Raw genomic sequence first — 918,385 nt, 5'->3', positions numbered from 1 at the left:
TGCTGGGCGCTGGACAGCTCGATCTTGGCGCGCTCGGCAGCATCCTTCAGGCGCTGCAGGGCCAGCGGATCCTTGCGCAGGTCGATGCCCTGGTCCTTGTTGAATTCTTCAACCAGATATTCGATGACGCGGTTGTCGAAGTCTTCGCCACCCAGGAAGGTGTCGCCGTTGGTGGCCAGCACTTCGAACTGCTTCTCGCCGTCGACATTGGCGATCTCGATCACCGAGACGTCGAAGGTGCCGCCGCCCAGGTCGTACACCACGATCTTGCGATCCTTGTTGTCGCCCTTGTCCAGGCCGTAGGCCAGCGCAGCCGCGGTCGGCTCGTTGATGATGCGCTTGACGTCCAGGCCGGCGATGCGCCCGGCGTCCTTGGTCGCCTGGCGCTGGCTGTCGTTGAAGTAGGCCGGCACGGTAATGACCGCTTCGGTGACCTTCTCACCGAGGAAGTCCTCGGCGGTCTTCTTCATCTTCTCCAGCACCTTGGCCGAGATTTCCTGCGGGGCCATCTTCTTGCCGTCGCTGGTGGCGACCCAGGCATCGCCATTGTCATGGGCCAGGATGCTGTACGGGACGTGGGCGATGTCCTTCTGCACCTCGCCATCGGTGAACTTGCGGCCGATCAGGCGCTTCACCGCATAGAAGGTGTTCTTCGGGTTGGTCACGGCCTGGCGCTTGGCCGAGGCACCGACCAGGACTTCGCCGTCCTTGGTGTAGGCGACGATCGACGGGGTGGTGCGATCGCCTTCCGAATTCTCGATGACGCGGGCCTTGCCGCCGTCCATGATCGCCACGCACGAGTTGGTGGTGCCGAGGTCGATACCAATGATCTTGCCCATGGGGGAGACTCCTGAGGATGCTTGTTGGGGTCAGTCCGGCCGTTCGGCCGGTGGATGAATACGATGTGGGGGAGGCCCGTGGAACATTCAAGCCACCTCCCGAACGCTGTGTTTCCGACGATCCGGCGCATTCAGCGTCGGGTCGGGTGACGGGTCTGTCCGCCGCCCGGCCCTGCCGGATCAGTCGGCGGCCACCACCACCAGCGCCGGCCGCAGCAGGCGCTCGTTGAGCAGGTAGCCCTTCTGGAACACGGTCACCACGCTGCCCGGGGCAGCGCCCGGGGTCGGCACCTGGCTGATGGCCTGGTGGTGTTCCGGGTTGAACGGCTGGCCGATCGGATCCAGCAGCGCCAGGCCGTTGTCGGCGGCGACCTTCAGCAGCTGCTTGTAGGTCAGCTCCAAGCCTTCGCGCAGCGGGTGCGGGTCGTCGCCGGCGGCCTTCAGGCCGGCATCCAGGCTGTCGAACACCGGCAGCAGCTCGCCCAGCAGCTTCTCGTTGGCGAACTTGCGGGCCTGCTCGATGTCACGGGCAACACGCTTGCGCTGGTTTTCCAGGTCGGCGCGCTCACGCAGCGCATCGGCCTTGACCTGCTCGACTTCGGCGCGCAGGCGCTCGACTTCGTCGTTGACGCCGGCGGTGGCAGCCGCATCGGCGGCACTCTGCTGGGATTCGATATCTGGATGTTCGTGGTTCATGTCTGGGTCCCTGGCGGTCACTCTCCGCCTCCACCCACCCTAGTGTGGGCGGGATGCTGCGTTTCAAGCGTCGGATGTTCCCGGCGTGCGTCCGGCCGGTGAAAAGGCCGCGCCAAGCACATCGGCGGTGGCCTGGACCAGCGGGATCACCCGGTCGTAGGCCATCCGCTTGGGACCGATCACGCCCAGCACGCCCAGCACCTGGCCATTGGCGGTGTACGGGGCAGTGACCAGCGAGACGCCCTGCAGCGGCATCATTCCGGTCTCTTCGCCGATGAAGATGCGCACCCCCGGCGCCTGGATGGTCCGCTCCAGCAGCTGCAGGATCTCGCGCTTGCTGGAGAACAGCTCGAACAGTTCGCGCAGGCGCTCCAGGTCGGACAGGTCCTGCACGCCCATCAAGCGGGTCTGCCCGGCCACCAGCATGTCGTCGGCCGCCGGCTGCAGGGCCTGCTCGGCCAGTTCGATGCTGTGGGCCAGCAACTGCTCCAGTTCGGACCGGGCGTCGCGCAGCTCCAGCAGCAGTCGGGTACGGATCTCGGCCATCGGCAGGCCGGCGAAATGCGCATTGAGGTAGTTGGCGACCTGCTCCAGCTGGCCTGGCGCAAACTCCTGCCGGGTCTCGATCACCCGGTTCTGCACCTCGTTGTCGGCAAATACCAGGATCGCCAGCACCCGGCGCCCATCCAGCGCCACGAAATCGATCTGGCGGAAGGCGAACTGCTCGCGCCGCGGTGCGCTGACCACGCCGACGAAGTGGCTCATCGCCGACAGCAGCTCCGAGGCGCTGCCGAGCAGGGCCTGGGTGCTGCCGCCACCGGCCAGTTCCTGGCGCAACCGGGCCAGCTCGCCCTCGCCCGGCGGCTGCATCTGCAGCAGGCTGTCGACGAACACCCGGTAGCCATGCGCGGTCGGGACGCGGCCGGCCGAGGTATGTGGCGAGGCCAGCAGGCCCAGATCCTCCAGGTCGCCCAGGATGTTGCGGATGGTGGCCGGGCTGACCTCCAGGCCGGCCACGCGCGCCAGCGTCTGCGAGCCGACCGGCTCGCCGTCCTGGATATATCGCGCGATCAGCGTGCGCAGCAGGTGGCGCGCACGCGGGGCAAGCTGGTCGGGAGAACCGTGCATGGAATCAACCTGTGAGACACGGACACTAGATAATGGCGGCGCATCGCCTTGGCAAGTCATTGGACCTCCCGCGCCCGCGTGCTAGCGTTGCGCGGCTGCTGACACCCCTTACCCATGCTCAGACATCTTTCGATCAAGGATTTCGCCGTCGTCCGCGCCACCGAACTGGAGTTCGGGCCAGGCATGACCGTGGTTTCAGGCGAGACTGGCGCCGGCAAGTCGCTGATGGTCGACGCACTGGGCTTCCTGTCCGGCCTGCGCGCTGACAGCGGCGTGGTCCGCCATGGTGCCGCACGCGCCGAGCTTTCCGCCGAGTTCGCGCTGGAGCAGCTGCAGGCCGCCCGCCAGTGGCTGGCCGACAACGAGCTGGACGACGAGGACCAATGCCAGCTGCGCCGCGTGATCCGCGCCGACGGCGGCTCGCGGGCCTGGATCAATGGCCGCCCGGTGACGCTGGCACAGCTGGGCGACCTGGCCTCGCTGCTGGTGGAGATCCACGGCCAGCATGAACAGCAGGCGCTGCTGGCGCGCCCGTCGCAGCTGGCCCTGCTGGATGCCTATGCCGGCAACGAGAACGAGCGCCGCCAGGTGCGCCACGCCGCCGCGGCCTGGCAGGCACTGGTCGATGAATCGCTGGCGTTGTCGCAACAGGGCGACGTCAGTGACCGGATCGGCTTCCTGGAGCACCAGCTGCGCGAACTGGACCGCGAGGACCTGGAACCGGAATCGATTGCCGCGCTTGGCGCCAGCCACCGTCGCCAGGCCCACGCCAGCGCCCTGCTGAGCGCCTGCCAGGCGGCCAGCAACCAGCTCAACGGTGAAGACGGCAGCTCCGCGCTGGACCTGCTGCAGCAAGTGCGCCACGAGCTGTCGCGGCTGGTCGAGCACGACCCGCGCCTGGGCGAGGTGGACGGCCTGATCGAGAACGCCTCGATCCAGCTGCACGAAGCCCTGTCGCTGCTGGACCGGGTGCATGACGACCTCGACGCCGACCCGGAACAGTTCGAGGAGAACGAGCGCCGCCTCGGCCGCCTGCACGACCTAGCCCGCAAGCACCGCGTGCCGATGGACGAGCTGGGCGCGCAACGTGAGCGCATGCATGCCGAAGTGGAGCAACTGCGCGGTGCCGATGAGCGCCTGCAGCGCCTGGCCGGCGAGATCGACAAGGCCGCCGCCGCCTGGCGCGTACAGGCTGAAGTGCTGACCGCCAGCCGCCGCAGCGCCGCTGCCGAACTGTCGGCCACCACCACCGGCATCATCGCCGAGCTCGGCATGGGCGGCGGCCAGTTCCTGATCGAACTGGAGCCACAGGACAGCGGCAAGCCCGACCCGCAGGGTGCCGAGCGCGTCGAGTTCCTGGTGGCGGCCAACGCCGGCCAACCGCCGCGCGCCCTGCGCAAGGTGGCCTCGGGCGGTGAACTGTCACGTATTTCGCTGGCCATCGAAGTGGCCTCGCTGGACCTGGATGCGGTGCCGACCATGGTGTTTGACGAGGTCGACTCCGGCATCGGCGGCGCGGTGGCTGACATCGTCGGCCAGAAGCTGCGCGCGCTCGGCGAGAAGCGCCAGGTACTGTGCGTGACCCACCTACCGCAGGTCGCCTCCAAGGGCCACGCCCATTACCGGGTCAGCAAGGCCCCGGTGGAAGGCATGACCCAGAGCGCAGTGGAAAAGCTGGACAACAAGGCGCGCGAAGAAGAGCTGGCGCGCATGCTCGGCGGCGTGGAAGTGAGCAAGGAAGCGCGCGCCGCCGCCCGCAAGCTGCTGCAGGCCTGAGGCCTGTTCACGGTTATCCACGCATGGCGTGGATCTACAACCCACCCGCACGGTAGTGCCGGCCGCTGGCCGGCAACCCAACACCGGTGGACGATGATCGTGAGGTTGCCGGCCAGCGGCCGGCACTACCCGTATCACCCCAATGGCCGCGCCAGATCCACGTTCTCCACCAGGAAATCGAGGAACGCGCGCACCCGCAGCGGCAGGTAACCGCCCTGCCCGAGGAACACCGCGTGCACCTCTTCCAGGTCACCGGGATTGGCCTCTTCCAGCACCGGCAGCAAGCGCCCGGCAGCAATGTCCTCCTGCACCTGGAATGCCGCCAGCCGCGCCATGCCCAGCCCGCCCAGCACCAGCTGGCGCAGCGCATCGCCGTTGCTGGCGCGGGCATTGCCACTGGGCAGCAGCATCCGCTCGCGCCCCTCCTGCAGCAACGGCCACCCCTGCATCGCACGAGCATGGCCTATGTCCAGCCGGTTGTGCGACTGCAGCTCCTCGGCAGTGCGTGGCAGCCCGTGCCGCTGCGCGTAGGCCGGTGCAGCCACGATCAACATCCGCGTCGCGCCCAGCCGTCGCGCCACCAGACTGGAGCTCTTCAGCGGCCCGGCCCGCACTGCCACGTCGGTGCGCTGCTCCAGCAGGTCGATCACCTCGTCGTTGAGGGTCAGGTCCACGCCCACCTGCGGGTTACGCTCAAGAAACGCCGGCAGCAGCGGCAACAGGAAATGGCGGCCAAACGGCACGTTGGAGTTGACCCGTAGCCGCCCGCGCGGCTCGGCATGGGCGCTGGCACAACGCTCGGCCTCGTCCAGGTCGGCCAGCACGCGCAGGCCACGCTCGTAGAACGCGCAGCCTTCCGGGGTCAGCTGCAGCTGGCGGGTGGAGCGTTGCAGCAGGCGCGTGCCCAGCCGTTGCTCCAGCCGCGCCACCAGCTTGCTGACCGCCGACGGCGTCATGTCCAGCGTGCGGGCCGCAGCGGAAAAGCCACCGGTCTCGATCACCCGCACGAACACTTCCAGTTCGCCGGATCGGTTGATGTCGGGTCGCGCCATGGCGATGAATCCAGTTCACAGATGATTGTCCGTGCGCAGTCTAGTTCACAGATAAGCACGGAATCACCATGGCGGTCCCTCCACTCGGGACTGCCCGATGAACCGCTTGAGCCAGCTCACCACCACCGCCCTGCTCGCCGTGTCCGGCGCCGCCAGTGCCGCATCCGCCCCGCACTGGGTCGCCAGCTGGCAGGCCAGCCCGCAGCCGGTCTGGAACGCGGATTTCCTGTTCCCGACCCTGGTCCCGGCCACGCTGCAGGACCAGACCTTCCGCCAGACGGTGCGTGTCAGCCTGGGCGGCCCGCGGCTGCGGGTGCGGCTGAGCAATGCCTACGGCACCCGGCCGCTGCGGATCGGGGCGGCCAGCGTGGCCGCACGCGCGGGCGCCATCCCGCAACCGCTCAGCTTCGGCGGCCAGCCCGGGGTGTTGATCGGGCCCGGTCAGGAACAGCTGAGCGATCCGCTCCCGCTGGCCACGGATGACCGCCAGGCATTGCAGGTCAGCGTCTTTGTGCCGGGGCCGGCAACCGTTCAGACGTTCCATTGGGAAGGCCGCCAGACCAGCTGGATCGCCCCTGGCGACCAGAGCCGGGCCCAGGCCCTGAGCGCAGCCAGCAGCACCACCGCCCGCCTGCTGCTGACCGGAATTGACGTCGAGGCCGACACCGACGCGCGCAGCGTGGTGGTGATCGGGGATTCGATCACCGACGGTGCCACCGCCAGCCTCGACCAGGACCAGCGCTGGACCGATCATCTGGCCGCGCTCCTGGCAGCGCGGGGCATAGCCGTGGTGAACGCCGGCATTTCCGGGGGCGGCTGCTGCGCGACGGCATGGGTGAATCCGCCCTGGTCCGCTTCCGGCGCGACGCGCTGGACCAGCCTGCGGTATCCAGTGTGATCGTGCTGATCGGCATCAATGACATCAGCTGGCCAGGTACCGCATTCGCCCGCAACCAGGCCCGACCCACGCTGAGCGAGCTGCAGGCGGGTATCGCGCGCTGGCAGAACAGGCCCGCCGCCGAGGTGTGCGGATCGTGGGCGCTACCTTGCCACCGTTCGCTGGCGCCCTGCCCGGCACGCCGCTGGACGACTACTACCAACCGGACAAGGACACCCTGCGCCGCCAGCTCAATGCCTGGCTGCGCACGGACAGCCCGTTCGACGCGGTGATCGACCTGGACGCGGCGCTGCGCGACCCGGCCGATCCCTCACGGATGGCCGTGGCCTACGACTCCGGCGACCACCTCCACCCGGGTGATGCCGGCAACCGGGCCATGGCTGAGGCGGTGGACCTGGAGATCCTGCTGGGCCGCAAGGGGTCGGATCCCTTACCTGAACGGAAAGGGCTCTGACCCCATCAACGAAAAACCCCGGGCAGGCCCGGGGTTTCGTCGCATCCAGCTGGCCGGAACGGATTACTTGCGCTTCTTGCGCACGTACAGCACCAGCGAGTGCTCTTCCAGCTCGTAGCCATGGTCTGCGGCGATCTTGCGCTGCAGCTCCTCGATCTCGTGGCTTTCGAACTCGATGATCTTGCCACTGTCCACGTCGACCATGTGGTCGTGGTGGCCGCCACGGTCCAGTTCGTAGACCGCCTGGCCGCCCTCGAAATTGTGCTTGAGCACGAGGCCGGCGGCCTCGAACTGGGTCAGCACCCGGTACACCGTGGCCAGGCCGATCTCGTCGCCGTGCTCCAGCAGCTGGCGGTAGATGTCTTCGGCGGTCATGTGGTGCTGGGCATTGCGCTGCTCGAGCAGCGCCAGGATCCGCATCCGCGGATGGGTCACCTTCAGGCCGACTTTACGCAGGTCGTGGGTTTCCATAGGTCTCCGTTCATTGGCGATTTAGCGCCAGCTGCCTCGGATTGGGTCGCGGTGGCACGCCGGGAGTGTATCATCGGTTTGATTTCCCCAACCGCCAGTCCCGATGCGCAATCTCCTGTTGGTCGCCGCCGTCGCCCTGTCCACCACCGGGTGCGGCATCATCTACAAGCAACCCATCTATCAGGGCAACCTGATCCGGGAAGATGCCGTGGCCAAGCTGCAGGTCGGGCAGAGCAAGCAGCAGGTCACCGCGCTGCTGGGCACCCCGTCCATTCCCGACCCGTTCCACGCCCAGCGTTGGGACTACACCTCCAGCCAGCGCGTGAACCGCCTGGGTCGTACCGAAGTGAAGAACTTCGTGGTGTTCTTCGAGAATGACACCGTGACCCGCTGGGAAGGCGATTACTTCCCGGGCAACGACAAGGCCCTGGCCCAGCAGACCGTGCGCCAGTTCGGCCGCAACCTGCCGAAGGACAAGAAGAAGAAGGGCCGCTGAGCCCCCTGCCCGTCCGCAGGTACGGCTGCCGGAATCAACCGCCGAGTGCGCGACGCCGGCGGTTGTCCTTGGGGTCGGCCAGCAACGGGCGCAGCAACTCGATGCGATCACCTTCCAGCAGTGCCTGCTGCGGGCGAGCCAGCACACCATGAACGGCGACGGCGGGGCAATCGGCACTGCCTTCCAGCGCGGCGGCGGCAATGGCGTCGGCCACGGTCGCACCTTCTTCCAGCTGCAAGCGGCGCGACAGCACCCGCTGCGGCCAGGCCAGCACCACCTCGACCTCGATCATCGCTCAGCCCTCGTCGGCGACGCGGACGAAATCGTTGACCATGCGATCGGCCAGCCCTTGGAAGCCGATCGCCAGCGCCGGACCGAGCAGGCGCGAGCTGGGTTCGAACTCCAGGGTCAGGGTGACCTTGCAGGCATCCTCGGCCAGCGCATGGAATTCCCAGCGGCCGTGCAGCTGCTTGAACGGGCCATCGCGCAGCTGCATATCAATGCTGTGCGGGCGCTGCAGGGTGTTCTCGGTCTGGAACCATGTGCTGAACGAGCCCAGGCCCAGGTCCAGTCGCGCCACCAGGCGGTCCTCGCCCTCCTCAACGATCTGGGCAGCAGAGCACCAGCGGAAACGGCGCGGATAGGCCTGGACGTCGTTGACCAGGTCGAACATGCGCGCGGCCGAATGTTCGACCAGGGCGCTGCGGCGGATAGTAGGCATGAATACAGGACGTTTCGGCAATCGACCGGGCGGGCCCGAATCGGAGACAATACGGAAATGAGCAAGAACAGCGGCAAGGATAAAGCAAAGAGCGCGACGGCCAACAAAACCATCGCGTTGAACAAGCGTGCCCGCCACGAATACCACATCGAAGAGCGCTTCGAGGCCGGCCTCGCCCTGCAGGGCTGGGAGGTCAAGTCGATCCGCGCAGGCCGTGGCAACATCATCGATGCCTACGCCTATGTGAAGCGCGGCGAGATCTACCTGATCGGTGCACAGATCACCCCGTTGATCCAGGCCTCCACCCACGTGGTGGCCAATGACCGGCGCGAGCGCAAGCTGCTGCTGCACCGGAACGAGATCGACAAGCTGATCGGCAAGGTCGAGCGCGATGGCTACACGATCGTGCCCACTGCGATGTACTGGAGCAAGAACAAGATCAAGCTCGAAGTCGCGCTGGCCAAGGGCAAGCAGACCCACGACAAGCGCGATGCCGCCAAGGACCGCGACTGGGCGATCGAGAAGCAGCGCGTGATGCGTCGCGGCAACCGCGACGCATGATCACTCCCATGGGCGCCATGGCGACTGCCAGCGCCGATGAAACGCGCACGTTGTGCGCGCGCCTGCTGGCCTTCAACCAGGCCCACGGCGGCGATGCGTTCGATGAGACCCCAGTCCGCCTGGCCTGGCATGACGAGCACGGCACGCTGCGCGGCGGCGTGCTGGCCGACGTCTGTGCCGGCTGGCTGCAGGTGCATGTGCTGTGGGTGGACCCGGAACTGCGCGGGCGAGGCATCGGCCAGCGCCTGCTGGCGGAAGCAGAAGCCGTTGCGCACCGCCATGGCGCCCGCAGCGTGATGCTGGATACCTTCGACTGGCAGGCCGAAGCCTTCTACCTGCGGCAGGGCTACACCGTGTATGGGCGACTGCCCGACTGCCCACCCGGTCACGAGCGGATCTACCTGCGCAAGACGTTGTCGGGTCGTAGTCGTGTCGGCGCTGGAGTTGCCTGCCGGTCACCCCGCCAGCACGCCCTGCCCGCGCATGCGCGGTGCCAGCGCGGCGTGCATCACGGCCAGATGCATCACCACCGCCAGTTCGGGCGCATGCCGGTCATCGCCGGCGCGCCACCGCTGCGCCAGCTGGGCTGCGTCGGCCGGCAGCAGGGCCAGCAACTGGGCGTCATCCATCGAATCGGCCGCGCCCTGGAGCTGCTGCGCCATCTGCCGCGACTGCCACACATGCACGCCGATGCTGAGGCTGGCCAGCGACATCAGGACCACGGCCAGCCCGTGCTCGAACCACTGCGACAGCACTTCCGGCCCCCACAGCAGGGCCGCCAACACCGCCAGGCCCGGCAGGCGCCAGCCCAGCCAATGGATGCGACCGCGCTGCGACCAGTGCACCACCACCGCACTGGCGACCAGTGCTGCGGCCGCTGTGGCCGGCAGTTCGGTCAGGCAGGTGGCCGCCAGCAGCGCGCCCAGCACGGCCCAGACCCAGCCAGGGGGCAATGCCCGTCGCTGGTAGTCGGCCCCGACGGGTCCGACCAGCTGTCGCAGGCTGCGTTGTTGGCTTGCCTCGGTCACCCACAGTCTCCGTGTCTGTCCTGGCTCGGATGGTCGCCGCCAGTGTGTCGCAAATTCGTGCCCATGACGTTACCAATCCGCTATGCCGCTGGCTCTACAACATGTTGTGGATTGCCCCGGTGACTGTTCAGCTGTTTTGGCGTAGCATTGGCAGCGTTGGGCAGGCACTGACCGTGGCGACACGAAAGCAGGCCTTGTACCTTGCAGAACTTGAAGAAACCGGGGTGCATTGGTTTCGACGGGGGTTGTGAAGTCGCCTGGCGCATGCCGAGGGGGTAGCTTTCCTCGTAAATCCAGCTGCAAAACTCTAGTTGCCAACGACGACAACTACGCTCTGGCCGCTTAAGGCCTAAGCCTCGAAACCGCTTGTGTCCATGCTCGCGGTGTAGAGTCACTATCATGGAATCGCGCTGGACGGCTGCCTGTCAGTCCGGCACTAGAACACAACAGGCTGGTTCCCGGATGCGCTTTGCGCACCGTGCTGTTCGGGGACGAGATCCAACGGTGAGCTAAGCATGTAGTGCTGGGGATGGAGTGCCTTCGGACGGCGGTTCAATTCCGCCCACCTCCACCATTCTCGCCTTGAAATCTACGCTAAGTGCATTGATTTTTCAAGGCTTTTTGGTAGAAAACGCGCCTCAAACGATACCCCTTTCAGGTATCGTTTGAGGTATCGTTTTGCCCAAACCCTTCTTGTCGAAGCGCGCCAGCGGGCTCTATGCCCGCTTTCTTGTGCCCGTGGATTTGCGCCAGGCCTTGGGTTGCCGCTTCCTCGTTCGTGCCCTGCCCGGCCGAGGCGATGCCGCCCGACTGGTCGCTGCCCGCATGGCTGTGGCACTCTCGGAAGCATTCAAAGCGCTACGAACAGGGACGATGAACGACGACATCAAGGACATCTTGCGACGGGTGCGCGAGAACGGGCACAACGACCTGACCATCCAGCAGGTGCGGCTGCCCAACGGGCTGACTTTGGGCGGGGTGGAAATCAACACGACCGAGGACCGCCGGCTGTTCCGGCAGACCGTGCAGGACTTGAACGCTCTCGCAGCAAAGGACCCGCTCATGGCGGGCATGCATGGGTGGGAGCCCCCACGCCCGCCCGCACCGCCTGCGCCTCCCGCCGGCCCGCTCCTGTCCGAGCGCATCGACGTCTACCTCAACGATATGCGGCGGGCCCAGCGCGCCGTGCGCAACGTCATGGACACGGAATACACGCTGCGGCTGTTCTTGGCGTTGGGCGACGACAAGCCGATTGAGGAGGTCACCGCCACGGACGTGCGGGCGTTTCTTGATGCGCTGGCGGTCTACCCGGCCAACGCCAGCAAGAAAGCCGTGTTCCGTGGCCTGACGCCCAAGGAAGTGCTGGCGAAGGCCAAAAGAGGCGGACACCCGACCCTGCTGGAACGCACCCAGGAGAAGCGCCGCGACCATCTGGCCGCTTTCTTCAACGCCCAGGCCGACGAGGCCCTTATCCCCAAAGCCCCGCACAAGGCCATCATGAATCGCTCCAAGTCCCAAACCGACGCCCCGACCCGCGAACCGTTCACGCCGGAAGAGCTGGCCGCGCTCTTTGATACCGAAGCATTCCCGCTGTGGGCCAGCAAATACCCGCACCGCTGGTTCGGCTCCATCCTGGGCGTGGCGACGGGGGCGCGCGTCAACGAGCTGGCCCAACTCTACGTCGATGACGTGGCCGAGGTGGGCGGCCATTGGGGCATCCACATCCGCGCCCTGCGCCCGGACCAGCGATTGAAGAACGCGCATTCCTCGCGTTTCGTCCCCTTGTCCGACGCAGTGCTGCAGGCGGGGTTCCTGGCGTTCGTCGAGGACGTGAAGCGCGCCGGATTCGACCGCCTGTTCCCGCACCTCCAGCATTCGGAAGCCGGCGGCTACGGGGACACGATGGGCGACCAGTTCCGCGCCTACGCCATCAAGCGCGGCCTCACCGGCCGCTTGAAATCCTTCCATTGCTTCCGCCACAACGTGGCCAACACGCTGGTCAACGAACTTGGGACGGCCATCCAAGTGACTCAAGAAATCACGGGGCACGACCTGACCCTTCCCAGCGGCCTCAAGCATTACGTGAACCCCGGCACCATCCCCAAGCGCTTTGCAGCGCTGAACGAATACGGGCCGCCTGTTGCGCTGCCGGCTTATGTGCCGGGGCAGTTTGACCGTGCCTTCAAGCAAGTGGCCCACATCGAGCGACGCAGGGAGAAAGCCGCCAAGACGCGCCAAGCCAAGAAAAGCAAAGCCCCCGCATGAGCGAGGGCTTTGGTGTTGCTATCCCCAATGGGGGAACGTGACTGAATACTAGTAGCATCACCAGGATTCACTACCCCAATGGGGGAACCTACTATCCGCCCCAAAGGGCGGTGAACGTGTCGGCGGGTAAAGCTTTTTTCTAAGCCACCCATAGGGCGGTGAATCTCGGGTCATCCCCGCTGACGTGGGGAACAACAGCACCAAGCCCGAGGCTGGTTTGTAAAACCCCTGCTAACGCAGGGAAACCGCCGACATCGATGTTTTGTCATGTTTTTCTGACGGGTGCAAGTCTTTAACCTAACAACCGGTGAAATATTTTTCAGCGCGCCAGGCTGCCGCGCATTTTCCCGGTCTTTTTCCCTTGACGGGCAACATGGGCCGCTTTGCGCTTCTTCTTCATGGTCTTGCGCAGGTTCTTGCCCCGCGTGTCGTAACCGGCGGCTTTCAGAAGTTTGTCTGCCGCTTTGGCGGCGGCTCGGCGGGTGGCACTGTCCATCGGCAGTTTTTAGCGCATCTCACTGGATGCGCAAGGGGTCGGCGCGCGCCGATGTGCTTTTCTGAAACAGGAAAAGCCTGCACATGCCTGCCTTTCTTCCCCTTAAAGCTTCGCTAAGCTCCCCTGCTTTGCCCTTCATCTTGGGGGTCGCCTCCGGCTCCCCCGACGATGAAGGGCAAAGTCTCCCCTAGGACCTCCGCGCGAAGCGGCAGGGGTGACTTGGCCCCCGTTGGTTACCGCCCCGAAGGACGGCCCGACAGTCGGGCGCGGTGATAGAAGGACTACACCGCTACGACGGATTCACGCGGTCCAACCGCGCCGGCTCAGGGTTCCGTCACCACTATGTGGCGTCTCTCCTGTGGGCTTGCCCGCTCCCCAGCCGTCGCTGAGAAATATCATCCTAGCTGCCATCCTTGGGCCACAAACCGCTGATAGTCGGACCGCGACAGGGCACACGAGTGGGGCCAGATTGAGCACTCCCCACGCCTCTGCGACGCTTGAACTACCTGGTTGGCGCAGGTTGCAGGCCATACAGCGCCCGGTCCCCCTGCTTCAAAGCCTGCGCACCCTGGTGGGGTCAACCCAAGCCCTTGCGGGCTCCCAGTTCTCCTTGTGCGCAGCCGGTCTTTCCACCGGCAACGAGTTACGGCTACCAACGGCCTTCGGGCTGGGCAGACAGGGAGGAGAGAAAGGAGGAGGGGCTTGCGGGTCCGTCCAGGCTTGTTAGAGTGGCCTCAAGGGGCCTTGCCTGGGCATGTCGTAGCTGTCATCTACCTTGCTCGCCTCCGAGTCGGTCAAACTCGGGGGCCGTGAAATCAAAATAAAACGCCCTCGGCTTTTGTCAAGCCGGGGGCGTTTTATTCTTGGAAACCTGCGAGATGGCAAGCGCATCATCTAAAAGATGAGTTTCGTGCCGCGCCAGCCGCCCGTAGCTTAGCTTTCTTAAAGCTGGGCCGCTCGGTTATCGTCGTGGCCCGCTCAGCGCAGCCACGATGGCGTCTCGATAGACATTCTCGTCGGGCAGCGTCACGTTGTTGAACGCCTCCTGCACCTTGTAGACCGTCGTTGAGTGCGGCATTAACGCACGCAAAGGAACAAGTGCGCCGGCAGGCAGATTCAGCGCTGTGTCGTGTTCGTAGGCAAGGAAAGTAATCGAAGCCGGTTGTAGTGCATAGCGCACCAAGCCGGCAGCACCGCCTAGCCGGCCCATGATGCGCTGATACACGGGCCCGGGTGAGACGAAGAACAAGCCCTTGCGGCATAGTTCCTCTCGCTGCAAAACCTGTCCCTTGTAGATAAGCTGCGGCAAGATACGTTTGTTTACGTTTTCCCAGTTTAGACCTGCCGTCGTCGCCGGGTTCGTTCGTGTCGGCGTCAGCAGGCCCTGCCGTCCGTTGCGGTAGTTGCCAGTGGTGTCAATAGTCTGCACTTCGACGGCGATAAACTCCTGCAAAGCGCCTTTGGCATCTAGTAGCGCCAAAACCCAATCGACGAAGTAGCTTCCTATGCCGTCCTTCTGGGGGAGACGCAGTTCGCCACCCCAGCGTTTGCCGAATACTGCAACCACCGGTCGCTCTTCACGTCGTGCAATCTTGGCGGCTTCAGCACCAGCAAACAACAGCAGATCCCCGCCGAATGCGATGCGCGCCACGTCGGACAGCACCTTGTAGTTCTCGGCGTATAAGCGAATCGGGCAGCAGATCACTGGCTCAGACTTTACCGGTTTGATAGTGCAAACGCCCGCTATCTCGCCATCGCTCAGACGCTTTTCGCAAACCTCGCCTAGAAATGGGCATTGTCTAGAGTCTGCGGCCTGCACAGCGGCTGCTGAGCAGTCATCAGCGCGATACCCGAAGAACTCCCATATTTTTCCCGCCATTAGGCTGCGCCGACTTTGCGACGAGACTTGCGCCCACTTTGAAGCGCGTGGGCGATGGCTCGACCCACGGCCGCGCCCAACAACGGCGGAACAGCATTGCCGACCTGTTCGTATTGCTCTACCCGGGAGCCGCAGAACATATAGGTGTCGGGGAATGACTGAATGCGCGCTGCCTCGCGCACCGTGAAAGCACGCTCTTGATCGTAGTGGAAGTAAGCTCCCCAATGCGGATCACATTTCGTCAAGATGGTCGATGCCAAACCATCAGGGTCGACACGCCCATAACGCTTAGTGTGGTCACTGCGCCGCGCCATGCGCATCCCCGCGGCAGCAGCGCTTCGGGAATGTCCGTCCAGTTTCCGCCTGGCGGAATGAAAGCCAGGCGATCCATGTTTATTTTGCCCAATCGCGGGGCCTCGTGACAAGTTACCCCTGTCGATCCAATGCGCATCAGCTGCTGATATGGATTGCTGGCCACACTCCCATAAGGCTTCTCTGCCGCACCGAGTTCACCATTGGTCAGAATGGGCAAATCACCGATGGCATCACGCACTGTGACATGTGACGGCAGTTCCAGCGAACGTGGCAGGGCGACCAGACTCCGACCGGCAAACTGTGCAGTGAAGTTCACACGGACTGGCGCGCTGCGCAGCGGTTCAGGGAATAGTTCCGCAGGGTTCAGGCCATCTCGCCCGCCAAGAATGATCGTTCGCCACCGGGTTTGGGGGACGCCGTAATGGGGCGCATACAGGATGCGCACGTCGGCGTCGTAGCCAAGCTGTTTCAGTGATTCAAGGATCGCATCCAGTGTCGCTCCGCCCTCATACGACACCATGCCGGGCACGTTTTCAATCATGACCGTGCGCGGCTGAAATTCGGCGACGAAACGCAGGTATTCTCGGAATAGATGATTCCGCCTATCCTCGGTGGAACGCTTCGGCGCATTGATCGAAAACCCTTGGCACGGCGGACCGCCAGCCACCAAGTCAAGCTCGCCTCGCTTCAATCCGAGGCGATTGCGGATTTTACGTGCATCGACCTGCCGGATATCGCGGCTGTCCACCTGAGTCTTCGGATGGTTAATCGCATAGGTCTGAGCATAGCGAGGCGAAATCTCGTTGGCATAAAGCGGCGTAAACCCTGCTTCGCGCAGCCCCTCGGACAGGCCGCCCGCACCTGCAAACAAGTCCAATGATTTGAGGCTCATATCGTATTTCTCTTGGTTGATCGGCGCCTCTTTCTGGTAGCAGGTGCCGCGAACATGTCCGGTTGCCGTCCGTCTTGACGCCGGTCGGCGAATGCCTGCATGAACTCACGCAGAACTTCTGATGCTGGCCGATTTTCGGCCAAACACGCCGCTTGGAACGCCTCGCGGAGTTGCAGCGCCACGCGGATACGAAGTCCAGCATCTTTGCTCATCATGGCTTAAGTGTCGCATGGATACACGTTTGTGTATCCAAATATGTGCCCATCGGCAACTGGCGAGGCCCTACCCGGGGGCTCGAACCGGAGCCGGATCGGCGGCTGTCGGGAAGAACCTTACGTAGTCGGTCATAGTAGCGGCTTCCCGTCTCGTGAGATGAGACAGGAAGCCAACCAAACGGAGCCACATGTGCTCCTTTGTCATGCCGACGGTCGCCAGGGTCCTGAATGGGATCCCACGCTGCGCTCTGGATGGAACCTCTCTACGCGACGACGCTGAGCGCGAGGAAGAGCAACGTTGGAAGCAACATCAGGAGGCCGATGATGCCAAAAATGCCACAAAGAGTGATTGCCCAAAGTTGGCCTGCGTTGAAATGCCCCGCACTGCGCTGGGCTGCGGCATAGGCGGCTCCCGGATGAAGCCGTTCTGCCTTCCGCCGCAGCAGGCGCGACGAGACCGGCCCAAGGACCAGCCCAAACGGCCCCGTCAACAGGACGGCAAGGCAAAAGCACAGGGTGAAACGGGCTTGCGGGGTCATCACCGAGACGGTGGGCACAGGCTGGTAGCTCATCGGCATTCCATTGGCAGGCAGCGGGATGCTACCTTTCAGGTAGAAACTACCTCAAAGGGAGCCCCGCCGTCATGCTGTGGTCTGCTCGTCGTTTCGGTCCTGCCCGTGCCCAAGGCCCCACCCAACCCACGCCAACTCTTTGCGGCTCGGCTGAAGCAGGCCCGTGCGCTACGCGACGTGCCCAGCCAACGGGCCTTGGGGCTGCTCATGGGGCTTGAAAAGCACGTGGCCGCCAACCGGGTCAACCGCTACGAGAGCCAGGCCAGGGGCATCGACTTGGACGGCCTGGGGAAGTTGGCCGAGGTGTTGCAGGTGCCAATGGCCTACCTGGTCGCCGAGGACGAGGCGATGGCCGACGCCGTGCTGGCGCTGGCCCAGCTGTCGCCCGAGCAACGGGCCAGGGCCGTCGCGGCGATCCTCAAGGCCGCGGAGGCAACGGACGGCGGCCCGGACTGACCGGCTCCGGTGGTTGAACAGCCTGGTCTAGGGTCGGTCGCGTGGAGGCCATGTCGTGCGTCGGTGCAAGCTCGGCAGTGGGTTTGACGGGCGGGAACTGGTGCGGGAACTGCGTCAGAAAATCCACCGTTGCCAGCTCGAACGCCACCCCGGCCTTGTCTGTGGCTTCTTTGGTCTGTTCGCGCAACGCGCGGGCCTGCTGCTCTTGGAGCCTGGCCTGCTGCCTCTTTTCTTGCATCGCCTGCGCGGCCCGGTCCTTCGCGGTGGGCCGTCCCACCTTGCGCAGCAGTGTAGAACCGAAATCCGTGGGCACCGGGAACGTGTTGGCGTCCGCCACGGCCCTGCGGCGGGCCAGCCTGGCGTCCTGTCTGGCTTGTTTAGCGTCCACATGCGCCTGGCGCTTTTCAGCCAAGTCGTCACGGCGTTGGAGGAGCGTGCGAGAGACAGAACGCTGCTCAGGCGTGGCGTTGCTGGACTGAAGGGCCCGGCGCGCGACCTTAAACATCTGTTCAATGATCTCTTCTAGATTTTTTACCGCTTGGTCTCCGGCCATGATTTCCGCCTGCCTGTCTTGAGTGTTTTTACGTGAAGCGCGTTCAACCGCTGCCGCCCCCTTTCCCTGCTGACCGCCCCAACGGGGGCCGGCCGGGGCATGGATGCTCCGGCTTTGTGCGCAGCGGGACGCTGTGCACGCGCCTGGACGGCGGCCCCTGGCTTGGGCGTCAGGAGTTGGACTGGAATGCGGAGCACCGCCGGACGAGGGTCGTGATGTCGCGGTGCATCTGTCCGCAAAACACGACTAAATCCGGCCCCTTCGGCGGCTGGTCGTCCGCCACCGGCCAGCCCAGGGTTAAGGTTGTGGAGTGGGCGCAGCGCAGGCATGCGCTCGTTGCCAACTCCGGGTTTTCTGACTCGGATAGCATCAACGCTATCTCGCGTGAGAGCGGGGCGCGTCGGCGCTGGGGATTGGTGGTAGCTCGGTCATGGCGTGGGGCCTCGGTGGGGGATGGCTGGGCAGCAGCGCGCAAGCGCACCGCCGATTCTTTGCGGCGTTCCAGAAGCGCTTGTGCGTGCAGGGCTTGCTCGTCCACATGGGCCAAGCGCCCCTCGGCTGCGGCTTGGGCTCTCAATGCCTCGAAGCGCTCGGCGTGGGCGATGACGCGGCTGTCGGCCGCTCGGCGGACCCGGTCGTTTCGCTTGGCGCGCGGCAACCGTTCGCCACGGCGGCGGGCTTGGGTGACCGCTTTGCCTTCGTGCTTAGTGGCCGGGCGGTCCAACTGGGCCGCTTTGGCGAAGTCATCGTTTTGGACGGCCGCGGCCTGCTGGCTCAACAACGAACGATGGTCCACGCGTGCAGCCATGCCTTCGCTGGCCAGCATGCGGTTGACGGCCGTGGCCCAGAACTCGCGTTCCCTTTCGGCCAGTGTGGGTTGCTTGGCTCGCTTGCACGCAATCGGGTCCAGCGCCACAGCCTTCTTCCCCAAGCTTCCGTCTGGGTTGACGCTGCACGCGCTGAGCAAAATATGGGCGTGGTGGTTGCGCCCGTCCCCGCCCTTGCTCGGCTCGTGGATGGCCACGTCAGCGGCCACGCCGTAGCGCTCGGCCAAATGGCGGGCAAAGCCATGCGCCAGTTCTTGGCGCTTTTCGGCCGAAAGTTCGGCGGGAAGCGCCACCTCCACCTCGCGGCACGTGATGGCGTCTCCACGCTTGTGGTGGGCCTCGACCCGATTCCAAAACTCGGCCCGGTCGGCGGTCTGTTCGCCTGGAAGGCAGAGCGCCGAAAACGCGACGCCTTGGCGGCGCGTGTAGTCGTGGACCGTCCCGGTCAATGCATCTTCAATCCGCACCCCTGCACGATAGGCAGCGCCAGCGGTGGACGAGTGTCCTCCCGAGCGCGAGTAAGCCTTAGCAGTGAGGTGGTAGATCGCCAATCCAGTCTCCGAGCGCAGCCCCTTGGGGGCGAGCAATGGGGGGCTGGCGTGCGAAGCGCGCCGGGGTGTCGGGGGCGAAGCCCCTGACCGCACGTAATCCCGAAGGGATTACTCTAAGTGCGCTCTTGTTGTTTTCTTTGGGCGCTTCGCACCCGCATCAAACTCAAGAGAACCGGGGCTGCTCGCTGCGCTCGCTGGCCCCCTGAATCAGAGTTACATGCACAACGGAACTGTCAACTTTTTAGCCAAAGTCAAAAGCGGCGCTCGCTGCTCGCTCGCGCCAGAAAATGGGCGCTACCCCCTTGCGCTCCGCGCTGAATCTGCTTGCATGGTTTATCAGGGCTTAATGCAGGCGTGCCGTGGCAGATATTGAAAAGCAAAAACTAAAACTGGCGAAGATGTTGGAAGCCGCGGCGAAGGAACAAGCAAAACTCCTGGTCGCTGAGAAGCAAGAGAAAGAGAGGCAGGCCCGCCAAGCCGCGCGCGACAAGGCCAAGGAGCGCGCCAAACTGTTCCGCTCGGCCGACGCGCACCGCAAGATTGGGTTGGGCGGGCTGGTCATCGCCGCCGGTGCAGACGGCTGGGATGAGGCAGAGATTGTGGGTGCCCTTTTGATCATCGCCGGCCAACTCGAGCGCGAACCACAAAGGCGGGACGCACTGCGCGAGCGCGGCATCAAACACCTCGAAGCTCGTGCGGCCGCACGAGAGGCGGCCCGGTCATGAGCGACGATAAGAGACCCACGGACCCGCTGCTTGAACAGCAGAGGGAAGCCCTGCGCGTTCACTTCCTGGGCTCGCTGGGCGACTTGCTCGACGCGCGTCGCAAGCGCAAGGCGGAGTGCCCGACGCTTCCGCCAAGCGCTCCGCGTGGCCAGAAGCCGGGCGGCTATACGCTGGTGGAGGTGTTGTTGGTGCTGGCCGCAATGTCGGCCATGGCGGCCGCCGGCTGGCTGCTGTTCGGTCCCACATCGGTGGCCGCCGACGTGAAGCAAACACAAATGGACTTCAGCGAAACCGCAACGGCCATCGACCGCTCGCTAGGAATCGTAGGCGGCTTCTCTGGGCTGTCCACGTCCCTCGTGCGAACCGATGGGCTGGCCGCGCAGCGGCTGCGGCACAGCGATGGCTTACGCAACGCATGGGGCGGCTTGGTGTCGTTCTTGCCTAACACGGTGAAACGTGGAAACGACTCGTTTTTAGTCGAAACCCGCGACGTGCCCCAGGCGGCATGCGCCAAGCTGGTTGCCGCGATGGCCGGTGACCCGGCCGTGGCCGATGCGCAGGTCAATGGCGAGAGCGTCTATGTGAACAACAAATACGACCCGGCCAGCGCCGCCGTTGCGTGCGAGCAGCACGGCGGGGACCGCCTGGGCTTCGTGTATTTCTCCGGTCTGGCGTCCGGCTCGTCGGTTGCGGTGTCGTCCATCGCGCTGCCTACGGCTCCGCCATCGGTGAACCCGACCAACCCAGCCACGCCAGTCGCCCCGGTCAATGGAGCCCCCAGCGTGGGCGATGCTGTGCCTGGAACGCCTGGCGTGGTGACGCCTGGCACGCCCTCAGCACCACCCCCGGCCGTGCCTACGGCCCCGCCAGCACCAGCGACACCGACGACCCCGCCGCCAACGCCGGGAGTTTTACCTCCGAGCACGCCGACGGTTTTGCCGGTCTGCACGGTGCCGCCGACGCAATCTCAAAACGTGGGTTGCCCAGCTGGCCAAGTGGGCGAGCACTGGCAGCAACGAGAGGGCTATTGCGGCGAGGTGGGCGGGCCTTACGAGGCCTGGGCCACGGGGACCTATGGACCGTGGACGACTGTTTCCAGCACATGCGCGCCCGCGTGCGTGGCTCCGTCGCCTACCTCCGTGGCCATCTCCCGCGACGCGCCGGCCGAACGCCAAAACGTCGGTTGCCCGGCTGGCCAGGTGGGCGAGCACTGGCAGCAGCGCAGCCGCGTCGAGAACGGCACGCGCACCACGTCCTGGGTGTGCCCGGCCGCCACCGGCTCGCCGGTGTCGAGCACGTCGGATAGCTGGAGCGGCACCTACACGGCTACCAGCGGGTGGGGGACTACATCCAACACCTGCGCCACGCAGGGGCTGGTGGTTACCTCGGGATTCGTCAATCTGTCTGTGGCCAATGCCTACGGAACCGTGGGCAACCGCACGTTGACCGAAGCCACGAGCTGGACTTACCTGGCGGGCCAGAGTTCCGAGTGGTCCAGCAGTTGGGGACCAGTGCGGGGCAATGGACAGATAGAAATCACGTTCAATGGCATCACTGCAACCATCACTGGCGGTGGGAGCAGCAGCAACACCGCACGTCCGGGAAGCCCGACGTCATTCACGGCTAGCAACCAGGTTCTCAGCTTCAACGGTAAGCGCGTGGAGTTTGAGTTTCGTGGCAACGCCTCCACTGACAATGGCTCCGTCATACGCGGCAGCGTTGCGTTTTACTACCGCGTTCTGCCCTGACGTAGCATCAGAAAGCCCCGCATTGCGGGGCTTCCTCTTGGCTTCATTTCGGTTTATTTGGGTTCCGCCAACTCCCCCGGCGTAACAACGAAGTGGCCCAGGTTTCGTTCGGTCCCTTTGCCCTCCTGGTAGAGCAACTGACCTTCTGCCACCAGGTAGCCCGGGCCGGCGGCATAATCGCCGCTTGAGAAGTAGGCGCCGCCCACACGCTCAGAACGCCCACGCTTCACCATTCGGCCCGACGACAGCGGATTTTCCGCGTAGAAGGACACGTCTGCGGCGGTCGGCAGCACTGAACGGGTGTGGGGATGAGAGTGGATAGAGACGTTCAGGGCGTGCATGCCGTCGGGCACGTTGGACCGCGACATGGAACAGGTCATCGCCCCTTTCGTCGTGCCCAAGCGGATGCCAAACCGCTCTGCATCCGCAGACTGGGCGACCATGCCGCAAACCTCGTGGCCGCTTTCACGGGTGTGCTGGTCCAGGACCGGGGCAATGCGCAGCATGAAATCGCTCAGGCCCTCCCCGGGCTCGCTTACCAGTTCCGCCAGGTGCAGCCCCTTCCAACCCTGCTCCGTTCCGGTGGGCGGAATCGAACCGCCCTGCGCCCAGGCCGGAACGCCGGCCAACAAAGCCATCACCGCCAAAAGTTTCCACAGCATGCCGTCCTCTTTCGAGAACGGCCGCCCACGAGCCCCTTACCGTGCCTGCATGCTACGATTGGGTATCGTTTGAGGTATCGTTTTGAGGGAGCGGGCCCGGCAACTTTTCCTTGCAGTTCAACTGCTTAGAAAGAGGTGCTGGGACGATCCGCCCACCTCCACCATCTGTATGGCCTGTCGAGGCCGCAAGAAGCCGGATCTCCCGTCAACTGGGGTTCCGGCTTTTTTGTGCCTGCACGTCGCGCAGGACGTGTGGCGCATAATCGGGATGACACCGCCAACACAACAGTCCCTCCATTCGCGACCGCCAGAAGGATCTGCAATGAAAATCGCCACAACCACGCTCGTCCTGTTCCTCACCGCGCTCGCCGCAGCCCCAGCCACGCACGCCGCAGCCCGGCCATCGCGCCGCCCGGCACCGCCACGCTGGAAGCGCTGCTGGCCTGCAAGGCGGGCTCGGATTTCAGTGCGGCCGACGCCATCGATGCCCTGCAGGCGGCCGGCCTGGCCAAGAAGCCGGGCGGCACCTTCGAGCCTGAGGACAAGCCGGTCGCGCTGTTTGGCGGCACGGTCAACAGTGCCGATGTAAACGTGGCCGAGGGTGAGAAAGGCCTCTTCGTGTACCTGAACGGTGTCGACGCCAAGCGCCTGGCCAAGGCTTGGTCGGTGACCGAGGTCAACGAGCATGCCAATACCGAGGAACCTTCGTACGTGAAGCGCATCGACAAGCACCACACCCTGCACGTGATCGCAGGCGACGACTACGAGGGCTATTCGGCGGCGGTGAAGTGCCAGATCAGCCACTGATGGGCTAGGAACCTGCAGCCGGCGCACGGAACTGCCCGAATCTACCAACCGCACTCGCCGCCAAGCCCGACCCAGCCGGTAGATTCCGCTTTGACAGGCCCACCGCTAGAGTGGCGCCACCGCGCAGGAGCATCGCATGGCTACCACGGGCTTGGGCTTCATCGGCCGCACGACCCTCATCATCACCGTGCTGCTCACCCTGGGCGGCTGCGCGACGCTGCGCCAGTTCGGGCCGTCGGTGCAGGTTGCCTCGGTCACGCCCGGCCAGTACATCGCGCTCAAGCGCGGTGACATCCTGACCTCCGGCAAGCTCAGCGCGGCGACCATTGAGACCCTGCGCGTGGCCGGGCTCGATGAGGGCGTCAGTGCCAAGCCCGGCCTGCCCTGCATCGAGGCCATGGAAGGCAGCATCGTGGTGCGCGAGGAAGACAAGCGCTCCAGCCTGGCCGAGTTGTGGCTGCAGTATGCGATGACCCTGCCGGCGCCAAAGCGCGAGTACTCGGCATCCGGCCGCGCCAAGACCGCAGTCACCGAGCTGGATGCCGACTTCCAGCCACGCCTCGATGCGTGGATGCAGGTCGCGCGCCAGGCCTATGCCTATCTGTTCTTCACCGAGCGCACCGCCAACCAGCGTGGTTTCGAAGACCGCCAGACCCAGGTGCGCGACTACTACAACCTGGCGGTGCAGGAAGCCTCGGTGCAGCTGTACAACGCGTATGCCACCGGCCGCGTGCACGGCCAGGCCAGCCATTTCCAGCTGGGCCGCTGGACCTTCGTGCTGGCCCCTTCAGACCAAGCATCGGCGCTGGACCAGCGTACCCCCAGCGAGCTGGTACCCGCCGCCTCGCTGTCGTTCACCGGTACGCTGCGCAGCGTGCATCGCCGCGATGGCTTCGGTGCCGAGCTGGTGGCGGTGATGGATGACCCGGCCGGCAGCACGGCCACCACGCCTCGGGCAGCGGCGCAGGCAACGCAGGCCAGCACTTCGGCCACGCAGAGCTGGAGCGAGATGCCCTCGCCATCGATGACGGTGCTGCTGCGCTTCTCGGGGAACAACCTGTGGGAGGTGCTGCACGATGACGAGCCGGAGCTGGAGATCCACGATCCCTACCAGGTTTCGGAAGTGACCCTGCACGGCCAGCAGGTGCCACTGGCGGCCAACTTCACTGCCGGCTATGCGCTGTGGCTGGCCCGCTCCAACTTCAGCCGACAGTCGTTGCGCACGCTGTTCGGTGGCAAGGGCGGCATCGACACGCCGCATCTGTACATGATGCAGCCCTACGACCCGAACCGCCGCGTGCTGCTGATGATCCATGGCCTGGCCAGCAGTCCGGAAGCCTGGGTCAACGTGGCCAACGAACTGCTGCGCGACGACGAGATCCGCCGGGAGTTCCAGGTCTGGCAGTTCTATTACCCGACCAACATGCCCATCGCGATGAGCCACGATGCGATGCGCCACACGCTGGCTGAAGCGTTCAAGCACTTCGACCCCAGCGGCAAGGCGCAGGCCTCGCATGACATGGTGCTGGTGGGGCACAGCATGTGCGGGGTGATCGCACGGTTGATGATCTCCTCCTCCGGCGACCACCTGGTCGACACCCTGCTGGCCACCGCGCAGATGACGCCCGCCCAGCGCGAACTGCTGCGCACCAAAGGCGCACCGGTGCTGACCTTCCTGCCAGAACCGGAAGTGTCCCGCGTGGTGTTCATCGCCACGCCGCATCGCGGTACCGACGTGGCGGGCACCCGCCTCGGCCGGTGGATCGGCCGACTGGTGCGGTTGCCACTGACCGTGCTGGAAGACGTCGCCACCATCGCCAACGACGGCCAGATCGACCGCAATGACGGCAAGCACGGCTACCAGATGAACAGCATCCAGAACCTGGACAAGGGCGACCCGTTCGTCCGCGCCGTGGCTGACCTGCCGATGTCACCGAAGGTGCACTACCACTCGATCATCGCCCGCGCCAAGGCCGATGGCCCACTTGAGAAGACCGATGACGGGCTGGTGCCCTACTGGAGTTCGCACCTGCCGCACGCGGATTCGGAGAAGGTGATCGTGTCCGGACACAGCGTGCAGGAAGCTACGCCGGCCATCGTCGAGCTGCGGCGGATCCTGCATGAGGACATGCAGGCACACGGGCGAACGGGAAAGTAAGCCGCCGTCCCGACAGATCAGGCACCGGCCGTACGCCGCGAGAACGTGCCATGCAGCGCCGCCGGAATCGCAAAGCCCTCCATGCGCACCTCGGGCCGATAGTCGGCGCTGGGGGTGAAGCGGAACTCGCGTGCCAGCAGCGCGCACAGCAATACCAGCTGTGCATTGCCGACCGCCGATCCCACGCAGGAACGCGTGGGGAAGCCATAAGGCACATAGATGCCGGCGGTACGCTTGCGCCGTTCGGGCAACCAGCGATCGGGATCGAACTGCAGCGGGTCATCCCAGTACTTCGCCGAGCGGTGCTGGATGAACGAGCTCAGCTCGAAGACCGTACCTTCGGCGATGGCCTGCCCTTCCACCTGCAGATCGCAGGCAGCCACCCGGCGGTTGTTGAAGGGCGTGGAGTACAGCCGCATCACTTCCTTCAGGAAGCGCATCGTGCAGGGAATCCTGGCCATCGGCAGCGCGTGGATCTCCGCCTCCGAGAGCGGCGCGAATTCCTCCTCGATGCGCTGGCGCCAGTGTGGATGCATCTGCATCGCCAGCAGCAGGCAGGCGGCCATCATGCCGGGCACGCCGGAAATGGCGATCAGCTGCACGGTGACCAGGTAGGTGACCTTGTCCAGGCCGATGCGCTCTCGCAGGCTCAGCAATGACTGCGCGTAATCCAGCGCCGAACGTCCGCTGCGGACACGGTGCTTGAGTTCCGCGGCAATCGCCCGTGATTCGGCACGGCCGATGAGGAAGTTGCGCAGCAGGTGGCGCCGATGGATGACCTGCTCGACCTGGGTGGTGTAGCGCAGATGCAGGGCGCGTTCGATGGCTGCGGTGCCGCGGGCATCGAGCCCGTCGATCACCAGCGGGATCAAGGGATGGGCCATCACTTTCCACACCGCCGGCGTGGCATCCAGCGCATGGCCGCACACCCCATCCAGAGCTTGCCTCATGCGCGACTGCAGTGCCTCCAGGGTCTGTGCTCCGGTGAGCTCAGCACTACGGGTGGCGATCAGGCTGCGCACGTCGGTCCAGCGCACGCGCTCGTGACGGCGGAACAGGTCGGCCAGCGACTCGACGACGTACAGCTGCTCGGAATTTTCCTTGTCGACCTTGCCGGCAAGCTCCGGGCAGAACACCCCGATTCCACCGGTTTCCAGCTTCAGCACAGGCCCTTCGCGCTCCACGCGCGCAGCCAGGCGCTCGGCAGCAATGGCGCTGCCTTCATTCGACATCCCTTGCATGCAGTGCGTCTCCGGCAGGAAGGGACTCGAAAGACGAGTCCCTTCGTCTTGCTACCGCTCAATCGCGGGTTTGGCTGGCAGGATCAGAATTCGACCCACAGCGGCCAGGTATTCCACACGCTGCTCTTTTCGTTCGGATGAATATTCAGAGTGACGCGCAATGCTCGGGCGAATCTTTTCATTTTCATTCCTTTGCTTGCTGTGTGGTTATGCCGGGATTATCCCGGCACTGGCTAGATAACACGACATAATCCCACTGTCCAACCGGCCGGGTGGCGCGCTGCAGCATCCGGGTTGCGGCCGATTGAGGGGAATCCCTCATCGCGCCTGCGCACGCAGCCTCCTATGCTGGGCTCACTTTCCCCCAACGGAGGTCTGCATGAACACGCAAGAGCCCAGCCGCCAGCCCAGCCCCGATCCGGCCGAGCGCGATGCCTTCTTCCCGTCGCCGTATTCGCTGTCGCAGTTCACCTCGCCCAAGAGCGACCTGTCCGGCGCCGACTATCCGGATGCGCGCCGCGATGGCCGCTGGAAGGTGCTGATGATCGCCGCCGACGAGCGCTATCTGCCGACCGCCAATGGCCACCTGTTCTCCACCGGTAACCATCCGGTGGAAACCCTGCTGCCGATGTACCACCTGGACAAGGCCGGCTTCGACATCGACGTGGCGACGCTGTCCGGCAACGCCGTCAAGTTCGAATGGTGGGCCTTCCCACACGAGGACAGCGAGATCGGCGCCCTGTACGAACGCTACCAGGAACGCTTCCGCCAGCCGTTGCAGCTGGATCAGGTGGTGGCCGGCCTGGGCGCCGATTCGGACTACGCCGCCGTCTTCATTCCCGGTGGGCACGGCGCGTTGATCGGCCTGCCGGAGAGCGCGGCGGTGAAGGCCGCGCTGCAATGGGCCATGGCCGAGCAGCGCCACATCATCACCCTCTGCCATGGCCCGGCGGCGCTGCTGGCGGCGGGCGTCGACGACGCCGAGGGTGCCTCGCTGTTCCGTGGCTACCGCATCTGTGCCTTCCCCGACGCAATGGACCGGCAGACACCGGGGATCGGCTACATGCCCGGGCAGCTGCGTTGGTTCTTCGGTGAACGGCTGGCCCAGCAGGGGGTGCAGATCGTCAATGAGGGCATCGATGGCAGCGTGCTGCAGGATCGCCTGCTGCTGACCGGCGACAGTCCGCTGGCCGGCAACGCGTTGGGCAAGCTGGCCGCGCGTACGCTGCTCGATGCGCTGGCGGGGCGCTGAGCCAATGCCTGCGCTGGTGCCCGCGCTGCTGGAACTGGAACAGGCGCGGTCATTGCCGGCGGTGGGCGGCGTGCTGCGCGCCGCCGCCTCACCCTTGGGCTACGACCGCCTGTTGGTGTTTGCCACCGGAACCGGGCTGGAGCGCGACGCACAGCGTGTGTACTGGATTGAAGGTGACTGGTTCGGCGACGGCAGCGATAGCGGACTCGCCCGCTACCTGCACGCCTGTCCGGTCAACCGCCATGTGCTGGACAGCAATGCGCCGTTCTTCTGGAGCAAGCGCGACGGCGTGCGTGGCGAGCGCTACCAGGTGGTGAAGCAGCCTCGCGGCGATGGCCTGCATGGGTTGCAGGTGCCGGTGTTCGGCCCGACCGGTCTGGAGGGTGCGGTCAGTTTCGCCGGCACCTCGATTGATGCGTCCGCCAGCGCGCGCCTGCTGCTTGAAATGGTCGGCACGTCAGTCTTCCGCGCGGCGCGGCGGCTTGCCGAAGCACCGGTCGACACCCGCGCGGGCGCGCTGAGCGCACGCGAACGCGAGGTGCTGCGCTGGGTCGCCGCTGGACGGCGCCAGGCAGAGATAGCGGCCACGCTGGGGCTGTCTGCGCGCACGGTTGAGAACCACCTGCGGCGAGCGCGGCAACGACTGGGCGTGGCCACCACCGCGCAGGCAGTGCGCGCGGCAGGCCGCCGTGGCGAGATTGAAGATTGATCAGGATGGAGGCACTTCCTGCTGCCTGATCAGCGTGCGGCATACGCCCTGTGCATCTGCGCGATTGCAGAAGGCAGGCGACGGGATGAGCTACGACCCGTGATCGCCGGTGCGCGGTCCACCGGGCGGGGCGTTCATCGCCCGCCCGGCATCCGCGAGCCACCCATCCCTGCATAACGCTGCCCTCGCATTCGTGGCATGCTCTGTGAAACCGTTTTCATGGAATGGAGGGATTCCACGATGTTGTCGCGTTTCCGTCGCCCCGCGCTGTCTGCGCTGCTGGCGCTTGCCCTGCCTCTGACCAGCGCCTGGGCCGCAGCCCCTGCGCCGTTGAAGGTGATGTCGTTCAATGTGCGCACCCCGGCCGATACCGAACCCGGCAAGCGCTGGCCCGACCGTCGCGATGCGATGGTGAAGGTCATCCTCGACGCGCACCCAGCGGTGATCGGTACCCAGGAGCTGGTGCAGGAGCAGGCCGATTACCTTGCCCAGCACCTGCCCGGATACCGCTGGTTCGGCGAGGGCCGCCGCGGCGGCAGCGGCGACGAGCACATGGGCGTGTTCTACGACAGCAAGGTGCTGGCGATCGAGGAATCAGGCAACTTCTGGCTGTCTGATACGCCCGATGTGCCCGGCAGCATCACCTGGGGCAACCTGTATCCACGCATGGTCACCTGGGCGCTGTTCCGCCGCATCGATGACGGCCGCCGCTTCTATTTCATGGATACCCACCTGCCCTACCGCGACGAGGACGAACCACGCCGGGTGAAGGGTGCCGAGCTGATCGGCAGGCGCGTGGCCGGACTGGCGGCCGACCTGCCGGTGGTGCTGACCGGTGACTTCAACAGCGAACCCGGCGGCGACACCTACAAGGCATTCACCCGCGTACTGCACGACACCCGTGCCCAGGTGAAGACACCGCAGGGCCCGCGACTGACCTTCCACGATTTCACTGGCAAGGCCACCGCGCAGCTGGACTGGGTGCTGGTGCGCGGTTTCCGCGCGCGCAGCTTCCTGACCGATGACCGCCGCATCAATGGCGTGCTGCCATCGGATCATTTCCCGCTGGTGGTCGAACTGGACTGGCCGAAGCACTGACCCCGCACGGCAGCCGCAGCTACAGCGGCGGCTGCCGCGACAGCAGGCGATACAGGGCCTGATGCTGATCGCGCGCCTGGCAGATGCGGGCCCCTATCGCCAGGAACACGGCGACGCCGATCAGGCCCAGCCCCAGCATCGAATCCTGCAGGCGCAGGAAACCGACCGCTGCGGCCATCGTCGCCAGCACCAGCAGCACCACGACCGCCACTGACAGGCCCGCACCCGGTGGACCCGGATCGCCGAACAACATCCGTTGGGTATCCCGCCTTCCGTCCGCCATTGCCTGTCCTCCCGAGTGCCTGACCCACTAGTTACACGGCGAGCCCGCAATCCGGCAGAGTCAGAAACGTCACGAAGGTGAAGACGTACGCGGAATGCACCGCGCTACCCTGCCGCGTACCCCTCGAACTGCGGAGCAGCACATGGCACACCAGAGCCGGCTGGCAGGATTCATCATCGACTGCCAGGACCTTCCCGCCGACGAAGGCGCCCGTTTCTGGGCCGCCGCGCTCGGTCTGCAGGCACAGGCGGCGCGTGCCGAAGGGGGCGCCGAGTATGCCGACCTGCTGGGCGCACCGGCGGGCCTGGACGTTGAAGTCCAGCGGGTCGATCACCCGTCACGGGTGCATCTGGACATCGAGAGCGACGACATCGATGCCGAGGCCGACCGCCTGGAGAAGCTCGGCGCGCGACGGATAGGCTTCGTCAAGCGCTGGTGGGTGATGGAAGCACCGACCGGCCATCGCTTCTGCATCGTGCGCATGCGCGAGCGCGAGGTGCCGGCCAATCAGTGGCCCTGAAAGAGCAAAGGGACGGAAGCCACGGCCTCCGTCCCCCCGGCGTCAGGGCACCTGCGCCACGCTCGGTTGCTGCGGTGATTGCCCCCAGCCGCCCAGCGCCTTGTACACGCCCACCACGCTGACGTTGACCTCGGACTCGGCCGCCGCCAACGCATCATCGGCTGCCAGCTGCGTGCGCTGCGCATCCAGCAGGGTCAGGAAGTCCTCCGAGCCCTCGCGATAACGGATCTGCGCCAGCGATTCGGCACGCCGTGCCGCCTGCGCCTGCTCGACCACGATCGCCAACCGTGCCTGCTGCTTGGAATAGCGGGTCAGCGCGTTCTCGGTGTCTTCCAGGGCCAGCAGTACCGCCTGCTCATACTGCGCGGCCACGCCTTCGGCTTCAGCCTTGCTGGCGCGCAGGCGTGCACGCACGGTGCCGAAGTCGAATGCCGCCCAGGTCAGCGATGGGGTCAGCGACCAGGCCTTGTTGTTGCCATTGACCAGGCCGCTGGCATCGCCACCGAGGAACCCGACGAAGCCGGACAGCGACAACCGCGGGAACAGGTCCGCCGTGGCCACGCCCACGCGTGCGGTCGCAGCCGCCAGGCGACGCTCGGCCACGCGCACGTCGGCACGCTGGCGCAGCAGTTCGCGGGTATCGCCCAGCGGCAGTGCCTTGGCGAAGGCCGGTACGTCGTGCGGCGCGAGCATGTCAGTCAGCACTTCCGGGCGCTGGCCGAGCAGCACGGCCAGCCGGTTGCGCGACTGCGCCTCGGCCACTTCCAGCAACGGGATGTCAGCCTCGATCGCCTTCAGGCGGGCACGGCTGCTCTGCACATCCAGCTCGCTGCCTGCGCCCAGCTGCCAGCGCGCCTCGGTCAGCTTCTGCGTATCGCGCAGGTTTTCCAGCGTGTGCTGGGCCACCGCGATGCGCTTCTGCGTACCACGCAGCTCGAAGTAGTTGCGTGCCACTTCAGCGGCGATCAGGACCTGCGCATCGGCCAGGTTGGCCTGCTCGGCACCGAGGTCGGCGCGTGCGGCTTCAGCAGCACGGCGCTTGCGGCCGAACAGATCCAGCTCCCAGCCGGCGTCGAAGCCGAGCTGGTAGCTTTCACTGAACACCCGCTGCCCACCCAGCTGCGGATCGGGTTGCTTGCGGCGGTCGTAGCTGCCGCCAGCGGTGACGTGCGGAGCCTGGTCGAGGCGGCTTTCCACGAACACCGCGCGGGCCTGGCTGACGCGGGCCACGGCCACGCGAAGGTCCAGGTTGTCCGACAGTGCGCCGTGCACCAGCTGTTCCAGCACCGGATCATCGAACTGCGCCCACCAGCTGGCGACCGGCGAAGCGGTACTGAACACCGGCTGCTGTGCGCTCTGGAGGACCACCGGCTCCTGCATCGGCGCCTTGTAGTTGGGGCCGACGCTGACACAGCCTGCCAGCACCAGGCTGGAGACGGCCATCGCCAACGTGCGGATCACCATGGCAGCACCTCGCCCAGGTAGGTGAAGCTGCCGCTGGCGCCGGATTCACCGATCAACGCCATTTCCACGCTGGAACGTGCGCCTTCGCTGATTTCGATTTCGCCGTTGCCGCCGTTCATGTCGGTCTTCACGTAACCCGGATGCACGGTGTTGACCTTGATCGGGTATTGCGCAGTTCGTAGGCCAGACTCAAGGTCCAGCTGTTCACCGCCGCCTTGGAGGCATTGTAGGCCGGGATCTTGAAATCGTAGATGCCCGACGCCGGGTCGGCGTGCAGGGTCTGCGAGCCGAGCATGCTCGATACGTTGACGATGCGCCCGGACTTGGCCTGCTTGACCAGCGGCAGGAAGGCCTGGGTGACCGCCACCAGCGCATACACGTTGGTGTCGAAAGTGCGCTTCCAGGTATCGAGTGACTGTTCCGACGGTGCCTGCGCCGGGTTCTCGATCATGATGCCGGCGTTGTTGACCAGGATGTCGAGACGACCATGGCGCTGGCGCACCTGCTCGACCGCTTCGGCGATGCTGGCCGCGTCGGTCACGTCCAGTTGCAGGGCTTCGACCGGCAGGCCTTCAGCCTGCAGCTTCAGTGCCAGCTCCACGGCGGTCTCACGCTTGCGACCGGCCAGCAGCGTGTGCACGCCAGCCTGGGCCAGCTGGCGCACAGTTTCCAGGCCGATGCCACGGGTGGCGCCGGTGACCAGCGCGATCTTGTTCTGATGGGTGTTCATGGATGCATGCCTTGTGAGGGGAAAGCCGCCACCGGCCAATGACCGGCGGCGACGGGGTTCCATATCAGTGGTGGATGGTCGGCTCGCCGTGCTGCACCAGCTGTCCACCACCGTTGCGGGTGACGAACTTGCGCAGGGCCACGTAGAACACCGGGGTGAGGAACAGGCCGAACAGGGTCACGCCCAGCATGCCGGCGAACACGGTGATACCGGTCACCGAGCGCACTTCGGCGCCTGCACCGTGCGACAACACCAGCGGCACGGTGCCGGCGATGAACGCGATGGAGGTCATCACGATCGGGCGCAGACGCAGGCGGCAGGCTTCCAATGCCGCTTCAACGATGCCCTTGCCGCCCATCTCCAGCTCTCTGGCGAATTCGACGATCAGGATCGCGTTCTTGCATGCCAGGCCCATCAGCACCACCAGGCCGACCTGCACGAACACGTTGTTGTCACCACCGGTCAACCACACGCCGAACAGGGCGGACAGCAGGGTCATCGGCACGATCAGGATCACCGCCAGCGGCAGCGACCAGCTCTCGTACAGCGCGGCCAGCACCAGGAAGGCCAGCATGATCGCCACCGGGAACACGATGAAGGCCGCCTTGCCCTGGGTCGCCTGCTGGTAGCTCAGGTCGGTCCATTCGGTGGTCATGCCCACCGGCAGCACCTTGCCGGCGATCTCGGTCAGCTTGTTCATCGCCTCGGCCGAGGACAGCAGGCGCGGATCGGCTTCACCGGCCAGGTCCGCTGCCGGATAGCCATTGAAGCGCAGCACCGGGTCCGGGCCGAAGGTCTGCTTGATGGTGACCATCGAACCGATCGGCACCATTTCGCCGCGGTCGTTGCGGGTCCGCAGCTTGCCGATGTCTTCGACCGTCTCGCGGTACGGACCATCGGCCTGGGCGATCACCTGCCAGGTGCGGCCGAACTGGTTGAAGTCGTTGACGTAGGCCGAACCCAGGTAGGTCTGCAAGGTGTCGAACAGCTCGGTGAGCTGCACGCCCTGTGCCTTGGCCTTGACGCGGTCCACCTCGGCATCGAGCTGCGGCACGTTGGCCTGGTAGCTGGAAATCGGGAAGGCCATGCCCGGGGTCTGCGCGACGGTGCCCTGCATGGCCTGCACCGCATTCTGCAGCGCGCCGTAACCCAGGTTGCCGCGGTCCTCGATGAACATCTGGTAGCCGTTGCCGTTGCCCAGGCCGAGGATCGGCGGCGGCATCATCGCGAACGCGAAGCCTTCCTGCAGGCCCGCGATCTTCTGGTTGATCTCGGCATTGATCTGCGCAGCGGTACGGCCATGACGCTCGGCGAACGGCTTGAGCGGAATGAACGCCACGCCGGTGTTGGGCGTGTTGGTGAACTGCAGCGCGTTCAGGCCCGGGAACGAGATGGTGTGGGCCACGCCGTCGGTTTCCTGGGCGATCTTGGCCACCTTGCGCAGCATTTCATCGGTGCGCGCGATCGACGAGCCCTCCGGCAGCTTCACGCCGGCGATCAGGTACAGCTTGTCCTGGGTCGGGATGAAGCCCGCGGCACCAGCTTGAAGATCACGCCGGTACCGACCAGCAGGATCGCGTAGACCACGAACACCGCACCGCGGCGGCCGAGGATGCGGGCCACGCCACGCTCGTATTTCTCCGAGCTGGACTTGAAGAAGCGGTTGAACGGACGGAACACCCAGCCGAACAGGCGGTCGATCAGGCGGCTCGGGCCGTCCTTCGGCGCACCATGGGCCTTCAGCAGGCGCGCGGCCAGGGCCGGCGACAGGGTCAACGAGTTGATCGCCGAGATCACCGTGGAAATAGCGATGGTGACAGCGAACTGCTTGTAGAACTGGCCGGTGACACCGGACAGGAAGGCCATCGGCACGAACACGGCACACAGCACCAGCGCGATCGCCACGATCGGGCCGGACACTTCGCGCATGGCCTGGTGGGCTGCGGCGGTGGGTGACAGGCCTTCCTCGATGTTGCGCTCGACATTCTCCACCACCACGATCGCGTCGTCGACCACGATGCCGATCGCCAGCACCAGGCCGAACAGGCTCAGCGTATTGATCGAGAAGCCCAGCAGGTACAGGGCGGCGAACGTACCCACCACCGACACCGGCACCGCGATCAACGGAATGATCGACGCACGCCAGGTCTGCAGGAACAGGATCACGACCAGCACCACCAGGGCGATCGCTTCCAGCAGCGTGGAAACCACGGCCTTGATCGAGTCGCGCACGAAGATGGTGGTGTCATACACCGCTTCGTACTTCACATCGGCCGGCATGGTCTTCTGCATCTCGTCCATCGTCGAGATGACCTGATCGCGGATTTCCAGCGCGTTGGCACCCGGCGACTGGAAGATACCGATACCCACCGCGTTCTTGCCGTCCAGCTGCGAGCGCAGGGTGTAGTCGCCCGCACCCAGTTCCAGGCGGGCCACGTCGGACAGGCGCACGATCTCGCCATCGGTGCCGCTCTTGAGCACGATGTCGCCGAATTCCTTTTCGGTCTTCAGACGCCCCTGGGCATTGATCAGGGTCAGGAACTTGCTGTCCGGCAGCGGTTCGGCGCCGAGCTGGCCGGCCGAAACCTGCACGTTCTGCTCGCGCATGGCGCGCACCACGTCGCTGGCGGTCAGGCCGCGCGAAGCCACCTTGTCCGGGTCCAGCCAGGCACGCATGGCGTAGTCGCCGCCACCGAAGATCTGCGCGTCACCCACGCCCGGAATACGCGCCAGCGCATCCTTGACGTGCAGGCGCGCGTAGTTGCGCAGGTACAGGGTGTCGTACTTGCCTTGCGGCGAGGTCAGGTGCACCACCATCAGGAAGGTCGGCGACTGCTTCTGCGTGGTCACGCCCTGCCGGCGCACGTCCTCGGGCAGCCGCGCCTGCGCCTGCGCCACGCGGTTCTGCACCTTCACCGCCGCCGCGTCCGGGTCGGTGCCCGGGCGGAAGGTGACGGTCATCTGCAGCACGCCGTCCGAGCCGGCCACCGACTTCAGGTACATCATGCCTTCGACGCCGTTGATGGCCTCTTCGAGCGGTGTGGCGACGGTCTCGGCAATGACCTTGGGGTTGGCGCCCGGATAGACCGTGCGCACGACCACCGACGGCGGCACCACTTCGGGGTACTCGCTGATCGGCAGGATTGGAATCGTGATCAGGCCTGCGGCGAAGATCACGATCGACAGCACCGCCGCGAAGATCGGCCTGTCGATGAAGAAACGGGAAAAGTCCATGGAGGAATTCCTGGGAAAGGCATTCGGCGGGCAACAGCCACCCTGCCCCTCGCCGATACGACGAAGGCAGGGAAGGCTGCCGCTGGCGCCGGCAGCTAAGCGGGGACGCGGATCAGGAGACGGCGGATCAGTTGTTCAGTGCGGCGGTGGCATCGCGGCCCGGTGCCGGCACGGCCTGCGGCTGCATTGCCACGGCCTTGGCCTGCACCGGCATGCCCGGCATGAAGACCTTCTGCACGCCGTCGATGATCACCTTGTCTCCTGCCGCCAGGCCGTGCTCGACGATACGCAGGCCTTCAGCGGTGCGGCCAAGCTGGATGTCGCGGCGCTGGGCCTTGCCATCCTTGTCGACAACGTACACATACTTGCGGTCCTGGTCGGTCAGCACGGCCTTGTCATCGATCAGCAGCGCCTGGAACTGGCCGCTGCCAAGCAGCTGCACGCGGGCGAACAGGCCCGGCGTGAACTGGCGATCGGCGTTGTCCAGCAGCGCACGGACGCGGATGGTCCCGGTACTGCGGGCCACCTGGTTGTCGAGGAAGTCGACCTTGCCGGTGTGCGGGTAGCCTTCTTCACCGGACAGGCCGACCTTCACCGGCAGCGCGCTGTCACGCTCGCTCGGGCGCTCGCCCTTGCGTGCCATCTGGGCGTAGCGCAGGAAGGTGCTTTCGTCAGCATCGAAGTAGACGAACACCGTGTCCAGCGAGACCAGCGTGGTCAGCACGCTGGCGCTGTCGCCGGCGGTGACCAGGTTGCCGGCGGTGACCATCGCGCGGCCGGCACGGCCGTCGATCGGTGCCCGTACCTTGGTGAACTCAAGATTGAGGCGGGCTGCATCCAATGCTGCCTGCGCGGCCTGCACGGCGGCGCCGGACTGGTCGGCAGCCGCACGGCGCTGCTCGGCGGTCTCGGTGGAGATCGCCTGCTGCTCGGACAGCCGCTTGGCGCGCTCGGACTCGCTGCGGGCCAGCGTGGCCTGGGTACGGGCGCGGGCCAGTTCGGCGGCCGCCCGATCGTACTCGGCCTGGTAACTGCGCGCGTCGATGGTGAAGAGCACTTCGCCCTTCTTCACTTCCTGGCCTTCGACGTAGTTGACCTTGTCGATGTAACCGGACACGCGCGGACGCAGTTCAACGCTCTGCACCGCTTCGACGCGGCCACTGAACTCGTCCCACTGGCTGACCTGCTTGACCAGTACCGGCGCGGCGCTGACCTGCGGCGGCGGCGGTGCACCGGCTTCTTCGGCATGGCCGCCGCTGCAGGCTGCAAGCACGGCCGCGGCGAGGATCGACACGCCGGCCATCGCAATGCGATGTCCGAAACGATGTGGGGTGGTATTGGGGGAAGTCATGGCATGCATCCGTACGGAGGGGTGGTACAGCGATATGGGAACGTGTTGCAAAAATCGGCGGCGAATACTGCGACCTCAACCATGGTCGAGGTCAAGCGATGCCTGCGGTGTCGCGCCACAGCGGAGGAACTTCCAGGTGCAGCAGGCCACGCGGCAATTCGGCATCGCTGCTGTCGCAGCGGACGATGGCGCGGTTGTCGCGGCACCCATCAAGCAGGGAGACCACACGACGACCGACCAGCAGCGAGCTGGGCCACTCGATGCAGGCATTGGCCGCGTTGGCCGGGGTACACACCGGGCTGCAGACTTCCAGCATCTGCGCGCGCACGCCCAGCGCCTGCGCTTCCTGGTGCACCACCTGCGCGTACATGCGCAGTGCGGCGGTGGTGATCGAGGTCTCGCCGTAGCCCGCCCAGGGCTTGGCGTTGGCCGGGCTGCCGATCATCACGTAGCGGCGCGCATGCACGTTGTCCTGCAACAGCGGCAGCAGGTGGCGCACGGCGTGCACGTGCGGCATCAGGTCGGCCTGCATCGCGCCCAGCAGCTCATCGCCGTTGCGGTCGATCACCCGGCCGCGACGGTAGGGGCCACCCATTGCCGCGATCACCGCCGCCAGCGGACGCGGGCGCTGCGCGATGCGCTCGGCCAACGCGCGTGCCGAGCCGTCGTCGCTGAGCGAGCCCAGCAGCGTCTCCAGTCCGGGCTCATCCGCGAACTGCTCGTGCAGCGCGGCCAGCCGGCCCGGATCGCGGCCAACCACCAGCACCGGGCTGCCGGCTTCCAGCAACGCGCCGACCACGCCCTGGCCGACGGCACCGGTACCGCCAAGGACCAGGACTTCGGGCGTCAGTATCCCATTCACGGGACATTTCCTCCAAATCCGGGATAGTCCCAATTCGACGCAGGCGGTCGCCCTTGTGCGGGACCAGGCGGATGGCACCGCCACGCTGCTGACGCATGGGCGCGGTAAACTCACGAAAGTCCTTGTGTACCAAGGAACTCGGACGGGCTTCGACGGTCATCGCCAGGTCCAGGGTGTTCTGGCCGGCGTTCCGGAGTCGGGCAAGAATGTTGCGCAGGCTCATGGCGGACGGGCTCCAATTAACGAATGGCGCCACGATAGACCTCAAACCTTTACTTGATTAGTCCTGATTAAGGGGAATAATCATCCGCTCCCGGTCCAATCGTTCTGTCACGATTGTCCCATCCCCGACGTCCAGGATCCCCGACCATGTCCCACGATCTCAACGAGACGCTGATCTTCGTCAAAGTGGTCGAGCAAGGCAGCTTCATTGCCGCTGCCAAATCGCTCGGCCTGCCCAAGACCACGGTCAGCCGCAAAGTGCAGGAGCTGGAAACGCGCCTGGGCGCGCGCCTGCTGCACCGGACCACGCGCCGCCTCGGCCTGACCGAAGCCGGTTCGATCTACCACGAACATTGCCAGCGCATCGCACGCGAGCTTGAAGAGGCCGAAAGCGCGGTGAGCCAGCTGCAGTCCGGCCCGCGCGGCTGGCTGCGCTTCACTGTGCCCTACTCGATCGGCATCACCTGGATTGCGCCACTGCTGGGCCAGTTCCATGCGCAGTATCCAGAGATCCGCCTGGACATGCACATGGGCAACGAGAAGCTGGACCTGATCGCCGGTGAAGCGGACCTGGCGCTGCGCGTGGGTGCCCTGCCCGATTCCAATCTGGTCGCGCGCAAGCTGGGCAGCCTGCGCACGCAGGTGTTCGCCAGCCCGGCCTACATTGAGCGCTATGGCGAACCGCTGCATCCGGAAGAGCTGCAGTTCCATCGCATCCTGGCGATGCGCAAGCCGTACCACACCGGCAATTCGCCGCGCTTCACCTGGCAGCTGGGCGAGAACGGCGGCGAGCTGCGCGATTTCCCGGTCACCCCGCTGATGACCGCCAACGACATGTCTGCGTTGAATGGTGCATTGGTCTGTGGCGAAGGCCTGCTGCTGACCGGTGATGTGATGGCCAAGCCGTTCGTCGAATCGGGCATGGTGCGCCGCGTGCTGGCCGGCTGGACCGGCCCGGAAGTGGACTTCAATGCCGTGTTCGCCGGCGGCCGCCTGGTCTCGCCGAAGGTGCGTGCGTTTGTCGACTTCCTGGTCGAGAAGCTCAACTTCGATGCCAACTACATGCTGGCGCAGTGCCCCGGCGCGAAGCTGGCACAGCAGCAGAAGGCACAGGAAGATGCCGCGCTGGAAAGCAGTGGCAAGCGGATCCTGGAGAAGGTGGCCGCTTCGGCGGCGTAACCTGCAACAAGAGCGCCTACCCATCTCCTGGTAGATGCCGACCTTGGTCGGCATGGTTTACAGAGGGAGTCGAGCCCGGCTCGACTCTACATGCGCTGTCGGTGTGCCGAGCAACGCTCGGCACCCAAAAAATGCCGCCTGCAAGGGCGGCATTTTCGCTCCGGCCGATGGCCGGACCGGCTCAAGCAGTAACGCTACGCGTTATTGCTTGAGCGGAATCACGCGAATTTCGACGCGGCGGTTCTTGGCGCGGCCGGCATCGGTGCTGTTGTCGGCAATCGGGTACGCCTTGCCGGCGCCCAGCGTTTCGATACGCACGCTCTGCACGCCCTGGCCGATCAGGTACTGCGCGACCGAGTCGGCGCGTTCCTTCGACAGGCGATTGTTGACTGCGTCGCTGCCGATGCTGTCGGTGTGGCCAACCACCTCGATCATGGTCTGGTTGTACTCACGCAGCGTACCGGCCACGCCGTTGAGCGAGCCATAGAACTGCGGCTTCAGGGTCGCCTTGCCGAAGTCGAAGGTGATGCCGTCCGGCAGGTTCAGCATGATGTTGTCGCCCTGGCGCTGCACATCGATGCCGGTGTTGGCGGTGCGCTCGCGCAGTGCACGTTCCTGGCGATCCTGGTACTGGCCGACGGCGGCACCGCTGAGTGCGCCGATACCGGCACCGATCAGCGCGTGCTGGCGCCGCTCGGTAGCACTGTCGCCGGTCAGCAGGCCGGCCGCCACGCCGATGGCCGTACCGATCAGCGCGTTGCGGCCGGTCCGGTTCTGCTGTTCGGTCGGGTTGCCGTACTGGTCACTCTGCACATAGGAGCCGCCGGTGGCGCAGGCCGACAGGACGGCCGCACTCATCAGGGCCAGTGCGACGTTGCGGGTGGTGTTGCGGATCATGAGGTTCTCCTTGGTTTCCGGTCGGCCGGCGGCTTGCGGGCGCAGAGAGGATAAACAGCCGAATGCGATGTCGGGATGATGATCCGGTGCGCCGACAGGGCCGCGTTCAGCTAACTGACCGGATCGCTCGGGTCACCCTTTACCCCGCCCCCGACTGGCGGTATGCCGCCAGCGCAGCGTCGCGGCCCTCAGCCAGGTCCACCATCGGCGTGCGTGGATAGTCAGGCGCGTGTGCTGCCAGGAGCAGGGGATGCTGCCACGGCGCAAACCGCGCCTTCACCGGCAGTGCCGCCAGCTCGGGCACCCAGCGGCTGATGTAGCGGGCCTGCGGATCGAACTTCTCGGCCTGGGTGACCGGGTTGAACACCCGGAAGTACGGCGCGGCATCGGCGCCGGTCCCGGCCACCCATTGCCAGCCCATCGTGTTGTTGGCCAGGTCGGCATCGACGAGGGTGTCCCAGAACCAGCGCGCGCCATGCAGCCAGTGCGCGCGAAGGTGCTTGCACAGGTAGCTGGCCACGATCATCCGCACCCGGTTATGCATGTAGCCGGTGTGCCACAGCTCGCGCAGTCCGGCATCAACGATCGGCACGCCGGTGTTGCCGCGCTGCCAGTCGTGCAGTTGCGCTGCAGTCGGTGCCGCCCAGGCGAAGCGGTCGAAACGCGGATTGAGGTTGTCCGTGGGCGTCTTCGGAAAGTGATGCAACAGGTGGTAGGCGAAATCACGCCAGCCCAGTTGCCGCAGATAGCCGTCGATGTCGGCATCGGTGCCGGCACTGCGCAGTCTTTCCAGCGCATGCGCGATGCGCCACGGTGCGATCTCACCGAAATGCAGGTGCGGCGACATCCGCGAGGTGCCCACGCGGTCGGGCAGGTCTCGCTGCTCGCGGTAACCGCGCAAGGCGCCGTCCTCGAACACCGACAGCGCCTCCAGCGCACCGGCTTCACCCGGCTGCCAGTACTCCCAGAAGCCGGTATCCCAATCCAGCGTCGGTGCAAGCTGGAGATCATCAAGTGCGAGGCTGCCGACCGCGTGCGGCGTCAGTGCCTCCGGTGCGGCCTGCAGTGCCGGCAGGCGCCAATGACTGAGCACGTTGCGCCAGTACGGCGTGAACACCTTGTACGGCTGTCCCTGCTGGGTGGCGATGTCCCAGGGCTCGAACAACAGGCTGCCATTGCAGCTCTGCGCGTCGACGCCCTGCTCGCGCAGCGTGCGCTTGATGGTAGCGTCGCGAGGCTGGGTGGCCGGCTCGTACTTGCGGTTCCAGTACACCGCCTCGGCGCCGGTCTGCTCGATCAGCAACTGCAGGGCCGGCAGGCTGTCACCACTGCGCAGCACCAGCGACGAGCCGCGCGTGCGCAGGTCGGCATCCAGTGCGGCCAGTGAGCGATGACGCCAGGCATCGGACGCCGCGCCGGGCGCCCATTCGCCTTCCTCGTGCGGCGCGTGGATGTACACCGGCACCACATGGTGACAGGCGTCCAGCGCGGCCTGCAGGGCCGGATTGTCCTGCAGCCGCAGATCACGGCGGAACCATACCAACGCTACCGACACATGCACCGCCTTCGTTGTGGAAGGCGCACATGATAGCCAGCGGTGGTGAAGGCGATGCGCGCAGACGCCGTCTGCTAGGCTGCACGGCCGCTGCCCGATGGACTCTGACATGGATGATCTTCACGCCTCATTCGCCCGCTTCGGGCTGCTGCATGCCCAGCACGAGAGCGACTGGCAGGGCCCGTTCCCGCTGCCCCCGGTACTGGCACGCTTCTACGCGCAGGTCGGGCCGCTGGGCGAAGTGATCAATGCCCGGGTAGGCACCGCCGGCATCACCGTTCCCGGCCTTGATGTCTGGATACCGCCGCTGCAACGCCTGTGGAGCCATCAGGCCGGCTATCGATGGCATGGCATCAGCGGCGAACGGATCAACGACTGGCCCTCGAACTGGCTGGTGATTGCCGATCGCAGCGCTGATCCGCTCATCCTCGATCTGGACGACGGCCGTGTGCTGTTCAGCCATCACGGTGCCGGCCTGCTGGATGCCGTCGAAATGACTGCCGACGTGCCGACCCTGATGGCAGCTCTGGCTGCAGCAGGCACGGTGTACCTCGACGCCGGCGATGACCTCTACAACGACGATGACGATGGCGGCATCCGCCCTGAACACCAGGACGCAGCCGTACAGGTGGTGGCCCGGGTACTGGGCGACCGCCTGCAGGCCGAATCGTTCATCGAGACGTTGCTGGACTGAATCCACGCATGGCGCGGATCTACCTTTCGAAGCGCTTCATCGCTTCGCTGATCAGCGCCCGCGCCTCGGCGGCGTTGCCCCAACCGTTGAGCTGCACCGGGTTGCGCCCGGCCGGCAGGTCCTTGTAGACCCGGAAGAACGCTTCGATGCGCTCTCTTTCGATCTCCGGCAGATCGGCCAGGTCGCGGATGTTGGCGTAGGTCGGGTCAACCTTGTCGGTCGGCACGCCGATGATCTTCTCGTCGTGCTCGCCGCCGTCGATCATCTTCAGGTAGCCGATCGGCCGGAAGCGTACGATCACGCCCGGATGCAGGGGTTCACGGGTCAGCACCAGCGCGTCCAGCGGATCGTTGTCGCCAGCCAACGTGCGCGGCATCGAACCGTAGTTGGCCGGATAGGCGACCGGCATCGACTGGAAGCGGTCCACATGCACCAGGCCGTCTTCCTTGATCTCGTACTTGGTCACGCTGCCGGCGGGAATCTCCACCGCCAGATTCACCTCCCGCGGGGCTTCCCTTGGTTGGGCCACCAGGAACGGATGCAGCACGGTATCGGCAGCGGTCACCGCTGTCGCGAGCAGGAGCAGGGCCCCGCCGATGGCAGCCATGGGGACAAGACGGCGTACGGTTTTCATCTGGATCTCCTCATTCCCAGCAGCGATCGGCGCGACCCTTGGCGGTCTGCGCACGCGGGCAGTCGCGCGGTGCGATGCGGCCTTCGGTCAGCTCCATGCGCTGTTTCCCCCCTTGGCATCGCGGCGCAGTTCGAAGGCATCGTAGAGACGGCCGGTCACGGTGCGTGCTTCATAGCGCAGGCGCTGCGGGTCGATGTTCAACACCTGGAACAACTGGGTGTCTTCGGCCACCGGATCCATCGTCTTTCGTGCCTCGTCGGAGAGACGGTACTGCTTCGGCCCCGCCACGGTTACCACGTACTGCGGCGTTGCGGCCTGCCCCTCGCCACGGCGGCCATAGGTGTGGTCGTGGCCCTGCAGCACCAGATCGACGTTGTGGCGGCGTACCACCGGCAACAGCACCTCACGCAGCGCGGCGTTCTCGCGCCCTTCGCGCGGCGAGTAGAACGGCTGGTGCAGCAACACGATGGTCCACGGCTGCGGATTGCCGGTCAGCACCTTGTCCAGCCATTGCGCCTGTGCCTTGGCGGTGCCAAGGTCGAGTGCCGAAGTGCCATCGACCACCGCCACGCGCACGCCCTGCGCATCGAACCAGTAGCTGCTCTGCTGCGCAGCGCTGGCACCATTGCCCGGCAACGCGAACGTGACCGGCCAGTGGCGGCCCAGCACCCGGCGCTCCTGCGGGGTGTCCTCGAATTCCTCGAAGTACTCGTGATTGCCTATGGCCGGCGCCACCAGCATTTCCTGCGCCAGCCAGCCGACGGCGGCAAACCATTCGCCCCACTCGCTGTCATCCATGTTGTCGCCGCCGCTGACCAGGTCGCCGGCAAACAGGCTCATGCGTGCCTGCGGTGCGGCCTTCTGCGCGGCACGCACCACGCGGCTGACATGGCTGACGTTCTTGTTCTGGGTATCGCCGAAGTACAGCAGGGTCAGCGGCTGGTCGGCGGCAGCCAGCGTGCGCAGCTGGTTCCATGCACTCCAACTGCCGTTGCCCTGCACACGGTAGACGTACTGGGTATCCGGCTGCAGGCCATCGATATCTGCACGATGGTGGTGCGACAGGCCGTTCTCGGTCTGCAGCGCGCGGGTCGTCGCACGAACCTGGCGGATGCCTTCGATGGCCGGCGAATCTGCGGCCATTGCGATCTCCAGCAGCGGCGCCTGCACGCTGCCATCGGTGCGCCAGGCCACTGCGAACCCATGGCTGGAATCGGCCACCGGCGAGGCGACGATGCGGTCCGGCACCGTCGTCGCTGCGTAGTGGAGGCTACCTGCCGGCACCTGGGTATTCGGTTCGGCCGCCGCGAACGACAGCGACGGCAGCGCCAGCAGCAGACCCAGGGCCAACGTGCGCATCACGCGCTGCCGGCTCATGCGCCACACTCCAGCGGCAACGCCAGTTGCTTGGCGATGCTCTCCCAGTCGAACGCTACCACGCCCTGGTCGTCATGCACGGCATAAAGCGCACCGTGCGGGAAGCGCGTGCTGGCTTGCTGCATCATCCAGATGCCATCGGTGTTGGCCACGGTATTGCCCTGGAACGCGCCGACCGGCTTCAGCGTGTGCCGGTCGAACAGATGGAACACGCTGCGCTGCTTGCCCTGTTCGGTGGTGATCCACCAGCCATCCTTGCCGCAGGTGCGCAGGGCCACGCCTTCGGCCTGTGCCTTGAACACGTCGCGGCCGAAGGTGGTGCCGGTGAAGCGGCCCGCGAGGGTGTAGACCTTGAACTCGCTGGCGTAGCTCTCGTCCTCTTCGGCGATCAGCAGGCGGTCGTTCTCGGGATCGCCCCAGATCGACTCGACCACGCGCAGCGCACCAGTCTCGGTGGTATCGCCGATGCTGGCCACCAGCTTCGCGTCGACCTTCTCACCATTGCGGGTCACGTGATACTGGCGCACGCGCTTGTCCAGCTCGGCCAGCGGCGGCAGGATGTCGCGCCCCTGTGCATCCTCGCCGTTGTCCCAGGAGTCGGTGACGTAGACGCTGTAGCCATCGGCACGGCGGTCGACCCACAGCCCGTAAGGCTTGCGCAGGTCGTCCGCCGCGAACGTCGCCAGCGGCGCGAAGTCCGGCAGGCGCAGTACCTGCACGCGGTGATTGTCGCGCTCCACGATCCACAGCAGGTCGTCGGTCACCGCGATGCCGTTTGGGCGGTCGAACTGCCCCGGTGCGGTGCCGCTGCTGCCGACGTCACGCAGGTGCTGGCCGGTGCTGCCGTCGTAGACCACCAGCTTGTCGGTGGCCTTGGCAGTGGCGATCAGCCACAGTACGCCGTCCGGCGCGCGCCAGGCCGCCGGCGAGTCGATGTTGTCGGCCGGGGTCATCGGTGACAGGAACGCTTCGGCGATGGTGGCTACCTTGCGCTCGCCCCTGGCGGCCGGCGAGGCCGCTCCCGCAACCGGATCGTTGCCGGTGGCCGGCGTGCAGCCGGCGACCAGCGTAGCCGCCAGCGCGGCGGCCAGGACAGTGACGCCACGCCCCATCACAGCGCCACCTTCAGGCCCAGCGCATAGGTGCGGCCGTACTCTTCCAGCTGCAGGGTGCGCGAACGGGTGCCCTGGTACAGCTCCAACGGCTTGTCCAGCAGGTTCTGCGCCTCGAAGTACACGCTCACGCGCGGGGTGAACTTGTAGTCAAGCGAGAAATCGAGCTGGGTGTTGGGTGCCACGTAGATGTCGAATGCGCGCCCCTTGCCGATGCTGTCCAGGTACTCGCTGCGGTACACGGCCGCCAGGCGCGTGCTTACACCGTACTTTTCATAGCCGATGTGTGCGCTGTAGACATGCTTGGAAGCGCGCGGCAGCGTGAAGTCCTCGCCCGCACGGTCCTTGATGCCGGCATCGAACTTCGTATCCAGCCAGGTGCCACTGGCGCCGACCAGCAGGCCATCCAGGCCGTCCGGCAGGAAGGCCAGCTGCTGCTGCCAGTTGAACTCCGCACCACGCACGGTGGCCTTGCGACCATTGATCGGCTGCGTCACATCGAATCCACCGTAGGCCGGATCATTGGTGCGCACGGTTTCGACGATGTAGCCATCGATCGACTTGTGGAACAGGCCCAGCGAAACGATGCCGCTGCTGCCGATGTACTTCTCCACCGACAGGTCGATGTTCTTCGACTCGTACGGATCCAGTTCCGGGTTACCCAGGCGCACTTCCTCGTCACCACGGCTGTAACCCACGCGCGGCGAGACGTCGCCGAAGGACGGGCGCGATACGGTCTTGTTGGCCGAGGCGCGCAGCACCCAGTCATCAGCCGCGTCATAGCGCAGGTGCAGGCCCGGCAGCACGTTGGTGTAGCTGCTGTTGGCCACGCGCGGGGTGACGGTGAAGCTGCGGCCGTTGGCGGCCACGTCCACCTGGTTGCCAATCGCCTTGAAGCGGGTGTTCTCCACGCGCACGCCGCCGATGAGGCGCAGCGCGCCCACGTCCCAGGTACCCATGGCGTAGCTGGCGAAGATGTCTTCGCTGGCCACGTAATCCTCTTCCAGCGACGTCATCGCATTGCCGCCGACGTCCTGCGGGCGGGCGCTGTACTGGCTGCCATTGGCCGCCCAGAAGGCACGCATCGCCGCCGAATCCATGCCGTCGCCGAAGTTGCCGTGGCGATGTTCGGGCGAGGAGGTGGTCCAGCCCGCCAGCGCCACCTTCGGGCCGACGCGTAGTTCGCGCTCTTCCACATTCACGTCGCGGTCGCGCCAGCGGCCCAGCAGACCGAACTTGATGCTGCTGCTGTCGCCGTCGAAGCGCACGTTGACCTGCGCGCTGTGCTCCTTGTCGTTCACCTGCTTGGGCGATAGCACGAAGCGGTCGAACGCGTAATTGCTGTTGTCCAGCCACTGCGGGTTGTCGAAGCTGTAGCTGGGCAGCCGGCTGCTCTGGTCCAGGCTGCCGTTGAACGCCTTGCCGTTGAGCTTGAAACGCGCCTCCATCTCGTCGTTCACGCGCTCTTCGGTACGGGTGTAGCCGATCCGGTAATCAACCACGGCGTTGGTCAACTTGTGCTCGCCGCCCAGGCTGGCCGCGAAGGTGTTTTCCTTCTTGGTGCGGTAGCGCATGCGCTTGTCGATCGAGTCCTTCGGCATGCCATCCAGGCGGTACTGGTCGGTGCCGGTCTTGACCATCTTCGCGTCGTCGAAGTTGAAGATCACGCGCTGGCGGGTCTCCGCATCGTCGAACTGGCTGTACAGCGTGCGCAGGTAGTACCTGCTGTCTTCGTCCGGCCGCCAGTCGAGGTTGAGGTTGGCGCCGATGCGCTTGCGCTCGATCTCGTACTTGCGGTGTTGCAGGTTGATCGCGGTCACGTCACCGGGGCGGCATCGTCCTCGCCGTCGTACTCCACTTCGGTGTTGTCCGACTCGAACCGGCGCTTCTGGTAGTTCACGCCCAGCGCCACGCCGAAGGTGTCGTTGAACACTTCGCTGTAGTTGAAGGCCGCCTTCGGGCTGGTCTCGCCGGACAGCTGCTGGTGGCTGCCCTCGATCTTGCCACGCAGGCTGCGACCGTCGCGGTCGAAGGCCGAGGCCGATTCCACCAGCACGGCACCGCCGATGGCATCACCGGGCATGTCCGGGGTCGGCGACTTCACCACGCGCAGGCGTTCGGTGGAATCGGACGGGATCACGTCCAGCGGCGCGGCACGGCTGGAATCCTCCGGCGTGCCCACGGCGATGCCATCCACGCTGACGCTGTTGAGATTGGCGTCCAGGCCACGGATGACCACGAAACGGCCCTCGCCCTGGTCACGGGTCACGCTGATGCCCGGCAGGCGCTGCAGCGACTCGGCCACGTTCTTGTCCGGGTACTGGCCCAGGGCATCGGAGGACACCGCGTCTTCGATGGCGTCGCTGCCGCGCTTGAGGTCGACCGCGCGGATCTGCGATTCGAGCTGGGCGCGCACCTCGATACGGTCCAGGTCGACCGCGTCGGCCGCCACGGCGCCGGTGGCGGCTACCGCCTGCTGCCCGGCGGCCTGCAGCGGGGCGGCAGCCCCCATCGCCAGGGTCAGGGTGATGGCAACGGCCAACGGAGTCTTGATATGCACTGGGAATCCCCATTCCTGTTAAGAATGGGTCTGCACGGTATGTCCGCAAGGTTGCATGGCCGTGACATGCCTCTGCACATTTCATGTACAGCGGCCCCGGGCCCGGTTTGGGCTTCGCCCCGCCAATCCGGCAAAATGGCGGCCTCTCTCCCTATTCCCCTTCCCGACCATGAAGATCGTCGAAGTGCGCCACCCGCTGGTGCAGCACAAGATCGGCCTGATGCGCAACGCTGCGCTCAGCACCAAGGATTTCCGCGAACTGGCCAACGAGCTGGGTACGCTGCTGGCCTACGAGGCCACCGCCGACCTGGATACCGAGCCGCACACCCTGGCCGGCTGGGCCGGCCCGGTGACGGTGCAGCGCATTGCCGGCGCCAAGATCACCGTGGTGCCGATCCTGCGTGCCGGCCTGGGCATGCTCAGCGGCGTGCTGTCGCTGATTCCGGCCGCCCGTGTCAGCGTGGTCGGCCTGCAGCGCGATGAAGAAACCCTGCAGCCGGTACCCTACTTCGAGCGCCTGACCGGCCGCCTGGAAGAGCGCGACGCACTGATCCTCGACCCGATGCTGGCCACCGGCGGCACGCTGATCGCCACCATCGACATGCTCAAGCGCGCCGGCGCCCGTCGCATCAAGGGCATCTTCCTGGTGGCCGCGCCCGAAGGCATCGAAGCAGTGAAGGCCGTGCATCCGGACGTGGAAATCTACACTGCGGCCATCGATGCCCAGCTCAACGACAAGGGCTACATCCTGCCCGGACTGGGCGACGCGGGTGACCGCATCTTCGGCACCCGCGTCGGCTGATCCGGCGAACCGTGGTCGGATCCCTCTCCGCAGGAGAGGGCTCTGACCCGACAACCGTTCGCCGGCCCGCTTCGCCGCGTCACGTGAACGCCCGTGGACGCGGGTGTGGCCGACGCGTGATTCTTCACGTGGCCTTACCGGTCGGAAGCGAATGCTCCGCGCACCCGCCACCGCTTGGAGCTCCCGATGAAAGCCTCTTTCCTGCTGGCCGCTGTCCTGCTGGTCGGCCTGCCCTTGACTGCCAATGCCACCACCCCGCAGCAGCAGCGCATGGCCGAATGCTCGGCCAAGAACAAGGGCTTGAAGGGGGATGCCTACAAGACCGCGCAGAGCTCCTGCCTCAGCGGTCATGCCGTCGAAACCAAGCCGGTCAATACGCAGCAGGAACGCATGCGCAAATGCAACGCTGACGCAGGCGCGAAGAAGCTGGCCGGCGATGCGCGCAAGACCTTCATGAGCAGCTGCCTGAAGGCGTCGTAACGACGAGTGATGTGGAGCCGAGCCCACGCTCGGCTCTGCCATTAACCCAGGGCGCGCGCCTTCAGCTCGCCCTGTTCGTGCAGGGTCACGAAACGTCCCTTGTCATCACGGCCCAGCTGCGCCAGCGCCACCTGCGGGTCGTGGGTGAAGAACAGCCGCACGTTGCGCGCCAGCTTGTCTTCAAGGAACTGCCGTTTCTCGTCGATCAGCAATTCGGCATTGCGGTCATAGCCCATGGTGATCGGCACGTGCACCCATGAACGACCTGGGATGAGGTCGGCACAGAACACCACGCCACCATGCGCATCTTCACCGGCATGCGCGTGGCCAACGATCTCGGCCAGCATCAGCCCCGGCGTATGCCCATCGCTGTAGCTGAAGCGCACGCTGCGGCCGAGCGCCTTCGAGTACTCCCCTCCACTACTTCCAGGCGGCCACTGGCCTGCAGCAGGCCGGGCAGCTCAGGAATGAAACTGGCCCGATCGCGCGGGTGTGGCCGCACGGCGCGCTGCCAATGCTGCGCACCAACCACATAGGTTGCGTTGGGGAACAGCAGTTCGGGCTCACGCCCTTCGCTCCATGCGGCAAGCAGGCCACCGGCATGATCGAAGTGCAGGTGGCTGAGCACCACCGCGTCGATGTCCTCGTGCTCGAAACCCGCTTCGCGCAGTGAATCGATCAGCACGTGCTGGCTTTCCTGCACGCCATAACGCTCGCGCATGCGCGGGTCGAAGAACGCACCGATACCGGTTTCAAACAGTACTGTCTTGCCTTCCAGCGGACTGGCAAGCAGCGCACGGCAGGCCAGCTCGATGCGATTGAGCTCGTCCGGAGCCGCCCATTTTTCCCACAACGCACGCGGCGCGTTGCCGAACATCGCGCCGCCGTCCAGGCGCTGCGAGTTTCCACGAATAGACCAGAGTTTCATGCGTCGATTATCGGCGCCGGACTGTTAAATAATCGCTAGAAAGGAAACAGGAAACCCCGCCGGTTGGCGGGGTCCTGGTGATCTGCCAGATTGCCGGCCAGTGGCCGGCACCGCCACATCAGTGGGCCGGCACGACCTGGGCACTGCCCACCGGATTGCGCGGGTCGCTGCCGCCGAACAGCTTGTTCGCCTTGCGGTCCCATTCCACGGTCTGCAGGTTGCCCCACACGTGGCTGGAACCGCGACCGCCGGCGGCGACATTGCCCGGCAGGTCGATCCTGTGGCCCATCGCCTGCAGCTGCTTCACCGTCGCCGCGTCGAACGCATCGTCCTCGGCTTCGATCAGATCCGGCAGCCACTGGTGGTGGTAGCGCGGCAGCGCGGCAACCTGCTGCGCGTCCAGGCCGGCGTCGTAGCCGAGGATGCCCAGCAGCACCATGGTGATGATGCGGCTGCCACCCGGCGTGCCCAGCACGATCACCTTGTCGCTGTTTTCCATGAAGGTCGGCGTCATCGAGCTGAGCATGCGCTTGCCCGGCTTCGGCGCATTGGCCTCGTAGCCCATCACGCCGAAGGCATTGGGCGTACCCGGCTTCAGCGCGAAATCGTCCATCTCGTTGTTCAGCAGCACGCCGGTGCCCTTGGGAATGAGCCCCGAGCCGTACAGCAGGTTGACGGTCTGGGTGGCGCCGACGCGGTTGCCGTCGCGGTCGATGATCGAGAAGTGCGTGGTCTCGTCGTCTTCCAGCGGCGTCGGATTGCCCGACAGCAGGTCGCTGGGCGTGGCCTTCTCCGGATGGATGGTCGCGCGCAGGCCCTGTGCGTAGTCCTTGCTGGTCAGCACCTTCTGCGGGATCTGCACGAAGTCCGGATCGCCGAGGAAGAACGTACGGTCGCGGTAGGCACGGCGCATCGACTCCACCACCAGGTGGGTGCGGTGCGCCGGGTCCATCTTCCTGATGTCCCAGCCTTCCAGGATCTGCAGCATGCTGGCCAGCGCGATGCCACCCGACGACGGCGGCGGCGCGGTGGTGATCTTCCAGCCGTTGTAGTTGAACACGATCGGCTCGCGCTGCTTCACGCGGTAGCCGGCCAGCTCTTCAGCGGTCCACTTGCCGCCGGCCTGCTTGACGCCGGCCAGCAGCAGCTTTCCGGTCTGGCCCTTGTAGAAGCCATCGAAGCCACCTGCGGCCAGGCGCTCCAGCGTCTGCGCCAGCTCCGGCTGCCTGAACAGGTCACCGCTGGCGATCGGCTTGCCGTTGCGCAGATAGACTTCACGCGTGCCGGGATAGCGCTCCATCACTTCACGGCGCGACGCATAGCCCTTGGCCATGCGGTCGTACACCGGGAAGCCTTCGCGCGCGATGCGGATCGCCGGCTGCAGCGATGCAGACAGCGGCAGCTTGCCGTGCCGGGCCGACAGTTCGACCAGCGCTGCGGGCAGGCCGGGAATACCCGCCGACCACGCACCGTTGACCGAGCGGTCGCGGTCCAGGTTGCCCTGCTTGTCGAGGAAGGCCTGCGGCGTGGCCGCCGCCGGTGCGGTCTCGCGTGCATCCAGCATCACGTCCTTGCCGGTGGCCGCGTCGTGCAGAAGGAAGAAGCCGCCGCCGCCGAGTCCGGAACTGATCGGCTCGACCACCGCCAGCGTGGACGAGACCGCCACCGCAGCGTCGAAGGCGTTGCCGCCCTGCGCCAGGATATCGATACCGGCCTGGGTGGCCAGCGCGTGGCCGCTGGCAATGGCTGCGCCGTCGGGGCGCTCGGCACGGGCCGGGCTGTCGGCCCAGGCCATCGGGCTCAGCAGCAGGCCGAGCAGCAACAGGGGGCGGACGATCAGCGTCTTCATTCGGATGGGGGCTCCGCATAGAGTTCGGGGTGATCGTGCTGCAGCTGGCGCAGCTTGGCCAGCAGCTGGTCTTCCGTTTCCACGATCTCCGGATCCGGGTCGATGCACTCGACCGGGCAGACGACCACGCACTGTGGCTCGTCGAAATGACCCACGCATTCGGTGCAGCGCGCAGGGTCGATCACGTAGATGGTTTCACCCATCGCAATGGCCTGGTTCGGGCAGGCCGGCTCGCAGACGTCGCAGTTGACGCAGAGCTCGTTGATTTTCAGCGACATGGCGATACTCCTCGCCCGCGCCTTGGGACAAAGGACCGGCCAGCGCGGGCGCGCGGGCCGGTCAGGTCATCAGCGGCGCCCTGGCAGGACGCCGCCCGGGCCATGCCGGAGCATGGCCGCCATGGCTCGGTATTACTTGGCTTCGACGAAAATGTACTCGGCACCGGTCGGCTGGATCGCAGCCTGCACGCGGGCGTTGTCGGCCGACTGGCCGATGAAGACGACGCGCACGCCCTTCATCGAATCCGGCGACACGTCCTTGAACACGGCCTGGATCATGTCAGCCATCTTGCCCGAGGCCGACGAACCAAAGGCCAGCATGTTGCCCGGCTGCACGCCACGGGCCACGGCCTGGGTCGCGCTCTCGGTCTGGCGCTCGTACTTGGCCTGGAAGTCCGGGTCCGATTCCGGGGAGAGGTAATACAGGAACGGGCTGTTGGTGATGTTGCCCATGTTCTGGATCGCCACTTCCTGCAGGTACTTCTTCCAGCCGGCATCGTCGTCCTTGGACGGAGCGACCAGGGCCTGCTTGGCCTCGTCGACCGGAGCGGCCTCTTCCTTCTTGCAGGCGGTGAAGGCCAGGGCCAACGAAGCGATCAGCATCGCGCGCATGGTGGTGTTCATGGATTTCCTCCCGGAATGGTGCGTGGTGTTGTACGTAATGGGGTGCAGGTACGGCGGGCTTACGACTGTGACGCCTTCGCTTCGCGGACCTTGCGCAGGGCTTCGAGCACCGCGGCCGGCACGAAACCGGACACGTCGCCGCCCAGGCGCGCGATCTCGCGGACCAGCGAGGACGAAATGAAGCTGTGCTGCTCGGCCGGGGTCAGGAACAGGGTCTCGACCTCGGGGATCAGGTGGCGGTTCATGCTGGCCATCTGGAACTCGTACTCGAAGTCGGACACCGCGCGCAGGCCGCGCAGCAGCACCCCGCCCTGGACCGAACGTACGAAATGGGCCAGCAGGGTATCGAAGCCGATGACTTCGACATTGCCATGGTGGGCCAGGGCGCCACGCGCCAGCTGCACGCGCTGTTCCAGCGGCAGCGCCGGGCCCTTCGACGGGCTCTGCGCCACGCCGACCACGACCTTTTCGAACAGCGGCGCGGCCCGGCTCACAAGGTCGATGTGACCGTTGGTGATCGGGTCGAACGTGCCGGGATAGACGGCAATGCGGCGGTTGGCCACGGTCATGGGCGGTAGCAGATGTTCAGATGAGGTCAAAGTGTAGCAGTGGCACGGCGGTACAGGGCAAAGCGCACCTCACGGGTGCCGCCCTCGCGGTGCAGCAGCCAGCCCTGCGGCAGCACCGGCACGTGGCCGGCCGGCGATTCCAGGTACAGCCAGGCATCGGCTGCCAGGTGCCGCGGCAGCTGGGCCAGCACGTCCTGCCACAGGCCATCGGCGAATGGCGGGTCGATGAACACCAGATCGGCCTGCTGCGCCTGCGCACCCTGCAGCCAGCGCAGGGCATCTGCCTGCACGACGCTGATCTGGTCGCTGGCCTGCAGCTTGGCCACGGCGGCGGTCAGGTTGCGTCCCAGCTGCGCATCGCGCTCGACCAGGGTGGCGTGGGCGGCACCGCGCGAGACGGCTTCCAGCCCCAATGCGCCGCTGCCTGCGAACAGGTCCAGGACGCGGGCCCCGCCCAGCTTGGGCATCAGCCAGTTGAACAGGGTCTCGCGCACACGGTCGCTGCTGGGCCGAAGCCCCGGCAGGGTCGGCACCGGCAAGCGGGTATTGCGCCAGCGACCGCCGATGATGCGGACCTGGCCGTCGTTGCCCCCACGGCCGCTCATTGGCGCCCCCGGCGGGAGGTATTCAAGAATTTCAGCATGAGTGGGATTGTAGTTCGGCCGGCCCGCGGCCGGGGACGCGCCAACGCATGCGCACTGTCGCTCCCACGCTTCGCTGCGCGAAACGCGGGCCCCACTTACCAGCTTCCATACCCCCGCCGCTTCGCGGCCGCCCCCTGACTCAGGGGGCTCTACCCCAGACGCGATCCGATGCTCGACATGCAGGCGGGGTCAGATCCGTTTTCCTGCGGAAAACGGATCTGACCCTGGTTTGGATTTCGATATCTGAGAGATTCCATCCACGCATGGCGTGGATCTACTGGCCGCCGGCCAACTATCGAAGGCGGGGCGGTGTCGGATTGCGCGGTGTCCGCGGCATGGATGCCGCGGCCAAGCCCCCAAGGACGGGTTCACGGCGTCCCCGCAATCCGACACCGCCCCGCCATCCCACGGATAGCCCGCTGTTGCTTCGGCTGTTGCTCTGGCCTCTGCGGGTGCCGGGCGCAGCCCGGCCGAACAACCCCTTGATTTCAGGACAATCACCCCTACCCCTTGGCGAGGCCGCACGCGCTGGCGCGGCATTGCACATGGAGCCCTATCGATGACCGAGACCACCCAGACCGAAACCCTTGGCTTCCAGACCGAAGTCAAGCAACTGCTGCAGCTGATGATCCACTCGCTGTACTCCAACAAGGAAATCTTCCTGCGCGAGCTGGTCTCCAACGCTGCCGACGCCGCCGACAAGCTACGCTTCGAGGCCCTGACCCAGCCGGCGCTGCTGGAAGGCGACAGCGAGCTGCGCGTGCGCGTCAGCTTCGACGCCGCCGCCCACACCATCACCATCGAAGACAACGGCATTGGCATGAGCCGCGCCGAAGCCATCGCCCACCTCGGCACCATCGCCAAGTCCGGCACCGGCGACTTCCTGCGGCAACTGTCCGGCGACCAGAAGAAGGATTCGCAGCTGATCGGCCAGTTCGGCGTCGGCTTCTACAGCGCTTTCATCGTCGCCGACGAAGTGGAAGTGACCTCGCGCCGCGCTGGCCTGGCTGCGGCCGAAGGCGTGCGCTGGACCTCGCGTGGCGAAGGCGATTTCGAAGTGGCCACCGTCGACAAGGCAGAGCGCGGTACCCGCATCGTGCTGCACCTGAAGGACGGCGAGCACGACTTCGCCGATGGCTGGCGCCTGCGCAGCATCCTCAAGAAGTACTCGGACCACATCGGTCTGCCGATCCAGATGCCGAAGGAAGGTGGCGAAGAAGGCGCCACCGTCGAGTGGGAGACCGTCAACCGCGCCAGCGCGCTGTGGACCCGCCCGCGCACCGAGATCAGCGACGCCGAGTACACCGAGTTCTACAAGCACGTAGCGCACGACCATAGCGACCCGCTGGCGTGGAGCCACAACAAGGTCGAGGGCAAGCTGGAGTACACCTCGCTGCTGTACGTGCCCGGCCGCGCGCCGTTCGACCTGTACCACCGCGATGCGCCCAAGGGCCTGAAACTGTACGTGCAGCGCGTGTTCGTGATGGACCAGGCCGAGCAGTTCCTGCCGCTGTACCTGCGCTTCATCAAGGGCGTGGTCGATTCCAACGACCTGTCGCTGAACGTCTCGCGCGAGATCCTGCAGTCCGGCCCGGTCATCGATTCGATGAAATCGGCGCTGACCAAGCGTTCGCTGGACATGCTGGAGAAGCTGGCCACCGACAAGCCCGAGCAGTACGCCACGTTCTGGAAGGAGTTCGGCCAGGTGCTGAAGGAAGGCCCGGCCGAGGACTACAACAACCGCGAGAAGGTGGCCGGCCTGCTGCGCTTCGCCTCCACCCGTGGCGACGGCGATGCGCAGAGCGTGTCGCTGGCCGATTACATCGGCCGCATGACCGAAGGCCAGGACAAGATCTACTACCTCACCGGCGAGAGCTACAGCCAGGTGCGCAACAGTCCGCACCTGGAAGTGTTCCGCAAGAAGGGCGTGGAAGTGCTGCTGCTGACCGACCGCATCGACGAGTGGCTGATGGGCTACCTGACCGATTTCGACGGCAAGGGCTTCGTCGACATCGCCCGTGGCGATCTCGACCTGGGCGCACTGGAAACCGATGCGGACAAGCAGGCACAGGAAGCGGCAGCAAAGGACAAGCAGGGCCTGGTCGAGCGGCTCAAGACGGTCCTGGGTGACGAAGTGGCCGAGGTGCGCGTGTCGCACCGCCTGACCGATTCGCCGGCGGTGCTGGCCATCGGCGAGCAGGACCTGGGCCTGCAGATGCGCCAGATCCTGGAAGCCAGCGGGCAGAAGGTGCCGGACAGCAAGCCGGTGCTGGAGATCAACCCGGGCCATCCGCTGATCGCCAAGCTCGACGCCGAAGCCGATGGCGCGCGCTTCGACGACCTCGGCCGGGTGCTGTTCGACCAGGCCGCGCTGGCCGCCGGTGACAGCCTGAAGGATCCGGGTGCCTATGTGGCGCGCCTGAACAAGCTGCTGCTGGAGCTGTCGGCCTGATCGAGGCGGTGGTCGCCGGGCATGGCCCAGCGGTGCCTTGGTAGAGGCCAACCTTGGTTGGCGCCCCAAAAGCGTGCCAACCAAGGTTGGCACCTGCCAGGGGGGGTAAGCATGCCAACCAGGGTTGGCACCCACCAGGGGCGGCGGTTCGCGCCTGCCGAGGGGGCTCAGGCTTCCCGATCCAGCAGCGAACCCAGCAACGGGTCCTGGCGGCGGATCACCGAGGCATTGGCGGCGAAGGCCACCACCTCGGCTTTCGCCGCCAGCAGATCTCCCAGCGGTGCACCGACATCAGCGCCGGCGGCAGTCACCGAGGCCTGCACCCCACCCTGTCCAGTGGCACCGCGCTGCAACTGCAGGCGCTGCGCATCGGGGGTGGCCAGATTGGCCACGTTGTGCGCTGCCACCTGCACGCCCTGCTGGGCCGCACGCATCCCGCCGAGGGCGATTCCCATCACGTTGTTCATGGCGGTCTCCGGGCCGCTCCGCGCAACCCTCCGGACCGGTTAACGGCCGGCCGGCCGCGACCTTGAGTCCACATCGGCCCGACAGGCCCGAGTGGTAGCATATCCCTCTGATTTCAGCGCCTTTTGCCAATGCTCAGTTTTTTCCGCCGCAAGAAGCCCCAGGATGCCCCCACCACGGAGGCCTCCAAGACCCAGCACTACTCGGCTGAAGAGCTGGCGGCGGCGTTCCCGTCGGCCGCCCCGGCCGAAGACGCACCCACCGCCGCGGTGGTCGAAGCCAATGCACCCGCACCTGCACCGGAATCGGCCCCGGTCGCCGAAGTGCCTGCCGTGCCAGCTGCGCAGCCGGCCACCGCGCCCGAGGACGTCCAGGCTGAAGCGCTCGCTGCGGCCGGTGTGCTGGCTCCTCTGGCTCCGGTCATTCCGGCCGAGGAACCCACCGCCCCGGCCACCGACCTGCCTGCGCTGGTGGATGCCCCTCCGGCGCCCGCCGGCAAGCCCGGCTGGCGCGAGCGCCTGCGCAACAGCGTCATCGCGCGCAGCTTCGGCGGCCTGTTCTCGCGCAACCCCAAGCTCGACGACGATCTGCTGGACGAGCTGGAAACCGCCCTGATCACCGCCGACGTCGGCGTGGGCGCCACCACCGATCTGGTCGAGGGCCTGCGCAAGCGCATGAAGTCGCGCGAGTTCACCGACGCCAATGCGCTGCTGGCCGCGCTGCGCGCCGAGCTGATCGCGATCCTGCAGCCGGTGGCCAAGCCGCTGGTGATCGACCGCAATGCCAAGCCCTTCGTAGTGCTCACCGTCGGCGTCAACGGCGTCGGCAAGACCACCACCATCGGCAAGCTGGCCAAGCGCTTCAAGGATGACGGCCACAGCCTGATGCTGGCTGCCGGCGATACCTTCCGCGCCGCCGCCGTGGCCCAGCTGCAGGCCTGGGGCGAGCGCAACGGCGTGGCCGTGGTTGCGCAGGGGCAGAACGCCGATGCCGCTTCGGTGGCATTCGACGCGCTGCAGGCCGGCAAGGCCCGCGGCACCTCGGTGCTGATCGCCGATACCGCCGGCCGCCTGCACACCCAGTCCGGGCTGATGAACGAGCTGGGCAAGATCCGCCGCGTGCTCGGCAAGATCGACCCCACCGCCCCGCACGAAGTGCTGATGGTGATCGACGGCACCACCGGCCAGAACGCGCTGTCGCAGCTGCGCCAGTTCAATGCCGCAGTGAACGTGACCGGCCTGGTGGTGACCAAGCTGGACGGCACCGCCAAGGGCGGCGTGGTGTTCGCACTGGCCCGCGAGTTCGGCATTCCGATCCGCTTCGCCGGCATTGGCGAGCGCCCGGAAGACCTGCGTGTATTCGACCCGGAAGCCTTCGTCGACGCCCTGCTGCCCGAAGCATTGGGCGCCTGATACACCGTGCAGCCACGCATGGCGTGGCTCTACTGCGATCTGGTAGAGCCACCCCATGGGTGGCTGCCTCCTTCCGGAACACTCATGCCCCGCCAGCCGCACGCCAGCGCCGACACTGCCAAGGAAGACGACTTCGTCGCCCGCCTGCTGCACTGGTTCGACGACCACGGTCGCCATGACCTGCCCTGGCAGCACCCGCGCAGCCCCTATCGGGTCTGGTTGTCGGAGATCATGCTGCAGCAGACCCAGGTGGCCACGGTCATCCCGTACTTCCATCGGTTCCTGCAGCACTTCCCAACCCTGCCCGAGCTCGCCGCCGCCAGCAATGACGCGGTGATGGCGCAGTGGGCCGGGCTCGGCTACTACGCCCGCGCACGCAACCTGCATGCCGCCGCAAAGCGCTGCGTGGAACTGCACGACGGCGACCTGCCGCGCGATTTCGATGCATTGCATGCCCTGCCCGGCATCGGCCGCAGCACCGCCGGTGCGATCCTCAGCCAGACATGGAACGATCGGTTCGCGATTCTCGACGGCAACGTCAAGCGCGTGCTCAGCCGCTACCACGGCATCGACGGCTTTCCCGGCCTGCCGGCCATCGAGAAACAACTGTGGGCGATTGCCCAGGCGCACGTCGCGCAGGTGCCGGCCGGGCGCATGGCCGATTACACCCAGGCGCAGATGGATCTGGGCGCGACGGTATGCAGCCGGGCCAAGCCGGCCTGCGTGATCTGCCCGCTGCAGGACGCGTGCGTGGCGCGGCGCGAAGGCCGCACCGCTGAACTGCCCACGCCCAAGCCCAGCAAGACCCTGCCCGAACGCGAAGCGGTCGCCCTGCTGCTGCGCGACGCCCAGCAACGCGTGCTGCTGCAGAAGCGGCCGGACACCGGCATCTGGGCGCAGCTGTGGACGCTGCCGCAGGCCGAGGCCGGCAGCGACCTGCAGGACTGGTTCGACGCACATGTCGACGGCTCGCTGGAAGATGCAGAGGAACTGCCGGTGCTGCAGCACACCTTCAGCCACTACAGGCTGCACCTGCAGGTATTGTCACGGAAGGTGCGCGGCCTGCGTGTGGAAGAACCCACGCTGCGCTGGGTCGCCAACGACGAGCTACCCGCATTGGGCCTGCCGGCACCGATCCGCAAATTGCTCGACGGCGCCACGATCAAGACGCCGAAACGAAATTCCAGCAAACCCCGTAACCACGAGTGAATGCCATGCCCCGAACCGTCTTCTGCCAGTACGAACAACGCGATGCCGAGGGCCTGGACTTCGTGCCCTACCCCGGCGAGCTGGGCCAGCGCATCTTCAACAACATCGGCAAGCAGGCCTGGGCCGCATGGCTGGCCCACCAGACCATGCTGATCAACGAGAACCGGCTGTCGCCGCGCACGCCGGAACATCGTGCGTTCCTTGAAGGCGAACTGGTCAAGTTCCTGTTCGAGAAGGACGCGGAAAAGCCGGCCGGCTTCACCCCGGAAGCCTGACAGGCAGGTCGTGCAGGCCGATGGCCGGCAATCTGGCATCTGCGCGATGCCGGCCAGCGGCCGGCACTACCGCGCTATTTCGCGTTTTCCTCGCGCTCCTGCACCTGCGCCTGGCGCAGCTTCTGCTCGGACGCGCGCAGCGCCTTCACATCCAGCTTGCGGATGCTGTTGATGAAGCACGGCAGGCGCGGGCCGCCGGTGGGGTCGCGCACCAGCACTTTGTCAAAGCGCGACGACACACGGCCCATGCTGCTGGTCAGACCGATGGCGGTCGCATACGGCAGGTCCTGGCAGGGACCATTCAACTCCAGCAGATAGGCTTCGCTGGGACGGGTCCACACCGCCAGCGCACTGTCGCCCAGCTCGGTCCAGCCATTGAGGCTGCCAAAGAACTGCATGTCGTTCTGCGGCGCGCCGGCGTGGGCACGGTACAGATCCAGTTTTTCGGTACTGCTGAGCCGGTCGGTCGTCGCACAGGCGGCCAGTGCCAGGCAGAGTCCGGCCATCAGGATCGGGGTCTTCATGGCGATCTCCTCGGGGAACTGTCGCCATCATGCGCCTGGCCTGGCAACGCCGGCGCGACGGCTCGCGCCCCATTCAGCCGCCGGTCGGCGGCTACTGGCCGGACCACGGTAGACGCCAACCTTGGTTGGCGCTTGCCCTGCAGGAGCAGCCGACCAAGGCCGGCCTCTACCAAAGCAGTCCCAGCGCTCAGACGTCGGCGTGGGCCAGCGCGTGCAGGCGCCCTTCGCGCAGCTCCAGCACCCGGTCCAGGCGCCGCGCCAGGCTGCGGTCGTGGGTCACCAGCACCAGGCTGGTATGGCGCGCGCGGTTGAGTTCCAGCATCAGCTCGAACACGGTGCCGGCGGTGCGGTCATCCAGGTTGCCGGTCGGCTCGTCGCCGAGCACGCAGGCGGGATGGTTGACCAGCGCACGCGCCACTGCGGCACGTTGGCGTTCGCCGCCGGACAGCTCGCCCGGCTTGTGGTCCAGGCGATGGCCGAGGCCGACCGCTTCCAGCAGCGTGGTCGCCCGGCTGCTCGCCTCGGCCACGGCGGTGCCGGCCAGCAGCACCGGCATCATCACGTTTTCCAGCGCGGTGAATTCCGGCAGCAGGTGATGAAACTGGTAGACGAAGCCCAGCGCCTGGTTGCGCAGCAGACCGCGCGCGGTATCCGACAGCGCCGACATGCGCTGGCCGGTCACATACACTTCGCCGGCAGTCGGAATGTCCAGGCCGCCCAGCAGGTGCAGCAGCGTGCTCTTGCCGGCACCGGAGGCACCGATGATCGCCACCGTCTCGCCAGCAGTCACGGTCAGGTCCAGCCCATCGAACACCGGCGTCTGCATGCGCCCTTCGGCATAGGTCTTGCCCAGCGCTTCGGCGCGGATCACTTCATCGCCGCGGTTGACGACCTTATTCATAACGCAGGGCCTCCGCCGGCTGGGTGCGTGCTGCCCGCCAGGCGGGATACAGGGTGGCCAGGAAGCTCATCAGCAGCGCGACCACTGTGATCGCCACCACGTCGCCGGTCTGCATGTCGGTCGGCAGGCCGGTGATGTAGTACACATCCTCCGGCAGCAGCTTGACGTTGAACACGCTCTCGATGGCGCCGAGGATGCGTTCCAGGTTGAGGGTCAGGGTGATGCCACCGATCAGGCCGGCCAGCGTGCCGAAGATGCCGATCAACGAGCCCTGCACCATGAACACCTGCATCACCCCGCCCGGGGTCAGGCCCAGGGTGCGCAGGATGGCAATGTCGGCCTGCTTGTCGGTCACCAGCATCACCTGCGAGGACACCAGGTTGAAGGCCCCCATGGCGACGATCAGCGACAGCAGGATGCCCATCACCACCTTCTCCATGCGCAGCGAGTGGTAGAGATTGGCGTTCTGCTGCGTCCAGTCACTCACGCGATAGGCGCCACCGAGGCTCTGCGCCAGGTCCACGCCCACTTCCAGCGAACGGTCCATGTCGTGCAGCTTCAGCCGCACGCCGGTGGCGCCGTCGCTACGCAGAACACGCTCCAGGTCCTGCATGTTGGCGAAGCCGACGCCGCGATCGACCTCGTTGTACCCGGCCTCGAAGATGCCGCTGACGGTGAAGCGCTTCATCCGTGGCACTGCACCGGCAGGCGTACCCTGCACTTCGGCAAAAGTCACCAGCACCTGGTCGCCAACGTCCACGCCCAGCCAGATCGCCAGCTCCTTGCCCAGCAGCAGGTTGAAGCTGCCCGGCTTGAGGCTGTCATAGCTGCCCTTGGTGACCTTCCTGTCGATCACCGAGACGTTCGGCTCCAGGGCCGGATCGATGCCCTGGATGATCGCACCCTGCACGCGCGGGCCGCTGATCATCGACTGGATCTCGATGTACGGCGCGGCACCCGCCACGCGCGGATCCTTGCGGGCGACATCGACCACGCGCATCCAGTCCGGCATCGGTTCACCGTCGCGGCTGATGGTGGTGTGTGCGGTCATCTGCAGCAGGCGACTGCGGATTTCCTTCTGGAAACCGCTCATCACCGCCAGAGTGGTGATCAGCACCGTAACGCCGAGCGCGATGCCCAGGATCGATGCCATCGAGATGAAGGAGATGAAGCCGTTGCGGCGCTTGGCGCGCAGGTAGCGCAGGCCAATGGCCACGGGAATGGGTTTGAACATGCAGGCACGCCGGTCAATTCAGCTTATGGTGCCATCGACCGGGGCTGACGGGAAACGCTGCGTGCGGCCACGGCCAGTCGCAGTTCACGTCGCTGCCCGGAATCGAGCACATCCGGCCAGAACAGCAGGCGCCGGCGGCGCCGATCCTCACACCACAGCAACAACAGCCATGGGCCACGCACCACCAGCCTTGGCGTATCGACGTCCCGCCCGGCCACCTGCAGTGGCCCGGGAAGCGGAGGCAGAAGCACCTGCACGCGCGGCCGGCGCTGGCGCCAGGCCAGTTCGGCCAACCCAACGCCCCAGGCCAGCAGCAGCGCGGGCATCAGCAGCCGCGCAGGCAGATCGGAGGCACGCAGCAACCAGGGGGCGGCCAGCAGCACCACGACCTGGGCGGCGGCCTGCAGCCGCGAGGGGCGCCACTCAAGGCTTGAGGGCGAGGATCTTCTGCATGAGGGGGATCGCGTGCGCATGCGGGCAGGCCTCATAGCCCATGAACCAGCGCCACAACTTATCGTCCTCGCAGTCGAGCAGGAACAGGAAAACCTCGCGCTCTTCGGTCGGCGCAGTGCGCCATTCGTGGTCCAGGTAGCGGCCAAACAGCTGGTCCAGTTCTCGCATGCCGCGGCGGCAGCGCCAGCGCAGCTTCTTCAGCAGGACATCGTCTTCCATCGTGCTTCTCCAGATACAGCAAAGCCACGCATGGCGTGGCTCTACTGGGTGGTGCAGCCTCGCGTGGCGTGGCTCCACCGGGTACTGCCAGGCCTGTATCAGGCGCGGCGCTCCATCATCAGCTTCTTGATCTCGGCGATCGCCAGCGCCGGGTTCAGGCCCTTCGGGCAGGTCCGGGCACAGTTCATGATGGTGTGGCAGCGGTACAGCTTGAACGGATCTTCCAGATCGTCCAGGCGCGCGCCGGTGTCCTCATCGCGCGAGTCGATGATCCAGCGATAGGCCTGCAGCAGGATCGCCGGGCCCAGGTAACGCTCGCCGTTCCACCAGTAGCTCGGGCAGCTGGTCGAGCAGCAGGCGCACAGGATGCACTCATACAGGCCGTCGAGCTTCTTGCGGTCTTCCGGCGACTGCAGGCGCTCACGGTCCGGCGGTGCCGGGGTCTGGGTGCGGATCCACGGCTTGATCGAGGCGTACTGCGCGTAGAAGTGGGTCAGGTCCGGAACCAGATCCTTGACCACGTTCATGTGCGGCAGCGGGTAGATCGGCACTTCCTTCTTGCCGCAGTCCGAGATGGCTCGGGTGCAGGCCAGGGTGTTGGTGCCGTCGATGTTCATCGCGCACGAACCACAGATGCCTTCGCGGCAGGAGCGGCGGAAGGTCAGGGTCGGGTCGATCTCGTTCTTGATCTTGATCAGGGCGTCCAAGACCATCGGGCCACAGGCGTCCAGATCGACTTCATAGGTATCGGTGCGCGGGTTGCTGTCGTCGTCCGGACTCCAGCGGTAGATCTTGAAGGTGCGCACATTCTTGCCGCCGTTCTTGACGGGGAAGTGCTTGCCCTTCGTGATCTTGGAATTCTTGGGGAGTGAAAACTCGGCCATGGCTGCTCTCGTTGGCTCAGGCGGCCCGCGCCCGTGGGCGCGGATTGCATGGTAGGCGGGGTCGGATCAGTACACGCGCGGCTTCGGCGGCACCACGGACACGTCGTCGGTCAACGTGTACATGTGCACCGGACGGTAGTCGAAGCTGCACTTGCCCTTCTCGTCGACGCTGACCAGGGTGTGCTTCTGCCAGTTGACGTCGTCGCGGTCCGGATAGTCCTCGTGCGCATGCGCACCACGGCTTTCCTTGCGCTGTTCGGCCGAGTTGATCGTCGCCACCGCGTTGAGCAGCAGGTTGTTCAGCTCGTAGGTCTCGATCAGGTCCGAGTTCCAGACCAGCGAACGGTCGGAGACCTTCACGTCCTGGAACGAGTCGAAGATCTTGTCCATCTTCTCGCAGCCTTCCTTCAGCGTCTGGCTGGTGCGGAAGACGGCCGCGTCGGCCTGCATGGTGCGCTGCATGCGGTCGCGGATGACCGAGGTCGGGGTATCGCCGTTGGCGTGGCGCAGCTTGTCCAGCAGGCCCAGCGCCTTGTCGCAGGCATCGGCCGGCAGCGGCTTGTGCGCGGCGCCCGGCTTGATGGTCTCGGCGCAGCGGTTGGCCACCGCACGGCCGAACACCACCAGGTCGAGCAGCGAGTTCGAGCCCAGGCGGTTGGCGCCGTGCACGGACACGCAGGCCGCTTCGCCGATGGCGTACAGCCCCGGCACCACGGCGTTGTCGTTGTCGCCGACCTTCTGCACCACTTCACCGTGGTAGTTGGTCGGGATGCCGCCCATGTTGTAGTGCACGGTCGGAATGACCGGGATCGGCTGCTTGTGCACGTCGACGCCTGCGAAGATGCGGGCGCTCTCGGCGATGCCCGGCAGCTTCTCGTCGATCACGCCCGGGCCGAGGTGGGTCAGGTCGAGCAGGATGTGATCCTTGTGCTCGCCGACGCCGCGGCCTTCGCGGATCTCGATGGTCATCGAACGGCTGACCACGTCGCGCGAGGCCAGGTCCTTGTAGTGCGGTGCATAGCGCTCCATGAAGCGCTCGCCGCTGCTGTTGCGCAGGATGCCGCCTTCACCGCGGACACCCTCGGTGATCAGGCAGCCGGCGCCGTAGATGCCGGTCGGGTGGAACTGCACGAACTCCATGTCCTGCATGGCGATGCCGGCACGCATGGCCAGGCCGCCACCGTCGCCGGTGCAGGTGTGCGCCGAGGTAGCGCTGAAGTAGGCACGGCCGTAGCCGCCGGTGGCCAGCACCACGCCCTGGGCGCGGAACAGGTGCAGCGTGCCATCGGACATGTCCAGGGCCAGCACGCCGCGGCAGGCGCCTTCGTCGTCGAAGATCAGGTCGAGCGCGAAGTACTCGATCATGAAGCGCGCATCGTGCTTCAGCGACTGCTGGTACAGGGTGTGCAGCATCGCGTGGCCGGTACGGTCGGCCGCCGCGCAGGTACGCTGCGCCGCCGGGCCTTCGCCGTACTTGGTGGTCATGCCACCGAACGGACGCTGGTAGATCTTGCCTTCGGCGGTGCGCGAGAACGGCACACCGTAGTGTTCGAGTTCGATGATGGCCGGGATGGCCTCACGGCACATGTACTCGATGGCGTCCTGGTCACCCAGCCAGTCCGAACCCTTGATGGTGTCGAAGAAGTGGTAGCGCCAGTCGTCCTCGCCCATGTTGCCGAGTGCGGCCGAAATACCGCCCTGGGCGGCGACGGTGTGCGAACGGGTCGGGAAGACCTTGGTCAGGCACACGGTCTGCAGGCCCTTGGCGGCCAGGCCGAACGTGGCGCGCAGGCCGGCACCGCCGGCGCCGACCACGACCATGTCGTACTTGTGTTCGGTGATCTTGTAAGCGGACATCTAATCTGGATTCCTGTGTAGGTGCCTGGGCTCAGGCAACGCCGAGGGCGATGCGGCCCACCGCAAACACACTGACGATCATGCCGAGCACGGCGACGAACTTCACCGCGGTCTGCAGCACCAGGGCCAGCAGCGATTCGTGGATGTAGTCTTCCAGCACGACCTGCATGCCGAGCTGCGCGTGCCAGAACATGGCGATCAGCAGGCCGATCAGCGGCACTGCATTCCACGGCTTGGCCACGGCGGCGGCGGCGGTCGCGTAATCCGAGCCCAGCAGGCCCAGTACGAAGACCAGGAACCAGATGCCCAGCACCACCAGCGCGGCGGCGGTCAGGCGCTGGTGCACGAAATGCTCGGTGCCGGTCTTGGCCGAGCCCAGGCCGCGCACGTTCTTCAGCGGGGTACGGAACTTGCTCACGCGGCACCTCCGAACATCACATAGGCCCACACCAGCAGGGTGATCACCAGGCTGCCGATGACCGACAGCCAGCTGCTGCGGATGAAGGCAGGGATGCTGAAGCCGATGGCGAAGTCCTGCACTACATGACGGATGCCATTGCACAGGTGATAGGCGAACGACCATGTCCACGCGAACAGGAACACGCGGCCATACCAGGCCCCGGCATGGCCGGTGAAGCAGTTCCAGGACTCGGGCCCCATCATCAGGGCCAGCAGGCCGGCAGCGATGATGAGGGCACCAACAGACAGAAAGATGCCAGTGGCTCGATGCAGGATCGAGGTGGCCATCTGAATCTGCCAGCGATACACCTGAAGGTGCGGGGAAAGTGGGCGTTGTCTGGTCGCCATTCGCTGGGCTCGTTGTCTCGGCTGGGCGGCACGCGGCCGCGTTGGCTCAATGCTGATCAGAAATCGATGCAGCGTCCGTTTTTCTCCCAATCGCCATACCGCACCGGATCAAGTCCGCCGCGGCCGCCGAATTCCTCTGCTTTTTCCTGTTCCACGGGCACGGGTGCCGCAGGGACCAGCGGGGCTTCAGATTCGTCGTCGGGAGTGGGGGTTGTTTGGCCTATCATGTTCGGTCTCGCAACGCACAAATTTTAGACCTCGTTCACGTGCCTGACAACCTGCCCCCTGCTTTCGTCGGATATCCGCGCCTGCCCGGCCACCAGCTGCTGAGCCTGCAGGGCCCGGATGCGGCCGCCTTCGCCCACGCCCAATTCAGCAGCGATGTCACCGCCCTGCCCCTGCTGCACTGGCAGTGGAGCGCCTGGCTGACTGCCAAGGGCCGCACCCTGGCAGTGTTCCAGCTGCTCCGGCTGGCCGACGATCACGTGATGCTGGTGCTGGCCGACGGCGATGCCGATGCGATTGCGTCGCAACTGCAGCGCTTCGTGTTCCGTCGCAAGGTGAAGGTACAGGTGCGCAGCGATCTGGCCGTGGCCGGTGCGTTCACTGGACCCGAGGCTGCCAGCGGCGCCGCGATCGCGCACGCTGCAGGTGACGGCTGGGAGCTGGACCTGGGCAGCGACGCCCTGCCGCGCACCCTGCGCATCGGGGCGACGGATGCCGTTGCATCCGGCAGCGAAACCGATGAGGCCGCCTTCGCCCTCGCCTGGCGCCAGGCCGACTTGCGCTACGGATTGCCGCGCTTGGACGAAAGCCAGCGCGAAGTGTGGACCCCGCAGCAGCTGGGCCTGGACCGCCTGAATGGCTACAGCGTGAAGAAAGGCTGCTACCCGGGCCAGGAAATCGTCGCCCGCACCCACTTCCTCGGCAAGGCCAAGCGCGCGGTGCAGCTGCTGCATACCGCGGCACCGGCACAGGCCGGCGATGGCGTGCTGCAGGACGGCGCGACGCTGGGCACGGTCGCCAGCGTGGCCGGCAACCTGGCGCTGGCGGTGCTGCCGCTGGAGGCTGGCGACGCCGAGCTGCAGGTGGGTGATGCCATTGCGCAGCGCGTGCCGCTGCTGGATGGCCTGGCCCGCTGAAGCGGGCGGGGACCTGCACGGGTGGGTGCAGGAATGGTAGTGCCGGCCGTTGGCCGGCAACCATGCAGGGTCGAGGTTGCCGGCCAGCGGCCAGCACTACCGGCTACAGGCGCTCGCCGCTCTCTGCGTTGAAGAAGTGCAGGCCCTGCGGGTGAATCGCCACGCGGATCTGCTCGCCCACTGCTGGCAGCGACTGTGGTGCCACGCGCATGGTCAGCGCGTGCTGGCCACTGCTCATGTTGACGAAGATCTCGTTGCCGACCGGTTCGATGCCTTCGATGCGCGCGGTGAATGCATGCGCATCATCGGCAGCCGCCGGCTGCAGGTGCTCCGGGCGCACGCCCACCGCGATCGGCTTCTGCAGCCACGCCGGATCGATCGTCGCCTGGCCCAGCGGTGCACGCCATTCGCCGTCGACCACGCTCACGCCGCCGGCATCGCCCTGCAGCGTGCCACGCAGCACGTTCATCGCCGGGCTGCCGAGGAAACCGGCCACGAACAGGTTGGCCGGGCGGTCGTAGAGCGCCATCGGCGTATCGATCTGCTGGATGATGCCGTCCTTCAGCACCACGATGCGCTGGCCCAGGGTCATCGCTTCAACCTGGTCGTGCGTCACGTAGATCATGGTGGTGCCCAGCTTGCGGTGCAGCTGCGCGATCTCGGTGCGCACGCTGTGGCGCAGCTTGGCGTCGAGGTTGGACAGCGGCTCGTCGAGCAGGAACACCGCCGGCTCGCGCACCAGCGCCCGGCCCAGTGCCACGCGCTGACGCTGGCCACCGGACATCGCCTTGGGCAGCTTGTCCATCATCTCGGTCAGGCCCAGCGTCTGCGCGGCTTCGGCGATGCGCTTGTCGATGGTTGCCTTGTCATGCCCGCGCAGCTTCAGGCCGAAGGCCAGGTTCTCGGCCACGGTCATGTGCGGATACAACGCGTAGCTCTGGAACACCATGGCGATGTCGCGATCCTTCGGCGCCACGTCGTTGACCACGCGATCACCAATGGTCAGCGTGCCACCGCTGATCTCTTCCAGGCCCGCCACCATCCGCAACAGGGTCGACTTGCCACAGCCGGACGGACCGACCAGCACCATCAGCTCGCCATCGGCGACCTCGAAGGTGGCGTCCTTCACCGCGACCTGGCCGTTGTCATAGACCTTGCGCACACCCTGCAACTGCACTTTTGCCATATCACCTATCCGGTCCGCCCGAAGCCGGGCTGTCTTTTGGGACTGCCTCGGCCCTCCCGATGGCAGTGATGATTGCGCGCCTGCCGCATGACGGCGAGCACTGCAATCGAATACAGTTGCCCATTCTGCCATGTAAACGTTTTCACGTGGCACTATCCGATGATCGGTGCGCACCGATCTGCGTCGGCGGTTGAACGAAGGTTCCGCCGAGGTAGTGGTTTCGAATGGAACGGTCTTCCGCAACCCCGGAGATCGCCCCTGACGAACCTCGGACAGGCAGTTGCGCGGATGTCCCCCGAACCCAGCCATGAAGCGATTGACAACGATGTCACCCGGATCTGAAACTCGAGCGATGCACGACACCCTCTTCCTGTTCGGTGCCACAGGTGATCTGGCCCAGCGCTACCTGTTCCCTTCGCTGCTTCGCCTGCTTGGCGACGGCCTGCTGCCGGAGGACTTCCGCATCCGCGCACTGGCCCTGTCCGGGCATGACACCGAAGCCTTCCATGACATCCTGCGGCCGCGCCTGCAGCAGGCCATGCCGATGGCCACGCAGGACGACATCGCTGCCCTGCTGCGCCGCATCGACTACCGTTCGGTGGACCTGCGCGACGTCGACTCGGTTGCCGCTGCGGTCTCCGACCTGGTGCACCGCAAGTGCGTCAGCTACCTCGCCATTCCGCCGGGCCTGTACATTTCCACCTGCGAAGGCCTGGCCAAGGGCGGCGCCCTCGCCGCGCCGGCACGCCTGATGCTGGAGAAGCCGATCGGCAGCGACAGCGAGAGCGCCGAGGAAATCATCAGCACCATCGGCCAGTGGATCGACGAGGACCGCGTGTTCCGCCTCGACCACTACCTGGGCAAGGCGGCAGTGCAGAACCTGATCGCGCTGCGCTTCGGCAATACGCTGCTGGAAGCGGTGTGGAACCGCAACTACATCGAATCGGTGCACATCCTGGTGGCCGAGAGCGAAGGCGTGGACGGCCGTGACGCCTACTACGCCCGCTCCGGCGCGCTGCGCGACATGGTGCAGAGCCACATCCTGCAGCTGCTGTGCATGGTGGCGATGGAGCCGCCGGCGTCGCTAGAAGCCGACCGCATCCGTGACGAGAAGGTCAAGGTGCTGCGCGCCCTTCGCCCGCTCGACGCGAAGCACGCCGCGCGTGACAGCATCCGCGGCCGCTACACCGCTGGCACCATCAACGGCCAGCCGGCGCAGGCTTACCAGCCGCCGGAAGGCAGCGACGTGGAAACCTTCGCCGGTGTCACCGCGCATATCGACAACTGGCGCTGGAGCGGCGTGCCGTTCCATCTGGTCACCGGCAAGCGCCTGCCCGAGCGCACCACCCGCGTGGTGGTCACGCTGAAGCCGGTCACCCATTGGCTGTTCGAGCGCCCGCAGCGCGCGCAGGCCGCACCGAACCGCCTGGTGTTCCAGCTGCAGCCGCAGGAAAACATCGAACTGGGCCTGATGAGCAGCCTGGCCGGCCCGGAATGGGGCGCGCTGGAACTGCATCCGCTGGAACTGGAACTGTCAGTGCCAACCGGCCTGCATCGCCGCATCGCGTACGAGCGCCTGTTCCTGGATGCCTTCAATGGCAATCACACGCTGTTCGTGCGCGACGACGAAGTGCGTGCAGCGTGGGCCTGGATCGACAGCGTCGCCGACGCGTGGAAGGACGCCAAGCTGCCGCTGGAGCCCTACCCCGCCGGCCAATGGGGCCCGAGCAATGCCGGCGAGTTCCTGCCGCAGGGCGTGGACGCACCGGACAGCGGAGCGTCGGCATGAGCGCCAGCTCGCAGCCGGTGCTGGTGGCCGACATCGGCGGCACCAACGCCCGCTTCGCCCTGGCCGATACCTCGCAGGACGCGCCGCTGCGGAAGGACAGCATCCGCGAATACGCGGTGGCGGAGTTCCCTTCGCTGGGTGATGCGGCGCGCCACCACCTGGAACAGATCGGCGCCAGCGCAAGCCGCGGCGTGTTCGCAGTGGCCGGTCGCGTTGATGGCGATGAAGCGCGCATCACCAACCATCCGTGGGTGATCTCGCGCAACCGCACCGCAGCGATGCTCGGTTTCGACGAACTGCACCTGATCAACGACTTTGCCGCACAGGCGATGGCGATCTCATTGCTGCAGCCCGAGGACGTGGTCCAGGTCGGCGGTGCCGCCTGGGTTCCGGGCAAGCCGGGCCAGCCGCGCAACTACGCAGTGATCGGGCCGGGTACCGGCCTCGGCGTGGGCGGCCTGATCATGCGCCACGGCCGCTGCTATCCGCTGGAAACCGAAGGCGGCCATGTCAGTTTCCCGCCGGGAACTCCGGAAGAGATCCGCATCCTCGAGATCCTGTCCGAACAGTTCGGCCGCGTCTCCAACGAGCGCCTGATCTGTGGCCCCGGCCTGGTCAACATCCACCGCGCCGTGTGCGAGATGGCCGGTATCGACCCGGGCCAACTGCAGCCGGTGGACGTGACCGCCCGCGCCCTGCACGGTGATCCGCAGGCAATGCGCACCGTGGACGTGTTCTGCGCCGTGTTCGGCGCCATCGCCGGTGACCTGGTGCTCACCCAGGGCGCCTGGGATGGCGTGTTCCTGACCGGAGGCCTGACCCCGAAGATGCTCGATTCGCTGCAGCACTCCGGTTTCCGCCAGCGCTTCGAACACAAGGGCCGCTTCTCCTCGATCATGGCGCGCGTGCCCTCGTTGGCGGTGATGCATCCCCACGCCGGACTGCTTGGCGCCGCCGCCTATGCCACCGACGCCGAACGTGACGCACCAGGAGTTGCCGCATGAACCCCAGCTTCCACGACGACCGCATCGAGTTCATCCAGCACGGCGACGCCGACGGCTGGATCGAAGCGGTGGCCGCTGAGATGGCACGCACCCTCAACCACGACATCAATGACGTGGGCCGCGCCCGCATCCTGTTGTCCGGCGGCACCACGCCGGCCCCGGTCTACCAGGCACTGGCCGAGCTGGACGTGCACTGGGACCGGGTTGAAGTGAGCCTGGCCGACGAGCGCTGGCTGTCGCCGCAGGATCGCGACAGCAACGCCTGGCTGGTGCGCGAGCACCTGCTCAAGCGCACTGAGGGCGCCCACTTCGATCCGCTGGTACGGATCGGCAAGCCACTGCCCGAATGCGTGTACACCGCCAACCTGCAGGCGCAGCACAGCCAGCCGCCGAGCCTGGTAGCGCTGGGCATGGGCAACGACGGGCACACCGCCTCGCTGTTCCCGGGCTCGAAAGACCTCGCACGCGCACTGGAAAGCACCCTGCCCTATGCCGCGCTGGATGCCACCGGCTGCCCAGGCGCGAACCAGTGGCCGCTGCGCATCACGCTGACCCCGCACGGCCTGCGCCAGTGCCGCCAGCGCCTGCTGCTGCTGCGTGGCAAGCAGAAGCTGCAGGTACTGCGCCAGGCGCTGGACAGCAACGACGCCCAGCAGTACCCGATCCTCAATGCGATCAACCTGGAAGGCGCGCGCCTGCGCGTCCACTGGGCTGATTGATGTCGGCGGCGGCGCCGTGCCGCCGCTTGCCTCTCGCCACCATGAACGCCGGTAGCCAATGAGCCTCCATCCTCAACTGCAAGCCATCACTGAGCGCGTCATCCGCCGCAGCGCCGCCTCGCGCGCCGCCTATCTGGCCGCGATCGATGCCTCCCTGCGTGAGGGCCCGTTCCGCAGCCGCCTGAGTTGCGGCAACCTCGCCCACGGGTTCGCCGCCTGCGGCGGCACCGACAAGAGCCGCCTGCGCGGCGGCGTGACGCCGAACCTGGGCATCATCACCGCCTACAACGACATGCTGTCGGCCCACCAGCCGTTCGAGACCTATCCCGAACAGATCCGCGACATCGCCCGCGAGCTGGGCGCCACCGCGCAGGTCGCCGGCGGCGTCCCTGCGATGTGCGACGGTGTCACCCAGGGCGGTGGTGGCATGGAGCTGTCGCTGTTCTCGCGCGATGTCATTGCCCAGGCCACGGCCATCGGCCTCAGCCATGACATGTTCGATACCACCGTCTACCTCGGCGTGTGCGACAAGATCGTGCCGGGCCTGCTGATCGGTGCGCTGGCCTTCGGCCATCTGCCGGCGGTGTTCGTACCGGCCGGCCCGATGACCCCGGGCATCCCGAACAAGCAGAAGGCCGAAGTGCGCGAGCGCTACGCCGCCGGTGAGGCCACCCGCGAAGAGCTGCTGGAAGCCGAGTCCGCGTCGTACCACGGTGCGGGCACCTGCACCTTCTACGGCACGGCCAACTCCAACCAGGTGTTGCTGGAAGCCATGGGCGTGCAGTTGCCGGGCGCATCGTTCGTCAATCCGGGCACGCCGCTGCGCGACGCCCTGACCCGCGAGGCAACCGAACGCGCGCTGGACATCACCGCACTGGGCGACGATTTCCGCCCGCTGGGCCGGATCATCGACGAGCGCGCGATCATCAACGCGGTCATCGCGCTGATGGCCACTGGCGGTTCGACCAACCACACCATCCACTGGATCGCGGTGGCGCGTGCGGCCGGCATCGTGCTGACCTGGGACGACTTCGACGAACTGTCGCAGCTGATTCCGCTGCTGGCCCGTGTCTACCCGAACGGCGAGGCCGACGTGAACCGTTTCGCGGCCGCTGGCGGCCCGGCCTTCGTGTTCGGCGAGCTGATCAAGGCGGGCCTGATGCACGGCGATCTGGTCAGCGTCGCGCGTGGCGGCATGTCCGACTATGCGCGCGAGCCGCAACTGCGTGACGGCCGGCTGGTCTACCTGCCGGGCCTGGAACACAGCGCCGATGACGAAGTGGTTCGTGGCGTCGACAATCCGTTCGAGCACCAGGGTGGCCTGCGCCTGCTGCGTGGCAACCTCGGCAAGTCGCTGATCAAGCTGTCGGCGGTGAAACCGCAGTACCGGACGATCGAAGCACCTGCGGTGGTGGTCGATGCACCGCAGGTATTGAACAAGCTGCACGCCGGTGGCCTGCTGCCGCAGGACTTCGTGGCGGTGGTGCGCTACCAGGGCCCGCGTGCCAACGGCATGCCCGAACTGCATTCGCTGGCACCGCTGCTGGGCCTGCTGCAGAACCAGGGCCGGCGCGTGGCGCTGGTCACCGACGGCCGCCTGTCCGGTGCGTCGGGCAAGATCCCGGCGGCCATCCATGTGACGCCGGAAGCGGCGCGTGGTGGCCCGCTGGCCAAGGTCCGCGAGGGCGACATGATCCGCCTCGACGGCGAGGCCGGCACGCTGGAAGTGCTGGTGGACGCGGCGGAATGGGCAGCACGTCCGCTGGCGCCGAACACCGCGCCGGCCGCGCATGACCTGGGCCGCAACCTGTTCGCGATCAACCGTCGCGTGGTGGGCCCGGCCGACCAGGGCGCGATTTCGATTTCGTGCGGGCCGGCGGCGGCCGATGGCGGGCCGTGGGAGTACGACGCGGAGTATGAGCTGGGGCACGATGCCGCAGCGGCGGCGGCGCCGCATGAGGCGAAAGACGCCTGACGCGAAAAGCCGCGGCAGGCTTCCCGGCTTGGGCAGTAGAGCGCCCTGGCCGGGACACGCCGTAAACCCATTCATGGGGGCTCGATCGCGGCATTCATGCCGCTCACAGTCCCGGCCAGGGCGCTCTACTGCCCTTGGACAATTCCCGGCGCGTCATTTGCGCTGCGGCCACTGAATCAAGAAGAGCAAAGGCAAGGGCAAAAGCATGGGTATCGAACAACATCAGGTGAAGGCGGCGGAGCTGTTGCATGCGGCGGGCATCCTGCCGGTGGTGACGATTCATACGCTGGACCAGGCGCGAGCGGTCAGTGCGGCGCTGCTGGAAGGTGGTCTGCCGGCGATCGAGCTGACGCTGCGCACGCCGGTGGCGATGGAAGCGCTGGCAATGCTCAAGCGCGAGCTGCCGGACGTGGTGGTGGGCGCCGGTACGGTGCTGACCGTGGAGCAGATGCAGCAGTCGATCGATGCGGGTGCTGACTTCCTGGTGACCCCGGGGACGCCGCCGGCGCTGGCTGATGCACTTGCCGCTGCGCCGCTGCCGGTGGTGCCGGGTGCGGCGACGCCGACCGAGCTGCTGTCGCTCTACGCCCGCGGTTTCCGCGTGTGCAAGCTGTTCCCGGCCACAGCCGTGGGCGGGCTGGCGATGATCAAGGGACTGGCCGGCCCGGTTGCCGACCTCAAGCTGTGCCCGACCGGCGGCATCACCGAGAACACCGCCGCCGAGTACCTCGAGCAGAAGAACGTGGTCTGCATCGGTGGTTCGTGGATGGTGCCGGGCAACTGGATTGCCGACGGCGAATGGGACAAGGTGCGCGCCAGCGCCGCCGACGCCGCGAAGATCATCAAGCGCGTGCGCGGCCACTGACATGAAGATCGGGGTCAGAGCCCTTTCCCGCCGGGAAAGGGATCCGACCCCAGGTTGCGAGCGCGCACAGCGCGCGACCCGCTCCTGCTCTTCAATCTTCATTCCGCGGTGGCGGCGCACGGAAACTGTCGGTGGCCCTGCGGAGGGATTGCGCAGGGGCGTAAGCGCCATGGATGGCGCGCCCGAGCCTTCAGGGATGGATTCACGGCGTCCCCTGCGCGGTCCCTCCGCAGGGCCAACCCCAGAAATCCAACCGCACCACCGCGAGGGGCTCAGCCGTTGGCCGAAACCCTTACAACGGCCGCGCCGGATCCACCAGCCCGTACTGGCTGGCCATGCGCGCCAGCGCGATGTTGTCGTGGATCCCCATCTTCTCGAACAACCGCGCCTTGTGCGTGTTCACCGTCTTCGCACTCAGGCTCAGGCGCCGCGCGATGTCTTCCTGGCGCACGCCCTGGGTCAGCAGCAAGGCTACTTCCAGTTCGCGCGGCGACAGGCTGTCGAACGGCGATCCATTGCCCTCCACCGTCGACAGGGCCAGGTTCTGCGCGATGCTGGTGCCCAGGTAGCGACGGCCCATGGCCACATCGCGCACCGCGCGCAGCAGCTCCTGTGCATCGCAGCCCTTGCCGATGTAGCCCGCGGCCCCCGCCTCCAGCAAGCGCTTCGGCAGCGGCCCGTCTTCCAGCACCGATACGATCACCACGCGGGTGTTGCGGTGGCTGCGGACGATGCGCTCGGTCACTTCCATGCCACTCACACCGGGCAGGTGCAGGTCGCACAGCACCACGTCCGGCAACAGCTGGCGGACGTCGCGCAGTGCGTCTTCACCCGTCTCGGCTTCGCCCACCACCTCGATGTCGGTCTCCCCGACAGGATCATCTTCATCCCGGTGCGGACCAGCGCATGGTCATCCACCAGGTAGACTCGAATCGTCATTCACGTACCTCTTCGAATGCGGCCATTGCAGGTCAAGCTAGGCAGGGCGCCGATACCCCTGCAAGCGCGTCCGGGACGCGATCCAGGCGTTCTGCCTTGCGCATCACAGTAACGCGCGTTGTGCTTGCCCCCTGTCTTGCAGAACCTGCTGCAACGAAACAACTGATCTATTACGTAGACGCCCCGGAAGGGTCATCCACGTCACCCCCCTGTGATGATGCTTCGCTGGCCGTCGCTGGCGGCGAATCCCGACGTCGCCAAGGATGCCGGCGACTGAACATGACCAGATAGCACCCTACCACCCAAACCAGCGCGGCACACCATCCGGCCAGGATGTCCGAGGGATAATGCACGCCCAGATAGACCCGTGAGACGCTCACCAGCAGGCTGAACGGGGGCGCCAGCAGCAGTACCGGCCAGCGCCAGCGGGTATTCCAGGCCAGCAGCACCAGGGTCGCGGCGAGGGTCATCGAGCCCATGGCGTGCCCGCTGGGGAAGCTGAACGTCGATTCCGGCGCAATCGACTCCCACAGGCTGGGGCGCTGGCGCTGGAAGAAGTGCTTGCTGCCCATGTTCAGCAACGCCGATCCCACGAAACTGACCGCGACGAAGGTCGCCTCGCGCCAGCGCCGGTAGCCCAGCAGCGCACCGATGATCAGCACGTCAGCGGGGATCAGGAACCACTCGTAGCCCAGTTTCGAGATGAGCACGAAGAAGCGGTCCAGCCATGGCGAATGCAGGCCATGCATCTGCCACAGCAGCGGCGCATCGAAATGGAACGATTCAAATTCGTGCACTTCGTCAGCCAGGGCGACGAAGCCCGCCAACGGCAGCAGTACGCCACCGAACAGCAGGACCAGGCGCCAGGCGTTGCGCGCCATCCAGTGGCGGAAACCGGAGGCCGACTCCGGAGCGGCGAGGATCGCAGGCTTATCCGGCGCTTCGGACATATTTGTGTTCGACGTAATCGTCGATCAGGGCGACGAACTCCTGGGCGATGTTGTCGCCACGCAGGGTCACCTTCTTCTCGCCATCGACGAATACCGGTGCTGCCGGCGTCTCGCCCGTGCCCGGCAGGGAGATGCCGATGTTGGCATGGCGCGACTCACCCGGCCCATTGACGATGCAGCCCATCACCGCCAGGGTCATGTTCTCCGCACCCGGGTGGTGGATCTTCCACAGCGGCATCTTCTCGCGCACATGGTTCTGCACCACTTTGGCCAGTTCCTGGAAGAACTCGGAGGTGGTGCGGCCGCAGCCCGGGCAGGCCGTGACCAGCGGCGTGAAGGCGCGCTGGCCGGTGGTCTGCAGCAGTTCCTGGGCGACGATCACTTCCTGCGTGCGCGACTGGCCCGGTTCCGGGGTCAGCGAGATGCGGATGGTGTCACCGATGCCTTCCTGCAGCAGCACGCTCAGCGCTGCCGACGAGGCGACGATGCCCTTGCTGCCGATACCGGCTTCGGTCAGGCCCAGGTGCAGGGCGAAGTCCGAGCGCTGCGCCAGGTCGCGGTACACCGCGATCAGTTCCTGCACGCCACTGACCTTGGCCGACAGCACGATCCGATCGCGCGGCAGGCCCAGTTCCACGGCCTGCTCGGCCGAATCCAGCGCCGAACGGATCAGCGCCTCACGCAGCACGCGGCCGGCGTCCCAGGGCTGCTCGCGCAGGTTGTTCTCGTCCATCAGCCTGGCCGCCAGGGCCTGGTCCAGCGAGCCCCAGTTGGCACCGATGCGCACCGGCTTGTTGTAGCGGATCGCGAACTCGATCAACTGGGCGAACTGCAGGTCCTTCTTCTTGCCGAAGCCGACATTGCCCGGGTTGATGCGGTACTTGGCCAACGCTTCCGCACATGCCGGTTCGGCAGTGAGCAGCTGGTGGCCGTTGTAGTGGAAGTCACCGATCAGCGGTACATCGATACCCATCATCGCCAGCTTGTCGACGATGCGCGGAATGGCCGCAGCGGCTTCCACGGTGTTGACGGTCAACCGCACCATCTCCGAACCTGCACGCCACAACTCGGCCACCTGCTTCACGCTGGAGGCCACGTCGGAGGTATCGGTGTTGGTCATCGACTGCACCACCACCGGCTTGCCTCCGCCTACGGTGACCCCGCCGATCTGGACGGCATGGGTCTGGCGACGGGGCCAGGCGGTGGCATCGGAGGGGGGAGTCGGGCGGGTGACGGCGTCGTGCATGGGCGCATTCTACCGCCCACTCCCGCATTCGGGGTGACTCGCATTCAGCCTGCGGCACGGCTGCGGCCGATTGTCGCAGGCATGTACACGCATGAACGCATACGATGAGCGTGAATGACCGGTCCCGACGCCCCGTTTCTCCGTACCCTGTGCAGCCTGCGCTGGCTTGCCGTAGGCGGCCAGGCCGCCACCATCCTGGTCGCGACCTGGGTGCTGGGCCTGCCGTTGCCGCAGCTGCCGTTGTGGGCCGGCGTGGCGGTGCTGGCCCTGTTCAACGTCTATACCCAGCTGCGCCCGGAAGCGGCCGACACTGCGCCGCTGACCGCATTCGGCCATATCCTGGTGGACGTGATCATCCTGACCTGGATGGTGGGCTGGAGCGGCGGCATGGCCAACCCGTTCAGCTCACTGTTCCTGATCCTGATCGCGCTGGCCGCCTTCGCCCTGCCCCTGCGCTGGGCACTGGCGGTCGCGCTGGCCTGCCTGCTCGGCTACGCCGCCAGCGGCATTTTCGGGCAGGCGCTGCCGGACGGCTACTTCCGCTCTCAGGACCTCAATCGCTGGGGCGTGGTCGCCAACTTCCTGATTTCCGCCACAGTGGTGCTGGCCTTCTCCACCCGCCTGGCACTGGCCCTGCGGGAGCGCGAACTGGAACTGTCGGCGCTGCGTGAGCGCTTCGCCCGCAACGAGGGCATCGTCGCCCTGGCCACCCATGCCGCCTCGGTCGCGCATGAGCTGAACACACCGCTGGCGACCATGACCCTGCTCGCCGACGATGTCGCCGAGCGCAGCGAAGAGCCTGAAGTGCGCGAAGACATGGAAACCCTGCGCGAGCTGCTGGTGCAGTGCCGGGAACGTGTGCTGGCGCTGGCCGCACCAGCCTCGGCCGACGCGCCGGGCCGCAGCCATTCCAGCGCCCAGCAGGTACTTGAACAATGGCGCCTGGTGCGGCCGACCATCGACCTGCACCGCAATGACGATGCGCCGCTGCGGCTGCCGCTCGACCCGGGCGTAGGCCATCTGTTGATGGTCCTGCTCAACAATGCCGCCGATGCCGGCGAGAAGGCCGGCCGGCCGCGCGTGGACCTGGACCTGCGCATCGAGGGCGACGACCTGATCGGCGAAGTACGCGACTACGGCCATGGTTTCGACGCCCGTGCCGCCGTGCTGCCGGGCAAGCTGTTCGGCAGCAGCAAGAGCGAGGGCATGGGCGTCGGCCTGGCCCTGTCCCATGCCACCATCGAACGCCTCGACGGCGAGATGTGGATGCGCCCGGCCCAGGGGGCCGGCAGCCGCGTCGGCTTCCGCCTGCCGCTGGCCCCACGCGAGGAAACCCCATGAGCGCCTCAACCCTTGGTCTGCTGGTCGACGACGACGAGCTGTACCTGCGCACCCTGCAGCGCAGCCTGGCCCGCAAGGGCCTGGAAACACAGACCGCACAGGATGCCGCCAGTGCCCTGGCACTGGCCCGCCAGCATCCGCCGGCGTTCGCGCTGATCGACCTGAAGCTGGGCAGCGATTCCGGCCTGGCGCTGATCCAGCCGCTGCGCGCACTGCGCGCGGACATGCGCATCCTGCTGGTGACCGGCTATGCCAGCATCGCCACCGCAGTGGAGGCGATCAAGCTGGGCGCGGATGATTACCTGCCGAAGCCGGCCACGGTGCCGATGATCCTGCGCGCCCTCGGTGAAGAGGACGACGGCCCGGCCGACGATGGCGAAATGGAAGTGCCCGATGCGATGACGCCGATCAGCCGCCTGCAGTGGGAACACATCCAGCAGGCGATGCACGAGACCGGCGGCAACGTGTCCGCGGCGGCACGCCTGCTCGGCATGCACCGGCGCTCACTGCAGCGCAAGCTGGCCAAGCGGCCCAGTCCGGAACGCGATCCGAGCCGGTGACGCGGTAGTGCCGGCCGCTGGCCGGCAACCTCATGAACGCTGGGCACGTCACCGGAATGCCGGCCACCGGCCGGCACTACCCGGGCATCAGCCCTTCAGCTGCGCCAGGATCTCGCGGGTCATCGGGTCGGCAACCGCCACATCCTCGCCCTGCAGCGCCGGCAGCAGGCCACTGGCCAGCTGCTTGCCCAGTTCGACACCGAACTGGTCGAAGGCGTTGATGTTCCAGATCACCGACTGCACGTACACAGCGTGCTCGTACATGGCGATCAGTGCACCCAGCGCCTGCGGGGTCAGCGCGTCGAGCAGGATCAGCGTGCTCGGCCGGCCCCCCGGGTAGTCGCGGTGCGGATCTTCGCTGCCCTGGCCATTGGCCAGCGCTTCGGTCTGCGCCAGCAGGTTGGCCAGCAAGGCCTGGTGATTGATCGTATAGGGATCATCGTTGTGCACACAGCCGATGAAGTCGGCCGGAACGACGCTGGTGCCCTGGTGCAACGCCTGGAAGAAGCTGTGCTGCACATCGGTGCCCGCCCCACCCCACCACACCGGCACGGTGTCGACGGTGACCGGCTGGCCGTCGCGCTGCACGCGCTTGCCCAGGCTTTCCATCACCAGCTGCTGAAGGTAAGCCGGCAGCAGCGCCAGGCGCTGGTCGTAGGTCATCACCGCGTGTGTGGCATGGCCCAGCAGGTTGCGGTTCCAGATGTCGGTGAGGCCGTGCAGCACCGGCAGGTTGCGCTCCAGCGGTGCATCCAGCGCATGCGCATCCATCTGCGCCGCGCCTTCCAGCAACTGTTCAAAGCGCTCGAAGCCGATTGCCAGCGCAATCGGGAAACCGACCGCCGACCACAGCGAATAACGGCCACCGACCCAGTCCCACATCGGCAGCACGCGATCGGCGGCGATCGCGAAGGCCTTGGCGGCGCGCTCCGGATTGGCGCTGACCGCATACAGGCGCTCGCTGCCACCCAGCCAGTCGTGCAGGATCTGGCCGTTGAGCAGCGTTTCCTGCGTGCCGAAGGTCTTGGAGATCAGGATGCCGGCGGTCTTCGCCGGATCCAACGTGGCCAGCGTGCGCTGCATGGCGGCGCCGTCCACGTTCGACACGAAATGCACGCGCAGGCGCGCACCGGTGACCGGGCGCAGCGCATCGGCGACCAGGCGCGGGCCGAGGTCGGAACCCCCGATGCCGACACTGACCACATCGGTCACGCCGCTGTCTTCCAGCGCGCGCACCAGCACGCCCATGCGCTGGCGGATGCCACGCGCGGTGGCATAGGCCTCGGCCGCCACCGGCGCATCGACCACGTCGCCACGCAGCGCGGTATGCAGCGCGGCGCGGCCTTCGGTCAGATTGACCTGCTCGCCGCGGAACAGGCGGGTGATGGCGCCACCGACATCACGGTCGGCAGCCAGCGCCAGCAACGCCTGCAGCGCCGCGGCATCGTATTTCTGACGGGCGAAGTTGACGTACAACGGACCGACCCGCAGCGCCAGGTCCTGCACGCGGCCGGGTTCGGTGGCGAGCAGGCTGGGAATGCTTGCGCCCTTCAGGCGCTGGGCGTGGGAGTGCAGCGAGTCGAATCCGTTGTTCGTTGTCATGCGGCCTGGGTCGGGATCGTGTCGTTGGTGTGGGTGATCTGGTTGTTGCCATCAACGTACACCAGCTTCGGCTTGAAGCTGTCAGCTTCCTGCTCGGTCATGCTGGCGAACGCGGCGATGATGATGATGTCACCGACCTGCACGTGGCGCGCGGCGCCACCGTTGAGCGAGACAACGCCGCTGCCGGCTTCGGCGCGGATGGCATAGGTCGAGAAGCGCGCACCGTTGGTCACGTCCCAGATGTGCACCTGTTCGAACTCGCGGATGCCAGTGGCAGCCAGCAGGTTGTCATCAATGGCGATCGAGCCTTCGTAGTTCAGCTCGGAATGGGTGACGGTGGCGCGGTGGATCTTGGTCTTGAGCAGGGACAGGTGCATGGGGGCGCTGCAACGGCAAAGGAAAGAGCGGATTCTAGCACCCGCACAGCGCCGGGCATTACGGCCGGCAACCTGTTCAGGTAGGCGGTGAAACCGGAGGCGGATCCCTTTTCCCCTGGGAAAGGGATCTGACCCCATGCATCGCGCGGCGCCGCCGGAGTTCAGAACTCCAGGTTGTCGATCAGCCGGGTGGTACCCAGCCGTGCGGCGATCAGCGCCACCCGGCCGCCGCCGTCGAAGGTCGGCTCGGCCAGCTCCGGAGTGCGCAGCACCGCGTAGTCAACCTGGAAACCGGCCGCCTGCAATGCGGCAGTGGCCTCGGCCTCGATGCGATCACGTGCCTGCCCGGCCACGTAGCCTTCGCGCATGCCCAGCAGGGTCCGGTGGATGGTGGTCGCGACCGGACGCTGTTCGGCGCTCAGGTACTGGTTGCGCGAGCTCTTGGCCAGGCCATCCTCGTCGCGCACGATCTCCGCACCGACGATCTGGATCGGGAACGACAGCTCGGCCACCATCTGCTTGATCACGGCAAGCTGCTGGTAGTCCTTGCGGCCGAACACGGCCACGTCCGGCTGCACCTGCAGGAACAGGCGCGCCACCACCGTGCACACGCCATCGAAGTGGCCCGGGCGGCTGGCACCTTCCAGCACTTCACTGACACCCGGCGCGTGCATGCGCGTGGTCCTGTCCACGCCCAGCGGATACATCGCCTCCACGCTGGGCAGCCACACGGCATCGCAGCCGACCTGTTCCAGCCCGGCCACGTCGGCCTCGGGCGTGCGCGGGTAGCGGCTGAAATCCTCGTTGGGGCCGAACTGGGTCGGGTTGACGAAGATGCTCGCCACCACCTTGTCGGCGTACTGGCGGGCCAGGGTCACCAGCGAATGGTGGCCCCCATGCAGGTTGCCCATGGTCGGCACCAGCGCCACGCGCAGCCCCTCGCGCTTCCACTGGGCGATCTGCTCGCGCAGTGCGCCGAGCTCGTTGAAGGTCTGGATCATTGGGCGTACGCGTGCTGTTCGTCGGGGAAGCTGCCGTCGCGCACGGCGTCGGCAAATGCGCGGGTGGCACCGGCCACCGAGCCGCCTTCGGCAAGGAAATCCTTGACGAACTTGGGACGGCGATGACCACTGTCCAGGCCGAGGAAATCGTGCAGCACCAGCACCTGGCCATCGCACTGCGGGCCAGCACCGATACCGATGGTCGGCACATCCACCGCAGCGGTCACTTCGGCGGCGACGGGGGTCGGCACGCATTCAAGCACCATGATGCTGGCGCCTGCGGCGGCCACGGCCTTGGCATCCTCCACCAGCTGGCGCGCAGCATCGCCGCGGCCCTGGATCTTGAAGCCGCCCAGGCGCAGCACCGATTGCGGGGTCAGGCCCAGGTGCGCGCAGACCGGAATCTCGCGCTCGACCAGGTAGCGGATGATGTCGACCTTGAAGCCGGCACCTTCGATCTTGACCATCTCGGCACCGGCCTGCAGCAGCTGCAGCGAGGCATCCAGCGCGCGTTCCGGGGTGGCATCGGCACCGAACGGCAGGTCGGCCACCAGCAGCGCACGCTGCAGCACGCGGGCCACGGCGCGGGTGTGGTAGACCATGTCGGCCACGGTCACCGGCAGGGTCGAATCATGACCCTGCACGACCATGCCCAGCGAATCGCCGATCAGGATCAGATCGACGCCGTTGGCATCGAAGGTGCGGGCGAAGCCGGCGTCGTAGGCGGTCAACATGACCAGCTTCTGGCCATTGCGCTTGGCCTCGGCCAGGGCGGGAACGGTCCAGGGCTTGCTGTCTGCGTGGGTGCTCATGTGCTGATAACCGGGGAGATAACCCGGTCATTATCACCCTATCGGCGCAATCCCGCAGGCATCCACCCGCACCACTGCATCCCGCACGCTGCCATGACCGGGAATGGCCAGATCAGGCGCGATTTCGGCCAGTGGCACCAACACGAAGGCACGCTCGTGCAGGTAGGGATGAGGTACCTGCAGGCCGGGCAGGTCGATCACCTGCGTGCCATACAGCAGCAGGTCCAGGTCCAGCGCGCGCGGCCCCCAGTGCACCGCCGGATCGCGCACGCGGCCAAAGCCCCGCTCCAGCGCCAGCATGGCCTGCAGCAACTCATCGGCCGCCAAGGTGGTTTCGACCGCAGCCACGGCATTGACGAACGGCGGCTGATCTTCATTGCCCAGGCCGGGGTTGCATAGAGCCGCGAGGCCTGTCGCAGGCGCGTTCCCGGCAGGCCGTCCAGCGCGGCAATCGCCGCGCCCACGGTCGCGGCCGCGTCGCCAAGGTTGGCGCCGAGGCCGATCCAGGCGAGGGTCATCGCTTACTCGCCCGCCGCAGCAGCACCGGGACGTCGACGGCGACGGCGGCGCTTGCGCGGTGCCCCGCTCTCGTCATCGCCGTCTTCACTGTGCATCGCATCCAGCGACGACTCCAGCTCGCGACCGGACTGCGCCTGTACTTCGCGCCAGAACTCGACATCCACTGCATGCTCGGACGAAGCGACCTGGCGCAGGCTGAGGAAATCGAACGCGGCGCGGAAGCGCGGGTGGGTCAGGGTACGGAATACGCGCTTGCGCTGGCGCGAGCTGAAGCGCGACTGCAGCAGCCAGATCTCCTGCATCGGCAGCGAGAAGCGGCGCGGCAGCGCGATGGTGCTGAGCTGCTGCACGGTGACCCGGTCGGCGGCGCGGCGCTGCGCCTCTTCCGGTGCCACTCCCTGCTTGAGCAGGGTCGCCTGTGCGCGGCAGAACGCCGGCCACAGCAGCAATGCGAACAGGAACGCCGGCGAGACCGGCTCGTCGTTGGCCACGCGAGCATCGGTGTTGGCCAGGCCCTCGACCAGCATGCGGCGCAGCGCGCCGGTGCGGTTGGACTTCAGCGCCCTGGCGCTCTCCGGGAACAGCACGTCGAGCAGGCCGTAACGCTCAAGGCCTTCGAAGCTGGCCACGCCGTGCCCGGACAGGAACAGCTTGAGCACTTCCTCGAACAGGCGCGCCGGCGCGGCTTCGTTGAGCAGGCCGGCCAGGTGCGGGATGGGCGCGGCGGTACCCTCTTCGATCTGGAAGCCGAGCTTGGCCGCCAGGCGCACCGCACGCAGCATGCGCACCGGGTCTTCCCGATAACGCTGCTCGGGATCGCCGATCAGTTTCATCAGGCGCGCCTGGACGTCTTCGAAGCCGCCGGTGTAGTCGCGCACCGAGAAGTCCTCGATGGCGTAGTACAGGGCGTTGCAGGTGAAGTCTCGGCGGACCGCGTCGTCTTCGATGGTGCCGTACACGTTGTCGCGCACGAGCATGCCGTTTTCCATCTCGCGGTCGCCGCTGCCGTCATCGCTGTTGGCACGGAAGGTGGCGACTTCGATGATTTCGCGGCCGAACACAACGTGGGCGAGGCGGAACCGACGACCGATCAGGCGGCAGTTGCGGAACAGCTGCTTGACCTGTTCGGGCGTGGCATCGGTGGCCACGTCGAAATCCTTGGGTTGGCCATTGACCAGCAGGTCGCGCACCGCGCCGCCGACAAGGTAGGCGCCGAAGCCGGCATCGCGCAGGCGATAAAGCACGCGCAGGGCGTTCGGGCTGATGTCCTTGCGGGAGATCGTGTGCTGGTCGCGCGGGATGACGCGCAGGCTGAACGGTGATGTAGCAGGGGAAATGATGTTGGCGCTTCCGGTTGAAGTTTCGGGATTGCCCAATGGCATCGAGGTGCATATACTAGCGCTCCTGCCTCGGCAGCGACACAGTTACGCTCCCTTCGTCTAGTGGTTAGGACGTGGCCCTCTCAAGGCTAAAACAGGGGTTCGAGTCCCCTAGGGAGCGCCAGTCGCCGCAGCAGGAACCGAAAAAGCCCGCCTTGTGCGGGCTTTTCTGTTTTCCGGGATTTGCATTGGCATCGATCGGTTTGGTCGCAGTAGCGCCTCCCTTTTCCTGCGTTGAGGGGGCGGGCCAGCCGATCCAGGACCGTTGGCGCCATGGATGGCGCCATCGAGCCCCCCCCTGGATGGGTTCACGGCGTGTCCTGGATCGGCTGGCCTGCCGCCTCCCACGAAGAAAGGAGGCGCAGAAACACAGGCCGGCCGTCAGCCTTCCATCTGCTCCAGCTCCTTGCCCTTGGTCTCGCGCACGTGGCGGACCACGAAGACGATCGAGAGGATCGCCGCGACGGCGTAGATGCCATAGGCGCCGGCCAGGCCGATGCCGGCCAGCAGCATCGGGAACGTCACGGTGATCGCGAAGTTCGAGGTCCATTGCGCCGCACCCGCCAGCGCCAGCGCCGGGCCGCGGATCTGGTTGGGGAACATCTCGCCCAGCATCACCCACATCACCGGGCCCCAGGACATGTTGAAGAACACCACGTAGACGTTGGCTGCCACCAGCGCCAGCCGCCCCATGCCGTCGGACAACTGCAGGCGACCGTCGGCCAGGCTGCCACTGGCAAACGCCACCACCATCAGCACCAGCGCCACCGACATGCCGACCGAACCGATCCACAGCAGCGGCCTGCGCCCGATGCGGTCGATCAGCAGTACCGTCAGCAGGCAGGCACCGATGCTCAGCGCGCCGGACAACACGTTGATCAGCAGCGCGTCGCTTTCCGAGAAACCCACCGCCTGCCACAGCACCGCGCCGTAGTAGAACACCACGTTGATGCCGACCAGCTGCTGGAACATGGCCAGGCCGATACCCACCCAGAGGATCGGGCGCAGCTTGCCGGTGGCCTTGTTGCGCAGGTCGCCGAAGCGCGGCTTGTGCTGGTCCTGGGCCAGGCTCGCCTCGATCTCGGCCTGCTTGGCCGTGGCCGCGGCCTCGCCGTACAGCCGCGCCAGCACCGCCCTCGCCTGCCCCTGGCGCCCCTTCAACACCAGGAAACGGGGGCTTTCCGGGATCACCAGCAACAACAGGAGGAACAGCCCGAGGGCAGCACCTGCATCCAGAACATCCAGCGCCAGGCCTCATGGCCCAGCCACAGGGGCTCGGTCGAGGCGCCGGCGGCACGCGCCAGCAGGTAATTGCTGAGGAAGGCCGCAAACAAGCCGCAGATGATCGCCATCTGCTGCACCGTGGCCAGCCGGCCGCGGTAACGCGCCGAGGCGACTTCGGCGATGTAGGCCGGTGACATCACGCTGGCCGCGCCCACCGCGAAACCGCCCAGCACGCGGGCGGCGATGAACAGCCAGGACGCGTGGGCCGCGCCGGCACCGAGCGCCGAGACAAGGAACATCAGCGCTGACACGATCAGGACACCGCGGCGTCCCAGGCGATCACCCAGCCACCCGGCCAGGAAGGCGCCGATCGCGCAGCCCAGCAGCATCGAGGCGACTTCGAAACCGAGCGCGGCCTCACTGGAGTTGAAGGCCTGGCGGAGGCCATCGACCGTGCCATTGATGACACCACTGTCGAAACCGAACAGGAATCCACCAAGGGTGGCCACGCAGCTGATCAGGACGATGAATGCAGTGTTCTCACCGCCATGGGGCGCGGTGCTGGGCTGGGTTTGGGACATGGACGATCCTGCTGGGAAGGGAGTCCGGCCACGGTGGGCGACCGAGTGCCCCGCAGCGTCGCACAGCCCCCGCCGTGCCGCCAATGACTCCCACGGTCGCGCCTGCCAGACGCCCGTTCTCCGCCCCGCGCCGACACCGGGGGCCAACCTGTTCTAGAATTGGCAGGTTCAGGAATCGATCCACCCCCAAGCCCATGCCCTTTGTCGTCACCGAAAACTGCATCAAGTGCAAACACACCGATTGCGTGGAAGTGTGCCCCGTGGATTGCTTCCACGAAGGCCCGAACTTCCTGGTGATCGACCCGGATGAGTGCATCGACTGCACCCTTTGCGAGCCGGAGTGCCCGGTCAATGCGATCTTCCCGGAGGACGATGTTCCTGCCGGACAGGAAGGCTTCGTTGCCCTCAACGCCGAGCTGGCGAAGGAATGGCCGGTGCTGACCGTGCGCAAGGACCCGCCCGCCGACGCCGGCGAATGGGATGGCAAGCCGGACAAGCTGAAGCTGCTGGAGCGCTGAGAAGCGCCCACGGCGGTAACGAAAAGGGCGCCCATGGGCGCCCTTTTCTGTTCTTCGGCAGACCCCAACCGTGCGCTCCGGCAGGTGCCAACCGCGCAACCTGGTAGGTGCCAACCCTGGTTGGCACAAAAGCGCCGACCAAGGTCGGCCGCTACCAGAGCGGGGGCGGACCAAGGCCCGCAGCCATCCGACCAGCCCTTACTGGGCGAGCTTCGCCTTCAGCGCGGCGATCAGCTTCACCGGCGCTTCGGCGGTGGCCGGCAGGCCACGCGGGTCAACCGCGGAGATGTAGGCGCCGGCGTCGACGGCCACTACGCGGACCAGGAAGTTGCTGCCCTCGTAGGCCACGTCGTACGAACCCAGCAACTGCGCGCGGCTGGCGATGGTCACGCCCTCCACGCCTTCCAGTGCGGTACCGACCTTGGCGAAGGCTTCATCCTTGCCACCGGCAATGGTGAAACCGGTGCTGCCGGCTGCCGGAGCCGCAGCAACCGGCGCCGCCGGCTTGGTGGCCGAGGCCAACGTCGGCACCTTGTTGTCGGTGGTGGCATTGGGCAGGTTCAGGTCCGGCGGCACTTCCAGCGGACGCATTTCCGGGGCCAGGGCGTAGTCGCCCTTGGCGCCGCGCTTGAAGCAGCCGGTGGTGCCGGCAGCGACCGCCACGGCAAGCAGGGCATAGGACAGCACGCGGACGGTGGAAACGGATTGACGCATGTGAATCTCCTGGGTCAGACCAAGACGGAAGGTCAGTGGCTGGAAAGGGCTTCGAGGGCGGCGATGTCGCCGGCAAGATGGTCGGCAGCCGGATGATGCGCTGCCGACAACGGCAGCAGTGGCAGGCGCAGGTCGTGACCGATGCCGATGCGGCGCAGCAGCGCCTTGACCGGGATCGGGTTCGGTTCGACGCCGCAGAAATCATGGAAGGGATGCAGGCGCGCATCCCACGACGCGGTGGCTTCGTGGTCGTGTGCGGCGGCCAGCTCGCACATCCGGCGGTAGGCACCGGGAAGCACGTTGGAACCCACTGAGATCAGGCCGTCGATACCGGCCTGGATCGAACGCGCGGCCGTACCGTCGTCACCGCTGAGCACGGCGAACTGTGGGCTGCGCAGGGCGAGCAGCGCCTGCACCCGGCCGGTGTCACCCACCGCCTCCTTGATGCCGACGATGTTGGGGTGGCTGGCCAGCTCGGCCACGGTCTCAGGCTGCATGTCGCAACCGGTACGGCCGGGCACGTTGTACAGCACGACCGGCAGCCCGCCCTGGTCGGCCACCGCACGGTAGTGCGCGATCAGACCGGCCTGGGTGGGGCGCACGTACGGCGGCGTGACCACCAGCGCGTGGCTGGCGCCGAGGGCGGCGGCACGACGGGTCTGTTCGATGGTCTTGGCAGTGCCCGAAAGGCCGGTACCGGCCAGGACCGGAATGCGGCCGCCGATGCGCTCGACCGCGCTGGCCAGCAGCAGGTCGTACTCGGCGTCGGTGAGCGTTGCCGCTTCGCCGGTAGAGCCGGCTACGACAACGCCATGGACGCCACCTTCCAGTTGCAGGTGCAGCAGGCGCTGCCAACCGTCGGGATCGAGGGCGCCGTCGGCCCGGAACGGGGTCGCCAGCGCGGTGATGAGGCCGGAAAGGGACAAGGACGTGCTGCTCTTGGCTGGGAAGGGAAAACGCCCGCCACGAAAGGCCGGGGGCGACTTGAATGTTACTTGCGGCGCGAAAGCACGGGCAAGTATGCTGGACACCGGTGGATCCCCGCCTCTGGCGGGCATTCAGACTAACGCATGCATTACCCGGAATCGCCTTGACCGACACCACCCCGCGCCCCGCGCCGAGCGAAAACCACCTCCTGATCAACGCCTATACGACGCATCCGGAGTCCCCCTGCTGTCCGTCACCCGCCGCATCGCCGACAGCGGCTGCAATCTGGTGGATGCACGCCTGGCCACGGTCGGCCGCGATGTCTCGGTCACCGCCCTGGCCACCGGCTCCTGGGACTCGGTGGCCAAGCTTGAGGCGATGCTGACCCGGCTGGAGCGCGAGGAAGGCCTAAAGCTGGTCTGGTACCGCACCGCCGCCAAGCAGGCGCAGTCCAACCTGCTGCCGTACATCGTCGAAGTGATCGCCGCCGACAAGCCGGGCATCCTGTTCCAGCTGGCCGACTTCTTCGACCGCCAGGGCATCACCATCGAGAACCTGCAGAGCACGCGCTACCGCGCCATGCAGACCGGCGCGGAAATGTTCAGCGCACAGGTCACCATCGGCGTGCCGGCCAACATGCACATCGCCGCGCTGCGCGACGATTTCCTCGAGTTCTGCGACCACCTGAACCTGGACGCGATCATGGATCCGATGAAGTTCTGATTCTTCGCGCGTCTCTCACGGGCGCGTGGCGTTTCATGTAGCTGTAATGGCAAGAACCCAGGCTCGACAGAAGGACCTCATGAACAACGGCGACACCCTGGACAGCACCACCCTCTCCCTGCCGCTGGCCCTGTCCGGCGGCGACCAGGCCACCCTCGGCGACTATGCCGGCCAATGGCTGGTGCTGTACTTCTATCCCAAAGACAGCACCCCGGGCTGCACCACCGAAGGCATCGACTTCAATGCCCTGCTGCCGAAGTTCAGGAAAGCCGGCGCCGTCGTGCTGGGCGTCTCGCGCGACTCGGTGAAGTCGCACGACAACTTCTGTGCCAAGCAGGGCTTCAACTTCCCGCTGGTCAGCGATGGCGACGAAGCGCTGTGCACCGCCTTCGACGTGATCAGGATGAAGAACATGTACGGCAAGCAGGTACGTGGCATCGAACGCAGTACCTTCCTGATTTCCCCCGACAGCCGCATCGTGCAGTCCTGGCGCAAGGTCAAGGTTGCCGGCCATGCCGATGCCGTTCTCGCCGAACTGAAGGCCTCCCAGTCCAAGTGAGTCCCACTGCCTACTGTGTCTGCCATCACCCTGCCCCGCAGCAGGCCGTGGTGGTTTTTCCCTGTCCGTAACCAGGAATCGACGATGACCCGAGGCAAGCGCATCTACGTGCTGGATACCAACGTGCTGATGCACGATCCCACCGCGCTGTTCAAATTCGAGGAGCACGACGTCTACCTGCCCATGCAGGTGATCGAAGAGCTGGACAACGGCAAGAAGGGCACCTCCGAGGCGAGCCGCAACGCCCGCCAGGTGAGCCGCTTCCTCAACGAGCTGGTGCAGGCCTCCGGGCTGGACAACCTGGCCGACGGCATTCCGCTGCAGCGGCCCAATGGCCTGCAGCTGCGCGGCAAGCAGAGCGCCGGCAAGCTGCGCTTCCAGACCAGTCATTTCGATGCTGGCAAGAGCTTCGGCAAGGTGATCCCGGACAACGCCATCCTCGGCGCGATCCTGGCCCTGAAGGAAGAAACCCCCGACCTGCCGGTGGTGTTCGTCTCCAAGGACATCAACCTGCGGATCAAGGCCGCCATCGCCGGTATCGTGTCCGAGGACTACGAGAACGACCGCGCGCTGGACGATTTCAGCCTGCTCTACACCGGCGCCACCGAGCTGCCGGAAGACTTCTGGAAACGCCACGGCGACGACCTGCGCAGCTGGAGCGACAAGGGCCGCTCGCATTACGAAATCCAGGCGCAGGACGGCGAGGAGTGGTATCCGAACCAGTACGTCTACCTGCCAGGCGAGGATGAAGTCGAGCTGCGCGTCAGCCGCGTCGTCGGCAATGGCAAGGTGGTGCTGTCGCTGGTCGATGATTTCCGCCACGGCAGCCACGCCGTGTGGGGCATCAGCGCACGCAACCGCGAGCAGAACTTCGCCCTCAACGCACTGATGGACCCGGAGATCGACTTTGTCACGCTGCTGGGCACCGCCGGCACCGGCAAGACCCTGCTGGCACTGGCCGCCGGCCTGGCGCAGACGATGGACCAGCAGCGCTACCGCGAGATCATCATGACCCGCGCCACGGTCAGCGTGGGCGAGGACATCGGCTTCCTGCCCGGTACCGAGGAAGAGAAGATGACGCCGTGGATGGGCGCGTTGACCGACAACCTGGAAGTGCTCACGCACAACCAGGAAGGCGGCACCTGGGGCCGCCAGGCCACCAACGACCTGCTGGCCAGCCGCATCAAGATCCGCTCGATGAACTTCATGCGCGGCCGCACCTTCCTGTCACGCTACCTGATCCTGGACGAGGCGCAGAACCTCACCCCCAAGCAGATGAAGACGCTGATCACCCGCGCTGGCCCCGGCACCAAGATCGTCTGCCTGGGCAACGTCGAGCAGATCGACACCCCGTACCTGACCGAGACCACTTCGGGCCTGACCTACGCGGTGGACCGCTTCAAGAACTGGCCGCATAGTGCGCACATCACCCTGCGCCGTGGCGAGCGTTCGCGCCTGGCCGATTACGCTTCGGAGGTGTTGTGAACCGCTGCACGCGCCTGTTGCTGCCCAAGGCTGCGATCACCCTCGCCGCCGTGCTCGGTGCCTGTACGACCACGCGCGGCCCGGCCAGCGTGCCCACCGCCGAGCGCACCGGCCAGTCCTGGGTGGTCACCCGCCCGATCATCGCCGCGCAGGTGCTCGACACCTGCTCGCGCCCCAGCCCCGGCCGCGAGGCCGGGCGGGTGTCGGGTTACTGGGCGCCCAGCCGGCAGCAGGTCGACCAGCTGGAGGCGAAGCTGTCGTCGCTGGAAGCGCAGGTCCCGAAGGTGCTGGACTTCGACCGCCAGTACGTCGGCATCGAAAGCGCCGGCAAGCGGCTGATCTACATCAACGCCTTCCACCTGCCTGACGACAGCGGCGTCAATCCGGCCCGTGAAGCGATCCGCGTCTGCGATGGCGGCGCACAGTTCTGGGGCGCCGTGTTCGACCCGGCCAGCAACACCTTCAGCGAGCTGCAGTTCAACGGCGGCTTCGGCGGGCCCTGAGGGGCCTCGCCGATGGGAATACGCCTGCCCACCTGGGTCTGGATCGGCGCGGTCGCACTCTCGTGCGTGGCCGGCATGGTCAACGTGGTCGGCTTCCTCGGGTTCGAGCATCAGGCGGTCAGCCACATGACCGGCAGCACCAGCCAGTTGGGCATGGCGCTGGCGCAGGGGGATTGGCGCGCCGTCGGGCACCTGTGGGGGCTGCTGATCACGTTCTCGCTGGGCGCGATGCTCAGCGGCCTGCTGATCCAGGACAGCGCCCTGCAGCTGGGCCGGCGCTATGGCGTGGCACTGGCGCTGGAATCGGCGCTGCTGCTGGTGGCCATTCCGCTCTTTGAACAACACCAGATCTGGGGCGCGCTGGCCGCCGCCATGGCCTGCGGCCTGCAGAACGCAATGGCTACCACCTTCAGTGGCGCAGTGGTGCGCACCACCCACCTCAGCGGCATGTTCACCGACCTCGGCATCGGCCTCGGCCACCTGCTGCGTGGGCTGCCGCTGCAGGTACGGCGGCTGACCCTCAGCGGCCTGATCATCAGCGGCTTCCTCGCCGGCGGCGTCCTCGGCGCCTGGCTGTTCATGCGCTGGCAGTACGACGCCCTGCTCGCCCCCGCCCTGCTGACTGGCCTGACCGGGCTGGGTTATGTGCTGTACCAGCAATGGGCGCGTTGGCGGTATTGAATCAAGGACATCCACGCATGGCGTGGATCTACCTTCCCCTGCGGGACCACGGCACAATCAACCGATGAGCCCGACCACTCCCGTTTCCGCCCTCACCATCGCCGGCTCCGACTCCGGCGGTGGCGCCGGCATCCAGGCTGACCTCAAGGCCTTCGCCGCACACCGCGTGCATGGCCTTTCCGCGATTGCTTCACTGACCGCGCAGAACACCCGCGGCGTCATCGCCGTGCACGTGCCACCCATCGAGTTCCTGCGCGCGCAGCTGGATGCCTGCTTCGACGACTTCGACATCCACGCGGTGAAGCTGGGGATGCTGGCCAACGCCGAAGTGATCCATGCCGTCGCTGATGCACTCGAAAAGCACCGCCCGCCACACGTGGTACTGGACCCGGTGATGGTCGCCACCAGTGGGGCACGCCTGCTGGAAGACAGCGCATTGCAGGCCATGCGTGAGCGCCTGATCCCGCTGGCCACGCTGATCACCCCCAATACGCCGGAAGCAGAACTGCTGGTCGGCCGGAAGATCAGCAACGGCGAAGACGCAGAACAGGCCGCCTCGGCCCTGCTCGACCTCGGTGCCGGCGCAGTGCTGCTCAAGGGTGGCCACCTGCATGAGGGCAATCGCGTGATCGATCGCTACTTCGACGGCGTCAGCAGCGAAGAATTCATCCACGCCCGCCTGCCGCTGGATGCGCACGGCACTGGCTGCACGCTGGCCTCGGCCATCGCCGCGCAGCTGTGCAACGGCCTGAGCCTGGCCAACGCCTGCGAAGCCGGCATCGACTACGTTGCGCGCGGCCTGCAGCAGGGCTATGCCCCCGGCCGCAGCGAGGTGCTGGTGCTCGACCACTTCGGCGCTGCACCGCACGCATGAACCTGACGCCGGCCCTCCTTCCAGTGCAGTGCAACGACGGGCATCGCTACGAAGTGATGGCCTGCATGCCCGCACAGGCCATCGCCCGCTTGTTGTGGCTGCCAGCGCTGGGTGTGGCCGCGCGCCACTACCTGCCGCTGGCACAGGCGCTGGCAGCGAAGGGCGTGGCGGTCTACCTGCATGAGTGGCGCGGCAACGGCAGCAGCTCACTACGCCCGTCGCGCGCGCACGACTGGGGCTATCGCGAGGTACTCGAGCAGGATCTGCCGGCCAGCCAAGCGGTCATGGCGGCCGCCGACGAGGAAGCAGGCCCCCTGCCCTGGATCATCGGTGGCCACAGCCTGGGCGGGCAGCTGGCCTGCGTGCATGCCGGCCGCAACCCTCTGCATTTCCACCACTTGTGGTTGGCGGCCAGCGGCTCACCGTTCTGGCGTGGATTCCCGCCACCGCGCGGCTGGCTGCTGCCACTGGTTTACCGTTTCCTGCCGTGGATCGCGCAGCGCCAGGGCGTGCTGCATGGCCGTCGTCTCGGATTCGGTGGCACCGAAGCACGCGGACTGATCGCCGACTGGGCGCGCATCGGCCTGAACAACCACTACGCCGCCGCGGGCATGGGTGAAGACCTCGACGCACAGATGGCGCGCGTGCACGGCAGCGCCCAGGCCGTGCTGATGGAACACGACTGGTTGGCCCCGACCGGGTCGATGCAGGCGTTGCTGGCAAAGCTGCCGAATGTGGACGCGAAGCTGCGCGTGCTGTCCGCGCAGGAACTGGGCACGCGCGCCGATCACTTCGCCTGGCTCAAGGCACCGGATGCCGTGGCGGACAGCTTTTTCATTCAGTTGGATGAAAATTTTCACAAAACTGTTGACGGTGTGCGCCGACATCCGCATAATTCCGCTCCTGTCGCAGGGCGCCCGTAGCTCAGTTGGATAGAGTACCTGGCTACGAACCAGGCGGTCGGGAGTTCGAATCTCTCCGGGCGCACCACTCGACAGGTTTTCAGCATCCGCCGCTGAAAATGCAGTAAAATTAGGCAGTAAGTTGATTGTGTACCGCGCGCCCGTAGCTCAGTTGGATAGAGTACCTGGCTACGAACCAGGCGGTCGGGAGTTCGAATCTCTCCGGGCGCACCATACACAGTCGGCACAACAAGTTTATGTAATTGGCGCCCGTAGCTCAGTTGGATAGAGTACCTGGCTACGAACCAGGCGGTCGGGAGTTCGAATCTCTCCGGGCGCACCATTACACCGAAACAGCAGGCCTCGGCCTGCTGTTTTTTTATGCGTGTTTTTCGGCAGGGCTGCGCCCTGCACCTGCAGATGCTTCAAGCCAAGGCAACGGCAACGGCAACGGCAACGGCAACAGCAAAAGCTGGCATTCTGTGGGTTGGCGGGGCGGTGTCGGAGTGCGGGGACGCCGCAAGTACGTCCATGTAGGCTTGGCAGCCGCATCCATGCGGCTGACACCCCGCACTCCGACACTGCCCCACCTCTGACAGATTTCCGCGATCTGATGGATTCACGCCATGCGTGGATGAATCTTCATCGAGTTCGAGTATTTCGACAATTGATCGAAGAGCATCCACGCATGGCGTGGATCTGCCGTGTCGACCAAGGTCGACACCTACCAACAGCAGCGGAAACTGTCGAAGGCGGGGTGGGTCCGGTTGCGGGAGTGTCCGCGGCATGGGCCCGAGGCATGCCTCGGGCGGGTTGGGCAGGACGCCCAACCCTGGTCTTGCCGTGTGTGCAGGACTGCACACACGAGCAAGCCGCGGCCAAGCCCCCATGGACGGGTCTACGGCGTCTCCCGCAACCGGACCCACCCCGCCATCCCTCAGCAAACCAGCTTCTGCTGTTGCTGTTGCTGTTGCTGTTGCTGTTGCTGTTGCTCTGGATCGTAGCGGGTGCAGGGCGCAGCCCTGCCAAATCCCTACCCCTTGGCCATTGCCTGCCACCACTGCGACAGCAGCTCCGGCCTGCGCAGGCGCTCGCGCCACCAGCGCAATGCCGCGCCATCCTCACCGGTGCGCCAGGCCAGCCAGAAGGTCTCTTCCGGCTTGTGCTCCTCCACCTCACGGATCACCAGCTGGCCGCGCGCCACTGCAGCGCGCGCGCACGGCTCGGGCAGGAAGCCGAAGCCCACGCCTTCGCACTGCAGCTTCAATTTACTGGCCATGTCCGGCACCGTCAGCATCTCCTGCCCCATCAACAGGCCCACCGTGCGCGGCAGCAGCCTGCGCGCCGAATCGGAAACGGCGATCGCGCAATGCTCGACCAGCTGCTCGCGACCCAGGACGCCCGACATGTTGGCCAACGGATGTTCGGGTGCGACCGCGAACACGAACTCCACCGTGCCCAGCGGCTCGACCACATAGCCGCCACCACTGGGCCCTTCGCCCGGCGCGCCGACCAACAGGTCCGCACGGCGGTCGAGCAGGGCCTCCCAGGTGCCGGACAGGGCCTCGCCGATCAACCGCAACCGGGTCGGTGCCTCGGCCTCACGGAATGCGGCGATATCCGGCCCAAGCAGCCAGGTCGGGAACACCGAATCCACCGCCAGGGTCAGTTCGGTCTCCCAACCCGACGCCACCCGGCGCACCCGCAGCTCCAGCTCGCGGGCCGCGCGCAGCAGATGCCGGCCTTCGTCCAGCAGCGCGCGCCCGGCCTCGGTCAGCTCTGCACGTGGGCCGACCCGGTCGAACAACTGAACGCCCAGGTCCTCCTCCAGCTTGGCCACGGTATAGGAAATCGTCGAGGGCACCTTGTGCAGGGCCTTGCCGGCGCCGGCAAAGGAGCCACGGCGGTCGATGGCATCCAGGATCTGCAGGGCATCGAGGCTGAGCTTGAGCATTCGAATTTTTCGATGATGGCCGTCAAAACTATCCGTTTTTCAAACCCCGGGCGCAAGCGGATACTTCTCTCCAACGGGAAAACACAGCGGTCACCGACCACCCCGCCCCATCGAAACCATCGAACAAGGAGATTCCATCATGCTGCAGATCCGCAAGAGCGCTACCCGTGGCCTGGCCGAGCATGGCTGGCTGTCCTCGCGCCACACCTTCTCCTTCGCCAACTACTACGACCCCGTTACGTCAGCTTCGGCCCGTTGCGGGTGATCAACGAAGACAAGGTGATCGGCGGCCAGGGCTTCGGCACCCATGGCCACAGCAACATGGAGATCATCTCCTACGTGCTGGGCGGTGCACTGGAACACAAGGACTCGATGGGCACCGGTTCGGTACTGCGCTACGGCGACGTGCAGCGCATGAGCGCCGGCAGCGGCGTCACCCACAGCGAGTTCAACCACTCCGCCGACGAGACCGTGCATTTCCTGCAGATCTGGATCTTCCCGGACACCGAGAACATCGCGCCGTCCTACGAAGAGACCCACTTCGCGCCGGACAGCAAGCGCGGCCAGCTGCGCCTGATCGCTTCGCCGGACGGTGCCGAGGGTTCGCTGCGCATCCACCAGGATGCCCGCATCTTCGCCACCATTCTCGATGGCGGCCAGAAGCTGCATCACGCCCTCGGCAACGGTCGTGGCGCCTATGTGCAGGTGGCGCGTGGCCAGCTGCAGGTCAACGGCATCACCCTGGAAGCCGGTGATGCGCTGCAGGTCAGTGACGAAGCCCAGCTGACCCTGGAAAACGGCAACGACGCCGAAGTGCTGGTGTTCGACCTGCCGCTGTAAACACGCCCTGTCCTGAAGACGTGGCCCAGCGATGCGGAAAGGCATCGCCGGGCCCGCTGCGCCTGATGGACGGCCCGCAATCGTATTCGGCGTTCGGTGACCCGAATGCCCCTTGCCCGATGCGACTGGAAACGCTTTCATGGCAGTGTTTATCCGGACCCGCTCTCGCATGACGCCTTCATCTCCGCGTGCCCAGCAGCACGCCACCCGTGCCGCCTTCTTCATTCCTGGATTCGCCACCGCCGCGTGGGCGCCGATGGTGCCTTACGCCAAGGCCAAGGCCGGGCTGACCGACGCCAGCCTCGGCGCCGTGCTGCTGTGCCTCGGGCTCGGCTCGCTGCTGGCGATGCCGCTGGCAGGTGCACTGACGGGGCGGTTGGGTTGCCGCCGGGTGATGGTGATCACCTGCGCGATGATGCTGTGCGCCCTGCCCTTGCTGGTGCTGGCACCCTCGCCGGTGTCGCTGGGCGCGGCGCTGTTCGTGTTCGGTGCCGGCGTCGGTGCACTGGATTGTGCGATGAACATGCAGGCGGTGGCGGTCGAGCGCGATGCCGGGCGCGCGATGATGTCCGGCTTCCACGCCTTCTACAGCATCGGTGGATTCGTCGGCGCTGGCTGCATGACCGGGCTGCTGATCCTCGGCACGCCGCTGTGGCTGGCCGCACTGGTTTCGGTGGTGGCACTGCTGCTGGTTGCGATGCTGTCGGCGCCGCATTGGCGTCCGCAACGGATCTTGCACGAAGGCCCCTTGCTGGCACTGCCGCATGGCGTGGTGCTGTTCATCGGCGTACTGGCCTTCGTGGTGTTCCTCGCCGAGGGCTCGATGCTGGACTGGAGCGCCGTGTTCCTGGCCGAAGTGCGGCAGGTGCCGCGTGACCAGGCCGGGGCCGGCTTTGCGTTGTTCACCCTGGCGATGACGGCAATGCGCCTGTTCGGTGACGGCATCGTCGAGCACCTCGGCCGCACCCGCACCCTGGTCTTCGGCGGTATCACGGCCGCGGCAGGCTTCACCCTGGCCACGCTGGTGCCCTCGTTTCCGGTGGCGCTGGCCGGCTACGTACTGGTCGGGCTGGGCTGCGCCAACATCGTGCCGGCGCTGTTCTCGATGGCAGGCCAGCAGCGGGTGATGCCGGAGAGCATCGCCATCACTGCCGTGACCACATTGGGTTACGCCGGCATCCTCGCTGGTCCGGCGGCGATCGGCGCAGTGGCACATGCCACCAGCCTCGGCTTTGCCTTCCTGTGCGTCGCCCTACTGCTGCTGGGCGTAGCCGCCTCCGCCCGCTCACTGGCACGGCGCGTGGCCTGACAGAAAAAGGGGACGGAGGGGATTAAGTCGCATCTGCCCCGAGTGTGCTGCAAACGACTTAATCCCCTCCGTCCCCTTTTTTCAGCCGTGTGCCAGCCATTCGGCCTGGGCCGGCAGCTGTGGGGCTGGGCACGCGCTCTGCGGGTGGTGCTCGTCGCGCGCCATCCAGTCATCCACCACGCCGGCCAGCAGGTCCAGCCGCAGCGGCAGGGTGATGTGGTCCTCTCCACGCATTTCGATGTAGTGCGCGCGCGGGTTGGCCTGCGCAAGCTGCCGGCCCTGGCTAACCGGAATATGCTGGTCACCCTGCCCGTGCAGCAACAGCACGCAGGCGCGGGTATCGGCCAGCGCACGCGCGACGTCGACGCGGTCCAGATCGACATCGATACGGCGGCTGGCGGCGGCGATCACCTGGTTGATGTCCTGGCCCCATAGCGCCAGCGTGCGTACGACGCCACCGCCTGCGCCTTCAGGCCCTCCGGCTGCAGTCCCATCAGGTGCGGGATCATCGTGCGGATCGCCGCACCGGCATTGGCGAACGATTCCATCGCCACCACGCCGGCCACCTGGTCACCCAGCTTGTCGGCGGTGAACACCGCCGTGGCCGCACCATAGGACACACCGAACAGGTACAGCGGGCCGGTCACTTCGCCGCGCGCGCGCAGCTCGCCGATGACATCGACGACGTCATCCGATTCATAGGTGCCATAGCCGGACGGACCTGCACCGGACTGGCCATGGTTGCGCAGATCGAGCGTGACCACGCGGTAGCCGGACTCGGCCAGCTGCAGCGACCATGGCAGCATCGAATCACCATTCATCATCCACCCATGCAGCAGCACCACGGTGCCGCGTGGCGCCTGCGCGCGGAACGGCTGTGGCACGGCCAGACTCAGGCCGGTATCAAGAGGCAGGCCGTTCTCATGACGCTGCGGAAGGTAGTGGTACCGCGCGCCGTAGTCGCCGGGGTCGAACACGCGCCAGAAGATCGGCACGCCATCGCGACCCGCTGCGAAGCCATGGCGGTTGGGCAGCCCGGCAATGGCCGCAGCGATGCGCGGGCGATCGAGCAGGGTCGACACGCCGCCTGGCGCGATCAGCCGGTCGGCAAGCGAGGTGGACGAGGCGTTGATCGAGGATGAGCATGCAGCCAGCCACAGGCCGGCGCACGCCAGCAGCAACAGCAGCAGGCGCTTCATGGGCAATCGGGAAAGGATGCGACAGCGTGGCAGGTTAACGACGCGGGCGTGGGCCATCTATCGCGCGTGGATGACGGCTTGATGACAATGCGGGATCGATTCAGGTTGTCACAATGGCGCGATCGACCTCGGCATTGATCCGGATCAATGAATACGCCGGCATGCTTGCCCACAGTGCCCCCCATGCGCACCTCGTTCAAGCTCGCCATTGCCCTGGCCGCCACGCTGGCCGCCGCCTATGGCATCGCCCGCAGCACGCCCTACTGGTTCGCACCTCGGCAGGCCGCGCAGGTCGACATCCACGACCCGGCGCTGATCGCACAGGGGCAGTACCTGTCGCGCGCCGCCGACTGTGCGGCCTGCCACACCGCGCCGGGCGGCAAGCCGTTCGCCGGTGGCCTCGGCATGCAGACGCCGATGGGGACGATCTACTCGACCAACATCACCCCCGATCCGGAAACCGGCATCGGCGCCTACGACTACGCCGACTTTGAACGCGCGGTACGTCGCGGCATCCGTCACGATGGCCAGCCGTTGTATCCGGCAATGCCGTACGCCTCGTACGTGATTGCCCGCGACGCCGAGATCAAGGCGCTGTACGCCTATTTCATGGGCTCGGTGCAGCCGGTGAAGCAGGACAACGCCGACAGCACGATTCCATGGCCCGCCAACATGCGCTGGCCTCTGGCATGGTGGCAACTGCTGTTCGCACGCCCACGCAGCTTCAGCCCGGATCCGTCGCTGGACGCCGGCCAGCAGCGTGGTGCCGAACTGGTGGAAGGCCTGGCGCATTGCGGTGCCTGCCACACGCCACGCGGGCTGGCGTTCCAGGAAAAGGCGATGGCCGATGATGGCAGCCGCCAGTTCCTGTCCGGTTCGGTGCTGGAAGGCTGGTACGCGAAGAACCTGCGCAGCGAATCGACCGGTCTGGCCAGCTGGCGCGAGGGTGAGATCGTGGACTTCCTGCGCACCGGGCGCACCGATCGATCGGCGGCCTTCGGTGGCATGGCCGACGTGGTCGAGCACAGCACGCAGTACCTGTCCGACGCGGACCTGCTGGCGATGGCCCGCTACCTGAAGCAGCTGCCCGCCCGCGAAGGACGCAGCGCACAGTGGTCGCCCGGTACTGACACCACCACCGCCGCACTGCGCAGCGGCGACTATCGTGTGGCCGGTTCGCTGGCCTATGCCGAGCACTGCCAGGCCTGCCACCGCGCCGACGGCCGCGGCATGCCTCGCGTCTATCCGGCCCTGGCCGGCAACTCGATCGTGTTCGCCGACGATCCCAGCTCGCTGGTGCAGGTGACCCTGATCGGCGGCCGCACGCCACAGACCCCGCACGACCGCATGGCCTTCACCATGCCAGGCTTCGAGCAGCTGCCGAATGCGCAGCTGGCACAGATCCTGACCTTCATCCGCAGCAGCTGGGGCAATCAGGCCAGCGCAGTGAGCGAGGTCGACGTGGCGCGCATGCGCCGGGTGGTGCGCGACAAGCCGGTGCACTACGTTCCGCAGGAGGCCGCACAATGAAGCGTTCGCGCACGCGTTCCCGCCTGCTGATCGGCAGTGCGATCACCCTGGTGCTGCTGGCCGGCGCCGGTACCCTCGCTTACCGTCATCTGTACCCGGATCTGGATGCCGCCGTGACCGGCACGATCGATATCCTCGATGCACAGGGCAAGGTGGTCGGCGCCTACCATGCGCCGAGCGCCGAAGAAATCGCCGGGCTCGGCAATGCCGAATCGGTGATGCTCGGCCGCCGCATCCTCAACGAAACCGCACGACTGCTGCCGGACAACGTCGGCAACGATCTGAACTGCAATTCGTGCCACATGGCCGAGGGCAAGCGTCCCTTCGGCAACCACTACTTCAACACCGGCGGCGGCGCCTATCCGCGTTACATGCCGCGGCCTGGCAAGGTGATCGGCCTGACCGAGCGCATCAACGGATGCCTGCAGCGTTCGATGAACGGCAAGCCTCTGCCGAAGGACTCGCCGCAGATGCGCGCGATGCTCGATTACATGGCGTGGTTGAGCAGTCCTGTGCCAGAGGGTGCAAAGGTGTCCGCCCCAGTGAGGGGCCCATCGACAGCACGCTGGCCCCGGACCCGATCCGTGGCCAGGCACTGTACGCCGTGCAGTGCGCCGCGTGCCATGGCGACAACGGCGAAGGACGGCGCGACGCCAGCGGTGACATCGCCTTCCCGCCGCTGTGGGGCGACCACAGTTTCAACATCGGCGCCGGCATGGCGCGCCTGTACAAGGCCGCCGGCTTCGTCAAGCACAACATGCCGCCGGCGGTGACCCGCGAGCCGCCACTGGGTCAGCAGGTGATGCCCGACCAGGATGCGGTGGACATCGCCAGCTACTTCATCAACCAGCCGCGGCCGGACTTCGCCAACAAGAGCAAGGACTGGCCGCGCGACCCGAAACCCAAGGACGCGCGGTACTGATGCAGGCAGCAGCTGCGGGCCGTCACACAACACGGTTCCTGCATCTTCGCGTCATGCCGATGTCATTGGCGCTGCCGACACTCCGGGGCTTCCCTCTGCTGAAGGTCCGGTTTCGATGCGAACGATTGCGCGTTTTCCCCGTGTCTCGCTGCTGGCCCTGCTGATCGCCCCCGCACTGGACGCCCTGGCCGAAGCACCGCAGGGCGAGGCGGCCGAAGCGCGCAGCAGCGATGCCCGCACCCTCGATCAGGTGCAGGTGATCGGGCAGGCCACCAGCTACGCCAAGACATCGGTGCGCGCGGAAACGCTGAACCGGCAGACCGTGATGAGCAGCGTCAACGATGCACTCAACGAGGTGCCCGGCGTGGTGGTCAGCGAAGCCGATGCCACCGGCTCATCGGTGTGGGGCACGCAGATCAGCATGCGTGGCTTTGTCACCAACCGCGACACACAGCAGATCGGCACTACCATCGACGGCCTCCCCAACGGCGGTTCGGGTTACGGCGGCGGCTCGCTGGCCAACCGCTACATCGACGCCCTCGACCTGGAAACAGTGGAAGTCAGCCAGGGCACTGCCGATATCTCCTCGCGCTCGAACGAGGCCCTGGGCGGCACGCTCAACTTCCTTACCAGCGACCCGCTGCAGGACAGCCGCCTGCGCTTCGTGGTCGGCGCCGGTGACAACGATGCGCGCAAGTACTACGTGCGCTACGACACCGGCCTGCTCGGCGGCCACACCCGCGCCTGGGTCAGTGCCTCGTCGGCGCGCGTGCATGACTGGATCGATGGCAGCGGCAAGACCAGCAACGACCACATCGCCGGCAAGTTCATCACCGAACTGGATCGCTGGACCCTGACCGGCTACCTGTCCTACAACGATGCCGACGAGCCGGAATACACCAGCGTCTCACCGAAGGGCTTCGCGACCAATCCGGATCGCGACAACCTGGTCGGTACCCTCACCGGCATTCCCTACCTGGACCAGAACTACCGTTCCGGCTCGCGTGCGTTGCGCGAGAACACCTTCGGCTACCTGCGCGCGGCCTTCGACGGTGGCAACGGCTTCAAGGCCTCGGTGGCCGCCTACGGGCACCGCATGCAAGGTCGTGGCGACTGGCTGCCTCCCTATCTGGCGCAGGTCAGCGATGACGGTGCGGGCCGCCCCGAGTCGGAGTACATCGGTGGAAAAACCGTGTTCGGCGGCAGCAACCGTGGCCAGATCTTCTTCGTCAATCCCGACGGCAGCGCCGCGCAGCGCCTGGCCAACTGCACGCCGCGGCTGGGCTTCACCGCCGAATACGATCCGAACTGCTACGCCGGCAACGTGCTTGGCGCGCAGTCGTATCGCCACACGCACTACGACAACGACCGCATGGGCGTGACCGCCGACGTCGAGTGGCGGCAGACCTTCGGCACGGTCGACAACACGATCCGTGGCGGTCTGTGGGTGGAGAAGCTGGACCGTTCGGCGCGCCGCGACTGGCATCGCCTGCTCAACGTCGGCCAGGACATCGCCTTCGACCACCAGCCGTACTGGGTACAGTTCGAGGACAAGTACAAGGTTGACGAGCAGATGTACTACGTCGAGGACGTGGCGCGATTCGGGCCGTTCAGCGCACGCCTGGGCGTGAAGCAGTTCTTCGTCGACCAGTCGCGCCGCCGCGTGATCGGTGCCAGCGAACACGTCAAATCCGATTCCAGGTCCGACCCGCTGCTGTCCACCGGCTTGACCTGGGCACCGGGCGTGGAAGGCATGGAGCTGTTCGCCGGCTTCTCGCAGAACTTCGCCGCGATTCCTTCCGGCGTGCTCGGCGAGACCGACCCGCAGCGCTTCCGCAACGTCGAGCCGGAGACCGCCGACAACATTGAAGTGGGCATGCGCATCAGCCGCTGGCCGCTGACCGCCTCGGTGACCCTGTACAACATCAAGTTCGACAATCGCATCGTCTACCTGCCGGCAGGTTTCGTCAGCGGCATCGACTATCTCGGCGAGACCGACGGCGTCTACGAGAACTTCGGCGGCGTGGAGAGCAACGGGCTGGAAGCCGCGTTCGGCTACGGCTGGGACAACGGCTGGCGCCTCAACGCCGCCTATACCTACAACCGCTCCAGGTACCTCGGCAGCGGCGATGCCGCGCGCGATACCCAGCTGGGCATCGTCGATGGCGCCAAGGTGATCGGCCAGCCCGAACAGACCCTCGTCCTGTCGGCGGACTGGCAGGGTGAGAACTGGAACTTCGGCCTGTCCGGCCGTTACCTGGGCACGCGCTATCTCGACGCCGCCAACGTCAAGAAGCTGCCGTCGGCGACCGTGCTCAACGCCAACATCGGCTTCGACCTGCAGGGCCTGTCGCCGCGCCTGAAGGGCATGGGCGCCAACCTGGTGGTGAGCAACCTCACCAATAAACGGTATCTTGCAGGGGTGGACGGGCGCGACAACGCCTTCATCGGCGCTCCGCGCACCGTCGGCATCTCTTTCCGCGTGGACCTGTGAGTGAGCCTGTGACCGATATCGGCCGACGCCGGTTGTTGCAGGCCGGCGTTGCCGCCGGCCTCTCTCCACTGCTGCCCAGCATCGCCCGGGCCGCCGCGATCGCCCCCGCCGCGCAGACGCGCAGCCTGGAAGACCTGCAGCACATCGTGGTGTTCATGCAGGAGAACCGTTCGTTCGACCACTACTTCGGCACGCTGCCGGGCGTACGTGGCTTCGGTGATCGGTTCGTCGCCCCGGCCGCCGCGCTGCAAGCACGTGGCCGCGTCCGCAGCCTGTGGCTGCAGCCCGATGCCAGCGGCGAGCGCGCGATCGCGCCGTTCCCGCTGGATACCGCCGCGCACTTCGGCTACATGCGGGTGGAAGGCACGCCGCATACCTGGCCCGATGCCCATCGGGCGTGGGACCACGGGCGCATGGGGCAATGGCCGAAGGCCAAGCAGAACCACTCGATGGGCTACTTCCAGCGCAGCGACCTGCCGTTCCAGTTCGCCCTGGCCGATGCCTTCACGATCTGCGATGCCTACCACTGCGCAATGCAGGCCGGCACCAACCCGAACCGGGTGTTCCTGTGGACCGGCCACAACGATGGGCATGCGCGTGCCGGCGGCCCGGTGATCGCCAATTCGCACGACAACTTTCCCGAACAGGGCGGGTACCCGGCGTCGTACCGCTGGACCAGCTATGTCGAGCGCCTGCAGAGGGCCGGCGTGTCCTGGCAGATCTACCAGGACATGGCCGACAACTTCACCGACAACCCGCTGGCGGGCTTCGAGGCCTTCCGTCAGGCCCACCGCGCGGCGCCAGGGCATGACCCGCAGTTGCGCGCGCGCGGGGTCAGCACGCGGGGCCTGACGCAGCTGCGCCAGGACGTCATTAACGGGCGCCTGCCGCAGGTCAGCTTCATCATCGCCGACGCGGCCGGCAGCGAACATCCCGGCCCGTCCAGCCCGGCACAGGGCGCGGCCTATACCGCACGCGTGCTGGATGCGCTGACCGCCGATCCGGAAGTGTGGAGCCGTACCGCCCTGCTGCTGATGTTCGACGAGAACGATGGCTTCTTCGACCACATGCCGCCCCTGCCCCGCCTTCGCCGGTGGACGGTGGCTGGGCGGGTGTGTCCTCGGTCAGCACCGAAGGCGAGTACCACCGGCACCCGGCACCGGGTGACGAAAAGTACGATCTCGCCGAACTGCGCGGGCGCCCGTACGGTCTGGGACCGCGCGTGCCCCTGTACGTGATCTCGCCGTGGAGTCGCGGTGGCTGGGTCGATTCGCAGGTGTACGACCACACCTCGGTCATACGGCTGATCGAGCGCCGCTTTGGCGTGGCCGCACCGGACATCTCGCCGTGGCGCCGCGCGGTCTGCGGCGACCTCAGCACTGCGTTCGACTTTGCCCAGCGTGATACCCGCCCGTTCGTCCGCGGCCTGCCCGACGTAAGTGCGGTTGCCGCACGCGCCGCTGCCTTGCCGGGACGCACCGTGCCCACGCTGCCAGAGGGGCTGAAACCAGCGAAACAGGAAAGCGGTGTACGCCCGGCGCGCGCCCTGCCCTATCGTCCGCAGGCATCGATTGCCGCAGTCGATGCCTTGGGTGTGGATCTGACGCTGTCCTGCGAAGGCGCGGCGGCCGTGCTGCATGTCTACGATCGGCTGCGGCTGGATGCGGTACCACGCCGCTACACGCTGCTTCCGGGTACGCCGCTGCGCGAGCGCTGGCCGTTAGACGCCCAGGGCCGCTATGACCTTTGGCTGCTTGGTCCGAACGGCTTCCACCGCCACTTCCAGGGTGCGGCCAAGGCGCCTGCCGTGCAGGCTTCGATCGAGCGCGCGGACGGCCAGCTGCGGCTGCACCTGCGCAATCTGCACAACAGCGCGCAGACTGTGCGGGTGCAGGCCGGTGCCTATGCCGGGCACATGCCGGAGCAGGCGCTGGCGCTGCCGGCGCATGCTGAGGCCACGGTGGCGTGGGACGCGGCGCCCACCGCAGGGTGGTACGACCTGCGCATCGGTGCGGGCGACAGTGCACTGCGACTGGCCGGCCGCGCCGAGGATGGGCACCCCGGCACCAGTGACCCGGCAATGGGCAGCGAGCCCTTGCGGTTCGAGCACGATTGAGGAGCCCTCTGTAGAGCCGAGCCCACGCTCGGCTGCTTCTCGCCCTGGTCGCATTGCCCCGACAAAGCAGCCGAGCATGGGCTCGGCTCTACGCGGCAGATCGGCAGATTCAGGCCTCCTGCAGCCCCGGCCGGCCGTGCTCCACCGCATAGCGTTTCCAGCTCTGCAGCACGCCATTCGGCTGCATCACGGAGTCCAGCGTCTTCATGTCGCCGATCCACGCATCGCGGGTGACATCACACAGCACGTAGCCACGCTTGTCGGTGGTCGCCCTCAGATAGGGGCTGTGCGCTAATTGGTTCCTGGCATACGCATCCACACCCTGACCATCGGCGCCAGAGGTGATCGACGTGGCGAGGAACTCGCTGGAGATCACGCCCGAGTCACGGTGGTCCTGCACCAGATCGCTGGCATAGTGGCGATGCGCGTCGCCGCAGGCGGTCACCACGTTGCCGAAGCCCACCTTCTGGATGTGCTCAAGCAGGCGCCGGCGGCTGTCCAGGTAGCCCGACCACTGGTCATCGGACGACTGCACTACCCCGTCCTTCTCGCGCATGTAATTGCCCAGCGCCACCTGGTGGGCGATGGTATGCCAGCGCGGTGCAGCATCGGACAGGCCGTCGAACAGCCAGCGTTCCTGCTTCGCCCCCACAATGCTGCGCTCCGGCGATTCCACCTCCTCGCGCAGCGTCATGTTCACCTGCTTGCTGCGGTACTGGCGGGTGTCGAGCAGGTGCAGGTCCATCAGCGTGCCGTAGCGTGCGCGCCGGTACATCTGCATGTGGCCGTCGCGCGGGAACGCCGAACGGCGCAGCGGCATGTTCTCGTAGTAGGCCTGGAACGCCTGCGCGCGCCGCAGCAGGAACACTTCGCTGGGCGTATCGTCCTGGTCTTCGGCGCCGGCCCAGTTGTTGTCCACTTCATGGTCGTCAAAGGTGACAAACCAGGGAGCCGATGCATGAGCGGCCTGCAGGTCGGCATCGCTCTTGTACTGGGCGTAGCGGCGGCGGTAATCATCCAGCGTATAGATCTGCGGGCCGACGTGGTTGCGCAGGTTGGTGAACGGCTGGCCGTTCATCTTCCGCAGGCCCGGCTGGCTTTCGCCTTCGTAGATGTAATCGCCGTAGTGGAAGACGAAGTCGAGCGGTTCCTCGGCGATGCGCCGCCACGCGGTGTAGTGGCCTTCTTCGTAGTGCTGGCAACCTGCCACCGCAAAGCGCACGCGATCCACCGCTGCCGTGGCTGCCGGCAGCGTGCGGGTGCAACCGACCGCACTGGCATGGCCACCCACGGTGAAGCGGTACCAGTAGGGCCTTCCGGGCGCCAACCCGTCCAGCTCCACATGCACGGAGTGACCGAGTTCGGGATGCGCCATCGCCGAACCCTGGCGCACTACCTTGCGCATGCCTTCGTCCGCTGCCAGCTGCCAATCGACCAGCATCGGCCGGGCCGGCATGCCACTGCCGAACACCAGCGGCTCGGTCGCCAGGCGCGTCCACAGCACCATGCCATCGGCCGAGGGATCCCCGAGGCCACGCCCAGGGTGAAAGGTGTGCTGGCAAAGCGCGGCTTGGCCAGCAGGTTGCGCGGGTTCAGCGCGGTGGCATCGGCCCGCGCGGCCAGCGCATGTGCCGTGCCCATCCAGGCACCGGCAGCGGACAGGCCGGCCAGCGCCAGGAATCGCCTGCGATTGATCGTATCCACGGCTGTGCCCTCAGTTGTAGATGATGTGGAAGTAGAAGAAGCGGCCGTAGTCGTCGATCTCGGTTCGGAAACGCCCGTTCGGACCGGTGCTGTAGGTTGGCTGGGTGTTGAACAGGTTCTTGGCCTCGTACTTCAGCGTCACGTGCTTGCCGACCTTGTGGCTGAAAGCCATGTTGAACGTCAGGTATGGGTCGTAGTACGAATCCAGCCATTCGGTGTCACCGAAGTCGACCAGCATCCGGCTGCGGTAGGTTCCGGACAGGCGCAGCTGGGCGCTCCTCCATGGCATGCGCCAGATCACCGAACCATTGAGCGACCAGTCCGGCTGGTACAGCAGGCGATCCAGGCGACGCTCGGTGCCGTCGCTGATGCGGTAGTTGGTCTGGCCTTCCAGCCGGGTTGCATTGAAGTACATGTCGAAGCGCTGGCGGCCCCACTGCAGATTGCGATTGGCCACCGCGAACTCGACGCCACGCAGCTTCGACTCGTCGGTGTTCATCGGCTGGGTGACCCGGTAGCGGGTGTCCCCCACGTTCTCGAACGTGGTCAGGGTGTAGATATCGTCCTTGATCACCTTGTCGAACAGCGCCACCGAGACCAGGCCGTTGTTGCCGTTGAAATACAGGTCCCACGCCAGGTCGATGTTGGTGGAACGGCGCGGCTGCAGGTTGGCGTTGCCCTGCTTGATGCTGCAGAAGCCCCTGCCCTCCTCGTCATCGCCACAGCTGGTGCTGGTGGCCTGGGCGATGTTGCTCGGCGTCGGCCGGCCCAGCGTGCGACTGGCGGAAAAGCGCAGGCGCTGCTCCTCGCTCAGCTTGAACGTCGCATTCAAAGACGGCAGCAGGTTGTTGTAGCCACCGCTCGTGTTGCGGAAGGCGGAGGTGTAAGTGGTGCCACCATCATCGCTGAACGGGCTGTAGGCATCGAAGCGGGTGTGGTCGTAACGCAGGCCGCCGATCAGCAGCAGCCGGTCCCAGGCATAGTGAGCGGACACATAGGCATTGGTGATGTCCTCCACGTACTTGTAGTCGCTGGTGAAGTTGGCATTCGGATACGCCGCATTGTTGTTGCCCAGTTTCGGCAGCAGTTCCTCGTTCCACTCGCGGTTGTCGATCAGAGGGAAGCCCGGCACGCTGCCCAGCAGCGTCGACCCCGGATACAGGTAGTCGTTGAGCGTGGCGCTGCTCCTGAAGTAGTCGAAGTCGATGTCCTGCCAGATCTTCAGGTGGCGGTACTCGGCACCGGTGGCCAGGCCGAAGCCACGCGCATCGGCGTCGATGTTGTAGCTGAAGTCCGCGCGCAGGTTGTCGATGCTCTCCTTGGCATCGCGCGGAGAGACATAGGCCTGCGCCGGATTGAGCTTGAACGCGGAGCTGGTCAGCAGGCTGGAATCGGAAACCGCCACCGCATTGGGGAAACCGTGGCTGTCGTTTTCGTAGTCGACGAACAGATTGCTCGGGTAGGCGCGCACTCCCCAGTAGACCTGGCTGTTATGGAAGGTCTCTTCGGTGTGGCCACCGCGCAGGGTCAGGCGCGAACGGTCGCCGATGTCCCAGTTGAAGCTGGCGATGGCGCCACGGTTGCTGCGGTCCCAGCGGTCGTGGCGGTTCTTGATGTAGATGCTGTTGATCTGCGTGGTGCCGCTGTCCTCGGTCTGGTTGCGGATCGGAAACTTGGCGTTTCCATACAGATCCGTCTTGTTCATCGTCGAGTTCTCGTAGAACCGGTACGAGTACAGCAGCAGCGATGCGTAGAACGGATCATCCGAGGGCTTCCACTCAAGCTTGGCGGAGCCACCGAAGTTGGTGATGAAGTTGGTATAGGTGCCGGTGCTGAAGTTGCCAGGCGCACGCAGGCCGTTCCAGCCCTTGGCCTCGTCCGGACCCGTGGTGCCGTCGGTGAGGTATTTTCCAGCGTCGTTGTAGTAGTAGTTCGACTCCACCCAGCGCTTGACGCTGTTGCGTGAACGCTGCTCATAGCGTGCCACCGCAACGATGCCGAACTCCTGGTCGGCGCCGAACTGGTTGGAGAACACCATCTTGGCGCTCTTGCCGAAATGGCCCAGGGTCTCGTGGTTGCCGCCAGCGCTGCGCTCGACGTTGGTCTCGGCTGTGGAATAGATGCCTGCCACGTCGGCAAACACGTACCTGCCCGACCGGTCGAAGGCACTGCGGCTGATGATGTCGATCACACCGCCGATCGCATCCGGTGCCTGCTCCGCGCTGAAGCTCTTGTAGATGTCGGTACGGGTGCCGATGTCGCTGGGAATCAGCTGCAGGTTGTTCATGCGCTCGCCCGAGCCACTGCCCCCACGCTGGCAATCGCGATGCCATCGATGGTGGTGTAGTTGAGGTTGGCCTGCACGCCGCGCACGGTCACGTAACGTGGCTCGCCGGCATCCTCCACCGCACTCAGCCCTGGAGCGGCCATCAGGCTCTCGGCCAGGGTCTCGTCGCCGTAGCTGTCCATCTCGTCATACACCACCGAATCCTTGATCACCGGCGACGACTTCTTCTGGTCGATGACCTCATGTGCGGCAATCACCTTCACCGTGTCCAGGGTCGGCGCCACCATTGCCTCGGCCTCGCGCGGCTTCGGCGCGGCCGGCTTCGGTTGGTTGCGAGCTGGCGCCGGATCGATGGCGATGACATTGCCATCCACCACGGTGTACCCCAGGCCGGTACCGGCCAGCAGCGCGTCCAGCGCCTGCCTGACGGTGGCACCGCGCGGCACCGCACCGGCCATGCGGGCATCACCGCCGGCCGAGTACAGGAACTGCACCCGGAACCGCGCGACAGCTGCTCCAGCGCACGCGCCAACGGCTGCGCCGCGATCGGCGTGGATACACGCGCCTCCAGGCCATCGGCACCGGCGGCGAAGGCCAGCGGCACGCTGCAGGGAGACAGGGCGAGGATGATCGACAGGTAGAGCGTGTTGCGCATCACGGGTCCTTGGAAGAGAGAAGGCAGCAGGTGCCACTGCGCGGATCGGCAGCGGCTTCTCCCAAGTAAGAGCCGGCATCCACCGAAGTGGAGAACGCGGATTCGATGAATTTTTTCTGACAGTCCACGACCGCACGGGCCTCAGCGGCTGCCAACCCGCACGGTGTCCCCTTCGCGCCTCACCACGAAGCGCGGGTCGCGTTCGAGGAAGGCCTGCAGCGCACCGATGCGATGCGCATCGAGGCTGCCGGACAACCGTGCCGATGCCGCACCTTCGTCCAGCACGCGTACCTGCACCTGGTTGTGCCGGTTGAAGGAAGCGGCCACCTCGTCCAGCCGCTCGTCGAGGAAGGACACTTTGCGCTGCTGCCAGTCCAGCAGCATCGACAATGGCAGGTCCAATGACTCGACCGCATGGCTGCGCGCGTCGACCTGCACCACCCGGCCTTCGCGCAGTTGCGCAAGACGCCGGGGGTCCACACCCTGGCTCCATACCTCCACCTCGCCGGAGACCACGCCGACGCGCGTGCTCTGCAGCCGTCGCGATACATCGAACACCGTGCCGATGTCGCGGATCTCCAGGCCGTTCACCGCCACCTCGAACGGACGGCGGTCGCGGGCGATGTCGAACGTTGCCTCACCCTGCAGCAGCTCCACCTTGCGGCTGAACCAGCCCATGCGTACCCGCAGGCGGCTGTCCGCGTTGAGCCGCACCTGGGTCTGGTCGGGCAGCATCAGGTCGCGAAGTTCACCCTGTCCGGCACTGTAAAGCTGCTCGGTGGGCATCACCTGCGGAACCAGGCCCACGCCGAGCAGGGTGATACAGGCTGCGGCCGCCGCCACCCACCAGCGCGCACGACCGCGACGCGGCACAGCGCGCGGCGGCGCGTGCACGCTACCGAACAGCGGCACCACCTTGGCGGCGACCTGCCGCGGTGGAACCGCCGCGTCGTCAGGCAACGGCGATTGCAGCGCCTCGCCCACCTGCCGGTGCAACGCAAGGGCGTGCATGTAGGCGCGCACGTGCTCCGGCGAGCGCTTCATCCAGTCCAGGAACGCGAGGCGCCCGGCCTCATCCAGCGCCCCCTCGCGATTGCGCAGGAACCAGTCCATGGCCTCGCAGGCGATCGTGTCGTCGGCCACGGGCGATGAGGTCCGGTTCATGTGAGCTCCCTGGCGCCCAGCGCCTTCCTGCAGGCCTCCAGCCCCTTGCCGATGTGCTTGCGCACCATGTGCACCGACACCTGCAGCTGCTGGCTGATTCGCGGGCAGTCCAGCCCGTCGCGGTAGTGCAGTTCCATCACCCGCCGCGTGGTCGCCGGCAGTCGTGCGATGGTGCTGCGGATATCATTCCAGCGCTGCGCACGCTCGAATTCACCTTCGATGTCTTCTTCGCTTTTCAGCACTTCGGCCAGCAGGTCGACGTCTTCCAGCGGCGGCAGCGACGACCGCGCGCGCGCATGCTCGCGCGCCAGGTTGGCCGCCACGGTGAACAGGTAGGCTTCCGGGTTCTCGACCGCATCGGCATCCTCGCCGGTGCTGCGCAGCAGGCGCAGGTAGACCTCCTGCGCCAGGTCTTCGGCATCCTCGCTGGCCGAACCGCGACGCAGGAAGAAGCCACGCAGCAGCCGGCGCCGCAGCGCGTAGCTCTTCTCCCAGATCCTCACGCTGTTCACGGCCGGCCAACCACCCCGAGGCTGGAAAGCCCCGCAGGGTGACCGCCATCGATGACAGTGACGTTTCAACGACCGGCAGGCAGCCGCTAGAATGCCGCCCCTGCAATGTCCCGGCAGCCGGCACAAGGAGTGCCCAGCAATGAACGCACGCACCGCCATCCACACCTTCAGCAGCCTGCTGTTCCTGCTGCTGGTCGCCCACACCACCGCCTACCAGCAGCAGATGTGGCCGCCCAGCCGGGTCATCCATGTGCATCCGGTGATCGTCGCCCTCGCCTATGCACTGGGCGTGCTCACGCTGCTGCTGTGGATCGGCGGCGGTCGCGTACCAGAACCGGCCCAGCGTCTGGCGCGCTGGCTGCCCATCGTCGCCTGGTGCCTGCTGTGCGTCGGCGTGGCGGTCATCCCGATGTTCCTGCCTGGACTGTACCCGGCCTGATCAGCGGCGGTACGCAGTGCATCCGCGCATGATGCGGCGCCCGGCACCAACCCTTGCTTGCCTGAGACCCAAGCCGGGCCCGCCTATCGAAGCCGCGGGGCCAGGCCTACGCTTGTCTTCTCGGTGGCCGCCACGGTCGCCCTTCGCGTCACGGCATTGCCGTTGCGACCCCGCTCCAGTGCTGTGCGCCCTGATGGTGTTGTCGCTCAGGCAGACGTCCAAACGGCGCCCTCTGGAGACAGTCATGAACCAAGCCCTGATCCCCTTCGATACCGACCCGCTGGAAACGCGGGAGTGGTGTGAATCGCTGGAGGCGGTGATGCAGGCCGGTGGCCGGCCACGCGCGCACTACCTGATCGACCAGCTGAGCGATCTGGACGCGCAACAGCACGGCGACCTGCATACCCGCGCATGGACGGCCTACGTCAATACCATCCCGCCCGAACGCCAGCCGCCCTATCCCGGTGACCTGGCCATCGAGCGCCGCCTGAACGCGATGATCCGCTGGAACGCGATGGTGATGGTGCTGCGTGCAGGCAAGCACTCCAACGTAGGTGGCCACATCGCCACCTACCAGTCGGCAGCAGTGCTGTACGACGTGGGCTTCGATCATTTCTTCCGTGGCCGCACCGACACCTTCGACGGCGACATGATCTACATCCAGGGCCATTCCGCGCCCGGCATCTATGGTCGCGCCTACGTGGAAGGCCGCATCGATGCGGCGCAGATGGACAACTTCCGCCGCGAAGCCGGTCGCGAGGGCCTGTCCTCGTATCCACATCCACGCCTGATGCCGGAGTTCTGGTAGTTTCCCACTGTGTCGATGGGCCTGGGCCCGCTCACTGCCGCCTATCAGGCGCGCTACATGCGTTACCTCGAGTACCGCGGTCTGAAGCAGCACCAGGGACGGAAGGTCTGGGCCTTCCTCGGCGACGGCGAGATGGACCAGCCCGAATCGCTGGCGGCAATTTCCCTGGCCGGCCGCGAGCGGCTGGACAACATCGTGTTCGTGGTCAACTGCAACCTGCAGCGCCTGGACGGGCCGGTGCGCGGCAACGCCAAGGTTATCCAGGAACTGGAAGGCGCCTTCCGCGTGGCCGGCTGGAACGTGATCAAGCTGATCTGGGGCGGTGGCTGGGACGACCTGCTGGCCCGCGACCACAGCGGCCTGCTGCGCCAGCGCATGATGGAATGCGTGGACGGCGACTACCAGACCTTCAAGTCGCAGAGCGGCGCCTACGTGCGCGAGCATTTCTTCGGCCGCTACCCCGAGCTGCTGGAGCTGGTCGCGCACATGAGCGACGACGACATCTGGGCGCTGGCACGTGGTGGCCACGATCCGCAGAAGGTGTACGCCGCCTACCAGCAGGCCGTGAAAACCAGCGGCCGGCCGACGGTGATCCTGGCCAAGACGGTCAAGGGTTTCGGCATGGGCGAAGCCGGTGAAGGCCAGAACATCAACCATCAGCTGAAAAAGATGAGCGCCGACGCGGTGCGCGCCTTCCGCGACCGCTTCAACCTGCCGGTCAGCGACGCCCAGCTGGAGGACATGCCCTACCTGCGTCCGGAACCGGGCAGCGCCGAAGCCATCTACTTCGCCGAGCGCCGCCGCATCCAGGGCGGCCAACTGCCGGCGCGGCTGGCGAAGGTCGATCCGCGGCCGATACCGCCGCTGTCGATCTTCAACGCCCAGCTGCAGGGCAGCGGCGATCGCGGCCAGTCCACCACCATGGGTTTCGTGCGCATCCTCACCCGCTTGCTGAAGGACCCGGAGCTGGGCAAGCTGGTGATTCCGATCGTGCCCGATGAATCGCGCACCTTCGGCATGGAAGGCCTGTTCCGCCAGATCGGCATCCATTCGTACCTGGGTCAGTTGTACACGCCGCAGGATGCGGGCCAGCTGAGCTACTACAAGGAAGCCAAGGACGGCCAGATCCTCCAGGAAGGCATCAACGAATCCGGTGCGATCTGCTCGTGGATCGCCGCCGGCACCGCCTACAGCAACCACGGCCTGGCCACGATTCCGTTCTACATCTTCTACTCGATGTTCGGCCTGCAGCGCGTCGGCGACCTCGCCTGGGCTGCAGCCGATGCGCGTACCTGCGGCTTCCTGCTCGGTGCCACGTCGGGCCGTACCACGCTGATGGGCGAAGGCCTGCAACACGATGATGGCCACAGCCACGTGCTCTCGTCGGTGATCCCGAGCTGCGTGTCCTACGACCCGACCTACAACTACGAGCTGGCGGTGATCATCCACGACGGCCTGCGCCGCATGTATGTCGAGCAGGAAGACATCTACTACTACATCACCGTACTCAACGAGAACTACCCGCAGCCGGCACTGCCCGAGGGCGCCGAGGCCGGCATCCTGAAGGGCCTGTACCTGCTGCATCCAGCAGCCGCCGGCAACGCTCGGCAGCCACGCGTGCAGCTGATGGGCAGCGGCGCGATCCTGCGCGAAGTGGAAGCCGCGGCAGACCTGCTGCAGCAGGACTTCGGCATCGCCAGCGATGTGTGGAGCGCGACCAGCCTGACCGAACTGCGCCGCGACGGGCTGGCCGCCGAGCGCTGGAACCTGCTGCATCCGGCCGAGGCCCCGCGCGTGCCCTACGTGCAGCAATGCCTGCAGGGTCATGAAGGCCCGGTAGTGGTGGCCACCGACTACATGAAGATCGTCGGTGACCAGATCCGTCCCTTCATCAACGATCGCCGCTTCATCGCACTCGGCACCGATGGCTTCGGCCGCTCCGACACGCGTGAATCACTGCGCACGTTCTTTGAAGTGGATCGCCACTTCATCGTGCTGGCGGCCCTGAAGTCGCTGGCCGACGAAGGTCGCATCGAACGCTCGCGGATGCAGGAGGCGATCGACAAGTACGGCATCGACGCCGGCAAGCACGATCCGGCCCCGGTGTAAGGCGGCGGTGTTCACCACGCCCGTTGTGCGGGCGTGGTGAACGCAGGATCGCTACGGCATGCGTTTGAACAGGTTGGTCTGCAGGATCGGCGTCCCGTCGTGAGCGTAGAACGCCTTGGTCTCGGTCATCGTCGCCTGGTCATCGGCCACGGTGTAGATACGGGTGGAGGCCGGCGTACCGTGGTCCACAAGCTGCATCACCAGGGTGTTCGGCGCCGGCAGCTTCAGGTTGGCCTTGTCCGCGCCATAGGTGCCGGACAAAGGGCCCGGCGTACCGTCCAGCGCCAGCGTGCCGTCGGACTTCATGGTATTGCCATCATGCAGGACGATATCCACGTGCGAGCTCCAGCGGCCATCACCGGCATCCTTGAACTCCAGCACCACCCGCTTCGGACGCTGCGCCTCGGGTAGTGCCGAGGTCGCGGTGTCCAGCGACCAGCGCCCCAGCAGCGGCGACGGGGACGCTTCCACCGCCAGCGCCAACCCGGCCGGCAGCGAACACGCACACAACAACACAGCGGACAACAGCTTCATACGTTGCTCCGTTCCAGTGAAGAAGGTGCTGCGTGACGCGTTGTGGGGCGCAGCGCTTCGGATCGTGCACAGCATCGGGGCCCCGCACAAGGCAGGGCGCTGAACGCGCGGCAACCTCGTTCGCGCCTCCCGCGATTCAGGTCTGGCGGCAAGGCCTCATCACGTCCTTGTCGATACAGATCGGTACGTTATAACATTTCACGCCTATTTCACGAGTCCTGCTATGCGTCGCCACCTGCTTGCTGCCGCCATCCTGCTCGCTGTCCACACCGCCCACGCTGCGGACGCGCCTACCCTTCCCACCCTCCAGGTCCAGGCCTCCCCGCCCTCGCGCGTCGACAGCCGGGTCACCGTCGACAATCCACAGGCGCAGAACCGTACCCTCGGAAGCCTGCTCGAACATGTCTCCGGCGTGCAGAGCAGCGCCTTCGGGCCGAACGCGGGCGCCCCGGTCATCCGCAGCCTCAGCGGCAACCGCGTGCAGATCCTGCAGGATGGCCAGTCCATTCTCGGCATGAACGCGATCAGCGGCGACATCAACATTCCGTTCGATCCACTGTTCGTGCGCAGCGTCATCGTCAACAAGTCCTCCGATACCGTGCGCTATGGCGGCAATGCGATCGGCGGCAGCGTGGAGATCGATTCGGGCCTCATCCCGCGCAGCCTGGAAGACACGGAGCAGTCGATGGAGCTGGTCCTGCGCAAGGGCTTCAATGCCGCCGACGCGCAGGGCTTCCGCATGAACTTCAACAACCAGCGCAACCTCTCGACCAACCTGCAGGTCTCGCGCCAGCGCATCTCGCACTACGACATCCCGGGCAACAGCAAGGCCGACGTCTGCAACACCCGCCTGTTCCCGCCGACCGGCGGCGTCAACTCGGCGCTGGCCGACAGCTGCCAGAAAGAGGCGCGCGTCCAGCAGATCTACAACAACGCCTCGCAGCCCTACATCGACCAGTTCATGAGCGAGAATCCGGACTGGGCCGATGGTGACTTCTCGTTCTACACCAACCATCCGACCTCGGTCTGGCAGCACCGCACCTACATCAATCCGGCCAACCCGGCCTACGTGCCCGGCACGCCGTCGTACGTGCAGAAGCAGATCAACAACGATGTCACGCCCGACTACCATCACCGGCTGGGCAACAGCTACGCACGCAACTCGCAGGTGGCCTTCGGCTCGACGCTGTTCTTCGACCGTGGCTACGTGGGTGTCAGCATCGATGCCAAGGACAGCGAATACGGCGTGCCGGGATTCTCGATGCAGAACCTGTCGTTCGGTTCGAACTATGCTGATGGCCTGCCGGTGGGCGTGGTGATCAAGCAGGAACGCTACGCGCTGGACGCCCTGCTGCGCGATCCGCTGCCGTGGTTCGAGCGCGCGGAGCTGCGAGTTTCCAGGCTGGACAACACGTCGGGCGAGCGCCTCGGTGCATCCAAGGCCAATGACTACGACTTCGAAAGCTCCCAGGCCGAGCTGCTTCTGAGCCATCAGCGCGTCGGTCCGCTCAGCGGCCTGCTCGGCTTCAGCCACCAGTCGCGCCAGGTCACCGGCAGCGGTTCACTGCGCTACCTGCCCGACGTCGACACCCGCAGCAACGCGGTGTTCCTGAAAGAGGCACTGGACGTCGGCTGGGCCACCTTCGATGCAGGTGTGCGCCACGAGCGCGTCGACCACGAGCTGCAGCCCAGCCGCTTCAGGACCGCACGCAACGCCGCCAATACCAAGCTGCAGGACCGTTCCTACCGGCTCAACAGCTACAGCGTGGGCTCCCGTGTCGAGCTCGGTCCTCTGTTCGCCGCCAAGGTGCGCTACGCATCCTCGCAGCGCGCACCGGAGATCAACGAGCTGTATGCCAGCAACGCACACTATTCGGTGATGACCCAGGAAGAAGGCAACCAGAACCTCAAGCCGGAGCGCGCGAAGAACCTGGAGCTGACCGGCCTGTTCCACATCGGCGGCTTCGAACTGTCGGCCACTGCTTACCGGATGAAGTACGAGAACTATCTCTACCTCGGCCATTCCGGCCTGCAGACCGCCAACCGTCTGCCGCTCAAGTACTGGAAGCAGACCGACACCACGGTGAAGGGTTTCGAGATCGACGCATCGCAGGCAATTGACCTGGGCCGCTATGGCACGTTGAACATCTCTGCCTTCGCCGATCTGGTGAAGAACAAGGCCGACCACCCCGATCCGCTGCGCGCCCACAACGATGGCGAGTACCTGCCGAACATGCCGACCAACCGCTACGGCGCCAACCTGCAATGGCAGCGCGAAGGCTGGAAGGCGCAGCTGTCGAGCACCTACTACGACACGCAGGAGTACCTCGGCCGCAACGTCAGCGAGGAGATCCCGCTGGATGCGTTCAACCTGGTTGACCTGCAGGTCAGCCGCGAACTGCCGGTGCGCAGCAGCTACATCGCCGGCATGGAAGTGTTCGTCAACGGCAGCAACCTGCTCAATGAGGAAGCGCGTCCACACAACTCGCCACTGAAATACATCGCGCCACTGCCGGGGCGGGGCTTCCAGGTGGGTGTGACGCTAAAGCTCTGAGGAGAGCCTGATTCGGCCACCATCCAGCGCTCAATGATCACTGGATGGCACGCCGGGACCCTGCATCCGTGCAAAGAAAAACGCCTGCAGATCGATGATCTGCAGGCGCTTCTTTGTATCTGGCGGAGTGAGAGGGATTCGAACCCTCGATAGAGCTTTTGACCCTATACTCCCTTAGCAGGGGAGCCCCTTCGGCCACTCGGGCATCACTCCGGGGTTTTCTCCGCGTCTGGTGCGTTGCACCTCAGCGGGGCGTGAATCATAACGTTAATCGAGTGCGAAGGTAAAGCGTTATTCGGCAGAATTTTCGCTACCGGTGCCACCGGCTTCATCACCACGCTGGATGCGCTGATAGATCTCTTCGCGATGCACAGCGACGTCCTTCGGCGCGGTGATGCCGATACGCACCTGGTTACCCTTGACGCCAAGCACGGTGACGCTCACCGAGTCTCCGATCATCAGGGTTTCGCCGACGCGGCGAGTCAGGATCAACATTTTTGTAAGTCTCCATGGAACCGTGTGGAAGGGTATCCCCCACCGGCTTGACGCTCCGTCAAGAAGCGCTACCACGACAAAGGGAAAAGATTCGCAATGGTACCGTCAGCCGTCCCGCTCCTACAAGGAGGGGGACGGCCAGGTTCATCACAGGCGGGGGCTGACCCATTCGACGACTGCAGCCAGCGCAGTGGCAAGGGCGGGCCCGTCCTCGCCACCACCCTGGGCGAGGTCCGGGCGTCCGCCGCCCTTGCCCCCGATCTGACCGGCGATATGGGACAACAGTTCCCCGGCCTTGACCTTGCCCATTGCGCTGCCGTTCACGCCTGCGACCAGGGCGGCCTTGCCGTCCTGGGCGCCGGCCAGCACGATCACCGCGTCGCCCAGCTGCTGCTTGAGGCGGTCCATGGCGTCACGCAAGGCCTTGGCGTCGAAGCCCTCCAGGCGGGCGGCCAGCACCTTCACGCCAGCAACCTCGACGGCCTGGCCGGACAGGTCGGCCGTGGCACCCGCAGCAACCTTGGCCTTCACGCCTTCCAGTTCGCGCTCCAGCTGCTTCTGGCGCTGGCCGAGGGCACGGATCTTCTCGACCACGTCGGCAGCGCTGCCACCGAGCAGCTCAGCGGCCTCGGCCAGGCGGGCCTCTTCGGCGTCCACGTAGTCCAGCGCGCCCTGGCCGGTGACGGCCTCGATGCGGCGCACGCCCGCGGAGACGCCACCCTCGGAGGTGATCTTGAACAGGCCGATGTCGCCGGTACGGTTGACGTGGGTGCCACCGCACAGCTCGGTGGAGTAGTCACCCATCTTCAGCACGCGCACCTGCTCACCGTACTTCTCACCGAACAGGGCCATCGCGCCGAAGTCCAGCGCTTCCTGCATGGCCATGGTGTGCACTTCGGCGGCGTTGTTGGCACGCACCTGCTGGTTGACCTTGCGCTCGATCACCGCCAGCTCTTCCGCGCTGATCGGCTGGAAGTGCGAGAAGTCGAAACGCAGGCGGTCCGGCGCGACCAGCGAGCCCTTCTGCTGCACGTGGGTGCCCAGCACTTCGCGCAGCGCGGCGTGCAGCAGGTGGGTGGCCGAGTGGTTGAGGATGGTGGCACCACGGCGCTCGCCATCGACCTGGCCGGACAGCACATCGCCGACCTTCAGGCCGCCTTCGGACAGGGTGCCGACATGGCCATGGAACTGGCCGGCGAACTTCTGGGTGTCTTCCACCACCAGGCGCACGCCGTTGCCGGTCAGCACGCCGGTGTCGCCGACCTGGCCGCCGGACTCGGCGTAGAACGGGGTCTGGTTGGTGATGACGATGACTGCGTCACCCGCATCGGCCGACTGCACCGGACGACCGTCCTTGAGCAGGGCCAGCACGCTCAGGCCGTCAGCCTGCAGGCGGTCGTAGCCCAGGAATAGGGTCGGGCTCAGGGTCGCCACCAGCTCGGCCGGCAGGGTCACGCCCCCCCGAACTTGCCGGCGGCGCGCGCGGTCTCGCGCTGCTGCTCCATCGCGGCATCGAAGCCGGCAATGTCGACGGTCAGGTCGCGCTCGCGGGCGATGTCCTGGGTCAGGTCGAGCGGGAAGCCATAGGTGTCATACAGGCGGAAGGCGTCAACACCCGGGATCACGCCATTGCTGGCCTTGCCGGCCACGTCCTCGAAGATCTTCATGCCGGCATCGAGGGTTTCGGCGAAACGCTCTTCCTCGGCCTGCAGCGCACGGGTGACAGTGTCCACCGCAGCCGGCAGTTCCGGATAGGCCTCGCCCATCTGCTCGACCAGCGTCGGCACGAGCTTGCTGAAGAACGGCTGGCGCACGCCCAGCATCCAGCCGTGGCGCAGGGCGCGGCGGATGATACGGCGCAGCACGTAACCCCGGCCTTCGTTGGACGGCAGCACGCCGTCGACGATCAGGAACGAGCAGGCGCGGATGTGGTCGGCAATCACGCGCAGCGACTTGTTCTCCAGGTCGGCGGTGCCGGTCAGCTCGGAGGCCTTGCGGATCAGCGCCTGGAACAGGTCGATCTCATAGTTGGTGTGCACGTGCTGCAGGATCGCCGCCAGGCGCTCCAGGCCCATGCCGGTATCCACGCATGGCGCCGGCAGTGGCACCAGGGTGCCGTCGGGCTGGCGGTCGAACTGCATGAACACCAGGTTCCAGATTTCGATGAAGCGGTCGCCGTCTTCATCCGGGGAACCCGGGGGGCCACCGGCGATATGGTCACCGTGGTCGTAGAAGATCTCGGTGCACGGGCCGCACGGGCCGGTGTCGGCCATCTGCCAGAAGTTGTCCGAGGCAAACGGTGCGCCCTTGTTGTCGCCGATGCGCACGATGCGCTCTTCCGGTACGCCGACCATGTCGCGCCACAGCTCGTAGGCTTCGTCATCGGTCTGGTAGACGGTGACCAACAGGCGTTCAGCCGGCAGCTTCCAGACCTGGGTCAGCAGCTCCCAGGCCCAGGCGATCGCGTCCTTCTTGAAGTAGTCGCCGAACGACCAGTTGCCCAGCATTTCGAAGAAGGTGTGGTGGCGTGCGGTGTAGCCGACCTGGTCGAGATCGTTGTGCTTGCCGCCCGCGCGCAGGCAGCGCTGCACGTCGGCCGCGCGCACGTAGCTACGCTTCTCCGCGCCAAGGAACACGTCCTTGAACTGCACCATGCCGGAGTTGGTGAACAGCAGGGTCGGATCATTGCCCGGCACCAGCGGCGCCGAGGGCACGATGGTGTGGCCTTTGCCCTTGAAGAATTCAAGGAAGTCGCTGCGGATCTGGGATGTCGTGAATTTGGCGGATGCGTTCATTGGGGGCTGGCAGTCTGCGGGCCGGCGGACCCGGACCACCGGCCGTGTTGGCCAGGGTCGCGAGGGAGCGCCGAAAACCTAAAGGGTATCAGGCCCGGCGCCGCCAGTCTCAGTCATCCGGGTCGTAGCGGGTCGCACGGCGGATGCTGTCGCCGTCGAAGCCCCGTCGGGCCAGCAGATCGGCGGCCTTGCGCCGCTGCGTCAGGTCCTGCGGACCGGCCTCGCCAAAGCGCCGGCGGACCAGATCACGGGCATTTTCCTGCCAGTCGCCATCGTAACTGTCCATCGCCGCGGCAATCGCGGCCCTGTCCAGGCCATGGGTGCCCAGCTCGGCGCGGACATGGATCGGGCCATAACCCGTATTGGCGCGCATCCGCACCAGGTTCTCAGCAAAACGGGTGTCGTCCTGCCAGCCCGCTTCGGTCAGCTTGGCGACAGCGGCCTGCGCGGCTTCGTCTTCGATGCCACGGGCGGTCAGCTTGCGGGTGAGTTCCTTGCGCGAGTGCTCGCGGCGGACCAGCAGGCCCAGCGCCCGTTGTACGGGAGTCTGCTCACGCTGCCGGCGCTTGCGGCCGGTAGGAATGTCTTCGGCGTCGGACATCGATGCTCCAAGGGTGGCGCCGTCCTTGGCGCCCTGCCCATCCCTGGGCGATTCGAACCTGCGGGACAGGGCGACGTCACTGACGGCGCCGCCCTGCCCCACAGCAAGCCTTACTCGTCCTCGCCTTCGTCGTCGCCTTCCTCGCGGGCCGCTTCGGCCGGCTGGAATTTCTCACGCAGCTCGGCCTCGAGCTTGGCGGCGACGGTCGGGTTGTCGCGCAGGTAGCCGCGGGCATTGTCCTTGCCCTGGCCAATGCGCTCTTCACCGTAGCTGTACCAGGCGCCGGCCTTCTCGACCAGCTTGGCATCCACGCCCATGTCGATCAGTTCGCCCTCGCGGCTGATGCCTTCGCCGTACAGGATCTCGGTGATGACCTGCTTGAACGGAGGCGCCAGCTTGTTCTTGACGACCTTGATCTTGGTCTGGTTGCCGATGATCTCATCGCCCTTCTTGATCGCACCGATACGGCGGATGTCCAGGCGGACCGAGGCGTAGAACTTCAGCGCGTTGCCGCCGGTGGTGGTTTCCGGGCTCTGGCCCGGCATCATCACGCCGATCTTCATGCGCAGCTGGTTGATGAAGATCACCAGGGTGTTCGAACGCTTGATGTTGCCGGTCAGCTTGCGCAGCGCCTGGCTCATCAGGCGGGCCTGCAGACCCGGCAGCTGGTCACCCATTTCGCCTTCGATTTCGGCCTTCGGGGTCAGCGCGGCGACCGAGTCGACCACCAGGATGTCAACCGAGCCCGAACGGACCAGCATGTCGGCGATTTCCAGCGCCTGCTCACCGGTGTCCGGCTGCGACAACAGCAGGTCGTCCACGTTCACGCCCAGCTTCGCGGCGTAGATCGGGTCAAGCGCGTGCTCGGCATCGATGAAGGCCGCGGTACCGCCCATCTTCTGGCATTCGGCGATGGCCTGCAGAGTCAGGGTGGTCTTGCCCGAGGATTCCGGCCCGTAGATCTCAACGACACGGCCCTTCGGCAGACCGCCAATGCCCAGTGCGATGTCGAGCATCAGCGAACCGGTCGGGATGGCTTCGACGGGCTCGACCACGCGGTCGCCCATGCGCATCACCGAGCCCTTGCCGAACTGCTTCTCGATCTGGCCCAGAGCAGCAGCCAAGGCGCGCTTCTTGTTCTCGTCCATCGTATTGGTCCTTGCAGAGGTCATGTCGTTGGGGGTGCTGTCTTTGGGGGTCTTCTTTGCCATGGGTTCACTTTAAGTCGGACGTATCGCACAGGCTGAGATTCTGCCCGGCGCTCTGAGAAGAATTATCGGACATCCGTACCAACCTCAGTGGAACCAGAGAATCGCCACAAAAGACCGCGGGGTAATGCACCATGGAGCGGGTCAACGATTGGGCCGAAGCAGGCCGCAATAGAGGCCTTCGATCGCAAAATCCTGGTCCGGCAGCACCTCGATCGGCTTGTAATCGGGATTGCGCGGCAGCAGGCGGATGCGGTCCTTGGCGATCTTCAGCAGCTTGACGGTGATCTCGTCATCGATGCGGGCCACCACGATCTGCCCGGAACGGGCGTCGCGGGTGCGGTGCACGCCGATCAGGTCACCGTCGAAGATGCCCTCATCGATCATCGAGTCGCCCTGCACTTTCAGCAGGTAGTCCGGCGCCGGCGAGAAGAACACCCGGTCCAGCACCACGAAATCGTCGGAGCCGATGTCGGCACCGATCGGCAGGCCGGCAGCGACCCGGCCCAGCACCGGCAAGCGCAGCACGCTGTCCGGAAGGCCCGGCTCGGCCAGCTTTTCGACCGGCGGTGCCTGCACCAGGCGGATGCCGCGAGCCTGGCCCGGGATGCGACGGATCGCACCGGCCTGCTCCAGGGCTTCCAGGTGGTACTGGGCCGCACGCACGCCCTTGAAGCCGAACGCGCGTGCGATTTCAGTCTGCGACGGCGGTGCGCCTTCGCTCTCGATACGCTCGGCGATCAACTGCAGGATCGCCTGCTGGGTGTCGGTCAGGTCCATGGTTAGTAGTATTACTACTAACGCACACAACTGCAAGTGCCGGGTACGACAAACAGGTGATGGGGATCTGTAGTGCCGAGCCATGCTCGGCAGTTGGGCCAATGGCCGGGCGGCAAAGGCAAAAGCGAGAGCAGCCGACCAGCGGTCGGCCCTACAGGAATCGCGCAGCGATTCCACGGTTCCGATGGGGAACCGCTGCGGCAAGCACACTATGTGTGCTTGCCGCTCCTCCATATGGAGAACAGGATCCACACGCCGCAGAAGCCGGCGCCGATGAAACCGCACACGCCCAGTGCCAGCAGCCAGCGACTGGAGACCCCGCCAACGCTGTGCATCACGATCGAGGACCCGATGATCAGCGCGGCGGTGACGATACCCATCACCAGCCGGTTCGCTGCCCGATTCACCTGTTCGCCAAAGCCCTGCAGCGCAGTGGTTTCCACCTTCAGCTGGAGGCGGCCGCGGCGTGCCGCCTGGACCAGCTTGCGCAGGTCGCGGGGCAGTTCCCCGGCGAAGTCGACCAGGCCCAGCAGGCTGCGTCGGCCACGCTTGAGCAGCGCCTTGGGCGCATAGCGCTGCAGCACCACCCGTTCCAGGAACGGGCGCGCGGCACTGGCCATGTCGAAATCCGGGTCCAGCTGGCGACCCATGCCTTCCAGGGTCAGGAAGGCCTTGATCATCAGCGCCAGATCGGCCGGCAGGGTCAGGCTGTAGCTGCGCAGCAGCTGGGTGATATCGCCCAGCATCAGGCCGATGCGCAGGTCCTTCAGCGGCACGCCGCGATACTGGTCGACGAACTGGCTGATGTCGTGCTGCAGGCGGTTCTCGTCCACTTCCACGCCGCCGGCCCAGTCCAGCAGCACATCGGCCACGCTCTGCGGGTCCTGCTCGACCAGCCCGTGCAGCAGCTGCGCGACCTGGAAGCGGCGCACTTCGGACAACGCGCCGACCATGCCGAAGTCAATCACGCCGATGCGGCCGTCACGCAGGTAGAAGATGTTGCCGGGGTGCGGGTCGGCGTGGAAGCAGCCGTCCTCCAGCACCATCTTGAGCACGATGCCGGCACCGCGCCGAGCCAGTTCGCGCCGGTCCAGGCCCGCCGCATCGACGCCGGCCAGGTCACGCCCGGGAATGCCGTCGACGAAGTCCTGCACATTCAGGCTTTCACAGGTCCACTGCCAGTGCACGCTGGGGATCAGGATGTCGTCACGGCCGTTGAAGTTGCGTGCGATGCGTTCGGCGTTGCGGCATTCGGCGGCGAAATCCAGCTCGCGTCGCAGCGACACGGTGAACTGCTGCACGACCTCGGCCGGACGATAGCGGCGCAGGTCCGGCAGCCGCGCCTCGACGATTTCGGCCAGGCGCGCCAGCAACCGCAGGTCGGCCTCGACCACGTCGCGGATACCCGGGCGCCGTACCTTCAGCACCACCTCGCGGCCGTCATGCAGGCGCGCGCGATGGGCCTGCGCCAGCGAGGCGGCGGCCATCGGGATTTCATCGAGGAAGGCGAACACGTCTGCAGGCGAGGCGCCCAGGTCGGCCTCCAGCTGCTCGCGGATATCGGCGTACGGCAGCGCGGGTACCGCGTTCTGCAGCTCGGACAGTTCAGCGATCCATTCCGGCGGCAGCAGGTCGACGCGCGTCGCCAGCACCTGACCGAGCTTGACGAAGGTCGGGCCGAGATCCTGCATCGCGCTGCGTACGCGCACCGGCGCGGTCATCCGCAGCAGTTCCTGGCGATCCTCGTTCCAGTGCAGCAGGCGCCCAGCGCGCTCCAGCGTGGTGGCCAGGCCGATGCGCCGCACCACGTCACCGAAACCATAGCGGATCAGGACAACCGCAATTTCCTGCAGTCGGCCCAGGTCACGGACCGTGCCCAGCGTTTCCCACATCATGCGTGCTCCGGACGATTACCGGAGCAGCATGTCACAGCTGGGCGTCGATGCCGCGCAATGCCGCCGCCACGGTTTGCCGGCGGATGGCTTCGCGGTCGCCCTCGAACTGGAACAGCTCGGCGCGGGCGTAGCCGCCGCGCCGCTTCCAGCCGATCCAGACGCTGCCGACCGGCTTGCCAGGGCTGCCACCGCCGGGACCGGCGATGCCGGTCACTGCCACCGCGATGCCGGCCCCCGAGTTGACCAGCGCACCGGAAACCATTTCCAGCACGGTTTCGCGGCTGACTGCGCCAAACTGCTCCAGCGTCTGTGCGCGCACGCCGAGCAGGCGCTGCTTGGCTTCGTAGCTGTAGACCACCATGCCGCAGTCGAAGAATGCCGACGAACCTGCGATGTCGGTCATGCACTTTGCAATCCAGCCACCACTGCAGCTTTCAGCGGTCACCAGCTGCAGCGAGGCCTGCTCGAGGCGCTGCCCAAGCGCGGCGGACTGGATATTGAGTTCAGCGTCGGTGGGGATGGACATCGGCATGACGGTGGGGTGAAGAACCTGCACGTTGTACCGCAGATGACAGGCAGATGTCGCGCCCATCCGGGACGGTTGCGCTGCCGGCCGGCGGCCGGCACTCGCCGGCCCTGCCAGGTGCCACCTCACCACTCCGGCAGTTTCTCCGGCAGCAGCGCCCGGATCGGTGCGCCGTCGGCACTGGCGGCCAGCTTCTCGGCTTCGGCAATCGGCAAGTCGACATGCAGCAGCCAGCCTTCCTCATCAGCCTGCTCGCTGCGGATCACTTCCAGCTGGTGCAGGCGCGCGCGCAGGCGGCCGGCATCCGGCGGCAGGCGCAGTTCGCCGGTGACATGCTGCAGGCCCAGGCGCTTGCCCAGCACCGCCTGCAGCAGCTCCAGCCCCCGCCCGTCACGCGCGGAAATCCACACCCGCTCACGACGCGACTCATCCGGGATACCGTCCTGGCCATCGTGGCGCACGTCGGCACCGTCGATGCGGTCGATCTTGTTGAACACCAGCAATTGCGGCAGGTCGCCGGCACCGACTGCGGTCAGCACCTCGTCGACCTGGGCGATGCGCTCCTCGCGGTGCGGATCGGCAGCGTCGACCACATGCAGCAGGAAGTCGGCCTCGCGCGCCTCGGACAGGGTCGAGCGGAACGCCGCGACCAGATCATGCGGCAGATCGCGGACGAAACCGACGGTATCGGCCAGCACCACGTTGCCCCCCGGCACCGCGATGCGGCGCACGGTCGGATCCAGCGTTGCGAACAGTTGGTCGGCGGCATAGGCCTCAGCGCCGGTCATGGCGTTGAACAGGGTCGACTTGCCGGCGTTGGTGTAGCCCACCAGGGCCACGCGCGGCAGCTCGCTGCGCACACGCGCACGGCGCATCTGGGTGCGCTGCACTTCGACCTTTTCCAGGCGCTTCTGCAGCTGCTCCACCCGCTTCTGCAGCAGACGGCGGTCAGTTTCCAGCTGGGTTTCACCCGGTCCGCGCAGGCCGATCGAACCGCCGCGCTGGCGCTCCAGATGGGTCCAGCCGCGCACCAGCCGCGTAGCCAGGTGGCGCAGCTGTGCCAGTTCGACCTGCAGCTTGCCTTCGTGGCTGTGCGCACGCTGGGCGAAGATGTCCAGGATCAGGCCGGTGCGGTCGATCACCCGGCGCTCGAGGAAACGTTCCAGGTTGCGTTCCTGGCCCGGGCTCAATGCATGATTGACCAGGATCAGGTCGGCCCCGCTGGCGTCGGCCGCAGCCTTGATCTCGTCCAGCTTGCCGCTGCCGATCAGGGTCGACGGATTCGGACGGTCCAGGCGCGCAGTGATCGTCGCGGCGATGCTGGCCCCGGCCGAGCGGGCCAGATCACCGAATTCTTCGAGCACATCGTCTTCCAGCTTGCCGAAATGGGGCTGGATCAACAGGGCGTGTTCACCCTTTTTCGAGCGGTCAAACATTCACCGCTCCGGTGTTACTCGTCTGCTTCATCACCTGCCTGACCGCCTTCACCCGACTGCACGTAACCACCGCCCGGACCGACCTTCACGTTGCGTGCCGGAACGACGGTGGAAATGGCGTGCTTGTAGACCATCTGACTGACCGTGTTGCGCAGCAGGACCACGAACTGGTCGAACGACTCGATCGTGCCCTGCAGCTTGATGCCGTTCACCAGGTACACCGAAACCGGCACGCGTTCGCGCCGCAGTGCGTTCAAGAAAGGATCCTGCAGCGATTGCCCCTTGGACATTGCACACTCCTGATTATTGTTCTTATTGGGTTGCCGACGGTTGCCGCGGCCCCCCGAGCCGCCCGCCGACCGATGATGTTACACGGCTGGCGGGGATTCAGCGTGCGACGAAGGTCGACACCGCGCTGGCCAGGCGCTCCCCATCAACATGGGGGTCGAACCAGCGCGCATCAAGCTCGCCGCGCAGCCAGGTCAGCTGGCGCTTGGCCAGTTGCCGGGTGGCGAAGATCGCCTTGTCACGGAAACGGGCGGCATCACCCTCCCCGTCCAGGTACTCCCAGGCCTGCCGATAGCCGACCGCGCGCACTGCCGGCAGGTCCAACGGCGCCTCCACGGCTGCCATTTCCGGCATCGCGCGCAATGCCCGCACCTCGTCGAGGAACCCCTGCCCCAGCATGGCGTCGAAGCGCGCCTCGATGCGCTGGTGCAGAACCGCACGGTCGCGTGGAGCGAGGATCAGCTTGAGGGTGCGCACCGGCAATGGCGCTACGCCCGGCCGGCGCTGCCATTCAGTAATGGGGATACCGGTCAGGCGATAGACCTCCAGCGCCCGCTGGATGCGTTGCGGATCGGTCGCATGGATGCGTGCGGCGGCGGCCGGGTCGACCTTGGCCAGCTCGGCGTGCAGTGCCGCCCAGCCACGCTCGGCCGCCTCGGCGCTGAGCGCTTCGCGCATTGCCGGGTCGGCCTCCGGCATCGGCGACAGGCCCTGCAGCAGCGCCCGGAAGTACAGGCCAGTGCCACCGGCCAGGATCGGCGTCCTGCCACGCGCCACGATGTCGGCCACGACCCGTCCGGCATCGGCGGCGAACTCGGCCGCCGAGTAGGTCTGCCAGGGGTCACGCAGGTCCAGCAGATGGTGCGGCGCCTGCGCGCGCTCCGTCGCATCGGGCTTGGCCGAACCGATGTCCAGGTGGCGGTACACCAGTGCCGAGTCGACGCTGACGATTTCACCATCCAGCTGCCGTGCCAGGGCGATCGCAGTGGCGGTCTTGCCACTGGCGGTCGGCCCCATCACGGCGATCGCCAGTGGCCGCCGATCGATACCCATCAGTCTTCGTCCGGCCAGCGGATCGTCGGCGCAGCGTCGGCGCGCGGCGTCGGTACGGCTTGCACCGCCTGCCAGATCTTCAGCGCATCAACTGTGGCCGCCACGTCATGCACGCGTACGATGCGCGCGCCACGCTGGACCGCGATCAGGTGCGCGGCCACCGAGGCCGCTACCCGCTCGGACGGCGTATCGCGACCTGTCAGTTCACCGAGACTGCGCTTGCGCGACAGGCCGGCCAGCATCGGCACGCCCAGTTCCAGAAAGCGCTCCGAACGCGCCAGCAGGGTCATGTTGTGGCCGGTGGTCTTGCCGAAGCCGAAACCGAGGTCGATCAGCAGGTTCTTCCTCGCGATGCCTGCCATCTCGGCAGCGAACAGGCGCTGCACCAGGAAGCCGTGCACCTCGCCGACCACATCGTCGTAGTGCGGATCGGCCTGCATGTGGCCCGGTTCGCCCTGCATGTGCATCAGCACCACCGGCACGCCGGTTTCCGCAGCGGCCTCGAGCGCACCCTCCTGGCGCAGGCCGAAGATGTCGTTGATCATGCCGGCGCCAGCGGCCACGGCCGCGCGCATCACTTCCGGCTTGAAGGTGTCGATGCTGATCGGCACGTGGGTCCGGGCCGCCAGCTGCTCGATCACCGGAATCACCCGGCCCAGCTCCTCCTCGACCGATACCGGCGTAGCGCCCGGGCGGGTCGATTCGCCGCCGATATCGAGAAGGTCCGCGCCCTCCTCGACCAGCTTCAGGCCATGAGCGACTGCGGCCTCGGTGGTGTCGTGCGCGCCGCCATCGGAAAACGAGTCCGGGGTGACGTTGACGATGCCCATGACCTGGGCACGGTCGAGGCGCAGGATGCGGCCGGCGCAATCGAGCTGGGGCGAAGTATCGAACATCGGTAATCCTGCTGGAACAACGGCGGGTAGTTTAGTTCGGCAGGGCGGCGCCCTGCACCCGCAGAGGCAACGGCCAAAGCCAATGCGGCTCTGGATTGCTGATGGTCTGGCGGGACGGTGTGGGGCTGCAGGACCGTTGGCGCCATGGATGGCGCCATCGAGCCCCCATGGGTGAGGGCGCTTTGCCTGCGAAGCACTGCTTCGCAAGCGCCCGAACGCACAGCCGCCGGCGGCTGGGCCGGACCGCGGAGCGGGGTTTACGGCGTGTCCTGCCAACCCACACCGCCCCGCCACCCCAAGGAATGCCCGCTTCTGCTGTTGCTGTTGCTGTTGCTGCTGAGGTTGCCGGCCAGCGGCCGGCACTACCACGGGTGCAGGGCGCAGCCCTGCCGACACCCTCAACGGCGGCGACGCTTGCGGTCCACGTACAGGGTCCTGGCGATGCTCAGCACGATGCCGACCGCGATACCCACCACGCAGCCCAACAGCAGATTGTCGGCTCCGAGGCCCACACCCACGCCGACCACGGTGGCGATGACCATTTCGACGGTGTGGGAAATCGGTTCGGGCTTCGGGGCAGACATGCGGGCTCCAGCGTCAGTTCGGTTCTTCGGAATGGGCCGGTAGCCCGGAAACGACGAAGCCGGGTTGCCCCGGCCTCGTCTGGTGTCACGCGCAGCGGGCCGTCAGTGCGATTCGGCCGGGCCCGCGATCGGCGGCAGCGGGCGGGCGTCGCCGCCCTTGTCGTTGCCACCATCCTTGTTCGACTTGCTCCAGCCAGCCGGCGGCGGCGGATCGCGGCCTTCCATGATGGCGTCGATCTGCGGCGCGTCGATCGTCTCGTACTGCAGCAGCAGCTGGGACATCGCGTGCAACTTGTCCAGGTTGGCCGTCATCAGCTCGGTAGTGCGCGCGTAGGCTTCGTCGAGGATCTTGCGCACCTCCTCATCGATGCGACGCGCGGTGTCGTTGGACACGCTCTTGTGCTGGGTGACCGAACGGCCCAGGAACACCTCGTCATCCTCTTCGCCATAGGCGATCGGGCCGAGCTGGTCGGACAGGCCCCACTTGGTGACCATGTTGCGGGCCATCTTGGTGGCGCGTTCGATGTCGTTGGAAGCGCCCGTGGTGACCTTGTCGGCACCGAAGATCAGCTCCTCGGCCACACGACCACCGTACAGCGAGCACAGCTGCGACTTGATCGCCACGCGGTTCATCGAATACTTGTCGCCCTCCGGCAGGTACATGGTCACGCCCAGCGCACGGCCGCGCGGGATGATCGTGACCTTGTAGACCGGGTCGTGCTCGGGCACCAGGCGGCCGACAATGGCGTGGCCGGCTTCGTGGTAGGCGGTCAGGGTCTTCTCTTCTTCGCTCATGGCCATCGAGCGGCGCTCGGCACCCATCAGGATCTTGTCGCGGGCACGGTCGAAGTGGTCCATGCGGACTTCCTTCTCGTTGCCACGCGCGGCGAACAGGGCCGCCTCGTTGCACAGATTGGCCAGATCAGCACCGGAGAAGCCCGGGGTACCCCGCGCGATCACCATCGGCTCGACATCGTCGGCGAGCGGCAGCTTGCGCATGTGGACCTTCAGGATGTGCTCGCGACCCTTCACGTCCGGCAGGCCAACCACGACCTGGCGGTCGAAGCGACCCGGGCGCAGCAGCGCCGGGTCCAGCACGTCCGGACGGTTGGTGGCGGCGATCACGATCACGCCTTCACCGCCCTCGAAACCGTCCATTTCGACCAGCAGCTGGTTCAGGGTCTGCTCGCGCTCGTCATGGCCACCGCCCAGGCCGGCGCCACGGTGGCGACCGACGGCGTCGATTTCGTCGATGAAGATGATGCACGGGGCATGCTTCTTGGCCTGCTCGAACATGTCGCGCACGCGGCTGGCGCCGACGCCGACGAACATTTCCACGAAGTCCGAACCGGAGATCGAGAAGAACGGCACCTTGGCTTCGCCGGCGATGGCCTTGGCCAGCAGCGTCTTGCCGGTACCCGGCGGGCCCACCATCAGCACGCCGCGCGGAATCTTGCCACCCAGCTTGGTGAACTTGGACGGGTCGCGCAGGAAGTCGACCAGCTCGCCCACTTCTTCCTTGGCCTCGTCGCAGCCGGCGACGTCGGCGAAGGTGACCTTGATCTGGTCCTCGCCCTGCAGCTTGGCGCGCGACTTGCCGAAGGACATCGCGCCCTTGGCACCGCCGCCACCGCCCTGCATCTGGCGCATGATGAACAACCAGAAGCCGATGATCAGGATGACCGGCAGGAAATTCATCAGGATCGCGCCGAGGGAGATGCCGCTGGACGGCTCCTCCTGCACGATCTCCACGTTCTTGGTGCGCAGCACGTTGATCAGGTCGCGATCGAACGGTGCGGTGATGGTGGATGTCTGCCCGCCGCGGGTGGTGTAGGTCAGCTGGCTGGTGCCGCCGCGCATGTCGCCGCCAAAGGCGACCTTCTGCACGTTGCCGCTGTCCACCTGGTCCAGGAACTGCGAGTACGACGCACCCTGCGCGCCGGCTCCGGAGGACTTCGGCGAGAAGCTCTGGAAGACCACCATCAGCACGACGGCGACGACCACCCATAGCAGGAGGTTCTTGGTCAAGTCGTTCATCCTCATTGGCTCCGGTGTTCCTCTCAGTGCTGGCGTTGCGTGGGGGTCGAACTTGCGTACATTGCGAGCTTACTTCATGTGGGCGCGTTTTCCCTGACCCAAGGCGTACACCTCGGGAGAGCGCTTGCGCGAGGCTTCCGGCTTGCGGATGGAGACCTTGTCGTACCGGCGGCGCATGTCGCGCACGTAGTCGTCAAAGCCCTCGCCCTGGAACAGCTTGATCAGGAATGCCCCACCGGTCTTCAGGTGGTTGTCGGCAAAATCCAGGGCCAGCTCCGCCAGGTGCATCATCCGCGGCTGGTCGACCGCGCCCACACCACTCTTATTGGGGGCCATGTCCGACAGCACAAGGTCTACCGGCTGATCCCGAGCATGGCTTCAAACTGCGATAGGACGGCTTCTTCCCTGAAGTCACCATGAAGGAACTCCACGCCGGCCAGCGGCGGCATGTCCAGGATGTCCAGGGCCAGCACGCGGCCGGTGTCGCCGATCTGTCTCCTAACCTGCTGAGACCAGCCACCCGGCGCCGCGCCGAGGTCGACCACCACCATGTGCGGCTTCAGCAGTCGGTCACGTTCAAGCAGCTCTTCGAGCTTGTAGGCGGCGCGCGAGCGCATGCCTTCGGCCTGCGCCTTCTTCACGAAGGGGTCGGAGAAGTGTTCCTTGAGCCAGCGCTGGCTGCTTTTGCTGCGGGTAGCCATTGAAAATAGGGGCTGATGGGGTCCTCATGATACCCTGATCGCCCCATTCAACCGTGTTTTCCTGCATGTCCATCGCCCTGACCGCTTCCCAGACCCGTTTCCTGCGCGGCCAAGCCCACGACCTGAAGGCCCTGCTGCAGACCGGCGGCAAGGGTGTGACCCCGGCCTTCATCGCTGAGCTGAACGAAGTGCTGGAGCGCCACGAGCTGGTCAAGGTGAAGGTCGCTGCCGAGGATCGCGACGCCCGTGACGTGATGATCGGCGAGATCGTCGAAGCCACCGAGAGCGCTCTGGTGCAGCGCATCGGCCACGTCGCCGTGCTGTACCGCCCGAGCAGGGAACAGCGCCAGATCGTGCTGCCGCGCGGCTGATCGCCCTACCGTCATGCAGCTGAACCACGAACCGCCCGACTACGCCTACAGCCTGCGCGCCGCCGATGGCCGCTCGGCCAAGGTCAATGACCAGGTGCTGGACGGGAGCTTCTTCCTGACCCCGGACCAGCTGGTCGCGCATTGGCCGGTGGCGAGCGCCGCTGCGTTGCAGCTGGCGGACCTGGAGCCGATCCTGGCGCTGAACCCGGCGCTGATCGTGCTGGGTACCGGTGACCGCCAGGTGTTCCCATCGGCGGTGGTGATGGCCGCCTGCCTGTCACGCGGCATCGGCCTGGAAGTGATGAACAATCCAGCCGCCGCACGCACCTTCAACATCCTGGCAGGCGAAGGCCGCAAGGTCGCGGCTGCTTTCATTCTGGAAGGCTGAGTTCTCGAGTCACCGGTGCCTCCGGCCCCTAGCGGCCTGAAGGCGCGCAGCGGAATGCCGAGAACTCCTGGAGCCGGCCGATCAGGTGGCCGCCCTGCCCCCAGCGGATATCCATGACCTTCCAGTCCCGGTCCTGCCGCTGCAGCAGGACCCGGTCGGTCCATCGATAGTCGCCCACTGCCATGTCGACGCGGATCCAGGTCGCGTCACCCCTCGATTCGGGCATTCCCACCGCGACCGTGTCCGGTCGGTCCGGCGCCAGCAGATACAGGCTCTGGTCGAGCATGTGCGGCTTCTCGTCGTGCGCGGCCAGCGCGGTGCAGGCCCGCTCGTGAGCATGCTGCGCATCGACCGCCGAGCGCAGGGCATCGCCCAGCGACGGCGGGATGGCCGCTTCATCTGAAGCCGGCGCCTGGACTACGGCGTAAAGACGGGTGACCACGTCGCGCGGATCGCTGGCCGCGGTGACCAGCGGCGCGACGATCAGCAAGGCGAGAACGGAAGCAGGACGCAGCATGGGGTACCGGGTCGACTGGGACCGCTCAAGAATGCCGGGTATCCGGTCCGCCGTGAAGGTGAGCCTGCGGCACACAGGATCGCAAACGACCGCTCCGCAGTCGCTGAGTCGAGCACGGCTCTACAGGTCAGGAACGCCAGGCATGGCCCGGCACTCCCTGTTCCAACCGCGTCAACGTGCCGGCAGGTACTGCTGCGGATCGACCGGCTTGCCGTTGTAGCGAATCTCGAAGTGGACCATGTCGCGGTTCGCACCGGTGCGGCCCATTTCGGCGATCTGCTCGCCAGCCTTCACGCTCTGCCCTTCATTGACCAGGCGCTTGCGGTTGTGACCATAGGCGGACAGCCACTGGTCGCTGTGCTTGATGATGATCAGTTCGCCGTAGCCGACCAGGCCGGCACCGGAGTACACCACCACACCGTTGGCGGTTGCCTTGACCGGCTGGCCGCTGGTGCCGGCGATGTCGACGCCCTGCTTGGTCGCGTCACCGGCCACGTAGCGGCCGACGATCGCGCCATCGGCTGGCCAGCGCCAGGCGATGTTGCTCTTCACCGGCCCGACCGGCGCCGGGGCCGGCGCGGTGCTGCCGCCACTGCTGCCAGCCGAACGCGGCGGGGTGACCACCGTGGTCGGCGCACGGCCGCTGGTGGCCCCCTGCGGATACAGGCGGATCACCTGGCCGGGGTAGATGGTCGACGGGTTGTCCAGACGATTCCAGGCAATCAGGTCGGCCGGGGTGATGTCATGGATGCGGGCCAGCGCATAGATGGTGTCGCCCTTGCGCACCACCACGGTCTGCCCGGGCTTGGGTACCGAGGTCTTCGGCGTGGTCACGCCGCCAGCGTTGCCGCCGCCCGGGCGGACCACGGTGGCGGTACCGCAGGCGGCCAGTGTGGAAACCAGCAACGCCAGCGCGCCGATGCGCACTCCCTTGCTCAGACGATCAGGATTCATGCGAACTTCGACCTCCATACAAGCCAGGCGATCAGCACCACCACCAGCACGGTGGCGATCCAGCCCAGCGGTTCAATCCAGCGACGCAGCGCCGCTTCGGCACGCGCACCACCGATACGGATGACCGCGGCCAGCACGAACACGCGCTTGCCACGACCGATCAACATGCTCAACAGGTACTGCGGCATCGGTACGCCGACGATACCCGATGCCCACGTGAAGACCTTCATCGGGATCGGCATGAAGCCGCCCAGCACCAGGAAGGTGAACACCGCCCACGGCGATTCGGCCATCTTCGCCTGCACGGTGGTGATGCCCTGCTCGATCGCCGGAAGCATGCCCAGCGCCTCGAACACCGGCTTGATCGCCTCGAAAGCGTAATGACCCAGCGCGTAACCCACCAGCGCGCCGACCATCGAGCCCGCCAGGCTGAGGGTGGCGAACCACCAGCCACGCTTGGGCTGGGCCACGCACATCGGTGCCAGCATCACTTCCGGCATCACCGGGAAGATGATCGCTTCAAAGAAACTCAGTACCGTCAGGTAGGTCGGCGCGCGTTCGTGCGCCGCCCACTTCATCGCCCGCTCGTACAGCGGCCCGAAAATCTTCATGCAACCCTGCTCCGTGGATTAGTCGAGCATGCCAGACAGCAGCGGCACGAACGTAACCGGCGCCAGCACGCGTTGTTCGATGCTGCCATCGGGCTTGCGGTCCAGCTGCACCAGCGACTGTCCGCCCGGGCCACCCACCGGCGCCACCAGGCGCCCCCCTTCAGCCAGCTGCCCGACCAGTTCATCGACCAGTGCAGGCGCGGCGGCGGTGACCACGATGGCATCGAACGGACCGTGCTCGGCCCATCCGGCGCGACCGTCGTCATGCTTGGTGCGGATGTTCATGCCCAGTGCGCGGAAGCGCTTGCGTGCCTGCCGCAACAGGTCACCGATACGCTCCACGGTGTAGACCTCCAGGCCCAGCGCGCCCAGGATGGCGGCCTGGTAGCCCGAGCCGGTGCCGACTTCCAGTACGCGCTTCGGCGCGACCTGGAGCACCGCCTCGGTCATCCGGGCGACCACCCAGGGCTGCGAGATGGTCTGGCCATGGCCGATCGGCAGCGCGGTGTCCTCATAGGCACGCGAGGCCAGTGCTTCATCGATGAACAGATGGCGCGGCACAACCCGGATTGCGTTCAAGGTGGACTCGTCGACGATGCCAGCTTCGCGCAGGCGATCGACCAGACGGTCACGCACGCGCTGCGAGGTCATGCCGATGCCGACAGCTTCCGGCTGCAGTCGCAGGCGTGGACTCATGCCGGCCGGTCCAGCGCGGCGCTGAGGCCACCCACCCAGCTGGCCACTTTCTCCAGCGCCTGGTAGCGGGTCAGGTCCACCTGGATCGGGGTGATCGAGATGTGGCCGGTGCGCACCGCGTGGAAGTCGGTGCCCGGGCCGGAGTCCTGCTCGCGCCCGGCCGGGCCGATCCAGTACACCTCGTTGCCGCGCGGATCCTTCTGCGCGATGCAGCCTTCGGCACGATGGCGGTTGCCAAGGCGGGTGACCTCGAAGCCCTTGACCTCGCTCCAGGGCAGATCCGGCACGTTGACGTTGAGGATGGTGTCGGCCGGCAGCGGATCGGCCTTGAGCCGGGCCACGATCTCCACTGCGGCGCGCGCGGCGGTGTCGAAGTGCTTCGGATCGTGGTTGCGGGTAACCAGCGAGACCGCCACCGCCGGCAGGCCGAGGAAGCGGCCTTCCATCGCCGCCGAGACGGTGCCGGAATAGATCACGTCGTCGCCGAGGTTGGCGGCGTTGTTGATGCCTGACACGACGATGTCCGGCTCGAATTCAAGCAGACCGGTCAGCGCCAGGTGCACGCAGTCGGTCGGCGTGCCAGCCACCGAGACGGTGTAATGGTCGATGCGCTTGAGCCGGATCGGCAGGTCCAGGGTCAGCGAGTTGCTGGCACCGGAGCGATCGCGGTCGGGCGCGACCACCGTGACTTCGTGTCCGGCCTCGCGCAGGACCGAAGCAAGCATCCGGATGCCTGCGGCGTCGACACCATCGTCATTACTGACCAGGATTCGCATCTTCGATTTAACCGCTTGATTTTCCAAGAATTCGATTCCGTCACCGTGCAGTGTGGGCGGGACCGTCGTACTCCCCTGCGGAAGCCGTCGACCCTGCAAGGGCATCGTCTATTGTGCCGCATGCGAGCCGCCGGTCCTACCCTGCCGGCGGTCACGGCCGACATTGAACCGTCATAGGCAGACCCGCGCCGGCGGTTTACCCTGTGCGCATGTCGCACCCTGAAGACGAAGATCCGGCCGCGCTGTTCCGTGCGGCCATCGGTGAAGTGACGCCGCTGCGCAAGGATGCCGAACCGGCGCCTGCTGCGCCCCGGCCGAAGCCGCGCGCACGCATGGCCGAACGCGACGAGGCCGAAGCCGCGGGCGAGTTTGCGCGGCTGCTGCGCGACAGTACGCCGCTGGAAGCGGGCGACGTGGCCAGCTACCGCCGCGACAACCTGCCACCGCGCCTGTTCCAGCGTCTCAAGCGCGGCCAGTATTCGGTACAGGATGAGCTGGACCTGCACGGCGCCACCGCCGCGCAGGCGGAAACCCTGCTGCGCCAGTTCCTGCTGGAAGCGCATGCACACGAGTATGGCTGCGTGCGCATCATCCACGGCAAGGGCCTGCAGTCCGATGGCGGTGCACCGGTGCTGAAGAACCTGGTTGATCGCCTGCTGCGGCTTCGCAACGACGTGCTGGCGTTTCATTCGGCGCCGACCGGGCAAGGCGGCACCGGCGCGGTGCTGGTGTTGCTGGCGCGGCGTTGACAAAAAGGGGACGGAGGGAATTAAGTCGTTTGTGCCACAAACGACTTAATTCCCTCCGTCCCCTTTTTCTGTCAGGCCTGCGCGGCGTCTTCGACGGGGCCGAGTTCGTGCAGCACGGCGGTGGCGTAGCAGCCCGGCGGCAACGCGAACGAGAGTTCCAGTACATCACTGGCCAACCACTGATGCTGCAGCAACGCCGGGCGCAGGCGCAGCGCGCGGCGCTCCTGCTTCAGCCGTGCGTCTTCCAGGCCAGCGCGCAGCGCCTTCGATTCCTCGTCGTCCAGCGCGGCCAGCTCCAGCTCACGTGCAGCGTCGGCGCTGCGCAGCTCGCCTTCGCCCCACAGCGGCGCGCTGGGATGGATGTCGAAACGGGCCAGGCGCTCGGCCAGCACGTCGGTGTAGGGTTCGGGCCGAACACGCTGCGGCTGCCATCGAGCATCCACACTTCACCGTCCAGCGGTTGATCCCAGTTGCCCTGCTCCACGCGCGCGGCGAGCACACGATTGAACAGCGCCGAGCGCGCGGCTGACAGCAGCAGCGAACGCTGGTCCTTGCGCATGCGGCGGCCACCGAACATCGCCAATGCCGCAGGCACGTTGCCGCCGTCGCGGCCGAAGCGCTGCTCGCCAAACCAGTTCGGCAGGCCGCGCCCGGCGATCTGCTGCAGGCGCTCGCTGATCGCCGCAGCATCGCCCTGCACCTCGCGCAGCACCAGCCTGAAGCGGTTGCCGGCCAGTGCACCACGCTGCAGCTTGCGGTTGTGCCAAGTCGCTTCGAGCACTTCGATCTCATCACTGGCCAGCTCGGCCAGATCCGGCGCGACGCGCTTGGGCAGGTGCACGCTGAAACGCTGGGTGGTGACCGCATGCCGATCCTTCATGCCGGCGTAGCTCACCGCCATTTCCGGCAGGCCCGCCCACTTGGCCAGCAGCTTGGCCACATGCACAGTGTTGGCGCCGCGCTTGCGGATGTGCAGCAACAGGTGCTCACCTTCACCGGTGGCCTCGAAGGCCGGCAGTTCATCCACCTGGAAATCGTCCGGCGTGGTGCGGATGCGCGCCGTCAACAGCGGCGCACCAAACGCCAACGGCAGCGGGATCATGCCGCCACCAGCAACACGACCGCCTGCGCGGCGATGCCTTCGCCGCGGCCGGTGAAGCCCAGCTTCTCCGAGGTGGTCGCCTTGACGCTGACCGCGTCCAGCGGCAGCTGCAGCAACCCACCAATGCGCTCACGCATGGCCAGCGCATGCGGGCCAACCTTCGGCCGCTCGCAGATCACGGTGATGTCGGTGTTGCCAACGCGCCAGCCACGCTCGCGCAGCAGGCTGTCGCAATGGCGCACGAAATCGCTGCTGTCGGCGCCCTTCCAGCGATCATCGCTCGGCGGGAAATGCTGGCCGATATCGCCCAGCGCCAGCGCACCGAGCATGGCATCGCACAGGGCGTGCAGGATCACGTCGCCGTCGCTGTGCGCCAGCACGCCGCAGCTGTGCGGCACGTTCACTCCGCCGAGCATGATGTGATCGCCTTCACCGAAGGCATGGACGTCGTAGCCCTGGCCGATACGGACGGGCGGGAACGGTGCGGTGCTCATGGATGCAGCCCTTGCAGCAGGGCCGCGCGGGCAGTCAGCCGGCGCGGCGGGAAAGTACGAATTCGAACCGGTCCAGATCGGCCGGGGTGGTGACCTTGAAGTTGTCCTCGCTGCCTTCCACCAGCAGCGGGCGCTGGCCCTGGCGCTCCATGGCCATGGCCTCGTCGGTGACTTCAACACCGGCAGCGGCGGCGTCGGACAGCGCGCGGCTGAGCTGGTGGCGGCGGAACAGCTGTGGTGTCAGTGCACGCCACAGCCGCTCGCGCGGTTCGGTGCCATCGATGCCACCGTCGTCGCCCGCACGCTTGAGGGTGTCGCGCACCGGTGCAGCCAGGATCGCCCCGACCGGATCGGCACGACCGACTTCAAGCAGGCGGCCAAGATCGGCCAGCGACAGGTTGGGTCGCGCGGCATCGTGGACCAGCACGAATTCATCAGCGCGCACCGAGTCCGGCAACGCCTGCAGCCCAGCCAGCACCGAGGCGGCACGGGTCGCGCCGCCGATGCAGGTCAGCACCGGTTTGCCGGCCCATTCGCTCCAGCCCGGCCAGTCGCCGTCGTCCTGGCCGATCACCACCATTGCGCCGGCCACGGCCGGATGCGCCAGCAGCGCGTCCAGGGTATGAGCGAGCAGGATCTGCCCGCCCGCCTGCAGGTACTGCTTGGGCAGCGGCGCACCAAAGCGGGCGCCACGGCCGGCAGCCGGAACCACCACCCAGATCGCCGCGCTCATGGCACGTCCGCCGGGTGATCGCCGGCCTGGACAGTGACGCCTGCAGCGGGCTGCGCCGGACGGACCGGCGCATCCTCGACCACGCGGTAGAACTTCTCACCGGGCTTGATCATGCCCAGCTCGCTGCGCGCGCGTTCCTCGATGGCGGACTGGCCTTCCTTGAGGTCCTTCACTTCGGCGGCCAGCGCGTCGTTGCGCTGCTGCAGACCCTCATTGTCCCGTTCCTGGTTGGCGACCTGGGCTTCGAGCATCATCACTTCACCCGAATTGCCCGGACCGAACCAGAAGCGGTACTGCAGCCAGCCCAGCAACAGGGCCAGCACCAGCAGCATCCAGCGCCAGTCGCGCATCGGCTCAGCGCTTCAGCGAAACGAACGCGTCACGACCGGCGTAACGCGCGCCGGCGCCGAGGGCTTCCTCGATGCGCAGCAGCTGGTTGTACTTGGCCACGCGATCGCTGCGGCACAGCGAGCCGGTCTTGATCTGGGTGGCGGTGGTGGCCACGGCGATGTCGGCGATGGTGGTGTCTTCGGTTTCGCCCGACCGGTGCGAGACCACGGCCGCATAGCCGGCGCGGTCGGCCATGGCGATCGCTTCCAGGGTTTCGCTGAGCGTGCCGATCTGGTTGACCTTGATCAGGATCGCGTTGGCGGTGCCCGAGTCAATGCCTTCCTGGAAGATCTTCGGGTTGGTCACGAACAGGTCGTCACCGACCAGCTGCACCTTCTTGCCCATGCGGTCGGTCAGCAGCTTCCAACCCGCCCAGTCGTTCTCGGCCAGGCCATCTTCAATCGTGATGATCGGGTACTGCGCGGCCCAGTCGGCGAGGAAGTCGACGAACTGCTCGGAAGTCAGGCGCTTGTTCTCGCCGACCAGATTGTACTTGCCGTTCTCGAAGAACTCGCTGGAAGCCACGTCCAGGCCCAGCAGCACGTCTTCACCGGCGGTGTAGCCGGCCTTGCCGATTGCTTCGAGGATGGTGTCCAGCGCTTCGACGTTGCTGCGGAAGTCCGGCGCGAAGCCGCCTTCGTCGCCCACCGCCGTGCTCAGGCCGTGGCCCTTCAGCACCGACTTCAGCGAATGGAAGATTTCGGTACCGGCGCGCAATGCTTCGGAGAACGAGGTGAAGCCGACCGGCAGCACCATGAACTCCTGGAAGTCGACGTTGTTGTCGGCATGCGCGCCGCCGTTGATGATGTTCATCATCGGCACCGGCAGCGACGGGGTCACGCCGGTCCGGGCAGCCAGGTACTGCCACAGCGCCTGCTTGCTGGATGCGGCGGCGGCGTGCGCGGCGGCCATCGAAACACCCAGCAGTGCGTTGGCGCCCAGCCGACCCTTGTTCTCGGTGCCGTCCAGATCGATCAGGCGACGGTCGAGGCCGGCCTGGTCGGTGGCTTCAAACCCCTTCAGCGCGGCGGCAATCGTGGTGTTGACGTTGTCAACGGCCTTGCGCACGCCCTTGCCCAGGTAACGGGTCTTGTCGCCGTCACGCAGCTCGACCGCTTCCTTGGTGCCGGTCGAGGCGCCTGAGGGAACCGCGGCGCGACCGAACGAGCCGTCCTCCAGGATGACTTCGGCTTCCAGCGTGGGATTGCCACGACTGTCGAGGATTTCACGGGCGTGGATGCTGCGGATCGTACTCATGGTCGGGCCGGTTACCTGTCTGGAGAGGGGGCGACAAAACGAATGCCGCGTGATTATCCCCGGCTGCCCGCCACTTGCCAAATGGCGTGGCCTGCATCAGCCCCAGCTCGACCCGATCACGATAAGGACCAGCGAGACCAGCATCACCAGCAATGCACCGGCAATCGCCGCAAGGATGGGGCCACGCCGCCGTCGCCAGGCCAACACCATCGCGACCGGGCTGCCGAGAAAGCACAGCACCATCGTGACCAGCGCGCCCAGCATCCACCACTGCGTGGCCTGCACGCCATTGTTTCCGTCCCCGGGCGGCCGGAAGCCGGCGGTGAAGGCCAGCACGCCCACCACCAGGGCCATCCAGGTCAACACGGACAGCGCCAGCGCGATCAGGCCCCAGGGCCAGCCGCGCGCCGATGGGGTCGTATTCATCAACGCCATCCGTAGAACAGGGTGCCGATCCACAGAGAAAGCAGGATGATCGCCAGCCCTGCCGGTACCTTGCCACGGTTCAATCGCCAGGCCAGCACAGCCGAAGCGACGCACCCTGCGCTGGCCAGCAGCTCTCCGACCACAAGCGCAATGAAATACGCCCGAAGATCGAGCGCGCTGCCGCCATCACCCGGTGGGCGCACTGACGCGGCGCCGATCAGCACCAGGCAGAACAAGCCCACGGTGAACACCGCGGACAGCCCCAGCGCGATCAAGCCCCACGGCCACTGTCTCCAGTGCCGGCGGCGGCGCTGGGTTTCCAGCGCCACCCACGGGTCACGACTCACGCGAAGCGCGAAAAGCCGTGCTTCTTGGTCACCGCGTCGAGTTCCATCAGGGTCTCGAGCAGGGCCTCCATCTGGTCCAGCGGCCACGCGTTGGGACCATCGGACAGCGCCTTTGACGGATCCGGATGGGTTTCGGCGAACAGGCCGGAGATGCCCACCGCCACCGCGGCACGGGCCAGCACCGGCACGTGCTCGCGCTGGCCGCCTGAGCTGGTGCCCTGCCCGCCCGGCAACTGCACCGAGTGGGTGGCGTCGAACACCACCGGGCAACCGGTCTCGCGCATCACCGCCAGCGAACGCATGTCGCTGACCAGGTTGTTGTAGCCGAAGCTGGCACCGCGCTCGCAGACCATGATCTGCTCGTTGCCGGTGGCCTTGGCCTTCTCCACGACCGGCTTCATGTCCCACGGCGCCAGGAACTGGCCCTTCTTGATGTTGACCGGCTTGCCGGCCGAGCACACCTTGCGGATGAAGTCGGTCTGGCGGACCAGGAACGCCGGGGTCTGCAGCACGTCCACCACCGAGGCCACTTCGTCCATCGGGGTGTATTCGTGGACGTCGGTCAGCACCGGCACGCCGATCTGCTTCTTCACTTCGGCCAGGACCTTCAGGCCCTCTTCCATGCCCGGGCCGCGGAATGCGGTACCCGAAGTGCGGTTGGCCTTGTCGAAGCTGGACTTGAAGATGAAATTGACGCCGAGCTTGTCGGTGATCTCCTTCAGCTTGCCGGCGGTATCGAGCTGCAGCTGCATCGACTCGATCACGCAGGGGCCGGCGATCAGGAACAGGGGCTGGTCCAGCCCGACCTCGAATCCACACAGTTTCATGGCGTTTCCTTGTTGTCCGCAGCACCGGACGGGCCGGTGCGCTGGGGGTTGAAGCATGCAGGATGGGGGCCGAAGCCCCCATTCACAAGTCAGGCGCGCGCTTCGGAAAGCAGCTTGCCGCCGGCCTTGCGCTCGCGCGCGGCACGGATGAAACCGATGAACAGCGGGTGGCCGTCACGCGGCGTGGACAGGAATTCCGGGTGCGCCTGGCAGGCCAGGAACCACGGGTGGGCATCGCGCGGCAGCTCGACCACTTCCACCAGGGTGTCGTCCATCGACTTGCCGGCGATCACCAGGCCCGCATCTTCCAGCTGGGTGCGGTAACGGTTGTTGAACTCGTAGCGGTGGCGGTGGCGCTCGGCGACCACGTCCTTGCCGTACAGCTCGCGGGCCAGCGTGCCCGGCTTCAGGCGTTGTTCCTGCAGGCCCAGGCGCATGGTGCCGCCGAGGTCGCTCTTGTCGTCACGCTTCTCGACATCGCCGCTGGCGGTGCGCCATTCGGTGATCAGGCCGATCACCGGGTTCGGCGACTGGCGGTCGTTCTCGGTGCTGTTGGCACCTTCCAGGCCGACCACGTTGCGCGCGTAGTCGACCACGGCCGCCTGCATGCCATAGCAGATGCCGAAGTACGGCACCTGCTGCTCGCGGGCGAACTTCGAGGTCAGCACCTTGCCTTCGAAACCACGGTCACCGAAGCCACCCGGCACCAGGATGCCGTCGACATCGGCCAGCGCGGCCATGTCGGTGCCTTCCAGGTCCTGCGCTTCCAGCCACTTCAGGTTGACCTTGGTGCGCTGGCGCAGGCCACCGTGCTTCAGTGCTTCGCCGACCGACTTGTAGGCATCCTGGTGATCGACGTACTTGCCGACCACGGCGATGGTCACTTCGTCCAGCGGGTGCAGGGTCGCATCGACCGCGTCTTCCCACATCGACAGGTCGACCGGACCGGCCTTGTCGGCCAGCTTCAGCTGGTTCACCACGATTTCGTCCAGGCCCTGTGCATGCAGGCCAGACGGGATGCGGTACAGCACGTCCACGTCCGGCACGCTGATCACCGCACGCTCGGAAACGTTGGTGAACTGGGCGATCTTGCGGCGCTCCGAATCCGGCACCGCCTGCTCGGAGCGGCACAGCAGGACGTCCGGCTGGATGCCGATCGAGCGCAGTTCCTTCACCGAGTGCTGGGTCGGCTTGGTCTTCAGCTCGCCGGCGGCGCCGATGTACGGCACCAGGGTGAGGTGCATGAACAGCGCCTTCTCCGGGCCACGTTCGGTGCGCACCTGGCGGATCGCCTCCAGGAACGGCAGCGACTCGATGTCGCCAACGGTGCCGCCGATCTCGACCAGTGCCACGTCATAGCCTTCGGTGGCTTCGTCGATGCAGCGACGGATCTCGTCGGTGATGTGCGGAATGACCTGCACGGTCGCGCCCAGGTAGTCGCCGCGGCGCTCCTTGCGGATCACGTTCTCGTAGATGCGGCCGGTGGTGACCGAGTTCTTGCGGCTGAGGCGGGTGCGCACGAAGCGCTCGTAGTGGCCCAGGTCGAGGTCGGTCTCGGCGCCGTCGTCGGTGACATAGACCTCACCGTGCTGGAACGGACTCATGGTGCCCGGGTCGACGTTGATGTACGGGTCGAGCTTCATCATCGTGACCTTCAGGCCACGGGCTTCGAGAATGGCGGCCAGCGACGCGGCGGCAATGCCTTTGCCGAGCGAGGACACCACGCCGCCGGTTACGAAAATCAAGGGAGTCATGGCTGCAAGCATCCTGTCTGGAAATGGAAAACGGCAGCACCACGCGCACCCGGAGGGCGGGCATGGTGCTCAGAGGGGGTTTTCCGGTTCGCTGTGGCAGCGAGGGAGGTGCGGATCCGTGCGGCGGCAGGCGCCGGACGGGAACCATCGTGCGAGGTCGGGGCGACCGTGCCGGTCAAATCGACCGTCACCTGCGACCCGCCATGCTGGAAGCCACGCTTGGCCGCTCCAGCCCATTCGCAAAGGGTGGACACGCACTTACTCCCGGAAAGCCATAGTTTACAGATTGATGGCCGCCAACCCAAGGGGCTTGTGCGGCCGATCCAACAAAAAACGCCCCGCTCGGCGGGGCGTTTCGGTGCGCAACCCTTGTCGCAAGGGCGCCTGGCAGGTTGCGGGATCAGCGCTTCTTGCGCGCTTCCTCTTCCTCTTCCTGCTGCGGGGCCGGCTGGCCCTGCGCCTTCATTTCGGCATTGGCCTGGGCCCGACGCTTGGCCTTGGCATCGGCCTCGGCCTGCGCCTTGTCGGCCTGGTCACCCTGCTGCGGGGCCGGCTGGCCGGCGTTCTGCGCCACCACCAGCGGCACTGCAACGGCGGCAGCGGCCAGGATCGCAATGGTCAGCAACTTCTTCATGAGGTCCTCCTCGCGGTATGGCTTGGACGTTCAGACCCAACGGGCCGCCGGCGTTCAGATTCCAGCGAGGGCTATTTTACCTCCTCTGCGCCGCCGAGACTGAACCGCAGGCGTGCAAATTCCCGTGCCAGACCCCACACTTGCCCGTCGCTCCAAGCTTTCGAAGACAGATGAACGCCCGCTATAACGCCGCCGATATTGAAGTCCTGTCCGGCCTTGACCCGGTCAAGCGCCGTCCCGGCATGTATACCGACACCGCGCGCCCGAACCACCTGGCGCAGGAAGTGATCGACAACTCGGTGGACGAAGCCCTCGCCGGTCACGCCCGTTCGATCGAGATCACCCTGTACAAGGATGGCAGCGTGGAGGTCAGCGATGACGGCCGCGGCATGCCAGTGGACATTCATCCGGAGGAGAAGATCCCGGGTGTCGAGCTGATCCTCACGCGCCTGCACGCGGGCGGCAAGTTCAGCAACAACAACTACACCTTCTCCGGCGGCCTGCACGGCGTCGGCGTCAGCGTGGTCAATGCGCTGTCGACCCTGGTGGAAGTGCACATCAAGCGCGACGGCGCCGAACACCGCATCACCTTCCGCAACGGCGACCGTGCCACGCCGCTGGAAGTGGTCGGCAGCGTCGGCAAGAAGAACACCGGTACCCGCGTGCGCTTCTGGCCGGACCCGAAGTACTTCGATACGCCGAAGTTCGCGGTGCGCGCGCTCAAGCACCTGCTGCGCGCCAAGGCCGTGCTGTGCCCGGGCCTGACCGTGAAGCTGACCGATGAAGCCACCGGTGAAGTCGATACCTGGTACTACGAAGACGGCCTGCGCGATTACCTGAAGCTGGAGCTGGGCGAGCGCGAATCGCTGCCGGCCGACCTGTTCGTTGGCAACCTGAAGAAGGACACCGAGGTAGTTGACTGGGCCGTGGCCTGGCTGCCGGAAGGCGAGCTGGTGCAGGAAAGCTACGTCAACCTGATTCCCACCGCGCAGCACGGCACCCATGTCAACGGCCTGCGCACCGGCCTGACCGAAGCGCTGCGCGAGTTCTGCGACTTCCGCAACCTGCTGCCGCGTGGCGTCAAGCTGGCCCCGGAAGACGTGTGGGACCGCGTGTCGTTCGTGCTGTCGCTGAAGATGACCGACCCACAGTTCAGCGGCCAGACGAAGGAGCGCCTGTCCTCGCGCCAGGCCGCCGGTTTCGTCGAAGGTGCCGCCCATGATGCGTTCAGCCTGCTACTGAACCAGAACGTGGAACTGGGCGAGAAGATCGCGCAGATCGCCATCGAGCGTGCCAGCGCGCGCCTGAAGACCGAGAAGCTGGTCGTCCGCAAAAAGATCACCCAGGGCCCGGCCCTGCCCGGCAAGTTGGCAGACTGCATCAGCCAGGACCTGTCGCGCACCGAGCTGTTCCTGGTGGAAGGTGACTCGGCAGGCGGCAGCGCCAAGCAGGCTCGCGACAAGGATTTCCAGGCGATCATGCCGCTGCGTGGCAAGATCCTGAACACCTGGGAAGTCTCGTCCAACAGCGTGCTGGCCTCGGAGGAAGTACACAACCTGGCCATCGCCATCGGCTGCGACCCCGGCAAGGACGACATCAGCGGCCTGCGCTACGGCAAGGTGATCATCCTGGCCGACGCGGACTCCGACGGCCTGCACATCGCAACGCTGCTGACCGCGCTGTTCCTGAAGCACTTCCCGGCACTGGTCGATGCCGGCCATGTGTTCGTGGCGATGCCGCCGCTGTTCCGCATCGATGTGGGCAAGCAGGTGTTCTATGCCCTGGACGAGGAAGAAAAGCGCTCGATGCTGGACAAGATCGAGCGCGAGAAGATCAAGGGCGCCATCAACGTCACCCGCTTCAAGGGCCTGGGCGAGATGAACCCGCCACAGCTGCGCGAGTCGACCATCCACCCGGATACGCGCCGCCTGGTCCAGCTGACCGTGGACGATGGCGAGCAGACCCGCTCGCTGATGGACATGCTGCTGGCCAAGAAGCGCGCGTCCGACCGCAAGGGCTGGCTGGAGTCGAAGGGCGACCTGGCTTCGCTGGAAGTCTGATCCCTCGCGGGGTCGGATCCGTTTCCCGCCGGGAAAGGGATCCGACCCATCCGCCCCGGGCATGCCGCCCCCATCGGCAAACCCGGCGGCGCCATAATGCGCGTCCATCCGCGTGGACCACCGTATTGGCCAGCCACTCGCTGCTGTTCCCCGACCTGCCGCTGCACAGCGCACGGCTGGTCCTGAGCCCGATCCGCCGTGACGACGCCGCCGCGCTGTTCGCGCTGCAGTCCAATCCCGACGTGATGCGCTGGTGGAATCATCCGGCCTGGACGCGACAGGCCGAGGCGCGCGAACAGATCGACGATGATCTCGCCGCCCATGCCATCGGTACCCAGCTGAAGCTGGCCGTGCGCGAATCGCTGGAAGGTCCACTGCTGGGCATCTGCGTGGTGTTTGCAGTGGACCGCACTGCAGCCCGCGCCGAGATCGGCTACCTGCTGGCACCCGATCGCCAGGGCCAGGGCTACATGCACGAGGCCCTGCAGCAGGTACTGGCCTACCTGTTCGGCACCCTCCACCTGCATCGCGTGGAAGCCGAGATCGACCCGCGCAACGCACCCTCCGCGCACGTGCTCGAACGCCTGGGCTTCCGCCGCGAGGGAGTGCTGCGCCAGCGCTGGCGCATCCAGGGGGAACTGGCCGACTCGGCCGTCTATGGCCTGCTTGCCGATGACAAAGCGGCAACCGCCCTGTCCGCTTGACCCAAGCTGGCCAATAGCGGCCGCAACGCACGGCCATGCCTTTGGACACATACGACATGGGCCGCCACCGGCCTAGCATCGCAATCCCCTTCCGCTGCCCACCCGGTGCCATGAAGTCCCTGTTGCACACTGCCGCGCTCTGCGTCGGCCTGCTCATCGCCCCAGCCAGCGTGCTGGCCGCGCCTGATGCCGACGCCAAGCCCGATCCGAAGGACGACAAGACCGAGGCACCTGCGTTGCCCGCAGACGCCTCGGCCCGCCAGAGCATGCGCCTGGCCGGCCGCACCCTGGACTACACCGCCACCGTCGGCACCCTGCCGGTACGCGATGCCAAGGGCAAGGTGATCGCCGACGTGGTGTTTACCGCCTACACGATGCCGGGCAAGGACCGGCCGGTGACCTTCGCGCTCAATGGCGGCCCCGGGGCATCGTCGGTCTACCTCAACATGGGCGCGATCGGGCCCAAGGTGGTGACCTTCGGCTCCGAGGGTGACAGCGCGTCGGCGCCGGCGACGCTGCACGACAACCCCGGCACCTGGCTGGACTTCACCGATCTGGTGTTCATTGATCCGGTCGGGACCGGCTTCAGCCGCGCGCGCATCGGCGACGACGAAGCGAAGAAGGCGCTGTACAACCCCAGCGCCGACATCGAATACCTGTCACGCTCGATCTACGACTGGCTGCTGCGCAACCAGCGCATGGCGTCGCGCAAGTACCTGACCGGCGAGAGCTACGGCGGCTACCGCGGCCCACGCATCACCCACTATCTGCAGACCCGGCTGGGTGTTGCGATGAACGGCCTGGTATTGGTCTCGCCCTACCTGAGCCCGACCCTGGAAGACAACGCCGATGTCTCGCCGATGGCGTGGATGCAGACGCTGCCGTCGATCGCCGCCGCGCACCTGGAGCGCCAGGGCAAGCTGACCGATGCAGCGATGCGCGAAGTAGTGGAATACACCCGTGGCGACTACGCCACCGCGTTGATGAAGGGCCGCAGCGATCCGCAGGCGACCGAGGCAATGCTGCGCCGGGTGACCGAACTGACCGGGCTGGACCCGCAGTTCGTGCGCCGTGCCGGTGGTCGGCTGGAAACCCAGGCCTACCTGCGTGAAGTGTTCCGCGACAAGGGCACGCTGGGCAGCCGCTACGATTCCAACGTAACCGCGTTCGATCCATTCCCGAACGATCCGGAGCAGCGCGCCAACGATCCGCTGCTGGACAGCATCATCGCGCCGACCACCACGGCGATGGTCGACTTCGTGACGCGCGTGGTCGGCTGGAAGGTGGATGCGCGGTACCAGGCGCTGAACTACGACGTGAACCGGCTGTGGGACCGCAATGGCGAGCTGCGCGATGGCGCGGTGACCCAGCTGCGCCAGGCCGTGGCGATCGACCCGCACCTGCAGGTGCTGATCGTGCATGGCTGGAACGACCTGTCGTGCCCGTTCATGGGTTCGATCCTGACCGTGGACCAGATGCCGACGATGGGCAGCAATCCGGACCGGGTGCAGGTGCGCAGTTATCCGGGCGGGCACATGTTCTACAGCCGGGCCGACAGCCAGGCGGCGTTCCGCAGGGATGTGCAGGCGCTGTTCCAACGCAATTGAGGAGGGTCGGCCGGGACTGCGGCCCGGCACCCGCTGACTGCAACGGCAACTGCAACTGCAAAAGCGGGCATTCCGTGGGTTGGCGGAGCGGGTCCGGTTGCGGGGGACGCCGTAAACCCGTCCATGGGGGCTTGGTCGCGGCATCCATGCCGCTCACACCCCCGCAACCGGACCCACCCCGCCTTCGACAGTTTCCCGCTGCTGCTGGTGGGTGCCGACCGTTGGTCGGCACGGGATCGGATCCCTGTTTCTGCTCTGGTAGGTGTCGACCTTGGTCGACACGTTGTGTGCGGAAAAATTCTTTGCCCATGAAAAAGCCCGCCGGTGGTCGGCGGGCTTTTTCGTGTGCACCTTGGCGTGGCGATCAGGTCCAGCCGAACATCTCGAACAGCTTCAGGATCAGGTACGCACAGCCGCCGGCGGCCGGGATGGTCAGGATCCAGGCCCAGACAATGCGCTCGATCACGCCGAACTTCAGCGAACGCGGGTTCTTGGCGAAACCGACGCCCATGATCGCGGTGGAGATGCTGTGCGTGGTCGAGACCGGCATGCCGAAGTGGGCCGCCAGGGTCAGGATGGTGGCCGAGCTGGTCTCCGCGGCGAAGCCGTGGATCGGGTGCAGCTTGACCATCTTGTGGCCCAGGGTCTTGATGATCTTCCAGCCACCCGAGGCGGTACCGGCAGCCATCACCACTGCACAGGTCAGTACGATCCACATGGCGATGCCGTCACCGGCGTGCGCGTCCGGGTGCATGAACGCCAGCCAGGACGGCAGATCGTTCAGTGCGCCGGTGGCTTCGGCACCAATCAGGGTCATCGCGATGATGCCCATGGTCTTCTGCGCGTCGTTGTGGCCGTGGGCGAAGCCCATGTAGGCCGCCGAGGCGATCTGCGCCTTGCCGAAGAAGGCATTGACGATGCGCGGACGGGCCAGGCGGCCGATGGCGCCACCGACCTTGGCCAGGCCGGCGATCAGCGCCCACAGCAGCACCATCACCACGATGCCGAGCAGGAAGCCGGCGATCGGCGAGGTGATCATCGGCACGAACACCTTCCACAGCAGGCCCTTGTTCTGCGCCCAGCTGCCCAGGCGCTCCGACCAGATCAGCGCGTCCCAGTTGTTGTGGGCCGCGGCCAGACCGGCACCGCAGAGGCCACCGATCAGGGCGTGCGAGGACGAGGACGGCAGGCCCTTCCACCAGGTGATCAGGTTCCAGATGATGCCGCCCAGCAGGGCGCACAGGATCACCTGCGGAGTGACCTCGACCACGTTGGTGTTGAGCAGGCCCGAGGCGATGGTCAGCGCCACCGCCGTACCGGTCAGCGCACCGATGAGGTTCATGAAGGCGGCCAGCATCACCGCCCAGCCGGGCGAGAGCACCTTGGTCGCCACTACGGTGGCAATGGAGTTGGCAGTGTCGTGGAAGCCGTTGATGAACTCGAAGACGAGCGCGGCCAGGATCACCACCAGGACAAGGGTCAACATGCGGCGGCGTCCGTCAGCTGTTCTTCAACACGATCTGGTACGCCACCACGCCGGCCTCGCGGCAACGGTCGATGGCCTTTTCCAGGATCTCGAAGAATTCCTTCAGCAGGAACATCTGCAGGTTGTCCAGGCGACCGGAGTAGATGTCGCGGTACAGCTCGAGCATCAGGCGGTCGGCCTCGTTCTCCAGCGAGCGCAGCTTCTCGTTCAGCGCGGTCATCCGGTCCAGGTTCATGTGGCGCAGGTCAGCCACCATCTCCACCACCACGCCGGCGGCCTGTTCCAGCATCGCCGCGCGCGGCGCGAAGTCGATGTGCTCCAGGTGGGTCGTGGCCAGCGAATAGCGATCGGCGAACTTCTCGATCTGCTTCGGAATCTTGTACAGGGCCGAACCCAGCGCTTCGATGTCTTCGCGCTCGATCGGGGTCATGAAGCTGTCGACCAGCGCCTGGCTGATCTTGTCCGAGGCCGCGCGTTCGCGCAGGCGGGCCAGCTTGAAGGCGTCCAGCGCGGGCTGGCGATCGGCCTCGCGCAGCATCGAATGCAGCGCCTTGGCGGCATCGGAAGCCGCGACGGCAGCCTCATCAAGCAGGGTGTAGAACTGTTTGCCGGAACCGAAAATGGTCTGCAGAGAGAACATTGAGAAACCTGTCAGCCGTCGCGGGAAGGACGGCACCAGAGCGAATTATGACGGCTAGATGACCATCACGGGTATCCCCGCGCCCTTTCCGGGCTCTGGGACCCCCAACCTGAACAGGCGGTTGCCACCCTGCCACGCCCCTTTGCTAAGATGCCAGCGCGCCTCCGGGCGCACCTTATGGACGACGACCCTTATCCCCCTGCGCCGCGCCGGACCCTGTTCCTGAGCGCCAGCCGCCATCGCAAGCACCCGCCCTCCCTGCCACCAACCGGGGACGACGCCCGTGTTTGAAATGATCCTGATTGTCTTCGCGCTGGTTCTACTGAACGGCTTCTTCGCCATGTCCGAGATGTCGGTCATGACCTCGCGCAAGAGCCGCCTGAAGCAGATGGCCGCCACCTCCAAGCGCGCCGCCAAGGCGCTGGAGCTTTCGGAGAAGCCGGAGAGTTTCCTGTCCACGGTGCAGATCGGCATCACCGTGATCGGCGTACTGACCGGCTACCTCGGTGGTGATGCGATCGGCGACGCGATCGCCGGCTGGCTGCAGGGCCTGATGCCCGGCTTTGCGTACGCGCGCGAAGTAGGCACCGCCCTGGCGGTCTCGCTGATCACCTTCATCACGCTGATCTTCGGCGAACTGGTGCCCAAGCGTCTGGCCCTGACCCGCTCCGAGGCCATTGCCGGCCTGGTCGCGATGCCGATGAGCTGGCTGGCCAGGCTGGCCCTGCCCTTCGTTTGGCTCCTGTCCAAGACCACCCAGCTGGTACTGAAGGTGCTGGGCCTGGGCAAGGACGAGGCCGCGCAGGTGACTGAAGAAGAGATCCGGATGCTGGTGGCCGAGAGCCACGAAGCTGGCGTGATCGACGCCCACGAGCGCGACATGATGAACCGCGTCATGCGCCTGGGCGACCGCACCGCCGACAGCCTGATGACCCCGCGCAACCGCATTGCCTGGCTCGACACCCAGGCCGGGCTGGAGCGCAATCTGGACATCATGGCCGAGCACGAGTTCTCGCGGTACCCGGTATACCGCGACAACGACATGGACGTGGTCGGCGTGCTGGAGCTGAAATCGCTGGCCACGCGCATGGCGCGCGGCGACAACGCGCTGTTCCAGACCCTGCGCGAACCGCTGTACGTCTCCGAATCGACCCACGCGATGAAGCTGCTGGAGATCTTCCGCGAGGAGCAGCAGTCGATGGCGCTGGTGGTGGACGAGTACGGCGAGATCCAGGGCCTGGTGACCATCAGCGACCTGATGGGCGCCGTGGTTGGCCGCCTGCAGGCGGTGGAGAATGCCGATGAAGACGCACTGGTGGTGACCCGCGAGGACGGCTCGCTGCTGGTCGACGGCTCGCTGCCGATCGAGGACCTGCGCGAGCTGATCGGAAGCAACGACCTGCCCGATGCCGAGGATGGCGACTACTACACGCTGGCCGGCATGTGCATCCATTACTTCGGCCGCATCCCGCACGCAGGCGAGTACTTCGACTGGCCGGCTGGCGCTTCGAGGTGGTCGACCTGGACGGTGCGCGGGTGGACAAGCTGCTGCTGCGCACGTTATCCGACGAGCAGGCCGATGAGCTCACCGCCTGAGGCCGGCCAGGGCCAGGGCGCGCAGCGCCCGACCTACCGCAACGAGGGCATCCGCACCCTGCTGGAGATGTTCGCCTCCGGCGATCCCGCCGAGCACATGCCGCTCGGCCAGATCCTCAGCAACCTGCAGCAGAGCGCGTTTGGCGTGTTCCTGTTCGTGGCGATCCTGCCCTCGTTCATCCCGATCCCGGGCATGGGGGGTGCGGTCAGCGGCCCACTCGTGGTCCTGATCGGACTGCAGATGCTGTGTTGCCTGCGCCGGCCCTGGCTGCCCGGTTTCATTGCCCGACGCGGGCCGAAGCGCGGCACCATGCACCGCTTCCTGGACCGTATCGATCGCCCGTTGCGGCGACTGGACAGGATGCTGAAGCCTCGCCTGCCGCAGTTGCTGACACCGCTGCCCGCGCACGCCTTCAGCGGCCTGCTGCTGGTACTGCTGGGCATCCTGCTGTCATTGCCGATTCCGTTCACCAACTTCCTGTTCGGTTTCCAGCTGCTGCTGTTCTCGCTGGCGCTGCTGGAGCGCGATGGTGCATTGATGCTGTTCAACTGGATCGCAGCGCTGGTGGCGATCGCGTTCTTCGGCTTCAGTTCGGGGCAGCTGGTGGGCTATACAGTGGAACTTTTCCAGCGCTGATTCTGAAGCGGCATCCGGTAGAGCCGGCCGATGGCCGGCTGCCACGTTTCCAGGGTAGCCGGCCAACGGCCGGCACTACCGGCATCCGCTAGATCCACGCAACGCGCGGATGCGGCAATCACCGAAGGTCGACGAATCCGTTGTCCGCCAGCGGTGCCGGATCGTCCTGCACCGCCGACAGCACGAAGCTCAATGCCTTGCCCAGCAAGGTGCCCGGGCCATCCCAGTATTCGGCGCTATCGGCGCGCACGTGGATCAGGCGAAGGTTGGGGTCTTCCTTGCCGGCGGGGAAGAACAGCTTCATCGCCGGCGACCACAGCTCTTCGATCTTCGCGCGATCATCGACAACCCGCGCCCGCCCCGCCACAGACACATAGGTGTTCTTCGATGGCGAGGCATAGGCCACATTGACGCGCGGGTCGAGCGCGATCTCGGCCACCTTCGGGCTGTCGGCGGTGATCACGAACCACAGGTCACCGTCGAAGGCGACCTGCTGGGTGGCCAACGGCCGGCTGTAGAGTCGCCCGTCGACGCCGGTGGTGGTGAACATCGCCACCTCCACGTCCTTGATCAGTTCAGCCAGCTGGGCAATGTGTTCGGCGCGGGTCTCGGCCATGGTGGGGACTCCAGAAGTGGGGAGCCCCCATCAGACGCGGATCGGCCGCAACGGGCCGTGACGCGGTTGTTCAGCCCGCGTGGCGGCCATGCCAGGCGTTCATCGCCAGCTCGAAGGAACGCAGGCGCGCACGATGGTCATACAGGTTGGCAGTAAGCATCAGCTCGTCAGGCTTGTGCCGCTCAACGAAAGCGGCGATACCCTCGGCCACCTGCTGCGGATCGCCCAGCACGGTGCAGGCCAGGGCCCGTTCCACGCCGAACTTTTCGTGCGGCTCCCAGAAGGCTTCAATGTCGTCGATCGGCGGCGGGATCTTGCCCGGCCGGCCGCGGCGCAGGTTGACGAAACTCTGCTGCTGGCTGGTGAACAGGCGACGCGACTCGGCCTCGCTGTCGCTGGCAACAACGTTCAGGGCCAGCATCGCGTGCGGCTGCTTCAACGTGGCCGAGGGGCGGAATTCGCGGCGGTACACCGCCAGCGCTTCGTCCATCACGTCCGGCGCGAAATGCGAGGCGAATGCATACGGCAGGCCCATCGAGGCCGCCATGCGTGCGCCAAACAGGCTTGATCCGAGGATCCAGGTCGGCACCCGCAGGCCACCACCCGGAACGGCCTGCACCGCCTGTCCAGGCTGGACCGGCTCGAAGTAGTGCAGCAGCTCGCGCACGTCCTGCGGGAACTGGTCGGCGCTGTCGAAATAGCGGCGCAGTGCACGTGCGGTCGGCTGATCGGTGCCCGGCGCACGGCCCAGGCCAAGGTCGATGCGGTCCGGATACAGCGAGGCCAGCGTTCCGAACTGCTCGGCCACCTGCAGCGGGGCATGATTGGGCAGCATGATGCCGCCCGCGCCGACCCGGATGCGTTGGGTGCCACCGGCAACATGACCGATCAGCACGGCGGTGGCGGCACTGGCGATGCCGGGCATGTTGTGGTGTTCGGCCAACCAGTAGCGGCGGTAGCCCAGCGCATCGGCGTGCTGGGCCAGTTCCAGCATGTTAGCGAAGGCGGCGGTGGTGTCACTGCCCTCGCAGACCGGGGCCAAGTCAAGGATCGACAACGGGATCATCAGGCGCTTTTCCGTCACAGGATCACCTCTGCATGGGGGCGGCCGGGCGCAGCGGCCAGTGACGGTGGCGGGATGCTGATTCCCGTAGGGCGGGTTCAGCGCCCACCGCGCTTGGTCCGGTAGAGCCGGCCGCTGGCCGGCGGGCAACGTGCCCTGGCAGCCGGCCAGCGGCCGGCTCTACCGGGCAAGCGTCAGAACGCGCTGGGGCGCGGCTCGGGCAGTGGCTGGTCGACCATCGGCTTCAGCTCGGCATCCAGCGCCACGCGCTCATCGAACACGAAGCAGCGGCCTTCGTAGCCTTCGCCGCCCACCTCCTCGAAGTAGCCGAGGATGCCGCCATCGAGCTGCAGCACATTGTCCATGCCGTCATTGACCATCCACAGCGCGGCCTTCTCGCAGCGGATGCCGCCGGTGCAGAAACTGACCACGGTGCTGTCCCGCAGCGCATCGCGATGCGGCGCCAGCGCCTCGGGCAGGTCGGTGAACTTGCGGATGGGCAACACCAGCGCATCCTTGAAGGTGCCGTACTCCACTTCCTGCAGGTTGCGGGTATCGAGCATCACCACCGGCTTGCCGGCGTCATCATGCCCCTGCCGCAACCAACGCTGCACGGTGGCCGGATCAACCGCTGGTGCGCGCGGATAGTCCAGCGGCTGGCCGTCATCGCGGCGGAAGCTGATGATCTCGTCCTTCACCTTGGCCTTCAGCCGCGCGAACGGCTGATGCTTGCTCAGGCTGGTCTTGACCCGCATGTCGGCGAAACGCGCATCGGCATGCAGCGCTGCATAGAAGCCCTCAACCGCCTCCGGCGCCCCCGCCAGAAACAGGTTCAGTCCCTCGCCCGCCACCAGGATCGTGCCGCGCAGCTGCGCCGTCTCGGCAAGGGCCAGCAGCTGGTCGCACAGGGCCTGGGGGGCGTCGATGACGGCGAAATGATAGGCAGCGGTATTGGCGATCATCCCGCAATTTTAGCGCCTCCCGCCCGCACAGACAGATTCAGGGGTCAGAGCCCTCTGCGCGGCAGAGGGATCCGACCCCGGCAGGTACCCAGAACTTGTCAGAGGCGGGGCGGTGTGGGCAGGCGGGACCGTTGGCGCCATGGGCCCGAGGCATGCCTCGGGCGGGTTGGGCAGGACGCCCAACCCCGGTCTTGCCGTGTGCGCAGGACAGCGCACACGAGCAAGGCGCCATCGAGCCCCCAGGGGTGAGGCGCTTTGCTTGCGAAGCACTGCTTCGCAAGCGCCCGAACGCACAGCCGCCAGCGGCTGGGCCGGACCGCGAAGCGGGGTCTACGGCGTGTCCCGCCTGCCCACACCGCCGCGCCATCCCACGGAAACCAGCTTTTGACGTTGCCGTTGCCTCTGCGGGTGCCGGGTGCAACCCGGCCGCGCCCCTTACCCCCGCAACAGCACGAACGGCAGCAACACCAGTGCCGCCGCACCGGCCATCGCCAGCAGCACCAGCACCACATAGGCCGGCCGGCGCCGGAACAGGCTGCCGAATGTCTCCGCCGTCCCCTCGCGCAATGCCTGCTCGCGTTCAGCCCGCACGCGCACGCCGCGCGCCGCCTGGTACTCCGCCATCAGCGCCTTCGCACGCGGATGATCAGCGTCGTCGCGCAGCCACAGGCCACCATTGGAAATGCCCCACGGGCTGGGTTCGGTGCGATACCAGGCGATGCCGTGCTGATCGAGCAGCGTGCAGACATCGGCATATTCGTCGTCGCCGACATTGCGCAGATTGAGCAGGAGTTTTGCCATGGCCCCATGATACCCGGCGCCGATGCGCTACCCTTGCCGCCCTCGCCCCGCGCCCTTCTGGAGACGCCCGATGCGCCGCCTGCTGCTTCCCCTGCTGCTGTCCCTCGCCGCCGCTGGCTGCTCGACCGAACCATCCGGCCCGCCGCCCGGCGGCACGCTGACGACCTTCGAGCGGATCGATACCGTGCCCGGCACCGGCGCCGAAGCCATCGCCGGCAACAAGGTCACGGTGCACTACACCGGCTGGATCTACGACAACCGTACCGAGACCAAGCACGGCAAGACCTTTGACAGCTCCTTCAAGCACGGCGAGCCGTTCACCTTCGCGCTCGGCGCCGGCCAGGTCATCCGCGGCTGGGACGAGGGCGTGGCCGGCATGAAGGTCGGCGGCAAGCGCACGCTGATGATTCCGCCGGACTACGGTTACGGGGACCGCAAGGTCGGCCCGATTCCGGCGGGCTCGTCGCTGGTGTTCGACGTCGAGCTGCTCGATGTCAAACCGTAATGCCGCCATGCCCCACCGCGTCGCCGTCATCGGCGGTGGCCCGGCCGGCCTGTTCGCCGCCGAACGCCTGCGTGCCGCTGGGCTGGAGGTCGACCTGTACGAGGCCAAGGGGTCGCCTGGCCGCAAGTTCCTGATCGCCGGCAAGGGCGGCCTCAACCTCACCCATTCCGATCCGCGGCCGTTGTTCGACAGCCGCTACCGCGAGCAGGCCGCTGTGGTCGGCAGCTGGCTGGACGGCTTCGACGCACAGGCACTGCGTGACTGGGCCAACGGCCTGGGCGTGGAAACCTATGTGGGCAGCTCCGGCCGCGTGTTCCCGGTCGACCGCAAGGCGGCGCCGCTGCTGCGCGGCTGGGTGCGCCGGTTGAAGGAACAGGGCGTGCGCCTGCACGCCAACCACCGTTGGATCGGCTGGAGCGACGACGGCGCCCTGCGCTTTGCCACCGATGCGGGCGAAGTCGATGTCCGCGCCAATGCCACCGTGCTGGCGATGGGCGGGGGCAGCTGGCCGCAGCTGGGCAGTGATGGCGCCTGGGTCGTGCCACTGCAGGCGCGTGGCGTGGACATCGCGCCGCTGCAGTCAGCCAACTGTGGCTTCGACGTGGACTGGACGCCGTTCTTTGCCCAGCGCAATGCCGGCGCACCATTGAAGCCGGTGATCGCGCACTGGATCGACCTGGCTGGACAACCTCGGTCGCTGCAGGGCGAGTGCGTGGCCAGCGAATATGGCATTGAAGGCAGTCTGGTCTACGCGTTGGCCGCCGACCTGCGCGAGACCATCAACCGCGATGGCCACGCAATGCTGTGGCTGGACCTGGTGCCCGGTCGCGACGAGGCGCGCCTGCTGGCCGACCTGTCACGTCCCCGCAAGGGCCGAAGCTTCGGCGAGCACCTGCGCCGCCAGGCGGGTCTGGATGCGGTGAAGGCCGCACTCGTGTTCGAGATTCTTGGCAGGGAGGCCGGCAACGACCTGCCGGCTGTGGCTGCCACGCTCAAGCGCCTGCCGCTGCGCCTGCTGCGCCCAAGGCCGATGGCCGAGGTGATCAGCACCGCCGGTGGCGTGCGCCTGGATGCGCTGGATGACGGCCTGATGCTGCGGGCCGTTCCCGGCGTGTTCTGCGCCGGTGAAATGCTGGACTGGGAAGCCCCCACCGGCGGCTACCTGCTGACCGCGTGCTACGCCAGTGGCCGGCGTGCCGCCGAGGGCGTGATCGGTTGGTTGGCGGAGCGGTGACGCCTGCGGGGTAGCGTCGAGCCCATGCTCGACGCCACATCACCACGGCCTGCGCATGCTCACCGAGGCCAACGCCACACCGCTGGGATGCGCATAGGCTTCCTCACGCACGCTGACAAAGCCCTGCCGTTGATAGAACGGCACGGCATTGAGCGACGCCGACAGCACCACCTCGCGCTCACGATCGGCCATTGCCAACAGGCGCTGCATCAGCGCCTGGCCGATCCCCTCGCCGCCACGATCGGGATTGACAAACAACGCGTCGACTTCATTGGCATCGACATCAAAGACGCCGAAGCCGAGCAGGCCACCCTGCCCGTCCTCGGCCACCACGCATCCGCCCTGCGACAACAGCCGCGCGTACTGCGACGGTGGCGGCGAGGCCGACCACGGTGCAATGACCTCGGGAGGGTAATGGCTGCTGCAGGTTTCGCGCACACAGCGCGTGCGCAGCGCCCACAGCGTGGCGACATCGTCGATGCTACCGGTCCTGAACTGCATGGCGCCTCCTTGTAGCGCCGAGCCCATGCTCGGCTGCCTTTCTGTAGAGTCAAGCCATGCTTGACTGCTTTTCAATCAGTCATCGCGAGGTCGGAACGAAGAACAGCCGAGCATGGGCTTGGCTCTACAACATCACGCTACCGCGACTTGCTGGCGCGCAGAGCCTGGATCTTCGGCGGCGGCTGGAACGAGTCGCTGCGCGCATCGGCCCAGAATGCATGGAACACCGCATGGTCGGGCACCGTGTGCAGCAGCTCGCCCGGTTCCAGGTAACGGTAAAGCGACGCCAGCGAACGGATTTCCACCGGCGACACGCGACGCAGGATGTGCTCCGGCCCCAGCTCGGCCGGATCGTTCAGGCCCGCCGCGCACAACAGTTCCTTCAAGGCATGCAGCGTGTGCTCGTGATAGCTGTATACACGGGTGGCCTTGTCCGGTGCATCCAGATGCTTCCAGCGCGCGGGGTCCTGGGTCGCGATGCCGGTCGGGCACTTGTCGGTGTGGCAGCTCAACGACTGGATGCAGCCCAGCGCGAACATGAAGCCTCGGCCGGCATTGCACCAGTCGGCACCCAGCGCGATGGTGCGCGCGATGTCGAACGCACTGGTGATCTTGCCAGCGGCACCGATGCGGATGCGCTCGCGCAGGTCCAGGCCGACCAGGGTGTTGTGCACCAGCAGCAGTGCTTCATGCATCGGCACGCCGACATGGTCGACGAATTCAGCCGGTGCCGCGCCGGTGCCTCCCTCGGCGCCATCGACCACGATGAAGTCCGGCAGCAGCCCGGTTTCCTGCATCGCCTTGGCGATGCCGAACCATTCCCAGGGGTGGCCGATGGCCAGCTTGAAACCGACCGGCTTGCCACCGGACAACTCGCGCAGCCGGGCCACGAACTGCAACAGTTCGACCGGCGTCGAGAATGCCGAGTGACGCGACGGCGATACGCAGTCCACCCCATCGGAACACCACGGGTCACCGATATTTCGGCGGTCACCTTTGGTGCCGGCAGCACGCCGCCGTGGCCCGGCTTGGCACCCTGCGACAGCTTGATCTCGATCATCTTGACCTGGTCATCGGTAGCGTTGGCGACGAAGCGCTCTTCGCTGAAACCACCCTTCTCGTCACGGCAGCCGAAGTAGCCCGAGCCGATTTCCCAGACCAGATCGCCGCCCATCTCGCGGTGGTAGGGCGAAATCGAACCTTCGCCGGTGTCGTGGTAGAAGCCGCCGCGCCGCGCACCTTCGTTCAATGCGCGGATCGCGTTGGCCGAGAGCGAACCGAAGCTCATCGCCGAGATGTTGAACACGCTGGCCGAATAAGGCTTGGCGCAGTTCGGCCCAATCAGCACGCGGAAATCATGCTTGGCAATGGAGGTGGGAGCCAGCGAATGGTTGATCCACTCGTAATCCACCGCGTAGGTACTGCGCAGGGTACCGAAGGGCACCGTGTCCATTTCGTTCTTTGCGCGCTGGTAGATCAGCGCACGCTGCTGGCGCGAGAACGGCACGTCCTCCAGGTCGCTCTGCACGAAGTACTGGCGGATTTCCGGGCCGATTGATTCCAGGCCATAGCGGAAATGCGCCATCACCGGATAGTTGCGGCGCAGCGTGCTGCGCTTCTGCAGCAGATCCCAGGTCCCCAGCGCCACCATCGCGGCAGTCAGGCCGACGCCCCAGTACCAGGCCGGCCAGATCGTGGCCAACCACAGGCAGATGGGAAACATCAGGATGGCGAGCAGGTAGACGATATACCGGTGCATGGCGTTCCTTGGTTGCAACTGCCTGCGAGTCTACCGCGCCGGCCGTCACCGGCGTTTACAGGCGACCGTCAACCACATTGCGCGGCCAGGCCGATTTCACGTCGTAGACGATGCCGCCGGGTGCCAGCAGCGCCTGGATTGCGGCGTCATCCATGGCTTTGAATCGGGCATGGGCCACTGCCAGGACTACGGCGTCGTAACTCCCCGCCACCGGCTCGGCCAGCCAGTGCACGCCCGCGTCGGCCAATGCCGCCGGGCCGACCCACGGGTCGCTGACCTCCACCTGTGCGCCGGCATCACGCAGGCGCTGCGCCAGTTCCAGCGCGCGGCTGTTGCGCAGGTCCGGGCAATCCTCCTTGAAGGTCACGCCCAGCACCAGGATACGCGACTGCGCAGGTACGCGGCCACGTTCGGCCAGCATTGCCAGCACACGCGACGCCACATGCTCGCCGACGCGGTTGTTGACCTGCCGCGCGGTGTGGATCAGGTCCGGGTGGTAGCCCACGCTCTCGGACTTGTGCAGCAGGTAGTACGGGTCCACGCCGATGCAGTGGCCGCCGACCAGGCCCGGCCGGAATGGCAGGAAGTTCCACTTGCTGCCGGCGGCGTCGAGCACATCCTGGGTGTCGATGCCGAGCCGGTCGAAGATCAGCGCCAGCTCATTGACCAGCGCGATGTTGACGTCACGCTGGATGTTCTCCACCACCTTGGCCGCTTCGGCCACACGCATTGACGGCGCCGGGAAGGTGCCGGCGGCGATGATGCGCTGGTAGAGGCCATCAATCACCGCAGCCACTTCCGGTGTCGACCCCGAGGTGATCTTGCGGATATCGGCCAGGCGCCGCTGGCGGTCGCCGGGGCTGACCCGCTCCGGGCTGTAACCACAGTAGAAGTCTTCGTTGAAGCGCAGCCCGGAAAGCTGCTCCAGCAACGGCACGCAGACCTCTTCGGTGGTGCCGGGGTAGACCGTGGATTCGTAGATCACCAGGTCACCCGCACGCAGGTGGCTGGCGATCAGCCGCGTTGCCGAACGCAGCGGCTCCAGATCGGGCTGCTCATAGGCGTCGATCGGGGTCGGCACGGTAACGATGTAGACATTGCAGGCATCGAGCAATGCCGGATCGCTGCCGTACTGCAACTGCTGTGCACTGGCCAGCTCATCGGCCTCCATTTCCAGCGTATGGTCCTGGCCGTCGCGGAGCTCGGCGATGCGATCAGCATCGATGTCGAAGCCCAGCGTGGGCCAGTGCCGGCCGAAGGCCACCGCCAGCGGCAGGCCCACGTAGCCCAGCCCGATCACCGCGAAGCGCGGCGCCGCTGCTGCCGCAAGCGGCGCGCTCAACGCCGCATCCCATGCAACGGCTGAAATCGCATGCGTACTGCCATGGGCATGGCCGACCTACTCATTCGCTTTGCCACTCCGGGAAGATCCATGCCAGAAAGGCTACAGCCTAACGGCCCGGGTGCCCGGCCGCCAAGGTGGGGTCAGGAGCCCAGTGCGACCGCGGCCGGCTCCAGTTCACCATCGGCGCCGGTCCAGGCCTGCAGCAGGCGCTCGAAGCCACCGCAGCCAAGCACGAAGCCCGGCCATGAGGCGTCGACGATCTGTACCAGCAGTTCTGCCTCAATGCGCCGGGTCCCCATCGACCAGCGCGGGAATGCCCGCTGCGCCACCGGCGCGCGGCACAGCACCTTCAGTTGTCCATGGCTGCGCGCATTGGCGATGCGCTGGTACACCGAATCGATGCCATCCTCCGGGCCTTCCAGGTACTGCAGGAAACGGCTGCCATCGAACATCAGCACACCCGTGACACCGGCTACTCGGTTGAATGCGGTGGCATCGGCCAGCAGGCGGTCAAGATCGGTTGTCTGCAGGTCGGCGCGGGCCTCGCTGGCATAGGCAATCGCGTGCAGCGACATCGGGTGGCTCCCCCCTGGGAACGATGCTTTGGACTATGACATGAATGGGAGCGACAGTTAAGCACACCGCCGCTCCACTGCAATCCGGTCGGGATTCCGCAGCTGGGCTACAATCGGCGCCGCGCTGCAGGCCCGGATGGCGAAACTGGTAGACGCATCGGACTTAAAATCCGCCGGGGGCAACCCCATGCCGGTTCGATTCCGGCTCCGGGCACCATCGCACTTTTCACGACGAACGTCAGATCGCACGCGAGTAGCGCGGCTGCTCGCAGGCCGCACGCAGGTACGGGTCGAAGCACATCGCCAGCAGCCGCAGCAACGGCCGTCCAGGCTCGCTGGCGCGCACTACACCGTCACGGTACTCGGCCAGACCGTCCTCCTGCAGCCGCTGCACCGAACGCAGGTCTTCGGCGAAGTACTGCTCGAAATCCACGCCATGGCGCTGGCCCAGCACCGCACCGTCCACTTCGCCCTGGCACATCAGCTGCTGGATCAGTTCTGCGCGCAGCTGGTCGTCGGCGCTGAGCGCCACGCCGCGCCACACCGGCAACTGCCCCTGGTCCACGGCATCCTCCCATGACGGCAGGTCGCGCGGATTCTGGCTGTAGGTGGCACCGATGTGGCTGATCGCACTCACGCCCAGGCCGAGCAGATCGGTATCGGCGTGGGTGGTATAGCCCATGAAATTGCGATGCAGCTGCCCGGCGCGCTGCGCGCGTGACAGATCTTCTTCCGGCAGTGCGAAGTGATCCATGCCGATGTACTGGTAGCCCGCAGTGGAGAGCCTCTCCACCGCCAGGCCCAGCAGCGCCAGCTTGTCTTCCGGCGAAGGCAAGCGGCGTTCGTCGATCTGCTTCTGTGCGCGGAACAGATGCGGCAGGTGTGCGTAGCCGTACACCGCCAGGCGATCCGGGCGCAATGCCAGCACCCGTTCCAGGGTGCGGCCAAACCCTTCCAGGCTCTGTCCCGGCAGCCCATAGATCAGGTCGACGTTGACCGAACGCATGCCGCTGTCGCGGCAGGCCTGCAGGATGTCCAGCGTCTGCTGCACGCCCTGCACGCGGTTGATCGCTTCCTGTACCTGTGGGTCGAAATCCTGCACGCCCAGGCTGGCGCGGTTGAAGCCCAGCCGCGCCAGCATGGCGACATCGCGGGTATCGATGAAGCGCGGATCGAGTTCGATCGAGAAATCGCGCTGCGGTGAATCGCTGAAATCGAAGCGCCGGCGCAGCCCTTCCACCAGCGTGGTCATCGCCTCGGCCTCGAGGAAATTCGGCGTGCCACCGCCCAGGTGCAGCTGGATGACTTCACGGCCGTCCTCGAACTGCGGCGCCAGCAGGTCGGCCTCGGCCAGCACGCGCGCGACGTAGCTGTGGCCACGGCCGCGGTCGCGGGTGATCACCCGGTTGCAGCCGCAGTAGAAGCAGGGACTGGAGCAGAACGGTACATGCACGTACAGCGACAGCGCGCGGGCCAGCTGGTTGCTGTCGGCGATTGCCTGGCGCAGCGCCGGCGCATCGAAGCCATCGTGGAAGTGAGGCGCGGTCGGATACGAGGTGTAGCGCGGCCCCGGCCGGTCATGCCGGCGCAGCAGGTCGGGGTCGAAGGTCCAGGCAAGACCGCCGGCGGCGGGTGAGAACGTGTCCATGCCGCCAGCATCGCGCCGGGCGGACGCCACCGCCTTGACCCAGATCAATCGCGGGTGGGGATTTCCAGCACCGGCAGGCCGACCTGCGGCCAGCGCAGCATCTGGTAGCGCTTCCAGAAGGTGTCACCGATGCGCGCGGCCACGTCGTTGGCCAGCGCCTGCATGGGCGGGTTGCCGCACTCGGCGGTGGTGATCCGGAACAGCACCAGCCAGCGGTCGAACAGGTCCTTGTCCAGCTCGATGGCCATGTGCTTGGACATCGGCGAGCCCTTGAAGCGGCGCGTGCCGCGCAGCATTGCCGACCAGAAATCGACCAGCTGCGCCAGATGTTCCGGCCAGTCGTGGACGTGTGCCTCGAACACAGGCCCCAACCGCTCCTCCTCGCGCACGCGTGCATAGAAGTCGTGGACCAGGCGGGTCACTTCCTGCTCAGTGCACAGCCCGGGCGAGGCGACGGGCAGGACAGGCGGCGATATTGCGTTCATCGGGGTATCCAAAGCTTGCCGGCAGTGTGCCGTAGCCGGCCGGCACCGCCGTTGATCCAGATCAATGTCGGCGCAGTCCGCTGCACCTAGTCTGGCATTCCTGCAGGAAGCATGCCCTGCGGATGCTGCGCCAGCCTCGGCGGAGTATACGCGCCGCCCTCATTCCGACCCGGGACAGCATGAACAGACCCTCTCCCAGCCGCCGCCAGCAGCTGATCCAGCACTGGGGCGCCATCCTCTGGCCCAGCTTCATCGCTGCAGGCCTGGCCAGCGTGGTGTTCTTCGCCTTTGTCGACCCGCTGCGTCTGCAGGCGATCAGCTTTCCGGGTACGGCGATCAGCCGCGAACTGGGCTATACGGCAGGATTCTTCATGTTCTGGTCGGTGACCGCACTGTCCAGCGCGGTCACTTGGTACCTGCAGCGACCGATGCCAAGCGACGACGACGACGAGCTGCCGCTGGGATGAGTACGGCCTGCACCGGAATCCCACGCCGCTGGCATTGGCGCGCCGCACTCAGCATGCTCTTGCTGGCCTTGTTCTATGCCCTGCCATGGCTGCGCTGGAATGGGCGGCAGGCCCTGCTGCTGGACATCAACGCACGGCGCTTTGACCTGTTTGGCTGGACATTGTGGCCCGGCGATGTTGGCGTGCTGATAGGGTTGCTGGCGGTGCTGGCGGTGGGCCTCGCGCTGCTCACCCACCTCGTCGGCCGCATCTGGTGCGGCCACGCCTGCCCACAGACGCTATGGCGCCGCGCCTTCGACTGGATTGCGCGCGCCATGGCCCGGGCCTTGCCAGCGCCCGCCGTGCGCCCTGCCACCCAGGTGGCATGGGGGCTGCTGTCGCTGTGGACCGGCATCACGTTCGTCGGTCTGTTCAGCCCGATCGAAGAACTGGTGGCCGCCGCGCCGCATGCCGGCTGGAGCGGCTGGGAAACGTTCTGGGTGCTGTTCTATGCCGCCGCCACCTGGGGCAATGCCGGCTTCCTGCGCGAGCAGGTGTGCCGTTCGCTGTGCCCGTTCGCGCGCCTGCAGCCGCTGCTGACCGATCCGCATACACCCCGCATGTTGTACGACGCGCGCCGCGGCGAACCGCGCGGCATGCGTCCGTCGGGGCTGGGGGGCGTGCTCGGACGCGGCCGTGGCCTGCTCGACCCGACCACCGCACAGGACTACGTGTTCCGCGCTGCACATCCGCTGCTGGCCGGACCGATGCCCACCTTCAGCGCCGACCGCCTGGGCGACTGCACCGATTGCGCTGCCTGTGTCAGCGCCTGCCCGATGCAACTGGATATCCGCCAGGGACCTCAGGCCGATTGCCTGGCCTGCGGCGCCTGCCTGGAGGCCTGCTCGCGGCAGCAGCACCAGGCCGGTTTCGGCCCGGGGCTGGTGCGCTACTGCAGTCCGCAGGCCATGGCCGGGCAACCGCGGCAATGGTGGCGACCGCGGACCCTGGCACTGCTGTCGATACTGCTGGCGCTGTTGGCCTGCGGCGCCTGGCGCCTGCTTTGAATCAACGGATCAACGCGGCCCGTTGGCGTGCGGCGGCACCAGCTGCGCACGTCGGACGATGCCCAGCTGCTCGATGATCAGCGCCATTTCATTGGTGACTTCGGTACGCTCGGTCCCCTGCGGGACCAGGCGGTCCAGCACCTGCTGGTAGGTATCCCAGAACGCCGGACCGCATCCGTGTTTGTGATAACTGGCTTCCAGTTCGCGGCGTACCCGTTCAGCCAAGCCATGCATGCCGTATTCCATACGACCTCCGTTGGACTTGTTCTGCATCGTTGACGGTCTACCGACTCACTTGCGAGCTACTGAAAGACTCCCGGGCTTCACGTCCGGTTGATCCCAATTAGTCATAGATTTCACGACAGGTCAATTACATACCGCGACTTTCGTGATCGAAATTATTAATCGTTCACGAAACCACATACGGGGAGACGGGGTGCCCGGATGGGCCGGACCCGACACACTGCCCCGATTTCCCCGGCCCCGCCCTGGTAGGCGCCATTGATGGGCCAGCCCCGTTTCATCGAAGTTTCCAATATTGCTAAGCATACTTAGCAAATGCCGCTTAGGGTGCTATATGCGACAAAAGGCGGCGCAGTTTAGGCTTACTCGCCCTGCGTATCCTCAGTCGCGGGGAACAGGTTGGGATAGCGCTGATGCAGGATGTATTGGCGTAGCGCAGGAATCGGGAAGTTCTTGGGCCATTGCGACACGGCAGATCGGCTTATGCCAAAAAAGCGCGCCAGTTCGGCATCGGTCCGGAAACCCAGCCGGGCGCGTACCTGCCCCTTGCTCCAGAATTCGGTCACGGTCGGTCCTTCTGTTAACCAGACTTATTCTTGGAACAAGGGAACTTTGCGATCCACGCGTTAAGCTGGCTTGCATAGATGAATACTCTCGGCCAACGACTCGCCATTGCCATGAAGAAAGCCGGGCACCCTCGCCCGGCCGATCTGGCCCGCGCCGCCGATTCGACGACGGCAACCATCAGCAACTGGCTCAACGACCATGTCAGCCCCGCCCATGTGAAGGCCGAACAGCTGTTCCGCATCGCCGATGCGGCCAAACTGGACGCGCGTGAACTGCTGTACGGCGTGAGCGGGCTTGGCGTCGGTGAGCGGGGCAATACCTATATCCCCAGCCAGGCCCACCTGGATGTCTGGCAGGACGCCTACGAACTGGTCAGCCATCTGGTGGAGGAGAAGGGATTGCAGATCGACCATCGCCGCCACGCGGCCCTGGACCTGCTGGCCTTCGAACTGCTGATGGACGGCTTCAGCCGCGGCAAGGTCATCCGGGTGCTGACGACCTCGATGACGTGAATGCACTACCACTGGTAGCATGGTCGCGGATGGGGATGGGGCTCCCCGATAACCGCCCGAAAGGGCTGATGGCTCCTGCCAGGACGAACCGGTCTTCGTCGATGGCGGGCCGTGCCTGCCGTCGGCGTTCGCCATCAAATCAGCGAACCCGCAACCGAGGCATGTGATGCACGCACTGAACAATTATCTGCTGGTCTTCGTCGGCGGCGGGCTCGGCGCCTGCCTTCGCCATGCCTGCAACCTGATCGGTACGCGGGTAGCGGTCGGCAACCCGTGGCCGTGGTCGACCTTCCTGATCAACATCAGCGGTGCACTGCTGATGGGCGCGCTGGTCGAAGCCTTCGCCCTGCGCAATGGCGCGTCGCCGCAGCTGCGCCTTCTGCTGGCCACCGGCGTCCTCGGCGGCTACACCACGTTCTCCACCTACGCGCTGGAAATCGGTCTGCTGCTGCAGCGCGGCCAGCATGGCCTGGCAGCGTTGTACGCCGGCGGTTCGGTGGCACTGGGCCTGGTTGGCCTGTTCGGTGGCATGAAACTGGCCCGGCTGGTGCTGGGCTGAGGCTCAGCCCGCGCCGGCGCGGGCCTGTCCGCGCCACTCCCGCGGCGACTGCCCGGTATGTGCCTTGAATGCGCGCGACAGCGCGGCTTCGCTACCATAGCCAACGTCATCAGCGATCCGCTTCAACGGGCGCCCCTGACGCAGTGCCTGCTGCGCCAGGCCCACCCGCCAGCCCTGCAGGTACTGGCCCGGGGTGGTGCCCATCGCCTCACGGAAACTGGCAGCAAATACGCTGCGTGACATGCCGGCCACCTCGGCCAGGTCTTCCAGGGTCCAGGACTGTGCGGGCGCCTCATGCATCGCCACCAGCGCCAGCCGCAGCCGCGGATGCCCCAGCCCGGCAAACAGGCCACCACGCATCTCGCCCCCTTCCATCAGCTGCCGCAGCACCTGGATCATCACCACCTCGAACAGCCGGTTGACCATCGCCGCACGCCCGCAGCGCTGCTCAAAGGCTTCTTCGAACAGCAGCTCCAGCGCTGCGTTGCCGCCGTAGAGATCGGCCAGCGGCAGGCAGATGAAATCGGGCAACGCCGCGCTGATCGGGTTGAGCCGCCCGCCCTCGAAATGCAGATTAGCGCAGGCCATGTCGGCGCCGTGCTGCGGATCGGTGCTGAACCGATGCGGCATCGGCCGTGGGTACAGCAGCAGGCTCGGCACCTCGACCTGGACGGTCTGCTGGCCATGGCTGACCTGCAACGGGCCACGTCGCACCAGATGCAGCTGCCCAGCGTCATCCTCGCCCGCCAGCGAGTTGATGCCGCACAGCGCGCCGGCATGGAACACCGAGGCGGTAACCGCAAAGCGTTCAAGCAGAATGGCGAGACGGTCGACCATGACGGGACCCTGGGTAAAGTAGAAAGAGATCAAGGCGACACATCGTATCGGAATCACCCCCGTAGCGGACGTGATCAACTCGGGGAGCGGGTGCCCCCCCCCCCAGCCCGCCCTTCCTGCGGCAGTGCAGCGCGCGCAACATTTCGCTGGCATCTATGCTCGGGGTCATTCCCGCATGGAATGACCCCGATGCCCGCCCTGCTTCGATGCGCCCTCGCCCTCGGCCTGCTGCTGCCTTCGACGACCTTGCTGGCGTCAGCGCCAACGGCGGCACGCACGCTGAGCGGCGAGCTGCAGGGCGCGCCGTGGCGCCTGGACGTGCCGGCCGACTGGAACGGTGACCTGGTGATGCTGGCGCACGGCTACGAGCCGGTAGGCGTGCCACGTGCTACGCCGATGGCCGCCAATGACGGCACCGCGCCACTGCTGGCTGCAGGCTACGCCGTCGCGCAGAGCGCCTATGCCAGCCAGGGCTGGGCGGTGGCCGATGCGATCACCGACATGGAACGCCTGCGCCGGCATGTAGTGGCTGAACTCAAGCATGTGCGCCATGTCTGGATGCTGGGATTTTCGATGGGCGGCGCCGTGACCCTCGCCAGCCTCGAGCGGTTCCCGCAACACTACGCCGGTGGTGTGTCGCTATGCGGCGCCAATCTCAGTGGCGAACAGATCGCGAGTGATCTGCTGACCACGCTGGTCGCTTTCGATTACTTCTTTGCCAAGGCCGAAGGCCTGCCGGCTGCGGGACTGGTCTCACGCGAAGCGGCTGCGCTGTCACAGGGCGAACTGTACCAGGGCATCTCCAATGCGCTGCAACGCAGCCCGTCGCATGCCGCGTTGCTGGCACAGCGGCTGCAGGTGTCCGCTGATGCACTGGCCGGCACGATCAGCCTGCATGCACTGGTACTGCACGAACTGGCCACGCGCAGTGGCGGCATGCCGGTGGGCAACAGAGGTGTGGCTTACAGCGGCTTCGGTGACGACATGGCGTTCAATGCGGGCGTACAACGTATCGATGCCGTGCCTGCCGCGCAGGCCGCTGTCCGCAGGGAGCTGGCATTGAGCGGTGCGTTGAGGCGACCGCTGGTGATCCAGTTCAACAACAACGACCCGACGATCGTGCCGCGCATGCAGACAGTGTATCCGCAGACGGCCGCACGGGCCGGCGCCCGTCCGCTGCCACAGGTGCTGCCGCCCGTTGGCGAAGGCCATTGTGGCTTCTCCGGCGCGCAGATCATCGAGGCGTTGAAGGCCGCGCAGCGTTGAGCAATCGCGGCCCGCGCGCAGCTCAGCCGCCCAGCGTGCCCATCGTGAAGGTGTAGCCCGAGCTCATCAGGAATTCGCGCATGCGCATTTCCGCGCGCCGTGGTGAGGCCAGGTTGGCCGGCGCGTACAGGGCATACACCAGGCCCGACCCTTCGATATGCTCGCGGCGCACCCCGCAGCGGGCGGTTTCCGAGGCGATGACCCATCCGTCCTTCAGCCGATCAGGGCCAATGGATTGCCCGTTCTTCAAGCGGAAGGTCAACCAGCGCACATCTGCCGTGACTTTGCTCATTTCCGTTTCGCTCCGTGGCTGGAACGACGCGTGATGTCCTTGCTCGCCATTGCGGCTCCCTGAGACGTGGAACTCGACCATAGCGCCTTTCCATGTCGTGGCCCGCTGAGACTGGTGACCGGGGCGTGGCGGACTGCTGCAGGTGAAGCAGCGCGGCGTCGGAAATGGCGGCGGCAGGGAGCATCCTGCCGGCGCAGTTCACAGGCAGGGAACCCGACTCACGCAGCGCGGTCGCTGCCCTGGTTCAAGGCGTGCAGCGCATCGGCCAGCGCCTGGATTTCGGCACGCAGGGCCAGCCGCTGCAACCACCGCCCGGGGATTCCGCGCGCACCATGGAATGCGCCCGCCAGCTGCCCCGCAATGGCGGCCGTGGTGTCGGCGTCCTCGCCAAGATTGGCCGCCTCGAGTACGACGGCTTCAAAGGTGTCGTGGCGATCAAAGCACCAGAGTGCAGCTTCCAGACTGTCGACAACATAGCCATTGCCACGGATCTGCTCACGCGCGGCACCGCGGTAGCCGCCCGCCGCGATCTGCCGCAGCCGCGCGCTCTCGACAGGGACATTGCTGAGATCCAGCACCGCGTCACGGGTGCCACCTGCCAACGCCCGCTCCAGCGCGACCGCCAGCAAGCGGCACGCCTCCAGGCACTCCTGCGCAGCGTGCGTCGTTCGCGAACTCAGCTCGGCCATGGCCTGCAGGTCGGGAGTCCCGGCGTAGCGCAATGCCACCGGCGCCAAACGCATGATCGAGCCATTGCCAGCGCTGCGTGGGTCGTCACTACCCGCCAGCGGTTGGCCGTCCTGCAGGAACCGGTCGATGGCAGCCCGCGTTGCCATACCGATATCGAAGCACTCGCCGGTCGCACTCCAGTACCCATGCTGGTACCAGTTGGCGTAGCGGTTCATCTGATCGTGCACATCGAAGGTGTCACAACGCACCAGGCTCTCGGCCAGGCACATCGCCATGGAGGTATCGTCGGTCCATTGCCCCGGCTGCAGCTGGAACGGCCCACCACCCACCATGTCGGTGATCGGGGTGAAGCTGCCACGAGGCTTGAACTCCAGCGTGGTACCGACGGCATCGCCGCACGCGAGGCCGAGCAAGGCGCCGCGGAAGTGATCAATCTGGTTCATCACACGAGTGTAGCGCCACCGCATCTGCCATGACTGACTGCCGAGCGGTGATCGCGCGAGCGGGGAATCGATCGCAGCCAAACAAAAAAGCCCTGACCGGAGTCAGGGCTTTTCAATTGGAGGCCTCAAGCGGAATCGAACCGCTGTAAACGGATTTGCAATCCGGTGCATAGCCACTCTGCCATGAGGCCAACGTACTGCGCGCCAGGAACCTAGCCCTGACAAGACAAAACCCCAAGATGGGGCCTGTCGGAACATGGAGCGGGAAACGAGACTCGAACTCGCGACCTCAACCTTGGCAAGGTTGCGCTCTACCAACTGAGCTATTCCCGCGTAAGCCGACATGCTACCGGAAATCCGGAAAACACACCAGCGATTTCACTTTTCTGACTGCGCGTAAAGCCTTGTGGCCCAACGTGCCCCGCCTTGCCGTGGCGGGAGAAAAACAAGGCCCCTACCGGGGCCCTGTAGAATCTGGAGCGGGAAACGAGACTCGAACTCGCGACCTCAACCTTGGCAAGGTTGCGCTCTACCAACTGAGCTATTCCCGCAGATTCCATTCGACCTGCGTCGAAGGAGCGCTATTGTGTCCAAATTCCTTCACGCCGTCAACAGTCTTCACATCATGCGGTCACGGGCGTCCGCACTGGGTTACGCTGCCCCGCCCAAGCACGGACACCCCCGATGCCGAGACGCTACGTCCGCCTGTTCTGGTTGCTGGTCGCGCTGACCTGGTTGGCGCTGATCGCCGCACTTGTCAATGCTGGCTTCACTCCGGACTACTGGCTGCTGCATCGCCTGGAAGGCGCCCAGCTGCCCTATCCGACCAGCACCGTCATCGTGTTCGCGTTGCTGGGCACGGTTGAACTGGTGGTGGCGGCACTGATCGTGCGCCCGTGGAAACTCAAACGCCTGTGGCTGCGCCTGCTGATCGCCTTCGCCCTGCTGCTGGTGTGGTCGATACCGTGGATGCTGTCGGCGATGCACCAGCCGCCGGTACAAGGCATGCACCTGCTGTGGTTGCTGCTGCTGGACGTGGGATTGCTGCTGGCGCTGTGCGTGGTGTCGGCGGTGAGCGCGTGGCGGGCGCTCTGGCGGCGCGGGTCACCACAGACTCCCCCGCCGCAGCGCTAGAGGCTTACTTCCGGAACTCCACCCGCACGTGCTGGCCGAAGCGCGCCTTGGCTTGCCCGTCGAACTCCAACACGCACTCCACCACCTTGGCCATGCCACGTCCTGCATCTTCAGGCAGGCGTGCCTGCGCAAACACCGGACTGATGCGCACCACGCGTGCAGGCGGCAGCGTGCCCATGTTCTCCGCACCATCACTGTCCGGCACGACAGTAGCCCTCATGCCCACCTGCACGGCATCGGCGTAGGCGGCGCTGAGTTCGGCACGCACCTGCAGCGGGCGCGCCGGCAACAACGAGATCGCCGGCTTGCCGGCCTGCACGAAGGCGCCGACGCCCGGCACCTGGCCGACCACGGTGCCGGCTTCCGGCGCGCTCAACGACATCTGCTGCAGTCTCAGCTTCGCGTGCTCCAGCTTGTGCTGCGCCATGTCGACCTGCGCACCGGCCACGTCGACATCGGCACGCACAGCAGCCAACTGCTGTTTGGCCGCATCGGCCTGCTGGTTCGAGGACACGCCTTCGCTGGCGCCCGTGGACAGACGGATGGCGCTGCGCTCCAGTTCGCGCAGCTGCGCCTGGCTGCCCTTCAGGCGGTCATTGGCCAAGGCCAGATCGGCGGTGGCCATCGCCACCTCCTGCTGCAGCAGGGCACCATCCAGCGACAGCAGCAACTGCCCCTTCTTCACCGTGGCGCCTTCCTTCACCGGCGCTGCAGTGATCGAGCCATCCACCGGCGGCGCCAGTGCGATCAGGCCACCTTCGACGTCAATGATGCCACGCGCCACGGCGACCTTGCCGGCGGCGGCAGTACCCTCCTTGCCTGAGGGGGCCGATGCAGCGGTAGGCGCTTCCCTGGAACAGGCGCCGAGCAGCAGTGCCGCGGACAGGGCCAGGCTGAGGGGAAGCAGATGCGACGTCTTGGTCATGGGGCGGACTCTACGGTTTCGTTCTGGCGGCGGTCATCACGGACCATGCCGTCTTCCATGGCGATCACCCGATCGGCATGCCGGATCAGGCGCGGATCGTGGCTCACGCACAGCACGGTGGCGCCATGCGCACGCGCGTATCGATGCAGGATGTCGATCACGCGCTGGCCGTTCTCGGCATCCAGCGCGCTGGTGGGTTCGTCTGCGAAGATCAGGGTCGGCGACTTGGCAAACGCGCGGGCAACCGCCACGCGCTGTTTCTCGCCACCGGACAGCTGCGCCGGGCGCATGTGGCTTCGATGGCCGAGGCCGACTTCTTCCAGCGCCTTGCGGGCCAGCGGCTCGCTTTCGCGATTGCGCATGCCGCGGTAGCCCAGTGGCAGCTGCACCTGCTCCAGCGCGGTCAGTGCCGGGAACAGGTTGAAGCCCTGGAACACGAAGCCGACATGGTGCAGGCGGAAACGCTCCACTTCACTGCGGGTCATGTGGCCCACGTCCTGGCCCAGCGCGTGCACGCGACCGCCATCGGGTGCGGACAGGCCGGACAGCAGCGACAGCAGCGTGCTCTTGCCGCAGCCGGACGGGCCCGACACCAGGGTCAGCTCGCCGGGATAGATGTCCAGCGACAGGCCGCGCAGCACCGGCACCTGCACATCACCGGACATGAAGCCTTTTTCCAATGCGTCGGCCCGCAGGGTCGGAGCGACGGCGCGTGTAGAAGTCATCGGCCGGTCCTCAACGCAGCAGCAACGATGGATCGGAGCGGACGACACTGCGCACCGCCATGATGCTGGAGAGCATGGCCATCACCGCCACCAGCGCCACGCAGCCGAGGATCACCATCGGTGTCAGCTGCACCGGCACGCGCTGGGTCTGCGCGATCAACAGCACCACCGTGCTGAAGGCTGCCGCCAGCAACATGCCCACGCCGCCGATCAGCAAGGCCTGCTCGAACACCACCCGCGCCAGCGCGTAGCGACCGGCACCGAGCGCATTGAGCGTGGCGTACTCGCGCACTGAGCCAGCCACCACCGACGCGAACGACTGGTTGGTGATCACCGCGCCGACGAAGCAGACGATGACGGCCATGAACAACACCGCGATGCCCGCGCCGGTATCGAACAACCAGTACTGCTGAGAGCGGCTGGCGAATTCCGGCGCGGTCCAGAACTCGACCGGCGTGGCCCGGCCCATCGACGCGGACAAGCGGTCACGCACACGACCGGCCAGGTCCGGCGAGCGCAGGCCCGCCACGAAGTAGGTACTGCCCTCATGTGGGTCGGTACCGGCGATGGCACGCGCAGTATCCAGCGAGGCCAGCACGTTGACGCCGCCCAGGCCCCGCAGGCCCGGTTGTGCAGCGACCACGCGCACCGCCTTGCCATTGATCCAGGCACGGTTGTTCTGCAGGTCCACGCCCAGCGTATCCAGATCGGCGCTGTCGACGATCACCGCACCCGGCTCGCGCAGCTGCGCGCGCAGGTTGGCAGGGAGGATGCGCGCGAACATCATCGCATCGTCCCGGGTGGAGATACCGGACAGGTACACCGACACATTGCCGGTGCCCTGCGCGCCGGATCGCCATTCGCCATCGACCCACTCGTAGGGCTCGACGCGGGTGACATCCGGGTCCATGCGTAGATGGCTTTCCACATCCGCGCTGATTGCATGGCCGTAATTCACACTCTGGGTGCCGGGGAAACCAGCCCAGATATCAGCCGAGGACGCTTTCACATAGATCGCAGCGGTACCGAAGATGCCCAGCACCAGTGCGGCCTGCACGATCAACAGCACACCGGCAAAACACATCGCCAGCACCACCGGCAGGAACCGGCGCCACTCATAGGCCAGGGTCTTGCGGGCGAGTGCGATCATTGTGGCTCGCCCTCACCCTCGGCAGGCAGCGGGGCGCCGCCGAGGGCGCGGTACAGCGATGCAAAGGCCAGAACGCGCGCACCCTGCGCAGCGATCAGATCAGCCTGCGAGGCGAGTGCGGCGCGTTGCGTGTCGAGTCCATCGAACTCGCTGGACAGACCCAGCTGCACCTGCCGCGCCTGGCGCTTGACCTGCTGCCCGGCGGCGTCGTTGGCCGCGCGCAACGACTGGATGCTGCTGTCCTGCCGCGCCAGGCTGCCCAGCGCGCCTTCCACTTCGCTCACGCCTTCCAGCACCGCCTTGCGGTATCCCAGCAAGGCGGCATCCAGCTGCTTTTCATTGGCATGGAAGCGCGCGCGACGCTGGCCCCAGTCCCATAGCGGAATATCGATGTACGGGCCGATCGACGGGCTCGAATCGGAATTGGAGCGGGCGTTCTGGGTGAGGTTGTACGCGTACAGGATGGAGCCGCCAAGGCTGACCCGTGGATACATCGCTGCGCGCGCCGAACCCTTGCTGGCCGCTGCCTGCATCACCTCTGATTCGGCCAGCAGGATCTGCGGGCGGTAGCGCAGCAGATCCGCAGGGACCTGCTGCAGCGAGAATGCACCGAGCTTCGGCGGCGCGCGGTACGCGCGCCAGGCGGGATCCGGCCCGTCACGCCCCAGCAGCAGCGCCAGCGCGCGGGCCGCGTTGTCCGCATTTTCGCGGGCCTGCGCCGTCGCTGCCCGGGTCGCCGCCTGGCGCGCGCGCAGGCGTTCCAGCTCGCCCGGCTCATCCAGGCGCAGGCGCAGGCGAACCCGTGCCAGTTGTTCGCCGCGATCATCCACGGCCTGCTGTCTGACCAGCAGATCCTGCTGGGCCTGCGCTACGGTCAGGTCCAGATAGCTGCGCACCACGTCGGCAATCACCGCCACTTGTGCGGCATTGCGCAACGCCTCGGCATTACCGGCCGAGGCCTGCGCGCTGAGATGGGCACTCTCGGCGGCGCCGAACAGGCCCAGGTCCCAGATCGCTTCGATGCCCGCATGGAAATAGGTGTCGACCGCGGCGGCGTCCTGTACCTGCTTGGCGCTGGCCGAGATCTCCGGCAGGAAGCGCGAATCCGAGGTGCCGGCGACGATCCGCACTGCCTGCAGGCGCAACGTGGCCTGCTGCAGATCAAGGTTGCCGGCGATGGCTTGATCGACCAGGCCGTCCAGCGCCGGGTCGGCCAGCACCTTCCACCACTGCCTGGCCTCCACCGCCACGCCCTGGCCCTGCGGCACCTGGGTCCAGGTGCTGGGGGTGCGATCAGGCAGGTCCGGAGCCGGCACCGACATGCAACCTGCCAGCGCCAGGCTGGTCAGCAGTGCGCCCGGGCGCAGCAATGCTTGCAGGGAGAGTCCGCGCCCGGTCCTGGGCACTGCCACTGGAGTGATACGCCTGACCACCAGCCCGCCAACGTGTAGAAGGAGCATGAAGGCTACCGTGCGATTGTGGAGCGAACATGGAGAATTGGTCCGAAAACGGTCACAACACGCGTGCGGTTCAGGCAACGATGGTGTTGGCCTTTCGCCAGCCTTTCAGTGCATGCGACGCGCGGAACGCTGGTGCAACATCCAGGCCATTGCGTCTTGTTGACGCGCTCTCCGCTTCCCTCGCCTGCGGTCGTCCCCACGACCGATGCGTCCCGCCATTCCGATTGCGACACTGACCTCGGATTCGTCACGCCGGGCGAGTGATATCACGCCCGCTATGAAGATGCTGTGGCGCGACTGTAGCGGCCCCTGCCGCAAACATCATGACAAATGAAAAACGCCCCCTTTCGGGAGCGTTCTTCATGAATCTGGAGCGGGAAACGAGACTCGAACTCGCGACCTCAACCTTGGCAAGGTTGCGCTCTACCAACTGAGCTATTCCCGCAGATTTCGTTCGACCTGCGTCGAAGGAGCGCTATTGTGTCGATATTGCTGCACGGCGTCAACAGGAATTTTCACGGGAAGCGAGGGACGGCGCCCAGGCACGCCTGCCGGCACCCTTCACGCGCGTACGCCACGACGATGGAAATAGATCTGCTCGGCGATGCGCCTCGTGGCGGACGTATGCAGCAGCGCGTTGAACGGCCAGTCCACCTGCAGATGATCCATCGCCCAGCGCAGCAGGCGCTTTCCATGGAACGCCGGCGCCACCTGCTGCGCCACCCGTTCCGCTTCCGGCCCTTGCCCACGCAGATGGCGGGCAATCGCCTCGCCGACCGCCCAGCCATGCCGCCACGAGGAGTGGATACCTCCGGCGGAGAGCGGCGAGACGATGCCCGCCGCGTCGCCGGTCAGGATCAGCCGGTGGCCAGTGATCGGACCATCCGGTCGGCCGCAGGGCACCAGGCCGGCGCGGGTGGCCGAGGGGCGCGCCGAAGGCGGAATGTTGACCACACCGCGCACGTGGTCGAGGAAACCCTCAATGTCCGGCGGCCGCACCCGTTGCGGATCGTGACGCAGCGCCAACCCGACCTGCAGACCGCTCGGATTCTGGGCGACCCAGCCGATGTAGCCCGGGGCGTAGCGCTTGCTGACGAAGCAATGCAGCGCATCGCCCTGCGCCACCTGCTGACCGGCGAACTCACGTTCTACGCCGTAGAGGTTGTCACGTACCTGGCCGAGGCCGGTGCGCCAGGCCACGCGTGAGCGCGCGCCATCGGCGCCAACCAGATAGGCGCAGCTCCCTGCCCCTTCCACCTGCCAGCCGTCACCGCGGCGACGGGCGTCGGTGAAGGACTGCTGCAGGCGCAGGTCGACGCCGTTCGTGTGCAGTTCGCTGGCCAGCCAGCGCATCAGGTTCGGCGTATCGGTGGTGAGGAAGTAGTAACCCGGTGCGGCCAGCAACACGCTGCGCAGGTTCGGCGCATACAGGCGCACGTTTGCGACCCGCTGCACCAGATGTTCGGGCATGCGCCCCAGCCAGGTCTGCTCCATCGCTTCCTTCACCACGATGCCGGTGGTGTGCAGCCGCCCGCCGGGGTCGGCCTTGCGTTCCACCATGCAGACGCGCAGCCCGTACTGGGCAGCGGCCAATGCGCAGGCGGCACCGGCGAAACTGGCGCCGACGATGACCACATCATGGTCGTAGGCGGAAGGAGTTTGGGGCATGGCTGCATCGTTCTGGAGGAACACAGATGCAGCTTCGAACTGGCGCGTGGCGAGGCGAAGGAGTGGCGGTGAAGTGGGGATGAAGCAGGCGCCAGGCAAACGAAAAACGCCCCCTGTCGGGAGCGTTCTTCTTGAATCTGGAGCGGGAAACGAGACTCGAACTCGCGACCTCAACCTTGGCAAGGTTGCGCTCTACCAACTGAGCTATTCCCGCTTGGGAGGCGAAATTTTACCTATTCCAAGGATGGCGTCAAGCGCTTTTTCGGGTCTGCCAGGAGCCCTTTCCTGCGGAAAGGGATCCGACCCCGGGGCTCAGTTGCCCAGCTTCTTCTGCCGTGCACGCTCGCGCGCGGCGCGCTCGTCATCGCGCAGGCTCGGCCAAGCGGCGTGCAGGTACTGCAGGCCCGACCACAGGGTCAGCACCGCGGCAATCGCCAGGGTCCAGTCGCCGATGTGGAACACCGGCCAGCCCATCCAGATGTCTTCCACCGGCACGTTCGGCGCCACCGAATACAGCAGGCACAGCAGCGCGACCATCTGCGCGGTGGTCTTGATCTTGCCGATCATCGCCACGCGCACCTTGGCGCGCTGGCCCAGCTCGGCCATCCACTCTCGCAGCGCCGATACCGCGATCTCGCGGCCGACGATCACCGCCGCCCAGAATGCCATCCACGGCGTCGGATGGCCCTGCACGATCAGGAACAGCGCTACTGCCACCATCAGCTTGTCCGCGACCGGGTCGAGGAACGCGCCGAAGGCCGACTCCAGCTGGTAACGGCGTGCGATCCAGCCGTCGAGCCAGTCGGTGATCGCGGCCAGGCCGAAGATCGCCGCCGAAGCGAAGTTGGTCCAGGTGTAGGGCAGGTAGAACACCAGCACCAGCACCGGGATCATTACGATCCGCAACAACGTCAGCCAGGTGGGCAGGGTCAACTTCATGCTTGCGTGCTTCTCTCTCTACTCGGCCGCATCAGGCGTGGCCAACCCGTGCAGGTTAGCGTAGATACGTGCCGCGAGGGCGTCATTGATGCCTTCCACCTTGGCGATTTCCGCTTCGCCAGCGGCTTTCAGGCCCACAAGACCGCCGAAATGCTTGAGCAGGCTGGCGCGGCGGCGCGGCCCGATGCCGGGGATATCCTCCAGCTTGCTGGTCATCCGCGCCTTCTGGCGGCGCCCCCTGTGGCCGGTGATGGCAAAGCGGTGCGCCTCGTCGCGCACCTGCTGGATGAACTGCAGCGCCGGGTTGGCCGCGCCGGGGCGCAGCTCGCGACCGTCGGGCATCACCAGCGCTTCATGGCCGGCGCGGCGCTCCACGCCCTTGGCCACACCCACCAGCAGCACGCCTTCCACGCCCAGGTCGGCCAGCGCGGCCTGGGCCTGTGCCAGCTGGCCGGCGCCGCCGTCGATCAGCAGCACATCCGGCAGCACGCCCTGCTCTTCCACCGCGCGGCGGAAACGGCGGTCGATGGCCTGGCGCATGGCGGCATAGTCGTCGCCCGGCTCGATGCCGCTGATGTTGAAACGGCGGTACTGCGCGCGCACCGGACCGGCGGCGTCGAACACCACGCACGAGGCCACAGTGGCCTCGCCCAGCGTATGGCTGATATCGAAGCACTCGACCCGCTTGACCGGCTCGGCCAGGCCCAGCATCTCGCGCAGTGCATCGCTGCGCGCATGCTGCGCATTGCGGCTGTTGAGTTCAGTGGCCAGGGTCAGCTGCGCGTTGCGGCTGGCCAGCTCCACATAGCCGGCGCGCTCGCCGCGCACGTTCCACTTCAGCTGCACCTTGCGCTCGGCCGAGGCCGACAGCGCCGCAACCAGCAGGTCGGCATCGGGAATCTCGCGATCCAGCAGGATCTCGCGCGGCGGCTCGAATTCGATGTAGTACTGCGAGACGAACGCGGCCAGCACTTCCTCCGGACTCTCCTCGCCGTTGGTGCGCGGGAAGAACGGGCGGGTGCCGAGGTTACGGCCATCGCGGAAAGCCAGCAGCAGCACGCAGGCCTGCGAACCCTGCATGGCCACCGCCAGCACGTCCAGGTCGGCGGCGCGGCCGTCCACGTACTGGCGCGTCTGCATGCTGCGCAGCGAGGAAATCAGGTCGCGCAGGCGCGCGGCCTGCTCGAACTCCAGGGCCTCGCTGGCGGCCTGCATCTGCTCGCCCAGCTCGCGGGTCAGCTCGTCGCTCTTGCCTTCCAGGAACAGCGCAGCACGGCGCACCGATTCGGCGTAGTCCGCGGCCGGCACCAGCTCCACGCAGGGCGCGCTGCAGCGGCCGATCTGGTATTGCAGGCACGGCCGCGAGCGGTTGCGGAACACGCTGTCCTCGCAACTGCGCAGCTTGAACAGCTTGTGCATCAGGTTCAGCGTTTCGCGCACTGCGGTCACGCCCGGATACGGCCCGAAATAGCGGCCGGGAATGGCGCGCGGGCCCCGATGCAGGGCGATGCGCGGCCAGTCCTCGCGGGTCAGCAGCACATGCGGGTAGGTCTTGTCGTCGCGCAGCGAGACGTTGTAGCGCGGCGACAGCGACTTGATCAGCTGATTCTCCAGCAGCAACGCCTCGGCTTCCGAGCGCGTCACGGTCACGTCCATGCGCGTGATCTGCGAGATCATCGACATGATCCGCGCGTTCTTCGGGCTGCCGTTGAAATAGCTGCCGACGCGGTTGCGCAGCGCGCGCGCCTTGCCCACGTACAGCAGGGTGTCGTCGGCCGCGTACATGCGGTACACGCCGGGGGCGGTGCTGAGCTGGGCCGCGAAGGCCTTGCCGTTGAAGGCCGGGGCGGGAACGTCGGTCATTCGCTGATCGGGACTTCGCTGAGCACGCCGCTGTCGGGGTCGAATCGCAGCACGGCATGGGCGTCGGTCTCGGCGATCCACACCGCACCTGCGCCCACGGCCAGGCCAGCCGGGCCGTGCAGGCGGCGCGGCAGCGGCTGGGTGGTCAGTTCACCGCCGCCCAGGCGCAGCGTGCGCAGGCGACCGTTGCCGGTGTCGGCGATCCACAGCAGCGGGGCGTCCGCGCCCAGTGCGATCGCCTGCGGGAACTGCAGGCTGGCCTGCGCGCGCGGGCCGTCTTCACTGCCGAAGCGCCACGGCCCCTGCCCGACCAGTGTCTGCACCAGGTCACCACGCAGTTGCAGTGCACGGATCGAGGATCCCAACGCATCGGCGACGTACAGCACCTGCTGCACCACGGCCAGCGCGGTCGGTTGCGCGAAGGCAGCCAGATGGCCACTGCCATCACGCTCGTCGATGGAACCACTGCCGGCGCGCCATTGCAGGCTGCGCTGGCCCAGGTGGTAGCTCCAGATGCGGTTGTCGCCGGCCATTGCGATGTGCAGCTGGTTGTCGGCGATGGCCAGGCCAACCGGATGGTCCAGCGAGACCTGCCGCGCCTGCGCCACCGGGCCCTCCACCGGCGCGCCGGGTCGCCCGTTGCCGCACAGCGTGTCGACGATGCCGGTCAGCAGATTGATGCGGCGCACGGCATGGTTGCCGGTATCGGCGACGTACAGCGAATCGCGCTCCAGCACCAGCGCCTGCGGGCGGTGGAACGCCGCTTCGGCGAGATTGCCATCCATGAAATCGGCGGTGCCGAGGCCGAACTGACGCAGGATGCGGCCGCCATGGCTGCATTCGAGAATGCGGTGATGACCGCTGTCGGCGATGTACAGACGTTCGGTGCTGACCGCCAGCCCCTGCGGGAAGCGCAGGGCCTGGCGCGGTTCCGGATGCAGTTCGCTGCCGCCACGCGGCGGCGCCGAAGGTGCGCCCTGGCACAGCGCGTTCAAGGCGCGCTCCAGTTCACCGGGCGCGCCCTGCCCGACCAGCCGTTGCTGTTCACGGCCCTGCGCGTCCAGCAGCACCATGGTCGGCCAGGCGGTGACGCCGAAGCGGCGCCAGCCATCCCAGTCGGCATCGAGCAGCACGGGCATGGTCAGGCCCTGACGGCGCAGCAGCTTCAGTGCGGCCGTGGCATCGCGTTCGAAATCAAAACGCGGCACCTGCAGCACCAGCGGCTGCAGCTTGCCCGGGTGGCGCGACAGCCATTGGCCGAACTCGGCCAGGCGTTGCGCACTCCAGGCGGAGGCCGCATTGACGAACAGCAGCGCGACCGGCCGGCCGCGCAGTTCGGTCAGGGTGCAGGGGGTGGCATTGAGCCAGGTGGCGAATTCGGGCAGGTCCGGGACGGGCTGGACGTTCATGACCTGATTATGCCGGAGTCGGCGTCATGCAACAGTCGTGCCACCGCACGTTTTGCAGCATCGTCGACCAGCGACCAGACCTGTTCGAAATGATCGCTGCCGCCGGTGTAGGGATCAGGGATGGCTACCCGCCCCTGCCCGCCGGACCAGGGCAGATACAACGCCAGCCGTTCACGCTGGGCCGCCGTCGCCAGGCGCCCGGCATCACGCAGGTTGGCCTCGTCGGCACACAGGATCCAGTCGAAACGTTCGAAATCCACGGCCTGCAGCTGGCGTGCGCGCAGGCCGCCGATGTCCACGCCGTGCCCGGCCGCGCAGGCGATCGCGCGGCGGTCCGGCGGCTCGCCCACGTGCCAGTCGCCCGTGCCGGCCGAATCGACCTGCACCCGCCCGGCCAGCGGCGAGGCATCCAGGCGTGCGCGCAGCGCGCCTTCGGCCATCGGCGAACGGCAGATGTTGCCGAGGCAGACGACCAGCAGCCTCATCGCGCGGCCATCGCCTGCAGCAGCCCCTCGGCGCGCTCCAGGTCCTCGGGCGTATCGATGCCCGGTGGGAACGGCTCGGGCGAGATCGCCACGCTGATCGGGTAGCCCGCTTCCAGCACGCGCAGCTGCTCCAGCGATTCGACCTGCTCCAGCTGGCCCGGCGGCATCGCCGCGAACTGCTGCAGGAAGCCGGCGCGATAGCCATAGATGCCGATGTGGCGCAGCCAGTGATGGCCGTCCGGCAGCGTGTCGCGGCTGCGTGCGAAGCCGTCGCGGTGCCAGGCGATCGGCGCGCGGCTGAAGTACATCGCCTCGTTGCGCACGTTGCGCACCAGCTTCACGACGTTCGGGTCGAACAGGGTGTGCGCGTCCTCGACGGTCGTGGCGAGAGTCGACATCGGCGCAGTGCCAGCGACCAGCGCATCGGCCACCGCGCGGATGCCGGTCGCCGGCGCGAACGGTTCGTCGCCCTGCAGGTTGACCACCACCGTGTCATCGGCCCAGCCGGCAATGCGTGCGCACTCGGCCAGGCGATCGGTGCCCGAGGCATGCGTGGTCGCGGTCATCGCCACCTTCACCTCGGCCAACCCGGACAGCGCATCGGAAATGCGTTGGTCGTCGGTCGCCACCCAGACCTCGCGGGCACCGGCCTGCAGCGCGCGGCGCGCCACATGCAGCACCAGCGGCTCACCGCCCAGCGGGCGCAGCGGCTTGCCCGGCAGCCGCGAGGCGGCAAAGCGGGCCGGAATGGCGACGACGAATTCGGTCATGCGGGCGGTTCTCGGCAGGCTCGTTACAACGGGAATGCGGCCAGCGGCGCGTGAATGCAAGCGCCGCCGCGCCACTCAGTTCGGTCGCAGCTTGTCCAGGCGATCGGTCAACGCCACCCAGAACGCGGCGGGCAACTCGGCGCGCAGCGGAACCGCGTAGTGCCAGTCGTTGCCGAACGCCCGGCATTTCACCGCATCCTTTTCGGTCATCAGTACCGGCAACTGGCTGCCGAAGGACAGGTCCTGCGGCTGGTAGGCCTGGTGGTCGGCGAACGCATGCGGCACCACGCCGATCCCGCGCGCGCGCAGCATGTCGAAGAAGCGCTGTGGATGGGCGATGCCGGCCACCGCGTGCACCCGCTGGCCCTTGAAGTACGCCAGCGGGCGCGCGCGGCCACCGGCCAGCGGCTGCGCACTGTCGATGTGCAGGGACATTGGCCACTGGCCGAAGCCACAGGCCTGTGCCGCGGTCTCCTCATCGGCCTGGCCGAGGTTGACCACGCGGAAATCGCACTCGCTCGCGCGGCTGACCGGCTCGCGCAACGGCCCGGCCGGGATCATCCGGCCATTGCCATAGCGACGCTGGGCATCGACCAGTTCGATCTCGATGTCGCGCGCCAGCCGGTAGTGCTGCAAACCGTCGTCGCAGACGATTACATCGCAGCCGGCCTCGATCAGCGCCTTGCCGGCGGCGACACGGTCACGGTCCACGCGCACCGGCACGCCGGTCTTCCAGGCGATCAGCACCGGTTCGTCACCGCCCTTCGCGGTTGGCGTATCGGCCTGCACCCACAGCGGCTTGTCGGCGTCTTCGCGACCATAGCCGCGGCTGGCCACGCCCGGCTTCCAGCCGGCCGCGCGCAGGCGCTCGACCAGGGCAATCGTCAGCGGCGTCTTGCCGGTACCACCGGCGGTGATGTTGCCGACCACGATGACCGGCACCGGCAGCGAGTGGCGCTTGCGCCAGCCACGCCGATAGGCGCGCCGGCGCAGTGCGGTGACACCTGCGTACAGCGGCGCCAGCAGGCGCATCGCCCACGGAACCGGGGTGCCGTCATACCAGTACGGCGGGGTCTGGGTGCCCTTGCCGGCCATCAGTCCTGCCTTTCGCGGAACTGCATGCTGTGCAGATGCTGGTACAGGCCGCCCAGTTCGAGCAGCTCCTTGTGCGTGCCGCGTTCAACGATGCGGCCATGATCCATGACCAGTACCTGGTCGGCATGCTCGATGGTCGACAGCCGGTGCGCAATGACCAGCGTGGTGCGTTCGGGCATCAGGCGCTGCAGCGCGTCCTGCACCAGGCGCTCGGATTCGTTGTCCAGCGCCGCAGTGGCTTCGTCGAGGATCAGGATCGGGGCGTCGCGCAGGATCGCGCGGGCAATGGCCAGGCGCTGGCGCTGGCCACCGGACAGCAGCGCGCCGTTCTCGCCCACCGGGGTCTGCAGCTGCTGCGGCATGCGTGCGATGAACTCCCACGCGTTGGCGGCTTCGGCCGCCGCGCGGATCTGCTCGTCGGTCGCTTCCATGCCATAGGCGATGTTGGCAGCGATGGTGTCATCGAACAGCATGACCTTCTGCCCGACCATTGCCACCTGCCGGCGCAGGTCGGCCAGCGGGTAGTCGTCCAGTGCCACGCCGTCGAGGGTGATGACACCGCCGCTGGGCTCGTAGAAGCGTGGCACCAGCCGGATCAGGCTGGTCTTGCCACTGCCGGAACGGCCGACAATGGCCGTCACCGTGCCTGGCCTGGCAACGAAGCTGATGTCGTCCAGGGCGATGCCGCTGTCCTCGCGGTAACGCAGCATGACGTGGTCGAACGCCAGTTCGCCCCGCACGCGCTGCACGCGTCTCTGCCCCTGGTCGCGCTCCACTGGCATGTCGAGGATGCCGAACAGGCGCTCGGCAGCGGACACACCGCGCGAAATCGAGGTCTGTACGCTGGTCAGGCGGCGCAGCGATGGAATGATGGCCATCATCGATGTCATCAGGCCCATGAACTGGCCGGCATTGAGCCGGCCGGCCAGGGCTTCGCGGGTCGACACCCAGACGATCACCGCCAGCGCCAGTGCGGCCAGGAACTGCACCACGCTGGAGGCGGCGGCGCGGGTGACCTCGACCTTCATGTTCAGCGCCAGCATGCGGTTGGCCAGGCGCGAGTAGCGCGAGATCTCATGCTGCTGGGTGCCGTGCACCTTCACTTCCTGCTGCGCGGCCAGCGACTGCTCGGCAGTCTGCGCCATGGTGCCCATGCCGTCCTGGATGCCACGGCTGATGCGCCGGTAGCGCTTGCCCACGTAGGACACGATGCCACCGATCAGCGGCACCACCAGCAGCATCGCCAGCGTGACCTTGACACTCATCTGCAGCATCACCGCCAGCATCGCGACGATGGTGAGGGTATCGGCCACCACGGTCTTCAGCGCGTCGGCGCTGGCCTGGGTGACCTGCTCGGTATCGAAGTTCAGGCGGCTGACCATCACCGGCGTCGCTTCGGTATCGAAGTGCGACGACGGCAGGTGCAGGTACTTCTGCAGCACCTGCTCGCGCAGGTCGCGGACCACGCTGCGACCGGTCTTGGCCAGCGTGTAGTCACTGACCCAGGTGGCCACGCTGCGCATCAGGAACAGGCCGAGGATGGTGAGCGGCAGCACCACGGCCGCGCGCGGCTGCGGGTCGACGAAACCTTCGTTGACCAGCGGCTCCATCAGCTTGGTGAAGTGGTAGCCGGCCAGGGCCTCGACCACCATGGCGATGACCGCGCCCACCATGAACACCCAGTAGGTGCGGGTGTAGCCCAGCAGACGTTTGTAGATCGGCCACACCGGCGCGTGATGGGAACTCATGGACGCACCTCTGGCGCAGTTGCAATGGCGATACGACGGAAACCGAGTTGACCGAGCGCGTCCTGCGCAGTCACCACGGCCTGGTAGGGAGTGCGTGCGTCGGCGCGCAGCAGTACGGGCTGGCTGCGGTCACTGCCGGCCACGGACGCGATGGTCTGCTTGACCGACTCGACGTCGCTGCGCAGCACTTCCTGGTCATTGATGAAATAACGGCCTTCGGCGTTGATCAGCACGCTGAGCGAACGCGGCGGCTCGTTGTTGGGCTGCTGGCTGGCGGTAGGCAGCTGCACCTGCAGCGTCGAGCGCGCATCGAAAGTGGTGGTGACCACGAAGAAGATGATCAGCACCAGGATGACGTCGATCAGCGGGACCAGATCGATATGCGGTTCATCCTGGGAGCGGTCATTGCCGATACGCATCGATCAGGCCTTCGCCGCAGCGGCGTTGGCCGGTCGCGCCGGCGCGACCGGGTTCATCACCCCGGGGCGACCGTCGAGCGTGTCCAGCAGGGCACTGGCTTCCTGCTCCATTTCCACCACGTAGCCGTGGATGCGGCCCTTGAAGTAGCGATGGAACATCAGTGCCGGAATGGCCACGATCATGCCCGTGGCGGTGCACACCAGCGCCTTGCCGATACCGCCGGCCAGCTGGTTCACGTCGCCCACCCCATGGTCGAGGATGCCCAGGAACATCTGGATCATGCCGATCACGGTGCCCAGCAGGCCCAGCAGCGGGCCGGCCGAGGCAATGGTGCCCAGCGCGTTGAGGAAACGTTCCATGCGGTGCACCAGGTGGCGGCCGGTGTCCTCGATGCGCTCGCGGATCTGGTCGCGCGGACGATTGCGGGCTTCCAGCGCGGCCGCCAGCAATGCCCCAGCGGCGAGTTGGCACGCAGGGTCTGCAGGTGCGCCGGGTCAAGCTTGCCGCGTGCGGCCCAGTTGCGCACTTCCTGGCCGAGGCCGGGCGGCAGCACTTCAGTCCGCCGCAGGGACCAGAAACGCTCCAGGATGATCGCCAAAGCCAGTACGCCCAACAGCAGCAGCGGCACCATCGGCCAGCCACCGGCCTTGACCAGTTCCCACACGTTTCAACCCTCCGGCCCAACGGCCGCTTGTTTGATCGGCGATAGGATAACAGCCGACCGCGCCCGCCCAGCGGCATCCCACCACCGGGATGCATGGATACGCTGTTCACGCAGCTGCAGCCCTTGTGCGCCAAGCCATACGCGGATCGCCCCGGACTCCGCAGTGGACACCACCTCGGCTCCCTGCGCCTGCCAGCGCCGGACCACGTCCCGGCGCGGGTGGCCGAAGCGGTTCTGGTGCCCTGCCGAAACCAGCGCCAGCCGGGCTGACACCGCCGCCACCCAGGGCGCGCTGGAGCTGCCGCCGCTGCCATGGTGCGGCACCAGCACCACATCCGCCTTCAGCGCCGCCGGAGACGCCCGCAGCAGCGCCTGTTCGGCCGGGCGGCCGATGTCCCCGGGCAACAGGACCCCACCATGCGCGCTGGCCACGCGCAGCACGCAGCTGTCCTCGTTTCCAGCCCGCTGGCTGCCGGCATCGGGGTGCAGCACCTGGAAGTCGACGCCGTCCCAGCGCCAGCGCAGGCCGCGCTGGCAGCGCCCGGCCCCGGCGATCGCGCTGCCCGGCGGCGCCAACAGGGGCAGCTCCGGCAACTGAAGGCGCAGGCTCGGCAGGTTGCCGGCATGATCGAGATCGTCGTGACTGATCAGCACGCGGTCGGGCCGTGCCTGCCCCAGCGCGCGCAATGACGGAACCAGGACCCGCTCACTGCCCTCACCCCCGATCGGCGGTCCCACGTCGTACCAGAGCGCATGCCGCGCGGTGCGCAGCAACACCGCCGTGCCCTGCCCGACGTCGTGTACCAGCAGCTCCAGCTCCCCCTCGGCCGGCCGCTCGCGCAATGGCCACAGCAGCGGCAGGCACAGCAGGAGGCCAGCCAGCCCGCCCCCGGCACCACGTGGCAGCAGCCACCAGAACACGCCCAGCAGCGCCGCCGGCACTGCCCAGGCCGGTGCCTCGGCCAACCACCACATCGCCTGTGGATGCGCCGCCAGTGGCTGCAGGGCCTGCCAGCTGGTTTCGAACAACCACGCCGCTGCACGCCACGCCCAGCACCCGGCGCCGTCATGCAGCACCTGCAGGGCGGTGCCCAGCAGTGACAAGGGCACCACCAGCAATGTCCACCACGGGATGACCGGGAGGTTCACCAGCGGCCCCAGCCAGGCGGTGCCACCGAACAAGGCGATGCCCAGCGGCAACAGGCCGACGCTGGCCACCCCTTGTGCGGCCAGGAACCCGCGCAGGTTGGCGACCACCCCACGCGGACGTCCCTGCGGCAGGCACCAGACCAGCCACAGGACGCCGCCGAAGCTGAGCCAGAAGCCCGCGGACAGCACTGACAGGGGCGCCGGCAGCAGCAGCGCCAGCGCCGCCAGGGCAAGCCCCTGCACGAGACCCAGTGGGCGCCGCCCGCTACGCGCCAGCGCCACCAGCCCGATCATCAGTGCGGTGCGCACGGTCGGCAATTCACCGCCAGCCAGCACCGCATAGCCCGCTGCGGACAGGGCCGCAGCGCAGGCCGCCGCCTGGGGGCGTGGCCAATGCCGGGCCAGCAGCGGACACAGCCACCACAGCCCTCGGCACAGCAACGCCCCCAGTCCCGCCACCACCCCGACATGGAACCCGGAAATGGCCACCAGATGGGTCAGGCCCAGCGCCCGCAACTGATCCCAATCGGCGTCGGACAGGCCACGCGTATCGCCCAGGGCAAGCGCCTGCACGAAGCGCGCAGCTGGATGGGCCACCTGCACGGCGATGGCGGCGCTGGTGCGTTCACGCCATGCCGGCAGGCCATGCGCGGCCTGAAGCTCGCACGCGCTGGCCGGCGCCCGCACCGTGCCGTTGCCGGACACGCCGCGCAGCAGCGCATGGCGTTCACCGTCGAAACCACCGGGATTGATCCGCGAACGCGGCGCCCGCACGCGCAAGGCCAGATGCCACTGCGCGCCGGCCAGGACCTGATGGCGCCCACGCCCGGCGTCGGTGGCGTCAGCGGCACGCCAGGCATCGTTCCAGGTGACCTGCAGGCGCTTGCCGCGCAGCGATGGCAGTTCGCTGCTCTCGCTGACCTGCAGCAGGAAGCGGGTGTGCGCGGCTCCATGGTCCGGCAGATCGATGACCCGTCCACTGACCACCACATCCCGTGCTGGCTGGCCTGGCGGCAGCTGTTCCTGCATTGCCCAGTGCCCATGCATCGCCGTCCATCCGGCGCCCAGCAGCACGACCGCGGGCAGGCGCCCCCGCCAACGCAGGCCCCACCCCGCCATGCCAAGCACGATCATCACCGTGCTGACCCACAGCGGCGGCAGCCGCGGCAGCTGCACGCAGGCCAGCGCCCCCAGTGTCAGCGCCGCAGCGGCGCCACTGCCCAGCAAGGGAGACGGGGAAAGCTGGACGGCCATGGGTCCAGCCTGCCGCTACCGGCGGCAGCTTGCCTATCGGGACTTGCCCCGCAAACGCGTCAGCGCCGGACGCTACCGCGATGGAAATTGACCCGGAAGCTTGCGCCGCCTCCCGCAGCCTCACCGACACTGACCGAGCCACCGTGGTGCTGCACGATCTCCTTCACCAGGTGCAGGCCCAGGCCACTGCCGCTGCCCGCCGCGCGCAGGCGATGGAACGGCTCGAAGATCGCCTCGCGGTCGCTCACTGGAATGCCCGCACCCTGATCGCTGACCTCCAGCAAGCCGCGCGCATCCAACCGCACGCAGATGGTGCCACGGCCACCACCATGCACGATCGCGTTGTGCACCAGGTTGGCAATCACCCGCCCCAGCGCCAGACTGTCGCCGTGGATCCACACCGGCGCTTCCGGCGCGTCCACTTCGAATCCATAGCCGGCACCCACCACCAACGGCGCCAGGTCCGCGGCTGCCTCACGCACCAGCAGGGCCAGGTCCAGCCGCTGCAATGCGCCGACATTGCGGTCAAGGCGCTGCAGATCGAGCAGGTGCTCGGCAACATTGCCCAGCCGCGCCACGTCGGTCAGCAACTGCGACTTCAGCTCGCCCTGCGGCAGCTGAGACAGTCTCGCCTGCACCACGGCGATCGGCACGCGCAATTCGTGCGCCGCGTCGGCGAGGAACTTGTCGCGCGCTGCATAGCCCTGCTGCACCTTGTCGATGGCATCGTTGAAGGCTTCCACCAGCGGCGCCACTTCCGTGGAGACCAGCCGCGCATCCAGCCGCGCACCGGGCTGGCCGATATCCAGTTCCTTGGCCTGCTGCGCAGAACGGCGCACGCCGCGCATGGCACGGTGGATGACGGTCGGCATCACAAGCAGGGTGACCACGATCAGTGGCAGGAAGAACCACAGGCCGATCAGGCGCAGCACCATCAGGGCGCCATCCAGCAGCCCGCCCTTGGGCGCGCCACCGACCATCACGGTGATGCGGCGCCCGTCCTCGTTGCGGATCATCACCCGCGCCACGTCCAGATAGGGGGGCACCAGCGAGCCCAGTTCCGTGGCGCCCACGGTCGGCAGCCGCGCGAGCATCGGCGCGTGGATGGCTGGGATGGTGCCGCGCTCGAGCCACATGCCCTTGTCATCCACCGCGGCGAACCAGAGATTTCCCCCGGCGTTGGCATCGAGCTTGTCCCAGCGCGCCTGGTCCAGCACCAGGCGCCCGCCTTCGCTGTGCACCGCCTTGGCCACCGCCTCGGCAACGAACATGTCCATGCCCCAGGAGTCCTTGTCACCCCAGGTCAGGATCAATGCGACCACCGCGAACAGTACGGTGAAGGCCTGCGCCAGGAACAGGCGCCAAGCCAGGCCAAGGGTGATCGAACGGATCGGACGGGCCATCTCAGGCCTCCGCCAGCAGGTAGCCGACGCCGCGGATCACATGGATCTCCACCCCCGCCCCGGCCTGCTGCAGCGCTTTGCGCAGCTTGGAGATATGCGCATCGAGTGCATTGGATTGGATCTCATCATCGAACCCGTACACTGCAGCCTCCAGGGCACTGCGGGTAACCGTGCGGCCCTGCCGCATCGCCAACGCCTGCAGCACCAGCACCTGCCGACGTGGCAATGCCAGGGGCTGGCCCTCCACCTGTGCCTGCAGCGATTCGAAATCGAACTCGAGCCGCCCCAGCCGCAGGCTCGGCGTCACCATCGTCGAAGGCCTGCGCGATACCGCGCGGATGCGTGCCATCAGTTCCTCGATCGCCACCGGCTTGACCAGATAGTCATCGGCACCGACGTCCAGGCCTTCGACCTTGTCCGACAGCGTCCCCTTGGCGGTGAGCATGATCACCGCCAGGTTCGGCCGCAGCGCACGCGCCGAGGCGACGAATCCGGCGCCATCGCCATCGGGCAGCTGGCGATCGAGCAGCAGCAGCTGGTGCACCGGTTCGCGCAAGGCGAGCGCGGCCTCGGCCAGGCTGCCGACCACATCGGCGACCACGCCCTGCCGCTCCAGGCCCGATTGCAGGGCGCGGGACAGATCAGGATCGTCTTCGACCAGGAGGATGCGCATCAGGGACTCGTCAACCGGAAACGCTGCCGATCATAGTGCCTGGCGCCGTGATTTTGCGCCCATGCATGCCGAACGCGCGGGCGCAATGTTCTGACAATGTTGCCCCGTCACCATGCGCAGCCATCCCCTGCAACGTGGCTGATCGATGCCGTCGCTGTCCCCGCACCTGCTGCGCCCGCTACTGCTCACCACGGCCCTCGGCGTGCCGTTGCTCGCCCATGCTGCCGGGCAGAACCCCGGCGTGCAGGCCGGTATCAGCGCTGGCGCGACCTCCGGTGCGTACGCGCACTATGACGTCAAACCGCTGGTGGTACCGGCCATCGCCTGGCAGGGCGAGCGCTTCTTCGCCAGCCCCGGCTCACTTGGCATGTACCTCTACAAGGATCAGGGGTGGCGGCTGTCGGCGGCGGTCACGCCCTACACCCTGCGCTTCAAGACCGGCGACGTGAATGATGCTCAGCTGCGCCGCCTGCACAGCCGGCAGATGTCGGCCATGGCGGGCATCAACGGTGAGTACAGTGCCGACTGGGGCATGGTCGAGGCCAGCGTGATGCGGGACGTGACCGGCCATGGCGGTGGTATCGAGTCGCGCCTGCATTACAGCCATCCGATCCAGGCAGGCCGCTTCACCTGGGTGCCGCGGGTGGGTGTCGTGCATTCCAGTGCACGGCTGCTCGACTACTACTACGGCATCAGTGACGAAGAGGCACTGCGCTCAGGCCTTGCCAGCTACCGTCCGGGTAGTGCCACCTCACCGAGTCTGCAGATCGCGGTCAGCACGCCACTGGGCATGAAGTGGCGCGCGACCGGCGTGGTGGCCAACCAGTGGTTCGGCGACGCAGTGAAGGACAGCCCGATGGCACGACGCGGCACGCAGACCTCGGCCTTCATTTCCCTGATGCGCTCGTTCTGAACGAGCGCCCCGCTACGGACAAGGACCCCATGGCCTCCGTCTTCCCCACCGCAGACGCTCACGCGATCCTGCGTGCACCGGACCTGGACAGCGCAGAACGCGCCTATCTGGGACTGATGCCCGACCTTGAACATGTGAATGCACTGGCCCGCCGTGCAGTGGGCCTGTCACGCGTTGCCGACGCGGCACGCGGCTATGCGTTGTCGATGACTCTGGTCGGACTGCGCCTGCAGGAGCTGGAGATGGGCGAGCCAACGGCCAGGGAACATCGTCAGGCCACCCTGCGCAGCCTGCGCCAGGCCTTCAGCGCCTGACAGCACCCGCACAGGCACTGCCGCCGCACCGGTGGCAGCGGGAGTCATCGGGTCAGCAGGTCCCGCCACCCGGCAGGCCCGGCGCGGCAGCGTCGTTCAGCGCAGCGTGGTCCACGCCAGCAGCGCGCTCAGGATTGCGACCCAGATCACTGCCTTGAACGTGCCTTCCAGCATGTTGCCGCCGAACAGGCGTTCCATGAGCGGATTGGGCCTGGACACCGGGACGTGATCACTCATGCGGCAGTTCCTTGCAGTAATTGCGCAGTTGCGCAGTTGCGCCGAGTCTACGCCTGCGCGGCCCGGATTCATCGCCATCTGCCTGCCTTTGGCGGCCCAATCCCCGCCTTCGTCGCAGGCCGGCTGCGGTGCCCGGCCGACCATGCCAGCCTGCACGCACTTTCCCGCTGGAGCACCGTGCCATGCCGATGCTTGCCCTGATCCTGCTGTTCTCCAGCCTGTTCGGCGACGGCTGCGGGCCCACCGAGGATGCCCTGCGCAGCCAGATCCTGCGCACCGAGGATCGGCAGGCCATGCATGAAGCGCAGCCCCTTCAGCTCTATCACCTGCGCCAGGACCGCGTGCTGCGGCTGGGCAGCCAGCAATCGACAGACGACACTGGCGCCAGCCCTCATCCTGCGCTGGCCCGGGTAGGTGTGGCGCAGCTGTGGGAACGCGTCGACGGCCAGTGGCGCATCCAGCGTTCGATCAGCATTACCGACTGATTTCATGCCACTGAACCGGCACGGATGCAGCTTCGCGGGAACGCCAGGCTCCCCGGAACGAAAAAAGCCGGCCCCGGGGCCGGCTTTCATCGTTTCCACCACTTCACCGGCAACGCCGGGAGCAGGTGGTGGGCGGTACAGGGTTCGAACCTGTGACCCCTACCATGTCAAGGTAGTGCTCTACCGCTGAGCTAACCGCCCATCTTGTTCTTGCCGCCCGAAGGCTGGCCTTGTTACGTAAAAACCCGGCGCCAGGGCCGGGCTTTGCAGTTCACGACAGCCCTCTTCCGAGGACTTCGTGGTGGGCGGTACAGGGTTCGAACCTGTGACCCCTACCATGTCAAGGTAGTGCTCTACCGCTGAGCTAACCGCCCGTATTGCTTCTGCATTTCCGCGATTGCGTCGGTGCAGGCCGCGTATATTACGGATGCGGGCCGTGAAGCGCAACACTTTTGTGAAGATGATGCTGCACTGCCACGTTCAGCCCAGGCTGGCTTCCTTCAGCTGCCGGATCTGGTCACGCACCCGTGCGGCATCCTCGAATTCGAGGTCCTTGGCGTGCTGGTACATCTGTTGTTCCAGCGCCTTGAGACGGGTCGCCAGCTGCGCCGGAGACAGCGAACGATAGTCGGCCGCTTCTTCGGCCACACTCGCCCGGCCCTTGCCCTTACCCTTCTTGGCTTCCTTCTCGGCGGCATCCGAACGCGCGCCTTCGAGGACATCGACGATCGGGCGCGCCACCGAGCGCGGCACGATGCCATGTTCTTCGTTGTACTCGACCTGCTTGGCACGGCGCCGGTCGGTCTCATCGATCGCCGCCTGCATCGAGCGGGTGATCTTGTCGGCGTACAGGATCGCCTTGCCGCGCACGTTGCGTGCGGCGCGGCCGATGGTCTGGATCAGCGAGCCGGTGGAGCGCAGGAAGCCTTCCTTGTCGGCATCGAGGATCGCCACCAGCGATACCTCGGGCATGTCCAGGCCTTCACGCAGCAGGTTGATGCCGACCAGCACGTCGAACTTGCCCAGGCGCAGGTCGCGGATGATCTCCACGCGCTCGACCGTATCCACGTCCGAGTGCAGGTAGCGCACGCGGATACCGTGTTCGGTGAGGTACTCGGTGAGGTTTTCAGCCATGCGCTTGGTCAGCGTGGTGACCAGCACGCGGTCGCCCGCCTTGATGCGCGCGTTGGCCTCGCTCATCAGGTCGTCGACCTGGGTACCGACCGGCCTGATCTCCACCACCGGATCGATCAGGCCGGTTGGGCGCACCACCAGTTCGGTGATCTCGTCACCGGCTTCACGCAGTTCATAGGGCCCGGGCGTGGCCGACACGTAGATGCTGCGCGGGCAGCGCTCCTCCCATTCCTCGAAGCGCAGCGGGCGGTTGTCCAGCGCCGACGGCAGGCGGAAACCGAACTCAACCAGGGTTTCCTTGCGCGAGCGGTCACCCTTGAACATGGCGCCGATCTGCGGAATGGTCACATGCGATTCGTCGATCACCAGCAGCGCATCCGGCGGCAGGTAGTCGAACAGGGTCGGTGGCGGCTCGCCGGCATTCTTGCCGGTCAGGTGCCGCGAGTAGTTCTCGATGCCGTTGCAGTAACCGACCTCGGCCATCATTTCCAGGTCGAACTGCGTGCGCTGCGCCAGGCGCTGCGCCTCCACCAGCTTGTTCTGCGCGTAGAGCTGCTCCAGCCGCTCCTTCAGCTCTACCTTGATCGTCTCGATCGCCGCCAGCACGCGCTCGCGCGTGGTCGCATAGTGGGTCTTCGGGTAGACCGTGAAGCGCTGCATGTTGCGCAGCGTCTCGCCGGTGAGCGGATCGAACAGGGTGATCTTCTCGACCTCGCCATCGAACAGTTCGAGGCGCAGTGCTTCGCTGTCCGACTCGGCCGGGAACACGTCGATCACTTCGCCGCGCACGCGGAAGGTACCGCGCTGCAGCTCGTACTCATTGCGCGTGTACTGCAGCTGGGTCAGGTGGTTGATCAGGTCGCGCTGGTCGATGCGCTCGCCCTTTGACAGGATCAGGCGCAGTGAAAGGTAGTCTTCCGGCGCACCCAGGCCATAGATCGCGGACACCGTGGCCACCACGATCGCGTCCGGGCGCGACAGCAGGGTCTTGGTCGCGGCCAGCCGCATCTGCTCGATGTGTTCGTTGATCGAACTGTCCTTCTCGATGAAGGTGTCCGACGACGGCACGTAGGCTTCGGGCTGGTAGTAGTCGTAATAACTGACGAAGTACTCCACCGCATTGTGCGGGAAGAACGCCTTGAACTCGCCATACAGCTGCGCCGCCAGCGTCTTGTTCGGTGCCATGATCAGCGTCGGCTTCTGAACGTTCTGGATGACGTTGGCGATGGTGTAAGTCTTGCCCGAGCCGGTCACGCCCAGCAGGGTCTGCTTGGCGATGCCGGCCTCGAAGTTGCTGGTCAGCTTCGCGATGGCGTTGGGCTGGTCGCCCGCCGGCGAATACGGCGAGACAAGTTCAAAACTGTCGCTCATGGTGTTGCCAGTTCCCGGGAAGGGTCAGTATACGGGGCGAGGGTGACGGCCGGCTGAGGGGTCTCCGGGCAGACCGCTACGGGGATTCCCGATGGCGGCCGCACAGCCGGGCGCGGAGGCTGGATGCATGCGCACTGCCCAAGCCCCCTGCCCGCTCGGCCCCCGCTCTGCGCGGGGCGTGCACCTGACCGAACTGCTGGTGGTCATCACTGTGCTGGCGGTGCTGCTGGCCGCGTCCTGGCCGGCGCTGCAGCCCCTGCTGCTGCGGCAACGCGCCGATGCACTGCAACTGACCCTGCATGCCAGCCTGTCCGGCGCACGCAGCGAGGCCGTGCGCAGACGGGAGCTGATCGGCCTCTGCGCCAGTGTCGACGGCCGGCACTGCAGTGACGACTGGAGCGCCGGCTGGATCATCTACCGCAGCGGCGACCAGCGCGGGGAGCCTGCCTCGCCGGAGGCGATCCTGAGCCACCACACCGGGCGCTCGGACGTCTCGATCCTTGCCCAGGCCAGCAGCGGGCGTCCGCTGCTGTTCTTCCAGGCAGATGGACGCAGCCCGGGGGCCAACCTGACCCTGCGCATCTGCGCGGGCAACCAGCTGCATGGCGCATTGATCGTCAACAATGGCGGCCGCGCCCGGAGTGAGCGTGTGAACCGCGATACACCCTGCTGAATGCCTGCGCAGAAAAGCAGAAGCCGCGATTTCTCGCGGCTTCTGCAGTATCTGGCGCCCGAAGTTGGACTCGAACCAACGACCCCCTGATTAACAGTCAAGTGCTCTAACCGGCTGAGCTATTCGGGCGGGGAGGCGCATTGTACTGGTCGATTACAGGAAGATCAACACCTGTTTCACCAGCAGCTGGCAACGCCACCGTCGGCCGTCTTGCGGTTGGCCTGGTCCACGCTCAACTTGCCACAGCTGTCCTTGGCCTGCGTGCCCTGCGGGGTGGCGGTGATGGTGAAGCTGGTGCCGTCTCCCTTGTAATCCAGGTTGTAGCGCGCAGTCCCTCCATCACGCGGCGACACCTTGGTCGGCAGTGCGTAGCCGGTGTAGGAGTTGTTGCTGGTGTGGTAGCGCTCCGCACGCTGCGCATACTCGGCCAGGTCCGCCTTCACCACGGCGCGATGCGATCGGCGCACGTACTCCTGGTAAGACGGAATGGCGATCGCCGCCAGGATGCCGATGACGATCACCACGATCATCAATTCAATGAGCGTGAAGCCAGCCGCGCGGCGAGGCATGGGAGTGTGCAACATGGGCGTGGATCCTCGCACTTGGGTTACTGGAGCTGGCGCCAGGACTGGCGACCGCACGGGTAAGGCAGATACAGCGACTGGCTGCCCGCAGCACCCACCGCCATCCAGCAGGAGCTGCCACCGGGCGGTGCCTTGTTGTCCGTCGGACGTGGCAACACCGACAGCGAAACGTCACGCACCGGCGCGGTTCCTCCTGTCTTCAATGCAATGGCCGCGGTGCCGGAGGCGGGTCGGCTGCCGGTCGGCGAGCCATAACGGACGTTCTCCAGCATCGGCAGGCCGCTGATCGACGACAACCCGAACAGCCAGTTCGAACCACTGGTCGAACAACCAACCGTTTCCATGTTGGGTACATAGGTCGGCATGAAGACAATGCCACTGACCAGGATCGGGTTACCTACTGCGCGTTCACCGTTGCCGGCAGGCAGCTGGATCATCCAGCCGCGGGCGTTGGCCGGCGCCGCACCCGCGGTGATCTTGCGCTCATCAACGCCTGCAGCGGCGGCCGCGGCCGTGTACGGAACCAGGTTGGCAGCGGTCACCGTCGAGGTCACCGTCTTGCCCGACAGATCGTTCACGGCGTACAGCGCCTGCTGCGACTTGTCATCCTTGTCGCTGGTGAAGGAGAAGCTGCCGGTGCCGAAGTAAAGCATCACGCCGCCCGAAGGACCGGTCGCGGCGGTCATGCCTCCGGTGATCGGCTGACGGTAGGTCCTGTTGGAGGAGTCCCGGGCAACCTGGCTGGTGAACATCGGCACGGTCAACGTGGTATTCGCACTGCTGGTCAGGTCGAACTTCCACACGGCGCCACGCTGATCGGCGGCATAGACGGTGTCGGCCAGGCCATCACGGCCGCGCGCATCCTGGTTGGTACCGGTCCAACGATCGACAACGACCACATTGCCCAATCCGTTGTCACCGGAGATGCCAGCGCCCGAGGTACCCTCGACGGCTTCGATCATCCGGATGTCGCCACTGGCCATATCGACTACGAACAACACCGCCTTGCCATTGGCGCTGCCGTAGCCATTACCGAAGATCGCCTTCCAGGCCACGCCGGTGCCACTCTTCACCGGCACGATCACCGGCTTGCCCAGCACGAAACCGATGTTGTTGCGCACCTCATCCCGCAGCGACGAATTGATGTCACTGATTTCCCACAGCACGTTGCCGGTGCCGAAGCTGCCCGGCGTGGTGACGTCCAGTGCGAACACCGAACGGCCACCCGCACCCGTGGTGCCTACCAGGCTGGTCTGCCAGGCGGTGCCGTTGAACGTATCGGACACCGTCACCGGACCATCGACGTAGTAACGATGACGGAAGGTCTGGTCGGCCGTGTCGGACTTGTAGGGGAACAGCAGGTTGGCCATGTGACCCAGCGCGGTGGCCGGGATGTAGGCAAAGCTCTCCGTGCCACCGGTGCCGTCCTGCTTGGCATCGGCCTTCATGCCGCCGTCGAAGGCGTGCAGCATGCCGTCATTGGCGCCGACATAGACCATGTACCGTTGCAACTTGGCCTTGGTGGCCAGGTAGTCCGTATAGCTCTTTGCGTAGGTGCCACCCAACTGGCGGTAACCGTAGTCGTCCAGCGGCGAGCTCACCACCGGCGCCGAATTGACGATGTCACCCAGCGGCGTGGTGCGGTCACGATACTTGCCACCGTTGCGGACTTCGGTCGAGCTGTCGGCACTGAGATAGTTGATCGCGCTGGCCAGATCAGCCTTGATCGCCGTCAGCTTGTCGGTGGAGCACACCAGCATCGTCGCGTACTTGCCGTCAGGCTTGCTGCACAGGTCCTGCAGGCTGATGCGGGCGCTGTTGAAATCCACGGGCGAACCCAGCTTGTTGGCGACGATCCGGCGGCCGGACGATGTCAGGCGGCTGGAGGCTTCCCATACCTCGGTGAGCTCGGCCACCTGGTTGGCGTTGACCTTGACGCTGGACGCGGTCAGCTTGCTCGACCAATCAGTGCCGCTGTTGGTGATGTCATAACGCGGGGTGACCGCCAACGAGCCGGTACCGATGCGTGCACCACTGATACCGATCGTGCCTGAAGGCGACGCACCACCGGTGATCGAGGACAGTACCCGGCGCATGGCCTCGGTGACGTCGGCCGGCGTCTGCGCATTGATGAACTCGCCACGGCTGTTGACGGCCGCGTGCCACAGTTCATCGATGACCGTACCGTCGTCGACATTCAGCGGGTTGCCGTTGCCAGCCCAGTTCGGCGGGTTCTTGTAGGGATCGTCGGTCGCTGCCTGGTTGACGCCATAGATCTTGCCCTGCGCGCCCAGGGTCACGCCGTAGAAGTTCATGTGCAGGTCGGTCTGGCAGTCCAGGCGCTTCCAGTCCGGGCTGCTCTTGTCCAGCGAACTGCACTTGTCACTGACCGGCACCTGGCCGGCCGGGAAGCTGGTGCCGGTGCGTAGGGGTGTGCGGGCGCCGGCATAGGCCGCCGCCGCGATGTCGGCGATGGTATTGCTGTAGCCATCGGCGAACGGAATGGACGGCAGGTGCGTGGAATTCACCGAGTCCGCATCACCGAACGATCCGTTGGGTGCATTGCCGGAGTTGGTGTAGCCGTCGGTGAACAGCATGCCGCCATTGCGCTGGCAGGCCAGCTGCACGGGGGCGTCGGCATCGGTACGACGGAACTGGTCGACCAGATATTCAACCGCGCGGCGGTTGGGCGTGCCGCCATTGCCGGTGAGCGTGTAGATCTGCTTGTAGAGATCGGCACGATTGGTGACCATGTCATACATGGTCGCGTTGCTGAGCTTGTTGATGGTGAAGTAGCCCACGCGCATCGTATCGACGCTCACCAGCGCCGCAGTCGACGAACCGACGATCGCCAGCACGCGGTTGCGGTGGTACTGGAACCAGTTGGCAAAATTCTGGATCGCGGCGTTGTAGGCGGCCGGGCTCGAGTAGTTGCCCGGCTTGATCTGGTAGCGGCGCATGTCGCAGCCCGGACCACAGGCACCCTTGATCACCGGGCGACTGGCGTCGTCGGTCTTGTATCCGTCCGGTGCAGGCGCTGCGGCCGGCAGGTAGAAGGTGGCCGGGAAGTAGCTGATCGCGTATGTGGTATTGCCGGTGTTGCTGATCGCAGCGGTCTTCCACCCGCCATCCCACCAGTTGTCGACATAGTATTCATTGCCGGTGCCGGACAGGTCGGGAATCCGCATGCCGCTGACGAACTGGAACTTCTCCGACGTCTCGGCGCGATTGACGGTCATGTTGTACACGGCATTGTAGCCGCGCTGCCCGGACCGGGGATCGGCGCGGGTCTGGGTGATCGAGGCATTCGGCCACAGCGTGCCGTCGGCATTGGTCCACGGCCGGTAGGTCACTGCCGGATTGAAGTAACTGGCGTTGTAGACATGCGAACGCGCGAAACCGTAGATGTCCAACGGCGGAATGGCCCGGCCCGGTGAATATTCCTTGTTGAATTCCGCGTGCGGGTAAAGGTAGAGGTAACAGTCCACCGAGTTGTTGGCACACGCCGAGCCCACGCTGAAGAAGCTTCCGTCGTTGTTGAAGAAGCTGTTGGTGTTGCTGTTCCAGCGCATGCGGCCGTCACCGCCGGGGAACATGCGCTCGAAGTTCATCGAACCCGAATCGTCCACCGCCATGATGAACGCCGGTGTCGCGCGGGTCTGCACGTTCATCGGCTCCTGTGCCAGCACGCCCTGCGCCTGTGCGGCAAACAAGGTATGCGCCAGATAGCCGCCAGCGGCCAACACGGCAAGGCCAACGCCTGCCAGGATCCTGCGGTTGCGAGTGTTCATGGGTTCCCCACCCTCACAGCTTGAATACGGTATCGATCGCCGCACGCGACGTCGCATCACTGGTGGTATCACCGGCATAGGTCGTGATCTGGTAGACCGGCGTTGGCTTCTCCACCGACTTGCCCATGTCCAGCGCACCCTCCCCCTGGATGCAACCCTGGATCTCACGGACATAGATGGCCGGCTTGCTGCCCAGCTTGGTTTTCGCGACCCAGGCCGACGGATCGAAGCCGTCATCGCACTGCTGGCTGATGTCGGCGGACGCTACGGCCGGATTGGCACCGGCATCCTTGCGATTGGCGATGTTCTCCACCGCGTTCTCGGCGCTGCGTGCCGCGCCTTCGGCGTTCTGGAACGCCATGTTGGTCGCCCGGTAGCCGGCCGCCATGCGCTCCTGCATGCCGGCCACCTGCATGCCGATGACGCCCAGCAGGGCCAGCAGCACCAGCATGATCAGCGCGACGTAGAGAACGGCACCCTGCTGTCGTGCCTGGGCAACGAAGGGACGGCGTCGGGAGGAAGGATGAGTGCGCATGGTCGTCAGTTCCCGAACAAGCGGTTGCGCAGCGCAACGGACGCTTCATAGGCGCCCCGATGGCGCTGGTCGTAAGGATTGGCCGGGGCAAAGCCCACCCCGAGGATGGCCGGATAGGTGGCCGCGCTGCCCGGCGCCTCGGCCGACGCACGCTGCGGGCTGCGCGCCAGCAGGCCGACCTGCACCATGCCGACGCGGCGCCACTGCCCTGCGGCGGTGGCATCGGTACCGGTGCTGACCGCACTGGCCACGCGCTGGTCGACGATGCGACCGGTCGGCGGCGTGGGCAGGGCGATATCCGGGGTGGCATCCAGTCCGTACAGGAACTGCATGTTCTCGATGCCTTCCACCAGCTCCTCGCCATCGGCGTAGCCGCCGGCGCCATTCGCGCGTGCCCGGTAAAGCGCCGGCTCGCCATTGGGATTGGTCGCGATGTAGTACGCCATGCCATCGGCGCGATACAGCATGGTCATCGCGTTGTTGATCGAATAGTTGCTCAGGTCGACCTTGTCCACCTTCACCGTCGAACCGCTGATGGTGGCCGGGAACACGTCGGCACGGGTGCAGTCGGCTATGCCAAAGACCGTCGGCGCACCTGCGGCGTTGGCCTTCAGACGGGCCATGCCATCACTGGAGACGGTCAGCGTGGTCGCGCCCGCGGCCACGGAGATGCCGGTCACCACGGCCCCTTCCGGACTCATCAGGCGCAGCACCAGGATGTCGCTGCCCGGCAGTGGCGCCGGCTTGAGGTTGGCGATGCTCTTCGGCACCGACTGCGCCGCGCTCCACGCGCGGCCCAGGGTCAGGGTGGCGCCCGGCGCCGTACCTGCTGCCTCATACCCCTGCACCGGAACCGAGAAATCCTGCGGGTCGCCACTGCCCGAGCTGATGCCCAGGTGATAACCGACATCGCCGGTGTTCTTGACCACATGGGCCTGGTCGTTGACGCAGCCGAAGTGGCCGGCCATGCGCAGGTCGCGCTGCAGGAAGTCCAGCGCGAAGCGCGCGTTCTCCTGGGTACGGGCCGCACCTTCGGACAGGCGCGATGCCGCACGCGAGGCGATGAAGATCTGGGTGACGCCCAGCATCAGGACCAGGCCGATGACCATGGCGATCATCAGTTCGATCAGCGACAGGCCTCGGGTGCGCGAAATTGGACTCATGGGCATGTTCACAGGAAGGTCGTCAGGCCGAAGGTGGTAAGGCTGTCGGGGTCCTTCGGATCCCAGCGCTGGTCACCCCAGCTGATGGCCACGGTGACCTCGCCGGTGCTCTGCACGAAGGTCACCTGTGCGCTGGCCTTCTCGCCCAGCGTGCGTGCGACCTCGCACTGCCAGCGCGCGACGTTCGCCTGCGGCGTCACGGCGGCGCCGGTCGGCCAGGCGCAGGCGCCGCTGGGCTTCACCGAGCCGGCCGAGAACGAGGCCGAGGAATAGGCGCCACCGGCCAGGGTGTCGGTGCGCTGCGCGCGCATCAGTTCGATCAGGTCGTTGGCCAGGTTGGTCGCCTGGGTGCGGTAGTTCGCGCTCTGCACGAAGCGGACGTTGGTGGTCTGCAGCAGGGCGAAGCCCAGCAGCCCGAATGCCAGGATCAGCACCGCCACCATCACTTCGATCAGGCTGAAGCCCCCCTGCGACGAACGCGGGTGGGCCAGGTTGCGGCGGCTCATGAGCAGGTTCCCTTGGTCACCCGGACCTGGCCGGATTGGTTGATCGTCAACGTGCTTTTCGATTCGCCGGCCTTGCACGCATCCGGCGACAGCACCAGCGTCTGATCGGCGACCGCCCTGCGCCGGCCGCGCCCGTCGAAGGCGATGACCGCGCCCGGCGGGCCAACTACGCTCAGCTGCGGATTGCCCTGTGAAAAGCGCAGCGCGACGTCATTGCTGCCCATCTGGCCGTCGCCATCCAGGTCCGACCAGGCCAGTACCCCCTTGGACCAGTCGCCATCACAGGCTTTGCCATCGGCGCTGCCACAGACGCCGCCACCGTTGCTGTTGCGGATGCCTTCGCTGCGGGCCAGGTTGGCCAGCGCGATCAGCTCGTTGTTGGCGGTCGCCAGCCGGTTCGAGCGGATCATGCCGCGGAAGCTCGGATAGGCGATCGACGCCAGGACCACGAAGACGGCCAGCGTGACCATCAGTTCAACCAGCGTGAAGCCGTTTTGCCGGCGCAAAGACATTGAACGCTCCCCAGCGTGTTGGTGGCCACGATGGGCCATCGCCCCGCCACCGGCAAGCGGCGGCAGGATGAACGGTCAATCCGGGGCGACGGGCGTCAAAGGCTTGACGACCCGCCCTTCCCTGCCAGTGCCGGCGCGATCCCCATCGCGCCGGCCCGGGTTCAGGCCAGCACCTGGTAGCAGGGCTGGTACTCGCCGGAGATCTTCATCCGGCGCTGTTCGACGAAGGCGCGCAGCAGCGCATCCAGCGCCTGCATCATGTCCGGGTCGCCGTGGATCTGGAACGGCCCGAACTGCTCGATGCGGCGCATGCCGTCTTCCTTCACGTTGCCGGCGACGATGCCCGAGAACGCGCGGCGCAGGTCGGCCGCCAGCGCGTGCGGGGCACGCCCGTGGTGCAGGTCCAACGCCGCCATCGCTTCGTGGGTGGGTACGAACGGCTGCTGGTACTCCCACGGAATCTCGATCGACCAGTTGAAGAAGAACGAGTCCTTCTGCGCCAGGCGGCGCTCGCGCACGCGCTTGATGCCAGTGGCCATCTTCTTCGCAACCGCCACCGGGTCGCCGATGATGATCTCGTAGCGCTCGGCAGCCGCATCGCCCAGGGTCAGGCGGATGAAGCGATCAATCTGCTCGAAGTACGGCGCCGCTACCGTCGGGCCGGTCAGGATCAGCGGGAACGGCAGGTCCTTGTTCTCCTCGCGCAGCAGGATGCCGAGCAGGTACAGGATCTCTTCGGCGGTGCCGACGCCACCGGCGAACACGATGATGCCGTGCCCGATGCGGACGAAGGCCTCAAGGCGCTTCTCGATGTCCGGCATGATCACCAGGTGGTTGACGATCGGGTTCGGCGACTCGGCGGCGATGATGCCCGGCTCGGTCAGGCCGATGTAACGCGTCACGGTACGGCGCTGCTTGGCGTGGGCGATGGTGGCACCCTTCATCGGGCCCTTCATCGCGCCCGGGCCACAGCCGGTGCAGATGTCCAGGCCGCGCAGGCCCAGTTCATAGCCCACCTGCTTGGTGTACAGGTATTCGTCGCGCGAGATCGAGTGTCCGCCCCAGCACACCACCAGGTTCGGATCACCCGGATTGAGGATGCGCGCGTTGCGCAGCAGGCCGAACACCGCGTTGGTGATGCCCTCGGATGACTCCAGCTCGGCCGCGTAGGCCGGGCCCATTTCGATGGCCATGTAGGCCAGGTCGCGCACGACGGCGAACAGCAGTTCGGCGACGCCGCGGATGATCTCGCCGTCGACGAAGGCCATCGCCGGCGCGTTGACCAGATCGATGCGCACGCCACGATCCTGCTGCGCCACCTGGATGTCGAAATCAGGGTAGAGATCGCGCGCGGCGCGCGGATCGTCCGAGGCGCTGCCGCTGGTCAGCACGGCCAGCGCGCAGCGGCGCAGCAGCTCATGCATGCCGCCGGCGGAGGCATCGCGCAGGCGGGCCACCTCGGCCCGCGACAGCACATCCAGCCCACCGCGCGGGTAGATCCGGGCATCCTGCACCGGCAGTGCACGGGCCGATTTTTCGTTCGTGGTCATATCCAATTTTTCGCTTCCTTCAAGGTTTCCGACTGTACTGCCGCCCCCTTAAAAAGCAAAACGGCCGGGAAACCCGACCGTTGGATGTGTGCCACCCGCGTCCGCCATTCCGGGACCGCATCGGCGGCGTTGGCACCGCGCACATTTCTGGATGCTACGCCGTTGCCCCACGCCCTGCAAGGACTTTCGCCTGAACGGGAAACGGCCGGGTTTCCCCGGCCGTTTCCACTTACCGCTTCAAGCGCTGATGGATCAGAACTTGTACTTCAGGGTCAGCTGCATCGACCAACGCGACACGGCGGTGTTGCCCTTGTCGTTGTTGTTTTCCTGCACCGACGGGTTGTCGGTCGAACCAGTGAAGGAGTACACGTACTTGCCGGTGGCCGGATCGATACCTGCGTAGTTGGCAACGCGACGGGTCGAGTAGAAGCCGTAGTCGTCGATCAGGCCCCACTTCTTGTTCAGCAGGTTGCCGACATTCATGATGTCCAGGGCGACTTCACCCTTGTGCCCCTTCATGAAGCCCGGGAATTCCTGGCTGACGCGGACGTCGAAGCTGTTGACCCACGAGGCGCGGTGGCGGTTGGCCGGGACCACGCTGCCACGGTAGGCATCGAGTTCCGGGTTCTGCGCCAGCCAGTCGAAGAACTGCTTCTCCATCGCGGCACCGCCGGTGAACAGCACGTCGCCCGGACCCTTCGGCACGTAGAACAGGTCGTTGGTGGCAGCACCGTCGCCGTTGGCATCGTTGTAGAAGATGTAGCTGTACGGACGGCCCGAACGGCCTTCGTAGAACAGGCCGACGCGGGTGGCGTTGTCACCGAAGAAGTTGTGCTTCCACTCCAGGGTGCCGGTGACGCGGTCCTTCATCGCATAACGCGAGTTGTAGGCCACGTTCTCGTTGGCATTGAAGATCAGCGTGTTGTTCCAGTTCGAGGTGTTCTGCGAGCTGGACAGCGGGCTGACTTCGGTGGACTTGGTGTAGGTGTAACCCAGCGACCAGCCCCAGTTCTCGGTCAACGGCTTGGCCAGCGAGAAGGTGGCCTGGGTGCCGCGGCCCTTGTCGGTGTTGCGCAGGACCAGAACGTCGCCGATGTCGGACGGACGGTTGGCGCGGTCAACCGCACCCTTGGTACCGGTCGACATGCCGTAGTCGACACCCTTGTCGATACGGGTATTGGCCTGGTTGCGGCCAGCGGCGTTCCAGTAGATCGCGCGGCCATCCTGACCGAAGGCGGTCGGCGCCGACACGTCCAGACGGTCGAAGTAGATGCCGTCCTTGACCTTGGTGAACAGCACTTCGGCCGACGCGACGATGCCGTACCACGGCAGCTCATGGTCGAACGCCAGGTTGGCCTTCCACACCGACGGCAGGCGGGTACCCGGCGCGATGATGTCGACGTTCTGACGGGCCGAAGCCGGGCCACCGGCCGGGATGTACGGGTTGTTGCCGTCCGGAGTGAAGGCACCGGCCGGGATGCTGCGCTCGTCGTACTCGATGTAGTTCAGGCCGGTGTTCTGGTAGGCACCTGCCAGCCACACGTTCGGGGCGGCGCCGCCGAACAGGCCCACGCCACCGCGCAGCTGGGTCGGGCGATCGCTGTCGAAGGTGTAGTTGAAGCCGACGCGCGGCTGCACCAGGTTCTTGTCGACCAGCTTGGTGTTGTTGAAGCCGTACAGCTGCTCGATGCGCGGGTTGTACAGGCGCTGGGTGCTGAAGTCAGGCATGTCGATGCGCACGCCGAACATCAGGTTCAGGTTGTAGTTGATCGCCCAGGTGTCCTGCACGAACACGCCGGTGTTCTTCAGGGTGAAGTCGGCCGGGATGTCGCTGCGGCTGCCATCGGCGCGCGGAGCACGCAGCTGGTAGCGCGAAGCCTTGCCCGCCAGGAAATCGTTGACGCTGTTGAATTCGTACACGCCGTTGAGGTTGCGGCCGTAGAAGTTCATCAGGTCATTCTTCGAGTAATCGAAGCCGAACTTGACGGTGTGGTCACCGATGTACCAGGTACCGGCACCAAAGGCGCTCAGTTCCTTCGACTCGACGATGTTGACGTGGGTGTTCTGTTCGGTACCGACGTACAGCGAATCGTTGCCCGACTTGATGCGGATCTGCGGCATGTCCACCAGCGGGACGCGGTTGGCCGAGTAATCCTTGTGCGAGACCTTGAACTCGGTCGAGAAGTTCTCGGACCAGTCACTGAACAGTTCGCCCATCCAGGTTTCGTACTGGGTCGGCTGCTGGTACCAGAAGTTGCTCAGCGAGATGGCGCTGCTGCTGACCTGCGGGAAGCGAACGACGTTCTGCTCCATCTTGTTGTAGCGCAGGGCCGCACGGTGGTTCTCGTTGATGTTCCAGTCCAGCTTGACCGCATACTCTTCGATCTCGGTCTTGCTGTTCGGCGCCGCCAGGCTGCCCGGGTCGTAGCCCAGCTTGCCCAGGAAGTTCTGGACGTCGGTGATCTGCTGCTGGGTGATGGTGCCACGGCCGATCGGCGTGTCGCTCAGGGCGACGCCGGCAGCCGAGCGCTCGTACTTTTCATAGTTGGTGAAGAAGAACAGCTTGTCCTTGACGATCGGACCGCCGAAGGTCATGCCGTAGGTCTTCTCGTCCTCGAAGCCGTTGAAGTCCTGCTTGTCACCTTCCAGGCGCGAGCGGACCATGTCCTTGTCGCGGTACGAACCGTACACGGTGCCGTGGAATTCATTGGTACCCGACTTGGTCACGGCGTTGATCACCGCGCCGGTGCCACCGGCGATGGTGGTGTCGTAGTTGGCCAGGTCGATGTTGATTTCCTGGATGGCGTCCATCGACACCGGCTGACGCTCGGTCGGCAGGTTGTTGGAACCCAGGCCGAACGGATCGGAGGCGCTGATGCCGTCGATGCGGATGGCGTTGTAACGGGTATTCTGGCCGCCGGCCGAGATCGCGCCGTCCGCCTTGCTGACCTGCGAGATGCGCGGGTCGAGACGCACGTAGTCCTGGATGTTGCGGCTGGCCGACGGCAGCGCATCCATCGTTTCGCGGGTCACGTTGGTGCCGGTGCCCATCTTGTTGGCACTGAACAGGTCCAGGCCGCCGGCGGTGGCAACAACGTTCACCGCGTCCAGGTTGGTTGCAGCCAGGTCACCGCCCAGGTTGGCGTTGACGGTGTTGACCTGGTTCAGGTTCAGGTAGACACCTTCCTCGGTCTTGGTGCCTTCACCGGACTTGGTGATGGTGATGGTGTACGGACCACCCACGCGCAGGCCGCGCGCGTTGTATCGGCCCGACGCATCGGTGGTGGCACGCGAAACAGTGCCCGACTCGGTGTGCGTGATGGTGACTTCAGCGCCGGCGACAGGCTGGCCTGCAGCGGACATCACCTGGCCGCCGACACCGGCGGAGGTGCTGCTCTGGGCGAAGGCGGGAGCGGCAGCAAGTGCAGCCACGAGACCAAGGGTAAGCTTGGACATCCGGAGTGGGTGGGTCATTTTTCGGTAGCCTCGATGCGAGTTGGCGATGGCGGAAAAAAAGCGCATCCAAGCAGCCCTGCGGGTGGCTGATCGGAGAGTTATCTGGGGTTCCCTACCGCTCGGCTGAAGGCAGCCCTAACGGTTAACACTAGATTAACACGCTACGCCATCAATGTGACGGTTGTGCGACAAACGGCACCGGTTCGCAACGCAATCGTGACGGGCTCTTCACTCCGCCTTTCCACAGGGCTCACCTTTCCCGGGGCGTCTCACTGGCATCGAGAATCTGCCCGCGCCAGGTGCTCCCAGCGGCGGACAGCAGGGTCACCGCGGCGGCCGCCGCGGCTTCCGGGCCTTGCGCAGCCGGGTCCTGGTCCACGGAATAGGCGCGGGCCCGAAGCGCCGTGCGCAGGGGGCCTGGGTACAGGCCGCTGACCCGGACGGGACTGCGGCCCAGTTCATCGTGCAGGCTGGCGATCAGGCCACGCAGGCCGTGCTGGGCTACGCCATACCCCCCCAATAGGCCTGCCCCACCCGGTCGGGGGCATCGACCGCGAACACCATGGCGGCATCCTCGCGTTGCCGCAGCAGCGGCAGGCAGGCCTGGGCCAGCCAGGCCGGTGCGGTCAGGGTGACATGGACCGCACGGGCGAAACTGGCCGGGTCAGCCAGTTCAAACGGAGTCAGCCCGGGGAAATGCGCGGCGCATACCAGCAGTCCATCCAGCCGCCCCAGCTCGCGCTGCAGGGCCTGGGCCAGTTCGGCATAGTCATCGGGGCTGGCGCCTTCCAGGTCCAGCGGGTACAGAAGCGGTTCCGGACCGACCGCCTGGACCTGGGCATAGACCCGGTCCAGCCGGCGCGGCTTGCGTCCCAGCAGGACCACGGTGGCACCGGCTGCGGCTGCGGCGACCGCCGCGGCACTGCCCAGCCCTCCCCCGGCGCCGGCGACCAGTACGACGCGATCCTGCAACGGGCGGCCATCGATCGCCCCGTCAGTCGGTGACGTCGACGGCCAGGCACTCATCCCTGGGTCGCCTCTTCGACGATGCGCTTGAGCTCGCCGGATTCAAACAGTTCCATGACGATGTCGCAGCCGCCGATCAACTCACCGTTGATGAACAGCTGCGGGAAGGTCGGCAGATTGGAAAAGCGCGGCAGGTTGGCGCGGATCTCCGGCTCTTCGAGCACGTTGACAGTGCGCAGGGTGACGGCGCCGGCTGCCATCAACGCCTGCACGGCGCGACTGGAAAAGCCGCACATCGGGTATTGCGGGGTGCCCTTCATGAACAGCACGAGCGGGTAACGATCGACCTCGGCCTGGATTTGCTGCATTACCGCCACAACCACACTCCTTGCTTCGCCGGACAAACCGACCGTGATGGTCGGCTAGACTGCCCACGGTAGCCGCCATTGTAAGCGGATGGAACAGGCTACCGCCGTCCCCTGGCCACGAACCTGCCCATGCCCGTCGAATTGCCTGCCCTGCCCTATCTCCCCGGCTCCCTGCAGCCCCACCTGTCCGCGCAGACCGTTGAGTTGCATCACGGCCGCCACCACCGCGCCTACGTTGACGCGGTCAACGCCGGCACTCTCGGCACCGAGTGGGAGGAGGCGTCACTGGAAGAGATCGTGCGCCATGCCCAGGGCACGCTGTTCGATGTGGCCGCCCAGGCCTGGAACCACGGCTTCTATTGGCAGTGCCTGCGCCCGCGCGGCGGCGGCGAGCCGCAGGGCCGGCTGGGCGAGCTGGTCAAGCGCCAGTTCGGTGACGCGCAGCGCCTGCGCGAGGAATTCAACCGCACCGCGCTGGGCCTGTTCGGCTCGGGCTGGGTGTGGCTGGTGCAGCACCCCGGTGGCCAGCTCGGCATCCAGGCCACCCGCAACGCCGGCACGCCACTGACCGGCGAAAGCACCCCGCTGCTGTGCTGCGATGTCTGGGAGCACGCCTACTACACCGATTACCAGAATGATCGCGCGCGTTACCTGGATGCCTTCTGGCAGATGGTCAACTGGGAATTCGCCGAAAGCCAGCTGCGCTGACCGCCTGTAGGGCCGAGCCCATGCTCGGCTGGCCGGACAGCAGCCGAGCATGGGCTCGGCCCTACAGATGAAGCTTCACGCGTTCTCGTGCGCAGCCACCGCGTCCATCACCCGCGCCGAGTACACCAGCGCCGCGCCGGCGTTGAGCGACACCGCCACGCCCAGTGCTTCGGTGATTTCCTCGCGGCTGGCGCCATGCTTCAGCGCAGCGTCCACGTGCACGGTGATGCAGCCGTCGCAGCGGGTGGTCACCGCCACCGCCAATGCGATCAGCTCACGGGTCTTGGCATCCAGATGGTTGGTCTGGGCACCGGCATTGGCCAGGGTGGCGTAGCCCTTGACCGTGTCCGGCGAGAGCTTGCCGATCTCGCCGATGCGGCCCTTCAGTTCCTTGCGGTAGGCATTCCAGTCGAGCATGGTCGTGACTCCTGTGAAAGGAGCTCCACGCTACCACCGGCAATGGTGCGCCGATGCCTGCACCGGCGCGCCACACCGTTGCAGGCATACAAGGTTGTGCCGGCCATTGGCCGGCACGCCCGGGCTCAGCGGTTGCGCAGCGCGTGCACCGCCGGCGCCACCTGGGCCTGGCGGTCCAGCTCCAGGCCGACCTGGTCCAGCGCATCGGCCAATGCAGCGGCATCATCGTCGCGCAACGTGGCGTGGCCGACCTTGCGACCTTCGCGCGGCTCCTTGCCGTAGTCGTGCCAATGGCCACTGGCCTGACCCAGCACCGGCGCCGGATCGGGCATCACGCCCAGCCAGTTCAGCATGCAGGCATGGCCGAGCATGCGGGTGCTGCCCAGCGGCAGGCCCAGCACCGCACGCAGATGGTTCTCGAACTGCGAGGTCTCGCTGCCTTCGATGGTCCAGTGGCCGGAGTTGTGCACGCGCGGTGCCATCTCGTTGGCCAGCAGCTCACCATCACGGCAGAACAGCTCCAGCGCGAACACGCCCACATACTGCAGGTGCTCGGCGACGCGGCGGGCATAGCCGATCGCTGCCTGCTGCTCGGCGTCGGACAGCAGCGCCGGTGCCACGCTGGCCGACAGCACGCCGTCGACATGCCAGTTGCCGGTGACCGGCCAGGCTTCGAAGCTGCCATCGCGGCCACGCACGGCCACCACGCTGACCTCGCGCTGGAAGGCCACGAAGCCTTCCAGGATCAGTCCGGTGCGCTCCACCTGGGCACCGAGCGCATCCCATGCGGCGTCGATGTCAGCTTCGCTGCGCAGGCGGAACTGACCCTTGCCGTCGTAGCCGAGGCGGCGGGTCTTGAGGATGCACGGCAGGCCGAACTCAGCCACCTTCGCCGCCAGCTCGTCGCGGCTGCGGATGTCGGCGAAGGCCGGCAGCGGAATACCCAGCTGCTGGAACAGGGTCTTCTCGCTCAACCGGTCCTGGGCCACCGCCAGCGCGGCCGGCGGCGGATAGACCGGCACGCGGTCGGCCAGGAACTGTGCACTGTCGGCAGGCACGTTCTCAAAATCGAAGGTGACCACATCGACCTTGGCGGCGAAGTCCGCCAAGGCCTGGCGGTCGTCGAAGGCGCCCACGGTGAGCGGCGCCAGCGGGCCGCTGCAGGCGTCGGCGGCCGGGTCGTACAGTTCGAAGCGCAGCCCCAGCGGCGCACCGGCCAGGACCATCATGCGGGCGAGCTGGCCGCCGCCCAGGATGCCGACAGTCAGGCTCATTGGCGCGGATCGTCGTGGGCCATCACGTCTTCGGTCTGGCGTGCACGGAAGGCATCGAGCGCCTGGCCGATCGCCGGCTGGTCGCTGGCCAGCATCGCCGCCGCGAACAGCGCGGCGTTGGAGGCGCCGGCGTTGCCGATGGCGAAGGTGGCGACCGGGATGCCGGCCGGCATCTGCACGATCGACAGAAGGGAATCCATTCCGTTGAGGGCCTTGGACTGCACCGGCACGCCCAGCACCGGCACGGCGGTCTTGGCCGCGATCATGCCCGGCAGGTGCGCGGCCCCGCCGGCACCGGCGATGATCGCGCGCAGGCCACGCGGGCCCGCCTGCTCGGCGTAACTGAACAACACATCCGGCGTCCGATGCGCGGACACCACCTTCACTTCGAACGGAACACCCAGGGCTTCAAGCTTCTGGGCGGCGTGCTGCATGGTTTCCCAGTCGGAACGGGAACCCATGACGATGCCGACAAGCGGCGCGATCGGGTTGGGGGTCATTGGCCGTCACCTGCCTTAAAGACGTATTCTAGCCGTCTTCCACGCAAGACGAAGAACCATGGATCGCAAGCTGCTCGACCTGCTGGTGTCCCCGGACACCCGCCAGCCCCTGTCCCTGCTGGATGGCAAGGGCCTGGAAGCCCTCAACAAGGCCATTTCCGCCGGCACGGTGACCAAGGCCGATGGCAACCCGCTGGCGCAGCCGCTGCGCGAGGCGCTGGTCACCCGTGACCGCAAGCAGGTGTTCCGCGTCGACGACGGCATCCCGGTGCTGCTGGCCGAGGAAGCCATTCCGACCGCCCAGATCGCCGACTTCCCGGCTGCATGAGCACGCTGCCGACGCCGGATGCGGCCGTTGTCGCCGCCGATGTCGCGCGCGCGCTGGCCGAGGACCTGGGCAGCGGTGATGTCACCGCCGCCCTGCTCCCCGACCAGGCCGACAGCGCCTACCTGCTGTGCAAGCAGGATGCGGTGATCGCCGGGCGCCCCTGGTTCGACGCTACCCATCGCGCGCTCGACCCTGACGTGCGCATTGAATGGCACATCGCCGAAGGCGATGCCGTCACCGCCGGCACCGTGCTGGCCCTGCTGCACGGGCGCAGCCGCAGCCTGGTCAGTGCCGAGCGCACTTCGCTGAACTTCCTGCAGACGCTGTCCGGCACCGCGACCACCACTGCTCGCTACGTGGCTGCGGTGGCCGGTACCGGTACCCGCATCCTCGACACCCGCAAGACCCTGCCCGGCCTGCGCCTGGCGCAGAAGTACGCGGTGCGCTGCGGCGGCGGCGAGAACCACCGCTTCGGCCTGTACGACACGGTGATGCTGAAGGAGAACCACATCCGCGCCGCCGGTTCGCTGGCCGCGGCGGTGGCCGCCGCACGCCGGCAGTGGCCTGCGCTGCCACTGGTGGTCGAGGTCGAAGACCTGGCACAGCTGCGCCAGGCGCTCGAAGCCGGTTGCGAACGCATCCTGCTGGATGACTTCAGTCCCGACCTGCGCCGCGAGGCGGTGCGCATCACCGCCGGACGCATTCCGCTGGAAGTCTCCGGCAGCGTCGGCCTGGGCGGCCTGCGCTCGATCGCTGAGGATGGCGTCGATTGCATCTCCATCGGCGGACTGACCAAGCATGTGCAGGCCATCGATCTGTCGTTGAAGCTGGGCCCGCCGCCGGCTTGAGGCCTACGGGACCTTGTAGAGCCGAGCCCACGCTCGGCTGCTTCTCGATCTGCGGCGCGCCCGGCACCCGCTTTGCGCGATGAGCCGAGCGTAGGCTCGGCTCTACACGACCCGGGCGCCTTCACGGCTCGGCTACGCCAGCCTCTGCGACGCTGCGGGCATCCCCACAGGAGCCGCGCATGCGCCGGATGCTCTTGCCTGCCTGTCTGCTGCTCGCGGCAGCCCCCTTGTCCGCCGCAGCCGCTGAAGCCTGCGATGTCCCTCCCCGCTTCGGCCTGAGCCCATTGGCGGTGGCCATCCGCAATACCGCCTGCAACGAGCACCGGTTGTGGTTCCGGCCCTTCATCGATCGCGATGGCCGCGCCGCCAGCCTCAGCGTCACCGAAGCCGAAAGCGATCACCTGGCCGACAACGGCCTGATCGCCTGGCAGCGCGTGGCCGGCTACTGGCGCAACAGCGGCACGCTCAATGCGATGGGCAGCATCGCCGGCGCCAGCAGCTGTCTGGCACCACTGGGCACGCGCTACACCGACAGCGACTGCCGCGCGTTCCTGATCGACAACCCGTGGTCGGCCGCTTTCATTTCCTGGGTGATGGTGCAGGCCGGCGTTCCCGGCTTCAACACGTCGCCGCGCCACATCGACTACATCCGTGCCGCGTACCAGAGCGGCCCCTCGGGCGTGCCGTACCGGCTGGTCGACCCGGCCACGGCCAAGCCCGCGCCAGGTGATCTGCTGTGCTTCCTGCGCGACCGCAGCACGACGCTCAGCTACAGCGGGCTGGTGCAGGCGCTGGGCAACGGTTCGGTGGGCCACTGGAAATCGCATTGCGAAGTGGTGGTGGCTGCCAACCTGGGGGGCGACCAGACCCTGTACCTGGTCGGTGGCAACGTGATGAACACCGTGGCGATGCGCCTGCTGCCGCTGGACCGTACCGGATTGATCAAGCTGCCCCCGGCACGCGAACGCAACAGCACCGGCATCGAGCCCAGCTGCACGCCGGGCCGCGAGGACGAATGCAGCTTCAACCGCCAGGACTGGGCGGCCCTGCTGCAGTTGACCGCGACCGCGCCATTGGTGATGCCGTCACCCTCCGCAGCGCCGATGCAGGCCGTACCGGCCAACGCGCCCGCAGCGCCGACGACGGGCCAGCCACCGCCGAGGCGGTGATACCCGTGCTTGATCCAGCGCACGTTCGCCGCCATCTTTGCCGGATCGACCTCTGACGGCTGACGCCATGCCTACCCTGCTGCTGTTGTTGATTGCCGGCGGAATCATCTACTTCTTCTGGAACGCCGCACGCTCGGCCGCCGAGCGCGCGGTCGAGCTGGGACGCAATGCCTGCCGCGCCGCCGACGTGCAGTGGCTGGACCAGGCGGTGCACGCCACCGGCCTGCGACTGTCGCGTGGCGAAGATGGCCGGCTCGGTTTCGAGCGCACCTTCAAGTTCGAGTATTCCTACGATGGCATCGATCGCCACGTGGGCCGCATGGTGCTGCGTGGCGACCAGCTGATCTCGTTCACCGGCCCCGGTGCCGCGCGGATCAGCCAGATCCGGCCGGATGTGGAGGATGCCGAGGATGTGTAAGAACTGAAGGTGTGCCGACCAACGGTCGGCACCCACACAATTCCGGCACCCACCGCCAAACGGGCAAAGAAAAACGCCGCCCATCGGGGCGGCGTCGGAAGGGTTACTTGACCACGCGCAGGTTCGGGCGGCCCTTCGGCGGCGGACTGGCCGGCGGCGTGTCGTCCGGCGGCGTGCCTTCCTCGTGCAGCAGCTCATCGCGGGTCGGTGCGGTTTCGTTGCCCGGAATGTCATCCGGCAATGCCATGCCCTGCCCGGTCTCGCGGGCGTAGACCGCCAGCACGGCGCTGATCGGCACCTGCACCGGGTAGCTGGTTCCGGAGAAGCGGGCCGAGAAGCTCACCATTTCGTTGTCGATCATCAGCCGCACCACGGCACGTTCGGCGATGTTGAGCACGACCCGGCCATCCTTGACCGCCGAAGGCGGGACCTGCACGCCGGGGACGCCGGCGTCGACCAGGATGTGCGGGGTCAGCTGGTTGTCGTTGATCCATTCCACCAGCGCCCGCAGCAGGTACGGGCGGTGGCTGGTCATGTGGAAGAAGTCTTCGGTCATGCGTGAAGTGTACGCGCCCGGCGCCCCGCCGGGGCGGATCGTCTGCACGCCGGTCGGCGTGCAGACGGGTAACGCGGGGCCGGATCAGACCGGCAGGTCGCGCAGTTTCTTTTCCTGCTCGGTCAGGCTGCGGACAAATCCCGGATGGCGGAAGATGCGGTTGCCGTAGTCCTCGATCGCCTTGCCGTCCTTCGGCAGCGGCACATCCAGCGACTGCAGGCGCCAGATGATCGGCGCCATCGCGCAGTCGGCCAGGCTCATTTCCGGGTTGAGGAAGAACTTGCTGGCCTTGAACAGCGGCAGCGAGGCGGTCAGCAGTTCCTTCAGGCGCTTGCGCCCGGCCTCGACCTGGGTCTTGTTGCCCAGCTGGACGGCCTGCACCTGCGGCACCCAGTCGTGCTCGATGCGGAGCATGGCCAGGCGGATGCGTGCACGCGACAACGGGTCGACCGGCATCAGTGGCGGATGCGGGTAGCGCTCATCCAGGTACTCGCTGACCACCGATGCGGCGTACAGCACCAGCTCGCGTTCGACCAGGGTCGGCACCGAGTGGTACGGATTGAGGTCGATCAGGTCTTCAGGCGGGTTCTGCGGATCGACCGGAACGAAGTCGAAGGTGACGCCCTTGGCCGCCAGGACCAGGCGTACACGGTGGCACAGTACGTCGTCGTTCGAGGAAAACAGCGTCAGTGTATTGCGCATGCGTACGCTCGCCGCCATCAAAGGCTCTCCCACGACAGGAGACCGCCTGCCGCATCGGCGCCGCCGGCACCGTGCCAGCGGTCGACTCCTCCCCGAGTGTGCAACCGACCATCACAAAAGCCAATAGGCCCATGCGATGGCCGGTGGCAGAATCAGTGAACGTCCTTCCAGTATTCCTTCTTCAGCAGGTACAGCAGGAAGGTCAGCAGGGCCAGGAACAGGATCACCCACACGCCCAGCTGCTGGCGCTTGAGTGCGGCCGGTTCGCCGGCGTATTCGAGGAAGTTGGTGATGTCCCGCACGGCCTGGTCGTACTGCCCGGCGTCCACCGATCCCGGCGTTTCAATCTTCAGGCCGGTCACCGGCGGGTCCATACCGGGCGCTTCCGCCTTGCCGTGCACCGCATGCTGCAGCCCCTGCATCTCCCACAGCGGGTTGGGCATGGAGGCGTTGGCGAACAGCGCGTTGTTCCAGCCCAGCGGGCGGCTGCTGTCCAGATAGAACGACTTGAGATAGGTATAGACCCAGTCGCTGCCACGCACACGCGCGATCAGGCTGAGATCGGGCGGCATCTTGCCGAACCACTTCTCCGCGTTTTCCTTGGGCATCGCCACCGGGATCGGGTCGCCGATCGCCGAGCCGGTGAAGTTGAGGTTGTTCATCACCTCTTCTTCGGTCAGGCCCAGGTCCTGCGCCATCCGCGAGTAGCGCAGGTACTTCAGCGCGTGGCAGCCGGAGCAGTAGTTCATGTACAGCTGCGCACCCCGCTGCAGCGAGGCGCGGTCACCGAGGTCGTTGCCGGCCTGCAGCAGCTTGGTGCCGCCCTCGGCGGCGGAGGCCAGGAAACTGCCCAGCATCAGGGTGGCCGTCAGGGCCAGCCGGACCATCCAGCGCTCAGTCATGCGTGGTCACCCTCTCCGGTACCGGCTTGGTCTTGTCCAACCTTGTCCATAGCGGCATGGTGATGAAGAACGCGAAGTACAGGAAGGTCAGCACCCGCCCGATGTAGGTTTCATGCACGTCGGTGCCCGGGCCGGAGCCGATCACGCCCAGCCACACGAAGCACACCGCCAGCACGCCCAGCATCACCTTCGAGATCCAGCCGCGGTAGCGCACCGACTTCACCCTGGCCTTGTCCAGCCACGGCACCAGGAACAGGATCGCAATGGCCGAGAACATCACCAGCACGCCACCGAGCTTGTTCGGTACCACGCGCAACATCGCGTAGTAAGGCGTGTAGTACCAGACCGGCTTGATGTGTTCGGGGGTCACCAGGCGGTTGGCCTCGGTGAAGTTGTCGTGTTCCAGGAACAGGCCGCCGAAGCCCGGTGCGAAGAAGATGATGAAGGCGGCGATGATCAGAAGGAAGCCGGCGCCGACACCATCCTTGAGCGTGTAGTACGGATGGAACGGAATACCGTCGGCCGGAGCATTCGGCGACCAGCGGTTGCCCTTCGGCCCCTTCTTGATCTCCACGCCATCGGGGTTGTTCGACCCCACTTCGTGCAGCGCGCCCAGATGCAGCACCACCAGCAACAGCAGCACCAGCGGCAGTGCGATGACGTGCAGCGCGAAGAAGCGGTTGAGCGTGGCGTCACTGGGCAGGTAGTCGCCCATGATCCATTCGGTCAGGCCGTTGCCGATCACCGGTATCGCGCCGAACAGCGAGATGATCACTTTGGCGCCCCAGAACGACATCTGGCCCCACGGCAGCACATAGCCCATGAAGGCCTCGGCCATCAGCACCAGGTAGATCAGCATGCCCAGGATCCACACCAGCTCGCGCGGCTTCTGGTAGCTGCCGTACAGCAGGCCGCGGAACATGTGCAGGTAGACCACGATGAAGAAAAGCGAGGCGCCGGTGGAGTGCATGTAGCGGATCAGCCAGCCCCACTCCACATCACGCATGATGTATTCGATGGAGCCGAACGCCTCGGCGGCGCTGGTCTTGTAGTGCATCGTCAGGAAGATGCCGGTGACGATCTGGTTGACCAGCACCAGCAGTGCCAGCGAACCGAAGTAGTACCAGATGTTGAAGTTCTTCGGCGCGTAATACTCGGTAACGTGCTTGCGGTAGACCGGCATCAGGCCCGGCGCGCGGGCATTGACCCAGTCGGCGACGCCGCTGGCGGTACGGGCGAGGATATTGGCCATCAGGCTGCCCCCTGCGGATCGACACCGATGATGATGGTGTTGTCGTCCTGGTAATGGTGCGCGGGCACCTTCAGGTTGATCGGTGCCGGCACATCCTTGAAGACGCGGCCGGACATGTCGAAGCGCGACTTGTGGCAGGGGCAGAAGTAGCCCCCCTTCCACTGCGGGTCGTAGGGCTCAGGCCGGATCTCGGCGACCATTTCCGGCGAGCAGCCCAGGTGCGTGCACAGGCCGACCAGCACGGAGATGTCCGGCTTGATCGAGCGCAGCTCGGGGTTCTGCTTCAGCACGTAGTCCGGCTGCTGGTCCTTCTCGCCGGACTCGGGGTCCTTGAGGCGGCCATCCAGCCCGTGCAGTGCATCCAGGATCGCCTTGGACCGCTTGACGATCCAGATCGGCTGGCCACGCCACTCCACGATCAGGCGTTGGCCTTCCTGCAGGGCGCTGATGTCGGCCACCACCGGTGCACCGGCAAGCTTGGCACGGGCACTGGGGTTCCAGGATTTGATGAAAGGAACGGCGGTGAATCCGACGCCGACGGCGCCAACCACAGCAGTGGTGGCAGAAAGAAAACGCCGACGTCCGGTGTTGACTGGATCGTGTACCCCATCGTTGGCCATCCGGCACTCCGATATTGATTAGGTAGCTTTAAGGCTGCCAGCGGATCCGGTGGGGGCCAGAGCCGCATTGAATCATGGGCGAGTGTAGCGGAACCGTCGCGCGCCACACAACGCATTGCAACAACATTGATTACGGGGTTGCCGGCCAGCGGCCGGCACTACTGGTGTGTCAATGCGGTGCGGTAACGCTCGGCCAGCTGTCCGACCCGGCGCACGTAGTACTGGGTCTCGCTGTAGGGCGGCACGCCACCGTGGCGGTCGACCGCGCCTTCGCCGGCGTTGTAGCCGGCCGCAGCCAGGGTCAGGTCGCCATTGAAGCGCTTCAGCAACCACGCAAGATACTGCACGCCACCACGGATGTTCTGCGCGGCATCGTAGGAATCGCTGACCCCGAAGCGGGCTGCGGTCGGCGGCATCAGCTGCATCAGGCCCTGCGCGCCGGCGCGGCTGAGCGCGGTCGGGTTGTAGGCCGACTCGGCGTGGATGATGGCGCGCACCACGGCTTCTTCGACGCCGAACTCGCGTGCGGCCGAGGTGATCTCGGTCTGGAACGCGGTGGTGTTCAAGCGCACCGAACCGAAGTCCACGCGTGGGTTGACGCCACAGGCATAACAGCGCTCCATGAAACTGTAGCGGATGGTACGCACCGGGCCGAGGTTGGCGACCTGGGTCGGCCGCGCACTGGTGTAGTGGCGCACCCCATCCTTCATGAAGGAGTAGACCTGGCCGCTGACCATCCGCCCGGCCCGCGAGGCCGTCGGTACCGCGGCAGGCGCGGGTGCAGCAGGCGTCGGCGCGACTGCAGCGGGCGCAGCGGCGCTGGCCGCCACGGCGACCGGATTGCGTTCGATGCTGGCCACCGAGGTCGGCGCAGGCTTCGATGCGGCCACCACGGGGCGCGGTGCCGGGCGGGTATCGCGGCTGTAGCTGATGCTGCTGCAGCGCGCGCCGGCCACTCGCTTGCTCACGTAGCTGGTGACCCCGTCGGCGCCCTGGCACTTGTACAGGGTGCCAGCGCTGGCCGGCGCAGCGGTCAGCGCAGCGATGATGATCGCCGTTGTCCCCAGTATCCCCTTCATGCCGCGAGTGTCCCAGCTTCGCCGGGGCTTGCCAAGCGATGTGGCTCAGCCTGTGACCGGCGGCACAGCCAGCACCTGGCCCAATCCGGTCAAACGCTGTGCCAGCTCATCGCGCAGGCCCGGCGGTGTGGTCCACAACGCCACCGGCACCCGGTCCAGGCTGAGGATCTGCGCCAGCATCATGCCGCGGCTCTCGGCGCCCATGCGCAACAGGCAATGGTCGGCACCATCAGCCTCCAGCACACCACACCACGGCGGGATGCGCCCTTCCAGCTCGGTGCGGCTGCCGGCCAGGCGGACAATGGCCTGCAGCGCGAAGGGCGCCTGGCTGACCGCCTGCCGCACCATCACGTCCGGGGGCGCGGGCGGGCGCCGATGCATGCCCGGCCCGGCGCATTCGCGCACCGCGCCCATCCGGTCCACGCGCAGGGTGCGCCAGTCCTGGCGGCCCAGGTCCCAGGCCAGCAGGTACCAGCGCCGCCCATAGTTGACCAGGTGCTGCGCCTCGACCTCGCGCTGGGTCACCTCCTCCTGCGCACTGCGGTACTCGAAGGCCAGCCGTGACGCCTGCCGGCAGTGCTGGGCCAGCCGTCCCAGCAGGCGTGCGTCGGTGGAGGGAAGGTCGGACAGGGTGGCCGTCGCCGCATGCACCTCGCCGGCCTGCCGCCGGCGACGGGTGGGGACCAGCGGATCGAGCTTGGACAGCAGGCCCCGCGCGGTGTCGTCGATGCCAGCGACGGTCGCGGACGCGGCACGCAGGGCGATCGCCAGGGTCGTCGCCTCGTCCTCGTCCAGCAGCATCGGCAGCACCGGTGCCCCTGCCCCGAGCTGATAGCCGCCGCCGACCCCCGATGAGGCCCGCACCGGATAGCCCAGTTCGCGCAGGCGTTCGATATCACGGCGGATACTGCGCCGGTCCACGCCCATGCGCTCGGCCAGCTCAGCCCCGGACCACTGGCGGCGGGCCTGCAGCAGGGCGATCAGGCGCAGCAGTCGATGGGCGGTATGGCGCATGAAGAATCGAGGACAGAAGTCGTCCGCAATAGTGCCTCAGGATGGCTTCCAGTTCACCCACCCACCGCAAGGAGCAATGCCATGAACTCACGCCAGATCACCCTGTACCACGCCGCCAGATCCCGTTCGAGCGGCGCCGTGGCCCTGCTCGAAGCGCTGGGTGCCGACTACCGCATGCAGGTGCTGGACCTGAAGGCCGGTGCCAACCTGGCCCCGGCCTATCTGGCCATCAACCCGATGGGCAAGGTGCCGGCCATCGTCCACAACGGCGCACTGGTGACCGAGCAGGTCGCCATTTATCTGTACCTGGCCGACCTGTATCCGGAGGCCGGGCTGGCCCCGCCGATCGGCGACGCCCTGCGCGGCCCCTACCTGCGCTGGATGGCCTTCTACGGTGCCTGTTTCGAGCCGGCGATGATCGACAAGGCGATGCACCGCGAGCCGCCGCCGCGCCTGATGTCGCCGTACAACGACGCCGAGACCGTGCTGCAGGTGGTCGAGGCCCAGCTGGCGCAGGGCCCGTACCTGCTCGGCGAGACGATGAGTGCCGCCGACGTGCTGTGGGGCAATGCGCTGGCCTGGACCACGGCCTTCGGCCTGGTGCAGCCTGCGCCGGCCACGGCTGATTACATCGCACGGATGAGCGCGATGACCGCCTTCGACCGTTCGCGGCAGATCGATGCGGAGCTGGCGGCCGCGTAAGCAGCCCCCCCTTGTAGAGCCGAGCCCGCGCTCGGCTGCTCTTCCCGCTTCCCATGGGGCAGCAGCCTGGCATGGCCTGGCTCTACTGAAGCCAGCCGAGCGTGGGCTCGGCTCTACAAGGGCGCGGCGGCTGGCGCGGGATGCGGGTAGAATTGCCCGCTTTCCCGCCACCCGAATGGATTAAGCGCCATGACCGGGACGCCAGACGTCTTTCCGCCCGCCACGCCGGGCGGTACCCGCTCGTTGCCCTGCCCGCTGGTCCGCGCAAGCCTGACCAGGTCAAGGGCAAGCTGTACATCAAGACCCACGGTTGCCAGATGAACGAGTACGACTCGGCCAAGATGGCCGACGTGCTTGCCGCCAGCGATGGCCTGGAACTGACCGACAGCCCGGACGACGCCGACGTCATCCTGGTCAACACCTGCTCCATCCGCGAGAAGGCGCAGGAGAAGGTGTTCAGCCAACTCGGCGTGTGGAAGGGCCTGAAGAACAAGGGCCGCGAGGTCATCATCGGCGTGGGCGGCTGCGTTGCCTCGCAGGAAGGCGAAGCGATCATCAAGCGCGCCCCGTTCGTGGACCTTGTGTTCGGTCCGCAGACCCTGCATCGCCTGCCGGAACTGATCCGCGCACGCCGCGAGCAGAAGCGCCCGCAGGTGGACATCAGCTTCCCCGAGATCGAGAAGTTCGACCGCCTGCCCGAGCCACGCGCCGAAGGTGCCTCGGCGTTCGTGTCGATCATGGAAGGCTGTTCCAAGTACTGCTCGTTCTGCGTGGTGCCTTACACCCGCGGCACCGAAGTCAGCCGCCCGTTCGAGGACGTGGTGGTGGAAGTGGCGCAGCTCGCCGCGCAGGGCGTGCGCGAGATCAACCTGCTCGGCCAGAACGTCAACGCCTATCGCGGCCCGTATGGAGACGGTGAGTTTGCCGACCTCGGCCTGCTGATCCGCACCATCGCCGAGATCGATGGGGTCGGCCGCATCCGCTTCACCACCTCGCACCCGCTCGAGTTCAGCGATTCGCTGATCGATGCGTTCCGCGACGTTCCGCAGCTGGCCAACTTCCTGCACCTGCCGGTGCAGGCCGGCAGCGACCGCGTGCTGTCGGCGATGAAGCGCGGCTACACCGCGCTGGAATTCAAGTCGAAGATCCGCAAGCTGCGCGCGGTGCGCCCGGACATTTCAATCAGCTCGGACTTCATCGTCGGCTTCCCCGGCGAGACCGATGCCGACTTCGAGAAGACCATGAAGCTGATCGAGGACATCGGCTTCGACCACAGTTTCTCCTTCATCTATTCGCGTCGACCGGGTACGCCGGCGGCCGATCTGGAGGACACGATCAGCGATGCCGAGAAGCATGCGCGCCTGTCGCGCCTGCAGGAGCGCATCAATGCGCACGCCGCCAGCATCTCGGAGAAGATGGTCGGTACCGTGCAGACCGTGCTGGTGGAAGGGCCGTCGCGCAAGAACCCGAACGAGCTGACCGGCAAGACCGAGAACATGCGGTCGGTGAATTTCCCGGCGCCTGCGCGCCTGATCGGGCAGTTCGTGGATGTGGTGATCACCGAAGCGCTGACCAATTCGCTGCGCGCACGGGTGGTGGCGGAATAAGGTCCGGGTGTGCCGACAACGGTCGGCGCCCACCGGAAATGATGCCGGCCAGCGGCCGGCACTACCGAATGACAGGCCTCAATCCAGGCGCTTGCGGAAACGCAGGATCGCCAGGGTCATCATCACCACGATGAAGGCCAGCAGCGCCAGTGCGTCGTGCCACAGCTCCCACAGCGAGGCGCCGCGCAGCATGATGCCGCGCACCAGGCGCAGGAAGTGGGTCAGCGGCAGCACTTCGGCCAGCCACTGCACCGTCCGCGGCATGCCGGCGAACGGGAACATGAAGCCCGACAGCAGGATCGACGGCAGGAACAGGAACAGGGTCATCTGCATCGCCTGGAACTGCGAACGCGCGCGCGTGGAGATCAGCAGGCCCAGCGCCAGGTTGGCCAGCACCAGCAGCACCGCGGCCAGGTAGATGTCGAGCAGGCTGCCGCGAATCGGCACCTGGAACAGCCAGGTGCCCAGCACCAGCACCAGCGTGGTCTGCAGCAGACCGATCGCTGCATAGGGCAGCACCTTGCCGACCATCAGTTCGCTGCGCGATACCGGCGTGGCGATCAGCAGTTCCATGTTGCCGCGCTCGCGTTCGCGCACCACCGCCACCGCCGTGAACATCACCAGGGTCATGGTCAGGATCACCCCGATCAGGCCGGGCACGATGTTCACCGCCGAGCGCCGTTGCGGGTTGTAGAAACTGGTCACGCTGACCTGGCCACCGGCAATGCTGCCTTCGCGCAGCGGCCGCGTATTGCTGGTCGGGCGCGTATCCAGTGGCACCTGCGCCAGCTGGATCGCCGCACTCTGCACCACGGTGTCGCTGCCATCGACCAGCACCTGTACCGCTTCGCGTCCATCGAAGCGGCGACGCTCGAAGTCGGCCGGCACCACGATGCCGACGCTGATCTCGCCGCGGCGCAGCGCCTGCATCAGCTGGTCCGGCGTGTAGGCCTCGCTGCGTGGCGTGATCACGCCGGTGGCGACCATGACCTGCACCAGCGCGCGTGAGGCGGCGCTGTTGGCCTGGTCGGCGATACCCGCATCGAGGTGGCGCAGGTTGAGGTTGATCGCATACCCGAACAGCAGCAGTTGCATCACCGGAATGCCGACGATCATCGCCAGCGTGATGCGGTCGCGGCGCAGCTGCCGCAGCTCCTTGAGCATGATCGCCCACAGCCTGCGCAGGTTCATGCCGCTGGCTCCCTGCCACGGCCACGGGTGGCGGCCACGAACACGTCTTCCAGGTTCGGCGCCACCTTCTCGATGCTGGCCTGCGGGTCAGCACTGGCCAGCGCACGGCCCAGCACTGCGATGTCCGCCGCTCCCTCATTGCACAGCACACGCAGATGGGTGCCGATCTGCGCCACGCTCAGCACGCCGGGCAGCTCGGCCAGCACGCGGCTGGCCTGGCGTGGCTGCGATGACGTGACCTGCAGCGTGCGTCCTTGCAGCCGTGAACAGAGCTCGGCCGGCGTGCCGTCGGCCACCAGTGCGCCGCGATCAAGGATCGCCAGGCGATGGCAGCGCTCGGCTTCGTCCATGTAATGGGTCGACACCAGCACCGTGGTTCCCGCGTCGGCCAGTTCGAACAGGGCCTCCCAGAAGTCGCGGCGCGATTCCGGGTCGACCGCGCTGGTCGGCTCATCCAGGAACAGCAGTTCGGGCGAATGCACCACGGCGCCGGCCAGGGCCAGGCGCTGCTTCTGCCCGCCGCTGAGCGTACCGGCCAGCTGCGACTGCCGGTCCTGCAACCGGTACTGCTGCAGCAGCGCATCGACCCGTTGCCGGGCCTGGTTGCGCGGCAGGTCCTGGATGGCGGCGAGGAATTCCAGGTTCTCGCGTACCGACAGGTCTTCGTACAGCGAGAAGCGCTGGGTCATGTAGCCGATGCGCCGGCGCAGTGCTTCGGCCTGCTCGGGAACCGCCAGGCCCAGCACCTCGATCTGCCCCGCACTGGGTTCCAGCAGGCCGCACAGCATGCGGATGGTGGTCGACTTGCCTGACCCGTTCGGGCCCAGGAAGCCGTACACCTGCCCGCGCGGGACGGTCAGGTCGACCTTGTCCACGGCCAGCAGTTCACCGAAGCGGCGAGTCAGGCCCTGCGCATGCACCGCGATGTCCGCACCGGTGTTCAGAAGCGCACCTGCACCGGCAGTCCGGCCGGAAGCTTCTGCATGTCGCTGGCTGCATCCACGTCGATCTCGGCGAGGTAGCTCAGGCGCTCGACGTCATCGCCGGTCAGTGCGTAGTACGGGGTGAATGAAGGCTCGCTGCGGATCGCGCGCACATGGCCCTTCAGTACGGTGCCCCCTCCCTCCAGCTGTATCTGCGCTGGCTGACCGACCTTGACCTGCAGGCGCAGCGGCTGTGGCAGGTAGACGCGCGCATAGGGGCGCTCGCCGACCAGCATCACCGCCAGCGGCGCCCCGATCGGTGCCTGGTCACCCTGCCGGTAGGGCAAGGCATCGATCACGCCATCGCGCGGTGCGCGCAGCTGCAGCTTCTGCAGGTTGACGCCCTGCACCACCTGCTGCGCCTGTGCGGCGTCGGCGGCCGCCTGGCCCTGGGCGATGTCCTGCGCGCGACTGCCGTGCACCCGTTCCAGCCAGGCCTGCTCGGCGGCACGCGCGCTGGCCGCGGCATGGCCGGCGGCCGCCCGTGCACGGTCCAGCTCGGCGGCGGCGATCAGGCGCTGGCGTGCCAATGGCTGCACCCGACGATAGTAGGCAGTGGCTTCAGAAGACTGCGCGCGCAACGCGGCCAGTTGTGCCTGGGCCTGTGCGATCTGTTCCTGGCGAGGGCCGAGCTTCAGCTCTTCCAGCTGGGCCTGCGCGCGCGCCGTGTCGGCCTGCGCCGCCGCGAACTGCGCGTCGCCGCGGGCGGGATCGAGCTGCATCAGCACGGCCCCGGCCTTGACCCGCTGGCCCTCGCGCACCTCCACCGTGGCGATCACCTCGGCCGCCGGCGCCGGCACCGTGATCCGGTCCCACTCCAGCGTGCCCAGCGCCGTTGGCGTTGACTGCCCACAGCCCGCCAGCAGGCCGATGCCCGCCAGCCCGAGTCCACGCATCCCGTTACCGATGCCCATGCCATCCCCTCCTGCGACGGCGACACGGTGCCACCTGCCCCGTGCACCCTCAATGATTCCGATCAGCCCTGACGGTTTTTTCGCCACGTACGGGCGAGCCTTTTGCTGCAAGGTTCCTCGCCACCTATCCACAGCTTGATTCAGCATCATTCCACAGCCGGTGTGGAGAACCGGACGGGGGCGGCCGTACTGGCTGCCTGGCAGCGGAAGATGCGCTGCCGTCACAGGACCCGGCCGACCGTGACGGTTTTTTCACCACCGCCTCATACGCCTTGTGGCACAAGCACTGCGAAGGCCTATCCACAGCTTTTCGCGCCCTCCGTCCACACCGGGTGTGGAAAACCGCGTATCGGCCCGCCGCTGGCCGCATGCCCGGTACGCGCGTAACCTTGTCACCCCGAGTCCATCGTGGTGGACGGCGACCCCGCCCCACCCCAAGCAATGAAAAGCATCGATCATCGAGACTTCACCCTGTCGCCGGAAGACAACGAGCGACTGGCCAACCTGTGCGGCCCCTTCGACGGGCACCTGCGCCAGATCGAGCTGAAGCTCGGCGTGGAGATCGCCAATCGTGGCTTCGTGTTCCGCATCAGCGGGCCCAACGAAGCCATCGTCGAGGCGCAGAAGCTGGTTGAAGCGCTGTACGCCGAAGCCGGCGAAACCACCTTCGACAATCACGCCATCCACCTGCGCCTGGCGCAGGCCAACGTCGAGCAGATCGCCGAACGCTCCTACGAAGCGCAGGACGTGGCAATCAAGGTCAAGCGTGGCACGGTACGTGGCCGCGGCGCCAACCAGGGCCGCTACCTGCACCAGATCGCCACGCATGACATCAACTTCGGCATCGGCCCGGCCGGAACCGGCAAGACCTTCCTGGCCGTGGCCAGCGCGGTCGAAGCACTGAACGAGTCACGGGTGCAGCGCCTGATCCTGGTGCGCCCGGCGGTGGAAGCCGGCGAGAAGCTGGGCTTCCTGCCCGGCGACCTGAGCCAGAAGGTCGACCCGTACCTGCGACCGCTGTACGACGCCCTGTACGAGATGATGGGCGTGGAGAAGGTGGTCAAGCTGCTGGAGAAGAACGTCATCGAGATCGCGCCGCTGGCCTACATGCGCGGCCGCACGCTCAACGATGCGTTCGTGATCCTGGACGAGGCGCAGAACACCACCATCGAACAGATGAAGATGTTCCTGACCCGCCTGGGCTACGGCTCCACGGCGGTGGTCACCGGTGACCTGACCCAGACCGACCTGCCCAAGCACGTGAAGTCCGGCCTGCGCGACGCGATCGATGTGCTGCGCGAGGTCGAGGGCGTCAGCTTCACCTTCTTCGAATCCCGCGACGTGGTCCGGCATCCGCTGGTGGCGCGCATCGTCAGCGCCTACGACCGCCGCGACCTGCATCAGATCCAGCCTGGAGCAACGCCATGACCCGTGGTCCCGTGCGACTGGACGTCGCCGTCAGTTATGCCCTGCCGCGTACCGGGCTGCCGGCCGCAGTGAGCTTCCGCAAGTGGGTGGCCGCTGCGTTGAAGGGCCGCATCCGTGAGGCCGACCTGGCCATCCGCGTGGTCGATGCCAAGGAGGGGCAGTCGCTGAACCGCCATTACCGTGGCAAGGACTACGCCACCAACGTGCTCAGCTTCCCGGCCGACGTGCCCGAAGGCCTGCCCAAGGGCGTCAAGTTTCCATTGCTCGGCGACCTGGTGATCTGCGCACCGGTGGTGGCCCGCGAAGCCGACGAACAGGGCAAGGCGCTCAACGCACATTACGCGCACCTGACCGTGCACGGCGTGCTGCACCTGCTTGGCTGGGACCACGAGGACGACAAGGAAGCCGACGCAATGGAACAGCTGGAGCGCGAGATCCTGGCCGAGCTCGGCATCGCCGATCCCTACGCCGGCGAGCGCTGACGGCCACGCATACCGGGTTCATCACAGAGGACACCCCATCGCGCTGTTGCCCGCACTCATTGCCGCTCTTCTGCAGGTAACCACTGCCCCGGGCATCGACCCCGACCGGGAACGACCGTCGCCGTTCCCGGCCAGCGACAGCGCCGCCGACATTGCCGCCAAAGTCGCCGAGGTGCAGGCCTTCTTTGACGTCAGCCAGCAGACGGCCCGCCAGGCGGTCGCCGAGGCGCAGCAGCACGCGTTGATGGAACGCTTGAGGGCGCGCCACGCGGCACGCCTGGCCGGTATGTGGGTGGACAATGCGACGGGGTGGAACGTCGTCGTGCGACTGACTGGGCCGGCACCTGCGGCCGATGAGACCCATCCAGGGGCGGACGGCCCGCAACGCGTGCGCTACATCATCGGCGCTTCAATGACCGAAGCGGAGATGCAGCGCCGTCTTCAGGCGCAGCAGGGCTGGTTCATCCCGCAGCTGCCCGGCCTGACCGGCTATGGCCTGGACGTCATGACCGGTGAACTGGAGCTGGAACTCCGGGATACCGCTGGCGCGCGCGCAACGGCGGCGACCGTGCGCGACCACCTGCAGGCGCTGCTGGGCTACCCGGTCAGGCTGCGCTGGTACCCAGCGGCATCGCACCTGCAATCTCCCTGACTGCGTAGAGACGCTCGCGATAGCCGACCGGGACCGGTACGATCACCGGCCTGCCTTCCGTTGCGGATCCAGTGCCCGTGCTGCGTATTGTCCTGCCCCTGCTGCTCGTCGCGTCCGCCCCGGCCGCTGCCTTGGACCTGCCGGCGCTGATCGAATGCCGCCAGGGCGTAGCCGATCACGCTGCACTGGCACCGCTGCTGGCTGATCCGCTGAAGGCCGTCGCCCACGGCCTGCAGCCGCTGCCCCAGGGCAACCAGTTCATGAGCGAGTACCGACTGGCCCAGCCGATCAGCGTGTTCGGCGACCGCACCGAACGGGTCGCCGTGGCCGGCTCCAGCATCATGGCGATCCTCGACCAGGCTGACCCGCGGCCGTTGGCCAAACGCCTGGCGCTGGAGACCGGCTACGACCAGGACGGCAAGTTCATGGCCGGCCGCGAGCTGGTCAGCCGCGACGTGACCGACCCGAAGAGCGGCGAGGCCCAGATCGAGTCGATCATTCTCAGCGTCTCCACCGTGGCCTCCCATCCGGGCAAGACCCTGGCCGGCTGTACCTACAGCCTGGACCTGCCTGAAGAAGAAGCCCCTGCCCGGCCTGAACTGGCCCCGCCGCCGATCACCGGACCGGGCAGCGACGGTCACTGACAGGCCGCCACATCCTGCTAGACTTGGGCCAACGCCCGGCCTGCCGGGTGCCTTTTTTCCAGAGATGTCAGAAGACGACAGTAGTAGCTCCCCTGCGGAGCACAGTGAAAAGAAGCGCGGTTGGCTTGAACGCCTGACCTCGGCCTTCTCCGGCGAACCCCACACCCGCGACGAGCTGGTCGCTGTCCTGCACACCGCGCAGGAAGAGGGTCTGATCGCCGCCGATACCCTGAAGATGATGGAAGGCGCCATTTCGGTGGCCGAGCTGACCGTGGGCGACGTGATGATCTCGCGCTCGCAGATGGTCTCGCTGCCGGTCGAAGCGCCCTTCCTGGAACTGATGAAGCAGGTGGTCGAATCGGGCCATTCGCGCTTCCCGGTGCACGGCGAGAACAAGGACGACATCCTTGGCATCCTGCTGGCCAAGGACCTGCTGCGCGGCGTGGTCGCCGACAACGGCCCGGCCAACGTGCGCGAGCTGCTGCGCCCGGCGGTGCTGATCCCGGAGGCGAAGAAGCTGAACGTGCTTCTGAAGGAGTTCCGCCTGTCGCGCAACCACATGGCCATCGTGGTCGACGAGTACGGCGGCGTTGCCGGTCTGGTCACCATCGAGGACGTGCTGGAGCAGATCGTCGGCGAGATCGACGACGAGCACGACGAGGCCGAGGATCCGTCCGCGCAGATCGCCATCCAGTCCGACGGCCAGTACGTGGTCGACGCGCTGACCCCGATCGGCGACTTCAATGAGCGCTTCGGCGCGACGTTCTCCGACGAGGACTACGACACCATCGGTGGCCTGGTCACCGAGGCCGTGGGCCACCTTCCGGAAGTCGGCGATGAGCTGGCACTGGACCGCTTCATGTTCCGCGTGGCCCGCGCCGATGCGCGCCGGGTTCAGGCCTTCCACGTGACCGTGCTGCCGCCGGACGCGCAGGACGACGCTTGAAGCGCCGCGGCCTGATCCTCATGGTGTGGCTGGCACTGTGGGTGCTGGCCATGGCCCTGCCGCTGGCGGCCTTCGCGCAGCCGGCGGCAGCCGTGCCCGCACCGGCCACCGCCAACGCGGAGGCCCCGGCCCCGCATCGGCGTGGTGACCATGCAGCCGGGCACGGTTTTCTTCGAACGCTTCGGCCATGACGCCATCGTCGTGGTCGATCCGGCCAGTGGCGAAGCGACCTCATACAACTTCGGCTACTTCGATCCGTCCGAGGACGACTTCATCAGCCGCTTCGTGCGCGGCGACATGATGTATTACCTGGTGGCGCTGCCGCTGCAGCAGGACCTGTCGTACTACGACGAGACCGGCCGCGGTGCCAGCGTGCAGTGGCTGGACCTGCGCCCCGAACAGGCGCGTTCCCTGGCCGCTGACCTGGCCGAGCGGGCCAAGCCGGAGAACGCGCGCTACCACTACGATTACTACACCGCCAACTGCGCCACGATGGTACGCGACACGGTGGACAAGGCACTGGGCGGTGGCCTGCAGTCGCAGTTGTCGGGGCGTTCGCGCGGCAACACCTACCGCAGCGAGTCGGTGCGCCTGGCCTCGCCCGCCCCGTGGATGTGGCTGGGCTTCGATGTCGGCCTGGGGCCGTTCGCCGACCAGCCGCTGTCGCGCTGGCAGGAAGCATTCGTGCCGATGCGCTTGGCCGATGCGCTGCGCCAGGCACGCAACAGTGATGGCCGGCCGCTGGTGCAGTCCGAACAGGAACTGCTGCCGCACCGCATTGATCCGGAGCCGAAGGAGTTCGCGCGTCGTTGGTGGCCGTGGCTGCTGCTTGGTCTGGTCGTGGCCGGCGGCGTGCTGGCGCTGCGCGACCGGCCGCGCCTGCTGGCTGGGCTGGCCCTGCCGTTCTGGCTGTTGTGCGCCGTCGCCGGCAGCCTGCTGGTGTTCCTGTGGGGCTTCAGCACCCACTACGCCGCCTGGGCCAACCGCAACCTGCTGCTGCTTTCGCCGCTGGCCGTGCTGCTGCTGCCCGGAGCAATCAGCCTGCTGCGCCGGCGCGTGCCGGGGCGCATGTTCAGGATCGTGCTGTGGCTGCTGGCGGTACAGGCCGTGGCCGCGCTGGTGCTGCACTGGCTGAGCCTGCAGGCCCAGTACAACGTGCAGTGGATCGTACTGCTGCTGCCCGTGCACGCGGCACTGGCCTGGGTGTTGGGGCGCCGTCCTCACTTGTCCGAAACACGGCGCTGACGCACGATGGCGGGCATGTCATTGCCCGCCTCCGCTTCCGCCCCTGCTTCAGCCAACCCCGCCTGCGTCATCAACTGCGTCCACTATGATGACGAGGGCATACGCCACGATATCAGCCTGGACGCCATCAGCGATGTCATCGCCAGTGGCAATGGCTTCGTGTGGGTCGGCCTGTACGATCCCAACGACGATGTGCTGCTGAAACTGCAGGAAGAATTCTGCCTGCACGACCTGGCCATCGAGGATGCGCGCAACGCGCACCAGCGGCCCAAGGTCGAGACCTACGGCAATTCGATGTTCGTGGTGGTCACCACCGCGCAGATGGTCGACGAGCGCATCCAGTATGGCGAAACCCATGCCTTCCTCGGCCCGCGCTTCCTGGTGACGGTGCGCCACGGCGCCTCGCTGTCCTACGCGCCGGTACGTGCTCGGGTCGAGCGTGAGCCGCAGCTGCTGAAGATGGGCCCGTCGTACTGCCTGTACGCGGTGACCGACTTCGTGGTCGACAATTACCTGCCGATCGTGCACCGCTTCCGCGACACCCTGGACCTGCTGGAAAAGGACATCTTCGCCGAGAACTACAAGCGCAGCACCGTGGTGCGCCTGTACGAGCTCAAGCGCGAACTGAACAAGATGCGGATGGCGGTGGCGCCGCTGCAGGATGTGCTGGCCCAGCTGCGCCGTTACCAGGGCGAGCTGGTTCCGGACGAAGTGAAGCTGTACATCCGTGACGTGCACGACCACGCGGTACGCATCAGCGATGTGATCGACACCCTGCGCGAGATGCTGGGCACCGCGCTCAGCGTGAACCTGTCGCTGGTGACGCTGGCGCAGGGCGAGACGGTCAAGCGCCTCGGTGCGTGGGCCGCGCTGCTGGCGGCACCGACGCTGATCACCAGCTGGTACGGGATGAACTTCAGCCACATGCCGGAGCTGAGCCAACCGTGGGCCTACCCACTGATGATCGTTGGTGTGGGCGGCGTCTGCGTGGGCCTGTACCGGTTGTTCAAGCGTTCGGGCTGGCTGTAGAGCGTATCGACCCGCGGTCGATACCCACAAAACCGGGGACATATCGACCAACGGTCGATACCCACCAGACTGGTAGGCCACGACCGTTGGTCGTGGCGCATTGCATGATCCATCAAGCCACGTAAACGGTCTTGATGTTCATGAACTCATGGATGCCGTGGTCGGCCAGTTCCCGGCCAAAGCCAGACTGCTTGCTGCCGCCGAACGGCAGCCGCGCATCGCTTCTGACGATGGCATTGACGAAGGCCGCACCGCATTCCATGCGTTGCGCGAAGGCTTCGCCGCGCACCGGATCGCGCGTCCACACACTGCCGCCCAGGCCGAAGCGCGTGTCGTTGGCCACGCGCAGTGCCTCGCTCTCATCAGCGACCCGGATCACCGCAGCCACCGGACCGAACAGTTCCTCGTCGTAGGCCGGCATGCCCGGGCCGACCTGGTCGAGCACCGTGGCCGGATAGCCGGCATGGGTGCCGGCAATCGGCTCGCCGCCTATCAGCACCCGCGCACCCTTGGCCACGCTGGCCTGTACCTGCTTGTGCAGTTCATCGCGCAGATCGGCACGGGCCATCGGCGCCAGCGTGGTGCCCCGCTCATCGGGGTCGCCGTACTGGCGCTCGGCCGCAGCTTCAACGAAGCGACGGGTGAATTCATCGGCTACCGCCTCGACCACGATGAACCGCTTGGCCGCGATGCAGGTCTGCCCGCTGTTGTCGAAGCGCGACTTCACCGCTGCCGCAACCGTCTTGTCGAGGTCGGCATCGTCGAGCACCACGAAGGCATCGCTGCCACCCAGCTCCATCACCGACTTCTTCAATTGGCTGCCGGCGTTGGAGGCGATCGAGCGCCCTGCCCGCTCGCTGCCGGTCAGCGTCACCGCCTTCACCCGTGCGTCGCGCAGCACGTCGGCGGCCTGGTCGTTGTCGATGTGCAGCACGTCGAACACGCCGTCCGGCAGGCCGCCATCACGGCACACCGCCAGGATCAGGTCGGCACACTGCGGCACGTTGCTGGCGTGCTTGAGCAGGGCCACGTTGCCGGCCATGAACGCCGGTGCGAGGAAGCGGAACACCTGCCAGATCGGAAAATTCCACGGCATCACCGCGAACACGCAGCCGATCGGCTCGTAGCGCACGTAGCTGCGCTGGGCTTCGGTGTCGATCAGCTGCGGCTTCAGATAGTCGGCCGCATGGTCGGCGTAGTACTCGCAGGCCGCCGCGCACTTGTCGACCTCGGCCAGCGCTTCGGCCTTGAGCTTGCCCATCTCGTGGGTCATCGCCTGCTGCAGGTCGTCGCGGCGCGTGCGCAGCTGCGCCGCGATCTGGCGCAGGATCGCGCCGCGTTCCTGCAGCGAACGCTCGGCCCAGCCGGGGAACGCATCGGCGGCGGCCTGCAGGCGCTGCTCGATGTCGGCAGCGCCCATCAGTTCATGGCGGTAGGTCACCTGGCCGGTGGCCGGGTCGACGATCTCGACGGTCATGGGGGATCTCCATCTGGAAGACCCCCATTGTGCGCCGCCGGCCGTGAGCCGGGTGTTGCCGGCACAGTGGACGGATCGTGTACTCAGCCGTTGTCCTGCCGCGCCAGCTGCAGGTCGCGCTGGCGCCGCTTCTCGGCACGGGCATTGATGTACCAGCCGATCACCGCGGCGATCGATACCGCCGACACCAGCAGCGTGGCCAGCGCATTGATCTTCGGGCTGATGCCCATGCGCACCGACGCGAACACCTTCATCGGCAGCGTGGTCGAGCCCGGCGTGGCGACGAAGCTGGCCACCACCACGTCATCCAGCGACAGGGTGAACGCCAGCAGCCAGCCCGCCACCAGCGCCGGCGCGATGATCGGCAGGGTGATGCGGGTGAACACGGTCAGCCGGCTGGCCCCGAGGTCCATCGCGGCTTCTTCCAGCGACAGGTCCATTTCCTGCAGGCGCGAAGACACCACCACGGTGACGAAGCACAGGGTGAAGGTGACGTGCGCGATCCAGATGGTGGCCAGGCCGCGCGCCGGGAAGCCCGGAATCGCGCCCATCGAGGCCAGCAGCGCCATCAGCGAGAAGCCCAGGATCACATCCGGCATCACCAGCGGCGCGGTGACCAGCGCACCGAACAGCGGCTTGCCACGGAAGCGCTTGAAGCGGGTCATCACCATCGCCGCCAGCGTGCCCAGCACGGTGGCGGTACAGGCGGTCCAGAAAGCCACCACCAGGCTGGTCCACATCGCATCCATCAGCGCGCGGTCGGCGAACAGGTCACTGTAGGCGCGGGTGGAGAACCCGGCCCAGACCATCGCCAGCCGCGAGCTGTTGAACGAATAGAACATCAACAGCAGGATCGGCAGGTACAGGAAGGCGAAGCCGAGCAGCAGCACGCCCAGCCCCAGGCCCTTGGCGGTACGCGGGCTCATGCCTGCTTCCCTTCCAGCAGGCGCTGCTGGGATCGGTTGAACAGCAGGATCGGCACCAGCAGCAACAGGATCATCGCCACCGCCATCGCCGACGCGCCCGGCCAGTTGCGGTTGTTGAAGAACTCGTTCCACAGCTGGCGACCGACCATCAGCGTCTCCGAGCCCCCCAGCATTTCCGGAATCACGAATTCACCCACTGCCGGGATCATCACCAGCATGCAGCCGGCGATGATGCCGGCCTTCGACAGCGGCAGGGTGATGCGGAGGAAGGCCTGCCATGGCTTGGCACCCAGGTCGTAGGCCGCTTCCAGCAGGCGGTGGTCATGCTTGACCAGGTTGGCGTAAAGCGGCAGCACCATGAACGGCAGGTAGCAGTAGACGATGCCGATGTAGGCCGCGGTCGGCGTATCGATCAACTGCAGTTTCGGCAGGCCCATCGACGTCATCAGCGCCTGCAGGCCGGTGAACTGCAGGAACTGGTCAAGCAGGCCGTTGCGGTCCAGGATCGCCTTCCACGCATACACGCGGATCAGGAAGGAGGTCCACGACGGCAGCACCACCAGCATCATCGCCACGTTGCGTGCGGCCGGCGACAGGCGGGCGATGGCATAGGCCATCGGGTAGCCGATCAGCAGGGTAAGGAAGGTGGAGATGGCCGCGATCCTGATCGAGCTCAGGAAGGCCTGCGCATAGATCGAATCGCGGAACAGCGCCAGGTAATTCTCCAGGTTCAGCTTCAGCGAGAACCCGCCGTCCACGTACTGCAACAGCCAGGTATACGGCGGCGAGCCGACCCGGCTGAGCGAGAAACTGATCATCAGCACGATCAGGAACGGCACTGCGAAGAACAGCAGCAGCCACAGGTACGGAATGCCGATCACCGTGGCACGCAGCCCCGGCAGCCAGCGCTTCAGGCCGGCGACGCTCATGAGGTGAGCACCACGCCGTCGTTGTCGCGCCAGTGCACCCACACCTCGTCGCCCCAGGTGAAGCCATCACTGGCCCAGCGCTGCGAGTTGGCGAAGTTGGCCAGCACCTTGGCGCCGCTGGGCAGGCGCACGTGATAGACCGAGTGGCTGCCGAAGTAGGCGATGTCCTCGATCACGCCCTGCGCCTTGTTGGTGTGCCCTTCCGGCTCGTCCTTGCCGATCATCACCTTCTCCGGGCGCAGCGCGAACGCGACCGGCTGCCCTTCATAGCAGGTGATGCCATGGGCAATGTAGATCGGCGCCGGGAACAGCGGCGAGCGCACGGTCACGTACTCGGGCAGGTCCTCGTCGATCACCCCGTCAAACAGGTTGACCGAACCGATGAACTCGGCGACGAAGCGGTTGGCGGGCTGCTCATAGACCTCGTCCGGCTTGCCGACCTGCTGGATCCAGCCGGCATCCATCACCGCGATGCGGGTGGCCATGGTCATCGCTTCTTCCTGGTCGTGGGTGACCATCACGCAGGTCACGCCCGACGATTCGATGATGCTGACCAGTTCCAGCTGCATCTGCGAGCGCAGCTTCTTGTCCAGCGCGCCCATCGGTTCGTCCAGCAGCAGCAGCTTCGGCCCCTTGGCCAGCGACCGCGCCAGCGCCACGCGTTGCTGCTGGCCACCGGACAGCTGGTGCGGCTTGCGTTTGCCCAGGTGGCCCATCTGCACCAGGTCGAGCATCTCGCCGACGCGCTTGCTGATCGCGTCCTTGCCCAGGCCATCCTGCTTCAGGCCGAAGGCGATGTTCTGCTCGACCGTCATGTGCGGGAACAGGGCATAGGACTGGAACATCATGTTGACCGGCCGCTGGTACGGTGGCAGCGCGTCCAGGCGCTGGCCATCGACGGTGATGCTGCCCTTGGTGGGCGTCTCGAAGCCACCCAGGCAGCGCAGCAGGGTCGATTTACCACTGCCGGAGCCACCGAGCAGGGCAAAGATCTCGCCCTTGCGCACGTCCAGGTTGACGTCGTCGACGGCGACGAATCCGTCGAATTCCTTGCGCAGATCACGAATGGAGAGATAGCCGGGCGCACCGGTCGTGTCGACGACGGCGGCTACCGGCTGGGCTTCAACGGGCATGGGGGCTCCGGGAGCGGGCGGTGGACAGCGGCGGCCATTCTAACGGCCGGGGGCCGAAGGGGATATGACGGCAGTGGGTGGAAGCGGCCGCTGGCGCGCCCAGGCCTCCCGAGGTGTGTCGGTTTTCCCCCGCCATGGTGGCCTGTGCGCCGGGAGGCCCGGGGTCTCCTCGACGCCCGGACGGCCGTCCCGGCCAGACACCACGGGCGGCGGCCCGATCTGCAACATTTTTCAGAGCGGGATCCATTGAAAGCCCGGGACATTCCCCGCGCAATGCCCCGGATCTAGGCCTTGCATGGACCGACCCTGGTGATTTCCCCGGACAGCCCCTCCCCTTTCCCGCCCCGCCTGCCGGGCTGCCTGCCTGCACGGCTGCCGCTGGTCATCATCGGCGCCGGCCAGGCCGGGTTGTCGCTCAGCGCGCTCCTGCAGGAGGCCGGCGTCGAGCATCGCGTGCTGGAGGCCGAAACCGTGGGTGCCAGTTGGCGGCGACGCTGGGATTCGTTCCAGACCAACACCGCCAACGCGACCATGGCCCTGCATGGCCATGCCTATGCCGGGGATGACCCGGAAGGGTTCATGGGGGCCCCGGAAGTGATCCGACGGCTGCGCGACTATGCCGACGAGCGCTCGTTGCCGATCAGCGAAGGGTGCGTGGTCCATCGGGTCGGGCCCGAGTCCGGTGGCTATGCCATCGACAGCAGCCGGGGACTGATCCATGCCCAGGCGGTGGTGGTTGCCACCGGTGAATACCGCCGGGCGCGGTTGCCCCGGGCCCCGTTCGCGCCCGCAGCAGGCCTCACCATGCTGCACTCCAGCGACTACCGCGGTCCCGGCCAGCTACCCGAGGGCGCGGTGCTGGTCATCGGCGGCGGCCAGTCCGGCGCGCAGATCGCCCAGGACCTGCGCGACGGTGGTCGCAGCGTGTACTGGTCATTGGCCGAGCGTCATTCGCACACCCGTCGGCTGCGCGGCAAGGACTCGATGACCTGGTGGGACATGGCCGGGCGCATCCATCAACACGTAAGCCAATCGGCGGCCGTACTGGCAGGCGAGCCGGACGCGCTGCGCAAGGCCCGCACCGCGGAGTTCCCCCTGATTTCCGGCAAGGGAAGCGCCGGCCTGGGCAGTTCGATCAGCCTGCTGGCGATGCACCGTGCAGGCATCAGGTTGCTGGGCCGGTTGCAGGAATTCAATGGGAACACCGCCCGCTTCGCCGATGTCCGCCCGCAACTTCGCGCCGCGATCGAAGCGACGCGGGCCGAGTATGCCTATCTCGATTCGCTGGCCAGCGCGTACTACGCCACGCGGCCCGAACCGCGCACCGACGATGCCCGCTACATTCCCGAAGAGGTCTACTTGCACTGGGAGCCGAAACCGTCCCCGTGCGAGCTGGATCTGCCGTCCGCAGACATCCGCTCGGTGGTGCTGGCCACCGGTTTCGTCGCCGAGTGGCCCTGGCTCGATGTACAGGGCGCGCTGGATGCCCACGGCTATCCGCTGGGCGAGTTTGGCGTTTCCCCGCAACCGGGCTTGTTCTTCATCGGCATGCACAACCTGCAGCGGATGAGTTCGTCGTTCCTGTGCAACGGCGGCCGCGATGCACGCGACCTGCTGCCGGCCATCCTGAGGCACCTTGGCGAGGGCGGCGGTACCGATTCCGGCACGGTGAAGCAAGGCGGCCGCCGGGCAACGCCCGGCGGCGCCAGACCCGCTTAACGGCCGGTCTTCACCTCGGTCCACAGCCGGGTGTAGAGCTTGTCGGTCTCCGGCGTGTTGATCGAGTAGGTGAACATCTTCTCGGCCACGTCAGCCGGCGGATAGATCGTCGGGTCGGTGCGGATCGCCTCGTCCACCAGCGGTGTCGCGGCCGGGATCGGGTTGGCGTAGTGGATGAAGTTGGTGTTGGCCGCGGCGACCTTCGGTTCCAGCAGATAGTTGATGAACCTGTAAGCCGCTTCCGGGTGCTTGGCGTCCTTCGGGATCGCCAGCATGTCGAACCACTGCGGCGCACCTTCCTTCGGGATCGAATAAGCCACGTGCACGCCATTGCTGGCTTCCTCGGCGCGGTCGCGGGCCTGGATGATGTCACCCGACCAGCCGACCACCAGGCAGGTGCCGCCATTGGCCAGCGAACCGACGTACTGCGAGGAGTGGAAATTCTGCACATACGGGCGGATCGACTTCAGCAGGTCGGCCGCCTTCTGCAGTTCGGCCGGGTCGCCGCTGTGCGGATCCAGGCCCAGGTAATGCAGCGCGATCGGGATCATGTCGGCCGGCGTGTCCAGGATGGTCACGCCGCAGTCCTTCATCTTGCTGATGTTCTCCGGCTTGAACACCAGGTCCCAGCTGTTGGCGATATCGGTGCTGCCGCCGAAGCGCTGCTTCAGCATGTCCACGTTGTAGCCGATGCCGGTGGTGCCGATCATGTACGGCACGCCGTACTGGTTGCCCGGGTCCTGGGTGGCGATGCGCTTCATCACCGCCGGATCGAGGTTGGCCAGGTTCGGGATCTTGCTCTTGTCCAGCGGCAGGAACACGCCGGCCTGGATCTGGCGGCCGAAGAAGTTCAGGGTCGGCACCACCACGTCGTAGCCGCTGTTGCCGGCCAGCAGCTTGGTCTCGACCATCTCATCGCTGTCGAACACATCGTAGGTCACCTTGATGCCGCTCTCCTTCTCGAAGGTCGGAATGGTGTCCTCGGCGATGTAATCGCTGTAGTTGTAGACGTTCAGGACCTGGCTGTCCTGCGCGCCGCCGTTGCCACCGCCACAGGCGGCAAGCATGGCGGAGGCCAGGCCGAGCGTGAGGATACGCAGCTTCATCGGGTGCTCCAGAATGCGGGAAGGGGGGCCGGCGGGCCGGCGACGGGTGCCAGCCTACCCCCGGCGGCGGATTTTTCTATTCCAGATGCTCAGACGTTCAGCAGCAGGAACTCGCGCTCCCACGAGCTGATGACGCGGAAAAAGGTCTCGTATTCCTTGCGCTTGACCGAGATGTAGGCGCGGCAGAAACGCTCGCCCAGCAGGGCCTGGAGCTCGCTGCACTGCTCCAGCCCGTCCAGCGCCTCGCCCAGCGAGCGCGGCAGGTTGTAGCCCAGTTCCTTCGCGCTGCCGGTCACCGGCGCGTCCGGCGCCAGCCGCTCGCGGATGCCGAGCAGGCCGCAGGCCAGGGTGGCCGCCATTGCCAAGTACGGATTGGCGTCGGAACCAGCGAACCGGCTCTCCACGCGCATGTTTTCCGGTGTATCCAGCGGCACGCGCAGGCCGCAGGTACGGTTGTCGAAACCCCAGTGCACGTTGCTCGGCGAGACCTCGCCGAACACCAGGCGCCGGTAGGAATTCACGTTCGGCGCGAAGAACGCCATCGCCTGCGGCGCGTACTTCTGCAGACCGCCCAGGTAGTGGCCGAACACCGGGCTGAACTCACCCTCAGCATCGGTCTCGCCAGCGAACACATTGCTGCCATCGCTCACCCGCACCAGGCTCTGGTGGATGTGCATGGCACTACCGGGCTCGTTCTCCATGGGCTTGGCCAGGAACGTGGCGTACACCCCGTGGCGCATCGCCGCCTCGCGCATGGTGCGCTTGAACAGGAACACCTGGTCGGCCAGGTCCATCGCATCGGCATGGGTGAAGTTCACCTCCAGCTGTGCTGCGCCGGATTCGTGGATCAGCGTGTCCACGTCCAGCTTCATCGCATCGGCGTAGTCGTACATCAGGTCGAGGATCGGGTCGAACTCGTTGACCGCGTCGATCGAGTACGACTGCCGCGCGGTCTCCGGGCGCCCCGAGCGACCGGCCGGTGGCAGCAGCGGGAAGTCCGGGTCGGTGTTCTTCTGCACCAGGAAGAACTCCAGCTCCGGCGCCACCACCGGGCGCAGGCCCAGTTCCGCATAAGCCGCCAGTACGCGGCGCAGCACGTTGCGCGGCGCAAGCTCGTGCGGTTCGCCGCTCTTGGTGTAGCAATCGTGGATGACCTGCGCGGTGGCATCGGCTGCCCACGGCACCATGCGCACCGTATCCGGATCGGGCCGCAGCATCATGTCCGAGTCCGACGGCGAGGTCAGGTCGTAGTAATCGTCAGGGAACTCGCCGGTGACGGTGGTGGCGAAGATGCCTTCCGGCAGGCGCGTGCCGTAATCGTGCGAGAACTTGTCGGCAGGAATGATCTTGCCGCGGGCGTTGCCGGTGATGTCCGGCACCAGGCATTCCACCTCGGTGATGCGCCGCTCCTTCAGCCAGCGCAGCAGGCTGCTTTCCTGCGGTGCGGGGGGCGTGGCCGTCTTGCGCGGGCGCGTTCGGGAACTCATCGGGAATCCAGTCGGTTCTGTTGGTGCTGCCGGCAAGCTTGGCCGAACGCACGGAAAATAGCGTGATAGAACGGCGTCTGCGTGACACGCCACTCCGGATGCCACTGTACGCCGAGCACAAATCCATGGTGCAGGCTGCGCGCTGCCTCGACCAGTCCGTCATCGGCCATGGCCTCGACCTGCAGGCCCTGCGCGAGGCGGGCGATGCCCTGTCCGTGCACCGAATTGACCTGCGCGCGGCCACTGCCGTGCCACTGCGCCAGCCAGCCATCGGTGGCCAGGGTCACCGCATGGGCCGGCCCATACTGCACTTCCACCGGCGCCTGCGGGTCTTCGCGATGGTCGGCCAGGCCGGGCACCGCATGCACCTGCGGATGCAGGCTGCCACCCAGCGCGACGTTCAATTCCTGGAAACCGCGACAGATCGCCAGCACCGGCAGGTCCAGCGCCAGCGCTTCGTGCAGCAACGCAAAGGCATTGGCATCCCGGGCCGGATCATGCGGATTGCCTGGCCAACTGCGGCCACCCTCGTAGTGCTGAGGTTCGATATTGCTGACCGCGCCGGTCAACAGCAGGCCATCGAGCCCAAGCAGCCAGTCGCTGGTCGGCAACGGTGGCTGCAGGCTCGGCAACACCACCGGGGTCACCTCGGCCGCCTCGGCCAGCGCGCGCACGTACTTCTCGCCGGCCACCGCGAAACGGTGGTGGCCGAGCACGGTGCTGTCGGTGGGCAGGCCCACCCAGGGCAGGCGGCGCATGGGGACACTCCTTGGCGTGCCGACACGTTACCCGTCGCCTGGCAACGGCGGCAAGTCGCTGTCGTCACACCGCAGCTGCCGCGCATCGGCGAAACTACCGGGGTGAACGCTGATCGACCTGCCCTGCTCCGTCCTCCCGCACTGCACCCGCGAGGCCTGCAGTGAGCGCCGCGTTTCCGCCCAGCTGGTATGCCTCCAGCCTGCCCGAACCACCCGCACTGCCCTCGTTGCAGGGGCAGGTGCAGGCCGACGTTGCGGTGCTGGGCGCCGGCTATACCGGCCTGACCGCCGCACTGGAACTGGCCGCGCGTGGCCAGCGCGTGGTGGTGCTGGACGCACAGCGGGTCGGCTGGGGCGCGTCCGGCCGCAATGGTGGCCAGGCGCTGGCCGGCTATGGCTGCGAGGTGGATGAGCTGGAGCGTCAGCTCGGCCGTGACGATGCGCGCCACCTGTTCGACTGGTCGCGCGAAGCGGTACAGGCGATGCGCAGGCGCATCGATCGCCATGGTATCGACTGCCATTGGGTGGAGGGCCACGCCAGCGTCGCCATCCGCGAACGCCACGAGCGCGACCTGCACGCCAACTGCGAGCACCTTCAGCGCCACTACGACTACCCGATGCAGTGGTGGGACCGTGATGCCCTGCGCGCGCAGCTGGACAGCCCGCGCTACCGCGCCGCGATGTTCGATCCGCACAGCGCGCACTTGCACCCGCTGGCCTATGCGCGTGGCCTGGCCGATGCGGCGCGCGCGGCCGGCGTGGTGATCCACGAGAACTCCGCAGTGACCCGCGTGCAGCGCGGACCGCAGCCCACCCTGCATACCGCGCGGGGCAGCGTGCGCGCTGCGCACCTGGTGGTTGCCGGCAATGCCTGGCTGCAGGGCCTGCTGCCCGAGCTGGAACGCCGGATCATGCCGGTCGGCACCTATATCGGCGCCAGCGCGCCGCTCGGTGCCGAGCGCGCCCGCGCCCTGATCGGCAACAACATGGCCGTGGCCGACACCGCGTGGGCACTGGACTATTTCCGCCTCAGCCACGATCACCGGCTGCTGTTCGGCGGTCGCGCCAGTTACTCGGCGTTGCCCCCACCCGGCCTGCACGGGGTGATGCAGCGGCGCATGCACCAGGTGTTTCCACAACTGGCCGACGTGCCGCTGGAGCAGGTCTGGGGCGGTTACGTGGACATCACCCGCAACCGCGCCCCGCATTGGGGCCGGCTGGACGGCAACCTGTACTTCGCGCAGGGGTTCTCCGGCCATGGGGTGGCCGCCGCCGGGCTGGCCGGCGAAGTCATCGCCGCCGCGATTGCCGGCCAGAGCGAGCGCCTGGACGTGTTCCAGCGGCTGCGGCATGCGCCTTTCCCTGGCGGCCGGCTGCTGCGCACGCCGCTGCTGGTGGCGGCGATGTCGTGGTACAAGCTGCGGGATGCGTTGTGGTGAAGATTCTGCATCTCCACCTGTATTGAACGTTCTGACAAGCGCACCGCAGCGCTGATCGTGCTGCACACGTCACAGATTTTCACGCAACATGTGTGATGGATGGTTGGTCAATTACCTAAATGCGCAGCTGTGCAATTGCATAATCGTTCGCAGACCGATAACGTCCTGAGAAACCGGGCCCCGCGGCGAATGGAAGCTGACAGGGGACACGTAGGAGAGGGGGACGTGCGATTGGACTGGTGGAAAGAAGGATTGTTGCTGAAGGTGCGCATTCGTCCGGCTGGCCTGATGCTTGCCTTGCTTTATGCAGTTGCCTATTGGGCAACCCGACAGCTGTCGCTGGATCAGTTCTATTTGCCAGCCGGCATCCGGGTGGCGGCCGTACTGTTGTGCCCGCCGCGCCTGTGGCCTTATCTGCTGCTGGGCGAATATGCGTACTTTGCACAGTCCCGCGTGCCAATGATCGAGAAGTACGGCCTGACATGGGTCATTGTTGCCTCCGCGTTCCTCATGCCCGCAGTGATGTTGATTGTGAAGCTGCAACGGCGACTGATGGCGGAGTCGCAGACGATCGGCCTCTTGTTGATTGCCGCCGCTTCCAGCGTCGTTATTACTCTGCTGAACCTCAGCTTTTCCCATCTGCTCTGGCCAACACCCCCTTCCACGCCCTTCCTGACCAATGCGGCGCGTTACAGCGTGGGCGACTTCATCGGCATTCTGACGGTGGCCCCCATCGCCATGCTGTGGGCGCGACAGGACGTGGGGCAGGAGTGGAACGCTGGACGAAAGACCCCGATGCTGGCGGCACTTTCGTTGATGCTGCTGATCGGGATAGCAGCAACTCAACTGCCCGCAGACTGGGTTGCGCTGAAGGCAACGCTCCTGCTGCTGTTGGCACTCCCCGCGGCCGCACTTACCTGCCTGTATGGCTGGAAGGGTGCCGCCCTTGCAGTGCCGGTGCTCAACATGGTCATCGGCCTGACCACGCCCAACACACATCCAACCGCATTCGATCCAGCGGCCTTCATCACCCAGCAGATCATGGCGATCAGCGGCATCGTATTGCTGTTGCTCGGATCACGCATCACCCACTTCTACCATCGTTACAGGCTGCGCGAGATGGGGGAAAGGGACGCCATCCATCTTGCGAGGAGCTCGCAATTGGCCAGCGAGATGGAGCTGCGTGAGCGTGCCCTGCACCTTCGCAAGCTCGGCGACGGCATTGATACGTCGCTGGTTGAGCTGGCCGACTGGCTCAAGGCCCAGGGACATCACGCAGTGGCCAGCAGCCTTCTGCATACCTCAAATGTGCATTCGCGGCTCTTTCGCGAACAGACAAGCATGGTCTATCCCTCGGGCCTGGAGCATCTTGGGCTTTACGTGGCTTTGCAGGCTGGCGGCATCCGTGAGTCATGGAAGCTGACGGAGCGCGTTCTCCGCCCGGATCTGAAGGGCGACCCCTGCAACCTGAGCGTGGAACTGCAGTTGGCCGCTTACCGAACACTCATTGATGCGGTCTCCATTCTTCTCAAGCATGAAGGTGGCCAGATTCGCATTCGTGCAAGGTGCGGCGGAATGGGTTCCAGGCGCGGAATCCTCATGGTCGTGTCGCTGCTGGAGTCGCGTCGGCGCCTTTCCCAGCAGACAACCATGGCAGCGTTCGAGCGGCTGTCCGGGCGAACCCTGCCCTATGACGGGACCGTTGACTGCTATGGCAACCGGGTCAGGATTCTGTTCCTCGACCGTGAATCAAAACTTGAGGCAGTGCCCAGCGCTCCATCGCAGTACAACTGCCCCGCACCCTCTGCGCTGCAGTAGTGCATTTCACAGTCAAGCGGCCGGAGCGAACCAAAGCAGCGGAATCGCATAAGCGTCCCGCTCATCCCCTGGCCAAGGGCGTCATGGGCACCCGGCGAACATCCGGGTGCCCATGCAGCCCGACACTCAAGCTCGCCGATATCCCGGCAACAGGCAGTATCAGGGTGCCTCTACCGCCCACAACACATCAGCTCCGCCAGCATATCTGACCAGCGTGAATGCGGAAGACCGATAGACAACCGTTCTGGTGGCTTTTGCGGGAACAGGCAGGCGCTGCTCCGGCAACGACACCCTCGCAGATGGGTCACCTGCCGGCAGCACCCAGAACGTGCCCGCAGCATTGCCGATCACGATGTGCACGTGCCCTGCGAGATCGTTTACCTGGAAATAGTCCATGCCATCGCGCTCGAACCCATAGACCAACCAGCCGGGATCCACGCTCAGGTCTTGTGCCTGCGGAATCGACTGGCCGAGTCCTTGGCCGGCCATCTTGATTCCATGGTCGTCACCCGGGGCAAAAGCAAAAACGGATACCGGCACCAACATCAATGCACCAGCAAATGCATGAATTCGGAAACTTCTCACACTAACCTCCAGGTTGGATGCAATACGGATCAAGAAGGATGCTACCGCCAATCGCATCAGCATATACCGGGCGGACTCCGTAGTGCCCATGGGACATAATCCACTGGATCGATGCAAACCCATGCCACGCCGATGCTGCGTCCGAAATCGCCAATACCTGCATCGAAACCCGCCACGGTGCAGGTCAGTGGCATCTGAGACAAGGACCTGGACAAGCGCGTGTAACTGCAGGACATCGTCGATTGTGTGATGGGGAACACAGCGGACAGCATCAACTGCCCAATGTGCCTGGTGCAACGGCTAAAACGTGATCGAACCGTGGGCGCGCTGATTGTGGAAGATTAACCGTCCGTTGGTGGCTATGCCGCCGCACTGCCGGGCGTGTAGGGCCACGAAGCACAGGAAGCCGCCAATTGCAGCGCAAAGGGAGGCCACGCACCTCGATTGCGCCCTTCTCCAACTGTCGATAATGTCTTCGGAAGTGGCCAGTCATCATTGGCCGGGAGACGGGAGACGCGGGCTTGGAGCGATTCAAAGAATCGATTGAACTGAGCTTCCGGATCCGACCCGTCGGAATCGCACTCGCGGCCGTCTACGCCCTGAGCTGCCTTGCCTCCCGTCAGTTCTCGCTGGATCAGTTCTTCCTGCCTGCGGGCATCCGGGCAGCGGCACTACTGATCGTCCCGACCCGCCTGTGGCCCTACCTGCTGCTTGGGGAGTACGCGTACTTCGCAACCCTGCGCATCCCCATGATCGATAGCTACGGCCTGGTCTGGGTCATCCTGGCCTCGACTCTGCTGATGCCGCTGGCGATGCTGGTGGTCTACTTGCATCGCATGAGAATGCCATCAGAGTCCGCCACCGGCCTCTGGCTGCTGTCGCTGACCTTCTGCACGGCATTGTTCGTCCCGGCTCTCAATATGGGCATTTCATTTGCTCTGTGGTCGAACCCGCCGCCCAGCAACCTGCTTAGCGCAGTTGATCGCACGATCTTTGGCCACTTCGCCGCCATCATCACCCTCGTGCCGTTGGCATTCCTCTGGTCGCGACGACACGCGGATCCCAATTGGACGCGCCGCTTTGCTGCGCCTACGGTCACGGCCATCCTGGTGATGCTGGTCCTGGGCCTGTGCATGCAGCTGACGGCCATCAGCGCCCACACCACACGCACCCACCTGGTGCTGCTGTCCTCCCTCCCAGCGATCGCCCTGACCTTCATGCATGGGTGGCGTGGCGCTGCCATCGCGATTCCGCTGTTGAACCTTCCACTCCATTTCGCCACACCCAGCACCGGCCTACCGTCCTCGTTCGACCTGGGCACCTTCGCCACCCAGCAGAACATGGCCGTGATGAGTGTCGCACTGCTCGCACTGGGATCCAGCATCAGCTATCACCATGAGCGTGCACGGTCCCGTGGACTGGCTGAGGAAACCACATTGCGCTTGGCACGCAGTTCGCATCAGACCCGTGAGCGTGAGCTTCGCGAGCGCGCCTCCCATCTCAAGCAACTCGGCGAAGGCATGGACAGCTCGCTCGGCGAGATGGTCAGCTGGCTGAAGGCGCAGGGGCATCATGCCGTGGCCAACAGCCTGCAGCACGCCTCATCCGTGCACTCGCGGCTGTTCCGTGAACAGGCCAGTCTGGTCTACCCCACGGGGCTGGAGCAGGTTGGGCTGTATATCGCGCTTCGGGTTGGCGGCGCATGCGAGACCTGGAACAACTCCCATCGCGTGATTCCGCCCCGGCTGGAGGGCAACCCCTGCTTGCTGACGGTGGACCTGCAACTCGCCATCTATCGCTCGCTGATCGAGGCGGTGTCGCTGCTGCTGGAGCTGGAATCGGGACAGGTCAGCGTGCGCGCCCGGAGCGGCCAGGCTGGCGAACGCCGCGGCATCGTGGTGGTTGTGGGCCTGCTTGACCGTGGTTGCACGCTGTCGAACCGGACCGTTCAGCAAGCCACCGAGCGTCTGGCCGGCCGGATAATGGCCTACGGCGGCACGGTGCATTGCCGTAGCAACCGGCTCCGGCTCGTCCTGCACGAATCGATTGCGGGTACAGCGGCGGCATTCGCATCGCCTGCCTGACCGGGAACGACGCGCAGGGCACGCTGCTCCGCTAAAGTTGCGCCCGAAACCGCCGCTATCCGTGCCGAGCCCCTCCCTCGTGAGCCACCGCATCATGCCCGTGCTGCCGCAGGCCGCCGTCGATGGCGACCTGGCCGATCCGCTGCCGCAGCGGATCCTGCTGGTCGAAAACTCCCGTGCGTTCACCGGCATGCTGCGCGAAGCCATCGAGCAGCGCCTGGAACTGCCGGTGGTGATCGCCTCCACCCTGGCCGAGGCCGACCGGCTGCTCAGCGAAGGCGGGGGCTGGTTCCTGGTGCTGACCGGACTGGTGCTGGCCGACGGCGACCGCGATGCGGTGGTCGAGTTCTTCCTCAAGCGCGACCTGCCGACGGTGGTGGTCAGCGGCGTTTACGACGAGGACCTGCGCAAGCGCGTACTACAGCAGCAGATCATCGACTACGTGCTGAAGAACACCCCGGGCAGCATCGACTACCTGGTGTGGCTGGTGCAGCGGCTGGAACGCAACCGACGCATCGCCGCGCTGGTGGTGGACGATTCGCCGTCCGCGCGTGGCTATGCCGCCGCCCTGCTGCGGATGTATGGGCATGAGGTGCACGAAGCCGCCGACGGCAACGAGGGCCTGGCTGCTATCGAGGCGCATCCGGCGATCCGCCTGGCGGTGGTCGACCAGGAAATGCCCGGCATGCAAGGCGTGGAATTCACCCATCGCCTCCGCACCCTGCGCTCGCGCGACAAGGTGGCGGTGATCGGCATCTCCGGCAATACCGACGCCTCATTGATCCCGCGCTTCCTGAAGAACGGCGCCAACGATTTCCTGCGCAAGCCGTTCTCGCGCGAGGAGTTCTTCTGCCGCGTCTCGCAGAACGTGGACCAGCTGGAGCTGATCGGCACCCTGCAGGACCTGGCCACCCGCGATTTCCTCACCGGCCTGCCCAACCGACGCTTCTTCCTGGAGCAGAGCCAGCGTCAGCTGCCGCAGCTGCAGCTGCACGGCCAATGCGTGGCGGTGGCGATGATCGACATCGACCACTTCAAGCACATCAACGACACCCATGGCCACGAAGCGGGCGACGACGCGCTGCGCGCGGTGGCCGGCGCGGTGACCGCGCATGCACGCAGCCACGACCTGATCGCGCGCTTCGGCGGCGAGGAGTTCTGCCTGCTGGTGCCAGACATGGAACAGGACGAGGCGCTGCTGTACTTCGAGGAGCTGCGCCAGCGCATCGCCGCACTGGAGGTGGACATCGGCACCGCTACCCTGCGCATGACGGTCAGCATCGGCCTGTGCTGCCTGCGCCCGCAGCTCGATGCGCTGCACCGGCTGATCTCCGAGGCCGACCGCCAGCTGTACCTGGCCAAGGCCGGTGGCCGCAATCGGGTCAGCTGCACCACGGTGGCCAGCCCGCTGCGTCCACGCGAGCCTGCGCTGACCTGACCGGCTCGCTTTGATCCAGATCAACGCCGTTCCCGCACGGCAGCTCTACAGTCGGCCCCGACATACGCATGAAGGGGAGCCGGGGATGGCACTACTGGTCTGGCAGGACGATCTGAACATCGGCATCGATGTGATCGACCAACAACACCGCCGCATCATCGAGATGCTCAACCACCTGCACGTGGCCCAGTCCAGCCTGCAGCGCGCGGCAGTGGGTGAAGTGATCGACGAGGTGGTCGACTACACCATGTCGCACTTCGCGTTCGAGGAAGAGCTGATGGAGGAAGCGGGCTACCCGTTCTGTGCCGCGCACAAGCGCGTGCATGAGATCTTCATCAAGCGTGTGGCCGAGTACCGGCTGCGCTTCCAGGCCGGCGAGGACATCAGCGATGAACTGCGCACGATGCTCTCGCGCTGGTTGTTCAACCACATCCGCGGCGATGATCAGGCCTATGCCGAACAGGTCAAGGCACACCTGAACCAGTTCACCCGCGAGCACCAGGGCGGTGGCTGGCTGGGACGCACGCTCAAGCGCTTCTTTGGCTGAACCGCAGCGCGCGCCGGTGCAGTGCCACCAGCGCGCACAGCGTCGCTGCCGCAGTCAGGCACAGGTAGTAGCCGACCGCGACCAGACCGAAGCGTTCGGCCAGCCAGGTGGCCAGGTACGGCGCCGGTGCCGCACCCAGAATGCCGGCCAGGTTGAATGACAGCGATGCGCCGGTGTAGCGCACCTCCACCGGGTAGATCTCGGCCAGGAAGGTACCGCAGGGACCATAGGTCAGGCCCATCAGGAACAGGCCCAGGCACAGGAAGGCGGTGACCATCCACGGGCTGTGCGGCTGGAACAGCGGCGCGAACAGCACGCCGAAACCGATGATCAGCACGCTGGCCACGATCATCGTGCGGCGCGTCCCCCAGCGGTCGCCATAGCGCGCCGACAGCGGGATGCCCAGCGCGAAGAACAGCATGCCGGCCATCTGCATCAGCAGGAACTGCTCGCGGCTGTAACCCAGCACCGCCGTGCCATGGCCGAGGCTGAACACGGTCATCAGGTAGAACAGCACGAAGGTGGCGAACGCGCCCAGGGTACCCAGCAGCATCGGCACCGGGTGGTCACGCAGCACCGTCCACATCGGCAGCCGCACCGGCGCCTTGCGCTCCAGCGCCTGCTTGAAGTCGGGGGTCTCGTGGATGTTCAGCCGCACCCACAGGCCGAGGCCGACCAGCAGCGCGCTGGCCACGAACGGAATGCGCCAGCCCCACTGCAGGAAGTCGGCCTGGCTCAGGCAACGGCCGAGCACCAGGAAGATGCCGGCCGACAGCAGAAAGCCGAGCGGTGCACCCAGCTGCGGGAACATGCCGTACCAGGCACGCTTGCCCGGCGGTGCGTTCTCGGTGGCCAGCAGCACTGCCCCGCCCCACTCGCCGCCCAGACCCAGGCCCTGGCCGAAACGGCACAGCGCCAGAAGCGCCGGCGCCCACAGACCGATCTGTGCGTGCGTCGGCAGCAGGCCGATCAGCACCGTGGACAGCCCCATGGTCAGCAGCGCAGCCACCAGGGTGGCCTTGCGGCCGATGCGATCGCCGAAATGGCCGAACACTGCCGAGCCAACCGGGCGTGCGATGAAGGCCACCGCGAAGGTTGCCAGCGACTGCAGCAGGGCTGCCTGTTCGCTGCTGTCCGGGAAGAACAGGTGCGGGAACACCAGCACCGCGGCCGTGGCGTAGATGTAGAAGTCGAAGAACTCGATCGTGGTACCGATCAGGCTGGCCAGCAGAACACGACGGGGGGAATTCACGGGCGGCGCGGCAGCGGTGATCGAGGACATCGGCAACACGGGAAATGGCAGATCGACCGATTCTGCCACGGGCTGGCGGCGGTACGGCACGATGGTTTCAGCCGACACCGATGCCGACGAGGGGGCAGGCGCCTCCTGTAACGTCGAGCCATGCTCGACGGTTCTTCGCGAGATGCAGCCGAGCATGGCTCGGCTCTACAAGAACGAACGGCAGTCGAGCATCGCTCGACTCTACAGAGAGCGAACAGCCGTCCAGCAATCGCGTCGTTACAGCTGCATCCAGGTGGCCTTGATCTCGCTGTACTTGTCGAACGCATGCAGCGATTTGTCGCGCCCGTTGCCGGACTGCTTGTAGCCCCCGAACGGAGCGGTCATGTCGCCGCCATCCCAGCCGTTCACCCAGATGCTGCCGGCACGCAGCTGGCGCGCGACGCGGTGGGCTCGCCCCAGGTCCCGTGTCCACAGGCCGGCGGCCAGGCCGTAGCGGCTGTCATTGGCCACGCGCACCGCTTCGGCCTCGTCTTCGAAACCAAGCACAGCCAGCACCGGCCCGAACACTTCCTCGCGCGCCAGTGCCTGCTCCGGGCGCACCTGGTCGAACACGGTGGGCTGGACGTAGCTGCCGCCGGCTTCCACTTCGGCGCGCCGCCCACCCAGCAGCAACCGGGCACCCTCGCCTTCGGCGCGCGCGATATCGTCCATCACCTTGTCCAGGTGCGCGGCATCCACCAGCGCGCCCATCGGCGCATCGGGGTCCAATGGATGGCGGGGGTGCATGTGCTGGCCATAGGCAACCACCTGATGCACGAAATCCTCGCGGATCGAACGCTGTACCAGGAGCCGCGAACCTGCGGTACAGACCTCGCCCTGGTTGAAGAAGATACCCTGTGCCACCGCCTTCGCGGCGGCGTCCAGATCAGGGGCGTCGGCGAACACCACATGCGGGCTCTTGCCGCCACACTCCAGCCAGACCCGCTTGAGGTTGGATCGTCCTGAACACTGCAGCAGCTTCGCGCCCGTGGCCGTGGAGCCGGTGAAGGCGAGCACGTCCACATCCATGTGCAGGGCCAACGGCTCACCGACGCGCGCACCGTGCCCCGGCAGCACGTTCAGCACGCCCTCTGGCAGGCCCGCTTCGGCGGCCAGCGCCGCCAGCCGCAACGCACTCAAGGGCGAGCGCTCGGACGGCTTGAGCACCACCGAGTTGCCCATGGCCAATGCAGGCGCGATCTTCCAGCAGGCCATCAGCAGCGGAAAGTTCCACGGAACGATCGCGGCCACGACCCCGGCGGCCTCGCGCGTGACCAGTCCCAGTTCGTGCGGGCCGGTCGGCGCGATCTCGCCGTACAGCTTGTCCACGGCCTCGGCGGTCCAGCGCAGGCAGCGCACCGCGCCTGGCAGGTCGATGCGGCGCGCATCACGCACCGGCTTGCCCATGTCTAGGGTTTCCAGCAGGGCCAGCTCGTCGGCATGCGTTTCGACCAATGCCGCCAGCGCCAACAGTACGCGCTTTCGCTGGGCCGGGCTGGCCTGCGACCAGTGGCCGGCCTCGAAGCTGCGCCGCGCGGCCAGTACCGCGCGCTCCACGTCCTGTGCGTCGCAGTCGGCGACCGCCCCCAGTACGCGACCGTCGATCGGGCTGACGCAGTCGAAACGGGCGCCGCTGGCTGCATCGACATAGCGGCCATCGATGAAGGCCTGGCCTGGCATCGACAGCTGGAGGGCCAGTGCCTGCCAATGGCTGCGGTCGGGAAAATCGGCCATGGGAAGCTCCAGCATTCAACGAGCCTTGGTTATACCGGGGTCACCGCGACTCCGCCGTGACGTGGCTGCGCTACATTCGTCGCATCGGACCCGACGGAGCTGGCATGAAGCGTCCCGGAAGCGACCTGCACGACCTGACCACACAGCGCCCCGAGTCACTGGACGCTTACTGGATGCCATTCACCGCCAACCGCCAGTACAAGGCGGCACCACGCATGCTGGTCCGCGCCGAAGGCATGCACTACGAAGACATCGATGGCCGACAGATCCTCGACGGCACCGCCGGCCTGTGGTGCTGCAACGCCGGCCACGCGCGACCGCGCATCGTCGAGGCCATCGCCGGGCAGGCACGCACGCTCGACTACTCGCCCGCTTTCCAGGTGGGCTCGCCGCCGGCCTTCGCGCTGGCACAGCGGCTGGCCGCACTGGCTCCGGCCCCGCTCAACCATGTGTTCTTCACCAGCTCCGGCTCGGAGGCGGTGGATACCGCGATGAAGATCGTGCTGGCTTACCACCGCCAGCGTGGCGAGGGCCAGCGCACGCGCTTCATCAGCCGCGAGAAGGCCTATCACGGCGTCGGTTTCGGTGGCATGGCGCTGGGCGGTCTGCCCAACAACCGCAGGGCGTTCGGCCTGCAACTGGGGGGCGTGGACTATCTGCGCCACACCCTGGACCTGCAGCGCAACGCGTTCAGCAAGGGCCTGCCGCGCCAGGGCGCGGAGCTGGCCGACGACCTGGAACGGCTGATCGCGCTGCATGACGCCTCGACGATTGCCGCCGTCTTCGTCGAGCCCATCGCCGGCTCCGCCGGGGTGATCCTGCCCGCGCCCGGATACCTGCAGCGCCTGCGCGAATTGTGCGACCACCACGGCATCCTGCTGGTGCTCGATGAGGTCATCACCGGTTTCGGCCGGGTCGGCATGCCCTTCGCCGCGCAGCGCTTCGGGGTCACACCGGACCTGCTGACCTTCGCCAAGGCGGTCAGCAACGGCGCGGTGCCGCTGGGCGGCGTGCTGGCCAGCGACGCCGTGCATGCCACGCTGATGCAGGCCCCGCCGCAGGCCATCGAGCTGTTCCACGGCTATACCTACTCGGGTCACCCGCTGGCCTGCGCCGCAGCGCTGGCAACACTGGACGTCTACGCCGAGGAGCGCCTGTTCGAGCGCGCCATCGAACTGGGCGAGTACTGGCAGGAACGGCTGCACGCGCTGCAGGGCCTGCCCAACGTGATCGACATCCGCAACTTCGGGCTGGTCGGCGCGGTCGAGCTGGCACCGCGCCGCGATGCCCCTGGCAGCCGCGGCTACGAGGTGTTCCGGCGCTGCTTCCACGATGGCCGGCTGCTGGTGCGCTGCACCGGTGACATCATCGCGCTGTCGCCGCCGCTGATCGTGGACAAGGCGCAGATCGACCAGATCACCGGCACCCTGGGCGAGATGATCCGGGTCACCGCCTGAGCCCGGGCCGGCGGCGGCGAGCGGGTACAATGGGCGGTTCCGCTCCTGCTCGTTGCCGTGCCCATGGATATCGTCGTCAAAGAAGAACTCAAGGCCTACATCGACCCGCTGACCGCGGACGAACATGACGCGCTGGAGCGCAGCATCCTGGCCGAAGGCTGCCGCGATGCGCTGGTGCTGTGGGGTAATGTGCTGGTCGATGGTCACAACCGTTTCGGCATCTGCCAGAAGCATGGCCTGCCCTTCAACACCGTGCAGAACACGCGCTTCCAGAGCATGGAAGACGTTCACCTGTGGATGATCGAGCAGCATCTGGGCCGTCGCAGCGTGTCCGATTTCCAGCGCGGCGTGCTGGCGCTGCGCAAGCGCGACATCCTGGCCGCCCGCAAGCAGGTCGAGCAGGCGCAGCTGCAGCGCGAGAGCGACGGTACCGCCGAGATTGCCGATGAGGCGGGCGAGGACAGCCCGCCGTGGGAGCCGGCACCGAAGCTCAGCCGCGCCGAACTGGCCCGCGAAGCCAAGCTGAGTACCAGCCAGGTCGGCATGATCGAGCGCATCCATGCCCAGGCTGCACCCGAAGTGGTGGAGGCAGTGAAGGCCGGCGTGATCTCGATCAGCGCCGCCGCAGCCGTGGCCGATCTGCCCGAAGAGGAGCAACGCGCCGCCGCCGCCGGCGGCAAGGATGAGCTGAAGCAGGCGGCCAAGCGCGTGCGCGAATCCAAGCGCAAGCCGCGCGCGCCGAAGCCGGACGCGGCCGAGATGGACTTCGAGGAGCCCAGCGAGGACGAGATCGCCAGCCGCGACGCCGAGGTACTGTTGGCACTGGAACAGCTGGGCGAGGATGCCCCGGCCCTGCGCCGCCGCGTGGTCGCGTTGACCCGCGAGAACGACACCCTGCGCGCGCAGCTGGCCGCGCTGCGCAAGCAGGTAGTGCCGGCCGCTGGCCGGCAACCCCATGAAGGTATCGGGTGAACTGAAGATGCCGGCCAGCGGCCGGCACTACCAGATGCTCATGCCGTGCCGGTTAGACTTCCGGCATGACGCCTGCCCACGATCCGCGCCGCGCCCAGCTGCGGCGCCTGAAAGCCCTCGCACTGGGCCTGCTGCTGTTGATGCTGGCCGGATTCGCGGTCAGCCATTGGCACGGCGAACGCGGCATCTGGGCCTGGGTTTCGGCCTTCTGCGAGGCTGCTGCGGTCGGCGCGCTGGCCGACTGGTTCGCAGTCGTTGCGCTGTTCCGGCGGCCAATGGGCCTGCCGATTCCGCACACCGCGATCATCCCGCGCAGCAAGGAACGCATCGGCGACAGCCTGGCGCTGTTCGTGCGCGACCAGTTCCTGGAACCGGGTGTGCTGCTGGCCAAGCTGCAGGTGTTCGATCCGGCCAGTCGTCTCGGTAGCTGGCTGGCCGACCCGGCACGCTCGCGGATGCTGGCCGACATGGCCCGCGGCTGGGCGCTGCAGGCACTGGATTTCTTCGACGAAACCGCGGTGCGGCGGCAACTGCATGCCTTCGTGGTGCAGCAGCTGCGGCAGTGGAACGCTGCTGCCACCGCCGGTGAACTGCTGGCCCTGCTGACCGCCGATGGCCGCCACCAGCGCGTGCTGGACGAGGGCCTGCAGCGCCTGGGACGCTGGCTGGAGCAGCCGGAGGTGAAGGAGCGCGCCTCGCAGCTGATCGTGCGCTACATCCAGCGCGAATGGCCGACGCTGTCGAGCACGGTGAACTGGGTCAAGCCAATCGACGAGATCGGCGACAGCCTGGCCGAACGCCTGGCGCGGGCGGTACTGGAAGAACTGCAACAGGTGCTGGCCGAGCCGCAGCATCCGCTGCGCCAGGACTACGAGACCTGGCTGCAGAACTACGTGCAGCGCCTGCGCGAAGACCCGGCGCTGGCTGAGCGCATCGAACAGCTCAAGCAGGACATGATCGACCACCCCGCCCTGCAGGACTACGTGCAGGGGCTGTGGGCGCGTATCCATGCCAGCCTGCGCGCCGACCTGCAACGCGAAGACTCGGCGCTGGTCGGACACCTGCGGCGCAGCCTGGCGTCGCTGGGCAGCAGCCTGCAGGCCGACCCGGCCCTGCGCGAGGCCCTCAACCAGCACCTGCTGGAAGGTGCACAGCGCCTGACCGGCCGCCTGCGCGAGGGCGTGACCACGCATATCGCGCAGACCGTGAAGGGCTGGGACGAGCGGCACCTGGTCGAGCAACTGGAACTGAGTGTGGGTCGCGACCTGCAGTTCATCCGCTTCAACGGCACCCTGGTGGGCGGGTTGATCGGCCTGCTGCTGCATGCGGCAACCGTGGTGTTCAGGTTCTAGCCCCGGCCAACGCCCACGATCAGCACGCTTGATTCATGAAATGCGAATACATATCATTTGCTGATCGGTTGTACGCTTAGCCAAACGGGCACCAAAAACGTGCCCATCGCCCGTGTACTGCCCCGACTTCTGGGCTGCCCGTCTGCGCGGGCAGTGCTTCGTCGATGGGACACGCTGGGCGACATGCGCAGGGCGCAAGGGGGCCGCGGACGCGTTCCATCCCTTCTCCTACCTTCAGGAACGCCGTGGACCGCTCGCCCACACCCGCCAGCCCCCGCACCTTGTTCTCCAGCCCGCGCTGGGGCGTGCTGTCACGCGCTTTGGCCGCGATTTTCGGCGGCTATGCGCTGGCCTCGATGACCAGCGTGTTCTGCGCGGTGGCGTTGCCCGGCGCGCGCGGCCAGACCGTGCTGACCGGCATGCTGCTGGCCATTGTGGTGGCTGCCTGCGCGGCGCTGTGGGCCTTTGCCACCCGCAGTGCACTGCGGGCCTGGGTCGGCATCCTCGCCCCCGCCCTGCTGATGGCGGCGGTCGCACGCCTGTTGGGCGCCTGGGCATGAAGAACGGATTCCGCCAGTCGATGGCCTGGCTGCATACCTGGACGGGCCTGCTGGTCGGCTGGTTGCTGCTGCTGATCTTCATGGCCGGCACGGCCAGCTACTACCGCGAGGAAATCAGTCGCTGGATGCGCCCGGAGCTGCCGTCCAGCAACGTCAGCATCGACGTGGCCGCGCAGCGCGCGGTGGCCTACCTGCAGGCCAATGCGAGCCACGCCGAGAACTGGTTCGTCACCCTGCCGCAGCCGCGCAACCCGGCCATGCAGCTGTTCTGGCGGCTGCCACCGGAACTGGCTGACCCCAGTCGTGGCCGTCGCGGTGGCTTCGGCGACGCCACGCTCGACCCGAACACCGGCCAGGCATTGAAGGCGCGCGAGACCCGTGGCGGCGACTTCTTCTACCGCCTGCACTTCGACCTGCACTACATCCCGGTGTACTGGGCGCGCTACCTGGTCGGTTTCTGCGCGATGTTCATGCTGGTGGCGATCATCACCGGCGTCATCACCCACAAGAAAATCTTCAAGGACTTCTTCACCTTCCGCAAGGACAAGGGCCTGCGGTCCTGGCTGGATTTCCACAACGTCAGCGCGGTGATGGCCCTGCCGTACCACGCGATGATCACCTACACCGGCATCGTCACTCTGATGATCATGTACCTGCCGTGGGGGGTGAAAGTTGCCTACCCGCAGGACGAGGACAAGTTCTTCAGCGAAGCCTTCGGCGGCATGCCAGAGGTGACCGCGCCGGCACAGGGCCGCGCCACGCCGCTGCCGATCGCACAGCTGCTGGACAGCGCGCGTGCACACTGGCACGGCGTGGAAGTGGCCGGCTTCACCGTGTCCAACCCGGGCGCTGCCAATGCGGTGATCGACATCCGCCAACGCGACGGCAGGCGTTTGTCCACCGACACCCCGGCGCTGCGCTACAACATGGTCAACGGTGCGCTGCTGGAAGAGACGCCGCCGTCCGGCGGCGCCACCGCCACCCGTGGCGTGCTGTATGGCCTGCACCTGGCGCGCTTCGCCGACTGGGGCCTGCGCGCACTGTTCTTCCTGTCCGGCCTGGTCGGCTGCCTGATGGTCGCCAGCGGCGTGGTGCTGTGGGCGGTGAAGGAGCGTCCCAGGCATGCCAAGAACGGGCGTACCGGATTCGGCCTGCGCCTGGTCGATGCGCTGAACATCGGCACCGTGGCCGGCCTGCCGATCGCCTTCGCGGCGTACTTCTGGGGCAACCGCCTGCTGCCGCTGCAGATCGCCGAGCGCTCCAGTGCCGAGGCCAACGTGTTCTTCTACGCCTGGGGCGGCGCGCTGCTGGCCGCCTTCATCTGGCCGAAGCGGATGATGTGGGCGTGGCAGCTCTATCTGGGTGCGGCCGCGTTCGCACTGGTGCCGGTGGTCAATGCAGTGACCACCCATGCCCACCTCGGGGTCACACTGCGCAGCGGCGACTGGGTACTGGCCGGCGTCGATCTTTCGATGATCGCGTTCGGCGCGATGCTGGCGCTGTGCGGCTGGCGCATGCAGCGCTGGACGCCACCGCTGAGTGCGGCCGAGAAGAAGAAACGTGCGGCCGCTGCGGCTGCACCGAAGGCATCGGTGAACACTGCGGAAGCGGCCGAAGCGGAGGCCAGCGCATGATGCTGCTGGCACTGGCGCTGTCGTTCTCTGCGTTCACCGCGCTGTCGCTGTCGATGGAAAAGCACCAGCACGACCTGCATGGCAAGGCCGCGGCCGCACCCGCACGGCGGATGCAGTGGCGGGTGCTGGGCTGGGCGCTGCTGGCGGCGGCGTTCGCACTGTGCGTGGCCGACCACGGCTGGGCGATGGGCCCGGTGCTATGGCTGGGGGCAATGACCCTGGCCGGCGTGACGCTGTCGTTCGGGTTGTACCCGTATCGTCCAACATGGATTGCGCCGCTGGCGATCGCGCTGCCGGTGCTGGGGTTGGTGCTGGAATTGCTGTAGCCGCAGGACGGGGACAGCGGCATCCTCGCATGGCGTGGATCTACAATGCCCGTATGGATAGCATGCTGCAGCGGATGTCTGGAATCGGCTTTTTTTCCCGGTTGGGTGAAACACTGCCCATAGCGGCCGGCGTCGTCGCCGTTCGGTCGCTGGCCGAAGCACTGCGGACCATCGATACCGATGGTTTCGAATGGATGCCCACCACACTGGGCGATTCGGATCCGTTTCACGGCGCCCTGCCCCATCCAGCCGAACTCGCCGACGCCCGACGCGAACTCAACCGCACGTTGATGCGCGCGCTTTCGGCACTGGATCTGCCGGCACTGCGCTGTGGTGCACATGACCTGCAGCTGGTGGCGCGCGATGGGGCGATGTTCGCCTTCCGGCAACGCCTGCTGGAGATGCATCTCGGCCTGCCGGCACACTGGGAGCCTGTGCTTGCGCTGTACGAACAGGGCCATTGGCCCCTGGCCCATGCGCCGGGGCGATTGTTGGTGCTTTAGGCCGATCCACGCATGGCGTGGATCTACGGACCAGACGCGGTAATGCCTGCCGCTGGCCGGCATCCCGCGGACCTTCCACGGTTCTGACGCAGTTGCCGGCCAGCGGCCGGCACTACCGGGCTTACCCCAACCGCTTCAGTTCCCACGCGCGGTGGATGCGCGCGTTGCGCTCGAAATCCGGACCAATCGTGCGTGCGGTGATCTCGCGGCACTGGGCGAACTCGGCGATGGCGTTCTCTTCCAGCTTGAAGCGGCGGAAGTTGTTGGAGAAGTACAGCACGCCACCCGGTGCCAGCCGCGCCACCGCCGCACGCAGCAGCTTCAGTTGTTCGCGCTGCACGTCGAAGTCATCGGCGCGTGCGGAGTTGGAGAAAGTCGGCGGGTCACAGAAGATCACGTCGTACTGGCCACGGTCGCCTTCCAGCCACGCCATCGCGTCGGCCTGGACCAGCAGGTGCTGGTTGCCCCCTGTCCGTTCAACGCCAGGTTGTCGTAGCACCATTGCAGGTAGGTAGCCGACAGGTCGACACTGGTCGTGCTGGCGGCACCCGCCACGGCGGCCTGCACGCTGGCCACGCCGGTGTAGCAGAACAGGTTCAGGAAACGCTTGCCACGCACCTGCTCGGCCATCATCCGGCGCAGCGGGCGGTGGTCAAGGAACAGGCCGGTATCGAGGTAGTCGAACAGGTTCACCTGCAGCAGCGCGTTGTTCTCTCGCACCACGATGAACTCGTCGCGCTGCTCGAAGCGGCCGTACTTGCTGCCGCCCTTGCCGCGCTCGCGCGATTTCATCGACACCTGCTCCGGCGGCACGCCGAATACTTCGCGCGCGGCGGCCAGCAGCTCATTGCGGCGGCGGCGCACGTCGTTCTCAGGAATCGCCGCCGGTGCCGCATATTCCTGCACATGCAGGAAGGTACGCCGCCTGCCCCCCTCTTCCTCGTAGACGTCGATGGCCGCCGCGTACTCCGGCAGGTCGGCGTCGTAGGCGCGGAAACAGGTGATGTCCTCGCGGGCACGCCAGCTCTTGAACTTCTTCAGGTTCTTGCGCAGGCGGTTGGCCACCATCTGCGCGCCTTCGCTCAGCTCGCGGGGCTGTGCCGGATCACGGCCCGGAACAGCGATCGGATCGCAGACGATCAGCGCGCATTCCAGCGCACCGTTGAACATCTGGTACTTCTTGCTGGCGCGCAGGCCGGTGGCAAAGGCCAGTTCGTCATTGCCACACAGCAGGCTGGCGCGCCACTGCGGCACCGCCTTCTGCAAGGCATTGCCCAGTGCACGATACAACGCTGGATCGGCGGCCAGGCGCTCGTCGTACGGCGGGTTGCAGACCACCGCACCGATCTCCTGTTCCGGCGCGGCCAGGTCGGCGACATCGGCGCGGGTGAAACGGATCGCGTGGGCGACGCCGGCGACCTCGGCATTCTCGCGGGCCGCCTGGATCGCAGCCGGGTCGATGTCGCTGCCGTGGATGACCGGCTTCAGCGCGGCCAGGCCGGCCGCTTCGCGCTCACGTGCTTCGCTCTGGATGGACTTCCAGGCCACCTTGTCGAAGCCCAGCCAACGGCTCGGCGGCAGGCTGCCATGCCGCATCAGGCCTGGGGCAACGTCGGCGGCCATCAGCGCGCCTTCGATCAGCAGCGTGCCGCTGCCACACATCGGGTCCAGCAGCCCACCGCCGGCGGCATGCAGGCGCGGCCATTGCGCGCGCAGCAGCAGCGCGGCGGCCAGGTTTTCCTTCAGCGGCGCCTCGTGGGCGGCACCGCGCCAGCCGCGGCGATGCAGCGGGCCACCGCCGAGGTCGATCGACAGCGAGGCGCGGCCCTTGCGCAGCGAGAGGTTGACGCGCACGTCGGGCAGATCGGTATTGACCGAGGGCCGCTCCAGGCCTTCGTCGCGCATGCGGTCGACGATCGCATCCTTGATCCGCTGCGCGGCAAAGCGTGCATGGGTGATCTTGTCGCCGGACACGTGCGCATCCACCGCCAGGGTCATCTCCGGCGAGATGTGCTCGTGCCACGGCAGTGCACGCACGCCGTCATACAGGGCCTGCTCGTCCGGGCAGTCGAACTCGTCGATCGGCCACAGCACCCGGCTGGCCAGGCGCGACCACATCACGATCCGCAGCGCCTGCGCCAGTTCGCCGTCGGCGTTGACGCCGGCAATGGTGGCGGTGGCCTTGCCAAGGCCCAGGGCCGACAGTTCATCGGCAAGCAGGTATTCCAGGCCCTTGGCGCAGGAGACGAAGAATTTCACGGGATCGGTTCGCAGGTGGTCGGGCGCGGCACAGGGGCCGGGCCGGTCGGAAAGGAGGGCCGTAGGCACGGCCGGCAGGCCCGCGCAGGGGGCGGCGGGGCTGCCATTGTAGTCAATGCGGGCGGGCGCGCCGTGCGCCCTGGCTTCACAGATGCCGCAGCAGGCGCTCGAAGGCCTGCGCGGAGGCCTCCACGTGGCGCTCCAGGCGGTGGCCATCGTCAACCAGCAGCAACTGCGCCGAACGCGCCTGCGCCCAGGCAATCACGCCGGCAGCCGGTACCACATCGTCATGCCAGGCCTGCACCACCGTGGTCGGCACCGCAGCGGCGTCCAGCGCCGGCATCGGGCCCATGGTGGTCGGCGGCACCATCAGGAACAGGCCGGCTACCGGCACCTGCAGCGAGGCGATGGCGGAGATGTAGGCGCCCAGGCTGGAGCCGGCCAGCACCACCGGCCCCTGACGGGCGGCGATGGCGGCGCGTTCAACCAGACGGCGCAGGCGGGTCGGCACGTCGCCCACCCGGCTGACCTCGCTCATCGCGTCCAGGTCGGTGTAGTCGGGGCGCTCGTGGGTCCAGCCCAGGCGTTGCGCCACCTCGGCCAGCGCGGTGACCTTGGTCGCCTCCGGGCCGCTCTCGAAGCCATGGGAGAGGATGCAGTGGCCGCGGCTCATGCGCGTGCTCCGTGGGCGCGGGCCGACGAGGAAAGGGAAGGCAGGTTCATGCCGCAATGCTAGCATCGCCGGATGCCCAACCCGCTCCTGCCCGGCCTGCAGCTGCAGCCCCTGCCCTATCACGACCGACTGCCGCTGCGGGATCCCGCCTCGCTGGAAATGGTGGTGATCCACTGCACCGAGCTGCCCGATCTGGCGATGGCCCGCGAGTACGGCGAGCGCGTGCTGTACGACAGCGGCGCCGGCAACAGCGGGCACTTCTACATCGACCGCGATGGCAGCGTGGTGCAGTACGTGGCGCCGGAACGCGTGGCCCATCACGTGCGCGGCATGAACGCGCATACGCTGGGCATCGAGCTGGTCAACCGCGGGCGCTATCCGGACTGGTTCGACAGCCGCCACCAGGCGATGGACGAGCCCTACACCGAGGCACAGCTGCAGGCGCTGGAAGGCCTGCTGCAAGCGCTGGTGGCGCACTATCCGTCGCTGCGGCGGATTGCCGGGCATGACCAGCTGGACCTGGAGCAGGTGCCGGCCAGCGACGATGCGGCGCTGACGGTGGCGCGCAAGCGCGATCCGGGGCCGCTGTTCCCGTGGGCGCGGATCCTGGCCAAGGTGCCACTGCAGCCGGTTGGGTAAGCGGCAGGGCTGCGCCCTGCACCCGCAGAGGCAACGTCAACGTCAAGAGCTGGCATTCCGGGGGATGGCGGGGTGGATCCGATTGCGGGGGACGCCGTAAAGCCCCAGGCCGGCCCAGCCGCTGGCGGCTGTGCGTTCGGGCGCTTGCGAAGCAGTGCTTCGCAAGCAAAGCGCCCTCACCCATGGCGGCTTGGCCGCGGCATCCATGCCGCGGACACCCCCGCAACCGGACCCACCCCGCCTTCGACAGTTCTCCGCGATCCTTCGAATCGACACGGGGTCGGATCCCGTTGCTGCGCAACGGGCTCTGACCCCGATTTTCGGTTGATGGGGTCAGAGCCGCTTTCCGTTGGAAAACGGATCCGACCCCGCGCGGCTCAGGCGCCGGTCGCCACCGGGCGGCTGCTGTCGCTCACCCAGCCGCTCCAGGAATCGGCGTAGATGCGCGCGCCGCTCAGGCCCGCGCTTTCCATCGCCAGCAGCAGATGGCAGGCGGTCACGCCGGAACCGCACATCAGCACCACCTGCTGCGGATCGCGGTTGCCGATCACGCCCTGCAGTTCGGCGCGCAGCTCCTGTGCGTCGCGCAGGCGGCCGTCGAGTACGTTCAATGCGAACGGGCGGTTGACCGCGCCCGGCACATGCCCGGCCACCGGGTCCAGCGGCTCCACTTCACCACGGAAACGCTCACCCGCCCGCGCGTCGACCAGCCAGCCCGGCGCATGCTTCAGCCGCGCGGTGATTTCATCGGCGTTGGCGATCTGGATGGTGTCGAAGCGGCCCGGGTAGGCAGGCAGCGCTGTCACTTCAGCCTGGCCGCTTTCCAACGTGTGACCGGCGGCCTGCCAGGCGGCGATGCCGCCGTCGAGTACGGCCACCCTGCTGTGACCGATCAGGCGCAGCAGCCACCACAGGCGCGAGGCGGCCATGCTGCCGTCGCTGCCATCGTAGACCACCACCTGGGTGTCGGGGCCGATGCCCCACTGCCCCAGCTTCGCAGCAAAGGCATCGCTGTCCGGCAGTGGATGGCGACCATGGCCGACGCGCGACAGATCAGACAGGTCACGATTCAGATCGGCATACACCGCACCCGGGATATGACCTGCCAGATACTGGCTGCTTCCCGCCTGCGGGTCGGCCAGCGAGGAGCGCGCATCGACCACCCGCACCGCAGTGCTGGCAGTGGCGCGTGCGTCGACCACGCGGATGCCTTCGCCCAACGCGGCAGCCAGGGTGGCGACATCGACCAGGGTGGTCCACGGCGGATCGATCAGCTTCATTGCACTTGCTCCAGGCGGCGACGCAGGTTGTAGAGAATGGCGGCGGTCGCCCCCCAGATGCGCTGGCCCGGCCAGCCATACTCAAGCACGTGGCGTACCCGGCCGCGATGGTTGATTTCGACCTGGCGCAGGCTGTCAGGCGCCATCAGGTAATCCAGTGGCACCTCGAATACCTCGGCTACTTCACTGGGCTGCGGCACAGGCACGAACTCCGGATCGACCACCGCCACCACCGGCGTGACGCGGTAGCCGGTGATGGTGACGAAGGGATCGAGATACCCCAGCGCCTGCACCTGGCCGGGCGCCAATGCGATTTCTTCCTGGCTCTCGCGCAGCGCGGCCGCCAGCGCGTCGCGGTCATCGGGTTCGGTGCGGCCACCGGGGAATCCGACCTGGCCACCATGGGTGCGCAGTGTTTCGGTGCGACGGGTGAGGATCACCTGTGCGCCGTTGGCGCGCGGCACGATGCCGGCCAGCACCGCAGCCTCCACTGGAGGCCCGGGCGGCAGCAGGTCGACCAGCTCACTGCGGTTCCAGCCGTCGCCCGCAGGTGGTTGGGCCAAGGGGTGCAGCGCGCGCATCAGTCGTTCGTGGTCGGTCAGCGAACCGCGCAGGGACTGCTGCAGTTGTTGCCGCAGGGGCTGCACGCGATGCAGGATGCGGCTGCGTTCCTCGTTGCTCATCGACGACCACCGCGCGATCTCATCGATATGCCGCCCGCAGCCGGCGCATCGCCGGTGCGGATCCAGCGTGCACACTCCGATGCAGGGACTTGCGACAACACGCGCCGTTTCTTCCATTGTTTGCACCCGCCAACAGTAGCGCGATCGGGCTGAATTTGCGCGGGTGGCCCAGCCGGACGGTAGAGTCGACTGTCAGTCGACTCGCGCGCGCAGCGCGGGCGTTTCCCCGATGTGACCCAAAAACAGTCGACTGACAGTCGACTCTACCGTCAGGGACTGCGCAAACAAAAACGCGCCGGTGGAATCACCGGCGCGTTTCGTTTGCTGCTTCGATTTACTTGACGCTGACCAGCTTGATCTCGAACTGCACAGCCACGTTCGGCGGGAACGGGGTGCGCGGATCGGCACCGTAGGCCTGGTCCGGCGGCAGGGTGACTTCCCACTTCGAGCCTGCCGGCATCTGCAGCAGGGTCTCGCGCATGGCCTTCATTTCGACTTCGCTGACCTTGATCGACGGGATCTGCTGGGCCGGGCGGGCTTCGGTCGGGCGCTGGCCGTACGGGAACGGACCGGCCACTTCCAGCTGCACAGTGCTGGCCTGGGTCGGCTTGGCACCCTTGCCGGCCTCGATCACGCGGTACTGGACGCCGCTCGGCAGGGACTGCACACCGGCCTTGGCCTTGTTCGCCGCGATGAACTGGTCGCTCTTGGTCTTGTTTTCGGCAGCCGCCTTTTCGTACTCGGCCTTGGCGGCCTGGGCACGGCCCTGCTCGCGCTTCTGGAACGCTTCAACGGCCGGCTTCAGCTGCTCGGCGGTGATCGCCGGCTGCTTCTTGGCGTAGGCATCCTGCAGGCCCTTCACCACCGAGTTGATGTCCAGCTGCTCACCACGACCGGTCAGCTCCGCCAGGTTGTTGCCGTAGTCGTAACCGAAGTAGTAGCTCAGCTTGCCCTTTTCGGACGAGACGTCCTGGGCGAAGGCATTGCCCGTCAGGGCCAGGGCCGCGACGGCGACCGCGATAGAACGCAACTTCATCAAACAGTTCTCCAGGGGTGGTAACTCAGGGACGTTCTGCGCCGCCCTGAGGCGACGGGTTAGGATAACGGGCGCAACGTGTAACCGCTACTCACGATGCAGGCTATGACCCGTCTGCGTTTCCAGAGTTCAATATCACTTTTTTTTAACGTTCCAGGAGTTTCCCCGTGGCCGATGCCCTGATCGCTGTCGCTGACGACGGCGCCATCCGCACCGTGACCGTCCAGCGCCCGGACAAGCTCAATGCCCTCAACGCCGCGACCCTGCAGGCCCTGGCCGATGCCTTCAGCGACGCCGCCGCCGATCCGGAGGTGCGCGTCATGATATTGACCGGGGCGGGCCCCAAGGCGTTCGTGGCCGGTGCCGACATCGCGGAAATGAACACTCTCAGCGCCGTTCAGGGACGTGATTTCTCGCTGCTGGGCCAGGCCCTGATGCGCCAGATCGAACGCATGCCCAAACCGGTCATCGCACGCGTGAATGGTTTCGCACTGGGCGGTGGCCTGGAACTGGCGATGGCCTGCCACCTGCGCATCGCCGCAGATACCGCCAAGCTCGGCCAACCGGAAATCAACCTCGGCCTGATCCCCGGCTTCGGCGGCAGCCAGCGCCTGCTGCGCCTGTGCGGCCGCGCCGCCACCCTGGAGCTGTGCCTGCTGGGGGCGCCGATCAACGCCGCGCGTGCGCTGGAACTGGGCATCGTCAACGAAGTCGTGCCGGCCGACGCGCTGGACAACCGGGTGCAGGACGTCGCCCGCCAGCTGGCACGCTCGGCCCCGCTGGCCCTGCGTGGCCTGCTCGACGCGGTGCACGTGGGCGGCGAATGCAGCCTGGAGGCCGGGCTGGAATACGAAAGTGCGCAGTTCGGCCTGCTGTTCGCCACCGAGGACATGCGCGAAGGCACCAGCGCCTTCCTGCAACGCCGCGCGCCGGCCTTCCAGAACCGCTGACGCCATGGCATCCCGACCCAACCCCGCGCAGTTGTTCGCCCGGGTCCAGGCAGACGATCTCGATGGTGCCCTGCAGGCCGGGCTGATGGACTACATCGTCCGTGCCGGCGACGACCGGTTGCTGCCTGACCACCCCGACCTTCCGCAACGCCTGTGCCAGGCCCAGCAGCAACTGCGCGCGGCCTGGGCTGCACGCGAACGCTACCGTGCCCGTGCGGTGCGCCTGGCCCGCCGCGAGGCCGAGCGCGATGCACGTCGCACTCCGGCACCAGCCCCGGACGTGAAGCCCGCCCTGCCCGCTGCGGCAGCCGCGATTCTGGCCCGGGCCAAGGCCCGCGCCAGTGGCAAGGAACAGTAATGGCCACCACGAAAAAGACCGCACGCGCCCCGGCGCGGCGTGGCGGCACGATGCCACGCGCCGACGTGGTGGAGATGTTCACCCGCCTGCGCGAACTCAACCCGCACCCGAAGACCGAACTGGAGTACAGCTCGCCGTTCGAGCTGCTGGTGGCGGTGGCGTTGTCGGCGCAGGCCACCGACGTCGGCGTCAACAAGGCCACGCGCCGCCTGTTCCCGGTCGCCAACACGCCGGCGAAGATCCTTGCGCTCGGCGAGGATGGCTTGAAGCAGTACATCGCCACCATCGGGCTGTTCAACGCCAAGGCAAAGAACGTGATCGCCACCTGCTCGATCCTGCTGGAGAAGCATGGCGGTGAAGTGCCGCGCGATCGCGAAGCGCTGGAAGCGCTGCCGGGTGTCGGGCGCAAGACCGCCAACGTGGTGCTCAACACCGCGTTCGGCGAGCCGGTGATGGCGGTGGACACGCATATCTTCCGCGTCGCCAACCGCACAGGACTGGCGCCGGGCAGGAACGTGCGCGAAGTGGAAGACAAGCTGGTGAAGGTGATCCCGGCCGAGTTCCTGCTCGACGCGCATCACTGGCTGATCCTGCACGGACGTTATGTGTGCAAGGCGCGCAAGCCGGATTGCCCGGGCTGCGTGATCGCCGACCTGTGCCGGTTCAAGGAAAAGACCACGGCCGAGTGACGGCAGCATCCACGCAGGGCGTGGCTCTACTGCAACCGGGTCGCAATCCGGGCGTCATACGCAAGCGGTTTCAATGGCAGGCCCTGCCGTGACGGGGCCTGCGGCGGATGTCTGCCGCGCGTGAACTGTCACATTTACGCAATCTTTACCTTCTAGCCTGCGCGCATCTTCCCACCTGCCTGCAAGGCTCCTCTCCATGAAACTGCATCACCAACTCCTGACGGTGGCCGTGGCTGCTGCGCTGTATGTGCCGGCTGCACACGCCGAAGTCGCCATCGACGTGATCGGCGGTTCGGAAATCACCTTCGAAGGCCTGGTCCAGGCCGACGGCAACTGGTTCCACAACGATGTGGTCGACCTCAACGGTGGCGACGCCGGCAACGGCAAGAACAGCGAATTCGAACTGCGTCGCGCCGAGCTGGTGCTGAAGGGCAAGGGCCCGGGCAACGTGGAGTGGGTGGTCGGCTATGACGCCAAGGCCGACAAGTTCCTCGACACCAACGTGAAGTACAAGCTGCTGGGCAACGCCAACCACTTCCTGCAGCTGGGCCAGTTCAAGCAGCCCAACAGCCTGGAAGAACTGTCCAGCACCAAGAACAACGATTTCATTTCCAAGGCAGCGGTCACCAATACCTATGCCATCGCCCGCCGCCTGGGCGGCGCGTACAGCTACGGCCAGGACAACTGGTCGGTGACCGCCAGCGCCTTCGGCCGCGAGCTGACCCGCAACCTGGCCCACGGCAGCGGCTACGGCGCGCGTGGCACCTGGGCCCCGATCAATGAAAAGGGCCAGGTCCTGCACTTCGGTCTGAGCTACGTCAACTACGACGCCGACGCCGACACCCTGCGCGTGCGTGCGCGTCCGAATGCCGACCTCGCCACTGCCCGCCTGGTTGACAGCGGCAACCTGACCGACACCGACCGCGTCAGCACCATCGGTGCCGAAGCGATGTACTTCCAGGGTCCCTTCAAGGCCCAGGCCGAGTACTACACCAGCAAGGCCAAGCGCTACGACCACGACAACTACTCCAGCGACGGCTACTACATCAGCGGCGTGTGGAACGTCACCGGCGAGACCTGGAGCTACAAGGGCGGCACTCCGGGCACCGGCCTGCCGAACAACCCGGCCGGCGGCCAGTGGCAGCTGGGCGTGCGCTACGACCACATGGACCTCAATGACGGCAACCTCGCCGCCAATCCGGTCGCCGGTCGCCCGCCGATCGTCGATGGCGTGCTGGGCGGCAAGATGGACATCTGGACCGTGGGCGCCAACTGGTACCTGCGTTCCAACTTCAAGCTGATGCTCAACTACGTGATGGTCGACAGCAAGAAGTACAGCTCCACGGCGCGCGGTTTCGTCAACGACGATCCCAACATCCTGGAAGCCCGCGCGCAGTTCTTCTGGTAAGCCCAGCCACCTGCGTTGAACCGCGAAGGCACGGCCCCGGCCGTGCCTTCGTCGTTGCAGCGATACCCGTGCCGTCCTGCCGGCACAGCGGACGCGACATCCCTCATGACGCGTGTCACGCCCGCGTCATATGACAGACGCGGACGTGTCACGCAACCGTTATGGAATGTGCACCGAAACGTCGGGCAACCGCCCTTCGACCACCACCCCAGGAGTCTCCCCGTGATCCACGCCTTCAAATCGCGCGCCGCTGTCGCCATCCTGGCTGCATCGTCCGTGTTCGCCGCCAACGCCGCCGACATCACCGGCGCGGGCGCATCGTTCATCTACCCGGTCATGTCCAAGTGGTCGGCCGACTACAGCGCCGCAACCGGCAACAAGGTCAACTACCAGTCCATCGGTTCCGGCGGCGGCATTGCCCAGATCAAGGCCAAGACCGTTGATTTCGGCTCTTCCGATGCGCCGCTGAAGCCGGAAGACCTGGCTGCTGCAGGCCTGGCGCAGTTCCCGTCGGTGATCGGTGGCGTGGTGCCGGTGGTCAACGTGGCCGGCATCGCCCCGGGCGCCCTGAAGCTGGACGGCGCCGTGCTGGCCAACATCTTCCTGGGCAAGATCAAGACCTGGAACGACCCGGCCATCGCCGCATTGAACCCGGGCGTAGCCCTGCCGAACGCCAAGGTCACCGTCGTGCATCGTTCGGACGGCTCGGGTACCACCTTCAACTTCGTCAACTACCTGTCCAAGGTCAGCCCGGAGTGGAAGAGCTCGGTCGGTGAAGGCACCTCGGTGCAGTGGCCGGCCGGCATCGGCGGCAAGGGCAACGAAGGTGTTGCCGCCTACGTGAAGCAGATCAAGGGCGGCATCGGCTATGTCGAACTGTCCTACGCGCTGCAGAACAAGCTCTCCTACACCGCGATGAAGAATGCCGCCGGCAAGTTCGTGCAGCCGAGCGACACCTCGTTCGCTGCCGCCGCTGCCAGCGCCGACTGGGCCAACGCCCGCGACTTCTACCTGGTGATGACCAATGCGCCGGGCGCCGAGTCCTGGCCGATCACCGCCACCAACTTCATCCTGGTGCAGAAGACGCCGAAGAATGCTGCCAATGGCAAGGCGACCCAGGAGTTCTTCCGCTGGGTCTACAAGAACGGCGACGCCCAGGCCCGCCAGCTGGACTACGTGCCGCTGCCGGACAGCCTGGTGCGCCAGATCGAGACCTACTGGTCGCAGAACCTGAAGTAAGCGCGTTCCCCCGCAGGAACGGGGGCGGCGGGTCCTCTCTCCCCGCCGCTCCCACCCGGGCGCGAGATCCTCGAGATCTCGCGCTCTTCTTGTTTTCGGGGATGCACCTGCCTCTGTAGAGCCGAGCCGACGCTCGGCTGCGCTCTGGAGCATGCGGACCAACGGTCCGCACCTACCGTGGGCAGGGAGCTGTCGCGCATTGACGCTGCAAGGACCAACCCGCCGTCATATCAGTGCGCAGATCCGGGGTTTCCGGGCCCCGGCCGGATCGGCGCCAACCCTGTGAAACCCTTGTCAGAACGTGATCCAGGACACCTCTGTCATGGTCGTAATACGGCTGTAACAAAAACATCATTTCATAGCCGCATCCGCCGACCACGTCGGCTCTTCCCCGCTATGGAGTGACCATGAAACTGCACTCGGCCGGCCTTGCCGCCCTTTCCCTGGCCATCGCCCTGGGCCTGTCGGCCTGCGGTGGCGACAAGCAGGCCGCGCAGCAGCCGGCTGCCGGCGCTGCCGCTGCCCCCGCCGCTGCCGGTGCCAAGGTGACCGCCGAAGTGTCCGGCGCGGGCGCGTCCTTCATCTTCCCGCTGGTCTCCAAGTGGTCGGCTGACTACAACGCCAGCACCGGCGCCAAGATCAACTACCAGTCGATCGGCTCCGGCGGCGGCATCGCCCAGATCAAGGCCGGCACCGTCGATTTCGGTTCGTCCGACAAGCCGCTGAGCAGCGAGGAGCTGGCCCAGGCCGGCCTGGCGCAGTTCCCGTCGGCCATCGGCGGCGTGGTGCCGGTGGTCAACATCGAAGGCCTGGAAGCCGGCAAGCTGCGCCTGAGCGGCGCCCTGCTGGCCGACATCTTCCTGGGCAAGGTCAAGACCTGGAACGACCCGGCGATCGTCGCCGCCAACCCGGGCGTGAAGCTGCCGGACGGCAAGATCACCCTGGTCCACCGTTCGGATGGTTCGGGCACCACCTTCAACTTCTCCAACTACCTGTCCAAGGTCAGCCCGGAGTGGAAGAGCAAGGTCGGTGAAGGCACCTCGGTGCAGTGGCCGGACGGCGTCGGTGGCAAGGGCAATGAAGGCGTTGCGTCCTACGTGAAGCAGATCAAGGGCTCGATCGGCTACGTCGAACTGGCTTATGCCCTGCAGAACGGCATGCCGTATACCGCCATGCAGAACGCCGCCGGCAACTGGGTCGAGCCGAGCGCGGAAACCTTCGCCGCTGCGGCCGCCAGCGCCGACTGGGCCAGCGCCAAGGACTTCAACCTGGTCATCACCAACGCCCCGGGCGAGCAGGCGTGGCCGATCACCGCAACCAACTTCATGCTGATGCAGAAGCAGCCGAAGGACGCCAAGCGCAACCAGGACACCCTGGCCTTCTTCAAGTGGGCCTTCGAGAACGGCCAGGCCCAGGCCAACGAGCTGCACTACGTGCCGCTGCCGGCTGAACTGGTCAAGCAGATCGAGGCCTACTGGGCGACCGACCTGAAGTGATGGACCCGACGGTGCCCGCCCCGCGCGGGCACCGCTTGTTCCACGCCGTGCCGCCCCGCCCCTTCCTGGCCCAGCCGTCCCCATGAATGCCATCGCCCAGCCTGTAGCCGCCCCGTCCACGCGTGATGCGCGTGATGCCCGCAACGACAAACTGTTCCGATGGGTGCTGGTCGGCACCGTCATCTTCGTACTGATCGCCTTGGCCTGCGCCGCGCTGTCGATGCTGTGGGGCGGTCGCCATGCCCTGCAGATGCAGGGACTGAGCTTCTTCTTCTCCGCCGACTGGAATCCGGTCGAAAACAAGTTCGGCGCCCTGGCTCCGATCTACGGCACCCTGGTCACCGCTGTCATCGCGATGGTCATCGCCGTGCCGGTCAGCTTCGGCATCGCCTTCTTCCTCACCGAGGTCGCGCCGCGCTGGCTGCGTGGCCCGGTCGGTACCGCCATCGAACTGCTGGCCGGCATTCCCTCGATCATCTACGGCATGTGGGGCCTGTTCGTGCTGGTGCCGGTGATGACCGAGTACGTGACCCCGTTCCTCAACGAGACCCTGGGCGAATGGCCGGTCATCGGCCCGATGTTCCAGGGCCCGCCGCTGGGCATCGGCATGCTCACCGCCGGTTTCGTGCTGGCCATCATGGTCATTCCGTTCATTTCCTCGGTGATGCGCGAGGTGTTCCTGACCGTGCCCACCCGCCTGAAGGAATCGGCCTACGCGTTGGGCTCCACCAAGTGGGAAGTGAGCTGGGACATCGTCCTGCCCTACACCCGTTCGGCGGTCATCGGCGGCATCTTCCTCGGCCTGGGCCGCGCGCTGGGCGAAACGATGGCGGTGGCCTTCGTGATCGGCAACAGCGTGCGCCTGTCGCCGTCGCTGCTGGAACCGGGCAACACCATCGCCGCGCTGATCGCCAATGATTTCGGCGAAGCCACTGAAACCTACCGTTCGGCGCTGCTGCTGCTCGGCTTCGTCCTCTTCATCGTCACCTTCGTGGTGCTGGCCATCGCCCGCCTGATGCTGATGCGCCTGTCCCGCAAGGAGGGCAACTGATGTCCACCACCGCTGATTCGCTGTACCTGCGCCGCCGCATCGGCAACGTCGTTGCGATCACTGCGTCCTGCGCCACCGCCCTGTTCGGCCTGTTCTTCCTGGGCTGGATCCTGTTCACCCTGGCTGCCAAGGGCCTGGCCGGCATCAACTGGGATCTGTTCACCAAGATGACCCCGCCGCCGATGCAGGACGGCGGCCTCGCCAACGCCTTCTTCGGCAGTGCCGTGATGTGTGCACTGGCCATCGGCATCGGCACCCCGCTGGGCGTGCTGGCCGGTACCTGGCTGGCCGAGTATGGCAACGCCCGCAAGGCCGGCACCGTGGTCCGCTTCGTCAACGACATCCTGCTGTCGGCGCCGTCCATCGTGCTGGGCCTGTTCGTCTACACGCTGTACGTGATGCAGACCGGGGGCAACTTCTCGGCATTCGCCGGTGCGCTGTCGCTGGCCTTCATCGTGCTGCCGGTGGTGGTACGCACCACCGACGAAATGCTGCGCCTGGTGCCCTCGCAGATGCGCGAAGCGGCCCTGTCGCTGGGCATCCCGCAGTGGAAGGTGATCGTGCAGGTGCTGTACCGCAGTGCCTCGGCCGGCATCATCACCGGCATCCTGCTGGCGTTGGCCCGCATTTCCGGCGAGACCGCTCCGCTGCTGTTCACCGCCTTCGGCAACCAGTACTGGAACAACAACATCTTCCAGCCGATGGCTTCGGTGCCGGTGGTGATGAACCAGTTCGCCGGCAGCCCGTATGAATCCTGGCAGGTACTGGCCTGGGCCGGTGCCCTGGTGCTGACTGTCTTCGTGCTGCTGGTCAGCCTTGCCGCCCGCGGCATCCTGCTGCGCAACCGTATCTCCCATGACTGACCTTTCCGTGGATAACGCCATGAACGACCTTTCCAACGCCGTGCCGATGCAGCGCATCGCCGTGCCGTCCTCGCACGAGAGCCTGCACACCCCGGCTCCGGTCAAGCTTGCCGCGCGCGGACTGGACTTCTACTACGACAAGTTCCACGCCCTGAAGGGCATCAACCTGGAAATCCCGGAGAAGCGCGTGACCGCGCTGATCGGTCCTTCCGGTTGCGGCAAATCGACCCTGCTGCGCATCTTCAACCGCATCTATGCGCTGTACCCGAAGCTGGAAGCGCGCGGTGAAGTGCTGCTGGACGGCGAGAACATCCTGTCGCCGAAGTACCCGATGAACCGCCTGCGCAGCAAGGTCGGCATGGTGTTCCAGAAGCCGGTGCCGTTCCCGATGACCATTTTCGAGAACGTGGCCTACGGCATCCGCCACCACGAGAAGCTGAGCAAGGCCGATATGGCCGACCGCGTCGAGCAGGCGCTGCGCCAGGGCGCGCTGTGGGACGAAGTGAAGGACAAGCTGGGGCAGAGCGCACTGGGTCTGTCCGGTGGCCAGCAGCAGCGTCTGTGCATCGCCCGTGCCGTCGCCCTGCGCCCGTCGGTGCTGCTGCTGGACGAGCCGACCTCGGCGCTGGACCCGATCTCGACCAGCCGCATCGAGCAGCTGGTGGAAGAACTCAAGCACGAGTACACGATCGTGATCGTCACCCACAACATGCAGCAGGCTGCGCGCGTGTCCGACTACACCGCCTTCATGTACCTGGGCGACCTGATCGAGCACGACCGCACCGAAGTGATCTTCTCGCAGCCGTCGCAGCGGCAGACCGAGGACTACATCACCGGTCGCTTCGGCTGAAACCTCAGTCGAGCGTGGCTCGACTCTCCAGACAACGTCTGTCGAGCATGGCTCGACTCTACAGAGCGGAACAACCATGAACCTTCCCAACGACCACATCGTCAAGAGCTACGACGAGGAGCAGCAGCGCCTGGTGGCCGAAATCGTGCGCATGGGCGAGATGGCCGTCGCCCAGCTCGAAGCGGCGATGGACGTGATCGAGAAGCGCGACGAGAACGCCGCCCATCGCATCATCGCCAACGACGAAGCGATCGACGCGCTTGAGCAGCAGATCAGCCACGACGTGATGCGCCTGGCGCTGCGTGGGCCGATGGCGCGCGACCTGCGCGAGATCCTGGCTGGCCTGCGCATCCCGGCCGACATCGAGCGCATCGGCGACTATGCAGCGAACGTGGCCAAGCGCTCGATCGCGCTGGGCAAGGTGCCGCCGCTGCCGCAGATCCAGGGCCTGCGCGCGCTGGGCCGCCTGGCCGCGCAGCAGGTGCGCCGTGCCATCGCCGCCTACCGCGACAACGATGCCGAGGCCGCGCTGGCACTGCGCGAGGACGACGCCCGCCTGGACGCCCAGTACACCGCGCTGTTCCGCGAGCTGCTCACCTACATGATGGAAGACCCGCGCAACATCACCCCGTGCACCCACCTGCTGTTCATGGCCAAGAACCTGGAGCGCGTGGGCGATCACGCCACCAACATCGCCGAGAACGTGTGGTTCCTGGTGCACGGCGAGCAGCCGCTGCCACCGCGTGAAAAGCGCGACGAGACCTCCAGCACCGGCCAGCCCTGACGCTGCACTGCAACACCGGAGTCGACTCCAAGGTGGCCGCTGTCCTGTGACAGCGGCCTTTCTTTTTTTGCGGTGTTCCACCCGCGTTGTGGGCGCCGTGCTTGCCCGGCGCAGACCTTCCGGATGCTTCTGTAACAAATCTCACGAAAATTTGAGTTCTTGGCGAGGATTCGTTGAGTAGGATCGCTGCACCATCGATTCACCCCGGGCACCTGCCCACCACCCAGGAGTAAGACCGATGAGCAGTTCCAACAAGACCCTGTCCCTGCTGACCGCTACCGCCCTGGCCGCCGGCCTGGGCATGACCGCCAGTGCCTCGGCCCTGAGCATGAGCGACCTCGCCCAGGGCTACCTGGTGGCCGGCCAGGCGGCCAAGGCCAGCACCGATGCCAAAGCCGCCGATAACAAGATGGCCGCTGACGCGACCAAGCACGCCGAAGGCAAGTGCGGCGCCGACGGCAAGAGCGGCGAAGGCAAGTGCGGTGCCGACAAGGGCAAGGCTGCCGGCGCAGCGGGCGCCAAGGCCAAGGCCGGCGACACGAAGTCGGCTGAAGGCAAGTGCGGCGAAGGCAAGTGCGGTGGCAAGCACTGACGCCCGCGCCAGCCTCGTCCACCCGCGGTCGCCGCTTCGTGCGGCGGCCGCCGGGTTGGGCCTGCGCCGGGCGCTGCTGCAGGACCTGCGTGACGCCCCGGAAGGCGACTTCGACTTCCTCGAATGCGCACCGGAGAACTGGATCCATGTCGGCGGCCCGGCCGGTGATGCCCTGGCCGAACTGGCGCAGCGCCATCCGCTGAGCTGCCACGGCCTGTCGCTGTCGCTGGGCGGCAGTGCACCGCTGGATACCCAGCTGCTGGAACAGGTCGGCCGGTTCCTCGAAAAGCACCGCGTGCCGCTGTACAGCGAGCACCTCAGCTACTGCAGCGACGACGGCCACCTGTACGACCTGCTGCCGATTCCCTTTACCGACGAAGCCGTGCGCCATACCGCGCAGCGCATCAGCCGCGTGCAGGACCTGCTGGGCCGTCGCATCGCAGTGGAGAACGTGTCCTACTACCTGGCACCCGCGCCGGCGATGGACGAACTGGCCTTCACCAATGCCGTGCTTGCCGAAGCCGACTGCGACCTGCTGCTGGACGTCAACAATGTCTACGTCAACGCCTGCAACCACGGCTACGATGCCGATGCCTTCATCGCCGGCCTGCCTGCACGGCGCATCGTCTGCCTGCATGTGGCCGGGCACCTGGACGAGGCACCCGACCTGAAGATCGATACCCACGGCAGCGCGGTGATCGATCCGGTCTGGGCGCTGCTGGCGCGTACCTATGCACGCATCGGCCCGCGTCCCACCCTGCTCGAACGCGATTTCAATTTCCCGCCGTATGCAGAACTGCAGGGCGAACTGCAGACCATCCGCCGCCTGCAGGCCACACATGCCGGGGCGGCACATGGCTGATTCCGCCGACACCCTGCGCGCGCAGCAGCACGCCTTCACCGCGCACCTGCGCAACCCGCAGGCGGTACCCGCACCGGCCGGACTGGAGCCACGCCGGGTCGCGGTGTATCGGCACCTGCTGTTCAACAACCTGCTCGGCCTGTTGAGCAACGGTTTCCCGGTCTGCGTGCGCCTGCTTGGCGAACCGGCCTGGAGCGCCCTGGTGCGCCACTACTTCGCCACCCATCGCTGCCAGACACCGCTGTTCACCGAACTGGCCGCCGAGTTCGTGCAGTGGCTGCAGGCGCAGCCGCAGCTGCCGCACCCGGCGCTGGCCGAACTGGCCCACTACGAGTGGGTGGAAACCGCGCTGTACCAGCTGCAGGCCGAACCGCTTCCTGCGCCTGGCGATACTGATCCACTTCGGGTGCCGCTGCGGCGTTCGCCGCTGGCGTGGCCGCTGCTGTACCAATGGCCGGTGCACCGTCTCGGTGCAGAGGATGCGCCGACCCAGCCCCTTGCAGAACCCACCGGCCTGCTGGTCCGCCGCGAAGCCGACGGTGAAGTGCGATTCGCCGCGCTCAGCCCGCTGGCGGTACACCTGCTGGCGAGCATCGGCGAACGGCCCGGCCTGGAAGGACAGACGTACCTGCAGCAGCTGGCCACCTCGCACGGGCTGGCCGAGGACGTACTGGCCGAGCCCGGTGCCGCACTGCTGCTGCAGTTCCTGCAGGCCGGCGTGATCGGCCCGCTCGCCCCCCGCCCTGACGCCTCTTCCACTGGAGATCCAACGATGAACCTGCCGCTCCTGGCCGCCGCGCGCGGCCGGCTGGACCGTCTCGCCCCCTGGTTGGCGCCGCTGGGCCTGCGCGTGCTGCTGGCCTGGGAATACTTCGAATCCGGCCGTGAGAAGCTGCACGGCCAGAACTGGTTCGCCGACCTGCAGGGCGCCTTCCCGTTCCCGTTCAACCAACTGCCTGCTGCCCTGAACTGGCAGCTGGCCATCTGGTTCGAACTGGTCGGCGCGGCCTGCCTGCTGTTTGGTTTCGGTACCCGTTTCGCCGCCGCCAGCCTACTGGTGCTGACCGTGGTGGCGACCTATGCGGTGCATTGGCCGATGCAATGGAATTCGCTGGGTGACCTCGCGATGGGGTATGCCATCAGCGACCAGGGCTACGGCAACTTCAAGCTGCCGGTGTTGTTCATGGCCATGCTGCTGCCGCTGATCTTCACTGGCGCCGGCAAGCTGAGCGTGGACGCCTGGTTGGCCCGGTGGCAGCCATCGGTCACGACGGCACGGCCTGCGGTGCGCTAGATGACGACCGTGGTTGGCGCGCCGTGTGCCAACCAAGGTTGGCACCTACCGGAATCCAGAGCGTGCGGTGCCCGGTAGGTGTCGACCTTGGTCGACACACGCCCACGCAGGGAGCCCATGCACAGAAAGCTGGCCGGGCGCTCAGGGTCGCTCTGCTAGAATTCACGCATGACTGACTCCCCCTCCGCACCTGCCGCCGCTCCCGATTCCGCAGTACCCCAGGCGCAGCGCGCGATGTCACAACGCTTCCGCGGCTTCCTGCCGGTGGTGGTGGATGTGGAAACCGGCGGCTTCGACAGCCAGCGCAATGCGCTGCTGGAAATCGCTGCGGTGCCGATCGAGATGGACGAGAACGGCCTGCTCTACCCCGGCCAGACCGCCAGTGCCCACGTGGTCCCGGCCGAGGGCCTGGAGATCGACCCGAAGTCGCTGGAAGTGACCGGCATCATCCTCGACCACCCGTTCCGGCTGGCCAAGGAAGAAAAAGCGGCGTTGGACCACATCTTCACTCCGGTGCGTGCGGCGATGAAGAAGTACGGCTGCCAGCGCGCGATCCTGGTGGGCCACAACGCCCATTTCGACCTCGGCTTCGTCAACGCGGCCGTGGCCCGCACCGGCCACAAGCGCAACCCATTCCACCCGTTCAGCGTGTTCGACACGGTCACCCTGGCCGGTATCGCCTACGGCCAGACCGTGCTGGCGCGTGCGGCCACCGCCGCCGGGCTGGGTTGGGATGCCAACGAGGCACACAGCGCGGTGTATGACACCGAGCAGACCGCGCGGCTGTTCTGCACCATCGCCAACGCCTGGCCGCGGTGAAGCGGCCAACGGCGGAGCCCCTCGTGGCGGGCTGACAGCGATTCCTGGTAGGGCCGGGCGGGTGGACTGCGCAGGGGACGCTGCAAGTACGTCCCTGTAAGCTCGGTCGCCGCTTGCTCGTGTGCGCTGTCCTGCGCACACGGCAAGACCGGGGTTGGGCATCCGGCCCAACCCGCCCGAGGCATGCCTCAGGCCCATGCGGCTCACGCCCCTGCGCAGCCCATCCGCCCGGCCACGGACAGTTTCCAGCGAGCACCACGGAAAGATCAGAAAAAGCGGGAGCAACAGCGGGTCGCTGCGCTCGTTGGGGGCTGCCGCTCACTGGGTCACTTCTCTGGTGGGTGCCGACCGTTGGTCGGCACCCCCGGGTGGTACGACAACACCAGTAGATCCACGCCATGCGTGGATGCGATCAACCAATACTCGTGCGATCGCGGCCGTCGCTCTTGGCGCGGTACAGCGCGCGGTCGGCGCGCTGGTACAGCAGCGCCGGGGTGCGGTCGTCGGCATCCAGCTCTACCAGGCCCGCGCTGAAGGTGACACGCAGGCCCGCCACGCCGGCCCAATCGGGATGATCATGGAACAGGCCACGCAGGCGCGCGCACAGCTGTGCGGCTTCCTCCAGGCGGGTGTCGTTGAGCAGCAGCGCGAACTCTTCGCCGCCGGTGCGCGCCGGCAGGTCGGAGTCGCGGCAGGCCGCTGCGATCAATGACGCCACCTGCACCAGCACGGCATCGCCGATGCTGTGGCTGTGGCGGTCGTTGACCTCCTTGAAGTGATCGATGTCGAGCACCACCAGGCACAGCGGATGACCACTGCGCTGGGACCGGGCGAAGTCACGCGCCAACGTTTCGTCGAAGGCGCGGCGATTGGCCAGGCCGGTCAGCACATCCTCGCGGGCCTGGCGCTCGAAGGCTTCGGCCTGGCGCGCCAGGCGCTCGGCCAGTTCGGTCTTTTCCTGGTTCAGCGCCTGCAGGTGCACCGTCTTGGCCTGCAGGTCGAAGGTCGCTTCGTCCACCCGCCGTGCCAGGCGCAGGTTGCTGGCCTTCAGCTGCTGCAGCAGCAGCCGGTACAGCGCCACCAGTCCAGTCAGCAGCAGCATCCCCGCCAGCACCTGCACGCTGCGGCGCTGCCACCAGAACGGTTCCACGGTGAAGCTCCACACCGCCTCCTGTTGGCCCCAGCTGCCGCCGGGATGGGCGGCCGCCACATGCAGGGTGTAGTCGCCCGGCGGCAGGCCGACGAACTCAACGCTGCGCTGCGGGCCGCGCTCGACCCAGCCGGCATCCAGCCCGTCCAGCCGCGTGCGGTAGCGGATCCGGTCAGACATCAGGTAGCTCAGGCCGACATAACTCACCGCCAACCGGCGCCCCCCTGGAATATGGTTGCGATCCGGCCCTTCCCAATGCACCGGCGCGCCATCCACCTGCACGCTCTCGATCGCGGCCGGCGGCGATGGCCGCTCGCGGAAACGCTGCAGGCGCTGCGGGTCGACCGTGCTCAGGCCGCCTGCGGTGACCACCCAGAACGTGCCGTCCTGGCGCAGGATCGCCGATGGGCTGGAGCTGCCGTTGGCCTGTGCATTGGCCATACCGTCGATCTCGTTGTAGCGCTCCACCCCCACCCGCGGCGTGCGGCCATCGGCCACGGCGTTGAGGGTGGCCATATCGGTGCGCAACACACCGCGATTGCTGCTGATCCACACATTGCCAAGGCGATCCGGCACCAGCTGGAACACCGCATCCACCGGCATGCCCTGCTCAAGGCCGACCCGCGCCAGCGCACCGTTGCGCCAACGGTACAGGCCACGATCACTGCTGATCCACATCGCGTCGCCCAGCTGGTGGAAGCCGAACACGCTGCGGCCACCGCCCAGCGGCGCCAGGTCGATCGACTGCACGTGGTCCCCGCGCAGCACGCGGATGCCTTCGATGGTGCCGATCCACAGGTTGCCCTGATGGTCATGCTCAAGCGCGGTGATCAGGCCGCCGGGCATGCCCGGCGCGTTCGAGACCTGCACATGGTCGCCGTCGATGCGCACCACGCCCTTCTGCGTGCCGGCCCAGACCACGCCCTGGGAATCAACGCTGATCGCACGGATGTTGCCACCCGGCATGCCGTCGGCTGCCGCGTAGTTGTGGCGCAGGTGGCCGTCACGGCCGAGCCGGTAGACCCCATCGCCGAAGGTTCCGACCCACAGGTCACCGTCCGGCCCCTGTGCCAGGCTCAGCACCGAAGGTGCCTTGCCGCCGCGGTTGTGCAGCGGCATCGCCCGGAAACGGCCGTCCGCAGTCCGCATGTCAAGCCCGCTGGCGCTGCCGACCCACAGCTGGCGATCGCGATCCTCGAATACCGTGCGCACGTAATCGCCACTGAGCCCATCGCGCTCGGTGTAGCTGCTGAACAGTGTTTCGCGCAGGCGATAGAGCCCGCCGTTGGCGCCCACCCAGATGCTGCCTTCGGCATCCTCGCGCAGGCTGACCACGCGTCCGCCCGGCAGGTTCAGACCGGCCGGCAGTCGCTCCAGGCCATGTGCGGAGATGCGCAGCAGGCCCTGGTTCTCGGTGCCCAGCCACAGGTCACCGTGCCGGTCCTGCAGCATCGAGGTCATGTGCAGCTGGCCCGGCAGGCGGTGCACCAGCACCAGCTGGTCGTCCTCCACCCGGTACAGGCGCTCACCGGCGACGATCCACAACGCGCCATCCGGCGCACGGTAGGGCCACGACAGGCCACTGCCGGCACCCAGCCCCCATGCGGCGGGGGCGCGCTTGAGCACGCCATCGTTGTCGCGCAGCACCAGCCCGTCCAGCGTACCGACCCAGACCCGGTCCTGCGCATCGACCACCAGCCTGGTGAAGCTCATCGCCATCGGCAGGTCCGCCGCCGGCGCCTGGTAGACAATGCCGCTGTCCGGCGTCAGGTAGCCGATGCCCTTGCCTTCGTACAGCAGCCACAGCCGCCCCTGGCTGTCCATCTGCATGGACTGGATCAGCACCTGCGGCGTATCGGCCTGGTGCTCCCACACCCGCCATTGGCCATCACTGCCACGGTGGCTGACGTTGCCGCGCGAATCACTGATCCACAGTCCGCCCTGGCGGTCGACGAACAGGGCGCCGATGCCGTTGTCGCGCAGGCCCGGGCGTGTGCTGCGGTCGAACACGGTGAAATCCAGGCCGTTGTAGCGCACCAGCCCTTCCCAGGTGGCGAACCAGAGATGGCCTTCCGGCGTCTGCGCGATGTCGCGCAGCGAGTTGTGCGGCAGGCCGTTGCGCGAGGTCCATACATCGATGGCGTAGTCGCGCAGCGGGGGCGCGCCCTCCTGCGCAGCCAACGGCAGCGCAAGGGCCAGCAGCAGCCACAACAGGCCCTGCCGCAGTGCCCGCCTGAATCCTGATGCGCGGCGCTCCACCCAGCGCCTCTTGTCCCCCTGCCCGCCCATCACCGCAGCGGCGGCGGCCAGGTGCGGCTGCAGGACGCGGCAGCGTGCGGGAACAGCCGGGCAGCGTGCAATGGCATGCCGGCAGGAACGGGCTGGCTCATCGTGGGGAGACTGGGGAGATGCGCAGATGATAGGCCAAACCCCGGCCCCGGCGTCACCGTTCGCAGCGCGCCGACTCAGCCGGCGCGGCCGGGCGCCACCACCTGGGCACTGGCAGGCCACTGCACCACCGCCTCCAGGCCACCTTCGGCCCGGTTGCGCAGCCACAACCGGGCGCCGTCCTTCTCGGCCAGGGCGCGCGCGATGGTCAGGCCCAGGCCGGCCCCGCCGGTTTCGCGCGAACGCGAGGTCTCCACCCGCACGAACGGATCGAACACCGCCTCCAGCTGCTCTTCGGCCAGGCCCGGGCCGTCATCGGCCACCACCACGGTAATCGCACCGCCGCTGCGCTCAACCCGCACCCGTGCCCGCTGCGCGTACATCACCGCGTTGTCCACCAGGTTGGAGAACAGCCGGTGCATGGCCAACGGACGCAACATCAGCACCGAACCACTGCCCCCTTCGAAGACCACATCACCGCCGCCTTCGGCGGCGTCCTCGACAATGCTCTCCAGCAGCGAATCCAGGTCCAGTGCGGCGCGCTGCTCGGCACTCTCGGCGCTGCGCGCCAGTTCCAGGCCCTCGCGCACCAGCGCCTGCATCGCCGCCAGGTCGCCGATCAGGCGCTCACGCAGGGCCTCGTCGCTGACATTCTCCAGGCGCAGGCGCAGCCGTGTCAGCGGCGTCTGCAGGTCGTGGGTGATCGCCGCCAGCATCTGCGTGCGTTCGGCCAGGTGCCGCTGCAGGCGGTGCTGCATGGCGTTGAAGGCTTCGGCGGCACGCTGCACTTCGCGCGGCCCGCGCAGTGGCAACGGGTCGCGCTGCAGGTCATCGCCAAGGTCTTCTGCGGCTGCGGCCAGTTCCTGCAGCGGCGCGCTGGCCATGCGCGCGACGATATAGGCCAGCACGGCAATCGCCAGCACCAGCAGGGTCAGGAACCATGGGTCCACGGCGAGGATGCCGTTGTGCGCCACCGCCGGCGAGTCCAGCGCCAGCTTCAGCAGCGTGCCGTCGTTGAGGGTCACGTCCACTGCACGGCATTTCGGCGGGATGAACGCGGGGTCGCGCTCGCGCGGCGGCCGCCGGTGGCCCGGCGGCGGCGGCGGCAGCAGCTCCTGCAGTTTGGGAATGCAGGAGCGGAACGAAGCGAAGTGCACGTGCGCGCGCGACACCGGCCCGGGGCGGTCTTCCAGCACTTCCATCAGCGCCGTGTCGGCACGCCCCAGGCGTGCGCCCGGCTGCAACGCGCGCACGCTCGGCCCGCCGATCGCCAGCAGGCGCTCGCGCAGCTCCGGATTGCCGTCCAGCAGGTTGACGTAGCCCTGCAGGCGGTCGGCGATGCGGTTCAGGTTCTGCCGCTCGAACTCCTGCTGGCGCTTGGAGGTGGCCAGCATGGTCGCGCCGATCGCAGCCACCGCCATGCCCAGCAGCAGGATCACGAACAACCGCCCGACCATCGAGGACAGGAAATGGCGCAGGCGCGTCATCGCGGTTTATTCCAGGTTGACCGACGAGGCCAGCACGTAGCCTTCGTTGCGCACGGTCTTGATCAGTCCATCCGGGCCACCATCGTCGCCCAGCTTGTTGCGCAGGCGGCTGACCTGCAGGTCGATCGCGCGGTCCTGAGCCTCGTAGTTGCGGCCACTGCTGAGCGCGACCAGCTGCTCGCGCGACAGCACCTTGTTGGCGTGGGCGATGAACACCCGCAGCAGGCGGAACTCGGCGCCGGACAGCACCACCACGCGGCCATCCGGATCGACCAGATGGCGATGCTCCAGGTCGAATACCCAGCGCGAGAAACGCGCGCGGCGTACCGCCAGCGGTTCCAGGTTGGCCGGCAGCGCCTCGGTCCGGCGCAGCACGTTGCGGATGCGCGCCAGCAGCTCGCGCGGCTCGAACGGCTTGGCCAGGTAGTCGTCGGCGCCCATCTCCAGGCCCAGCACGCGGTCGATCGGCTCGGCCCGCGCGGTCAGCATGATCACCGGCGTGTTCGAACGTGCACGCAGGTCACGGCACAGGGTCAGACCATCCTCGCGCGGCAGGTTGAGGTCCAGCACGATCAGGTCCACGTGCTCGCGGTCCAGCAGTTGGCGCATGGCGGTGCCATCGGCCGCAGTGCTCACCTGGTAGCCGGCGCGGCCGAGCTGCTCGGCCAGCAGCGTGCGGATGTCGTTGTCGTCGTCGACGATCAGCAGTCGATGCATCGGGTTTTCAGTCTCCATGTCGCGATCATCCCGTGTCGGCAGCTGAACCGCATCCGGGGCAATGCGTACCAGTGTATCCACCCGCGGGCGGGATACCTGTGGTTACGCCTGTTCACCGACAGTGTTACATACAGACATACCCCGAGGATTGAGCCGCCTGTCGCCCGGTCTTCACAATGCCCACCAACGCCGCCCTCGCGGCCTCGAGAGTGAAGCCACGACGTGACGTTCCGCCTGCTGCCAGCGACCCGCCGGAGTCGCCTGATGCTGATCGCCCTGCTCGCCCTGATCGTCGCCGCGACCGCCTGGTGGCTGCTGCGCAAGCCCGCCGCCCCGGCGGTGGCAACCTCGCCGGTCAGCCGCGGTGACATCGAACAAACGGTGGATGCCACCGGCGTGATCGACGCCTACAAGCTGGTCAGCGTCGGCGCGCAGGCCTCGGGCCAGATCAAATCGCTGAAGGTACAGCTGGGCGACACCGTGAAGGAAGGCGACCTGATCGCCGAGGTCGATGCCACCACCCAGCAGAACCAGGTGCTCAACGCGCAGGCCTCGCTGGACCAGGTCACCGCCCAGCGCGCGGTGCAGCAAGCCACCCTGCGCCAGGCCGAACTGGAGTTCGCGCGCCAGCAGCAGATGCTGGCCGCCGAGGCCACCTCGCGCCAGGAATACGATGCCGCCGAAGCGCAGCTGAAGACCGCCCGTGCCCAGCTGCAGTCCTACGAGGCGCAGATCAAGGGCCGCGAAACCGAGCTGGGCACCGCCCGCGCCAACCTGGCCTACACCCGCATCACCGCGCCGATGGACGGCACCGTGGTCGCGGTGGTGGCCGAGGAAGGCCGTACCGTGAACGCCAACCAGACCGCACCGACCATCGTCATGCTGGCGCGGCTGGACGTGGTCACCGTCAATGCCGAGATCTCCGAGGCCGACGTGGTCAAGATCAAGCCCGGCATGCCGGTGTACTTCACCACCCTGGGCGACCCGGACCGCAAGTATCACGCCACGCTGCGCCAGATCAATCCGGCGCCAGCCTCGATCGCCAACGAGAATTCGTCCAGCTCCAGCAGCTCCTCCAGCTCCAGCTCCAGCAGCGCGGTCTACTACAACGCGCTGTTTGATGTGGAAAACCCGGACGGCACGCTGCGCATCGACATGACCGCGCAGGTCTCGGTACTGCTCAAGCAGGCCAAGGGCGTGCTGATGGTGCCGGCGGTGGCACTGGGACCGAAGCGCCGTGGCGATGAGCGGATGGTGCGGGTGCTGGACGAGAAGGGCCAGCCGCAGCCGCGCAAGGTCACCGTCGGCATCAACAACGGCGCCTCGGCCGAGATCCTGTCCGGCTTGAAGGAAGGCGAGCGCGTGGTGGTCGGCGAAGCCGGTGCGGCCGGTGCCAGCGCCGGCGGCGGCAACCGCGGCGGCATGCAGATGCGGGTCGGCGGCCCGGGCATGGGGCGCCGATGAGCACGACGGCGCCGCTGCTGCGGCTGCGCGACCTGCGACGTGAATTCCCGGCCGGCGACGATGTGATCGCCGTGCTGCGCGACGTCCATCTCGACATCCACGCCGGCGAGATGGTCGCCATCGTCGGCCAGTCCGGCTCGGGCAAGTCGACGCTGATGAACATCCTCGGCTGCCTCGACCGTCCCACCCGCGGCAGCTACCAGGTGGCCGGCCGCGAAACCGGAAAGATGGAGCCGGACGAACTGGCCGAACTGCGCCGCGAGCATTTTGGTTTCATCTTCCAGCGCTACCACCTGCTCGGCGACCTCGACGCGCGCGGCAACGTGGAAGTGCCGGCGGTGTATGCCGGCAGTCCCGGCCCGGTGCGCAACGCGCGTGCCGAGCAACTGCTGCAGCGGCTGGGCCTGGGCGACCGCATGCATCACAAGCCAGGCCAGCTTTCCGGTGGCCAGCAGCAGCGCGTGTCGATCGCACGCGCCCTGATGAACGGCGGCGAGGTGATCCTGGCCGACGAACCAACAGGCGCGCTCGATACGAAATCCGGTGAGGAAGTGATGGCGATCCTCGGCGAACTGCATGCCGAAGGCCACACCATCATCATCGTCACCCACGACATGAGCGTGGCCCAGCACGCACAGCGCATCATCGAGATCCGCGATGGCGAGATCATTGCCGACCGCGCCAATCCGGATGCGCCGAGTTACCGTGCCCAGCGCGAAGCCAGTACCGGCGTCGCCCACGGCAATAGCTGGCGGGCGGCCCGCGACCGCTTCACCGAAGCGTTCCGGATGGCGCTGCTGGCGATGAACGCCCATCGCCTGCGCACCTTCCTGACCATGCTCGGCATCATCATCGGCATCGCCTCGGTGGTCTCGGTGGTGGCGCTGGGCAATGGCTCGCAGCAGCAGATCCTGCAGAACATCAGCGCGCTCGGCACCAACACCATCGACGTTTATCCCGGCCGTGGTTTCGGCGACATGCGCTCGGCCCGGGTGCAGACGCTCAAGGCCAGCGATGCCGATGCACTGGCAAAGCAGAGCTATGTGGACAGCGCCACCCCCAGCGTATCGACCTCGGTCACCGCGCGTTATCGCAACCAGTCGTCGACCGCCCAGGTCAGCGGCGTCGGCGAGCAGTTCTTCCGGGTCAAGGGGGTAACCCTGCTCAGCGGCAGCTTCTTTGATGCCGATGCCGTGAGGGGCCTCGGCCAGGTAGCGGTGATCGACGAAAACACCCAGACCCAGTTCTTCCCCGATGTCGACCCGGTCGGCCAGGTGATCCTGCTCGGCAACGTGCCGGCACGCGTGGTCGGCGTAGCCAAGCGCCAGAGTTTCGGTTTCGGTGGCAGCACCAGCCTCAGCGTCTGGGTGCCCTACACCACGGTGATGTCGCGCATGCTCGGCCAGAGCCATGTCTCCAGCATCACCGTGCGCGTGGACGACAACACACCGATGGATGCCGCTCAGGAAGCGATCACCCGCCTGCTGACGATGCGCCACGGCACCGAGGATTTCTTCCTCAGCAACAGCGCGGAGATCCGCGACACCATCGAGCAGACCACGCGCACGATGACCCTGCTGATCGGTGCCATCGCCGCCATCGCGCTGCTGGTCGGCGGCATCGGCGTGATGAACATCATGCTGGTGTCGGTGACCGAGCGCACCCGAGAGATCGGGGTGCGCATGGCCGTCGGTGCACGACAAAGTGATATCCGCCAGCAGTTCCTGATCGAAGCGGTGCTGGTGTGCCTGCTCGGTGGCGTGCTCGGCATCGGCCTGGCCCTGCTGCTGGGCTCGATGATCGGCCGCTTCGCCAGCGACTTCCAGGTGCTGTTCTCCACCGCCTCGATCATTGCCGCCTTCGCCTGCTCGACCCTGATCGGCGTGGCGTTCGGCTTCCTGCCCGCGCGCAATGCCGCGCAGCTTGACCCGGTGGAGGCCCTGGCACGCGAATGAAGATGATGACCCGACTGCCCTTCCCTGCCCCTTCGCGCCGGCTGCTGGCGGGTGCCGTTCTGCTCGCCCTGTCTGGCTGCGCCTCTGTCGGCCGCTATCCGGTGGCCGATCCCGATGTGGCGGCCCAGTATGGGCGTGGCGATGCCACCCTCAACGCACCGGCCGACGACCCGCGCAGCAGCCTGGACACACCGGGCCACGACATCCGTCAGGACACCTGGTGGACCGGCTTCGGCGATGAACGCCTGGACCGCCTGGTGGCGCAGGCGCTGGCCGCCAACAGCGACCTGGCCGCCGCCGGCCTGGCCGTGCAGCGTTCGCGCCTGCAGGCCGGCCTGGCCAGCAACGCGCTGTGGCCGCAGCCTTCGTCATCGGGCGTCAGCGGCAATGCCAGCCGCGCCACCGACCAGGCCGACGACTGGCGCCGCAGCTACTCCACCGGCGTTTCGCTGGGCTGGGAGGTCGATCTGTGGGGACGCCTGCGGACCCAGCGCGACATCGCCCGCTGGGAAGCCGAAGCCAGCGAGGAAGACCGGCAGAATACCGCCCTGCTGGTGATCAGCGACACCATCACCCAGTACTGGAACCTGGCCTACCTGAACCAGTCGATCGCCACCGGCCAGGCCAACCTGGAGCGGCTGGAGCGCACCCGCGAACTGGTGCAGGCCCGCTTCGACGCCGGTGCGGTATCGCGTCTGGAAGTGCGCCAGGCGCTGCAGAACCTGCAATCGCAGCGCGCCTCGCAGAGCGCGCTGGAACAGCAGCGGGTGGAGGTGCGCAACGCACTGACCGTGCTGCTGGACGGCACGCCCTGGCCCCAGCAGGACGAACCTCAGGACCTGCTGGGCGCACGCAGCCCGCGCATTGTCGAGGGGCTGCCGGCCGACCTGCTCGGCCGCCGCCCCGACCTGCGTGCGGCAGAACTCCGCCTGCGCAACAGCCTGAAGACCATCAAGGTCACCGCCACCCAGTACTACCCGGCGCTGAGCCTGACCGGCAGCCTCGGTTCCAGTGCGACCTCGCTGGGCGATGTACTGCGCAATCCGGTGGCCACGCTGGGTGCCGGCCTTTCGCTGCCATTCCTCAACCTGCAGCGCGCGCAGCTGGATACCGATATCGCCGGCACCAGCTATCAGATCGCCGCGACCAATTTCCGCAAGACGCTGTACACCGCGCTCTCGGAAGTGGACAACGCACTGTCCGCGCGCGAGCAGCTGGCGCGCCAGGTCGCTGCCTCGCAGGCTTCGTACGAGGAAGCGGTGGAAGTGGAGCGCGCGCAGGAAGTGCGTTATCGCGTGGGTGCTACCGATCTGCGCACCTGGCTGGAAGCGCAGCAGACCCGGCGCGATGCAGAGTTGTCGCTGGCGCGCGTGCGCCAGGGCCAGCTGAACAACGACGTGACCCTGTTCAAGGCACTGGGTGGCAGCGCGGGCTGAGGCGGCAAGAGCGCCAACCAAGGTTGGCGACTACCGGTAGGTGCCGACCTTGGTCGACACGGCACATGGAAAAGGGGTCGGATCCCTCGCCTGCGGAGAGGGATCTGACCCCGATCACGTCGCGCCGGCGGATCAACCGCGCTGGCGCACGGCCTCGAACAGGCTGACGCCGGCGGCGACGGAGACATTCAGGCTCTCGATCTCGCCCGGCATCGGGATCTTGACCAGGCCATCGCAGTTCTCGCGGGTCAGGCGGCGCAGGCCGTCGGCTTCGCCGCCCAGCACCAGCGCGATGTTGCCCTTCAGGTCCAGCTGGTACAGCGACGCGGTGGCTTCGCCGGCCAAGCCATAAATCCACACGCCCTGCTTCTGCAGGTCCTTCAGGCAGCGCGACAGGTTGGTTACCGCCACCACCGGGATGAGGTCGGCGGCGCCGGCCGAGGTCTTGCGCACGGTCGCGTTGACCGTGGCCGACTTGTCCTTGGGGATGATCACTGCAGTCGCACCGGCCGCAGCGGCCGAGCGCAGGCAGGCGCCCAGGTTGTGCGGGTCCTGCACCTCGTCCAGCACCAGCAGCAGCGCCTTGCCCTCGGCCGCAGTGACCAGGCCTTCCAGCTCGTTCTCGCTGTAGGCGCGGGCGGCGGCATAGCGCGCGGCCACGCCCTGGTGGCGCACCGAGCCGCCCACACCGTCCAGCGCCTGGCTGTTCACCTTGCGCACGTCGATGCCCTTGCGGCGGGCGTTTTCCTCGATCTCGGTCAGGCGCGGGTTCTTCGCTCCGGCCTCGACCAGCACTTCGCGGACGTTCTCGGCGTCGTTCTCGATGGAGGAGGCGACGGCGTTGACGCCGACGATCCACTGGCTGTTCTTGCTCATGCGGGCGGGGACCGGAAAGGGGGGGCTATGGTAGAGCATCGGCGGTCCGGGCGCTGCGGCGGGCCCGCCTGTAGAGCCGAGCCTGCACCCGGCGGCCTTGGGTTCAGGCTGCGGCGACCCGCCAGCCGAGCGTGGGCTCGGCTCTACAGGTGCGTTACCGGCTGCGCGGTGGCCAGTGCGGCGTGTCGTGGTCGGGGTGCTGGTGGGACACGATCGTGGCCAGGAAGTCCAGGGCCGCGATGTCCTCCTCGGTACGCCGTACGGGCAGGCTGGCCAGGCTGTCGACGAAGGGCAGCTTGCGTTCGACCCCGTACTGGATCGTCGGTGGCAGGCGTTCGGGTTCGTCGAACGCGCCAGCAGCCACCGCCACGCCATCGGGCGCTTCGTAGGTCAATGGCGTGCCGCAGTCGGCGCAGAAGCCACGCCGCACCACGTTGGACGACTGGAAATAGCGCGGCTGGCCGCGGGTCCAGCTGAACTGCACACCGCGTACCGACACCAAGGGCGCGTAGAAGGCACCAAAGGCCTTCTGGCACATCCGGCAATGGCAGATCGAGCTGTCGGTCAGCGCACCACGCACGTGGAAGCGGATCGCGCCGCACTGGCAGCCGCCGCTGTATTCGGGTTGGCCTTGCATGCGATGTCTCCTGGTGGTGCCGGCCGCTGGCCGGCAACCCGTCGGTGCCGAGGGTGCCATGGATGCCGGCCAGCGGCCGGCACTACCACGGTCATCAATATTTCTCTTTCTTCCGCTTGGCCGGCTTGCCCCGCTCAGGCAGCGGCGGCAGCCCGTCACCCTCGTCCTCGCCCTTGTGTTCGACCAGCCGGAAGTCGATCTTGCGCTCTTCCATGCTGGCCTTCAGCACCAGGATGCGCACGCGGTCGCCCAGCCGGTAGCTGCCGCCGCGGCGCTCGCCGGTCAGCGTCTTGCGGGTCGCGTCGAACTTGTAATAGTCCTGCGGCAGCTGGGTCACGTGGACCAGACCCTGCACCTTCGACTCGTCCAGTTCCACGAACAGGCCGAAGCTGGTCACGCCGCTGATCACGCCGTCGAACTGGCCGCCCACGTGCTTTTCCATCCACGCCGCGCGGTAACGCTCGTCGACCTCGCGCTCGGCCTCGTCGGCACGGCGCTCACGCTCGGAACACTGCAGTGCCAGCGCGGCCATCTCGCGGGCGTTGTAGGTGAACTTGTCCAGCGGCTTGCCGGACAGCGCGTGCTTGATCGCGCGGTGTACCAGCAGGTCGGGATAGCGACGGATCGGCGAGGTGAAGTGCGCGTAGGCCTCCAGCGCCAGGCCGAAGTGGCCGTGGTTCTCCGGGCTGTAGATCGCCAGGCTCTGGCTGCGCAGCAACACCGACTCCAGCAGCGTCGCATCGGGGCGGTCGCGGATCTTCTTCAGCAGCTTGGTGTAGTCACCCGGGCGCACCTTCGACCACGGCGGCAGGCTCAGCTTGAACTCCTTGAGGAATTCCAGCAGGTCGGCGTACTTGGTTTCCGGCGGCTTCTCGTGGATGCGGTACGGCGCCGGCACGTGGCGCGACAGCAGGTATTTCGCCGCCTCCACGTTGGCCGCGATCATGCATTCCTCGATCAGCTTGTGCGCGTCGTTGCGCACCAGCATGCCGGCCTGGGTGACTTCACCGCGATTGTCCAGCACGAAGCGAACTTCGCTGCTTTCGAATTCGATGGCACCGCGCTTGGCGCGTGCCTTGGACAGCACCTTGTACAGCTGGTGCAGGCGCTGCACCTGCGGCAGCAGGTCGCCCATCCAGGCCTTGGTATCGGCATCGTCCTCGCCGACCGCCTTCCACACCTGGGTGTAGGTCAGGCGCGCGTGCGAATTCATCACCGCCTCGTAGAAGCGCGAATGCGTGACCAGGCCATCGCGGTCGATCTGCATGTCGCAGACGAAGCACATGCGGTCGACTTTCGGCATCAGCGAGCAGATACCGTTGGACAGCGTCTCCGGCAGCATCGGCACCACGAAGCCCGGGAAGTACACCGAGGTGGCGCGCTTCTGCGCTTCCTCATCCAGCGGCGTACCGGGGCGCACGTAGTTGGAGACATCGGCAATGGCCACCACCAGGCGGAAGCCATCGGCATTTGGCTCGCAGTACACCGCGTCGTCGAAGTCCTTGGCATCCTCACCGTCGATGGTGACCAGTGGCGTGCTGCGCAGGTCGACACGGTCGCCGATCATCGCCGGCTCAACCACCAGCGGCACCGATGCGGCTTCGTCCAGCACCTCCTGCGGGAACTCGAACGGCAGCTCGTGACCGTGGATGGCGGTCTCCACCACCAGCGACGCGGTCAGCTTGTCGCCCAGCACGGCGATGATGCGGCCGATCGGCGGGCGGCGGCTGTCCGGGGCCTGGGTCAGTTCGCAGACCACCAGCTGGCCGTCGCGCGCGCCACCGGTCTGGTCCGGCGGCACCTGCACGTTGCGCTGCACGCGCTTGTCATCGGGCACCACGTAGTTGATGCCCATCTCGATGCTGAAGCGGCCGATCAGGCGGGTCATGCCGCGTTCGAGCACGCGCGCAATGCTGCCCTCGCGACGGCCCCGGTGATCGATGCCGGTCACGCGGGCGAGCACCTTGTCGCCGTGCATCACCTTGCGCATTTCATACGGCGGCAGGAACAGGTCGTCGCCGCCCTCGACCGGACGCAGGAAACCGAACCCTTCCGGGTTGGCAATCACCACGCCGGTGACCAGGTTCAACGTCTGGATCGGGGCGAAACCGCCGCGGCGGTTCTGCACCAGCTGGCCATCACGGACCATGGCACCGAGCCGGCGAGACAGCGCCTCGGCCCGATCCGGTGCGGTCAGGCCCAGGCGTGCACCAAGTTCCTCGGCGGTCTGCGGCCCTTCGCAACGCTCCAGCAGGGCCAGGATGGCCTCGCGGCTGGCGATGGGCTGTTCGTATTTCTCGGCTTCGCGGGCGGCGTAGGGATCGTCGATCACCTTGCCGGTCGGCGGCAGCTTGCGGCCCGGGGCCGGGCCGGGCGCTGCCGCATCAGCGGTGCGGACCTTGCGGCCGCGCGGCGGCGTACCGCCTTCATTCAATTCGGGGAACCAGCCTGGCAGCGGCTTGCCCGGCTTGGGGTGCGGGCTGCGCCCGCCTTCGGGTCCTTCTTCGGGGCTTGGCTGCGGGACTTGCTCCCGCCCTTGCTTGGTTTTTTGGTAGTCATCGCCCTACATGGTAGCCGTTGATGGCGTGCAGAACGGGTCAGCGCCCGCCCTGGAGGCGTTGGATGAAATAATTTCAGGAAGTCGTTGACAGCTCCCGGATTCATCTTCACAATTGCGCCTCTGGAACGCCCAGGTGGCGGAATTGGTAGACGCACTAGTTTCAGGTACTAGCGGGTAAAACCGTGGAGGTTCGAGTCCTCTCCTGGGCACCAACGAAAAAACTCCTCGCTTCGGCGGGGATTTTTTTTGCCTGCGATCCGGCGCTCTGGCCCTGGGGTCAGAGCCCCTTTCGCAAGCGAAACGGGATCCGACCCCGGCGCTGCAAAAGGTGTTGACACCCCCATAACGACACCCCATAATCTCGCTCCTCGACGCCCAGGTGGCGGAATTGGTAGACGCACTAGTTTCAGGTACTAGCGGGTAAAACCGTGGAGGTTCGAGTCCTCTCCTGGGCACCACGTCGAGAATGAGAAAGACCCGCGAAAGCGGGTTTTTTCATGCCCGGAATTTGGCATCAGAACAATGGCCGCAGCACCAGCTCCAGGCCGAGCAGCAGCAGGAAGCCAAGGAAGCACGCCCGAAACACCCGTGCGCTGATGCGCTGCCGGATCACCTGCCCCAGCCACATGCCCAGCAGTGCCGGCACCACCGCCAGTGCACTCAAGCCCAGCTGCTGGATGCCGAACGCACCGTGCAGCACCAGGCCCGTGGTCAGTGCAATCGTCGATACGGTGAACGCCAGCCCGAGCGCCTGCACCAGTTCTTCGCGCTGCAACCCCAGTGATTGCAGGTACGGCACCGCCGGCATCACGAACACGCCGGTGGCGCCGGTCACTACGCCGGACAGCGCGCCCACCAGCGGCCCCAGCCAGCGCTCGCGCCGCTGCGGCACGCGGAACACCGGCGCAAGCAACGCATAGGCGGCATAGACCATCAGGGCCACGCCCAGCGCAACGCGCGACCCGCTGCGATCGACCCGTACCAGCAGCGCTGCCGAACCCAGCGTCACCACCACCACGGCCAGCATCATCGGCCACAGGCGCCGCACGATGGGGCCCAGCGCTGGCCCGGACAACAGCTGCCACACATTGGTGACGAAGGTCGGAATGAACAGCATCGACGCTGCCGCCACCGGCGACAGCGTACTGCCCAGCACCCCCATCGCCACCGTCGGCAACCCCATGCCGGTCACCCCCTTGACCACGCCGGCCAATACGAACACCAGCACCAGCAGCACGTAGAAGTACATCGATTCATCCATGCCTTCATTGGATCGGGCGGAGCAACGGCGCACAATGCGGTCTTTCCGGCCCTGCCTTCGGCTGATCCGAAGGCGGTGGCCCTGCGATGAGGGCACCCACATGCGGATGGACATCGCCGACCTGCGCCTGTTCCTGGCAATCGCCGAGGCCGGGAGCATCACTGCCGGCGCAACGCAGGCGAACCTGGCCCTGGGTTCGGCCAGCGAGCGCCTGCGCACGATCGAAGCCGATGCCGGCACCCTGCTGTTGAACCGGCATCCACGTGGCGTCAGCCTGACTGAAGCCGGCGCCGCCCTCGCCCACCATGCACGCCTGATCCTGCAACAGCAGGCGCAGCTGCGCGGCGAACTGCAGGCATTCGCGCAGGGGCGCGCGGCACCCTGCATCTGTATGCCAACACCGCAGCACTGACCAACTCCCTGCCCTCGCGGCTCGCACCGTGGTTGGCCGAACGACCCCGCCTGCACGTCGAACTGCTGGAACGCACCAGCCCCGAAGTCGTGCGTGCAATCAGCGCTGGCCAGGCCGAGGCCGGCATCATCAGTGATGCGGTCGACGCCACCGGCCTGCAGCAGCATGTGGTGGCCGAAGATCCGCTGGTGATGCTGCTGCCGGCCGACCACCGCTTCGCCACACGGCGCACGCTGGCCTTCGCCGATATTGCCGGCGAGACCTTCGTTGCCCTGGCCGATGGCAATGCACTGCAGACCTACATCGAAGACCAGGCGCGCGACATCGGTCGCCGACTGGACGTGCGCATCCGCATGAAGACCTTCGAGGGCGTCTGCATCATGGTCGGCCACGGCATCGGTGTCGGTATCGTGCCGAGTACCATTGCGCGCCAGCATCGGCGCAGCACGCATACCGTTGCGGTGCCGCTTGCAGATGCGTGGGCACAGCGCCGCCTGTGCGCCTGTTTCGCCGAGTGGGCGCAGCTGTCGCCGGCGATGCGCAGCCTGCTGCACCACCTGGGCGTGCAAGCGCAGAAAATAGTGTGAAATGTTGTTGACACACTCTCTGCCGTGCCGCACAATTCATCTCCTGAGTCGCCCAGGTGGCGGAATTGGTAGACGCACTAGTTTCAGGTACTAGCGGGTAAAACCGTGGAGGTTCGAGTCCTCTCCTGGGCACCACGACTCAAGATGATCAAACCCGCGAAAGCGGGTTTTTTCGTTTCCGGAGGCTGGGTGGCACGCGATGACGTGGATCCACCAGACAGAAACCCCGCCTTGCGGCGGGGTTTTGTGCGTTTCAACGCCAATGGTCGATCAATGCCCACCGCCCGCGGACGCCGCACCTGCGCCTGCGCCGAACGGCGGCTTGGCCAGCCAAAGGAAGGTGATGATCGCCAGGAAGATCCAGCCCAGCAGGAAGAAGATGTCGTTGAAACCCATCTGCGATGCCTGGTGGTTGATCATGTTGTTCAGTACCGCCGCGCCATGTTGCAGGTCGCCCTGCCCCATCGCAGTGACCTGCTCCTGCATGCCCGGCTGATAGGCCGAGATGTGCTCGGTCAGATCGGCATGGTGCACCTGGGTACGCCGCGCCCACAGCCACGTCGTCAGCGAGGCCGCGAAGCTGCCGCCCAGCGTGCGCAGGAACGTCGCCAGGCCGGAGCCCGCCGCGATCTCGCGCCCATCCAGGTCCGACAGCAGGATCTGCAGCACCGGCATGAAGAACAGCGCCACGCCAATGCCCATGATCAGCTGCACGCCGGCCACGTGCATATAGTCCACCTGCAGATTGAAGTTCGAGCGCAGGAAGCTGGTCATCGACAGCACGATGAACGCCACGGTGGCCAGCATGCGCATATCGAAGCGCGACGCATACTTGCCCACGAACGGCGTCATGATCACCGGCAGGATGCCGATCGGTGCGGTCGCCAGGCCTGCCCAGATCGCGGTATAGCCCATGTCACGCTGCAGCCACTGCGGAATCAGCAACGCCACGCTGAAGAACGCCGCATAGGCCACCACCATCGCCAGCGTGCCGGCACGGAAGTTGCGGTGCCGGAACAGCTTCAGGTCGACGATCGGATCCTTGTCGGTCAGTTCCCAGATCAGGAACACCGTCAGCGTCACCACCGCCACGCAGGCCAGCACCACGATCTTCATCGACGAGAACCAGTCCTCGTCGTTGCCCAGGTCGAGCACCAGCTGCAGCGCGCCGACACCGATCACCAGCGTGATCAGGCCGACGTAGTCCATCTTCGGCTTCTCGATCTGCTCCGGGCGTCCCTTCAACTGGTTGCCCACCACCAGCGCGGCGAAGATGCCCAGTGGCACGTTGATCAGGAAGATCCATTCCCAGCTGTAGTTGTCGGTGATCCAGCCACCGAGGATCGGGCCGCAGATCGGCGCCACCACCGTGATCATCGCCAGCAGCGCCAATGCCTGTCCGCGTTTCTCGCGCGGGTAGATCGAGACCAGCAGCGACTGTGTGATCGGGTACATCGGACCGGCCACGAAACCCTGCAGCGCACGCGACACCACCAGCATGCCCATGCTCTGCGCAAGGCCGCACAACAGCGAGGTGATGACGAAGGCCAGCGTGGCCCAGACGAACAGTTTGCGTTCGCCGAAACGGCGGCTGAGCCAGCCGGTCAGCGGCAGCGCGATGGCCGTGCTGACCGCGAACGAGGTGATGACCCAGGTCGCCTGCTGCGAACTGGCACCGAGGTTGCCGGCGATGGTCGGCAGCGAGACGTTGGCGATGGTGGTGTCGAGCACCTGCATGAACGACGCCATCGCCAGGCCGACGGTGCACAGGGCGACGCTGGGCGGCAGGAACCCGGAGGCTGCAGCCGGCGCCGCCGGTGCGCCCGGAGCGCCGGGCGCGGCTGGAGCTTGTGCGGACATGGCGACCTCAGCCCACCTTCGCCTGTTGCTGCGGCAGGTTGCCCTGGATGATCGTGTGGATCACCTCGTCGGCATCATGCAGCTGCTTGGCATACACGTCGGTGTCGAACACCGTGCCCTTGGCCGGGGTGCTCGGCAGCACTTCGCCCTTCTGGTCGCGCAGGCTCACTTCGGCCTTCATCGACAGGCCGATGCGCAGCGGGTGCTCGGCCAGCTGCTTGGCATCGATGGCGATGCGCACCGGTACGCGCTGCACGATCTTGATCCAGTTGCCGCTGGCGTTCTGCGCCGGCAGCAGCGAGAACGCCGAGCCGGTGCCCAGGCCCAGGCTCTGGATGCGCCCCTTGTACTTCACGTCGCCGGCGTACAGGTCCGACTTCAGCTCCACTTCCTGGCCCAGGCGCATGTGGCGCAGCTGGGTTTCCTTGAAGTTGGCCTCGACCCACATCTGCTCGGTCGGCACCACGGCCATCAGCGCATTGCCCGGCTGCACGCGCTGGCCGACCTGCACCGAACGACGGGCGACGTAGCCGGAGACCGGCGCAACGATGCCGGCGCGGGCATTGTTGAGGAAGGCCTGGCGCAGCTGCGCAGCGGCGGCCTGCACATCCGGCTGGGTGGCGATCACGGTGTCGTCGACCAGCGCGCGGTTGCGCTCGACGGTCTCGCGTGAACCGGCCACGGCGGCTTCGGCCGCGGCCAGCTCGTCGCGGGCGTGGGCCAGTTCTTCGTTGGAGATGGCGCCGGTGGCGGCCAGGTCCTTGCGGCGGGCGTAGTCTTCGCGCACGCGCTTCAGGGTCACCTGGCGGGCGTTCAGGTCCGCCTGCGCGCCTTCCACGCTGCGGTACAGGCCGCGGGTCTGGCGCACGGTCTTGGCCAGGTTGGCTTCGGCCTGCTGCAGCGCCACTGCGGTGTCGGACGGGTCCAGCTGCACCAGCAGCTGGCCGCGCTCCACGCGCATGCCGTCATCGGCATTGATGGCGACCACGGTGCCGGCCACCAGCGGGGTGATCTGCACCTGGTTGCCCTGCACGTAGGCATCGTCGGTCTCTTCGAACCAACGGCCGAACATGAAGTACCACAGCGCCAAAGCGGCAAGCAGCAGCACGACGATCACGAACAGGCCGCGCAGCAGGTTGCCGCGGCGGTTGGGGGCGGCCGGGGCCGCGGTGTCTTGGGTCTGGCTCATGTCGGAGATCTTCAGGAATGCGAGGAATCGGAATGGGAGGCGATCGGTGCGCGGTCGGCGTCAGTGGGCTGGAAACCACCGCCCAGCGCCTTGCTCAGGCGCACCGAGGACTGCACCTGCTGCGACTGCAGGCCGGCCAGCTGCTGCTGCGACTGCAGCAGGGTGGACTGCGCGGTCAGCACGTCCAGGTAGCTGCCGATGCCGGCACAGTAGCGCTGCTGGGCCAGGTCGAAGGCAGCGCGTGCGGTGTCCACCGCCTGCTGCTGCGACTGCGCCTGCTGTGCCAGCGAGCGCACCGCGTTGACCTGGTCGGCCACATCACGCAGCGCATCGAGCACGGTCTGGTTGTAGTTGGCCACCGCCAGGTCGTACTGCGCATCGGTATTGGCCAGGTTGGCGCGCAGCTTGCCGCCCTCGAAGATCGGCAGGCTCAGCGCAGGGCCGATATAGGCGAAGGTGGAACTGCTCTTCAGCAGGTCGCCCACATTCGGGGCGACCACGCCGGCCAGCGCGGTCAGGTTGAAGCTCGGGTAGAACTTGGTCTTGGCAACCTTGATCTGCTTGTCGGCCGCTTCAACGCGCCAGCGTGCGGCCACGATGTCGGGGCGGCGGCCAAGCAGTTCGCTGGGCAGCACGCCCGGCAGCTGCAATGCCACCGGATTCAGCGGCTGCGGGCGCTGGATCGACAGGCCACGGTCCGGGCCCTTGCCGACCAGCGCGGCCAGTGCGGTGCGGGCCGCGTCGATGCGCTGCTGGGCGGCCTGCACCTGCTGCTGCGCGGCCGGCACGCGGGCCTCGGCCTGGCGCACCTGCAGATCACTGTCGATGCCGGCGCGGCGGCGCTGGCGGGTCAGTTCAAGTGACTTCTGCGAACGGCTCAGCTCTTCCTCGGCTACGTCGTTGAGCTGCCACGCGTAGGCCAGGTCGGCATAGGCCTGGGTGATGCCAGTGGACAGGTTCAGGCGCGCGGCCTGCGCTTCAACGGTGGCGGCGTGGGCGCCGTCCACGGCGGCTTCCCAGGCGGCGCGCTTGCCGCCCCACAGGTCCACGCCATAACTGAAGTCGAAGGCGACCTGGCTGCTGCCGCCGTAACGGCCACCCATCTCGCTGCCGACCATCGATTCGGGCAGGCGCAGGCCGGTGTAGCCACCGGACACCGACAGGCTCGGCAGTTCGTCGGCACGTGCGGTGCCGACCTGGGCCTGGGCCTGGCGCAGGCGGGCATCGGCGGCGTCAAGGCTCGGGTGGCCGGCCAGGCCCTCGGCGACCAGCGCGTCCAGCTGCGCATCACCCAGTGCCTTCCACCAGTCCTGCGCCGGGAAGCCGGTGGCGCTCAGGTCGGTGTCGGCCAAGGTGCGTTCGCTGTGCAGGCTGTCCACGTCAAGCACGTGGCCCTGCGGGTTGAGGCCACGACTGCTGGCGCAGGCGGCCAAGGCCAGGGCCAGCGCTGACACCAGCAGCGCGCGCCCGGACCGGCGGAGAGTGGAATGCGGGATCGGGTTCATGGGGTCGTCAGTGAATCGCGGATTCGGGTAAGGAGGGACAGCAGCAGCGTGCGCTCGTCGGCGGAAAGATCACGCAGGGCGTAATCCATCACCGCGTCGCCACGCAGCTTCAAGCGCGCCCACAGCGCGCGGCCTTCGTCGGTCAGCACGATCTGCAATGCCCGCCGGTCCTGCGCATGCGGTTCGCGGCGGACGCAGCCCAGCGCTTCGAGCTTGTCCAGCAGCCGGGTCACCGCGCTGGGCACCTGATCGATGGCCTGGGCCAGTTCGTTGGCGGTGCACGGCGCCATGTTCGAAAGCACCTTCAACCCGATGTAGTGGGTGAAGCCGATGCCCAGATCTTCTTCAGCCATGGACGCGTCGAGTTGGCGGACCAGGCCGTCGCGCACCTGGCGCAGCAGCAGGCCGAAGCTGGGGGGAGTGGTTGCAGGACAGATCATGGGGGAGCATTCTCTTCCAAAAAAAATATTTCTCAATGGAAATATTTGATCTGGCATCGAATGCTGTGTTGCAGCAGTGGGCTGGATCAGTGAAGGCGCCTACCTTAATGACCTGGCCAGGTGGCCCGGTAGTACAATCTAGCCAATGGATGACACATTTCAGCCAGCAGACATGATGAACAAGGCAGAAATCCCCGCTCCCAGACGCCTGCTCAGGGACGAGGCACTGGACTGGTTCGAGCGCAACGACGGTCCCCCGGTGGTCGGTTTTCGTTTCGACAGCCCGCAAGGGCTGGTCCGTGAAGTGGATTGGCATCATCACCAGCGCGCGCAGCTGATCTGCGTCGAGCGCGGCCTGCTGACCACCCGTACCTCGCACGGCACCTGGTCGCTGGCGCCGGGCTCGGCCGGCTGGATGCCACCGCTGGAGCCGCACACGGTCACCCTCGACGGCCCCCTGCGTGGCTGGGGCATGGCGCTGGCGGCTCCGGTCTGCGCCACCCTGCCCTCCGATCCCTGCGTGCTGGGCCTGTCCAAGCTGGCGCAGGCGCTCGCCGACCGCATCTGTGACTGGCCACCGGGCTACGACACCACCTCCGAACGCCAGCACATCATCGAGGTGCTGGTGGACGAGATCCGCACAGCGCCACGCCAGCGCATGCACCTGCCGATGCCGCATGACCGGCGCCTGCTGAAGATCGCCTCGCAGCTGCTGGCCGACCCGTCCGACGAACGCAGCCTGGCCGAATGGGCGCACTGGGCCGGCCTGTCACCGCGCAGCCTGACCCGCCACTTCCGCGACGAGACCACGCTCAGCTTCGCCCAGTGGCGGCAGCAGGCCCGGCTCTCCGAAGCCCTGCGCCAGTTGACCGATGGCCGCAGCGTCGCCGACATCGCCCACGCACTGGGCTTCAGCAGCGCCAGCGCCTTCGTCACCGTGTTCCGCCGCCACTTCGGGCTGCCACCGGGGCGCTACCTGGCGCGGGCCGGCCACGGCCTGGAAACCGGGCTGGACCCTGCGCGCGGCTTGGCATCCCCCGCCGCATCCGGATAATCACAGGATTGCGAGCGGCGACCGCCGTCGCCGCCTCCCGACATAGGTAACAACGCCGCATGACCGAACTTGCCCGCCCCGTGTTCCACGGATTCGAACAACTGCCGCTGCGCGAGTACGCCGAACGCGCCTACCTCGACTACTCGATGTACGTGGTCCTGGACCGTGCCCTGCCGTTCATCGGCGACGGCCTGAAGCCGGTGCAGCGCCGCATCATCTATTCGATGAGCGAGCTGGGCCTGAATGCCGCGTCCAAGCCGAAGAAGTCCGCGCGCACCGTCGGCGACGTCATCGGTAAATACCACCCGCACGGCGACAGCGCGTGCTACGAGGCGCTGGTGCTGATGGCGCAGCCGTTCTCGTACCGCTACCCGCTGATCGAGGGCCAGGGCAACTTCGGCTCCAGCGACGACCCGAAGTCGTTCGCGGCGATGCGATACACCGAATCCAAGCTGACCCCGATCGCCGAAGTGCTGCTGGGCGAACTGGGCCAGGGCACCACCGACTGGGCACCGAACTTCGACGGCACCCTGCAGGAGCCGACCTGGATGCCGGCGCGGCTGCCGCACCTGCTGCTCAACGGCACCACCGGCATCGCCGTGGGCATGGCCACCGACGTGCCGCCGCACAATCTCAACGAGATCGTCAGCGCGCTGCTGCACCTGCTGGACAACCCCGACGCCACCGTGCGCGACCTGTGCGAACACGTGCAGGGCCCGGACTACCCGTCCAGCGCCGAGATCATCACTGCGGCCAATGACCTGCGCAACATCTACGAGACTGGCAACGGCAGCGTGCGTGCACGCGCGACCTTCACCAAGGAAGCCAGCAACATCGTGATCACGGCGCTGCCGTTCCAGGTGTCGCCGTCGAAGGTGATCGAGCAGATCGCCGCACAGATGCGCGCCAAGAAGCTGCCGTGGCTGGAAGACATCCGCGATGAATCCGACCACGCCAACCCGGTGCGCGTGGTGCTGGTGCCGCGTTCGAACAGGGTCGACGCCGACCAGCTGATGGGCCACCTGTTCGCCACTACGGACCTGGAGCGCAGCTACCGCGTCAACCTCAACGTGATCGGGCTGGACGGCCGTCCGCAGGTGAAGAACCTGAAGACGCTGCTCAGCGAATGGCTGACCTTCCGCAGCAACACCGTCACCCGCCGCCTGCAGCACCGCCTGCAGAAGGTCGAGCGCCGCCTGCACCTGCTGGAAGGCCTGCTGGTCGCCTTCCTCAACCTGGACGAGGTGATCCACATCATCCGTACCGAGGACGAACCGAAGGCGGCGCTGATCGCGCGCTTCGGACTGTCCGAGGAACAGGCCGAGTACATCCTGGAAACCAAGCTGAAGCAGCTGGCCCGCCTGGAAGAGATGAAGATCCGCGGCGAGCAGGAAGAGCTGGCCAAGGAGCGCGAGAAGATCCTCGGCATCCTCGACAGCAAAGCCAAGCTGAAGAAGCTGATCCGCGATGAACTGACCGCCGACGCCAGGAAGTTCGGCGACGCACGCCGTTCGCCGCTGGTGCAGCGCCAGGCGGCGCAGGCCATCGACGAGACCGAGCTGGTGCCGAGCGAACCGATGACCGTGGTGCTGTCGGAGAAGGGCTGGATCCGTGCCGCCAAGGGCCACGACGTCGATGCATCTGCCCTGTCCTACCGTGAAGGCGACGGACTGCAGGGCGCGGTGCGCGCACGCAGCACCCAGCAGGTCGCGTTCCTCGACAGCGAGGGCCGCGCCTACTCGACGCCGGTGCACACCCTGCCCTCCGCGCGTGGCAATGGTGAACCGCTGACCGGCCGCTTCTCGCCGGCACCGGGCACCAGCTTCGTGACCCTGGCCAGCGCCGAGCCGGACACCCGCTTCGTGCTGGCCTCCAGCCACGGTTATGGCTTCGTCACCCGCTTCGAGAACCTGATCGGCCGCAACAAGGCCGGCAAGGCGATGCTGAACCTGTCTGCAGGTTCGTCGGTGCTGACCCCGTCGGCAGTGGCCAACGTCGCCACCGACCGCATCGTTGCAGTGACCAGCTCCGGCAACCTGCTGGCGATCGCCGCCAACGACCTGCCGGAACTGGACAAGGGCAAGGGCAACAAGATCATCGAGATCCCGAAGGCCAAGCTCGCCACCGAACGCGTGGTCGCCATCGTGGCGATCAGCCCGGGGCAGACCCTGCAGGTCCGCGCCGGCCAGCGCACGATGGGGCTGAAGTTCAACGAGCTCGACGCCTACCTCGGCGCCCGCGCCACCCGCGGCCACCTGCTGCCGCGCGGCTGGCAGAAGGTGGAAGGGTTGTCGGTGGAGTGAGGAGCACCGGGGTCGGATCCCTTTCCACCGGAAAGGGCTCTGACCCCGGACACCGCCCCTGGCAGGTGTCAACATTGGTTGACACGCATTACCCCGGTCCACGCCAACCTCGGTTGGCGATTTCCATCCCAATGGGGTCAGAGCCGTTTTCGTCGAAAACGGATCTGACCCCAGACACGAAAAAGCCGGGGATTCCCCGGCTTTTTCGTTGTCGGCTGGCGGGCGGTGGAGCAGCTGGCGGGCGAAGGCTGGCTGGCGGTGCTCCGGTGCTGGCGGGCGACAGAACGCTGTGCTTCGTCTGGTAGAGCTGACTGTTAGTCGGCTGCCCTTTGGAGAGCGGCCGACTAACAGTCGGCCCTACCGGATCGGGGTGCCGGCTCAGTGCGCCGGGGCGCCGCTGCCGTCGATCTTGCTCAGCTGGTACAGCTCCAGGCCGATGCGCTTGATCAGGCCCAGCTGCTGTTCCAGCCACCAGGCGTGGTCTTCTTCGGTGTCCTTCAACTGCGCCAGCAGGATGTCGCGGCTCACGTAGTCGCCCTTCTCCTCGCACAGCTTCATGCCGGCGGCGAGATTGTTCCGAACGGCGTATTCAGTGTCGAGATCCTTCTGCAGCATCTCTTCGACGGTTTTGCCCGGCTCGGTGGCATGCGGGCGCATGTCCGGGTCGCCGCCCAGGAACAGGATCCGGCGCAGCAGCGCATCGGCGTGCTGGGTTTCCTCTTCCATCTCGTGGTTCAGGCGTTCGTAAAGTGCGAACAGGCCCTGATCCTCGTAGCGGCGGGAATGGATGAAGTACTGGTCGCGGGCAGCGAGCTCGCCACGCAGCAGTTCCTTCAGGCAGGCGATGACGTCCGGGTTGCCTTTCATGGGGGGGCTCCTGTGAATCGATGTGGCATAGGGTGCCGCATTTCAGAATACGGTGATCTAATCGGAATCAGTCGCAGTTGCGCCTGCGGCTACAATCGGCCCACGAGTTCGGAAAGGACGTGCGATGCGACGTACATGGCGTTGGGTGCTGGGCGTATTGATCGCCATCGTCCTGGTCACCTCCCTGGTGCTGTGGCTGCTGCTGCGCGGCAGCCTGGCCGATCTGGACGGCGAGCATGCGTTGCCGGGACTGGCGAAGCCGGTCACCCTCGAACGCGATGCGCTGGGCGTGGTCACCATCACGGCCGGCAGCCAGGCCGACGCGATGCGCGCACTCGGCCGCATACACGCGCAGGAACGCTACTTCGAGATGGACCTGATGCGCCGCAGCGCCGCCGGCGAACTGTCCGCACTGTTCGGACCGAAGGCCATCGACGCCGACAAGCGCATGCGCGTGCACCGTTTGCGCGCACGCACCGAGGCACACATGGACGCTGCATTGGGCGACAACGGCGACGCCGTGCGCGCCTACGTGGACGGCGTCAACGAAGGCCTTGCCGACCTCTCCGTGCGGCCGTGGGCGTACCTGCTGCTGCGGCAGTCACCGCAGCCTTGGCAGGCCAGCGACAGCGTGCTGACCGGGCTGGCCATGTACGCCGACCTGCAGGATCCCGGCAACCAGACCGAGCTTGCGCTCAGCCGCATCCGCGCGGTGGTGCCGTCGGCGCTGTACGCACTGATCGCCCACGACGGCACTGAATGGGATGCACCGCTGTTCGGCGAACCGACCGGCAACGCCACGCTGCCCGATGCCAGCCAGCTGGACCTGCGCACGCTGAAGGGAAAACCGGGCACCGGGCAGGAAGAAGCCGACGCCGTCGGCAGCAACAACTTCGCGGTGGCCGGTGCGCTCACCGCCGACGGCCGCGCCATTGTTGCCGACGACATGCACCTGGGCCTGCGCGCACCCAGCCTGTGGTTCCGCGTGCGCCTGCGCTACCCCGACCCGCAGGCCGCTGGCGGCCAGGTCGACGTCACCGGCTTCTCGCTGCCGGGCCTTCCGGCCGTGATCGTCGGCAGCAACGGGCACGTCGCCTGGGGTTTCACCAACAGCTACATTGACACGGCGGACTACCGCACCGAACCGGCCAATGCCGCAGTGACGGTGCATGAAGAACGGATTGCGGTGGCCGGCCAGGCCGATGTGCGGTTCCCGGTACGCGAAACCGCCTGGGGACCGATCCTGCACACGCATGCCGATGGCAGCGGCGACGCGCTGCGCTGGGTCGCCCAGCTGCCCGGTGCGGTGCGCCTGGACTTCGGTGACCTGGCCCGCGCCGGTGATCTGGACGCAGCCCTGCAGTTCGCCGACCACGCCGGCATTCCCGCACAGAACCTGGTGATCGGCGACCGCAGCGGACGCATCGCCTGGCGCCTGATCGGCGCCCGCCCGGATCGCGGTCCGGGCTGCGCGCCGGCCGGCTTCAACGCCGCCCACAACCAGGACTGCGCCCCCTGGCCGATCCGCAGCGATGCCTCGCCGGCATTGATCGATCCCCCCAACCATCGCCTGTGGACCGCCAACGGCCGCGTCCTCGACGGCGAGGCGCTGGCTACCGTCGGCAATGGCGGTTATGACCTGGGTGCCCGTGCGCGGCAGATCCGCGACCTGCTGGCGATCCAGGAGCGCTTCGATGAACACGACCTGCTGGCGATCCAGCTCGACGATCGCGCGGTGTTCCTGCAGCGCTGGTGGGCGCTGCTGCACGACGTCATCGAACGCAGTGACGACCCTGCACTGAAGCGCTTGAAGGAGGCCAGCCATCAATGGGGCGGCCGTGCCTCGGCCAGCTCGGTCAGCTACCGGGTGGTGCGTGAGTTCCGTACGCAGGTGATGAACACACTGTCCGATGCACTGCTGGCACCGGCCAATGCGCAGCTGGGCGATGACTATCTGGAGCCGCGCCTGGCGCAGCTGGAAGGCGTGGCCTGGCCGATGCTGCAGCAGCGGCCGGCCAATCTGCTGCCACCGGCCTTCGACAGCTGGGATGCACTACTGATCGACGCCGCACGCCGTACCGAAAGTGAGCTGACCAAGCAGGGACCGCTGGCCATACGCAGCTGGGGCGAACGCAACACCGCGGCGATCTGCCATCCCATCGCACGGGCGCTGCCGGACATCGCCAAACGCTGGCTGTGCATGCCGGCCGACCGCCTGCCCGGCGACCGCGACATGCCGCGCGTGCAGACGCCGAACTTCGGCGCTTCCGAGCGCATGGTGGTTTCACCGGGCCACGAGGCAGACGGCATCGTGCACATGCCCGGCGGCCAGAGTGGGCATCCACTGTCGCCCTACTGGGGTGCCGGCCACGAAGACTGGGTGCATGGCCGGCCGACGCCGTTCCTGCCCGGCAAGGCGCAGCACACCATGACGCTGGTGCCGGCGCGGTAGTGCCGGCCGCTGGCCGGCATCCATGCAGGTGCATCCAGCATCATGAGGTTGCCGGCCAGCGGCCGGCACTACCGTTCAACGCTCAGCCCCTACGCCGCTCGATCAGGTTCAACAGTGGCCCGGTCATCGCCGTTGTCACCAGCGCCATGATCACCAGCACCGCGAACAGCCGGTCACCGAGCAGGCCAAGTTCGTAACCCAGGTTGAGCACGATCAGCTCCATCAGGCCACGGGTGTTCATCAGTGCACCCAGCCGCCACGCCTCACGGGCGGGCATGCCGGCACTGCGTGCGGCACTGAAGGTGCCCAGCAGCTTGCCCGTCGTGGCTACCGCGATCACCACCACGCACAACAGGCCATCGCTGGCCTGCAGTGTATCGGCGCGCATGCGCAGGCCGGTCATGGCGAAGAACAGCGGCAGCAGCAGCGTCACCGCGAACGGTTCGACGCGCGCCATCAGCAGCTCGCGCAACTGCACATTGGACGACACCGCCACGCCCGCTGCGAACGCACCGAACAGCGCATGGATGCCGAGCATCTCGGTGACCAGGGCACTGGCCAGCGACAGCAGCAGGGTGCCCAACAGCCACCGCCCCTCACGGCCCGGCGCGATCTGCTGGCGGGCGAACCACGGCCTCACCAGCCCCAGCATCAGCGCCACGAACGCGACCACGCACAGCAGGTTGAGGCTGGCCGGCAGCCATCCGCTGGCCTGGGCGGCGGCCACGATCAGCGCCAGCAGGCACCACGCGGTGGCATCACCCAATGCAGCGCAGGCGATGGCGGTCTGACCCAGCGGGGTCTGCGTGATGCCGCGATCGGCAAGGATGCGCAGCAACACGGGGAAGGCGGTGATGCTCATCGAAATGCCGACGAACAGTGCGAATGCCGTGAAGCCCACCCCCTGTGGGCCGTGCTGCGGGTACAGCCAGATCGCCAGGGCGACGCCAAGCACGAACGGCACCGCGATGCCGGCATGGCTGACCGTAAAGGCGAAACGCCGGCGTCCACGCAGCGCCGCCAGGTCCAGCTCGGCACCGGCCACCAGCAGGAACATCAGCACACCCAACTGGCTGAGCATGCCCAGCGGGCCCAGCGAGCTGGGCGGGAACAAGGCTCCATGCAGCGGCGGCAACAGGCTGCCGAGCATCAATGGGCCCATCATCAGGCCGGCGGCCATCTCGCCGATCACCGCCGGTTGTCCAAAGTGCTTGAGCAGCGCGCCTGCGCCCTTGGCCACCAGCAGCAGCACCAGCAGCTGCAGCAGGAACAGGCCCAGCGGCGACGCCAGATGCTGCACCCAGGTGGCTTCAGCCGTGGCCGTGGCACGGGCAACAGCTTCGGGCGCCGCCGGCCCGGCATAACGGGCCAGCAGCACGCCGACCAGCAGCGGGACCCCGGCCCAGGCCAGGTAGCGCCATCCCCACTTCGTCGGTGGCACCTGGCCCCCGCTGTGTACGTCCATGAACATTCCCCAATGTGCAGGGGGGCGATCATACAAAAAGGGGACGGAGGGGATTAAGTCGTTGGTGGCACAAGCGCCCCGCCCCCCTCCGGCCCCTTTTCGGGGCTTACGCCAGTGCCTGCTCGTGCACGCCAGCGATCGCACGCCCCGACGGATCTGCAGCAGCGGCGAAGCTGGCATCCCACGCGATCGCCGCTGGCGACGAGCAGGCGATGGACTTGCCACCCGGCACGGTCTCGGCGGCCGCCCGGCTCGGGAAGAACTGCTCGAACAGATGGCGGTAGTAGTAGGCCTCCTTGGTCTGCGGCGGGTTGTGCGGGAAGCGCTTGTCGGCCGCTGCCAGCACACGGTCGCTCACCTGAGCTTCGGCATGCGCCTTCAGCCCATCGATCCAGCCATAGCCAACGCCATCGCTGAACTGCTCCTTCTGCCGCCACAGGATGCTGTCCGGCAGGTAGCCTTCGAACGCCTCGCGCAGCACCGCCTTCTCGATGCGGCGGCTACCAAAGCCTGCACCGACCATCTTGTGCGCGGCGTCGAAGCGCATCGCCACATCGAGGAATTCGCGATCCAGGAACGGCACCCGCGGCTCCACACCCCAGGCCATCATCGACTTGTTGGCGCGCAGGCAGTCGTAGTTGTGCAGCGCGTCGAGCTTGCGCACCAGCTCGTCGTGGAACTCACGCGCATCCGGCGCCTTGTGGAAGTACAGGTAACCACCGAAGATCTCGTCGCTGCCCTCGCCGGAAAGCACCATCTTCACCCCCATGGCCTTGATCCGCCGTGCCAGCAGGAACATCGGCGTCGATGCGCGGATGGTGGTGACGTCGTAGGTCTCGATATGGCGGATCACTTCCGGCAGTGCATCAAGGCCCTCCTCGAAGGTGTACTCGAAGCCGTGATGCACGGTGCCCAGCGCCTCGGCGGCGATGGCGGCAGCGGCCAGATCGGGAGAGCCCTTCAAGCCGATCGCGAATGAGTGCAGGCGCGGCCACCAGGCTTCGGTCTGCCCCCATCCTCGATGCGACGACGTGCATAGCGCGCGGCCACCGCCGCCACCAGCGACGAGTCCAGGCCACCAGACAGCAGCACGCCGTACGGCACATCGCTCATCAGCTGGCGTTCCACCGCATGCTCGAAGGCCTGGCGCAGCTCGGCCAGATCGGCCTGGCGACCCTGCACGTCAGCGTAGTCGCGCCACGGCTGCTGGTAGTAGCGCACCAGCTCACCACTGGCACTGTCGAAATAGTGGCCCGGCGGGAACTGGGCGACGTCGGCACAGGTATCGACCAGTGCCTTCATTTCCGAGGCGACGCGCAGGCGTCCCTGGGCATCGTGGCCCCAGTACAGCGGCACCACGCCGACCGGGTCGCGCGCCACCAGCACACGACCGGCACCACGGTCCCACAGCGCGAATGCGAAGATGCCATTGAGCTGCTCCAGCCACTGCGCCGGCGAAGCGCCCTGGCGGTACAGCGCATTGATCACTTCACAGTCCGAACCGGTCTGGAAGTCATAGGCGGTGGTCAGTGCGGCCTTCAGTTGCTGGTGGTTGTAGATCTCGCCGTTGACCGCCAGCGCCAGCTGGCCGTCGGCCGACAGCAGTGGTTGCGAGCCGCCGGCCGGGTCGACGATGGCCAACCGCTCGTGGACCAGCAGCGCGCCTTCGTCAAGATACACGCCGCTCCAGTCCGGGCCGCGGTGGCGCTGGCGCTGCGACAGTTCCAGCGCATGGCGGCGCAGGGCCGGAAGATCGTCACCGGCCTGCAGGCCGAAGATTCCGAAGATCGAACACATGGGGGAGCTCCTGTTGGGGGAATTTCACGGGTGGGAGGGTGTTCGACCGGCCATCCAGGCCCGGGTGGGGCTGCGCCCGGGCACAAAAAAACCCGCATCGACCGATGCGGGTTTTCTGGTGTCCGGGCGTGTGTTGCTGTCTATCTACCCAGGGCGCAGTCCCGCATCGGCCGCGCACGATTATTCGCGCGCAGATTATTGCGGTTGTTGTTATTGACGGCGGTGGCCAGGCGGATCGACATGGCATCGACCCTACTCCGGTTTCCGGCACGGCGCAACCGTTGCGTTGGCAACCACTCCCCGGCGCGCATAATGGCCCGCCGCGAAACGTGTAATGGAAATGCAACACCGCACTGGACGCAGAGCCGCGCTGGCCACCCTGCTCTGCCTGGGCCTGGCCGCCTGCCAGACCCCGCCCCGTCCGTCGCCCCTGCCGCCGGCTCAGCTGCAGGGTCTGGAACAACGCGGCGCCGATGGCAGCTTCGAGGGTGCCTTTGATACCGCGCAGACCTTCGAGCGCTTCAACGATCCGCGCGCCATCGCCTACTACGAGCGCGCCGCAGCGGTCACGCCGTGGACCTTCCACAACACCAGGGCGGAAGAAGCACTGGGCAGGATCTGGATCTCCGGCACGCTGCGCCATGCCGACAGCCCCCACATCAACCCGGCACCGGTGCTGCGCGCGTCCTGGCGACGCGGTGAACGTGCCTATCTGGCGGCCGCCTACCACGGCAATCCCTATGCGTTCCACGAACTCGCCAAGGCCTATCGCCAGCAAGGCGACGCGCAGCAGGCACTGCGCTGGGACCTGCGCGGAATGATCTACGAGCGCTATCCGAGTTCATCGTCACGACTGCCGGATGCGGTCGCCGCACAGGGTGACACCGTGCATCCGCGGGTTGCGCAGATCCAGCGTCGCGCCGAGCGTGGCGATGCCGACGCACAGGTCGATCTGGGCGCGCTGCTGGAAAAGGGCGTAGGCCTGCCACGCGATCCTGCGCGTGCGCTGCAGCTGTACCAGCGCGCTGGCGAGAAAGGCAGTGTGTTCGGCAAGTACTTCGCCGGACTGCTGCTGGGCCGCGGCGCGCCCGGCGTGGAGAAGGACACCGACGCAGCCGCGCGCTGGTTCGCCAGGGCCGAAGCACAGCACTTCTACATGGCCGCGCCGAGTTACTGGAAGAAGGCGGTCGAGCCGCCGTTCTTCCTTTTTTCAGAATAGTAGAGATGTAGCTCCGGCGGGGGCGTGCCGACCAACGATCGCCCCCCCCTCCTCACACCAGCAGCCGCTCCACCAGCCGCTGGTACAGCCCGGGCAGTGCTTCCAGTTCGTCCACGCGCACGTTCTCGTCAACCTGGTGGATGCTGGCGTTGACCGGCCCCACTTCGATGCACTGCGCGCCCAATGGCGCGATGAAGCGGGCATCGGAGGTGCCGCCGCCAGTGCTTTCCTCCGGTGCACGGCCGATGTGCTCGGCCAGCACCGCACGCGCAGTGGCGCGCAGCGTGCCTTCCGGGGTGTAGAACGGTTCGCCGCTGCGATGCCACTTCAGCGTGTACTGCAGGGCATGCCGATCCAGCAGCGCGGTGATCTCCGCTTCCAGTTTCGGCGCATCCCAGTGCGGGTTGTAGCGGATGTTGAAATCCACCTCGAGCTCGCCGGGAATCACATTGTTGGCGCCCGTACCGGCATGGATGTTGGAGACCTGCAGGCTGGTCGGCGGGAAACTCTCGTAGCCGTCATCCCAGCGCCGTGCGCTCAGCTCGGCCAGGGCGGGCGCCGCCTGGTGGATCGGGTTGCGTGCCTTCTCCGGGTACGCCACATGGCCCTGTACGCCCTGCACCCGCAGCCTGGCCGACAGGCTGCCACGACGGCCCACGCGCAGCAGATCACCGAGCGTCGCGGTCGACGACGGCTCGCCGGTGATGCACCAGTCGATGCGTTGGCCGCGCTCGGCGAACAGCCGTGCGACGTGGCGCACGCCATCGATGGCATCGCCCTCCTCGTCGCTGGTCAGCAGCACCGCCAGCGTGCCGGGATGATCGGGATGCGCGGCCACGAACTGCTCGGCCGCCACCACGAACGCCGCCACGCTGCCCTTCATGTCGGCGGTGCCACGGCCGTACAGCACGCCATCGCGGATCTGCGGCGTGAACGGGTCGCTGGCCCAGGCCTCGCGCGGGCCCGCCGGCACCACGTCGGTGTGGCCCAGCAGCACCAGCACCGGCGCGCCCTGGCCATGGGTCGCCCACAGGTTGTCGACCTCGCCCAGCCGCAGGTGATCGCACTGGAACCCGGCCTGCTTCAGGCGTGCCGCCAGCAGTGCCTGGCAGCCGGCATCGTCCGGCGTCACCGAGGGCCGTGCGATCAGTTCGCAGGTCAGGTCGAGGACCGCGCTCATGCGTCACCCACGCCGAAGCGGGCCTTGAAGCCATTGTCACTGAAACCCTGGCTGACCGTGCCGTCGGCGGTGACCACCAGCGGGCGCTTGATCAGCTGCGGGTACTCGCGCAGCAGCAGCTTCCATTCCGCCTCGGAATCTGCGGCCTTGCGGTTGTCCGGCAGCTGCCGCCAGGTGGTTGAGGACCTGTTGACCATCGCGGCCAGGCCACCCAGCTGCTCAGCCCACGCCAGCAGTGTTTCCGGGCTCGGCTTGTTGTCGCGGTAGTCGACGAAGGTGTACGGCACGCCGAAGCGGTCCAGCCACTTGCTCGCCTTCTTGCAGGTATCGCAGTTCTTCAAACCGTAGACAGTGGTACTCATGGCCATCTGTGATGCTGGAAAACAGAGGCCCAGAATCTCACAACAGGCGCTCGGACACGACCCGGAACGGTACCCTTGGCAGCCGGAAGGCCAGCCCCTCGTGCAGCGCCACGTCCATCGCCTGCAGGCGCGGGCACTGCATTTTGCCTTCCAGCTGCAGCGGCTGCAGGCTGTCGACATCCACCTGCAGTGCGATGCGGGTGCTGGCCCAGCGCCGGTCACAGGTGCGCGCAATGGCCTCATCCTGGCAGGTCAGGAAGCGCAGCAGGGCCTGATGGCCCCGAAGGCCCCCGCCACGCGCCGTCCTCCCAGCCCGCAGCGGCCCGCCACTGCAGGTGCAGCGCAGGCGCACTCCCCTGCCCGCCTTCGATCAGGGTGTGCCCATCGCCATCGACGCGCACCACATGCTCGAAGCGCGTGGACAGGTGGGGCTGCATGGCATCGCTGAAAGCGCGCGCGCCGGCGACGAAGGCCAGCTGGTCCATCACGTTGCGATCGAACAGCACGACCGGGGTCCCGCCCGGATCATCGTCACGGCGCAGGTACCAGCGCCAGTTGCTCTGCCCTGGCGACGGCATCAGGCAGCGCAGCGGTCCCGCCAGCGCCGGCCCGAAGTGGCCATGGCGATAGCTGAGAACGGTGTAAGGCGTGCGTCCTGCATGGACCACGTAGTGATGGCCAGGTGGCGCTGGCGGGGCATGGCGCACATCGACCCACCAGCTCGCGTAGACCACGTCGCGCACGTCGCTGACCAGCACCGGCATCGGCCAGCGCCTCGACAGTGCCCGGCGCAACCGGGTCCAGCGCGGAGCGTGCAGCAGGCGCGGCAGCATCCGTCCGAACGCGTTGTCGGACGGATGCCGGTAGATCGCGGACTGCGCCAGGTCCTCCGGCGCACTCACCTTCAGTCGGCCAGGCCGCGCAGCAGGTCGTTGACGCTGGTCTTGCTGCGGGTCTTGGCATCAACCTGCTTGACGATCACCGCGCAGTACAGCGAGTGGGTGCCGTCCTTGCTCGGCAGCGAGCCGGACACCACCACGCTGTACGGCGGGATGTAGCCGTAGCTGATCTCGCCGGTGGCGCGGTTGTAGATGCGGGTGCTCTGGCTGAGGAACACGCCCATGCCGATCACACTGTGGTGGCCCACCACCACGCCCTCCACCACTTCCGAACGCGCACCGATGAAGCAGTGGTCCTCGATGATGGTCGGGCTGGCCTGCAGCGGCTCCAGCACGCCGCCGATGCCGGCGCCGCCGGACAGGTGGCAGTGCTGGCCGATCTGCGCGCAGGAACCGACGGTGGCCCAGGTATCGACCATGGTGCCTTCGCCGACGTAGGCGCCGATGTTGGTGAAGCTCGGCATCAGCACTACGTCCTTGCCGAAGTACGTGCCGCGGCGGGCGATCGCACCGGGCACAACGCGCACGCCGCCACGGCGGAACTTCGCTTCGTCATAGCCGGCGAAGCGCGACTCGACCTTGTCCCAGAACGGTGCCGGTCGTGCATCGACCACCGCCATGTCGTTGACGCGGAAATACAGCAGCACGGCCTTCTTCAGCCACTCGTTGACCTTCCAGCCGCCCTGGCCGTCCGGCTCGGCGACGCGGAATTCACCGCTCTCGAGACCGTCGATCACGCGGTTGACCAGCGGCCTGGTCGAGCCTTCCAGCTCATGCAGGGTCAACGTGGCGCGGCGCTCGAAGGCGCTTTCGATGCCGAACTTGAGTTCTTCCACGCCGGGTGCCGACGGCTTGCGCAGCGACTTGCGGGCGATGGTTTCGGCGCGGACGGCTTCCGCGCTCTTGGCCGGGGCCGGCTTCTTCACAGCACGCTTGACCGCAGCCATTTTCTTCACCGGGGCCTTCACCGCAGCGGCCTTCTTCGGCGCAGTGGCCTTCTTTGCGGCCGGTGCGGCTGCAGCAGGTTTCCGGGCCGCTGCGCTCTTGGGGGTCGCGGCGGTCTTCTTGGCGGGCTTGGTGGCCATCAGGCGGGGTCTCCGGCGTTTCGATCAGGGTCCAGGCAGGCCAGCATTGCGTCATGCAGCTGCTGCCGGGCAGGTTCAGTCAGGGGGAGGTCGTGTTCGTCACTGATCACGAAGGTGTCTTCGGCGCGCTCGCCGAACGTGGCAATGCGCGCATCATGCACGCGCAGGCCCTGGTTGCGCAGCACGAACGCCACATCGGCCAGCAGGCCGGGACGGTCGGGAGCGACCAGGGCAAAACGGGTTGCGCCCGGTTCATCGCGGAACTCGATGCGCGGAGCGAAGCGGAAGTGCCGCAGTTGCCGCGGTACCACACGGCGCGACGGCCGCAGGCGCGCCAGGTCACCACTGAGTGCCTCGCGCAGCGCCGCCTCCAGGTTGGCACTGCTGCCATCGGCAAACGTGTCGGCCGGGTTCACTTCGAAGGTATCGAAGATGGTATCGGCCGGACCGTCCAGCACGCGTGCGCGGTGAATGCCATAGCCCTTACGGTCCAGGGTCATCACGATCGCGGCGAACAGGCCGTCGCGGTCGGGCGAGTGCACGAATACTTCCAGCGCCGGGTCATCCACACTGATCCGGCGCACCTTCACCAGCGCCTGGCCCTGCTTCACCGGTACCAGCGCAGCTGCTTGCCAGGCCAGCTGCTCGGGGCGCAGACGAATGAAGCCCTCATCCGGCATCACCGCGAACTGGCGATCGATGGTGGCATCGTCGTAACCCTGCTCGCGCACCAGTGCGCGCACGCTGTCACGTGCCTCGGCCACGCGTTCGGCGGCCGGTACCGGATGCTCCAGCCCCTCGCGCAGCGCGCGCCGGGTGGCGAAGTACAGGTCGGCCAGCAGGCGGTCCTTCCAGGCATTCCACAGCTTCGGGCTGGTGCCGGCGATGTCGGCACAGGTCAGCAGGTACAGGTAGTCCAGGCGGTCGCGGCTGCCGACCAGGGTGGCGAAGCGATGGATCACCACCGGATCGGCGATGTCCTGCTTCTGCGCGGTCACCGACATGCGCAGATGCTGTTCGACCAGCCATGCCACCAGCTCGGTATCGGTGCCACTGAGCGCGTGCGCCTGGCAGAACGCACGCGCGTCCACCGCACCCAGTTCCGAGTGGTCGCCGCCGCGGCCCTTGGCGATGTCATGGAACAGGCCAGCCAGCAGCAGCAGTTCCGGCTTGCGCAGGCGTGGCCACACTTCGTGCGCGATCGAGAAGCGCTCGTCGGCACGGCTGCTGGCGAACTGGCCGATGTTGCGCAGGACCATCAGCGTGTGCTGGTCGACCGTATAGACATGGAACAGGTCGAACTGCATGCGCCCGCTGACCTGGGCAAACGCGGGGATCCACTGGCCAAGCACGCCCAGCCGCGCCATGCGCGAAAGCGTGTCGACCGGGCGCTGGCCGCGCAGCAGGGACAGGAACTGCTCGCGTGCATCGGCATCGGCCTGGTCGTAGGCCGGCAACAACGGCAGCGCTTCGGCCAGCGCGCGCGCGGTCAGCGAATGCAGGCCTCGCACCTGTGGATTGTTGGCCCAGCTGGAAAACAGGGCGAACACCTGGCCGATGTCGCCGCGCGCCAGTCGGCCTCGTTGGCGGCCAGGTAGCCGCGGCGCAGGGAGAAGCCCACGGTCAGCGGTTCCGGCTGGGCCTCGCCATCGAACTGTTCCTCGAAGCGCTGCAGCAGGCGGTCGCTGATCCGGCGCACCACCAGCGCGGCGCGGTAGAAGCCCTGCATCATTTTCTCGACACCGAGATTCTCGGCATCGTCTTCGAAGCCCAGGCGCGCGGCCAGGGTCTTCTGGTAATCGAAACGCAGGCGCTCTTCCGGGCGGCGCGCGACCAGGTGCAGGCCGAAGCGCAGCCGCGCCAGCACCGCACGCTCGCGCTTCAGCGCAGCCGCTTCGTCGGCACCCAGGTGGCCCAGGCCGACCAGCGCTTCCAGGTCGCGTACACCGAAGGCGCGCAGCGCCATCCAGCCCAGCGTGTTGAGATCGCGCAGGCCGCCGGGACCATCCTTGAGATCCGGCTCCAGGTTGTCGGCAGTGTCGCCGAAGCGCTGGTGGCGGTTGCGCAGCTCTTCCAGCTTGGCCAGGAAGAAGGCACGCGCCGGCCACAGCTCGCGGTCGTCGATGGCCTCGCGCAGCGCACGGCGCGCTGCATCATCAGCCAGGATCGGACGCGCCTCGATCAGCGCGGTCAGCACGGTCTGGTCAGCCGCCGCCTCGCGGCACTGCAATGCAGAACGCACCGCATGGCTGACCGCCAATCCGCAGTCCCACAGCAGCGCGAACAGGCGTGCCAATGCCGCTTCATGCGCCAGTTGTGCGGGCGGGTCGCCGAACACCAGCAGGTCGATGTCCGAACGCGGAAACAGTTCCCCCCGGCCATAGCCACCGACCGCGAACAGCGACAGGCCGCTGTCGGCCGGCAGGCAACGCTGCCAGGCCAGGCGGATCAGATGGTCGGCCGCGCGCGCCCGCAGCGCCAGCAGGCGCTCGATGTTGTCGCCCTGGTCGAAGCGGCGATACAGGCGCGCGTCGGCCTGCTGCAGCGCCTGGCGCGCGGCAGCAGCCCAGTCCGGGTCGTTGAGCGACGCGGCCGGCGTGTCCAGCAGCGAACTCGCCGGCAGCATCGTCAGGAGACCTGCGACTCGCCCGGCGACAGCGTCAGCACGTCGACGCCGGTCTCAGTGACCGCGACCATGTGCTCCCACTGCGCCGACAGCTTGCGGTCCTTGGTCACCACGGTCCAGCCATCCGGCAGCACCTTGTTGTAGCGGGTGCCCTCGTTGATCATCGGTTCGATGGTGAAGGTCATGCCGGGCTGCAGCACCAGGCCCTGGCCCGGGCGGCCGTAATGCACCACCTGCGGCTCGTCGTGGTAGACCTTGCCGATGCCGTGGCCGCAGTACTCGCGCACCACGCTGAAACGCTCGCCTTCGGCATAGCTCTGGATGGCATGGCCGATGTCGCCCAGGGTGGCCCCCGGGCGCACCGCGCGGATGCCGCGCCACATGGCTTCGTACGTGGTTTCCACCAGGCGGCGGGCCATCACCGACGGGGTGCCGACGAAGTACATGCGGCTGGTGTCGCCGTGCCAGCCGTCCTTGATGACGGTGACGTCGATATTGATGATGTCGCCATCCTTGAGCACCTTCCCTTCGCTGGGGATGCCGTGGCAGATGACATTGTTGACCGAGGTGCACACGGTCTTCGGGAAGCCGCGGTAGCCGACGTTGGCCGGAATCGCGCCCTGCACGTTCACGATGTGGTCGTGGCAGATGCGGTCCAGTTCCTCGGTGGTGACACCGGGCTTGACGTGGGGGGTGACGATGTCGAGCACTTCGCTGGCCAGGCGGCCGGCGATGCGCATCATCTCGATTTCCTGCGGGGTTTTCAGATTCACGCTCATGGCACCCATTATCGCCGATCCGGCCGCAATCTGAACGAACGCCACCCAACTGCCGATCCGGGTCATGCACGGTTCCGGCAATGAAAGTGAAAGCGTGATGGCCTCCGCTCTTTCGTCTGCCTAATTATCACGGATTACAGACACTTACGCCTCCTAAGCTGGACCCACCGTCGTCCAAGCGGCACCGAACGTGCCGTCTTCGCCTTGTTCAACGGACCTTCGGGTCAGGGAGGTTGTTCATGCGATCCCCAGTTCGATCCCCGCTGGCATGGGCCGTGGCCGGGTTCCTGCTGTCCAGCCCGGCAATGGCCGCCGACACCACCACCTTCAATGTCACCCTGGTGGTCACCAAGGCCTGCACCATCACGGCGGCGGCCGCGACCAACGTGGACTTCGGCACCGCGGCATCAACCACCACCACGCCCACCCTGGGCCAGGGCACGGTAACCGCCCAGTGCTCGGCACTGACCCCGTACACGATCTCGCTGAATGCGGGCGCCAATGCCAGCACCGCCAATGACGTCACCACTCGGCGGATGAAGAACACCAATGCGGCGGTGACCGCCAACAACTACGTCGGCTACCAGCTCTACCAGGATGCCGCACATACCCTGGTCTGGGGCGCCACAACCGGCACCAACACCCAGGCCGGCATCGGCACCGGCCTGGCCGTGCCTTACATCGTCTACGGCCAGATCCTGAACCTGAGCACCAACAACCCGGCCGCCGGTAGCTACCTGGATACGGTTACCGCCACGATCACCTATTGATGGAGCACGCCCGCATGGCCGGATCCCGCCCGTGGCGCGCCACCGGCGTGGCGCTGCTCGCCCTGTACCTGCTCGCCATCGCGGCCGCCGGCGCTACCAGCCTGCAGGTGGCCCCGACCAGCCTGCAGCTGGAAGCCCGCCAGCGTGCCGGCGAATTGTGGCTGACCAACAGCGGCACCTCACCGGTGAAGCTGCAGGTACGCGTGTTCCGCTGGGTGCAGCAGGACGGCCAGGAACAGCTGCTGCCCACCGATGCGTTGATGGCCACTCCGCCGATGCAGGAACTGGCCGCCGGACAGCAGCAGCTGGTGCGGGTCATGCGTGCGGACAAGGAACCGCCAGCGGCACAGCAACATTACCGCCTGATCGTTGACGAGGTGCCCGACCTGGCCACCCGCGCGGGTGGCATGCAGTTCGTCCTGCGCTATTCGATCCCGGTGTTCGTGCAGCCCTCGGCCGGCACGCTGGCGCCGCAGCTGCAGGCCCGGCTGGTAAAGCTGGCGGACGGCCGCAACGGCGTCGAAGTAGCCAATTCGGGCAACAGTTACGCTCAGATCGCCGATCTCGCGCTGGGCAGCGCCACGCGCCCGCGCATCGTCCATCCCGGGCTGCTGGGCTACGTACTGCCCGGCCAGGTGATGCGCTGGCCGATCGAACGCACGGCGATCGACCGCGACAACGACCAGATCACGGCCAAGCTCAATGGCGAGTCGGAACAGACGCCACTGTCGCCCCCACCGGCTCGCTGAGGCGTTGATGGGCGCGCTGTTGGCTGCCCTGGCTCCCGCGGCGACCGAGGCCGCCGATGTGTCCGGCGTGGCCACGACTGCTGATGTTTCCGGCGTGTCGGCCGATGCGATCCTGCCCGCCCCCACCCCACTGACCGCCAGCCAGACGCTGTACCTGGATGTGTCGCTCAACAGCACGCCGCGCGGCCTGCTGCCGTTCACCGAGAACCGTGGCCGGCTGCAGGCCAGCCCCGAAGTGCTGCGCCAGCTCGGCTTCAACGCCAGCGGCGATGCACCGGTCTACCTGGACCAGATCAGCGGTGCGGTGGTGCGCTACGACGCCCACATGCAGACCTTGGCGCTGGACGTGCCGCTGGACCAGCTGACACTGCCCACCACCGTGCTCAGCCGCCCGCAGACGCGCGCCCCCACCGGCAGCGCCTCGCCCGGCGTGCTGCTCAACTACGACGTCTACGGCAGCCGGGTGGACACGCTCGGCACCCTCAGCCTGAGCTCGGAGCTGCGCGTGTTCGGTATCGGCAATGGCACTTTCGAGAACACCGCCATCAGCCGCCGCTACCAGCAACCCGGCGATCGCCATTGGCGCGGCTCCAGCGTGCGCCTGGACACACGCTGGAGCCTGGATTTCCCCGATAGCGCAACGACCCTGGAGGTCGGCGATTTCTACAGTGGGTTCGTCGACTGGACCCGCCCCGTGCGCCTGGGTGGCCTGCAGATCGGCCGCAACTATGGCCTGCAGCCCTACCGCGTGCTGACGCCCACGCCGAGCTTCCTCGGCCAGGCCGTGGTGCCCTCCACGGTCGAGCTGTATGTCGATGGCCTGCGCCAGTACAGCGGGCAGGTGCCGGTCGGTCCCTTCCAGCTCGCAGCACAGCCCGGCATCAGCGGCACCGGCAACGCGCAGGTGGTGGTGACCGACGCATTCGGACGCATGCAGACGCTGGACTTCAGCTTCTACGGCACCCAGCAGCTGCTGGCCAAGGGCCTGTCGGACTGGTCGGTCGGCGTCGGCCACTTGCGCCGGGATTTCGGCGAGCGCTCCTTCGCCTATGACGATCGCACGGTGGCCAGCGCCAGCTGGCGCGGCGGTGTCACCGACGCGTTCACCGGCGAGGCGCATGCCGAAGGCGGCGGCGGCCTGGCCCAGGGCGGCATTGGCGGCTGGTGGCTGCTCGGCGCCGCCGGCGTGTTCAATGCCGCCTATGCGCACAGTAACTACCACGGCCTGCAGGGTGGGCAATGGGCGCTGGGCTACAGCTGGAACAACCGTCGCTTCAACGTCAATCTGCGCAGCGTGCGCAGCCACGGCGACTACCGCGACCTGGGCGCGCTGCAGGGCAACCTGCCACCAAGCATCAGCGAGCAGGCCACGGTCGGCCTGGACCTGCTGCGGCTGGGCACGCTCAGCGCCAGCTATCTGCGCCTGCGCTACCCCGACGGCGACGACAACCGCTATGCCAGCCTGTTCTGGTCGCGCACCTGGAGCCAACGCTGGTCGGCCTACCTGTCGGTGAACCAGAACCTGGACCGCAGCGATGACCGCAGCATCTACCTGTCGATGACTGCCAGCCTGGGCAACAATCGCCAGGCCAGCCTCTCCAGCCAGCGCAACGGCGACCGCCAGAGCTGGGTGGCGGACGTGACCCAGCCGGTGCCCGGCGATGGCAGTGCCGGCGGCGTCGGCTGGCGCGCACAGCTGCGCCACGGCGAGGACGGCAACGGCGGCCTGGCCGAAGTTGGCATCCTCAACGATGTCGGCCGCTATTCATTCGGCGCCTCGCGCCAGGGCGGGCTCAACTATGCCTACGCCAGTGCCAGCGGCAGCCTGGTATGGATGGGCGGGCACGCCTTCGCCACGCGCGAGGTATCCGATGCGTTCGCGGTGATCAGCACCAATGGCGTCGGCGGCGTCCCGGTGCGGCTTGAGAACCGCCTGATCGGTGTCACCGATGATCGCGGCCTGCTGCTGGTCAGTCCGTTGCTGTCCTGGCAGCGCAACCGGGTCTCGATCGACACCCTGGACCTGCCCGAAGACATGCGTGCCGACCGCATCGAGGACTGGGTCACGCCGCGCCAGCGCGCCGGCACCCGCGTGACCTTCCAGCTGCGTTCGCGGTCGTCACTGAGCCTGACCCTGCTGGCGATGGACGGCCAGCCTCTGGAGGTGGGCAGCGAGGTGCAGCTGCCTGACGGTCGCCAGGCCACGGTCGGCTACGACGGCCTGCTCTACCTGGAAGATGTCGCCGCCGGAAGCGTGCTGTACGTCACCACCAGCCATGGCCCGTGCCGGGTGAAGGTACCGGACCTGCCCAAGGTGGTGGCGTCCGGTGCCCGCCCGGAGCCGGCACCGCAGCAGTGCATTCCGGAGGTGGCGCCATGAGGGTGCTGCTGCTCTTCCTGCTGCTGTGGGCCGGCCTGCTGGCAGCGGCGCCGGCCGGCGCCACCGCGGTCTGCACGGCGGTCGCCGATCCGACCCTGCCCTTCGGCAACATCAACAGCAATGCACCCGGCCCGAGCACGGCCAACCTCAACATCACGGTGACCTGCACCACTGCCGCGCTGAGCCTGCTGGCCACCACCGGCGTGCGCGTCTGCGTGGGCATCGGCGCAGGCAGTGGCGGCGGCAGCAGTTCCACGTTCCGCACGATGGCCACCTCTACCAGCGACACGATGAATTTCCAGCTGTACAACAACGCCAGCTTCGGCCAGGTCACTGGCCTGGTCCCGCGCGGCACGCCGCCAGCGCAGGAGCTGACCATGAGCTACAACGTACCGCTGCTGACCGGCGGTAGTGGTGCGCAGACTGTGCAGCTGTTCGGTCAGATTCCGGCCAACCAGGTCCTGGCCTCCGGCGCGTACAGCAGCACTTTCAGCGGTGCCAGCGTGGTGCTGACCTGGGCCTGGAACGAGGTGCTGGCCGGTAGCGCCACCGTCCCCGCCACATGCAACGGCGGCGCCACCGGTACCAACAGCGCGAGCGCGGCCTTCAGTTTCACCGCTACCGCCAACGTGCTGCCGCAATGCGGCAGCTACGTCACCACCAACATGAATTTCGGCAACGTCACCGGCGGCATCCCGGCCAACATCGACCAGACCGCCACCCTCACCCTGACCTGCCTGAAGAACACCGCCTTCCAGGTCGGCCTGAACAACGGCCGGAACAATCCCGCCGCCACCACCACCCGGCGCATGGCCACCACCATCGGCAACAGCACCTACTACCTGCCCTACGAGCTGTACCGGGATCCGGCACGAAGCCAGCGTTGGGGCAACACCCTGACGGTCGACACGGCCAGCAGCACCGGCACCGGAAGCGCACAGCAGCTGACCATCTACGGCCGGGTACCGCCGGTCACCGGCCAGCCCCCGGCCGGCACCTACAACGACCTGGTGACGGTGACGATCACCTACTGACCTGCGTGCCGACCAACGGTCGGCCCCCACCGGAGCGAAGCCCGTGCCAAGCGCGGGCTCGGCGCTACAGTTGCGGGGCGTCCGGCCGATACCGCGCAGCGAGTCTTTAAGCACGGTGGGTGGCAGGTGGTTCGCGCATTTCTGATCGGGGCGATGCTGGTCGCCAGCACGCCGGCCCGCGCCGAACCGCGCAGCAGCACGCTGCAGATCCGGCTGACCGTGGTCGAATCCTGCAGCGACGATGCCGGCGCTCCCCGTTGCGCGGCGCCACACCAGCGCAGTGACGCCCCCAAGGTGCCGCCCCAGGTCCGCGACCTCGCACCACCGGCGACAGACGACAGCGCAATGCCTTCCGTGACCCTCATCTACTGATGCGCGCGCTGCTGATCCTGCTTGGACTGCTGCTGGCGCAGCCCTCGGCGGCGCTGGAGCTGTTGCCGACCACCCTGCAGCTACCCGCCGAAGGCGGCCGCGCGGAACTGTGGCTGCGCAATCCGGGGCCCGGCCGCTGGCAGGGGCAGGTGCAGGTGCTGGCCTGGGAGCAGCAACTGGACGCCGAACGACTGCAGCCCAGCGACCGGATCCGGGTCAGCCCTGCGCGGCTGGACCTGGCCCCTGGCAGCACCCAGCGCGTCTGGCTGCTGCCAGGCGGTCCGCCAGCATCGGTGGGTGAACAGGCCTATCGGATCGTGCTGGCGCCGGCCTTGCCGGGATTGCCCCGCTACTCGCTGCCGTTGTTCCGCAGCCCAGCGGCGCCAGCGCTGCATGCCCGGCTGCAGGCCCGCGTCGAGGCACTTGGGCCTCAGCCCATGCTGCGACTCAGCAATTCCAGTACGCTGCATGGCCGCCTGCACGATCTGCGATTCATAGCGGCCGACGGCCAATCGTCGCTGCTGGTGGCCGGGCTGGCCGGCTATATCCTCGCAGGCCATGAACGCCGCTGGCCCCTGCCTGCCCGCCCGATGGCTATGTGGGCGGCCACTTCCGGGCCCGTCTGCAGGACGGCCGCGAGGTCGATCTGGCCGCATCTGACCCTGCAATTGCAGCGGACGCCCCAGCGGGCTATAATCGACCGGATTCCTGCCGCCTGCGTGCGCGGGAGCCCGTCCACACCGGACGTCACCGGTGAATCCACACCTGCTGCCCCCATCCGTGCCGGGGTGCTCCGCGAGGAGTTCGGCCACGGAGGCAACAGGGAAGCCCAACCCCGGAACCGATCGCGCTTCCACGCGTCCCGCATACCTATCCCGCGGGCGGAATCGCTGGTTCCATATCAGGAGTATTGCAATGCCCCAGGTCACCATGCGTCAGATGCTGGAAGCCGGCGTCCACTTCGGCCACCAGACCCGCTACTGGAACCCGAAGATGGCTCCGTACATCTTCGGCGCCCGCGGCAAGATCCACATCATCAACCTGGAAAAGACCGTCCCGCTGTTCAACGATGCGATGAACTTCATCTCGTCGGTTGCCCAGAAGCGCGGCACCGTCCTGTTCCTGGGCACCAAGCGCAGCGCCCGCGAAACCATCAAGGAAGAAGCCGAGCGTTGCGGCATGCCGTTCATGAACCAGCGTTGGCTGGGCGGCACCCTGACCAACTTCCGTACCGTCAAGCAGTCGGTTGCCCGCCTGAAGGAACTGGAAGCCGGTGAAACCGACGGCACCTTCGAGAAGCTGGTCAAGCACGAAGTGCTGGGCCTGCGTCGCGAGCGCGACAAGCTGGAAGCCTCGCTGGGCGGCATCAAGGACATGAACCGTCTGCCGGACGCCATCTTCGTGATCGACATCGGCCACGAAGACATCGCGATCAAGGAAGCCAAGAAGCTGGGCATTCCGGTCATCGCCGTGGTCGACACCAACTACAACCCGGAACTGGTGGACTACGCCATCCCGGGCAACGACGACGCCATCCGCGCTGTGCAGCTGTACGCCCGCGCCGCTGCCGACGCCGTGCTGGAAGGCAAGGCCGCTGCCCCGCACGCCGCTTCGGTGCGCGAGGAAGAGTTCGCTGAAGCCGCTGCTGAAGGCGAAGAGAAGCCGGCCCGCCGCGCTCCGGCCAAGAAGGCTGCCAAGAAGGGCGACGACGCCCAGGCCTGATCCAGGCCCCGGGTGGACGCCCGGCGTCCACCCTCCCTGCACGCAGCCCCTGGCGCGTGACAGGACCGTGTCACACGGGCCGGCCACCATGCCGGCCCAACCCCTTTCTTTCGTGAGGTAATCCCGTGGAAATCACTGCTTCCCTGGTCAAGGAACTGCGCGAGCGCACCGGCGCCGGCATGATGGAATGCAAGAAGGCGCTTACCGAAGCCAACGGCGACATCAACGCCGCTGCTGAAGCCATGCGCAAGTCCGGCGCTGCCAAGGCCGACAAGAAGGCTGACCGCGTGGCCGCCGAAGGCCGTCTGGGCCTGGCCCAGGACGGCGGCAAGGCCGTGCTGGTCGAAGTCAACTCGGAAACCGACTTCGTCGCCAACGATGACAACTTCAAGTCCTTCGTCAACGCCGTCGCTGCCGCTGCCCTGGCATCGGGCGCCACCGACGTCGAAGCCGTGAAGGCCGCCACGCTGGCCGACGGCCGCACCGTTGAAGAAGCCCGCGCCACCGCCGTGCAGACCCTGGGTGAGAACATCCAGATCCGCCGCATGGTCAAGGTCGACACCACCGGCAACATCGGTGCCTACGTCCACACCAACGGCAAGGTTGGCGTGCTGGTCGACCTGATCGGCGGCGACGTCGAGCTGGCCCGTGGCCTGGCGATGCACGTGGCCGCGCTGAAGCCGCCGCACAACAAGGCTGCGGACGTTCCGGCCGAGTTCGTCGAAAAGGAAAAGGAAATCGAGCTGGCCAAGATGACCGAGAAGGACAAGGCCAAGCCGGCCGACATCCTGGAAAAGATCATCAGCGGCAAGATCAACAAGATCGTCAGCGACGTGACCCTGTACGGCCAGACCTACGTGCTGGGCGACACCACCGTCGAGCAGGTGGTCAAGGCCGCTGGCGCGGACGTGGCAGGCTTCAAGCTGCTGATCGTCGGCGAAGGCATCGAAAAGGTGGTGGAAGACTACGCCGCCGAAGTTGCCAAGGCGATGCAGGTCTGATTCCAGCCCTTCGGCTGTGAAACGACCAGAAGGAGCCGCGGGAAACCGCGGCTCTTTTTTTATGCATGGGCCTAGGGATTAACCCATGGCCCATCGGTGGGTGCGCACCGTTGGTGCGCACAACCGGCACCTTTGCGTTGCGCTCGAATCAAGCCGATACTCAGTCGCAGGGAATCCTCAGTCACTTAGCAGGAACGAAAATCGCGGACTGTGATGCGTTCCTAGGTATTCTTGCCCCAATGGAATTGAACGACCCGACATGCCTCCCGAGCTGACAGCTGCCCTGGCGCTCTGCCGCAACCTGCCTTCGCCACCCGGTATTGCCCTGCGCATCATCGAACTGGCTCAGGACCCGGAAGCGGACATCGCCACCGCCGCCGACATCATCGCCATCGACATGGCGCTGAGCGCTCGCATGCTGCGCATCGCCAATTCGCCGCTGTATGCCAGCCGCCGCCGCATCGAGAACCTCGGCCAGGCGCTGACCATGCTGGGCCTGAACGCCACGATCAGCCTCGCCCTCGGCTTCACCGTCACCCAGGGCCTGACCGGCGGTGGCGCCGATCATGACCTGCGCCAGCGCGCGTGGAAGCGCAGCATCCTCAGTGCCCTGGCGGCCAGCCAGCTGGGCCAGGCGCGCGGCCTGCGCCGGCTGGAGGAGCTGATGCTGGCCGGACTGCTGCAGGACCTGGGCGTGCTGTGCCTGACCCAGGCCGAGTCGGAGCGCTACCTGCCGCTGCTGCGCGAAGCACGCGACAACATCGACCTGGTTTCCCTCGAGCGCGAGGCGCTGGGCTGCAGCCACGCCGACGTCGGCGCCTGGGTGGCCGAGCAATGGGGCCTGCCCCGCTACCTGGTGGAGAGCATCAGCCACAGCGAGGACGAGGACGCCGCCGAATCGCCATTCCAGGCCTGCGTGCAACTGTCCGGCGCAGTGGCCGACATCTGGCTGGATAGCGACGCCGATGCCGCGCGCGAGCGCGCCCTGCAGCAGGTGCACGACCGCCTGGAGCTGGACAGCGCGCGCTTCGACCAGGTGCTGGCCCGCATCAGCGAGGCCCTGCCCGACATCGCCAGCCTGTTCGATGCCGGCCTCAATTCTCCGGCGCGGGTGCGCGAGCTGATCGATCATGCGCAGGAACTGGCCACGCTGCGCAACCTGCGCGAACTGCAGGATGCCGACCAGGCACGCCGCCGTGCCGACGAATTCGAGGCGCGCGCCAAGCGCCTGGCCGACCAGGCCCATCGTGATGCATTGACAGGCGTGCTCAACCGCCGCCAGCTGGAAGCGGTGCTGGAGCAGGAATTCCTGCGTGCCGGCCGCCAGGGCTGGCCACTGTCGGTGGCCTTCATCGACCTGGACGACTTCAAGAAGATCAACGACGCCCACGGCCACCTGACCGGCGACGAGGTGCTGCGCGCCTTCGCCGGCAAGCTGCAGGGCCAGTTGCGCAACAGCGACACCGTGGCCCGCTTCGGCGGCGAGGAGTTCGTCGCGCTGCTGCCCAACACCAGCGAAAGCGTGGCCCTGGACGTGATCCGCCGGGTGCTGGCCAACATCGTCGCCACGCCGATGGCCGAGCTGGAGGGTGGTCCGCTGTTCGTCACCTTCTCCGCCGGCGTGGCCACCCAGGGCGGCTACGAGCGCTTCGCCGACGTCCAGGACCTGCTGCGCGCCGCCGACGATGTGCTGTACCGCTCCAAGAACCTGGGCCGCAACCGGGTGATCGCCCGCTCGCCGGGGGCGCTGGGCCATGACGAGCTGTCGGCCACGGCCAGCGCCGAACTGGGCTGAACGGGGCGCCCCGGCAGACCGGGCGAACCACCAGATTCTGCGCCGCAGTGCACAAAACACTTTGGCACAACGCCGCATGCGCGTAGAATCGCCCGCGATTTCCACGCACCCGAGGTCCCCATGTCCAAGCTCGCCTATCGCCGCATCCTTCTGAAACTCTCCGGGGAGGCGCTGATGGGAGACGAGGACTACGGCATCGACCCCAAGATCATCAATCGCCTCGCCCGTGAGGTCATCGAAGCCCAGCAGGCCGGTGCCGAAGTGGCGCTGGTGATCGGAGGTGGCAACATCTTCCGCGGCGCCGGCCTGGCCGCCGGCGGCATGGACCGCGTAACCGGCGACCAGATGGGCATGCTGGCCACCGTCATCAACGCCCTGGCCATGCAGGACGCCCTCGAGAAGCTGGGTGCCAAGGCCCGGGTGATGAGCGCGATCAAGATCAACGACGTGTGCGAGGACTACATCCGCCGCCGCGCCATCCGCCACCTGGAAAAGGGCCGCCTGGTGATCTTCGCTGCCGGCGTCGGCAGCCCGTTCTTCACCACCGACTCCGGCGCCGCACTGCGCGCGATCGAGATCGGCGCCGACCTGCTGCTGAAGGCCACCAAGGTCGATGGCGTGTACGACAAGGACCCGAACAAGCACAGCGATGCGGTCCGCTTCGACAGCCTGAGCTACGACGAAGTGATCCGCCGCGGCCTGGAAGTGATGGACACAGCGGCCTTCGCTCTGGCCCGCGACAGCGACCTGCCGATGCGCGTGTTCGACATGGGCCAGCCGGGCGAACTGCTGAAGATCCTCAACGGCGCGAACATCGGCACCCTGGTCCAGGGCCGCGACCCGGCCTGAGCCTGAGCGCAAAGCGACGACCGGGCCGATTCAGGCCCGGCAGCGTCCCGTATTCGCCTATAATCGCCCGATTCCAGATACATCCAGGACCGGGCGATGCTCAACGACATCAAGAACAACGCGCAGACGCGCATGGCCAAGAGCATTGACGCTCTGAAGCACACCCTCACCTCCATCCGGACCGGCCGTGCCACCCCGGCCCTGCTGGACCGCGTGACGGTCAGCGCCTATGGCAACGCCAGCACCCCGCTGAACCAGGTCGCGTCGATCTCCAACGCCGACGCCCACTCGCTGCTGGTCACCCCGTTCGACAAAGGCATGATCAAGGAGATCGAAAAGGGTCTCTACAACGCCGAGTTCACTCCGAACACGCTGGGCACCGCGATCCGCATCAACATGCCGCCGCCGACCGAAGAGCGCCGCAAGGAGCTGGTCAAGCAGGTGCAGAAGGAAGGGGAAGGCGCCAAGATCGCGATCCGCAACATCCGTCAGGACGCGAACAAGGAAATCGCCAAGCTGGTCAAGGACAAAGCGATCAGCGAAGACGAGAAGAAGCGCGGCGAAGACGACATCCAGAAGCTGACCGACGCCAACATCAAGGACGTCGACAAGGTCGTTGCCGACAAGGAAAAAGAACTGCTGTCGGTCTGAAGTCGATGCCTTCAGTCCCGCCTCCGTTGCCTGCCTCCCTGCCCCGCCACATTGCCATCATCATGGATGGCAATGGGCGTTGGGCACAGCAGCGCCGTCGCCCCCGGGTGATCGGCCACCGTGCCGGCGCGCGCGCGGTCAACCGCACCATCGAGCGCTGCCTTGAACTGGGCATTCCGGCGCTGACCCTGTTCGCCTTCTCCAGCGAGAACTGGGGCCGGCCGCAGGAGGAAGTGGACGCGCTGATGAAGCTGTTCCTCGGTGCACTCGACCGCGAAGTGGACGAGCTGCACCGGCGTGGCGTGCGCGTGCGCTTCATCGGCGAACGCGAGCGCTTCGGCGCCGGGCTGGTCAGCCGCATGCAGCTGGCCGAGCAGCGCACCGCCGACAACACCACCCTGACCCTGTCGATCGCTGCCAGCTACGGTGGCCGCCAGGACATCGCCCGCGCCGCGCGCGCCCTGGCCGTCGAAGTGGCGGCCGGTCGCCTGCTGCCCGAGCAGATCGACGAAGCGCTGCTGGGCAGCCAGGTGGCCCTGGCCGACCTGCCGCCGCCGGACCTGTTCATCCGCACCGGCGGCGACACCCGCATCAGCAACTTCCTGCTGTGGCAGCTCGCCTATACCGAACTGTGGTTCACCGAGGCCCTGTGGCCGGACTTCGACGCCGGGCAGCTGCAGCAGGCGCTCGACGCCTATGCCGGTCGCGAGCGTCGTTTCGGCCTGACCAGCGCCCAGATTGCCGCACTGGCCACCGAGACTTCCAGCCCATGACCAAGACCCGAGTCCTTGCCGCGCTGATCATGGCGCCGCTAGCCATTGCGGCGATCCTGCTGCTGCCCACGCAATGGCTGGCCGCCGCGGCCGCCGCCGTGCTGCTGATCGGCCTGTGGGAATGGCTGAAGCTGGCCGGTATCGAAGACACCCTGGCGCGCACCGTGCTGCTGGTGCTGAACCTGCTGCTGATGGTGCTGCTGGTCTGGGCCGATGGCAGCACCCTGGTCCTGTTCCAGATAACCACGCTGGCCGGCGTTGCCTGGTGGCTGGCCGCGCTGCTCTGGTTGCGCTTCTTCAACTTCGGTGCACAGCCGTCGGCACCCTCGCGGATCCTGAAGATGCTGGCCGGTACCCTGGCCATCGTCCCGGCCTGGGCCGCGCTGGTGCTGATCCATGCCGGCGGCGATCCGCCGGGCCAGCAGGGCCACCTGTGGCTGCTGGCTGCTCTGGCGCTGGTGTGGGCGGCCGACTCGGGCGCCTATTTCGCTGGCCGCCATTTCGGCAAGCACAAGCTGGCGCCGCGGATCAGCCCCAACAAGACCTGGGAAGGCCTGTTCGGCGGCCTGCTGGCCGGTGTCGCCGTGGCCCTCGGCCTGGGCTGGCTGACTGGCATCGATGCCGCACACCTGCCCGGCCTGTTGATCACCGCGGTGGTGGCGGTGTTCGCCTCGGTCCTGGGCGACCTGTTCGAGAGCCTGATCAAGCGCCATGCCGGCGCCAAGGACTCAGGCCACCTGATCCCGGGCCACGGTGGCGTGCTCGACCGGGTCGACGGCGTCCTCGCCGCCGTGCCGGTGTTCGCGCTGGGCAAGGAAATCTTCGGGTTCTGACCATGAATGCTGCTGCAGACCTGCGCCGGGTCGCCGTGTTCGGCGCTACCGGCTCGATCGGCGCCTCCACGCTGGACGTGATCGCCCGCCACCCGCACCGCTACCAGGCCACGGTGCTCGCTGCCGGCCGCCAGGTGCAGGCGCTGCTGGCGCTGTGCCGCCAGCACAGACCCGCGCACGCGGTGATCGCCGACGCATCGCTGTTCGCCGAACTGCGTGACGGCCTGCGCGAGGCCGGCCTTGCCACCGAGGCCCATGCCGGCCAGGCCGCGCTGGACCAGCTGGCCGCCAGCGATGCCTGCGATACCGTGGTCGCGGCCATCGTCGGCGCGGCCGGCCTGTCCTCGACCCTGGCTGCCGCGGCCGCCGGCAAGCGCATCCTGCTGGCCAACAAGGAATCGCTGGTGCTGGCCGGCGAACTGCTGACCCGGACGGCCGAACGTGCCGGTGCCGAAATCATCCCGATCGACAGCGAGCACAGCGCGATCTTCCAGTGCCTGCGCTCGCGCGATGCCAGTGTCGACGGCGCCGGCGTGCGCCGGATCCTGCTGACCGCCTCCGGCGGCCCGTTCCGTGGCCGCAGCCGCGCCGAACTGGCCCAGGTCACCCCGGCCCAGGCCGTTGCCCACCCCAAGTGGTCGATGGGGCCGAAGATCTCGGTCGATTCGGCGACATTGATGAACAAGGGCCTGGAAGTCATCGAGGCCCACCACCTGTTCGGCGTGCCCGGCGAGCGCATCGAGGTGCTGGTGCACCCGCAGAGCCTGGTCCATTCGCTGGTCGAGTTCGTCGATGGCTCGACCCTGGCCCAGATGGGCCTGCCGGACATGCGCACCACTCTCGCCGTCGGCCTGGGCTGGCCGCAGCGCATCGAATCGGGCGTGGCCGGGCTGGACCTGCTGGCCCAGGGCCGCCTGGATTTCGAGGCCCCGGATACTGACGCCTTCCCCTGCCTGGCGCTGGCCTGGCAGGCGATGCAGGCCGGCGGTACCGCACCGGCGGTGCTGAACGCCGCCAATGAAGAGGCGGTTTCAGCGTTTCTTCAGGGCCGGATCGGTTTCCTGACGATCCCGGCGCTGGTTGCTAACGCTCTTTCAACACTGCCGACCCAGCCAGCCGATACACTGGAGATCCTGTTGTCCGCCGACCAGCGGGCACGCCAGCTCACCCTGAACGCCATCGACGCCGCCTGAACGACCGCCTCGCCCAGCATGACGCCGCCGCCCCTGCCCACCACTGTGAGCCTGCATGACTGACTTCATCGGATCGGTCTGGTGGATGATCGTCAGCCTCGGGCTGCTGGTCACCTTTCACGAGTTCGGGCATTACTGGGTCGGGCGCCTGTGCGGGGTCAAGATCCTGCGTTTCTCGGTCGGCTTCGGCCGGCCGCTGTGGTCGCGCCGCGACAGGCACGGCACCGAGTTCGCCATCGCCGCCATCCCGCTGGGCGGTTACGTGAAGTTCCTCGACGAACGCGAGGTCGAAGTCCACCCGCACGAGCGCGGCCAGGCCTTCAACCACAAGACCGTCTGGCAGCGCATCGCGATCGTTGCCGCCGGCCCGATCGCCAATCTGCTGCTGTGCATCCTGCTGCTGTGGGCGATGTTCGTGATCGGCAAGCAGGATTACTCGCCCACCATCGGCCGTGTCAGCGGCATCGCCGCCAGTGCCGGCCTGGCCAGCGGCGACCGCGTGCTGCGCGTGGACGACCGCCAGGTGGTCACCCTCGGCGAGGCCAGCATGGCGCTGACCGCAGCCGCGATGGACCGCCGCGACGTGAAGCTGGAAGTGCTGGATACGGCTGACCAGGTACGCACGCGCACCCTGCCGCTGTCGCAGCTGCCGGCGGGTTTCGATGAGCGGCGGGTGCCGATCCTGGCAGGCCTGCACTGGCAGTCGTGGCTGCAGCCGGCGCAAGTGGAGTCGCTGACTGCGGACTCCGTGGTGACAGGGCAACTGCAGCCAGGCGACCTGATCGTGGCCATCGATGGCCAGCGCATCGACAGCGTCGACCAGGTGATCGGCGAGATCCAGGCCCTGGGCCGTGCCGGCGGGCCGGGAATGATCGAGGTCCTGCGTGGCGGCGAGCGCCTGGCGCTGGAAGTCACCCCGCGCCAGGGCAAGGACGGCAAGGGCAATCCGGTCTGGCAGATCGGCGTCGGCTTCCCCACCAGCTACAGCCCCGCCTACGACACCCTGCTGCGCTATGGCCCGCTGGATGCGGTGACCGTGGCGGTGCGCGAGACCGGCCGCCTGGCCGCCGACTCGCTGGGCATGATGGGTCGCATCGTGACCGGCAAGGCCTCGCTGCAGAACGTTTCCGGGCCGGTCACGATCGCCCGCGTGGCCAATGTCTCGGCCAAGCGCGGCCTCGACTGGTTCCTGCAGTTCCTTGCCCTGCTGTCGCTCAGCCTGTGCATCATCAACCTGCTGCCGATCCCGATCTTGGACGGCGGCCACCTGCTGTATTACCTTATCGAGTTGGTCAAGGGCAGCCCGCTGAGCGAGCGTGCCATCGCCGCCGGCCAATACATCGGCCTGGCGTTGCTGGCCGGGCTGATGGGGTTGGCGTTCTACAACGACATCCTCGGCCTGGTCCCGCGATGAACTTTTCCACGTTGTTGCCGTCTACAGCGTCGGCATCCCGCACCAATGAAATCGACCTTCCTACCGGACGTGACATGACGCGACTCCCCAATCGCCGCCTGCTGGCCCTCGCCCTCGCCGCCGTCACCGGCGCTCCCGCCCTGGCCCAGGCAGCCGAGCCCTTCACTGTCAGCGACATCCGCGTCGATGGCCTGCAGCGCATCAGCTCGGGCACGGTGTTCACCTACCTGCCGGTGGAACGCGGCGAGACGATCACCGACAACAAGGTCGGCGAGACGATCCGCGCCCTGTACAAGACCGGCTTCTTCGAAGACGTGCAGCTGGACCGCCAGGGCACGATCCTGGTGGTGACCGTCAAGGAACGCCCGGCGATCAACAAGCTGACCGTGACCGGCAACAAGGACATCAAGTCCGACCAGCTGCTCAAGGGCCTGTCCGACATCGGCCTGACCGAGGGCGGCACCTTCGATCGCCTGAGCCTGGACCGCGTGACCCAGGAACTGCGCCGCCAGTACAACGACCGTGGCAAGTACAACGTCGACATCACCCCGACGGTGAGCCCGCTGGACCGCAACCGCGTGGACATCGCCATCGCCATCAAGGAAGGCAAGGCCGCCAAGATCCGCCACGTCAACCTGGTGGGCACCGAGAAGTTCGAGAGCAAGGACATCCTGGAGACCTGGGAGTCCAAGGAGCACAACTGGGCGTCGTGGTACCGCCGTGACGACCAGTACTCCAAGGAAAAGCTGTCCGGCGACCTGGAAAAGCTCAACTCCTGGTACCTGGATCGCGGCTACGTCGATTTCAGCATCGATTCCACCCAGGTCTCGATCAGCCCCGACAAGCGCGACATGTTCCTGACCGCGGGCGTGACCGAGGGTGCGCAGTACAAGATCTCCGAGATCAAGGTCAGCGGCGACACCATCCTCCCGCAGGAGGACGTCGAGCGCATGGTGATCCAGAAGTCCGGCGACACGTTCTCGCGTGCCCTGCTGGAATTCAGCTCGGACACCATCACCAATTCGCTGTCCAACATCGGCTACGCGTTCGCCAAGGTGAACCCGATCCCGACCACCAACCGCGCCGAGCAGACCGTGGCCATCAACATGCAGGTCGTGCCCGGCCCGCGCGTGTCGGTGCGCCGCATCCTGTTCCGCGGCAACACCCGCACGTCCGATGAAGTGATGCGTCGCGAAATGCGCCAGTTCGAGAACAGCTGGTACTCGCAGGCCGCGATCGACCGCTCCAAGATCCGCCTGCAGCGCCTGGGCTACTTCGAATCGGTGGAAGTGGAGACCCCGGCCGTCAGCGGCAGCAACGACCAGGTCGACGTCGTCTACAACGTCAAGGAAACCACCTCGGGCAGCTTCGTGTTCGGCCTGGGTTACTCGCAGTCCTACGGCATGACCACCTCGGTGCAGCTGTCGCAGAACAACTTCCTCGGTGGCGGCAACCGCGTGTCGGTCGAAGCCTCGCGCAGCAGCTACCTGCAGCGCTACGGTTTCAGCTACACCAACCCGTACTTCACCGATGACGGCGTGTCGCTGGGCTACAACCTGTCCTGGCGCGAACTGGATTACTCCGACTTCAACACCGCGCAGTACAACAGCACCAACGGTGCCGCGCAGGTGGTGTTCGGCGTGCCGCTGACCGAGACCGACACCGTCTCGCTGATGTTCGGCATCGACAGCAACCAGATCACCACCTACGAAGGCTCGACCCCGCAGTCGATCATCGACTACATCAACGCCGTCGGTAAGCGCACCTTCCATGCCTGGCGCACCGAGCTGGGCTGGGCGCGCGACTCGCGCAACGACTACTTCATGCCGACCCGCGGTACCTACCAGCGCGTGGGCCTGGAAACCACGCTGCCGGGTTCGACCATCGAGTACTACAAGCTGAACTACCAGATCAGCAAGTACTGGCCGATCATGCCGTCGCTGGTGATCAACACCCGCGCCGAAATCGGCTACGGTGATGCCTACGGCAAGGACTACACCCGTACGCTGACCAATCCGGATGGCACCACCCGCACCGTCACCGCCAGCGGCCTGCCGTTCTTCGAGAACTTCTACGCCGGTGGTACCAACTCGGTACGCGGCTTCGAGGACAACACCCTCGGCCCGCGCGAAGTTACCCGCGGCTACCCAGAAGGCCAGCCGCTGGGTGGCTCGCTGAAGACCGTCGGTTCGGTGGAAGCCTACTTCCCGCGCCTGTTCGACAGCCCGTCGGCGCGCGTGTCGGCCTTCGTCGACTTCGGCAACGTGTATACCGGCGTGGACAACTTCAAGGCCAACGAGCTGCGCGTATCCACCGGTGTGGCCCTGCTGTGGCGCGCCCCGGTCGGCCCGATCTCGATCAGCTACGCCTTCCCGCTGAAGAAGGAAGACGATGACAAGATCGAACGCCTGCAATTCACGTTCGGTGGGCAGTTCTGACGAACCGCGAGGCGGTTCGCCAGAACTGCCCCCGCATTCCACCTATCCCCCGCGCCGCTACGCATGCCATCCATGGCATGCGCCCTTCGGGCCGTTGCATAGCAACGTTGGGAATCGCTCCTGCGATTCCCAGGGGCGCGCCCCCCTTAACAAAGGGGGCTCTCCACCAGACGGGGTGCGAAGCGCCGGGCTCTGCCCGGCGTTTTCGTTTGGCCTGGATGCCGGAAGCGCCCGCTCTGCTTTTGATCTTTTCTGTTTTTCCGTGGCTGGCACTCGCGCCAGGCCGTCGGAGGTCGGACGGGGTGGGGCTGCGGGGGTGTGAGCCGCATGGATGCGGCGACCAAGGCTACATGGACGTACTTGCGCCGCCCCCCGCAGTCCCGCCCCGTCCGACCCAGCCCATGACACTGGCTCTGCCGGCCGCGAGGGGCCCTGCCGTTGGCTGCATATGCCCCCGCATGACCGCAATGGCGTCACACGTTAAACTCCCGCCGTGAATACTCCCACCTACACCGCCCAGCAACTCGCCGAGCAGTTCGGCCTGCAGGTCCATGGCGATCCCGCTACCGCCATCCATGGCGTGGCTACCCTCGCCCATGCCGGTCCTGGCCAGCTGACCTTCCTTGCCAACCCCCGCTATCGCGTCCAGCTGGCCGACAGCCGGGCTTCGCTGGTGGTCCTGCGTGCCGATGACGTCGAGGCCGCCCCCGGCGCCGCGCTCGTCGCCAAGGACCCGTACACCGCATTCGCCAAGATCGCCGCGCTGTTCGACATCGCGCCGACCCGCCCGCCGGGCATCCATCCCAGCGCAGTGATCGATCCCAGCGCCCAGGTCGCCGCCAGCGCCCATATCGGCCCGTTCGTCACGGTCGGTGCGCGCAGCGTCGTCGGTGAGAACTGCGTCATCGGCACCGGCAGCGTGATCGGCGAGGACTGCAGCCTGGATACCGGCTGTGAGCTGATCGCCCGCGTGACCCTGGTCACCCGGGTCACGCTGGGCAAGCGCGTGCGCGTGCATCCCGGTGCCGTACTCGGCGCCGATGGCTTCGGCCTGGCGATGGACGCTGGCAAGTGGATCAAGGTGCCGCAGCTCGGCGGTGTCCGCATCGGCGATGATTGCGAGATCGGCGCCAATACCTGTGTTGATCGTGGCGCGCTGGAAGACACCGTCCTTGCCGAGGATGTTCGCCTGGACAACCTGGTGCAGATTGCCCACAACGTGCAGATCGGCGCCCACTCGGCCATTGCCGGCTGCACCGGCATCGCCGGCAGCGCCAAGATCGGCCGTTACTGCCTGCTCGGCGGCCACGTTGGCGTGGTCGGCCACCTCGAGATCTGCGACAAGGTCGTGATCACCGGCAAGTCGGTGGTCCGCAACTCCATCCATGAGCCGGGCGAGTATTCGTCCGGCACCCCATTGACCGACAACCGCACGTGGCGCAAGAACGCCGCGCGCTTCAAGCAGCTGGACGCATTGGCTCGCCGCGTTCTGGCTGCTGGCAAGGAGAAAGAATGAACGATTCGCTGCAGCTTCCGATCGACGTCTGCCAGATCCAGGAACTGCTTCCGCACCGCTACCCGTTCCTGCTGGTGGACCGGGTGCTTGAACTCGACGTCGAGACCAAGCGGATCCTGGCGCAGAAGAACGTCAGCATCAACGAGCCGTTCTTCCAGGGCCACTTCCCGGGCCGCCCGATCATGCCCGGGGTGCTGATCATCGAAGCGCTGGCGCAGGCTGGCGGCGTCATGACCCAGCTCACGCTCGGCCGCGATGCGCAGTCCAAGCTGTTCTACATGGTCAAGGTGGAAAACGCCCGCTTCAACAAGCAGGTCGTGCCCGGTGACGTGCTGATGCTGGACGTGCAGATGAAGCGCCTGATCCGCAACATGGGCTGGTACTACGGCGAAGCCAAGGTCAACGGCGAAGTCGTCGCGTCGGCCGAGGTCATGTGTGCCGGCGCCAAGGGCTGATCCACTGGAGGCAGCAATGACTGACAACGCACCGCGGATCCACCCCACCGCCGTCATCGACCCGGCCGCACGCCTGGCCGACGATGTCCAGGTGGGCGCCTTCACCCTGATCGGCCCCGATGTTGAAATCGGTGCCGGCACGGTGGTGGGCCCCCATTGCAGCATCCACGGCCCGACCCGGATCGGCCGCGACAACCGCTTCGTCGGCCATGCCGCGATCGGTGGCGAGCCGCAGGACAAGAAGTTCGGCGGCGAGCGTACCGAACTGGTGATCGGCGATCGCAACGTGTTCCGCGAGTTCGTCACGCTCAACCGTGGCACCGGCGGCGGCGGCGGCATCACCACCATCGGCAACGACAACTGGATGCTGGCCTACACGCACGTGGCACACGACTGCCATGTCGGCAACTTCTGCGTGTTCTCCAACAACACCACTCTGGCTGGCCACGTGACCGTGGGCGACTACGTGATCATCAGCGGCTTCGCCGGTGCCCACCAGTTCTGCCGCATCGGCGCGCATGCCTTCCTCGGCATGGGCGCGCTGACCAATGGTGATGTACCGCCGTTCACCATGGTCGGCACCGATTCGCTGGGACGCCCGCGTGGCATCAACAGCGAAGGCCTGAAGCGGCGCGGCTTCGACGCTGACCGCATTTCGGCCATCAAGCGTGCGTACCGCACGCTGTACGTCGCGGGCCTGCCGCTGGCAGAGGCCAAGGTGCAGCTGACCGAACAGGCGCGTGACAGCGACGACGTGAAGGCGATGCTGGACTTCATCGAGCACGCCGAGAGGCCCCTGCTGCGATGAGCAGCTCGACCGGCCAGGCGCCGGCCGGCGCCGCGGTGATCCCGCTGGCCTCGATGGCCGGCAGCGTTCCCGCGCAGCGGGTGCTCAGCGAGCGCCCGTTGCGGATCGCGCTGGTTGCCGGCGAAGCCTCCGGCGACCTGCTCGGTGCGGGCCTGGTGCGTGAACTGAAGGCACGCTTCCCGAATGCCGAGTTCGCCGGTATCGGCGGCGATGCCATGCGCAGCGCCGGCTGCCAGACCTGGCACGATGCCAGCGAGCTGGCGGTGATGGGCCTGACCGAAGTGCTGCGCCACCTGCCGCGCCTGCTCAAGCTGCGCTCGGCGTTCCGCCAGCGTGCGCTGGACTGGCAGCCGGACGTGTTCATCGGCATCGACGCCCCCGACTTCAACCTGGGCATCGAGCGCTGGCTGAAGCAGCGTGGCGTGCGCACCGTGCATTACGTCAGCCCGTCGGTCTGGGCCTGGCGCGAAAAGCGCGCCGAGAAAATCGGCAGCAGCGCCGACCTGGTGCTGTGCCTGTTCCCGATGGAGCCGCCGATCTATGCCCGGCACGGCATCGACGCGCGCTTCGTCGGCCACCCGATGGCCGATGACATTCCGCTGCAGGGCAACCGCGAGGAAGCACGCGCCGCGCTCGGCCTGCCGGCCTCGGCCAAGGTGCTGGCGGTGTTGCCGGGCAGCCGCCTCGGCGAGATCTCGCGCCTGGGCGAACCGTTCTTCGAAGCCGCCTGGCAGGTCTCCGAACGCATTCCGGGCCTGCATGTGGTGGTGCCTGCCGCCAACCCGGCCTGCAGGCAGCTGATCGAAGAACAGCTGTCGCGCTCGGCGCTGCCGGTGGCCTACTCGCACGTGCTTGACGGCCAGGCGCGCAACGCGATGATCGCCGCCGACGTGGTGGTGCTGGCCTCCGGCACCGCGACCCTGGAAGCCATGCTGGTGAAGCGGCCGATGGTGGTCGGTTACCGCGTCAACGAACTGACCTATCGACTGGTCAAGGCGCTTGGCCTGATCAAGGTCGACCGCTTCGCCCTGCCCAACATCCTGGCCGGCCAGGACCTAGCACCGGAGCTGATGCAGCACGACTGCACGCCGGACAGGCTGGCCGCGGCCATCCAGCAGTGGTTCGACCACCCGCAGCGGGTGATCGACCTGCAGGACACTTATGTGCGCCTGCACGAGCGACTGCGACGCAACGCCTCGGCGCGTGCCGCCGATGCCGTCGGCGAGCTGCTGATGCGCGACCAGGCGCAGGCATGAGCCGCCGCCACGCCGCAGCAGCAAGCCTGGCCCTGTTCGACGGTACGGCAGTGGTCGAGCCGGAGCGCCTGGTCGCCGGTGTCGACGAGGCCGGGCGTGGCCCGCTGGCCGGGCCGGTGGCGGTGGCGGCGGTGGTATTCGATCCGTCACGGCCACGGATCAACGGCCTGGATGATTCCAAGCAGTTGACCGCTGCCCGCCGCGAGCAGCTGCATGACCGCATCGTCGAGCGCGCCCTGGCCTGGCATGTGGTGCTGGTGGACGTGGACACCATCGACCGCCTGAACATCTACCAGGCCACCCTGCAGGGCATGCGTGACGTCGTTGCAGCGGTCGCCCACGTGGCCGGCTTCGCCCGCATCGACGGCAACGTGGTGCCCAAGGGCCTGGTACTGCCGGCGCAGGCGCTGGTCGGCGGCGATGGCATCGACCGCGCGATCATGGCCGCCTCGATCCTGGCCAAGGTCTCGCGCGATCGCTACATGCAGGACGTGCACGCCCGCCACCCCCAGTATGGGTTCGAGCAGCACAAGGGCTATGGCACTCCGGCCCACCTGGCCGCCCTGCGCGAGCACGGCCCCTGCGTGGAGCACCGGCGCAGCTTCGCCCCGGTGCGCGAGTGCCTGGAAGCGCCGGCTGTCGCGGCCATCGCCTGAGCCTGCTGGCGTTGTAGCGCCGAGCTCATGCTCGGCAGCTGTGGACAGCCGAGCATGGGCTCGGCGCTACAGAAGGCGGCCTCCCGCACGCCTGAATCCGGCGCCACGCCGTGCCCCTGTCAAGCCTTGTGGCAACCCCCTGCCCTCGCTACCCTGACCGGGCATTCCAGCGCTTCCCGACCCCGGCGACGAACCTCCGTCAGCACCCGGGCCCGCGCGCTCCAACCTGGTCCGGCATGTCCAACTCCCGCTTCGTACATCTCCACGTCCACACCGAGTTCTCGCTGGCGGACTCGACCATCCGCGTGCCGGCCAAGCCGGACCAGGCGGACCCGAAGAGGGCCAAGCAGGCCAACCTGCTGTCGCGCTCGGTGGAGCTCGGCCTGCCCGCGCTGGCGGTGACCGATCTCAACAACCTGTTCGCCCTGGTCAAGTTCTACAAGGCCGCCGAAGGCGTGGGCATCAAGCCGATCGCCGGTGCCGACGTGCTGATCGCCGAGGAAGGCCAGGACCCGTGGCGGATGACCCTGCTGTGCCGCGACCGCGAGGGCTACCTGAGCCTGTCGCGGTTGCTGACCCGCGCCTGGATGGAAGGCCATCGCCCGGAAGGCGGTGTGGCCATCCACCCGGACTGGCTGAAGGCCGGCAACGCCAACCTGTTCGCGCTGGCCGGACGGCAGAGCCTGGCCGGGCGCCTGGCACTGGACGGCAAGCATGAACTGGCCGAGCAGCAGCTGGCCGACTGGCAGCGCGTGTTCGGCGATGGCCTGCACCTGGAGCTGACCCGTACCGGCCGCGAGGGCGAGGAAACCTTCAACCAGTTCGCGCTGATGGCCGCCGGCCAGCGCGGCCTGCCGGTGGTCGCCAGCAATGACGTGCGCTTCCTGTCGCCGTCGGATTTCAGCGCGCACGAAGCGCGCGTGTGCATTTCCACCGGCCGCGTGCTGGACGATCCCAAGCGCCCGCGCGAGTACAGCGACCAGCAGTACCTGAAGTCGGCCGAGGAGATGTGCGCGCTGTTCGCCGACATCCCCGATGCGATCGACAACACGCTGGCGCTGGCCGAGCGCTGCAACATCGAGATGCGGCTGGGCACCTACTTCCTGCCCAACTACCCGGTGCCCGACGACGAGACCCTGGACACCTGGATCCAGAAGATGTCGCGCGATGGCCTGGAACAGCGCCTGGAGAAGAATCCGCTGGCGCCGGGCAAGACCCGTGAGGAGTACTTCGAGCGCCTGGAGTTCGAGCTCAACACCATCATCAAGATGGGCTTCCCCGGCTACTTCCTGATCGTGGCCGACTTCATCCAGTGGGGCAAGAACCAGGGCATCCCGATCGGTCCCGGCCGTGGTTCGGGTGCCGGCTCGCTGGTGGCGTGGGCGCTGAAGATCACCGACCTGGACCCGCTGCCGTACAACCTGCTGTTCGAGCGATTCCTGAACCCGGAACGCGTGTCGATGCCCGACTTCGACATCGACTTCTGCATGGACCGCCGCGACGAGGTGATCGACTACGTCGCGCGCAAGTACGGGCGCGAGCGCGTCAGCCAGATCATCACCTACGGCACCATGGCCGCAAAGGCGGTGGTGCGCGACTCCGGCCGCGTGCTCGGCTTCCCGTATGGCCTGGTCGACGGTGTTTCCAAGCTGATTCCCAACATCCTGGGCATCCACCTGAAGGATGCGCTGGGCAAGGGCAAGGAAGGCCCCAGTTCGGAAATGGCGTCGCCGGAACTGATCCAGCGCTATGAGACCGAGGACGATGTCCGCGACCTGATCGACCTGGCGCTGCAGCTGGAAGACCTGACCCGCAACGCCGGCAAGCATGCCGGCGGCGTGGTGATCGGGCCCGAGCCGCTGAGCGAGTTCTGCCCGCTGTACGCCGAACACGACGAGAACGGCCTGGGCAAGAACCCGGTCACCCAGTTCGACAAGAACGACGTGGAAGAAGTGGGCCTGGTGAAGTTCGACTTCCTCGGCCTGCGCACGCTGACCATCATCGACTGGGCGGTGAAGGCGATCAACAAGCGCCACGAACGCGCGGGCATTCCGCCGGTCGACATTGCCGCGATCCCGCTCGACGATGCGCCCACCTACAAGGACATCTTCGCCAATGGCAACACCGGCGCGGTGTTCCAGTTCGAATCCTCGGGCATGCGCCGCCTGCTGAAGGACGCGCGCCCCGACCGCTTCGAAGACCTGATCGCGCTGGTGTCGCTGTATCGCCCCGGCCCGATGGACCTGATTCCCTCCTTCAACGCGCGCAAGCACGGCCAGGAAGAGATCATCTATCCCGATCCGCGCACCGAAGCGATCCTGAAGGACACCTACGGCATCATGGTGTACCAGGAGCAGGTGATGCAGATGGCGCAGATCGTCGGCGGCTACTCGCTGGGCGGCGCTGACCTGCTGCGACGCGCGATGGGCAAGAAGGTGCCGGCGGAAATGGCCAAGCACCGCGAGATCTTCCGCGAAGGCGCAGCCAAGGGCGGCGTCGACGGCCCCAAGGCCGACGAAATCTTCGACCTGATGGAGAAGTTCGCCGGCTATGGCTTCAACAAGTCGCACGCCGCTGCATACGCACTGGTCAGCTACCAGACCGCCTGGCTGAAGCGCCATTACCCGGCCGAGTTCATGGCGGCCACGCTGTCTTCGGACCTGGACAACACCGACAAGGTGGTCGGCTTCCTCGACGAGGTGCGCAACCTCGGCCTGACCGTGCTGCCGCCGAAGGTGAACCAGTCGGCCTTCATGTTCGAAGCGGTCACACCGGACACGATCCAGTACGGCCTGGGCGCGATCAAGGGCGTCGGCCAGGGCGCCTGCGAAGCGGTGGTCGAGGAACGACTGAAGGGCGGACCGTTCAAGGATCTGCTGGACTTCTGCACCCGCGTCGGCTCGGCCAAGCTCAACCGGCGCACGCTGGAAGCGATGATCAACTGTGGCGCGCTCGATGAGCTCGGCCGCAACCGTGCCTCGCTGATGCTGCAGCTGCCGGAAGTGATCAAGGCCACCGACCAGATGGCACGCGAGCGTGCGTCCGGGCAGAATTCGCTGTTTGGCGGGCCCGATCCGAGCACCGTGTCGATCCAGCTGGACCTGCCCGAAGCCGAAGAATGGCCGCTGCTGCAGCGCCTCAACGGCGAGCGCGACACGCTGGGCTTCTACCTCAGCGGCCACCCGTTCGATCCCTGGCGCGACGATGTGCGCGACCTGGTCGGCAACGACCTGGGTTCGGTGGAGAAGATCTGGAGCGCCAACAGCGGCGGCGGCGGCGGTGGCGGCGAGAAGCGCTGGCGCCCGGAAGTGCAGACCGTGCTGGCCGGCCAGGTGGTCGGCGTGCGCCGCAAGGGTGAGAGCCAGATCTTCATCCAGCTGGAGGACGGTCGCGGCCGCGTGGAGTGCAGCGCGTTCTCCGATGCGATGGCCGAGTTCGGCCACCTGATGACCAAGGACCGCATCCTGGTGGTCAAGGGCGGCCTGCGCGAGGACGAATTCAACGGCGGCTACGCACTGCGCATCCGCCAGTGCTGGGACTTCGACGAAGTCTGCGCCAACTACGCCACGCGGCTGTCGTTGCGCCTGGACCTGCGCCAGCAGCGCCCGGTCTGGGAGCGCATCAATGCCCTGCTCGACCGCCATCGCCCGGGGCGGACGCCGCTGCGCCTGGACCTGCTGCTGAAGGGCCCGCACGGCGGTGTCGCCGGCATGCTGGATGTCTCCGGGCAGAGCGCAGTGCGCATCGATTCCAAGCTGATGGAGGCGCTGCGCGCCGACCCCGCCGTACGTACGCTGAAGGTGCGCTACAGCCCGCCGTGGGCCAGCTGAGGCTGGCTGCTTCGTGTTCCAGTTTTCCCGTTCCAGACATCAAGGACGATCGCCAATGAAGACCCTGCTGTTCCCGTTCGTTGCCGCACTGGCGCTGGCCGCCTGCTCGCCGTCGAAGATCGAGTTCCAGATCGACAACCCGACCGACACGCCGCTGGCGCTGAGCATCGACGGCCAGGACCTGCCGGTGGCCGCGCACGGCTCGCGCCCGGTCTCGCTGGGCGTTGGCGAGCATCGCCTGCATACCGACACGCTCGGCGACGTGCGCTTCATCGTCTACGTCGACGGTCGTGGCGGCCTGATCAACCCGACCCTGAGCGAATACGTGATCGCACGCGAGGTCTACGTCACCGACGAGAGCAAGCTGAAGAACTTCGGCACCGGCAAGGCCGGCATCGAGCTGGGCGGCGTCGACTTCGAGGGCCCCTTCGAGAAGCACCACGACCTGTTCATCGACAAGACCTGGACCTACGGCGTGCGCGAACCGTTCCCGAAGGAAAAGGTGGTCGCCCACGTCGATTCCAGTGGTGGCCAGATCGTCGCCAAGGTGTTCACGGCACCGGATTTCATCGCCTACGTCGAGGAAGGCATGGGCGAGCCGGGCGCGTTCAAGCGCGAACAGCCGGCCGGCTACGTGGCCCCGGCATACAGCCTTGAACCGGCACCGGCCAGCCTGCCGGCGCTGGCACCGGCCTTCGAGGCGCATGCCGCGCCGCTTCGCGAGGTCTACGCGCGATGGCTGAAGGCCACCACCGCCGATGAACAGAAGGCCCTGCGCAAGCAGGACTTCGCTGCGCAGATGGCCTTCACCTCGGCCACTGCCACCCTGGGCAGCGGCCTGGGCCGGGAGGCCAACGAGGCCTACAACGACTTCGTTTCCCAGCGCAGCCAGTTGATGGGCCGCAGCGCCCTGGTGGTGCCCTGAGCTGACTGGCGCCGCCTGCCCGGCTGCGCTACCGTCGCCTTCCAGACGAAGGCGTACGGGTGGTTTGCACGCATTCGGCTAGAATTGCCCCCTTCTTTACACGACGGCTTCCGATGAATCCGAACTACCTCGACTTCGAGCAACCCATCGCCGACCTGGAAGCCAAGATCCAGGAACTGCGCAACGCCAGTGCCGGGCCGGCGGTCAATGTCGAGGCGGAAGTGCACGCGCTGCAGGACAAGCTGCGCATGCGCACCGCGCAGATCTTCCGCAACCTGACCTCGTGGCAGGTGCTGCAGCTGGCCCGGCACCCGTCGCGTCCGTACACCGCCGACTACATCCGCGTCATGTTCGATGAGTTCCAGGAGCTGGCCGGTGACCGCGCCTTCGCCGACGACAAGGCGATCATGGGCGGCCTGGCCCGCATCAATGGCCGCGCGGTAATGGTGATCGGCCACCAGAAGGGTCGCGACACCAAGGAAAAGATCAAGCGCAACTTCGGCATGCCCAAGCCGGAGGGCTACCGCAAGGCGCTGCGCCTGATGAAGATGGCCGAGCGCTTCGGCCTGCCGGTGCTGACCCTGATCGACACCGCCGGTGCCTGGCCGGGTATCGACGCCGAATCGCGCGGCCAGTCCGAAGCGATCGCGCGCAACCTGATCGAGATGGCCGAGCTGAAGGTGCCGATCATCTGCACCGTGATCGGTGAAGGCGGCTCCGGCGGCGCGCTGGCGCTGGGCGTGGGCGACCGCACCGTGATGCTGGAATACGCGGTGTACTCGACCATCACCCCGGAAGGCTGCGCCTCGATCCTGTGGAAGGACGCCAGCAAGGCCAAGGAAGCCGCCGAGCAGCTGGGCCTGACCGCGCCGCGCCTGAAGAGCCTGGGCCTGGTCGACAAGGTCGTGCGCGAGCCCACCGGCGGCGCCCACCGCAACCCGACCCAGATGGCCAAGCGCCTGAAGGCCGTGCTGCTGAACGAACTGGACGCGCTGGACAAGCTGTCCACCGAACAGCTGCTGGAGCAGCGCTACACCCGCCTGCGCAGCTACGGCACGTACGAAGCGGCCTGATTCATCGGCTTGTTACTTTCTTGCTCGTGCAAGAAAGTAACCAAAGAACACGCCGCCGAACACGAACCGGTGCTATGTACCGGTTCCCTGCGCTTCTCGGTGAATCAGGGGACGGCGCCGAACTCGCTGCGCTCAGACATCGGCACCTCTTCGCCCCTGGTTCACCTGCGATGCTCGGCTCGCTCATGGCGGACCTGAACATCAAAAGCCACAGCTGCGCCCAGTAGATCCACGCCATGCGTGGATGCCTCTGCTTTGGCGAAGAATCACGCGAACCCGTAGAGCCAAGCATGGCTCTACGGATAACGGACGGTCAGAACGGCTTTGCCAGCACCAGCCACACGATCGGAATGAACGCCAGCAACGGAATCTCGTTGATCCAGCGCAGCGCGCGCGACGACGGCAGCGCCCTGCCCTTGGCCACGCCCTTCAACAGACGGCCGATCCAGCTGAAATACACCAGCAGCACCACCACCAGGCCCAGCTTGGCGTGCAGCCAGCCAGCGCCGCCCGGCGCGACCATGGTCGGGAAATCCGGGATGACCTTGTAGCCCAGCCACAGCACCAGGCCCAGCACAAAGGCCAGGCCGAACATCGAGTGGCCGAAACGGTACAGGCGCAGGCCCATCAGCTGCAGGCGCTCGGTCACCGCCGGCTGGCCTGCGGTCTCGGCCAGGTTGACCAGGATGCGCGGCAGGTAGAACACCGTGGCCATCCACGCCACCACGAACACGATGTGGAAGGTCTTGACCCAGTAGTAGCTCTGCATGCGCTCGCTCCGGCGGCTGGCGTAGATGGGCGCCTATTGTCGCAGTAGAGCCACCTCATGGGTGGCTGCCGCGTCCAATCGCCGCATCAGGACAGCCATGCATGGCGTGGCTCTACTGCGGGTCCGCCACACCCGGGGGCGCAACGCCGTACGATAGGCACCGTTTTCCCTGATCGCGCACCGCCCCATGGACAAGACCTACGACGCCGCCTACTTCCAACGCTGGTACCGCCGCGCCGACATCGGCGGCAGCGCCCGCCTGGCGCGCAAGGTCGCGTTGGCCGTGGCCAGTGCCGAGTACTACCTGGAACGACCGATCCGCAGTGTGCTGGACATCGGCTGCGGCGAAGGCGCCTGGCGCGCACCGCTGCTGAAGCTGCGTCCGAAGGTCGAATACCTGGGCTTCGACAGCAGCGAGTACGCTGTGCGCCGCTATGGCCGCACCCGCAACCTGCACCTGGCCAGCTTCGGCGATTTCGCCTGGCTGCGGCCCTGCGCGCCGGTCGACCTGCTGGTGTGTTCGGACGTGATGCACTACGTTCCCGACCGCGAGCTGCGCGCCGGCCTGGCCGGCGTGGCCGAGCTGACCGGTGGTGTGGCCTTCCTGGAGACCTTCGCCGCCGAGGACGCGTTCGAAGGCGACCACGACGGCTTCCAGGCCCGCCCAGCACGCTGGTATCGGCGGACGCTGGCCCGGCACGGCCTGCAGCCGGTAGGGTCGCACTGCTGGCTCGGCCCCGCCCTGGCAGGCGATGCCGCCGCGCTGGAACGGATGTGAATCCGGATTCATTATTTTCAGCCAACTTAACCTGCGGGACACCCGGATGGGATATGCTGCGCGGCAACATATGACCATACATATTCGGTCGTCATGCTCTATCAACTGCACGAACTGACCCGCAACCTGCTCGCCCCCTGGGTGCACCAGGCCCAGGCCAACGCCAGATTCTTCGCCAACCCGGGCCACTGGTGGTCGCAGATGCCCGGCGCCGATCGCCTGGCGGCGGTCAATGAGCTGTTCCACCGCATCGGCAAGGATTACGAGAAGCCCGAGTGGGGCATCAACGAAATCGAGGTCGACGGCGAGCGCGTGCCGATCGTCGTGCACGAGGAAGTGAGCAAGCCGTTCTGCAAGCTGCTGCGCTTCAAGCGCCACAGCAATGAAGCCGACCAGCTGCACACCATGCTCAACCAGCCGTTCGTGCTGGTGGTGGCACCGCTGTCCGGGCACCACGCCACGCTGCTGCGCGATACGGTGCGCACGCTGCTGCGCGACCACCGTGTGTACGTCACCGACTGGGTGGACGCGCGCATGGTGCCGGCCAACGAAGGCGAGTTCGGCCTGGACGACTACATCGCCTACATCCAGGAGTTCATCCGCCATCTGGGCGTCGAACGCCTGCACGTGGTCAGCGTGTGCCAGCCGACGGTACCGGTGCTGGCCGCGGTTTCACTAATGGCCAGCCGTGGCGAGCCGACACCGCGCACCCTGGTGATGATGGGCGGCCCGATCGATGCCCGCTGCAGCCCGACCGCGGTGAACAACCTGGCCACGCAGAACCCGCTGTCGTGGTTCGAGAACAACGTCATCCACACCGTGCCGGCCAGCTATCCCGGCGCCGGCCGCCGCGTGTATCCGGGCTTCCTGCAGCACGCCGGCTTCCTGTCGATGAACCCCAGCCGCCACTTCAGTTCGCACTGGGATTTCTACACCGACCTGGTCAAGGGCGACCTGGAAGACGCCGACGCGCACCGTCGCTTCTACGACGAGTACAACGCGGTGCTGGACATGCCGGCCAAGTACTACCTGGATACCATCCGCGTGGTGTTCCAGGACTTCCTGCTGCCGCGTGGCGAGTGGGTGGTCAACGGCGAGAAGGTCGACCCGTCGGCGATCCGCGATACCGCGCTGCTGAGCATCGAGGGCGAACTGGACGATATCGCCGGCCTTGGCCAGACCGAAGCAGCGCAGGCGCTGTGCACCGGCATTGCTACTGACCGCCGCGAGCATTTCATCGTCGAAGGCGCCGGCCACTACGGCATCTTCAGCGGCCGTCGCTGGCGCGAGGTGGTGTATCCGAAGGTGCGCGACTTCTTCGCTGCCCATGCCGAGGCACCGGCGGCGAAGGCCACGAAGAAGAAGAGCAACGTCACTCCGTTGCGGCGAAAGGCGGGGTAACTCCCCGCCGTGGGGTCGGATCCCTTTCCAACGGAAAGGGCTCTGACCCAGCATGATGGGATCCGGGGTCAGAGCCCTGTTCTGCGTACAGGGATCCGACCCCTGGCCTGTTACAACCGCACCAGCAGGTTCTTGGCAATCAGCCCGTGCAGCTTGCCGATGCCGCGTGCCAGGTGCATCGTCAGCAGCAGCAGCAGCGCGCCCACAGCTGCGATCACGATGCCCACCAGCGGCGAGGCGGCCATCGGCAGCACGTTCACGCCATCGACGTAGACACCCGGAATGTCACCGCTGAACAGCGCGGCCACCGGCGCCCAGATGAACCCCAGCGACAGCGACAGCAGCGTCACCGCGATGGTGAAGTAGACCACGCCCAGCGGCAGCATCAGCACGAAGTACAGCAGGGTCAGCCAGGTACGGCCATCGGTGAACATGTCGCCGATGCGCTGCAGCCACGTGCGGCTGCGGTCGGTGTAGTGCGGACGGCGCGGCATGCGCTCGCCCAGCAATGCTTCCACCAGCCGCCCTTCCAGCAGCGCCAGCCCGCGCACCGAGCCGAAGAACAGCACGGTCAGCGGAATGCCGACGATCAGGATCAACAGGCCGAGCGAGAGCGACAGGCCGGTCACCACCCAGGTGAAGAAGAAAATGCCGGTGGCCAGCGACAGCAGCATGTAGAACAGCGCGCCATAGGTATGCGGATCGGCCACCACGCCGAAGAAGCGCGCCAGCAGCGAGCGTTGCACCGGCGCCGGCGGCGGTGAGGCCGGCTCGACGCCACTGGCTTCCGCCGCCGCACGCAGCACCGGCGCGGTATCCGCACGCGGCGTGCGCAGCGCGCGGTTCACTGTCACTTCGGTCTCGCGGTAGATGTCGGCCACTTCGTCCGGCGCGCCATAGCTGCCGGCAACGTCGGCGATCACCTCGGCCTCGCTGCGGCCGGGCTGCGCGGCCAGCTCCGAGCGCAGGTATTCCTCGGCGTCGTACAACGCGTCCTGCACCATCGCCGGATCGGCACCTTCCAGCGCAGCGCGCAGCTGCGCCAGGTACTGCGGAATGGTGGTCGGCAGGGCGCGGCCTGCCAGGCTCGGGTCGTTCATTGCGGTACCCCCTCCAACACGGAATCGACGGAATCGCGGGTGGCCTGCCACGCCTGGCGCCACTGCGCCAGCACCTCGCGGCCACGTTCATTGATGCGGTAGTAGCGCCGCGGCGGCCCGCTGCTGGACGGCTCCACATGGCTTTCCAGCAGGCCGGCGCCCTCCAGGTTGCGCAGCACCGGGTACAGCGCGCTCTGCTTGCCGCTCAGCACGCCCTCGCCCACCCGCTCCAGCTCCTTGGCAATGAGGTAGCCGTACAGCGGCTCCCCGGCCCGGGCCAGCACCGCCAGCAGGGCCAGCGACACCGTTCCGGCGCTGAGCTCCTTCTGGAACTTCTTCAGGTGGACATCGTCCTCGGACATGGCCGGCCCTCCACTACGTTGAAGTCCACAGTAGTGCGAAGTTCGGTATAGCGAATGTGTCGTTAGTCACTCTGCCGGTTGGCGTGACCGGATTGCTCGCGCAGAATCGAAGCCTCGTTCATGTTCCGGGGTTCCCATGCCGCACCGCCGTCGCCTTGCCCTGACCGCCCTCGCCCTCGCCTGCCTGCTGCCCGCCATGGCCAGCGCGGCCTCGCCTTACCGCAGCCCGCAGCAGATCTTGGACGCCTCGCCGGCCAGCGACTGGCGCACGCCGGACCCGGCCAACCTGCTGTACATGGACCTGCCGGCCGGGCGCGTGATCATCGAGCTGGCGCCGCAGTTCGCCCCGCGCCATGTCGCCAACATCCAGACCTTCGCCCACGAGCACTTCTGGGACGGCACCAGCATCTACCGCTCTCAGGACAACTTCGTGGTGCAGTTCGGCGATGCCGACGCCGATGACGCGGCCAAGGCCAAGCCGTTCGGCAGCGCCGCGCGCAAGCTGCCGGCTGAATTCGAGCGCGCCAGCGCTGGCCTGAAGGTCAGCGTGCTGCCGGATCGCGATGGCTGGGCCGCGCAGACCGGTTTCGTCGACGGCTTCCCGGTCGGCCAGGACCCGCAGGCCGGCAAGGCCTGGCTGGCACATTGCTACGGCATGCTGGGCGCCGGCCGCAGTAACGAAGAGGACAGCAGCATCGGTGCCGAACTCTACGTGGTGACCGGCCAGTCACCGCGTCAGCTCGACCGCAACATCACCCTGGTCGGCCGCGTGCTGAAGGGCATGGAACTGCTCAGCGCGACCCCGCGCGGACCGGCGCCGATGGGCTTCTACACCGACCCGAATCTGCGCACGCCGATCGTGGCGATCCGCCGTGCCAGCGACGTGCCGGCGGCCGAGCGCGCACCGATCCAGGTACTGCGTACCGACTCGAAGACCTTCGCCGATACGGTGGAGGCGCGGCGCAACCGCGTGGATGATTTCTACAAGCGCCCGGCGGGGCATATCGACCTTTGCAATATTCCGGTGCCGGTGCGGTGATGGTTTCCGCACGTTACGCGTGCTGAAGGTACTTCACTGTTCATGGGCGTCACTTTTCTTTTCGCGCGAAAAGCAAAGTAACCAAAAGAAACGCGCCGCCAGGTCGCGAGCCGCCGTGCTTCGCACGTCGGTCCCCTGCGCTTCTCGGTGAATCAGGGGACGGTGTACAGAAGGCAGCCGACTAACAGTCGGCTCTACAGGACATCGGCGCCTCTTCGCCCCTGATTCCCCTGCGATGCTCGGCTCGCTCAAGGCGGACCCAGTTCAAAGGCCACAGCTGCACCCAGTAGATCCACGCCATGCGTGGATGCTCTTGCTGTTGATCTTGACCTTCCAGTCCGCCTTGAGCGAGCCGAGCACCGCAGGTCCGGCGAGGGCGAAGAGGCGCGGGTGTTTGAGCGCAGCGAGTTCCCGCGCCGTCCCTCGACGGGCCGAGGAGCGCAGGGTACCGGTGCGCAGCACCGGCTCGCGACCTGGCGGCGTGTTTCTTTGGTTACTTTCTTTGCACGAGCAAAGAAAGTGACACCTCCCCGCAGGCGCGGAAATGGGCCCGCCGGGCATGGCTCGGTGCTACCGCTGCGTACGCGCGCTCAGCCCTTCTGACTCACCGCCACGCTACCCAGAATCAACGCACCGGCAATCAGCATCTGCAGCGTCACCGGCTCATCCAGGAACAACCACGCAAACGCCGCACCGAACAACGGAATCAGGTAGGTCACCGTCGACGCCCGCGACGGGCCGATACGACCGATCAGGCGATAGAACATCAGGAACGCCAGGCCGGTACAGGCCACGCCCAATGCGATCGCCGCGCCCCAGGCCTTCAACGGAATCGCCGCCTGCGGCCAGTGGCTGACCGCCATCGGCAGCATCCACAGCGAGGCGCACGACAGCGTTGCCGCCGCGGCGGCGGCCGACGGCAACCCGGTCATGTGCCGCTTCACCAGGTTCACGCCCAGGCCGTACAGCAGCGATGCCGCCGCACCGGCCAGCACTGCGGTGCCGATGCTCAGGCCGGAGACCTTGGCCGTGGCCAGCACCACCACGCCGGCGAAGCCGACCAGCAGCGCCCCGGCACGACGCATGCCGATCTTCTCGCCGAAGAACAGGAACGCGATCAGCGCGGCGAACAGCACCGTCATCGCATTGCAGATCGCACCGATCGCGGCCGGCGCCTGCTCGGCGGCGTAGGCAAACAGCACGAACGGCAGCGCTGAGTTGATCAGGCCGATCGGTGCCAACCACAGCCAGCGGCGCGGCGGGAACTGCGCGCGAGCGCGCCACAGGAACGGCAGCAGCACCAGCGCGCCCAGCACCAGCCGTACCTCTACCAGCGCGAATGGGCCGAACGACGGCACCGCCACCCGCATGAACAGGAACGAGCAGCCCCAGATGGCGCCCAGCAGGGTCAATTCCAGCGGCGTGCGCCAGTCGCGCTCGGCCGCCTGTGGGATCGCATTCATGTCCTGCCTCCGTCCATCGTCTGTTCCTCGCCAAGGCAGACAGGATCAGGCGCAGACGCCCGCCGCACAAGCGCGTAGTATCGCTGTCAGCCACAAATATGGTTTGAGGCTCGACATGCTGCTCCGTCCTTCCCTGCTCCCCGCACTGGCCGTGTTCGCGGTCGCCGCACGCCACCAGAATTTCGCCCAGGCCGCGCAGGAGCTGCACCTGACCGCCAGCGCGGTCAGTCACCACGTGCGCCGCCTGGAAGAAGTACTTGAAGTTCGCCTGTTCCTGCGCCACGCCCGCGGCGTGCGCCTGACCGCCGAGGGTCGGCAGCTGGCCGACGCCGCCAGCGCCGCCTTCACCGATGTCGCGGCGGTGGCCCATCACCTGCAACCGGATGCCGACAGCGTGCCGCTGCGGATCACCACGCTGCGCTCGCTCTCGTACTGCTGGCTGCTGCCGCGACTGCCACGCTTCACCCAGGCCTATCCACACATCCGCATCGAGCTGCACACCGGCAGCGGGCTGGATCGCTACGACGACAACGGACCGGAAGTCGGCATCCGCTACGGGCTGGGCCAATGGCCGGGCCTGCGTGCGCAGCACCTGATGGATGACTACCTGTTCCCGGTGGCCTCACCGGCACTGGCCGGGGTCGAAACGCTGGTCGATCCGGCGCGCATCGCCGAGCTGCCGCTGCTGACCGACCTGTCGCCGCAGGGCTGGCGCGACTGGTTCCGCCACGCCGGCGCGCGCCCGCCGTCGCCGATGCCGCCGATGCACACCTTCGCCGACAGCACCGACGCGATGCGTGCAGCGGTGTATGGCATGGGCGCGGTGCTGGCGCGCACCCACATCGCCCAGCCCTACCTGCAGCGCTACGAGGTGGTACGCCTGCCCGGCCCGGCATTGAAGGCGCGCTATGCCTATCACGTGGTGCACGCAGAAGGGCAACCGCCGAGCCCGGCCGCGCGCCTGTTCATCGACTGGTTGCTGGAACAGGCGCAGGACGAGCGCACGCCGATTCCGGCATTGCCGGACAGCCTGCTCGGGCGGCCGGCAACGCACGCCTGACTGCGCCCTCACCCGTTCTTTGCCTCACGCTGGCTAGGCTGCTGGCGAACCCACAACGTACCTATGCCATGGCCATGCTGCGACTGCGCATCACCGGAACCGAAGACGACGCCCGCGCCATCAGCGACCTGCTGCTCGGCCTGGACGGCATCGAACATGTCGAAGAAACCGACGACCTGATGCCGCACATGGACGACGACGATTCCAGTTCGGCCGGGCTGTCCGATGACATCGGTCCGGGCATCCACGAGCTGGAAGTGGAAGTCGGCAATGAAAGCACCGCGCAGAAGGTGCGCGATGCGGTGCAGGAACTGGCGCTGGAACTCGATGTGTTCGTCGAGTACGAGACCGACGAGGGCTGATGCCGGCTGACGGCCGGCATCGGCCTTCATCTCAGGGGTTGGGCGGTAGCTTGCGACGGCGGCGACGCCACCATGCCCGCACACCCCAGGCCGCGATCAAGGCCAGCACCGCCACCGGCAGCAGCGCGGCAGCAGCGCGGATCAGGAACGCAATGCTGGTGCTGAGGATGCTGCCCGACTCGCTCAGCGCCTCGCCGATCTCGCTGCGGCTGCGCTGGCCAGAGGTGGTGTCGAAGTGGATCGCCACCAGCTGGGTATCGATGCGCCGACGCTGCTGCGCGGCGTCCTTGTTGGCCTGCTCGACACCCGCCTCGATCTCCGACAGGCGCGTGGTGATCGCCATCAGGTCTTCGACCTTCAGGTCCTTGCGGTCCTGGTAGGACAGCAGGCGGGCGTGCTCCTTTTCAAGCCGCGCCTTGGTCAATGCCGTGTCGGCCACCGCCTGCGCGAGATCCTCGGCGCGCGTATTGCGGGACTGCAGCTTGCCGCCTTCACCAGCCATCGCGATCAGCGGCTCGGTGCCCTTCGGGGCGATGCGCACCTTCACTTCACCGCTGGGCTGCTCGCCGCCGTGCTGCTCGACCTGCAACACTGCACAGTCACCGAACTTCGCGCTCTGGCAGGCCTGGGCGATCTTCTGGATGCGCGGTGCGATCTGCGCCGCCTCCAGCTGCACCTGCACGTCGTGTTCGTAGGCCAGGAAGGCGCCTTCCGGCGAAGCGATGGCCGCCTCCGCGGCCGTGGCGCCCGCATCCCCACCATGTCGCCCTGCTTGGCGCAGGCGCCCAGCGCCAGCAGCAGTACCGGCAGCACCGCCCTGCGCGTCCACGCTCGCACCGGCCTCACAGTGCCGCTCCGTCGTAGGAGGTCACCGAAAGGCCAGCCAGATCCACCTGCGGCACGCAGCGCACGTTCACCGCCACCATCGGTGTGCCGGTGCGAGGGTCGACCGCTTCGCTGTAGGGAGCGATACCACACTGGCGGCAGTGGTGGTGGTCGATGTGGGCCTTGTTGAAGTGGTAGGTGGCCACGTCAGCCGGATCGGTGGCCAGCTGGAACGCCGCACGCGGGGCGAACCACAGCAGGCTGCCGCGACGCCGGCACATCGAACAGTTGCAGTCGATGACGTCGCTGATCGGCGCCTCGGCCTGTACGGTGAATGCGATCCTGCCGCAATGACAGCTTCCTTGGTATTCCATGTCCTGCGCTCCTTTGGAGGGTCCTTGAATCCGCCCATGGTAATCCTATGGCACGGGGACAAAGCAGCGACGGGGCCCTATGCTCAGGGTTTGACCCCGTACAGGAATGCCGATGCGCCCGCATCTTCTTGCCCTCGCCCTGGTAGCCGCGCTGGCCGGTTGCCAGCCGGCCGACGCCCCGACCAATGCTTCCACCCCGGCCGCCAGCCAGCAGGCCGGTGACGCGGCGGTCGACGCCGCCTTCGCCGATCTGTCCAAGCGCGCGCTGGACACCTGGATGCAGCTGTCGCCAGTCAGCGCCACCCAGATCGGTGACCACCGCTACGACAGCGAGCTGGACGACCTGAGTGCCGCCGGCCAGCAGAAGACCGTGGCCGCCTACAAGGCGCTGCTGGGCGAGCTGGACAAGATCGAGGTGGCCAAGCTGGGCCGTGAGAACCAGGTGGACGCAGCGATCCTGCGCAACCAGCTGCAGTCGGAAATCTGGAACGCCGAAGTGCTGCAGTCCGGCAAGTGGGACCCGCAGCTGTACAACGGCATCGCCGGCAGCGCGATCTACGGCCTGATGGCGCGCGAGTTCGCACCACTGCCGGAGCGCCTGAAGGCGGCCACCGCGCGCATGGAGAAGCTGCCGGCGATCTTCGCCCAAGCCCGCGAGAACCTGGACCCGGCCCGCGTGCCGAAGATCCACGCCGAGACCGTTGCCAAGCAGAACAAGGGCATCCTCAGCATCGTCGATACCTTCATCACCCCGCACATCGGCGAACTGCCGCAGGCCGACCAGCAGCGTCTGCAAGCGGCCATCGACGGCCTGAAGAAGGCCGTGGACGAGCAGCAGACCTGGCTGGACAAGACCCTGGTACCGAACGCCAAGGGCGACTTCCGCATAGGTGCGGAGAAATACGACCAGAAGCTGAAATTCGCGCTGAGCTCCTCGCTGTCGCGCCAGGAGATCGGTGAGCGTGCGCGCGCCGAACTCAAGCGCGTGCGCGAGGACATGTACGGCATCGCGCAGACCGTGCTGAAGGACAAGCCGGGTGCACCTGAGATGCCGGCCCAGCCGACCGACGAGCAGCAGCAGAAGGCGATCGAGGCCGCGCTGGAACTGGCCTACGCCGACAAGCCGGCACGCGACAAGGTGGTCGACGATGCCAAGGCCGCGCTGGAGCAGTCCACCGCGTTCGTACGCGAGCACGATCTGATGACGCTGCCCGATGCGCCGGTGGACATCATCCTGATGCCGGAATTCCAGCGTGGCGTGGCCGTGGCCTACTGCGATTCGCCGGGCCCGCTGGACAAGAACCTGAAGACCTTCTACGCCGTGTCGCCGATTCCGGACGACTGGAACGAGAAACAGGTCGACTCGTTCCTGCGTGAGTACAACTCGCGCATGATCCACCTGCTCAGCATCCATGAAGGTACTCCGGGCCATTACCTGGAAGGCTGGCACTCGGCCAAGTTCCCCTCGACCCTGCGTGCGGTGTTGCGTTCAGGCCTGTTCGCCGAAGGCTGGGCGGTCTACACCGAGCGCATGATGCAGGAGCAGGGTTACCTCAACAACGATCCGCTGTTCCACCTGGTGCAGCTGAAGTTCTACCTGCGCACCATCTCCAACGCGATCCTCGACCAGGGCGTGCACGTGGACAACTGGGATCGCGAAAAGGCGATGCACCTGATGACCCACGACGCGTTCCAGCAGGAAAGCGAAGCGGCCGGCAAGTGGGTGCGCGCGCAGCTGACGTCGGCACAGCTGCCGACCTACTTCGTCGGTGCGCAGGAACACTTCGACACCCGCAAGGCAGTGCAGGAGAAGCTGGGCGACAAGTTCAACCTGAAGGCGTACCACGACCAGGTGCTGTCCTACGGCGCACCCCCGGTGCGTTTCGTACGCCAGCTGATGCTGGACCAGCCGATCGAGTGATCGGGGTGGTGTAAGTTGGAAACGGAACGGCCCGGGCAAACCCGGGCCGTTTCTGCAGGCCGCCCCGAAATGACGGAACGGAGAACTCAGACGACCACTGCTGAGTAGACTCGAGCGGCGAGATCATGCGCGACGCCCATATTGACCAGTGCAAAATCAGACTCGTCTTCCCCACCGGTCTTTTTGACAATCTCCTGCAACTGGTACCTGCGCTCATACGAGGCCAGCACATCGCCAACGTCGCCTTTCGAACGGGCAGCACAAACGATCACCTTGCATCCTGCCTGTGCAAGTTGGTCGATCAGACCATCCACGGTTCCGGAAACATCACCACGGTTGAAAATTCCGATCTTGCATCCGTTGATCTGAACTATTGCACTGAAGTCGAGCTTGTGGCCAATAGCCTCAAACGAAATCAATCGCGTGGCAGAGTGCGCAGCCAGCAGTCGGTACAACATGAGAAGCGTCGAGCTCTTTCCCGAGTTGCTGGCGCCACGAAGCGCGATCAGCTGTTTTTTCATTTTCGAAGTCCATTTTCAGGGTTGAAATAATGCTGCCGGAACCTGGCAGCGAGCACACACATCATGCCACCGAGTTGCACCGGATTCAGCGGCATTGAATGGCGGCAATCCAAGTGTCGGCACCCGCCTGGTTCACGGGACTCTGCGGTCTTCAGACACCATCGACAGCCCTTTTGCCATCTCCGCTGAAGGCCCTCACTTTAGCTCCAAGTAGTTGCCTAAACTGCGCTTCAGTGCACCCAGTCTTCGCACACCCTTGCGGCACCAGCGTCGCCCGTACCGGCGGCTGCATTTCACTCAGTGGCACCGCGTCACGCAACTGCTCCTTGGTGGGATAGACATATACCAACCGGTAGTGCGCCCTCCCGCTGTGCCCACGCCAGCGTTCGAACTGCAGCAGGCCACCGATCGGTGTCTTCTCGTACTGCCCCGGCAGGCTGTAGTCGCTGATTCCCAACGCCGCCAGCACCGAGCCGATGTTGGAATCGTGACCGACCAGCAGGGTCACCTTCGGCGACGCCGGGTCGTCGAACAACGCATTCACTCTTGTCAGCAGCGGAGCGGCCACATCACGCGCCACCTCGGGCGTTCCGAACAGGATGTCCTGGTAGCGGTTGCGGATCTGCGCCAGCGCCTGCCATTGCGCCTCGGTGGTCAACCGGCCCCAGCCTTCGCGGGGGATGCCACTGCCCTGGTAGTGCTCCATCAACAAGGCATCGACCAGCCCGCTGGCCAGCGCCAGTGATCCGGACGCGCGAGGCTCCTTGCCCGGTTCCGTACTGAAGGTGGTATCGGCCAGCGCCAGATGGCAGTCGCTGTGCCCCTTGCATGCCGCCGACTGCGGATAGCGGGTGATCTCCTCCACCACGGACAAAGCCGGTGCCAGGTCCACTGCGGCCAGCTCTCGCTGCATTGACTCCAGCACGCGCGTGCGGAATGCCGCGTCGTCGTTGTGGATCACCGGATCGAACAGCGGATCCATCGTCCCCAGCGCCATGCGCTGTTCGACCGTGACATGGCAGCCCGGAAACGCACCGGCAATGAAGAACTGCGCGGTGGCCTGGGTGCGCTGCAGGCTGTTGGCGTACGCGTGGAAGTCATCCTCCTGCGGGCAACCCGACACCGGCAACAGCTGCGCCTGGCGCAGCCACTGGCCGATGTAGCGCCCCATGTAGACCTCCAGCACACCGCCCTTGGTGGTCAGCTCGCCCGGTGCCACCTCCCAGCGCGGCCAGTCCTCGGGCGTCGCATTGGCCAGCGCACCGGAGGCGACCACTGGCGCGCGCAGGTTGTGGCGGCTGAGCAGGACGACCTGCTCGAGCTGGTCGCCGTCCATCGGTGCCGGCGCAGCCGTGGCAACCGTAGCAACCGTGGCAACCAGGCTGAGTGCCAGCAACAGGGAGCGCAGGGGGCGGATCATGCAGGTCTCCGGAAACACGCTAGGGTCAGAGCCCTTTCCTGCGGAAAGGGATCCGACCCCGAAACGATCATTGATCGGCAGCAACAAATCCACCGGTCTGTCGTGCCCACAACCGTGCGTACAGACCACCGGCCGCGATCAGTTCGGCATGGCTGCCGGTCTCGACGATGCGGCCCTGGTCCATCACCACCAGCCGGTCCATGCGCGCGATGGTCGACAACCGGTGCGCGATTGCGATCACCGTCTTGCCGCCCATCAGCTCATCCAGGCTGTCCTGGATCGCCGCTTCGACTTCCGAGTCCAGTGCCGAGGTCGCTTCGTCCAGCACCAGGATCGGCGCGTCCTTCAGCAGCACGCGGGCAATGGCGATGCGCTGGCGCTGGCCACCGGACAGCTTCACCCCGCGCTCGCCGACATGCGCGTCGTAGCCACGACGCCCCTGCCCGTCCACCAGCGTATCGATGAAGGCTTCGGCACGCGCCTTGGCTACGGCAGCACGCAGCTGCTCCTCGGTCGCATCGGGGCGGCCGTACAGCAGGTTGTCGCGGATCGAGCGATGCAGCAGCGAGGTGTCCTGGGTGACCACGCCGATCTGCTGGCGCAGGCTTTCCTGGGTGACGTAGGCGATGTCCTGGCCGTCGATCAGGATGCGGCCACTCTCCAGGTCGTACAGGCGCAGCAGCACGTTCACCAGGGTCGACTTGCCGGCACCGGAAGGACCGACCAGGCCGATCTTCTCGCCCGGCTTCACCACCAGGTCGAGGCCGGCGATCACGCCGCCCTTCTTGCCGTAATGGAAGTGGATGTCCTGGAAGTGCACGCCACCGCGGGTCACCTGCAGCGGCACCGCGTCCCCGCGGTCCTGCACGGTCAGCGGCTGGGCGATGGTCGTGATGCCATCCTGCACCGTGCCGATGTCCTCGAAGATGCCGTTGATGGTCCACATGATCCAGCCGGACATGTTGTGGATGCGGATCACCAGACCGGTCGCCAGGGTGATCGCGCCCACGGTGATATGACCGCCATTCCACAGCCACAGCGCGAGCCCACAGGTGCCGGCAATCAGGAAACCGTTGACGATGGCGATGGTCAGGTCCATGCCGGTGGTTATCCGGGTCTGCGCGCGGTGCTTGACCGCCAGTTCCTGGATCGACTCGGCCACGTAGGCCTGTTCGCGCCCGCCATGGGCGAACAGTTTCAGCGTGGGAATGTTGGTGTAGCCATCGACGATCCGGCCCATCGCCTTGGAGCGCGCTTCGGACGCAATCCAGGCCCGTTCCTTCGCGCGCGGCACGAAGTAGACCATGATCACCGCATAGGCCAGCAGCCACAGGACCAGCGGCACCATCAACCGCCAGTCCGCCTGCGCGAACAGGTACAGCGCCGTGCCGGTATAGACCACGATGTACCAGAGCGAGTCGACCATCTGTACCGCCGACTCGCGCAGCGAGGTACCGGTCTGCATCACCCGGTTGGCGACGCTGCCGGCGAAGTCGTTCTGGAAGAAGCTCAGGCTCTGCCGTACCACGTAGTTGTGCATCAGCCAGCGCGAGCGGTTGCTCAGGCCGGGCACGATCGCCTGGTTGACCAGCAGGTTGTGCAGGCCCACCAGGATCGGCCGCGCGATGACCGTGATGAACAGCATCCAGCCCAGTTCATTGGCATGGCGCTTGAAGAAATCGGCACCGGGCTGCTCGGCGACCATATCGACGATGCGGCCCAGGTAGTCGAACATGGCCACTTCCACCAGCGCCAGCAGCAGGCCGGCAATCAGGGTCGCCAGCAGCACCGGCCAGACCGGGCGCAGGTAGTGCAGGTAGAACGGCAGCACCTTGCGCGGTGGCATGCGCCCATCCACGGGCGGGAAAACCGGGATCAGGGATTCAAACCAACGGAACATCGCATTCCCTCGCCATCAATAGCCGGCGGAGTATCCCACGCCGGATGTGTACGCCGGCCGACGATGCCGCGGCGCCGGTAGTGCCGGCCGCTGGCCGGCAACCTCGCGACGTTTCCAGGGATCATGAGGTTGCCGGCCAGCGGCCGGCGCTACCCTCATTCTTTGACCGGGGTGAACAGCAGGTCCTGGAAATCGAAACTGAAATCGGTCAGGTCGGAAATCGGCTGCATGCGCACCTCGCGCACCTTGCCATCCGGGTCCAGGCTGAAGTTCACGAACGCATCGGCGTTGAGCGAACGGTCGTCCCAGCGCACGATGAAGGTGTCGTGCTGCCAGTGCTCCAGGCGCCCGCTCAGCTGCGCGGTCTTCGCAAAGCGCAGGCGCAGGCCCTTGCCTTCGGCGCTGATCTGCATGTCGCCATACCAGCGGTCACGGAAGCTGCCGGTGTAGCCGGCCAGCGCCAGCGATGGCCTGCTGCCCTTGTCGCGTGCGCTCTGGTGCTTGGCCCAGGCCTCGTCGGCCTTGTCCTGCCCCTTGGCCACGGCCTTGGCATAGGCATCCACCCAATCGTGCTTTTCTCCGCCCAGGTAAGCGTCAAGCACGCTCAGGGTGATCGCATTGAACGCCGCGCCCACTTCCTGGTTGGTCAGCACCACCACGCCCAGCTTCTCGCCGGGCACCAGGGTCAACCGCGAGACCATGCCCGGCCAGCCACCGGTGTGCCAGACCAGCTTCTGCCCGCGGTAGTCGCTCAGGCTCCAGCCTTCGCCATAGCCGGCGAAGTTGGCCCGCGCCGGTGCCAGCTCCGGCACGCTCGGCGCCGGGATCGACTGCGGGGTGATCATCCGCCACATCTGCTGCTGGCTCTTTTCACTGAACAGCACCGTGCCATCGGCGAGCTTGCCTCCGGCCAGCTGCACCTGCATCCAGCGCGCCATGTCGTGCGCGCTGGAATAGATGCCACCGGCGCCGGCATTGTTCGACCAGGTCAGCGGTGCAACGGTGCGCAGGTCCTTGAAATCGTACTTGGCGTGGCCGACCGCCGCCTTGTCACCTGGCTTCAGGTGGTCGGCGTTGTAGCGCGTGCCGGCCATCCCCACCTTGTCGAAGATGCGCGTCTGCAGGAACTGCTGGTAGCTCATGCCGGACACGCGCTCGATCACCTGTTGGGCGACCGCGTACAGGATGTTGTCGTAGGCATAGCTCTCGCGGAAGCCGCCCTTCAGCGGCACCCTGCCCAGTCGCTCCACCACTTCGGCGTTGCTGTAGGAGGTGGCCGGCCAGAACAGCAGGTCACCGGCGCCCAGGCTCAGCCCGCTGCGATGCGACAGCAGGTCGCGGATCGTCATCTGCCCGGTCACGAACGGATCGGACATGCGGAACGACGGCAGGTGATCGATCACCTTGTCATCCATCTTCAGCTTGCCGTCCTCGGCCAGCAGGTTCAGCGAGGTGGCGGTGAACGCCTTGGTATTGGAAGCGATGGCAAACAGGGTGTCGGCCTGCACCGGTTCCGGCTTGCCCTGCTCGCGCACGCCCCAGCCACGTTCCAGCACCACCTGGCCATCCTTGACTACGGCCACGGCGATGCCGGGCACGTCGAACTGCGTGCGCACGCGCTCGACGGTCGCATCCAGGTCCTGCAGCTGCTGCGGGGTCGCCGCATTGGCCATGGTCGTGCACGCCAGCAGCACGGCTCCTCCGATCCAGGTTTTCATCCAGCACCATCTCCGAACAGGGGTAGCGGCCATGTGCAGGCCGTCACCGGGGTTTCGCAGGATGGTAACGGTCGTCGATGCACCCTGCCCCGTGCCATAGGAGGGGTGTCATGGGCGGGAATGGCCAACCAAGCAACGGCTCCACCATCATTCCGTGCCTGCGCTACCGCGACGCGCTGGCCGCCATCGACTGGCTGCAGCGGGCCTTCGGCTTCCATGCCCAGGCCGTGTATGCCGATGGCGATACGGTTTTCCATGCCCAGCTCACCTTCGGCAGCGGCATGATCATGCTGGGCTCGGCCAGCAACCAGAGTGCGTGGAGCAAACACGCGGCCCTGCCTGACGAGGTCGGCGGCCGCCAGACCCAGAGCGCCTGCGTGATCGTCACCGATGTCGATGCGCACTATGCGCGGGCCAAGGCGGCTGGAGCGCGCATCGTCATCGACATTGCCGACCAGGACTACGGTGGCCGCGGCTACGCCTGTGCCGATCCTGAAGGCTACCTGTGGTGGTTCGGCAGCTACGACCCCTGGCGCGAGGACCACAGCCAGTGACCGCTGCCGGCCAGATGGCGATCCGCTGCGGTATTGGCGGCTGGGTGTTTCCCGAGTGGCGCGGCGGCATGTTCTATCCGGTGGGACTGCCGCAGCGCGAGGAACTGGCCCATGCCAGCCGCGCCCTGCGCTGCATCGAGATCAACGGCACCTTCTACCGCACGCCGACTGCGGCCCAGTGCGCGCAGTGGGCCGCGCAGACGCCGGAAGGCTTCCGTTTCTCGATGAAGGCGCCACGCTACCTGGTGCAGCGCCGCGACCTGGCCAGCACCGTGGAAGCGGCCACGCCATTCCTGCAGGCGGCACTTGCGCTCGGTGACCGGCTCGGCCCGCTGCTGTGGCAGTTCGATCCGCACCATCCGGCCGACGCCGATGCATTGGAAGCGCTGATGGCGCAGCTGCCGAAGCAGCTCGAGGGCGTGCCGTTGCAGCACGCTCTGGAAGTGCGCAACGCCAAGGCACATGGACCGGCTCTGGTCACCGCCGCGCGCCGCCACGGCGTGGCGCTGGTGATCGAGGACAGCGACGAGGCGCTATTGCATGGCGATGTCAGTGCGGGCTTCGTCTACGCGCGGATCAAGCGCAGCCAGGCCCGCTTGAACGAGGGCCTGCCTGCGTCCGTCCAGCAGCGCTGGGCTGAACGCGCACGACGCTGGTCACGCGGCGAGCCGGTGGACGACCTGCCCTGCCTGGCCGGGCCCGCCCCGGAGACCCCGCGAGGTCTACCTGCTGTGCATCGGTGCCGGCAAGGCCCGCAACCCGGCCGCAGCGATGGCCCTGCAGCGCCTCATCGACGGCGCCAGCGGTCCAGCCCCCACAGCAGGGTCCAGCCCACCACGAAGACGCCCGCAACGCGCAGCACGTTGAGCAGGAAGGCCGCCAGGCCCAGGCGTTGCAGGTCGAGGAATGGATACGGCGCCTGTCCGGTCATTGCAGCGACCAGCATCGCCCAGCCAAGGTAGACCAGCGGTACCAGCAGCACGCCGCCCAGCGCGCGCCAGCGCAGCGCCCCATGCGGCAGCAGCCACCACCACCCCAGCAGGTACAGCACCGGCACAGCGTAGTGCAGGCCGGCATCGACCCACCATTGCAGCCCGGTGGGCTGCCACAGCCCCTGCAACGCCAGCATGTAGATGCACGCGGTCACCCCGATGCACAACGCGATCACCGCGGCGACAGTCGTGTCCAGCACACCCGCACGGATCAGCCTGACGCATCCCAGGCACACCGCCAGGTTGCTGAGAATCGTGAAGTAACCAACGAAGCGCAGTGTCGCCATGCCGACCCCGGCAGCCGCCCCGGGGCCGCGTAGCAGCAACAGGTATTGCAGCAGCAACGCGGTGGCGGCCGCCAGTGCAGTCAGTGCTACCCATGCACGCAGGGCGGAGCGGTTGGCAGCCATTGCAGGGTTCCCCTGAGGAGTTTCCGCGAGCATGCCACAGGCGTCGCCGGCGACCGTACGATTGCCTCACAATAGGCCGATGAGCACACCCGACACCCGCAAAGCGCTGTGGCAGATCCATTTCTGTGTCCTGCTGTGGGGCATCACGGCCATCCTCGGCAAGCTGATCACCCTGCCCGCACTGCCGCTGGTGTGGTGGCGCATGCTGCTGGTGACGGCGATGCTGGCCCTGCTGCCGCGGGTCTGGCGCGGGTTGCGCACCCTGCCCCTGCGGCTGGTGGCAGGCTACGCCGGCATCGGCGCGCTGGTCGCCCTTCACTGGCTGACGTTCTACGGCGCGGTGAAGCTGGCCAATGCCTCGGTGGCTGCCACCTGCATCGCACTGGCACCGGTGTTCACCTCGATCATCGAGCCGTGGGTGGCCAAGCGGCCGTTCCAGCTGCGTGAGCTGGCGTTTGGCCTGGCGGTGCTGCCGGGTGTTGCGCTGGTGGTCGGTGGCGTGCCCGATGGCATGCGCCTGGGTGTGTTGATCGGCGCGATCTCGGCGCTGCTGGTGGCGGTGTTCGGTTCGCTCAACAAGCGCATGGTCAGCCATGCCGATCCGCTCACGGTCACCGCGCTGGAGCTGGGTGCCGGCACCCTCACCCTGACCCTGCTGGCGCCGCTGGTGCCCTATCTGCTGCCGGCGCTGGCCAGCCCGCTGTGGGTGGTCCCGAATCTGCACGACGGGATCCTGCTGCTGGTGCTGGCCGGGTTCTGCACGCTGCTGCCGTTCGCCCTGGCCCTGGTCGCACTGCGCCACCTGAGCGCCTACACGGTGCAGCTGGTGACCAACCTAGAGCCGGTCTATGCGGTGGTACTGGCGGTGGTGCTGCTGCGCGAGCAGCACGAAGTCACCCCGTGGTTCTACCTGGGCGTGGCGATCATCGTCGGCGCGGTGTTCCTGCATCCGCTGCTGAACCGCCGCAAGCCGGTGCAGCATCCGGAAATCCTTGGCACGGCCGAAGCGCGCAACATCGCCGATTGAGTGCATCCACGCATGGCGTGGATGGCCGCATCAACGCTGCGGCCAATGCCAGGCCGGCGCATCCAGCAGGCCCTGCCCGCTCAACAGCGTGCGGCCCTGGTCCTTGTACAGATGCAGCGAATGGCACCCTGGCGCCTGTTCCAACGCCGCGATCAGCCGGCTGGCGTGCGACACCACCCATACCTGGCTGCGCGCACTGGCTGCGATGATGAGCCGCGCCAGCGCCGGCAGCAGGTCCGGGTGCAGGCTGGTCTCCGGTTCGTTGAGCACCATCAACGGCGGTGGGCGTGGTGTGTGCAGCGCCGCCGCCAGCAGCAGGAAGCGCAGCGTGCCGTCGGAGAGCTCGGCCATCGACAATGGCCGCAGCAACCCAGGTTGGTGGAAGCGCAGCGCCAAGCGTCCATCCAGCGCCTCGAAATCGACCGTGGCGCCCGGGAACGCGTCATCGACGCTGCGTGCCAACGCAACCGGGTCCCCGATCTCGAGGATGGTCACCCAGGCCGCCGCCAGGTCCCGGCCATCGTGATGCAGCACCGGCGTGCGCGTGGCCATCGCCGGTTGCCGCGCCGGGGCGTCGCCATCGCTGCGGAAATGATCATAGAAGCGCCAGCAACGGATGTACTCACGCAGGGTGATCGTTTCGGGCATGCGCTGCGGATCGCCGACCTGGGTGAACAGGCTGTCGAACAGCGACAACCGGTCATCCACCAGATCCCAACCGCGCGCATGGCGCTGCCGCACCATCCCCCCGCGACGATCGACCAGCAGGTTGGCGCTGCGCAGGAACGGCCCGGCCCAGATCGCCTCGGCCTTGATCTGCGGATCCAGCGCAAACGGCGAACGGCTGGGCGGCGGATAGCCGAGATCGATGGCATAGCCCAATTCTTCGGTAGTGAAACCCAGCTTCAGCCCCACCGACACCTGCCGGAGCCCGCCCTGCAGCGGAATCTCGCCGGCCGCAACCCTGCGATCGATGGATTCGGGACCTGCCCACAGCGCCGAACCAAGCCCACCTTCGCGGGCCAGCACCGCCGCGACTCCGCCCTGTGCGGTCTCCGCCAGCAGGCGCAGCGCGCGGTACAGGCTGGACTTGCCACTGCCGTTGTCGCCGGTCACCACATTCAACCGCTGCAGCGGCAGTACCAGCCCATGCAACGAGCGATAGTGGGCGATGGCCAGGGTCTGCAACATGGTCGGCGTCCGGGAAGACAAAGCGTCATGCTGCCCACTCTTGATCGCAGGCGCTGCGACGCGATGTGAATCGGGAAGAGCATCCACGCATGGCGTGGATCTACCGGGCGGGGCACTTCAGCCCGCTACTTCCACCCGGTTGCGGCCATTGCCCTTGGCCCGGTACAGCGCCTTGTCGGCACGTGCCAGCGTGTCGTCCACGCTTTCACCGGGCTGGTGCTGGGCGATGCCGATACTGATCGTGACCGGGACGCCCAGCGGCAGGTCGGCCACGGCCAGGCGCAGGAACTCGCACTGAAGTTCGGCGGTGCGCAGGTCGGTTGCGGGCATCACTGCCACGAACTCCTCGCCGCCATAGCGCGCCGCCATGCCACGGCCGGCAAAGTGCGACCGCAGCAGCACGCCCAGTTCGGCCAGCACGCGGTCGCCGGTGGCGTGGCCCTGGAAGTCGTTGATGTGCTTGAAATGATCGACGTCCAGCAGCGCGACGCAGGCCTCAGCGGGCTGCTCCCCGGTCATCGCCACGGCCTCGTCCAGCGCCGCTGCCATCGCGCGGCGGTTCGGCAGGCCGGTCAGCGCATCAGTGCGGCTCTGCTCGGCCAGGTCGGCGTTCTGCGCCAGCAGCACGTCGTGGTACTCCGACAGCAGGCGCTCATAATCATCGCGTTCCAGCATGTGGTTCTGGATGTCGAGCGCGAAACGGCGCAACTCCATCACCAGCATCACCTGCCGCGACAGTGCGGCCAGCGCCTCGGCCTTGTCGCTGGCCAGGTGTTGCGGCTGTGCGTCGAACACGCACAGCGTACCCAGCGGCAAGCCGTCGGAGCTGATCAGCGGCGCGCCGGCATAGAAGCGGACGTGCGGATCGCCGACCACCACCGGATTGTCGTGGAAGCGCGCATCCTGCAGCGCATCCTCGACCACCATGATCTGCTGCGGCTGCAGGATGGCATGGCCACACATCGATTCGCTGCGCAGGTTTTCCGCCGCATCGATGCCCTGGATCGACTTGAACCATTGCCGTTCGACATCGATCAGGGTCACCGCCGCCATCGAGGTGCCGCAGACCGCCTTGGCGATCACCACCAGGTCGTCGAAGGATTTTTCTCGCTCCGAATCGAGGATGCGGTAGCGATACAGCGCCTCGAGCCGAAGGGCTTCGTTGGCGGGCTTGTCGGGCTTGATCATGCAACGTCACGTTCCGGCAGGTCACCGCGAAGTCTAGCGGAAGCCGGTGAGCAATCCGCATGGCGGTGGTGCCGGCCGTTGGCCGGCATCCCGGATACATCGCGCGCCCATTGCAGCCGGCCAGCGGCCGGCACTACCAGTCCAGCTGCTTCGGCAGCAGGCCCTGCAGCTCCTGCTCGGTCAGGTTGCGCCACTGGCCCGGCTTCAGCGCACCAATCTTGATGTTGTCGATGCGCACGCGGCGCAGCTGGGTCACGCGATAGCCGAACTCGGCGGCCATCAAGCGGATCTGCCGGTTCAGGCCCTGCTGCAGGGTGATGCGGAAACCGAACTTGGCGATGCGCGAAGTCTTGCATGGCAGCGTCATCTGGTCGTGGATGCGAACACCACGCGCCATGCCGCGCAGGAACTCATCGGTGACCGGCTTGTTCACCGCCACCAGGTATTCCTTCTGGTGGCCGTTCTCGGCCCGCAGGATCTGATTGACGATGTCGCCGTTGCTGGTCATCAGGATCAGGCCTTCGGACTCCTTGTCGAGGCGGCCGATCGGGAAGATGCGCTGTTCATGCCCGACGAAGTCGACGATGTTGCCCTTGACCGACGTCTCGGTCGTGCAGGTGACGCCGACCGGCTTGTTCAGCGCGATGTAGACGTGGCGGCGGGCGCCGGGCTTGCGGGCCACGCGCGCGCGCAGTGGCTGGCCATCCACCAGCACCTGGTCTTCCTCGCCCACCACCGCGCCGGTGCCGGCCGGATGGCCGTTGACGGTGACCCGGCGGGCGGCGATCAGGCGATCGGCCTCGCGGCGGGAGCAGAAGCCGGTGTCGGCGATGTGTTTGTTGAGTCGGGTGGTCATCGCCCTATTATCCGGCATCGCCGCCCGCCGCGCTTCATGCCAGGCCGGGTGGATCGAGTTCTTCGCCGTCGAACACCCGGTTGCGGCCGGCACGCTTGGCCACGTACATGGCATGGTCGGCCCGGCGCAGCAGCGCGGCGAGATCGTCCTCGCCCGGCCGCCACTGCGCCAGGCCGATGCTGGCGGTGACCTCCAGGCCGGGCACCTGCAGCGCCCGGGCCGCCTCCGTGATGTGCCGGCGCAGGCGATCCAGGCGCGCCGACGCCGCCTCGCGGGGCATGCCCGGCATCAGCAACAGGAACTCTTCGCCCCCCATCCGCACTACCTGGTCCTGGCTGCGTACCGCGGCACGCAATGCGCGCGCCACCGCCACCAGCACCTGGTCCCCCACGGCGTGGCCATGGCGGTCATTGATGTCCTTGAACAGATCGATATCGAGGAAGCCGATCACCAGCGGGCCACGCTCGCGGTCAACCCGCTCCAAGTGGCGGGCCAGCTGCTGCAGGCCGGCACGGCGGTTGGGCAGGCCGGTCAGGCCATCAGTCTCGGCCAGCTGGCGCAGTTCATCGCGCTGCTGGCGCAGGCGACCCAGCCGCTGGTTCAGTGCGTAGGCGGCCATCATCAGCAGCCAGGTCACCGCCAGCTGCAGGGCCTCCACGCGGTATTCCAGCAACCACGCCGCGCGGCAGGCGTCGGCCAGGATCAACACCAGCATCGGCGCCAGCGCCGCCAGCCCCGCCTGCGCCCAGCGGTCACCGCGCAGCCGTGCCCACACCCGGCCATCAACGCCAGGCCACAGCCCAGCAGATAGGACACCTGCAGGCCCTGCGCCACCCAGGCCAGGCTGTCCCATGGCAGCCAAGGCACCAGTGCAGCCAACGCCAGCAATCCCCAAAGCGCCACCAGCTGGAACGGACGCGAACGCGGCAACAGGCGATCACCGCCATTCAGCCGCCACAGCGCCGGCAGCACCAAGGCCTGCGTGGCCGCAGTCAACACCAGCAGCCACCAGGCACCGCGCTCGCCCACCGGCAACCAGGGTTCCGGATAGCCGCTGAGGCCACCGAGGATGGCCTGCCAAAGCACCAGCACGGTGGTACCGGCGATGTAGACCAGGAAACTGCGGTCGCGGGTGGTGAGGAAGGCCATCAGTGCCGACAACGCCAGTGCGATCGCCACGGCGATGCAGGCCGCGCGCACCAGCAGGCGGGCGGTATCGTTCTGCTGCACTGGACTGGGCGCGCCCAGCCGAAGGGTGGGTACCCAACGCGCCTTCAACGGCGTCTGCCACGACACCAGGAATGGATCGTGACTGCCCGCTGGCGGCACCGCCACCAGCCCGATGCCTGCGCGGAAGCGTGAGTCTCGGGTACGGGCATCGTGCATGTTGCCGCAGATCTCGCGATCGCCATACTGCACGCGGACTTCGCCAGCGAACACATTGAACACGTCCAGGGCCTGCGGTTGCCCCGACCAGCCGCCCGGCGGCGCAGGCACCTGCACCTGCTGCCGGTGACCGGCCAGCATGTCCGGCGTGCATGCGCGATGTGGAGTGGGTTCATCGGTGGCTGCGCCGACCAGCAGGTAATCGCGGCCGGCTTCGACGGCAGCAGCCCACAGTGGCCACGGCGTGGCCAACCACACCAGCAGCACGACCAGCACCGCCCCTGTTCCGTACTGCCACTGCCTGCCGCCCACGCCACATCCTGTTCCTGCTTACGCCCGCGCCCACTGCGCGTCGCCCCTGGCAGGCATTATCGCAGCCGCGGCTGCAACGCATGTGTAGACCAAAGTCGCCGACGGCGTTCAACCTGCGGCAGGCGGGCCCTGCACCGCCACCAGGCGCACCGGCCGCAGGTCGGCCAGGGTCATCCGTTCCAGTGGCTGCGGTCGCTCGACCGCATAGCCCTGCAGGCCCTGCACCCCAAGCCGGGTCAGCGCGGCGGCGACTTCGGCGGTCTCTACCCATTCGGCCACCACCTCCATCTGCAGCTCGCGCCCAAGTTCACTGATCGCGCGCACGGTGGCGTGGCTGACCGGATCGGTATCCATGTCGCGCACGAAGGCCCCGTCGATCTTCAGGATGTCGGCCGGCAGCTGGCGCAGGTAGCCGAACGAGGACAGCCCGGAGCCAAAATCGTCCAGCGCCATCCGGCAGCCGCGCGCCTTCACCGCATCGATGAACGCGCGCGCCTGGCTGAGGTTGCTGATCGCTGCGGTCTCGGTGATCTCGAAGCACAGCTTGGAGGCCAGCGCGCGATTGCGCTCCAGCAGGTCGCAGACGAAGGCGAGGAAGCCGGGTTCGGCGATCGACTGCGCCGACACGTTGACGTTGCACAGTCCCAGCTGCCGCACATGCGCCGGGCACACCTGCAGGTGCCGGAACAGCAGGCCGAGCACGTGCCGGTCCAGCGCCACGGCCATGCCATAGCGCTCCACCGCCGGCATGAACTGGCCCGGCAGGTGCAGGCTGCCATCGCTGCCGCGCATGCGTACCAGCACCTCGTAGTGCAGGTAGGTGGGATCGCCGACGCGGGCGATGCGCTGCGCATACAGCACCATGCGGTTCTCGGCCATGGCCAGGCTGACGCCCTGCAGCCGCTCGGCTTCCCGGCGCCGTTCCTCCAACGCCATGCGGTTCTCGTTGAAGCAGTGCACGCGGTTGCGCCCGGCCTGCTTGGCCGCATAGCAGGCACTGTCGGCGGCGCTCATCAACCAGTTCACATCCGGTGCATCGGCGCTGACCTCGACCACGCCGATGCTGCAGCTCAACTGCGGGCTGCCCTCGCTCACCGGGAACGTCGCCTGCCCCAGATTGCGGATCACCCGCTGCAGCACGCGCTTGGCCTCGTCCTGCCCGGCATGGGCGAGGAACACCGCGAACTCGTCCGCACCCAGCCGGCCCACCCAGTCACCATCGCGCACCGCCGCCACCAGGTAATCGGCGAAGCTGCGCAGCATCTGGTCGCCGGCGGCATGGCCGAAGCTGTCATTGACCAGCTTGAAATGGTCCAGGTTGATGTAGCACAGCGCGTGCGTACCACCTTCGCTGCGCACCTGCAGCAGCGCGCGTTCGAGCAGGCGTTCGATCTCGCGCCGGTTGATCAGGCCGGTCAGCGGGTCATGGCTCGATCTCGCGCGCCAGTGCATGGTTCTGGCTGACGTCTTCGATGATCGCGAACACCGACAGGGCGCCGCCGGCGCTGCGCACACCGGTGCCGCTCCAGCGGCCCCAGACCAGGCTGCCATCACGACGGCGGAAGCGCAGCTCGCTCGGGCGCAGCTGGCGGTCCCAATCGATGCGCCCCACCCCGTCAATGACCAGCTCGCCGTCCATCAGCAGGTCAGCCAGCGACAGCTGCAGCAGCACGTCGCGGCGATGATCGAGGATGTCGGCCATCGCCTGGTTGGCCTCGATCACCTTGCCTTCGGTATCGAGCTTGAGCATGCCGACGTTGGCCTGGTAGAACGCTGCGCGGAAGCGGCTCTCGTGTTCGGTCAGGTCCTTGCCGACGCGGCGCGCCAGGGCCACCGCCATCAGGCTGATCGCCAGCACCGACAGGCCCGCGACCATCAACGTCGCCAGCCTCACCAGCGTCGCCATCCGCAGCAGCGCCTGCGAGAACGCCTGGCTCTGCACCTTCATCCGGCGGTCGAGATCACGCAGTTGCTGCAGGTACTGGTCTCGTGTGGCTGTCAGTAAGGGGCCACCCTCGTGCCGCCGCTGCAACTCATCGACCAGGCGCTGCAGCGCCATCAGGTCCCCGTCGGTCTGCCGCCATAACGCGGTCGCTTCGCGGAAAGCACCGATATCGCGCGCGTAGCGGAACGAAAACACCAGGCGCGGAATGTCGGCGTGCGCGTTGCCCCCCTGCAGGAAGCCCTGCCGGGCCTTCTCTTCGTCAGGCTCCGCCTGTTCCAGCGCCAAGCGCGCCTGCAGATCGCCCAACGGCACCTGCAGGGCCTGGCGTGCATCGTCCAGGTCCTGGACATTGCCGCGCGCCAGGTAGCGACTGAGCGCGGCGGTCGCATCCTGCTGACCGCGCGACCAGTATCCCTGGCCGGCGATCCAGGCGGTGGAGGCCGCCTGCAGTTCCTGGATCAACGCCGACAGTGCGACCAGTCCGATCGCCATGCCGGTCAACAACGCAAATCGCAGTCCCAGCCCCCGGGTCATCGGCACCCGCCGGCTCTGTTGGTCCGTGCCACTCCTACCCATCCTGGATCCCCCGAATGTGCTGCGGTGACAACCTCCTTTGGAACCGGACCAGCCTATGACCGGCAATGTGTTGACCGTGCGAAAAAGGGGACGGAGGGGATTAAGTCGTTTTCGGCATAAGCGCATGGCCTGCCATATACGACTTAATCCCCTCCGTCCCCTTTTCCTGTACACCGGCCCGGGGGCCGGCGTTGCTCTGGACGGCTGTGGGTGCGGCTTAGAAGCTGCGCGGGCCGCGCGGCTTGAAGCCATCACGACGTGGCGGGCGGCTGTCGCGGTCACCGCCGCGGTCGCCCCCATGGCCACCCGGACCACCCGGACCACCACGACGCGGGCCACCGGGGCCGCCCGGACCACGCTTGTCGAAGCGCGGCTTGAACGGACGCGGGGCCGGGTTGATCTCTTCACCGGCCGCCAGCGGACGCATCTGCAGCTGCTGGCCGGACACCCACACCTTCTGCAGGTGCGACAGCACGTCCGGCGGCATCTGTGCCGGCAGGTCCAGCAGCGAGAAGTCGTCGTGGATGTCGATGCGGCCGATGAAACGGCTTTCCAGGCCGGCTTCGTTGGCGATGGCGCCGACGATGTTGGCCGGCTTCACGCCGTGCTGGTGGCCGACCGAAATACGGTAGGTCTCCATGCCCTGCTCCGGCGCACCACGCGGCGGAACCTCGCGGCGCGGACGCGGCTCGAAACCACCTTCGGCGTCGTCGCGACGCGGGCCACGCTCGAAGCGCGGACCCCGCTCGTTGCGGTCGAAGCGATCGCCACGCTCCGGGCGGTCGCCACGGTCGAAGCGCTCGCGCGGCGCGCGCTCTTCACGCGGGGCACGCACCGGCGGCTGCAGCAGGAACGGGGTATCGCCCTGCAGCATCCTGGCCAGCGCGGCCGCGATCTCGATGGCCGGCACGTTCTGCTCGTTCTCGAAGCGCTCCAGCAGCTGGCGGTAGAAGTCCAGGCCGCCGGCGCCGAGCGTTTCGGTGATGCGCGAGGTGAACTTGTTGATGCGGGTGTCGTTGACCGCCTCCACGCTCGGCAGCTGCATCTCTTCGATCGGCTGGCGGGTAGCGCGCTCGATCTGGCGCAGCATGCCCTTCTCGCGCGGGGTGGCGAACAGGATCGCCTCACCGCTGCGGCCGGCACGGCCGGTACGGCCGATGCGGTGCACGTAGCTCTCGGTGTCGTACGGGATGTCGTAGTTCAGCACGTGGCTGATGCGCTCCACGTCCAGGCCGCGGGCGGCCACGTCGGTGGCGACCAGGATGTCCAGCTTGCCTTCCTTCAGCATGGCGATGGTGCGCTCGCGCTGGGCCTGCTGCATGTCACCGTTGATGGCGGCAGCGGCCAGGCCACGCGCCTGCAGCTTGCTGGCCAGTTCTTCGGTGCCGGCCTTGGTGCGCGCGAAGATGATCATCGCGTCGAACGGCTCGACTTCCAGGATGCGGGTCAGCGCGTCCAGCTTGTGCATGCCGCTCACCCACCAGTAGCGCTGGCGGATGTTGGCCGAGGTGGTGGTCTTGGCCGCGATGGTCACTTCCACCGGGTCCTGCAGGTAGGTCTGCGCGATGCGGCGGATCTGCGGCGGCATGGTGGCCGAAAACAGGGCCACCTGGCGCTGCTCCGGCAGCTTCTTCAGCACGGCTTCCACATCGTCGATGAAGCCCATGCGCAGCATTTCATCGGCTTCGTCCAGCACCAGGGTCTTCAGCTCGGACAGGTCCAGGGTGCTGCGGTCCAGGTGATCGATCACGCGGCCGGGGTGCCGACCACGATGTGCACGCCACGGCGCAGCGCCGACAGCTGCTGGCCGTAGGGCTGGCCGCCGTACACCGGCAGCACGCGGAAGCCCGGGATCTTCGACGAATAGGACTGGAACGCCTCGGCAACCTGGATGGCCAGTTCGCGGGTCGGCGCCAGGATCAGGGCCTGGGGCTTGATCTGCTGCAGGTCGATGTTGGACAGTACCGGCAGTGCGAACGCAGCGGTCTTGCCGGTACCAGTCTGGGCCTGGCCCAGCACGTCGCGGCCTTCCAGCATCGCCGGGATGGTGGCGGCCTGGATCGGCGACGGGGTTTCGTAGCCGATGGCGGTGACCGCCTGCATCACGGGCTCGGACAGGCCGAGCTGCGCGAACTGCAGCGGCGCTTGGGAATCTTGGGACATGGGGAACTCCGAAGGCACTGCCGTCTTCCTGGCAGTGCGATAAAAAGGGTGATGGTCCGCGCTTTGGGCGCCCTTCTTATCGCGTGCCCTGGCGCTGCTCGGTCGGAGGAGATTTCACTCGCTCAGAGCGGAATGATACCGCATTGATCCTGAACGAGGCGTACAGCTTTCCATGCGCGTGCCGTCGTGCCCCGTGCTGGCGCACAATACGCGCCCGCTTCCCGGCCCGGCCGCTGGCCTGCGCCCTCTTTCCAGGACCCTCGCTCCATGCAGATTCTCGAATTCGACCTCGACGGCGACTACGTCGAACTCAAGCAGCTGCTGAAGCTGGCCGACCTGGTCACCAGCGGCGGCGAGGCCAAGATGGTCATCAGCGAGGGCCAGGTGCGGGTCGATGGTGAGGTCGAACTGCGCAAGGCCTGCAAGATCCGCGCAGGCCAGGTGGTCGAGTTCGCCGACAGCCAGATCCGCGTGCTGGCCGCTGGCTGATCCGAGAGTGTTCAGGCCACGCGCTGGGTCAGGTGCGAGGCAATCAGCTGTCTGAACGGTGCCACGCCCTGCGCCAGGCGCAGGCCCGCGGCCCGCAGCAGGCGTGCCGGGCGACGATCGTCGGTGTACAGGCTGGCGATCGCGTTGGTGGCCTCGTACAGCGGCCGCGACGCCAACCGATGACCGCGTTGGTAGCTGGCCAGCATGCCGGCGGCGGCAATGTCGGCACCGCGCCGCTGCTGCGCGACGATGCCCTGTGCCAGCCGCTGTGCGCTGGCCAGTCCCAGATTGAAGCCGTGCGCGGTGACCGGGTGCATGCCCACCGCGGCATCGCCGATCAGCGCGGAACGCTCGCCGACGAAACGGTGCGCGTACACACCTACCAGCGGATACGCCTGCGGCGTGGCCACCGGCTGCATGCGGCCCAGCCGATGCTCAAAGCAGGCACTGATGGCATCGCCGAAGGCCACCTCGTCCATCGCCAGCAGTTCTTCGATCTGCCGCGGCGGCAGCGTGATCACCGCCGATGCCTGGCCCTCGTTGAGCGGCAGCAGCGCCATGGTGCGGCCGTAGCCGAACCACTCCCAGGCCGTGTGGTGATGGTCGCGCTCGACCTGCATGCGGCATACCAGCATCGACTTGCCGAAGTCGCGCATCTGCGCACCGATGCCGAGCATGCGGCGGGTGGCGGAGAAGCGGCTGTCAGCCGCGACCAGCAGTCGCGCGTGCAGTTGACTGCCGTCATCGAGTCTGACCACGTGGCCCTGCGCATCGGCCTGCACGCCCAGCACCTTGCGCCCATCGAACAGCTCCAGCGCATCCTGGCCCTGCACGGCATCCCAGGCGGCGCGGCGGATCAGGTGGTTGGGCACCAGCCAGCCCAGCGGCTGGCCATCAACCTGGCTGCTGGCGAAGGTCAACGCGAACGGCGAGCCGCCGTTCATCACCCTGGCATCGCGCAGCTCGGCGACTTCGGCCTGCGGCAGGCGCTGCCACAGCCCCAGTTGCTCCATGCTCTGCCGCGAGGCATGGGTCAGCGCGATCTCGCGGCCATCGAAGGCGGCTTCGGCCAGGGCCTGGCGCGGCTGCACTTCGACCAGCCCGACCTGCAGGCCACTGCCGGCCAGCGCACGCGCGAAGCACAGTCCCGCCGGTCCGGCGCCGACCACCACCACGTCCATCCTGCGCATGCGCGCCTCCTGCCGTTGATTCAGTCCGGGCCAGCATAGCGCCGCGCGCATGACTGGCCTTGATCTGGATCAGGCCCGGCTACAGCAGTGCGAACACCAGCGCCAGGATCGACAGCAGCGATACGAGCCAGACCAGGCTGCGCACGTAGGGCACGCCTGCGGCATACAGCGGCAGGTAGACCACACGCGCCCAGACGTAGGCCTGCGCAGCCAGCGCCGTGGTGTCGTTGCTGCGCCCGGCCACGACCACCGCGATGGCGGCAGCGGCGAAGAACGGGAACGTTTCCAGGAAGTTGGCCTGCGCACGCTGCAGGCGACCGGCCAGCGCGCTGAGCGGCTTTGCATCGCCATCGCGTGCCGAGGCATTCCACTTCATCCCGCGCTCGCGGGTGACCACGGTGGAGGTGGCGAAGATGTAGACAAAGCCCAGCAGCACCGACCAGGCCAGCATTGTCAGCTCAGTTGCCATCGTTCATCTCCTCAGGGTGCCGACGCGCGCAGGCTGTAACCGGCCAGGCGCCAGACCTGGTCTTCGTCGAAGCGGAACGAGACCAGCTCGCGCACCGGCTGCGCGCTGTTGGCGAAACGGGTCGGGAAGCTGACGTTGATGTACAGCCCTTCCGGCACTGCGGCGCCGGGGCTGTACTTGACCCGGGTGATGGTCGGCTGGCCACGCCCGGCCAGCGCACCCAGGCGCGTGCGCTCGGCGGCCAACTGGCTGACGAAGGTGGCTTTCGGCACCGCACGGCGCGCGACGGCCGAAGCGCCATCCCACAATTCGCCGGCGCGGTTGGCATCGACCAGCTGCGCCGCCTTCAACGCAGCCGCGCCCATTTCCGCGTCCTGCTTCTGCACCTGGGCCTGCTGCGCAGCGGTCAACGCCGGGGCACCGGCAGTGGCGGGCTTCGCAGCCGCCGGCGATGCCGGGGCCGGGCGTGCCGGAGCTGGTGCAGGCGTGGCCGGCGCAGGTGCCTGCGCCAACGCAGTCAGGGGCAGCAGGGACAGCAGCAGGAGCACGCGCTTCATGGACACCGCCGGTTTTCTGGAGAGAACCGCAGTCTACGCCAGCGCGGTGACTATGCTGTCAGCGTGCCGGGGCGTCGCCCTCCACCGCTGCCGCATCAGCCTGCGCGGCGGGCGCGGCGGCGTTCCCTGGCGCCTGTTCGGCCACCGGCGGGGGCTCCGGCGGCGCTGGTGGCAGCGTCGCCACATCGATCTCCGACAGCGGGCTTTCGTCGGGACAGACCGCGTCCGGGAAGCCGAAGCGCTGCTTCAACGCCTGGCCACAACTGTTGATCGACTCCATGTCGGCGCCTTCGCGCTTGCACTGCTGGTCGAAGGCGACCAGGAAGGCGTCCTTGCGCTGCACGAAATCGTCGCCGCAGGCACGCATCTGCTTGATCCGTTCCAGATCGTCCTGCACCGCATTGGTGCCATCCAGGCCGTACTGGCGCAGTTCGTCCGGGGTCAGCAGGCGCAGGCTGCGGTTGGGCACGGTCATCATCAGATCGGCCACACCGACCGCCACGCCGTTGCGCTGCAGGTAGTCCTTCACGTTGTCGTAGACCTCGTGCAGCTCGCGGTTGAGCTCGGCGCGCGAGGTGGCCTTGGAGCTGATGCGCATCATGCGGTGGATGCCGACCTTGCCCGACAGCAGGCGGTTGTCGCCGGCGGCCAGCACGAACACGCAGGCGCTGTGGCAGATCGAGCCTTCGCGCACCCAGATGGTCCAGCCCGATTCACCGATGCTGTCACCGGCGACGATCGCCGACTCCACCTGCCCGCCACTGGAATCCAGGTCAAGGATGCGCTTGTGGATCTTCTGCTGGTCGGCCACCACCGCCAGACGCCACATCATCTCGGCGAAGCCCGGATTGATCTTGCCGGCGTAGCGCACGCGCATCAGGCCACGCTCGGCGCACGGGGCCAGGGCCTGGGTGATCTGCTCGCGCTGCAGGCCTTCCAGCTCGACACCGTCGCCAGCTTCGCCGGCGTACTCGGTGCTGCAACTGATCCAGGCGCGTCCATTCTCCAGCTGCGCCTGCGGCCACGGCCGGTCCTCCCGGCTGCGCGGCGGTGCCGGCGGCGGCGGTGCGTCAGCCGCATTGATCGACACCATGTTCTCGCCATCGCTGGACGGCGCCCGCGCGGCCTTGTCGGCGGCAGTCACATTGCCCGGATTCTCCAGCTGGCTGCAGCCCGCCAGGGCCAGGCACAACAGGGGCAACCAGCGGAGTTTGGCGGACATCGGGCAACCGGTCTTCACGTGAGCAAGAGCCACAGTCTACCCGTCCAGGCCGCGCATTCAGTGCGTGGTGATGAACCCCTTCTGACCCTTGGGGAAAAAGCGTGTCGACCAAGGTCGACACCTACCAGAGCGGGATGCCCTTCCGACAGATCGCAGGAACCTGTCGAAGGCGGGGTGGGCCCGGTTGCGGGAGACGCCGTAAACCCGTCCTTGGGGGCTTGGCCGCGGCATCCATGCCGCGGACACTCCCGCAACCGGGCCCACCCCGCCTCCCCACAGAAAACCAGCTTCTGCCGTTGCCGTTGCCGTTGCCGTTGCCGGCCAGCGGCCGGCACTACCGCGGGTGCCGGGCGCAGCCCAGCCTGCCCCCCTTCAGCATCCATGTCCGAATGTGGCGAGTATCGCCGCCCGCGCGGGCCTAGACTGGCGCCATGGACACCGCCCTCGCCCTCGACACCGCCGCCTGCGACCGCGCCCGCCTGGCCCGCGACGCACGCTTCGACGGCGTGTTCTTCACCGCCGTGCGCAGCACCGGCATCTACTGCCGCCCGGTGTGCCCGGCACCGCCGCCGAAGCCGCGCAACATCACCTACTTCCCCACCGCCGCGGCCGCCGCGGCCGCCGGGTACCGCCCCTGCCTGCGCTGCCGCCCGGAATTGGCACCGCAGGCCCAGCAGGCCCTGGCCGGACAGACCGTGCAGCGCGCACTGGCGCTGATCCACGGCGGCTTCCTGCAGGAGCAGCCGGTGGCCGATCTTGCAACGAAGCTCGGCCTCAGCGCGCGCCAACTGCAGCGCCTGTTCGTCGAACATCTCGGCGCAACGCCCGGGCAGATCCACGCAACCCATCGCCTGTTGCTGGCCAAACAGTTGCTGACCGAAACCACGCTGGCGGTGACCGACGTCGCGCTGGCTGCCGGCTACAACAGCCTGCGCCGCTTCAATACCGCGTTCCTGCAAGGCTGTGGGATGGCGCCGACCGCCCTGCGTCGCCAGCATCAACCGTTGGCTGCAGATGATGGCGGCCTGGTGCTGCGCCTGGGCTACCGTCCACCACTGGACTTCCCACGCATGCTGGCCTTCCTGCGCAAACGCAGCCTGCCCGGCATCGAACTGATCGGTGAAGACAGCTACCAGCGCGTATTGGGCGCGCCGGAGCGCCCCACCCTGCTGCGCGTCACCGCCGATTCGAAGCGCCCGGAACTTCGCCTGCAATTGGGCGCGGTGGATCCGCGCTTGATCCCTGACATCGTGCGCCGCGTGCGTCGCGTGTTCGATCTGGATGCCGACCTGCAGCAGGTGCATGCCGCGCTCGGCGAGGAACCTCTGCTGGCGCGCGGGATCGCCGAGCGCCCCGGGCTGCGCGTGCCCGGCGGCTGGGATGGCTTCGAGGTGGGCGTACGCGCGGTGCTCGGGCAGCAGGTCAGCGTGGCCGCGGCCACCACCTTCGCGCGGCGCCTGGTCGACGCCTATGGCGCGCACCTGCCGGGCATGCCATCCGACTTCGATCGCCAGTTTCCAGCGCCCGAGGTACTGGCCGAGGCACCATTGGAGTCAATCGGCCTGCCGCGCAGCCGCGCCGCCACCGTGCGCGCCCTGGCCGCCGCCTGCGCCAGCGGCCGGCTCGACTTCGGGCCCGGCCAGGCCTTGGAGGAATTCGTTGCGCGCTGCGTTGCACTGCCCGGCATCGGCCCCTGGACCGCGCAGTACATCGCCCTGCGTGGCCTCGGCCAGCCCGATGCCTTCCCGGCCGGCGACCTTGTACTGCAGCAGGTGCTCGGCCACGCGCAGGGCCAGCGCCTGAGCGAACGCGCGACCGAAGCGCGCTCGCAACCCTGGCGCCCGTGGCGCGCCTACGCGGTGCTGCACCTGTGGCACCTGTCCGGCACGTTCGTTGGAGAACCGACATGACCCTGTTGTTCGATCGTTTCGACAGCCCGATCGGCGTATTGACCATCGCCGGTGACGAGCGTGGTCTTGCGCACGTGCTGTTTCCGGAGAACCGTCACCCCGCACGCGGGCGCGACGGCTGGCATTACGCACCGGATGCACTGCCGGAGGCACGCGAACAGCTGCTGCAGTTCCTGCACGGTGAACGCAGCCGGCTCGACCTGCAGCTGGCACCACGCGGCACGCCGTTCCAGCTGCGCGTGTGGCAGGCGCTGGCGTTGATTCCGTTCGGCCAGACCTGGAGCTATCTGCAGTTGGCGCAGCACCTGGGCCAACCCAGCGCGACCCGCGCGGTGGGCGCGGCCAATGGCCGCAATCCATTGCCGATCATCCTGCCCTGCCACCGCGTGATCGGCAGCAACGGTGCACTGACCGGCTTCGGTGGCGGCTTGGAAACCAAGGCCGCGCTGCTGCGGCTGGAACAGCGCCAGGCCCCGCTGTTCGCCTGAGAGGGCCGGCCGGGCTGCGCCCGGCACCCGCAGAGGCAACGGCAAGGTCAAGAGCCAATACAGCTCCGATTTTCTACGCGTTGGGTGGGGCGGTATGGGTGGGCAGGACACGCCGTAAACCCATCCATGGGGGTCGATGGCGCCATCCATGGCGCCAACGGTCCTGCCCACCCACACCGCCCCACCTTCGACAGATTCCCGCGGCGGCTGGCAGGTGTCGACCTTGGTCGACACGATAGATCCACGCCATGCGTGGATGGAGGCATCTGGAATCTGTCTGGAGAAAAGCCCCCTTCTTGTTGAAGGGCGCGCGCCGACAGGCGCGGGGATAAGGAAAAATGCGCGGACACCGCGCCGTGTCTTGGGCGCGTCATTGCGCCGGCTTATCATGCGCGGATGACTTCCGTACGCCTGACCTGTGCGCTGGCGCTGCTGCTGCCCCTGGCTGCCTGCACCACCGCGCCCCCCCTCCGCCTCCGTTCCCACTTCCATCGCTGCGGCGGCACCGCCGAAGCTGCTGCTGATCTCCATCGACGGCCTGCGCGCCGATGCGCTGGACCGCAGCCTGACCCCGAACCTGCAACGCCTGATCGATGGCGGCGTGCGCGCACGCTGGATGACCCCGTCCTATCCGTCGCTGACCTTCCCGAATCACTACACCCTCGTTACCGGCCTGCGCCCGGACCACCACGGCATCGTCAACAACAGCATGGACGATGAAGCACTGGGCCGGTTCGAGCTGAGCAATCGCGAAGCGGTTACCACCAGTGGCTGGTGGGGCGGCGAACCGATCTGGGTCGGCGCCGAGAATGCTGGCGTGCGTTCGGCCACCACGTCATGGCCGGGCAGTGAATCGGAGATCCGTGGCGTACGCCCCAGCCAGTGGCGCATCTACGACGGCAAGGAGCCGCTGGAACAGCGCGCCGGCATCGTGCTCGATTGGCTGTCACAGACCGACGCCGATGCCCCCCGCCTGACCACGCTGTACATGGAACACGTGGACAAGGCCGGTCACAACTACGGCCCCGAGTCGAAGCAGTACGCCGACGCCATCGTGCGCGCCGACCAGATCGTCGGCCAGGTGCTCGATGGGCTGCAGCAGCGCGGCCTGGCCTCGACCACCAACGTGATCGTGGTCTCTGACCATGGCATGGCCAGTGTCCCCGCTGGCCAGGTGATCGCCACCGAATCGATGGTCGACCCGGCGATTGCGCGCAATGTCAGCCAGGGCCAGTCGGTCGGCTTCGCACCGGTGGTCGGCCATGAAGCCGCCGCCGAACGCGCTCTGCTCGGCCGCCACGCGCACTACGAATGCTGGAAGAAAGAAAAACTGCCGGCGCGCCTGCACTACGGCACCCATCCGCGCATTCCCGCCATTGTCTGCATGATGGATGAAGGCTGGGATGCCCTGCATCAGGAAAAGATCGCCAAGCGCGAACAGCAGGACCGCGGCTCGCACGGCTACGACAACGCGCTGCCGTCCATGCGCGCGGTGTTCGTGGCCAGTGGCCCGTCGTTCCGCCAGGGCCTGGTGATCGATGGCTTCGACAATGTCGATGTCTATCCACTGCTGGCACACCTTCTGCAGGTACCAGCCGCGCCGAACGACGGCAACCCGGAAACGCTGAAGAAGACCCTGCGCTGATCCGGTTGTAGAGCCGAGCCCACGCTCGGCTGCATTGCGCCAGCCGGGCATGGGCTCGGCTCTGCAAAATCATGCATAAAAAAACGCGGCGCCAGGCGCCGCGTTTTTCCTTGGACCAGTCGCGCGGCCGGATCAGGCCTTGGCGACGGCCTTCTTCGCCACGGCCTTCTTCGCCGGAGCCTTGGCCACGGTCTTCTTGGCAACCGGGCGGCGGCGCCTACGGCGACCTTGCTCGCGGTATGCGAACGGGCGTTGCCGTAGCTGGCGTTGTAGCGCTTGCCCTTGGCGGTCTTGCGGTCACCCTTACCCATGTCTTCAACTCCTCAAGTGTGAAATCTGGTTACCCCGTACTGACACGGGTTCGGCGGGGCCGCCTTGCTGGGCGCCCCCGCGCACGATCGAAAATCCTATCATGGAGCGCCTAGTGCGCGCAGCTGGCGTCGTGTACGTGGCCGTGGTTCAGGCGCAGGTTGACCAGATGGGCAACGCCCACCAGCAGGCCACCGATGGTCATCACCACCGCATGCGGCACGGCGTTGTGATGCAGCGGCTCGTACAGCACGCCAGCCCACAGCGCGACCAGGCCGGGGATCAGGAAGCCCAGCGCACGCAGCGCGCCATGGCGGCGGTAACCCCAGACCAGGCTGAACAGCCCAAGCAGGGTCACGAACAGCACCAGCGCCTGTTCAACGCCGTCGCTCAGCCAGAACGACAGGCCCAGCGAGGGCGCTGCCGCCAGCAGCACCGGGATGACTGCGCAATGCACCGCGCACAGCATCGAACCGGTGGCACCGAAACGGTCGAGCAGGTGGCGCAGGCGTGAGGACAAGGACATGACTTCCAGCAGGGTCGGCGAATCGTTATGGAATAATATAACATCCCTTCCCGACCCGCACGCTTTCCCTCCCCCTGTCCCATCGACGGGATTCGTGCGCCCCGCGATTGATACAGTGTAACAAAGGACCCATCCATGCCCGCCCACACCGCACGGCTCAAGCCGCATTCCCTGGCCCTGGCCCTCGCCGCCCTGCTGCCGTCCGTCGCCTTTGCAGCCGGTCAGGACACCGCCCATCGTGACCGCCACCTGACCGAGCTGTCCTCGGTGCAAGTCACCGCGTCGCCGCTGCAGGGCGATGCCGAATCCCTTGCGCGCCCGGTGGAGGTGCTGGCCGGTGAGCGCCTGGACGAACAGAAGGCCGGCACCCTCGGCGATACCGTGGCCAAGCTGCCCGGCGTGCAGAGCACCTTCTTCGGGCCCGGCGTCGGGCGCCCGATCATCCGCGGCCAGGAAGGCCCACGCGTTGCGGTGCTGTCCAACGGCATGGGCAACATGGATGCATCCACCGTCAGTGCGGACCATGCCACCAGCATCGAGCCGTTCCTGGCTGACCAGATCGAAGTGCTGAAGGGGCCGGCCACGCTGCTGTTCGGCAGCGGTGCCATCGGTGGTGCAGTCAATGTGGTCGACGGCCGCATCGCGCGCGAGCTGCCCGAGCGCCCGCTCAGCGGCCGCGCCGAGCTGCGTGGCAATTCGGTGAACAACGAGCGCAGCGGCATGTTCCGCCTCGATGGCGTCAGCGGCAATGTCGTGCTTCATGTGGACGGCCTGGTGCGCAATGGCGACGACTACCGCATTCCCGGCTATGCGGTGATCGACAGCCTGGAAGACCACCACGACGACCACGACCACGACCACGCGGGCGAGGAAGGCGAAGAGCCGCGTCGCGGCCGCCTCGACAACAGCTCCATCCGCACCCGCGCCGGCGGCGTCGGCGCCACCTGGCTGGGCGAAGGCGGCTACTTCGGCGTGTCGGCCAGCACCTACCGCACCAACTACGGCATTCCCAACGGCGCACACGTGCACGCCGACGGCGACGATCACGGCCATGACCACGGCCACGACCACGGCGATGAAGAGGAAGGCGGCGACGAGCATGACGTGCGCATCGACATGGTGCAGAACCGCTTCGAGACCAAGGCCGGCATCTACAACCCGGTCTCGTTCCTGAAGAACATCAACGCACGCGTGGCCTACACCGACTACGAGCACGTGGAGCTGGAGGCCGGCACGCCCTCCACCCGCTTCACCAACCGTGGCATCGAGGCGCGCCTGGAAGCGGTGCAGCAGCAGATCGGTGGGTGGGACGGCGCCTTCGGCCTGCAGTTCGGCAACAGTGATTTCGGCGCCAAGGGTGAAGAAGCGTTCGTACCGGATACCGGTACGAAGAACATCGGCCTGTTTGTACTGCAGGAAAAGCAGTTCGGCCCGTTCAAGCTGGAACTGGGCGGCCGCCACGACCAGGTCAAGCTGGACCCGACCGGTGACTACCGGCGCCGCACCTTCGGCGCCACCAACCTCTCGGCTGCCGGCATCTGGAAGCTCAACGACGCGGTCGACCTGCGCATCGGCGTGGACAGCTCCGAGCGTGCACCCACCAACGAAGAGCTGTACGCCGCCGGCGCGCACATTGCTACCCGTTCGCTGGAGATCGGCGACGGCAACCTGAAGACCGAGCGCGGCCAGCGCGTGGAGCTGGGCATCCACACCCACAGCGAGCGCCTGGACTTCTCCGCCTCGGTCTACCAGACCAAGTTCAAGGACTTCATCTACCTGGCCGACACCGGCGTTACCGAGGGCCTGCCAGTTCGTGCGTGGACCCAGCAGGACGCGGTATTCCGCGGTGCCGAGGCCGAGGCCCTGGTGCACCTGTTCGAGGGCGGCGCCGGTGACTGGGACCTGCGCCTGTTCGGTGACTACGTGAAAGCCAAGCTGGATGGCAGCGGCAGCCGCAACCTCGACATTGCCGTTCCGCATGGCGACCACAACCATAACTACAGCGTGGAACTTGCCAACACCGGCTACCTGCCGCGCATCGCCCCGGCCCGCGTCGGTGCCGACCTGCGCTGGTCGAAGGACGGCTGGCGCGCCTCGGTCGGTGCGGTGCGTTACAGCCGCCAGAAGGACGTGGCGCAGAACGAGGAGCCGAGCGATGGCTACACCCTGGTCGATGCGCACCTGGCCTATCGTTGGGACCGCAACGCCAGCAACAGCTACGAGGTGTTCCTGGATGGCAGCAACCTGACCAACCGCGAAGTGCGTCCGCATACCTCTCTGCTGCGCGACTACTCGCCGCTGCCGGGCCGTGGCGTCGCATTCGGTATCCGCGCGTTCTTCTGATCGGCTTACGCCGTCGGAACATTACCCGAGGGGCCGAAAGGCCCCCTCTTTTTGTCGTATATGGCATGAACTGGTGAAAGCGGCGCACTACCAATGCGTCACCATCTACTACGCGGCTAGACTCAGCCCGGTATCAATCCAATAGAAAAACTGAGCGGAAACACTTGCATGACCATGAGTCTCGATGCCGAACTGAAAGAACGCATCCTTGCAATCGCCAAATGCGGGAGAACCGCTTGGCTGGCCGGTGACATCGCGGAGGCAGAGCATCGCTTCCTTGAAAGCTGGGACATGATTCCAGAGCCCAAGTCATCCTATGACCACGCCCAGAGTTCATCGTATGGAATAGCAGTTTTCTATCGCGATACCGCCCAGTTTGAGAAGGCCAGAGCGTGGGCGATGGTCGCCAGAGACATTTATGGACAAGGAGAAGCCTCAAGCGAGTACATGGACGAGCTCCTTGCAACGATTGAGTTCGAATCGGGAAACCTTGATGCAGCCTACGCGCTGTTCGAACCGCAGCACCGCAAGTACGGCAGACGTGCCTTTGAGGGCCATGAGAAGGGGTTCATTGATTTCATCAAGAGCAGGAAGAAGGCCAGATGAGCGGATCAGCCACCGGCTAGCCGCATCCGTTCCGGCCCCAAGCCTTTTCATCCACGCATGGCGTGGATCTACAGCAACTCCAGCGGTGGGCCTTCGGGCCCCGTTTTCGTTCAGATTCTCACCATCACGTATCCGTCACAAAGATGTGCGTACCACAACAAGCGGACAATCCCGTCACCCAATGTCTCGCCAATCGGACACTATTGTCCGAAAATAATTCCATGACTGCTCAACGTGCCGATGCTGCTGCCCGCCGTGCCCTCATCCTCGACGCCGCCGATCATGTGTTCGGCCAACACGGTGTCACTGCCCCACTGGACCTGGTGGTCGAACGCGCCCAGGTGGGCCGCGCCACCCTGTACCGCAACTTCCCCGACCGCACCGCGCTGATCCAGGCGCTGCTGCAGCGTACGGTCGACCGCATCCGGCGCCAGGTCGAACAGCTCGGCGACCGCGACGACGCCCTGTTCGAGGTGTTCGAGGGCATGGCCCAGCGCATCATCGATTCGCCGGCGCTGGCCGATTACTGGCGTGCGGTCGATTCGGACGTGCCGGCCATGCGCGCGGCGCGCGAGACCGTGCGCGACCTGCTGGAGGAGCCGATCGCCCGCGCCAAGGCCGCCGGGCTGTGCCGTGCCGATCTGGAGAAGACGGATATTTCACTGATCTCGGGCATGCTGGGCGCAGCCCTGCGCGGCAAGACCCGCGACGAGCGCGCCCACCTCGCCGGGCGCGCCCTGCAGCTGCTGCGCGGGGGTCTCCAGGGAGCAACCAGCGAGGCCCGCTGATGGTCCAGCCGTATCTGAAGCCGGTTCCGGATTGGGAGGAGCACGAGAAGCCGACCATGCCCGGCTCGGCGTCGATGCCCTGGCACCCACCGTACCGGCGTGTGGCTTATGCGCTGGTATCGCTGCTGGTGGCGATCACCGGCGGGCTGGGCAATGCGCTGGTCACTGCCAACCTGCCGTTCCTGCAGGGCCAGCTGGCGCTGACCCCGACCCAGGGCAGCTGGCTGGTGGCGGCCTATGCAATGGTCAATGTCACCGCCAACCTGCTGGCCTTCAAATTCCGCCAGCAGTACGGCATCCGCCTGTTCGCCGAAATCGGGCTGGGCCTGTACGCGGCGCTGGCGGTGCTGCACCTGTTCGTCGGCAGCTTCGAGACCACGATGCTGACCCGTGCCGCCAGCGGCTTCGCCGGCGCGGCCTGTTCGACCTTGGGCACGCTGTACATGCTGCAGGCCCTGCCCCGCCGCTTTACCGGCAACCTGCTGGTGGTCGGCGTCGGCCTTTCGCAGCTGGCGGTGCCGATCGCCTGGATCGTTTCACCAGGCTTGGTGGATACCGGCCAGTGGCACCAGCTGTATTCGTTCGAGGCCGGCCTTGCGTTGTGCGCATTCGCCGCCGTAGTGGTGTTGAAGCTGCCGCCCGGCATCCAGGTGAAGGCCTTCGAGCCGCTGGATTTCCTTACCTTCGCGTTGCTGGCGCCGGCGGTTGCGCTGCTGGTGATCGTACTGGCGCAGGGCTACACCCGTTGGTGGCTCAACACGCCGTGGCTGGGCTGGGCGCTGATCGCCTCGATCGTGCTGTCCACCACCGCCTTCATCATCGAACACTACCGGCGCAATCCGCTGCTGCAGACACGCTGGCTGGCCAGCCTGCCCGTACTGCATTTCATCGTCGGCGCGTTCCTGATCCGCTTCCTGACCACCGAGCAGTCCTACGGCGTGGTCAACCTGATGCGCACGCTCGGCATGGGCCCTGATCAGTTGCGGCCGCTGTTCGTGGTGATTCTTGCCGGCGTGATCACCGGTATCGCCGGCACTGCACTGACTTTCGGGCCCAAACGGCTGATCCCGCAGCTGCTGATGGCGATCCTGCTGCTGGGCGCTGCCGCCTTCTTCGACCAGCACCGCACCAGCCTGGATCGGCCGCACGACTTCTACGCCAGCCAGTTCCTGGCCTCGGTCGGTGCCGGCATGTTCATGGGCCCGCTGATCATGCTCGGCATTTCCGCTGCGTTGAAACAGGGTGTGGACCACATGATCACCTTCCTGGTGACGCTGTCGATCACGCAGACGCTGGGCGGCCTGGCAGGTTCGGCGGTGCTGGGGACCTTCCAGCTGCATCGCGAGCAGTTGTACTCCAGCGCGTTGACCAGCCAGCTCGATCCCGCCGATCCGGTGGTGGCGCAGCGCCTGCGCATCCAACAGCAGCTGTATGCCGCCCAGATCACCGACCCGGTGCTGCGCAGCGCGCAGGGCAGCGCGCAGCTGGCGCAGACCACTCGCCGCGAAGCCAACGTGCGCGGCTTCAATGATGTGTTCACGCTGAGCGGCTGGCTGGCGATCGGCTTCCTGTGCTGGTTGCTGCTGCTGTCGCTGCGCACCGCCGTGCTCAAGCAATGGCGCAAGCGCCACCCCGCCCTTTCCACTGCGGCCACGCCAGCCGCGCCCCGCTGAGTTCTCGACCATGCCCCCGTCCCGCCCCGATCCGACGACGCCGACAACGTGACCCCACCGCCGCCGACCGACGCGGCGCCTGCGCCCACGCCCGTTGAACCGGCGGTCGCGCCGAAGTACCTCAAGCCCAGCGCGCGCAGCGTGGTGGTGATGGTGGTGGTGGCCCTGCTGGGCATTGCACTGATCCTGCGCGCCTGGCACCTGTGGCCGTTCACCAGCAGCGTGATGGTGACCGACAACGCCTATGTGCGCGGCCAGATCACCGTGATGGCGCCACAGGTCAACGGCTATGTGACTGAAGTGCTGGTGAAGGATTTCCAGCACGTAAGGCAGGGCGAGCCGCTGCTGCGCATCGATGACCGCATCTATGCCCAACGCGTCGCCCAGGCGCAAGCGACGCTGGACAGTGCGCGCGCGGCGCTGGCCAACTCCGACCAGTCGCAGGCGCAGAACCGTGCGCAGATCGCCTCGGCGCGCGCCACGCTCTCGGCTGGCCAGGCCGAACTGCAGCGCGCGCGCAACGAGCTGAAGCGCTACGAGGAACTGGCCGCGCAGCAGTTGGTGTCGATCAATGACCGCGACAAGTTCCGCACCAGCCAAGCCTCGGCGCAGGCCAGCGTGCAGCAGTCGCAGGCGCAGATCCGAATCGCCGAGGAAACACTGGTGTCGACCCAGGTCGCGCGCAAGAGCCTGGAGGCCCAGGTGGAAAGCGCACAGGCGCAGCTGGAACTGGCCCGCATCGACCTGGCCAATACGGTGATCCACGCACCGCGCGACGGCCAGATCAGTGAAGCCAGCGTGCGCGTGGGCCAGTATGTCGCCGCCGGTTCGCAGCTGCTGTTCCTGGTACCTGACACACTGTGGGTGGTGGCCAACTACAAGGAAGGCCAGACCTGGGAATGGCGATCGGCCAGCCGGCCACGTTCTCGGTGGACGCGTTCCAGGGCCAGGTGCTGCGCGGCCGCGTGCAGGAGATCGCGCCCGCCACCGGATCGGAGTTCAGCGTGTTGCGTCCGGACAATGCCAGCGGCAACTTCACCAAGGTGGTGCAGCGGCTGCCGGTGCGGATATCGATCGATGAAGGCCAGAAGCTGGCCGCGCAGCTGCGGCCCGGCATGTCGGTGATCGTGCGGGTGGATACCGCAGGCAAGCCGAAGGACTAGCCCTTGTCATGAAACGGGGTCAGATGCCTTTGCCAATGGCAAAGGGATCTGACCCCACTCAGGATGCCGGCCAGCGGCCGGCACTACCATTGCGTTACCCCGCGCAGCGCGCGCAGAGACCGTGCACTTCTAGGGTCTGTGCCTGCGGCTGGAAGCCCAGTTCCTTGGCCCGCTTCTCCAGCTGGCTGACGATCTCGCGGTCTTCCAGCTCCACTGCGCTGTGGCAGCTGTTGCAGATCAGGAACGGCACCGAATGCGCAGCGCTGCTTGGATGATGGCAGGCCACGAAGGCATTCACCGACTCCAGCTTGTGCACGAAGCCATTGGCCATCAGGAAGTCCAGCGCGCGGTACACGGTGGGCGGGGCATCAGCGCCCACGCCCTTGCCGTTGCGCACCCATTCCAGCAGCTCGTAGGCCTTGACCGGCTTGCCGGCCTCGGCGATCAGCTTCAGCACGTTGGCGCGGATCGGGGTCAGGCGCAGCCCGCGTTCGCGCGAGACACGCTCGACCACCGCCACGAAATCCGATGCGTCGTGGACGTGGTGGTGCGGGGCGGTACAGGCAGTGGCGGTCTTGGCGGGCATGCGTGTTCTCCGGTTCGGGCCTGGCAAGGATGCCTCAGGCCGTTGCTACCTTGGTGATGGCCACATCAATGCGTTTCAAGGCCTGCTCGCGGCCGGCCAGGTACACGGTATGGGAAATGTCAGGGCTGACCTGGGTGCCGGTGATGGCCACGCGCAGCGGCTGGGCGACCTTGCCCATGCCGATCTCCAGCGCTGCGGCCGCGTCATGCAGGGCGACGCCCACCGACTCGGCGGTCCATTCCGGCAGCGCGGCCAGCAGCTCGCGGGCCTTGCCCAGCGCCACCTCGGCACCGGCCTTGAAGTGCTTGGCCACCGCCGCTTCATCGTACTCGGTCAGCGGCTGGTACCAGACCACGGCCTTCTCGGCCATTTCCTTCAGGGTCTGCACGCGTTCACGCAGGGCGATCACCACATCCTCCGGAGCCGGGCCGGCGGCCACGTCCAGCCCCAGCTTCTGCAGCTGGTAGACCAGGTGCGGCACGATCGCGGCCACGTCCTCGGTCTTCAGGAAGTGCTGGTTGACCCAGCCCAGCTTGGCCATGTCCAGGCGCGAGGCCTTGGAATTGCAATCCTTCACGTCGAACAGGTCGATCAGTTCCTGGCGGCTGAACAGCTCCTGGTCACCATGCGACCAGCCCAGGCGGGCCAGGTAGCTCAGCAGCGCATCGGGCAGGTAGCCGGCGTCCTTGTACTGCATCACGTCAGCCGCACCGGTGCGCTTGGACAGCTTGGCGCCCTGCTCGTCCAGGATCATCGGCATGTGGCCGAACCTGGGCACCGGCGCGCCGATGCCTTCATACAGGTTGATCTGGCGCGGGGTGTTGTTGATGTGGTCGTCGCCGCGGATGACCTCGGTGATGCCCATGTCCCAGTCGTCCACCACCACCGCGAAGTTGTAGGTGGGGTAGCCGTCCGGGCGGAAGATGACCATGTCATCCAGCTCGCTGTTGGCGATCTCGATGCGGCCCTTGATCAGGTCATCGAACACCACCGTGCCTTCCAGCGGGTTCTTGAAGCGGATGACGCGGTTCGGGTCGTCCCGGTAGGGCAGGCCCAGATCGCGCGCAGCGCCGTTGTAGCGCGGCTTTTCCTGCCTGGCCATGGCGGCCTCGCGCATGGCATCCAGCTCCTCGCGGGTCTCGTAGGCGTAGTACGCCTTGCCCTCGGCGATCAGCTGCTCGGCCACTTCCTGGTAACGGGCGACGCGGTCGGTCTGGTAGATCGGGCCTTCGTCGTAGTCCAGGCCCAGCCACTCCATCGCCTCCAGGATGGCGTCGATTGCGCCCTGGGTGCTGCGTTCGCGGTCGGTGTCCTCGATGCGCAGCACGAACTCACCGCCGCGGTGACGGGCCTCCAGCCAGCAGTACAGCGCGGTGCGGGCACCACCGATGTGCAGGTAGCCAGTGGGACTGGGGGCGAAGCGGGTGCGGCAGGTCATGGACGGCTCGAGGAACGGGAATCCCCCGATTTTACCAGCCCACCGCCCCGACGGAAAAAGGGGACGGAGGGGATTAAGTCGCGATTGCCCAGCCCTGGGGTGCTGCAACCGGGAAGCGGAGGGGAGATGCGACTTAATCCCCTCCGTCCCCTTTTACGGTTCTGCCTTTCGCGGGAAGGACGGCTCGCGCATTGCGGCGTTGTAGGCGAACGAAGCGACGATGGCCGCGGCCTGCTTCAGGTCTTCCGGTTCGGCGTGGTCCCAGGTGTCCAGGTGGCTGTGGTGGACGTTGGTGAAGTAGTCCAGCCGGTCCTGGATGAACTGGAAGCCCGGCAGGCCGATGCGATCGAAGCTGATGTGGTCGGTACTGCCGGTGTTGCGGGTGGCCACGGTGGTGGCGCCCACGTCATGGAACGGCGCCAGCCAGGCTTCGAAGATCGGCATCGCCGCCAGGTTTTCCTGCGCGTAGATGCCACGGAAGCGGCCCGAGCCGTTGTCCATGTTGAAGTAAACCTGGAACTTGCTGTAATCGCGGGTCTTCTGCAGTGCACCGGTCGGCTCGCGCAGCGACGCCGGCAGCGCCTTCTGCGCCGCGTCAGTGGGTTCGGGGAAGCGACCGAAATGCTTGGCGACGTAGGCCTGCGAGCCGATCAGGCCCTGCTCCTCGCCGCTCCACAGCGCCACGCGGATGGTGCGCTTGGGCTTGGCGCCGGTGGCCTTGAGGATGCGCATCGCCTCCATCATCACCGCCACGCCGGCCGCGTTGTCGGCCGCACCGGTGCCGCTGTGCCACGAATCCAGGTGCGCACCGATCATCACCACTTCATCGGGCTTGCTGCTGCCGCGGATCTCGGCCAGCGTGTTGTAGCCGGGCTGGTCGGCCTCGTCGGTGAAGCGCGCCGCTACATCCACGCGCAGGCGCACCGTCTGCTTGGCCTGAAGCGCGCGCACCAGCGGATTGAAGTGTTCGCTGATCATCGCCAGTTCCGGGATGCCCACCGGCTCACCGGCCTTGCGCGAACCGCCGCCGGCAACGCGGATGATGCCGTTGTCCCAGCTGCTGATGCTGATCGAGGCCAGCGCGCCCTCTTCGACGAAAAACGCATTGACCTTGGCCGCCAGCTGCTGGCGTTCCTGGTACTCCTTGACCCGCTTGGCGCGCTCGGCGGTAGCGTCCTTGTCCTTGGGCAGGGTGAACTCCTGCAGGCCCTCGAGCGAGGTCGCGTCGTGGCGGTGCGAATCGGGCTCGGTGCCCCGCTTGTATTCGCGTGCCTCGCCCAGCAGGAGGATCTTGCCGCGCAGCTTGCCGCGGTACTTCTCGATGTCTTCGGGCTTCTTGATGTCGACCTGCACCAGCTCGCCTTCGACCGGGCCCTTCGTACCGCGGGTCCAGGCTTTGGGCAGCGCATGCAGCGGCTGCACGCGGTCACCCAGCATTTCCACGCTCGCCGAGGTGAATTCCCAGCCACGGCCGAAATCATCGAAGGCTTCGTCGTGGACGTTGTCCAGCTTCCATTCGTTGAACTTGCCGCGGGTCCACGCATTGGCGCGGCCCATCGCCGGCGAATTGCTCAGGCGCGGGCCGATGCGCTCGGTGAGATAGCTGAAGGTGTCCATCACCTGCGAACGGTGGAATGCCTCCTGGCGGATGCGGCTGACCATGTCCAGGTCCACCGTTTCGCGCTGCTGCGCCGCTGCATTGCCACCCATCGCCAGCGCTACGGCCAGCACGCCCCACTTCAACACATCGCACCCCTGCCCTTCGGCTCGATCATCAACCCATCGAGTCTAGCCAGCCGGGGCGCGGCGATACCGTCCCATCGGTCATGGGCGGCGCGGAAGCGTGCGAACCGAGGTTCGCACCCACAGGAGAGTGGTTGGTTCGCACCCACAGCAGAGTCTTGGTTCGTACCCGCAAAAGCCGAATCACCCGCTCCATCCCAACCACAACTGCGCCCGCTCCGGCAGCAACAGCAACCAGTGCCGCCGGTCGACGCTGCTGCAGCCGTACACCGCCGCGTGTGCCGGCCAGTCATCCGGAAGGCCGCCGATGCCGATCTCGGCCAATGCCTCCGCGCCGGCCTTCCATGGCCGATAGCGCGGCACCCGCCCGGCCACCGCGCCGCGTCCCTGCCGCGCACCCTGCAGCCAACGCAATCCCTGCCCCTGCAATCCTTCGCAGGTCACCGCCGCCAGCTGGAAGCGGACCAGACCGGGGCGATCCGCGCCCCCGGCAGGGCCGCCAGCACGCCATGTGCCTGCAGCAGCGCATCCACTTCCAGCAGGGCCGGAATGCCCTGCCGTGCCCGTTGCCGCAATCCCTGGCGCCAGCCCATGGCGTGCTCCTTACTTCAGGTCCGCGCCGAGCGCGTACCAGTCGACCCGGCGGGTCACCCACATCGCAAGCGCCAGGATCACGAACAGCAGCAGCGACCCCATCAGCAGTGCGTTGTTCTCCGACACCAGCAGGCCATACAGCGCGCCGTACAGCACGGTCAGCAGGGCCGCGAAGCCGAGGCCGCGCCTCCAATGGCCCAGCACGTTGGCCAGATACACCGCCTGCAGGCCGATACAGGCCACCGCCGAAACCAGGTAGGCCTTCCAGAACGCGATGTGCTCGGACAGGCTGATCAGCAGCAGGAAGAAGATCGCCAGCGCCAGGCCGACCATGAGGTACTGCAGCGGGTGGATGCGCAGCGACTTGATCAGCTCGAACAGGATGAATCCGACGAAGGTCAGCAGCACGAACAGCACCCCGTACTTGGACGCACGGTCGGCCTGGGTGTAGGTATCGACCGGATCGACCAGCGACACCGTCACCGCCTGCGAGTCGACCGAACCTTCATTGCGCAGCTGCCGCTGTGCGTCGGAGGCCAGCGATGACACCGCCCAGCGCGCGTCGAATCCCTGTGCATCAACGCGCCGCTCGTTGGGCAGGAACGCACCGCTGAACGACGGATGCGGCCAGCTCGAACGCAGCGCGATGTGGGTGTCATCGCCCACCGGCACCACCGACAGCATGCGGCTGCCATCCAGGCGCAGCTCCAGTTCAACGGTGCTGGCCGCCAGCGTGCCGCCCTGATCCGCAGCGAAACCGGCCACCGGCGCATGCAGGCCACGGCCAACTTCGCTGGCCACGCCGACGCCCGGCAGCAGGCGCAGCTGCTTGCCATCCACGCGCAGGTTCGGTGTACCGACCAGGCCGCGCACATCGGAAACGCCCACCGCCACATACGGCTGGCCATACGTGCGCCCTGCCTTCACGGGATAGTCGTCAGCGGCGAAGCTCGCCTTCATCTGGCCGTTCCAGCTGTACACCGGCACCTTGAACAGGCCGACTTCGCGCTGGCTCGGCAGCATCTCACCGCCCACCTCCAGCGACGCCGGCATCTGCAGCCAGTGCCCCTCGGTGACCTGCACCTCGGTCTTCTTGACGCCCAGCGGGTCAACCAGTTCAACCTGCTTGCGTTCCACCCACGGCACCACCCGCACCGGACCAACCAGCTGCTGCGTGCCGGCACGGCTGTCGGCCACCCGCGCAAAGGCCTCGTCGCGGTACTGGCTGCGCTCGGTGATCACCCGCGGATCATCATCAGCGGCACCAGCAACAACAGGATCAGCCCGCCGACAATGGCGAACCGCAGCAGCATCTTCAGGGATTTCATGGTCCATCCTCGTTGGAGAGGGCTGCAGGATGGACCGCTGCGGTGAGCAGGGTTTGTGGCGAATTTGAAGCGAGTGTGAAGTCAGCGGCGCGGGCGCTGGCCCGCTGCACCCAACGGTAGCCACAGGCTGGCCACCGTGCCACCGCCATCGCGGGCGTCGAGGCTGGCGCGTCCGTCATGCAGGCGAGCCACTTCCTGCACGAACGGCAGGCCCAGGCCGGAACTGCGCCGGCCGCTGCCGGGGCGGGCCAGCGAATAGAAGCGTTCGAACACCCGTTCGCGCGCGTAGTCGGGAATGCCGGCACCGCGATCCGCTACCTGCAGGCGCACGCCCGGCCCGTCCACCTCGGCCTGCAGCGCGATGTCCGCACCGGGCGGTGAGAAGGCAATGGCGTTGTCGATCAGGTTGTGCAACGCCTGCCGCAGCAGATAGGCATCACCCTGCACGCGCATGTCGGGCACGCTGCCGATGCGAACCTGCACGCCGGCCGCCTGCGCACGCACCTGCGCCGCCGCCGCCGCATCGGCCAGCAAGGTTGGCAGCGCGATCGGATCGCGGGTCTGCAGCCAGCCGTGCTGTTCCACTTCGGCCAGCGCCAGCAGCTTGTCGATCGTCTCGGTCAGCCGCTCCTGCTGATCGACGATGCTGCGTGCGAAATGCACGCGGTCGGCCTCCGGCAGCGGCTCCTGCAGCAGCTCGGCGGCACCGCGGATCGCCGCCAACGGGCTTTTCATTTCATGCGTCAGCGACTGCACGTACTGCTCGACGTAGGCCTTGCCCTCCAGCTTGCGGCGCATTGTTTCCAGTGCCTGGCCCAGGTCGCCGATCTCGTCGCGGCGCCGCCGCGGCGGTGGCACCGGTTCGCCGGCGCTGACCGCCCGTGCATAGCGGCTGAGCTGGCCAAGGCCCGTCGTGAGCCACATCGTCACCAGCACGCCGACCAGCGCCGACAATCCGATCAGCCAGGCGCCGCGCTCGATGATGGCGCGCTGGCTGGCCGCAATGAACGGATCGATGCTGCGATTGGGCTGGGCCAGGCTGAGCACGCCGATCAGGGTGCGGCCATCGGCCGGGTCGTACACCGGCGCCGCCACATGCATCACCGTATCGCCTTCTTCGCCTGGCACTTCCGGGCTGGAGCGGGCGCCGTACTCGCCACGCAGGGTGCGGTAGACATCGTTCCAGCGCGAATTGTCACGCCCCAGGTCGCGGCCCAGCGAGTCGTAGATGACGATGCCCTTGGCATCGGTGATGGTCACCCGGTAGTCCAGTGAGCGCTTGGGAAAGCGCCAGACCATCGCTTTCAGGTCACGCTGCCGCGCCTTGGCGAGGTTGCGGGTGAAGCTGCCGCTGCGGATGGTGCCGTCCTTGACATCGGCCGCCGCCATCTCGGCCAGCACGTTGGCGGCATCGACCAGGGTCGATTCCATCGCCTGGCGCACACCCGGCTTCACTTCGTTGACGAACACGCGCATCACGAAGAACGCGGCGATGCCGGTGATCAGGAAGAAGCCGAGGAACAGCTTCAGGACCAGGCGCATCGGCTAGACCTCCAGCGCGTAGCCGAGGCCACGGTGGGTGCGGATCGGGTCGTCGCTGGCACCGGCTGCGCGCAGCTTGGCGCGCAACGTCTTTACATGGGTGTCGACGGTACGGTCGGCACTATCGGCGCTGCTGTCCCAGCCGCGATCCATCAACTGGGCACGACTGAGGATGGCACCCGGCCGCTGCAGCAACGCTTCCAGCAACGCGTACTCGTAGCGGGTCAGGTCCAGCGCGTGGCCGCGGAAGCGGATGCGCCGGCCTTCACGGTCGATGGCGAAGGCACCATGTTCCTGCCAGCCCGTATCGGCGCCGGGGGCTGCCGCGACCGGTGCGGTGCGACGCAGGCGCGCACGCACCCGCGCCACCAGCTCACGCGGCGAGAACGGCTTGGTCATGTAATCGTCGGCGCCCAGTTCCAGGCCGAGCACGCGGTCCACTTCATCGTTGCGGGCGGTCAGGAAGATCACCGGCAGCTGCGCCGCCGGCCCGGGCTGCGCGCGCAGCCGGCGGCACACCTCGAAGCCGCCCAGGTCAGGCAGGCCCACGTCCAGCACCACCACGTCGATATCCCCGGCCTGCAGCCGTTGCAGCGCCTCGCCACCGAGCAGGCAGTGGCTGGCGGCATAGCCCTCGCTGCGCAGCGCATAGAGCACGGTTTCGGCGATGGCGGCTTCGTCCTCGACCACCAGGACATGGGCAACAGGAGCTGTCATGGCGCGCAGCATAGCCGCTGCGGCCGCCGCCCCGTACACTGCGGCCCATGAACTATCGCCACGCCTTCCATGCCGGCAACCACGCCGACGTGCTCAAACACATCGTGCAGCTGGCCCTGATCGACAGCTTCAAGCGCAAGGACAGCCCGTTCTTCGTGCTCGACACCCACGGCGGTGCTGGCCGCTACCTGCTGGCCAGCGAAGAGAGCCGCAAGACCCTGGAGGCCGAATCCGGGATCATGCGGCTGATGGCCCAGCCCAGGCTGCCGGAGGTAGTCGAGCGCTACCTGAAGGCGGTGCAGGCCGACAATCCGGTGGGCGCACTGACCAATTATCCGGGCTCGCCGCTGCTGAGCGCGCAGGCCATGCGCCCCCAGGACCGCATGGCGGTCTGTGAGCTGCAGGAAGCCGAAACGGCCACGCTGAAGGCCCTGTTCGCCCATGACAGCCGCGTCGACGTTCGGGCGGGCGATGGCTATGCCCTGCTGCGTTCGCTGCTGCCGCCGAAGTTCAACGGCAGCAAGATCGGCCGCGGCCTGGTGCTGATCGACCCGCCCTACGAAGCCCAGGATGCCGAGTACCAGGCGGTGCTGGCCGCCCTGGCCGAAACCCTGGCACGCTGGCCGCAGGCCACCTGTGCGGTCTGGTTCCCGATCAAGCAGCGCCGCACCATCCTGCACTTCCTGCGCAAGGCCACCGCCCTGCCGGTGAAATCGGCGATGACGATCGAGTTCCTGGTGCGCCCGGACGACTCGCCGCTGCGCCTCAACGGCAGCGGCATGCTGCTGCTCAACCCGCCGTGGCAGTTCGACCGCGTGGTCGGTCCGGCCCTGCCGGCGCTGCGCCAGCACCTGGGCGAACCCGGGGCCAGCACCCGCCTGGACTGGCTCAAAGCCCCGAATAACGGCCTTCACGAGGCTGTACCGCCGTGAGCCTTTCGTTCACGGAACGCAGCCCCGGTGATGCCACAATCGATGGACCACCAAGGAATCACCCGGTATGGCCACTCGCAACCGCATGCCGCCCTGGCATGAGATCTTCAAGGCTCCCAGCGGCCACGAGCTGCTGATCCGCCCCATCCGCCCGGAAGATGGCGCACCGCTGCAAGCGGCATTCAGCCTGTTCGGGCCGGAAGAAATCCGTGATCGTTTCCTGCAGGCGGTGACCGAGCTGTCGCCGGAAACCACCCAGCGTCTGACCCACCCCAACCCCAAGACCGAGATCACCCTGGTCGCAGCCGAGTCCCTGCCCGCGGGCGAAGCGGTGGTCGGCGCGGTCGCCCGGGCCTCGATCATCCCCGGCACCCGTGAAGCCGAGTACGCGATCCTGATCAGCCGCTTCCTGATCGGCCAAGGCCTGGGACGGCAGCTGATGCGCAAGCTGGTGAAGTGGGGCCGTGGCAAGTACCTGGACCGCCTGTACGGCGACGTTGCCGCCGAGAACGAACCGATGAAGCAGCTGGCCGCGTCGCTGGGCTTCAAGCCGGTGCCGCACCCGACCGGAGCCGAAGGCCTGGTCCGGATGGTGCTGGAGCTGGACAACTGACGGATGCGCCGGGCCCTGCCCGGCCATACCTCCCGGTAGTGCCGGCCGCTGGCCGGCATTGTGTTCCCCCAACGGCACGTGAGGCCGTCGGCAAACGGCCGGCACGACCCACCGGGCTTCGATCGGGCTTCTGCTAAAATCCGGGGTCCATGTCGCGTACCTCATACCCCGCCCCGCCGCTGCCGCGCGCCGGCCAGCTCCGCGCCTGGTGGCGCGCCCCCGCCTCGCCCACCGCACTGGCCTGGTACCTGGCCCAGGCATCGCGCGTGCACGACGCTCCGCTGCTGGTGATCGCCCGTGACAACCACGGCGCAAACCAGCTTGAAGCCGATCTGCAGACCCTGCTCGGCGGTGACCCGGCCCTGCCGGTGGTCGCCTTCCCGGACTGGGAAACCCTGCCCTACGACCGCTTCAGCCCGCATCCGGACATCATCTCGCAGCGTCTGGCTGCCCTGCACCGCCTGCCCACGCTGAAGCGTGGCCTGGTGATCGTGCCGGTGCAGACCCTGCTGCAGCAGCTGGCCCCGCGCAGCTACGTCATTGGTGGCAGCTTCGACCTGAAGGTCGGCCAGCGCCTGGATCTGGAAGCCGAGAAGCGCCGCCTGGAAAGCGCCGGCTACCGCAACGTGCCGCAGGTGATGGACCCGGGTGACTTCGCCGTGCGCGGCGGCCTGCTCGACGTGTTCCCGATGGGCGCCGACGAGCCGCTGCGGGTGGAACTGCTGGACGAGGACATCGATTCGATCCGTGCCTTCGATCCGGAAAGCCAGCGTTCGCTGGACAAGGTCGAGGCGGTGCACATGCTGCCGGGCCGCGAAGTGCCCATGGACGAGGCCAGCATCGCCCGCGTGCTGTCCACGCTGCGCGAGCGCTTCGATGTCGATACCCGGCGCAGCGCGCTGTACCAGGACCTGAAATCCGGGCTGGCCCCGGCCGGCGTCGAGTACTACCTGCCGCTGTTCTTCGAGCGCACCGCAACCCTGTTCGACTACCTGCCCAGCGGCAGCCTGCCGGTGGTCTGTGCCGGTGCCGGCGAAGCCGCCGAGGCGTTCTGGGCGCAGACCGGCGAGCGTTATGAGCAGCGCCGCCACGATGTGGAACGGCCGCTGCTGCCGCCGTCGGCGCTGTACCTGTCGCCGGAGCTGCTGCGCGAGCGCCTGAACGATGCCCCGCGCATCGAGGTATGGGCCGCCGACCACGCACGCATCGCCGACGCGCACGCGCTGGGCGACCAGCCGCTGCCCCCGCTGCCGGTGGCCGCACGCGAAGCCCCCGCCGGCGATGCGCTGAAATCCTTCCTCGGCCATTATCCGGGCCGGGTACTGATCGCCGCCGATTCGCCCGGCCGCCGCGAGGCACTGCTGGAAGTGCTGCAGGCCGCCGAGCTGAAGCCGCCGGTGGTGGCCGACCTGCCCAGCTTCCTCGCTAGCGATGCGCGCTTCGCGATCGCGGTGGCGCCGCTGGAAGATGGCTTCGCGCTGGACGACCCGCGCATCGCGGTGCTGACCGAGCGCCAGCTGTTCCCGAGCGCGCCGGCAGCACCCGCCGCACGCGCCGTGCCGGCCGCGAGCCGGAGGCGATCATCCGCGACCTCGGCGAGCTGACCGAGGGTGCGCCGATCGTGCACGAGGACCATGGCGTCGGCCGCTACCGTGGCCTGATCGCGATGGACGTCGGCGGCATGCCCGGCGAGTTCCTCGACATCGAATATGCCAAGGGCGACCGCCTGTATGTACCGGTCGCCCAGCTGCACCTGATCAGCCGCTACTCCGGCGCTTCGGCGGAAACCGCACCGCTGCATTCGCTCGGTGGCGAGCAGTGGAGCAAGGCCAAGCGCAAGGCCGCCGAGAAGGTGCGCGATGTCGCCGCCGAACTGCTGGAAATCCAGGCCCGCCGCCAGGCGCGTGCCGGCCTGGCACTGCAGGTCGACCGCGCGATGTACGAGCCGTTCGCCGCCGGTTTCCCGTTCGAGGAAACCCCCGACCAGCTGGCTGCGATCGATGCCACCCTGCGCGACCTGGCCAGCAGCCAGCCGATGGACCGCGTGGTCTGCGGCGACGTCGGCTTCGGCAAGACCGAGGTGGCGGTGCGCGCTGCATTTGCTGCGGCCAGTGCCGGCAAGCAGGTGGCGGTGCTGGTGCCGACCACGCTGCTGGCCGAGCAGCATTACCGCAACTTCCGCGACCGTTTCGCCGATTACCCGCTGAAGGTCGAAGTGCTGTCGCGCTTCAAGACCAGCAAGGAAATCAAGGCCGAACTGGAGAAGGTGGCCGCTGGCACCATCGACGTCATCGTCGGCACCCATCGCCTGCTGCAGCCTGACGTGAAGTTCAAGGACCTGGGCATGGTCATCGTCGACGAGGAGCAGCGATTCGGCGTGCGCCAGAAGGAGGCGCTGAAGGCGCTGCGCGCCAACGTACACCTGCTGACGCTGACCGCCACGCCGATCCCGCGCACGCTCAACATGGCCATGGCCGGCCTGCGCGATCTGTCGATCATCGCCACGCCGCCGCCGAACCGGCTGGCGGTGCAGACCTTCATCACCCAGTGGGACAACGCGCTGCTGCGCGAAGCCTTCCAGCGCGAGCTCGCGCGCGGTGGCCAGCTGTACTTCCTGCACAACGATGTGGAGAGCATCGGCCGCATGCAGCGCGAGCTGTCCGAGCTGGTGCCGGAGGCACGCATCGGCATCGCCCACGGGCAGATGCCCGAGCGCGAACTGGAAAAGGTGATGCTGGATTTCCAGAAGCAGCGTTTCAACGTGCTGCTGTCGACCACGATCATCGAATCGGGCATCGACATCCCCAACGCCAACACCATCATCATCAACCGTGCCGACCGTTTCGGCCTGGCCCAGCTGCACCAGCTGCGTGGCCGCGTGGGCCGTTCGCACCACCGTGCCTACGCCTACCTGATCACCCCGACCGTCGCGCGATCACCCCCGACGCCGAGAAGCGCCTGGAAGCGATCGCCTCGATGGACGAGCTGGGCGCCGGCTTCACCCTGGCCACCCACGATCTGGAAATCCGCGGCGCCGGTGAACTGCTGGGCGAGGACCAGAGCGGGCAGATGGCCGAGGTCGGCTTCAGCCTGTATACCGAGCTGCTGGAACGCGCGGTACGCAGCATCAAGCAGGGCAAGCTGCCCGACCTGGATGCCGGTGAAGAAGTGCGCGGCGCCGAGGTCGAGCTGCATGTGCCGGCACTGATCCCGGAAGACTATCTGCCGGACGTGCACACCCGCCTGACCCTGTACAAGCGCATTTCAAGCGCGCGCGACAGCGATGCACTCCGCGAACTGCAGGTGGAGATGATCGACCGCTTCGGCCTGCTGCCGGATGCAGCCAAGCACCTGTTCGCCATCGCCGAGCTGAAGCTGAAAGCCAATACGCTGGGCATCCGCAAGCTCGACCTGGGCGAGAACGGCGGCCGCATCGTGTTCGAGTCCAAGCCGAACATCGATCCGATGGCGGTGATCCAGCTGATCCAGAAACAACCGAACCTCTATGCCATGGAAGGGCCCGACAAGCTGCGCATCAAGCACCCGCTGCCGTTGCCGGAAGACCGCTTCAATGCGGCCCGCGCCCTTCTGACCACCCTCGCCCCGGGTTGATCACCCCCGAACACCCCGCACCGGCCCCCACCCGGTGCGGGCGGATGACCATGTTCCCTGACGCCGTACCCGCCCCCGACCTGCTGCACGCGCAGGCCTGCCTGATCGATGCCCTCGCGATGTCGCTGCAGATGCGCGACGCCTACACCCGCCACCACTGCGACCGCGTTGGCCTGCTCGCGCAGTGTCTGGCCACGCACTGCGATCTTGATGACGAGGCCCGTGCGCAGATCGGCCTGGCCGCGCGCTTCCATGACATCGGCAAGATCGGCATACCCGATGATGTGCTGCTGGCACCCCGCCGGCATACCGATGAGGAGCGCGCGATCATGCGCGAGCATCCGGTACGCGGCGAACACATCTTCCTGGCCACCGGCCGCAGCGACGCCTTGCCGGTGGCGCGGCTGATCCGCGCCCATCACGAGGCCTTCGATGGCAGCGGCTACCCCGATGGGCTGCGCGGCGAATCCATCCCGCTGGGTGCGCGCATCGTCACCATCGCCGATGCCTACGATGCGATGACCAGCGTGCGCCCGTATCGCAATGCGATGGAGCATGAGGCCGCATTGCGGATCATCGACGAGCAGGCCGGCGGGCTGGTGGATCCGTACGTGCTGCAACGCTTCCATCGCATGCTGGAGCGGGAACCGGCGCTGGCCTGAGATCTTCCCGACGGTGAAACGACCCGCCGGTAGAGTCGACTGTTAGTCGACTGCTCTTCGTCCAGATCGCGAAAATCCCGCGCTGCGCGCGATAGTCGACTAACAGTCGACTCTACCAGTCGGCGCCGCGCTGCCGGCCTGGAAGACAAAAGGCCCGGCGTTCGCCGGGCCTTTCGCTCCACGCATCACGGGTGATCGATTACCAGATCACCACGCGCTTGTCGTCGGCGCGCACCATCGCATCACCCGCTTTGCACTGGAATGCAGCAGCGAACGAGGGCATGTTCGACGGCGCACCGTTGGCACGGAAATTGGCCGGCGCGTGCGGATCGGTGTTCAGGCGCACGCGCAGCTCGCCATCGGTGAAGTTGCGGCGCCACACGGTGGCCCAGTTCATGAAGAAGCGCTGGTCCTGGCTGTGGCCGTCCACCTCGACGTTCGCCTTCGGGTCTTCCTTCAGCGCCATCTGCAGCGCGTCATAGGCCACGGTCAGGCCGCCCAGGTCGCCGATGTTCTCGCCCAGGGTCAGCTTGCCCTTCACGAACACGCCCGGCACCGACTCGTAGCCGTCGAACTGCGCGACCAGCTGGTCGGTACGCTCGGTGAAGGCCTTGCGGTCGGCGTCCGTCCACCAGTTGTCGAAGTTGCCGTTGGCGGCGAACTGGCTGCCCGAGTCGTCGTAGCCGTGCATCATCTCATGGCCGATGACTGCACCGATGCCGCCGTAGTTCAACGCCGGATCGGCCTTGGCGTCGAAGAACGGCGCCTGCAGGATCGCCGCCGGGAATACGATCTCGTTCTTGGTGGCGTTGTAGTACGCATTGACGGTCTGCGGCGTCATGCCCCACTCGGTCTTGTCCACCGGCTTGCCGATCTTGTCCAGCATGTAGCGGTAGTTGAACGCGCGCGCCGCCTGCATGTTGCCCAGGTAGCTGTCGCCGTTGGTCTGCAGGCCCGCCCAGTCACGCCACTTGTCCGGGTAACCGATCTTCGGGGTGAAGCTGGCCCACTTTTCCAGCGCCTTCTTCCTGGTTTCCTCGCCCATCCACGGCAGCTGCTCCAGGCGCGCCTTCAGCGCCTGCGACAGGTTCTCCACCAGGTGCTGCATGGCGACCTTCGACTCGGCCGGGAACACGGCGTCGACGTACAGCTGGCCCAGGGCTTCACCCATACCGCCGTTGACCGACTCCAGCACGCGCTTCCAGCGCGGCTGCATTTCCTTCTGGCCACGCAGGGTCGTGCCGTAGAAATCGAAGTTGGCCTTCTCGAACTGGCTGCTCAGGTATGGCGCGGCATCGTCGATGGTGTGGAAGCGCAGGTAGGCCTGCCAGGTGCTGGCGGGCACATCGGCCAGCATCTTGTCCATTTCACCGAAGAAGCCCGGCTGCGCCAGCGAGAACTTCTGCGCGGCCGGTACCTTCAGGGTGTCGAACAGCGCGGTCCAGCTGAAGTTCGGGGTCAGTTTGTCCGCGTCGGCGGCACTGAGCGGGTTGTAGCGCTTGGCCGGGTCACGCATTTCGATGCGTGACATCGAGGCCTTGGCCAGGCGGGTTTCGAAGGCCATCACGGCCTTGGCCTGCTCGGCGGCCTGCGCCGCGTCCACGCCGGACAGGGTCAGCACCTGTGCGATGTAGGCCACGTAGGCGTCGCGGATCTTGGCCTGCGCATCGTCGAAGTAATAGCCCTTCTCCGGCAGGCCGAGGCCGCCCTGGCCGACATAGGCGATGACGTTGGCCGAATCCTTGTAGTCGGCATTGGCGAACAGCGAGAACAGCACGCCCTTGCCTTCGGCCTGGCTGTCGCGCAGGTACTGGGTGATGGCGGCGGTGTCGTTCAGCGCGGTGATCTTGTCCAGCTGTGGCTGCAGCGGCGCCAGGCCGGCGGCTTCGATCTTGGCCTCGTCGTTGCCGGTCTTCCAGATGTCACCGATCTTGGCTTCCACCGAACCGGCCTTGGCCTGGCTGGCGGCGGCCTGCTGCACCAGCGCGTGCTGCACTTCCAGCGAGCGCTCGCGCAGGATCTCGAAGCTGCCCCAGGTGGTCTGGTCTCCCGGCACCGGGTTGGCCTTCAGCCACTTGCTGTTGACGAAGCCATTGAGGTCGGTACAGGCCGAAATGGCCGGATCGAGGTCGGCGCTGTTGAGCGAGATCAGCGGCGTCTTGATCTGCGACAGGTCGAAGGCCGGCTTGGCGTCGGCACTGGCCGCCGGCGCGGTTTCGTTCTTGCCACAGGCGGCCAGCGAGGCAGCGATGGCGATGGTCAGGCCCAGCGGGACCAGGTTGCGGACGTTCATGAGGCTCTCCTGCGGGTAATTTCACAGGGTAGCCGGGGGCGTGAGATTGGGGACCGGCCAAAGGTCACAGAGCCCACGGCGCAGCTCCCGCCGCGCGCCGGTATGCTCTGGCCTCTGCGATCACTGGACCTCATGACCATGGACGAACCTGCGCTGCTGCTGGCCCTCGACACCTGTGAGTTTCTGTTTCTTGCTGAGATTGGCGAGCCGGAAGCGAATCGTCTGCGCCTGGTCGTCGAGGAGGGCCGGGTGGTCGGAAAGCCCTCCCGGGTGGAGCTCGGTCATGGACGTTCAATCGATGATGTGCGTGCGATAGAGGTGGTGCCCCACTCGCAGCGGTTTGAACTGATCTGGGACCACTACATCAGCTACGCCGTGCACAACGAGTCCTACCAGAGCTGGGACGACTCCGAAGCCTGGAGCGGCAACCTGTTCCGCCGCTACAGCCATTCGAAGTTCCTTGAATATCTGGGCCGTGCCACCTTCGCTGATACCCGTTACCCGGGCCCATTCACGCATTATCAGGTGATATGCCAGGACCACGTCATCGACATTGCTGCGCTGCAGTCGCCGAAGGTGCGCCTGCTGGGTCCTTCGTAGCTGGCACATGCAGCCCCAATGAAATGGCTCTACCGGGTTGCGACAGCGTCAGCCGAGCGTGGGCTCGGCTCTACAAAAAGAAGGGCCGGCTTGCGCCGGCCTTCTGTTTCTTATTTCGCCTTGCCCTGGTTGGCTACGGCTTCGGCGGCCTTGCGCGCCGCTTCCGGGTCGCCCAGGTAGCGGAACGACTGCACGGTCAGGTCATCGTTCAGTTCGAACAGCAGCGGGATGCCGGTCGGGATGTTCAGCTCGAGGATTTCCTCGCGCGAGACGTTGTTGAGGTACTTGTACAACGCACGCAGCGAGTTGCCGTGGGCGGTGACCAGCACGGTCTTGCCGTCCTTCAGCTGCGGCGCGATGGCGTCGTGCCAGTACGGCAGCACGCGGTCCAGGGTGGTGGCCAGCGATTCGGTGCCCGGCAGCGCGTTGCGGTCCAGGCCGGCGTAACGGCGGTCATGGATCGGGTGGCCCGGATCTTCCAGGTCCATCGGCGGCGGCGGGATGTCGTACGAACGACGCCACACCTTGACCTGCTCTTCGCCGTGCTTGGCAGCGGTCTCGGCCTTGTCCAGGCCCTGCAGGCCGCCGTAGTGGCGCTCGTTGAGGCGCCAGGACTTGTTCACCGGCAGCCAGTCCTGCTCCAGCTCGGCCAGCGCACCCTGCAGGGTGTGGATGGCGCGCTTGAGCACGGAGGTATGGGCGACGTCGAACTGCAGGCCTTCCTCGCGCATCAGGCGGCCGGCGGCCGCCGCTTCCCGGCGCCCCTGCTCGGTCAGGTCGACATCGACCCAGCCGGTGAAGCGGTTGTCCAGGTTCCACTGGCTCTGGCCATGGCGCAACAGTACGAGTCTACGGGTCACTGCAGGGTCTCCAACGCGAGGAAAGGCAGGCCGCCATTGTAGCCCCGGCGGCCGCTCACCGTGCCGTGGCGCCACGCATGCGATGCTGCAGCCAATGAATACGGTGATCGACCCCGGGCGCTGGGAAGGCAGCGTCACCGCCGCTCGAGCGCAACAGCTGCAGCTGGCCGGCCGCGTGGAACGCCAGGACCGCCTGCCACGCAAGGTGCGCTGGCTGGCCGGGCTGGATGTCGGATTCGAGGACAACGGTGCCATTACCCGCGCCGCGGCGGTGCTGCTGGATGCAAGGACGCTGCAGCCCGTGGCGCAGGAGATCGCGCGGATTCCTACACTCATGCCCTATATCCCGGGCCTGCTCAGCTTCCGCGAGCTGCCGGCACTGCTGGCCGCACTGGCACTGCTGCCACGAACGCCGGACCTGGTGTTCGTCGATGGCCACGGCATCAGCCATCCACGCCGGCTGGGCGTCGCCGCGCATCTGGGCGTGGTCACCGATCTGCCGAGCATCGGCGTGGCGAAATCGAAACTGGTGGGAAGGTTCGTCGAACCGGGCGCCGAAGCTGGTGCGCATACACCGCTGCTGGATGGCGACGAGCAACTGGGCTGGGTGCTGCGCAGCAAGGTGCGCTGCAAGCCGCTGTTCGTGGCCGGTGGCCATCGGGTCAGTGCCGATACCGCGCTGGGCTGGGTGCAGCACACCCTGCGTGGCTATCGGCTGCCGGAGCCAACCCGGCTGGCGGATCGGCTGGCCTCGCGGCGGGACGAATAGCTGCGCCGGGCGTCTCCCGGCGCGCGCGTCATCTTCGATCAACGATGCACATGGCCACGATGGCCCTGCGCGTCCTCGCCGTGGTCGTGGCCCTCATGGCCCTCGTGTCCGCCGCCCTTGGCCGGCGCCGGCCCGCCACAGGCTTCGCCGCAGTGGTCCGCTTCGATCTGCAGTGTCACGTGCTCGATACCGAAGTCATCATGCAGGCGTCCGCCCAGCTCACGGCGCAGCGCATCGGCATCGGTGCCCTCGCGCATCACGATGTGCGCGGTCAGCGCCGGGGTGCTGGAAGCCAGCGCCCACATGTGCAGGTCATGCACGTCCAGGACTGCGACGTGGCCGGACAGGCTGTCGCGCACCCTGGCCACGTCCATGCCCTTGGGCACGCCTTCCAGCAGTACGTTGATCGCCTCACGCATCAGCACGTAGGTACGCGGCAGCACCCACAGGCCGATCAGCACGGCCAGGATCGGGTCGATCGGTTTCCATCCGGTCCACTTGATCAACAATGCGCCCGCAATCACTGCCACCGAGCCGAGCATGTCGGCCCACACTTCCAGGTAGGCGCCCTTCACGTTGAGGCTCTCGCCACTGCCCGCCTGCAGCAGGCGCATCGAGATCAGGTTGATGACCAGGCCCGCAGCCGCGATCACCAGCATGCCGGAGGAGGCGATCTCCTGCGGCTGGCGGAAGCGGCCGATCGCCTCCCACAGGATGTAGGCGGCGACCACGAACAGCATGGCACCGTTGATCATCGCGCCCAACGCTTCCAGCCGTGCATAGCCGTAGGTGCGGCGCGCATCCGGCGGGCGCCGGCTCAACCGTACCGCGACCAGCGCGATCATCAGCGCCAGCGCATCGGTGGCCATGTGTGCGGCGTCGGACAACAGCGCCAGGCTGTTGGTCCAGAACGCGCCCACCACTTCGACGACGAGGAAGGTGGTGGTCAGGCCGAGTGCCCACCACAAGGGCTTCTCGTGGCGGATCTGGGATGGCAGGTGATCGTGGTCGTGGCCCATGGCAACAGCTCCTTTGCGATGCGGTGCAGGCTACGCGGTGCCGGCGGAGGAGACTATTACGATGTTTATAACATTGCAGGCCACACGAGCCCTCGTCGGGCATGGCCCGGCGAGGGCTGCAGATCGACGCCGGCCTGCGGTCAGAACCCGAAGCGCAGGCTGGCCCAGTAGGCGCGGCCCGGCTCGTTGTAGGTCGCCGCCCCGGCATCACTGCTGTTGGCCTCGCGGAACAGGCGCTTGTCGGCCAGGTTGTTCACGCCGAAGCCGAAGCTGACCGTCTCGGTCACCTTGTAGCGCGCGCTCACGCCCCAGATGTTGTACGCGCCACGATCCTGCAGCGCGATCGATGCATCGCAGCTGCCGGTGCAGCGCGGGTCGTTGTTGATGTTGGTCGTGGCCGGTTCCTGCTTGCCGTAGAAGGTGCCGGTCAGCAGCACGGACAGCCTGTCGGTGGCCTGCCAGTCCAGCATGGTGTTGATCGTGTACTTCGGGATCACCGACAGCGGCTGGTGCGTGGTCTTGTTCTCGTTTTCCACCATGTAGGTGAAGTTGTTGCTCCACTTCAGGCGGTCGCCCTGCTCGCCCAGCAGCGGAATGACCAGGTTGCCTTCCAGCCCCTGCACGATCGCCTTCGGCGCGTTCTCCCAGCGGAAGATGCGGCCCTTGGTGTCGGCGGTCAGCCCGATCTGGGTGTAGCCGGCCTGGATCTTGTCCTTGTAGTCGTTGTGGAAGTAGGTCAACGACGCCTGCCAGCCGCTCTGCGGTGCCCACTCGATGCCCAGTTCCTTGTTCAGGCTGGTTTCCGCCTTCAGGTCCGCGTTGCCGCGCATGTAGCAACCGGCGCCCAGGCTCGGCAGCGCATTGGGGCAGCCGTTGCCGCGGGTGTAGTAGAGATAGTCCGGATTCGACTGGTACAGGTTCGGCGCCTTGAACGCGCGGGCAATGCCGCCCTTCACCACCCAGTCGCCGCTGATACGGAACTGCGCGTTGAGGCTGGGGCTGGTGTTGTTGCCGAACTGGCTGTGGTGGTCGAAGCGCAGGCCCGGGGTAACGATCCAGCGCTCGCCCAGGTAGATGTTGTCTTCCACGAACACCGCCGTGGTCTGCGCATCGGCCTTGCCGCGCGCACGATCAGCGGACAGCCCCGGGATGCCACCGCCGCTGCTGCTGGACTGGCTCATCGAGTACGGGTCGGTCAGGCGGCTGTCCAGGTATTCAAAGCCCAGCGTCCAGATGTTCTCGGCACCACCCAGCGTGGCCGGGAAGCTGACTTCACCGTCCAGCTGGTAGTTGCGCAGGCGCGAGGTCGACCAGTCGGTGCCGTTGAAGCTGCCTTCCGGGCCACCGGCCAGGCCTTCGTTGATGCGCGAGTTGTTCACCGCTTCCACCGCAGCCGTCACCCGCGAGGTGACATCGCCCCAGCGACCACGATGGCTGATCGCGCCGGTGTTGCGGTACATGCGGTTGGTCTCCGCCTTGCCGTCGGCCAGCGCCGCCAGATCAACGCCGGTCGAAGTGCCGGTGGTGCTGACCGCACGGTCGCCGGCGTAGATGTTGCCCTGGCGGCTGGTGCCCGCCTCGAACTCGACCACCTGGTTGGCGGTCACGTCCCAGCGCAGCAGCGCGTTGACGTCACGGTTCTTGACGCCCTCGCGGCCAGCCGGTGGCACTGCGTTCGGCTGGGTGGCGTACTGACGGTTGAGATCGAGTGAATCGGCGTCGGTCTTGTTGAGGTTGCCGTAAAGGCGGAACGACAGCGTGTCGGTCATCGGCCCACTCAGCTGCAGGCCGACGCGCTCGCTGCCACCTTCGGCGCTGTGTTCAGGCACCAGCCCGTACAGGTCGACCGCACCGGCAAGGTCGCCGGTCGGGCGCTTGGTGATGATGTTGACCACGCCACCGGAAGCACCGGAGCCATAGCGTGCCGCCGCCGGTCCGCGCAGCACTTCGATGCGCTCGATCATCTCCGCCGGCACCCAGTTGGTGTCGCCGCGTGTGTTGCGCTCGCCGCTGCGCCCCATGCGCACGGCATCGCGCGCACCGATACGCTTGCCGTCGACCAGGATCAGGGTGTTTTCCGGGCCCATGCCGCGCAGGTCGATCTGGCGGTTGTTGCCGTACTGGCCCGAGGCGCTGTTGCCGGTGAGGTTGACGCCCGGCATGGTGCGCAGCAGTTCGGCGATGTCGTTGGCCGGTGGGCGCCTGGCGATGTCCTCGGCGGTGATGGTCGAGGTACCCAACGCCTGGCGGGCAATCTGCGAGGCGGTGACGTGCACCGTGTCGATATCGGTGGCGTCGGTTTCAGCCTGGGCGGTCAGCGCGCTGCCCGCCAGCAGGGCGGCAACGGCGAGCGCCAGCGGGCGCGGCGAGAGGACAACGGCAGGAGACATGATCTGGACCTTCTGGCAGGGCAACGGGGCCTCTGGCAAAGGGCTTGAGGCAACGACGAGGGGGAGGCGGAGCGTCGCTGCAGTCGCCTGCGGCCCGATCCGTGCGTGCATTCTCCCATCAATGCGAGTGATTCTCAAATGCGTTCACTCATTGCTACCGCAGGCGTGATGTGCCCTGCGTGCCGAACGACCCTGCATCGGGCTTAAACTGGCTGGCTTGCCCACCATCAACCGCACGCCGCCGCGGCCGATACCCGTGGTTTGCCGTACGCAGTCAGAGATCGACGTGGAACCACCTCAACTGGACGATGCCAGCCAGCCGCTGGCCGAGGCCTGGCAGCACTGCCTGCAACAGGCCGGCCCGGCCGCCACCGCGCTGCTGCACGCCGCCGCAACCGATGCCCCGCCGGCGCTGGCCCAACGCTTCTACGAAGTGCTGTTGCAGGACGGGCGTGCACGCCGCTTCCTGTCCCACGATCAGGTCAAGCAACGCCTGCAACCGGCCATGCAGCGCTGGCTGGTGCAGCTGCTGACCACTGATGCCGACGGCATTGCCGCCACCGTTGCCTCGCAACGCGTGATCGGCGATGTGCATGCCCGGGTCGGCATTCCGGTCGACCTGGTCACCCGCGGCGCGCGCGTACTCAAGCACGAGCTGTTCGTGCGCCTGCGCGACGACGCGCCCGACAGCGCCACCGCGTTCGCCGCCATCGACTGCCTCAGCGCGATCATGGACATCGCCATGGAAGGCATGACCTTGGCCTACACCCATGCACGTGAGCGCTCCACCCGTGCCGATGCTGCCTACCGGCTGTTCTCGCTGGTGCAGAATGTCGGTACCGAACGCGAGCGCCAGCGTGCACTGCTGCTGGACTGGGAGAACGCCCTGCTCTACGCACTCGCCGGCCACGTGCAGGCCGGCGAAAGCGCCAGCCTGGCGACCTCGGAATTCGGCCTGTGGTTCACCCACAAGGGCATCCCCAGCTTCGGCGAGAGCAGCGAAACCCAGCAGGTCGGCCAGCTGATGGCCCGCATCGACGGCAACCTGCAGCGGGCAAGCAATGACACCCCGGCGCAACGACTGGCGGTGCTGCCGGCCATTCGCGAGGACCTGGCCGCCATCCGTACCCTGATGACGCTGTTGTTCGAACGCATCGGTGAACTGGATGCCGGCAGCGATGCCCTGACCAACCTGCTCAACCGCCGCTTCCTGCCTACCGTGCTGCGCAGGGAGATCGAGCTGGCCACGCGCAATCGCACGCCGTTCTCGCTGCTGCTGCTCGACCTGGATCACTTCAAGGCGATCAACGACGGCCACGGCCACGATGCCGGCGACCGCGCGTTGCAGCACGTCGCCGGCCTGCTCGGCCAGCTGACCCGCGGCAGCGACTACCTGTTCCGCTACGGCGGCGAGGAGTTCGTGGTGGTGCTGGTTGCCGCCAGTGAGTCACAGGCCTCGGTGATCGCCGAGAGCCTGCGCCGGCAGATCGCGCAGTCGCCAGTGGCACTGGCCAACGGCCAGGTTCTGTCGCTGACTGCCAGCATCGGCGTGGCCGGCCATGATGGCCACCCGGACTACGAACGGTTGATGGCACGTGCCGACGCGGCGATGTACGAGGCCAAGCGCAGCGGCCGCAACCGCGTGGTGGTGGCCAGCGGGGACCTGCAGGAAGCCCCGGGCCGGCGTGCGTTGCAGCGATGACGACAGGACAGGTAGAGTCGACCGCTGGTCGACTATCGCGCGCAGCGCGGAATTTTTCGCACGCGGGGCGAAGAGCAGTCGACTGACAGTCGACTCTACCGACAGTCGACTTTACCGGTCCGCGCGCCAGCCGATGCATTGAACGCCACCACTCCCCACCCCGCCCACCACAGCAGCGCCAGCAACGCGATGCCTGCACCCAGCAGGCACACGGCAGGCCAGCCGTGCCAGGCCTGCATCCAGGGCCCGGCAGCCGCACCGGCACCACTACCCACCGCATAGAACAGCATGTACAACGCCACCAGGCGCCCATGCTGTTCCGCCGGTGCACGCAGCAACAATGCCTGGTTCGAAACATGTAGTGCCTGGCCGCCGAGGTCGAGCACGATCACGCCCAGCAGCAGCAACGACAGCGACTGCGGCAGGCCCAGCAGCGGCCACCACGCAACCAGCATCAACAGCAGCGCGCCAAGACTGACCCGATCGGCAAAACCGCGGTCCATCCAGTGCCCGACCCGCGACGCCATCAATGCACCTGCCACCCCGGCCAGGCCGAGCGCACCGATGGCCGCAGTGGACCACTGCAGCGGCGGGGCCGACAGCGGCAAGGGAGCCGCCGCCCAGAACACGTTGAGTCCGGCAAACAGCAGCAATGCCAGCGGACCACGCTCGCGCAGCGTTCGATCCCGGCGCAGCATGCCCAGCATCGAGCCCAGCAGGTCGAGCCACCGCGGCGGTACCGCGGGTATCGGCACGGCCGGCAGGCGCCGCCACAGCAGTACGGCCAGGGCTGCCATCAGCGCTGCCGACAGCAGATAGACCGCTTGCCAGCCGGCAATGGCCGCCACCGTGCCGGACAGCACGCGCGCCAGCAGCAGCCCGATGAACACCCCACCCTGCACCACCCCCACCACGCGTCCGCGCTGCACGGCCGGAGCCATCGCTGCCGTATAGGCGATCAAGCCTTGGGTCAGCGCGGTGCCCAACAGCCCGGCCAGCAGCATGCCAGACAACAGCCAACCGGCCGTGCGTGCCGCTGCCAGCCACAGCAGGGCCGCCACCAGTGCCGCCAGCTGCAGCCGCAGCAGGCGCCGCCGGTCACCGCGATCAGCCAGCGGCAGCAACCCGAGCAATGCCAGCACGCTGCCGGCCTGGGTCGCGGCCAACACCGCGCCGGCAACCGCCCGTTCCAGCGCGAAGGCGTGTACAAGCTGATCCAGCAGCGGCTGCGCGTAATAGACGTTGGCAACGCTGGCGCCGGCGGCAACCGCAAGCAGCACCAGCAGGGGGCGTGGAATCGGCATGGCATTCGTCATCTAGTTTCATATTGAAACCAGATGCAGGCTAGCCACTTTGGTTTTAAACTGCAACCACATTCGGAGGCCACAGCATGCACGCCAACAGCCCCTGCCCCGTTGCCCGCAGCGCCGACCTGCTCGGTGATCGCTGGGCACTGCTGGTGATCCGCGATGCCTTCGACGGCGTCCGCCGCTTCGGCGACTTCCAGCGCAGCCTGGGCGCCGCCCGCAACATCCTCAGCGATCGCCTGCGCAGGCTGGTCGAGGCCGGCATCCTGCAACTGCAACCGGCCTCCGACGGCTCGGCCTACCAGGAATACGTGCTCACCGCCGCGGGCCAGGCGCTGTTCCCGGTGCTGGTCGCGCTGCGCCAATGGGGTGAACGCCATCGCTTCGGTGCAGACGAAGCTCATTCGCAGCTGATCGAATCCAGCACGCGGCGACCGCTGCCGTACATGCAGCCGCGCGGGCGCGACGGTCGGCCCCTGCAGGCCGCCGCCACCCGTGTGCGCAAGTTCAGGGACGACGGGCACAGCGCCTGACCCGCCCATTCGCGCACACCGCGACCCGGTCGCGCCGGTTAGCATCGGATGTTTCCGCCGCCGGACAACGACGATGTCGCGCTATCGCCCTTCCCTGATGACCGCCCTGCTGCTGCCGTTGCTGGCCTGCAGCGCCGGAACCACGCAGGCCCGCGAGGTTGCCGCGCCCGCCGACCACGTGCAGGCCGATGGCCCCTATGTGTTCCGCCAGGGCGACCGGGTGCAGGCCAAGTGGATCTGCGCCGACAAGGTCGAATCGCGCACGCTTGCCTCCGGGGCAACAGGGACCGATATCGCACCGCGCTGCGGCTACGAACACACCGTGCATGTGGCTGCGCCGAATGCAGCCTCGGTCTCGGTGCTGCCGGCCACACCGCGCATCGTCGCGCTGTCCGACATTCACGGCCAGTACGGGTTGCTGGTGCGCCTGCTGCGTGCCCATCACGTGATCGACGCGGAGGATCGCTGGGCGCTGGGCAAGGACACGCTGGTCATCGCCGGCGACGTGTTCGACCGCGGCCCGCAGGTGACCGAGGCGTTCTGGCTGCTCTACGGCCTGCAGCAGCAGGCGGCCGCCGCCGGTGGCGCCGTGCACTTCGTGCTCGGCAACCACGAAACCATGGTGCTGTACGACGACCTGCGCTACGTCAACCCCAAGTACCTGCGCAGCGCCCAGCTGCTGGGCCGCAGCTACCCGCAGCTGTATGGCGCCGACTCGGTGATCGGGCAGTGGCTGCGCACCCGACCGGTACTGCTGAAGATCGGCGATACCCTGTTCCTGCACGGCGGCATCTCGCCCGAGGCGGTGCAGCTGGCGCTGGACCCGGCACGCACCAACGCGGCCTACCAGGCCTCGCTGGGCCTGCCCAAGGCCGAAGTGAAGGCCGACCCGGCCACCGCACCGCTGTATGACGGCAAGACCAGCCCGATCTGGTACCGCGGCTATTTCGATGGCCGCCTCGACACCGCGGGTGTGCAGGCTGTGCTCGACCGCCTGCAGCTCAAGCGCATCGTGGTTGGCCATACCTCGATGCCGCACGTCAGCAGCTTCCACGGCGACCGCGTGATCGCCATCGACAGCAGCATCAAGAACGGCGAGAACGGCGAACTGCTGTTCATCGAGGGTGGCAAGCTCAGCCGTGGCCTGCTGGATGGTTCGCGGGTGCCGCTGGCGCTCGGTGAGCCGGGCCTGCAGGACTGAATGGAGGGACAGCGCGACGGTGCCGGGAGGTGCCGGCGCGCTCCACCTACAGCCGGTTTGCGGCTACCCTCGGCAGCCGAGAGGCCCACCCCGTCCATCCGGTGGGCCTGACCGTTACAGGAGCCCCGCGCATGCGCGTTCTGATTGCTGAAGACGACCCGGATATCGCCTCCGGCCTGTGCGCCTCGCTGCGCCGGCAGGGGCACGTGGTCGACCACGTCGACAACGGTGCGCACGCCGATGCTGCACTGGGCTCGACGCAGTACGCGCTGCTGGTACTGGACCTGGGGCTGCCGCAGCTGGATGGCCGCGACGTGCTGCAGCGCCTGCGCCAGCGTGGTGATGGCCTCGCAGTGCTGGTGGTGACCGCCCGTGACGGCCTGGCCGAGCGCGTGCGTGTGCTCGACCTGGGTGCCGATGACTACCTGGTCAAGCCGTTCGCGCTGGACGAGTTCGAAGCGCGCGTGCGCGCCCAGCTGCGCCGGGTCACCAGCAATGGCAACCCGGACCTGCGCATCGGCCGCCTTCGCATCGACCTGGCCGGGCATCGGGTGTGGATCGACGACCAGTCGCTGGAACTGACCGCACGCGAGTTCGGCCTGCTGTCGGCACTGGCAGTGCGCGCCGAGCGCATCGTGTCACGCGCGCAGTTGGTGGAAGCGCTGTGCGACTGGGGCCAGGACCTGACCGACAACGGCCTGGACATCGCCCTGCACCGCCTGCGCCGCAAGCTGCAGCCCGGCGGCATGGGCATCCGCACCGTGCGCGGGCTGGGCTACATGCTGGAAGACGCCCAGGACGACAGCACCCCGTGATCAGTGGACCGCCCAGCCTGCGCCGGCGCCTGCTCGCCTTCCTGGCGCTGCCGATGCTGGGTCTGCTCACCTTCAACACGATCCTGGCCTATTACGTTGCGCTGGACTATTCCAACCGCATCCACGACCGCAACCTGATCGACGACACGCATTCGTTCGCGCAGATGCTGAGCACCATGCCGGTGACCAGCGACCTGTCGCCGCAGGCACGCTTCCTGATCGAGTACGACCCCGACGGCCATCGCTACTTCAACGTCGACAGCAGCCGCATGGGGACGCTCAGCGGCAATGCCGACTTCAGCCCGTATGCCCCTTCGCAGGACTGCACCGGCGTGCATCCGGCCCTGTACGACGGCAACCTCAATGGCCAGCAGGTGCGCATGGCCACGGTCTGCACGCAGGCGATGAACGATCCGCAGGACCAGCTGGCGGTGACCGTGGCCGAGAGCATGGCCGACCGCCGACAGCGGGCGCGCGAGATCCTGATGATCATCATCCCGCTGATGACCATGCTGGCGCTGGGCACCGCAGCACTGGTCTGGTTCGGCGTGACCTACGGCCTGCGCATCCTCACGCCGCTGAGGACCCGCCTGGCGCAGCGCCGTGGCGAACTGGCACCGATCTCCGACGCCGACGTACCGGAGGAGATCCAGCCACTGATCAGCACCATCGACGATCTGTTTGCCCGCCAGGCGGAAATGATCACCCTGCAGAACCGCTTCATCGCCGATGCCGCGCACCAGCTGCGTTCGCCGCTGGCGGGCATGGCCCTGCACGTGGACCAGGCGCTGGCACACGGTGACCCGATACGGTGCGCGAGGCGCTGCAGCACATCCGCCGGCTCAATCAGCGCACTGCCCGGGTCAGCACCCAGCTGCTGGCGCTGAGCCGGGCGCAGACCGTGCCCGATACCGTGGAAGCACTGGATCTGTGCGAGCTGGTGCCGCAGTGGGTTGGCATGCGCGTGCCGGAGGCGATCCGCGATGGCATCGACCTCGGCTACCGCGGCAGCCCCCATCCGCTGCGTGTACTTGGCAACGGCGCCATGCTGCAGGAGGCGCTGGACAACCTGATCGACAACGCCCTGCGTTATGCCGGCCGCAATGCGACCGTCACGGTGGGCGTGCACGCGCTGGACGACAATGATGTCGAACTCTATGTGGAAGACAACGGCCCCGGCGTGCCCGACGACGTGATGCCACGGCTGGGCGAGCGCTTCTTCCGGGCGCCGGGCACCGCTGCCAGCGGCACCGGCCTTGGCCTGGCCATCGCGCACGAGGCGGTGGAGCACTTCGGCGGCCGCCTGAGCTTTCTGAACCGCCCGGGCGGGGGCCTCAAGGTCGCCATCATGCTGCCGCGGCTGAAGGCCCCCTGACCCGGCCCGGCGCGCTGAAAGGCTGGTGAAAATCGCGCTTGCGATCCTGCCATCCCCACTGCCGTCCCGGAGCCGCCAGGTGACCGAATCGCACGACTTCTTCCTCCCCGGTGGCCCCCAGGGCGTGCTGCTGGTCCATGGCCTGACCGGCACCCCGGCGGAAATGCGCATGCTGGGCAAGGGCTTGAACAATGCCGGCTTCACGGTGCACGGCGTGCAGCTGCCCGGCCATTGCGGCACCGTGGATGACCTGCTGGCGACCACCTGGGAACAGTGGTACCAGGGCGTGGAAGATGCGACGGCCGCCCTGCGCGGCAAGGTCGACCAGCTGTTCGTGGGTGGCCTGTCGATGGGCGCGGTACTCTCGCTGGCGTTGGCGGCACGTCGCCCGGAGTGGGTGTCCGGCGTCGGCGTGTACGGCGCCACGTTCCGCTACGACGGCTGGAACATACCCGCTGTCGCCCGCCTCTCGTTCCTGCTGCCGTGGTTCAAGCGCTTCAACATCGGCCGCGACCGCATGTTCATGGAAGAACCGCCGTACGGCCTGCGCGACGAGCGCCTGCGCGCGCAGGTCAGCGCCGCCATGCTGTCCGGCGACAGCGCGGCGGCAGGCCTTCCGGGCAATCCCTGGCACGCGCTGGCCGAGATGCGTGCGCTGAGCAACTGGACCCGCCGCCACCTGCACCAGGTCACCGCCCCGTGCCTGGTGATGCACGCGCGCGAAGACGACGTGGCCAGCATAGGCAATGCCGAACTGGTGATGTCGCGGGTCAGTGGCCCGAAGGAACTGGTGGTGCTGGAGGACAGCTACCACATGATCACGATCGACCGCGAACGCCGCGAGGTGATCCGCCGCAGCGCGCGCTTCTTCACCGGGATCGGTGAACGCAGCGGCGTCCTCAAGGCGGTGGCCTGAGATGGGGGCACTTGCCACGCTGCTGTGGCTGACCAATGTCGTGCTCGATACCGGTGGCCAGCTCGCCTTCAAGGCCGCCGCCAGCGACCCGCAGGAGGGCGAGGGACTGCAGCGCTGGAAGCACATGCTCAGCCGCCCCTGGCTGTGGATCGGCATCGCCTGTTACGTGCTTGAGTTCGTCGCCTGGATCGCCTTCCTGTCACTGGTTCCGCTGTCCAAGGGCGTGCTGCTGGGCTCGATCAACATCGTGGCGCTGATGATCGCCGGCCGCATCCTGTTCCGCGAGAAGCTCACGCCATTGCGGGTGACCGGGATGCTGCTGGTCACAGCAGGCGTGGCGGTGGTGGGGGCCGGCTCATGAGGCGCCTGTATGTGATCGGCTTCCCCCTGCTGATGGCCTTCGACACCCTGGCCCAGCTGTGCTTCAAGTACGCCGGCGATGCTGCGCTGCCGGTCGAGGCCAACACCACCTGGCTGCTGCGCGTGCTGTCGCAACCATGGGTGTACGGCGCCATCCTCGGCTACGTGGGTGCGTTCTTCACCTGGATGAGCCTGCTGCGGCATGCGCCGATCGGCCCGGCATTCGCGGCCTCGCACCTGGAAGTGATCAGTGTGCTGCTGCTGTCGGCCTGGCTGCTGAAAGAGCCGCTCACCCTGCACCACCTGGTCGGTGCGGTACTGATCGTGGCCGGCATCGTCTGCCTCGGCCGCGCGGAAGCGGACGACCCGCACAGCCCCGCCGAAAGCACCTCGTGAGCGGGCTGCGATGAGCCTGTTCGCGCGCGAACTGCCACCGACCGCCGGCCTGCCGATGCAGGCCAGCGACTTCCTTCCCGGTGGTGGTGACCTGCGCGGGATCCTGGCCAACCAGCTGGGCACGCCGCCGCTGCAGCTGACCTGTTCCGGCACGCACGCGCTGCTGATCGCCCTGCGCACCTTGCGCAAGCGCGCACCCAGGCGCGACACAGTGATCATGCCGGCCTACACCTGCCCGCTGGTGCCGATCGCGGTGCACAGCCTCGGCCTGCGCGTGCAGCTGTGCGATACCCGGCGCGGCCACTTCGACTTCGATCCCGGCCAACTCGAACGGTTGGCCGATGCGCGTACGTTGGCCATCCTGCCAACCCACCTCGGCGGTCGCATCGCCGATGTCGAACGGGCCTGCGACATCGCCCGCAGCGCCGGCGCCTGGGTCATCGAAGATGCCGCACAGGCGCTGGGCGCACGGGTGGGCAACAGCAGTGTCGGCCTGCGTGGCGACATCGGATTCTTCAGCCTGGCCGCCGGCAAGGGGCTGAGCCTGCACGAAGGCGGCCTGCTGGTCAGCCGCGATGACGAACTGCGCGCCGAACTGGCCGAGCATGCCGCCGAACAGGTGCGCTTCAACCTGCGCTGGGAGCTGCTTCGCAGTGTGCAGCTGCTTGGCCTTGCCGCCTGCTATCGCCCCTCGCTGCTGTCGCTGGTGTACGGCAATCCGCTGCGCAGCGCACTGCAGCGTGGCGATCTGGAAGACGCGGTCGGTGACATTTTCCCGCTGGACATACCGCAGCACCGGGTCAGTCGATGGCGACAGAACATCGGTGCCCATGCCGCGCGGCGATTGCCGGCGTTCCTGCAGGCCGGGCGCCTGCGCGCACTGCAGTTGCGCGTGCAGCTGGCACAACTGCCAGCGGTGGAGGTGGTCGATGGCTTGGCCGGCACCGGCGGCACCTGGCCGATGCTGATGCTGCTGCTGCCCAGCCAGCGCGCGCGCGATGCCGCGCTGGACGACCTGTGGCCGCGCGGCCTCGGTGCCAGCCGCATGTTCATCCATGCCCTGCCCGACTACGCCTACCTGCGTGGCATCGTGCCGCAGGAGGACGTGCCCAATGCACGTGACTTCGCCGCACGCATGCTCACCCTTGGCAACAGCGCCTGGCAGACCCGTGAGGAAACGGGCGAAATACTGCAGGTCCTAGCCCGCGCCTGACCCGCACGTGCATGCGTGGCCTGCGCTCCGCGCATTCATCCATGTACTTTCCTGAACGCTTTCCCAGCCCGTCAAAAGCGCCTTTCAACAGGAAAGGAACGAGAAAGGCGGCCTGCCTACATTGAGCCTGCCCGGCAATGTGCCGGACGCCTTTCTCATCGACGGACCTGCCCATGCATTGGAGCATCCTGTGTGACTTCGACGGCACCATCAGCCTCGAAGATGTCATCGACTCGCTGCTGGAAAAGTACGGCCAACCGGGCTGGCAGGAACTGGAAGACCAGTGGAAGGCGGGAAAGATCGGCTCGCGTGAATGCATGCAGGGCCAGGTGCGGCTGCTGGAACTGGATCCGGCCACGCTTGATGCCCATCTGGACCAGGTGCAGATCGATCCAGGTTTCGTCGCCTTCGTCGCTCGCACCGAGCAGCTGGGCCTGCCACTGCGCATCGTCAGCGACGGCCTGGACTATGCGATCCATCGCATCCTCGCCAACCACGGCCTGGCGCAGCTGCCGGTGGTGGCCAACCACCTGCGCTGGTGCGATGACCACTGGGAACTGGAATCGCCCTACCAGGCCGAAGGCTGCCGCAGTGGCACCTGCAAATGCGCCTGCGCCGCGCAGGCGCGCGCCAACGAAGCACCGCGCGTGCTGATGATCGGCGACGGCAGCTCGGACTTCTGCGTGTCCGAAGACGCCGACTTCGTGTTCGCCAAGCGCCGCCTGATTACCCATTGCACGAATGCCGGCATCGAGCATGCCGCCATCGACACCTTCCACGATGCAATCGCACTGCTGCCGCGCTTGCTCGATGGCAGCCTGCTGCAGCCACGTCGCCTCGACGCCAGCCCGCAGCCCGCCGCACTGCCCCTGCTGCTTGCCACCGCCTGAGCACTCCCTTCCAGGCGCGCTCCCCTGTTACCCCTTTCGAACGTCCTTCACGGAACCGAACTGCATGAATATTTTTGACAAGAACGCCGACGCCGCTGCCTCCGATGCGCAGCTGCTGGCCGACGAAGCCCGCTACAGCTCCTTCGGCGACACCGTCCACTACGTCGATCCGCCGAAGATCTTCCAGCGCGGCGAAGGCAGTTACATGTTCGACGGCGCGGGCGTGCCCTACCTCGACCTGCAGATGTGGTACTCGGCGTGCAACTTCGGCTACAGCAACAAGCGCCTGAACGATGCACTGAAGGACCAGATCGACACCCTGCCGCAGGTCGCCAGCCAGTACCTGCACCCGACCCGCGTGCAGCTGGCCAAGACCATTGCCGTGGACATGCACGAGAAGTTCGGCCTCGACGGCCGCGTGCACTTCAACGTCGGCGGTGCGCAGGCCATTGAAGACTCGCTGAAGATCGTGCGCAACGCGCGCGGCGGCAAGAGCCTGATGTTCGCCTTCGAGGGCGGCTACCACGGCCGCACCCTGGGTGCGTCGTCGATCACCTCCAGCTATCGCTACCGCCGCCGCTACGGCCACTTCGGCGAGCGCGCGATGTTCATCCCGTTCCCGTACCCTTTCCGTCGCCCGAAGGGCATGACCCCGGACGAGTACTCCGACCACTGCGTGTGGCAGTTCGAGCGTCTGTTCGAAAGCGAGTACAACGGCGTGTGGGATCCCAAGGTCGGCCAGGCCGAGTACGCCGCGTTCTACGTCGAGCCGATCCAGGGCACCGGTGGCTACGTCATCCCGCCGCGCAACTTCTTCACCGGCCTCAAGCGCGTGCTGGACAAGTACGGCATCCTGATGGTCGTCGATGAAATCCAGATGGGCTTCTGGCGCACCGGCAAGCTGTGGTCGATCGAGCACTTCGGCGTGACCCCGGACGTGCTGGTGTTCGGCAAGGCGCTGACCAACGGCCTGAACCCGCTGTCGGGCCTGTGGGCGCGCGAAGAGCTGATCAACCCGACCGTGTTCCCGCCGGGCTCCACTCACTCCACCTTCAATTCCAACCCACTGGGCACCCGCCTGGGCCTGGAAGTGCTGAAGCTGGGCAAGGAAATGGATTACGAGCGCACCGTGCCGGAAAAGGGCGCGTACTTCCTCGACGGCCTGCGCGGCCTGCAGAAGCGCCACCCGGAAATCGGCGACGTCGACGGCCTGGGCCTGGCGCTGCGTGCGGAAATCTGCCAGGCCGACGGCTACACCCCGAACAAGGAGCTGCTGGACCGCATGGTCGACATCGGCCTGGCCGGTGACCTGCTGCACGACGGCAAGCGCATGGGCCTCGTGCTCGACGTGGGTGGCTGGTACAAGAACGTGATCACCTTCGCGCCGTCGCTGGACATCAGCTACGAAGAAATCGACCTGGCGATCACCCTGCTCGACCAGGCGCTGACCAAGGCCAAGGGCTGAGGTCGATGCGCTGCCGGTTCCCGTGCCGATGGAGATGACGTCATGCCCCTCCAGCACCGCGCTGGAACCGACCGCGCTGCTGGAGGGCTTCCTGGCCCACCCGCCGCTCGGATTCGAGGCAGGCCGCCTTCCCAGCGGCCTGCCGACCTTCCGTGCGCCGCTGGACCTGACCACCACGATGGATGACGAACTGCGCAGCAGGCTGCTCGGCCTGCCGCTGTCGCGCCTGTGGCGGCCGTGGATCACCTGGAAGACGCGCTTCGTCGGTGCCACCAGCACCGAGTACACCCCGCTGCCGGCACACGTTGCCCCGGAGGCGCTGGCTGAGGACGTGACGCGTCACGCGATCGGCGATACCCGGCTGCTGGTGGTGAAGGACCTGGCAGTCGAATCACCGCTGCTGGACGACGCGGCCAACGCACACAGCGGCGCCTTCCTGCAGGCGCTGCTGGCACGCGGCTTCGTCGAACTGGAAGGCATGCCGCTGGCCTGGGTGGCGATCGATTTCGATTCGCTCGACGACTATCTCGGCCGCCTGTCATCCTCGCGCCGCAAGAACATCCGTCGCAAGTTGCGTTCGCGCGATGACCTGCAGATCGACTGCATCGCCACCGGCAACCCGGCCCTGGCCGACCCGCAACTGCAGGCCGAACTGTACGCGCTGTACCTGGACGTATACGCGCAGAGCGCGGTGCATTTCGACCAGCTCGACCTGCCCTATTTCCAGTACCTGCTGGCCGACAGCCAGGGCCAGGGACGGATGTTCCTGTACCGCCACCAGGGCCGGTTGATCGGCTGGAACCTGTGCTACGTGCATGCCGGCAAGCTGGTGGACAAGTACATCGGCCTGGCCTATCCGCAGTCGCGCGAGCACAACCTGTACGCGGTCAGCTGGATGCACAACCTCGAGTACGCGCTGCGGCACGGCCTGAGCCACTACGTGGCCGGCTGGACCGACTCGCGCATCAAGGCCGAACTGGGTGCGCGCTTCACCTCCACCCGGCACGCGATCCACGCACGCTCCCCGCTCCTGCGCGCTGCGCTGCGCAGGCTGGCACCCTATCTGCAGGGCGAACCTGATGGAGGCGGTTGAATGATGCCGTTGCGTTCCCCGCTGATCCTGGACCTGGACGGTGGCGTGCTGCCGCTGCCACAGGCGCAGACCCTGGCCCTGCCGCAGTGGCATGACCCGCTGCGCTTTGCCTGCAGCAATGCCACCCTGGACCGTTTCGCCGCTGACGTGCTGGCACCACTGCCGGCCCAGCTCGGAACCGTCATGCTCGGCAGTGGCGACTTCCACCACCTCAGCCTGCCACTGCTGCGCCGCATGCGCGGGCAGGCCCCGTTCCAGCTGGTTGTGCTGGACAACCATCCGGACAACATGCGGTTCCCGCTCGGCATGCACTGCGGCTCGTGGGTGAACGCCGCCAGCAAGCTGCCGCAGATCTCGCACATCCATGTGCTCGGCATCACTTCCAGCGATATCGGCCTCGGTCATGCCTGGGAGAACCACTGGCGACCGCTGATGGGTGGACGCCTGACGTACTGGTGCATGGACGTGGACGTGGGCTGGGGCCACCGCCTCGGCATGGGCCGTGCGTTCCGACGCTTCGAGCACCCGGAGGCACTGGTCGCCGCGTTCGCCGCCGAGCAGGCCACATCCCCGCAGCCCACCTACCTGTCGATCGACAAGGATGTATTCGCCGAGGACGTTGCGCGCAGCAACTGGGACCAGGGCCGCTTCCAGCTGGAACACGCACTGGTGGTGATCGAAGCACTGCGCGCCGGTGGCCTGGTCGGCAGTGACATCACCGGCGAAGTTTCGCTGGCGAACTACCAGAGCCGCTTCAAGCGCTGGCTGTCGTCGCTGGATGGCCAACCGGACATCAGGGCCGATGATCTTCCCGTCTGGCAGGCGCGTCACCAGCAGGTGAACCGCGAACTGCTGGCGGCAATCGCCGCCGCACCGACGGCCTGCTGACCGCGTCGGCAATGCCGGCCGTTGGCCGGCGTGGCTTCGGTAGTGCCGGCCGCTGGCCGGCAACCCCGTTGTTCCCGGGCTCACAGGAATGCCGGCCAGCGGCCGGCACTACACTGGACTCCCGCCCCGGAGCTCTCGCCATGCCCCAGACCGTCATCCCGCAACTGCGCATGCGCCATGCCGATACCACCCTGCCGTTCTACGTGCAGGGGCTGGGTTTCGTGGTCGACTGGGAACACCGCTTCGAAGCCGGTTTGCCGTTGTTCGCCCAGCTCACCCGCGATGGCCAGACGATCTTCCTCACCGAGCACAGCGGTGACTGCGAGGTCGGCGGCGCGGTGTACTTCATCGTCGACGACGTCGACAGCCTGTACCGCGCCTTCAGCGCCGCCAACGTGCCGATCGAGCAGCCACCGCATGACACCGACTGGGGCAGCCGCGAGATGCTGCTGCGCGACCCCGACGGCAACCGCCTGCGTTTTGCCACCCACCTGGACTGAACAATGCGGACTTGAGGCACATATACGAAACATATATGCTTCGTATATCAACTCCGCCAGGATCGCCCATGGGCATCGTCAACATCGATGACACCCTGCACGACCAGCTGCGCCGTGCCTGCACTGTCTCCAGCCGTTCGATCAACGCCCAGGCCAACTTCTGGATCCGGGTCGGCATGCTGTGCGAAATGAATCCCACGCTGAGCTTCCAGGACATCGTCGCCAGCGAACTGCGGGCTGCCGGCGTGCAGCCGCCGCTGCTGGCACCGGGACAGGTCTGAGCAGATGGCGATCATCAAGCGCCCCGACGAGATCGCGCTGATGGCCGAATCCGGGCGCCTGCTTGCGCAGGTGTTCGCCGCGCTCGACCGGCTGCCACTGCAGGGCCGCAGCACGATGGAGATCAACGATTTCGTCGAACGCATGATCGTTGACGAGCTGCAGGCGCGGCCGGCCAGCAAGGGCCAGTACGGCTTCCCGTACGTGCTCAACGCCTCGATCGACAAGGTGATCTGCCACGGCGTACCCAGCACCACCGACGTGCTGCGTAACGGCCAGATCGTCAACCTCGACATCACCCTGGAGAAGAACGGCTACATCGCCGACTCCAGCACCACCTACTTGGTGGGCGAGGTCGACTACGCCGCGCGCAGGCTGGTGCGGACCGCCTACCAGGCGATGTGGAAAGGCATCGCTGCGGTGCGCCCCGGTGCACGCCTGGGCGACATCGGCCACGCCATCGCCCGCCACGCGCGCAGCCACGGCTACAGCGTGGTGAAGGAATACTGCGGCCATGGCATCGGCCAGGAAATGCACGAGGAACCGCAGATCCTGCACTACGGCCATCCCAACACCGGCAGGGTGCTGGAGGAGGGCATGGTGTTCACCATCGAGCCGATGCTCAACCAGGGCAAGCCGGCCATCCGCCAGCAGCCGGACCAATGGCCGGTCTACACCCGCGACGGCAAGCTGTCGGCGCAGTTCGAGCACACGGTGGCGGTCACCCGCAACGGTGTGCGCGTACTGACCCTGCGCCCCGGCGAAGCGCCATTGTGCGCGGTGGATGCGGCCTAGAGCGGACGCAACAGAAGCACCGTTGCCAGGCAGAACATGAAGATCGCGACGCCCCCATCCAGCACCCGCCAGGCGTCCGGCCTGCGGAACACCGGCTGCAACAGGCGCGCGCCATAGCCCAGCGTGCAGAACCAGGCCACGCTGGCGGCGCACGCACCGGCGGCGAGCGCCCAGCGCAGGTCACCCGGGTAACGCGTGGACAGGCTGCCCAGCAGCACCACCGTATCCAGATAGACATGCGGGTTGAGCAGGGTGAACGCCAGGCAGGTCAGCAGCACCTGCCGTCCGCTGCCGCCCTGCGCCTCGGTGGCGGCCAGTACGCCACCACCGCGCCACGCACGCAGTCCCGCCTGCACGCCATACCAGAGCAGGAACGCCGCACCACCGAAGCGCAGCACCTGCAGCAGCAACGGCCACTGCAGCACCAGCGCGCCCATGCCACCGACGCCGGCCAGGATCAACGCGATGTCCGCGCCGGCGCAGGCCAGCACCACCCTGCCCACATGCCGCTGCTGCAGGCCCTGGCGCAGCACGAAGGCATTCTGTGCGCCGATGGCGATGATCAGGCCGGCACCTGCGAACAGGCCGGCGGCGGTAGCGGCGATCCACATCAGGACAGGCCAGGCAGCGAGGGGACACGCAGGGTGAGGCCAATGGCGATGTTTAGACAATCTGATTATTCTTTATCCTGTGCAGGAAAACTGAAGGGGCACCGGCATGGATCTGGTACATCCACAATTGGCCGCATTCGCTGCGGTGCTGGAAGAAGGCAGCTTCGAGGCTGCGGCACGCCGCCTGTCGATCAGCCCATCAGCACTGTCGCAACGGATCAAGGCGCTGGAAGACAGGCTCGGGCAGGTCCTGGTGGTGCGCCAGGCACCCTGCCGACCGACTGCTGCGGTGGAAGCGCTGCTGCGCCGGGTACGCCCGATGCAGGCACTGGAAGCCGAGGCGCTGGCCGAGCTGCTACCCGAGCGTGGCAACGACGCTACGCGTACGCCCATCCCCCTGGCGGTCAACGACGACTCGCTTGATACCTGGTTCGTGCCCGCCATCGCTGACCTGCACCAGCGCCATGGCTACCTGTTCGACCTGCGCATGGACGACCAGGACCACACCCTGCAGTTGCTGCGCGATGGCAGCGTGCTCGGCGCAGTGACCGCCGAAAGCCAGCCGGTGAAGGGCTGCAACGTGCACCCGCTCGGCGCCATGCGTTACCACGCGATCGCTTCGCCCGGCTTCGCCCGCCAATACTTCAACGATGGCATGCAGGCCGCGGCCCTGGCGCGCGCACCGATGCTGGTGTTCAACCGCAAGGATGAACTGCAATGGCGCTTCGTGCGGCGCCTGACCCGCGCGCGACTGCAGCCGCCGCTACACTACCTGCCCTCTTCCACCGGTTTCGTCGAAGCCGCCGCGTGCGGACTCGGTTGGGGCATGGCCCCGGAAACCCTGGTCGCGCCCGCCGTGCGCGCCGGCCGCGTGGTGGTACTGGAACCCCACCGCTGGCTGGATGTGCCGCTGTACTGGCAACATGCCGCCGTGCGCTCAAGCACGCTGCAGCACATCACCCAGGCGCTGCGCACTGCAGCCAGCGGCACCCTTCGTTGAGGACAATCCGATGACCGCAGACTCGGGCTTCACGCCGCGCGCACTACCGTTTGCGCACTTCTTTACCACTGGGACGGCATGGGCGTGATCGGCCGACGTACAAGGATGCACCGCGCGAAGGCCGCGCTGGCGCTGGTGCTGGCGACCTGCCTGCCAACCGCTGCGTCCGCGCAGAACAGCAACGACACCCCCGCATTGGACTGGGAACAGGCACGCCAACGCCTGGAGCAGGTCTCCGATGCGCTGGCGGCGGCTGATGCAGCGGTACGCAACAAGCAGGACCTGCAGGACGCCACGCGCCTGCTGCGCCTGCCGGAGATCACCGGCGAAGTACGCCGCCTGCAGTTCCAGAAGACCCTGACCCTGCCACTGGGTTCGCTGGCGCCCGTGGCTGAAGCCTTCGGTATCGATTCGCCGCTGTCGTTCACCGAGCGCGACTGGCGTACACGCCCGGTAGTGACCGCGGTGCTGCCGCTGTACACCGGCGGCGTGATCCCGGCCGCGCAACGTGCGGCCAGCGCCGCCCATGAGCAGGCCAACGCCGAGCGCGAGGCACAGCGCCAATCATTGACCGTGCAGCTGGCCCAGGCCTACTTCGGCCAGCGCCTGGCCGAGCAGGCGGTGGACGTGCGCCGCGACGTACGCGACGGCCTCAACCGCCACCTGTCCGATGCAGAAAAGCTGGAGCGCGAGGGCTTCGCCACCCGCGCCCAGCGCCTGCAGGCCACCGTGGCCCGCGACAAGGCCGAGCGCGAATACCAGAAGACGGTGAACGATCTGGCTACGCTGAAGGCCGCGCTGGCCACGCTGCTGCGCAGTGGTGGCGAGGTGCAGCCGGTGTCGCCGCTGTTCGTGCAGCGCGTGCCGATGGAACCGGTGGCCAGCTTCGAGCGCACGGCGCAGGCGCGCCAGCCGCAGATCGCGCGCTTGCGCGCGATGGTGGCGCAGGCCGAACAGGGCGTGCGCGTGCAGCAGGCCAAGCTGAAGCCGCAGATTTTCGCCTTCGGCCAGTACGACTTCCGCCGCCGCGACGAGATGCTGACCGATCCGGACTGGGCGTTCGGCATCGGCCTGAAGTACACCTTCCTGTCGCCGAACTCGCGGCCGGCGCAGATCAGCGCCGCGCGTGCGCAGCAGGACCAGGCCGAAGCGGGCCTGCGCGAGGCCGAGAACCAGGTCGCACTGGGCGTGCGCAAGGCCTGGAACGAACTTGAGACCGCGCGCCAGCAGTTCGTGCTGCTCGACAGCAGCATCACCCAGGCACAGGAAAACCTGCGCCTGCAGGAGCTGGCATTCCGCGAAGGCCAGGCCACCTCGCTGGATGTGATCGATGCGCGGCTCGGCCTGGGCGGCGCCCGTGTCGAGCGCGCACAGGCCGCCTACCAATACGACATTGCGCTGGCACAGTTGCTGGAGATCAGTGGACAGATGGACCGTTTCGAAGAATTCCGGCGGCGTGCGGACGAGGTGATCGACCATGAGTGATGTGCTGCACGACGATGCGACGACGCCCCCCGGCAAGCGACGGCTGGGACCGATCCTGCTGGTGGTCCTGCTGGTCGCGGTGGTGCTCGGCCTGTGGCTGGCCTGGCGCAGCCCGGCCGACCAGATCCAGGGCATGGCCGATGCGGACACGATCAACGTGGCCGCCAAGATCACCGCGCGCGTGGCCGAGCTGAAGGTGCGCGAGGGCGATCGCGTGCAGCCCGGGCAGGTGCTGTTCCTGCTCGACAGTCCCGAAGTGGCCGCCAAGGAACAGCAGGCGCACGGCGCATTGGCCGCTGCGCAGGCGGTGGCCGACAAGGCCGACGAAGGCGCGCGCAGCGAAGACATCCGCGCCGCCGAAGCGAACTGGAAGCGGGCCGAAGCCGGCGCGACGCTGGCCGAAGCGACCTACCAGCGCGTGCAGAACCTGTTCAACGAAGGGGTGATGACCCGGCAGAAGCGCGATGAAGCGCATGCCCAGGCCACCAGTTCGCGCGAACTGGCCCGCGCCGCCCGCGCGCAGTACGACATGGCATTGGCCGGCGCCCGCGAGCAGGACAAGCGCGCCGCGCAGGGCCAGGTACAGCAGGCGCAGGGCGCGGTGGCCGAGGTCAACGCCGCGCGAGCAGAAGTGGAAGGACGCGCGCCGGTGGCGGGCGAGATCAACAAGCGCATGGCCGATCCGGGCGAGCTGGTGCCGGCCGGCTATCCGGTGTTCACCCTGGTCGACATCGACCGCATGTGGGTGGCGATGAACCTGCGCGAATCGCAGATGCAGGGCCTGAAGGTCGGCAGCAAACTGCAGGGAAGCGTGCCGGCGCTGGGCCTGGATGGCGAGTTCGAGGTCTACTTCATCAATCCGGCCGGCGACTACGCAACCTGGCGTACCACCCGCCAGTCGTCCGGCTATGACGTCCGCAGCTTCGAGGTGCGGGTGCGCCCGGTACGCCGCATCGAGGGCTTCCGCCCCGGCATGAGCGTGCTGTTCGCATGGCCCCAGCACTGAGCCCGGACCGCAACGGCTTCGCCGCTTCGTGGCGGCGCGAGCTGCAGTCGCTGCGCGGCAACCGTGCCGACCTGCTGCTGGTCACCTTGCTGCCACTACTGATGCTGGTAGTGATGGCATGGATGTTCACGCCGTCGGTGATGCGCGATATCCCGATTGCTGTGGTCGACCTTGACCACAGCAGTGACAGCCGCCTGCTGCTGCGCATGCTCGACGCCAGTCCCGGCGTACGCGTCGCCAGCCAGCCAGCGGACCTGGAGGAGGCACGTTCGCAGCTGCGCAGCCTGGACGTGTTCGCCATCGTGCTGGTGCCGCGCGATGTCACCCGGCAGGCGCTGCGTGGGCGCCAGGGCACGGTGTTCGCCTATTACAACGCCACCTACATGACCACCGGCCAGTCGGCGTCGCGCGACATCGGCGACGCGGTTTCCGCATGGAACGCACGCCTGCTGCGCGAGCGCATCGGCCTGCAGGTCGGCCCGGGCAAGCTGCGCGCGGCGCCGATCGCGGTGCAGTCTGACATCCTCTACAACCCGGCTCGCAGCTACGAACTGTTCCTGCTGCCACTGATCTTCCCGGCGGTGCTGTCACTGGTACTGGCACTTGCGGTGGCCGGCAGCCTCGGCCGCGAGATCCGCGATGGCACCCTGCCCGCCTGGCTGGCTCGCACGCCGTGGTCGGCGATTGCCGGCAAGGTCGCGCCGTACCTCCTGCTGTTCTCGCTGTATGGCGCGCTCGGCATCGGCTACCTGGCCTGGCTGCGCGGCGATGGTGTGGCCGGCAGCGTGCTCCTGCTGCTGCTCGCACAGCCCCTGTTCTACCTGGCCACGGCCACCTACGCGTTGTTTTTCGTCGGCGTCACCCGCGACATGGGTACCGCACTGTCCGCGGTGGGTCTGAGCATCGGCACCGCACTGGCGTTTTCCAGTGCCACCTTCCCGGTGCTGGACGGGCCGTTGTTTACCCGCGTCTGGCACCAGCTGCTGCCATTGAGCGCCTACATCAAGCTGCAGACCCAGCAGCAGTTCATCGGCTCGCCGCTGCAGGTTTCGGCATGGCCGCTGGCTACGCTGCTGTTGATGACGGTGGTGGCCGGTGGCATCGGCGGCCTGCGCCTGATCGCCTTTGCACGCACGCCTGCCGCCGCACAATCCGCAGGGGCTGACGCATGAGCATGCTCTGGCGCAGCCTGCAGCAGACCCTGATGGCGGTGCTGTGCGACCGCTACGCGATCGTGGTGATGGTCGGTGCGGTGATCCTGTATTCGTTCTTCTATCCAGCCGCCTACCGGCACCAGGTGGCCGGCAACCTGCCGGTGCTGGTGGTGGACGAAGACCATAGCGCGACCAGCCGCGAGCTGCTGCGCAAGCTCGACGCACTGCGCGTTGCGCGCGTGGTCGGGCAACCGGCGGACGTCGACAGCGCACGCCAGCAGCTCGAAGCCGGCCACGCCGAAGGCATCGTCGTGATCCCGGCCAACCTGGAGCGCGACATCCTGCGCGGCCATCCGGCCAAGCTGGTATTGCTTGGCAACGGCGCCTACCTGGGCCGTGCCAGCTGGGTGCTGGGCAGCGTGGCCGATGCACTGGGCGCATTCGGGCGCGACGCCGTGGTCGGCCAGGCCGCCTTCATGGGCGCGCCACAGGCACCGCCGGTCACCCTGGTACAGCGCCCGCTGTACAACACCCAGGAAGGCTATGGCAGCGCCATCGTGCCCGGCGTGGCCGAGCTGATCGTGCACCAGACGCTGTTGATGGGCATCGGCGTTCTCCTCGGCGGCCGCCGCCGCGCGCTCGGCCGGCGCCTGCGCTTCGACCTCCCGACCCTGGCCGGCATGGCGATGGGCTTCGGCCTGATCGGCCTGTTCGGTTTGTTCTGGTATGCCGGGTTCACCGCCTGGGTGCAGGACTATCCACGAGGAGGCAACCCGCTGGGCCAGCTGCTGGGCGGCACCTTGTTCATCGCCGCGACGGTGGCGTTCGGCCTGTTCATCGGCAGCTTCTTCCGTACCCGCGAACGCGCCTTCCAGTACATCATCGCCACCTCGATCCCGCTGTTTTTCCTCGCCAACCTGTCGTGGCCGGCGGTGATGACGCCGCAACCGCTGGTCTGGCTGGCACAGCTGCTGCCGACCACCTCGGGCATCAACCTGATGGTGCGCCTGAACCAGATGGACGCCCGCCTGGCCGACATCAGCCACGAACTGATCACCCTCACCGTCCTGCTGCTGCTCTATGGCAGCCTCGCCACCTGGCGCCTCCTCGCCAAAAAGGGGACGGAGGGAATTAAGTCGTAAGCGGCTGGTTTGGGAGATTGCGACTTAATTCCCTCCGTCCCCTTTTCCTGCAACGAAGAACGCCGGCGCGGGGCCGGCGTTCGAGTACTGCGATGTGCAAGGGGGGAACGGGCGCTGTCGGCAACCGATCAACGATAGACGCGCTCGCAACGGCGCTCGACCACGCGGTCGCCGTTCTTCTGCTGGCTGTTGCCCTGGATCTGGCGACCGGCCGCACCACCGGCCACAGCACCGGCCACGGTAGCGAGCTTCTTGCCATTGCCGCCGCCCACCTGGTTGCCCAGCAGGCCGCCGATCACTGCACCCGTGGCCGTACCCGCAATGCGGTTCGGATCGCGCGAGTTGCGCTGCACTTCCACGTTCTTGCAGACCACGCGGCTGCCGTCGTTGAACTTGCGTCCCTCATCGCGCGGGCCATACGTCTGCGCGCCGGCCACCGACGAAGCCGCCAGCAGGGTGCCCAGCACAAGCAATCGGGTCGAGGTCTTCATGGCCATCTCCTGAGTTCCGGTATGACGCAAGTCTCCTCCTGCGGTTGGCAACCGGAAGTGAAATGCGCGTGTCCGCCACCTCATCGGCCATCGCGCGTTCAGGAAGAAAGTTGCGCCCATCGCGATCAGCCGTCGTGATGGGCGCCGTCTCCCTACCGGCATGCCACGTTCTAGAACTCTTCCCAGCCACCGGCGTTGGCCGCCAGCGTCGGCTCGATGCGCGGCGACAGTGCCGCCGGCCTGCGCACCGGAGTGACCGTTGCGGCCACCGCAGCCAGGACCGGACGCACGGCTGCAGCCGCGGTTACCGCACCGGTGCGGAACACCGAAACCGCCTCGGCCAACAGGTTGGCCTGCTCCGCCATGGAGCGTGCCGCCGCGCTGGCTTCTTCCACCAGCGCCGCATTCTGCTGCGTGGTTTCGTCCATCTGCACCACCGCCTGGTTGACCTGTTCGATGCCCGAGCTCTGCTCCTGCGACGCGGCAGAGATCTCGGCCATGATGTCGGTCACGCGCTGCACCGACGCCACGATCTCACCCATCGTAGTGCCTGCCTGGCGGACCAGCGCCGATCCATCGGCGACCTTACCGACCGAATCCTCGATCAGGCCCTTGATCTCCTTGGCCGCTCCGGCCGAGCGTTGTGCCAACGTGCGCACCTCACTGGCCACCACCGCAAAGCCCCTGCCCTGCTCGCCGGCACGCGCGGCTTCCACCGCCGCGTTCAAGGCCAGGATGTTGGTCTGGAAGGCGATGCCGTCGATGACACTGATGATCTCGGCGATCTTCTTCGACGAGGCTTCGATGGCCGACATCGTGGTGACCACCTGGCCGACCACCTCGCCGCCCTGCGACGCGACACCGTGCGCGCCAATCGCGAGCTGATTGGCCTGGCGTGCATGCTCGGCGTTCTGCTTCACGGTGGAGGTCAGTTCCTCCATCGATGCTGCGGTCTCTTCCAGGTTTGCCGCCTGCTGTTCGGTACGCCGCGACAGATCGGTGTTGCCCGAGGCAATCTCGCCCGCTGCCAGGTTGATGCTGGACGCACTGGACTGGATGCGGCCGACAATCTGCTTGAGCTGATCGACGGTGGCATTGCAGTCATCGCGCATGCGGGCGAACACGCCGTGGAAGTCACCCTGCATGCGCACGGTGAGGTCACCGCGCGAAATCGCCTGCAGCAGCGTCGACACCTGTACCAGGTTCTGGTCGGTGGTCTGCATCAGGCGATTGAGCCCGGCCACCATGTCGCGGAAATCGTAGGCGAAGCGATCTTCATCGCCGCGCAGGCTGAAGTCGCCCGCCGCCGCGGCCGTCGCCAGCCGGCGGATCTCGCCGTTGATCGCCGACAGGCTGGTCTTGGTCTCGTCCATTGCCTGAGTGATCGCCGCCTTCTCGCCCGGCAGCGGATCCATGTCCACCGACAGGTCGCCACGGGCGTAATGCTTCATCACTTCGATCAGCCGGTTCTGCACTTGCACGTGCGAGCCGACCAGCGCATTCGTCTCGTGCACCATGCGCCCGTAGTCGCCGGGGAAGGCAGCCTCGTCCATGCGATAGCTGAGGCTGCCGGCATCGTGCTGGCGGGCCAGCTCGCCCTGCGCCGCCATCACCGACTGCAACTGCGCCTGCATGCGCTGCATCGACCTGAGCAGCTGCGTCACCTCATCGTTGCCGGACGCGTCGATGCTGTTGTCCAGCCGCCCGTTGGCGATGCCGTCGGCCAGCTTCACCGCACCTTCCAGCGGGCGGGTCAGGCTGCGGGTGATGGCCCACGCGGCCAGCGAGCCCAGTATCAGGCTCAGCACGCCGAACACGATCGACAGCGTGCCTGTCCAGGATTCGGTTGAACGGTATTCCTCGCGGCTGCGCGCGGTCAGTGTCTCCTGATGCCGCAGCAGGGTCGAGATCGTCTCGTTCCATGCGGTAGCCAGTCCGTGCTCGGCGAGCAGTTCCTTGGCCGCACCGTCGAAATCACCGGCCTTCATGCGCTCGTGCAGATGCTGGGTGGAGGCGTCGGTGGCCTTGCGTGCCGCGTCGATCTTCGCCACCAGGGCATCACCGGTGGCATCGCGTGGAATCTTGATGTACTTGGCCCAGATGCCGTCGTAGGTCTGCGACAGCTCCTGCGCCTTCTGATAATCCTTGTCGAAATCCTCACCGCGCTTGATCACCATCAGCCGGCGATGCATCAGCACCGCGTTGTTGGTATCCAGCATCTCGTTCAACAGCCGCATCTTCACCATGTTGACGTCCACCACTTTCGAGAACTGGGCAGACTTCAGATGGTTTCCGTACAGCGCCAGGCCGACGATGGCCACGATGAACAGCAGCAGCAAACCGAACCCGGCCCCCAGCCGGGATCCCACACGGAGGTTGCGTAAGGCGAGCATCTCAATTCCCTTGATCATGGCCGTACGATCGATGGCGGCGCAGGCAGGGGAAACTTTATGGGTCGATATTATTATATCGATCTAAAACTCTGGAACTGTGCAGACAGGTGTGAAATAGGACGACTCACGAGGGCTTTCTATCCATAAGGTATATCGCCACGGGTAGCGAGATGGGATCAGACAGGGACCTGCCAGCCCGTTGCGCGGCATTACGGGGTAGCTGGCCCGGGAAGACCAGATCCTTCCCGAGCCTTGCCGCATAGACGCTCTCGAACTGGAAGGAGAGTACAAACCGGAACCCGCACGCCGCAGCGTAACGCTTGATGAAGTGGCATATTTCCTCCCAGGCGCTTTCAAACCCGCACGCGCGGAAATGGAACGAACCCAGCAGGCCCACCTGCCACGAGGCCTCAATCCCTTCCGCTACGACAGCTTCCGGCGGGTCGACGATGCCGAACCCGAAGCCGGTGTTGGATGCTGGAAGATATCCACGCAGACCGTCAGTACCGTCGGAGTACTCGGCCTGGATCGAATCCAGAGCGTGCAGCACGACACCCAGATCTGCACCGGCTTCGACTTCCAGAAACAGCGAAATGCTCATTATCGAACCATCAATCTGAAGCCAACAGCTTCATGACTCGGCATGGCCGCTTTCGTCTTCGGCTTCATTTCTGTCCTGAAGAATTCCTGATTCATACGGACTACCCCTGCCCACCTCACCCATGGGAGCTCGCAACAATCCGGCTACCGCTTCAGATCAGTGTAGGTAGCACTCATATCCTTTATTCCCTCCTCGCTGTTCCCCATGGACGCTCTCACCGCGTCCAACCAGTCCTCCCACGCACCTGGATCCGTGGGGCTTCGATCCTCCTTAAGACTCCAGCCAAGTGAACCCAGCAGCCCCCGATCTCATCGCTGGGGCCGCGGGAATAGTCGATCTGGAGGAAGTAGAACATCGCCATGTGAGCTTCCTCGATCGTCAAGAGCTGTTCTTTCACCAATAATCTCCCTGCATGCCCCATTTCCAGAGCGACTCTCGCCGGATGTCAGCGATCACAATCCAATGAGGGTATGCCGGTTGAAGAACCGCATCTTCCCCTCGATCGTGAAGTCCGTGCGCCTGATCTCGCCCAGCATCATCTCGCGCTGCTCCTCGCTCAACGTGCACGGCTCCAAAACATTGGCCTCCAGCACTCGCCCCGGGGGCGCCAGTCGCAGCTCGACAACGCAGGCATTGCCCTCGATGGGAACACCTGCTGGCCACGCCGTCATTGCGATCGCACGCATTTGCTCCTGATACGCGACACGCTCCGCTTCCTCTATCTGCGGGTCCGGCAGATCCGGCGGGCTCGCCGCCACGTGCAGAGCAGACTGCGTGGGCGTTGGCTCTGATATCGAACCAACGATCAGTTTGATCAGGGTGTTCTGTGAGGCCGTTACCGCCAAGGCGATCACCAGAGCGGTGTAGCTGACACCACCAGCCTTCTGCAGCTCAAGGTGCCGCCGATGTGCCCCGCGATGCTCAGCATCAACCTTGCGGACAATCCTTCGGCAATGCGCTAGGTACAGCGGATTCGCCAGGATTCCTGCGAGTACGCGAAACACCACGAAGGAGAGCAAGGACAACCATGGCAGCCCCAGCAGCACGAAGGTGGTCATCAGCAACGGCGAAAGGATGAACCAGATCGCGCCCCACGCATGCATGCGCCGGAAGAAGAGCCAGAGTGACGAGAACAGGAATGCCGGCCAGTTCCAGCGCCTTGGCGCCCCGCCGCTTGCGTCGTACAGCCTCCAGTAGTGGAGGTAGGTGGAGAACCGGTCTCCTACCACGATCGCCAGTGCGTCCTTCTCGCTCGGCCCATCAGAGGTTGCATCTGTGCTCTGCACCGCTTCACCGACGGCGCTGCCGAAGGTGGGTTCAATCCTTACTTTCATTATCTTTTATCCAAACTCGCCACGGATTAATTCAAGACCGCTTACGCAGATTGCAGTCACGACCTGCTCCGGCTCATCCTCGAGCGGCAGGAACTGTCACTGTAGCCCCGGAAGGTCTAGCGGACCGTTTTGCAGTTCGTAACGATTGATATAAAACGCATTTCTCCAGCCACTCGTACTGCAGTAAATCCACCAGCATATGCAGCAGTCGCGATGTTGACGACGGTTATAAATCGAGCATCACATGCACCGAAACCGACTGCAAGCACCCCATCCACTCCGACATCACCGCGCGCATCATCAAAGCTCAAATAGCCTCCAATCAAAAACCGGAAGGAATTCGCTCACCATCTCCGACAAATCCCCATACCCCCCAATGCGGCGGCCACCCTCTCGACATCACCATTAAAATGATCCCGATCATCACCCTGCAGCAACGCAGCGCCCGCCCTAACCCCACCCCCGCATAGCAATCCATAAATCCAACTACGAACTCATCCGCATCTTTATATTTTGACAGAACCCCCCGCTCCATAATGACCGCAAGAACGGCAGTCACCGCAAACACAACCTCATCGGGATCATGTTGAAGCTTAAGCTCGAGAGAGCTATACGCAAAATACAATGACTGAAACACATCATACTCAAGCACCTCCAAGCCCTCAGCAACATCGGCCTTTATGGAATTCAAATAATCCAGGTAACCCCACCTTCTCACACTCATTTCCCAGTAGATATATTCAACTGAATTTCCGGATACCGCTCACCAAACCGCATTATCACACCTGAGCAGCTTGCGCACGCCTTTAACTCCGAAAACAAGTCAATTCGCTCTGTTGCCGCTCTTTTCTCACCCAAAGTCCGGGCAACGTCATCAAGGACCTTGAACTCACCATCGACGTCTCTCCGGACTTGCCACCTCACGCAGCCCGCTCGGACTCCATGAGTGCGATTTCCGGCCTGCCAAGCCAGTTGCTCTCAACCGAATTCTTGGCAATCCCCACATTCAACGCGACCCCAGCCAGACCCAGCCCTGAAGCACCCGATAATATTCTGGCGATGACACAGGCACAGCGAGCTCGCCAGCAATGCGTAAGCAGACGGCTCACCAGCGATGGCAACAGCGCCAGCCACGGCTCCCGCATTAACGATGCTGCCATCATCAGCAGGGCCGCAGTCTGGATTAGCCATTTCCCGGCTCATTCCGGCACAGCATTGAGCGAACGTACTCAGCCGATCCCGGAGTTCTTTCTATATACTTGAGACATGCCATACCCAGGTATCTATTAAACTCTTCATCACTAACAATTACAACGTCCGGGTCGTACTTGAGCCCATATGAAAATTCCACCCCAGAAAAATGATCATCCACGTCGAAGCTATTGTTATCCGGAAATCTACAATCAACATCATCGGTACCAAAACCCCACCCCCTTGATAGACACTCGAGCATCTGAATAAACATTCCCGACGAATAAATCCAATCAAAGTAGGCAAAAACCACCCAATCAGAATCTCTCTTATCCATCCAAGATCCAAACAACTGATCACTCATAACAGCCTCACTTAGGGTGGAAATTTTTAACTACACCAGCATCATCGATGTACACAACGAAAGAGACGCCTCCCGCATTGGACTCATATATCCTCTTCCCCGCAGCAACAGCGTCCTTGTAACCCTTCGCAGCAGCCTCCTGGCCGAGCGCCAAAACCTTCCTATCTGACATTATAGCCGGATCATAAACCGTCTTCGTCTGGACTTTATTTTTATAGCCCACAATTACTTTCCCAGTAGGATCCAATGCCGGCACCTGATAAGAAATAACGGAAACACCCGGAACATCCGTGGAAACCTCGCTTACGATTTTCACGCCACGAGCCGCAGCCTCCGACCTGAATTCCACTGAATTGTGCGCCCCAGAAATTCCGTTCTTCTGAGAATAACCATCTGGACGAGAAATATGCGCATCAATATCGACCTTGAATGATATGCCGTCCGGATAATTAACACCCCCCCCAAGTGAGCAATACTTCCATCCCCAACAATGTTATCTGGCAGCAAATGCGGCGGCAACGAGCCATCCGGCTCCAATTTTACCGAGCGCGCCACTCGAGCTCGTTCGAGCGCCTCCGAGGCAGCGGCCTCCAATGCGGTGGTCTTAGCCCCTTTGCAAGGAACGCCTCAGGCCCTAACAAAGAGGTTCCGATATCAACAGTGAGCTTTCCGCCAACGTTCGCTGCTTGGTCGACATCCTCAAAGTTCCACGAGTTTCGTCCACCAGCTAAGTAGTAGGCCAACCCCGCAGTCTTCTCCATGTACTCATTGATGGCCTGGCTTATCGCGTTGTTGCGTTTTTGGGAGAAGGCCTGCAAGCCAAGCTTGTCCATCTCCTTGTAATCCGAGACCAAACCCAGCAGAACACCGATCTGGTTCATGCTTGCAGCACCCGCTACCAGGTCTCTTCCCCCAGTCCAGAGCCCATTTACAAAGGCAGCACCAGCGACTGCTCGATTCGTCGACGACAGCCAGTCAGCTTCCGCACCGTAGCCTGCACCACGCAATAGATCGACAGTGTTCGAACCACACTCACCAACGAGCGAACAGTACACCTTCCTTTGCAGATCTTCGGTAGAAGAGTGAATGGCAATTTTTTCAAGGCTTACCCCAGAACCGGCATTCTTGCTTGCAGCGATGAGCTTATCGGCGTTTTCCGCCATCCATGCGTCATACTCTCCTTATATATAGGTGAGTTATGCGATTCCAATGCAATTTTCGCAAGTGAGCGCTGTTCAGCACATGCGGCAGATCCTGGCACTTGGCACGCCATCAACAGCTTGTAATCGCGCTCAGCGGAGAGCCGCTCGAAGTTTTCCTTGATATCGCAGTCTTTACCTGCATCAGAGCAGATAACGGTCGCCTGAAGGTACTCCATCCGCTCGTCGTGATTCAGGTAGTTATTCTCAACGGAATTTTTTGCAATACCCATGCCCAATGTCGCGCCAGAAATTCCTGCAGCGGAAAGTCCTCCCGCCATTGCGCCGACTGCCTGCCCGAGCACCCTTACTTGCTCCGCCTGCTCGGGCGACAACTGCCCCTTATTCTGTTTGGCGTAGTAGTCACCCAGGAATTTCGCCGCCAACTCACCACCACCGGCAGCCAACGCCCCACTCCCCGCCTTGCCACCATTGGCCTCTGCCAACAGCGCGCCCAGCAGCGCGTGCGACAGCATCTGCATGGCCTCGCTAGGCACAGCACTCTGCTTGTTCGGGTCAAAGGTCTTGCCGATCAGTTCAGCCGCATACGGTGCCAGCGCGTTGGAACCCAGCTGACCCAGCCCCTGCCCTTCAACACCACCGACCAGCGCGCTGATCACTGCGCCGAGCGCGCGGCCATAGACACCATCAGGCGCCCACTTCTGCTGGGTCATCAGCGCATCGGGGTAGGATGCATCGAACGCGACCAGGCGCTTGAACTGCTCATCGGGAAGAAGCGCGTCGAATGCCCGTTTCTCTTCGGGACTCATCGGCTCCCGATACTTGTCCGTGATCTTCTTCGCATCCGCACTGCCAATATCCCAGGCAATCTGCTGGCTGGTGGCCATCACCGTCCCAGCGGCAGCCGCCATCGCCTGCTGGTCTGCCAGCAGCTTGCTCGCATCCGGCAATGCGTCCAGCACGCGATGCGCTCCACTGGCGTCGGTGTTGATGCCCAGCTCGGCCGCCGACGTCTGCTTGCCACCGATGGTGATGTTGCCCTCGGTCAAGGTGGCAAGGGTGGAGCTGCTGTCGCTGCCCTTTTCCATCATCGGCAGGCCCGGACCACCTCGCGGTGCGGCCGTTCCCGGCTTGGGCGCCCAGCCATCCATCTTCCCGCCCGCACCACCACTGATGCTGCCGGAGCTGGCTGCGTAGTCCATGTGGTTCTGCAGGTCGGTGAACGTCAGCGAGTCCGCAGTCAGTTCACTGTTGCCTGCATTAGTGCTGGCAATCGCCCCGCCCACCAGGTTCACGTGGCCGGCATCGACGTGGTACCCGCCATTGCCGGCAAACAGGCCGCTCTGCTGGCCAACACCCTGATAACTGCCGCTGGCCTTGCCTGCACTGGCGTAACCGTCTGCATTCCACGCGGTGCCGAACGACACCTGTACGCGGCCACCCACCTGGCTGTTCCTGGACATGCTCTCGGCGATGTCCTGCAACGACTCGATCGTCAGCGCGCCGCCGGTCTTGACGTCAATACGGTCGGCGGTCGCGGTCGCACCACAGCGTGGTATCGCTCGCGGCCTTCATCGAGATGTTCTTGCGCCGCCATGCCTCGCATGTTCGGCAGGCGATCATTGGAATTTCGCATCGCGACGACGTTGTTGATCGGATCGATCAACGGCGAATTAACCCGCGCAAAGGCACCGAAGATAACGCGACCATCAACCATTAAAATTCAATCATCATAGGCTGCCAAGAAAGCTCTTGCGGCCTTCTCAAGATCGCCCCCATCCACGGCCCACGCCTGCAAATCACGAACCGAAATCAATCCCTCACCAAGATTCGAAATGAACTCATGTGTCTGGATCGAATCTCTAACTGCAAGGACACCCAACTCCTCGTAAACACTTTCAAAGCCGATCCAACGCCCCTCCAGATCCCCAAAGATAACTGGATATCCTAGGTCCATCAAATTATTTTCATAAGCATCAGCGACCGAATCACATGCCCGCTCGACGCAAGAACTATCAATCACCAAAAATGAATTCAAATCAGACGATCGAGAGAATTTTACAAAAATACCTGGACCAAAAGTTCTTGATGAACTTTCAATCAAATTTGACATAACTTCATCATTCAACAGAGCTGGCCTCTCAAAGAACCTGAAGCGCCAGCCAGACCTCCTAAAAACCATTTGAGGAAGATCCATTTCAAGATCGACTAGGCGAGAAACGAATCCCGCCACCTTTTCTTTTATTTCAAATAGATAATCATTTTCCATTTTCATTCCCGATGACACAAATCTTCAGAACAGGCTTTTTCTGGCCAGAAATGGTAAGCGATGCAGATGGAACACCATCCGAAGAAGACTTCGGATAGAACCTGTAGATATTATCCCCTTTCTGTAAAACGGTCACAGCCCCATCCTTGGAAACAGTCCTGGAATATCCATTACCCTAAAGAGTTCGGATCGCATCACCAACGGAAACGTTTGTTTGCGTCTGATCCGCACTATACCTGGTCTGACCCTTTGAGAATTTGACATCGGTCAGAAGTGGATTTTCCCAAAATGCCATAACCTTGGGCTGAGGAACGCCTCCCCCACTGCTACCGGGTCCTTTGTCGCCCCACTCCGAGAGCTTGTTGATTTCGGGCCGAAGGCGACCGCAGCTCCAGCCACATCCCATGCAATGGATCCAATTTGATTGGTTAGGGAAATTGTCTCCGGACTTGCCCCCCCCCGTGCGAAGAAAGCACGCTGGGCATTGCAAAGACAGGACCCAACACCGCCATTTCCAGACGATTCCTGTCTGCAAGGCGCATGCCCGCTGGAATTCCGCCAACCAAGGCACCAACCCAATCGTTCTCTCTCAGAAGCGATACGTCCCGAGCGAAAATCGAACCATAGTCTGGCGATTTTCCACTCTCACGAATAACTGCTAGAGCAATGATCTCATCATACGCGACGGTTCCGGGCTTCAGATTAAACAGCACAGATCTCTCGTCTTCAGACAGATACGAGAGATAGCGATCTTTCATTTCCCGACTTTGACCTTGACTGACATCTACCCAACGATCCTCAACCTCACGGCGGCAGACATCATCCTTGCCGCACTTCGCCCTTTCAGTATCTTTGGCAGTTCGTTGCTCAAATGAAAGGTAGTTATTCTCAACCGAGTTCTTGGCAATCCCCGCATTCAACGCGATCCCGGCCAGATCCTGCCCTGACAACCCACTCGCCAGTGCACCAACCGCCTGCGACAACGCCAGCACCATCTCCTTCTGCTCCGGGCTCAGCCTGGAAGGATCTCCCCCGGTCAACGTACTGGTCAGTACACTCGCGGCCAACTCGCCGCCAGCCGCGGAGACCGCTCCGGTTCCCGCGCTGCCACCATTGGCTTCCGCCAACAGCGCACCCGACACCGCATGCGACAGCAATTGCAGAGTCGCATTGGGATAGCTGCCGTGGTTCGGGTCCAGCTTGCTGCCAATGAAGTAAGCGGCATTTGGCGCCAGCGCACCAACTATTCCTGCGCGCCCCAAATTGGACCCAACAAAGAGACGACATGGCCCTAGCTACTAACTCCCCAGCCGTCACCCTCATAAGATAGTGGCGGGGCGTACTCCCCATCCCGAATCACCGGACACCACCCCATGCTGGCATAGAAGAACTGCAGATCAATAACATCATAGAGACCCAAACTCACCGGCCGAATCGTGATAAGCCCTCTCGCATAATGAGAGTACTTCCCGCCGGCGCCCGCAACCGCCCGCAGCGCCAGCTCCCGACGATCCCACTCCTCCATAACACCTGTGACTTCAGGGCTGCTGTCGAAAATGACCACCTCAAAGCAATCAGCCACTTTACACAAGCACGGAATTCGCTCCTGATTTATCAGACCCTCAGAAGCAAGATTATCTGGAAAGCTAACCCTCAATTTCATTTTTGCACTCCCCTCGGAACTACAACATCACCTGAGAAATTTCTCTCGAACGTGGACAATGCACTGAAGTACTGAACACCATGAGGATCTCGAATAGCTACAACCTTGACACCGGCGCGCTCTGTCACACCATCGACCACGACAAAATGGGAGAACGTGGAACCTCCACTTGGCAGGATCGCAAGATAAGCAGCCATCTCTTCGGTCTTCGTCATGACCGACGATTGATCGATAGCACCCTGCATGTAGATGTCAGGGTGAAGAGATGATACATAGCCCCGCATCAAGCTCAACGTCGAAGATAGACCCTCCAAAGTTGCCTCGAGGTTTCGCCGACTCTCGTCCATGAACCATCGATCGAGACCCTTGTCCATCACCTCTCCGACGGCTGTCATACCCGAAGCGAGGGCGACATTTTGAAGCTGACGATAAGCAAATTCTGCGTCCGCTCCCGGCGTGGGTCCAGCGACCCTATCCTCAACCGCAACACCGTACTGTTCCCAGTATTGATCGACACGAGTCGCCCACTCGTGCTTCCAGTCGTCCTCTGAAGTAGCTGGAGAGGAGCGCATGCTCAGCTCAACAGCAGCACCGTACGCAAGCAGCTCACGGTCGCGTTATACGTTCAACTCGTCATACGCACGTGTCACAGAGTCCTTGCAGGCTCGGACATCGCCCCCTTCTCCATCACACGCGGCCCGCTCGGACTCCATGAGTTCGATTTCCTGCCTGCCCAGCCAGTTGCCCGCATGGGTGCTGGCAATCACCCCGCCCACCAGGGTTCACGTGGCCGGCATCGACATGGTAGCCGCCATTGCCGGCAAACAGGCCGCTCTGCTGGCCAACACCCTGATAGCTGCCGCTGGCCTTGCCTGCGCTGGCATACCCGTCGGCATTCCACGCGGTACCGAACGACACCTGCGCATACGGATTGCCCCCTTCCCCACATCCTCACCAGCCGGTCTCACCGGCAGCCATCGCCACAGCTATCAGCGCGAAGCGCCCGGCTGTGATGGTGAGGCGTAGCAATCATCATGACTCAACCTTAGCCCAGCGTTCGATGACTTCGTTCAAGGGCCTGATTGGCGTACGACCTCCCCAAAGACGCCTTGGCGTGCTTCGCCAGCTTGCTGTCGAACATCCCTCCTAACAAGCGTAGACCAGGAGAGATGTATCGTTGGTTCAAGCACCAACTCAGCCCTGGATAGGCCCAACCCAGGAATAAATTCAATACGCAAACCGGACCTTCCATTATTTTCAAATATCGAAATAGAATTCACACCCTCCGATGAGATAACAGAAACATCCCCCCCCCCCCCATCAATAGAGATCAAAGCCTGAAAAGACCGCATTACCAAGCTAAAGGAGAACTCAACCTCAACCTGCCCCTCCGAGCCTGCCCTGTAAACAAACAGGCCAATCTCCGGATCCACTTTAAAAGGCTCAAGCCCAAACCTATCAAGAAACTCCTCCCGCGCAGGATACTTCATAGACCACCTTATTTATCTAGATCGCATGCAATCCACAGCCAAGAAATCTCGAAAGACTCAAGCTCCTTCAATGTAATGAATCGAAGCCTTTCACCCCTCAAAGCCGAACCATTCAAGAATTCGCCATAGCCGCATACATCACACTGAAATGCGGGCGTAAAACTGATCAACCCATATATGCCCGCATATACGCCTCCCCGCAGCGGAGACACACCCTGTCAATCTCGACGGCGACCAACTCCTCCATCAGATCTCTGACAAACTGCGCGACACCGTCATCACTTGCGTTTCTCAACTGGGTCGCACGCAAATACACGCGCCCAACATCCGCTTCCCCGATCTCTGCGAATGGATATTCATCCAATCGACCGTCCATGTTCACCATCAAGTCAAAGCCATAGCTTAGGAAGGGTTCTCTGCGAACCTCGCCTTCGCATTCCATAACCCATTTGATCAGTGCCTCAAGAACACCCCTCGCACCCGAATTATTATTTACACCCGAAAGACCTGAAATCAGCCCATCCCTCAAAATTTCCGACAAGCGAGCCATCACTCTCCGCCCTTTGCTAGAAACGTTGCACTCAAGCCCCGCCGCCTTATCTCTAAATAATTTAATGAATAAGTTTCCCCACCCATCAGTGAAAATATCCCAATCACTCTTCCAATATTACCCCCTTCAACTCCTATCGCCATCAGAGAAGCAACCACCCAAAACCCTATACCCCAACCTTTCGAACCGAATCCGTCCACTCAACCCATACAGAGGAATCACTCAGACAACCGGAATCACTTAGAGGTGACATTAGACGCCCAATAACTTCGAGCAGCGGAAGATCCTCACCAGATCGATCAAAAATGCCCTCAAGGAATACCAGCATCACTGAGAATGCATCGAGCAACGTTAAACGCCCGCCTGACGAATTCATTTGCGCGCTACAAAATTCAGAACTAAGTGCATTTCCAGCGACGGCAACCTCTGCAAATGCATCGCGCCAGTCATCCCACATTGCCGGGTCATTAGGCAAGCCATTCGCCCACAAAAATGAGCTGGCCGAAGATAATAGATCAACGAGAGTGTCCCGCCCATCCCCTCTCTCCATATACTTCCGCAAGAAAACGCACATCAGCACATATGCAGCCTGAGCGGAAACTTCACCAAAATCTTTCACATCAGTAACATTCATTTCGTAACCTTTTTTTGAACCGGCTTTACCGGCGACGCAAATCCATAATCCTGATGATAAGGCAGCGGATTTTTATTTACCCCACCATTAACCACCACCCCCTTACTAACCCGAACCCATACCTGGGTTCCCTCTGACTGAGTTGAAGAAGACCACCTCACACCGAACTTGTCCACCCCATTGATTGCCGCCGGATCATTGGCAACACGGAGGAGAAGCTCTCTGTTTGCAGGAGTATCGGGCAGGTGACCTCTATCATCTCTAAACATGTGGTCAATTCGCCCCTCATCGATAACCACTCTATCTGCGGTAGCAACCCCCTTTACTCGCAGAACATTAGAGAATTTATTTCCAGATCTTGCGATCAATGCCAGATATGCCTGCGCCTTCTCGACCTCGGTAAGAACAGCCCCTTGGTCCACCATCGCCTGAATGTCGATCGATGGGTACTTAGACGTAACCAAACCACTAATCAGATCAAACTGTGCAGCGACCCCATCACGCATCTTTGCCGCGTCTGCTGCTACCATATCCATGTACCACGAACTAATCCCCTTCTCGGCAATAGAGGAGATGGCGGTCAAGCTGCTCGCAAGTGCCTGACCACGCAACTCACGGAACGCATAGGAAGCGTCGGCACCTGGAGTTGGTCCCGCTATGCGGTCTTCTACGGAAACACCTGGATAGCGCAGCTGCCAGTAGGCGTCGATCCGCGCTGCAAACTCGCGCTTCCAGTCGTCTTCTGAAGTTGCTGGATAGGACCGCATACTCAGCTCAACAGCAGCACCATGCGCAAGCAATACGCGATCGCGCTCTGCGTTCAGCTCGTCATACGCACGAGTAACAGAGCCCTTACAGGCTTGGTCATCTCCCCCTTGCCACCGCACGCGGCCCGCTCGGACTCCATGAGCGCGATTTCCTGCCTGCTGAGCCAGTTGTTCTCAACCGAATTCTTGGCAATGTCCTGCAGCGATTCGATGGTCAGCGTGCCGCCGGTCTTGACGTCGATGCGGTCAGCCGTGGCGGTCGCGCCGCGCAACGTGGTGTCACCCTCGGCCTTCATCGAGATGTTCTTGCCGGTCAGCGTGGTGTTCTGCCAGGTGCTGCTCTCGGCATTGGCCTTGCTGCTGCCAACACTGGCTTCGGCGTACACGTACACGCCGTACCCGCCATTGCCGGCGAACAGGTCGCTCTGCTGGTCAACACTCTGATAGCTGCCATTGGCCTTGTCTGCACTGGCGTAACCGTCTGCATTCTCGATTATGCTGAACGACACTTGCGCGTACTGATGGAGGCAGCGCTACCTCAACAGTCTCGACGCGAACATTTGGTTCAGTTCGGGCGGATTCAACAGGCCCGCGCAGACAGCAATCATCGACAGTGGCGTAGTCGCTCGAGAACCTCCTCCCGAGCAGGAAAGCGTGAAATGTACTCACCATCAATCTCAGAAAGCCCACCACGCCACTGGAAAACTCTGTTACCCGGCATGAAAACCGACACAAGATTTACCAATAGAATCTCGTCAATTTCACCACCATCATCATCCATTTCAATACTGAGCAACGCCCCCCCTCTACCACCAAGGAAAGCCCCTGCGCCACCAAGTATTCTGCGACTACCCCACCCCTCAATATTTCAATTCTGATCCACGGCTCAACCTCCGACTTCCGACTCCACTCAGCATTGATCTCCCACTTATTCACCTTCAAATCAATAAAACTACATTCATTCAAACTTTCGTGATCTTGAAAGTATGAAATCGGAACTTCACCCCACGCCTGACAGACGAGAGATTCCCTCTCAGGAATTACCCCTTCAGCGACCAGCACAACCACATATCTAGTTCCCATCACATATTTCCCGTTTCCTGAAGACGTCGCAGCCCCTTTTCGGCGTTTTTAACCAACTGATCCCTCGCTGATTGCGGCAATCGCTTGAATGCTTTGTCTATCTGCGGGGCTAGCGGCAATGAAAGGTCTGGACGGAAGTCTACGATTGAGTCCTTGCCCCCGCCGGATTGTATTTGAAGCTTACCATTGGGCTCGATATCCACTCGCAACAACCTCTTTCGGCCACCAATAACAGCCTCAACTGGCTGGCCAATGGTCTCGCTCGCCTTGATTACACCCTTGGTTCCGGAAACAGCCGAACCCATGCCGGGGCTTTTGATGCCCCAGCTGCCCCGCAATGCTCCCAATCCCCTATCTGCCCCTCGTGACAAGATCGCAAGGTAAGCAGCCATCTCTTCGGTCTTCGTCATGACCGACGATTGATCGATGGCACCCTGCATGTAGATGTCAGGGTGAAGAGATGATACATAGCCCCGCATCAAGCTCAATGTCGAAGAAAGACCCTCCAAAGTTGCCTCGAGGTTTCGCCGACTCTTGTCCATAAACCATCGATCGAGACCCTTGTCCATGATCTCTCCGACGGCTGTCATAGCCGAAGCGAGGGCGTCATTTTTAAGCTGACGATAAGCAAATGCTGCGTCCGCTCCCGGCGTGGGTCCAGCGACCCTGTCCTCAACCGCAACACCGTACTGTTCCCAGTATCGATCGACACGAGTCGCCCACTCGTGCTTCCAGTCGTCCTCTGAAGTCGCTGGATAGGAGCGCATACTCAGCTCAACAGCAGCACCGTACGCAAGCAGCTCACGATCTCGCTCTGCGTTCAGCTCGTCATACGCACGTGTCACGGAGTCCTTACAGGCTTGGACATCTCCCCCTTACCGCCACACGCGGCCCGCTCGGACTCCATGAGTGCGATTTCCTGCTTACTAAGCCAGTTGTTCTCAACCGAATTCTTGGCAATCCCCGCATTCAACGCGATCCCAGCCAGATCCTGCCCCGACAACCCGCCCGCCAGAGCTCCCACCGCCTGTGACAGCGCCAGCACTGTTTCCCTTTCCTGTGGGCTGAGGTTCGAAGGGTCCCCGCCGAACAACTTGTCCGTCAGGAACTTCGCCGCCAACTCACCACCACCGGCCGCCAACGCCCCACTCCCCGCCTTGCCACCATTGGCCTCTGCCAACAGCGCGCCCAGCAGCGCGTGCGACAGCATCTGCATGGCCTCGCTAGGTACAGCACTCTGCTTGTTCGGGTCAAACGTCTTGCCGATCAGTTCAGCCGCATACGGCGCCAGCGCGTTGGAACCCAGCTGACCCAGTCCCAGCCCTTCAACACCACCGACCAACGCGCTGGTCACTGCGCCGAGCGCGCGGCCATAGACGCCATCCGGGGCCCACTTTTGCTGGGTAGCGAGCGCATCGGGGTAGGTTGCATCGAACGCGACCAGGCGCTTGAACTGCTCATCGGGAAGAAGCGCGTCGAATGCCCGTTTCTCTTCGGGACTCATCGGCTCCCGATACTTGTCCGTGATCTTCTTCGCATCCGCACTGCCAATATCCCAGGCAATCTGCTGGCTGGTGGCCATCACCGTCCCCGCCGCAGCCGCCATCGCCTGCTGGTCAGCCAGCAACTTGTTCGCGTCCGGCAATGCATCCAGCGCACGATGCGCTCCACTGGCGTCGGTGTTGATGCCCAGCTCGGCCGCCGACGTCTGCTTGCCACCGATGGTGATGTTGCCCTCGGTCAAGGTGGCAAGGGTGGAGCTGCTGTCGCTGCCCTTCTCCATCATCGGCAGGCCCGGACCACCTCGCGGTGCGGCGGTTCCCGGCTTGGGCGCCCAGCCATCCATCTGCCCGCCCGCACCACCACTGATGCTGCCGGAGCTGGCCGTGTAGTTCATGTGGTTCTGCAGGTCGGTGAACGTCAGCGAGCCCGCAGTCAGTTCACTGTTGCCCGCATGAGTGCTGGCAATCGCGCCGCCCACCAGGTTCACGTGGCCGGCATCGACGTGGTAGCCGCCATTGCCGGCAAACAGGCCGCTCTGCTGGCCGACACCCTGATAGCTGCCGCTGGCCTTGCCTGCGCTGGCATACCCGTCGGCATTCCACGCGGTACCGAACGACACCTGTACGCGGCCGCCCACCTGGCTGTTCCTGGACATGCTCTCGGCAATGTCCTGCAGCGATTCGATGGTCAGCGTGCCGCCGGTCTTGACGTCGATGCGGTCAGCCGTGGCGGTCGCGCCGCGCAACGTGGTGTCACCCTCGGCCTTCAGCGAGATGTTCTGGCCGGTCAGCGTGGTGTTCTGCCAGGTATTGCTGTCCGAGTTCGCCTTGCTGCTGCCCACGCTGGCTTCGGCATACACATACACGCCCGTCTGCGCCCCTACAGAGACGCCAACGCCCACTTCGGCGCCGGCATTGCTGCTCTTGCTGCGGTCTGCCACATGCGCCTTGCCTGCTTCCAGCAGAATGTCGCCGGCCGAATCCAGGCTGAGCGTGTTGCCTGCACTCAGGTTGCCCTGCACCACATGGATGTCGCCCTGGGTGCTAGTGAGGTTGACGTTGCCGCCGCCCTGAATGGTGGAACCACGCGACACCCTGCTGCTGCCATCGGCACTGCTGTTGGCGGTCTTGAAGCCGATGCCTGCTTCAGCACGGAACAGTTCGCCACTGCCGCCTCGGCCGGACAGCGCCGAGATCGCACTGGCTGCCTGGTACGCGTTGGCGCCCGCTGCCATGCCCTGCATCTTCTGCAGGCGATCATCGGACTGACGGGCCGCGTCCACGTTGTTGATCAGGTCGATCAACGGCGACTTCACCCGCGCGAACACGCCGATCTTCAGGTCCTTGTCGCTCTGCGAGTAGTGACCACTTTCGTCCGCGGTCAGCAACTCGATCTCGGCGGCGGTGATGTTCACGTCCTTGGCGGCCACCACGTTGCTGGCCGTCTGCGTGTACTTGCCCCCGGCGGTCAGGTTCACGCTGCCGCCCAGGCTGCCGATGCTGCTGGCCACCTGTGACACCTGCGCGCTGTCGTCCTGGTGCTGCTCGCGGTGCCAGCCGGAGAACTTCTCTGTATCCGATATCTGTACCGTGCCGATCGCCTTGCTGTCGGACGTATTGGCGTTGCTAACCGTATCCTGCCCGCTGCGCACCAGCAGATCGCCGGCCGCACGGATGCTGACGTCCTTCTCGGCGGCGATGTTGGCTGCGGTCAGGCTGATGTTGCCTTCGGTGGTGGCCATGCGCACGCCGCCGCCAACGGACAGCTGCGTGCCAGTGATGGTGTCACTGCTGCCGCTGCCCTGGCTCTGCGCGTTGTTGGTACCGAACGGCAGGCCGCTGGTGTTGTTGGCAAAGCCCCAGCCCTTGCCGCGGCTGCTGCTGTCGCTGCGCTCGGTGTTGTGGGCCACGTCGAACACGATGTCCTTGGTGGCCAGCAGCACAGCGTTGCCCTCGGCAGACATCTGTGTGCCCTGGCTGAGGATCGAGCCGCCGTTGGCAAACAACGTGAGATCGCCGCCTGCAGCCAACTGGCTGACGCGGGCATCACTGGTCGAATGGCTCTGCTCGCTGTTGGCGCGCTGGCTGCCGGCAGTCACCACGGTCGACGTGGTGGCCGCACGCAGGCCAGAGGCTGCGCCTTCAGCGGTGCGGGTGATCCGCCCCATCGCCGAGCCACTGTCGGCCATGCCGTCGGTGGTCGAATCGCGGGCGCTGCGGTAGGCCTTGGTCGGGTCGTAGGTCACGCCCACCGAGAAGCCGCTGGACTTGCTGGCCTGGCTGGATTGGCTGTCCGTGGTGTCCTGTCGCGCCAGCAGCGCAATCTCCTTGCCCACCAGTGTCAGGTTCTCGCCTGCGGCGACGTCCGACGCCTCGATCGTCAGTGTGTTTCCAGCATTGATCAGCACATTGCCGTCGCGCGAGGCGATCGCCGATCCCACCTGGGTGGTGGATTGCTCGGCGCGGGTGCTGCTGTTCTTCGCGCTGCTGTAGCCGACCGATGCCACGCCGTTGCCGAAGCCTCCGGTAACGCCGGATTTCTTTTTGCTCTCGCTGGACTCACTGCTGTGATGGTCCTCGGCGGCAGTGATCAGCACATTGTTGCCAGCCCCCAGGACCACGTTGCCGGTAGCATCGACCACCACACCTACCGCAGTCAGATCGCGTCCAGCCGTGATGTTGATACGCTCGCCCTGGATCGCCGTGCCGATGGCATAGCTGTCGCTCGCGTCGACGCTGCGCGTGGTGGTGGTACTGGAGAGCGTCTTCTTTTTCTTGTCGTAGCTGTCCAGGCTGTAGTCGTGCGTCTCGTTGGCCGAGAGCAGGTTGACGTCGCGGCCAGCGGCAACGCTTACCGCGCCGTCATTGCTGTCGACCAACGCAGCCGTCAGGTTCACGTCCCGGCCCGCGTTCAGCAGCAGATTGTCCCCGGCCTGCAATGTACTGCCCCGCACCGTCTCATCACTCTGGCTGACCTGCAGCGAGCTGCGCTTGCCCGCACTGGAGAAATCGCGGCTCTCGCTGTCCACCAGCGCCTGGCTGTTGATGTCCCCACCGGCCTGCAAGGCCAGACCGCCCGCCGCCCTGATCTGCGCGGCTGCCAGTTTGATGTCCTTGCCGGCCGCCAGCACCACATCGCCAGCGCCCTGCACTGACGTGGCAGCGTGTGTCGTCCTGCTGCTGCGCTGATGGTTGCGTTCATCGAAGGTGGCGTCGCGGCGTTCCTCCAGCGCAATCGCGCCAACATCCAGAGTGCCGCCTGCGGCCAGCTGGGTCAGACCGTCGGCGCCGGCGTTGCGGATCTGTGCGGCCTGCAGGCTGATGTCACCACCGGCCACCACCGACAGCATGCCGTCGCCACTGGGATTGGTTACATACAGACCGGCGACCCGATCAATGCGGTTGGTCTCGTACTGGTAGGTGCCACCGCCCTGCTGTGTCTCCACCGTGGAGGCCACCGTGACATTGCCCGCAGCCTTGACCGACAGCGCATCGGTGGCCGTCACGGCGGCACCGACAACACGGATGTCCTTGTCCGACGACAGCCCGACGTACTGGCCGGAAATGCTGCCGCCCAGATGCTCGATGTTGCCGGCATCGATGGTCACCAGCTTGCGCCCGGCGATGTTGCCGGTGTTGACCAGGCCATTGCCCAGTTTGATATCGACATTGGCGCCGGCCAGCAGTGCACCGTTGCCGTCCAGGTCGCCCGGGCGCAGGCGCAGGTAGACCTGCGGCACCAGCGCGGTGGTGGTGCTGCCATCGGCCAGGGTGACGGTCTGCTCGACCAGCCAGACGATGTCACTGGTCAGCTGTGCCATCTGTGCTTCGGTGAGCGCCACGCCGGGGCGCAGCCCCCATTCGCTGGCCACCGTGGCACCGGCCTCCAGCAGCGCACGGTACTGCGCCTCGTCGCTGGCGTAGCCGTCGAGGAAGCGGCGACCGGTCAACTGGCCGATCTGCTCACGCACCAGCTTCTGCTCGTAGTAGCCGTCACCCAGCCGCTTCTGCACGGTATCAGGCGAGTAGCCCATCTGGCCCAGCAGGTGGTCCGAACTCAGCCAGGTCTTGTGGTCGGTGAAGCGCGGATCGGTCTCGACCAGATAGTGGCCGCCGTTGGGATTGACGTTGAACAGGCTGGCGCTCGGCGCGCGCGTGTCCGGTGCACCCATCGCGATGCGATCCGGCGATCCTCCACTGGCTGCGACCACGCGCGGCCCGGACGTACCGGTGTTGCCGCTCACGCCGCCGACGCTGCTAGCTTGCTGGGTACTGGCACCATCGGCCGCCTGTGCCAGCGCGCGTTCGGCACCGGTGCCGGCGGACTGGCCCGGCCCCTGCGCACCGCCATGACCCGGCCCATCCGGCAGCGCCGTGGGCCCCTGCACGTTGAGGTTGGCCATGGCCGAACCGTTCTGCACGTTCGGCGCGTTCCGTCCCTGGTTGAGGTTGCTCAGGTCACCGACGTCGATGCTCAACGTGCCGTTGGCGGTAATCTGGCCCCCCAGCTGGCCGATCTTTTCGGAGATGGGCTCGGCGGTCCATTGCGTTCGGGTGCCGTCGTAGGCGATGGAGGTGTTGTTGAAGGTATGCGTGCGGAACAGTTCGAGACCGACGTTACTGACACGGCTGTCGGCGCCGTGACCGACGATCTGCAGATTGCCGCCCGCAGCAATCTGCGCGTAGCGGTTGTTCAGCTCGTCCACCGACAGGCGCATGTTGCCGCCGGAACGGATCACCGCATCGGCACCGGCACCGGGCTGCAGCTGGTCCTCATGGGCCACGTGGTGGGCAACGCGCTTTTCTTCATTGAGGCCGTGTTCCTGCGTGTGCTGGCGGCGACCGACGATGGTCGCATCGGGATTGCTCAACGACGCCGGGGTGATGAACTGGATGCAGGTAGTGCTGCAGGTGCCGTAGGCGCTGGAGAACGTCAGGCGGTCGTTCTGGTAGGTGAACTTCTCCTTCGACTTGAGCACGTCGAACGGATCGCCGCCCGGCACCTGGTCCGGATTGGCGGCAGTGCCCTTGCTCACGTAGTAGATCGTGACGGTGCCGTTGACCGGATCCATGCGCCAGCGCTCACCGCGCACGTCATAGCCCAATCCACCAGAGCCGAAGAAGAAGCGCGAGGTGCTCGCGGTCAAGCGAACCACCGCCTTGCCCAGGCGGGTGCCGTCCGGCGCAATGTAGGGCTCGTCCTGCAGCACGTCTTCCGGCGCGATGTAGTAGAACTCCCAGGCCTTGTAATTGCTGGTATCGCTGACCGTGCCTGCGGTGTTCTTCGAGTTCTTCTGCCACGCCGCCACCATCATGTTGACGGTAGTGTCGATGGTCTTGACCTGGGTCGGGGCGATCGCCACGTTCTCGCGGATGTTGTTGACCACCTGCGCATCGATGGACAGGTTGCCGCTCACATCGATGACCGAGCTGATGTTGTCGATCCGCCCGGCAATGCCGCTGGCGATGCGATCGGCACTCAGCGTGCCGCCGATGGCCGCATCACCGCCGCTGTAGATCAGGCCCTTGCCGGTGTTCTGCAGCTCGCGCACGCCCAGGTCCAGCCGCTCGCGTGCGGCCACGGTGCCGACGCGGGTGGCACCACCGGCCTCTTCGGCGCGGTTCTTCAGCACGCCGGTGGAGATCGCCACGCGATCACCGTAGATGCGCCCGGTGCCGAGATTGTCGATTTCGCCGGCCTCCAGGTGGGTCAACGCGCCATCGATCAGGCCGCGGTTGGTCAGCTGGCCACGGGCGTTGAGGTGGGTCGTGCCCTGGCTGGAGATCTCGCCTGACGCGGCATTGGTGATGTTCTGGGCGTTGAGGTCGAGGTTGCCACCGCGCACCACACCCTGGTTGTCGAGGTCGCCGGACAGGTTCAGCGACAGCGTACCGTTGGCGATCCATTCGCCACGATGGCGCATGCCCTGCTGCAGGATGAGGCCGAGGTCCCGCTGCGCATGCACCTGGCCGTCTTCGCTGAGCGCACGTGCGACCAGGGTCTGGCTGCCATCGGCGCGCAGCAGGCCGCCGCTGTTGGCGACGGTGTCCGCCTGGCTGTCCAGGTTGCCTCCGGTGCTGATCACGCCGCCGGTGTTCTGCAGCTGGCCGTTGATCTGCAGCCGCGCACCGCCATCAGTGACGACCTGGCCCTGGCTGTTGTCCAGCCAATGTGCACCGAACTGCAGCTGGCCCGCCTGCAGGCCACGCGTGCCGTCGCCGCCACGGGTGTTGCGGTTGTCCACGCTGGCGGCCGTGAGGGTCAGCAGCTGGCCGGCCGCGATCGCGCCGTCGGCGTTGTCCAGGTGCCCGCCCAGGGTCAGGTCGAGGTTGCGCCCGGCCTGCACGCGACCACTGGCATTGGCCAGGCTCGCCGCCTGCAGCGACAGATTCGCGGCGCTGGCAAGTGTTCCACCGGAACTGTTGTCGACGCGGGCCAGCAGCAAGCGCGCATCGCCTTGTGCATTGACTGCGCCGCCACGGTTGTCCAGCACGCCACCATCCAGCTGCAGCTTCCCTGCCGCCAGCAATCCACCGCTGCCGGCGGTGGCGCGGTTGTCGATGTCCTGCCCGGCCGTGTTGATGGCCAGGTCGGCCGCCGACTGCACGCGGCCGCCCTGGTTGTCCATCGCGCCACTGCGAACGCTCAGCGCGCCCTTCTGCGTGCCCAGCGTGCCGGCGCGGTTGTCCAGCCGCTGGCCGCGGGTATCGATGTCCAGCTGGCCGCCCAGCAGCGTGCCGCGCTGGTTGAGCAGGCCGTTGCCCTGCAACTGCAGCCGTTCGCCGGCCTGCATCGCGCCGTCGCTGTTGTCCACGCCTGCCGCCGTGGTCACCGTCAGGTCCTTGCCAGCGACCAGGGTGCCGTGGCGGTTGTCGAGACTGCCGGCGTCCAGGGTCACGGTGCCGGTGCTGGACAGCAGGCCCTGCTCGCCATTGTCGAGACGACCCTCAACGCTCAGCACCAGCGCGCTGCCGCCCGCATGCACGGTGCCGCCCTGGTTGCCGAGGCTGGCCGCGGTGACCGTGCCGGCACCGCCGAGCAGGATGCGGCCCTTCTGGTTGTCCAGCGCCTGGCCGATCGCCAGCGTGGAGTGACCCGCGCCTGCCCCCTGCAGCGTGCCCTGTGCATTGATCAGCTGCTGCGCGGTGACAGCCAGCGCGCCATTGCTGGCCAGCGAACCGCCGCGATTGTCCAGCACACCCTGTACGCGCAGGCGCAGCGCGTCTTCACCGGTTGCGGTGAGCGTGCCACCGGCGGTGGTCAGGGTATCGGCGGTGATGTCGACGCGGCGCGCCGACGCGGTTGCCGCGGTCAGATCGAGGTTGGCGCCGTCCAGCGCGAAGCTGCCATTGCTGAGCACGCTGCCGCCGTTGCCCAGCAGGGTCTTCGCCGAGACCTGCAGCTGGCCGCTCCCCGCGTGCTGGATCCTGCCTGCACGGTTGTCCAGCACCTGTGCCAGCAGGGCCAGGTCGCCATTGCTGGCCAGCGTGCCACCGGCATTGCCCAGCGTCGTGGCCTTGATGCGACTGGCGCCTTCGCCGCTGGCGATGATGCGGCCACCGGCGTTGTCGAGCGTGGTTGCCTCAAGGTCGAGGCGATCGGCGCCCAGCGTCGCGTCACGATGATCCACGTCGCCAGCACGCAGGGTCAGCGTGGCCGAGGAGACCAGCGTGCCCTTGCTGCCGTCCAGGCGGCCGGTGGTGATGTCCAGGCCCTGGTTGCCGGCCTGGCGGATGCTGCCGCCACTGTTGTCCAGCCGTGCGGAAGTGACCGTCAGGCGATTGGCGTTGCTGGCGATCGTGCCTTCGTGGTTGTCCAGCGCAGCGACGATCTGCAGCGTGCTGTCAGCCGTTCCGGCACCGCTGAGCGTGCCCTTGCGGTTGATCAGTTCACCGGCCTGAACATCCAGCGCGCCGTTGCCGGCGATCGTGCCGCCGCTGTTGTCCAATGCCTGCGCCACACGCACTAGCAGCGCCTCGCTGCCAGTCGCACTGAGGCTGCCGCCGGCATTGTCCAGGCGCTGCGCATCGATGGCGGTGCGCTCGGCCTGGGTAACGCTGCCGGCGCCGAGCACAAGCTCGCCCCTTCCAGCGTCAGCGACGACTGGCTGAGGATCCGGCCCGCCGCGCCCTGCAGGCTGTCGGCCCGGATCTGCAAGGTGCCTCTGCCCGCGTGTTCGATCGCGCCGCCGCGGTTGTCCAGGCGCGCTGCCTGCAGCTGCACATCACCAGTACCGGCCAATCGGCCACCGTTGCTGTTGTCCAGCAGCTCGCGGGCCAGCACCTGCAGCGCACCACTGCCTGCGGCCAGCACCTTGCCGCCCTGGTTGAGCAGGCTGCCAACCTGCAGCTGCACCTGGCCATTGCCGGATATCGCGCCGCCCGTGTTGTCCAGGGAGTCGCGCACCGTCAGCGCCACACCCTGCGTGCCGGCCGACTGCAGCGTGCCCTTCTGGTTGTCGATGCGACCGGCGTCGATGCGCAGGCCGCCGTTGCCGACGATCTGGCCGCCCTGATTGTCGAACGCATCGCGCACGTCCAGCGCCAGCGCCGAGACACCCTGCGAGACGATCTGGCCCTGGCGGTTGCGCAGTGCCCCGGCGTGGATCTGCACACTCTGCGCCGATGTCGTGCCACCACTCACGTCCAGCTCGCCGCCGGACAGCACCAGCGCGCCGTTGCTGAGCAGACGCCCTTCGCTGCCACGCAACGTATCGGCCTGCACGCTCAGGATGCCGGTGCCAGCCTGCTGAACCAGGCCGTTGCTGTTGTCCAGCGTGGTCGCGACCAGTGCCAGATCGCCGTTGCCGGCCAACGTGCCGCGGGCACTGTTGTCCAGCGTCGTGGCCTTCACCGAACTGGCCCCGCTACCCAGCGACAGCAGGCTGCCGCCCCGGTTGTCCAGCGTCGCGGCCAGGATCTCGAACCCGGCCGCACTGAGCGAACCGTTGCGCAGATCGGCGTTGCCGACCGACCATTGCAGGCGGCCCAGGGTACTCAGTCGCCCACCGCTGCCGGCCCAGTCGCCCGTATCCAACGCGAGACCACCGCCACCGGCATGTTCGATGCGGCCTCCCGCATTGCCGACCTGGCCTGCGCGCAATGCAAGCCGCGTGGCATTGGTGGCCAGCAGGCCACCGTCGTTGTTGAACAGGCCCTGCACCGTCCACGACGATGCCGCCTTGCCGGCGTGGCGCAGTTCACCACCGCGGTTGTCGAGCGCCTGCGCATCCAGCGACAGGTCGCCGGCCACGCTCAGCGCACCCTTCTGGTTCGACAACAGGCCCACCTGCAGCGCGGCATCGCCATGCACCTGCAGCGTGCCGCCGTCATTGCGCAGCTCCCCCCAGCCTGCAGCGCGCTCACGCCCAGGCGACCGCCGCTGTTGTCGAGACCGTTGCGTGCGGCCAGTGACACCGAGCCGCCGTTGCTGATGCTGCCGCCGTCGTTGTCCAGCGTACCGGCGATGGCGATCAGGCCCTCGGCCAGGGGCAGCTCCGGCGACGTCGGCGTGCCCGCCGAGCCCCCATTGCCGCCTCCGGTTCCCGGCGTTCCCGGCGTGCCGGTTCCGGGTGTTCCACCGCCACTGCCGGGCGACGCGCCGCTGCCAGCGCTGCTCCCGTTACCACTTGATGCCATGGCATCCAGTGCACCCAACAGGCCATTGCTACGGTTGCTGGCTGCGTCGGCCTTGAGTGCCAGCGCTTGCACACCGGTCTGTTCAATGGCGCCGCCATGGTTGCGCAACCCCTGCGCCTGCAGCTGCAGGCGCTGTGCATTGAGCGTGCCGTTGCTGTTGTCCAGCGTGCCACCGGCGGTGATCGCAACTTCGCGCGTGGCGGCGATGGTGCCGCCATTGGCAAGATCGCCACCGGCCTGCACGCGCACGTTCTGCCGCGACTGCAGGGCGCCGATGTTTTCCAGCCGGCCATCCACCGTCACCACCAGCTCGCCGGCCTGTGCGCCAATGCTGCCGGCATTGCGCACGCCCACGCCGTGCTCATTGCCGACCAGCCAGATCTTGTTGGCGAACATGCCGCCCAGCGCACCAACGTCCAGCGCGAAGGCCGGCGCCTCGCCGCTGGCCGCGGTCGCGCTGGCCTGGCTGTGGTCGGCACTGACTACGTTGTTGCCCAGCGTCGCCTGCAGCTGGTTGGCCCAGATGCCGGCGTTGACCTGCAACGAACGGGTGATCAGGTCGGTGTAATCGGCACGGCTGGTGTCCAGGCCATCGCCATCGATCTGGATCGCGCCACCGGTGACCCGATAGCCCTCAAGTGCGCCTGCACCCGTGAACATCGGCGTGCCGGTGGTCAGGGTCACCCGGCTGGCATTGAGGAAACCGCCGCCATTGACCTGGATCCCGGCCGGGTTGGCAATGATCACTTCGGCGCGCTGCCCGGCCACTTCCACATAGCCGTTGAGCCGGCTGACCGGACCATTCACTTCATTGAGGATGATCCGTGCACTGCCGGTGGCGAGCCACGGGTTGCCCTGCACCCAGCCGCCCAGCTGCGTCTGCACCTGGCCGCGGGCGTTGTTGAGGATGACGCCATCGCGGCCCACGTCGAACTGCGAATAGCGGTTGCGCGACACACCCGCCGCCGACGGCGTGGTGATGTTCACCATCGGCACGCCATTGGGTGCGGTCACCATCGTCGGCCGTTCACGGCCCGGCGCATTCGGATCGGAAATGATGCGCGCATCGGACTGCGCCAGCGCAGGCGTTCCCAGGCTGACCCAGCCCAGTGAGCACATCAGTGCGAAGCCCAGCGGCGACAGCGCGGCGCTCTGCCGGCCCGGCACATGGCCGACCAGGCCACCGCCGCCCTTCACCAGCTCCGAAGCCACCTGCCAGACGCGCAGCGCGCGGTTGAAAACCAGACGATAGATAGTGTTCATGTCACGTGTCCTTGTGGCGGATCAGTAGCGCCAGGCCAGGCTGAAGCCGAATGTGGTGTAGTCGGTGGGGAAATGGGCGGGTTTGTGCAGCGCCGAACCCACGAAGCCATCCCAGGAAAGCTGCTGCCAGCCGCCGCGCAGGCCCAGTGCCATGCCGGCCAGGTCATGGCCGGACTGCCACTGCGCGGATGGGCCGCCAATGCGGCCGTAGTCGGCAGCCACGTAGAACTCCTGGCCGCCCCCGATACCGAGCGAAAGATCGTTGCGCAGCGACCAGCCACGCTCGCCACTGAGCGAACTTTCACCGTCGAAACCGCGCACGGTATAGCGGCCACCGATGGCGAAGCGATCCTGTGGCGAGAGCGGTGTGCGGTTCCACTGCGCCCGCCATGCGGCGGTGTAGCGCAGGCGCTGCCTGCCCAGCTGGAACGGCACGCTGAACTGCGCGTCGGCGGTGATCAGCTTCATCCGCGAGGTGCCTTCCAGCGGCAACGTCGGGTCCCACAACTGCGCCATCTCTTCCGGCGAACGCAGTGCGTGGAAGGCGCCCGTGCCACGCCGGTAGGCCACGCTGGCATCGAGCGTGGCAGTGCCGATGAACTGCTTGTGGGTCAGGCCCAGTTCCCAGCCAGCGGTGCGGCGGCGCTGCACTTCGATCTCGGTATCGTCGATGTAGTTCTTCGACTCGCGCTGCCAGCCGCGTGCGTAGGCACTGAACTTGACCTTGGCATTGCGCAGCAGCAGCCGGTCCACCCGCGCTTCGGCGTTGCGGCTGTGGCCGCTGTACTCATAGCGTTCAAAGGCGCCGACCACGTTCTGGCTGTAGTCGTAGGCGCTGGCAGTAGCACCGAACAGCCAGTAGCCGTAGGGCACGTCGTAGTGCGCGGTCCAGCTGTCGGTGTCCTTGCCGCGGCCGTTGAACACGCCACGGCCCGCACTGACGTAGAACAGCTCGTTCAGGCCCAGCGGATTGTCCAGCGACAGCGTCGCGTTGGCCTGCAGCTTGCCGGTGCCGCGGCTGCCGGCATCGTCCAGGGTGACGCTGGCGCGCACCGGCGAGCGCTGCGTCCAGTCGATCTGCAGGTCGCTCTGGCCCGGCGCCGCGCCCTCGCCGTCGGCCGGCGCGATCTTGATGTCGGCGCTGACGGTGGGCACGCGCTGCAGGTTCTCCAGGCCCTGCTCGATGTCACGCAGGTTGAGCAGGCCGCCGCTGCGGATCGGCAGTACATTGGCGAGGGCCGGATGCCGTCCCTGCGGATCGGAGAACACGGCCTCGCGGAAGCGGCCCGGCACCACCGACAACGCCAGCGTGCCCTGGTTGAGGTCCTGCGGTGCCGACAGCACGCGCGTGGTGACATAGCCACGGGCGATGATCGCGTTCTGCACACGCTTCATCACCACGTTGATGCCTTCGGTTCCCAGGCAACGGCCAGTAGCCGGATCGTCCGTCGGGTCGGCCGCCGCCAGTGCCCAGCCGAAGCGCTGGCTGTCTTCGCCTTCCAGCACGATGCGATCGATGCGTACGCACGGGTGCTCCCGCGCCGGCAGGCGGTCGCCCTCCTTCTGCGCGTCCCGCTCCAGGCGGACGTCGGGGCGTTGTTCCTGCTGCTCGCGCAGCACGCGTTCGCGCTCCTGCTGCCGCAGCAGTTCCTGCGCGGCGGGATCACCGGCCTGCTGGGCGGTCGCCGGCCATGCGGCAACGGCGAGCATCAATGACCAACCACGATGGAGCCTCGGCCCCGGGTGCTTCTTCCCTGTTTCCACGCTACGTTCCATTCGAAATCGTCCTGCCAGCGCCCGCGGTGCCAGCCGCGGTGCTGCAGGAACGTGAACCGAGGCTGCGCCACCATGGACAGCCACGGCATCGCGCGACAGGCGCAATGCCGGAGTACAGATCGGCCGGCGCGGGAGTTTCTGAAGGATGAATTTCCGGTGGGCGCGCGTCAGCCCGGTGCAAAGGCTCGCGGCAAAGCGCTGGCAGGTTGCGGAACGAGCGTTCGCCTCGTGCCTGCAAAGCGGCGCATGCTGCTGCACGACAGCCGTGCAGCGAAGTGCAGCCGCGAAGTATGCGGTGCACGGCCCACGCCCGCAAAGCGATTCCGTTCAGCCGCACACGCCCTGCGCGCGGGTCACGCTACAGTCGGCGCATGACCATCGTCCTACAGATTGAAGGCGCCGCCATCGATGACATCGCCAGCCTGTACGCGGAGATCAACCGCGTGTTCATGGCTGGCGAGGCGTGGCAGCTCGGGCCGAGCCCTTTCCGTGCCGTACCGGCCTGCCACCGGTGGCGGCAGCCCTGCGCCCCAGCAGTTACCATGGACGGCCCTGTACGCGCTCCGCTGCCGCTGCCCTCCGGCGCGGCCGGATGCCCTGATCCACGAGTCCCATGTCCAAAGACAAGTCCGCCGAACATACCCCGCTGATGAAGCATCACGGGCGCATGCTTTGCATCCGTATGTTTCTGAAAGATATTTTCCGGGACCGCGCCCACTGAGGGCTGGCATTGCTACACTGTCGCTACACGACTCTTGAACCGCGGCGCGGCTCATCGCCTCTTCCTTAGGGTCAAGTCCCGACCTCGCAAGGACTCCCAAGCGGCAATCGCTGGACGCGTTAGGGAACGAACCATTTCCACACTGAGCAGCCGCGTGGGCTGACCGAGATTCTGACAACGGCGCCGCCGCCGTTCGGCCCCTGAGCAGCCCATCTCGACTTCCATCATCGCCCGCCCCTCGCTCTTCATGGCCGAGAAGCGCTGCACGCGCTTTTTCCAGTGACCGAACTGCCGATCTCTTTCAATGCGACTCCAATGACCGAGACTACGGCGGCTTTGGTTAGAATCCGATTCGAAGGGCCGATTGTAGATCGAGCCCTAACGCCAAGAGACAGACGGGCTAGGCAGCCCATACAGGGGAAAACATGGATTTCAGCGTTCCACGAAACCGGCCATTGGCCGAGCTTCTTTCTCAAGCCGGCAGTGAAGATCTGGATGTCCTTGCTGACTTGATCACCGACAACGGCAAGGGGCGGCTCGCGCTCGATTCTGGCATCAAGGCGCTCATCGTTAAGCGAAAGGCCGAAGGGGCCCTTCAGTCGATTGCTGATGTCCTGGAAAAGGAGTTCTGCGACTTCGGCGGCAACACCCTGATGAACACCTACAGGTCCTCCGGGGTCGAATACCCGGAGCTAGCTAAAGACGTTGCTAAAAAGCTGGGTAGCAAGATCCCAGAGGGCGCCGACGTCTATGCCCTCGAAGAGTTGGCCCTTGCGGGAGCCATCGGGAAATACTCGCCCGACGATGCAACTGCAGAGGGCGCTGGCGAGACCACGCCGAACTCGGTCATCGACAAGGTGGTGCAACAACTAGTTCAAAACGCAGGGACGGCAACAGGCTTGGCCTCCGCTGGTGGGGTCGCAGGCTTTGCATCCGCTTTGGGCGCTCGTGCAGCATCGTTTGTCGCGGGGCCTGTCGCTGTTGGGGCCGCGGGATACTCACTCTATGAAGCCACAGGCCCAGCATTCCGCATCACAATCCCGGCTGTTCTCCAGATCGCCAAGATTCGTCGCAAGCGGATCGACGCCGATTTCCAACACTATTGTGAGAGGCTGAAAGCATGTCTCTGATCAATGCAGAGCTGGCGCGTGATCTGCCCAAGCTCCAAGACATCCTTGCGCGTGTCGCTTCTGGGGAGCTGAACGTTTTTGGCGGCGTGGTGCGATACGCCGCGGGAACTGGAAAGGGGGCCAGATCGCCGCGCACCTTGTATTCCCAAGCGACCCGCAGCAGGCCCAGCAGAGCATTTCCCAACTGCAGGCCGCCATGCAACAAAGTATGGGCAATCTTCAGGGCGGCATTGATGTCCTCCAACAGAGCATGGGCTCACTTCAGGCCCTGCAGATGGCAAACCTCGCCATGGCTGGCTTGAACCTGGCGGTCACAACCGCAGGCTTCGTCATTGTTTGTAGAAAGCTCAACAAGATCAGCGGCCAAATCGAGTCCCAGTCCGCTGGCATAGCCCAGACACTTCAGCTGGTGAGCGAGGCCCACGAGCGTAGCTTGCTGATGGATGAGGCGAGGTTCCGCGGCCTGGTCCTGGCTTGCCAACAGCACTTTGAGGAAGGCGACACGGAGCTCCTCAAGCACAAGATCCAAGATTTCCACGAGCAATACCAGTTCACCAAGCTGGTGTTGCAGCGCCACGCAGTTAAGGCAGCAAGCAACAACGAAGCTCGCTTGATTGATATCCAGGTTCTCCAAGACCGCCTAGTGAACCTTGGCCTGTTCCTCTCCCATATCCAGACCAAGGTGGGAGCCCGCGAGCGCGGGCAAGAAACCCTTCGGAACCTTGCGCAGGATCTGGAGGAACTCAACGGGAGCCGCGTGCAGGCCTTGACCTCGGATCGCCAGTTCGCTTTCAGCATCACCGAAGATCAGCTGAGCAAGGTGACTTCTTTCATCCAACAGGGGCAGCAAGCCATCCCTGCCCTTACCTACCAGGCCGACCTTCTCGCCCTCGAACACTTCGATGTCGACGCTGTGAACGAAGCGGCGACGACAGGAGAGATCGTGGTGATTGCGGCGTAGTCACCTGGATTGACTTTTATTTGATGCGTGCTATTAACTAATGAGGCATGCTTTCTTACCTCCCCATGCCTCATTAAGCCCCCACCCCCGGATGACTCGGGGGCTTTTTATTTTTTTCGCCTTGCGCTTTCCATACAATCCACTATCCCTGAATGCATCCAACGATCTTTCTGGGAGGAAAGCATGCAGTCCCGATTTACCATCACCGCCATCCTGGCTTGCCTGGCCTTGGCCGGGTGTTCGACCGTTCAACCCAAACCCAAGCCCAGCACCCCTTGGATCTACCAAACCCCTAAGCCGCACGGCGCCATTTACCGGTTCTTCCATCCGAAAAGTGAAAGGATGTGGAAAGGGGTTTCCCCAGCGCTGCGGGAAAAGGTTGAAGCCGTCCAAGCTCAACTCGCAGCAGAGGGCTACGACGTCCGCCCGGTCGAGGGCTACCGTTCGCCAGAGCGGCAAGCTGCGCTACTCGCTTCAGCTTCTAATGTCACGACGGTTGGTGCCTACAGTAGTTGCCACAACTTCGGCCTCGCATTGGATGCCGCCGTTTTCGTCAATGGCGAGCCGAGCTGGAACCTGGACGATGCCTATGTAATGGCCGGCTATCAACGCTTTGGCGAGCTGGCGGAGATCGTGGGGCTGAACTGGGGCGGCCGGTGGACCAACCCGAAAGACTATCCCCACGTCGAACTGAAAGCCGAGTGCGGCCAGGCCAAGTGGGCCTACCGGCAGGGACGCAAGCCGGGCGCGTTTCCTCCAGTGACCGGGACACCCTCTTCTGAAGTGCTGGCCCGGGCGCTGGCTCCGGCCTGGTGTCCTGCTGGCATGGAAACGGAGTGTCTGGCGTGGGGCAATGAAAACCGGATGGCCTGGAACTGGACGCTCCCGCGTCGGGTTTGTTTTGCGACCTTTCCTAACACATTGAAAAAGATCGGATGATCGCCTTGCGGAAATGAAATCGCCTGCTATGGATGAAGTATCAATCCATACTCGGAGGGTTTTCATGGCTTCGCTTCGCATTTCGATTTTGACGGCTTTGATGGGGGGCGCGTTGTTTTCCTCACCATCGTTTGCTCAAACCGCCACGGGGACCGGGGCCACGGCTTCGGACCCCAACTCGACGGCGACCGGGGAATACGCCCAAGCCTTAGCCCCGAATGCCACTGCAACGGGGGCCTATGCCAATGCCTCCGGGAACGGGGCCGTCGCCACCGGTGTTCAAGCCAACGCCTCTGCAGACAACGCAGTGGCGTCGGGCACGAATGCCCAAGCGTCCGGCGCGAACTCCATTGCGATGGGCCAAGCCGCGAATGCCACGGCGGTGAACGCCGTTGCGGTAGGCACGCTGAGCTACGCCGGGGGCGAAGCGGCCATGGCCCTAGGAGCGCAATCCGCGGCTACCGGCGTCCATTCCTTGGCGGCTGGTGTCCAGTCACAAGCCAGCGGGGACCTCTCGTTGTCGCTGGGCTACTTCAGCCGGTCGCGAGGCAACTCGTCGTTGGCTCAGGGCACCTTGGCAGAAGCCAACGCGGATCATGCAGTCGCCATTGGCTCCTCCACGGTCGCCGACGCGCGCCAGTCTGTCGCACTGGGCGCCGGGGCAGAAGCACGAGCGCAAGATTGCGTCGCCCTGGGCTCCCATAGCCGATGCTGGGCCAGCGACGAAGTCAGCGTGGGATCCACTTCTGAGGACGGAGGCCAGAGCACCCGCCGAATCACCAACGTCCGCGCCGGCACCTCGGACACCGACGTCGCAAACCTCGGACAGGTCCGTCAGGCGGCCCAAGCGCTGGGCGGCGGTGCCACGTTCGTCAACGGCAACTTTGTCGCGCCCATCTTTCAGTTCCGTAGTGGAGCCACCTACAACACTGTCGAGGCCGCTATGGATGATCTTGATGGTCGCTTGACTGTCCAAGAGCAGAATCCAGGCGGTGGCTCGGGCACGCCAGGCCCGCGTGGCGCAGATGGGTTGAGCGCTTACGAGGTGGCGTTGGCCAACGGCTTCCAAGGCAATGAACAAGTTTGGCTGGCAAGCCTGAAAGGGGAGCCAGGGGAACAAGGGCCTGCCGGCAACGATGGGGTGGATGGAACCGCCGGCAACGGCACGGGCGGCTCGACCGTCACGGCGGGCACCAACACCACCGTGACCGACAACGCCGATGGCACCCAGACCGTGGGCGTGGCGGACAACGTTCAGCTCTCCCAGAGCGGTTCGGTGAGCGCTGGATCGGTCACCATGAGCAGTTCGGGCTTCACCGTGGCCAACGGGGCGTCAGTGACCACCGCAGGCGTCAACGCGGGCAACCAGCGCGTGACCAACGTGGCTCCGGGGCGCATCGAGCGCGATTCGACGGATGCTGTGAACGGTTCGCAGATCTACGAAATGCAGCAGGTGTGGAATGACCGCTGGGTCGATACGGACCGCCGTTTGCGGCACCAGGATCGCCGGATCAACGGTTTGAGCGCCCAACTGGGAGCGATGAGCCAGATGGCCACCGCTGCGGCGCAGAACGGGGGCACGGCCGTTGGCCAGGTGAACCTGAACGTGGGCGTGGGATTCTCGGGGGCAGTGCTGCAATGGCCGTGGGCTGGGGTGCTCGGGTGTCTGAGCGCACCAGTATTTCTGCTGGCCTGTCCTTTGGCTCTGGCAACAAGCCGGTGGCCGGCTTCGGGTTGAGCATCAACTTGGGGCGCTAAACGATTGCGTGGTGGAAAAGGAGGTGATCGTATCTCGGCAAGGGCCCTTCGGGGCCCTTGTTCGTGCCATGGCTTGACGAATCGGTTCTTTCTTTTATGGGTATGTAGGTATACCCATCGATGGAGGACCCTTGAACTGGAAACGCAATCAGAAATACCTGCCCCGCCCACGCCATCTCTACGGGTTGTTCTTTGACAACGGGTGCTGCTACGTGGGGCAGACCGTCGATTTAAAGCAACGCGAGCAGCAGCACCGCAGTGCTCGTGGGGGCTGGCAGGGACGCCGATTCTCGTTCGTCCCGCTGTCGAGCATGACGGGCACCCAGGCCGATGCTGAGGCTCACGAATACGCGTGGCGCTACAAGGCCTTTCAGCATGGCTGGCGAATCTATAGCAAGCCGCCTGGCCTCATCATCCGCAATCCGCGTCGCCGCACCACGGGTTACATAAAGTCCTTGGCTGCCGGCTACACCTGGCCCGGTGCTGCACCCACGCCGGCTCGGGGAGTGGGCGGGAGTCCGGGGTGGATTGTGTTCAAGTGGTGGTTTATCTACCCCGGGATCCTCTGCCTGGTCCTGCTCGCACTGGGCCTGGGTCGTTGAGCCGACAACTCAAATGAGAACGGATCGTATCGCCTAAAACGCGCCTAAGGAAATGGGTTGCGCGCCTATGAACCGTGCCCTACATATACTGCCCTCAGGGACAACATGGGGGCTTCAATGACACTGCAACATGGATGGCAGGCTTGCCGAAACTGCCACGCTTCCGACAGCGATTTGCGCGTTGAGGGGCGATGGCATCTCCGCGCCAATCCCGGCTATTGGGGCACCAGCGAACCCAAGGTCTTGGTGCTGGGGTTCTCCAAGGGCGCCACCCAGATCTCCGCGTCTCAATCCGGCAGCTTTGATGGGGTCGCCTTCGCCCGCATGCGCCCTCGCTTGCGCCAGGTGCTCGATGCGCTGGGCATCGACCTGGGAACGGAAACGGTTGACCAAGCGCTCTCGGCGTCGAGCCGTTGGCTGGGTGCGGCTTCCCTGATTCGCTGTGGCCTCTCGTTGGACATCGACGGCAAGCTGACCACCAGCGGCACCATCATGCCCAAGGCGGTCTCCGCGGCATTCACCCGGCAAGTCATGCGCTCCTGCGTGGAGCAGCACTTGAGCCCGCTGCCTGCCAGCGTCGAAAGGGTCGTGATGCTCGGGACCACGGATGCCTACATCAAGGGCGTCAAAGCCCTGATGCGCAACCAGTTCGCCGACTACCAGGACATCAACGAGGTGGCCTTCACTGCGCAGGGCCGAGTCTGGGTCTTCGCCGCGCATCCGAGCCCCTCCAACGCTGAGTTCAAGCACTGGCTGGGCGGGGACATGGGTTCGACGTCGGGGCGAAAGCTGCAGCTGGCAGTCCAAGCCCTTGGTTCAAGGCCCGTGGCGCCTACTGCACTCGCATCGGTCATTGCCGTCGCCAAGGCCGCTCGCCCCGCCGCCTCTTCGACTCCCCCCCAGCACCAGTTTCCAAGGACCGCGTTCCGATGACCAGCACCACCGATGACCGCTTTGCCCAGACCTTCCACCTGGTTCGCGGTGATGGGAAGAAAGTCGTCCCCGTCATGATGAAGAACAAGGACACGGGACGCGTGGCTTTCCGCTTGGCAAAGCAAGGGAACACCAAGGACGTTACGCTTGAGATCACCGACGAGGCAGACCTCCTTCGCAAGTGCGAAAGCGGCCTCTACCAAGTCCGGGTGCAACCACTGGACAAATCGTCCCCTCCAAGCTTTGTCCGCCCGCAGCTCAAGCACCGCATCGTGAAAGGCCGCGCCTGACGGCTACTGCCCAAAGCCCTGCCGCTGGCGGGGCTGTTGGGTCGGCCACTGGACTCTGGGCGTCGGTTGTAGAGCCTTCTGGCGCCGAGCCTGCTTGAACACTTCCAGCAGTTGGCGGGCCTTGCGCTCCGCTTCGCTTATTTTGGCTTGGGCCACCCTCTCCTGTTTCTGTTCCTGGCGTTCCTTTAGCAGCGCGTCGAGCTTGCCTTGGATGCCCGTTCGCTGAGAGGCTGGACGTTGAGTGGTGGGACGTGCAGCTGCCCCAGGGGGCTGGACAACCGGCCGTTGCGGATCGTCTTTCAGTCCCGCGTCCAGCACGGTCTCTTTGAGGCGTTCCAGCCCCAGACGTTCGTTCAACCGCTCCACGTCATCGGACGTCGCATACATGCGGTAGGAACCCTTCGTGAGTCGGGTGTAGGCCACCAGGGCGCTGTGGGCGTCGAGCATGCCCAGGTTCGCCAGGTGGTAGACCTCCCGCTTGCCTTGGCCCTGGCTCTTGTGAACCGTCCCGGCATAGGAATGCGTCAGTGCTTTCATTTCAAAGCTGTTGAACGTCAATCGCCGGCCATCGGCCTTGGTCTCCGAGCGAATGGAAACGCTGATGTCGTAGCCGCCCGCCCTTGAGGGCTTGATGTTCTCCACCACGGCCTGCGTGCCATTGATGACCCCCAGGTCCTTGTTCTTCGCGGTGAAGACGATCTGATCGCCTTTCGACAAGGCCAAGTCGAACTTGCGCCCCTTGTCCCGGGCCTCGATCACCACCTCTTCCTGGTCCAGCTTTCCACGCTCTTTCAACCAAGCCCGGATGCCCGCATTGAGCGCGGCCACGTCTGCACGGGTGTGGGCGATGACCAACTTCTCCTGCATCGGGGTTGGGTCTTCGAAGTATTCGTGCAGCATGCGCTCGCGGGCGTCCTTCTCCGTGGCCGTTTCGCGGATGGTGTCGAGCAACCGGGCCTTGATTTCGTTGCCCTTGTCGAGGGTCTGCGCCCGGGAACGGCTGGCCTTTTTCAGATCGATGATCTGGCCGCTTTCGTCCGTGGCGTAGAACGACAACGCGGTTTCTCGGTCTTCCTGTTTGCCCTGGCGTCGGATCTCCGTGAGTTTGGCATCACCCACCGCGCTCTTGGTCAACTGAAAGCCGGACCCAGCTCCGATGGGCTGAAGCTGTTCCACGTCGCCCTGCATGATGACCTTCGCCCCCGCCTTGGCGGCGTAGCTGAAAAGCTTGTGGGTGTTGCGCGCATCGACCATGCCTGCCTCATCCACCACAATGACGTCCGTCTTGCGGAACTGCATCTTTCTTTTGTCCAGGTCATGGAGCATCTGCGCCATGCTCACGCTGGACATGCCGCTTTCCGCCTCCAGCTTCTCGGCCGCGGCGTTGGAAACGCAGACGCCCAGCAACTCGAATCCTTGGGTTGCGTAAGCTGCCCGAAAACACTCACTGATCGTCGTTTTACCGGTTCCGGCGAGCCCAGAAAGATTGACCACGCCCCCGCTGCCCTGGGTGATGTGGTCCAACGCGTGGCGCTGCTCCTGGGAGAGTTGAAGGCCCTTGGCCTTCTCGTAGTCTTTCACCACCCGGTCCACGTCGGCCTGGGGCACGTGGTGATGGGTTTCCTTGGCTCGCTCAATCGCGAAGGCCACCACCTCCTGCTCGATCTGGAGCATCCACGGGGCGCAGTAGCGCTCCTGGGTATGCCGCCTTGCCAGCGAGTCGCCCTTGTCGTCGTCGTGCAGGCGCATGGGGTTGACCAGCACCAGGCCGTGCTCCTTCTTGAACGCTTCAACCAAGCCGTAGAGCTCTGGCACGGTCACGCTGCCGGAGTATTCCTGGCCCAAGACCTCCAAGAGGTTGTGGTCGCAGAAGATGGCGTCGGTCTCATGGAGCCACTCCAGCAGTTCTGCCGGGGATTTTTGCTCCATTTCGTGCGCGTTGCCCTTGGCCTGCTTCAGGCTTTCCGTGGATACGTCGAAGCCTTTCAGCGTGTCCTGCCAGTGCGCGATGAGCTCCTGATAAGGCGGCTCGTCCTTGTCTTTGCGCGTGGCCAACGTGGCCTGCTGATTAGACACGTTGTGCTTGGCCGCGTAAGCGAGGATTTCCTTGCGGCGGTTGCCATAGCGATCCGTCACCTCCTCGTCCAGGCCCGCGATCCGCGCGTAGACGCGCCCGGTTTCCTGGCCGTCGTCGTCCAGTTCACGGATGCGGTCCACCCCATAGCCCAGCGCCTTCATGCCCTGGTAGAGCTCGGTCTTGTAGACCTCATCCATGGCTTTGCGGTAGCGGTAGATTTCTTCAGCAGAGAGGCTGGCCTCTTTGCCGTCGTTGCCCAAGGAAAGGTTGTAGAGCAGGTTGTGGGTGTGGAGGTTCGGGCCCATCTCCCCGGTCGCTTCGTCGGCTCGGGCGGCGTAGTGGTGGTGGGAGCTCCAGATCAAGCCCCCCTCCCCTACCCCAATGACGTCTTTCCCGGCCTTGTTGCGCCGGGTTTCGGACATGGCTTCGAAGGCTTCCATCGCCCGCTGGACCGCGTTGCGGTGCGCGGCATGGATGGCCTCTTGCTCTGCCGGATCGGACGCCAGTGCAAACGCCACGGAGATATCCAGCGGTGCGCTGATTGTCAGGTCAAAGCCGATGCGATGCCCACCGGCCAGATACGTGACCACCTTGCCGTCTTTGTCGCGCAACGGGGCCTTGCCGGTCTTATCAAAGCGGACTTTGACCTGTCCGCGATCCCCGGCTCCGTGGCATAGCGCTCGACCGGTCTTGGGGTCAAATCCATCCGTCAGCGGAATCATCAGCTCTTCCGTGGCGCGGACGCCTGCCAGACCCAGGTGCTGGGCCAAGCCGCCGAAGAACTTCGATTGCGCCTCTTTGCTCGGCGCGGAGCGGCTGTAGTAACCCACGGCCATGCTTGCCTGCTCGGCTTCTTCAGAGAGCTTTTCCTGGGCCAAGAGGTAGTAAATCGACGCAGAACCACCCTTGGTTCCCCCGGCGTTTCGCTTCAGCAGTGTGGTGTTGATCATGAGTTCTCCAGGTCCTGGCTATCCCTTCAGATCTACCAAAACCCTGCGACTCCACAACCCCACTACTTGCGGAAGATGGCTTCCAGCTCGTCGTCTGAAACGGCGCGGAGCTTCGGCGGCGTGGCACCGCGTTTTTGCAGCTCCGCGGCGGCCTGGTCGGCGGTCATCTTCAACACGCGCTGGACCTCTGCGGCGCTCTGCGCGTCACTCTGTGGCATGGGTTTTTGCTCCACTGGGCGAGCGCCCTGCTTCGTCCACCTCGCCCGCTTCTGCCCCTCTCGAACCTTCGGATAACTCACACCCGGCCAGTCCAGCAACAACAAATCGCCCGTGGTCTGCACGATGGCCCGGATGCCCCAACGTTCTTTGCCGTAAGCCTTCCCTTTGCGGAAGCCCAGATCGTCCGTGAGGCGCCCTGGCGGAACAACGGATTTCGACTCCTCGTGGACGGTCGCCTTGTCGTCATGCGTGCGCCAAGCCACGGTGCGCTTGCCCAGGTTCCGGGAGATTCTCTCCCGGGTCTCGCCCACCTGGAGCTGACACACGATGTGTGTGCCGACCAACCCAGAAAACGCCTGAGCCGTCTTGTCACCGTAGACCTTCTCGACTTGGCTCCAGTCCTGCACGGCCATGCAGGCCACCACGCCTTTCGACCTGCCCAGGGCCAGCAACGGCTCGATGTTGAGCTTGCCGGCGGAAGTGAGCTCATCGAAGAAGAACCCCAGGAATCGCCCGGCTTCGTCATCTGGCAGCGAGGGGCCGATGATTTCCGGCACCGCGCAGTTGATCATGGCGGAGATGTAGGCCTTGGTTAGCACCTCGTCTGGGCCCGATTGAACGATGACCTGCTTCCGACCCTCATAGGAATCTTTGATCCAGTCGAGCATCGAGAACATGCGGTCCGGCTTGCGCTCCGGCCACGCCAAGGCCAGGCGCTCGATGACCGCGGTGCCGTTGGCGAGCACGGCCATGCAGCTCGATGTGGTGTTGCTGTCGGGATTGGAGATGAGCGCGGCGGCGCGGGGATAGTGGATTGAAAGCGCTTGGGACATGGGTCCGGCTGGGCGGGCAACCAACGCGGCCAACTCTGCCCACCCCCAGCTCTTGCCCTTCGTGGCCTGGAGTTCGCGCACGCACCCTTCCAGCAAGGCTTGCGCCGCAGACGCCCAGAATGCGCCGCTGCCCTCCTCCGGGGGGATGATGCTTTGGGACAACGCGGCGGCCTGGGTTTGCGTCGCCACGTCACGGCCCACGTCCCAGATCCAACTGCGTTTGTCGAAGGGGCAGACGATGACCGGGTGCTTAAAAATGGACGTAAAGTCCCCTTTGATGTCGTAGATGAAACTTTTCTTTTTGAGACGGACCGTTTGCTCCAGCAGGTGCTTGAGGATGACGCTCTTACCGCTGCCCACGCTGCCGTAGATGAACATGTGCCGGGCCAGCAGCTTCTTGCTTGCGATCCAGTCGGGATGCAGCGACAAGGCATGCAGCTCGTCTTCCTGCTCTTTCTTCGTGAGCGAACGACGCCGGGCTTCAGTCAGGGCCTCTTTCCCCTGTAGCAGTTGAGCGCCGGACACATGCCAGGTATTTGAGCGCGGGATTAACCCCCGACGCGTCACCCAAGCCGACGCCCACCCGGCCAAGCAAGCGGCGACGCCGACCCGTGCCAACGTGCCAAACGTGGCCTGCTCCTTGGCCACCTCCCAGAATGCGGCGGCAGGCTCTCGGAATGAGATCGTGCCGGTGGCAAGGTTGCCCAGCGCTGCCAGGCTGCCAGTGAGGGCCTGGTTGAAGTTCATGAGCGTGTGACTGCTGGGCACCTGCCAGCCCAACCAAAGCGCTGCTGGGAAGACCAGACCAGCCACACACGCCCCAGACAGCAGGGCCCGGGGCCAATAGCGGACGGCCCGACTTGGTTCGATGCTCGACGGGACCGTCCAGCTCCAGCAGTCATAAATCGTGGACTTGCTCACGTGCCTTCTCCCGGTGAGCGTCGCCCGGCTTGCGCCCCTCCCGATCCAACTGCCCCGGGTCCGCGCCTGCGGCCATGAGCTCCAGGCAAACGCGGGCCTGCTTCCATTGCGCAGCGAGATGCAGTGGGGCCTGGCCGAAGTGATTCACCTGCGAGGGATCAGCTTGGACTTCCAGAAGCCGGCGGACGATGACGTGACTTTCGGAACGCACGGCTTGGTGAAGCGGACGGTCGCCCATCGCGTCGGGCTGGTTAGGGTCAGCCCCCAGGTGCAGCGCTGCGTCCACCACCTCGGGCGCGTTCAACGAAATGCCTTCTTCCAGCCACGTTTGCGAAGGGACGTTGAACGTCAGCTCGGGATGGAACGCGTGCGCGGACGCCAGAAGTTCCGCCACATGGAAGCGGGCGAGTTGGGGTCCGTGGGCGTCGATGAGCTTCAGTTCCAATGCTTCCGCTTGCTCAGGCGTAGCTCCGTAACGCTCCATCAGTCCTGCCGGGTAGTTTTGGACCGAGCGCTGCATGCCCAGCGCGACGTAGGTCTGGGCCACCCGGTGGCCTTCAGCCATGCTCAACGTCGTCTGCCCATTGGGTGCCGTGAGCGCGGGGTCGGCTCCATGCTCCAGCAACCGACGAACGATGGCCCCCTCGCCCTGGCGCGCGGCCAGGTGGATGGGCATCAATCCTCGGGCATTGGGGCAGTTCGGATCGGCGCCCATCGCCAGGCAAGCATTGACCGCGGCCAAGTTGCCCAGGGTGCTGTTTTCGCAAAGCCAGGTCTGAAACGGTGCGCCGTAGAGCCCCGGGTGTTCGCAGTGCTGGTGCGCGGCGGCGATGACCTCGCTTCCGTGCATCGTGGAGAGCGTTCCGCCCAGGGTTTGGATGAGGTGTTGCTCGGTGGCCTTGGCCTGCTCTTCCGGGACCTCGTAGCGCTGGAGAAGTCCGGCGATGTCCAGTTGGGGAAGCGCCGGGGCCTCCTGCGGCAACTCGGGCTGGGCACGCAGGAGCTGGAGCTGGTCAGCGGCGGCTCGGTTGGCTTGGACTTCTGCGATGGATTGCTGGAGCTGGGCCAGCAGGCCGGCGCGCTCGTCGCTGGGGAGGTTGAGGTAAGCCGGAGCAAGCCGGGTGTGGCCCAACACGCCCGCGTGGATTGTGACGTCCAGTTGCGAGGGGGTGATGCCGGGCTCGACGTGAACCTTGGTTCCTCCAGCTCGGTTGCCCAGCTCCAGGGAAATGCGGTTGGAGAAACGGCTGGGGGTCAGCACCCAGTCAAAACCCGCGTCGGTCTGGGTGTCCAACCCGAAAACCTGGGCCTCTCGGCAGAACCGCGTGGCCAGGTCCAACACTTCCCGCGCATCGGCGGCAGCGGCGGCCTCGTGATGCTTCCCGTAGAACTGGGCCAGCGTCAGGGGGTGGAGGATGGGATGAAGCAACGGCTCGTGGGGACGATTCAAGAAATCGCCCCCACCTGGGTTGCCTGCTGGGTTGTCGTGTTGGGGTTCCATCCCCTTTGCATACCGTCTTTTTCGGTTTTGGCAATCAGCAAGCGATCTTGAGGATGAAAGCCGCGCCAACCAAAACCCCGGTTTGTAGGAAAAGCGAAACGGTGTGCAGATCCATCTGCTCCAAATCCCCCTCAACCAGGCCATCAAGCCAGCAACCCTGCCACGTTGGCGGCCACGTAGCTCACCACCGAAAACGAAAGCAAGGTGATCAGCAGGTTCCCCACGTTGTCCACGGCGAACTCGTAAGCATCGGCAAAAATATACATAAGGGCCTCCCCCGGTTGTGTTTGACTGATTACAGTCAACCACATCCCATAAAACTGGCAACCCTAAAAATCTCGATTGATCGACACTTTTGATGTTTAGTCAAACCTTTTTTTCTCTCTTCCCCAGATGATCAACCCCCACCCCGCTTCTTGCTTTGAGCCGCTTTTTCCGTTTGCTTTTATGGGTAGATCGATCCACTCACAAACAAGGGAACGTGCCCAACAAAAAGGGCCCCGAAGGGCCCTGGATGCGACACGGGGAATGGACCGTCATTGACGGTAGATGTTTTTCTGGACTTGGGCCTCGTGCTTGTCCCAGTCGAAGTTCGCCTCATAGCGCTTCATGAAGTCCGCTTCCTTCTTCGCGCTGGCGGCGTAGTGCGCGTAGCCCAACTTACCAGGCCCCATGGTTTGCTGCCGCTGGGCCGCAGTCAGCATGGGGATGTTTTCCTCCAAGGATTGCCCTCCGTCCTTCTGCTGGCGCTTCTGTCGCCATTCGTCCACGGTGCTGAACACCACTTGGGCGTGCTTGTCTTTGGGCGCGTCTTCAGCGCGCTGCTGCACCTGTGCGTGCAACCGCTCACGCGCGTCGGTGATCTCGTCGGGCTTGGCTTGCTTGGCCCAGTCCAACACGGCTTGTTGCTTCTCCTGGATATCGGCCTGGTCCTTCGCCAGAGACTGGTCGAAGGCTGCTTTCTTCTGCGGTTGGTGGTCGTTTGGACGCTCTCCGGCCAGCTTGGCTCGCCGTTTATCGCGAGCGCCCAGCAGGTCGTTCAAGGCATCGAGGTGGGTATTGCTCATAAAGTCCTCCTTCAAGGAAATGGGTGGTTGGGTCAGCATTGATCGATTTTGGAAAAGGGCAAGGGTTGCCTTGCCCTTTTGGGGCTCAGTCGTTGGGCATCATCTCGGCCAAGTCCGTGCGGCTCACGCCTGCCCGGCAGAGCGAGACAATCGCATTGCCACGTGCAGCGGTCAGGGCCGGGTATTCCTCTTCCAGGAAGAGCGGCAGGACCTCCCGCTTGCCCCCTGTGGGCATGTCGATGTCCCGTGCCAGCTCCTCTTGGCCCACCGTGTCTTCAGCCCCGACGCGCCATTTGCGCCCCGTCGCCGGATCCACGCGAAGCGCGCTCAAGCGGCCTGCGCCCTGCATCAGCATTTGCTCGTAGGCCGCTGCGTAGGGGTGGTTCGGATCGTTGAGAACGCTGTGGCGGAAGTTGGTCAAGCCACCCGAGAAATCGATGCCACGCGTCGGCTCCTTGAAGGTGGTCAACTGAGCCTTGCCCAGCCGCTTCATCAAGTAGTTGCGTGTGACAAACGAGTGGTTGAGCGCGATGACCGATTGCATGGTGTTGGCCAGCAAATCGGCTTCGTTCTCCGACCCGTAGGTGTTGATAAGGCTGTCGTGGCCCTGCACCGCGATCACCGGCATCAACCCCAGGCTTCGGGAGGTGCTGAAGAGCAGCACGTCGTCCGAAGTCAGCAGCAAATGCGCCTCGTCCATCATCAGCAGCACGTCGGTTTGGCCCGGCAGCATTTCGCGCCACTTGTCGCCGTGCGCCCCGCGTGCCCGAATGCCGTTCATGACACGCTGCTTGAGCAACCGCTGCATCATGTCGCCCGCTTCGCCGAACTGGGTGGGGGGCAGGAACAAGCCCACGAACTTCCCGTAAAGCGCCTGAGAGACGTCCACTTCCCCACGTTCGACGGAATGCCACGGGATGTCATCTGCCGTCCGGAGCTTTTCACCCCGAAGCAGTTTTTCGATGAGCCCCCGCGAGTTCAACGTGAAGGACTGGCGCTGCTCTTTATGCATTGCAGGAACGCCCAGCAATGCCCATTCCAGCGAGCTTTGCAGCTGGGACATGGGACGCAGCAAGTCGGGATGGACGGTCTCGGACCGGGTGGCCAAGCGGTTGTGGTAGTCCCGGGAGTAGGCGGCATAGGCCTCCCGCTCTTCGTCAGTGCTAGACGTATCCGGGCGCTCCAACCCCAACCAGTTCACCAACTCCAGCACGCGAGCGCTGGCAATCTCCCCGCCACGCGGCGTCGGCACCACCTGCTCAACCATCGCCAACAGCTTGGCATGGTGGAATGGGGTGTAGAACCAGTTCCGGGAAGCCTCCGCCACAATCGCGTAAGTGCCCATTTGCTCTTCCACGCGAGCCAGCGCCGCTTCCAGGTCTTCCAACCCCAAGCCACGCTTCTCCAACTCCTCCCGCTCCAGCAGCATAATCAACCGGGCGTGCTCCAACCCTTCCAGCTTGGCGATGCAGAAGTCTCGGTAGGCCTGCTCGTGCTCGCATGCGGCCTTCAGGATGATGCCGGTGTGGAAGAGGAACGCGTCGCCGCCGTCGCTCCAGAGCTTGGACTTCTCATCGACCTTGCCACCGGTCGCGCCGCGAAGGGCCTTGGTGATTTGGTCGGGCTCCAGGCCCTCGTAGGGGGCCACCGACATGCCTGCGCGCACGACGATATCAAACGCGTCCTTGCCCAAATCGGAGATGATCGCGCCGTCCTTCGCGTCGAGGATGAGTGCTCCCCCCCGCTGCGCTTCGCATCAAGAACGGTCTCGCCCGCGGCGCTCCCCTTCAGTTCATTCCGCAGTCCTACGGCCAATGCGGACTCGCGATAGCGACGGGCCAACGGCCGCAGCACGCTGAAGGACTTGCCGGAACCGATACGCCCGTAGACGATCAGGCCTTGGGTCAGGTCGCGCCAGGACAGCATCATCACCGTGCCCTTGTCCGGCGCAAAGCCATGGCCGCGGTCGTTCAGGTGACCAGACGCTCGACCCACCTTCAAAAGCGGGGTGTTGTCGCGCAACGCTTCGGCAGCCTGCTGCTCGCGGGCCTTCACGTGGGACTTGGACAGGGCACCCTGGGTCGCCAGGTTGTTATCCATGTTCTGCAGGTAGAGGCGAGCGGCCGTTTGAACGAAGTTGCCTTCCGTGAACTGCAAGGCATACATGGCCGCGATCACAAACGCCACGGCCACGCCCATCCCGTCCGGGAGAAGGGAGCCAATCCCCACCAGGGCCAAGATCACCACCATCCACTTCATCATCTGAATGAAGCGCTCGGCGGTTCCGCCCAGCACACCCCGGTGGGGATGCGAGGCCGCACTCAGGAAGGCCGCGAACAACAGCAGGCCAGGAATGGTCAAGATCAGAAGAACGATGCCCGCCATTTTGGCAAAGCCCGCGGCGACCGCCATCATCTCCGCTAACTTGCTCATGGGGTCAGCCGCTGTTTGCTGGACCTGCTCGATGCTGGCGGCGTCCACATGGAGCGCGGACGACAACGCCGCCGAGGCGGTTGCAATCAGCACGGGCAGCACCATCAGGGCCAGGCCCTTGAAGGCTTCCTTCATCCCTTCCGCTTGCTTCAACGCAACAAAGTAAGGAATCGCGGCCAGCAGCACCACGTAACTAAAAGCGCCAATGAGCGAGCCCAAGAAGTATTGAACCGCACCGATCAGCGGGAAGGCCAGATACATCAGCGAGGTTGCAGTGCTGTCGCCGCCCAGCGCCATGTCGTCCCCCAGCACGAAGCCTTCGGCACGACGTCCTTCCTTGGTGATGATCATGCGGGCCTGGGTGTTGCGCAGATCCTCCGGAACCTTCGGCCACCACGGATGGAACCGATCCAGATCCAGTTCTTCGGGCACAACCAGTGCCATCTCTTTCTCGTCGAAAACCGCGCCCGCTTGGACCGCCATATCTACATCCTCTGGGGGAACGTCCAGCACGCGGCTCTTCACGCGGTCGCTCACGTCAAAGCGCCCGACCAAGTTTTCGTAGCGGTCATTGCCGTCCAGAATGATTTGCTCCAGCGTGCTCGACGCTTGATCGTCCTTCTTGAACAGCTTGCGGCCAATACCGACCGTCCAATCCATCAGCGATAGCAACATGCTCAGTGCCTCCCGTTGTTGTTGTTGTTGGTTTGAGATAGCGCCTGACACGCCACGATTTCCTGAGGCGTGATGGTGCCGCTCGTCCATTTCTTTTTGCACTCGTTCAACGACAACGAGGGCGCGAGTTGGATCGCCGCCGGCGAAGGGCGTGTTCCTTTCACTTTGTTGACGACCAATGCCCCAAAGCAAAGGGCCACGCACGCGGCGGAGGTGACAAGAAAGCCGGCTTTGGACACATGTTTTTCGCTGGCGTGCCGAACCTGGCTGGCGCGCAGGGCGTCCATCCTCCAGGCATCAAAGTCCTCATCGTTTGCCACCGGCATCTTCCGGTCCGCCCGCAGGTAGTAATACGAGGTCAGAACGTTTTCCCTGCAATCGGAGAGCCCAAAGCTTTCTGGGTTACCAATGAAGAAGCGCCCATGCAGGTTGAGCCACTTCGATCCGAAGTGGAGCTTTCCGGGCTTTCGATACTGCGTAAACAACCACCCAAACATTTTTCCTCCATCTTTCATGGATACACATTCTTTCTAGCAAGGCTTTCGATAAGCGCAAGCTCTTCACTTGATCTTTTTTGCCCAAGCGTCGATATCGCTGTTGGCTTGGTCCTGCCAATCGTTTTTCGGCTCGGGTTTAGCAACAGTTTTCGGGACCGGCTTAGGCTTGGGTTTCGCCACGGGCTTTGCAGCCGGTTTCGAAACCGGCACCGGCTTTGACGCTGGGGCGCCTGCCGGGGTCTGGGCCTTAGGTGGCTCTGCCAGCACCGGGGCTTCCACAACCGGGGCAGCGACCGCGGCCTTCTCTTCCACCGGGGCAGGCACGGGCTTGGGCTCCTCAACCTGGGGTGGCGCGGATACAACCGGAGCAACTGGCACGGCGACGGGGCCGGGGCAGTCACTGCTGCAGCCGGTTTGTCTTGGAGCGGAACGGTTTCGCTGGAGCGGTGAGTGGTCCACCACGCCAACGCCCCACCCAGCACCAGGACGACCACGCCCGCACCAGCCAGAAGTTGCCAGCCCTTCTGGTTGCTGGCCTTCGCCGACGCCTCACCGGCCGGATTGGCCTTGGGGGCTTCCGGTTTCACCGGGGCCCGGGTCGACGTCGCCTTGGGGGCCGGTGCCGGGGCTTGAGCCGGCTTGCTCGGTTCGGGGTTCGAAACAGACGGGACCACCAGCTCGACAGGCGCTGGAGCGGCAGGCGTTGCGTCCACGGCTTCACTGACTGCAGGCGTAGGAACACTGACCGGCTCCACGGCGACCGGCGCGGGGCCTGCTTCTGGTTCTGGTGTCGGCTCGGGAACCACCTCCTCAACAACCGGCTCGGGCGCTTCGGGAGCGGAATCGGTTTGAACGGGCTCGGGCTCAACCACCCGCGGCTCGGGCTGGGCAGTCGCTTCTTGCTCGGCCAACGCCTGGGCGCGCTCGACTTCCAGGCGTGCGTTCTCTGCGGCTTCGGCTTCCCTGCGTGCCTTGGCCTCTTCCGCACGACGGGCCAACGCTTCTTGCGCCTCTCGCCCCTTCTCAGCGGCGACCGAGGCCGCTTGCTTGGTTTTGTCTGCCAAGGCTTTGCCAAAACTTGCAGCCAGCCGGCCTGCGGTTTTCAAGTTTTCTTTTGTCGCATCGCTGACGAGCTTCTCCGCGTCCGTGGGCGCGGTGGTCTTGGCTTGTGCTGCTTTGGCGAGCAGCTCGCGCTGCTTGCGTTGTTTGATGAGTTCTTCGGGTGTCATGGTTCCTCCCAGGCGCTTGAAAAAGATTTGAGCCAGGGGGCTTTCGCCCCCCAGCTCTCGGTTGGCTTAGCGAACGTCGGGGATCGGCGAAACCGTGATGGCGTAATCGCCCCGGCCGCACTGGTCATCGACCGTGGCGTTCTGAAGCGCGCCGCGCTTTGCCAGCTCAACGACCGGCACCTGGCACACGGCGGCATCGGCACCACTGAAGCCAACCGTCAGCTTTTCTTTGCTCGCCTTGAGCAACGCGGCCAGCTTGTCCAGCGTGGCGCCGGTCTTGGCACTCACCGGCTGCATGTCAGCGGCCGGGTAACGGATGACCAGCTTGTCCAGGGCTTCGGCCTGGCCGTCCTTGGTTTCGACGGTCTTGGTATGCACCTGAGCATCCAGGCCAGCTGCCTTGGCTTCGGCTTCCAGTTCGCGGAACTCCTTGAGCTGGGCTTGATAGGACGCAATGCCTCCGACAATCGCCCCAGCAGCGCACACCGTCAGGGCCTTGTCTTTCTTGCCGGTCAGCAGGGCGATGCCTGCACCGGCAGCGCAGCCAATCCCGCCGGCCTTGAACAGGCGCAGCTTGTTGGTCTTTTGGGGTTCGGGCCGGGTGCTGTCCTGGGCAAACGAAAGCCCCGGAGCCAGCAACGCGGCGATGGTGAGAGTGAGGATGAAACGCTTCATGGGTATGCCTCCTTATGAGGTAGTGGGGAAAGGGTTAGAGTTTTGGAGGCAGGAACGCCGAGGTAGCAGCAGAAGCTCGACTGGGTTCGGCAGCCGGTTGCTTGGAGAGGGTTTCGGCGTCGGGTTCTTGCTGCGCCAGGAACTGGGAAAACGCTTGAAGGGTTTTCACCACCAGTTCTTCATTGGCCTGGAGCGCCGCGCTCTGCTCTGCTCGCAAGTCCGCCAGCGCGCTTTCTAGGGCAAGGGCATTCCGCGTTTCGGATTCGCGGACCGTGGCTCGGATGTCGCCCAACGCATCGGACGCTTCAAGCCCCTGAACCACGCCCCGGTTTTTCTCCAGGACCGCCAGGCGCAAATACTTGTTCAAGGAAACGCCTTGTTCTTTCGCGCAATACCGCGCGCTCTCCAACTCATCGGGAGCGATGCTGAAAGATTTGGTTAGAAGCGACGGACGACCCACTTAACCCCCTGCAATGAAAATCCACACCCATGGATTAGCAAAGGATTTAAGAAGCGCAAGTGGGCTAAGCCGTTTTTCTTCTTTTTTTCTGGGGTTCCGGCCATTTTTCAGCCGAACGGTTGGCCAAGTTGTTAGCCAAGACTGAAAACAAGGCGCAGCAAGGCCTGGGCGGGCGGAAAGGCGCAGCGTTTCTAGCCAAGCCGGAAAAACACTTCAGTGCGACTTGTGTATGGCCTACTCCCCATAAAGTTATGAAATCCCTTATCAGTGAATGGGGAGACAAATCGGTTCCTCGCAATCGTCCCCCAGTTTTCGCTCCACCGATCTTGCGCTTCCGCTTTTCCCCGGTAGTTGTATGAGAAAGCCCTTCACTCGCCACAACCCGGAGACCCCAATGCCCCTCACCCCCGCCACGCTCAGCCCCTCGGAAAAGTTTGCGCCAGCCCCCGTAGCCTCGCTCCCCACCCACCCCGTCTCCCTGCTCCTACCCCGCCCCGCCCGCCCTGTCTCAGAAATCGGGGACCGTCGTTTTCCCCAGTCGCGCGCCCTGCCCCTGTTCGCTTTAGTCAAGCGGAGGCCAGCATGGGATCCCGTGAGTGGTTGGGTTCAGTCACGCTGCCGGGGTGTTCGGAAAGCCCTGTCTCCATTCGTTTTAGTCAACTCTGCTTGGGGGTTCGGGTGGTGGAGTGCTGGGTTCTTGCATCCCTTTCGGGTGCCTGGAAAGCCTTGAGTCAATCCGTTTTAGTCAAGCGGGCTGACCTTGCTCTCATTCGCTGTCCCCCGGCCTTCGATCAGCGGTTGGCGGTCCAGTGTTGGGCTGGGAATGGATTAGGCAAGCAGGTTCTGGGTTTTGGATCGGCGGTTGCTGGGGAGGTTCGACAGGCCCGGCAAAGCGTTTTAGTCAAATCTTTTTCAGGCTCCGGCAACGACCCACTGCCCCCGTTCCGCGATCCGTGTGCTGGGGGTGGATTGAGCGGCTGGGGGTGTCCCATGCTTGAGCTGCCCCCCTTCTTGGATGCCATTGCCCGAGCCGATGCCCCGATGGAAGGCAAGGCCAACGGGTGGCAACGCAAAGCAGGACTGGCAGAGTTCGGTAACGCCTGCGCCTTCTGCTCCGGTCCACTGGACCTGTCCTCTCCCAAGTCCTGGACGGCTACGTCGCTGGTGCCCGCGCAACTGGGAGGCCCCGTCGGTGTCGTGGAGAACTGGGTGCCTGCCTGCCGCCCTTGCGCAGCTTCCAAGGGCCTGCGAGACATCGTGAGCTGGAAAGAGTGGAAAGCGTCGGCGCCCCCTGGCCGTGTGGCCATGCTGCTGGATAGGCGTCGTTCGGCGTTGCTCTACGCGGAGAATCACTTCACCCCCCTATCGCGTCACTCGAAGCGTGAGCGCGTGCTCTCCTGCCTGGCCGCGCGTTTCGCCAAGCCCCGCTTCCGCGTCTATGCCTGGTTGGGTGAGGTGGATGGAGAGCGCGTGGGCTTGGTGGGCTGGAGCACCCGGGCTGGGGATCCGTCCGCTGTTGGTGAAGCCCTGCTGGCGTTACGAATGAGGGACGGGGCCGAGGTGCTGGCAGAGGGCCAGGTGACGCTTCTGCGGGTGCCGGTAGACGCGTTCCTGAGGGCCGTGTGGTCGCTGATTGAAGACCACGGGATCGTCGTGCAGCTGGACGTGCCAGGCGGCGGCCCGCTCGATGCAAACGACTGGAGAGAGTGCTGGCGCCACCGAGTGATGGACCCTGTCAGTAACCACAAGCGCGTTCCGATGGCCGGCGGCCCGTCGCTGCCTCATGCTCCCAAAGTGCTGTCCACCAACCCGGATTCCGTTCGCCGGCTGGCCCAGCTGCAGGCCGCAAAACGTGCTGACCGGTTGGATGAAGCAGAGCTGGCGTATCGCGAGGCTATGGCCCGGAAGAACAAATACCTGGAGCGGGTAAAGCGCGGCCTGGAGGCCCCGATGCCGCTGGACGAATACCGGGCGTGGAGCGATGAGGTTAGATATCTACAGACTGTCTGGGCGCGATTGGTAAACGAGAGCACGGGCTAACGCTCGGCGCGAAATGCTGGCCTATGCACCAATGAGGTATTCGTTGCCCTTGATCTTCTGCAGGTAGGCCCACGTCCCAGACAGCGCCAGATTCGAGGGGGTTGTTTGCAAGCGGAAGGCGCGATCACGGTAGGCATCACCCGAGTCGCAGTAGGCGGTGATGAAGTCGTAGCCCTCCTTCCCATGGAAGCGGAACCGATCCCCTTCTACACACTTCAGCAAGGCCTCGGGGAAGCATTCCAGCACCTTGCGCCTCCCGAACTTGACGGTCAGCGTCGGCGGCCCGTCCTCGTCAAACACCACCTCGTATGAGCTTGCTTCGATTTTAAGGAGCTCGGACAGGTGATGGATGGTTCCATAGCCGTCGTTCTCCACCTCACCACACATGATCGCCATGCGAGCCACGGCCGGGAAATGCTCCCAGCGCCAGTTCTGAATCCTGTGGGGATAGGGGAACCAACGCTTCTCCAAGCACTCGGGCACTAGCGCGTGAAGTTTCTTAGCGTTGAACCGTGGGATCCTCGAAACAATGGAGTCGGCTTGGGCGATCAGACCGCGGATCTGCTCCACGTCGAGGCTCTCCCCTTTCAGCCGCTCATCTGGGATGCCGTGTGCCTTGAACGCCTCTTGCGAGGAAGGTCTGGCCACCTCCTGGTAGCCGGTATACACGGCAGCAGGATGCGCGTTGCCGTCCTGCCCCTTCTCGACCAGCACGCACATGATGTGAATGATCGGGTCGTCTCGCGTCACGCCAGTTGTGTCGCACTCGACCAGGAGCACGGGGAAATCGATGGGCTTGTTCCTTGCCATTGCCAACCTCCCCTGACGGCACCTGATTTGCGCGCTTGTGCTCACATCCTACTACGTGTTGACCAGGTGCCGCCTCTCCTACTCCCCCAAGCCTGGGCTGGCGGTTCGCCAGAGCCGGCCTCTCACGATGAGGTAACGGCCGTAGGAAGTGTTTAGCGCCACCTCACCGCTTTCAGAAAGAAGGCCTTCTTCCGATCGGCGGTATAGGTGGCACCGCGTTGTGCAGGTCTCTCACAAGCTCCTGAAAGTTACCATTGAAATCCGGACCATTCGAAAGGTTGACGTAGAAACGCCCCTAAGATTAGTTGGCATGTGCGCGGCATCCCTGGGATCGCGAATCACTGGAATGAACCTCATGGACAATGGATCGTTGGCGAGGTCCGCTGCGGTTACAAGGTGTTCGTAGCCGACACCACCCACCCTACCGTTCGCACGATTCATGTAGTTCTCGGTGCAAACGACAATCACGCGATCGCATGCTGCCGACTGCTCCATGAAGTGAGGCAGATTCTGGCCGAACCTCAAGTGGGTCCTATCAGATATCGCATCGATTCCGTTCATCCTTAAGGCGTTGACCAAGTTCCGCACCCATTCGATGTGCTCGGGGGAGTCCCACGAATACGAAACAAATACCTTAGGGGGTGGGGTCTGATCGTTCTCAAGCAGCCCGTATCGAAGCAGGACATCATAGAGATCAGCATCTTTAACAGCCCAGTGTGTCCGGGTGTGCTCCCAGCTTCTATCTGCGGCGACATCAAGCGCGGCAAACATCTCGCGAAGAGCCAACGCGGGAATAGGGCTCACACTCGCATCGAAAGACCACGTAATACGCACGCCACCATATCGAACTTGTATATCGTCAATCTTGCCAACACGGGCAGGAAGGCCGGCCTCGCGACCACGGTCTTCATAAGCAAAGAGCGCAGGAATGCCTTTCAAATATTGGATAGTTTGTTGATCTAGGGCGCCGAACCGATCAATAAGAGGCTGTGCCGTGTATTCCAGGAACCTGGCTAGCTCAAGAACGAACTCGTCCTGATCCCAGGTGCCCTCCTGGTAGACCATCAGCAAGTTATACATGCAAGATCCTAACAACTTCCAAACATTGAGTATGCCTGCAACTCGGCCTTAGGAAACGATCGGCACACGCTGGGCGCCCCGAGCGCACCTGCGCCGGTCCCAGCCGCTAGAAGGTTAGTGGTTGGTGCAGATGCTTCCCGCTGAGTGCTCAGGCGCCCTCTCAAGGCTGCTCAGTTCTAGGCACCGGTCCACCAACTGCCTCATCGCCTCGCCCAGCGAGATCCCGGCCACCCGGGCATCATCCACTAGGCGCTTGGCCACCTCTTCGGTCACCTTTGGGTCCGGCAGAATCGCGCCGTAGCGCCTCCCATCCGGCCCATGCTGGGCACGGGCTCGGGGCCCGAACGGCTGGCGGATGTCGGCATGGGCGGCCACCAGGGCAGCCAATGCACTGCTGGCCGTGAGCCCCTGCTGGCGAGCGAGAGCCCGGAATGCGGCCGCCTTGGCCGGGGCAATGCGAACCGTGGGCAGCCGGCGCGGGGCCGGCTGCTTGGGTCGGATGGCGTAGGGGTTACGAACCACGAGCGATCTCCTGCAAAACGCTATTGCTCCTCTTTTTTAAATCTTCTTTGTGGAGCTTGAGAAGCTCTCGCATATCTAGGACATGCGCATCGCTTTCAATCAGAACGTTGGATGCATCGACGTAGATCAGCTCTTTCTTCGGTCCAGACAACCGGCGCGGGGCCGGTTGCTTGGATTGGATGGCATAGAGCTTAGGCATCTTCATCCTCGCCCTCCTGTCCGTAGGCCCAAACAAAACGCGTTTCATCCACGATGCGCATGTTGCGCCAGCCCAGTTTCTGCTCCAGATCTTCCATGCCGGCTTCGGCTTCGGCGAGTGTCGAGTATTCCGCGTTGTCGATGGGCTCCCAGTTGCTGCTCCAGCTGTTGGTGGAGTAGTCAGCTTCGATGGTGAAAGTGTTTTTTTGCATGGCGGTTACCTTTTTGGCCTTTTCGGTCAGCGGTATTGCTTTCCTGTAAATCCAGGTTACGACAGGCCCTGAAAATGTAAACTCAAAAACAACACATTTATTTGACTAAAGTGTAGAACTGACGGGCAACCGCAGAAAACACACAAACCCTGAAACGCCTCACGTTTCCAGCCAAGCACCGGGCCCGGCGGAAGCCGAGGCCCCACCCGCCTTTCCTCCACAACGCTTTTGCTCTAGCCGCTTTTGCCGTTGCTCTTTCCACCCGCCGCCAGCCATAAAAAAGGCGACCCATGGCCGCCTGTCTTTCACTGCCACCCGAGGGATGGCGTAGGACCTGCTCATAGCTCTGCAGCGATTTCCTCGTGATCCAACGCTTCGGAAACCTCGGCCAGGGTGGCATACCCGCGGAGACTGGATTGGTGTTTCCCGTCCGAGAGTTCCCAGCGCGGCATGGCTTCGCAGTTGTTGGCGGCTTCCATTTTGACGTGGAGCCCAGCTTCGGAGAGTCGCAGTCCCAAACGGGCGGCGCGGTTTTCGAGGGTTTGGCGGCGAGGGGTTTTCATGATGAATCCTTGTTTGGTTTTCAGGTCAGCGGTATTGCCTCCCTACAAATCCAGGTTACGACAGGGCATAAAAATGTAAACTCAAAAACAACACATTTGTTTGACTAAAGTGCAGAACTGACGGGCAACCGCAAAAGACACCAAAACCCTGAAACACCTCACACTTCCAGCCAAGCACGGGCCCGGCGGAAGCCGAGGCCCCTCCCGCCTTTTCTCCACAACGCTTTTGCTCTAGCCGCTTTTGCCGTTGCTCTTTCCACCCGCCGCCAGCCATAAAAAAGGCGGCCCATGGCCGCCTGTCGTTCACTACCAACCCAGGGCTACCGTTGTTTCCTCGCCCGCCCCACGATGGCTTTCCGAACCTGTCTCCGCATTGGATCCAGGTCATCGGTTGCCGTGGTCACGACGAGGCGACGCTTGCTCTTTTTGAGCTCCTGGCAAGCCCAGGAAGCCAGCGCAATGAGCGCGGTGGTGAGAATCGGCTGTTCTTCCCCGGTGACGTCCTGAATCTGCTCCCGGAGCTTGGGCGGCACGGTGACCATCGTTCGCTCCACACGCGCCCCGTTCTCGTCGCGGTAGTCGAACATGGTGGAGTCGCGTCCCACGTCCAGATGAACCCTCTGGCCGTCCCGCAGGTAGGGCCGCTCCTCCGAGTAGTCGAAATAGGTTCTCCGCCCAGGCGCGTCCCCTGCAGCCACCATCAGCTCTGCCAGCTGCTCCTCGGAAAACTGGTCCAGATCAATGAGCGGCGCATACGTGCGTTGCGGCTTGGCGTGGACCACTTTCGCGGCTTTGGACAGGTCTTTGCGGGCTTTGGCAACGGCGTTCTTGGCGGGGGTCTTCTTGGCAGCCATGAGGTCCGGCAGGGGCAGCATTGGGAGCTCCATCATGCCTGCCCCCGGCCCGGGTTGGCCAACCTTTTTTGGATAGCCTGACCTACCCGCAAAATGTCTTCTCGGGCCTTGTCCACCCCAGCTCCTCGCATGGAGAACACGGTTTCCCCCAGTTCGTAATAGCTGGCCAGTGCTGCGCGTTCGGGAATGACGATGGCGCCTGCCAGGCTGGGATCTTCCAGCCGGCGGCGGTGCTCCGCCCGCTTGAGGTTGACCCGATTGGCGACCGGCAGGAAGGGCTTGCCCTGACGTCGCAGCGTGTCGATGGTCCGCAGGTAGACGACGTAACTGCCCCCGTCGAGCAGCGTTGGGACGATGTAGAGGTCCGCGTCCGGCAGCTGGTCTTTCACTGGGGCGCTGGGCGGCAGGTCTTGAATCTCCAGGTCGAAGCCTGGGGATGAGGCACGGCTCACGGTGAACGGCGTTTCCCCGTCGCTCATCGCTGACCACGCCACGGAACCGCATTGCGGGTCGCGGTCGTTGACGAGCACGCGGGATTGGCCGGCAAACGCGGCGGCGAGGTTGAGCGAGAGCGTGGTGCGCCCCACACCCCCTTTGAAGCAACAGACAACGAGACGCATGAGATGGGCTCCTTTTATGGGTAGGTCGTGCAACACACTACGATGCAAACCTATTCCCGCAAGAGCCATGCAGTGAGGGGGTTTCAGCGGTGCAGACGTCTTACGTTCAGCGACCCTGGGGCCCGGCGGAAGCCGTGGCCCACCCTGCCGTTGTCTCCACCCCGCCTTTCGGCGGCGAGTAGCCGCCGGCACGCGCTTCAAACCTCTTCAGCGACCGGTTGCTGAGTCTTGATGAACGCTGGGTGGTAGCGGTGAAGGTGGGTGTTCATCAAATTTGCGGTATGGCGTGCGAACCATGCCTGCATGGCCGGGCAAAGAACGCCCCCGCAGACCTCCGCCAGCGTTTGGCCGTCTGACACCTGACGCCGCTCCAGCTTCCCCTTGTGCCCCCGTCGCACGACGAAACGCTCCCCAATCCGGACCAGCGGGTTGGCCCCGGCGTCCATGAGCGCTTCGACCATCGCGGCATAGCGCGCCGCAAGGATCCGGTCCGACTGGATGGCTTTGGAATACATGACGCTCGCGACGGCCAACGCGGTGATGCCAGGATCACCGGCCACGCCAGCGTCAAGGTCGGGCGTCCCCTTGAGTGTGTGGAGCCACCCATAGAAGGCCAGCGGGTCGTTGGTTTGGATGGCCCTGATGAGGCTTTCGGTCCCGGCACTCATTGCCCACCTCCCAGAACCCCGATGAGCACCAGGGCCACCAGCACGTAGAACGGCACCAGCACGATGTTCCACCATGCCTTGGAAACCTCTTGCAGCACGCTTCCTTGGCGATGCTCCGCCGGCAGTTGATAGAAGCGCACCAGGGCGCGCCCGGCGGAGATGGGGTTGGCGACCAGGTCCCGGTAGAACACCGCGGTGCTCAGGACACCGACAAACAGCAGGGCCATGTTCAAAATGCTCATACGAAGCGCTCCTCTTCCTTCTTCCAACGCCGCTCATGGCGGGCGCGGGTGGCCAAGCGCTGGATCCTGCGGTGTTTGTCGGCCAGTTGGTTCAGGCCATTGGTGCGGTCCAGGAACCGCGCGGCGGTGTGGAGTTGGAAATGCGCCAGGTCGGTGCTGGCAGGCTCGACGGGATGAATCTTCATGTCTTCACTCTCTTTTTGTGGATAGGTCGGTTTACCCATTAAACCGCTCCTACACACGATCCAACCACATCGCCAACCGATGTCAACCCATTGATTTGAAAGATTTTTGACTAAAATCAAGAACTGCCGTCGGGGCTTGTCAAAACGCGGTTGTGTCGCATGCTGAAGTGCATGACACCGCATGCCCGCCCTCGCCGCCGTTCTTCCGCTCCAGGCTTTGGCCTGGTCGAGTTGCTGCTCGCATTGGGTGTTGCCACGGCCATGGGCGCCGCCGCGTTCTGGGTCTACCCCCGCGTTACTACTCGGGTCAATGTGGCGTCGGACGTCGAGAACGTTCGGGACCTGGCCAGCCGCGTTGATCGGTCCCATGGCGTCATTGGCTCGTTCCGCGGCGTCAGCACGTTGAACGTGCTTGAAGATGGGCTTGCCCCCGCCGACTTCCGCCAAGGCAGCGCAGCGACCATGAGCAACGCGTGGGGCGGCGCAGTGACCGTGTCCCCGGCCACGGTGCGCTTGGCGGGGGATGCCTTCACCGTGGGGCTGTCTGGGCTTCCTGCGCGGGCCTGCGTGCCGTTCGTCTCCGCCATCGCGGACGACGTGAACGTGCGGGACGTGATCGTGGGCAACACCAGTGTTTTGCTGAGCAACCGAGGGAGCCTGGACGTCCCCGGCTTAGGATTGGCGTGCGGGGTCGATGGGGCCGTGGTCGAGATCGTCTATTACTCGGGCATGGTGGCTGGGTCGTCGGTCGCCGTGGTACCCACGCTTCCCCTGCCCTCCACGCCCGCCGTCCCTGGCCCTTCAACGCCGACCCCGGCGGGGCCCGTCACTGGTGCGCCCAGCGTGAGCGATGCGGTGCCGGGCGTTCCTGGGAACGTGTCGCCAAGCCCTGCAGTTGCTCCTTTCCCGGCTCTTCCACCGCTTCCTGTTGCGCCCAGCGTTCCGGTGCCTCAGCCGCTCCCAACGCCGGTCCCCACCCCGGCTCCGCCGGCCTTGGTGCCGTGCCGGCAATCGGAAAGCTCGGCGGCCCGGGCGAGCTGTCCGGCGGGCACGTGGGGCACAGAGACGGTGCGCACGCGCCAGGTCTGCGCTCCCGGCGACGTGTATCCAAACTCAGACGCTGCATGGGAGCATCCCGAGGCCTGGGTTCAATCCCAGAGCGTGGTGGCCGTGACGGCGAGGGATTGCCAGGCCTGCCCTGGAGCCGCCCAAGAGGAACGGGATCAATGGCTGCCCACTTCGCAAGCCTGCCCGTCAGGCCAAACCGGCACGCATACCTGGGAGCGGCAGCAGGTCAGATCGCGGGACGTGTTCACCCACTGCCCGTTTGGCACCACGACCCTGCCCGGGCCCACTTACGGCGGCTGGTCCCACTGGGTGGATACCGGGGCTCGTCGCTACGAGGTCAACACGTGCAAGCCCACGGCCGCTCGCTGCAGCGATGGGAGCTTGCAGGTTGTGGCGTGGCACTCGGCCGATGGGCAGGACGTGCCGCCGCCCTCGGGTTCGAGTGGCATTTCTTACTGGTATCCCGACGCCGTGGTGCGCCTGACAGCAGCGGAGAAAGCAAAGCTCGACTGGGCCATCAACCACGTGCCCATCCACCGGGTCGAGACGCCTGCACCGATGCCCGGCAACTGGCCCGCCAACGTGAGCGAGTCGGCTTTCTATGAAGAGCAATGCAACGCGCTTTCGGACGCTGGGAACATCCGTTATGCCTACTCCTACGATTTTGAGTGCGTCTCCAACATGGGCATGCACTACTGCGACTACAACTGGACCAGCGGCGGCACCTCTTTGGCCGTGTGCCGCCAGGCCTGCGCGTCCGATCTGGTCGGCAAGAGCAACAACCCCTATCGCTGGGAGTGGCCTGAGTCCTCGGTGGTGGCTTCGACGCCCTACACCACCTGCACGGGCCAGCCTGGATGCACGCCCAACGGCGGTTTTGGCACCCAGCAAGGCCTGCCGGCGTGCAACGAGCACAACGTGGGCCAGACCATCGCTTTCAACTGGTATCGCCAGTTCTACAACCCCGTGCGGGTGGATTACCAGTCGCTGACGCTGACGTGCAGGGGACCTGTGAGCTAGCGGCCAGAGGCAATCGTCGGACACGCACGGAACAGTGCACTACTCAGCTGGGGCACGAACGATGCTTGGCTGGGCGTCCCCATGACCTTCTGGACAAGCTCGTAACCAGAGACCTCCTCATAACGGGAGGGTATTCTTGCTTTGAGCCCATGAAGGCGCCGATTCGCCGTCAATGCGAGCTGGTTGTAAGTGGTCGCCGTGACGCGTCCACGCTGGGCTCCGTTGTATTCCCGGTTAGTGACGGTCGAGATATTGGATGCGACCGAATGACCGACCACGAAGGCATGGAAGAAGGGAACCCCTTCGATGCCTCCGCTGGAGACAAGCTCATCGACATACTCAGCCGCTTGATTCATCTCTTTGCGACCGATTTCAGAGCGCCCTTTCTTTAGCTCAATGAGTAGGACATCGCGCATCATCACCAGCTGATCCCTGGCAGTATCGAAAGTCTCCGTCCCAACAACAGAGAGTGTCGCATCGGATAGGACGACAATGTCAGGGCGTTTCGCTGCATTGGCAAACGCCTGTCCACCCTTTCTGACTTTGAACAAGCTGGTGGCGACGGTGCGCAGGGTATTGTTCGACGCATACTCCGAGCTATCGAACTCAGGACCAAACAGCCAACGCGCCTGCGTCACGAGCGGGTGGAGGGTGTGCAGCTCGTCAGCCTCCGGGTCGCCGCTGAGCTTCTCCATGGCCGCAATGATGGACAACCGACTGTCGATCTCGTCCAGAACGGTAAGTGCATCCTCCACCGTCCACTGCCCCAGCAACCTGTCGAGCCCGTCGATGTCGTGCTCACCCAGCTGCATCAGTTTGTCGAGGAAGCTTGAACCGCTTCGTGCCTTTTGAATCTTTATGACTGCCTTGACGACCTTGTTGAGCGTTTCAGGCGGTATGCCTGGTTGGTCATGCACCACCGCCTTCGTGAACTGCGCCACTTCAAGCATGGAACGCCTAGGCAGCGTGCGCAGATCCTCTCGATTCTTGTAGAGTGCGTCCTCTGAGTTTTCTTCAATCAAGTGGGCCGATAACTTTTCGACCATTTCCTGCGCATACCCGTTGGCCGCTTCGAAAAGGCGATCGGTGCGCTCGGTATTCTTGAACTTCGACCAGTCTGGTTCGACTTCGGACAGCCACTCTGCCCCACACTCGATCACGATGGCATAGCGCTTCGCAAAGCGCACCCGCCCATCCAGAACGGCCATTGGCCCAACGGTCCAACTCGGCAGCCCCACCAACCGATTGCTCACCCAGAATGCCACGCCTTGGTAACGCGTGGATTTGGCCGTGCGCGTTGTGTCCACCACATACGCGGTGACGCCAAAGCCTGGTTCAACCTGAATCTTGCGCTCTTCTAGAAGGCCCTCATGCTCAGACAGAGGGACGGACTGGCCGTTCACCGAAACGATGAACTGCGGGTCGTGTAGGAAACGTCCCGACAAGACCGTTCTGATCCGATCTGGATCCGGGCGGTGGCGTTCAACCTCTACCAACAACCGGGTGCCATGGCCGGAACGGGTGCCTGTTTCATGGCTCTGGATGTAGAACGGGGACGGCTGATTTCGAGTGCCGATCACGAAGGTTGAGAGAACGCCGTTCGTCCAAGTTTCGACCGTGTAATGATCAGAGAAGCACAGAAGGCCATGGCGACCAATGCCGTTGCGCCCGAAGGCCATGCGCACCCAATCGCGACGCCCCGACGGAAACTGGACGTTCGCCCCTTGGCTTCGATGCCGGTTGTATCCCAAGGTCATCCAGCGCTTGCGAAACTGATCCTCGGTCATTCCATGGCCATCATCTTCCACCGACAGCAAGCCACCTGTTTCCTCCGGGATGATCACGGCAACCTTAGCCGCTCCCGCATCCCATGTGTTGGCCACCAACTCGGTTAGCGCTACATCTGGGTCATAGCCAATCCGCCCGAGTGACCGCAGCACGTAGTCTTCTTCAAAGAGAGCTTCGTTGGCTGCTTTGCCCTTCTTAGCCATGGGGATGTCCGCTAAATGCTTGATTGGTAATGGTTGCAAGACTATGCCGCCTTCTGCCGACTTTGGCAAAAAAGCTAAGCCCTACCCATCTCACCTGCCGCGACGCCAGCGGGCGCGTGTTAGCTGGGGAGTGCGGTTCTATCCCACGCGCGCTTGACCCACCCCAACACGACGGCCAGCACGCCGATCAGGAACACGCCATACAGCCACGCGCCGTAGAACGCCATCGTGGCCACCTCTCCATACACGGGATGCTCTGCATACTTGAACCCCAGAACGGCGGCCGCCACCACCGTCACCACGCCCAATCCGCCCCGAGCAGCGCCCCTTTCAGGAAGCCGTGCTTCCGAAAATACGGCATCCGCCCCGTTCGGACGTGCCAGTCCCAGAGCCGCTGAGCCCGGAGATGGAGCGCCAGGCAAAATGCCAAAAACGCGAAGACGAGCGCACCGGGCACACAACAGACCACGCCGATGAAGAAGTCGCGCTTCATCACCTCCAGGCCGGCCGCCAGCCCAACCAGGCCCAACGGGCCCAAGATGACGCTAGGGAGGATCAGCGCGGATGGGCCCGGCGGCGCATACACAACTTGCTGCGGCGGATAGCGGTTCATATGGTCCTCCCCTGTTGGATGGCTGCACGCTTGATCGAGACCGGCGTGCAGTCAAGCGGTGGACTGCCGCCCGTTTAGCCCGCGGACGTCCCTTCGTCCTTCACCTCGACCGGCTGCCAGCCCTCGCCTTGCGGGCGGAACACTGCACGCAGCTTCGGCTTGAGGGTGCTCGGCTCATCCTTGGTGGGCTGGCCGCCGATGTAACCCAGGGCCTTTACCGACCCGCCGATCAAGCACTCTTGATCCCCATTCGGCTTCTTCTCGCAGTCGAGATCCAAGCCGCCCGCGTCGGTCACTTCAAACCGCCAAGAGCGCTGGAGGGTTGCCTGCCTCCCCTGCTCGGTGAAAAAGCCTTCCACGACCTTCACCCCATCCTCCTTTGAGGGGCCCTTGTCGCCAGAGCAGGCGGTCAGGGTCAAAAGTGCCGCTGCTGCGGCCACGATCAGTGCGTGCTTCATGTCATGCGTCCTTGTCTTTGGAAGGGGTGATGCCGATGATCTGGTTCTTGTAGCCGATCTCGAGGCGGTCGATTTGGAGAACGATGTCGGGCAGGCCGTTGGGCTTCAACCTGCCCTCCACGACCTTGAAAAAGATTCGGTCTCCCGTGGCGTCGCGCCCCACCCGTCGCAGCTCGGCCGCGTCTTCCGGCTTCAATCGCAACGCGGCGTGGTAGCGCCCGCCATGCTCGACCCCGACCACCGCACTGCCCTTGCCCAACGGCGAAGGGCCGATAACGGCCGTCGGAAGAAAGTCAGGCGAGCGGGGATACCAGTCGTGGTTCATGACCAGCACGTAGGCGTGGAGAATGTTGGTCTTGGGGTCGATCTCCACGTCGATGTAGGGCCGCAGGTAGAACGCATCGGTAGAGGCGATCTGCCGCGCCTTGGCCTCAAACGCAGAGGCCGGATCGCCTTGCAGGCCTACGCGTTTGAACTGGTGCCCCATGAGCCAATGCAGTGGGTTCGCATCGCCGGTGCCAGGGCAGCGCCGGCCTTGGCCTGGGCAAAGAGGTTGTCTTCGCACATGCCGAAACCGGCCGACGCGGTGGCCGCCAAGCCCCACCGGATCCGGGTGTAGCCGTCGAGCACTGGAGGGTCGCCGTCGTCCCAGTAAGTGCCTGCCGGCTCCAGGTAACGCTTGGTCGCCGGGGCCGAGGCGGCGTCCTTGCCCGCCTGCATCAACCCCTTGCCAATCCTTCCCAAAATGCCGTCCTGGGCGGTGGCCGTCCCGCTGGCCAACGCCAGGCACACGGCCACGGCTGCAATCGCTTGCTTCATGCATCCCCTGATCCCGGCCACCATGGCCTTATTTGCCATTTTGGCAAATGCGGTGCAGCATGGGAAGCGGCAGACTTGGGGATTGTTCCCGGTTCGTGATCGCCCATGCCTGCCCCTCTCGCCCCAGCTCACACGTTTGGCCGCCGCTTGCGCGAGGCCCGGCTGGCCAAGGGCCTGACGCAAGCACAGTTGGGGGCCGTGCTTGGGTTGGACGAGGAAAACTCCGCCGCTCCCAGGGTTTCTCGTTACGAGAGAGGAGATCGCGTGCCGGATCCTGCAACGATGGAAAAGCTGGCCCAAGCACTTGGCATGCCGGTCGCCTATTTCCATGCCACAAATGATCTAGTGGCAGAGACGTTGCTGGTGATGTCGCGGCTTGAACCCGAACAGCAGCGAGAGCTGCTGACGAAGGTGAGGGATTACGCCCAGAGCCGTGGCGTGGCCATCCTCCCGAGTAGCGACAACGATCTCAGGGAAGAGAAGACATGCTGAAACGACTTCGACGCTGGTGGCTGCAGCGGGATGCGCCAAGCCCGATGGCACCGGAGCAGTTGCAGGCGCTGATGGACATCAACCTGCTAGAAATCCAGTTGGCGGCATTGGACGCCCTCAAGTCCTCGACGCCAGCCGCGGAAGCGGCCAGACTGCGATCCCATGCTTGGCTCGCGTCGATGCGTGGGCAAGGCCCGGTCGGGACGCCGAACTGGAGCGAACTGCGGGCTGAAGCGCGAGCACTGAACCGTGATCTGGCAGCCGCCCTGGCTGCCGCCCAGATCGATGCCCCCTCAGAGGCCTGATCCCTACCGTTCGGGAAAACCATTTCCCCATCCCCTACGACCATCACCGACTTGCCTCCAAATGTGACCCGCGTCACTATTGCGGAAGGGGAACGGAGCCTTCCTGGCTCTGGCCATTCACAGGGGAAGTGACCGATGGCGAACAAGAATGGGGCCGCTGCGCCTACGACTCTGGAAGAGTGGTTGAATGGCCGCCCAAGCTGGCTGCGCATGGCCGCTTCCACGGTGATCCAGCACCGCCGCATGCCGAACGAAGAGGAGATGGAGGCGCTGGCGGATCACTGCCTGGCCGAGGCAGCCAAGAAGCTGGATGCTCCCCACCCGGCGTTGGCACCGGGAACCATCTTGGGGACACCCACCGCCGCTGAGCTTCGCATCGACTCGGTCTCCTCCATCTGCGGCGTCAATGCCCTTGGCGAGGACGCGGCATTGGACCTCAGCCAAGGCCAGATGACCGTGGTCTACGGACCCAACGGGGCCGGGAAATCGGGCTACGCCCGTTTGATGAAGCACGTTTGTGGCGCGCGGGCCAAGGGATCTATCCACGGCAACGTGTTCAAGCAGAATCCCGATGCTGCCTCTGCCTTGATCAAAGTCACGGCGACCCGATCCGACGGCACGACATCGTCTGCTGATCTCACTTGGCAAGCATCCGACGGCCCCCACGCGACATTGAAAGCGGTGCCGGTCTTCGACTCAGCCACAGCGCTGGAGTTCGGAGACAGCGCCACCACCGCCACCCATCTTCCCCGAGCTATGCGGTTCGTCGGGATGCTCATCCACATCTCAGACGATCTCGCCACCCGATTGAAGGCCCGCGCCGCCAAGCTCACCAGCAAACTGCCCATCATCCCGGAAGACCACGCGCAGAGCAGCGCTGCAACGGTCCTCCGGAAGTTGACGGCGAAACTGACCGAAGAGGAGATCAACCAGCGTTGCGCCTTCCCCGCTGCACTGAACGATGAGCGTTTGGCACTGGAGACCGCGCTGGCCCAGGCGAACCCTGAAGTGGCCCACGCCAAGGCCGTCGGAGAGCTGGAACGCTTGTCGCAAATGGCCGCGAGCATCTCGGCATTGAAGGAGAGCTTGAACGACGAGAAGGCCCAAGCCCTCTTGGATGCCCGCAGCAATGCAGAGGTCAAGCGCCAGGCCGCCACCGCCTATGCCACGGCATTCCTCAACGGGTTGCCGCTCAAGGGCATCGGAGACGCCGTGTGGCGAACCCTTTGGGACGCTGCAAAGGCGTATTCGACAGGTCTTGCCTACCGTGACCACCCTTTCCCCCACGTTGGGGACGAATCCCGTTGTGTCCTCTGCCAGCAACCGTTGGGAGACGACGGCAAGGCCCGCTTGGCCAGCTTCGAGAGCTATCTCAACGACACCCTGCAGACAGAAGCCAAGAGCGCGGAAGACGCGCTGACGGCGCTGAAGAAAGCGTTGCCCAGTCCTCTCACCGATGTCGCCTGGCAGGCCCAGTGCGCTGCTATTGGCTTGGAAGCCCCCAAGCCACTGAGCTGCTTGAGGCCATCCATGCGAGGTTGAAAGCCATGGCCGAGGCCACGGCGGCTCCGGCAGTGCAGTGGTCTACATGGACCAACGCCTACGATCAGAAGGTCAAGACAACCACCGCTGATCGCGACGCGCTGGCGGGCTTGCTGGACCCGACGGGGCGGAAAGAGAAAGAAGCCCGCCTAGCAGAGCTGAAAGCACAACAGTGGCTATCGGAGCAGCGCGATGCGGTATGGGCCGACGTGATCCGCCTCAAACGCGCGGGAACGGTGGAGGCTGCTGTTCGGTCTACCTCAACCAGCCAGTTGACGACGAAAAGCAATGACATTGGCGAGTCGGAGTTGGCCAAGGGCTATTGCGACCGCTTCAATGCCGAGTTGAAGGCGTTCGGGGGCCATTCGCTGCCCGTCCGCATGTCGTATCGATCCCAAGGCAAAGGGGCGTTCACGTTTTACGTTGAGCTGAAGGACGCGCAAGGCGCCCAGAAGAATCGGGAAATCCTGAGCGAGGGCGAGCAACGCATCGTGGCGTTGGCGGCCTTCCTGGCCGACGCGACAGGGCTTGAACGGGGCATGCCGGTGATCTTCGACGACCCCATCTCCTCCCTGGATCAGCGCTTTGAGGAGGCGGTCGCCAAACGCCTGGTAGATCTGGCCGAGCGTCGCCAGGTAATCGTGTTCACACACCGGTTGTCGCTGATGGTCCTCCTTCAGAGCGCCGCCAAGCAGCGGGCCAACCTCGATCAGTCTACGGTCAAGGTCGCGGTTGAATCGATCGTCCGCGATGGAAGCAGGACCGGCATGCCGGCACAGATCAATACGTTCTCTCTGAAGCCACAATCCGGCTTGAACCAAATGATCAGCAGCATCGGACAGCTTAAGAAGCTTGATCCGCCGCTAAAAGAACTTGCCCTGAAGACCGCCTGCAGCAACTTCCGAATCTTGGTTGAGCGCTCCGTAGAGGACGAACTTTGTTCGGGCATCATCAACCGCTATCAGCGCGAGATCAACACGCGCAACAAGCTACAGCGGCTCAGCGCAATCACTCCGACAGACTGCGCACTGATCGACGGCATGATGACCAAGTATTCTGCGTTTGAGCACTCTCAATCCATTGATACACCAACGTGGCTTCCAGAGCCGGACGAGCTCCTTAAGGACGTGCAAGACATGCTCGAATGGTGCAAGAAGTTCAGTAAGCGAGCGGAAGCGGCGGCGAAACCCAAGGATTAGACCAAAGCTATCCGCCATCTCCCTTTACTGAGGGAATCGCTGCCATCAGAAGCGCTGCTCGCCAGCGCTTCCCACAGCAGCTGGCAGCCCTTGATGCAACTCATGCGCGCGAAGAAACGCGTGCAGCCACTCTTCCGCGTCCTTGACGCCCGTCAGTTCCCGAATCACCACCCCGGCCAAGCAATCCCCAGGGACGGCGAACGGGTCGTTGTCCAAGTCGCTACGGGACAAAGGAGAGTGGAAATCGGCCCTCTCGTGGAACGCCTGAAGCAGCTGCTGCCTGACAGCAATATCCCGGCGCGCCGTCCATGCGAGCCGAACGAGCTCCGACGGTGGCCAGGGCGGAGGGTTCATCAGAACTCGTAACCGTCTGGCACGCCCGACGGGATGCCCTGCATGGGACCCGAATAGCCCACCTGCTGGACGAGGCTCTGAGCGGTTCGCGTCATGCGATCCAGGCGTTCCGGGACTTGGTCCAGGGCGAACAGAACCATGCCAAGAATGGCGATGTTGAGCAGTTTGTTGAAAAGTTTTCGCACGAGCGGGGTCCTCCGTGGTTGTCAGGGGTTCTGGTTTCAAAAAAGTTGGTGGTGTTGGGCGATGCCGAACAAGCAAAGCGCCCAGGTGGCCGCAATCGTTGGAGGAGCCAGGCAAAGCGGCACGCCGAGGGCGATGTCCGACAGCTTGGCCTTGGGGTCGGTGACCATCTCCCATCCCAGCTTGGCTGCCCCCATCCCCGACATGGCGTCGATCAGGAATCGCAGGAGGGCTCCAGGGGTGGAGGACCGGGCGGGCGCTTGGGTTTGGCTGCGGGTATTCATCAGAGCGCATCCAGTCGATCAGCAATGGCCAATCCGGCGACCAATCCAGCCAAGAGGCAAAAAGCAAAGAACGTCAACATGGGGTTTCCTTTGGTTAAAGAGCATCGGCGCTCTTCTCTGATCTCAAAGTAAAAGAAAACCAACTTTTCGCAATAGATTGACCCTACATTTTTATGACTAAAACACAAAACTAACGGAAAAAAGCAGAAAACACAAAAACCCTAAAACACCTCACATTTCCAGCCCAGCGTCGGGCCCGGCGGAAGCCGAGGCCCCACCCGCCCTTCCCCCAATGCGCTTTTGCTTCATGCCACTTTTGACGTTGCCTTTTTCTCTTCAAGAGCTCAAAAGAACGCGGCCTGGGCCGCGCCTGAAAAGCCCCCTTCGGGGAGGAAAGACCCAGCGCCGAGGCTTCCGCCCCAGCGTCCGCGTGGCTGTCCTTGGCCCCATGCCCGCAAAAGGCAGTCCGATTCGTCAGGCGCTGGCTTGGATGCATCGCCAGACCAACTGGCGAACGGCTTCTGTCTGACGAATCCCAACTCGGTTGGCGTCGATGAGCAGGGCCATGGCGACCTGGGGAGCCACCTGCACACTGGGAAGCGCGGTTTTATAGCGCTCTCGCCCCTTTGCCTCTCCGGCCCACGGCGTCGGGCATCGAGGGGAAAACGGTTCTCGGATCCGGGCGTGTTGCTCGATGAGTTGAGCCAGTGCAGCGCGCATGCTCAGGCTTTGCGCGGCGGCCAGGGCTTGAAACGCGGCTTTGCTGGGCGCGTCAATCCACGTTTCATGGATGGTCTCCACAAGTGGCATGTTGTTCCGCTTGGGTTGTAGCGTGTAGCGGCTCATCCGCTCCTCCTCTTCTCCTTCAGGTCTGCTCTTACATACAACCCCGAATCCATAAAAACGAGGGCCATCTCACGAAACGAAACGCCCGCCGGAAACTCTTGACTCCAGACCACAATCCCATCTTTGAGGTAGCTGTATTCCTGGCGAGTCACTACGCCAAAGCCATCTTCTGAGTCGCACATGTATTTGACCCGGTGGCGGTAACCGGCGTTCTCGATTTCAATCAACTCTTTCATTCGAACCCTGCTTGTGAGGGCCAGAGGACGTAGCGCCTTGTCATGCGGTCCTCCGGCTGGGCTTGGCCATCCATCCTTGGGCGGCCGCTTCTTCAGCGGTCAGCAACGCGGAAGTGCCCAGGAAGCGTGTGAGCTGGTAATGGCCGATGGTGTGGGGATACCGCTGGAGGTGGGCGTGCATGGCTTTGTCGAAGTAACACTGACCACCCGAGCGGCGTTGATAGGCGAAATAGCGGCGGCGACGCGTTGCTGGGGGCTTCATGCCGAACCCCCGCAATCGTCGCAACGCTGCATCTCTGCCGGATACGTTGAGAAGGGGTAGGCCCCTTTCTGCCCCACTTCCCCGCAGCACCCACACCGCATGAGTCCCCGGACGGTTTGGCAAATCGCGGCCTCCGGGCCTTGCCAAACCACGCCGACAACCACGGCTTCCCAGGAGCTGCCGCTCCGGGCCACCACGGTGAGCCTGTCGCCGTTCCGAACATTCGGGGCGGGCACCCGGGCGCCCCACTCGCCCGACTTGAGTTGGTGGGGGCTGGCGTGGTGGTGGGCCATTAGAAGACCCCCCGATAACCAAGGGCAACAAAGCCTGACCGGCCAATAGCGCAAGCAATCATTAGAAAACCTTTGAAGAGGGGGCATTCCCTCGCTACCCACGCAAACTAAGCCACCCTCATAAAATCGCAATACTTTCGCCCTACGTTTTATCGACTAAATATCAAAACCGCCGCAAGGGCCGCAGATCGCCGGAAAACTTGAACCGCAGCACATTTCCCGCCCAGCGTCGGGCCCGGCGGAAGCCGAGGCCCCACCCGCCCTTCCCCAATGCGCTTTTGCTTCATGCCACTTTTGACGTTGCCTTTTTCTCTTCAAGAGCTCAAAAGAACGCGGCCCGGGGCCGCGCCTGAAAAGCCCCCTACGGGGAGGAACGGCCCAGGGCCGCGGCTCCCGCCCCAGCCCCCACTTTTCCTTCACTTGGTTTCAACGCCCACAAAAAAAAGCCCCGGTTTGCCGGGGCTCTGTCTGCAACGCTCAATGGCAATCAGGCCTTGAACGGGTGCGCCGGCCATTCCTGGTCCGGGTGTTTCTTTTTCCACGCTTTACCTTCAGCAGTTTCGGCCCATGCAAGGAAGGCCTTCGGCTGACGTCCAGTGCCAGCCCACGTGGTCCCATCCGGGATCTGGAACTTCGGGGCGCGACTGATGCCGGCGCTTGCAGAAACCGCCTTGCGTGGCTCAAGCAGCGCCTTCAGATCGTTCTTCTGCTTCGTCGTGTAATGCTGCGCAAACTGCTGCAAGGTCTCGTAGACGCCTGCAAAGCTGGCCCCGGCTTCGGCCGCCAGCGCGTCGCCTTCGGCCTTTTCCATTTCGGCCACCAAGGCCTCCGCTTCAGCCTTTTTCTTGCGGATTTCTTCGAGCGTCAGTGCCACGGTTTTCCCTTGGATTTGGTCAAACCCCGATCCTGCCGTTTTGCAAGATCACTGTAAACCCTCTAACCCCGGCTCTCCAGTGGCGACTGCCACGGGGCTTCACCCTCAAAAGTCACTGAGGGCATGCCTTCCGCCGGCCACTGGAGCAAGCCCTTGGCGGTTCAGGGGACCGGCCGTGCCCACCTCCACGTTCCACCATGCAATGCCGCAATGTCCAGGGGCAACCGGGCGCCGGCAAAGCCTTGGGCAGCGGTCCCGCGATCCGGGCGTTCAGGCGGTCAACCAGGTGCAAGGCGTGCTTGTGGAAGATGACGTGGATGTTGCCGTTCTTAAACCGCCCGCCCAGGAACGGCTTCAGCAGCTCCCCACCTCGTGCGTCACCAAGAACCCTTCGGAGCCCCGTGTCTCATCGGATGCAGCCTGCTGGGTGGCGCGATTGGCCTTCATGGCCATCGTCTCGGCCCAGACACGCAATCCGATGTCCTGCAGAAGGATATCTTCCCTCTTTCTCGCGGTCGATTCGATGATCCAGTGGCGGCCATACGCGCCATGCATCAATGGCGCCCCTGGCCATCCTTTCCGGGCGACGGTCATGGCCAGTCCGGCGATCAACCGAACGTCAAAGCATCGCCTCGTTTCTTCCTCGGATAGTTCCAAGCGCGGAGCAAGCAATGCATCTCGGGCCTTCGTATCGGCCTGTATGACCCGCTCAAGCTCTGCTGGGGTTGGAGCCCCCATGCGCGTCCACACTTGCGCTGGCGAGCATGCCTTGACCCAGTTCCAAGCGCTTGCGGTGTCGTCAGACGGATCAGCCGGGTGCAGGTAGAGCCGACTTTCAAACACGGCCCGGAGGGTTTCCGGGTGCTTCCACTGGCGACCGTGGATGTAGTGTCCGCAAGCCAGGATCTTGTCGCACACGGGCACCACCACGGGTGCTGGCACGGTCAGAAATCGTTCAACGCCCGCCACACTATTTCGGCCACGCTGACCTGCACCGATCCGCTTTTTCCGGCGGTTGCGCCATTGGTCGGCCCTCGGAATCGGTGGCCGATACCATCAATCGCGCGGACATGAAACTCTACGACCGCCGAAAGCGGGAACGGCAGTGAGCCTGCCCTCAGATCCGGGCATGGGGCCAGTTGTGGGCTGCCCTCCTTACGCCGATGATCGTCTTTAGCGTAGCAAGCGGCCCTTCAGTGCCGCCCAATCTCACCGATGGAGAGGGCAACATGGATAAGCGGGTGTGCTTTGATTTCGAGATTGATTTCAGCAACGGGGGCGGGATTCAGGGCCAAGGCTTCCGGCTGGACATCGCCGGTGATGACATCACCGATGAGGCGTTGGCCGACTACATCGTGCGCGACATGCGCCTGCTGATGGTGGGCGAGGTTCGCATCCTCAACAAGGAAATCATTGAGGAGCCTCATAAGCGCCCGGCGCACGGCCAAGACGTTTCAACTGTCCACGACCCAAAGGACGGGTGAGCGGCCATGCATCCTGATGTTCTCGGCTGGACTGCAACCGCCGTGTTGATAGCCACGTTGGTCCGGCAAATGATCAAACAGTGGCAGTCTCCCCATCCGGAAACGGTCTCCAAATGGCTGTTTGTCGGTCAGATGACCGCGTCGACCCTGTTCACCGCCTACAGTGCACTTTTGGGGTCAACGGTGTTTGTGGTGACCAATGCCCTGCTGCTGTTCACGGCCGTGGTGGGACAGGTCCTGGCTTGGCGTCGACGTCGGCGAACCGGCGCGCCGCCTCCCTGCTGACCCAGTATTGGCTGCACCAAGGAAGGCCGTCGTAGGCGTTTAGCAGCCACTCTTCGTCAGATCCCAAACGGACGTCGCCTGACATGCTCGACCCGGCCTCCGACCGTGACCAGCGTCGAGATGGCCCAGTCGCTGGAAGCGGACACGGGCGGAAGCAACAAGATCTCAACGCCGGCCCCCATCGCCGCGCCTTTCCATACCTCCACTGTGCCATCCTCGCTGGGACTGCGGTGGAGGCCCCAATCCGAGGCGAAATCCGTCAGCGCTTGCCGTCCATGTATCCTATCGAGCGCGCTGCAAAGCGAATCATACTGAGCACTCCTCACTCCCCTCCCCCTTGCATCGTTTTCTAACCTGCGCTTCACCATCCATCCCAGACTACTTCATGGCAGACATGAAGATCGAAAGCCAGTCTGAATCCCTCAGGAGAACGCCAGCTTTCTGACGGGGCAGCCTCCGATCCATTACCTGAAGCTGGGACCAGGGACGACCGCCTAAGCCGATTCAGGCAGGGTTGCGCGGCTGCCCGTCGTCTATCAACAACACCGTGCGGCAAGCGCGCGCCAACTGCAAGGCAGCCGACATGTCCGCATAGCTTCGATAGGGAGAAAATGCGCCGGGCGGGCCCGACACGCGATCGCCCTACTGGTTGGTTCAGAACAGCTCCGTCTGAGCCGGTGGGTAGACAAGCGCTGGCCCGACGGCCTGCGCCATCGGGTTCAGCGGATGCGGTTTGGGTTCGGCGTGGGACACGATGTGCAGCACCTCATGGCCCCGGTGCGTCAGCAGGTCGGAGATGAGACGTCGGTGGCAACGCCACCACGGTGCCTCCGCGCACATCAGCGCGGTCCGATGTTCGCCCCCCAGTGCAAGCACCTTCGATAGCCCGCCGGCGAACTCGGCGGTCGCCATGTGGTCTGCGTAGCCCTGAAACGCGGCGTTGTCCCACGCACCATTGGGCGAATCCGGCTGCACCTTGCGCCGCCCGCCCAGTTCAGGAATCCAAAGATACTCCACGCCGTGCGCTGGCAGCGTTTTAGCCATCTGCTCGGATGCGAACCAAGGGTGACGACGCGATCCTGGGAAACGACGCACGTCCGCGATCGCCGAGATGCCTTGTGCGAACAGCAGGTGTAAGAACTCGTCCCAAGGTCGAGTGGAATGCCCGATGGTCCAGACGGTCACCGGGGTCGGAGCGGGAGCATCGCACTGCATGAGGCTCATTGGACAGGAGCCGGCATCAAGCCCGCGTGCTCATCACGTGCTCGGCAGCTGCCAACGACGCTCGCGTCTTCCCGTCTACGCTCGGACACGACCGCGGGGATAGCGGCTAGTCGTTTCGGGCCCATTTCGACAAGTTCTGCTTCAACGCATCGATGCCCTCCCAGGGATCCTTGCGGCGACGTTTCAGCTTGCCCGGCACGTCCTTGATCGTGAACGCGTCAGCCCGTTTGAGGTTTGGCAGCTCGCTCCACGCCAGAGGCATCGCGACAGGCGCGCCCGGTCTACCCCGCAGGGAATACGACGCCACTGCGGTGGCACCTCGACCGTTACGCAGGTAGTCGACAAAGATCCGCTTGTTTCGAAGGGCTTTGGTGGCGGTGGCCAAGAACCGCTGAGGTTCCGACTGGGCCAACGCGTCGGCGAATCCTTTGGCGAAGCGCTTGGTCAGGTCCCAGTCGCACCCCGGGTTGAGGGGCACCACGACATGAAGGCCCTTGCCTCCGGATACCCGCAGGAAGGACTCCAGCTCCAGTTGGCCCAGAAGCTTCCGGATGTCACTGGCGGCCTGTTTTACCTCCGCGAATGGCACGTCTGGGCCCGGGTCTAAATCGAACACCACCCGGTCGGCGCGGTCGGGATCCTCCGCGTGGCTTCCCCACGGATGGAACTCCAGGGCATTGAACTGGACCAGCTCCAGCAAGCTGGCCGCGTCCCGGACCACCAAGTAGTGGGCGTTGATGCCGCTGTCCTCCTTCAGCTTGACCGAGTCCACCAGCTCCAGCCCGGCGGTGTGGTGCTTTTGGAAGAAGCAGGGCTTGCCGGTGCCGGCGGGGCAGCGAATGATCGACAGCGGCCGATTGATCACCTCGGGCAGCAGGTGGTCCATGACCGCCGAGTAGTAATCCCAGACGTCTTGCTTGGTATAGCCGTCACCGGGGAAGAGAACCTTGCTCGGGAGGACAGTTTGGGGGGCACGCGTTCGACTTGAGGCGTTGCGGCGGACCTCTCGGCGGAGGACGCGGCCGATACCCGTTTGCCACGGGCCGGTTTCGCCGGGGCGGCGCGATCCGAATCCGCCAAATCATTCACTTCCTTGTCGGCCCGCACGGCTTTCAAGGAGGCTTGGCGCAGCAGTTGCTGCCCCCGATGCCGCGATAGAACACCTCCACCACGAAGCGCGGCTCGAACCACGTGGCAGAGCGAAGATCGGTGTCCTCGGTGGGCACGTAGGCCGTCGGCTTCTTGCCTCCCCCTTGGATCCTCTTGCTCACGTCCTTGATCAAGGCGTCGGAGAACCCGGTGCCCACCCGGCCCACGTAGAGCCAACCGTGTTTGGCGTCGGGCTTGGCCAGTAAAAGCGAGCCAAAGCCGCTGCGGCTGCCCTTGGGGGCCGTGTAACCGACCACGGCGAACTCGTCGCTGGCCAGCTGCTTGGTCTTGCGCCAGTCGTCGCTGCGGCCGAGGTGGTAGCCGCGATCGGCGCGCTTGGAAATGATGCCTTCAAAGTGCTGTTCGCCAGCCAGGCGGTAGGCTTCGTTGCCGTCGCCTTGGACGTGAGCGCTGAAGGCCAAGTGGCCGGCCTGGCCCGCCAGCAGCTCCTGCAGGAGCGCCTTGCGCTCCAACAGAGGTGCTGCGGCCACGTCCACGCCATCGATGTAGAGCAGGTCGAAGAGCGCGTAGGCCAGCGCGCCTTGCCGCTCCCCGGACAATGTCGCCTGGAGCAGGTTGAAGTCCTCCTTGGTGCCCGATCCGGCGATGAGTTCGCCATCCAAGGCAGCAGAGGTAAGGCCCAACTCCGCCACGGCGTCGCGTATCTCGGGGACCTTGTCGGTCCACTCCAACGCGTTGCGGGACCAGAGCCGGACGGCCCCATCGGCGACCGTTGCGAGGATCCGATACCCGTCCCACTTGATCTCATGGACCCATTGGTCGCCCTGCGGCGGGGCCTCCCCCAGCTTGGCCAACTGGGGCTCGAAGGGGCCGGAAGGCGGAGCCGCCTCTTTCGCTTTGGGCAGGGCCAAGGCCTTCTTGGCCCAGTTCTTCCGTCGCGCACGCTTTGCAGGGAGGGCTTTGAGCTTCTTCTTGTCGGCTTTACCGCCGCCGGCCCTCCTGATGTCTGCCGTTGGGGCCGCCGACACATCGGCGAGCAGATCGTCCGCTTCCAGATCGCTCGCATACGCATCGTCGTCCTTGAACAACAGCCACTGCGGCTGACGGGCAGGCTTGCCGGAGCGGACCAGGTGCCACCCGCCTTTGAGCTTGGTGCCAAACAGCTCGAAGCGCAGGTGACCCTTGGCAAGTTGTGCCTCTGGGTCTCCTTGGGTGGCCCATACGCCGTGATCAAACTGGGCCACGTGCCCACCACCGTATTGCCCTTTGGGGATCTCGCCTTCGAAGCTGGCGTAGTCGACGGGATGGTCTTCTACTTCCACGGCCATGCGCTTGACCTTGGGGTCGTAACTGGGGCCTTTGGGGACGGCCCAACTCTTCAGGGCGTCGCCGATTTGCAGCCGGAAGTCGTAGTGCCGGCGGCTGGCGTGGTGGAGTTGGACCACGAGAATGGCGCGCTGCCCTTGGGGCAGCGCTTTGCCAGGCTCCGGCTCCTTGGTCTGGTCAAAGCGGCGCTTGCGGCGGTATTCGACCAAGGACATGACGGCTCCTCGTTACTTGCCCAGGTGCTTGCGAACGGCCGCAGCGGTGGGGCCCACGGCTTTGACGGCGGCCCGGAGCTCGTCGGCGGACACGCCCAGCGCCTTGGTCCAATACTGGAGCTCGTAGTCTTCGTTGACGTTGATGCGGTCGCGGTCCGGGCTGCCGGTGTTCTTCTTGTCGTCGCTCATGGGATTCTCCTTGGGTGATCAGGCGCTCTTTAGAGCCTTCTTGGCGGGGGCTTTCTTTGCGGCTTTCTTTGCTGGGGCCTTCTTTATGGCGGCCTTCTTGGCAGGCTTGCTGTCTTTGGTGGAGGACTTGGAGGCAGTCTTCACCGGCGTTGCTTTCGCCGGGGTGCGCTTGTTGGTTTCCAAGCTCTTCTGGAGCAGCGCCATGAAGTCCACCACGTTGGTCGCCGAGTCCTCGCGATGTTCCGGTTCCTCGAAGGTGGTCGTGGCTCCGGCCTGCTTCACCCGCTTCTTGATGATGTCGGACAGGCGCTCGCGGAACTCGTCCTGGTAGCTGTCCGGCTCCCACTCAGAGGTCATGCTCTCAATCAGCTGCTTGGCCATTTCGAGCTCTTTGGGCGCAACCCGGTAGTCCGACGCCCCCCCCTGCGGCAGTTTGTATTCGTCCGGAGCCACCAACTCCTGCGGGTAGCGAAGCAGGATCATGATCAACGCATCGCCTTCGGGCATCACCGCGCAAATGTATTCGCGCGTGCGGATGACCACCCTGGCGATGCCCACCTTGCCGGTTTCCTTCAGGGTCTCTCGGAGCAGGACATAGCCCTTTTCGGCCTTCTTGCCGGGCACCAAGATGTAGGGCTTTTCGAAGAACCTCAGCCCGATGCTCTCGGCGTCGACAAAGGCCTCCACGTCGATGGACTCGTGCGTCTCGGGGGCGGCAGCGGCGATGTCTTCTTTCTCTATGACGACGTAGCTGCCCTTGTCGTATTCAAAGGCTTTGACGATGTCCTTCCAAGGCACTTCTTCGCCGGTTTCGGCGTTGACCCGCTCGTAGCGAATGGGCTTTTTGTTTCGTGCGTCCAACATGCGAAAGCTCAGATCCATGCGACGCTCGCCGGACATGAGGGACACCGGAACGTTGAGCAGCCCGAAGGACAACGAACCACTCCAGATAGGCCTGGGCATGCCAGCCGCCTCCAATCCTAGGGCCTTTCGTTGTAGGCCCGCCCGCGTCGGCCGGGCGTGAACCCGGCCGGCGCGGCGCAGTGGTTACTTTTTGGCTTCGACGCCCGGCGTGGCGTCGCGCACCATGAACTCTTCGGTCACCTCGGGCAGGTGGGCCGCCAGCCAGTCGGCCATGGCCTCTTCTTGGACTAGGATTTCCTCGCAGATCCGGGCCGTCTCTGCATCACCCGCCGTCTTCGCCGCCGCGATCAGGGCCGTGTAGGAGGCAATCTCGAAGTGCTCGAAGACGTAGCCGGCCATCGCGCCTTTGACGATTTCATCGGAGGCCGTCATGCCTCCGACGGCCTGACCGAAGGCCGCCATCTTGCCCATCACGTCCTTCAGGGTCGACGGCGAGCCGCCCAGGCGCTTGATGCACCCCTCCAGCAGTTCGCGTTGACCGATGGTTTCCTGAATGTGTTCCTCGATGCGCGCCTTCAGCACCGGGTAGTGCTCGATGCGGGACGCCTGCCCCTTGAGCATGGTCTCCGCCTGTTGCTCCATTGCGTGTGCGTCGCGCAGCCAGTCCAACAGGTTCTCTTTGAGCTCTGCCATGGATGTCCTCCTCTCGTGTCGGGCGAAGCCTTACCGTATCGAGGCTGGGATGCGGATCAAGCGATCCCCGAGTGAAGGCTTGGCGAACGGCGGAGCATCTCAGACCGGCGGTGCGTGGGCCTGGAGATCGATGGCCCTCGTGGTGAACGGCGCGCATGCAACGCATTCGCAGGCCATTGACCGCTCCCGCCACATGCTGAACGCTCCTCAGCGCCAGGCCATCCTCATGACCCGTTCCGCGCTTTTGCTCGTCTTCTTGGCCCCCTCCCTCGCCTTCGCTCAGCAGGGGGCGGAACCGACGTCCAAGCCAACGTCCATACGTTCAAACCCGCCAAGGTAGATGCGACGCCCGAGCGCGTTCAGGCCCTGACGGTGCCCAGTGGCTTCCAAGTGCGTCCCCTTGCGCAAGGCCTTCAGAATCCGCGGATCATCGCCGTGGCACCAGACGGGCGGATTTATGTCTCACGTCGAGATCAAGGCGACGTGCTGTTGCTGGAGGATGCCAATGAAGACGGAGCCTTGGACGCCGAACCGAAGGTGGTCTTCTCGCGGCCAGGGGCGCACGGCCTGGTCATCGCCAACGGGCAGCTGTATGTCGCCACGGCCAACGACGTGTATCGCGCCCCCATACACCCGGACGGGACGTTGGGTCCAGAGGAACGGATCATCAACGACCTGCCCGATGGCGGTCAGCACCCCAACCGCACGCTGGCCTTTGCCCTGATGAGATGCTCTACATCAGCGTGGGCTCGTCCTGTAACGCGTGCAACGAGACCAATCCCGAGCATGCGGCGCTGCTGAGGTCCTCGCCGGATGGCAAGAGCCGGTCCATCTTTGCCAGCGGCCTGCGGAACACCATCGGCTTTGCTTGGGACTCCAAAACGGGGGAGCTGTGGGGGATGGATCACGGCATCGACTACTTGGGCAACGATGAGCAGCCCGAGGAGCTCAACCGCATTCAGAAAGGAAAGAGGTATGGTTGGCCCCACATCTGGGGCAAGGACGGGGTGAATCCCCAGAGCACACCGCCAGGGCAGATCAGCAAACAGCAATGGGCGGCGACAAGCGAGCCCATGGTGCTCGGCTACACAGCCCACGCGGCCCCCATGCAGATGCTGTTCTACACCGGCCAGCAGTTCCCGACGGCTTACCGGGGGACGCCTTCGTGACGATGCGCGGTTCCTGGAACCGCAAGCCTGCGTCGGGCTACGAGGTGGTGCGGGTTCGTTTCGACGCCGGCGAGCCGGTCGGGTTTGAGCCCTTCTTGACCGGCTTCCTGGTCGACAACGGCCAGGCGCACATCGCACGGCCCGTCGGTCTGGCGATGACCAAAGGCGGTGCCCTGCTGGTCGGCGACGACGCCAATGGCGTTATCTATCGGGTGACCTACAGCCAAGGCCAAGTGGCCCCCTCCCGCGAGGCGGCGGTGCCTAGCGGGCCCTTGATGGCCCAAGTCAATCAAGGCTCAGGCGTGCCGTTGGCCAAGGATCGGATCGGCAACGCCGCCGCGTTCGAGTTCCGCTCCCCGTCGTTCTCCTCGGGCCAAGCGTTGCCTCCCCGCTTCAGCGCGTATCACGACGATGCATCGCCCGCTCTTTCGTGGAGCCCGGTGCCTGATGCCAAGTCCTATGCGCTGATCATGGAGGATCCGGATGCAGCCAACGTCAAACCCTTCGTTCACTGGGTCGCCTACAACATCCCCGCCAGCACGCCATCGCTGCCGGAGGGCCTGCCGGTCGATCCGCGACTCCTGAAGCCGGAGGGAATGCTGCAGGGGGTGAACAGCCGGGGTCTGTGGGGTATTTCGGCCCCAAACCGCCAGTAGGCGATCGACCCCACCATTACCACTTCCAGCTGTTGGCCTTGGACACCGTGCTTGATATGAAGGCCGGGGCAACGCGGGACGAGGTGCTGAGGGCCGCGAAGGGCCACGTCTTGGGCGTGAGCGAGATCGTGGGCACCTACCAGCAGACCGCCGCCCCGCTGAAATAAAAAAAGGGACCCGAAGGTCCCGACCGGTGCTAGGTCCGGAAACTCAGTGAACCTCCAGTTCCTGGCGAAGGGACTGGAGGGCGGCGGCGATCTCTTTCAGGCGGAACGGCTTTTCAAGGAAGGGCGTGCCTTTGAAGCGGTCGGGCAGCCGGTTGGCCCCAAGGCCGGTCGTAAACAGGAACGGCACCCCCAACTCGACCAAGCGATCGGCCACGGGGTAAGACTCGACCCCGTTCAAGTTGACGTCCAGCACCGCAACATCGAAGGCCGCCTCCTCGGCGCATGCCAAGGCTGTGGGCAAATCTTCGGCCGTCTTGGAGACGTCGTAGCCGACTTGGGCAATGGCCTGCTCCAAGACCATCATGAGAGTGGGTTCGTCCTCTACAAGAAGAACCCTTACTGCTTTGCCGTCCAATCCCATGACTTTCTCCCTACAAGCGCTCTGAGTGGATGTGCCACGATTGGACAGTGTGGCCCGAGGGCTCGCCCGATTTGTTAAGAGGGCGCAAAAGGATGACGGCCGTCGCTCTTCTACACTGCGCACTCTGTCGCCCTTCGGTGGCCCTGCCGAGAGGATGACCCATGAACCAACCAGCGAAAGCGAAAACCGATTTGAGGGACGAGAGCCGGCAGTTTGCCCTGCTGGTGAACTCCGTCACCGACTACGCCCTATACATGCTCGACCCCAGCGGGGTGATCCAGACCTGGAACCCGGGTGGGCAACGAATCAAGGGCTACCAGGCTGCCGACGTGGTCGGCACCAACTTTTCCCGCTTCTACCTGCCCGAGGAGGCCCAAGCCGGCCTACCAGAGCGAAACCTGCGGACCGCGGCCTTAGAAGGGCGCTACGTCGCCGAGGGCTGGCGATTGCGGCAGGACGGGACCCGCTTTCGTGCCAGCGTCGTGATCGATCCCATCTGGGAAGACGGGGAACTGGTGGGGTTTGCCAAAATCACCCGCGACATCACCCAGCGCCACGAAGCGCAGGAGCAGCTGCTCCAAGCCCAGCGCGATCTCCTGCAGGCGCAGAAGATGGAGGCCATCGGGAAGTTCACGCTCGGCTTGGCCCATGATTTCAACAACCTGTTGACGATCGTGGCCAACTGTCTGGAGCTCATCAGCCTGCGGGTGAAAGACGGAGGCGTGGCCAAGCTCATCGATACCGCGCAGCGGGCCGCCGAGCGCGGGGCCCTTCTGACTCGGCAGTTGCTGACCTTCGGCAAGGGACAAACCTTGGTGCCAGAGGCAGTCGACTTGGCCGCCTTGATGGCCGAATGCGAAGCGATGCTGCGCCGCTCCGCCGGCGACGCGATCGCATTGACCGTCGAAGTTTCCCGGGGCCTTCCGACCCTGTCGCTGGACAAGGCACAGCTGGAGGCCGCAATCCTTAACCTTGTGTGCAACAGCCGCGACGCCATGCCGAAGGGCGGAACGATCCTCATCACGGCCTCTGCGCGGCAAACCCGTGATCCTACGTTGCCCAACACCAGTGAAAGACCTTACATCTGCCTGAGCATCCGAGGCGACGGTTCAGGGATTGAGGCGGACCAGCAGGCCAGGGTATTTGAACCGTTTTTCACCACCAAACCCATTGGAAGGGGCAGCGGGCTGGGCTTGAGCCAAGTGTTTGGCTTCACGGCCCAGTCCGGCGGGTTCACCGAGCTCCAGAGCGAGCTTGGGAAGGGAACCCGCGTTAGCCTTTGCTTCCCCGCACCAGAGCATTGAGATGCCGATCCACGTGTTGTTTGTTGAAGACGAAGACGATCTCCGCAGCGTCGTCGTAGAGGCTCTGACCTCTCAGGGCTTCCAAGTCACTCCCGCCAGCAACGGGGATGAGGCCCTCGTCCTCCTGCGCGGCGACGCCAGGTTCGCGGTGGTAGTGACCGACTTCAACATGCCAGACAGCGCCGACGGGCTGGAGGTCGCGGCGGAAGCCGCGGTTGCTCAACCCCAGGCCCGCGTCATGCTCGCGTCTGGCCTTCAACGCTCGCAGCTGCCCCCGCTGCCCGAGACGGTTCGATTTCTCCCGAAGCCTTACCGCTTCCGACAGCTTGTTACGGCGATCCACGAAGACTTGGGCTGCACGTAGGGGGGCGGATTCCTTGCGCGGCCAGGCGGTCGCCACTGGTTCATCTTCCTACCAGTGCGCGTCTGCTCACTAGGAACAGCAGCCGGTCGATCGCCGTTGCGTTCAACGCTTCTCCATCCCCCCGCACCTTGAAACCGGCCCAGTCGCCCACTGCGACCTCGCTCAGCTCTTTAACTTCCACAGGCAACCAGCGCATAGGCCAATAAGGCAAGCGGCGATCCATGATCGTCCCGCTTTGCAGCTCGATCAGGTCGTGATGGCTCGAAGCACCGAGCACCCTTGAGAACACCACGTCCAACCCGTCCGGGGGGCCCTCCAAGTATTGGACGAAGCGCGTCCCGTCGAACAAGAGCACCCCACTGACACCTGCGTCCCGGTTAAATCGAGTTGCGTCGTCGACCAGCTCCTGGAGCTTGCCGCTCCGGAGGCCAAGCAGATCGCCGCGCAACGCGCCGGATGCCTCGCTGACATACACCACGGCCCTGATGGGCATTGGGCGCTCCTTCTCAACTTGTCTGGCCATCCCCCCCTTCCACGAACTTTAGTCCCGCCCACGCATTTAGGCAATCGCGTTGGGAGATAGCGCCTACAGGCGGCTGCTAACTTGATCCCGAGTTCCAATCGAGTAACCTTTGATTATGGCCCTTTACAACATCGCGGAACGTTTAAGCACGGCTAAATAACTAATCAGCAGGGGCGATGACGCGTCATTGATCTACGCCGCGCTGGAACTACGATTCTGCCTGGAATCCGTGGCGTATCAGAACTTGGCTGCATATGGTGAAGACGTTTCCACCGAGCTTGCTCGCGAGTGGCGACCGGACCAGATCATCAAAATGCTGGCCGCCTTCGATCCGAACTCTGATCAAACGGCCAGCTTCTCCATCTCGGTAACGCCACCGCCCAAAGACCTCGATTTTGCCTCAAGTGACTTGAAGGCCGTTTTCAAGGACAAGGATTTCTTGCCGATCGGCGAGGCCAAGCGCATTCCTTGGGGCAAGTTTCGCAGTTACTACAACTCGTTGGGAGCTTTCTCCATCTGCGCAAAGATCTGACGAACGCACGGCCGAAGATCGAAAGGCTCCGGGCTCTCATCGCGGAGCTGGAAGAGGTTGCGAGCTCGACGCTGATCGCTGCCAGCAAGGATCTCGCGACGGGCAAATGCGTCGACTGCGGCCATGTGCTCATTCTCGGCCCGGCCGAGCAAGCGGGGGACAAGCCCGTTTTCTGCCCGAATACCAAGTGCAACTCGAGCTATTTGGCCATCAAGGGGGACCCGGAGCGGCGGGTGCAGAAGGTCGAAGCCCTGGGGCTGCGCTGCGAATGCGAGGCCATCGTTCCTATCTTGCCAGAGAGGCTTCTCAAGCCTGCGGTTTGCCCAGCTTGTGGGTCGACCGTTTGCGCAGTCATTGCTTCGAAGGCAAGGGTGCTAGGGGCGCCGCCCGGTCGCGAGGGAGATCTGAGCAGCTAGTTGCACCTTAACTCCGCCACTTCGTCCAGGCCCGGCAGTGGCGACGGCAACACGGCTTTGCACACACCCGACACCTCGACGGCCATCCCCGGCTCGGGGTGCTCCAAGTAGAGCGCTCCGTCGTAGCCCATCATCGCTTGCTCATTCGGCGTAGAGGCCAGGATTCCTGGCGCGATGCTGGCACCGGTCAGGGTGAAGGCCCGGGCGTTCCGGGTCAGCACCGGGAAGGTCACCCGCACGCCGCCTTGACGGGGGCCACGGATTGCTTTTCGGTCTCCCCAATCTCCACACCCGCGGGCAGGTCTTTATCTTTGAGACTGAAGGTGGTGGGCAGCAGGGAGGGCACGTTGGTGACCAGCACGCGGCCTTGCTTGTTGGTCTTGCCGACCGGTGCTCCGTTGACCCGGACCGGCAAGCCCGCCTGGCCCGGCACATCCACCACGGCGAAGCTGGCGTAGGCGGGTCGCCCGAAGGCCACGCCGCGGTGGTCCAGGAACACGGCGCCGGAGAAGTTGGCCGCCACCTGGGTTTGCCCGTCGTAGCGGTCCAGCATGATCCGGGCGTCGCCGTAACGCGTCATGGCATCCGCCGTGGCCCGGGTGCTGCCCTGATCGCCCTCGGTGTGCTCTGCAGCCACGCGAAGGCCGCCCTCGGTGCGGTAGGTCGCTCGGGTGGTCAGGGCATCCTGGCCTGGGGCCTGGCGGGCCCGCACACCCACGCTGGCCTTGCTGCCGAAGCGGTAGGTGTAGCTGGCGGACACTTGAAGATCGTCGCCTTGAAGGTCTCGGAGCACGTTGGCGGACACCTGGCCTGCAGTGCCCAGGTTCGCGCTCACGCCCAAGGAAGCGAAGGCCAGGCTGGAGCGCCCCGTGTCGATGGCGCTGTAGATGCCACGCAAAGTGAAGCGGCGATCCGGGCGGTAGGAAACGCTGGCTTGGGTGCGCGAAGCGATGGGCAGCGCCGTCTCGCTCTGCAGTCGCCAGAAGCCGTCGTTTTCTTCGTGTTCCAGCCGCAGGCCAAAGGTGGGCCCTCGGTAGTCGTAGGCAGCAGCCCAACGCGTCCCGCCGTCGCTTGAGCGCCCCACCTCCCCGTCGAGCACGCCCCAGGTGCCCGGGGCCCAGGTGGAACCCACGGTGACGTTGCCCTTGCCGTTCTCGTCCACCTGACCACCACCTCGGATGGTCCAGCGGTCGTTGACGCCCTTGGCCCAGGAAGCGCTGACGCCGGCCGTGCCGTAGCGGTTTTCGTCTTCGCGGACTTGTCCGGCCGCGATTTCCCAAGCGGAGAGGCCAGGACGCAGCAGGGTTGGGGCGACGTAAAGCCGCGCAGTAGAAATGGCGGTTTCCCGGCCGTAGGCGTCACGCACCACTACAGCCGTTTGGCTGGCCCCAAGGCCACGTTTCGCCCGTCCACGGTGAAGGGGCCGGCGTTGACGTCCTGGCGCGTGATTTCGGCCTGGTTGGACAGGACCTTGACCTGCCCCGGATCCAACGCGATGCCCCCAAGGTCGGGATTGGCCACGTCGGAGTGAGCGGATCCAGGGCTGCCGGGTCCTTCGCGAGGCGAATGCCGCCCAGCGCCACCGGGCCGATGCGGGGCGTGGCGTAGACATCGCCGGCTTGCCAAGTCCGTTGGCGCGGCAGGTCGTCTTTCTGCCAAGCGGTCATGCCGCGGCGCATGCCAAACCCGTTGGGGGACTGGTTGAGCTGCCCGGTGGTGGAGACCACGCCCCAACGACCTCCGGTGCGCGCGTCCAGTGCCAAGGACGTTGCTTGTTGGCCGCCTGCAATCTGGGTGGCGAGGTTGTAGTTGACCAAGACGCCCCCGATGGCGGGCGACACCTGAGAAACCGGAGTGCCGTGCTGGCTGAGCTGCTGCGCCGGCTTGCGGTCAGCCGGAATGGTGAGCTGGACGGTGGCGTTCTCGGGGTGTAAGCCACGGTCACGCCCAAGGCTTGGTCGGTCAGGTTCTGGCCCTCCTCGCCCGGGCGAAGGGTCACGCCGAGCTGCTGCCACGTCGTGGTTTCCGCGACCCAAGCCCCGTTCTGCTGCCAGAGCACCACGGGGTCCTTGGCGGGCTGGCCGTTGGCCAGGATGGGCGCTGCAAGCACGGGCTCCACCCCGTCTGGAATGGCCGCGTGCGCGCTGCCGATGGACAGGGCCAGCGCAAGGCCCAGGACGCTTCCCCGCCGCACGTGTCGCCCTCAGTTCACGGGGACGGTAGCGGGGGACCCGTTGGCCGTGATTGAGAGCGTGGACGCTTTCAAGCCGGGCTTGAGCTCAACCAGCTTGCTCTGACCCGGGAGCACCCACCCCAGCGCCCCTTCGCGCCACGCCGGCATGCCTTGAGGACCGACGGCGGTCACGCGTGCGGCGGTGGGCCCGAAGTTGGTCAGCAGGAGACCTTTGGCGGTGAAGCGCGCCCTGAGCACGGGAGGACCGGCCTTGGCGTCTTCAAACCCCACCGGCAGGTTCTGGTGGATCAACAACTGCACCTGGCCCGCCGTGGACGGCTGGGGCAACTGGCGCAGCAGCACGCGGTAGTAGCCGGGCGTGCCGACGCCTTGGGTGCGGACCAACCGCACGGCCCGGCGGGACCCAGGCGGGATTTCGACAATCGACGGTGCCGCGAGCACCGCGGTGGCGGGGCTGGTCACGTCCTGTCCGCTGGCGTCTTGGGACCAGTCCAGCACCGTCACTTGGAAACGCTCGGGGGTTTTCCCATGGTTTTCCAAGGTCAACGCGCCCGATTTTTCCCCAGCCGGCGCCACGATGCTCGTGGGAAACAACGACACATTTCCCGCCCACGCAGGCACGGCGAACAATGAGCACAACGAAACGGCCAACAAACGCTTCAACATCACTCCTCCAAACCGATCACCTCCTTTGATCCAACCAAAACATTCAAAGTTGTCAACCCACCCCCAAAAGAAAACCCCCGGGGATTTCCGGGGGCTTTAAGGGAAACGGTTGAGGATCAATAAGTCAGGGTTACGGCGATGGTGTCGGAAAAGGTTCCGCCGGGCACCTTGTTCAGATCATAGAAGGTATAACCGATGCCGATCATCTGCTGCTCACCGGTTCCCACGCCCTCCCAAGCATCGGCCCCACTGCCCCATATCTGGCTGGCACCAGGATCCTTAAAGAGGCCGTAAGCGACGAAGTTTCCAGCACCATCCGACACGGCACGGTGATTGGGACGAGCAATCGCGGCGCCGTAGTTCAATCCATCGCCGGGCACGATGCTAAAGGCCGTGCCCTGGTTACAACGCACCAGCAACGCGCCGTTGGAATAACCCTGCGTGCCAACCGCCAAGCCGTTGTATTCACCACCGCCCAGCTGGGTCACGAGCAGGCTGCACTCGTTGTTCACGGTCGCAGAAATCATCAGGTCTTCGGTGACGTCAGCGGCGGACGCCGAAGTGGCAGAAAACGCGGCCATCAAGGCCAGAGAAAAAGAAAGGGTCTTGCGCATGAAAAATCCTCCTCGGATATTGGGGAAAGGGAAAAGGGCCCGGCTTGGGCTTGCTTCACCAATACTCGATAAATCCATTTCCGCAAGAGGATCGGGCAGCAAGATTTGAAGGTGCCAACCCAAGCGCTTGCACCGAAGACACGAGTAAGCTAAAAAGCAATCGCCGGTCGCTGAAGCGTCGGTGTTGTGCCCGCATAGCCAATAGGCGCCGGGTGCCCGAGGTCCACCCAATGGGGGCGCGGGAATCTTTTTTCGATTCCGGAGCCACCCATGACCGCCAAACGCCGCAAATCGCTTCGTATCTCCGCCTTCCACGCCCAGCACGGCCGCTGCTTCTACTGCGGTCTGCCGATGTGGCTCGCTGCTCCTTCAGAGCTCGGGCTGAAGCCTGGCAAGGCGCGCCCCTTCCAATGCACCGCCGAGCACTTGGTCGCCCAGCAGGACGGGGGCCGAGATGTATCCGGGAACGTGGTGGCCGCGCATGCCCGGTGCAACCAGTGCAGGCACAAGCGAACGGGACCAGCTCCTTCCGCTGAAGCGTTCCGGGCGCTGGTTCAAAAGCGCCTGGCAGTGGGAAGATGGTGGTCCAGACTGCCGCCAGGGATTGCACGTGCTTCTGTATGACCTCATCAAGCTCTACGAACCTTCGTTTGATCCGGCCCGCACCAAGGTTCACTTGGCCCGAAACAATAAGATCGAAGATCCGATCGATGTTTGGCTGGACGGCCGGTTTGACGACTGGCAGTGCTGGCAGCGGCAGCGGAACTTTGACCGGGACATGGTCTTGTCCCTCATCCAAATCCCCAACACCTACCGTTGGATGTTCGCCGGCCTCTTCCGATCCGTGGGAAGCAGGCCCGATGTGGATGCCAACCGAACGCCCCACGTTGACTACACCTTGGAACGCATCGACAGCACACTTGCGTTAGAAGGGCGCCTCTTCGTGACGGGGAAATACGTCAGCCGCACCTCCTATCTGAGAGGCGAGACCCTCTCTGGGGACATGGTGGTGCACGAACTCCTGGCAGAAAAGCTGGGAGACGGAGAGTTTCCTGGCTTCGGGCAAGTGGACATCGACAAAGACACCTTGGACCGTATCGTCGCCAGCGGCAACAACTCTTGGCGTGCCGCTCTTTCCAGTGTCAAAGGCATCTATCTCTTAACGGACAGCAAGACCGGCCTGCTCTACGTCGGAAAAGCAGACGGCGACGCCGGCATCTGGGGACGCTGGTGCCAGTATTCGAGCACAGGGCACGGCTGGAACAAGGCCTTGGTCCAAGAGTTCGGCATCAAGGCCACTGACCGTCAACGGGATCTCCGCTTCTCGATCCTCGAAGTCATGGACCGGCGCTCCCAAGAGAGCCAAATCGACAAGAGGGAATCGCATTGGAAGCGAATCTTGATGTCCCGCAACGGCTACAACCGCAACTAGCAATGTGTGTATTCCAGTGATGCTGACACTCAGTTCCAGAGATTGTGGCCCATTCATGCTGGAGATTCTGACCATCCTTTCCAGTGATTGTGATCCACCGCGCTGATGGTTTTGACCGGCAAGAGTTGGGACGAATCGTACCTGTGCTGCACCCATGCAATCGCGCGCTCAGCGTGCTAGGCGGTGTTCTCATTTGATGCCGAAGGTGCCGCCAGTATCTCGCCGCTTTTTGTAGTTGGGATTTGTCGGTATTGGCTGCGTGATGATCACTGGCAATGATTCGAGGTGTTATTGATGGGCAAATTCAGTGACAGTGACTGGCGGCCAGAGATAGTTGAGGTCTTTGTCGAGACGGTGTTCTTCTGAATTGCCCGAATCGGCCCTCTCTGGCACGACACTCCAGAAGCCTATGACCGTTGGCAACGTATGTATGTGCGGTATAGCCGCTAGTAATGCAAAGGAGTGTGATTGGCCTGATTGAGAACGTTCCCTGTAAAGTTTCTCGTGGCCTGCTCATAACAAGGCCAAGCTTGTTATGAGCCTCTTCCCAGATACTCTTCAAGGGGCCGCCGATTAAGACTTCGAGGCGGGCGATCAATAGGATCATGTCCAGTGAGGCGTACTGGGGCCGGTGCAACGGCAAGTGTTTGCCCTGCTAACGCCGCTCCCGCAACCACTCAATTAGTTCAGGTAGTGGCATCGGCCTGGCAAACCAGAAACCTTGCCCTTGAGAGCATCCTGCCTCCCGCAGGAAGGCTAGCTGCTCCTCCGTTTCAACCCCCTCAGCCACCGTGCGCATGCTGAGTCCTTTGGCCATGCCGAGAACGGCCTGCACGATAGCTTGATCGCTACGGCTTTCAAAAAGACCAGAAACGAACGATCGATCGATCTTCAGCTTGTCAAACCGCAACTTTTTCAAGCGGTTCAACGACGAAAAGCCGATGCCAAAATCATCCATTGCCAAACGGATACCGGCCTCATGCAGTTCATCCGAGGTCTGCAATACCTGGGCCGAAGAGTTCATTGCCACATCTTCGGTGATCTCAAGCTCCAAACGCTCAGCCGGCAGTCCAGTGCTGACAAGTAACTGATGAACCAGCGCGCAGAATCCGGCTTCACTGAACAACGAGGCACAGATGTTGACCGCTACCACCACATCCAGCAGGCCCGTTTCGATTAGCGTCATATTGTCTTTGCACGCCTGGCGAATGACCCAGCGTCCAATAGTCGGCATCAGGCCGTATTCCAGTGCTACAGGAATAAACTGATCAGGTGCCACCAGGCCATTAACGCCATCACGCCAACGCAGCAAGGCCTCCATGCCGCACGGCTGCAAGGTCTGCATATCGAACTGCAACTGGTAATGCAACTCGAACTGCTCTAGCGAAATGGCCTTGCGCAAGCGACTGAGCAGGCGATAGACCTGCTCGGATCGTTCACGTAACGCTTGATCGAATAGGCGAATACAGCCGCCTCCTTCCACCTTGGCCTGATACATGGCGATATCAGCTTCATTCATCACCTCATCGGCTGTCAGACCGTCATCGGGGTACAGGCTGATGCCGATACTTGCGCCAACACTCAGTGCCCGATTATCAATGACGAATGGCACCTTCAGCGCCCCCATCAACCGTGCGGCGATGTGGGAGGCTGCTTCCCCTTTGGAATCTAGAATGATAGAGACGACGAACTCGTCTCCCCCCACCCGACCTAATAAGTCACTATCGCGCAAGGTTTTCTGAAAGCGCTCAACTGTTAGCTTGAGCAAGCGGTCGCCAACCTGATGACCATGGTTGTCGTTGATCTGCTTGAAACCGTCCAGATCGATGAACAACACCGCAATTTTCCGCCCACTGGTCTGACAAGCCTCAATGGCTCTGGACAGCCCTTCAATAAACTCACGTCGATTGGCACACCCGGTAAGCCCGTCGTATTTGGCCAGAAAGGCAATGTGCTCGGTGAACTTGCGGCGCTCACTGATGTCGTGGCAGATGCCGACGAATAACTGCTGGCCATCCTGACTGAACTCACTGACGCTCAAATGCAGCGAAAAGCAGCTGCCGTCTTTGCGCTGGCCCGTGACCTCTCGGCCAATGCCGATGATCTTGCGCTCACCGCTGGAGCAATAGTTGTTTAAATAACCGTCGTGCTCCTGGGCATACGGTGCTGGCATCAGCATGGAGATGTTCTTGCCGAGCATCTCGTCCGAACTGAAGCCGAAAAGCGTTTGTGTAGACTGGTTAACCGCCTGGAGAATACCGCGTGCGTTGATGACCATGATGGCATCTACAGCGGCATTGAAAATGGCACCGGCAAGCGCTGACTCCAGGCCATCCCATGTATTCGGTTCCGCCCCGTCAGGCACCTGATTGTTCTCTCCCGGTTTTCTCATTTTAGTTACCGAAGCGCTCAACCAGTGCATGCATGGCATGTGATGTCTGTTTCAAGTCGTTGCCCGCCTGCGCGGACTCTCCCGCCAGCTCGGCATTATAGCCAGAGGCTTGGGCAATGCGCGTGATCTGCCGGGAAATATCCTCGGCGACATGCGCCTGTTCTTCTGATGCCGCCGCCATCTGCTGGCCCATGTCATGGATCAAGCCAACGGCGCTACTGATTCCTTGCAGCGCCTCCTGGGTAGCGATCACCTGCTGCACACCGGCGGCGGCCTCTTGGGTGCCGGCCTGGGCTATCGTCACCGCGTTCTGCGCCCCCGCCAACAGTGTCTTGATGATGTCCTGAATAGCCTTGTGGACCGGCCCGCCTTCCTGCAGTAACCATAGACGGCCGAAGTGCTCACCTCAAGCTCCCGCGCCAACTGAGCCCGGCTGACCTCCTTTAAGCGAGCCCGAACCTGGTCCAGGCCCAGCCCCTGCAAGCTGCGCTGCTCCGGCCCTTTCAGGAAACGCCCCAAGCGAAGGGCTCGGCGGTCCAGGCCGATGGTGGCCAGCGACACGCCCAAGCGCTGGGCCACCTCGGCCGAGGTTAGCCCGGCTTGAACCAGCTGCTGCACCCGTTGGCGACGCTCAGCGAGCTCGCGGGTTTGGCGGGCCCGAAAGGCCTGCCGTCCGGAACCGGCCAGGCGGTGCCGCCTCACAAAGCGGTTCACGGCTTGGTGGGTAACGCCCAGGCGTTGGGCCAGGGCGCGCTGGCTCACCCCTTCGTCCAGCCAGGATTGAACCTGGGCCGGGGAGCAGCCGCCGAGGAAGCCTTTGCGTGGAATCATGATGGAGTGGCCTGACGACGTCGCCCATCGCGCGGCGCTTTGAGACCTGCTCTTTTCATGTAAACAGATATAGACGACGCGCTGACCCCAAGATGCAGAGCCACAGCGTTGGCCGTCTGGAATCGGGTGAGCAGGATCTCGACCTCTGCTCGACTCAAGCCCGAGAGGGTCATTTTCTCCGCCGGTTTACGCATGCCCGGAAGCTTCAGCGGTTTGCGGTCGGTCGATGGTGTGGTGGCCTGGCGGCATCGCCCGTCCCGTGGCGCTTTGAGGCCGGCTCTCTTCATGTAAGAGGAAACCTGCGCCCCACTGGTTCCGAGATGCAACGCCACTGCCTTGATTGTCTGGAATCGAGCAAGAAGGGCATCGATCTCTGCTCGACTCAAGCCCAAGAGGGTCATTTTCTCTGCCGGCAGACGCACACGCGGCAGCTTCAGCGCTTGGCGGTCGGCCGTTATGCATGCGTATGGCACGGCCAACTTTTGCGCCATTTCAGACACCGATAGGCCGGCCTCGCTCAACCGGCGCACCTCTTTGCGCCGAGCCAGAACAACCGCCTTCTTTCCGTTTTGCGGCATGTCCAGTTCGTATTTCTTGCAAAACAGGCTAACCGCTTGCTGCGTGACGCCGATCCGAGCCGCCACACGGGTGTGGGTGCCCAGTTCGTGGAGCAGGCTCAGCACTTCCTCAACCGAGTGCCCTGCAATGCTCCTCGGTTGTCGTTGGCAGACCGGCAACCGCAGTCCGAGGGCTTGAGCATCTTTCAGCAAGGTGTAAACAGCCACCCCGAGGAACCTTGCGATGTCCTTTCGTGCCATGCCGGCCTGAATGCAGGCGCGGACCGCATAGCGGCGTTGGCTCACATACGCCCGGTAGCGCTCCGAGGGCATGGCATCCGCAGGATCCACACGCTGGGCGTGCTCGATTTGCTCCGCTTCGCCGTGTGCGTTGCGGTGCGCGGCCAGGGCGTCGTCCACGTCCTTGCTGAAGGGCGTGTTGCGTTGGGCGGCGTCGTAGATGGCTTGGATGTCCGGAGACATGGGGAGCAGCTCGAAGCTGCCCGGGCCGGGAAGAACGCCTGGGGCAAACAAGGTGGAAGGCTCGCGTGTCATCGGCCCACCCAGTAGCCCAGCCCCGCGCTAAGCAAGGTGGCCGCGTATAGAGCGGCGTCCTCAGCGCTGGAAATGTTGAGGGCCATGATTACCGCCCGAATGCGAGCGTGAGGACGCAACCCGCGAAGATCCCGCCAAAAATCGCTAAATCCAGGTAGAGCCAAGCGCCGCGCTCCCCAACCCAGAAAAGGGCCAGCGATTGCTTTACAGCCGGGTAAGTCAACGCGGCCATAAAAGAGAGAAACGCCGCCGAGCAAAGAAACACGGCAAGAACCAGCACGGAAATAACTAGCATCGTCAACGCACTCATCCGCGCGACCTCCCCTTGCGGCAAACAAGCGCCAGCAGGCAGAGCACCGCGACCGTGCCGAGGACAAACAGGCCTCCCCCGGTGGCGACCTGGTGCCAGATGCTGAAGGTGGCTTGGGCCAAGAACGCGCTGATAACCACCATCCCAACCCCAAACAGTCCGCCATGGATCACGAAGCGGCCGTGCGTGCGAGCGTCTCGCTCACCGCCCCTCACCCGTTGCCATGCTGCCTTGGCGTCGCCAAAGCGCTTGAACGTCCAGAGCGGGACCAGGACCATGAGGCCAAGCAGGGTAAGCAGAAGAAATGCGCTCACCATGGGCGGCCTCCCGCGCGACTCCTCAGCGGGCGCGCCTGGAAAGTGAGAGGTTGGCCCCACTGGCTGGGCTTGAGATTCCACACCATTGGCAGGCGGTGCAGCTCGTGAGGTTGCGCAGGGGAGCAGTCCATGCCATCCAGGATTAGATGCCCGCATTGCTTGAAGTCTTCGACGGTCAGTGAGGCAGCGGGGCGCTTGCGGAAAAATGCGAGCCATTTCATCAGCGCTGCCCCTCAATCGGCACAACGCGGGTTTTGGAACCCCGGCCGGTCAGGAACACCTTGTCCCCGGCGCGAATCGGCAGGTCATCGCTCTGCACAATGGCAATCACCTTCCCGCTTTCCAGGTCGCGGACATACACCTCAATGCCACCGCGTTTGCTGACCCCATTCTGGATCAAGGTGCCAGCCACCCCGCCGATGGTCCCAGCAGCAATGCGGGCCGCACTGCGGTAATCGCTGCTGACGCCTCGCGTGGCGCCGTAGCCGACCGCGGCGCCAATAGCGGAACCGGCGTTGAGGCGCTTGTCGGATTTGATGTCCACTTCGCGAACCATGAGCACCTCGCCCAGGCGGGCGTTCTGAACACTCAAGGTTTCACTGGTGCCGTATCGGCGGGCGGAACTGTTGTCCGCAGCGGAGGCCGTCAAGGGGAGCAGGCCGGCAAGGGCCAGAGAAAGAACCAAAACGCGCATGAGGCCTCCTTTTATGAATGGGTTGCACTACCCATAACAAAAGGTTTGAAATGCGCAAGGGGATCAGAAAAAGAAAAGGCGGCTTTCGCCGCCTTTATCGTTACTTACAGGGATGCGCTTCCGAAATATCCGACGCGACGGCATCCCGCCCAACACCGCGAACACAAACGGCCGGCGGTGAAAGCCGTGGCTGGTCGCCAGCCCGCACGATCAACCGGGTGGTTCGGCCGAGAACGTCAACGGTTACGGCCAATGAACGGCCGTCGCTCCAAGGACGGTCGAAGGAGCCTTCGAGCTGAACCTTTCTTTCTTGAACCTTCTCCCAAGGGATACCCCCGGCATTGAGAAGGCTGGGGAAATCGTCCAGGGTTGCGCCCTTGGGCAGGTTTACCTCGCCCAAAAGAATCACCGCAGTGGGCGCGTCTTCGCTTTCAAGTGCAGCGGCGCCGGGTTGACTGGAACACCCCGCAGAGAGCAGCAACGCACCGGCGATGGCCGACAGAAAAAGATTGCGCATAGATCCTCCTTTTTTGTGTAGGTAGAAATACCCATACCAAAGAAAAGGAGATGCGCAAGGTGATCAAATAAGAAAAAGGCGGCTTTCGCCGCCCTTTCCCTTGGCGTTAGAAGCGCGCTCGCAAACGAGGGGCTTCCTGGGCTTGGCCGTCCTGCCCGTGGGCCTTCATGGCCGCACCGACCTGGCGTTGGGCGTCGGCCGCAAACCCGCCTTCCGGTGGCTTCCAAGCATTGGCAGCGGGAAGAAGCTCGTCCAAGAGCTTGGATCGGTTGTGGGCTCGCAGCTCGTTCTCAGCGTTGTTCAAGAACGCCTTGGTCTCTCGGTTGCTCGCAAAATCGATGGGCTTCATACGAGGCTCGTTTCGAAAGCCGTTGACATGGTTGTCAAAGCCTTGCTCGCCGACGAGCTTACACCCCTTGTCCCAGTCCGCCCCTGCGAACACCAGTTCTCGGCAGAGTTCCGTTTTCCCCTGCTTCGCCGCTTCATGGAGGACGCTGTAGCCGGCATAGTTGTTGTAGGCCCAGCCCTCGTCTCCGTCGATGTTGAACGTTCGGTTCCGACTGACCAGTTCTTCGTTGGGATCCACCTGCTCCAGCAGACGTTTGGCGTCGCCGGCCTCAACGAGGGCCACAATGTTGAGCACGCGGTCTTGCTCCTCCTTCGTCTCCTCCGCCTTTTCCGCGGCCTGCTCTTCCGCTTCGGCATCCCAATACCGATCCTCGTGGTAGTAATCCCGGGTCGCATAAGGGGTTTCCCCCCTGTCGTTCTCTACGTGGTGCTGGGGAACGCCTCGCCCCACCCCATCGACCAACTCTTTCATGGCGCGCTCGTCCGCGGTGTGAGCAGGAATGTTTCCCTCCATGTCTTTTGCGTCAACCTGGGCGCCGGCCAACACCAACGCCTGCACCATCTCCCCCGTTTTGACGTAATGAAGCGGGGTTCGGCCCAGCGCATCGGTGTCCCTCACACTGCCGCCCTGCCCCAACGCAGCGACAAGCTCGCTGGGCGTTTCGGCCAGGAAAATCGGGTCGGTCGCCGCATCGACGCGCTCACGCGGCGAAAAATCGTCTCGGTGGTTCCGAGCGTTTTCTCGATAAAGCACCGGATCATGTTTGAGCGCTGGCTCGCCACTGGAGTTCAGCAGGGAGGGATCGGCCTTGGCATCCAGCAAGCGCAGCACAACGCCTAGATCGCTGGCCAGGTGGAGCGGGGTGTCTCCCCGTCCGCCCGCAGATTCACGTCGGCGCCGGCATCGACAAGCATGTGGATATCGCCTTCAAGCCCTCGCTTCGCAGCGACATGCAGAGCGGATTGCCCTTGGCTCAGGGCATTGACATCCGCTCCGGCCTTCGCCAACAACGCCAAACCTTCCGCAGTAGGTTTTTCGGACCAAGCGGGTTCCCTTTGGTAGGTGCTCAACAGGCGATCAAAAGGCGAACGCCCTTGTTTGTCCAACGCGTGAACATCCGCCCCAGCCGAGATGAGCAGCTCCATCTGCCACGGTTCCTGACATTTATGCAAGGCGGAATCGCCGCGCGAGTCGCGATACCCTTTCACATCGGCGCCGTCTTCGATGGCCTGCCTCACCTCGTCCTCGAAGCGACCCTTCGTCTTCAGACCAGCAAAGGCCAGAGTGCTCCCCAACCGATCCGTTGCCTCATCGTTGAAGGGCACACTTTGAGGGCCCTCAACGGGCGAAAGGGTTGCCGGCTCCGCTGAAGCCACTGGCCGCTGGCTTGAATCGTCCAAGCGCTCCCGGACCGGGGGTTCAGGCGGCTCAGAAGGAGCCACGCCTGGAAGTTCCGTGTCCTTTTGACGGATGAAGGGTCGAAGTAGATTTGAAAAGACGTTGCCAGCCATGGTTCCTCCGCTTGATGAGTGATACCCATGTCTTAACAAAGAAAGGGGGATGCGCAAGGGTCTGCAAAGAGAAAAGGGGTGGCGTTCGCCACCCCTCTCAATCCAGCGCAAGAAGCTCAAGAAACAACATGGCGCCTAGTTAGTGATTTCTGAGGTCGGTTAACTAAGCATTCTTTCCACCCCGGCGACAGCAACCACCGGAAACCACCAAAACAGCAAGGATAACCACCCAACCACCCCCTAACCGCTCACCCTCAGAAAGTTATCAGTTAGAAGCAGAGGAATCGGACCTCAGCCGGGACTTCCCCCGACACATTCATTTCTAACTCGAAACCTCAAAAGGTCAACCCCCACCTGCGTTAAGCAACCTGGCGTTCCTTGCGTCGCGATGGAGACCTTCGGCCGGCTTCCGCCTCCCGCCCCTGCTCCGTGTCCTGCTCCTTCTTGACCTGCGGCAGCGGCTCGCGTTCAAACGTCGGGATGTCGAGGAAGGTCATGACCTTCTCCGCTTGGCTGGCTGCGCGGAACAGGGTCCTCGGGTCATCGGCCAGGGCTTTCATCCAAGACTGCAGGTAGCCGGCGTGCTGTTCTTCGTGTTCTTTCCCCAGCCCGATCCCGAGGCGCTCGGAAATGAAAAGGCTGGACAGCTCTGCCACCAGTTCCTCCTTGGCATACCCCTCCGTCCCGAATCGCCCGGTTAGATCGCGGCCGAGCCGGTGCTTGGCCCCGGTCCAATGGGCCAGTTCGTGGAGCACGGTTGACGCATAACTAATCGGGTCTTGAAAGCTGCCGGCTTTCGGAACGTGGATGCTGTCGGTAGCAACGGAGTAGAAGGCCCTGTTCCCGCCATCGTGATGAAGTTTTGGCTGGTGCTTGTCCAACAACTCCCGCAGACGCAAGTTGCGGATCGACTCGGGCATGATGAAGGGCGGCGGGGGCTCGGGCATGCCGTCCATTTGGCTGGCATTGAACACCGTGGCGACGAACACCGATGGCCCTTGGTATCCGCTCTTCTCTTCGCCTTCGATCAACGGCTCGGCACCGTCTTTGGCTTTGCCCGTCTTGCTGAAGTCCCAGTAGGTGATCTGCTGCCCCTTCTCGCCGCGCTTGACTTGGGCCCCAATGCTTTCTGCCTGCCGGTAGGTCAGCCAGCGATTGTCGTTGTAGCCATGGGCCATCTGCGCCCGCGCAGGATCAGCGTGTTGGAGCCGCGATAGGACTTGCCCGAGGTTGGATTCCACGGCCCGTTGATCGAGCCGTTCTGCGGGGCGTCGGGGTCGTTCCAGGGCCGGCGCCAGGGGATGGTGCCCTGCTGCATGAGCGAAAGCATTCGCTCGGCAGTGGCTTCAATGAGATCAGAATACTTGGACATGGGGTGGTTGCCTCAAATCTTTTTCAACCTCCTGCGCCTCTCAACAGGTGGTTGTGGGTGGATGGGGTCAGAACTCGATATGAAGGGTCAGCGTCTTTCGGTGATACAACGCTCGTCGCACCAGCTCGGCGATTTCGTCCTCGCTGCGCAATCCCTGGTCGCCGTCTTTTCCCAGACGGACATGGAGACCAAACCCGCTCTGCACGAGCAAATATTGCGGGTCCGCTTCCGGTGTCTCTGGGCTCTCCAGATCGGCCGGGCTGATGGCCGATTCGGGGAACGCGTCGTCGGGGATGTGGTTGGGCGATGGCATGGGGGCTCCGTTTTGGTTTGGATACCCCTTTGCAATAGCGCAACGTCGCCGGTTGTAAAGGCCTGCCCCGGAAATGCCCGGCGTTGCTGGGTTAGCCGGCCTTCTTCTTTGCTGCCTCGGCCTTGCGCTGCTCCCGTGCCTGTCGCTCCCGGCGATCCTGCCTCTCCCATGCGGCGGCGTTCTTGGCTTGGCGCTCCCGTTCGGCGCGGCGTTCCGCCTGGACCTGCTCGTAGGGCGTATTGGTGAAGCCAAAGACGTCTCGGATGGCATCGGGCATGTCGGCGAAGTCCTGCTCGTCTTGCCGTTCGGCGGCGACGGCCAGTGCTTCGTTCTGGGCGTCGTTGGCCGCCTTGGCCTGCTCAGATTCGGCTTGACGGGCTTCTGGGGTCAGGGCCTCCAGCCGCTTGAGCTCCTGCTCTTGTGCGCGCTCGGCGTCGGTCTGCTCGCCCTTCCAGCAGCAGAGGTAGCAGTCCAACTGCTCGCCCTCCACGCGCCGATTCGACGGGCGCCCCCGCAGGTGCCCGGCGGTCTTCAGGCCACGGGTGAACTGGCGCTGCGAGAGGATTTCATCCGGTTCAAAGCCCTTCTTCTCGCACCAGGCCACATAGCGGGCATGGATGGCCTTGACGCTTTGCCATTGCTCACTGCCAGCGGCGGCACCGAACAGCACCCGGTCGGCGTGGGCCCAGGCGGCGATAGAATCAGCGCCGTGGATGACGGCCTGCTTGTAGGCCTGCGCGGCTTCCGGGAGTTCGTGGTCGGCCATGAACCGGCCTCGGGCCACGACTCGGCGGGCGCCTTCCAGCATCCAGTCGAGGAACAACTGGCCTTCTTCTGCAAGCAGCTTCTTGCTGAAGTCAGGAATGCGGTCACTCTCCGGGATCACGTTCGCCCACTCCACGATGGAGAGGCGGCGGGCCACGCCGCCGGACTTGTCGCGGAAGAACGGCGCGGAGTTGGAGCTGATGATCCACTTGGCCTTGGACTGGTAGTTCAGAACCGAGAGGTGCTTGCGATTGATCGCGATGCCGTTGCCGCTGACCAGGGTCTTGAACGTTCCCTCCTTCCATTTTTCGCACTCCACCTCGTCCACCAAGATGAGCTGGCTTCCAAGGATTCCCTCCAGCGCGAACGTGTCGCTCAAGGTGCCCAGGTCCAGGCGGGCGACTTTGTTGTGGACGCCTTCCACGCATTCGGCGAGCGTGGACTTGCCGCTGCCGGCAGCGCCATGCCACCACGCCGCGATCTGATAAGACCCGGGCAACAAGGTCATCCCGCACTGCTCCTGCACCAAGGCGCGCACGCCTTCGTCCGGCAACGCATGGGCCAGGAACTTGCCCAGCAGGCTATCGGCCGGCACGGAGCTGGGGATGTAGCGCTGGCCGGGCGTGGCGCCCGTGGCGATGTTCAGGGCGTGGGTCATGCCGTAGCGCGGCTGGGGTTCCAACGCCTGGATGCTGTCGGCGGTGATTTCCAGGTAAGCGTCAGCGCAGGGGACCACCGCCCGCTTGGGTTCCAACTTCGGCAACGCGCTTTGCTGGCCTAGGCGGGTGCGGGCGTAGGCCCAGCAACTGGAAGCGAGCTTGTCGCTGGCCTTTGCGGGGATGTTGGCATCGAGCCAGTCGGACGCCAGGCCGTCGCCGAGGCCGCGGTGAACCAGCGCCCAGTGATTTGCACTCCAACGGTAGACCAGCGTCGATTGCGTCGCGGATTCGTCGCGGACGCTGGCCCAGAGGTGGCCGTCGAGCCCCAACTGGAGGTGGCGAGCGAACAGGAAGTCCAGGCTTTCCGGGCGCAGTTCGCCTTTGTTGAGCTTGGCTTGCTTGTGGCGATCCAGGGCGCGTTGTTCGACCTTGAGATTGCTGGCGTAATCCCGCCGGTTTTTCTCCCAGTGCTTTTCGATGAGAAAAGCAACCTCAGGGGGTTGACGACCGACGGATCTTGAGGGAGATTGTTCGTAGACATTGTAGTTGGCTCCAACGACTCCCCGCCCGGCAAGGCGGGGTTTCGCGTTTGTGGGGTTAGGCGACGTGCGGCAACGCGTTGTCGAGGATCCGGCGCAGCTTCTCGCTGGGAGAAATCCCCGACCGCTTGGCTTCGGCTTTCAGCCGCTCAATCAACGCCCTTTCCATGCGGGCATTGAAAGGGTCTTTTCGTGGGGTTTGGTTCTGCTGCGTGCTCATGGGTTCTCCGTGTTGCATCCGTAATACATTCAAGAAAGCAGGTTTCTTGAAACCGTCAAGCCCCTTCCCCAGAAATATTTTTTAGCTGCTGGTTAACTTTCCTGCTGGTTTTCTGTTTTTTCTTAAACCAGCAGCCAAACCAGCAACTAAAAACCTTCCAAGTGATTGTTTAATCTCGTTTTTGTTCAAAAAATAAGCTAACTGCTGGTTTGCTGGTTAGAAAACAGGTTTACGCCACGCGCCAACGTCTCATTTGGTCGAGAGATTTTCACTTATTCTTAACATTTTACAGTTGCAGAGAAAAAGTGAAAAAATTAACCAGCAAACCAGCAGGAGCCTTCAAAGCATTACGTGGCAAGGGTTTTGCTGCTGGTTTGACTGCCGGTTAACGGTTTTGGCGTTAACCAGCAGGAGCGTTAACCAGCAGTCTTTCCTAACAAACCGATACGGTTGGATTATTTTTCGTATGGAATGGCTTTCAGGAAAGCGGGGTAACAAGTGCTTGCCACCCGGTTTCTGCGGGTTGAAGAGCCAGAGCAAAAGCGGCTTGAAGCAAGAGCCGGCGGCTGCTCGCCGCCGAGTCTGGGAAAGGGAAAGGCGGGCCTCCGGCCTACTCGTAGTTGAAGGAGTGGGACCAGAACCCGCATCGCCTAGGGTCGGCCAACTCGTCCCCTTCTGCCTGCCCCTCTCCTTCCGTCTGCTTTTTTCCTCGGACCAGCTCGTTTCCCACCGTCACTTTGACTTCCCTAAGCGGCAGGGAATGAAAGGTCTGGTTCATGTGAATCTGCAAAGCTGTCATCGCTGCGCACAAGGGATCAATGTCTCCCGCGCGAACCCGGATTTCATTGCTTGAAATGAGGTTGAGGCGACTCCGGATCGCGGCCAGGGCCAGTGAGCCGGCACCACAACAACAGTCATAGACGTTACTCACGCTGGCACTGGGGTGCCGCCAGGTGAGGTTGGTGGCAAGGGCTTGAACCAGGTCCAAAAGATCGCCTGGCGTGAAAGACTGCCCCAGCCCTTCCCCGCCCTTCCTGGCCAGCAGCTCGGCATGGACCTGCCCAAGAATGTCTTCAAACGGCCTGCTTGCAGCGACTGCGTCGAAGTAAGCGGTGATGGCCGCCCCCACCTCGGGCACTGCGACGGCTCTTTCCTGCAAGGGGGTAAATGCAAGCACTTTGGGGTCGATGTGAGCCACCAGCTTCACGTGATAAATCCCGAGTGACATCAGCGCGTGCTGAACAAACGTTTCGACTGCAACCCGCGGATTCCACGGCTTGCCATCGGTGGAAGGAATGGCGCGGATGGCCTTCACCAGGTTGGCGACCTCATTCATCGTTGGCCGCCCCATGTCAGCGCCCGTCATCCGGTTGGCCTTCTCGAGCCGGATCTCCTCATCCATGGCGATGAACCGATCTCGCGAGAGAGACCAAAACACCACCCGCGTTTCCAGGTATTGAGTGATGATGTCTTTGCACTCGACCACCACGCGCCCGATGGGCATCCGCCAGATCAACTGGTTTGACAGCAACTGAAGTGCGGTCATCGCAGCACACAACGGATCGCGGTCGTTCGCTTTCACGGTAAGCCCCCGAAGGGCCTTCGAATCCTTCCCGGCCAGTTCGTGAAGCTTCACAAGCAACAGCGTGCCGGCTCCGCAGGTGGGGTCACCCATGGGCCACTCGTCTTTTTGAGGCGCTTGAGCAAAGGCGTTCAAAGCCATCGCCAAGCCCCAGGGGGTGAAATGTTGAGCGTCGTTCTTTTTCCCTGACCACACCAACTCATTAAACAGCCGGCCCAGGATGCATTCGAACGGCTCGAAGGTTTCCACTGCGCCGCCGTAGGCCTGGCCCGCTTCGAGGCACCAATCCTCGGACCCATCCACATCGGTCCCAAGCAGCGTCAAGTCACACCAGGCGACCAAGGGCCCATATCCCAAGGTGAACAACTCCTCGGCCTGCTTGAGAACGCAAACCTTCAGCGCAAGCGCGGTGAACTTGCGCATCTTTTCCCGGGGCGAATCCCCGGGGATGGTTTGGACGGCCTTCAGCAACCGCTGGTAAGCCGCATCGCGGGGTGAGGTCGGCTTTGCCTTCTTCGAAGTGGGCTTACTCATCGTTGGCCGCCCCCACGTCAGCGCCCAACACCCGGCCCACGCGGGCCATGTCAAAGTAGCTTCCGCGGATCAGGCCAGACTCCACTCCCCGCTTGAGCCTGCGCGCGGCTTCAGCACCGTAGCCGATGAACACCGATCCCGCCGGGCAACTCGTGCCCAGGGTCCCATCCGGGCGGCAGAACGACAGACGCCCCTTCGTGAACACCACCGCTGAAACGCTGGGGTGGTTGAGCACCGACTCCTGCATCCAGCTCGTTTCCATCCGCGCCAGCACAAGGGCAATCCCGTTGCCATGCTCTGCGGCCTTCTCCATCCAGCGGTGCTGCGAGGTCGAGCTGTTCTTGTGCCCACCGTAAGGCGGATTCATCCACACGAATGCCGATTTCGGCCAGGGCGTCTTGAGCCCGTCGTCGCTGGGCTTCAGCATCCGGGTGGCCGTGCGCCAGGGCATGCCCTGCTCCGGGGTGCAGGGATCCAGGTCAAACGGACCCAGGCCGTGGACGATCTTCGGCGGGGTGAGCCAAGTCTCGGTCGTAATGCCTTCCGGTGCCCGGTCGTAACCCACGTTGTGGGCGACGGCGAGCGAAAGCTTGGTCTGCTTGGGCTTCTTCGGCTTGGTGGTGAGGGGGCGAGCAACAGCGTTCATGGGAAATCTCCAGGGTTGAGGGGTTTTTGGGCAAAGCTCCGCCAGCACGGCTGGTCGGCCGCGTTTCGCGAAAAGGGTTGAGGGGGTTGGGCCTAGGCCCGGGTTACCGCTGCGCTGCTGGCTTAGCCGTTGGCGGCGTCGGCCACGTCCAGGAAGCTGTCCAGCGTTGCCAGCTGCAGGGTGAGCACCCGGGCGGGGTGGTGGCCGCGCATGTCGCGGTTGGGCACGATGACCGACGTGCTGGTGTCAGCGGCGAGCTGGGTCAGGGCCTGAGGCAAGGCGTCGGCCAGGGCGTCGATGAGGACCTGCGGTGTCAGGGTGGAGAAGTGGGTCGAGAGCGAGGGGTCGAGCGAGAGGATGAGCGGCTGCATGGCGGTGTCTGTGTCGATTGGTGTGGCGCCAGCCTATCGATCAGGACATGGGAATCGGGCCCAAAAGGGGCGCTTGCCCCTTTCCCGTGCGGACACAAAAAAGCCCCAAGGGCGACCTGGGGCTTGAGCGGGTGAACAAGGCTGCGGCGGAAGCCGCGGCCTCCCTGCCTTTTCTTCCAAGACCGAGCCGGCGGGTAGCCGGCGAGAAATGCTCCAGCCTCCGGTCAGAACGGGCACGGCTTGCGAGCCTGACCTGTGGCAGCCGGCAGGGTCAAATCGAACAACGCCTCGCGAACCTCGGACTGAAGCATCTGCACGTCGCGCTCCTCTCCCCTCCACATGTCCAGCATTGCCGCCTGGACGGCTTGGGCGGTTGGGCTTTCCTCTTGAGCAACCGCCTCACGGGCTTTTCGGATGTCTTGCTCCACCCGGGCTAGGAGCTGGGCCAGCTCGCCCTGGGCGCTTTCCAGCAGCTCCTTGTAGCGTCCCGCGCAATCCTTTTTCAGCGCCTCGTCCGCCCAGGGCAGCGTGAACGCTTCGGGCAGCGTGGCTTCCTTTTGCATGAACATCACCACGCCCCGCTCGTCCTGCTGGAGCGCCCCACGCGCGCCACGCAGCAGCGCTGCAAGTGCAACCCTCTCCTCTTCACTGAGGTGGGAAAGGTCCAGCGTTGACACCTTGCCGTCCACCAGCCCCAGGCGGATCTGGGTTTTTTTGACCACTTGGAACGTCGCCGCTGGCCTTTTGACGGTTGCCCCAAGCAAGTCCTCATCGCGCCGAGACTCACGCCAGCGGCGAACCTTGGGGGCGCCCCTCACCCCTTCTGCCCATTCCAGAAGTCGGGGCAGGCCAATGGCCGCATGCTTGCCATCGTCTGCAAGCAACGGACCTGTTTCGCTGTCCATCGTTGCGAGAACCCGGAAAACCTTTTGGTTGATTCCCAGAAGTCCAGCGGCCTGCGCCGATGTCCACGGCGGGCTCAACTCCACCTTCGTTTTCGCCTTGGCCGCTTTCGCCTCTTGGTCAATGTCGTTCTTCAGACGCTTCCAGGAGACGCCCTCGCCGGCCAGGAACGCCGGGTGCTTTTGGCCCCAGGTTTTTCTGTAGCGTTTTAACAGCTGTGTTTCCGCTTCCTGCTTGGAATCAAGGGACATGGGTTTGCCGCATGGGTGGAATGACGATGGTAGCCGGTCAGAACCGGAACGGTGTGCGAGTGATTGGGTCCGCCGCGGGCGGCAGGCCGTCGTCCAAGCCTTGCGCACGGGCTTGGTTCCGGACCGCCCTCCACGCCGCCTGGAACGCGGATTGTGCCGCCTCCATTGCGTCATCGAATGGCTCGCGCGCCGCGACGCTGGTCCAAGGCTCCAGCAGCGCCTCGGCCAGGGGGGCCTCCCAGAGTTCGCCCTCGGCCAGGGCGCGATCCAGGGTGTCCTCGTCCACGGTGAGCACGTGCCCGGCAATCAGCCCTCCCACCACCGCCCATGGGTGGGGAATGGCCCAACCTTCATGGGACGTGATCAACGCAGCAAAGCGCCCGGCGTTCTTGCGCAGCTTTTCCAATGCCACCTTGGCCTCGTGGATCTGCCGCTCCAGCTCCAGCTCTCGCTGCTGTTGGCTCAAGCGCTCCAGCTCAGCGCTCAGCCGACGCTCTTTCGCTGACCTGCCCTGACGCCCATCCTTCCAAGCCACCAGTTCGTCGTAGTCGTATTTCACACGCTGGTTGGGGCCATTGACGGCGCTGCCGGTGGCCTTCTGAAAGCGGGGCCCGGTGGGCGGGGTGCGTCGCCTCCACTCGCCCAGCGTGTCGGCATGGATGCCCAAGAACCACGCGGCGGCCTTGGCGGACACCAACCCGCCTCCAGCGCTCTTCGCCCGGGCCAACTCTGCGTTCCAAGAGGCTTCCGCTTTGGCTTGGAACGCCTCTTCTGTGCGAACGGGCTCAATCCTCGTCATCGAGCGCCACCTTCTGGTTGCGTGCTGCAAAAATCGTCACTGGCGGGTCGTTGACCTCATCCAGCCGCGGCTTGTCCGTGCCCTTCCAGCGGTTCCAGACCCGGGGACTGCTCGCCATCATGTGCTCTTCCACCACGGCAAACGCTTGACGCAGGACCGACCACTCCTGCTCGGTGTAGATCGCGTCGGTGGCCGCGGAATCCTTGTCCTTGATCCGGTGGTGAAGCATCTGCGACACGACCCGGGCCTTGGTGCCGTGAATCCGTTCGGCATAGCGCCCCAGAGTGCGACGCAAATCGTGGGGGGTCAGGCCGATGTCCACCTCCTCGCGCAAATCGATCAGCCCAGCGTCGCGACGCACGTTGGCGATGATGGATTTGCTGTCGGAGTAATGACCCGTTTTGCTGCGCCCGGACCTTGCCGGAAAGACGAACCGGGTTCGATCCAACGCGTGCTCAGCGTCGGCCACCGCCGCCTCCAAGGCGTCGATCAGTCCCCGTTGCCCACCCCGTTTGCTCGCGGCGCTCAGCGCGGCCTTGGCGGCCTCCAATCCCTGCTTGGCCCCTGTATCGTCTGCGCGCTCGTTGAAGCGCCGCTGCAGGACGCGCTCGGCGAAGTAGGTGACGGGCAAGAACCGCTGCTCCTTGTTCTTGGTCTCGAAAAGGTAGACCTGGCTGCCCGCCCGCTTGGTGGTCGGGTTGATGTCCTCTGGCCCCGCCAGCCAGACCCAGGACACCATTTCCTGCGACAACTCTCCGGGCGTGCAGCGGTCATACCAGCGCAACGGAGCAGCCTCGCTGCGCCGTGTTCCCCAAAGCAAGGTCAGCAGCAGGTAGTCCGCCCCGGCCGCATTGCGCCCGCCTTGTTCGTCCCGCCGTGCTGCAATGGCTTTGAGGACCTTGGGCAGCGTTTTGTCGTCCAGGGGATTGCGAACCTCTGCCCGGCTGTAATGGTTTCGCAGCTCGTGCGCTTCCCGGAGCATGTCGCGGGTATGGATCACCACCAGCGGGTTGTAGAACTGGCGCTGGGGACGGCCAAACCGATGATCGCGGGCTCTTTCCTCGTCGATGAGGAAATCCACCGCTCGCCTGGCGTCCGAAAACGTGTGTTCCGTTGAACTCAACCCTGCAGCTCGCACCCGCTGGATGTATTTGCCGGTGATGCCCAACGCTTCCAGCTGGGAAACGGTGAGCTTGGCCCAATCCGCCACCTCCGCCAGCTTTCTGCTCATGTCCCGCGGAATGCGATTGGACAGTTGCATGGAACTGATCCGGCAAGCATCAAAGGCCTGCTGGATGACCTCCAAATGGAGCTCGTTCAAGGTTTTGTCCGCCAACCCAACCGTGGGGCGTGAAAGGCGGGCCAAACTGTCCCTCACCGCGTCCACGCTGGCCGGCTTGATCTTCTTGTTCTTTGCGCGGGCGTCCAAGTGGGCGATGTAACGCTCCAATGCCTCGCGCAGGGTCAGATCCCCGAACTCTTTTTCCGATTCCCTTTCCAGCGTTTCCAGCAACTGCTGGCGCTTGACGTGGACGGGGTTCTTCCCCGTTTCCTTCAACAGCGCCAGGTGCTCCCTGCACGCCTCCCTGGCCTCGTCCAGCCCCATGTCGCTCACGTTGCCCAAGGTGAAGCGGATCGGCGTGCCCGTGGGCCCTCGTTTCTGGCCAACGTAGGTGGTCATCGTGGAGCCGACCCGGAAGCCAAACCCCGTGGGAGCCCCCGGCCCGCCGTCCAGCACCACGTAAGCCTTCCCGTCCGGGCGCGGGACCAGCCGAACCTTTCCTTGCGCATCCAAGGCCGGGCCTTTGTGGACCGACAGCGCCAGCACCTGGGCGTAGGTCAAACTAAACTTGAGCGAACCCGCCCTACTGCTTGACGCTGGACTCTTCATCGCATGCCCCTCCGGGTGCCGGTGTTGCTACAGTAACGCACGCCCGCGGTCATTGCTACACGGCGTTGCTACACCCCACCCCACCCCATCCCGCGCCCGTCGCTACATCGTCACTACAGAAAACACCGTCACTCGCCCTCATTCGCCTCGAATCACCGTCACTCCACTCAAAGCCCTTCAACTCAAGTGATTGATATTAAAGAAAACAACAGCGCCAGCAAGGGCTCGAAGGAACACACGCCTGCGATGAAGCAATTCTTCGCAGCCAAGTCCGAGTACCCGGACCTGCTGCTGTTCTTCCGCATGGGCGACTTCTACGAGCTGTTCTACGACGATGCGCGCAAGGCCGCGCGCCTGCTCGACATCACCCTGACCCAGCGTGGCAGCTCCGGCGGCGCACCGATTCCGATGGCCGGCGTGCCGGTGCATGCCTACGAGGGCTACCTGGCAAGGCTGGTGGCGCTGGGCGAGTCAGTGGCGATCTGCGAGCAGATCGGTGACCCGGCGCTGGCCAAGGGCCTGGTCGAACGCAAGGTGGTGCGCATCGTCACCCCCGGAACCGTCACCGACGAAGCGCTGCTGGACGAGCGCCGTGACACCCTGCTGATGGCGCTGTCGCGCACGAAGCAGGGCTACGGCCTGGCCTGGGCCGACCTGGCCGGTGGCCGCTTCCTGGTCAACGAAGTGGAAACCGACGATGCGCTGGAAGCCGAACTGGCCCGACTGGAGCCGGCCGAGCTGCTGGTGCCCGACGAAGAAAACTGGCCGGAATTCCTGCGCCAGCGCACCGGCGTGCGCCGTCGCGCCCCCTGGTTGTTCGACGCCGACAGCGGCCGCCGCCAGCTGCTGAACTTCTTCAAGCTGCATGACCTGAGCGGCTTCGGCATCGATGACAAGCCGCGCGCGACCGCTGCCGCAGGTGCCCTGCTCGGCTATGTCGAGGAGACCCAGAAGCAGCGCTTGCCGCACCTGACCTCGATCGCGATGGAAACCGCTGGCGAGGCGATCGCGATGAACGCCGCCACCCGTCGCCACCTGGAACTGGACACGCGCGTCGACGGCGATACCCGTAATACCCTGCTGGGCGTGCTCGACAGCACGGTGACGCCGATGGGCGGCCGCCTGCTGCGGCGCTGGCTGCACCGCCCACTGCGCCTGCGCGAGGTCCTGGTACAGCGTCACCATGCGGTGGAAACCCTGATCGACCGCGGCAGCGACGCCGATATCCGCGAACAGTTCCGCCGCCTGGGCGACCTGGAACGCATCCTCACCCGCGTCGCGCTGCGCTCGGCGCGCCCGCGCGATTTCTCCACCCTGCGCGATGGCCTGGGCTTGCTGCCCGCCGTGCGCGAGGTGCTGGCGCCGCTGGATTCGCCGCGCCTGCAGGCCCTGCACGCCGCGCTGGGCGAGCATGACGCGTGCGCGCAGCTGCTGGCCAGCGCCATTGCCGAAATGCCGCCACTGAAGCTGAGCGACGGCGGCGTGCTGGCCGACGGCTTCGATGAAGAGCTGGACGAGCTGCGCCGCCTGTCCACCCATGCCGACCAGTTCCTGGTGGACCTGGAACAGCGCGAACGCGAAAGCAGCGGCATTCCCACCCTGAAGGTGGGCTACAACCGCGTGCACGGCTACTACATCGAGATCAGCAAGGGCCAGTCCGACCGTGCGCCGGTGCACTACACCCGCCGCCAGACGCTGACCAATGCCGAGCGCTACATCACCGAGGAACTGAAGGCGTTCGAAGACAAGGTGCTGTCCGCGCGCGACCGTTCGCTGTCGCGCGAGAAATACCTGTACGAGCAGCTGCTGGACACCCTCGGCGAACAGCTGGAACCGTTGAAGCAGTGCGCCGCTGCGCTGAGCGAACTGGACGTGCTGGCCGCCTTCGCCGAGCGCGCGCAGGCACTGGACTGGTCGCGGCCGGAACTGGAAACGGCACCGTGCCTGAAGATCGAGCGTGGCCGCCATCCGGTGGTCGAAGCGGTGCGTGAGCAGCCGTTCGAACCGAACGACCTGGACCTGCATCCCGACCGTCGCATGCTGGTCATCACCGGCCCGAACATGGGCGGTAAATCGACCTACATGCGGCAGAACGCGCTGATCGTGCTGCTGGCCCACATCGGCAGCTTCGTGCCGGCCAGCCGTGCGGTTATCGGTCCGATCGACCGCATCCTGACCCGCATCGGCGCCGGTGACGACATCGCCCGCGGGCAGTCGACCTTCATGGTCGAGATGGCCGAGACCAGCTACATCCTGCATCACGCCACCGCCCATTCGCTGGTGCTGATGGACGAGATCGGCCGCGGCACCTCCACCTACGACGGCCTGGCGCTGGCCGATGCGGTCGCACGTCACCTGGCCTACCAGAACCGCTGCTATACGCTGTTCGCGACCCACTACTTCGAGCTGACCGCGCTGGCCGACGAACAACACGAGGGCGGCCGCAGCGGCATTGCCAACGTGCACCTGGATGCCGTCGAGCACGGTGAAGCGCTGGTGTTCATGCACGCGGTGAAGGACGGTCCGGCCAACCGCAGCTTCGGCCTGCAGGTGGCCGCACTGGCCGGCCTGCCGCGCACTACCGTGGCGCAGGCACGGCGGCGCCTGGCCGAGCTGGAGCAGCGCGGCGGTGAAAGCCATGCCGCCGAGCTGGCGCCGCAGGCATTGGATGCGCCGCAGCAGTTCGGCCTGTTCAGCGCCCCGGCCAGCAAGGCGCAGGAAGCGCTGGCGGCGATCGACCCGGACGAACTGACGCCCAAGCAGGCGCTGGAAGCCCTGTACCGGTTGAAAGCGCTGCTGTGACTGCAACGCATAGAGACGGCCTCCGGCTGCCATGCAGGAGGCCTCTTGAAAGTCTCTGCAAATCCGATTTTGCGTTTCAATTGACGGAATCTATCAATCTGAACGGATCATTCGATTATTCATTTCATCTGGCCCTAGCTAAAGTCGAGTGAAGATGTTCCACCCCGTCTTCACCCGCAGGAGCCAGCCATGAGCCAGTCCGATAACAACAGTCCCAAGTGCCCGTATCACACCGCTCCCTCGCCGGCAGAAGGCGCCCAGCAGCAGCGTGAGCTGAGCACGACGCCGAAGCAGAAGCACGGCGACGATCCGGTCACGCCGATGACCACGGCCTTCGGCGCACCGGTGGTGGACAACCAGAACAGCAAGACCGCTGGCCCGCGCGGCCCGCTGCTGATGGAAGACGTGTGGCTGCTGGAAAAGCTGGCCAACCTCAACCGCGAGATCATTCCCGAGCGCCGCATGCATGCCAAGGGATCGGGTGCGTTCGGTACCTTCACCGTCACCCACGACATCAGCAAGTACACCCGCGCCAAACTGTTCGAGAAGGTGGGCAAGCAGACCGAGATGTTCGCGCGCTTCACCACGGTGGCCGGCGAGCGTGGTGCCGCCGACGCCGAGCGTGACATCCGCGGCTTCGCACTGAAGTTCTACACCGAAGAAGGCAACTGGGACCTGGTCGGCAACAACACGCCGGTGTTCTTCCTGCGCGACCCGCGCAAGTTCGCCGACCTCAACAAAGCGGTCAAGCGCGACCCGCACACCAACCTGCGAAGCGCGCGCAACAACTGGGACTTCTGGACGCTGCTGCCCGAAGCCCTGCTGCAAGTGACCGTGGTGATGAGCGACCGCGGCATTCCGCGCAGCTTCCGCCACATGCATGGTTTCGGCTCGCACACCTACAGCTTCACCAACGCCGACAGCGAGCGCTTCTGGGTCAAGTTCCACTTTGTCAGCCAGCAGGGCATCGAATCGCTGACCGACGCGCAGGCGCAGATCCTGGTCGGCCATGACCGCGAAAGCCACGGCCGCGACCTGTTCGACGCGATCGAGAAGGGCGACTTCCCGAAGTGGAAGCTGTTCATCCAGGTCATGCCGGAGCTGGAGGCGGAAACCTACCGCATCCATCCGTTCGACCTGACCAAGGTATGGCCGAAGAGCGACTACCCGCTGATCGAAGTGGGCCAGTTCGAACTGAACCGCAACCCGGTCAACTGGTACCAGGACGTGGAGCAGTCGGCGTTCGCACCGAGCAACCTGGTGCCGGGCATCGGCCCGTCGCCGGACAAGATGCTGCAGGCACGCCTGTTCGCCTATTCCGATGCGCAGCGCTACCGGCTGGGCGTGAACCACCACCAGATTCCGGTGAACGCCGCACGCTGCCCGGTGCACAGCAATCACCGCGATGGTGCGATGCGCGTGGATGGCAACTACGGCGGCCTGCCGCATTACGAACCGAACAGCTACGGCCAGTGGCAGGAACAGCCGCAGTACCGCGAACCGCCGATGAAGATCCGCGGCGACGCCGACTTCTGGAACTTCCGTGAGGACGACGCCGACTACTTCAGCCAGCCCGGTGCGCTGTTCCGCAGCTACAACCAGGCACAGAAGGACCGCCTGTTCGCCAACACCGCCCGCGCCCTGGGCGATGCACCGGACTTCATCAAGCAGCGCCACATCGACAACTGCAGCAAGGCCGACCCGGCCTACGGTGCCGGCGTCGCCGCAGCCCTCAAGGCGCTGGCCAGCCAGCCATCGGATCCGTTCAAGCCGGCGCAACCGGAAGCGGACTTCCCTACTGCGACCCCGGGCGCGGAAGACATCGAGCTCTGATCGCCCTCCCCGTGTACGGCACGCCGCCCCCCTGTGAGGCGGCGTCGCCGTTTTAACGGTCCGCGTCGTACCTTCTGCACGCCCCACCCCAATCAAGGAATCCGCAGATGAGCCTGACCGATGAACTTCTCGCCAAACTGCAGGGCGCGCCGCTGCAGCAGGTCTCCCAGCAGCTCGGTATCAGCGATACCCAGGCTTCCGGTGCGATCAGCGCCGCACTGCCGGTGCTGATGGGCGCGCTGGGCAACAACGCCTCGCAGCCACAGGGCGCACAGGCGCTGCTCGGCGCACTGCAGAACAACCACAGCGGCCTGGACCTGGGCAGCGTGCTTGGCTCGGTACTGGGCGGCGGTGGCGGTGGTGCCGCCAGCGATGGCGCCGGCATCCTCGGCCACATCTTCGGCGGCAGCCAGCAGAAGGTCGAAAGCGGGCTGGCGCAGGCTACCCAGCTGGACAGCGGCCGCACCAGCCAGTTGCTGCAGATCCTCGCACCGATCGTGATGGCCTTCCTCGCCCAGCGTCTCGGTGGCGGCCAGGCCGATGCCGGCTCGCTCAGCCAGGCGCTTGGCCAGGAAAAGCAGCACGTGCAGCAACAGGGTGGTCTTGCCGGTGGCCTGCTCGGCAGCCTGCTGGACCAGGACGGTGACGGCCAGCTCGGCGTGGGCGATCTGCTGAAGATCGGCGGCAGCCTGCTCGGCGGCAAGCGCTGACGCCTGCGGGCGCCGGACCCGGTCCGGCGCCGCATCATTTACAGCGCGTCAATATCGCCCAGCGCGCGGATCAACCGGCGCGCGCGCTTGTCCGGCTTGTGCTCCGGCGGCTGGAACCCATCGCGCGCGGCGATGCGCAGCGCACGCTGTTCGGCACGACGCGCCTTGGAGGCCTCGCTCTCGGCATACAGCTGCTGCGCCGTCGCTGCGGGCCCGCGCTGATCGCTCAGGCCGAGCACCTGGACCTCGAAATGCTCTTCACCACGGTCGACCTGAAGCTGCTCGCCCACGCGCACCGCGCGTGAGGATTTCGGACGCTGCCCGGCAACGCTGACCTTGCCGGTCTCGATCGCCTGCTTGGCCAGGCTGCGGGTCTTGAAGAAACGGGCCGCCCACAACCAGATGTCCAGGCGGACACTGGGTGACAGCGGGGAAAGCTCGGGCATGGGGGCAGGCTACTCCAGTGGCTTGTTGAGGGGACGCGGGTTGTCCGGGTCGGCCCGGCAGCCGGTGCCGCCGATCAATGGCCGCACCCCGGAGGCCAGGTCCTGGCGCTGGCTGCCGACCAGACACTCGGGACGGTCGGTTGGCCGGATCTGGGTATCACCCAGCCGGTCGTCCATCGAACATGCGGCCAATCCGACGCTGATCAAGGCCAGCGCCAGCCTCCGCTCCACCTGCAGTCGTTGATGCATTGCCACATCCCGCAAACCGGCGTGGTGCTAGTGTGCGCCTCCCGGGATTCGATCACCACTCCATGGCCAAGGCACCGCTTGACCTGACCTCCGGCCCGATCGGGCGCAATCTCCTGTTGTTCTCCCTGCCGATCCTGGCGGGCAACATCGCGCAGTCGCTGAACGGCTCGGTGAACGCGGTCTGGGTCGGGCGCTTCCTCGGCGAGGCGGCGCTGACCGCCACCGCGAACGCCAACAACATCATGTTCTTCCTGATCGGCTCGGTGTTCGGTTTCGGCATGGCCTCCACCATCCTGATCGGCCAGGCGATCGGCGCGCGCGACCTCGTGCAGGCGCGGCGCGTGGTCGGCACCAGCGCCACCTTCTTCATCGGCCTGTCGGTGATCATCGCCCTCGCCGGCTGGTTCATGGCCCATCCGTTGCTGGCGGCGATGGGCACGCCGGCCGCTTCGCTGCCATTGGCCGAGGCCTACCTGCAGATCATCTTCCTGGCGATGCCGACGCTGTACGCGTTCGCCTTCCTCACCGCCGCGCTGCGCGGTGCCGGTGACTCGCGCACGCCGTTCCGCTTCCTGATGGTGTCAGTGGCGCTGGACATCGTGCTGAACCCGGTACTGATCTTCGGCATGGGGCCGTTTCCCGCGCTGGGTATCGCCGGCTCGGCGTGGGCCACGCTGGTCGCGCAGACGCTGTCGCTGGCCGGCCTGCTGCTGTACATGCGGCACAAGCGCCACACCCTGTGGCTGGGCCGCGCCGACATGCGCCTGTTCAAGCTCGACATGACCATCCTCAAGGCTCTGGTGGTCAAGGGCGTGCCGATGGGCCTGCAGATGGTGCTGATCTCGCTGTCGGTGATCCTGCTGATGACCATGGTCAACCAGTACGGGACCGACACCGGCGCGGGCTACGGCGCTGCCCTGCAACTGTGGAACTACCTGCAGATGCCAGCGATGGCGATCGGTGCAGCATGCTCTTCGATGGCCGCACAGAACGTGGGTGCGCAGCGCTGGGACCGCGTGCGCGGCACCGCACGCCAGGGCGTGCTGTTCAACTTCCTGCTGACCGGCGCGTTGATCCTGCCGCTGGTGGTGTTCGATCGCCAGCTGCTGGCGCTGTTCCTGCCACCGGCCAGCCAAGCGCTGGAGATCGCGCGCCACCTCAACCACGTAGTGATCGGCTCGTTCCTGTTCTTCGGCGTCAGCTTCGTGATCTCCGGCGTAGTGCGCTCCACCGGCGCGGTGATTCCGCCGCTGCTGATCCTGGCTGGCTCGCTGTGGGGCGTGCGCGTGCCGTTCGCCGAACTGCTGCAGCCGTACTGGGGCGCCGATGCGATCTGGTTGAGCTTCCCGGTCAGCTCGCTGGTGTCGATGCTGCTGTCGCTGGCGTATTACCGCTGGGGCGGCTGGCGCAAGGCGAAGATGATGGGCAAGCCCTCGCATGCCGAAGAACTGGCCACGCCCTCTGAGATTCCCGCCTGCCCACCCTCGCCGGTGGCCGACCCGGATGCCGCACCGCTGCGGTAGTGCCGGCCGCTGGCCGGCAACTTCCCCCCACTCCGCAAGCATCGCAAAACAGCCGGCCAGCGGCCGGCTCTACCGCTTCTTCGCCGCCGGGGATTACCACGGTAGTGCCGGCCGCTGGCCGGCAACTTCAAACCCCTCCGCAAGCATCGCAAAGCAGCCGGCCAGCGGCCGGCTCTACCGCTTCTCCGCCGCCGGGGATTACCACGGTAGTGCCGGCCGCTGGCCGGCAACTTCAAACCCCTCCGCAAGCATCGCAAAGCAGCCGGCCAGCGGCCGGCTCTACCGCTTCTCCGCCACCGGGGATTACCACGGTAGTGCCGGCCGCTGGCCGGCAACTTCAAACCCCTCCGCAAGCATCGCAGAACAGCCGGCCAGCGGCCGGCTCTACCGCTTCTTCGCCGCCGGGGATTACCACGGTAGTGCCGGCCGCTGGCCGGCAACTTCAAACCCCTCCGCAAGCATCGCAAAGCAGCCGGCCAGCGGCCGGCTCTACCGCTTCTTCGCCGCCGGGGATTACCACGGTAGTGCCGGCCGCTGGCCGGCAACTTCAAACCCCTCCGCAAGCATCGCAAAGCAGCCGGCCAGCGGCCGGCTCTACCGCTTCTTCTTCGCCGCGTTGAGCGTCGCCGCCGCGCGCAGCAGCGCCTTGAACGCAGCGGCATCCGGCATCGCGCCTTCATGGATGTCGATCGCACGCCGCGTGTTGCCGTCCAGGCTTGCGTTGAACAGCCCCTTTGGATCGGCCAGCGCCGCACCGTTGGCGAAGGTCAGCTTCACTGCCTGCTTGTAGGTCTCGCCGGTGCACAGGATGCCGTTGTGCTCCCACACCGGTGTACCCCGCCATTTCCAGGTTTCCTGCACGTCGGGCAGCGCTTCATGGATCAACGCACGCACGCGTGCCAGTGTTTCACCGCGCCAGTCTGCCAACTCGGCGATGCGTGCATCGATCAACTCGGTGGCCGGTGTTCCGGCATCGGCCGGGTTGGGGGCATGCGTGGCCATCAGGAGCTCTCGTCGGGAAAGGAATGAGAAGGTCGGGGTTACATGCGCTCGCCGGGCAACGCGGCGGCCTGGCGCACCCAGTCGAGGAACTGTGCCTCATCCAGCAGGCCGTCCTGCGGGATGTGCAGGTAACGCGTATCGGCGCTCCTGGACGGCTCGGGCGGCACTGGCGCCAGTGCCGCGCCGCGGAAGAACGCCACCTTGATGTAGCGGGTGAAGCAATGGAAGCTGAGAAACCACCCTTCGCCCGGCGCAACCGCATACATCGGCGAGTTCCACTTCACTGCCTTGTGCACCCCAGGTACGGCCTGCTCGATCAATGCATCCAGTCGCGCGCCGATCGGACGTTTCCAGTCCGGCATGGCGGCGATGTATGCCTGCACCGGCGCATCGCCCTCGCCCTTGGCGATCTGAGGGTTGCCACCGGACAGCAGCGTGGGCGCAGTGGAAGGTGCGGTTCGCTTGGCAGGCATCGCACGCTATGTCCATCGGGATGAAGCTGCAGCCTAGCGCGGGCCCGCCCGGTGGTCACGGCGCAGTGCGCCATCGGCTCAGCCCGCCTGCCGTGCGCGGAACCGGCGCCAGTCCGGCAGCTTGCGGTGGCGGCGCAGCGAGCGCATCAGCGCTGCCATCACGATACCGAACAGCACGCCAGCCGACAGGCCGGCCACCAGCAACAGCGCCAGCGGGCGCTCGCTGCCCTGCCACAGCATCAGCCACATCAGCGCGGTCCAGAACAGCCCGAACAGCAGGCCCTGCACCAGCGCATTGGTGCCGAAGCCGGCCAGGATCGGTGGCGGCAGGGCAATGCCCAGGCGCCATAGCAGGCGGTGCAGCAGCGGCGCCGACTGCACGCGCACCAGCCCCTTGCCGTCGAGAAAGCGCAGTGCCGACTGGATCACGGCGGGATAGCGCGGGTTGATGTCGCTCATCAGCTGATCGTGGCCGATGCGATGCCGGAAACGCAAACGGCCACCCGAAGGTGGCCGTCGCGGCAACAACCGAAGTTGTTTATCAGGCCTTGTCGGCCAGACGGGCAGCCTTGGCGGCAGCAGCGGCAGCCAGGTCTTCCTTGATGCGGGCAGCCTTGCCTTCCAGGCCGCGCAGGTAGTACAGCTTGCCGGCGCGGACCTTACCACGACGCTTCACTTCGACCGAGTCGATGATGGCGCTGTGGGTCTGGAAAACGCGCTCGACGCCGTAGCCGTGCGAGATCTTGCGCACGGTGAACGAGGAGTTCAGGCCGGCGTTCTTGGTGGCGATGACGACGCCTTCGTAGGCCTGCACGCGCTCGCGGCTGCCTTCCTTCACCTTCACGTTGACGACAACGGTGTCGCCCTGGCTGAACTTCGGCAGTTCGCGGGTGATCTGGGCGGATTCGAATTCCGCGACGATGGACTTGTTCAGCTTGCTCATGGGTTACACCGATTCTTGTTCGGGTGGGCGTGTCGTATCGACAACGTGGGCTCATGCAGTCACCGGACTGTGCTGCACGTTTGTTTTGGGTACTGCGCGCGCCAACCGGGGCTGGCGGAATTAGGCATGATAGCCGATAAAGCCAGCCCTGCGCTAGGGGCTGGCCTTCTGGTTCCGGGCCTGGCGGCCCTGCTCCAGCAGTTTGCGGTCGGCCTTGCCCAGTGCCTGTTCATCCAGCAGGTCCGGGCGCCGCTGGGCGGTCCGGAGCAGCGACTGCTGGCGGCGCCAGGCGGCGATGGCCGCGTGGTTGCCCGAGCGCAGCACCTCCGGCACGTCCCCAGCGGGTGCTGGGCCGGCTGGCTGTAATGCGGACAGTCGAGCAGACCGAGGTCGCCCTCGAAGCTGTCCTGCGCCGCCGACTCCGCATCGTTCAGGGCACCGTCCTGCAGGCGGGCCACGGCGTCGATGATCACCGCCGCGCCCAGCTCGCCCCCGGACAGCACGTAGTCGCCGAGGGAGATTTCCTCGTCGACATTGGCCTCCAGGAAACGCTCGTCGATGCCCTCGTAGCGGCCACAGAGCAGGACCATGCGCGGCAGCGCCGCCAGTTCCCGCACCTTGGCCTGGGTCAACGGCGCGCCCTGCGGACTGAGGTAGATCACCCGCGCCGGGGTGGGATCGGCCTCTCGGATCGCCTGCAGGCAGGCCTGCAGCGGCTCGATCAGCATCACCATGCCCGGGCCACCACCGAACGGACGGTCGTCCACCCGGCGGTAGTTGCCTTCGGCGTAATCACGGGGGTTCCAGCCATGCAGGCTGAACAATCCCTTCTCCTGCGCGCGCCCGACCACGCCCAGTCCAGCGGACTGGGCGAGGAACTCGGGAAACAGGGTGATGACGTCGAAACGCATGCTCACACTCAGAACTCGGGATCCCAGTCGACCACGATCAGGTTGGCCTCGAAATCGACCGATTTGACGAAGTCCGGCTGCACGAACGGAATCATCCGCTCGCGGTCACCCCGGACCACAACCACGTCATTGGCGCCGGTGCTGAACAGGTGCGAGACCTGGCCCAGGGCGACGCCCTCGGTGGTCTTCACATCCAGGCCTTCCAGGTCCACCCAGTAATACTCATCGGGCTTCGGCGGCGGCAAGGCACTGCGGGCCACGTAGATCTCGGTGCCGCGCATCGCTTCGACCACATCGCGATCCTCGACCCCGGGGAAACGGGCCACCAGGTGCTTGCCGCTGTCGCGGCCGCGCACACCTTCAACCGTGGTTTCCACGCCGGATGGGCTGCGCACGATCCACGGCTGGTAACGAAAAATGGCGGAACGTGGCTCGGTCCAGGACTCGAGCTTGATCTCGCCGCGCACACCAAAAGCGCCGACAACCCTGCCCAGCAGGATGCGGCGCTCGATATCTTTCATCTGCTTCAACCAAGAGGGCCACGCCGAAGCGTGGCCCGTCAGGATCAGGCCGCAGCGGCCTGGGACTTGGTCGCTTCCTTGATCAGGTTGCGGACCTTGTCGGTCGGCTGGGCGCCGTTCTTGACCCAATGGTCAACGCGGGCCAGGTCCAGCTCGATGCGCTTCTCGGCGCCCTGGGCGACCGGGTTGTAGAAGCCAACGCGCTCGATGTTGCGGCCGTCGCGCGCGCTGCGCACGTCGGTGACGATGATGTGGTAGAACGGACGCTTCTTGGCGCCGCCGCGGGTCAGTCGAATCTTGACCATGGTGTTTTTCCTATTGCCCAGTCGCCAGGATGGCGAGGTAAGCGGGCGATTATAGCGGCAGAGCCCGGCCGAGCCAACCCCGGGGATGAACTCCCGGGGTCAGATCCCTTTTGCGGCGCAAAAGGGATCTGACCCCAATTTGTCCCAAGCCACCGCCGCCAGCGCCGCCCTGCCCTGTTCAGCCAGTGCCTGCGAGCCGGGCAGGACATGCCCGTCAATGGCCTCCAGCGCCCACAGACCACTGGCGTTGCAGGCAAAAGCGGCTTTCACGCCAGCCATATCCGCCAGCCGCAATGGCTGCGTGGCCTGCGCCCGCGGCCAATGCTGCTTCAGCAGCGCCTCGGCGGTCCCGCGCAGGGCCGGCGCCTGCGGCCAGAGCAGCCGTTCACCATCGTGCACGGCCAGGTTCCAGGTGCTGCCTTCACTCATTTCGCCATCGACGGTCACGAACAGCACATCGTCGAATCCTTCCGCCATCGCCGCGCGGCGCTCGGCGAACAGGCCGAAGGTGCCCACATGTTTGATCTGCGGCAGTTCACGCTGCCAGGCCACGCTGCGCACTCGCTTGGCGACGGTCAGCGTCACCGGCGCTGACACCGCCACCAGCACGTCCACCGGCACCGCCGCCAGCGGATTGCGGAAATCGAAGCGGCGCGAGTACACCGTCACCCGCAACGAGGCATCGGCCTGCCCTGACTGCTGCAATGCCTGCGCCATCCACGCCTGCACCTGCACCGTGTCCAGTTCGCTGCCGAACAGTTCGCGCGTAGCCTGTGACAGCCGCGCCAGATGCAGGTCCAGCCCCTGCACTGCACCACCACGCACCTGCAGCGAGGTGAAGTGGCCGTAATTCACCAGCGCCGGCAGGAGATCCTCCACCTGCGCCGCCCGGCCGTTGCAGCTCACCATCATGGCAGCAGTGCCTGCGCCTGTTCCCACATGCCGCGCAGCACGTCGGCGGCCGGCTGCGCCGGCGCCATCCACGCCGACTGCCCGGCCCAGGCCTGCATCGCCGCCAGACGATTTTCCTGTGCCGCCTGCCTGCGCATCGGGGCGGTCAGGCCGCGCTGCACCGGGTATGGACGCGGCGCGGGGGCGCCTTCTGCAGCAGCGGCGCGCACATAGGGCGTCGCCAGGCCACGGCCCAGGCGACCACTGAAGGCGCGGGTCGGCCAGGTATCTTCCGGTTCGCTGGCGGCCAGCCCATCGGCCCACGCCGAAGCGATCGCCGCTTCCGGCGTGCGCAGGAAGGCGGTGCCGATCTGCACCGCACTGGCGCCCAAGGTGAGTGCGGCAGCGATGCCACGGCCATCGGCGATGCCGCCGGCGGCAATCACCGGAATCTGCAGCTGATCGGCCAGGCGCGGCAGCAGCGCAAACAGTCCCACCAGCTGGCGCTCGGCCATCGCCGGATCAAAGGAACCACGATGGCCGCCGGCCTCCGCGCCCTGCGCCACCACCGCGTCGGCGCCGGCGTCCTGTGCCGCGCGCGCTTCGGACAAGGTGGTGGCACAGGCGATCCAGGCGATGCCGGCGTCCTTCAACTGCTGCACGTGGCGCGGCAACAGCACGCCCATGATGGTCGAGGCCACCGCAGGACGCGCCGCCAGCAGTGCGGCGAACTGTTCTTCGAAGTCGGCCGGCGTGGCGTCGGCGGCGCTGGCCGGCACCTCCGGGCCCCATTGCGCGAGGAAGGCGCGGCTGGCGGCCTCGGCGGCAACGTCACGGGCAGGTACAGGGTCCGGCATCCACAGGTTCACCTGCGCCGGACCGCTGGAGGCTGCGCGGAAGTCATCCATCCAGCGACCGATATCGGCCGAAGAGGACAACACCGCGCCCATTGCGCCCATGCTGCCGGCGTTGGCCAGCGCAGCCGACAACGGTACCGGGCAGGCACCGGCCATCGGTGCCAGCAGGATCGGAACGGAAACGCCAAAGCGCCGGCAGAACGCCTCGGCGCGGGAAGCTACAGCGGAACTCTGCATGACGGCCCATCGTTTCGGACAGGCCCCCATGGTGCGCGCAGGACAGGGGAAGAGTCGAGCCTGCTGCCCGACGGCCTGCTGCGGCGCTTGTGCGCCGCCGCCCGAGCGTGGGCCCGGGCGCTACATCAGATTGCGGACGGGGCCGTCATCAACGGAACGGCATGCCGCGGCCGCCCATGGCGCCCATCATCCCCTTCATGCTGCGCAACATGCCCTTCATGCCACCGCCGGCCATCTTGCTCATCATCTTTTCCATCTGCATGTACTGCTTCATCAGCTTGTTGACGTCGGCCGGCGTCACGCCCGAGCCCTTGGCGATGCGCGCGCGGCGCGAGCCGTTGAGCAGGTTCGGATTGCGCCGTTCCTTCTTGGTCATCGAGCTGATGATGGCGATCATGCGCGGCACTTCCTTGCCCTGGCTGACCTGCTGCTTCAGATGGTCGGGGATGTTGCCCAGGCCCGGCAGCTTGTCCATCAGGCCGCCGATGCCGCCCATGTTCTGCATCTGCTCGAGCTGGTCACGCATGTCGTTCAGGTCGAATTTCTTGCCCTTGGCGACCTTCTCGGCCAGCTTGGCGGCCTTGTCCTTGTCGACCTGCTGCTCGACCTGCTCGACCAGCGACAGCACGTCCCCCATGTCGAGGATGCGGCTGGCGATACGGTCCGGGTGGAACACGTCCAGGCCTTCCGGCTTTTCACTGACACCGACGAACTTGATCGGCTTGCCGGTGATGTAGCGCACGCTCAGCGCGGCGCCGCCGCGGGCGTCACCGTCGGTCTTGGTCAGTACCACGCCGGTCAGCGGCAGGGCATCGCCGAAGGCCTTGGCGGTGTTGGCCGCGTCCTGGCCGGTCATGGCGTCGACCACGAACAGCGTTTCGGCCGGATTCACCGCAGCGTGCAGGGCCTTGATCTCGGCCATCATCGCTTCGTCGATGGCCAGGCGGCCGGCGGTATCGACCAGCAGCACGTCGACGAACGACTTGCGTGCATCGTCGATGGCTGCGCGGACGATGGCTTCCGGCTTCTGGTCGGCACTGGACGGGAAGAACAGCACGCCCACCTGCTCGGCCAGGGTTTTCAGCTGCTCGATCGCGGCCGGACGGTAGACGTCGGCCGAGACCACCATCACCTTCTTCTTGCGCTTTTCCTTCAGGTGCTTGGCCAGCTTGCCCACGGTGGTGGTCTTGCCGGCGCCCTGCAGGCCCGCCATCAGGATGATGGCCGGAGCGGGCACATTGAGGTTCAGGTCGCTGGCTTCAGCGCCCATCACCGCAGTCAGCTCGTCGCGCACGACCTTGATCAGCGCCTGGCCCGGGGTCAGCGACTTCAGCACTTCCTGGCCGACCGCGCGCACCTTGATGCGCTCGATCAGCGCCTGCACCACCGGCAGCGCAACGTCGGCCTCGAGCAGCGCGATGCGCACTTCGCGGGTTGCCTCGCGGATGTTCTCCTCGGTCAGGCGGCCGCGGCCACGCAGGCGCTCGATGGTGCCGGAAAGGCGCTGGGTCAGGGACTCGAACATGCGGCGCAACCTGTCTGAAAGCGGGGGACAATAAGGCAGACAGTATAACGGGTCTGGCTGTCTCCCCGGACTGCGGCCACGGGGCCGTCGCCAGCATCACGGGGTATGCGAAACTGCAACGATGACAATCGTTCTCATCGCCGTCCTGCTCTACCTGGCTGCCAGTGCCCTGCTGGTGCGCGCGCTTGGCCGCGATGAGACGACCGGCTCCCCCATCTGGCTGTGGCCGGCCCTGCCCGCCATGCTGCTGCACGGCGGCTACCACGTGATGGTGGCGATGCGCACCAACGGCGGGCCGGACATGCACTTCTTCGCCGCACTGTCGCTGGTCGGCCTGGGCATGGCCTGGCTGACTTCGCTGGTCGGCGCGCGCGGGCGGATGTCGGCGTTGGGCGTGGTGGTGTTCCCGCTGGCCGCCGTGCTGCTGCTGGCCTACCACGGTTACGGCCACGAACCGAGCAAGGTGCTGGGCTGGCGCCTGGCCAGCCACGCCTGGCTGGCCCTGCTGGCCTACGCCACGCTGAGCATCGCCGCGCTGCTGGCGATCATGCTGTGGCTGCAGGAACGCGCCCTGCGCCGCCGCGAGTTCCGGCCTTGGCTGCGCGCGCTGCCGCCGCTGGCCGACCTGGAATCACTGCTGTTCCGGGTGATCACCGTCGGCTTCGCGCTGCTGACCCTCACCCTGGTCACCGGGGTGCTGTTCGTCGACGACCTGCTGGCGCAGAAGCTGGTGCACAAGACCGTGCTGAGCGTGCTGTCGTGGATCGTGTTCGGCGTGCTGCTGATCGGCCGCCGGCGCTACGGCTGGCGCGGCATGAAGGCGGTGCACTGGACGCTGGCGGCGATGCTGTTGCTGCTGCTGGCCTTCTTCGGCAGCCAGTTCGTGATCGAACTGGTGTTCGGGCATTCGCGATAGGCGGTGTGCCGACCAACGGTCGGCACCCACCGGCGCTACCGTCAAGGCTGGGCCAGGATCTTCCGCACCGAACGACCACTGTTGGTGACGATGTCATCAACCTGCCAGCATCCCTGCCCGTGGCGCACCATCGGCAGGCGGGTCAGGTAGGCCTTCTTCCACACCGAATAGCGCATCTCGACCTGGCCGGCGGAGACCGAAGCCTCCTTCCAGCTGTAGCGCACCGGGGTTTCGATGTCACCGTCCTGCGCATCCAGCCACGGATCCGAAGCGATGGTGCAGATGCCCTCTTCGCGCTGCTGGCAGGCGCGCTCTCCACGCAGTGCCTTGCCGAAAGCAGGGCTGACCAGCGCCGGGGGTGGCTCCAGCAGATCACCATCGCCCGTCGTTGCCTCGTAGAAGGCGCGGGCCACCGCCTCTGGTTCCTGGCAGGCGGGTGACGCCTGCACGGCAGGGGCCAGCAGCAGCCCGGCGATCATCAACATCCCTGTCTTTCGCATGTATTTTTCCCTGAGGTAGTGCCGGCCGCTGGCCGGCAATACAGGATCTCCCGGTGCTGCCGGCCAGCGGCCGGCACTACCCGATATCCGGCCTACAACCCGTAACGCTCGATCACGTCCAGATGCGGCTGGCGATCCTGGTCACAGGCTTCAGCCAGGCGCAGCCAGCAATGCGGATGCGGCCACGTCGCGGTGTGCTGCTGCAGGAAGCGGTGCAGTGCCAGCGGTGCGTGGTCCTGCGGCTGGGCCACGGTGAACAGCAGGCCGGGCAGCGTACCCTCTTCCACATCGGGGTCGGTGACGGTGTAGTCCGGCCGGCTGTGTGACCACACCTTCCAGCCCTGTGCTTCGGCCGCCTCGACGAAGGCATTCCAGGCATCTTCGCCCGGGTGCGCGCCATCGATCATCCAGCTGCGGGCGAAGCCGCCGCGCTCCAGCACATGCACCTGCGCATAGGTCGGGATGAAATGCTCGCGTGCTTCCTCCTCCTCTGGTGCCGGATGCACCAGCGCGGCATCGAACACCACCCAGTCGCCCACCTGCTGGGCGCGGTTGGACGGCGCGTTCTCGACGATGCGCGCGGTCACCGGACCGCTGCGACGGGCGTAGTACTCCATCGGTTCGCCGTTCTCTTCGCTGCGGATGATCACCCAGCCCCACGGCTCCTCGACCACGCCATCCTGGCTGGACAATTCCATGCCGATCGCCGCCGCCGAGCGGCGCACCGCGTCCCAGTCGCGCGCCGCGCTGGCTGCGCTCATGTGGTCCCAATGCGCGGCATTGGGCTCCTCCAGCAGCTCCACCAGCTGTGCATAACAGGCCTGGGCCTCGCTGAAACGGCCGGTTTCCATGTACATGCGCGCCAGCGTGCCGCGCGCGCCGTGCGAGCCCGGAGACAGCTCCAGAAGCGATCGGGCCGCCTGCTCCAGCGCCGGCCAGTCGGACACGCGACGTGCACGCTGCACCTCGCACCAGTGCGCGAACACCGGCACGCTGCCGCGATAGAGATCGGCCAGCTGGCGCAGTCCGTCGTCGTCGCCCTGTTCGGCCAGCCAGCGCATCAGCGTGTAGGCCGCGGGGCCATCGTGCTGCACATGGCCGCGTACGAACCGCCACAGCAGCGACCGCGCCTCGGCCTGCGCGCCGCAGGCATTCAGCGCGGAGGCAGCCATCTCGGCAAGCGCCTCGTCATCGGGCAGCTCGGCATGCGCCTGCAGCAACCACTGCGCTTCGCGCTCGGGATCGCGCGACTGGTTCTGTTCGCCCTGCGCGTCCAGCCATGCCAGCAGCTCGCCCGCCGGCACCGGCAGCGGCGCGACGTCCGGCAATGCCTCGATGCGCGCGGCCAGGCCGGCCACCAGCGCCGCAGCACCCCGATCCTGGCGCAGCTGCGCCAGATGGGTGCGGGCCAGTTCCAGCTGCCGCAGTGCGACCCAGCGCGCGCCACGCTGCAGGGCGAGTTCCAGGCTCAACGCCGCGACTTCGATCAGCAGGCGGTGCGAACCGACCCGTGCGAAGTGCTCGATGATGGTGTTGAAGCGCGTGCCCAGATCCCACGTATTTCGCGCGGGATCACGCTGGCACAGGGCTGCGGCGGTGTTTGCCCACAGCCGCCAGTAGTTCGGGTCAGCTCGCTCCACGGCACCAGCTGCTGCAGCGCCTCTTCGTCGCGGCCCAGCTGGGCCAGCGCCCAGGCCTTGGACAAGCGACGCGGCACCGTGCAGTTGGCCGGCTCGTACTCTCCGGACGCGGCAACTTCGGCCTCCCGTTTTTCGATCAGCGCCAGTGCCTCATCGGCACGGCCCATGCCCAGCAGGATCTTGATCTGCATCTCGGGGAAGCTGTCGAACACTTCCTTGCCACAGGCTTCCACGGCATCGGCCTGCACCTGCAGGTAATCCAGCGCCGCCTGGCCACGGCCATCATCGAGCAGCGCATCGGCCTTCTCGCAGCTCAGGCACTGGAAACAGGCCCAGCTCGGATCGATGCGGCCAAGGGTTTCGTCGCAGACCTCGATGCGCTCGGGCACCCAGCCCGGGCCGTCGATGTTGCCATAGCAGGCGGCCAGGTCCTGGGTCACGCAGATCGACTGCGGGCATTCCAGGGTGTCCTCGCGGTGCGCGCGCTCGAACAGCGCTACGGCTTCGCCGAGTGCGCTCTCGCCTTCCACGCGGTTGCCGACGCGGTTGCGCAGCGCCCAGTGGCCGACATAGACGTCAACCCACGGGTTGTCCAGTGCCTTGCCCAGGGCGCGTGCTTCGGGCAGCAGCGCATCGACGCGGTCGATCTGCAGTTCACTGACCTCGTCGGCGAGACGGTTCAGCAGGTGCGCGTTCTGCGCCTGGCCGGCCTGGCGCAGGTCACCCTGCAGCTTTTCGACCCAGTTCCAGATGTCCATGGGATAATTGCTCCTGTCTAGCGAAGGCTGGATGAGAGGGTGCGGTGCTCAGCGCAGCATCTGCTGCAGGGCACCGGCGATATCGGTGAAAGCACCATTGAGATCCGGGCCCGGCGTAGCGGTCGCGCGTGCCAGCGGGCGGCCCTGCGCGGCGACGATGACTTTCAGCGAGCGCAGCAGGCGCGCCGCAGCCTCGGCCTGTGGGTGGCCCTCGCGCTGGGCGCGCAGCAGTGCCTGCACCGCCGGGTTGTCGAGGTTGAGGTAGAGCCGCGAGGGTGCGCGTGATTCGATGCGCGCGGTGAACTGGCGCGCCAGGCGCAGCGCGGCCATCGAGACGCGCTTGTCGTTCTCGTCGTCTTCCAGCCGCTGCTTCAGCTCGGCCTCGCGGTCGGGCACCACCACCACCGGCAGCGCCTCCGGGCTGAAACGTGCGGGCAGCAGCTGCTCGCCGTCGCCCAGCTGTTCGCGCAGCCACGCCAGCTGCGCCTCGTCGAGGCTGTCATCACTGCGGAACAGTGCGCGGTTGCCCTGCTCGGTGCCGAGCTCGACCAGGCGCAGGCCCTTGGCCTGGGCCCAGCGCCGCAGGAACGGCACCACCGCGTAGCGATGGCCATGCGCGACCGGTACGCCCATCGCGCGGAACAGCATCTCTTCAAAGCCGCCGCCGTTGTCGAGGATGACATGCACGGCACCGCGCGCCGGCAGCGCACTGGCCGGCAGGTCGCCCTGCGAGGTCGGTACCCGCACATGCTCCATCAGCAGTTCGAACAGGCGCTCATCGCACAGTGCCGCACCCAGCAGGGCCTCGTTGTGGCGGGTCAGCACGCGCCGCCAGGCTTCCGGTTGCTGCTTCGCAACGTCGGCCAGGCCGTCGATCAGCGCCTCCAGCAGTGCATGCTGCACCGCGCGGTACTGGTCATCGCGCTGCAGGTCTTCGCGGCTGGCGGTGGGCGTCAACCGCGAGGATTCGATCACTCCGCCGATGAATCCAGCCCACGGCGGCAACAGGTCGCGCGCGTCGTCATCCAGCAGCATCCCACGCACGAACACCGACAGGTTGCGGTTGTCGCTGGTGCCATAGGTGGCGCCATCCTGCACCCACAGCAGGCCAGTGGCATCGCTGTTGCCATCGGCGCGCAGCGGCACGGTGACGATCGGTTCGAAATCGTGCTCGAACCGCGCGGCGAACTGCAGCGCCTGCCGACGCGCCTGCACCGGATGCACGGCGACATCCCCCTGGCCGCGCCACGGCGGCGGCTCGGGATTGAGCGCCTCGTCCGCAGCACCGATGAAGATCGGCTCGGACAGCAACGCGCAGTAGCGGCCCAGCACCTCATGCAGACGCGCCTCGTTGGCCAGCGGCAGGAAGTCCGGATGCAGCTCCAGCTCCACCTCGGTGCCGACCGCGCGTGCAGGCACTTCGCTGACGGTGTATTGCTCGGCGTTGCTGGACACGTACAGATGGCCCAGATCCGGCGCCTGGTACGAGGTGGTTCGCACACTGACCCGGCGCGCCAGCACGAAGGCCGACAGGAAGCCGAGGCCGAACATGCCGATCAGCCCTTCATCGTCCTCACCGCCCTGGCGCAGGCCACGGGTGTAGCCGACGCCGACGGTGGCCAGGTAATCGTGGATCTCCTGGCGGGTCAGGCCGGCCCCAGTATCGGTGATGCGCAGCACGCCGGCACCGGCATCAACCTGCACCGAAATGCGCGAAGGCACGTCAACACCGGGCTGCTCGATGCGGCGGCGGATGATCGAGTCATGCGCGTTCTGCACCAGCTCACGCAGCGCCACCACCGGGGTGGAATACAGGTGCTTGCCCAGCACCGTCATCAATCCATTGAGATCGACCCCGGCGCGACGGATCTCGGCGTTGGGGGCGGTGAGTGCGGTGTCCTGCATGTAATCGTTTACTCCTGGGCACGGAAAGACGCCAGAGGGCGTCTTCGTCGAGCGGGAAAAACTAGCACAAGGAAGCTGACCGTTGCCGTGATTGACGTTTGTAGGGCCGGCCTCACGCCGCGTCGATGGCCTCGGACAGGCGTTCCACCGCGATCACCTCCATGCCTTTCACCGAACCGCCCTTGGGCGCATTGGCCTTGGGCACGATGGCGCGCTTGAAGCCATGGGTGGCGGCCTCGCGCAGGCGGTCTTCGCCATTGGGCACCGGGCGGATCTCGCCGGACAGGCCCACTTCACCGAAGGCGATGGTCTTCTCCGCCAGCGGCCGATCCTGCAGCGACGACAACACCGCCAGCAGCACCGGCAGATCGGCGGCAGTCTCCTGCACGCGGATGCCACCGACCACATTGACGAACACGTCCTGGTCGCCGACCAGTACGCCGCCATGGCGATGCAGCACCGCCAGCAGCATCGCCAGGCGGTTCTGCTCCAGGCCGACCGCGACACGGCGCGGGTTCGACAGCGGCGATGCATCGACCAGCGCCTGTACCTCCACCAGCAGCGGCCGTGTGCCCTCGCGGGTGACCATCACGCAGCTGCCCGGCTGGTGGGTGCTGCCGCCGGAGAGGAAGATCGCCGAAGGGTTGGAGACCTCCTTCAGGCCCTTGTCGCCCATCGCGAACACACCCAGCTCGTTGACCGCACCGAAGCGGTTCTTGAACGCGCGCAACAGGCGGAAGCGGCTGCCGCTCTCGCCCTCGAAGTACAGCACCGCGTCGACCATGTGTTCCAGCACGCGCGGGCCGGCGATGCCACCCTCCTTGGTCACGTGGCCGACCAGGAACACGGCAGTGCCGGTCTCCTTGGCGAACCGCACCAGCCGCGCCGCACTCTCGCGCACCTGGCTGACCGAACCCGGCGCAGCGGTCAGGCTCTCGGTCCACAGGGTCTGCACCGAATCGGCCACGATCAGCCGCGGCCCAGCCCTGGAGGCATGCTGCAGGATCGACTCGACCCCGGTCTCGGCCAGCGCGTTGACCCCGTCCAGTGGCAGCTCCAGGCGGTGCGCGCGGCCGGCCACCTGGGCCAGCGACTCTTCACCGGTGACGTACAGCACCGGCAGTTCGGCCGCCATCTTCGCCACCGCCTGCAGCAGCAGCGTCGACTTGCCGATACCCGGGTCGCCGCCCACCAGCACCACCGCGCCTTCGACCAGGCCACCACCCAGCACGCGGTCGAACTCGCCGATGCCAGTGGAGACCCGGCGATGCTCGGTCTGCTCCACGTCCTTCAGCGCGGTGATCTTCGGCGGATCGATCTTGCCGGCCCAGCCCGCCCGCCGCGACGCCGGTGCCTTGGCCGCCGCCGCGCTCTCCAGCACGATTTCAGACAGCGAGTTCCAGGCGTTGCACTCCGTGCACTGGCCCTGCCATTTGCTGAATTCGGCGCCGCATTCATTGCAGACGTAGGCGGTGCGGGCTTTGGCCATCGGGTGATTTCCAGCAACGGGAACAGGCGTGGCAGGATAGCCGAGCCCGGTCGCAGCTGCTGCGACCGCTCAAGTCCTGCCCACCCGCGCCGATAGGGGTCGCGGGCGTGCGCCTTGCGGGCGCCCCCTTCCTCCCCCACTGGATTCAACATGACTGGCAGTTACAGTCAGAGCCTGGTCATCATCTCCCTGCTGGTGGCCATTCTTGCTTCGTACACGGCGCTGGACATGGCCGGGCGCCTGGCCACCGCCGAGGGCCGCGTGGCCCGCTGGTGGCTGGCGGGGGGGCGGCGGCGATGGGCCTGGGCATCTGGTCGATGCACTTCATCGGCATGCTTGCCTTCGATTTGCCGATTCCGCTGGGCTACGACCTCGGCATCACCCTGTACTCGCTGGCGGTCTCGATCGGCGCCTCCGCCTATGCGCTGTGGCTGGTGTCGCGCCCCACCCTGCCGTGGCGCCGGCTGTTGGCCGGGGCCGTGCTGATGGGCCTGGGCATCGCAGCCATGCACTACCTGGGCATGGCTGCGATGCGCATGCAGCCCGGCATCGACTACCACCCGGGCTGGTTTGCCGCCTCCATCGCGGTGGCCATCGGTGCCGCTGGCGCCGCACTGTGGATCGCCTTCCGCCTGCGCGCCGAGCAGCGCCACACCCTGCTCCTGCGCGTGCTCGCATCGCTGGTGATGGGCCTGGCCATCGTCGGCATGCATTACACCGGCATGGCGGCGGCGCGCTTCCCCGAAGGCAGCATCTGTGGCGCCGTCGGCAGTGGCGGCATCGACACGCGCTGGCTGGCCGTGCTGGTGATCGTCACCACCGTGGCCACGCTGGGCATCGCCCTCGTGGCCTCGCTGTTCGACCGGCAGATGCGCGTGCGCACCGGGCTGCTGGCCGATTCGCTGGCGCACGCCAACGACAAGCTGATCCAGGCGGCACTGCATGATCCCTTGACCCAGCTGCCCAACCGCATGCTGCTGCAGGACCGCATCGAGCAGGCCATCGAGAAGGCGCGGCGCCGCAATCATGCGGTGGCGGTGATGTTCTGCGACCTGGATGGTTTCAAGGCGGTCAATGATGCCTATGGCCACCAGCTTGGCGACCGCCTGCTGGTGGCGGTGGCGCAGCGCATCGGCGGCCTGCTGCGCCCGCAGGACACGTTCGCCCGCCTCGGCGGCGACGAGTTCGTGATCGTGCTGGCCATCGATATTCCCGACGATGCGGTAGTGGTGGCCGAGCGCATCATTGCCGCCGCCGGTGAGCCGTTCACGCTGGATGCGGCCGAACTGCAGGTCAGCGCCAGCCTGGGCATCGCCCTGTATCCGGATGACGCCAGCAACGAGCGCGAGCTGATGGCGCACGCCGATGCGGCGATGTACCACACCAAGGAGACCGGGCGGAACGGCTACACCTTCTTCACCCCTCGATGCAGCTCAGTGCCAATCGCCAGCTGCGCCTGCTGCAGGACCTGCGCAAGGCCATCGCCCGCAACGAACTGATCCTGCATTACCAGCCCAAATTTCCGGCCGCGGGCGCACCGGCCACCGGGGCCGAGGCGCTGCTGCGCTGGCAGCACCCGGAGTTGGGGCTGCTGGCACCGGATGTCTTCATTCCGATCGCCGAACGCAGCGGTCTGATCCTGCCGATCGGTGACTGGGTACTGGACCGGGCCTGCGCGCAACTGCGGGCATGGCACGATGTCGGGCATGCGGAATGGACCATGGCAGTGAATCTCTCGCCGTTGCAGTTTGCCTCGCCGGCACTGCTGGACAGCGTGCGCGAGGTGCTGGAGCGGCACCGGATCGAACCGGCACGGCTGACCCTGGAGATCACTGAAACCACGGCGATGAAGGACGTCGATGCCAGCTTGGCGATCCTCAGCGACCTGACCGCAATGGGCGTGCACATCGCCATCGATGATTTCGGTACCGGCTATTCCAGCCTGCTCTACCTCAAGCGGATGCCAGCCACCGAACTGAAGATCGACCGTGCGTTCGTGCACGACCTGGAAGGAAATGACGAGGACGCCGCCATTGTCTCGTCGATCATCGCGCTGGGCCGCACCCTGCAGCTGCAGGTGGTGGCCGAGGGCGTGGAGACCCAGGCGCAGCGCGAGTACCTGAGCGAGCTCGGCTGCGACCAACTGCAGGGCTACCATCTGGGCCGGCCGATGGAGGCCGAAGAGTTCCTGCGCCGGGTGGGATGAGGCGAGCGTCTCCTCCACGCACGGGGTGGAACCACGGGTAGAGCCGGCCGCTGGCCGGCGTCCCGCAATTGCCGGCCAGCGGCCGGCACTACCGGACAACGGAAAACCAGAAAGGCCGCCCGAGGGCGGCCTTTCTGTGTGGCAACGTCGCGAGGACGTCAGTGCATCATGTGCACGTTCATGTTGTGCATGACCCACAGGGTGCCGATCACGATGATGCCGATCACCACGACGGTGAAGGCCGCAGCGTTGACGTTCCAGCGACTTTCCGAAGAGCGATCCAGGTGCAGGAAGAACACCAGGTGGACCAGCATCTGCAGCACCGCGGTGACTGCGATCACCACACCGTTGACGGTGCGCGAGAAATCGCCCGACATCACCATCCAGAACGGGATGACGGTCAGCACCACCGCCAGCACGAAGCCGATCAGGTACGACTTCACGCTGCCGTGGCTTTCGCCGCCGGTGCCGTGGTCGTGTGCATGGTTGTCATGTGCCATTACAGCGCTCCATTGAGGTAGACGACGGAGAACACGCCGATCCAGATCAGGTCCAGGAAGTGCCAGAACAGGCTCAGGCACGCCATGCGGGTCTTGTTGGTCGGGGTCAGGCCGTACTTCTTCAGCTGCACGAACATCACCAGCAGCCACAGCAGGCCGGCGCTGACGTGCAGACCGTGGGTACCGACCAGGGCGAAGAACGCCGACAGGAAGGCACTGCGGTCCGGACCGTAGCCCTGATGGATCAGGTGCTGGAACTCCCACACTTCCATGCACATGAAGCCGAAGCCCAGCAGCCAGGTGATGCCCAGCCACAGGTACATCTGGCCCATCTGCTTGCGGTGCATGGCAATCATGCCCAGGCCGAAGGTCAGCGACGAGGTCAGCAGCAGCGCGGTTTCCCACGCCACGAACGGCAGCTCGAACAGGTCCTTCGCGGTGGGACCACCATCGGTACCGCCCGCCAGCACCACGTAGGTGGCGAACAGCGAGGCGAAGATGAGGCAGTCGCTCATCAGGTACACCCAGAAACCGAAGACGGTGTTGCCGCCGGTATCGTGGTGCTCGTGGTCGTCATGGCCATGGGCCGCCGCGTGCGCGGCGTGCCCGTGGCTCAGGGTCGAGGTATTGGTGCTCATGCCTTCAGCTCCGACTTCACCAGGCCCTGGGCTTCCAGGTGCTTGCGGTGTTCGTTCTCGATGCGTTCCACCTCGGCGGCCGGGACCCAGTAGTCCACGTCCTGGTCGAAGGTGCGGTAGATGAACGTGGCGATCATGCCGACGAAGCCGACGATGGCCAGCCACCAGATGTGCCAGATCATCGCGAAGCCGAACACCAGGCTGAAGGCACCGATGACAACGCCCGTGCCGGTGTTGCGCGGCATGTGGATGTCGGTGTACTTGGCCGGCTTCGGCCAGGCTTCACCCCGCTGCTTGCGCTCCCAGAAATCGTCCAGCTCGGTGACGTCCGGCAGGGTCGCGAAGTTGTAGAAGGCCGGCGGCGAGGAGGTTTCCCACTCCAGCGTACGGGCATCCCACGGGTCGCCGGTCAGGTCGACGGTCTTCTTGCGGTCGCGGATCGACACGGCCACCTGGATGATCTGGCACAGGATGCCGGCGCCGACGATGAACGCGCCGCAGGCGGCAACCAGCAGCAACGGCTCGTAGGCCGGGTTCACCGTGCTCTGCAGGCGACGGGTCATGCCCATGAAGCCCAGCACGTACATCGGCATGAAGGTCACGTAGAAGCCGATGAACCAGCACCAGAACGCGCACTTGCCCCAGAACTCATTGAGGCGGAAGCCGAACATCTTCGGCCACCAGTAGGTGATGCCGGCGAACATGCCGAACACCACGCCGCCGATGATGACGTTGTGGAAGTGGGCGATCAGGAACAGGCTGTTGTGCAGCACGAAGTCGATGGCCGGGATCGCCAGCATCACGCCGGTCATGCCGCCGATGACGAAGGTGACCATGAAGCCGATGGTCCACAGCACCGGGGTGGTGAAGTGCACACGGCCGCGGAACATGGTGAACAGCCAGTTGAAGATCTTCACGCCGGTCGGGATCGAGATGATCATCGTCGTGATGCCAAAGAAGGCATTGACGTTGGCACCCGAGCCCATGGTGAAGAAGTGGTGCAGCCACACGATGAACGACAGCACGCCGATGCAGGCGGTGGCGTAGACCATGCCCTTGTAGCCGAACAGCGCCTTGCGCGAGAAGGTCGCGATGACTTCGGAGAACACACCGAACGCCGGCAGGACCAGGATGTACACCTCCGGGTGACCCCAGATCCAGATCAGGTTGATGTACAGCATGGCGTTGCCGCCACCATCATTGGTGAAGAAGTGCGTACCCAGGTAACGGTCCAGGGTCAGCAGCACCAGGGTGATGGTCAGCACCGGGAAGGCAGCGACGATCAGCACGTTGGTCACCAGGGCGGTCCAGGTGAACACCGGCATCTGCATCAGCTTCATGCTCGGGGTGCGCATCTTGAGGATGGTGATGAAGAAGTTGATACCACTGAGCGTGGTACCCAAACCCGCCACCTGTAGACCCCAGATGTAATAGTCCATGCCGACGCTTGGACTGTATTCGATGCCCGACAACGGCGGGAACGCCAGCCAGCCGGTGGCAGCGAACTCACCGATCCACAGCGACAGCATGATCAGCACCGCGCCCGCCACGAACAGCCAGAAGCTGAGCGAGTTGACGAACGGGAACGCAACGTCACGCGCACCGATCTGCAGCGGCACGGCCAGGTTCATCAGGCCGGTGATCAGCGGCATCGCCACGAAGAAGATCATGATCACGCCGTGGGCGGTGAAGATCTGGTCGTAGTGGTGCGGCGGCAGGTAACCCTCGGAACCACCGACGGCGATGGCCTGCTGGGTACGCATCATGATGGCGTCGGAGAAACCGCGCAGCAGCATGACAAAGGCGACGATGAGGTACATCACGCCGATCTTCTTGTGATCCACCGAAGTGAACCACTCCTTCCACAGATAGCCCCACAGCTTGAACTTGGTGATCAGGGCGACGACGCCCAGGCCACCAAGAACCGCGCCGACCAGGGTGGTCAGCACGATCGGATCGTGGGGGATCGACTCAAGAGAGAGTTTTCCCAACATGTTCATTCTCCCGAACCCGCGTGGCCGGCATGGCCTGCGTGTTCGTGTTCGGTGGCATCCAGGTTTTCACCCGATTCCTTGGAATCATGCGCGTCACTCGGGGCGTGGCCCTCGTGCGCTTCATGGGTGGCGGCATCGGCAGCGGCGGCACCGGCATGCGAGTGCTTCATGCCGTAATGCTTGTTGTCGCCCATGTGCTTGGCGATGACCCAGTCGAACAGGCCTTCTTCGGTCTTGCCGAAGTAAGTGACCGGATACCACTCGGCGTTGCGTGCTTCACCCAGGGCCTTGAACGAGGCCTTGTCCAGGGTCTGCTCGCCGGCGCGGACCTGGTCCAGCCACTGGCGGTACTCGGCATCGGTGACCGAGTAGGCGGTGAAGTGCATCTTGGCGAAGCCCGCGCCGCTGTAGTGCGAGGACATGCCCGGGAATTCACCGGTCTCGTTGGCGATCAGGTGGAGCTTGGTCTCCATCGCAGCCATCGAGTAGATCATGCTGCCCAGGTGCGGGATGAAGAAGGCATTCATCACCGAATCGGACGTGATCTTGAAGTTCAGCGGGGTGTTGACCGGGAACTTGATTTCGTTGACGACCGCCACCTTCTCTTCCGGATAGATGAACAGCCATTTCCAGTCCAGCGAGATCGCCTCGATGGTGACCGGCTTGACGTCCGAATCCAGCGGACGATACGGGTCCAGTGCGTGCGACGAACGCCAGGTCAGGACCGCCAGCACCAGCACGATCATGCAGGGAATGGACCACACCACCACCTCGATCGCCGTCGAGTGGGACCACTTCGGCTCGTAACGGGCCTTGGTGTTGGAGGCGCGATACTTCCACGCGAACGTCAGGGTCATGATGATGACCGGGATGACGACCAGCAGCATGAGCACGGTGGCCGTGATCAGCAGGGTCTTCTCATCCTGGCCGATCTGGCCCTTCGGACTGAGGATGGCCACGGCATCGCAGCCGGTGAGCATCACCAGCAACGACAGCAGCAGGCCCGGGCGCAACCAGCGCCCAAGGGTTTTCAACGGAATCATCGGTCGATCCAATTGCGAGGGAATGCCGTTCCCCGTCCCTGCCTGTTCCGGCCAAAGCCGGTCCCACCGGTCCGGAAGACAGGCAGGGAGGTGGGGTCGAGTCAGCCTTTCAATTTTAGGCCGTCACCCACCATTTAAGAAAGGCATTGACATTGATCGAGCGCAGGAAAGGCCCGATTCTGGCTGCGACACGTTGTCGCACCGCGCGGGCGCGGCCAGCAGGACGCCTGCGGGCGGCATCCTGGCATCAGCTGCTGGCAGGTGGTCCGCCCTCGTTCGGCAAAGTCACCTGAACCTGTTCAGGCGTGCTGGCGGGTGCCTGGCGTGGGATGCTCGGCGCAGGAGGAAGGCCCGTGGACAAGATCGACTTCAGGAAGCGCGACGGGGCGCTCTATCAACCGCCCGCCGGCAGGTTCGTACGCGTGGATGTACCGCCCATTCCCTACGTGATGGTCGATGGTCGCGGCGACCCGAACACGGCCCCCGCCTACCTGCAGGCCGTCCAGTGGCTGTATTCGGTGAGCTATGCACTGAAGTTCGCGCTGAAGGCCGAAGGGCGCGACTACGTGGTGCCACCGCTGGAGGCGCTGTGGAGTGCCGAGGACCCGGCCAGCTTCCTCGCGCGGCGCAAGGATGAGTGGGCCTGGACCGTAATGATCCGCACGCCCGAGGGCATCGGCCCTGCACAGTGGCAGGCCGCGATCAGCAAGGCGCGCGCGAAGCTGGGAGAGGCGCCGCCCAGCCTCCGCCATGAAGTCCTTGCCGAGGGCCCCAGCCTGCAGACCTTGCACGTGGGCGCCTACGACGACGAGGGACCCGTCCTGGCGCAGCTGCATGACGAAGTGATGCCCGCACTGGGATACACCTTTGCCGGCCCCCATCATGAGATCTACCTGAGCGACCCGCGCAGGACCGACGCAGCGCGGTTGAAAACCGTGCTGCGGCAGCCGGTGCGACCGATCGGGACTGATGAGGACTCGCACACGTGACACAGGGAATCCCATGCGCCTGATCAGCCGACTGCTGCACTGGACCACCCTGCCCGCCGGGCGCCGCCTGATGGCCATGCTGGGTGCCGCGCTGGTGATCGTGCTGGCCTGCAATCCGGATCTGCTGCCGTTGTTGCCGGTCGTGGATGCGCTGGGGCTGGACGTGCTGATGCTGTTGCTGGGTGCGCAGGTGGTGGCGGTCCTGCCTTGGGTGCGGGAGCGGGCCGCGCGCGGAACCAGAGTGCTCGCACGCCTGCTGATCGCCGCATCGGCGGGAGCAGCAGGTGGTTATCTCCGGCAGCTGGCGTGGTGGCTGGCGCGGGACGCGGTGATGGCAGGCCGTTGATGGAATCCCGCTGCTAGACGCCCAAACAAAAGCCCCGACCTGAGCCGGGGCTTTTCATGCAACTGGTGCCGGAAACAGGAGTCGAACCTGCGACCTACGCATTACGAATGCGCCGCTCTACCAACTGAGCTATTCCGGCCTAGCTGGGCATTGTAGGACTACAAGCAACATGCGGTCAATGGCTGCGCATCTACCCTCTTCATGGGCCAACAAGCCGCTACCAGCTACTGATAGTGGCTTTCACGGATGACCTTGGAACATCGCTGGTCGAGATCAACATGAAATGACTTCAGTCCACCTTCTGGCAGCAGAACCCTGTCATGGACGTGCTGGACTGAGAAGCCAATATCTGCGGTGCCGGAAGACTCCTCCGCAATGCGATACATCTCCCGTCTCCATCCCCTCGTCTCTTGAACGTAAGTCTCGATTGTTGTCACGCATCGTTCTAGCCCTTCCCACCCCTTCTCGCCTCGGGACTCCTCCGCTGCACAGCCGCCCGCCATCAGCAATGGAAACAGCAGCTCAACTTTCAAGGTGACTAAGCGTTTCATCTGCGCCCCTCAATGATAGGTATGAAAACGCACACCCCTCATGACTTCCAATCATCTCAGCGATGTCTCCACCCGGTTCGCACACACCCGCCCCTCGGCGAAATCCCGCAGGTTCCCCAGCGTGATTGCCGAGATCTCCTGCAGCGCCTCTACGGTGAAGAAGCCCTGGTGGCCGGTCACCAGCACGTTGGGGAAGGTCATCAGGCGCTGGAAGGCCTCGTCGTCGATGATCTCGCCGGAGAGGTCCTGGAAGAACAGCGCGCTTTCCTGCTCGTACACGTCGATGGCCAGATGACCCAGCCGCCGTGACTTCAGCGCGCGGATCACCGCATGGGTATCGACCAGCCCGCCGCGCGAGGTGTTGACCAGCATCGCGCCGGTCTTCATCCGCGCCAGCGAGGCGTCGTTGATCAGATGCTGGGTATCGGGTGTCAGCGGGCAATGCAGCGACACGATATCGGCGCGCGCCAGCAGTTCATCCAGCCCAACCATGTCGCCCACGCCGGCGAAGGCCGGCGATGGATACGGGTCGTGCCCCAGCACGATGCAGCCCATGCCCCTGAAGATGCGCGCAGTAGCCAGGCCGATCTTGCCGGTGCCGACGATGCCGACCGTGCGCCCGTGCAGGGTGCGCCCGAGCAGGCCATCGAGCATGAAGTTGCCTTCGCGCACGCGGTTGTAGGCGCGATGGGTCTGCCGGTTGAGGGTCATCACCAGCGCCAGTGCATGCTCGGCCACGGCCTCGGGCGAATAGGCAGGAACACGGGCCACGAAAAGATCCAGCGCTTTCGCGGCGACGAGATCCACGTTGTTGAAACCGGCGCAGCGCAGCAGCAAGGCGCGCACGCCCAGCGCATGCAGCGCGTGCAGTACCGGAGCGTCCAGGCGGTCATTGACGAACACGCATACCGCGGCGCATTCCTGTGCCAACGCAGCGGTATGCACGTCCAGCGCGGCATCGAAGTACACGAACACAAAGCCCTGCCCGGCCGCATCGCGCTGGTTGGCCTCGCCGAGGAAACGACGATCGTAGGGGCGGGCACTGAAAACGGCGATCTGCATGACGGGGCCTGGCTGGAGTTCCCTGCCGACCATACCGCAGCACCTGCCCTGATGGGATGGCCCCGGCGATACGCATATCGCCGGGGCCGGGTACCACTTAGAACCGATAGCCCAGGCCCAGCATCACGCCGTTCTGGATCTGCCCGTCCCGGCGCTCACCCACGTAGTCGGCCATGATCGACAGGCGCTCGCTGGCGCGGCTGGTCACGCCGACGTTCCAGGCCAGCACCTGCTCGCCCACGGCCTGGCTGCTGGCACCGAACAGCAGGTCCGGAGCTGCGGCGAAGCCGGTGCTGTAGCGGGCCTGGGTGTCACCCAGTTCCTTCTGCCAGACCACGCGGGCACGCGGGGTAATGCGCTCACCGTTGTTGCCTTCGAAGGTCTTGAACAGCTGCAGGCCGGCACCCACACGAATGCTCTCCAGGCTGCCGCTGCGGCCCACCAGCGCACCGGCGCCCTGCCCTTCATTGAAACGGGTGGCCGAGGTCCGTGCGTAGTCCACCACCGGCAGCAGCGGCTGGATCACCAGGCCCTTTCCAGTGGTGAAGGAGAACGCATGCTCCACCCGTGCCGAGATGGCATCGTTGCTGTACTTCGCGCGCAGAGGCTGCTGCAGCCCATCAATGCCGCCGACACTGCGGCGGGTGTCATGCCGCAGGTCGGTGTAGCGCACGGCAGCCGACAGGTAGCCCGCGAATAGGTCGCATCCAGGTAGCCGCCCACATCCAGCGCGCGTACGTCGCCACTGAAGCCGGAGCCGTCGCTGGCCTTGGTCGACATGTCGGCGGCGGCCACGCTCACGCCGAGGGTCACGCGGTCATCGGCCACGCGGGTGTCGGCACCGACCACGATGCCGCCGATGTTATGGCTCAGGCCGGCCACGCCGCCGTCGGCATCGATGCGGCCATGGCTGGCGAAACCGCGTGCCCACAGGCCATGGCTGCGCCCCGCCACGCGGCTGTCGCCAGCAGCCTCGCCCGCCGGCTCGACCAGATGCATGGCCAGCTGGCTGAACAGGCTGCCATGGCGCATGCCCGGCTGCGCCGACACCGACTGCGCCGCCTGCGAAGCCAACCCGTCTGCATCGCCGCCACTGCGCATCGCTGCCTGGTGCTGCTGCACCACGTTGCCGATGCTGCCGATCAGTGCATTGTCGGCCAGGCGCAGGCTGGCATGCGCATCACCGCGCAGGGCGCCAGCCTGCTGTGCGATCACATCGCGGTCGCTGAACTGCAGCGCGCCGAGCAACGACTTCAGGCCGCTGTCCTGGCGGTCCGCTGCAGCGGCCAGCGCGCGCCCCAGGCCGTCGCCGGAGGTGCCGTTGGCGAACAGGCCCAGCTGATCGAAGCCCGGGTTGGCGGTCAGCCACAGGCCGTCGGCGGTCTGGTTGACGTTGAAGCTGAGCAGCGAATTGTGGCGCGGGCGGAACACTTCACCGGCCGTGATGCTGGCGCTGTAGCCGGCATCGCCCAGCCGCACGGCATCCTGGAAGCCCCCCTGGTAGATCGGTCCTTCCACCAGGTCGCGACGGTAGGTGCCGGCATAGAAGCCCTGGGCCACGTTCAGCGCCAGATGTGCGCCCTGCGCGATCACCAGCGCACCCTCCTCGGAGCCGCCATCGTAGAAGCTGCCGACGCGCAGGCGGCCACTGCTGGTACCACCGGTTTCGGTAACATCGAACAGCACCTGCCCGCCGGGCATGATGTTGACGTAGCCGTGGGTCACCAGATCACCACCACGCGGCATCAACGTGCCGAACACGCGCAGGCGGTTGAAGCCGTCTTCGCGGTAGGACGGGCCGGTGCCATCCAGCAGCGCATCGCTGTCGGTGCCGACCGATGCGATATCACCATGGCCGACCACGATGCTGCCCGGCATCACGCGCAGCTCGGGGGTGCGCAGCGCACCACCCTCCAGTGCGATGGTGCCGTTGTCCACCAGAATGAAATCGGCGCCAGTGGTTTCGGCGGTGCGCCAGGTAGCGCCATTGCTGACACGGATCACGCCCGCCGAACTGGCCAGGGTTGAGGCATCCAGATCGGCCAGCCGCAGCTGACCGCGCAGTTCATTCTGGACGTCGGGATCGGCGAGCAGCTGCTGCAACGACTGCGCGCCGATACCGTTCGCCCCCCCGTGGAGACGTTGTACAGGCTCACCGCGTAGTTGATGTAGGTGCTGGCCCAGTCGGTGTTCCAGCGCGCGAAATCGTCGTCGACGAAGGCCTGCAGCTGGCGTGCGGTGCGCAGGTAGCCCGGGTTGATGTCGCCGCTGACGTTGCTGGTGACATGCAGGGTGTCGCCCGGATCGCGATAGCCTGCCGTGTTGATGATGTTGTTGCCGCGGATGTCCTGGCCCGGGAACGACTCCAGCTTGCTGCCGCTGCCATCCGGATCGAAGGTGACCGACGTACCCGTGGTGCGCGCCGGGTCGCGGAATACCAGCAGGCCATTGGGTTGAACCACTTCATACATCGCCTTGTGCAACAGGCCCGCATCCATGCCGCCGCCGTAGTTGCCTGTGTAGATCTGGGTCATGCGCGCTGACGGCGCATAGGTGATCTTGCCGCCACTGCTGGCGGCGTGGATCTGCACCGAGTCGATCAGTGGCAGATCGCCGCCGAGGTAACGGTTGACGCCACCGGACTGCATGATCGAGCAGGACGAGATGCAGTGGCCGGACACGATGGTGTCCAGGCCCTGGGTGCGGATCACCGCCTGCAGCCACTCGCCGGCGATCAGCGCGCCACCATTGGATGTGCGCAGCACGACTTCGCGGATCGGACGGCCTTCAGCCTGTGCCTTGGCCAGCAGCGCGGGCAGCGCCACCACGTCGGCGACGGTGACGCCGCCGCTGAGGAAGACGCGATCGTCCCGCACGTGATAATTCATTGCCATGACGTCATCAACCGCCGCCATGGCGGTGATGCCCATCAGCCCGGCCAGGGCCAGGCTCAACTTCGAATGCTTCATGTGTTCTCTCTCCACCCGCAACACACGGGTCAGGAGTTCAACGTCCGGGCGGCGCAAACTCCCCCAGCGCACCAGCCCCCGAAACATGAATGCATTCACAATGGAATCAGGGGCCATGCACACTCTTCCCCATCCGGTCATCGTCGCGTAAAACTCGAAGACGCACCCGCCACCGACGCCCGAGGCCAGCCCTGTCCACCCCCTCTCCTCTGATCCATCGCGCGCCGGACCTGTCCGTGCCGACGGACGCGTTCATTGCGTTCGTACGGGAAGAACGCGCGCCGTTGTGCGCTTTCCTGCGCACGCGCGGCGTTGGGCCGGAGGATGCCGAGGACATCGCGCAGGACTGCATGGAGCGGCTGATCCGCTATCGCGCGCACAGTGCCGACGAGCTGCGGTTGCTGCTGTATCGTATCGCCCGCAACCGCCTGGCAGACCGTGGCCGCTCGTCGCAGTCGCGGCCACACCTGTCCCTTGCCGAACACGATGGCGGCGACGAGCCCTCCAGCACGTCGCCCGATCCATTGCGCCAGGCCGAGTCCGGGCAGATGCTGTCCCTGCTGCGGCAGGCCCTGTTCAAGCTGCCCGAGCGCGCGCGCGAGGTGTACCTGCTCAACCGGATCACCGGCATGAGCTATACGCAGATCGCGCGGCACTGTGGAATCACCGCCAAGACCGTGGAAAAACATATCGCCCGCGCCCTGCAGGGCCTGCGCCAGGAACTCGGATCGGATCCGCTGCACAACGACAGGGACAACGGATGAGTCACGCCAGCCCCAGGGAAGACACCCTGATGTTTGAACGCGCCAGCGCCTGGGTGGCGCGGCTGGAGGCTCCGGACTGCACGCCGGGCGAGCGAGAGAGGTTCGAGGACTGGCTGGCCGAGGACCCGGCCCATGTCAGCGCCTGGATCCAGGCCGAGACCCTGTTCCAGCGGGGCGAAGAACTGGCCGCTGACCCGTGGCTGCGCACCGCCGCAGCACGTGCGGCACGGCCGGCACAGCGTCGCTGGCTGCCGGCAGTGGCCGCCGCCGCAGGCGTCTGCCTGGCCATCGGGATCGGCTGGATGGTCGCCATCGACGGCAACCCCACGCCGCTGCGCTATGCCAACGATTCCCACCAGCCCCGGCAGCAGACGCTGGCCGATGGCAGCGTGGCCACGCTGGATGCGGGCACCACGCTGCATGCCCGATTCGGTTGGCGCCATCGCAACCTGGTGCTGGAACGGGGCCGCGTACAGCTGCAGGTCGCACCGTCGAGCAAGGCGCTGCAGCTGCGCGCCGGCGACAGCACCATCCGCGACATCGGCACCACCTTCCAGGTGGAGCGCCTGAACGACGGCCTGGTCGAAGTCGCACTGCTGGAAGGTGCGGTGGAAGTCAGCAATGGGGGGACGCAGCACACCCTGGCACCCGGCCAGCAGCTGCAGGTGCTGCCATCGGGCCGCTTCCAGCCCGGCCCGGCGCTGTCGTCCAATGCCGCTGCCGAAGGCTGGCTGCAGGGACAGCTGGTGTTCGATGCCACGCCGCTGTCGATCGTGGTCGAGCGCATGAACCGCTACGGTCGCACGCCGCTGGTGATCGCCGATCCCGAGATCGCCAGCCTGGCCGTGAGTGGCACCTTCCGTGCCGGCGATGCGCAGGAACTGCTGTCGGCGCTGGAACTGGGCTGGTCGGTAGCTGGCCAGACGCGACCGGATGGCGCGCTGGAACTGCGCCGCACGTACTGAGGAGGCCTGCAGTGAAGGCAGTACCGGGCGCGCTGCGGGAGGGGCTGCTCTGCACCCTGTTCTGCTTCGCGCTGAGCATCGCCGCGCTGCCCTCTGCCGATGCAGCCGAACAGGCCGGCACCCTGGAGGTCCATGTGGGTTCAGGCCCACTCGCACCGGCCCTGCAGCAATGGGCGCGCCAGAGTGGCATCGCCCTGCTGTTCGATGCGCGTGAACTGGATGGCCTGCGCACGGCCGGCACCCATGGCCAACGCGATGCGGCCACGGCCCTGAAGGAACTGGTCGCCGGCATGCCGGTGACCATCCTGCGCACGCCTGCCGGTGGATTCGTCGTCCGCCGCACCCGGCCAGCACCGCCATCGCCCCCGCCGGTCGCGACGCGTGCGATGCCCGCGGTACCGTCGCCGGGCGGGGTGCCCGAGACGCCACCGCAGGTGGAGCTGGCGCCGATCCATGTCACCGGCAGCCGGCTGCCGCGCACCTCCGTGCAGACCACGCTGCCGGTGACCATCATCGACCGCGATGACATCCTGCGCAGCGGTTACGGCAGCCTGTTCGACCTGCTGCGGCACTTGCCGGGCATGAACGGCCACCCGGCGATGAGCACCTCGCGCAGTGGCGATTCGCAGTACCTGCCGGTGGGTGCGGCCACCACCACCAGCCTGGACGGCATGGGTCCGCGTGCGACCTTGTTCCTGGTCAATGGCCGGCGCCTGCCACGCTATCCGATGGTGTCGCTGGAACAGGGCGGGCTCACCGACCTGGGGGGCATCCCGCTCAGCTTCGTCGAGCGCATCGAACTGGTGCGTGGCGGTGCGTCGGCCATCTATGGTGCCGACGCGATGTCCGGCGTGGTCAACATCATCCTGCGTGACCAGGCCGATGGCCCTGAAGCCATGCTGCAGACCGGCCTGAGCGGGCGCGGCGACGCCGGCCAGTATCGCCTGCAGGCGGCCACCGGTGGCGTGCGCGACGGAGGGGACCGCTGGTTCGCTGGCGTCGACCTGCATCGCATCGACCACGTGGCCGGCGATCGCCGCGAATGGCATGCGGAAACCTCGCAGTACCTGATCGGCGCGTTCCGCGATGGACGCTACTGGCCGGCAAAGCGCTGCGAAGGGCCATTGAAACGGCGCGATGGTGCCTGCTGGTTTGACAGCGCACGCCCGCGTTCGCTGCAACCGGCCTCGGACACCGCCTCGGCCTACCTGCGCTATCGGCATGAGCGCGGCGAAGGCCGCTACGCCTACGCCGAGGCGCGGGCCAGCCACAACCGGCAACGCTTCGACCTCGGCCCGACCGCCGTAGCCATCGGGCTTTATGGGTTCACCTTCAACAGCGTGCTGCGCGAAGCCGGCAACGTGCGTCCGCATGTACGTGCCACCGATGCCGACGTCACCTTCGGCATGGGCCGCGACCAGGGCCGCCGCAGCTGGGATGCCGGCATCAGCGCACAGCGCAGCGATGTCACCCTGACGACATCCGGCACCGTGCGCGCCCAACCACTGCTGCGCGCTGCCGAGACGCTGGATTTCCTGCCCGGCTTCACCTCGTTGCCGGCAGAGACCGCCGCGCAGTTGTTCCCTTCGATCCGCAACCGCGGGCGCACCGAGCAGTGGCAGGGCTGGTGGGGCATGCAGCGCGAGTTGATGCCATTGGCCGGCGGTGCTGCACAAGTGGCCACCGGCATCGACCTGCGCCAGGAACGCTGGACGTCGCATCCCGACGCGCTGCTGAGCCAGGGCGACCTGGCGCTGGGCCTGCCACAGGAACAACGCCACCTGTCACGCCGCAGTGGCGGTGCCTACGCCGAACTCGGCCTGCCATTGGCGCGCACGCTGCGCATGGACCTGGCAGCACGCTGGGACCGCGATGGCGATTACCAGGCTTTCTCGCCCCGCGTGGGCGTACGCTGGAGCCCGACACCGCAGTGGTCATTCCTGCTTGCCACCGGGCGCGGCTACCGGGCCCCCAGCCTGTTCGAGCAACGGCGGCCGCCGGGCTATTTCGGCGCGATCGAACTACCCGCCTCCAGCGCACTGCCCAACTGCGCGCAGAGCAACGGCAACGGACGCTGCAGCGTAACCGTGGACGTGGTGGAGAACGATGCGCTGAAAGCGGAGCGGTCGCGCAGCCATTCCCTGGGTGCGACCTGGACACCGACCGATGCGTTTTCACTGTCGCTGACCCACAACATCGTCGAACTGCGCAACGAGATCCTGGCCCTGCAACCGGCCGACGCAGTGTGGAATTCAAGCACGTGGGAGTTGGACGAGGACGGCAACCTGCACAACCTGCGCCTGTCCTTCGACAACATCGGCCGCACCACGTCGCGCAACCTTGTTCTGCGCGGGGAGTACCACATCGACACCGGCAGCACCGGCCAGTGGCTGTTCTCGCTCGATGCGCTGAAGCAGCAGGAACTGCGCCGCGAGCGTGGCCACGAAGCGACGGTGGACCTGCGTGGCCATGTCACGCCAGCGATGGCCGCCGTGCTCAATGTGCAGTGGCAGAACAGCAACTGGGACATCGCCCTGCGCGGCAACCAGGTAGGGCGCACGCGTGCCTGGCTGCCCGGTGCGGAATGCCCGGAGGAACAGCGCGAGCAGAACCATTGCATGAATCCGCGGCAGCTGCGCTGGAACCTGCACCTGGCAAGGCGGCTGGGGCCGCGCGTGGTCGCCGCGCTGGACGTGCACAACGTGCTCGACACGCAACCGGTGAACTACCTGGTCGGCAATGGCGGCCAGATGCCGGGGCTGGACGATCCACTTGGCCGCTACTTCCTGCTGACCCTGCAGATCCGCTGAGCGTAGTACCCTACGCGCCCTGTTCCATCGGTCCCCACCACCCCATGAAGGCCTATCTCTGGTTCTGGGGCGCGTTCCTGCTGTTCTTCGCGTTGCCCTTCCCCTGCATCCTCTACTTCGGCACGTCGTGGCCGGTGCCACTGGCCGACCGCAGCGCGCCATGGCTGGCCCTGCTGCTGCTCGCCCTGTCGCTGGCCCTGTGGCTCGCGTTGCTGCTCGCCTTCCTGCACTACCTGCTGCTGGGCCCGCCGCGCGCGCTGCATCGGGTGCGCACCATCCTGGCCGACGGTGAGCCGCGTGATGCGTTCATCGAACAGGCCGAGCAGACCGGCGTGCAGGTGCGCGGCTTCGCGCAGTGGAGACTGAAGCTTGGCTTCCAGAACCTGTCCGGCACGCCGATCAATGAACAGATGCTGGTGGTGGACAGCAAACCGCAGCTGCAGCGTTTCGTGGCCGGCCAGCGCATCGAGGTTCGCCTGAGCCGGACGCCGGGTGCGTTCCCCAATGTGGTGCTGGAGGGCGCCCAGCCCGAACTTGATGTCGCCAGCCTCTGGCGCCGCGGCGCCGGCGCGGTCATCGGCATCGTCGTGGTTGCCAGCGCCTACGTGCTCGCCTATCGGCTGCAGAGTGAGGGCCTGGGCTGGACGTTCATGTCCTTCGGCCACCCACTGCTGGTGTGCCCGCTGGTGTTGTGCGGCTACGCCCTGGGCCTGCGCGTCCTGGGGCGCCTGCTGCAGGCCGATGCACGCGGAGACGCGCTGAAGTACCGCGGCATCGGCGTGGATGCGAAGGTGCTGAAGCTGCGCCAGACCGGCACCTACCTCAACGAGCAGCCGCAGGTGGAGTTCCAGCTGGAGTACACCGACCGCGAAGGTGGCATACAGCAGGTGAACGTGCGCCGCTTCATCCCGTTGATCGAGCTGGCCAACCTTCCACGCGAGCAGGTCACGCTGCTGTACGACCCGGAAGATCGCGGCAACGTTCGCCTGGAGGGTGTATGAAGCAGCCCCCCTCGACGCGACTGGTATTTTCGATGGTGCTGCTGTTGCTGGCCGGCGTCGCCGTTGCCGGCGGGGCACTGCAGACCCTTGCCGAAACGATGGGCCATTCGGTGCAGGATGACCGCGCAACCACGCCGATCACCACGCCTCCACCGCGCGAGCGGCCTGCTTCGCTCGCACCGATTCCCGAACCGCGGTCGATGCCGATGCCCGAACGCAGCAACCGCTTGTTCGATGCGGACTACCTGCTGGCCGCCCGCCAGGCACTGGAACAGATGCCAGCCCTGGCCGGGCACCGGTTGATGGTGTTCCACAGCATCCGCTTCTACGATGATGGCCGCATCAATCTGGATCTGGTCGATCCGCAGCAACCTACGCACGTGGACAGCTACCACTTCGAGCACGGCCAGTGGCGCAAGGGTGACCCGGTCGATCCGCAGCGCTTCGCGCCCACCATCACCCTGCGCCGCAGCAGCACGGCGCTGGCCAACATCGATTTCGAGGCGGTGCCACGCGTCGCCCAGGCGCTGCAGGCGCAGCGCAACGCGCTGATGGCCACGCCGGGTGACGTCGGCCACGTCTATGTGATCGTGCGCAAGGGCGGCAGGCTGGTGTGGCTGCCGGACGAGGTCGCCGGCGATCGCCAGTCCGCACGACTCTCGTTCGACGCACAGGGGCGTTCCGGCCACGCGAACCGACGATAGTCAACGCAAAAAGGGGACGGAGGGGATTAAGTCGCATGTGCCTTGGTGCGGTCTGCGACTTAATCCCCTCCGTCCCCTTTTTCTATTTCACCGAACGGGCGATGGCGTACTGCGCGCCGTAATAGGTGGACAGCACCAGCAGGCTGGCCAGTGGCAGGCCGCCGGCGAAGCGGTCCCAGGCCAGCAGCGAATCGCTGGCCACGAACAGCAGCGCACCGACGGCAGCCCAGGGCGCACTTCGGGCTTCCACGGCAGGCTGCGGGCTGCGCCATTGCCGTGCCAAGGCCAACATCGCCATCGAGGCCAGCACCACCACGTACGCCAGCACCGGCATACGCATCGGTGCAGGCAGGTGCGGCCACAGCCCAAGCACATTGAGTACAGCGAACGCACCGAGCAGGATGCTGGCGGCGAGCAGGCCACGCCCGGCACGCAGGCCCTCACGGAAGGCGACGATGTAGCAGAGGTGCGCCAGCAGGAACGCCACCAGCCCCGGTACGAACGCGTCCATCGGCAACATCAGCGCGATGTCACCCAGGCACGACAACAGCATGCCGGCCAGCACCGCGCGCCGGTAGGACGGCTGCGCAGGATCACGCACCCGCCAGGCGATGGCAGCGATCAGCAGCGTGGTCGCCGGCTTGGCCAGCCAGTGCAGCCAGCGCCCGTCGCCATGCAGGAACGCACCGACGATGGCGAGGATCGCCATCAACAGGATCACGCCATCGCGGGCGCGCGGTTTCATCGCGCCTTCCACAGGTCCGCCAGGCGGTCAGGCTTGCCGGCGATACGCTCCAGCACCGGATACTGCAGGCCACCGTGGTAGTCGATGTTCATCGTCTCGATGCGGTCGAACTGCTTCACCAGCAGGACGATCGGCGCCTTGTCCTTGGCCGCCGTCGCCACCGCATGCTTCAAGCGCTGGCTGCTGTACTCGCGCCCGCCAACCGCAATCACCTTCATGCCGGGTGCAAGACCGGCGTTGAACGCCGGGCTGTCCCAGATCACGTCGCCGACCACGCCGCTGTCGAGCACGGTCGCGCCCAGCGAATAGGCCAGCAGTGCGGCCTTGGCACGCTTTTCCTGCGCCTTGTAGGCGTCGTTCGGAGTATCGCGGTAGACCAGCTTCCAGCCCGCCAGTTCCAGCCCCCCGGTCAACGAACCGTGGCCGTCCAGGCGCCCGCGCAGGAACGTCGCCCAGTCGTACGACACGATGCCGTTCAAGGTCGCCACCACGTCGTCGAAGGTGTAGGGGTTGACGTCCCAGTCACCGTTGCCAACCCCGAAGAAGGCGCGCGCGAAGTCATCCAGGCTGCGGCGGTTGCCGCTCAGTTCGCGCAGCTTGCCCTCCACTTCCAGCCACAGCATCTGGCCACCGGAGTAATAGTCTTCGCTCATCTGGTAGTTGCGGTACGGCAACGTCCGGCGCTGGGCGATGGTCGGGTCGTTGGTGGTGTCCTGCAACGGGCGCCAGGCCAGGCCCGGGCGGCCGCGATCATAGGTCGCGGCCACATTGGCCAGCATGTCGCGCGCCTGCGCCGTCGACCACAGCCCCGAGCGTGCCGCCAGCACCTGTCCCCAGAACTGGGTCTGACCTTCGTAGACCCACAGCAGGCTGTCGCCCATCGGCGTGTTGAAGTTGGCGGTTGCCAGGTCAGCGCCACGCCGGTACTTGCCGTTCCAGGAATGGGTGTACTCGTGCGGTAGCAGATCGCGCATCCAGGCGTTGTCGTCCCACTCGGTGAAGTAACCCGGGTCGGCACTGTTCTCGCTGGAACGGTGATGCTCCAGGCCGATGCCACCAAGACGGTCGGTCAACGCCAGCAGGAATTCATAGTGGTTGTAGTGGCGCGCACCGTAGAGCTTGTCGGCCTGCCGCACCAGTGCGCGGTGCAGGGTGATCTGTGCCTCGCTCGGCTTCAGCGACTTGGCCTCGTCGGCAAACACATTGAGGTGCACCGGCACCTTCGCGCCCGGATCGAGATCGATGCGCTGGTAGTGCTCGCCGGCAAACAACGGCGAATCGACCAGGTGGTCATAGGAGATCGGCTTGAACACCACGGTATCGCCGTCGCGGCGCGCGGTTTCCAGCGCAGTGGCAAACGACCAGCCCTTGGGTAGGATCACGCTGGCCTGCGCCTGCAGGTCGCGTGTATCGACGCCGGCCGGATACAGCGAGTTGGCATTCCACTGCAGGTTGAGCATCTCCGGGGTCATCACCACCCGGCCTTGGCTGCCGCCCTGCGAGGACAGGAAGTCGAAGTGGGCGACGATCTCGCTGACGCCCTCGGGCACGTCTACCTTGAACGCATAGACGTTGTACTGGTCGCGCTGCCAGGCCAACGGCTTGCCGTTGGCGGTCACGCGCAGGCCGGCCAGCTTGTCGATCGGCCCGGTGGGCGAATGGTTGCCGGGAATCCACTGCGGGTACAGCAGGGTCATCGGACCGGGTTTGACCGGTACGGTGGCGGTCACCTTGAAGATGCGGCGAGCGAGATCGCGCGCATCCACATCGATGCGCAGCAGGCCGGGAGCCGCGGCGTCGGCAGGCGGCGAGGTCTGCGCCAGTGCAGGCGAAGCAGCCAGCGCGAACAGCACGGACATCACCAGGGCTCGGGTCTTCATCGGGCAGCATCCAACAGCGGAGAATCCTCCGATGCTAGGCCTGTAAAGTGCCCTGCCCCATGGCCAAAGGTCATGGGCGGGCCGGCCATCCTCGCATGACAAAAAGCGTGCGAACCAAGGTTCGCACCCACCAGAGCAGTTTCAGTAGATCCACGCCATGCGTGGATGAGGCGCTTCCCGGTCAGTCGACCAGGCGCAGACGCAGTTCCTTCGGCAGCGCGAACACCATCGATTCCGGTTCGCCTTCCAGCTCGCCCACGCCGGTTGCACCCAGCTCGGCCAGGCGCGCCAGCACGCCATCGACCAGTACCTGCGGCGCCGAGGCGCCAGCGGTCACGCCGATGTGCTGCTTGCCCACCACCCACGCCGGGTCGATCTCGTGCGCACCGTCGATCAGGTACGACTCCACACCTTCACGGCGGGCCAGTTCGCTCAGACGGTTCGAGTTGGAGCTGTTCGGCGAACCGACCACCAGCACCAGGTCGCAGCGCTTGGCCAGGTCGCGCACGGCGTCCTGGCGGTTCTGCGTGGCGTAGCAGATGTCGTCGTTCTTCGGGCCCTGCATCGCCGGGAAACGCTCGCGCAGCGCATCGATGATGCCGCGCGTATCGTCCACCGACAGCGTCGTCTGGGTGGTGTAGGCGAAGTTCTCCGGCTGGTTGATGTGCAGCGTGGCAACCTGCTCGACATCCTCGACCAGGTAGATCTGGCCGGTACCGGCTTCGCGGTTCCACTGGCCCATGGTGCCTTCCACTTCCGGGTGACCGGCATGGCCGATCAGCACCACGTCACGGCCGGCACGGCAGTGGCGGGCGACTTCGAAGTGGACCTTGGTCACCAGCGGGCAGGTCGCGTCGAACACCTTCAGGCCACGGCGCTCGGCTTCCTGGCGCACGGCCTGGGAGACGCCATGCGCGCTGAAGATCACCGTGTTGTTGTCCGGAACCTCGTCGAGCTCTTCGACGAAGATCGCACCGCGCTGCTTCAGGTCGTCGACCACGAAGCGGTTGTGCACCACTTCATGGCGGACGTAGATGGGCGCGCCCAGCGTTTCGATCGCGCGCTTGACGATCTCGATCGCACGATCGACACCGGCACAGAAACCACGCGGGTTGGCGAGCAGCACATCCATCAGTTCAATCTCCCGGCAGCGGCCGGCTTACGGTTTCGGATTGGCATTATCCGCCTTTTTGGCGGACTTGCCGTCGAACAGGCCAAACAGGGCGATGCCGATGGCACCCACCACGATGGCCGAATCGGCGATGTTGAACGAGGGCCAGGTATAGCTGCCCACGTACCACTGGATAAAATCGACCACATGGCCGTGCACCTGGCGGTCGATCACGTTGCCGATGGCACCGCCGATGATCAGCGCATACGGCACCGCGGCCTTCCAGTTGCCACGGGCGGTGCCGCGCAGCCACCAGGCCATCAGGCCGCTGATGGCGATCGCCAGCGCGGTGAAGAAGTACTTCTGCCAACCACCGGCGTCACTCAGGAAACTGAACGCCGCACCGGTGTTGTAGGTGCGGTACCAGTTCCAGAAGCCGTCGATGACCACCACCGGCTGGAACTCCGGCAGGCTCGACAGCACCCAGGCCTTGGACCACTGGTCCAGGCCGATGATGGCGGCCGACAGCAGCAGCCAGACCAGGGCGTTCGGATGCGGACGGGACGCGGCCATCAGAACCAGCTCCGCACTTCACCGGCACCGGTGATGTTGCTCACGCAGCGGCCGCACAGTTCCGGATGGTCGGCGTTGCTGCCGACATCGGCGCGATGGTGCCAGCAGCGCACGCACTTGGTCTTGGTGGTCGGCTGGGCGCTGACGAACACCTCGTCGGTGGTCGCCGGCCGCACCTGCACGTCGCCGCTGATGAACAGGAAGCGCAGTTCATCGGCCAGCGGCTGCCACTTCGCGGCCTGCTCTTCGCTGGCGGCGATGGTGATTTCCGCTTCCAGCGCGGCACCGATCGCGCCGTTTGCACGCATCGGCTCGAGCACCTTGGCCACCTGCTCGCGCACAGCCAGCAGCTGGTCGAAATCGGCGGCGTTGAGCTGGGCACCGGCCGGCAGCGGCGCCAGGCCGTCGTACCAGGTGGTGAACAGCACATGGCCGGCACGTTCGCCCGGCAGGTAGCCCCACAGCTCGTCGGCGGTGAAGGTCAGGATCGGCGCCACCCAGCGGGTGAACGCTTCGGCGATGTGGTACATCGCGCTCTGTGCCGAACGGCGACCGTGCGAATCGGTCGGCATGGTGTACAGGCGGTCCTTGGTCACGTCCAGGTACAGCGAGCCCAGATCCACGCTGCAGAAGTTCAGCAGCAGCTGCACGATCTCGGCCATGTTGTAGCCGTCGTAGGCCGTCTTGATCTTCTCCTGCAGCTCCCAGGCGCGATGCACGATCCAGCGGTCCAGCGCGACCATCTGCCCAAGCGGTTGCAGGTGCCGGGCCGGATCGAAACCGTCCAGGTTGCCGAGCAGGAAGCGTGCGGTGTTGCGCAGGCGGCGGTAGGCGTCAGCATTGCGCTTCAGGATTTCCTGCGACAGCGACATCTCGTTGCTGTAGTCGGCCGAGGCGATCCACAGGCGCAGAATGTCCGCGCCCAGCTTGTTCATGATGTCCTGCGGCTCGATGCCGTTGCCCAGCGACTTGGACATCTTGCGGCCGTGCTCATCCACGGTGAAGCCGTGGGTGAGGCACTGCTTGTACGGCGCGCGCTTGTCGATCGCCACGCCGGTCAGCAGCGAGGACTGGAACCAGCCGCGGTGCTGGTCGGAGCCTTCCAGGTACAGGTCGGCCGGCTTGCCGAAGCCACGCGCGGCGAGCACGCCTTCATGGGTCACGCCCGAATCGAACCAGACGTCGAGGATGTCGGTGACTTTCTCGTAGTCGGCCGCTTCGGCGCCGAGCAGTTCGGCGGCGTCCAGCGAGTACCACACATCGATGCCCTCGGCTTCGACGCGGTCGGCGACCTGCTGCATCAGCTCCACCGAGCGCGGGTGGATCTCGCCGGTCTGGCGATGGGTGAACAGTGCGATCGGTACGCCCCAGGTGCGCTGGCGCGAGATGGTCCAGTCCGGGCGACCGTCGACCATGCTCTGGATGCGCGCCTTGCCCCAGGTCGGGAACCAGCCGACAGTGTCGATCGCAGCCAGCGCATCGCTGCGCAGGTTGGCCTTGTCCATCGAGATGAACCACTGCGGAGTCGCGCGGAACACCACTGGTGTCTTGTGGCGCCAGCAGTGCGGATAGCTGTGGCGGATCGGGTGGAAGGCCAGCAGCGAACCATTGTCACGCAGCACGCCGACGATGGCCTCCTGCGCCTTCCACAGGTGCTGGCCGGCCAGCACCACCTCACCGGCCGGCGGGGTCGATTCCAGGTACACGCCACGGCCGTCGATCGGGGTCACCTGCCCGGCGTTGTACTTGTCCAGCAGGCCGTACTTCTGGCTGACCACGAAGTCTTCCTGGCCGTGGCCAGGGGCGGTGTGCACCGCACCGGTACCGTCCTCGTCGGAGACGTGGTCGCCATTGAGCAGCGGGATGTCGCGCTCCGGATAGAACGGATGCGCCAGCAGCTGGTTCTCCAGCGCCGCACCGGTGGTTTCACCGTGCAGCACGACGCTCTCGACGCCGTAGCGCTGCAGCGAGCGCTCGGCCAGCGCGGCGGCCAGCACCAGCCAACGGCGCTTGCCGTTGTGGGCCGGGCCTTCGGCCAGCACATACTTGATTTCCGCGCCCAGCGACACCGCCAGCGAGGCCGGCAGCGTCCACGGGGTGGTGGTCCAGATCGGCACGGCCACTTCGACGTCGGCCGGCACGCTCACGCCGAACGCCTTGCCGATGGCCTGGGCATCGCGCGCGGCGTAGGCCACGTCGATCGCCGGCGATTCCTTTTCCTGGTACTCGATCTCCGCCTCGGCCAGTGCCGAGCCACAGTCGAAGCACCAGTACACCGGCTTGGCACCACGCACCAGGTGACCGTTGGCGACGACCTTGGCCAGCGCACGGATCTCATTGGCTTCGAAGTCGAAACTCAGGGTCTTGTACGGGTTGTCCCAATCGCCGGTCACGCCCAGGCGCTTGAAGTCCACGCGCTGGATGTTGATCTGCTCTTCGGCGAACTCGCGGCACTTCTGCCGGAATTCAACCGCATCGAGCTTGGTGCCGACCTTGCCCCACTTCTTCTCGACCGCGATCTCGATCGGCAGGCCATGGCAGTCCCAGCCCGGCACATAGGGCGCATCGAAGCCGGCCAGGTAGCGCGACTTGACGATGATGTCCTTCAGGATCTTGTTGACCGCATGGCCCAGGTGGATGCGGCCGTTGGCGTAGGGCGGGCCGTCGTGCAGCACGAACAGCGGGCGGCCGGCGGCGTTGTCACGCAGCTGCTGGTAGAGCCCCTGCGCTTCCCACTGCGCCAGAATGCCCGGCTCGCGCTTGGGCAGGTCGCCGCGCATCGGGAATTCGGTGGCTGGCAGGTTCAGGGTGGTCTTGTAGTCCTGGCTCACGCAGTGGCTCGCAATCTATGTTCGGAAAGGAGGGCGCGCGCCTGTTCGGCGTCGCGGTGCATCTGGTCGGTCAGTGCCGCCAGATCATTGAATTTCTCTTCGTCGCGCAGCTTGGCGACAAACTCCACGTCGATGTGGCGCCCGTACAGGTCGCCCTGGAAATCGAACAGGTGGGCTTCCAGCAGCGGCTCCACGCCCTCCACCGTCGGCCGAGTGCCGAAGCTGGACACCGACGGCCACGGCTGGTCGAACACGCCGTGCACCCAGGTTGCGTAGATGCCCGACAGCGCCGGGGTCTTCGGGAAGCGCAGGTTGGCGGTGGGGAAGCCCAGCGTACGGCCAAGCTGGCGACCGCGCACCACGCGCCCGCTGATCGCATACGGGCGACCGAGCAGGTCGTTGGCGCGGGCGAAATCGCCCCCCTGCAGCAGCTGGCGGATGCGGGTGCTGGAGATGCGCTCGCCATGCAGGTCCACCGCTTCAATCTCGCCGGCGCTGAAGCCCAGTTCGGCGCCCATCTCCTGCAGCAGTGCCAGATCACCGCGGCGGCGGTTGCCGAAGCAGAACTCCGGCCCGATCCAGACTTCGCGGGCGCCCAGCCGGTGCACCAGCAACCGGCGCACGAAGGTCTCGGCCGGCATCGCCGCCATCGCCGCGTCGAAGCGCAGCAGGCCGACCGCATCGACACCGAGCTCGCGCAGGATCTCGACCTTGCTGCGCGCCAGGGTCAGCCGCGGCGGCGGCGTGCCCTGGGCGAAGAATTCACGCGGCAGCGGCTCGAATGCCACGGCCACTGCGGCCACGCCCAAGGCGCGCGCGCGGGCGACCGCGTGGCGGACCAGCGCACGATGGCCCAGGTGGAGGCCGTCGAATGCACCGATACAGACCACGCTTCCGTTGGGGAACAGCTCCCCGCCCTCGACGCTTCTGAACAGCCTGCTCATCAACTCTCGTTCCGGCCCGACCGGGGCCGCCGCTTCAATGGTGTAACCCTGAAGTATAGCCGCCACGGGCCGCGATCAATGCCCGCGCAGGTCGCGCGGGCGGAAGCCCATCGCCAGCATGGCCACCGCATAGGTCGCGCCGCCGCCGCCGACCAGCAACGCCAAGGCACCGATCCGCTCCCACACACGCATCGCGGAGAAACCCGGCAGCCAGTGCAGCAGGGCCAACAGCACGCCAACCATGGCCGCGCAGGCCAGCACCAGGCGCAGCAGATAGCCGCCCCAGCCCGGCCGGCGCTGGTAGACATCGGTCTTGCCCAGCCAGTACCAGAGCAGGCCCAGGTTCAGGTAACTGGACAGCGCGCTGGCGATGCCCAGTGCCAGGTGCAGGCCCGGCTGCTTGCCGATGGCCGCCATCACGCCCTGCGCCTTCAGCGCGTCGGGCACCATCACCTGGTACAGCACGGCCAGCAGGGCGAAGTTGAACACCATGTTGGCCACCAGCGCCGCCACGCCGGCGCGCACCGGGGTCTTGGTGTCCTGGCGGGCGTAGAAGGCCGGCAGCACCACCTTCAGCAGGGCGAATGCCGGCAGGCCGAAGCTCAGGCCATACACCGACAGCGCGGTCATGCGGGTGTCGAAGGCGCTGAACTGGCCGTGCTGGAAGATGGTCGCGATCAGCGGCTCGGCCAGCAGCAGCAGGCCCAGCATGGCCGGCACCGAGATCAGCAGGGTCATGCGCAGGCCCCAGTCCAGCGAGCGCGAGAAGCCCTCGCGGTCGGTGCTGACATGGTGGCGGGCCAGCGCCGGCAGGATCACCGTGCCCAGCGCCACGCCGAACACGCCCAGCGGCAGCTCCAGGAAGCGGTCAGCCAGCGACAGCCACGACTGCGAGCCGTCGGTCAGCTTGGCCGCGATCACCGTATCCAGCAGCAGGTTGATCTGCGCCACCGAGGAACCAAACAGGGTCGGCACCATCAGCGTCATGACCTTGCGCACACCCGGGTGGCGCCAGCCCCAGCGCGGCAGGGTCAGCAGGTTGATGCCCTTCAGCGAGGGCAGCTGGAACAGCAACTGCAGGATGCCGGCGGCCAGCACCGCCCAGCCCAGCGCCAGGATCTGCTTTTCCGGCGTGCCGCCCAGCCGCGGTGCCAGCCACAGCGCGCCGGCGATCATGCACAGGTTGAGAATGACCGGGGTCAGCGCCGGCATGGCAAAGCGCTGGAAGCTGTTCAGCGCACCACCGGCCAGTGCGGTCAGCGAGACGAACAGCAGGAACGGGAAGGTCAGGCGGAACAGGTCGACCAGCAGGCCCTGCTTGACCGGGTCGGTATCAACGCCACTGGAGAAGACCGAGGCCAGCTGCGGCGCGAAGATCAGCGCCAGTGCGGTGACCAGCATCAGCACCCCGCCCAGGGTGCCGGCGGTGCGGGCCATCAGTTCGCGCAGCTCGGCGTGGCTGCGGGTTTCCTTCACTTCCGTGAACACCGGCACGAAAGCGGTGGCGAAAGACCCTTCGGCGAACAACCGACGCAGGAAATTGGGTACCCTGAAGGCGACCCAGAAAGCATCAGTGATGGCGTTGGTGCCGAACGTGGTGGTCACCACGAAGTCCCGGACAAGTCCGAGAACGCGCGAGACCATGGTCATGCTGCTGAACGACAGCAGGCCCCGCAACAACTTGGGTGAACTCACTCAGCGTCCCTCTTGACAATCGACTTGACGTGCATTTCTTACGCCATCATACTAGCTAGCTTGCTGTTCCCATAACACCGATTTTTTCAGGAAACCACCACCGTGGCCAATATCAAGTCCGCCAAGAAGCGCGCCAAGCAGACCGTCGTGCGCAACGCGCGCAACGTGGCTCAGCGCTCGATGCTGCGCACCGCTGTCAAGAAAGTGATCAAGGCGCTGGACGCCAACGATGCCGCCGGCGCCGAAGCCGCCTTCGCCGTTGCCCAGCCGATCCTGGATCGCTTCAGCGCGCGTGGCCTGATCCACAAGAACAAGGCTGCTCGCCACAAGAGCCGCCTGAACGACCGCATCAAGGCCCTCAAGGCCGCCTGATCCGGCGTTGCCGCCCTGCCCTTCGGGGTTGGGCTGCAGACAAAAGCCCGGCCCCGGCCGGGTTTTTTGTTGCCCGCGATCCGGGACTTTTGACACGTCCGGGGTCAGATCCCTTTTCCAGCGGAAAAGGGATCTGACCCCGGCAACAAAAAACCCGGCCGAAGCCGGGTTTTCCGCATGGAACCACAACGCCATCATTGCGCGTCGCGGGCTTCCTGCTCTTCTTCCTTCTGGTGATCGAAGAAGGCCATGATCCGGCTCATGATCGGGAAGGTGCCTTCGCGACCCAGTGCGGAGACCAGGAACCACGGCTCCTTCCAGCCCAGCTCGGCAACGATCTGCTCGGCCGCGGCCTGCGCCTCGTCTTCGAACATCAGGTCAGCCTTGTTCAGCACCAGCCAGCGCGGCTTTTTCAGCAGTTCCGGATCGTGCTTCCCCAGCTCGCGCTCGATCGCACGCACCTGCTCCACCGGCGAAATGCCCTCCACGCCGCCTTCCATCGGCGAGATGTCCACCAGGTGCAGCAGCAGGCGGGTGCGCTGCAGGTGGCGCAGGAACTGCGCACCCAGGCCGGCGCCGTCCGCAGCGCCTTCGATCAGGCCCGGAATGTCGGCGATCACGAAGCTGCGGTGGTTCTCCACCTTCACCACGCCAGGTTCGGGTACAGCGTGGTGAACGGGTAATCAGCCACCTTCGGCGTCGCCGCCGAAACGGCGCGGATCAGGGTGCTCTTGCCGGCGTTGGGGAAGCCCAGCAGGCCGACATCGGCCAGCAGCTTCAGCTCCAGCTTCAGCGTGCGCTCCTCGCCCGGCTCGCCCGGCAACGCCTGGCGCGGCGAGCGGTTGGTCGAGCTCTTGAAGTGCATGTTGCCCAGGCCGCCACGACCGCCCTTGGCCACCAGCAGGCGATCGCCGTGCTGGGTCAGGTCGCCGATGACTTCATCGGTCGCCACGTTGATCACCACGGTGCCGACCGGCACGGTGATGGTCAGGTCTTCGCCACCCTTGCCATAGGCCTGGCGACCCATGCCGTTCTCGCCGCGCTGCGCCTTGAAGATGCGGTCATGGCGGAAGTCGACCAGGGTGTTCAGGTTTTCGTCGGCGCGGATGTACACGCTGCCGCCCGCACCGCCGTCGCCGCCGTCCGGGCCGCCGAGCGGAATGAACTTCTCGCGACGGAAGCCAATGCAGCCGTTGCCGCCGTTGCCGGCGAACACTTCGATTTCTGCTTCGTCTACCAGTTTCATTGTTTCGATGCCTGCGATGGGCGTGGCCTGCAGGCCGCCGCCTTGAATGTTATGCCTGCCGATGGCCGGCAGCCCGGCCTGGCCGGTCTTGCTTCAACTCTAACGAAAAGCCCCGCCGAAGCGGGGCTCTTCATGCAGCACTCCCATGCCGGGGCACGGGTGCCGGCGATGCCTGGATCAGGCGTCGGCCGAGACGATGCTGACGGTGCGACGCTTCTTGGCGCCCTTGACCGAGAACTCCACCTTGCCGTCCACGAGGGCGAACAGGGTGTGGTCACGGCCCAGGCCAACGCCCGAACCCGGGTGGAACTGGGTGCCGCGCTGACGCACGATGATGTTGCCGGCTTCGATGGCCTGGCCGCCGAAGATCTTGACGCCCAGGTACTTCGGGTTGGAGTCGCGACCGTTGCGCGAGGAGCCTACGCCCTTTTTATGTGCCATGACTGCTTCTCCTGATGCTTAGCCGGCGATGCCGGTGATCTCGATTTCGGTGTAGTACTGACGGTGACCCTGACGCTTCATGTGGTGCTTGCGGCGACGGAACTTGATGATCCGGACCTTGTCAGCACGACCCTGGGACAGGACCTTGGCGGTGACGGCAGCGCCCTTCAGCGCATCGCCCAGCTTCACGCCGTCGCTGTCACCCAGCATCAGGATGTTGTCAAACTTGATCTCGCTGCCGACTTCGACTTCGAGCTTTTCAATGCGGAGCTTTTCGCCCTGCGCCACGCGGTATTGCTTACCGCCGGTGACCAGTACTGCGTACATGACCAGGCCTTCCTCTGTAGTTATTGTGGTCTGAGCTGCCGCCATCGAGGGCGGACAGGAGCGGGATTGTACGCAGATCATCGGGCGCGGGTCAAGTCAACCCCTGAACGCCGCAGGGGCGGCGTCGGAACGGGGTCAGATCCCTTTTCACCCCGTGAAAAGGGATCTGACCCCTGCCTGTCGGCCTGTCTCACAAGGTGAGACACCGGGCTGGCATTGTCGCCCATTGCCCCACCTGGTCACCTCGGTAGGCTGACCGATTGCCGTTCCCTGCTGGCCCGGCACCCAGCCAACGCCCCCACAACCGGATCCCCCATGGCGATGGATTTCATCCGCATCCGCGGCGCGCGGACGCACAACCTGAAGAACCTCGACCTCGACCTGCCCCGCGACAAGCTGATCGTGATCACCGGCCTGTCCGGCTCGGGCAAGTCCTCGCTGGCGTTCGACACCATCTATGCAGAAGGCCAGCGCCGCTATGTCGAGTCGTTGTCGGCCTATGCGCGCCAGTTCCTGAGCGTGATGGAAAAACCGGACCTGGACCACATCGAGGGCCTGTCCCCGGCGATCTCGATCGAGCAGAAGTCGACCTCGCACAACCCGCGTTCGACGGTCGGCACGATCACCGAGATCTACGACTACCTGCGCCTGCTGTACGCCCGCGTAGGCACCCCGCGCTGCCCAGACCACGGCTACCCGCTGGAAGCGCAGACGGTCAGCCAGATGGTCGACCAGGTGCTGACCCTGGACCCGGAACAGCGCTACATGCTGCTGGCGCCGGTCATCCGCGACCGCAAGGGCGAGCATGCCCAGGTGTTCGACCAGCTGCGCGCGCAGGGCTTCGTGCGCGTGCGCGTGGACGGCGAGCTGCATGAGATCGACGCGGTGCCGCCGCTGGCGCTGCGCCAGAAGCACACCATCGAGGCGGTGATCGACCGCTTCCGCCCGCGCGAGGACATCAAGCAGCGCCTGGCCGAGAGCTTCGAGACCGCGCTGAAGCTGGGCGACGGCATGGCCTCGGTGCAGAGCCTGGACAACACGGAAACCGCGCCGACCCTGTTCTCCTCCAAATACTCCTGCCCGGTCTGCGATTACTCGCTGCCGGAGCTGGAGCCGCGCCTGTTTTCGTTCAACGCACCGATGGGCGCCTGCCCCGGCTGCGATGGCCTGGGCATGGCCGAGTTCTTCGATCCCTCGCGCGTGGTGGTGCACCCCGAGCTGTCGCTGGCCGCCGGTGCGGTGCGCGGCTGGGACCGCCGCAATGCCTACTACTTCCAGCTGATCGCTTCGCTGGCCAAGCACTACCGGTTCGACGTCGACGCGGCCTGGAACTCGCTGCCGGACAAGGTGCAGCAGGCCGTGCTGTACGGCAGCGGCGATGAAGCTATCACTTTCACCTACTTCACCGAAGCCGGTGGCCGCACCCAGCGCAAGCATCGCTTCGAGGGCATCATTCCCAACCTCGAGCGCCGCTACAAGGAAACCGAATCGCCGGCGGTGCGCGAAGAGCTGTCCAAGTACATCAGCGAACAACCCTGCCCGGAATGCCATGGCGCGCGCCTGAACAAGGCTGCACGCAATGTGTTCGTGGCCGACCGCCCGCTGCCGGAGCTGGTGGTGCTTCCGATCGACGAGGCGCTGAAGTTCTTCAGCGAGCTGAGCCTGCCGGGCTGGCGTGGCGAGATCGCGGCGAAGATCGTCAAGGAAATCGGCGAACGCCTCGGCTTCCTGGTCGACGTGGGCCTGGATTACCTGACCCTGGAGCGCAAGGCCGACACCCTGTCCGGTGGCGAGGCGCAGCGCATCCGCCTGGCCAGCCAGATCGGTGCCGGCCTGGTCGGCGTGATGTACGTGCTCGACGAACCGTCGATCGGCCTGCACCAGCGCGACAACGAACGCCTGCTGGGCACCCTCACCCGCCTGCGCGACCTCGGCAACACGGTGATCGTGGTCGAACATGACGAGGACGCGATCCGCCTGGCCGACTACGTGCTGGACATCGGCCCGGGCGCAGGCGTGCATGGCGGCGAGATCGTCGGCCAGGGCACCCTGCAGGACATCCTGGAGGCACCGCGCTCGCTGACCGGCCAGTACCTGTCGGGCAAGCGCGCGATCGAGATTCCGGCGCGCCGGCACAAGCCGAACCCGAAGATGACCCTGCACCTGCGCGGGGCCAGCGGCAACAACCTCAAGGGCGTGGACCTGGCGATTCCGTCGGGCCTGCTGACCTGCGTGACCGGCGTGTCCGGCTCCGGCAAGTCGACCCTCATCAACGACACCCTGTTCTCGCTGGCCGCCAACGAGATCAACGGTTCCTCGCACCCGATCGCCCCGTACAGGGAGATCGATGGTCTGGACCTGTTCGACAAGGTGGTGGACATCGACCAGTCGCCGATCGGCCGCACCCCGCGTTCGAACCCGGCCACCTACACCGGCCTGTTCACTCCCCTGCGCGAACTGTTCGCACAGGTGCCCGAAGCGCGTGCACGCGGCTACTCGCCGGGCCGCTTCAGCTTCAACGTGCGTGGTGGCCGCTGCGAGGCCTGCCAGGGCGATGGCCTGATCAAGGTCGAGATGCACTTCCTGCCGGACGTGTATGTGCCGTGCGATGTCTGCCACGGCAAGCGCTACAACCGCGAGACGCTGGAGATCCTGTACAAGGGTTTCAACATCAACGACGTGCTGGAAATGACCGTCGAGGATGCGCTGAAGCTGTTCGAGCCGGTGCCGTCGATCGCACGCAAGCTGGAAACGCTGGTCGACGTCGGCCTGAGCTACATCAAGCTGGGCCAGAGCGCGACCACGCTGTCCGGTGGCGAAGCGCAGCGCGTGAAGCTGTCCAAGGAACTGTCGCGCCGCGATACCGGCCGCACCCTGTACATCCTCGACGAGCCGACCACCGGCCTGCACTTCCACGACATCGAAGCGCTGCTGGGCGTGCTGCACAAGCTGCGCGACGAAGGCAACACGGTGGTGGTGATCGAGCACAACCTGGACGTGATCAAGACCGCCGACTGGATCGTCGATCTGGGTCCGGAGGGTGGCCACCGCGGCGGCACCATCCTGGTCACCGGCACGCCGGAAGACGTGGCGGCCTGCCCGCAGTCGTACACCGGCCAGTTCCTGGCCCGCATGCTGCCCTCCACCAGCGCGCGCCCGAGCAGCCGGCCGCCGTGGCCAACAAGCCCGACGCCCGCCCGCCGCGCAAGGTGAAGCCCGAGAAGCCGGCCAAGGTGGCGAAGAAGGCCGTGGCCGCCAAGAGCACCGGCAAGGCCAGCAAGAGCACGTCGAAGAAGAAGGACGCCTGATGAGCAGCGAACACAAGATCCTGGCCCGCATCCCGATCAGCGTGCGCTGGCGTGACATGGACAGCATGGGCCACGTCAACAACGCCAAGTACATTTCCTACCTGGAAGAAGCGCGCGTGCGCTGGATGCTGGGCGTGGACGGCGTGTCGATGACCGACCGCATCGCCCCGGTCGTGGCCGCGACCAACGTCAATTACCGGCTGCCGATCGTGTGGCCCAACGACATCGTGGTCGAATTGTTCGTCGAGCGCCTGGGCAACAGCAGCGTGACCATCGGCCACCGCATCGTCGACCAGCAGGACGCATCGAAGCTGTACTCGGATGGCAACGTGGTGGTGGTCTGGATGGATACCCAGACCGGCAAGAGCGCGCCGCTGCCTGAGGCGATCCGCAACGCTTCCACCTGAAGGTAGTGCCGGCCGCTGGCCGGCAACCTCCAGACGCTTCGCGCATGCCGGCCAGCGGCCGGCACTAGCGATCCAATTCAAAGGACTGACATGATCCACCAGACTGAACTGAGCGACCTGCTGCCCGGCATGGTCCCCTTCCCCACCGACGTCTTCCCCGCCGACCAGGCCTGGCTCGGCCAGCATCTGCTGCCGCTGCTGAAGATCGACCTCGGTGTGCTGCGCCCGGAACTGGCCGGCCAGGTGGCGACGATGCTGTGCCCGATCGAGCCGTACGACGGCTGCATCGGCGAAACCACCGAAGAACACCACAACGATTTCACCGCCACCAACTGGATCGCCTTCGAGCTGACCGCCGGCAACCAGATGCGCTTCCTCGGCAACGAGGGCTATTTCATCGGCGATGCATTACAGGACAAGGACGCGCAGGAACACATTGCGCAGATGCGCGACAGCTACGCCAAGGCCCGCGACTACCACGCCATGCATGGCCGCCTCGCCTGCTACTCGCGCTACGGCAAGGGTGATGCCAGCGAGCGCGATTATCTGGATACGCTGGGGGGACAGATTTCCTGTGGCAACTGGATCGAAACGGCCGATATTCCTGCCGCCTTCACCCTGGAATTCACCGACGCCGCCAACGACCGGCATGCTCCAGATGATGCCGAACTGGCGATCATCCGCCGCGATGGCCACAAGTTCTTCGCCGTCGCCGAAGTCGCCGGCTACAACTGGTGCGCCACCGGCGCCGACGCGATCGTGATGCTGTATGAGCCGGTGAGCCGCACGGTGCTGTTCTCGTACGACTGGTCGTAAGACCCTGCGGCAGTGCCGGCCGCTGGCCGGCATTTCCTGTTTTTGCCGGCCAGCGGCCGGCACTACCATCCCGCTACGGCGCGGCCTTGCGGACGGTCAACGTCGCGCTCGCTTCGCCACCGCCTTCCAGCTGCAGCCGCAACGGCAGCGCCTGGCCTTCCTTCAGCGCGCCCTTGCCCTGCATCAGCATCAGGTGCAGGCCACCAGGCTTGAGTTCGGCACGCGCGCCGGCTGCCAGCGGCAGGCGCTCGATCGCGCGCATCCGGCTGACGCCATCGACGATCGTGGTCTCGTGCAGCGACACGTCGCCGAAACTACTGCTGGTCGCACCGGTGATCACCACCGCCCTGCTGCAGCCGTTGTGTATCACGCCATAGCCGGCAGTCATCGGCATCGCCGGATTCGGTGGCAACCGCGCCCAGCCCTGCTCCACCGTGACGCAGCGTGATTCCGCAGCCGAAGCCGATGCTGCGGCCGCACACAGCACCCACAGTACGCCAACGAATGGTTTGGTTATCATCGCCCAGGTTCCTTCTTCGCAACGAGACCGCAGCATGACGACGCTCATCGAGGTGATCAACCACGGCCCCATCCGCGAACTGCGCCTGGCGCGGCCGCCGGTCAATGCACTGGACACCGATCTGTGCCGGCAGCTGATCCATGCCATCGAACTGGCCATGGCCGAAGACGCGCACGGCATCGTACTGTCGGGCAGCGAGCGCATCTTCACCGGTGGAATGGACGTGCCGCACCTGCTCTCGCATGGCGATGACAAGCACAAGCTGCTGGACACCTGGAACGCTTTCTTTGGCGCCGTGCGCACACTGGCCGAGAGCCGCATCCCGGTGGTCGCAGCGATTACCGGCCACGCGCCGGCCGGCGGCTGCGTGCTGGCCCTGTGCTGCGACTACCGGGTAATGGCGCGCAGCGCCGATCCGTCGCGGCCGTATGCCATCGGCCTGAACGAGGTGCAGGTGGGCCTGATCGCGCCGGAGGGCATCCAGCGCCTGCTGCGCCGTGCGGTGGGCGTGCACCGCGCCGGCGTGCTGCTGACCACCGGCTCGCTGGTGCCGGCCGAACAGGCGCTGCAGATCGGCCTGGTCGACGAGCTGGCTGAGGGTGACCTGGTGGTGGCCCGCGCCGTGGCCTGGCTGCAGAACCTGCTCAAGCAGCCTCGGCAGCCGATGCTGCTGACCCGCGCCATCGCTCGCGCCGACCTGCACGAAGCGCTGCACCCGGACCTGATCCAGCTGGACCGTTTCGTCGAGGCCTGGTTCGCCCCGGACGCGCAGAACGCCCTGCAGGCCCTGGCGGCGCGCCTGGGCAAGTAGCGGCTGCCCCGCCCGGGGTCAGATCCCTTTCGCCGGGCGAAAGGGATCTGACCCCTGACCGGTATAATCAGGCCCTCTTTCACTGCTGTGGCCGCCCCCTTGAACGACACGCCCGAACCCGTCGTCTCCGAGCTGATCGACCTGCTCACGCTGGAGCGGCTGGAGGACAACCTGTTCCGCGGGCAGAGCCGCGACATCGGCACCAAGTACGTGTTCGGTGGGCAGGTGCTGGGCCAGGCCCTGGCTGCGGCGCAGGCCACGGTCGACAACGGCCGCCACGTGCACTCGCTGCACGCCTACTTCCTGCGCGCCGGCAACATCGACCACCCGATCGTCTACGACGTGGACCGCACCCGCGATGGCGGCAGCTTCTCGGTGCGACGGGTCACCGCGATCCAGCACGGCAAGGTGATCTTCTTCTGCGCGGCCTCGTTCCAGCAGGCCGAGACCGGCGCCGAGCACCAGCACAAGATGCCTGAAGTGCCGCAGCCGGAAGACATCGAACCGAACCGGCCGCTGCCGGCCGAAGTGCTGGAGCGGCTGCCGATCAAGGTGCAGCGCTGGCTGTCGCGTGGCGGCCCGTTCGAGTTCCGCCACGTCTACCCGCGCGACGAGTTGAACCCGCCCAAGCGCCCGCCCTACCACCAGGTGTGGCTGCGCCTGAGCGAGCCGGTCGGCGATGCCCCGGAGCTGCACCAGGCGCTGCTGGCCTATGCCTCCGACTTCCACCTGCTGGGCACGGCGACCTTCCCGCACGGCATCAGCTACTACCACCCGCACGTGCAGATGGCCTCGCTCGACCACGCAATCTGGTTCCACCGCCCGTTCCGCGCCGACGACTGGCTGCTGTACTCGCTGGACAGCCCCAGCGCGCAGGATTCGCGCGGCCTGGCCCGCGGCCAGTTCTTCACCCGCAACGGCGTGCTGGTGGCCAGCACTGCGCAGGAAGGCCTGATCCGCGTGGTTCCCGACCAGGCCGCGGCCGCCGCCGTGCCGGCCAAGGAGTAACCCATGCGCCAGATCTTCAGCAGCCAGCGCGTGGAAACCGTCGAAGGCGTGGCCGAGCTCCTGCGCGGGCATGGGATCGACGTCAAGGTGACCAACGGGCGCTCGTACAAGACCCGTCGCCGCGGCCAGTTCAGTTATACCGACCTGGGCAACGCCAACGCCTATCCGGCGGTATGGATCGTGCGTGCCGACGACCAGCCGCGCGCGCGCGAAATCCTGCGCGAAGCGCGCCTGCTCGACACTACCCGCCGTGACCACCCCACCGCCGAATTCGCCTTCCGCGACGCGCCGGAACCGGGCAGCGGCGGCCGCAGCTGGGCCTGGCGCATCCGCATCGCGCTGCTGGTGGTGATCGCTGGCGTGGCGCTGGTGATCGGCCTGCGCCATCGCGGCGCCCCGGTGCCCACCCCGCAGGCCCAGCCGCAGCAGGCGCAACCGGCCCCGCAGGCCGCGCCGGAAGAGGAAGAAGTCCGGGTCCGCATCCAGCCCTCGAAATGATTCGCGGGTGAATGAGGATGCCGGCCAGCGGCCGGCACTACCGCACAGAATGCTGGTCACACTTCGCGCGCGGCTCCGTCACGGGACACAATCCCCGCAGGAGAGCCGCCGCCATGACGACGTTCACCGTATCGATCGACCAGACCCTGGAACGTGAACTGCCCGCCGCCGCCAGCGGTTGCCAGCACGCCTACGGCCGCATCGTGCTGGCCTGCCAGAACACGGTCACCGCCATCGCGCTGGCCATCACCCGGGACCGCCAGGCCAGCGAGGACATCGCCCAGGAGGCCTTTGTGAAGGGCTGGCAGCAGCTGCACCAGCTGCGCAGCGCGACCAGCTTCCTGCCGTGGCTGCGGCAGATCACCCGCAACCTCGCCCGCGACTGGCTGCGCGCCCAGCGCGGGCGCCCGCTGACTGGCGAGGCGGCCGAGGTGGCGATGGGCATGGCCGCCGACCCCGCCCCGGGTGCTGCCGACCGCCTGCAGCGGGTGGAAGAGGAGATCGCCGCCGAGGAGATCATCTCTGCCCTGCCCGCAGACAGCCGCGAAGTGCTGCTGCTGTACTACCGCGAGGGCCAGCGCTCGCAACAGGTGGCCGACCTGCTCGGGCTCAGCGACGCTGCGGTGCGCAAGCGCCTGTCGCGCGCCGCGCGCTGGTGCGCGACGGCCTGCTGCAGCGCTTCGGTGAGTTCGCGCGCAGCAGCGCGCCGAGCGCCGCCTTCGCCACCGCCGTGGTGTCGATGGTGCTGGTGGCCGCACCCGGCACCGCCAGTGCCGCGATCCTGCTGAGCGCCGGCGTCGGCGTGGGCAGCAGCAAGCTGGGCCTGGGCGGGGCCAGCGTGGCCGGGGGTACAGCCATGGGCTCGGTCACCGCCACCCTGGGCTACCTGCACATGATTCCGGCCAGCACTTGGGGCGCGTTCGCTGGTGGCGTTGCCGGCGGCGTGATCGGCAGCTACCTGGGCGGTCGATTCCTGCTGTCCTATGCCAAGACCGATGCCGAACGCGCGCGGGTCTGGCGCTTTGTGCGCATGAACACCTGGACAGCCATGGCCTGCTGCCTGGCAGTGCTGGCGGTGGTACTGCTGCAGACCCCGACGTGGGTGCATCTGCTGGTGCTGGTGCTCGGCATGGGTCTGGTGAACTACCAGTGCCTGGGACCGCTGCAGCAGATCATGGCGCCGCTGATCGCGCGCGATTCGTCGCGGCGTGGGCGCACCGGCACCAACTGGGTGTATGAATCGCTGTATGGGCGTACCGGGATCATCGCCATGAACATCGTGGTGCTGGGCGTCGTGCTGTATGCCATGGCCCATTCCAGCGGCCGCTAGGGCCTCAACGCACGACGCCGGCAGTACGCCGGCGTCGTGGTCGGTCAGCGCGCGATGAATCAGCGCTGCGACTTCGGTGCACCGCCGTCGCGCGGACCGCCTTGGCGCGGGCCACCGTGCATCGGACCCTTGGCCGCGTCGAACTCGGCCTTGCTCAGCTGGCCATCCTTGTTGGTGTCGGCGGCAGCAAACCAGGCATCACGATGCTGCTTCATGCGCAGCTCGCGGTCAGCCTTGTCCAGGTAACCGTCCTTGTTGAGGTCGAGCTGGTCGAAGCGCGCGGCCAGGCGCGGGTCGGCCTTGGCCTCGTCGCGGCTGATGCGGCCGTCCTTGTTGAGGTCCAGCCTGGCCCAGCGCTCACCGCCGTGGCCACGGCGGCCATGCTGCCAGCGCGGCATCTCATCGCGCGAGAGCTTGCCGTCCTTGTTCCTGTCCAGCTCGTCGAACTTCGCGGCCAGGCGCGGGTTGGCAGCCGCCTCGCTGCGGTCGATCACGCCGTCGCCATTGGTGTCCAGCTTGGCCGGGCGCTGCGCCGACGTGGCCGGGGTGTCGGTCGCCAGCGCGATGCCGGAGGCGGAAGTGCCGAGCAGCAGGGCCAGCAGCAGGGGGGTACGGATCATGGGGTCACTCCTGGGAATGGGAATTGCGTCGGGGTGATCACTTCACCCTCGAGTGACAACAACGCCCGGGCGCGACATCGGTTGACGCCGTGGCCGGTTCCATTCATCCGCCGGACAGTCGCCGCCACTGCGACGGGCTGGGGCTATGCTGTGCCCATGGCACTACACGGCGATAGAGACGACGAACTGCGGCTTTTCCAGACCGGCGAGCACCCCTGCGGGTACTGGTCCGACCGGGTGGCGCGCGACCTGGTGCTGGATCCGCACGATCGCCGGCTGGGTGGCCTGTACCCGCTGGCACTGAGCTGGGGCTTCCGCCGCAGCGGTGATCTGGTCTACCGGCCGCACTGCGCGCACTGCCAGGCCTGCGTGGCGGTGCGCATCCCGGTGGCCCGCTTCGCCCCGGACCGCAGCCAGCGCCGCTGTGCCGCCCGCAATGACGACCTGGAGGTGCGGATCACCGCCGCCACCGCCCGTGACGACCTGTTCGCGCTGTATCACCGCTACCTCACCCACCGCCACGCCAATGGCGGCATGGACGACCATGGCCCGCACGAGTTCGAGCAGTTCCTGATCGGCAGCTGGTCGCACACCCGCTTCATGGAGATGCGCCTGCCCGGCCACGACGGCCAGCCCAGCCAGTTGCTGGGGGTGGCGGTGACCGACGTCACCGAGCATGGCCTGTCGGCGGTCTACACGTTCTTCGACCCGGACCACGCCGCGCGCGGGCTGGGTACCTTCGCGATCCTCCAACAGATCGAGTGGGCGCGCCGCGAGGGGTTGCCGCACGTGTACCTGGGCTACTGGATCCGCGGGCACCAGAAGATGGACTACAAGCGCCGCTTCCATCCCCTTGAGGCCTACGACGGCCGCTGCTGGCACGATTTCGACAACGAACTGGACGGGCGCTGACAAACCGCTGACACCGGGCCGGGTGCAGAATAGGGGGATGAACGCCAAACCCCTGATCCTCGCCCTGGCCCTGCTCTGCGGCGCCACCGCCCCCGCCTTTGCCACGTCCCCCGCGATGACTGAGAAGCCGTCCACTGCGCTGCGCCTGGCCACCTACAACACTTCGCTGTACTCCGATGATGCCGGTGGCCTGATCAAGGAACTGGAGGGCGACAGCGAGCACGCACGCAAGATCGCCGCCGTGCTGCAGCAGGTGCGCCCGGACCTGGTACTGCTGAATGAATTCGATTTCGACGATGCCCATCGCGCCGCCGACCTGTTCCAGAAGCGCTACCTGGAAGTCGCCCAGCCCGGCGGCGGCAAGCCGCTGCACTTTGCCTACCGCTACCTGGCGCCGGTCAACACCGGTGTGCCCAGCGGCCTGGATCTGGACAACAACGGCGTGGTCGGCGGCGAAGGCCGCAGCCGCGGCAACGATGCCTGGGGCTACGGCCTGCACCCGGGCCAGTACGGCATGCTGGTGCTGTCGCGCTACCCGATCGACGAAGCCAAGGTGCGCAGCTTCCAGCTGCTGAAGTGGAGCGCGATGCCCGGCGCGATCCGCCCGGTCGACCCACGTACCGGCCAGAGCTTCTACAACGACCATGTGTGGTCGCAGCTGCGCCTGTCGTCGAAGTCGCATTGGGACGTGCCGGTGAAGACCCCGGCCGGCGTGGTGCACGCGCTGGTCTCGCATCCGACGCCGCCGGTGTTCGACGGCCCGGAAAAGCGCAACGCGGCACGCAACCACGACGAACTGCGCCTGTGGCAGGAATACCTGTCCAAGGGTGAGAAGCCCTGGCTGTGCGACGACAAGGGCCAGTGCGGCGGCTTGGCGCAGGACGCGCGCTTCGTGATCCTCGGCGATCTGAACAACGACCCGGTCGATGGCGATGGCCGCCACGAGGCGATCGTCGAGCTGATCGAGAACGCGCGCGTGCTGCGCTACCCCACCCCGCGCAGCGTCGGCGGCGAGCAGACCAGCCTGGCCTATGCGGCCAAGGGCATCGAACGCAAGGGCGCACCGTTCCACGCCACCGGCGATTTCGGCCCGAAGTCCGGCACCATGCGCCTGGACTACGTGCTTCCCTCGACCGGTTTCGAGTACGTGGGCAGCGGCATCTTCTGGCCGGCCAATGAAAGCCCGGAAGCGAAGATCGCCGACGGCAGCGACCACCACCTGGTGTGGGTGGACGTGCGGTAGAGTCGACTGCACGTTGAGCGTACCGACCAACGGTCGGTACCCACCGGGTTTCGGTAGGCGACGACCGTTGGTCGTCGCTCCTTTTTCAGGGGCGCAGCTCGACGCCGATGGCGTCGGCGGCATCACGCGCGATGGCGCGTGCTTCGTCGATGGTTTCCGCGCGCGCCAGGGTCACACCGACGCGGCGGTGGCCATGCACGCTCGGCTTGCCGAACAGGCGCACGGCGGTATCCGGTACCTGCAGCGCGGCGGCGACATTGTTGAAGTACGGCACACCCTCGCCGTGTGCCAACAGCGCGCACGACGCCGACGGGCCACTCTGGCGGATCACCGGAACCGGCAGGCCGAGGATCGCGCGCGCGTGCAGCGCGAACTCGCTCAGTTCCTGCGAAACCAGGGTCACCAGGCCGGTATCGTGCGGGCGCGGCGACACTTCGCTGAACCACACTTCGTCGCCCTTCACGAACAGCTCGACGCCGAACAGGCCCCAACCGCCAAGGTCGTCGGTGATCGCACGTGAGATCTCCTCGGCACGTGCCAGTGCCGCGCTCGACATCGGCTGCGGCTGCCAGCTTTCGCGGTAATCGCCATCCTTCTGCAGGTGGCCGATCGGCGCACAGAATGAGGTGCCGCCGGCGTGGCGCACGGTCAGCAGGGTGATCTCGTAATCAAAATCGATGAAACCTTCGACGATGCAGCGGCCCGCACCGGCACGGCCACCGGTCTGTGCGTACTCCCAGGCCGGAGCGATGTCCGCTTCGCTGCGCAGGGTGCTCTGGCCCTTGCCCGAGGACGACATCACCGGCTTGACCACGCACGGCAGGCCGATGGCAGCCACGGCAGCGCGGTATTCGGCCTCGGTATCGACGAAGCGGTAGGGCGAGGTCGGCAGGCCCAGGGTTTCGGCGGCGAGGCGGCGGATGCCTTCGCGATCCATGGTCAGGCGTGCGGCGCGCGCAGTCGGGATCACCCGCAGGCCCTGCTCCTGCTCCAGCTGGACCAGGGTCTCGGTATGGATGGCCTCGATCTCCGGCACCACCAGATGCGGCTGCTCCTGGGCGATCAGGGCGCGCAGCGCCATCGCATCGAGCATGTCGATCACGTGCGAGCGGTGGGCGACCTGCATGGCCGGGGCATCGGCGTAGCGGTCAGCGGCGATCACTTCCACGCCCAGCCGCTGCAGCTCGATGGCCACCTCCTTGCCGAGTTCGCCCGAGCCCAGCAGCAGCACGCGGGTGGCGGAGGGGGACAATGGAGTTCCAAGCTTGGCCATGGCGGTTCCAGCAGCGACGTGAAGGCGGGTGGGCATTCTAGCTGGCCGCGCACCCTGACCATGGCATCCGACGAACGGTAGTCGACAAATGATATCAATTTGATATCTTCAATTCGAACCCTCAAGGACGTACCGCCATGAAAGAGAAGTCGCTTGCCTCCCTCAACGGCCTGGGCACCCTGGCCGGATCCCTGCTGGTCGCGCTGGCGGGTACCGCACTGTTCGTACTCGGGCGACGACCAGGACCGGTTCCGGCTCACCGAACCTGCTGCTGATGCTGGCCGGCATGCTGGTGATCTTCGCTGCGGTCTTCATCCTGGCCGGCCTGTACACCATCCAGCCCAACCAGGCGGCGGTGCTGAGCCTGTTCGGCAAGTACGTCGGCACCGTCAAGGACAACGGCCTGCGCTGGAACAACCCCTTCTATGCCAAGCGCCGGGTCAGCCAGCGCGTGCGCAACTTCGAGAGCGGCAAGCTGAAGGTCAACGAGCTGGACGGCAGCCCGATCGAGATTGCTGCGGTCATCGTCTGGCAGGTGGTCGATGCCTCCGAGGCCGTCTACAACGTGGACGACTACGAGAGCTTCGTGCACATCCAGTCCGAATCGGCGTTGCGCGCGATGGCCACCAGCTATCCCTACGACCAGCACGAGGAGGGACAGCTGGCGCTGCGCAGCCATGCCAGCGAGATCTCCCAGCACCTGAAGAACGAGCTGGCCGAACGCCTGGCCGACGCTGGCGTGCAGGTGATCGACGCACGCATCAGCCACCTCGCCTACGCCGCCGAAATCGCCCAGGCGATGCTGCAGCGGCAGCAGGCCAACGCAGTGATCGCTGCACGCACGCGCATCGTGGCCGGTGCGGTCGGCATGGTTGAAATGGCCCTGGCCGAACTGCAGAAGAACGGCGTGGTGCAGCTGGATGAGGAACGCAAGGCGCACATGGTCAGCAACCTGCTGACCGTGCTGTGCTCGGACCGCGGCACCCAGCCGATCGTCAACGCCGGTTCGCTGTACTGAACCACCCTCGCAACGGGGCGCCCCACCGCCCCGCCAGGAGCTTGCATGAGTGAGAAGAAAGCCTATCCGCTGCGCATCAACGCCGAGGTCCTGGCCGCGGCGCAACGCTGGGCTGACGACGAGCTGCGCAGCCTCAACGCACAGATCGAATACGTGCTGCGCGACGCCCTGCGCAAGGCAGGACGCCTGCCGAAACCCACGCCATCTTCGGAGGACAAGGAATGAGCAAGCGTTGGAGCTACCAGACGATCGAGGTCAAGACGTCCATGATGGGCCTGCTCAAGGCCGAGGACATCCAGAGCGAGCTGAGCCGCCAGGGCCAACTGGGCTGGGAACTGGTCAACATCATCATCCCCGCACCGATGCGCCCGGCGATGCTGGTGTTCAAGAAGGAGGCCTGAGCCATGGGCGCCAGCGATCCGAAACAGTACGAGGTGGCCGAGAGCTCGCCGTTGCGCGTGCTGTGGATCGTGCTGCCCCTGCTCGCCGCCTTCGTGGCCTGCCTGTATGCGCAGTTGTACAAGGCGCCGGCGACGGCGCCCTGGATCGAAGTAACGCTGTCGCCACCCTGGTTCCGGATGGGCGGCAGCGCCGCCTGGAGCCTGCTGGTCATTGCAGCGCTAGGCATCGGGCTGGGCGCAGCATTCTTCCGCCGCCGGGTGGAACTGGCCGATGGCATGCTGGACGTGCGTTCGACGATGTACCGCCGCCGCGTTCCGGTGGCGCAGTTGCGGCTGGACCAGGCCGAGGTGGTCGACCTGCAGCGTGACCCCCGCTATGGCATCCGCTTCAAGACCAACGGCTACGCGATGCCGGGCTTCTATTCCGGTCACTTTCGCCTGCAGGGCGGTGGCAAGGGTTTCGCGCTGGTCACCAACCGCGCGAGCGTCCTCGCCCTGCCGGTCCGCGATGGCAGCACCCTGCTGCTCAGTCTCGATCGGCCACAGGCGCTGCTGGAAGCACTGCGCAAGGTGGCCGTGCCGGGCCCGCGGCAGTAAGCTGCGGCGATGCAACGACGCCTGCCCCTGCTGATCAATACCGAAGCCATCGAGTTGTGGCCGGCCGGCCTGCTGCGTGCGCGCAGCAATCTCGACGCGCGCCTGCTGTCACGAGCGAACTGGGTGCTGTGGCGCAAGTGCGATGGCCGTTACCTGGCGGCGGTGGTGGAACACGGCGTGCACGCCATGGTGCCGCGCCTGGCGCGCGAGCCCGGGGCCGAGGAAGCACTGGCCTTGCTGGATGCAGCCGCGGCCCGGCCGTTCGGTGCAAATCTGGAAGCGCAGTGGCTGCCCCTCGCCGGGCTGCAGCAGCGCCTGCAGCAGCTCGGCCTGGATGCCCAGCGCTATGCCGACGACAGTGGCCTGCCGCTGGAACCCGAACCGTGCCTGCTGCACTTCGCTGGCCGCGACCGCTTCGGCCGCCCGTTGTGGCTGCGCCGTGGCGCCGCGCAGGGCTGGCGACGGATGCGCCTGCACGCCGCGCAGGATGGCATCGCACTGGATGCAATCTCCGGCTTCCGCAGCCATGCCTACCAGTTGGGCATCTTCGAACGGAAGCTGGCACGCGGGCTGAGCGTGACGGAGATCCTGAAGGTGAATGCCGCGCCGGGGTTCAGTGAACACCACAGCGGCCACGCGCTGGACATCGGTACGCCGGGCGATGCCCCGGCCGAGGAATCATTTGAAGCCACCGACGCGTTCGCCTGGCTGCAGGCCCATGCCGCTGGGCACGGCTTCCGGTTGAGCTACCCGCGCGACAACCCGCACGGCATCGTCTACGAACCCTGGCACTGGTGCTGGAGACCGGCCAACGGCTGAGCCCCTCGTGACGGCCGCAGGGCGAAATTCATGGAGCTGTCCGGGCGGATTCCGCGCGCGCCCACCACGAGATGGAACAAGAAGGCAAAGACAGAAGCCGGTCGCTTCGCTCGAAGTCTCTATAAGGGATCAGCGCGCGGCTGTTGGGTCCGCCTTCAAGCGAGCCGAGCACCGCAGGTCCGGCGAGGGCGAAGAGGTGCTTGCGATTCTGTAGAGCCGAGCCATGCTCGGCTGCTCTCCGCACCGCCCCTCGACGGGCCGAGGAGCACAGGGGACCGGTGCACAGCACCGGCTCGCGGCCGGCGGCGCGTTTCTTTTGGTTACTTTTCTTTTCGCGCGAAAAGAAAAGTAACGCCCATGAACCATCACGATCGCATCGGCATGGATCGGAGCGACAGCCCTGCGACCCTCACCGCCTCAACGCATTGATCGCCAGCAATACCCACCCGGCCATCATGCTGGTGCCACCGATCGGCGCCATCCGTGTCGGCCACTGCCACAACGCCCCACCCACCAGGCTGCCGGAAAACAGCAGGACCCCCAGCAGCAGCACGTACAGCGCCAGGTGTGCGATCACCCCCTGCGCGCGCGGCCCAAGCGCGACCAGCACCGCGCCATGCGCGAACGCATACAGCGCCGCCATGTTCAGATGCTGCTGCGCCAACGGGTCGGCCACGCCATGCGATGCATAGGCAGACAGGCCGATCGAGACGGCAGCCAACAGCGCCCCGAGGCAGGCCAGCAGGGAAGGCTTACGTGCGCGACGTTCCAGATTGAACATGAGGGCTCCTTGCGCAGCGCCCCTTGCCGGGCGCCGGATGAAAAAAAACGCGCCGCAATGAGCGGCGCGTTTTCGTGTCCAACACTACATGGCTCAGCCGGGGATTACTTGACGGCCCAGTAGATGTCGTAGGTACCTTCCGGGGTGAACGACTTGTCGATGCCGTCCTTCCAGGTTTCGTACGGACGGTCGATGACTTCGTTGCCCGAGGTCACGGCCCAGGCACGCAGGCCGTTGCGCGCCACGTCCAGACCCGCCATGTGGCCGGTGTAGGCCGCATGCGCCGAACGGTGCGGAGCAACGTGCACGTACTTGACCGGAGCGCCGCCGTCGATCTTGACGGTCAGCTCGTCGGCAGCAGCACCTTCGGCACCCTTCTTCTTCACCGGCTGGGCAATGTCGAAGGCGTACTTCTCCTGGCCGAAGTCGGTGGTGATGATGCGGAACGGACCGGCAGCTTCAAGGCCATTGGCCTCCATCACGCGCTTGATCCACTCCTGGTTGTCCTTGATGGACTTGGTGATGGTGTCCTGACCGCGGTCCACGTTGCCGGCGTTGACCACCAGCAGGTTCTCGGCCGGCACTTCAACGATGGCCAGGTCGGTCAGCGGGGCTTCCGGCGTGCGGTAGTCCACGTTCGGCACGGTTGCGAGCATGTTGGCCATGCGCGACAGACCCATCTTGATGTCGTCGCCGATCTGGCGGCTGACATACAGGCCGGCGTAACGGCCGAACAGGTCGAAGCCGTACTTCACCGAGTAGTCCTGGGTGATCTTGACGTTGCGACCGCCCTTGCCGGTCGGCTCCAGGTTGAAGGTGGTGACCTTGTCGTGACCCTTGGTGGCGTCCTCGATGGCGATCACAACACGCTTGTTCTCTTCGGCTTCGGTGATCTTCCAGGAACCGGTACCCAGGTCCTTGGAGGTGAAGTCGAGGGTGGCACCGACACCCGAGGCCGGGCCGGACAGCTTCAGGTCAACGGCGGGATCGCGCAGTACCAGCGGGTTCCAGTCCTTGAAGCGGCGCAGGCTGCTGACCGTGTCGTACACGATCGTCATCTTGCGGTTGGTCTCGATGCTTTCGGTGATGTGACGCTCGCCCGGCAGACATACGCCAATGATGACGAACAGGCCAGCCACGATCCCCAAGGCGATCAGGAACTCGATAATACGGGTCATTCAGAGAGTCTCCGGGGCCGATCCCACGGCCGGGTTGATTGAAGCGAAGCGCCAATCCTAGCAGGCTTCGCGGGCATTGTTTATCGGGATTGGCGCACCGGTTTCCCTGCCGGCTGCGTATTTGTATGGACAAAGGATTCGAAGGGTAACGCATACCGCTACCCGGCAAGTAGGGGTCAACCCTGGCGGAACCCCCGGCCACGACCCAAGTCTTTGTACTTGAAAGATTTTTCTTATACCAGCTGGAGTTCGAAGGCCTTCAATACGGCACGCGTACGGTCGCGCACACCCAGCTTGGAAAGGATGTTGGACACGTGGTTCTTGATGGTGCCCTCGGCGACGCCCAGCGAATTGGCGATCTCCTTGTTGGAGAAGCCACTGGCCATCAGCCGCAGGATCTCGGTCTCGCGGTCGGTCAGCGGGTCCGGGCGGTCCAGGCTGACGAATTCATTGCGCATGTGCTCCAGGCCGGACAGCAGGCGCTGGGTTACCGCCGGCTGCACCAGCGATCCCCCGTCGGCCACGGTGCGGATGGCACCGACCAGCTGTGCCAGGGTGACGTCCTTGAGCAGGTAGCCCTTGGCACCGGCCTTGAGCCCGGCCAGCACCAGCTGATCGTCGTCGAAGGTAGTGAGGATGATGGTCGGCGGCAGCTGTTCCTGCCTCGACAGCACCTGCAGGGCCTCCAGCCCCGACATCACCGGCATGCGCATGTCCATCAGCACCACGTCGGGGCGTACCTGGGGGATCAGCTCGACCGCCTGCCGGCCGTCGCCGGCCTCGGCCACCACCTCGATGCCGTCGTCGAGCGCCAGCAGGGAGCGGATTCCCTGCCGCACCAGGGTTTGGTCGTCGACCAGGCAGACGCGAATCATCAACGCACTCCTTCAGGAACCTTGGTAAGGGCCGCCACCAGCACCGTTGCCGGCACCGTCGCCCGCAGCCGGAAACCCTCACCGGGGCGGGTTTCGATCTGCAGCTGGCCACCACATTGTTGCAGGCGCTCGCGCATGCCGCGCAAGCCATTGCCCACATTGACCATATCCGCGCCGACACCGTCGTCGCGGGCCTCGACCACCACCCGATCGGGGGCTTCACGGTACACCTTGATCCACAGGTGGCGGGCACTGGCATGGCGCACCGCGTTGGTGATGATCTCCTGGGTGCAGCGCAGCAGTACGTGGGCCCGCTGCGGGTCCTCCACGTTCAGCGGATCCTCGATCTCCAGCTGGATGTCCAGCGAGGGCACGTTCTCGGTCAGCGGGCGCAGGGCCGCGGCCAGATCGATCGCGCCGGTCTCGCGCAGCTGGCTCACGACCTCGCGCACGTTGCCCAGCAACAGCTTGGCCAGCGCGTGCGAGCGCTTCACGTGATCCAGGGCCTGGCCCTCGGCCAGGTGCCCGGCGACCTCCAGGTTCAGGGTCAGCGCGGTCAGCTGGTGGCCCAGCAGGTCATGCAGTTCGCGCGAAATGCGGGTGCGCTCGTTGACCCGCGCGCTCTCGGCCAGCAGGGCGCGGGTGGCGCGCAGCTCTGAATTGAGCCGGCGCTGCTCGTCGCGGGCCTCGGTCTGCTGCCGCGCGACCAGGCTGGTCACGAAGATGAACATGGAGAAGCCGCCATACAGCAGCGACTGCATCACCGCTTCGAACAGCGGGAAGCGCAGCAGCAGGTAATAGACCGGAGCCACGGCCAGCTGGCTGACCAGCAGCCACAGCACCCCAGCCGTACCGACAGCATCCACGGAATGACCCCGGCGGCCACCATCATCAGGATGCTGCCCAGGCCCGACCCGCTGAGGAAGCTGACCCCCAGCGCCGAGACCGTCAGCAACAGCAGCAGGCTGCGGTCCAGCCAGCTGGTGTGGCTGTCGCTGCGCAGGATGCGGGTCAGCCAGTAGTAGGCCGTGCCGAAGGACAGGTAGGCGACGAACAGCAGGATCGCCCAGCCGCCCATGTCAGCGCGGCTGTGCAGGTTCTCGAACTGCGAGTACGCCAGCGGCAGGCCGACCATGACCCAGGTGAACAGGCCGGCCAGGCGGAGGACGCGGGTATGGCTGAGGACTCCCAACATGCCAGCACTCTACGGGCCCGGCCTGCGTCGCGCACTCCCACGGAAGTCATGCCCCTGCAGTCGCCTGTTCATGCCGCAGCCCACCCCGGGCATGCAATAATCGTGCGCAGGGTCCCTTGATGGACCAACCGCGTTACCCCACGGAGTCACAATGTCGATTGTCATCCGCGACGTGCGCGAGCACGAGCTCGATTCCGTCCTGGCTTTGAACAACAATGCTGGCTTGGCCATCCTTCCCCTGGATGCGGCCCGCCTGCGCCTGTTCTATGAAACCGCTGAATACTTCCGCGTCGCCGAGCGCGACGGCAACCTGGCCGGCTTCCTGATCGGCTTTGGCAGCGACAGCCAGCACGACAGCAGCAATTTCGCCTGGTTCAAGCAGCAGCTGGACACCCCGTTCTTCTATATCGACCGCATTGTGGTCGCCAGCCGCCGTCGTGGCGGCGGCGTCGGCCGTGCGTTCTATGCCGACGCGCAGAGCTTCGCCGAACTGCGCTACCCGCAGATGACCTGCGAAGTCTTCCTCGACCATGGCGCCGATGCCGCCCTGCTCTTCCACGGCAGCTTCGGCTTCCGCGAGCTGGGCCAGAACACGATGCCGCAGGTCGATGTGCGCGCCAGCATGCTGGCCAAGGAACTGTGCAGCTACCCCTGGGTCAAGGAGACCTACGGCGGCAAGCTGCCGGATGTGGCATGGACACGCGCACGGCAGCTGCCGGCGCAGGCACAGCGGCCGACGGGGACCTGAGCGTGGCGGTGAATTTCGATTACGAACAGGCCGGTGAACTGAAGATCGGCCAGGTGGGCATCGCCAACCTGCGCATCCGTACCCTTGATGTCGAACGCCTCGTGCAGGAAATGCGCGAGCGCGTGACCCGCGCCCCGAAGCTGTTCGGCCGCGCCGCGGTGATCCTCGACTTCGGCGGCCTGAGCCAGGTGCCGGATGTGGCCACCGCGCAGGCGCTGGTCGATGGCCTGCGCAGCGCCGGCGTGCTGCCGGTGGCGCTTGCCTATGGCACCAGCGCGATCGACCTGCTCTCGCAGCAGCTCGGCCTGCCGCTGCTGGCCAAGTTCCGAGCGCAGTACGAGCGTGCCGAGGCCGAACCGGCCCCGCCGCCGCCTGCACCGGAGCCGCGCCGCGCAGCCCGTGCCGAACCGAAGCCGGCCCCGGCAACGCCGGTGGCCAAGGTGGCCGACGCGGCTGCACCAAAGCCGGGCCGCATGCAGCTGGGCAACGTGCGTTCGGGCCAGCAGCTGTACGCGGAGAACTGCGACCTGACCGTGATGGCCACCGTCGGCGCCGGCGCCGAGGTCATTGCCGATGGCAGCATCCACATCTACGGCACCCTGCGCGGCCGCGCGCTGGCAGGGGCCCAGGGCAACACTGCGGCACGCATTTTCTGCCGTGATTTCCATGCGGAACTGGTCGCCATTGCAGGCCATTACAAGGTACTGGACGATGTCCCGGACAACCTGCGCGGCAAGGCCGTGCAGGTCTGGCTGGAACAGGACCAGATCAAGATCGCTGCGCTGGACTGACGCAGCCCCCAAACAGAATCATCAGGAGAAGTCCTTTGGCTGAAATCATCGTAGTCACCTCCGGCAAGGGCGGCGTCGGCAAGACCACTTCCAGCGCGAGCCTGGCCTGCGGCCTGGCGCGGCGCGGCAAGAAGGTGGCGGTGATCGACTTCGACGTCGGCCTGCGCAACCTCGACCTGATCATGGGCTGCGAACGCCGCGTGGTGTATGACTTCGTCAACGTCGTGCACGGCGAAGCCACCCTCAAGCAGGCCCTGATCAAGGACAAGCGCTTTGACAACCTGTACGTGCTGGCCGCCTCGCAGACCCGCGACAAGGACGCACTGACCCAGGAAGGCGTGGGCAAGGTCCTGAAGGACCTGGCCGCCGACGGTTTCGACTACATCATCTGCGACTCCCCGGCCGGCATCGAGAAGGGTGCCTTCCTGGCGATGTATTTCGCCGATCGTGCGGTGGTGGTGGTGAACCCGGAAGTGTCGTCGGTGCGCGACTCCGACCGCATCATCGGCCTGCTCGACTCGAAGACCCACAAGGCCGAGTCCGGCCAGGACGTGCCGGCCTTCCTGCTGCTGACCCGCTACACCCCGCTGCGCGTGGAAAGCGGCGAGATGCTGAGCATCGCCGACGTCGAGGAAGTGCTCGGCCTGAAGGCGATCGGCGTGATTCCGGAATCGGGCGACGTGCTCAACGCCTCCAACAAGGGCGAGCCGGTCATCCTGGATGTCGAATCCGCTGCCGGCCAGGCCTATGAAGACGCCGTCGCGCGCATCCTCGGCGAAGAACGCCCGATGCGCTTTACCAACGTCGAGAAGAAGGGCTTCTTCAGCAAGCTGTTCGGAGGGTAAGCATGGGCCTGTTTGATTTCCTCAAAGCGAAGAAGACCACCGCCGAAACCGCCAAGAACCGCCTGCAGATCATCATCGCGCAGGAACGCAGCCACCGTGGTGGCCCGGACTACCTGCCGCTGCTGCAGCGCGAGCTGCTGGAAGTGATCAAGAAGTACGTGAACATCGACGTCGATGCGGTGAAGGTCGACCTGGTAAAGGATGGCCAGCACGACGTGCTGGACATTTCCGTGGCGCTGCCCGAAGGTCCGGACAAGCCCTGATCCCCTGCCCCGCCCGTGCCTGCATGGGCGGGGCTGTCTGACCCGCATGACCGATACGACAACCGCCGTGGACATCACCTGCGTGGGCGACATCGCCTTCGCCGACGCGCATCGCCTGCTCGCCGCGCATGGCCTTCGGCTGCACCACGTGGCGCCCGGCGAACCGATTCCCGGCAGTTACTGGGGCGAGCCAGAGGCCGGCATCATCGCCAGCAACGTGTACGTACGCGATGACACGCCCGTGCACTCGATGCTGCATGAGGCCTGCCACCTGATCGTACTGCCGCCGGAACGGCGTGCGCAGGTGCACACCGATGCCACCGACTCGGTGGCCGAGGAAGACGCGACCTGCTACCTGCAGATCGTGCTGGCCGGGCAGCTGCCCGGTGTCGGCAGCCAGCGGCTGATGGCCGACATGGATGCGTGGGGATATACGTATCGGCTGGGATCTACCCAGGCGTGGTTTGAACAGGACGCCGAAGACGCGAAGGCGTGGTTGATCGAACGCGGCTTGCCGGTGGCGTGATTCACCGGGAATCGGGGTCAGATCCTTTTTGCGTCGCAAAAGGGATCTGACCCCATCACCGTATCAGCCCTGCCCGGCCAGCGCGCGCAGGGTGATGCCGACGATGTAGGCCAGGTACGTGCCGGTGGCATAGCCCATCGTCCCCAGCAGCACGCCGACCGGCGCCAGGGCCGGATGGAACGCCGCGGCCACCACCGGCGCCGAGGCTGGGCCACCGATGTTCGACTGCGAACCGATGGCGAAATAGAAGAACGGTACCTTCAGCAGCTTGCCCAGGCACCACAGCAGCACGATGTGCACGCTGATCCAGATGATGCCCAGCAGGAACAGCCACGGGCGGTCCAGCAGCGCCAGCAGATCCATCTGCATGCCGATGCAGGCGATCAGGAAGTACAGCAGCAGCGAGCCCAGGCGCGATGCGCCCGCGCCTTCCAGGTTGCGCGCACGGGTGAAACTCAGGCTGAGGCCGAGCGTGGTCGACAGCACCACCACCCACACGAACGGCGCGTCCAGGCTGAACTGCGCAGCCCAGCTGACATTCGCCTTGAACCACGCCGCCAGCGGTGCGCCAATGGCGTGAGCCAGGCCGACACCGCCGAAGGCCACCGCCACGATCAGCATCAGGTCGGTCAGGCTGGGAATGCGTTCGTGTTCGGCCTGGAAGCGCGCGATGCGCTCCTTCAGCTCATCGATGGCCGAGGTATCGGCGCCACTGCGCGCGTCGATCTTCGCCGCGCGCCCGGCCAGGAAGATCAGCGCGGCCATCCATACGTAGCCGACCCCGACGTCGACCACCGCGAACTGTCCGAAGGTGGTCGCATTGACGTCGAACACTTCACGCATCGCCAGCATGTTGGCGCCGCCGCCGATCCAGCTGCCCGCCAGCGCGGCCATGCCGGCCCAGGTGTCTCCGGCCACGGTTTCCGGATGCACGACACGCATCAGCAGGAACGCCACCACCGCACCGAGCATGATGCTGGCCGAGGCACCCAGGTACATCAGCACCAGCTTCGGGCCAAGCCGCAGGATGCCCTTGATGTCGACCGCAAGGGTCAGCAGGATCAGCGCCGCCGGCAGCAGGATGTCGCGCGCGATCGGGTTGTAGAGCCGGGTGTTCTGCCCGTCGATCAGGCCCACGGTGTTGTAGATGCCGGGAATCAGGTAACACAGCAGCAGGGCCGGCACGAAGGTGTAGACGCGCTTCCACAGGCCCTGCTCTCGCGAGGCGGTCCAGAACACGGCGCCAAGGGTGGCGGCGATCAAACCGAAGACGACGATGTCGTTCTGGATCAGGGCAGTCGAAGGCATGCAGGCGCTCTGGTAGAGCCGGCCGCTGGCCGGCTGCTGTTGGCGGCAGATCCGGAAGGTGCACCGACCAACGGTCGGCACCCACCGGTAAAGCAGAGGGTGAAACAAAAGCGCCGCCCCGAAGGGCGGCGCTGCAATCATCAATTGCCGATGTGCTGCTTCAGCCAGGCATTGACGGTGTCATGCCACAGGATGCTGTTGTTCGGCTTCAGCACCCAGTGGTTTTCATCCGGGAAGTACAGGAACTTCGATTCGATGCCCTGGCGCTGGGCGGCGGTGAACGCGGCCAGGCCCTGCTCGACCGGAATGCGGAAGTCCTGCTGGCCGTGGATGACCAGGATCGGCTTCTTCCAGTCCGCCACGTGGTTGACCGGGTTGAACTTCTCGTAGTTGGCGGCCTTCTGGTACGGCGTGCCGCCCTGCTCCCACTCGGTGAACCACAGTTCTTCGGTGGCGTAGCCCATCATGCGCTGGTCGAACACGCCGTCGTGGTTGACCAGGCACTTGAACGGGCCGTTCCAGTTGCCGGCGATCCAGTTGACCATGAAGCCGCCGTAGCTGGCGCCCAGCGCGCAGGCCTTGTCACCGTTGAGGAAGGAATACTTCTTCAGTGCCGCATCCCAGCCCTTCTGCAGGTCTTCCAGCGGGCGGTCGCCCCAGTGCTGGCTGATCGCATCGGTGAATGCCTGGCCATAGCCGGTGGAGCCGTGGAAGTCGATCATCACCACCGCGTAGCCCTGGCCCGCGTAGGTCTGCGGGTTCCAGCGGTAGCTCCAGCCATTGCCGAAGCTGCCCTGCGGGCCGCCGTGGATCAGGAACGCCACCGGGTAGGACTTGCCTTCCTGGTAGTTGTGCGGCTTGACCACGTAGCCGTGCACGGTGTCGTTGTTCCAGCCCTTGAACTCGAACTGCTCGTAGTCGCCGAAGGACACGTCCTTCAGCACCTCGCCTGCGGCCGGGGTCAGCGCGCGCAGTTCGCCGATGGCTTCGCCCGCGGCCGGCAGCAGGCCGACCAGCACCTGGTCGTTGCTCTTCAGGCTGTTGCGGGTGATCGCCACGCTGTTGCCGGCCACGTCGACCGCGGTCACGCTGCCGTCGCCGATCAGCTTGGTGGCCTTGCCGCTGGCCACGTCGATCTGGAACAGCGGGTGTTCGCCGAGGTCGTCGGCGGTGGTGTAGATGCTGGCGCCGTCGGCGGACAGGGTGATGCCACCGGCCGAACGATCCCACCGCGGGGCAATCTCGCGGGTCTTGCCGCTGGCAACGTCCATCGCCATCAGGCCGAAGCGGTCGGCCTCGAAGCCCGGGCGCTTCATCGCGCGGTAGAACAGCGTCTTGCCGTCGGCACTGAACACCGGGCCGGCATCCCAGGCCGGGTTGGAGGCCGTCAGGTTGACCGGCGCCTGCTTGCCGGCGGCGTCGAAGCGGTACAGGTCGAAGTTGGTCGACCACGGCTCCTGCTTGCCGGCCACGCGGATGCTGGCCACCACGCTGGCGCCGTCCGGCGACCAAACGAAGTCGTCATTGCCGCCGAACGGCTTGGACGGCGCATCACCATCGATGGTCGCGCTCAGCGCCGAAGCGCCCTTGACTGCACCGGCCTTGGCTGCCGGCAGCGGAGCGACGAACAGGGTGTTGCGGCGACCGTCGTTCCAGGTGTCCCAATGGCGCACGAACAGCGAATCCCACACCTGGCCGCTGGCTTTGGCGTCCTTCTTTTCCTTCAGCTTCTTCTCGGTGCAGGCCAGGTCCGAGGCGCAGGCCTGGAACACGCCGGCGCTGAACAACACGCGGTCGTCCTGCGGCGACACACGGTAGCTGTCCACGTCGACCGGGAAGTCGGTCAGCTGGCGCGGGGTGCCGCCGCTGATCGGCTGCGCGTACAGCTGCTGGCTGCCGTTCCTGGCACTGAGGAAATACACGGTCTGGCCATCGGCCGACAGCGAAGCGGAATTGACGTTCCAGCCGGCCGGGGTGATCTGCTTCGGCGGCGCTGCGTCGCGGGTGCGCAGGTTGCGCGCGTACAGCGCGGTGGAGGCCTTGAGATTGGCATCCACGCTGCGCTTGGCGAACACCACGGTGCCGCCGTCAGCGGTCAATACCGGCGCGGAGACGCGGTCCATGGCCACCATGTCGCGGACTTCCAGGCCACGGGCAGCGGCGACGCTGGGCAGGGCGGCCAGCAGGCTCAGTGGCAGCAGGGCATGACGCAGTTTCATCGGGGTCTCCGCAGGACGGCAAAAAACCGATGGTAGGCCCGCATGGCCGGGGCTGCCAAGGCCATCGGTCATGGCTGCAGGCGGGCAATCGCCAGAAACAGCAAACCCCGCCGAAGCGGGGTTTGTGGGGACGCCGGGGTCGGATCCGATTCCGGCGGAATCGGCTCTGACCCCAGACGCCGTCAGCGCGGGGTCGGAGCCCTTCCCTGCGGGAAGGCGTCCGACCCCATTGCTTACGCCTTGGCGTACTTGCCGGTGCGGTAGATCAGCCAGCCGACCAGGAACAGCACGGCCAGGCCGATCCACTGTGCGCCCGGCAGGTGGAACGGCACCGCCAGCACGTCGGCGCGGCTGCTGACCACGATCGGAATCGCGATGGCGATGCCCATCAGTGCCTCACCGGTGATCAGGCCGGCGGCAAACAGCACGCCCGGCTTGTGCACGCGGTCGCGGCCTTCTTCGTCATCGGCGCGCACCTTGTGGAAGCGCTCGACCAGATGGGCGATCAGGCCGCCGAGGAAGATCGGCACCATCAGTTCCAGCGGCAGGTAGATGCCGATGGCGGCAGCCAGCACCGGCACGCGGAAGCGCGCGTTGCGCGACTTCAGCCAGCTGTCGAAGGCGATGATGGCAGCGCCGACCACAGCACCGATGCCGATGAAGGTCCACGGCAGTTCACCACCGAACAGGCCCTTGGCCACCGAGGCCATCAGGTTGGCCTGCGGCGCAGCCAGCGCGTTCGGGTGCAGCTCGGACTTCACGCCGATGCCGTAGGCAGTGGCCAGCAGGTTCAGTACCGGGGCCATGATCAGCGCGCACGAGAACGCACCGATGCCCAGCATCAGCTGCTGCTTCCACGGGGTGGCACCGACGATGTAACCGGCCTTGAGGTCCTGCAGGTTGTCACCACCGACCGCAGCGGCACAGCACACCACCGCACCAATCATGATCGCGGCCACCGCGCCCAGCGGCGCCCCGCCGGCACCGACCGGCTTGAGGCCGTCAGCGCCCAGCAGCACGACCAGCACGGCCGAGGCGAACAGGATGGTGGAGATGGTGATGCCCGAGACCGGATTGTTGGACGAACCGATCAGGCCGGCCAGGTAGGCCGAGACCGAGACGAACAGGAAGCCGGCGACGATCATGATGAGGGTCATCGGGATCGACACGTGCCACTGGCCGACGATGGCCTGATACAGGGCCAGCAGCGGCAGCACGAACGCCACCAGGGCGACCAGCATCCACTTCATCGGCAGGTCGCGCTCGGTATGCGCCAGCACCGGGCCACCACTCTTGCGGGCCGCGGCGAAACCGCTCTTGACGCCGTTGAGCAGCGACTTGCGCAGCGAGATCAGGGTCCAGATGCCACCGATCAGCATCGCACCAACGCCCAGGTAGCGCATCTTCGCGCCCCAGATGGCGAACGCGGCCTCGGTGGAGGAAGCCGCAGCAACCGACGCGGCCAATGCCGGATCGGTGTTCATGAAGAACGCCTGGTAGATCGGAATGGCGATGTGCCAGGTCAGGATCGAGCCGGATACCACCACGATGCCGACGTTGAGGCCGACGATGTAGCCCACGCCCAGCAGTGCAGGCGACAGGTTGGTGCCGATGAAGGCGGTGACCTTGGAGCTGCCGACATAGGCCGAGGTGGCCCAGGCGTCCGGGATCAGGCGCATGCCGCTCTCCGCAGCCAGCTTGACGAACGCGCCGATCACCGCCGACAGGCCGAGGATCTTCAGGCCCGGACCCGGGTTCTCACCGGCCTTGAGCACTTCCGCCGCCGCCTTGCCTTCCGGGAACGGCAGCGGGTCTTCAACGATCATCGAACGGCGCAGCGGCACCGAGAACAGCACGCCCAGCAGGCCGCCCAGGCCGGCGATGCCCAGCACCCACCAGTACTTGAAGTCCGGCCAGTAGCCCATGATCACCAGCGCCGGGATGGTGAAGATCACACCGGCGGCGATCGACGAGCCGGCCGAGGCGCCGGTCTGCACGATGTTGTTTTCAAGGATGGAGCCACCGCCCAGCAGGCGCAGCACGCCCATGGAAATCACCGCGGCGGGAATGGCGGTGGCGATGGTCAGGCCTGCGAACAGGCCGAGGTAGGCGTTTGCGGCCGACAGCACCACCGCCAGCACGATGGCCAGGGCCACTGCGCGGAAGGTGAGCTGCTTGGGCGCAGCGTCGTGGTTCATGGAAGCCCCTGCTGGCAAAAAATCCCTGTCACGCTAGCGTTCAGGACAGATCAAGTCCAGCGTGCCAAAGGATGGGGCAGCCGCCACAGCGCAATGAGGCTGTGCGTGAAGCCGGAATCGGCAGACACGGCAAAGTCCGGCTGGGATCACCTGAATTGATATGTTATATCTTAATACTACCCTGTAGCTTCCGCATCGCATGCCCCCTTCCCCCTCCTCTCGCCTGGCCTCCATCGACCAGCTGCGCGGCACCGTGATGCTGCTGATGCTGCTGGACCACGTGCGCGAGACCTTCTTCCTGCAGCACCAGGTGAGCGACCCGATGGACGCAGCCACGGTCTCCCCTGCGCTGTTCGCCTGCCGTCTGCTGGCCCACCTGTGCGCACCCGTGTTCGTCCTGTTGACCGGCCTGTCGGCCTGGCTGTACGGCCAGCGCCAGCCGGATCCGCGCCGGGCCACAGCCGCCTTCCTGCTCAAGCGCGGGTTGTTCCTGGTGGTGCTGGAACTGACCCTGGTGAACTTCGCCTGGACCTTCCAGCTGCCGCCGCACACGCTGTACCTGCAGGTGATCTGGGCCATCGGGCTGAGCATGATCGCGCTGGCCGGCCTGCTGTGGCTGCCACGCCCGGCCCTGCTGATGCTGGCAATCGCGGTGGTGGCCGGGCACAACCTGTTCGACGGCCTTCGGGTGCAAGGCAATGGCCTGCTGGCGGTGCTGTGGAAAGTACTGCACCAGCGCGACTGGATCGAGGCTGGCACGCTGCGCCTGCGCACCTCCTATCCGGTACTGCCGTGGATCGGGGTGATTGCGCTGGGTTATCTGATGGGGCCCTGGTTTGGCCGCGCGCGCGCGCCGGAGCAGCGCCAGCGCTGGCTGCTGTGGGCAGGCGTCAGCGCGCTGGCCCTGTTCGCATTGCTGCGGTTGGCCAACCAGTACGGGGATGCTCCCTGGTCGTACCAGACCACTACGCTGCGCACGTGGTTGAGCATCTTCAACGTCACCAAATACCCGCCGTCCTTGCAGTTCCTGCTGCTGACCCTGGGCGTGGGAGTGTTGCTGCTGCGGCTGTACGAATGGCCGCCGCTGGCGCGGGCACTGCAGCCGCTGGCCGATATCGGCGCTGCGCCGATGTTCTTCTACCTGCTGCACCTGTACTTACTGAAGGGGCTGTACCTGGCCGCGTTGGCGGCCTGGGGGCCGACCCATGGCGAGCTGTATGCCCTGGATTCGGTCAGCGGCCTGCTGCTGGTGGCCTGTGCGCTGGCGGTGGTGCTGTACCCGCCGACGCGGGCCTTCGCGCGGTTCAAAGCGCGAAGGCGCGATCTGCCGTGGTTGCGATACCTGTGATCGCCCAGGCCAGTCCGGCAATCCACGCATGGCGTGGATCTACTGAAAGCGGATCAGGTCACAGGCCTATAATTCCGCGATGAATTCCACCGCTATCGCTTCCGACGACTTCCTGGGCCACCCCAAGGGCGTCTACGTCTGCTTCTTCACTGAAATGTGGGAGCGCTTCTCCTTCTACGGCATGAAGGCGCTGTTGCTGCTGTACCTGACCAAGTACCACCTGTTCGGCGACAAGGCCGGCCTGGACCTGCTCGGTGCCTACGGTGGCCTGGTGTACTGCATCCCGGTGTTCGGTGGCATGCTGGCCGACCGCTGGCTGGGCATGCGCCGGGCAGTGCTGTTCGGCGGCATCCTGCTGGTGCTGGGCCACCTCGGCATGGCCTTCGAGGGCCACGCCGCTTACCGGGTAAACGGCGAAGTGGTGCGCGACACCTCCGCACTCGCAGTGACCTACCTGTCGCTGGCGCTGATCATCATGGGTGTCGGCTTCCTGAAGCCGAACATCTCCACCATCGTCGGCAAGCTGTACGCCAAGGACGACCCGCGCCGCGATTCGGGCTTCTCGCTGTTCTACGCCGGCATCAACCTCGGCGCGCTGTTCTCCTCGCTGGTGTGCGGCTTCCTCGGCGAGGCCTATGGCTGGAAGTACGGTTTCGGTGCAGCCGGCATCGGCATGCTGGCCGGCCTGGCGATGTTCCTGTGGGGCCAGAAGTACCTGCAGGGCCACGCCGAACCGCCGCAGCCGGCGGCGCTGAAGCAGAAGGTGATGGGCCTGCCGCGCGAATGGCTCATCTACCTGTGCGCGGTGCTGGGTGTGCTGCCGGTGGCGTGGCTGATGTGGGCCGCCGGCAACGGCGCGTTCGCGCTGGGCGGAGAAATCAGCCTGGCGCTGATGCTGATGCTGGTGGTGCTGGGCGGCGTGCTGGTCTGGTTCGCCTGGTTCACCGGCACGAAATGCACGCCGGTGCAGCGCCAGCAGATGATCGCGCTGATGGTGCTGATCTTCATGGCACTGGTGTTCTTCACGATGTACGAGCAGTCCTACGGCTCGTGGGTGACCTTCACCGACCGCCTGCTGACCAAGGACATCGTGCCCTCGCTGGTGATCACCGGCGGCACGCCGCTGCCGTGGTCCATCCTCTCGCTGCTGCTGGCACCGCTGGGCTTCGTGGTCAGCGCGCGCCTGTCGGAACGGCGCCCGGGTTCGGCCGCACCGCGCGCGTTCTTCGCCGCCATTGTCGTGCTGATGCTGGTGCTGCTGGTGCGCGACTGCCTGGTGATCCCGCAGACCGCAGGTTCGCTCACCTACCTCGGCGGCCTGTTCCTGGTGCTGCTGGCGCCGGCCTTCGCCGCGCTGTGGACGTGGATGGACCGCCGCGGCTGGGAGCCGGGCAAGCCGGTGAAGTCGGCCTGGGGCCTGGTGATTGGCGCACTGTCGTTCGTACCGCTGGCACTGGCGGCGCAGCAGGTGGGCGCCACTGGCGAGATGGGCAGCGTGTGGTGGCTGGTGCTGGCCTACTTCCTGCTGGCCAGCGGCGAGATGTGCCTGTCGCCGGTCGGCCTGTCGGCAGTGACCCAGCTGGCCGTGCCGCGGGTGATGAGCCTGATGATGGGCACCTGGTTCCTGGCCACCGCGTTCTCGGAAACGCTGGCCGCGCTGTTCGGCAAGCTGGCCGCGATCGAGGTGCCGGAAGGCGAATCGCTGGACATGGTGGCCGCAGCCGGCGCCTATGCGCACCTGTTCTGGCTGCTGATGTGGATCGGCCTGGGTTGCGCACTGGCGGCCTTCATCGCCGCACCGCTGCTGAAGAAGATGATGCACGGGGTGAAGTAAACCCTGCGCTTGCGGAAAACCAGGGCGGCGGAATGATCATCCACCGCCCTGTCAGCTCAGGGCGCCTTGTCCTTGCCGGTCGCGGGCGCGGTCGTCGCAGTCTTGCCGCCCAGGCTGCGCGCCAGGAAGGCCAGCAGCTTGTCGTAGTACTCGCTGCGATGGGCCTCGGTGTAGAAGCCGTGGCCTTCGGTCTTGTAGTACAGGCTTTCCACCGGCGTGCCGGCGCGCTTGAGCGCGGCTTCCATGCGCTCGGTGTGCTGGATCGGCGCGCGCTTGTCTTCGCCACCGGCGGCCAGGAACACCGGCACCTTGATCCGTTCGGCCATGTTCACCGGCGACACCGCACCCAGCTTGGCCGGATCCCCCAGCCATTCGCGCAGATAGGTCACGCCTGAACCCCGGTCCTGGATGTCGCCGCGGGTGTACATCATCGGCAGGTCGTAGACCCCGACATAGCCCGCCGCGCACTGATACAACCCGGGTTCGCGGCGGCACCCATCATCGCCGAGTAGGCCCCGTAGCTGGCGCCGTAGATACAGATGCGACGGCCGTCGGCGATGCCTTCGCTGATTGCCCAGCGGGTGGCATCGGTGACATCGTCCTGCATCGCCGCGCCCCACTGCTGCGCCCCGGCCTGGGTGTGGGCCCGGCCGTAGTTGCCCGAACCACGGAAGTTGACCTGCAGCACGGCATAACCGGCCGCGGCCAGCATCTGCGTTTCGCGGTCGTACTGGCCGGAATCGAAGATGTCGAACGGGCCGCCATGCGGCATCACCACCATCGGCAGGTTGCGCCCGTCGCTGCCGGCCGGCAGGGTCAGGAAGCCATGCAGCGGCAGCCCGTCGCGCGCCTTCAGTGCAATCGGCTTCACGCTGGCGCTACGGTCCACGTCGATCCAGTCGCTGCGGCTGATCAGGTGATCGGCCTTGCGCGCCACCGTGTCGTACACATAGAAATCGCCTGGATTCGAGCCCGACCAGGTTTCCACCAGCACGACACGGCCATCGCGGGTGCTGGAGGTGATGTAGACGGGCCCTCCGAAGGCGGCCTCCAGGCTGCGGTACAGGCGCGCATCGGCCGAGCCTTCATCGAAGAAGCGCGTGCGCGGTTTGTCACCCAGGTACAGCGCGCCTACCGGCACATGGGTGCCGGGCCGGTGGATGATGCGGTACGGATTGACCACCTCGTCGCGTAGAAGCGTCGCGCGTTCGCCGGTCTGCGGGTTCCAGCTGACGATCGCATCCGGGCCCTGGGCCTGCTCGACGTTGAGGTAGGCCAGGCTGTCATCGGCCGAGAAGCCGAGGGCGGTTTCGATGCGCTTGCTGACCGCCTCATCATTGATCAGCTTCCAGCTGTCGCCACTGCGTTCGCGGAAATACAGCTTGTTGATGTTGTCGCTGCCCGAGCCGTGCACGAAGCGGACCTCGCCGGCGCCGTCGGTGGTGAACTCACCGCGCCGTACCGGCGAAGACGCCACCCGCGAGCGACGACCGGTGGTCACATCCATGCGATCGACGCGGGTGAACGGATCCTCGGCCAGCGGCCATACGGTCACCAGCACGTTGCGCTCGTCACCCGGCAGGTCGTCGGCCAGGAAGGCGGCCACGGCTTCGACTTTCTTCGGCTGGATGCGGGTCCCCGGGCCCTTGCTTTCGACGCGATAGCCGACCAGCAGCTCGCCACGGTTGCCATTGGCGTCGATGGCATAGAGTTCGCCGGTGGGATTGGGCTGGTCGAGCGAGCCCCACTTCTGGGCCAGGCCGATCAACAGGCGCTCGTTGCTGACCCAGTCGAATTCCTGCGCATGATTGCGGCTGGGCGGCCAGAAACTGCCGACCACCTCCTTGTCCTTCAACCGCAGGATCGCGATCGCGGTACTGTCCTCCCTCGGAACCGTTGCCGCTACGTACTCGCCCCCCGGCGAGATCTTGATATCGGTGAAGGTCTCCCGGCGCAGGTACTGCGTCAGGTCCACCGCCCCCGCGCTGCCTGCGGCAACGCCCCCGATGACGGCCAGTGCGGCCGCCAGAATGGTCTTGTGCATCCTTCCCCTGCTCCTGTGGACACCTTGTCCTGGTGGCCGATTCTAGGCAGCGCCGAGCGTTTGACGCCAGAGCCGGAAAAGACGACGGCACCGTTGCCGGTGCCGTCGTTGCCACTACCTTGGAGAGAGAGTCAGGACGTGGGTTCGGGGGACGTGCGCCGGGTCAGTGGACCCCGCGCACCGCCAACATGAGGGCCAGGATGCTGAGGATCACGGCGATGGTGCCGTCGAGCACGCGCCAGGTGCTGGGCTTGGTGAACAGCGGCGCCAGCAGGCGGGCGCCGAGGCCCTGCGCGGTCAGCCACAGGCAGCTGGCGGTGACCACGCCGGCAGCGAAGGCCATGCGGGCGTTGCCGAAGTTCTCGGCGATGGAGCCGATCACCATCATGTCCAGCCAGAAGTGCGGGTTGATCAGCGAGAAGCCGACCGCAGCCATCAGCACCGCGCGGCGGCTGCCGTCATCGCTGTCGGCCTCGCCCATGCCACCACCCCCGGCGATCGCACGGCGTGCCGACTTCATCGCATACCAGGCCAGGAACGCGACACCGGTCCACAGCACGGCGGTCGTCAGCCACGGCAGCGCCGAGGTGAGCGTGCGCAGGCCGGCCACGCTGGCGAAGATGAAGATGGCATCGATGGCCGCGCAGGTGGCGACCACCGGCACGATGTGCTTGCGCAGGATGCCCTGGCGCAGAATGAAGGCGCTCTGGGCGCCGACCACCGCGAACAGGCCGATGCCGGTGGCTGCACCAGAGAACCAGGCACCGAGGCCGGTGCTGGCGGAGATGACCGAGAACATGGGATTCACTGCCTTGTATTGCTTGGGGGACGGTGCCTCGCGAAGGCGGACAGCACCGGAACGGACGCCATTGTCGCGCCGCAACATGGAAAAGACGAGCTAAACTTCCTAAACCAACATTAGCGGAGCTTAATTCGATGCGCATCGATCATGCCCAGCTGCGCGCCCTGGCCGCGGTGATCCGCGAAGGCAGCTTCGACCGCGCCGCACAGTCGTTGAATGTCACGCCCTCGGCCATCTCGCAGCGGGTCAAGGCACTGGAGGACCGGATCGGCCGCCTGCTGGTCAAGCGCGGCACCCCGGCCACCGCCACCGCCGAGGGGCAGCTGCTGGTGCAGCTGGCCGAGCAGACCGCCCTGCTCGAACACGATGCGCTGCACCGGATGGGCCTGGCCGATGAGGACCTGCCCCAGGCCAGCATCCCGGTGGCGGTGAACCACGACAGCCTGGAAACCTGGTTTCCGCAGGCCGCCTACCAGTTCGCGCAGACCACCGGCACCACCCTGGACCTGCGTGTGGAAGACCAGGACCACACCGTGGAGCTGCTGCGCCAGGGTACGGTGCTGGGCGCAGTGACCACGCTGGACGAGCCGGTGCAGGGCTGCCAGATCCATGCGCTGGGCAGCATCCGCTATGCAGCGACCTGCACGCCGGAGTTCCGCGAACGCCACTTTGCCAAGGGCGTGACCGCGCAGGCGCTGGCGCAGGCACCGGTGCTGGTGTTCAACCGCAAGGACGAAATGCAGTCGCGCTTCGCCCGGCGCATGGCCGGCGACGACCTGCCCAGCACCGCACCGACCTGGTGGATTCCCTCCACCCGGGCCTTCGTGCAGGCCAACCTCGGCGGCATGGGCTGGACCATGAACCCCCTGCCGCTGGTCAAGCGCCACCTGGACGCCGGGCGACTGGTCTACGTGCGCCAGCGCGCGTGGGAAGACGTGCCGCTGTACTGGCAGCACTGGAAGGGCGACGTGCAGACCATGGCCCTGCTGACCCGCGCGGTACTGGATGCGTCCTCCGCGCTGATCCGGCGCAAGCGCTGACGCCCAGCGGGAAAAAGGGGACGGAGGGGATTAAGTCGTCTTTGCCCCGGATGTCGTTTGGGTCTTAAACGACTTAATCCCCTCCGTCCCCTTTTTTGCTCCATCGGATCTCCACGTAAGCTCCACACCAGGTCCATGCGTGATGCGGATACTGGTCGGCCGATCACTGCAAGGATGCCCTGCATGCCTGTATTCGTCCGCGACGCCCGCCCCGAAGATGCCGCCGCCTGCATCGACCTGCGCGGGCGCACCCGCGAGAACGCCTTCAGTGCGGCCCAGCTGGCAGAACTGGGCATCACCGAGGACAGCTGGGCAGCCGGCATCGCCCAGGGCGATTCGATCGGCCGCGTCGCCTGGGACGGCGAGCGCATGGCCGGTTACTGCTTCGCCGATCGTGACAGCGGCGAGGTGCTGGTGCTTGCCCTGCTGCCGGACTACGAGGGCCGCGGCATCGGCCGCCAGCTGCTGCAGGACGTGGTCAGCCTGACCCGCGATGCCGGCCACCAGCGCCTGTTCCTGGCCTGCTCGGCCGACCCGCGTTCGCGCTCGCATGGCTTCTACCGCCGCCTGGGCTGGCGCCCGACCGGCGAGCTCGATGAGGCCGGCGACGAGATCCTTGAGCTGGTCCCCACCGTCGCCGGGCGCCGCCTGCCGCCCACGTGACAGCGTCGCGAAACGTCGGATGCTGCGTTGCATCAAAAAACGACCGGATCCGGTTAGAATCGTGGATGGATGCTGCAAGGCGTTGTTTCTTCACGCCCTTTCCCTGCCCCACGCGCATCCTGACCCCTTCCCCTCCGCCAACGATCCCGCCCCCATGAAGAAATTTGGCAAGGCCCTGCTCGCCCTGCTCGTGCTGCTGTTGCTGGCCGCCGCGCTGTTCCTGTACTGGCCACTGACCCAGCGCTCCGTGCCCGCCGCCAGCAACGACAAGCCCGTCGATGTTGTGCTGGTCGGCGCCGGCATCATGAGCATCACCCTGGCCACCTACCTGCAGGAACTGCAGCCGGACTGGAACATCCAGGTCTACGAACGCCTCGACGGCGTCGCCGGTGAAAGCTCCGATGGCTGGAACAACGCCGGCACCGGCCACTCGGCGTTCGCCGAACTGAACTACACCCCGGAACTGCCCGACGGCAGCATCGAGACCAAGCGCGCGGTCGGCATCGCCGAATCGTTCGAGGTCTCGCGCCAGTTCTGGTCGCACCAGGTGAAGGAAGGCCGGCTGAGCCAGCCCAGCGACTTCATCAACCCGACCCCGCACATGAGCTTCGTCTGGGGCGATGACAACATCGCCTACCTGCACAAGCGCCAGCAGGCCCTGGTGAAGAACCCGCTGTTCTACGGCATGCAGTACTCCGAGGATCCGGCGCAGATCAAGCAGTGGGCCCCGCTGCTGATGGAAGGCCGTGACCCGAAGCAGAAGGTTGCCGCGACCTGGATGCCGCTCGGTACCGACGTCAACTTCGGTGTGATCACCCGCCAGCTGACCGCCGGCCTGCAGCGCAGCCCGAACTTCAGCCTGCACCTGAACCATGAAGTGACCGCGCTGCGGCAGAACGCCGACAAGAGCTGGAACGTGACGGTGAAGGATCTCAAGGCCGGCACCGAAACCACCACCCACACCCGCTTCGTCTTCATCGGTGCCGGCGGCGCCGCGCTGAAGCTGCTGCAGATGTCGGGCATTCCGGAATCGAAGGACTACGCAGGCTTCCCGGTCGGTGGCCAGTTCCTCGCCTTCCAGGGCCAGGACGTGACCTCGCGCCATGGCGTAAAGGCCTACGGCATGGCCGAAACCGGTTCGCCGCCGATGTCGGTGCCGCACCTGGATGCACGCAAGCTGGACGGCAAGCCGGTGGTCCTGTTCGGGCCGTTCGCGCTGTACAGCACCAAGTTCCTCAAGCACGGCTCGTGGTGGGACCTGTATTCCTCGGTGACCCACAACAACGTTGGCCCGATGCTGGAAGTGGGCAAGGACAACCTGGACCTGGTGCAGTACCTGATGGGCCAGGCGCGCCTGAACGATGCCGACCGCCAGGCCGAACTGGTCAAGTACTTCCCCAATGCCAAGCCGGGTGACTGGAAGCTGGTCACCGCCGGCCAGCGCGTGCAGATCATCAAGCGCGATCCGCTGAAGGGCCCGGTGCTGCAGTTCGGTACCGAGATCGTGACCGACAAGGACCACACCATCGCCGCGCTGCTCGGCGCATCGCCGGGCGCGTCGACCTCGCCGCCGATCATGCTGGACCTGATGGCCAAGGCCTTCCCGGACCAGATGAAGGCCGGTTGGGAAACCCGCCTGCGCGAGATCGTGCCGTCGTACGGGCGCAAGCTCAACGACAGCGCCGCACTGGTCAACGAGATCCGTACGCTCACCAGCCAGACCCTGCACCTGCCGTACCTGGAGGTGCCGGTGGATGCGAACGCGGCGGTGCCGGCTCCGGCCGCTGCGGCTCCGGCACCGGCGAAGGAAAAGCGCAATGCCAATGAGGAACTGCAGGCGCTGTAAGCCCGCGCGTTCCTTCGATGCAGACGGACGGCCACCTTCGGGTGGCCGTTTGTTTTTGTGCGAGGTGGGTCGGATCCCTCCCGCACGGGAGGGCTCTGACCTGCGATTGGGCGTCGATGATGGGGTCGGAGCCCATTGTCTGCAGCAACGGGATCCGACCCCGGCCCGCCACTGCTCCGCGCCGGGAAGCCCCTGCACAATGACGCGAATTGTAATGTTGTTAAGAATTATTTACATTTGCACCATGCGCAGTGATCGCGCCGCTCCAGATGGACCTGACCGTGCCCGAAGCCGCCGCCCCGGGTGCTGGACGACTGTTGCCGCCCTTCCCCCGTTTCCAAGCCTCGAGCCCACCATGCCCCTGCCTGTCCGTAACCGCCTGCCCCGCCGCGCACTGCTGCCCGCTGCCCTGCTTTCGTCGCTGACCCTGCTGGCCACACCCGCCGCGTTCGCCGCCACCGATGCCGCCGGCGATGCCAAGACCCTGGACCGGGTCAGCGTCCGGGCCGAGCAGTCCGCTCCGCCGGCCAGCACCACGCGCCTGCCGATCACCCTGCAGGAAACCCCGCAGTCGGCCACCGCGATCAGCCTGCAGCGCCTGCAGGACGAATCACTGTTCAGCATCAACGATGTGATGCGCAACGTGACCGGCGTCAGCGTGTCCTTCTATGACACGCAGCGCCCGCTGTACTACGCGCGCGGCTTCGCCATCACCGACTTCCAGGTCGACGGCATCCCCACCTACAGCGGCTCCACCAACCAGGAATACGACACCGCCTTCTACGACCGCATCGAAGTGATCCGCGGTGCCAACGGCCTGCTCAGCGGCGCCGGCGTGCCGTCGGCCACGGTCAACCTGCTGCGCAAGCGCCCCGGCAAGGAATTCGACGCGTCGTTCGCGGTCAGCGCCGGTAGCTGGGACTACCGCCGCATGGAAGCCGACGTCACCGCGCCGCTGACCGATGACGGCCGTTTCCGCAGCCGCGTGGTCGCCGCTTACACCGATCGCGGGCTGTACTACGACCGTTACGACGAGAACAAGATGGCCGGCATGGCGGTGCTGGAAGGCGATGTCACCGACAGCACCACGCTCACCCTCGGCTACCAGACCCAGGACAACAACCCGACCGGTTCGACCTGGGGCACCGTGCCGTTCTTCGACAGCCAGGGCAATTTCGCCCATCTGCCGCGTTCGACCAACCTGTCGCCGAAGTGGAGCTACTGGAAGCGCGAGAGCAACACCGCCTTCGCCAACCTGGAACAGCGCTTCGGCGACAACTGGCTGCTGAAGATCAACACCGCCTACACCCGCGGCAACGTGCAGAACGTGCGCCTGTACGGCACCGGCAACCCGGACCCGGTGACCGGCTCGGGCATCTTCCTGCGTGCGGCCGCCGGTGATTCGAAAGACACCCGCCGCAATGTCGATGCTTACCTGACCGGCAACTTCCCGCTGTTCGGCCGCGACCACGACCTCACGGTCGGTGCCCAGTGGTCGGATCTGGAAGGGACCACGAACACCGTGGCGCTGAACTTCCCGAGCGACTGGGCAACGTGTGTCAGCGCCACGGGTGCACGCGAGCGCTGCTACTACATCCCCAACGTATACAGCTGGAACGGCGATATCTCCGAGGTGACCTACCGCCGCACCGGCGCGCGCCGCGTGGCCAAGACCACGCAGAGTGGCGTCTATCTGGCCACCCGCCTGCACCTGGCCGATCCGCTGTCGCTGATCGCCGGTGCACGCCTGAGCCGGTGGGAAACCCTCACCCGCTCCTACAACGCCACCGGCGCCTATACCGGCACCAGCGGTGCGTACAAGGTGAGCGATGAAGTCACTCCGTACGTGGGCCTGGTCTACGAGATCACCCCGAACGTGTCGGCCTATGCCAGCTACACCGAGATCTTCAATCCGCAGAACTACAAGGACCGCAACGAGAACCTGCTGGCGCCGGTGCAGGGCTCGAACCTGGAAGCGGGCATCAAGACGCAGTGGTTCGATGGCCGCCTGACCGCAAATGCCGCTGTGTTCGAGGCCAAGCAGGACAACTACGCGGTGCGTGACATGGGCGTGCCGGAGGGTTCGCTCAGCGACGGCAGCTCGGCCTACATCGGCGTCAACGGTACCAAGGCGCGTGGCTGGGAGATGGATATCAACGGCGAAATCCTGCCGGGCTGGACGGTCAATGCCGGCTACACCCACGTCAAGGTCACCCGCGCCGCCACCGACCTGCTGTACGCCAACCCGCCCAAGGACCTGCTGCAGCTCAACACGCAACTGCAGCTGCGCGGTGCGCTGGAACGCCTGAGCATCGGCGGTGGCCTGCAGTGGCAGAGCAAGGTGCAGGGCTACAACATCGCCTACCCGCTGGGCGGCACGGTGACCGTGAACCAGCCGGCGTACATGCTGGTGCAACTCAATGCCAACTACCGCATCAGCGACAGCTGGACTGCAACGCTGAGCGTGCGCAACGCGCTGGACAAGACTTACTGGGCCAACCTGGACTACAACAACTACGGCGAGCCGCGCTTCGTGTCGGCCAGCCTGCGCTGGAAGTTCTGAGCCACCTGCGAACCGGTGGGTGCCTGGTGGGTGCCGACCGTTGGTCGGCACGCCCTCCGCCACGACCCACCGTCGCGGCCTACCTGAATGAGCCCGCCTCCGCGCGGGCCCTTCTTTTTTGCTGCAATGCAGGTTGTACCCACTTCGTAATTATGCCGTAATTATCCCAACACCCGTCGGAAGCCGGTCAATGAACCCGAGCTGGGATACGTTGGAACGCAGTCGCCAGGCCCGCCTGGAACGTGCCGCGCCGTGGGCCCGGGGACGCGAGGTCGCCAGCAGCGACGTCGGCGAGTTGCTGCACGCAGTGCTGGAGCCAGGCGACAAGGTCTGCCTGGAGGGCAACAACCAGAAGCAGGCAGATTTCCTCGCCCAGGCGCTGGCCGACCTCGACCCCGCCCGCGTGCATGATCTGCACATGGTGCAGTCGGTCCTCTCACTGCCCTCGCACCTGGACGTATTCGAGCGTGGCATCGCCTCGAAACTGGATTTCTCGTTCTCCGGCCCGCAATCGGTGCGACTGGCCAACCTGGTGGCCGAAGGGCGCATCCAGATCGGTGCCATCCACACCTACCTGGAACTGTTCGGCCGCTACTTCATCGACCTTACGCCGCGCGTAGCGCTGGTCGCCGCGCAGGCCGCCGACCGCCACGGCAACCTCTATACCGGGCCGAATACCGAAGACACGCCGGTGATCGTCGAAGCCACCGCCTTCGGTGGCGGCATCGTCATCGCCCAGGTCAACGAGATCGTCGACAGCCTCCCCCGCGTCGATGTTCCTGCGGACTGGGTCAACTTCGTGGTGCAGGCGCCGAAGCCGAACCATATCGAGCCGCTGTTCACCCGCGACCCTGCGCAGATCTCCGAGATCCAGGTGCTGATGGCAATGATGGCCATCAAGGGCATCTACGCCGAGTACGGCGTGAATCGTTTGAATCACGGCATCGGCTTCGATACCGCCGCCATCGAACTGCTGCTCCCCACCTACGCAGAATCGCTCGGGCTGAAGGGAAAGATCTGCCAGCACTGGGCGTTGAACCCACACCCGGCACTGATTCCGGCGATCGAATCGGGCTTCGTCAGATCGGTGCATTCGTTCGGTTCGGAACTGGGCATGGAGAAATACATTGCCGCGCGGGGCGACGTGTTTTTCACCGGCGCCGACGGCTCGATGCGTTCCAACCGCGCGTTCTCGCAGACCGCAGGCCTGTATGCCTGCGACATGTTCATCGGTTCCACCCTGCAGATCGACCTGCAGGGCAACAGCTCCACTGCCACCCGCGACCGCATCGCCGGCTTTGGCGGCGCACCGAACATGGGCTCGGACGCGCGCGGCCGCCGCCATGCCAGCGAGGCCTGGATCAAGGCCGGCCAGCAGGCCGCACGCCCGGGCGAGATGCCACGCGGGCGCAAACTGGTGGTGCAGATGGTGGAAACCTTCCGCGAGCACATGGCCCCGGCATTCGTTGACCGCCTCGACGCCTGGGAACTGGCCGAACGCGCGAACATGCCGCTGCCGCCGGTGATGATCTACGGCGACGACGTCAGCCATGTGCTGACCGAGGAAGGCATCGCCAACCTGCTGCTGTGCCGCACTCCCGAGGAGCGCGAACAGGCGATCCGTGGCGTGGCCGGCTATACCGCCGTGGGCATCGGGCGCGACCGCGCGATGGTGGAGAACCTGCGCGACCGCGGCGTGATCCGCCGTCCCGGTGACCTCGGCATCTCCGTGCGCGATGCCAGCCGTGACTTGCTGGCGGCGCGTTCGGTGAAGGACCTGGTGCGCTGGTCCGGCGGTCTGTACGACCCGCCCAAGCGCTTCCGCAACTGGTAAGGGGCTGAGCATGGAAACCCTCGACTATCGATTCGAAGGCCGCACCGACGTGCCGTTCGCGCGCGATGCGGTGCTGGTGGGCGTGCTGGCGTCAGGCAACCTGGAAATCCTGCTGGAACCGGCGGCGCAGCAGGGCGCGATGACGGTGCGCGTCATCACCGCCGCGCAGGGCTTCGGCAGCATCTGGCAGGCGGTGATCAACGACTTCGCACAGCGTCATCCGCTGCGCGATGTGCGCGTCTCGATCAACGACGCCGGTGCGACCCCGGCCGTGGTCAGCCTGCGCCTGGACCAGGCCGTGGAAACCCTGCTGGCCGGAGGCGCGCCATGAACCACGTACAGCGCCACAGCTATTACGAAGCCGATGCGCGCGAGCGCATCGCCGGGCTGGTCGACGCCGGCTCGTTCCACGAGTTCCTCGGCCCGGCGCGACGGATGATGAGTCCGCACCTGGCCCAGCTCGACCAGCCGGCCGCGTTCGACGATGGCATCGTCGTCGGCGAGGCCAGGATGCAGGGCAAACACGTGCTGCTGGCCGCACAACAGGGTGAATTCATGGGCGGCGGCGTGGGCGAAGTGCATGGCGCCAAGCTGACCGGGCTGCTGCGCCGTGCGGCGTACACCCGCCCTGACGGCGTGCTGCTGCTGCTCGATACCGGCGGCGTGCGGCTGCACGAAGCCAATGCGGGCCTGATTGCGATCTCCGAGATCATGCGCGCCACCCTGGACGCGCGTGCAGCGGGCGTGCCGGTGATCGCGCTGATCGGCAGCGGCAACGGCGCCTTCGGTGGCATGGGCATCGTTGCCCGCTGCTGCAACACGGTCATCATGTCCGAGGAAGGCCGGATGTCGCTGTCCGGACCGGAGGTGATCGAAACCGTTCGCGGCGTGGAAGAGTTCGACTCACGCGATCGCGCGCTGGTCTGGCGTGTGACCGGTGGCAAGCACCGGTACCTGATCGACCAGGCGCAGGTGCTGGTGCCCGATGCCCTTGAAGCATTCGCGCTGGCCGCACGCGACGCGCTGCACCCCGATGCGGGCAGCACTGACCCGGATGCTGCACTGGCCGCATTGCAGGAACGCCATGCGGCCTTGAAGGCGCGCGTGCGGGCCTGGGGCGATTGCCGCGATGGCCTGGAGATCTGGGCGCGGCTGGGCATTGCCCACCCCGAACGCCTGCCACTGCTCGACACCGATGAATTCCTCACCGCCACCGGCGACCGGAGCCTGCCATGAGCATGCCGTTGCAGACACTGCTCGATGCCCTGTTTCCGCATGGGCATGCCATTGCGGTGAGCGATTCGGTGCTGACCGGCAGCGCCACCACCGACAACGGCGATGTGACTGTGATCGGCACCGCCAACAAGCTCGAGGTGGGCGTGGACCACGCACTGGCACTGGCCGAAACGGTGCTGGCCAGCACCGCCGCGCATCCGCAGCAACCGATCGTGATGCTGGTCGACACCGCCGGCCAGCGCCTGGCACGCCGCGACGAACTGCTCGGCATCAACGGCTGTTTCGCGCACCTGGCGCAGACGCTGGATCTCGCGCGTCGACGTGGCGCGCGACTGGTCACGCTGGTCTACGGTGAATCCGTCAGTGGTGGCTTCCTCTCGTTCGGGCTGATGGCCGACCACATCCATGCCCTGCCGGATGCGCAGGTGCGGGTGATGGACCTGCGCGCGATGGCCCGGGTGACCAAGCAGCCGCTGGATAAACTGCAGGCGCTGAGCCAGACCTCACCGGTGTTCGCACCGGGCGTGGAGAACTACGTGGCGATGGGTGCGGTGGAATCGTTGTGGGAGGGTAATCTTGCCCAGCACCTTCTGCAGGCCCTGCGCACGCCCGCCCATGGCGACCGCCGCGCAGTGCGCGGAGCCGAACGTGGCGGGCGCATGCTTGCCGCACGCGTGGCTGAAGCCGTGAGCCAGGGCGATGCCTGAGCGGCTGCCCCGACATACGCTGGTCTGGCTGTCAGCGCACGCCGGCTGGCAGGCGGACATCGCCGCGCATGAGTCGCGCTTGGCCGACTGGTTTGCACAGGGCCGGCCGGCCATCGTCGCGCGGCGTGCCGCCGACGATGCCGATCCACGCCTGCGTCTCGGCGTGCCGCTGCCGCCCGCCGAGGACAAACTGCGCCTGGCCCTGCGCGTGCCAGCACACGATGTGCTGCGCACCACGCCGCCGCCGGCACTCCAGGCGGTGCTGAAAGGCGACGTTCCGCAGGACTGGCGGCGGCCCCTTGAAGTGCTGCAGAACATCGCTGAGGCGCGCGTATTCGGTGCCTTCGCGTGGCAGCACCTTACTGGCCTGCGCTATGTGCACGCGCGCTCGGACGTCGATCTGCTGTGGCCGATCGACACCACCGCGCAGGCCGATGCCCTGGCTGCACGGCTACAGGCATGGGAAGCCGAACACGACCGGCGGGTCGATGGCGAGCTGTGCCTGGGCGGCGACGCCGCCGTGAACTGGCGGGAGTACGCCGGACGCAGCCGCGAGGTACTGGTCAAGCGCCTCGATGGTGCCGCACTGGAACTCCGCGATGCGTTGTTCGCCTCCGCCGGGGTGAGCGCATGAACGCCGTCGTGCAATCGGCAGTCAGGCCGGCAGCTGCCGTGGACAGCGCGCGTCTGGGGCGCCTCGCCGTCGCCAGCCTGCATGCGGAGCTGGCGCTGGCACCCAAGCCCGGACTGGTCACGCCATTCGACAGCGGCAGCCATCACGACATGGACGCCGGCACGTTCCTGCGCAGCCTGTTCGCACTGCGCCACTACTTCACCGCCGTGGCCCGCCTCGGTGCAGCCGGGACGGACTTCGACGCCTTGCGCCGGTGTGGCATCGCCGCCGAGATCGCGATGCTGCGCGCGACCGCCGGCGTCAATACCCATCGTGGCGCGGTCTTCAGTCTCGGCCTGCTGGTGGCGGCCGCCGCGGCCTGTCGCTCCCGCCTGGGCCATGCCGCCACGGGCGAGCAGGTCTGCCAGGAAGTGTGCCGCTGGTCTGCCGAGCTCGCCGACGCACCTCTGGATGCGAACAGCCCTGGCCAGCGCGCGCGCGCACGGCACGGCGTGCAGGGTGTGCGCGAACAAGCGGCCACCGGCTATCCGCTGCTGCGCGGCGTGGCATTGCCTACTATGCGTCACGCGCTGGCCAGCGGCCTGCCACGCGAGGCCGCGATGTGCCAGACCCTGATGCAGCTGATCGCGTGCGTGGATGACCTCAACCTGCTGCACCGTGGCGGCGCCGACGGCCTGCGCTGGGCCCAGCGGCAGGCCCGCACCTTCCTGGAAGCGGGCGGCACCTTCGCGCCGGACTGGCGGACACATCTGCGTCGCATCGGTGATGGCTTCGTCGCGCGCCGGCTGAGCCCGGGCGGCAGCGCAGACCTGTTGGCCTGCAGCGGGTTCCTGCTGCTGCAGGAGCGCGCATGAGCCTGGCCCTGCTCTGCCCCGGCCAAGGCGCGCAGCATGCAGCGATGTTCGACCGCGTGCGCGATCTTCCGGCTGCGCGCCACACCCTTGATCGGGCCAGCACGGTGCTCGGCCGCGATGTGTTTTCCGCCGCGGCGGCCGACGACCGTTTCGACAATGCGCAGGCACAACCGCTGCTGTGCGCGGCCACTCTGGCTCAGTGGCAGGGGCTGCGCGACAACGTGCCAACGCCGACGCTGGCCGCCGGCTACAGCATCGGCGAGTTGGCCGCGCATGCCATCGCCGGTAGCTTCGATGCGGCCACCTGCCTTGCCCTGGCGGCGCAGCGCGCGCAGTTGATGGACGGCGCCAGCCCGGCCGATGCAGGCCTGCAGGCGGTACTTGGCCTGGAGCGCCATGTACTGCAGCCACTGTGCGATCTGCACGGTGCGTACGTGGCCATCGCCAATGGGCAGGACCATTTCATCGTGGGCGGCACGCACGCCGCATTGCAGCGGCTGGCCGGTGCCGCACGGGCGCAGGGTGCCGGCATCCGTCCGCTGCCGGTGCACGTGCCTGCACACACACCGTTGCTGGCGGCGGCGGTAGCACCGTTTGCTGCCGCACTCCATGCCTCGCCACTGCAGGCCCCACGCCTGCCGCTGCTGGCCGGCATCGATGCGCGACCGGTGCGGGATCGCGCAATGGCGGTCCACACGCTGTCGGCGCAGCTGGCGCAGACCATCGAATGGGCGCAGGTGATGCGCCAGGCCTTCGAGCGCGGCGCGCGGGTTTTCCTGCAGCTGGGCCCGGGCAACGCGCTGGCGCGCATGGTCGCACCGGCCTATCCGTGCTGCGAAGTGCGCGCGGTGGAAGAGTTCCAGAGCCTGGAAGGCGCCGCGGCGTGGGTCCGCAGTGCGCTGGAGCGGCTGCAGTAACGGGTTCGAGCAGTACGTATCACGCAACACGCAGTACGTCGCCTTACCCCGGGGATGGCGGGTCTCCATCCGCGCTGTACGTGAGTCACGTGTCTGGGAGGGCGCATGAGTCCACAAATCGCAACGATCATCGGCCTGGTGATCATGTTCATCGTCGCCACGGCGATGCCGATCAACATGGGCGCGGTCGCCTTCGCGTTGGCCTTCATCATCGGTGGGCTGTGGGTCGACATGGGCGGCAAGGAGGTCCTGGCCGGCTTTCCCGGCGATCTGTTCCTGACCCTGGTCGGCATCACCTACCTGTTCGCCATCGCGCAGAAGAACGGCACCATCGACCTGCTGGTGCACTGGGCTGTAAAAGCCGTGCGCGGCCATATCGTGGCCATCCCGTGGGTGATGTTCGTGATCACCGCGGTGCTGACCGCGTTCGGTGCGCTGGGCCCGGCGGCGGTCGCGATCATCGGTCCGGTCGCGCTGCGCTTTGCCAAGCAGTACAACATCAACCCACTGATGATGGGCCTGCTGGTCATCCACGGCGCACAGGCGGGCGGCTTCTCGCCGATCAGCGTGTACGGCAGCATCACCAATGGCGTAGTGCAGAAGGCCGGGCTGGAAGTGACCGAGATGGCGGTGTTCCTGACCAGCCTGGGCTTCAACTTCATGATGGCGACGATCTGCTTCTTCGCCTTCGGTGGCATCGCCCTGCTGCGTCGCGGCTCGATCACCGCGGCAGGAACGATCGGCAATGCCGAACTGGCGATGGCCGGTGGCCCGCAGGCGTCGTCGCGCCAGTTCGCGATCGAAGGCCATGGCGCGCTGGTCGCAGCAGGCGGCGGCACGCTCAGCAATGATCCGGCGGCACTGGATGCGGTGGGCCTGACCCGCGAACGGTTGTTCACCCTGATCGGCCTGCTCGGCCTGGGCGTGGCCGCGCTGATCTACAACCTCAACGTCGGCCTGGTCTCGATCACCGTCGCGGTGGCGCTGGCGCTGCTGTCGCCACAAAGCCAGAAGGGCGCGGTCGATGGCATCAGCTGGTCCACCGTGCTGCTGATCTGTGGCGTGGTGACCTACATCGGCGTGCTGGAACATGCCGGCGCGGTGGACTTCATCGGCAATGGCGTGTCCGACATCGGCATTCCGCTGCTCGGCGCGCTGCTGGTCTGCTACGTCGGCGGCATCGTCTCCGCATTCGCCTCGTCGGCCGCAGTGCTGGGCGCCACGATTCCGTTGGCGGTGCCGTTCCTGATGCAGGGTCACCTCAGCGCCGCCGGCGTGATCTGCGCGCTGGCGGTGTCGTCCACCATCGTCGATGTCAGCCCGTTCTCCACCAATGGCGCACTGGTGGTGGCCTCGGCAGCGAAGGAAGAGCGCGAAACCCTGTTCCGCCGCTTCCTGGTCTACAGCGGTCTTGTGGTGGCGCTTGGACCGCTGCTGGCCTGGCTGGTATTCGTGGTGCCCGGCTGGATGTAACCGCCCAGCGGTAGTGCCGGCCGCTGGCCGGCAATCCCATGAAGCCATCCAGCGATCACGGGTTGCCGGCCAGCGGTCGGCACTACCTGGCGGTACACTTCCTCCATGGCCATTGCCCCGCCCCGCGATCACCGAAGAAGCGCGCGCCTCTGTATGAAGAGGTGGCCGACCACGTGCGCGAGCGCATCTACGACTACCGGCTGCCGCCGGGCGAGTGGATCGACGAGCCCGCGCTGTGCGAAGAACTGGGCATCAGCCGCACGCCGCTGCGCGAGGCGTTGAAGCTGCTGGCCGCCGAAGGCCTGGTACAGATCGACGCAGGTCGTGGCAGCCGGGTCACCCGGTTGACGCTGGAAGACCTCAACCAGCTGTTCCCGGTAATGGCCATGCTGGAAGGCCGTTGCGCACACGAGGCGGTCAGGCACATCGACGATGCCGGCGTGCAACAACTGGAGGCCCTGCATGCGGCGATGGAAGCGGCGGCGGCCGAGGGCAACATTGCCGAGTACTACCGCAACAACTACCTGATCCACGAAACCGTGCAGCATTACGCGGGCAATCCGTGGCTGATCCGCATCACCCACGACCTGCACCGCATCCTGAAGATGCATCGCGGCCGCCAGCTGCTGACCCCGGGCCGCACGGCGCAGTCGCTGGCCGAACACCGCGAGTTGATGGAGTGCTTCCGCCGCCGCGATGCGCAGGCTGCCGAACGCACCATGGAGCGCCATCTGCTCAGCCAGGGCCAGGCATTGGCCGCCTATGTGGCAGCGGGCGGGTTGTTGAACGTGCCAGCGCCCTTGCCGACCGAAGGCGGCGGTTGAGCGGATGAGGTTGCCGGCCAGCGGCCGGCACTACCGGCCGCAGCCAACCGCTGTTCTGTAGAGGCGGTTGAGCGGATGAGGTTGCCGGCCAGCGGCCGGCACTACCAGGGCGTGACCTCGGCTGGGTAGTGCCGGCCGCTGGCCGGCATCCTGGAACATCTCGTCAATCGCCACCACCGCAGCTGCCGCCGTCACCGCTGCCACCGTCGCTGCTGCAGTCGGAGCTGCTGTGACTTTGATGGCTGTAGCTGTCGCCGGATTGGCCGCCCGGATGATCGTAGCCATCGCCGAAACTGTTGTCGCCCCGGATCCCGGAGCCATCGGCCGTAGCCACCGCCATGCACAGGATGGCGCCGACCAGCGGCAGCAGCCAGACCAGCAGCAGCTGCACCGTCCGGCCACCCGCCGACAGCCCATCACGCCTGACGATCACCACGGTGGCCACCACGTTCAGGCCCAGCACCAGCAGGACCAGCAGAAGGGCAACGATCAGCATTCGGCGACTCCATGCCTGGACTGGAGGCATTATGGCCTGCCACCCCGGCAATGGCCCTGCCTGTCATGAAGATGGGACAATGTGGGGGCGCGCCGGCCTGCCCCGTGGCCGCCGGCGCCCCTCGCACCACACGGAAGAAGAAGAACAACAACATGCTGAAAGTCATTTTCGATACCGACCCGGGCGTCGACGACGCCCTGGCCCTGCTTTACCTGCACAAGCACGCCCAGATCGACCTGATCGGTGTCACCACCACCTTCGGCAATGCCTCGGTGGAGTCGACCACGCACAACGCGCTGTACCTGAAGCAGGCCTGGGGCTTCGCCGCCCCGGTCGCGCGCGGTGCCGATGGCCCGCTGCAGCCGGAAGCCACCCCGGAAGCGTGGCCGGTGCACATCCACGGCCACAACGGCCTGGGCAACCACCCGGTGCCGGCCAGCCTGGACGTGGCCGCCGATGCCCGCCCGGCCCATCAGCTGATCATCGATCTGGTCCGCGCCCATCCGGGCGAAGTGACCCTGGTCGCGGTCGGCCGCATGACCAACCTGGCCTTGGCCCTGCAGCAGGCCCCGGACATCGCCGGCCTGGTACGCGGCGTGGTGATCATGGGCGGCGCCTTCCACGTCAACGGCAACATCACCCCGGCCGCCGAGGCCAATATCTGGGGCGATGCCGAAGCCGCCGACGTGGTGTTCACCGCCAGCTGGCCAGTCACCGCGATCGGCTTGGACGTGACCACCCGCGTGGAAATGGACCGTGACGGCCTGGATAAGCTGGCCACCATCGGCGGTGCCGACGCCGAGCTGGTCCGTGCGCTGTCGCAGGATTACGTGGACTTCTACCTGCAGGCCGGCCACAAGGGCATGGTCGTGCATGACTGCTGCGCGTGCATCGCGCTGACCCGCCCGGAACTGTTCCAGTTCGAGCGCGCCAGCGTGCGCGTGGCCACCGACGGCGTCGCCCGCGGCATGACCATTCCCAAGCCGGAAGGCCTGGCATTCGGCCCCAGCGTGTGGGACGGCCACGTGGTGCAGTCGATCGCCATCGGTGTGGATGCGGCCGCGGTACTGGCCGACATCGAGCAGACCCTGAAGGTCTGACCGGCTAGCGCCTGGCCCTGCCCGGGACCGTCTCGGGCAGGGTCCACAGCACCGGCAGCACCAGCACCGCCACCAGCGCGATCATCGCGCCCGGCGCCGCCGCCCAGCCGCTGCGTTCCACCCACCATTGCGCCAGCCACGGCGTCGCACCGCCGAACACCGCCGTGGCCATGGTTACCCCCAGTGCCAGCCCGCTGACCCGGCCTTCGCCGGGGAACTGCTCTGCCGTGGCCGGGGCCGCCACCGCGCTTACACCGCCGGCCACGCAGGCCAGCAGCACCGCCGCCAGCACGATGCCCAGCGCCGTCGCCTGTGCCATCCACGCAAACAGGGACAGCGGCAGCAGCGCTGCCAGCACGGTCAGGCCCAACAACACCGGACGTCGTCCGATGCGGTCCGACAATGCGCCACACAGGGGCGTGATCGCGATCACTGCCACCGCCGCGATCGTCGACAGCCACAGTGCGTCACCCTCATCGTGGCCCTGCGCGTGCAGGAATGCAGGCACATAGGTGATGCCCACGTAGTAAGTGATCGATCCCAGCGCCGAAATCGCGAACGTGCGCGCCACCGCCAACGGATGATGCCGCAGCACATGCCGCAGTGGTGTGGCGGGAATGCTGCCTTCGCGGCGCTGGCGCTCGAACTCCGGCGACTCGTGCATGCCCGAACGCGCAATCAGGATCACCAGCGCAAGCGCGGCGCCGACGAGGAACGGAATCCGCCAGCCCCAACGGTCCAGCTGCGCGGTGGGCAGCAGCGCGACGGTAAGTGCAGAGATCGCCACCGCCAGCAGTGCGCCCACTTCGCTGGCCGCCGAAGCCAATGACGTAACCAGGCCGCGTCGGCGCGCCGGTGCGCTTTCCAGCAGGTACGCCACCACGCCGGTATATTCGCCGCCCACCGAGAACGCCATCACGCAGCGCAGCACCAGCAGCAGCACGCCGGCCGTGGCGCCTGCGGTGGCCGCGGTCGGCAGCAGCGCAGTGGCCAGCATTGCCGCTGCCATCAACGCCATCGACGCCAGCAACATCCAGCGTCGGCCGAGCCGGTCACCCAGGTGACCAAAGCACAGCGCGCCCAGCGGACGCATCAGGTAGGACACCGCGAAGCCGGCCAAGGTCACCAGCAACGCCTGCTCGCCACCGCCGAAGAACACCCGCGACAGCACCGTGGCGAAGTACAGGTACAGGGTGAAGTCGTACCACTCCACCACCGTGGACAGGCCCGCCACCCACATCGAGCGCTGCCGCGCCGCCGTCATTGCGTGTTCGCCTTCAACAGCCTCGGTCCCGGTTGGGCAGGTTCCGCGCAGCGTGGCATGGACAGGGTGAAATGCCGGTCATCGGCTGTCGGCTGCGTGCATGCACTGAGTTTCATGACCGGTGAAGCGCTCACCGCCAAGGCCGAAGCAGAAGCATCCTTGCTGGAACACAAGGCCGGGCAACTCAGCCCGGCAGCTGCAGTTCCGCCCGCAGGCCGCCACCCTCGCGGTTGTGCAACCGCAGCGAGCCGCCCAGCGACTGCGCCAGCTGCACCGCGATGGCCAGGCCCAGGCCGGTCCCGCCGGTATCGCGATTGCGCGAGCTTTCCAGCCGGTGGAACGGCGCCAGCACTGCCTGCAGCTGGCCCTCGGGAATACCGGGGCCACGGTCGGAAATGCTGATCCAGACCCTTCCGGCCTTATCGCGGCCCGCCTCGATCTCGGCGGCGCCGGCGTAGCGCAATGCGTTGTCGACCAGATTGCCGACCACGCGGCGCAGCGGCTGCGGCCAGGTCTGCACGACCAGTCCAGCGGGCGCACCGCCAGTGACCGGCTTGCCCATGTCCTCGTAGTCGCCGACCACACTGGCGAGGAACGCGCCCAGGTCCATCGACACCGGCGCGCCAGCGGCAACGTGGCTGCTGCGCGCATAGGCCACGCCCTCACACACCAGCTGCCCAAGGTGATCGAGGTCGGCCAGCAGGCGCTGCTGGGTGCTGTCTTCAGGCAGGGTCTCCACCCGCAGCTTCATGCGCGTGATGGGGGTCTGCAGGTCATGCGAGATCGCGGCCAGGATCTGCAGGCGCTCACTGACATGGCCACGAATGCGTGCCTGCAGTGCATTGAGTGCAGCCGCCGCGCCGCCCACTTCCGCAGGGCCATCTTCAGGCAGTGCAGGCCCGTCCTTGCCCGGCTGCAGATGCTCCACCGCATGCGACAGCTGCTGCAGCGGGCGCAGGGCCAGGCGCACCGCCAACCACGCGCACACCAGCAGCAGCGCCAGCTGCACCAGCAGCACGGCGGGCAGCCAACGTGCCAGCGGCAGGCCCGACGGAGTGACTTCAATGGTCAAGGGTGTGCCGTCGTGCAGGCGCAGTTCCACCTCGAACCGCTCCGGCAGGCGAGCCACCTGGCGCGCCTGCAACGGATAGCGGTGCTGCAGGCTGTCGTCGATGATCGCCGTGACCTGGCGTGCACGATCGGTCTGCAGCCCTGGTCCGGCCGCGGCCGGGCGCAGCAGGTAACGGTAGGTGCGCCGCTCCAGCCGCGGCACCCAGGCCTCACGCTGCGCCACAGGCAGGTGCTCCAGCAGCGCGACACTCACCGCCACATCCTCGTCGAGGTTGCGCAGCATCATGCTACGGGTGGACTGGTAGCGTTCGAAGAACAGCAGGCCGAAGGACAGCGCGTGGGCCAGGGTGAGTCCGCCCAGCAGGACCAGCAGCAGCCGCGCCGACAGCGTGCGCGGCCAGCGTGGACGGCGTGCGCAGGTGTTCATTCGTCCGGCCCCAGCAACTGCACCGGCACGCTGAACACATAGCCTTCGCTGCGCACGGTCTTGATGTAGGTCGGCTCGCGCGCGTCGTCACCCAGTCGCTGGCGCACGCGGCTGACCAGCAGGTCGATCGAGCGATCAAACAGTTCGGCATCGCGGCCCTGGGTGAGGCTGAGCAGCTGGTCACGGCTAAGCACCCGATTGGCGTGGTCGAGGAACACGCGCAACAGGCGGAACTCGGCGCCACTGAGCGGATACGCAGTGTCCTGCGCATCCAGCAGATGGCGCGCGGTGGTGTCCAGGCGCCACTCGCCGAAGGCGAGCTGGCGCCCGGCCTCGCTCACCTGCAGGTTCGGCGGCAGCATCTGCGTGCGGCGGATCACGGCGTTGATGCGCGCCAGCAGTTCGCGCGAGGAAAAGGGCTTGGTCACGTAGTCGTCAGCGCCCATTTCCAGGCCGATGATGCGATCGGTTTCGTCATCGCGGGCGGTCAGCAGCACCACCGGCACCGCACGATGCTTGCCGGCGCGCAGGTTGCGGCACAGGCTCAGGCCGTCCTCGCCCGGCATCATCACGTCCAGCACCACCAGATCCACCGCATGGGTATCCATCAGCGCGCGCATGGCCCGGCCACCGTCGGCCTGGCTCACGCGCAGGCCGTTGCGCTGCAGGTAGTCGGCCAGCATCTGGCGGATCTCGCTGTCATCGTCGACGACCAGGATGTGCGGTACATGGTTCATTGCGTTCTCGATGAAGACGGAGGCCAGGGCCGCGCTGCGCGGCCATGGTAGCGCGGCTCAAGGGCTGGCCAGCAGGCGCTGGATCTCGCTTTCGGTACGTGCGTAGTCGCCCTCGCCGTAATGGCGGTAGACCACCCGCCCCTGCCGGTCGAGCAGGTACAGCGCGGGCCAGAAGCGGTTGCCCCAGGCGTTCCAGATCCGGTACTGGTTGTCCTGCACCACCGGCCAGGTGATATCCAACCGCGCGATGGCCTTGCGCACGTTGCCGGGCAACCCTTCATAGGCGAATTCCGGCGTATGCACGCCGATCACCTTCAGGCCCTGCGGCGCGTAGCGTGCATGCCACTGGTGGACATACGGCGCCACGTTGAGGCAGTTGCTGCAGGTGTAGGTCCAGAACTCGACCAGCACCACCTGTCCCCGCAACTGCTTCAGTGTGAGCGGTGGGCTGTTGTGCCAGGGCCCGCCACCGTCGAACCCGGTGGCGGGAACGGCCTGTGCCGGCCGCGCATCGGCCTCCGGGCTGGGCCATGCCAGCAACAACACCGCTCCGCCCAGCAGGCCCAGCAGCAGCGGCCGTGCGTACCCTCGCAGTGCGGCCATCGCTCAGCCCCCCTGCTCGGCCAGCGGCAGCTCCACCGGCTTCACCCCCGCCGCTTCCAGGATGCTGTCGGCCACCTGCGCCGGATGCGAAAGCAGCGACACATGGCTGCTGCCGATCGATTGCAGCTGAGCACCGATGCGACGTGCGGTCGCGGCCTGCAGCTGTGGCGACAGCATGCGGTCATCACGGCTGAGCACGTACCAGCTCGGCTTGCTGCGCCAGGCCGCCACGTTCACCACCTCGCCCAGCGCGCTGGCCTTCAACGGGACCTGCGTGCTGTACAGCAGTGCGGCCGACTTTTTCATCACGTCCGGGGCGAAGTCCTGGGCGATGGCATCGGCCGGCAAGGTCAGGTAGCCATCCCTCTCCTGCAGCCGGGCCAGGCCCGGCCCGACCGGGAAGCCTTCGCCCTGTTGCGCCGAAGACTGCCCTGCATCCGGTGCGAAGGCCGCCACGTACACCAGCGCCTGCACCTTCGGGTCATTGCCCGCTTCGGTGATGACCGTGCCACCCCAGCTGTGGCCGACCAGCACCACCTTGCCAGGCGCGGCGGCAATCGCGCGGCGGGTGGCCGCCACATCGTCGGCCAGTGAGGTGAGCGGGTTCTGCACCGCCACCGCCGGCACCTTCCAGTCGTGCAGCGTGGTGAGGACCTTGCTCCAGCTGGAGCCATCGGCGAAGGCGCCGTGCACCAGGATGACGGTGGGCGGTGCAGCGGTATCGGCCTGGGTAGCGAAGGCGGGGGCGGCAGCGCCGGCCAGGGCGAGAGCGGCGGCAAGCAAGGAGGTACGGATCATGGGTGTCACTCCGGTGTTGGGAGTGGCCATTTCCGCCTGCCGGTGTATCGGCGCTGTTTCTCCGTGGCGCGGAGTTGTACCGGACTGTAGGGCGCAGGCGGGTTTCTACACTGGGATACATTTGCGCGACGGGCCAGGCCGGCTACTACCGGCCGGACATCGTTCCCCGCCCGCGTGCGCACAACGCCCCGATGTGCATCCACGCATCGTCTTTGTATCGGACTGTACGAAACCCCGGTCGCGGCCACAGTCGCTGACAAAACCCCGGGCAACGGCACACGTTGCCGATACCTGCACCGCCTGGAATGGCCTCCATCGACCACTGGCCCGCAGGACACCACCATGATCAGCACCGCCTCTTCCGTGTATACCCCCCGCCTGGACGCCGTCGGCCGCTGGCTGTCGCCATTGGCGCTGCGCACCCTGCTGGCCTGGGAGTTCTTTGAGTCCGGCCGCGAGAAGCTGGGCGGCCAGAACTGGTTCGCCGACCTGGAAGGTCGCTTCCCGTTCCCGTTCTCCACCCTGCCCGCATCGTTGAACTGGCAACTGGCCACCTGGCTGGAACTGGTGGGTGCGGTGATGCTGCTGCTCGGCCTGGCCACGCGCTCGGTGGCCTACGTCTTCTGGGTGTTGACGGTGGTCGCCATCGCCGCCGTGCACTGGCCCGACCAGTGGAACGGCCTGGGTGAACTCTGGCAGGGCTACGCGATCACAGACCAGGGCTACGGCAACTTCAAGCTGCCGCTGCTGTTCCTGGCCATGCTGCTGCCATTGATCCTCAACGGCGGTGGCGCGCTCAGCGTGGACCGGCTGCTGGCCGGCCCACAGCATGCCCCCGTCGGCAATGACGGCCTGGGCTGGGGCGTCAGCCTGATCGCCCTGTTGCTGCCGGTTGCCGCGCTGTTGCCCGGCGTCGGCTTCGGCGGCGCCCTGCTCGGTGGCGTGCTGCTGCTGGGCTACGCGCTGCGCCGTCGTCGCACCGTCTGACCTGCTTCGCCCCTTCCCGCGCTTCTTCCTTTCGTTTCCGTCGCCTTCAGGCGGCGTCCATCCCGCACGCCTGGCGTGCCATCCCCAAGGAGTCACCACCATGTCCGTCTCGACCAAGAACACCCCCTCCTCCCGCCTGCCGCGCATTGGTGCCATCGGCATCGCCCTGGCCGGTGGCCTGCTGCTGGCCGGCCAGGCCGCAGCGATCCAACCGCTGGCGATCAGCGCCGTCGCCATGGGCGCCGCCGCCGAAGGCAAGTGCGGCGAAGGCAAGTGCGGGGCCAACAAGGCCACCACCGGCAAGCCCGCCGGCAAGGCCAAGGTGGCCGAAGGCCAGTGTGGCGAAGGCAAGTGCGGCGATGCCTCGTTTGCCCGCACCGACCGTGACCACGACGGCAAGGTCTCGCGTGCCGAGTTCAACGCGGTGGCCGCCAAGCGTGCCGCCGAGTTCGACCGCATCGACACCGACCACGACGGTTACATCAGCGAACAGGAAGCGCACGACTACCTGCGCAGCGTCTACACCGCCAACGGCAAGCCGATGCCGAAGGGCCTGTTCTCCCGCGTTGCCGATTGATCGACGTCCAACCGGCGCTGCCTTCAAGGCGGCGCCCTCTCTCTGGAGCATCCGCCATGTCCCTGCCCTGCCCTCCAATGCCGCCGGTCTTGGCCTGCGCCGTGGCCTGATCGACGAACTGCTGGCAATGCCGGCCGGCGCCATCGACTTCCTCGAAGTGTCCCCTGACAACTGGATCGGCGTCGGCGGTGCACACGGCGCCGCGCTGCGCCAGCTCAGCGAGCGCCACCCCCTGACCTGCCACGGCCTGTCGCTGTCGCTGGGAGGTCCTGATCCGCTGGACCGCACCCTGCTGGCACAGACCCGTGCCTTCCTCGACCTGCACCAGGTGCAGCTGTACAGCGAACACCTGAGCTACTGCGCCGCCGGCGGACATGTCTACGACCTGCTGCCGCTGCCGTTCACCGCCGAAGCCGTACAGCATGTCGCCAGTCGCATCGCCCAGGTGCAGGACATGCTGGGCCGGCGCATCGCCGTGGAGAACATCTCCTACTACGCCGTTGCCGGCGCGGACATGAGCGAGATCGACTTCATCAACGCCGTGCTCGCCGAAGCCGACTGCGACCTGCTGCTGGACGTCAACAACGTCTTCGTCAACGCCTGCAACAACGATTACGACGCTTTCGAATTCCTGGCCCGCGTGCCGTCCCACCGTGTTGCCTCGCTGCATGTGGCCGGCCATTTCGATGAAGGTGATGGCTTCAAGATCGACACCCACGGTGCCCCGGTGAAAGGCGTGGTCTGGGCGCTGTTGCGCGAGGCCTATGCGCGGGTCGGCGTGCGCCCCACGCTGCTCGAACGCGACTTCAACTTTCCGCCGCTGGCGGAGTTGCTGGCCGAGGTCGCGCAGATCCGCCAGGCGCAAGCCGAGGCACGCTGGCCCGAGGTGGCCCATGGCTGAGTCGCTGGCTACCCTGCAACGGCGCTGGGCCGATCATGTGCGCGACCCAGCAATGGCCGCACCCGACAGCGTCGAGGCGGGCAGGCTGGCGGTATACCGCCGCCTGTGCATCGACAGCCTGGACGCCCTGCTGGCCGGCAGCCTGCCGCGCCTGCAACAGCAGTTGGGCACGCCACACTGGCGCGACACAGTGGAGCACTACTACGCCCACCACGCCTGCCAGACCCCGTTGTTCCCACAGATCGCCGGCGAGTTCACGGCCTGGCTGGCAGTGCAGGACGCGCTGGCACTCCCGGCCTGGGCAGCGGAACTTGCGCACTACGAGAGCACGCTGCAGTCGCTGCGCATTGAAGCGCGTGACGCCGGGCAGTCGCTGCACAGCGTTCCCGAGGGCAGCGATGTGCTGGCGGTTTCGCCGCTGGTGCGGGTGCTGGGCTACCGATGGCCGGTGCATGAGGACGAGGCCCTGGAGCCGGTGCCGAGCGCTGCGCCCACGCTGCTGCTGATCCGGCGCCTCGCCGATTTCAGCCTGCAGGTCGAGCAACTGTCGCCGCTGGCCTACGCGCTGCTATCGATCTTTGGTGACGACGGCGCAGCTGTGGAAGCAGCACTCCGGGCGCTGTCCGAGGCACATGGCGTGGCAACGGACGCATTGCGCGCGGCCTGCGCGCCCGTACTGGGCGAGCTGTGTGCGGCGAGCGTGCTGGTTGTGCCGAACGACTGTTGAGGGTGCCGGCCAGCGGCCGGCGCTACCCACTCATCGCCCGGCCAGCGGTCGGTGCTCCCCATTCCTGCTTCGAGGTCTCACCATGCCTGCTTCCAACACTTCCTTCCTGCACGGCTGGCGCCTGTTTGTGGCCATGGCCGTGGTCCTGATCGCATTCGCGCTGGCGGCCTTCGCCCTGTATCCCGATGCAGCCGAAGGCAGCCGTGCGGCGATACGGGTCACTGCACGTACATCGTTCCTGTTGTTCCTGGCGGCGTTCACCGCATCGTCGTTCGCCAGTCTTCTGCCCGGCCCATTCACCCGGTTCCTGCTGCGCGAACGGCGCACCGTCGGTTTGTCCTTCGCGTTTTCGCACCTGCTGCATGCCATCGCCATCACCAGTTTCGGCATCCTCAACCCGGCGTTCTGGCCAGCACGATCCGCGCTGGCCAACCTCCCGGGCACGGTGGGCTACATCGCCATCGTGGCGCTGGCCATCACCTCGCATCGGGGGATCGCCCGCCGCATGGGCCCCACCGCTTGGCGTCGCCTGCACCTGACCGGCATGTGGATCATCGCGGCGGTGTTCACCTACTCGTACTTCAAGCGCGTGCCAGGCAACTTCTGGTATGCGGTGCCGTCGGCCCTGCTGTTCACCGCCTTCGTGGTGCGCTGGATAGCCAAGCGGGCGCAGTCACTGCGGCGCAATGCGCATGCGCGGCCACCGCTGCGGAGTTCTTGAGGAGGCGGTTACTTGTGGAGCCGAGCCCATGCTCGGCTGCCTTTCTGGTTCAGCCGAGCATGGGCTCGGCTCTACAGAGGGATCCCAGCGCGATAGGCAGCGAACTCCCTGCGCAAAGGGACCTGCCCCACTTCAGGTCACAGCGCGCGGCGCAATGTCACCAGGGTGATCTCCGACGGCACGCCGATGCGCGCCGGGAAACCGGCCCAGAGGCCCGCACCGTTGCCCACGTACAGCGTCATCCCATCCACGTCATAGCGGCCGGAGACAAAACCGCCATTGGCGCGCTTCACCAGCTGGTCCATGCCGATGATCTGCCCACCGTGAGTGTGCCCGGACAGCTGCAGCTTCACCCCTCGCGCCGCCGCCTCGCGTGCATTGCGCGGGCGATGATCGAGCAGGATCACCGGCGCGGACGGATCGGCACCCTCCAGTGCAGCCTGGAGATCCGGCAGCGGCAGGCCGTAGCGTGCCGCCACCGGGTCGGTGACACCGGCGATGGTGAGCGCCGCATCGCCGCGTCGTACCTGCAAATGACTGTTCTCCAGCACCTGCATGTGCAGCGCGCGGAACGCCTGCATCCATGCCTGGTACTGCGCGTAATACTCGTGGTTGCCGGTAATGGCAACGACACCGTCCGGCGCCCGCAGATCGGCCAGGGGTCGCGCGTCGTCGCGACGGGCCTCGACGCTGCCGTCGATCAGATCACCGGTGATCACGATCAGGTCCGGCTTCAGCGCGTTGCCCTGGTCCACCACCCTGCGCACCCAGTCACCTGTAAGCAGGCGGCTGGCATGGATGTCGGTCAGCTGCAGCACGCGATAGCCGTCGAACGCCGCTGGCAGCCCGGCAATGCTCACCTCGATCTGCCGCGGCTGGGGCACTGCCATGCCCTGGCTGACACCATAACCACTGACCAGCAGGGCCAGCACGCCGGCCGCCGGCCGCAGCTGCGGTGCACGCAGGGCCGATACCATGCGCGGCCAACGCAGCAGGCGCGAAACCAGCAGGCCGGCGTCCAGTACCAGCATCACCAATGCCAGCAGCAGCACCGCCGTGGAGCCGGTGGCCAGCGTGGCGATGGCCAGTTTCGGAATTTCCGGCGACGCCATCGTGCCCCAAAAGGTCGCCACGATGCGCAGCTGCACGGCCACAGCCACCATCAGCAGCGACAGCACGACCTTCAACCCGATGGGCATGCGCAGCGGCCAGAACAGGCGCCAGGCCACATACAGGCCCATCAACAAACCGATCGTACTCAGCACTGCAACCATCCATGACAGAAAGCGGGCCCGCCATGGTGACGGCTGCGGGCCATGTTGTGTAGAGCCGAGCCATGCTCGGCTGCATCCCCGAAGCCCAGCATGGGCTCGGCTCTACAACGGCTGGTCGAGGTGTTCCACCCGCAGGCGGGCAATGCGGCGCTTCTCCATCGCCAGCACGGTGATGCGCACACCCGCCACCTCCACCGCATCGCCGGTGTCCGGCAGCCGGCCCAGCTGCTCCAGCACCAGCCCGGAGATGGTCATGTAGTCGGCACTGCGTGGCAGCGATACGCCGGTCAGCCGCTGCAGGTCGTCCAGGGTCAGCGCACCGTCGGCCTCCCACTGGTCCTCGCCCTGCGCGACCACGCCATAGCGCTCGTCCTGGGTATCGACCAGATCGCCGGCAATCGCCGCCAGCAGATCGTTGGCGGTCACCAGGCCTTCCACGCTGCCGTACTCATCCACCGCCACCGCCAGCGGTACCGGATGCTGGCGGATCAGTTCCAGCGCCTGCAGCGCACTGGCGCTGGACAGCACGTACTGCGGCTCGCGCAGGTTGCCTTCCAGCTGCAGCGGCCTGCCCTGCAGCAGGTCAGCCAGCAGGTCGCGGCTCTGCACCACGCCACGCAGGCTGTCCAGGTCACCATCGCCCACCAGCAGCCGGGTGTGTGGCGATGCCACCAGGCGGGCCACCACATCCTCCTGGCCCCGCGCCAGGTCGATCCACTGCACATCGGCGCGCACGGTCATTACGCTCGACACCGGACGGTCAGCCAGGCCGAGCACGCTACGGATCATCTCGTGCTCGGCCGGCTGCAGGCGCTCTTCGGCATCTACCGGCTCGTCCACGCCGTCATCGGAATGGCCGTTGGCCGGGCGCGCCCCGAGCATGCGCAGCACCGCATCAGCGGTGCGCTGGCGGAACGGCTGGCGGCGCTCGTTGCGCTCACGATTGAAACGCACCCACTGGTTGAACGCCTCGACCAGGATCGAGAAGGCGATCGCGGCGTACAGGTAGCCCTTCGGGATCTTGTAGCCCAGGCCCTCGGCCACCAGGCTGAAACCGATCATCAGCAGGAAGCCCAGGCACAGCACCACCACGGTGGGATGCTTGTTGACGAAGCGGGTCAACGGCTTGCTCGCCAGCAGCATCAGCGCCATCGCGATGGTGACGGCGGCATACATCACGCCCAGGTTGTCGACCATGCCGACCGCGGTGATCACCGAGTCCAGCGAGAACACCGCATCGAGCACCACGATCTGCGCCACCACCATTGCGAAGCTGGCGTAGACCTTCTTGCCGTCTTCGTGGTGCGCGCGGCCTTCCAGCCGTTCGTGCAGCTCCATGGTGCCCTTGAACAGCAGGAACAGGCCACCGCCCAGCAGGATCAGGTCACGCCCGGAGAAGCTGTGCTCGAACAGCGTAAGCAGCGGCGCGGTCAGTTTCATGATCCAGGCCAGCGCCGCCAGCAGCACCAGCCGCATCAGCAGGGCCAGTGCCAGGCCGATCACCCGCGCGCGGTCGCGCTGGTGGGGCGGAAGCTTGTCGGCAAGGATCGCGATGAACACCAGGTTGTCGATGCCGAGCACGATCTCAAGCACGACCAGGGTTGCAAGGCCCATCCAAATCGAGGGGTCAGTCAACCATTCCATTTCAGGTCCGTTTCGTCAGTGGGCAAGGGAGAAGAAGAAACACTCAGTCTGCTTCCTGCGCCCGCGCCGGGTCGTACCCGAGCAGGTCGCCAGGCGTGCATTGCAGCTCCCGGCAGATCGCATCCAGCGTGGAAAAGCGGATGGCGCGCGCCTTGCCGGTCTTCAGGATCGACAGGTTCGCCAGGGTGATGTCGATGCGACCGGCCAGCTCGGACAGGGTCATGCCCCGTTCCTGCAGCACGCGGTCCAGGGTGATGACGATTGCCATCAGATGACACCGTCGAGGTCATCGCGCATCGCCGCGCCCACGGCGAAGACGCGTGCCAGCACGAACAGCATCAGCACCGCCACCAGCCCGGTGATCGACATGCCGCCGCCTACCTCCATCCAGCTGAAGTCCGGGCCCATCCAGGCCGCGTAGGCGCCGATCAGGATCGACAGCAGCTCCATCGCCAGCATCAGCCACGCCATGCGTTGCAGTCGCTGCGCATTGGCGTGGGTGAACGGCCTTTCGCGCGCCGCCGATTTCAGCAGCCGCAGCAGATGGCGCAGGAACAGCAGGCACAGCACCAGCAGCGCGACGATCACAGCCAGCCCCAGGCAGAAGTGCAGGAACAGGGCGTTGCCGTGCGCAGCAGCGGCAGCGGCATCGTGGACGCTGTCGAGCAGCCAGCGACGGTCGTGCGCGACCAGCGGCACGGCCAGCAGTGCGGCCAGGATGCCCAGCCAGCACATCGCCCGGACGGCCTGGACGGCGGCCTGGGCCAGGATGAACAAGCCTCGCGCGGATCTGGCGCGGGCGGGACGAGCGGTCAAGCGGCCTCCGGCATTGGGACGGCCTCGCCGCCCCGGGGTGTATTTATCGATAAACGATATATCACAACCAGCGTGAAAGGCTGAATCGCGGGCATGGGCAGCCTGCGCGGCGCGGGGCCAGCGTTACCGACTGGGTGCAGCCTGTTCCAGCATCGCTTCGCCCGGCGTCACCGAGGCCATCGCCTGCACGCCGGCCTCGGCGGCCTGCCGCGTGACCAGCCGGAAACGCACCTGCAGCTTGGCCTGCCCGGGCGTGGCCCAGCCGTACTGGATCGCCACTTGGTCCGCCGACAACGGCCCACGGCCTGGCAGCGAGCGCGCCTGCAACGGCGTCGGCGCCGCCTGCACCAACCGGGCAAAGCCCTTCTGCACGACCGCCGCGTCGGCCTTTTCGGCGTAGACCGTGCACGTGCCATCGTCAGCCCAGCTGACTGCATAGCGGCCGCTGGCCAGCGGCACCATCCAGGCCACGCCCGACTGCCCCTGCAGCAACGTTGCCGCCTCGGCAGGCTGCAGCGGTGACAGCCCGTTGGATTCCATCAACGACTGCAACCGCGCTGGCGCGCCGATGTGCTGCATGCAAGCGGTATCGAACAACTCACTGAAAGGGTCCTGCGCCTGTGCGCTGGCCTTGGGTGCACGCGCAGGCTGCGCCGCCGCCAGGGCAGGCAGCAGGGCCAGGATCAGCCAGGAGGCAGGGCGCATTGGAACTCCAATGTACGGAACGCAGCGGGGAGGATGGCAAAGCCCGGGCGTGGCGTGCAACGGCCGCGTTGCCGCCGGCCTCCCCGCGCCGGGATCAGGTTGTGATTTCGCCCTCGTCCTCGCCATCCCAGTAGTGGATGCGGCTGGCGCGCACATGGATCAGTACCAGTCCTGGTGTATCCACTCCCTGTTCGAACCACCGCTCCAGGTCCTTCACCCAGTGCTCGCGCATCGTGGCCCGATCGCGCACCAGCGCTGCCCTTCCCTGCACGTGCACGAACAGCGGCGGCTTGCCCAGCAGCGACTTGCTGCCGGAGAAACCCAGTGCGACGGCAGGGTCAGCCTCGATCTCGCGCACCATGTCGGTGTCTTCCATGGTGAAGAACCAGCTGTCACCGTCATAGTCCACGTCACCGTTGTTGCTCATGGGGCGACCGGCAATTTCTCCACCGGCGTGGGTCTGCAGCATCGTGAAATCGATGCCGGCCATTTTCTTGGCAAGTTCTGGGAGGGTGAGCTGGGTCACGGCGTGGTCCTTGATCGGAGGGACGCCCAGCGTCTGCGCAGAGCGGTGACCGGAAAGTGGATGAGCACTTGCGGCCTCTTCACGGGAAACGAGATACGGCGCATGGTCCGTGCGTGACGCACTCCACACCACCATACCCACGTTAAAAGCAGATGGAGGAACGCCCCTGCGAAGCACCACAGCCGGCTAACAGGGGGCTGCCGGAGAATCGCGCAACCCCGTGGCAATGGCAGCCGGCATCCGCGCGGCGACTCCTTCGCAACCGCATGGCCTCCACATGGATCTGTTCGCCTGGCTCGCGTTCGGCTGCTACCTGTTGGCGTTCTTCATTGTCTCGCTGTTTGCTGCAGCCTATCTGAAGCGCTCCGACTTCATGCCCTACCACGGGCAAGCCGTGGGCGTGCCGTGGGCGGAGATCGAACCGCGCATGCAGGTGCTGCTGATGGCGCTCATCCGCGTGGTCGGCGCCGGGTGGATCGCACTGGCCGGTGCCGGCGTGATGCTGGCCTGCCTGATCTTCTTCGGCGGTCACTTCGCACTGCCGCAGCTGCTGGCGTTCCAGCTGTTCTGCCTGGTCGCCACGCTGCCGCCGGTGCTGGTCGCCTCCGGTGTGCGGCGGCGTACCGGCGCACGTACACCGGTGCCCGCTGGCGCCGCGGTGGTGCTGCTGTCGGTCATCGGATTCGTGCTGGCCCTGTTGTCGCTACCGCAGTGAGTCCCCTTTCTCTCCCCTCCCCCCACGAGGCCCCACAATGAATCCCGAATCGATCTTCTACAGCGTGGTCAACGGTGATCTGCCCCCCTCCCAGGCCGGCACCCTGCTCGGCTGGCGCTTCGTTGGCTACGACGATGCATTGCGCCGCATCCAGGTCGAATTCGAAGCCGGCGCCGTGCTCACCAACCCAATGGGCAATGTGCAGGGCGGTTTCCTGTCAGCGATGCTGGACGACTGCATGGGGCCGGCGATCTACGCCACCCTGCCCGCCAACCGCATCGCGGTCACGGTGGAATCCAAGACCAGTTTCGTCAGCCCGGCGCGGCCTGGGCGGATCATCGGGTGGGGCGAGGTCGAGCACAGCAAGGGCAGCATCGCCTTCACCCGCGGCTGGCTGACCGACCCGGCCGGCAAGGTGCTGGCCACCGCCAGCGCCACGTTCCGGGTGGGTGCACTGCGCTGGCGTGGGCTCTCGGTGCCGCGTCCCATCGCGCGCCGGATGATCGCGCGCACGCTGCGCCGCGTGCATGCGCGGATCGGCTGATGGGTGCCGTCAACGTGCCTTGCGGCCGCCACCGGCCACGCGCACGCGGTCGCGCCCCTGTGCCTTGGCCTGGTACATGGCCGCATCGGCGGCACGCAACAGGGTGCGCCAGCCCAGCGCATCGGTGCCACCCGCGGCCACGCCGAAGCTGGCGGTGACCCGCAGCACGTTGCCACCGGCCAGTGCGATGTCCAGCTGCCGCAGTGCCATGCGCAGCGACTCGGCCAATTGGCGTCCGCCGGCCAGGTCGCCGTCGGCCAGCAGCACCAGGAACTCCTCGCCACCGTAGCGGGCGATGCTGTCGCTGCGGCGCAGGTGGCGCTGCAGCAGCTGCGCCACCTGCACCAGCACCTGGTCGCCCGCATCATGCCCATGGCCGTCGTTGATGGCCTTGAAGCGATCGACATCCAGCAGGATCACCACCGCACTGTTGCCGCCGTCGGCATGCCGCTGCTGTACCCTTTCTTCCAGCGCGCGCCGGTTCAACAACCCGGTCAGCTCATCGGTGCCGGCCAACTGGCGCAGCTCGCTGGTCAACGCCGAGCGCTCGCGCGACTTCTCGCGCAGCACTTCAATGGCATCGAACAGGCGCTGCATCTCGGCCAGCGGGTGGGTCACATGCTGCTCCGGGCCGGGCGCTTCCGAGGCGATCTGGATGACCTGCTTCTGCGCCTGCAGCAGTGGCCGCAGGATCTGCAGGTGAGCAATGCGCAGCGCCACGCCAAGCACCACCAGCGTGCCCAGCACCGTCGCCACCAGCACCACCAGGCGCGTCGCTTCGCGGTTACGGGTGCGCTCGAAGCGGGCGATGGACACGCTCAGGTAACCGTCGCGCAGCGCCTCCAGCGACTGCAGGGTCGGCACGTAGCGCGTGGTGAACTCGGCGGCGGTCCACGGCGGCGGCACGCCACGCCGGCCATCCTCGATCAGCTGTTCGATCATTGGCAGCGATTCGCCGAAGAACTGGCGGCGCGCCATATCCCAATGCCAGGACAGCGCCGGATCACTGCGGAACACCGCTTCATGGCTGCCTGCCAGCCGCCACAGCTCCAGCAGGCGGCCTTCGGTCTGCAATGCAGCCCGCACTTGTTCGTCACGCCAGGCCCCCGGCACCGCGACCGGCGCCATCACGTTCGAGGCCAGGCGGCCACCATGCTCGCGCAGGTCGATCAGCACCTGGCCCTGCATTGCCGGGATCGCCGCTTCGCGGTCGGCACTGACCAGCACGCCGATCTGCGTCGAGGTCAACACGTGCAGGCGATCGACCACGGCGAACATGCTGCTGATCGCGCGCTCCACGTCTTCCACCCGGCGCGCGTCGTGCGGCTGTGCCGCCACCTGGTCCACTGCGGCCCGCGCCGACTGCAGGCGACGTTGCACGTCGGCCAACAGCCCATGTTCGCCGACCACGCCGGGATCGGCCTTGAACACGGTGTCCAGTTGCAGCAGGGCGGTGTCGACCCGCTTGCGCGCAACCGCCAGCTGCGCAGTCAGCCGGGCCTGTTCGGCCGCATCGGCCGTATTGGCTCCCAGCAGGCTGTTGGCGGGGCCGCGCTCGGCCGACACCTGGTTGGCCAGGTCGAAGGTCTGCTGCAGCCGGCGCAGGCTGACCAGGTTGTCCTCGGCGGCGGTGAAGCGCAGCGTGCCCTGCACCAGTGCGATGGCCATCAGCGGCAGCGTACAGACTACGAACAGCCCGGCCAGGATCCAGACCCAGGTCCGCAATCCGATGGGCGACGCCTTGCGGGCCATGCACATTTCCCCTGTCGTGCGGAACACTGTAGCGGCCGCCTGCACAGGCGCCAAGCCGCTGACGGGCCAACCGTGGCCGTGGGTACACCGTGCGCGCCGCGAACGCACCGACAAGGCCGCGCGGACGCTCGAATCGGGACAAATACGTCATGCCCCGCCGCGTCAGATCCAGCGCTGGTCGACCAGTTCGCGCTTCACGTAGGCATAGAACACCGGCGCGGCGACCAGGCCCGGCAGGCCGAAGGCCGCCTCCATCACCAGCATGGCCAGCAGCAGCTCCCAGGCCCGCGCCTGGATTTCACCACCGACGATGCGTGCGTTGAGGAAGTACTCCAGCTTGTGGATCACGATCAGGTAAAGCAGCGCCGCCACCGCCACGTAGAACGAGACCGACAGCGCGACGATGGTGATGATGGTATTGGAGATGATGTTGCCCACCACCGGCAGCAGGCCGGCCAGGAAGGTGATCAGCACCAGGGTCTTGGACAGCGGCAGGTGCACGCCGAACAGCGGCAGCACGCCCAGCAGGAAGATCGCGGTGAACACGGTGTTCAGCAGCGAGATCTTCACCTGCGCGAACACCACCTGGCGGAACGCGGTGGCCAGGCGGCTGGTGCGCCCGATCAGCTCCTGCGCCAGCGGCCCCATCTTCGGCAGCGGCAGTTCGTCATACAGTGCGATCATCGCACCCAGCACCATGCCGATCAGCACGCGCACACCCACCTGGACCACCGAGGTACCGGCCACGCCCAGCTGGCGCTGATGCTCGGCGGCCCAGTCGTTCAGCGCCGCGCGCAGCGCCGGCATGTCCTCGGGGATGTAGGGTTGCAGCAGCGCCGGCACCTGGTGCCGCGAGGTGTTGAGGATCTCCATCAGGCGCGCCAGCAATGCGTCCGGGCCGCCGGTCTCGTTGCGGAAGAACGAGGCCACGCCGATCCCGGCCAGCACCAGCGCACTGATGATGATCGCCGACAGCACGATCACGGCGATCGCCCGTGCGCGTCCCGGCGGCAGCCTGCCTTCCACGGTGGAAGCCAGCAGGTGGGTCAGCTGGAACACCAGCAGGCCGGACAGAAGGGTGACCACCAGGCCCAGTTTCAGCGCCAGCCACATGCCCAGCAGCATCATCAGCCACGCCGCGATCCTTGGAATGGGGGGCTTGGGCTGGGCAACGAGAGCGTCTTGCATGGGAGCGCGTCCGGGCGGGGTGGCCCATGGTAGAGGATTGGCGTGCTGATTCCGCGTGCAGGATGAATGGGCATTTCATCCTCGTTCGGCGGCAGCCGTGCCGTCCCCACGCGCGCTCACTCGCCGCAGCTGGCGGTGTTCTTGCCCTGGCGCTTGGCGTGGTACAGCGCGCGGTCGGCCAGTGCCAACCAGTCCTCGACACTGCCGCCACGCGGCGTGGCCGCAATGCCGATACTGACGCTGAATTCCACACCCGGCGTGGCCTGCCGCGCGGCCTCGAGCAGGTGCAGGCGCACCCGCTCGGCCACGTGCATCGCGTCAACAGGCGTGCAGTCGCGCAGCAGCACGACGAACTCATCGCCCCCAGCCGCGCGGGCGTATCACCGGGCCGGGCAACGGTGCGCAATGTCGCCGCGATATGCCGCAGCACCTCGTCACCGGCGCGGTGGCCATGCGAGTCATTGATGCGCTTGAAGTCGTCCACATCGAGCATCAGCAGGCAGGCAAACCCGCCCTGGCCCTGTGCCCGGTCCAGCGCCTGCTGCGCACGCAGGATCAGGAAGCCACGGTTGGCCAGTTCGACCAGCGGGTCCATCCGGCTGAGACGCTGCAGCTGGCGGTTCTGCGATTTGACCCGGCGCGCCAGCTGCCAGCTGAGAATGCTCAGGCCGATGCCATACACGAACAGGAACGGGACACTCAGCACGATCGTGCGCTGCGAGGTGACCGGCTGGTAAGGGAAGCCGAGCGCCCACCAGGTGAGCGCGAAGCCCAGCATCAGGGCCAGCGTGGCGCGCATCGCCAGGCGAACGCCACCGGCAGCGATCTTGTCGGCCACCAGCAGTGCGGCGAACAGTGCACTGGGCACCGCGCTCAACGCCATGAAGGCGATCCAGCCACCACCGAAAAAGGAGTCGGCCACCATGCAGCGGAACTGGACGAGCGCGGGCTGGCCGGAGCGCTGGGTCAGCATCAATGCCAGCGCAGGCCACGCCAGCGCGTTGAGCAGCAGCAGGACCCATGCCAGCGGCCCATCGTGGCGCTCGAGGATGATCGAAGCGATGGGGATCGCCCCCAGCCCATTGCCGACGAAACGCATCCAGCCGATGCGACGTGCCGCGCCAATGCCTTCGACCGCGCCTTCCGCCGAATCGGTAAAGAATGGCATTGCCCCCCCTGCGCGATCACACCCGCTGCTACGGCCCTTGCCGGGCTGCCTGCGATGAGTCTGACAGCTTTGCGTCAATTCGGGATCAAGGTCGCGGGACGACGCGCGGGCCGGCCGCCCTGCTCCGGCTGCCCTGCCTCGCCTCCGCTACCGCCGAGGCGCCGCTGTCGAACCGCGCAGCATGAAGCTGAACTCCAGCGTCTGCTGAAGCGGTACATCGACCTGTTCAATGATGGCGAGCAGCAGGTTGACCGCGCGCTCGCCGATTTCACGCATCGGCTGCTGGATGGTCGTCAGCGGCGGGGTGAGGTAACGCGACGAGGCCAGGTCGTCGAAGCCGACGATGGAGAGCGCTTCCGGAACGCGGATGCCCCGGTCGCGACAGGCCGCCAGTGCCCCCAGTGCCATCTGGTCGCTGAAGCAGAACACCGCGGTCGGCACGGGCGTGCCGTCCAGCAGCGCCATCACCGCCGCATGCCCGGACTCAACGGAAAAGTCCCCGGGCACGATGCTCAGCTGGCGCAGGCGACCCCGCCTTGCCGGCGGCCCGGACCCCTTCCAGCCGCTGCTGGTGCAGGGGGTTGTCAGGTGGCCCGCCGACCACGGCGATCCGTTCGTGCCCCAGGCCGTACAGGTGCTCCATCACCGCGCGTGCGGCGGCCGCGTTGTCGATATGGACGCTGGGGATGCCCAGTGCGGGGTCGAACTCGCATCCATTGACCACCGGCGCAGCTGCGCCGCGCTGCTCGACGATCTCGCGCGCGGTCGGTGGCAGGCGATGGCCCAGCACGATCATGCCGTCTGCCTCGTTGCGCCGGAGCATCTGCGCGTAGCGCTCCTCACGATCGGGTTGATGCTGGGTATCGCCCAGCAGAACCGCGTAACCGACCGCCTGCGCGGCCTCCTCCGCACCCTGCAGGATCTGTGCGAAGAACGGATTGGCGATGTCCGGGACGGTGACCAGGATCTTGCCGCTGCGCTGGGTCTTGAGCGTGCGGGCCACCGTGTTGGGCACATAGCCCAATGCGGCGGCGGCCTGCTCGATGCGCGCACGGGTGGCCGGCAGCACCTTGTCCGGCCGGGAAAGCGCCCGTGACACCGTGCCTGCGGAGACGCCGACGTGCCTGGCGATGTCGTAGATGGTGGCCATGGCGTTAGTTCTCCTGTCCGCTGTGCAGTGCACAACAGGTCCTGCGTGCGCCCCTGCTAGGATAATGCAATCGATTGCATCGAGGGCGAATCACGTTGAAGACGCTCAAGGGTCCAGCGCTGTTCCTGGCGCAGTTCATCGGCGACACAGCTCCTTTTGATCGGCTGGACACGCTGGCCGGATGGGCCGCGGGTCTGGGCTATTCTGGCGTACAAGTTCCCACCTCCGCGCCCCACCTGTTCGATCTGGCCGCGGCGGCACGCAGCCAGGCGTACTGCGACGATGTTGCCGGCATGCTGGCCGGGCACGGCCTGCAGATCACCGAACTGTCGACCCACCTGCAGGGGCAGCTGGTCGCGGTCCATCCCGCCTACGACAGGCTGTTCGACGGATTCGCACCCGCCGACGTGCGCGGCAACCCGCCCGCGCGCCAGGCCTGGGCCGTGGAGCAGCTGCGGCTCGCCGCGCAGGCCAGCCAGCGCCTGGGGCTGACCGCGCACGCCACCTTCTCCGGTGCGCTGGCCTGGCCCTACTTCTATCCGTGGCCGCAGCGCCCGCCGGGCCTGGTGGAAGAAGCCTTCGCCGAACTGGGCCGTCGCTGGCGCCCGATCCTGGATGTGTTCGACGCCTGCGGCGTGGACCTGTGCTTCGAACTCCATCCCGGCGAGGACCTGCACGACGGCGCGACCTTCGAGCGCTTCCTCGATGAGGTCGACCATCATCCCCGCGCGAAGATCCTGTACGACCCCAGCCACCTGCTGCTACAGCAGATGGACTACCTCGGCTTCATCGACCGCTACCACGCCCGCATCGGCATCTTCCACGTCAAGGACGCGGAGTATCGCCCCAGCGCGCGCAGCGGCGTGTATGGCGGCTACCAGGACTGGATCGATCGTCCGGGCCGGTTCCGCTCACCCGGTGACGGCCAGATCGACTTCAAGGCGATCTTCTCGAAGTTCGCCCAGTACGACTTCCCCGGCTGGGCGGTGCTGGAATGGGAGTGCTGCCTGAAACACCCGGAGGCCGGCGCGCGCGAGGGTGCCGCCTTCATCCGCGATCACATCATCCATGTGACCGAACGCGCCTTCGACGACTTTGCCGGGAGCGACACGGACGCTGGATCACTGCGCCGCATGCTGGGAATCTGAGCCACGACCGCCCCGGGAGGGCAAGCCATGACGCACGCCATGTCGCGCCTGGGCGCGATGATGTTTCTGCAGTTCTTCATCTGGGGGGCGTGGTTCGTCACCCTGGGTACCTACCTGGTACAGGGCCCGCTGCAGGCCAGCGCAAGCCAGGTGGCAACGGCGTTCCTCAGCCAGTCCATCGGCGCCATCGTGGCGCCGTTCCTGGTCGGCCTGATCGCAGACCGCTACTTCGCGGCGCAGCGCATCCTGGCGATACTGCACCTGGCAGGCGCGGTGCTGATGTGGCTGGCGTCCACCGCCACCAGCTTCAGCATGTTCTCCGCCTGCGTGATGGGCTACATGCTGCTGTTCATGCCGACGCTGGCACTGGCCAACAGCGTCGCCATGCGGCACATGCAATCGCCGGAGAAGCAGTTCCCGCTGGTACGCGTGGCCGGCAGCATCGGCTGGATCATCGCCGGGGTGCTGATCGGCTGGCTGGGCTGGGAACAGGCGCACCGGCTTGAACTGACCTTCCGCATGGCCGCATTGGCATCGCTGGTGCTGGGCCTGTATGCGTTCACCCTGCCGCACACGCCGCCGCTGGCGCAGCAGCGCGATGCCGGGCTGGGACAGATCCTGGGGCTGGATTCATTGCGGTTGCTGAAGTCGCGCGCCTACCTGGTGTTCTTCCTGGCTTCCATCGCCATCTGCATCCCGCTGTCGTTCTACTACAACTTCACCAATCCGTATCTCAACGACCTCGGTGTGCACGGCGCCGCCGGACTGCAGTCGCTGGGCCAGGTCTCCGAAGTGCTGCTGATGCTGGCCATGCCGTTCCTGTTCGTGCGGCTGGGGGTGAAGACCATGCTGGCGGTCGGCATGGCGGCCTGGGTCGTGCGCTACGCGCTGTTCGCCTTCGGCGATGCGGGCAGTGGCTTCTCCCTGCTTGTGATCGGCATCGTACTGCATGGCATCTGCTACGACTTCTTCTTCGTCACCGGCCAGATCTACACCGATGCCCACGCCGGCCCCGCCGCGCGCAGCAGCGCGCAGGGCTTCATCACCCTGGCCACCTATGGCGTGGGCATGCTGATCGGCACCTTCCTGTCCGGCGCGGTGGTGGAGCACTTCACCACTGCAGCGGGCCCGGACTGGCAGCAGATCTGGTTGTTCCCGGCCGGCGTCGCACTGGTCGTGCTGATCGCCTTCCTGCTGCTGTTCCGCGACCGCCCGGTAGCTGCGGCCGCGTCGTCCACCCCTGAGGAGACCGGCCGATGCCCCGCTTGGAATCGCCATCATTGGTACCGGCATGATCGGTGCGGTGCATCGCCGCGCGGCACTGCTGGCTGGCGCCGAGGTGCGCGGCGTGGCCGCCTCGTCGCCGCAGCGCGCGCGCGAGGTGGCGCACGCGTGGAATGTCCCGCGCGCCTATCGCGATATCGAGGACGTCGTCGCTGATCCCCAGGTACAGGTCGTGCACATCTGCACGCCCAATCATCTGCACCGCACGATGGCGCAGGCCGCACTGGAAGCCGGCAAGCACGTGATCTGCGAGAAACCGTTGGCGACGACGCTGGACGATGCGCAGGCGCTGGCGGCGCTGGCCGCCTCGACCGGATTGATCGCCACCGTCCCCTTCGTCTACCGCTACCACCCGGTGGTCCGCGAGGCACGTGCACGCATCGCGCAGGGCGATCTGGGGCCACTGCACCTGATCCATGGCAGCTACCTGCAGGACTGGCTGCTGGACCCGGCCAGCAACAACTGGCGGGTTGACCCGGCACTGGGTGGTACATCGCGCGTGTTCGCTGACATCGGGTCGCATTGGTGCGACCTGGTTGAATGGGTCAGCGGCGAGTGCTTCGCCGAAGTGAACGCGGCGTTTGCCACGGTGATCGCCGAACGCAGCGCAACCACCTCCCAGAGCTTCAGCACGCCGGCGACAGACGGCGCAAAGCAAGCGGTCGAGAGCGAGGACGTGGCCGCAGCGATGTTCAGGACCGGCGCGGGCACGCTGGCGTCATTGACGGTCAGCCAGGTCTCGGCCGGACGCCACAACCGGCTCTGGTTCGAGATCGACGGCGCCAACGCCAGCGTGGCGTTCAACCAGGAGGATGCCGAGCGGCTGTGGATCGGCCTGCCCGAACAGCGCGAGGAAATCTTCGTGCGCGGCCCGGGCGCCGGCAGCGCCGAACAACGCCGGTTGTCGCCGCTGCCAGCGGGGCACGCGCAGGGCTACGGGCAGTGCTTCGAAGCGTTCGTGGCCGACACCTATCGCGCCATTGAAGGCGAGCGACCGCAGGGCCTGCCCACCTTCGAAGACGGCCTGCGCTCGGCGCGGATCGTTGATCGTGTCATTGCATCGGCCAGGTCACGCACCTGGACCACCATCGGTTGAATCCCGGGAGGATCTGTTGATGAACATCCCTGTCCGTAGAACTGCAACCCTCGTCCTGCTGCTGCTCGCAGTCCTGCCCGCCTTCGCAGGGAACACAGCCGGTGCGCAGAAGCCCATCGCCGTGCAGATGTACACGCTGCGCAACGCCGGCCCGCTTGACCAACAGCTGAAGATCGTCCACGACGCGGGCGTGCGTGCGGTGGAAACCGTCGGTACGCAGAATGCAAGCGCTGCGGAACTGAAACAGTTGCTGGACCGTTACTCGATCAAAGCGGTTTCGTCGCACGTTCAGCTGGCCGAGCTGCGCGACAACCTGGATGCCGTGGTGGCCTTCAACCGCTCGATTGGCAACAGCACGCTGGTGGTGCCCTACCTGGACCAGAAGGACCGCCCGCGCGATGCCGCCGGCTGGACCGCATTGGGACGGGAGCTGGGCCGGATTGCCAGGCAGGTGCGCGGCAGGGGGATGCAGCTGGCCTACCACAACCACGACTTCGAGCTGGTCGACTTCAATGGCAGAACCGGACTGGAGCTGCTGTTCGACGCCGCCGGTCCCGAGCTGCAGACCGAACTGGACCTGGCCTGGGTCGCGCGCGCGGGCCTGGACCCGGCCGTGATGCTTGGCAAGTTCCGCGGCCACGTATTTGCGGTACACGCCAAGGACAATGCGCCCAAGGGCCAGGCCGAAGACGAAGGTGGATTCGCTGCGGTCGGCCAGGGCGTGCTGGACTGGAACGCGATCCTGCCAGCCGCCGCCAACGCTGGCGTGCAGTGGTACATCGTCGAACACGACCAGCCACGCGACCCCGCCAAGGTCATCCAGGCCGGCGCGGACTACCTGCGTGAACACCTGACTACCAACCCGCCCACCCGCGCCGACCGCTGACGCATCAAGGAGCCCCACATGAAAATGATCCTGGCAGTGGCCGTGGCTCTGGGCGGCATGAACGTTGCGACGGCAGCGTGGGCCAAGGACGACCCGGCCGCGGGTGCGAAACTCTACGCCCAGCACTGCACTGCCTGCCACGGTGCTGAACGCACCGGTGTACCACCGACGTTCCCGGCGCTCACCGATGTCGGCAAGCGGCTGCAGCCCGCCCAGGTCAAGGACAGGATCAGGAAGGGCGGCGGCCTGATGCCACCCTTCCCGCAGCTGTCACAGCAGGAGATCGATGACATCGCCAGCTACCTGGCGAAGTAGCCGGTGAGCGCTACAGCTCGCGCACCCAGATGTTGCGGTAGCTGACCTTGGAGTCATGTTCCTGCAGATACAGCGGCGCGCACCCATGCGGTGCGTACGAAGGCGCACCGATGTATTCGGTCCTGCCCGCCAGCACGGTGTCGTCCTGTACCAGCACGCCGTTGTGCAGCACGGTGATCCGTGCGGGCGACGTCAGGCCGCCGCCCGGCGAGAAGCGCGGGGCCTTCCAGATGATGTCGTAGACCTGCCACTGGCCCGGTGCGCGCGAGGCGTTCACCCGTGGCATGGCCTGCTTGTAGATGGAACCCGCCTGGCCATTGGCATAGGTCGGGTTGTGGTAACTGTCGAGCACCTGCAGTTCATACAGTTCCTGCAGGAAGATCCCGCTGTTGCCCCGGTTCTGGCCGTCGAAGCCCTTCGTTTCGGTGGGCGTGCGCCACTCGACATGCAGCTGGACATCGCAGAAGCGTTGCCGGGTGCGGATGCCCTTGCTGCCCGGAACAACCGTCATGGCGCCATCGGCCACCTCCCAGGGCACGCGGCCACCCTGCTCCGCCTCCCACGCGGAGACATCCTTGCCATCGAACAGCACGATCGCATCGGACGGTGCCTTGCCAGGTGGCGTTGCCACGGTCGCGGGCACAGGGGTCCACACTTCCGTCTTCTTCGGGTCACGCACAGCGTCGGCATTATCCTGTGCGAACGCAGATGCAGCGGCCAGCAGGCCGGCGGTGATCAACGCAGGGCGGATCATCAGGTTGGTGTCCATCAGCTGGTCCCCCAGGCAGGTGTGCCGGGGACATAGGCGAGGTCACCGTCGTAGCGCCCCGGCACGGCGACGTACTGCAGCACCCCGGTCGCACCGACCTTGGAGGTGAAGAAGCCGAAGATGGCCAGCTGCTTGATCATCGTGAAGTAATGCGGCATGGCTTCGCCCTCTTCGGGCGTTCCGGTCTCGGTCACGTCTGCGTTGCGCGCCTTGGCTTCGGCATCCAGTGTACGCAGCAACCCGGTGCGCGCCTCCGGCGTGAGCGACACGAAGCGGCCACCGGCGCGCTTGTCGATGTCCGCCAGCCCGGCGCGGAACACCGCCTGCTGCCTGGCGGTGTAGCAGTCGCTGACGAACGTCGCCATGAACGCACCGGCGCCCGCGTCCTTCGCCCCGGGTGTCCGGGTCCGCGGCAGGATGGTTTCGGCAATCTCGTCCAGCGTGCCGATTTCGGCATCGGAGAACGCGGCCATCATCCCGGCCGCTGGTGCTTTGCCATGTACCAGCGCTGGCAGGCCAACCATCGCCGCACCGGTGGCGGCGACGATCATCTTCAGCAGTTCGCGGCGATCCATCACAGGTTCCCCGCTTTCAGTTCGCGTACCGCGTGGTCGGCCGCGCGCGCGGTCAGCGCCATGTAGGTCAGCGACGGATTCACGCAGGCGCTGGAGGTCATGCAGGCACCGTCGGTGACGTACACATTGGGCGCATCCCACACCTGGTTGTGCGCGTTCAACACCGAGCTCTTCCGGTCACGTCCCATACGCGCAGTCCCCATCTCATGGATGCCCTTGCCCGGGGCGTAGTCGTTGTCGTGCATCTTCACGTCCTTGACCCCGGCCGCCTCCAGCATCTCGGCGGCGTCAGCGGCCATGTCCTTGCGCATCGCCAGTTCGTTGGCACGCATGGCAACGTCCATCGCCAGCACCGGCAGCCCCCACTTGTCCTTGCGGTCGCGGTCCAGGCGGATCGTATTGTCGTGGTGCGGCAGCATTTCACCGAACCCGGTCATGCCGATGCGCCAGTCACCCGGCACGGTCAGCGCCTCCTTCAGGTCGGCACCGATGTTCAGCTCGGCGATCTCGCGCGACCAGCCGGTGCGGCTGGCACCGCCCTGGTAGCCGAATCCGCGCAGGTAGCCACGCTTGTCGGCGGCGACATTGCGGAACCGCGGAATGTAGAAGCCGCACGGACGGCGGCCGAAGTAGTACTTGTCTTCGTAGCCCTCGACCCGGCCCGAGGCGCCCGCACCGAAATGATGGTCCATCACGTTGTGCCCCAGCTCGCCCGACGAAGAACCCAGCCCCCCCTCCCAGACATCGGTGGCCGAGTTCATCAGCAGCCAGGTCGAGTTGAAGGACGATGCGTTGAGGAAGATGACCTTGGCCGTGTACTGATAGGTCTGCCCGGTCTCGGCGTCGATCACCTCCACGCCACGCGCGCGCTTGCGATCCTTGTCGTAGAGCACTTCCTTGACGATCGAGAACGGCCGCAGGGTCAGGTTGCCGGTCTTCATCGCCGCCGGCAGCGTCGCCGACTGGGTGGAGAAGTAGGCACCAAAGGGACAGCCCAGAATGCACTTGTTGCGATACTGGCAGTTCACGCGCCCCTGCTCGGGCATCGGCTGGGTGATGTTGGCAGTGCGCGAGTGGATCATGTGCCGCGTGCCACCAAAGGCCTTCTTGATCCGCGCGGCCACGTCCTTCTCGACGATGTTCAACGGGATCGGCGGCAGGAACTCACCATCCGGCAGCACGTCCAGTCCCTCGCGCGTGCCGGCGATGCCGGCGAACTTTTCCACATGGTCGTACCACGGCGCGATGTCGGCATAGCGGATCGGCCAGTCGGTGGCAATGCCATCCTTGAGGTTGGCTTCGAAGTCCAGGTCGGAAAACCGATAGCTCTGCCGGCCCCACATCAGCGAGCGCCCACCCACGTGGTAGCCACGGAACCAGTCGAAACGCTTGGTTTCGATGTAGGGTGAGTCCTGCTCGTTGGCCCACATTCCTTCCAGGTTCTCGGCGAGGCCGTAGTCGCGCATCAGCACCGGAAAAGCGGCCTTCATCGCCTGCGTCGGACGGTTGCGATGCGGGAAGTCCCACGCTTCCTTCATCGCATTGACGTAGTCCTTGACGTGCTCGATGTTGCGTCCTCGTTCCAGCATCAGGACCTTCAGGCCCTTCTCGGTCAGCTCTTTTGCCGCCCAACCGCCACTGATTCCCGAGCCAACAACGATGGCGTCGTAGTGATTATCTGCCATGGGTCTCTCACCTGGGTGGATATCGTTTCAGACGTCGCAGAGGCGGATCGCCTCGCGTAATGAAGCAACGGCATCGGGCGCGGCAGGCATGAACTCCTGCGCCAGATACCCCTTGAAACCGGTGTCGCGGATCGCGCGACAGATGGCCGGATAGTTCAGCTCCTGCCGGTCCCCGATCTCGTTCCGGCCGGGCACGCCTGCGGTGTGGTAATGCTTGAAGCAGGCGTGGTGTTTCCCGATGGTGGCGATGATGTCGCCTTCCATGATCTGCATGTGGTAGATGTCGTAGAGCAGGCCGAAGTTGTCCGAGCCGAGCCGCTGGCACAGCTCCACGCCCCAGGCAGAGTGGTCGCACAGGTAGTCGCGATGATCGACCCTGGAGTTCAGCAGTTCCATCACCAGCACCACACCGCGCTTCTCGGCATGCCCGAGGATGCGCTTGAGTCCTACCTCGGCATTGGCCATTCCGTCATGGGGATCCATGCCGTTGCGGTTGCCCGAGAAGCAGATGAGATTGCGATAGCCGGCATCGGCGACCAGGTCGATGTGCCGCGTGTAGCGCTCCACCAGCGGGTCGTGGAATTCGCGGCCGGCAAAGCCCTTGGTCAGGCCCAGCTCCGCGCCATTGCACATCGAGCTGTAGACGCCGTTCGCCTTCAGCGTGGGCCAGTCTTCCGGGCCGACCAGGTCGATGGCGGCGAAGCCGATGTCCTTCACCGTCGTGCAGAGCTGGGCGACCGACAGCTGCGGGAAGGTCCAACGCGCCACGGAGTGCTTCAGGTTGCCCTTGAGCGCTGCGGTGGCGGCGAATGCAGGCAACGCTCCCGCAGTACCCAGGGCTACGCCTCCAGCAACCGCCATGCGCAACGCATCACGCCGCGTGAGGCCCGTCGCCGGAGCCGGTCTGATCGAATGGATGGACATCCACCTGCCGGCCTCCCAACCGGTATCAAACGCAACGATTCACAGCAATGCAATCGATTGCACCATAGGGGAGGAAATTGCATGCTTGCAAGTTGCGGTGCACGAAAATTCAATGCTGCGGGGCACAACTCCGCAGGAATCGCGGACAAAGAAAAGCCCCGCATGAGCGGGGCTTTCTTTTCTGCTGCGCGCAAGCGGTCGATCAGAACGGAATATCGTCGTCAGCAAAGTCGTCCATCGGCGGCGCCTGCTGCGGCTGCGGGCGCTGGTTGCCACCCTGGTTGCCGTAACCGCCACCCTGGTTGCCGCCCTGGTTGCCATAGCCCCCGCCCTGGCCACCACGCTGGCCACCGCCACCGCCGCCGTACTCCTGGCGCGGCGCCTGCTGGCGCTGCGGACGATCGCCGCCGTAGTTGCCGCCACCACCGCCGCCGCCTTCACCGCGGCCGCCCAGCATCTGCATTTCATCGGCGATGATATCGGTGGAGTACTTCTCCACGCCGTCCTGGCCGGTGTACTTGTCGTAACGCAGGCTGCCTTCGACGTAGACCGAGCTGCCCTTGCGCAGGTATTCGCCGGCGATCTCGCCGAGCTTGCCGAAGAACACCACACGATGCCATTCGGTGCGCTCCTGCTGGTTGCCGTCCTTGTCCTTGCGGACGCTGGTGGTGGCCAGGCTGATGCGGGTGATCGCCATGCCGCCCTGGGTGTACTTCACGTCCGGGTCGTTGCCGAGATTGCCGACCAGGATGACTTTGTTGATGCCGCGCGCCATAGGTACCTTCGTCCGTTGTCCAGGGGCAGACCGCCAGTGATAGCACAGCCCCGGGCGGGGTGCAGTACGCTGGGCCGCCCCTGGTGAAATTTGGGGGAATGCGAGAACGACGCATCTTACCATTGCCGCCGCCGTCCGCCCGGTCAGGAGACCCCGACCGCACCGAAGGATCAGGCTGATTTCCTTGTCCGGCAATGACTTACCTTCGCCCCGACCGACGTCCAGAGAGGCATTCGCGTCTGCGCATGGCATCATGCCCGGGCACCTTCCACCTGCCCGCTCCGCCCGCCCATGACGATCAAAGGCAAAGCCACCTCCCTCGACATCGCCCACCTGGCCGGGGTCTCCCAGCCGACCGTGTCGCGGGCCCTGCGCGGCAGCCCGATGGTCAACGCCGAGACCCGCGAGCGCATCCTGCGCATCGCCCGCGAGCTGAACTACAAGGTCGACAAGAACGCCTCCAGCCTGCGCCTGCGCAATGCCGGCACGCTGGCCCTGCTGTTCTTCGAGGACCCGACCAACGACGATTCGCTGATCAACCCGTTCTTCCATTCGATGCTGGGCTCGATCACCCGCGCCTGCGCCCTGCACGGGCAGGACCTGCTGGTGTCGTTCCAGCAGCTGTCCACCGACTGGCAGGCCGATTACGAAGACAGCAACAAGGCCGACGGCATCATCCTGCTCGGCTACGGCGACTACCACGAATCGCGCGACCGCCTGCAGCGGCTGGTTGAACAGGGCACGCACTTCGTGCGCTGGGGCGCCGCCCTGCCCGGCCAGCCCGGTGTCTCGATCGGCAGCGACAACTTCCAGGGCGGGCATGACATCACCACCCACCTGTTGCTGCAGGGCTGCCAACGCATCGCTTTCCTCGGCCATGCCTCCAGCCATTACCCCGAATTCCAGGAGCGCTACCGCGGCCATGTCGCGGCGCTGCAGGACCACGGCCTGGCCGCCGAACCGGCGCTGCAGCACGATGCGATCACCACCGAGGCCTCCGGCCAGGAGGCCTGCCAGGCGCTGCTGGCGCGCGGCGAGCCGATCGACGCGATCTGCGCCGCCAGCGACCTGATCGCCATCGGTGCGATGCGCGCCCTGCGCGAGGCCGGACTGCGGGTGCCGCAGGACGTGGCGGTGACCGGCTTCGACGATATCCCGCTGGCCGCCTCGGTGTCCCCGGCGCTGACCACGGTGCAGCAGGACACCAAGCAGGCCGGGCAGCTGCTGGTGGAGCGCCTGCTGACGCTGATCGGCCGGCAGCCGGTGGACAGCCAGAGCATCCCGGTGAAGCTGGTCGTGCGCGAATCATCCCTGCGCGGGTAGGCGCCGCTGGGCCGGCGCTCCGGCCAACGCACGATGGCGGGATTCTCCCCCATGACCAACGGCGGATGACGCCTGCCTGCTCGTAAGCGATAAACACGACGCACGTGTGGCATATCGGTGGCACCCCTCCTGAACTGCCAGCTGGTGGTCGAACGGGAGCCCATCGCATGCGATCCGGTGTTGCAGCCCTGCGCCTGCAGGACATCCGCGAAGATCGGTGATCTCTGGGACATGTCCTATAGGACGTTGCAGCTGCACGTCCCAGAGTTTCAGCCTTCAAGGCCGGCAACCCGATTTCAGGTCGCCCGGTCGATTCCACCTCGGTCCGCCTCTTCTCCTGGAGCTGCCAAGTGCTGAAGATCGATTCGCTGTCCAAGACGTACGCCAACGGCGTGCATGCCCTCAACAACGTCACCCTGGACATCCCGCGCGGCATGTTCGGCCTGCTCGGCCCGAACGGCGCTGGCAAGTCGTCGCTGATGCGCACGCTGTCCACCCTGCAGGAGGCCGACAGCGGCACGGCGACGCTCAGCATTCCGGGCGAGGCGCCGATCGACGTACTGCGCGACAAGGAGGCGGTGCGCCGCCGGCTGGGCTACCTGCCGCAGGATTTCGGCGTGTACCCGAAAGTCAGCGCGCTGGACCTGCTGGAACATTTCGCGGTGCTCAAGGGCCTGACCCAGCGCGCCCAGCGTCGCGAGGTGGTCGATGGACTGCTGCAGCAGGTGAACCTCTGGGACGCGCGCAAGCGCAAGCTGGGCACCTACTCCGGCGGCATGCGCCAGCGCTTCGGCATCGCTCAGGCGCTGTTGGGTGACCCACGCTTGGTAATCGTCGACGAACCCACCGCCGGCCTCGATCCGGAGGAACGCAACCGCTTCCTCAACCTGCTGGCGGCGATTGGCGAGAACGTGGCGGTGATCCTGTCCACCCACATCGTCGAGGACGTGACCGACCTGTGCCCGACGATGGCGATCATGAACAAGGGCCAGGTGCTGCTGACCGGGCGACCGGCCGATGCCATCGATGCCCTGCAGCAGCAGGTCTGGCGCAAGCAGGTCGATCCTTCGGAACTGGCCGACCATGAAGCACGCTACGTGGTGCTCTCGACCCGCCTGGTCGGGGGCCGCCCAGTGATCCACGTGCACAGCGCCAACGACCCCGGCGATGGCTTCGCGGCCGTGGCTCCCGACCTTGAGGACGTGTACTTCCAGCGCCTGCGCCTGCAGGCCCGTGCCCGCGCGGCAGCCTGAGCGGAGCACACCATGATCCTCGATTTCTTCCGTTTCGAGCTGCGCGAGCAGCTGCGCTCCCCGCTGCTGTGGCTGCTGGCCGGGCTGTTCGCCCTGCTCGCCTTCGCCGCCGCCTCCAGCGATGCGGTGCAGATCGGTGGCGGTAGCGGCAACGTGCACAGCAACGCGCCCACCGTGATCGCGCAGATGCTGGGCATCTTCACCCTGCTCGGCATGCTGGTCACTGCACTGTTCGTCAGCAATGCGCTGCTGCGTGACTTCGAACTGGGCACCGCCGAACTGATCTTCGCCAGCCCGGTGAAACGCCGCGACTACCTGGCGGGGCGCATCGCCGCTGCCCTCGCCGCCGGGCTGCTGGTTTACGTGGTGATCGCGTTCGGGCTGTGGCTGGCACCGTTCATGCCGTGGGTCGATCCCGAGCGCATGGGCCCGATCAGCTGGCATGGCTATGCGTGGACGTTCGCGGTCATCGTCATTCCGAACCTGTTGTTCACCACCGCACTGCTGTCGCTGCTGGCGGCACTGACCCGCTCGATCCTGTGGGTCTACATCGGCCTGGTGGCCTACCTGGTGCTGTACGGTGCCAGCGCGGCCCTGCTGCGTGACATCGACAATACGTGGATCGCGGTGCTGAGCGAACCGCTGGGCATGCGCGCCCTCGGCCGCACGATCCGCTACTGGTCCACCGCCGAACGCAACAACGGGATTCCCGAGCTGGCCGGTTACCTGCTGGCCAACCGTGCTCTGTGGTTGGGTGTGGCTGCCGCGCTGTTCGCCGCCACCTTCGCGCTGTTCCGTACCGAACGCAGCGGCAGTGGTCGTCGGCGCTGGGGCCGCAGGCAGGCGCAACCGGTTGCCGATGCCGCCAGTGTCCGCCCCACCCGCGCAGCACTGCCGCGCGTGGTGCCGGCGTTCACCGCCACCACGGCGTGGCGGCAGTTCCTGCGCCAGGTGCGCTTCGATACACGCGGCGTGCTGCGCAGCGTGCCGTTCATCGTGCTGCTGGTGCTGGGCCTGGCCAACTTCCTGCCCAGCGCGCTGTTCCGGCAGACCCTGTACGGCACCTCGATCTGGCCGGTCACCTCGCAGATGATCATGGCCCTGCAGGGCGCCTTCAGCTGGCTGCTGGTGATCATCGTGCTGTTCTTCGCCGGTGAACTGGTCTGGAAGGAACGCAGCGCGCGTATCAACGAAGTGACCGATGCCATGCCGGTGCCGAACTGGGTGCCACTGCTGGCCAAGTTCACTGCGCTGCTGGCGGTGATCGTCTGCTTCCAGGCCGCCGGTGCGCTGGCCGCGATGGGCGTGCAGCTGGCCAAGGGCTACACCCATCTGGAGCCGCTGCTGTACCTGCGCAGCCTGGCGCTGGATTCGGTGGTCTACATCCTGATGGGGGGCCTGGCGCTGGTGCTGCAGGTACTCACCAACAACAAGTTCGTCGGTTACGCGCTGCTGATCGTGGTGATGATCGGCCAGGGCGTGCTCGGCCTGCTCGACTACACGCAGCACCTGTACAACTTCGGCAGCTGGCCCAACGCGCCCTATTCGGACATGAACGGCTACGGCCACTTCCTGCCGGGGCAGCTGGCCTTCCAGGGCTACTGGGCGCTGTTCCTGCTGACGCTGATGTGTCTGGCGTCAGCCTTCTGGGTACGCGGTGTCAGCCAGCGCCTGGCGCTGGCTGGCCGTCGCCTGCGCGGCCCTACCGGCGCCTTTGCGGCGCTGGCAGCAGTGGCGTTCGTCGGCGTGGGCGGCTGGCTGTACTGGAGCACCAACATCCGCAACGAGTTCATCCCGCCCGACCAGCAGCTGGACCTGCAGGCCCGCTACGAGCGCGAGCTGTTGAAGTACCGCAACCTGCCGCAGCCGCGCATTGTCGCCGTGGACAACCGCGTGGACCTGTTCCCGGAATCGCAGTCAATGGTGATCGATGCGAACTGGACCATCCGCAACCTGCACGCGCAGCCCATCCAGGACCTGCATGTCTCAATGGGCGACGACAAGCAGCTGCTGGCCGCCGACCTCGGCGGGCAGAAGTTGACCTTCCACGACAAGGATCTCGGCTACCGCATCTACCGGCTGGACAGGCCGCTGCAACCCGGTGAAACCCGCAGCGTGCATTTCCGGGTGGTGCAGAAGCCCAACGGCATCACCGCTGGCCAGGCACCGAGCAACATCGTCGACAACGGCACCTTCTTCAACAGCCGCGTACTGCCGTCCTTCGGCTATAACGAGGGCGCCGAGATCAGCGACCGCAACGAACGCCGCAAGCGCGATCTCGGTGAACCGCGGCGCATGCCCAGGCTGGAAGACGAGGCAGCGCGGGCCAACACCTATATCTCCAATGATGCCGACTGGCTCGATTTCCGCACCACGGTGTGCACCGCGCCGGACCAGGTCGCGCTGGCGCCGGGCTACCTGCGGCACGAGACCACGGTGAATGGCCGGCGCTGCTTCAGCTATGCCATGGACCGGCCCATGCTGAACTTCTACGCGTATCTGTCGGCACGCTGGGAGGTGCGCAAGGCGAAGTACAAGGACATCCCGATCGAGGTCTACTTCGACCCGGCGCACGGCTACAACGTGGACCGGATGATCGAGGCGGTGCAGAAATCACTGGCCTACTACGAGGCGAACTTCACGCCGTACCAGCACCGCCAGGTACGCATCATCGAGTTCCCGGGCTATGCCCGCTTCGCGCAGTCGTTCGCCAACACCATCCCCTACTCCGAGGCCATCGGTTTCATCGCTGACCTGCGTGACCCGGACAAGGTGGACTACGTGTTCTACGTGACCGCGCACGAGATCGCACACCAGTGGTGGGCGCACCAGGTGATTGGTGCCAACGTGCAGGGCGCAACGGTGCTGTCCGAATCGTTGTCGCAGTACTCGGCGCTGATGGTGATGGAGCAGGAGTACGGCCGCCAGCATATGCGCCAGTTCCTCAAGCGCGAGCTGGACGGTTACCTGTCCGGCCGCGGCGGCGAGGCCATCGAGGAACAGCCGCTGGAGCGCGTGGAGAACCAGCAGTACATCCACTACCAGAAGGGTTCGCTGGTGTTCTATCGGCTGCGCGAGGAAATCGGCGAGCAGGCCCTGAACCGGGCGTTGAAGCGCTTCCTGCAGGACAAGGGCTACCAGCAGCCGCCGTACACCACATCACGCGAGCTGCTGGGCTACATCCGCGCCGAGACCCCGGCTGACCGCCAGCAGCTGGTCACCGATCTGTTCGAGAAGATCAGCTTCTACGACAACCGGGTGATGGCCGCCAGCGCCCGCAAGCGCGATGACGGGCGCTACGACGTGACCCTGGACCTGCACGCCGCCAAGCAGTACGCCGATGGCAAGGGCAAGGAGAGCGACGCGAAGATGGATGACTGGGTCGAGATCGGCGTGTTCGCCAACGGCCCGTCGGGCAAGGAGCGCGACCAGAAGGTGCTGTACCTGCAGCGCCACCACATCACCAGCGCCGCGCCGAAGATCACGGTGACGGTGGACGGGAAGCCGGATGAAGCGGGCTTCGATCCCTACAACAAGCTGATCGACCGGGTGAGCGATGACAACCGGCGCAAGGTGACGATGTGAGGGAGGGGGCGCCGGCCTGTGCGCCGGCGCTCCACGCAACGCGTGCGGGCTTGGCTCGGCCTTGCTGTGGTGCCGAGCCCTGCTCGGCACCTTGTCCAGGACAGCCGGCGAAGGTTCAGCGCACCGGGGACTTCGGCCCCAGCAACGCCAACAGCACATAGACCACGATCGAGGCGACCGTACCTAGCGCTGCCGGTACCCCGAACGCCCAGCCCGAGCGCCCCTGCTGGCGCGCCCACTGGGCCAGATGCCAAGCCGCGCCCAGGTTGATCAGCCAGGCGATGACAAACACCGGCCACTGCACCATGCCTACCGCGCGCAGCAGGGGCATGGCCACCAGGGCCGCAACGATGGCCACGATCAGGAAGATCAGGGCCGAGCGGGAATGGCGTACCGTGGATGCGCTCATGCGGCCAACCTGCGCACCATCACCAGCACGCGATAGCTGCGGTTGTCGGCTTCCTGCACCGGCTTCCAGCCCAGCCGCGCGTACAGACCACCATCCAGGGCCTCGGTCTGCAGGTACAGGTCGGAAACGCCCATCCGCGCGGCCTGTGCCGCAGCCTGTTCGACCAGACCACTGGCCAATCCGCGGCCGCGATGGCTGTCGGCCACGAATACGCTGCCCAACCAGTACTCGTACTGTGGAAAGGCCTGCATCTCGCGGCGCTTGAGCTGGACTGCACCGACCACCTGCCCATCTTCGAAAGCGGCGATCAGGTGCGGGAAACCTTCAGCATCCTGCGGCGGGTCGAGCCGTTGCAGTTCCTGTTCCAGCGTCAGGCCGGCGTCCCGGCCCCATTGCGCGTGGTACCACTGCGCCAATTGCTGTCGTTCCGCTGCGTCGGCAGGCAATACCCTGAACTCCATGACCAGGCCTCGATCCCGATGTTGCCCAAGGGGATCACGGACGGCGTTCGAAGGGAAGCCTTCTGTAGCGTCGAGCCTTGCACGACTGAGCGGGCATTGCGCGAACGGCAGCCGAGCATGGGCTCGGCTCTACATGACAATCAACCCTGGGCGAAGTCCTTCAGGATCTCGCCGATGCCGCTGGGCGAGATCTCGAAGCCCAGCGCGGTGCCCGGGTTGATCACCACGCCGTAGCCGCCGGGCACGCGGCGCAGCACGTCCAGCATCAGCCAGCGGATCTGGTGTTCGGCCTGCTGGCTGTAGATGCCCACCCGCGATGGATCGGTGAACACGGCCACGTGCAGCGTGCCCTGCTTGTCGAACAGCAGCGGGTCGAAACCGCTGCCATCGGGGGTCACCAGGCTGCCGGTCTGCAGCACCACCTCGGAGGCGACGAAGGCTTCCATGAAGGCGCGGATCGGCACCGCCCCGTCCATCGCCGCCTTCAGCAGGGTTTCGATCGGGGTCTGCGGGACGAGGTCGGTCATGGCGGTACGGCAGGGCGTGAGGGGTGCCTATTGTGCCGGATGTGGTCCCCCCGGTAGTGCCGGCCGCTGGCCGGCACCTGAAGGGACCATGGATTCATGAGTTGCCGGCCAGCGACCGGCACTACCGCCCCAGGCGCTGGTCCCGCGCCTTCTGGTCGGCCATCGCCTTGTCCAGTTCGGCCTGCAGTGCCGGCTGCTGCACGGTGGCGTCCAGCACATAGACCTTTACCCCATGCGCCGGCACGTCAGTCTTCAGCTGCTGCTCGACCTTCACCGTGCCGCCATCCAGCGCATCACGCCACGTGCCAGCCTGCAGGTAGCGGTCCACCTCGAAGGTGCGCGCCGCATCACCCTTGTTCAGCAGCACCAGCGCGGTCTGCGTCACGTCACCGTGCTGCAGCACGCGGAAGAACACGGCCTCATCGCCCTGCAGCCGCTCGTTCACCTGCAAGCCACGCTGCAGTGCCGGGGTCGCTTCACGCAGTTTGGCGATACGCTGCAGCGGCGCGAAGATCGGGCTCTGCGGCGCAGCGTCCACACGCGGCTGGCCGAAGTAGGCACGGTTGCCTGCGTGCTCGGCGCGGCCACGCATGAAGCCGGTCTCCGAGCCGTAATAGACCACCGGAATGCCGCGCGCGGTGAACAGCCAGTTGTGCGCGTCGATGAAGCCATTGTCGCTGGCCTGCAGGCGCGGCATGTCGTGGTTGTCGTAGAAGCTCATCAGCTCGTACGGATTGGCATACGGGCCACCGCTCAGGTGCAGCGGCTCGGCCAGCGTCTCAAAGCCCTTGCCGGCGGTGCCGAAGGTCTGCTCCAGAGCACCGCGCAACGGGAAGTCGAGCACGCTGACATTGGCGTTGGCCGGCCAGGTGTGCTCGGCAATGGTCGCCGCGTTGTAGTCGAAGGCTTCGCCGAACATGAACATGCCCGGGTGCTCGGCGCGGATGCGCTTGACGAATTCATGCCACCACGGGTGCGGCAGCCAGCCGATGGTATCGATGCGCAGCGCGTCCACGCCCTGCGCGGTCCACTGCAGGTAAGCGCCGACCAGATAGTCCATCACCGCCGGATTGTCCTGGTTGAAGTCGGACAGTTCGGCGAGGTTGCCGTCGAAGATCGAGCCGTCCTTGCTGTCGACCGGGCCGATGTTGTTGTAGAACGCGTGCAGCGGGTTGTGCTTCGGGTCCAGCTTCTGCGGTGGCAGGTTCTGGTGGTCGGCAATCAGCGTTCCGTCCTTGTCGAAGATCTGGCCGAACTGCGGTTGCCGTATCGGCATGGTCCAGGCCGGCGAACCGTGGTTGCCGACGATGTCCAGCACCACCTTCAAGCCGGCACCGTGCAGGCCCTTGGTCAGTCCGGCGAAGTCCAGGTCCCTGCTGGGCAGGTGCTCATCGAGTCTGTAGAAGTTGATGCCCCAGTAGCCGTGGTAGCCGGTCTTGCCGCGGTCGGTCAGCGTGCTGGTGCAGCTGATCGGCTTGCTGCCGGTGAAAGCTTGGTCAGGGTTGTCGACGATCGGCGTGATCCAAACCGCGCCGAAACCCAGGTTGCGGATGTACTGCGCATTGTCGAGCACGCCACGGAAGTCGCCGCCGAGGTAGCCGATGTTGCCGTCCACCTTGTCCGGGCATGGCACCGGGATGTCGAAGGTGCGGTGCGCGCCACCCTGGTCGCGATGGTCATTGGATGGATCACCGTTGACGAAGCGGTCAGTGACCACGAAGTACACCGCATCGCTGGCGAACGGATCGGTGGTGCCGACGTAGTCCGGGCGCGGCGTGGCCACGGCCTGGCCGGCGAACAGGGCAAGGGAAACAGCAACAGCCAGGACACCACGCATCACACCACCTCCGGACGGGACGGAACCCGCAGCACGCACAGGCCGGCGACGAACAGGCTGCAGCCGCCCAGCACCAGCACATGCATCGGCTGGCCACCCAGCCATGCGCGCAGGGCAAAGCCAAGCGCACTGGCCGCCACCAGCTGCGGGATCACGATGAAGAAATTGAAGATGCCCATGTACACGCCCATCTTCGACGCAGGCACGCTGTCGGACAGCAGTGCATACGGCAACGACAGGATCGATGCCCAGGCAAAGCCCACACCCACCATCGACAGCAGCAGCCAGTGCGGGTCGCGGATGAACATCAGCGAGACCAGGCCGGCAGCGCCCAGCCACAGGTTGACCAGGTGGCTCCAGCGCAGGCCGATCGCACGCACCATCGGCGGAATCAGCACCGCCGCCAGCGCAGCGAAGCCGTTGTAGGCGCCAAACAGCACGCCCACCCAGTTGGCACCTTCGTTGTAGGCCACCGACTGTGGATCGGTCGAACCGAAGTGGGTACCGGCCACCGCAGCAGTGGTGTAGATCCACATGGCGAAAAGCGCGAACCATGAGAAGAACTGCACCCACGCGAGGCGGCGCATGGTCACCGGCATCGCGCGCAGGTCGCCGACGATGGCGGCCAGCATATGCGTGGCCGGCAACGCGCGCGCGGCCGCCAGCAGCAGGCCGTAGCCGGCGCACAGGCCTGCCAGCACGTACAGCATCCTGTCGCCTTGCCGCCAGGTGATCAGCAGCGCCAACAGCACACCCAGCCCTAGCCACAGGGCCACCCGCGTCCATGGCGCCGGGCCGTTGATCACCGCTCCCGCATGATGCGCCGGCGGCTCGGCATCATCGAAGGCAGCCAGTTCTGCTGGTGAATATTCGCGGGTGCTGACCACCGTCCAGGTGATCGCCGCCAGCAGCACCGCCGCGCCGAAGTAGAACGCATAGCGCACGGTGTCCGGCACCTCACCGGCGGCGGCCGTATTGGCAACGCCGAAGTGGGCCAGGATGAACGGCAGGAAGCTGGCGACGATGGCGCCCACACCGATGAAGAAGCTCTGCATCGCATATCCGGCCGGACGCTGGCGTGGCGCCAGCTGGTCGCCGACGAAGGCTCGGAACGGCTCCATCGATACGTTGATCGAGGCATCGAGCACCCACAGCGTGCCGGCCGCGATCCACAGCGTCGGCGAATTCGGCATCACCAGCAGGGCCAGCGTGGTCAGCACCGCACCGATCATGAAGAACGGACGGCGCCGCCCCCAGCGCGTCCAGGTGCGATCGGACAGGTAACCGATCACCGGCTGCACCAGCAGGCCGGTCAGCGGCGCGGCGATCCACAGCCCCGGTACCGCGTCGATGTCCGCGCCCAGCGTCTCGAAAATGCGGCTGGCGTTGGCATTCTGCAGGGCGAAGCCGAACTGGATGCCGAGAAAACCGAAACACATGTTCCAGATCTGCCAGAACGACAGCTGGGGTTTGGCGGGGCGATTCATCGTGCGTCCTCTACAGCCACGGGCGCCACCGTCAGCGCCTGCACCTGCGCCTGGTTGAGCACGCCGTCGCGCCCGCCCTTGCCCCGGTGTAGTGCGCGAAATGCTGCAGTGTGCTCATGTTGAAGCCCTCTTCAAGCGTGACCGTGCATCGGCCCTTCGGCACCGGGAACGTCGCCGAGGTCGAGTCCTGCACGGCCACGCTGTGCGGCAGGGTGACGGCGTGCCGCTGCAACGGCTGGCCAGGGCACTGCAGCGCCAGCTGCTTCACAGCGGCGGTCACGCCCGTGTTGATCGGCCCATTCGCGTTGCTGTACTGCAGGCGCAGGCGCACCTGCCCCGCCTTGGCCGAGGTGAACTGCCAGCGCTCGGCACCCTTCAGTCGCTGCTGCGGACCGACGCAGACCATCGGACTGTGCAGCGATTCCAATGCGCCGTCGCGCCGGGTCAGGCTCAGGCAATGCTGCAGGCCATCGTCACCGATGCGTGCCAGGCCATTGCTGGCGGTGAGCGCGCGACCGTCCTGCCACAGCACCTGGCCGGCAGCGACCTCGATGTTCCAGCCCCTGCCCTTGCGTCGCGCCTGCGGTGCGGCCGGCGTGGCCGGTGCGCGCGCATTGGCGTCGGCCGTCGTCGCCACGCTGCGCGGTGCCGCTGCGGTGGCCACCAGCTGCACGGTGGTGGTGGCACCACGCGTCTTTACCTGGCCCGCCACCAGCAGGCCATCACCCACCTGCTTCGGCCGCTCCAGCACATAGCGCTTGCCATCGGCCTCCAGGGAGATGCGGCGCTGCTTGCCGAACAGTTCGGGGACCAGCGCGGCCGGCAGCTTGGGCTGCACGCGGCCATCGTCCTGCACGCCGAACACGCCTTCGACCACCATCGACAGATACCCGGCCACCGACCACAGCTGGCGTTCGGAGTTGACCACCGGGCCGCTCAGCGCGCCTTCCTCGACATGCACGGCCTGGCTGACCAGCTCGTAGTTCTCCATGTTGGAACCGGCCAGCGCGGCACCCTGCATCAGCGAGCGGATCTCGGCGGCGATGCGCGGCGCATCGTCCAGCTGCCGCGCCGCACGCAGCGAGTAGGCACTGACGAACGGCCAGATCGCCCGGTTGTGATAGATCGGCTGTTGTGCTTCCTGCGGCCAGACCACCGGGCTGCCGGCTGGCCCCATCGGATACGCCGCCAGCGCACGCCGCGCGCGCTCGGGCGGCAGCACCTCGGCAAGGATGCCCAGCGAGAGGCCGAGCAGATCGACCTTGGCGTACGGCACCGGGTGCGCCGCTTCGCCGATGTAGCTCATGTACTGGCCGATATACTCGCGCCAGAAGCGCGCATCGATCTGCTGCGCCAATGCGTCGGCCCAGGCCTTGTAATCGGCCGCGCGGGCATCGCCGTGTTGCCCGGCCAGGCGTTCGGCCAGGCGCAGTGCCTGGTAGTGCAGCACGTTGGTGGACAGTGCATAGGAATCACCGATGAAGCGCACGTCCTCGCGGGTCCAGTCCGGATAGGTCTGCTCGCGCCAGTCCAGGAACGAAGTCTCGCCACGGTACAGGCCCATCTGCGCGTCGAACACTATCGCGCGGTCCTGCGCCAGCGTGCCCTGCAGCGCCTGCCAGACCTGGTCGGCAAATGCGCGATCCTCCAGCAGCTGACGAGCCGCCAGGAACCACACCACGCGGTCGCTGCTGATCGGCCAGCTGCCACCGGAACCGGTGTCCTGCGCCACAAACAGGCCGGGCGTGTGCCCGTCGCGCGCCGCCGACAGTTTGAACTGCAGCGACTGCCGGGTGCGCTTCGGGTCCAGGCGTGCGAGCGCCAGATCGGCGGCAAAGCTGACATCGCGCGTCCACACATAGGGCCAGCGCGCGCCGGTCTGGAAGCACTCGCACGGCACCGGTCGGCCTTCGTCGAACGCGGGATCGCGAATCGCGTCCACGCGGTCCTGGTCCATCTCCTGCTGGGCCAGCGCGAACAGGGCATCGAACATCACGCTGCCGGTCTGGCTGCGCATCGGCATCGGCGCGATATGCACATCGCCCTTCGGCGCATGCAGCACGAAGCTGCCGTTGGCAGCGGCTTCGGCACGCGCATGGCGGCCATCGAATTGCAGGTCGGCCGCCTGCGCGGTCGATCCCAGCGCTGCCCCCAGGGCAGCGGTCAGGCAAATGATCTTCAGCATCGAAGCGGCGGACCGGCTTGCGCCCGTCGGCCTCCCTCCCTCTCTGCACGCGTTGTAGGTCCGCACCGACGTTGCCGGCGGGCGGGCGCGGCCCCTCCCTCAAGGTGCCCTGGCCCCATGGTAGACGCGGGGCTGTCGGCTGCGTCCAGTTGCATACGTATTCATGGCGTCACGCGGTAGCGCACCTGCCGCGCTGGCTTATGGTCCGGGTCTGCCAACGGCGCCTTGGGAGGGGAAATGCCGATGTCACTCACTGCTGTACGTACCGCGCTCGCGCATCTGTTCGGTCTGGCGCTGCTGGGAATAGCCACGCTGGCGCAGGCCGCGCCGCAGGTGGTCAGCGTCGACTCTCCGGGCAAGGTGTTGAAGGTCAGCCTGGTGCTGGACGGCGGCACGGCCCGCTACCGGGTCGAGCGCCTGGGCGACACTGTGGTGGAGGATTCGAAGCTCGGCTTCGCCCTGCGCGACGGTCGCCTGGACCGCGATTTCACCCTGTTGGGCCAGCAGCGGCACAACGTGGATGACACCTGGGAACAGCCGTGGGGCGAACGCCGGCTCACCGCAACCACTACAACGAGCTGACCGTGCAGCTGGCCGAAACCACCGGCAGCAAGCGCCGGCTGGATGTGGTGTTCCGCGTCTACGACGATGGCCTCGGCTTCCGCTACGTGTTTCCCGAACAACCGAACCTGCACGAGGCGATCATCGATGACGAACTGACCGAGTTCGCCATCGCGCAGGATTCCATCGCCTGGTGGATTCCCGCTGGCGAACCGATCCACTACGAGTACCTGTACCAGCGCACCCCGCTGCACGAAGTACCGCTGGTGCATACGCCGATGACCCTGCGCAGCCGCGATGGCCTGCATGTGGCCATTCACGAGGCCGCGCTGGTGGACTACGCCGGCATGTGGCTGCGCCGCAGCGGGGGACAGCGCCTGCGCGCGGAGCTGTCGCCCTCGGCCGAAGGCTGGAAGGTGCGCCGCACCCTGCCCTTCGCCACGCCGTGGCGCACGCTGCAGATCGCCGACCGTGCCGGCGGCCTGGTCGAATCGGACCTGATCCTCAACCTCAACGAACCCAACGCGCTGGGCGATGTGAGCTGGGTGAAGCCAGCCAAGTACCTGGGCGTGTGGTGGTCGATGCACCTGGACAACGAGAGCTGGGCGACCGGGCCGAAGCACGCGGCCACCACCGCCAAGACGAAGAAGGTGATCGATTTCGCCGCTGCACACGGCTTCCGCGGCGTGCTGGTGGAAGGCTGGAATCCGGGCTGGGACGGCAACTGGGTCGGCAATGGCTACGACTTCGATTTCACCCGCGCCACGCCCGATTTCGACATTGAAGCGCTGTCGGCGTATGGCCTAAAAAAGGGTGTGCACCTGATCGGCCACCATGAAACCGGCTGCGCCATCGAGCACTACGAGGACCAGCTTGGCGCCGCGCTGGACCTGTACGCACGGCTGGGCGTGGACCAGTTCAAGACCGGCTACGTCTGCGACGACGGCCAGGTCGACCGCCGCAATCCCACGGGGGCCCGCCGTGGCGCGAGTGGCACGACGGGCAGTTCATGGCCCGCCACCATCTGAAGGTGGTGCAGGAAGCGGCGCGCCGCCATCTGTCGGTGAACCCGCATGAGCCGATCAAGGATACCGGCCTGCGCCGCACCTATCCCAACTGGATCTCGCGCGAAGGCGCACGCGGCATGGAGTACAACGCCTGGGGCCAGCCACCGAACCCGCCGGAGCACGAGGTCAACCTGGTGTTCACCCGCATGCTGGCCGGGCCGATGGATTACACCCCGGCATCCTCAGCCTGAAGGGCCGCCACGGCCAGGCCATCCCCAGTACGTTGGCCCGCCAACTGGCGCTGTACGTGGTGCTGTACAGCCCGATCCAGATGGCCGCCGACCTGCCCGAACACTACCTGCAGCATCGCGAGGCGTTCCGTTTCATCGAGGACGTGGCGGTGGACTGGGAGCAGAGCCGCGTGCTCGATGGCGAAGTGGGTGACTACGCGACGATCGTGCGCCGCGACCGCAACAGCCACGACTGGTTCCTCGGCAGCATCACCGACGAGCACGGCCGCGTGCTGCCGGTGTCACTGGGCTTCCTGGAACCTGGCGTACGCTACCGCGCCGAAATCTACCGCGATGGCGAGGGCGCGGATTTCCGCAGCAATCCATTCGCGTTCGTTCGTGAAACCCGCGAAGTGACCAGCGCCGATGCACTGACGCTGGTGCTGGCACCAGGCGGTGGCCAGGCCATTCGCTTCACGCCGCTGTGAATGCCCGGGTAGTGCCGGCCGCTGGCCGGCAACCCGGCGAACGCGATTACCTGCCAGCGGCCGGCACTACCGGAAGCACTGCATGAAAGCGATTACACCCCTGCAGACGCCATTGAATACGTATGCAGGGTGATTCCCGCGAAGAACGCGCTGCCTACCATAGCGGCGACGACAGCGGCCACCGCGTCGCACGTTCACGGCGCCGCCGGAACGCTCACAAATCGATCTGCAACATTGCCTGGGAGGGGAAAATGTTGAACCACAAGCGCAGCGCGCTCAGCATCGCGCTGGCCGTTGTCCTGGCGCCGACGCTGGCGTCGGCACAGTCCACGCAGAGCACCACCACGCCGGCCGGCACCGCCGCCACCAACCTCGATACGGTGCAGGTCACCGGCATCCGCCGCGGCATCGAGAGCGCGATCGCGGTCAAGCAGGACGCCACCTCGGTGGTCGAAGCGATCTCCGCCGAAGACATCGGCAAGCTGCCCGACGTCAGCATCGCCGAGTCCATTTCGCGCTTGCCCGGCCTGGCCGCCCAGCGCGTTGCCGGCCGTGCGCAGGTGATCAGCGTGCGCGGCCTGTCGCCGGACTTCGCCACCACCCTGCTCAATGGCCGCGAAGTGGTCAGCACCGGCGACAACCGTGGCGTCGAGTTCGACCAGTATCCGTCCGAACTGGTCAACGGCGTGACCGTGTACAAGACCCCGGACGCGGCGCTGGTCGGCCAGGGCCTGTCGGGCACCATCGACATGCAGACCGCTCGCCCGCTCAGCTTCGGCGAGCGCGTGATCGCGGTCAGTGGCCGCTACCAGAAGAGCTCGCTGGGCCGCGCCGCCAACACCGATCCGTACGGCAACCGCTTCAGCGCCAGCTACATCGACCAGTTCCTGGACAAGACCCTGGGCATCGCCATCGGCTATGCGCACAGCGACATGCCGATCCAGGAGAACCAGGTCGGCCTGTACGAACCGTGGACCACCGAGCACACCGACAAGGGCGACCGTCCGGGCGTGGGTGCCGGCACCTACTTCTCCGATGGCATCAAGGCGCTGCGCCGCACCGGCAACAACAAGCGCGACGGCGTGATGGCCACGATCCAGTTCCGGCCGAACAACAGCTGGACCAGCACCTTCGATGCATTCCACACCGAAGCCGAGCAGATCGACACCGCCAACCAGTTCGAGCTGAACCTCAGCAACTACAACGGCAACTACACCCCGGGCCTGCTGGTCAGCAACCCGCAGGTCAACGCCAATGGCTCGTTCACCGGTGGCACTGCCAGTGGCGTGTATCCGCTGGTTCGCGGCATGTACAACAAGCGCAAGGACAAGATCGATGCGTTCGGCTGGAACAACGAGTTCAACTTCAGTGGCGTCAAGCTGGTCGCCGACCTGAACTACTCCAAGGCCACGCGCGACGAGCTGAATCTGGAAAACAACCTGCAGCTGACCCCGATGCCGCAACTGGATACGGTCGGCGTGACGATCCGCCAGGACGGGTTCTCGCAGATCAGCCCAGGGCTGAACTATTCCAACCCCGACGCCCTGTTCCTGACCAACACCATCTACGGTTCCGGCTACGGCAAGTTGCCGAAGGTGGAAGACCGCGTGAAGGGTGGCAAGCTGGCCGCCACCATCGCCCTGCCCGATGCCCTCGCGTCGTGGGCGCCGGACATCGACATCGGCGTGAACTACGCCGACCGCCGCAAGGTGAAGACCCAGTCCGAAGGCAACATCCTGCTGGGTGCGCAGGGCGACGCCAACATCGCCTCGGACCTGCAGTACCGCCCGGTCAACCTGGGCTTCGCCGGCCTCGGCACCATCCCGGCCTGGAACGTGCCCGCTGCGGTGGGCCGCTACATGACCTTCAACCCGGTCGACAACCTGGACTACCTGATTCCCAAGTCGTGGACGGTACAGGAGAAGATCACCACCGCCTGGGCGCGCCTGAACATCAACGCCGACATCGGTGAAGTCGGCGTACGCGGCAACATCGGCGTGCAGATGCAGCACACCGACCAGAGTTCGGATTCGCGCTACTGGGACAGCTCGCAGTCGGCCGGCAACAACGTGCAGCCGTACTCGAACGGCCGCACCTACAACGATTGGCTGCCGAGCCTGAACCTGGCCTTCCTGTTCCCTCACCAGCAGACGCTGCGCTTCGCCGCTGCAAAGCAGGTCGCACGCCCGCGCGTGGACCAGATGCGCGCCGGCCTGGAGTTCGGCGTGGACACCGGCACCGGCCGCCCCGGCGGCAGCGGCGGCAATCCGCTGCTGGACCCGTGGCGTGCCACCGCGCTGGACCTGTCCTACGAGAAGTACTTCGGCGAGAAGGCCTACGTGGCCGCCGCGATCTTCTACAAGGACCTGAAGAGCTACGTCTACACCCAGTCGGTCGACAACTACGACTTCACCGCGCTGCTGGGCAGCTACGTGCCGCCGCCGGGCATGACGGCACCGGTGCTGACCACCGGCACCTTCTCCGCCCCGCAGAACGGCAAGGGCGGCACGCTGAAGGGCCTGGAACTGACCGCATCGTTCCCGCTGGAGATGCTGACCGACAGCCTGCGTGGCTTCGGTGTGCAGGCCAGCGCGACCTTCAACAAGAGCGACATCACCATCCTGGACCCGGAGAGCGCCTCCAGCGTGGGCAGTGATCCGATCAGCCTGCCGGGCCTGTCCAAGCGCGTGTACAACTTCACCGCCTACTACGAGCGCAGCGGCTTCGAAGCACGCGTCAGCCAGCGCCGCCGTTCGGACTTCATCGGTGAGATCGGCAACTTCAACGGCAACCGCAGCCTGCGCTACGTGGTCGGCGAGAACGTGACCGATGCGCAGATCAGCTATACCTTCAGCGACAGCAGTGCCCTGCGTGGCCTGACCCTGCTTCTGCAGGGCAGCAACCTGACCAACGAGCCGTACCGCACCTACGCCGGCAGCAAGGACCGCCCGCTGGAGTACATCGAGTGGGGCCGCACCTACATGCTGGGCGTGAACTACAAGTTCTGATCACGGCCGGGTCGTGCCGGCCGCTGGCTGGCACCCCGAACCCGGTAGCGCCGGCCGCTGGCCGGCAACACAAAGGGAGCAGGACCGGAAACCCGCTGCGCAGGCAGCGGGTTTTCTTTTGCGCGGATGCCGGCACGTGATCAGCAAGGCCCATGCAGCGACATTCCAAGCCGTAGATCCATGCCATGCGTGGATGCCGTTCACCGGAATTCCACCCACAAAAAAGGGACGGGGCGCTTCGGCCCCGTCCCGCAAGTACCGCCACCGGAGAAAACGGTCAGCTGCGTCGGGCGCAATACACCGCGCACGGCGGCAGCTGGAGTTCGTTGCCCTGCACCGTGCCCGCATCCGGGCCCGGTACCGCCACCTGCTGCCAGTTGCCCGGCGGCAGCGGATGGGTCACTGCCTCGGCCGACAGGTTGAAGGCCAGCAGGAGGGTTTCATCTGCAAGCATACGCTCGAACAGCAGCACTGGCTCGGCGCTTTCAAGGAATCTGATGCTGCCATGCAGAAGCGCCGGCTGGGTATGCCGCCAGGCCAGGAACGCCCGGAACGCCGCCAGCACCGAGTGCGGGTCGCGTTCCTGCACAGCCACCGCCGCCGCCCGGTGCTCGGCCGGAATCGGCAGCCAGGGCTGGCCGCTGGTGAAGCCGGCCAGCGGTGCATCGGTCCACGGCAGCGGGGTGCGGCAGCCATCACGGCCCTTGAAGTTCGGCCAGAAGGTGATGCCGTAGGGGTCCTGCAGGGCCTCGAATGGCACCTCGGCCTCGGCCAGGCCGAGCTCCTCGCCCTGGTACAGGCAGACCGAACCGCGCAGCGAGCACAGCATCGCCACCAGCATCCGCGCCAGGCGCGGGTCAGCCGGGTGACCGCCCCAGCGGCTGACCGCACGCTCCACGTCGTGATTGGACACCGCCCAGCACGGCCAGCCTTCGGTCATCGCCGCTTCCAGCCGCGAGACCGTGTCGCGGATGTAGGCCGCGCTGTAGTCATCCACCAGCAGCTCGAAGCTGTAGCCCATGTGCAGGCGGCCTTCGCGGGTGTACTCGGCGGTGGTCGCCAGCGAGTCCTCCGAGGAGATCTCGCCCAGGCTGACCGCGCCCGGGTACTGATCCAGCAGCGCGCGCAGGCGCTCCAGGAACGGCAGGTTCTCCGGCTGGGTGTTGTTGTAGTAGTGGTACTGGTAAGCGTACGGGTTGTCCGGGCTGAAGCCGCGCCCCACCCGCTTCTCCGCCGGCTTGGGCGGGTTGTCACGCAGCTGCGCATCGTGGAAGCAGAAGTTGATCGCATCCAGGCGGAAGCCATCCACGCCGCGATCGAGCCAGAAGCGCACATTGTCCAGGGTGGCCTGCTGCACGTCCGGGTGATGGAAGTTCAGGTCCGGCTGGTCGACCAGGAAGTTGTGCAGGTAGTACTGCTCGCGGCGCGGCTCCCATTGCCAGGCGCAGCCGCCGAACAGTGACAGCCAGTTGTTGGGCGGGGTGCCGTCCTCGCGCGGGTCGGCCCAGACGTACCAGTCCGCCTTCGGATTGCTGCGGTCCTGGCGGCTCTCGCGGAACCAGGCATGCTCGATCGAGGTATGGCTCAGCACCTGGTCGATCATCACCTTCAGGCCCAGGCCGTGGGCCTTGGCCAGCAGGCGGTCGAAGTCGTCCAGGCTGCCGAACAGCGGGTCGACGTCGCGGTAGTCGGCGATGTCGTAGCCGAAGTCGGCCATGGGGGACTTGAAGAACGGCGAGATCCAGATCGCATCCACGCCCAGCGCGGCAATGTGGTCCAGGCGCTCGATGATGCCCGGCAGGTCGCCCACCCCATCGCCGTTGGCATCGAGGAAACTGCGCGGGTAGATCTGGTAGATGACGGCTCCGCGCCACCATGGATAGTGCGACATCGACAGCCCCCTCCGGGCATGCGGGACCCGCCGGCAGCGGGCCGAAATCCTGATCCGGCAAGCTTAGCGGTGGCCTCGCGGGCATGGCGCAACCTGCATACGTATTCACGCGAAGGGCCGCGCAGGCCGGGCTGGAATTGCCGCTCGGGCCGGTTTGCGCCCGAATTCACGGCCAGCGCCTATAATCGATGGTGAGCCTGAAAGCCTGATCGCATGACCATCACCGAAGACACCCGTCCCGCCCTGGGCCTGCCCCAGATCCAGTCGCTTGCCGCGGCCGACATGGCCGCCGTCGACGCCCTGATCCGGCGCCGGCTGTCCTCGGACGTCGTGCTGATCAACCAGATCGCCGACCACATCATTTCCGCCGGCGGCAAGCGCCTGCGCCCGATGCTGGTGATGCTGGCCGGCCACGCGGTCGGCCAGGCCGGCCCGGAGCACCACCAGCTGGCGGCGATCATCGAGTTCATCCACACCTCTACCCTGCTGCACGACGACGTGGTGGACGAGTCCAGCCTGCGGCGTGGCCGCAGCACCGCCAACGCGCTGTGGGGCAACGCGCCCAGCGTGCTGGTGGGCGACTTCCTGTACTCGCGCAGCTTCCAGCTGATGGTCGAGCTGGGGCGCATGCCGGTGATGCAGATCCTGGCCGATGCCACCAACCGCATCGCCGAGGGTGAAGTGCTGCAGCTGCTGCATGTGCACAACCCGGATACCGACGAAGCCGCCTACCTGCGCGTGATCGAGCGCAAGACCGCGGTGCTGTTCGCCGCCGGTACCCGCCTGGGCGCACTGGCCAGCGGCGTGGACGAAGCCACCCAGCAGGCCCTGTTCGACTACGGCATGCACCTGGGCTACGCGTTCCAGATCGCCGATGACGTGCTGGACTACTCGGCCAATGCCGAGGAACTGGGCAAGAACCTGGGCGACGACCTCGCCGAGGGCAAGGCCACGCTGCCGCTGATCCACGCGATGGCCCACTCCGACGACGCCACCCGCGAGCGCCTACGCACCATCGTGCAGGACGGCGACGCCTCGGCGATGCCGGAAGTGCTGGCCGCGATCCGCGTCACCGGCGGCCTGGAGTACAGCCGCCGCCGTGCCGAAGAGTACGCCGAAGCCGCCGAGCGTGCGCTCGACGGCCTGGGCGACAATGACGCCGTGGCTGCCCTGCGCGGCCTGGCCCGCTACGCGGTGCAGCGCTCGCATTGATGGAGGCGTGCCGACCAACGGTCGGCACCCACCAAACCGGCATTCCGGTGGGTGCCGACCGTTGGTCGGCACGCCGTTTATTACCGGAAGCGCTCCTCGAAGAACTCATCCAGCGCCTTCCATGCGCGCTTGGCCGCACGCTCGTTGTACTGGCAGCCCGGCGGACTGTTGGCATCGCGCTCGGCGAAGCAGTGCACGGCACCGCTGTAGTTGGTGAACTCCCAATCGACCTTGGCCGCGTCCATTTCCTTCTGGAAAGCGGCGATGTCCTCGGCGGTCACGCTCTTGTCATCGGCGCCATTGAGCACCAGCACGGACGGATGGGTGCCACCGGCCTGCGCCGGCAAGGGCGAACCCAACCCACCGTGCAGGCTGACCACAGCGGCCAGCGGCGCACCGGCGCGGGCCAGCTCCAGCACCGTGGTGCCACCGAAACAGAAACCGACCGCACCGATCCGGCTGGCATCCAGCGGCACCTTGCCGGCCTGCGCCTTGAGCACGTTCACCGCTTCCAGTGCACGCGCACGAAGCAGCGGCCGGTCATTGCGCAGCTTGCTGGCCACCGGCCCCGCCTCCGCATCACTCTTCGGCCGCACGTCCTTGCCATAGACATCGGCCACCAGCACCACGTAGTCATCACCGGCCAGCTGCTTGGCCTTCTCGATGGCCGACTCGTTCACACCCTTCCAGTTCGGCACCATCACCAGACCCGGGCGCTTGTCGTGCCCACCATCGTCATAGACCAGCACGCCACTGAAGGTCGTGCCCTGGTGCTTCCACTCCACCGGCTGCGTCTTCATCGCCGCCCAGGCCGGCATCGCCGCCAGCCCCAGCATCATCGCCACACCGCATCGCCAACGATTCATGCGCCTGCTCCGCAAGAAAAAGGGGACGGAGGGGATTAAGCCGTATTCGCCCCTCCCGCGTCGCATTCTGCATTGGCGGCGTGACGCAGGTGTGGTTGGATACGACTTAATCCCCTCCGTCCCCTTTTTTCGCATGAATCTTGTTGATCGCTTTCTGTCTGGCCTGATCCCGCGTTTGCCTGCCGAGGATGCCCAGCAGTGGGCACATGTCCAGGGCGCCAGCGCCGAGGACCTGCAGCGCCTGCGAGCGCAGTGGCCGCAGGTGCCGGACAGCCTGGTGGAACTCCTATCGCGCGTGGATGGCACCCACTACCGGGAGTACCCCGGCGGCAAGGTCTGCGTACTGATGCTGGGCTCGGACGTGGAGGACGGTGGCTACCCGTACTACCTGCGATCAGTCGCGCAGATCTTCGAGGACCAGCAGCAGTGGGACGACAGCATCCGTTCCATCTACGAAGAGTGGCTGGATGACGAGCCGGAGATCCTGGGTGAAGGCATCGACGGTGATCTGCCGATGAGCAGGCGCCTGTGCTTCTCGCACTGCATGAACAACGGCGGCACCTCGATGCTGTACCTGGATTTCGATCCGGCACCGGGTGGTACGGTCGGCCAGGTGGTGCGCTACCTGCACGATCCGGACAGCTACGCAGTCATTGCGCCGAGCTTCGATGCGTACCTGCAGCAGCTCATTGACGGCGGTTACGCGTTCATCGACGAAGACGAATGAAGGCCGCCGAGCGTGGGCTCGGCGCTACAGTAGAGCCACGCCATGCGTGGATGAATTTCCCCGCAGGTTGCCGGCCAGCGGCCGGCACTACCCACGCTCGATCCAGTGCAACGTGCCCGGCTCGAATGCCAGCAGATCCGACGCCGCCAGATGCGCGCGCGACCAGCGCCGTTCCGGCGGCTTCGGCTGCCGGGCACCCACCGAACCGTCATAGTCGCGCACCAGCAGGCCGATGCGCGCGGCCCCAGCCTGCAACAGCGCGTCGATACGCTGCAACCACTGGCCGGCATCGTCCAGGGCTTCATCGCGGCGTGCCTGCTGATCCTGTTCATGCCGCGCCAACTGCGCCGCCAACGCGCGCGCGATCTTCGCTTCGCTCCAGCCCTTCCTGCGCCAGCGTTCGGCATCATCGCCGTTCCACTCACGAACCGCCTGCGCCGAGGCCAGCGACGTGCCGCAATCGCAGTGCGCGGCACTCAGCCACGGCTGCCAATCCGGGCCCACCGCTGACTGCAGGCTGGGCGAATCCTGCGCAAACAGGCGCCGGCCACTGCGCTGCATGATCGCGGCGGCTTCAACGTGCGATAAGGATGCGGGCAGGAACAGGGTAATGAAGGTGCACATGCGGCTATCCGGGTCCGTCCGGGGATGCGCCCCATGGTAACTCGCCGGGGTCAGAGCCCTTTCCTGCGGAAAGGGATCCGACCCCGATCCGGCGGATCAGGCGATGCCCAACCCCGGAATCGCGCTGATGCTGTCCGGATCGAACCCAGCCAGTTCGGCGAAATGGCGTCCGCGCGCCACGTAATCGCGGTAGGCCCCGAAGCTCGGCGCACCCGGCGACAGCAGCACCACCCCGCCCTGTGCGCCCAGCGCCGTGCGCGCCAACGCCATCGCCTCGGCGAGATCGCCCGCAGCGTGCAGGCCAAAGCGGCCAGCATCGGCCAGCGGCTGCAGCATCGCGTGGATGCGCGGGCCGTTGCTGCCCATGGTCACGATCTCCACCGGCGGCACATCGTGCGCCATGTGCTGCATGAAGTCGGTCCAATCCAGGCCACGGTCGTGCCCGCCCACCAGCAGCGCGATGCGCTGCCCAGCAAAGCACTCCAGCGCGGCCAGGCTGGCATGCGGCGTGGTGCTGATCGAATCATTGACGTAGGTCAGGCCATCGGCCACGCCGATGCGCTGCAGGCGGTTCGGCAGCGGGCGGAAATCCTGCACTGACGGTGCCAGCGCCACGGCATCCAGGCCCAGCGCTTCCAGTGCAGCCAGCACCGCGCACAGATTGCCGCGGTTGTGGCGTCCCGGCAGCGGCGTGTTGCGGGTATCGAACACCGCCTGTTCGCCGCGATGCACGATGTCGCCCCGCATATGCCAGCCCTGCGGCTGGTTGAACCAGACCACCTCACTATCGGGCAGCGACAGTGCCGCCAGGTGCGGATCGGCCGCATTGAGCACGGCAATGCGCGGCGCGGCTTCCGTCACCAGCCGCAGCTTGTCTTCGATGTAACGCCGTTCGCTGCCGTGCCAGTCCAGGTGTTCCGGGAACAGGTTCAGCACCACTGCCACCTGCGGGTGGGCGCCACTGCGCGCCACTTCACCGGTCTGGTAGCTGGACAGCTCGACGGCCCAGTACTCGGGCGCCGGCTGCGGGTCCAGCACCTCCAGCAGCGGCAGGCCGATGTTGCCGACCAGTCCGGTGCGGTGGCCGGCCGCGCGCAACAGGTGCGCGACCAGCGCGGTGGTGGTGCTCTTGCCCTTGGTGCCGGTCACGCACACGGTGTCGTGCACGATGCCATCGTCAGCCGCATGCTCGGCGAACCACAGCGCAGTGCCGCCGATGAAGGTGGTGCCCTGCGCTGCCGCCGCCAGCGCGATCGGCTGATAGGGACTGATGCCGGGCGATTTGATCACCACGTTGAACGCGGCCAGCGCTTCAGCGGAAGGCTCGCCACGCACGTCCAGGGCGCCCTGTGTTTCCACGCGTGCGGCCCCGACTTCGGCCGCCGGGCAGAACAGGCTCAGCGGCAGCGTGGGCAGGCGCTCACGAAGTACCGCAAACGCGGCGCGGCCCTCGCGGCCCCAGCCCCACAGCGCGACGCGCTTTCCTTCAAGCTTCGAAATCTTCACGCACCCGGTCCCACAGCGCAGCCGGAACGCGGTGCTCGCCCTGCAGCTGCAGCAGCGGCGCCAGTTCCAGTTCGGCGGCATCCAGCTGCGGCTGGATTTCATTGCAGAAGCGCTTCACCAACACGTCTTCCTTCCATTCCGGGCGCTGGGCCAGGGTCGCCATCGCCGCACGAGATTCGCGGCCTTCGCCCACGCACTCGAACGGCTTGTGGTCCTGGAACTCCAGCAGCGCGTCGAAGCCAGCGGCCTGCTCGGCATCGTCCAGCAGGTTGCGGCCGAAGATGCGCACCAGGCGCGTCTTGGGCATGAACGGAGCCAGCGCCAGGAACACGAAATGGCACTTCGGGCAGACGCCGCACCAGCGGTTCACCGGGCGCTCGCCAAGAATGTGGAAATTGCGGTTGCAGCTGGAGAAGTGCGCGTCGTAGAAATCGGTCTTGGCGAACTGGCGGGCCACCGCCAGCTCGGACAACGGGCGCAGCAGCGAGTAGTACTGCAGGTCCGCCACAACGTGCGCCTGTACATGGCTGCCGAAGGCCTGTTCAAACACCCAGCCCTTGGACCACTGGTGGTTCACTTCGCCGGTGCCTGGAATCTGGCTGCCGTAGCTGGCCGAACGCTCGTTGGAGAACACCACCTGGTCCACGCCCTGCAGCAACGCGGCCAGCACCATGATTGCCGAGTTCACCGCAGTGACCGGGATGTGGCCGTTCCAGGCGCCCTGGCGGTTGAGCTCGAACAGTTCCGGCGCCAGCGCACGGCCCAGGTTCAGTGTCGGCAGGCCGGTGCGCTCGGCACAGGCGCGGATCAGCTGCGAGCCACCGATCCAGGTCACCGTTTCGTCCACGCCGGCACGGCGCAGCGCTTCGATGCTGACCAGCGAATCCTTGCCGCCGCCGATGGCCACCAGTGCGTGCGGCTGCAGGCCCAGCGCCGGCGCCTGCACGGCCTCGCCCTGCACCGGCAACCGGAAGCGGCCGCGCAGGTTCAGGCCGTTACGGTAGGCGAATTCGCCCAGGCCATTGAGGTAAATGGTCTCCACCAGTGCGGCGGTATCGGCATCGATGCTGTAACTGTCGATGCTGACCGTATCCGGTACGCCGGCCTTGTAGTAGCTGACGCCGGCGATCAGGTGCAGCAGCTGCAGCGCACGCTGCACGGCAGCGGCGCGCGCCTCGTCCAGCACGAACGGGGCACCCGGCACGGTGATGGTCTCCACCATCTCCGGGCCGTCGTCGAAGGCGTAGACCAGCCGGGCCACGCCGGTATCCGCTGCGAAGTCGCAGCGGACGAAGCGGAAGCGGGAAACCTGGTGTTTGTCGAAAGCAGTCATGGTGTATCCGGTCAGGCACGGGCCCGCTCGAGGGCGCGGGGCGTGTCGGTGGGCGGGTGCAGGGCGCGGGCGGTGGTCATTCGATCACGTCTTCGCGCGGCAGCATCCGCTGGTTGTAGGTGTTGGCCATCACATAGCCGTAGGCACCGGCATCGGCGATCAGCATCACGTCGTCCGGCGCGGTCGACACCGGCAGCTTGCGGCGCTTGCCGAACACATCGCTGGATTCGCAGATCGGCCCGACCACATCGAACGCCGCTTCGGCATAACCGCCCTGGCGGCTGAGATTCTCGATGTCATGCCAGGCGTCGTACAGCGCCGGGCGCATCAGTGCGTTCATGCCGGCGTCCAGGCCGACACGGCGCACGCCGTCCTTTTCCACCACCTGGGTGGCATGGGTCAGCAGCACGCCCGATTCGGCCACCAGGTAGCGGCCCGGCTCGATCGCCAGGCGGAATGCCGGGTGCAGTGCCTTGACCTCGGCCAGGCCCTCGGCCCAGGCGTCCAGGTCGAAGGGTTCGTCTTCGTCGCTGTACGGAATCGGCAGGCCACCACCGATATCGATGGTCTGTACGCTGCCGATGCGGCGAGCGAAACCGGCCAGCTCATCGCACATCAGCCGCCAGTGCTGCGCGGTTTCCACGCCGCTGCCCAGGTGCGCATGCAGGCCCACCACGCGGCTGCCCAGTTCGGTGGCCGCGCGCACGAACTCGTCGACGCGAGCGATCGGCAGGCCGAACTTGGACTCCTTGCCACCGGTACGGACCTTGGCGTGGTGGCCCTCGCCCCGGCCCAGATCGACGCGCAGCCACAGCTCGCGGTTGCGGAACAGGTCCGGCCAGCGCTGCAGCGCTTCCACGTTGTCGACGGTCACAGTCACGCCCAGCGCGAACGCCGCCTCGTACTCGCTGCGCGGGCAGAAGCTGGGGGTGAACAGCACGCGCTTGGGCGACAGTTCCGGCAGGTGCTGGAACACATGCTTCAGCTCACCGTGCGACACGCACTCCAGGCCGAAGCCCTCCGCTTCCAGCAGTTGCAGGATGGCCGGGTGGCTGTTGGCCTTGATCGCGTAGTAACGCTGGTCGATCGGCTTGATCGCGGCCAGCGCACGGGCGCGGGCACGCACCGTCGGCAGGTGGTAGACGTAGCGCGGCGTACCAGCATCGGCCAGCTGCAGCAGGTGCGCACGCTGGCCACGCCACCACGGCGTGCCGCGCGGGCGCACGGTGCCGGCAATCTCGCGCCAGCGCGGGCCGAACACTTCGGTCTCTTCCACCGGCATCGCGCCGCTGTCGATCAGCTCTGCGTGCAGCATCGGCAGCAGGCCATCGGCATCGGCCTCGTCGATGACGAAGGTCAGGTTCAGGTCGTTGGACGACTGCGAGATCATGTGTACGCGCTCGCGGCCGAAGGTCGCCCACACGTCCGACAGCTTGTGCAGCAGCGACCGCATGCCGCGGCCCACTAGGGTGATCGCCGCGCACGGCACGATCACCTTCACCTTGCAGATCTGCGACAGGTCGGCCGACAGCGCGGCCAGCACATCGGTGTTGACCAGGTTCTCGGACGGGTCCAGCGACACGGTGACGTTGGTCTCGGCCGAACCGATCAGGTCCACCGACAGGCCGTGCTTCTTGAACAGGTTGAACACATCGGCCAGGAAGCCGACCTGCTGCCACATGCCGATGCCTTCCATCGACACCAGCACGATGCCATTGCGGCGGCTGATCGCCTTCACCCCCGGCACCGGTGCGGCGCTGCCATCGATGCTGGTGCCCGGCAGTTCCGGGCGCTCGGTATCGAGGATGGCCATCGGCACGCCGGCATCGCGGCACGGCTTGATCGAGCGCGGGTGCAGCACCTTGGCGCCGGTGGTGGCGATTTCCTGCGCTTCGTAATAGTCCAGGCGGGTCAGCAGGCGTGCGTCGGGCACGTCCTTCGGATTGGCGCTGAACATGCCCGGCACATCGGTCCAGATCTCCACCCGGCTGGCGCCGAGCAGCGCACCGAAGTACGCCGCCGAGGTATCCGAGCCACCACGGCCGAGGATGGCGGTACCGCCATCGGCATGCCGCGAAATGAAGCCCTGGGTGATCAGCAGGCGGGTCGGCTGCGCGCGGAAGCGCTGCATCCACTCCGCGTCGGCGCGCCACTGGCAGTTCACCGACAGCCGCTGCGACCAGTCGCTCTGGTTCGGCTGCGGCGGCATCGCGTCCAGCCACTGGCGGGCGTCCATCCAGCCCATGTCCAGGCCCGAGGCGCGCAGATAGGCCGCGCCCAGGGTGGAGGACAGCAGCTCGCCCTGGCCCAGCACTTCGGCCTGCCAATCCAGCGGACGGGTAGCCGCCCGCGCATCGTCGAGCAGGCCCTGCAGCGCCGCCAGCCGTTCGGCCAACACCTCGCGGCCCAGGCCGAGTTCGGCCAGGAAGCCCTCATGGCGCTCGACAAGCGCTGCCACGCGATCACCGCTGTCCGGCGCGCCGTCGGCAATCGCGGTCAGTTCGTTGGTGACCCCGGACAGCGCCGATACCACCACCAGCACGCGCGATCCGGTCTCTTCCGCGCGTTTTTTCGCCAGCTTCCCGATCGTGTCCCAGCGGTGACGACGCGACACCGAAGTGCCGCCGAACTTCAGTACGATCCAACGATCGACAAGGGGGGAAGCTGACATGGATTGGCTATGTAGAATGTGGGGAAGCCGCCCTCGGGGGCGGAACCTTTGATTCTAAGCGCAATATCCCCGTAGATGGCCGTCCTCCGTTACCTGCAGCTCGACGTCTTCGCCCCCCGCCCCGGAACCGGCAATCCACTGGGCGCCATCCTGGACGCCGACGCGCTCTCCAGCAGCCAGATGCAGGCCCTGGCCGCCTGGCTGAACCTGTCCGAGACGGTGTTCTTCCTGCGCCCCACCGCGCCCGGCGCCGACTACCACATCCGCATCTTCACCCCGACCCGTGAGCTGGCCTTCGCCGGCCACCCCAGCGTCGGCGCCGCCTGGGCGGCGGTGACCTGCGGCCTGGCCCAACCGCGCGACGGCGCCCTGCTGCAGCAATGCGCGGCAGGGGTGCTGCCAGTACGGGTGAGCGGCCCGGCCGAGGCACTGGAGATCCAGCTGGCCAGCCCGCCGGCACGGCAACTGGACACGGAGGCAGACGGAGCGCCCGCCGCGCTGTTGGCGCTCGCTGCCGACGGGCAGGTGCCCGAACTCTGGGACAACGGCGCACGCTGGTGGCTGCTGCCACTGCGCGATGCCGCCGCCGTTCGCGAGCTGGCACCGGACATGGCCGCGCTGGCCGACTGGAACCTCGCCACCGACGCTACAGGCCTGGCCGTCTTCGCCGATGAAGCCGGCACCGGCCACACCCGCGTGGTGCGTGCCTTCTGCCCCGCTGATGCGCCCGCCGTGCCCGAGGATCCCGTGACCGGCAGTGCCAATGCACTGATCGGCGCCTGGCTGCGGCAGCGCAATGCCCTGCCCGGCCGCGAGGGCCGCTACGTGGCCAGCCAGGGCCGCGAAGTCGGTCGCGATGGTCGCGTGCAGGTACAGGTCGATGCGCAGGGCACGGTGTGGATCGGCGGCCAGGTGCAGCCGGTCATCGACGGCCAGATCCGTTGGCTGTAGAGCCGAGCGTAGGCTCGGCGCTGCAGCGGCGCGTTAAGCTGCGCGCCACCCGATCATGGAGTTTCGCCCCGATGACCACCCGCCGTTTCCTGCAGCTGGATGTGTTCTCCCCGCGCGCCGGCGCTGGCAACCCGCTGGCCGTGGTACTCGATGCCGAAGGCCTGGACGACGCCAGCATGCAGGCCATCGCACGCTGGACGCGCCTGCCCGAGACCACCTTCGTGTTCCCGCCCCAGGCCGCCGGTGTCAGCTACCGGCTGCGCATGTTCAGCCCGCAGAAGGAAGTGCCGTTCGCCGGCCACCCCAGCGTCGGCACGGCGCATGCAGTACTGCAGGCAGGCCTGGCCACACCGATCGATGGCGTGCTGGTGCAGGACGGCATTGCCGGCGCCCTGCCGCTGCGCGTCAGCGGTGAGGGCGCGCAGCAGCGCATCGCCATCCGCACCCCGCGCGCGCAGTTGGCGGAGACCGCTGAAGCCACCGATCCGCGCCTGCGGGCAGCACTGAAGGACTGGCCACTGGGCTCGCTGCCGCCGGCGCGCATGCAGGGCGGACGCAGCTGGTGGGTGGTGCAGGTGGCCGATGAAGCAGCACTACGCGCGCTGCGCCCTGACTGGAACGCGGTGGCTGCGCTGGCCGAGTCCACCGACAGCATGGGCGTGTTCGCCTATGCCTTCAGCGATGGCAGTGAGGGATTCGATCTGGCCGTGCGCGCTTTCGTCGGCAATGGTCGGCGCTTCGAGGACGCCGCCTCGGGGCCGCCAATGCAGTGCTGGCCGCGTGGCTGGACCTGCGCGACGCGCTGCCACGTGGCCGTGCGCCGTTCGAAGTCAGCCAAGGCCGCGAAGTCGGCCACGATGCGCGCCTGACCCTGCGGGTCGACGAGGACGGCGAGGTCTGGTCGGGCGGCCAGGTGCAGACGGTGATCACCGGCACCCTTGATTGGTAAAGGGATACTGTAGAGCCGAGCCCTCGCTCGGCTGCTCCTCGGCCAGATCACGGGACCTGCAGAAGCCGAGCATGGGCTCGGCTCTACAGATGCGCCGGCTCAGCCCAGTTCGGCTTCCAGGCTGATCGGCACCGCGCTCAGCGCCTTGGATACCGGGCAGTTCTGCTTGGCGTCATCGGCAATGGCACGGAACTGCGTCGCATCGATGCCGGGCACCACCGCCCCGACCTTCAGGCGGATCTGCGACAGCTGCGGACCGCCTTCCAGCGACAGGTCGACCTTGGCTTCGGTGTCCAGCGAGGTCGGGGTGAAGCCTGCTTCGCCGAGCTTGGCCGACAGCGCCATGGTGAAACAACCCGCGTGCGCGGCGGCGATCAGCTCTTCCGGATTGGTGCCCTTTTCGTCGCCGAAGCGGCTGTTGAAACCGTAGCGGGTCTTCTCCAGCAGCCCACTCTGCGGCGTGCTCAACTGGCCCTTGCCCGTCTTCAGATCGCCTTCCCAGTGCGCGGTGGCGTGTCGCGAGATTCCCATTGTGCTGCTCCTGCGTGGCGGTGATGAACGGCTACCCTCGCACGCCACGCGTTAGCCCTGCGTCGCTCCGCCGCACGCCGGACGTCGTCCCCGAGCCCGGCGAGTGGACACTTCCTCGCCAGCCCGGAACGCATTTTCCTCTTGTTTTCAGTGGTTTCGCGCACCCCACCGATCGGCGGGCGCCGGCGATCGAACACGCTGGCGTGCCCCCATCCCCACCGCCGACCATGTACTGAATCGGCCTGGATATGAAAAAACATGCACTTTCCGCGCTTCGGGCTATTGGCGGCGCCCAAGAGTTGCCCTACATTGCGCTTGCCGACGGGGTTCGGCGCCGACCAAACAACCAACCGTTCACGGAACAGGAAACCATGGCAAAGACCGCTAAGAAGGCTGCCCCGAAGAAGGCAGCGAAGAAAGTCGCGACGAAGGCAGCCGCCAAGCCGGCCGCTCCGAAGCCGATCAAGGAAGTGCTGACCAAGTCCGGCCTGGTTGCACACATCGCTGAAGCCTCCGGCGTCATCGCCAAGGACGTCCGCGCTGTGCTGGCCTCGCTGGAAAGCGCCGTCGCCTCCTCGGTGCACAAGAAGGGCGCTGGCTCCTTCACCCTGCCGGGCCTGCTGAAGATCACCACCGTCAATGTGCCGGCCAAGCCGAAGCGCAAGGGCATCAACCCGTTCACCAAGGAAGAGCAGTGGTTCGCCGCCAAGCCGGCCACCACCAAGCTGAAGGTGCGTCCGCTGAAGAAGCTGAAGGACGCCGCGCTGTAAGCGCGCGCCCCAACGTGGATTCCGACGGGACGGCTCTGGTCGTCCCGTTTTTTTTGCGTGCCCGGCGGTAGATCCACGCCATGCGTGGATGCGTCGCGCTGCGGCAATCCGCAACACAGCGTTGCCGCCTCCCCGGCAATGCCCGTACAGGCCCGTCGCCACTGGCCGAGCGCGGCTTGGGCAGGTGCTGGAACGTACCGGGTGGAACACTGCGTGCAGCGCCGGCCGTCGCCTCAGGCCGTGGCCTTGCCTATGGTGGGCACATCCTCCACAGCTACGGCGAGCACACCCTCATGGCCAGCCCCTCCACCCGCTACCGGATCTCGGTGACCCCCATCGAAAAGGACGGGCTGCAGTGCACAGGGCGCTGCACCATCGAACTGGAGCATCGCGCCAGCCGCGACCTGATGCGCCTGCTGGAGGCGGCCCCGCGTACCGCCGGTATCAGCGGCGACGAGCGTGCGACCCTGGTGATCGCCACCCAGCTGCTGCGCGATATCGTGCAGCGCCATGCCGAGACCGGCGGCCACGCACTGGCGGCCATCGCCGACCAGGTCCTGCCAGCGCTGGACGCTCTGGATCAGCTGCCCTCCTCCCGCTGATCCCGGCGCAATCGCTACACTGCCGCCCTCCAGGTTGCCTCGCGGAGGAGGCAGACATGCGCAGGAACCTGTTGCTGATCGCACCCTTGGTGCTGCTGGGCTGTTCACGCCCGGCAGCACAGACGACCGGCGACATCGCGGCAGCGTCCGCTCCCGTCGCTGCCACCGCAGCCGCGGACACTCGCACCGGCCCCGATCCCGCAGCAGTGCAGGCAAGTGAAATGCCGGTGCTGTCTGCTGTCGCCGACGGTGCCGAGCCGCCATCGACGATGCTCAACCGCTACATAGCGGCGTTGCTCAACCGCGACCGCGCCGCCAGCGATGCCGCCTGGACGATCCCGCCCAGCGACCCGCGGCATGCGGACGACGCCGCGCTGCGGCAGCTGCAGGACCTGCGCACCCTGCGCCTGCACAGCGATCCCCCGCTCGCCCGCGACGATCGGCAGCCACCGCAGCTGCTTGAAGTGCCGGTGCAGATCCGCGCGGTCACCGCCAACGGTACGTTCCGCTTCGGTGGCTGGTACCGCGTGCAACCCAGCAGCGATGGCAGCGCCTGGCAGATCCAGTCGGCGCAACTGCGTCCGATGCTGGACTGAACCGTTACAGCCGCATGCACGCGCGATTCAGCCTGCACGGCTACTCTTTGATCCATCCATTCCCTGCCATCGGTCACCGCCATGCGCCTGCGTTCCCTGATGACCCGCCTCGCTGCCTCCACCGTACTGATCGCCGCTGCGATCGGCGCGCAGGCGGCTCCCTCCATTTCCGGCCGCGAACTGTCGGTGGGTGCCAGCGACGTGCAGCAGTACCTCGATGGCAGCTTCCCGCGCACCCAGGACGCCCTTGGCGGCCTGATCTCCCTGACCATGAGCCACCCTCAGCTGAGCCTTCCGGCCGGCGAGCGCCTGAACCTTGGCATGGACGTGGCACTGGCCACCGCCGGCGGCAACCCGGCCAAACTGGGTACGGTGAAGCTCAGCAGCGGCCTGCGCTACGACGCGCAGACCCAGGGCTTCCACCTGCAGCAGCCCAGCGTGGATGACTTCACCCCGGCCAACCAGGGCGGCCGCCTCGACTCACGCACCCGCGGCCTGCTCAATGCCTGGCTGAGCGACTACGCCCAGCGCGAACCGATCTACAAGCTGGACCCGGCCGTGGCCGGGTGCTCGGCGCGCTGCAGGTGCAGGCGGCACAGGTCAAGAACGGCAAGCTGGTGGTCACCTTCAACCAGAACCTGGGCAACCTGGTGCCGGCAGGCCTGCTGGGCAAATAAGGTAGTGCCGGCCGGGGGCCGGCACTACCGGCAAGGCATCACGCGGCGAGTGCCTTGACCACCGCCTCGCTGAAAGCAGGAATGTCATCCGGCTTGCGGCTGGTGATCACGTTGCCGTCGACCACGACCTCGGCATCGCGCCAGTTCGCGCCCGCGTTGGCCAGGTCCTGCTGAAGGGAGGGCCAGGAGGTCAGCTCGCGGCCATCTGCCAGCCCGCTGTTGATCAGCAGCCACGGACCATGGCAGATCGCCGCGACGGGCTTGCCGGCTTCATCCACTGAGCGGATGAAGCTGAGCACCGCGTCGTCGGTGCGCAGTGTGTCCGGATTGATGACGCCCCCTGGCAGCACCAGGGCATCAAAGCCCGCCGGATCCGCCTCGTCCAGCGGAATGTCGACCGCGACGGCGTCGCCCCAGTTCTTCTCTTTCCAGCCCTTGATGGTCGCCTCCTTTGCGGGCGACACCACGCTGACCCGCGCACCTTCCGCTTCCAGCAGCCGTTTGGGCTCGGTCAATTCGGACTGTTCAAAGCCGTGGGTCGCGAGGATTGCGATCTGTTTGCCCTTCAATCGCTCTGCCATGGGTGCACTCCAGTTGGGGGAGTGCACAGCGTGGACGAACGGCCCTTGCACGGCGGTGACCCTGCTGTGCACGGCAGGTGGAGAGGACCCGTGCCGGCCAGCGGCCGGCACTACCGGAAGGATCAACGCTTGGGCTGCAGCATGGTGCCGGTGCACTTGGGCGAGCCGCAGCGGCATTCCCAGATCTTCTTCAGCTTGGCGGTGTGGCGCTCGGCCAGCGTGATGCCGTAGTTGTAGGTCAGCTCTTCGCCAGCCTTGATATCGCGCAGCGCCTCGATGAACACCTTGTCGCCACGGCTGTCGCCGTCCTCATCCTCCTCGATCACCGCCTCGCAGTTCGGGTCGCAGCTGTGGTTGATCCAGCGCGCATCGTTGCCCTTGTAGTTGGCATCGATCACCCAGTCGTCATTGAGGGTGAACAGGAAGGTATGGCCGCTTTCGACGTCGCCGCTGTCATCGGCATCAACGTCGCCATGGCTGCGCAGCAGGCCCTTGTACTGGATCACGCGCTCGCCCTGCTTGATCGGGGCGACGGCGAACACGCCGTTGCCATGGATGGCGGACTTGCGGGCTTGGATCTTCTTCGGCATCGGCACGGGCTGTTTGCAGCGGATGGAACAGGGATTCTCGCCCATTCCGGGTGATTGCGAAAATCACCCGGTTGGCGCAGCATGGTGCCCCCGGCAGCGCCCGCTGGCAAAGCCTCCCGGCCCGGCCCCAGCGCCGGCTGAATGCCCGGGTTGGATGGTGGCGAATAAAAGCGTACAATTTCAGTCCGCTTTAAGAACCACTCGCATCCCCATGTTGCGCGTCACCAAGCTCACCGATTACGCCACCGTCGTGCTGACCGTGCTCGCCGCCCGTCCGGGCGAGGTGCTCAGTGCCACCGAACTGGCCGAATTCACCGGCCTGGAGCCGCCCACCGTCAGCAAGGTACTCAAGCCGCTGGCCCAGGCCGGCCTGGTCGAAGGCCTGCGCGGCGTGCGTGGCGGCTACCGGCTGACCCGCCCGGCCATCGAGATCTCGCTGTTCGAAGTGGTCGAAGCGATGGAAGGGCCGCTTGCCCTGACCGAATGCAGCCACGACCACCACCAGTGCGGCATGGCACCCAAGTGCGGCGCGCGCAGCAGCTGGCGGTTGATCAACGACGTGGTCTCCGAGGCCCTGCGCGACGTCAGTCTTGCGCAGATCCTGCCCCCCTTCCCCTTGCCGATGACGAACAGCGCCGCACCATCGCTGTTGACGTCGTCTCCTGATCCACAGGCAGCCCCCCCATGGCCACCGAAACCATCGAAAACGTCGCCCACGACGACACCCCCAACCGCGAGATCCACGAGCAGCTCGGCCGCAAGTATTCGGCCGGCTTCATCACCGAGATCGAGTCGGACTCCCTGCCGCCGGGCCTGGACGAGGACACCATCCGTGCCCTGTCGGCCAAGAAGGACGAGCCGGAGTGGATGACGCAGTGGCGCCTGGACGCCTACCGCCACTTCCTGACCATGCCGATGCCGGACTGGGCCAAGCTGGAGATCGCCCCGATCGACCTGCAGGCGCTCAGCTACTACTCCGCGCCGAAGGGCCCGAAGTACGCCTCGCTGGATGACGTGCCCAAGGAGCTTCTGGACACCTACGACAAGCTGGGCGTGCCGCTGCACGAGCGCGCCAAGCTGGCCGGCGTGGCGGTGGATGCGGTGTTCGACTCGGTGTCGGTCGGTACCACCTTCCGCAAGGAACTGGCCGAGAAGGGCATCATCTTCTGCTCGATGTCCGAGGCTATCAAGGAACACCCGGAGCTGGTGCGCCAGTACCTGGGCACCGTGGTGCCGGTGGGTGACAACTACTTCGCCGCGCTCAACTCGGCGGTGTTCTCCGATGGCAGCTTCGTGTTCATTCCCAAGGGCGTGCGCTGCCCGATGGAACTGAGCACCTACTTCCGCATCAACGCCGGCCACACCGGCCAGTTCGAGCGCACCCTGATCGTGTGCGAGGACAAGGCCTACGTGTCCTACCTGGAAGGCTGCACCGCGCCGATGCGCGACGAGAACCAGCTGCACGCCGCAGTGGTCGAGCTGGTCGCGCTGGAAGATGCGGAGATCAAGTACTCCACCGTGCAGAACTGGTACCCGGGCGACGAGAACGGCGTCGGCGGCATCTACAACTTCGTCACCAAGCGTGCCGAATGCCGTGGCGCGCGCAGCAAGGTCACCTGGACCCAGGTCGAGACCGGCTCGGCGATCACCTGGAAGTACCCCTCGTGCGTGCTGCTGGGCGACGATTCGGTCGGTGAGTTCCACTCGGTCGCGCTGACCCATCACCGGCAGCAGGCCGACACCGGCACCAAGATGATCCACGTCGGCAAGCGCACCAAGAGCAAGATCGTCAGCAAGGGCATCAGCGCCGGCCGCGGCCAGAACACCTACCGCGGCCTGGTGCGGGTGGACCGCAATGCCGATGGCGCGCGCAACTACACCCAGTGCGATTCGCTGCTGATCGGCAAGCAGTGCGGCGCGCACACCTTCCCCTACATCGAGGTGAAGAACCCGGGTGCCACCGTCGAGCACGAGGCCACCACCTCGAAGATCTCCGACGACCAGCTGTTCTACTGCCGCGCCCGTGGCATCAGCCAGGAAGACGCGGTGTCGATGATCGTCGACGGCTTCTGCAAGCAGGTGTTCCGCGAACTGCCGATGGAGTTCGCGGTGGAAGCCAAGAAGCTGCTGGAAGTCTCGCTGGAAGGTTCGGTGGGCTGACCGCCCGCCCCTGCCCCTCGCAAACGCATTCTCTTTACCGGCGGGCCGCGGCCCGCCCCACGGAAACCCCACCATGCTGAAGATCGAAAACCTCCACGCCCGCATCGGCGACAAGGAAATCCTCAAGGGCCTGTCGCTGGACGTCCAGCCGGGCCAGGTGCACGCCATCATGGGCCCCAACGGCGCCGGCAAGTCCACCCTGGGCAATGTCCTGGCCGGCCGCGACGGCTACGAAGTGACCGAAGGCAGCGTGCAGTTCGACGGCGTCGACCTGCTGGAGCAGGACCCGGAAGCGCGCGCCGCTGCCGGCCTGTTCCTGGCGTTCCAGTACCCGGTGGAGATCCCGGGCGTGAACAACACCTACTTCCTGCGCGCGGCACTGAACGCCCAGCGCAAGGCACGCGGTGAGGAGGAACTCGATTCCATGCAGTTCCTCAAGCTGGTGCGCCAGAAGCTGGCCGTGCTGCACCTGAAGGACGAACTGCTGCACCGTGGCGTCAACGAAGGCTTCTCCGGCGGCGAAAAGAAGCGCAACGAGATCTTCCAGCTGGCCGTGCTGGAACCGAAGCTGGCGATCCTGGACGAAACCGACTCGGGCCTGGACATCGATGCACTGAAGAGCGTGGCCGATGGTGTCAACGCACTGCGCGCTGCTGATCGCTCGTTCCTGGTCATCACCCACTACCAGCGCCTGCTGGACTACATCAAGCCGGACGTGGTGCACGTGCTGGCCGATGGCCGCATCGTCAAGAGTGGCGGCCCGGAGCTGGCACTGGAGCTGGAAGCGCACGGCTATGATTTCCTGAAGGACCGGGTCGTGCCCGAGGCGGCGGTCTGATGAGCGCCCTGCTTGATTCGATGGCCCAGGCCTTCTGTGGCAGCGATGCGCGCCGCGAAGTGCTGGATGCGGCCCTGCGTGACGGCCTGCCGGCCGCCCGCAACGAAGCCTGGAAGTACACCTCGCTGCGCCAGCTGGAACGCCGTGCGTTCGCGGCTGCACCGCTGCAGGGCCCGGCGCTGGACGCCGCCCTGCTGGAGGACATTCCGGCACCGCGCCTGGTGTTCGTCAATGGCCGCCTGGACGCCGCACTGAGCGACGTGCAGGCCCTGTCGGCCGGCGTGCAGCTGCAGCCGCTGTCGGCTGCACTGGCTGCGGGCGAGGACGCCGTGCGTTTCCTCGGCCGCCGCTACGAGCGCAGCGAAGAGATCTTCGCCCGCCTCAATGCCGCGCTGGCCGATGAAGGCGTGGTGCTGCGCGTGGATGAAGGCGTGCAGGTCGAAGCGCCGCTGCAGCTGGTGTTCGCCAGTGTGGCCGGCGAGACCGACCTGGCCTGGCATCACCGCCACCTGATCGAACTGCGTGCCGGCGCCAGCCTCGGCGTGGTCGAGCACCGCTTCAGCGTGGGTGACTCCGCCCACCTGGACAACACCGTGCTGCATGCCCACGTCGCGCGCGACGCCGTGCTCAAGCACGCCCGCGTGCAGGCCGGCAGCGCGCGCCAGACCAGCTTCCTGCGTACCGACGCGGTGCTGGCCCGCGACGCGCAGTACCACCGCGTCGACCTGGAACTGGGCGCCGCGCTCAGCCGCCATGAACTGAACGTGCGCCTGGAAGGCGACAACGCCCAGCTGACCGCCAACGGCGTGCTGCTCGGCAATGGCCGCCGCCACGTCGAGACCCGGCTGGGTATCGATCACATCGCGCGCGATACCGCCTGCGAACTGCTGTGGCGCGGCGTTGCCGCCAACCGCAGCCGCGTGGTGTTCCATGGCGGCATCCAGATCCGCGAAGGCGCCGACGGCACCGATGCGAACCTGTCCAGCAAGAACCTGCTGCTATCGGCCGACGCCGAGATCGATACCCAGCCGACGCTGGTTATCGACGCCGATGAAGTGAAGGCCGCGCATGGCGCCACCGTCGGCCAGCTCGATGCCAATGCGCTGTTCTACCTGCGCTCGCGCGGCCTGCCGCAGGCACAGGCGCAGGCGCTGCTCAGCGCCGCGTTCTGCCATGAGCCGCTGAAGATCCTGCCGGAAGCCCTGCGCGAGCAGCTGGCACGCCGTTTGGACAAGGCCCTGGCCGAGGCGGGTGTGGCATGAACCTGTCCACGCCGCGCCCGATCGAAGAACGCACCGGCGCGCCCGACTGGGACCGCGTCCGCCTCGACTTCCCGCTGCTGATGCGCGAAGTGCACGGCAAGCCGCTGGTCTATTTCGACAATGCCAACACCGGTCAGAAGCCGGTGCAGGTGATCGGCGCGGTGGACGAGTTCTACCGCCGCTACAACGCAAACGTCAGCCGCGCGGTGCACGCGCTCGGCAGCGAAGCTACCGACGCCTACGAAGGCGCGCGCAACACGCTGGCCCGCTTCCTCAACGTGCGCCCCAGCGACCTGGTGCTGTGCAGCGGCACCACCTTCGCCATCAACCTGGTGGCGTATTCGTGGGCGCTGCCGCGGCTGAAGGCCGGCGACGTGATCCTGGTGTCACGCATGGAGCACCATGCCAACATCGTGCCGTGGCAGCTGGTCGCGCAGCGTACCGGTGCCACCATCCGCGTGGCCGAGATCACGCCTGACGGCGCGCTGGACCTGGATGCGCTGCGCGCGGCGATGACCCCGAGGTCAAGCTGCTGGCGGTCACCCACGTTTCCAATGTGCTCGGCACGGTCAACCCGGTGCGCGAGATCTGCCGTGAAGCGCGCAAGCGCGGCATCATCACCGTGGTCGATGGCTCGCAGGCGGTGCCGCACCGCAAGGTCGACGTGGCCGCGATCGGCTGCGACTTCTACGCCATCACCGGCCACAAGATGTGTGGCCCGACCGGTACCGGCGCGCTGTGGGCCCGTCGCGAGCACCTGGACGCGATGCCACCGTTCCTCGGCGGCGGCGAGATGATCAAGGAAGTCAGCTTCGACGGCACCGTGTTCAACGACGCCCCGCACAAGTTCGAAGCCGGCACCCCGAACATCGCCGGTTTCATCGGCCTGGGCGTGGCCGCCGACTACCTGCAGCAGCTTGGCCAGGACAACGTGGAAGCGCGCGAAGCCGAACTGCTGGCGCACTTCACCGAAGAGCTGCGCCGCGTCGATGGCCTGCGCATCATCGGCCAGGCACCGGAGAAGGCGGCCGTAGTCTCGTTCCTGATCGATGGTGCGCATGCGCACGACCTGGCCACCCTGCTCGACCTGGAGGGCGTGGCCGTGCGCTCGGGCCAGCACTGCGCACACCCGCTGCTGCAGTACTTCGGCGTCGCCGCCACCTGCCGCGCCTCGCTGGCGTTCTACAACACGCACGCCGAGATCGAGCGGTTCATGACCGCGCTGACCAAGGTACGCAAGCTGCTGGGGTAACCCCAGCAGACGGGGTCAGATCCCTTTCGCATCGCGAAAGGGCTCTGCCCCCGCTAGCGAACCGGCCAACCATCGCTGCGACCGCAATGCTCGCCGGATCTCCGCCACATCCGCGGCAGGAATTCCCTCCTCGATGAACGCCGCATAGCGCCTGCGCCGTTCATCCAGATCCAGGGCAATCAGTTCGAATGCCGAATGCGGCTTGAGCAGCGCATTCGGCCTGCCGTGCGCATTCGCCCGATAGCTCGACCAGCGATAGTCCCCTGGGCGCGCCACCCTTCCCGCACGGACAGGGTTGAGCTCGATGTAGCGCTGGCAGGCCAGCAGATAGCGATCCGTATCGACCAGCGTCGAGTAGAAACGCCCCTCCCACAGGGTTCCCGTGCGGCCCTGCCGATCATTCACCCGCCGCACGTAGGTCCGGCTCACGGCCTGCATCATCCGTGACAGCCCGCCGGAGACATCAGGCGTCACCAGCAGATGAACGTGATTGTCCATCAGCACGTACGCGTGGACCCGACAGTGCTGCTGGTCCGCGTGCTGGCACAGCAGGCGCAGGTAGGCCACACGGTCGCCATCGGTGAAGAACACGGGCTGGCGATTGTTGCCACGTTGAACGACATGTTGCGGGTGACCGGGCGCATCGATGCGTGGTGGCCTTGGCATGGGCTTCTCCTGGGAACAGGGGTCAGAGCCCTTCGCTGCGCAAAGGGATCTGACCCCGAGCATCTGCCGATTCCGGGCCCGCGCCAGTCGGTCCATGGCCTGCCGTTGAGTCAGTAGATACCGGGGTCAGATCCCTTTCGCGTTGCGAAAGGGATCTGACCCCACTCCCCCATTTGCGCCCGCCCACTGCCCACCTAAAATGCCCCATGAGCACCCTGACCTTCCGCGCCGCCACGCCGGCCGACATCCCCGCCCTGATCGCCCTCGTCACCTCGGCCTACCGTGGCGACGCCAGCCGCGTGGGCTGGACTACCGAAGCCGACCTGCTGGATGGCGCCCGCATCGACGCCGAAGGCATCCAGGCCGACCTGGACCGGCCGCGCTCGACCATTCTGCTGGCCGAGCGCGGGGACCAGCTGGTGGCCTGCGCACACGTCGCCGATGTCGACGGCAAGGGCTACTTCGGCATGTTCTCGGTCGATCCGGCGCAGCAGGGCGGTGGCGTTGGCAAGCAGATGATGGAGGCGGCCGAAGCACACGCCGCGCGCGAATGGAAGGTGCCGGTGATGCAGATGACGGTGATCGACGTGCGCGACGAGCTGATCGCCTTCTACGAGCGTCGTGGCTACCAGCGCACCGGCATCAAGAAGCCATTCCCGTACGGCGATGAGCGCTTCGGCATCCCCAAGCGCGACGACCTGCGCTTCGAGATCCTGGAAAAGCCGCTGGCCGGAGCCGCCGCGTGAGCGATACCTGGACCTTCGTGTGTGCCGGCAACGAGCTGTTGCCGGGCGAAATGAAGAGCGTGTTCGACGAGGTGACCGGCACCCCGATCGTGGTGTTCAACCTCGACGGCGAGCTGTACGCGCTGGAAGACCAGTGCACGCACGAGGAATTCGAGCTGTCCTCTGGCGAATTCAACACCGCCGAAGGCAGCGTGGAGTGCGTGCTTCACGGCGCGCGCTTCGACGTACGCGATGGCCGCGCCCTGTGCGCACCGGCCTATACCCCGGTGCCCAAGTTCCCGGTGAAGCGCGAACACGACGCCGTCTGGACGCGCGACGACCGGGATTGAGGCGGCGCCCCGACCTGGGGTACCCACCCATGGGCTGGATCTGCAGGAGGCCCCGCAAGGGCCTTCGCAGGGCGTTCCCCGGCCGCCCCGGCGTCCCGCAGCACCCCGTACATGCGAATCATTATCGTTGATGTTATTCTACGTAACATCTTCGTAACGACTTCGCCCTCGCGCCATGGCATCGCCCGCGCCCACTGCCACGTTGTGCCAGCTCGCCCGCCAGGGGTGGCCACTGGCCGTGGCCGTGCTGCTGACGCTGCTGCTGGGCTGGTCGGCGCTGCACGAAGGACGCAGCAACGCCCCGACTACCCAAGGGTGGCAGGCACATGCCGAAGGGTTGCGCCAGGTCATGCCATTGCCGGCGCCGTCGGCAGACGAATGCCCGCAACATGCTGCACCTGCACCGGAGCCGCCGCTTGATGGTGAGGGCAACACGCCCTGCACCGGAGTGGCACCCCTGCGCGCGCCCCTGGTCGCACATATCCCGCTATGGCGCTCCGATGCCCTGCGCCGGCAACTGCACGATCCCGCACTGCGCTTGAACCCCGGCCACGCACCGCCCGCACCGCACGCCAGCTGAGGCGCCCTGCGGCTGTTGCCGTGCGCCTGAAGTCGTTCGCCGCATCGCCGGGCATCAGCTCGGCTCTACAGAAGACGCTCCCTCCCTGTCGTCGCGCTGTCTGCGCTTCGGCCTTCGCCGTTTCCCGATCCACGCCACTACCCAAAGCCATGACCCACATCACGTCCCGCAAGCACGCCCCGCGCGTTTCCCTGCTCGCCACCGCCACCCTGGCCGCAGGCTTCGCGCCGCTGGCCGCGCAGGCTGCCGACAGCGCTGATGCCGCATCCAGCAAGGCCACCGACCTGGACAAGGTGCAGGTGCGCGGCAGCTGGTTCAATCCGTCCTCGCCGAAGTTCACCGCCGAACTGCTGGACACCCCCAAGTCAGTGTCGATCGTGTCGGAGAAGCTGATCGCCGAAACCGGTGCGACCAACCTGCAGGATGCGCTGCGCATGTTGCCGGGCATCACCTTCGGTGCCGGCGAAGGCGGCAACCCGACCGGCGACCGCCCCTTCATCCGTGGCTTCGATTCGCAGAGCAACGTCTTCGTCGACGGCCTGCGCGACGTCGGCTCGCAGACCCGCGAGATCTTCGACCTGGAGCAGGTGGAAGTGGTCAAGGGCCCGAGCTCGGCCTACGGTGGCCGTGATTCCGGTGGTGGCAGCCTGAACCTGGTGAGCAAGACGCCGAAGCTGAAGAACGAGACCAGCGCCAGCATGGGCATCGGTACCGACAGCTACGCACGCGGCACCGTGGACGCCAACTACGTGCTGGGCGACGGCATCGCCGCGCGCCTGAACCTGATGAAGCACGAATCGGACATCGCTGGCCGCGACGCCGCCAATGTCAGCCGCTGGGGCATCGCACCGTCGATCGCGTTCGGCCTGAACGGCCCGGCGCAGCTGATCGCCAGCCACTACCACATGCAGAGCGATGACCTGCCGGACGCGGGTGGCTTCCCGTATGGCAACCCGAACGGGGCGCCGGCCTCGAAGTGGGTCGACGGCCGCCCGATGGTGCCGGACCGCAACAACTACTACGGCCTGGTCGACCGTGACTTCCAGCGCACCCGCGCCGACATCAGCACGCTGGATGCCAGCTACGATTTCGGCGGCCACAAGCTGCGCAACATCGCGCGCCTGGGCAACACCAGCAACGACTACCTGTGGACCCAGCCGGACGACAGCCAGGGCAACCCGAACAACTACGGTACCCTGTGGCGCCGTACCAACGCCCGCGCCGTCGACGTCAAGAGTTTCGCCGACCAGCTGGGCCTGACCGGTGCCTTCCAGACCGGTGCGCTCAAGCACAGCTACAGCGCAGGCGTGGAGTACAGCGACGAGAAGATGACCCGCGGCAGCTACCTGATGACACCGGGCACCAGCAACCCGCTCACCGGCAACAGCAAGTGCCCGACCACCGGCGCGGCCACTGGCTACAACTGCACCGATTTCGCCAATCCGGATCCGCGCGATCCGTGGGCAGCCACCCATTCGGTGTACCGCAGCGACAAGGCACTGGACGTCGAGCAGCGCACCAGGACCACCTCCGCCTACGTGTTCGACACCATCGAGCTCAATGAGCAGTGGATGATCAACCTCGGCCTGCGCTACGACGACTTCCGCACCACCCTGACCACCCCGGTGGCCGGCAAGGCACCGACCCGCGTGCGCAACAGCAACGACTTCCTGAACTACCAGGCCGGTGTGGTGTTCAAGCCGGCCGCCAACGGCAGCATCTACCTGTCGTGGGGCACCTCCTCGACCCCGCCGGGCATGGACGGTGGTGACGGTTCGGACGGCCTGAGCGCCGCCGTGGCCGACCTCAAGCCGCAGGACACCAGGAACCTCGAACTGGGCACCAAGTGGGACCTGTTCGACCAGCGCCTGAACCTGACCGCAGCGATCTTCCACACCGTGATGAACAACGCACGCGTGACGGTCGACAACGGCACCAGCCAGAACGCCGGCAAGAAGGAGATCAACGGCTTCGAACTGGGCTTCACCGGCCAGCTGACCGACGCCTGGAGCCTGTACGGCGGCTACACCTACCTGGACTCGGAACTGAAGGACAACGGTTTCGTCTGTGGCGCACCGGTGGGCCGCACCTGCCCGTCCAACGTGTACGTGCCGTCGCCATACAACGGCAACGTGTTCCCGAACACTGCCAAGCACAGCGCCAACCTGTGGACCACCTACCGCTTCCCGATCGGCCTGACCATCGGCGCCGGCGCGTTCTACTCGGACAAGCAGTACGGTGATGTCGCCAACACCAAGTGGATCCCGAGCTACACCCGCTTCGACGCGATGGCCAGCTACGCGATCCAGGACAACATCAGCCTGCAGCTCAACGTGCAGAACCTGACCGACAAGACCTACTTCACCAAGGCCTATGCCTCGCACTACGCGAGCATCGCCCCGGGTCGCTCGGCCACCCTGGCACTGAACGTCAAGTTCTGATGTAACGGCGCTCCACCACGGCGGCAGGGGCTCCTGCCGCCGTTTTTGTTTCCGGCGATACTCACCCCATCATGGCACCCCGTACCCCCATCGACAGCGACGCCCTGGCCGAGCTGCTCCAGCACGATCCACAGGCTGCGTTCGCACGCGTGCGCGACGCCGCACAGGCCGGGCAGGTCGATGCACAACTGCTGCTCGCGCAGATGCACATGGAAGGTAAAGGCACCGCGCAGGACGCCTCGGCTGCGCTGCTCTGGTACGAAACCGCCGCCAACAACGGCGCGCCGATGGCGATGAACATGCTCGGCCGCTGCCATGAGCTGGGCCAGGGCACCACGCCCGATCCCACGCTGGCCGCGGTGTGGTACCGGCGCGCGGCCGACACCGGGCTGGACTGGGGCCTGTACAACCTGGCCAACCTGCTGGCCACCGGCCGCGGCGTGCCCCAGGACCGCGCGCAGGCACTGGCCCTGTACACCCGTGCCGCGCACCTGGGCCATGCCAAATCGATGAACCTGCTGGCCCGGCATCTCGAAGACGGGCTGGATACCGCGGCTGATCCGCAGGCGGCGCTCGCCTGGTACCAGCGCGCGGCCGAGGCCGGTGATTTCCGCGGCCAGGCCAACTACGCCTCGATCCTGCTGCAGGCCGGCCAGGTCGAGCAGGCCGTGCACTGGCTGCGGCTCGCCCTGGCGCACGGCAGTCCGGCGTTCATGGCGCACATCGTGCCGGAACTGGCCGCGTCGCCGCATCCCCAGGTGCGCGCCCTGATCGCACCGCCGTCCCTCTGAGGAGTCCCGCATGCTGCTGCACATCCCCGACATTCTCAGCGCCGACCAGGTCGCCGGCTTCCGGCGCCGCCTCGACGACACCGATTGGACCGATGGCCGCGAAACCGTGGGGCATCTGGGCGCACAGGCCAAGCACAACCAGCAGCTGCCCGAGGCTTCCCCGCTGCGCCGCGAACTGGGCGAGATCATCCTCGTCGCGCTGGCCCGGCACCCGCTGTTCTTCAGCGCCGCGCTGCCGCTGAAGTACCTGCCGCCGCGCTTCAACCGCTACAGCGGTGGCGGCGCCTATGGCTACCATGTCGATGGTGCGGTGATGAACCTGGCCAATGGCGAGCAGCTGCGCTCGGACATCTCCTGCACCCTGTTCCTGTCCGCGCCCGAGGAGTACGAAGGCGGCGAGCTGATCATCAGCGACACCTACGGCGAGCACGAAGTGAAGCTGCCGGCCGGCGACCTGGTCGTGTACCCGTCCAGCAGCCTGCACCAGGTGCGGCCGGTTACCCGTGGCGCACGCGTGGCTTCTTTCTTCTGGGTGCAGAGCATGATCCGCGACGACGTGCAGCGCCGCCTGTTGTGGGAAATGGATGGCTCGATCGAGCGCCTGCGGCAGACCGGCGGCGACGCCGAGGCGATCCTGCAGCTGACCGGCGTGTACCACAACCTTTTGCGGCGCTGGAGCGAAGTCTGAGCCTTGCCGGGCCGGCCTCCGGCATTTTGGCAATCATTCTCATTTGCAACAGCTAACGGCTCTCATTACAATCACGCCCCGTTGATGCCGGCCGCTGCCGGCGGACCCCTGGGGACCCCTGCTTGCTGCGTCCGCTTCGCCCTCGCCCACTCATCCATCGCAAGATGGGCACCGCCATGCGCGGCCAGCGTCCGGCGCTGGCCAGCCTGCTGGCATGGGTGGCGATGCTGGCGTTGCTGCTGGGCACCCTGCCACTGCTGCCACAGGCCCAGGCCGGAATGGCCATGCAGATGCCGCTGGAAGAGCGCGGTGGCGAAAGTCCCCTGCAGGAAGAGGCGCCGGCCAAGCTGCGCCGCTGTGCCGCCACCCCGGTGAAAGCGGCCGAGCAGGCACACCCGCCGTTGCTGCTGGCCAGCCACTGGCTGCGCACTGAACTCGAACTCGTACCCGCCACGCCGGCCATGCCCGGCGTGCGCCCGGACTGGCCGCTGGCCGCTCCGGACACGCCCTGGGCCGATGCGCCCGGGCGCCGCCAGCAACGCGGCCAGGCGCCGCCGCTCGCCTGATCCACGGCCTGGCGTGACCGCCTGCGCGGTCGCGCCTGCACGCCGCTGTCTGCTTCATCCCTGCCGCCCCTGACCGGGCCTTCCGTGCCTGCCGCGCCCTTCGCGCACGGCATCGCGCCACCCTGCATCCTTCGAGGTAACTGCCATGGCCCAGCGCCATCGTGTCCGTTCGTCCCTGTCCCGTACCCTGCTGACCAGCGCCGTGCTGGCGGCTTTCGCCAGCCCCGCCTTCGCCCACGGTGACGCCGCCGGCGCACCGCAGACGCTGGACAAGGTGGTGGTCACTGCCTCCGGCTTCGAACAGAAGGTGATCGATGCCCCGGCCAGCATCAGCATGGTCAGCCGCGAGGAACTGAGCAAGCGCCCCTATACCAGCCTGGTCGACGCGCTGCGCGACGTCGAAGGCATCGACGTGGGCCTGGAAGCGACCGACAAGAACGGCCGCGCCACCGTGTCGATGCGCGGCCTGCCGTCCGAGTACACCCTGGTGCTGATCGACGGCCGCCGCCAGAGCAATGTCGGCCAGATCTATCCGAACAACTTCGGTGGCGGCCAGTTCGCCTACCTGCCGCCGCTGGAGGCGATCGAACGCATCGAAGTCGTGCGCGGGCCGATGTCCACGCTGTACGGCTCGGACGCGATGGGCGGCGTCATCAACATCATCACCCGCCGCAACCAGGACAGCTGGCACGGCTCGGTCAGCCAGAGCTTCACCGTGCAGCAGGACGACCAGTTCGGCGATGCGCGCACCACCGACCTCTACCTCAGCGGCCCACTGCTGAAGGACCGCCTCAGCCTGGCGGTACGCGGCAGCTACTACAATGCCAAGGCATCGAACCCGGAATGGGATGCATTGTCCCTGCCCGACGGCAGCCTGTGGGAGCGCAGCATCGGCTTCGGCGGTGGCGGCAAGTCGGTCGCCAACACCAACTGGAATACCGGGGTGCGCCTGGACTTCCGCATCAACGACGATCACGAACTGTGGCTGGACTACGACGTGTCGCGGCAGAAATACGACAACAGCGAAGGCCAGACCGGCACGCTGGACAGCCTGGCCAGCCTGTGGCGCGTCGGCAATGCGGTGATCCCCAACCCGAACGGCAGCGGCACCGTCACCCGCCGTGTGGTGCAGCCGCGCGTGGGCTACACCGCCTACCAGCGCTACGAGCGCGATCAGCTATCGTTGACCCACCAGGGCCGCTACAGCTTCGGCACCTGGCAGACTTCGCTGACCCACAGCAAGAGCAGCAATCTCGGCCGTTCTCTGCCGCTGACCCTGGACGAGCGTGCCAACCTGCAGACGCTGTGGAATGACGTCTGCCGTCGCACCGGCGCTTCCAACAACTGCGCGGCCGGCCGTGGCAATGCGCTGGCCGCACTCCATCCCAGCGAGATGGCGCGCCTGCAGGCGTTCCTGCCGCGCCCGCTGCGCACCATGGAACTGGAAGGCTACGTGCTCGACACGATGCTCGACCTGGACTTCGGCGCACACAAGCTGACGGTGGGTGGCCAGTACAACAACACTGACATGGTCGATGGCGTGTTCGGCATGGATGGCGCCGGCTACCGCAGCAACGTCAAGCAGAAACACCGCATGTGGGCGCTGTTCGCCGAGGACAACTGGGCGCTGACCGACACCCTCACCGCCACCTTCGGCCTGCGCTACGACGACCACAACGTGTTCGGCAGCCACGTTAGTCCGCGTGGCTACCTGGTGTGGAACGCCAGCGATGCGTGGACCTTCAAGGGCGGCGTCAGCACCGGCTACAAGACCCCGCGACCGGACCAGCTGTTCCCGGGCATCACCGGCTTCGGTGGCCAGGGCGTGCTGCCGTTGGTGGGTTCGCCGAACCTGAAGCCTGAAACCAGCACCAACTACGAGCTGGCCGCCTACTACGAGGGCCAGCGCTGGGGCTTCAACGTCACCGGCTTCTTCAACACGTTCGAAGACAAGATCGCCAGCGGCGGCACCTTCCCCAACTGCGAAGTGGCGCGCGCCGGCAGCGGCTACTGCGTGGACATCGGCCCGGGTTGGGCGGCACTGGGCTACAGCACCTTCACCCAGAGCGTGAACATCGACAAGGCCGAGACCCGCGGTGCCGAACTGGCCGCGCATGTCGACCTGCTCGACACTCTGCAGCTGCGCGGCAACTACACCTGGACGAAGAGTGAGCAGACCAGTGGCGCACAGAAGGGGTTGCCGATCAGCGGCACCATGCCGGCAAGACACATGGCCAACGCCAGCCTCAACTGGCAGATCAATGAAGCGGTCAGCCTGTCGCTGATCGGTGAGGGCCGCTACGACCGCTACCGCGACACGCTGCTGGATGCCAACGGCGCCAGCCACACCCGCTACTACGAGGACTACACGATCTTCCATCTCGGTGGCAGCTGGAAGGCCACGCCCTGGCTGACGGTGAACGCGCGGGTCAACAACCTGCTCGACAAGGATTTCGTCTCGCAGTCGTGCCTGTTGATCAGCCAGAGCGAATTCAACTGCGTGGACGACTATGCGACCAAGGACCAGCGCCGCAGCTACTGGATTTCGCTGAACGCGAAGTTCTGATCGCCGCGCCCTGCTCCTGCTCCACGCATGGCGTGGATCTACCGATCGGTAGTGCCGGCCGCTGGCCGGCCCCCCGGAATGCCTGCTCCGGGATACAGAACGACACGCAATTGCGAGCTATTCTCATCAATGATGTAATGGGCAGTCCCCGTCCGCTTCGAACCGTGCCGTGAGCCGTCCTGCCTCTTCCACCGTGCAGCAGCAACAGAACCGTGGCTTCTGGCTGCGGACGCTGCACCAGTGGCACTGGATCAGCTCCGCAGTTTGCCTGATCGGCATGCTGCTGTTCGCGGTGACCGGCCTGACTCTTAACCATGCCGCGAAGATCGAGGCCAAACCCCAGGTGCAGAACCAGCACCTGGAACTGCCGGCCGCGCTGCTGGGCCAGCTGGGCACGCGCGAGGACGGCAACGCGCCGATTCCGCGCCCGGCCCGGCAATGGCTGGACACGCAGCTGGGCATCGCCATCGGTGGGCGCCCGGCCGAGTGGTCGGCCGAGGAGATCTACCTGTCGCTGCCGCGCCCCGGTGGCGACGCCTGGCTGAGCATCGACCGCGAAACCGGCGCGGTGGAGTACGAATCGACCTCGCGCGGCGTGGTCTCCTACCTCAATGACCTGCACAAGGGCCGCAACGCAGGCCCGGCGTGGGGATGGTTCCTGGACCTGTTCGCCGTGGCCTGCCTGGTGTTCTGCATCACCGGCCTGTTCCTGCTGCACCTGCATGCGCGGCAACGGCGCATGACCTGGCCGCTGGTCGGCCTCGGCCTGATGATCCCGCTGTTGATCGCCCTGCTGCTGATCCACTGACTTCCACCGTGAATTCCATCCGTTCCTCCGGAGCCGCCCCATGCGCGTCACCCTGACCATCGCCCTCAGCGGCCTGCTGGCCACCTCGCCGGCCTATGCCACCACCCTCGACATCAACGTCGAAGTGCCCAAGCTCAACGTGGCCGAGTACCACCGCCCGTATGTGGCGGTGTGGCTGGAAGGCGCCGACCAGAAGGTCGCGGCCAACCTGTCGGTCTGGTACCAGCAGACCAGCAACAGCGAGGGCCACGGCACCAAGTGGCTGCCCGACCTGCGCCAGTGGTGGCGCAAGAGTGGCCGTACCCTGCAGGTGCCGGTGGACGGCGTGACCGGCCCGACCCGCCCGGCCGGCAGGCACGCACTGTCGTTCAGCGACAGGCAGCCGGCACTGAAGCAGCTGGCCCCAGGCAACTACACACTGGTGGTGGAGGCGGTGCGCGAAGTCGGCGGCCGCGAACTGCTGAAGATCCCCTTCACCTGGCCGGCCACCGCCGCGCAGAACGGCAAGGCGCAGGGCGCCACCGAACTGGGTCAGGTCACCCTGTCCGTCAAACCGTAATTGTCTGAGCCGGGGTCGGATCCCTTCCACAGGAAGGGCTCTGACCCCATCGCCACATCCCCGGGATCAGAGCCCTTTCCGTTGGAAAGGGATTCGACCCCTTCCAACTGGAGTCTTCCGCATGAAGCGCACGCTCGTCCTCGCCGCCGCCCTGGCCGCTGCCCTTCCCTTCTCCGCTCTGGCCCACAAGGCCTGGCTGCTGCCCTCGCAGACCGTGATCGCCGGCAACGCACCGTGGATCACCGTCGACGGTGCGGTCTCCAACGACCTGTTCTACTTCAACCACGTGCCGCTGCGACTGGAATCGCTGGTGATCACCGCGCCGGACGGCAGCACCGTGCAGCCGCAGAACGCGACCACCGGCAAGTACCGCAGCGTGTTCGACATCGAACTGAAGCAGCCGGGCACCTACCGCATCGCGTCGGTCAATGACGGCCTGTTCGCCACCTACGAGCAGAACGGCGAGCGCAAGCGCTGGCGCGGCAGCGTGGCGACCCTTGGCGAACTGCCCAAGGACGCGAAGAAGCTGGAACTGAGCCAGTCGGTGGGCCGCGTGGAGACCTTCGTCACCAACGGTGCGCCGAACGACACCGCGCTGAAGCCGACCAACCGGGGGATCGAGCTGGTCGCTGTTGGCCACCCGAACGACCTGTTCGCCGGCGAAGAAGCCACCTTCCGCGTGCTGGTCGATGGCAAGCCGACCGCCCGCCTGGAGTTCGAGATCGTGCGGGGTGCCACCCGCTACCGCAACGCACAGGACGAACTGAAGCTCACCAGCGACGCCAGGGGCGAGATCAAGGTGACCTGGCCGGAAGCCGGCATGTACTGGCTGGAAACCGGCACCGAAGACAACAAGACCTCGGTGAAGCAGGCCGCCAAGCGCCGCCTGAGCTACGTCGCCACGCTGGAAGTGTTGCCGCAGTAATAGATGTGGACCGCGATGCCGGGCAGGCCCCGGCATCGTGCCTGCGGTAGACCACCATGACCGATCCCCAGCTCGACATCGCCCGCCTCGGCGGCACCACCATGGGCACCACGTGGAGCGTGTCGCTGGTCGCGCCGCGCCAGCGCGACCTGCATCCACTGCATGCCGGCATCCAGGCGCGGCTGGATGCGGTGGTGGCGCAGATGAGCACCTGGGAGCCCGGCTCGAACCTGAGTCGCTACAACCGCGCCAACGCGGGCCAATGGTGCGTGCTGCCGGCCGAGACCCGCCACGTTCTGGCCTGCGCACAGGCCATCGCTGCCGCCAGTGGCGGCGCCTTTGATCCCACCATCGGTCCGCTGGTTGCGCTGTGGGGCTTCGGTGCACACGCCGGCGAACGCCGCCAACCCGATGCCACCACCGTACAGGCCACGCGCGAGCGCTGCGGTTGGCGGCGCCTGCAGTGGCAGGGCGATGCGCTGCTACAACCGGGTGGACTGCAACTGGATCTCTCTGCGATCGCCAAGGGCTTCGGCGTCGATCACGTGGCTGCCTGGCTGCGAGGGCAAGGCATTGCGGCAGCGCTGATCGAGGTCGGCGGCGAGCTGGCCGGCTACGGCCGCAAACCGGATGGCCAGCCGTGGCGCGTGCTGGTGGAGTCCGCACCGGAAGAAGATGCGCGGACCGACACCCCGCCTCGCGTGCTGGCACTGGATGGCCGGGCGGTGGCCACCTCCGGCGATCGCTGGCACCAGTACCACGCCGATGGCGAGGCTTACAGCCACAGCCTCGATCCGGGTACTGGCAGGCCGGTGCGCCAGGTCGCTGCGGCAGTCACGGTGGTGGCCGGCGATGCGATGCACGCCGATGCCTGGGCAACCGCGCTGACCGTACTCGGTCGCGACCAGGGCATGGCGCTGGCCGAGCGCGAAGGCCTGGCGGCGCGCTACCTGCATCGCGCAGCGGATGGCCCACTCGAATTTCTCAGCAGCGCCTTCCAGCGCCTGCTCGACGAGCAAGGCGCATGAGCACCCGTCCGTCGCGCGCGTGGCTCGGCAACGCTCTGGTGCTGTTCCTGCTGGCAGTGATCGGCTGGTCGCTGCTGCGGCTGCATCTGGGCGAAGCCTGGTGGCAGGGCGCGCCACCGGCGCGGCAGTCGCAGATCGCGGTGCTCGCTACGGCGTTGTATGCGCTGGCCTGCGCCGCACTGTGGTGGCGTGGGCGACCGCGCGACCATGCTGCCTCTGGCGATGCCGCACCGATCCTGCTGGTCTGGTCCAGCCAGACCGGCTTCGCGCGCGAGCTGGCCGAACGCAGTGGCGAGGCATTGCGTGGTGCCGGCGTGCCGGTGCGCGTGCGCGGTCTGCATGAGGTCGACGCCGCCTTGCTGGCCGGCAGCCAGCGTGCATTGTTCATCGCCAGCACCACCGGTGAGGGCGATCCGCCTGACCACGCGCTGCCGTTCCTGCGCGATGTCATGGTCTCGCCGCCTTCACTGCAGCACCTGCACTACGGCGTGCTCGCGCTGGGCGACCGCAGCTACGGCCACTTCTGCGGATTCGGCCACCAGCTTGACCAATGGCTGCGGCAGCACGGCGCGCATGCGCTGTTCGATGTGATCGAGGTCGACAACGCCGATCCGGCAGCGCTGCGTCATTGGCAACAGCTGCTGGGACAACTCGGTGGTGGCGCCAGTGAAATGCCCGACTGGAGCCCGGCCGAATACCAGCCGTGGACGCTGCTGCAGCGCGAACATCTGAACCCGGGCAGCCCCGGCGGTCCAGTGTACTGGTTGCGCCTGCGGCCACCGGCCGGCGCAGATGTGCAGTGGCAGGCCGGCGACATCGCCGAGATCGGCCCGCAGCATGCGTCGCACACCGTGCGTGCCTGGCTGGACGCACAGCGCTTCGATGCGGACAGGGTGCTGGATGACGGGCAGACGTTGCTGGCACGCGTCGCGCACTCGCACCTGCCTTCATTGGTCCCCCGGGCGATCTGCCCGCGCTGCTGGCGACCCTGCAGCCGCTGCCGCATCGCGAGTACTCCATCGCCTCAGTGATGGCCGACGGCGCGGTGGAGCTGCTGCTGCGTCGCCAGCTACGCGCCGATGGAACACCCGGCATCGGCAGCGGCTGGCTGTGCGACCACGCCGCACTTGGCGAACCGGTGCAACTGCGCCTGCGCCGCAACGACAATTTCCATGGCGTCGCCGCCGAGGTACCGCTGCTGCTGATCGGCAACGGCACCGGCATCGCCGGCCTGCGCGCACACCTGCACGAACGCGTACGCAGTGGCGCGCGCCGTACCTGGCTGCTGTTCGGCGAGCGCACCGCCGCGCATGACTTCCATTTCGGCGAAGAACTGCAGGCGATGCTGGCCGATGGCACGCTGGCGCGGCTGGATGCAGTGTTCAGCCGCGATGGCGGTGTGCATCGCTATGTGCAGGACCGCCTGCTGGCCGAAGCAGCAACACTGCGGCAGTGGGTGGATGAAGGCGCGACGATCCTGGTCTGTGGCAGCCTGCAGGGCATGGCCCCGGCGGTGGATGCGGTGATCGAGCAGGTGCTGGGGACTGCGGACAAGGAAGCGCTACTGCTGGCCGGTCGTTACCGGCGCGATGTGTATTGAGGTCGCCCCATCCACGCATGGCGTGGATCTACTGAACGGCGTGTCCAGGCAGGGTGGCAACCGCAGTGCAAGTAGATCCACGCCATGCGTGGATGGTACCCACCGGCGCCCAGGAATCATCCCGCCGCCGCACTGACCCGGATCGCCAGCAACTCGCCCCCGCCCTGCAACGCATGCCTTTGCCGTTCACCGGCCGCCAACCACGCGGTATCGCCAGCGTGCATCGGCGGCAGACCGCTGTCAGCTCCAAATTCGGCATGACCGGCCAACAGGTAAAGCGCCCAGGCCACGCCTGGTTCGCAGAAGAAGAACATGCTGCCCACCAGTGGCCGGTGCAGGAGTTCGGCCTGCAGCAGGTCGCGCTTCCACATCAGGTTGAAGTCGTGGGTGGTGCCGTCGACCAGTTCGCCGTGCAGCGTTTCCTCGCCCGCAAAGCGCACGCGCCCATGCGGCGGCAGGACTTCGGCCACGCGGCCATCCTCGAAGCGCAGGCGCACGCCATTGCCCTGCAGCAGCACCAGCTCGCGCTCCACGCCGGGAAACGCGGAGAACGCGGCGTCCAGCTCGATCTCGGCCACCGACAGGCGCAGCGCCCAGTCGTCGCCCTGCGCGGGCAGGCGCAGGATCTCGCGGGTCCAGCCCAGGCCGTTGCGCCAGCGTTCGCGGCGGTAGTCCAGGCGTGAGATGACCTGGCTCGGAGTGTGCAGCAGGGAGTCGACGTTCATCGGCGCATTGCATCACGCCGCGCGCCATCGTGCATCACCGCGTGGCGAGCGTGCCCTGGCCGCCGCACCCGCCGGCCAGCAGCTGCGAGTGTTTCAACCAGTCCTGGTCGGGGTAATAGGCGAACACCATCGTGCCGCCACGCAACGCATCGATCAGTGGCTTGGCCACCGACAGGCGCACCGCCGGGCAGCCCAGGCTGCGGCCCAGCCGCCCCTGCAGCTGCGCGGTGGCCGGGTTCACATACGGCGCGCCGTGGATGACGATCGCGCGATCACGCGCGCGGTCATTGAAGCCCGGCTCCAGCCCGGCCAGGCGCAGCGAATAGCCGTTGCCGCCCATGTAGGTCTCCTGCGCGGTGAACGCGCCGAGGCTGGACATGAAACTGCCATCGCGGTTGGAGAAGTGCTCGGTGCGGTTCTCGCCGCTGTTGCGGCCATGCGCCACCCATTCCTCGAACAGCAGGCGCTGGTGGGCCAGGTCGAACACCCACAGGCGCGGCTCGGTGGACGGTCGCGAGTAATCGATAACGCTCAGTCGGTCACCGTTGATGCCAAGCTCCGGCCGCTGCAACGCACAGCGCATGGCGCGCGCCGCCAGCTGCAACACGTGGCGGTCGGCCTTGGGCGCACTGCGCGACAGCAAGGCAGCCAGATCTTCGGCACTGGTGGCGAGGGCGGGCGTCTGTGCCAGCGCCGGGGCGCTGGCCGAGGTCGCCAGCAGGCCGAACGCGGCCAGCCGGCACAGGCGGGATGCAGTCATGGGCACAACGAAGGGACTCAGTTGCCCTTGAGGGTGGACCCTGGCGGCTCGGATTCCAAGACCGGCTGCATTCCGGATTCAGCCGGGCTTGGGCGGACCGCCGGCAGCGAGGTCACCAGCAGGGTCGTGCCTGGCACCAGCACCCGGTACAGCTGGCGGGCGAACTCGGCCGGCAGCGCCATCGGCAGCGAGGGCGTGGCCAGCAGGTCCGGCGTGGCCTGGGCGCGGTCCTGGCCCAGCAACGGGTAGGCCGTCCACTGGTGCAGGCGCTGGTTCGCGTCCAGCGGGCTGGGCGTATCGCTGAAACCCTGCCCCATCACGAACAGGGTGGTGCCCTGGAAGGCCGGCAGCGCGTCGGCCTTCAGCGGCGACTCGCCGATCATCACGCCATCGCGCAGCACGTACAGGCGCTGGTCGTGCAGGCTGACCAGGATGCCGACCTGCCCGGCCGGCGCCGCGCTGTCGTTCCACCAGGCCTGTGCCGGCGCCCCACCCTCCGTCTCCGGCAGGGCCTGGCCGCGTGCATTGACCGGTGCCAGCACCGACGGATAGGCCAGGGTCATCGGCGAGCTCTTGGCATCGGCCACCACGACGGTATCGCCGCGCTGGGTTTCGCTGAACAGCTTCTGCGCGAAGGCCTGCGGCAGGCGCACGCAGCCGTGCGAGGCCGGATGCCCGGGCAGGCTGCCGCCATGCAGGGCGATGCCGTCCCAGGTCAGCCGCTGCATGTACGGCATCGGCGCGCTGTTGTAGAGGTTGGACTTGTGGTCCTTGTCCTTCTGCAGGATGGTGAACACACCGGTCGGTGTCTCGTGCCCGGCCTTGCCCGAGCTGATCGTGGTCAGGCCGATGGCAATACCGTTGCGGTAGACGTAGGCACGCTGCTCATCGAGGCTGACCACCAGCACGATCGGGCCGGTCGGCGAGATTTCCGGATGCCACAGGTATTCGCCCGGTTTCAGGTCGGTCGGCCCGCGCACCTCGGCGGTGCCGGCAGTGGCAGCTGCGGGCTTGGCAGCCGGTGCCGGCGCAGCGGCATGGGCCAGCAGCGGCAGGGCCAGTGCAAGAGCGAGCATCAGAGTGGTTGGACGGTGCAGAAGCATCCAGCGGGGGTCCTTTCCATGCGGAGCCGCCACCGTACACCATCGGCCCGTGGTGGCCGCGGCAAAACCTGGCGCCGGAAATGAAACTGCCCGGCGACACAGCCATGTGTCGTACCGGGCAATCGTTACGTCCTTGTCGGCCTGCTGCCGCCCCTCGCATCCTGCGCTGTGGGGGAAGCGTTGCGTCCTGCACGCGGCCGCGTCTGTCCTGTTTGTATCTCAGCCCCTTCCACAGGTCTGTGATGCCACCATCCTGGTGATTGGTGCCGCATCCTGCGGCGGTCGGTGGTCACGGCCGTCCTGTCCGTGACCGCTGAACCAGCCTCCTGCCGGTTCCGACGATTCCTGCTGTCAGCGCCTGGGTACGGTCCGCACCGGTACCGATCCGGGTACCGGATCCGCCGGCAACAACCTGTTGCCTACGGTGATCCGCTGTCGATTCCGTTCGACGATCGCTTTCCCTATCCCCTTCACCTGCGCCAGGTCCTCGACGCGATGAAACGGGCCGTGTCTGCGCCGGTGCTCGACGATCGCCTCGGCCTTGGCGGCTCCGACCATCGTCAATCCCTGCTGCAGCGCCTGGGCATCGGCGCGGTTGATGTCGATCGGTTCGGCGGCATGCGCCCCAGCGATCCCCACTACCAGCACCAGTGCCCTCAACACGACACTCCAAGGCACGACGTGTATCTCCCTGTGATTCTGGCCGCCCCGACCGGCAATCCCGTCGGCAGGAACAGTGTCCGTCACCACATGTGCACAGCCTATCGGTTTCCCGGATTTCCGTAAGCCAGCCAAATACCCGACGTGATGTAGGAAAAACCCTACCCGTGGCACAGGCGTAGAATGGCCGGATCAGCCCATGCAACCGGAGTTTCAGATGGACAGCGCCAAGCTCGGCCAATTCGTCAATGACAAGTGGGACAGCGAAATCGTCCCGCAGTTGGTCGACTACATCCGCATTCCCAACAAGTCGCCGATGTTCGACGCCAATTGGGTGCAGAACGGCTATATGGAACAGGCGGTCACCCTGATGGAGAACTGGGCCAGGGCCCAGCAGCTGCCCGGCCTGAAGGTTGAAGTGGTGCGCCTGGAAGGCCGCACGCCGCTGATCTTCCTGGAAATTCCAGCGACCGGCGCCGAAACCGGCGACGACACCATCCTGCTCTACGGCCATCTGGACAAGCAGCCGGAAATGACTGGCTGGGATGACGATCTCGGCCCGTGGACGCCGGTCCTTCGCGGCGACAAGCTGTATGGCCGCGGCGGTGCGGACGACGGCTACGCCATCTTCGGCTCGCTGGCCGCGGTGCTGGCGCTGCAGGCCCAGGGCCTGCCGCACGCCCGCTGCGTGGTGCTGATCGAGGCCTGCGAAGAGTCCGGCAGCTACGACCTGCCGGCCTACGTCGACCACCTGGCCGAGCGCATCGGCAAGCCCTCGCTGGTGGTCTGCCTGGATTCGGGCTGCGCCAACTACGACCAGCTGTGGTGCACCACCTCGCTGCGCGGCCTGACCGGCGGCAACTTCACCGTGAAGGTGCTCAACGAAGGCGTGCATTCCGGCGATGCCTCCGGCGTTGTGCCGTCCAGCTTCCGCCTGCTGCGCCAACTGCTGTCGCGCATCGAGGACCAGGACACCGGCCGTATCCTGATCGACGGCATGAACGTCGAAATCCCCGCCGAGCGCCAGGAACAGGCCAGGCGCGCTGCCGAAGTGGTCGATACCGAGATCTTCGAGAAGTTCCCCATGGTCGACGGCCTGCGTCCGATGAACGAGGACCTGACCGAGCTGGTGCTCAACCGCACCTGGCGCCCGGCGCTGTCGGTCACCGGCGTGGGCGGCATGCCGCCGCTGGAATCGGCCGGCAACGTGCTGCGCCCGCAGACCTCGGTGAAGCTGTCGCTGCGCCTGCCACCAACCGCCGATGGCAAGACCTGCGGCGAGCTGCTGAAGGAAGCGCTGCTGCGCGATCCGCCGAACGGCGCGCAGGTCACCCTGGACCTGGAAAAGGCCTCTACCGGCTGGAACGCCCCGGCGATGGCGCCGTGGCTGACCCAGGCCATCGACGACGCCAGCCAGGCCTTCTTCGGCAAGCCGGCGATGTACATGGGCGAAGGCGGCTCGATCCCGTTCATGGGCATGCTGGGCGAGAAGTTCCCGGGTGCGCAGTTCATGATCACCGGCGTGCTCGGCCCGCACTCCAATGCGCACGGCCCGAATGAGTTCCTGCACATCCCGATGGGCAAGAAGGTCACCGCCTGCGTGTCCAAGGTGATCAGCGAGCACTACGCCGCCAGCCTGCGTGGCGAGACCAGCGGTTCGCCGGTGGCTGCCGACAGCGGCACCCGCCACGGCGACCACGGCTGCTGCTGATCCGGCACCGGTGACGGACGCAGCCTGGCCTTGCTAGGCTGCGTCCACACTCAAGCGGAATCCGCGCGCATGAATGGTCTGTTCGGCAGCAGCAGCTGGTTGTACATCCTGCTGGTCGGCTTCTTCGTCGGCCTGCTCGGGCGTTTCTTCATGCCCGGCAACAACCGCATGGGCTGCCTGCTGACCATCGTGCTGGGCATCCTCGGTGCGCTGCTGGCCGGTTGGTTCGGCCAGTACATGGGCTGGTACGCCCCCGGCGAACCGGCCGGCTTCCTCGGTGCGGTGGTGGGCGCGGTGGCCGTGCTGGCCGTCCTGCGCCTGTTCAGCGGCCGCCGCTGACCCCGTCCCCCTTCCCTTCCTGTTCCCGACGTTGGCGCGCCCAGCGCCCCCGGATATGCCCGCATGACCGAACCCGCCTCCGATCCCCAGCGCAGCGCGCGGCGCCTGCAATGGGCCCGTACCCAGCTCGACGATGCCAGCGCGGTGGTCGAGCGCGCTTCGGTCGATGCCGGCATGCGCAGCTACTGGCGCACCACCAGCACCCGTGGCAGCCACATCGTGATGGACGCCCCACCGGGGCTGGAAGATCCGCGGCCGTGGCTGCGCATGCGCGGCCTGCTGCACGACCACGGCCTGCGCGTGCCCGCGCTGTTGGCACAGGACCTGGAGGCCGGCTTCCTGCTGCTGGAAGATCTCGGCGGTCCGACCCTGGCCATGATCCTCGACGCGCGCAATGCCGATGAATGGTTTGGCCGCTCGATCGAACAGCTGCTGCGCCTGCAGGCGATTGCGGTGCCAGCCGACTTCGGCCAGTTCGGCGAGGCGCTGCTGCAACGCGATGCCGGGCTGTTCGACGAATGGTTCCTGCAGCGGCACCTGAACCTGGAACTGGACTGCGGTGAGCTCGAGGGGCTGCAGCTGGTGCATCGCCGGTTGATGGACAACGCGCTGGGCCAGGCCCAGCTGATGACCCACCGCGATTACATGCCGCGCAACCTGATGCCGGTCGACGACGGCCCCGCGGTGCTGGATTTCCAGGACCTGGTGCGTGGCCCGATCGCCTACGACGCGGTGAGCCTGTTCAAGGACGCCTTCCTGAGCTGGCCGCTGCAGCGCGTTGACGAGTGGCTGGCGCAGTACCACGAACGCGCGCGCGACGCCGGCCTGCCGGTGCCCGACCGCGCCACCTTCCTGCGCGATGCCGACTGGATGGGCATCCAGCGCCACGTGAAGATCCTCGGCCTGTTCTGCCGCCTGCGCTACCGCGACAACAAGGGCCATTACCTGGACGACGCACCGCGCTTCATCGGCTATCTGGATGAAGTGCTGCCACGCTATCGCGAGCTGGCTCCCCTGCAGCAGCTGCTGGAAAACCGCATCAAGCCGGCGCTGGCCGACCTCGGCGCACCAATGCGCGTGGCCCGATGAAGGCGCTGGTGTTTGCCGCCGGGCTCGGCGAGCGCATGCGCCCGCTGACCCTGCACACACCCAAGCCGCTGCTGGAAGTGGCCGGCAAGCCGTTGATCGTCTGGCACCTGGAACGCCTGGCGGCGCTCGGCGTGCGCGAGGTAGTGGTCAACACCGCGTGGCTGGCCGAGCAGTTCCCGGCGACGCTGGGTGATGGCAGCCAGTGGGGCCTGCGTCTGCATTTCCTTTACGAAGGGCAGACCCCGCTGGAAACCGGCGGCGGCATCCTCAACGCATTGCCGGTGCTGGGCGATGCTCCGTTCCTGGTGGTGAACGGCGATATCTGGACCGATTTCGATTTCGCCACGCTGCCGCGCGAGCCGCAGGGCCAGGCACACCTGGTGCTGGTCGACAATCCGGCGCAACACCCCAACGGTGACTACCGACTCGATGCGCAGGGCCTGCTGCACCACGACCACGCAGGGCCGTGCCTGACCTATGCCGGCATCGGCGTGTATCGCCCCTCCATCGTGGCCGACTGGCGCACGGTGATCGGCGATGCGCCGGGTAGCGAGCGTGTTCCGCCGAAGTTCTCGGTGGTGCCGCTGCAGAAGCGTTTCATGGCGCAGGGGTTGATGACGGGGCAGCACCATCGCGGGCGTTGGACCGATGTGGGTACCGTGGATCGCCTGCGCGCGCTGGATGTGGAGTTGGCAGCGAACGGCTGAGCCCCTCGTGGCTGGATGTTTTGAGAGCAGAAGCCTTGCTTGGCCGGGCGGGGTGGATTCGCGGGGACGCCATGAACCCGTCCCTGGGGGCTTGGCCGCGGCATCCATGCCGCGGACACCCCCGCGAACCCACCCCGCCCGGCCTCTGACAGTTTCCGTGCGCGTCCAGCCACGGAAGAAAGAAAGAAGAGCAAAAGCGTGTCGCTTCGCTGCGCTTGCTCCAGTGACGACCAACGGTCGTCACCCACCACAAGCAAGACACGTGTCGACCAAGGTCGACACCCACCAACAGCAGTGCAGTACGCAGTCCCGGCAGACCGCGGGAAGCTGTCGAAGGCGGGGTGGGTCCGGTTGCGGGGGCGTGAGCCGCATGGATGCGGCGACCGAGCTTACATGGACGTACTTGCAGCGTCCCCCGCAACCGGACCCACCCCGCCATCCCACGGATAGCCCGCTTTTGACGTTGACGTTGCTTCGGCTTCGGCGGGTGCAGGGCGCAGCCCTGCAAACAAACCCCACCCTCAGTAACGAGGCCGGCCTTCTTCCAGCACCTGGCGCAGGAACGGCACGGTGATCCGCCGCTTCGCCGCCAGCGATTCGCGGTCCAGCCAGTCCAGCAGGGTGATCAATCCACCCAGCTCACGGCCGGTGTGCGACAGCAGCCATTCGATGGCCGCTTCGTCGATGGCCAGGCCGCGTCGCAGTGCACGCTCGCGCAGCACCGCAGCACGACCTTCCTCATCCAGCGGCTGCAGCAGCACGCGCACGCACTGGCCCAGGCGCGAACGCAGGTCCGGCAGCACCAGGCCCAGCTCGCCCGGCGCCTTCTGCGCCGTGTACAGCACGGTTACACCTGCAGCGCGCGCGCGGTTGTGGAAATCAAACAGCGCGATCTCGTCCTCGCGATTGCCGGCAACCTCGTCCAGCCCGTCCAGCGCCACCAGTTCGCGTGCGTCCAGCCCATCCAGCGCTGCACGGACGCGGCCTGCTGCGCTGGCCAGTGGCACGTACGTCGGCAGGCGCCCGGCCTGCTCGGCGCTGGAGCACATCGCCAGCGCCTGGTGGGTCTTGCCGGTTCCCGCCGCACCTTCCAGGTAGACCCAGTCGTGGCTGGCACCAACCGCGATCGCGCGCAGCTGCGCCAGCGCGCCGTCCGGCGCGCCGATGAAGGTCTCCAGGCGCTGGTCCCGCGGGTAATGCAGGGCCAGCGGCAGTTGCGGCACACCCATCACTTCAGGTCGGGGCCCTTGTCGTTCGGAACGATGATATGGGGGGCGTCCACTACGCCATCAAGCACGATCGCCGGCTTCTCGCCCACGTACAGCTCGCTCTGGCGGTAGCGCTGATGCGCATAGCGCAGCAGCACGTTGGTCACCGCCGCCACCGGCAGCGCCAGCAGCATGCCGAGGAAGCCGAACAGCTGGCCGCCGGCCATCACCGCAAAGATCACTGCCACCGGGTGCAGGCCGATCTTGTCGCCGACGATACGCGGGGTCAGCACGTAGCTTTCCAGCAGCTGGCCCACGGTGAACACCACGCCCACCAGGATCAGCAGCTTCAGGTCGAAGCCCTGCGCCTGCACCAGTGCCGCGATCACCGCCATCAGCACGCCAGTGGTCGCGCCCAGGTATGGGATGAAGCTGATGAGGCCGGCAATCAGGCCGATCAGCAGGCCCAGCTTGAGGCCGACCAGCGACAGGCCGCCGGCATAGATCACGCCCAGCGCCAGCATCACCAGGAACTGTCCGCGGATGAACGCCCCCAGCACCTCGTTGGACTCGCGCGCCAACGCGCTGATGGTGCCGATGTGGTTGCGCGGAATCACCGACGCCACCCGCTCGACCAGCTTGTCCCAGTCGCGCAGGAAGTAGAACGCCAGGATCGGCAGCAGCAGGATGTTGACCACCCAGGTCACCATCGCAAAGCCCGAACGCGAGACGTAGCCCATGAATGTGGTGGCGAAGCCGCCGGCCTGCTGCCAGTGGCTGCGCACCCATTCGATCAGGCGGTCCGGATCCAGCCACTGCATCACTTCCAGGCCGGTCTTCTGCTCGAACCAGGGGATCCCCTTCTCCATCAGCCACGCCTGTGCCTGCGGCGCGACCGCAATCAGGGTGGTGATCTGGCGCTCGATCATCGGCACCAGCACCAGCAGCAGCGCCACGATCACCAGCACCATCGCAGCGAACACCAGCACCACGCCGGTCATGCGCGAACGGCCGGTGGCCTCGATGCGGTCCACCAGCGGATCGCCCAGCCACGCCAGCGCCAGCGCCAGCACGAACGGGGTCAGGATCGGTGCCAGCAGCCACACCACCCAGCCGACCAGGCCGGCAAACAGGATGTACTTCAGGCGGCGCAGGAACTGCGCGATTTCGGCTTCCGGGGTCAGGGTCATCGCAAGCGGTACTCGTTGCTGACCGGCGCGGCCACCGGGGCACCGGTGGTGTCATCGATCGGGGTCGGCAGGGCCGGCAGCGTCGCGCTGGGCACCAGCACGCCATTGTCGCCCAGCATGCGGTTGAAGCCGGCCAGGCCGGTGGTCATCTCCAGGCTCAGCTCCAGCTGGCCGGCCGAAGCGTGCAGCGGGGTGACGTTGCGCACCACCGGCACCTCGCGCAGGCCGGCGGCAAGGCGCAGGTAGTCGTCGGCACTGTTGATGCCGGTGACCACCACGCGGTAGGTCCCGGCCTGACCGACGGCGGCACCCGCCTTGGCATAGCGCTTGACCAGCGCGTCGGCGGCGCCATCGGCACCGGCGGCCATCGCACGCATGGCGTTGGCGTCCTTGCTGGTCCACTTGTTCAGCTCGCGGCCGTTGTCGACGAACACCCAGTCCGCCTGCCAGCCGCCGTTGGCGCGGTAGAGCTTGCCGATCAGCTGCATCGGCGGCGAGTAGCGCGACGAGGCGCGGGCCACGGCGGCACTGTCCTGGCGCCAGATGGCACCGGCCAGCGCCTGTTCGGCGGCACCGCCGCTGGGCAGGCCCAGCTTGTAACCCCGCTCGATGGCGCGGTTCAGCAGCGGGCGGGCGGCGTTGGCCTGCTGCACGCTGACCAGGCGCGGGCCACTGCCGTCGTCGACGGCCAACCACACCACCGGTTTCGGCCGCGGCTGCGGCCACAGCGGCAGGCCCAGCGCCGAGACCAGCGAGTCGACGTCATCCTCGCGGAAGCGGGCCACCAGCAGGGTCCTGAAGCTCGGCGCGCCGCTGGCGCCCACGCTCTGGTCCTGCTTGTAGTCGTAGCTGGCCACGTAGTCCTTGGCGTTGCGCAGCGCCTGCACCACGCCGGGGCGGGACATCACGTTGCGGTCGCCGGACAGTTTGCCCAGCACCACGCTCAGGGCACGGGCCAGGGCGCCGTTGCGATCGGTTTCGGCCTGGCTGTTGACGGGCACTTCGGCCTCGTACGCACCCGAGGCGGTGGCAACATCTCCCTCGGTGCGCAGGCCGCTCTGGGCCATCGTGGCCACCGGTAGGCTCAGTGCAAGGAGCAGGGTCAGAATCAGGCTGCGGCGCATCAGGACATCCATTGGCTCGACGAATCCGGGGGAATTGTTGCCCGAATACGGCCTTTGCGCCAATGCGGCCTGTTAAAATCGCCCGTTCAACCCCTGCCAGCGCCGACGCCCGTGACCAACACCCCGTCTTCCGCCCCCTCCCCCTCACCTACCGTGACGCGGGTGTCGACATCGACGCCGGCAACGCGCTGGTCGAGCGGATCAAGCCCCTGGTCAAGCGCAGCTTCCGCCCGGAAGTGATGGGCGGTCTGGGCGGCTTCGGCGCCCTGTTCGACCTGTCCAACAAGTACCGCGAGCCGGTGCTGGTGTCGGGTACCGACGGCGTGGGCACCAAGCTGAAGCTGGCCCATCAGCTGAACCGCCACGATACGATCGGCATCGACCTGGTCGCGATGTGCGTGAACGACGTGCTGGTACAGGGCGCCGAGCCGCTGTTCTTCCTGGACTACTTCGCCACCGGCAAGCTGGACGTCGATACCGCCGCGGCGGTGGTGGGCGGCATCGCCAACGGCTGCACCGAGGCCGGCTGCGCGCTGATCGGCGGTGAAACCGCTGAAATGCCCGACATGTACGCCCCGGGCGAGTACGATCTGGCCGGCTTCACGGTGGCTGCGGTCGAGAAGAGCGAGCTGAAGGACGGCGCCAGCGTGGCCGCCGGCGACGTGCTGATCGGCATCGCCTCGTCCGGCCCGCATTCCAACGGCTACTCGCTGGTGCGCCGCATCTACGACCGCGCCGGCCGCCCGGCCGATCTGGAACTGGAAGGTGGCGTGAAGCTGGTCGACGCGCTGATGGCACCGACCCGCCTGTACGTGAAGCCGATCCTGTCGCTGCTGAAGTCGCACGGCGATGCCATCCACGGCATGGCCCACATCACCGGTGGCGGCCTGACCGAGAACATCATCCGCGTGGTGCCCGATGGCCTCGGCCTGGACATCCAGGCCTCGTCCTGGACCCTGCCGCCAGTGTTCCAGTGGCTGCAGAAAGAAGGCGCGGTCGCCGACAGCGAGATGTGGCGCACCTTCAACTGCGGCATCGGCTTCGTGCTGATCGTGGCAGCGGAGCAGGTCGCTGCCGTGTCCGAGGCGGTCCAAGCCCAGGGCCTGGACCACTGGACCATCGGCCAGGTGGTCACCGCCGAAGGCGCCGAACGCGTCCGCATCGGCTGAACCCGACCCGAGGAGCCCGCATGGACGCAACGCCCCCCCTGGCACCCACCCCGGTACCGCCGCCGTTGGCGGCCGTGCCGGTCTTCAGCAGGCAGGACGCTGACCACCTGCGCGCGCTGTCCATCGCGCACTACGTGTTCGGCGGCCTGATCGCGCTGCTCTCGCTGTTTTTCATTCTGTACATCGTGCTCGGCATCAGTGCGCTGAGCGGCCATCTGCCGATGAACTCCGGGGGTCAGCCCTCGTCGCCGGCCGAACAGCGCCTGTTCGGCTGGGTGTTCACGGTGCTGGGGACTGTGTTCGTCGCCGGTGGCCTGGGCATGGCCGCATTCGTCATCCAGGCCGGACGCTGCCTGGCCCAGCGTCGTCGCCACCTGCTGTGCCTGATCGTGGCCGGCCTGCTCTGCCTGTGCGCGCCGCTGGGCACCGTTCTGGGGTATTCACCCTGGTTACGCTGCTGCGCCCGCAGGTCAAGGCCGCCTTCGATGCAAGTGGTGCAACGACATGACGACACCCGGCGCACCACCGCCGCTACCACAGCAGACCCTGGCGCAACTGCAGCTGGCCAGCCACCTGCAGACGCTGAAGGTGCTGTTCTACGCGCTGGCGGTTTTCCACTGGATGGCCGCGCTGGCGTTCCTCGGTTTCATCGGCCTGGTCGCCAGCTCACGCGGGCTGGCCGATGGCGCGGTACTGGCCACGGTGTACGGGGTCATTTCGCTGTTGGCGGCCGCGCTTGGCGTCGTGCAGCTGCACACCGCACGCCTGCTGTCGCGCCGCACCGGGCTGGCCTGGTGCCAGCGCGCGGCCTGGCTGGCGGTACTGGCTGGCCCGCTGGGCATGGCCCTGACCGCCTATGCCTGGGTGTTTCTGTCCAAGCCTGACATGGCCGCACTGTTCGACCGTGGCGACCATCTCAGCGTCTGAGCTTGCCGGCAGACGCCCCCCTCCCCTGATCGACTCCCCATGTCCGCGCCTGCCCTCTCCACGACCGCCTCGCCTGCCGCTTCCCGTTTCACGGGCCCCAAGAAGCTGGCCTTCGCCGCCGTGCTGGCGGTGTTCGCGATCAGCTGGATCCACCCGCTGTGGCCCACCGAGCAGGCCCTGCACAGCACCCTGACCGTGATCGGGCTGGCCGCACTGCTATGGGTCGACCGCCGGGGTGGCTGGCTGGGCAACGGTGCCTTCATCGCGATCTGCGGCTTCATTGCACTGCACTGCGTGGCTGCGCGCTGGCTGTACTCGAACGTGCCCTACGACGCATGGGCGCAGGCGCTGGCCGGCTGGTCGCCGAATGCGGCGTTTGGCTGGCAGCGTAATCATTTCGACCGGCTTATCCACTTCCTGTTCGGCGTCTGCTTCACGCCTGCGCTGCTGCAGCTGGCACGCCATGCCTGGCCGGCGCTGCGCCGCCGCCAGGCTTTCACCCTGGCGGTGATGGCAGTGATGTGCGCCAGCCTGGTCTACGAGTGGTTCGAGTGGGCCATCGCGCTGGCCCTGTCGCCGGACGCCGCCGAGGCCTACAACGGGCAGCAGGGCGACATGTGGGACGCCCATGCCGACATGCTGCTGGCGACCGTGGGCAGCCTGCTGAGCTGGCCGTTGATCCGCCGGAGTCCCGCGCAATGACCGCGCCCACCCGCATCGCGGTGCTCGCCTCTGGGCGCGGCAGCAACCTGCAGGCCATCCTCGATGCCATCGCGGCCGGGCGCCTGCCCGCCGAGGTCGTCGGCGTGTTCTCCGACCGCCCGGCCGCCGCCGCGCTGCAACGGGTCGGCGCCAGCCTGCGCTGGGCACATGCGCCGAAGGAATTCGACGACCGCGCCGCCTACGAGCAGGCCTTGGGCGATGCACTGGCCGCGGCCGCGCCGGACTGGATCGTCTGCGCCGGCTACATGCGCATTCTCGGCGCCGCCTTCGTGCAGCGCTTCAATGGCCGCCTGGTCAACATCCACCCCTCCCTGCTGCCACTGCACAAAGGGTTGGATACGCATGCGCGAGCTTTGGACGCCGGCGATGCCGAGCACGGGGCCAGCGTGCATCTGGTCGTTCCCGAACTGGATGCCGGCGCCGTGCTGGCCCAGGTACGGGTACCGGTGATGCCCGGCGATGACGCCGACAGCCTGGCCGCGCGCGTGCTGGCGGTGGAGCATCCCCTGCTGATCGCCACCCTCCAGCTGCTGTGCGCCGGCCGCCTGACTGAACGGGAGGGGCAGCCGCACCTGGACGGTCACCCCCTGTTTAGCCCACTGGCCCTAGATTCCGCCGGGAACCTGAACCGGTAACGCCCACGCACACGCCCCGCTGACTGCGGGGCTGGCATCCTGCCCCCCTCCTGCAGCTCCTGTCCTCCATGAAGACCACGACCCTGCTGTCCACTTCATTGCTGCTGTCGCTTGTCGTGCTTCCCGGCGTGGGTTGGGGCCAGGTGCAAGCGCCTGCGGCCCCTGCGCAGCCGGCGCCTGCAGTCCAACCGCCTGCGGAACCGGCCGTGCCGATGCCGCCGGCGCTGGCCTGGGAGCCGCCGCCGCTGCAGCCGTTCACCGCGACCTACCAGGCCTTCTACAAAGGCAAGGAGGCCGGCGACGCCAGCATGCAGGTCACCCACACCGGCGGCAACCAGTGGCGGGTGGACATGCAGGTGGTTGGCCGCCGCGGCTTTGCAAGCGTGCTGGGCCTGAACATCGAACAGAGCACGGTGTTCGAAGAGCGCAGCGGCGTCTATGCGCCGCTCAGCCAGAGCACGGTGCGCAAGGGCCTGTTCCTGGGCAAGAAGGCGGTCGGCACGTACAACTGGCAGGCCGGCACCGCGCAGTGGAGCGGCGACGTCAAGAAGGAACGTGCGCAACCGATCCCGCTGCAGCCGGGCGACCAGAGCGCGCTGCTGATCAATCTGGCGATCATGCGTGATGCCCGCCCGGGCGCCACCATGCATTACCGCTACGTGGACATGGGCAAGGTCCGCCAGCACGACTACCAGGCCGCGCCGCAGACCGAGAACGTCGAGGTCGGCGACCTGTCCTACAACGCGCTGCGGGTCTACCGGACCAACGGCGGCAACAACGAAACCATCCTCTGGATCGCCAACGGTGTCCCCACCCCGGTGCGCATCCTGCAACGCGAAGACGGCGAAGACCGCGTCGATCTACGCCTGATCGAGTACCAAGGAGTCTGAGCATGAGCACCCTGACCCGCCCCTCACCTGGATCGCTGCAGCCGCACTGTCGGTGGCCAGCCTGCCGGCCATGGCCCTGCAGCCATTCAAGGCCGATTACCTGGCCAGCTACATGGGCATGCAGGCCAATGGCAGCATGACGCTGAGCAGCGAGGGAGCCAACAAGTGGCGCTACACGCTGCAGGTGAAGAACCAGCTGGCCGACCTGAGCCAGAGCACCGTGTTCGAAGAGGTGCGCGGCCAGCTGCGCCCGCTCAGCAGCCAGGACCGTTCGGCACTGCTGGTGAAGAAGCGCAATGTGCAGGCCAACTACAACTGGACCAGCAACCAGGCCACCTGGACCGGCGACATCAAGCCGGACCGTGCGGGCCCCATCGCGTTGAAGACGGGCGACATGGACGCGCTGCTGATCAACCTGGCAATCGCCCGCGACCTGGCCGCCGGCAAGCCGCTGACCTATCGCATGGTCGACGAAGGCCGCATCAAGAACATGACCTACCGCGTGGTCGGCAAGGAATCGATCACCGTGGGCGGCAAGAGCTACGAGGCCACCAAGGTCTCGCGTGCCGACGGCAACAAGGAGCTGATCGCGTGGATCGTGCCGGAATTCCCGGTGCCGGCGCGCATGCTGCAGCGTGAGAGCGGCCGCGATGCGCTGGACCTGACCATCAAGGCGATGAACTGAGCGCCCGGGGTCGGATCCCTTCCCAACGGGAAGGGCTCTGACCCCGACAGCGACCCGGCGCCTTCATCCACGCATGGCGTGGATCTACCGTAAAAAAACGCCCGCTTTCGCGGGCGTTGTTCTTACTTCTTTTGCTCGGCCGCGGCCGGCTTGAACTCGGTGCGGCAGTCCACGCGGATCTGCTCGCCGGTGCTGCGCCAGATGAAGGTGCGGCAATGGCGGTTGCCGTCCTGGCTGTCGTTCACCGCGACCGCGTAGAACGATTCGATGATCTCGTCACGCGAGACCGTGCCGTCGCCGTTCCAGTCCATGTCCTTCTGCTCGATGCCCTGGGTGATGGCGATGTTGGCGTACCAGGCATAGCCCAGCCACGCCAGCACGATCAGCACCAGGGCCAGCAGCGCCTTGCGGCGCGGGCTGAACTTGCCGCGAAGGATCATGGCACGCGCCGGATGGTGGCGCCGAGCGAAGACAGCTTCTCTTCGATGTTCTCGTAGCCACGATCAAGGTGATAGATGCGGTCGATGGTGGTCTCGCCGCTGGCCATCAGGCCGGCCAGGATCAGCGAGGCCGAGGCACGCAGGTCGGTGGCCATTACCGGCGCACCGCTCAGGGTCTCGCTGCCACGCACGATGGCGGTGTGGCCTTCGACCTGGATGTCCGCGCCCAGGCGCAGCAGTTCGTTGACGTGCATGAAACGGTTCTCGAAGATCGTTTCGTTGATCACGCCGACGCCGTCGGCCACGCAGTTGAGCGCCATGAACTGCGCCTGCATGTCGGTCGGGAATGCGGGGTACGGCGCGGTGGTCAGGTTGACCGCCTTCGGTCGCTTGCCCTGCATGTCCAGGGTGATGGTGTCTTCGGTGGTCTCGATCTTCGCGCCGGCCTCGACCAGCTTGGACAACACCGCGTCCATGGTGTTCGGGCGCGCACGGTTGACCGTGACCTTGCCGCCGGTCATCGCCGCAGCGACCAGGAAGGTACCGGTTTCGATGCGGTCGGGCAGCACTTCGTGGCGGCCGCCGGACAGGCGCTCGACGCCTTCAATGACCAGGCGGGCAGTGCCCAGGCCTTCGATCTTCGCGCCCAGCGCGATCAGGCAATGCGCCAGATCGGTCACTTCCGGTTCCATCGCGCAGTTGTCGAGGACGGTGGTGCCTTCGGCCAGCACCGCGCCCATCAGCACGTTCTCGGTGCCGGTGACGCTGACCATGTCGAAGGTGAAATGGCCGCCCTTCAGCCGCTTGGCAGTGGCCTTGATGAAGCCGTTCTCGACCACGATCTCGGCACCCAGCGCCTGCAGGCCCTTGATGTGCTGGTCGACCGGACGCGAACCGATCGCGCAGCCGCCGGGCAGCGACACTTCCGCCGCGCCGAAGCGGGCCAGCAGCGGGCCCAGCACCAGGATCGAGGCGCGCATGGTCTTGACCAGCTCGTACGGCGCAACGTGCTGGTTGACCGAACGCGGGTCGACCACGATCGCACTGCCACGCGACAGCGTGCCCTGGTCGATGGTGACCTTGGCACCCAGTTCGCCCAGCAGCTTGACCGTGGTGACCACGTCGTGCAGGTGCGGCACGTTGGTGATCTCCACCGGCTCATCGGCCAGCAGGGTCGCGCAGAGGATGGGGAGGACGGCGTTCTTGGCGCCGGAGATGCTCACTTCACCGTGCAGCGCAGCGCCGCCGGTCACAACGATCTTGGCCATGTATTCGGGATCTTCTGCGGTTCAGCCGGCTTCGGCCGGGGTCACGGTTTTCAGCGCCAGCGCGTGGATCGCGCCGCCCATCAGGTCGCCCAGCGTGGCATAGACCATGCGGTGGCGGGCCAGCGGCATCTTGCCGGCGAACGCCTCGCAGACCACGGTCGCTTCGAAATGCACGCCATCATCGCCCTGCACGTCGGCGCGGGCGCCAGGCAGGCCGGTTTCGATCAGATTGCGGATGGTGTCGGCGTCCAACGGGCTTTCCTAATAAAATGTGCCTCCATTCTACTTCCGCTGCGTGGCGTCCGCATGGCCGAATCCCTGTTGCCCCCCGTTCCGTCGACCCTGCCGGCCTGGTCGCCAGTGGCCGCCGCGTGTTCGAGATCGAGCGGCAGGCGCTGGATGCCGTCGCCGACCGCCTTGGCGAGGCCTTCCAGCAGGCCTGCGAGGCGATCCTGGCCAGCCGCGGCCGGGTGGTCGCCACCGGCATGGGCAAATCCGGCCACATTGCCCGCAAGATCGCCGCCACCCTGGCCTCCACCGGCACACCGGCGTTCTACGTGCATCCCGGCGAAGCCGGCCACGGCGACCTGGGCATGATCACCGAAGCCGACGTGGTACTGGCCCTGTCCTATTCGGGCGAGTCCGATGAGGTGCTGATGCTGCTGCCGGTGCTCAAGCGCCAGGGCAACGTGCTGATTTCCATGACCGGCCGCCCGCAGTCGAGCCTGGCCACGGCCGCCAACATCCACCTGGATGTGAGCGTGCCGGCCGAGGCCTGCCCGCTGGCGCTGGCGCCGACCTCCAGCACCACCGCCTCGCTGGCGATGGGCGATGCGCTGGCCGTAGCCCTGCTTGATGCGCGCGGCTTCACCGCCGACGACTTCGCCCGCTCGCACCCGGCCGGCAGCCTCGGCCGTCGCCTGCTGCTGCACATCACCGATGTCATGCACACCGGCGAGGACCTGCCCAGCGTGGGCGCCGATGCCAGCCTCAGCGAGGCGCTGGTGGAAATGAGCCGCAAGCGCCTCGGCATGACCGCCGTGGTCGACGCCGATGGCGTGCTGATCGGCCTGTTCACCGACGGCGACCTGCGCCGGGCGCTGGACAGCGCGCTGGACGTGCGCACCGCGAAGATCGCCGATGTGATGACCCGCAACCCGCGCACCATCGGTGCCGACCAGCTGGCCGTAGAGGCCGCGCGGCAGATGGAGACCCAGAAAATCAACGGCCTGATCGTGGTCGATGGCCAGGGCCGTGCGGTCGGCGCCCTGAACATTCATGACCTGTTGCGGGCCCGGGTGGTTTAACCGACAGTCCGTAGACCCCATTCAGTCTGTAATGCCCCACCCGCCCCCACCGAGCCTGATCGCCTGATGCCCTGGTCCCCGCTGCCCGCGTTCCCCGCCCACCTGCATGCCGCTGCGGCCCGCGTCCGCCTGGCCTGCTTCGACGTGGACGGTACCCTCACCGACGGTCGGCTGTACTACGACAAGGACGGCAACGAGAGCAAGGCGTACTTCGTGCAGGACGGTCTGGGCCTGAAACTGCTGCAGCAGCACGGCATCCACCCCGTGCTGATCACCGCGCGCAACAGCCAGTCCGCGCTCAAGCGCGGCGCCGACCTCGGCATCGACACCCAGATCGCCGTGGGCGACAAGCTGGCCAGCGTGCAGACGCTGTGCGCACAGCATGGCATCGGCCTGGAGCAGGTGGCCTTCATGGGCGACGACCTGCCGGACCTGGCGCCGCTGGGCGCGGTCGGCCTGGCGGTGGCGCCAGCCAACGCCCACCCGTGGATCGCCGAGCGCGTGCACTGGCAGACCCGCGCCGATGGCGGACGTGGCGCCGCCCGTGAACTGTGCGACATCCTGCTGGCCGCCCAGGGCCATGTGGACGCGGTGCTGGCGAGGTTCGGCGCATGAACCTGCCCACCCTGAACTGGCGCACCGTGCTCGGCATCGGCCTGCTGCTGGCGGCCCTGCTCAGCAGCTGGGCGGCCCTGCGCAACCGTGACAAGGGCCCGGCCACTGCCGGCCAGGACGCCGGCGTGGACTACATCCTGCACGACTTCCAGATCGTCGCGCTGGATGAGCAGGGCAAGGAATCGACCACCCTGCGCGCACCGCGGCTGGAACGCCAGCGTGGCGACCAGACCATCAACATCGCCACCCCACTGTTCGAGATGCCGGACAAGGATGGCAAGCACTGGACCCTGCGCGCCGAGACCGGCTGGCTCAGCGCCAAGGGCGACGAAATGAAGCTGCGTGGCAATGTCGCTGGCGACAGCCCGGCCGATCCGGGCGTGGTGCCGACCACGTTCCGCACCGACCACCTGGACGTGTTCCCGAAGGAAAACCGTGCCCGCACCGATGCGCGGGTCACCATGACCCGTCCCGGCATGGAACAGTCCGGCGTCGGCTTCGAGGTGGATTCGAAGAACAACACGTATCATTTCCTCAGCCAGTCCAAGGGTCGTTACACGCCCCGACGCTGATTCCGCCACCCTCCTGCGACGTCCCCGGACCGGCGCAAGGATGGCAGCCCCCCCACCCGCCGCCGGTTTCCCGGCGGCCCCACCGGTAGAACGGACCCCGATGAAGATCCCCTTTGCAGCCGTACTCGCGCTCGGTCTCCTGGTTCCCAGCGCTGGCTTTGCCAAGTCCACTGATCGCAACGAGAACATGAACATCGACTCGGGTGCTCAGTCGGGCGTGCTCACCGGCGATGGCAAGACCGTGCTCTCGCAGGGCGTGACCGTTACCCAGGGCACGCTGGACATCCGCGCGTCCGAAGCGGAGATCTACCTCAAGGACGGCGAGGCCGTGCGTGCGGTATTCACCGGCAAGCAGGCCACGATGAAGCAGCAGCTCGACGACGGCACCTGGATGGACGCGGTGGCTGATCGCATCGACTACGACATCAAGACCGAGATCATCACCCTGACCGGCAACTACAAGGTCACCAGCGCGCGCGGCACCAATGCCGGCCAGCGCATGGTCTACAACACCCGCAGTGGCGAGATGAATTCCGGTGGCGATGGCAGCCGCGTGCGCACCGTCATTCCACCGAAGAACAAGAACGCGGCGGCGCAACCGGCCGCCGCACCCAAGGCGGCGGCTCCGGTCAGTACGCCGGCCAGGCCGGCGGGGAGCAAGAAGTAATGCTCGTCGCCAAGGGCCTGCGCAAGCGCTACAAGCAGCGCGAAGTCGTCAAGGACTTCGGGCTGACCCTCGACGCCGGTGAAGTGGTCGGCCTGCTCGGCCCCAACGGTGCCGGCAAGACCACCTGCTTCTACATGATCGTCGGCCTGGTCGCCGCCGATGCAGGCAGCATCGTGCTCGACGGCAAGGACATCACCAGCGACCCGATGTACACCCGTGCCAAGCAGGGCGTGGGCTACCTGCCGCAGGAGCCGTCGGTGTTCCGCAAGCTGACCGTGGCCGACAACCTCCGCCTGGTGCTTGAACTGCGCGAAGACCTGGATTCGGCCGGCCGCGAACGCGAATTGAACAGCCTGCTCGATGAGCTGCAGCTGGGCCATGTCGCCGACCAGCTCGGTGCCAGCCTGTCCGGTGGCGAACGTCGTCGCTGCGAGATCGCCCGCGCACTGGCCGCGCAGCCGCGCCTGATCCTGCTCGACGAACCGTTTGCCGGTGTCGACCCGATCTCGGTGGGCGAAATCCAGCGCATCGTCACCCATCTCAAGCAGCGTGGCATCGGCGTGCTGATCACCGACCACAACGTGCGCGAGACCTTGGGAATCTGCGACCGCGCGTATATCCTCGCCGAGGGCACCGTGCTGGCCCAGGGCTCGCCGGAGGCGATCCTGGACAACGCTGACGTACGTCGCGTCTACCTTGGGGATTCCTTCAAGCTGTGACCGCAGGTGCTGGGTCCCTTTCCTTCCGTTCGGCACAGGCATGAAGACTCGGCTGCAGACATCGTTGGGACAGCAGCTGGTGCTCACCCCCAGCTGCAGCAGGCGATCAAGCTGCTGCAGATGTCCACGACCGAGCTGGAGCTTGAAATCGCCCAGGCCGTGGAAAGCAATCCGCTGCTGGACTGGGCCGACAGCAACGACAGCAGTGCCGCCAATGAAGGCGGCGACAACACGGACGCCGACACGCCGGCCGAACGCGCCGACAATGGCGACGACTGGGCACCGGCCGAGCTCGACTGGAGCGCTGCCGGCAGTGGCGGCAGCTTCGACGATGACGACGACAACGGCAGCGCTGCCGAGCGCGTAGCCGAAACCGAAACACTGGCCGACCATCTGCTGTGGCAGCTGCATCTGTCGCATCTGTCCTCGCGTGATCGCAGCATCGGCGCGGCACTGATCGATGCATTGGACGACGACGGGTACCTGCGCGAGCCGCTGGCCACCATCGCTGAAACCCTGTTGCCGGCGATCCACGCCGACGAGGACGAGATCCTCGCCGTGCTGCATCGCATCCAGCGCTTCGACCCGGTCGGCGTTGCCGCGCGCACGCTCGGCGAATGCCTGCAGCTGCAGCTGGATGTGTTGCCTGGTGACACCGCGGGCCTGGCGCTGGCGCGGCAGATTGCAGCAGGCCCGCTGGAACGGCTGCCACGCAGTGGCGTCGCCGGTCTGGCCCATGAACTGAAACAGCCGCTGGACGAGGTCGAGGCAGCGGTCGCCCTGCTGCGCTCGCTGGACCCGCGTCCAGGGACCCAGATCGCGCCGCTTTCGCAGGATACCTACGTGGTGCCCGACGTGGTGGTGTGGCGGCAGAACGGCATCTGGCGCGCGGCGCTGGCCGCCCATGCCGGGCCAAAGGTGGTGATCCACCGTGGCTACGAACAGCTGATCCGCCGCTGTGGCGAGGCCGACGCCGGCTACCTGCGTGGCCAGCTGCAGGAGGCGCGCTGGCTGCTGAAGGGCCTGCAGCAGCGCGGTGAAACCCTGCTGCGGGTGGTGCGCAGCCTGATCCACCAGCAGGCCGGTTTCCTCGAGTTCGGCGAACAGGCGCTGCGGCCGCTGACCCTGCGCGAGATCGCCGCCGAACTGGGCCTGCACGAGTCGACGGTGTCGCGCGCGATCGCCCGCAAGCATGTGCGCACGCCGCGCGGCACGCTGCCGCTGCGTGCCTTCTTTGCCTCGGGCATCGATACCGAAGGCGGTGGCGAGGCGTCCAGCACCGCCATCCAGGCGATGATCCGGCGCCTGATCGACGACGAAAACCCGCGCAAGCCGCTTTCTGACGCCAAGCTGGCTGACCTGCTCAAATCGTCGGGAATTCCAGTAGCGCGACGCACCGTGGCGAAGTATCGTGAAGCCATGAACATCTCCGCCTCGCACGAAAGGGTCAGAATCGCTTGACGCGCCGCCGCGCCCGGCGGAGAGGTTCATTGGCACATCCGAACACAGGAGAAACCCGATGCGCATCGAAACGTTTGGCAAAGACGTCGAAGTCACCCCGGCCCTGCAGTCCTATGTGGAGGAGAAGCTGGCCCGGATCGGAAAACACTTCGACCAGCACTGCGAAGCGCGGGTGACCCTCAAGCTGCAGAAGACCGAACACCACGTCGACGCCAGCCTCAACATCCCGGGGCAGACCCTGCACGCCGAGGCCGGCGGCCAGACCATGTATGCCGCGATCGACCTGCTTGCGGACAAGCTTGACCGCCTGGTCATCAAGCACAAGGAGAAAAAACAGCAGCACGCACCGCTGCCGGTGGGCGACAATGGTGGCTGATCGCCATCGTTCCCCGCAGACATGCCCCTGACTGACCTCCTGGCGGCCGTGCAGACCCAGCTCTGCACGGCCACCGACCGTGACAGCGTCCTGCAGGCCGCCGCCGGGTTGCTGGCCTGCCGCCAGGCCAATGCCGAACAGATCTATCTGAACCTGTGCCAGCGCGAAGCCCTGGGCAGCACCGCGATCGGCCACGGTATCGCCATCCCCACGGCCGCGCGCCGACCCTGGACCGCCCCCGTGGCGCCCTGCTGCGTCTGGCGGCCCCGGTCGACTTCGGCGGCGATGAGCCGGTGGACCTGGTGTTCGCGATGGCCGTCCCCGCCCACTACACCCACCAGCACCTGATGCTGCTGTCCGAGCTGGCCGAGCTGTTTTCCGCGCCGGATATCCGCCAGGCCCTGCGTGCGGCCGGCGATGCCCGGGCCCTGCGCGAGGCGCTGGACATGACCCCACCTGCGAGCGCCGCATGAATACCAGCATCACCGCCCGTGAACTGTTCGAACAGCAGCGCGAGCGGCTGGGGCTGCGCTGGGCCGCCGGCAAATCCGGTGAGAAGCGCGAGCTGGAGGCCGGCAACACGGTCTCGCGGCGTCCCTCGCTGGCCGGCTACCTCAACGCCATCTATCCCAACAAGGTGCAGATCCTGGGCACCGAGGAACTGTCCTGGCTGGATGCGCTGGAACCGCGCCAGCGCTGGGAGACCATCGAAAAGATCATGCAGTCGCACCCGCTTGCGCTGGTGCTGACCCGCAACCAGGCCTGCCCCGAAGACCTGCGCGCCGCCGCCGATGAATCCGGCACGCCGCTGTGGTTGTCGCCCAAGCGCGGCCACGAACTGCTGAACCACCTGTCCTACCACCTGGCGCGCACGCTCGCGCCGAGGGTGATCCTGCACGGCGTGTTCATGGAGATCTATTCCATTGGCGTGCTGATCACCGGTGAGGCCGGGTCGGGCAAGAGCGAGCTGGCACTGGAACTGCTCAGCCGTGGTCACCGCCTGGTCGCCGACGACGCCCCCGAGTTCACCCAGATCGCCCCGGACGTGCTCGACGGCACCTGCCCCGAACTGCTGCAGGACCTGCTGGAAGTGCGCGGCCTGGGCGTGCTGAACGTGCGCGAGATGTTCGGCGACACGGCTGTAAAGAAGAACAAGTACCTTCGGCTGATCGTCCACCTGACCAAGCCGATGACCGAACCCACCCCGCATGGCTACGAGCGTCTGACCGGCGACTCGGGCACCCGCCATGTGCTGGACCTGGACGTTCCGCTGATCACCCTGCCGGTGATGCCCGGCCGCAACCTGGCCGTGCTGACCGAAGCCGCCACCCGCCTGCACATCCTGCGCACCAAGGGCATTGACCCGGCGGCCATGTTCATCGCCCGCCACAGCAACCTGCTGGAACGGCGAACACCCTGATCCTCCTGCCCCTCGAAGAGCCTGTCCATGAGCACCGCAATCCCCACCGCCCCGACCCTGATCATCGTCAGCGGCCTGTCCGGCTCGGGTAAATCCGTCGCCCTGAAGACCTTCGAGGACCAGGACTACTACTGCTCGGACAACCTGCCGATCCACCTGCTGCCGGACTTCGTGCGCAGCCTGCTGGCCAACCACGACGGCAGCGCACCGCGCCACTTGGCCGTAGGCATCGATGTCCGCGGCCAGGCTGACCTGAGCCAGCTGGGCGACTGGCGGCAGCTGGCCACCGACGCCGGCGTGGAAGTGAAGGTACTGTTCTTCGAGGCCAGCGACGAAACGGTGCTCAAGCGCTACGCCGACACCCGTCGTCGCCATCCGCTGAGCCAGCTGGGCCTGTCGCTGCCCGAAGCGATCGCCCGCGAGCGCGAGCTGACCGCACCGTTGCGCCGCGAGGCCGATGCGGTGATCGATACCAGCACCCTCAACGTGCACCAGCTTCGGCGGCGGATCATCACCGAGTTCGCGATGGACCATGCCACTGGCCTGTCGCTGCTGTTCGAATCATTCGCCTACAAGCGCGGCGTACCGGCCGAGGCGGACTTCGTGTTCGATGCGCGGGTGCTGCCCAATCCACACTGGGACCCGGACCTGCGCGCGCTGAGCGGCCGCGAGCCGGGCGTGCGCGACTATCTGGAAGCGCAGCCCGACGTGCAGCGTTACCTGGCCCAGCTGATGGATTTCCTGGATACCTGGCTGCCGAAACTGGGGGATGGCACCCGCAGCTACGTGACCGTGGCGTTCGGCTGCACCGGCGGCAAGCACCGCTCGGTGTTCCTGGCCGAGCGCATGGCCCGGCACGCCCGCGAGATGGGCTGGCAGGACGTGGCCACCTACCACCGCGAACAGGATTGAGGGTGGTCGGCCGGGCTGCGCCCGGCACCCGTTGGTAGTGCCGGCCGCTGGCCGGCAACAGCAACAGCAACAGCAACAGCAACAGCAACAGCAAAAGCAAAAGCGGCATTCCGTGGGATGGCGGGGCGGTGTGGGTAGCCAGGACACGCCGTGAACCCGTCCATGGGGGCTCGATGGCGCCATCCATGGCGCCAACGGTCCTGCCTACCCACACCGCCCCGCCTCTGACAGATTCCGTGCGCTGTTGGTAGGTGTCGACCTTGGTCGACACGGTAGATCCACGCCATGCGTGGATGAATCGCTGCCAGGCATCGAAAAACGCATGGGGTCGGATCCCTTTTTCAATGAAAAAGTGCCCCGACCCGAGCAACACTGAATACGGGACACAGTACCCCTCATCTGCTGCTATCGCCGATTCACCTTGACCTGTTAACGTGCAGTAATGACCTGTGGCATTCTCCTCGTAACACATCCCGGGGTCGGGACCGCCCTGCTTGACGTGGCGACCCGGCTCCTGCGGCAGTTGCCGCTGAAAACCGAAGCTTTCGAAGTACCGTTCGACGCAGACCTGGACGCCCTGCTCCCGCTCGCCTCGGCCGCTTTGCGCCGGGTCGACGGAGGTGACGGCGTGCTGATCCTGACCGACCTGTACGGCGCCAGCCCCGCCAACCTTGCCGGGCAGCTGGCCCGGCTGGGGACCCCGGTTCGCCGGGTATCGGCGCTGAGCCTGCCGATGTTGCTGCGGGTGATGAATTATCCGGAACAGGGACTGGATCAACTGCCTGCCACAGCCGCGGCGGGTACCCGTAATGGAGCGATAGTCGACGATGCTTGAACGAGAACTCACCGTCAGCAACCGCCTGGGCCTGCATGCCCGGGCCACCGCCAAGCTGGTGCAGACCCTGGCGCCGTTCCGCTGCAACGTGACCATGGCCGCCAAGGGCCGTGAGATCAACGCCAAGAGCATCATGGGCGTGATGCTGCTGGCCGCCGGCCAGGGCACCCCGGTCACCGTGCGCATCAACGGCGAGGACGAAGCCGCCGCGATGGAAGCGGTGGTCGGCCTGTTCGAACGCCGCTTCGACGAGGACAGCTGAGCGTGCCGCGCGCACGCGCCAGCCAGGTCCCTTCCGGCCAACGGCCGGTACAGCTGCTGGCCGGCCACGGCGCCGCGCGCGGAACGGCGATGGGCCGGGCACGCGTGCGGCTGCCGCATGCGCTGGAGGTGGCCGAGCAGCGCGTGGCCGCCCACCAGGTCGAGGCCGAACTGGCGCGCCTGCACCGGGCGCTGGATGCCGCGCGTACGGAAATGCACGAGCTGCGCCAGCGCCTGCATGGCGCCCTGAACCAGGAAGTGGGCGAGTTCCTCGACCTGCACGCGCTGCTGCTGGACGACCCCGAGCTGCTGTACGGCCTGGACGAGCTGATCCGCAGTGGCCCGTACAGCGCCGGCTATGCCTTGCGCCTGCAGCGCGACCGCCTGGCCAAGGTCTTCGATGGCATGGACGATGCCTATCTGAAGAGCCGCATGGACGATCTCGACCATGTGATCGGGCGCATCCACGCCTTCCTGCAACCCGAACGGCCGTCGGCAGTGAAAGGCCTGGCCGGCGAGATCCTGGTCTGCGACAACATCGCGCCCTCCGAGCTGGCGCAGCTGCAGGCACAGGGCGTGGTCGGCATCGTCACGGCCGCCGGCAGCGCGCTGTCGCACAGCGCGATCCTGGCGCGCAGCCTGCACCTGCCCCTGATCGTCAACGTGCCGCAGCTGCTCAGCCGCATCGCCGATGGCGATGTGCTGATCATCGATGGCGCCGACGGCAGCATCACCGTCAACCCGCAGGCCGACAACCTGCGGGACTACCGCGTCCGGCTGAAGGAGCACGCGCGCGAGCAGCGCGAGCTCGGCCGCCTGCGCAGCAAGCCCAGTCGTACCCGCGACCAGGTCGACATTGCCCTGCTGGCCAATGCCGAATCACTGGAAGACGTGACCCAGGCACATGCACTGGGCGCGCAGGGGCTCGGCCTGTACCGCACCGAATTCCTGTTCCTGCAGCGCAATGAGCTGCCGGACGAAGAAGAGCAGTTCCAGACCTACCGCGATGCCGCGCTGGGCATGAGCGGGCGGCCGGTCACCATACGCACGCTGGACCTGGGCGCGGACAAGGCCGACCGTACCGGCCTGACCCTGAGCAACGAAGAGAACCCTGCACTCGGCCTGCGCGGAGTGCGCCTGTCGCTGGCACGGCCGAAGGTGGCCGACACCCAGCTGCGCGCGATCCTGCGCGCGTCTGCGTACGGCAAGCTGCGCGTGCTGGTGCCAATGGTCAGCACCCGCGAGGAGCTGCTGGCCGTGCGCCGGCGCATGCTCAAACTGACCGAACAGCTGCGCGGCGAAGGGCACATGGTGTCCGACCACGTACCGCTGGGCGCGATGATCGAAGTCCCCGCCGCTGCGCTGGCGCTGGAGAGCTTCATCGACCTGGTCGATTTCCTGTCGATCGGCACCAACGATCTGGTGCAGTACCTGCTGGCTGCCGACCGCAACAACGAGGCGCTGGGCGAGTTGTATTCACCGCTGCACCCGGCCGTGCTGCGGCTGCTGCAGATGGTGATCGAGACCGGCGCGCGTCACCGCGTCCCGGTGGCGGTCTGCGGCGAGATGGCCGGTGATGCCCGGATGACCCCGCTGCTGCTGGCGCTGGGCCTGAGCGAGTTCAGCCTGCACCCCGGTACGTTGCTGGAGGTACGCCGCGCGATACGCGAAGCCGACCTGTCCGTGCTGCGCGCGCGCGCGCCGAAGCTGCTGGCCGCGCGCGACCGCCGCGCCATCGAACGCTGGCTGGCGCTGGTGGCGGAAACGGCCTGACACCACCCGCTCGCCGAGCATGCACGCCTGGGGTCAGATCCCTTTCCCGCGGGAAAAGGGATCTGGCCCCGTCTCGTTGAAGGCCAAGAGGTTGCCGGCCAGCGGCCGGCACTACCGCCATCCGGCGGCTATGCGCTGAAACATCCCCTTGCGATAATGACGCGCTGAACACCCCTGTTGCCGCATCCTTGCCGGGATCGCGGCTTTTCTTATCCCGCGGGAGCTGCGATGGCTGAAGCTGTACGCCACGACAAGACTGCGCGCCAACTGCGGATGCTGTCCGATGCACTGGACAGCGGCCGGCTGGGCCCGGTACGTCGCCTGGTCAACACCCTGGCCCCGGCCGAGATCGGCAATCTGCTTGAATCACTGCCGCCGGGAAAGCGCGAGGTGGTGTGGGGCCTGGTCGATCCTGAGGACGACGGCGAGGTGCTGGTCCACGTCGGCGAGGACGTGCGCGAAAGCCTGCTCGCGGACATGGACCCGGACGAGATCATCGCCGCGGTCGAAGACCTGGACATCGACGATCTGGCCGACCTGGTCGAAGACCTGCCGGATACGGTCATCGATGAAGTCCTCAAGTCGATGGACCGCGAGAACCGCGAGCGGCTGGAACAGGTGCTGTCCTATCCCGAGGACAGCGCCGGCCGCCTGATGAACCCGGACGTGGTGACCGTGCGCGCCGACGTCAACGTCGACGTGGTGCTGCGCTACCTGCGCCTGCGCGGCGAATTGCCTGACCACACCGACCACCTGTTCGTGGTCAGCCGGCGGCACCAGTATCTCGGCCGGGTGTCGCTGGCGGCACTGGTGACCCACGAGGACACCACCCCGATCAACCGCCTGATCGACGACGAGCAGCCGGCCATCGACGTCGGCGAGAGCGACCAGGAAGTGGCACGGCAGTTCTCCGACCATGACTGGATCTCCGCACCGGTAGTGGACGAGAACAACATCCTCGTTGGCCGCATCACCATCGATGACGTGGTCGACATCATCCGTGGCCAGGCCGAGCACCAGGCGCTGGGCGCAGCCGGCCTGGACGAGGACGAGGACCTGTTCAGCCCGGTCTGGCGCGCCATGCGCCGCCGCCTGATGTGGCTGTCGATCAATCTGTGCACGGCGTTCCTGGCCTCCAGCGTGGTCGGCCATTTCGAAGGCACCATCGACAAGCTGGTGGCGCTGGCGGTGCTGATGCCGATCGTCGCCGGCCTCGGCGGTAACGCCGGTACCCAGGTGCTGGCGCTGATGGTGCGCGGCCTGGCGTTGGGCCAGGTGGGCGCCTCCAACGCGCGCACGCTGCTGTGGAAGGAAGTGCGGGTGGCCGCGCTCAACGGCCTGCTGCTCGGCTCGATCCTGGGACTGATCGTGCTGGTCTGGTTCCACTCGCCCGGGCTGTCGGCGGTGATCGCCATCGCGCTGACCTGCAACCTGCTGTTTGCGGCGCTGGCCGGCGTACTGGTGCCGCTGACCCTGAAACGCTTCGGCTTCGACCCGGCGCTGGCCAGTGGCATCTTCCTGACTGCCGTGACCGACTCGATGGGCTTCTTCACCTTCCTCGGCCTGGCCACGCTGGTGCTGCTGCACTGATCCCTGCCGGGCCGGATCCCCGCAACGCGGAGCTCCGACCCACACCAAGACCTAGGGTCGGATCCCCGCAGCGCGGGGCTCTGACCCGATTCCAACTGGACCCTCATGGCCACCACGATCGAAAACTATTTCCAGCCCGGCTGGCGCGACCAGCAGCACACCTGCCCAGCCTGCGAATGGAAGGGCAGCTCGCGTGCCATGGAGATGGAGCTGGACGAGGACGCCACCGAGTACGACTGCCCGGTCTGCGAAAACCCGTTGCTGGTGGTGCTGCACCCGGACATGGCGCAGGTGCAGGCTGCGGCGGCGGCAGGCAATGCCGAAGCGCAGGAACAACTGGACATCATTGCCAGCTTCCCGCGCCCGCAGTGATGCGGCGCAAGATGCCGCGTTGACCTGCGGCGGACTAGGATGCGGCTGAACCCACCGCTCCTGGAACGTCGATGGTCCGTACGATGATGCGCTGGCTGCCAATGCTGGCGATCCTGATGATGGCCGGCTGCGCCTCGCACCCGGACAGCGCACGTGGCCGCTTCGAATCGCGTGCGGTGAAAGTGGATGGCCGCACCGCCTATTACCAGGTGTTCATTCCGGCCACCGCGGCGCGCACGCCTGGCGCGCTGCCGGTGGTGCTGTTCCTGCACGGATCCGGCGAGCGTGGCGGCGACGGCGTCAAGCAGACCCATGCGGGGCTGGGGCCGCACCTGCGCAGGCACGCGGCCGACTTCCCCGCGTTGGCCGTATTCCCGCAGGTGCCGGGCCGCCAGGAATGGAGCGGGCGCAACAACCGCGTTGCGCTGGCCGCCCTGGACGCCACCATCGCCGAGTTCGGTGCCGATCCCTCGCGGCAGTACCTGACCGGGATGTCGATGGGCGGCTATGGCAGCTGGAACATCGCGCTGGATGACCCCGGGCGCTTCGCCGCGATCGTGCCGGTATGCGGCGCGGTGCTGGCGCCGCGCGCGGTGCGTCCGACGCTGTTCGTCGAACAGGTGGCCCAGGAATCCGATCCGTATGCCGCGATCGCCAAGCGGCTTCGGCACACACCGATCTGGATCTTCCATGGTGCGCTGGATGACGTGGTGCCGCCGGACGACGACCGCAGGCTGCACGCCGCCTTCCAAAGCGCCGCTGCACGCGACGTGCGCTACACCGAGTACCCGGAGGGCAACCACAATGCCTGGGACGCCACGTACGCGGACCCGGCAATGTGGGCATGGCTGTTCGCGCAGAAGCGCTGAACCGCGGCTTCTGCTGGGAAACATCTGTTGGTGGATACCTACCGTTGGTCGGCTTGGGTATTGGTGGGTGCCGACCGTTGGTCGGCACTATCTCTCCGCTTCGGGGTAATCCATTGCTTGGTACCTCCCATCAATCTCCCATCGGCACCAGGCATACGGATACTCTCCCACGCAGCTCGCCAAGTTCGCCCTGACCGGGTTGGCGACGATTACATCGCATGGCGAAACAGTGATTCTTCAGAACGAATGGCGTGATCGTGATAGCTCGATTGCCAAAATGGTCCTGTCTTGCCCAGCATGCGGTTGATCCGCAATGCACTGCTCGATTTGAAGCGTTGCATGATGTAGTCCAGCGAGAACGCACGGATCTCCACAAGCCAATGGATGTGGTCCGGCATGACCACATAGGCAAGTGAGTGCGTCAGGCCATCATCATCAATGCGACGGAACACATCCATCACCTCCTGTGCCGCAGTGGCATCATCGAAGTAGCGTCGACGTTCCTGGGTGACGGTGGTCAGGATGTAGGATTGCCCGATCCGGGAATGGCGGCCAAGGCGTAGGCGAGCGCGGTTCATGGGCCCAAGCGTGCGCCTGCCGGTATCTCTCTTCTATCGGGCAAGACGTCAATACAGGTAGGCCCGAAACCATTCAATGGCCAGGCCCGCACTTCACCGCACTGATGGTTCAGTGCCGACCAACGGTCGGCACCCACCGGATCGGCTGAGAACAGATCAGCCGTGCCGACCAACGGTCGGCACCCACCGGGTCGGATAAGGACAGATCAGCCGTGCCGACCAACGGTCGGTACCCACCGGGCCGGATGAGGACAGATCAGCCGTGCCGACCAACGGTCGGCACCCACCAAAGTGCTCAGCCCAGCAAGGTTTCCAGCACGGCCATGCGCACCGCGACGCCGTTGGCGACCTGGCGCAGCACCCACGATTGCGGGCCATCGGCCACGTCATCGGTCACTTCCACGCCACGGTTGATCGGGCCCGGGTGCAACACGGCCGCATCCTTGCCGGCACGCGCCAGGCGCTCGCGGGTCAGGCCGTACTGCGCGTGGTACTGCTCCAGCGACGGCACCAGGCCTTCTTCCATGCGCTCGCGCTGCAGGCGCAGCATCATCAGCGCGTCGACGCCTTCCAGCATCGCGTCGAAATCATCGCCGACCACGCAGCCCTTCAGGGTCTCATCATCCGGCAGCAGCGACTGCGGGCCGCATACGCGGATCTCGCCCACGCCCAGCGTGCGCAGCGCGTGCAGGTCGGTGCGGGCCACCCGCGAGTGCTTCACATCGCCGACGATCACCACTTTCAGCTTCGAGAAATCCGGGCCCTTGGCCTGGCGCAGGGTCAGCATGTCGAGCAGGCCCTGGGTGGGGTGCGAACTGCGGCCGTCGCCGGCATTGATCAGCGCGGTGCCCTCGCCCGCAGCGTCGGCAAGCGCGGCCACGGCGCCGTCATCGGGGTGGCGCACCACGAAGCCGCGCACGCCCATCGCTTCCAGGTTGCGCAGCGTGTCGCAGGCGGTTTCGCCCTTGCGCGTGGACGAGGTCGAGGCATCGAAGTTCAGCACATCGGCCCCGAGGCGCTGCGCGGCCAGCTGGAACGAGCTGCGGGTGCGCGTGGACGGCTCGAAGAACAGCGTGCACACCGCCGAACCAGCCAGCACGTGGCGCTTGTTGCCGACACGGCCGACTGCGGCGTCGCGGATCTGCCCAGCCCGATCGAGCAACTGCAGCAGGGTTTCGCGCGGCAGGCCCTCCAGGGTCAGCAGGTGGCGCAGGCGTCCGGAGACATCGATTTGCTGGGCAGTCATGGCGGGAGTCGTGCAGTCAGGGAATGGGGGTGGCGTCGTCGGGGACGACAGCCAGCGGTCGATGATCACCGCCGCGGCCACGGCGTCGAGGGCGGCCGCATCACGGCGACGCTTGCGCCCTTCGGCGCGCTCGACGGCGAAACGGCGGGCAGCCTCGACCGAGCTGGAACGCTCGTCGATCATCACCACCGGCAGCTTGAAGCGCTCCCGCAGCTGGCGGGCAAAGCCCTGCGCACGCTTGCGGTTGGGCTGGTCCTGGCCGTCCAGGGTCAGCGGGTCGCCGACCACCAGGCCGTCGGGCTTCCATTCCTTGAGCAGGCGTTCGATCGCGGTCCAGTCCGGGCCGTTGCCGTGCACATCGACCACCGCCACCGCGCGCGCATGCGCGGCAAAGGCACTGCCGATGGCCACGCCGATCCGCCGCGAGCCGACATCAAAACCCAGGACCGTGCCGTCACGACGGATGGCCGGGGCAGCAGAATCCGGTGCGGGCGTGATGGGCTCAGACATGGCCGCTGTAGTCAGTCAGCCGGAACAGGTCGACACCGATACGCGAAGCCGCACCCTGCCAGCGCTGCTCCAGCGGCAGCTGGAACACCAGCTCGGCATCGGCCGGCACGGTCAGCCAGCTGTTCTCGGACAGCTCGCTTTCCAGCTGCCCTGCGCCCCAACCGGCACAGCCGAGGGTGACCACCGCATTGGCCGGGCCTTCGCCGCGCGCCATCGCTTCGAGGATGTCGCGCGAGGTGGTCAGGTACAGGCCGTGGCCCACGGTCAGGCTGGAATCCCACGCGCGCGCGTCGTCATGGATGACGAAGCCGCGCTCGGGATGCACCGGGCCGCCATTGAGCACCATGCGCGCCTGCAGGTCGCCATCACCGGTGGTGATGTCCATCTGCGCGAGCACTTCACCCAGCGTGTATTCGGAAGGCTGGTTGACCAGCACGCCCATCGCCCCGTTCTCGTCGTGCTGGCAGATCAGCGCGACGCTGCGGGCAAAGGTCGCGTCGAGCAGCGACGGCAGCGCGACGAGCAGGTGATCGGCAAGGGAGGTCGGCATTACAGGCATGGGCCCATTCTACCTGCTGGGGGCGGGATGGTCGCGCGATGGCGCCGAACCACGATGGGCTAGGATGGTGCTTTGCCACGGAAGGTCATTGATGCCGTCTTCTTCGCCCCTGACCCTGCCGGCACGCAGCGCCATCGTCCTGCTTGCCCTGCTGCAGGGCCTGATGCTGTATGCCGCGCAGGAGCTGTCCGATGCCTGGCCATTCCGCGATATCGGCTGGCGCTACTGCTGGTACGCCTGGGTGCTGGCCATTCCCAGCGCGGTGGCGCTGAGCCTGGTCGAGCTGGGCCAGCGCCGACTGTGGCTGCAGGCCGTGCTCGGCTCGGCGGTGGTGCTGGCGCTGGCCGCCTGGATCGGCTGGAACCTCAATGGCGAGACCGCACTGGAGTCGGGCGCGCTGCAGTTTCCGTTGACCCTGGGCATGGGCGTGGCGGTGTTCGTGGCACTGCCCTGGTGGCAGTTCCAGCTGCAGCATGGGCACTGGCGCGCCAGCTACCCCGAGTTGTTCGAGCGCGCCTGGCAGAACGGTTTGACCCTCGCTTTGGCGGCGCTGTTCACCGGGCTGACCTGGCTGCTGCTGTGGCTGTGGGCAGCGCTGTTCCAACTGCTGGACGTGAATGTCTTCCGCGACCTGTTCCGGCAGGACGCTTTCATCGCACTGGCCACCGGCAGCCTGGCCGGGTTCGGCGTGCTGATCGGGCGCACCCAGCACCGTGCGATCCAGATCACCCGCCAGGTGCTGTTCGCGATCTGCCGCGGGCTGCTGCCGCTGCTGTCGTTCATCGCCGTATTGTTCGTGCTGAGCCTGCCGCTTACCGGGCTGGAACCGCTGTGGAAGACCCGTTCGGCCGCCAGCCTGCTGGTGGTGGTGTCGCTGCTGCTGGTGACGTTCACCAATGCGGTCTACCAGCAGGGGGAAGACAGTGTCTCCTACCCTCTGGTGCTGCGCAGGCTGGTCGAAGCCAGCCTGCTGACACTGCCGGTTTACGCCGCGCTGGCACTGTATGCATTGGGCCTGCGCGTGGCGCAGTACGGCTGGACCCTGGATCGCTTCTGGGCGGTGCTCGTCGCATTGGCCACGGCCGGCTATGCCGTGGGCTACGCGCTGGCGGTGCTGCGCCGGCAGCGCCGCTGGCTGCAGATGCTGGAGCCGGTCAACCGCTGGATGTGCTGGGCGGTGCTGGCACTGGCACTGCTGGGCAACTCGCCGCTGCTGGATCCGGTGCGGCTGACCCTGTCCAGCCAGCTGGCGCGCCTGCGTGCGGATCCGCCGGCGATCACCAGCAGCGACGTCAACGTGCTGCGCTTCGATCTGGGGCGCCGTGGCGTGCGGGCGCTGCGCGAACTGCAGCGCGATCCGGCCATCACCGCCGATGCCAACGCGCCACAGGTGATCGCTGCTGCACTGGCACGCACCTCACGCTGGGACGACGGCCACCGCCTCGACAAGGGGCCGCAGGACGTCGCCGCCCTGCAGCGCGCGCTGAAGCTGGCCAAGGGATCCAGTTCTCCACCGGACGACTGGTGGAAAGCTCTGGCCACCCGATCGATCAATGGCGAATCCTGCGCCCAGAGCGAGCGCGACTGCCTGATCGTGCATCGCGACCTGGACGGCGATGGTACCGGCGAGGTGCTGCTGTGCGAGCTGAACACCCACCGTGGACCGGACTGCGTGCTGTACGCACGTGGCAAGGATTCCCAGTGGCGCCGGGCCGGTGCGCTGTTCGGCACCGTCAGCGGCCAGGCCGAGACGATCAACCAGGCCCTGCGTGACGGCAGACTCACGCTCATTCCACCGCGCTGGCCGATGCTGTCCATCGGCGGGCACCCTGCGGTGGCCATCGATCCCGAATCCGAATCCGATTCCAACGAGCCTTCCCCATGAGCGGCTACTGCCTCATCGCCCCGGGCCATCCGGTGCACGACTATTACCACGCCAACGAGTACGGCTTCCCGCAGCGTGACGAGCGCGAGCTGTTCGAGCGGCTGGTGCTGGAAATCAACCAGGCCGGCCTGAGCTGGGAAACGATCCTGAAGAAGCGCGAGGGCTTCCGCGCGGCCTACGACGGCTTCGATGTCGACCGCGTGGCGGCGTATGCCGAGCAGGACATCGAGCGCCTGCTGTCGGACGCAGGCATCATCCGCAACCGGCTGAAGGTACGGGCGGCGATCCACAACGCGCAGGTGATCCAGCAGTTGCGGGCCAGCCATGGCAGCTTCGCGGCGTGGCTGGATGCGCACCACCCGCGCAGCAAGGCCGACTGGGTGAAGCTGTTCAAGAAGACGTTCCGCTTCACCGGCGGCGAGATCACCGGCGAATTCCTGATGAGCCTGGGCTACCTGCCCGGTGCGCACGCCGAGGATTGCCCGGTGCATGCGCGGCTGCTGATGCTGTCGCCGCCGTGGTTGAAGGCTGCCGCCCGCTGATGGATATCCGCCGGGCATGGCCCGGCGCTGCCATGCCTGGGTTCCGGTAGTGCCGGCCGCTGGCCGGCAACACCGTTGAACGTCACACGCCCATGTAGCGGCCGGGGCGGTGGTTGAACATCAGCACCAGGCTGAGCACCACCGCGCCGATGGCCGAATACAGCACCTTCGACGGCGACAACACGAAGAACGCGGCCACCATCAGGCACGCGTCGTAGGACATCTGCACCTTGCCCGCGCTCCAGCCACGGGTGCGCTGCAGGTACACCGCCAGGATGCCGATGCCGCCAAGGCTTGCACGGTGGCGGATGAAGAACAGGATGCCCAGGCCGGACAACGCACCGCCGACAATCGCCGAGTACAGCGGGTTGATGTGCGAGAAGTCGATCCAGCGCGGCAGCAGGTCGGTCAGCACGCCACAGGCGGTGACCGCGGCGAAGGTCTTCAGGGTGAATTCCCAGCCCATGCGCCGCAGCGCCACCCAGTAGAACGGCAGGTTGACCAGCACGAACACCAGGCCGAAGTTCCAGCCCATCGCGTAGTGCAGCAGGAAGGCCATGCCCGCCATGCCGCCGATCATCAGCCCGCCCTTGGCGAAGATGGCCAGGCCCAGCGAGGCCACCATCGTGGCCAGCACCATGCCCTGCACGTCCTCGGCGATCGAGTGACGCAGCGCTTTGTCGTCGGCGGTGGTGCCGGCGCTGTCGGGCGGCGGGGTCAGCGGACCGGCGGTGACCAGGTGGCCGTCAGCGTCGTCGCACGGCGCGGGGCCATGGGAGGGAAGGGACATGCGGGTGGGGAACAGCAGGTGGGGAGCGGTATTAGACACGATCTGCATGACAGTTGCAGATGAAATCGTTCAGCTGAATGCGCCCCAGCCCGCTCCGCCGGCCGCCGGTCACCCCTTGCCGGCCAGATGGTGCGCCACCAGCGCGTTGGCGTGGCCATGGCCCAGGCCGTGCTCGCTCTTCAGGAAGCTGACCAGTTCCATGTGTTTCAGGCCCTTCTTCCCCGCCAGCAGCCCGAACCAGTGCGCCACCGGCTGCCCGTAGGTCTTCTCGATGGAGGGGAAGTACGAGGCCGGGCCTTTCGGCTTGGTGCCAGTGCTCATGTGCAGCCCCCGTTGTTGAAGTCATTCATTTGACGAACCACAGACGCAGAAATCGACACACCCTCACGTAGTGGGCCGGATCCCGTGCCGACCAACGGTCGGCACCCACCGACAGCAGCGGGAAACTGTCGAAGGCGGGGTGGGTCCGGTTGCGGGGGCGTGAGCGCCATGGATGGCGCGACCGAGGCTACATGGACGTACTTGCGCCGTCCCCGCGACCTGAGCCACCTCGCCTTCCACAGGAAGCCAGCTTTTGACGTTGACGTTGTTTCGGCAGGTGCCGGGCGCAGCCCGGCCGTATCATCCCCGCATGCCCCGCGAAAATCTCAACGATCTGCAGGCCTTTGTCCACGTTGCCCGCGAGGGCAGCTTCACCAAGGCTGCCGCCCAACTGGGCGTGTCCCAGTCCGCGCTCAGCCATGCCATGCGCGGACTGGAGCAGCGCCTGGGCGTGCGCCTGCTGACCCGCACCACCCGCAGCGTCTCGACCACCGAAGCCGGTGCCCGCCTGCTCGATACCCTGGCCCGCGCCTGGCCGAGATCGAGGACGGGCTGGCCGCGCTGGCCGAGTACCGTGAACGCCCGGCCGGCACCATCCGCATCAATGCCACCGGCCACGCCGCCGAGTACATCGCCTGGCCCAGGCTGGCGCCGTTGCTGCGGCAGTATCCGGATTTGAAGGTGGAACTGGCGGCCGACTACGGGTTGGCCGACATCGTGGCCGAGCGCTACGACATCGGCATCCGCCTGGGCGAGCGGCTGGCGCGCGACATGATCGCCGTACCGATCAGCCCGCCGCTGCGCATGCGCGTGGTCGGGGCGCCCAGCTACTTCCGCCAGCACGTGGTGCCGCGGCATCCGGACGACCTGGCCGGGCACAACTGCGTGACCCTGCGGCTGCCTACGCATGGTGGGCTGATGCCGTGGGATTTCGGCCAGGACGGCAATGAACTGAGCGTGCGCGTGAGCGGCCAGTGGACGTTCAACACCATGGGCATGACCCGCACCGCTGCGCTGGCCGGCAGCGGATTGGCCTGGCTGCCGCAAGACCAGGTGCAGCCGATGCTGGACGATGGACGGCTGCAATCAGTGCTGGACGACTGGTGCCCGCACTTCGATGGTTACTACGCGTATTACCCTTCGCGCCGCCACGTGACCGTGGCGATGCGGACGGTGCTTGATGCGCTGCGCGGGCCGATGGGGTGAGGGTCAAGGCGTGCGGACCAACGGTCCGCACCCACCACCAGCGGTCCGCACTCACCGGCTGGTCAGCCCTTGGCCTGTGCCGCACGCTGTGGGTTGTAGCGCTCGCCAACGATCGACACTTCGTCCAGCGCCTGCGCGATGCGTTGCAGTTCTTCCGGCGCCAGCTGCAGGTCGGCCGCGCCCAGGTTTTCTTCCAGGCGATGAACCTTGGTGGTGCCCGGAATCGGCACGATCCACGGTGCCTGCGCGAGCAGCCAGGCCAGTGCGACCTGCGCAGGCGTCGCACCGCGCGCTGCCGCAATCGTGCTGATGCGATCCACCAACGCCTGGTTGGCGCGGCGCGCCTCCACTTCGAAACGCGGCACGGTATTGCGGAAGTCGTTGGCGTCGAAGGTGGTATCGGCGTTGATCGCACCGGTCAGGAAGCCGCGGCCCAGCGGGCTGAACGGCACGAAGCCGATGCCCAGCTCCTGCAGCGTCGGCAGCAGCTCACGCTCCGGTTCGCGCCACCACAGCGAATACTCACTCTGCACGGCGGCGACCGGCTGCACGGCATGCGCGCGACGCACGGTGGCAGCACTGGCCTCGGACAGGCCGAAGTGGCCGACCTTGCCCTCGGCGATCAGGTCGCGCACGGTGCCGGCCACATCCTCGATCGGCACGTTCGGGTCGACGCGGTGCTGGTAGAACAGATCGATATGGTCGGTACGCAGGCGCTTGAGGCTGGCTTCGGCCACAGCACGGATGTTCTCCGGGCGGCTGTCCAGGCCAGCATCGGTGCGCGCGTCCTTGAAACCAAACTTGGTGGCGATCACCAGCCTGTCGCGGTGGGGCGCCAAGGCCTGGCCGAGCAGGTCTTCGTTGGTGTACGGGCCGTACACCTCGGCGGTGTCGAAGAAGGTCACGCCGCGCTCGACGGCGGCGTGCAGCAGGGCGATGCCCTGGCTCGGTTCAACCGGCTGGCCGTAGGCATGGGTCAGGCCCATGCAACCCAGGCCCAGGGCGGAAACCTTCAGGCCGCTGCGGCCGAGTTCACGTGTCTGCATCGTCGTACTCCAGAGGGGGGAGTGCTGACGATACGCCTGCAGTGGCGATGGATTGAATCGGTTGGACGGCAGTCGGTCATGACTGGAATTCATCAATCCGGTCATGACCGATGCCGGCCGGGTCAGCGGATTTCGGAGATTTCCACTCCATCCAGCCCCTGCGACAGGGTGCGCGCGTCGCCGCCCTGGCTGAGCTTGATGCGCAGGCGCACCTCGTTCTGCGAATCGGCGTAACGCAGCGCGTCCTCGTAGCTGATCTCGCCGGCCTGGTACAGCTCGAACAGGCTCTGGTCGAAGGTCTTCATGCCCAGCTGGACCGAGTCCTTCATCACTTCCTTCAACTTGTGGATCTCGCCGTCGCGGATGTAGTCCTGTACCAGTGGCGTGCCCAGCAGGATCTCCATCGCCACCTTGCGCGAGCGGCCATCGGGCGACGGCACCAGCTGCTGCGCGACCACGCCCTTGAGGTTCAGCGACAGGTCCATCAACAGCTGGTTGCGGCGGTCTTCCGGGAAGAAGTTGACGATGCGGTCCATCGCCTGGTTGGCATTGTTGGCATGCAGCGTGGCCAGCACCAGGTGGCCGGTTTCGGCGAACGCGATGGCGTGGTCCATGCCTTCGCGGGTACGCACCTCGCCGATCATGATCACGTCCGGCGCCTGGCGCAGGGTGTTCTTCAGCGCGGCTTCCCAGCTGTCGGTATCGATGCCGACTTCGCGCTGGGTGATGATGCAGCCCTCGTGCTTGTGCACGAATTCGATCGGGTCTTCGATGGTGATGATGTGGCCGGTCGAGTTCTGGTTGCGGTAACCGATCATCGCCGCCAGCGAAGTCGATTTACCGGTACCGGTAGCACCGACGAACAGGATGATGCCGCGCTTGGTCATCGCAAGCGTCTTGATGATCGGCGGCAGGCTCAGCTCTTCCACGGTCGGAATGCGCGTCTCGATGCGGCGCAGCACCATGCCGACCTGGTTGCGCTGGTAGAAGCAGCTCACGCGGAAACGGCCGACACCGGACAGGCCGATGGCGAAGTTGCATTCGTGGGTCTTCTCGAATTCCTCGCGCTGTGCCGGGGTCATCACGTTGAGGACCAGGTCGCGGCTCTGCTGCGGCGTCAGTGGCGTCTGCGTGATCGGCGAGATCTTGCCGTTGACCTTCATCGCCGGTGGCATGCCGGCGGTGATGAACAGGTCCGAGGCGCGCTGGTGCGCCATCAGCTTGAGGAACGAAGTGAAATCGATGGTGGTCGCGGTGGTGTTCACGGCGGGCTCCCGGAAAGCGGTTTACCAGGTAACGGTCGGTGGAGGAAACAACACGGAGCGGCCGCGCCATTGCGCGCGCCGCCCGTCGCTGTCCCGCCTTACTCGAACAGGCGCTTGTCCTTGGCGTACTCGCGGGCCTGGTTGCGGGTGATCAGGCTGCGCTTGACCAGGTCCTGCAGATGCTGGTCCAGGGTCATCATGCCGTACTGCTGGCCAGTCTGGATGGCCGAGTACATCTGCGCCACCTTGTCCTCGCGGATCAGGTTGCGGATGGCCGGGGTGCCGACCATGATTTCCCACGCTGCGGTACGGCCGCCACCGACCTTCTTCAGCAGTGCCTGCGAGATCACCGCACGCAGCGACTCGGACAACATCGAACGCACCATCGGCTTTTCGCCGGCCGGGAACACGTCGATGATACGGTCGATGGTCTTGGCCGCCGAGCTGGTGTGCAGGGTGCCGAACACCAGGTGGCCGGTTTCCGCGGCGGTCAGTGCCAGGCGGATGGTTTCCAGGTCGCGGAGTTCGCCGACCAGGATGATGTCCGGGTCCTCACGCAGTGCCGAGCGCAGTGCTTCGTTGAAGCCATGCGTGTCACGGTGCACTTCGCGCTGGTTGATCAGGCACTTCTGCGAGGTGTGCACGAATTCGATCGGATCCTCGACGGTGAGGATGTGGCCGTATTCGTTCTTGTTGATGTAGTCGATCATCGCCGCCAGCGTGGTCGACTTGCCCGAGCCGGTCGGGCCGGTCACCAGGATCAGGCCCTGCGGCTGCTGGATCACCTCGCGGAACAACGGCGGGCAGGCCAGGTCCTCAAGGGTGAGCACCTCGGACGGAATGGTACGGAACACCGCACCGGCGCCACGGTTCTGGTTGAACGCGTTCACACGGAAGCGCGCCAGCGACGGAATCTCGAAGGAGAAGTCCACTTCGAGGAATTCCTCGTAATCGCGGCGCTGCTTGTCGGACATGATGTCGTACACCAGCGCGTGGACCTGCTTGTGGTCCAGGGCCGGGATGTTGATCCGGCGAACGTCGCCGTCCACGCGGATCATCGGCGGCAGGCCTGCAGACAGGTGCAGGTCGGACGCTTTGTTCTTTACGGAAAACGCCAGCAGTTCGGCGATATCCATGAGCGGCTACTCCCCAATAACGGCTTCGACTGGAAGGATCTTTCCCCGGGCGGCAGTATAGCCTCCTGATTCAACGGAACGCGTTACGTGGCCACTCCCCTGCCCCAGATCCTGAGCAACCTGCATGCCGCCGCCGAGGCGGCCGGCCGGCCCGATCCGCGCCTGCTGGCCGTTTCCAAGACCCAACCGGCCGAGGCCGTGGCTGCGCTGGCCGCACAGGGCCAGCAGGCCTTCGGCGAGAACTATGTGCAGGAAGCGCTGGCCAAGATGCAGGCGCTGCAGCACCTGGCGCTGGAGTGGCATCTGATCGGCCACCTGCAGTCGAACAAGGCCGAGGCGGTGGCCACCCATTTCGACTGGGTGCAGAGCGTGGACCGGCCCAAGCTGGTAACGGCGCTGGCGCGCCATCGCCCGGCCGCACACGGCCCGCTGAACGTGCTGATCCAGGTCAACATCGACGATGAATCCAGCAAGCACGGCTGTGCACCGGAGGATGTCGAGGGGCTGGCCGCTGCGATTGCCGCCGAGCCCTCGCTGTGCCTGCGTGGCCTGATGGCGATTCCCGCGCCATGGCCCGAGGCCGAGCGTCGCCGCGATGCATTCGTGCGCATGCGCACACTTTTCCAGTCGCTGGCCGCCCAGCGCGCGCAGGTCGACACGCTGTCGATGGGCATGAGCAGCGACTACGCCGAAGCCATCGCCGAGGGCGCCACCCTGGTGCGCATCGGCACCGCCCTGTTCGGCGCGCGCGCGACCGGCCTGATTTTCCAAGGAGACATCCATGGCAGCTGATTCCATCACCTTCATCGGCGGCGGCAACATGGCGCGCAGCCTGATCGCCGGCCTGATCCGCCAGGGCGTGCCGGCCGCGCACATCCATGTGGCCGAACCGGTTGCAGCGCTGCGCGAGTCGCTGGCTGCCGACTTCGGCGTGCAGGTGCACGACAACGCCACCGATGCCGGCGCACAGGGCGGCACCTGGCTGCTGGCGGTGAAGCCGCAGGTGCTGCGTGAGGTCTGTCAGTCGCTGCTGGCACTGGCCCAGGCAAACCGGCCGCTGGTGGTGTCGATCGCCGCCGGCATCACCAGCGCGCAGCTGGAACGCTGGCTGGGTGGAAACCTGCCGGTGGTGCGTGCGATGCCCAATACCCCCGCTCTGCTCGGTGCCGGCGTGACCGGCCTGTATGCCACGCCCTCGGTGGATCCACAGCAGCACGCGCAGGCCGAACAGGTGCTGGCCAGTGCCGGGCGCACGGTGTGGATCGAACGCGAGGCACTGATGGATTCGGTCACCGCCGTGTCTGGCAGCGGGCCGGCCTACGTGTTCCTGCTGGCCGAAGCGATGGAAGCGGCGGGTATCGCCCAGGGCCTGCCGGCCGATGCCGCGCGCACGCTGGTGGTGCAGACCCTGCTGGGCGCCTCGCGCATGCTGGATGAGGCCGGTGAGAGCCCCGCAGAACTGCGCCGCCGCGTGACGTCACCCAATGGCACTACCCAGGCCGCGATCGAGAGCTTCCAGGCTGGCGGCTTCGAGGCACTGGTGGACAAGGCACTGCGCGCCGCGCAGGTGCGTGGACAGGAATTGTCTGCGGCGAATGATTGATCCCCTGGGGTCCGATCCCTTTGCCTCGGCAAAGGGATCGGACCCCATCTATCCCGATGATCATTGCCCCAATGTGGTCATGACGAAATCGACGAAGCACTGCAAACGCGGGCGCGGGCGTCGATCGGGCAGGTAGATCAGGTGCATCGGCCGCGGTTCGGGCAGGTAGTCGCGCAGCAGCGGCTTCAACCGCCCCGCTGCGATCTCCGCCGCCAGCAGTGCGGTGGGCTGCAGTACCAGCCCGGCCCCGGCCACGGCGGCTTCACGCAATGCGAAGCCATCGTTGCTGCTCAGCCGCGCCTCCCAGTCGACCTGTTCGCCGTTGGCAAACTGCCAGCCATGCCCGCCGCGCCAGGCCAGATGGCTCAGGCAGTCGTGCCCTTGCAGGTCATCCGGTGTTCGCGGCGTGCCGCGCCTGCGCAGGTAAGACGGCGCCGCGCACAGGCTCATCGCATACGGCGGCAGCGGCCGCGCCACCACCTCCTGCGATGGCAACGGCCCGACCCGGATCGCCGCGTCGAAGCCATCTTCGATCAGATCCACGCGGCGGTTGCTCAGGTCCAGCTCGATGTTCAACTGCGGCTGCGCACGCAGCAGGCCAGCCAGCTGCGGCGCCAGCACGCAGCTGCCCCAGGTGGTGGGCGCGCTGACCCGCAACAGGCCACGCGGCTGTACCTGCAGGCCGGCCACATCGGCCTCGGCCTGCTGCACCTGCTCCAGCACCTGCCGGCACCCGGCCAGGTAGGCGCTGCCGGCTTCGGTCAAGCGCTGGCGGCGGGTGTTCCGTTGCAGCAACGCGGTGCCCAGATGTGCTTCCAACTGCTGGATGTACTTGCCCACCATCACCGCCGACACCTGCAGCTCTTCGGCGGCCCCTGCAAAGCTGCCGCGTTCGGCCACGGCGACGAAGGCCTGCATGCAGCGAAGGGTATCCATTGCTAATCCAGAGTTAGGAATCTGCAAATCATACGCCGCTTACCTAACCACGCTGTGACGGCGCAGACTGCGCTCACTCCCACACGCAAGGAACGGCCATGAAGATCCTCCTCGTCGGTGCCAGCGGCACCCTCGGCCAGGCAGTCGCCCGTCAGCTCGGCCAACAGCATCAGATTCTCGCCGCCGGCCGCCGCAGTGGCGAACTGCGTGTGGACCTGACTGACGACGCCAGCGTCGCCGAACTGTTCGCCCGCACCGGTGCAGTCGATGCGGTGATCTCCACCACCGGCTCGGTGCATTTCGGACCGCTGCAGGAGATGACGCCGGCACAGTTCAACAGCGGCCTGCAGGACAAGCTGCTGGGCCAGGTGCGGCTGGCACTGGCCGCCCAGCACCACCTCAATGCCGGTGGCTCGATCACCCTGACCAGCGGCATCATCAGCGCGCAGCCGATCCGCGACGGCGTCAACGCCACCGCAGTGAATGCCGCACTGGAAGGCTTCGTGCGCGCTGCCGCACTGGAGCTGCTGCCGCGCGGCCTGCGCATCAACGTGGTCAGCCCGAACGTACTGATCGAATCGATGGCGGCCTACGGCCCCTACTTCCCGGGCTTCGAAGCGGTAAGCGCGCAACGCGCGGCGCTGGCCTTCCAGCGCGCGGTGGAAGGCATCCAGAGCGGCGAGACGATCACGGTCTGGTAAGAAAAAGGGGACGGAGGGGATCAAGTCGTTTTCGTCCGCCGGGCATGGCCCGGCGCTACCGGGAGCGCGTCCCCTTTTTCATTCCCAGCGCATCGGGCCGTCGCCGCGTTCGCCGAGAACGTCGCCAGGATTGGCCAGGCGGCAATGCTGCAGTGACAGGCAGCCACAGCCGATGCAGCCGGTCAGTTCATCGCGCAGCAGCTGCAACATGTGGATGCGCTCTTCCAGCTCGGTGCGCCAGCGCGCGGACAGCTTGGCCCAGTCAGCCTTGGTCGGTGCACGGCCTTCAGGCAGGCTCTCGAAGGCGCGGCCGACCGCTTCCAGTGGCATGCCCACCCGCTGCGCAACGCGGATCACCGCCAGCCGGCGCAGCACGTCGCGGCTGTAACGGCGTTGGTTGCCCGAGGTGCGCAGGCTGCTGATCAGCCCCTTGCGCTCGTAGAAATGCAGTGCGGAAACGGCCACGCCACTGCGCTGCGAGACCTCGCCAACGCTGAGTTCCTGGGATGCCATTGCTTGACCTCAACTATAGTTGAGGTGGCATGCTGCTATCTTCGCCGCCCGTTGACAAGCGCGGCCCGCCCCTGACCGGTATGACCCCGACCCTCTCTCCCGCCGACACCCGCCTGCCGGCTGACACATCGATCCTGTCCGCGCGCTACCGCGCCACCACCCTCGGCATGGTCGCGCTGGTCGCGCTGCACGCCTTCGAAGCATTGGCCGTCGCGGCCGCGATGCCCACGGTGGCCGAAGCACTCAGCGGCCTGCGCCTGTATGCGCTGGCCTTCGGTGGCACACTGGCCACCAGCGTGATCGGCATGACCCTGGCCGGACGCTGGGCCGACCGCCAGGGCCCGGCACGGCCGCTGTGGTACGGCCTGGCCTGCTTCGTGCTGGGCCTGCTGCTGGCCGGCTTCGCCGTGCGCATGGGCATGCTGGTGGCCGGGCGCCTGCTGCAGGGCCTGGGTGCGGGCGCGATTTCGGTCTCGCTGTACGTGATGGTCGGCCGCAGCTACCCCGAGCACCTGCGGCCGAAGGTGTTCGCGGCATTCTCGGCGGGCTGGGTGGTGCCCTCGATGGTCGGCCCGGCGCTGAGCGGCCTGATCGTCCAGCATCTCGGCTGGCGCTGGGTGTTCCTGGCGGTGCCGCTGCTGGCAGTCCCTGCTGCCCTGTTGCTGCGGCCTGCGCTGGCGCGCATGCAACCCTCCGCCGACAGCAACGACGACGAGGGGCGCGGCAACGTCGTACGTTGGGCCAGTGGTGCATCGCTGGCGGCGCTGCTGCTGTACTTCGGCGGCCAGCAGCACGGTCCGACCGCCCTGCTCTGCATCAGCGTGGCGATGCTGGCGCAGCTGCTATGCGTGCATCGCCTGCTGCCGGCCGGAACGCTGATCCTGCGCAGGGGCCTGCCCAGCGTGATCGCACTGCGCGGCATCGCCGCCGCCGCATTCTTCGCCTGCGAAGCCTACCTGCCGCTGCTGCTTCAGCGCGAACGCGGGCTCCCGCCCAGCTGGGCCGGCGCGGTGCTCAGCCTCGGCGCACTCGGTTGGTTCGCTGGCTCCTGGCTGCAGGGTCACCAGCAGCGCGGCTGGTCACGCCAGCAGCTGCTGCGCGTCGGCACGGCGATGATGACGGTCGGCATCGCCGCAACGCTTGCGGTGTTGTTCAATGCAGTGCCATTGCCGGTGGCACTGGTGGGCTGGACGGTCACCGGTTTCGGCATGGGCATGATCTACGCCAGCCTCTCGGTACTCACGCTTTCGCTGTCAGCAGCGCATGAGCAGGGTGCCAACACGTCGGCCCTGCAGCTGAGCGAGGCCCTGTCGGTGACCACCGCGCTGGCGGTCTCCGGTGCGTTGTTCGCGCTGTTCGTGGAAAGCGCGCCGCACACCGGCTACCTGCTGTGCCTGGCGATCACCTTCGGCCTGGCGGTGCTGGCTGCGGTGATCGCGCGGCGGGTGTAGCGCCGCCGGGTTTCGGCAGTGCCGGTCGCTGGCCGGCACCATCACGGGATTCCCGCGTGCGCGGAGAGTGCCGGCCAGCGGCTGGCACTACCGCGTCCCCGTCCCCACGTCATCGATATCCCGGTGCAGGATGCGCCGCACTTCCAGCACCGCTTGCGGGGTCTCCTGCACGCTGTGGCCGGAAATGATGACCTTCTCCGACTGTGCACCCGGCAGATGCGCACTCCAGTACGGCACCAGTCCGTCATCGGACTTGTCCACCGGCAGCTCCGGCTTGCGCTGGGCGATGATCGAGTGGTACTTCAGTCCCGCTTCGATCGGCAGCTGCGCTGCGGCCTTGACGAACGGATCGCTGGCCTTGAGGTTGTCGATGCTGTTGGGAATCTTCGGCTTGGCCGTGCCATCGACCTGCTGCTCGGCCTGCGCCAGCGCCATGAACACGTCCTCGAACTTGCCGAGGATGGTCAGTGGCAGGCGCACCAGCCGGCCCAGCAGGCGCCCGACCTTGTTGCCGGCAATATCGGTGCCCTGGTGCGGCGCAGCGATGAAGATCGCACGCTCCACGTTCGGCTGTGCCTTGAAATGCAGCAACGGCCCCAGCTTGTTCTGCACGCGCTTCAGACGCTCGCCCTTCAGGTCATAGTTGGCCAGCAGGTCGTTCCACAGCACGTCACCGGAATCGCTCACCAGCAGCCGCGCGAGCACGCCGCCCATGCTGTGGCCGATGTAGACCATGTCCTTCGATGCACGCGTGCTGCCATTGGGATCGAAGTGCTTCAGCGTGTCGTTGAACGCATTGGCGATCTCGTAGCGGTTCAGCGCGATCGGTGCGTTGGTCGGGTAATAGACCTGCCACACCTGGAACTGCTGGCGCAGCTCGGGGTCGCCCATGATCTCGTTGGCCAGGTTCACCCAGGCTTCCGGGCTGCTGGCCAGGCCGTGCAGCATGAAGATGATGCGGCGGTTCGGGTCCCACGGCTGCATCAGGTAGATGTGTGGCTCGCCGATGCCCTCGCTCATGCCGAACAGGGTGCGCAGTGACTGCCGGGCGAAACCGCTCTGGGCAAGCCACAGGCCGTAGGCCGCGGTGAAATTGCCGGCCAGCGGCACCTGTTCGCCGTGCAGGGTGATGCGCTCGGTAGCTTCCGGCGAATAGGCATCCAGTTCAACCCGGCGCGTCCGCATCACATCGTCCAGGCTGCTGCCTTCGAAGCGCAGCAACGCGGTGACGTTGATCGAGGACATCTCGCTGAACTCGGGCACCGAATCGTCATGCCGATGACGGCGGCCACGGCGTGCGCCCTCTTCGTCATCCTGCGGTGTCTCCGCCTTCGGGCCCTCAGGCGCGATCACCGGTGCGACCAGCTTCGGCGGGTCCATCACCATCACCAGCTCGGCACCGAAGCCATCACGGCGATAAGTACTGCGCAGCCCGACGAAGCTGACCGTGCCGGCCGGCACCAGCTGCGCGGGAATGCTCTTCAGGTTCAGCTGCTGGTAGTTGGAAGCCAGCGACCAGCTGCCAACCGAGATCGGCTTCGTGTAGTCCTCGCCAGCCAACGCAGCGGCGCGCGCGCGGACGAACAGCACCACCGCCGCCTTCTCGGCCGCGTAGTTGTAGTAGTCACGCACCTGCGTCTGCCGGTCTTCGAAGGCGCGATCCGATGGTGAGCGGCCGCTGTAGAACAGGTAGGCATAGGCGTAGCGCGCGGCTTCCAGCCAAGCGTCCAGCGCTGCGTCGCTCATCGGCGGATCGCCGGCTGCGGTCTTCTTCGGCGTCAGCGCCAGCGCGGCCTTCACCCACAGTTCGGACAGCGCAGACAGCCGCTGCTCGACATTGAGATCGTCGGTCATCAGCAGCGTGCTGCGGCAGACCAGGAAGTCCTTCTCGCACTGCGATTCGTCCAGGCCTGCCGCGCTTAGCGTCTCGCGCGCAGCGGGGCTGAGCTTGCCGGTATTGAGCACGTCGGCACGCTTGTTGACCAGCGAATCGCTGGATTTGACCTGCTTGACGGTGACCATCGCGCAACCACTGCTGCCCAGCAGCAGGAAGGCGGCGAACAACACCGGCAGCGCACGCTGCCAGCGGATCAGGAGGAGTCGAGTCATTACTGCGGGTCCTGCTCGGTGCCAGGTACGCCCTGGCGGATCACGGTGGAGAAGTGGTCGCCGCTGCCCAGGTCCAATGCACGCTGGGTGATGCGGCCCTTGTCATGCAGCTCGGCATAAGGCACGCCTGGGGTGAGTGCGCCGACCTCCTGCGCATACTCGGCCAGATACCCGGACAGCAGCAGGCGGTAGTCCAGCGGCAGGCGCGGCGCGATGTGGCGGGCCAGGTCGAAGACGATGGTGGTGCAGTTGCTGGTGAGCGTGTTGTAGAAGCCCGGCTTCGCATCCAGTTCGCGCGCCTGCGCGATGTACGCGGCAAACAGTTCCTTCAGCTGCGCGTGGTCCATGCCGTGCAGGCGGTACAGATAGACATCCTCGCCACGCGCGTTGGTGCGGGTGCGGATGATGTCGGTCTCTTCCGAGGCCACCAGGGTCATCTCGAACTTGCGGAAGAACCCGCCCAGTGCCGAAAACGATTCGCCGCGCTCCTTGCGGATCTCCAGCGAGAACACCACGTGGCGACCGTCCTCGAAACCGAACGAGATGAGGGTGTGGGCGATCGCCGGGCCCATCCAGTACGACAGCACCAGATCGGCCGAGCGCAACTGGTCCAGGTCGTATTCGCGGCGCAACCAGCGCGCGTCGTAGTCGGTTTCGCTGCGCCAGGTGAAATCGCGCACGTTGTCGAACACCACGTGGCGCCCGTCGAAGGACACCACATGCAGGCGCTGGGCCACGTCATCGGCCCACACGCGGTCCTGGCGTGGGGTCAGCAGCAGCCACCACAGGCCGGCCAGCACCAGCGCAGCGCCATACGCCATGCCGAGGCGGCGGTTGCTGCGACCACGCGCGACCCGCCACGACGCCCACAGCGCAAACAGCAGCCACAGCACCGCAATGCCCTTCGCCAGCCAGCCCGGCCCCGGCATCTGATAGGCCAGCAGCCCGGCCACCCACAGCGCTGCCAGCGCCATGGCACTTCCTGTCATCCAACGTCCTGCGGCTTTCACTGGCATCCTGTCGCGGTCCCGAAGCCGCATAGTTAGCCACAAGCGGGTTCACCGTGGCATCTACGGCCTGTTCAGGCACGCCGGCGCACCGTCTGCGGCGGTCCATGCGGCCAGGTTCACTTCACAGGAGCAACGATGGGCATCACTTCCGTGGCCGGCGTTCCGGTCCAACCCCAGCACCGCGCAACCTGCCACTGCGGCACGGTCGAGCTGCTGCTGGACCTGCCGGACGGCATCGTCGACCCGCGCCGTTGCGACTGCTCGATGTGCCGGCGCCGGGGTGCCATTGCAGCCAGCGTTGCCCGCGCGGGCCTGCAGGTCGTGCGCGGGCAGAACCACCTGCAGCTGTACCAGTTCAACACCCATGTGGCCGAGCACTACTTCTGCGACGTGTGCGGCATCTACACCCATCACCGGCGCCGCTCCAACCCGGACCAGTACGGTTACAACGTGGCGTGTCTGGAGGGCATCGACCCGTTCGCGCTGGGGGTGATCCCGGTCAACGACGGGGTCAACCACCCGGCCGACCGCGGCGCCTAGTGGCGCGCGCGCCGCAGCGGCGTGGCGACCTTCTGCCAGGGAGCCATGCCGCTGCGCCCGGCCCGCACAGGGCGTTTCAGCCAGGGCCGGCGTGGCGGCACCTGCGGCGCGTCCGCGACCGGGGGAGGAAGCGGTCTACGGCCGGGCCAGAGATGGTCGAGCAGCCACATGGCGGGTCTCCGTGGGGGACGGGGACGATCAACATTAGACCTGGGTGGGCATGGGCGGCGTGAGCGGAAGACGACAACGGGATGACGGTAGGGCCCGGAGTGGGGCTTCCTTGCTCGACGGTGCACGACGGGAATCACCGGAGCCTAGTTCCATGGTCGTGCATTGCCGCGGGCGAACGCACAGGCGGCGTCAGGCCCCGGCCGCCGCCTCCAGGAAATTGCGCAGCAGCGGCGACGGTTGCTCTGGCCGCGTGCAGAACGGCAGATCGAAGCGCGCGGCATCGCTTTCCAGCGCGCGATAGACGATCTCCTGCGGGCGGAAGCAGGCCATGCTGGCTGGAACGATTGCCACGCCAGCGTCCACCGCCACCAACGACAACACCGCATGCATGCCCTGCGCTTCCTGCACCACGCGCGGGGTGAAGCCCGCAACGGTGCACAGGCCCAGCACCTGCGCGTGGAAGCCGATGCCCTCGCCCGCTGGCCATGAAACGAACGGCTCGTCGGCCAGCATCGCGATGTTGAGCTCCGGCGCATCGGCGAGCGCATGGGCACGTGGCAGCGCAATTGCCAGGCAATCGTGGTCGAAGTCGTGCAGCACCAGCTCGGCGGCGGGAATCGGTGGAATCAGCACGCCGACGTCGATGCGCTGCTCACGCAGCCACAACTGCTGCTGACGCGATGTGGCTTCCTGCAGGTGCAGCTGTACCTGCGGGTACTGCTGGCGGAAGCGGCGGATCAGGCCAGGCAGGCGCCCATACAGCGCACTGCCCACATAGCCCACGCGCAGGCTGCCGGACTGCCCGGCGGCGGCGGCGCGGGTGCGCTGCAGCGCCTGCTCGGCCTGCTGCAACGTTGCCCGCGCCTCCACCAGCAACGTCTGCCCGGCCACGGTCAGGCCCAGGGTGCGATTGCCGCGCACGATCAGTTCGCTGCCCAGTTCGTCTTCCAGGCGTCGTATCGCCGCCGTCAGCGGGGGCTGCGACATGTGCAGGCGCGCTGCAGCGCGGTGGAAATGCAGCTCTTCGGCCACGGCCACGAACTGGCGAAGCAGGCGCAGGTCGATCATCTCGGTGCCGGCAGTGGAAACCTGCCTAGGGTACGCCGTCAGCTGCGCGCGTCCACACTGGCGCGGGCGATGGCCGGCCACTGCAGTGCGACCGATTCGATGCTGTCAGCAGTCACCGCACGCAGATCGCGCGGGTACGCCACATGCTCGGCTTCCTGCAGGCGCAGTGCATGGAACTGCCCGTTGCTGGCACGCAGTGTCCACCCACCTTCCTGGCAGCGCGTGGATGCCAGATAGGCCACCCCTTGCGCAACAGCTTCCGGATGCAGTTCGTCGGGCTCGCCTTCGATGCCCCACATGCGTGTCTTCGCCACCGGCGAAACAGCGTTGACCACGATGCCATGCTCGGAGCCTTCCAGCGCCAGAACATTGACCAGGCCAAGCGCAGCCAGCTTGCCCATTGCATAGGCGGACAGTCCACGCTGTGCGTACTGCGGATACAACGCGCGATCCGACGTAGTGATGACGATGCGTCCACCACCGGCCTCGCGCATCGCCGGCCATGCCGCCTGCGCCAGCCACAACGGCGTCTTCGCCGCCAGGCACAGCATCTGCTCCAGCGCATCGTCCTCGACCGCTTCCAGCGGCTGGTACTCGACCCAGCCCGCGTTGTGGATCAGGAAGTCGATGCGGCCGTGCGCCTGCGGCAGCTCCTGCACCAGCGCATGGCAACCGTCGCGATGGCCGATGGGACCGCTTGCGGCCTGCACCTGCAGACCCTGCGCCTGCAGCACTTCGACGCTGCGCAGGATGCGCTGCGGATCTGCGCCTCGGCCATCGGTACCGGCACCGACGTCATGCATCAGTACCTGCGCACCGCGCTCGGCCAGCAGGCGGCTGTAGGCCAGGCCGAGTCCACCGGCGGCACCCGTCACCAGGCCAACCTGACCTTCAAAGGAAATTCGGGAAATCGGCTGCATCGGCACAGCTTCGGCCATGCACCCAGGTTGCGGCCAATACCATTGACCACGCCGCACGATACGCCCGCGCTATCACCGAAAAAGGGGACGGAGGGGATTAAGTCGTTTCAGGCACAGCAGGGCCAGTTACGACTTAATCCCCTCCGTCCCCTTTTTCCTAGCGACTGAAGCGGCGGGCGCCTGCCACGCAGATCACCGCGACCGCGGTCACCAGCACCATGCTGAGGCTGACCGATTCGTGCAGCAGCAGCGCGGCCAGGGCCAGGCCGAAGAACGGCTGCAGCAACTGCAACTGGCCGACAGCGGCGATGCCGCCCTGCGCCAGCCCGCGGTACCAGAACAGGAAGCCGATCAGCATGCTGAACACCGCCACGTAGCCCAGCGCCCACCACGCCGAGGCACCGACCGCAGTGAACGAGGCCGGGCGCATCAGCACCGTCAACGGCAGCATCACCGGCAACGCCAGCAGCAGTGCCCAGCTGATCACCTGCCAGCCGCCCAGATGACGGGCCAGCCGGCCGCCTTCGGCATAGCCCAGCCCGCACACCACGATGGCCGCGAGCATCAGCAGGTCAGCCTGCAAGGACGCCTCGATGCCGTTGCGCACCGCATAGCCCACCACGCAGGCGCTGCCCAACAACGAGAACAACCAGAACGCCGGGCGCGGCCGTTCGCCACCGCGCAGCACGCCGAACAGCGCAGTGCTCAGCGGCAACAGGCCGAGGAACACGATGGTATGTGCCGATGACGCGTGGCGCAGCGCAAGCGCGGTCAGCAGTGGAAAACCGACCACAACGCCGAGGCTGACCACCACCAGCCCAGGCAGGTCACCGCGCCGCGGCCACGGCTGGCGCAGCATAAGCAGCAGCGCCAGGCCAAGCACGGCGGCGATGGTGGCGCGTGCGGCGGTGACGAACCCGGCATCCAGCTGCAGCACCGCCAGGCGGGTGGCCGGCAACGAGCCCGCGAAAATCACCACCCGATGAAGCCATTGATCCAACCGCTCGCCGACCGTTCCACGCCTGTGATCCTGAAGTGCCAGGCGACGCCTGGCGGAGCCTGTATGGAAGCATCCATGGCGGAACCGCCCCAGCTACAATCCAGTACAGTCGCAAAGAACTGTATTGCCCACACTTCCACTACAGTGCTGACATGCCACGTCCGCTTACCCGCATCGAATCGGTCATCCAGGCGGTCCGCAACCGCATCACCGCGCGGGTCGATGGCCCCGGCTCCCGCCTGCCTTCGGTGCGCGCGCAGGCGGCAGCGATGGGGGTGTCGGTCTCCACCGTGGTCGAGGCCTACGAGCGCCTGGCGGCCGAAGGCCTGATCAGTGCACGCGCAGGCTCGGGCTTCTACGTCAGTGGCCCGGCCGCACCGCTGGCGCTGGCCGAAATGGAGCCACGGCTGGACCGCGCGGTGGATCCGCTGTGGGTGTCACGGCAATCGCTGGAAACGCCCGCGGGCGATCTCAAGCCAGGGTGCGGCTGGATGCCCAGTAACTGGCTGTATCACGATGGCATGCGCCGCGGCCTGCGTCGGCTGGCGCGTGCCGATGCAGTGCATCTGGTCGACTACGCCGGCCCACTCGGGCTGCCCGCGTTGCGCCAGCTGCTGCAGAGGCGCAGCGCCACGCTCGGCATCGATGCACCGATGGAGCAGATCCTGCTGACCGAATCCGGGACGCACGCGGTCGACCTGATCTGCCGTTTCCTGCTCAAGCCCGGCGACTGCGTGCTGGTCGATGACCCGAGCTACTTCAACTACCACGCGCTGCTGAAGGCGCACCAGGTACAGGCAGTGGGTGTGCCGTACACGCCCACCGGCCCGGACCTTGAAGCGTTCGATCGTGCATTGCAGGACCATTCGCCGCGGCTGTACATCACCAATTCCGGATTGCACAACCCGACCGGTGCGGTGCTTTCGGCCAGCACCGCGCACCGCCTGCTGGGCCTGGCCGAACGCAGCGAGTTGATCATCGTCGAGGACGACATCTTCGCCGACTTCGAACTGCAGCCGGCGCCGCGGCTGGCTGCGCTCGACGGGCTGTCACGGGTGATCCACGTCGGCAGTTTCTCCAAGACGCTGTCGGCAGCCTCGCGCTGCGGCTACATCGCTGCACGCCATGACTGGATCGAAGCGTTGACCGACCTGAAGCTGGCGACCAGCTTCGGCGGTGGCCATCTGGCCGCGCAGCTGATGCACATCGCGCTGACCGACAGTGGCTACCGACGCCACATGCAATCGGTGCGTTCGCGATTGGCCGATGCCCGCCGGCACACGCTGCGCAAGCTGCACACGCTGGGAATCACGCCGTGGCTGCAACCGGAAGCGGGCCTGTTCCTGTGGTGCCAGCTGCCCGATTGCCGTGATTCCGCCGCGCTGGCCCGGCAGTGCCTGCGCGAGGGCATCGTGCTGGCACCGGGCAACGCGTTCAGCCAGTCGCAGCGCGCGGCCGACTATCTGCGCTTCAACGTATCGCAATGCCAGGACGCACGGATCTGGCAAGTGCTGGCGCGGGCATTGCGCTGAGCTGGATGCAAGCCGGTCAACGCAGCTAGGAGTGTTCCGCAGCAAAGGCACTTGCATGCCACGGTACAGTGGTATGTCCCCTGCTGCAGGAATCCGCGCATGTCCACGTTCTCCGACCCACAGGCGGTGGCCCGCTATGCCGAAGCGCCACTGCGCCAGGTGCCTGGGTTCCTCGCGTTGCAGCAGATGAGCCGCCTGCTGCTGGCCGAACGTGTTCCTGCGCAGGGCCGCGTACTGGTACTCGGTGCCGGTGGCGGGCTGGAGCTGAAAGCCTTTGCCGAGGCGCAGCCGGGCTGGCAGTTGCTGGGCGTGGATCCGGCCGCGCCGATGCTCGCGCTGGCCGAGCAGACACTGGGCCCGTTGAACGCACGCGTCGAACTGCTGGAAGGCTACATCGACGATGCCCCGGACGCGCGCTTCGATGGTGCCAGCTGCCTGCTCACCCTGCACTTCCTCGATGCCGCGCAGCGCCTGCACACGCTGCGCGAGCTGCACAGGCGCCTGCAGCCCGGCGCGCCGCTGGTGGTGGCGCACCACAGCGTGCCGCAGGATCCGGCCGGCAAGCTCCGCTGGTTGCAGCGCTACGCCGCGTTCGCCCATGCCTCGGGTGTTGCCCACGCCGATGCGCAGCGCGCGATCGAGGCCATTGCCGAGCGGCTGCCGCTGCTGGCGCCCGAACAGGAGGTCGCCCTGCTGCAGGAGGCCGGCTTCGACGGCGTGGAGCTGTTCTATGCAGGCTTCAGCTTCAGGGGCTGGGTGGCGTACGCCGGGTGATGCCTACGGCACCACGGTGATGCCGATGCGCTGCATCAACAGCGCCACCTGCTGCACATCCAGCGTGGCGCCACGCAGGTTGGTGCTGCGCAGGTCTAGCTCACCCAGCTCCGAGTGGGTCAGGTCACAGCCGGTGAAGTTGGCGCTGCTCCAGTCGATGCCCTCGAACTGGCCACCGGACAGGTCCGAGCCGGCGAAGCTGGCGCCGCTGACGTTTGCACCGTCCCAGCGGTTTTCCCACAGCTCGCACTTTTCCAGCGTCACCCGCGAGAAATTGGCATAGCGCAGGTTCGACTTCTTGATGAAGGCACTGCAGAACCCGCTGCGCGGGTGATCTGGTTCATGAAGCTGGCGTTGCTGAAATCCGCGCCTTGCGCGCGGCACTCGCTGATTTCCAGGCCCAATGCCTTGACGAAATTGAAGTGGCACATGCTGATGTCGCAGCTGCGGAAGCTGGCTTCCTTCAGCGTGGCGCCGTTGAAGCGGCAGCCACTGCGGCTTTCGGCGTCATAGAAGCTGCAGTTGATGAACTCGGTGGCAGTCAGGTCCACGCTGGAAAAATCGCATTCGTGGAACTGCTGGTCGACCACTTTCTGGCCGGTGTACTGGTCCGCGCCGATGCGCAGCTTGCGATGAACGGTGGGGGACATCGTGGATTCCATGCCAGGTGCCCCGCCATGATGCCGGGCCGCGAGGGCGATCCATAGACGTGGGCGCGGGAGGATTCACCGGCAGTCCAGCCGCGCTGTGTCCCCGATGCCAATTGCACGTTGTTGCACATTTATGCACGAATGTGCAGACTTATGGCATGAGCTCAGACCCCAGCCCCCTCCCCGCCCAACGCACTCGGCAGATCCTCGAAGAACTGCGCCAGCAGGGCCGCGTGGTCGCTGCCGAACTGGCGCGCCGCTATGCCGTCTCCGAAGATTCGATCCGCCGCGACCTGCGCGAGCTGGCCGCACAGGGCCTGTGCCAGCGTGTCTACGGCGGCGCCGTGCTGCCACCGCCCAAGGAACGCCCGCTGCGCGAGCGCCTGACCCGCGACCGCGGCGACAAGGCCGAGCTGGCCGCCCGCGTCTGCGCGTTGCTGCAACCCAATCAGGTTGTACTGCTCGATGCCGGTTCAACCAACCTGGCGATCGCCCAGCAGTTGCCGCCCGCCCTCGGCTTGACGGTGATCACCAATGCGCCACAGATCGCCACGGCCGCCAGCATGCTTGATGGCACCTCGGTGCAGCTGATCGGCGGCCGCCTGGCCAGCGGTGGCGGTGCGGTCGGCGCAGAAGCACTGGCCCAGGTGCAGCGCCTGCGCGCCGACGTGTACCTGCCCGGCCCCTGCGCGGTGGACGGCGATACTGGTGTATGGGCAATGGATGCAGAAGAGGCCACGCTGAAGCGCGCGATGGTCGCGTGCAGCAGCCGCGTCATCGTCGCCGCCACTACTGAAAAGCTCGGTGCCCGCGGCCACTGGCAGATCGCCAGCCTCGACGAGATCGACGACCTGGTGCTGACCACCACCGCGCCGCCCGCATTGGCGGCGCGCTTCCGCGCCGCCGGCATCGCGGTACACCCCACTCCCCCCTGACCGTATCGCTCATGTCCCTTGCCAACCGCGCGCGTGCCGAACAGCACGCGACCCGCGCTGCGTTCTTCATTCCCGGCTTCGCCACCGCGCTGTGGGCCACCCTGGTGCCGTTCGCCAAGGCACGCACCGGGATCAACGACGCCACGCTGGGGCTGGTACTGCTCTGCCTCGGTGCCGGTTCGCTGCTGGCAATGCCGTTGTCCGGCGTGCTGGCCGCGCGCCTCGGTTGCCGGCGGGTGATGGTGGCCAGCAGCCTGCTGATCTGCCTGACCGTGCCCGGCCTGGCCCTGGCCGGCTCGGCCTGGAAACTGGGGCTGGTGCTGTTCGTGTTCGGCGCCGCCGTGGGCGCGATGGACTGCACGATGAACGTACAGGCCGTCATCGTCGAGCGCGAAGCACGGCGCGTAATGATGTCCGGCTTCCATGCCTTCTTCAGCATCGGTGGTTTCCTCGGCGCGGCCACCATGACCGTGCTGCTGTCCGCACAGCTGCCGCCCTTGGCATCGGTGCTGATCGGCGTTGGCGCCATGCTGCTGGTGATGCTGTTGTCGGCAGCGCACTGGCACAGCGAACGCATGCCGCACGACACACCGATGCTGGCCCTGCCGCACGGCATCGTGTTGTTCATCGGCGTGCTGGCGTTCGTCGCCTTCCTCGGTGAAGGCGCGATGCTCGACTGGAGCGCGGTGTTCCTCAGCGATGTGCGGCGCGTCGATGCCAGCCTGGCCGGCGTCGGCTACGTGACCTTCACCCTGACCATGACCGTGGCGCGCCTGTTCGGCGACGCACTGGTGGCGCGCGTCGGCCGCCAGCGCGCGATCGTCTTCGGTGCTCTGCTTGCCACTGCGGGCGTGCTGGTGCTGACCCTGGTCACGCCGTGGCAGGCGTCGCTGGTCGGCTACGTGTTGGTCGGCCTCGGTTGCGCCAACATCGCGCCCGCGCTGTTCTCGCTGGCCGGTCACCAGACCCGCATGCCCGGCGCGCTGGCGATCACTGCCGTGTCCACGCTCGGCTTTGCCGGCATCCTTGCCGGACCGGCACTGATCGGCTTCGCCGCAGACCATTTCGGCCTGATCGCCGCGTTCGTCGGCGTGGCCACGGCCTTGTTGTTGGTGGCGGTGTCCACGCGCTGGCTGCGGGTGTAGCCCAGGGCATCAGCGCCGCCTGCGCCGCAGCTTCATCCGCAATCGCCGATAGCCGATCACCGTCGCCGTGGCACACAGTGCGGTGCCAGCAGCGCTCAGCAGCAGCAGCACCGCCAGCCGGGTACCTTCCTGGCGCAGCATCGCCGGCAGGTCCCAGCTGTGCAGGAAGTAGAACAACCAGCGCCCCACCCGCTCGCGATGCCCCATCGTCAGCAACGGATCGCCGGTCGCCAGATCGAGATAGACGCGCGTCGCCTCGGCATCACCGAAGTCCACCACGGCCACCGGGAAGCGGCGCACTGCTGCGCCGTTCATGGCTTCCGGTGCACGCGGATAGAAGTAGGCATCCGCTGTCTGCTGCACCACGAAGCCCTGCATCGGCGCAGCGGACAGCGCACGCGCCTTCTGCTGCAGCCACGCGGCCGGCAGCAAGTGCGCAACCTGCAGATGCTCGTCGCTGCCGGACACGATGCGGGTCTCGCCCTGCCCGTCCAGCAGCACCGCGAACAGCTCACCACCGATGCGCCGCCACTGGATCTCAACTGGGCGGAAGCACTCAGCATCGGCCACCGCCAGAAGCTTCGCCGGATCGCCCAACGCGCCATCCACCGCCACAGCGCCGCCACGATAGCGCCCACCGTCGATCGCAGCATGCGTGCTGCTGAAGACACCCAATGGATTCATCGACATCAGGCCACTGAAGATCCAGGTGAACACGAAGGCCGCTGCCACCAGACCGATCAGATGGTGCCAGCGCATCCACGGCTCGACGTACGGTGTCTTCGCACCGGAACGATAGTGCCCACGGAAACGCCAGCGCCACACACCCACCACGATGCCGCTGACCGCCGCCAGCGTGCACAGTGCGGACAGCACGATCACCACCCACGTCCACACTGGATCCACCGACTGCATGCGCAGGAAATACAACCAGTGCAGCCAGGCACCCACGTAGTTCCAGCGCTGCTGCACATGCGGGGCGTCCAGCACCACTTCGCCGGTACGCGAAGACACATACACGTCGCCCGGTTGCTCACCGCCCACCTCGACGCGATACAGCGGCCGATGCGCATCCAGAGCGCGCGAATGCGTCCAGCGGTCCTCGTCCAGGCGCATCGCACCCACGAAGGCCGGGCCGCCCGCGAACTGTGCAGCGGACGCTTCGGCACGCTGTGCCGACACCGGCAGCAGCGCCTGGCCGGTCACGGCAGACCAGGCGCCCACGTTGCTGCCACTTCGCACCACATACGCCGGCTCGCCACGCAGTGTGGTCAATGCCACAGCCTCCGGCTCGGCCTGCACGGCAGCCGGCAGTACCGACAGCCCCTGCAGGTCGCGGGCCTCACCCAGCACCGGCAACGCCGCCAGCCGCTCACCGGGTGTCAGCTTCGGGTAACCAATGAACAGCATCACCATGCCGCTGACGAACCACAGCAGCATCAGCAGGCATCCGCCGATGCCCAGCCAGCGGTGCACCAGGTAGGTCCAGCGCTTGGCGGTGGATCGCAGCGTCATCGCCAGCGTCCTCAGAAGCGATGGTCAACAGTGAATTCGACGCGCCGGTCTGCACCCAGCAACCACTGCGTACTGGTGTAGTACGCGGTGGCGTAGTACGCCTTGTCGAACACGTTGAACAGGCGCGCGCTCACCCGCGTGCGCGGTGCCGCCTGCCAGGTCAGCGCCAGGTCGGTGGTGCTGTAGCCGGGCAGCTCCAATGTGTTGGCGTTGTCGGCGTAGCGCTTGCCGACGTAACGCACGCCCCCCGCCGCACTCCAGTCCGGTGCGAACTGCCAGCTGAGCCACGCACTGGCCAGGCGCTCGGCCACGTTAGGCGGCACGTTGCCATCACGCGATACCAGCACCGCCGGCGAACCCGTGGTTTCCAGGAAGTCCTCGAATTCGGCCTTCAGCACCGTCGCGTTGGCATCCAGCGTCCAGTGCGGCGCGACATTCCAGGTCAACGACGCTTCAATACCGCGCGAGGTCTGCGCGCCCACCTGCACGCGGCGATCAGGCACCAGCGGATCGCGGCTGAGCAGCCCGGTCTTGCGGATGCGGTACGCCGCCAGCGTCCACTCGCCACCGTCGAACGCCTGCTTCAGGCCCACCTCGATCTGCCGCCCCTTGGCTAGATCGAACGCTCCATTCGCGGGGCTGATCATCAGCAGTCCACTGACCGGATCTGCCGCCTGCGAGTACTGCGCATACAGGCTCAGCGTCGGCTGCAGCGCAAATACCGTGCCGGCGCGCCAGCCGGTGCTGCTGTAGGTTTTCGAGAACGCGTTCTGGCCACTGATCAGATCGGTGCGATCGATGCGCGCGCGATCGTGGCGCAGGCCAGCCAGCACCGACCAGCGCTCGCTCAGCGCCAACCGGTCTTCCACGAACAGCGCGTACTGCTCGGCGGCGTTGCGGTAGCGCGGCAGGTTCGGCGCGTCGCTGGCGAACTGGCCCGGCACCGGATGGAACGGATCGACCGGGCCGGAGCTGCCCGTATAGGTGTTGTTGGTGTGCTTGAAGTGCGCGCGGTTGGCGTCCAGGCCCACCGCGAAGCTGTTCGCCCTACCGCCCACATTGCCCTGCACGCGCAGCGTCGAGGTCAGCCCGGTCTGGTCCTGGTTGTGGGTGATCTGGGTGTTGCCCGAGCGATCGATCAGGCCGGTGCGCGGGTTGTAGACATAGGCCTCGGCGTTGCGCCAATCGCGCTGGCTGTCGATCTGGTAGAGGCGCGTGCGCCATTCCACGTTCGCGTTCGGTGTCCACAGCGCATCAAGCTGGGTCCAGCGGTCGCGATAACGGATCTCGCTGTCGTCCACGTTGTAGTTGCGATGGCGCAGCGCGTCCAACTGGCGTCCCTCCACCAGCGGCTTGCCGAAGTAGCGCATCGGCTTCTGATGGCCCTGCGCGTGGGTCAAGGTCAGCTGCAGGTCGGTGCGCGGCTGCCACAGCAGCGCGCCGGAGAAGGTGGCATCGCCGTTGCGTCCCCGATCGACCCAGCCACCGCTGTAGTTGCCGCTCACATCCAGCCGGTAGGCCAGCTCGGGCGTCAGCGCGCCGCCACTGCCGAAACCCAGGCGCGCGGTGTCCTCGCTACCCACGGTCACGCTGATCTCGTTTTCGATGGCGCCGCGCGAGGGCTTCTTCGGCACGATGTTGATCACCCCGCCGATCGCACCGTCGCCGTGGATGACCGAGGCCGGCCCGCGCAGTACTTCGATGCGCTCGATCGACCAGGTATCGAACGGGAAGGTGATGCCCACGCCGCCGTACTGGCGCAGCCCGTCGTACAGGCGCATCACCGAGGCGCCATCGGTGAAGCCGCGGCTGGACAGCGCACTCAGGCCATTGCCCGGATGCGGCATCGCACTGATCGCACCCGCTCGGCTGATCGCATCGCTGAGGTTGCTGTCGCCGCGCTGATCCAGCTGTTCGCGCGAAATTACCGTCAGGCTGGCCGGCGTCTGCAGCACGCTCAAGCCCAACGCAGAGCCTGCGCTGGCGGTGGATGACAGCTCACCGCTGCGAGCATCGACCACGCGCACGGTCTCCAGCGTGGTCGGGGGTGCCGCGTCGGCGGCAAGCAGGGGCGCAGCATGCAGGAGCAACGCGCACAGGACAGGCAGCGTCGCCCGTCGCAGGCGCGCGGAGTTGGGGTTCGTTTTCATTTTTTCACGGCATGCAAGGCCACCCCGCGATGGCAGGGCAGCAATCAGAAAGGGACAGACACGCGCGTGCGGGCACCGGCCGTGGCCGGCAACCTCATGGAAAAACGATCAGTGCAACGCGCGTGCGGCTCAGGCAGCCATCAGTGCCGGTGGCCCACGCGCTCCCAACGTGCCGCCGATTCGTTGCGGCAACGCCTGCACCGCGCCGCGCAGTGCGCGGCACACCGGTACCATCGGCGCCAACAGCAGCACGGCCGCCACCAGCAGGGTGATCAGCCGTGCAGCGATCAGGCAGTAATCGCAGTCCACACCCATCTCGTGATCGGCATGCGGATCGGCGGGCGGCTTCTTTGCGGTCTCGCCGTGCGGCATGGCCATTGCGTGATGGTCGTGGTGCCCTTCCATCGCGTGCAGCGCGTGCTCTGCGTGCATTGCGTGGTCCATGGCTGCCACCGGCGCAGCGGCAGCCACGTGACCCTGCGCAAGCCAGCGGCTCACCAGCGGGGCGAGCAGCACCAGCAGCATGGCAAGCCAAGCCAGGGCCTGGAACCGGCGGTGGAGGACAGAATGACGCACCCGGCCATTCTACGGGCCTGTGCCCAACCTTGGACCCCGTTCAGGGTTTGCCCCCTGCGACACGGTGACGCAGGAGCTCGCCTCGCGCGGCGACATGTGAACGCACCACACCGCGGTCCCTGCGCTTGCGGGCTCTGCCTCGCCAACGTTAGGGTTCAATTGGCCACGGCAAGGAGCCAGAGGAATCTGCATGACCACCCGCATCACACACCGGCAGCGCATCAGCCTGCTCGGCCTGACCGCGCTGCTTGCTGCCTGCGCCGACAAGGGGCCGCCCCCACCGCCAGAGCCGCTGGAACTCTCACAGCCCATCGCCGTGGACGCGCCCGGCCAGCAGGTGCAGTTCGAGTTCGAAACCACGGCGCGCAATTTTGCCAGCTACCGCACTTATGCGGTGGAACTGGAACTGCAGCGGCGAAGTCCAGCCACAACGGGCACGCCCGATATAGCAAGTATCAACATCCCATTCGAAGTATCCCTGCAGCGTCGGGAAGGCACTACCTGGCAGGAGATTGCAACACAGGACAGCTATCAGGCACGCGCGCGCAACGGTGTTGAGCCGCTCCCCTCGTGGCACCACTCTGAGAGCTGGCGCTATGCCTCGCTCGCATCAGGCAGCGACGGCAACTACCTCCTGAACGTGACAGCGCTGCCGCTGGAGCTCGACAGCAGATACCGGCTGCAGATTCAAACGGTCCATGCCATATCAGGACTGCAAGACTATTCGGCAAGGCTAGTCGTGCACGCCTCGCGTCCTGCAGGGAAGTGACACCATTCATTCGAAGGAACGAAGGAGTTTCCATGAACAAGCCCCGCTACAGCCTGGACATTGTCATTGCCGCACCCGGCACCCCACTGCTCGATCCCGATTCGGGAAAGCAGCAGCTGACGCCCGATGGCACTCCTGATACTTCCGGGCCTGGCCACATGTTCTATGTTCTGCATGCTACAGGTAAAGCGGCGCAGAGTTTCGGCTTCGCACCCGTCGAGCATGGCAGCATGAATGGTCCCGGGCGCATCGTCAGAGACGACGTGAAAGTCTATAAGGACCCCGCCCATGTCCGCACCATCGAAATCACCGAAGCCCAGTACAACAAGCTCAAGGCGTTCGGCGACGATCCAGTGAAGTACGGCTTCAGCAAGCACTATGCCGACGTGCGCCACAACTGCGTGGACTTCACCTGGGGCGCATTGAATCACGCCGGCATCCAGCGCAAGCACAGCCTGGACGTGAACAGCATCGGCGGCCCCGTTGGCCAGTTGCTGCCCGATGTCCGCATTCCGCTGGGCGTCCAGTCACAGGGCAAGGACGGCTATCGTCCGCTGCGCAACATCCATGGCGTGGACAGCATTGAGCCCCCTTTCCCCAACAGCGAACTCAACCGCACCACCACTCATCCCCTGCCCGAGCGCAGCTTGAAGCAGCGTCTGCTCAGCGAAACCGATGGCATTGATGGCCCCTTGGGCGAGCGTCTGTCTGCGGACGCGCGCGCACCGGGGCACAGCCTTCATGCCTTGGACCAGAAAGTGCGTACCGCACTCGCCCAGGCCAGCGAACAGCAGGGACTGCCCCCCGGCCAGGAGCACGAACGACTGGCAGGCCATCTGACCCACGCGGCGGTGCAGGCCGGCTTCAGCGAAAAGGACACGCTGCAGGTGGCATTCAGTTCAAACAGCACCGCCGAGGCACCCGGCTACGTATTCCTGCATCGCAGCGGCGACACCGCCTCGCCGGACCCTGCCGCCAATCGCCAGCGCCTGTCCCTGCTCGATACGCAGCAGGGCGATGTGGATATGCTGTATCAGAAGGCCAACGTGCAGCAGCAATCCCGCGACGCAAGCCGACTGGCGCAGGACGAGCAACAGGCACAACAGCAGGCGTCGCCGCCCATGGCCTGACCCAGCCGCATCAGGCGCTGACACCGTTCCCGCATCAACTCACGTACTGCGCCTGACCGTTCCCGAACGACCAGTTCTCCTTCTTCACTTCCACCAGATTGATGAACACATCCTCGCGGCGGATGCCCACCGCCACATGCAGTCCATCGGCGATGCCGGCGTACAGCGCCTTTTTCTGCTCCAGCGTGCGCCCTTCGTTCCAGGTGATCTGGATGCAGATGAAGTCGTCGGTGCGATCCACGCCCAGGTAGCCGGGATCGTAGATCAGCGTGCCGGGCGCGTGTTCCTGGAAGATCTGGAAGCGATCGTTTTCCGGCACCCCCACCGCGCGCATGGCCTGGTAGATGGTTTCGCCGACGCGTTGCAGGTAGTCGGCGGATTTGCCTTTGCGAAGATCGATGCGGGCGAGCGGCATGGTGGCACTCCAGAGTGGATGGGTACGACGACAGGCTGAGACTACGCCTGCCCGGGGCGGCGGGACAGCGCAGGGATGGAACCCTCTGGCTCCATGCGTGGCATGGTCCCGCCTCCGCCGCGCGGGGTGACGCGATTGCCGTGGCGGCATCCCTCCGGAGTCGTCATGTGCACGGTCGGCAGGGGCGGCGATGTGCGCCATCAGTGATGGGCCGCACTACTCGCAGGTGTCGGACGACACACATCGGGAAACGTCTGGCCTGCCTAGGGACAGTTGAGAATTTTCCTTACAGACCGATGTGATTGCCCGGCTTGAAGATCGCCGCGCCGAGGCAAGACGCCTTGGCCGGGATTGGCGTCTCGAATAAACGAATGAACACCCATCGCTGCGGTTTACGTCGCAGCAGAGAGAATGCACCGATTGCCTTCAATGGCGGCCGGTGCGTGGGGATCGACAGATCCGCCAGGCCTTCTTCTCGATGGGAGTTCGTTTGCCTTGGTACGCCAACCCGCACCGTCCGCCACCTTCACTCGGGAAGGTGGCCCTACGCCAGTGAGGGTTTCGCCATGACCAACCGCACAGCCATCCATCCCCGCCTGCACGCGCTTATCGGCGACGTCGCAGCCGACGTGCCCGGGGACCTCGCACGCGAGATCGAGTGCGCCCTGAACGAACAGAACCTGCCGACGCAGTCGGCCACGTTCTTCGCCCGACTCAATGCGATCAACCAGGCCGACGGTGATGACGGACAACCGTGCATCAGCCTCACCCTCGGCGCCAGCAATCACGCTTCGTTGCGCCGCTCACTGTCTGGGCTCGGCGCATTGCTCGACCTGCTGCAGGCCGCCGACCATGCGCGCAACGAAGGTGGCCCGGACGAACAGTTGGGCGCCTTCCATATCGACGGACTGATCGTGGCCGCACGACAGCTGGTGCGCGAGGCACATCATTGCCTCTCCAGCGGCGATGCCTGACCGGCGCGGATGTGCTCCCGCTACAATCGCGCAGGGAACGCAGGAGGCCGCAATGGACGCCGAACACCTGGAATACTTCAAGGCCGCACTGGAAGGCCGCGCAACCGTTGGCTGGAACGTCTGGTTCGCCGCCAACCAGCACGCGCTGGCACAACAGCTGAGCCGCCCTGCACTGCTGCGCTTGAAGTTCAGCACACTGGATGAAGCCGAACGCCTGCTGGCCGAAGCCGGCATCGTGCCCAGCAGTACGGCGGGCAAGCGCTACGAAATGTACTGCGCGCAGTTCTCGCCGGACGTGGTGGACGCGAACGGTCGCCCGCTACCGGCCCTCTGGCGCGCGGCGCACGGCGGTGCCATCGGCCTGCTGGCCGATGGTGGGCAGGAGGCCGGCCAGGCGAAGCTGCTCGCGGAGTTCCGCCGCGTCCGCAAGCGCGGGCTGCAGCAGGCCCATGAATGGTTGGCCGATCTGTGCTTTGAGGGCGAGATGGAACTGACCAGCGGCAATGCCGAGGTGGGCCGTGGTCTGCTTGCAGTGGTGGTGCAGGCGGGTAGCGGCCATGACCTGCTGGATGCCACGGCGATGATCGCGCGCGAGCTATTGGACGAACACGCCTGAGACAAGGCCTGTTCCCATTCACAGAAGAAAACCCCTGAGTAAATGAAGGCCAGCAGTGAGCTCAGAGAATGGCTGGGACCGCTGTAGAGCAGGACTTTCCGCCCCCTCCCCTGCGTGGCCCGCATCGACCAACAAGCTTCATGATCGTAATATCCGGTCAAGCCTTACTCGAAGGCGTTTCCGGGGATGCGAAGAATGCGTAGGTGCAGGGATGCTGCAGGTGGTGCAATTTCGCGCTTCAGGAGATTGGAATCTCAATTCCGCCAGTTGGCTGCCATAGGCACCTGGTTGTGCTTTGCGCTGCCATTCGGCCTTGGCCTATTACCATCTGCCATCGCCGCAGGCCAGGAAACAGTCACTTACATCCACACTGACGCCCTTGGCTCCGTCGTCGCCGAAACAGATGCCAATGGGAAAGTGATCAAGCGCTACGACTATGAGCCCTATGGGGCCTTGGTAGGTGGCCAGGCCACAGACGGACCGGGATACACGGGACATGTGAGCGACTCGGTCACCGGACTGAGCTACATGCAGCAGCGGTACATGGATCCACAGTTGGGGATTTTGCTATCGGTGGACCCGGTAACGGCCTATCAGAAGCCAGTTGAACAGTTCAACCGGTATCGATATGCCAACGGAAACCCTTACAAGTTCACGGATCCTGATGGGCGGGAGAGTGGTGCAGCCTTCAAGGTAGTCAACGACGCCACGAATGGGCAACCGATTACTCCTCCGCCGAGAAATCCAAGCGATAGCCTCGGACCGGCAATTGGTGTCGCGTTAACCGCAATTCTGGCGGCTCCAGTACTCGCAGAGGGTGGTCTGGCCGCAATGGCAAATCCAGGAGCGGTAGCCACTGCGGCAGAGATTGGCGCAGGAGCCGCCGGTGTCACGGGCACTTCTGGCGCAGTAGCGGGAAAGATCACCGGCTACACCAAGCACGGCTTGAATCAGGCAATCTCCCGCGATGGAGGCAGGGGGGTCTCTGCAAAGGCCATACTATCGGCAGTGAAAGAACCCGCGAAGGTTGCCGAGCAGGCCGGCGGCAAGACGGCGTACACAGGGAAGGATGCGAAAGTAGTTTTGAACGGCGAAGGGAAGGTCATAACGGCCTTCCCGAAGAATAGCGAAGGACTGAGAGACCCGAAGGTAAAGTAAAGATGAAGAAGGATATCTCACCCAGCCTGCGCTCGCTGTTGGTTGAAATCGCAGCGAAGCACAATTTGCTCCTACCCGAGAATGGCGTCAGATACCTCGTTGAGCGTGATCGCGAGTCGCTGATTGATGCGTTGCTGGAAGAACTGTCAGAGAGCGGCTTGGGGCCTGACGATGAACCTAATCAACGAGGCATTGAGATCGAAGAAATCATTGACTTCGTCGGCCCCGTCGTTGATCGGCCCGATGCGTCGGGTGACTGAAGGCACGTTGATGCGGGCACGGTCTGATTGACGCACGGCGAAGATCAAGCGCGCCGCTGGAAGAACACGGCTGAGACGGAGCGCGCATTCGGCTGATCCTGCTGGATCGCAGGTAACAAAAAAGCCCCCATTGCTGGAGGCTTTTTTTGTTCTGCAACATGGTGGGCGGTACAGGGATCGAACCTGTGACCCTTGCCGTGTGAAGGCAATGCTCTACCGCTGAGCTAACCGCCCGGTGTGTTGCTGAGCCGCTCATTATAGGGGCTTTTCAGAGGCCGTCAACACTTTTTCACATTCGTGTTCACGGGTGTTTTCGGGGTGCGCAGCCGAGCATGGCTCGGCTCTACAGAACAGCGGGTTCACAGGCGTTTCGGGGCATGCAGCCGAGCCCAGCCCGGCGCTACCGGAATCACATCGTATGGGTCGGCTTGTCCGAGCCGGTAAGCCCGGCCAGCAGGGTCTCGATCTTGTGGCGCACGCCCTCGCCTTCGGCACCATCGGCCAGCTGCACGCCGATGCCGGCGGTGCGGTTGCCCTGCGCGCCTGCCGGGGTCACCCAGATCACCTTGCCGGCCACCGGCAGGCGCTCGCTGGAATCGGGCAGGGTCAGCAGCAGGAACACCTCGTCGCCCAGGAAGTAGCGTTTGGGCGTGGGCACGAAGATGCCGCCATTCTTCACGAACGGCATGTACGCGCTGTACAGCGCGGCTTTGTCCTTCACGGCCAGGGACAGGATGCCCTGGCGGGCGTTGCTGGCACTCATCGATTTCCCCTTGCGGCGGGCCGCTCGTTCACCTTGTTCCAGGCCAGCAGCAACTCGACCACCGCAAGGTCTGCACGCACCGTGGTGCGCAGCAGGTCGCGGGTGCGGTTGGCCGCATCGAACCAGGCTGCAAGCTTGTGCAATCGCTCCGGCGTGGTCAAGGCATCGGTGCTGGCCTGGGTCAGTGCCAGGTCGGCGGCAAAGCGCAGGCGCAGCGCCGCGTTGTCGTCACCGCACCACTTCTGCGCCAGCTCCACCGCGCCGGTCTTGCCGGCAGCCAGCTGTTCCAGCTCGCGGCCCACTTCGCGGCGCAGGCTCAGGCCGTCTTCGCGCAGCCAGTTGTCGGCCTGGCCGGGATGGCCGCGCGCCGCGTCCAGCGCTTCGCGCGCCGATGCCTCGCTATGGCCCTGCTGCTGCAGCCATGCCAGTGCTTCGTGCTGCGGCGGCAACTTGAATTCCAGGCGCTGGCAGCGGCTGCGGATGGTCTGCGGCAAGCGTGCCGGGTCGCTGCTGATCAACCACAGGTAGCGGCCGGGCTGCGGCTCTTCCAGGGTTTTCAGCAGCGCGTTGGCCGCCGAGCGGTTGATCGCATCGGCCGGGTCGACGATCACCACCTGCGCCACGCCGTACTGCGGGGTCAGCGCCAGCTTGTCGGTGATCTCGCGCATCTGCTCGATGACGATCTCGGTACGCAGCTTGTCGCCGCTCTTGTTCGGAATGAAGCTGACCAGCTGCAGGTCCGGGTGGGTGCCCGCCGCGATCAGCTGGCGCGTGCGCGTGGCGTGGGCTGCATCGCCCTGCGCCAGCACGTGGTCGGCCAGCGCCAGCGCCACCTCATGCTTGCCCAGCCCGGCCGGACCGCAGATCAGCAGGCCATGACCGAGGCGACCGGCGTCGAGCGCGGCCACCGTCTGTTCGAACGCGCGCTGCTGCCAGGGCGAAAACGTGCTCATGCGCCCTCCCCGTCCCGCAGCCAGCGCTCGACACGCGCGACCACATCGGCGGCCACGCGCGCCTGCTCCTGGCCCGCATCAATCAATGCGAAGCGCTGCGGATCCTGCTGTGCGCGGCTGCGGAACACTTCGCGCACGCGCTGGAAGAAATCGTCCTGCTCGCTCTCGATGCGGTCCGGCCACAGGTCGCGGCCGTTGGCGCGCGCGCGGCCGACGGCCACGTCCACATCCAGCAGCAGGGTCAGGCCGGCAGCAGGCCGACCGCGCGGCGCTCCAGGTCGGCAATCCACTGCGGGTCGAGGCCACGGCCACCGCCCTGATAGGCGTAGCTGGAATCGGTGAAGCGATCGCTCAGCACATAGGCGCCGCGCTGCAGCGCCGGCCGGACCACCTGGCGCACATGCTGCGCGCGTGCGGCGAACACCAGCAGCAACTCGGCTTCGGCGCTGAGTGGCTCGGCAGCGATCTCGGCATCGGGCTTCAGCACCAGGCCGCGGATGCGCTCGGCCAGGGGCGTGCCGCCCGGCTCGCGGGTCAGCACCACCTCGTGGCCGTGGCTGCGCAGGCAGTCACGGATGGCATTGATGGCGGTGGTCTTGCCCGCGCCTTCGCCGCCTTCCAGGCTGACGAAACGCGGGTGGCGAAGCAGCGCGGGACTCATTGCGCCGGGGTCTCCTGGGTACGTTGCTGGCGCAGCTGCTGCAGGTAGCGGGCTACGGCCGCGTTGTGCTGGTCCAGGCTGGGCGAGAACACGTGCGCGCCACTGCCATCGCCCACGGCGACGAAATACAGCGCGTCGCCCGCTGCGGGTTGCGCGGCGGCCATCAGTGCATCGCGGCTGGGCATGGCGATCGGGGTCGGGGTCAGGCCGGCACGGGTATAGGTGTTGTAGGGCGTATCGGTGGTCAGGTCGCGGCGGCGGATGTTGCCGTCATACGCGGCACCGAGGCCGTAGATCACGGTCGGGTCGGTCTGCAGGCGCATGCCGATCTTCAGGCGACGCATGAACACGCCGGCAATCTGCGGGCGCTCGCTGGCCAATGCGGTTTCCTTCTCGATGATCGAGGCCATCGTCAGCAGTTCGTAGGGCGTGTTGATCGGCAGGTCCGGCGCGCGGCTTTCCCAGGCTTCATCCAGCGCCTTTTCCATCGCGGCGTGCGCGCGCTTGAGCACGTCCAGATCGCTGTCGCCGCGCTGGTAGACGTAGGTCTCCGGCAGGAAGCGGCCTTCCGGATGCTGGCCACCGAAGCCGAGGCGCTGCATCAGCGCGGCGTCATCAAGATTGTCGGTGGTGTGCAGCAGCGGCTCGGCGCGCTTGAGCGCGGCACGCAGCTGGCGGATGTTCCAGCCCTCGACAATCGTGACGCGGTGCTGCAGCACCTTGCCGGCACGCATGCGCAACAGCAGCTCGCGCGGGGTCAGCTCGCCGCTGAGCGCGTACTCGCCCACCTTCAGCTTGCCGGCGGCATCGAGCTGGCGCGCCAGCAGTTGCCACTGGGTGTCCTGGCCCTCGTCCACGCCGGCATCGCGTAGCTTGCGCAGCACGCTGTTCATGCCATCGCCGCTGGCGATGACCACGCTTTCGGCGGTGGGGGTGATCGGGGCATCGGCGAAGCGGGTCTGCTGGTAGAAGAACCACGCGCCCGCGCCGGCCACGACAGCGGCCAGCACCACCACCAGCGTTACCACGAACAGACACCCGCGCTTGGCTCCCGCCATGGACTACCTCTGAACTCGATTCCGTCGTGCAGGATACCGTGCCGGTGGATTGGGGTCATGACCGGGGTGGCGTCGCCGTGCCGACCAACGGTCGGCACCCACCACAATCCATGCCTGGCGCGGCGATCAGTAGATCCACGCCATGCGTGGATGAATGGCCATGGAGGACTCCGTGCCGACCCACGGTCGGCACCCACCGTGGGGGAATGGCGTTGCCGGCCAGCGGCCGGCACTACCCCTACTGGCCGAGCGCGCGCAACAGGCCGCGGGCCTTCGCGCGGGTCTCGTCCAGTTCCTTGTCCGGGTCCGAATCAACCACGATGCCGGCGCCGGTGCGGAAGCTCACCTCGTGGCCATCCACTTCGGCGGTACGGATCAGGATGTTCAGGTCCAGGTCGCCATCGCGGTTCAGCCAGCCGAACGCGCCGGTGTAGGCACCGCGCGGCACCTGCTCCAGCTCGCTGATGATCTGCATGCATCGCAACTTGGGGCAGCCGGTGATGGTGCCACCCGGGAACGTGGCGGCGATCACCTCGCCGGGCGTGACCTCCGGGCGCAGGTGGCCGCTGACATTGCTGACGATGTGGTGCACATGGGCGTAGCTCTCCACCGTCATCAACTCATCGACCACCACGGTGCCGGGCAGGCAGATGCGGCCCAGGTCGTTGCGTTCCAGGTCGATCAGCATCACGTGCTCAGCACGCTCCTTGGGGTGGCCGACCAGCTCCCGGATGCGCGCGGCATCATCGTCCCCCTCGAAGCGCGGACGCGTGCCGGCAATGGGACGCGTCTGCGCGTGGCCGGCATGCACCGACACCAGCCGCTCCGGCGAGGAACTGACCACATGGCGACCGTGCGCGCTGAACAGGCCGGCGAACGGTGCCGGGTTGGCACGACGCAGCTGCGCGTACAGCGCCTGCGGCTGGACCGGCGCAGCGAACTGCGCGCTCCAGCGCCGCGACAGGTTCACCTGGAACACATCGCCGGCACGCAGGTAGTCGATCACCCGGCGCACGCCGTCGGTGAAGCGCTGTGGCGCATCCTCGCCCACCGACTGCGGCGGCTGCCAGCCCTGCCCGGCCTCCGGCAGTGCCTGCGACGCCATGGTCACCAGCGCCTCCAGCAGGGCCTGCTCACCGGCTTCGGCGATGACGAAGCTGGCGTCGTTCTGGTGGTCGTGCAGCACCGCAGCCGGGCAGCGCAGCGCCAGCGCGGTCGGGCGGCCGTCCTCGCGCGCGCGCGCCGGCAGCACCGGTTCAATCTGGCTGGCCACTTCGTAATCGAGCATCAACGCCCAGCCGCCACGGAACGGCAGGCTGTGGCTGCCGTCGTGCGGCAGGCGTTCGTGCTGCCAGGCACGGTCCAGCACCTGCAGGAAGCTGCCGGCGTGTACCGCGTCGTGCTGGTCGCGCACCTGGCCATCGGCATCCAGCCGCAGGCAGTCGCCCTGCGCGGCCAGCAGCAGGCTCCAGCGGCCCTGGGCGGTGCCCGAGGCGGTGGATTCCATCAGCAGCGGGAAGCGTGCCGGGTCATGATGCTGCAGGGCCAGCAGATCGATCGGGTGCGGCAGCGGTTGGATCAGCGGTGCGTGGGTCATGATGGCCAGTTCAGGGATTCAGATGCACGGAAGCCGCCTTGCGGCGGCCTCCTCGTGCGTAATGCACGTTCAGTCGAGCATGGCCCGACGCTACAACCCGGTCAGACGCGCTTGAAGATCAGCGTGCCGTTGGTGCCGCCGAAGCCGAAGCCATTGGACATCACCACGTCAACCTTGGCCTGGCGTGCTTCGTTGGGCACGTAGTCCAGGTCGCAGCCTTCGCCCGGCTGCTGCAGGTTGATGGTCGGCGGAATGACGTTGTCCTGCAGCGCCATCACCGAGAAGATCGCTTCCACGCCGCCGGCCGCGCCCAGCAGGTGGCCGGTCATCGACTTGGTGGAGCTGACCATCATCTTGTAGGCGTGGTCGCCGAAGGCGGTCTTCATCGCCATGGTCTCGCCCAGGTCGCCCAGCGGCGTGGAGGTGCCGTGCGCGTTGAGGTAGCCGACCTGTTCCGGGGTCACACCAGCGTCCTTCATGGCCATGACCATGCAGCGGGCGGCGCCTTCGCCGTTCTCGCTCGGGGCGGTCATGTGGTACGCGTCGGAGCTGGCACCGAAACCGGCCAGTTCGCAGTAGATCTTCGCGCCGCGTGCCTTGGCGTGCTCGTACTCTTCCAGGATCAGGATGCCGGCGCCGTCGCCCAGCACGAAGCCGTCACGGTCCTTGTCCCACGGGCGCGAGGCCTGTTCCGGAGCGTCGTTGCGGGTGCTCATGGCCTTCATCGCGCAGAAGCCACCCAGGGCGGTCGGCGACGAGCCACGCTCGGCACCACCGACCACCATCACGTCGGCGTCGCCGTACTGGATCATGCGCATCGCGGTGCCGATCGAGTGGTTCGAGGTCGCGCACGCCGACACCGCCGAGAACGACGGGCCCTTCAGGCCGGTGATGATGCTCAGCTGGCCCGGCAGCATGTTGATGATGGTCTTGGGCACGTAGAAGGGCGAGATCTTCTTGCCCTCGTGGAACTCGATGGTCTGCTCTTCGATGCCGAGCAGGCCGCCGATGCCGGCGCCGACAATGGCGCCGATGCGCTCGGCATTGGCGTCGGTGATCTCCAGGCCCGAGTCGTGCAGGGCCATGAACGAGGCACCGAGGCCGTAATGGATGAACGGGTCCATCTTCTTGGCATCCTTGCCGCTGACCCGGTACTTGCCGAACAGTTCGTTGTCGGCGGTGATGTCAAAGCCCTTGACCTCACCTGCAATCTTGGTGGTGAACCGGTCCAGGTAGGCATCAGAAACGTTGGTCAGCGGACCGATGCCCGAACGACCCTGGGTGATGCCTTCCCAGCTGCTGGCCAGATCATTGCCCAACGGCGAGACGATACCCAGGCCGGTTACGACGACGCGACGCTTCATTGCTGATTCTCCTGACCCGAAGGTTCAATCGGGTAACACGGTTTGCTTCGGTGTGATGCTCAAACACACGGGGCCGCAACTGCGGCCCCATGGGGTGCGGTGCGCGGCGAGCGGAGACCCGCGCGCACTGCCGTCTGACATCAGGCCTTGACGTGGGCCGTGATGTAGTCGATGGCGGCCTGCACGGTGCTGATCTTCTCGGCTTCTTCGTCCGGGATCTCGCACTCGAATTCTTCTTCCAGGGCCATCACCAGCTCGACGGTGTCCAGCGAGTCAGCGCCCAGGTCATCGACGAACGATGCGCTGTTGGTGACTTCATCTTCCTTGACGCCAAGCTGTTCGACGACGATTTTCTTGACGCGTTCTTCGATGGTGCTCATGGGATCTCGCTCCAGATGGAGTTGTGGTTCAAAAGTGGTCGCCATCAAGGGCGATGGCCGTGGGATAGTGTAGTGGAAACCGGCGCGGCCTTGCATTGCAGCAAAAACCTCCGCAGATCAACCACTTGCGGCGCAATCCCTGCGCCCCTTGCTTACGGCATGTACATGCCGCCGTTCACATGGAGGGTTTCGCCGGTGATGTAACCGGCAGCCGGGCTGGCCAGGAACGCCACCGCATGGGCGATGTCCTCCGGCGAACCTAGGCGTTCGAGGGCGATGTCGTTGATCAGCGCGGTACGCGCTTCTTCCGGCAACGCCTTGGTCATGTCGGTGTCGATGAAGCCGGGTGCGACAACATTGACGGTGACGCCGCGCGAGCCGATTTCCTTGGCCAGCGACTTGCTGAAGCCGATGATGCCGGCCTTGGCGGCCGCGTAGTTGGCCTGCCCGGCATTGCCGGTCACGCCCACCACCGATGCGATGTTGATGATGCGGCCCTTGCGCGCCTTCATCATGCCGCGCATCACCGCCTTGCTGGTGCGGAACACGCTGGTCAGGTTGGTGTCGATGATCGACGCCCAGTCCTCGTCCTTCATGCGCATCAGCAGGTTGTCGCGGGTGATGCCGGCATTGTTGACCAGGATCGAGATCGGGCCGAATTCCTTGGCGATGCCATCGAGCACGCTGTCCAGCGCAGCGGCGTCGGTGACGTTCAGCGCGCGGCCGTGACCGCCGTGGGCGGCCAGGCGCTCACCGATCGCGGCGGCGCCGGATTCGGTGGTGGCGGTGCCGATGACGGTGGCGCCCTGGGCGGCCAGCAGATCGGCGATGGCGGCACCAATGCCACGGCTGGCACCGGTGACCAGTGCGATTTCACCCTGCAGGGGCTTGCTCATGTTGTTTTCCTCAGACGGGAGCGGCCGCCGCACCGTGCCGCTTGCAGCGGCCACCGGTACGGTCGGCAGGAAACAGGGAAGGTCAGGCCGACCATGCCTCGCGGGCGGCTTCAAAGTCGCCCGGCGTGGCCAGAGGACGGCCGTCGATGGCCTTGTCGATGCGCTTGACCAGGCCGGTCAGCACCTTGCCTGGGCCGCACTCGGCGATCTGGGTGATGCCACGGGCGGCCAGCGCCTGCACGCAACCGGTCCACTGCACCGGCTGGTAAAGCTGCTGGACCAGCGCGGTGCGGATGGCGTCCACGCCGTCGTGCACCTGGGCATCGACGTTCTGCACCACCGGCAGCTGCGGCGCCTGCCAGGACAGGCCAGCCATCACTTCGGCCAAGCGGTTGGCGGCTTCGCGCATCAACGGGGTGTGCGAGGGCACGCTGACGGCCAGCTTGACCGCCTTGCGCACGCCCTTCTCGGCCAACAGCGCCAGCGCACGGTCGACCGCGTCGGCGTCGCCACCGATCACGATCTGGCCCGGCGAATTGAAGTTGGCCGGCACCACCACCTGGCTGCCTGCGGCTTCGGCGCAGACATCCAGCACCAGCTGGTCTTCGGCACCGAGCACGGCGGCCATGGCACCGACACCGGCCGGTGCCGCTTCCTGCATCAGCTGGCCACGCAGGCGCACCAGGTGCGCGCCGTCATGCAGGCTCAGCGCGCCGGCGGCAACCAGGGCGGTGTACTCGCCCAGACTGTGGCCGGACAGCACCGACGGGCGCGGACCGCCCACGGCGTTCCAGGCGCGCCACACACCAATGCTTGCGGCCAACAGGGCCGGCTGGGTGTATTCGGTACGGTTGAGCATTTCTTCCGGGCCACCCTGGGACAGCGCCCACAGGTCGACGCCAGCACCATCGGATGCCTCGGTGAAGGCTTCACGCACCTGCGGGTGCAGTTCGGCCAGCTCGGCCACCATGCCCACAGACTGCGAGCCCTGGCCGGGGAAGACAAAAGCGAGGGTGGATACGGTCACGCGGTCATCCGCTTGCTGCAATCGAAGCGGGCCATGATAAGGGGGAATCCGCTGTGTCGTCTGTACGTGCGCGTATGCAGGCGTATGGAGGGCGGCCGGGCAAGCGCAATGGGGTCAGATCCCTTTTCCGCAGGAAAAGGGATCTGACCCCGATCAGCCATCAGCAGAACAGCTGCAGCACGTCCAGATCGCCGTCGGCGAGGAAATCCACGCACAGGCCCACCAGCATCAGCACGCCAGCAGTGCTGGCACCGTGGGTGATGAAGATCGAATGGGCCAGCGCGCGCGCTGAGCGGCCCAGCTTCATGCAGACCCTGGCCAGGCTGCGCAGGCGGCCACTGACCGCATGCACGTGCTCGCGCACCGGCGCCTGGACCTCGCCCATCGCCTCGGCCATCATCGCCTGCAGATGTTCGGGGCGATCAGCGTAGTACTTGGCCACGCCATAACCGAACATCAGCCAGTCGCGGGCCTGCGCTTCGGACAGGTCCATCACTTCCAGCGGATCTTCCTCGAAATCGATGAAGCCGACCTGCTGCCCATCCCAGGTGAGATTGCGCGGCAACGGCTGGCCGAAATAGGCGCCGCGCGCATGCGCTTGGGCAATGGCCTGCATCGCCGCCATCACCAGCCGATCACGACCGGCCTCATCCGCTTCACGCAGGCAGGTATTGAACGAGCTGCCGTTGTCGCCGATCACCAGCGCGGCATGGCCGGTGCCCAGCACGTCCGGCACGTTCACGCCTTGCGCCTGCAGCTCTGCAAGGCGGCGGGCCTCGGTTTCGCGCGCGGCGTCACCACCACGGTGCGGCGGCGGGCGCAGGGCATCGAGATGGAAACGGCGCGCAACAAAATTGAGCAGGCCCAGGGCCAGTGCTCGGCTTCCCTTGCCGTACTGCTTCAGCCAGGCACGTTGCCCTTCGATGACGATGGGCTCAACCATGACAGGTCCTCCTTAAACGCGTTACGGCCCCGGAGGGCCGTAACGACAAGACTTCACATTGTCGTAACTTGCACTATCAATAGCGCAGCAGGGCCGAACCCCACGTGAAGCCACCGCCGAAGGCTTCCAGCAACAGCAGCTGGCCGCGCTCGACCCTGCCCGACCGCACGGCGGCATCGAGCGCCAGCGGCACTGAACCGGACGAGGTGTTGCCGTGCTTGTCGACGGTCACCACGACCTGGTCCATCGACATGTCCAGGCGCTTGGCGGTGGCTTCGATGATGCGCAGGTTGGCCTGGTGCGGAATCAGCCAATCCAGGCCGGACTTGTCCAGGCCGTTGGCGGCCAGGGTCTCGTCCACGACCGAGTCCAGCGCCTTGACGGCGTACTTGAACACGTCGTTGCCCTTCATGTTGATGGTGCCACCACCGTTGGCGCCGTCCTTGAAACCGCTCGAGACGCCAACCGGGTTCCACAGCAGTTCCTTCTTGCTGCCATCGGCATGCAGGTGGGTGCTGAGGATGCCGGTTTCTTCGTCGGCCTTGAGCACGACGGCGCCGGCGCCATCACCGAACAGCACGCAGGTGGTGCGATCGTTCCAGTCGACCATGCGGGTCAATGTTTCGGTGCCGATCACCAGCACGTGCTTGCAGTCGCCGGAGCGGATGAACTTGTCGGCCACGCCCAGCGCGAACACGAAGCCGGAACAGGCTGCGTTGACGTCGAAGGCGGGGCACCCGGCCACACCGAGCTTGGCCTGGATCAGGCACGCGGTGGACGGGAAAATAAGGTCAGGGGTGGTCGTACCGACCACGATCATGTCGAGCTGCGAGGCATCGATGCCTGCGGCTTCAAGCGCGCGCAGGGCGGCGTTGTAGCCAAGGTCGCTGGTGGTTTCGCCTTCGGCCGCGATGTGCCGTTCACGAATTCCGGTGCGCGACTGGATCCACTCATCCGAGGTTTCGACCATTTTTTCCAGGTCGGCGTTGGTCAGGACTTTCTCCGGCAAATAGCTACCGGTGCCCGCGATCCTCGAATAGATCCGCTTGCTCATCATGTTTCCTGTTGCGCGGGCCGCCGATCACCGGCACGCCCGGGAAAGAAGGCAAAGGCCGCTGCCCGGAGGCAGCGGCCTTCCCGGCACATCAATCTTCTTCGACGGCCGAGGTCTTGGTCTGGATGACCTTCTTGCCGCGGTAGAAACCATCGGCAGTGATGTGGTGACGCAGATGCACTTCGCCGGTGGTCGGGTCGGTCGACAGCTGCTTGGCGCTCAGGGCGTCATGCGAACGGCGCTGGCCGCGGCGGGACGGGGTAACACGGGATTTCTGGACAGCCATGGGATTGCTCCAAACTCGGTTCGTTTTGCTTCGTCGTTTCGTCGCACAGGACGCCAGCGCCCAGCACACTTTTCGCTTTCGCCGCAGCCGCCGACGACAACCGGCTGCTATTGTTTCTTCAATGCCGCCAACGCCGCAAACGGGTTGGCCTTCTTTGTTTCTTCTTCGCTCGGTGCCCAGTCCTGATCGACTGCCTCACCGTCGGGCGACAGCGGCACCACAGGCACCGCCAGCACCAACTCGTCCTCGACCAGGTCCAGCGGACGCAGCTGGCCGTCTTCCGGCACCAGCAACGCCTCGTATTCCTCCGGCAGGGACGATTCCTCGTCCTCGTCGCGGATCAGGCCAAGCCTCTGGGTCACCTTCACCGGCAACAGGAATCGCTGCATGCTGCGCTGACAGGTCAGCGGCAACGCGGTGTCGATGGTCAGTTCCACATAGGATACCCGCAAGACGTCGTCGCGACCGAATTCAAGCGAGTAGACACACTCGCCGTCGGTATCTGCGACCAACCCCTGCAGGCGGGTCAATTCAGCCAGGGAGACCTGACCGTCGAAGCGCCTTCGCGCTACAACCATCCGCCAGGCATCCAGCGTTTCGGGCACGTTCGCGGACATAAGCCGCTGAATACTAAGGATCGCACCACCTGCTGTCAAATGCCCGCCATACAGGACTTGCTGCTGGCGTTGCCGGCGGGCCAGACTGCCGCACCCTGCCCCGGTATTCTCGCATGTCACTGGTCCTGGCCTCCACCTCCCGCTACCGTCGCGAACTGCTGCAACGGCTGGGCCTGCCCTTCGACTGCGCACGCCCGGAGGTGGATGAAACGCCGTTGAACGGCGAGGGGCCGCTGGCCTTGGCCACGCGCCTGGCCGCCGCCAAGGCGGCCAATGTCGCCGCGCGCCATCCGGGTGCCTGGGTGATCGGCTCGGACCAGGTGGCCGACCTGAACGGCCAGCCGCTGGGCAAGCCTGGCACGGTCGAGGCGGCCTGTGCGCAGCTGGTGGCGATGTCCGGGCAGACGGTACGCTTTCACACGGCAATCAGTCTCAGACGGGATGGAGAATCCCTCGCCGCCCTGGATCTGACCGAAGTGCACTTCCGCGCGCTGGACTCGCAGGAGATCGCCCGCTACGTCGCCACCGAGCAGCCACTGGACTGCGCCGGCAGCTTCAAGTGCGAGGGCCTGGGCATCAGCCTGTTCGAGGCGATCGACAACCGCGACCCGACCGCGCTGGTCGGCCTGCCACTGATCGCGCTGTGCGGCCTGCTGCGCAGGGCCGGATTCGCGGTGCCGTGAACGGTAGAGCCGAGCCCATGCCCGGCTGCTTTTTTCGAGGATGCCTGCCATCTGAATCGGAAGCAGCCGGGCATCGGCTCGGCTCTACAGGACCAGAGGACCTCAACGAACCTCGAACGGTTGCTCCTGCCACGCCTCCACGCTGCCATCGCGCCCGTGCAGGCGCAGGCCGAGCCAGTGCCGGCCCGGCGCCAGCGTGGTGGTGTCCAGCGACGCGTCGAAGCCCACCGCCGGATGCTGCGGATCGGTACTGTCCGGCCAGGCGGGGCGAATGTCGAACACGCGCCCGTAACGCGCGTCTCCGATCGAGCGGCCATCAACCAGCACTTCAACCCGCGCCAGCCCGACCCCATCCTTGAATGCCCAGCCCTTGATGGCGAGCGTTCCGGAGACCTTTTCACCGTTGGACGGCGCATCCAGCCAAGCCATTGAGGGCGTTACGCAGGCCCCCTGTGCACGCTTGGCCGGCAGCCGGAACAGCAGGAACCGCTGGAAGCCATGATCGCTGCTGACCACGCGTGGCGCCGGCAACGGCCCCACCTGCTCGCAGATGGTGTGATAGCGCGCCAGCAGGTCGCGGTAGCGCTGGTCACTGGGTGACAGCACCAGCAGCATCGGCACACCGCGCGGGCCTTCGTGCAGCAGGTCCCACTGCGCCAGCTGTGCGGTGCGCCCATGCTTGTCGTTGAGCGGATGTGGCAACACCTCGATATCGCCATTGCCCAGCTGGAAGCCCAGTTCGGCACCGACCTTGAAGTTGCCCGCCAGGACACGCGTACCCGGTGGCATCTGCCGCAGTTCGTCACGCACCGCCACGGCCAGTGGCTGCCAGCCGGCAAAGTTGCGCGGGTAGTACTTGCTGCCGGCCATCTGCTCGCGAAGTGCCGGCGTGGACGCCATCAGGTAGTAGCCGAACGCCAGCACGGTACCTGCAGCGGCCAGCCACCAGCCGGTACGGCGCAGCCAGCGCGGCCAACCGTTGAGGACCACCGGCACGGCCACCAGCAGCGCCAGGTAGCCTGGCAGCGGCCAGTGGAAACTGATCCGCTCGACATCGGTGAAGAAGCCCAGCAGGAAGATGCCCAGCGTCGACACCCCGCCCACCAGGCCGAAATAGCGCCACTGCACCCGCGCCCCACCGCCACTGCGGGTACCCGCGAGGGCGACCTTCCACATCGCGATGCACAGGATCGGCGTCACCAGCATCGGCTGGATCACCAGGAACCACAGCCCCTCCCACTCGAACGTCCACGGGTGGCGCTCGACCACCTGGAACTTCAGGCCGGCGTCGTGGTTGTCGGCATTCCACGCCAGCAACGGCAGCCAGGCCAGCACGCCCACCGCCAGCGCCACCCATACGCGCGGGTCGGCCAGCATGCGACGGCCCTGCGGCAACGCCAGCAACGCAATGAAGCCGACACCGATGACACCAATGAAACGGTAGTGGCTGAGCGCACCGATCAGCAGGCCCAGCGCCAGCTTCATCGCCGAGGACGCGTCCACGCTGTGCAGCAGGCGTGCACCTGCGTGCAGGCAGATCACCGCCGCCAGCGCCATCGGTACGTCCGGCACGGCCAGCAGGCCCAGCGTGGCCGACAACGGCATCAGCAGCGTCAGGCTGCCCGCCTGCCAACCGGCCACGTTGCCGAACCAGCGCGTAGCGATGCGCACCACCAGCAACGGCAGCAGCGCACCGATGGCCAGGAACGGCAGGCGCAGTGCGAGTACGTGATGGCCACCGATCTCCACGCCCAGGCGTGCAAGCCAGGCGGTCAGCCCCGGCAGGTCGGAATAAGCAGCGGCCAGGTGCTGGCCTTCCTGCCAATAGAACGCCTCATCGACGAACAGCGGCAGGCGCGCAGCCACCACCAGCTTGGCCGCTGTGATCAGCGTCCATAACCAGAGAAATATTGTCCGCGCGCGCTGTTCGCCTTGCATTGCTCTATGGATAATCGAGTGGATTCCAGACCTGAGACGATCATGCCAGCCTCGTCCCCCAATCCCAGCATGCTAACCGATCAACTGCGCCAGGCCCTGCGGGAGGCACAGGATCAGGTGAACGCACTGGTGCTGGGCAAGGTGCCGGAAGTCAGGCTGGCCTTTGTCGCCCTGCTTTCTGGCGGCCACCTGCTCATCGAGGATCTGCCCGGGCTGGGCAAGACCACGTTGGCGCATGCATTGGCCAGCAGCCTCGGCCTCAGCTTCCAGCGCGTGCAGTTCACCTCTGACCTGCTGCCGGCCGATGTACTTGGCGTTTCGGTGTACGAGGCCGGCAGCCGCCAGTTCCAGTTCCATCCCGGCCCGGTGTTCACCCACGTGCTGCTGGCCGATGAGATCAATCGTGCACCGCCGCGGACACAGAGTGCGCTGCTGGAAGCGATGGCCGAGCAACAGGTCACACTGGATGGACAGACACATCCACTGCCCGATCCGTTCTTCGTCATCGCCACGCAGAACCCGGTCGACCTGTCCGGCACCTTCCCGTTGCCGGATTCGCAGCTGGATCGTTTCCTGCTGCGGCTGGCGATGGGCTACCCCAGCGCGCAGGCCGAGCGCGAGCTGCTGCGCGGCAGTGATCGCCGCGACCTGATCGCACGCGCGGTGCCAAAGCTGGACGACACCCAGGTGCGTGCATTGCGTGAAGCGGTTGGCCAGGTGCATGCCAGCGACGCGCTGATCGACTATGTGCAGGCGCTGCTGACCCGCAGCCGACACCATGCCGGCGTGCGCGTAGGCCTGTCACCGCGCGCGGGACTGGCCCTGCTGCGTGCCGCCAGGGCACATGCGCTGCTGCTCGGCCGCGGGCATGTGGTGCCCGAAGACGTGCAGACCCTGTTCGTGGCGGTGGCCGGCCATCGCCTGGTGGCCGAAGCCGAATCCAGCTCGGGGCCGGCGCTGGCGCGGGCGATCCTGCAGACCGTCGCGGTGGACTGAAGGTGGCCACACGCTGGGCACGCATGCAGCTGCTGGCACGCCCCCGCAGGCCCGAAGCCCTGCCGCAGCGACTGGACCGCCATCGCATCTATGTACTACCAACCCGCTTCGGCCTGTTCGTCGCCACCCTGCTGTCGGCGATGCTGCTGGGCGCATTGAACTACAACAACAACCCGGCCCTGCTGCTTGCGCTGCTGCTGGCCGCGGCAGCGATCGCCAGCGCAATCGCCGCGCACCTGCAGCTGTCCGGCATACAGATCGATGCAATCTCCGCCGAACCGGTACCGGCCGGGCATCCCCTGCGCCTGCGCGTGGACCTTTCGTTGCGTGACCCGCGCGCGCGCCACGGGCTGCACCTGCAGCTGGGCGCAAGCGAGGCCTGGGTTGCACTGCCTGCACACGGTCGCGGCGAAGTGGAGCTGGATGTTCCCAGCGAGCGGCGCGGCTGGCTGGAACTGCCCCGCATCCGCCTGTCGAGCACGCAGCCGCTGGGACTGGTGCGGGCATGGTCGTGGGTGTGGCCGGAGCAGCCGCTGCTGGTCTATCCACTTGCCGAGGCACTGGCACCGCCGCTTCCGGAACGTGGCAACGACCCACTGCACACCCGCGCCCATGCCAGTGGCGATGAGCTGCACCAGTTGCGCCCCTATCGTGCCGGCGATGCCCCGCGCAGCATTGCCTGGAAACACTCGGCGCGCCGCGACAGCCTGCTGGTACGCGAATACGAGAAGCCGATCGGCATCGAAGTGGTGCTGGACTGGCGCACGCTGGCGGCGCTGGGCCATGAAGCGCGCATCGCGCGGCTGGCACGCTGGGTCGACATGGCCGAGCGCGAAGGCCGTCGCTATACGCTGCTGCTTCCGGCCCATCCGCCGTTGGGGCCCGGCCAGGGCGCCAGCCACCACCACCTGTGCCTGCGCGCACTGGCATTGATGCCCCATGACTGAGCCTGCCGTCCTGCTCGACCGCAACGCCCGCAGCTGGACCCTGGCCAGCGCAGCGCTGGCGCTGCTGCCACTGCTGCTGCAGCTGCCACCGGTGCTGGCCAGCGTGATCGCGATCACTGCGGTGCTGACCGCTGCGCTTTCGTGGCGGCGGGTGCTGCCGATGCCGGTTCGCCTGGTGCTGGTGCTGGCCATGCTTGCCACCATCGTCTGGCAGATGGGCATGGTGCGCCCGGGCCGCGATACCGGCTGCGCATTGCTGGCGGCGATGCTGGCGATCAAGTCCAGCGAACTGCACAATCTGCGCGATGCGCGCAGCCTGCTGGGCTTCGCGTTGTTCTCGCCGTTCGCCGCCTTCCTGCTCGACCAGGGGCCGTTGACCACCGGGCTGGCAGCGCTGGCCGCAGTTGCCGCACTGCTGGCCCTGCAACGCCTGGCCCTGGACGAGGGCCACAGCCCTCGACTGCCGCTGCGCGGACAACTGCGTGGTGTCGGCCGCCTGCTGGGGATCGGCCTGCCACTCGCGCTGGCCTGCTTCTGGCTGTTCCCGCGCTTGTCCACGCCGCTGTGGGGCGTACCCGAGCGAGCGGTGGGCACACCGGGCCTGGCTGACAGCATGGCGCCGGACCAGTGGCTGGACCTGATGGCCGACGACACCCCGGCGTTGCGCGTGCAGTTTTTCGGCGCGGTGCCCGAGCCTGCGCAGCGCTATTGGCGCGGCCCGGTGCTGACGTCGTTCGACGGCCACCGCTGGAGCCGCGATCGCGCGACGGCCGGACGCCCCGCACCGGTGGTCGAAACCGCCGCACAGGGTTGGGACTACCAGATCGACTACGAGCCCACCGACCGTCGCCTGCTGGTGGCACTGGACCTGCCCAGCCGCGCACCGGAGGGCAGCAGCTTCGATGCCGACATGAGCCTGCGCAGCGACCGCACGCTGTCCGCGCTCAGCCGCTGGCGGTTGCATTCGGCGCCGCCGCAACGGTTCGACACCGATCTGTCGCCCTACCTGCGCCGCGCGGCGCTGCAGCTTCCGCCCGGCTTCAATCCGCGCACCGCTCAGCTCGCGCGGCAATGGCGGCAGGAGGCAGACAGCGATGACGAGGCCATCGTCCGCCGTGCGCTGCAATGGATCACCCGCGACTTCTCCTACACGCTGGATACACCGGTGGCGGGGCGCGATCCGGTCGACGATTTCCTGTTCAACTACAAGGCCGGCTTCTGCCAGCACTTCAGCTCGGCCTTCGTAGTGCTGATGCGCAACGCCGGCATTCCGGCCCGGGTGGTGACCGGCTTCGCAGGCGGTACCCGCAACCGCATCGGCGACTACTGGGTGGTGCGTCGCATGGATGCCCACGCCTGGGCGGAAGTCTGGCTGCCGCAACGCGGCTGGGTGCGGGTCGACCCGACCGCGGCCGTGGCACCCGAACGCATCCTGGACACCCTGGACGACCGCCTGCGGGCCGGCACCGATACCCCGCTGCAACAGCGCTGGCTGCAGCTGGGGCAGATGGGTGACTGGCTGCGGCGCGGCTGGAACGACCTGGTGCTGTCCTTCGATGCACGCCGCCAGCAGCAACTGCTCAAGCCGTTCGGGCTGGATGACCTCGGGCCGGCGCAGCTGGTGACCGGATTCGTGGTCGCCGCCCTGCTGGCACTGGCGTGGATGGCCTGGCTGCTGGCCCGCGGCGAGCGCGAGCGCGACCCGCTGCTGCGCGCCTGGCACCGGCTCGGGCGGCGGTATGCGCGCCTTGGCCTGGCCCGCGAACCGCACGAAACCGCACAGGACTGGGCACAGCGGGTTCACCGGCAGCGACCCGACCCGACCCTGCCCGCGCTCAGCCAGCGTTTCGCCGACGCGCGCTACGCTGGAACTTGCACCGACCTCGCTTCATTATTGCGGGACCTGCGCAGGCATCGCCCGACTTCCGGAGCCTCCCCATGAACACCAAGTTCCTCCTCACCGCTGTGGCCACGCTGGCCCTGTCGGCCTGCGCCACGGCCCCCAAGCCGCTGCAGGGACAGTTCAGCCTGGTTTCCCCGCGCGACTCGGTCGCCACCCAGCAGGTCGGTACGCCGGTCCGATGGGGCGGCCGCATCATCGAGACCAAGCCCGGCCAGGGCGAGACCTGCTTCCAGATGATCTCGCGCCCGCTCAACGCCAGTGGCCGCCCGAACACCACCTCGTCCGACGCCAGCGACGGCCGCTTCATTGCCTGCCGCGCCGGTTTCTACGACCCGGCCGTGTTTGAAGCCGGGCGTGACGTGACCTTCATCGGCAAGATCGACGGCTACCAGAACACCCGCATCGGGGACTACGACTACCGCCTGCCGAAGCTGTCGGCCGATGTGATCTACCTGTGGCCGGAACAGCGCCAGGTCGATGTGGTGCCCTACCCCTATGGCCCGTGGGGCCCGGGTCCGTGGGGCCCGTACTGGGGTGGCTACGGCCGTTGGGGCTGGTGGTGATCGCCACCCAGCCCGCATGATCGGAAAAGGCCGCCTTCGGGCGGCCTTTTTCATCCACACATGCGTGGACAGGGCTTCAACGCCCCGGCGTACCGAAATGCCCCAGCGGCGCGCCGGCCAGCAGGTGCATGTGGATGTGGAACACGGTCTGCCCGGCGTGCTCGCGGCAGTTCATCACGATGCGGTAGCCGTCCTGCGCGAAACCCTCGCGGCGCGCGTATTCGGCAGCGGCCAGGGCCAGCTTGCCGACCAGGTGCGCCTGCGACGGCTGCAGGTCGTCCAGGGTCGGGATGATCTCGTTCTTCGGAATGAACAGTACGTGCACCGGCGCCTGCGGTGCGATGTCCTTGAAGCCCAGCACCTCGTCGTCCTCATAGACGATGGTGGCCGGGATCTCGCGACGGATGATCTTGCTGAAGAGGGTTTCGTTGCTCATGGTCGGCCTCGGCGGGAGTGTCTTCCGCATTGTAGGCCGGCCGCGCCGGGCGATGCCCGGGTGGTGCTCAATCACGGAATTCGCTGCGCGTCCCGAACGCGTGCGACAGCGTGCCGCGGTCAACGTATTCAAGCTCGCCGCCAAGCGGCAGGCCCTGTGCCAGCCGGCTGGGCTGCACCTTGCGCGCGCGCGCCAGCTGCGCAAGGTAATGCGCGGTGGCTTCGCCTTCGACGGTGGCACTGGTGGCGATGATCAGCTCCTGTACCTCACCTTCGGCCAGCCGCTGCTCCAGCTGCTCCAGGCCCAGCTCGCGCGGGCCGACGCCATCGAGCGGCGACAGCCGGCCCTGCAGCACGAAGTAGACACCGCGAAAACCCGTCGCGTTCTCGATCGCGAGACGATCGGCCGGCGATTCGACCACGCACAGCTGGCTGCGCTCGCGGCTGCTGTTGGCACAGGTCGGGCACAGCTCGGTTTCGCTGAAGTCGCGGCACTGCGCGCAGTGGCCGATACGCTCCACCGCCAAGGCCAGCGTTTCGGCCAGGCGCTGGCCGCCTTCGCGCTCGCGCTCGAGCAGGTGGTAGGCCATGCGCTGCGCCGTCTTCTGGCCTACGCCAGGCAGCACCCGCAGTGCGTCGATCAGTTGTTCAAGCAGGGGTGCGGACACGGCGGCATGCTTTGATGGCGCCGAGCGAGCTCGACGGCTACAGATTCTGTGGCACCCGCTTGCACGGATGCCACGCTGGCAATCAGAACGGCAGCTTCATGCCCGGCGGCAGCTGCATGCCGGCGGTGGCCGAACCCATCTTCGACTTCGACTCGGCATCGATCTTGTTCGAGGCATCGTTGAAGGCGGCGGCGATCAGGTCTTCCAGCATCTCCGGGTCGCTGGTCAGCGACGGGTCGATGCGCACCTTGCGGCATTCCTTGGCGCCGGTCAGGGTCACGCTGACCATGCCGCCGCCGGCACTGCCGGTCACTTCGATCCTGGCGATTTCTTCCTGGGCCTTCTGCAGGTTTTCCTGCATCTTCTGGGCCTGCTGCATCAGTTGGGCGATATTGCCGCGCATAGTGTCTTACTCGTCAAAAGAACGGATGGAATCGGAAACAACCCGGGCACCGTGCTGTTGGATCAGCACCTGCACTTCCGGGTCGTCCATGAAAACGGCCTCTGCCACCTGCTGCCGCTCGCCACGCTGGCGGTCGGCACGCTGATGCAGGGTCTCGGCCGGAACGTGTTCGGTTTCCACGGTCTCGACCACGATCTTCGGCGCCTGGCCAAGGGCCTTCTCCAGCATCTCGCCCAGGGCAGCCAGCGCGCGCTCCGAGCGCAGGTACTCAAATCCGGGCGAAAGGCCCAGTTTCAAGGTCCCGTGCTGGCAGCTGATGAAGGCGGCGTTGGCAGCCAGCTGCCGCGAGGGGCCGCTGAGACCGCTGTTGGCGACCAGGTCCAGCCAGTCTTCGGCAGTGGCCAGCTCGCTGACACCTTCCTGCGGTGCGGCCTCACGCGCCGGAGCCGGTTCGGCCGGCGCAATGGCAATACCTTCGGCGCGGAACGAACGCTCCGGCGGCGCAGGCTCGCCTGGATCCGCGGCGGGAGCCGGCGGTTCATGCCAGGGCGCGACCATGGCGGCATCCGGGCCGGCCATCTCGGCCGCCAGAGCCCCATCCCGCGCCTCGGCTTCGTCGGTGGCCCACGGCGGCAGGTCATCGCTTGCCTCTGCAGCGATGGCAGGCGCCAGCGCCTCGGCCTTCACCGGCGGCGGTGACACGGGCTCTTCCACCGGAACCGGCTCGGGTTCAGGCGTCGGATCCGGCTCCGGTTGCGGGGCCGGCTCGGGTTCGGGTTCAGGTTCGCGCGGTGCAGCCGCCGGAGCGGCCACCTGCGCCGCCACGGCCGGGCTGGCCGAAGCGACGGCAGCAGCCGGCGTCGCTTCATGGCTTCCGGCATGGGCGCCACCACCGGCAGCGTTGCCACCCGGCGTGCCTCCCACCGCACCGTCGACGGCCTTCGGCACCGGCGGTACCGCTGCGGCCGGGCGGAACGCCAGCATGCGCAGCACCGCCATTTCAAAGCCGGCGCGCGGGCTCGGCGCCAACGGCAGGTCGCGTCGACCATTCAGGGCCATCTGGTACCAGAGCTGCACCACTTCCGGGCGCAGGCGCTCGGCGAATGATGCGACATCCAGGCCTTCCGCGACGGCGGCACCCGGCACCAGCTGCTGCACCTGGATGCGGTGCAGGCCTTCGGCGAGCGCTTCCAGCACGCCACTCCAGTCCGGCGAGAATTCGGCCAACGCGGCCACCACCTGCAGCAGGCGCGGGCCATCGCCCTCGGCCAGCGCATCGAGCATCGCCGCCACCTGGGTGCGATCCACAGTGCCCAGCATGGTGCGCACCACATCCTCGCGCAGCGCGCCGCCGGCATAGGCGATCGCCTGGTCCAGCAGTGACAGGCCGTCACGCAGGCTGCCGTCAGCGGCCTTGGCCAACTGCACGATGGCGCTGCCGTCGGCCTCGATCTCTTCCGCCGCCAGGATGCGGGTCATCTGGCCCTGGATCTGGTCTTCGTCCAGGCGCTTGAGATTGAACTGCAGGCAGCGGCTGAGCACGGTGACCGGCAGCTTCTGCGGGTCGGTGGTGGCCAGCAGGAACTTCACGTGCTCCGGCGGCTCTTCCAGCGTCTTCAGCAGTGCGTTGAACGCCGCCTTGGACAGCATGTGCACTTCGTCGATCAGGTAGACCTTGTATTTGCCGCGCGAAGGCATGTACTGCGCGTTCTCGATCACCTCGCGCACGTCGTCCACGCCGGTGTTGGACGCGGCGTCGATTTCCAGCAGGTCGATGTAGCGACCGGCGTCGATGTCCAGGCAGGCGGCGCACTGGCCGCACGGGTCGGCACTGGTGCCCTGCTCGCAGTTGAGCGACTTGGCGAAGATGCGCGCGATGGTGGTCTTGCCCACGCCACGGGTACCGGTGAACAGGAACGCGTGGTGGACACGGCCGCTGTCCAACGCATTGCTGAGCGCACGGACCACGTGTTCCTGGCCCACCAGCTCGGCAAAACGCTTCGGACGCCACTTGCGGGCAAGGACGAGATAGGACATCAGGCCACCGTTTTCCATCGGAAGTTCCATTGTGCCATGCCTGTCCAGCCCCTTCGCCAACATCGACCCCGTATGTGTTGCCTGGCCGGGGTGCTTGTGTCCGGCCGCGCCGCCCGCTAGAATCTGCGCCCCTGCTGAGGCGTTTGCCGATGGCAGGATCCGGAGAGGTGTCCGAGTGGTTGAAGGAGCACGCCTGGAAAGTGTGTAAGCGTCTAAACCGCGCTTCGGGGGTTCGAATCCCCCTCTCTCCGCCAGATAAATGAAGAAGCCGCCCAGTGGGCGGCTTTTTTGTTTGGCTGGCGGGAATCGTCGCAGGTACTACCGGACTGAACAGGGCCTGCCGTCGTGGCCGGTCCAACGGCCCGCCCGCCGACGGCGCGCGATCCGCCGCAGGTCATCTGCGCCGGAGCAGTCCCCGCACGCAGGCGCCGACGAACGCCAGCCCCAGCAGCACCCACACGACCGCCATTCCCCACAGCGCACCGAACGTGTCCAGGACCGGATCCAGCCGCGGTTGCGCCGGGTCGTACAGCACGCGTACCGGCTGCCCAGTCTCATAGCCGAAGATCATGCCGCCCTGCGGATACGAGACGCGTTGGCCGGTCGCGGTGGTGAACGCGACCTGCGGATGCGATCCGCCGGCGTTCAGGCGCTCGACCTGGCCATCAACGGCCTGCGCGACCGCCAGGAACTCAAGACGATGTGTCACCTCGAAGGCGGCCACAGCAAGGATCAACAGACCCACCACGCCAAACAGCAGACCGCGCATGAGCTGGGCAGTCCGGAAAAAAGAAGGGTCGGGCATCGCTGGGCAGCTCCGTTGCAGGCGGGAAGACGAATGCGGCCGGCGGATCCTGCCGCGCGGTCAGTCCCACGTGTGGAAAGCATAGCCCAGAAGCCACTGCGCCCCACTGCACGCCATCGCCACCGGATGCGCCTCGCCATTGCCCGCCACCGACGCACCCGCCTGGTACAGGCGCCTGCATTCCGCACGCTCATTCGAGTGGGGAGACGTCACCTGTAAAGGGATTGGCATCGCTCCATGTACCCTTGAACGTTTCGCCCCCTCCCAACGTCTGGACGGTTGAAATGCAGCCGGGCAACTCCATGGCATTTCCCATGAATCTCCGCCTCTACCGCCCCGCCGATGCCAGCGCCTGCCTGTCGATTTTCGACAGCAACGTACCCACCTACTTCGCGCCCGAAGAGCGCAGCGACTTTGAATGCTTCCTGCGCGAACAGGCCACGGACTGTGCATTCCAGGTGATCGAGCGCGATGGAAACGTCGTCGCCTGTGGCGGCCTCTCGCGCCGTAGCGACGGCAGCGCCGGCTTCTGCTGGGGCATGGTGCAGCGCGCGCTGCACCGCCAGGGACTGGGCCGCGAACTGGCACTCGCGCGCCTGCACCAGGCTGAAAGCGATCCGTCGATCGACCGCATCGCGCTCAGCACCAGCCAGCACACCCAGGGCTTCTATGCCGGCCTGGGTTTCCAGGTGACGCGCATCGTGCCCGATGGGCATGGCGCCGGGATCGACGCCGTTGAGATGGAGCGGGAGCTCTAGCGCTCCCGCCCCGGTGCCATCCACGAAGGGCGTGGATCTACCGCAGGCATCCCCTGCTCAGAACCCGACGCGCAGGTTGATCTGCCCACCCACATCGCGGCGGCCATCGCCATGCTGGCCCTGTACGAACATCGACAGCTGGCTGTTGCGGCCGAGGCCGACCGCCACGCCCACCTGGCTGACCAGGGCATTGCGTGCCATCACCGCACTGTAGACATCGAAGGCATCGCCACCGACCGCAAAGCGGTTGCGGCTGGCCACATCGGTATCCCCCGACGCATGCTGCCAACCCAGGCCGACCGTCAGCTGCGCCGGGAAGCGCTCGCCGCTGCCCACGTCCCAGCGCCCACGCACGCCCACGGTGCTGACATTGAGCGTGTCCTTGCCGCCTTCCAGCACCAGTGCCGCGCTGCCGCCCTGCTCCACCGCACGATCGCTGTCGACCCAGTGCTTGGTGAACTGCACATAGGGCTGCAGCTGGGTCCTGCCATGGGTCCATGTCCAGCTGCCTTCCACCTGGGCGATGGTCACATCGGAATCCTGGCGGCTGTACAGGGTCTGGCCCAACAACGGCACTTCACGCGTGGCGCGCGTGCGGTAGTCACCGCGCGACACGCTGCCACCAACCGCAAAGCCGTTGTTCCACTGTCCCTGTGCATACAGGCCGAACGTGTTGCCACGCAGGCGGGCCCGCGAGCTGCGATCATACAGCCGCGTATCCAGCCGTTCGTTGCCGGCCGCTGCACCCAGCACCACATGCTCGCCCAGCTGCCAGTCGACACCGGCCATCAGCGCATTGCGATTGGCGCGGATCTCATCGCCATTGCCGTCGCCATCCTGCCTGAACACCTTGCCACTGCCGGCCAGCCAGGCCGAAGCGCGCTCGCCACGCACGGTCGGCAACTCGCTGCCGAGTCGCTGGCGGATGCCTTCTTCCAGGTAGTTGTCGTACAGCAGCACCGCGCGGCTGGCCGCGTGCACTTCACCGGAGAGCTGTTCGAATGCGCTGCGCGCAGTGCCGGCGTCATACATCAGCACCGTGTTGTACAGGCCCAGGGCCGCGCCACTCTGCGGCAGGCTGTCCAGCGCCGCGGCGGTGTTGTACTGGTTGCGCGTGTTGGCCACGGTGGTGAACGCTGCGGTCTGTGCCACGTCGATCTGCAGGTTGGCCGTGTTGGCGGTGTAGACCGGGGTGATGGTCAGGAAGGCCGACGGCGAGGTTGCCGAGGCGAACTGCCCACTCACGCCACCGCCCGCATTGACCACCGTGTACTGCTGGCCCTGCTGGTAGCTGGTGCTCGGCGAAATGGTATTCACCCGCACGGTGCTGCCGCCCACATTCGCGCTGCCGCCCACCTGCACCGTGTCGCTGCCGGTGGCGCCCAGGTCGATGCCCAGCGTGCTGCCCGGTGACAGGTTCAGATTGCCGCCCACCGTGATCGTGCCGGTGCCATTGCCTGCACCACTGCCATTGCCCGCGCCATTGCCCGGCGACAGCACGCCGCCGCTGGACACCGTCACGCCACCGCCGGTACCCCCGATGGTGCCGGTGCCGGACAGGGTCGTACCACTGCCGATGGTCCACTGGCCGCCGATCGTGCCGGTGACATTCAAACCGCCGCCGGTGACCTGGCCGGTGCCGCTGAAGCCACCACTGTTGCCGCCCAGATTCAGCGTGCCCGGGCCGGCCTGCACGATGCTGCCGCCGCCGGTGATGTTGCCGCCAAGCGTGGTGGTGCCACCGGTGTTGATGACCAGGCCGCCGTTGTTGGTGATGTTGCCGGTGATCGAGCCACTGGCCCCACCATTGCCGACCTGCACGGTGCCGCCGGCATTGATGGTGGTGCCGCCGGTATAGGTGTTGTTGCCGGTCAGGGTCACGGTGCCGGTACCGGCCTGGGTCAGGCCGCCACTGCCGCTGATGGTGCCGCCCACCGTGGTGTTGCCGCCGACGTTGAACACCAGGCTGCCGTTGTTGCTGACATTACCGGTGATCGCACCACTGGCGCCCCCATTGCCGACCTGCAGCGTGCCGCCGGTGTTGATGGCGGTGCCGCCGGTATAGGTGTTGTTGCCGGCCAGGATCACGGTACCGGTGCCGGCCTGGGTCAGGCCACCGCTACCGCTGATGGCGCCGCCGACGGTGGTGGTGCCGCCCACGTTGAACACCAGGCTGCCGTTGTTGACGACGCTGCCGCCGATGGCGCCGGTCGCACCGCCATTGCCTACCTGCAGCGTGCCACCGGTGTTGATGGTGGTCGGGCCGGTATAGGTGTTGTTGCCGGTCAGGGTCAGCGTGCCGCTGCCGGCCTGGGTGAGGCCGCCACTGCCGCTGATGGTGCCGCCCAGCGTGGTATTGCCCGCCACGCTGGACACCAGCGTGCCGTCGTTGGTGACATCACCGACGATTGAGCCCGTTGCCCCGCCATTGCCCAGCTGCAGCGTACTGCCGGCGTTGATGGTCGTGCCGCCGGTATAGGTGTTGGTCCCGGTCAGCAGCAGCGTACCGCTGCCCGCCTGGGTCAGGCCGCCGCTGCCACTGAGGGTGCCGCCCAGCGCGGTGTTGCCGGCCACGTTGGAAATCAACGCGCCATTGTTGGTGATGTCGCCAGCGATGGCGCCGGTCGCGCCGCCGTTGCCCACCTGCAGCGTGCCGCCGGTATTGATGGTGGTCCCGCCGGTGTAGGTATTGTTGCCCACCAGGGTCAGCACACCGCTACCGGCCTGGGTCAGGCCACCACTGCCGCTGATCGCACCGCCGACCGTGGTGTTGCCCGCAACGTCGAACACCAGGCTGCCGTTGTTGGCAACGTTGCCGGTGATCGCGCCGGTCGCACCGCCATTGCCCACCTGCAACGTGCCACCGGCATTGATGGTGGTGCCGCCGGTATAGGTGTTGTTGCCGGTCAGGGTCAGCGTGCCGCTGCCGGCCTGGGTCAGGCCGCCACTGCCGCTGATGGTGCCACCGAGCGTGGTGTTGCCGGCCACGTTGGATACCAGCGCGCCGTTGTTGGTGATATCGCCGACGATCGCGCCGGCCGCACCGCCGTTGCCGATCTGCAATGTGCCACCGGCATTGATGGTGGTACCGCCGGTGTAGGTGTTGTTGCCGGTCAGCACCAGCGTGCCGCTGCCGGCCTGGGTCAGGCTGCCACTGCCGCCGACTACACCGCCCACGGTTGCCGTGGTGCCGAGGTTGTAGACCAGGCTGCCGTTGTTGGTGATGTCGCCCAGCACCGAACCGGTGCTGCCGCCGTTGCCGATCTGCAGCGTACTGCCACCGTTGATGGTGGTGCCTCCGGTATAGGTGTTGTCGCCGCTCAGGGTCAGCGTGCCGGTACCGCTCTGCACCAGGCCGCCGGTGCCACTGAGCACGCCGGCGAACGTGGTGCTGGCGTTGTTGCCGCCGGTAGTCAGGATTGCACCGCCCAGCACCACGCTGGAACCGGTCACGCCAGCGAGGCCTCCGATGCTCTGGCTGCCACCGGCACTGATATCCAGCGTACCGGCACCGGCCAGGTTGACCGTGCTGGCACCGGACAGGCTGCCACCGGCCGCCACCGCCAGCGTGCCACTGTTGATGGTGGTGGCACCGGTATAGGTACTCGCACCGCCGAGGGTGACCGTCGCCGCGCCATCCTTCAGCAGGCCGCCAGCGCCGCTGATCGGGCCGTTCAAGGTCAGTGCGTTGCTGCCGCCCAGAGTCAGCGTGCCGCTGGCCAGCTGCACGGTGTTGGCCAGCGTCAGCACGCTGGTGCCATCCAGGCTGGCGTTGCCGCCTACGGTCAGCGCACCGGTTCCCAGCGAACCGTCGTTGCCCAGTAGCAGGCCACCGGCATTGAGGGTCACGCCGCCCGTGAAGACGTTGACGCCAGTCAAGCCCTGGATGCCTGCGCCGTTCTTTACCAGCCCCCCTGCACCTCCGATGGTGCCGGCGAAAGTGGTATTGCCCACGCCATTGAGGGTCAGCGTGCTGCCACCCAACGCCACTGAAGAGCCTGCCACGCCTGCCAGCGAACCGATCGCCTGCGCGCCCCCCGCACTGATGTCGAAGGTGGTACCGGCGTTGGCCAGGTTCACCGCACCCGTCGCAGCGAGGCTGCCACCGGCGCCGATCGCCAGCGTGCCGGCATTGATGGTGGTGCCACCGGTGAAGGTGTTGGTGCCGGTCAACGTCTGGGTACCGGAGCCTTCCTTGATCAGCCCACCGGAGCCGGCCACCGAGCCACTGAACGTGCCATTGGTGGCGTCTCCGATCGTCAGCGTGTTGGCGCCCAGATTCACCGTGCCGTTGCCGATCAGGGTGCCGAACTGCTGCGTGCCGCTGCCTGCCGACAGATCGAAGGTCGCCCCCGAGGCCAGGTTGACGATGCCACTGGCGTGCAGGCTCGCGCCCGCACCCAGTGCCAGCGTACCAGCGTTGATGTTGGTGCCGCCGGTGTAGGTGTTGGTGCCGTTCAAGGTCAGCGTCGCGGCACCCTCCTTGGTCAGGCTGCCGGTACCACTCAGGTTGCCGTTGAGGGTGAGGTTGTTGCTGCCCAGGACGGTCAACGCGTTGTTGAGGATGAAGTTGTTGCCGAGGATGACCGCAGTGTTCGAATCGAGCGTCGCAGCGCCTCCGACCGTCACCGTACCGGTGCCCAGCGCAGCATTGTTGCCGACCACCAGGCCACCGGCGTTGAGCGCCACGCCACCGCTGAAGGTGTTGGCACCATTGAGCGTCTGCACGCCCGCACCGTTCTTGATCAGGCCGCCACTGCCGCCGATCACACCGCTGAAGGTGCTGTCCACGGTGCCGCCCAGGGTCAGCGTGCTGCCACCCAGCGCCACCGTGCTGCCCGCCACGCCGGCCAGCGAACCGATGGCCTGGTTACCCGCGGAGATGTCGAGCGTGCCCGCACCGGCCAGGTTCACCGCGCCGGTTGCGGCGAGGCTGCCACCGGCACCGATTGCCAGTGTGCCGCTGTTGATGGTGGTCCCCCGGTGTAGGTGTTGGCACCGCTCAGGGTTACGGTGGACGCACCGTCCTTGATCAGCCCGCCCGTGCCGGAAATCACGCCCCCAGTGTCAGCGCCTGGCTGCCGAGCAGATCGAGGCTGGCACCCGCTGCCAGCCCGATGTTGTTGGCAAGGCTGACGCCGGTCGTTGCATCCAGCGTCGCGTTGCTTCCGACCGTCAACGCACCGCTGCCGAGCGCAGCGTTGTTGCCGACCACCAGGCCACCGCCGTTCAGTGCAACGCCACCACTGAACAGATTGGCGCCACCCAGCGTGAGGATGCCGGCGCCATTCTTGACCAGGCCACCGGTGCCGGAAATCGCGCCATCGAAGAGGCTGTTGCCCACGCCACCGAGTGTCAGCGTCTGTGCCCCCAGGCTCACCGTCGAGCCGGCCACGCCGTTCAACGACCCGATGGTCTGGCCGGCCCCTGCGGTGGAGATATCGAAGCCGGTGCCTGCAGCGCTCAGCGTCACCGCGCCGGTCGCGGCCAGGCTGCCGCCCGGACCAATCGCCAGCGTGCCGGCATTGATGAAGGTGCCGCCGGTGTAGGTGTTGGCACCGGTGAGCGTCTCGATGCCCGCACCGACCTTGGTCAGGGCACCCGTGCCTGCGATCGAGCCACTGAAGGTGCCATTGGTGGCGCCACCGACCTCGATCGAATTGGCGCCGAGGTTCACCGTACCATTGCCGACCAGGGTGCCGAACTGCTGCGTGCCGCTGCCGGCAGACAGGTCCAGCGTGGCACCGGTGGCGAGGTTCACGGTACCGCTCGCCGCCAGGCTGGCACCGGCGCCCAGCGCCAGCGTGCCGGCGTTGATGTTGGTGCCACCGGTATAGGTGTTGGCGCCGTTCAAGGTCAGCGTCGCGCTGCCATTCTTGGTGAGGCTGCCGGCCCCGGACAGGACGCCGTTGAGCGTCAGTGCATTGGTCCCGAGCACGGTCAGCCCGGCGTTGAGCGCGATGTTGTTGGCCAACGTTGCCAGGCCGGTGGTATCCAGCGTGGCGGCACCACCAACAGTCAATGCGCCGGTGCCCAACGCTGCATCATTGCCAAGCACCAGTCCGCCCGCGTTGAGCGTTACGCCGCCGCCAAACGTGTTGGCACCGGACAGCGTCTGTACGCCCGGGCCTGCCTTGATCAGACCGCCGCCGCCACTGATCACGCCATCGAACGCGGCGTTGCCGGCCGTACCGAAGGTGAGCGAATTGCCGCCCAGCGCCAGGGTGCTGCCACCCGCACCGTTGAGCGCGCCGATGGTCTGGCTGCTGCCGGCACCGGAAATATCAAAGCCAGCGCCTGCACCCAACGTGACATCACCCGCTGCAGCAAGGCTGCCGCCCGCGCCCAGCGCCAGCGTGCCGGCATTGATGGTGGTACCGCCGCTGTAGGTGTTGGCACCGGACAGCGTCAGCGTGGTGGCACCATTCTTGACCAGGCTGCCATTGCCGCCGACCACGCCCGACAGCGTCAGCGCATTGCTGCCCGGCAACGTCAGTACGACGCCCGAGCCCAGCGTGACCGCATTGCCGAGTGTCACTGCCGCGCCCGTGTCCAGCGTGGTGCTGGCATTCACCGCCAGCGCGCCGGTACCGAGCGCATCATTCGCACCGACCACCAGGCCACCGCCGTTCAAGGTCAGGCCGCCACTGAAGGTATTGGTGTTGTTGAGGGTCAGCAGGCCCGCACCGTTCTTGATCAGGCTGCCATTGCCGGCCACCACACCACCGAGGGTGAGATCGTTGCTGCCACCCAGCGTCAGCTGCGTACCGGCACCGAAGTTCACTGCGTTGGCCAGGTTCAGCGCCACGGTGCTGTCCAGCGTGGTCGTGCCACCAATGCCCAGTGCACCGGTACCGAGTGCGCTGGCGTTGCCGAGAATCAGGCCACCGTCGTTGAGTGCAAGGCCACCACTGAAAGTATTGGCACCGGACAGCGTCTGTACGCCCGCGCCTGTCTTGATCAGACCGCCGGTACCATCGATCACGCCGGCAAAGCTGCCACTGCTGGCGCCGCCAAAGGTCAACGACTGCGCGCCCAGCACCAGCTGGCTGCCTGCCACGCCGTTCAGCGCGCCGATGGTCTGCGCCGCACCGGCTGCGGAGATGTCCAGCGTCGCACCGGCACCCGCAAGATCCACCGCGCCGGCCGCGGCAAGACTGCCGCCCGCCCCCAGCGCCAGCGTGCCGGCGTTGATGGTGGTGCGACCGGTGTAGAGGTTGGCGCCGGACAGGGTGAGGCGGGCCGCGCCGTCCTTGATCAGCCCACCGGCACCGAATACCGGACCGGTGAGCGTCAGGTCATTGCCGCCCAGCACGGACAGATTCGCACCGGCGGCCAGGCCGATGAGGTTGCCTACGGTGAGTGCAGACGTTGCATCCAGCGAAGCGTTACCGCCCACGTCCAGCTGGCCGGTACCCAGGGCCTGCGCATTGCCCAGCTGCAGCAGGCCCGCGTTGAGGCCGCCCCCCCGCTGAAGGTGTTGGGTCCATTCAACGCCAGCGTGGCCGTACCATTCTTGACCAGGCTGCCAGTGCCACTGATGAGACCGCCCAGTGACACGTCCTGGCTGCCCAGCAGATCCAGCGCCGCGCCTGCCCCGAGGTAGACGTTGTTGGCGAGGTTCAGCGCTGCTGAACTGTCCAGCGTGGCAGTGGCGCCCACCGACAGTGCACCGGTGCCCAGTGCGCCGGCGTTCCCCAGGAACACGCCGCCGCCGTTGACGGTGAGCCCACCACCGAAGCTGTTGGCGCCGTTGAGGGTCAACGTGCTGGCACCGTTCTTCACCAGCCTGCCGGTACCGGACACCACGCCACCCAGCGTGATCGCCTGCGAGCCCGGCAACGACAGCGCCGCACCCGCGCCCAGGTCAACATTGTTGGTCAGGCTCAACGGGGCGCTGCCATCGAGCGTGACGTTGCCGCCGATGCCCAGTACTCCAGTACCGAGCGCGCCGTTGTTGCCCAGCAGCAGGCTGCCGGCGTTTGCGTTCAGTCCACCGCTGAAAGTGTTGGTGCCGTTCAAGGTCAGTGTCGACGCGCCATTCTTGACCAGGCTGCCGGTGCCAGTGATGTTGCCGCCCAGGGTCAGGTCCTGGCTGCCCGGCAGGGTCAGGGCCGCGCCGAGGTTGATCGCATTGCCCAGGTTCAGCGCCGCAGTGGCGTCCAGCGAGCCGTTGCCACTGACCGTCAGCGCACCGCTTCCCAGCGCACCGGCGTTGCCCAGCACCAGGCCACCGGCCGCAAGATTCACCCCACCGCTGAAGGTATTGGCACCGGTCAGCGTCTGCGCGCCGGTACCCTGCTTGATCAGCCCACCGGTGCCGCCGATCACGCCGGCGAAGGTCTGGTTGGTGGCATCACCGAAGGTGAGCGTGCTGCTGCCCAGCGCCAGGGTGCTGCCCGCCACACCGGACAATGCACCGATGGTCTGGTTGCCACCCAGCGCGATATCCAGTGCGCTGCCAGCGCCGGCCAGGCTGACCGCGCCGGTCGCCGCCAAGCGCCCACCACTGGCCAATGCCACCGTTCCGGCATTTACCGCCAACCCACCGGTGAACGTGTTCGCGCCGCCCAACGTCAGCGTGGCAGCGCCGTTCTTGACCAGGCTGCCGCTGCCGCCAATGACACCCCCCAGCGTCAACGCGTTCGAGCCCAGCACATTGAGCGAACCACCGGCGCCCAGTGTGATGCCATTGCCCACGGTGAGTCCGGTGCTGGCGTCGAGCGATACCGCGCCGCCGACGTTCAATGCGCCGGTTCCCAGTGCACCGCCGTTGCCCAGCACCAGGCTGCCGGCGTTGAGCGCCAGACCGCCGCCGAATGTATTGGCGCCGTTGAGGGTCAGTGACGACGCACCATCCTTGATCAGGCCACCCGCGCCGCTGATCACCCCGTTGAAGGTGAGCGCCTGCCCGCCAAGCAGATTCAGGCTGGCACCCGATCCGAGGCTGACAGCATTGGTCAGCGCCAGCGCCGTGGTGCCGTCGAAGGTGGTGTTGCCGCCGACAGAGAGTGTACCGCTGCCCAGCGCGGCGGCATTGCCCAGCAACAAGCCACCGGCGTTGAGCGCAACACCGCCCGTGAGGCTGTTGACGCCCGACAGGGTCTGCACACCGGTGCCGAGCTTGATCAGGCCGCCGGTGCCTGCGGCGAACGTGCCGCTGTAGCTGGTATTGCCCAGCCCGCCCAGGGTCAGGGTGTGGCTGCCGAGGTTGACCGAACCGCCGAGGCCGGCCAGCGAGCCGATGGTCTGGTTGGCCGCCGCCGAAAGATCCAGGCTGGTGCCAATGTCCAGCGAGATCGCGCCGGTGGGCGACAGGCTGCCGCCCGCGCCCAGCGCCAACGCGCCCCCGGCCAGGTTGAAGCTGCCGCTCAGCGAATTGGCACCGTTCAAGGTCAGCGTGCCGGCACCGTTCTTGGTCACGTTGCCGGCACCGGATATCGAGCCACTCAATGTCAGCGCATTGCTGCCCAGCAGGTTCAGCGAGCCCCCGCCATTGATCACCAGGTTGTTGCCCAGGTTGAAGCCCGCCGTCGTATCCAGCGAGGCGCTGCCACCGACGGTCAGGTTGCCGCTGCCGAGTGCACCGGCATTGCCCAGCAGCAGGCCGCCGGCGTTGAGGTTGACGCCACCGGAGAACAGGTTTGCGCCGCCGAGAGTAACAATGCCGGTGTTGTTGACCGTCAGCCCACCAGCGCCAGAAAGCACGCCATTCAAGCCGAACGCATTGGTCCCGGCCAGGGATAGATTGCCGCCGAGGCTGAACGCATTGGCCAGGTTCAGACCGGCCGTGGAGGAGGCGATGGCACCGCCGTTGGCCGTGAACAGCCCTGTGCCGAATGAACCGGCATTGTTGAAATTGACCAGGCCATCATTGAGCGTCGTCGGGCCGGATCCGCCCCATGCGCCCTGCAGGTTCCAGGTACCGCTGTTGACGGTGAGCTTCTGGAAGTTGAGGTACTGGTTCCAGCCCAGTGTGGTCACCGCTCCGCCGGTGCCGGACCCCGGACCGCTGACGACGTTCTGCAACACCAGCGTGTTGTTGGCCGCACCACTGCCGGTACCGGCGTCGACCGATCCCGCAGCCGCAACCCTCACCCCGGTAACACCGGTAATCACCCCGGCAACAGCGCTGCCGCCACCGGTCACAACGCTGGAACCCGACACTGCGGTGAAGGTATTGCCGCCGGTCGAATCACCCAGGTGAACGCTGCCACTGACCGCCCCCGCATTGAGGAACGTATTACCGCCAGAAGCGCCCAGGCCGACACGCCCGTCGATGGTGCCGGTGTTGGTCACATTGGCTGCCGCACCACCGTAGGCCACCACCGTGGTCGCGTCGGAAACGCTGCCTGTGCCGATCAACGACGTGCTGATCAGGCCGGCGTTGTTGATGGTGGTGGTGCCGTTGACATTCTGCGCCACCAGCGCCTGTCCACCGAAGCCCAGCAGCGTTGCGATGTTGACGACACCCTTGATCTGTCCGCTGGCGTTGTTGTTGACGACGATCGCGCTGTTGTTGGCAGAACCATTGCCGATGACCAGGCCGGGCGAGGCAAGGACGATCGAGCTCGGATCGATCGTGCCATTGTTGTTGACCGTCACGTTGTCGCCGGTCAGCGTTGCTGCGTTGCCTCCACCTACGAACGGCGGCGTACGCAGCAACGCACCCGCGGCAATGTTCAGCGTGAGGCCGCTGGTCGCGTTGGAGTAGTTGTTGATGTTGGTGGTGCTGTCGCAGTTTACGGTCGTGGTGCCCGTACACGCCGCGAATGCCGATCCGCTGGCCAGTGTGGCGGCCAGTGCCGCCGCCAGCTGGTGCGCCCGCAATCGCGGCACCCGCCCTGCGCCGACCGCGCTTCCGCCGGGATTCCGGGTGACCTCCGAAGCAACCTGCATTACCCCAAGGGCGCGATTGAAAACCAGACGGTAAATGCGGTTCATCGGCAAATCTCCATGAAAAGACCGGATGGCACAGCTGGCAGGTTTTTCGAGACAATGCGGTCCACCCCTGCTCCCGATACGGGAACAAGGCCTGAAGGCATTAACTCCTGAAAATCTTCACATCTTCACGTGATCGCACCCCGGGACAGGTACGTCAGCGTGTCCACCAGGACGAAAACTCCCCGATTTCGCCCGACGAATGGCGGCACTGTGCGACCGGCCGTGCCAGCGGCATGTGAATCGCGCGCGTTATTTTCATGACGCACGTCAAATAAAAGAGGCAGCCAGAATGGTTTTGCCGAAAATGCATATCGCTGCATGTGGCGGAGAATCCATTCCCCGCCATGAGTAAATAAATTCAGCTGCTGGAGAGTTTCATCAGCACCAGGCCGGAAACAATCAGCACCGCTGCACCGATCCGCATCGGGCTGACCTGCTCCCCCAGGAACACGATGCCGACCACGAACGCGCCGACCGCGCCGATGCCGGTCCAGATCGTATAGGCGGTGCCCAGCGGCAGGCTGCGCATGGCCACCGCCAACAGCCAGAAGCTGGCGATCATGCCGATGATGGTGACCACGGTGGGGGTGAGACGGGTGAAGCCTTCGGACTGCTTCATGGACACGGCCCAGACGATTTCCAGCAGGCCGGCAAACAATAGATAGATCCAGGCCATGACGGCCCTCCTCTTGGTAGGGCCAGGCCGTCCTGGTCTTTGATTCCCGATGTGGGGGAGGTCGTTCCTCCTGGCCGGCATTCTAGCAACGGGAGCCACGCCCGGCCGCCGTGGCCGGGAACGGGTTACAGCCGATTCAGTGCGTGAAGCTGGCATCGACGCACCCGCCTGCGCTAGAATGAGCGCCTGTCATCGGCTAGCCGATGTGCGGTCCGGCTGTGGTCTCCGGCGCATCGCGCGCTGCTTCCCCTGATCCGTGAACTGGCCGCCCTCGGGGCGGCCAACGTCTCTATGGTGGCCCCGTCGGCCCCTCGCGACGCTAGGTCGAAAACCCCGCCAGGGCCGGAAGGCAGCAACGGTATCGATCGACGCGGGCGCCGAGGTCAGCCGGCGGGGCCATCGCCTTTTCTGGCGACACCCGGCCCTGGCAGCTGCCAACCCTGGTTGGCGCCCCTCGCCGGGCATGGCCCATCGCTACTGCAGCGCTCGCTCCAGCGCCTCCAGTTCGGCAGCCCGCGCCGTATCAGCGGGCTGGCCGGTCCTGCTCACGGCGGATCCTGCACCAGTACGTGCGGCGCGGTCGGGTCGGCCAGCGGCACGCACTGCCCCGGCTGCGCCACGCGGTGCCCGCGCACGGCCAGCGCTTGGCCATCGGCCACGCTGGCGTAGTGGTAGAGCATCATCCGCGCCTGCAGTTCGATGCTGTACTCACGCTCCAGGTCGTCCACGCCCGTGTGTGACGGGTTGCCATGCAGGCCGCAGTCGTGGGCGATCAGCTCGTTGTCGTTGGCGTAGCGCGCCAGCATCTCCGGAATCGGCCGGGTATCGCCGCTCCAGGTCAGCGCGCCCTGCAGGCGCAGGCCATAGGCCGTCTCCGGCCAGTGATGGCGCACCGGAAACACCTCCAGGCGCATCCCCTCATGCCAGAACGCCTCGCCCACCACGATCAGGTGGAAGGCATCCCAGAAGTTCGCACCGCCCTCGGCCAACACGTTCGGATAGTCAGCAATGCGCTTGTGCAGCAGCGGCACCACCGTGGCAGGCACGTACAGGCGCACCTTGCCGCGCCGGTGCGCATTGAAGAAAGTGTCCACGAACAGGCGCTCGAAGCCGGCCACATGGTCCAGGTGCACATGGGTGACGAACAGCGCCTGCGGCATGTGCCCGTAGTGCGCCTTGAACGCGGTGAGGCCTTCACCGCCGCAATCGATGGTCAGCCACGGGCGACCACCGCGCTCGATCACCGACATCGGCGATCCCAGCTCGACCGCCGACGCATTGCCGACGCCGAGGAAACGCAACGACCAGTCCATCAGGTGCCCCGGTTCCACGCCATGTCATAGGCACGGCGCAGCCGTGCGTAGTCCTTCTGCACATCTTCCACGCTGCGCTCGCCGCGCAGCTTGACCAGCGAACGCAGCAACCGCTTGAGGTTGCGTTCGCGCCAGCCGGTGGCCGGGATGCGGATCACCCCACGGTCGAAATCGATCAGCCAGCCATGGCCACTGCCATCGAACAGGATGTTGTGCGCGTTGAGGTCGGCATGGTCCAGGCCGGCACGGTGGAAACGGGCGATCAGCCGCCCGGTCTCTTCCCAGGGCGCGCCCCGGCCCGCAACCAGTGCGCGGTCGGCCAGCGAGCGCACGTCCTCGATCCGTTCCATCAGGATCGCCGCCCGGTAGCGCAGGCCTTCACGCATGTAGAACGCGGCGATCGGCCGTGGCACTGGCAGCTTCTTCTCGCGCAGCGCGCGCATCAGGCGGAATTCGGCGAAGCTGCGGGTCCGGTCCGAGCCGCGCCAGAGGTACTGGTCGTGGCTGATCCGGGCCGCCATGCCGCCGCGCAGGTAGTGGCGCAGCACGCTGGCACCGAACGGCGCATCGACGAACCAGGCGCTGCCGCGGCCGCCCTCGCCCACCGGGCGGGCCTTGCTGCCCCAGTGCTGGGGCGAGAACAGGCCAATATCGGCTTGCCGCAGCCGCTCGCGGTCGAACAGAATGGCCCCGATGCCGCGACCCTCGCGGCATGGCGTCAGCGCTTCATTGGCGTCGAATGCGACCATTTCATTGAGTCTAACAACACATGGCATCAGCGTCCTCCTCCTTGTGCCTCCTGCGCCTGTCCGCACTTGGCGATGTCACCCACGTGGTGCCCCTGGTGCGCACCCTGCAGGCCGCACGCCCGGACACGCCGATCCACTGGATCATCGACAAAGCCGGCCACAAGCTGCTCGACGGGCTGCCCGGCGTCACCTTCCATGCCTACGACAAGAAGAGCGGCATGGCCGGGGTCAAGGAACTGCGCAGGCACCTGCCACCGGGGCGCTTTGAAGCGCTGTTGCAGATGCAGGTCGCGTTCCGCGCCAACCTGCTGTCGGCCTTCATTCCGGCCGAGCGCCGCATCGGATACGACCGCAGCCGCTCCAAGGACCTGCACGGGCTCTTCATCAACGAGCGTATTCCCGATCGCCCCGGCATCCACGTGCTGGATGCCATCGGCAGCTTCTGCGAGCCGCTGGGCCTGCGCCAGACCGAAGTCAGCTGGGATCTGGCCGTGCCGCCGTCCGCCTTCGAGTGGGCCGCCGCGCAGTGGCAGGACGATGGCCGCCCGGTGCTGATGATCTCGCCCTGTTCCAGCCACGTGCGCCGCAACTGGTACGCCGACCGCTACGCCGCGGTGGCCAACCATGCCGTCCAGCGCGGCTGGCGGGTGGTGCTGTGCGGTGGCCGCAGCGAACTGGAGCGCCACATGGCCGATGCGATCCAGGCGCAGCTGCAGACGCCTGCATTGGACCTGGTCGGCAAGGACACGTTGAAGCAGCTGCCTGCCCTGCTGGCCCGCGCCAATCTGGTGATGACCCCGGACTCGGGCCCGATGCACATCGCCAACGCAATGGGCACCAAAGTACTGGGGCTGCATGCGGCCAGCAATCCGGACCGCAGCGGCCCGTACTCGGACCGCCGCTACTGCGTGGACCGCTACGACGACGCAGCGCGCAAGTACCTGGCCAAGCAGGCCACCGATCTGAAGTGGGGCACCAAGATCGAGTTCGACGATGTAATGGAACTGATTACCGTCGAAGACGGTATCGCCGCCTTCGAACGCTACGTCGCCGACCATCTGGGGTGAGCGGCGGACTGCCCGGGATCACGTGCGCTGCGCGTAATCCTGATAGGACTTCTCTTCCACGTACGCCGAACCCAGCGCCAGGTTGATCGCCTTCTTGATGCGCGCGCGCTCGTCGTTGCGCAGGTAGACACTGCGCGCCAGGTCGATGAAGCCCTGGTCGAACGCCTGCGCCTTCTCCTTCAGGCGGATGTCGTCCTCGATGTCCCACAGCTGCTCGTTGACCGCCTTCAGCTCGGCACGCAGCTTGGCGATGTCCTTCACCGCAGCCGGGTGTGCCATCCAGGTCTGCTCCAGCGCCGACAGCTCCCTGCGCACATTGGCCAGCTTGCCCTCGTCGCTGATGCGCTCGGACTTGATCTGCAGGATCGAGATCTTGTCCAGCAGCTCGCCGAAAGAAACGGGGACGAGGATTTCAGCGGTCATCGGGGAAAGCTCCAGCAAGTGATGTGTGCAGTTTAACCCGCGACTGGCGATGGGACAGTTCAGGTAGAGCCACGCCGCGCGTGGATGGTCCAGCCCTGCAGCAAGTGCATCCACCCATGGCGTGGATTTACTGATGCATCTGCTGGAACAAGCCCCTCTGTTGAGGGGCTGCCCCGACAGGGGCGGGGAGAGGCCGGCAAAGGGAGGGGCCCGAACGTTGCACGGCAACGTTTGGGGAGACGCGCAAAGCGCGTCGCGTCCCGCGCCAGATCAGGACATGGTCACTACAGCGCAACTCGCGCTGTCCATCCACGCATGACGTGGATCTACGGATGCATCTGGAGAAACAAGCCCCTCTGTTGAGGGGCTGCCCCGACAGGGGCGGGGAGAGGCCGGCAAAGGGAGGGGCCCGAACGTTGCACGGCAACGTTTGGGGCGACGCGCAAAGCGCGTCGCGTCCCGCGCCAGATCAGGACATGGTCACTACAGCGCAACTCGCGCTGTCCATCCACGCATGACGTGGATCTACGGATGCATCTGGAGAAACAAGCCCCTCTGTTGAGGGGCTGCCCCGACAGGGGCGGGGAGAGGCCGGCAAAGGGAGGGGCCCGAACGTTGCACGGCAACGTTTGGGGCGACGCGCAAAGCGCGTCGCGTCCCGCGCCAGATAAAGAAAAAGGGCCGCCTTTCGGCAGCCCTTTTTCTTTATCTGGCGGAGAGGGGGGATTCGAACCCCCGAGGCGCTATAAACGCCTGCCTGATTTCGAGTCAGGTACATTCAACCACTCTGCCACCTCTCCGGGTGGTCCCCGGCGGACCGGGGACGCGCATCATACGAGGAAGTGAGGCCGGCGACAAGTCATTCCGGTCAACGAAGTGAAAATTTCCTGAGTGCATGCCTTGCCGGATGCCTGCAGCCCCCCGATGATGCCTGTCTCCCCAGCAATACCCCGCCCCGCACCCCATGATCGAATTCGGACACCTCACTCACCCCGGCCTGCGCCGCGAGCTCAACGAAGACACCTACTACGGTGACAGCGAGCTGGCCCTGTGGCTGGTGGCCGATGGCATGGGTGGCCACGCCTGCGGCGAGGTGGCCAGCGCGCTGGCGCGCGAAACCATCGTGCGCGAGATCCGCCGTGGCGCGCCGCTGGCCCAGGCCATCCGCACCGCTGACGAAGAGATCATCCGCGCCTCGCGCCGGCGCAACGACACCCTGCCGATGGGCACCACCGTGGTCGCCGCACGCGTGCAGGGCACTCGCTATGAAGTGGCATGGGTCGGTGACAGCCGCGCCTATCTGTGGCGTGACGGCCAGCTGGCCCAGCTCAGCCAGGACCACAGCGTGGTGCAGGAACTGGTCGCGCAGGGCAACCTGACGGCCGAACAGGCGCGTGCGCATCCACATCGCAACGTGGTCACCCAGGCGCTGGGCGTGACCGACCCGGCGCATCTGAACGTGGCCACCACCAGCGGTGAGCTGCGCCCGGGCATGCAGCTGCTGCTGTGCAGTGACGGCCTGACCGAGGAAGTGGACGACCGCAGCATCGCCCGCACCCTCGCCTTCGACGATGCCAGCGCGCAGGAATGCGTGGACACGCTGGTCGCGGCCGCGCTCGACGGCGGTGGCCGCGACAACATCAGCGTGATCCTGGTGCGCTGCCATTAAGCGGCAGATCCACGCCATGCGTGGATACGGCACTGCCGGCCAGCGTCCGGCAGTACCCCATGCCAGGCATTACGCGCTGGCGGGCTCTTCCACCTTCGGGCCATCCCACAAGGCGTAGCCGGCCTTCTTGCGCAGTCGTTCCAGACGCGCGCTGTGCGCTTCCAGTTCAGACGGGGTGGCCACCACGCGTGGGCGCGGCAGCAGTTTGCTGGTATCGAAGGCCTGCAGCGCGGCACCGGCGCCACCACCGTCATCGTCGCCCATGCCGAAGCCGATCTCTTCCTGGCCCGAGGTCAGCGCGATATAGACGTCGCCCAGGATCTGCGCGTCGAGCAGGCCGCCATGCAGCGCACGGTGCGAATTGTCCACGCCCAGGCGCTTGCACAGCGCATCCAGCGAATTACGCTGGCCCGGGAAGCGCTCGCGCGCCATCACCAGGGTATCGATCACCGTGCAGCGATCGGTGATCTTTCCATACTGCGGGCCCAGCAACGACAGCTCGTTGTCGAGGAAGCCCAGGTCGAACGCCGCGTTGTGGATGATCAGCTCCGCGCCATCGATGAAAGCCAGGAACTCATCGGCGATCTGCGCGAAGTCCGGCTTGTCAGCCAGGAACTCCAGGGTCAGGCCGGTGACTTCCTGCGCGCCCTGTTCGAATTCGCAGTCCGGCTTGATGTACTGGTGGTAGTTGTTGCCGGTCGGGCGGCGCTTGAACAGCTCCACGCAGCCGATTTCAACGATGCGGTTGCCCTTCTTCCATTCCAGGCCGGTGGTTTCGGTATCGAGGATGATCTGGCGCATGGACTCAGTTTACCGGGCTGGCGTCACGGATCTGGATGGCCGCGTTGCGCGCCAGGGTATCCACCCGCTCGTTGTCCGGGTCACCGGAGTGGCCCTTCACCCAGCGCCAATCGATCTGGTGCCGCAGCGTCGCCGCATGCAGGCGCTCCCACAGCTCGCGGTTCTTCACCGGGTCGCCGCCGGCGGTCTTCCAGTTCTTGCGGATCCAGCCGGGCATCCATTGGGTCAGGCCCTGCCGCACGTACTGCGAATCGGTATAGAGCACGATGTTGCACGGCTCGGTCAGCGTTTCCAGGCCGGAAATGGCCGCCATCAGCTCCATCCGGTTGTTGGTGGTGTGCGCTTCGCCGCCGCTCAGTTCACGCTCGTGGCCCTTGTAGCGCAGCAGTGCAGCCCAGCCGCCGGGGCCAGGATTGCCAAGGCAGGAGCCGTCGGTGTGGATTTCAATGGTTTTCAATACAACTCCAGATCAGGTAGCAACGGTGCCGTGCCAACGCACCGGCAACGGTTTCGGCCCGGGCAGGGCCAGCGTTCGTTTTTCAGCATGGAACAGGCAGGCCGCGCGAAGTGGCGACCAACCGCCCGGGCGACGGCTGCCGGCGCCGCGCCAGAGCGGGCCGAGGAAACGCATATCGTCGCACTCCAGCCCGTGGCGGCCGAGCAGCAGGCGGATCCGCTGCGGCGTGCGCACCACCAGCCCGTGCTGGCGCCAGTGCGTGCGGTAAGGGCTGAACGGGTTGAGGCTGCTCAGCCACAGATGGCCGCCCGGCATCAGCACGCGCTCGCACTCATCGAGCAACCGATCAGCGTCAGCTGCGGTGACATGCTGCAACACGACCGCATTGACGCTTTCATTGGCCAGCGGCAGCGGCAACGCACAGCGGGTGTCGCCGGCATAGCCGTGCCCCTGCCGGTACAGGCGCAGGCCGCGCCCGCCAAGCTGCGCATCGTCCAGCCATGCGGCACTCGGCGCGATCCACAGCCAGGGCTGCACCGGCAGCAACGACAGCTGCGGCAGCAGCAGTTGCCGCTCCAGAACGCGCAGGGCTTCCGCCGGTTCGCTGTCGAACCACGGGGTCTGGCTCGCTTGACGGGTGCTCTGCAGCGCGGGCATGGTCCAATTCTATGCGACTGACTGCCCTGCCCGCATTTGCGGACAACTACATCTGGACCTTGATCGACGACGACGGTAACGCCGTGGTCGTCGATCCCGGCGATGCCGCGCCGGTGCTTGCGCTCGCCGATCAGGGCCTGCGCGTGGACACGATCCTGCTCACCCATCATCACGATGACCACATCGGTGGCGTGCCGGTGCTGCAGGCACGTTTTCCTGGAGTCCGGGTGATCGCACCCGTCGAGGAGCGCATCCCCACGGCAACCGAACGGGTCGGCGAAGGTGAACGCGTTCAGGCACTGGGTCAGGCGTTCCACGTACTATCCGTGCCCGGGCATACCCGCAGCCACATCGCGTTTCACACTGCTGAACATCTTTTCAGCGGAGATTCGTTGTTCAGCCTGGGCTGTGGACGCCTGTTCGAAGGTACGCCGTCCCAGCTGCTGGCATCGATGCGCAAGCTGGGTACCTTGCCCGCGCAACTGCTGCTTTGTTGCGCTCATGAGTACACCGTGTCAAATGCCGTCTTCGCGCGGCATGTCGACCCCGCCAACGCTGCCTTGCGGCAGCGCCAAGAGGAGGCTTTGGCCATGCGCCGCGATGACCGTTCCACCCTGCCGGTAACCCTGGCCAGCGAATTCGACTGCAATCCGTTCCTGCGTGTGCACACTGCGCCGATCCGCGCGTCGGTGTCGGCGCACCTGGGCCGTGACGTCGTTGACGACGTCGACGTGATGGCCGGTCTCCGGCACTGGAAAGACGGCTTCCGCGCATGATGCGCCGAAGTCTGCCGCTGGCCCTGGGCCTGGTCCTGGGGCTGGCCGGAACCGCCGGCGCCCAGTCGCTGGGCGCTGGCATCGGCCAGAACCTGACCGCCGCCGCGGCCCTGCCGCTGGATCCGGCCGCGTTGCCGGCCGCGTCGGTCCGCAACGGCCAGGAGATCTTCTCCAGCTTCCGCGACGGCCTGGCCGAGCCCACCTGCAATGCCGAGGCCACCAGCCCGCGCTGGCAGAAGCAGTTCGCCCACGCCCCGTCGCGCCTGGCCAACCAGGATGACGATGCACTGGTGCTGTTCGGCTATGTGGTCGAAGAGCTGCGCAAGGCCAACCTGCCTACCGAGTTCGCGCTGATTCCGTTCGTGGAAAGCGGTTACCGGCCCAATGCACGCAATGGCAGCGGCCCGACCGGCCTGTGGCAGTTCATCGCCACCACTGCGCGCAATCACCGCGTGCCCATGGCCAACGGCTACGACGGGCGCCTGTCGGCGGTCGATTCCACCCAGGCCGCAGTGCGCTACCTGAAGACCCTGCACGGCATGTTCGGCGGCGACTGGCGCCTGGCCACCATGGCCTACAACGCCGGCGAGTACCGCGTGCTGCAATCGATGCGCAAGGCCGGCATGAACGCGCAGAACGCCAAGCCCTCGGCGCTGCCCGGCCTGTCGCCGGTCACCCATGCCTACGTCGAGAAGCTGCATGCCCTGGCCTGCGTGCTGGAAGATGTGGAAGACCAGCCAGGTGTCATGGCCTCGCTGGACCGCACCGTGCCCGTACTGAAGGACCACACCTTGCCCGCCGGCACCAGCGTCCAGCAGTGGGCCGCACAGCGTGCCCTGGACCCGGCCAGGATCGTCCGCCTCAACCCCGCCCTGGCGGGCGGTGGGCGCGTCTCGTCCGGCACCACCCGCGTGCTGGCGCCGGTCTCGGCCGCCAGCGCGACCGTGGCGGACACCGCCACCGCACTGGTGGCCAGTAGCGTACCTGTTGCCGCCGCCTCGCCAGCGCCACAGGTCGCCAAGACCGTGGCCGCGATCGCCGATCGTCCGCGCAGTCGTCGCCACACCGTGCGGGATGGTGAATCGGCCTGGACCATCGCCCGCCGCTATGGCATGCCGGTCAAGGCGCTACTGTCGCTGAACGGCCTGAGCGGCAGCAGCGTGCTGAAGCCGGGCGCCGTGCTGCGCGTGGAGGACTGAGTCCGGCGCGGCACCGCCGCGCCCTGCCCGCCCCTTTGTTCTGGAGAGCCGAGCCCACGCTCGGCTTTTTTCATGCCTGCGCCCAGCAGGCGCAGTCGAGCATGGCTCGACGCTACGCATCGGCAGGCACAAAAAAGGCCCGGCATTGCCGGGCCTCTCTCATGGGTGCCGCCGCGAGGCTTACAGGTTCGCTTCGGTGGTCTGGATCATGAACTTCTTGCGCATCGCTTCGATGTAGGCCTTGGCTGCGGCCATGCCGTCGATCTGGCTCAGCTGTTCCTTCAGCTGCTTCTGCTGCTCTGCAGTCACTTCCTTGATGTCGCCCGGATTGACCTTGTTCACCGCGAACAGCAGCGCGTGGCCATTGACGTCGACCTTGCCATAGCTCGGCTTGCCTTCAGCCGGCACCGGCGCACTGAAGATCGCGCGGTTGATTTCCGGGGTCGGCACCGGCTGGCTGCGCGGCAGGCCCGGCATCGGGCTCAGCTGCAGCTTCTCGCTGGCGGCCAGCGACTGCAGGGTGGCGCCCGCCTTCAGCTTGGCCAGGATGGCATCGGCCGCCTTGTCGCTGGCCTGGCGCTGGCGATCAGCACGGATCGCAGCGATCACCTGGTCACGGGCCTTGTCCAGCGGCAGGGCCTGTTCCGGGGTGTGTGCAGCCACACGGATGACCACGCTGTGGTTGGTCGCGCCGCCCAGGGCGATCGGGTCACTGGCGGTACCGTCCTGCACCAGCACGTCGGAGAAGGCGGCACGCAGCACGGCCGGGTCAGCGGCGATGCCGCTGGCGGTCGCGCGGGTGATCGGGCCCAGGGTCTGCAGCGGCAGGTTCACTTCCTTGGCGGCGGCCGCCAGGTCGCTCGGGCTCTTGTTGATGGCATCGACCAGGCGACCGGCCAGTTCGTTGAAGCCGCGCTCGCCGTCGGCCTTCAGCTGCTCGGCAGCCAGCGTGTCACGCACTTCCTCGAACGACTTGCCCTGGCCACCGCGCACAGCGGCCACCTTGATGATGTGGTAACCGAACTCGGTCTTGACCGGGCCGATCACGTCACCGGCCTTGGCCGCAAACAGCGCGTCCTCGAACGGCTTGACCATCGCACCGCGCTCGACCCAACCCAGCTCACCGCCCTGGTCCTTGGAGCCCGGATCTTCCGAATTGGCCTTGGCCAGCGCAGCGAAGTCGGCACCGGCCGCCTTGGCTTCGGCAGCGATCCTGTTCGCCTTGGCTTCGGCGCCGTCACCGGTGATCAGGATGTGCGAGGCCTGGCGCTGCTCCGGCGAGGTGAACTTTGCCTTTTCCTCTTCATAGCGCTTGCGCAGGGTCGCTTCATCGGCCGGGGTCGGTGCCGGCAGGTTCGCACCGTTGATCTCGACGTACTCCAGCGACACGCTCTCGGCCTGGCGGAAATCCTTGCCGTGGCTGTCGTACCACTGCTTGATCTGATCATCGGTGACCGGCGCGGTATCGGCCGGTACGGGCGGCAACGCGGCCAGCTCGACGTCGCGGGTTTCGCCCAGCAGCTTCAACAGGCGCTCGGTCTCGGCCTGGGTGACGAAGCCGGAGCTCTGCAGGCCCGATGGGATCACCGACTGCTGCAGGCTCTCACGCACCAGTTCCTGGAACTGGGTCGGGGTACGCGGCGGATTGCCACCGGCCAATGCCAGCCGGTAGTTGTTCTCGTTGAACTTGCCGTTCGAATCGAGGAACGCCGGCATGGTCGCGATGTATTCGCGCACAGCGCCGTCGCCGATCACCACGCCCGCCTGTTCACCGACCAGGCGCACGACCTGTTCGTCGATCAGCTGATCGAGCACGGCCATCTTGTTCTCGGTGCTCTCGAACGCGCGCGGGTCGAAGTTGTCGCCCTGCTGCTGGCGCTCACGCATGCGCTCCTGCTCGAAACGCGTGCGGAAATCCTGCGAGCTGATCTCATGGTGCTGCCACAGCATGCGCACCGGCCACCACGACGGCGCCGAACGCCACCAGGTGGGCGGCGCGGAAACCTTGGCCACGTTCTGTGCGCCAACGCCACCGAGGTAGCTGTTGTCGATCACGAACAGGAACGGAATCATCAGCAGCCCCAGGATCACGGTGACGATCCAGCCTGAGGTCTTGTCGCGGAGTTTCTGCAGCATGGTGAGGAATCACAAGGCCTGATTGGCGAGCCCGGCAGTGTAACCCGCTTCGCCGCAGGGACCAAAAGCAGCACCGACGCGGCCTGCGCCCACTTGCGCAGGCACGCACCATCAGTGCATCGGCCAACTCCATCCTGGCGCAAAGAAAAAGCCCCCGGCTTGCGCTGAGGGCTTTTAGAGTTGGCGGAGCGGACGGGACTCGAACCCGCGACCTCCGGCGTGACAGGCCAGCATTCTAACCAGCTGAACTACCGCTCCGCGCTTGAACTTTGCAGGTGCCCAGTATATCCGAAGACTCGCTGGAAACCCAGCCCGATGAACACTTTTTTCAAAGTTTTTTCACAGGGACTTAAGAAGTCTGCAATGGCGGAGCGGACGGGACTCGAACCCGCGACCTCCGGCGTGACAGGCCAGCATTCTAACCAGCTGAACTACCGCTCCGTTCTTGCAAAGACTTTTCGCCTTCCTCCCGAACCTCTCGGTGAGAAGACAAGGCCCCCAGCCTTGAACCGGGGGCCTCGATGTACTGGCGGAGCGGACGGGACTCGAACCCGCGACCTCCGGCGTGACAGGCCAGCATTCTAACCAGCTGAACTACCGCTCCGCGTTGTTACTTTTTTGCTTTCAGCCGGCCTGGACCGGGGAGAAAACAAAGCCTCCAGCTTTTGGCCGGAGGCCTCGTTGAATGGCGGAGCGGACGGGACTCGAACCCGCGACCTCCGGCGTGACAGGCCAGCATTCTAACCAGCTGAACTACCGCTCCACACTCAAACTTTTACCGCGGTGCTGTGGTGGGTGCTGAGGGTTTCGAACCCCCGACCCTCTCCGTGTAAAGGAGACGCTCTACCGCTGAGCTAAGCACCCCAGCGAGCCGCTTAGTTTACAGCATCCTTCAGGGCCTTGCCAGCCTTGAACGACGGATTCTTCGAAGCAGCGATCTTGATGGTGTCGCCGGTCTTCGGGTTGCGGCCGGTGCGGGCAGCACGGTCGCGGACCTGGAAGGTACCGAAGCCAACCAGGGTGACCGCATCGCCGTCCTTCAGCGCCTTGGTGATGGCAGCAACGACGGCATCGACAGCGCGGCTGGACTCTGCCTTGGTCAGGTCGGCAGCTTCAGCAACGGCATCGATCAATTCGGTCTTGTTCATTCTCTACAACTCCTTTGGCGGTGGGTTCCGCTTATTCGACAGGGAAGCAACCGCACGCCATCTGCATGCGGCCGCCATGTGGAAACGGTTCGCCGAATTCCAGCGATCACCAGACTGCGACCACTCATTCGCGAGTGCTGCTTTTATACCAGTGGCCCTACCCCCACGCAAGCTGGAAAGCCAGCAACGACGCGGGTTTCGGGCCATTGGACAGCGCGCGTCAATGCTTGACGCGCGCGTTTCCACTCGGTTTGGCCTTGCTGCGCACCGTGACACGCTGCGCACTCTTGCGCGCCTTCTTCGGTGCCAACGGACGCTCCAGCGCCAGGTCCAGGACTTCTTCGATGTACTTCACCGGCACGATCTTCAGATCGCGGGTGACGTTGGCCGGGATGTCGGCCAGGTCCTTGCGGTTCTCTTCCGGGATGATGACCGTGCGGATGCCGCCACGCAGTGCAGCCAGCAGCTTCTCCTTCAGGCCACCGATGGCAGTGACGCGACCACGCAGGGTGATCTCGCCGGTCATCGCCACATCGGCGCGCACCGGCACCCTGGTCAGCATCGACACCAGCGAGGTGACCATCGCCGCGCCGGCACTCGGGCCATCCTTCGGCGTGGCGCCATCGGGCACGTGCAGGTGTACGTCGTGCTTCTGCAGGAAGTCGCTGTCGATGCCGAAGCCGACCGCGCGCGAACGCACCACCGACAGCGCCGCCGACGCCGATTCCTTCATCACGTTGCCGAGCTGGCCGGTCAGGATCAGCTGGCCCTTGCCCGGCACCAGGGTCGATTCGATCTGCAGCAGGTCGCCACCGACTTCGGTCCAGGCCAGGCCGGTGACCAGGCCGATTTCATTCTCTTCCTCGGCACGGCCGAAGTCGAAGCGACGCACGCCCAGGTACTTGTCCAGGTTCTTGCTGGACACGCTCACCAGCGCCTTCTTCTTCGCGCCCTTCTTCGCCTTCGCTGCCGGCTGCGGGCCAGCCAGCGCGATCTCCTTCACCACCTTGCGGCAGATCTTGGCGATCTCGCGTTCCAGGTTGCGCACGCCCGATTCACGCGTGTAGTAGCGCACGATGTCCTGGATGGCATCACTGCCGATCTCCAGCTCTTCCGGCTGCAGGCCGTTGGCCTTGACCTGCTTCGGCACCAGGTAGCGGGTCGCGATGTTGAGCTTCTCGTCCTCGGTGTAGCCGGGGATGCGGATCACTTCCATGCGGTCCAGCAGCGGGCCGGGAATGTTGAGCGAGTTCGAGGTCGCCACGAACATCACTTCGGACAGGTCCAGGTCCACTTCCAGGTAGTGGTCGTTGAATGCGTTGTTCTGCTCCGGATCGAGCACTTCCAGCAGCGCCGAAGACGGATCGCCACGGAAGTCCATCGACATCTTGTCGATCTCGTCGAGCACGAACAGCGGGTTCTTGCTGCCGACCTTGTTGAGGTTCTGCACGATGCGGCCCGGCATGGAACCGACGTAGGTACGGCGGTGGCCACGGATTTCGGCCTCGTCGCGAACGCCGCCCAGCGACATGCGCACGAACTTGCGGTTGGTGGCCTTGGCAATGGACTGGCCCAGCGAGGTCTTGCCCACGCCCGGCGGCCCGACCAGGCACAGGATCGGGCCCTTCATCTGCTTCACGCGCGACTGCACCGCCAGGTATTCAAGAATGCGCTCCTTGACCTTCTCCAGGCCGTAGTGGTCGGCATCGAGCGTATCCTGCGCGACCTTCAGGTCCTTGCGCACCTTGCTGCGCTTCTTCCACGGCACGCCCAGCAGCCACTCCAGGTAGTTGCGCACGACGGCGGCTTCGGCCGACATCGGCGACATCTGCTTGAGCTTGTTCAGTTCATTGCGCGCCTTGGCTTCAACCGCCTTCGGCATGCCGGCCTCGGCAATCTTGCGGGCCAGTTCTTCCAGCTCGCCCGGCGCGTCGTCCAGGTCACCCAGTTCCTTCTGGATGGCCTTCATCTGTTCGTTGAGGTAGTACTCGCGCTGGCTCTTCTCCATCTGCGACTTCACGCGGCCGCGGATGCGCTTCTCCATCTGCTGCACGTCGATCTCGCCGTCGACCAGGCCGACCAGCATCTCCAGGCGGTCACCGACGGCCAGCGTTTCCAGCAGGCGCTGCTTGTCGGCCAGGCGCACGCTGATGTGCGCAGCGATGGTGTCGGCCAGGCGCGCCGGCTCATCGATGCCCGACAGCGTCTGCAGCAGCTCCGGCGGCAGCTTGCGGTTGGTCTTCACGTACTGCTCGAACAGCGACATCAGCGAGCGGGCAATCGCCTCGACCTCGCGCGCCTCGCGCTCGTCGGTGGCGTCGATCTCCACGGCCTGGCCATGCAGCGAGCCGTCGCGCTCGTCGACGTGGGTGACCTGCACGCGCGACAGGCCTTCAACCAGCACCTTGATGGTGCCGTCGGGCAGCTTCAGCAGCTGCAGCACCTGCGCCAGCGTGCCAACCTGGTAGAGGTCGGCCGCATGCGGGTCGTCGGTCTCGGCCGACTTCTGCGCCAGCAGCAGGATGCGCTTGTCCGCCTCCATTGCCTGTTCGAGCGCGTGCATGGACTTGTCACGGCCGACGAACAGCGGGATGACCATGTGCGGGAACACCACTACGTCGCGCAGCGGCAGGACCGGCAGGTCGAGGGTTTCACTTGGGGAACGGGCCATGGGGGCTCCAGGGAAGGGGGAAAACCGCCTCCGGGAGGGCATCTTCCGGAGACAAAAAAAGCCGATGGCCCCGTTATGGGGCCATCGGCTTTCAGATGCAAGGCATTCCTTGAAAATCCTTTCCAATCAACAACCTGGAAGGATCACTCGGCGCCTGCGGCCTTCTGTTCAGGGGCCGCCGGGGTCTGGTAGATCAGGTACGGCTCGGACTTGTGCTCGATCACCGATTCGTCCACGACCACCTTGCTGACGTTCTCCTGCGACGGCAGGTCATACATGGTGTCCAGCAGGACCGATTCGACGATGGTGCGCAGGCCACGGGCGCCGGTCTTGCGCTTGAGCGCCTTCCTGGCGATGGCCGACAAAGCGTCCGGACGGAACTCCAGCTCGACGTTCTCCATCTCGAACAGCTTCTTGAACTGCTTGGTGATGGCGTTCTTCGGCTCGGTCAGGATCTTGATCAGGGCCGGCTCGTCCAGCTCCTCCAGGGTCGCGACCACCGGCAGGCGGCCGACGAACTCGGGAATCAGGCCGAACTTGATCAGGTCTTCCGGCTCGACTTCCGCCAGCACCTTGCCCACTTCCTGCTTGCGCTCGCTGCTCTTCACCTTGGCGCCGAAGCCGATGCTGCCGACGTCGGTGGAACGCGCCTGGATCACCTTGTCCAGCCCGGCAAACGCGCCGCCGCAGATGAACAGGATGTTCTTGGTGTCCACCTGCAGGAATTCCTGCTGCGGGTGCTTGCGGCCGCCCTGCGGCGGAACGCTGGCCACGGTGCCTTCGATCAGCTTCAGCAGGGCCTGCTGCACGCCTTCGCCGGACACGTCGCGGGTGATCGACGGGTTCTCGCTCTTGCGCGAGATCTTGTCGATTTCATCGATGTAGACGATGCCCTGCTGCGCCTTCTCGACGTCGTAGTCGCACTTCTGCAGCAGCTTCTGGATGATGTTCTCCACGTCCTCGCCCACGTAACCGGCTTCGGTCAGCGTGGTGGCGTCGGCCATGGTGAACGGCACGTTGAGCAGGCGGGCCAGGGTCTCGGCCAGCAGCGTCTTGCCCGAACCGGTCGGGCCGACCAGCAGGATGTTCGACTTCGCCAGTTCGACGTCGTCGTTCTTCTGCCGGCTCTCGATGCGCTTGTAGTGGTTGTACACGGCCACTGCCAGCGTGCGCTTGGCACGGTTCTGGCCGATCACGTACTGGTCGAGGACCTCGAGGATCTCGCGCGGCTTGGGCAGCGAACTGCGCGCCGACTGCGCCTTTTCCTCAAGTTCCTCACGGATGATGTCGTTGCACAGCTCCACGCACTCATCGCAGATGAACACGCTCGGACCCGCAATCAGCTTGCGCACTTCATGCTGGCTCTTGCCGCAGAAAGAGCAGTAGAGGATCTTGCCGGTGTCCGTGGAACGACCTTGGCGGTCTTCGCTCATGCTTCGCTTACCCAGTTACCCCCCCGCTGAACGGGGGTTCGATTCGAGAATAGCACAGGGCCGAGGGGACACCAGTCCCACCCGACCCTGCAGGAACGAGGCCTCCCTGGCCCCGTGAAGGCCGGTCAGCCGGCCTGGATCGACTCATCCGGACGACGCTCCAGGACCTGATCGACCAGACCGTAGGCCTGCGCCTCGAAGGCGCTCTTGAAGTTGTCGCGCTCGGTATCACGGGCGATCGTCTCCAGCGACTGGCCGGTGTGCTTGGCCAGCACCTCGTTCAGGCGCGAACGCAGGGTCAGGATCTCGCGCGCGTGGATGTCGATGTCGGTGGCCTGGCCCTGGTAGCCACCCAGCGGCTGATGGATCATCACGCGCGAGTTCGGCAGCGCATAGCGCTTGCCGGCTTCGCCCGCGGCCAGCAGCAGGGCGCCCATCGAGGCGGCCTGGCCGATGCAGGTGGTGCTCACATTCGGCTTGATGTACTGCATGGTGTCGTAGATCGCCATGCCGGCGGTGACCACGCCACCCGGCGAGTTGATGTAGATGTTGATGTCCTTTTCCGGGTTTTCCGATTCAAGGAACAGCAGCTGCGCCACCACCACGTTGGCCATGTGATCGTCGATCGGACCCACGAGGAAGATCAGGCGCTCCTTCAACAGGCGCGAATAGATGTCGTAGGCACGCTCGCCGCGGCTGGTCTGCTCGACCACCATCGGAACCAGGTTCAGGGCTTTGGTTCGGTTGTCCATTACGTGAGGTACCTATCTTGGGGGCAACAACCCCGCGCCGGCAAAGGCGCGGGGCATCCGGTGATCCGCCCGGGCTTACTGGCGGATCGCGTCCTGGAACGACAGCTTCTCTTCGGTGTGCTGGGCACGCTCGGCGATCCAGTCGATCACCTGCTCTTCCATCACACGGTTCTGCAGGCCAGACATCAACTGGGGGTCGTTGCGGTACATCTCAATGACCTGCTCCGGCTCTTCGTAGGTCGAAGCGATCAGACGCATCGTTTCATTCAGGCGCTTGGCTTCCAGGCGCAGGTCGTTGATGCGGGCCACTTCACCGACCAGCAGGCCGACCAGCACGCGCTTGGCGGCAGCGTCCTTGAAGCCTTCGTGGGCATCGGCCGGGATCTCGCCGACGTTCTGGCCGTTGCGGCGCAGCTGCTCGACCTGCTGGGCCAGCATGGCGCGGGCTTCGTTTTCGACCAGGCGCGGCGGCATTTCGACCGAGGAGTAGGCCGCGATCAGCTGCTCGCCCACTTCGCGGCGCAGGCGGTTCATCAACGCACCCTTCAGCTCGCGCTCCAGGTTGGCGCGGATGTCGCTGCGGAACTGCTCCACATCGCCGCCCTTCACGCCGAAGCTCTTGATGAAGGCTTCGTCGACCGCCGGCACGACCGGCTCGGAGACCTCGGTGACCTTGACGGTGACCTGCACGGTCTTGCCGGCCAGCACCGGCACGCGCCAGTCAGCCGGGAACTCGACGTCCAGGGTCTTCTCTTCGCCCTTGGCCAGGCCGACCAGGCCCTTCTCGATGGTGTCGAACATCATGCCCTGGCCGAGCACGATCGAACCCTTCTCGGTGCCCTCGGCCGGCAGGCGCTCTTCGCCGGCCTGCGACCAGGTTTCCACCGCGACCAGGTCACCGTCCTGCGCGCCACGGCTGACCGGGGCCCAGGTACGGCGCTGGTTCTGCAGGTTCTCGATCATCTGGTCGATGTCGGCGTCGGTGATCTCGGCGGTATGGCGCACGACGGTCAGCTTGCTGACGTCGATGTCGCCGAAGTCCGGCACCACTTCCACGGTGGCGACGAAGGAGAACTCACCCTCGTCGCCCTTGTCGATGCGCGGGCTGCCGACGATGCGCAGGTCGTGCTCGCGCACGGCTGCATCGAAGGTTTCGCGCAGCAGGCCGTCCAGCGCCTCGCCACGGACCTGCGCGCCGAAGCGCTGCTCGATCACCTTGGCCGGCACCTTGCCCGGGCGGAAACCCTTGATGCGGGTGGTACGGGCGATTTCGCCGAGGCGGCCGACGATGTGGCTCTGCAGACGCTCTTCCGGCAGCGAGAAGCTCAGGCGGCGTTCCAGGTTGCCGGTGGATTCGATCGAAGCTTGCATGTTGACTCCTGCCACCGGTGGCCCAGGCCCCCGGCTCGATGATTGGGATGAAACGGTTGTAAGGACGCGACGTCTGGGACGCGCCTGCTTGCCGCAGCCCTTTAGTTTCGCCCAATTCGGCTTGCACTGCCAGCGCGTGCCGGTCAAGGGGGGCGCAGATGGCCCGATCAGGGCGGGGACAGGCCGGCACTGGTGCGAAAGGGGGGACTCGAACCCCCACGCCTTGCGGCACTGGAACCTAAATCCAGGGCGTCTACCAATTCCGCCACTTTCGCGTGGCCGGCGCAGGTGTTCATTGTCGCAGGCGATGGCGGGAAGCGGAAGGCCTGCACAAAACTGAACATGGCAATGGTGCGCAGCCCGCGCGTTGAACCACCCCGGCGAGCGCAAGCTCATCCGGGGTGGCGGGGTTCACTGCTGCGGCCTGGCCTTGGCCGACGCCGTATCGGCACCCTGCCCGGCTGCAGGATCCACCTTGCGGATCTCCACGCCCCCGTCGCCGGTGCGCCGCAGGGCCGCCGGCTCCGGCGTGGCCTTGCGCACATCCACCGAACCATCCGCATTGCGCTGCACGTCCACCGCATCGGGCAGGGCCTCCCGCTCTGCCGGCTGAGCCGGCTGCATCTGCATGGCCTCACCGACCGGGCGTGCAGGAGCGCTCTCCGTGCCAGCATCGCGTTCGACGGTCTGCGCGGGATCGTCGGCGGGCGCGCAGGCCGCCAGTGCCAGCAACGCGAAGGAAACCCACAGCGTGCGGTGCAATCGATTGATATGAGCCATCAACATCGTCCTTCGTGCATGCGCCGTCGGCGCGGAAGATCCATTGGGTGCGATGCAGGACGCGATGCGGTGAGATGCAGCGCACAGCATTGAAAACACTGATGACGTGTATGCCGCTGATTTCAGCATTGCTTCAGTCGATCCACGCCAGGCGTGGATGAAATCCCCCAGCGAACAGGCAAGAAAAAAGCCACTTGGCGGACCAAGTGGGAAGCTGCCGCGCATTCGCGCCGCAGCCCCACGCTTTGCGCGGCAAAGCGCGGGCCCCACTTCATCAGCCGCCACATCCCCGCGGCTTCGCCGTGCCCCCTTGACTCAAGGGGGCTCCACTCCAGCCAGCACCGCTGGCATCTGCAGATACCCCTCAGCGAACAGGCAAGAAAAAAGCCACTTGGCGGACCAAGTGGCTTTTGTCTGGTGGGCTGTCAAGGATTCGAACCTTGGACCTATTGATTAAGAGTCAACTGCTCTACCAACTGAGCTAACAGCCCGAAATCGGGGCGCGAATTATGACCCGATCCGCTGGGTGGGTGCAAGCACTTTTTTCAACGTGGTTGAAACCAGCACTGCGGGGCCCGCTCCTGCTGCAGATCCACGCCAAACGGGTTCTGCAACGCGTGATCCATCGGAACGATGGGAGTCACACCTATAAGAAAAAAGCCACCTGGCGTACCAGGTGGCTTCTGTCTTGGTGGGCCGTCAAGGATTCGAACCTTGGACCTATTGATTAAGAGTCAACTGCTCTACCAACTGAGCTAACGGCCCGTGAAACTCAGACGCACATTGTAGCGTGCCTTCTGTTTATTGCAATACCGTTTCGGCTGCGCCGATGCGGTTGAATCAGTGGGGTGGCTGAGGGGATTCGAACCCCCGACCACCGGAATCACAATCCGGTACTCTAACCAACTGAGCTACAGCCACCACTGAAACTTTCGCTCCATCGCCGATATCACTGACGCTGGAACCTTGAACATTGCCTGGGGACTTTCACCGAAGCTGCGGTCCGCCGAAGCGAGTCCGATATTCTGGTGGAGTCCTTGCGCTTTTGCAAGCACTTCTTCACATCCGTCGATGCGATCCCGGTGCTCGCCAATGGCGCGCCCGACAGGAATCGAACCTGTAACCGCCGGCTTAGAAGGCCGGTGCTCTATCCAGTTGAGCTACGGGCGCCCGAACCGGAACGGTGTCCAATCCGACGTGGCGTGGGATTGGTCGGGGTAGAGGGATTCGAACCCCCGACATCCTGCTCCCAAAGCAGGCGCGCTACCAGACTGCGCTATACCCCGGTCTTGCAATCCCCTCGGGTTGGGCCCGGGGAGTTGGTCATTGTCGCCAAGCGCGTTGGGAACTGTCAACGAAGGATGCACAGATCCCGGGCCTGCCACAACGCCGAAAGCAGTCATCGGCTATGCTGACGCCCATCGGCCGGATGGCCGTCCCGACCTTCATTCGCACGGAGAACACGCATGCGCAGCGGCAACCCGGCTCTTTCCGAGTCGACTTTCCTCGACCTCGCCAGTGGCTCGGTAGTGACCAGCCCCGACCAGGCCATGACCCTCAACGGCACCGCCAACAAGACCGGCATCCTGCTGCTGTTGACCGTGCTGACCGCGGCGTTCGCCTGGAGCCAGGCGGTCGACGAGTACGGCCAGATTTCCGGCAGCGCGAGCCTGTACGCCATCGGTGGCGCGATCGGCGGCCTGGTGCTGGCATTGATCACCATCTTCAAGAAGGAATGGTCGCCGGTCACCGCGCCGATGTACGCACTGGTCGAAGGCCTGTTCCTGGGCGCCGTGTCGGCCCTGTTCAACATGAAGTACCCGGGCATTGTGTTCCAGGCGGTACTGCTGACCTTCGGCACCCTGGCCGCCCTGCTGTTCGCATACCGCAGCGGCCTGATCAAGGCCACCGAGAACTTCAAGATGGGCGTGGTGGCCGCCACCGGCGGCATCGCCCTGCTCTACCTGGCCTCGTTCGTGCTGGGCTTCTTCAACATCAACGTGCCGGTGATCCACGACTCCAGCTGGCTGGGCATTGCCTTCAGCCTCTTCGTGGTGGTCGTGGCCGCGCTGAACCTGGTGCTGGACTTCGATTTCATCGAGACCGGCGTGGCCCAGCGCGCGCCCAAGTACATGGAGTGGTATGGCGCATTCGGCCTGATGGTGACCCTGGTCTGGCTGTATGTGGAGTTCCTGCGCCTGCTGTCGAAGATCCAGCAGCGCTGAACCAGGCAGAGCCATGAACGACAAAGGGCGCCTTCGGGGCGCCCTTTTCTCTTTGTAACGCGTGGCTGCATTTCCCGGCTAGCCAGCCACGCCAGCCTGTGCAGCGTAGTGCGCCGCAAGGTGTTCGACCAGCGCTCGCACCTTGGGCGCGAGCGCACGTGCATGCGGGTACAACGCGAAGTAGCGCCGCTGGCCGGCATGCCAGGCCGGCAGCACGCGGATCAGACGACCGGCGCGCAGATCCTCCTGCACGGTCAGCGCGGTGAACAGGCTGATGCCCATTCCGGCCAGCGCGGCGGCGTACAGCGCGGGCGTGGCATCCACGCGCAGGCGCTGCCCGGCTTCAACGCTCACGCTGGCGCCGCGCGGTCCCAGCAACCGCCAGGGCGGCATTGACGGCGTGGGACTGAAACCCAGCAGCGTGTGCTGCTCCAGATCCACAGCGTGCCGTGGCAGGCCATGGCGCGCCAGGTAGACCGGTGCGGCGACCAGGATGCGCGGGCAGCTGGCCAGCTCGCGCGCAACCAGTTGGCTGTCCGGCAATGAAGCTGCAATGCGCAGCGCCAGGTCGAAACCACCACCGACCACATCCACCACCTGATCATCCGCCGACAGGTCCAGCGTGACCTGCGGGTAACGCTGCAGGAACGAGGGCAGCCAGTGGGGCAGCTCCTGGCTGGCCACCACCTGCGGCACGCTGATCCGCACGCTGCCGCTGGGCTGCGCCTGCCCGGCGCGAGCACGATCATCCGCCTCCTGCAGGCGGTCCAGCAGCGTTGCCGCCTCGCGGTAGTAATCGCGCCCGGCCTCGGTCAATGACAGCCGACGGCTGTTGCGATCGAGCAGGCGTACCTGCAGGTGCTCTTCCAGCTGCCGCAGTTGCCGCGACATCGCCGAGTGGGTGGTCCCCAGGCGCTCGGCGGCCGCAGTGAAACTGCCCGCGTCAACGATGGCGCGCAGCGCACGCAGGGCGGCGAAGTGATCCATCGGCGGGCAGCTCCACGTGGCGGGGCCCACGGCATGCGGGCCCCGCCAGCTTATCAAGCGCCGTCACCGGCCTTGCGTACCGGCAGCGCGAGGATCGCGTCGGTGCTCATGACATCGCCGAAGGCGTCTTCGATCTGCGCCAGCGAGGCCTCATGCAGCGCGCGATGGCCGATGCGACGGCCGCCGGCCAGATCCAGATCGCGGCTGGCGCTGGCATCGGACGAGACGATCACCCGGTAGCCGCGCGGAGCCGCTGCCGCGTCGCGCGCAGCACCGGCCACGCAGGCGTGGGTCTGCAGGCCGGTGACGATCAGGGTGTCGATGCCGGCGTTCTTCAGCATCGGGTCGAGCACCGCGGCGGACGCGCCGGCGAATACGCTGACATTGTCCTTCTGCACCACGGTCTCGCCCTGGCGCGGCTGCAGGTCGCGATGGAAGGCGGCATTGACGCTGCCCTGCGCGAACAGGGGTGCGCCGGCCGGCAGCACGTGCTGGACATGGATCACGCGGATGCCGTGGGCATCGGCGAATTCGACTACCCGCCTGGCCTGGCGCAGTGCGGCCTCGCCATCGGGAATGACCATGCGGCCACCCGCAAAGCCTGGTACGGCCTTGGCATCGAAGTACTCGTTCTGGAAGTCGATCACCAGCACGGCAGTCTTCGCCGCATCCAGCGAGGTCGCGACCGGCGCACCCGCCATATGGCGGATGGTGGGATGGGCTGGCTCGGCAGCAGCAAGCGGGAGGGTGGCGGTCATGCCGATCAGGCTGGCCAAGCCGAAGGCGGTGAGGTTCATGTTCAAGCTCCGGTGCATTGGGAAGTGGGCACAGGATGCCGATCACATTACGCACGAACCAGCCGCCCAGCGGCACATGATCTGTGCGATATACGCACAGAAAATCCCCTGTAGAGCCACCCCATGGGTGGCTGCGGACCGTAGGGGCCCCGTCATCCACGCAGGGCGTGGATCTACCGAGCCAACCCACAACGCAACGGGGCGCCCGAAGGCGCCCCGCTGTGGATCCAACCGAGGTCGGCCGGCCGCTTACAGGCGGCTGGCGATGGCCTGGGCAAAGCTCATGGTGGTACCGGTGCCACCCAGGTCGCCGGTCAGCGAGTCCTTGGCTTCCATGGTCGCCACGATGGCCTTGCGCAGGCGCTCGGCATTCTCCGGCTGGCCGATGTGGTCCAGCATCTGCGCGGCCGCCAGCAGCAGCGCACACGGATTGGCCTTGCCCTGGCCGGCGATGTCCGGCGCGGTGCCGTGCACGGCTTCGAAGATCGCCGCGTCCTTGCCGATGTTGGCACCCGGAGCCAGGCCCAGGCCGCCGACCAGGCCGGCGCACAGGTCGGAGATGATGTCGCCGAACAGGTTGGTGGTGACGATCACATCGAACTGTTCCGGACGCATCACCAGCTGCATGCAGCAGTTGTCGACGATCATTTCCTGGAACTCGATGTCCGGGTACTGCGCGGCGACTTCACGGGCGACATTCAGGAACAGGCCCGAGGTCGACTTGATGATGTTGGCCTTGTGCACGGCGGTGACCTTCTTGCGGCCGGTGCTCTTGGCCAGCTCGAAGGCGTAGCGCACGATGCGCTCGGAGCCCTTGCGGGTGATGCGGGTGCCGGAGAAGGCGGTCTCGCCATCGGCCGACACTTCCTGGCCTTCGGCCAGGTAGGCACCTTCGGTGTTCTCACGGACGGTGATCAGGTCGACGTTGTCGAAACGCGACTTGGTGTTCGGGAAGGTGTGGGCCGGACGCACGTTGGCGTACAGGTCGAAGTGGCGGCGCAGGCTGACGTTGATCGAGGTGAAGCCACCGCCGACCGGGGTGGTCAGCGGGCTCTTCAGCGCGACCTTGTTGCGCGCGATCGATTCCAGGGTCACCGCCGGCATCAGGTCGCCGTGCTTTTCCAGGGCCACCAGGCCGGCGTCGGCGTCTTCGTACTCCAGGCCAGTCTTGAGCTGGTCGAGCACGAACATGGTGGCGTCCATGATTTCCGGGCCAATGCCGTCGCCGCGGATGACCGTAATTTTCTGCGTCATTGATCGATGTTCCGAACAGGGGGAAAAACGCCGTCCGGACGTGCCCGGAAACGCCGGCGCAAAGGAAGTTTCACCGGCAATTATGCCTGAGCCGGGGCCGAGGTCCCAAATAGACCATGGTCCCAGTCCCCGGCTCAGGCAGAATTGCCCGCGCATCCCTCCTCTACCCCCGCCTGTCGGCGCGCCCCTTCAACAAGAAGGGGCTCCTGGGCTGTTGGATCGCGGGACAGGCCCCTCGCGGGCCCGGTAGTGCCGGCCGCTGGCCGGCAACCCCGGCCATGTCGGGTTCAGGGGATGCCGGCCGCTGGCCGGCACGACCCTCAGTGCTCGTGCGCGGCTGGCGCGGCGGCGCCGCCTTCCAGCTGGTCGAGGAAGTCGACCGCGCGGCGCAGGTGCGGGATCACGATGGAGCCGCCCACCACCAGGCCGACCGAGAAGGTCTCGAAGAACTCCTCGCGGGTCACCCCGGCGTCCTTGCACTGGGCCACGTGGTAGCTGATGCAGTCGTCGCAGCGCAGCACCATCGAGGCCACCAGGCCCAGCAGCTCCTTGGTCTTCACGTCCAGCGCGCCGGCCTGGTAGGTCTGCGTATCCAGCGCGAAGAAGCGGCGCACCACCTGGTTCGGTTCGCCCAGGATGCGCTCGTTCATGCGCTTGCGGAACTCGGTGAACTCGGCGATGCGGTCCTTGCTGCCGTCGTCGGCCGCGCTCATGCCTGGCCCTGCCCGGCCAGCAGCGGCTCGAGCTTGCCTTCACGGTGCAGGGCCATCATGTCGTCGTAGCCGCCGACATGGACGTCGCCGACGAAGATCTGCGGCACGCTGGTGCGGCGGGTCAGCGCCATCATCTTCTCGCGCTCGGCCGGGTCCAGGTCAATGCGGACCTCGGTCCACTGCTGGCCCTTGCTCTTCAGGAAGTTCTTGGCGGCCACGCAATACGGGCAGACGGCAGTGGAATAGATGGTGATGGCGGGGGCACCGCCGGCGGTCTGGGCTGTCACGGGAAACTCCACGATGGATCGACGGTCTACATATGGTACCGGTGCGCTGGAATTTCCACGCCACGGCCGCAACACTGTGGATTAACGAATGGTTGCCCCCCGCCCTGCCACGCTTGGCGCGCCCCGCCCGAGGACCTTCTGCTTGCGAGCCCTGATGCTGACTACCGCCGTCACCCTGGCCCTGGCCATGCCGCTGGCCCAGGCCCAGGAGAAGCTGCCCGACATCGGCTCTTCGGCCGGCGAGCTGCTGACCCCGGCCCGCCAGGCCGAGTACGGCGCGATGATGCTGCGCGAGCTGCGCAACTACGGCTACCTGCTGGAAGATCCGCTGGTCAACGACTGGCTGCAGACCATGGGTACCCGGCTCGGCTCCAACAGTGACCAGCCGCGGCAGCCGTACACCTTCTTCGTGATGAACGACCGCCAGATCAACGCGTTCGCCACGCTGGGCGGCTACATCGGGGTCAATGCCGGACTGGTGCTGACCGCCGAGCGCGAGGACGAGGTCGCTGCGGTGCTGTCCCACGAAATCGCCCACGTCACCCAGCAGCACGTGCTGCGCGGTGTCGAGCGCGCCCAGCGCGACCAGATCCCGATCCTGCTGGGCATGCTGGCGGCGGTAGTGGCCGCCCAGGCCAGCAACAGCACGTCGTCCGGCAACGCGACGATGGCCGCGATCAGCTCGGGCATGGGCCTGATGCAGCAGCGGCAGATCAACTACACCCGCTCCAACGAGTCCGAGGCCGACCGCCTGGGCATCCGCACCCTGTCGCGCAGCGGCTACGACGTGGATGCCATGGCCGGCTTTTTCGAGCGGATGTCGGCAGCCATGCGCGGCAACGAAGGCGGCTACAGCGTGCCCGAGTTCCTGCGCACCCACCCGGTCAACATCACCCGCATCAGCGAGGCCAAAGCCCGCGCCGAGCAGATGAAGAAGGATACGGTGCTGCTCACCACCAGCACCCCCACCGGCGAGCGCAAGGAGCGGGTGGACCCGGCAGATCCCAGCCTGGGCGAGCCGCTGTTGCGCGGCAACAACCCGCTGCTGCCCGGCAGTGTGCTGCGCCTGCCGATCGGCCAGCTCAACCGTGGCGCCAGCGGTGACTTCGAGTGGGCGCGTGAGCGCCTGCGCGTGCTCAGCGCGGACTCCCCCCCGAGCTGGAGCGCGAGTACGCCGACCTGGCCAAGCGGCAGAAGGACGGCCTAAACGATGCGCAGCGCTACGGCCAGGCGCTGGCGGTGATGCGCGGTGGCCGTGCCGGTGCCGGCCAGGCCCGGCAGACCCTGGCCGGCCTGCTGCAGAGCCACCCCGGCAACCTGTGGCTGGCGCTGGGCCTGGGCGAGGCGGAGTCGCGCGCAGGCCAGGCGGCCCAGGCCAACAGCCGCTTCGAGCAGCTGCTGCGCGAACACCCCAACAGCCGCCCGGTGGCACTGACCTATGCCGAGATCCTGAACGAACAAGGCAGCCGCGAAGCCGGCCAGCGTGCGCAGGCAATGTTGCGCCCCCTGCTGTCGCAAAGCGGTAACGATCCGGTCTTCCAGCAGCGTTTCGCCCGCGCCAGCGAGTTGGCTGGCGACAGCGTGCGCGCCAGCGAGGCCTATGCCGAGGCCGCCTTCCTCAGCGGGCGGCCAGAACAGGCGCTGATGCAGCTGCAGGCGCTCAAGCGCAACCCGGCGCTGGATTACATCGGCCGCGCGCGGGTTGACGCGCGCATCGAATCGATCACCCCGACAGTGCTGGAGCTGCGCCGGCAGGGCGTGCAGGACCCGGACCTGGACCGCCGCTGAGCACCGCATGACCGGCCGATGGCAATCCAGGTCGGTTCCGGCCGGGTAGTCACAAACATGTCATCAAACCGTAGTCTACTGGCACCACTCCAGTAACCGAGCCCTACGGTGTCCTCGTGCAGAAACGCATCCTGATCGTCGATGACGAGCCCGCGATCCGTGAAATGGTCGCCTTCGCCCTTCGCAAGGGCGATTACGAACCGGTCCACGCCGGCGATGCCCGGGAGGCCCAGACCGCGATCGCCGATCGCGTTCCCGACCTGATCCTGCTGGACTGGATGCTGCCCGGCACCAGCGGCCTGGACCTGGCCCGCCGCTGGCGCAAGGAAACGCTGACCCGCGAAGTACCGATCATCATGCTGACCGCCCGCGGCGAAGAGAATGATCGCGTCGGTGGCCTCGAGGCCGGTGTCGATGACTATGTGGTCAAGCCGTTCTCGGCACGCGAACTGCTGGCCCGCATCCGAGCGGTCATGCGCCGCGCCCGCGAAGATGACGAGGACGGCAGCGTAGCCGTCGGCCCGATCCGTATCGACGGCGCCGCCCATCGCGTGTTCGCCAACGACCAGCCGGTGCCGATCGGCCCGACCGAATACCGTCTGCTGCATTTCTTCATGACCCATCCGAGCGCGTCTACACCCGCGCGCAGCTGCTGGACCATGTATGGGGCGGCAGCGTGTACGTGGAGGAGCGCACCATCGACGTGCATATCCGCCGCCTGCGCAAGACGCTGGAGCCGTTCAACGCCGAGAACATGGTGCAGACCGTGCGCGGCGCCGGCTACCGCTTCTCCACTGCTACCTGAGTCTCGTCGTGCCGGCACCGCGCACCTGCGGGTGCCGGTGCCGGCAACTCTGCTATAACCCTCGGTTCACCCCAGTGAACCGCCGCACCTCAACGACGAGATCGCAATGCCCCGCCACATCCGCTCTGCCTGGTTGAAGACCCTGGCCACCGTTGCCGCGGTGCTGCTGTTCGCCGGACTGGTGGGGTGGTTCACGGGCCATCTGTGGTTGTGCATCGCACTGGGCGCGCTGGCGACCCTGGCCTGGCATTACTGGCGCCTGCGCAGCGTTCTGCGCCGGCTGACCGCGCGCCAGCGCTGGGACACCGCCGAAGAAGGCACCGGCGTCTGGAACGAACTGGACCGCCTGCTGTACCGCAACCAGGTGGAAATGCGCGTGCGCAAGCGCCGCCTGCTGGACATGCTGCGCAGCTACCGCGCTGCTGCCGCCGCGCTGCCTGATGCCGTCGTCGTGCTGGATCGCAACAGCCAGCGCGTGCAGTGGTTCAACGAAGCGGCTACCGCTCTGCTCGGCCTGCACCATCCCGGCGACCTTGGCGAGGCCCTGGTCGAGCGCCTGCAGCCAATGCCGCTGGCGCACTGGCTGGCTGGTGGCCGCAATGCCGAGCCCATCCTGGACGTACCTTCGCCGGTCGATCCGGCGATCCGCCTCAACCTGCGGCTGATTCCCTATTCCTCCGATTACTGGCTGCTGATCGCGCGCGATGTCAGCAAGCTGCTGCGCCTGGAACAGGTGCGCCGTGACTTCGTGGCCAACGTTTCACATGAGCTGCGCACGCCGCTCACCGTGGTGCACGGTTACCTGGACATGATGGACCCGGAGGATTTCCCGGGAACCGGACCGATTCTGGAAGAAATGCGCAAGCAGAGCCAGCGCATGGCCCAGCTGGTGGAAGACCTGCTGACCCTGTCGCGCCTCGAATCGCAGGAACACAGCGAGGAAGAGACCGTGGCCATGCAGCCGATGCTGGCCACCCTGCGCCGCGAAGCCGAAGCGCACAGCCAGGGCCGCCACCAGATCAGCATCGACGACCTGGCCGGCGTTGACCTTCAGGGCTCGACCAAGGAACTGCACAGCGCATTCTCCAACCTGGTCACCAATGCGGTGCGCTATACGCCGGCCGGTGGCCGCATCGCGGTGGAGTTCCGCCGCGAGGGCGACGGTGCGGTGCTGGCGGTGCGTGACTCCGGCTACGGCATCCCGGCCACCCACCTGCCGCGCCTGACCGAACGCTTCTACCGTGTCTCCAGCAGCCGCTCGCGCGAAAGCGGTGGTACCGGCCTGGGCCTGTCCATCGTCAAGCACATCCTCGGCCTGCACCACGCACGGCTGGAAATTGAAAGCGAAGTCGGCAAGGGCTCGGTGTTCTCCTGCCATTTCGATGCCGACCACGTGCGCCCGCGCGAGTCCGCCCCCTGACCTCCATCGAAGAATGACGCCATGAGCAGCCTCGGATCCCTCCCCCTCCCCGTGAGCCCGGACAACGATCCGTTGCGTGAGCCGGCGCTGTACATCAACCGCGAACTGTCACAGCTGGATTTCAACTTCCGCGTGCTGGCCCAGGCGATGGACCCGCAGGTGCCGCTGCTGGAGCGCCTGCGCTTCATGTGCATCTCCTGCACCAACCTCGACGAGTTCTTCGAGATCCGCGCCGCCGCCGTGCGCCACGCGCAGGAGTTCGGCCTGCCACCCGCACCGGACGGGATGAGCCCGCAGGCCATCCTGAGCGCCATCCATGACCGCGCCGCCGAACTGGTGGACCAGCAGTACCGCTGCTGGAACGAGACGCTGCGGCCGGCGCTGATGGAGGCCGGCATCGGCGTGCTCGGCCGCCACTCCTGGACCGACCGCCAGAAGCGCTGGCTGCGCGCCTACTTCCGCAACGAGATCATGCCGGTGCTGTCGCCACTGGGCCTGGACCCGGTGCACCCGTTCCCGAAGATCCTCAACAAGTCGCTGAACATCGTGGTGGTACTGAAGGGCACCGACGCGTTCGGCCGTGCCGGCCACCTGGCCATCGTGCGTGCGCCGCGCTCGCTGCCGCGCATCATCCAGCTGCCGGAAAAGCTCGGCGGGCCCCAGAACTTCGTGTTCCTCTCGTCGGTGCTGTCGACCTTCGTCGATGAGCTGTTCCCGGGCATGGAAGTCCAGGGCGCCTACCAGTTCCGCGTCACCCGCAATTCCGAGCTGGTGGTGGACGAGGAGGAAGTGGAAAACCTGGCGCTGGCGCTGCGTGACGAGCTGGTCGACCGCGGCTACCGGCCAGCGGTGCGGCTGGAGATCGCGCACGACATGCCGCGCGAGATCGTGCGGACCCTGCTGCAGAATTTCGGCCTGACCGAGAACGCGGTGTACCGCATCGATGGCCCGGTCAACCTCAACCGCATCATCCAGCTGTACGATCTGATCGCGCAACCGGACCTGAAATACCCGCCGATGACCGCGCGCACGCTGCGCGACAGTGACGGCATCTTCGAGACGGTGGCGCGCCAGGACCTGCTGCTGCACCATCCGTTCGACGCCTTCACCGCAGTGCTGGACCTGATCCGGCAGGCGGCAATCGATCCGAACGTGCTGGCGATCAAGCAGACCCTGTACCGCACCGGCAAGGACTCACTGATCGTCGATGCGCTGATCCAGGCCGCGCGCAACGGCAAGGACGTGACCGTGGTGGTCGAACTGCGCGCCCGCTTCGACGAAGAAGCCAACCTCGGCCTGGCCGATCGCCTGCAGGAAGCCGGCGTGCAGGTGGTGTACGGCGTGGTCGGCTACAAGACCCACGCCAAGATGCTGCTGATCGTGCGCCGCGAGGGCCGCAAGCTGCGCCGCTACGTGCACCTGGGTACCGGCAACTACCACAGCGGCACCGCCCGCGCGTATACCGACATCAGCCTGATCACCGCCGATGCGGACATCGGCAATGACGTGCACCTGCTGTTCCAGCAGCTGTCCGGGCTGGCGTCGAAGATGAAGCTCAAGCGCCTGCTGCAGTCGCCCTTCACCCTGCATACCGGCATCCTCGGCCGCATCGAGCGCGAGACGCGCATCGCCGCCGCTGGCCGCCCGGCGCGGATCATCGCCAAGATGAACGCACTGAACGAACCGCAGGTGGTGCGCGCGCTGTACGCCGCGTCGCAGGCCGGCGTGCAGATCGACCTGATCATCCGCGGCGCCTGCACGCTGCGACCGGGCGTACCGGGCATCTCGGACAACATCCGCGTGCGCTCGATCGTCGGCCGCTTCCTGGAACACAGCCGCGTCTACTGGTTCGGTAACGACGGCGCACCGGAAATGTACTGCGCCAGCGCCGACTGGCTGGAACGCAACCTGCTGCGCCGGGTCGAGACCTGCTTCCCGATCCTCGATCCGGAACTGGCCAAGCGGGTCTACCGCGAAGTCCTGCAGAACTACCTTGACGACAACCTCAACGCCTGGGAACTGGACGCGCACGGCATCTACCACAAGCGTGCCCCAGCCCACGACGAAGCCCCGCATTCGGCGCAGATGGCGTTGATGCAGGGGCTCTGACCCTGCCCCGGTAGATCCCGACCGCTGGTCGGGGTTCGATCGCCACGGGGTCAGATCCCTTTCCTGCGGGAAAGGGATCTGACCCCTTGCAGTCCTGCGGCACGCCCTCTTCCAAAATGTGAAGGCCGCGCGGTGACGAGCACACCGCCCCTTCGGCTAACATTCGTCCATGCCGCATACCACCACGACTCCGCCCGCATTGCAGGATGGCGACCTGCTGGCCGCCATCGACCTTGGCTCCAACAGTTTCCACATGGTCATCGCGCGCTATACGCTCGGCCAGCTGCGGGTGATCGACCGCCTGCGCGAGACGGTGCGCATGGCCGATGGCCTGGATGGCAAAGGTGGTCTCTCTTCCGCTGCACGCCAACGTGCACTGGAATGCCTGGCCCGCTTCGGCCAGCGCATCCGCAATGTGCCGCCGCACCGGGTGCGCGCGCTGGCCACCAACACCGTGCGCCAGCTGCGCTCGCCGCAGTCGTTCCTGGTACCGGCCGAGACCGCACTGGGGCATGCCATCGAAGTGGTCAGCGGGCGCGAAGAAGCGCGCCTGATCTACCTGGGCGTGGCCCACGCGCAACCGCCCAAGCCCGGGCAGCGCCGGCTGGTGATCGACATCGGCGGTGGCTCCACCGAGTTCATCATCGGCATGGGCATGCAGACCCTGGAGCGCGAAAGCCTGCAGGCCGGCTGCATCGCCAGCACCCGGCGCTTTTTCCCCGGCGGCAAGCTGAGCAAGAAGCGCTGGAAGGACGCGCTGGCCGAGATTGGCCGCGAGTTCCAGCCTTTCGCCAGCAAGTACCGCGCGCTGGGCTGGCAGGAAGCGTTGGGCTCTTCGGGCACGCACAAGGCGATCAGCGAGATCTGCGCGACGATGAAGCTGAGCAAGGGCGCCATCACCGCCGAGGCCCTGCCGCAGCTGCGCGATGAACTGCTGAAGGCCAAGAAGATCGACGACATCCAGCTGCCGGGCCTGTCCAGCGACCGCCGCCCGATCATTGCCGGCGGCATCCTGGTGCTGGAAGCGGCATTCCAGGCGCTGGGCCTGCAGAAGCTGCTGGTCAGCAAGGCGGCGATGCGCGAAGGCATCCTGTATGACATCGTCGGCCGCGCCGGCGAAAACGACCTGCGTGACGAATCGGTGGCTGCGCTCAGCCAGCGCTACGGTATCGATACCGTCCAGGCCGAGCGCGTGCAGGACACCGCGCTATCCCTGCTGGAACAGGTGCAGGAGCGCTGGAGGCTCGATGCCGACGATGCGCGCATGCTCGGCTGGGCCGCGCGCCTGCACGAGCTGGGCCTGATGATCGCGCACAGCGGCTACCACGTGCATGGCAGCTATGTGCTGGAACACTCGGATATCGCCGGCTTCTCGCGCCAGGAGCAGCAGATGCTGGCGGCTCTGGTGCGCAGCCACCGCCGCAGCGTGACCAAGACCGCCTTCGACGCCCTGCCCGAGCGACTGCTGCTGACCGCACGCCGGCTGGCGGCCCTGCTGCGGCTGGCGGTGCTGCTCAACCGCGCCCACGAAGACGATCCGCTGCCGGCACTGGAACTGACCGCCGACGACAACCGGCTGTCGCTGATCGTGCCGCAGGCCTTCATCGATGCCCGCCCGCTGCTGCGCGCGGACCTGATCGGCGAGACCGATGGCATCGCCGGGCTGGGCATCCAGTTCCGTCCGTTCGTGGCCTGAATACGCTGTCCGCTGTTGTCCACAGGACAACCGGGGTGACGCATTTCCCACTCCCACTTTGCGCAGTCTGGCGATTTTTTGTGCTGCTCCGCAACACAACGGCGTGCTGTGGGCAATCGCTGCCATCACGTAAGCACCTGCTTTTGTTCACGTTTTGTGAAGGCTGGCGCGGCCGCGTGACATAAATGGATACGAACCCTTTACAGAGCATTAACTAACGAGACTACTATCGGGTCACCGGCTCGGTCATCGACCCTGCTGGCTCCTTCGACGCCCCCTTTGGCGTCCTGTGCACGACCTGAGAGAGAGAGAGCTCGCCATGACTTCACGCACCACCGCACTGGGGCAGGCCATCCGCTACGCCCTGGCTACCACTGCAGCGCTGGCAGCGCTGCCCGCGTTTGCCCAGGAAGGCAGCAACGCCAACCCGACCAACCTCGACCGCATCGAGATCACCGGCTCGCGCATCCGCCAGGTGGACGTGGAGACCGCCCAGCCGGTGTTCGCGATCAGCCGCAACGACATCGAAAAGCAGGGGTTCAGCTCGGTTGCCGACATTCTGCAGAACGTCACCGCCATGGGCAGCCCGACCATCAGCCGCGCCAATGCGCTGACCGCAGGCGAAAACGCGGGCGGCACCTACATCGACATGCGCAACCTGGGCACCCAGCGCACCCTGGTGCTGGTCAACGGCAAGCGCCTGGGCATCAGCACGTCCGGCTACCAGGACATCTCCACGCTGCCGGTGTCCGCCGTGGAACGCATCGAGGTGCTGAAGGACGGCGCCTCTGCGATCTATGGCTCCGACGCCATGGCCGGTGTGGTGAACATCATCACCCGTTCCAATGTCACCGGTGTGACTGCCAACGTCTACCACGGCCAGTACAGCCAGGGCGACGGTGCACGCGACCGCTTCGACGTTGTCGCCGGCTGGAGCAATGAGCGCGTGTCGTTGACCCTCTCGGCCGAGCATGCCGAAGAGAAGGGCGTGTGGGCGCGCGATCGCGGCTTCAGCAAGTACGGCATGACCGATCGCCATCCGTACGACAGCAGCAACTGGACCACCATCAGCCAGTACGGCCAGTTCACGGGTCTGCGCGGCCCGGGCTGTACCGCCACTGCGGGTTGCGGCTATTCCCTCAACCGCGGCGCGGATCCCACCAACCCGGCCAATTACCACCTCACCGATACCACGCCTTTCACCGGTGACGTGAGCAACGCCAACGACCAGATGCATGTGATGTATCCGGTCAAGCGCGACTCGGTCTATTTCGACGGCCGCTTCAAGATCACCGACAACGTCAACTTCCGCACCGAGCTGGGCTACAACAAGCGTGAGTCCACCCGCCAGATCGCGGGCTATCCGCTGCAGTCGAGCACCGCCGGTGTCGGCTCGATGTCGATCAACAGCTACTTCAACCCGTTCGGCCGCCAGCACGGTTACGCCAACCCGACCGCCGTGGCCTGGAACCGCCGTACCTGGGAAGTGCCGCGCGTGACCACCAGCGAGCTGAAGACCTACCGCGCGGTGGCGTCGTTCGACGGTTCGTTCGAGATCGGCAGCCGCTACTTCGACTGGGAAGTGGGCTACCAGTACAACCGCAATGAACTGGAATCGGTGGCCACCGGCAACCTGCACAAGGGTCGCGTCGCCGGCGGCGTCGGCCCGTCGTTCTACAACGCCGCCACTGGCAAGGTGCAGTGCGGTACCGCAGCTGCACCGATCTCCTACGACGTGTGCAAGCCGTGGAACCCGTTGGTTCCGTACGGCACGACGGCTGCCGATGGCCTGTACGGCAACGAAGAACTGCAGGCGTGGCTGTTCCCGGAAGAGATCACCAAGGGCCGCACCACCTCCAAGAACTTCTTTGCCAACATCGCTGGCAGCATCGTCACCCTGCCGGCTGGCGATCTCGGCTTCGCCTTCGGCGTGGAAAGCCGCAAGGAAGAAGGCAAGTACACCCCGGATGCCCTGGCCCAGACCGGCGCTACCACCAACCTGGCCGCAGGCCCGACCGGCGGTGACTACACCGTCAACGAGGCCTACCTGGAAGTGAACGTTCCGGTGCTGGCCGACCTGCCGGGCGCGAAGGAACTGACCTTCAATGGCGCAACCCGCTTCTCGGACTACAACACCTTCGGCAACACGCTCAACAGCAAGTTCGGTTTCAAGTGGAAGCCGATCGACTCGCTGATGGTGCGTGGCACCTGGGCCGAAGGCTTCCGCGCACCGACCATCAGCGACCTGTTCGGTGGTGGTTCGGAGACCTTCGCGCAGTTCAGCGATCCGTGCGACACCCGTTTCGGTTCCTCGGCCTCCAGCGCCGAAGTCCGTGCACGTTGCGCACGCGACATCGCCAATGCGAATACCTTCCGCCAGCTCCGCCAGGGCGGCACCCCGGTGAACACGTCGACGGACGCGACGCCGGTGCCGTTCACCTCCGGGTCCAACCCGCTGCTGACGCCGGAAACCTCGACCAGCAAGACGCTGGGCCTGGTCTGGAGCCCGAGCTTCATCCAGGGCTTCAACGCCTCGCTGGACTGGTGGAAGATCCGCATCGACAACACGATCATCGCCGACACGCCGACCCAGATCCTGCAGGACTGCTATGAGTCGGGCATCGAAGCGCGCTGCTCGCGCTTCCAGCGTGACCCGGTGACCGGCATCGTGACCAACCTGAAGTTCGGCAACCGCAACGCGGGCTTCATGGAAACCGAAGGCTACGACCTGGATGTGAGCTACCGTCTGGACACCCGGTTCGGCAAGTTCAACGTGAACTCGGCCACCACCTACGTATCCAGTGCAACCTACCGCACCTCCAACGACAACTCGATCGTCCCGATCGTCACCAACGGCATCGGCAGCGCCTTCCGCGTCCGTTCCAACCTGGTGCTGGGCTACGAGCGGGGCAACTTCGGCGCGAGCTGGACCGCGCGTTACTACTCGGGCGTGAAGGAAACCTGCTCGAACATCGCGCTGTACCCGGACGAATGCTCGGATCCGGGTGTGTATGCACCGTGGTACAAGGGCGCCCGCAACTACAACGAGCGTGGTGCGGTCACCTTCCACGACGTGCAGGTGCGCTACTCGCTGCCGTGGGATGCCACCGTGTCGGTCGGTGCCAACAACGTGTTTGAAAAGACCGGCCCGATCATGTACAGCAAGCCGAACTCGGCCTTCTCGTACTACGGCGGCTACGACATCGGCCGCTTCGTCTACATGAAGTACCAGCAGCGCTTCTGATCCATCGCGCTGTGACATGAAGCACCAGGACCGCGGCCCTTCGGGGCCGTGGTTTTTTGTTGGCCGCAGCGCCCCTGCGGTGGCCGGCGCCCCCGTCATCTGACGGTCGCAAAGTGGTCATGTCGGCTACATCGCCAGGGCCGAGCATGCCGGAAACCGGGAGGCCCGCCATGCGCTATGCCATCGTCACCGAGACCTATCCGCCGGAAGTCAACGGCGTCGCCCTCACCGTACAGGGCCTGGAGCAGGGTCTGCGTGCAGCCGGACACGAGATCGACCTCGTCCGCCCCGCCAGTCCACCGAAGCGCTGGATTCGGCACCCGGCACCTTGCTGGTTCCCGGCGCTGCCCTGCCCCGCTACCCCGGCCTGCGCTTCGGACTGCCAGCCCCGATCCGGCTGGGCCGCCATTGGCAGAATCAGCGTCCGGATGCGGTCTACATCGCCACAGAAGGTCCACTCGGCTGGTCGGCACTGCGTACCGCACGTCGCCTCGGCATTCCGGTCGCCAGCGGCTTCCACACCCGCTTCGACGAGTACCTGCCCGACTATGGCGTGGCATGGCTGCAGGCCGCGGCCATGCGCTGGATGCGCCGCTTCCACAACCAGGCGGACGCTACCTTGGTGCCGACCCGCGAATTGCAGCAGTTCCTCGGCGAACAGGGCTTCGAACGCGTGCGCCTGCTGGCCCGTGCGGTGGACAGCCAGCAGTTCGATCCAGGCCGGCGCGATCCTGCACTGCGCGAGGAATGGGGCGTGGATGGCAACGGCCTGGTGGCGATCTATGTCGGCCGCATTGCTGCTGAAAAGAACCTCGACCTGGCGGTGAAGGCATTCCGCCGCCTGCAGCAGATCCGGCCCAAGGCACGCTTTGTATGGGTGGGTGACGGCCCGGCCCGCGAGAAGCTGGCACATGAAAATCCCGATTTCATCTTCTGTGGCATCCAGCGCGGCGATGCGCTGGCCCGCCACTTCGCCAGCGGCGATCTGTTCCTGTTCCCCAGCCGCAGTGAGACGTTCGGCAACGTGACTCTGGAAAGCATGGCCAGCGGCGTGGCCACCGTGGCCTTCGACTACGGCGCCGCGCGTGAGTACCTGCGCAACGGCGAGAACGGCGCAGCGGTGGACAGCGACGAGCAGTTCATCGAGGCCGCCGTGCAACTGGCCGCCGATGACGCGAAACGCCACGAACTGGGCGGCAATGCCGCACGCGCGATGAAGCGATTGCATCCACAACAGGTGGTGGCCGAGTTCGATGCGTTGCTGGCCGAGCTTGCGCAGTCGCGGAGGAGCGGCCATGCGCACCACGCCGCTTGAACTGCTGGCAGGGCGCGAGGCACGCTTGTGCCGGCGGGCGAACCACTACTGCCGGCGCCGCCGCGTGCGCCGCCTGTTCTCGGCCATCAGCCGTCTCGGCGATGGCGTGTTCTGGTATGTGCTGATGGCTGCGCTGGTGGTGCTGGATGGCTTCGATGGCCTGCGCGCCTCGGTGCACATGGCCGCCACCGGCCTGGCCGCATTGCTGCTGTACAAGGGCCTCAAGCGCTGGACGCGGCGCCCGCGGCCTTACGCGGCCGATCTTCGCATCCGCGCCTGGGTGGCACCACTGGACGAATTCAGCTTCCCCTCCGGGCACACCCTGCACGCAGTGTCGTTCACCATCGTCGCACTGGCCTACTACCCCTGGCTGGCACCCTTGCTGGTGCCGTTCACCCTCGGCGTCGCACTGTCGCGGGTGGTGCTGGGCCTGCACTATCCTTCCGACGTGCTCGCCGCCACGGGCATCGCCGTCCTGCTGGCTTCGGCCAGCCTGACCTGGCTGCCGCTGCCGGTGTAGCCCCGGGGTCAGATCCTTTTCCTTCGGAAAAGAGATCTGACCCCCACAATACCGGCGGCGCTACCATCATCATTGATGGCCTAGAATGCAGGCATGACCACGTTGTTCATATCCGACCTGCACCTGGACCCCAGCCGTCCGGAGATCACCGACCTGTTCCTGCGCTTCCTGCGCGAGCAGGCGCCCGGCGCCGATGCGCTGTACATCCTCGGCGACCTGTTCGAGGCCTGGATCGGCGACGACACGCCCTCTCCGGCCGCCGATGCGGTGGCCGATGCGTTGAAGGTGCTGTCCGACAGCGGCGTGCCCGTGTACTTCATCCGCGGCAACCGCGACTTCCTGCTTGGCGAGGACTATGCGCGCCGTGCCGGCCTGCGCATCCTGCCCGACCCGTGCGTGATCGAGCTGTACGGCCGCCCGGTGCTGCTGCAGCATGGTGACCTGCTGTGCACCGATGACATCCCCTACCAGCAGTTCCGTGCGCAGACCCGCGACCCGGTGTTCCAGGCGCAGTTCCTGTCGCAGCCGCTGGCTGCACGCATCGCCTTCGCGCAGAAGGCGCGCGAGGCGAGCCAGGCCCGCCAGTCGGAAATGAAGCAGGGCGATCGCGCGCAGTTCGAGACCGTCACCGACGTGGCCCCGTCCGAAGTCGATGCTACCTTCGTACGCCACGGCGTGGACACCATGATCCACGGTCACACGCACCGTCCGGCCATCCACGCACTGCAGGCCGGTGGACGCGATTGCATCCGTATCGTGCTGGGTGACTGGTACGAACAGGGCTCGGTGCTGCGCGTGGATGCCAGCGGCTGGTCGCTGGATACGCTCGCCCGCGATTGATGGATTGCAGGATGCCAACCAGGGTTGGCATCTACCCGAGCCGGTGAACGCGCCCGGGTAGACGCCGCCGCTTGGTCGGCGCTTGGCCTCAGCGGAAGGCCGCGATGGTGGCCTTGGTGTTGACCAGCACGCGCTGGTTGTCAGCGGTACTGGCATTGCCCATCGGGATGCCGTTGTAGCTGATGTTCGGGTTGGACCAGTAGTTCAGGCGCGGGCAGCTGCGGGTGCAGTTATAGGCCATGATAGTGCGCCAGCCGGTGCCGCTGGACGGCTCATAGCGGTAGCCGTGGCCATAGGTGTAGGGCGATGTGCTCGGGTCGGTGGCGATGTCATGCCGCGCGCTCTGCAGGTGGCCGATCTCATGCGCGAATGAGTAGTAGCCGGTCGCGCAATCCCAGTACACCGCCGCGAACGCCGTCGACGCGGTAGAGCCGATCCCCGAGGCCAGGCCGCAGTAGGCACTGTTGTTGATCAGCAGCACGCCGACATCGGCCGCAGTGGTGTTGCGGCTGGTGTGGATGCTGTCCATGTAGCCGTCGCTGGTGCCACGGAAACGCGACAGGTCGGTGGTGAAGTTGCCAGACTCGCTGTAGCTGGTGGTCTCGTAACCGGCCAGTTGCAGCGTCAGGCCGACGTTGCTGTTGCCGTAGCCCTGGTTGGACTCGGCCACCGCCAGCTGCACCAGCGACTGCATGTTGCCGCCATAGGCGGCGACGGCGGCATTGGTCGCTACCACCAGCACACGGATGGTCGCCGGCGTACCGGACGATGCCTGCGCGATGCCGATGCGATCGTTGTTGCCCATCGGGATCTTCGGCAGCTGGTTGTAGTCGGCCGGATGGTCGGCCGGCATCCGCGATTCATCCACTTCCACCAGCACGTGGCGGTTGCCCAACGGGCGCAGGCGATACAGCTTTCCATCCTTGCGGATCGAGCCGGTGACGGTGTCGCCCGAGCGCACCAGGATCAGCGAATTGCCGGGGTCGTCCTGGCCGTTGGAGGTGGCCGCGGTCAGTTTGTCCGAGGGCGAACGGAACTGGCCGTACCAGATGCTGCCGCCATCGGGCAGTGCTTCGACCTTGCTGCGCACCGCCTGCACCCGCCGGCCGAGCAGTTCGAATTCCAGCTGCGGTTGTGCAGTAGCTGCTGCATCGACACGCACTTCCTGTACCGTCGCCGTGGACGGGGTGGCCAGCAGCTTGCCCAGTGCGGGCTCGCTGTTTGCCGATGCGCGGCTGATGACCGTCACCGGCTCGAACAACGGTGCCGCATGCGCGGCCGCTGCCACCGACAAACCCAACACCAGGCCACCTGCCGCTTTGCCAATCGATCTGGACAACATTGCGTCGCTCCTTGAATGATGTGAACAGCGTTGATGCAGCACGACCCGGTGTGCCGGGTCTGGTCATATGGCCTGCGCGGGTCGTGTGAATTCAATAGGCGAGAGAAGTGAAAATCAGGATTTGTGATCGACCGCATCTGGGTTAAGTAAGGTCAAAAGCGTTACTACACGTCGCTAACACACCGCTTTCGCGCTACCGTGACGCAGCCACGACGGGGAATGCACATGGCACCATCGCAGGACACGGACGAAGATGTCGGCTTGCTGCGGATCGGGCTGTTCTTCGATGGCACCCGCAACAACGCACACAACCTGGCCCGTGGCAGGCCCCAGCTGCCGCAGCCGCGCCCGGCGCAGCTGCGTGCGGATGACGATTCGACCTACCAGAGCCGGTTGACCAGCAGCTACGACAATGGCCTGACCAACATCGCCCGCCTGCAGCAGCTGTACCCGGACAGCCGCAGCGGGACATCGGCGCCCCCGTCCCTGTCGATCTACGTGGAAGGTGTCGGTACCCGCGATGACGCCGACGACGACCTGATCGGACTGGCGTTCGGCATTGGCGCCAGCGGTGTGCGCGCCAAAGTGCAGCGTGCGCTGCAGGTGCTGCTGCCGGCGGCACTGGGTGCACTTGCTGCACGCTGGCAGCGACCACTGCGTGGCGTGCAGCTGGATCTGTTCGGCTTTTCACGGGCGCGGCCGCCGCGCGCGATGTGGCCAACCAGTTGCAGGCCTGGGATCGCACCCGCTGGCGGCAGCTGTTGCAGGCCGCTGGCCTGTCCTGCACAACGGACTTCGCCCCGGCCGCTCCGCCGCTGCGCTTCATCGGCCTGTTCGACACGGTGGTTGCGGTCAGCGGTGGCCGCACCGACGAACAACCTCATCTCGCGCTGCATGCAGGCGTTGCCAGGCAGGTGCTGCAACTGAGCGCGCGTGACGAGCATCGCCAGCACTATCCATTGACCAGCGTGGCGCCAACGTTCACCGAGATCGCCCTGCCCGGCGTACACGCCAACATCGGCGGCGGCTACAACCAGCTCGAAGAAGGGCCCAAGCTGCTCAGTCGCCCGCGCCGGCAGCTGCTGCGCCGCCCGAACGTGGCCGAGTACCAGACGCCACCGCTGGCGATCCTGCAGGCGACCACGGCCTACGCCGAGGCGCAGGCCGACGCCGAGCGCTGGCGGCAGCAGTTGGGCCTGGACGAAAAGGAAGTCTGGGTGGATGTCTGGCACCAGTGGCAGCAACAGCGTCGCGCCGGCAGCCGCAGCGTAGTGCTGTCACCGGTGCTGTACGTGACGGCGGCCGTGGTGTTGCGCCGGCGCATCGACTGGCGCTACCAGCTGATCGCGCTTCAGGTGATGCAGCAGCATGCCATTGATGCCGGCGTGCGATGGACGGCCAATGCCAACGCAGTCCCCGGCTGGGAGCTGCCGTCCGCCCTGCAACCCATCGCACGACGACTGGTGGCCGGACAGCCACTGACGCAAACCCAGGAGGCGCTGTTGCGGCGGCGTTACCTGATGCAGTCGGCGCACTGGAACTTCGACGCGCTGGGCGACACCGTACTGACCTACGCCGCCGATGCCGGCGTCAGCGAGCTGCCGTACCGGCCGGGCCCCGGCCTGTTCTACATCAACCGGCCAACGGTGGATGGCAAGCGCGTGGTACTGCCGAACGCATGAAAAAGGGGACGGAGGGATCAAGTCGTTTTGGCACAAACGACTTGATCCCTCCGTCCCCTTTTCTTCAACCGGCCTGCTCGACCAGGTTGGCGAGTTCGTCCGCATCGAATCCGGCCAGCAGGCGCGCTTCCATGTTGAACGGCCCGTGCAGGTAGCCGCCGGCGTACTCCACCAGCAGCTCCTTGAAACGCGTGCGCGGCTCGGCACCGGCGCGGTCGCAGTACCAGCGATACCAGCGCGAACCGGCGGCAACATGCGCCACTTCCTCACGCAGGATCACCTCCAGCACATCGGCGGTTTCGCCATCGCCGACATTGCGCAGCTTCTCGATCATGCCCGGGGTGACGTCCAGGCCACGCGCTTCCAGCACGCGCGGCACCAGCGCCATGCGCGCCAGGCCGTCATGCGCGGTCTTTTCGCACATTTCCCACAGACCGTTGTGTGCGGGGAAATCCGCATAGTCGTGGCCATGCACCTGCAGGCGCTCGCGCAGCAGCATGAAATGCCGCGATTCGTCATCGGCACAGCTGACCCAATCAGCATGGAACGCCGACGGCAGGCCCCGGAACCGGTACACCGCGTCCCAGGCCAGGTCGATCGCGTTGAGCTCGATATGGGCAATCGCGTGGATGAAGGCAGCCCGCCCTTCCACGCCACCCAGTCCACGCCGTGGCACCTCGCGCGGATGCACCAGCACCAGTCGTCCCGGACGACCCGGCATGCAGATCGGATCCGGCGGCGGCGCATCCGCGGCCACCTTCAGGCGGCCGGCACGGAACGCGGCCGCATACGCCTGGGTCAATGCGACCTTGCGCAGCGGATCGGCTTCAGCCAGGCACTGCTGCGCAGCGCGCAGCAGGTCGCCACCAACGTCGGGCACATCCACCACGCCTGATCCTCAGGCGCGGCGCTTGTGCTTGGCATCGTCCGAACGCAACTGCTGGATGCGCTCGAAGTAGCCCGGCTCGATACCGGTCGGGTAGTGGCCGTTGAAGCAGGACGAATCGAAGCTGCGCAGCGCCTGGTTGCCTTCGCTCACCGCCGCTTCCATGTCTTCCAGGTCCTGGTAGATCAGCCAGTCGCAGCCCAGGTGGGCCTCGATCTCTTCCACCGTGCGGTTGTGCGCGACCAGCTCTTCGGCCGCCGGCATGTCGATGCCGTAGATATTCGGGTAACGCACCGGCGGCGCGGCGCTGGCCAGGTAGACCTTGCGCGCGCCGGCATCACGGGCCATCTGCACGATCTGCTGGCTGGTGGTGCCACGCACGATCGAATCGTCCACCAGCAGCACCACGCGGTTGCGGAACTCCAGGTGGATCGGGTTGAGCTTGCGGCGCACCGACTTCACGCGTTCCCCCTGCCCCGGCATGATGAAGGTGCGGCCGATGTAGCGGTTCTTGATGAAGCCTTCGCGGTACTTCACCCCGAGCACATTGGAGATCTCCAGCGCGGCATCGCGCGAGGTATCCGGGATCGGGATGATGGTGTCGATGTCGTGGTCCGGGCGCAGGCGCAGGATCTTCTCGCCCAGCTTGATGCCCATGCGCATGCGTGCCTTGTGCACCGAGACGTTGTCGATCATCGAATCCGGTCGCGCGAAGTACACGTATTCGAAGATGCACGGGGTGTGCTCGGCCGGCTCGGCGCAGATTTCCGAGAACAGCTCGCCGCGCGCGGTGATCACCAGCGCTTCGCCCGGCTGCACGTCACGCACGCGCTGGAAACCCAGCACGTCCAGCGCGGCCGACTCGGACGCCACGATGTACTCGTCGCCTTCTGCGTGGCTGCGCTTGCCCAGCACCAGCGGACGGATGCCATGCGGGTCGCGGAAGGCCACCAGGCCCAGGCCCAGCACCACGCTGACCACTGCATAGCCGCCCTTGCAGCGGCGATGCACGCCGGCCACCGCGCGGATCGCGGCTTCCGGGCTGAGCTGGCGCTGCTGCTCCAGTTCGTAGGCAAACACGTTCAACAGCACTTCGCTGTCCGAATCGGTGTTGACGTTGCGCCGGTCCTGTTCGAACACCTGCTGGCGCAGCGCCTCGGTGTTGATCAGGTTGCCGTTGTGGGCCAGCGCGATGCCGTAAGGCGAATTCACGTAGAACGGCTGTGCCTCGTCCATGCCTTCCGAACCTGCCGTCGGATAGCGCACGTGCGCGATGCCGACGCTGCCTTCCAGCGTGGACATGGTGCGGGCGTCGAACACATCGCGGACCAGGCCGGTGGCCTTCTGCACCCGCAGGCGGCTGCCATTGGCGGTGGCGATACCTGCCGCGTCCTGGCCGCGATGCTGGAGAACGGTCAAGCCGTCATACAACTGCCCGGCGACGTTCTGGTTGCCGACGATTCCGACGATGCCACACATGGTGCGAGGTCTCCGCTGGGCTGTGCCCAGTTACAAGGAAGGTGGCCGTACCTGGCCGCGGTGGTCGCCGCGCCTGCGGTCGACATTGGCCGGATCGTCCGGCTCGATACTGTCCGGCAGTGCTGGGGCGTCCGGGCGCACTTCGGCCGGATCGTATGCATCGCCCTGTTCCGCTTTCGCGGGCCGCAGCCATCCGCCGCCCGCCACTACCTGGTTGAGGATGCCATTATCGCCTGCCGCGCCCGGCTTTCCCAACCCGGCGCCTGCGTTCTTCCCCAATTCCATCAATGCAGATGGGGACAGCATGTCGGTCGGCAAGGCCTTGGGCAGCATGTCGGCGCCGGGTACCTGCCAGTGCGGCAGCTTCCCGTTCATCCAGGCCACGGCCGGATTCAGCACCGGGCGAACCGCCGAGCGCTTCCAGGAGGGCTCGGCGGTCAGCGGGGTGAAGCCGGCCAGCAGCACCAGGATCGCCGCGATCAGGCCACCGCGCACGGCCCCAGTACACCGCCCAGCAACCGGTCCAGGCTGGTCAGCATGCTGCGGTGGATCATCGCCTTGATGACCATGCCGATCACCGCGACCACGATCATCACGCCAATACCCACGCCCAGGTAGCCGCCGACGAAATGTTCGCCGCCAGGTGCCGCGGGTGCCGCCCACCAGCGCGCGGCATCGTTGCCGAAGGCGAAGGCCGCCCACGCGGCCAGCAGCCACGACAACGTGCCGATGACGATTCCCACGAAGCCACGCAGCATCCCGAGCAGGGTCGAGGCAGCGATCACGATCAGCAGCACCACGTCGATCATGGCGCCCCGCTCCTTCGGCGGCGCTGGCAACGGGCCTGCACGTCGGTCATGGGTGCGGTCGGACCATGCCGGCGACGCCAACCTTGGCGGCGACCTGCGCCTTCAGCTGTTCGGCGTCAGCCCGGTTGGCCACCGGTCCGACACGGACGCGATGCAGGGTGCCCTTTTCGGTACGCACCTGCTCGACGAAGGCGCTGAAGCCGGCAGCACGGACCTTGTCACGCAGCGCATTGGCATCGCTGGCCTGGCCGAACGCGCCCAGCTGCACGGCGAAGCCGACGCCGCTGGCCGCCGGTGCAGCCGGCGTGGCCGGTGCCGTCGCCGGCTTGCTGGCGGTGGCCTCCGGCTTCGGCTCGGGCTTCGGGGTTTCGGGCTTCGGCGCCGGCTTCGGCGGCTCGGGCTTGGCCGCCGGAGTGGCCGTCGCAGTCGGCGTACTCGGCGGCAGGCTTTCGCTACGCACCGGGTTGCTGCTGGCGGACGGCGAGGTGGCTGCGGACGGGGTACTGGCGCTTGGCGTAGCCGGTGCCGGGGTAGCTGCCACCGGGGCGCTGCTGCCCGTAGCGGCATCCAGAGTGATCACTTCGGCCTTCACATCGGCGCGGATCTTCACCGCCTGCAGCCGGGCCGCCTCGGCCTGTGCACGGTCGGCATACGGCCCCACGCGCACACGCCATGCCTGACGGCCGTTGATGGTAGTCGCTTCTGCGAAGCCCGGCAGCTGCGAGCGCTGCAGGTAGGCGATCACGGCATCGGCGTCGGCCTTGCTGCCGTATGCGCCGAAAGTGACGGCGTAGTTGCCAGCGGCAACCGCCGGGGACGTGTCCACGGTCGGCGGCGTGGCCGGCGTGGCGGCCTCCTGCAGCGGCTTGGCCTGCCCGGTCTGCAGGCCGGTAGCCCCACCGGCCGGGCCACCAGCGGCAGTTCACGGGTTTCGAACTGGCCATCGGCCGGTGCATCCGGCGCGGCGATCGGCACCGAGGCCACGCCGCTGTCCGGTGCAGGCCCCTTGACCAGCATCGGCAGGAAAATCACGGCCAGTGCAACCAGCACGATGGCACCAATCAGACGCTGTTTCAGAGGCGTATCCACGTGAGGCGGCAACTGTCCGGAGGTTGCGGTCGATTATACGGGTGCCGGACCGGACGGCGTCGGGATTGGCTGAACGTGGCTCAGGCGCTGCCCTGCAACCACTGCAACGCGGCGGCAGCGGTATGGAAGGAGCCAAACACCAGTACGCGGTCACCGCGCTCGGCCCGGGCCAGTACCTGCGCCAGCGCCTGTTCGACCGAAGCGGCCAGCTGCGCGCTGCCAGCAGCGGTCTCGGCCAGGCGCGCCTGCAACTGGGCGGCACTCTGGCCACGCGGGCCGTCCAGGCCGGCAAGGGTCCACTCGCCAACCACGCCCTGCAATGCCTGCACCACACCCGCCGCGTCCTTGTCCTGCAATGCGGCATACACCGCCAAGGTGCGCCCGGCCGACGCCTCGGCCTTCAGCGCGCGCGCCAGCTGGCCCGCCGCCTGCGGGTTATGCCCGACGTCGACGCGGATCTGCACACCGCCACGCTCGAACGCCTGCAGGCGGCCCGGAATGCGCGCCGCCGCGATACCGGCGGCCCACGCCGCGCGCGGCACCGGCTTGTCCAGCGCGCGCAGCGCGGCGATGGCCGCACCGGCATTGGCCAGCTGGATCGGGCCGGCCAGCGCCGGGGTCGGCAGCTCCATGCGCAGGCCGACGTCGCGCCAGCGCCAGCGCTGGGCGTCGATCGGCTCGTAGAAGTAATCGCTGCCGCCGCGGATCGCGTTGGCACCGACCAGGTAGGCACGCGCGAGCACGCTCGAGGGCGGGTCGGTCTCGCCCAGGATCACCGGCTTCCAGCCGCGGATGATGCCGGCCTTCTCGGTGCCGATCGCCTCGCGGTCCTCGCCCAGCCATTCGGCGTGGTCGATGTCCACGGTGGTGATCACCGCCACGTCGGCATCGACGATGTTGACCGCATCCAGGCGGCCGCCCAGGCCCACTTCCAGCACCGCCAGGTCCAGCCCGGCGTCGGCGAACAGCTGCAGCGCAGCCAGCGTGCCGTACTCGAAATAGGTCAGCGTGGTCTCGCCACGCGCGGCCTCGACCGCACTGAACGCAGCGACCAGCGCGGCATCGTCCACGTCCTGGCCGTCGATGCGCACGCGCTCGTTGTAGCGCAGCAGGTGCGGCGAGGTGTACGCGCCGACCTTCCAGCCGGCGGCACGTGCAATGGCTTCGATCAAGGCCACGGTGGAGCCCTTGCCGTTGGTGCCACCGACCACGATGGTGCGCTTGGCCGGCGCCCCCAGGCCCATCGCCGTGGCCACGGCGCGCACGCGCTCCAGGCCCATGTCGATGCTCGCCGGATGCTGGCGTTCAATGTAGTCCAGCCAGTCGGCCAGGGTGGTCGGGGTGTTCGTCACGGCAGCGGTTCCAGCAGAAGCAGTTGGTGCGAGGGGATCGATCAGAGTGCGCGGTGCTTGGCTTCGCCGAAGAACGGCGTGTGGTGGGCGCAGTCGTTCAGGCGCACCACTTCCAGGCTGTCAAGGTCGGCGCCTTCGAGCAGGTTGAGCGTGGTCGGTGCCTGGCGGAAGGTCCACAGGCGGGAGATCGGCAGGCCCAGCACCTTGCACAGGATCACGCGGTTCACCGCGTCATGGGCAACCACCAGCAGGGTGTCGTGCTCGCCGAGGCCGTCGGTGGCGCGGGCCAGGCCGCGCCAGCTGCGCTCCAGCACCAGGCGCAGCGATTCGCCGCCGGGCATCAGCACGGTATCCGGCTCCTCGCGCCAGGCCTGCAGGCGCGACGGATCCTTCTCGTGGATCTCGCTGGCCAGCAGCCCTTCCCATTCGCCGTGGGCGATTTCCTGCAGTTCCGGCTCGGTCAGCAGCATGTCGGCACGGGCGGCGCCAAGCGCCAGCTGCGCGGTGCGCTGCGCGCGCGACAGCGGCGAGGCGACGGCACGGGTGATGTCGACCGAGGCCAGGCGGGCACCCAGTGCCTGGGCCTGGGCTTCGCCGATCGGCGACAGCGGGATGTCGATCTGGCCCTGATAGCGGCCTTCGGCGTTCCACGGCGTTTCACCGTGGCGGGCAAGCAGGATGCGCATGCGTGCAAGGGGTCCTGGGGGGAGGAGGTTCCCGCGTTTCGTTCACATCCTGTGAAGTGCGCGGAACACGGATGATACCTGTTCGGCGCGCCGGGTCGGGGCGGGCATGAAAAAACCCCGCGACGTGGGTCGCGGGGTTTCGGAATTCCCGGCCATCGGGTCGGGTTTGCCGGCCAGCGGCCGGCACTACCGCAACCGGTTTATTTCGCCAGGTTCAGTTCCTTCAGCAGCTGCGGCGCCGGCGCCACTTCCTGCATGATCCACTGCATGTAGCGGCTGTCGACGGCGATCATGCGGGTCATCACCGGGTCGAACACCCAGTTGGAGCTGACCGATTCCCAGTTGCCGTCGAATGCCAGGCCGACCAGCCTGCCGTTGGCGTCCAGCACCGGCGAACCCGAGTTGCCGCCGGTGATGTCCAGGTTGGACAGGAAGTTCACCGGCACCGAACCGATGCGCTTGTCTTCCAGGCCGCCATAACGCTTGGCCTTGACCGCATCGAGCAGCGCCTTCGGCGAATCGAACGGATCTTCACCGGTTTCCTTCGCCGCCACGCCTTCCAGGGTGGTGAACGGGGTGTACTTCACGCCGTCCTTGCCGTAGCCCATGACGTTGCCGAAGGTGATGCGCAGCGACAGGTTGGCGTCCGGGTAGACGAACTCGCCCTGGCTCTTCTTGTAGTCGGCCACGGCCTGCAGGTACAGCGGACGCGCGGTCAGCGATTCACCTTCGCGGATCTTCTTCTGCTCTTCCTGCTTCAGCAGTGCCGGCATGACAGCCACGGCGTACTGGATGGCCGGATCGCTGCTGGCTTCAAACGCGGCACGGTCGGCCTTGAACCACTTCAGGCGTGCGTCCAGGCTGCCGAGCTCGGTACCCGACAGCTTGCCCACCAGCGCCTTGACTGCGTTGGCATCGCTACCGGCCAGCCACTTGTTCAGCACTTCATTGTCGCGCTGCGCGGCCGGCAGGGCCACGTACTGCTCCAGCCAGTAGGCCTGCAGCTGCTGGTCCATCTTCGCCACGTAGCGGCGGTCCATCTGCTTCAGGCCACCTTCAATGGTGGTCAGGTCGCGTTCCTGGTAACCGGCTTCGCGCTCGGCATCCGGCTTGCTGCGCTCGATCGACAGACGGTACAGGGTGATTGCCGCGCCAACGGCCGAGGTGTTGTTGAACTGGCCGACGAACAGGTCGCGTTCGCGGGTCGACTTGCTGGTATCCAGATGCTTGAGCAGCTGCGCATGTGCGGCCAGCGCGGGCTTGCCGGCAGCGCCCTGCTTCTTCAGCCACGCCAGTACGGCGGCCTCTTCCGCCTGTTTCTGGCCGGCAGCGTCGATGCGCTTGAAGCCTTCCAGCTGGCCCAGGTAGTTCTTGGCCACGTTGTTCATGCTGGCGGCGGTGGCGGCGTACTTCACCTTGACGTCGGCGTCGGCCTTGCCGGCGTCGGCGATCATCTTGAGCACGGCGTTGTAGTGCTTGGCGATGGTCGGGTAGGTGAAGCTGGCGGTTTCGTTGAACTCACCGGCCAGCGCATAGCGGTTGGTGCGGCCCGGGTAGCCGGCCACCATCACGAAGTCGTCGGCGCCCAGCGGCTGGTCGGCGAACTTCAGGAAGTGCTTGGGCTGGTACGGCACGTTGTCGGCGGCGAAGGCGGCCGGCTTGCCATCCTTGCCGACGTAGGCGCGGTAGAACGAGAAATCGCCGGTGTGGCGCGGCCACATCCAGTTGTCGACGTCGCCGCCGAACTTGCCGACGCTGCCCGGGGGCGCGTAGACCAGGCGCACGTCCTTGATTTCCATGTTGCGGAACAGGCGATAGGTGTTGCCGCCGGAGAAGCTGTACAGGCGGCAGCGGAAGCCGGCATCGGCTTCACAGGCGGCAACCTGGGCCTTGTCGAAGGCGTCCAGCGCGCGACTGCGGGCCAGCGGGTCGTTGCCTGCGGCGGCGATGGCGGCCTTGGCCTGGGCGGTGACGTCGGTGATCTGGTCGAGCACGAACACGCGGGCGTTCGGGCCGGCGCTCAGTTCATCCTTCAGGGTCGGTGCGTTGAAGCCGTCCTTGATCAGGTTCTTCTGCGCGGTCGAATTGAGCTGGATGGCGCCATACGCGCAGTGGTGGTTGGTGACCACCAGGCCCTGCGGCGAGACGAAGCTGGCGGTGCAGCCCCCAGCGCAACCACCGCACCCATCGGGTCACCGGTCAGGTTGGCCAGCTGCTCCGGGGACAGCTTCAGGCCGGCCTTCTGCAGCGGCCCGGCGATTTCCGGCAGCTGCTGCGGCACCCACATGCCTTCTGCGGCGTGGGCGACCTGGACCAGCCCAAGGCTGGCGACGATGGAGAATGCAAGCAGGTTCGAGCGCATGGAGCGGCCCCTGGTAGTGGAACCCTCGATTGTAGCCCGCTGCCCTGCCCCGGCCCGAACCCCGGAAGTCATGGGCCTGCTTCTTGCTCTGCCATGCGCACGTCGGCCGCGCACATGGAATCGTCCAGAGGGGGCGTGGTCACCCTGGCCGGGACCGTTGGCGCCATGGATGGCGCCATCGAGCACCATGGATGGGCTTTTGCGTGTCCCGGCCAGGGTGACCACGCCCCCTCCCCCGGAATCAAGGAGGCGCTGCTGTTTGCAGCACGTTCGAAACGCCCGCCGGCGCACGCCTTTCGTTCCGCCACTGCACCCGCAGCGCAACATGGGAAATCCGCGCGGCACCCTATAATCCGCGCTTTCCCCCTGATGAGTTCCACCCCGATGGCGCAGCAAACGATGAAGGCCCTGGTCAAGCGCGAAGCAGCCAAGGGCATCTGGATGGAAGAGGTTCCGGTGCCGACTCCGGGCCCCAACCAGGTGTTGATCAAGCTCGAGAAGACCGCGATCTGCGGTACCGACCTGCACATCTACCTGTGGGACGAGTGGAGCCAGCGCACGATCAAGCCGGGCCTGACCATCGGCCATGAATTTGTCGGCCGCATTGCCGAAATCGGCCCGGGCGTGACCGGCTACGAGATCGGCCAGCGCGTCTCGGCCGAAGGCCACATCGTCTGCGGCCACTGCCGTAACTGCCGCGGCGGCCGCCCGCACCTGTGCCCGAACACCGTCGGCATCGGCGTCAACGTCAATGGTGCCTTTGCCGAATACATGGTGATGCCGGCCAGCAACCTGTGGCCGATCCCGGACCAGATCCCGTCGGAGCTGGCCGCGTTCTTCGACCCGTACGGCAACGCAGCGCACTGCGCACTGGAATTCGACGTGATCGGTGAGGACGTGCTGATCACCGGCGCGGGCCCGATCGGCATCATCGCTGCCGGCATCTGCAAGCACATCGGTGCGCGCAACGTGGTGGTGACCGACGTCAACGACTTCCGCCTGAAGCTGGCCGCCGACATGGGCGCCACCCGGGTGGTCAACGTCGCCAACCAGTCGCTGAAGGACGTGATGAAGGAACTGCACATGGAGGGCTTCGACGTGGGCCTGGAAATGAGCGGCAACCCGCGTGCGTTCAACGACATGCTCGACTGCATGTACCACGGCGGCAAGATCGCCATGCTCGGCATCATGCCCAAGGGCGCCGGCTGCGACTGGGACAAGATCATCTTCAAGGGCCTGACCGTGCAGGGCATCTACGGCCGCAAGATGTACGAGACCTGGTACAAGATGACCCAGCTGGTGCTGTCCGGCTTCCCGCTCGGCAAGGTGATGACCCACCAGCTGCCGATCGACGACTTCCAGAAGGGTTTCGACCTGATGGAAGAAGGCAAGGCCGGCAAGGTCGTGCTCAGCTGGAATTGACCCGAAGGGTCAGTTCCCCCGCATGTTTCCTTATCCCGCGCCTTTGGCGCGCCCCCTTGAACAACAAGGGGGCTCTTCCCCGGATGGGATCAAGAACACTGCGGAATTGAAAAAGGCGCCCGATGGGCGCCTTTTTCGTAAAGCATGCCAGGCAAGCCTGGCACCTACCGAAGCAAGGGTTACTTGCCGACGGCCACGGTCAGCAGCACGCGGCTGTGTGCCAGCTTGCCCGAGTTGTCACGGCCATTGCCGTCGGTACCGTAGTAGCCCAGGCCGACGTTGAACAGGCCGAACTGGCGGCTGACGCCGACGTTCCAGTCGGTGTAGTCCTTGGCCAGGCCCTTCTCGAAGCTGCTGCGGCCGACATTGGCGTTGAGGGTGAAGTCACGCGGCAGGCCCCACTGGCCGCCGACACCGTAGTACCAACCGTCGGTGCCGCTGTTCCACTGGTCATTGGTGTAGGCCACGGTCAGCTTGTAGGTCTCATCCAGCGTGGTGGTGGTCACCAGCTCGTTGTAGTTCTGGTTGCTGGCACCGATGTAGGTATAGCGGTTCAGCAGCACATCGAAGTTGACGCGCGGGGTGACGTCCACGCCGTAACCGATCTGGTAGTCGACCTCGGTGTTCGGGTCGCCCGGACCAAAGTCCACGCCCGACCCCCAGACACCGGCATACAGGCCTACCGGCGAGGTGTAGGTGAAACCGGCCTGCAGGGTCGGCTTTTCGTCGGTCTGCGAGACACCACGGAACAGGTAGTCCGACACGGCGGTGACGTTCCAGCTGTACGGCGATTCGTTTTCCTGGGCACTGGCGGCGAACGGGGCAGCCAGGGTCAAGGCAGCGGCAATGGCGAGGCAGGCACGGGCGTGCTTCATGAGCGTCTCCGGTGGGGGCGGTGGCGTGGAAGGCCGAGGGCGGGCGTATCGGCCGGAACGGGACAGCTCCGGTTCACGAATTTTTAACCACTTTGCTATTGCGATGCAACATGTGCCGGCCGTGGCGATGCCCCGCCCGGGCCGGTCGGCAAGCGGCGATGCCCGTTAGAATCAGCGGTTTCCCGTTCAGAGCCGTGCCCACGCCATGACCGACGCCTCCTCCGCCCTGACCCGCCACTACGCCGAGGAACTGGACGCCATCCGCGCCCAGGGCCTGTTCAAGTCCGAGCGGATCATCACCAGCCCGCAGTCGGCCGAGATCACCCTCGACGACGGCCGCAAGGTGCTGAATTTCTGTGCCAACAACTACCTGGGACTGGCCGACCATCCGGACCTGATCCAGGCCGCCAAGGACGCACTCGATACCCACGGCTTCGGCATGGCCTCGGTGCGCTTCATCTGCGGCACGCAGGACCTGCACAAGCAGCTGGAAAAGCAGATCGCCGACTTCTTCGGCAAGCAGGACACCATCCTGTACGCGGCCTGCTTCGACGCCAACGGCGGCCTGTTCGAGCCGCTGCTTGGCGAGAACGACGCGATCATTTCCGATGCACTGAACCATGCTTCGATCATCGACGGCGTGCGCCTGTGCAAGGCCAAGCGCTTCCGCTACGCCAACTGTGACATGGCCGATCTGGAAGCCCAGCTGCAGGCCGCCGATGCCGCCGGCTGCAAGACCAAGCTGATCACCACCGACGGCGTTTTCTCGATGGATGGCTTCATCGCGCCGCTGGACGAGATCACCGCGCTGGCAAAGAAGTACAACGCCCTGGTGCACATCGACGAATGCCACGCCACCGGCTTCCTTGGCGCCACCGGCCGCGGCTCGGCCGAAGTGAAGGGGTGCTGGAGAAGATCGACATCATCACCGGCACTCTGGGCAAGGCCATGGGCGGCGCACTGGGCGGCTTCACCTGCGCCAGCGCCGAGGTGATCGAACTGCTGCGCCAGCGCTCGCGCCCGTACCTGTTCTCCAACTCGCTGCCGCCGCACGTGGTGGCCGCCGGCATCAAGGCGTTCGAAATGCTGGCTGCCGCTGACGACCTGCGCAGCACCCTGGCCGAGAACACCGCCTACTTCCGCGAGAAGATGACCGCCGCCGGTTTCGACGTGAAGCCGGGCGTGCATCCGATCAGCCCGGTGATGCTGTATGACGCACCGTTGGCGCAGAAGTTCGCCGAGCGCCTGCTGGAAGAAGGCATCTACGCGATCGGCTTCTTCTTCCGGTGGTGCCCAAGGGCCAGGCCCGCATCCGTACCCAGATCAGCGCCGCGCACAGCCGCGAGCACCTGGACCGGGCGATTGATGCGTTCACCCGCATCGGTGTCGAACTGGGCGTGGTCAAGGGCTGATCACGGCCGGGGTCGGATCCCTTTCCGCAGGAAAGGGTTCTGACCCCGCACGGTCAAAGCGTGCCGACCGAGGTCGGCACCCACTGGCGTCACTTCTTTTTCTTCTTGCCCTTCGGCTCTTCCTTGCTGGCCACCACTACCGGCTTGGCGGCAGCGTCTTGGCCATTGCCCTTGGCAACGCGGATGCCGTTGGCCTTCATCCAGGCATCGAACTCATCGGCGGTCATCTTCTTGTCGCCGTTGCTCATCAGGAAGCGGTAACTGCCGCGACCATCCAGCTCCGGGGTCTTCACTTCCACCACCGGGGTCTCGGCAGGCGTTTCCGCCTTGGCCACCTTCTTGTGGCCGCCGCAGGCGGCCAGCAGCACCATCGGCAGCAGCAGGCCTGCACAGCGCAGGGTTTGATTGAGGGTCAGGTGGTACATGGCAGGCTCCGTTCGGGAATGTCGACAGCCAGGCGCCCCCTACGCCTGGAACGGCGGCCGGCAACTGCCGGCCACGGGCGATGATCAGCCCGGTGCAGCGGCCCCCAGCCGCTGCTGGTCGCTGACCTGCAGAACCCGCCACTGGCCCTTGCCGAGATCGCCGAGCACCAGCCCACCGATCGCGACCCGGACCAGGCGCAGCACCTGCAGGTCGAAGGCCGCCAACAGGCGGCGGATATGGCGGTTGCGGCCCTCGTCGAGGACCACCTCCAGCCATGCGGTCTTGTCGCCACTGCGCAGTACGCGCACGGCACGGGCGGCGAGGAGCTCGCCCGCGTCTTCGACACCGGCGCGCAGCGCGGCCAGGGTGTCCTCATCGGGCAGACGATCCACCTGCACGTGATAGGTCTTCTGCGGGCCGGTCTCCGGATCGGTCAGGTGCGCCGCCCACTGCGGATCATTGCTGAACAACAGCAAGCCTTCGCTGGCCTTGTCCAGGCGCCCGACCGGCGCGATCCACGGCAGGCCGGCACCATCGAAGCAGCGATACACGGTGTCGCGACCACGCTCGTCCTGCGCCGTGGTGACCACCCCGCGCGGCTTGTTGAGCATCAGGTACAGGCGCTGCGGCGCCCCCATCGGCTGGCCGTCGACCTCGATCGGCGGGGGCGGACTGGCAATCGGGAACTCGGGATCACGAACGATGCGGCCGGACACGCGTACGCGGCCCTCGGCAATCCAGCGCGCGGCCTCGCTGCGCGAGCACACACCCGCCTTGGACAGCACGCGCGCCAGGCCATGGCGCACGCCACTGGAGACATCCGGAGTCGCACGCCCACGCGGTGCGCGGGAGCGGGAGGCGGGGGCGGCAGGTGGGCGGCGCGTGCGCAAGCCTCTGCTCCCCGCGGCGCTTACTTCTTGTCGACCGGCTTGGTCTCAGCCGGTGCTTCGGCCGGGGCCGGAGTGGCGGCCGGAGCCGGACGCGCCTTGACCACGCGAACGCCGCGCGCCTTCATCCAGGCGTCGAACTCTTCGGCGGTCATGCGCTTGCCGTTCTGGCTCATGTCGAAGCGCCAGGGCGTGTTGTCGAATTCGGTCTGCGGCTTGTAGGCCGCCGGATCGTTCGGCTTCACCGCCGGTGCGCTCGGAATGGCCTTGGCGATGTTCTGGCAGCCGTCGATGCGCAGGCGCTGCAGCACCTGGTCCAGCGACTGCGACGGATCGTAGTTGCTGCTCAGCACACCGGCCGGCATGCCCAGCTGGTTGCCACGGATGTACAGCTCGTCGGCCACTGGCGCGATGGTCGTGGCCGGCAACGGCAGCGGCGAGGCGCTGGTGTTGACCGAGCAATCGACCGCAGCGTGGGCGGCGGGAACCAGGGCCAGCGCCAGGACGGCGGCCGATGCAGAGCGCAGCATGAGGGGCATCCACGGAAGGAAGTGACGCGGCGAGTTTAGCAATGCCGCGTCAGCTTTCAAGCGCCACTTTCAATGAATACGACAACTTATTGGTTTTACGGACAAAAGACCGACGAACGGTTGCCTTGCCGCGTCACAGGCGAGCGTCCTGGCCGCAGAAACAACAAGACCCGGCCGAAGCCGGGTCCTGCTGTGTCCTACGGGCAGAGCGTCAGAACTTAGTTCTGGACGTTCAGCTCGGTACGACGGTTCTTGGCGCGACCTTCCGGGTTGTCCGAACCATCCGGGTTGGTGTTCGGAGCAATCGGACGGCTCTCGCCGTAGCCGATCGGGCCGACCAGGCGACCGGCGTCAACGCCGTTCTTGGTCAGGTAGTTGTACACGGCGGTAGCACGACGCTCCGACAGCTTCTGGTTGTAAGCGTCGGTACCCTTCGAGTCGGTGTGACCGGCAACTTCAACGCGCAGATCCGGGTAACGCTTCAGGATCTCGGTGGCTTCGCTCAGGATCGCCACGGCGTCCGGACGCAGGTTCGACTTGTCGAAGTCGAAGTTGACGCCCTTCAGGTCGATGGAGACCGGAACCGGGCAACCGTCCGGACCGATGGTCTGACCCGGCTGCGAGTTCGGGCACTTGTCGTCGCAGTTGTTGACGCCGTCACCGTCGTCGTCCAGGTCGGCGCAGCTCGGGGCAACCGGAGCCGGAGCCGGAGCAGCCGCGACCGGAGCCGGGCCCAGCGGGATCACGACGCCGACCGAAGCCAGCACGTCGCCGAACCAGCTTTCGTCACGTGCGGCGATGCTCTGGTCGTCGAAGTCAGCGCGGTAGGCCACTTCGGCGCGGACAGCAACGCGCTTGTCGAAGGTGGTCTGCAGGCCGACGCCCAGCTTGGCAGCAACATTGCCGTCCTTACGCTGGCGCGGGCCGTTGTTGTCGAGCGCAGCGTACTCTTCTTCCGACTTCTGGTAGCCCAGGCCACCGACGATGTACGGGTTCCAGCCGCGGCCTTCCTTGATGAAGTGGCGACGCAGGTCCAGCGAGATGCCGTACTGCGACCAGTTCAGGTCCTGGTTGCTGTCGAAGTTCGGGTTCTGGTAGTTCAGCTCACCGTCCAGCGACCAGTTCGGGCTGATGAACTTACCCAGGCCCAGGGTCACGAACGGAGCGTCATTGGTCAGACGGTCGCTGTCCTGGAAGTTGAAGCCGGCCGAACCGGTCAGGTACCAGCGGTCATCGAACTCCTGCGCAGAAGCTGCCTGGGCGAAAGCCAGGCCGCCCAGCAGCGCGGCAGTAAGGATCTTCTTGTTCATTGAATACAGCTCCTATTTCGGGGTATGAAACCGGTAGAGGCATGGGCCAGCACTAGTGCGTCGATGTTCGACAGCCGATTCAGCACGCCACCGCCGCGAACATTATGCTCAGGCGGGTGAAGGCCATGTTAACAGTCCCGTAACATGTGAAGTGTTGCGCCCGACCGTCCACCGGTCCGACGTTGAAACCCTATACAGGATGATGAAAATCCGCAAGACCCACACGCTGCAAGGGTTTGACGGGGTTTAGGTGCGAGAAGCGACATATTGCGCAACGTGCTGCATCACACGGTTCAGCGCGTCTGAGGAAACGTGAGGAACCTTATGATGGGATCACGAACCCAGCCGGAGCCGTGATGAAAGCCGTCGCCCTGAGTCGTGAATACGCGCCCGCCCTGCGTGATGTCCTCCTGCCACCGCCGCTGCCTCCTCGCGGCCGCGATCTGCTGGTGCGGATCGAAGCGGTTTCGGTCAACCCCGTCGATGGCAAGCAGCGGGCCGCCACCGATCCAGCCACCCTTGAGGTTCCCCGGGTGCTCGGCTGGGACGCAGCCGGCGTGGTCGAAGCCATCGGTGACGAGGCCAGCCTGTTCGCCTCCGGTGACGAGGTCTACTTCGCCGGTGACGTGACCCGACCGGGCTGCAACGCCCAGTACCAGTGGGTTGATGAGCGCCTGGTCGCCCGCAAGCCGACCACGCTCGATTTCGCTGAAGCGGCCGCGCTGCCGCTGACCACTCTCACAGCCTGGGAACTGCTGTTCCAGCGCATGCCGCTGCAGCTCGATGGCCGCCGCCACGTGGGCCAGCACCTGCTGGTGATCGGCGGCGCCGGCGGCGTCGGCTCGATGGCGATCCAGCTGGCACGCCATGCCGGTTTCGAGGTGATCGCCACCGCCTCGCGCGAGGCCTCGATCGACTGGTGCCGACAGATGGGGGCCGCGCATATGATCGACCATCGGCAGCCACTGCAGCCCCAGTTGCAGGCGCTGGTCATCGATGCGGTGCAGGTCGCGCTCAATCTGGCCGACACCGACCACTACTGGGATGAACTGGGCCAGCTGCTGGCACCGCAGGGCCACGTCGGCCTGATCGTCGAGCCGCGGGGTGCACTGCGCATCGGCGATCCCTACAAGGCCAAATGCATCGGCATCCACTGGGAATTCATGTTCGCGCGTTCGCGCTTCGCCACCGCCGACTGCATCGAACAGCACCGCATCCTCAGCCGTGCGGCCAGCATGATCGATGCCGGCCAGCTGCGCGGTACGCTCAATGAGACGCTGGGCACGATCAATGCGGCCAACCTGGACATCGCGCATCAGCGCCTGGCCAGCGGGCGCACGGTGGGCAAGCTGGCGCTGGTCGGCTGGGACGACTGACGCCGCAGTGCGGAGCCGATCAGGGGCTCGGCTCTACACCACAGCCTCTACGCGGGATCGACGCTATCTGTAGCGGCGGATTGGCCGGCATCTGTATCTATGGATGACGCAGAAACGGCGATACGGTGGAAACAGATCCCCGCCCCCCCCGGACCGCCATGCCCACCGCCCTGCCCTTGCGCCTGCTGCAATTGATCACCGGCCTGTTCCTGTACGGCTTCGGCGCCTCGCTGATGATCCGCGCCGCCATCGGCGTGGCACCCTGGGATGTTCTGTCGCAGGGCATCGCCGCGCAGACGCCGCTGTCATTCGGCCTGGCAACCAATGCCATCGGTGCATTGGTGCTCCTGCTGTGGTGGCCCCTGCGGCAGAAGCCGGGCCTCGGCACCGTGCTCAACGTGATGCTGATCGGCCCCTCCGCACAGTTCGGGCTGTGGCTGCTGCCGCCGGCCGTCGGCCTTGGCTGGCAGGTGGCGATGTTCTGTGCCGGCATGCTGCTGGTGGCGCTGGCCACCGGCCTGTACATCGGTGCCCGCCTTGGCCCGGGGCCACGCGATGGCCTGATGACCGGTCTGCATGCCCGTGCCGGCTGGCCGATCTGGAAGGTGCGCAGCCTGATCGAAGGCAGCGTACTGCTGCTGGGCTGGTGCCTGGGCGGCAATGTCGGCCTCGGCACCCTCGCCTTCGCCCTGCTGATCGGGCCGCTGTGCGGAGTGACGCTGGGCTGGTTCGGGATCGGTAGGCCTGCTCCGGTAGTGCCGGCCGCTGGCCGGCAACCGCAATCGCCCTGAGTTGACCGGAATGCCGGCCAGCGGCCGGCACTACCGCCCCCGGAGTTCGGGGGCAGCGCCGCAGGCGCGGGGGGTTGGAGGCCGGTGAGTGGGGCCCGCGATTCGCGCAGCGAAACGCGGGAGCGACAGCACGCATGTGCCGAGCGCACCCGGCCAGCGGCCGACACTACCAAACCGTCAGACAGCGGCCAGCCCTCCCAAAGAAGCGGCCCTTGCCCCGGCCGCCGTTTCGCGGCACGCTTCGCGCTTCCGTACGCAAGCGTATCGACCATGTCGCCAGCCAACGAAAGCGCCTATCCCCACCTGTTCGCCCCGCTGGATCTGGGCTTCACCCAGCTGCGCAACCGCGTCCTGATGGGTTCGATGCACACCGGCCTGGAAGATCGCGCCCGCGACTTCCCACGGCTGGCGGCCTACTTCGCCGAGCGCGCCGAGGGCGGCGTCGGCCTGATCGTCACCGGCGGCTTCGCGCCCAATGTGGTCGGTTGGCTGAAGCCATTCGGTGGCAAGCTGTCCTGGCCCTGGGAAGTGCGGCCGCACCGCCAGCTCACCGCCGCCGCGCACCAGCACGGCGCGAAGATCTGCCTGCAGTTGCTGCATGCCGGCCGCTATGCCTACCACCCGTTGTCGGTGGCACCGTCGAAGCTGAAAGCACCGATCAACCCGTTCACCCCGCGCGCATTGTCGGCCAGCGGCGTAGAGCGCCATATCGCCGACTACGCTCGCAGCGCGAAGCTGGCCCGCGAGGCCGGCTACGACGGCGTGGAAGTGATGGGCTCGGAGGGCTACCTCATCAACGAGTTCATCGCCCCGCGCACCAACAAGCGCGCCGATGCCTGGGGCGGCGACGCGCGCCAGCGCATGCGCTTCGCGGTCGAGATCGTGCGCCGCATCCGCGAGGCCTGTGGCCCGGACTTCATCATCATCTACCGCCTGTCACTGGTGGATCTGGTCGACGACGGCAGCGACTGGGACGAGATCGTTCAACAGGCGCAGGCGATCGAGGCGGCTGGCGCAACGATCATCAATTCCGGCATCGGCTGGCACGAAGCGCGCATTCCGACCATCGCCACCTCGGTGCCGCGCGCGGCCTTTGCCGGCGTCACCGCCAAGCTCAAGCCGCATGTGAAGGTACCGCTGGTGGCGACCAACCGCATCAACATGCCCGACGTTGCCGAACGCATCCTGGCCGGTGGCGGCGCCGATATGGTGTCGCTGGCACGCCCGCTGCTGGCCGACCCGCAGTGGCCGAACAAGGCCCGTGCCGGCCGCGCGGAGGCGATCAACACCTGCATCGCCTGCAACCAGGCCTGCCTGGACCACGTGTTCGAGAACAAGCTGGCCAGCTGCCTGGTCAATCCGCGCGCCGCCCACGAGACCGAGCTGGTCTATCGTCCCACTGCTACGCCGAAGACGGTTGCGGTGGTCGGCGCCGGCCCCGCCGGCCTGGCCTGCGCCACTGTCGCTGCCCAGCGTGGCCACCAGGTCACCCTGTTCGATGCCAATGATGAGATCGGCGGCCAGTTCAACGTGGCCAAGCGCATCCCCGGCAAGGAAGAGTTCCACGAGACCCTGCGCTACTTCCGCCACGCGCTGCAGGAGACCGGCGTACAGCTGCGCCTGGGCACCCGCGTCGACGCTTCCCAACTGGCTGGCTTCGACGAGGTGGTGCTGGCCACCGGCATCACCCCGCGCAAGGTCGATTTCCCCGGTGCCGATCACGCCAAGGTGGTGAGCTACCTGGACGTGCTGCTGGGACGGGTCGAAGTGGGCGCCAATGCGGCGATCATCGGCGCCGGCGGCATCGGCTTCGATGTCGGCGAGTTCCTCAGCCACGCCGGTGAATCCCCTCGCTGGATCCGCAGCGCTGGATGGCCGAATGGGGCGTGGACCCCAGCTTCGAGGCACGCGGCTCGCTGGGTCGGCCCGAGGTCGAGCCGTCACCGCGACGCTTGTGGCTGCTGCAGCGCAGCCCGGGCAAGCCGGGCGCGCGGCTGGGCAAGACCACCGGCTGGATCCATCGCGCCACGCTGAAGGCCAAGGGCGTGCGCATGCTCGGTGGCGTCGAGTACCTAGGGGTGGACGACGAGGGCCTGCGCATCCGCGTGGACGGCAGCGAACAGCTGCTGCCGGTCGACCATGTGGTGATCTGCGCCGGGCAGGAACCGAACCGCACGCTGCAGGCCGAACTGCAGGCGGCCGGCATCAACGCGCAGCTGATCGGCGGTGCCGACGTGGCCGCCGAACTCGATGCGAAACGCGCCATCGACCAGGGCAGCCGGGTCGCCGCCGCGCTCTGATGAGCGCCTGAATGGGGGACGGAATGTGATTTCCGTCACCCCGGTTGAACCTGAATGTCAAGCCGAGCGGTTCACGATGCGTTCGGCTATGCCCCCCTACCTTGCGCCATCTTTCCGCTCACCAGCCAGTTTCCGGTGAGCCGGCGCAGTCCCCACGATCGGTACTGATCGTTTCTTTTGGGGCTGCCCACGGGGCGGCCCCGATGGCCGCCTCCCCATGACGCCAAGTCGTCCCCACCTCCTGTCGCCCCGCGGCCGGAACCGGAGGGTGCGGCCCATACGGAGCAAGGAGTTATATGAAACTGGCCTGGATTCTCTGGCTGTCGCAGTTGTTGCCTCAGCCGGCCGCTGATTCACTGTGTTTGAGCACCACCGTCTACCTGGAAGCCCGCGACCAGACCCTGCGCGGCCAGCAGGCTGTTGCCGAGGTCGCCCTGCGCCGTCTCGACAGTGGCCTGTGGGGCGACTCGATGTGCCAGGTGGTCACCGCGCGCAAGCAGTTCGCACCGACCATCGTCTCCCCCGGCACCCAGCTGGGCAATGACGCGGCGTGGAGCGAAGCGATGAACGTGGCCTTCGACGCCGAGCGCAACTGGGCGCTGCCGGCCGGCGAACGCCGCGAGATCGTGCCCGGTGCCAGCCACTTCGCCGCGCTGTCCATCGCCAGCCCGAACTGGCGCAACGCCTACCAGGTGGCGACCATCGGCGATCACACCTTCTACAAGGTGCAGAACCTCAAGCCGCGGCAATCGTAACGATCCGTGCTGGCGGCAGCGTTGCCGGCCGCCGCCGGGCTCTGGGATAGTTGGCGTTTCCCGCCCGCATCACCTGGAGTTCCCATGAAGCTGTACAGCAAGCCCGGTGCCTGTTCCACCGCCGACCACATCGCCCTGCAGTGGACCGGCCAGCCGTTCGAGGTTGAACTGCTGAACAAGGACACCCTGAAGGGTCCGGAATTCCTGAAGATCAATCCGGCCGGTGCCGTTCCCGCACTGGTCGACGGCGACTTCGTGCTGCTGCAGAACGCCGCGATCATGGGCTACATCGCCGACAGCTTCCCGCAGGCCGGCCTCGGCGGTGATGGCAGCCCGCGCCAGCGCGCCGAAGCCACCCGCTGGCTGGCCTTCGTCAATTCCGACGTGCACCCGGCCTTCTCGCCGCTGTTCGCGCCGGGCAAGTTCATCGCCGACGAGAGCCAGTACGACGCGATCCGCGCCGCCGCGCACAAGCGCCTGCGTGGCCTGTTCGAGACCGCTGACAGGCAGCTGGCCGACAAGCCCTGGCTGGCCGGCTTCCGCAGCTTCGCCGACCCGTACTTCTACATCACCCTGCGCTGGGCCGCCGGTACCAAGGTTGATCTGTCCGGCCTGGACAACCTGGCCGCCTACAAGGCACGCATGGACGCCGATGCCGGCGTGCAGGCCGCGCTGAAGGCCGAAGGCCTGGCCTGACCTTGGTCAGGGGTCAGAGCCGTTCGCGTGGCGAACGGATCTGACCCCATCGGCTACCAGGCGGCTCCGCCCCCTCGATTTCATTGGCGCGATCAGCCGATCTGGCGGATCACTTCCCCCTTGGCATCGCGCAGGCAGGTCGGCACCACCTCGATACGCAACCTTCCTGCCAGCGGGTAGACCCCGCGCTCGGCGTGCACCCCTGCCAGGGCCTGCAGGCCCGCCTCGTCCAGTGACCAGCGCGCGCTGTCGGCGGATACGTCCGCCACTTCACCGCCCCCGTCCGCGATGAACTCCCACTGCCGCTCGCGGCTGACCAGTTCCAGCGATCTGCCGTGGCGCAGGCGCAGCGGCAGCAGTTCGCACACGCTCGCCACCTGGCCGGCGCCAAGCACCAGCGTGGTCATGCCCGCCTCCTGGCGCCAGTCCAGTGTCTCGATGAACAGCATGCCGGTGCTGGAGCCTTCGCGCTCGCTGCCGGCCCGCACCTCTGCCGCCAGCGCAGGGTCCTCCAGCAGGTTGCCGCGGTGCAGGTCGCTGACCCACAGCGGCATTGCCGGCTGCAGCGCCTCCAGCACGCCGCGCGTAGACCAGCGCTTGACCGCCTCCATTTCCTCATCGGTCAATCCGACCAGCTGCAGGAACTGCAGGTGGCCATTGGCGGTGTCGCGTGCCGGCAACTGCGGGTCGGCAATGAAGGCCAGGTGGCACAACCGCGTGTCGGTCTCCAGTGCGATCGGGCCGTTGGCATTCAGATGGTGGCCATCCTCGAACACGTTGCCGCTGCCGAACACATAGCGCGCCAGGTTCTGCAGCAGGTTCATCGGCCACACCGGCGGCGTGCTGTCGGCGTTCTCAGCGGCTTCGGCAGCGAGACGGAACGTCAGCTCGAAACCATAGCCGCTGGCGGCAGCATCACTGCTCTCCTTGGCATACAGCTCGGAGAAACCGTAGGTGATGTAGTGCCAATGCGGAACCGGCGCATCCGCCCAGTACACGCTGATGCCATCCAGCGGATCCTGGCCGCCGAGCGTGTAGGGAAGCGCGGTGCCGTAGTGTCGCGGCTCCTGCCCGGCATACAGCGGCGAAAGCGCCGCATTGATCGCGTCCCAGCCGGGGTGTCGGTGTCATCGTGGTCGTCCTGCACGCGGGACTCCTTGTGGGGAAGTGAACCGATCACTTTACGCGGTGGCTCAGGCCTGCACGACCTCTTTCCCAGCGTTTACTACGGCGGACTGGGTTTCCTGCCACCAGCGCTGGGCCAGCGCCGGGCTGCGCGCCTTGCCCACCGCCGCCAGCAGTTCCGGGCAAAGGCGTTCCAGCGCCAGCGCATCGGTGCAGCGTTCGATCTTCAACTGCATGAAGTAGCCCTTCAGCCCCAGATGGCGCCGCACCGCCTCGCTCATCGCGTCGTACAACTGCTGGTACAGCGCCGGGTCCTGTTCGCGGCCGGTGCTGATGCCACGCGCCGGAGCGGCCTCTACGCTCCCGCCGATCACCTCGATCAGTCCCTGTGCGGCCAGCTGCTCCAGTGCATCCGGAGGTGCGCGCAGGCCATCGAACAAGCCGCGCAGTTCGGTGTCATCGCGATGGCCATCGACCATCAGCAGGATTGAACGCAGTGCCGCCGGCAGGCGCCGGCCACGGTCTTCGATTTCCTGACGGCCAGCAGCCGTCTTGGCGTGCAGCAATGCCATTGCATCCCCCTCCCTTGATGCGCCATGCCGGCGTGCCGTGTGCGGGCACGCCCCCCTTATTGCCATCCCCGGGCGGCGCGCGCGTTCCCCGGCGCGCACCGCGTGTTGCAGGTCGATGACAGGCCGAGCTTAGCGCAAGTGCCGCGGGTAGTGCCGTCCGCTGGCCGGCAACCTCGGGATTGATGGGGGGCCGGCCAGCGGCCGGCGCTACCGGATCAACGGCCCAGCGCGCGGCGGATCTCCTCCAGCGCGCTGGGGTCGTCCAGCGTCGACAGGTCGCCCGGGTCGCGCTGCTCGGCCAACGCCTGCAACGAGCGCCGCAGCAGCTTGCCCGAACGGGTCTTGGGCAGCGCATTGACCACGTGCACATGCGCCGGGCGCGCGACCGCACCAAGCGAAGTCGTCACCGTCGCCATCATCTCGGCCACCACCGGCGCCGGATCCTCGCCTTCAAGCCCCTGCTTGAGGGTGACGAACACCAGCGGCACCTGCCCCTTCAGCTCGTCCTTGACCCCGATCACGGCAGCCTCGGCCACGCGCGGATGGCTGGAGATGGCCTCCTCGATCTCGCGCGTGCCCAGACGATGCCCGGCCACGTTGATCACATCGTCGGTACGGCCGAGGATGAAGGTATAGCCATCGTCATCGCGGATCGCCCAGTCCAGCGAGCTGTACAGCAGTTCCTTGAAGTGGCTGAAGTAGCTCTGCAGGAAACGGCTGTCGTCGTTCCACACCGTGCTCATGCAACCCGGCGGCAAGGGCGGCGACACCACCAGCACGCCCTTCTGCCCCGGTGCCACTTCCTCGCCGGTGTTCTCGTCGATCACCTTCATCCGGTAGCCGAGATTGGGGAAGCCCGGTGAACCGAAGCGCACCGGCTTCATCTCCAGGCCCGGCAGCAGGGTCAGTGCCGGCCAGCCGGTTTCGGTCTGCCAGTAGTTGTCGATGATCGGCTTGCCCAGCGCTTCGCTGATCCAGTGCGCGGTGGGTTCGTCCAGCGGCTCGCCGGCCAGGAACAGGTACTTCAGGGCGCGCAGGTCGTGGCGATGGATGAAGTCCGCGTCGTGCTTCTTCAGCACGCGGATGGCGGTGGGTGAGGAGAACATGGTGCGCACGTTGTACTGTTCGCACAGCGCCCACCAGATACCCGGGTCCGGATTCGTCGGCAGCCCCTCGTACAGCAACGAGGTGCAGCCACCGATCAGCGGGCCGTACACGTTGTACGAGTGGCCTACCGCCCAGCCGACGTCGGAAGTGGAGAACATCACCTGGCCCGGCTTGCAGTCGAACACTGTCTCCATCGACTGCGCCATCGCCACCGCGTAACCACCGACATCGCGCTGCACGCCCTTCGGCTTGCCGGTGGTGCCGGAGGTGTACAGCAGGTAGCTCGGCTCGCTCGCTTCAAGCCACTGCACCGGCACATCGACTTCACCAACCTGTGCACGCAGCGCGGCGTAGTCCACGTCGCGACCCGGCACGCGGGGTTCGGCGGCATCCAGCCCACGCGAGACGATCAGCACGTGTGGCGGAGGCGACGCCGCTTCGGCGCAGGCCGCGTCGACCATCGGCTTGTACGGAATCAGCTTGCCACCGCGCATGCCGGCGTCCGCTGCGATCAGCAACTTCGGCTTCGCATCGTCGATGCGCAGCGCCAGGTTGTGCGCGGCGAAGCCACCGAACACCACCGAGTGCACCGCACCGATGCGCGCGCAGGCCAGCATCGCGAACACGGCTTCGGCCATGTTCGGCATGTAGATCACCACGCGGTCACCGTGGCCGACGCCGAGATGCTTGAGCACGGCGGCGAAGTCGTTCACTTCGCGATACAGCTGGCGATAGGTGATCTCGCGGGTGCTGTTGGTTTCGGTGGAAATCGCAACCAGCGCGAGCTGGTCGGCGCGCGTTGCCAGGTGGCGGTCGACGGCGTTGTAGCAGAGATTGGTTTCGCCGCCGACGAACCAGCGCCGGAACGGCGGGTTGCTGTAGTCGAGCACCTGCTGCGGCGGTTTGTGCCAATGGATGCGCTTGGCTTCCTCGCCCCAGAAGGCCTCCGGCTCGTCGATCGAGCGACGGTAGGTTTCCTCGTAGTTCATGACGCAGCCCTCCCAGACAAAGTCATGGGTTCGAGGATAGTCCGGCGCTGGCGCGCGGGCCGCCCTACCTTGGTAGGGGGTGGGTTTTTCATGCAGGGCTGCGCCCTGCACCTGCCGAAGCCGAAGCCGAAGCCGAAGCCGAAGCAACAGCAGAAGCTGGCTAACTTGGGGATGGCGGGGTGGGTCCGGTGGCGGGAGACGCCGTAAACCCGTCCATGGGGGCTTGGCCGCGGCATCCATGCCGCGGACACTCCCGCCACCGGACCCACCCCGCCTTCGACAGATTCCGCGATCTGTCGGAACGGCATATTGTTCTGGTAGGTGTCGACCTTGGTCGACACGGTAGATCCACGCCATGCGTGAATGATTCATTCGATATCTGACAGAAAAAGCGTGTCGACCAAGGTCGACACCTACCAACAGCTGCGCGGAACAACGGCCACCGTTACCAACAGCCGAGTGAACCTGTCGAAGGTGGGGCGGTGTCGGAGTGCGGGGTGTCAGCCGCATGGATGCGGCTGCCAAGCCTACACGGACGTACTTGCGGCGGCCCCGCACTCCGACACCGTCCCGCCAACCCACGTATAGCCCGCTTTTGACATTGACGTTGATTCTGCGGGTGCAGGGCTGCAAGCCCTGCCGACCCCTAGAACGGAGCCGCGGACTCGAACGCGAGCGCCTCGCCCGTCAGCGGATGCGTGAACCGCAGGCTGCGCGCATGCAGGTGCACGCGCTGCGCCGGTGCCGCGTCATACAGCACGTCGCCAACAATCGGATGGCCAATACTGGCCATGTGCAACCGCAGCTGATGGCTGCGGCCGGTGATCGGTTCCAACGCCACGCGCGTGCGCCGCGCTTCAACATCGCGCACCAGCACGCGCCAACGCGTCAGCGCCGGCTTGCCACGCTCATGGTCGACCATCTGCTTCGGCCGGCTCGGCCAGTCCACGATCAGCGGCAGGTCCACTTCACCGGCATCGCTTTCGATCACACCCTGCACGACGGCTTCATACCGCTTGCCAACCCGGCGCTGCTCGAACTGCATCGACAACGCCGCCTGCATGTCCTTGCCACGCGCATGCAGCAGCAGTCCGGAAGTCACCTGGTCCAGGCGGTGCACGGTCAACGCATCCGGGTACAGCGACTGCAGGCGCGCGACGACGCAGTCCTGGTTCTCGGCGCTGCGGCCGGGCACGGACAGCAGGCCGGCGGGCTTTTCAGCCACCAGCAGCGCGTCGTCGATGTAGTGCAGGTGGATCATGCGGTTCCAGGAATTCCAAATGAAAACGGGGAAGCCGAAGCCTCCCCGTTTTCTGCGTACCGACCAGCGGTCGGTACCTACCTTGATGCAAGACGTACCGACCGGAGCCGGTACCGCCTGCATCAGCCCAGCAGGTGGGCGACGCCGGCGCGCTCTTCTTCCAGCTCGGCCAGGGTCTTGTCGATGTACTTCTGGCTGAAGTCGTCGATCGGCAGATCCTTGACCAGGGTGTACTTGCCGTTCTCGGTGGTCACCGCGAAACCGAAGATCACGCCTTCCGGAATGCCGTAGGAACCGTCGGACGGCACGCCCATCGTGACCCACTTGCCGTTGCTGCCCAGCACCCAGTCACGCACGTGGTCGATGGCGGCATTGGCGGCCGAAGCGGCCGAGGACGAGCCACGGGCTTCGATGATCGCCGCGCCGCGCTTGCCGACGGTCGGGATGAACGTGTTGGCGTTCCACTCCTGGTCGTTGATCGCATCGGCGATCGAGGCGCCGTCGGCGGTGGCGAAACGGTAGTCCGGGTACATGGTCGGGCTGTGGTTGCCCCACACGACCAGCTTCTCCATGCCACCGACCGGCTTGCCGAGCTTGGCCGACAGCTGGCTCAGCGCGCGGTTGTGGTCCAGGCGCAGCATGGCGGTGAAGTTTTCCGGCTTCAGGTCCGGGGCCGACTTCATCGCGATGTAGGCGTTGGTGTTGGCCGGGTTGCCGACCACCAGCACCTTCACGTCGCGGCTGGCGACCTTGTTCAGCGCCGCGCCCTGGGCGGTGAAGATCTTGGCGTTTTCCAGCAGCAGGTCCTTGCGCTCCATGCCCGGGCCACGCGGACGTGCGCCGACCAACAGAGCGATGTCGGCGTCCTTGAACGCGACTTCGGCGTCATCGGTGCCAACCATGCCGGCCAGCAGCGGGAACGCGCAGTCTTCCAGCTCCATCATCACGCCCTTCAGGGCGGCCTGGGCCTTGTCGACCGGCAGTTCCAGCAGCTGCAGGATGACGGGCTGGTCCTTGCCCAGCATTTCGCCGGAGGCGATGCGGAACAGCAGGGCATAACCGATCTGGCCGGCGGCGCCGGTCACGGCAACACGAACGGGTGCTTTCATGGGGGTTTCCTCTTGCTTGCAAGCGTTTGATGGGACGCCGCGGGCATGGCCACGCAGGCCGGGCAGGCGGCGGGGAACAGGGAAACGGCCACCCGTGGGTGGCCGTTTCGAAGGGGGTCAGGCGGCGAGGTGCTTGTTCCACTCCGCGACGCGGTCGGCCTGGGCGGCCAGCACGGCGTCGACGTCGCCTTCAAGGGTGATCGAATGGATCACGTCGCCCTGCTTGACCGAATCGACGATGGCCTGGCCTTCCAGGACCTTGCCGAAGACGGTGTGGCGGCCGTCCAGCCAATCGGTCTTGATGTGGGTGATGAAGAACTGGCTGCCGTTGGTGTTCGGGCCGGCGTTGGCCATCGACAGCGAGCCGACCTCGTGCTTCACGCCATTCTTCTCGTCTTCGAACTTGTAGCCCGGGCCGCCGGTGCCACGACCCTGCGGGCAGCCGCCCTGGATCATGAAGTCGGCGATCACGCGGTGGAAGATCAGGCCGTCATAGAAGCCGTGCTTGACCAGGTTCACGAAGTTGGCCACGGTCAGCGGCGCCTTGTCGGCGAACAGCTCGACCTTGATCGGGCCCTGGGTGGTGTCGAAAGTGGCGATGAGGGACATGAAGATCCTTGGTGCAAAGGGGAATGCGTCTAGCCACCTAGTTTACACCTGCCTCGTGGCGGCGGTGCCTTCGACCATCGGTGGAGCCCCCGCCTTCAGCCAGCGGAAGGTGAGCCGGGGGCCCCGTCCTGGCGACCTCGGCCGAAGCGGCGGACAGCCAGCTGAATGGGCCGCTGGGCCGGCGTGAAATCCACCTTTTCGCGAATCGTCAAGTTCGACGTATAATGTTGGACTTCTTTTTCCAAATCCGGCGCCGACTGGCCCCCTTTCGTATGTCCATCGAAAATCTTCGCAACATCGCCATCGTCGCCCACGTCGACCATGGCAAGACCACCCTGGTCGACCAGCTGCTGAAGCAGTCCGGCACCCTGTCCGAGCGCACCGTCCTCGCCGAGCGCGTGATGGACAGCAACGACCAGGAAAAGGAACGCGGCATCACCATCCTGGCCAAGAACACCGCCATCACCTGGGAAGACAAGAAGACCGGCATCAAGAACCGGATCAACATCGTCGATACCCCGGCCACGCCGACTTCGGCGGTGAGGTCGAGCGCGTGCTGTCGATGGTCGACACCGTGCTGATCCTGGTTGATGCGATGGACGGCCCGATGCCGCAGACCCGCTTCGTGACCCAGAAGGCCTTCGCGATGGGCTTCAAGCCGATCGTCGTGGTCAACAAGGTCGACCGTCCGGGCGCCCGTCCGGAGTGGGTGATCGACCAGGTCTTCGACCTGTTCGACAAGCTCGGTGCCACCAACGAGCAGCTGGATTTCCCGATCGTCTACGCCTCGGGCCTGAACGGCTACGCGGGCCTGGAAGACACCGTGCGCGACGGCGACATGACCCCGCTGTACGAAGCGATCATGCAGCACGCGCCGAAGCCGGAAGTGGACCCGGAAGGCCCGTTCCAGATGCGCATCAGCCAGCTGGACTACAACAACTTCGTGGGCGTGATCGGCATCGGCCGCATCCAGCGCGGCACCCTGAAGAAGAACATGCAGGTCGCGGTCATTGACCGTGAAGGCAAGAAGCGCAACGGCAAGGTGCTGCAGGTGCTGGGCTTCATGGGCCTGGAGCGCATCGAGCAGGATTCGGCCGAGGCCGGCGACATCGTGGCCATCTCCGGCATCCAGGAGCTGACCATCTCCGACACCATCTGCGCACCGGACTTCCCGGAAGCCCTGCCTGCGCTGACCGTCGACGAGCCGACCATCTCGATGACCTTCCAGGTGAACAATTCGCCGTTCGCCGGCAACAAGGACCTGTCCGGTGGCAAGTTCCTGACCAGCCGCCAGATCAAGGACCGCCTGGACCGTGAAAAGGTCCACAACGTGGCCCTGAAGGTCGAGCAGCTGGAAGACGCCGACAAGTTCCTGGTCTCCGGCCGTGGCGAACTGCACCTGTCGGTGCTGATCGAGAACATGCGCCGCGAAGGCTACGAGCTGGCTGTGTCGCGCCCGGAAGTGATCATCAAGGAAATCGACGGCCAGCTGATGGAGCCGATCGAGCAGCTGGTGGTGGACATCGAAGAAATCCACCAGGGCGGCGTGATGGAAAAGCTGGGCACCCGCAAGGGCCAGTTGAAGAACATGGAATCGGACGGCAAGGGCCGCGTGCGCCTGGAGTACCAGATCCCGGCCCGTGGCCTGATCGGCTTCCAGAACGAGTTCAAGACCCTGACCCAGGGTTCGGGCCTGCTGTTCCACGTGTTCGACCACTACGGCCCGAAGGAACAGGGCGCCATCGCCAAGCGCATCAACGGCGTGATGATCGCCAATGCGCCGGGCGTCACCCGGCCTACTCGCTGGGTCCGCTGCAGGAACGCGGCAAGCTC

780 protein-coding genes, 32 tRNA genes, 2 other RNA genes, 92 pseudogenes and 1 riboswitch (2 of these 907 cut by a window edge) are annotated in these 918,385 nt (G+C 66.2%); of the genes and pseudogenes, 395 read left to right on the top strand and 511 right to left on the bottom strand.

What is annotated here, in order from left to right; genetic code table 11:
* From dnaK to hrcA, 3 genes and pseudogenes are all read right to left on the bottom strand, one after another.
* A pseudogene (gene dnaK / locus DL544_RS08485) lies at window positions 1-839 on the bottom strand (molecular chaperone DnaK) (it extends 1,083 nt beyond the left edge of the window).
* Between the two features lie 180 nt (window positions 840-1,019).
* Window positions 1,020-1,535, bottom strand: coding sequence for a nucleotide exchange factor GrpE (gene grpE, locus DL544_RS08480; RefSeq protein WP_005416181.1), 516 nt, complete (start codon window positions 1,533-1,535; stop codon window positions 1,020-1,022).
* 63 nt (window positions 1,536-1,598) lie between these two features.
* Window positions 1,599-2,663 carry a heat-inducible transcriptional repressor HrcA gene (gene hrcA / locus DL544_RS08475; protein ID WP_005416180.1) on the bottom strand — a complete coding sequence of 355 codons (1,065 nt, stop codon included), beginning with the start codon at window positions 2,661-2,663 and terminating at the stop codon, window positions 1,599-1,601.
* Between the two features lie 114 nt (window positions 2,664-2,777).
* Here hrcA and recN point away from each other — a divergent pair, with 114 nt between their 5' ends.
* Window positions 2,778-4,439, top strand: a complete 1,662-nt coding sequence (gene recN, locus DL544_RS08470) for a DNA repair protein RecN (RefSeq protein ID WP_139726986.1) — start codon at window positions 2,778-2,780, stop codon at window positions 4,437-4,439.
* A gap of 134 nt (window positions 4,440-4,573) precedes the next feature.
* Here the strand turns inward: recN and DL544_RS08465 are convergent, their stop codons facing one another.
* Complete coding sequence (locus DL544_RS08465; RefSeq protein ID WP_139726985.1) at window positions 4,574-5,491, bottom strand: LysR family transcriptional regulator; 918 nt, start codon at window positions 5,489-5,491, stop codon at window positions 4,574-4,576.
* Between the two features lie 97 nt (window positions 5,492-5,588).
* Between DL544_RS08465 and DL544_RS08460 the strand changes: the two are divergent.
* Window positions 5,589-6,843: pseudogene (locus DL544_RS08460) on the top strand (SGNH/GDSL hydrolase family protein).
* Between the two features lie 63 nt (window positions 6,844-6,906).
* On the opposite strand, the gene fur reads toward DL544_RS08460, so the two are convergent.
* A complete protein-coding gene (gene fur / locus DL544_RS08455; protein ID WP_005409235.1) occupies window positions 6,907-7,314 on the bottom strand; it encodes a ferric iron uptake transcriptional regulator in 408 nt (135 codons plus the stop codon).
* Between the two features lie 103 nt (window positions 7,315-7,417).
* Here fur and DL544_RS08450 point away from each other — a divergent pair, with 103 nt between their 5' ends.
* The gene (locus DL544_RS08450; protein WP_005409234.1) at window positions 7,418-7,810 is read left to right on the top strand and encodes an outer membrane protein assembly factor BamE; all 393 of its coding nucleotides are present in this window, start codon (window positions 7,418-7,420) and stop codon (window positions 7,808-7,810) included.
* Between the two features lie 34 nt (window positions 7,811-7,844).
* On the opposite strand, the gene DL544_RS08445 is transcribed toward DL544_RS08450, so the two are convergent.
* Window positions 7,845-8,102 carry an RnfH family protein gene (locus DL544_RS08445; protein WP_005416176.1) on the bottom strand — a complete coding sequence of 86 codons (258 nt, stop codon included), beginning with the start codon at window positions 8,100-8,102 and terminating at the stop codon, window positions 7,845-7,847.
* 3 nt (window positions 8,103-8,105) lie between these two features.
* Entirely contained in the window at window positions 8,106-8,531 is a 426-nt protein-coding gene (locus tag DL544_RS08440) for a type II toxin-antitoxin system RatA family toxin (RefSeq protein WP_005416175.1), read from the bottom strand.
* Window positions 8,532-8,588: 57 nt separating this feature from the next.
* Here DL544_RS08440 and smpB point away from each other — a divergent pair, with 57 nt between their 5' ends.
* Together smpB and DL544_RS08430 are read left to right on the top strand one after the other, a co-directional pair.
* The gene (smpB, locus tag DL544_RS08435) at window positions 8,589-9,092 is read left to right on the top strand and encodes an SsrA-binding protein SmpB (protein ID WP_005416174.1); all 504 of its coding nucleotides are present in this window, start codon (window positions 8,589-8,591) and stop codon (window positions 9,090-9,092) included.
* Window positions 9,089-9,439 (top strand): annotated as a pseudogene (locus DL544_RS08430) (GNAT family N-acetyltransferase); the annotation flags it as partial. The gene smpB and the pseudogene DL544_RS08430, both read left to right, overlap by 4 nt.
* 108 nt (window positions 9,440-9,547) lie before the next feature.
* Here DL544_RS08430 and DL544_RS08425 read toward each other — a convergent pair.
* Window positions 9,548-10,120 carry a hypothetical protein gene (locus DL544_RS08425; RefSeq protein WP_065179671.1) on the bottom strand — a complete coding sequence of 191 codons (573 nt, stop codon included), beginning with the start codon at window positions 10,118-10,120 and terminating at the stop codon, window positions 9,548-9,550.
* Between the two features lie 220 nt (window positions 10,121-10,340).
* On the opposite strand from DL544_RS08425, the gene ssrA reads away from it, so the two are divergent.
* Both ssrA and DL544_RS08415 read left to right on the top strand, forming a co-directional pair.
* Window positions 10,341-10,694: a transfer-messenger RNA gene (ssrA, locus tag DL544_RS08420) on the top strand.
* A gap of 119 nt (window positions 10,695-10,813) precedes the next feature.
* A complete protein-coding gene (locus tag DL544_RS08415; RefSeq protein ID WP_479692435.1) occupies window positions 10,814-12,385 on the top strand; it encodes a tyrosine-type recombinase/integrase in 1,572 nt (523 codons plus the stop codon).
* 319 nt (window positions 12,386-12,704) lie between these two features.
* Here DL544_RS08415 and DL544_RS21245 read toward each other — a convergent pair whose 3' ends face one another.
* From DL544_RS21245 to DL544_RS08395, 5 genes are all read right to left on the bottom strand, one after another.
* Window positions 12,705-12,881 (bottom strand): hypothetical protein, encoded by a 177-nt coding sequence (locus tag DL544_RS21245; RefSeq protein WP_176556913.1) that lies wholly within the window; start codon window positions 12,879-12,881, stop codon window positions 12,705-12,707.
* A 961-nt stretch (window positions 12,882-13,842) separates the two neighbouring features.
* Window positions 13,843-14,760, bottom strand: coding sequence for a NotI family restriction endonuclease (locus DL544_RS08410; RefSeq protein WP_139726983.1), 918 nt, complete (start codon window positions 14,758-14,760; stop codon window positions 13,843-13,845).
* Entirely contained in the window at window positions 14,760-15,074 is a 315-nt protein-coding gene (locus tag DL544_RS21730) for a DNA cytosine methyltransferase (RefSeq protein ID WP_255313099.1), read from the bottom strand. The genes DL544_RS08410 and DL544_RS21730 overlap by 1 nt, the downstream gene beginning before the upstream one ends.
* A complete protein-coding gene (locus DL544_RS08405) occupies window positions 15,002-15,967 on the bottom strand; it encodes a DNA cytosine methyltransferase (protein ID WP_255313098.1) in 966 nt (321 codons plus the stop codon). The genes DL544_RS21730 and DL544_RS08405 overlap by 73 nt, the downstream gene beginning before the upstream one ends.
* A gap of 478 nt (window positions 15,968-16,445) precedes the next feature.
* A complete protein-coding gene (locus tag DL544_RS08395; protein ID WP_139726981.1) occupies window positions 16,446-16,760 on the bottom strand; it encodes a hypothetical protein in 315 nt (104 codons plus the stop codon).
* A 171-nt stretch (window positions 16,761-16,931) separates the two neighbouring features.
* On the opposite strand from DL544_RS08395, the gene DL544_RS08390 reads away from it, so the two are divergent.
* Window positions 16,932-17,210 carry a helix-turn-helix domain-containing protein gene (locus tag DL544_RS08390; protein WP_139728093.1) on the top strand — a complete coding sequence of 93 codons (279 nt, stop codon included), beginning with the start codon at window positions 16,932-16,934 and terminating at the stop codon, window positions 17,208-17,210.
* Here DL544_RS08390 and DL544_RS21725 read toward each other — a convergent pair.
* Together DL544_RS21725 and DL544_RS21720 are read right to left on the bottom strand one after the other, a co-directional pair.
* Window positions 17,173-17,763, bottom strand: a complete 591-nt coding sequence (locus DL544_RS21725; protein ID WP_255313095.1) for a hypothetical protein — start codon at window positions 17,761-17,763, stop codon at window positions 17,173-17,175. The genes DL544_RS08390 and DL544_RS21725 overlap by 38 nt on opposite strands.
* A gap of 169 nt (window positions 17,764-17,932) precedes the next feature.
* Window positions 17,933-19,039, bottom strand: a complete 1,107-nt coding sequence (locus DL544_RS21720) for a MobA/MobL family protein (RefSeq protein ID WP_255313094.1) — start codon at window positions 19,037-19,039, stop codon at window positions 17,933-17,935.
* Between the two features lie 461 nt (window positions 19,040-19,500).
* Here DL544_RS21720 and DL544_RS08380 point away from each other — a divergent pair, with 461 nt between their 5' ends.
* Both DL544_RS08380 and DL544_RS22220 read left to right on the top strand, forming a co-directional pair.
* Window positions 19,501-19,866 carry a conjugal transfer protein TraD gene (locus DL544_RS08380; protein ID WP_076739245.1) on the top strand — a complete coding sequence of 122 codons (366 nt, stop codon included), beginning with the start codon at window positions 19,501-19,503 and terminating at the stop codon, window positions 19,864-19,866.
* A complete protein-coding gene (locus tag DL544_RS22220) occupies window positions 19,863-21,614 on the top strand; it encodes a type 4 pilus major pilin (RefSeq protein ID WP_134979721.1) in 1,752 nt (583 codons plus the stop codon). The genes DL544_RS08380 and DL544_RS22220 overlap by 4 nt, the downstream gene beginning before the upstream one ends.
* A 53-nt stretch (window positions 21,615-21,667) precedes the next feature.
* Here DL544_RS22220 and DL544_RS08370 read toward each other — a convergent pair whose 3' ends face one another.
* A complete protein-coding gene (locus DL544_RS08370) occupies window positions 21,668-22,276 on the bottom strand; it encodes a hypothetical protein (RefSeq protein WP_076739247.1) in 609 nt (202 codons plus the stop codon).
* Window positions 22,277-22,598: 322 nt separating this feature from the next.
* Here DL544_RS08370 and DL544_RS08365 point away from each other — a divergent pair.
* Window positions 22,599-23,083: pseudogene (locus DL544_RS08365) on the top strand (hypothetical protein).
* A gap of 136 nt (window positions 23,084-23,219) precedes the next feature.
* Complete coding sequence (locus DL544_RS08360; protein WP_139726980.1) at window positions 23,220-25,241, top strand: esterase/lipase family protein; 2,022 nt, start codon at window positions 23,220-23,222, stop codon at window positions 25,239-25,241.
* Between the two features lie 17 nt (window positions 25,242-25,258).
* Here the strand turns inward: DL544_RS08360 and DL544_RS08355 are convergent, their stop codons facing one another.
* On the bottom strand, window positions 25,259-26,482 hold the full coding sequence (locus DL544_RS08355; protein ID WP_235645951.1) for a cytochrome P450: 1,224 nt from the start codon (window positions 26,480-26,482) through the stop codon (window positions 25,259-25,261).
* A gap of 379 nt (window positions 26,483-26,861) precedes the next feature.
* On the opposite strand from DL544_RS08355, the gene hchA reads away from it, so the two are divergent.
* The 3 genes from hchA (at window position 26,862) to DL544_RS08340 (ending at window position 29,541) form a co-directional block, all read left to right on the top strand.
* Entirely contained in the window at window positions 26,862-27,734 is an 873-nt protein-coding gene (gene hchA, locus DL544_RS08350; RefSeq protein WP_053499139.1) for a glyoxalase III HchA, read from the top strand.
* A 4-nt stretch (window positions 27,735-27,738) separates the two neighbouring features.
* Window positions 27,739-28,443, top strand: a complete 705-nt coding sequence (locus DL544_RS08345) for a PA1136 family autoinducer-binding transcriptional regulator (RefSeq protein WP_065195842.1) — start codon at window positions 27,739-27,741, stop codon at window positions 28,441-28,443.
* Between the two features lie 240 nt (window positions 28,444-28,683).
* A complete protein-coding gene (locus DL544_RS08340) occupies window positions 28,684-29,541 on the top strand; it encodes an endonuclease/exonuclease/phosphatase family protein (RefSeq protein ID WP_139726979.1) in 858 nt (285 codons plus the stop codon).
* Between the two features lie 19 nt (window positions 29,542-29,560).
* Here the strand turns inward: DL544_RS08340 and DL544_RS08335 are convergent, their stop codons facing one another.
* Window positions 29,561-29,824 (bottom strand): hypothetical protein, encoded by a 264-nt coding sequence (locus tag DL544_RS08335; protein ID WP_049414598.1) that lies wholly within the window; start codon window positions 29,822-29,824, stop codon window positions 29,561-29,563.
* A 142-nt stretch (window positions 29,825-29,966) separates the two neighbouring features.
* On the opposite strand from DL544_RS08335, the gene DL544_RS08330 reads away from it, so the two are divergent.
* Window positions 29,967-30,344 (top strand): VOC family protein, encoded by a 378-nt coding sequence (locus DL544_RS08330; protein WP_005416164.1) that lies wholly within the window; start codon window positions 29,967-29,969, stop codon window positions 30,342-30,344.
* A 42-nt stretch (window positions 30,345-30,386) separates the two neighbouring features.
* Here the strand turns inward: DL544_RS08330 and DL544_RS08325 are convergent, their stop codons facing one another.
* The 5 genes and pseudogenes from DL544_RS08325 to DL544_RS08305 form a co-directional block, all read right to left on the bottom strand.
* The gene (locus DL544_RS08325) at window positions 30,387-31,808 is read right to left on the bottom strand and encodes an efflux transporter outer membrane subunit (RefSeq protein WP_065185200.1); all 1,422 of its coding nucleotides are present in this window, start codon (window positions 31,806-31,808) and stop codon (window positions 30,387-30,389) included.
* A pseudogene (locus DL544_RS08320) lies at window positions 31,802-32,538 on the bottom strand (SDR family oxidoreductase). Before DL544_RS08320 ends, DL544_RS08325 begins: the two are co-directional and overlap by 7 nt.
* A gap of 64 nt (window positions 32,539-32,602) precedes the next feature.
* Window positions 32,603-35,772, bottom strand: a pseudogene (locus DL544_RS08315) (efflux RND transporter permease subunit).
* A gap of 127 nt (window positions 35,773-35,899) precedes the next feature.
* Window positions 35,900-37,123 (bottom strand): efflux RND transporter periplasmic adaptor subunit, encoded by a 1,224-nt coding sequence (locus DL544_RS08310; RefSeq protein WP_032954097.1) that lies wholly within the window; start codon window positions 37,121-37,123, stop codon window positions 35,900-35,902.
* Between the two features lie 91 nt (window positions 37,124-37,214).
* The gene (locus DL544_RS08305) at window positions 37,215-37,985 is read right to left on the bottom strand and encodes an SDR family NAD(P)-dependent oxidoreductase (RefSeq protein WP_053499154.1); all 771 of its coding nucleotides are present in this window, start codon (window positions 37,983-37,985) and stop codon (window positions 37,215-37,217) included.
* A gap of 369 nt (window positions 37,986-38,354) precedes the next feature.
* Here DL544_RS08305 and DL544_RS08295 point away from each other — a divergent pair, with 369 nt between their 5' ends.
* Window positions 38,355-39,386 (top strand): LysR family transcriptional regulator, encoded by a 1,032-nt coding sequence (locus DL544_RS08295; protein ID WP_005416157.1) that lies wholly within the window; start codon window positions 38,355-38,357, stop codon window positions 39,384-39,386.
* A 201-nt stretch (window positions 39,387-39,587) separates the two neighbouring features.
* Here DL544_RS08295 and DL544_RS08290 read toward each other — a convergent pair whose 3' ends face one another.
* Both DL544_RS08290 and DL544_RS08285 read right to left on the bottom strand, forming a co-directional pair.
* Window positions 39,588-40,283 carry a YiaD family glycine zipper/OmpA-like lipoprotein gene (locus tag DL544_RS08290; RefSeq protein WP_005416156.1) on the bottom strand — a complete coding sequence of 232 codons (696 nt, stop codon included), beginning with the start codon at window positions 40,281-40,283 and terminating at the stop codon, window positions 39,588-39,590.
* Between the two features lie 139 nt (window positions 40,284-40,422).
* A complete protein-coding gene (locus DL544_RS08285) occupies window positions 40,423-41,838 on the bottom strand; it encodes a cryptochrome/photolyase family protein (RefSeq protein ID WP_065185201.1) in 1,416 nt (471 codons plus the stop codon).
* A gap of 109 nt (window positions 41,839-41,947) precedes the next feature.
* Between DL544_RS08285 and DL544_RS08280 the strand changes: the two genes are divergently transcribed.
* Entirely contained in the window at window positions 41,948-42,532 is a 585-nt protein-coding gene (locus DL544_RS08280) for a hypothetical protein (RefSeq protein ID WP_065179490.1), read from the top strand.
* Between the two features lie 19 nt (window positions 42,533-42,551).
* Here DL544_RS08280 and DL544_RS08275 read toward each other — a convergent pair whose 3' ends face one another.
* The 4 genes and pseudogenes from DL544_RS08275 to DL544_RS08260 all read right to left on the bottom strand — a co-directional run bounded on the left by DL544_RS08275 (window position 42,552) and on the right by DL544_RS08260 (window position 48,167).
* Window positions 42,552-43,166: an inorganic diphosphatase gene (locus tag DL544_RS08275; protein ID WP_065179491.1), complete on the bottom strand. Its 615-nt coding sequence runs from the start codon at window positions 43,164-43,166 to the stop codon at window positions 42,552-42,554.
* A 10-nt stretch (window positions 43,167-43,176) separates the two neighbouring features.
* Window positions 43,177-44,525: pseudogene (locus DL544_RS08270) on the bottom strand (purple acid phosphatase family protein).
* A gap of 14 nt (window positions 44,526-44,539) precedes the next feature.
* Window positions 44,540-45,655: an NHL repeat-containing protein gene (locus tag DL544_RS08265; protein WP_139726978.1), complete on the bottom strand. Its 1,116-nt coding sequence runs from the start codon at window positions 45,653-45,655 to the stop codon at window positions 44,540-44,542.
* Window positions 45,655-48,167, bottom strand: a pseudogene (locus tag DL544_RS08260) (TonB-dependent receptor). Before DL544_RS08260 ends, DL544_RS08265 begins: the two are co-directional and overlap by 1 nt.
* A 217-nt stretch (window positions 48,168-48,384) precedes the next feature.
* Here DL544_RS08260 and upp point away from each other — a divergent pair.
* Together upp and DL544_RS08250 are read left to right on the top strand one after the other, a co-directional pair.
* Window positions 48,385-49,017, top strand: a complete 633-nt coding sequence (gene upp, locus DL544_RS08255) for a uracil phosphoribosyltransferase (protein WP_005416149.1) — start codon at window positions 48,385-48,387, stop codon at window positions 49,015-49,017.
* A 186-nt stretch (window positions 49,018-49,203) separates the two neighbouring features.
* A complete protein-coding gene (locus DL544_RS08250) occupies window positions 49,204-49,497 on the top strand; it encodes a PsiF family protein (protein WP_139726977.1) in 294 nt (97 codons plus the stop codon).
* Window positions 49,498-49,538: 41 nt separating this feature from the next.
* On the opposite strand, the pseudogene DL544_RS08245 reads toward DL544_RS08250, so the two are convergent.
* The 6 genes and pseudogenes from DL544_RS08245 to rsmD all read right to left on the bottom strand — a co-directional run bounded on the left by DL544_RS08245 (window position 49,539) and on the right by rsmD (window position 54,350).
* A pseudogene (locus DL544_RS08245) lies at window positions 49,539-50,425 on the bottom strand (MBL fold metallo-hydrolase).
* Between the two features lie 118 nt (window positions 50,426-50,543).
* Window positions 50,544-52,274, bottom strand: a complete 1,731-nt coding sequence (gene ggt, locus DL544_RS08240) for a gamma-glutamyltransferase (RefSeq protein ID WP_139726976.1) — start codon at window positions 52,272-52,274, stop codon at window positions 50,544-50,546.
* Window positions 52,271-52,552, bottom strand: coding sequence for a YfhL family 4Fe-4S dicluster ferredoxin (locus tag DL544_RS08235; protein ID WP_004153175.1), 282 nt, complete (start codon window positions 52,550-52,552; stop codon window positions 52,271-52,273). The genes ggt and DL544_RS08235 overlap by 4 nt, the downstream gene beginning before the upstream one ends.
* Window positions 52,553-52,684: 132 nt before the next feature.
* Window positions 52,685-53,176, bottom strand: coding sequence for a hypothetical protein (locus DL544_RS08230; RefSeq protein WP_004153167.1), 492 nt, complete (start codon window positions 53,174-53,176; stop codon window positions 52,685-52,687).
* Between the two features lie 59 nt (window positions 53,177-53,235).
* Entirely contained in the window at window positions 53,236-53,745 is a 510-nt protein-coding gene (coaD, locus tag DL544_RS08225; RefSeq protein WP_139726975.1) for a pantetheine-phosphate adenylyltransferase, read from the bottom strand.
* A gap of 26 nt (window positions 53,746-53,771) precedes the next feature.
* Window positions 53,772-54,350, bottom strand: a complete 579-nt coding sequence (gene rsmD / locus DL544_RS08220) for a 16S rRNA (guanine(966)-N(2))-methyltransferase RsmD (protein WP_005416144.1) — start codon at window positions 54,348-54,350, stop codon at window positions 53,772-53,774.
* Between the two features lie 598 nt (window positions 54,351-54,948).
* Here rsmD and htpG point away from each other — a divergent pair.
* A complete protein-coding gene (gene htpG / locus DL544_RS08215) occupies window positions 54,949-56,841 on the top strand; it encodes a molecular chaperone HtpG (protein ID WP_065179421.1) in 1,893 nt (630 codons plus the stop codon).
* 167 nt (window positions 56,842-57,008) lie between these two features.
* On the opposite strand, the gene DL544_RS08210 is transcribed toward htpG, so the two are convergent.
* Window positions 57,009-57,308 (bottom strand): hypothetical protein, encoded by a 300-nt coding sequence (locus DL544_RS08210; RefSeq protein WP_065185205.1) that lies wholly within the window; start codon window positions 57,306-57,308, stop codon window positions 57,009-57,011.
* Window positions 57,309-57,437: 129 nt separating this feature from the next.
* On the opposite strand from DL544_RS08210, the gene ftsY reads away from it, so the two are divergent.
* The 3 genes from ftsY to DL544_RS08195 all read left to right on the top strand — a co-directional run bounded on the left by ftsY (window position 57,438) and on the right by DL544_RS08195 (window position 60,202).
* The gene (gene ftsY, locus DL544_RS08205; protein WP_139726974.1) at window positions 57,438-58,718 is read left to right on the top strand and encodes a signal recognition particle-docking protein FtsY; all 1,281 of its coding nucleotides are present in this window, start codon (window positions 57,438-57,440) and stop codon (window positions 58,716-58,718) included.
* An 84-nt stretch (window positions 58,719-58,802) separates the two neighbouring features.
* Window positions 58,803-59,927: an A/G-specific adenine glycosylase gene (gene mutY, locus DL544_RS08200; RefSeq protein ID WP_139726973.1), complete on the top strand. Its 1,125-nt coding sequence runs from the start codon at window positions 58,803-58,805 to the stop codon at window positions 59,925-59,927.
* A gap of 5 nt (window positions 59,928-59,932) precedes the next feature.
* The gene (locus DL544_RS08195; RefSeq protein WP_014036808.1) at window positions 59,933-60,202 is read left to right on the top strand and encodes an oxidative damage protection protein; all 270 of its coding nucleotides are present in this window, start codon (window positions 59,933-59,935) and stop codon (window positions 60,200-60,202) included.
* A 74-nt stretch (window positions 60,203-60,276) separates the two neighbouring features.
* On the opposite strand, the gene DL544_RS08190 is transcribed toward DL544_RS08195, so the two are convergent.
* The 10 genes from DL544_RS08190 to DL544_RS08145 all read right to left on the bottom strand — a co-directional run bounded on the left by DL544_RS08190 (window position 60,277) and on the right by DL544_RS08145 (window position 67,308).
* The gene (locus DL544_RS08190) at window positions 60,277-60,726 is read right to left on the bottom strand and encodes a DUF6491 family protein (RefSeq protein ID WP_139726972.1); all 450 of its coding nucleotides are present in this window, start codon (window positions 60,724-60,726) and stop codon (window positions 60,277-60,279) included.
* A 187-nt stretch (window positions 60,727-60,913) separates the two neighbouring features.
* Complete coding sequence (gene lolD, locus DL544_RS08185; protein ID WP_032954095.1) at window positions 60,914-61,627, bottom strand: lipoprotein-releasing ABC transporter ATP-binding protein LolD; 714 nt, start codon at window positions 61,625-61,627, stop codon at window positions 60,914-60,916.
* The gene (locus tag DL544_RS08180; protein ID WP_139726971.1) at window positions 61,620-62,861 is read right to left on the bottom strand and encodes a lipoprotein-releasing ABC transporter permease subunit; all 1,242 of its coding nucleotides are present in this window, start codon (window positions 62,859-62,861) and stop codon (window positions 61,620-61,622) included. Before DL544_RS08180 ends, lolD begins: the two co-directional genes overlap by 8 nt.
* A 23-nt stretch (window positions 62,862-62,884) precedes the next feature.
* Window positions 62,885-63,334 carry a hypothetical protein gene (locus DL544_RS08175; RefSeq protein ID WP_065195829.1) on the bottom strand — a complete coding sequence of 150 codons (450 nt, stop codon included), beginning with the start codon at window positions 63,332-63,334 and terminating at the stop codon, window positions 62,885-62,887.
* Window positions 63,285-63,533 carry an FAD assembly factor SdhE gene (locus DL544_RS08170; protein ID WP_005416134.1) on the bottom strand — a complete coding sequence of 83 codons (249 nt, stop codon included), beginning with the start codon at window positions 63,531-63,533 and terminating at the stop codon, window positions 63,285-63,287. Before DL544_RS08170 ends, DL544_RS08175 begins: the two co-directional genes overlap by 50 nt.
* A gap of 98 nt (window positions 63,534-63,631) precedes the next feature.
* Window positions 63,632-64,417, bottom strand: a complete 786-nt coding sequence (locus DL544_RS08165) for a succinate dehydrogenase iron-sulfur subunit (protein WP_005409079.1) — start codon at window positions 64,415-64,417, stop codon at window positions 63,632-63,634.
* 66 nt (window positions 64,418-64,483) lie between these two features.
* On the bottom strand, window positions 64,484-66,274 hold the full coding sequence (sdhA, locus tag DL544_RS08160) for a succinate dehydrogenase flavoprotein subunit (protein ID WP_014036803.1): 1,791 nt from the start codon (window positions 66,272-66,274) through the stop codon (window positions 64,484-64,486).
* A gap of 31 nt (window positions 66,275-66,305) precedes the next feature.
* Window positions 66,306-66,692 carry a succinate dehydrogenase, hydrophobic membrane anchor protein gene (gene sdhD / locus DL544_RS08155; protein WP_005409077.1) on the bottom strand — a complete coding sequence of 129 codons (387 nt, stop codon included), beginning with the start codon at window positions 66,690-66,692 and terminating at the stop codon, window positions 66,306-66,308.
* Complete coding sequence (gene sdhC, locus DL544_RS08150; protein ID WP_005416132.1) at window positions 66,689-67,081, bottom strand: succinate dehydrogenase, cytochrome b556 subunit; 393 nt, start codon at window positions 67,079-67,081, stop codon at window positions 66,689-66,691. Before sdhC ends, sdhD begins: the two co-directional genes overlap by 4 nt.
* Window positions 67,082-67,137: 56 nt before the next feature.
* Window positions 67,138-67,308: a DUF1674 domain-containing protein gene (locus DL544_RS08145; RefSeq protein WP_005409075.1), complete on the bottom strand. Its 171-nt coding sequence runs from the start codon at window positions 67,306-67,308 to the stop codon at window positions 67,138-67,140.
* Between the two features lie 39 nt (window positions 67,309-67,347).
* Between DL544_RS08145 and ygfZ the strand changes: the two genes are divergently transcribed.
* Complete coding sequence (gene ygfZ / locus DL544_RS08140; RefSeq protein WP_139726970.1) at window positions 67,348-68,223, top strand: CAF17-like 4Fe-4S cluster assembly/insertion protein YgfZ; 876 nt, start codon at window positions 67,348-67,350, stop codon at window positions 68,221-68,223.
* A gap of 103 nt (window positions 68,224-68,326) precedes the next feature.
* Here ygfZ and DL544_RS08135 read toward each other — a convergent pair whose 3' ends face one another.
* Window positions 68,327-69,409: an ABC transporter ATP-binding protein gene (locus DL544_RS08135; protein WP_065179413.1), complete on the bottom strand. Its 1,083-nt coding sequence runs from the start codon at window positions 69,407-69,409 to the stop codon at window positions 68,327-68,329.
* Between the two features lie 352 nt (window positions 69,410-69,761).
* Here DL544_RS08135 and zwf point away from each other — a divergent pair, with 352 nt between their 5' ends.
* The 5 genes from zwf to eda all read left to right on the top strand — a co-directional run bounded on the left by zwf (window position 69,762) and on the right by eda (window position 75,761).
* Window positions 69,762-71,198, top strand: a complete 1,437-nt coding sequence (gene zwf / locus DL544_RS08130) for a glucose-6-phosphate dehydrogenase (protein WP_005416129.1) — start codon at window positions 69,762-69,764, stop codon at window positions 71,196-71,198.
* Complete coding sequence (glk, locus tag DL544_RS08125) at window positions 71,195-72,202, top strand: glucokinase (protein ID WP_005416128.1); 1,008 nt, start codon at window positions 71,195-71,197, stop codon at window positions 72,200-72,202. Before zwf ends, glk begins: the two co-directional genes overlap by 4 nt.
* On the top strand, window positions 72,199-72,921 hold the full coding sequence (gene pgl, locus DL544_RS08120; RefSeq protein ID WP_065185208.1) for a 6-phosphogluconolactonase: 723 nt from the start codon (window positions 72,199-72,201) through the stop codon (window positions 72,919-72,921). Before glk ends, pgl begins: the two co-directional genes overlap by 4 nt.
* Before the next feature lie 58 nt (window positions 72,922-72,979).
* Entirely contained in the window at window positions 72,980-74,896 is a 1,917-nt protein-coding gene (gene edd, locus DL544_RS08115; RefSeq protein WP_139726969.1) for a phosphogluconate dehydratase, read from the top strand.
* A gap of 205 nt (window positions 74,897-75,101) precedes the next feature.
* Entirely contained in the window at window positions 75,102-75,761 is a 660-nt protein-coding gene (eda, locus tag DL544_RS08110) for a bifunctional 4-hydroxy-2-oxoglutarate aldolase/2-dehydro-3-deoxy-phosphogluconate aldolase (protein ID WP_049429315.1), read from the top strand.
* Window positions 75,762-76,053: 292 nt separating this feature from the next.
* Here eda and DL544_RS08105 read toward each other — a convergent pair.
* The 3 genes and pseudogenes from DL544_RS08105 to ispG form a co-directional block, all read right to left on the bottom strand.
* Window positions 76,054-76,700, bottom strand: a pseudogene (locus DL544_RS08105) (response regulator).
* Window positions 76,701-76,870: 170 nt separating this feature from the next.
* Complete coding sequence (locus DL544_RS08100; RefSeq protein WP_005416123.1) at window positions 76,871-77,650, bottom strand: phosphatase PAP2 family protein; 780 nt, start codon at window positions 77,648-77,650, stop codon at window positions 76,871-76,873.
* Window positions 77,631-78,896, bottom strand: coding sequence for a flavodoxin-dependent (E)-4-hydroxy-3-methylbut-2-enyl-diphosphate synthase (ispG, locus tag DL544_RS08095; protein WP_049423521.1), 1,266 nt, complete (start codon window positions 78,894-78,896; stop codon window positions 77,631-77,633). The genes DL544_RS08100 and ispG overlap by 20 nt, the downstream gene beginning before the upstream one ends.
* A 114-nt stretch (window positions 78,897-79,010) precedes the next feature.
* Between ispG and DL544_RS08090 the strand changes: the two genes are divergently transcribed.
* Together DL544_RS08090 and DL544_RS08085 are read left to right on the top strand one after the other, a co-directional pair.
* A complete protein-coding gene (locus tag DL544_RS08090) occupies window positions 79,011-80,237 on the top strand; it encodes an ATP-binding protein (protein WP_005416121.1) in 1,227 nt (408 codons plus the stop codon).
* The gene (locus DL544_RS08085) at window positions 80,234-80,797 is read left to right on the top strand and encodes a response regulator transcription factor (RefSeq protein ID WP_005409063.1); all 564 of its coding nucleotides are present in this window, start codon (window positions 80,234-80,236) and stop codon (window positions 80,795-80,797) included. Before DL544_RS08090 ends, DL544_RS08085 begins: the two co-directional genes overlap by 4 nt.
* An 87-nt stretch (window positions 80,798-80,884) precedes the next feature.
* On the opposite strand, the gene pgi is transcribed toward DL544_RS08085, so the two are convergent.
* The 6 genes and pseudogenes from pgi to pcnB all read right to left on the bottom strand — a co-directional run bounded on the left by pgi (window position 80,885) and on the right by pcnB (window position 86,484).
* Entirely contained in the window at window positions 80,885-82,399 is a 1,515-nt protein-coding gene (gene pgi / locus DL544_RS08080; RefSeq protein ID WP_139726968.1) for a glucose-6-phosphate isomerase, read from the bottom strand.
* Window positions 82,396-82,776: an aspartate 1-decarboxylase gene (panD, locus tag DL544_RS08075; protein ID WP_006432456.1), complete on the bottom strand. Its 381-nt coding sequence runs from the start codon at window positions 82,774-82,776 to the stop codon at window positions 82,396-82,398. The genes pgi and panD overlap by 4 nt, the downstream gene beginning before the upstream one ends.
* Window positions 82,777-82,937: 161 nt before the next feature.
* Complete coding sequence (gene panC, locus DL544_RS08070) at window positions 82,938-83,777, bottom strand: pantoate--beta-alanine ligase (protein ID WP_139726967.1); 840 nt, start codon at window positions 83,775-83,777, stop codon at window positions 82,938-82,940.
* A complete protein-coding gene (gene panB, locus DL544_RS08065) occupies window positions 83,774-84,589 on the bottom strand; it encodes a 3-methyl-2-oxobutanoate hydroxymethyltransferase (protein ID WP_049439732.1) in 816 nt (271 codons plus the stop codon). Before panB ends, panC begins: the two co-directional genes overlap by 4 nt.
* A gap of 33 nt (window positions 84,590-84,622) precedes the next feature.
* A pseudogene (gene folK, locus DL544_RS08060) lies at window positions 84,623-85,107 on the bottom strand (2-amino-4-hydroxy-6-hydroxymethyldihydropteridine diphosphokinase).
* Window positions 85,108-85,110: 3 nt separating this feature from the next.
* Window positions 85,111-86,484 (bottom strand): polynucleotide adenylyltransferase PcnB, encoded by a 1,374-nt coding sequence (pcnB, locus tag DL544_RS08055; RefSeq protein ID WP_069138026.1) that lies wholly within the window; start codon window positions 86,482-86,484, stop codon window positions 85,111-85,113.
* Between the two features lie 52 nt (window positions 86,485-86,536).
* Between pcnB and DL544_RS08050 the strand changes: the two genes are divergently transcribed.
* A tRNA-Glu gene (locus tag DL544_RS08050) sits at window positions 86,537-86,611 on the top strand.
* A 257-nt stretch (window positions 86,612-86,868) separates the two neighbouring features.
* Here the strand turns inward: DL544_RS08050 and DL544_RS08045 are convergent.
* Window positions 86,869-88,292 (bottom strand): annotated as a pseudogene (locus DL544_RS08045) (sugar porter family MFS transporter).
* 194 nt (window positions 88,293-88,486) lie between these two features.
* Between DL544_RS08045 and fdxA the strand changes: the two are divergent.
* On the top strand, window positions 88,487-88,810 hold the full coding sequence (gene fdxA, locus DL544_RS08040; RefSeq protein ID WP_005409054.1) for a ferredoxin FdxA: 324 nt from the start codon (window positions 88,487-88,489) through the stop codon (window positions 88,808-88,810).
* 198 nt (window positions 88,811-89,008) lie between these two features.
* Here fdxA and DL544_RS08035 read toward each other — a convergent pair whose 3' ends face one another.
* A complete protein-coding gene (locus DL544_RS08035; protein WP_005416115.1) occupies window positions 89,009-89,524 on the bottom strand; it encodes a hypothetical protein in 516 nt (171 codons plus the stop codon).
* A 32-nt stretch (window positions 89,525-89,556) separates the two neighbouring features.
* The gene (dapA, locus tag DL544_RS08030) at window positions 89,557-90,450 is read right to left on the bottom strand and encodes a 4-hydroxy-tetrahydrodipicolinate synthase (RefSeq protein ID WP_005416114.1); all 894 of its coding nucleotides are present in this window, start codon (window positions 90,448-90,450) and stop codon (window positions 89,557-89,559) included.
* Window positions 90,451-90,614: 164 nt separating this feature from the next.
* Between dapA and DL544_RS08025 the strand changes: the two are divergent.
* The 10 genes and pseudogenes from DL544_RS08025 to DL544_RS07980 all read left to right on the top strand — a co-directional run bounded on the left by DL544_RS08025 (window position 90,615) and on the right by DL544_RS07980 (window position 96,521).
* A pseudogene (locus DL544_RS08025) lies at window positions 90,615-91,174 on the top strand (glycine cleavage system transcriptional repressor).
* Window positions 91,175-91,253: 79 nt separating this feature from the next.
* Window positions 91,254-91,733, top strand: a complete 480-nt coding sequence (locus DL544_RS08020; protein WP_005416113.1) for a peroxiredoxin — start codon at window positions 91,254-91,256, stop codon at window positions 91,731-91,733.
* Between the two features lie 84 nt (window positions 91,734-91,817).
* Entirely contained in the window at window positions 91,818-93,218 is a 1,401-nt protein-coding gene (locus tag DL544_RS08015) for a PhoH family protein (protein ID WP_139726966.1), read from the top strand.
* Entirely contained in the window at window positions 93,215-93,721 is a 507-nt protein-coding gene (locus DL544_RS08010) for a hypothetical protein (protein WP_139726965.1), read from the top strand. Before DL544_RS08015 ends, DL544_RS08010 begins: the two co-directional genes overlap by 4 nt.
* A gap of 12 nt (window positions 93,722-93,733) precedes the next feature.
* Window positions 93,734-94,402: a YoaK family protein gene (locus tag DL544_RS08005; protein WP_139726964.1), complete on the top strand. Its 669-nt coding sequence runs from the start codon at window positions 93,734-93,736 to the stop codon at window positions 94,400-94,402.
* A gap of 64 nt (window positions 94,403-94,466) precedes the next feature.
* The gene (gene thiD, locus DL544_RS08000) at window positions 94,467-95,276 is read left to right on the top strand and encodes a bifunctional hydroxymethylpyrimidine kinase/phosphomethylpyrimidine kinase (protein WP_139726963.1); all 810 of its coding nucleotides are present in this window, start codon (window positions 94,467-94,469) and stop codon (window positions 95,274-95,276) included.
* Entirely contained in the window at window positions 95,273-96,199 is a 927-nt protein-coding gene (locus tag DL544_RS07995; protein ID WP_139726962.1) for an alpha/beta hydrolase family protein, read from the top strand. Before thiD ends, DL544_RS07995 begins: the two co-directional genes overlap by 4 nt.
* Window positions 96,190-96,266, top strand: a tRNA-Arg gene (locus DL544_RS07990). Before DL544_RS07995 ends, DL544_RS07990 begins: the two co-directional genes overlap by 10 nt.
* A gap of 69 nt (window positions 96,267-96,335) precedes the next feature.
* A tRNA-Arg gene (locus DL544_RS07985) sits at window positions 96,336-96,412 on the top strand.
* A gap of 32 nt (window positions 96,413-96,444) precedes the next feature.
* Window positions 96,445-96,521 (top strand) — tRNA-Arg (locus DL544_RS07980).
* Between the two features lie 690 nt (window positions 96,522-97,211).
* Here the strand turns inward: DL544_RS07980 and DL544_RS07970 are convergent.
* A complete protein-coding gene (locus DL544_RS07970; protein ID WP_139726961.1) occupies window positions 97,212-98,132 on the bottom strand; it encodes a LysR family transcriptional regulator in 921 nt (306 codons plus the stop codon).
* A 139-nt stretch (window positions 98,133-98,271) separates the two neighbouring features.
* Here DL544_RS07970 and DL544_RS07965 point away from each other — a divergent pair.
* Together DL544_RS07965 and DL544_RS07960 are read left to right on the top strand one after the other, a co-directional pair.
* A pseudogene (locus tag DL544_RS07965) lies at window positions 98,272-98,972 on the top strand (pirin family protein).
* Between the two features lie 169 nt (window positions 98,973-99,141).
* Window positions 99,142-100,281, top strand: coding sequence for an MFS transporter (locus DL544_RS07960; protein WP_095377458.1), 1,140 nt, complete (start codon window positions 99,142-99,144; stop codon window positions 100,279-100,281).
* An 81-nt stretch (window positions 100,282-100,362) separates the two neighbouring features.
* On the opposite strand, the pseudogene DL544_RS07955 reads toward DL544_RS07960, so the two are convergent.
* Window positions 100,363-101,480, bottom strand: a pseudogene (locus DL544_RS07955) (alpha/beta hydrolase).
* 183 nt (window positions 101,481-101,663) lie between these two features.
* Here DL544_RS07955 and DL544_RS07950 point away from each other — a divergent pair.
* The 5 genes and pseudogenes from DL544_RS07950 to DL544_RS21705 all read left to right on the top strand — a co-directional run bounded on the left by DL544_RS07950 (window position 101,664) and on the right by DL544_RS21705 (window position 108,542).
* Entirely contained in the window at window positions 101,664-103,010 is a 1,347-nt protein-coding gene (locus tag DL544_RS07950; protein WP_139726960.1) for a c-type cytochrome, read from the top strand.
* Window positions 103,007-103,932: pseudogene (locus DL544_RS07945) on the top strand (c-type cytochrome). The gene DL544_RS07950 and the pseudogene DL544_RS07945 overlap by 4 nt, the downstream one beginning before the upstream one ends.
* A 115-nt stretch (window positions 103,933-104,047) precedes the next feature.
* Window positions 104,048-106,426, top strand: coding sequence for a TonB-dependent receptor domain-containing protein (locus tag DL544_RS07940; protein WP_139726959.1), 2,379 nt, complete (start codon window positions 104,048-104,050; stop codon window positions 106,424-106,426).
* Window positions 106,427-106,434: 8 nt separating this feature from the next.
* Window positions 106,435-107,664 (top strand): alkaline phosphatase family protein, encoded by a 1,230-nt coding sequence (locus DL544_RS21710; protein WP_255313088.1) that lies wholly within the window; start codon window positions 106,435-106,437, stop codon window positions 107,662-107,664.
* Window positions 107,649-108,542, top strand: coding sequence for a phospholipase domain-containing protein (locus tag DL544_RS21705; protein WP_479692434.1), 894 nt, complete (start codon window positions 107,649-107,651; stop codon window positions 108,540-108,542). Before DL544_RS21710 ends, DL544_RS21705 begins: the two co-directional genes overlap by 16 nt.
* Window positions 108,543-108,651: 109 nt before the next feature.
* On the opposite strand, the pseudogene DL544_RS07930 reads toward DL544_RS21705, so the two are convergent.
* From DL544_RS07930 to DL544_RS07915, 4 genes and pseudogenes are all read right to left on the bottom strand, one after another.
* Window positions 108,652-110,246 (bottom strand): annotated as a pseudogene (locus DL544_RS07930) (alkaline phosphatase D family protein).
* A 10-nt stretch (window positions 110,247-110,256) separates the two neighbouring features.
* Window positions 110,257-113,188, bottom strand: a pseudogene (locus DL544_RS07925) (TonB-dependent receptor).
* 141 nt (window positions 113,189-113,329) lie between these two features.
* Window positions 113,330-114,352 (bottom strand): FecR family protein, encoded by a 1,023-nt coding sequence (locus tag DL544_RS07920; protein ID WP_139726958.1) that lies wholly within the window; start codon window positions 114,350-114,352, stop codon window positions 113,330-113,332.
* A complete protein-coding gene (locus DL544_RS07915; RefSeq protein ID WP_005412945.1) occupies window positions 114,349-114,864 on the bottom strand; it encodes an RNA polymerase sigma factor in 516 nt (171 codons plus the stop codon). Before DL544_RS07915 ends, DL544_RS07920 begins: the two co-directional genes overlap by 4 nt.
* 139 nt (window positions 114,865-115,003) lie before the next feature.
* Here DL544_RS07915 and DL544_RS07910 point away from each other — a divergent pair, with 139 nt between their 5' ends.
* Together DL544_RS07910 and aceE are read left to right on the top strand one after the other, a co-directional pair.
* The gene (locus DL544_RS07910; RefSeq protein ID WP_065179451.1) at window positions 115,004-115,303 is read left to right on the top strand and encodes a hypothetical protein; all 300 of its coding nucleotides are present in this window, start codon (window positions 115,004-115,006) and stop codon (window positions 115,301-115,303) included.
* Window positions 115,304-115,547: 244 nt separating this feature from the next.
* Window positions 115,548-118,220, top strand: a pseudogene (gene aceE, locus DL544_RS07905) (pyruvate dehydrogenase (acetyl-transferring), homodimeric type).
* A 51-nt stretch (window positions 118,221-118,271) separates the two neighbouring features.
* Here the strand turns inward: aceE and DL544_RS07900 are convergent.
* The gene (locus DL544_RS07900; protein ID WP_139726957.1) at window positions 118,272-118,754 is read right to left on the bottom strand and encodes a LuxR family transcriptional regulator; all 483 of its coding nucleotides are present in this window, start codon (window positions 118,752-118,754) and stop codon (window positions 118,272-118,274) included.
* A gap of 223 nt (window positions 118,755-118,977) precedes the next feature.
* Between DL544_RS07900 and DL544_RS07895 the strand changes: the two genes are divergently transcribed.
* A complete protein-coding gene (locus DL544_RS07895; RefSeq protein WP_065195808.1) occupies window positions 118,978-121,308 on the top strand; it encodes a TonB-dependent receptor in 2,331 nt (776 codons plus the stop codon).
* 120 nt (window positions 121,309-121,428) lie between these two features.
* Here the strand turns inward: DL544_RS07895 and DL544_RS07890 are convergent.
* From DL544_RS07890 to rlmE, 15 genes and pseudogenes are all read right to left on the bottom strand, one after another.
* Window positions 121,429-121,521 (bottom strand) — tRNA-Ser (locus DL544_RS07890).
* A gap of 78 nt (window positions 121,522-121,599) precedes the next feature.
* A complete protein-coding gene (gene csrA / locus DL544_RS07885; protein WP_004152909.1) occupies window positions 121,600-121,803 on the bottom strand; it encodes a carbon storage regulator CsrA in 204 nt (67 codons plus the stop codon).
* A gap of 147 nt (window positions 121,804-121,950) precedes the next feature.
* Window positions 121,951-124,598 (bottom strand): annotated as a pseudogene (alaS, locus tag DL544_RS07880) (alanine--tRNA ligase).
* Between the two features lie 109 nt (window positions 124,599-124,707).
* On the bottom strand, window positions 124,708-125,199 hold the full coding sequence (gene recX / locus DL544_RS07875) for a recombination regulator RecX (RefSeq protein ID WP_139726956.1): 492 nt from the start codon (window positions 125,197-125,199) through the stop codon (window positions 124,708-124,710).
* 110 nt (window positions 125,200-125,309) lie between these two features.
* Entirely contained in the window at window positions 125,310-126,347 is a 1,038-nt protein-coding gene (gene recA, locus DL544_RS07870; RefSeq protein WP_139728088.1) for a recombinase RecA, read from the bottom strand.
* Between the two features lie 204 nt (window positions 126,348-126,551).
* The gene (gene lexA / locus DL544_RS07865; protein ID WP_005416045.1) at window positions 126,552-127,187 is read right to left on the bottom strand and encodes a transcriptional repressor LexA; all 636 of its coding nucleotides are present in this window, start codon (window positions 127,185-127,187) and stop codon (window positions 126,552-126,554) included.
* 209 nt (window positions 127,188-127,396) lie between these two features.
* Window positions 127,397-129,079: a 2-polyprenylphenol 6-hydroxylase gene (gene ubiB / locus DL544_RS07860; protein ID WP_053499129.1), complete on the bottom strand. Its 1,683-nt coding sequence runs from the start codon at window positions 129,077-129,079 to the stop codon at window positions 127,397-127,399.
* Between the two features lie 34 nt (window positions 129,080-129,113).
* Window positions 129,114-129,608, bottom strand: coding sequence for a CinA family protein (locus DL544_RS07855; RefSeq protein WP_005416043.1), 495 nt, complete (start codon window positions 129,606-129,608; stop codon window positions 129,114-129,116).
* A 125-nt stretch (window positions 129,609-129,733) separates the two neighbouring features.
* Window positions 129,734-131,044, bottom strand: a complete 1,311-nt coding sequence (hflX, locus tag DL544_RS07850; protein ID WP_005416042.1) for a ribosome rescue GTPase HflX — start codon at window positions 131,042-131,044, stop codon at window positions 129,734-129,736.
* Between the two features lie 14 nt (window positions 131,045-131,058).
* On the bottom strand, window positions 131,059-131,334 hold the full coding sequence (gene hfq, locus DL544_RS07845) for an RNA chaperone Hfq (RefSeq protein WP_004152891.1): 276 nt from the start codon (window positions 131,332-131,334) through the stop codon (window positions 131,059-131,061).
* A 97-nt stretch (window positions 131,335-131,431) separates the two neighbouring features.
* A complete protein-coding gene (gene miaA, locus DL544_RS07840) occupies window positions 131,432-132,385 on the bottom strand; it encodes a tRNA (adenosine(37)-N6)-dimethylallyltransferase MiaA (protein WP_053499102.1) in 954 nt (317 codons plus the stop codon).
* On the bottom strand, window positions 132,385-133,281 hold the full coding sequence (folP, locus tag DL544_RS07835) for a dihydropteroate synthase (protein WP_065195806.1): 897 nt from the start codon (window positions 133,279-133,281) through the stop codon (window positions 132,385-132,387). The genes miaA and folP overlap by 1 nt, the downstream gene beginning before the upstream one ends.
* A 398-nt stretch (window positions 133,282-133,679) precedes the next feature.
* Window positions 133,680-133,865 carry a hypothetical protein gene (locus DL544_RS07830; protein ID WP_065179301.1) on the bottom strand — a complete coding sequence of 62 codons (186 nt, stop codon included), beginning with the start codon at window positions 133,863-133,865 and terminating at the stop codon, window positions 133,680-133,682.
* Window positions 133,866-133,967: 102 nt separating this feature from the next.
* Window positions 133,968-135,902: an ATP-dependent zinc metalloprotease FtsH gene (gene ftsH, locus DL544_RS07825; protein ID WP_005416038.1), complete on the bottom strand. Its 1,935-nt coding sequence runs from the start codon at window positions 135,900-135,902 to the stop codon at window positions 133,968-133,970.
* Window positions 135,903-135,971: 69 nt separating this feature from the next.
* Window positions 135,972-136,603, bottom strand: a pseudogene (rlmE, locus tag DL544_RS07820) (23S rRNA (uridine(2552)-2'-O)-methyltransferase RlmE).
* 65 nt (window positions 136,604-136,668) lie between these two features.
* On the opposite strand from rlmE, the gene yhbY reads away from it, so the two are divergent.
* Window positions 136,669-136,974 carry a ribosome assembly RNA-binding protein YhbY gene (yhbY, locus tag DL544_RS07815; protein WP_005416037.1) on the top strand — a complete coding sequence of 102 codons (306 nt, stop codon included), beginning with the start codon at window positions 136,669-136,671 and terminating at the stop codon, window positions 136,972-136,974.
* Window positions 136,975-136,987: 13 nt separating this feature from the next.
* Window positions 136,988-137,362, top strand: a complete 375-nt coding sequence (locus DL544_RS07810; protein ID WP_005416036.1) for an Mth938-like domain-containing protein — start codon at window positions 136,988-136,990, stop codon at window positions 137,360-137,362.
* A 28-nt stretch (window positions 137,363-137,390) separates the two neighbouring features.
* Here the strand turns inward: DL544_RS07810 and DL544_RS07805 are convergent, their stop codons facing one another.
* The 5 genes from DL544_RS07805 to surE all read right to left on the bottom strand — a co-directional run bounded on the left by DL544_RS07805 (window position 137,391) and on the right by surE (window position 140,916).
* Window positions 137,391-137,879 (bottom strand): hypothetical protein, encoded by a 489-nt coding sequence (locus DL544_RS07805; protein ID WP_139726955.1) that lies wholly within the window; start codon window positions 137,877-137,879, stop codon window positions 137,391-137,393.
* Window positions 137,880-138,050: 171 nt separating this feature from the next.
* Window positions 138,051-138,833 carry a peptidoglycan DD-metalloendopeptidase family protein gene (locus tag DL544_RS07800; RefSeq protein ID WP_005416034.1) on the bottom strand — a complete coding sequence of 261 codons (783 nt, stop codon included), beginning with the start codon at window positions 138,831-138,833 and terminating at the stop codon, window positions 138,051-138,053.
* On the bottom strand, window positions 138,830-139,444 hold the full coding sequence (locus tag DL544_RS07795; protein WP_005416033.1) for a YqaA family protein: 615 nt from the start codon (window positions 139,442-139,444) through the stop codon (window positions 138,830-138,832). The genes DL544_RS07800 and DL544_RS07795 overlap by 4 nt, the downstream gene beginning before the upstream one ends.
* Before the next feature lie 18 nt (window positions 139,445-139,462).
* Window positions 139,463-140,140, bottom strand: a complete 678-nt coding sequence (locus DL544_RS07790; RefSeq protein WP_005416032.1) for a protein-L-isoaspartate(D-aspartate) O-methyltransferase — start codon at window positions 140,138-140,140, stop codon at window positions 139,463-139,465.
* Window positions 140,137-140,916: a 5'/3'-nucleotidase SurE gene (surE, locus tag DL544_RS07785; RefSeq protein WP_005416031.1), complete on the bottom strand. Its 780-nt coding sequence runs from the start codon at window positions 140,914-140,916 to the stop codon at window positions 140,137-140,139. Before surE ends, DL544_RS07790 begins: the two co-directional genes overlap by 4 nt.
* Before the next feature lie 209 nt (window positions 140,917-141,125).
* Here surE and DL544_RS07780 point away from each other — a divergent pair, with 209 nt between their 5' ends.
* Window positions 141,126-141,665 (top strand): Smr/MutS family protein, encoded by a 540-nt coding sequence (locus DL544_RS07780; protein WP_005409007.1) that lies wholly within the window; start codon window positions 141,126-141,128, stop codon window positions 141,663-141,665.
* A gap of 71 nt (window positions 141,666-141,736) precedes the next feature.
* Here the strand turns inward: DL544_RS07780 and truD are convergent.
* From truD to DL544_RS07730, 10 genes and pseudogenes are all read right to left on the bottom strand, one after another.
* Window positions 141,737-142,767 (bottom strand): annotated as a pseudogene (gene truD, locus DL544_RS07775) (tRNA pseudouridine(13) synthase TruD).
* Window positions 142,764-143,261, bottom strand: a complete 498-nt coding sequence (gene ispF, locus DL544_RS07770; RefSeq protein WP_005409005.1) for a 2-C-methyl-D-erythritol 2,4-cyclodiphosphate synthase — start codon at window positions 143,259-143,261, stop codon at window positions 142,764-142,766. The pseudogene truD and the gene ispF overlap by 4 nt, the downstream one beginning before the upstream one ends.
* Before the next feature lie 34 nt (window positions 143,262-143,295).
* Window positions 143,296-143,994, bottom strand: coding sequence for a 2-C-methyl-D-erythritol 4-phosphate cytidylyltransferase (gene ispD, locus DL544_RS07765; protein ID WP_005416029.1), 699 nt, complete (start codon window positions 143,992-143,994; stop codon window positions 143,296-143,298).
* On the bottom strand, window positions 143,991-144,344 hold the full coding sequence (gene ftsB / locus DL544_RS07760) for a cell division protein FtsB (RefSeq protein ID WP_005416028.1): 354 nt from the start codon (window positions 144,342-144,344) through the stop codon (window positions 143,991-143,993). The genes ispD and ftsB overlap by 4 nt, the downstream gene beginning before the upstream one ends.
* A gap of 4 nt (window positions 144,345-144,348) precedes the next feature.
* A complete protein-coding gene (eno, locus tag DL544_RS07755) occupies window positions 144,349-145,641 on the bottom strand; it encodes a phosphopyruvate hydratase (protein WP_065195802.1) in 1,293 nt (430 codons plus the stop codon).
* Window positions 145,642-145,737: 96 nt separating this feature from the next.
* On the bottom strand, window positions 145,738-146,067 hold the full coding sequence (locus tag DL544_RS07750) for a hypothetical protein (RefSeq protein WP_053500063.1): 330 nt from the start codon (window positions 146,065-146,067) through the stop codon (window positions 145,738-145,740).
* Window positions 146,067-146,414 carry a hypothetical protein gene (locus DL544_RS07745; RefSeq protein ID WP_065179304.1) on the bottom strand — a complete coding sequence of 116 codons (348 nt, stop codon included), beginning with the start codon at window positions 146,412-146,414 and terminating at the stop codon, window positions 146,067-146,069. Before DL544_RS07745 ends, DL544_RS07750 begins: the two co-directional genes overlap by 1 nt.
* Window positions 146,411-147,241 (bottom strand): 3-deoxy-8-phosphooctulonate synthase, encoded by an 831-nt coding sequence (kdsA, locus tag DL544_RS07740; RefSeq protein WP_010485995.1) that lies wholly within the window; start codon window positions 147,239-147,241, stop codon window positions 146,411-146,413. The genes DL544_RS07745 and kdsA overlap by 4 nt, the downstream gene beginning before the upstream one ends.
* A gap of 89 nt (window positions 147,242-147,330) precedes the next feature.
* Window positions 147,331-148,995: a CTP synthase gene (locus DL544_RS07735; protein WP_005416023.1), complete on the bottom strand. Its 1,665-nt coding sequence runs from the start codon at window positions 148,993-148,995 to the stop codon at window positions 147,331-147,333.
* Window positions 148,996-149,395: 400 nt separating this feature from the next.
* Window positions 149,396-149,629, bottom strand: a complete 234-nt coding sequence (locus DL544_RS07730) for a hypothetical protein (protein WP_005416022.1) — start codon at window positions 149,627-149,629, stop codon at window positions 149,396-149,398.
* A gap of 170 nt (window positions 149,630-149,799) precedes the next feature.
* Here DL544_RS07730 and parE point away from each other — a divergent pair, with 170 nt between their 5' ends.
* The 3 genes from parE to DL544_RS07715 all read left to right on the top strand — a co-directional run bounded on the left by parE (window position 149,800) and on the right by DL544_RS07715 (window position 154,000).
* Window positions 149,800-151,689, top strand: coding sequence for a DNA topoisomerase IV subunit B (gene parE, locus DL544_RS07725; protein ID WP_005416021.1), 1,890 nt, complete (start codon window positions 149,800-149,802; stop codon window positions 151,687-151,689).
* A 125-nt stretch (window positions 151,690-151,814) separates the two neighbouring features.
* A complete protein-coding gene (locus tag DL544_RS07720; RefSeq protein WP_065179306.1) occupies window positions 151,815-152,393 on the top strand; it encodes a GNAT family N-acetyltransferase in 579 nt (192 codons plus the stop codon).
* Between the two features lie 110 nt (window positions 152,394-152,503).
* Entirely contained in the window at window positions 152,504-154,000 is a 1,497-nt protein-coding gene (locus tag DL544_RS07715) for a S10 family peptidase (protein ID WP_032954081.1), read from the top strand.
* Between the two features lie 364 nt (window positions 154,001-154,364).
* Here the strand turns inward: DL544_RS07715 and DL544_RS07710 are convergent, their stop codons facing one another.
* Both DL544_RS07710 and DL544_RS07705 read right to left on the bottom strand, forming a co-directional pair.
* On the bottom strand, window positions 154,365-155,486 hold the full coding sequence (locus DL544_RS07710; protein WP_005416018.1) for an inorganic phosphate transporter: 1,122 nt from the start codon (window positions 155,484-155,486) through the stop codon (window positions 154,365-154,367).
* Between the two features lie 13 nt (window positions 155,487-155,499).
* The gene (locus tag DL544_RS07705; RefSeq protein WP_004152833.1) at window positions 155,500-156,126 is read right to left on the bottom strand and encodes a DUF47 domain-containing protein; all 627 of its coding nucleotides are present in this window, start codon (window positions 156,124-156,126) and stop codon (window positions 155,500-155,502) included.
* 292 nt (window positions 156,127-156,418) lie between these two features.
* Between DL544_RS07705 and DL544_RS07700 the strand changes: the two are divergent.
* Together DL544_RS07700 and DL544_RS07695 are read left to right on the top strand one after the other, a co-directional pair.
* Window positions 156,419-157,722, top strand: a pseudogene (locus DL544_RS07700) (hemolysin family protein).
* Window positions 157,706-158,359, top strand: coding sequence for an exopolysaccharide biosynthesis protein (locus tag DL544_RS07695; RefSeq protein ID WP_139726954.1), 654 nt, complete (start codon window positions 157,706-157,708; stop codon window positions 158,357-158,359). Before DL544_RS07700 ends, DL544_RS07695 begins: the two are co-directional and overlap by 17 nt.
* A gap of 118 nt (window positions 158,360-158,477) precedes the next feature.
* On the opposite strand, the gene DL544_RS07690 is transcribed toward DL544_RS07695, so the two are convergent.
* The 4 genes from DL544_RS07690 to DL544_RS07675 form a co-directional block, all read right to left on the bottom strand.
* Window positions 158,478-158,975, bottom strand: a complete 498-nt coding sequence (locus DL544_RS07690) for a pyridoxamine 5'-phosphate oxidase family protein (protein ID WP_005416015.1) — start codon at window positions 158,973-158,975, stop codon at window positions 158,478-158,480.
* 70 nt (window positions 158,976-159,045) lie between these two features.
* Window positions 159,046-160,041: an LLM class flavin-dependent oxidoreductase gene (locus DL544_RS07685; RefSeq protein WP_005416014.1), complete on the bottom strand. Its 996-nt coding sequence runs from the start codon at window positions 160,039-160,041 to the stop codon at window positions 159,046-159,048.
* Between the two features lie 191 nt (window positions 160,042-160,232).
* Window positions 160,233-161,000, bottom strand: coding sequence for a sulfurtransferase (locus tag DL544_RS07680; RefSeq protein WP_065179308.1), 768 nt, complete (start codon window positions 160,998-161,000; stop codon window positions 160,233-160,235).
* Between the two features lie 435 nt (window positions 161,001-161,435).
* A complete protein-coding gene (locus DL544_RS07675) occupies window positions 161,436-161,801 on the bottom strand; it encodes a DUF6164 family protein (protein WP_065179309.1) in 366 nt (121 codons plus the stop codon).
* 70 nt (window positions 161,802-161,871) lie between these two features.
* Here DL544_RS07675 and DL544_RS07670 point away from each other — a divergent pair, with 70 nt between their 5' ends.
* The gene (locus tag DL544_RS07670) at window positions 161,872-162,306 is read left to right on the top strand and encodes an FKBP-type peptidyl-prolyl cis-trans isomerase (RefSeq protein WP_065179310.1); all 435 of its coding nucleotides are present in this window, start codon (window positions 161,872-161,874) and stop codon (window positions 162,304-162,306) included.
* Window positions 162,293-163,540: a TIGR03862 family flavoprotein gene (locus tag DL544_RS07665; protein WP_139726953.1), complete on the top strand. Its 1,248-nt coding sequence runs from the start codon at window positions 162,293-162,295 to the stop codon at window positions 163,538-163,540. The genes DL544_RS07670 and DL544_RS07665 overlap by 14 nt, the downstream gene beginning before the upstream one ends.
* Window positions 163,541-163,579: 39 nt before the next feature.
* On the opposite strand, the gene DL544_RS07660 is transcribed toward DL544_RS07665, so the two are convergent.
* From DL544_RS07660 to DL544_RS07645, 4 genes and pseudogenes are all read right to left on the bottom strand, one after another.
* Window positions 163,580-164,041 carry a GNAT family N-acetyltransferase gene (locus DL544_RS07660; protein ID WP_053500365.1) on the bottom strand — a complete coding sequence of 154 codons (462 nt, stop codon included), beginning with the start codon at window positions 164,039-164,041 and terminating at the stop codon, window positions 163,580-163,582.
* Between the two features lie 137 nt (window positions 164,042-164,178).
* Window positions 164,179-165,800 (bottom strand): annotated as a pseudogene (locus DL544_RS07655) (FMN-binding glutamate synthase family protein).
* 55 nt (window positions 165,801-165,855) lie between these two features.
* The gene (locus DL544_RS07650; protein WP_005416007.1) at window positions 165,856-167,142 is read right to left on the bottom strand and encodes a nucleotide sugar dehydrogenase; all 1,287 of its coding nucleotides are present in this window, start codon (window positions 167,140-167,142) and stop codon (window positions 165,856-165,858) included.
* Window positions 167,143-167,285: 143 nt separating this feature from the next.
* A complete protein-coding gene (locus DL544_RS07645) occupies window positions 167,286-167,720 on the bottom strand; it encodes a BLUF domain-containing protein (protein WP_005416006.1) in 435 nt (144 codons plus the stop codon).
* 130 nt (window positions 167,721-167,850) lie between these two features.
* On the opposite strand from DL544_RS07645, the gene DL544_RS07640 reads away from it, so the two are divergent.
* Window positions 167,851-167,937: transfer RNA gene (locus DL544_RS07640), tRNA-Leu, on the top strand.
* A gap of 21 nt (window positions 167,938-167,958) precedes the next feature.
* Here DL544_RS07640 and hemN read toward each other — a convergent pair.
* Together hemN and DL544_RS07630 are read right to left on the bottom strand one after the other, a co-directional pair.
* A complete protein-coding gene (gene hemN / locus DL544_RS07635; RefSeq protein WP_053500383.1) occupies window positions 167,959-169,368 on the bottom strand; it encodes an oxygen-independent coproporphyrinogen III oxidase in 1,410 nt (469 codons plus the stop codon).
* A gap of 44 nt (window positions 169,369-169,412) precedes the next feature.
* Window positions 169,413-169,853, bottom strand: a complete 441-nt coding sequence (locus DL544_RS07630) for a group III truncated hemoglobin (protein ID WP_032954077.1) — start codon at window positions 169,851-169,853, stop codon at window positions 169,413-169,415.
* Window positions 169,854-170,032: 179 nt separating this feature from the next.
* Between DL544_RS07630 and DL544_RS07625 the strand changes: the two genes are divergently transcribed.
* Both DL544_RS07625 and DL544_RS07620 read left to right on the top strand, forming a co-directional pair.
* On the top strand, window positions 170,033-170,320 hold the full coding sequence (locus DL544_RS07625) for a hypothetical protein (RefSeq protein ID WP_014036651.1): 288 nt from the start codon (window positions 170,033-170,035) through the stop codon (window positions 170,318-170,320).
* Window positions 170,317-171,366, top strand: coding sequence for a 4Fe-4S dicluster domain-containing protein (locus DL544_RS07620; RefSeq protein WP_065179313.1), 1,050 nt, complete (start codon window positions 170,317-170,319; stop codon window positions 171,364-171,366). Before DL544_RS07625 ends, DL544_RS07620 begins: the two co-directional genes overlap by 4 nt.
* Window positions 171,367-171,375: 9 nt before the next feature.
* Here DL544_RS07620 and DL544_RS07615 read toward each other — a convergent pair whose 3' ends face one another.
* Together DL544_RS07615 and DL544_RS07610 are read right to left on the bottom strand one after the other, a co-directional pair.
* A complete protein-coding gene (locus tag DL544_RS07615) occupies window positions 171,376-171,612 on the bottom strand; it encodes a hypothetical protein (RefSeq protein ID WP_005416001.1) in 237 nt (78 codons plus the stop codon).
* Window positions 171,613-171,971: 359 nt separating this feature from the next.
* Window positions 171,972-172,175 carry a helix-turn-helix domain-containing protein gene (locus DL544_RS07610; protein ID WP_005416000.1) on the bottom strand — a complete coding sequence of 68 codons (204 nt, stop codon included), beginning with the start codon at window positions 172,173-172,175 and terminating at the stop codon, window positions 171,972-171,974.
* Between the two features lie 111 nt (window positions 172,176-172,286).
* Between DL544_RS07610 and DL544_RS07605 the strand changes: the two genes are divergently transcribed.
* Together DL544_RS07605 and crcB are read left to right on the top strand one after the other, a co-directional pair.
* Complete coding sequence (locus DL544_RS07605; protein ID WP_139728086.1) at window positions 172,287-172,688, top strand: helix-turn-helix domain-containing protein; 402 nt, start codon at window positions 172,287-172,289, stop codon at window positions 172,686-172,688.
* Between the two features lie 22 nt (window positions 172,689-172,710).
* Window positions 172,711-172,773: riboswitch (Fluoride riboswitch) on the top strand.
* Between the two features lie 81 nt (window positions 172,774-172,854).
* A complete protein-coding gene (gene crcB / locus DL544_RS07600) occupies window positions 172,855-173,247 on the top strand; it encodes a fluoride efflux transporter CrcB (protein ID WP_139726952.1) in 393 nt (130 codons plus the stop codon).
* Window positions 173,248-173,250: 3 nt separating this feature from the next.
* On the opposite strand, the gene DL544_RS07595 is transcribed toward crcB, so the two are convergent.
* Window positions 173,251-174,084, bottom strand: a complete 834-nt coding sequence (locus DL544_RS07595; RefSeq protein WP_005415997.1) for an AraC family transcriptional regulator — start codon at window positions 174,082-174,084, stop codon at window positions 173,251-173,253.
* A gap of 189 nt (window positions 174,085-174,273) precedes the next feature.
* Between DL544_RS07595 and DL544_RS07590 the strand changes: the two genes are divergently transcribed.
* Window positions 174,274-175,350 (top strand): alpha/beta hydrolase family protein, encoded by a 1,077-nt coding sequence (locus tag DL544_RS07590; RefSeq protein WP_139726951.1) that lies wholly within the window; start codon window positions 174,274-174,276, stop codon window positions 175,348-175,350.
* Window positions 175,351-175,372: 22 nt separating this feature from the next.
* Here the strand turns inward: DL544_RS07590 and DL544_RS07585 are convergent, their stop codons facing one another.
* From DL544_RS07585 to DL544_RS07565, 5 genes are all read right to left on the bottom strand, one after another.
* Complete coding sequence (locus DL544_RS07585; protein WP_005415995.1) at window positions 175,373-175,642, bottom strand: hypothetical protein; 270 nt, start codon at window positions 175,640-175,642, stop codon at window positions 175,373-175,375.
* 218 nt (window positions 175,643-175,860) lie between these two features.
* Window positions 175,861-176,775 (bottom strand): ADP-ribosylglycohydrolase family protein, encoded by a 915-nt coding sequence (locus DL544_RS07580; protein WP_139728084.1) that lies wholly within the window; start codon window positions 176,773-176,775, stop codon window positions 175,861-175,863.
* A gap of 117 nt (window positions 176,776-176,892) precedes the next feature.
* Window positions 176,893-176,966 (bottom strand) — tRNA-Cys (locus DL544_RS07575).
* 66 nt (window positions 176,967-177,032) lie between these two features.
* Window positions 177,033-177,108 (bottom strand) — tRNA-Gly (locus DL544_RS07570).
* Between the two features lie 142 nt (window positions 177,109-177,250).
* Window positions 177,251-177,326 (bottom strand) — tRNA-Gly (locus DL544_RS07565).
* Between the two features lie 133 nt (window positions 177,327-177,459).
* Here DL544_RS07565 and DL544_RS07560 point away from each other — a divergent pair.
* Window positions 177,460-177,909, top strand: a complete 450-nt coding sequence (locus tag DL544_RS07560; RefSeq protein WP_065179822.1) for a hypothetical protein — start codon at window positions 177,460-177,462, stop codon at window positions 177,907-177,909.
* Window positions 177,910-177,913: 4 nt separating this feature from the next.
* Here the strand turns inward: DL544_RS07560 and DL544_RS07555 are convergent, their stop codons facing one another.
* From DL544_RS07555 to DL544_RS07465, 19 genes and pseudogenes are all read right to left on the bottom strand, one after another.
* Window positions 177,914-178,834, bottom strand: a complete 921-nt coding sequence (locus tag DL544_RS07555; protein WP_065186117.1) for an HlyD family secretion protein — start codon at window positions 178,832-178,834, stop codon at window positions 177,914-177,916.
* A complete protein-coding gene (locus DL544_RS07550; RefSeq protein WP_065179820.1) occupies window positions 178,831-179,559 on the bottom strand; it encodes an ABC transporter ATP-binding protein in 729 nt (242 codons plus the stop codon). Before DL544_RS07550 ends, DL544_RS07555 begins: the two co-directional genes overlap by 4 nt.
* Window positions 179,560-179,569: 10 nt before the next feature.
* The gene (locus tag DL544_RS07545) at window positions 179,570-180,709 is read right to left on the bottom strand and encodes an ABC transporter permease (RefSeq protein ID WP_005415989.1); all 1,140 of its coding nucleotides are present in this window, start codon (window positions 180,707-180,709) and stop codon (window positions 179,570-179,572) included.
* Entirely contained in the window at window positions 180,706-182,169 is a 1,464-nt protein-coding gene (locus DL544_RS07540) for a TolC family protein (protein WP_065179818.1), read from the bottom strand. Before DL544_RS07540 ends, DL544_RS07545 begins: the two co-directional genes overlap by 4 nt.
* Window positions 182,170-182,538: 369 nt before the next feature.
* Window positions 182,539-182,614 (bottom strand) — tRNA-Gly (locus DL544_RS07535).
* A gap of 116 nt (window positions 182,615-182,730) precedes the next feature.
* Window positions 182,731-183,837 carry an NAD(P)/FAD-dependent oxidoreductase gene (locus DL544_RS07530; protein ID WP_139726950.1) on the bottom strand — a complete coding sequence of 369 codons (1,107 nt, stop codon included), beginning with the start codon at window positions 183,835-183,837 and terminating at the stop codon, window positions 182,731-182,733.
* A 138-nt stretch (window positions 183,838-183,975) separates the two neighbouring features.
* Window positions 183,976-184,051, bottom strand: a tRNA-Gly gene (locus tag DL544_RS07525).
* 98 nt (window positions 184,052-184,149) lie between these two features.
* Window positions 184,150-184,776 (bottom strand): CDP-diacylglycerol--glycerol-3-phosphate 3-phosphatidyltransferase, encoded by a 627-nt coding sequence (gene pgsA, locus DL544_RS07520; protein ID WP_005412825.1) that lies wholly within the window; start codon window positions 184,774-184,776, stop codon window positions 184,150-184,152.
* Between the two features lie 18 nt (window positions 184,777-184,794).
* Window positions 184,795-186,639 carry an excinuclease ABC subunit UvrC gene (gene uvrC / locus DL544_RS07515; RefSeq protein WP_005415984.1) on the bottom strand — a complete coding sequence of 615 codons (1,845 nt, stop codon included), beginning with the start codon at window positions 186,637-186,639 and terminating at the stop codon, window positions 184,795-184,797.
* On the bottom strand, window positions 186,636-188,048 hold the full coding sequence (locus DL544_RS07510) for an NHL repeat containing protein (protein WP_005415983.1): 1,413 nt from the start codon (window positions 188,046-188,048) through the stop codon (window positions 186,636-186,638). Before DL544_RS07510 ends, uvrC begins: the two co-directional genes overlap by 4 nt.
* On the bottom strand, window positions 188,045-188,533 hold the full coding sequence (locus DL544_RS07505) for a low molecular weight protein-tyrosine-phosphatase (protein ID WP_065177369.1): 489 nt from the start codon (window positions 188,531-188,533) through the stop codon (window positions 188,045-188,047). Before DL544_RS07505 ends, DL544_RS07510 begins: the two co-directional genes overlap by 4 nt.
* Window positions 188,530-189,303: a 3-deoxy-manno-octulosonate cytidylyltransferase gene (gene kdsB / locus DL544_RS07500; RefSeq protein ID WP_053500516.1), complete on the bottom strand. Its 774-nt coding sequence runs from the start codon at window positions 189,301-189,303 to the stop codon at window positions 188,530-188,532. The genes DL544_RS07505 and kdsB overlap by 4 nt, the downstream gene beginning before the upstream one ends.
* Window positions 189,304-189,378: 75 nt before the next feature.
* On the bottom strand, window positions 189,379-190,398 hold the full coding sequence (gene lpxK / locus DL544_RS07495; RefSeq protein ID WP_065186114.1) for a tetraacyldisaccharide 4'-kinase: 1,020 nt from the start codon (window positions 190,396-190,398) through the stop codon (window positions 189,379-189,381).
* Entirely contained in the window at window positions 190,398-192,146 is a 1,749-nt protein-coding gene (gene msbA / locus DL544_RS07490; RefSeq protein WP_049438204.1) for a lipid A export permease/ATP-binding protein MsbA, read from the bottom strand. Before msbA ends, lpxK begins: the two co-directional genes overlap by 1 nt.
* Entirely contained in the window at window positions 192,143-192,565 is a 423-nt protein-coding gene (locus DL544_RS07485) for an ExbD/TolR family protein (RefSeq protein ID WP_005415977.1), read from the bottom strand. The genes msbA and DL544_RS07485 overlap by 4 nt, the downstream gene beginning before the upstream one ends.
* A 3-nt stretch (window positions 192,566-192,568) precedes the next feature.
* Window positions 192,569-193,230, bottom strand: a pseudogene (locus DL544_RS07480) (MotA/TolQ/ExbB proton channel family protein).
* A 3-nt stretch (window positions 193,231-193,233) separates the two neighbouring features.
* Complete coding sequence (locus DL544_RS07475) at window positions 193,234-195,633, bottom strand: DNA internalization-related competence protein ComEC/Rec2 (RefSeq protein ID WP_065186112.1); 2,400 nt, start codon at window positions 195,631-195,633, stop codon at window positions 193,234-193,236.
* 59 nt (window positions 195,634-195,692) lie between these two features.
* Window positions 195,693-197,036 carry a sensor histidine kinase gene (locus tag DL544_RS07470; RefSeq protein WP_065177374.1) on the bottom strand — a complete coding sequence of 448 codons (1,344 nt, stop codon included), beginning with the start codon at window positions 197,034-197,036 and terminating at the stop codon, window positions 195,693-195,695.
* Window position 197,037: 1 nt separating this feature from the next.
* Window positions 197,038-197,709, bottom strand: coding sequence for a response regulator transcription factor (locus DL544_RS07465; RefSeq protein ID WP_139726949.1), 672 nt, complete (start codon window positions 197,707-197,709; stop codon window positions 197,038-197,040).
* A gap of 145 nt (window positions 197,710-197,854) precedes the next feature.
* Between DL544_RS07465 and DL544_RS07460 the strand changes: the two genes are divergently transcribed.
* Both DL544_RS07460 and DL544_RS07455 read left to right on the top strand, forming a co-directional pair.
* Window positions 197,855-198,622: a MipA/OmpV family protein gene (locus DL544_RS07460; RefSeq protein WP_005415972.1), complete on the top strand. Its 768-nt coding sequence runs from the start codon at window positions 197,855-197,857 to the stop codon at window positions 198,620-198,622.
* 29 nt (window positions 198,623-198,651) lie between these two features.
* Window positions 198,652-198,936: a hypothetical protein gene (locus DL544_RS07455; protein WP_005415971.1), complete on the top strand. Its 285-nt coding sequence runs from the start codon at window positions 198,652-198,654 to the stop codon at window positions 198,934-198,936.
* A 96-nt stretch (window positions 198,937-199,032) separates the two neighbouring features.
* Here DL544_RS07455 and DL544_RS21240 read toward each other — a convergent pair whose 3' ends face one another.
* Window positions 199,033-199,173, bottom strand: a complete 141-nt coding sequence (locus tag DL544_RS21240; protein ID WP_171955946.1) for a hypothetical protein — start codon at window positions 199,171-199,173, stop codon at window positions 199,033-199,035.
* 182 nt (window positions 199,174-199,355) lie between these two features.
* On the opposite strand from DL544_RS21240, the gene DL544_RS07450 reads away from it, so the two are divergent.
* Complete coding sequence (locus tag DL544_RS07450; protein ID WP_139726948.1) at window positions 199,356-199,658, top strand: hypothetical protein; 303 nt, start codon at window positions 199,356-199,358, stop codon at window positions 199,656-199,658.
* A 126-nt stretch (window positions 199,659-199,784) separates the two neighbouring features.
* Here DL544_RS07450 and DL544_RS07445 read toward each other — a convergent pair.
* From DL544_RS07445 to uvrB, 3 genes are all read right to left on the bottom strand, one after another.
* A tRNA-Val gene (locus tag DL544_RS07445) sits at window positions 199,785-199,859 on the bottom strand.
* Window positions 199,860-199,957: 98 nt separating this feature from the next.
* Window positions 199,958-200,032, bottom strand: a tRNA-Val gene (locus DL544_RS07440).
* Window positions 200,033-200,138: 106 nt separating this feature from the next.
* Window positions 200,139-202,163 carry an excinuclease ABC subunit UvrB gene (gene uvrB / locus DL544_RS07435; protein ID WP_005415968.1) on the bottom strand — a complete coding sequence of 675 codons (2,025 nt, stop codon included), beginning with the start codon at window positions 202,161-202,163 and terminating at the stop codon, window positions 200,139-200,141.
* Between the two features lie 127 nt (window positions 202,164-202,290).
* Here uvrB and DL544_RS07430 point away from each other — a divergent pair, with 127 nt between their 5' ends.
* Entirely contained in the window at window positions 202,291-202,836 is a 546-nt protein-coding gene (locus tag DL544_RS07430) for a GspH/FimT family pseudopilin (RefSeq protein ID WP_065186110.1), read from the top strand.
* Between the two features lie 52 nt (window positions 202,837-202,888).
* Here the strand turns inward: DL544_RS07430 and DL544_RS07425 are convergent.
* From DL544_RS07425 to grxD, 11 genes and pseudogenes are all read right to left on the bottom strand, one after another.
* Window positions 202,889-202,965 (bottom strand) — tRNA-Asn (locus DL544_RS07425).
* Between the two features lie 47 nt (window positions 202,966-203,012).
* Window positions 203,013-203,420, bottom strand: coding sequence for a type IV pilin protein (locus tag DL544_RS07420; protein ID WP_005415966.1), 408 nt, complete (start codon window positions 203,418-203,420; stop codon window positions 203,013-203,015).
* Between the two features lie 23 nt (window positions 203,421-203,443).
* Window positions 203,444-207,211: a pilus assembly protein gene (locus tag DL544_RS07415; protein ID WP_065186109.1), complete on the bottom strand. Its 3,768-nt coding sequence runs from the start codon at window positions 207,209-207,211 to the stop codon at window positions 203,444-203,446.
* 13 nt (window positions 207,212-207,224) lie between these two features.
* Window positions 207,225-207,746 (bottom strand): pilus assembly PilX family protein, encoded by a 522-nt coding sequence (locus DL544_RS07410; RefSeq protein WP_032954069.1) that lies wholly within the window; start codon window positions 207,744-207,746, stop codon window positions 207,225-207,227.
* Window positions 207,747-207,751: 5 nt separating this feature from the next.
* Window positions 207,752-208,909: a PilW family protein gene (locus DL544_RS07405; protein WP_065186108.1), complete on the bottom strand. Its 1,158-nt coding sequence runs from the start codon at window positions 208,907-208,909 to the stop codon at window positions 207,752-207,754.
* 8 nt (window positions 208,910-208,917) lie between these two features.
* Entirely contained in the window at window positions 208,918-209,415 is a 498-nt protein-coding gene (gene pilV, locus DL544_RS07400) for a type IV pilus modification protein PilV (RefSeq protein ID WP_111202162.1), read from the bottom strand.
* Window positions 209,412-209,927 (bottom strand): pilus assembly FimT family protein, encoded by a 516-nt coding sequence (locus DL544_RS07395; RefSeq protein WP_005415961.1) that lies wholly within the window; start codon window positions 209,925-209,927, stop codon window positions 209,412-209,414. Before DL544_RS07395 ends, pilV begins: the two co-directional genes overlap by 4 nt.
* 161 nt (window positions 209,928-210,088) lie before the next feature.
* Complete coding sequence (gene ppnN, locus DL544_RS07390) at window positions 210,089-211,477, bottom strand: nucleotide 5'-monophosphate nucleosidase PpnN (protein WP_139726947.1); 1,389 nt, start codon at window positions 211,475-211,477, stop codon at window positions 210,089-210,091.
* A 252-nt stretch (window positions 211,478-211,729) separates the two neighbouring features.
* Window positions 211,730-214,951 (bottom strand): TonB-dependent receptor, encoded by a 3,222-nt coding sequence (locus DL544_RS07385; RefSeq protein WP_072166746.1) that lies wholly within the window; start codon window positions 214,949-214,951, stop codon window positions 211,730-211,732.
* Window positions 214,952-215,183: 232 nt separating this feature from the next.
* Window positions 215,184-215,959 (bottom strand): annotated as a pseudogene (locus tag DL544_RS07380) (SDR family NAD(P)-dependent oxidoreductase).
* A complete protein-coding gene (grxD, locus tag DL544_RS07375; protein WP_005415957.1) occupies window positions 215,956-216,276 on the bottom strand; it encodes a Grx4 family monothiol glutaredoxin in 321 nt (106 codons plus the stop codon). Before grxD ends, DL544_RS07380 begins: the two are co-directional and overlap by 4 nt.
* Before the next feature lie 120 nt (window positions 216,277-216,396).
* Here grxD and DL544_RS07370 point away from each other — a divergent pair, with 120 nt between their 5' ends.
* Entirely contained in the window at window positions 216,397-216,975 is a 579-nt protein-coding gene (locus DL544_RS07370; protein ID WP_061478549.1) for a superoxide dismutase, read from the top strand.
* Between the two features lie 75 nt (window positions 216,976-217,050).
* Here the strand turns inward: DL544_RS07370 and DL544_RS07365 are convergent, their stop codons facing one another.
* The 3 genes from DL544_RS07365 to purE form a co-directional block, all read right to left on the bottom strand.
* Window positions 217,051-217,392 (bottom strand): carboxymuconolactone decarboxylase family protein, encoded by a 342-nt coding sequence (locus DL544_RS07365; protein ID WP_005415955.1) that lies wholly within the window; start codon window positions 217,390-217,392, stop codon window positions 217,051-217,053.
* A gap of 125 nt (window positions 217,393-217,517) precedes the next feature.
* The gene (locus tag DL544_RS07360; protein WP_065177382.1) at window positions 217,518-218,666 is read right to left on the bottom strand and encodes a 5-(carboxyamino)imidazole ribonucleotide synthase; all 1,149 of its coding nucleotides are present in this window, start codon (window positions 218,664-218,666) and stop codon (window positions 217,518-217,520) included.
* Window positions 218,663-219,166 carry a 5-(carboxyamino)imidazole ribonucleotide mutase gene (gene purE, locus DL544_RS07355; RefSeq protein ID WP_005412808.1) on the bottom strand — a complete coding sequence of 168 codons (504 nt, stop codon included), beginning with the start codon at window positions 219,164-219,166 and terminating at the stop codon, window positions 218,663-218,665. The genes DL544_RS07360 and purE overlap by 4 nt, the downstream gene beginning before the upstream one ends.
* Window positions 219,167-219,224: 58 nt before the next feature.
* Between purE and DL544_RS07350 the strand changes: the two genes are divergently transcribed.
* From DL544_RS07350 to DL544_RS07335, 4 genes are all read left to right on the top strand, one after another.
* On the top strand, window positions 219,225-219,494 hold the full coding sequence (locus DL544_RS07350; protein ID WP_005415953.1) for a Trm112 family protein: 270 nt from the start codon (window positions 219,225-219,227) through the stop codon (window positions 219,492-219,494).
* A complete protein-coding gene (gene nadC / locus DL544_RS07345) occupies window positions 219,491-220,342 on the top strand; it encodes a carboxylating nicotinate-nucleotide diphosphorylase (RefSeq protein WP_005415952.1) in 852 nt (283 codons plus the stop codon). The genes DL544_RS07350 and nadC overlap by 4 nt, the downstream gene beginning before the upstream one ends.
* A 179-nt stretch (window positions 220,343-220,521) precedes the next feature.
* Window positions 220,522-221,511 (top strand): DUF2272 domain-containing protein, encoded by a 990-nt coding sequence (locus DL544_RS07340; protein WP_139726946.1) that lies wholly within the window; start codon window positions 220,522-220,524, stop codon window positions 221,509-221,511.
* A gap of 67 nt (window positions 221,512-221,578) precedes the next feature.
* Window positions 221,579-221,929 (top strand): DUF3301 domain-containing protein, encoded by a 351-nt coding sequence (locus tag DL544_RS07335; RefSeq protein ID WP_005415950.1) that lies wholly within the window; start codon window positions 221,579-221,581, stop codon window positions 221,927-221,929.
* A gap of 103 nt (window positions 221,930-222,032) precedes the next feature.
* Here the strand turns inward: DL544_RS07335 and DL544_RS07330 are convergent, their stop codons facing one another.
* From DL544_RS07330 to DL544_RS07300, 7 genes are all read right to left on the bottom strand, one after another.
* A complete protein-coding gene (locus DL544_RS07330; RefSeq protein WP_005415949.1) occupies window positions 222,033-222,485 on the bottom strand; it encodes a ClpXP protease specificity-enhancing factor in 453 nt (150 codons plus the stop codon).
* A gap of 84 nt (window positions 222,486-222,569) precedes the next feature.
* Window positions 222,570-223,205 carry a glutathione S-transferase N-terminal domain-containing protein gene (locus tag DL544_RS07325; RefSeq protein WP_139726945.1) on the bottom strand — a complete coding sequence of 212 codons (636 nt, stop codon included), beginning with the start codon at window positions 223,203-223,205 and terminating at the stop codon, window positions 222,570-222,572.
* Window positions 223,206-223,339: 134 nt separating this feature from the next.
* Entirely contained in the window at window positions 223,340-224,089 is a 750-nt protein-coding gene (locus DL544_RS07320; RefSeq protein ID WP_049414892.1) for a cytochrome c1, read from the bottom strand.
* Entirely contained in the window at window positions 224,082-225,341 is a 1,260-nt protein-coding gene (locus DL544_RS07315; protein ID WP_049451337.1) for a cytochrome b, read from the bottom strand. Before DL544_RS07315 ends, DL544_RS07320 begins: the two co-directional genes overlap by 8 nt.
* The gene (gene petA, locus DL544_RS07310; protein ID WP_004151998.1) at window positions 225,341-225,961 is read right to left on the bottom strand and encodes a ubiquinol-cytochrome c reductase iron-sulfur subunit; all 621 of its coding nucleotides are present in this window, start codon (window positions 225,959-225,961) and stop codon (window positions 225,341-225,343) included. The genes DL544_RS07315 and petA overlap by 1 nt, the downstream gene beginning before the upstream one ends.
* Window positions 225,962-226,119: 158 nt before the next feature.
* On the bottom strand, window positions 226,120-227,040 hold the full coding sequence (locus tag DL544_RS07305; RefSeq protein WP_065177385.1) for a lytic transglycosylase domain-containing protein: 921 nt from the start codon (window positions 227,038-227,040) through the stop codon (window positions 226,120-226,122).
* Between the two features lie 45 nt (window positions 227,041-227,085).
* Window positions 227,086-228,054 (bottom strand): helix-turn-helix transcriptional regulator, encoded by a 969-nt coding sequence (locus tag DL544_RS07300; protein ID WP_065177386.1) that lies wholly within the window; start codon window positions 228,052-228,054, stop codon window positions 227,086-227,088.
* Window positions 228,055-228,135: 81 nt separating this feature from the next.
* On the opposite strand from DL544_RS07300, the gene DL544_RS07295 reads away from it, so the two are divergent.
* Window positions 228,136-228,756, top strand: coding sequence for a glutathione S-transferase family protein (locus DL544_RS07295; RefSeq protein WP_005415942.1), 621 nt, complete (start codon window positions 228,136-228,138; stop codon window positions 228,754-228,756).
* 317 nt (window positions 228,757-229,073) lie between these two features.
* Window positions 229,074-230,363: a tRNA (N6-isopentenyl adenosine(37)-C2)-methylthiotransferase MiaB gene (miaB, locus tag DL544_RS07290; RefSeq protein WP_255313084.1), complete on the top strand. Its 1,290-nt coding sequence runs from the start codon at window positions 229,074-229,076 to the stop codon at window positions 230,361-230,363.
* 78 nt (window positions 230,364-230,441) lie between these two features.
* On the opposite strand, the gene DL544_RS07285 is transcribed toward miaB, so the two are convergent.
* Genes DL544_RS07285 through DL544_RS07275 form a run of 3 tightly spaced genes read right to left on the bottom strand, consistent with a single transcriptional unit; the run spans window position 230,442 to window position 233,451 of the window.
* Complete coding sequence (locus tag DL544_RS07285; RefSeq protein WP_065186104.1) at window positions 230,442-231,554, bottom strand: ABC transporter permease; 1,113 nt, start codon at window positions 231,552-231,554, stop codon at window positions 230,442-230,444.
* Complete coding sequence (locus tag DL544_RS07280; RefSeq protein ID WP_065186103.1) at window positions 231,551-232,474, bottom strand: ABC transporter ATP-binding protein; 924 nt, start codon at window positions 232,472-232,474, stop codon at window positions 231,551-231,553. Before DL544_RS07280 ends, DL544_RS07285 begins: the two co-directional genes overlap by 4 nt.
* 20 nt (window positions 232,475-232,494) lie before the next feature.
* The gene (locus tag DL544_RS07275; RefSeq protein WP_065186102.1) at window positions 232,495-233,451 is read right to left on the bottom strand and encodes an HlyD family secretion protein; all 957 of its coding nucleotides are present in this window, start codon (window positions 233,449-233,451) and stop codon (window positions 232,495-232,497) included.
* A gap of 441 nt (window positions 233,452-233,892) precedes the next feature.
* Between DL544_RS07275 and DL544_RS07270 the strand changes: the two genes are divergently transcribed.
* From DL544_RS07270 to DL544_RS07240, 7 genes and pseudogenes are all read left to right on the top strand, one after another.
* Window positions 233,893-234,879 (top strand): PhoH family protein, encoded by a 987-nt coding sequence (locus DL544_RS07270; RefSeq protein WP_005415936.1) that lies wholly within the window; start codon window positions 233,893-233,895, stop codon window positions 234,877-234,879.
* The gene (gene ybeY, locus DL544_RS07265; protein WP_065177391.1) at window positions 234,876-235,361 is read left to right on the top strand and encodes an rRNA maturation RNase YbeY; all 486 of its coding nucleotides are present in this window, start codon (window positions 234,876-234,878) and stop codon (window positions 235,359-235,361) included. The genes DL544_RS07270 and ybeY overlap by 4 nt, the downstream gene beginning before the upstream one ends.
* Before the next feature lie 46 nt (window positions 235,362-235,407).
* On the top strand, window positions 235,408-236,013 hold the full coding sequence (locus DL544_RS07260; protein WP_065177392.1) for a hypothetical protein: 606 nt from the start codon (window positions 235,408-235,410) through the stop codon (window positions 236,011-236,013).
* A gap of 77 nt (window positions 236,014-236,090) precedes the next feature.
* Window positions 236,091-236,657 (top strand): hypothetical protein, encoded by a 567-nt coding sequence (locus DL544_RS07255; RefSeq protein WP_005415933.1) that lies wholly within the window; start codon window positions 236,091-236,093, stop codon window positions 236,655-236,657.
* A gap of 64 nt (window positions 236,658-236,721) precedes the next feature.
* On the top strand, window positions 236,722-237,603 hold the full coding sequence (locus DL544_RS07250; RefSeq protein ID WP_005408827.1) for an HlyC/CorC family transporter: 882 nt from the start codon (window positions 236,722-236,724) through the stop codon (window positions 237,601-237,603).
* A pseudogene (locus DL544_RS07245) lies at window positions 237,600-238,848 on the top strand (lipoprotein N-acyltransferase Lnb domain-containing protein). The gene DL544_RS07250 and the pseudogene DL544_RS07245 overlap by 4 nt, the downstream one beginning before the upstream one ends.
* Before the next feature lie 6 nt (window positions 238,849-238,854).
* Window positions 238,855-239,877, top strand: coding sequence for a magnesium and cobalt transport protein CorA (locus DL544_RS07240; RefSeq protein WP_065186100.1), 1,023 nt, complete (start codon window positions 238,855-238,857; stop codon window positions 239,875-239,877).
* A 112-nt stretch (window positions 239,878-239,989) separates the two neighbouring features.
* Here DL544_RS07240 and DL544_RS07235 read toward each other — a convergent pair whose 3' ends face one another.
* The 4 genes from DL544_RS07235 to DL544_RS07220 all read right to left on the bottom strand — a co-directional run bounded on the left by DL544_RS07235 (window position 239,990) and on the right by DL544_RS07220 (window position 244,342).
* Window positions 239,990-241,354 carry an NAD-dependent succinate-semialdehyde dehydrogenase gene (locus tag DL544_RS07235; RefSeq protein WP_139726944.1) on the bottom strand — a complete coding sequence of 455 codons (1,365 nt, stop codon included), beginning with the start codon at window positions 241,352-241,354 and terminating at the stop codon, window positions 239,990-239,992.
* An 83-nt stretch (window positions 241,355-241,437) separates the two neighbouring features.
* The gene (locus DL544_RS07230; protein ID WP_005415928.1) at window positions 241,438-242,280 is read right to left on the bottom strand and encodes an ABC transporter permease subunit; all 843 of its coding nucleotides are present in this window, start codon (window positions 242,278-242,280) and stop codon (window positions 241,438-241,440) included.
* Window positions 242,277-243,209 carry an ABC transporter permease subunit gene (locus DL544_RS07225; RefSeq protein ID WP_005415927.1) on the bottom strand — a complete coding sequence of 311 codons (933 nt, stop codon included), beginning with the start codon at window positions 243,207-243,209 and terminating at the stop codon, window positions 242,277-242,279. The genes DL544_RS07230 and DL544_RS07225 overlap by 4 nt, the downstream gene beginning before the upstream one ends.
* A complete protein-coding gene (locus DL544_RS07220; RefSeq protein WP_005415926.1) occupies window positions 243,206-244,342 on the bottom strand; it encodes an ABC transporter ATP-binding protein in 1,137 nt (378 codons plus the stop codon). Before DL544_RS07220 ends, DL544_RS07225 begins: the two co-directional genes overlap by 4 nt.
* Before the next feature lie 291 nt (window positions 244,343-244,633).
* On the opposite strand from DL544_RS07220, the gene DL544_RS07215 reads away from it, so the two are divergent.
* A complete protein-coding gene (locus DL544_RS07215) occupies window positions 244,634-246,061 on the top strand; it encodes a flavin-containing monooxygenase (RefSeq protein WP_139726943.1) in 1,428 nt (475 codons plus the stop codon).
* Here DL544_RS07215 and DL544_RS07210 read toward each other — a convergent pair.
* The 3 genes from DL544_RS07210 to DL544_RS07200 form a co-directional block, all read right to left on the bottom strand.
* Entirely contained in the window at window positions 246,058-247,167 is a 1,110-nt protein-coding gene (locus DL544_RS07210) for a polyamine ABC transporter substrate-binding protein (protein WP_005415924.1), read from the bottom strand. The genes DL544_RS07215 and DL544_RS07210 overlap by 4 nt on opposite strands.
* A gap of 89 nt (window positions 247,168-247,256) precedes the next feature.
* A complete protein-coding gene (locus DL544_RS07205) occupies window positions 247,257-248,654 on the bottom strand; it encodes a glutamine synthetase family protein (RefSeq protein WP_005415923.1) in 1,398 nt (465 codons plus the stop codon).
* A complete protein-coding gene (locus DL544_RS07200) occupies window positions 248,651-249,412 on the bottom strand; it encodes a gamma-glutamyl-gamma-aminobutyrate hydrolase family protein (RefSeq protein ID WP_065177399.1) in 762 nt (253 codons plus the stop codon). The genes DL544_RS07205 and DL544_RS07200 overlap by 4 nt, the downstream gene beginning before the upstream one ends.
* A 200-nt stretch (window positions 249,413-249,612) precedes the next feature.
* Between DL544_RS07200 and DL544_RS07195 the strand changes: the two genes are divergently transcribed.
* Window positions 249,613-250,851, top strand: coding sequence for an NAD(P)/FAD-dependent oxidoreductase (locus DL544_RS07195; protein WP_194442127.1), 1,239 nt, complete (start codon window positions 249,613-249,615; stop codon window positions 250,849-250,851).
* A gap of 225 nt (window positions 250,852-251,076) precedes the next feature.
* Window positions 251,077-252,669 carry an MASE1 domain-containing protein gene (locus DL544_RS07190; protein ID WP_065186143.1) on the top strand — a complete coding sequence of 531 codons (1,593 nt, stop codon included), beginning with the start codon at window positions 251,077-251,079 and terminating at the stop codon, window positions 252,667-252,669.
* A 159-nt stretch (window positions 252,670-252,828) separates the two neighbouring features.
* On the opposite strand, the gene DL544_RS07185 is transcribed toward DL544_RS07190, so the two are convergent.
* Window positions 252,829-253,317 carry a hypothetical protein gene (locus DL544_RS07185; protein WP_032954065.1) on the bottom strand — a complete coding sequence of 163 codons (489 nt, stop codon included), beginning with the start codon at window positions 253,315-253,317 and terminating at the stop codon, window positions 252,829-252,831.
* Between the two features lie 458 nt (window positions 253,318-253,775).
* Between DL544_RS07185 and DL544_RS07180 the strand changes: the two genes are divergently transcribed.
* From DL544_RS07180 to DL544_RS07170, 3 genes are all read left to right on the top strand, one after another.
* Window positions 253,776-255,338 (top strand): MASE1 domain-containing protein, encoded by a 1,563-nt coding sequence (locus DL544_RS07180; RefSeq protein WP_005415918.1) that lies wholly within the window; start codon window positions 253,776-253,778, stop codon window positions 255,336-255,338.
* Window positions 255,339-255,432: 94 nt separating this feature from the next.
* Window positions 255,433-256,776 carry a diguanylate cyclase gene (locus tag DL544_RS07175; RefSeq protein ID WP_139728082.1) on the top strand — a complete coding sequence of 448 codons (1,344 nt, stop codon included), beginning with the start codon at window positions 255,433-255,435 and terminating at the stop codon, window positions 256,774-256,776.
* 85 nt (window positions 256,777-256,861) lie between these two features.
* Window positions 256,862-257,323 (top strand): bacteriohemerythrin, encoded by a 462-nt coding sequence (locus DL544_RS07170; RefSeq protein WP_005415916.1) that lies wholly within the window; start codon window positions 256,862-256,864, stop codon window positions 257,321-257,323.
* On the opposite strand, the gene DL544_RS07165 is transcribed toward DL544_RS07170, so the two are convergent.
* A complete protein-coding gene (locus DL544_RS07165) occupies window positions 257,304-258,605 on the bottom strand; it encodes an MFS transporter (RefSeq protein WP_032954064.1) in 1,302 nt (433 codons plus the stop codon). The two genes, DL544_RS07170 and DL544_RS07165, sit on opposite strands and share 20 nt — an antisense overlap.
* 237 nt (window positions 258,606-258,842) lie before the next feature.
* Window positions 258,843-260,339: an aldehyde dehydrogenase gene (locus DL544_RS07160; protein WP_065177402.1), complete on the bottom strand. Its 1,497-nt coding sequence runs from the start codon at window positions 260,337-260,339 to the stop codon at window positions 258,843-258,845.
* A gap of 104 nt (window positions 260,340-260,443) precedes the next feature.
* On the opposite strand from DL544_RS07160, the gene aptA reads away from it, so the two are divergent.
* From aptA to DL544_RS07125, 7 genes are all read left to right on the top strand, one after another.
* Entirely contained in the window at window positions 260,444-261,796 is a 1,353-nt protein-coding gene (aptA, locus tag DL544_RS07155; protein WP_139726942.1) for an omega-aminotransferase AptA, read from the top strand.
* A 63-nt stretch (window positions 261,797-261,859) separates the two neighbouring features.
* Window positions 261,860-262,768 carry a hypothetical protein gene (locus DL544_RS07150; RefSeq protein WP_005415912.1) on the top strand — a complete coding sequence of 303 codons (909 nt, stop codon included), beginning with the start codon at window positions 261,860-261,862 and terminating at the stop codon, window positions 262,766-262,768.
* 65 nt (window positions 262,769-262,833) lie between these two features.
* Window positions 262,834-264,120, top strand: a complete 1,287-nt coding sequence (locus DL544_RS07145) for a DUF445 domain-containing protein (protein ID WP_065177404.1) — start codon at window positions 262,834-262,836, stop codon at window positions 264,118-264,120.
* A gap of 245 nt (window positions 264,121-264,365) precedes the next feature.
* Window positions 264,366-264,680: a DUF3649 domain-containing protein gene (locus tag DL544_RS07140; RefSeq protein ID WP_005415910.1), complete on the top strand. Its 315-nt coding sequence runs from the start codon at window positions 264,366-264,368 to the stop codon at window positions 264,678-264,680.
* Window positions 264,677-266,314, top strand: a complete 1,638-nt coding sequence (locus DL544_RS07135; protein WP_139726941.1) for a PepSY-associated TM helix domain-containing protein — start codon at window positions 264,677-264,679, stop codon at window positions 266,312-266,314. The genes DL544_RS07140 and DL544_RS07135 overlap by 4 nt, the downstream gene beginning before the upstream one ends.
* Entirely contained in the window at window positions 266,311-266,640 is a 330-nt protein-coding gene (locus DL544_RS07130) for a DUF3325 domain-containing protein (RefSeq protein ID WP_005415908.1), read from the top strand. Before DL544_RS07135 ends, DL544_RS07130 begins: the two co-directional genes overlap by 4 nt.
* A gap of 29 nt (window positions 266,641-266,669) precedes the next feature.
* Window positions 266,670-267,143 carry a hypothetical protein gene (locus tag DL544_RS07125; RefSeq protein ID WP_065186092.1) on the top strand — a complete coding sequence of 158 codons (474 nt, stop codon included), beginning with the start codon at window positions 266,670-266,672 and terminating at the stop codon, window positions 267,141-267,143.
* Window positions 267,144-267,264: 121 nt separating this feature from the next.
* Here DL544_RS07125 and rlmKL read toward each other — a convergent pair.
* Together rlmKL and DL544_RS07115 are read right to left on the bottom strand one after the other, a co-directional pair.
* Window positions 267,265-269,402: pseudogene (rlmKL, locus tag DL544_RS07120) on the bottom strand (bifunctional 23S rRNA (guanine(2069)-N(7))-methyltransferase RlmK/23S rRNA (guanine(2445)-N(2))-methyltransferase RlmL).
* Window positions 269,403-269,547: 145 nt separating this feature from the next.
* On the bottom strand, window positions 269,548-270,075 hold the full coding sequence (locus DL544_RS07115; RefSeq protein ID WP_065186090.1) for an alpha/beta hydrolase: 528 nt from the start codon (window positions 270,073-270,075) through the stop codon (window positions 269,548-269,550).
* Window positions 270,076-270,147: 72 nt separating this feature from the next.
* Here DL544_RS07115 and DL544_RS07110 point away from each other — a divergent pair, with 72 nt between their 5' ends.
* On the top strand, window positions 270,148-270,714 hold the full coding sequence (locus DL544_RS07110) for an N-acetylmuramoyl-L-alanine amidase (RefSeq protein WP_053498686.1): 567 nt from the start codon (window positions 270,148-270,150) through the stop codon (window positions 270,712-270,714).
* Between the two features lie 377 nt (window positions 270,715-271,091).
* Here the strand turns inward: DL544_RS07110 and DL544_RS07105 are convergent, their stop codons facing one another.
* The 3 genes from DL544_RS07105 to DL544_RS07095 all read right to left on the bottom strand — a co-directional run bounded on the left by DL544_RS07105 (window position 271,092) and on the right by DL544_RS07095 (window position 273,713).
* Window positions 271,092-271,994, bottom strand: coding sequence for a sulfurtransferase (locus DL544_RS07105; protein WP_065186089.1), 903 nt, complete (start codon window positions 271,992-271,994; stop codon window positions 271,092-271,094).
* Window positions 271,991-272,794, bottom strand: a complete 804-nt coding sequence (locus tag DL544_RS07100; protein ID WP_111202184.1) for a CoA pyrophosphatase — start codon at window positions 272,792-272,794, stop codon at window positions 271,991-271,993. The genes DL544_RS07105 and DL544_RS07100 overlap by 4 nt, the downstream gene beginning before the upstream one ends.
* Before the next feature lie 217 nt (window positions 272,795-273,011).
* Window positions 273,012-273,713, bottom strand: a complete 702-nt coding sequence (locus tag DL544_RS07095) for an FKBP-type peptidyl-prolyl cis-trans isomerase N-terminal domain-containing protein (RefSeq protein WP_005408797.1) — start codon at window positions 273,711-273,713, stop codon at window positions 273,012-273,014.
* A 167-nt stretch (window positions 273,714-273,880) separates the two neighbouring features.
* Between DL544_RS07095 and DL544_RS07090 the strand changes: the two genes are divergently transcribed.
* The 15 genes and pseudogenes from DL544_RS07090 (at window position 273,881) to rnt (ending at window position 286,968) form a co-directional block, all read left to right on the top strand.
* On the top strand, window positions 273,881-274,663 hold the full coding sequence (locus DL544_RS07090) for an enoyl-CoA hydratase-related protein (RefSeq protein WP_111202185.1): 783 nt from the start codon (window positions 273,881-273,883) through the stop codon (window positions 274,661-274,663).
* A 4-nt stretch (window positions 274,664-274,667) separates the two neighbouring features.
* Window positions 274,668-275,021 carry a hypothetical protein gene (locus DL544_RS07085; RefSeq protein WP_005415900.1) on the top strand — a complete coding sequence of 118 codons (354 nt, stop codon included), beginning with the start codon at window positions 274,668-274,670 and terminating at the stop codon, window positions 275,019-275,021.
* Window positions 275,021-275,710: an endonuclease III gene (nth, locus tag DL544_RS07080; protein ID WP_139726940.1), complete on the top strand. Its 690-nt coding sequence runs from the start codon at window positions 275,021-275,023 to the stop codon at window positions 275,708-275,710. The genes DL544_RS07085 and nth overlap by 1 nt, the downstream gene beginning before the upstream one ends.
* Before the next feature lie 196 nt (window positions 275,711-275,906).
* Window positions 275,907-277,118: an OprO/OprP family phosphate-selective porin gene (locus tag DL544_RS07075; protein WP_065186086.1), complete on the top strand. Its 1,212-nt coding sequence runs from the start codon at window positions 275,907-275,909 to the stop codon at window positions 277,116-277,118.
* Between the two features lie 222 nt (window positions 277,119-277,340).
* Window positions 277,341-278,357 (top strand): phosphate ABC transporter substrate-binding protein PstS, encoded by a 1,017-nt coding sequence (gene pstS / locus DL544_RS07070; protein WP_065177412.1) that lies wholly within the window; start codon window positions 277,341-277,343, stop codon window positions 278,355-278,357.
* 407 nt (window positions 278,358-278,764) lie between these two features.
* Window positions 278,765-279,853 (top strand): phosphate ABC transporter substrate-binding protein PstS, encoded by a 1,089-nt coding sequence (gene pstS / locus DL544_RS07065; RefSeq protein ID WP_005415896.1) that lies wholly within the window; start codon window positions 278,765-278,767, stop codon window positions 279,851-279,853.
* Window positions 279,854-279,935: 82 nt separating this feature from the next.
* Window positions 279,936-280,904 (top strand): phosphate ABC transporter permease subunit PstC, encoded by a 969-nt coding sequence (gene pstC, locus DL544_RS07060; RefSeq protein WP_139726939.1) that lies wholly within the window; start codon window positions 279,936-279,938, stop codon window positions 280,902-280,904.
* Window positions 280,904-281,767 (top strand): phosphate ABC transporter permease PstA, encoded by an 864-nt coding sequence (pstA, locus tag DL544_RS07055; RefSeq protein WP_005415894.1) that lies wholly within the window; start codon window positions 280,904-280,906, stop codon window positions 281,765-281,767. The genes pstC and pstA overlap by 1 nt, the downstream gene beginning before the upstream one ends.
* A 19-nt stretch (window positions 281,768-281,786) precedes the next feature.
* On the top strand, window positions 281,787-282,617 hold the full coding sequence (pstB, locus tag DL544_RS07050) for a phosphate ABC transporter ATP-binding protein PstB (RefSeq protein ID WP_049411272.1): 831 nt from the start codon (window positions 281,787-281,789) through the stop codon (window positions 282,615-282,617).
* Window positions 282,618-282,693: 76 nt separating this feature from the next.
* Complete coding sequence (gene phoU, locus DL544_RS07045) at window positions 282,694-283,401, top strand: phosphate signaling complex protein PhoU (protein WP_005415893.1); 708 nt, start codon at window positions 282,694-282,696, stop codon at window positions 283,399-283,401.
* Window positions 283,402-283,639: 238 nt separating this feature from the next.
* Window positions 283,640-283,993: a hypothetical protein gene (locus DL544_RS07040; protein ID WP_005415892.1), complete on the top strand. Its 354-nt coding sequence runs from the start codon at window positions 283,640-283,642 to the stop codon at window positions 283,991-283,993.
* Window positions 283,980-284,855 (top strand): HvfB family MNIO-type RiPP peptide maturase, encoded by an 876-nt coding sequence (locus DL544_RS07035; protein ID WP_012479633.1) that lies wholly within the window; start codon window positions 283,980-283,982, stop codon window positions 284,853-284,855. Before DL544_RS07040 ends, DL544_RS07035 begins: the two co-directional genes overlap by 14 nt.
* Window positions 284,848-285,600: pseudogene (locus tag DL544_RS07030) on the top strand (HvfC family RiPP maturation protein); the annotation flags it as partial. The gene DL544_RS07035 and the pseudogene DL544_RS07030, both read left to right, overlap by 8 nt.
* Before the next feature lie 27 nt (window positions 285,601-285,627).
* Window positions 285,628-286,149 carry an HvfX family Cu-binding RiPP maturation protein gene (locus DL544_RS07025; RefSeq protein WP_065177416.1) on the top strand — a complete coding sequence of 174 codons (522 nt, stop codon included), beginning with the start codon at window positions 285,628-285,630 and terminating at the stop codon, window positions 286,147-286,149.
* Window positions 286,150-286,383: 234 nt separating this feature from the next.
* Window positions 286,384-286,968 (top strand): ribonuclease T, encoded by a 585-nt coding sequence (gene rnt, locus DL544_RS07020; protein WP_005408782.1) that lies wholly within the window; start codon window positions 286,384-286,386, stop codon window positions 286,966-286,968.
* Between the two features lie 412 nt (window positions 286,969-287,380).
* Here rnt and DL544_RS07015 read toward each other — a convergent pair whose 3' ends face one another.
* From DL544_RS07015 to DL544_RS07005, 3 genes are all read right to left on the bottom strand, one after another.
* A complete protein-coding gene (locus tag DL544_RS07015) occupies window positions 287,381-290,407 on the bottom strand; it encodes a ligand-binding sensor domain-containing diguanylate cyclase (RefSeq protein WP_065186084.1) in 3,027 nt (1,008 codons plus the stop codon).
* A gap of 176 nt (window positions 290,408-290,583) precedes the next feature.
* Window positions 290,584-291,993, bottom strand: coding sequence for an ATP-binding protein (locus DL544_RS07010; RefSeq protein ID WP_005415887.1), 1,410 nt, complete (start codon window positions 291,991-291,993; stop codon window positions 290,584-290,586).
* Between the two features lie 6 nt (window positions 291,994-291,999).
* On the bottom strand, window positions 292,000-292,728 hold the full coding sequence (locus DL544_RS07005; RefSeq protein WP_005415886.1) for a response regulator: 729 nt from the start codon (window positions 292,726-292,728) through the stop codon (window positions 292,000-292,002).
* A gap of 204 nt (window positions 292,729-292,932) precedes the next feature.
* Between DL544_RS07005 and DL544_RS07000 the strand changes: the two genes are divergently transcribed.
* The 3 genes from DL544_RS07000 to DL544_RS06990 are packed head-to-tail and all read left to right on the top strand — an operon-like array spanning window position 292,933 to window position 297,565.
* Complete coding sequence (locus tag DL544_RS07000) at window positions 292,933-294,174, top strand: efflux RND transporter periplasmic adaptor subunit (protein ID WP_139726938.1); 1,242 nt, start codon at window positions 292,933-292,935, stop codon at window positions 294,172-294,174.
* On the top strand, window positions 294,171-296,129 hold the full coding sequence (locus DL544_RS06995; protein WP_053499927.1) for a MacB family efflux pump subunit: 1,959 nt from the start codon (window positions 294,171-294,173) through the stop codon (window positions 296,127-296,129). Before DL544_RS07000 ends, DL544_RS06995 begins: the two co-directional genes overlap by 4 nt.
* Window positions 296,126-297,565 carry an efflux transporter outer membrane subunit gene (locus DL544_RS06990; protein WP_069137975.1) on the top strand — a complete coding sequence of 480 codons (1,440 nt, stop codon included), beginning with the start codon at window positions 296,126-296,128 and terminating at the stop codon, window positions 297,563-297,565. The genes DL544_RS06995 and DL544_RS06990 overlap by 4 nt, the downstream gene beginning before the upstream one ends.
* 132 nt (window positions 297,566-297,697) lie before the next feature.
* Here DL544_RS06990 and rlmB read toward each other — a convergent pair whose 3' ends face one another.
* The 3 genes from rlmB to rnr all read right to left on the bottom strand — a co-directional run bounded on the left by rlmB (window position 297,698) and on the right by rnr (window position 301,512).
* A complete protein-coding gene (gene rlmB / locus DL544_RS06985) occupies window positions 297,698-298,441 on the bottom strand; it encodes a 23S rRNA (guanosine(2251)-2'-O)-methyltransferase RlmB (RefSeq protein WP_139726937.1) in 744 nt (247 codons plus the stop codon).
* A gap of 154 nt (window positions 298,442-298,595) precedes the next feature.
* The gene (locus DL544_RS06980; RefSeq protein ID WP_111127049.1) at window positions 298,596-299,078 is read right to left on the bottom strand and encodes a GFA family protein; all 483 of its coding nucleotides are present in this window, start codon (window positions 299,076-299,078) and stop codon (window positions 298,596-298,598) included.
* Window positions 299,079-299,172: 94 nt separating this feature from the next.
* Complete coding sequence (rnr, locus tag DL544_RS06975; RefSeq protein ID WP_134956141.1) at window positions 299,173-301,512, bottom strand: ribonuclease R; 2,340 nt, start codon at window positions 301,510-301,512, stop codon at window positions 299,173-299,175.
* A gap of 253 nt (window positions 301,513-301,765) precedes the next feature.
* Between rnr and DL544_RS06970 the strand changes: the two genes are divergently transcribed.
* Together DL544_RS06970 and DL544_RS06965 are read left to right on the top strand one after the other, a co-directional pair.
* Window positions 301,766-301,850: transfer RNA gene (locus DL544_RS06970), tRNA-Leu, on the top strand.
* 161 nt (window positions 301,851-302,011) lie between these two features.
* Window positions 302,012-302,096, top strand: a tRNA-Leu gene (locus tag DL544_RS06965).
* Window positions 302,097-302,152: 56 nt separating this feature from the next.
* On the opposite strand, the gene DL544_RS06960 is transcribed toward DL544_RS06965, so the two are convergent.
* On the bottom strand, window positions 302,153-302,899 hold the full coding sequence (locus DL544_RS06960) for a sulfite exporter TauE/SafE family protein (protein WP_053501281.1): 747 nt from the start codon (window positions 302,897-302,899) through the stop codon (window positions 302,153-302,155).
* A gap of 100 nt (window positions 302,900-302,999) precedes the next feature.
* On the opposite strand from DL544_RS06960, the pseudogene DL544_RS06955 reads away from it, so the two are divergent.
* Together DL544_RS06955 and DL544_RS06950 are read left to right on the top strand one after the other, a co-directional pair.
* Window positions 303,000-303,898 (top strand): annotated as a pseudogene (locus DL544_RS06955) (LysR family transcriptional regulator).
* A 50-nt stretch (window positions 303,899-303,948) separates the two neighbouring features.
* Window positions 303,949-304,033 (top strand) — tRNA-Leu (locus tag DL544_RS06950).
* 135 nt (window positions 304,034-304,168) lie between these two features.
* Here the strand turns inward: DL544_RS06950 and emrB are convergent.
* The 4 genes from emrB to emrR are packed head-to-tail and all read right to left on the bottom strand — an operon-like array spanning window position 304,169 to window position 308,892.
* Window positions 304,169-305,758 carry a multidrug efflux MFS transporter permease subunit EmrB gene (emrB, locus tag DL544_RS06945; protein WP_065186080.1) on the bottom strand — a complete coding sequence of 530 codons (1,590 nt, stop codon included), beginning with the start codon at window positions 305,756-305,758 and terminating at the stop codon, window positions 304,169-304,171.
* Window positions 305,759-305,765: 7 nt separating this feature from the next.
* Window positions 305,766-306,947 carry a multidrug efflux MFS transporter periplasmic adaptor subunit EmrA gene (gene emrA, locus DL544_RS06940; protein ID WP_021204129.1) on the bottom strand — a complete coding sequence of 394 codons (1,182 nt, stop codon included), beginning with the start codon at window positions 306,945-306,947 and terminating at the stop codon, window positions 305,766-305,768.
* Window positions 306,948-306,958: 11 nt separating this feature from the next.
* On the bottom strand, window positions 306,959-308,452 hold the full coding sequence (gene emrC / locus DL544_RS06935; RefSeq protein WP_139726935.1) for a multidrug efflux transporter outer membrane subunit EmrC: 1,494 nt from the start codon (window positions 308,450-308,452) through the stop codon (window positions 306,959-306,961).
* Complete coding sequence (emrR, locus tag DL544_RS06930; protein WP_005415875.1) at window positions 308,449-308,892, bottom strand: multidrug efflux system transcriptional regulator EmrR; 444 nt, start codon at window positions 308,890-308,892, stop codon at window positions 308,449-308,451. The genes emrC and emrR overlap by 4 nt, the downstream gene beginning before the upstream one ends.
* A 172-nt stretch (window positions 308,893-309,064) precedes the next feature.
* Here emrR and DL544_RS06925 point away from each other — a divergent pair, with 172 nt between their 5' ends.
* A complete protein-coding gene (locus DL544_RS06925) occupies window positions 309,065-309,946 on the top strand; it encodes a helix-turn-helix domain-containing protein (protein ID WP_005415874.1) in 882 nt (293 codons plus the stop codon).
* 59 nt (window positions 309,947-310,005) lie between these two features.
* Window positions 310,006-312,249 carry a DNA topoisomerase IV subunit A gene (gene parC, locus DL544_RS06920; RefSeq protein ID WP_005415873.1) on the top strand — a complete coding sequence of 748 codons (2,244 nt, stop codon included), beginning with the start codon at window positions 310,006-310,008 and terminating at the stop codon, window positions 312,247-312,249.
* Between the two features lie 378 nt (window positions 312,250-312,627).
* Here parC and bfr read toward each other — a convergent pair whose 3' ends face one another.
* On the bottom strand, window positions 312,628-313,116 hold the full coding sequence (gene bfr / locus DL544_RS06915) for a bacterioferritin (RefSeq protein WP_005415872.1): 489 nt from the start codon (window positions 313,114-313,116) through the stop codon (window positions 312,628-312,630).
* 124 nt (window positions 313,117-313,240) lie between these two features.
* Between bfr and DL544_RS06910 the strand changes: the two genes are divergently transcribed.
* Window positions 313,241-315,568, top strand: coding sequence for a penicillin acylase family protein (locus DL544_RS06910; protein ID WP_139726934.1), 2,328 nt, complete (start codon window positions 313,241-313,243; stop codon window positions 315,566-315,568).
* An 82-nt stretch (window positions 315,569-315,650) separates the two neighbouring features.
* Here the strand turns inward: DL544_RS06910 and DL544_RS06905 are convergent, their stop codons facing one another.
* Window positions 315,651-317,039 (bottom strand): cation:proton antiporter domain-containing protein, encoded by a 1,389-nt coding sequence (locus tag DL544_RS06905; RefSeq protein WP_065177427.1) that lies wholly within the window; start codon window positions 317,037-317,039, stop codon window positions 315,651-315,653.
* 100 nt (window positions 317,040-317,139) lie between these two features.
* Window positions 317,140-318,830 (bottom strand): annotated as a pseudogene (gene asnB / locus DL544_RS06900) (asparagine synthase B).
* Between the two features lie 340 nt (window positions 318,831-319,170).
* On the opposite strand from asnB, the gene DL544_RS06895 reads away from it, so the two are divergent.
* The gene (locus tag DL544_RS06895; RefSeq protein WP_065186365.1) at window positions 319,171-320,049 is read left to right on the top strand and encodes a tetratricopeptide repeat protein; all 879 of its coding nucleotides are present in this window, start codon (window positions 319,171-319,173) and stop codon (window positions 320,047-320,049) included.
* Window positions 320,050-320,101: 52 nt separating this feature from the next.
* Here DL544_RS06895 and dapE read toward each other — a convergent pair whose 3' ends face one another.
* From dapE to map (DL544_RS06865), 6 genes and pseudogenes are all read right to left on the bottom strand, one after another.
* The gene (gene dapE, locus DL544_RS06890; protein ID WP_134956019.1) at window positions 320,102-321,229 is read right to left on the bottom strand and encodes a succinyl-diaminopimelate desuccinylase; all 1,128 of its coding nucleotides are present in this window, start codon (window positions 321,227-321,229) and stop codon (window positions 320,102-320,104) included.
* Window positions 321,226-321,597, bottom strand: coding sequence for an arsenate reductase (locus tag DL544_RS06885; protein ID WP_170944942.1), 372 nt, complete (start codon window positions 321,595-321,597; stop codon window positions 321,226-321,228). The genes dapE and DL544_RS06885 overlap by 4 nt, the downstream gene beginning before the upstream one ends.
* A 31-nt stretch (window positions 321,598-321,628) precedes the next feature.
* Window positions 321,629-322,493: pseudogene (locus tag DL544_RS06880) on the bottom strand (hypothetical protein).
* 2 nt (window positions 322,494-322,495) lie between these two features.
* On the bottom strand, window positions 322,496-323,437 hold the full coding sequence (gene dapD, locus DL544_RS06875; protein ID WP_375366190.1) for a 2,3,4,5-tetrahydropyridine-2,6-dicarboxylate N-succinyltransferase: 942 nt from the start codon (window positions 323,435-323,437) through the stop codon (window positions 322,496-322,498).
* Window positions 323,438-323,574: 137 nt separating this feature from the next.
* Window positions 323,575-326,201: pseudogene (locus DL544_RS06870) on the bottom strand ([protein-PII] uridylyltransferase).
* A 2-nt stretch (window positions 326,202-326,203) separates the two neighbouring features.
* Complete coding sequence (gene map / locus DL544_RS06865; protein ID WP_032954052.1) at window positions 326,204-327,046, bottom strand: type I methionyl aminopeptidase; 843 nt, start codon at window positions 327,044-327,046, stop codon at window positions 326,204-326,206.
* A gap of 173 nt (window positions 327,047-327,219) precedes the next feature.
* Between map (DL544_RS06865) and DL544_RS06860 the strand changes: the two genes are divergently transcribed.
* The 24 genes and pseudogenes from DL544_RS06860 to DL544_RS06745 all read left to right on the top strand — a co-directional run bounded on the left by DL544_RS06860 (window position 327,220) and on the right by DL544_RS06745 (window position 355,473).
* Entirely contained in the window at window positions 327,220-327,750 is a 531-nt protein-coding gene (locus tag DL544_RS06860) for a Csu type fimbrial protein (RefSeq protein ID WP_032954051.1), read from the top strand.
* On the top strand, window positions 327,750-328,499 hold the full coding sequence (locus tag DL544_RS06855) for a fimbrial biogenesis chaperone (protein ID WP_053497108.1): 750 nt from the start codon (window positions 327,750-327,752) through the stop codon (window positions 328,497-328,499). The genes DL544_RS06860 and DL544_RS06855 overlap by 1 nt, the downstream gene beginning before the upstream one ends.
* A 7-nt stretch (window positions 328,500-328,506) precedes the next feature.
* Window positions 328,507-330,879: a fimbria/pilus outer membrane usher protein gene (locus DL544_RS06850; RefSeq protein WP_139726933.1), complete on the top strand. Its 2,373-nt coding sequence runs from the start codon at window positions 328,507-328,509 to the stop codon at window positions 330,877-330,879.
* Complete coding sequence (locus DL544_RS06845) at window positions 330,876-331,913, top strand: Csu type fimbrial protein (protein ID WP_005415859.1); 1,038 nt, start codon at window positions 330,876-330,878, stop codon at window positions 331,911-331,913. Before DL544_RS06850 ends, DL544_RS06845 begins: the two co-directional genes overlap by 4 nt.
* A gap of 153 nt (window positions 331,914-332,066) precedes the next feature.
* Complete coding sequence (locus DL544_RS06840) at window positions 332,067-332,285, top strand: hypothetical protein (protein WP_061480195.1); 219 nt, start codon at window positions 332,067-332,069, stop codon at window positions 332,283-332,285.
* Window positions 332,285-332,976 (top strand): annotated as a pseudogene (locus tag DL544_RS21690) (fimbrial biogenesis chaperone); the annotation flags it as partial. The gene DL544_RS06840 and the pseudogene DL544_RS21690, both read left to right, overlap by 1 nt.
* A gap of 224 nt (window positions 332,977-333,200) precedes the next feature.
* A complete protein-coding gene (gene rpsB / locus DL544_RS06830) occupies window positions 333,201-334,007 on the top strand; it encodes a 30S ribosomal protein S2 (RefSeq protein WP_005408748.1) in 807 nt (268 codons plus the stop codon).
* Between the two features lie 125 nt (window positions 334,008-334,132).
* Window positions 334,133-335,008 carry a translation elongation factor Ts gene (gene tsf / locus DL544_RS06825; RefSeq protein ID WP_005415856.1) on the top strand — a complete coding sequence of 292 codons (876 nt, stop codon included), beginning with the start codon at window positions 334,133-334,135 and terminating at the stop codon, window positions 335,006-335,008.
* A gap of 259 nt (window positions 335,009-335,267) precedes the next feature.
* Complete coding sequence (locus tag DL544_RS06820; RefSeq protein ID WP_065186369.1) at window positions 335,268-336,803, top strand: sensor domain-containing diguanylate cyclase; 1,536 nt, start codon at window positions 335,268-335,270, stop codon at window positions 336,801-336,803.
* Window positions 336,804-336,923: 120 nt separating this feature from the next.
* Window positions 336,924-337,652: a UMP kinase gene (gene pyrH / locus DL544_RS06815; protein ID WP_005415854.1), complete on the top strand. Its 729-nt coding sequence runs from the start codon at window positions 336,924-336,926 to the stop codon at window positions 337,650-337,652.
* Window positions 337,653-337,748: 96 nt separating this feature from the next.
* Window positions 337,749-338,303 (top strand): ribosome recycling factor, encoded by a 555-nt coding sequence (gene frr / locus DL544_RS06810; RefSeq protein ID WP_005415853.1) that lies wholly within the window; start codon window positions 337,749-337,751, stop codon window positions 338,301-338,303.
* A gap of 5 nt (window positions 338,304-338,308) precedes the next feature.
* Window positions 338,309-339,076, top strand: coding sequence for a polyprenyl diphosphate synthase (gene uppS, locus DL544_RS06805; RefSeq protein ID WP_032954050.1), 768 nt, complete (start codon window positions 338,309-338,311; stop codon window positions 339,074-339,076).
* The gene (locus DL544_RS06800) at window positions 339,073-339,909 is read left to right on the top strand and encodes a phosphatidate cytidylyltransferase (RefSeq protein WP_139726932.1); all 837 of its coding nucleotides are present in this window, start codon (window positions 339,073-339,075) and stop codon (window positions 339,907-339,909) included. Before uppS ends, DL544_RS06800 begins: the two co-directional genes overlap by 4 nt.
* A gap of 2 nt (window positions 339,910-339,911) precedes the next feature.
* Entirely contained in the window at window positions 339,912-341,102 is a 1,191-nt protein-coding gene (locus DL544_RS06795) for a 1-deoxy-D-xylulose-5-phosphate reductoisomerase (protein WP_065177434.1), read from the top strand.
* Between the two features lie 55 nt (window positions 341,103-341,157).
* Entirely contained in the window at window positions 341,158-342,516 is a 1,359-nt protein-coding gene (gene rseP, locus DL544_RS06790; protein ID WP_005415848.1) for an RIP metalloprotease RseP, read from the top strand.
* 74 nt (window positions 342,517-342,590) lie between these two features.
* Window positions 342,591-344,954 (top strand): outer membrane protein assembly factor BamA, encoded by a 2,364-nt coding sequence (gene bamA / locus DL544_RS06785; protein ID WP_065177435.1) that lies wholly within the window; start codon window positions 342,591-342,593, stop codon window positions 344,952-344,954.
* 493 nt (window positions 344,955-345,447) lie between these two features.
* Window positions 345,448-346,470: a UDP-3-O-(3-hydroxymyristoyl)glucosamine N-acyltransferase gene (gene lpxD / locus DL544_RS06780; RefSeq protein WP_139726931.1), complete on the top strand. Its 1,023-nt coding sequence runs from the start codon at window positions 345,448-345,450 to the stop codon at window positions 346,468-346,470.
* Window positions 346,467-346,925 carry a 3-hydroxyacyl-ACP dehydratase FabZ gene (fabZ, locus tag DL544_RS06775; protein ID WP_139726930.1) on the top strand — a complete coding sequence of 153 codons (459 nt, stop codon included), beginning with the start codon at window positions 346,467-346,469 and terminating at the stop codon, window positions 346,923-346,925. The genes lpxD and fabZ overlap by 4 nt, the downstream gene beginning before the upstream one ends.
* Before the next feature lie 16 nt (window positions 346,926-346,941).
* Window positions 346,942-347,733, top strand: a complete 792-nt coding sequence (gene lpxA / locus DL544_RS06770) for an acyl-ACP--UDP-N-acetylglucosamine O-acyltransferase (protein ID WP_005415844.1) — start codon at window positions 346,942-346,944, stop codon at window positions 347,731-347,733.
* A gap of 53 nt (window positions 347,734-347,786) precedes the next feature.
* Window positions 347,787-348,989 (top strand): lipid-A-disaccharide synthase, encoded by a 1,203-nt coding sequence (lpxB, locus tag DL544_RS06765; protein WP_231109109.1) that lies wholly within the window; start codon window positions 347,787-347,789, stop codon window positions 348,987-348,989.
* Entirely contained in the window at window positions 348,986-349,645 is a 660-nt protein-coding gene (locus DL544_RS06760) for a ribonuclease HII (protein ID WP_005415842.1), read from the top strand. Before lpxB ends, DL544_RS06760 begins: the two co-directional genes overlap by 4 nt.
* Window positions 349,646-349,881: 236 nt before the next feature.
* Window positions 349,882-353,475 carry a DNA polymerase III subunit alpha gene (dnaE, locus tag DL544_RS06755; RefSeq protein WP_139726929.1) on the top strand — a complete coding sequence of 1,198 codons (3,594 nt, stop codon included), beginning with the start codon at window positions 349,882-349,884 and terminating at the stop codon, window positions 353,473-353,475.
* 55 nt (window positions 353,476-353,530) lie between these two features.
* Complete coding sequence (locus DL544_RS06750; RefSeq protein WP_139726928.1) at window positions 353,531-354,400, top strand: YajG family lipoprotein; 870 nt, start codon at window positions 353,531-353,533, stop codon at window positions 354,398-354,400.
* Between the two features lie 113 nt (window positions 354,401-354,513).
* The gene (locus DL544_RS06745; protein ID WP_065177439.1) at window positions 354,514-355,473 is read left to right on the top strand and encodes an acetyl-CoA carboxylase carboxyltransferase subunit alpha; all 960 of its coding nucleotides are present in this window, start codon (window positions 354,514-354,516) and stop codon (window positions 355,471-355,473) included.
* 313 nt (window positions 355,474-355,786) lie between these two features.
* Here the strand turns inward: DL544_RS06745 and DL544_RS06740 are convergent, their stop codons facing one another.
* Complete coding sequence (locus tag DL544_RS06740; RefSeq protein WP_053497082.1) at window positions 355,787-356,242, bottom strand: CopD family protein; 456 nt, start codon at window positions 356,240-356,242, stop codon at window positions 355,787-355,789.
* A gap of 187 nt (window positions 356,243-356,429) precedes the next feature.
* Between DL544_RS06740 and DL544_RS06735 the strand changes: the two genes are divergently transcribed.
* On the top strand, window positions 356,430-357,020 hold the full coding sequence (locus tag DL544_RS06735) for a class I SAM-dependent DNA methyltransferase (protein ID WP_005415837.1): 591 nt from the start codon (window positions 356,430-356,432) through the stop codon (window positions 357,018-357,020).
* 93 nt (window positions 357,021-357,113) lie between these two features.
* On the top strand, window positions 357,114-358,421 hold the full coding sequence (locus DL544_RS06730; protein ID WP_139726927.1) for a polyhydroxyalkanoate depolymerase: 1,308 nt from the start codon (window positions 357,114-357,116) through the stop codon (window positions 358,419-358,421).
* 110 nt (window positions 358,422-358,531) lie between these two features.
* On the opposite strand, the gene DL544_RS06725 is transcribed toward DL544_RS06730, so the two are convergent.
* Together DL544_RS06725 and DL544_RS06720 are read right to left on the bottom strand one after the other, a co-directional pair.
* The gene (locus tag DL544_RS06725; RefSeq protein WP_139726926.1) at window positions 358,532-359,521 is read right to left on the bottom strand and encodes a sensor domain-containing protein; all 990 of its coding nucleotides are present in this window, start codon (window positions 359,519-359,521) and stop codon (window positions 358,532-358,534) included.
* Window positions 359,518-359,883: a PadR family transcriptional regulator gene (locus tag DL544_RS06720; protein ID WP_004150914.1), complete on the bottom strand. Its 366-nt coding sequence runs from the start codon at window positions 359,881-359,883 to the stop codon at window positions 359,518-359,520. The genes DL544_RS06725 and DL544_RS06720 overlap by 4 nt, the downstream gene beginning before the upstream one ends.
* Window positions 359,884-360,019: 136 nt before the next feature.
* On the opposite strand from DL544_RS06720, the gene DL544_RS06715 reads away from it, so the two are divergent.
* Complete coding sequence (locus DL544_RS06715; RefSeq protein ID WP_139726925.1) at window positions 360,020-360,922, top strand: peptidylprolyl isomerase; 903 nt, start codon at window positions 360,020-360,022, stop codon at window positions 360,920-360,922.
* Window positions 360,923-361,512: 590 nt separating this feature from the next.
* On the opposite strand, the gene DL544_RS06710 is transcribed toward DL544_RS06715, so the two are convergent.
* Entirely contained in the window at window positions 361,513-362,385 is an 873-nt protein-coding gene (locus tag DL544_RS06710; RefSeq protein ID WP_065177444.1) for a DMT family transporter, read from the bottom strand.
* Between the two features lie 115 nt (window positions 362,386-362,500).
* Between DL544_RS06710 and DL544_RS06705 the strand changes: the two genes are divergently transcribed.
* Both DL544_RS06705 and DL544_RS06700 read left to right on the top strand, forming a co-directional pair.
* Entirely contained in the window at window positions 362,501-363,445 is a 945-nt protein-coding gene (locus DL544_RS06705; protein ID WP_005415832.1) for a LysR substrate-binding domain-containing protein, read from the top strand.
* A 68-nt stretch (window positions 363,446-363,513) separates the two neighbouring features.
* Complete coding sequence (locus tag DL544_RS06700; RefSeq protein WP_005415831.1) at window positions 363,514-363,807, top strand: hypothetical protein; 294 nt, start codon at window positions 363,514-363,516, stop codon at window positions 363,805-363,807.
* A gap of 31 nt (window positions 363,808-363,838) precedes the next feature.
* Here the strand turns inward: DL544_RS06700 and DL544_RS06695 are convergent.
* Window positions 363,839-364,653: pseudogene (locus tag DL544_RS06695) on the bottom strand (DUF4349 domain-containing protein).
* Window positions 364,650-365,006: a GFA family protein gene (locus DL544_RS06690; RefSeq protein ID WP_053497067.1), complete on the bottom strand. Its 357-nt coding sequence runs from the start codon at window positions 365,004-365,006 to the stop codon at window positions 364,650-364,652. Before DL544_RS06690 ends, DL544_RS06695 begins: the two are co-directional and overlap by 4 nt.
* 112 nt (window positions 365,007-365,118) lie before the next feature.
* On the opposite strand from DL544_RS06690, the gene DL544_RS06685 reads away from it, so the two are divergent.
* A complete protein-coding gene (locus tag DL544_RS06685; RefSeq protein ID WP_065186377.1) occupies window positions 365,119-366,927 on the top strand; it encodes a DUF885 domain-containing protein in 1,809 nt (602 codons plus the stop codon).
* An 86-nt stretch (window positions 366,928-367,013) separates the two neighbouring features.
* Here the strand turns inward: DL544_RS06685 and DL544_RS06680 are convergent, their stop codons facing one another.
* The 4 genes from DL544_RS06680 to DL544_RS06665 all read right to left on the bottom strand — a co-directional run bounded on the left by DL544_RS06680 (window position 367,014) and on the right by DL544_RS06665 (window position 372,486).
* The gene (locus DL544_RS06680) at window positions 367,014-367,448 is read right to left on the bottom strand and encodes a hypothetical protein (protein ID WP_005415827.1); all 435 of its coding nucleotides are present in this window, start codon (window positions 367,446-367,448) and stop codon (window positions 367,014-367,016) included.
* 151 nt (window positions 367,449-367,599) lie between these two features.
* Window positions 367,600-368,868 carry a bifunctional glucose-1-phosphatase/inositol phosphatase gene (agp, locus tag DL544_RS06675; protein WP_005415826.1) on the bottom strand — a complete coding sequence of 423 codons (1,269 nt, stop codon included), beginning with the start codon at window positions 368,866-368,868 and terminating at the stop codon, window positions 367,600-367,602.
* 67 nt (window positions 368,869-368,935) lie between these two features.
* A complete protein-coding gene (gene smrA / locus DL544_RS06670) occupies window positions 368,936-370,768 on the bottom strand; it encodes a multidrug efflux ABC transporter SmrA (RefSeq protein ID WP_139726924.1) in 1,833 nt (610 codons plus the stop codon).
* A gap of 155 nt (window positions 370,769-370,923) precedes the next feature.
* The gene (locus tag DL544_RS06665; RefSeq protein WP_065177449.1) at window positions 370,924-372,486 is read right to left on the bottom strand and encodes a serine hydrolase; all 1,563 of its coding nucleotides are present in this window, start codon (window positions 372,484-372,486) and stop codon (window positions 370,924-370,926) included.
* Between the two features lie 110 nt (window positions 372,487-372,596).
* Between DL544_RS06665 and DL544_RS06660 the strand changes: the two genes are divergently transcribed.
* Both DL544_RS06660 and DL544_RS06655 read left to right on the top strand, forming a co-directional pair.
* Complete coding sequence (locus DL544_RS06660; RefSeq protein WP_065177450.1) at window positions 372,597-373,040, top strand: VOC family protein; 444 nt, start codon at window positions 372,597-372,599, stop codon at window positions 373,038-373,040.
* Window positions 373,037-373,907 (top strand): annotated as a pseudogene (locus tag DL544_RS06655) (DUF72 domain-containing protein). Before DL544_RS06660 ends, DL544_RS06655 begins: the two are co-directional and overlap by 4 nt.
* Here DL544_RS06655 and DL544_RS06650 read toward each other — a convergent pair.
* Window positions 373,828-374,442, bottom strand: coding sequence for a Pr6Pr family membrane protein (locus tag DL544_RS06650; protein ID WP_139726923.1), 615 nt, complete (start codon window positions 374,440-374,442; stop codon window positions 373,828-373,830). The pseudogene DL544_RS06655 and the gene DL544_RS06650 sit on opposite strands and share 80 nt — an antisense overlap.
* Window positions 374,443-374,521: 79 nt before the next feature.
* Here DL544_RS06650 and DL544_RS06645 point away from each other — a divergent pair, with 79 nt between their 5' ends.
* Window positions 374,522-375,469 carry a DMT family transporter gene (locus tag DL544_RS06645; protein WP_139726922.1) on the top strand — a complete coding sequence of 316 codons (948 nt, stop codon included), beginning with the start codon at window positions 374,522-374,524 and terminating at the stop codon, window positions 375,467-375,469.
* A 30-nt stretch (window positions 375,470-375,499) separates the two neighbouring features.
* On the opposite strand, the gene DL544_RS06640 is transcribed toward DL544_RS06645, so the two are convergent.
* From DL544_RS06640 to DL544_RS06615, 6 genes and pseudogenes are all read right to left on the bottom strand, one after another.
* Window positions 375,500-376,660 (bottom strand): AAA family ATPase, encoded by a 1,161-nt coding sequence (locus tag DL544_RS06640; RefSeq protein ID WP_139726921.1) that lies wholly within the window; start codon window positions 376,658-376,660, stop codon window positions 375,500-375,502.
* Window positions 376,661-376,777: 117 nt separating this feature from the next.
* Window positions 376,778-377,848, bottom strand: coding sequence for a GGDEF domain-containing protein (locus DL544_RS06635; protein WP_139726920.1), 1,071 nt, complete (start codon window positions 377,846-377,848; stop codon window positions 376,778-376,780).
* Window positions 377,849-377,981: 133 nt separating this feature from the next.
* Window positions 377,982-378,704 (bottom strand): pseudouridine synthase, encoded by a 723-nt coding sequence (locus tag DL544_RS06630; protein ID WP_005408708.1) that lies wholly within the window; start codon window positions 378,702-378,704, stop codon window positions 377,982-377,984.
* 34 nt (window positions 378,705-378,738) lie between these two features.
* Window positions 378,739-380,402 (bottom strand): annotated as a pseudogene (locus DL544_RS06625) (sensor domain-containing diguanylate cyclase).
* A gap of 108 nt (window positions 380,403-380,510) precedes the next feature.
* Window positions 380,511-382,923 (bottom strand): annotated as a pseudogene (locus DL544_RS22375) (putative bifunctional diguanylate cyclase/phosphodiesterase).
* A 217-nt stretch (window positions 382,924-383,140) separates the two neighbouring features.
* Window positions 383,141-385,086, bottom strand: a pseudogene (locus DL544_RS06615) (DEAD/DEAH box helicase).
* A 267-nt stretch (window positions 385,087-385,353) separates the two neighbouring features.
* On the opposite strand from DL544_RS06615, the gene DL544_RS06610 reads away from it, so the two are divergent.
* Window positions 385,354-385,575 carry an RNA-binding S4 domain-containing protein gene (locus DL544_RS06610; RefSeq protein ID WP_014036469.1) on the top strand — a complete coding sequence of 74 codons (222 nt, stop codon included), beginning with the start codon at window positions 385,354-385,356 and terminating at the stop codon, window positions 385,573-385,575.
* 11 nt (window positions 385,576-385,586) lie between these two features.
* Here the strand turns inward: DL544_RS06610 and ubiM are convergent, their stop codons facing one another.
* From ubiM to DL544_RS06590, 4 genes are all read right to left on the bottom strand, one after another.
* Window positions 385,587-386,765 (bottom strand): 5-demethoxyubiquinol-8 5-hydroxylase UbiM, encoded by a 1,179-nt coding sequence (ubiM, locus tag DL544_RS06605; RefSeq protein WP_065177458.1) that lies wholly within the window; start codon window positions 386,763-386,765, stop codon window positions 385,587-385,589.
* A gap of 79 nt (window positions 386,766-386,844) precedes the next feature.
* On the bottom strand, window positions 386,845-387,234 hold the full coding sequence (locus DL544_RS06600; protein ID WP_095379034.1) for an MAPEG family protein: 390 nt from the start codon (window positions 387,232-387,234) through the stop codon (window positions 386,845-386,847).
* Between the two features lie 11 nt (window positions 387,235-387,245).
* Complete coding sequence (locus DL544_RS06595) at window positions 387,246-387,791, bottom strand: DUF4019 domain-containing protein (RefSeq protein ID WP_005415810.1); 546 nt, start codon at window positions 387,789-387,791, stop codon at window positions 387,246-387,248.
* 58 nt (window positions 387,792-387,849) lie between these two features.
* On the bottom strand, window positions 387,850-389,013 hold the full coding sequence (locus tag DL544_RS06590; protein ID WP_065177460.1) for a COG3904 family protein: 1,164 nt from the start codon (window positions 389,011-389,013) through the stop codon (window positions 387,850-387,852).
* A 431-nt stretch (window positions 389,014-389,444) separates the two neighbouring features.
* Between DL544_RS06590 and DL544_RS06580 the strand changes: the two genes are divergently transcribed.
* The 3 genes and pseudogenes from DL544_RS06580 (at window position 389,445) to DL544_RS06570 (ending at window position 393,056) form a co-directional block, all read left to right on the top strand.
* Entirely contained in the window at window positions 389,445-390,923 is a 1,479-nt protein-coding gene (locus tag DL544_RS06580) for a DNA-3-methyladenine glycosylase 2 family protein (RefSeq protein WP_065177461.1), read from the top strand.
* Window positions 390,920-391,411, top strand: a complete 492-nt coding sequence (locus DL544_RS06575) for a methylated-DNA--[protein]-cysteine S-methyltransferase (protein WP_139726918.1) — start codon at window positions 390,920-390,922, stop codon at window positions 391,409-391,411. The genes DL544_RS06580 and DL544_RS06575 overlap by 4 nt, the downstream gene beginning before the upstream one ends.
* Window positions 391,412-391,807: 396 nt before the next feature.
* Window positions 391,808-393,056 (top strand): annotated as a pseudogene (locus DL544_RS06570) (alkaline phosphatase family protein).
* A 132-nt stretch (window positions 393,057-393,188) separates the two neighbouring features.
* Here DL544_RS06570 and DL544_RS06565 read toward each other — a convergent pair.
* Window positions 393,189-393,367 (bottom strand): annotated as a pseudogene (locus tag DL544_RS06565) (30S ribosomal protein THX).
* 110 nt (window positions 393,368-393,477) lie between these two features.
* A complete protein-coding gene (locus DL544_RS06560) occupies window positions 393,478-393,891 on the bottom strand; it encodes a MerC domain-containing protein (RefSeq protein WP_005415804.1) in 414 nt (137 codons plus the stop codon).
* A 135-nt stretch (window positions 393,892-394,026) separates the two neighbouring features.
* Between DL544_RS06560 and DL544_RS06555 the strand changes: the two genes are divergently transcribed.
* From DL544_RS06555 to DL544_RS22370, 5 genes and pseudogenes are all read left to right on the top strand, one after another.
* Window positions 394,027-396,234: a TonB-dependent receptor gene (locus DL544_RS06555; RefSeq protein ID WP_111176297.1), complete on the top strand. Its 2,208-nt coding sequence runs from the start codon at window positions 394,027-394,029 to the stop codon at window positions 396,232-396,234.
* A gap of 168 nt (window positions 396,235-396,402) precedes the next feature.
* On the top strand, window positions 396,403-396,840 hold the full coding sequence (locus DL544_RS06550; RefSeq protein ID WP_139726917.1) for a hypothetical protein: 438 nt from the start codon (window positions 396,403-396,405) through the stop codon (window positions 396,838-396,840).
* A gap of 221 nt (window positions 396,841-397,061) precedes the next feature.
* Window positions 397,062-397,628 (top strand): TetR/AcrR family transcriptional regulator, encoded by a 567-nt coding sequence (locus DL544_RS06545; RefSeq protein ID WP_005415802.1) that lies wholly within the window; start codon window positions 397,062-397,064, stop codon window positions 397,626-397,628.
* The gene (locus DL544_RS06540) at window positions 397,628-399,301 is read left to right on the top strand and encodes an MFS transporter (protein ID WP_065177464.1); all 1,674 of its coding nucleotides are present in this window, start codon (window positions 397,628-397,630) and stop codon (window positions 399,299-399,301) included. The genes DL544_RS06545 and DL544_RS06540 overlap by 1 nt, the downstream gene beginning before the upstream one ends.
* A gap of 48 nt (window positions 399,302-399,349) precedes the next feature.
* Window positions 399,350-400,464 (top strand): annotated as a pseudogene (locus tag DL544_RS22370) (HlyD family secretion protein).
* 94 nt (window positions 400,465-400,558) lie between these two features.
* Here the strand turns inward: DL544_RS22370 and DL544_RS06530 are convergent.
* The 7 genes and pseudogenes from DL544_RS06530 to creB form a co-directional block, all read right to left on the bottom strand.
* The gene (locus DL544_RS06530; RefSeq protein ID WP_005415799.1) at window positions 400,559-401,050 is read right to left on the bottom strand and encodes a Fur family transcriptional regulator; all 492 of its coding nucleotides are present in this window, start codon (window positions 401,048-401,050) and stop codon (window positions 400,559-400,561) included.
* A gap of 34 nt (window positions 401,051-401,084) precedes the next feature.
* Window positions 401,085-402,488 (bottom strand): glutamate--tRNA ligase, encoded by a 1,404-nt coding sequence (gene gltX, locus DL544_RS06525; protein ID WP_005415798.1) that lies wholly within the window; start codon window positions 402,486-402,488, stop codon window positions 401,085-401,087.
* Between the two features lie 153 nt (window positions 402,489-402,641).
* Entirely contained in the window at window positions 402,642-404,234 is a 1,593-nt protein-coding gene (locus tag DL544_RS06520) for a M20/M25/M40 family metallo-hydrolase (RefSeq protein ID WP_065177467.1), read from the bottom strand.
* A 180-nt stretch (window positions 404,235-404,414) separates the two neighbouring features.
* Window positions 404,415-404,824 (bottom strand): annotated as a pseudogene (locus DL544_RS22365) (hypothetical protein).
* 10 nt (window positions 404,825-404,834) lie between these two features.
* Window positions 404,835-406,153: pseudogene (gene creD, locus DL544_RS06510) on the bottom strand (cell envelope integrity protein CreD).
* A gap of 81 nt (window positions 406,154-406,234) precedes the next feature.
* Complete coding sequence (gene creC / locus DL544_RS06505) at window positions 406,235-407,695, bottom strand: two-component system sensor histidine kinase CreC (protein WP_005415794.1); 1,461 nt, start codon at window positions 407,693-407,695, stop codon at window positions 406,235-406,237.
* 3 nt (window positions 407,696-407,698) lie between these two features.
* Window positions 407,699-408,424 carry a two-component system response regulator CreB gene (creB, locus tag DL544_RS06500; protein ID WP_139726916.1) on the bottom strand — a complete coding sequence of 242 codons (726 nt, stop codon included), beginning with the start codon at window positions 408,422-408,424 and terminating at the stop codon, window positions 407,699-407,701.
* Between the two features lie 35 nt (window positions 408,425-408,459).
* Here creB and DL544_RS06495 point away from each other — a divergent pair, with 35 nt between their 5' ends.
* From DL544_RS06495 to DL544_RS06480, 4 genes and pseudogenes are all read left to right on the top strand, one after another.
* Entirely contained in the window at window positions 408,460-409,344 is an 885-nt protein-coding gene (locus tag DL544_RS06495; protein ID WP_139726915.1) for a 23S rRNA (adenine(2030)-N(6))-methyltransferase RlmJ, read from the top strand.
* A 67-nt stretch (window positions 409,345-409,411) separates the two neighbouring features.
* Window positions 409,412-409,957, top strand: a complete 546-nt coding sequence (locus DL544_RS06490; protein ID WP_004150340.1) for a GNAT family N-acetyltransferase — start codon at window positions 409,412-409,414, stop codon at window positions 409,955-409,957.
* Between the two features lie 149 nt (window positions 409,958-410,106).
* A pseudogene (gene mfd, locus DL544_RS06485) lies at window positions 410,107-413,569 on the top strand (transcription-repair coupling factor).
* Window positions 413,570-413,613: 44 nt separating this feature from the next.
* A complete protein-coding gene (locus tag DL544_RS06480) occupies window positions 413,614-414,231 on the top strand; it encodes an HD-GYP domain-containing protein (RefSeq protein WP_005415790.1) in 618 nt (205 codons plus the stop codon).
* A 199-nt stretch (window positions 414,232-414,430) separates the two neighbouring features.
* On the opposite strand, the gene DL544_RS06475 is transcribed toward DL544_RS06480, so the two are convergent.
* Window positions 414,431-416,524 (bottom strand): M13 family metallopeptidase, encoded by a 2,094-nt coding sequence (locus tag DL544_RS06475; RefSeq protein WP_053499310.1) that lies wholly within the window; start codon window positions 416,522-416,524, stop codon window positions 414,431-414,433.
* A gap of 138 nt (window positions 416,525-416,662) precedes the next feature.
* Here DL544_RS06475 and DL544_RS06470 point away from each other — a divergent pair, with 138 nt between their 5' ends.
* Complete coding sequence (locus DL544_RS06470) at window positions 416,663-417,124, top strand: hypothetical protein (protein ID WP_231109140.1); 462 nt, start codon at window positions 416,663-416,665, stop codon at window positions 417,122-417,124.
* A 110-nt stretch (window positions 417,125-417,234) separates the two neighbouring features.
* On the opposite strand, the gene gpmA is transcribed toward DL544_RS06470, so the two are convergent.
* The gene (gene gpmA, locus DL544_RS06465) at window positions 417,235-417,984 is read right to left on the bottom strand and encodes a 2,3-diphosphoglycerate-dependent phosphoglycerate mutase (protein ID WP_005415787.1); all 750 of its coding nucleotides are present in this window, start codon (window positions 417,982-417,984) and stop codon (window positions 417,235-417,237) included.
* A 94-nt stretch (window positions 417,985-418,078) separates the two neighbouring features.
* Here gpmA and nfi point away from each other — a divergent pair, with 94 nt between their 5' ends.
* Complete coding sequence (gene nfi / locus DL544_RS06460) at window positions 418,079-418,753, top strand: deoxyribonuclease V (protein ID WP_065179783.1); 675 nt, start codon at window positions 418,079-418,081, stop codon at window positions 418,751-418,753.
* Between the two features lie 38 nt (window positions 418,754-418,791).
* On the opposite strand, the gene DL544_RS06455 is transcribed toward nfi, so the two are convergent.
* Together DL544_RS06455 and DL544_RS06450 are read right to left on the bottom strand one after the other, a co-directional pair.
* Window positions 418,792-419,772 carry a cation diffusion facilitator family transporter gene (locus DL544_RS06455; RefSeq protein ID WP_139726914.1) on the bottom strand — a complete coding sequence of 327 codons (981 nt, stop codon included), beginning with the start codon at window positions 419,770-419,772 and terminating at the stop codon, window positions 418,792-418,794.
* A gap of 140 nt (window positions 419,773-419,912) precedes the next feature.
* Entirely contained in the window at window positions 419,913-422,162 is a 2,250-nt protein-coding gene (locus DL544_RS06450; RefSeq protein ID WP_139726913.1) for a TonB-dependent siderophore receptor, read from the bottom strand.
* Window positions 422,163-422,448: 286 nt separating this feature from the next.
* Here DL544_RS06450 and DL544_RS06445 point away from each other — a divergent pair, with 286 nt between their 5' ends.
* Window positions 422,449-423,864 carry a GGDEF domain-containing protein gene (locus DL544_RS06445; protein WP_065179787.1) on the top strand — a complete coding sequence of 472 codons (1,416 nt, stop codon included), beginning with the start codon at window positions 422,449-422,451 and terminating at the stop codon, window positions 423,862-423,864.
* A 95-nt stretch (window positions 423,865-423,959) separates the two neighbouring features.
* On the opposite strand, the gene DL544_RS06440 is transcribed toward DL544_RS06445, so the two are convergent.
* Window positions 423,960-425,180 (bottom strand): MFS transporter, encoded by a 1,221-nt coding sequence (locus tag DL544_RS06440; RefSeq protein WP_139726912.1) that lies wholly within the window; start codon window positions 425,178-425,180, stop codon window positions 423,960-423,962.
* Window positions 425,181-425,254: 74 nt separating this feature from the next.
* Between DL544_RS06440 and DL544_RS06435 the strand changes: the two genes are divergently transcribed.
* The 15 genes and pseudogenes from DL544_RS06435 to map (DL544_RS06365) all read left to right on the top strand — a co-directional run bounded on the left by DL544_RS06435 (window position 425,255) and on the right by map (DL544_RS06365) (window position 437,890).
* Complete coding sequence (locus DL544_RS06435; RefSeq protein ID WP_065179646.1) at window positions 425,255-425,704, top strand: winged helix-turn-helix transcriptional regulator; 450 nt, start codon at window positions 425,255-425,257, stop codon at window positions 425,702-425,704.
* A gap of 73 nt (window positions 425,705-425,777) precedes the next feature.
* Window positions 425,778-426,905, top strand: a complete 1,128-nt coding sequence (locus tag DL544_RS06430) for a metallophosphoesterase (RefSeq protein ID WP_065179647.1) — start codon at window positions 425,778-425,780, stop codon at window positions 426,903-426,905.
* A gap of 131 nt (window positions 426,906-427,036) precedes the next feature.
* On the top strand, window positions 427,037-427,720 hold the full coding sequence (locus tag DL544_RS06425; protein WP_005408670.1) for a response regulator: 684 nt from the start codon (window positions 427,037-427,039) through the stop codon (window positions 427,718-427,720).
* Window positions 427,717-429,095 (top strand): annotated as a pseudogene (locus tag DL544_RS22360) (sensor histidine kinase). The gene DL544_RS06425 and the pseudogene DL544_RS22360 overlap by 4 nt, the downstream one beginning before the upstream one ends.
* A gap of 79 nt (window positions 429,096-429,174) precedes the next feature.
* Window positions 429,175-430,011, top strand: coding sequence for an alpha/beta hydrolase (locus DL544_RS06415; RefSeq protein ID WP_139726911.1), 837 nt, complete (start codon window positions 429,175-429,177; stop codon window positions 430,009-430,011).
* Between the two features lies 1 nt (window position 430,012).
* Window positions 430,013-430,372 carry an EamA family transporter gene (locus DL544_RS06410; RefSeq protein ID WP_065186714.1) on the top strand — a complete coding sequence of 120 codons (360 nt, stop codon included), beginning with the start codon at window positions 430,013-430,015 and terminating at the stop codon, window positions 430,370-430,372.
* Window positions 430,369-430,767 carry a DMT family transporter gene (locus DL544_RS06405; protein ID WP_032954032.1) on the top strand — a complete coding sequence of 133 codons (399 nt, stop codon included), beginning with the start codon at window positions 430,369-430,371 and terminating at the stop codon, window positions 430,765-430,767. Before DL544_RS06410 ends, DL544_RS06405 begins: the two co-directional genes overlap by 4 nt.
* Before the next feature lie 10 nt (window positions 430,768-430,777).
* On the top strand, window positions 430,778-431,980 hold the full coding sequence (locus DL544_RS06400; protein ID WP_134956316.1) for a DegT/DnrJ/EryC1/StrS family aminotransferase: 1,203 nt from the start codon (window positions 430,778-430,780) through the stop codon (window positions 431,978-431,980).
* 173 nt (window positions 431,981-432,153) lie between these two features.
* Complete coding sequence (locus tag DL544_RS06395) at window positions 432,154-432,870, top strand: MtnX-like HAD-IB family phosphatase (RefSeq protein WP_005415773.1); 717 nt, start codon at window positions 432,154-432,156, stop codon at window positions 432,868-432,870.
* A 64-nt stretch (window positions 432,871-432,934) separates the two neighbouring features.
* Complete coding sequence (locus DL544_RS06390) at window positions 432,935-434,335, top strand: aspartate aminotransferase family protein (RefSeq protein WP_005408663.1); 1,401 nt, start codon at window positions 432,935-432,937, stop codon at window positions 434,333-434,335.
* A 28-nt stretch (window positions 434,336-434,363) separates the two neighbouring features.
* Window positions 434,364-435,428: a GNAT family N-acetyltransferase gene (locus tag DL544_RS06385; RefSeq protein ID WP_139726910.1), complete on the top strand. Its 1,065-nt coding sequence runs from the start codon at window positions 434,364-434,366 to the stop codon at window positions 435,426-435,428.
* A 3-nt stretch (window positions 435,429-435,431) separates the two neighbouring features.
* Window positions 435,432-436,316, top strand: coding sequence for an arginase family protein (locus DL544_RS06380; RefSeq protein ID WP_139726909.1), 885 nt, complete (start codon window positions 435,432-435,434; stop codon window positions 436,314-436,316).
* Window positions 436,317-436,456: 140 nt separating this feature from the next.
* Window positions 436,457-436,816, top strand: coding sequence for a bleomycin resistance protein (locus DL544_RS06375; RefSeq protein WP_053498166.1), 360 nt, complete (start codon window positions 436,457-436,459; stop codon window positions 436,814-436,816).
* Between the two features lie 68 nt (window positions 436,817-436,884).
* Complete coding sequence (locus tag DL544_RS06370) at window positions 436,885-437,097, top strand: ParD-like family protein (RefSeq protein WP_005415768.1); 213 nt, start codon at window positions 436,885-436,887, stop codon at window positions 437,095-437,097.
* A gap of 10 nt (window positions 437,098-437,107) precedes the next feature.
* Complete coding sequence (gene map, locus DL544_RS06365; RefSeq protein WP_176556942.1) at window positions 437,108-437,890, top strand: type I methionyl aminopeptidase; 783 nt, start codon at window positions 437,108-437,110, stop codon at window positions 437,888-437,890.
* Here map (DL544_RS06365) and DL544_RS06360 read toward each other — a convergent pair.
* Window positions 437,887-438,501, bottom strand: a complete 615-nt coding sequence (locus DL544_RS06360; RefSeq protein WP_139726908.1) for a LysE/ArgO family amino acid transporter — start codon at window positions 438,499-438,501, stop codon at window positions 437,887-437,889. The two genes, map (DL544_RS06365) and DL544_RS06360, sit on opposite strands and share 4 nt — an antisense overlap.
* Before the next feature lie 106 nt (window positions 438,502-438,607).
* Here DL544_RS06360 and DL544_RS06355 point away from each other — a divergent pair, with 106 nt between their 5' ends.
* The 5 genes from DL544_RS06355 (at window position 438,608) to DL544_RS06335 (ending at window position 444,288) form a co-directional block, all read left to right on the top strand.
* Window positions 438,608-439,501: a LysR family transcriptional regulator ArgP gene (locus DL544_RS06355; RefSeq protein WP_139726907.1), complete on the top strand. Its 894-nt coding sequence runs from the start codon at window positions 438,608-438,610 to the stop codon at window positions 439,499-439,501.
* Window positions 439,502-439,579: 78 nt separating this feature from the next.
* A complete protein-coding gene (locus tag DL544_RS06350; RefSeq protein WP_065186717.1) occupies window positions 439,580-440,986 on the top strand; it encodes a TolC family protein in 1,407 nt (468 codons plus the stop codon).
* Window positions 440,979-441,992 (top strand): HlyD family secretion protein, encoded by a 1,014-nt coding sequence (locus tag DL544_RS06345; protein ID WP_005415763.1) that lies wholly within the window; start codon window positions 440,979-440,981, stop codon window positions 441,990-441,992. Before DL544_RS06350 ends, DL544_RS06345 begins: the two co-directional genes overlap by 8 nt.
* Complete coding sequence (locus DL544_RS06340; RefSeq protein WP_139726906.1) at window positions 441,977-443,164, top strand: ABC transporter permease; 1,188 nt, start codon at window positions 441,977-441,979, stop codon at window positions 443,162-443,164. The genes DL544_RS06345 and DL544_RS06340 overlap by 16 nt, the downstream gene beginning before the upstream one ends.
* Window positions 443,161-444,288: an ABC transporter permease gene (locus DL544_RS06335; RefSeq protein WP_139726905.1), complete on the top strand. Its 1,128-nt coding sequence runs from the start codon at window positions 443,161-443,163 to the stop codon at window positions 444,286-444,288. The genes DL544_RS06340 and DL544_RS06335 overlap by 4 nt, the downstream gene beginning before the upstream one ends.
* Window positions 444,289-444,416: 128 nt before the next feature.
* On the opposite strand, the gene DL544_RS06330 is transcribed toward DL544_RS06335, so the two are convergent.
* The 6 genes from DL544_RS06330 to DL544_RS22355 all read right to left on the bottom strand — a co-directional run bounded on the left by DL544_RS06330 (window position 444,417) and on the right by DL544_RS22355 (window position 450,031).
* Window positions 444,417-444,785, bottom strand: coding sequence for a glycine zipper 2TM domain-containing protein (locus DL544_RS06330; protein ID WP_005415760.1), 369 nt, complete (start codon window positions 444,783-444,785; stop codon window positions 444,417-444,419).
* Between the two features lie 164 nt (window positions 444,786-444,949).
* Window positions 444,950-447,172: a methyl-accepting chemotaxis protein gene (locus DL544_RS06325; RefSeq protein WP_139726904.1), complete on the bottom strand. Its 2,223-nt coding sequence runs from the start codon at window positions 447,170-447,172 to the stop codon at window positions 444,950-444,952.
* 124 nt (window positions 447,173-447,296) lie between these two features.
* The gene (locus DL544_RS06320; RefSeq protein ID WP_255313074.1) at window positions 447,297-447,773 is read right to left on the bottom strand and encodes a hypothetical protein; all 477 of its coding nucleotides are present in this window, start codon (window positions 447,771-447,773) and stop codon (window positions 447,297-447,299) included.
* Between the two features lie 452 nt (window positions 447,774-448,225).
* On the bottom strand, window positions 448,226-449,107 hold the full coding sequence (locus DL544_RS06310; RefSeq protein WP_139726903.1) for a DUF2628 domain-containing protein: 882 nt from the start codon (window positions 449,105-449,107) through the stop codon (window positions 448,226-448,228).
* A 322-nt stretch (window positions 449,108-449,429) separates the two neighbouring features.
* The gene (locus tag DL544_RS06305) at window positions 449,430-449,798 is read right to left on the bottom strand and encodes a hypothetical protein (RefSeq protein WP_139726902.1); all 369 of its coding nucleotides are present in this window, start codon (window positions 449,796-449,798) and stop codon (window positions 449,430-449,432) included.
* Between the two features lie 29 nt (window positions 449,799-449,827).
* Window positions 449,828-450,031, bottom strand: coding sequence for a deaminase domain-containing protein (locus tag DL544_RS22355; RefSeq protein ID WP_199161080.1), 204 nt, complete (start codon window positions 450,029-450,031; stop codon window positions 449,828-449,830).
* A gap of 18 nt (window positions 450,032-450,049) precedes the next feature.
* Here DL544_RS22355 and DL544_RS21235 point away from each other — a divergent pair, with 18 nt between their 5' ends.
* Window positions 450,050-450,370, top strand: a complete 321-nt coding sequence (locus DL544_RS21235) for a hypothetical protein (protein WP_171955815.1) — start codon at window positions 450,050-450,052, stop codon at window positions 450,368-450,370.
* Here DL544_RS21235 and cdiI read toward each other — a convergent pair.
* The 9 genes from cdiI to DL544_RS06260 all read right to left on the bottom strand — a co-directional run bounded on the left by cdiI (window position 450,291) and on the right by DL544_RS06260 (window position 456,326).
* Window positions 450,291-450,635: a ribonuclease toxin immunity protein CdiI gene (gene cdiI / locus DL544_RS22350; protein WP_353089338.1), complete on the bottom strand. Its 345-nt coding sequence runs from the start codon at window positions 450,633-450,635 to the stop codon at window positions 450,291-450,293. The genes DL544_RS21235 and cdiI overlap by 80 nt on opposite strands.
* A gap of 34 nt (window positions 450,636-450,669) precedes the next feature.
* Window positions 450,670-450,978: a CdiA family toxin C-terminal domain-containing protein gene (locus DL544_RS06290; protein WP_343234772.1), complete on the bottom strand. Its 309-nt coding sequence runs from the start codon at window positions 450,976-450,978 to the stop codon at window positions 450,670-450,672.
* Between the two features lie 223 nt (window positions 450,979-451,201).
* Window positions 451,202-451,825, bottom strand: coding sequence for a hypothetical protein (locus DL544_RS06285; RefSeq protein WP_139726899.1), 624 nt, complete (start codon window positions 451,823-451,825; stop codon window positions 451,202-451,204).
* Complete coding sequence (locus DL544_RS06280; protein ID WP_255313073.1) at window positions 451,768-453,306, bottom strand: VENN motif pre-toxin domain-containing protein; 1,539 nt, start codon at window positions 453,304-453,306, stop codon at window positions 451,768-451,770. Before DL544_RS06280 ends, DL544_RS06285 begins: the two co-directional genes overlap by 58 nt.
* An 11-nt stretch (window positions 453,307-453,317) precedes the next feature.
* Window positions 453,318-453,539: a hypothetical protein gene (locus DL544_RS21645; protein ID WP_231109072.1), complete on the bottom strand. Its 222-nt coding sequence runs from the start codon at window positions 453,537-453,539 to the stop codon at window positions 453,318-453,320.
* A gap of 6 nt (window positions 453,540-453,545) precedes the next feature.
* The gene (locus DL544_RS06275; RefSeq protein WP_139726898.1) at window positions 453,546-454,091 is read right to left on the bottom strand and encodes a hypothetical protein; all 546 of its coding nucleotides are present in this window, start codon (window positions 454,089-454,091) and stop codon (window positions 453,546-453,548) included.
* 428 nt (window positions 454,092-454,519) lie between these two features.
* Window positions 454,520-455,353, bottom strand: coding sequence for a VENN motif pre-toxin domain-containing protein (locus tag DL544_RS06270; protein ID WP_139726897.1), 834 nt, complete (start codon window positions 455,351-455,353; stop codon window positions 454,520-454,522).
* Between the two features lie 29 nt (window positions 455,354-455,382).
* Window positions 455,383-455,754 carry a hypothetical protein gene (locus tag DL544_RS06265; RefSeq protein ID WP_050562685.1) on the bottom strand — a complete coding sequence of 124 codons (372 nt, stop codon included), beginning with the start codon at window positions 455,752-455,754 and terminating at the stop codon, window positions 455,383-455,385.
* Complete coding sequence (locus DL544_RS06260; protein WP_139726896.1) at window positions 455,751-456,326, bottom strand: hypothetical protein; 576 nt, start codon at window positions 456,324-456,326, stop codon at window positions 455,751-455,753. Before DL544_RS06260 ends, DL544_RS06265 begins: the two co-directional genes overlap by 4 nt.
* A gap of 139 nt (window positions 456,327-456,465) precedes the next feature.
* Here DL544_RS06260 and DL544_RS06255 point away from each other — a divergent pair, with 139 nt between their 5' ends.
* Complete coding sequence (locus tag DL544_RS06255; RefSeq protein ID WP_139726895.1) at window positions 456,466-456,780, top strand: hypothetical protein; 315 nt, start codon at window positions 456,466-456,468, stop codon at window positions 456,778-456,780.
* Between the two features lie 44 nt (window positions 456,781-456,824).
* On the opposite strand, the gene DL544_RS21230 is transcribed toward DL544_RS06255, so the two are convergent.
* The 11 genes from DL544_RS21230 to DL544_RS06215 form a co-directional block, all read right to left on the bottom strand.
* A complete protein-coding gene (locus DL544_RS21230; RefSeq protein WP_176556912.1) occupies window positions 456,825-457,244 on the bottom strand; it encodes a hypothetical protein in 420 nt (139 codons plus the stop codon).
* A 166-nt stretch (window positions 457,245-457,410) separates the two neighbouring features.
* Entirely contained in the window at window positions 457,411-457,794 is a 384-nt protein-coding gene (locus DL544_RS06250) for a hypothetical protein (RefSeq protein WP_139726894.1), read from the bottom strand.
* A gap of 166 nt (window positions 457,795-457,960) precedes the next feature.
* Window positions 457,961-458,428 (bottom strand): hypothetical protein, encoded by a 468-nt coding sequence (locus DL544_RS06245; RefSeq protein ID WP_139726893.1) that lies wholly within the window; start codon window positions 458,426-458,428, stop codon window positions 457,961-457,963.
* Complete coding sequence (locus DL544_RS06240; protein ID WP_139726892.1) at window positions 458,425-459,195, bottom strand: hypothetical protein; 771 nt, start codon at window positions 459,193-459,195, stop codon at window positions 458,425-458,427. The genes DL544_RS06245 and DL544_RS06240 overlap by 4 nt, the downstream gene beginning before the upstream one ends.
* Before the next feature lie 53 nt (window positions 459,196-459,248).
* Window positions 459,249-459,704 carry a hemagglutinin repeat-containing protein gene (locus tag DL544_RS06235; protein WP_065186722.1) on the bottom strand — a complete coding sequence of 152 codons (456 nt, stop codon included), beginning with the start codon at window positions 459,702-459,704 and terminating at the stop codon, window positions 459,249-459,251.
* A gap of 229 nt (window positions 459,705-459,933) precedes the next feature.
* Window positions 459,934-460,257 (bottom strand): hypothetical protein, encoded by a 324-nt coding sequence (locus tag DL544_RS06230; protein WP_176556911.1) that lies wholly within the window; start codon window positions 460,255-460,257, stop codon window positions 459,934-459,936.
* Window positions 460,258-460,277: 20 nt separating this feature from the next.
* Window positions 460,278-461,123 (bottom strand): hypothetical protein, encoded by an 846-nt coding sequence (locus tag DL544_RS21395; RefSeq protein WP_219997159.1) that lies wholly within the window; start codon window positions 461,121-461,123, stop codon window positions 460,278-460,280.
* Complete coding sequence (locus tag DL544_RS06220; protein ID WP_255313072.1) at window positions 461,120-469,855, bottom strand: hemagglutinin repeat-containing protein; 8,736 nt, start codon at window positions 469,853-469,855, stop codon at window positions 461,120-461,122. Before DL544_RS06220 ends, DL544_RS21395 begins: the two co-directional genes overlap by 4 nt.
* On the bottom strand, window positions 469,747-471,060 hold the full coding sequence (locus DL544_RS21640; protein ID WP_255313071.1) for a hypothetical protein: 1,314 nt from the start codon (window positions 471,058-471,060) through the stop codon (window positions 469,747-469,749). The genes DL544_RS06220 and DL544_RS21640 overlap by 109 nt, the downstream gene beginning before the upstream one ends.
* On the bottom strand, window positions 471,036-472,682 hold the full coding sequence (locus DL544_RS21635; protein WP_255313070.1) for a two-partner secretion domain-containing protein: 1,647 nt from the start codon (window positions 472,680-472,682) through the stop codon (window positions 471,036-471,038). The genes DL544_RS21640 and DL544_RS21635 overlap by 25 nt, the downstream gene beginning before the upstream one ends.
* Window positions 472,683-472,703: 21 nt before the next feature.
* The gene (locus DL544_RS06215) at window positions 472,704-474,392 is read right to left on the bottom strand and encodes a ShlB/FhaC/HecB family hemolysin secretion/activation protein (protein ID WP_425604759.1); all 1,689 of its coding nucleotides are present in this window, start codon (window positions 474,390-474,392) and stop codon (window positions 472,704-472,706) included.
* 437 nt (window positions 474,393-474,829) lie between these two features.
* On the opposite strand from DL544_RS06215, the pseudogene DL544_RS21630 reads away from it, so the two are divergent.
* The 9 genes and pseudogenes from DL544_RS21630 to DL544_RS06175 form a co-directional block, all read left to right on the top strand.
* Window positions 474,830-474,940, top strand: a pseudogene (locus DL544_RS21630) (barstar family protein); the annotation flags it as partial.
* A gap of 664 nt (window positions 474,941-475,604) precedes the next feature.
* The gene (locus tag DL544_RS06205) at window positions 475,605-476,309 is read left to right on the top strand and encodes a YaaW family protein (protein ID WP_139726889.1); all 705 of its coding nucleotides are present in this window, start codon (window positions 475,605-475,607) and stop codon (window positions 476,307-476,309) included.
* 208 nt (window positions 476,310-476,517) lie between these two features.
* Window positions 476,518-477,270 carry a hypothetical protein gene (locus DL544_RS06200; RefSeq protein ID WP_139726888.1) on the top strand — a complete coding sequence of 251 codons (753 nt, stop codon included), beginning with the start codon at window positions 476,518-476,520 and terminating at the stop codon, window positions 477,268-477,270.
* A 183-nt stretch (window positions 477,271-477,453) separates the two neighbouring features.
* The gene (locus tag DL544_RS06195; RefSeq protein ID WP_050483500.1) at window positions 477,454-478,209 is read left to right on the top strand and encodes a M15 family metallopeptidase; all 756 of its coding nucleotides are present in this window, start codon (window positions 477,454-477,456) and stop codon (window positions 478,207-478,209) included.
* Window positions 478,210-478,222: 13 nt separating this feature from the next.
* A pseudogene (locus DL544_RS06190) lies at window positions 478,223-479,668 on the top strand (hypothetical protein); the annotation flags it as partial.
* A gap of 179 nt (window positions 479,669-479,847) precedes the next feature.
* Window positions 479,848-479,967 carry a YadA-like family protein gene (locus tag DL544_RS22345; protein ID WP_479692433.1) on the top strand — a complete coding sequence of 40 codons (120 nt, stop codon included), beginning with the start codon at window positions 479,848-479,850 and terminating at the stop codon, window positions 479,965-479,967.
* Between the two features lie 131 nt (window positions 479,968-480,098).
* Entirely contained in the window at window positions 480,099-480,569 is a 471-nt protein-coding gene (locus DL544_RS06185) for a GIY-YIG nuclease family protein (protein WP_099470569.1), read from the top strand.
* A 117-nt stretch (window positions 480,570-480,686) separates the two neighbouring features.
* Entirely contained in the window at window positions 480,687-481,502 is an 816-nt protein-coding gene (locus DL544_RS06180; protein WP_139726886.1) for a hypothetical protein, read from the top strand.
* Window positions 481,499-481,792: a hypothetical protein gene (locus tag DL544_RS06175; RefSeq protein WP_139726885.1), complete on the top strand. Its 294-nt coding sequence runs from the start codon at window positions 481,499-481,501 to the stop codon at window positions 481,790-481,792. The genes DL544_RS06180 and DL544_RS06175 overlap by 4 nt, the downstream gene beginning before the upstream one ends.
* Before the next feature lie 3 nt (window positions 481,793-481,795).
* On the opposite strand, the gene mobF is transcribed toward DL544_RS06175, so the two are convergent.
* The 11 genes from mobF to DL544_RS06130 form a co-directional block, all read right to left on the bottom strand.
* Window positions 481,796-484,819, bottom strand: coding sequence for a MobF family relaxase (mobF, locus tag DL544_RS06170; protein WP_139726884.1), 3,024 nt, complete (start codon window positions 484,817-484,819; stop codon window positions 481,796-481,798).
* 62 nt (window positions 484,820-484,881) lie between these two features.
* Window positions 484,882-486,618 carry a type IV secretion system DNA-binding domain-containing protein gene (locus tag DL544_RS06165; RefSeq protein ID WP_235648848.1) on the bottom strand — a complete coding sequence of 579 codons (1,737 nt, stop codon included), beginning with the start codon at window positions 486,616-486,618 and terminating at the stop codon, window positions 484,882-484,884.
* A gap of 151 nt (window positions 486,619-486,769) precedes the next feature.
* Entirely contained in the window at window positions 486,770-488,242 is a 1,473-nt protein-coding gene (locus DL544_RS06160) for an ankyrin repeat domain-containing protein (protein WP_162792543.1), read from the bottom strand.
* A 194-nt stretch (window positions 488,243-488,436) separates the two neighbouring features.
* Window positions 488,437-488,559 (bottom strand): hypothetical protein, encoded by a 123-nt coding sequence (locus tag DL544_RS21625; RefSeq protein ID WP_255313069.1) that lies wholly within the window; start codon window positions 488,557-488,559, stop codon window positions 488,437-488,439.
* Window positions 488,560-488,829: 270 nt separating this feature from the next.
* Entirely contained in the window at window positions 488,830-489,360 is a 531-nt protein-coding gene (locus DL544_RS06155; RefSeq protein ID WP_139726882.1) for a hypothetical protein, read from the bottom strand.
* Between the two features lie 85 nt (window positions 489,361-489,445).
* On the bottom strand, window positions 489,446-490,060 hold the full coding sequence (locus tag DL544_RS21620) for a TraM recognition domain-containing protein (RefSeq protein ID WP_255313123.1): 615 nt from the start codon (window positions 490,058-490,060) through the stop codon (window positions 489,446-489,448).
* Window positions 490,061-490,869: 809 nt separating this feature from the next.
* The gene (locus DL544_RS21615) at window positions 490,870-492,468 is read right to left on the bottom strand and encodes a hypothetical protein (RefSeq protein WP_255313068.1); all 1,599 of its coding nucleotides are present in this window, start codon (window positions 492,466-492,468) and stop codon (window positions 490,870-490,872) included.
* 2 nt (window positions 492,469-492,470) lie between these two features.
* The gene (locus DL544_RS06145; protein ID WP_176556909.1) at window positions 492,471-492,983 is read right to left on the bottom strand and encodes a hypothetical protein; all 513 of its coding nucleotides are present in this window, start codon (window positions 492,981-492,983) and stop codon (window positions 492,471-492,473) included.
* Window positions 492,980-494,194: a hypothetical protein gene (locus tag DL544_RS22215; RefSeq protein WP_139726881.1), complete on the bottom strand. Its 1,215-nt coding sequence runs from the start codon at window positions 494,192-494,194 to the stop codon at window positions 492,980-492,982. Before DL544_RS22215 ends, DL544_RS06145 begins: the two co-directional genes overlap by 4 nt.
* 66 nt (window positions 494,195-494,260) lie before the next feature.
* On the bottom strand, window positions 494,261-494,869 hold the full coding sequence (locus DL544_RS06135) for a hypothetical protein (protein ID WP_049419283.1): 609 nt from the start codon (window positions 494,867-494,869) through the stop codon (window positions 494,261-494,263).
* A 34-nt stretch (window positions 494,870-494,903) separates the two neighbouring features.
* On the bottom strand, window positions 494,904-495,236 hold the full coding sequence (locus DL544_RS06130) for a hypothetical protein (RefSeq protein WP_130519073.1): 333 nt from the start codon (window positions 495,234-495,236) through the stop codon (window positions 494,904-494,906).
* A 1,083-nt stretch (window positions 495,237-496,319) separates the two neighbouring features.
* Here DL544_RS06130 and DL544_RS06125 point away from each other — a divergent pair.
* Window positions 496,320-497,369, top strand: coding sequence for a hypothetical protein (locus DL544_RS06125; RefSeq protein WP_139726880.1), 1,050 nt, complete (start codon window positions 496,320-496,322; stop codon window positions 497,367-497,369).
* Window positions 497,370-497,390: 21 nt separating this feature from the next.
* Here DL544_RS06125 and DL544_RS06120 read toward each other — a convergent pair whose 3' ends face one another.
* The 11 genes from DL544_RS06120 to DL544_RS06075 all read right to left on the bottom strand — a co-directional run bounded on the left by DL544_RS06120 (window position 497,391) and on the right by DL544_RS06075 (window position 503,362).
* Complete coding sequence (locus DL544_RS06120; RefSeq protein ID WP_425524961.1) at window positions 497,391-497,939, bottom strand: hypothetical protein; 549 nt, start codon at window positions 497,937-497,939, stop codon at window positions 497,391-497,393.
* A 25-nt stretch (window positions 497,940-497,964) separates the two neighbouring features.
* Window positions 497,965-498,087 (bottom strand): (2Fe-2S)-binding protein, encoded by a 123-nt coding sequence (locus tag DL544_RS22340; protein ID WP_425524960.1) that lies wholly within the window; start codon window positions 498,085-498,087, stop codon window positions 497,965-497,967.
* A gap of 323 nt (window positions 498,088-498,410) precedes the next feature.
* Entirely contained in the window at window positions 498,411-499,259 is an 849-nt protein-coding gene (locus DL544_RS06115) for a toll/interleukin-1 receptor domain-containing protein (protein ID WP_139726878.1), read from the bottom strand.
* Window positions 499,260-499,770: 511 nt separating this feature from the next.
* On the bottom strand, window positions 499,771-499,986 hold the full coding sequence (locus tag DL544_RS06110; RefSeq protein ID WP_024957697.1) for a hypothetical protein: 216 nt from the start codon (window positions 499,984-499,986) through the stop codon (window positions 499,771-499,773).
* A complete protein-coding gene (locus tag DL544_RS06105) occupies window positions 499,973-500,191 on the bottom strand; it encodes a hypothetical protein (protein WP_024957698.1) in 219 nt (72 codons plus the stop codon). Before DL544_RS06105 ends, DL544_RS06110 begins: the two co-directional genes overlap by 14 nt.
* Window positions 500,192-500,529: 338 nt before the next feature.
* Window positions 500,530-500,754, bottom strand: coding sequence for a hypothetical protein (locus tag DL544_RS06100; RefSeq protein ID WP_139726877.1), 225 nt, complete (start codon window positions 500,752-500,754; stop codon window positions 500,530-500,532).
* 320 nt (window positions 500,755-501,074) lie between these two features.
* Entirely contained in the window at window positions 501,075-501,629 is a 555-nt protein-coding gene (locus DL544_RS06095; RefSeq protein WP_139726876.1) for a hypothetical protein, read from the bottom strand.
* 11 nt (window positions 501,630-501,640) lie between these two features.
* On the bottom strand, window positions 501,641-502,228 hold the full coding sequence (locus DL544_RS06090) for a ParA family protein (RefSeq protein WP_139726875.1): 588 nt from the start codon (window positions 502,226-502,228) through the stop codon (window positions 501,641-501,643).
* 197 nt (window positions 502,229-502,425) lie between these two features.
* On the bottom strand, window positions 502,426-502,896 hold the full coding sequence (locus DL544_RS06085; RefSeq protein ID WP_139726874.1) for a hypothetical protein: 471 nt from the start codon (window positions 502,894-502,896) through the stop codon (window positions 502,426-502,428).
* Entirely contained in the window at window positions 502,893-503,138 is a 246-nt protein-coding gene (locus tag DL544_RS06080) for a hypothetical protein (RefSeq protein ID WP_139726873.1), read from the bottom strand. Before DL544_RS06080 ends, DL544_RS06085 begins: the two co-directional genes overlap by 4 nt.
* Window positions 503,135-503,362 carry a hypothetical protein gene (locus DL544_RS06075; RefSeq protein ID WP_139726872.1) on the bottom strand — a complete coding sequence of 76 codons (228 nt, stop codon included), beginning with the start codon at window positions 503,360-503,362 and terminating at the stop codon, window positions 503,135-503,137. The genes DL544_RS06080 and DL544_RS06075 overlap by 4 nt, the downstream gene beginning before the upstream one ends.
* Before the next feature lie 120 nt (window positions 503,363-503,482).
* Here DL544_RS06075 and DL544_RS06070 point away from each other — a divergent pair, with 120 nt between their 5' ends.
* The gene (locus DL544_RS06070) at window positions 503,483-505,411 is read left to right on the top strand and encodes a type 4 pilus major pilin (protein WP_139726871.1); all 1,929 of its coding nucleotides are present in this window, start codon (window positions 503,483-503,485) and stop codon (window positions 505,409-505,411) included.
* Here DL544_RS06070 and DL544_RS06065 read toward each other — a convergent pair.
* From DL544_RS06065 to DL544_RS06045, 5 genes are all read right to left on the bottom strand, one after another.
* A complete protein-coding gene (locus DL544_RS06065; protein WP_139726870.1) occupies window positions 505,408-507,402 on the bottom strand; it encodes an ATP-binding protein in 1,995 nt (664 codons plus the stop codon). The two genes, DL544_RS06070 and DL544_RS06065, sit on opposite strands and share 4 nt — an antisense overlap.
* A gap of 295 nt (window positions 507,403-507,697) precedes the next feature.
* A complete protein-coding gene (locus DL544_RS21605; protein WP_255313067.1) occupies window positions 507,698-508,015 on the bottom strand; it encodes a hypothetical protein in 318 nt (105 codons plus the stop codon).
* A gap of 74 nt (window positions 508,016-508,089) precedes the next feature.
* Window positions 508,090-508,473 (bottom strand): hypothetical protein, encoded by a 384-nt coding sequence (locus tag DL544_RS06055; protein ID WP_114618597.1) that lies wholly within the window; start codon window positions 508,471-508,473, stop codon window positions 508,090-508,092.
* A 1-nt stretch (window position 508,474) separates the two neighbouring features.
* Window positions 508,475-508,960 carry a hypothetical protein gene (locus DL544_RS06050; RefSeq protein WP_139726869.1) on the bottom strand — a complete coding sequence of 162 codons (486 nt, stop codon included), beginning with the start codon at window positions 508,958-508,960 and terminating at the stop codon, window positions 508,475-508,477.
* Complete coding sequence (locus DL544_RS06045) at window positions 508,936-509,331, bottom strand: hypothetical protein (protein WP_176556908.1); 396 nt, start codon at window positions 509,329-509,331, stop codon at window positions 508,936-508,938. The genes DL544_RS06050 and DL544_RS06045 overlap by 25 nt, the downstream gene beginning before the upstream one ends.
* 66 nt (window positions 509,332-509,397) lie before the next feature.
* On the opposite strand from DL544_RS06045, the gene DL544_RS06040 reads away from it, so the two are divergent.
* The 4 genes from DL544_RS06040 (at window position 509,398) to DL544_RS21595 (ending at window position 512,830) form a co-directional block, all read left to right on the top strand.
* Window positions 509,398-509,784, top strand: coding sequence for a helix-turn-helix domain-containing protein (locus DL544_RS06040; RefSeq protein ID WP_024958708.1), 387 nt, complete (start codon window positions 509,398-509,400; stop codon window positions 509,782-509,784).
* Window positions 509,778-510,089, top strand: coding sequence for a hypothetical protein (locus tag DL544_RS06035; protein WP_136191685.1), 312 nt, complete (start codon window positions 509,778-509,780; stop codon window positions 510,087-510,089). The genes DL544_RS06040 and DL544_RS06035 overlap by 7 nt, the downstream gene beginning before the upstream one ends.
* A gap of 135 nt (window positions 510,090-510,224) precedes the next feature.
* Window positions 510,225-511,631, top strand: a complete 1,407-nt coding sequence (locus DL544_RS21600) for an ATP-binding cassette domain-containing protein (protein WP_255313066.1) — start codon at window positions 510,225-510,227, stop codon at window positions 511,629-511,631.
* A 5-nt stretch (window positions 511,632-511,636) separates the two neighbouring features.
* The gene (locus DL544_RS21595; RefSeq protein ID WP_255313065.1) at window positions 511,637-512,830 is read left to right on the top strand and encodes an AAA family ATPase; all 1,194 of its coding nucleotides are present in this window, start codon (window positions 511,637-511,639) and stop codon (window positions 512,828-512,830) included.
* A gap of 45 nt (window positions 512,831-512,875) precedes the next feature.
* Here the strand turns inward: DL544_RS21595 and DL544_RS21225 are convergent, their stop codons facing one another.
* The 7 genes from DL544_RS21225 to DL544_RS06000 all read right to left on the bottom strand — a co-directional run bounded on the left by DL544_RS21225 (window position 512,876) and on the right by DL544_RS06000 (window position 517,080).
* The gene (locus tag DL544_RS21225; RefSeq protein ID WP_176556907.1) at window positions 512,876-513,046 is read right to left on the bottom strand and encodes a hypothetical protein; all 171 of its coding nucleotides are present in this window, start codon (window positions 513,044-513,046) and stop codon (window positions 512,876-512,878) included.
* Window positions 513,047-513,183: 137 nt separating this feature from the next.
* The gene (locus tag DL544_RS06025; RefSeq protein ID WP_139726867.1) at window positions 513,184-513,369 is read right to left on the bottom strand and encodes a hypothetical protein; all 186 of its coding nucleotides are present in this window, start codon (window positions 513,367-513,369) and stop codon (window positions 513,184-513,186) included.
* Between the two features lie 36 nt (window positions 513,370-513,405).
* On the bottom strand, window positions 513,406-513,651 hold the full coding sequence (locus tag DL544_RS06020) for a hypothetical protein (protein ID WP_139726866.1): 246 nt from the start codon (window positions 513,649-513,651) through the stop codon (window positions 513,406-513,408).
* A 474-nt stretch (window positions 513,652-514,125) separates the two neighbouring features.
* The gene (locus DL544_RS06015) at window positions 514,126-514,497 is read right to left on the bottom strand and encodes a hypothetical protein (RefSeq protein ID WP_139726865.1); all 372 of its coding nucleotides are present in this window, start codon (window positions 514,495-514,497) and stop codon (window positions 514,126-514,128) included.
* Window positions 514,494-514,733 (bottom strand): hypothetical protein, encoded by a 240-nt coding sequence (locus DL544_RS06010; RefSeq protein ID WP_040008402.1) that lies wholly within the window; start codon window positions 514,731-514,733, stop codon window positions 514,494-514,496. Before DL544_RS06010 ends, DL544_RS06015 begins: the two co-directional genes overlap by 4 nt.
* A gap of 1,042 nt (window positions 514,734-515,775) precedes the next feature.
* Window positions 515,776-516,162: an H-NS family nucleoid-associated regulatory protein gene (locus DL544_RS06005; protein WP_139726864.1), complete on the bottom strand. Its 387-nt coding sequence runs from the start codon at window positions 516,160-516,162 to the stop codon at window positions 515,776-515,778.
* A 354-nt stretch (window positions 516,163-516,516) separates the two neighbouring features.
* Entirely contained in the window at window positions 516,517-517,080 is a 564-nt protein-coding gene (locus tag DL544_RS06000) for a hypothetical protein (protein WP_139726863.1), read from the bottom strand.
* 311 nt (window positions 517,081-517,391) lie between these two features.
* Here DL544_RS06000 and DL544_RS05995 point away from each other — a divergent pair, with 311 nt between their 5' ends.
* Window positions 517,392-517,646, top strand: a complete 255-nt coding sequence (locus DL544_RS05995) for a cyclase (protein ID WP_139726862.1) — start codon at window positions 517,392-517,394, stop codon at window positions 517,644-517,646.
* Between the two features lie 6 nt (window positions 517,647-517,652).
* Window positions 517,653-517,931, top strand: coding sequence for a hypothetical protein (locus tag DL544_RS05990; RefSeq protein ID WP_139726861.1), 279 nt, complete (start codon window positions 517,653-517,655; stop codon window positions 517,929-517,931).
* 654 nt (window positions 517,932-518,585) lie between these two features.
* Here DL544_RS05990 and DL544_RS05985 read toward each other — a convergent pair.
* The 5 genes and pseudogenes from DL544_RS05985 to DL544_RS05965 all read right to left on the bottom strand — a co-directional run bounded on the left by DL544_RS05985 (window position 518,586) and on the right by DL544_RS05965 (window position 523,552).
* Entirely contained in the window at window positions 518,586-519,155 is a 570-nt protein-coding gene (locus DL544_RS05985) for a DUF488 domain-containing protein (protein ID WP_024957540.1), read from the bottom strand.
* 106 nt (window positions 519,156-519,261) lie between these two features.
* Window positions 519,262-521,806, bottom strand: a pseudogene (gene ligD / locus DL544_RS05980) (DNA ligase D).
* A 12-nt stretch (window positions 521,807-521,818) separates the two neighbouring features.
* On the bottom strand, window positions 521,819-521,995 hold the full coding sequence (locus tag DL544_RS05975; RefSeq protein ID WP_008266817.1) for a DUF3606 domain-containing protein: 177 nt from the start codon (window positions 521,993-521,995) through the stop codon (window positions 521,819-521,821).
* Window positions 521,996-522,013: 18 nt separating this feature from the next.
* Window positions 522,014-522,958, bottom strand: a complete 945-nt coding sequence (gene ku, locus DL544_RS05970; RefSeq protein WP_024957538.1) for a non-homologous end joining protein Ku — start codon at window positions 522,956-522,958, stop codon at window positions 522,014-522,016.
* A gap of 84 nt (window positions 522,959-523,042) precedes the next feature.
* On the bottom strand, window positions 523,043-523,552 hold the full coding sequence (locus DL544_RS05965; RefSeq protein ID WP_139726860.1) for a ferritin-like domain-containing protein: 510 nt from the start codon (window positions 523,550-523,552) through the stop codon (window positions 523,043-523,045).
* A 728-nt stretch (window positions 523,553-524,280) separates the two neighbouring features.
* Between DL544_RS05965 and DL544_RS21390 the strand changes: the two genes are divergently transcribed.
* From DL544_RS21390 to DL544_RS21380, 3 genes are read left to right on the top strand one after another with little or no spacing between them, the layout of a single operon-like run.
* Window positions 524,281-524,721 carry a PQQ-dependent sugar dehydrogenase gene (locus DL544_RS21390; protein ID WP_219997158.1) on the top strand — a complete coding sequence of 147 codons (441 nt, stop codon included), beginning with the start codon at window positions 524,281-524,283 and terminating at the stop codon, window positions 524,719-524,721.
* 2 nt (window positions 524,722-524,723) lie between these two features.
* Complete coding sequence (locus tag DL544_RS21385) at window positions 524,724-525,377, top strand: YbhB/YbcL family Raf kinase inhibitor-like protein (protein ID WP_255313122.1); 654 nt, start codon at window positions 524,724-524,726, stop codon at window positions 525,375-525,377.
* The gene (locus DL544_RS21380) at window positions 525,347-525,544 is read left to right on the top strand and encodes a YbhB/YbcL family Raf kinase inhibitor-like protein (RefSeq protein ID WP_479692432.1); all 198 of its coding nucleotides are present in this window, start codon (window positions 525,347-525,349) and stop codon (window positions 525,542-525,544) included. Before DL544_RS21385 ends, DL544_RS21380 begins: the two co-directional genes overlap by 31 nt.
* A 43-nt stretch (window positions 525,545-525,587) precedes the next feature.
* Here the strand turns inward: DL544_RS21380 and DL544_RS05950 are convergent, their stop codons facing one another.
* Window positions 525,588-525,965 carry a response regulator gene (locus DL544_RS05950; protein ID WP_065428061.1) on the bottom strand — a complete coding sequence of 126 codons (378 nt, stop codon included), beginning with the start codon at window positions 525,963-525,965 and terminating at the stop codon, window positions 525,588-525,590.
* 161 nt (window positions 525,966-526,126) lie between these two features.
* Here DL544_RS05950 and DL544_RS05945 point away from each other — a divergent pair, with 161 nt between their 5' ends.
* Together DL544_RS05945 and DL544_RS05940 are read left to right on the top strand one after the other, a co-directional pair.
* Complete coding sequence (locus DL544_RS05945) at window positions 526,127-527,269, top strand: two-component system sensor histidine kinase NtrB (RefSeq protein ID WP_139726859.1); 1,143 nt, start codon at window positions 526,127-526,129, stop codon at window positions 527,267-527,269.
* A gap of 1 nt (window position 527,270) precedes the next feature.
* On the top strand, window positions 527,271-527,633 hold the full coding sequence (locus DL544_RS05940) for a response regulator (RefSeq protein ID WP_024957534.1): 363 nt from the start codon (window positions 527,271-527,273) through the stop codon (window positions 527,631-527,633).
* Window positions 527,634-527,673: 40 nt separating this feature from the next.
* On the opposite strand, the gene DL544_RS05935 is transcribed toward DL544_RS05940, so the two are convergent.
* Window positions 527,674-528,126: a BLUF domain-containing protein gene (locus DL544_RS05935; protein WP_139726858.1), complete on the bottom strand. Its 453-nt coding sequence runs from the start codon at window positions 528,124-528,126 to the stop codon at window positions 527,674-527,676.
* A gap of 217 nt (window positions 528,127-528,343) precedes the next feature.
* Between DL544_RS05935 and DL544_RS21590 the strand changes: the two genes are divergently transcribed.
* Window positions 528,344-528,688 (top strand): hypothetical protein, encoded by a 345-nt coding sequence (locus DL544_RS21590; protein WP_255313064.1) that lies wholly within the window; start codon window positions 528,344-528,346, stop codon window positions 528,686-528,688.
* 412 nt (window positions 528,689-529,100) lie between these two features.
* Here the strand turns inward: DL544_RS21590 and DL544_RS05925 are convergent, their stop codons facing one another.
* From DL544_RS05925 to DL544_RS05910, 5 genes are all read right to left on the bottom strand, one after another.
* Window positions 529,101-529,337 (bottom strand): hypothetical protein, encoded by a 237-nt coding sequence (locus DL544_RS05925; protein WP_139726857.1) that lies wholly within the window; start codon window positions 529,335-529,337, stop codon window positions 529,101-529,103.
* Window positions 529,334-530,470, bottom strand: coding sequence for a fimbria/pilus outer membrane usher protein (locus tag DL544_RS05920; protein WP_176556906.1), 1,137 nt, complete (start codon window positions 530,468-530,470; stop codon window positions 529,334-529,336). Before DL544_RS05920 ends, DL544_RS05925 begins: the two co-directional genes overlap by 4 nt.
* A gap of 2 nt (window positions 530,471-530,472) precedes the next feature.
* Window positions 530,473-530,625, bottom strand: a complete 153-nt coding sequence (locus DL544_RS21220) for a hypothetical protein (RefSeq protein WP_176556905.1) — start codon at window positions 530,623-530,625, stop codon at window positions 530,473-530,475.
* Between the two features lie 682 nt (window positions 530,626-531,307).
* Window positions 531,308-531,964 carry a fimbrial biogenesis chaperone gene (locus DL544_RS05915; protein ID WP_139726855.1) on the bottom strand — a complete coding sequence of 219 codons (657 nt, stop codon included), beginning with the start codon at window positions 531,962-531,964 and terminating at the stop codon, window positions 531,308-531,310.
* Window positions 531,965-532,080: 116 nt separating this feature from the next.
* Window positions 532,081-532,578: a spore coat protein U domain-containing protein gene (locus DL544_RS05910; RefSeq protein ID WP_176556904.1), complete on the bottom strand. Its 498-nt coding sequence runs from the start codon at window positions 532,576-532,578 to the stop codon at window positions 532,081-532,083.
* Window positions 532,579-532,848: 270 nt separating this feature from the next.
* Between DL544_RS05910 and DL544_RS22335 the strand changes: the two are divergent.
* Together DL544_RS22335 and DL544_RS05900 are read left to right on the top strand one after the other, a co-directional pair.
* A pseudogene (locus DL544_RS22335) lies at window positions 532,849-533,043 on the top strand (HNH endonuclease); the annotation flags it as partial.
* Window positions 533,044-533,059: 16 nt separating this feature from the next.
* On the top strand, window positions 533,060-534,010 hold the full coding sequence (locus DL544_RS05900) for a GIY-YIG nuclease family protein (RefSeq protein ID WP_219997156.1): 951 nt from the start codon (window positions 533,060-533,062) through the stop codon (window positions 534,008-534,010).
* A 655-nt stretch (window positions 534,011-534,665) separates the two neighbouring features.
* Here DL544_RS05900 and DL544_RS05895 read toward each other — a convergent pair.
* Window positions 534,666-536,432, bottom strand: a complete 1,767-nt coding sequence (locus tag DL544_RS05895) for a GGDEF domain-containing phosphodiesterase (RefSeq protein ID WP_176556903.1) — start codon at window positions 536,430-536,432, stop codon at window positions 534,666-534,668.
* Window positions 536,404-536,751 (bottom strand): methyl-accepting chemotaxis protein, encoded by a 348-nt coding sequence (locus DL544_RS05890; RefSeq protein WP_255313121.1) that lies wholly within the window; start codon window positions 536,749-536,751, stop codon window positions 536,404-536,406. The genes DL544_RS05895 and DL544_RS05890 overlap by 29 nt, the downstream gene beginning before the upstream one ends.
* 251 nt (window positions 536,752-537,002) lie before the next feature.
* Here DL544_RS05890 and DL544_RS05885 point away from each other — a divergent pair, with 251 nt between their 5' ends.
* Complete coding sequence (locus DL544_RS05885; protein ID WP_139726849.1) at window positions 537,003-537,248, top strand: hypothetical protein; 246 nt, start codon at window positions 537,003-537,005, stop codon at window positions 537,246-537,248.
* Here DL544_RS05885 and DL544_RS05880 read toward each other — a convergent pair.
* From DL544_RS05880 to DL544_RS05830, 11 genes and pseudogenes are all read right to left on the bottom strand, one after another.
* Window positions 537,230-538,273: a hypothetical protein gene (locus DL544_RS05880; protein ID WP_139726848.1), complete on the bottom strand. Its 1,044-nt coding sequence runs from the start codon at window positions 538,271-538,273 to the stop codon at window positions 537,230-537,232. The two genes, DL544_RS05885 and DL544_RS05880, sit on opposite strands and share 19 nt — an antisense overlap.
* Window positions 538,274-538,433: 160 nt before the next feature.
* Window positions 538,434-538,655, bottom strand: coding sequence for a hypothetical protein (locus DL544_RS05875; protein WP_139726847.1), 222 nt, complete (start codon window positions 538,653-538,655; stop codon window positions 538,434-538,436).
* Entirely contained in the window at window positions 538,652-538,972 is a 321-nt protein-coding gene (locus DL544_RS05870; protein WP_139726846.1) for a hypothetical protein, read from the bottom strand. The genes DL544_RS05875 and DL544_RS05870 overlap by 4 nt, the downstream gene beginning before the upstream one ends.
* 220 nt (window positions 538,973-539,192) lie before the next feature.
* On the bottom strand, window positions 539,193-539,666 hold the full coding sequence (locus DL544_RS05865; RefSeq protein ID WP_049429341.1) for an outer membrane lipoprotein: 474 nt from the start codon (window positions 539,664-539,666) through the stop codon (window positions 539,193-539,195).
* A gap of 100 nt (window positions 539,667-539,766) precedes the next feature.
* Window positions 539,767-540,183, bottom strand: a complete 417-nt coding sequence (locus DL544_RS05860) for a hypothetical protein (protein ID WP_139726845.1) — start codon at window positions 540,181-540,183, stop codon at window positions 539,767-539,769.
* 106 nt (window positions 540,184-540,289) lie between these two features.
* Window positions 540,290-541,363, bottom strand: coding sequence for an ankyrin repeat domain-containing protein (locus tag DL544_RS05855; protein ID WP_139726844.1), 1,074 nt, complete (start codon window positions 541,361-541,363; stop codon window positions 540,290-540,292).
* Between the two features lie 5 nt (window positions 541,364-541,368).
* Window positions 541,369-542,043: an ankyrin repeat domain-containing protein gene (locus tag DL544_RS05850; RefSeq protein ID WP_139726843.1), complete on the bottom strand. Its 675-nt coding sequence runs from the start codon at window positions 542,041-542,043 to the stop codon at window positions 541,369-541,371.
* Between the two features lie 359 nt (window positions 542,044-542,402).
* Window positions 542,403-542,963, bottom strand: a complete 561-nt coding sequence (locus DL544_RS22330; protein WP_275086488.1) for a zincin-like metallopeptidase domain-containing protein — start codon at window positions 542,961-542,963, stop codon at window positions 542,403-542,405.
* A gap of 153 nt (window positions 542,964-543,116) precedes the next feature.
* A pseudogene (locus DL544_RS22325) lies at window positions 543,117-543,361 on the bottom strand (ArdC-like ssDNA-binding domain-containing protein); the annotation flags it as partial.
* 121 nt (window positions 543,362-543,482) lie between these two features.
* Complete coding sequence (locus tag DL544_RS05835) at window positions 543,483-543,728, bottom strand: hypothetical protein (RefSeq protein WP_032960353.1); 246 nt, start codon at window positions 543,726-543,728, stop codon at window positions 543,483-543,485.
* Window positions 543,729-543,819: 91 nt separating this feature from the next.
* On the bottom strand, window positions 543,820-545,481 hold the full coding sequence (locus DL544_RS05830; RefSeq protein ID WP_114618570.1) for a DNA primase family protein: 1,662 nt from the start codon (window positions 545,479-545,481) through the stop codon (window positions 543,820-543,822).
* Here DL544_RS05830 and DL544_RS05825 point away from each other — a divergent pair.
* Window positions 545,464-545,673, top strand: coding sequence for a hypothetical protein (locus DL544_RS05825; RefSeq protein WP_139726840.1), 210 nt, complete (start codon window positions 545,464-545,466; stop codon window positions 545,671-545,673). The two genes, DL544_RS05830 and DL544_RS05825, sit on opposite strands and share 18 nt — an antisense overlap.
* A 76-nt stretch (window positions 545,674-545,749) precedes the next feature.
* On the opposite strand, the gene DL544_RS05820 is transcribed toward DL544_RS05825, so the two are convergent.
* The 7 genes from DL544_RS05820 to DL544_RS05790 all read right to left on the bottom strand — a co-directional run bounded on the left by DL544_RS05820 (window position 545,750) and on the right by DL544_RS05790 (window position 552,840).
* A complete protein-coding gene (locus DL544_RS05820; protein ID WP_136191690.1) occupies window positions 545,750-545,911 on the bottom strand; it encodes a DUF3450 domain-containing protein in 162 nt (53 codons plus the stop codon).
* A gap of 610 nt (window positions 545,912-546,521) precedes the next feature.
* Window positions 546,522-548,027: an N-6 DNA methylase gene (locus DL544_RS05815; RefSeq protein ID WP_139726839.1), complete on the bottom strand. Its 1,506-nt coding sequence runs from the start codon at window positions 548,025-548,027 to the stop codon at window positions 546,522-546,524.
* Complete coding sequence (locus DL544_RS05810; RefSeq protein WP_114618567.1) at window positions 548,020-548,673, bottom strand: DNA N-6-adenine-methyltransferase; 654 nt, start codon at window positions 548,671-548,673, stop codon at window positions 548,020-548,022. The genes DL544_RS05815 and DL544_RS05810 overlap by 8 nt, the downstream gene beginning before the upstream one ends.
* 122 nt (window positions 548,674-548,795) lie before the next feature.
* On the bottom strand, window positions 548,796-549,044 hold the full coding sequence (locus tag DL544_RS05805) for a hypothetical protein (RefSeq protein WP_046429568.1): 249 nt from the start codon (window positions 549,042-549,044) through the stop codon (window positions 548,796-548,798).
* A gap of 224 nt (window positions 549,045-549,268) precedes the next feature.
* Entirely contained in the window at window positions 549,269-550,198 is a 930-nt protein-coding gene (locus tag DL544_RS05800; RefSeq protein WP_114618566.1) for a hypothetical protein, read from the bottom strand.
* Between the two features lie 37 nt (window positions 550,199-550,235).
* Complete coding sequence (locus DL544_RS05795) at window positions 550,236-550,892, bottom strand: nucleotide-binding protein (protein ID WP_235319588.1); 657 nt, start codon at window positions 550,890-550,892, stop codon at window positions 550,236-550,238.
* Between the two features lie 91 nt (window positions 550,893-550,983).
* Window positions 550,984-552,840, bottom strand: a complete 1,857-nt coding sequence (locus DL544_RS05790) for an integrase arm-type DNA-binding domain-containing protein (protein WP_224119354.1) — start codon at window positions 552,838-552,840, stop codon at window positions 550,984-550,986.
* Between the two features lie 294 nt (window positions 552,841-553,134).
* On the opposite strand from DL544_RS05790, the gene mutS reads away from it, so the two are divergent.
* The 3 genes from mutS (at window position 553,135) to DL544_RS05775 (ending at window position 558,233) form a co-directional block, all read left to right on the top strand.
* The gene (mutS, locus tag DL544_RS05785) at window positions 553,135-555,690 is read left to right on the top strand and encodes a DNA mismatch repair protein MutS (RefSeq protein ID WP_255313062.1); all 2,556 of its coding nucleotides are present in this window, start codon (window positions 553,135-553,137) and stop codon (window positions 555,688-555,690) included.
* A gap of 189 nt (window positions 555,691-555,879) precedes the next feature.
* Entirely contained in the window at window positions 555,880-557,523 is a 1,644-nt protein-coding gene (locus tag DL544_RS05780) for a catalase (protein ID WP_005415744.1), read from the top strand.
* 107 nt (window positions 557,524-557,630) lie between these two features.
* The gene (locus DL544_RS05775) at window positions 557,631-558,233 is read left to right on the top strand and encodes a DUF937 domain-containing protein (protein ID WP_065178082.1); all 603 of its coding nucleotides are present in this window, start codon (window positions 557,631-557,633) and stop codon (window positions 558,231-558,233) included.
* 38 nt (window positions 558,234-558,271) lie between these two features.
* On the opposite strand, the gene DL544_RS05770 is transcribed toward DL544_RS05775, so the two are convergent.
* Window positions 558,272-558,679 (bottom strand): RNA-binding S4 domain-containing protein, encoded by a 408-nt coding sequence (locus DL544_RS05770; protein ID WP_005415742.1) that lies wholly within the window; start codon window positions 558,677-558,679, stop codon window positions 558,272-558,274.
* A 9-nt stretch (window positions 558,680-558,688) separates the two neighbouring features.
* Window positions 558,689-558,928 carry a hypothetical protein gene (locus tag DL544_RS05765; RefSeq protein ID WP_005415741.1) on the bottom strand — a complete coding sequence of 80 codons (240 nt, stop codon included), beginning with the start codon at window positions 558,926-558,928 and terminating at the stop codon, window positions 558,689-558,691.
* Window positions 558,929-558,990: 62 nt separating this feature from the next.
* Between DL544_RS05765 and DL544_RS05760 the strand changes: the two genes are divergently transcribed.
* A complete protein-coding gene (locus DL544_RS05760; RefSeq protein WP_139726837.1) occupies window positions 558,991-560,451 on the top strand; it encodes an MATE family efflux transporter in 1,461 nt (486 codons plus the stop codon).
* A 594-nt stretch (window positions 560,452-561,045) separates the two neighbouring features.
* Here the strand turns inward: DL544_RS05760 and DL544_RS05755 are convergent.
* From DL544_RS05755 to ffh, 10 genes and pseudogenes are all read right to left on the bottom strand, one after another.
* Window positions 561,046-561,453, bottom strand: coding sequence for a DUF1801 domain-containing protein (locus DL544_RS05755; protein WP_065178085.1), 408 nt, complete (start codon window positions 561,451-561,453; stop codon window positions 561,046-561,048).
* Between the two features lie 38 nt (window positions 561,454-561,491).
* The gene (locus DL544_RS05750; protein ID WP_005415738.1) at window positions 561,492-561,926 is read right to left on the bottom strand and encodes a DUF1801 domain-containing protein; all 435 of its coding nucleotides are present in this window, start codon (window positions 561,924-561,926) and stop codon (window positions 561,492-561,494) included.
* A 78-nt stretch (window positions 561,927-562,004) separates the two neighbouring features.
* Window positions 562,005-562,385, bottom strand: a complete 381-nt coding sequence (locus DL544_RS05745) for a DUF6404 family protein (RefSeq protein ID WP_139726836.1) — start codon at window positions 562,383-562,385, stop codon at window positions 562,005-562,007.
* Between the two features lie 82 nt (window positions 562,386-562,467).
* Complete coding sequence (rplS, locus tag DL544_RS05740; RefSeq protein WP_005415736.1) at window positions 562,468-562,869, bottom strand: 50S ribosomal protein L19; 402 nt, start codon at window positions 562,867-562,869, stop codon at window positions 562,468-562,470.
* Window positions 562,870-563,022: 153 nt separating this feature from the next.
* Window positions 563,023-563,780: pseudogene (trmD, locus tag DL544_RS05735) on the bottom strand (tRNA (guanosine(37)-N1)-methyltransferase TrmD).
* An 8-nt stretch (window positions 563,781-563,788) separates the two neighbouring features.
* Window positions 563,789-564,301, bottom strand: coding sequence for a ribosome maturation factor RimM (rimM, locus tag DL544_RS05730; protein ID WP_005415734.1), 513 nt, complete (start codon window positions 564,299-564,301; stop codon window positions 563,789-563,791).
* A gap of 44 nt (window positions 564,302-564,345) precedes the next feature.
* Entirely contained in the window at window positions 564,346-564,606 is a 261-nt protein-coding gene (gene rpsP, locus DL544_RS05725; protein WP_005415733.1) for a 30S ribosomal protein S16, read from the bottom strand.
* A 99-nt stretch (window positions 564,607-564,705) separates the two neighbouring features.
* Window positions 564,706-565,518, bottom strand: coding sequence for an aminotransferase class IV family protein (locus DL544_RS05720; protein WP_139726835.1), 813 nt, complete (start codon window positions 565,516-565,518; stop codon window positions 564,706-564,708).
* Window positions 565,515-566,591 (bottom strand): NAD(P)H-dependent flavin oxidoreductase, encoded by a 1,077-nt coding sequence (locus tag DL544_RS05715; protein ID WP_061479149.1) that lies wholly within the window; start codon window positions 566,589-566,591, stop codon window positions 565,515-565,517. The genes DL544_RS05720 and DL544_RS05715 overlap by 4 nt, the downstream gene beginning before the upstream one ends.
* 148 nt (window positions 566,592-566,739) lie before the next feature.
* On the bottom strand, window positions 566,740-568,116 hold the full coding sequence (gene ffh, locus DL544_RS05710; RefSeq protein WP_005408591.1) for a signal recognition particle protein: 1,377 nt from the start codon (window positions 568,114-568,116) through the stop codon (window positions 566,740-566,742).
* A 121-nt stretch (window positions 568,117-568,237) separates the two neighbouring features.
* Here ffh and DL544_RS05705 point away from each other — a divergent pair, with 121 nt between their 5' ends.
* A complete protein-coding gene (locus DL544_RS05705) occupies window positions 568,238-569,032 on the top strand; it encodes a cytochrome C assembly family protein (protein ID WP_005415730.1) in 795 nt (264 codons plus the stop codon).
* A 41-nt stretch (window positions 569,033-569,073) separates the two neighbouring features.
* On the opposite strand, the gene DL544_RS05700 is transcribed toward DL544_RS05705, so the two are convergent.
* The 4 genes and pseudogenes from DL544_RS05700 to radA all read right to left on the bottom strand — a co-directional run bounded on the left by DL544_RS05700 (window position 569,074) and on the right by radA (window position 575,324).
* Window positions 569,074-569,532, bottom strand: a complete 459-nt coding sequence (locus DL544_RS05700) for a YqhG/Tai3 family protein (RefSeq protein ID WP_139726834.1) — start codon at window positions 569,530-569,532, stop codon at window positions 569,074-569,076.
* 92 nt (window positions 569,533-569,624) lie between these two features.
* Window positions 569,625-571,930, bottom strand: a pseudogene (locus tag DL544_RS05695) (hypothetical protein).
* Between the two features lie 48 nt (window positions 571,931-571,978).
* On the bottom strand, window positions 571,979-573,835 hold the full coding sequence (locus DL544_RS05690) for an ATP-binding protein (RefSeq protein WP_065178090.1): 1,857 nt from the start codon (window positions 573,833-573,835) through the stop codon (window positions 571,979-571,981).
* Between the two features lie 112 nt (window positions 573,836-573,947).
* Complete coding sequence (gene radA, locus DL544_RS05685; protein WP_005408586.1) at window positions 573,948-575,324, bottom strand: DNA repair protein RadA; 1,377 nt, start codon at window positions 575,322-575,324, stop codon at window positions 573,948-573,950.
* Between the two features lie 150 nt (window positions 575,325-575,474).
* Here radA and DL544_RS05680 point away from each other — a divergent pair.
* Window positions 575,475-577,530: pseudogene (locus tag DL544_RS05680) on the top strand (putative bifunctional diguanylate cyclase/phosphodiesterase).
* Between the two features lie 158 nt (window positions 577,531-577,688).
* Here DL544_RS05680 and cyoD read toward each other — a convergent pair.
* The 4 genes from cyoD to cyoA are packed head-to-tail and all read right to left on the bottom strand — an operon-like array spanning window position 577,689 to window position 581,705.
* Window positions 577,689-578,030, bottom strand: coding sequence for a cytochrome o ubiquinol oxidase subunit IV (cyoD, locus tag DL544_RS05675; protein WP_005415725.1), 342 nt, complete (start codon window positions 578,028-578,030; stop codon window positions 577,689-577,691).
* Window positions 578,030-578,668: a cytochrome o ubiquinol oxidase subunit III gene (gene cyoC, locus DL544_RS05670; RefSeq protein WP_005408583.1), complete on the bottom strand. Its 639-nt coding sequence runs from the start codon at window positions 578,666-578,668 to the stop codon at window positions 578,030-578,032. Before cyoC ends, cyoD begins: the two co-directional genes overlap by 1 nt.
* On the bottom strand, window positions 578,665-580,662 hold the full coding sequence (cyoB, locus tag DL544_RS05665) for a cytochrome o ubiquinol oxidase subunit I (protein WP_065185975.1): 1,998 nt from the start codon (window positions 580,660-580,662) through the stop codon (window positions 578,665-578,667). The genes cyoC and cyoB overlap by 4 nt, the downstream gene beginning before the upstream one ends.
* Window positions 580,663-580,664: 2 nt before the next feature.
* Entirely contained in the window at window positions 580,665-581,705 is a 1,041-nt protein-coding gene (cyoA, locus tag DL544_RS05660; protein ID WP_005415723.1) for a ubiquinol oxidase subunit II, read from the bottom strand.
* 353 nt (window positions 581,706-582,058) lie between these two features.
* Here cyoA and DL544_RS05655 point away from each other — a divergent pair, with 353 nt between their 5' ends.
* Both DL544_RS05655 and DL544_RS05650 read left to right on the top strand, forming a co-directional pair.
* Window positions 582,059-582,694 (top strand): GyrI-like domain-containing protein, encoded by a 636-nt coding sequence (locus DL544_RS05655; protein ID WP_139726833.1) that lies wholly within the window; start codon window positions 582,059-582,061, stop codon window positions 582,692-582,694.
* 13 nt (window positions 582,695-582,707) lie between these two features.
* Window positions 582,708-583,040: a hypothetical protein gene (locus tag DL544_RS05650; RefSeq protein WP_139726832.1), complete on the top strand. Its 333-nt coding sequence runs from the start codon at window positions 582,708-582,710 to the stop codon at window positions 583,038-583,040.
* A gap of 63 nt (window positions 583,041-583,103) precedes the next feature.
* Here the strand turns inward: DL544_RS05650 and DL544_RS05645 are convergent.
* From DL544_RS05645 to DL544_RS05630, 4 genes and pseudogenes are all read right to left on the bottom strand, one after another.
* Window positions 583,104-583,179, bottom strand: a tRNA-Thr gene (locus tag DL544_RS05645).
* A gap of 85 nt (window positions 583,180-583,264) precedes the next feature.
* Entirely contained in the window at window positions 583,265-583,591 is a 327-nt protein-coding gene (locus DL544_RS05640) for a hypothetical protein (protein WP_139726831.1), read from the bottom strand.
* 51 nt (window positions 583,592-583,642) lie between these two features.
* Entirely contained in the window at window positions 583,643-584,653 is a 1,011-nt protein-coding gene (locus DL544_RS05635) for a 2-hydroxyacid dehydrogenase (protein WP_139726830.1), read from the bottom strand.
* A 97-nt stretch (window positions 584,654-584,750) separates the two neighbouring features.
* A pseudogene (locus DL544_RS05630) lies at window positions 584,751-587,622 on the bottom strand (autotransporter domain-containing protein).
* A gap of 236 nt (window positions 587,623-587,858) precedes the next feature.
* Here DL544_RS05630 and DL544_RS05625 point away from each other — a divergent pair.
* The 5 genes from DL544_RS05625 to DL544_RS05605 are packed head-to-tail and all read left to right on the top strand — an operon-like array spanning window position 587,859 to window position 593,866.
* Window positions 587,859-588,386 carry an RNA polymerase sigma factor gene (locus tag DL544_RS05625; protein WP_080352916.1) on the top strand — a complete coding sequence of 176 codons (528 nt, stop codon included), beginning with the start codon at window positions 587,859-587,861 and terminating at the stop codon, window positions 588,384-588,386.
* Entirely contained in the window at window positions 588,383-589,351 is a 969-nt protein-coding gene (locus tag DL544_RS05620) for a FecR family protein (protein ID WP_139726829.1), read from the top strand. The genes DL544_RS05625 and DL544_RS05620 overlap by 4 nt, the downstream gene beginning before the upstream one ends.
* Window positions 589,352-589,362: 11 nt before the next feature.
* Complete coding sequence (locus tag DL544_RS05615) at window positions 589,363-592,161, top strand: TonB-dependent receptor plug domain-containing protein (protein WP_139726828.1); 2,799 nt, start codon at window positions 589,363-589,365, stop codon at window positions 592,159-592,161.
* A gap of 44 nt (window positions 592,162-592,205) precedes the next feature.
* Entirely contained in the window at window positions 592,206-593,162 is a 957-nt protein-coding gene (locus DL544_RS05610) for a hypothetical protein (protein WP_139726827.1), read from the top strand.
* The gene (locus DL544_RS05605; RefSeq protein WP_139726826.1) at window positions 593,159-593,866 is read left to right on the top strand and encodes a hypothetical protein; all 708 of its coding nucleotides are present in this window, start codon (window positions 593,159-593,161) and stop codon (window positions 593,864-593,866) included. Before DL544_RS05610 ends, DL544_RS05605 begins: the two co-directional genes overlap by 4 nt.
* An 82-nt stretch (window positions 593,867-593,948) precedes the next feature.
* Here DL544_RS05605 and DL544_RS05600 read toward each other — a convergent pair whose 3' ends face one another.
* From DL544_RS05600 to murJ, 7 genes are all read right to left on the bottom strand, one after another.
* A complete protein-coding gene (locus DL544_RS05600; RefSeq protein WP_139726825.1) occupies window positions 593,949-594,611 on the bottom strand; it encodes a lysoplasmalogenase in 663 nt (220 codons plus the stop codon).
* Entirely contained in the window at window positions 594,608-596,491 is a 1,884-nt protein-coding gene (locus DL544_RS05595; RefSeq protein WP_139726824.1) for a M61 family metallopeptidase, read from the bottom strand. Before DL544_RS05595 ends, DL544_RS05600 begins: the two co-directional genes overlap by 4 nt.
* 181 nt (window positions 596,492-596,672) lie before the next feature.
* A complete protein-coding gene (gene ispH / locus DL544_RS05590; protein WP_139726823.1) occupies window positions 596,673-597,623 on the bottom strand; it encodes a 4-hydroxy-3-methylbut-2-enyl diphosphate reductase in 951 nt (316 codons plus the stop codon).
* 27 nt (window positions 597,624-597,650) lie between these two features.
* Window positions 597,651-598,175, bottom strand: a complete 525-nt coding sequence (gene lspA, locus DL544_RS05585) for a signal peptidase II (protein WP_005415709.1) — start codon at window positions 598,173-598,175, stop codon at window positions 597,651-597,653.
* A complete protein-coding gene (ileS, locus tag DL544_RS05580) occupies window positions 598,175-601,006 on the bottom strand; it encodes an isoleucine--tRNA ligase (protein ID WP_139726822.1) in 2,832 nt (943 codons plus the stop codon). Before ileS ends, lspA begins: the two co-directional genes overlap by 1 nt.
* On the bottom strand, window positions 601,003-601,950 hold the full coding sequence (locus DL544_RS05575) for a bifunctional riboflavin kinase/FAD synthetase (protein ID WP_005415707.1): 948 nt from the start codon (window positions 601,948-601,950) through the stop codon (window positions 601,003-601,005). Before DL544_RS05575 ends, ileS begins: the two co-directional genes overlap by 4 nt.
* Window positions 601,951-602,025: 75 nt before the next feature.
* Window positions 602,026-603,630 carry a murein biosynthesis integral membrane protein MurJ gene (murJ, locus tag DL544_RS05570; RefSeq protein WP_095377769.1) on the bottom strand — a complete coding sequence of 535 codons (1,605 nt, stop codon included), beginning with the start codon at window positions 603,628-603,630 and terminating at the stop codon, window positions 602,026-602,028.
* Window positions 603,631-603,747: 117 nt separating this feature from the next.
* On the opposite strand from murJ, the gene rpsT reads away from it, so the two are divergent.
* Complete coding sequence (gene rpsT, locus DL544_RS05565; protein ID WP_005408560.1) at window positions 603,748-604,017, top strand: 30S ribosomal protein S20; 270 nt, start codon at window positions 603,748-603,750, stop codon at window positions 604,015-604,017.
* A gap of 194 nt (window positions 604,018-604,211) precedes the next feature.
* On the opposite strand, the pseudogene cgtA reads toward rpsT, so the two are convergent.
* The 3 genes and pseudogenes from cgtA to rplU all read right to left on the bottom strand — a co-directional run bounded on the left by cgtA (window position 604,212) and on the right by rplU (window position 606,031).
* Window positions 604,212-605,263: pseudogene (gene cgtA / locus DL544_RS05560) on the bottom strand (Obg family GTPase CgtA).
* Between the two features lie 177 nt (window positions 605,264-605,440).
* Window positions 605,441-605,704, bottom strand: coding sequence for a 50S ribosomal protein L27 (gene rpmA / locus DL544_RS05555; RefSeq protein ID WP_005415704.1), 264 nt, complete (start codon window positions 605,702-605,704; stop codon window positions 605,441-605,443).
* Window positions 605,705-605,722: 18 nt separating this feature from the next.
* Window positions 605,723-606,031, bottom strand: a complete 309-nt coding sequence (rplU, locus tag DL544_RS05550; RefSeq protein WP_005408557.1) for a 50S ribosomal protein L21 — start codon at window positions 606,029-606,031, stop codon at window positions 605,723-605,725.
* A gap of 315 nt (window positions 606,032-606,346) precedes the next feature.
* Between rplU and uvrA the strand changes: the two are divergent.
* The 3 genes and pseudogenes from uvrA to DL544_RS05535 all read left to right on the top strand — a co-directional run bounded on the left by uvrA (window position 606,347) and on the right by DL544_RS05535 (window position 610,562).
* Window positions 606,347-609,339: pseudogene (gene uvrA / locus DL544_RS05545) on the top strand (excinuclease ABC subunit UvrA).
* Complete coding sequence (locus tag DL544_RS05540) at window positions 609,339-609,746, top strand: acyl-CoA thioesterase (RefSeq protein WP_065178106.1); 408 nt, start codon at window positions 609,339-609,341, stop codon at window positions 609,744-609,746. Before uvrA ends, DL544_RS05540 begins: the two are co-directional and overlap by 1 nt.
* Before the next feature lie 90 nt (window positions 609,747-609,836).
* Window positions 609,837-610,562, top strand: a complete 726-nt coding sequence (locus tag DL544_RS05535) for an enolase (RefSeq protein ID WP_065196549.1) — start codon at window positions 609,837-609,839, stop codon at window positions 610,560-610,562.
* Between the two features lie 73 nt (window positions 610,563-610,635).
* On the opposite strand, the gene DL544_RS05530 is transcribed toward DL544_RS05535, so the two are convergent.
* Window positions 610,636-611,082 carry a copper chaperone PCu(A)C gene (locus tag DL544_RS05530; protein ID WP_065178108.1) on the bottom strand — a complete coding sequence of 149 codons (447 nt, stop codon included), beginning with the start codon at window positions 611,080-611,082 and terminating at the stop codon, window positions 610,636-610,638.
* 34 nt (window positions 611,083-611,116) lie between these two features.
* Here DL544_RS05530 and DL544_RS05525 point away from each other — a divergent pair, with 34 nt between their 5' ends.
* The 4 genes and pseudogenes from DL544_RS05525 (at window position 611,117) to DL544_RS05510 (ending at window position 614,729) form a co-directional block, all read left to right on the top strand.
* Complete coding sequence (locus DL544_RS05525) at window positions 611,117-611,893, top strand: enoyl-CoA hydratase/isomerase family protein (protein ID WP_005415699.1); 777 nt, start codon at window positions 611,117-611,119, stop codon at window positions 611,891-611,893.
* A gap of 87 nt (window positions 611,894-611,980) precedes the next feature.
* A complete protein-coding gene (tesB, locus tag DL544_RS05520; protein ID WP_005408551.1) occupies window positions 611,981-612,901 on the top strand; it encodes an acyl-CoA thioesterase II in 921 nt (306 codons plus the stop codon).
* A 3-nt stretch (window positions 612,902-612,904) separates the two neighbouring features.
* Window positions 612,905-613,399, top strand: a complete 495-nt coding sequence (locus DL544_RS05515; protein ID WP_139726821.1) for a pathogenicity-like protein — start codon at window positions 612,905-612,907, stop codon at window positions 613,397-613,399.
* A 113-nt stretch (window positions 613,400-613,512) separates the two neighbouring features.
* Window positions 613,513-614,729 (top strand): annotated as a pseudogene (locus tag DL544_RS05510) (RNA polymerase sigma factor).
* 59 nt (window positions 614,730-614,788) lie between these two features.
* Here the strand turns inward: DL544_RS05510 and DL544_RS05505 are convergent.
* Window positions 614,789-615,349, bottom strand: coding sequence for an EF-hand domain-containing protein (locus DL544_RS05505; protein WP_139726820.1), 561 nt, complete (start codon window positions 615,347-615,349; stop codon window positions 614,789-614,791).
* 156 nt (window positions 615,350-615,505) lie between these two features.
* Here DL544_RS05505 and DL544_RS05500 point away from each other — a divergent pair, with 156 nt between their 5' ends.
* Both DL544_RS05500 and DL544_RS05495 read left to right on the top strand, forming a co-directional pair.
* Complete coding sequence (locus tag DL544_RS05500; protein ID WP_065178112.1) at window positions 615,506-616,261, top strand: arginyltransferase; 756 nt, start codon at window positions 615,506-615,508, stop codon at window positions 616,259-616,261.
* Between the two features lie 37 nt (window positions 616,262-616,298).
* Window positions 616,299-617,504 (top strand): endonuclease/exonuclease/phosphatase family protein, encoded by a 1,206-nt coding sequence (locus DL544_RS05495; RefSeq protein ID WP_139726819.1) that lies wholly within the window; start codon window positions 616,299-616,301, stop codon window positions 617,502-617,504.
* 85 nt (window positions 617,505-617,589) lie between these two features.
* Here DL544_RS05495 and purT read toward each other — a convergent pair whose 3' ends face one another.
* Window positions 617,590-618,777: a formate-dependent phosphoribosylglycinamide formyltransferase gene (gene purT, locus DL544_RS05490; RefSeq protein ID WP_139726818.1), complete on the bottom strand. Its 1,188-nt coding sequence runs from the start codon at window positions 618,775-618,777 to the stop codon at window positions 617,590-617,592.
* A gap of 137 nt (window positions 618,778-618,914) precedes the next feature.
* Between purT and DL544_RS05485 the strand changes: the two are divergent.
* The 5 genes and pseudogenes from DL544_RS05485 to DL544_RS05465 all read left to right on the top strand — a co-directional run bounded on the left by DL544_RS05485 (window position 618,915) and on the right by DL544_RS05465 (window position 621,612).
* A pseudogene (locus tag DL544_RS05485) lies at window positions 618,915-619,795 on the top strand (SPFH domain-containing protein).
* A gap of 45 nt (window positions 619,796-619,840) precedes the next feature.
* Window positions 619,841-620,020 (top strand): type II toxin-antitoxin system antitoxin, encoded by a 180-nt coding sequence (locus DL544_RS05480; RefSeq protein WP_065178114.1) that lies wholly within the window; start codon window positions 619,841-619,843, stop codon window positions 620,018-620,020.
* Window positions 620,017-620,196, top strand: coding sequence for a DUF4177 domain-containing protein (locus DL544_RS05475; RefSeq protein WP_005415690.1), 180 nt, complete (start codon window positions 620,017-620,019; stop codon window positions 620,194-620,196). The genes DL544_RS05480 and DL544_RS05475 overlap by 4 nt, the downstream gene beginning before the upstream one ends.
* 3 nt (window positions 620,197-620,199) lie before the next feature.
* Entirely contained in the window at window positions 620,200-620,793 is a 594-nt protein-coding gene (locus tag DL544_RS05470; RefSeq protein ID WP_065178115.1) for a PH domain-containing protein, read from the top strand.
* Between the two features lie 9 nt (window positions 620,794-620,802).
* On the top strand, window positions 620,803-621,612 hold the full coding sequence (locus tag DL544_RS05465) for a M15 family metallopeptidase (RefSeq protein ID WP_139726817.1): 810 nt from the start codon (window positions 620,803-620,805) through the stop codon (window positions 621,610-621,612).
* Between the two features lie 409 nt (window positions 621,613-622,021).
* Here the strand turns inward: DL544_RS05465 and DL544_RS05460 are convergent, their stop codons facing one another.
* The 4 genes and pseudogenes from DL544_RS05460 to DL544_RS05445 form a co-directional block, all read right to left on the bottom strand.
* Entirely contained in the window at window positions 622,022-622,393 is a 372-nt protein-coding gene (locus DL544_RS05460) for a DUF423 domain-containing protein (protein WP_005415687.1), read from the bottom strand.
* Between the two features lie 104 nt (window positions 622,394-622,497).
* Complete coding sequence (locus DL544_RS05455; protein ID WP_005415686.1) at window positions 622,498-623,571, bottom strand: polyketide cyclase; 1,074 nt, start codon at window positions 623,569-623,571, stop codon at window positions 622,498-622,500.
* Between the two features lie 233 nt (window positions 623,572-623,804).
* Window positions 623,805-624,446, bottom strand: a complete 642-nt coding sequence (locus DL544_RS05450; RefSeq protein ID WP_006424175.1) for a response regulator — start codon at window positions 624,444-624,446, stop codon at window positions 623,805-623,807.
* A pseudogene (locus DL544_RS05445) lies at window positions 624,446-625,641 on the bottom strand (sensor histidine kinase). The gene DL544_RS05450 and the pseudogene DL544_RS05445 overlap by 1 nt, the downstream one beginning before the upstream one ends.
* 151 nt (window positions 625,642-625,792) lie before the next feature.
* On the opposite strand from DL544_RS05445, the gene DL544_RS05440 reads away from it, so the two are divergent.
* From DL544_RS05440 to DL544_RS05420, 5 genes are read left to right on the top strand one after another with little or no spacing between them, the layout of a single operon-like run.
* Window positions 625,793-626,389: a GNAT family N-acetyltransferase gene (locus tag DL544_RS05440; RefSeq protein WP_005415684.1), complete on the top strand. Its 597-nt coding sequence runs from the start codon at window positions 625,793-625,795 to the stop codon at window positions 626,387-626,389.
* Entirely contained in the window at window positions 626,335-627,180 is an 846-nt protein-coding gene (gene minC, locus DL544_RS05435) for a septum site-determining protein MinC (RefSeq protein WP_049413254.1), read from the top strand. Before DL544_RS05440 ends, minC begins: the two co-directional genes overlap by 55 nt.
* Before the next feature lie 35 nt (window positions 627,181-627,215).
* Entirely contained in the window at window positions 627,216-628,025 is an 810-nt protein-coding gene (gene minD, locus DL544_RS05430; protein WP_005415682.1) for a septum site-determining protein MinD, read from the top strand.
* A 2-nt stretch (window positions 628,026-628,027) separates the two neighbouring features.
* Window positions 628,028-628,288 carry a cell division topological specificity factor MinE gene (gene minE, locus DL544_RS05425; RefSeq protein ID WP_005408532.1) on the top strand — a complete coding sequence of 87 codons (261 nt, stop codon included), beginning with the start codon at window positions 628,028-628,030 and terminating at the stop codon, window positions 628,286-628,288.
* A gap of 46 nt (window positions 628,289-628,334) precedes the next feature.
* Window positions 628,335-628,814, top strand: a complete 480-nt coding sequence (locus DL544_RS05420; protein ID WP_139726816.1) for a hypothetical protein — start codon at window positions 628,335-628,337, stop codon at window positions 628,812-628,814.
* A gap of 63 nt (window positions 628,815-628,877) precedes the next feature.
* On the opposite strand, the gene DL544_RS05415 is transcribed toward DL544_RS05420, so the two are convergent.
* The 3 genes from DL544_RS05415 to DL544_RS05405 form a co-directional block, all read right to left on the bottom strand.
* Window positions 628,878-630,122, bottom strand: a complete 1,245-nt coding sequence (locus DL544_RS05415; protein ID WP_139726815.1) for a DUF819 family protein — start codon at window positions 630,120-630,122, stop codon at window positions 628,878-628,880.
* Between the two features lie 140 nt (window positions 630,123-630,262).
* Complete coding sequence (locus tag DL544_RS05410; protein ID WP_139726814.1) at window positions 630,263-632,341, bottom strand: alpha/beta hydrolase family protein; 2,079 nt, start codon at window positions 632,339-632,341, stop codon at window positions 630,263-630,265.
* A 233-nt stretch (window positions 632,342-632,574) separates the two neighbouring features.
* A complete protein-coding gene (locus tag DL544_RS05405) occupies window positions 632,575-634,539 on the bottom strand; it encodes an OPT family oligopeptide transporter (RefSeq protein WP_049435318.1) in 1,965 nt (654 codons plus the stop codon).
* Between the two features lie 199 nt (window positions 634,540-634,738).
* On the opposite strand from DL544_RS05405, the gene DL544_RS05400 reads away from it, so the two are divergent.
* Complete coding sequence (locus DL544_RS05400; protein ID WP_139726813.1) at window positions 634,739-635,887, top strand: acetyltransferase domain-containing protein; 1,149 nt, start codon at window positions 634,739-634,741, stop codon at window positions 635,885-635,887.
* A 79-nt stretch (window positions 635,888-635,966) separates the two neighbouring features.
* Complete coding sequence (locus DL544_RS05395) at window positions 635,967-637,721, top strand: peptide MFS transporter (RefSeq protein WP_139726812.1); 1,755 nt, start codon at window positions 635,967-635,969, stop codon at window positions 637,719-637,721.
* A 56-nt stretch (window positions 637,722-637,777) separates the two neighbouring features.
* Here DL544_RS05395 and DL544_RS05390 read toward each other — a convergent pair.
* A pseudogene (locus DL544_RS05390) lies at window positions 637,778-639,396 on the bottom strand (alpha/beta hydrolase family protein).
* 532 nt (window positions 639,397-639,928) lie between these two features.
* A complete protein-coding gene (locus DL544_RS05385) occupies window positions 639,929-640,564 on the bottom strand; it encodes a LysE/ArgO family amino acid transporter (protein ID WP_005415673.1) in 636 nt (211 codons plus the stop codon).
* A 137-nt stretch (window positions 640,565-640,701) separates the two neighbouring features.
* Between DL544_RS05385 and DL544_RS05380 the strand changes: the two genes are divergently transcribed.
* The 13 genes from DL544_RS05380 (at window position 640,702) to DL544_RS05320 (ending at window position 655,158) form a co-directional block, all read left to right on the top strand.
* Window positions 640,702-641,607 (top strand): LysR family transcriptional regulator ArgP, encoded by a 906-nt coding sequence (locus DL544_RS05380; protein ID WP_049416399.1) that lies wholly within the window; start codon window positions 640,702-640,704, stop codon window positions 641,605-641,607.
* Window positions 641,608-641,790: 183 nt separating this feature from the next.
* Window positions 641,791-642,270, top strand: coding sequence for a GNAT family N-acetyltransferase (locus DL544_RS05375; protein ID WP_053497651.1), 480 nt, complete (start codon window positions 641,791-641,793; stop codon window positions 642,268-642,270).
* Window positions 642,271-642,424: 154 nt separating this feature from the next.
* Window positions 642,425-644,116, top strand: a complete 1,692-nt coding sequence (gene mqo, locus DL544_RS05370; protein ID WP_005415670.1) for a malate dehydrogenase (quinone) — start codon at window positions 642,425-642,427, stop codon at window positions 644,114-644,116.
* A gap of 355 nt (window positions 644,117-644,471) precedes the next feature.
* The gene (locus DL544_RS05365) at window positions 644,472-646,679 is read left to right on the top strand and encodes a TonB-dependent siderophore receptor (protein ID WP_139726811.1); all 2,208 of its coding nucleotides are present in this window, start codon (window positions 644,472-644,474) and stop codon (window positions 646,677-646,679) included.
* Between the two features lie 190 nt (window positions 646,680-646,869).
* A complete protein-coding gene (mdcA, locus tag DL544_RS05360) occupies window positions 646,870-648,513 on the top strand; it encodes a malonate decarboxylase subunit alpha (protein ID WP_065185999.1) in 1,644 nt (547 codons plus the stop codon).
* Between the two features lie 10 nt (window positions 648,514-648,523).
* Window positions 648,524-648,844 (top strand): malonate decarboxylase acyl carrier protein, encoded by a 321-nt coding sequence (gene mdcC, locus DL544_RS05355; RefSeq protein ID WP_065178127.1) that lies wholly within the window; start codon window positions 648,524-648,526, stop codon window positions 648,842-648,844.
* Complete coding sequence (locus DL544_RS05350; RefSeq protein WP_065178128.1) at window positions 648,841-649,749, top strand: biotin-independent malonate decarboxylase subunit beta; 909 nt, start codon at window positions 648,841-648,843, stop codon at window positions 649,747-649,749. The genes mdcC and DL544_RS05350 overlap by 4 nt, the downstream gene beginning before the upstream one ends.
* Before the next feature lie 2 nt (window positions 649,750-649,751).
* Entirely contained in the window at window positions 649,752-650,456 is a 705-nt protein-coding gene (mdcE, locus tag DL544_RS05345; RefSeq protein WP_065178163.1) for a biotin-independent malonate decarboxylase subunit gamma, read from the top strand.
* Entirely contained in the window at window positions 650,449-651,090 is a 642-nt protein-coding gene (mdcG, locus tag DL544_RS05340) for a malonate decarboxylase holo-[acyl-carrier-protein] synthase (protein ID WP_065178129.1), read from the top strand. The genes mdcE and mdcG overlap by 8 nt, the downstream gene beginning before the upstream one ends.
* Window positions 651,087-651,944 (top strand): triphosphoribosyl-dephospho-CoA synthase MdcB, encoded by an 858-nt coding sequence (gene mdcB, locus DL544_RS05335; RefSeq protein WP_065186001.1) that lies wholly within the window; start codon window positions 651,087-651,089, stop codon window positions 651,942-651,944. Before mdcG ends, mdcB begins: the two co-directional genes overlap by 4 nt.
* Complete coding sequence (gene mdcH, locus DL544_RS05330) at window positions 651,941-652,861, top strand: malonate decarboxylase subunit epsilon (RefSeq protein ID WP_065196560.1); 921 nt, start codon at window positions 651,941-651,943, stop codon at window positions 652,859-652,861. Before mdcB ends, mdcH begins: the two co-directional genes overlap by 4 nt.
* A gap of 105 nt (window positions 652,862-652,966) precedes the next feature.
* The gene (locus tag DL544_RS05325; RefSeq protein WP_049445977.1) at window positions 652,967-654,334 is read left to right on the top strand and encodes an SLC13 family permease; all 1,368 of its coding nucleotides are present in this window, start codon (window positions 652,967-652,969) and stop codon (window positions 654,332-654,334) included.
* A gap of 38 nt (window positions 654,335-654,372) precedes the next feature.
* Entirely contained in the window at window positions 654,373-655,158 is a 786-nt protein-coding gene (locus DL544_RS05320) for a GntR family transcriptional regulator (RefSeq protein ID WP_255313061.1), read from the top strand.
* A 163-nt stretch (window positions 655,159-655,321) separates the two neighbouring features.
* Here the strand turns inward: DL544_RS05320 and DL544_RS05315 are convergent, their stop codons facing one another.
* Window positions 655,322-655,654, bottom strand: coding sequence for a hypothetical protein (locus DL544_RS05315; RefSeq protein WP_065196562.1), 333 nt, complete (start codon window positions 655,652-655,654; stop codon window positions 655,322-655,324).
* 152 nt (window positions 655,655-655,806) lie between these two features.
* Here DL544_RS05315 and DL544_RS05310 point away from each other — a divergent pair, with 152 nt between their 5' ends.
* Window positions 655,807-656,754: a nucleoside hydrolase gene (locus tag DL544_RS05310; protein ID WP_005415667.1), complete on the top strand. Its 948-nt coding sequence runs from the start codon at window positions 655,807-655,809 to the stop codon at window positions 656,752-656,754.
* Window positions 656,755-656,758: 4 nt separating this feature from the next.
* Here the strand turns inward: DL544_RS05310 and DL544_RS05305 are convergent, their stop codons facing one another.
* The 5 genes from DL544_RS05305 to DL544_RS05285 all read right to left on the bottom strand — a co-directional run bounded on the left by DL544_RS05305 (window position 656,759) and on the right by DL544_RS05285 (window position 661,654).
* A complete protein-coding gene (locus DL544_RS05305; RefSeq protein ID WP_065178134.1) occupies window positions 656,759-658,018 on the bottom strand; it encodes an MFS transporter in 1,260 nt (419 codons plus the stop codon).
* A gap of 184 nt (window positions 658,019-658,202) precedes the next feature.
* Window positions 658,203-659,516, bottom strand: coding sequence for a sensor histidine kinase (locus DL544_RS05300; RefSeq protein WP_139726810.1), 1,314 nt, complete (start codon window positions 659,514-659,516; stop codon window positions 658,203-658,205).
* Complete coding sequence (locus DL544_RS05295) at window positions 659,513-660,253, bottom strand: response regulator (RefSeq protein WP_005415664.1); 741 nt, start codon at window positions 660,251-660,253, stop codon at window positions 659,513-659,515. The genes DL544_RS05300 and DL544_RS05295 overlap by 4 nt, the downstream gene beginning before the upstream one ends.
* Before the next feature lie 57 nt (window positions 660,254-660,310).
* Complete coding sequence (locus DL544_RS05290; RefSeq protein WP_065178136.1) at window positions 660,311-660,856, bottom strand: redoxin family protein; 546 nt, start codon at window positions 660,854-660,856, stop codon at window positions 660,311-660,313.
* A 3-nt stretch (window positions 660,857-660,859) separates the two neighbouring features.
* Window positions 660,860-661,654 (bottom strand): alpha/beta fold hydrolase, encoded by a 795-nt coding sequence (locus DL544_RS05285; protein ID WP_005415662.1) that lies wholly within the window; start codon window positions 661,652-661,654, stop codon window positions 660,860-660,862.
* Window positions 661,655-661,996: 342 nt separating this feature from the next.
* On the opposite strand from DL544_RS05285, the gene DL544_RS05280 reads away from it, so the two are divergent.
* The 5 genes from DL544_RS05280 (at window position 661,997) to DL544_RS05260 (ending at window position 665,567) form a co-directional block, all read left to right on the top strand.
* Window positions 661,997-662,641, top strand: a complete 645-nt coding sequence (locus DL544_RS05280) for an HvfX family Cu-binding RiPP maturation protein (RefSeq protein ID WP_005415661.1) — start codon at window positions 661,997-661,999, stop codon at window positions 662,639-662,641.
* 100 nt (window positions 662,642-662,741) lie between these two features.
* Entirely contained in the window at window positions 662,742-663,218 is a 477-nt protein-coding gene (locus DL544_RS05275; protein ID WP_005415660.1) for an HvfA family oxazolone/thioamide-modified RiPP metallophore, read from the top strand.
* A gap of 67 nt (window positions 663,219-663,285) precedes the next feature.
* A complete protein-coding gene (locus DL544_RS05270) occupies window positions 663,286-664,119 on the top strand; it encodes an HvfB family MNIO-type RiPP peptide maturase (protein ID WP_479692444.1) in 834 nt (277 codons plus the stop codon).
* Window positions 664,112-664,846 carry an HvfC family RiPP maturation protein gene (locus DL544_RS05265; protein ID WP_065186007.1) on the top strand — a complete coding sequence of 245 codons (735 nt, stop codon included), beginning with the start codon at window positions 664,112-664,114 and terminating at the stop codon, window positions 664,844-664,846. Before DL544_RS05270 ends, DL544_RS05265 begins: the two co-directional genes overlap by 8 nt.
* 82 nt (window positions 664,847-664,928) lie before the next feature.
* Entirely contained in the window at window positions 664,929-665,567 is a 639-nt protein-coding gene (locus DL544_RS05260; RefSeq protein WP_065178140.1) for a ferric reductase-like transmembrane domain-containing protein, read from the top strand.
* A 137-nt stretch (window positions 665,568-665,704) separates the two neighbouring features.
* Here the strand turns inward: DL544_RS05260 and DL544_RS05255 are convergent, their stop codons facing one another.
* The 6 genes from DL544_RS05255 to DL544_RS05230 all read right to left on the bottom strand — a co-directional run bounded on the left by DL544_RS05255 (window position 665,705) and on the right by DL544_RS05230 (window position 670,532).
* Window positions 665,705-666,841, bottom strand: a complete 1,137-nt coding sequence (locus DL544_RS05255) for a metallophosphoesterase (RefSeq protein WP_139726809.1) — start codon at window positions 666,839-666,841, stop codon at window positions 665,705-665,707.
* Between the two features lie 102 nt (window positions 666,842-666,943).
* Window positions 666,944-668,485, bottom strand: a complete 1,542-nt coding sequence (locus DL544_RS05250) for a TerC family protein (protein WP_065186008.1) — start codon at window positions 668,483-668,485, stop codon at window positions 666,944-666,946.
* A gap of 43 nt (window positions 668,486-668,528) precedes the next feature.
* Complete coding sequence (locus DL544_RS05245; protein WP_005415654.1) at window positions 668,529-668,753, bottom strand: helix-turn-helix domain-containing protein; 225 nt, start codon at window positions 668,751-668,753, stop codon at window positions 668,529-668,531.
* A complete protein-coding gene (locus DL544_RS05240) occupies window positions 668,753-669,220 on the bottom strand; it encodes a DUF2975 domain-containing protein (protein ID WP_032954010.1) in 468 nt (155 codons plus the stop codon). Before DL544_RS05240 ends, DL544_RS05245 begins: the two co-directional genes overlap by 1 nt.
* Window positions 669,221-669,424: 204 nt before the next feature.
* Window positions 669,425-670,006 carry an NMCC_0638 family (lipo)protein gene (locus DL544_RS05235; RefSeq protein WP_005415652.1) on the bottom strand — a complete coding sequence of 194 codons (582 nt, stop codon included), beginning with the start codon at window positions 670,004-670,006 and terminating at the stop codon, window positions 669,425-669,427.
* Window positions 670,007-670,100: 94 nt separating this feature from the next.
* Entirely contained in the window at window positions 670,101-670,532 is a 432-nt protein-coding gene (locus DL544_RS05230; protein WP_139726808.1) for a pyridoxamine 5'-phosphate oxidase family protein, read from the bottom strand.
* 277 nt (window positions 670,533-670,809) lie between these two features.
* On the opposite strand from DL544_RS05230, the gene DL544_RS05225 reads away from it, so the two are divergent.
* Both DL544_RS05225 and DL544_RS05220 read left to right on the top strand, forming a co-directional pair.
* On the top strand, window positions 670,810-671,247 hold the full coding sequence (locus tag DL544_RS05225; RefSeq protein WP_065178144.1) for a hypothetical protein: 438 nt from the start codon (window positions 670,810-670,812) through the stop codon (window positions 671,245-671,247).
* Window positions 671,248-671,284: 37 nt separating this feature from the next.
* Window positions 671,285-671,791: a PaaI family thioesterase gene (locus DL544_RS05220; protein ID WP_065178145.1), complete on the top strand. Its 507-nt coding sequence runs from the start codon at window positions 671,285-671,287 to the stop codon at window positions 671,789-671,791.
* 9 nt (window positions 671,792-671,800) lie between these two features.
* Here the strand turns inward: DL544_RS05220 and DL544_RS05215 are convergent, their stop codons facing one another.
* The 4 genes and pseudogenes from DL544_RS05215 to DL544_RS05200 all read right to left on the bottom strand — a co-directional run bounded on the left by DL544_RS05215 (window position 671,801) and on the right by DL544_RS05200 (window position 677,049).
* The gene (locus DL544_RS05215) at window positions 671,801-673,543 is read right to left on the bottom strand and encodes a GGDEF domain-containing protein (RefSeq protein WP_065178164.1); all 1,743 of its coding nucleotides are present in this window, start codon (window positions 673,541-673,543) and stop codon (window positions 671,801-671,803) included.
* 162 nt (window positions 673,544-673,705) lie between these two features.
* Complete coding sequence (locus DL544_RS05210; protein WP_072168658.1) at window positions 673,706-674,731, bottom strand: AI-2E family transporter; 1,026 nt, start codon at window positions 674,729-674,731, stop codon at window positions 673,706-673,708.
* Window positions 674,732-674,847: 116 nt separating this feature from the next.
* A pseudogene (locus tag DL544_RS05205) lies at window positions 674,848-675,899 on the bottom strand (sensor domain-containing diguanylate cyclase).
* Between the two features lie 147 nt (window positions 675,900-676,046).
* A pseudogene (locus DL544_RS05200) lies at window positions 676,047-677,049 on the bottom strand (LacI family DNA-binding transcriptional regulator).
* A 95-nt stretch (window positions 677,050-677,144) separates the two neighbouring features.
* Here DL544_RS05200 and DL544_RS05195 point away from each other — a divergent pair.
* The 5 genes and pseudogenes from DL544_RS05195 to DL544_RS05175 all read left to right on the top strand — a co-directional run bounded on the left by DL544_RS05195 (window position 677,145) and on the right by DL544_RS05175 (window position 681,778).
* Window positions 677,145-678,197: a sugar phosphate isomerase/epimerase family protein gene (locus DL544_RS05195; RefSeq protein ID WP_139726807.1), complete on the top strand. Its 1,053-nt coding sequence runs from the start codon at window positions 677,145-677,147 to the stop codon at window positions 678,195-678,197.
* 27 nt (window positions 678,198-678,224) lie between these two features.
* Window positions 678,225-679,439 (top strand): annotated as a pseudogene (locus DL544_RS05190) (nucleoside permease); the annotation flags it as partial.
* A 49-nt stretch (window positions 679,440-679,488) separates the two neighbouring features.
* Window positions 679,489-680,577 (top strand): Gfo/Idh/MocA family protein, encoded by a 1,089-nt coding sequence (locus DL544_RS05185; protein ID WP_219997155.1) that lies wholly within the window; start codon window positions 679,489-679,491, stop codon window positions 680,575-680,577.
* Window positions 680,578-680,596: 19 nt separating this feature from the next.
* Entirely contained in the window at window positions 680,597-681,463 is an 867-nt protein-coding gene (locus DL544_RS05180) for a sugar phosphate isomerase/epimerase family protein (RefSeq protein WP_065178151.1), read from the top strand.
* Between the two features lie 18 nt (window positions 681,464-681,481).
* Window positions 681,482-681,778, top strand: coding sequence for a c-type cytochrome (locus DL544_RS05175; protein WP_005415640.1), 297 nt, complete (start codon window positions 681,482-681,484; stop codon window positions 681,776-681,778).
* A gap of 10 nt (window positions 681,779-681,788) precedes the next feature.
* Here DL544_RS05175 and DL544_RS05170 read toward each other — a convergent pair whose 3' ends face one another.
* The 5 genes from DL544_RS05170 to DL544_RS05150 all read right to left on the bottom strand — a co-directional run bounded on the left by DL544_RS05170 (window position 681,789) and on the right by DL544_RS05150 (window position 686,506).
* Complete coding sequence (locus tag DL544_RS05170) at window positions 681,789-682,547, bottom strand: 3-keto-disaccharide hydrolase (protein ID WP_065178152.1); 759 nt, start codon at window positions 682,545-682,547, stop codon at window positions 681,789-681,791.
* Window positions 682,547-683,122, bottom strand: coding sequence for a gluconate 2-dehydrogenase subunit 3 family protein (locus tag DL544_RS05165; RefSeq protein ID WP_005415638.1), 576 nt, complete (start codon window positions 683,120-683,122; stop codon window positions 682,547-682,549). Before DL544_RS05165 ends, DL544_RS05170 begins: the two co-directional genes overlap by 1 nt.
* Complete coding sequence (locus DL544_RS05160) at window positions 683,122-684,807, bottom strand: GMC oxidoreductase (protein WP_065196569.1); 1,686 nt, start codon at window positions 684,805-684,807, stop codon at window positions 683,122-683,124. The genes DL544_RS05165 and DL544_RS05160 overlap by 1 nt, the downstream gene beginning before the upstream one ends.
* A 27-nt stretch (window positions 684,808-684,834) precedes the next feature.
* Window positions 684,835-685,731 carry a hydroxypyruvate isomerase family protein gene (locus DL544_RS05155; protein ID WP_139726805.1) on the bottom strand — a complete coding sequence of 299 codons (897 nt, stop codon included), beginning with the start codon at window positions 685,729-685,731 and terminating at the stop codon, window positions 684,835-684,837.
* Between the two features lie 202 nt (window positions 685,732-685,933).
* Window positions 685,934-686,506, bottom strand: a complete 573-nt coding sequence (locus DL544_RS05150; RefSeq protein ID WP_043034165.1) for a single-stranded DNA-binding protein — start codon at window positions 686,504-686,506, stop codon at window positions 685,934-685,936.
* Window positions 686,507-686,797: 291 nt separating this feature from the next.
* Between DL544_RS05150 and DL544_RS05145 the strand changes: the two genes are divergently transcribed.
* The 3 genes from DL544_RS05145 to DL544_RS05135 all read left to right on the top strand — a co-directional run bounded on the left by DL544_RS05145 (window position 686,798) and on the right by DL544_RS05135 (window position 692,667).
* Complete coding sequence (locus tag DL544_RS05145) at window positions 686,798-687,829, top strand: LacI family DNA-binding transcriptional regulator (RefSeq protein WP_005415628.1); 1,032 nt, start codon at window positions 686,798-686,800, stop codon at window positions 687,827-687,829.
* 350 nt (window positions 687,830-688,179) lie between these two features.
* On the top strand, window positions 688,180-689,082 hold the full coding sequence (locus DL544_RS05140; protein WP_065177906.1) for an ABC transporter ATP-binding protein: 903 nt from the start codon (window positions 688,180-688,182) through the stop codon (window positions 689,080-689,082).
* Window positions 689,083-689,094: 12 nt separating this feature from the next.
* The gene (locus DL544_RS05135; RefSeq protein WP_139726804.1) at window positions 689,095-692,667 is read left to right on the top strand and encodes an ABC transporter permease/M1 family aminopeptidase; all 3,573 of its coding nucleotides are present in this window, start codon (window positions 689,095-689,097) and stop codon (window positions 692,665-692,667) included.
* A gap of 115 nt (window positions 692,668-692,782) precedes the next feature.
* Here the strand turns inward: DL544_RS05135 and DL544_RS05130 are convergent, their stop codons facing one another.
* From DL544_RS05130 to DL544_RS05105, 6 genes and pseudogenes are all read right to left on the bottom strand, one after another.
* Entirely contained in the window at window positions 692,783-693,076 is a 294-nt protein-coding gene (locus DL544_RS05130; RefSeq protein ID WP_065177907.1) for a hypothetical protein, read from the bottom strand.
* Window positions 693,073-693,537 (bottom strand): GNAT family N-acetyltransferase, encoded by a 465-nt coding sequence (locus DL544_RS05125; RefSeq protein WP_032954000.1) that lies wholly within the window; start codon window positions 693,535-693,537, stop codon window positions 693,073-693,075. The genes DL544_RS05130 and DL544_RS05125 overlap by 4 nt, the downstream gene beginning before the upstream one ends.
* Before the next feature lie 140 nt (window positions 693,538-693,677).
* Entirely contained in the window at window positions 693,678-694,064 is a 387-nt protein-coding gene (locus DL544_RS05120; RefSeq protein ID WP_065196572.1) for an SseB family protein, read from the bottom strand.
* Window positions 694,065-694,185: 121 nt separating this feature from the next.
* A complete protein-coding gene (locus tag DL544_RS05115) occupies window positions 694,186-695,901 on the bottom strand; it encodes an alpha-amylase family glycosyl hydrolase (RefSeq protein WP_139726803.1) in 1,716 nt (571 codons plus the stop codon).
* The gene (locus DL544_RS05110) at window positions 695,901-697,388 is read right to left on the bottom strand and encodes an MFS transporter (RefSeq protein WP_061479199.1); all 1,488 of its coding nucleotides are present in this window, start codon (window positions 697,386-697,388) and stop codon (window positions 695,901-695,903) included. Before DL544_RS05110 ends, DL544_RS05115 begins: the two co-directional genes overlap by 1 nt.
* Window positions 697,385-699,573: pseudogene (locus DL544_RS05105) on the bottom strand (glucosidase family protein). Before DL544_RS05105 ends, DL544_RS05110 begins: the two are co-directional and overlap by 4 nt.
* A 237-nt stretch (window positions 699,574-699,810) precedes the next feature.
* Between DL544_RS05105 and DL544_RS05100 the strand changes: the two are divergent.
* Window positions 699,811-701,859, top strand: a pseudogene (locus DL544_RS05100) (glycoside hydrolase family 97 protein).
* A gap of 251 nt (window positions 701,860-702,110) precedes the next feature.
* Complete coding sequence (locus DL544_RS05095; RefSeq protein WP_176556901.1) at window positions 702,111-704,867, top strand: TonB-dependent receptor; 2,757 nt, start codon at window positions 702,111-702,113, stop codon at window positions 704,865-704,867.
* 277 nt (window positions 704,868-705,144) lie between these two features.
* Here the strand turns inward: DL544_RS05095 and DL544_RS05090 are convergent, their stop codons facing one another.
* The gene (locus DL544_RS05090; RefSeq protein ID WP_139726802.1) at window positions 705,145-706,758 is read right to left on the bottom strand and encodes an alpha-glucosidase family protein; all 1,614 of its coding nucleotides are present in this window, start codon (window positions 706,756-706,758) and stop codon (window positions 705,145-705,147) included.
* Between the two features lie 213 nt (window positions 706,759-706,971).
* Here DL544_RS05090 and DL544_RS05085 point away from each other — a divergent pair, with 213 nt between their 5' ends.
* Entirely contained in the window at window positions 706,972-707,970 is a 999-nt protein-coding gene (locus DL544_RS05085) for a polyprenyl synthetase family protein (protein WP_139726801.1), read from the top strand.
* A gap of 80 nt (window positions 707,971-708,050) precedes the next feature.
* Here DL544_RS05085 and DL544_RS05080 read toward each other — a convergent pair whose 3' ends face one another.
* A complete protein-coding gene (locus DL544_RS05080) occupies window positions 708,051-708,836 on the bottom strand; it encodes a dienelactone hydrolase family protein (protein ID WP_065177912.1) in 786 nt (261 codons plus the stop codon).
* A 133-nt stretch (window positions 708,837-708,969) separates the two neighbouring features.
* Here DL544_RS05080 and DL544_RS05075 point away from each other — a divergent pair, with 133 nt between their 5' ends.
* A complete protein-coding gene (locus DL544_RS05075) occupies window positions 708,970-709,563 on the top strand; it encodes an SMI1/KNR4 family protein (RefSeq protein ID WP_139726800.1) in 594 nt (197 codons plus the stop codon).
* A gap of 87 nt (window positions 709,564-709,650) precedes the next feature.
* On the opposite strand, the gene DL544_RS05070 is transcribed toward DL544_RS05075, so the two are convergent.
* From DL544_RS05070 to DL544_RS05055, 4 genes are all read right to left on the bottom strand, one after another.
* Window positions 709,651-710,187, bottom strand: a complete 537-nt coding sequence (locus DL544_RS05070; RefSeq protein ID WP_065177914.1) for a hypothetical protein — start codon at window positions 710,185-710,187, stop codon at window positions 709,651-709,653.
* Between the two features lie 96 nt (window positions 710,188-710,283).
* A complete protein-coding gene (murD, locus tag DL544_RS05065; protein ID WP_139726799.1) occupies window positions 710,284-711,693 on the bottom strand; it encodes a UDP-N-acetylmuramoyl-L-alanine--D-glutamate ligase in 1,410 nt (469 codons plus the stop codon).
* Entirely contained in the window at window positions 711,674-713,026 is a 1,353-nt protein-coding gene (gene murL, locus DL544_RS05060; RefSeq protein ID WP_139726798.1) for a UDP-N-acetyl-alpha-D-muramoyl-L-alanyl-L-glutamate epimerase, read from the bottom strand. Before murL ends, murD begins: the two co-directional genes overlap by 20 nt.
* 76 nt (window positions 713,027-713,102) lie before the next feature.
* A complete protein-coding gene (locus DL544_RS05055; RefSeq protein ID WP_139726797.1) occupies window positions 713,103-715,697 on the bottom strand; it encodes a bifunctional aspartate kinase/diaminopimelate decarboxylase in 2,595 nt (864 codons plus the stop codon).
* A 75-nt stretch (window positions 715,698-715,772) separates the two neighbouring features.
* Here DL544_RS05055 and DL544_RS05050 point away from each other — a divergent pair, with 75 nt between their 5' ends.
* Together DL544_RS05050 and DL544_RS05045 are read left to right on the top strand one after the other, a co-directional pair.
* Entirely contained in the window at window positions 715,773-716,648 is an 876-nt protein-coding gene (locus tag DL544_RS05050; protein WP_139726796.1) for a PhzF family phenazine biosynthesis protein, read from the top strand.
* A gap of 71 nt (window positions 716,649-716,719) precedes the next feature.
* Window positions 716,720-717,597, top strand: a pseudogene (locus DL544_RS05045) (PhzF family phenazine biosynthesis protein).
* A gap of 99 nt (window positions 717,598-717,696) precedes the next feature.
* Here the strand turns inward: DL544_RS05045 and DL544_RS05040 are convergent.
* Window positions 717,697-718,128 (bottom strand): OsmC family protein, encoded by a 432-nt coding sequence (locus tag DL544_RS05040; RefSeq protein WP_139726795.1) that lies wholly within the window; start codon window positions 718,126-718,128, stop codon window positions 717,697-717,699.
* Between the two features lie 371 nt (window positions 718,129-718,499).
* Between DL544_RS05040 and DL544_RS05035 the strand changes: the two genes are divergently transcribed.
* From DL544_RS05035 to DL544_RS05020, 4 genes and pseudogenes are all read left to right on the top strand, one after another.
* Window positions 718,500-718,898 carry an HU family DNA-binding protein gene (locus DL544_RS05035; protein WP_005415606.1) on the top strand — a complete coding sequence of 133 codons (399 nt, stop codon included), beginning with the start codon at window positions 718,500-718,502 and terminating at the stop codon, window positions 718,896-718,898.
* Between the two features lie 293 nt (window positions 718,899-719,191).
* The gene (locus tag DL544_RS05030; protein ID WP_065177921.1) at window positions 719,192-719,500 is read left to right on the top strand and encodes a DUF3861 family protein; all 309 of its coding nucleotides are present in this window, start codon (window positions 719,192-719,194) and stop codon (window positions 719,498-719,500) included.
* Between the two features lie 56 nt (window positions 719,501-719,556).
* The gene (locus DL544_RS05025) at window positions 719,557-720,096 is read left to right on the top strand and encodes a hypothetical protein (protein WP_139726794.1); all 540 of its coding nucleotides are present in this window, start codon (window positions 719,557-719,559) and stop codon (window positions 720,094-720,096) included.
* An 81-nt stretch (window positions 720,097-720,177) separates the two neighbouring features.
* Window positions 720,178-720,773: pseudogene (locus tag DL544_RS05020) on the top strand (YceB family lipoprotein).
* 38 nt (window positions 720,774-720,811) lie between these two features.
* Here DL544_RS05020 and DL544_RS05015 read toward each other — a convergent pair.
* Together DL544_RS05015 and DL544_RS05010 are read right to left on the bottom strand one after the other, a co-directional pair.
* Window positions 720,812-721,354 carry a type 1 glutamine amidotransferase domain-containing protein gene (locus DL544_RS05015; protein WP_005415602.1) on the bottom strand — a complete coding sequence of 181 codons (543 nt, stop codon included), beginning with the start codon at window positions 721,352-721,354 and terminating at the stop codon, window positions 720,812-720,814.
* A 122-nt stretch (window positions 721,355-721,476) separates the two neighbouring features.
* Window positions 721,477-721,944: an SET domain-containing protein gene (locus DL544_RS05010; protein WP_012479369.1), complete on the bottom strand. Its 468-nt coding sequence runs from the start codon at window positions 721,942-721,944 to the stop codon at window positions 721,477-721,479.
* A 211-nt stretch (window positions 721,945-722,155) separates the two neighbouring features.
* On the opposite strand from DL544_RS05010, the pseudogene DL544_RS21585 reads away from it, so the two are divergent.
* From DL544_RS21585 to DL544_RS04985, 5 genes and pseudogenes are all read left to right on the top strand, one after another.
* Window positions 722,156-722,610: pseudogene (locus DL544_RS21585) on the top strand (SUF system Fe-S cluster assembly regulator).
* An 18-nt stretch (window positions 722,611-722,628) separates the two neighbouring features.
* The gene (gene sufB, locus DL544_RS21580) at window positions 722,629-724,104 is read left to right on the top strand and encodes a Fe-S cluster assembly protein SufB (RefSeq protein WP_005408435.1); all 1,476 of its coding nucleotides are present in this window, start codon (window positions 722,629-722,631) and stop codon (window positions 724,102-724,104) included.
* A gap of 73 nt (window positions 724,105-724,177) precedes the next feature.
* Window positions 724,178-724,942, top strand: a complete 765-nt coding sequence (gene sufC / locus DL544_RS04995) for a Fe-S cluster assembly ATPase SufC (RefSeq protein ID WP_019337095.1) — start codon at window positions 724,178-724,180, stop codon at window positions 724,940-724,942.
* A complete protein-coding gene (sufD, locus tag DL544_RS04990) occupies window positions 724,942-726,204 on the top strand; it encodes a Fe-S cluster assembly protein SufD (protein WP_139726793.1) in 1,263 nt (420 codons plus the stop codon). Before sufC ends, sufD begins: the two co-directional genes overlap by 1 nt.
* Window positions 726,201-727,456 (top strand): annotated as a pseudogene (locus tag DL544_RS04985) (cysteine desulfurase). Before sufD ends, DL544_RS04985 begins: the two are co-directional and overlap by 4 nt.
* A 15-nt stretch (window positions 727,457-727,471) precedes the next feature.
* Here DL544_RS04985 and DL544_RS04980 read toward each other — a convergent pair.
* Window positions 727,472-728,122, bottom strand: a complete 651-nt coding sequence (locus DL544_RS04980) for a transposase (RefSeq protein WP_139726792.1) — start codon at window positions 728,120-728,122, stop codon at window positions 727,472-727,474.
* A 206-nt stretch (window positions 728,123-728,328) separates the two neighbouring features.
* Between DL544_RS04980 and DL544_RS04975 the strand changes: the two genes are divergently transcribed.
* The 13 genes and pseudogenes from DL544_RS04975 (at window position 728,329) to DL544_RS04915 (ending at window position 741,749) form a co-directional block, all read left to right on the top strand.
* A complete protein-coding gene (locus tag DL544_RS04975) occupies window positions 728,329-728,868 on the top strand; it encodes a GNAT family N-acetyltransferase (protein ID WP_139726791.1) in 540 nt (179 codons plus the stop codon).
* Window positions 728,865-729,197: a non-heme iron oxygenase ferredoxin subunit gene (locus DL544_RS04970; protein ID WP_061479221.1), complete on the top strand. Its 333-nt coding sequence runs from the start codon at window positions 728,865-728,867 to the stop codon at window positions 729,195-729,197. Before DL544_RS04975 ends, DL544_RS04970 begins: the two co-directional genes overlap by 4 nt.
* 175 nt (window positions 729,198-729,372) lie before the next feature.
* Complete coding sequence (locus tag DL544_RS04965) at window positions 729,373-729,777, top strand: hypothetical protein (protein ID WP_053496854.1); 405 nt, start codon at window positions 729,373-729,375, stop codon at window positions 729,775-729,777.
* A gap of 149 nt (window positions 729,778-729,926) precedes the next feature.
* Entirely contained in the window at window positions 729,927-732,218 is a 2,292-nt protein-coding gene (locus DL544_RS04960) for a TonB-dependent receptor (RefSeq protein WP_139726790.1), read from the top strand.
* Between the two features lie 71 nt (window positions 732,219-732,289).
* Window positions 732,290-733,009, top strand: a complete 720-nt coding sequence (locus tag DL544_RS04955; protein ID WP_005415590.1) for a tetratricopeptide repeat protein — start codon at window positions 732,290-732,292, stop codon at window positions 733,007-733,009.
* 10 nt (window positions 733,010-733,019) lie between these two features.
* Window positions 733,020-733,697, top strand: a complete 678-nt coding sequence (locus DL544_RS04950; protein ID WP_065196583.1) for a Fe2+-dependent dioxygenase — start codon at window positions 733,020-733,022, stop codon at window positions 733,695-733,697.
* Window positions 733,698-733,861: 164 nt separating this feature from the next.
* A complete protein-coding gene (locus DL544_RS04945; protein WP_053496847.1) occupies window positions 733,862-734,263 on the top strand; it encodes a hypothetical protein in 402 nt (133 codons plus the stop codon).
* Between the two features lie 145 nt (window positions 734,264-734,408).
* Complete coding sequence (locus DL544_RS04940) at window positions 734,409-736,829, top strand: TonB-dependent receptor domain-containing protein (protein ID WP_139726789.1); 2,421 nt, start codon at window positions 734,409-734,411, stop codon at window positions 736,827-736,829.
* Between the two features lie 169 nt (window positions 736,830-736,998).
* Window positions 736,999-737,637 carry a PepSY-associated TM helix domain-containing protein gene (locus DL544_RS04935; protein ID WP_053496843.1) on the top strand — a complete coding sequence of 213 codons (639 nt, stop codon included), beginning with the start codon at window positions 736,999-737,001 and terminating at the stop codon, window positions 737,635-737,637.
* A gap of 40 nt (window positions 737,638-737,677) precedes the next feature.
* Entirely contained in the window at window positions 737,678-738,196 is a 519-nt protein-coding gene (locus DL544_RS04930) for a DUF2271 domain-containing protein (RefSeq protein ID WP_065177931.1), read from the top strand.
* Between the two features lie 121 nt (window positions 738,197-738,317).
* Entirely contained in the window at window positions 738,318-739,121 is an 804-nt protein-coding gene (locus DL544_RS04925) for a DUF4198 domain-containing protein (protein WP_139726788.1), read from the top strand.
* 56 nt (window positions 739,122-739,177) lie between these two features.
* A complete protein-coding gene (locus DL544_RS04920; protein WP_139726787.1) occupies window positions 739,178-740,149 on the top strand; it encodes an FAD:protein FMN transferase in 972 nt (323 codons plus the stop codon).
* Window positions 740,146-741,749: pseudogene (locus tag DL544_RS04915) on the top strand (sulfite reductase subunit alpha). Before DL544_RS04920 ends, DL544_RS04915 begins: the two are co-directional and overlap by 4 nt.
* Window positions 741,750-741,865: 116 nt before the next feature.
* Here the strand turns inward: DL544_RS04915 and DL544_RS04910 are convergent.
* The 4 genes from DL544_RS04910 to DL544_RS04895 form a co-directional block, all read right to left on the bottom strand.
* A complete protein-coding gene (locus DL544_RS04910) occupies window positions 741,866-742,474 on the bottom strand; it encodes a HutD/Ves family protein (RefSeq protein WP_088496716.1) in 609 nt (202 codons plus the stop codon).
* Window positions 742,475-742,508: 34 nt separating this feature from the next.
* The gene (locus DL544_RS04905; RefSeq protein ID WP_065185834.1) at window positions 742,509-743,234 is read right to left on the bottom strand and encodes a murein L,D-transpeptidase catalytic domain family protein; all 726 of its coding nucleotides are present in this window, start codon (window positions 743,232-743,234) and stop codon (window positions 742,509-742,511) included.
* Window positions 743,235-743,251: 17 nt separating this feature from the next.
* Window positions 743,252-744,337, bottom strand: coding sequence for a L,D-transpeptidase (locus DL544_RS04900; protein ID WP_065177935.1), 1,086 nt, complete (start codon window positions 744,335-744,337; stop codon window positions 743,252-743,254).
* A gap of 351 nt (window positions 744,338-744,688) precedes the next feature.
* Window positions 744,689-745,015, bottom strand: a complete 327-nt coding sequence (locus tag DL544_RS04895; protein WP_032953992.1) for a ComEA family DNA-binding protein — start codon at window positions 745,013-745,015, stop codon at window positions 744,689-744,691.
* Between the two features lie 199 nt (window positions 745,016-745,214).
* On the opposite strand from DL544_RS04895, the gene DL544_RS04890 reads away from it, so the two are divergent.
* The 4 genes from DL544_RS04890 (at window position 745,215) to murU (ending at window position 748,843) form a co-directional block, all read left to right on the top strand.
* Window positions 745,215-746,708 carry a M20 family metallopeptidase gene (locus DL544_RS04890; RefSeq protein ID WP_053496832.1) on the top strand — a complete coding sequence of 498 codons (1,494 nt, stop codon included), beginning with the start codon at window positions 745,215-745,217 and terminating at the stop codon, window positions 746,706-746,708.
* A 69-nt stretch (window positions 746,709-746,777) separates the two neighbouring features.
* On the top strand, window positions 746,778-747,047 hold the full coding sequence (locus DL544_RS04885; protein WP_005415577.1) for a GlsB/YeaQ/YmgE family stress response membrane protein: 270 nt from the start codon (window positions 746,778-746,780) through the stop codon (window positions 747,045-747,047).
* 63 nt (window positions 747,048-747,110) lie between these two features.
* The gene (locus tag DL544_RS04880; RefSeq protein WP_065196589.1) at window positions 747,111-748,136 is read left to right on the top strand and encodes an aminoglycoside phosphotransferase family protein; all 1,026 of its coding nucleotides are present in this window, start codon (window positions 747,111-747,113) and stop codon (window positions 748,134-748,136) included.
* Window positions 748,133-748,843, top strand: a complete 711-nt coding sequence (murU, locus tag DL544_RS04875) for an N-acetylmuramate alpha-1-phosphate uridylyltransferase MurU (protein ID WP_065185833.1) — start codon at window positions 748,133-748,135, stop codon at window positions 748,841-748,843. The genes DL544_RS04880 and murU overlap by 4 nt, the downstream gene beginning before the upstream one ends.
* A 521-nt stretch (window positions 748,844-749,364) precedes the next feature.
* On the opposite strand, the gene hda is transcribed toward murU, so the two are convergent.
* The 3 genes from hda to DL544_RS04860 are packed head-to-tail and all read right to left on the bottom strand — an operon-like array spanning window position 749,365 to window position 752,377.
* Window positions 749,365-750,072, bottom strand: a complete 708-nt coding sequence (gene hda / locus DL544_RS04870) for a DnaA regulatory inactivator Hda (protein WP_053500213.1) — start codon at window positions 750,070-750,072, stop codon at window positions 749,365-749,367.
* A complete protein-coding gene (locus tag DL544_RS04865) occupies window positions 750,072-751,241 on the bottom strand; it encodes an AI-2E family transporter (protein WP_053500214.1) in 1,170 nt (389 codons plus the stop codon). The genes hda and DL544_RS04865 overlap by 1 nt, the downstream gene beginning before the upstream one ends.
* Window positions 751,238-752,377 (bottom strand): DUF2066 domain-containing protein, encoded by a 1,140-nt coding sequence (locus DL544_RS04860; protein WP_065185832.1) that lies wholly within the window; start codon window positions 752,375-752,377, stop codon window positions 751,238-751,240. Before DL544_RS04860 ends, DL544_RS04865 begins: the two co-directional genes overlap by 4 nt.
* A gap of 50 nt (window positions 752,378-752,427) precedes the next feature.
* On the opposite strand from DL544_RS04860, the gene purM reads away from it, so the two are divergent.
* The 7 genes and pseudogenes from purM (at window position 752,428) to DL544_RS04825 (ending at window position 757,394) form a co-directional block, all read left to right on the top strand.
* Window positions 752,428-753,534, top strand: a complete 1,107-nt coding sequence (purM, locus tag DL544_RS04855) for a phosphoribosylformylglycinamidine cyclo-ligase (protein ID WP_176556900.1) — start codon at window positions 752,428-752,430, stop codon at window positions 753,532-753,534.
* A gap of 20 nt (window positions 753,535-753,554) precedes the next feature.
* A pseudogene (locus tag DL544_RS21575) lies at window positions 753,555-754,042 on the top strand (hypothetical protein).
* Window positions 754,039-754,461: a hypothetical protein gene (locus DL544_RS04845; RefSeq protein ID WP_005415569.1), complete on the top strand. Its 423-nt coding sequence runs from the start codon at window positions 754,039-754,041 to the stop codon at window positions 754,459-754,461. The pseudogene DL544_RS21575 and the gene DL544_RS04845 overlap by 4 nt, the downstream one beginning before the upstream one ends.
* A 39-nt stretch (window positions 754,462-754,500) precedes the next feature.
* Window positions 754,501-755,163, top strand: a complete 663-nt coding sequence (locus tag DL544_RS04840) for a DUF2238 domain-containing protein (protein WP_139726786.1) — start codon at window positions 754,501-754,503, stop codon at window positions 755,161-755,163.
* On the top strand, window positions 755,160-755,819 hold the full coding sequence (gene purN, locus DL544_RS04835; RefSeq protein WP_065185831.1) for a phosphoribosylglycinamide formyltransferase: 660 nt from the start codon (window positions 755,160-755,162) through the stop codon (window positions 755,817-755,819). The genes DL544_RS04840 and purN overlap by 4 nt, the downstream gene beginning before the upstream one ends.
* A 68-nt stretch (window positions 755,820-755,887) precedes the next feature.
* Window positions 755,888-756,709 (top strand): DUF3108 domain-containing protein, encoded by an 822-nt coding sequence (locus DL544_RS04830; protein WP_005415566.1) that lies wholly within the window; start codon window positions 755,888-755,890, stop codon window positions 756,707-756,709.
* Between the two features lie 31 nt (window positions 756,710-756,740).
* A complete protein-coding gene (locus DL544_RS04825) occupies window positions 756,741-757,394 on the top strand; it encodes a DUF3108 domain-containing protein (RefSeq protein WP_139726785.1) in 654 nt (217 codons plus the stop codon).
* A 122-nt stretch (window positions 757,395-757,516) separates the two neighbouring features.
* On the opposite strand, the gene DL544_RS04820 is transcribed toward DL544_RS04825, so the two are convergent.
* From DL544_RS04820 to DL544_RS04810, 3 genes are read right to left on the bottom strand one after another with little or no spacing between them, the layout of a single operon-like run.
* Window positions 757,517-757,834, bottom strand: a complete 318-nt coding sequence (locus DL544_RS04820) for a hypothetical protein (protein ID WP_065185829.1) — start codon at window positions 757,832-757,834, stop codon at window positions 757,517-757,519.
* The gene (murA, locus tag DL544_RS04815; protein WP_065185828.1) at window positions 757,831-759,102 is read right to left on the bottom strand and encodes a UDP-N-acetylglucosamine 1-carboxyvinyltransferase; all 1,272 of its coding nucleotides are present in this window, start codon (window positions 759,100-759,102) and stop codon (window positions 757,831-757,833) included. The genes DL544_RS04820 and murA overlap by 4 nt, the downstream gene beginning before the upstream one ends.
* Window positions 759,103-759,123: 21 nt before the next feature.
* The gene (locus tag DL544_RS04810) at window positions 759,124-759,354 is read right to left on the bottom strand and encodes a BolA family protein (protein ID WP_005408396.1); all 231 of its coding nucleotides are present in this window, start codon (window positions 759,352-759,354) and stop codon (window positions 759,124-759,126) included.
* A gap of 62 nt (window positions 759,355-759,416) precedes the next feature.
* On the opposite strand from DL544_RS04810, the gene DL544_RS04805 reads away from it, so the two are divergent.
* The 16 genes and pseudogenes from DL544_RS04805 to DL544_RS04730 all read left to right on the top strand — a co-directional run bounded on the left by DL544_RS04805 (window position 759,417) and on the right by DL544_RS04730 (window position 772,851).
* Window positions 759,417-760,409: a KpsF/GutQ family sugar-phosphate isomerase gene (locus DL544_RS04805; protein ID WP_479692443.1), complete on the top strand. Its 993-nt coding sequence runs from the start codon at window positions 759,417-759,419 to the stop codon at window positions 760,407-760,409.
* 66 nt (window positions 760,410-760,475) lie between these two features.
* Window positions 760,476-761,024: a KdsC family phosphatase gene (locus tag DL544_RS04800; RefSeq protein WP_065177942.1), complete on the top strand. Its 549-nt coding sequence runs from the start codon at window positions 760,476-760,478 to the stop codon at window positions 761,022-761,024.
* Entirely contained in the window at window positions 761,021-761,596 is a 576-nt protein-coding gene (gene lptC, locus DL544_RS04795; protein ID WP_005415560.1) for an LPS export ABC transporter periplasmic protein LptC, read from the top strand. Before DL544_RS04800 ends, lptC begins: the two co-directional genes overlap by 4 nt.
* A gap of 100 nt (window positions 761,597-761,696) precedes the next feature.
* Entirely contained in the window at window positions 761,697-762,263 is a 567-nt protein-coding gene (gene lptA, locus DL544_RS04790) for a lipopolysaccharide transport periplasmic protein LptA (RefSeq protein WP_139726783.1), read from the top strand.
* Entirely contained in the window at window positions 762,263-762,982 is a 720-nt protein-coding gene (gene lptB / locus DL544_RS04785; protein ID WP_005415558.1) for an LPS export ABC transporter ATP-binding protein, read from the top strand. Before lptA ends, lptB begins: the two co-directional genes overlap by 1 nt.
* Before the next feature lie 40 nt (window positions 762,983-763,022).
* Window positions 763,023-764,443, top strand: a pseudogene (locus DL544_RS04780) (RNA polymerase factor sigma-54).
* Window positions 764,444-764,501: 58 nt separating this feature from the next.
* The gene (gene hpf, locus DL544_RS04775) at window positions 764,502-764,819 is read left to right on the top strand and encodes a ribosome hibernation-promoting factor, HPF/YfiA family (RefSeq protein ID WP_005415556.1); all 318 of its coding nucleotides are present in this window, start codon (window positions 764,502-764,504) and stop codon (window positions 764,817-764,819) included.
* 21 nt (window positions 764,820-764,840) lie between these two features.
* Window positions 764,841-765,292 (top strand): annotated as a pseudogene (locus DL544_RS04770) (PTS sugar transporter subunit IIA).
* Window positions 765,289-766,239 (top strand): HPr(Ser) kinase/phosphatase, encoded by a 951-nt coding sequence (hprK, locus tag DL544_RS04765; RefSeq protein WP_005408388.1) that lies wholly within the window; start codon window positions 765,289-765,291, stop codon window positions 766,237-766,239. The pseudogene DL544_RS04770 and the gene hprK overlap by 4 nt, the downstream one beginning before the upstream one ends.
* A gap of 27 nt (window positions 766,240-766,266) precedes the next feature.
* The gene (gene rapZ / locus DL544_RS04760) at window positions 766,267-767,151 is read left to right on the top strand and encodes an RNase adapter RapZ (RefSeq protein WP_176556899.1); all 885 of its coding nucleotides are present in this window, start codon (window positions 766,267-766,269) and stop codon (window positions 767,149-767,151) included.
* A gap of 442 nt (window positions 767,152-767,593) precedes the next feature.
* Complete coding sequence (locus DL544_RS04755) at window positions 767,594-767,986, top strand: PTS sugar transporter subunit IIA (protein WP_005408386.1); 393 nt, start codon at window positions 767,594-767,596, stop codon at window positions 767,984-767,986.
* Entirely contained in the window at window positions 767,979-768,248 is a 270-nt protein-coding gene (locus tag DL544_RS04750) for an HPr family phosphocarrier protein (RefSeq protein WP_005408385.1), read from the top strand. The genes DL544_RS04755 and DL544_RS04750 overlap by 8 nt, the downstream gene beginning before the upstream one ends.
* A 2-nt stretch (window positions 768,249-768,250) precedes the next feature.
* Window positions 768,251-770,020 carry a phosphoenolpyruvate--protein phosphotransferase gene (ptsP, locus tag DL544_RS04745; RefSeq protein WP_065177946.1) on the top strand — a complete coding sequence of 590 codons (1,770 nt, stop codon included), beginning with the start codon at window positions 768,251-768,253 and terminating at the stop codon, window positions 770,018-770,020.
* Window positions 770,021-770,248: 228 nt separating this feature from the next.
* Complete coding sequence (mgtE, locus tag DL544_RS04740) at window positions 770,249-771,610, top strand: magnesium transporter (protein WP_049410631.1); 1,362 nt, start codon at window positions 770,249-770,251, stop codon at window positions 771,608-771,610.
* Between the two features lie 105 nt (window positions 771,611-771,715).
* Window positions 771,716-771,982: a hypothetical protein gene (locus DL544_RS04735; protein ID WP_019659457.1), complete on the top strand. Its 267-nt coding sequence runs from the start codon at window positions 771,716-771,718 to the stop codon at window positions 771,980-771,982.
* Window positions 771,983-772,053: 71 nt separating this feature from the next.
* Window positions 772,054-772,851 carry a carboxylesterase family protein gene (locus DL544_RS04730; RefSeq protein ID WP_065185824.1) on the top strand — a complete coding sequence of 266 codons (798 nt, stop codon included), beginning with the start codon at window positions 772,054-772,056 and terminating at the stop codon, window positions 772,849-772,851.
* Between the two features lie 87 nt (window positions 772,852-772,938).
* On the opposite strand, the pseudogene DL544_RS04725 reads toward DL544_RS04730, so the two are convergent.
* The 4 genes and pseudogenes from DL544_RS04725 to DL544_RS04710 form a co-directional block, all read right to left on the bottom strand.
* Window positions 772,939-773,429 (bottom strand): annotated as a pseudogene (locus DL544_RS04725) (REP-associated tyrosine transposase).
* A gap of 295 nt (window positions 773,430-773,724) precedes the next feature.
* Window positions 773,725-774,675, bottom strand: coding sequence for an aspartate carbamoyltransferase catalytic subunit (locus DL544_RS04720; protein WP_065177948.1), 951 nt, complete (start codon window positions 774,673-774,675; stop codon window positions 773,725-773,727).
* Between the two features lie 39 nt (window positions 774,676-774,714).
* Window positions 774,715-775,185 (bottom strand): annotated as a pseudogene (ruvX, locus tag DL544_RS04715) (Holliday junction resolvase RuvX); the annotation flags it as partial.
* Window positions 775,178-775,744 (bottom strand): YqgE/AlgH family protein, encoded by a 567-nt coding sequence (locus tag DL544_RS04710; RefSeq protein WP_049410646.1) that lies wholly within the window; start codon window positions 775,742-775,744, stop codon window positions 775,178-775,180. The gene DL544_RS04710 and the pseudogene ruvX, both read right to left, overlap by 8 nt.
* Window positions 775,745-775,835: 91 nt before the next feature.
* Here DL544_RS04710 and DL544_RS04705 point away from each other — a divergent pair, with 91 nt between their 5' ends.
* Both DL544_RS04705 and DL544_RS04700 read left to right on the top strand, forming a co-directional pair.
* On the top strand, window positions 775,836-777,629 hold the full coding sequence (locus DL544_RS04705) for a DUF4153 domain-containing protein (protein ID WP_065185823.1): 1,794 nt from the start codon (window positions 775,836-775,838) through the stop codon (window positions 777,627-777,629).
* On the top strand, window positions 777,626-778,171 hold the full coding sequence (locus DL544_RS04700; protein WP_005415544.1) for a DNA-3-methyladenine glycosylase I: 546 nt from the start codon (window positions 777,626-777,628) through the stop codon (window positions 778,169-778,171). Before DL544_RS04705 ends, DL544_RS04700 begins: the two co-directional genes overlap by 4 nt.
* An 82-nt stretch (window positions 778,172-778,253) precedes the next feature.
* Here the strand turns inward: DL544_RS04700 and DL544_RS04695 are convergent, their stop codons facing one another.
* Together DL544_RS04695 and DL544_RS04690 are read right to left on the bottom strand one after the other, a co-directional pair.
* Window positions 778,254-778,961: a YitT family protein gene (locus tag DL544_RS04695; RefSeq protein WP_005415543.1), complete on the bottom strand. Its 708-nt coding sequence runs from the start codon at window positions 778,959-778,961 to the stop codon at window positions 778,254-778,256.
* A gap of 108 nt (window positions 778,962-779,069) precedes the next feature.
* Window positions 779,070-779,282 carry a DUF4287 domain-containing protein gene (locus tag DL544_RS04690; protein ID WP_065185822.1) on the bottom strand — a complete coding sequence of 71 codons (213 nt, stop codon included), beginning with the start codon at window positions 779,280-779,282 and terminating at the stop codon, window positions 779,070-779,072.
* 310 nt (window positions 779,283-779,592) lie between these two features.
* On the opposite strand from DL544_RS04690, the pseudogene DL544_RS04685 reads away from it, so the two are divergent.
* Window positions 779,593-780,488, top strand: a pseudogene (locus DL544_RS04685) (LysR family transcriptional regulator).
* A gap of 62 nt (window positions 780,489-780,550) precedes the next feature.
* Here the strand turns inward: DL544_RS04685 and DL544_RS04680 are convergent.
* The 3 genes from DL544_RS04680 to DL544_RS04670 all read right to left on the bottom strand — a co-directional run bounded on the left by DL544_RS04680 (window position 780,551) and on the right by DL544_RS04670 (window position 783,935).
* On the bottom strand, window positions 780,551-781,534 hold the full coding sequence (locus DL544_RS04680) for an aldo/keto reductase (protein WP_065197106.1): 984 nt from the start codon (window positions 781,532-781,534) through the stop codon (window positions 780,551-780,553).
* A 122-nt stretch (window positions 781,535-781,656) separates the two neighbouring features.
* Entirely contained in the window at window positions 781,657-782,799 is a 1,143-nt protein-coding gene (locus tag DL544_RS04675) for a PilT/PilU family type 4a pilus ATPase (protein ID WP_005415539.1), read from the bottom strand.
* 98 nt (window positions 782,800-782,897) lie between these two features.
* Entirely contained in the window at window positions 782,898-783,935 is a 1,038-nt protein-coding gene (locus tag DL544_RS04670; protein ID WP_004147099.1) for a type IV pilus twitching motility protein PilT, read from the bottom strand.
* 87 nt (window positions 783,936-784,022) lie between these two features.
* Here DL544_RS04670 and DL544_RS04665 point away from each other — a divergent pair, with 87 nt between their 5' ends.
* Together DL544_RS04665 and proC are read left to right on the top strand one after the other, a co-directional pair.
* Window positions 784,023-784,727, top strand: a complete 705-nt coding sequence (locus DL544_RS04665) for a YggS family pyridoxal phosphate-dependent enzyme (RefSeq protein ID WP_139726781.1) — start codon at window positions 784,023-784,025, stop codon at window positions 784,725-784,727.
* Window positions 784,717-785,538, top strand: coding sequence for a pyrroline-5-carboxylate reductase (gene proC, locus DL544_RS04660; RefSeq protein ID WP_139726780.1), 822 nt, complete (start codon window positions 784,717-784,719; stop codon window positions 785,536-785,538). The genes DL544_RS04665 and proC overlap by 11 nt, the downstream gene beginning before the upstream one ends.
* 60 nt (window positions 785,539-785,598) lie before the next feature.
* Here the strand turns inward: proC and DL544_RS04655 are convergent, their stop codons facing one another.
* Entirely contained in the window at window positions 785,599-786,474 is an 876-nt protein-coding gene (locus DL544_RS04655; RefSeq protein ID WP_139726779.1) for a LysR family transcriptional regulator, read from the bottom strand.
* Window positions 786,475-786,572: 98 nt separating this feature from the next.
* Here DL544_RS04655 and DL544_RS04650 point away from each other — a divergent pair, with 98 nt between their 5' ends.
* On the top strand, window positions 786,573-787,175 hold the full coding sequence (locus DL544_RS04650) for a short chain dehydrogenase (RefSeq protein WP_005415535.1): 603 nt from the start codon (window positions 786,573-786,575) through the stop codon (window positions 787,173-787,175).
* 78 nt (window positions 787,176-787,253) lie between these two features.
* Here the strand turns inward: DL544_RS04650 and soxR are convergent, their stop codons facing one another.
* Complete coding sequence (soxR, locus tag DL544_RS04645) at window positions 787,254-787,688, bottom strand: redox-sensitive transcriptional activator SoxR (RefSeq protein WP_005415534.1); 435 nt, start codon at window positions 787,686-787,688, stop codon at window positions 787,254-787,256.
* 29 nt (window positions 787,689-787,717) lie between these two features.
* On the opposite strand from soxR, the gene DL544_RS04640 reads away from it, so the two are divergent.
* Window positions 787,718-789,139 (top strand): MFS transporter, encoded by a 1,422-nt coding sequence (locus DL544_RS04640; protein ID WP_111007637.1) that lies wholly within the window; start codon window positions 787,718-787,720, stop codon window positions 789,137-789,139.
* 87 nt (window positions 789,140-789,226) lie between these two features.
* Here DL544_RS04640 and DL544_RS04635 read toward each other — a convergent pair whose 3' ends face one another.
* Complete coding sequence (locus tag DL544_RS04635; protein WP_005415532.1) at window positions 789,227-791,248, bottom strand: esterase/lipase family protein; 2,022 nt, start codon at window positions 791,246-791,248, stop codon at window positions 789,227-789,229.
* Window positions 791,248-792,222, bottom strand: a complete 975-nt coding sequence (locus DL544_RS04630; protein WP_139728067.1) for an Lnb N-terminal periplasmic domain-containing protein — start codon at window positions 792,220-792,222, stop codon at window positions 791,248-791,250. The genes DL544_RS04635 and DL544_RS04630 overlap by 1 nt, the downstream gene beginning before the upstream one ends.
* A gap of 171 nt (window positions 792,223-792,393) precedes the next feature.
* On the opposite strand from DL544_RS04630, the gene DL544_RS04625 reads away from it, so the two are divergent.
* Complete coding sequence (locus tag DL544_RS04625) at window positions 792,394-792,798, top strand: GFA family protein (RefSeq protein WP_065185816.1); 405 nt, start codon at window positions 792,394-792,396, stop codon at window positions 792,796-792,798.
* A gap of 360 nt (window positions 792,799-793,158) precedes the next feature.
* Here DL544_RS04625 and DL544_RS04620 read toward each other — a convergent pair whose 3' ends face one another.
* The 3 genes and pseudogenes from DL544_RS04620 to DL544_RS04610 all read right to left on the bottom strand — a co-directional run bounded on the left by DL544_RS04620 (window position 793,159) and on the right by DL544_RS04610 (window position 795,977).
* Window positions 793,159-794,037 carry a LysR family transcriptional regulator gene (locus DL544_RS04620; RefSeq protein WP_065185815.1) on the bottom strand — a complete coding sequence of 293 codons (879 nt, stop codon included), beginning with the start codon at window positions 794,035-794,037 and terminating at the stop codon, window positions 793,159-793,161.
* A gap of 38 nt (window positions 794,038-794,075) precedes the next feature.
* Complete coding sequence (locus tag DL544_RS04615; protein ID WP_235648629.1) at window positions 794,076-794,975, bottom strand: SDR family NAD(P)-dependent oxidoreductase; 900 nt, start codon at window positions 794,973-794,975, stop codon at window positions 794,076-794,078.
* A 139-nt stretch (window positions 794,976-795,114) separates the two neighbouring features.
* Window positions 795,115-795,977, bottom strand: a pseudogene (locus tag DL544_RS04610) (DMT family transporter).
* A gap of 132 nt (window positions 795,978-796,109) precedes the next feature.
* Here DL544_RS04610 and DL544_RS04605 point away from each other — a divergent pair.
* Together DL544_RS04605 and DL544_RS04600 are read left to right on the top strand one after the other, a co-directional pair.
* Window positions 796,110-797,489 (top strand): aminotransferase-like domain-containing protein, encoded by a 1,380-nt coding sequence (locus DL544_RS04605; RefSeq protein WP_065177961.1) that lies wholly within the window; start codon window positions 796,110-796,112, stop codon window positions 797,487-797,489.
* A gap of 99 nt (window positions 797,490-797,588) precedes the next feature.
* Window positions 797,589-798,263: a class I SAM-dependent methyltransferase gene (locus DL544_RS04600; RefSeq protein ID WP_005415525.1), complete on the top strand. Its 675-nt coding sequence runs from the start codon at window positions 797,589-797,591 to the stop codon at window positions 798,261-798,263.
* Window positions 798,264-798,266: 3 nt separating this feature from the next.
* Here DL544_RS04600 and smqnr read toward each other — a convergent pair.
* Window positions 798,267-798,913, bottom strand: a pseudogene (gene smqnr / locus DL544_RS04595) (SmQnr family pentapeptide repeat protein).
* Window positions 798,914-799,071: 158 nt separating this feature from the next.
* Between smqnr and DL544_RS04590 the strand changes: the two are divergent.
* Window positions 799,072-799,848, top strand: a complete 777-nt coding sequence (locus DL544_RS04590) for a DeoR/GlpR family DNA-binding transcription regulator (protein ID WP_053499766.1) — start codon at window positions 799,072-799,074, stop codon at window positions 799,846-799,848.
* Between the two features lie 11 nt (window positions 799,849-799,859).
* A complete protein-coding gene (locus DL544_RS04585; protein WP_111202072.1) occupies window positions 799,860-800,993 on the top strand; it encodes an MFS transporter in 1,134 nt (377 codons plus the stop codon).
* Between the two features lie 9 nt (window positions 800,994-801,002).
* Here the strand turns inward: DL544_RS04585 and DL544_RS04580 are convergent, their stop codons facing one another.
* From DL544_RS04580 to DL544_RS04570, 3 genes are all read right to left on the bottom strand, one after another.
* Window positions 801,003-802,508, bottom strand: a complete 1,506-nt coding sequence (locus tag DL544_RS04580) for a PepSY domain-containing protein (RefSeq protein ID WP_139726778.1) — start codon at window positions 802,506-802,508, stop codon at window positions 801,003-801,005.
* Between the two features lie 11 nt (window positions 802,509-802,519).
* Window positions 802,520-804,658: a TonB-dependent receptor gene (locus DL544_RS04575; RefSeq protein ID WP_176556898.1), complete on the bottom strand. Its 2,139-nt coding sequence runs from the start codon at window positions 804,656-804,658 to the stop codon at window positions 802,520-802,522.
* A gap of 129 nt (window positions 804,659-804,787) precedes the next feature.
* Window positions 804,788-805,183 carry a DUF2946 family protein gene (locus tag DL544_RS04570; protein ID WP_134955759.1) on the bottom strand — a complete coding sequence of 132 codons (396 nt, stop codon included), beginning with the start codon at window positions 805,181-805,183 and terminating at the stop codon, window positions 804,788-804,790.
* A gap of 241 nt (window positions 805,184-805,424) precedes the next feature.
* On the opposite strand from DL544_RS04570, the gene DL544_RS04565 reads away from it, so the two are divergent.
* Together DL544_RS04565 and DL544_RS04560 are read left to right on the top strand one after the other, a co-directional pair.
* Window positions 805,425-806,003 carry a hypothetical protein gene (locus DL544_RS04565; protein WP_050562684.1) on the top strand — a complete coding sequence of 193 codons (579 nt, stop codon included), beginning with the start codon at window positions 805,425-805,427 and terminating at the stop codon, window positions 806,001-806,003.
* A gap of 32 nt (window positions 806,004-806,035) precedes the next feature.
* On the top strand, window positions 806,036-807,133 hold the full coding sequence (locus DL544_RS04560) for an XVIPCD domain-containing protein (RefSeq protein ID WP_139726777.1): 1,098 nt from the start codon (window positions 806,036-806,038) through the stop codon (window positions 807,131-807,133).
* A 34-nt stretch (window positions 807,134-807,167) separates the two neighbouring features.
* Here DL544_RS04560 and DL544_RS04555 read toward each other — a convergent pair whose 3' ends face one another.
* Entirely contained in the window at window positions 807,168-807,548 is a 381-nt protein-coding gene (locus tag DL544_RS04555; RefSeq protein WP_065197119.1) for a tautomerase family protein, read from the bottom strand.
* A gap of 566 nt (window positions 807,549-808,114) precedes the next feature.
* Between DL544_RS04555 and DL544_RS04550 the strand changes: the two genes are divergently transcribed.
* From DL544_RS04550 to DL544_RS04535, 4 genes are all read left to right on the top strand, one after another.
* A complete protein-coding gene (locus DL544_RS04550; protein WP_065185807.1) occupies window positions 808,115-808,522 on the top strand; it encodes a hypothetical protein in 408 nt (135 codons plus the stop codon).
* A gap of 52 nt (window positions 808,523-808,574) precedes the next feature.
* On the top strand, window positions 808,575-809,138 hold the full coding sequence (locus DL544_RS04545) for a hypothetical protein (protein ID WP_065185806.1): 564 nt from the start codon (window positions 808,575-808,577) through the stop codon (window positions 809,136-809,138).
* Between the two features lie 417 nt (window positions 809,139-809,555).
* Window positions 809,556-810,296 carry an RHS repeat-associated core domain-containing protein gene (locus DL544_RS21375; RefSeq protein WP_231109065.1) on the top strand — a complete coding sequence of 247 codons (741 nt, stop codon included), beginning with the start codon at window positions 809,556-809,558 and terminating at the stop codon, window positions 810,294-810,296.
* A 2-nt stretch (window positions 810,297-810,298) separates the two neighbouring features.
* Window positions 810,299-810,556, top strand: coding sequence for a hypothetical protein (locus tag DL544_RS04535; protein ID WP_021202623.1), 258 nt, complete (start codon window positions 810,299-810,301; stop codon window positions 810,554-810,556).
* A 159-nt stretch (window positions 810,557-810,715) separates the two neighbouring features.
* Here DL544_RS04535 and DL544_RS04530 read toward each other — a convergent pair.
* The 14 genes and pseudogenes from DL544_RS04530 to DL544_RS04465 all read right to left on the bottom strand — a co-directional run bounded on the left by DL544_RS04530 (window position 810,716) and on the right by DL544_RS04465 (window position 822,155).
* Window positions 810,716-810,790 (bottom strand) — tRNA-Val (locus DL544_RS04530).
* Between the two features lie 175 nt (window positions 810,791-810,965).
* Window positions 810,966-811,319, bottom strand: a complete 354-nt coding sequence (locus DL544_RS04525) for a PilZ domain-containing protein (protein WP_005412452.1) — start codon at window positions 811,317-811,319, stop codon at window positions 810,966-810,968.
* A complete protein-coding gene (locus tag DL544_RS04520; RefSeq protein ID WP_065185804.1) occupies window positions 811,316-812,272 on the bottom strand; it encodes a DNA polymerase III subunit delta' in 957 nt (318 codons plus the stop codon). The genes DL544_RS04525 and DL544_RS04520 overlap by 4 nt, the downstream gene beginning before the upstream one ends.
* Window positions 812,269-812,933: pseudogene (gene tmk, locus DL544_RS04515) on the bottom strand (dTMP kinase). Before tmk ends, DL544_RS04520 begins: the two are co-directional and overlap by 4 nt.
* On the bottom strand, window positions 812,930-813,991 hold the full coding sequence (gene mltG, locus DL544_RS04510) for an endolytic transglycosylase MltG (RefSeq protein WP_065177973.1): 1,062 nt from the start codon (window positions 813,989-813,991) through the stop codon (window positions 812,930-812,932). Before mltG ends, tmk begins: the two are co-directional and overlap by 4 nt.
* A gap of 238 nt (window positions 813,992-814,229) precedes the next feature.
* Window positions 814,230-815,588, bottom strand: coding sequence for an aminodeoxychorismate synthase component I (locus tag DL544_RS04505; RefSeq protein ID WP_139726776.1), 1,359 nt, complete (start codon window positions 815,586-815,588; stop codon window positions 814,230-814,232).
* 101 nt (window positions 815,589-815,689) lie between these two features.
* Window positions 815,690-816,952 (bottom strand): beta-ketoacyl-ACP synthase II, encoded by a 1,263-nt coding sequence (gene fabF, locus DL544_RS04500; protein ID WP_065177975.1) that lies wholly within the window; start codon window positions 816,950-816,952, stop codon window positions 815,690-815,692.
* Window positions 816,953-817,092: 140 nt separating this feature from the next.
* Window positions 817,093-817,332 carry an acyl carrier protein gene (gene acpP / locus DL544_RS04495; RefSeq protein WP_061480516.1) on the bottom strand — a complete coding sequence of 80 codons (240 nt, stop codon included), beginning with the start codon at window positions 817,330-817,332 and terminating at the stop codon, window positions 817,093-817,095.
* Window positions 817,333-817,484: 152 nt separating this feature from the next.
* Entirely contained in the window at window positions 817,485-818,228 is a 744-nt protein-coding gene (fabG, locus tag DL544_RS04490) for a 3-oxoacyl-ACP reductase FabG (protein WP_005408312.1), read from the bottom strand.
* A gap of 82 nt (window positions 818,229-818,310) precedes the next feature.
* On the bottom strand, window positions 818,311-819,255 hold the full coding sequence (gene fabD, locus DL544_RS04485) for an ACP S-malonyltransferase (protein WP_005415507.1): 945 nt from the start codon (window positions 819,253-819,255) through the stop codon (window positions 818,311-818,313).
* A gap of 160 nt (window positions 819,256-819,415) precedes the next feature.
* On the bottom strand, window positions 819,416-820,198 hold the full coding sequence (locus tag DL544_RS04480; protein WP_053499577.1) for a BUD32 family EKC/KEOPS complex subunit: 783 nt from the start codon (window positions 820,196-820,198) through the stop codon (window positions 819,416-819,418).
* A gap of 76 nt (window positions 820,199-820,274) precedes the next feature.
* The gene (locus DL544_RS04475; RefSeq protein ID WP_139726775.1) at window positions 820,275-821,252 is read right to left on the bottom strand and encodes a beta-ketoacyl-ACP synthase III; all 978 of its coding nucleotides are present in this window, start codon (window positions 821,250-821,252) and stop codon (window positions 820,275-820,277) included.
* A gap of 91 nt (window positions 821,253-821,343) precedes the next feature.
* Window positions 821,344-821,538, bottom strand: a complete 195-nt coding sequence (rpmF, locus tag DL544_RS04470; RefSeq protein ID WP_005408308.1) for a 50S ribosomal protein L32 — start codon at window positions 821,536-821,538, stop codon at window positions 821,344-821,346.
* A 107-nt stretch (window positions 821,539-821,645) separates the two neighbouring features.
* Window positions 821,646-822,155 carry a YceD family protein gene (locus DL544_RS04465; RefSeq protein WP_005415504.1) on the bottom strand — a complete coding sequence of 170 codons (510 nt, stop codon included), beginning with the start codon at window positions 822,153-822,155 and terminating at the stop codon, window positions 821,646-821,648.
* A gap of 113 nt (window positions 822,156-822,268) precedes the next feature.
* Between DL544_RS04465 and DL544_RS04460 the strand changes: the two genes are divergently transcribed.
* Window positions 822,269-822,838 carry a Maf family protein gene (locus DL544_RS04460; protein ID WP_065177976.1) on the top strand — a complete coding sequence of 190 codons (570 nt, stop codon included), beginning with the start codon at window positions 822,269-822,271 and terminating at the stop codon, window positions 822,836-822,838.
* 102 nt (window positions 822,839-822,940) lie between these two features.
* Here the strand turns inward: DL544_RS04460 and DL544_RS04455 are convergent, their stop codons facing one another.
* A complete protein-coding gene (locus tag DL544_RS04455; protein ID WP_065197124.1) occupies window positions 822,941-824,776 on the bottom strand; it encodes a glycosyltransferase family 39 protein in 1,836 nt (611 codons plus the stop codon).
* Window positions 824,777-824,818: 42 nt separating this feature from the next.
* Here DL544_RS04455 and DL544_RS04450 point away from each other — a divergent pair, with 42 nt between their 5' ends.
* Genes DL544_RS04450 through DL544_RS04435 form a run of 4 tightly spaced genes read left to right on the top strand, consistent with a single transcriptional unit; the run spans window position 824,819 to window position 829,185 of the window.
* The gene (locus tag DL544_RS04450; protein WP_049417066.1) at window positions 824,819-825,772 is read left to right on the top strand and encodes an AAA family ATPase; all 954 of its coding nucleotides are present in this window, start codon (window positions 824,819-824,821) and stop codon (window positions 825,770-825,772) included.
* Between the two features lie 23 nt (window positions 825,773-825,795).
* On the top strand, window positions 825,796-826,719 hold the full coding sequence (locus tag DL544_RS04445; protein WP_053499582.1) for a DUF58 domain-containing protein: 924 nt from the start codon (window positions 825,796-825,798) through the stop codon (window positions 826,717-826,719).
* On the top strand, window positions 826,712-828,661 hold the full coding sequence (locus DL544_RS04440) for a transglutaminase TgpA family protein (protein WP_139726774.1): 1,950 nt from the start codon (window positions 826,712-826,714) through the stop codon (window positions 828,659-828,661). The genes DL544_RS04445 and DL544_RS04440 overlap by 8 nt, the downstream gene beginning before the upstream one ends.
* On the top strand, window positions 828,658-829,185 hold the full coding sequence (locus DL544_RS04435; RefSeq protein WP_005415498.1) for a Slp family lipoprotein: 528 nt from the start codon (window positions 828,658-828,660) through the stop codon (window positions 829,183-829,185). The genes DL544_RS04440 and DL544_RS04435 overlap by 4 nt, the downstream gene beginning before the upstream one ends.
* A 76-nt stretch (window positions 829,186-829,261) precedes the next feature.
* On the opposite strand, the gene DL544_RS04430 is transcribed toward DL544_RS04435, so the two are convergent.
* The 4 genes from DL544_RS04430 to dnaX all read right to left on the bottom strand — a co-directional run bounded on the left by DL544_RS04430 (window position 829,262) and on the right by dnaX (window position 832,746).
* The gene (locus DL544_RS04430) at window positions 829,262-829,621 is read right to left on the bottom strand and encodes a histidine triad nucleotide-binding protein (RefSeq protein ID WP_005415497.1); all 360 of its coding nucleotides are present in this window, start codon (window positions 829,619-829,621) and stop codon (window positions 829,262-829,264) included.
* A 67-nt stretch (window positions 829,622-829,688) separates the two neighbouring features.
* Window positions 829,689-830,288 (bottom strand): recombination mediator RecR, encoded by a 600-nt coding sequence (gene recR, locus DL544_RS04425; RefSeq protein WP_005415496.1) that lies wholly within the window; start codon window positions 830,286-830,288, stop codon window positions 829,689-829,691.
* Between the two features lie 82 nt (window positions 830,289-830,370).
* Entirely contained in the window at window positions 830,371-830,691 is a 321-nt protein-coding gene (locus DL544_RS04420; protein WP_019659509.1) for a YbaB/EbfC family nucleoid-associated protein, read from the bottom strand.
* Between the two features lie 6 nt (window positions 830,692-830,697).
* A complete protein-coding gene (gene dnaX / locus DL544_RS04415; protein ID WP_065197188.1) occupies window positions 830,698-832,746 on the bottom strand; it encodes a DNA polymerase III subunit gamma/tau in 2,049 nt (682 codons plus the stop codon).
* 143 nt (window positions 832,747-832,889) lie between these two features.
* Between dnaX and DL544_RS04410 the strand changes: the two genes are divergently transcribed.
* Window positions 832,890-832,982, top strand: a tRNA-Ser gene (locus DL544_RS04410).
* Between the two features lie 140 nt (window positions 832,983-833,122).
* Here DL544_RS04410 and DL544_RS04405 read toward each other — a convergent pair.
* On the bottom strand, window positions 833,123-833,497 hold the full coding sequence (locus tag DL544_RS04405) for a DUF3592 domain-containing protein (RefSeq protein ID WP_065197187.1): 375 nt from the start codon (window positions 833,495-833,497) through the stop codon (window positions 833,123-833,125).
* 350 nt (window positions 833,498-833,847) lie between these two features.
* Between DL544_RS04405 and DL544_RS04400 the strand changes: the two genes are divergently transcribed.
* Window positions 833,848-834,291, top strand: coding sequence for a GNAT family N-acetyltransferase (locus tag DL544_RS04400; protein ID WP_005415487.1), 444 nt, complete (start codon window positions 833,848-833,850; stop codon window positions 834,289-834,291).
* A gap of 57 nt (window positions 834,292-834,348) precedes the next feature.
* Here DL544_RS04400 and DL544_RS04395 read toward each other — a convergent pair.
* Together DL544_RS04395 and DL544_RS04390 are read right to left on the bottom strand one after the other, a co-directional pair.
* Window positions 834,349-845,235: pseudogene (locus tag DL544_RS04395) on the bottom strand (autotransporter-associated beta strand repeat-containing protein).
* 358 nt (window positions 845,236-845,593) lie between these two features.
* Entirely contained in the window at window positions 845,594-845,911 is a 318-nt protein-coding gene (locus tag DL544_RS04390; RefSeq protein ID WP_005415486.1) for a DMT family transporter, read from the bottom strand.
* Between the two features lie 300 nt (window positions 845,912-846,211).
* On the opposite strand from DL544_RS04390, the gene ffs reads away from it, so the two are divergent.
* Window positions 846,212-846,308, top strand: an RNA gene (ffs, locus tag DL544_RS04385) — signal recognition particle sRNA small type.
* 148 nt (window positions 846,309-846,456) lie between these two features.
* Here ffs and DL544_RS04380 read toward each other — a convergent pair.
* Window positions 846,457-847,224: an MBL fold metallo-hydrolase gene (locus DL544_RS04380; protein ID WP_005415485.1), complete on the bottom strand. Its 768-nt coding sequence runs from the start codon at window positions 847,222-847,224 to the stop codon at window positions 846,457-846,459.
* Complete coding sequence (locus DL544_RS04375) at window positions 847,224-847,973, bottom strand: 3-deoxy-D-manno-octulosonic acid kinase (protein ID WP_005415484.1); 750 nt, start codon at window positions 847,971-847,973, stop codon at window positions 847,224-847,226. The genes DL544_RS04380 and DL544_RS04375 overlap by 1 nt, the downstream gene beginning before the upstream one ends.
* 20 nt (window positions 847,974-847,993) lie before the next feature.
* On the opposite strand from DL544_RS04375, the gene DL544_RS04370 reads away from it, so the two are divergent.
* A complete protein-coding gene (locus DL544_RS04370) occupies window positions 847,994-849,040 on the top strand; it encodes a glycosyltransferase family 9 protein (RefSeq protein WP_005415483.1) in 1,047 nt (348 codons plus the stop codon).
* A gap of 18 nt (window positions 849,041-849,058) precedes the next feature.
* Here the strand turns inward: DL544_RS04370 and DL544_RS04365 are convergent, their stop codons facing one another.
* Together DL544_RS04365 and DL544_RS04360 are read right to left on the bottom strand one after the other, a co-directional pair.
* On the bottom strand, window positions 849,059-849,463 hold the full coding sequence (locus tag DL544_RS04365; protein ID WP_005415482.1) for a DUF6165 family protein: 405 nt from the start codon (window positions 849,461-849,463) through the stop codon (window positions 849,059-849,061).
* 710 nt (window positions 849,464-850,173) lie between these two features.
* A tRNA-Ser gene (locus DL544_RS04360) sits at window positions 850,174-850,263 on the bottom strand.
* A 164-nt stretch (window positions 850,264-850,427) separates the two neighbouring features.
* Between DL544_RS04360 and DL544_RS04355 the strand changes: the two genes are divergently transcribed.
* The gene (locus tag DL544_RS04355; RefSeq protein ID WP_065185798.1) at window positions 850,428-851,132 is read left to right on the top strand and encodes a PP2C family protein-serine/threonine phosphatase; all 705 of its coding nucleotides are present in this window, start codon (window positions 850,428-850,430) and stop codon (window positions 851,130-851,132) included.
* A 69-nt stretch (window positions 851,133-851,201) separates the two neighbouring features.
* Here DL544_RS04355 and dnaQ read toward each other — a convergent pair whose 3' ends face one another.
* From dnaQ to DL544_RS04340, 3 genes are read right to left on the bottom strand one after another with little or no spacing between them, the layout of a single operon-like run.
* The gene (gene dnaQ / locus DL544_RS04350) at window positions 851,202-851,933 is read right to left on the bottom strand and encodes a DNA polymerase III subunit epsilon (RefSeq protein ID WP_005415480.1); all 732 of its coding nucleotides are present in this window, start codon (window positions 851,931-851,933) and stop codon (window positions 851,202-851,204) included.
* A gap of 4 nt (window positions 851,934-851,937) precedes the next feature.
* Window positions 851,938-852,390, bottom strand: a complete 453-nt coding sequence (rnhA, locus tag DL544_RS04345) for a ribonuclease HI (RefSeq protein ID WP_005408275.1) — start codon at window positions 852,388-852,390, stop codon at window positions 851,938-851,940.
* A gap of 12 nt (window positions 852,391-852,402) precedes the next feature.
* Entirely contained in the window at window positions 852,403-853,047 is a 645-nt protein-coding gene (locus DL544_RS04340) for a methyltransferase domain-containing protein (protein ID WP_065185797.1), read from the bottom strand.
* Between the two features lie 11 nt (window positions 853,048-853,058).
* On the opposite strand from DL544_RS04340, the gene gloB reads away from it, so the two are divergent.
* Together gloB and DL544_RS04330 are read left to right on the top strand one after the other, a co-directional pair.
* Window positions 853,059-853,823: a hydroxyacylglutathione hydrolase gene (gene gloB / locus DL544_RS04335; RefSeq protein WP_065177986.1), complete on the top strand. Its 765-nt coding sequence runs from the start codon at window positions 853,059-853,061 to the stop codon at window positions 853,821-853,823.
* Complete coding sequence (locus tag DL544_RS04330; protein ID WP_065185795.1) at window positions 853,820-855,022, top strand: lytic transglycosylase domain-containing protein; 1,203 nt, start codon at window positions 853,820-853,822, stop codon at window positions 855,020-855,022. Before gloB ends, DL544_RS04330 begins: the two co-directional genes overlap by 4 nt.
* Window positions 855,023-855,202: 180 nt before the next feature.
* Here DL544_RS04330 and DL544_RS04325 read toward each other — a convergent pair whose 3' ends face one another.
* From DL544_RS04325 to DL544_RS04240, 18 genes are all read right to left on the bottom strand, one after another.
* Window positions 855,203-857,158, bottom strand: a complete 1,956-nt coding sequence (locus DL544_RS04325) for a peptidyl-prolyl cis-trans isomerase (protein WP_065177988.1) — start codon at window positions 857,156-857,158, stop codon at window positions 855,203-855,205.
* A 181-nt stretch (window positions 857,159-857,339) separates the two neighbouring features.
* A tRNA-Asp gene (locus DL544_RS04320) sits at window positions 857,340-857,416 on the bottom strand.
* A 106-nt stretch (window positions 857,417-857,522) separates the two neighbouring features.
* Window positions 857,523-857,599: transfer RNA gene (locus DL544_RS04315), tRNA-Asp, on the bottom strand.
* 86 nt (window positions 857,600-857,685) lie between these two features.
* A tRNA-Asp gene (locus DL544_RS04310) sits at window positions 857,686-857,762 on the bottom strand.
* Window positions 857,763-857,844: 82 nt separating this feature from the next.
* A tRNA-Asp gene (locus DL544_RS04305) sits at window positions 857,845-857,921 on the bottom strand.
* 26 nt (window positions 857,922-857,947) lie between these two features.
* A tRNA-Val gene (locus tag DL544_RS04300) sits at window positions 857,948-858,022 on the bottom strand.
* An 11-nt stretch (window positions 858,023-858,033) separates the two neighbouring features.
* The gene (locus tag DL544_RS04295) at window positions 858,034-858,306 is read right to left on the bottom strand and encodes an HU family DNA-binding protein (RefSeq protein WP_005408270.1); all 273 of its coding nucleotides are present in this window, start codon (window positions 858,304-858,306) and stop codon (window positions 858,034-858,036) included.
* A gap of 220 nt (window positions 858,307-858,526) precedes the next feature.
* Complete coding sequence (gene lon / locus DL544_RS04290) at window positions 858,527-860,977, bottom strand: endopeptidase La (RefSeq protein ID WP_005415470.1); 2,451 nt, start codon at window positions 860,975-860,977, stop codon at window positions 858,527-858,529.
* A gap of 143 nt (window positions 860,978-861,120) precedes the next feature.
* Window positions 861,121-862,410, bottom strand: a complete 1,290-nt coding sequence (gene clpX, locus DL544_RS04285; RefSeq protein WP_004154600.1) for an ATP-dependent Clp protease ATP-binding subunit ClpX — start codon at window positions 862,408-862,410, stop codon at window positions 861,121-861,123.
* A 125-nt stretch (window positions 862,411-862,535) separates the two neighbouring features.
* Window positions 862,536-863,162, bottom strand: a complete 627-nt coding sequence (clpP, locus tag DL544_RS04280; protein ID WP_004146318.1) for an ATP-dependent Clp endopeptidase proteolytic subunit ClpP — start codon at window positions 863,160-863,162, stop codon at window positions 862,536-862,538.
* Window positions 863,163-863,237: 75 nt separating this feature from the next.
* A complete protein-coding gene (gene tig, locus DL544_RS04275; RefSeq protein ID WP_005415468.1) occupies window positions 863,238-864,533 on the bottom strand; it encodes a trigger factor in 1,296 nt (431 codons plus the stop codon).
* 190 nt (window positions 864,534-864,723) lie between these two features.
* Window positions 864,724-864,808 (bottom strand) — tRNA-Leu (locus tag DL544_RS04270).
* Window positions 864,809-864,944: 136 nt separating this feature from the next.
* Window positions 864,945-865,313: a hypothetical protein gene (locus DL544_RS04265; RefSeq protein WP_139726773.1), complete on the bottom strand. Its 369-nt coding sequence runs from the start codon at window positions 865,311-865,313 to the stop codon at window positions 864,945-864,947.
* 415 nt (window positions 865,314-865,728) lie between these two features.
* Window positions 865,729-865,804 (bottom strand) — tRNA-Lys (locus DL544_RS04260).
* A 198-nt stretch (window positions 865,805-866,002) separates the two neighbouring features.
* Window positions 866,003-866,078, bottom strand: a tRNA-Lys gene (locus DL544_RS04255).
* A gap of 79 nt (window positions 866,079-866,157) precedes the next feature.
* Window positions 866,158-866,234, bottom strand: a tRNA-His gene (locus DL544_RS04250).
* A gap of 172 nt (window positions 866,235-866,406) precedes the next feature.
* Window positions 866,407-866,483: transfer RNA gene (locus tag DL544_RS04245), tRNA-Arg, on the bottom strand.
* Window positions 866,484-866,522: 39 nt separating this feature from the next.
* Window positions 866,523-866,599, bottom strand: a tRNA-Pro gene (locus DL544_RS04240).
* Window positions 866,600-866,779: 180 nt separating this feature from the next.
* On the opposite strand from DL544_RS04240, the gene DL544_RS04235 reads away from it, so the two are divergent.
* Window positions 866,780-867,538: a Bax inhibitor-1/YccA family protein gene (locus DL544_RS04235; protein WP_005415466.1), complete on the top strand. Its 759-nt coding sequence runs from the start codon at window positions 866,780-866,782 to the stop codon at window positions 867,536-867,538.
* A gap of 78 nt (window positions 867,539-867,616) precedes the next feature.
* Here the strand turns inward: DL544_RS04235 and DL544_RS04230 are convergent, their stop codons facing one another.
* The 5 genes from DL544_RS04230 to grxC form a co-directional block, all read right to left on the bottom strand.
* A complete protein-coding gene (locus DL544_RS04230) occupies window positions 867,617-868,525 on the bottom strand; it encodes a LysR family transcriptional regulator (RefSeq protein WP_065179772.1) in 909 nt (302 codons plus the stop codon).
* 53 nt (window positions 868,526-868,578) lie between these two features.
* Complete coding sequence (locus DL544_RS04225) at window positions 868,579-869,322, bottom strand: cysteine hydrolase family protein (RefSeq protein WP_065179771.1); 744 nt, start codon at window positions 869,320-869,322, stop codon at window positions 868,579-868,581.
* Window positions 869,323-869,571: 249 nt separating this feature from the next.
* Window positions 869,572-870,576: an isocitrate dehydrogenase gene (locus DL544_RS04220; protein ID WP_139726772.1), complete on the bottom strand. Its 1,005-nt coding sequence runs from the start codon at window positions 870,574-870,576 to the stop codon at window positions 869,572-869,574.
* 320 nt (window positions 870,577-870,896) lie between these two features.
* Entirely contained in the window at window positions 870,897-871,289 is a 393-nt protein-coding gene (locus DL544_RS04215; protein ID WP_004154542.1) for a carboxymuconolactone decarboxylase family protein, read from the bottom strand.
* Window positions 871,286-871,576: a glutaredoxin 3 gene (gene grxC / locus DL544_RS04210; RefSeq protein ID WP_004154541.1), complete on the bottom strand. Its 291-nt coding sequence runs from the start codon at window positions 871,574-871,576 to the stop codon at window positions 871,286-871,288. Before grxC ends, DL544_RS04215 begins: the two co-directional genes overlap by 4 nt.
* Window positions 871,577-871,718: 142 nt before the next feature.
* Here grxC and DL544_RS04205 point away from each other — a divergent pair.
* From DL544_RS04205 to lpxH, 9 genes and pseudogenes are all read left to right on the top strand, one after another.
* Window positions 871,719-873,364: pseudogene (locus DL544_RS04205) on the top strand (M48 family metalloprotease).
* 116 nt (window positions 873,365-873,480) lie between these two features.
* Window positions 873,481-874,169, top strand: a pseudogene (phoB, locus tag DL544_RS04200) (phosphate regulon transcriptional regulator PhoB).
* A gap of 106 nt (window positions 874,170-874,275) precedes the next feature.
* Complete coding sequence (gene phoR, locus DL544_RS04195; RefSeq protein WP_139726771.1) at window positions 874,276-875,589, top strand: phosphate regulon sensor histidine kinase PhoR; 1,314 nt, start codon at window positions 874,276-874,278, stop codon at window positions 875,587-875,589.
* 21 nt (window positions 875,590-875,610) lie between these two features.
* The gene (gene ppk1 / locus DL544_RS04190; RefSeq protein ID WP_065179515.1) at window positions 875,611-877,698 is read left to right on the top strand and encodes a polyphosphate kinase 1; all 2,088 of its coding nucleotides are present in this window, start codon (window positions 875,611-875,613) and stop codon (window positions 877,696-877,698) included.
* A gap of 169 nt (window positions 877,699-877,867) precedes the next feature.
* A complete protein-coding gene (gene ppx, locus DL544_RS04185; protein WP_005415458.1) occupies window positions 877,868-879,394 on the top strand; it encodes an exopolyphosphatase in 1,527 nt (508 codons plus the stop codon).
* 319 nt (window positions 879,395-879,713) lie between these two features.
* Window positions 879,714-882,638, top strand: a complete 2,925-nt coding sequence (locus DL544_RS04180; RefSeq protein WP_005415457.1) for a TonB-dependent receptor domain-containing protein — start codon at window positions 879,714-879,716, stop codon at window positions 882,636-882,638.
* Window positions 882,639-882,808: 170 nt separating this feature from the next.
* A pseudogene (locus DL544_RS04175) lies at window positions 882,809-883,953 on the top strand (glycosyltransferase family 4 protein).
* On the top strand, window positions 883,934-884,473 hold the full coding sequence (locus tag DL544_RS04170) for a phosphatase PAP2 family protein (protein WP_065185789.1): 540 nt from the start codon (window positions 883,934-883,936) through the stop codon (window positions 884,471-884,473). Before DL544_RS04175 ends, DL544_RS04170 begins: the two are co-directional and overlap by 20 nt.
* A 93-nt stretch (window positions 884,474-884,566) precedes the next feature.
* On the top strand, window positions 884,567-885,313 hold the full coding sequence (lpxH, locus tag DL544_RS04165; protein WP_005415454.1) for a UDP-2,3-diacylglucosamine diphosphatase: 747 nt from the start codon (window positions 884,567-884,569) through the stop codon (window positions 885,311-885,313).
* An 88-nt stretch (window positions 885,314-885,401) separates the two neighbouring features.
* Here the strand turns inward: lpxH and DL544_RS04160 are convergent, their stop codons facing one another.
* Window positions 885,402-886,655 carry a M12 family metallo-peptidase gene (locus tag DL544_RS04160; protein ID WP_065179517.1) on the bottom strand — a complete coding sequence of 418 codons (1,254 nt, stop codon included), beginning with the start codon at window positions 886,653-886,655 and terminating at the stop codon, window positions 885,402-885,404.
* 225 nt (window positions 886,656-886,880) lie between these two features.
* On the opposite strand from DL544_RS04160, the pseudogene DL544_RS22320 reads away from it, so the two are divergent.
* A pseudogene (locus DL544_RS22320) lies at window positions 886,881-888,337 on the top strand (DUF2235 domain-containing protein).
* 64 nt (window positions 888,338-888,401) lie between these two features.
* On the opposite strand, the gene DL544_RS04150 reads toward DL544_RS22320, so the two are convergent.
* The 7 genes and pseudogenes from DL544_RS04150 to DL544_RS04120 form a co-directional block, all read right to left on the bottom strand.
* Window positions 888,402-889,226 (bottom strand): ferritin-like domain-containing protein, encoded by an 825-nt coding sequence (locus DL544_RS04150; protein ID WP_065179519.1) that lies wholly within the window; start codon window positions 889,224-889,226, stop codon window positions 888,402-888,404.
* A gap of 9 nt (window positions 889,227-889,235) precedes the next feature.
* Window positions 889,236-890,702 carry an amidophosphoribosyltransferase gene (purF, locus tag DL544_RS04145; RefSeq protein ID WP_139726770.1) on the bottom strand — a complete coding sequence of 489 codons (1,467 nt, stop codon included), beginning with the start codon at window positions 890,700-890,702 and terminating at the stop codon, window positions 889,236-889,238.
* Window positions 890,703-890,732: 30 nt separating this feature from the next.
* A pseudogene (locus DL544_RS22315) lies at window positions 890,733-891,511 on the bottom strand (CvpA family protein).
* Window positions 891,512-891,557: 46 nt separating this feature from the next.
* A pseudogene (locus tag DL544_RS04135) lies at window positions 891,558-892,600 on the bottom strand (SPOR domain-containing protein).
* 80 nt (window positions 892,601-892,680) lie between these two features.
* Window positions 892,681-893,952 carry a bifunctional tetrahydrofolate synthase/dihydrofolate synthase gene (folC, locus tag DL544_RS04130; protein WP_139726769.1) on the bottom strand — a complete coding sequence of 424 codons (1,272 nt, stop codon included), beginning with the start codon at window positions 893,950-893,952 and terminating at the stop codon, window positions 892,681-892,683.
* A 41-nt stretch (window positions 893,953-893,993) separates the two neighbouring features.
* Window positions 893,994-894,638 carry a histidine phosphatase family protein gene (locus DL544_RS04125; RefSeq protein ID WP_005415444.1) on the bottom strand — a complete coding sequence of 215 codons (645 nt, stop codon included), beginning with the start codon at window positions 894,636-894,638 and terminating at the stop codon, window positions 893,994-893,996.
* A 200-nt stretch (window positions 894,639-894,838) separates the two neighbouring features.
* Window positions 894,839-897,000: pseudogene (locus tag DL544_RS04120) on the bottom strand (S46 family peptidase).
* A 399-nt stretch (window positions 897,001-897,399) separates the two neighbouring features.
* Between DL544_RS04120 and tdh the strand changes: the two are divergent.
* Window positions 897,400-898,422 (top strand): L-threonine 3-dehydrogenase, encoded by a 1,023-nt coding sequence (gene tdh, locus DL544_RS04115; protein ID WP_005415442.1) that lies wholly within the window; start codon window positions 897,400-897,402, stop codon window positions 898,420-898,422.
* 179 nt (window positions 898,423-898,601) lie between these two features.
* Here tdh and DL544_RS04110 read toward each other — a convergent pair whose 3' ends face one another.
* Window positions 898,602-899,297 carry a TorF family putative porin gene (locus tag DL544_RS04110; RefSeq protein WP_111176494.1) on the bottom strand — a complete coding sequence of 232 codons (696 nt, stop codon included), beginning with the start codon at window positions 899,295-899,297 and terminating at the stop codon, window positions 898,602-898,604.
* A 205-nt stretch (window positions 899,298-899,502) separates the two neighbouring features.
* Here DL544_RS04110 and kbl point away from each other — a divergent pair.
* Window positions 899,503-900,709 (top strand): annotated as a pseudogene (gene kbl / locus DL544_RS04105) (glycine C-acetyltransferase).
* Window positions 900,710-900,798: 89 nt separating this feature from the next.
* Here kbl and DL544_RS04100 read toward each other — a convergent pair.
* The 4 genes from DL544_RS04100 to DL544_RS04085 form a co-directional block, all read right to left on the bottom strand.
* Window positions 900,799-901,134, bottom strand: coding sequence for a hypothetical protein (locus DL544_RS04100; protein ID WP_053501208.1), 336 nt, complete (start codon window positions 901,132-901,134; stop codon window positions 900,799-900,801).
* An 84-nt stretch (window positions 901,135-901,218) separates the two neighbouring features.
* Window positions 901,219-902,025, bottom strand: coding sequence for a pseudouridine synthase (locus tag DL544_RS04095; protein ID WP_032953965.1), 807 nt, complete (start codon window positions 902,023-902,025; stop codon window positions 901,219-901,221).
* A 20-nt stretch (window positions 902,026-902,045) separates the two neighbouring features.
* Window positions 902,046-902,552, bottom strand: a complete 507-nt coding sequence (locus tag DL544_RS04090; protein WP_005408235.1) for a hypothetical protein — start codon at window positions 902,550-902,552, stop codon at window positions 902,046-902,048.
* Window positions 902,553-902,770: 218 nt separating this feature from the next.
* Window positions 902,771-903,862 (bottom strand): OmpA family protein, encoded by a 1,092-nt coding sequence (locus tag DL544_RS04085; protein ID WP_005415437.1) that lies wholly within the window; start codon window positions 903,860-903,862, stop codon window positions 902,771-902,773.
* Window positions 903,863-904,218: 356 nt separating this feature from the next.
* Between DL544_RS04085 and DL544_RS04080 the strand changes: the two genes are divergently transcribed.
* The 5 genes and pseudogenes from DL544_RS04080 to DL544_RS04060 all read left to right on the top strand — a co-directional run bounded on the left by DL544_RS04080 (window position 904,219) and on the right by DL544_RS04060 (window position 909,780).
* A complete protein-coding gene (locus tag DL544_RS04080; protein ID WP_139726768.1) occupies window positions 904,219-905,238 on the top strand; it encodes a zinc-binding alcohol dehydrogenase family protein in 1,020 nt (339 codons plus the stop codon).
* A gap of 158 nt (window positions 905,239-905,396) precedes the next feature.
* The gene (gene yczE / locus DL544_RS04075) at window positions 905,397-906,029 is read left to right on the top strand and encodes a membrane protein YczE (RefSeq protein ID WP_139726767.1); all 633 of its coding nucleotides are present in this window, start codon (window positions 905,397-905,399) and stop codon (window positions 906,027-906,029) included.
* Between the two features lie 270 nt (window positions 906,030-906,299).
* Window positions 906,300-908,329: pseudogene (locus DL544_RS04070) on the top strand (FAD-dependent oxidoreductase).
* Between the two features lie 296 nt (window positions 908,330-908,625).
* On the top strand, window positions 908,626-909,084 hold the full coding sequence (locus DL544_RS04065) for a cell wall hydrolase (RefSeq protein WP_004154513.1): 459 nt from the start codon (window positions 908,626-908,628) through the stop codon (window positions 909,082-909,084).
* An 84-nt stretch (window positions 909,085-909,168) separates the two neighbouring features.
* Window positions 909,169-909,780 carry a glutathione S-transferase N-terminal domain-containing protein gene (locus DL544_RS04060; protein WP_100477630.1) on the top strand — a complete coding sequence of 204 codons (612 nt, stop codon included), beginning with the start codon at window positions 909,169-909,171 and terminating at the stop codon, window positions 909,778-909,780.
* Window positions 909,781-909,872: 92 nt separating this feature from the next.
* Here DL544_RS04060 and DL544_RS04055 read toward each other — a convergent pair.
* The 6 genes and pseudogenes from DL544_RS04055 to DL544_RS04030 form a co-directional block, all read right to left on the bottom strand.
* Window positions 909,873-910,927, bottom strand: a pseudogene (locus tag DL544_RS04055) (suppressor of fused domain protein).
* Between the two features lie 46 nt (window positions 910,928-910,973).
* Window positions 910,974-911,477, bottom strand: a complete 504-nt coding sequence (locus DL544_RS04050) for a hypothetical protein (RefSeq protein WP_005415431.1) — start codon at window positions 911,475-911,477, stop codon at window positions 910,974-910,976.
* A gap of 215 nt (window positions 911,478-911,692) precedes the next feature.
* Complete coding sequence (gene prpE / locus DL544_RS04045) at window positions 911,693-913,573, bottom strand: propionate--CoA ligase (protein ID WP_005415430.1); 1,881 nt, start codon at window positions 913,571-913,573, stop codon at window positions 911,693-911,695.
* 646 nt (window positions 913,574-914,219) lie between these two features.
* Complete coding sequence (locus DL544_RS04040; protein WP_139726765.1) at window positions 914,220-914,834, bottom strand: RluA family pseudouridine synthase; 615 nt, start codon at window positions 914,832-914,834, stop codon at window positions 914,220-914,222.
* Between the two features lie 122 nt (window positions 914,835-914,956).
* A complete protein-coding gene (locus DL544_RS04035; protein WP_005415428.1) occupies window positions 914,957-915,943 on the bottom strand; it encodes a malate dehydrogenase in 987 nt (328 codons plus the stop codon).
* 117 nt (window positions 915,944-916,060) lie between these two features.
* A complete protein-coding gene (locus DL544_RS04030) occupies window positions 916,061-916,552 on the bottom strand; it encodes a peptidylprolyl isomerase (RefSeq protein WP_005408225.1) in 492 nt (163 codons plus the stop codon).
* Window positions 916,553-916,824: 272 nt separating this feature from the next.
* On the opposite strand from DL544_RS04030, the pseudogene typA reads away from it, so the two are divergent.
* Window positions 916,825-918,385, top strand: a pseudogene (typA, locus tag DL544_RS04025) (translational GTPase TypA) (it continues 285 nt past the right edge of the window).

Origin of the sequence: Stenotrophomonas sp. pho (genome assembly GCF_006228405.1) — a bacterium.
Classification (GTDB): Bacteria; Pseudomonadota; Gammaproteobacteria; order Xanthomonadales; family Xanthomonadaceae; genus Stenotrophomonas; species Stenotrophomonas sepilia.
This window is presented reverse-complemented; position numbering and strand designations above follow the sequence as displayed.

Coding starts and splice junctions, on each gene's coding strand:
- grpE (WP_005416181.1), bottom strand. CDS start 1,535: ATGAACCACGAACATCCAGATATCGAATCCCAGCAGAGTGCCGCCGAT.
- hrcA (WP_005416180.1), bottom strand. CDS start 2,663: ATGCACGGTTCTCCCGACCAGCTTGCCCCGCGTGCGCGCCACCTGCTG.
- recN (WP_139726986.1), top strand. CDS start 2,778: ATGCTCAGACATCTTTCGATCAAGGATTTCGCCGTCGTCCGCGCCACC.
- DL544_RS08465 (WP_139726985.1), bottom strand. CDS start 5,491: ATGGCGCGACCCGACATCAACCGATCCGGCGAACTGGAAGTGTTCGTG.
- fur (WP_005409235.1), bottom strand. CDS start 7,314: ATGGAAACCCACGACCTGCGTAAAGTCGGCCTGAAGGTGACCCATCCG.
- DL544_RS08450 (WP_005409234.1), top strand. CDS start 7,418: ATGCGCAATCTCCTGTTGGTCGCCGCCGTCGCCCTGTCCACCACCGGG.
- DL544_RS08445 (WP_005416176.1), bottom strand. CDS start 8,102: ATGATCGAGGTCGAGGTGGTGCTGGCCTGGCCGCAGCGGGTGCTGTCG.
- DL544_RS08440 (WP_005416175.1), bottom strand. CDS start 8,531: ATGCCTACTATCCGCCGCAGCGCCCTGGTCGAACATTCGGCCGCGCGC.
- smpB (WP_005416174.1), top strand. CDS start 8,589: ATGAGCAAGAACAGCGGCAAGGATAAAGCAAAGAGCGCGACGGCCAAC.
- DL544_RS21245 (WP_176556913.1), bottom strand. CDS start 12,881: ATGGACAGTGCCACCCGCCGAGCCGCCGCCAAAGCGGCAGACAAACTT.
- DL544_RS08410 (WP_139726983.1), bottom strand. CDS start 14,760: ATGGCGGGAAAAATATGGGAGTTCTTCGGGTATCGCGCTGATGACTGC.
- DL544_RS21730 (WP_255313099.1), bottom strand. CDS start 15,074: ATGGCGCGGCGCAGTGACCACACTAAGCGTTATGGGCGTGTCGACCCT.
- DL544_RS08405 (WP_255313098.1), bottom strand. CDS start 15,967: ATGAGCCTCAAATCATTGGACTTGTTTGCAGGTGCGGGCGGCCTGTCC.
- DL544_RS08395 (WP_139726981.1), bottom strand. CDS start 16,760: ATGCCGATGAGCTACCAGCCTGTGCCCACCGTCTCGGTGATGACCCCG.
- DL544_RS21725 (WP_255313095.1), bottom strand. CDS start 17,763: ATGGCCGGAGACCAAGCGGTAAAAAATCTAGAAGAGATCATTGAACAG.
- DL544_RS22220 (WP_134979721.1), top strand. CDS start 19,863: ATGAGCGACGATAAGAGACCCACGGACCCGCTGCTTGAACAGCAGAGG.
- DL544_RS08370 (WP_076739247.1), bottom strand. CDS start 22,276: ATGCTGTGGAAACTTTTGGCGGTGATGGCTTTGTTGGCCGGCGTTCCG.
- DL544_RS08360 (WP_139726980.1), top strand. CDS start 23,220: ATGGCTACCACGGGCTTGGGCTTCATCGGCCGCACGACCCTCATCATC.
- DL544_RS08355 (WP_235645951.1), bottom strand. CDS start 26,482: ATGCAAGGGATGTCGAATGAAGGCAGCGCCATTGCTGCCGAGCGCCTG.
- hchA (WP_053499139.1), top strand. CDS start 26,862: ATGAACACGCAAGAGCCCAGCCGCCAGCCCAGCCCCGATCCGGCCGAG.
- DL544_RS08345 (WP_065195842.1), top strand. CDS start 27,739: ATGCCTGCGCTGGTGCCCGCGCTGCTGGAACTGGAACAGGCGCGGTCA.
- DL544_RS08340 (WP_139726979.1), top strand. CDS start 28,684: ATGTTGTCGCGTTTCCGTCGCCCCGCGCTGTCTGCGCTGCTGGCGCTT.
- DL544_RS08335 (WP_049414598.1), bottom strand. CDS start 29,824: ATGGCGGACGGAAGGCGGGATACCCAACGGATGTTGTTCGGCGATCCG.
- DL544_RS08330 (WP_005416164.1), top strand. CDS start 29,967: ATGGCACACCAGAGCCGGCTGGCAGGATTCATCATCGACTGCCAGGAC.
- DL544_RS08325 (WP_065185200.1), bottom strand. CDS start 31,808: ATGGTGATCCGCACGTTGGCGATGGCCGTCTCCAGCCTGGTGCTGGCA.
- DL544_RS08310 (WP_032954097.1), bottom strand. CDS start 37,123: ATGACTTCCCCCAATACCACCCCACATCGTTTCGGACATCGCATTGCG.
- DL544_RS08295 (WP_005416157.1), top strand. CDS start 38,355: ATGTCCCACGATCTCAACGAGACGCTGATCTTCGTCAAAGTGGTCGAG.
- DL544_RS08290 (WP_005416156.1), bottom strand. CDS start 40,283: ATGATCCGCAACACCACCCGCAACGTCGCACTGGCCCTGATGAGTGCG.
- DL544_RS08280 (WP_065179490.1), top strand. CDS start 41,948: ATGGATGATCTTCACGCCTCATTCGCCCGCTTCGGGCTGCTGCATGCC.
- DL544_RS08275 (WP_065179491.1), bottom strand. CDS start 43,166: ATGAAAACCGTACGCCGTCTTGTCCCCATGGCTGCCATCGGCGGGGCC.
- DL544_RS08265 (WP_139726978.1), bottom strand. CDS start 45,655: ATGGGGCGTGGCGTCACTGTCCTGGCCGCCGCGCTGGCGGCTACGCTG.
- upp (WP_005416149.1), top strand. CDS start 48,385: ATGAAGATCGTCGAAGTGCGCCACCCGCTGGTGCAGCACAAGATCGGC.
- DL544_RS08250 (WP_139726977.1), top strand. CDS start 49,204: ATGAAAGCCTCTTTCCTGCTGGCCGCTGTCCTGCTGGTCGGCCTGCCC.
- ggt (WP_139726976.1), bottom strand. CDS start 52,274: ATGAAGACGCTGATCGTCCGCCCCCTGTTGCTGCTCGGCCTGCTGCTG.
- DL544_RS08235 (WP_004153175.1), bottom strand. CDS start 52,552: ATGTCGCTGAAAATCAACGAGCTCTGCGTCAACTGCGACGTCTGCGAG.
- DL544_RS08230 (WP_004153167.1), bottom strand. CDS start 53,176: ATGAACACCACCATGCGCGCGATGCTGATCGCTTCGTTGGCCCTGGCC.
- coaD (WP_139726975.1), bottom strand. CDS start 53,745: ATGACCGTGGCCAACCGCCGCATTGCCGTCTATCCCGGCACGTTCGAC.
- rsmD (WP_005416144.1), bottom strand. CDS start 54,350: ATGAGCGGCCGTGGGGGCAACGACGGCCAGGTCCGCATCATCGGCGGT.
- htpG (WP_065179421.1), top strand. CDS start 54,949: ATGACCGAGACCACCCAGACCGAAACCCTTGGCTTCCAGACCGAAGTC.
- DL544_RS08210 (WP_065185205.1), bottom strand. CDS start 57,308: ATGAACAACGTGATGGGAATCGCCCTCGGCGGGATGCGTGCGGCCCAG.
- ftsY (WP_139726974.1), top strand. CDS start 57,438: ATGCTCAGTTTTTTCCGCCGCAAGAAGCCCCAGGATGCCCCCACCACG.
- mutY (WP_139726973.1), top strand. CDS start 58,803: ATGCCCCGCCAGCCGCACGCCAGCGCCGACACTGCCAAGGAAGACGAC.
- DL544_RS08195 (WP_014036808.1), top strand. CDS start 59,933: ATGCCCCGAACCGTCTTCTGCCAGTACGAACAACGCGATGCCGAGGGC.
- DL544_RS08190 (WP_139726972.1), bottom strand. CDS start 60,726: ATGAAGACCCCGATCCTGATGGCCGGACTCTGCCTGGCACTGGCCGCC.
- lolD (WP_032954095.1), bottom strand. CDS start 61,627: ATGAATAAGGTCGTCAACCGCGGCGATGAAGTGATCCGCGCCGAAGCG.
- DL544_RS08180 (WP_139726971.1), bottom strand. CDS start 62,861: ATGTTCAAACCCATTCCCGTGGCCATTGGCCTGCGCTACCTGCGCGCC.
- DL544_RS08175 (WP_065195829.1), bottom strand. CDS start 63,334: ATGCGCACGCGATCCCCCTCATGCAGAAGATCCTCGCCCTCAAGCCTT.
- DL544_RS08170 (WP_005416134.1), bottom strand. CDS start 63,533: ATGGAAGACGATGTCCTGCTGAAGAAGCTGCGCTGGCGCTGCCGCCGC.
- DL544_RS08165 (WP_005409079.1), bottom strand. CDS start 64,417: ATGGCCGAGTTTTCACTCCCCAAGAATTCCAAGATCACGAAGGGCAAG.
- sdhA (WP_014036803.1), bottom strand. CDS start 66,274: ATGTCCGCTTACAAGATCACCGAACACAAGTACGACATGGTCGTGGTC.
- sdhC (WP_005416132.1), bottom strand. CDS start 67,081: ATGGCGACCAGACAACGCCCACTTTCCCCGCACCTTCAGGTGTATCGC.
- DL544_RS08145 (WP_005409075.1), bottom strand. CDS start 67,308: ATGATAGGCCAAACAACCCCCACTCCCGACGACGAATCTGAAGCCCCG.
- DL544_RS08135 (WP_065179413.1), bottom strand. CDS start 69,409: ATGGCAAAAGTGCAGTTGCAGGGTGTGCGCAAGGTCTATGACAACGGC.
- zwf (WP_005416129.1), top strand. CDS start 69,762: ATGCACGACACCCTCTTCCTGTTCGGTGCCACAGGTGATCTGGCCCAG.
- glk (WP_005416128.1), top strand. CDS start 71,195: ATGAGCGCCAGCTCGCAGCCGGTGCTGGTGGCCGACATCGGCGGCACC.
- pgl (WP_065185208.1), top strand. CDS start 72,199: ATGAACCCCAGCTTCCACGACGACCGCATCGAGTTCATCCAGCACGGC.
- edd (WP_139726969.1), top strand. CDS start 72,980: ATGAGCCTCCATCCTCAACTGCAAGCCATCACTGAGCGCGTCATCCGC.
- eda (WP_049429315.1), top strand. CDS start 75,102: ATGGGTATCGAACAACATCAGGTGAAGGCGGCGGAGCTGTTGCATGCG.
- DL544_RS08100 (WP_005416123.1), bottom strand. CDS start 77,650: ATGTCCGAAGCGCCGGATAAGCCTGCGATCCTCGCCGCTCCGGAGTCG.
- ispG (WP_049423521.1), bottom strand. CDS start 78,896: ATGCACGACGCCGTCACCCGCCCGACTCCCCCCTCCGATGCCACCGCC.
- DL544_RS08090 (WP_005416121.1), top strand. CDS start 79,011: ATGACCGGTCCCGACGCCCCGTTTCTCCGTACCCTGTGCAGCCTGCGC.
- DL544_RS08085 (WP_005409063.1), top strand. CDS start 80,234: ATGAGCGCCTCAACCCTTGGTCTGCTGGTCGACGACGACGAGCTGTAC.
- pgi (WP_139726968.1), bottom strand. CDS start 82,399: ATGACAACGAACAACGGATTCGACTCGCTGCACTCCCACGCCCAGCGC.
- panD (WP_006432456.1), bottom strand. CDS start 82,776: ATGCACCTGTCCCTGCTCAAGACCAAGATCCACCGCGCCACCGTCACC.
- panC (WP_139726967.1), bottom strand. CDS start 83,777: ATGATCCAGACCTTCAACGAGCTCGGCGCACTGCGCGAGCAGATCGCC.
- panB (WP_049439732.1), bottom strand. CDS start 84,589: ATGAGCACCCACGCAGACAGCAAGCCCTGGACCGTTCCCGCCCTGGCC.
- fdxA (WP_005409054.1), top strand. CDS start 88,487: ATGCCCTTTGTCGTCACCGAAAACTGCATCAAGTGCAAACACACCGAT.
- DL544_RS08035 (WP_005416115.1), bottom strand. CDS start 89,524: ATGCGTCAATCCGTTTCCACCGTCCGCGTGCTGTCCTATGCCCTGCTT.
- DL544_RS08020 (WP_005416113.1), top strand. CDS start 91,254: ATGAACAACGGCGACACCCTGGACAGCACCACCCTCTCCCTGCCGCTG.
- DL544_RS08015 (WP_139726966.1), top strand. CDS start 91,818: ATGACCCGAGGCAAGCGCATCTACGTGCTGGATACCAACGTGCTGATG.
- DL544_RS08005 (WP_139726964.1), top strand. CDS start 93,734: ATGGGAATACGCCTGCCCACCTGGGTCTGGATCGGCGCGGTCGCACTC.
- thiD (WP_139726963.1), top strand. CDS start 94,467: ATGAGCCCGACCACTCCCGTTTCCGCCCTCACCATCGCCGGCTCCGAC.
- DL544_RS07995 (WP_139726962.1), top strand. CDS start 95,273: ATGAACCTGACGCCGGCCCTCCTTCCAGTGCAGTGCAACGACGGGCAT.
- DL544_RS07970 (WP_139726961.1), bottom strand. CDS start 98,132: ATGCTCAAGCTCAGCCTCGATGCCCTGCAGATCCTGGATGCCATCGAC.
- DL544_RS07960 (WP_095377458.1), top strand. CDS start 99,142: ATGACGCCTTCATCTCCGCGTGCCCAGCAGCACGCCACCCGTGCCGCC.
- DL544_RS07950 (WP_139726960.1), top strand. CDS start 101,664: ATGCGCACCTCGTTCAAGCTCGCCATTGCCCTGGCCGCCACGCTGGCC.
- DL544_RS07940 (WP_139726959.1), top strand. CDS start 104,048: ATGCGAACGATTGCGCGTTTTCCCCGTGTCTCGCTGCTGGCCCTGCTG.
- DL544_RS07920 (WP_139726958.1), bottom strand. CDS start 114,352: ATGAACCGGACCTCATCGCCCGTGGCCGACGACACGATCGCCTGCGAG.
- DL544_RS07910 (WP_065179451.1), top strand. CDS start 115,004: ATGAACGCACGCACCGCCATCCACACCTTCAGCAGCCTGCTGTTCCTG.
- DL544_RS07900 (WP_139726957.1), bottom strand. CDS start 118,754: ATGAAGCTGTTGTCCGCTGTGTTGTTGTGTGCGTGTTCGCTGCCGGCC.
- DL544_RS07895 (WP_065195808.1), top strand. CDS start 118,978: ATGCGTCGCCACCTGCTTGCTGCCGCCATCCTGCTCGCTGTCCACACC.
- csrA (WP_004152909.1), bottom strand. CDS start 121,803: ATGTTGATCCTGACTCGCCGCGTCGGCGAAACCCTGATGATCGGAGAC.
- recX (WP_139726956.1), bottom strand. CDS start 125,199: ATGTCCGACGCCGAAGACATTCCTACCGGCCGCAAGCGCCGGCAGCGT.
- recA (WP_139728088.1), bottom strand. CDS start 126,347: ATGGACGAGAACAAGAAGCGCGCCTTGGCTGCTGCTCTGGGCCAGATC.
- lexA (WP_005416045.1), bottom strand. CDS start 127,187: ATGGACCTGACCGACACCCAGCAGGCGATCCTGCAGTTGATCGCCGAG.
- ubiB (WP_053499129.1), bottom strand. CDS start 129,079: ATGTGGGAAACGCTGGGCACGGTCCGTGACCTGGGCCGACTGCAGGAA.
- DL544_RS07855 (WP_005416043.1), bottom strand. CDS start 129,608: ATGTCCATCCCCACCGACGCTGAACTCAATATCCAGTCCGCCGCGCTT.
- hflX (WP_005416042.1), bottom strand. CDS start 131,044: ATGTTTGACCGCTCGAAAAAGGGTGAACACGCCCTGTTGATCCAGCCC.
- hfq (WP_004152891.1), bottom strand. CDS start 131,334: ATGTCCAAGGGGCAATCGCTGCAGGATCCTTTCTTGAACGCACTGCGG.
- miaA (WP_053499102.1), bottom strand. CDS start 132,385: ATGGGTATCGATCGGCGGCCACTGGCGATCGCCGTGATGGGGCCGACC.
- folP (WP_065195806.1), bottom strand. CDS start 133,281: ATGTTCGATACTTCGCCCCAGCTCGATTGCGCCGGCCGCATCCTGCGC.
- DL544_RS07830 (WP_065179301.1), bottom strand. CDS start 133,865: ATGTCTGCCCCGAAGCCCGAACCGATTTCCCACACCGTCGAAATGGTC.
- ftsH (WP_005416038.1), bottom strand. CDS start 135,902: ATGAACGACTTGACCAAGAACCTCCTGCTATGGGTGGTCGTCGCCGTC.
- yhbY (WP_005416037.1), top strand. CDS start 136,669: ATGTCCATCGCCCTGACCGCTTCCCAGACCCGTTTCCTGCGCGGCCAA.
- DL544_RS07810 (WP_005416036.1), top strand. CDS start 136,988: ATGCAGCTGAACCACGAACCGCCCGACTACGCCTACAGCCTGCGCGCC.
- DL544_RS07805 (WP_139726955.1), bottom strand. CDS start 137,879: ATGCTGCGTCCTGCTTCCGTTCTCGCCTTGCTGATCGTCGCGCCGCTG.
- DL544_RS07800 (WP_005416034.1), bottom strand. CDS start 138,833: ATGAATCCTGATCGTCTGAGCAAGGGAGTGCGCATCGGCGCGCTGGCG.
- DL544_RS07795 (WP_005416033.1), bottom strand. CDS start 139,444: ATGAAGATTTTCGGGCCGCTGTACGAGCGGGCGATGAAGTGGGCGGCG.
- DL544_RS07790 (WP_005416032.1), bottom strand. CDS start 140,140: ATGAGTCCACGCCTGCGACTGCAGCCGGAAGCTGTCGGCATCGGCATG.
- surE (WP_005416031.1), bottom strand. CDS start 140,916: ATGCGAATCCTGGTCAGTAATGACGATGGTGTCGACGCCGCAGGCATC.
- DL544_RS07780 (WP_005409007.1), top strand. CDS start 141,126: ATGTCGCACCCTGAAGACGAAGATCCGGCCGCGCTGTTCCGTGCGGCC.
- ispF (WP_005409005.1), bottom strand. CDS start 143,261: ATGAGCACCGCACCGTTCCCGCCCGTCCGTATCGGCCAGGGCTACGAC.
- ispD (WP_005416029.1), bottom strand. CDS start 143,994: ATGAGCGCGGCGATCTGGGTGGTGGTTCCGGCTGCCGGCCGTGGCGCC.
- ftsB (WP_005416028.1), bottom strand. CDS start 144,344: ATGCGCGACTGGCGCTGGATGCTGCTGGTGCTGGCCCTGTTGCTGGGC.
- eno (WP_065195802.1), bottom strand. CDS start 145,641: ATGAGTACGATCCGCAGCATCCACGCCCGTGAAATCCTCGACAGTCGT.
- DL544_RS07750 (WP_053500063.1), bottom strand. CDS start 146,067: ATGAATACGACCCCATCGGCGCGCGGCTGGCCCTGGGGCCTGATCGCG.
- kdsA (WP_010485995.1), bottom strand. CDS start 147,241: ATGAAACTGTGTGGATTCGAGGTCGGGCTGGACCAGCCCCTGTTCCTG.
- DL544_RS07735 (WP_005416023.1), bottom strand. CDS start 148,995: ATGACTCCCTTGATTTTCGTAACCGGCGGCGTGGTGTCCTCGCTCGGC.
- DL544_RS07730 (WP_005416022.1), bottom strand. CDS start 149,629: ATGAAGAAGTTGCTGACCATTGCGATCCTGGCCGCTGCCGCCGTTGCA.
- parE (WP_005416021.1), top strand. CDS start 149,800: ATGAACGCCCGCTATAACGCCGCCGATATTGAAGTCCTGTCCGGCCTT.
- DL544_RS07715 (WP_032954081.1), top strand. CDS start 152,504: ATGAAGTCCCTGTTGCACACTGCCGCGCTCTGCGTCGGCCTGCTCATC.
- DL544_RS07710 (WP_005416018.1), bottom strand. CDS start 155,486: ATGTTGACCCTTGTCCTGGTGGTGATCCTGGCCGCGCTCGTCTTCGAG.
- DL544_RS07705 (WP_004152833.1), bottom strand. CDS start 156,126: ATGTTCTCTCTGCAGACCATTTTCGGTTCCGGCAAACAGTTCTACACC.
- DL544_RS07695 (WP_139726954.1), top strand. CDS start 157,706: ATGAGCTCACCGCCTGAGGCCGGCCAGGGCCAGGGCGCGCAGCGCCCG.
- DL544_RS07690 (WP_005416015.1), bottom strand. CDS start 158,975: ATGGCCGAGACCCGCGCCGAACACATTGCCCAGCTGGCTGAACTGATC.
- DL544_RS07685 (WP_005416014.1), bottom strand. CDS start 160,041: ATGATCCCGTTGTCGATCCTTGACTTGGCCCCGGTCTGCGAGGGCAGT.
- DL544_RS07680 (WP_065179308.1), bottom strand. CDS start 161,000: ATGATCGCCAATACCGCTGCCTATCATTTCGCCGTCATCGACGCCCCC.
- DL544_RS07675 (WP_065179309.1), bottom strand. CDS start 161,801: ATGGCAAAACTCCTGCTCAATCTGCGCAATGTCGGCGACGACGAATAT.
- DL544_RS07670 (WP_065179310.1), top strand. CDS start 161,872: ATGCGCCGCCTGCTGCTTCCCCTGCTGCTGTCCCTCGCCGCCGCTGGC.
- DL544_RS07665 (WP_139726953.1), top strand. CDS start 162,293: ATGTCAAACCGTAATGCCGCCATGCCCCACCGCGTCGCCGTCATCGGC.
- DL544_RS07660 (WP_053500365.1), bottom strand. CDS start 164,041: ATGCAGTTCAGGACCGGTAGCATCGACGATGTCGCCACGCTGTGGGCG.
- DL544_RS07645 (WP_005416006.1), bottom strand. CDS start 167,720: ATGTCGCTGCACGCGATTGCCTATGCCAGCGAGGCCCGCGCCGACCTG.
- hemN (WP_053500383.1), bottom strand. CDS start 169,368: ATGGACACGTTCTCACCCGCCGCCGGCGGTCTTGCCTGGACCTTCGAC.
- DL544_RS07630 (WP_032954077.1), bottom strand. CDS start 169,853: ATGAACGCAATATCGCCGCCTGTCCTGCCCGTCGCCTCGCCCGGGCTG.
- DL544_RS07625 (WP_014036651.1), top strand. CDS start 170,033: ATGAACAGACCCTCTCCCAGCCGCCGCCAGCAGCTGATCCAGCACTGG.
- DL544_RS07620 (WP_065179313.1), top strand. CDS start 170,317: ATGAGTACGGCCTGCACCGGAATCCCACGCCGCTGGCATTGGCGCGCC.
- DL544_RS07615 (WP_005416001.1), bottom strand. CDS start 171,612: ATGGAATACGGCATGCATGGCTTGGCTGAACGGGTACGCCGCGAACTG.
- DL544_RS07605 (WP_139728086.1), top strand. CDS start 172,287: ATGAAGAAAGCCGGGCACCCTCGCCCGGCCGATCTGGCCCGCGCCGCC.
- crcB (WP_139726952.1), top strand. CDS start 172,855: ATGCACGCACTGAACAATTATCTGCTGGTCTTCGTCGGCGGCGGGCTC.
- DL544_RS07595 (WP_005415997.1), bottom strand. CDS start 174,084: ATGGTCGACCGTCTCGCCATTCTGCTTGAACGCTTTGCGGTTACCGCC.
- DL544_RS07590 (WP_139726951.1), top strand. CDS start 174,274: ATGCCCGCCCTGCTTCGATGCGCCCTCGCCCTCGGCCTGCTGCTGCCT.
- DL544_RS07585 (WP_005415995.1), bottom strand. CDS start 175,642: ATGAGCAAAGTCACGGCAGATGTGCGCTGGTTGACCTTCCGCTTGAAG.
- DL544_RS07580 (WP_139728084.1), bottom strand. CDS start 176,775: ATGAACCAGATTGATCACTTCCGCGGCGCCTTGCTCGGCCTCGCGTGC.
- DL544_RS07560 (WP_065179822.1), top strand. CDS start 177,460: ATGCCGAGACGCTACGTCCGCCTGTTCTGGTTGCTGGTCGCGCTGACC.
- DL544_RS07555 (WP_065186117.1), bottom strand. CDS start 178,834: ATGACCAAGACGTCGCATCTGCTTCCCCTCAGCCTGGCCCTGTCCGCG.
- DL544_RS07550 (WP_065179820.1), bottom strand. CDS start 179,559: ATGACTTCTACACGCGCCGTCGCTCCGACCCTGCGGGCCGACGCATTG.
- DL544_RS07545 (WP_005415989.1), bottom strand. CDS start 180,709: ATGATCGCACTCGCCCGCAAGACCCTGGCCTATGAGTGGCGCCGGTTC.
- DL544_RS07540 (WP_065179818.1), bottom strand. CDS start 182,169: ATGCTCCTTCTACACGTTGGCGGGCTGGTGGTCAGGCGTATCACTCCA.
- DL544_RS07530 (WP_139726950.1), bottom strand. CDS start 183,837: ATGCCCCAAACTCCTTCCGCCTACGACCATGATGTGGTCATCGTCGGC.
- pgsA (WP_005412825.1), bottom strand. CDS start 184,776: ATGAAGTTGACCCTGCCCACCTGGCTGACGTTGTTGCGGATCGTAATG.
- uvrC (WP_005415984.1), bottom strand. CDS start 186,639: ATGACCGACGTTCCCGCCCCGGCCTTCAACGGCAAGGCCTTCGCGGCC.
- DL544_RS07510 (WP_005415983.1), bottom strand. CDS start 188,048: ATGAACGTCCAGCCCGTCCCGGACCTGCCCGAATTCGCCACCTGGCTC.
- DL544_RS07505 (WP_065177369.1), bottom strand. CDS start 188,533: ATGAGGCTGCTGGTCGTCTGCCTCGGCAACATCTGCCGTTCGCCGATG.
- kdsB (WP_053500516.1), bottom strand. CDS start 189,303: ATGACCGAATTCGTCGTCGCCATTCCGGCCCGCTTTGCCGCCTCGCGG.
- lpxK (WP_065186114.1), bottom strand. CDS start 190,398: ATGGCCGGCAAGGGCACCCAGACCCCGCCGTACTGGTATGACGGCACC.
- msbA (WP_049438204.1), bottom strand. CDS start 192,146: ATGAGTTCCCATCACGCGCCGGTGTGGCCGATCTACAAACGTCTGCTG.
- DL544_RS07485 (WP_005415977.1), bottom strand. CDS start 192,565: ATGCGTATCGGCAATGACCGCTCCCAGGATGAACCGCATATCGATCTG.
- DL544_RS07475 (WP_065186112.1), bottom strand. CDS start 195,633: ATGGCCGTCCAGCTTTCCCCGTCTCCCTTGCTGGGCAGTGGCGCCGCT.
- DL544_RS07470 (WP_065177374.1), bottom strand. CDS start 197,036: ATGGCCCGTCCGATCCGTTCGATCACCCTTGGCCTGGCTTGGCGCCTG.
- DL544_RS07465 (WP_139726949.1), bottom strand. CDS start 197,709: ATGCGCATCCTCCTGGTCGAAGACGATCCTGATCTGTCCCGCGCCCTG.
- DL544_RS07460 (WP_005415972.1), top strand. CDS start 197,855: ATGCCGTCGCTGTCCCCGCACCTGCTGCGCCCGCTACTGCTCACCACG.
- DL544_RS07455 (WP_005415971.1), top strand. CDS start 198,652: ATGGCCTCCGTCTTCCCCACCGCAGACGCTCACGCGATCCTGCGTGCA.
- DL544_RS21240 (WP_171955946.1), bottom strand. CDS start 199,173: ATGAGTGATCACGTCCCGGTGTCCAGGCCCAATCCGCTCATGGAACGC.
- DL544_RS07450 (WP_139726948.1), top strand. CDS start 199,356: ATGCCGATGCTTGCCCTGATCCTGCTGTTCTCCAGCCTGTTCGGCGAC.
- uvrB (WP_005415968.1), bottom strand. CDS start 202,163: ATGAGCGACAGTTTTGAACTTGTCTCGCCGTATTCGCCGGCGGGCGAC.
- DL544_RS07430 (WP_065186110.1), top strand. CDS start 202,291: ATGCGCACTGCCCAAGCCCCCTGCCCGCTCGGCCCCCGCTCTGCGCGG.
- DL544_RS07420 (WP_005415966.1), bottom strand. CDS start 203,420: ATGTTGCACACTCCCATGCCTCGCCGCGCGGCTGGCTTCACGCTCATT.
- DL544_RS07415 (WP_065186109.1), bottom strand. CDS start 207,211: ATGAACACTCGCAACCGCAGGATCCTGGCAGGCGTTGGCCTTGCCGTG.
- DL544_RS07410 (WP_032954069.1), bottom strand. CDS start 207,746: ATGCGCACTCATCCTTCCTCCCGACGCCGTCCCTTCGTTGCCCAGGCA.
- DL544_RS07405 (WP_065186108.1), bottom strand. CDS start 208,909: ATGAGTCCAATTTCGCGCACCCGAGGCCTGTCGCTGATCGAACTGATG.
- pilV (WP_111202162.1), bottom strand. CDS start 209,415: ATGAGCCGCCGCAACCTGGCCCACCCGCGTTCGTCGCAGGGGGGCTTC.
- DL544_RS07395 (WP_005415961.1), bottom strand. CDS start 209,927: ATGTCTTTGCGCCGGCAAAACGGCTTCACGCTGGTTGAACTGATGGTC.
- ppnN (WP_139726947.1), bottom strand. CDS start 211,477: ATGACCACGAACGAAAAATCGGCCCGTGCACTGCCGGTGCAGGATGCC.
- DL544_RS07385 (WP_072166746.1), bottom strand. CDS start 214,951: ATGACCCACCCACTCCGGATGTCCAAGCTTACCCTTGGTCTCGTGGCT.
- DL544_RS07370 (WP_061478549.1), top strand. CDS start 216,397: ATGCCCGTCGAATTGCCTGCCCTGCCCTATCTCCCCGGCTCCCTGCAG.
- DL544_RS07365 (WP_005415955.1), bottom strand. CDS start 217,392: ATGCTCGACTGGAATGCCTACCGCAAGGAACTGAAGGGCCGCATCGGC.
- DL544_RS07360 (WP_065177382.1), bottom strand. CDS start 218,666: ATGAGCCTGACTGTCGGCATCCTGGGCGGCGGCCAGCTCGCCCGCATG.
- purE (WP_005412808.1), bottom strand. CDS start 219,166: ATGACCCCCAACCCGATCGCGCCGCTTGTCGGCATCGTCATGGGTTCC.
- DL544_RS07350 (WP_005415953.1), top strand. CDS start 219,225: ATGGATCGCAAGCTGCTCGACCTGCTGGTGTCCCCGGACACCCGCCAG.
- nadC (WP_005415952.1), top strand. CDS start 219,491: ATGAGCACGCTGCCGACGCCGGATGCGGCCGTTGTCGCCGCCGATGTC.
- DL544_RS07340 (WP_139726946.1), top strand. CDS start 220,522: ATGCGCCGGATGCTCTTGCCTGCCTGTCTGCTGCTCGCGGCAGCCCCC.
- DL544_RS07335 (WP_005415950.1), top strand. CDS start 221,579: ATGCCTACCCTGCTGCTGTTGTTGATTGCCGGCGGAATCATCTACTTC.
- DL544_RS07330 (WP_005415949.1), bottom strand. CDS start 222,485: ATGACCGAAGACTTCTTCCACATGACCAGCCACCGCCCGTACCTGCTG.
- DL544_RS07325 (WP_139726945.1), bottom strand. CDS start 223,205: ATGGCGGCGAGCGTACGCATGCGCAATACACTGACGCTGTTTTCCTCG.
- DL544_RS07320 (WP_049414892.1), bottom strand. CDS start 224,089: ATGACTGAGCGCTGGATGGTCCGGCTGGCCCTGACGGCCACCCTGATG.
- DL544_RS07315 (WP_049451337.1), bottom strand. CDS start 225,341: ATGGCCAATATCCTCGCCCGTACCGCCAGCGGCGTCGCCGACTGGGTC.
- petA (WP_004151998.1), bottom strand. CDS start 225,961: ATGGCCAACGATGGGGTACACGATCCAGTCAACACCGGACGTCGGCGT.
- DL544_RS07305 (WP_065177385.1), bottom strand. CDS start 227,040: ATGAAGGGGATACTGGGGACAACGGCGATCATCATCGCTGCGCTGACC.
- DL544_RS07300 (WP_065177386.1), bottom strand. CDS start 228,054: ATGCGCCATACCGCCCATCGACTGCTGCGCCTGATCGCCCTGCTGCAG.
- DL544_RS07295 (WP_005415942.1), top strand. CDS start 228,136: ATGAACTCACGCCAGATCACCCTGTACCACGCCGCCAGATCCCGTTCG.
- miaB (WP_255313084.1), top strand. CDS start 229,074: ATGAACGAGTACGACTCGGCCAAGATGGCCGACGTGCTTGCCGCCAGC.
- DL544_RS07285 (WP_065186104.1), bottom strand. CDS start 231,554: ATGAACCTGCGCAGGCTGTGGGCGATCATGCTCAAGGAGCTGCGGCAG.
- DL544_RS07275 (WP_065186102.1), bottom strand. CDS start 233,451: ATGGGCATCGGTAACGGGATGCGTGGACTCGGGCTGGCGGGCATCGGC.
- DL544_RS07270 (WP_005415936.1), top strand. CDS start 233,893: ATGAAAAGCATCGATCATCGAGACTTCACCCTGTCGCCGGAAGACAAC.
- ybeY (WP_065177391.1), top strand. CDS start 234,876: ATGACCCGTGGTCCCGTGCGACTGGACGTCGCCGTCAGTTATGCCCTG.
- DL544_RS07250 (WP_005408827.1), top strand. CDS start 236,722: ATGTCAGAAGACGACAGTAGTAGCTCCCCTGCGGAGCACAGTGAAAAG.
- DL544_RS07240 (WP_065186100.1), top strand. CDS start 238,855: ATGGCGGGCATGTCATTGCCCGCCTCCGCTTCCGCCCCTGCTTCAGCC.
- DL544_RS07235 (WP_139726944.1), bottom strand. CDS start 241,354: ATGACCGTCGAGATCGTCGACCCGGCCACCGGCCAGGTGACCTACCGC.
- DL544_RS07230 (WP_005415928.1), bottom strand. CDS start 242,280: ATGAGCCCGCGTACCGCCAAGGGCCTGGGGCTGGGCGTGCTGCTGCTC.
- DL544_RS07225 (WP_005415927.1), bottom strand. CDS start 243,209: ATGAGCGTCGCCGGCCTGAAGCGCTGGCTGCCGGGGCTGCGTGCCACG.
- DL544_RS07220 (WP_005415926.1), bottom strand. CDS start 244,342: ATGCCCGTTGAAGCCCAGCCGGTAGCCGCCGTCGTCGACACGACCGGT.
- DL544_RS07210 (WP_005415924.1), bottom strand. CDS start 247,167: ATGAAGCTGCGTATCCTCACGCTCGGCCTGGCCTCCGCCATGCTTGCC.
- DL544_RS07205 (WP_005415923.1), bottom strand. CDS start 248,654: ATGAGTTCCCGAACGCGCCCGCGCAAGACGGCCACGCCCCCCGCACCG.
- DL544_RS07200 (WP_065177399.1), bottom strand. CDS start 249,412: ATGCGCCGCCTGCCCTGGGTGGGCCTGCCCACCGACAGCACCGTGCTC.
- DL544_RS07185 (WP_032954065.1), bottom strand. CDS start 253,317: ATGCTGATGCGATTGGCGGTAGCATCCTTCTTGATCCGTATTGCATCC.
- DL544_RS07175 (WP_139728082.1), top strand. CDS start 255,433: ATGCCCGTGCTGCCGCAGGCCGCCGTCGATGGCGACCTGGCCGATCCG.
- DL544_RS07170 (WP_005415916.1), top strand. CDS start 256,862: ATGGCACTACTGGTCTGGCAGGACGATCTGAACATCGGCATCGATGTG.
- DL544_RS07165 (WP_032954064.1), bottom strand. CDS start 258,605: ATGTCCTCGATCACCGCTGCCGCGCCGCCCGTGAATTCCCCCCGTCGT.
- DL544_RS07160 (WP_065177402.1), bottom strand. CDS start 260,339: ATGGCCGATTTTCCCGACCGCAGCCATTGGCAGGCACTGGCCCTCCAG.
- aptA (WP_139726942.1), top strand. CDS start 260,444: ATGAAGCGTCCCGGAAGCGACCTGCACGACCTGACCACACAGCGCCCC.
- DL544_RS07150 (WP_005415912.1), top strand. CDS start 261,860: ATGGATATCGTCGTCAAAGAAGAACTCAAGGCCTACATCGACCCGCTG.
- DL544_RS07145 (WP_065177404.1), top strand. CDS start 262,834: ATGACGCCTGCCCACGATCCGCGCCGCGCCCAGCTGCGGCGCCTGAAA.
- DL544_RS07135 (WP_139726941.1), top strand. CDS start 264,677: ATGAAGAACGGATTCCGCCAGTCGATGGCCTGGCTGCATACCTGGACG.
- DL544_RS07130 (WP_005415908.1), top strand. CDS start 266,311: ATGATGCTGCTGGCACTGGCGCTGTCGTTCTCTGCGTTCACCGCGCTG.
- DL544_RS07125 (WP_065186092.1), top strand. CDS start 266,670: ATGGCGTGGATCTACAATGCCCGTATGGATAGCATGCTGCAGCGGATG.
- DL544_RS07115 (WP_065186090.1), bottom strand. CDS start 270,075: ATGAGCCGCGGCCACTGCATCCTCTCCCATGGCTTCGAGAGCGGCCCG.
- DL544_RS07110 (WP_053498686.1), top strand. CDS start 270,148: ATGCCCAACCCGCTCCTGCCCGGCCTGCAGCTGCAGCCCCTGCCCTAT.
- DL544_RS07105 (WP_065186089.1), bottom strand. CDS start 271,994: ATGAAGCTGATCGATCCGCCGTGGACCACCCTGGTCGATGTCGCCACC.
- DL544_RS07100 (WP_111202184.1), bottom strand. CDS start 272,794: ATGGAAGAAACGGCGCGTGTTGTCGCAAGTCCCTGCATCGGAGTGTGC.
- DL544_RS07095 (WP_005408797.1), bottom strand. CDS start 273,713: ATGAAGTTGCGTTCTATCGCGGTCGCCGTCGCGGCCCTGGCCCTGACG.
- DL544_RS07085 (WP_005415900.1), top strand. CDS start 274,668: ATGGCATCCCGACCCAACCCCGCGCAGTTGTTCGCCCGGGTCCAGGCA.
- nth (WP_139726940.1), top strand. CDS start 275,021: ATGGCCACCACGAAAAAGACCGCACGCGCCCCGGCGCGGCGTGGCGGC.
- DL544_RS07075 (WP_065186086.1), top strand. CDS start 275,907: ATGAAACTGCATCACCAACTCCTGACGGTGGCCGTGGCTGCTGCGCTG.
- pstS (WP_005415896.1), top strand. CDS start 278,765: ATGAAACTGCACTCGGCCGGCCTTGCCGCCCTTTCCCTGGCCATCGCC.
- pstC (WP_139726939.1), top strand. CDS start 279,936: ATGAATGCCATCGCCCAGCCTGTAGCCGCCCCGTCCACGCGTGATGCG.
- pstA (WP_005415894.1), top strand. CDS start 280,904: ATGTCCACCACCGCTGATTCGCTGTACCTGCGCCGCCGCATCGGCAAC.
- pstB (WP_049411272.1), top strand. CDS start 281,787: ATGAACGACCTTTCCAACGCCGTGCCGATGCAGCGCATCGCCGTGCCG.
- phoU (WP_005415893.1), top strand. CDS start 282,694: ATGAACCTTCCCAACGACCACATCGTCAAGAGCTACGACGAGGAGCAG.
- DL544_RS07040 (WP_005415892.1), top strand. CDS start 283,640: ATGAGCAGTTCCAACAAGACCCTGTCCCTGCTGACCGCTACCGCCCTG.
- DL544_RS07025 (WP_065177416.1), top strand. CDS start 285,628: ATGAACCTGCCGCTCCTGGCCGCCGCGCGCGGCCGGCTGGACCGTCTC.
- rnt (WP_005408782.1), top strand. CDS start 286,384: ATGTCACAACGCTTCCGCGGCTTCCTGCCGGTGGTGGTGGATGTGGAA.
- DL544_RS07015 (WP_065186084.1), bottom strand. CDS start 290,407: ATGGGCGGGCAGGGGGACAAGAGGCGCTGGGTGGAGCGCCGCGCATCA.
- DL544_RS07010 (WP_005415887.1), bottom strand. CDS start 291,993: ATGACGCGCCTGCGCCATTTCCTGTCCTCGATGGTCGGGCGGTTGTTC.
- DL544_RS07005 (WP_005415886.1), bottom strand. CDS start 292,728: ATGGAGACTGAAAACCCGATGCATCGACTGCTGATCGTCGACGACGAC.
- DL544_RS06995 (WP_053499927.1), top strand. CDS start 294,171: ATGAGCACGACGGCGCCGCTGCTGCGGCTGCGCGACCTGCGACGTGAA.
- DL544_RS06990 (WP_069137975.1), top strand. CDS start 296,126: ATGAAGATGATGACCCGACTGCCCTTCCCTGCCCCTTCGCGCCGGCTG.
- rlmB (WP_139726937.1), bottom strand. CDS start 298,441: ATGAGCAAGAACAGCCAGTGGATCGTCGGCGTCAACGCCGTCGCCTCC.
- DL544_RS06980 (WP_111127049.1), bottom strand. CDS start 299,078: ATGCAAGGCCAACCCGAATACAGCGGCGGCTGCCAGTGCGGCGCGATC.
- DL544_RS06960 (WP_053501281.1), bottom strand. CDS start 302,899: ATGGATGAATCGATGTACTTCTACGTGCTGCTGGTGCTGGTGTTCGTA.
- emrB (WP_065186080.1), bottom strand. CDS start 305,758: ATGTCCGCACAAGCTCCAGCCGCGCCCGGCGCTCCGGGCGCACCGGCG.
- emrA (WP_021204129.1), bottom strand. CDS start 306,947: ATGAGCCAGACCCAAGACACCGCGGCCCCGGCCGCCCCCAACCGCCGC.
- emrC (WP_139726935.1), bottom strand. CDS start 308,452: ATGAACCCGATCCCGCATTCCACTCTCCGCCGGTCCGGGCGCGCGCTG.
- emrR (WP_005415875.1), bottom strand. CDS start 308,892: ATGATCTGTCCTGCAACCACTCCCCCCAGCTTCGGCCTGCTGCTGCGC.
- DL544_RS06925 (WP_005415874.1), top strand. CDS start 309,065: ATGATGAACAAGGCAGAAATCCCCGCTCCCAGACGCCTGCTCAGGGAC.
- parC (WP_005415873.1), top strand. CDS start 310,006: ATGACCGAACTTGCCCGCCCCGTGTTCCACGGATTCGAACAACTGCCG.
- bfr (WP_005415872.1), bottom strand. CDS start 313,116: ATGAAAGGCAACCCGGACGTCATCGCCTGCCTGAAGGAACTGCTGCGT.
- DL544_RS06910 (WP_139726934.1), top strand. CDS start 313,241: ATGCGACGTACATGGCGTTGGGTGCTGGGCGTATTGATCGCCATCGTC.
- DL544_RS06905 (WP_065177427.1), bottom strand. CDS start 317,039: ATGTTCATGGACGTACACAGCGGGGGCCAGGTGCCACCGACGAAGTGG.
- DL544_RS06895 (WP_065186365.1), top strand. CDS start 319,171: ATGCAACACCGCACTGGACGCAGAGCCGCGCTGGCCACCCTGCTCTGC.
- dapE (WP_134956019.1), bottom strand. CDS start 321,229: ATGAGCGCGGTCCTCGACCTGACCTGCGAACTGATCGCACGGCCCTCG.
- DL544_RS06885 (WP_170944942.1), bottom strand. CDS start 321,597: ATGGCCATGAGTACCACTGTCTACGGTTTGAAGAACTGCGATACCTGC.
- dapD (WP_375366190.1), bottom strand. CDS start 323,437: ATGGCTGCGGTCAAGCGTGCTGTGAAGAAGCCGGCCCCGGCCAAGAGC.
- map (WP_032954052.1), bottom strand. CDS start 327,046: ATGACCCGGATCGGCAGTTGGGTGGCGTTCGTTCAGATTGCGGCCGGA.
- DL544_RS06860 (WP_032954051.1), top strand. CDS start 327,220: ATGCGATCCCCAGTTCGATCCCCGCTGGCATGGGCCGTGGCCGGGTTC.
- DL544_RS06855 (WP_053497108.1), top strand. CDS start 327,750: ATGGAGCACGCCCGCATGGCCGGATCCCGCCCGTGGCGCGCCACCGGC.
- DL544_RS06850 (WP_139726933.1), top strand. CDS start 328,507: ATGGGCGCGCTGTTGGCTGCCCTGGCTCCCGCGGCGACCGAGGCCGCC.
- DL544_RS06845 (WP_005415859.1), top strand. CDS start 330,876: ATGAGGGTGCTGCTGCTCTTCCTGCTGCTGTGGGCCGGCCTGCTGGCA.
- DL544_RS06840 (WP_061480195.1), top strand. CDS start 332,067: ATGCTGGTCGCCAGCACGCCGGCCCGCGCCGAACCGCGCAGCAGCACG.
- rpsB (WP_005408748.1), top strand. CDS start 333,201: ATGCCCCAGGTCACCATGCGTCAGATGCTGGAAGCCGGCGTCCACTTC.
- DL544_RS06820 (WP_065186369.1), top strand. CDS start 335,268: ATGCCTCCCGAGCTGACAGCTGCCCTGGCGCTCTGCCGCAACCTGCCT.
- pyrH (WP_005415854.1), top strand. CDS start 336,924: ATGTCCAAGCTCGCCTATCGCCGCATCCTTCTGAAACTCTCCGGGGAG.
- frr (WP_005415853.1), top strand. CDS start 337,749: ATGCTCAACGACATCAAGAACAACGCGCAGACGCGCATGGCCAAGAGC.
- uppS (WP_032954050.1), top strand. CDS start 338,309: ATGCCTTCAGTCCCGCCTCCGTTGCCTGCCTCCCTGCCCCGCCACATT.
- DL544_RS06800 (WP_139726932.1), top strand. CDS start 339,073: ATGACCAAGACCCGAGTCCTTGCCGCGCTGATCATGGCGCCGCTAGCC.
- DL544_RS06795 (WP_065177434.1), top strand. CDS start 339,912: ATGAATGCTGCTGCAGACCTGCGCCGGGTCGCCGTGTTCGGCGCTACC.
- rseP (WP_005415848.1), top strand. CDS start 341,158: ATGACTGACTTCATCGGATCGGTCTGGTGGATGATCGTCAGCCTCGGG.
- bamA (WP_065177435.1), top strand. CDS start 342,591: ATGACGCGACTCCCCAATCGCCGCCTGCTGGCCCTCGCCCTCGCCGCC.
- fabZ (WP_139726930.1), top strand. CDS start 346,467: ATGAACGATTCGCTGCAGCTTCCGATCGACGTCTGCCAGATCCAGGAA.
- lpxA (WP_005415844.1), top strand. CDS start 346,942: ATGACTGACAACGCACCGCGGATCCACCCCACCGCCGTCATCGACCCG.
- lpxB (WP_231109109.1), top strand. CDS start 347,787: ATGGCCGGCAGCGTTCCCGCGCAGCGGGTGCTCAGCGAGCGCCCGTTG.
- DL544_RS06760 (WP_005415842.1), top strand. CDS start 348,986: ATGAGCCGCCGCCACGCCGCAGCAGCAAGCCTGGCCCTGTTCGACGGT.
- dnaE (WP_139726929.1), top strand. CDS start 349,882: ATGTCCAACTCCCGCTTCGTACATCTCCACGTCCACACCGAGTTCTCG.
- DL544_RS06750 (WP_139726928.1), top strand. CDS start 353,531: ATGAAGACCCTGCTGTTCCCGTTCGTTGCCGCACTGGCGCTGGCCGCC.
- DL544_RS06745 (WP_065177439.1), top strand. CDS start 354,514: ATGAATCCGAACTACCTCGACTTCGAGCAACCCATCGCCGACCTGGAA.
- DL544_RS06740 (WP_053497082.1), bottom strand. CDS start 356,242: ATGCAGAGCTACTACTGGGTCAAGACCTTCCACATCGTGTTCGTGGTG.
- DL544_RS06735 (WP_005415837.1), top strand. CDS start 356,430: ATGGACAAGACCTACGACGCCGCCTACTTCCAACGCTGGTACCGCCGC.
- DL544_RS06730 (WP_139726927.1), top strand. CDS start 357,114: ATGCTCTATCAACTGCACGAACTGACCCGCAACCTGCTCGCCCCCTGG.
- DL544_RS06725 (WP_139726926.1), bottom strand. CDS start 359,521: ATGAACGACCCGAGCCTGGCAGGCCGCGCCCTGCCGACCACCATTCCG.
- DL544_RS06720 (WP_004150914.1), bottom strand. CDS start 359,883: ATGTCCGAGGACGATGTCCACCTGAAGAAGTTCCAGAAGGAGCTCAGC.
- DL544_RS06715 (WP_139726925.1), top strand. CDS start 360,020: ATGCCGCACCGCCGTCGCCTTGCCCTGACCGCCCTCGCCCTCGCCTGC.
- DL544_RS06710 (WP_065177444.1), bottom strand. CDS start 362,385: ATGAATGCGATCCCACAGGCGGCCGAGCGCGACTGGCGCACGCCGCTG.
- DL544_RS06705 (WP_005415832.1), top strand. CDS start 362,501: ATGCTGCTCCGTCCTTCCCTGCTCCCCGCACTGGCCGTGTTCGCGGTC.
- DL544_RS06700 (WP_005415831.1), top strand. CDS start 363,514: ATGGCCATGCTGCGACTGCGCATCACCGGAACCGAAGACGACGCCCGC.
- DL544_RS06690 (WP_053497067.1), bottom strand. CDS start 365,006: ATGGAATACCAAGGAAGCTGTCATTGCGGCAGGATCGCATTCACCGTA.
- DL544_RS06685 (WP_065186377.1), top strand. CDS start 365,119: ATGCGCCCGCATCTTCTTGCCCTCGCCCTGGTAGCCGCGCTGGCCGGT.
- DL544_RS06680 (WP_005415827.1), bottom strand. CDS start 367,448: ATGAAAAAACAGCTGATCGCGCTTCGTGGCGCCAGCAACTCGGGAAAG.
- agp (WP_005415826.1), bottom strand. CDS start 368,868: ATGATCCGCCCCCTGCGCTCCCTGTTGCTGGCACTCAGCCTGGTTGCC.
- smrA (WP_139726924.1), bottom strand. CDS start 370,768: ATGTTCCGTTGGTTTGAATCCCTGATCCCGGTTTTCCCGCCCGTGGAT.
- DL544_RS06665 (WP_065177449.1), bottom strand. CDS start 372,486: ATGAAAACCTGGATCGGAGGAGCCGTGCTGCTGGCGTGCACGACCATG.
- DL544_RS06660 (WP_065177450.1), top strand. CDS start 372,597: ATGGGCGGGAATGGCCAACCAAGCAACGGCTCCACCATCATTCCGTGC.
- DL544_RS06650 (WP_139726923.1), bottom strand. CDS start 374,442: ATGGCTGCCAACCGCTCCGCCCTGCGTGCATGGGTAGCACTGACTGCA.
- DL544_RS06645 (WP_139726922.1), top strand. CDS start 374,522: ATGAGCACACCCGACACCCGCAAAGCGCTGTGGCAGATCCATTTCTGT.
- DL544_RS06640 (WP_139726921.1), bottom strand. CDS start 376,660: ATGTTGCAGACCCTGGCCATCGCCCACTATCGCTCGTTGCATGGGCTG.
- DL544_RS06635 (WP_139726920.1), bottom strand. CDS start 377,848: ATGATCAAGCCCGACAAGCCCGCCAACGAAGCCCTTCGGCTCGAGGCG.
- DL544_RS06630 (WP_005408708.1), bottom strand. CDS start 378,704: ATGACCACCCGACTCAACAAACACATCGCCGACACCGGCTTCTGCTCC.
- DL544_RS06610 (WP_014036469.1), top strand. CDS start 385,354: ATGCAGATTCTCGAATTCGACCTCGACGGCGACTACGTCGAACTCAAG.
- ubiM (WP_065177458.1), bottom strand. CDS start 386,765: ATGCGCAGGATGGACGTGGTGGTGGTCGGCGCCGGACCGGCGGGACTG.
- DL544_RS06600 (WP_095379034.1), bottom strand. CDS start 387,234: ATGGCAACTGAGCTGACAATGCTGGCCTGGTCGGTGCTGCTGGGCTTT.
- DL544_RS06595 (WP_005415810.1), bottom strand. CDS start 387,791: ATGAAGCGCGTGCTCCTGCTGCTGTCCCTGCTGCCCCTGACTGCGTTG.
- DL544_RS06590 (WP_065177460.1), bottom strand. CDS start 389,013: ATGTCCGCCAAACTCCGCTGGTTGCCCCTGTTGTGCCTGGCCCTGGCG.
- DL544_RS06580 (WP_065177461.1), top strand. CDS start 389,445: ATGGACACCGCCCTCGCCCTCGACACCGCCGCCTGCGACCGCGCCCGC.
- DL544_RS06575 (WP_139726918.1), top strand. CDS start 390,920: ATGACCCTGTTGTTCGATCGTTTCGACAGCCCGATCGGCGTATTGACC.
- DL544_RS06560 (WP_005415804.1), bottom strand. CDS start 393,891: ATGTCCTTGTCCTCACGCCTGCGCCACCTGCTCGACCGTTTCGGTGCC.
- DL544_RS06555 (WP_111176297.1), top strand. CDS start 394,027: ATGCCCGCCCACACCGCACGGCTCAAGCCGCATTCCCTGGCCCTGGCC.
- DL544_RS06550 (WP_139726917.1), top strand. CDS start 396,403: ATGACCATGAGTCTCGATGCCGAACTGAAAGAACGCATCCTTGCAATC.
- DL544_RS06545 (WP_005415802.1), top strand. CDS start 397,062: ATGACTGCTCAACGTGCCGATGCTGCTGCCCGCCGTGCCCTCATCCTC.
- DL544_RS06540 (WP_065177464.1), top strand. CDS start 397,628: ATGGTCCAGCCGTATCTGAAGCCGGTTCCGGATTGGGAGGAGCACGAG.
- DL544_RS06530 (WP_005415799.1), bottom strand. CDS start 401,050: ATGCCCGCCAAGACCGCCACTGCCTGTACCGCCCCGCACCACCACGTC.
- gltX (WP_005415798.1), bottom strand. CDS start 402,488: ATGACCTGCCGCACCCGCTTCGCCCCCAGTCCCACTGGCTACCTGCAC.
- creC (WP_005415794.1), bottom strand. CDS start 407,695: ATGCGCCTGGTCCTGAAGCTGTTCCTCGGCTTCTTCCTGATCACCGGC.
- creB (WP_139726916.1), bottom strand. CDS start 408,424: ATGCTGCGCGCCATGACAGCTCCTGTTGCCCATGTCCTGGTGGTCGAG.
- DL544_RS06495 (WP_139726915.1), top strand. CDS start 408,460: ATGAACTATCGCCACGCCTTCCATGCCGGCAACCACGCCGACGTGCTC.
- DL544_RS06490 (WP_004150340.1), top strand. CDS start 409,412: ATGGCCACTCGCAACCGCATGCCGCCCTGGCATGAGATCTTCAAGGCT.
- DL544_RS06480 (WP_005415790.1), top strand. CDS start 413,614: ATGACCATGTTCCCTGACGCCGTACCCGCCCCCGACCTGCTGCACGCG.
- DL544_RS06475 (WP_053499310.1), bottom strand. CDS start 416,524: ATGAACGTCCGCAACCTGGTCCCGCTGGGCCTGACCATCGCCATCGCT.
- DL544_RS06470 (WP_231109140.1), top strand. CDS start 416,663: ATGGACGAACCTGCGCTGCTGCTGGCCCTCGACACCTGTGAGTTTCTG.
- nfi (WP_065179783.1), top strand. CDS start 418,079: ATGAATACGGTGATCGACCCCGGGCGCTGGGAAGGCAGCGTCACCGCC.
- DL544_RS06455 (WP_139726914.1), bottom strand. CDS start 419,772: ATGGGCCACGACCACGATCACCTGCCATCCCAGATCCGCCACGAGAAG.
- DL544_RS06450 (WP_139726913.1), bottom strand. CDS start 422,162: ATGTCTCCTGCCGTTGTCCTCTCGCCGCGCCCGCTGGCGCTCGCCGTT.
- DL544_RS06440 (WP_139726912.1), bottom strand. CDS start 425,180: ATGACGAATGCCATGCCGATTCCACGCCCCCTGCTGGTGCTGCTTGCG.
- DL544_RS06435 (WP_065179646.1), top strand. CDS start 425,255: ATGCACGCCAACAGCCCCTGCCCCGTTGCCCGCAGCGCCGACCTGCTC.
- DL544_RS06430 (WP_065179647.1), top strand. CDS start 425,778: ATGTCGCGCTATCGCCCTTCCCTGATGACCGCCCTGCTGCTGCCGTTG.
- DL544_RS06425 (WP_005408670.1), top strand. CDS start 427,037: ATGCGCGTTCTGATTGCTGAAGACGACCCGGATATCGCCTCCGGCCTG.
- DL544_RS06410 (WP_065186714.1), top strand. CDS start 430,013: ATGGGGGCACTTGCCACGCTGCTGTGGCTGACCAATGTCGTGCTCGAT.
- DL544_RS06405 (WP_032954032.1), top strand. CDS start 430,369: ATGAGGCGCCTGTATGTGATCGGCTTCCCCCTGCTGATGGCCTTCGAC.
- DL544_RS06400 (WP_134956316.1), top strand. CDS start 430,778: ATGAGCCTGTTCGCGCGCGAACTGCCACCGACCGCCGGCCTGCCGATG.
- DL544_RS06395 (WP_005415773.1), top strand. CDS start 432,154: ATGCATTGGAGCATCCTGTGTGACTTCGACGGCACCATCAGCCTCGAA.
- DL544_RS06390 (WP_005408663.1), top strand. CDS start 432,935: ATGAATATTTTTGACAAGAACGCCGACGCCGCTGCCTCCGATGCGCAG.
- DL544_RS06385 (WP_139726910.1), top strand. CDS start 434,364: ATGGAGATGACGTCATGCCCCTCCAGCACCGCGCTGGAACCGACCGCG.
- DL544_RS06380 (WP_139726909.1), top strand. CDS start 435,432: ATGCCGTTGCGTTCCCCGCTGATCCTGGACCTGGACGGTGGCGTGCTG.
- DL544_RS06375 (WP_053498166.1), top strand. CDS start 436,457: ATGCCCCAGACCGTCATCCCGCAACTGCGCATGCGCCATGCCGATACC.
- DL544_RS06370 (WP_005415768.1), top strand. CDS start 436,885: ATGGGCATCGTCAACATCGATGACACCCTGCACGACCAGCTGCGCCGT.
- DL544_RS06360 (WP_139726908.1), bottom strand. CDS start 438,501: ATGTGGATCGCCGCTACCGCCGCCGGCCTGTTCGCAGGTGCCGGCCTG.
- DL544_RS06355 (WP_139726907.1), top strand. CDS start 438,608: ATGGATCTGGTACATCCACAATTGGCCGCATTCGCTGCGGTGCTGGAA.
- DL544_RS06350 (WP_065186717.1), top strand. CDS start 439,580: ATGGGCGTGATCGGCCGACGTACAAGGATGCACCGCGCGAAGGCCGCG.
- DL544_RS06345 (WP_005415763.1), top strand. CDS start 440,979: ATGAGTGATGTGCTGCACGACGATGCGACGACGCCCCCCGGCAAGCGA.
- DL544_RS06340 (WP_139726906.1), top strand. CDS start 441,977: ATGGCCCCAGCACTGAGCCCGGACCGCAACGGCTTCGCCGCTTCGTGG.
- DL544_RS06335 (WP_139726905.1), top strand. CDS start 443,161: ATGAGCATGCTCTGGCGCAGCCTGCAGCAGACCCTGATGGCGGTGCTG.
- DL544_RS06330 (WP_005415760.1), bottom strand. CDS start 444,785: ATGGCCATGAAGACCTCGACCCGATTGCTTGTGCTGGGCACCCTGCTG.
- DL544_RS06325 (WP_139726904.1), bottom strand. CDS start 447,172: ATGCTCGCCTTACGCAACCTCCGTGTGGGATCCCGGCTGGGGGCCGGG.
- DL544_RS06320 (WP_255313074.1), bottom strand. CDS start 447,773: ATGAGCATTTCGCTGTTTCTGGAAGTCGAAGCCGGTGCAGATCTGGGT.
- DL544_RS06310 (WP_139726903.1), bottom strand. CDS start 449,107: ATGAAAGTAAGGATTGAACCCACCTTCGGCAGCGCCGTCGGTGAAGCG.
- DL544_RS21235 (WP_171955815.1), top strand. CDS start 450,050: ATGAGTGCGATTTCCGGCCTGCCAAGCCAGTTGCTCTCAACCGAATTC.
- cdiI (WP_353089338.1), bottom strand. CDS start 450,635: ATGGATAAGAGAGATTCTGATTGGGTGGTTTTTGCCTACTTTGATTGG.
- DL544_RS06285 (WP_139726899.1), bottom strand. CDS start 451,825: ATGGCGGAAAACGCCGATAAGCTCATCGCTGCAAGCAAGAATGCCGGT.
- DL544_RS21645 (WP_231109072.1), bottom strand. CDS start 453,539: ATGGTTGATGGTCGCGTTATCTTCGGTGCCTTTGCGCGGGTTAATTCG.
- DL544_RS06275 (WP_139726898.1), bottom strand. CDS start 454,091: ATGGAAAATGATTATCTATTTGAAATAAAAGAAAAGGTGGCGGGATTC.
- DL544_RS06265 (WP_050562685.1), bottom strand. CDS start 455,754: ATGAAATTGAGGGTTAGCTTTCCAGATAATCTTGCTTCTGAGGGTCTG.
- DL544_RS06260 (WP_139726896.1), bottom strand. CDS start 456,326: ATGCGCTCCTCTCCAGCTACTTCAGAGGACGACTGGAAGCACGAGTGG.
- DL544_RS06255 (WP_139726895.1), top strand. CDS start 456,466: ATGAGTTCGATTTCCTGCCTGCCCAGCCAGTTGCCCGCATGGGTGCTG.
- DL544_RS21230 (WP_176556912.1), bottom strand. CDS start 457,244: ATGAAGTATCCTGCGCGGGAGGAGTTTCTTGATAGGTTTGGGCTTGAG.
- DL544_RS06250 (WP_139726894.1), bottom strand. CDS start 457,794: ATGGCTCGCTTGTCGGAAATTTTGAGGGATGGGCTGATTTCAGGTCTT.
- DL544_RS06245 (WP_139726893.1), bottom strand. CDS start 458,428: ATGAATGTTACTGATGTGAAAGATTTTGGTGAAGTTTCCGCTCAGGCT.
- DL544_RS06240 (WP_139726892.1), bottom strand. CDS start 459,195: ATGCGGTCCTATCCAGCAACTTCAGAAGACGACTGGAAGCGCGAGTTT.
- DL544_RS21635 (WP_255313070.1), bottom strand. CDS start 472,682: ATGAACACTATCTATCGTCTGGTTTTCAACCGCGCGCTGCGCGTCTGG.
- DL544_RS06215 (WP_425604759.1), bottom strand. CDS start 474,392: ATGCTCGCCGTTGCCGCATGGCCGGCGACCGCCCAGCAGGCCGGTGAT.
- DL544_RS06205 (WP_139726889.1), top strand. CDS start 475,605: ATGGATTTCAGCGTTCCACGAAACCGGCCATTGGCCGAGCTTCTTTCT.
- DL544_RS06200 (WP_139726888.1), top strand. CDS start 476,518: ATGGGCAATCTTCAGGGCGGCATTGATGTCCTCCAACAGAGCATGGGC.
- DL544_RS06195 (WP_050483500.1), top strand. CDS start 477,454: ATGCAGTCCCGATTTACCATCACCGCCATCCTGGCTTGCCTGGCCTTG.
- DL544_RS22345 (WP_479692433.1), top strand. CDS start 479,848: ATGGCCGTGGGCTGGGGTGCTCGGGTGTCTGAGCGCACCAGTATTTCT.
- DL544_RS06180 (WP_139726886.1), top strand. CDS start 480,687: ATGACACTGCAACATGGATGGCAGGCTTGCCGAAACTGCCACGCTTCC.
- DL544_RS06175 (WP_139726885.1), top strand. CDS start 481,499: ATGACCAGCACCACCGATGACCGCTTTGCCCAGACCTTCCACCTGGTT.
- mobF (WP_139726884.1), bottom strand. CDS start 484,819: ATGATCAACACCACACTGCTGAAGCGAAACGCCGGGGGAACCAAGGGT.
- DL544_RS06165 (WP_235648848.1), bottom strand. CDS start 486,618: ATGAACTTCAACCAGGCCCTCACTGGCAGCCTGGCAGCGCTGGGCAAC.
- DL544_RS21625 (WP_255313069.1), bottom strand. CDS start 488,559: ATGTATATTTTTGCCGATGCTTACGAGTTCGCCGTGGACAACGTGGGG.
- DL544_RS06155 (WP_139726882.1), bottom strand. CDS start 489,360: ATGAGCAATACCCACCTCGATGCCTTGAACGACCTGCTGGGCGCTCGC.
- DL544_RS21620 (WP_255313123.1), bottom strand. CDS start 490,060: ATGGACGAGGCGCATTTGCTGCTGACTTCGGACGACGTGCTGCTCTTC.
- DL544_RS21615 (WP_255313068.1), bottom strand. CDS start 492,468: ATGTTGCTATCGCTGATGGATTGGACGGTCGGTATTGGCCGCAAGCTG.
- DL544_RS06145 (WP_176556909.1), bottom strand. CDS start 492,983: ATGAAAGATGGAGGAAAAATGTTTGGGTGGTTGTTTACGCAGTATCGA.
- DL544_RS22215 (WP_139726881.1), bottom strand. CDS start 494,194: ATGACACCCGAAGAACTCATCAAACAACGCAAGCAGCGCGAGCTGCTC.
- DL544_RS06135 (WP_049419283.1), bottom strand. CDS start 494,869: ATGAAGCGTTTCATCCTCACTCTCACCATCGCCGCGTTGCTGGCTCCG.
- DL544_RS06125 (WP_139726880.1), top strand. CDS start 496,320: ATGCTTGAGCTGCCCCCCTTCTTGGATGCCATTGCCCGAGCCGATGCC.
- DL544_RS06115 (WP_139726878.1), bottom strand. CDS start 499,259: ATGTATAACTTGCTGATGGTCTACCAGGAGGGCACCTGGGATCAGGAC.
- DL544_RS06110 (WP_024957697.1), bottom strand. CDS start 499,986: ATGAAGATGCCTAAGCTCTATGCCATCCAATCCAAGCAACCGGCCCCG.
- DL544_RS06105 (WP_024957698.1), bottom strand. CDS start 500,191: ATGCAAAAAAACACTTTCACCATCGAAGCTGACTACTCCACCAACAGC.
- DL544_RS06100 (WP_139726877.1), bottom strand. CDS start 500,754: ATGAAAACCCCTCGCCGCCAAACCCTCGAAAACCGCGCCGCCCGTTTG.
- DL544_RS06095 (WP_139726876.1), bottom strand. CDS start 501,629: ATGCTGCCCCTGCCGGACCTCATGGCTGCCAAGAAGACCCCCGCCAAG.
- DL544_RS06090 (WP_139726875.1), bottom strand. CDS start 502,228: ATGCGTCTCGTTGTCTGTTGCTTCAAAGGGGGTGTGGGGCGCACCACG.
- DL544_RS06085 (WP_139726874.1), bottom strand. CDS start 502,896: ATGAGTGCCGGGACCGAAAGCCTCATCAGGGCCATCCAAACCAACGAC.
- DL544_RS06080 (WP_139726873.1), bottom strand. CDS start 503,138: ATGAGCATTTTGAACATGGCCCTGCTGTTTGTCGGTGTCCTGAGCACC.
- DL544_RS06075 (WP_139726872.1), bottom strand. CDS start 503,362: ATGGGTAAACCGACCTATCCACAAAAAGAGAGTGAAGACATGAAGATT.
- DL544_RS06070 (WP_139726871.1), top strand. CDS start 503,483: ATGCTGAAGTGCATGACACCGCATGCCCGCCCTCGCCGCCGTTCTTCC.
- DL544_RS06065 (WP_139726870.1), bottom strand. CDS start 507,402: ATGGCTAAGAAGGGCAAAGCAGCCAACGAAGCTCTCTTTGAAGAAGAC.
- DL544_RS21605 (WP_255313067.1), bottom strand. CDS start 508,015: ATGAACCGCTATCCGCCGCAGCAAGTTGTGTATGCGCCGCCGGGCCCA.
- DL544_RS06055 (WP_114618597.1), bottom strand. CDS start 508,473: ATGAAGCACGCACTGATCGTGGCCGCAGCAGCGGCACTTTTGACCCTG.
- DL544_RS06050 (WP_139726869.1), bottom strand. CDS start 508,960: ATGGGGCACCAGTTCAAACGCGTAGGCCTGCAAGGCGATCCGGCCTCT.
- DL544_RS06045 (WP_176556908.1), bottom strand. CDS start 509,331: ATGGCAAATAAGGCCATGGTGGCCGGGATCAGGGGATGCATGAAGCAA.
- DL544_RS06040 (WP_024958708.1), top strand. CDS start 509,398: ATGCCTGCCCCTCTCGCCCCAGCTCACACGTTTGGCCGCCGCTTGCGC.
- DL544_RS06035 (WP_136191685.1), top strand. CDS start 509,778: ATGCTGAAACGACTTCGACGCTGGTGGCTGCAGCGGGATGCGCCAAGC.
- DL544_RS21600 (WP_255313066.1), top strand. CDS start 510,225: ATGGCGAACAAGAATGGGGCCGCTGCGCCTACGACTCTGGAAGAGTGG.
- DL544_RS21595 (WP_255313065.1), top strand. CDS start 511,637: ATGGCCGAGGCCACGGCGGCTCCGGCAGTGCAGTGGTCTACATGGACC.
- DL544_RS06020 (WP_139726866.1), bottom strand. CDS start 513,651: ATGAATACCCGCAGCCAAACCCAAGCGCCCGCCCGGTCCTCCACCCCT.
- DL544_RS06015 (WP_139726865.1), bottom strand. CDS start 514,497: ATGAGCCGCTACACGCTACAACCCAAGCGGAACAACATGCCACTTGTG.
- DL544_RS06010 (WP_040008402.1), bottom strand. CDS start 514,733: ATGAAAGAGTTGATTGAAATCGAGAACGCCGGTTACCGCCACCGGGTC.
- DL544_RS05995 (WP_139726862.1), top strand. CDS start 517,392: ATGGATAAGCGGGTGTGCTTTGATTTCGAGATTGATTTCAGCAACGGG.
- DL544_RS05990 (WP_139726861.1), top strand. CDS start 517,653: ATGCATCCTGATGTTCTCGGCTGGACTGCAACCGCCGTGTTGATAGCC.
- DL544_RS05985 (WP_024957540.1), bottom strand. CDS start 519,155: ATGAGCCTCATGCAGTGCGATGCTCCCGCTCCGACCCCGGTGACCGTC.
- DL544_RS05975 (WP_008266817.1), bottom strand. CDS start 521,995: ATGAGCGACGACAAGAAGAACACCGGCAGCCCGGACCGCGACCGCATC.
- ku (WP_024957538.1), bottom strand. CDS start 522,958: ATGCCCAGGCCTATCTGGAGTGGTTCGTTGTCCTTCGGGCTGCTCAAC.
- DL544_RS05965 (WP_139726860.1), bottom strand. CDS start 523,552: ATGGCAGAGCTCAAAGAGAACCTGTTGGACTGGCTGCGCGACGCACAC.
- DL544_RS21390 (WP_219997158.1), top strand. CDS start 524,281: ATGCTCTACATCAGCGTGGGCTCGTCCTGTAACGCGTGCAACGAGACC.
- DL544_RS21385 (WP_255313122.1), top strand. CDS start 524,724: ATGCGCGGTTCCTGGAACCGCAAGCCTGCGTCGGGCTACGAGGTGGTG.
- DL544_RS05950 (WP_065428061.1), bottom strand. CDS start 525,965: ATGGGATTGGACGGCAAAGCAGTAAGGGTTCTTCTTGTAGAGGACGAA.
- DL544_RS05945 (WP_139726859.1), top strand. CDS start 526,127: ATGAACCAACCAGCGAAAGCGAAAACCGATTTGAGGGACGAGAGCCGG.
- DL544_RS05940 (WP_024957534.1), top strand. CDS start 527,271: ATGCCGATCCACGTGTTGTTTGTTGAAGACGAAGACGATCTCCGCAGC.
- DL544_RS05935 (WP_139726858.1), bottom strand. CDS start 528,126: ATGCCCATCAGGGCCGTGGTGTATGTCAGCGAGGCATCCGGCGCGTTG.
- DL544_RS05915 (WP_139726855.1), bottom strand. CDS start 531,964: ATGTTGAAGCGTTTGTTGGCCGTTTCGTTGTGCTCATTGTTCGCCGTG.
- DL544_RS05910 (WP_176556904.1), bottom strand. CDS start 532,578: ATGCGCAAGACCCTTTCTTTTTCTCTGGCCTTGATGGCCGCGTTTTCT.
- DL544_RS05900 (WP_219997156.1), top strand. CDS start 533,060: ATGCCCGGTGCAACCAGTGCAGGCACAAGCGAACGGGACCAGCTCCTT.
- DL544_RS05895 (WP_176556903.1), bottom strand. CDS start 536,432: ATGCACTGGTTGAGCGCTTCGGTAACTAAAATGAGAAAACCGGGAGAG.
- DL544_RS05880 (WP_139726848.1), bottom strand. CDS start 538,273: ATGTCTCCGGACATCCAAGCCATCTACGACGCCGCCCAACGCAACACG.
- DL544_RS05875 (WP_139726847.1), bottom strand. CDS start 538,655: ATGAGTGCGTTGACGATGCTAGTTATTTCCGTGCTGGTTCTTGCCGTG.
- DL544_RS05870 (WP_139726846.1), bottom strand. CDS start 538,972: ATGGTGAGCGCATTTCTTCTGCTTACCCTGCTTGGCCTCATGGTCCTG.
- DL544_RS05865 (WP_049429341.1), bottom strand. CDS start 539,666: ATGCGCGTTTTGGTTCTTTCTCTGGCCCTTGCCGGCCTGCTCCCCTTG.
- DL544_RS05860 (WP_139726845.1), bottom strand. CDS start 540,183: ATGCGCAATCTTTTTCTGTCGGCCATCGCCGGTGCGTTGCTGCTCTCT.
- DL544_RS05850 (WP_139726843.1), bottom strand. CDS start 542,043: ATGGCTGGCAACGTCTTTTCAAATCTACTTCGACCCTTCATCCGTCAA.
- DL544_RS22330 (WP_275086488.1), bottom strand. CDS start 542,963: ATGCCCGAGTCGATCCGCAACTTGCGTCTGCGGGAGTTGTTGGACAAG.
- DL544_RS05835 (WP_032960353.1), bottom strand. CDS start 543,728: ATGCCATCGCCCAACCACATCCCCGACGACGCGTTCCCCGAATCGGCC.
- DL544_RS05820 (WP_136191690.1), bottom strand. CDS start 545,911: ATGAGCACGCAGCAGAACCAAACCCCACGAAAAGACCCTTTCAATGCC.
- DL544_RS05815 (WP_139726839.1), bottom strand. CDS start 548,027: ATGAGTAAGCCCACTTCGAAGAAGGCAAAGCCGACCTCACCCCGCGAT.
- DL544_RS05810 (WP_114618567.1), bottom strand. CDS start 548,673: ATGAACGCTGTTGCTCGCCCCCTCACCACCAAGCCGAAGAAGCCCAAG.
- DL544_RS05805 (WP_046429568.1), bottom strand. CDS start 549,044: ATGCAGCCGCTCATCCTCTCGCTCGACCCCTCGCTCTCGACCCACTTC.
- DL544_RS05800 (WP_114618566.1), bottom strand. CDS start 550,198: ATGTCCCTTGATTCCAAGCAGGAAGCGGAAACACAGCTGTTAAAACGC.
- mutS (WP_255313062.1), top strand. CDS start 553,135: ATGAAGCAATTCTTCGCAGCCAAGTCCGAGTACCCGGACCTGCTGCTG.
- DL544_RS05780 (WP_005415744.1), top strand. CDS start 555,880: ATGAGCCAGTCCGATAACAACAGTCCCAAGTGCCCGTATCACACCGCT.
- DL544_RS05775 (WP_065178082.1), top strand. CDS start 557,631: ATGAGCCTGACCGATGAACTTCTCGCCAAACTGCAGGGCGCGCCGCTG.
- DL544_RS05770 (WP_005415742.1), bottom strand. CDS start 558,679: ATGCCCGAGCTTTCCCCGCTGTCACCCAGTGTCCGCCTGGACATCTGG.
- DL544_RS05765 (WP_005415741.1), bottom strand. CDS start 558,928: ATGCATCAACGACTGCAGGTGGAGCGGAGGCTGGCGCTGGCCTTGATC.
- DL544_RS05760 (WP_139726837.1), top strand. CDS start 558,991: ATGGCCAAGGCACCGCTTGACCTGACCTCCGGCCCGATCGGGCGCAAT.
- DL544_RS05755 (WP_065178085.1), bottom strand. CDS start 561,453: ATGGCCACGCATGCCCCCAACCCGGCCGATGCCGGAACACCGGCCACC.
- DL544_RS05750 (WP_005415738.1), bottom strand. CDS start 561,926: ATGCCTGCCAAGCGAACCGCACCTTCCACTGCGCCCACGCTGCTGTCC.
- DL544_RS05745 (WP_139726836.1), bottom strand. CDS start 562,385: ATGAGCGACATCAACCCGCGCTATCCCGCCGTGATCCAGTCGGCACTG.
- rplS (WP_005415736.1), bottom strand. CDS start 562,869: ATGAGCAAGCTGAACAAGTCCATCGTCGCGGAATTCGAATCCGCCCAG.
- rimM (WP_005415734.1), bottom strand. CDS start 564,301: ATGAAAGATATCGAGCGCCGCATCCTGCTGGGCAGGGTTGTCGGCGCT.
- rpsP (WP_005415733.1), bottom strand. CDS start 564,606: ATGGTCAAGATTCGACTGACCCGCGGCGGCGCCAAGAAGCGTCCGTTC.
- DL544_RS05720 (WP_139726835.1), bottom strand. CDS start 565,518: ATGATGGTGAGCTGCAACGGCCGGGCGGCGCAGGTGGAGGATCTCCTG.
- DL544_RS05715 (WP_061479149.1), bottom strand. CDS start 566,591: ATGCAGAGTTCCGCTGTAGCTTCCCGCGCCGAGGCGTTCTGCCGGCGC.
- ffh (WP_005408591.1), bottom strand. CDS start 568,116: ATGTTCGAGTCCCTGACCCAGCGCCTTTCCGGCACCATCGAGCGCCTG.
- DL544_RS05705 (WP_005415730.1), top strand. CDS start 568,238: ATGACAATCGTTCTCATCGCCGTCCTGCTCTACCTGGCTGCCAGTGCC.
- DL544_RS05700 (WP_139726834.1), bottom strand. CDS start 569,532: ATGCGAAAGACAGGGATGTTGATGATCGCCGGGCTGCTGCTGGCCCCT.
- DL544_RS05690 (WP_065178090.1), bottom strand. CDS start 573,835: ATGCAGGACACCGCACTCACCGCCCCCAACGCCGAGATCCGTCGCGCC.
- radA (WP_005408586.1), bottom strand. CDS start 575,324: ATGGCCAAAGCCCGCACCGCCTACGTCTGCAATGAATGCGGCGCCGAA.
- cyoD (WP_005415725.1), bottom strand. CDS start 578,030: ATGGCACATGACAACCATGCACACGACCACGGCACCGGCGGCGAAAGC.
- cyoC (WP_005408583.1), bottom strand. CDS start 578,668: ATGAGCACCAATACCTCGACCCTGAGCCACGGGCACGCCGCGCACGCG.
- cyoB (WP_065185975.1), bottom strand. CDS start 580,662: ATGTTGGGAAAACTCTCTCTTGAGTCGATCCCCCACGATCCGATCGTG.
- cyoA (WP_005415723.1), bottom strand. CDS start 581,705: ATGATTCCGTTGAAAACCCTTGGGCGCTGGTTGCGCCCGGGCCTGCTG.
- DL544_RS05650 (WP_139726832.1), top strand. CDS start 582,708: ATGCGCCTGATCAGCCGACTGCTGCACTGGACCACCCTGCCCGCCGGG.
- DL544_RS05640 (WP_139726831.1), bottom strand. CDS start 583,591: ATGAAACGCTTAGTCACCTTGAAAGTTGAGCTGCTGTTTCCATTGCTG.
- DL544_RS05635 (WP_139726830.1), bottom strand. CDS start 584,653: ATGCAGATCGCCGTTTTCAGTGCCCGCCCCTACGATCGTCGTTTCCTC.
- DL544_RS05620 (WP_139726829.1), top strand. CDS start 588,383: ATGAGTCACGCCAGCCCCAGGGAAGACACCCTGATGTTTGAACGCGCC.
- DL544_RS05610 (WP_139726827.1), top strand. CDS start 592,206: ATGAAGGCCTATCTCTGGTTCTGGGGCGCGTTCCTGCTGTTCTTCGCG.
- DL544_RS05605 (WP_139726826.1), top strand. CDS start 593,159: ATGAAGCAGCCCCCCTCGACGCGACTGGTATTTTCGATGGTGCTGCTG.
- DL544_RS05600 (WP_139726825.1), bottom strand. CDS start 594,611: ATGAAACCGCGCGCCCGCGATGGCGTGATCCTGTTGATGGCGATCCTC.
- DL544_RS05595 (WP_139726824.1), bottom strand. CDS start 596,491: ATGAAGACCCGAGCCCTGGTGATGTCCGTGCTGTTCGCGCTGGCTGCT.
- ispH (WP_139726823.1), bottom strand. CDS start 597,623: ATGGATGTGCTGCTCGCCAACCCGCGTGGTTTCTGTGCCGGTGTCGAT.
- lspA (WP_005415709.1), bottom strand. CDS start 598,175: ATGGCCGCGTCCCGTCCGCATCCGAACGCCCTGGTCTGGCTGCTGCTG.
- DL544_RS05575 (WP_005415707.1), bottom strand. CDS start 601,950: ATGAGCAGGCTGTTCAGAAGCGTCGAGGGCGGGGAGCTGTTCCCCAAC.
- rpmA (WP_005415704.1), bottom strand. CDS start 605,704: ATGGCACATAAAAAGGGCGTAGGCTCCTCGCGCAACGGTCGCGACTCC.
- rplU (WP_005408557.1), bottom strand. CDS start 606,031: ATGTACGCAGTACTGGTCACCGGCGGTAAGCAATACCGCGTGGCGCAG.
- DL544_RS05540 (WP_065178106.1), top strand. CDS start 609,339: ATGAGCAGCGAACACAAGATCCTGGCCCGCATCCCGATCAGCGTGCGC.
- DL544_RS05535 (WP_065196549.1), top strand. CDS start 609,837: ATGATCCACCAGACTGAACTGAGCGACCTGCTGCCCGGCATGGTCCCC.
- DL544_RS05530 (WP_065178108.1), bottom strand. CDS start 611,082: ATGATAACCAAACCATTCGTTGGCGTACTGTGGGTGCTGTGTGCGGCC.
- DL544_RS05525 (WP_005415699.1), top strand. CDS start 611,117: ATGACGACGCTCATCGAGGTGATCAACCACGGCCCCATCCGCGAACTG.
- DL544_RS05515 (WP_139726821.1), top strand. CDS start 612,905: ATGCGCCAGATCTTCAGCAGCCAGCGCGTGGAAACCGTCGAAGGCGTG.
- DL544_RS05505 (WP_139726820.1), bottom strand. CDS start 615,349: ATGATCCGTACCCCCCTGCTGCTGGCCCTGCTGCTCGGCACTTCCGCC.
- DL544_RS05500 (WP_065178112.1), top strand. CDS start 615,506: ATGGCACTACACGGCGATAGAGACGACGAACTGCGGCTTTTCCAGACC.
- DL544_RS05495 (WP_139726819.1), top strand. CDS start 616,299: ATGAACGCCAAACCCCTGATCCTCGCCCTGGCCCTGCTCTGCGGCGCC.
- purT (WP_139726818.1), bottom strand. CDS start 618,777: ATGGCCAAGCTTGGAACTCCATTGTCCCCCTCCGCCACCCGCGTGCTG.
- DL544_RS05480 (WP_065178114.1), top strand. CDS start 619,841: ATGAGTGAGAAGAAAGCCTATCCGCTGCGCATCAACGCCGAGGTCCTG.
- DL544_RS05475 (WP_005415690.1), top strand. CDS start 620,017: ATGAGCAAGCGTTGGAGCTACCAGACGATCGAGGTCAAGACGTCCATG.
- DL544_RS05470 (WP_065178115.1), top strand. CDS start 620,200: ATGGGCGCCAGCGATCCGAAACAGTACGAGGTGGCCGAGAGCTCGCCG.
- DL544_RS05465 (WP_139726817.1), top strand. CDS start 620,803: ATGCAACGACGCCTGCCCCTGCTGATCAATACCGAAGCCATCGAGTTG.
- DL544_RS05460 (WP_005415687.1), bottom strand. CDS start 622,393: ATGTTCAATCTGGAACGTCGCGCACGTAAGCCTTCCCTGCTGGCCTGC.
- DL544_RS05455 (WP_005415686.1), bottom strand. CDS start 623,571: ATGACCCGTATTATCGAGTTCCTGATCGCCTTGGGGATCGTGGCTGGC.
- DL544_RS05450 (WP_006424175.1), bottom strand. CDS start 624,446: ATGATTCGCGTCTGCCTGGTCGACGACCAAACCCTGGTGCGGCAGGGA.
- DL544_RS05440 (WP_005415684.1), top strand. CDS start 625,793: ATGTCGATTGTCATCCGCGACGTGCGCGAGCACGAGCTCGATTCCGTC.
- minC (WP_049413254.1), top strand. CDS start 626,335: ATGGACACGCGCACGGCAGCTGCCGGCGCAGGCACAGCGGCCGACGGG.
- minE (WP_005408532.1), top strand. CDS start 628,028: ATGGGCCTGTTTGATTTCCTCAAAGCGAAGAAGACCACCGCCGAAACC.
- DL544_RS05420 (WP_139726816.1), top strand. CDS start 628,335: ATGACCGATACGACAACCGCCGTGGACATCACCTGCGTGGGCGACATC.
- DL544_RS05415 (WP_139726815.1), bottom strand. CDS start 630,122: ATGCCTTCGACTGCCCTGATCCAGAACGACATCGTCGTCTTCGGTTTG.
- DL544_RS05410 (WP_139726814.1), bottom strand. CDS start 632,341: ATGAAACTGCGTCATGCCCTGCTGCCACTGAGCCTGCTGGCCGCCCTG.
- DL544_RS05405 (WP_049435318.1), bottom strand. CDS start 634,539: ATGAACCACGACGCTGCGCCCAAGCAGCTCACCTTCCGCGCAGTGGCC.
- DL544_RS05400 (WP_139726813.1), top strand. CDS start 634,739: ATGCCCCCTTCCCCCTCCTCTCGCCTGGCCTCCATCGACCAGCTGCGC.
- DL544_RS05395 (WP_139726812.1), top strand. CDS start 635,967: ATGAATTCCACCGCTATCGCTTCCGACGACTTCCTGGGCCACCCCAAG.
- DL544_RS05385 (WP_005415673.1), bottom strand. CDS start 640,564: ATGTTCTCGGTCATCTCCGCCAGCACCGGCCTCGGTGCCTGGTTCTCT.
- DL544_RS05380 (WP_049416399.1), top strand. CDS start 640,702: ATGCGCATCGATCATGCCCAGCTGCGCGCCCTGGCCGCGGTGATCCGC.
- DL544_RS05375 (WP_053497651.1), top strand. CDS start 641,791: ATGCCTGTATTCGTCCGCGACGCCCGCCCCGAAGATGCCGCCGCCTGC.
- mqo (WP_005415670.1), top strand. CDS start 642,425: ATGAAGAAATTTGGCAAGGCCCTGCTCGCCCTGCTCGTGCTGCTGTTG.
- DL544_RS05365 (WP_139726811.1), top strand. CDS start 644,472: ATGCCCCTGCCTGTCCGTAACCGCCTGCCCCGCCGCGCACTGCTGCCC.
- mdcA (WP_065185999.1), top strand. CDS start 646,870: ATGAACCCGAGCTGGGATACGTTGGAACGCAGTCGCCAGGCCCGCCTG.
- mdcC (WP_065178127.1), top strand. CDS start 648,524: ATGGAAACCCTCGACTATCGATTCGAAGGCCGCACCGACGTGCCGTTC.
- DL544_RS05350 (WP_065178128.1), top strand. CDS start 648,841: ATGAACCACGTACAGCGCCACAGCTATTACGAAGCCGATGCGCGCGAG.
- mdcE (WP_065178163.1), top strand. CDS start 649,752: ATGCCGTTGCAGACACTGCTCGATGCCCTGTTTCCGCATGGGCATGCC.
- mdcG (WP_065178129.1), top strand. CDS start 650,449: ATGCCTGAGCGGCTGCCCCGACATACGCTGGTCTGGCTGTCAGCGCAC.
- mdcB (WP_065186001.1), top strand. CDS start 651,087: ATGAACGCCGTCGTGCAATCGGCAGTCAGGCCGGCAGCTGCCGTGGAC.
- mdcH (WP_065196560.1), top strand. CDS start 651,941: ATGAGCCTGGCCCTGCTCTGCCCCGGCCAAGGCGCGCAGCATGCAGCG.
- DL544_RS05325 (WP_049445977.1), top strand. CDS start 652,967: ATGAGTCCACAAATCGCAACGATCATCGGCCTGGTGATCATGTTCATC.
- DL544_RS05320 (WP_255313061.1), top strand. CDS start 654,373: ATGAAGCCATCCAGCGATCACGGGTTGCCGGCCAGCGGTCGGCACTAC.
- DL544_RS05315 (WP_065196562.1), bottom strand. CDS start 655,654: ATGCTGATCGTTGCCCTTCTGCTGGTCCTGCTGGTGCTGGGCCTGAAC.
- DL544_RS05310 (WP_005415667.1), top strand. CDS start 655,807: ATGCTGAAAGTCATTTTCGATACCGACCCGGGCGTCGACGACGCCCTG.
- DL544_RS05305 (WP_065178134.1), bottom strand. CDS start 658,018: ATGACGGCGGCGCGGCAGCGCTCGATGTGGGTGGCGGGCCTGTCCACG.
- DL544_RS05300 (WP_139726810.1), bottom strand. CDS start 659,516: ATGAACACCTGCGCACGCCGTCCACGCTGGCCGCGCACGCTGTCGGCG.
- DL544_RS05295 (WP_005415664.1), bottom strand. CDS start 660,253: ATGAACCATGTACCGCACATCCTGGTCGTCGACGATGACAGCGAGATC.
- DL544_RS05290 (WP_065178136.1), bottom strand. CDS start 660,856: ATGGCCGCACTGCGAGGGTACGCACGGCCGCTGCTGCTGGGCCTGCTG.
- DL544_RS05285 (WP_005415662.1), bottom strand. CDS start 661,654: ATGATCCGTACCTCCTTGCTTGCCGCCGCTCTCGCCCTGGCCGGCGCT.
- DL544_RS05280 (WP_005415661.1), top strand. CDS start 661,997: ATGATCAGCACCGCCTCTTCCGTGTATACCCCCCGCCTGGACGCCGTC.
- DL544_RS05275 (WP_005415660.1), top strand. CDS start 662,742: ATGTCCGTCTCGACCAAGAACACCCCCTCCTCCCGCCTGCCGCGCATT.
- DL544_RS05265 (WP_065186007.1), top strand. CDS start 664,112: ATGGCTGAGTCGCTGGCTACCCTGCAACGGCGCTGGGCCGATCATGTG.
- DL544_RS05260 (WP_065178140.1), top strand. CDS start 664,929: ATGCCTGCTTCCAACACTTCCTTCCTGCACGGCTGGCGCCTGTTTGTG.
- DL544_RS05255 (WP_139726809.1), bottom strand. CDS start 666,841: ATGGTTGCAGTGCTGAGTACGATCGGTTTGTTGATGGGCCTGTATGTG.
- DL544_RS05250 (WP_065186008.1), bottom strand. CDS start 668,485: ATGGAATGGTTGACTGACCCCTCGATTTGGATGGGCCTTGCAACCCTG.
- DL544_RS05245 (WP_005415654.1), bottom strand. CDS start 668,753: ATGGCAATCGTCATCACCCTGGACCGCGTGCTGCAGGAACGGGGCATG.
- DL544_RS05240 (WP_032954010.1), bottom strand. CDS start 669,220: ATGTGCTGGCTGGGCATCCTGGCCGCACTGCTGGCCGTGCCGCTGGTC.
- DL544_RS05235 (WP_005415652.1), bottom strand. CDS start 670,006: ATGCGCCCTGCCTCCTGGCTGATCCTGGCCCTGCTGCCTGCCCTGGCG.
- DL544_RS05225 (WP_065178144.1), top strand. CDS start 670,810: ATGGATCTGTTCGCCTGGCTCGCGTTCGGCTGCTACCTGTTGGCGTTC.
- DL544_RS05220 (WP_065178145.1), top strand. CDS start 671,285: ATGAATCCCGAATCGATCTTCTACAGCGTGGTCAACGGTGATCTGCCC.
- DL544_RS05215 (WP_065178164.1), bottom strand. CDS start 673,543: ATGGCCCGCAAGGCGTCGCCCATCGGATTGCGGACCTGGGTCTGGATC.
- DL544_RS05210 (WP_072168658.1), bottom strand. CDS start 674,731: ATGCAAGACGCTCTCGTTGCCCAGCCCAAGCCCCCCATTCCAAGGATC.
- DL544_RS05185 (WP_219997155.1), top strand. CDS start 679,489: ATGATCGGTGCGGTGCATCGCCGCGCGGCACTGCTGGCTGGCGCCGAG.
- DL544_RS05180 (WP_065178151.1), top strand. CDS start 680,597: ATGAACATCCCTGTCCGTAGAACTGCAACCCTCGTCCTGCTGCTGCTC.
- DL544_RS05175 (WP_005415640.1), top strand. CDS start 681,482: ATGAAAATGATCCTGGCAGTGGCCGTGGCTCTGGGCGGCATGAACGTT.
- DL544_RS05170 (WP_065178152.1), bottom strand. CDS start 682,547: ATGGACACCAACCTGATGATCCGCCCTGCGTTGATCACCGCCGGCCTG.
- DL544_RS05165 (WP_005415638.1), bottom strand. CDS start 683,122: ATGGATCGCCGCGAACTGCTGAAGATGATCGTCGCCGCCACCGGTGCG.
- DL544_RS05160 (WP_065196569.1), bottom strand. CDS start 684,807: ATGGCAGATAATCACTACGACGCCATCGTTGTTGGCTCGGGAATCAGT.
- DL544_RS05155 (WP_139726805.1), bottom strand. CDS start 685,731: ATGTCCATCCATTCGATCAGACCGGCTCCGGCGACGGGCCTCACGCGG.
- DL544_RS05150 (WP_043034165.1), bottom strand. CDS start 686,506: ATGGCGCGCGGCATCAACAAAGTCATCCTGGTCGGCAATCTCGGCAAC.
- DL544_RS05145 (WP_005415628.1), top strand. CDS start 686,798: ATGACGATCAAAGGCAAAGCCACCTCCCTCGACATCGCCCACCTGGCC.
- DL544_RS05135 (WP_139726804.1), top strand. CDS start 689,095: ATGATCCTCGATTTCTTCCGTTTCGAGCTGCGCGAGCAGCTGCGCTCC.
- DL544_RS05130 (WP_065177907.1), bottom strand. CDS start 693,076: ATGAGCGCATCCACGGTACGCCATTCCCGCTCGGCCCTGATCTTCCTG.
- DL544_RS05125 (WP_032954000.1), bottom strand. CDS start 693,537: ATGGAGTTCAGGGTATTGCCTGCCGACGCAGCGGAACGACAGCAATTG.
- DL544_RS05120 (WP_065196572.1), bottom strand. CDS start 694,064: ATGACCGACCTCGTCCCGCAGACCCCGATCGAAACCCTGCTGAAGGCG.
- DL544_RS05115 (WP_139726803.1), bottom strand. CDS start 695,901: ATGCGTGGTGTCCTGGCTGTTGCTGTTTCCCTTGCCCTGTTCGCCGGC.
- DL544_RS05110 (WP_061479199.1), bottom strand. CDS start 697,388: ATGAATCGCCCCGCCAAACCCCAGCTGTCGTTCTGGCAGATCTGGAAC.
- DL544_RS05095 (WP_176556901.1), top strand. CDS start 702,111: ATGTTGAACCACAAGCGCAGCGCGCTCAGCATCGCGCTGGCCGTTGTC.
- DL544_RS05090 (WP_139726802.1), bottom strand. CDS start 706,758: ATGTCGCACTATCCATGGTGGCGCGGAGCCGTCATCTACCAGATCTAC.
- DL544_RS05085 (WP_139726801.1), top strand. CDS start 706,972: ATGACCATCACCGAAGACACCCGTCCCGCCCTGGGCCTGCCCCAGATC.
- DL544_RS05080 (WP_065177912.1), bottom strand. CDS start 708,836: ATGAATCGTTGGCGATGCGGTGTGGCGATGATGCTGGGGCTGGCGGCG.
- DL544_RS05075 (WP_139726800.1), top strand. CDS start 708,970: ATGAATCTTGTTGATCGCTTTCTGTCTGGCCTGATCCCGCGTTTGCCT.
- DL544_RS05070 (WP_065177914.1), bottom strand. CDS start 710,187: ATGTGCACCTTCATTACCCTGTTCCTGCCCGCATCCTTATCGCACGTT.
- murL (WP_139726798.1), bottom strand. CDS start 713,026: ATGACTGCTTTCGACAAACACCAGGTTTCCCGCTTCCGCTTCGTCCGC.
- DL544_RS05055 (WP_139726797.1), bottom strand. CDS start 715,697: ATGTCAGCTTCCCCCCTTGTCGATCGTTGGATCGTACTGAAGTTCGGC.
- DL544_RS05050 (WP_139726796.1), top strand. CDS start 715,773: ATGGCCGTCCTCCGTTACCTGCAGCTCGACGTCTTCGCCCCCCGCCCC.
- DL544_RS05040 (WP_139726795.1), bottom strand. CDS start 718,128: ATGGGAATCTCGCGACACGCCACCGCGCACTGGGAAGGCGATCTGAAG.
- DL544_RS05035 (WP_005415606.1), top strand. CDS start 718,500: ATGGCAAAGACCGCTAAGAAGGCTGCCCCGAAGAAGGCAGCGAAGAAA.
- DL544_RS05030 (WP_065177921.1), top strand. CDS start 719,192: ATGGCCAGCCCCTCCACCCGCTACCGGATCTCGGTGACCCCCATCGAA.
- DL544_RS05025 (WP_139726794.1), top strand. CDS start 719,557: ATGCGCAGGAACCTGTTGCTGATCGCACCCTTGGTGCTGCTGGGCTGT.
- DL544_RS05015 (WP_005415602.1), bottom strand. CDS start 721,354: ATGGCAGAGCGATTGAAGGGCAAACAGATCGCAATCCTCGCGACCCAC.
- DL544_RS05010 (WP_012479369.1), bottom strand. CDS start 721,944: ATGCCGAAGAAGATCCAAGCCCGCAAGTCCGCCATCCATGGCAACGGC.
- sufB (WP_005408435.1), top strand. CDS start 722,629: ATGGCCACCGAAACCATCGAAAACGTCGCCCACGACGACACCCCCAAC.
- sufC (WP_019337095.1), top strand. CDS start 724,178: ATGCTGAAGATCGAAAACCTCCACGCCCGCATCGGCGACAAGGAAATC.
- sufD (WP_139726793.1), top strand. CDS start 724,942: ATGAGCGCCCTGCTTGATTCGATGGCCCAGGCCTTCTGTGGCAGCGAT.
- DL544_RS04980 (WP_139726792.1), bottom strand. CDS start 728,122: ATGCCAAGGCCACCACGCATCGATGCGCCCGGTCACCCGCAACATGTC.
- DL544_RS04975 (WP_139726791.1), top strand. CDS start 728,329: ATGAGCACCCTGACCTTCCGCGCCGCCACGCCGGCCGACATCCCCGCC.
- DL544_RS04965 (WP_053496854.1), top strand. CDS start 729,373: ATGGCATCGCCCGCGCCCACTGCCACGTTGTGCCAGCTCGCCCGCCAG.
- DL544_RS04960 (WP_139726790.1), top strand. CDS start 729,927: ATGACCCACATCACGTCCCGCAAGCACGCCCCGCGCGTTTCCCTGCTC.
- DL544_RS04955 (WP_005415590.1), top strand. CDS start 732,290: ATGGCACCCCGTACCCCCATCGACAGCGACGCCCTGGCCGAGCTGCTC.
- DL544_RS04950 (WP_065196583.1), top strand. CDS start 733,020: ATGCTGCTGCACATCCCCGACATTCTCAGCGCCGACCAGGTCGCCGGC.
- DL544_RS04945 (WP_053496847.1), top strand. CDS start 733,862: ATGGGCACCGCCATGCGCGGCCAGCGTCCGGCGCTGGCCAGCCTGCTG.
- DL544_RS04940 (WP_139726789.1), top strand. CDS start 734,409: ATGGCCCAGCGCCATCGTGTCCGTTCGTCCCTGTCCCGTACCCTGCTG.
- DL544_RS04930 (WP_065177931.1), top strand. CDS start 737,678: ATGCGCGTCACCCTGACCATCGCCCTCAGCGGCCTGCTGGCCACCTCG.
- DL544_RS04925 (WP_139726788.1), top strand. CDS start 738,318: ATGAAGCGCACGCTCGTCCTCGCCGCCGCCCTGGCCGCTGCCCTTCCC.
- DL544_RS04920 (WP_139726787.1), top strand. CDS start 739,178: ATGACCGATCCCCAGCTCGACATCGCCCGCCTCGGCGGCACCACCATG.
- DL544_RS04910 (WP_088496716.1), bottom strand. CDS start 742,474: ATGAACGTCGACTCCCTGCTGCACACTCCGAGCCAGGTCATCTCACGC.
- DL544_RS04905 (WP_065185834.1), bottom strand. CDS start 743,234: ATGACTGCATCCCGCCTGTGCCGGCTGGCCGCGTTCGGCCTGCTGGCG.
- DL544_RS04900 (WP_065177935.1), bottom strand. CDS start 744,337: ATGCTTCTGCACCGTCCAACCACTCTGATGCTCGCTCTTGCACTGGCC.
- DL544_RS04890 (WP_053496832.1), top strand. CDS start 745,215: ATGGACAGCGCCAAGCTCGGCCAATTCGTCAATGACAAGTGGGACAGC.
- DL544_RS04885 (WP_005415577.1), top strand. CDS start 746,778: ATGAATGGTCTGTTCGGCAGCAGCAGCTGGTTGTACATCCTGCTGGTC.
- DL544_RS04880 (WP_065196589.1), top strand. CDS start 747,111: ATGACCGAACCCGCCTCCGATCCCCAGCGCAGCGCGCGGCGCCTGCAA.
- murU (WP_065185833.1), top strand. CDS start 748,133: ATGAAGGCGCTGGTGTTTGCCGCCGGGCTCGGCGAGCGCATGCGCCCG.
- hda (WP_053500213.1), bottom strand. CDS start 750,072: ATGGGTGTGCCGCAACTGCCGCTGGCCCTGCATTACCCGCGGGACCAG.
- DL544_RS04865 (WP_053500214.1), bottom strand. CDS start 751,241: ATGACCCTGACCCCGGAAGCCGAAATCGCGCAGTTCCTGCGCCGCCTG.
- DL544_RS04860 (WP_065185832.1), bottom strand. CDS start 752,377: ATGGATGTCCTGATGCGCCGCAGCCTGATTCTGACCCTGCTCCTTGCA.
- purM (WP_176556900.1), top strand. CDS start 752,428: ATGCGGCCTGTTAAAATCGCCCGTTCAACCCCTGCCAGCGCCGACGCC.
- DL544_RS04845 (WP_005415569.1), top strand. CDS start 754,039: ATGACGACACCCGGCGCACCACCGCCGCTACCACAGCAGACCCTGGCG.
- DL544_RS04840 (WP_139726786.1), top strand. CDS start 754,501: ATGTCCGCGCCTGCCCTCTCCACGACCGCCTCGCCTGCCGCTTCCCGT.
- purN (WP_065185831.1), top strand. CDS start 755,160: ATGACCGCGCCCACCCGCATCGCGGTGCTCGCCTCTGGGCGCGGCAGC.
- DL544_RS04830 (WP_005415566.1), top strand. CDS start 755,888: ATGAAGACCACGACCCTGCTGTCCACTTCATTGCTGCTGTCGCTTGTC.
- DL544_RS04820 (WP_065185829.1), bottom strand. CDS start 757,834: ATGATCCTTCGCGGCAAGTTCAGCCCGCGCCGCAAGGCGCTGCTGGCC.
- murA (WP_065185828.1), bottom strand. CDS start 759,102: ATGGCCAAGATCGTTGTGACCGGCGGCGCTGCGCTGCACGGTGAAGTG.
- DL544_RS04800 (WP_065177942.1), top strand. CDS start 760,476: ATGCCCTGGTCCCCGCTGCCCGCGTTCCCCGCCCACCTGCATGCCGCT.
- lptC (WP_005415560.1), top strand. CDS start 761,021: ATGAACCTGCCCACCCTGAACTGGCGCACCGTGCTCGGCATCGGCCTG.
- lptA (WP_139726783.1), top strand. CDS start 761,697: ATGAAGATCCCCTTTGCAGCCGTACTCGCGCTCGGTCTCCTGGTTCCC.
- lptB (WP_005415558.1), top strand. CDS start 762,263: ATGCTCGTCGCCAAGGGCCTGCGCAAGCGCTACAAGCAGCGCGAAGTC.
- hpf (WP_005415556.1), top strand. CDS start 764,502: ATGCGCATCGAAACGTTTGGCAAAGACGTCGAAGTCACCCCGGCCCTG.
- hprK (WP_005408388.1), top strand. CDS start 765,289: ATGAATACCAGCATCACCGCCCGTGAACTGTTCGAACAGCAGCGCGAG.
- rapZ (WP_176556899.1), top strand. CDS start 766,267: ATGAGCACCGCAATCCCCACCGCCCCGACCCTGATCATCGTCAGCGGC.
- DL544_RS04755 (WP_005408386.1), top strand. CDS start 767,594: ATGACCTGTGGCATTCTCCTCGTAACACATCCCGGGGTCGGGACCGCC.
- DL544_RS04750 (WP_005408385.1), top strand. CDS start 767,979: ATGCTTGAACGAGAACTCACCGTCAGCAACCGCCTGGGCCTGCATGCC.
- mgtE (WP_049410631.1), top strand. CDS start 770,249: ATGGCTGAAGCTGTACGCCACGACAAGACTGCGCGCCAACTGCGGATG.
- DL544_RS04735 (WP_019659457.1), top strand. CDS start 771,716: ATGGCCACCACGATCGAAAACTATTTCCAGCCCGGCTGGCGCGACCAG.
- DL544_RS04730 (WP_065185824.1), top strand. CDS start 772,054: ATGGTCCGTACGATGATGCGCTGGCTGCCAATGCTGGCGATCCTGATG.
- DL544_RS04720 (WP_065177948.1), bottom strand. CDS start 774,675: ATGACTGCCCAGCAAATCGATGTCTCCGGACGCCTGCGCCACCTGCTG.
- DL544_RS04710 (WP_049410646.1), bottom strand. CDS start 775,744: ATGCCTGTAATGCCGACCTCCCTTGCCGATCACCTGCTCGTCGCGCTG.
- DL544_RS04705 (WP_065185823.1), top strand. CDS start 775,836: ATGCCGTCTTCTTCGCCCCTGACCCTGCCGGCACGCAGCGCCATCGTC.
- DL544_RS04700 (WP_005415544.1), top strand. CDS start 777,626: ATGAGCGGCTACTGCCTCATCGCCCCGGGCCATCCGGTGCACGACTAT.
- DL544_RS04695 (WP_005415543.1), bottom strand. CDS start 778,961: ATGTCCCTTCCCTCCCATGGCCCCGCGCCGTGCGACGACGCTGACGGC.
- DL544_RS04690 (WP_065185822.1), bottom strand. CDS start 779,282: ATGAGCACTGGCACCAAGCCGAAAGGCCCGGCCTCGTACTTCCCCTCC.
- DL544_RS04680 (WP_065197106.1), bottom strand. CDS start 781,534: ATGCAGACACGTGAACTCGGCCGCAGCGGCCTGAAGGTTTCCGCCCTG.
- DL544_RS04670 (WP_004147099.1), bottom strand. CDS start 783,935: ATGGATATCGCCGAACTGCTGGCGTTTTCCGTAAAGAACAAAGCGTCC.
- proC (WP_139726780.1), top strand. CDS start 784,717: ATGGCAGCTGATTCCATCACCTTCATCGGCGGCGGCAACATGGCGCGC.
- DL544_RS04655 (WP_139726779.1), bottom strand. CDS start 786,474: ATGGATACCCTTCGCTGCATGCAGGCCTTCGTCGCCGTGGCCGAACGC.
- DL544_RS04650 (WP_005415535.1), top strand. CDS start 786,573: ATGAAGATCCTCCTCGTCGGTGCCAGCGGCACCCTCGGCCAGGCAGTC.
- soxR (WP_005415534.1), bottom strand. CDS start 787,688: ATGGCATCCCAGGAACTCAGCGTTGGCGAGGTCTCGCAGCGCAGTGGC.
- DL544_RS04640 (WP_111007637.1), top strand. CDS start 787,718: ATGCTGCTATCTTCGCCGCCCGTTGACAAGCGCGGCCCGCCCCTGACC.
- DL544_RS04635 (WP_005415532.1), bottom strand. CDS start 791,248: ATGACTCGACTCCTCCTGATCCGCTGGCAGCGTGCGCTGCCGGTGTTG.
- DL544_RS04630 (WP_139728067.1), bottom strand. CDS start 792,222: ATGGCGCTGGCAGCGCTGTGGGTGGCCGGGCTGCTGGCCTATCAGATG.
- DL544_RS04625 (WP_065185816.1), top strand. CDS start 792,394: ATGGGCATCACTTCCGTGGCCGGCGTTCCGGTCCAACCCCAGCACCGC.
- DL544_RS04620 (WP_065185815.1), bottom strand. CDS start 794,037: ATGATCGACCTGCGCCTGCTTCGCCAGTTCGTGGCCGTGGCCGAAGAG.
- DL544_RS04615 (WP_235648629.1), bottom strand. CDS start 794,975: ATGGCCGAAGCTGTGCCGATGCAGCCGATTTCCCGAATTTCCTTTGAA.
- DL544_RS04605 (WP_065177961.1), top strand. CDS start 796,110: ATGCCACGTCCGCTTACCCGCATCGAATCGGTCATCCAGGCGGTCCGC.
- DL544_RS04600 (WP_005415525.1), top strand. CDS start 797,589: ATGTCCACGTTCTCCGACCCACAGGCGGTGGCCCGCTATGCCGAAGCG.
- DL544_RS04590 (WP_053499766.1), top strand. CDS start 799,072: ATGAGCTCAGACCCCAGCCCCCTCCCCGCCCAACGCACTCGGCAGATC.
- DL544_RS04585 (WP_111202072.1), top strand. CDS start 799,860: ATGTCCCTTGCCAACCGCGCGCGTGCCGAACAGCACGCGACCCGCGCT.
- DL544_RS04580 (WP_139726778.1), bottom strand. CDS start 802,508: ATGACGCTGCGATCCACCGCCAAGCGCTGGACCTACCTGGTGCACCGC.
- DL544_RS04575 (WP_176556898.1), bottom strand. CDS start 804,658: ATGAAAACGAACCCCAACTCCGCGCGCCTGCGACGGGCGACGCTGCCT.
- DL544_RS04570 (WP_134955759.1), bottom strand. CDS start 805,183: ATGCTGCTGGTGCTGCTCGCCCCGCTGGTGAGCCGCTGGCTTGCGCAG.
- DL544_RS04565 (WP_050562684.1), top strand. CDS start 805,425: ATGACCACCCGCATCACACACCGGCAGCGCATCAGCCTGCTCGGCCTG.
- DL544_RS04560 (WP_139726777.1), top strand. CDS start 806,036: ATGAACAAGCCCCGCTACAGCCTGGACATTGTCATTGCCGCACCCGGC.
- DL544_RS04555 (WP_065197119.1), bottom strand. CDS start 807,548: ATGCCGCTCGCCCGCATCGATCTTCGCAAAGGCAAATCCGCCGACTAC.
- DL544_RS04550 (WP_065185807.1), top strand. CDS start 808,115: ATGACCAACCGCACAGCCATCCATCCCCGCCTGCACGCGCTTATCGGC.
- DL544_RS04545 (WP_065185806.1), top strand. CDS start 808,575: ATGGACGCCGAACACCTGGAATACTTCAAGGCCGCACTGGAAGGCCGC.
- DL544_RS04535 (WP_021202623.1), top strand. CDS start 810,299: ATGAAGAAGGATATCTCACCCAGCCTGCGCTCGCTGTTGGTTGAAATC.
- DL544_RS04525 (WP_005412452.1), bottom strand. CDS start 811,319: ATGAGTGCCAGCAACGCCCGCCAGGGCATCCTGTCCCTGGCCGTGAAG.
- DL544_RS04520 (WP_065185804.1), bottom strand. CDS start 812,272: ATGAGCACGTTTTCGCCCTGGCAGCAGCGCGCGTTCGAACAGACGGTG.
- mltG (WP_065177973.1), bottom strand. CDS start 813,991: ATGGCGGGAGCCAAGCGCGGGTGTCTGTTCGTGGTAACGCTGGTGGTG.
- DL544_RS04505 (WP_139726776.1), bottom strand. CDS start 815,588: ATGACCCACGCACCGCTGATCCAACCGCTGCCGCACCCGATCGATCTG.
- fabF (WP_065177975.1), bottom strand. CDS start 816,952: ATGAAGCGTCGCGTCGTCGTAACCGGCCTGGGTATCGTCTCGCCGTTG.
- acpP (WP_061480516.1), bottom strand. CDS start 817,332: ATGAGCACCATCGAAGAACGCGTCAAGAAAATCGTCGTCGAACAGCTT.
- fabG (WP_005408312.1), bottom strand. CDS start 818,228: ATGAGCAAGCCCCTGCAGGGTGAAATCGCACTGGTCACCGGTGCCAGC.
- DL544_RS04480 (WP_053499577.1), bottom strand. CDS start 820,198: ATGGTTGAGCCCATCGTCATCGAAGGGCAACGTGCCTGGCTGAAGCAG.
- DL544_RS04475 (WP_139726775.1), bottom strand. CDS start 821,252: ATGAGCAAGCGGATCTATTCGAGGATCGCGGGCACCGGTAGCTATTTG.
- rpmF (WP_005408308.1), bottom strand. CDS start 821,538: ATGGCTGTCCAGAAATCCCGTGTTACCCCGTCCCGCCGCGGCCAGCGC.
- DL544_RS04465 (WP_005415504.1), bottom strand. CDS start 822,155: ATGTCCGCGAACGTGCCCGAAACGCTGGATGCCTGGCGGATGGTTGTA.
- DL544_RS04460 (WP_065177976.1), top strand. CDS start 822,269: ATGTCACTGGTCCTGGCCTCCACCTCCCGCTACCGTCGCGAACTGCTG.
- DL544_RS04455 (WP_065197124.1), bottom strand. CDS start 824,776: ATGCAAGGCGAACAGCGCGCGCGGACAATATTTCTCTGGTTATGGACG.
- DL544_RS04450 (WP_049417066.1), top strand. CDS start 824,819: ATGCCAGCCTCGTCCCCCAATCCCAGCATGCTAACCGATCAACTGCGC.
- DL544_RS04445 (WP_053499582.1), top strand. CDS start 825,796: ATGCAGCTGCTGGCACGCCCCCGCAGGCCCGAAGCCCTGCCGCAGCGA.
- DL544_RS04440 (WP_139726774.1), top strand. CDS start 826,712: ATGACTGAGCCTGCCGTCCTGCTCGACCGCAACGCCCGCAGCTGGACC.
- DL544_RS04435 (WP_005415498.1), top strand. CDS start 828,658: ATGAACACCAAGTTCCTCCTCACCGCTGTGGCCACGCTGGCCCTGTCG.
- DL544_RS04430 (WP_005415497.1), bottom strand. CDS start 829,621: ATGAGCAACGAAACCCTCTTCAGCAAGATCATCCGTCGCGAGATCCCG.
- DL544_RS04420 (WP_019659509.1), bottom strand. CDS start 830,691: ATGCGCGGCAATATCGCCCAACTGATGCAGCAGGCCCAGAAGATGCAG.
- dnaX (WP_065197188.1), bottom strand. CDS start 832,746: ATGGAAAACGGTGGCCTGATGTCCTATCTCGTCCTTGCCCGCAAGTGG.
- DL544_RS04405 (WP_065197187.1), bottom strand. CDS start 833,497: ATGCGCGGTCTGCTGTTTGGCGTGGTGGGTCTGTTGATCCTTGCTGTG.
- DL544_RS04400 (WP_005415487.1), top strand. CDS start 833,848: ATGAATCTCCGCCTCTACCGCCCCGCCGATGCCAGCGCCTGCCTGTCG.
- DL544_RS04390 (WP_005415486.1), bottom strand. CDS start 845,911: ATGGCCTGGATCTATCTATTGTTTGCCGGCCTGCTGGAAATCGTCTGG.
- DL544_RS04380 (WP_005415485.1), bottom strand. CDS start 847,224: ATGGACTGGTCGTTGCGTTTCCTCGGCGTCGGCAATGCGTCGGCGGTC.
- DL544_RS04375 (WP_005415484.1), bottom strand. CDS start 847,973: ATGGTCGCATTCGACGCCAATGAAGCGCTGACGCCATGCCGCGAGGGT.
- DL544_RS04370 (WP_005415483.1), top strand. CDS start 847,994: ATGGCATCAGCGTCCTCCTCCTTGTGCCTCCTGCGCCTGTCCGCACTT.
- DL544_RS04365 (WP_005415482.1), bottom strand. CDS start 849,463: ATGACCGCTGAAATCCTCGTCCCCGTTTCTTTCGGCGAGCTGCTGGAC.
- DL544_RS04355 (WP_065185798.1), top strand. CDS start 850,428: ATGATCGAATTCGGACACCTCACTCACCCCGGCCTGCGCCGCGAGCTC.
- dnaQ (WP_005415480.1), bottom strand. CDS start 851,933: ATGCGCCAGATCATCCTCGATACCGAAACCACCGGCCTGGAATGGAAG.
- DL544_RS04340 (WP_065185797.1), bottom strand. CDS start 853,047: ATGCCCGCGCTGCAGAGCACCCGTCAAGCGAGCCAGACCCCGTGGTTC.
- gloB (WP_065177986.1), top strand. CDS start 853,059: ATGCGACTGACTGCCCTGCCCGCATTTGCGGACAACTACATCTGGACC.
- DL544_RS04330 (WP_065185795.1), top strand. CDS start 853,820: ATGATGCGCCGAAGTCTGCCGCTGGCCCTGGGCCTGGTCCTGGGGCTG.
- DL544_RS04325 (WP_065177988.1), bottom strand. CDS start 857,158: ATGCTGCAGAAACTCCGCGACAAGACCTCAGGCTGGATCGTCACCGTG.
- DL544_RS04295 (WP_005408270.1), bottom strand. CDS start 858,306: ATGAACAAGACCGAATTGATCGATGCCGTTGCTGAAGCTGCCGACCTG.
- lon (WP_005415470.1), bottom strand. CDS start 860,977: ATGGCCCGTTCCCCAAGTGAAACCCTCGACCTGCCGGTCCTGCCGCTG.
- clpX (WP_004154600.1), bottom strand. CDS start 862,410: ATGAGCGAAGACCGCCAAGGTCGTTCCACGGACACCGGCAAGATCCTC.
- clpP (WP_004146318.1), bottom strand. CDS start 863,162: ATGGACAACCGAACCAAAGCCCTGAACCTGGTTCCGATGGTGGTCGAG.
- tig (WP_005415468.1), bottom strand. CDS start 864,533: ATGCAAGCTTCGATCGAATCCACCGGCAACCTGGAACGCCGCCTGAGC.
- DL544_RS04265 (WP_139726773.1), bottom strand. CDS start 865,313: ATGGCTCATATCAATCGATTGCACCGCACGCTGTGGGTTTCCTTCGCG.
- DL544_RS04235 (WP_005415466.1), top strand. CDS start 866,780: ATGCGCAGCGGCAACCCGGCTCTTTCCGAGTCGACTTTCCTCGACCTC.
- DL544_RS04230 (WP_065179772.1), bottom strand. CDS start 868,525: ATGGATCACTTCGCCGCCCTGCGTGCGCTGCGCGCCATCGTTGACGCG.
- DL544_RS04225 (WP_065179771.1), bottom strand. CDS start 869,322: ATGAACCTCACCGCCTTCGGCTTGGCCAGCCTGATCGGCATGACCGCC.
- DL544_RS04220 (WP_139726772.1), bottom strand. CDS start 870,576: ATGACGCAGAAAATTACGGTCATCCGCGGCGACGGCATTGGCCCGGAA.
- DL544_RS04215 (WP_004154542.1), bottom strand. CDS start 871,289: ATGAGCGCGGCCGACGACGGCAGCAAGGACCGCATCGCCGAGTTCACC.
- phoR (WP_139726771.1), top strand. CDS start 874,276: ATGCCCCGCCACATCCGCTCTGCCTGGTTGAAGACCCTGGCCACCGTT.
- ppk1 (WP_065179515.1), top strand. CDS start 875,611: ATGAGCAGCCTCGGATCCCTCCCCCTCCCCGTGAGCCCGGACAACGAT.
- ppx (WP_005415458.1), top strand. CDS start 877,868: ATGCCGCATACCACCACGACTCCGCCCGCATTGCAGGATGGCGACCTG.
- DL544_RS04180 (WP_005415457.1), top strand. CDS start 879,714: ATGACTTCACGCACCACCGCACTGGGGCAGGCCATCCGCTACGCCCTG.
- DL544_RS04170 (WP_065185789.1), top strand. CDS start 883,934: ATGCGCACCACGCCGCTTGAACTGCTGGCAGGGCGCGAGGCACGCTTG.
- lpxH (WP_005415454.1), top strand. CDS start 884,567: ATGACCACGTTGTTCATATCCGACCTGCACCTGGACCCCAGCCGTCCG.
- DL544_RS04160 (WP_065179517.1), bottom strand. CDS start 886,655: ATGTTGTCCAGATCGATTGGCAAAGCGGCAGGTGGCCTGGTGTTGGGT.
- purF (WP_139726770.1), bottom strand. CDS start 890,702: ATGTGTGGCATCGTCGGAATCGTCGGCAACCAGAACGTCGCCGGGCAG.
- DL544_RS04125 (WP_005415444.1), bottom strand. CDS start 894,638: ATGCGCATCCTGCTTGCCCGCCACGGTGAAACGCCGTGGAACGCCGAA.
- tdh (WP_005415442.1), top strand. CDS start 897,400: ATGAAGGCCCTGGTCAAGCGCGAAGCAGCCAAGGGCATCTGGATGGAA.
- DL544_RS04110 (WP_111176494.1), bottom strand. CDS start 899,297: ATGAAGCACGCCCGTGCCTGCCTCGCCATTGCCGCTGCCTTGACCCTG.
- DL544_RS04100 (WP_053501208.1), bottom strand. CDS start 901,134: ATGTACCACCTGACCCTCAATCAAACCCTGCGCTGTGCAGGCCTGCTG.
- DL544_RS04090 (WP_005408235.1), bottom strand. CDS start 902,552: ATGCTGCGCTCTGCATCGGCCGCCGTCCTGGCGCTGGCCCTGGTTCCC.
- DL544_RS04085 (WP_005415437.1), bottom strand. CDS start 903,862: ATGAACAAGAAGATCCTTACTGCCGCGCTGCTGGGCGGCCTGGCTTTC.
- DL544_RS04080 (WP_139726768.1), top strand. CDS start 904,219: ATGAAAGCCGTCGCCCTGAGTCGTGAATACGCGCCCGCCCTGCGTGAT.
- yczE (WP_139726767.1), top strand. CDS start 905,397: ATGCCCACCGCCCTGCCCTTGCGCCTGCTGCAATTGATCACCGGCCTG.
- DL544_RS04065 (WP_004154513.1), top strand. CDS start 908,626: ATGAAACTGGCCTGGATTCTCTGGCTGTCGCAGTTGTTGCCTCAGCCG.
- DL544_RS04060 (WP_100477630.1), top strand. CDS start 909,169: ATGAAGCTGTACAGCAAGCCCGGTGCCTGTTCCACCGCCGACCACATC.
- DL544_RS04050 (WP_005415431.1), bottom strand. CDS start 911,477: ATGGCATTGCTGCACGCCAAGACGGCTGCTGGCCGTCAGGAAATCGAA.
- prpE (WP_005415430.1), bottom strand. CDS start 913,573: ATGAACTACGAGGAAACCTACCGTCGCTCGATCGACGAGCCGGAGGCC.
- DL544_RS04040 (WP_139726765.1), bottom strand. CDS start 914,834: ATGATCCACCTGCACTACATCGACGACGCGCTGCTGGTGGCTGAAAAG.
- DL544_RS04035 (WP_005415428.1), bottom strand. CDS start 915,943: ATGAAAGCACCCGTTCGTGTTGCCGTGACCGGCGCCGCCGGCCAGATC.
- DL544_RS04030 (WP_005408225.1), bottom strand. CDS start 916,552: ATGTCCCTCATCGCCACTTTCGACACCACCCAGGGCCCGATCAAGGTC.